General features: G+C 37.3%; 801 protein-coding genes, 22 tRNA genes, 6 rRNA genes, 2 other RNA genes, 4 pseudogenes, 1 riboswitch and 1 other annotated feature (1 of these 837 only partly in view). Of the genes and pseudogenes, 511 read left to right on the plus strand and 324 right to left on the minus strand.

Annotated elements, in window-relative coordinates:
* From dnaE to RHO12_08300, 4 genes are all read right to left on the minus strand, one after another.
* A protein-coding gene (dnaE, locus tag RHO12_08285) for a DNA polymerase III subunit alpha (GenBank protein ID WVD65380.1) crosses the window boundary here: on the minus strand, positions 1–955 show its beginning. 2,483 nt of this gene lie to the left of the window's left edge; 955 of the gene's 3,438 nt are visible here — the first part of the coding sequence; the start codon lies at positions 953–955; the stop codon falls past the left edge of the window.
* A 203-nt stretch (positions 956–1,158) separates the two neighbouring features.
* Positions 1,159–2,529, minus strand: a complete 1,371-nt coding sequence (locus tag RHO12_08290; protein ID WVD65381.1) for an L-serine ammonia-lyase — start codon at positions 2,527–2,529, stop codon at positions 1,159–1,161.
* A gap of 130 nt (positions 2,530–2,659) precedes the next feature.
* Positions 2,660–3,997, minus strand: coding sequence for a serine/threonine transporter (locus RHO12_08295; protein WVD65382.1), 1,338 nt, complete (start codon positions 3,995–3,997; stop codon positions 2,660–2,662).
* A 164-nt stretch (positions 3,998–4,161) separates the two neighbouring features.
* Positions 4,162–5,205 (minus strand): methylated-DNA--[protein]-cysteine S-methyltransferase, encoded by a 1,044-nt coding sequence (locus RHO12_08300; protein ID WVD65383.1) that lies wholly within the window; start codon positions 5,203–5,205, stop codon positions 4,162–4,164.
* A 205-nt stretch (positions 5,206–5,410) separates the two neighbouring features.
* Between RHO12_08300 and proS the strand changes: the two genes are divergently transcribed.
* Positions 5,411–7,126, plus strand: coding sequence for a proline--tRNA ligase (proS, locus tag RHO12_08305; protein ID WVD65384.1), 1,716 nt, complete (start codon positions 5,411–5,413; stop codon positions 7,124–7,126).
* A gap of 65 nt (positions 7,127–7,191) precedes the next feature.
* Here the strand turns inward: proS and RHO12_08310 are convergent, their stop codons facing one another.
* Positions 7,192–9,591, minus strand: a complete 2,400-nt coding sequence (locus RHO12_08310) for a heavy metal translocating P-type ATPase (protein WVD65385.1) — start codon at positions 9,589–9,591, stop codon at positions 7,192–7,194.
* Positions 9,592–9,862: 271 nt separating this feature from the next.
* Between RHO12_08310 and rpsB the strand changes: the two genes are divergently transcribed.
* The 4 genes from rpsB (at position 9,863) to frr (ending at position 13,012) form a co-directional block, all read left to right on the plus strand.
* Complete coding sequence (rpsB, locus tag RHO12_08315) at positions 9,863–10,600, plus strand: 30S ribosomal protein S2 (GenBank protein ID WVD65386.1); 738 nt, start codon at positions 9,863–9,865, stop codon at positions 10,598–10,600.
* A gap of 119 nt (positions 10,601–10,719) precedes the next feature.
* On the plus strand, positions 10,720–11,577 hold the full coding sequence (gene tsf, locus RHO12_08320; protein WVD65387.1) for a translation elongation factor Ts: 858 nt from the start codon (positions 10,720–10,722) through the stop codon (positions 11,575–11,577).
* Positions 11,578–11,689: 112 nt separating this feature from the next.
* Positions 11,690–12,430, plus strand: a complete 741-nt coding sequence (gene pyrH, locus RHO12_08325) for a UMP kinase (GenBank protein WVD65388.1) — start codon at positions 11,690–11,692, stop codon at positions 12,428–12,430.
* A gap of 21 nt (positions 12,431–12,451) precedes the next feature.
* Positions 12,452–13,012, plus strand: coding sequence for a ribosome recycling factor (gene frr / locus RHO12_08330; protein ID WVD67389.1), 561 nt, complete (start codon positions 12,452–12,454; stop codon positions 13,010–13,012).
* An 81-nt stretch (positions 13,013–13,093) separates the two neighbouring features.
* On the opposite strand, the gene rpoH is transcribed toward frr, so the two are convergent.
* The 7 genes from rpoH to RHO12_08365 all read right to left on the minus strand — a co-directional run bounded on the left by rpoH (position 13,094) and on the right by RHO12_08365 (position 20,159).
* Entirely contained in the window at positions 13,094–13,954 is an 861-nt protein-coding gene (gene rpoH, locus RHO12_08335) for an RNA polymerase sigma factor RpoH (GenBank protein WVD65389.1), read from the minus strand.
* A 188-nt stretch (positions 13,955–14,142) separates the two neighbouring features.
* Positions 14,143–15,105 (minus strand): permease-like cell division protein FtsX, encoded by a 963-nt coding sequence (gene ftsX / locus RHO12_08340; GenBank protein WVD65390.1) that lies wholly within the window; start codon positions 15,103–15,105, stop codon positions 14,143–14,145.
* A complete protein-coding gene (ftsE, locus tag RHO12_08345) occupies positions 15,092–15,763 on the minus strand; it encodes a cell division ATP-binding protein FtsE (GenBank protein WVD65391.1) in 672 nt (223 codons plus the stop codon). Before ftsE ends, ftsX begins: the two co-directional genes overlap by 14 nt.
* Positions 15,760–16,713, minus strand: coding sequence for a signal recognition particle-docking protein FtsY (gene ftsY / locus RHO12_08350; protein ID WVD65392.1), 954 nt, complete (start codon positions 16,711–16,713; stop codon positions 15,760–15,762). Before ftsY ends, ftsE begins: the two co-directional genes overlap by 4 nt.
* Positions 16,714–16,887: 174 nt before the next feature.
* Entirely contained in the window at positions 16,888–17,697 is an 810-nt protein-coding gene (locus tag RHO12_08355) for a shikimate 5-dehydrogenase (GenBank protein WVD65393.1), read from the minus strand.
* A 32-nt stretch (positions 17,698–17,729) separates the two neighbouring features.
* Entirely contained in the window at positions 17,730–18,296 is a 567-nt protein-coding gene (locus RHO12_08360; protein WVD65394.1) for a pseudouridine synthase, read from the minus strand.
* A 129-nt stretch (positions 18,297–18,425) separates the two neighbouring features.
* Positions 18,426–20,159: a PTS transporter subunit EIIC gene (locus tag RHO12_08365; protein ID WVD65395.1), complete on the minus strand. Its 1,734-nt coding sequence runs from the start codon at positions 20,157–20,159 to the stop codon at positions 18,426–18,428.
* Positions 20,160–20,412: 253 nt separating this feature from the next.
* Between RHO12_08365 and nagB the strand changes: the two genes are divergently transcribed.
* The 3 genes from nagB (at position 20,413) to RHO12_08380 (ending at position 23,787) form a co-directional block, all read left to right on the plus strand.
* Positions 20,413–21,219 (plus strand): glucosamine-6-phosphate deaminase, encoded by an 807-nt coding sequence (nagB, locus tag RHO12_08370; GenBank protein WVD65396.1) that lies wholly within the window; start codon positions 20,413–20,415, stop codon positions 21,217–21,219.
* Positions 21,220–21,266: 47 nt separating this feature from the next.
* Entirely contained in the window at positions 21,267–22,403 is a 1,137-nt protein-coding gene (gene nagA / locus RHO12_08375) for an N-acetylglucosamine-6-phosphate deacetylase (protein ID WVD65397.1), read from the plus strand.
* A gap of 157 nt (positions 22,404–22,560) precedes the next feature.
* Complete coding sequence (locus RHO12_08380) at positions 22,561–23,787, plus strand: ROK family protein (protein ID WVD65398.1); 1,227 nt, start codon at positions 22,561–22,563, stop codon at positions 23,785–23,787.
* Between the two features lie 36 nt (positions 23,788–23,823).
* Here the strand turns inward: RHO12_08380 and asd are convergent, their stop codons facing one another.
* The 4 genes from asd to RHO12_08400 all read right to left on the minus strand — a co-directional run bounded on the left by asd (position 23,824) and on the right by RHO12_08400 (position 29,104).
* Complete coding sequence (asd, locus tag RHO12_08385; GenBank protein WVD65399.1) at positions 23,824–24,927, minus strand: aspartate-semialdehyde dehydrogenase; 1,104 nt, start codon at positions 24,925–24,927, stop codon at positions 23,824–23,826.
* 248 nt (positions 24,928–25,175) lie between these two features.
* Positions 25,176–26,579 (minus strand): hypothetical protein, encoded by a 1,404-nt coding sequence (locus tag RHO12_08390; GenBank protein WVD65400.1) that lies wholly within the window; start codon positions 26,577–26,579, stop codon positions 25,176–25,178.
* Positions 26,580–26,582: 3 nt separating this feature from the next.
* Positions 26,583–27,950 (minus strand): DUF6384 family protein, encoded by a 1,368-nt coding sequence (locus tag RHO12_08395; protein ID WVD65401.1) that lies wholly within the window; start codon positions 27,948–27,950, stop codon positions 26,583–26,585.
* Entirely contained in the window at positions 27,950–29,104 is a 1,155-nt protein-coding gene (locus tag RHO12_08400) for a hypothetical protein (GenBank protein ID WVD65402.1), read from the minus strand. The genes RHO12_08395 and RHO12_08400 overlap by 1 nt, the downstream gene beginning before the upstream one ends.
* 338 nt (positions 29,105–29,442) lie before the next feature.
* Here RHO12_08400 and RHO12_08405 point away from each other — a divergent pair, with 338 nt between their 5' ends.
* The 3 genes from RHO12_08405 to metF all read left to right on the plus strand — a co-directional run bounded on the left by RHO12_08405 (position 29,443) and on the right by metF (position 34,008).
* Positions 29,443–30,666 (plus strand): N-acetylmuramoyl-L-alanine amidase, encoded by a 1,224-nt coding sequence (locus tag RHO12_08405; GenBank protein ID WVD65403.1) that lies wholly within the window; start codon positions 29,443–29,445, stop codon positions 30,664–30,666.
* 190 nt (positions 30,667–30,856) lie between these two features.
* Entirely contained in the window at positions 30,857–33,127 is a 2,271-nt protein-coding gene (gene metE, locus RHO12_08410; protein WVD65404.1) for a 5-methyltetrahydropteroyltriglutamate--homocysteine S-methyltransferase, read from the plus strand.
* Positions 33,128–33,129: 2 nt separating this feature from the next.
* A complete protein-coding gene (gene metF / locus RHO12_08415) occupies positions 33,130–34,008 on the plus strand; it encodes a methylenetetrahydrofolate reductase [NAD(P)H] (GenBank protein WVD65405.1) in 879 nt (292 codons plus the stop codon).
* A gap of 110 nt (positions 34,009–34,118) precedes the next feature.
* On the opposite strand, the gene RHO12_08420 is transcribed toward metF, so the two are convergent.
* Positions 34,119–34,195, minus strand: a tRNA-Met gene (locus tag RHO12_08420).
* 250 nt (positions 34,196–34,445) lie between these two features.
* Here RHO12_08420 and sltY point away from each other — a divergent pair.
* Both sltY and trpR read left to right on the plus strand, forming a co-directional pair.
* On the plus strand, positions 34,446–36,407 hold the full coding sequence (gene sltY, locus RHO12_08425; protein ID WVD65406.1) for a murein transglycosylase: 1,962 nt from the start codon (positions 34,446–34,448) through the stop codon (positions 36,405–36,407).
* A gap of 33 nt (positions 36,408–36,440) precedes the next feature.
* The gene (trpR, locus tag RHO12_08430; GenBank protein WVD65407.1) at positions 36,441–36,722 is read left to right on the plus strand and encodes a trp operon repressor; all 282 of its coding nucleotides are present in this window, start codon (positions 36,441–36,443) and stop codon (positions 36,720–36,722) included.
* A gap of 56 nt (positions 36,723–36,778) precedes the next feature.
* On the opposite strand, the gene robA is transcribed toward trpR, so the two are convergent.
* From robA to RHO12_08445, 3 genes are all read right to left on the minus strand, one after another.
* Complete coding sequence (gene robA / locus RHO12_08435; GenBank protein ID WVD67390.1) at positions 36,779–37,678, minus strand: MDR efflux pump AcrAB transcriptional activator RobA; 900 nt, start codon at positions 37,676–37,678, stop codon at positions 36,779–36,781.
* A 102-nt stretch (positions 37,679–37,780) separates the two neighbouring features.
* Positions 37,781–38,362 (minus strand): Fe-S biogenesis protein NfuA, encoded by a 582-nt coding sequence (gene nfuA, locus RHO12_08440; protein WVD65408.1) that lies wholly within the window; start codon positions 38,360–38,362, stop codon positions 37,781–37,783.
* A gap of 96 nt (positions 38,363–38,458) precedes the next feature.
* Positions 38,459–39,127, minus strand: a complete 669-nt coding sequence (locus RHO12_08445; protein ID WVD65409.1) for a double zinc ribbon domain-containing protein — start codon at positions 39,125–39,127, stop codon at positions 38,459–38,461.
* A 261-nt stretch (positions 39,128–39,388) separates the two neighbouring features.
* Here RHO12_08445 and RHO12_08450 point away from each other — a divergent pair, with 261 nt between their 5' ends.
* Entirely contained in the window at positions 39,389–39,868 is a 480-nt protein-coding gene (locus RHO12_08450) for a peptidylprolyl isomerase (GenBank protein ID WVD67391.1), read from the plus strand.
* An 88-nt stretch (positions 39,869–39,956) separates the two neighbouring features.
* Here RHO12_08450 and pepB read toward each other — a convergent pair whose 3' ends face one another.
* The gene (gene pepB / locus RHO12_08455; GenBank protein WVD65410.1) at positions 39,957–41,243 is read right to left on the minus strand and encodes an aminopeptidase PepB; all 1,287 of its coding nucleotides are present in this window, start codon (positions 41,241–41,243) and stop codon (positions 39,957–39,959) included.
* 179 nt (positions 41,244–41,422) lie between these two features.
* Here pepB and RHO12_08460 point away from each other — a divergent pair, with 179 nt between their 5' ends.
* Both RHO12_08460 and ftnA read left to right on the plus strand, forming a co-directional pair.
* Positions 41,423–42,208, plus strand: coding sequence for a tyrosine-protein phosphatase (locus tag RHO12_08460; protein ID WVD65411.1), 786 nt, complete (start codon positions 41,423–41,425; stop codon positions 42,206–42,208).
* Positions 42,209–42,325: 117 nt separating this feature from the next.
* The gene (ftnA, locus tag RHO12_08465) at positions 42,326–42,841 is read left to right on the plus strand and encodes a non-heme ferritin (GenBank protein ID WVD65412.1); all 516 of its coding nucleotides are present in this window, start codon (positions 42,326–42,328) and stop codon (positions 42,839–42,841) included.
* Positions 42,842–42,900: 59 nt separating this feature from the next.
* On the opposite strand, the gene RHO12_08470 is transcribed toward ftnA, so the two are convergent.
* Positions 42,901–43,797 (minus strand): LysR family transcriptional regulator ArgP, encoded by an 897-nt coding sequence (locus tag RHO12_08470; protein WVD65413.1) that lies wholly within the window; start codon positions 43,795–43,797, stop codon positions 42,901–42,903.
* 163 nt (positions 43,798–43,960) lie between these two features.
* Here RHO12_08470 and rpiA point away from each other — a divergent pair, with 163 nt between their 5' ends.
* From rpiA to RHO12_08510, 8 genes are all read left to right on the plus strand, one after another.
* Positions 43,961–44,617 (plus strand): ribose-5-phosphate isomerase RpiA, encoded by a 657-nt coding sequence (rpiA, locus tag RHO12_08475; protein ID WVD65414.1) that lies wholly within the window; start codon positions 43,961–43,963, stop codon positions 44,615–44,617.
* 44 nt (positions 44,618–44,661) lie between these two features.
* Positions 44,662–45,903 (plus strand): phosphoglycerate dehydrogenase, encoded by a 1,242-nt coding sequence (serA, locus tag RHO12_08480; protein ID WVD65415.1) that lies wholly within the window; start codon positions 44,662–44,664, stop codon positions 45,901–45,903.
* Positions 45,904–46,204: 301 nt separating this feature from the next.
* Positions 46,205–47,182: a D-isomer specific 2-hydroxyacid dehydrogenase family protein gene (locus RHO12_08485; protein WVD65416.1), complete on the plus strand. Its 978-nt coding sequence runs from the start codon at positions 46,205–46,207 to the stop codon at positions 47,180–47,182.
* Between the two features lie 63 nt (positions 47,183–47,245).
* Positions 47,246–48,079: a PTS sugar transporter subunit IIC gene (locus RHO12_08490; protein ID WVD65417.1), complete on the plus strand. Its 834-nt coding sequence runs from the start codon at positions 47,246–47,248 to the stop codon at positions 48,077–48,079.
* 42 nt (positions 48,080–48,121) lie between these two features.
* A complete protein-coding gene (locus RHO12_08495) occupies positions 48,122–49,009 on the plus strand; it encodes a PTS system mannose/fructose/sorbose family transporter subunit IID (protein WVD65418.1) in 888 nt (295 codons plus the stop codon).
* 29 nt (positions 49,010–49,038) lie between these two features.
* A complete protein-coding gene (locus tag RHO12_08500) occupies positions 49,039–49,536 on the plus strand; it encodes a PTS sugar transporter subunit IIB (protein WVD65419.1) in 498 nt (165 codons plus the stop codon).
* A gap of 15 nt (positions 49,537–49,551) precedes the next feature.
* Positions 49,552–49,995: a PTS sugar transporter subunit IIA gene (locus tag RHO12_08505; protein ID WVD65420.1), complete on the plus strand. Its 444-nt coding sequence runs from the start codon at positions 49,552–49,554 to the stop codon at positions 49,993–49,995.
* Between the two features lie 99 nt (positions 49,996–50,094).
* A complete protein-coding gene (locus RHO12_08510) occupies positions 50,095–51,039 on the plus strand; it encodes a hypothetical protein (GenBank protein ID WVD65421.1) in 945 nt (314 codons plus the stop codon).
* A 63-nt stretch (positions 51,040–51,102) separates the two neighbouring features.
* Here RHO12_08510 and typA read toward each other — a convergent pair whose 3' ends face one another.
* Entirely contained in the window at positions 51,103–52,992 is a 1,890-nt protein-coding gene (typA, locus tag RHO12_08515) for a translational GTPase TypA (protein ID WVD65422.1), read from the minus strand.
* Positions 52,993–53,218: 226 nt separating this feature from the next.
* Here typA and RHO12_08520 point away from each other — a divergent pair, with 226 nt between their 5' ends.
* From RHO12_08520 to cobB, 4 genes are all read left to right on the plus strand, one after another.
* Entirely contained in the window at positions 53,219–53,995 is a 777-nt protein-coding gene (locus RHO12_08520) for a MurR/RpiR family transcriptional regulator (protein ID WVD65423.1), read from the plus strand.
* Between the two features lie 142 nt (positions 53,996–54,137).
* Positions 54,138–55,733: a PTS transporter subunit EIIC gene (locus RHO12_08525; protein ID WVD65424.1), complete on the plus strand. Its 1,596-nt coding sequence runs from the start codon at positions 54,138–54,140 to the stop codon at positions 55,731–55,733.
* 25 nt (positions 55,734–55,758) lie between these two features.
* On the plus strand, positions 55,759–57,084 hold the full coding sequence (locus RHO12_08530) for a 6-phospho-alpha-glucosidase (protein ID WVD65425.1): 1,326 nt from the start codon (positions 55,759–55,761) through the stop codon (positions 57,082–57,084).
* 145 nt (positions 57,085–57,229) lie between these two features.
* On the plus strand, positions 57,230–57,916 hold the full coding sequence (cobB, locus tag RHO12_08535; protein WVD65426.1) for an NAD-dependent protein deacylase: 687 nt from the start codon (positions 57,230–57,232) through the stop codon (positions 57,914–57,916).
* Positions 57,917–57,974: 58 nt separating this feature from the next.
* Here cobB and mobB read toward each other — a convergent pair whose 3' ends face one another.
* Positions 57,975–58,460, minus strand: a complete 486-nt coding sequence (mobB, locus tag RHO12_08540) for a molybdopterin-guanine dinucleotide biosynthesis protein B (protein ID WVD65427.1) — start codon at positions 58,458–58,460, stop codon at positions 57,975–57,977.
* Positions 58,457–59,038, minus strand: a complete 582-nt coding sequence (gene mobA / locus RHO12_08545; protein WVD65428.1) for a molybdenum cofactor guanylyltransferase MobA — start codon at positions 59,036–59,038, stop codon at positions 58,457–58,459. The genes mobB and mobA overlap by 4 nt, the downstream gene beginning before the upstream one ends.
* A gap of 192 nt (positions 59,039–59,230) precedes the next feature.
* Between mobA and RHO12_08550 the strand changes: the two genes are divergently transcribed.
* From RHO12_08550 to RHO12_08590, 9 genes are all read left to right on the plus strand, one after another.
* A complete protein-coding gene (locus tag RHO12_08550; GenBank protein WVD65429.1) occupies positions 59,231–59,497 on the plus strand; it encodes a YihD family protein in 267 nt (88 codons plus the stop codon).
* Positions 59,498–59,531: 34 nt separating this feature from the next.
* Positions 59,532–60,182 carry a DsbA family protein gene (locus RHO12_08555; GenBank protein WVD65430.1) on the plus strand — a complete coding sequence of 217 codons (651 nt, stop codon included), beginning with the start codon at positions 59,532–59,534 and terminating at the stop codon, positions 60,180–60,182.
* 107 nt (positions 60,183–60,289) lie between these two features.
* On the plus strand, positions 60,290–63,061 hold the full coding sequence (gene polA, locus RHO12_08560; GenBank protein ID WVD65431.1) for a DNA polymerase I: 2,772 nt from the start codon (positions 60,290–60,292) through the stop codon (positions 63,059–63,061).
* Positions 63,062–63,580: 519 nt separating this feature from the next.
* Positions 63,581–65,473, plus strand: a complete 1,893-nt coding sequence (mnmG, locus tag RHO12_08565) for a tRNA uridine-5-carboxymethylaminomethyl(34) synthesis enzyme MnmG (GenBank protein ID WVD65432.1) — start codon at positions 63,581–63,583, stop codon at positions 65,471–65,473.
* Positions 65,474–65,479: 6 nt separating this feature from the next.
* Complete coding sequence (gene rsmG / locus RHO12_08570; protein WVD65433.1) at positions 65,480–66,103, plus strand: 16S rRNA (guanine(527)-N(7))-methyltransferase RsmG; 624 nt, start codon at positions 65,480–65,482, stop codon at positions 66,101–66,103.
* A gap of 101 nt (positions 66,104–66,204) precedes the next feature.
* Positions 66,205–66,831 carry a uracil phosphoribosyltransferase gene (gene upp, locus RHO12_08575; GenBank protein ID WVD65434.1) on the plus strand — a complete coding sequence of 209 codons (627 nt, stop codon included), beginning with the start codon at positions 66,205–66,207 and terminating at the stop codon, positions 66,829–66,831.
* 72 nt (positions 66,832–66,903) lie between these two features.
* The gene (locus tag RHO12_08580) at positions 66,904–68,142 is read left to right on the plus strand and encodes a uracil-xanthine permease family protein (protein WVD65435.1); all 1,239 of its coding nucleotides are present in this window, start codon (positions 66,904–66,906) and stop codon (positions 68,140–68,142) included.
* Between the two features lie 137 nt (positions 68,143–68,279).
* Complete coding sequence (gene hda, locus RHO12_08585) at positions 68,280–68,957, plus strand: DnaA inactivator Hda (GenBank protein WVD65436.1); 678 nt, start codon at positions 68,280–68,282, stop codon at positions 68,955–68,957.
* 16 nt (positions 68,958–68,973) lie between these two features.
* Entirely contained in the window at positions 68,974–69,753 is a 780-nt protein-coding gene (locus RHO12_08590; GenBank protein ID WVD65437.1) for a Cof-type HAD-IIB family hydrolase, read from the plus strand.
* 241 nt (positions 69,754–69,994) lie between these two features.
* Here the strand turns inward: RHO12_08590 and RHO12_08595 are convergent, their stop codons facing one another.
* The 3 genes from RHO12_08595 to dprA form a co-directional block, all read right to left on the minus strand.
* The gene (locus tag RHO12_08595; GenBank protein ID WVD65438.1) at positions 69,995–71,110 is read right to left on the minus strand and encodes an anhydro-N-acetylmuramic acid kinase; all 1,116 of its coding nucleotides are present in this window, start codon (positions 71,108–71,110) and stop codon (positions 69,995–69,997) included.
* Between the two features lie 11 nt (positions 71,111–71,121).
* Positions 71,122–71,682: an L-threonylcarbamoyladenylate synthase gene (locus RHO12_08600; GenBank protein ID WVD65439.1), complete on the minus strand. Its 561-nt coding sequence runs from the start codon at positions 71,680–71,682 to the stop codon at positions 71,122–71,124.
* Positions 71,683–71,748: 66 nt separating this feature from the next.
* Positions 71,749–72,816 (minus strand): DNA-processing protein DprA, encoded by a 1,068-nt coding sequence (gene dprA, locus RHO12_08605; GenBank protein ID WVD65440.1) that lies wholly within the window; start codon positions 72,814–72,816, stop codon positions 71,749–71,751.
* A 109-nt stretch (positions 72,817–72,925) separates the two neighbouring features.
* Between dprA and def the strand changes: the two genes are divergently transcribed.
* Positions 72,926–73,435, plus strand: a complete 510-nt coding sequence (gene def, locus RHO12_08610) for a peptide deformylase (GenBank protein ID WVD65441.1) — start codon at positions 72,926–72,928, stop codon at positions 73,433–73,435.
* Between the two features lie 149 nt (positions 73,436–73,584).
* The gene (locus RHO12_08615; GenBank protein ID WVD65442.1) at positions 73,585–74,679 is read left to right on the plus strand and encodes an NADH:flavin oxidoreductase/NADH oxidase; all 1,095 of its coding nucleotides are present in this window, start codon (positions 73,585–73,587) and stop codon (positions 74,677–74,679) included.
* Between the two features lie 72 nt (positions 74,680–74,751).
* On the opposite strand, the gene satP is transcribed toward RHO12_08615, so the two are convergent.
* Positions 74,752–75,330: an acetate uptake transporter gene (gene satP / locus RHO12_08620; protein WVD65443.1), complete on the minus strand. Its 579-nt coding sequence runs from the start codon at positions 75,328–75,330 to the stop codon at positions 74,752–74,754.
* A 236-nt stretch (positions 75,331–75,566) separates the two neighbouring features.
* Here satP and dnaK point away from each other — a divergent pair, with 236 nt between their 5' ends.
* Positions 75,567–77,474, plus strand: a complete 1,908-nt coding sequence (gene dnaK / locus RHO12_08625; GenBank protein WVD65444.1) for a molecular chaperone DnaK — start codon at positions 75,567–75,569, stop codon at positions 77,472–77,474.
* A 217-nt stretch (positions 77,475–77,691) separates the two neighbouring features.
* Entirely contained in the window at positions 77,692–78,828 is a 1,137-nt protein-coding gene (gene dnaJ, locus RHO12_08630) for a molecular chaperone DnaJ (protein WVD65445.1), read from the plus strand.
* 106 nt (positions 78,829–78,934) lie between these two features.
* On the opposite strand, the gene RHO12_08635 is transcribed toward dnaJ, so the two are convergent.
* The 3 genes from RHO12_08635 to RHO12_08645 all read right to left on the minus strand — a co-directional run bounded on the left by RHO12_08635 (position 78,935) and on the right by RHO12_08645 (position 82,623).
* A protein-coding gene (locus RHO12_08635; protein ID WVD65446.1) for an IS1182 family transposase occupies positions 78,935–80,346 on the minus strand; the annotation gives its coding sequence in 2 pieces (ribosomal slippage) (positions 78,935–79,773 and positions 79,773–80,346; 1,413 coding nt in all).
* A 160-nt stretch (positions 80,347–80,506) separates the two neighbouring features.
* Complete coding sequence (locus RHO12_08640; GenBank protein WVD65447.1) at positions 80,507–80,911, minus strand: RnfABCDGE type electron transport complex subunit B; 405 nt, start codon at positions 80,909–80,911, stop codon at positions 80,507–80,509.
* The gene (locus RHO12_08645) at positions 80,911–82,623 is read right to left on the minus strand and encodes a formate--tetrahydrofolate ligase (protein ID WVD65448.1); all 1,713 of its coding nucleotides are present in this window, start codon (positions 82,621–82,623) and stop codon (positions 80,911–80,913) included. Before RHO12_08645 ends, RHO12_08640 begins: the two co-directional genes overlap by 1 nt.
* A gap of 236 nt (positions 82,624–82,859) precedes the next feature.
* Here RHO12_08645 and sohB point away from each other — a divergent pair, with 236 nt between their 5' ends.
* The 5 genes from sohB (at position 82,860) to mpl (ending at position 88,851) form a co-directional block, all read left to right on the plus strand.
* Positions 82,860–83,930 carry a protease SohB gene (gene sohB / locus RHO12_08650; GenBank protein WVD65449.1) on the plus strand — a complete coding sequence of 357 codons (1,071 nt, stop codon included), beginning with the start codon at positions 82,860–82,862 and terminating at the stop codon, positions 83,928–83,930.
* Positions 83,931–83,956: 26 nt separating this feature from the next.
* A complete protein-coding gene (gene xerD, locus RHO12_08655) occupies positions 83,957–84,853 on the plus strand; it encodes a site-specific tyrosine recombinase XerD (protein WVD65450.1) in 897 nt (298 codons plus the stop codon).
* A gap of 36 nt (positions 84,854–84,889) precedes the next feature.
* Complete coding sequence (dsbC, locus tag RHO12_08660) at positions 84,890–85,600, plus strand: bifunctional protein-disulfide isomerase/oxidoreductase DsbC (GenBank protein WVD65451.1); 711 nt, start codon at positions 84,890–84,892, stop codon at positions 85,598–85,600.
* Positions 85,601–85,670: 70 nt separating this feature from the next.
* Positions 85,671–87,407: a single-stranded-DNA-specific exonuclease RecJ gene (recJ, locus tag RHO12_08665; GenBank protein ID WVD65452.1), complete on the plus strand. Its 1,737-nt coding sequence runs from the start codon at positions 85,671–85,673 to the stop codon at positions 87,405–87,407.
* 73 nt (positions 87,408–87,480) lie between these two features.
* Positions 87,481–88,851: a UDP-N-acetylmuramate:L-alanyl-gamma-D-glutamyl-meso-diaminopimelate ligase gene (gene mpl, locus RHO12_08670; GenBank protein ID WVD65453.1), complete on the plus strand. Its 1,371-nt coding sequence runs from the start codon at positions 87,481–87,483 to the stop codon at positions 88,849–88,851.
* 96 nt (positions 88,852–88,947) lie between these two features.
* On the opposite strand, the gene RHO12_08675 is transcribed toward mpl, so the two are convergent.
* Together RHO12_08675 and malX are read right to left on the minus strand one after the other, a co-directional pair.
* Entirely contained in the window at positions 88,948–90,138 is a 1,191-nt protein-coding gene (locus tag RHO12_08675; GenBank protein WVD65454.1) for a MalY/PatB family protein, read from the minus strand.
* Positions 90,139–90,162: 24 nt separating this feature from the next.
* Positions 90,163–91,746, minus strand: coding sequence for a maltose/glucose-specific PTS transporter subunit IIBC (gene malX, locus RHO12_08680; protein WVD65455.1), 1,584 nt, complete (start codon positions 91,744–91,746; stop codon positions 90,163–90,165).
* Between the two features lie 176 nt (positions 91,747–91,922).
* Between malX and malI the strand changes: the two genes are divergently transcribed.
* On the plus strand, positions 91,923–92,921 hold the full coding sequence (gene malI, locus RHO12_08685) for a Mal regulon transcriptional regulator MalI (protein WVD65456.1): 999 nt from the start codon (positions 91,923–91,925) through the stop codon (positions 92,919–92,921).
* A gap of 94 nt (positions 92,922–93,015) precedes the next feature.
* On the opposite strand, the gene ettA is transcribed toward malI, so the two are convergent.
* Complete coding sequence (ettA, locus tag RHO12_08690) at positions 93,016–94,683, minus strand: energy-dependent translational throttle protein EttA (protein WVD65457.1); 1,668 nt, start codon at positions 94,681–94,683, stop codon at positions 93,016–93,018.
* Between the two features lie 490 nt (positions 94,684–95,173).
* Positions 95,174–96,397 (minus strand): MFS transporter, encoded by a 1,224-nt coding sequence (locus RHO12_08695; GenBank protein ID WVD65458.1) that lies wholly within the window; start codon positions 96,395–96,397, stop codon positions 95,174–95,176.
* A gap of 166 nt (positions 96,398–96,563) precedes the next feature.
* Here RHO12_08695 and RHO12_08700 point away from each other — a divergent pair, with 166 nt between their 5' ends.
* The 3 genes from RHO12_08700 to yihA all read left to right on the plus strand — a co-directional run bounded on the left by RHO12_08700 (position 96,564) and on the right by yihA (position 99,061).
* Positions 96,564–97,805, plus strand: coding sequence for an aspartate aminotransferase family protein (locus tag RHO12_08700; GenBank protein ID WVD65459.1), 1,242 nt, complete (start codon positions 96,564–96,566; stop codon positions 97,803–97,805).
* A 197-nt stretch (positions 97,806–98,002) separates the two neighbouring features.
* Positions 98,003–98,428 carry a large-conductance mechanosensitive channel protein MscL gene (gene mscL, locus RHO12_08705; protein WVD65460.1) on the plus strand — a complete coding sequence of 142 codons (426 nt, stop codon included), beginning with the start codon at positions 98,003–98,005 and terminating at the stop codon, positions 98,426–98,428.
* A gap of 21 nt (positions 98,429–98,449) precedes the next feature.
* Complete coding sequence (yihA, locus tag RHO12_08710; protein ID WVD65461.1) at positions 98,450–99,061, plus strand: ribosome biogenesis GTP-binding protein YihA/YsxC; 612 nt, start codon at positions 98,450–98,452, stop codon at positions 99,059–99,061.
* A 1-nt stretch (position 99,062) separates the two neighbouring features.
* Here yihA and tusC read toward each other — a convergent pair whose 3' ends face one another.
* Genes tusC through fkpA form a run of 3 tightly spaced genes read right to left on the minus strand, consistent with a single transcriptional unit; the run spans position 99,063 to position 100,622 of the window.
* Positions 99,063–99,416 (minus strand): sulfurtransferase complex subunit TusC, encoded by a 354-nt coding sequence (tusC, locus tag RHO12_08715; protein WVD65462.1) that lies wholly within the window; start codon positions 99,414–99,416, stop codon positions 99,063–99,065.
* Positions 99,417–99,437: 21 nt separating this feature from the next.
* On the minus strand, positions 99,438–99,818 hold the full coding sequence (gene tusD / locus RHO12_08720; GenBank protein WVD65463.1) for a sulfurtransferase complex subunit TusD: 381 nt from the start codon (positions 99,816–99,818) through the stop codon (positions 99,438–99,440).
* Between the two features lie 6 nt (positions 99,819–99,824).
* The gene (gene fkpA, locus RHO12_08725; GenBank protein ID WVD65464.1) at positions 99,825–100,622 is read right to left on the minus strand and encodes an FKBP-type peptidyl-prolyl cis-trans isomerase; all 798 of its coding nucleotides are present in this window, start codon (positions 100,620–100,622) and stop codon (positions 99,825–99,827) included.
* A gap of 235 nt (positions 100,623–100,857) precedes the next feature.
* Between fkpA and fabZ the strand changes: the two genes are divergently transcribed.
* The 6 genes from fabZ to RHO12_08755 all read left to right on the plus strand — a co-directional run bounded on the left by fabZ (position 100,858) and on the right by RHO12_08755 (position 107,280).
* Positions 100,858–101,304 carry a 3-hydroxyacyl-ACP dehydratase FabZ gene (gene fabZ, locus RHO12_08730; GenBank protein ID WVD65465.1) on the plus strand — a complete coding sequence of 149 codons (447 nt, stop codon included), beginning with the start codon at positions 100,858–100,860 and terminating at the stop codon, positions 101,302–101,304.
* A 34-nt stretch (positions 101,305–101,338) separates the two neighbouring features.
* Positions 101,339–102,130, plus strand: coding sequence for an acyl-ACP--UDP-N-acetylglucosamine O-acyltransferase (gene lpxA, locus RHO12_08735; protein WVD65466.1), 792 nt, complete (start codon positions 101,339–101,341; stop codon positions 102,128–102,130).
* Positions 102,131–102,201: 71 nt separating this feature from the next.
* Entirely contained in the window at positions 102,202–103,359 is a 1,158-nt protein-coding gene (lpxB, locus tag RHO12_08740) for a lipid-A-disaccharide synthase (GenBank protein WVD65467.1), read from the plus strand.
* On the plus strand, positions 103,356–103,952 hold the full coding sequence (gene rnhB, locus RHO12_08745; protein ID WVD65468.1) for a ribonuclease HII: 597 nt from the start codon (positions 103,356–103,358) through the stop codon (positions 103,950–103,952). Before lpxB ends, rnhB begins: the two co-directional genes overlap by 4 nt.
* Positions 103,953–104,080: 128 nt before the next feature.
* Complete coding sequence (locus RHO12_08750) at positions 104,081–105,256, plus strand: efflux RND transporter periplasmic adaptor subunit (protein ID WVD65469.1); 1,176 nt, start codon at positions 104,081–104,083, stop codon at positions 105,254–105,256.
* A gap of 80 nt (positions 105,257–105,336) precedes the next feature.
* Positions 105,337–107,280, plus strand: a complete 1,944-nt coding sequence (locus RHO12_08755; GenBank protein ID WVD65470.1) for a MacB family efflux pump subunit — start codon at positions 105,337–105,339, stop codon at positions 107,278–107,280.
* Positions 107,281–107,372: 92 nt separating this feature from the next.
* Here the strand turns inward: RHO12_08755 and RHO12_08760 are convergent, their stop codons facing one another.
* The 6 genes from RHO12_08760 to RHO12_08785 form a co-directional block, all read right to left on the minus strand.
* Complete coding sequence (locus RHO12_08760) at positions 107,373–108,446, minus strand: HAMP domain-containing sensor histidine kinase (GenBank protein WVD65471.1); 1,074 nt, start codon at positions 108,444–108,446, stop codon at positions 107,373–107,375.
* On the minus strand, positions 108,443–108,733 hold the full coding sequence (locus RHO12_08765) for a hypothetical protein (protein WVD65472.1): 291 nt from the start codon (positions 108,731–108,733) through the stop codon (positions 108,443–108,445). The genes RHO12_08760 and RHO12_08765 overlap by 4 nt, the downstream gene beginning before the upstream one ends.
* Complete coding sequence (locus tag RHO12_08770; GenBank protein ID WVD65473.1) at positions 108,720–109,403, minus strand: response regulator transcription factor; 684 nt, start codon at positions 109,401–109,403, stop codon at positions 108,720–108,722. The genes RHO12_08765 and RHO12_08770 overlap by 14 nt, the downstream gene beginning before the upstream one ends.
* A gap of 401 nt (positions 109,404–109,804) precedes the next feature.
* Positions 109,805–109,881 (minus strand) — tRNA-Pro (locus tag RHO12_08775).
* A gap of 9 nt (positions 109,882–109,890) precedes the next feature.
* Positions 109,891–109,966, minus strand: a tRNA-His gene (locus RHO12_08780).
* Between the two features lie 113 nt (positions 109,967–110,079).
* Positions 110,080–111,378 carry an L-serine ammonia-lyase, iron-sulfur-dependent, subunit alpha gene (locus tag RHO12_08785; protein WVD65474.1) on the minus strand — a complete coding sequence of 433 codons (1,299 nt, stop codon included), beginning with the start codon at positions 111,376–111,378 and terminating at the stop codon, positions 110,080–110,082.
* A gap of 300 nt (positions 111,379–111,678) precedes the next feature.
* On the opposite strand from RHO12_08785, the gene ptsH reads away from it, so the two are divergent.
* The 3 genes from ptsH to crr are packed head-to-tail and all read left to right on the plus strand — an operon-like array spanning position 111,679 to position 114,238.
* Positions 111,679–111,936 (plus strand): phosphocarrier protein Hpr, encoded by a 258-nt coding sequence (gene ptsH / locus RHO12_08790; protein ID WVD65475.1) that lies wholly within the window; start codon positions 111,679–111,681, stop codon positions 111,934–111,936.
* A gap of 58 nt (positions 111,937–111,994) precedes the next feature.
* Positions 111,995–113,722: a phosphoenolpyruvate-protein phosphotransferase PtsI gene (ptsI, locus tag RHO12_08795; GenBank protein WVD65476.1), complete on the plus strand. Its 1,728-nt coding sequence runs from the start codon at positions 111,995–111,997 to the stop codon at positions 113,720–113,722.
* Positions 113,723–113,734: 12 nt separating this feature from the next.
* Positions 113,735–114,238 (plus strand): PTS glucose transporter subunit IIA, encoded by a 504-nt coding sequence (gene crr / locus RHO12_08800; GenBank protein ID WVD65477.1) that lies wholly within the window; start codon positions 113,735–113,737, stop codon positions 114,236–114,238.
* A gap of 61 nt (positions 114,239–114,299) precedes the next feature.
* On the opposite strand, the gene RHO12_08805 is transcribed toward crr, so the two are convergent.
* The 3 genes from RHO12_08805 to pgi form a co-directional block, all read right to left on the minus strand.
* Entirely contained in the window at positions 114,300–115,244 is a 945-nt protein-coding gene (locus tag RHO12_08805) for an IS3 family transposase (GenBank protein ID WVD67392.1), read from the minus strand.
* A complete protein-coding gene (locus RHO12_08810; GenBank protein ID WVD65478.1) occupies positions 115,142–115,648 on the minus strand; it encodes a helix-turn-helix domain-containing protein in 507 nt (168 codons plus the stop codon). Before RHO12_08810 ends, RHO12_08805 begins: the two co-directional genes overlap by 103 nt.
* 70 nt (positions 115,649–115,718) lie before the next feature.
* On the minus strand, positions 115,719–117,368 hold the full coding sequence (gene pgi / locus RHO12_08815; GenBank protein ID WVD65479.1) for a glucose-6-phosphate isomerase: 1,650 nt from the start codon (positions 117,366–117,368) through the stop codon (positions 115,719–115,721).
* Positions 117,369–117,777: 409 nt separating this feature from the next.
* On the opposite strand from pgi, the gene nirB reads away from it, so the two are divergent.
* The 3 genes from nirB to cysG all read left to right on the plus strand — a co-directional run bounded on the left by nirB (position 117,778) and on the right by cysG (position 122,131).
* A complete protein-coding gene (gene nirB / locus RHO12_08820; protein WVD65480.1) occupies positions 117,778–120,306 on the plus strand; it encodes a nitrite reductase large subunit NirB in 2,529 nt (842 codons plus the stop codon).
* Positions 120,303–120,635, plus strand: a complete 333-nt coding sequence (nirD, locus tag RHO12_08825; protein ID WVD65481.1) for a nitrite reductase small subunit NirD — start codon at positions 120,303–120,305, stop codon at positions 120,633–120,635. The genes nirB and nirD overlap by 4 nt, the downstream gene beginning before the upstream one ends.
* Positions 120,636–120,757: 122 nt before the next feature.
* Complete coding sequence (gene cysG, locus RHO12_08830; GenBank protein ID WVD65482.1) at positions 120,758–122,131, plus strand: siroheme synthase CysG; 1,374 nt, start codon at positions 120,758–120,760, stop codon at positions 122,129–122,131.
* A gap of 536 nt (positions 122,132–122,667) precedes the next feature.
* Here the strand turns inward: cysG and RHO12_08835 are convergent.
* On the minus strand, positions 122,668–124,476 hold the full coding sequence (locus RHO12_08835; GenBank protein ID WVD65483.1) for a hypothetical protein: 1,809 nt from the start codon (positions 124,474–124,476) through the stop codon (positions 122,668–122,670).
* 367 nt (positions 124,477–124,843) lie between these two features.
* Here RHO12_08835 and RHO12_08840 point away from each other — a divergent pair, with 367 nt between their 5' ends.
* The 5 genes from RHO12_08840 (at position 124,844) to RHO12_08860 (ending at position 131,163) form a co-directional block, all read left to right on the plus strand.
* Positions 124,844–125,602, plus strand: coding sequence for a DeoR/GlpR family DNA-binding transcription regulator (locus tag RHO12_08840; protein ID WVD65484.1), 759 nt, complete (start codon positions 124,844–124,846; stop codon positions 125,600–125,602).
* 115 nt (positions 125,603–125,717) lie between these two features.
* A complete protein-coding gene (locus RHO12_08845; GenBank protein WVD65485.1) occupies positions 125,718–127,022 on the plus strand; it encodes a four-carbon acid sugar kinase family protein in 1,305 nt (434 codons plus the stop codon).
* Between the two features lie 44 nt (positions 127,023–127,066).
* A complete protein-coding gene (gene pdxA, locus RHO12_08850) occupies positions 127,067–128,068 on the plus strand; it encodes a 4-hydroxythreonine-4-phosphate dehydrogenase PdxA (protein ID WVD65486.1) in 1,002 nt (333 codons plus the stop codon).
* 64 nt (positions 128,069–128,132) lie between these two features.
* Entirely contained in the window at positions 128,133–129,605 is a 1,473-nt protein-coding gene (locus tag RHO12_08855; protein WVD65487.1) for a gluconate:H+ symporter, read from the plus strand.
* A gap of 146 nt (positions 129,606–129,751) precedes the next feature.
* A protein-coding gene (locus RHO12_08860; GenBank protein WVD65488.1) for an IS1182 family transposase occupies positions 129,752–131,163 on the plus strand; the annotation gives its coding sequence in 2 pieces (ribosomal slippage) (positions 129,752–130,325 and positions 130,325–131,163; 1,413 coding nt in all).
* Positions 131,164–131,217: 54 nt separating this feature from the next.
* On the opposite strand, the gene RHO12_08865 is transcribed toward RHO12_08860, so the two are convergent.
* From RHO12_08865 to narX, 3 genes are all read right to left on the minus strand, one after another.
* Entirely contained in the window at positions 131,218–132,450 is a 1,233-nt protein-coding gene (locus RHO12_08865; protein WVD65489.1) for a nucleoside permease, read from the minus strand.
* 101 nt (positions 132,451–132,551) lie between these two features.
* Entirely contained in the window at positions 132,552–133,202 is a 651-nt protein-coding gene (narL, locus tag RHO12_08870; GenBank protein ID WVD65490.1) for a two-component system response regulator NarL, read from the minus strand.
* A 9-nt stretch (positions 133,203–133,211) separates the two neighbouring features.
* On the minus strand, positions 133,212–135,014 hold the full coding sequence (gene narX / locus RHO12_08875) for a nitrate/nitrite two-component system sensor histidine kinase NarX (GenBank protein WVD65491.1): 1,803 nt from the start codon (positions 135,012–135,014) through the stop codon (positions 133,212–133,214).
* 208 nt (positions 135,015–135,222) lie between these two features.
* Here narX and rplU point away from each other — a divergent pair, with 208 nt between their 5' ends.
* From rplU to cgtA, 4 genes are all read left to right on the plus strand, one after another.
* A complete protein-coding gene (gene rplU, locus RHO12_08880) occupies positions 135,223–135,531 on the plus strand; it encodes a 50S ribosomal protein L21 (protein ID WVD65492.1) in 309 nt (102 codons plus the stop codon).
* 15 nt (positions 135,532–135,546) lie between these two features.
* Complete coding sequence (rpmA, locus tag RHO12_08885) at positions 135,547–135,807, plus strand: 50S ribosomal protein L27 (protein WVD65493.1); 261 nt, start codon at positions 135,547–135,549, stop codon at positions 135,805–135,807.
* Between the two features lie 149 nt (positions 135,808–135,956).
* On the plus strand, positions 135,957–136,925 hold the full coding sequence (locus RHO12_08890) for a DMT family transporter (protein ID WVD65494.1): 969 nt from the start codon (positions 135,957–135,959) through the stop codon (positions 136,923–136,925).
* The gene (cgtA, locus tag RHO12_08895; protein ID WVD65495.1) at positions 136,922–138,085 is read left to right on the plus strand and encodes an Obg family GTPase CgtA; all 1,164 of its coding nucleotides are present in this window, start codon (positions 136,922–136,924) and stop codon (positions 138,083–138,085) included. The genes RHO12_08890 and cgtA overlap by 4 nt, the downstream gene beginning before the upstream one ends.
* Before the next feature lie 293 nt (positions 138,086–138,378).
* Here the strand turns inward: cgtA and smrB are convergent, their stop codons facing one another.
* Together smrB and nth are read right to left on the minus strand one after the other, a co-directional pair.
* The gene (gene smrB, locus RHO12_08900) at positions 138,379–138,912 is read right to left on the minus strand and encodes an endonuclease SmrB (GenBank protein WVD65496.1); all 534 of its coding nucleotides are present in this window, start codon (positions 138,910–138,912) and stop codon (positions 138,379–138,381) included.
* Between the two features lie 6 nt (positions 138,913–138,918).
* On the minus strand, positions 138,919–139,557 hold the full coding sequence (gene nth, locus RHO12_08905) for an endonuclease III (protein WVD65497.1): 639 nt from the start codon (positions 139,555–139,557) through the stop codon (positions 138,919–138,921).
* A 114-nt stretch (positions 139,558–139,671) separates the two neighbouring features.
* Here nth and putP point away from each other — a divergent pair, with 114 nt between their 5' ends.
* The 3 genes from putP (at position 139,672) to RHO12_08920 (ending at position 143,385) form a co-directional block, all read left to right on the plus strand.
* Entirely contained in the window at positions 139,672–141,168 is a 1,497-nt protein-coding gene (gene putP, locus RHO12_08910; protein WVD65498.1) for a sodium/proline symporter PutP, read from the plus strand.
* A gap of 157 nt (positions 141,169–141,325) precedes the next feature.
* Positions 141,326–142,597, plus strand: coding sequence for a tyrosine--tRNA ligase (tyrS, locus tag RHO12_08915; protein ID WVD65499.1), 1,272 nt, complete (start codon positions 141,326–141,328; stop codon positions 142,595–142,597).
* Between the two features lie 329 nt (positions 142,598–142,926).
* Complete coding sequence (locus RHO12_08920) at positions 142,927–143,385, plus strand: helix-turn-helix domain-containing protein (GenBank protein ID WVD65500.1); 459 nt, start codon at positions 142,927–142,929, stop codon at positions 143,383–143,385.
* A gap of 79 nt (positions 143,386–143,464) precedes the next feature.
* Here the strand turns inward: RHO12_08920 and RHO12_08925 are convergent, their stop codons facing one another.
* Positions 143,465–143,974 (minus strand): OmpA family protein, encoded by a 510-nt coding sequence (locus tag RHO12_08925; GenBank protein WVD65501.1) that lies wholly within the window; start codon positions 143,972–143,974, stop codon positions 143,465–143,467.
* A gap of 19 nt (positions 143,975–143,993) precedes the next feature.
* Entirely contained in the window at positions 143,994–147,536 is a 3,543-nt protein-coding gene (locus RHO12_08930) for an autotransporter outer membrane beta-barrel domain-containing protein (protein ID WVD65502.1), read from the minus strand.
* Between the two features lie 552 nt (positions 147,537–148,088).
* Between RHO12_08930 and ispG the strand changes: the two genes are divergently transcribed.
* The 7 genes from ispG to adk all read left to right on the plus strand — a co-directional run bounded on the left by ispG (position 148,089) and on the right by adk (position 154,877).
* Entirely contained in the window at positions 148,089–149,198 is a 1,110-nt protein-coding gene (ispG, locus tag RHO12_08935; GenBank protein WVD65503.1) for a flavodoxin-dependent (E)-4-hydroxy-3-methylbut-2-enyl-diphosphate synthase, read from the plus strand.
* A gap of 22 nt (positions 149,199–149,220) precedes the next feature.
* Positions 149,221–150,528, plus strand: a complete 1,308-nt coding sequence (gene hisS / locus RHO12_08940) for a histidine--tRNA ligase (protein ID WVD65504.1) — start codon at positions 149,221–149,223, stop codon at positions 150,526–150,528.
* A 1-nt stretch (position 150,529) separates the two neighbouring features.
* Positions 150,530–151,195, plus strand: coding sequence for a tetratricopeptide repeat protein (locus RHO12_08945; GenBank protein ID WVD65505.1), 666 nt, complete (start codon positions 150,530–150,532; stop codon positions 151,193–151,195).
* A gap of 78 nt (positions 151,196–151,273) precedes the next feature.
* A complete protein-coding gene (gene bamB / locus RHO12_08950; protein ID WVD65506.1) occupies positions 151,274–152,461 on the plus strand; it encodes an outer membrane protein assembly factor BamB in 1,188 nt (395 codons plus the stop codon).
* A 30-nt stretch (positions 152,462–152,491) separates the two neighbouring features.
* A complete protein-coding gene (gene der / locus RHO12_08955) occupies positions 152,492–153,964 on the plus strand; it encodes a ribosome biogenesis GTPase Der (protein WVD65507.1) in 1,473 nt (490 codons plus the stop codon).
* A 23-nt stretch (positions 153,965–153,987) separates the two neighbouring features.
* On the plus strand, positions 153,988–154,215 hold the full coding sequence (locus RHO12_08960; GenBank protein ID WVD65508.1) for a zinc-ribbon domain-containing protein: 228 nt from the start codon (positions 153,988–153,990) through the stop codon (positions 154,213–154,215).
* A gap of 17 nt (positions 154,216–154,232) precedes the next feature.
* Positions 154,233–154,877 carry an adenylate kinase gene (gene adk / locus RHO12_08965; protein ID WVD65509.1) on the plus strand — a complete coding sequence of 215 codons (645 nt, stop codon included), beginning with the start codon at positions 154,233–154,235 and terminating at the stop codon, positions 154,875–154,877.
* Positions 154,878–155,355: 478 nt separating this feature from the next.
* Here the strand turns inward: adk and grpE are convergent, their stop codons facing one another.
* Positions 155,356–155,958, minus strand: coding sequence for a nucleotide exchange factor GrpE (gene grpE / locus RHO12_08970; protein ID WVD65510.1), 603 nt, complete (start codon positions 155,956–155,958; stop codon positions 155,356–155,358).
* 143 nt (positions 155,959–156,101) lie between these two features.
* Here grpE and nadK point away from each other — a divergent pair, with 143 nt between their 5' ends.
* A complete protein-coding gene (nadK, locus tag RHO12_08975) occupies positions 156,102–156,983 on the plus strand; it encodes an NAD(+) kinase (GenBank protein WVD65511.1) in 882 nt (293 codons plus the stop codon).
* Positions 156,984–157,074: 91 nt separating this feature from the next.
* Here the strand turns inward: nadK and RHO12_08980 are convergent, their stop codons facing one another.
* The 11 genes from RHO12_08980 to metC form a co-directional block, all read right to left on the minus strand.
* Positions 157,075–158,427 (minus strand): uracil-xanthine permease family protein, encoded by a 1,353-nt coding sequence (locus tag RHO12_08980; GenBank protein ID WVD65512.1) that lies wholly within the window; start codon positions 158,425–158,427, stop codon positions 157,075–157,077.
* 193 nt (positions 158,428–158,620) lie between these two features.
* Positions 158,621–159,043 (minus strand): F0F1 ATP synthase subunit epsilon, encoded by a 423-nt coding sequence (locus RHO12_08985; protein WVD65513.1) that lies wholly within the window; start codon positions 159,041–159,043, stop codon positions 158,621–158,623.
* 28 nt (positions 159,044–159,071) lie between these two features.
* Positions 159,072–160,454: a F0F1 ATP synthase subunit beta gene (gene atpD, locus RHO12_08990; GenBank protein WVD65514.1), complete on the minus strand. Its 1,383-nt coding sequence runs from the start codon at positions 160,452–160,454 to the stop codon at positions 159,072–159,074.
* A 70-nt stretch (positions 160,455–160,524) separates the two neighbouring features.
* Positions 160,525–161,394, minus strand: a complete 870-nt coding sequence (gene atpG / locus RHO12_08995; protein ID WVD65515.1) for a F0F1 ATP synthase subunit gamma — start codon at positions 161,392–161,394, stop codon at positions 160,525–160,527.
* Between the two features lie 29 nt (positions 161,395–161,423).
* On the minus strand, positions 161,424–162,968 hold the full coding sequence (gene atpA / locus RHO12_09000) for a F0F1 ATP synthase subunit alpha (protein WVD67393.1): 1,545 nt from the start codon (positions 162,966–162,968) through the stop codon (positions 161,424–161,426).
* Positions 162,969–162,976: 8 nt separating this feature from the next.
* A complete protein-coding gene (gene atpH / locus RHO12_09005) occupies positions 162,977–163,510 on the minus strand; it encodes a F0F1 ATP synthase subunit delta (GenBank protein WVD65516.1) in 534 nt (177 codons plus the stop codon).
* A gap of 14 nt (positions 163,511–163,524) precedes the next feature.
* Complete coding sequence (gene atpF, locus RHO12_09010) at positions 163,525–163,995, minus strand: F0F1 ATP synthase subunit B (GenBank protein WVD65517.1); 471 nt, start codon at positions 163,993–163,995, stop codon at positions 163,525–163,527.
* A gap of 30 nt (positions 163,996–164,025) precedes the next feature.
* Positions 164,026–164,244 carry a F0F1 ATP synthase subunit C gene (gene atpE, locus RHO12_09015; GenBank protein WVD67394.1) on the minus strand — a complete coding sequence of 73 codons (219 nt, stop codon included), beginning with the start codon at positions 164,242–164,244 and terminating at the stop codon, positions 164,026–164,028.
* 57 nt (positions 164,245–164,301) lie between these two features.
* Entirely contained in the window at positions 164,302–165,084 is a 783-nt protein-coding gene (gene atpB, locus RHO12_09020) for a F0F1 ATP synthase subunit A (protein WVD65518.1), read from the minus strand.
* 260 nt (positions 165,085–165,344) lie between these two features.
* Positions 165,345–166,667 carry a tRNA lysidine(34) synthetase TilS gene (gene tilS, locus RHO12_09025; protein WVD65519.1) on the minus strand — a complete coding sequence of 441 codons (1,323 nt, stop codon included), beginning with the start codon at positions 166,665–166,667 and terminating at the stop codon, positions 165,345–165,347.
* A 5-nt stretch (positions 166,668–166,672) separates the two neighbouring features.
* Positions 166,673–167,902, minus strand: a complete 1,230-nt coding sequence (gene metC, locus RHO12_09030) for a cystathionine beta-lyase (protein ID WVD65520.1) — start codon at positions 167,900–167,902, stop codon at positions 166,673–166,675.
* Between the two features lie 186 nt (positions 167,903–168,088).
* Here metC and RHO12_09035 point away from each other — a divergent pair, with 186 nt between their 5' ends.
* Positions 168,089–168,727 (plus strand): 4'-phosphopantetheinyl transferase superfamily protein, encoded by a 639-nt coding sequence (locus RHO12_09035; protein ID WVD65521.1) that lies wholly within the window; start codon positions 168,089–168,091, stop codon positions 168,725–168,727.
* Positions 168,728–168,886: 159 nt separating this feature from the next.
* Here RHO12_09035 and RHO12_09040 read toward each other — a convergent pair whose 3' ends face one another.
* From RHO12_09040 to hemE, 3 genes are all read right to left on the minus strand, one after another.
* Positions 168,887–169,159, minus strand: coding sequence for an HU family DNA-binding protein (locus tag RHO12_09040; GenBank protein WVD65522.1), 273 nt, complete (start codon positions 169,157–169,159; stop codon positions 168,887–168,889).
* A 162-nt stretch (positions 169,160–169,321) separates the two neighbouring features.
* Positions 169,322–169,918, minus strand: a complete 597-nt coding sequence (locus tag RHO12_09045) for a DUF416 family protein (GenBank protein WVD65523.1) — start codon at positions 169,916–169,918, stop codon at positions 169,322–169,324.
* Positions 169,915–170,991, minus strand: a complete 1,077-nt coding sequence (gene hemE / locus RHO12_09050) for a uroporphyrinogen decarboxylase (GenBank protein ID WVD65524.1) — start codon at positions 170,989–170,991, stop codon at positions 169,915–169,917. The genes RHO12_09045 and hemE overlap by 4 nt, the downstream gene beginning before the upstream one ends.
* A gap of 157 nt (positions 170,992–171,148) precedes the next feature.
* On the opposite strand from hemE, the gene glmU reads away from it, so the two are divergent.
* Both glmU and glmS read left to right on the plus strand, forming a co-directional pair.
* Positions 171,149–172,516 (plus strand): bifunctional UDP-N-acetylglucosamine diphosphorylase/glucosamine-1-phosphate N-acetyltransferase GlmU, encoded by a 1,368-nt coding sequence (glmU, locus tag RHO12_09055; GenBank protein ID WVD65525.1) that lies wholly within the window; start codon positions 171,149–171,151, stop codon positions 172,514–172,516.
* A gap of 14 nt (positions 172,517–172,530) precedes the next feature.
* On the plus strand, positions 172,531–174,363 hold the full coding sequence (gene glmS / locus RHO12_09060; GenBank protein WVD65526.1) for a glutamine--fructose-6-phosphate transaminase (isomerizing): 1,833 nt from the start codon (positions 172,531–172,533) through the stop codon (positions 174,361–174,363).
* 93 nt (positions 174,364–174,456) lie between these two features.
* Here glmS and RHO12_09065 read toward each other — a convergent pair whose 3' ends face one another.
* Complete coding sequence (locus RHO12_09065; protein ID WVD65527.1) at positions 174,457–174,975, minus strand: VOC family protein; 519 nt, start codon at positions 174,973–174,975, stop codon at positions 174,457–174,459.
* 233 nt (positions 174,976–175,208) lie between these two features.
* Between RHO12_09065 and argA the strand changes: the two genes are divergently transcribed.
* The gene (gene argA, locus RHO12_09070) at positions 175,209–176,540 is read left to right on the plus strand and encodes an amino-acid N-acetyltransferase (GenBank protein ID WVD65528.1); all 1,332 of its coding nucleotides are present in this window, start codon (positions 175,209–175,211) and stop codon (positions 176,538–176,540) included.
* A gap of 2 nt (positions 176,541–176,542) precedes the next feature.
* On the opposite strand, the gene mutH is transcribed toward argA, so the two are convergent.
* Positions 176,543–177,223 (minus strand): DNA mismatch repair endonuclease MutH, encoded by a 681-nt coding sequence (gene mutH, locus RHO12_09075; protein WVD65529.1) that lies wholly within the window; start codon positions 177,221–177,223, stop codon positions 176,543–176,545.
* Positions 177,224–177,339: 116 nt separating this feature from the next.
* Here mutH and RHO12_09080 point away from each other — a divergent pair, with 116 nt between their 5' ends.
* Positions 177,340–178,122 (plus strand): TerC family protein, encoded by a 783-nt coding sequence (locus tag RHO12_09080; protein WVD65530.1) that lies wholly within the window; start codon positions 177,340–177,342, stop codon positions 178,120–178,122.
* A 39-nt stretch (positions 178,123–178,161) separates the two neighbouring features.
* On the opposite strand, the gene RHO12_09085 is transcribed toward RHO12_09080, so the two are convergent.
* From RHO12_09085 to glnA, 5 genes are all read right to left on the minus strand, one after another.
* Positions 178,162–178,710, minus strand: a complete 549-nt coding sequence (locus tag RHO12_09085) for an NAD(P)H-dependent oxidoreductase (protein WVD65531.1) — start codon at positions 178,708–178,710, stop codon at positions 178,162–178,164.
* Positions 178,711–178,786: 76 nt separating this feature from the next.
* Complete coding sequence (locus RHO12_09090) at positions 178,787–179,374, minus strand: DNA starvation/stationary phase protection protein (protein WVD65532.1); 588 nt, start codon at positions 179,372–179,374, stop codon at positions 178,787–178,789.
* Between the two features lie 130 nt (positions 179,375–179,504).
* The gene (gene glnG / locus RHO12_09095; protein ID WVD65533.1) at positions 179,505–181,007 is read right to left on the minus strand and encodes a nitrogen regulation protein NR(I); all 1,503 of its coding nucleotides are present in this window, start codon (positions 181,005–181,007) and stop codon (positions 179,505–179,507) included.
* 11 nt (positions 181,008–181,018) lie between these two features.
* Positions 181,019–182,071: a nitrogen regulation protein NR(II) gene (glnL, locus tag RHO12_09100; GenBank protein ID WVD65534.1), complete on the minus strand. Its 1,053-nt coding sequence runs from the start codon at positions 182,069–182,071 to the stop codon at positions 181,019–181,021.
* Positions 182,072–182,173: 102 nt separating this feature from the next.
* Complete coding sequence (gene glnA / locus RHO12_09105; protein WVD65535.1) at positions 182,174–183,583, minus strand: glutamate--ammonia ligase; 1,410 nt, start codon at positions 183,581–183,583, stop codon at positions 182,174–182,176.
* A gap of 404 nt (positions 183,584–183,987) precedes the next feature.
* Between glnA and RHO12_09110 the strand changes: the two genes are divergently transcribed.
* The 4 genes from RHO12_09110 to cysE are packed head-to-tail and all read left to right on the plus strand — an operon-like array spanning position 183,988 to position 186,808.
* Positions 183,988–184,428 carry a rhodanese-like domain-containing protein gene (locus tag RHO12_09110; GenBank protein WVD65536.1) on the plus strand — a complete coding sequence of 147 codons (441 nt, stop codon included), beginning with the start codon at positions 183,988–183,990 and terminating at the stop codon, positions 184,426–184,428.
* A 15-nt stretch (positions 184,429–184,443) separates the two neighbouring features.
* Positions 184,444–184,926 carry a protein-export chaperone SecB gene (gene secB, locus RHO12_09115; protein ID WVD65537.1) on the plus strand — a complete coding sequence of 161 codons (483 nt, stop codon included), beginning with the start codon at positions 184,444–184,446 and terminating at the stop codon, positions 184,924–184,926.
* Between the two features lie 17 nt (positions 184,927–184,943).
* Positions 184,944–185,975: an NAD(P)H-dependent glycerol-3-phosphate dehydrogenase gene (gene gpsA, locus RHO12_09120; protein ID WVD65538.1), complete on the plus strand. Its 1,032-nt coding sequence runs from the start codon at positions 184,944–184,946 to the stop codon at positions 185,973–185,975.
* A gap of 38 nt (positions 185,976–186,013) precedes the next feature.
* Positions 186,014–186,808: a serine O-acetyltransferase gene (cysE, locus tag RHO12_09125; protein ID WVD65539.1), complete on the plus strand. Its 795-nt coding sequence runs from the start codon at positions 186,014–186,016 to the stop codon at positions 186,806–186,808.
* Between the two features lie 49 nt (positions 186,809–186,857).
* Here the strand turns inward: cysE and RHO12_09130 are convergent, their stop codons facing one another.
* From RHO12_09130 to accB, 7 genes are all read right to left on the minus strand, one after another.
* Positions 186,858–187,679: a mechanosensitive ion channel gene (locus RHO12_09130; protein WVD65540.1), complete on the minus strand. Its 822-nt coding sequence runs from the start codon at positions 187,677–187,679 to the stop codon at positions 186,858–186,860.
* A 50-nt stretch (positions 187,680–187,729) separates the two neighbouring features.
* Positions 187,730–188,317, minus strand: a complete 588-nt coding sequence (gene slmA, locus RHO12_09135; GenBank protein ID WVD65541.1) for a nucleoid occlusion factor SlmA — start codon at positions 188,315–188,317, stop codon at positions 187,730–187,732.
* Between the two features lie 2 nt (positions 188,318–188,319).
* Complete coding sequence (dut, locus tag RHO12_09140; GenBank protein WVD65542.1) at positions 188,320–188,778, minus strand: dUTP diphosphatase; 459 nt, start codon at positions 188,776–188,778, stop codon at positions 188,320–188,322.
* Complete coding sequence (gene coaBC / locus RHO12_09145) at positions 188,762–189,988, minus strand: bifunctional phosphopantothenoylcysteine decarboxylase/phosphopantothenate--cysteine ligase CoaBC (protein ID WVD65543.1); 1,227 nt, start codon at positions 189,986–189,988, stop codon at positions 188,762–188,764. Before coaBC ends, dut begins: the two co-directional genes overlap by 17 nt.
* Before the next feature lie 125 nt (positions 189,989–190,113).
* A complete protein-coding gene (recN, locus tag RHO12_09150) occupies positions 190,114–191,781 on the minus strand; it encodes a DNA repair protein RecN (GenBank protein WVD65544.1) in 1,668 nt (555 codons plus the stop codon).
* 176 nt (positions 191,782–191,957) lie between these two features.
* Complete coding sequence (accC, locus tag RHO12_09155; protein ID WVD65545.1) at positions 191,958–193,304, minus strand: acetyl-CoA carboxylase biotin carboxylase subunit; 1,347 nt, start codon at positions 193,302–193,304, stop codon at positions 191,958–191,960.
* 63 nt (positions 193,305–193,367) lie between these two features.
* A complete protein-coding gene (gene accB, locus RHO12_09160; GenBank protein ID WVD65546.1) occupies positions 193,368–193,829 on the minus strand; it encodes an acetyl-CoA carboxylase biotin carboxyl carrier protein in 462 nt (153 codons plus the stop codon).
* A gap of 424 nt (positions 193,830–194,253) precedes the next feature.
* Between accB and RHO12_09165 the strand changes: the two genes are divergently transcribed.
* Genes RHO12_09165 through RHO12_09190 form a run of 6 tightly spaced genes read left to right on the plus strand, consistent with a single transcriptional unit; the run spans position 194,254 to position 200,410 of the window.
* Positions 194,254–195,297, plus strand: a complete 1,044-nt coding sequence (locus tag RHO12_09165; protein WVD65547.1) for a rod shape-determining protein — start codon at positions 194,254–194,256, stop codon at positions 195,295–195,297.
* Positions 195,298–195,351: 54 nt separating this feature from the next.
* Positions 195,352–196,221, plus strand: a complete 870-nt coding sequence (gene mreC / locus RHO12_09170; protein ID WVD65548.1) for a rod shape-determining protein MreC — start codon at positions 195,352–195,354, stop codon at positions 196,219–196,221.
* The gene (gene mreD / locus RHO12_09175) at positions 196,214–196,702 is read left to right on the plus strand and encodes a rod shape-determining protein MreD (GenBank protein WVD65549.1); all 489 of its coding nucleotides are present in this window, start codon (positions 196,214–196,216) and stop codon (positions 196,700–196,702) included. The genes mreC and mreD overlap by 8 nt, the downstream gene beginning before the upstream one ends.
* A gap of 11 nt (positions 196,703–196,713) precedes the next feature.
* On the plus strand, positions 196,714–198,189 hold the full coding sequence (rng, locus tag RHO12_09180; protein ID WVD67395.1) for a ribonuclease G: 1,476 nt from the start codon (positions 196,714–196,716) through the stop codon (positions 198,187–198,189).
* Positions 198,190–198,240: 51 nt separating this feature from the next.
* Positions 198,241–199,698 (plus strand): metalloprotease TldD, encoded by a 1,458-nt coding sequence (tldD, locus tag RHO12_09185; GenBank protein ID WVD65550.1) that lies wholly within the window; start codon positions 198,241–198,243, stop codon positions 199,696–199,698.
* A gap of 28 nt (positions 199,699–199,726) precedes the next feature.
* Positions 199,727–200,410, plus strand: coding sequence for a DedA family protein (locus RHO12_09190; GenBank protein WVD65551.1), 684 nt, complete (start codon positions 199,727–199,729; stop codon positions 200,408–200,410).
* Here RHO12_09190 and rnpB read toward each other — a convergent pair.
* Positions 200,405–200,787: RNase P RNA component class A (rnpB, locus tag RHO12_09195), an RNA gene on the minus strand. The genes RHO12_09190 and rnpB overlap by 6 nt on opposite strands.
* 231 nt (positions 200,788–201,018) lie before the next feature.
* On the opposite strand from rnpB, the gene RHO12_09200 reads away from it, so the two are divergent.
* The 3 genes from RHO12_09200 (at position 201,019) to RHO12_09210 (ending at position 204,700) form a co-directional block, all read left to right on the plus strand.
* The gene (locus RHO12_09200; GenBank protein WVD65552.1) at positions 201,019–202,893 is read left to right on the plus strand and encodes a PTS mannitol transporter subunit IICBA; all 1,875 of its coding nucleotides are present in this window, start codon (positions 201,019–201,021) and stop codon (positions 202,891–202,893) included.
* Positions 202,894–202,968: 75 nt separating this feature from the next.
* Entirely contained in the window at positions 202,969–204,129 is a 1,161-nt protein-coding gene (locus RHO12_09205) for a mannitol-1-phosphate 5-dehydrogenase (GenBank protein ID WVD65553.1), read from the plus strand.
* A gap of 16 nt (positions 204,130–204,145) precedes the next feature.
* Positions 204,146–204,700 carry an MltR family transcriptional regulator gene (locus tag RHO12_09210; protein WVD65554.1) on the plus strand — a complete coding sequence of 185 codons (555 nt, stop codon included), beginning with the start codon at positions 204,146–204,148 and terminating at the stop codon, positions 204,698–204,700.
* A gap of 1 nt (position 204,701) precedes the next feature.
* Here the strand turns inward: RHO12_09210 and dtd are convergent, their stop codons facing one another.
* The 4 genes from dtd to rpsT form a co-directional block, all read right to left on the minus strand.
* Positions 204,702–205,136, minus strand: a complete 435-nt coding sequence (gene dtd, locus RHO12_09215) for a D-aminoacyl-tRNA deacylase (protein ID WVD65555.1) — start codon at positions 205,134–205,136, stop codon at positions 204,702–204,704.
* On the minus strand, positions 205,133–205,999 hold the full coding sequence (locus RHO12_09220) for a virulence factor BrkB family protein (GenBank protein WVD65556.1): 867 nt from the start codon (positions 205,997–205,999) through the stop codon (positions 205,133–205,135). The genes dtd and RHO12_09220 overlap by 4 nt, the downstream gene beginning before the upstream one ends.
* A 22-nt stretch (positions 206,000–206,021) precedes the next feature.
* Positions 206,022–206,660, minus strand: coding sequence for an SPOR domain-containing protein (locus RHO12_09225; GenBank protein WVD65557.1), 639 nt, complete (start codon positions 206,658–206,660; stop codon positions 206,022–206,024).
* 125 nt (positions 206,661–206,785) lie between these two features.
* Positions 206,786–207,049 carry a 30S ribosomal protein S20 gene (gene rpsT / locus RHO12_09230; protein ID WVD65558.1) on the minus strand — a complete coding sequence of 88 codons (264 nt, stop codon included), beginning with the start codon at positions 207,047–207,049 and terminating at the stop codon, positions 206,786–206,788.
* A gap of 189 nt (positions 207,050–207,238) precedes the next feature.
* Between rpsT and pgk the strand changes: the two genes are divergently transcribed.
* Both pgk and fbaA read left to right on the plus strand, forming a co-directional pair.
* Positions 207,239–208,399 carry a phosphoglycerate kinase gene (gene pgk / locus RHO12_09235; protein WVD65559.1) on the plus strand — a complete coding sequence of 387 codons (1,161 nt, stop codon included), beginning with the start codon at positions 207,239–207,241 and terminating at the stop codon, positions 208,397–208,399.
* A gap of 72 nt (positions 208,400–208,471) precedes the next feature.
* Positions 208,472–209,551 carry a class II fructose-bisphosphate aldolase gene (gene fbaA / locus RHO12_09240; GenBank protein ID WVD65560.1) on the plus strand — a complete coding sequence of 360 codons (1,080 nt, stop codon included), beginning with the start codon at positions 208,472–208,474 and terminating at the stop codon, positions 209,549–209,551.
* A gap of 86 nt (positions 209,552–209,637) precedes the next feature.
* On the opposite strand, the gene priA is transcribed toward fbaA, so the two are convergent.
* From priA to RHO12_09285, 9 genes are all read right to left on the minus strand, one after another.
* Entirely contained in the window at positions 209,638–211,827 is a 2,190-nt protein-coding gene (gene priA, locus RHO12_09245) for a primosomal protein N' (GenBank protein ID WVD65561.1), read from the minus strand.
* Positions 211,828–211,889: 62 nt separating this feature from the next.
* Positions 211,890–212,345, minus strand: coding sequence for a DUF1097 domain-containing protein (locus RHO12_09250; GenBank protein WVD65562.1), 456 nt, complete (start codon positions 212,343–212,345; stop codon positions 211,890–211,892).
* A 245-nt stretch (positions 212,346–212,590) separates the two neighbouring features.
* Positions 212,591–213,415: a tryptophan synthase subunit alpha gene (gene trpA / locus RHO12_09255; GenBank protein WVD65563.1), complete on the minus strand. Its 825-nt coding sequence runs from the start codon at positions 213,413–213,415 to the stop codon at positions 212,591–212,593.
* Positions 213,412–214,605, minus strand: coding sequence for a tryptophan synthase subunit beta (gene trpB, locus RHO12_09260; GenBank protein ID WVD65564.1), 1,194 nt, complete (start codon positions 214,603–214,605; stop codon positions 213,412–213,414). Before trpB ends, trpA begins: the two co-directional genes overlap by 4 nt.
* A gap of 15 nt (positions 214,606–214,620) precedes the next feature.
* Positions 214,621–216,018, minus strand: coding sequence for a bifunctional indole-3-glycerol-phosphate synthase TrpC/phosphoribosylanthranilate isomerase TrpF (gene trpCF / locus RHO12_09265; GenBank protein WVD65565.1), 1,398 nt, complete (start codon positions 216,016–216,018; stop codon positions 214,621–214,623).
* Positions 216,019–216,020: 2 nt separating this feature from the next.
* On the minus strand, positions 216,021–217,670 hold the full coding sequence (gene trpD, locus RHO12_09270; GenBank protein ID WVD65566.1) for a bifunctional anthranilate synthase glutamate amidotransferase component TrpG/anthranilate phosphoribosyltransferase TrpD: 1,650 nt from the start codon (positions 217,668–217,670) through the stop codon (positions 216,021–216,023).
* Positions 217,670–219,223 (minus strand): anthranilate synthase component 1, encoded by a 1,554-nt coding sequence (locus RHO12_09275; GenBank protein ID WVD65567.1) that lies wholly within the window; start codon positions 219,221–219,223, stop codon positions 217,670–217,672. Before RHO12_09275 ends, trpD begins: the two co-directional genes overlap by 1 nt.
* A 40-nt stretch (positions 219,224–219,263) precedes the next feature.
* Positions 219,264–219,354 (minus strand) — a sequence feature (Trp leader region).
* A gap of 404 nt (positions 219,355–219,758) precedes the next feature.
* The gene (locus RHO12_09280) at positions 219,759–220,517 is read right to left on the minus strand and encodes a glycosyltransferase family 2 protein (protein ID WVD65568.1); all 759 of its coding nucleotides are present in this window, start codon (positions 220,515–220,517) and stop codon (positions 219,759–219,761) included.
* Positions 220,510–221,343, minus strand: a complete 834-nt coding sequence (locus tag RHO12_09285; protein ID WVD65569.1) for a glycosyltransferase family 2 protein — start codon at positions 221,341–221,343, stop codon at positions 220,510–220,512. The genes RHO12_09280 and RHO12_09285 overlap by 8 nt, the downstream gene beginning before the upstream one ends.
* A gap of 161 nt (positions 221,344–221,504) precedes the next feature.
* On the opposite strand from RHO12_09285, the gene coaD reads away from it, so the two are divergent.
* From coaD to relA, 3 genes are read left to right on the plus strand one after another with little or no spacing between them, the layout of a single operon-like run.
* Positions 221,505–221,981 (plus strand): pantetheine-phosphate adenylyltransferase, encoded by a 477-nt coding sequence (gene coaD, locus RHO12_09290; GenBank protein WVD67396.1) that lies wholly within the window; start codon positions 221,505–221,507, stop codon positions 221,979–221,981.
* Between the two features lie 12 nt (positions 221,982–221,993).
* Entirely contained in the window at positions 221,994–223,328 is a 1,335-nt protein-coding gene (gene rlmD, locus RHO12_09295; GenBank protein WVD65570.1) for a 23S rRNA (uracil(1939)-C(5))-methyltransferase RlmD, read from the plus strand.
* A 1-nt stretch (position 223,329) separates the two neighbouring features.
* Entirely contained in the window at positions 223,330–225,579 is a 2,250-nt protein-coding gene (relA, locus tag RHO12_09300; GenBank protein ID WVD65571.1) for a GTP diphosphokinase, read from the plus strand.
* A gap of 134 nt (positions 225,580–225,713) precedes the next feature.
* Here the strand turns inward: relA and folA are convergent, their stop codons facing one another.
* Positions 225,714–226,217, minus strand: coding sequence for a type 3 dihydrofolate reductase (gene folA / locus RHO12_09305; GenBank protein WVD67397.1), 504 nt, complete (start codon positions 226,215–226,217; stop codon positions 225,714–225,716).
* 30 nt (positions 226,218–226,247) lie between these two features.
* Positions 226,248–227,318 carry a glycosyltransferase family protein gene (locus tag RHO12_09310; GenBank protein WVD65572.1) on the minus strand — a complete coding sequence of 357 codons (1,071 nt, stop codon included), beginning with the start codon at positions 227,316–227,318 and terminating at the stop codon, positions 226,248–226,250.
* Between the two features lie 237 nt (positions 227,319–227,555).
* Between RHO12_09310 and RHO12_09315 the strand changes: the two genes are divergently transcribed.
* On the plus strand, positions 227,556–229,001 hold the full coding sequence (locus RHO12_09315) for an LTA synthase family protein (GenBank protein ID WVD65573.1): 1,446 nt from the start codon (positions 227,556–227,558) through the stop codon (positions 228,999–229,001).
* The gene (locus tag RHO12_09320; GenBank protein ID WVD65574.1) at positions 229,002–229,625 is read left to right on the plus strand and encodes a LysE family translocator; all 624 of its coding nucleotides are present in this window, start codon (positions 229,002–229,004) and stop codon (positions 229,623–229,625) included.
* Here the strand turns inward: RHO12_09320 and dacB are convergent.
* From dacB to RHO12_09355, 7 genes are all read right to left on the minus strand, one after another.
* A complete protein-coding gene (gene dacB, locus RHO12_09325) occupies positions 229,622–231,088 on the minus strand; it encodes a serine-type D-Ala-D-Ala carboxypeptidase (GenBank protein ID WVD65575.1) in 1,467 nt (488 codons plus the stop codon). The two genes, RHO12_09320 and dacB, sit on opposite strands and share 4 nt — an antisense overlap.
* 27 nt (positions 231,089–231,115) lie before the next feature.
* Complete coding sequence (locus RHO12_09330; GenBank protein WVD65576.1) at positions 231,116–232,084, minus strand: hypothetical protein; 969 nt, start codon at positions 232,082–232,084, stop codon at positions 231,116–231,118.
* Between the two features lie 13 nt (positions 232,085–232,097).
* Positions 232,098–232,730 (minus strand): penicillin-binding protein activator LpoB, encoded by a 633-nt coding sequence (gene lpoB, locus RHO12_09335; GenBank protein ID WVD65577.1) that lies wholly within the window; start codon positions 232,728–232,730, stop codon positions 232,098–232,100.
* An 11-nt stretch (positions 232,731–232,741) separates the two neighbouring features.
* Entirely contained in the window at positions 232,742–234,094 is a 1,353-nt protein-coding gene (locus RHO12_09340; GenBank protein ID WVD65578.1) for a hypothetical protein, read from the minus strand.
* 218 nt (positions 234,095–234,312) lie between these two features.
* On the minus strand, positions 234,313–235,605 hold the full coding sequence (gene rsmB / locus RHO12_09345; protein ID WVD65579.1) for a 16S rRNA (cytosine(967)-C(5))-methyltransferase RsmB: 1,293 nt from the start codon (positions 235,603–235,605) through the stop codon (positions 234,313–234,315).
* A 102-nt stretch (positions 235,606–235,707) separates the two neighbouring features.
* Positions 235,708–236,667, minus strand: coding sequence for a methionyl-tRNA formyltransferase (gene fmt / locus RHO12_09350; GenBank protein WVD65580.1), 960 nt, complete (start codon positions 236,665–236,667; stop codon positions 235,708–235,710).
* A 402-nt stretch (positions 236,668–237,069) separates the two neighbouring features.
* A complete protein-coding gene (locus tag RHO12_09355) occupies positions 237,070–238,338 on the minus strand; it encodes a sulfatase-like hydrolase/transferase (protein WVD65581.1) in 1,269 nt (422 codons plus the stop codon).
* 704 nt (positions 238,339–239,042) lie between these two features.
* Here RHO12_09355 and rpsJ point away from each other — a divergent pair.
* The 28 genes from rpsJ to rplQ all read left to right on the plus strand — a co-directional run bounded on the left by rpsJ (position 239,043) and on the right by rplQ (position 252,761).
* A complete protein-coding gene (rpsJ, locus tag RHO12_09360; protein ID WVD65582.1) occupies positions 239,043–239,354 on the plus strand; it encodes a 30S ribosomal protein S10 in 312 nt (103 codons plus the stop codon).
* A gap of 33 nt (positions 239,355–239,387) precedes the next feature.
* A complete protein-coding gene (gene rplC / locus RHO12_09365) occupies positions 239,388–240,014 on the plus strand; it encodes a 50S ribosomal protein L3 (protein ID WVD65583.1) in 627 nt (208 codons plus the stop codon).
* 16 nt (positions 240,015–240,030) lie between these two features.
* On the plus strand, positions 240,031–240,648 hold the full coding sequence (gene rplD / locus RHO12_09370; protein ID WVD65584.1) for a 50S ribosomal protein L4: 618 nt from the start codon (positions 240,031–240,033) through the stop codon (positions 240,646–240,648).
* Positions 240,645–240,947, plus strand: coding sequence for a 50S ribosomal protein L23 (rplW, locus tag RHO12_09375; GenBank protein WVD65585.1), 303 nt, complete (start codon positions 240,645–240,647; stop codon positions 240,945–240,947). Before rplD ends, rplW begins: the two co-directional genes overlap by 4 nt.
* Positions 240,948–240,962: 15 nt before the next feature.
* Positions 240,963–241,787, plus strand: a complete 825-nt coding sequence (gene rplB / locus RHO12_09380; protein ID WVD65586.1) for a 50S ribosomal protein L2 — start codon at positions 240,963–240,965, stop codon at positions 241,785–241,787.
* 18 nt (positions 241,788–241,805) lie between these two features.
* Positions 241,806–242,084, plus strand: coding sequence for a 30S ribosomal protein S19 (gene rpsS, locus RHO12_09385; GenBank protein WVD65587.1), 279 nt, complete (start codon positions 241,806–241,808; stop codon positions 242,082–242,084).
* Positions 242,085–242,097: 13 nt separating this feature from the next.
* Entirely contained in the window at positions 242,098–242,430 is a 333-nt protein-coding gene (gene rplV, locus RHO12_09390; protein ID WVD65588.1) for a 50S ribosomal protein L22, read from the plus strand.
* Positions 242,431–242,445: 15 nt separating this feature from the next.
* Positions 242,446–243,147 carry a 30S ribosomal protein S3 gene (gene rpsC, locus RHO12_09395; protein WVD65589.1) on the plus strand — a complete coding sequence of 234 codons (702 nt, stop codon included), beginning with the start codon at positions 242,446–242,448 and terminating at the stop codon, positions 243,145–243,147.
* A gap of 12 nt (positions 243,148–243,159) precedes the next feature.
* Positions 243,160–243,570, plus strand: a complete 411-nt coding sequence (gene rplP / locus RHO12_09400; protein ID WVD65590.1) for a 50S ribosomal protein L16 — start codon at positions 243,160–243,162, stop codon at positions 243,568–243,570.
* Complete coding sequence (gene rpmC, locus RHO12_09405) at positions 243,571–243,762, plus strand: 50S ribosomal protein L29 (GenBank protein ID WVD65591.1); 192 nt, start codon at positions 243,571–243,573, stop codon at positions 243,760–243,762.
* A complete protein-coding gene (gene rpsQ, locus RHO12_09410; GenBank protein WVD65592.1) occupies positions 243,762–244,016 on the plus strand; it encodes a 30S ribosomal protein S17 in 255 nt (84 codons plus the stop codon). The genes rpmC and rpsQ overlap by 1 nt, the downstream gene beginning before the upstream one ends.
* Before the next feature lie 196 nt (positions 244,017–244,212).
* Entirely contained in the window at positions 244,213–244,584 is a 372-nt protein-coding gene (rplN, locus tag RHO12_09415; protein ID WVD65593.1) for a 50S ribosomal protein L14, read from the plus strand.
* Positions 244,585–244,594: 10 nt separating this feature from the next.
* On the plus strand, positions 244,595–244,909 hold the full coding sequence (gene rplX / locus RHO12_09420; protein WVD65594.1) for a 50S ribosomal protein L24: 315 nt from the start codon (positions 244,595–244,597) through the stop codon (positions 244,907–244,909).
* Positions 244,910–244,922: 13 nt separating this feature from the next.
* A complete protein-coding gene (gene rplE / locus RHO12_09425; GenBank protein WVD65595.1) occupies positions 244,923–245,462 on the plus strand; it encodes a 50S ribosomal protein L5 in 540 nt (179 codons plus the stop codon).
* A 15-nt stretch (positions 245,463–245,477) separates the two neighbouring features.
* The gene (gene rpsN / locus RHO12_09430) at positions 245,478–245,783 is read left to right on the plus strand and encodes a 30S ribosomal protein S14 (protein ID WVD65596.1); all 306 of its coding nucleotides are present in this window, start codon (positions 245,478–245,480) and stop codon (positions 245,781–245,783) included.
* 17 nt (positions 245,784–245,800) lie between these two features.
* Positions 245,801–246,193: a 30S ribosomal protein S8 gene (gene rpsH / locus RHO12_09435; protein WVD65597.1), complete on the plus strand. Its 393-nt coding sequence runs from the start codon at positions 245,801–245,803 to the stop codon at positions 246,191–246,193.
* A gap of 11 nt (positions 246,194–246,204) precedes the next feature.
* Positions 246,205–246,738 (plus strand): 50S ribosomal protein L6, encoded by a 534-nt coding sequence (gene rplF / locus RHO12_09440; protein ID WVD65598.1) that lies wholly within the window; start codon positions 246,205–246,207, stop codon positions 246,736–246,738.
* A 9-nt stretch (positions 246,739–246,747) separates the two neighbouring features.
* Positions 246,748–247,101: a 50S ribosomal protein L18 gene (rplR, locus tag RHO12_09445; GenBank protein WVD65599.1), complete on the plus strand. Its 354-nt coding sequence runs from the start codon at positions 246,748–246,750 to the stop codon at positions 247,099–247,101.
* Positions 247,102–247,115: 14 nt separating this feature from the next.
* Complete coding sequence (gene rpsE, locus RHO12_09450; GenBank protein WVD65600.1) at positions 247,116–247,616, plus strand: 30S ribosomal protein S5; 501 nt, start codon at positions 247,116–247,118, stop codon at positions 247,614–247,616.
* 6 nt (positions 247,617–247,622) lie between these two features.
* Positions 247,623–247,802, plus strand: coding sequence for a 50S ribosomal protein L30 (rpmD, locus tag RHO12_09455; protein ID WVD65601.1), 180 nt, complete (start codon positions 247,623–247,625; stop codon positions 247,800–247,802).
* A gap of 6 nt (positions 247,803–247,808) precedes the next feature.
* Positions 247,809–248,243, plus strand: a complete 435-nt coding sequence (gene rplO, locus RHO12_09460; GenBank protein WVD65602.1) for a 50S ribosomal protein L15 — start codon at positions 247,809–247,811, stop codon at positions 248,241–248,243.
* 8 nt (positions 248,244–248,251) lie between these two features.
* Positions 248,252–249,595: a preprotein translocase subunit SecY gene (gene secY / locus RHO12_09465; protein WVD65603.1), complete on the plus strand. Its 1,344-nt coding sequence runs from the start codon at positions 248,252–248,254 to the stop codon at positions 249,593–249,595.
* Positions 249,596–249,621: 26 nt separating this feature from the next.
* Positions 249,622–249,735: a 50S ribosomal protein L36 gene (rpmJ, locus tag RHO12_09470; GenBank protein ID WVD65604.1), complete on the plus strand. Its 114-nt coding sequence runs from the start codon at positions 249,622–249,624 to the stop codon at positions 249,733–249,735.
* Positions 249,736–249,910: 175 nt separating this feature from the next.
* Complete coding sequence (rpsM, locus tag RHO12_09475) at positions 249,911–250,267, plus strand: 30S ribosomal protein S13 (GenBank protein WVD65605.1); 357 nt, start codon at positions 249,911–249,913, stop codon at positions 250,265–250,267.
* A gap of 15 nt (positions 250,268–250,282) precedes the next feature.
* A complete protein-coding gene (gene rpsK / locus RHO12_09480; protein WVD65606.1) occupies positions 250,283–250,672 on the plus strand; it encodes a 30S ribosomal protein S11 in 390 nt (129 codons plus the stop codon).
* A 34-nt stretch (positions 250,673–250,706) separates the two neighbouring features.
* Entirely contained in the window at positions 250,707–251,327 is a 621-nt protein-coding gene (rpsD, locus tag RHO12_09485) for a 30S ribosomal protein S4 (GenBank protein WVD65607.1), read from the plus strand.
* Between the two features lie 25 nt (positions 251,328–251,352).
* The gene (gene rpoA / locus RHO12_09490; protein WVD65608.1) at positions 251,353–252,342 is read left to right on the plus strand and encodes a DNA-directed RNA polymerase subunit alpha; all 990 of its coding nucleotides are present in this window, start codon (positions 251,353–251,355) and stop codon (positions 252,340–252,342) included.
* A gap of 29 nt (positions 252,343–252,371) precedes the next feature.
* Positions 252,372–252,761, plus strand: coding sequence for a 50S ribosomal protein L17 (rplQ, locus tag RHO12_09495; GenBank protein ID WVD65609.1), 390 nt, complete (start codon positions 252,372–252,374; stop codon positions 252,759–252,761).
* A 186-nt stretch (positions 252,762–252,947) separates the two neighbouring features.
* Here the strand turns inward: rplQ and RHO12_09500 are convergent, their stop codons facing one another.
* The 3 genes from RHO12_09500 to slyD all read right to left on the minus strand — a co-directional run bounded on the left by RHO12_09500 (position 252,948) and on the right by slyD (position 254,661).
* Entirely contained in the window at positions 252,948–253,163 is a 216-nt protein-coding gene (locus tag RHO12_09500; GenBank protein ID WVD65610.1) for a SlyX family protein, read from the minus strand.
* 128 nt (positions 253,164–253,291) lie between these two features.
* Positions 253,292–253,939 carry a DNA repair protein RadC gene (gene radC, locus RHO12_09505; GenBank protein ID WVD65611.1) on the minus strand — a complete coding sequence of 216 codons (648 nt, stop codon included), beginning with the start codon at positions 253,937–253,939 and terminating at the stop codon, positions 253,292–253,294.
* Between the two features lie 161 nt (positions 253,940–254,100).
* Positions 254,101–254,661, minus strand: coding sequence for a peptidylprolyl isomerase (gene slyD, locus RHO12_09510; GenBank protein WVD65612.1), 561 nt, complete (start codon positions 254,659–254,661; stop codon positions 254,101–254,103).
* Between the two features lie 269 nt (positions 254,662–254,930).
* Between slyD and ubiA the strand changes: the two genes are divergently transcribed.
* Positions 254,931–255,776 (plus strand): 4-hydroxybenzoate octaprenyltransferase, encoded by an 846-nt coding sequence (gene ubiA / locus RHO12_09515; protein WVD65613.1) that lies wholly within the window; start codon positions 254,931–254,933, stop codon positions 255,774–255,776.
* Here ubiA and plsB read toward each other — a convergent pair.
* Entirely contained in the window at positions 255,773–258,202 is a 2,430-nt protein-coding gene (gene plsB / locus RHO12_09520) for a glycerol-3-phosphate 1-O-acyltransferase PlsB (protein ID WVD65614.1), read from the minus strand. The two genes, ubiA and plsB, sit on opposite strands and share 4 nt — an antisense overlap.
* 452 nt (positions 258,203–258,654) lie before the next feature.
* Here plsB and rpmB point away from each other — a divergent pair, with 452 nt between their 5' ends.
* From rpmB to RHO12_09545, 5 genes are all read left to right on the plus strand, one after another.
* Positions 258,655–258,891, plus strand: coding sequence for a 50S ribosomal protein L28 (gene rpmB, locus RHO12_09525; GenBank protein ID WVD65615.1), 237 nt, complete (start codon positions 258,655–258,657; stop codon positions 258,889–258,891).
* 26 nt (positions 258,892–258,917) lie between these two features.
* Positions 258,918–259,085 carry a 50S ribosomal protein L33 gene (rpmG, locus tag RHO12_09530; protein ID WVD65616.1) on the plus strand — a complete coding sequence of 56 codons (168 nt, stop codon included), beginning with the start codon at positions 258,918–258,920 and terminating at the stop codon, positions 259,083–259,085.
* Between the two features lie 539 nt (positions 259,086–259,624).
* A complete protein-coding gene (gene gpmM, locus RHO12_09535; GenBank protein WVD65617.1) occupies positions 259,625–261,175 on the plus strand; it encodes a 2,3-bisphosphoglycerate-independent phosphoglycerate mutase in 1,551 nt (516 codons plus the stop codon).
* Between the two features lie 187 nt (positions 261,176–261,362).
* The gene (gene envC / locus RHO12_09540; GenBank protein ID WVD65618.1) at positions 261,363–262,523 is read left to right on the plus strand and encodes a murein hydrolase activator EnvC; all 1,161 of its coding nucleotides are present in this window, start codon (positions 261,363–261,365) and stop codon (positions 262,521–262,523) included.
* Positions 262,520–263,338 carry a divergent polysaccharide deacetylase family protein gene (locus tag RHO12_09545; protein WVD65619.1) on the plus strand — a complete coding sequence of 273 codons (819 nt, stop codon included), beginning with the start codon at positions 262,520–262,522 and terminating at the stop codon, positions 263,336–263,338. The genes envC and RHO12_09545 overlap by 4 nt, the downstream gene beginning before the upstream one ends.
* A gap of 20 nt (positions 263,339–263,358) precedes the next feature.
* On the opposite strand, the gene rapZ is transcribed toward RHO12_09545, so the two are convergent.
* The 6 genes from rapZ to yccX form a co-directional block, all read right to left on the minus strand.
* Entirely contained in the window at positions 263,359–264,219 is an 861-nt protein-coding gene (gene rapZ, locus RHO12_09550) for an RNase adapter RapZ (GenBank protein ID WVD65620.1), read from the minus strand.
* Positions 264,220–264,236: 17 nt separating this feature from the next.
* Positions 264,237–265,670 (minus strand): RNA polymerase factor sigma-54, encoded by a 1,434-nt coding sequence (locus RHO12_09555; GenBank protein WVD65621.1) that lies wholly within the window; start codon positions 265,668–265,670, stop codon positions 264,237–264,239.
* Positions 265,667–266,392, minus strand: coding sequence for an LPS export ABC transporter ATP-binding protein (gene lptB / locus RHO12_09560; GenBank protein WVD65622.1), 726 nt, complete (start codon positions 266,390–266,392; stop codon positions 265,667–265,669). The genes RHO12_09555 and lptB overlap by 4 nt, the downstream gene beginning before the upstream one ends.
* A gap of 1 nt (position 266,393) precedes the next feature.
* Positions 266,394–266,942 carry a lipopolysaccharide transport periplasmic protein LptA gene (gene lptA, locus RHO12_09565; protein ID WVD65623.1) on the minus strand — a complete coding sequence of 183 codons (549 nt, stop codon included), beginning with the start codon at positions 266,940–266,942 and terminating at the stop codon, positions 266,394–266,396.
* Between the two features lie 13 nt (positions 266,943–266,955).
* The gene (gene lptC, locus RHO12_09570; protein WVD65624.1) at positions 266,956–267,540 is read right to left on the minus strand and encodes an LPS export ABC transporter periplasmic protein LptC; all 585 of its coding nucleotides are present in this window, start codon (positions 267,538–267,540) and stop codon (positions 266,956–266,958) included.
* 80 nt (positions 267,541–267,620) lie between these two features.
* On the minus strand, positions 267,621–267,923 hold the full coding sequence (yccX, locus tag RHO12_09575) for an acylphosphatase (GenBank protein WVD65625.1): 303 nt from the start codon (positions 267,921–267,923) through the stop codon (positions 267,621–267,623).
* 150 nt (positions 267,924–268,073) lie between these two features.
* Between yccX and RHO12_09580 the strand changes: the two genes are divergently transcribed.
* Together RHO12_09580 and RHO12_09585 are read left to right on the plus strand one after the other, a co-directional pair.
* Positions 268,074–269,255: an efflux RND transporter periplasmic adaptor subunit gene (locus RHO12_09580; GenBank protein ID WVD65626.1), complete on the plus strand. Its 1,182-nt coding sequence runs from the start codon at positions 268,074–268,076 to the stop codon at positions 269,253–269,255.
* Between the two features lie 4 nt (positions 269,256–269,259).
* Positions 269,260–271,224, plus strand: coding sequence for a MacB family efflux pump subunit (locus RHO12_09585; protein ID WVD67398.1), 1,965 nt, complete (start codon positions 269,260–269,262; stop codon positions 271,222–271,224).
* 55 nt (positions 271,225–271,279) lie between these two features.
* On the opposite strand, the gene RHO12_09590 is transcribed toward RHO12_09585, so the two are convergent.
* Positions 271,280–272,599, minus strand: a complete 1,320-nt coding sequence (locus RHO12_09590; protein ID WVD65627.1) for an MFS transporter — start codon at positions 272,597–272,599, stop codon at positions 271,280–271,282.
* Positions 272,600–272,803: 204 nt separating this feature from the next.
* Between RHO12_09590 and RHO12_09595 the strand changes: the two genes are divergently transcribed.
* Complete coding sequence (locus RHO12_09595; protein WVD65628.1) at positions 272,804–273,844, plus strand: tagatose 1,6-diphosphate aldolase; 1,041 nt, start codon at positions 272,804–272,806, stop codon at positions 273,842–273,844.
* Positions 273,845–273,986: 142 nt separating this feature from the next.
* On the opposite strand, the gene RHO12_09600 is transcribed toward RHO12_09595, so the two are convergent.
* Positions 273,987–274,907, minus strand: coding sequence for a LysR family transcriptional regulator (locus RHO12_09600; GenBank protein ID WVD65629.1), 921 nt, complete (start codon positions 274,905–274,907; stop codon positions 273,987–273,989).
* 160 nt (positions 274,908–275,067) lie between these two features.
* Here RHO12_09600 and aroG point away from each other — a divergent pair, with 160 nt between their 5' ends.
* The gene (gene aroG / locus RHO12_09605; GenBank protein ID WVD65630.1) at positions 275,068–276,126 is read left to right on the plus strand and encodes a 3-deoxy-7-phosphoheptulonate synthase AroG; all 1,059 of its coding nucleotides are present in this window, start codon (positions 275,068–275,070) and stop codon (positions 276,124–276,126) included.
* A 51-nt stretch (positions 276,127–276,177) separates the two neighbouring features.
* Here aroG and RHO12_09610 read toward each other — a convergent pair whose 3' ends face one another.
* Positions 276,178–276,861: a S24 family peptidase gene (locus tag RHO12_09610; protein WVD65631.1), complete on the minus strand. Its 684-nt coding sequence runs from the start codon at positions 276,859–276,861 to the stop codon at positions 276,178–276,180.
* A gap of 459 nt (positions 276,862–277,320) precedes the next feature.
* On the opposite strand from RHO12_09610, the gene RHO12_09615 reads away from it, so the two are divergent.
* Positions 277,321–278,502: an FAD-dependent monooxygenase gene (locus RHO12_09615; GenBank protein ID WVD65632.1), complete on the plus strand. Its 1,182-nt coding sequence runs from the start codon at positions 277,321–277,323 to the stop codon at positions 278,500–278,502.
* Positions 278,503–278,704: 202 nt separating this feature from the next.
* On the opposite strand, the gene gyrB is transcribed toward RHO12_09615, so the two are convergent.
* From gyrB to codB, 9 genes are all read right to left on the minus strand, one after another.
* On the minus strand, positions 278,705–281,116 hold the full coding sequence (gene gyrB, locus RHO12_09620; protein ID WVD65633.1) for a DNA topoisomerase (ATP-hydrolyzing) subunit B: 2,412 nt from the start codon (positions 281,114–281,116) through the stop codon (positions 278,705–278,707).
* Between the two features lie 42 nt (positions 281,117–281,158).
* The gene (recF, locus tag RHO12_09625; protein WVD65634.1) at positions 281,159–282,235 is read right to left on the minus strand and encodes a DNA replication/repair protein RecF; all 1,077 of its coding nucleotides are present in this window, start codon (positions 282,233–282,235) and stop codon (positions 281,159–281,161) included.
* Between the two features lie 54 nt (positions 282,236–282,289).
* Positions 282,290–283,393 carry a DNA polymerase III subunit beta gene (dnaN, locus tag RHO12_09630; GenBank protein ID WVD65635.1) on the minus strand — a complete coding sequence of 368 codons (1,104 nt, stop codon included), beginning with the start codon at positions 283,391–283,393 and terminating at the stop codon, positions 282,290–282,292.
* A gap of 26 nt (positions 283,394–283,419) precedes the next feature.
* A complete protein-coding gene (dnaA, locus tag RHO12_09635) occupies positions 283,420–284,787 on the minus strand; it encodes a chromosomal replication initiator protein DnaA (GenBank protein ID WVD67399.1) in 1,368 nt (455 codons plus the stop codon).
* Positions 284,788–285,026: 239 nt separating this feature from the next.
* Positions 285,027–286,064, minus strand: coding sequence for a porin OmpA (gene ompA, locus RHO12_09640; GenBank protein ID WVD65636.1), 1,038 nt, complete (start codon positions 286,062–286,064; stop codon positions 285,027–285,029).
* Between the two features lie 213 nt (positions 286,065–286,277).
* Positions 286,278–287,177 carry a recombination-associated protein RdgC gene (locus RHO12_09645; GenBank protein WVD65637.1) on the minus strand — a complete coding sequence of 300 codons (900 nt, stop codon included), beginning with the start codon at positions 287,175–287,177 and terminating at the stop codon, positions 286,278–286,280.
* 107 nt (positions 287,178–287,284) lie between these two features.
* A complete protein-coding gene (locus tag RHO12_09650) occupies positions 287,285–288,034 on the minus strand; it encodes a MipA/OmpV family protein (GenBank protein ID WVD65638.1) in 750 nt (249 codons plus the stop codon).
* A 105-nt stretch (positions 288,035–288,139) separates the two neighbouring features.
* Positions 288,140–289,417, minus strand: coding sequence for a cytosine deaminase (locus tag RHO12_09655; GenBank protein ID WVD65639.1), 1,278 nt, complete (start codon positions 289,415–289,417; stop codon positions 288,140–288,142).
* Positions 289,414–290,661 carry a cytosine permease gene (codB, locus tag RHO12_09660; GenBank protein ID WVD65640.1) on the minus strand — a complete coding sequence of 416 codons (1,248 nt, stop codon included), beginning with the start codon at positions 290,659–290,661 and terminating at the stop codon, positions 289,414–289,416. The genes RHO12_09655 and codB overlap by 4 nt, the downstream gene beginning before the upstream one ends.
* 286 nt (positions 290,662–290,947) lie before the next feature.
* Between codB and glnS the strand changes: the two genes are divergently transcribed.
* The 5 genes from glnS (at position 290,948) to RHO12_09685 (ending at position 298,109) form a co-directional block, all read left to right on the plus strand.
* On the plus strand, positions 290,948–292,612 hold the full coding sequence (glnS, locus tag RHO12_09665) for a glutamine--tRNA ligase (GenBank protein WVD65641.1): 1,665 nt from the start codon (positions 290,948–290,950) through the stop codon (positions 292,610–292,612).
* A gap of 198 nt (positions 292,613–292,810) precedes the next feature.
* Positions 292,811–293,611, plus strand: a complete 801-nt coding sequence (tcdA, locus tag RHO12_09670) for a tRNA cyclic N6-threonylcarbamoyladenosine(37) synthase TcdA (GenBank protein WVD65642.1) — start codon at positions 292,811–292,813, stop codon at positions 293,609–293,611.
* Positions 293,612–293,932: 321 nt separating this feature from the next.
* A complete protein-coding gene (adhE, locus tag RHO12_09675; GenBank protein WVD65643.1) occupies positions 293,933–296,635 on the plus strand; it encodes a bifunctional acetaldehyde-CoA/alcohol dehydrogenase in 2,703 nt (900 codons plus the stop codon).
* Positions 296,636–296,760: 125 nt separating this feature from the next.
* A complete protein-coding gene (locus tag RHO12_09680) occupies positions 296,761–297,267 on the plus strand; it encodes a helix-turn-helix domain-containing protein (protein ID WVD65644.1) in 507 nt (168 codons plus the stop codon).
* Positions 297,165–298,109, plus strand: a complete 945-nt coding sequence (locus RHO12_09685; GenBank protein WVD67400.1) for an IS3 family transposase — start codon at positions 297,165–297,167, stop codon at positions 298,107–298,109. The genes RHO12_09680 and RHO12_09685 overlap by 103 nt, the downstream gene beginning before the upstream one ends.
* A 91-nt stretch (positions 298,110–298,200) precedes the next feature.
* Here the strand turns inward: RHO12_09685 and RHO12_09690 are convergent.
* A protein-coding gene (locus tag RHO12_09690; protein WVD65645.1) for an IS1182 family transposase occupies positions 298,201–299,612 on the minus strand; the annotation gives its coding sequence in 2 pieces (ribosomal slippage) (positions 298,201–299,039 and positions 299,039–299,612; 1,413 coding nt in all).
* A gap of 432 nt (positions 299,613–300,044) precedes the next feature.
* On the opposite strand from RHO12_09690, the gene RHO12_09695 reads away from it, so the two are divergent.
* The 7 genes from RHO12_09695 (at position 300,045) to nusG (ending at position 303,081) form a co-directional block, all read left to right on the plus strand.
* A tRNA-Thr gene (locus RHO12_09695) sits at positions 300,045–300,120 on the plus strand.
* A gap of 31 nt (positions 300,121–300,151) precedes the next feature.
* Positions 300,152–300,236 (plus strand) — tRNA-Tyr (locus tag RHO12_09700).
* A gap of 129 nt (positions 300,237–300,365) precedes the next feature.
* Positions 300,366–300,440, plus strand: a tRNA-Gly gene (locus tag RHO12_09705).
* 2 nt (positions 300,441–300,442) lie between these two features.
* A tRNA-Thr gene (locus RHO12_09710) sits at positions 300,443–300,518 on the plus strand.
* 265 nt (positions 300,519–300,783) lie between these two features.
* Positions 300,784–301,968: an elongation factor Tu gene (gene tuf / locus RHO12_09715; GenBank protein WVD65646.1), complete on the plus strand. Its 1,185-nt coding sequence runs from the start codon at positions 300,784–300,786 to the stop codon at positions 301,966–301,968.
* Positions 301,969–302,132: 164 nt separating this feature from the next.
* Positions 302,133–302,534 carry a preprotein translocase subunit SecE gene (gene secE / locus RHO12_09720; GenBank protein ID WVD65647.1) on the plus strand — a complete coding sequence of 134 codons (402 nt, stop codon included), beginning with the start codon at positions 302,133–302,135 and terminating at the stop codon, positions 302,532–302,534.
* 1 nt (position 302,535) lies between these two features.
* Positions 302,536–303,081, plus strand: a complete 546-nt coding sequence (nusG, locus tag RHO12_09725; GenBank protein WVD65648.1) for a transcription termination/antitermination protein NusG — start codon at positions 302,536–302,538, stop codon at positions 303,079–303,081.
* A gap of 73 nt (positions 303,082–303,154) precedes the next feature.
* On the opposite strand, the gene RHO12_09730 is transcribed toward nusG, so the two are convergent.
* On the minus strand, positions 303,155–304,441 hold the full coding sequence (locus RHO12_09730) for an NAD(P)/FAD-dependent oxidoreductase (GenBank protein ID WVD65649.1): 1,287 nt from the start codon (positions 304,439–304,441) through the stop codon (positions 303,155–303,157).
* 249 nt (positions 304,442–304,690) lie between these two features.
* On the opposite strand from RHO12_09730, the gene RHO12_09735 reads away from it, so the two are divergent.
* The 4 genes from RHO12_09735 to rraA all read left to right on the plus strand — a co-directional run bounded on the left by RHO12_09735 (position 304,691) and on the right by rraA (position 308,608).
* A complete protein-coding gene (locus RHO12_09735) occupies positions 304,691–305,662 on the plus strand; it encodes an efflux RND transporter periplasmic adaptor subunit (protein ID WVD65650.1) in 972 nt (323 codons plus the stop codon).
* Positions 305,644–306,792, plus strand: coding sequence for an ABC transporter permease (locus tag RHO12_09740; protein WVD65651.1), 1,149 nt, complete (start codon positions 305,644–305,646; stop codon positions 306,790–306,792). The genes RHO12_09735 and RHO12_09740 overlap by 19 nt, the downstream gene beginning before the upstream one ends.
* Complete coding sequence (locus RHO12_09745) at positions 306,792–307,952, plus strand: ABC transporter permease (GenBank protein WVD65652.1); 1,161 nt, start codon at positions 306,792–306,794, stop codon at positions 307,950–307,952. The genes RHO12_09740 and RHO12_09745 overlap by 1 nt, the downstream gene beginning before the upstream one ends.
* A 167-nt stretch (positions 307,953–308,119) precedes the next feature.
* Entirely contained in the window at positions 308,120–308,608 is a 489-nt protein-coding gene (rraA, locus tag RHO12_09750; protein WVD65653.1) for a ribonuclease E activity regulator RraA, read from the plus strand.
* A gap of 54 nt (positions 308,609–308,662) precedes the next feature.
* Here the strand turns inward: rraA and RHO12_09755 are convergent, their stop codons facing one another.
* The 6 genes from RHO12_09755 to rpsL form a co-directional block, all read right to left on the minus strand.
* Entirely contained in the window at positions 308,663–309,268 is a 606-nt protein-coding gene (locus RHO12_09755) for an NAD(P)H-dependent oxidoreductase (protein WVD65654.1), read from the minus strand.
* 289 nt (positions 309,269–309,557) lie between these two features.
* A protein-coding gene (locus RHO12_09760) for an IS1182 family transposase (GenBank protein ID WVD65655.1) occupies positions 309,558–310,969 on the minus strand; the annotation gives its coding sequence in 2 pieces (ribosomal slippage) (positions 309,558–310,396 and positions 310,396–310,969; 1,413 coding nt in all).
* Positions 310,970–311,095: 126 nt separating this feature from the next.
* The gene (tuf, locus tag RHO12_09765) at positions 311,096–312,280 is read right to left on the minus strand and encodes an elongation factor Tu (protein WVD65656.1); all 1,185 of its coding nucleotides are present in this window, start codon (positions 312,278–312,280) and stop codon (positions 311,096–311,098) included.
* Between the two features lie 59 nt (positions 312,281–312,339).
* Entirely contained in the window at positions 312,340–314,442 is a 2,103-nt protein-coding gene (fusA, locus tag RHO12_09770; GenBank protein ID WVD65657.1) for an elongation factor G, read from the minus strand.
* A gap of 95 nt (positions 314,443–314,537) precedes the next feature.
* Positions 314,538–315,008: a 30S ribosomal protein S7 gene (gene rpsG, locus RHO12_09775; GenBank protein ID WVD65658.1), complete on the minus strand. Its 471-nt coding sequence runs from the start codon at positions 315,006–315,008 to the stop codon at positions 314,538–314,540.
* Between the two features lie 116 nt (positions 315,009–315,124).
* Positions 315,125–315,499, minus strand: a complete 375-nt coding sequence (gene rpsL, locus RHO12_09780; protein WVD65659.1) for a 30S ribosomal protein S12 — start codon at positions 315,497–315,499, stop codon at positions 315,125–315,127.
* A 305-nt stretch (positions 315,500–315,804) separates the two neighbouring features.
* Between rpsL and RHO12_09785 the strand changes: the two genes are divergently transcribed.
* Complete coding sequence (locus tag RHO12_09785) at positions 315,805–316,746, plus strand: glyoxylate/hydroxypyruvate reductase A (GenBank protein WVD65660.1); 942 nt, start codon at positions 315,805–315,807, stop codon at positions 316,744–316,746.
* Between the two features lies 1 nt (position 316,747).
* Positions 316,748–317,485, plus strand: coding sequence for a phosphatase (locus RHO12_09790; GenBank protein WVD65661.1), 738 nt, complete (start codon positions 316,748–316,750; stop codon positions 317,483–317,485).
* A gap of 133 nt (positions 317,486–317,618) precedes the next feature.
* Here RHO12_09790 and RHO12_09795 read toward each other — a convergent pair whose 3' ends face one another.
* From RHO12_09795 to RHO12_09805, 3 genes and pseudogenes are all read right to left on the minus strand, one after another.
* A complete protein-coding gene (locus RHO12_09795) occupies positions 317,619–318,944 on the minus strand; it encodes an NCS2 family permease (GenBank protein ID WVD65662.1) in 1,326 nt (441 codons plus the stop codon).
* 201 nt (positions 318,945–319,145) lie between these two features.
* A pseudogene (gene ybaL, locus RHO12_09800) lies at positions 319,146–320,789 on the minus strand (YbaL family putative K(+) efflux transporter).
* 188 nt (positions 320,790–320,977) lie between these two features.
* A complete protein-coding gene (locus RHO12_09805) occupies positions 320,978–322,540 on the minus strand; it encodes a TerC family protein (protein ID WVD65663.1) in 1,563 nt (520 codons plus the stop codon).
* A gap of 268 nt (positions 322,541–322,808) precedes the next feature.
* On the opposite strand from RHO12_09805, the gene ppnP reads away from it, so the two are divergent.
* Positions 322,809–323,093 (plus strand): pyrimidine/purine nucleoside phosphorylase, encoded by a 285-nt coding sequence (gene ppnP / locus RHO12_09810; GenBank protein WVD65664.1) that lies wholly within the window; start codon positions 322,809–322,811, stop codon positions 323,091–323,093.
* Between the two features lie 270 nt (positions 323,094–323,363).
* Here ppnP and RHO12_09815 read toward each other — a convergent pair whose 3' ends face one another.
* From RHO12_09815 to rne, 5 genes are all read right to left on the minus strand, one after another.
* On the minus strand, positions 323,364–324,176 hold the full coding sequence (locus RHO12_09815; GenBank protein WVD65665.1) for an ATP-binding cassette domain-containing protein: 813 nt from the start codon (positions 324,174–324,176) through the stop codon (positions 323,364–323,366).
* The gene (locus RHO12_09820) at positions 324,173–325,177 is read right to left on the minus strand and encodes an ATP-binding cassette domain-containing protein (protein WVD65666.1); all 1,005 of its coding nucleotides are present in this window, start codon (positions 325,175–325,177) and stop codon (positions 324,173–324,175) included. The genes RHO12_09815 and RHO12_09820 overlap by 4 nt, the downstream gene beginning before the upstream one ends.
* Before the next feature lie 2 nt (positions 325,178–325,179).
* Complete coding sequence (locus tag RHO12_09825; protein ID WVD65667.1) at positions 325,180–326,052, minus strand: ABC transporter permease subunit; 873 nt, start codon at positions 326,050–326,052, stop codon at positions 325,180–325,182.
* Entirely contained in the window at positions 326,045–326,980 is a 936-nt protein-coding gene (locus RHO12_09830; protein ID WVD65668.1) for an ABC transporter permease subunit, read from the minus strand. Before RHO12_09830 ends, RHO12_09825 begins: the two co-directional genes overlap by 8 nt.
* Before the next feature lie 132 nt (positions 326,981–327,112).
* Positions 327,113–329,878 (minus strand): ribonuclease E, encoded by a 2,766-nt coding sequence (rne, locus tag RHO12_09835; protein WVD65669.1) that lies wholly within the window; start codon positions 329,876–329,878, stop codon positions 327,113–327,115.
* A gap of 628 nt (positions 329,879–330,506) precedes the next feature.
* Positions 330,507–330,639, plus strand: a riboswitch (molybdenum cofactor riboswitch).
* On the opposite strand from rne, the gene moaA reads away from it, so the two are divergent.
* A complete protein-coding gene (gene moaA / locus RHO12_09840) occupies positions 330,631–331,626 on the plus strand; it encodes a GTP 3',8-cyclase MoaA (GenBank protein ID WVD65670.1) in 996 nt (331 codons plus the stop codon). It overlaps the preceding riboswitch by 9 nt.
* Positions 331,627–331,837: 211 nt before the next feature.
* On the opposite strand, the gene dksA is transcribed toward moaA, so the two are convergent.
* Positions 331,838–332,293, minus strand: a complete 456-nt coding sequence (dksA, locus tag RHO12_09845; protein ID WVD65671.1) for an RNA polymerase-binding protein DksA — start codon at positions 332,291–332,293, stop codon at positions 331,838–331,840.
* Between the two features lie 220 nt (positions 332,294–332,513).
* Entirely contained in the window at positions 332,514–332,996 is a 483-nt protein-coding gene (folK, locus tag RHO12_09850) for a 2-amino-4-hydroxy-6-hydroxymethyldihydropteridine diphosphokinase (GenBank protein WVD65672.1), read from the minus strand.
* Positions 332,997–333,234: 238 nt separating this feature from the next.
* Between folK and RHO12_09855 the strand changes: the two genes are divergently transcribed.
* The 7 genes from RHO12_09855 to ribD all read left to right on the plus strand — a co-directional run bounded on the left by RHO12_09855 (position 333,235) and on the right by ribD (position 341,289).
* Positions 333,235–333,990, plus strand: a complete 756-nt coding sequence (locus RHO12_09855; protein WVD65673.1) for an SDR family NAD(P)-dependent oxidoreductase — start codon at positions 333,235–333,237, stop codon at positions 333,988–333,990.
* Between the two features lie 209 nt (positions 333,991–334,199).
* Positions 334,200–334,529: a hypothetical protein gene (locus RHO12_09860; GenBank protein ID WVD65674.1), complete on the plus strand. Its 330-nt coding sequence runs from the start codon at positions 334,200–334,202 to the stop codon at positions 334,527–334,529.
* Positions 334,530–334,799: 270 nt separating this feature from the next.
* Positions 334,800–337,256 (plus strand): bifunctional aspartate kinase/homoserine dehydrogenase I, encoded by a 2,457-nt coding sequence (thrA, locus tag RHO12_09865; protein WVD65675.1) that lies wholly within the window; start codon positions 334,800–334,802, stop codon positions 337,254–337,256.
* Positions 337,257–338,192: a homoserine kinase gene (thrB, locus tag RHO12_09870; protein ID WVD65676.1), complete on the plus strand. Its 936-nt coding sequence runs from the start codon at positions 337,257–337,259 to the stop codon at positions 338,190–338,192. It abuts the gene before it with no gap.
* Positions 338,193–338,260: 68 nt separating this feature from the next.
* Positions 338,261–339,550: a threonine synthase gene (thrC, locus tag RHO12_09875; protein ID WVD65677.1), complete on the plus strand. Its 1,290-nt coding sequence runs from the start codon at positions 338,261–338,263 to the stop codon at positions 339,548–339,550.
* Positions 339,551–339,694: 144 nt separating this feature from the next.
* Entirely contained in the window at positions 339,695–340,141 is a 447-nt protein-coding gene (gene nrdR / locus RHO12_09880; GenBank protein WVD65678.1) for a transcriptional regulator NrdR, read from the plus strand.
* Positions 340,142–340,149: 8 nt separating this feature from the next.
* Positions 340,150–341,289 (plus strand): bifunctional diaminohydroxyphosphoribosylaminopyrimidine deaminase/5-amino-6-(5-phosphoribosylamino)uracil reductase RibD, encoded by a 1,140-nt coding sequence (gene ribD, locus RHO12_09885; GenBank protein WVD65679.1) that lies wholly within the window; start codon positions 340,150–340,152, stop codon positions 341,287–341,289.
* A 75-nt stretch (positions 341,290–341,364) separates the two neighbouring features.
* Here the strand turns inward: ribD and RHO12_09890 are convergent, their stop codons facing one another.
* On the minus strand, positions 341,365–342,291 hold the full coding sequence (locus RHO12_09890) for a TIGR01212 family radical SAM protein (GenBank protein WVD65680.1): 927 nt from the start codon (positions 342,289–342,291) through the stop codon (positions 341,365–341,367).
* A gap of 384 nt (positions 342,292–342,675) precedes the next feature.
* Here RHO12_09890 and gltB point away from each other — a divergent pair, with 384 nt between their 5' ends.
* The 21 genes from gltB (at position 342,676) to tssE (ending at position 374,444) form a co-directional block, all read left to right on the plus strand.
* Entirely contained in the window at positions 342,676–347,133 is a 4,458-nt protein-coding gene (gltB, locus tag RHO12_09895) for a glutamate synthase large subunit (protein ID WVD65681.1), read from the plus strand.
* A gap of 12 nt (positions 347,134–347,145) precedes the next feature.
* Positions 347,146–348,576: an FAD-dependent oxidoreductase gene (locus RHO12_09900; protein ID WVD65682.1), complete on the plus strand. Its 1,431-nt coding sequence runs from the start codon at positions 347,146–347,148 to the stop codon at positions 348,574–348,576.
* A 259-nt stretch (positions 348,577–348,835) separates the two neighbouring features.
* The gene (locus RHO12_09905; protein WVD65683.1) at positions 348,836–349,441 is read left to right on the plus strand and encodes a LuxR family transcriptional regulator; all 606 of its coding nucleotides are present in this window, start codon (positions 348,836–348,838) and stop codon (positions 349,439–349,441) included.
* A gap of 225 nt (positions 349,442–349,666) precedes the next feature.
* Positions 349,667–350,170, plus strand: coding sequence for a type VI secretion system contractile sheath small subunit (gene tssB, locus RHO12_09910; GenBank protein WVD65684.1), 504 nt, complete (start codon positions 349,667–349,669; stop codon positions 350,168–350,170).
* Between the two features lie 84 nt (positions 350,171–350,254).
* Complete coding sequence (tssC, locus tag RHO12_09915) at positions 350,255–351,784, plus strand: type VI secretion system contractile sheath large subunit (protein WVD65685.1); 1,530 nt, start codon at positions 350,255–350,257, stop codon at positions 351,782–351,784.
* Between the two features lie 106 nt (positions 351,785–351,890).
* Positions 351,891–353,243 carry a type VI secretion system baseplate subunit TssK gene (gene tssK / locus RHO12_09920; GenBank protein WVD65686.1) on the plus strand — a complete coding sequence of 451 codons (1,353 nt, stop codon included), beginning with the start codon at positions 351,891–351,893 and terminating at the stop codon, positions 353,241–353,243.
* 10 nt (positions 353,244–353,253) lie between these two features.
* Positions 353,254–353,919 (plus strand): type VI secretion system protein TssL, short form, encoded by a 666-nt coding sequence (gene tssL, locus RHO12_09925; GenBank protein WVD65687.1) that lies wholly within the window; start codon positions 353,254–353,256, stop codon positions 353,917–353,919.
* A 9-nt stretch (positions 353,920–353,928) separates the two neighbouring features.
* Positions 353,929–355,692 carry an OmpA family protein gene (locus tag RHO12_09930; GenBank protein WVD65688.1) on the plus strand — a complete coding sequence of 588 codons (1,764 nt, stop codon included), beginning with the start codon at positions 353,929–353,931 and terminating at the stop codon, positions 355,690–355,692.
* 36 nt (positions 355,693–355,728) lie between these two features.
* Positions 355,729–356,217, plus strand: coding sequence for an Hcp family type VI secretion system effector (locus RHO12_09935; GenBank protein WVD65689.1), 489 nt, complete (start codon positions 355,729–355,731; stop codon positions 356,215–356,217).
* A gap of 284 nt (positions 356,218–356,501) precedes the next feature.
* Positions 356,502–359,306 carry a type VI secretion system ATPase TssH gene (gene tssH, locus RHO12_09940; GenBank protein ID WVD65690.1) on the plus strand — a complete coding sequence of 935 codons (2,805 nt, stop codon included), beginning with the start codon at positions 356,502–356,504 and terminating at the stop codon, positions 359,304–359,306.
* Between the two features lie 82 nt (positions 359,307–359,388).
* Positions 359,389–361,908: a type VI secretion system tip protein VgrG gene (gene vgrG, locus RHO12_09945; protein WVD65691.1), complete on the plus strand. Its 2,520-nt coding sequence runs from the start codon at positions 359,389–359,391 to the stop codon at positions 361,906–361,908.
* Between the two features lie 41 nt (positions 361,909–361,949).
* The gene (locus RHO12_09950) at positions 361,950–362,912 is read left to right on the plus strand and encodes a hypothetical protein (protein WVD65692.1); all 963 of its coding nucleotides are present in this window, start codon (positions 361,950–361,952) and stop codon (positions 362,910–362,912) included.
* Entirely contained in the window at positions 362,912–364,024 is a 1,113-nt protein-coding gene (locus tag RHO12_09955) for a hypothetical protein (GenBank protein ID WVD65693.1), read from the plus strand. Before RHO12_09950 ends, RHO12_09955 begins: the two co-directional genes overlap by 1 nt.
* Positions 364,025–364,214: 190 nt before the next feature.
* Complete coding sequence (locus RHO12_09960) at positions 364,215–364,481, plus strand: PAAR domain-containing protein (GenBank protein ID WVD65694.1); 267 nt, start codon at positions 364,215–364,217, stop codon at positions 364,479–364,481.
* A gap of 5 nt (positions 364,482–364,486) precedes the next feature.
* Positions 364,487–365,611 (plus strand): hypothetical protein, encoded by a 1,125-nt coding sequence (locus tag RHO12_09965; protein ID WVD65695.1) that lies wholly within the window; start codon positions 364,487–364,489, stop codon positions 365,609–365,611.
* A 10-nt stretch (positions 365,612–365,621) separates the two neighbouring features.
* Positions 365,622–369,005 (plus strand): ImcF-related family protein, encoded by a 3,384-nt coding sequence (locus tag RHO12_09970; protein ID WVD65696.1) that lies wholly within the window; start codon positions 365,622–365,624, stop codon positions 369,003–369,005.
* 17 nt (positions 369,006–369,022) lie between these two features.
* Complete coding sequence (gene tssA / locus RHO12_09975; GenBank protein WVD65697.1) at positions 369,023–370,630, plus strand: type VI secretion system protein TssA; 1,608 nt, start codon at positions 369,023–369,025, stop codon at positions 370,628–370,630.
* 44 nt (positions 370,631–370,674) lie between these two features.
* The gene (tssF, locus tag RHO12_09980) at positions 370,675–372,438 is read left to right on the plus strand and encodes a type VI secretion system baseplate subunit TssF (protein WVD65698.1); all 1,764 of its coding nucleotides are present in this window, start codon (positions 370,675–370,677) and stop codon (positions 372,436–372,438) included.
* On the plus strand, positions 372,402–373,424 hold the full coding sequence (gene tssG, locus RHO12_09985; GenBank protein WVD65699.1) for a type VI secretion system baseplate subunit TssG: 1,023 nt from the start codon (positions 372,402–372,404) through the stop codon (positions 373,422–373,424). The genes tssF and tssG overlap by 37 nt, the downstream gene beginning before the upstream one ends.
* A gap of 75 nt (positions 373,425–373,499) precedes the next feature.
* Positions 373,500–374,018, plus strand: a complete 519-nt coding sequence (gene tssJ / locus RHO12_09990) for a type VI secretion system lipoprotein TssJ (protein WVD65700.1) — start codon at positions 373,500–373,502, stop codon at positions 374,016–374,018.
* A gap of 3 nt (positions 374,019–374,021) precedes the next feature.
* Entirely contained in the window at positions 374,022–374,444 is a 423-nt protein-coding gene (tssE, locus tag RHO12_09995) for a type VI secretion system baseplate subunit TssE (GenBank protein WVD65701.1), read from the plus strand.
* 72 nt (positions 374,445–374,516) lie between these two features.
* Here tssE and RHO12_10000 read toward each other — a convergent pair whose 3' ends face one another.
* Positions 374,517–375,083, minus strand: a complete 567-nt coding sequence (locus RHO12_10000; GenBank protein WVD65702.1) for a hypothetical protein — start codon at positions 375,081–375,083, stop codon at positions 374,517–374,519.
* A gap of 131 nt (positions 375,084–375,214) precedes the next feature.
* On the opposite strand from RHO12_10000, the gene ffh reads away from it, so the two are divergent.
* The 10 genes from ffh (at position 375,215) to mdcH (ending at position 385,988) form a co-directional block, all read left to right on the plus strand.
* Positions 375,215–376,582 carry a signal recognition particle protein gene (gene ffh / locus RHO12_10005; GenBank protein ID WVD65703.1) on the plus strand — a complete coding sequence of 456 codons (1,368 nt, stop codon included), beginning with the start codon at positions 375,215–375,217 and terminating at the stop codon, positions 376,580–376,582.
* Between the two features lie 387 nt (positions 376,583–376,969).
* A complete protein-coding gene (locus RHO12_10010; protein ID WVD65704.1) occupies positions 376,970–377,938 on the plus strand; it encodes an AEC family transporter in 969 nt (322 codons plus the stop codon).
* Positions 377,939–378,001: 63 nt separating this feature from the next.
* Positions 378,002–379,387, plus strand: a complete 1,386-nt coding sequence (locus tag RHO12_10015; protein WVD65705.1) for an MmgE/PrpD family protein — start codon at positions 378,002–378,004, stop codon at positions 379,385–379,387.
* 223 nt (positions 379,388–379,610) lie between these two features.
* Entirely contained in the window at positions 379,611–381,275 is a 1,665-nt protein-coding gene (mdcA, locus tag RHO12_10020; protein ID WVD65706.1) for a malonate decarboxylase subunit alpha, read from the plus strand.
* Between the two features lie 137 nt (positions 381,276–381,412).
* On the plus strand, positions 381,413–381,715 hold the full coding sequence (gene mdcC / locus RHO12_10025; GenBank protein WVD65707.1) for a malonate decarboxylase acyl carrier protein: 303 nt from the start codon (positions 381,413–381,415) through the stop codon (positions 381,713–381,715).
* Positions 381,705–382,541: a biotin-independent malonate decarboxylase subunit beta gene (locus RHO12_10030; GenBank protein ID WVD65708.1), complete on the plus strand. Its 837-nt coding sequence runs from the start codon at positions 381,705–381,707 to the stop codon at positions 382,539–382,541. Before mdcC ends, RHO12_10030 begins: the two co-directional genes overlap by 11 nt.
* Positions 382,538–383,344 carry a biotin-independent malonate decarboxylase subunit gamma gene (gene mdcE / locus RHO12_10035; GenBank protein ID WVD65709.1) on the plus strand — a complete coding sequence of 269 codons (807 nt, stop codon included), beginning with the start codon at positions 382,538–382,540 and terminating at the stop codon, positions 383,342–383,344. Before RHO12_10030 ends, mdcE begins: the two co-directional genes overlap by 4 nt.
* A gap of 106 nt (positions 383,345–383,450) precedes the next feature.
* Positions 383,451–384,410 carry an AEC family transporter gene (locus tag RHO12_10040; GenBank protein WVD65710.1) on the plus strand — a complete coding sequence of 320 codons (960 nt, stop codon included), beginning with the start codon at positions 383,451–383,453 and terminating at the stop codon, positions 384,408–384,410.
* Positions 384,411–384,426: 16 nt separating this feature from the next.
* A complete protein-coding gene (locus tag RHO12_10045; GenBank protein ID WVD65711.1) occupies positions 384,427–385,047 on the plus strand; it encodes a malonate decarboxylase holo-ACP synthase in 621 nt (206 codons plus the stop codon).
* Positions 385,047–385,988 carry a malonate decarboxylase subunit epsilon gene (gene mdcH, locus RHO12_10050; GenBank protein ID WVD65712.1) on the plus strand — a complete coding sequence of 314 codons (942 nt, stop codon included), beginning with the start codon at positions 385,047–385,049 and terminating at the stop codon, positions 385,986–385,988. Before RHO12_10045 ends, mdcH begins: the two co-directional genes overlap by 1 nt.
* Here mdcH and RHO12_10055 read toward each other — a convergent pair.
* Positions 385,985–386,914, minus strand: coding sequence for a LysR family transcriptional regulator (locus RHO12_10055; protein ID WVD65713.1), 930 nt, complete (start codon positions 386,912–386,914; stop codon positions 385,985–385,987). The genes mdcH and RHO12_10055 overlap by 4 nt on opposite strands.
* Before the next feature lie 190 nt (positions 386,915–387,104).
* On the opposite strand from RHO12_10055, the gene queA reads away from it, so the two are divergent.
* Complete coding sequence (queA, locus tag RHO12_10060; GenBank protein WVD65714.1) at positions 387,105–388,136, plus strand: tRNA preQ1(34) S-adenosylmethionine ribosyltransferase-isomerase QueA; 1,032 nt, start codon at positions 387,105–387,107, stop codon at positions 388,134–388,136.
* Between the two features lie 72 nt (positions 388,137–388,208).
* Here the strand turns inward: queA and RHO12_10065 are convergent, their stop codons facing one another.
* A complete protein-coding gene (locus RHO12_10065; protein ID WVD65715.1) occupies positions 388,209–388,955 on the minus strand; it encodes a M48 family metallopeptidase in 747 nt (248 codons plus the stop codon).
* Between the two features lie 78 nt (positions 388,956–389,033).
* On the minus strand, positions 389,034–389,627 hold the full coding sequence (locus RHO12_10070) for a M48 family metalloprotease (protein WVD65716.1): 594 nt from the start codon (positions 389,625–389,627) through the stop codon (positions 389,034–389,036).
* Between the two features lie 222 nt (positions 389,628–389,849).
* Between RHO12_10070 and tgt the strand changes: the two genes are divergently transcribed.
* From tgt to RHO12_10115, 9 genes are all read left to right on the plus strand, one after another.
* Positions 389,850–390,989, plus strand: a complete 1,140-nt coding sequence (tgt, locus tag RHO12_10075; protein WVD65717.1) for a tRNA guanosine(34) transglycosylase Tgt — start codon at positions 389,850–389,852, stop codon at positions 390,987–390,989.
* 54 nt (positions 390,990–391,043) lie between these two features.
* Positions 391,044–391,120, plus strand: a tRNA-Pro gene (locus tag RHO12_10080).
* Between the two features lie 680 nt (positions 391,121–391,800).
* Positions 391,801–392,463: a fructose-6-phosphate aldolase gene (fsa, locus tag RHO12_10085; protein ID WVD65718.1), complete on the plus strand. Its 663-nt coding sequence runs from the start codon at positions 391,801–391,803 to the stop codon at positions 392,461–392,463.
* Between the two features lie 333 nt (positions 392,464–392,796).
* A complete protein-coding gene (locus RHO12_10090) occupies positions 392,797–393,567 on the plus strand; it encodes a DNA-binding transcriptional repressor (protein ID WVD65719.1) in 771 nt (256 codons plus the stop codon).
* 350 nt (positions 393,568–393,917) lie between these two features.
* Complete coding sequence (gene srlA / locus RHO12_10095; protein ID WVD65720.1) at positions 393,918–394,466, plus strand: glucitol/sorbitol-specific PTS transporter subunit IIC; 549 nt, start codon at positions 393,918–393,920, stop codon at positions 394,464–394,466.
* A 14-nt stretch (positions 394,467–394,480) separates the two neighbouring features.
* Positions 394,481–395,482 carry a PTS glucitol/sorbitol transporter subunit IIB gene (locus RHO12_10100; protein ID WVD65721.1) on the plus strand — a complete coding sequence of 334 codons (1,002 nt, stop codon included), beginning with the start codon at positions 394,481–394,483 and terminating at the stop codon, positions 395,480–395,482.
* Between the two features lie 52 nt (positions 395,483–395,534).
* Complete coding sequence (locus tag RHO12_10105) at positions 395,535–395,903, plus strand: PTS glucitol/sorbitol transporter subunit IIA (protein WVD65722.1); 369 nt, start codon at positions 395,535–395,537, stop codon at positions 395,901–395,903.
* Positions 395,904–395,953: 50 nt separating this feature from the next.
* Positions 395,954–396,733 carry a sorbitol-6-phosphate dehydrogenase gene (gene srlD, locus RHO12_10110; protein WVD65723.1) on the plus strand — a complete coding sequence of 260 codons (780 nt, stop codon included), beginning with the start codon at positions 395,954–395,956 and terminating at the stop codon, positions 396,731–396,733.
* Positions 396,734–396,808: 75 nt separating this feature from the next.
* Positions 396,809–397,165 carry a transcriptional regulator GutM gene (locus tag RHO12_10115; GenBank protein ID WVD65724.1) on the plus strand — a complete coding sequence of 119 codons (357 nt, stop codon included), beginning with the start codon at positions 396,809–396,811 and terminating at the stop codon, positions 397,163–397,165.
* 39 nt (positions 397,166–397,204) lie between these two features.
* On the opposite strand, the gene adhP is transcribed toward RHO12_10115, so the two are convergent.
* The 5 genes from adhP to orn all read right to left on the minus strand — a co-directional run bounded on the left by adhP (position 397,205) and on the right by orn (position 401,625).
* The gene (adhP, locus tag RHO12_10120; protein ID WVD65725.1) at positions 397,205–398,239 is read right to left on the minus strand and encodes an alcohol dehydrogenase AdhP; all 1,035 of its coding nucleotides are present in this window, start codon (positions 398,237–398,239) and stop codon (positions 397,205–397,207) included.
* Positions 398,240–398,374: 135 nt separating this feature from the next.
* A complete protein-coding gene (locus tag RHO12_10125; GenBank protein WVD65726.1) occupies positions 398,375–398,698 on the minus strand; it encodes a hypothetical protein in 324 nt (107 codons plus the stop codon).
* Positions 398,699–398,801: 103 nt separating this feature from the next.
* Positions 398,802–399,773, minus strand: coding sequence for a ferrochelatase (gene hemH, locus RHO12_10130; GenBank protein WVD65727.1), 972 nt, complete (start codon positions 399,771–399,773; stop codon positions 398,802–398,804).
* A gap of 14 nt (positions 399,774–399,787) precedes the next feature.
* A complete protein-coding gene (gene waaA, locus RHO12_10135; protein WVD65728.1) occupies positions 399,788–401,062 on the minus strand; it encodes a lipid IV(A) 3-deoxy-D-manno-octulosonic acid transferase in 1,275 nt (424 codons plus the stop codon).
* A gap of 5 nt (positions 401,063–401,067) precedes the next feature.
* Positions 401,068–401,625, minus strand: a complete 558-nt coding sequence (gene orn, locus RHO12_10140; GenBank protein WVD65729.1) for an oligoribonuclease — start codon at positions 401,623–401,625, stop codon at positions 401,068–401,070.
* Positions 401,626–401,955: 330 nt separating this feature from the next.
* Between orn and RHO12_10145 the strand changes: the two genes are divergently transcribed.
* From RHO12_10145 to RHO12_10475, 67 genes and pseudogenes are all read left to right on the plus strand, one after another.
* On the plus strand, positions 401,956–402,291 hold the full coding sequence (locus RHO12_10145) for a hypothetical protein (protein ID WVD65730.1): 336 nt from the start codon (positions 401,956–401,958) through the stop codon (positions 402,289–402,291).
* A gap of 146 nt (positions 402,292–402,437) precedes the next feature.
* Positions 402,438–405,158, plus strand: a complete 2,721-nt coding sequence (gene secA / locus RHO12_10150; GenBank protein WVD65731.1) for a preprotein translocase subunit SecA — start codon at positions 402,438–402,440, stop codon at positions 405,156–405,158.
* A 105-nt stretch (positions 405,159–405,263) separates the two neighbouring features.
* Entirely contained in the window at positions 405,264–405,668 is a 405-nt protein-coding gene (gene mutT / locus RHO12_10155; GenBank protein ID WVD65732.1) for an 8-oxo-dGTP diphosphatase MutT, read from the plus strand.
* Between the two features lie 554 nt (positions 405,669–406,222).
* A complete protein-coding gene (parE, locus tag RHO12_10160) occupies positions 406,223–408,112 on the plus strand; it encodes a DNA topoisomerase IV subunit B (GenBank protein ID WVD65733.1) in 1,890 nt (629 codons plus the stop codon).
* Between the two features lie 52 nt (positions 408,113–408,164).
* Positions 408,165–410,408: a DNA topoisomerase IV subunit A gene (parC, locus tag RHO12_10165; protein ID WVD65734.1), complete on the plus strand. Its 2,244-nt coding sequence runs from the start codon at positions 408,165–408,167 to the stop codon at positions 410,406–410,408.
* 44 nt (positions 410,409–410,452) lie between these two features.
* Positions 410,453–411,277 carry a co-chaperone DjlA gene (gene djlA, locus RHO12_10170; GenBank protein WVD65735.1) on the plus strand — a complete coding sequence of 275 codons (825 nt, stop codon included), beginning with the start codon at positions 410,453–410,455 and terminating at the stop codon, positions 411,275–411,277.
* Between the two features lie 24 nt (positions 411,278–411,301).
* Positions 411,302–412,753 (plus strand): TrkH family potassium uptake protein, encoded by a 1,452-nt coding sequence (locus tag RHO12_10175; protein WVD67401.1) that lies wholly within the window; start codon positions 411,302–411,304, stop codon positions 412,751–412,753.
* A 25-nt stretch (positions 412,754–412,778) separates the two neighbouring features.
* Positions 412,779–413,312, plus strand: a complete 534-nt coding sequence (gene hemG, locus RHO12_10180) for a menaquinone-dependent protoporphyrinogen IX dehydrogenase (GenBank protein WVD65736.1) — start codon at positions 412,779–412,781, stop codon at positions 413,310–413,312.
* A gap of 403 nt (positions 413,313–413,715) precedes the next feature.
* Positions 413,716–415,254, plus strand: a 16S ribosomal RNA gene (locus RHO12_10185).
* Positions 415,255–415,312: 58 nt separating this feature from the next.
* A tRNA-Ile gene (locus RHO12_10190) sits at positions 415,313–415,389 on the plus strand.
* A 115-nt stretch (positions 415,390–415,504) separates the two neighbouring features.
* Positions 415,505–415,580: transfer RNA gene (locus tag RHO12_10195), tRNA-Ala, on the plus strand.
* A 196-nt stretch (positions 415,581–415,776) separates the two neighbouring features.
* Positions 415,777–418,681 (plus strand): 23S ribosomal RNA (locus RHO12_10200).
* 148 nt (positions 418,682–418,829) lie between these two features.
* Positions 418,830–418,945, plus strand: a 5S ribosomal RNA gene (gene rrf, locus RHO12_10205).
* The 16S, 23S and 5S rRNA genes sit together here with 2 tRNA genes alongside, the layout of an rRNA operon.
* A 521-nt stretch (positions 418,946–419,466) precedes the next feature.
* Positions 419,467–419,916: pseudogene (gene rppH, locus RHO12_10210) on the plus strand (RNA pyrophosphohydrolase).
* Between the two features lie 149 nt (positions 419,917–420,065).
* Complete coding sequence (gene lgt, locus RHO12_10215; protein WVD65737.1) at positions 420,066–420,953, plus strand: prolipoprotein diacylglyceryl transferase; 888 nt, start codon at positions 420,066–420,068, stop codon at positions 420,951–420,953.
* Between the two features lie 22 nt (positions 420,954–420,975).
* Entirely contained in the window at positions 420,976–421,770 is a 795-nt protein-coding gene (thyA, locus tag RHO12_10220) for a thymidylate synthase (protein ID WVD65738.1), read from the plus strand.
* Positions 421,771–421,843: 73 nt separating this feature from the next.
* Entirely contained in the window at positions 421,844–422,926 is a 1,083-nt protein-coding gene (gene rlmM, locus RHO12_10225) for a 23S rRNA (cytidine(2498)-2'-O)-methyltransferase RlmM (GenBank protein ID WVD65739.1), read from the plus strand.
* Between the two features lie 50 nt (positions 422,927–422,976).
* Positions 422,977–424,977 (plus strand): penicillin-binding protein activator, encoded by a 2,001-nt coding sequence (locus RHO12_10230; GenBank protein ID WVD65740.1) that lies wholly within the window; start codon positions 422,977–422,979, stop codon positions 424,975–424,977.
* Positions 424,977–425,330, plus strand: coding sequence for a YraN family protein (locus RHO12_10235; GenBank protein WVD67402.1), 354 nt, complete (start codon positions 424,977–424,979; stop codon positions 425,328–425,330). The genes RHO12_10230 and RHO12_10235 overlap by 1 nt, the downstream gene beginning before the upstream one ends.
* 40 nt (positions 425,331–425,370) lie before the next feature.
* The gene (locus tag RHO12_10240; GenBank protein ID WVD65741.1) at positions 425,371–425,967 is read left to right on the plus strand and encodes an SIS domain-containing protein; all 597 of its coding nucleotides are present in this window, start codon (positions 425,371–425,373) and stop codon (positions 425,965–425,967) included.
* A gap of 39 nt (positions 425,968–426,006) precedes the next feature.
* Positions 426,007–426,582, plus strand: a complete 576-nt coding sequence (gene dolP / locus RHO12_10245) for a division/outer membrane stress-associated lipid-binding lipoprotein (protein ID WVD65742.1) — start codon at positions 426,007–426,009, stop codon at positions 426,580–426,582.
* Positions 426,583–426,824: 242 nt separating this feature from the next.
* Positions 426,825–427,346: a 23S rRNA accumulation protein YceD gene (gene yceD, locus RHO12_10250; GenBank protein WVD65743.1), complete on the plus strand. Its 522-nt coding sequence runs from the start codon at positions 426,825–426,827 to the stop codon at positions 427,344–427,346.
* Positions 427,347–427,361: 15 nt separating this feature from the next.
* Positions 427,362–427,529: a 50S ribosomal protein L32 gene (gene rpmF / locus RHO12_10255; protein WVD65744.1), complete on the plus strand. Its 168-nt coding sequence runs from the start codon at positions 427,362–427,364 to the stop codon at positions 427,527–427,529.
* 22 nt (positions 427,530–427,551) lie between these two features.
* Entirely contained in the window at positions 427,552–428,583 is a 1,032-nt protein-coding gene (gene plsX, locus RHO12_10260) for a phosphate acyltransferase PlsX (protein WVD65745.1), read from the plus strand.
* Entirely contained in the window at positions 428,573–429,526 is a 954-nt protein-coding gene (locus RHO12_10265; protein ID WVD65746.1) for a beta-ketoacyl-ACP synthase III, read from the plus strand. Before plsX ends, RHO12_10265 begins: the two co-directional genes overlap by 11 nt.
* A 132-nt stretch (positions 429,527–429,658) precedes the next feature.
* Complete coding sequence (fabD, locus tag RHO12_10270) at positions 429,659–430,594, plus strand: ACP S-malonyltransferase (GenBank protein WVD65747.1); 936 nt, start codon at positions 429,659–429,661, stop codon at positions 430,592–430,594.
* Between the two features lie 11 nt (positions 430,595–430,605).
* A complete protein-coding gene (gene fabG / locus RHO12_10275; GenBank protein ID WVD65748.1) occupies positions 430,606–431,340 on the plus strand; it encodes a 3-oxoacyl-ACP reductase FabG in 735 nt (244 codons plus the stop codon).
* 149 nt (positions 431,341–431,489) lie between these two features.
* A complete protein-coding gene (gene acpP / locus RHO12_10280) occupies positions 431,490–431,723 on the plus strand; it encodes an acyl carrier protein (GenBank protein WVD65749.1) in 234 nt (77 codons plus the stop codon).
* A 129-nt stretch (positions 431,724–431,852) separates the two neighbouring features.
* The gene (fabF, locus tag RHO12_10285; protein ID WVD65750.1) at positions 431,853–433,097 is read left to right on the plus strand and encodes a beta-ketoacyl-ACP synthase II; all 1,245 of its coding nucleotides are present in this window, start codon (positions 431,853–431,855) and stop codon (positions 433,095–433,097) included.
* A gap of 445 nt (positions 433,098–433,542) precedes the next feature.
* Positions 433,543–434,618, plus strand: a protein-coding gene (locus RHO12_10290) for an IS3 family transposase (GenBank protein ID WVD65751.1) whose coding sequence is annotated in 2 segments (ribosomal slippage) — positions 433,543–433,795 and positions 433,795–434,618 — 1,077 coding nt in all. Because the reading frame shifts where the segments join, the coding sequence is not laid out codon by codon here.
* Positions 434,619–435,002: 384 nt separating this feature from the next.
* Positions 435,003–435,287, plus strand: coding sequence for a hypothetical protein (locus RHO12_10295; GenBank protein WVD65752.1), 285 nt, complete (start codon positions 435,003–435,005; stop codon positions 435,285–435,287).
* Positions 435,288–435,404: 117 nt separating this feature from the next.
* Positions 435,405–436,427, plus strand: coding sequence for a hypothetical protein (locus RHO12_10300; protein ID WVD65753.1), 1,023 nt, complete (start codon positions 435,405–435,407; stop codon positions 436,425–436,427).
* Positions 436,363–437,904 (plus strand): calcium-binding protein, encoded by a 1,542-nt coding sequence (locus tag RHO12_10305; protein ID WVD65754.1) that lies wholly within the window; start codon positions 436,363–436,365, stop codon positions 437,902–437,904. The genes RHO12_10300 and RHO12_10305 overlap by 65 nt, the downstream gene beginning before the upstream one ends.
* A gap of 79 nt (positions 437,905–437,983) precedes the next feature.
* The gene (locus RHO12_10310; GenBank protein WVD65755.1) at positions 437,984–440,116 is read left to right on the plus strand and encodes a type I secretion system permease/ATPase; all 2,133 of its coding nucleotides are present in this window, start codon (positions 437,984–437,986) and stop codon (positions 440,114–440,116) included.
* Entirely contained in the window at positions 440,097–441,425 is a 1,329-nt protein-coding gene (locus RHO12_10315; GenBank protein ID WVD65756.1) for an HlyD family type I secretion periplasmic adaptor subunit, read from the plus strand. The genes RHO12_10310 and RHO12_10315 overlap by 20 nt, the downstream gene beginning before the upstream one ends.
* A gap of 485 nt (positions 441,426–441,910) precedes the next feature.
* Entirely contained in the window at positions 441,911–443,884 is a 1,974-nt protein-coding gene (locus RHO12_10320) for a TonB-dependent receptor (GenBank protein ID WVD65757.1), read from the plus strand.
* Between the two features lie 94 nt (positions 443,885–443,978).
* A complete protein-coding gene (recC, locus tag RHO12_10325) occupies positions 443,979–447,299 on the plus strand; it encodes an exodeoxyribonuclease V subunit gamma (protein ID WVD65758.1) in 3,321 nt (1,106 codons plus the stop codon).
* Positions 447,289–448,071 carry a TatD family hydrolase gene (locus RHO12_10330; GenBank protein WVD65759.1) on the plus strand — a complete coding sequence of 261 codons (783 nt, stop codon included), beginning with the start codon at positions 447,289–447,291 and terminating at the stop codon, positions 448,069–448,071. The genes recC and RHO12_10330 overlap by 11 nt, the downstream gene beginning before the upstream one ends.
* Before the next feature lie 127 nt (positions 448,072–448,198).
* Positions 448,199–449,164, plus strand: coding sequence for a bile acid:sodium symporter family protein (locus tag RHO12_10335; protein WVD65760.1), 966 nt, complete (start codon positions 448,199–448,201; stop codon positions 449,162–449,164).
* Between the two features lie 184 nt (positions 449,165–449,348).
* The gene (gene mdtD / locus RHO12_10340; GenBank protein WVD65761.1) at positions 449,349–450,770 is read left to right on the plus strand and encodes a multidrug transporter subunit MdtD; all 1,422 of its coding nucleotides are present in this window, start codon (positions 449,349–449,351) and stop codon (positions 450,768–450,770) included.
* 12 nt (positions 450,771–450,782) lie between these two features.
* Complete coding sequence (locus tag RHO12_10345; protein WVD65762.1) at positions 450,783–451,412, plus strand: MBL fold metallo-hydrolase; 630 nt, start codon at positions 450,783–450,785, stop codon at positions 451,410–451,412.
* Positions 451,413–451,459: 47 nt separating this feature from the next.
* Positions 451,460–451,535: transfer RNA gene (locus RHO12_10350), tRNA-Asn, on the plus strand.
* Positions 451,536–451,816: 281 nt separating this feature from the next.
* Positions 451,817–452,857, plus strand: coding sequence for a recombinase RecA (recA, locus tag RHO12_10355; protein ID WVD65763.1), 1,041 nt, complete (start codon positions 451,817–451,819; stop codon positions 452,855–452,857).
* A complete protein-coding gene (locus RHO12_10360) occupies positions 452,844–453,338 on the plus strand; it encodes a regulatory protein RecX (protein ID WVD65764.1) in 495 nt (164 codons plus the stop codon). The genes recA and RHO12_10360 overlap by 14 nt, the downstream gene beginning before the upstream one ends.
* A 263-nt stretch (positions 453,339–453,601) precedes the next feature.
* On the plus strand, positions 453,602–456,235 hold the full coding sequence (alaS, locus tag RHO12_10365) for an alanine--tRNA ligase (GenBank protein WVD65765.1): 2,634 nt from the start codon (positions 453,602–453,604) through the stop codon (positions 456,233–456,235).
* A gap of 28 nt (positions 456,236–456,263) precedes the next feature.
* Positions 456,264–456,476, plus strand: coding sequence for a carbon storage regulator CsrA (csrA, locus tag RHO12_10370; GenBank protein ID WVD65766.1), 213 nt, complete (start codon positions 456,264–456,266; stop codon positions 456,474–456,476).
* Between the two features lie 107 nt (positions 456,477–456,583).
* Positions 456,584–456,676: transfer RNA gene (locus RHO12_10375), tRNA-Ser, on the plus strand.
* A 13-nt stretch (positions 456,677–456,689) separates the two neighbouring features.
* A tRNA-Arg gene (locus RHO12_10380) sits at positions 456,690–456,766 on the plus strand.
* Between the two features lie 17 nt (positions 456,767–456,783).
* Positions 456,784–456,860 (plus strand) — tRNA-Arg (locus tag RHO12_10385).
* 17 nt (positions 456,861–456,877) lie between these two features.
* Positions 456,878–456,954, plus strand: a tRNA-Arg gene (locus RHO12_10390).
* A gap of 341 nt (positions 456,955–457,295) precedes the next feature.
* Positions 457,296–457,811 carry an antiterminator Q family protein gene (locus tag RHO12_10395; GenBank protein ID WVD65767.1) on the plus strand — a complete coding sequence of 172 codons (516 nt, stop codon included), beginning with the start codon at positions 457,296–457,298 and terminating at the stop codon, positions 457,809–457,811.
* A 558-nt stretch (positions 457,812–458,369) separates the two neighbouring features.
* Positions 458,370–458,864 carry a hypothetical protein gene (locus RHO12_10400; GenBank protein ID WVD65768.1) on the plus strand — a complete coding sequence of 165 codons (495 nt, stop codon included), beginning with the start codon at positions 458,370–458,372 and terminating at the stop codon, positions 458,862–458,864.
* The gene (locus RHO12_10405) at positions 458,864–460,384 is read left to right on the plus strand and encodes a DUF3383 family protein (GenBank protein ID WVD65769.1); all 1,521 of its coding nucleotides are present in this window, start codon (positions 458,864–458,866) and stop codon (positions 460,382–460,384) included. The genes RHO12_10400 and RHO12_10405 overlap by 1 nt, the downstream gene beginning before the upstream one ends.
* 8 nt (positions 460,385–460,392) lie before the next feature.
* Positions 460,393–460,824: a DUF3277 family protein gene (locus tag RHO12_10410; protein WVD65770.1), complete on the plus strand. Its 432-nt coding sequence runs from the start codon at positions 460,393–460,395 to the stop codon at positions 460,822–460,824.
* Positions 460,824–461,237 (plus strand): putative phage tail assembly chaperone, encoded by a 414-nt coding sequence (locus tag RHO12_10415; GenBank protein WVD65771.1) that lies wholly within the window; start codon positions 460,824–460,826, stop codon positions 461,235–461,237. Before RHO12_10410 ends, RHO12_10415 begins: the two co-directional genes overlap by 1 nt.
* A 139-nt stretch (positions 461,238–461,376) precedes the next feature.
* A complete protein-coding gene (locus tag RHO12_10420; protein WVD65772.1) occupies positions 461,377–463,167 on the plus strand; it encodes a hypothetical protein in 1,791 nt (596 codons plus the stop codon).
* 2 nt (positions 463,168–463,169) lie between these two features.
* Entirely contained in the window at positions 463,170–463,898 is a 729-nt protein-coding gene (locus RHO12_10425; protein WVD65773.1) for a hypothetical protein, read from the plus strand.
* Positions 463,899–463,961: 63 nt separating this feature from the next.
* Positions 463,962–464,303, plus strand: coding sequence for a hypothetical protein (locus tag RHO12_10430; GenBank protein WVD65774.1), 342 nt, complete (start codon positions 463,962–463,964; stop codon positions 464,301–464,303).
* Positions 464,272–465,105, plus strand: a complete 834-nt coding sequence (locus RHO12_10435) for a hypothetical protein (GenBank protein WVD65775.1) — start codon at positions 464,272–464,274, stop codon at positions 465,103–465,105. Before RHO12_10430 ends, RHO12_10435 begins: the two co-directional genes overlap by 32 nt.
* Before the next feature lie 76 nt (positions 465,106–465,181).
* Positions 465,182–465,856 carry a Gp138 family membrane-puncturing spike protein gene (locus RHO12_10440; GenBank protein WVD65776.1) on the plus strand — a complete coding sequence of 225 codons (675 nt, stop codon included), beginning with the start codon at positions 465,182–465,184 and terminating at the stop codon, positions 465,854–465,856.
* Positions 465,856–466,221: a hypothetical protein gene (locus RHO12_10445; protein ID WVD65777.1), complete on the plus strand. Its 366-nt coding sequence runs from the start codon at positions 465,856–465,858 to the stop codon at positions 466,219–466,221. The genes RHO12_10440 and RHO12_10445 overlap by 1 nt, the downstream gene beginning before the upstream one ends.
* Positions 466,202–467,323, plus strand: a complete 1,122-nt coding sequence (locus tag RHO12_10450) for a baseplate J/gp47 family protein (GenBank protein WVD65778.1) — start codon at positions 466,202–466,204, stop codon at positions 467,321–467,323. Before RHO12_10445 ends, RHO12_10450 begins: the two co-directional genes overlap by 20 nt.
* The gene (locus RHO12_10455; GenBank protein ID WVD65779.1) at positions 467,316–467,981 is read left to right on the plus strand and encodes a DUF2612 domain-containing protein; all 666 of its coding nucleotides are present in this window, start codon (positions 467,316–467,318) and stop codon (positions 467,979–467,981) included. Before RHO12_10450 ends, RHO12_10455 begins: the two co-directional genes overlap by 8 nt.
* Positions 467,965–469,329, plus strand: coding sequence for a phage tail protein (locus tag RHO12_10460; GenBank protein WVD65780.1), 1,365 nt, complete (start codon positions 467,965–467,967; stop codon positions 469,327–469,329). Before RHO12_10455 ends, RHO12_10460 begins: the two co-directional genes overlap by 17 nt.
* Complete coding sequence (locus RHO12_10465; GenBank protein ID WVD65781.1) at positions 469,329–469,802, plus strand: hypothetical protein; 474 nt, start codon at positions 469,329–469,331, stop codon at positions 469,800–469,802. The genes RHO12_10460 and RHO12_10465 overlap by 1 nt, the downstream gene beginning before the upstream one ends.
* 180 nt (positions 469,803–469,982) lie before the next feature.
* Positions 469,983–470,912 carry a phage tail protein gene (locus RHO12_10470; protein ID WVD65782.1) on the plus strand — a complete coding sequence of 310 codons (930 nt, stop codon included), beginning with the start codon at positions 469,983–469,985 and terminating at the stop codon, positions 470,910–470,912.
* A gap of 12 nt (positions 470,913–470,924) precedes the next feature.
* On the plus strand, positions 470,925–471,317 hold the full coding sequence (locus tag RHO12_10475; GenBank protein ID WVD65783.1) for a hypothetical protein: 393 nt from the start codon (positions 470,925–470,927) through the stop codon (positions 471,315–471,317).
* Between the two features lie 44 nt (positions 471,318–471,361).
* Here the strand turns inward: RHO12_10475 and gorA are convergent, their stop codons facing one another.
* From gorA to metK, 4 genes are all read right to left on the minus strand, one after another.
* Positions 471,362–472,717: a glutathione-disulfide reductase gene (gorA, locus tag RHO12_10480; protein WVD65784.1), complete on the minus strand. Its 1,356-nt coding sequence runs from the start codon at positions 472,715–472,717 to the stop codon at positions 471,362–471,364.
* Positions 472,718–472,847: 130 nt separating this feature from the next.
* A complete protein-coding gene (locus RHO12_10485; GenBank protein ID WVD65785.1) occupies positions 472,848–473,690 on the minus strand; it encodes a 23S rRNA (adenine(2030)-N(6))-methyltransferase RlmJ in 843 nt (280 codons plus the stop codon).
* A gap of 112 nt (positions 473,691–473,802) precedes the next feature.
* Complete coding sequence (locus RHO12_10490) at positions 473,803–474,309, minus strand: SprT family zinc-dependent metalloprotease (GenBank protein ID WVD65786.1); 507 nt, start codon at positions 474,307–474,309, stop codon at positions 473,803–473,805.
* Between the two features lie 53 nt (positions 474,310–474,362).
* Positions 474,363–475,517, minus strand: a complete 1,155-nt coding sequence (gene metK, locus RHO12_10495; GenBank protein ID WVD65787.1) for a methionine adenosyltransferase — start codon at positions 475,515–475,517, stop codon at positions 474,363–474,365.
* A 236-nt stretch (positions 475,518–475,753) separates the two neighbouring features.
* Between metK and murI the strand changes: the two genes are divergently transcribed.
* The 8 genes from murI (at position 475,754) to RHO12_10535 (ending at position 482,698) form a co-directional block, all read left to right on the plus strand.
* A complete protein-coding gene (murI, locus tag RHO12_10500) occupies positions 475,754–476,563 on the plus strand; it encodes a glutamate racemase (protein ID WVD65788.1) in 810 nt (269 codons plus the stop codon).
* A gap of 390 nt (positions 476,564–476,953) precedes the next feature.
* Positions 476,954–478,492: ribosomal RNA gene (locus RHO12_10505) — 16S ribosomal RNA — on the plus strand.
* Positions 478,493–478,549: 57 nt separating this feature from the next.
* Positions 478,550–478,625: transfer RNA gene (locus RHO12_10510), tRNA-Glu, on the plus strand.
* A gap of 205 nt (positions 478,626–478,830) precedes the next feature.
* Positions 478,831–481,735 (plus strand): 23S ribosomal RNA (locus RHO12_10515).
* A gap of 148 nt (positions 481,736–481,883) precedes the next feature.
* A 5S ribosomal RNA gene (rrf, locus tag RHO12_10520) occupies positions 481,884–481,999 on the plus strand.
* A 62-nt stretch (positions 482,000–482,061) separates the two neighbouring features.
* Positions 482,062–482,138, plus strand: a tRNA-Asp gene (locus tag RHO12_10525).
* Between the two features lie 10 nt (positions 482,139–482,148).
* Positions 482,149–482,224 (plus strand) — tRNA-Trp (locus RHO12_10530).
* Between the two features lie 135 nt (positions 482,225–482,359).
* Complete coding sequence (locus RHO12_10535) at positions 482,360–482,698, plus strand: DUF413 domain-containing protein (protein ID WVD65789.1); 339 nt, start codon at positions 482,360–482,362, stop codon at positions 482,696–482,698.
* 3 nt (positions 482,699–482,701) lie between these two features.
* On the opposite strand, the gene RHO12_10540 is transcribed toward RHO12_10535, so the two are convergent.
* The 3 genes from RHO12_10540 to znuC all read right to left on the minus strand — a co-directional run bounded on the left by RHO12_10540 (position 482,702) and on the right by znuC (position 485,950).
* Positions 482,702–484,225 (minus strand): YifB family Mg chelatase-like AAA ATPase, encoded by a 1,524-nt coding sequence (locus RHO12_10540; protein ID WVD65790.1) that lies wholly within the window; start codon positions 484,223–484,225, stop codon positions 482,702–482,704.
* Positions 484,226–484,383: 158 nt separating this feature from the next.
* Complete coding sequence (znuB, locus tag RHO12_10545) at positions 484,384–485,184, minus strand: zinc ABC transporter permease subunit ZnuB (GenBank protein ID WVD65791.1); 801 nt, start codon at positions 485,182–485,184, stop codon at positions 484,384–484,386.
* Positions 485,177–485,950 (minus strand): zinc ABC transporter ATP-binding protein ZnuC, encoded by a 774-nt coding sequence (znuC, locus tag RHO12_10550; GenBank protein ID WVD65792.1) that lies wholly within the window; start codon positions 485,948–485,950, stop codon positions 485,177–485,179. Before znuC ends, znuB begins: the two co-directional genes overlap by 8 nt.
* 74 nt (positions 485,951–486,024) lie before the next feature.
* Here znuC and znuA point away from each other — a divergent pair, with 74 nt between their 5' ends.
* On the plus strand, positions 486,025–486,948 hold the full coding sequence (gene znuA, locus RHO12_10555) for a zinc ABC transporter substrate-binding protein ZnuA (protein ID WVD65793.1): 924 nt from the start codon (positions 486,025–486,027) through the stop codon (positions 486,946–486,948).
* Between the two features lie 35 nt (positions 486,949–486,983).
* Positions 486,984–488,369: a murein DD-endopeptidase MepM gene (gene mepM / locus RHO12_10560; protein ID WVD65794.1), complete on the plus strand. Its 1,386-nt coding sequence runs from the start codon at positions 486,984–486,986 to the stop codon at positions 488,367–488,369.
* A 6-nt stretch (positions 488,370–488,375) separates the two neighbouring features.
* Here the strand turns inward: mepM and sfsA are convergent, their stop codons facing one another.
* Positions 488,376–489,089, minus strand: coding sequence for a DNA/RNA nuclease SfsA (gene sfsA / locus RHO12_10565; protein WVD65795.1), 714 nt, complete (start codon positions 489,087–489,089; stop codon positions 488,376–488,378).
* Between the two features lie 122 nt (positions 489,090–489,211).
* On the opposite strand from sfsA, the gene mrcB reads away from it, so the two are divergent.
* The gene (mrcB, locus tag RHO12_10570) at positions 489,212–491,494 is read left to right on the plus strand and encodes a bifunctional glycosyl transferase/transpeptidase (GenBank protein WVD65796.1); all 2,283 of its coding nucleotides are present in this window, start codon (positions 489,212–489,214) and stop codon (positions 491,492–491,494) included.
* Positions 491,495–491,528: 34 nt separating this feature from the next.
* Here mrcB and RHO12_10575 read toward each other — a convergent pair whose 3' ends face one another.
* Genes RHO12_10575 through RHO12_10590 form a run of 4 tightly spaced genes read right to left on the minus strand, consistent with a single transcriptional unit; the run spans position 491,529 to position 495,063 of the window.
* The gene (locus tag RHO12_10575) at positions 491,529–491,936 is read right to left on the minus strand and encodes a SufE family protein (protein ID WVD65797.1); all 408 of its coding nucleotides are present in this window, start codon (positions 491,934–491,936) and stop codon (positions 491,529–491,531) included.
* A gap of 16 nt (positions 491,937–491,952) precedes the next feature.
* Positions 491,953–493,152 carry a cysteine desulfurase CsdA gene (gene csdA / locus RHO12_10580; protein ID WVD65798.1) on the minus strand — a complete coding sequence of 400 codons (1,200 nt, stop codon included), beginning with the start codon at positions 493,150–493,152 and terminating at the stop codon, positions 491,953–491,955.
* Positions 493,152–494,027, minus strand: coding sequence for a U32 family peptidase (locus tag RHO12_10585; GenBank protein ID WVD65799.1), 876 nt, complete (start codon positions 494,025–494,027; stop codon positions 493,152–493,154). The genes csdA and RHO12_10585 overlap by 1 nt, the downstream gene beginning before the upstream one ends.
* A gap of 40 nt (positions 494,028–494,067) precedes the next feature.
* Complete coding sequence (locus RHO12_10590; GenBank protein WVD65800.1) at positions 494,068–495,063, minus strand: peptidase U32 family protein; 996 nt, start codon at positions 495,061–495,063, stop codon at positions 494,068–494,070.
* Positions 495,064–495,269: 206 nt separating this feature from the next.
* Here RHO12_10590 and RHO12_10595 point away from each other — a divergent pair, with 206 nt between their 5' ends.
* Positions 495,270–496,358 carry a LacI family DNA-binding transcriptional regulator gene (locus RHO12_10595; GenBank protein WVD65801.1) on the plus strand — a complete coding sequence of 363 codons (1,089 nt, stop codon included), beginning with the start codon at positions 495,270–495,272 and terminating at the stop codon, positions 496,356–496,358.
* A gap of 18 nt (positions 496,359–496,376) precedes the next feature.
* On the opposite strand, the gene RHO12_10600 is transcribed toward RHO12_10595, so the two are convergent.
* Genes RHO12_10600 through xthA form a run of 3 tightly spaced genes read right to left on the minus strand, consistent with a single transcriptional unit; the run spans position 496,377 to position 499,568 of the window.
* Positions 496,377–497,360 (minus strand): NADPH:quinone reductase, encoded by a 984-nt coding sequence (locus RHO12_10600; GenBank protein WVD65802.1) that lies wholly within the window; start codon positions 497,358–497,360, stop codon positions 496,377–496,379.
* A gap of 3 nt (positions 497,361–497,363) precedes the next feature.
* The gene (xseA, locus tag RHO12_10605) at positions 497,364–498,704 is read right to left on the minus strand and encodes an exodeoxyribonuclease VII large subunit (GenBank protein ID WVD65803.1); all 1,341 of its coding nucleotides are present in this window, start codon (positions 498,702–498,704) and stop codon (positions 497,364–497,366) included.
* Between the two features lie 27 nt (positions 498,705–498,731).
* Entirely contained in the window at positions 498,732–499,568 is an 837-nt protein-coding gene (gene xthA, locus RHO12_10610) for an exodeoxyribonuclease III (protein ID WVD65804.1), read from the minus strand.
* 64 nt (positions 499,569–499,632) lie between these two features.
* On the opposite strand from xthA, the gene RHO12_10615 reads away from it, so the two are divergent.
* From RHO12_10615 to fdx, 19 genes are all read left to right on the plus strand, one after another.
* A complete protein-coding gene (locus tag RHO12_10615; protein ID WVD65805.1) occupies positions 499,633–500,262 on the plus strand; it encodes a YchE family NAAT transporter in 630 nt (209 codons plus the stop codon).
* A 97-nt stretch (positions 500,263–500,359) separates the two neighbouring features.
* The gene (tyrA, locus tag RHO12_10620) at positions 500,360–501,481 is read left to right on the plus strand and encodes a bifunctional chorismate mutase/prephenate dehydrogenase (protein WVD65806.1); all 1,122 of its coding nucleotides are present in this window, start codon (positions 500,360–500,362) and stop codon (positions 501,479–501,481) included.
* Between the two features lie 396 nt (positions 501,482–501,877).
* Positions 501,878–502,321 carry a PTS sugar transporter subunit IIA gene (locus RHO12_10625; protein ID WVD65807.1) on the plus strand — a complete coding sequence of 148 codons (444 nt, stop codon included), beginning with the start codon at positions 501,878–501,880 and terminating at the stop codon, positions 502,319–502,321.
* A 74-nt stretch (positions 502,322–502,395) separates the two neighbouring features.
* On the plus strand, positions 502,396–502,668 hold the full coding sequence (locus RHO12_10630; protein WVD65808.1) for a PTS sugar transporter subunit IIB: 273 nt from the start codon (positions 502,396–502,398) through the stop codon (positions 502,666–502,668).
* Between the two features lie 24 nt (positions 502,669–502,692).
* Positions 502,693–504,066: a PTS ascorbate transporter subunit IIC gene (locus tag RHO12_10635; protein WVD65809.1), complete on the plus strand. Its 1,374-nt coding sequence runs from the start codon at positions 502,693–502,695 to the stop codon at positions 504,064–504,066.
* Positions 504,063–504,893, plus strand: a complete 831-nt coding sequence (locus RHO12_10640) for a transketolase (GenBank protein ID WVD65810.1) — start codon at positions 504,063–504,065, stop codon at positions 504,891–504,893. The genes RHO12_10635 and RHO12_10640 overlap by 4 nt, the downstream gene beginning before the upstream one ends.
* Positions 504,893–505,834, plus strand: a complete 942-nt coding sequence (locus RHO12_10645; GenBank protein WVD65811.1) for a transketolase family protein — start codon at positions 504,893–504,895, stop codon at positions 505,832–505,834. Before RHO12_10640 ends, RHO12_10645 begins: the two co-directional genes overlap by 1 nt.
* A 199-nt stretch (positions 505,835–506,033) precedes the next feature.
* A complete protein-coding gene (locus RHO12_10650; GenBank protein WVD65812.1) occupies positions 506,034–507,386 on the plus strand; it encodes a NarK family nitrate/nitrite MFS transporter in 1,353 nt (450 codons plus the stop codon).
* A gap of 28 nt (positions 507,387–507,414) precedes the next feature.
* The gene (locus RHO12_10655) at positions 507,415–511,131 is read left to right on the plus strand and encodes a nitrate reductase subunit alpha (protein WVD65813.1); all 3,717 of its coding nucleotides are present in this window, start codon (positions 507,415–507,417) and stop codon (positions 511,129–511,131) included.
* A complete protein-coding gene (gene narH, locus RHO12_10660) occupies positions 511,128–512,672 on the plus strand; it encodes a nitrate reductase subunit beta (GenBank protein WVD65814.1) in 1,545 nt (514 codons plus the stop codon). The genes RHO12_10655 and narH overlap by 4 nt, the downstream gene beginning before the upstream one ends.
* Positions 512,672–513,355: a nitrate reductase molybdenum cofactor assembly chaperone gene (narJ, locus tag RHO12_10665; protein ID WVD65815.1), complete on the plus strand. Its 684-nt coding sequence runs from the start codon at positions 512,672–512,674 to the stop codon at positions 513,353–513,355. Before narH ends, narJ begins: the two co-directional genes overlap by 1 nt.
* Before the next feature lie 2 nt (positions 513,356–513,357).
* The gene (gene narI, locus RHO12_10670; protein WVD65816.1) at positions 513,358–514,035 is read left to right on the plus strand and encodes a respiratory nitrate reductase subunit gamma; all 678 of its coding nucleotides are present in this window, start codon (positions 513,358–513,360) and stop codon (positions 514,033–514,035) included.
* 138 nt (positions 514,036–514,173) lie between these two features.
* Positions 514,174–514,632, plus strand: coding sequence for a Fe-S cluster assembly transcriptional regulator IscR (iscR, locus tag RHO12_10675; protein WVD65817.1), 459 nt, complete (start codon positions 514,174–514,176; stop codon positions 514,630–514,632).
* Positions 514,633–514,662: 30 nt separating this feature from the next.
* Positions 514,663–515,877 carry an IscS subfamily cysteine desulfurase gene (locus tag RHO12_10680; GenBank protein ID WVD65818.1) on the plus strand — a complete coding sequence of 405 codons (1,215 nt, stop codon included), beginning with the start codon at positions 514,663–514,665 and terminating at the stop codon, positions 515,875–515,877.
* Between the two features lie 23 nt (positions 515,878–515,900).
* Entirely contained in the window at positions 515,901–516,284 is a 384-nt protein-coding gene (iscU, locus tag RHO12_10685; protein ID WVD65819.1) for a Fe-S cluster assembly scaffold IscU, read from the plus strand.
* 37 nt (positions 516,285–516,321) lie between these two features.
* Complete coding sequence (gene iscA, locus RHO12_10690; protein ID WVD65820.1) at positions 516,322–516,645, plus strand: iron-sulfur cluster assembly protein IscA; 324 nt, start codon at positions 516,322–516,324, stop codon at positions 516,643–516,645.
* A 40-nt stretch (positions 516,646–516,685) separates the two neighbouring features.
* Positions 516,686–517,213 carry a Fe-S protein assembly co-chaperone HscB gene (hscB, locus tag RHO12_10695; GenBank protein WVD65821.1) on the plus strand — a complete coding sequence of 176 codons (528 nt, stop codon included), beginning with the start codon at positions 516,686–516,688 and terminating at the stop codon, positions 517,211–517,213.
* 39 nt (positions 517,214–517,252) lie between these two features.
* Entirely contained in the window at positions 517,253–519,112 is a 1,860-nt protein-coding gene (gene hscA, locus RHO12_10700) for a Fe-S protein assembly chaperone HscA (GenBank protein ID WVD65822.1), read from the plus strand.
* Positions 519,113–519,132: 20 nt separating this feature from the next.
* Positions 519,133–519,471: an ISC system 2Fe-2S type ferredoxin gene (gene fdx / locus RHO12_10705; GenBank protein WVD65823.1), complete on the plus strand. Its 339-nt coding sequence runs from the start codon at positions 519,133–519,135 to the stop codon at positions 519,469–519,471.
* A gap of 52 nt (positions 519,472–519,523) precedes the next feature.
* Here fdx and tehB read toward each other — a convergent pair whose 3' ends face one another.
* The 3 genes from tehB to carA form a co-directional block, all read right to left on the minus strand.
* Positions 519,524–520,393 carry an SAM-dependent methyltransferase TehB gene (gene tehB / locus RHO12_10710; GenBank protein WVD65824.1) on the minus strand — a complete coding sequence of 290 codons (870 nt, stop codon included), beginning with the start codon at positions 520,391–520,393 and terminating at the stop codon, positions 519,524–519,526.
* A 226-nt stretch (positions 520,394–520,619) separates the two neighbouring features.
* Positions 520,620–523,832: a carbamoyl-phosphate synthase large subunit gene (gene carB, locus RHO12_10715; GenBank protein ID WVD65825.1), complete on the minus strand. Its 3,213-nt coding sequence runs from the start codon at positions 523,830–523,832 to the stop codon at positions 520,620–520,622.
* Between the two features lie 3 nt (positions 523,833–523,835).
* Positions 523,836–524,996 carry a glutamine-hydrolyzing carbamoyl-phosphate synthase small subunit gene (gene carA / locus RHO12_10720; protein WVD65826.1) on the minus strand — a complete coding sequence of 387 codons (1,161 nt, stop codon included), beginning with the start codon at positions 524,994–524,996 and terminating at the stop codon, positions 523,836–523,838.
* A 273-nt stretch (positions 524,997–525,269) separates the two neighbouring features.
* Here carA and argF point away from each other — a divergent pair, with 273 nt between their 5' ends.
* The 5 genes from argF to RHO12_10745 all read left to right on the plus strand — a co-directional run bounded on the left by argF (position 525,270) and on the right by RHO12_10745 (position 532,436).
* Positions 525,270–526,277, plus strand: a complete 1,008-nt coding sequence (gene argF / locus RHO12_10725; protein WVD65827.1) for an ornithine carbamoyltransferase — start codon at positions 525,270–525,272, stop codon at positions 526,275–526,277.
* Complete coding sequence (locus RHO12_10730; protein WVD65828.1) at positions 526,277–526,777, plus strand: phosphatidylglycerophosphatase A; 501 nt, start codon at positions 526,277–526,279, stop codon at positions 526,775–526,777. The genes argF and RHO12_10730 overlap by 1 nt, the downstream gene beginning before the upstream one ends.
* A gap of 276 nt (positions 526,778–527,053) precedes the next feature.
* Positions 527,054–529,429: an Orn/Lys/Arg decarboxylase N-terminal domain-containing protein gene (locus RHO12_10735; GenBank protein WVD65829.1), complete on the plus strand. Its 2,376-nt coding sequence runs from the start codon at positions 527,054–527,056 to the stop codon at positions 529,427–529,429.
* A gap of 50 nt (positions 529,430–529,479) precedes the next feature.
* Complete coding sequence (locus tag RHO12_10740; GenBank protein ID WVD65830.1) at positions 529,480–530,967, plus strand: basic amino acid/polyamine antiporter; 1,488 nt, start codon at positions 529,480–529,482, stop codon at positions 530,965–530,967.
* 14 nt (positions 530,968–530,981) lie between these two features.
* On the plus strand, positions 530,982–532,436 hold the full coding sequence (locus tag RHO12_10745; protein ID WVD65831.1) for a basic amino acid/polyamine antiporter: 1,455 nt from the start codon (positions 530,982–530,984) through the stop codon (positions 532,434–532,436).
* 240 nt (positions 532,437–532,676) lie between these two features.
* Here RHO12_10745 and RHO12_10750 read toward each other — a convergent pair whose 3' ends face one another.
* Entirely contained in the window at positions 532,677–533,765 is a 1,089-nt protein-coding gene (locus tag RHO12_10750) for a linear amide C-N hydrolase (protein ID WVD65832.1), read from the minus strand.
* A gap of 765 nt (positions 533,766–534,530) precedes the next feature.
* Here RHO12_10750 and mdtN point away from each other — a divergent pair.
* Genes mdtN through RHO12_10765 form a run of 3 tightly spaced genes read left to right on the plus strand, consistent with a single transcriptional unit; the run spans position 534,531 to position 538,906 of the window.
* Entirely contained in the window at positions 534,531–535,586 is a 1,056-nt protein-coding gene (mdtN, locus tag RHO12_10755; GenBank protein ID WVD65833.1) for a multidrug transporter subunit MdtN, read from the plus strand.
* On the plus strand, positions 535,564–537,423 hold the full coding sequence (locus RHO12_10760; protein ID WVD65834.1) for an FUSC family protein: 1,860 nt from the start codon (positions 535,564–535,566) through the stop codon (positions 537,421–537,423). The genes mdtN and RHO12_10760 overlap by 23 nt, the downstream gene beginning before the upstream one ends.
* 1 nt (position 537,424) lies before the next feature.
* Positions 537,425–538,906, plus strand: a complete 1,482-nt coding sequence (locus tag RHO12_10765; GenBank protein ID WVD65835.1) for a TolC family protein — start codon at positions 537,425–537,427, stop codon at positions 538,904–538,906.
* Between the two features lie 49 nt (positions 538,907–538,955).
* On the opposite strand, the gene hslO is transcribed toward RHO12_10765, so the two are convergent.
* The 3 genes from hslO to RHO12_10780 are packed head-to-tail and all read right to left on the minus strand — an operon-like array spanning position 538,956 to position 541,956.
* Positions 538,956–539,843, minus strand: a complete 888-nt coding sequence (gene hslO, locus RHO12_10770; protein WVD65836.1) for an Hsp33 family molecular chaperone HslO — start codon at positions 539,841–539,843, stop codon at positions 538,956–538,958.
* Between the two features lie 18 nt (positions 539,844–539,861).
* Entirely contained in the window at positions 539,862–540,278 is a 417-nt protein-coding gene (hslR, locus tag RHO12_10775; GenBank protein ID WVD65837.1) for a ribosome-associated heat shock protein Hsp15, read from the minus strand.
* A 31-nt stretch (positions 540,279–540,309) separates the two neighbouring features.
* Positions 540,310–541,956, minus strand: coding sequence for a hypothetical protein (locus tag RHO12_10780; protein ID WVD65838.1), 1,647 nt, complete (start codon positions 541,954–541,956; stop codon positions 540,310–540,312).
* Positions 541,957–542,308: 352 nt separating this feature from the next.
* Here RHO12_10780 and greA point away from each other — a divergent pair, with 352 nt between their 5' ends.
* Complete coding sequence (gene greA, locus RHO12_10785; protein ID WVD65839.1) at positions 542,309–542,785, plus strand: transcription elongation factor GreA; 477 nt, start codon at positions 542,309–542,311, stop codon at positions 542,783–542,785.
* A gap of 36 nt (positions 542,786–542,821) precedes the next feature.
* Here the strand turns inward: greA and yhbY are convergent, their stop codons facing one another.
* Positions 542,822–543,118, minus strand: coding sequence for a ribosome assembly RNA-binding protein YhbY (gene yhbY / locus RHO12_10790; protein WVD65840.1), 297 nt, complete (start codon positions 543,116–543,118; stop codon positions 542,822–542,824).
* Between the two features lie 102 nt (positions 543,119–543,220).
* Between yhbY and rlmE the strand changes: the two genes are divergently transcribed.
* From rlmE to ispC, 5 genes are all read left to right on the plus strand, one after another.
* On the plus strand, positions 543,221–543,847 hold the full coding sequence (gene rlmE, locus RHO12_10795; protein ID WVD65841.1) for a 23S rRNA (uridine(2552)-2'-O)-methyltransferase RlmE: 627 nt from the start codon (positions 543,221–543,223) through the stop codon (positions 543,845–543,847).
* 87 nt (positions 543,848–543,934) lie between these two features.
* A complete protein-coding gene (ftsH, locus tag RHO12_10800; protein WVD67403.1) occupies positions 543,935–545,806 on the plus strand; it encodes an ATP-dependent zinc metalloprotease FtsH in 1,872 nt (623 codons plus the stop codon).
* Positions 545,807–545,869: 63 nt separating this feature from the next.
* The gene (gene folP / locus RHO12_10805) at positions 545,870–546,703 is read left to right on the plus strand and encodes a dihydropteroate synthase (GenBank protein ID WVD65842.1); all 834 of its coding nucleotides are present in this window, start codon (positions 545,870–545,872) and stop codon (positions 546,701–546,703) included.
* 238 nt (positions 546,704–546,941) lie between these two features.
* A complete protein-coding gene (glmM, locus tag RHO12_10810) occupies positions 546,942–548,276 on the plus strand; it encodes a phosphoglucosamine mutase (GenBank protein ID WVD65843.1) in 1,335 nt (444 codons plus the stop codon).
* Positions 548,277–548,396: 120 nt separating this feature from the next.
* Positions 548,397–549,587, plus strand: a complete 1,191-nt coding sequence (gene ispC, locus RHO12_10815) for a 1-deoxy-D-xylulose-5-phosphate reductoisomerase (GenBank protein WVD65844.1) — start codon at positions 548,397–548,399, stop codon at positions 549,585–549,587.
* Positions 549,588–549,616: 29 nt separating this feature from the next.
* Here ispC and pflA read toward each other — a convergent pair whose 3' ends face one another.
* The 3 genes from pflA to focA form a co-directional block, all read right to left on the minus strand.
* Positions 549,617–550,393 carry a pyruvate formate lyase 1-activating protein gene (gene pflA, locus RHO12_10820; GenBank protein WVD65845.1) on the minus strand — a complete coding sequence of 259 codons (777 nt, stop codon included), beginning with the start codon at positions 550,391–550,393 and terminating at the stop codon, positions 549,617–549,619.
* A gap of 111 nt (positions 550,394–550,504) precedes the next feature.
* Positions 550,505–552,787, minus strand: coding sequence for a formate C-acetyltransferase (gene pflB, locus RHO12_10825; GenBank protein WVD65846.1), 2,283 nt, complete (start codon positions 552,785–552,787; stop codon positions 550,505–550,507).
* Between the two features lie 63 nt (positions 552,788–552,850).
* Positions 552,851–553,714, minus strand: coding sequence for a formate transporter FocA (gene focA / locus RHO12_10830; GenBank protein ID WVD65847.1), 864 nt, complete (start codon positions 553,712–553,714; stop codon positions 552,851–552,853).
* A gap of 289 nt (positions 553,715–554,003) precedes the next feature.
* On the opposite strand from focA, the gene serS reads away from it, so the two are divergent.
* Positions 554,004–555,296, plus strand: a complete 1,293-nt coding sequence (serS, locus tag RHO12_10835) for a serine--tRNA ligase (GenBank protein ID WVD65848.1) — start codon at positions 554,004–554,006, stop codon at positions 555,294–555,296.
* An 80-nt stretch (positions 555,297–555,376) separates the two neighbouring features.
* Complete coding sequence (gene rarD, locus RHO12_10840; protein WVD65849.1) at positions 555,377–556,273, plus strand: EamA family transporter RarD; 897 nt, start codon at positions 555,377–555,379, stop codon at positions 556,271–556,273.
* 48 nt (positions 556,274–556,321) lie between these two features.
* On the opposite strand, the gene RHO12_10845 is transcribed toward rarD, so the two are convergent.
* The 3 genes from RHO12_10845 to sugE all read right to left on the minus strand — a co-directional run bounded on the left by RHO12_10845 (position 556,322) and on the right by sugE (position 558,464).
* Entirely contained in the window at positions 556,322–557,392 is a 1,071-nt protein-coding gene (locus tag RHO12_10845) for a 3-deoxy-7-phosphoheptulonate synthase (protein ID WVD65850.1), read from the minus strand.
* Positions 557,393–557,618: 226 nt separating this feature from the next.
* Entirely contained in the window at positions 557,619–557,972 is a 354-nt protein-coding gene (locus RHO12_10850) for a DMT family protein (protein ID WVD65851.1), read from the minus strand.
* 177 nt (positions 557,973–558,149) lie between these two features.
* The gene (gene sugE, locus RHO12_10855; GenBank protein WVD65852.1) at positions 558,150–558,464 is read right to left on the minus strand and encodes a quaternary ammonium compound efflux SMR transporter SugE; all 315 of its coding nucleotides are present in this window, start codon (positions 558,462–558,464) and stop codon (positions 558,150–558,152) included.
* A gap of 242 nt (positions 558,465–558,706) precedes the next feature.
* Between sugE and dcd the strand changes: the two genes are divergently transcribed.
* From dcd to RHO12_10875, 4 genes are all read left to right on the plus strand, one after another.
* Positions 558,707–559,288, plus strand: a complete 582-nt coding sequence (dcd, locus tag RHO12_10860; protein WVD65853.1) for a dCTP deaminase — start codon at positions 558,707–558,709, stop codon at positions 559,286–559,288.
* 17 nt (positions 559,289–559,305) lie between these two features.
* A complete protein-coding gene (gene asmA, locus RHO12_10865; protein WVD65854.1) occupies positions 559,306–561,219 on the plus strand; it encodes an outer membrane assembly protein AsmA in 1,914 nt (637 codons plus the stop codon).
* Positions 561,220–561,549: 330 nt separating this feature from the next.
* Positions 561,550–564,246: a DNA topoisomerase (ATP-hydrolyzing) subunit A gene (gyrA, locus tag RHO12_10870; GenBank protein ID WVD65855.1), complete on the plus strand. Its 2,697-nt coding sequence runs from the start codon at positions 561,550–561,552 to the stop codon at positions 564,244–564,246.
* A gap of 100 nt (positions 564,247–564,346) precedes the next feature.
* Positions 564,347–565,672: a cation:dicarboxylase symporter family transporter gene (locus RHO12_10875; protein ID WVD67404.1), complete on the plus strand. Its 1,326-nt coding sequence runs from the start codon at positions 564,347–564,349 to the stop codon at positions 565,670–565,672.
* A 172-nt stretch (positions 565,673–565,844) separates the two neighbouring features.
* Here the strand turns inward: RHO12_10875 and RHO12_10880 are convergent, their stop codons facing one another.
* From RHO12_10880 to lpxL (RHO12_10925), 10 genes are all read right to left on the minus strand, one after another.
* Positions 565,845–566,639: an ABC transporter ATP-binding protein gene (locus tag RHO12_10880; GenBank protein ID WVD65856.1), complete on the minus strand. Its 795-nt coding sequence runs from the start codon at positions 566,637–566,639 to the stop codon at positions 565,845–565,847.
* Positions 566,636–567,586, minus strand: a complete 951-nt coding sequence (locus RHO12_10885) for an ABC transporter permease (protein ID WVD65857.1) — start codon at positions 567,584–567,586, stop codon at positions 566,636–566,638. Before RHO12_10885 ends, RHO12_10880 begins: the two co-directional genes overlap by 4 nt.
* Before the next feature lie 57 nt (positions 567,587–567,643).
* Positions 567,644–568,630: an ABC transporter substrate-binding protein gene (locus tag RHO12_10890; protein WVD65858.1), complete on the minus strand. Its 987-nt coding sequence runs from the start codon at positions 568,628–568,630 to the stop codon at positions 567,644–567,646.
* Positions 568,631–568,770: 140 nt separating this feature from the next.
* On the minus strand, positions 568,771–569,745 hold the full coding sequence (locus RHO12_10895) for an ABC transporter substrate-binding protein (GenBank protein WVD65859.1): 975 nt from the start codon (positions 569,743–569,745) through the stop codon (positions 568,771–568,773).
* A gap of 277 nt (positions 569,746–570,022) precedes the next feature.
* Positions 570,023–570,952 carry a formate dehydrogenase accessory protein FdhE gene (gene fdhE / locus RHO12_10900; GenBank protein ID WVD65860.1) on the minus strand — a complete coding sequence of 310 codons (930 nt, stop codon included), beginning with the start codon at positions 570,950–570,952 and terminating at the stop codon, positions 570,023–570,025.
* A gap of 174 nt (positions 570,953–571,126) precedes the next feature.
* Entirely contained in the window at positions 571,127–571,807 is a 681-nt protein-coding gene (locus RHO12_10905; protein ID WVD65861.1) for a formate dehydrogenase subunit gamma, read from the minus strand.
* A complete protein-coding gene (gene fdxH, locus RHO12_10910) occupies positions 571,800–572,759 on the minus strand; it encodes a formate dehydrogenase subunit beta (GenBank protein WVD65862.1) in 960 nt (319 codons plus the stop codon). The genes RHO12_10905 and fdxH overlap by 8 nt, the downstream gene beginning before the upstream one ends.
* Positions 572,760–572,777: 18 nt before the next feature.
* On the minus strand, positions 572,778–575,855 hold the full coding sequence (gene fdnG, locus RHO12_10915; GenBank protein WVD65863.1) for a formate dehydrogenase-N subunit alpha: 3,078 nt from the start codon (positions 575,853–575,855) through the stop codon (positions 572,778–572,780).
* 232 nt (positions 575,856–576,087) lie between these two features.
* Entirely contained in the window at positions 576,088–577,038 is a 951-nt protein-coding gene (gene lpxL, locus RHO12_10920) for an LpxL/LpxP family Kdo(2)-lipid IV(A) lauroyl/palmitoleoyl acyltransferase (GenBank protein WVD65864.1), read from the minus strand.
* 252 nt (positions 577,039–577,290) lie between these two features.
* Positions 577,291–578,241, minus strand: a complete 951-nt coding sequence (gene lpxL, locus RHO12_10925) for an LpxL/LpxP family Kdo(2)-lipid IV(A) lauroyl/palmitoleoyl acyltransferase (protein WVD65865.1) — start codon at positions 578,239–578,241, stop codon at positions 577,291–577,293.
* Between the two features lie 236 nt (positions 578,242–578,477).
* Here lpxL (RHO12_10925) and bamE point away from each other — a divergent pair, with 236 nt between their 5' ends.
* Positions 578,478–578,852, plus strand: coding sequence for an outer membrane protein assembly factor BamE (bamE, locus tag RHO12_10930; protein ID WVD65866.1), 375 nt, complete (start codon positions 578,478–578,480; stop codon positions 578,850–578,852).
* A gap of 104 nt (positions 578,853–578,956) precedes the next feature.
* Here bamE and RHO12_10935 read toward each other — a convergent pair whose 3' ends face one another.
* Entirely contained in the window at positions 578,957–579,358 is a 402-nt protein-coding gene (locus RHO12_10935; protein ID WVD65867.1) for a GFA family protein, read from the minus strand.
* A gap of 91 nt (positions 579,359–579,449) precedes the next feature.
* On the opposite strand from RHO12_10935, the gene dusA reads away from it, so the two are divergent.
* From dusA to ptrA, 5 genes are all read left to right on the plus strand, one after another.
* Positions 579,450–580,430: a tRNA dihydrouridine(20/20a) synthase DusA gene (gene dusA, locus RHO12_10940; protein WVD65868.1), complete on the plus strand. Its 981-nt coding sequence runs from the start codon at positions 579,450–579,452 to the stop codon at positions 580,428–580,430.
* Positions 580,431–580,584: 154 nt separating this feature from the next.
* Entirely contained in the window at positions 580,585–582,177 is a 1,593-nt protein-coding gene (prfC, locus tag RHO12_10945; protein WVD65869.1) for a peptide chain release factor 3, read from the plus strand.
* A 117-nt stretch (positions 582,178–582,294) separates the two neighbouring features.
* Positions 582,295–582,915, plus strand: a complete 621-nt coding sequence (locus RHO12_10950) for a lysophospholipid acyltransferase family protein (protein WVD65870.1) — start codon at positions 582,295–582,297, stop codon at positions 582,913–582,915.
* Complete coding sequence (locus RHO12_10955; protein ID WVD65871.1) at positions 582,912–583,856, plus strand: phosphatidate cytidylyltransferase; 945 nt, start codon at positions 582,912–582,914, stop codon at positions 583,854–583,856. The genes RHO12_10950 and RHO12_10955 overlap by 4 nt, the downstream gene beginning before the upstream one ends.
* A gap of 5 nt (positions 583,857–583,861) precedes the next feature.
* Complete coding sequence (gene ptrA, locus RHO12_10960) at positions 583,862–586,741, plus strand: pitrilysin (protein WVD65872.1); 2,880 nt, start codon at positions 583,862–583,864, stop codon at positions 586,739–586,741.
* A 92-nt stretch (positions 586,742–586,833) separates the two neighbouring features.
* Here ptrA and RHO12_10965 read toward each other — a convergent pair whose 3' ends face one another.
* On the minus strand, positions 586,834–588,171 hold the full coding sequence (locus tag RHO12_10965) for a hypothetical protein (GenBank protein ID WVD65873.1): 1,338 nt from the start codon (positions 588,169–588,171) through the stop codon (positions 586,834–586,836).
* 571 nt (positions 588,172–588,742) lie between these two features.
* Here RHO12_10965 and RHO12_10970 point away from each other — a divergent pair.
* The 3 genes from RHO12_10970 to RHO12_10980 all read left to right on the plus strand — a co-directional run bounded on the left by RHO12_10970 (position 588,743) and on the right by RHO12_10980 (position 593,226).
* A complete protein-coding gene (locus RHO12_10970) occupies positions 588,743–589,579 on the plus strand; it encodes a PRD domain-containing protein (protein WVD65874.1) in 837 nt (278 codons plus the stop codon).
* Between the two features lie 173 nt (positions 589,580–589,752).
* Positions 589,753–591,717 carry a beta-glucoside-specific PTS transporter subunit IIABC gene (locus RHO12_10975; protein WVD65875.1) on the plus strand — a complete coding sequence of 655 codons (1,965 nt, stop codon included), beginning with the start codon at positions 589,753–589,755 and terminating at the stop codon, positions 591,715–591,717.
* A 27-nt stretch (positions 591,718–591,744) separates the two neighbouring features.
* Positions 591,745–593,226, plus strand: coding sequence for a glycoside hydrolase family 1 protein (locus RHO12_10980; GenBank protein ID WVD65876.1), 1,482 nt, complete (start codon positions 591,745–591,747; stop codon positions 593,224–593,226).
* A gap of 131 nt (positions 593,227–593,357) precedes the next feature.
* On the opposite strand, the gene uspA (RHO12_10985) is transcribed toward RHO12_10980, so the two are convergent.
* The 8 genes from uspA (RHO12_10985) to rpsU all read right to left on the minus strand — a co-directional run bounded on the left by uspA (RHO12_10985) (position 593,358) and on the right by rpsU (position 602,323).
* Positions 593,358–593,816, minus strand: coding sequence for a universal stress protein UspA (uspA, locus tag RHO12_10985; GenBank protein WVD65877.1), 459 nt, complete (start codon positions 593,814–593,816; stop codon positions 593,358–593,360).
* A 169-nt stretch (positions 593,817–593,985) separates the two neighbouring features.
* On the minus strand, positions 593,986–594,207 hold the full coding sequence (locus tag RHO12_10990) for a hypothetical protein (protein ID WVD65878.1): 222 nt from the start codon (positions 594,205–594,207) through the stop codon (positions 593,986–593,988).
* 561 nt (positions 594,208–594,768) lie between these two features.
* The gene (uspA, locus tag RHO12_10995) at positions 594,769–595,230 is read right to left on the minus strand and encodes a universal stress protein UspA (GenBank protein ID WVD65879.1); all 462 of its coding nucleotides are present in this window, start codon (positions 595,228–595,230) and stop codon (positions 594,769–594,771) included.
* Between the two features lie 61 nt (positions 595,231–595,291).
* Positions 595,292–596,794, minus strand: coding sequence for an inorganic phosphate transporter PitA (gene pitA / locus RHO12_11000; protein WVD65880.1), 1,503 nt, complete (start codon positions 596,792–596,794; stop codon positions 595,292–595,294).
* A 199-nt stretch (positions 596,795–596,993) separates the two neighbouring features.
* Positions 596,994–597,968 (minus strand): bile acid:sodium symporter family protein, encoded by a 975-nt coding sequence (locus RHO12_11005; protein ID WVD65881.1) that lies wholly within the window; start codon positions 597,966–597,968, stop codon positions 596,994–596,996.
* Between the two features lie 70 nt (positions 597,969–598,038).
* Positions 598,039–599,877, minus strand: a complete 1,839-nt coding sequence (rpoD, locus tag RHO12_11010) for an RNA polymerase sigma factor RpoD (GenBank protein WVD65882.1) — start codon at positions 599,875–599,877, stop codon at positions 598,039–598,041.
* A gap of 317 nt (positions 599,878–600,194) precedes the next feature.
* Complete coding sequence (gene dnaG / locus RHO12_11015) at positions 600,195–601,985, minus strand: DNA primase (protein ID WVD65883.1); 1,791 nt, start codon at positions 601,983–601,985, stop codon at positions 600,195–600,197.
* A gap of 122 nt (positions 601,986–602,107) precedes the next feature.
* Positions 602,108–602,323, minus strand: a complete 216-nt coding sequence (gene rpsU, locus RHO12_11020; GenBank protein WVD65884.1) for a 30S ribosomal protein S21 — start codon at positions 602,321–602,323, stop codon at positions 602,108–602,110.
* Between the two features lie 307 nt (positions 602,324–602,630).
* On the opposite strand from rpsU, the gene RHO12_11025 reads away from it, so the two are divergent.
* From RHO12_11025 to nrdG, 4 genes are all read left to right on the plus strand, one after another.
* Positions 602,631–604,205: a phosphoethanolamine transferase gene (locus RHO12_11025; GenBank protein ID WVD65885.1), complete on the plus strand. Its 1,575-nt coding sequence runs from the start codon at positions 602,631–602,633 to the stop codon at positions 604,203–604,205.
* 33 nt (positions 604,206–604,238) lie between these two features.
* The gene (gene hemB, locus RHO12_11030; GenBank protein WVD65886.1) at positions 604,239–605,249 is read left to right on the plus strand and encodes a porphobilinogen synthase; all 1,011 of its coding nucleotides are present in this window, start codon (positions 604,239–604,241) and stop codon (positions 605,247–605,249) included.
* Positions 605,250–605,576: 327 nt separating this feature from the next.
* Positions 605,577–607,712 (plus strand): anaerobic ribonucleoside-triphosphate reductase, encoded by a 2,136-nt coding sequence (gene nrdD, locus RHO12_11035; protein WVD65887.1) that lies wholly within the window; start codon positions 605,577–605,579, stop codon positions 607,710–607,712.
* Between the two features lie 96 nt (positions 607,713–607,808).
* Entirely contained in the window at positions 607,809–608,279 is a 471-nt protein-coding gene (gene nrdG, locus RHO12_11040; GenBank protein ID WVD65888.1) for an anaerobic ribonucleoside-triphosphate reductase-activating protein, read from the plus strand.
* A 4-nt stretch (positions 608,280–608,283) separates the two neighbouring features.
* On the opposite strand, the gene can is transcribed toward nrdG, so the two are convergent.
* From can to ppdD, 10 genes are all read right to left on the minus strand, one after another.
* Positions 608,284–608,949, minus strand: a complete 666-nt coding sequence (gene can, locus RHO12_11045; GenBank protein WVD65889.1) for a carbonate dehydratase — start codon at positions 608,947–608,949, stop codon at positions 608,284–608,286.
* Between the two features lie 169 nt (positions 608,950–609,118).
* Positions 609,119–610,882 (minus strand): 30S ribosomal protein S12 methylthiotransferase accessory factor YcaO, encoded by a 1,764-nt coding sequence (gene ycaO / locus RHO12_11050; GenBank protein ID WVD65890.1) that lies wholly within the window; start codon positions 610,880–610,882, stop codon positions 609,119–609,121.
* Positions 610,883–610,928: 46 nt separating this feature from the next.
* Entirely contained in the window at positions 610,929–611,948 is a 1,020-nt protein-coding gene (gene tsaD, locus RHO12_11055; protein WVD65891.1) for a tRNA (adenosine(37)-N6)-threonylcarbamoyltransferase complex transferase subunit TsaD, read from the minus strand.
* Entirely contained in the window at positions 611,945–612,169 is a 225-nt protein-coding gene (gene yacG / locus RHO12_11060) for a DNA gyrase inhibitor YacG (GenBank protein WVD65892.1), read from the minus strand. Before yacG ends, tsaD begins: the two co-directional genes overlap by 4 nt.
* Before the next feature lie 41 nt (positions 612,170–612,210).
* Positions 612,211–612,960: a cell division protein ZapD gene (locus tag RHO12_11065; protein WVD65893.1), complete on the minus strand. Its 750-nt coding sequence runs from the start codon at positions 612,958–612,960 to the stop codon at positions 612,211–612,213.
* 1 nt (position 612,961) lies between these two features.
* A complete protein-coding gene (gene coaE, locus RHO12_11070; protein ID WVD65894.1) occupies positions 612,962–613,579 on the minus strand; it encodes a dephospho-CoA kinase in 618 nt (205 codons plus the stop codon).
* Positions 613,580–613,684: 105 nt separating this feature from the next.
* Positions 613,685–614,443, minus strand: coding sequence for an A24 family peptidase (locus RHO12_11075; GenBank protein ID WVD65895.1), 759 nt, complete (start codon positions 614,441–614,443; stop codon positions 613,685–613,687).
* The gene (hofC, locus tag RHO12_11080; GenBank protein WVD65896.1) at positions 614,443–615,636 is read right to left on the minus strand and encodes a protein transport protein HofC; all 1,194 of its coding nucleotides are present in this window, start codon (positions 615,634–615,636) and stop codon (positions 614,443–614,445) included. The genes RHO12_11075 and hofC overlap by 1 nt, the downstream gene beginning before the upstream one ends.
* Complete coding sequence (locus RHO12_11085; protein WVD65897.1) at positions 615,629–616,789, minus strand: ATPase, T2SS/T4P/T4SS family; 1,161 nt, start codon at positions 616,787–616,789, stop codon at positions 615,629–615,631. The genes hofC and RHO12_11085 overlap by 8 nt, the downstream gene beginning before the upstream one ends.
* Before the next feature lie 5 nt (positions 616,790–616,794).
* Positions 616,795–617,247, minus strand: coding sequence for a prepilin peptidase-dependent pilin (gene ppdD / locus RHO12_11090; GenBank protein WVD65898.1), 453 nt, complete (start codon positions 617,245–617,247; stop codon positions 616,795–616,797).
* Positions 617,248–617,421: 174 nt separating this feature from the next.
* Between ppdD and ampD the strand changes: the two genes are divergently transcribed.
* Together ampD and RHO12_11100 are read left to right on the plus strand one after the other, a co-directional pair.
* Positions 617,422–617,961 (plus strand): 1,6-anhydro-N-acetylmuramyl-L-alanine amidase AmpD, encoded by a 540-nt coding sequence (gene ampD / locus RHO12_11095; GenBank protein WVD65899.1) that lies wholly within the window; start codon positions 617,422–617,424, stop codon positions 617,959–617,961.
* Between the two features lie 145 nt (positions 617,962–618,106).
* A complete protein-coding gene (locus RHO12_11100; protein ID WVD65900.1) occupies positions 618,107–618,373 on the plus strand; it encodes a YqcC family protein in 267 nt (88 codons plus the stop codon).
* Here the strand turns inward: RHO12_11100 and RHO12_11105 are convergent.
* A complete protein-coding gene (locus RHO12_11105; protein WVD65901.1) occupies positions 618,363–619,772 on the minus strand; it encodes a sodium:proton antiporter in 1,410 nt (469 codons plus the stop codon). The two genes, RHO12_11100 and RHO12_11105, sit on opposite strands and share 11 nt — an antisense overlap.
* A gap of 212 nt (positions 619,773–619,984) precedes the next feature.
* Between RHO12_11105 and ndk the strand changes: the two genes are divergently transcribed.
* Entirely contained in the window at positions 619,985–620,413 is a 429-nt protein-coding gene (gene ndk, locus RHO12_11110; GenBank protein ID WVD65902.1) for a nucleoside-diphosphate kinase, read from the plus strand.
* Positions 620,414–620,467: 54 nt separating this feature from the next.
* Here ndk and raiA read toward each other — a convergent pair whose 3' ends face one another.
* Positions 620,468–620,794 (minus strand): ribosome-associated translation inhibitor RaiA, encoded by a 327-nt coding sequence (gene raiA, locus RHO12_11115; protein WVD65903.1) that lies wholly within the window; start codon positions 620,792–620,794, stop codon positions 620,468–620,470.
* Between the two features lie 310 nt (positions 620,795–621,104).
* Here raiA and RHO12_11120 point away from each other — a divergent pair, with 310 nt between their 5' ends.
* The 4 genes from RHO12_11120 (at position 621,105) to birA (ending at position 626,609) form a co-directional block, all read left to right on the plus strand.
* On the plus strand, positions 621,105–623,402 hold the full coding sequence (locus RHO12_11120; GenBank protein WVD65904.1) for a Tex family protein: 2,298 nt from the start codon (positions 621,105–621,107) through the stop codon (positions 623,400–623,402).
* A gap of 3 nt (positions 623,403–623,405) precedes the next feature.
* Entirely contained in the window at positions 623,406–624,422 is a 1,017-nt protein-coding gene (gene murB / locus RHO12_11125; GenBank protein WVD65905.1) for a UDP-N-acetylmuramate dehydrogenase, read from the plus strand.
* Between the two features lie 89 nt (positions 624,423–624,511).
* A complete protein-coding gene (locus RHO12_11130) occupies positions 624,512–625,663 on the plus strand; it encodes an MFS transporter (GenBank protein ID WVD65906.1) in 1,152 nt (383 codons plus the stop codon).
* A complete protein-coding gene (gene birA, locus RHO12_11135) occupies positions 625,647–626,609 on the plus strand; it encodes a bifunctional biotin--[acetyl-CoA-carboxylase] ligase/biotin operon repressor BirA (GenBank protein WVD65907.1) in 963 nt (320 codons plus the stop codon). Before RHO12_11130 ends, birA begins: the two co-directional genes overlap by 17 nt.
* A gap of 21 nt (positions 626,610–626,630) precedes the next feature.
* Here birA and RHO12_11140 read toward each other — a convergent pair whose 3' ends face one another.
* On the minus strand, positions 626,631–628,289 hold the full coding sequence (locus tag RHO12_11140) for an LTA synthase family protein (GenBank protein WVD65908.1): 1,659 nt from the start codon (positions 628,287–628,289) through the stop codon (positions 626,631–626,633).
* 214 nt (positions 628,290–628,503) lie between these two features.
* On the opposite strand from RHO12_11140, the gene modF reads away from it, so the two are divergent.
* The 4 genes from modF (at position 628,504) to RHO12_11160 (ending at position 633,232) form a co-directional block, all read left to right on the plus strand.
* On the plus strand, positions 628,504–629,973 hold the full coding sequence (gene modF, locus RHO12_11145) for a molybdate ABC transporter ATP-binding protein ModF (GenBank protein WVD65909.1): 1,470 nt from the start codon (positions 628,504–628,506) through the stop codon (positions 629,971–629,973).
* A 409-nt stretch (positions 629,974–630,382) separates the two neighbouring features.
* On the plus strand, positions 630,383–632,386 hold the full coding sequence (gene uvrB, locus RHO12_11150; protein ID WVD65910.1) for an excinuclease ABC subunit UvrB: 2,004 nt from the start codon (positions 630,383–630,385) through the stop codon (positions 632,384–632,386).
* Between the two features lie 84 nt (positions 632,387–632,470).
* The gene (locus tag RHO12_11155) at positions 632,471–632,851 is read left to right on the plus strand and encodes a DUF5362 family protein (GenBank protein ID WVD65911.1); all 381 of its coding nucleotides are present in this window, start codon (positions 632,471–632,473) and stop codon (positions 632,849–632,851) included.
* A 30-nt stretch (positions 632,852–632,881) separates the two neighbouring features.
* A complete protein-coding gene (locus RHO12_11160) occupies positions 632,882–633,232 on the plus strand; it encodes a RidA family protein (GenBank protein WVD65912.1) in 351 nt (116 codons plus the stop codon).
* Between the two features lie 48 nt (positions 633,233–633,280).
* Here RHO12_11160 and fabA read toward each other — a convergent pair whose 3' ends face one another.
* On the minus strand, positions 633,281–633,802 hold the full coding sequence (gene fabA / locus RHO12_11165; GenBank protein ID WVD65913.1) for a bifunctional 3-hydroxydecanoyl-ACP dehydratase/trans-2-decenoyl-ACP isomerase: 522 nt from the start codon (positions 633,800–633,802) through the stop codon (positions 633,281–633,283).
* Positions 633,803–633,876: 74 nt separating this feature from the next.
* Positions 633,877–635,610, minus strand: coding sequence for a Lon protease family protein (locus tag RHO12_11170; protein WVD65914.1), 1,734 nt, complete (start codon positions 635,608–635,610; stop codon positions 633,877–633,879).
* A 273-nt stretch (positions 635,611–635,883) separates the two neighbouring features.
* On the opposite strand from RHO12_11170, the gene RHO12_11175 reads away from it, so the two are divergent.
* From RHO12_11175 to RHO12_11205, 7 genes are all read left to right on the plus strand, one after another.
* Entirely contained in the window at positions 635,884–637,626 is a 1,743-nt protein-coding gene (locus RHO12_11175; protein WVD65915.1) for a DUF3413 domain-containing protein, read from the plus strand.
* A gap of 88 nt (positions 637,627–637,714) precedes the next feature.
* Positions 637,715–638,185 carry a YhcH/YjgK/YiaL family protein gene (locus RHO12_11180; GenBank protein WVD65916.1) on the plus strand — a complete coding sequence of 157 codons (471 nt, stop codon included), beginning with the start codon at positions 637,715–637,717 and terminating at the stop codon, positions 638,183–638,185.
* 39 nt (positions 638,186–638,224) lie between these two features.
* On the plus strand, positions 638,225–639,160 hold the full coding sequence (locus RHO12_11185; protein WVD65917.1) for a sugar kinase: 936 nt from the start codon (positions 638,225–638,227) through the stop codon (positions 639,158–639,160).
* 143 nt (positions 639,161–639,303) lie between these two features.
* On the plus strand, positions 639,304–640,503 hold the full coding sequence (locus RHO12_11190; protein WVD65918.1) for an MFS transporter: 1,200 nt from the start codon (positions 639,304–639,306) through the stop codon (positions 640,501–640,503).
* 20 nt (positions 640,504–640,523) lie between these two features.
* Positions 640,524–640,781 (plus strand): YcgL domain-containing protein, encoded by a 258-nt coding sequence (locus RHO12_11195; GenBank protein ID WVD65919.1) that lies wholly within the window; start codon positions 640,524–640,526, stop codon positions 640,779–640,781.
* 88 nt (positions 640,782–640,869) lie between these two features.
* A complete protein-coding gene (locus tag RHO12_11200) occupies positions 640,870–641,931 on the plus strand; it encodes a lytic murein transglycosylase (GenBank protein WVD65920.1) in 1,062 nt (353 codons plus the stop codon).
* A gap of 5 nt (positions 641,932–641,936) precedes the next feature.
* Positions 641,937–642,356: a YcgN family cysteine cluster protein gene (locus RHO12_11205; protein WVD65921.1), complete on the plus strand. Its 420-nt coding sequence runs from the start codon at positions 641,937–641,939 to the stop codon at positions 642,354–642,356.
* A 70-nt stretch (positions 642,357–642,426) separates the two neighbouring features.
* On the opposite strand, the gene nadD is transcribed toward RHO12_11205, so the two are convergent.
* The 4 genes from nadD to leuS are packed head-to-tail and all read right to left on the minus strand — an operon-like array spanning position 642,427 to position 647,252.
* The gene (nadD, locus tag RHO12_11210; GenBank protein ID WVD65922.1) at positions 642,427–643,083 is read right to left on the minus strand and encodes a nicotinate-nucleotide adenylyltransferase; all 657 of its coding nucleotides are present in this window, start codon (positions 643,081–643,083) and stop codon (positions 642,427–642,429) included.
* On the minus strand, positions 643,076–644,092 hold the full coding sequence (holA, locus tag RHO12_11215; GenBank protein WVD65923.1) for a DNA polymerase III subunit delta: 1,017 nt from the start codon (positions 644,090–644,092) through the stop codon (positions 643,076–643,078). The genes nadD and holA overlap by 8 nt, the downstream gene beginning before the upstream one ends.
* Positions 644,093–644,098: 6 nt before the next feature.
* Positions 644,099–644,602, minus strand: a complete 504-nt coding sequence (gene lptE, locus RHO12_11220) for an LPS assembly lipoprotein LptE (protein ID WVD65924.1) — start codon at positions 644,600–644,602, stop codon at positions 644,099–644,101.
* 55 nt (positions 644,603–644,657) lie between these two features.
* Positions 644,658–647,252, minus strand: coding sequence for a leucine--tRNA ligase (gene leuS, locus RHO12_11225; protein WVD65925.1), 2,595 nt, complete (start codon positions 647,250–647,252; stop codon positions 644,658–644,660).
* Between the two features lie 493 nt (positions 647,253–647,745).
* Here leuS and ilvG point away from each other — a divergent pair, with 493 nt between their 5' ends.
* The 8 genes from ilvG (at position 647,746) to rpsI (ending at position 656,285) form a co-directional block, all read left to right on the plus strand.
* Positions 647,746–649,455, plus strand: coding sequence for an acetolactate synthase 2 catalytic subunit (ilvG, locus tag RHO12_11230; GenBank protein ID WVD65926.1), 1,710 nt, complete (start codon positions 647,746–647,748; stop codon positions 649,453–649,455).
* A 14-nt stretch (positions 649,456–649,469) separates the two neighbouring features.
* Positions 649,470–649,700 carry an acetolactate synthase 2 small subunit gene (locus RHO12_11235; protein ID WVD65927.1) on the plus strand — a complete coding sequence of 77 codons (231 nt, stop codon included), beginning with the start codon at positions 649,470–649,472 and terminating at the stop codon, positions 649,698–649,700.
* A gap of 49 nt (positions 649,701–649,749) precedes the next feature.
* Positions 649,750–650,679 (plus strand): branched-chain amino acid transaminase, encoded by a 930-nt coding sequence (locus RHO12_11240; protein WVD65928.1) that lies wholly within the window; start codon positions 649,750–649,752, stop codon positions 650,677–650,679.
* Positions 650,680–650,812: 133 nt separating this feature from the next.
* Entirely contained in the window at positions 650,813–652,663 is a 1,851-nt protein-coding gene (gene ilvD, locus RHO12_11245) for a dihydroxy-acid dehydratase (GenBank protein WVD65929.1), read from the plus strand.
* Between the two features lies 1 nt (position 652,664).
* Positions 652,665–654,203 carry a threonine ammonia-lyase, biosynthetic gene (ilvA, locus tag RHO12_11250; protein ID WVD65930.1) on the plus strand — a complete coding sequence of 513 codons (1,539 nt, stop codon included), beginning with the start codon at positions 652,665–652,667 and terminating at the stop codon, positions 654,201–654,203.
* Between the two features lie 43 nt (positions 654,204–654,246).
* Positions 654,247–655,224, plus strand: a complete 978-nt coding sequence (locus RHO12_11255) for a Gfo/Idh/MocA family oxidoreductase (GenBank protein ID WVD65931.1) — start codon at positions 654,247–654,249, stop codon at positions 655,222–655,224.
* A 228-nt stretch (positions 655,225–655,452) separates the two neighbouring features.
* Positions 655,453–655,881, plus strand: a complete 429-nt coding sequence (gene rplM, locus RHO12_11260) for a 50S ribosomal protein L13 (protein ID WVD65932.1) — start codon at positions 655,453–655,455, stop codon at positions 655,879–655,881.
* Positions 655,882–655,892: 11 nt separating this feature from the next.
* A complete protein-coding gene (gene rpsI / locus RHO12_11265) occupies positions 655,893–656,285 on the plus strand; it encodes a 30S ribosomal protein S9 (protein WVD65933.1) in 393 nt (130 codons plus the stop codon).
* Between the two features lie 162 nt (positions 656,286–656,447).
* On the opposite strand, the gene hemN is transcribed toward rpsI, so the two are convergent.
* Positions 656,448–657,857, minus strand: coding sequence for an oxygen-independent coproporphyrinogen III oxidase (hemN, locus tag RHO12_11270; GenBank protein WVD65934.1), 1,410 nt, complete (start codon positions 657,855–657,857; stop codon positions 656,448–656,450).
* A 125-nt stretch (positions 657,858–657,982) separates the two neighbouring features.
* Positions 657,983–658,462 (minus strand): Der GTPase-activating protein YihI, encoded by a 480-nt coding sequence (yihI, locus tag RHO12_11275; protein ID WVD65935.1) that lies wholly within the window; start codon positions 658,460–658,462, stop codon positions 657,983–657,985.
* Between the two features lie 240 nt (positions 658,463–658,702).
* On the opposite strand from yihI, the gene coaA reads away from it, so the two are divergent.
* Both coaA and RHO12_11285 read left to right on the plus strand, forming a co-directional pair.
* Complete coding sequence (gene coaA, locus RHO12_11280) at positions 658,703–659,638, plus strand: type I pantothenate kinase (GenBank protein WVD65936.1); 936 nt, start codon at positions 658,703–658,705, stop codon at positions 659,636–659,638.
* 32 nt (positions 659,639–659,670) lie between these two features.
* Positions 659,671–660,093, plus strand: a complete 423-nt coding sequence (locus tag RHO12_11285; protein WVD65937.1) for a DUF1090 domain-containing protein — start codon at positions 659,671–659,673, stop codon at positions 660,091–660,093.
* A gap of 92 nt (positions 660,094–660,185) precedes the next feature.
* Here the strand turns inward: RHO12_11285 and RHO12_11290 are convergent, their stop codons facing one another.
* The 10 genes from RHO12_11290 to RHO12_11335 form a co-directional block, all read right to left on the minus strand.
* Complete coding sequence (locus RHO12_11290; GenBank protein ID WVD65938.1) at positions 660,186–661,445, minus strand: zinc-binding dehydrogenase; 1,260 nt, start codon at positions 661,443–661,445, stop codon at positions 660,186–660,188.
* Positions 661,446–661,511: 66 nt separating this feature from the next.
* Positions 661,512–662,342, minus strand: coding sequence for a PTS system mannose/fructose/sorbose family transporter subunit IID (locus tag RHO12_11295; protein ID WVD65939.1), 831 nt, complete (start codon positions 662,340–662,342; stop codon positions 661,512–661,514).
* 10 nt (positions 662,343–662,352) lie between these two features.
* The gene (locus RHO12_11300; GenBank protein ID WVD65940.1) at positions 662,353–663,156 is read right to left on the minus strand and encodes a PTS mannose/fructose/sorbose transporter subunit IIC; all 804 of its coding nucleotides are present in this window, start codon (positions 663,154–663,156) and stop codon (positions 662,353–662,355) included.
* 26 nt (positions 663,157–663,182) lie between these two features.
* Positions 663,183–663,674: a mannose/fructose/sorbose PTS transporter subunit IIB gene (locus RHO12_11305; protein ID WVD65941.1), complete on the minus strand. Its 492-nt coding sequence runs from the start codon at positions 663,672–663,674 to the stop codon at positions 663,183–663,185.
* On the minus strand, positions 663,671–664,087 hold the full coding sequence (locus tag RHO12_11310; protein WVD65942.1) for a mannose/fructose/sorbose PTS transporter subunit IIA: 417 nt from the start codon (positions 664,085–664,087) through the stop codon (positions 663,671–663,673). The genes RHO12_11305 and RHO12_11310 overlap by 4 nt, the downstream gene beginning before the upstream one ends.
* A gap of 135 nt (positions 664,088–664,222) precedes the next feature.
* The gene (locus RHO12_11315) at positions 664,223–665,188 is read right to left on the minus strand and encodes a sugar-binding transcriptional regulator (GenBank protein WVD65943.1); all 966 of its coding nucleotides are present in this window, start codon (positions 665,186–665,188) and stop codon (positions 664,223–664,225) included.
* Positions 665,189–665,847: 659 nt separating this feature from the next.
* Positions 665,848–667,259, minus strand: a protein-coding gene (locus RHO12_11320; protein WVD65944.1) for an IS1182 family transposase whose coding sequence is annotated in 2 segments (ribosomal slippage) — positions 665,848–666,686 and positions 666,686–667,259 — 1,413 coding nt in all. Because the reading frame shifts where the segments join, the coding sequence is not laid out codon by codon here.
* 463 nt (positions 667,260–667,722) lie between these two features.
* Positions 667,723–667,798: transfer RNA gene (locus RHO12_11325), tRNA-Lys, on the minus strand.
* A gap of 14 nt (positions 667,799–667,812) precedes the next feature.
* Positions 667,813–667,888 (minus strand) — tRNA-Val (locus tag RHO12_11330).
* Between the two features lie 49 nt (positions 667,889–667,937).
* Positions 667,938–668,013: transfer RNA gene (locus tag RHO12_11335), tRNA-Val, on the minus strand.
* Positions 668,014–668,212: 199 nt separating this feature from the next.
* On the opposite strand from RHO12_11335, the gene RHO12_11340 reads away from it, so the two are divergent.
* From RHO12_11340 to RHO12_11385, 10 genes are all read left to right on the plus strand, one after another.
* Positions 668,213–669,307, plus strand: a complete 1,095-nt coding sequence (locus tag RHO12_11340) for a PilN domain-containing protein (GenBank protein WVD65945.1) — start codon at positions 668,213–668,215, stop codon at positions 669,305–669,307.
* Complete coding sequence (locus RHO12_11345) at positions 669,297–669,827, plus strand: hypothetical protein (protein ID WVD65946.1); 531 nt, start codon at positions 669,297–669,299, stop codon at positions 669,825–669,827. The genes RHO12_11340 and RHO12_11345 overlap by 11 nt, the downstream gene beginning before the upstream one ends.
* Complete coding sequence (locus RHO12_11350; protein WVD65947.1) at positions 669,824–670,207, plus strand: hypothetical protein; 384 nt, start codon at positions 669,824–669,826, stop codon at positions 670,205–670,207. Before RHO12_11345 ends, RHO12_11350 begins: the two co-directional genes overlap by 4 nt.
* Before the next feature lie 2 nt (positions 670,208–670,209).
* Entirely contained in the window at positions 670,210–671,472 is a 1,263-nt protein-coding gene (locus RHO12_11355; protein ID WVD65948.1) for a hypothetical protein, read from the plus strand.
* A 67-nt stretch (positions 671,473–671,539) separates the two neighbouring features.
* Positions 671,540–672,358: a Cof-type HAD-IIB family hydrolase gene (locus tag RHO12_11360; GenBank protein WVD65949.1), complete on the plus strand. Its 819-nt coding sequence runs from the start codon at positions 671,540–671,542 to the stop codon at positions 672,356–672,358.
* Position 672,359: 1 nt separating this feature from the next.
* The gene (gene tusA / locus RHO12_11365) at positions 672,360–672,587 is read left to right on the plus strand and encodes a sulfurtransferase TusA (protein WVD65950.1); all 228 of its coding nucleotides are present in this window, start codon (positions 672,360–672,362) and stop codon (positions 672,585–672,587) included.
* Between the two features lie 301 nt (positions 672,588–672,888).
* Positions 672,889–673,803: a metal ABC transporter substrate-binding protein gene (locus tag RHO12_11370; GenBank protein WVD65951.1), complete on the plus strand. Its 915-nt coding sequence runs from the start codon at positions 672,889–672,891 to the stop codon at positions 673,801–673,803.
* A complete protein-coding gene (locus RHO12_11375) occupies positions 673,800–674,696 on the plus strand; it encodes an ATP-binding cassette domain-containing protein (protein WVD65952.1) in 897 nt (298 codons plus the stop codon). Before RHO12_11370 ends, RHO12_11375 begins: the two co-directional genes overlap by 4 nt.
* A gap of 1 nt (position 674,697) precedes the next feature.
* Positions 674,698–675,564, plus strand: a complete 867-nt coding sequence (locus tag RHO12_11380; protein WVD65953.1) for a metal ABC transporter permease — start codon at positions 674,698–674,700, stop codon at positions 675,562–675,564.
* Positions 675,564–676,421 (plus strand): metal ABC transporter permease, encoded by an 858-nt coding sequence (locus RHO12_11385; protein WVD65954.1) that lies wholly within the window; start codon positions 675,564–675,566, stop codon positions 676,419–676,421. The genes RHO12_11380 and RHO12_11385 overlap by 1 nt, the downstream gene beginning before the upstream one ends.
* Before the next feature lie 67 nt (positions 676,422–676,488).
* Here the strand turns inward: RHO12_11385 and bamD are convergent, their stop codons facing one another.
* The gene (gene bamD, locus RHO12_11390; protein WVD65955.1) at positions 676,489–677,268 is read right to left on the minus strand and encodes an outer membrane protein assembly factor BamD; all 780 of its coding nucleotides are present in this window, start codon (positions 677,266–677,268) and stop codon (positions 676,489–676,491) included.
* A 148-nt stretch (positions 677,269–677,416) separates the two neighbouring features.
* Here bamD and rluD point away from each other — a divergent pair, with 148 nt between their 5' ends.
* Both rluD and pgeF read left to right on the plus strand, forming a co-directional pair.
* Entirely contained in the window at positions 677,417–678,406 is a 990-nt protein-coding gene (rluD, locus tag RHO12_11395) for a 23S rRNA pseudouridine(1911/1915/1917) synthase RluD (protein ID WVD65956.1), read from the plus strand.
* 6 nt (positions 678,407–678,412) lie between these two features.
* Positions 678,413–679,147 carry a peptidoglycan editing factor PgeF gene (gene pgeF / locus RHO12_11400; GenBank protein WVD65957.1) on the plus strand — a complete coding sequence of 245 codons (735 nt, stop codon included), beginning with the start codon at positions 678,413–678,415 and terminating at the stop codon, positions 679,145–679,147.
* Positions 679,148–679,188: 41 nt separating this feature from the next.
* Here the strand turns inward: pgeF and hemW are convergent, their stop codons facing one another.
* The 4 genes from hemW to yeiP are packed head-to-tail and all read right to left on the minus strand — an operon-like array spanning position 679,189 to position 682,539.
* Complete coding sequence (gene hemW, locus RHO12_11405) at positions 679,189–680,316, minus strand: radical SAM family heme chaperone HemW (protein ID WVD65958.1); 1,128 nt, start codon at positions 680,314–680,316, stop codon at positions 679,189–679,191.
* 3 nt (positions 680,317–680,319) lie between these two features.
* The gene (gene ttcA, locus RHO12_11410; protein WVD65959.1) at positions 680,320–681,213 is read right to left on the minus strand and encodes a tRNA 2-thiocytidine(32) synthetase TtcA; all 894 of its coding nucleotides are present in this window, start codon (positions 681,211–681,213) and stop codon (positions 680,320–680,322) included.
* Positions 681,214–681,226: 13 nt separating this feature from the next.
* The gene (locus RHO12_11415; protein WVD65960.1) at positions 681,227–681,943 is read right to left on the minus strand and encodes a phosphatase PAP2 family protein; all 717 of its coding nucleotides are present in this window, start codon (positions 681,941–681,943) and stop codon (positions 681,227–681,229) included.
* Between the two features lie 23 nt (positions 681,944–681,966).
* Complete coding sequence (yeiP, locus tag RHO12_11420; protein WVD65961.1) at positions 681,967–682,539, minus strand: elongation factor P-like protein YeiP; 573 nt, start codon at positions 682,537–682,539, stop codon at positions 681,967–681,969.
* 101 nt (positions 682,540–682,640) lie between these two features.
* On the opposite strand from yeiP, the gene RHO12_11425 reads away from it, so the two are divergent.
* Both RHO12_11425 and RHO12_11430 read left to right on the plus strand, forming a co-directional pair.
* Positions 682,641–682,907, plus strand: coding sequence for a YkgJ family cysteine cluster protein (locus RHO12_11425; GenBank protein WVD65962.1), 267 nt, complete (start codon positions 682,641–682,643; stop codon positions 682,905–682,907).
* A 97-nt stretch (positions 682,908–683,004) separates the two neighbouring features.
* Positions 683,005–684,504, plus strand: coding sequence for an amino acid permease (locus tag RHO12_11430; protein ID WVD65963.1), 1,500 nt, complete (start codon positions 683,005–683,007; stop codon positions 684,502–684,504).
* A gap of 71 nt (positions 684,505–684,575) precedes the next feature.
* On the opposite strand, the gene infA is transcribed toward RHO12_11430, so the two are convergent.
* The 4 genes from infA to RHO12_11450 form a co-directional block, all read right to left on the minus strand.
* Positions 684,576–684,794, minus strand: coding sequence for a translation initiation factor IF-1 (gene infA / locus RHO12_11435; protein ID WVD65964.1), 219 nt, complete (start codon positions 684,792–684,794; stop codon positions 684,576–684,578).
* A gap of 236 nt (positions 684,795–685,030) precedes the next feature.
* The gene (gene prmA, locus RHO12_11440) at positions 685,031–685,912 is read right to left on the minus strand and encodes a 50S ribosomal protein L11 methyltransferase (protein ID WVD65965.1); all 882 of its coding nucleotides are present in this window, start codon (positions 685,910–685,912) and stop codon (positions 685,031–685,033) included.
* Between the two features lies 1 nt (position 685,913).
* On the minus strand, positions 685,914–687,347 hold the full coding sequence (panF, locus tag RHO12_11445; GenBank protein WVD65966.1) for a sodium/pantothenate symporter: 1,434 nt from the start codon (positions 687,345–687,347) through the stop codon (positions 685,914–685,916).
* A 14-nt stretch (positions 687,348–687,361) separates the two neighbouring features.
* Positions 687,362–687,619: a YhdT family protein gene (locus RHO12_11450; protein ID WVD65967.1), complete on the minus strand. Its 258-nt coding sequence runs from the start codon at positions 687,617–687,619 to the stop codon at positions 687,362–687,364.
* A gap of 142 nt (positions 687,620–687,761) precedes the next feature.
* Here RHO12_11450 and RHO12_11455 point away from each other — a divergent pair, with 142 nt between their 5' ends.
* The 3 genes from RHO12_11455 to plsY all read left to right on the plus strand — a co-directional run bounded on the left by RHO12_11455 (position 687,762) and on the right by plsY (position 691,663).
* Complete coding sequence (locus RHO12_11455) at positions 687,762–687,962, plus strand: ribosome alternative rescue factor ArfA (protein WVD65968.1); 201 nt, start codon at positions 687,762–687,764, stop codon at positions 687,960–687,962.
* Positions 687,963–688,189: 227 nt separating this feature from the next.
* A complete protein-coding gene (gene uvrA / locus RHO12_11460; GenBank protein ID WVD65969.1) occupies positions 688,190–691,027 on the plus strand; it encodes an excinuclease ABC subunit UvrA in 2,838 nt (945 codons plus the stop codon).
* A 39-nt stretch (positions 691,028–691,066) separates the two neighbouring features.
* Positions 691,067–691,663, plus strand: coding sequence for a glycerol-3-phosphate 1-O-acyltransferase PlsY (plsY, locus tag RHO12_11465; GenBank protein WVD65970.1), 597 nt, complete (start codon positions 691,067–691,069; stop codon positions 691,661–691,663).
* Positions 691,664–691,732: 69 nt separating this feature from the next.
* On the opposite strand, the gene RHO12_11470 is transcribed toward plsY, so the two are convergent.
* The 3 genes from RHO12_11470 to mtnN form a co-directional block, all read right to left on the minus strand.
* Positions 691,733–692,917: an MFS transporter gene (locus RHO12_11470; GenBank protein WVD65971.1), complete on the minus strand. Its 1,185-nt coding sequence runs from the start codon at positions 692,915–692,917 to the stop codon at positions 691,733–691,735.
* Between the two features lie 304 nt (positions 692,918–693,221).
* Positions 693,222–693,869, minus strand: a complete 648-nt coding sequence (locus RHO12_11475) for a TRIC cation channel family protein (GenBank protein WVD65972.1) — start codon at positions 693,867–693,869, stop codon at positions 693,222–693,224.
* A 13-nt stretch (positions 693,870–693,882) separates the two neighbouring features.
* Positions 693,883–694,575 carry a 5'-methylthioadenosine/S-adenosylhomocysteine nucleosidase gene (gene mtnN, locus RHO12_11480; protein WVD65973.1) on the minus strand — a complete coding sequence of 231 codons (693 nt, stop codon included), beginning with the start codon at positions 694,573–694,575 and terminating at the stop codon, positions 693,883–693,885.
* Between the two features lie 464 nt (positions 694,576–695,039).
* Between mtnN and RHO12_11485 the strand changes: the two genes are divergently transcribed.
* Genes RHO12_11485 through RHO12_11495 form a run of 3 tightly spaced genes read left to right on the plus strand, consistent with a single transcriptional unit; the run spans position 695,040 to position 697,448 of the window.
* Complete coding sequence (locus RHO12_11485; GenBank protein ID WVD65974.1) at positions 695,040–696,752, plus strand: thiamine pyrophosphate-dependent enzyme; 1,713 nt, start codon at positions 695,040–695,042, stop codon at positions 696,750–696,752.
* Positions 696,753–696,770: 18 nt separating this feature from the next.
* A complete protein-coding gene (locus RHO12_11490) occupies positions 696,771–697,217 on the plus strand; it encodes an MEKHLA domain-containing protein (GenBank protein ID WVD65975.1) in 447 nt (148 codons plus the stop codon).
* A gap of 12 nt (positions 697,218–697,229) precedes the next feature.
* Positions 697,230–697,448 carry a hypothetical protein gene (locus RHO12_11495; protein ID WVD65976.1) on the plus strand — a complete coding sequence of 73 codons (219 nt, stop codon included), beginning with the start codon at positions 697,230–697,232 and terminating at the stop codon, positions 697,446–697,448.
* Here RHO12_11495 and RHO12_11500 read toward each other — a convergent pair.
* A protein-coding gene (locus RHO12_11500) for an IS3 family transposase (GenBank protein WVD65977.1) occupies positions 697,445–698,520 on the minus strand; the annotation gives its coding sequence in 2 pieces (ribosomal slippage) (positions 697,445–698,268 and positions 698,268–698,520; 1,077 coding nt in all). The two genes, RHO12_11495 and RHO12_11500, sit on opposite strands and share 4 nt — an antisense overlap.
* Positions 698,521–698,724: 204 nt before the next feature.
* Positions 698,725–699,297 carry a hypothetical protein gene (locus tag RHO12_11505; protein ID WVD65978.1) on the minus strand — a complete coding sequence of 191 codons (573 nt, stop codon included), beginning with the start codon at positions 699,295–699,297 and terminating at the stop codon, positions 698,725–698,727.
* A gap of 383 nt (positions 699,298–699,680) precedes the next feature.
* On the opposite strand from RHO12_11505, the gene RHO12_11510 reads away from it, so the two are divergent.
* A protein-coding gene (locus RHO12_11510) for an IS3 family transposase (GenBank protein WVD65979.1) occupies positions 699,681–700,795 on the plus strand; the annotation gives its coding sequence in 2 pieces (ribosomal slippage) (positions 699,681–699,933 and positions 699,933–700,795; 1,116 coding nt in all).
* Positions 700,796–700,928: 133 nt separating this feature from the next.
* Here the strand turns inward: RHO12_11510 and RHO12_11515 are convergent.
* The 12 genes from RHO12_11515 to vgrG (RHO12_11570) form a co-directional block, all read right to left on the minus strand.
* Positions 700,929–702,194, minus strand: a complete 1,266-nt coding sequence (locus RHO12_11515) for a hypothetical protein (GenBank protein WVD65980.1) — start codon at positions 702,192–702,194, stop codon at positions 700,929–700,931.
* Between the two features lie 182 nt (positions 702,195–702,376).
* Positions 702,377–702,910 (minus strand): hypothetical protein, encoded by a 534-nt coding sequence (locus tag RHO12_11520; protein ID WVD65981.1) that lies wholly within the window; start codon positions 702,908–702,910, stop codon positions 702,377–702,379.
* 61 nt (positions 702,911–702,971) lie between these two features.
* Positions 702,972–703,973, minus strand: coding sequence for a hypothetical protein (locus RHO12_11525; GenBank protein WVD65982.1), 1,002 nt, complete (start codon positions 703,971–703,973; stop codon positions 702,972–702,974).
* Between the two features lie 23 nt (positions 703,974–703,996).
* Positions 703,997–704,422 (minus strand): hypothetical protein, encoded by a 426-nt coding sequence (locus RHO12_11530; GenBank protein WVD65983.1) that lies wholly within the window; start codon positions 704,420–704,422, stop codon positions 703,997–703,999.
* A 73-nt stretch (positions 704,423–704,495) separates the two neighbouring features.
* Positions 704,496–704,909 carry a hypothetical protein gene (locus tag RHO12_11535; protein WVD65984.1) on the minus strand — a complete coding sequence of 138 codons (414 nt, stop codon included), beginning with the start codon at positions 704,907–704,909 and terminating at the stop codon, positions 704,496–704,498.
* A gap of 84 nt (positions 704,910–704,993) precedes the next feature.
* Positions 704,994–705,359 carry a hypothetical protein gene (locus RHO12_11540; protein WVD65985.1) on the minus strand — a complete coding sequence of 122 codons (366 nt, stop codon included), beginning with the start codon at positions 705,357–705,359 and terminating at the stop codon, positions 704,994–704,996.
* Between the two features lie 7 nt (positions 705,360–705,366).
* Positions 705,367–706,323, minus strand: a complete 957-nt coding sequence (locus RHO12_11545) for a hypothetical protein (protein WVD65986.1) — start codon at positions 706,321–706,323, stop codon at positions 705,367–705,369.
* A 35-nt stretch (positions 706,324–706,358) separates the two neighbouring features.
* On the minus strand, positions 706,359–707,006 hold the full coding sequence (locus RHO12_11550) for a hypothetical protein (GenBank protein WVD65987.1): 648 nt from the start codon (positions 707,004–707,006) through the stop codon (positions 706,359–706,361).
* 87 nt (positions 707,007–707,093) lie between these two features.
* A complete protein-coding gene (locus RHO12_11555) occupies positions 707,094–707,816 on the minus strand; it encodes a hypothetical protein (GenBank protein WVD65988.1) in 723 nt (240 codons plus the stop codon).
* 157 nt (positions 707,817–707,973) lie between these two features.
* Positions 707,974–708,612, minus strand: coding sequence for a hypothetical protein (locus RHO12_11560; protein WVD65989.1), 639 nt, complete (start codon positions 708,610–708,612; stop codon positions 707,974–707,976).
* On the minus strand, positions 708,584–712,024 hold the full coding sequence (locus RHO12_11565; GenBank protein ID WVD65990.1) for a hypothetical protein: 3,441 nt from the start codon (positions 712,022–712,024) through the stop codon (positions 708,584–708,586). Before RHO12_11565 ends, RHO12_11560 begins: the two co-directional genes overlap by 29 nt.
* Positions 712,025–712,043: 19 nt before the next feature.
* Entirely contained in the window at positions 712,044–714,437 is a 2,394-nt protein-coding gene (gene vgrG / locus RHO12_11570; protein WVD65991.1) for a type VI secretion system tip protein VgrG, read from the minus strand.
* 403 nt (positions 714,438–714,840) lie between these two features.
* On the opposite strand from vgrG (RHO12_11570), the gene RHO12_11575 reads away from it, so the two are divergent.
* Positions 714,841–715,611 (plus strand): SDR family oxidoreductase, encoded by a 771-nt coding sequence (locus RHO12_11575; protein ID WVD65992.1) that lies wholly within the window; start codon positions 714,841–714,843, stop codon positions 715,609–715,611.
* 66 nt (positions 715,612–715,677) lie between these two features.
* On the plus strand, positions 715,678–716,547 hold the full coding sequence (locus RHO12_11580; GenBank protein WVD65993.1) for a co-chaperone YbbN: 870 nt from the start codon (positions 715,678–715,680) through the stop codon (positions 716,545–716,547).
* Between the two features lie 85 nt (positions 716,548–716,632).
* Here the strand turns inward: RHO12_11580 and map are convergent, their stop codons facing one another.
* Both map and RHO12_11590 read right to left on the minus strand, forming a co-directional pair.
* Complete coding sequence (map, locus tag RHO12_11585; protein ID WVD65994.1) at positions 716,633–717,424, minus strand: type I methionyl aminopeptidase; 792 nt, start codon at positions 717,422–717,424, stop codon at positions 716,633–716,635.
* Positions 717,425–717,506: 82 nt separating this feature from the next.
* Positions 717,507–718,457, minus strand: coding sequence for an AEC family transporter (locus RHO12_11590; GenBank protein ID WVD65995.1), 951 nt, complete (start codon positions 718,455–718,457; stop codon positions 717,507–717,509).
* Between the two features lie 436 nt (positions 718,458–718,893).
* On the opposite strand from RHO12_11590, the gene RHO12_11595 reads away from it, so the two are divergent.
* Complete coding sequence (locus tag RHO12_11595) at positions 718,894–721,254, plus strand: autotransporter outer membrane beta-barrel domain-containing protein (protein ID WVD65996.1); 2,361 nt, start codon at positions 718,894–718,896, stop codon at positions 721,252–721,254.
* Positions 721,255–722,166: 912 nt separating this feature from the next.
* Here RHO12_11595 and RHO12_11600 read toward each other — a convergent pair.
* Positions 722,167–722,271 (minus strand): hypothetical protein, encoded by a 105-nt coding sequence (locus RHO12_11600; protein WVD65997.1) that lies wholly within the window; start codon positions 722,269–722,271, stop codon positions 722,167–722,169.
* A gap of 486 nt (positions 722,272–722,757) precedes the next feature.
* Here RHO12_11600 and RHO12_11605 point away from each other — a divergent pair, with 486 nt between their 5' ends.
* The 30 genes from RHO12_11605 to RHO12_11750 all read left to right on the plus strand — a co-directional run bounded on the left by RHO12_11605 (position 722,758) and on the right by RHO12_11750 (position 765,539).
* Positions 722,758–723,660, plus strand: a complete 903-nt coding sequence (locus RHO12_11605) for a LysR family transcriptional regulator (protein WVD65998.1) — start codon at positions 722,758–722,760, stop codon at positions 723,658–723,660.
* Positions 723,661–724,039: 379 nt separating this feature from the next.
* On the plus strand, positions 724,040–724,651 hold the full coding sequence (locus RHO12_11610) for a hypothetical protein (GenBank protein ID WVD65999.1): 612 nt from the start codon (positions 724,040–724,042) through the stop codon (positions 724,649–724,651).
* A 58-nt stretch (positions 724,652–724,709) separates the two neighbouring features.
* The gene (locus tag RHO12_11615; protein WVD66000.1) at positions 724,710–725,483 is read left to right on the plus strand and encodes an AfsA-related hotdog domain-containing protein; all 774 of its coding nucleotides are present in this window, start codon (positions 724,710–724,712) and stop codon (positions 725,481–725,483) included.
* Complete coding sequence (locus RHO12_11620) at positions 725,476–726,315, plus strand: hypothetical protein (GenBank protein WVD66001.1); 840 nt, start codon at positions 725,476–725,478, stop codon at positions 726,313–726,315. The genes RHO12_11615 and RHO12_11620 overlap by 8 nt, the downstream gene beginning before the upstream one ends.
* Positions 726,316–726,564, plus strand: a complete 249-nt coding sequence (locus RHO12_11625) for a hypothetical protein (protein WVD66002.1) — start codon at positions 726,316–726,318, stop codon at positions 726,562–726,564.
* A 70-nt stretch (positions 726,565–726,634) separates the two neighbouring features.
* On the plus strand, positions 726,635–727,234 hold the full coding sequence (locus tag RHO12_11630; GenBank protein ID WVD66003.1) for an HAD-IB family hydrolase: 600 nt from the start codon (positions 726,635–726,637) through the stop codon (positions 727,232–727,234).
* A gap of 65 nt (positions 727,235–727,299) precedes the next feature.
* On the plus strand, positions 727,300–728,496 hold the full coding sequence (locus tag RHO12_11635; protein ID WVD66004.1) for an acetyl-CoA C-acetyltransferase: 1,197 nt from the start codon (positions 727,300–727,302) through the stop codon (positions 728,494–728,496).
* 17 nt (positions 728,497–728,513) lie between these two features.
* Positions 728,514–729,716, plus strand: a complete 1,203-nt coding sequence (locus RHO12_11640; GenBank protein WVD66005.1) for an MFS transporter — start codon at positions 728,514–728,516, stop codon at positions 729,714–729,716.
* A gap of 10 nt (positions 729,717–729,726) precedes the next feature.
* Positions 729,727–730,500 carry an SDR family oxidoreductase gene (locus RHO12_11645; GenBank protein WVD66006.1) on the plus strand — a complete coding sequence of 258 codons (774 nt, stop codon included), beginning with the start codon at positions 729,727–729,729 and terminating at the stop codon, positions 730,498–730,500.
* A gap of 20 nt (positions 730,501–730,520) precedes the next feature.
* The gene (locus RHO12_11650; GenBank protein WVD66007.1) at positions 730,521–731,321 is read left to right on the plus strand and encodes a serine/threonine protein kinase; all 801 of its coding nucleotides are present in this window, start codon (positions 730,521–730,523) and stop codon (positions 731,319–731,321) included.
* A 3-nt stretch (positions 731,322–731,324) separates the two neighbouring features.
* The gene (locus RHO12_11655; GenBank protein ID WVD66008.1) at positions 731,325–732,332 is read left to right on the plus strand and encodes an aldo/keto reductase; all 1,008 of its coding nucleotides are present in this window, start codon (positions 731,325–731,327) and stop codon (positions 732,330–732,332) included.
* 505 nt (positions 732,333–732,837) lie between these two features.
* Positions 732,838–735,429, plus strand: coding sequence for a type I restriction-modification system subunit M (locus tag RHO12_11660; protein ID WVD66009.1), 2,592 nt, complete (start codon positions 732,838–732,840; stop codon positions 735,427–735,429).
* Between the two features lies 1 nt (position 735,430).
* A complete protein-coding gene (locus RHO12_11665) occupies positions 735,431–736,546 on the plus strand; it encodes a restriction endonuclease subunit S (GenBank protein ID WVD66010.1) in 1,116 nt (371 codons plus the stop codon).
* Positions 736,547–736,558: 12 nt separating this feature from the next.
* A complete protein-coding gene (locus RHO12_11670) occupies positions 736,559–739,756 on the plus strand; it encodes an HsdR family type I site-specific deoxyribonuclease (protein ID WVD66011.1) in 3,198 nt (1,065 codons plus the stop codon).
* Positions 739,757–739,849: 93 nt separating this feature from the next.
* On the plus strand, positions 739,850–740,122 hold the full coding sequence (locus RHO12_11675) for a hypothetical protein (protein ID WVD66012.1): 273 nt from the start codon (positions 739,850–739,852) through the stop codon (positions 740,120–740,122).
* A 577-nt stretch (positions 740,123–740,699) separates the two neighbouring features.
* A complete protein-coding gene (locus tag RHO12_11680; GenBank protein ID WVD66013.1) occupies positions 740,700–743,000 on the plus strand; it encodes a filamentous hemagglutinin N-terminal domain-containing protein in 2,301 nt (766 codons plus the stop codon).
* A gap of 413 nt (positions 743,001–743,413) precedes the next feature.
* Positions 743,414–745,780 carry a type VI secretion system tip protein VgrG gene (gene vgrG / locus RHO12_11685; GenBank protein ID WVD66014.1) on the plus strand — a complete coding sequence of 789 codons (2,367 nt, stop codon included), beginning with the start codon at positions 743,414–743,416 and terminating at the stop codon, positions 745,778–745,780.
* 1 nt (position 745,781) lies between these two features.
* Positions 745,782–746,702: a hypothetical protein gene (locus RHO12_11690; protein ID WVD66015.1), complete on the plus strand. Its 921-nt coding sequence runs from the start codon at positions 745,782–745,784 to the stop codon at positions 746,700–746,702.
* Positions 746,703–746,721: 19 nt separating this feature from the next.
* On the plus strand, positions 746,722–750,945 hold the full coding sequence (locus tag RHO12_11695; protein WVD66016.1) for a hypothetical protein: 4,224 nt from the start codon (positions 746,722–746,724) through the stop codon (positions 750,943–750,945).
* 26 nt (positions 750,946–750,971) lie between these two features.
* Positions 750,972–751,814, plus strand: a complete 843-nt coding sequence (locus RHO12_11700) for a hypothetical protein (GenBank protein ID WVD66017.1) — start codon at positions 750,972–750,974, stop codon at positions 751,812–751,814.
* Positions 751,815–751,836: 22 nt separating this feature from the next.
* Complete coding sequence (locus RHO12_11705) at positions 751,837–752,688, plus strand: hypothetical protein (GenBank protein WVD66018.1); 852 nt, start codon at positions 751,837–751,839, stop codon at positions 752,686–752,688.
* Positions 752,689–752,710: 22 nt separating this feature from the next.
* Entirely contained in the window at positions 752,711–753,574 is an 864-nt protein-coding gene (locus tag RHO12_11710) for a hypothetical protein (protein WVD66019.1), read from the plus strand.
* 22 nt (positions 753,575–753,596) lie between these two features.
* Entirely contained in the window at positions 753,597–754,454 is an 858-nt protein-coding gene (locus RHO12_11715) for a hypothetical protein (protein ID WVD66020.1), read from the plus strand.
* A gap of 22 nt (positions 754,455–754,476) precedes the next feature.
* Positions 754,477–755,334, plus strand: a complete 858-nt coding sequence (locus RHO12_11720) for a hypothetical protein (GenBank protein ID WVD66021.1) — start codon at positions 754,477–754,479, stop codon at positions 755,332–755,334.
* A gap of 22 nt (positions 755,335–755,356) precedes the next feature.
* Positions 755,357–755,797, plus strand: a complete 441-nt coding sequence (locus tag RHO12_11725; protein WVD66022.1) for a hypothetical protein — start codon at positions 755,357–755,359, stop codon at positions 755,795–755,797.
* Between the two features lie 851 nt (positions 755,798–756,648).
* Positions 756,649–758,121, plus strand: a complete 1,473-nt coding sequence (locus RHO12_11730) for an ATP-binding protein (GenBank protein ID WVD66023.1) — start codon at positions 756,649–756,651, stop codon at positions 758,119–758,121.
* Positions 758,108–760,885: a Z1 domain-containing protein gene (locus tag RHO12_11735; protein WVD66024.1), complete on the plus strand. Its 2,778-nt coding sequence runs from the start codon at positions 758,108–758,110 to the stop codon at positions 760,883–760,885. The genes RHO12_11730 and RHO12_11735 overlap by 14 nt, the downstream gene beginning before the upstream one ends.
* On the plus strand, positions 760,882–761,823 hold the full coding sequence (locus RHO12_11740) for a PD-(D/E)XK motif protein (protein WVD66025.1): 942 nt from the start codon (positions 760,882–760,884) through the stop codon (positions 761,821–761,823). The genes RHO12_11735 and RHO12_11740 overlap by 4 nt, the downstream gene beginning before the upstream one ends.
* Positions 761,824–761,828: 5 nt before the next feature.
* On the plus strand, positions 761,829–763,694 hold the full coding sequence (locus RHO12_11745; GenBank protein WVD66026.1) for an AIPR family protein: 1,866 nt from the start codon (positions 761,829–761,831) through the stop codon (positions 763,692–763,694).
* A 219-nt stretch (positions 763,695–763,913) separates the two neighbouring features.
* Entirely contained in the window at positions 763,914–765,539 is a 1,626-nt protein-coding gene (locus RHO12_11750) for a DNA cytosine methyltransferase (GenBank protein WVD66027.1), read from the plus strand.
* Positions 765,540–766,124: 585 nt separating this feature from the next.
* Here RHO12_11750 and RHO12_11755 read toward each other — a convergent pair.
* Positions 766,125–766,643 (minus strand): annotated as a pseudogene (locus RHO12_11755) (IS3 family transposase).
* An 82-nt stretch (positions 766,644–766,725) separates the two neighbouring features.
* On the opposite strand from RHO12_11755, the gene RHO12_11760 reads away from it, so the two are divergent.
* Positions 766,726–767,879, plus strand: a protein-coding gene (locus RHO12_11760) for an IS3 family transposase (protein WVD66028.1) whose coding sequence is annotated in 2 segments (ribosomal slippage) — positions 766,726–766,972 and positions 766,972–767,879 — 1,155 coding nt in all. Because the reading frame shifts where the segments join, the coding sequence is not laid out codon by codon here.
* On the opposite strand, the gene RHO12_11765 is transcribed toward RHO12_11760, so the two are convergent.
* Positions 767,857–768,027, minus strand: coding sequence for a hypothetical protein (locus RHO12_11765; protein ID WVD66029.1), 171 nt, complete (start codon positions 768,025–768,027; stop codon positions 767,857–767,859). The genes RHO12_11760 and RHO12_11765 overlap by 23 nt on opposite strands.
* Positions 768,028–768,240: 213 nt before the next feature.
* On the minus strand, positions 768,241–768,522 hold the full coding sequence (locus RHO12_11770) for a transposase (protein ID WVD66030.1): 282 nt from the start codon (positions 768,520–768,522) through the stop codon (positions 768,241–768,243).
* 204 nt (positions 768,523–768,726) lie between these two features.
* Between RHO12_11770 and RHO12_11775 the strand changes: the two genes are divergently transcribed.
* The 6 genes and pseudogenes from RHO12_11775 (at position 768,727) to RHO12_11800 (ending at position 774,182) form a co-directional block, all read left to right on the plus strand.
* Positions 768,727–770,409, plus strand: coding sequence for an AIPR family protein (locus RHO12_11775; GenBank protein WVD66031.1), 1,683 nt, complete (start codon positions 768,727–768,729; stop codon positions 770,407–770,409).
* 57 nt (positions 770,410–770,466) lie between these two features.
* Positions 770,467–770,589, plus strand: coding sequence for a hypothetical protein (locus tag RHO12_11780; protein WVD66032.1), 123 nt, complete (start codon positions 770,467–770,469; stop codon positions 770,587–770,589).
* A 78-nt stretch (positions 770,590–770,667) separates the two neighbouring features.
* A pseudogene (locus tag RHO12_11785) lies at positions 770,668–770,811 on the plus strand (transposase).
* A 72-nt stretch (positions 770,812–770,883) separates the two neighbouring features.
* Positions 770,884–771,998, plus strand: a protein-coding gene (locus RHO12_11790; GenBank protein WVD66033.1) for an IS3 family transposase whose coding sequence is annotated in 2 segments (ribosomal slippage) — positions 770,884–771,136 and positions 771,136–771,998 — 1,116 coding nt in all. Because the reading frame shifts where the segments join, the coding sequence is not laid out codon by codon here.
* Positions 771,999–772,165: 167 nt separating this feature from the next.
* Positions 772,166–773,026: an IS3 family transposase gene (locus RHO12_11795; protein WVD66034.1), complete on the plus strand. Its 861-nt coding sequence runs from the start codon at positions 772,166–772,168 to the stop codon at positions 773,024–773,026.
* A 430-nt stretch (positions 773,027–773,456) separates the two neighbouring features.
* Positions 773,457–774,182: a site-specific integrase gene (locus tag RHO12_11800; GenBank protein WVD66035.1), complete on the plus strand. Its 726-nt coding sequence runs from the start codon at positions 773,457–773,459 to the stop codon at positions 774,180–774,182.
* A gap of 372 nt (positions 774,183–774,554) precedes the next feature.
* On the opposite strand, the gene RHO12_11805 is transcribed toward RHO12_11800, so the two are convergent.
* A tRNA-Ser gene (locus tag RHO12_11805) sits at positions 774,555–774,642 on the minus strand.
* A 194-nt stretch (positions 774,643–774,836) separates the two neighbouring features.
* Here RHO12_11805 and RHO12_11810 point away from each other — a divergent pair.
* Genes RHO12_11810 through recD form a run of 9 tightly spaced genes read left to right on the plus strand, consistent with a single transcriptional unit; the run spans position 774,837 to position 782,940 of the window.
* Entirely contained in the window at positions 774,837–775,166 is a 330-nt protein-coding gene (locus RHO12_11810; GenBank protein ID WVD66036.1) for a TusE/DsrC/DsvC family sulfur relay protein, read from the plus strand.
* Between the two features lie 17 nt (positions 775,167–775,183).
* Entirely contained in the window at positions 775,184–775,474 is a 291-nt protein-coding gene (gene ftsB, locus RHO12_11815; GenBank protein WVD67405.1) for a cell division protein FtsB, read from the plus strand.
* A gap of 20 nt (positions 775,475–775,494) precedes the next feature.
* Complete coding sequence (gene ispD, locus RHO12_11820) at positions 775,495–776,208, plus strand: 2-C-methyl-D-erythritol 4-phosphate cytidylyltransferase (protein ID WVD66037.1); 714 nt, start codon at positions 775,495–775,497, stop codon at positions 776,206–776,208.
* A gap of 42 nt (positions 776,209–776,250) precedes the next feature.
* Entirely contained in the window at positions 776,251–776,736 is a 486-nt protein-coding gene (gene ispF, locus RHO12_11825; protein ID WVD66038.1) for a 2-C-methyl-D-erythritol 2,4-cyclodiphosphate synthase, read from the plus strand.
* Positions 776,737–776,747: 11 nt separating this feature from the next.
* Positions 776,748–777,764 carry a tRNA pseudouridine(13) synthase TruD gene (truD, locus tag RHO12_11830; GenBank protein WVD66039.1) on the plus strand — a complete coding sequence of 339 codons (1,017 nt, stop codon included), beginning with the start codon at positions 776,748–776,750 and terminating at the stop codon, positions 777,762–777,764.
* Positions 777,765–777,786: 22 nt separating this feature from the next.
* Positions 777,787–778,413, plus strand: a complete 627-nt coding sequence (locus RHO12_11835) for a protein-L-isoaspartate(D-aspartate) O-methyltransferase (GenBank protein WVD66040.1) — start codon at positions 777,787–777,789, stop codon at positions 778,411–778,413.
* A 52-nt stretch (positions 778,414–778,465) separates the two neighbouring features.
* A complete protein-coding gene (gene nagK / locus RHO12_11840; protein ID WVD66041.1) occupies positions 778,466–779,404 on the plus strand; it encodes an N-acetylglucosamine kinase in 939 nt (312 codons plus the stop codon).
* A 2-nt stretch (positions 779,405–779,406) separates the two neighbouring features.
* Positions 779,407–781,029 (plus strand): DUF4139 domain-containing protein, encoded by a 1,623-nt coding sequence (locus RHO12_11845; protein WVD66042.1) that lies wholly within the window; start codon positions 779,407–779,409, stop codon positions 781,027–781,029.
* Between the two features lie 21 nt (positions 781,030–781,050).
* Positions 781,051–782,940, plus strand: coding sequence for an exodeoxyribonuclease V subunit alpha (gene recD / locus RHO12_11850; protein ID WVD66043.1), 1,890 nt, complete (start codon positions 781,051–781,053; stop codon positions 782,938–782,940).
* 54 nt (positions 782,941–782,994) lie between these two features.
* Here recD and RHO12_11855 read toward each other — a convergent pair whose 3' ends face one another.
* From RHO12_11855 to rsfS, 9 genes are all read right to left on the minus strand, one after another.
* Complete coding sequence (locus tag RHO12_11855; protein ID WVD66044.1) at positions 782,995–783,720, minus strand: amino acid ABC transporter ATP-binding protein; 726 nt, start codon at positions 783,718–783,720, stop codon at positions 782,995–782,997.
* A 2-nt stretch (positions 783,721–783,722) separates the two neighbouring features.
* Positions 783,723–784,415, minus strand: a complete 693-nt coding sequence (locus tag RHO12_11860) for an ABC transporter permease subunit (protein WVD66045.1) — start codon at positions 784,413–784,415, stop codon at positions 783,723–783,725.
* A gap of 2 nt (positions 784,416–784,417) precedes the next feature.
* Positions 784,418–785,146, minus strand: coding sequence for an amino acid ABC transporter permease (locus tag RHO12_11865; protein WVD66046.1), 729 nt, complete (start codon positions 785,144–785,146; stop codon positions 784,418–784,420).
* 64 nt (positions 785,147–785,210) lie between these two features.
* Entirely contained in the window at positions 785,211–786,131 is a 921-nt protein-coding gene (locus RHO12_11870; protein ID WVD66047.1) for a glutamate/aspartate ABC transporter substrate-binding protein, read from the minus strand.
* Positions 786,132–786,316: 185 nt separating this feature from the next.
* A complete protein-coding gene (gene lnt, locus RHO12_11875) occupies positions 786,317–787,882 on the minus strand; it encodes an apolipoprotein N-acyltransferase (GenBank protein WVD66048.1) in 1,566 nt (521 codons plus the stop codon).
* Positions 787,882–788,748 carry a CNNM family magnesium/cobalt transport protein CorC gene (corC, locus tag RHO12_11880; GenBank protein WVD66049.1) on the minus strand — a complete coding sequence of 289 codons (867 nt, stop codon included), beginning with the start codon at positions 788,746–788,748 and terminating at the stop codon, positions 787,882–787,884. Before corC ends, lnt begins: the two co-directional genes overlap by 1 nt.
* 161 nt (positions 788,749–788,909) lie before the next feature.
* Positions 788,910–789,362, minus strand: coding sequence for an rRNA maturation RNase YbeY (ybeY, locus tag RHO12_11885; GenBank protein WVD66050.1), 453 nt, complete (start codon positions 789,360–789,362; stop codon positions 788,910–788,912).
* Between the two features lie 6 nt (positions 789,363–789,368).
* On the minus strand, positions 789,369–789,839 hold the full coding sequence (gene rlmH / locus RHO12_11890; GenBank protein WVD66051.1) for a 23S rRNA (pseudouridine(1915)-N(3))-methyltransferase RlmH: 471 nt from the start codon (positions 789,837–789,839) through the stop codon (positions 789,369–789,371).
* A gap of 6 nt (positions 789,840–789,845) precedes the next feature.
* Positions 789,846–790,163, minus strand: a complete 318-nt coding sequence (gene rsfS, locus RHO12_11895; GenBank protein ID WVD67406.1) for a ribosome silencing factor — start codon at positions 790,161–790,163, stop codon at positions 789,846–789,848.
* A 330-nt stretch (positions 790,164–790,493) separates the two neighbouring features.
* Here rsfS and fabB point away from each other — a divergent pair, with 330 nt between their 5' ends.
* Entirely contained in the window at positions 790,494–791,702 is a 1,209-nt protein-coding gene (fabB, locus tag RHO12_11900; GenBank protein ID WVD66052.1) for a beta-ketoacyl-ACP synthase I, read from the plus strand.
* A 43-nt stretch (positions 791,703–791,745) separates the two neighbouring features.
* On the opposite strand, the gene ydiK is transcribed toward fabB, so the two are convergent.
* On the minus strand, positions 791,746–792,795 hold the full coding sequence (ydiK, locus tag RHO12_11905) for an AI-2E family transporter YdiK (GenBank protein ID WVD66053.1): 1,050 nt from the start codon (positions 792,793–792,795) through the stop codon (positions 791,746–791,748).
* A 167-nt stretch (positions 792,796–792,962) separates the two neighbouring features.
* A complete protein-coding gene (gene tolC, locus RHO12_11910) occupies positions 792,963–794,312 on the minus strand; it encodes an outer membrane channel protein TolC (GenBank protein ID WVD66054.1) in 1,350 nt (449 codons plus the stop codon).
* A gap of 140 nt (positions 794,313–794,452) precedes the next feature.
* Between tolC and nudF the strand changes: the two genes are divergently transcribed.
* Positions 794,453–795,088, plus strand: coding sequence for an ADP-ribose diphosphatase (nudF, locus tag RHO12_11915; protein WVD66055.1), 636 nt, complete (start codon positions 794,453–794,455; stop codon positions 795,086–795,088).
* Positions 795,089–795,254: 166 nt separating this feature from the next.
* Positions 795,255–796,082 (plus strand): 3',5'-cyclic-AMP phosphodiesterase, encoded by an 828-nt coding sequence (cpdA, locus tag RHO12_11920; protein ID WVD66056.1) that lies wholly within the window; start codon positions 795,255–795,257, stop codon positions 796,080–796,082.
* Between the two features lie 31 nt (positions 796,083–796,113).
* Here cpdA and cls read toward each other — a convergent pair whose 3' ends face one another.
* The 5 genes from cls to fldA all read right to left on the minus strand — a co-directional run bounded on the left by cls (position 796,114) and on the right by fldA (position 799,824).
* The gene (gene cls / locus RHO12_11925) at positions 796,114–797,583 is read right to left on the minus strand and encodes a cardiolipin synthase (protein WVD66057.1); all 1,470 of its coding nucleotides are present in this window, start codon (positions 797,581–797,583) and stop codon (positions 796,114–796,116) included.
* Positions 797,583–798,044 (minus strand): acyl-CoA thioester hydrolase YciA, encoded by a 462-nt coding sequence (gene yciA / locus RHO12_11930; GenBank protein ID WVD66058.1) that lies wholly within the window; start codon positions 798,042–798,044, stop codon positions 797,583–797,585. Before yciA ends, cls begins: the two co-directional genes overlap by 1 nt.
* Positions 798,045–798,062: 18 nt before the next feature.
* On the minus strand, positions 798,063–798,602 hold the full coding sequence (locus RHO12_11935) for a septation protein A (GenBank protein ID WVD66059.1): 540 nt from the start codon (positions 798,600–798,602) through the stop codon (positions 798,063–798,065).
* Positions 798,603–798,696: 94 nt separating this feature from the next.
* Positions 798,697–799,149, minus strand: coding sequence for a ferric iron uptake transcriptional regulator (gene fur, locus RHO12_11940; GenBank protein ID WVD66060.1), 453 nt, complete (start codon positions 799,147–799,149; stop codon positions 798,697–798,699).
* A gap of 162 nt (positions 799,150–799,311) precedes the next feature.
* Positions 799,312–799,824: a flavodoxin FldA gene (fldA, locus tag RHO12_11945; GenBank protein WVD66061.1), complete on the minus strand. Its 513-nt coding sequence runs from the start codon at positions 799,822–799,824 to the stop codon at positions 799,312–799,314.
* Between the two features lie 210 nt (positions 799,825–800,034).
* Here fldA and sucC point away from each other — a divergent pair, with 210 nt between their 5' ends.
* The 8 genes from sucC (at position 800,035) to RHO12_11985 (ending at position 810,596) form a co-directional block, all read left to right on the plus strand.
* Positions 800,035–801,207 (plus strand): ADP-forming succinate--CoA ligase subunit beta, encoded by a 1,173-nt coding sequence (gene sucC / locus RHO12_11950; GenBank protein ID WVD66062.1) that lies wholly within the window; start codon positions 800,035–800,037, stop codon positions 801,205–801,207.
* 14 nt (positions 801,208–801,221) lie between these two features.
* On the plus strand, positions 801,222–802,091 hold the full coding sequence (gene sucD, locus RHO12_11955; GenBank protein WVD66063.1) for a succinate--CoA ligase subunit alpha: 870 nt from the start codon (positions 801,222–801,224) through the stop codon (positions 802,089–802,091).
* A 109-nt stretch (positions 802,092–802,200) separates the two neighbouring features.
* Positions 802,201–803,781: a cytochrome ubiquinol oxidase subunit I gene (locus RHO12_11960; protein WVD66064.1), complete on the plus strand. Its 1,581-nt coding sequence runs from the start codon at positions 802,201–802,203 to the stop codon at positions 803,779–803,781.
* A gap of 19 nt (positions 803,782–803,800) precedes the next feature.
* On the plus strand, positions 803,801–804,937 hold the full coding sequence (gene cydB / locus RHO12_11965; GenBank protein ID WVD66065.1) for a cytochrome d ubiquinol oxidase subunit II: 1,137 nt from the start codon (positions 803,801–803,803) through the stop codon (positions 804,935–804,937).
* 394 nt (positions 804,938–805,331) lie between these two features.
* Complete coding sequence (locus tag RHO12_11970) at positions 805,332–806,807, plus strand: DUF945 family protein (GenBank protein WVD66066.1); 1,476 nt, start codon at positions 805,332–805,334, stop codon at positions 806,805–806,807.
* Positions 806,808–807,157: 350 nt separating this feature from the next.
* A complete protein-coding gene (locus tag RHO12_11975; GenBank protein ID WVD66067.1) occupies positions 807,158–808,570 on the plus strand; it encodes an aminotransferase class III-fold pyridoxal phosphate-dependent enzyme in 1,413 nt (470 codons plus the stop codon).
* A 57-nt stretch (positions 808,571–808,627) separates the two neighbouring features.
* Positions 808,628–809,698, plus strand: a complete 1,071-nt coding sequence (locus RHO12_11980) for a GNAT family N-acetyltransferase (GenBank protein WVD66068.1) — start codon at positions 808,628–808,630, stop codon at positions 809,696–809,698.
* A 7-nt stretch (positions 809,699–809,705) separates the two neighbouring features.
* A complete protein-coding gene (locus RHO12_11985; GenBank protein ID WVD66069.1) occupies positions 809,706–810,596 on the plus strand; it encodes an arginase family protein in 891 nt (296 codons plus the stop codon).
* 91 nt (positions 810,597–810,687) lie between these two features.
* Here the strand turns inward: RHO12_11985 and RHO12_11990 are convergent, their stop codons facing one another.
* From RHO12_11990 to RHO12_12025, 8 genes are all read right to left on the minus strand, one after another.
* Positions 810,688–811,089, minus strand: coding sequence for an EamA family transporter (locus RHO12_11990; GenBank protein ID WVD66070.1), 402 nt, complete (start codon positions 811,087–811,089; stop codon positions 810,688–810,690).
* The gene (locus RHO12_11995) at positions 811,089–811,445 is read right to left on the minus strand and encodes an EamA family transporter (protein ID WVD66071.1); all 357 of its coding nucleotides are present in this window, start codon (positions 811,443–811,445) and stop codon (positions 811,089–811,091) included. The genes RHO12_11990 and RHO12_11995 overlap by 1 nt, the downstream gene beginning before the upstream one ends.
* Before the next feature lie 14 nt (positions 811,446–811,459).
* The gene (locus tag RHO12_12000; protein ID WVD66072.1) at positions 811,460–812,308 is read right to left on the minus strand and encodes an alpha/beta fold hydrolase; all 849 of its coding nucleotides are present in this window, start codon (positions 812,306–812,308) and stop codon (positions 811,460–811,462) included.
* A gap of 9 nt (positions 812,309–812,317) precedes the next feature.
* Positions 812,318–813,052, minus strand: a complete 735-nt coding sequence (locus RHO12_12005; protein WVD66073.1) for an MtnX-like HAD-IB family phosphatase — start codon at positions 813,050–813,052, stop codon at positions 812,318–812,320.
* 199 nt (positions 813,053–813,251) lie between these two features.
* Positions 813,252–814,646 (minus strand): cysteine--tRNA ligase, encoded by a 1,395-nt coding sequence (cysS, locus tag RHO12_12010; protein ID WVD66074.1) that lies wholly within the window; start codon positions 814,644–814,646, stop codon positions 813,252–813,254.
* A 136-nt stretch (positions 814,647–814,782) separates the two neighbouring features.
* Positions 814,783–815,028, minus strand: a complete 246-nt coding sequence (locus RHO12_12015; protein WVD66075.1) for a GlsB/YeaQ/YmgE family stress response membrane protein — start codon at positions 815,026–815,028, stop codon at positions 814,783–814,785.
* A gap of 130 nt (positions 815,029–815,158) precedes the next feature.
* Positions 815,159–816,529 (minus strand): lysine-sensitive aspartokinase 3, encoded by a 1,371-nt coding sequence (gene lysC, locus RHO12_12020; GenBank protein WVD66076.1) that lies wholly within the window; start codon positions 816,527–816,529, stop codon positions 815,159–815,161.
* 188 nt (positions 816,530–816,717) lie between these two features.
* Positions 816,718–817,488, minus strand: coding sequence for a DeoR/GlpR family DNA-binding transcription regulator (locus tag RHO12_12025; GenBank protein WVD66077.1), 771 nt, complete (start codon positions 817,486–817,488; stop codon positions 816,718–816,720).
* Between the two features lie 187 nt (positions 817,489–817,675).
* On the opposite strand from RHO12_12025, the gene RHO12_12030 reads away from it, so the two are divergent.
* The 9 genes from RHO12_12030 to rplS all read left to right on the plus strand — a co-directional run bounded on the left by RHO12_12030 (position 817,676) and on the right by rplS (position 824,452).
* The gene (locus RHO12_12030) at positions 817,676–818,368 is read left to right on the plus strand and encodes a ribulose-phosphate 3-epimerase (GenBank protein WVD66078.1); all 693 of its coding nucleotides are present in this window, start codon (positions 817,676–817,678) and stop codon (positions 818,366–818,368) included.
* Positions 818,369–818,388: 20 nt separating this feature from the next.
* On the plus strand, positions 818,389–819,597 hold the full coding sequence (locus tag RHO12_12035) for a mannitol-1-phosphate 5-dehydrogenase (GenBank protein WVD66079.1): 1,209 nt from the start codon (positions 818,389–818,391) through the stop codon (positions 819,595–819,597).
* Between the two features lie 13 nt (positions 819,598–819,610).
* Positions 819,611–820,057 carry a PTS sugar transporter subunit IIA gene (locus RHO12_12040; GenBank protein ID WVD66080.1) on the plus strand — a complete coding sequence of 149 codons (447 nt, stop codon included), beginning with the start codon at positions 819,611–819,613 and terminating at the stop codon, positions 820,055–820,057.
* 14 nt (positions 820,058–820,071) lie between these two features.
* Positions 820,072–821,502, plus strand: a complete 1,431-nt coding sequence (locus tag RHO12_12045; GenBank protein WVD66081.1) for a PTS mannitol transporter subunit IICB — start codon at positions 820,072–820,074, stop codon at positions 821,500–821,502.
* A gap of 86 nt (positions 821,503–821,588) precedes the next feature.
* Entirely contained in the window at positions 821,589–822,149 is a 561-nt protein-coding gene (gene hxlB, locus RHO12_12050) for a 6-phospho-3-hexuloisomerase (protein WVD66082.1), read from the plus strand.
* A 303-nt stretch (positions 822,150–822,452) separates the two neighbouring features.
* Positions 822,453–822,701: a 30S ribosomal protein S16 gene (gene rpsP, locus RHO12_12055; protein WVD66083.1), complete on the plus strand. Its 249-nt coding sequence runs from the start codon at positions 822,453–822,455 to the stop codon at positions 822,699–822,701.
* A 33-nt stretch (positions 822,702–822,734) separates the two neighbouring features.
* Positions 822,735–823,262, plus strand: a complete 528-nt coding sequence (gene rimM / locus RHO12_12060; protein WVD66084.1) for a ribosome maturation factor RimM — start codon at positions 822,735–822,737, stop codon at positions 823,260–823,262.
* 56 nt (positions 823,263–823,318) lie between these two features.
* Positions 823,319–824,071, plus strand: coding sequence for a tRNA (guanosine(37)-N1)-methyltransferase TrmD (trmD, locus tag RHO12_12065; GenBank protein WVD66085.1), 753 nt, complete (start codon positions 823,319–823,321; stop codon positions 824,069–824,071).
* Positions 824,072–824,101: 30 nt separating this feature from the next.
* Complete coding sequence (gene rplS, locus RHO12_12070; protein WVD66086.1) at positions 824,102–824,452, plus strand: 50S ribosomal protein L19; 351 nt, start codon at positions 824,102–824,104, stop codon at positions 824,450–824,452.
* Between the two features lie 61 nt (positions 824,453–824,513).
* On the opposite strand, the gene RHO12_12075 is transcribed toward rplS, so the two are convergent.
* The 5 genes from RHO12_12075 to RHO12_12095 form a co-directional block, all read right to left on the minus strand.
* Positions 824,514–825,698: an NAD(P)/FAD-dependent oxidoreductase gene (locus RHO12_12075; protein WVD66087.1), complete on the minus strand. Its 1,185-nt coding sequence runs from the start codon at positions 825,696–825,698 to the stop codon at positions 824,514–824,516.
* 172 nt (positions 825,699–825,870) lie between these two features.
* Complete coding sequence (locus RHO12_12080) at positions 825,871–827,151, minus strand: MFS transporter (GenBank protein WVD66088.1); 1,281 nt, start codon at positions 827,149–827,151, stop codon at positions 825,871–825,873.
* A gap of 299 nt (positions 827,152–827,450) precedes the next feature.
* A complete protein-coding gene (locus RHO12_12085) occupies positions 827,451–829,601 on the minus strand; it encodes a carbon starvation CstA family protein (GenBank protein ID WVD66089.1) in 2,151 nt (716 codons plus the stop codon).
* A 236-nt stretch (positions 829,602–829,837) separates the two neighbouring features.
* Positions 829,838–830,557 carry a two-component system response regulator BtsR gene (gene btsR / locus RHO12_12090; GenBank protein WVD66090.1) on the minus strand — a complete coding sequence of 240 codons (720 nt, stop codon included), beginning with the start codon at positions 830,555–830,557 and terminating at the stop codon, positions 829,838–829,840.
* Positions 830,557–832,248: a sensor histidine kinase gene (locus RHO12_12095; GenBank protein ID WVD66091.1), complete on the minus strand. Its 1,692-nt coding sequence runs from the start codon at positions 832,246–832,248 to the stop codon at positions 830,557–830,559. Before RHO12_12095 ends, btsR begins: the two co-directional genes overlap by 1 nt.
* Positions 832,249–832,339: 91 nt before the next feature.
* Between RHO12_12095 and trmB the strand changes: the two genes are divergently transcribed.
* From trmB to yejF, 16 genes are all read left to right on the plus strand, one after another.
* A complete protein-coding gene (gene trmB / locus RHO12_12100) occupies positions 832,340–833,068 on the plus strand; it encodes a tRNA (guanosine(46)-N7)-methyltransferase TrmB (GenBank protein ID WVD66092.1) in 729 nt (242 codons plus the stop codon).
* 145 nt (positions 833,069–833,213) lie between these two features.
* Complete coding sequence (nfsA, locus tag RHO12_12105; protein WVD66093.1) at positions 833,214–833,936, plus strand: oxygen-insensitive NADPH nitroreductase; 723 nt, start codon at positions 833,214–833,216, stop codon at positions 833,934–833,936.
* Positions 833,936–835,108 (plus strand): histidine-type phosphatase, encoded by a 1,173-nt coding sequence (locus tag RHO12_12110; GenBank protein ID WVD66094.1) that lies wholly within the window; start codon positions 833,936–833,938, stop codon positions 835,106–835,108. Before nfsA ends, RHO12_12110 begins: the two co-directional genes overlap by 1 nt.
* A gap of 219 nt (positions 835,109–835,327) precedes the next feature.
* Complete coding sequence (gene vgrG / locus RHO12_12115) at positions 835,328–837,715, plus strand: type VI secretion system tip protein VgrG (GenBank protein ID WVD66095.1); 2,388 nt, start codon at positions 835,328–835,330, stop codon at positions 837,713–837,715.
* 7 nt (positions 837,716–837,722) lie between these two features.
* On the plus strand, positions 837,723–838,676 hold the full coding sequence (locus RHO12_12120; protein ID WVD66096.1) for a hypothetical protein: 954 nt from the start codon (positions 837,723–837,725) through the stop codon (positions 838,674–838,676).
* Positions 838,673–842,089 (plus strand): T6SS effector BTH_I2691 family protein, encoded by a 3,417-nt coding sequence (locus RHO12_12125; protein WVD66097.1) that lies wholly within the window; start codon positions 838,673–838,675, stop codon positions 842,087–842,089. The genes RHO12_12120 and RHO12_12125 overlap by 4 nt, the downstream gene beginning before the upstream one ends.
* Before the next feature lie 20 nt (positions 842,090–842,109).
* Entirely contained in the window at positions 842,110–843,069 is a 960-nt protein-coding gene (locus tag RHO12_12130; protein ID WVD66098.1) for a putative type VI secretion system effector, read from the plus strand.
* A 9-nt stretch (positions 843,070–843,078) separates the two neighbouring features.
* On the plus strand, positions 843,079–844,050 hold the full coding sequence (locus tag RHO12_12135) for a putative type VI secretion system effector (GenBank protein WVD66099.1): 972 nt from the start codon (positions 843,079–843,081) through the stop codon (positions 844,048–844,050).
* Positions 844,051–844,059: 9 nt separating this feature from the next.
* Positions 844,060–845,025: a putative type VI secretion system effector gene (locus RHO12_12140; GenBank protein WVD66100.1), complete on the plus strand. Its 966-nt coding sequence runs from the start codon at positions 844,060–844,062 to the stop codon at positions 845,023–845,025.
* 9 nt (positions 845,026–845,034) lie between these two features.
* Positions 845,035–846,000, plus strand: coding sequence for a putative type VI secretion system effector (locus tag RHO12_12145; protein ID WVD66101.1), 966 nt, complete (start codon positions 845,035–845,037; stop codon positions 845,998–846,000).
* A 9-nt stretch (positions 846,001–846,009) separates the two neighbouring features.
* Positions 846,010–846,981, plus strand: a complete 972-nt coding sequence (locus tag RHO12_12150; protein WVD66102.1) for a putative type VI secretion system effector — start codon at positions 846,010–846,012, stop codon at positions 846,979–846,981.
* Between the two features lie 272 nt (positions 846,982–847,253).
* On the plus strand, positions 847,254–847,946 hold the full coding sequence (aat, locus tag RHO12_12155; GenBank protein ID WVD66103.1) for a leucyl/phenylalanyl-tRNA--protein transferase: 693 nt from the start codon (positions 847,254–847,256) through the stop codon (positions 847,944–847,946).
* Positions 847,947–847,960: 14 nt separating this feature from the next.
* Positions 847,961–849,934: an extracellular solute-binding protein gene (locus RHO12_12160; GenBank protein WVD66104.1), complete on the plus strand. Its 1,974-nt coding sequence runs from the start codon at positions 847,961–847,963 to the stop codon at positions 849,932–849,934.
* A gap of 15 nt (positions 849,935–849,949) precedes the next feature.
* A complete protein-coding gene (gene yejB / locus RHO12_12165) occupies positions 849,950–851,023 on the plus strand; it encodes a microcin C ABC transporter permease YejB (GenBank protein WVD66105.1) in 1,074 nt (357 codons plus the stop codon).
* Between the two features lies 1 nt (position 851,024).
* Positions 851,025–852,083, plus strand: coding sequence for a microcin C ABC transporter permease (locus tag RHO12_12170; GenBank protein ID WVD66106.1), 1,059 nt, complete (start codon positions 851,025–851,027; stop codon positions 852,081–852,083).
* On the plus strand, positions 852,080–853,786 hold the full coding sequence (gene yejF, locus RHO12_12175) for a microcin C ABC transporter ATP-binding protein YejF (GenBank protein WVD66107.1): 1,707 nt from the start codon (positions 852,080–852,082) through the stop codon (positions 853,784–853,786). The genes RHO12_12170 and yejF overlap by 4 nt, the downstream gene beginning before the upstream one ends.
* A 110-nt stretch (positions 853,787–853,896) precedes the next feature.
* Here the strand turns inward: yejF and nfsB are convergent, their stop codons facing one another.
* Positions 853,897–854,541 (minus strand): oxygen-insensitive NAD(P)H nitroreductase, encoded by a 645-nt coding sequence (gene nfsB / locus RHO12_12180; protein ID WVD66108.1) that lies wholly within the window; start codon positions 854,539–854,541, stop codon positions 853,897–853,899.
* Between the two features lie 373 nt (positions 854,542–854,914).
* Here nfsB and pyrC point away from each other — a divergent pair, with 373 nt between their 5' ends.
* From pyrC to RHO12_12235, 11 genes are all read left to right on the plus strand, one after another.
* Positions 854,915–855,961 carry a dihydroorotase gene (pyrC, locus tag RHO12_12185; GenBank protein WVD66109.1) on the plus strand — a complete coding sequence of 349 codons (1,047 nt, stop codon included), beginning with the start codon at positions 854,915–854,917 and terminating at the stop codon, positions 855,959–855,961.
* Between the two features lie 149 nt (positions 855,962–856,110).
* On the plus strand, positions 856,111–857,016 hold the full coding sequence (prmB, locus tag RHO12_12190; protein WVD66110.1) for a 50S ribosomal protein L3 N(5)-glutamine methyltransferase: 906 nt from the start codon (positions 856,111–856,113) through the stop codon (positions 857,014–857,016).
* A 42-nt stretch (positions 857,017–857,058) separates the two neighbouring features.
* On the plus strand, positions 857,059–858,141 hold the full coding sequence (gene aroC / locus RHO12_12195; GenBank protein WVD66111.1) for a chorismate synthase: 1,083 nt from the start codon (positions 857,059–857,061) through the stop codon (positions 858,139–858,141).
* A 223-nt stretch (positions 858,142–858,364) separates the two neighbouring features.
* A complete protein-coding gene (locus tag RHO12_12200; protein ID WVD66112.1) occupies positions 858,365–859,129 on the plus strand; it encodes a TSUP family transporter in 765 nt (254 codons plus the stop codon).
* Between the two features lie 179 nt (positions 859,130–859,308).
* Positions 859,309–860,562: a serine hydroxymethyltransferase gene (gene glyA / locus RHO12_12205; protein WVD66113.1), complete on the plus strand. Its 1,254-nt coding sequence runs from the start codon at positions 859,309–859,311 to the stop codon at positions 860,560–860,562.
* 148 nt (positions 860,563–860,710) lie between these two features.
* On the plus strand, positions 860,711–861,658 hold the full coding sequence (locus RHO12_12210) for a CYTH domain-containing protein (GenBank protein ID WVD66114.1): 948 nt from the start codon (positions 860,711–860,713) through the stop codon (positions 861,656–861,658).
* 17 nt (positions 861,659–861,675) lie between these two features.
* Positions 861,676–864,495, plus strand: coding sequence for a bifunctional [glutamate--ammonia ligase]-adenylyl-L-tyrosine phosphorylase/[glutamate--ammonia-ligase] adenylyltransferase (gene glnE, locus RHO12_12215; protein ID WVD66115.1), 2,820 nt, complete (start codon positions 861,676–861,678; stop codon positions 864,493–864,495).
* A 35-nt stretch (positions 864,496–864,530) separates the two neighbouring features.
* Positions 864,531–865,919, plus strand: a complete 1,389-nt coding sequence (locus RHO12_12220) for a hypothetical protein (GenBank protein WVD66116.1) — start codon at positions 864,531–864,533, stop codon at positions 865,917–865,919.
* A 181-nt stretch (positions 865,920–866,100) separates the two neighbouring features.
* Positions 866,101–866,349, plus strand: a complete 249-nt coding sequence (locus tag RHO12_12225; protein ID WVD66117.1) for a FeoA family protein — start codon at positions 866,101–866,103, stop codon at positions 866,347–866,349.
* Positions 866,346–868,676: a Fe(2+) transporter permease subunit FeoB gene (gene feoB, locus RHO12_12230; protein ID WVD66118.1), complete on the plus strand. Its 2,331-nt coding sequence runs from the start codon at positions 866,346–866,348 to the stop codon at positions 868,674–868,676. Before RHO12_12225 ends, feoB begins: the two co-directional genes overlap by 4 nt.
* 23 nt (positions 868,677–868,699) lie before the next feature.
* Positions 868,700–868,945: a FeoC-like transcriptional regulator gene (locus RHO12_12235; GenBank protein ID WVD66119.1), complete on the plus strand. Its 246-nt coding sequence runs from the start codon at positions 868,700–868,702 to the stop codon at positions 868,943–868,945.
* 72 nt (positions 868,946–869,017) lie between these two features.
* Here the strand turns inward: RHO12_12235 and tkt are convergent, their stop codons facing one another.
* From tkt to xseB, 12 genes are all read right to left on the minus strand, one after another.
* Entirely contained in the window at positions 869,018–871,024 is a 2,007-nt protein-coding gene (gene tkt / locus RHO12_12240; GenBank protein WVD66120.1) for a transketolase, read from the minus strand.
* An 84-nt stretch (positions 871,025–871,108) separates the two neighbouring features.
* Entirely contained in the window at positions 871,109–872,059 is a 951-nt protein-coding gene (gene tal / locus RHO12_12245) for a transaldolase (protein WVD66121.1), read from the minus strand.
* A 424-nt stretch (positions 872,060–872,483) separates the two neighbouring features.
* Positions 872,484–873,452 carry a sugar-binding transcriptional regulator gene (locus RHO12_12250; GenBank protein ID WVD66122.1) on the minus strand — a complete coding sequence of 323 codons (969 nt, stop codon included), beginning with the start codon at positions 873,450–873,452 and terminating at the stop codon, positions 872,484–872,486.
* A 143-nt stretch (positions 873,453–873,595) separates the two neighbouring features.
* Positions 873,596–874,291: a 6-phosphogluconolactonase gene (gene pgl, locus RHO12_12255; protein ID WVD66123.1), complete on the minus strand. Its 696-nt coding sequence runs from the start codon at positions 874,289–874,291 to the stop codon at positions 873,596–873,598.
* A 12-nt stretch (positions 874,292–874,303) separates the two neighbouring features.
* Positions 874,304–875,773, minus strand: a complete 1,470-nt coding sequence (gene zwf / locus RHO12_12260) for a glucose-6-phosphate dehydrogenase (GenBank protein WVD66124.1) — start codon at positions 875,771–875,773, stop codon at positions 874,304–874,306.
* 232 nt (positions 875,774–876,005) lie between these two features.
* Positions 876,006–876,290 (minus strand): 50S ribosomal protein L25, encoded by a 285-nt coding sequence (gene rplY / locus RHO12_12265; protein ID WVD66125.1) that lies wholly within the window; start codon positions 876,288–876,290, stop codon positions 876,006–876,008.
* Positions 876,291–876,412: 122 nt separating this feature from the next.
* Positions 876,413–876,982 carry a 5-formyltetrahydrofolate cyclo-ligase gene (locus RHO12_12270; protein WVD66126.1) on the minus strand — a complete coding sequence of 190 codons (570 nt, stop codon included), beginning with the start codon at positions 876,980–876,982 and terminating at the stop codon, positions 876,413–876,415.
* 24 nt (positions 876,983–877,006) lie between these two features.
* A non-coding RNA gene (gene ssrS, locus RHO12_12275) (6S RNA) lies at positions 877,007–877,188 on the minus strand.
* A 59-nt stretch (positions 877,189–877,247) separates the two neighbouring features.
* Positions 877,248–877,547 carry a cell division protein ZapA gene (gene zapA / locus RHO12_12280; protein ID WVD66127.1) on the minus strand — a complete coding sequence of 100 codons (300 nt, stop codon included), beginning with the start codon at positions 877,545–877,547 and terminating at the stop codon, positions 877,248–877,250.
* Between the two features lie 7 nt (positions 877,548–877,554).
* Positions 877,555–879,411, minus strand: coding sequence for a 1-deoxy-D-xylulose-5-phosphate synthase (gene dxs / locus RHO12_12285; GenBank protein ID WVD66128.1), 1,857 nt, complete (start codon positions 879,409–879,411; stop codon positions 877,555–877,557).
* 36 nt (positions 879,412–879,447) lie between these two features.
* Positions 879,448–880,332, minus strand: coding sequence for a (2E,6E)-farnesyl diphosphate synthase (gene ispA / locus RHO12_12290; protein ID WVD66129.1), 885 nt, complete (start codon positions 880,330–880,332; stop codon positions 879,448–879,450).
* 15 nt (positions 880,333–880,347) lie between these two features.
* Positions 880,348–880,590, minus strand: coding sequence for an exodeoxyribonuclease VII small subunit (gene xseB / locus RHO12_12295; GenBank protein ID WVD66130.1), 243 nt, complete (start codon positions 880,588–880,590; stop codon positions 880,348–880,350).
* A gap of 304 nt (positions 880,591–880,894) precedes the next feature.
* Between xseB and hpt the strand changes: the two genes are divergently transcribed.
* From hpt to RHO12_12330, 7 genes are all read left to right on the plus strand, one after another.
* A complete protein-coding gene (hpt, locus tag RHO12_12300) occupies positions 880,895–881,431 on the plus strand; it encodes a hypoxanthine phosphoribosyltransferase (GenBank protein ID WVD66131.1) in 537 nt (178 codons plus the stop codon).
* 111 nt (positions 881,432–881,542) lie between these two features.
* On the plus strand, positions 881,543–883,258 hold the full coding sequence (locus tag RHO12_12305) for an autotransporter assembly complex family protein (protein ID WVD66132.1): 1,716 nt from the start codon (positions 881,543–881,545) through the stop codon (positions 883,256–883,258).
* 3 nt (positions 883,259–883,261) lie between these two features.
* Positions 883,262–887,083, plus strand: coding sequence for a translocation/assembly module TamB domain-containing protein (locus RHO12_12310; protein WVD66133.1), 3,822 nt, complete (start codon positions 883,262–883,264; stop codon positions 887,081–887,083).
* A 174-nt stretch (positions 887,084–887,257) separates the two neighbouring features.
* The gene (locus RHO12_12315; GenBank protein WVD66134.1) at positions 887,258–887,554 is read left to right on the plus strand and encodes a YfcZ/YiiS family protein; all 297 of its coding nucleotides are present in this window, start codon (positions 887,258–887,260) and stop codon (positions 887,552–887,554) included.
* 89 nt (positions 887,555–887,643) lie between these two features.
* Positions 887,644–888,105 (plus strand): phosphohistidine phosphatase SixA, encoded by a 462-nt coding sequence (gene sixA, locus RHO12_12320; protein WVD66135.1) that lies wholly within the window; start codon positions 887,644–887,646, stop codon positions 888,103–888,105.
* Positions 888,084–891,653, plus strand: coding sequence for an exodeoxyribonuclease V subunit beta (recB, locus tag RHO12_12325; GenBank protein ID WVD66136.1), 3,570 nt, complete (start codon positions 888,084–888,086; stop codon positions 891,651–891,653). The genes sixA and recB overlap by 22 nt, the downstream gene beginning before the upstream one ends.
* A gap of 413 nt (positions 891,654–892,066) precedes the next feature.
* Positions 892,067–894,496, plus strand: coding sequence for a glycoside hydrolase family 3 N-terminal domain-containing protein (locus RHO12_12330; protein WVD66137.1), 2,430 nt, complete (start codon positions 892,067–892,069; stop codon positions 894,494–894,496).
* A gap of 99 nt (positions 894,497–894,595) precedes the next feature.
* On the opposite strand, the gene RHO12_12335 is transcribed toward RHO12_12330, so the two are convergent.
* The 6 genes from RHO12_12335 to RHO12_12360 all read right to left on the minus strand — a co-directional run bounded on the left by RHO12_12335 (position 894,596) and on the right by RHO12_12360 (position 900,878).
* Positions 894,596–894,943, minus strand: coding sequence for an immunity 8 family protein (locus tag RHO12_12335; GenBank protein ID WVD66138.1), 348 nt, complete (start codon positions 894,941–894,943; stop codon positions 894,596–894,598).
* 3 nt (positions 894,944–894,946) lie between these two features.
* Complete coding sequence (locus RHO12_12340; protein ID WVD66139.1) at positions 894,947–896,539, minus strand: hypothetical protein; 1,593 nt, start codon at positions 896,537–896,539, stop codon at positions 894,947–894,949.
* A gap of 333 nt (positions 896,540–896,872) precedes the next feature.
* Positions 896,873–897,904, minus strand: coding sequence for a hypothetical protein (locus RHO12_12345; GenBank protein WVD66140.1), 1,032 nt, complete (start codon positions 897,902–897,904; stop codon positions 896,873–896,875).
* Between the two features lie 10 nt (positions 897,905–897,914).
* Positions 897,915–898,877, minus strand: coding sequence for a DMT family transporter (locus tag RHO12_12350; protein ID WVD66141.1), 963 nt, complete (start codon positions 898,875–898,877; stop codon positions 897,915–897,917).
* Between the two features lie 21 nt (positions 898,878–898,898).
* Entirely contained in the window at positions 898,899–899,645 is a 747-nt protein-coding gene (locus RHO12_12355; protein WVD66142.1) for a glutamine amidotransferase, read from the minus strand.
* Between the two features lie 15 nt (positions 899,646–899,660).
* The gene (locus RHO12_12360; protein ID WVD66143.1) at positions 899,661–900,878 is read right to left on the minus strand and encodes a PfkB family carbohydrate kinase; all 1,218 of its coding nucleotides are present in this window, start codon (positions 900,876–900,878) and stop codon (positions 899,661–899,663) included.
* Positions 900,879–901,194: 316 nt separating this feature from the next.
* Between RHO12_12360 and sstT the strand changes: the two genes are divergently transcribed.
* From sstT to RHO12_12375, 3 genes are all read left to right on the plus strand, one after another.
* A complete protein-coding gene (gene sstT / locus RHO12_12365) occupies positions 901,195–902,433 on the plus strand; it encodes a serine/threonine transporter SstT (protein ID WVD66144.1) in 1,239 nt (412 codons plus the stop codon).
* A 124-nt stretch (positions 902,434–902,557) separates the two neighbouring features.
* On the plus strand, positions 902,558–903,172 hold the full coding sequence (gene lexA, locus RHO12_12370; GenBank protein WVD66145.1) for a transcriptional repressor LexA: 615 nt from the start codon (positions 902,558–902,560) through the stop codon (positions 903,170–903,172).
* Positions 903,173–903,227: 55 nt separating this feature from the next.
* Positions 903,228–903,593, plus strand: coding sequence for a hypothetical protein (locus RHO12_12375; GenBank protein WVD66146.1), 366 nt, complete (start codon positions 903,228–903,230; stop codon positions 903,591–903,593).
* Positions 903,594–903,634: 41 nt separating this feature from the next.
* On the opposite strand, the gene pagP is transcribed toward RHO12_12375, so the two are convergent.
* A complete protein-coding gene (pagP, locus tag RHO12_12380; protein WVD66147.1) occupies positions 903,635–904,183 on the minus strand; it encodes a lipid IV(A) palmitoyltransferase PagP in 549 nt (182 codons plus the stop codon).
* 121 nt (positions 904,184–904,304) lie between these two features.
* Complete coding sequence (locus RHO12_12385; protein ID WVD66148.1) at positions 904,305–905,546, minus strand: mechanosensitive ion channel family protein; 1,242 nt, start codon at positions 905,544–905,546, stop codon at positions 904,305–904,307.
* A gap of 384 nt (positions 905,547–905,930) precedes the next feature.
* Here RHO12_12385 and clpB point away from each other — a divergent pair, with 384 nt between their 5' ends.
* The 9 genes from clpB (at position 905,931) to RHO12_12430 (ending at position 918,445) form a co-directional block, all read left to right on the plus strand.
* Positions 905,931–908,501, plus strand: coding sequence for an ATP-dependent chaperone ClpB (gene clpB / locus RHO12_12390; GenBank protein WVD66149.1), 2,571 nt, complete (start codon positions 905,931–905,933; stop codon positions 908,499–908,501).
* A gap of 233 nt (positions 908,502–908,734) precedes the next feature.
* Positions 908,735–909,661: a tyrosine recombinase XerC gene (gene xerC / locus RHO12_12395; protein WVD66150.1), complete on the plus strand. Its 927-nt coding sequence runs from the start codon at positions 908,735–908,737 to the stop codon at positions 909,659–909,661.
* 2 nt (positions 909,662–909,663) lie between these two features.
* Positions 909,664–910,380 carry a 5-amino-6-(5-phospho-D-ribitylamino)uracil phosphatase YigB gene (yigB, locus tag RHO12_12400; protein WVD66151.1) on the plus strand — a complete coding sequence of 239 codons (717 nt, stop codon included), beginning with the start codon at positions 909,664–909,666 and terminating at the stop codon, positions 910,378–910,380.
* A gap of 61 nt (positions 910,381–910,441) precedes the next feature.
* Positions 910,442–912,697 (plus strand): DNA helicase II, encoded by a 2,256-nt coding sequence (gene uvrD, locus RHO12_12405; GenBank protein WVD66152.1) that lies wholly within the window; start codon positions 910,442–910,444, stop codon positions 912,695–912,697.
* A 275-nt stretch (positions 912,698–912,972) separates the two neighbouring features.
* Entirely contained in the window at positions 912,973–913,443 is a 471-nt protein-coding gene (locus tag RHO12_12410) for a RimK/LysX family protein (GenBank protein WVD66153.1), read from the plus strand.
* 22 nt (positions 913,444–913,465) lie between these two features.
* Positions 913,466–915,034 carry an inactive transglutaminase family protein gene (locus tag RHO12_12415; GenBank protein ID WVD66154.1) on the plus strand — a complete coding sequence of 523 codons (1,569 nt, stop codon included), beginning with the start codon at positions 913,466–913,468 and terminating at the stop codon, positions 915,032–915,034.
* A gap of 12 nt (positions 915,035–915,046) precedes the next feature.
* Positions 915,047–916,024: an alpha-L-glutamate ligase-like protein gene (locus RHO12_12420; protein ID WVD66155.1), complete on the plus strand. Its 978-nt coding sequence runs from the start codon at positions 915,047–915,049 to the stop codon at positions 916,022–916,024.
* A gap of 139 nt (positions 916,025–916,163) precedes the next feature.
* Complete coding sequence (recQ, locus tag RHO12_12425; GenBank protein ID WVD66156.1) at positions 916,164–917,990, plus strand: DNA helicase RecQ; 1,827 nt, start codon at positions 916,164–916,166, stop codon at positions 917,988–917,990.
* 191 nt (positions 917,991–918,181) lie between these two features.
* Entirely contained in the window at positions 918,182–918,445 is a 264-nt protein-coding gene (locus RHO12_12430; protein WVD66157.1) for an HPr family phosphocarrier protein, read from the plus strand.
* 49 nt (positions 918,446–918,494) lie between these two features.
* Here the strand turns inward: RHO12_12430 and RHO12_12435 are convergent, their stop codons facing one another.
* Positions 918,495–918,932, minus strand: coding sequence for a hypothetical protein (locus tag RHO12_12435; GenBank protein WVD66158.1), 438 nt, complete (start codon positions 918,930–918,932; stop codon positions 918,495–918,497).
* A 267-nt stretch (positions 918,933–919,199) separates the two neighbouring features.
* On the opposite strand from RHO12_12435, the gene RHO12_12440 reads away from it, so the two are divergent.
* A complete protein-coding gene (locus tag RHO12_12440; protein WVD66159.1) occupies positions 919,200–920,294 on the plus strand; it encodes an iron-containing alcohol dehydrogenase family protein in 1,095 nt (364 codons plus the stop codon).
* Between the two features lie 90 nt (positions 920,295–920,384).
* On the opposite strand, the gene RHO12_12445 is transcribed toward RHO12_12440, so the two are convergent.
* Together RHO12_12445 and RHO12_12450 are read right to left on the minus strand one after the other, a co-directional pair.
* On the minus strand, positions 920,385–920,783 hold the full coding sequence (locus tag RHO12_12445) for a DoxX family protein (GenBank protein WVD66160.1): 399 nt from the start codon (positions 920,781–920,783) through the stop codon (positions 920,385–920,387).
* Between the two features lie 24 nt (positions 920,784–920,807).
* Positions 920,808–921,602 carry a class III extradiol ring-cleavage dioxygenase gene (locus RHO12_12450; GenBank protein WVD66161.1) on the minus strand — a complete coding sequence of 265 codons (795 nt, stop codon included), beginning with the start codon at positions 921,600–921,602 and terminating at the stop codon, positions 920,808–920,810.
* Between the two features lie 131 nt (positions 921,603–921,733).
* Here RHO12_12450 and RHO12_12455 point away from each other — a divergent pair, with 131 nt between their 5' ends.
* The gene (locus tag RHO12_12455) at positions 921,734–922,627 is read left to right on the plus strand and encodes a LysR family transcriptional regulator (GenBank protein WVD66162.1); all 894 of its coding nucleotides are present in this window, start codon (positions 921,734–921,736) and stop codon (positions 922,625–922,627) included.
* The last annotated feature ends 119 nt before the right edge of the window (positions 922,628–922,746 follow it).

Raw genomic sequence — 922,746 nt, forward strand, 5'->3', positions numbered from 1 at the left:
AACCCATTTGATTGATTACATTTAATTCAATATCTAAACGTTCATCATATTCTGGTCGACGTTTTGCTCTTATTTCAGGGTCTGGAAATAATAAAACAAGTCGTTCTTCAAGCCCTATTTTTGCTTTATGAATTAAAAAATCTTCTGTTGACATATCTCCAGTAGGAAATTGTGGTAAAAAATACTCACCTAAACGGATTGAGACATTACAACGTTTAGCAATTTCAACACTATTTGCTAAGGCTTCAGGGATATCAGAAAACAGCTCACACATTTCATCTTCACTACGAAAATATTGTTGCGCTGAGTATTTTTTGGGCCTTTTAGGATCATCAAGTGTATCGCCATCATGAATGGCGACTCGGATTTCATGAGCCTCAAAATCGCTACTTGATAAGAATTTAACATCATTAGTTGCAACAACGGGTAAATTATATTGCTCCGCTAACTTAATCGCTTGATTCACAAATAGCTCTTCATTATCTCGCCCTGTGCGAATTAGCTCTAAATAAAAATGGTCAGCAAAATAATTTTGATAAAATTCGATAGACTGATTGATAATAAGTGAGTTATCACGAATAACACCAATACCCACATCGCTTTTATAGCTAGCAAGAAGAATTAAACCAGACTTGTGCTCCGTAAGCCAATTTTGGTCAACTATGGGACCATCGCCAATATAGCCTCTCTGATAAGCTTTTGAAATTAATAGCGTTAAGTTTTGGTATCCGTCATTATTTGCCGCTAATATAGTGATATCATAAAACGCATCAAGCTCTTCACTATAAATTTTAACATCAGCGCCAATAATGGGTTTTAACCCTTTTGATAAAGCGCTGCTATAAAATTTTACTAATCCACACAAGTTAGTAAAATCAGTTATGGCCAGCGCAGCCATATTCATCGATGCCGCTTTGTTAACTAAAACGCCAGTTTTAGCAACCCCGTCAATCATCGAGAAATCGCTATGAACATGCAAATGGATAAACTTTGGTTCGGACATAAAATTAGGTATTGATAATAAATTTTGCTAAATTATAGCACTAATTTAGTGCTGAAGTTTAAATAATCTTAATGAGGATTTTAATATCAATAAGCGCCAAATAAAGAAGAGGAGGAACATTGCTAGCAATGCTCCTGATTAGCTCAGTCATAAAACTAGTCACAACGAATGGTTATCGCAAGCCCTCCACGAGAGGTTTCGCGATATTTTGAATTCATATCCTTACCGGTTTCATACATAGTTTCAATTACTTTATCAAGCGAAACCTTAGCTAAAGTCGTACGTCTCAATGCCATACGAGTGGCATTAATCGCTTTAACGGCTGCAATAGCATTACGCTCAATACAAGGAACCTGAACTTGCCCACCAACGGGATCGCAAGTCAGACCTAAGTTATGCTCCATACCAATTTCAGCCGCCATACAGACTTGTTGTGGATTACCACCAAGTAGCTCAGCAAGCCCCGCAGCAGCCATCGAACACGCAACCCCTACTTCGCCCTGACATCCTACTTCTGCACCTGAAATAGAGGCATTCATTTGATAAAGTTGACCAATTGCCCCACAAGTCAAAAAGAAACGAATATAAATATCCGGCGTTATTGGCGCAACAAACTTGTTATAATAAGCAAGAACGGCAGGAATAATTCCGCATGCACCATTGGTCGGCGCGGTTACAACTCGCCCACCCGCAGCATTTTCTTCACTTGCGGCTAACGCAAACATATTAATCCAATCAATAATAATCATCGGGTCACTAATGATTTTTTCTGAACTTGTTGCCAATTGGCGATGTAATAAGAAAGCACGACGCGGTACTTTTAGCGGTCCAGGTAATAATCCTTCCGTGTTCATCCCTCGCTGAATACAATCTTCCATCGTTTTACCCACTCGAGTAAAATAAGCTTCGATCTCATCATAACTATGAATTGTTAATTCATTTTTCATCACAATACTTGAAATTGATAATGAATTTTCATCGCAATATTCCAATAACTTTTCAGCACTAGAAAAAGGATATGGCACATCACTGCTTGAATTACTTTCTTTACCAAAGTCTTGTTCAAGTACTATTTTCCCTCCGCCCACAGAATAATACGTTTGCTGTAAAAGAAGTTTATCACCTTGGTAAGCAGATAAGGTCATACCATTTTCATGTAACGGTAAAAACTTTGAATGAAAATTCATACTGCTTGCAAGCGGGAAATCGACTTCGTATTTTCCTGCATAGATAGGGAGTCGACCACTTTTACTTACCTGATTAATAAAACCAGGAATGGCATCAATTTCGACGCTATCAGGTAAATTGCCCGCAAGACCCATGATAATAGCAATGTCAGTTTGGTGACCTTTACCTGTTAAGGATAATGATCCATAAACATCCGCTACAATCTTGGTAACGGACATGATTAAGTTATCTTTAATTAAATCATCAACAAAGAGCTTTCCTGCTCGCATTGGCCCAACAGTATGGGAGCTGGACGGACCAATCCCAATTTTAAAAATATCAAATACAGAGCTCATCATTGCCTCCTTACGATTATTTAGATGACATAATACTGGTCTAAATAAAATCAAAATGACTTTATGCTTAATTTTATAATGTAAGTCCCATTACATAAAGTGGTACTTACTAATTGCTGCAATCACGTTTAAGCTACAATCCTAAGCGCTCTTGCAAACTATAAATTGCAGCATATATAGAGCCAGAAACAAGATAAACTGCAGCGGAAATTGCGATCAAACCCATAACGACAATAAAAGTATTACTTAGCCTACCTCGGTATTTTGCTAGTACAGGTAATTTATGGATTGCATACATTGGCATTAAAAATAATATGATAGCAAGTACAGGGCCGCCTAATGATTCAATAAGTCCAAGAATACTTGGATTTAATGTTGCAACGCCCCATGCGGTAACAAACATAAAAATAGCGGCGATATTATCTAATTTTTTTAGACCAATTGTTTTACCCTTACTACGCAATGCTTTATTCACAATACCATTAAAGCCTTCTTTACCGCCTAAATAGTGCCCAAGGAAGGATTTCGCCATCGCGACAAAAGCAATAATTGGCCCCATATACTCAATAACAGGCGAATTAAAACGCTTAGAAAGGTAAGATAAAATCGAAATATTCTGTGCTTTGGCATCTAATAGCTCAGCAGGCGTTAAACATAATGCACAGCTAAAAACAAAAAACATTACCGTAACAACCATCATAACATTACTAGCAGCAATGATTCTCGAGCATTTAGCTTCCACATTTTGCTCGCCATACTCTTTCCGCTTAGCCACCGCTAAAGAAGAAATAATTGGTGAATGGTTAAATGCAAATACCATTACAGGGATCACTAGCCATAATGTCATCCAAATTCCTTGACTACCTGCAAGTGTACTGCCTGACCAAGAAAAATCAGTGAATAATGCACCATTCCACTCAGGGATGAGAAATAGCCCTAATATCATTAAAACGACAATAAACGGAAAAACCAAAACTGACATGACTTTTATAATTAAATTTTCACCTAAATGAACAATTAACATTAATGCGCCAACTAAAATAAAAGACAATAGTACTCTAGGTGGTGCAGTCATTGACAATTGATATTGCATAAAATCGATAACCGTATTAGTGATACCAACGCTATAAACTAAAAGAATAGGATAAATAGCAAAGAAATAAAGCACCGTGATCCAGTTGCCAGCGGTTCGACCAAACGCCTCTTCAACCACTACGGTAATATCACCATCCGAGTTTTTCCCTGACAATACAAAGCGGCATAATGCACGATGAGCAAAAAATGTCATAGGGAAAGCTAACACAAGCATTACTAATAATGGTAATAAACCGCCTGCACCAGCATTAATAGGTAAAAATAATACACCAGCACCAATCGCAGTACCGTATAAACTTAGCATCCAAGCCGTATCAGTCGCTCGCCATTTTGGTATTTGACCAGCACTCACATCTAGATTTTTTTTATCGCTCACAGACTTAATCCTTTTTAAATAAAATGCACTATTTTTAATGAATGGTCTCATCATAACAAAAAAATATGATAAAAGTAGTGACTCTTATCACAAAATAATTTTTTTATGTTATTTTTCAATTGGTTAATTATTGATGCCAAAGCAATAAAATAGAGTTTCGTTATTTATCTATTCTCTTTCTCTAAATTGAGTAACCAATTTTTACGCCATAATCCTCCACCATAACCAGTTAACTTACCATCTGCACCAATTACTCGATGGCAAGGAATAATAATACTCATTTGATTCATACCATTAGCATTTGCAACAGCCCTAACCGCCTTAGGATTGCCAATATATACCGCTTGTTCCTGATAAGAACGCGTTGTACCATAAGGAATATCCATCAATGCTTGCCATACTTGTTTTTGAAAATCAGTCCCTTTAGTATCGAGCGTTATTGTAAAATTTTGACGTTTGCCAGAAAAATATTCGTTAAGTTGTTGCTTCGTTTGCTTAATATGTACATTATCTCCGCGTACTAAAGTTGCATTATAACGTTTAACAAGATGCTTAAATTCGGTCTCTAGCATACGGCGATCGGTGAATTCAAGTAGACATAAACCATTATCAGTCGCTCCAGCAAACATTGTACCGATTGGCGTTTCAATACGATTTAAATAAATAATACTCTTATCTTTTGCTTTGGAAGGCGATACGCCGAATATCGCTTTGAATGAATCACTAAAGCCACTTAAAGATTCAAAACCACTGTCGAAAGCAGCGTTAATAACAGACTCACCTTCCTGTAACTTTTTTAATGCCATGTTGATTCGGTTCATACGCTGAAATGCATGAAACGTCATCTGATGATGCTTTAAAAACCAACGCCTTATTGTATAAGGCTCAAAACCCCGTTGACGTAAATCATAGTCTGATAATTTTTGTTCTGGGTTCTCTTCTAATAATGCTAATAGAGTTGCAACTTCTGTAGGCGTTTGGTCGGGTAAATATTGTGGTTTACAAATTTTACAAGGCCTGTAGCCGCTTAAAATCGCATCATGAGCGGAAGAAAAAAATTCTACATTTTCTTGCTTTGGTTTACGTGCAGTACAAATACAGCGGCAAAAAATCCCTGTAGTTTTAATTGCTGCATAAAAAATCCCATCATAACTTGGATCTTTGTTTAGTAATGCATAATACATTTCACTCGCTGTTAGATTCATCATCTTTTACCTTTAATAATTAGATTTATTGTCTATTTTAAGCATTGCTATGGATAGCAACCAACCGCAAAATTAACAACTATTTTATCACTAATTAGTTCAAAATTTTACTTACTCGGTGATTTTGAAGATATAGCTCTTCCGAGTTATAAAATAGCCTGCTAAACTAATATTATATTTGTGCATTAATCTAGAATTGGAATAAATCATGCGAGCTAGTCAATATCTGCTATCTACCCTAAAAGAAACCCCTGCTGATGCTGAAGTCATCAGCCACCAATTGATGCTTCGTGCTGGAATGATCAGAAAAGTAGCCTCAGGCCTTTATACATGGTTACCTACTGGCTATAGAGTCCTTAAAAAAGTTGAAAAAATTGTTCGTGAAGAAATGAACAAAGCCGGAGCAATAGAATTATTAATGCCGGTCGTCCAACCTGCGGACATTTGGCAAGAAAGTGGCCGTTGGGAACAATATGGACCTGAACTTTTACGCATCAAAGATCGCGGCGATCGTGATTTTGTCCTCGGTCCAACTCATGAGGAAGTGATTACCGACTTAGTGCGTAATGAAGTCAGTTCTTATAAACAATTACCATTAAATTTTTTTCAGATTCAAACTAAATTTCGTGATGAAGTTCGTCCTCGCTTTGGCGTGATGCGTTCTCGTGAATTCATTATGAAAGACGCATATTCATTTCATACCACGCAAGAATCGCTACAAAAAACTTATGAAACCATGTATGCCGCTTATAGTGCTATCTTTACTCGAGCAGGGCTTGATTTTAGAGCAGTACAAGCTGATACCGGATCAATTGGTGGAAATTGGTCACATGAATTCCAAGTACTCGCAGATAGCGGTGAAGATGATGTTGTTTTTTCAACCGAGTCTGATTATGCGGCAAATATTGAGAAAGCAGAAGCATTAGCGCCGACGATCACAAGGGCTGAACCAACAAAAGTGATGGAATTAATTGAAACGCCAAATGCAAAAACTATTGAAGAGCTGGTTAAGCAATTTAACTTAGCGGTTGAAAAAACCGTTAAAACACTTATTGTTAAAGCCGATCCAGAGAGTAAACATCAATTCATTGCTTTACTCGTACGTGGTGACCATACTCTCAACGAGTTAAAAGCAGAGAAACTTGAGCTCGTTGCTTCACCATTAGAATTTGCATCTGAACAAGAAATCTATACGGCAATCGGTGCTGGTCCAGGCTCGCTAGGCCCTGTTAATATTAAATTACCGGTAATTATTGATCGTGACGTTGCAGTAATGAGTGATTTTAGTGCGGGCGCAAATATTGATGGTAAACATTTTTTCAATATTAATTGGCAAAGAGATGTAAATTTACCTACAGTTGCCGACATTCGCAATGTGGTTGAAGGAGACCTAAGCCCAGATGGAAAAGGCACATTATTAATTAAACGCGGCATTGAAGTCGGCCATATTTTCCAACTTGGTACTAAATATTCTAAAGCCATGAATGCCACCGTACAGGGTGAAGATGGTCAAAATCATGTAATGATCATGGGTTGTTATGGTATCGGTGTAACGCGTATCGTCGCGGCGGCAATCGAGCAGCGCCACGATGAGCGAGGTATTATCTGGCCAGAAGCTATCGCTCCATTTAATGTCGCGATTATTCCAATGAACATGCATAAATCTGAAAAAGTACAGCAAACTGCAGAAAAATTATATGCAAAATTACAAGCTGCAGGCATTGACGTATTCTTTGACGATCGCAAAGAGCGCCCTGGCGTAATGTTTGCTGATGCAGAGCTTATCGGCATTCCACATACGATTGTGATTGGCGAGCGAAATCTTGATAATGGTGAAGTCGAGTATAAATATCGTGCAAATAGCGATAAACAGATGATCAGGGCTGATAGTATAATTGATTTTATAACGAGCAAGTGCCAGTAGATAATTAGCAAGGTTATAACGAAATAAAAAATCCCTTATTGATTTTAGATATAAGGGATTTTTATTTACCCTTTAGGTTTCCAACGCCTTAACAGCAAGGAATTAGTCACAACACTAACACTACTTAACGCCATCGCTGCCCCCGCAATTATGGGGTTAAGTAAGCCAAACGCGGCTAGTGGAACACCGATTAAATTATAAAAGAAAGCCCAAAATAAGTTTTGTTTGATCTTACTGTAAGTTTTTCTAGAGATATCAATTGCATCTGCAATTAATAGTGGGTTACCTCGCATTAAGGTCACTTCTGCCGTATGCATCGCAACGTCAGTACCGGTACCCATTGCAATACCAATATCGGCAGCAGCTAATGCTGGCGCGTCATTAACACCATCTCCAACCATCGCAACTTTACCGTAGCTTTTTTGCATTTGATAAATTTTATCTGCTTTATCTTGCGGCAATACCTGTGCCACAACTTCATCAATCGCAAGCGACTGGGCAACCGTATTCGCCGCGCTTTCACTGTCCCCGGTTAGCATAACCGTTTTAACACCTAAGCTGTGCAACGCTTCAATTGCAGGCTTAGCTTGCTCTTTTACTGTGTCAGAAAAACCTAACAATGCTAAAATCTTAATACTATTATCCGTTTTCTCTGCAAGCCATGATAAGGTATAGCCTTTATCTTGTAACTTACTAATGCTCTTTTGCCACTTACTAAAGTCAGCGTTTAACGAAATCAACCAGCGAGCACTACCTAAAATATAGCAATGGTTATTAACCGCCGCGGTAATTCCAGAGCCAGCAACATTAACTAGGTTTTGTGCATAACTATATTGCAGATTGAGAGTGTTGGCTTTATTCAATACCGCACTAGCGAGCGGATGTTCGCTGCCCAATTGCATTGATGCCGCTATTGCTAATAACTTGTGCTCATCTATTTCTGCCTGTGTTTCAAACACCACTAACTCTGGTTTACCAATAGTCAGTGTACCTGTTTTATCAAATGCGACGGCTTTAATACTATGCATGGTTTCTAGTGCTTGTGCGTCTTTAATCAAAATACCGTGACGAGCAGCAGCACCCGTTCCAACCATAATCGAGGTCGGCGTTGCCAGCCCAAGCGCACATGGGCAGGCAATCACTAATACCGCTACGGCATTAAGTAGCGCCTGCTGCCAATCATGACTAAAAATCCCCCAAGCGAGTAATGTCATAAAAGCAATCAGTAAAATTATCGGTACAAAGATAGCACTAATACGGTCAACTACCCTTTGAATAGGGGCTTTTTTAGCTTGTGCGGATTCAACCATGTGAATAATTTTAGCCAACATCGATTCGGCTTGAACTGCGGTAACCTTTACACGCAATAGTCCTTCACCATTAATTGCCCCCCCAGTGACAATGTCGCCAATGTCCTTACTGACAGGTAAACTTTCACCAGTTATCATTGATTCATCACTACTTGAAATACCCTCAACGATTACACCATCAACAGGAATTCGTTCGCTAGGTTTAATGATCACGATATCGTCAATATTTACTTGTTCAACCGGCAACGTTAATTCTTTCCCTTCGCGCCAGACCCTTGCGGTATTAGGGCGTAATGCACTAAGAGCCTCGATTGCCTGAGTTGTTTGATGCTTTGCTCTTGCCTCTAACCATTTACCAAATAAAATTAAGGTAATGATCACGGCAGAAGATTCAAAATAAAGATGTGGCATATGAGCGCTATGCCAATGTAAAACCAACTGATAAAGTGATAATCCATAAGCCGCCGTTGTCCCGATTGCCACTAATAGATCCATGTTACCAGCAAATGCTTTTACTGCTTTCCAGGCACTACGATAGAATCGTGCTCCCAAAATAAACTGGACCGGTGTAGCTAAAATTAACTGCGTCCAAGCAGGTAGCATCCAATGTAGACCAAATGGCTCTAATAACATGGGTAACATCAACGGTAACGAGAGCAATACAGCAATAATTACGGGCCATAATGATGGCTGCCTCGGTTTGATAATTTGCATTTTTTTATCATCAAAGAACGCTGCTTTATAGCCCGCATCCTCGACGGCTCGAATTAAGGCGGCAATATTAAGATGAGCACCTATAACCGTTGCTTTTTCTGTTGCTAAATTAACTTGCGCTGTTTTAACCCCGCTCACTCTGCTTAATGCTTTTTCCACTCGGTTAACACAAGATGCACAACTCATATCGCCGATAGATAAAATAATTTGCTGTTCATCTTTATCTATAGAAGGAATGGCAATAGCGTGATATCCACTATCATCAATTGCTTTAAGCAAAATATCGATATTAATATCATGTGAACTTTGAACTAGTGCTTTTTCAGTTGCCAAATTAACTGTCGCATCAACAACACCATCAATTTTATTTAGTGCTTTTTCAACCCTACTTACACACGAAGCGCATGACATTCCTTCGATAATAAACTGATATTCTGCCATTTAATCCACTCCCAATTTAAAGCATATAATGTGATATTATCACTGGAAATTTTATTCGTACAGAGACTAACTATAGATAATTGTGGTGTTTTGGCAGAAAATATGGTATAAAACCCGCGCATCTTTCTGTAACTGGAAGAGCGAAATAATTTAATTAACGTTATAACACACACATATTAGTACACTTTGCCGGGGTGCTTTGGTCAAAAATGGCTAGAGTCGGTTAAAGCGAATATGTGGAGGCATAACCCCAATCTATAATGAGGAAATCATGACTACAGTATCTATGCGCGATATGCTGCAAGCTGGTGTACACTTCGGACACCAAACCCGCTACTGGAACCCAAAAATGAAACCATTTATTTTTGGTGCTCGTAATAAAGTTCATATTATCAATCTTGAAAAAACAGTTCCTATGTTCAACGAAGCATTAGATATGCTAAATAAAGTGGCCGCTCGTCGTGGTAAAATTTTATTTGTTGGTACAAAACGTGCTGCAAGCGAAGCGGTTAAGCAAGCGGCTGAAAGCTGTGGACAATTTTATGTCAATCACCGTTGGTTAGGTGGTATGTTGACTAACTGGAAAACAGTTCGTCAATCAATTAAACGTTTAAAAGATTTAGAAACGCAATCACAAGACGGAACTTTTGATAAATTGACCAAAAAAGAAGCGTTAATGCGTGCTCGAGAAATGGCTAAATTAGAAAATAGCCTTGGTGGTATTAAAAATATGGGTGGCTTACCAGATGCGATTTTTGTTATCGGGGCAGACCATGAACATATTGCAATAAAAGAAGCTAACAACTTAGGGATTCCTGTTGTTGCTATCGTTGATACCAACTCAAATCCAGATGGCATTGACTATGTTGTTCCTGGCAATGATGATGCAATTCGTGCTATTCAACTATATGCAAATGCAGTAGCAAGTACGGTAAGTGCTGGGCGCGAACAAAATCAAGCTCCTGTTGTAGAAGCAGCATTTATTGAAGAGCCAGCAACAGCAGAATAATTTATTTATAAATTATTTATCTATGAACAGGAGGAGTTCGCTCCTCCTATCTTGTGTATCAAATACAGTTTGCCGAAGATTACCTTGGGTGAACGACAGATTTAACAGAGGGTAAAAACATGGCTGAAATAACTGCCTCTATGGTTAAAGAACTGCGTGAAAGAACGGCCGCAGGTATGATGGAATGTAAAAAAGCACTAGTTGAAGCAAATGGTGATATTGAACTCGCTATCGACAATATGCGTAAATCAGGTCAAGCAAAAGCAGCTAAAAAAGCAGGGCGTGTTGCTGCTGAAGGGACAATTATTTCTAAAATTTCAGCAGATAAACAATTCGGTGTCATTCTAGAAATTAACTGTGAAACAGACTTCGTGGCAAAAGATGCCGGTTTCCTAGCGTTTAGTGAAAAAGTCGCAGCAGCAGCATTGGCTGATCGCATTAGTGATATCGGGACATTGCAAGCTAAATTCGAAGAAGAAAGAACAGCATTAGTTGCTAAAATTGGTGAAAATATTGGCATTCGCCGCATTGCAGAAGTCAGTGGCAATGTCGTTGGTAGCTATCAACACGGAGCCCGCATTGGCGTATTAGTTGCGGCAAATGGTGCTGATGATGAATTAGTTAAGCATATTGCAATGCATATTGCGGCAAGCAAACCTGAGTACGTCGACCCATCAGATGTTCCTTCAGATGTTGTTGAACATGAACGTCAAATTCAAATTGATATTGCAATGCAATCTGGTAAGCCTCGTGAAATCGCAGAAAAAATGGTTGAAGGCCGTATGCGCAAATTCACTGGTGAAGTATCTTTAAATGGTCAACCATTTGTTATGGATCCTGCTAAAACAGTTGGTGAGTTGCTAAAAGAGAAAAACGCGACTGTTGCAACATTTATTCGTTTTGAAGTAGGTGAAGGTATTGAGAAAGTTGAAGTAGATTTCGCTGCAGAAGTAGCAGCAATGTCAAAACAATCTTAATTGCCGATTAAAATAGCAAAACCGCCTTCTAGGCGGTTTTGTTTATGATCAAAATACTTTAGAATTATATCCACAAGTTAATTATTAATTTAATTCATAGGATTTTTCTGCTATGACAAAACAAACTCCCTACTATAAACGTGTTCTTTTAAAGCTAAGTGGTGAAGCACTACAAGGTGATGAAGGTTTCGGTATTGATGCATCTGTTCTTGATAGAATGGCCTTAGAGATTAAAGAACTAGTCGAAATGGGTGTTGAAGTTGCAGTTGTTATTGGCGGTGGTAATTTATTTAGAGGAGCTGGTCTAGCTAAAGCGGGCATGAACCGTGTTGTTGGCGATCATATGGGAATGCTTGCAACCGTGATGAATGGTCTAGCGATGCGTGATGCACTACATCGAATTGAAATTAACGCGCGTTTAATGTCGGCAATTCCATTGAATGGTGTATGTGATGACTACCGTTGGACAGAAGCGATTAGCTTGCTTAAGCATGGTAAAGTGGTTATTCTTTCAGCTGGAACCGGAAACCCTTTTTTTACTACCGATTCTGCCGCCTGCTTACGAGGAATTGAAATTGAAGCTGATGTAGTATTAAAAGCGACGAAAGTCAATGGTGTTTACTCCGCCGATCCTATCAAAGATCATAATGCAACATTATTTAAAACTCTAAATTACGGGAAAGTGCTAGATGATGAGCTCAAAGTCATGGATCTTGCCGCTTTTACCCTTGCTCGTGATCATAATCTACCTATCTGTGTTTTTAATATGAACAAACCAGGTGCTTTAAAGAGAGTGATTCTTGGGGAACCAGAAGGAACACTTATTAACAATGATGTCACAATAAGTTGCTAATTATAGAAAAGAAGGTTTTATATTATGCTAAATGAGATACAAAAAGACGCTCAGGATAGAATGGAAAAAAGCTTAGATGCTTTCCAAAATCACATTGGCAAAATCCGTACAGGACGAGCCTCACCAAGCTTACTTGATAATATCATGGTTGAATATTATGGTAGCGCTACACCACTACGCCAACTAGCAAACGTTGTCGCTGAAGACTCAAGAACCCTTGCTATTACTGTATTTGATAAATCACTTACCCCCGCTGTTGAAAAATCAATTCTCGCATCAGATTTAGGGTTAAATCCCGCATCAACAGGTACAGTTATTCGTGTTCCACTACCACCATTAACGGAAGAACGACGCCGTGATTTAACAAAAATCGTCCGAAGTGAAGCAGAGCAAGGCCGAGTTTCAATCCGTAACGTAAGACGTGATGCCAATGAGCAAATTAAAGTATTATTGAAAGATAAATCTATCTCTGAAGATGATGAACGCAAAGCTCAAGATATCATTCAAAAGTTAACGGATAGTATGATTAAAAAACTTGATGCCGTTCTCGCGGATAAAGAAAAAGAACTAATGGAATTTTAGTTTTGTAATATTATTAATAATGTTATTAAAAAAAGCCGAGTAGTGACTAACTCGGCTTTTCTATTTGTTAAAAACACACGATTAAGCTTCAATAGCCACGCGTAGTTTTTGTAGTGCATTTTTCTCTAACTGGCGTACTCGTTCAGCTGAAACATTGTATTTAGTCGCTAGTTCTTGCAATGTTGATTTACTATCATCAACGTCAAGCCAACGAGCTTTAATAATATCCTGACTACGCTGATCTAACTGCGATAGCGCATCGTGCAGTTTATCCGTTGCGTCATTCTCCCAATTATCATTTTCAATTGACTTTGAAAAATCTGAACTGGAATCTTCTAAATACAGTGCTGGGGCTACAATAGAATTGTCATCATCATCATTATCAATATCAAACGACATATCTTGCGCTGACATTCTTGATTCCATTTCTAACACATCTTTTCGTGTCACACCAAGCTCATCAGCAACAATGCCAACTTCATCATGGCTAAACCATCCTAAACGTTGCTTGGATTTGCGTAGATTAAAGAATAATTTACGCTGTGCTTTAGTTGTGGCAACTTTGACTATTCGCCAATTTTTTAGTACATACTCATGAATTTCAGCTTTGATCCAATGAACCGCAAATGAAACTAAACGCACCCCCATCTCAGGGTTAAAACGACGAACGGCCTTCATGAGGCCAATATTACCTTCTTGGATCAGATCTGCTTGCGGTAAACCATACCCAGAATAACCGCGAGCGACATGTGCAACAAAACGAAGATGAGACAAAATAAGCTGCCTTGCAGCATCAACATCATCATGATAATAGAGCTTTTCACCTAATGCTTTTTCTTCCTCTGCGCTTAACATTGGATAAGTGTTAATCATGCGCAGATAAGATTCAATATTACCTTGTGGGATCAAAGCAACCGATGGTATTTTTATGTTGTTACTCATATAAAAACTCCCCCTACGTATTTTTTATTTGCTGTTATTTCAATAGAAACAACAAACTAATATTCTGATTATCAAATAATAGTTAATATTACTGATAGTTCTTAATTAGACCATGAAAATGTGATTCAGTTCACATTTTTATCAATAAATAAATATTTAGTCAACCGTTCTAATAATAAAACCACCCGTTAACCAATATGAGCCATGTTTAAATACTTTTTCGTTGCAACCAGTGCAGACAGCCAGCCGATTATTGTTGAAATAAGCGCAATAAATAATGCTTCATCCCAGTTCAAACCTTCTATTTTAAATATTGTTCCAAAAATAGACGAAACATTCAAGATGATCGCATCAATTTGAAAGATAAATATTTCCGATAGAATTAATGCGATGACACCACTGACAAAACCATTAAATATTCCACTATATAAAAATGGACGTAAAATAAACCCCTCTGTAGCGCCAATAAGCTGCATAACCACAATAGTTTGGCGCCTAGCAAAAATAGCCAATCGAATGCTATTACCAATCACTAAAGAAACAGCAATCATCATCAGTATCGAAATAGTCCAAACAATGGTTTTGACCATGTCAGTTAGGGCGGTTAAGCGGGTAAACCAACTATCATCTAGCCGAACATCCTCAACGCCGTTTAGTTCAATAATTTGTGCCTGAACAGCATGCAATACGCTAGTTTGTTTAGCATCCTCTTTCGGGATGACTATTGCAACAGCGGGCAACGGATTTTCATCAAGTAAATCAATAGCATCATTAAATCCCGACCAAAGTTTAAACTCATCTAATGCTTCATCACGAGAAAGATAACTAATATTTTCGACCTCAGAATATAACTTTATTTTAGCCAATAGCTCATTCGTTTGCTCCGCTGTTAACGATTTATCTATATATACGGTTAAATTTGGCGTTGGGTACCATTGATGCGCTGCTTGGTTAGCATTTTTCCATAGTAAATAACTAATCGTTGGTAAAGTGATTGAAATAGCGATAACAATAATAGTCAATAATGAGGCTAGAATATGCTGACGAAAATCATTAAAAACATTTTGCCATGCATATTGAATTTGCCTTTTCCAGCGAGAAAAAAAAATATTATCGTCTGTTTGCTGATTTTTATTCCTACGCGCTAACATGACTATCTCCAATCAAGCGTCCTTGACTTAAGTTCAAAACTCGATGATGTTTGCGCCTAATTAATCCCATGTTATGCGTGGCCATTAACACGGTTACACCACTTTGATTAAATTCCTCAAATAATTTTAAGACATCTTTTGATAGTTTATCATCTAAATTACCTGTCGGTTCATCGGCAAGTAATATTCTTGGCTTATTAACAATCGCTCTGGCTATACCCACCCGCTGCTGCTCTCCACCAGATAATTGAATAGGATAAAATTTCATTTTATCAATTAGCCCAACTTTATCTAACGCCGCCGAAACTCGACGACGGATCTCTTCTATCGGTTTACCTAAAATAATAAGAGGAATAGCAACATTATCATATACTGAATGATCCATCAGCAATTGATGATCTTGAAAAATCATACCGATTTTACGGCGTAAAAATGGAATATCTTGTTTTCTTAACTGATTGACATCATGGCCGTTTAGCAGCACCCGTCCATCATTAGCACGATCCAGTCCGCAGATTAAACGTAGTAAAGTGCTTTTCCCCGCGCCAGAATGACCCGTTAGGAAAGCCATTTCGCCATCAGCAAGAGAAAAATTAATATTCTGTAAAGCAGGCTTGCCGCCAGAATATACTTTACTCACTCGGTCAAATCGAATCATGGATTTTCACTGTCACCTTTATCATCATCAAAAAGAGCATCAATAAAATCACTGGCAATAAAAGGCCTTAAATCGTCGATTTTTTCCCCAACACCAATATAACGAATAGGAATACCCAATTGATCTGCTATACTAAAAATAACACCACCTTTTGCTGTACCGTCTAACTTCGTTAGTGTTATCCCTGTTAATCCAACCACGTCATTAAATATCTTCGCTTGACTAATTGCATTTTGACCTGTGCTTGCATCAATCGTTAACATAATTTCATGAGGGGCATTATCATCTTGTTTTTTCAGAACACGAACTATTTTCTTTAGCTCATCCATTAAATGAGATTTATTTTGTAATCGCCCTGCGGTATCGGCAATTAATACATCTATTTTTCTTGACTTCGCCGCTTGTAAGGCATCAAATATTACGGAAGCAGAATCCGCATTAGTATGTTGGGCGATGACAGGAATATTATTACGCTCACCCCAGACTTGCAACTGCTCAACTGCTGCGGCTCTAAACGTATCTCCCGCAGCAAGCATGACCGACTTGCCTTCCTGTTGAAACTGCTTGGCTAATTTACCTATCGTCGTCGTCTTACCTACGCCGTTGACACCAACCATTAAAATAACAAAAGGCGTGTGCTTATTAAGATCTAATGGTTCGTCGACTTTAGTCAAAATATTTTCCATTTCTGCCTTAAGCAAACCATGTAAAGCGTCGGCATCTTTAAGCTGTTTCCGCGAAGCATGCTCAGTGAGCGAATGAATCATTTTCTGTGTCGTATCAACACCAACATCAGCAATTAACAGTTGCTCTTCTAGCTCTTCAAAAAGATCGCTATCAATTTTTCTACCTTTAAACAAAGATACAAAACCAGAACCAATATTTTGCTTGGTTTTAAATAATCCATTTTTTAAGCGAGCAAAAAAGCCCACTTTTTGTTGTTCTGTCATTTGAACAATAACTCCGATAATATCTTATTACTTATTAAAATTTGCTGTCTATTATTGACTAAAAATCAGCTTATAACAAACTACATTATATACACTTAGTCCTTTAATAGACAGTTTAGCCCAATCAAAACTGACTCAGCGCCTTATCATTTACGTTAAGACATTTACCATCGCTTATGATTCATTAGCAATTCTTGATGCTAATTGAATTTGCTCATCAGTTGGGACTTTTCCAGTATAAAGAATAAATTGCTCAACTGCCTGTAAAATCATCACTTCACGCCCTGAAATAGTTATCTGCTTGTGTTTCAATGCCTCGTTAATCAATGGTGTATTAACTGGCATGGCAACTACGTCAAAGACAACAGTAGCATGTTTAACTAGATCCGCAGAAAATGATAACTTATCTGAGTCAGAGCTACCTGCCATACCGATAGGTGTTGCATTAACTAAAATATCATAATGACTTTTTGGTGTCGTTAACGCTAAAAAGCCATACTTATCTGCTAGCTTTTGCGCTGAAACGCCATTACGCGCAAGAATAGTCACATTCCTAAAACCAGCATCATAAAATGCAGCAATAACGGCCTTGGCCATGCCACCAGTACCGTGAATAATAACTGATTGCTCTTGTTTTAGCGCATATTGAGTAATTAATTTGCGAATCGCAATATAATCAGTATTATAAGCAGTTAAATAGTTATTATCATTGACAATCGTATTGACCGAATCAATGGCTAAAACCGAATCAGTCAATTTATCTAAAAAGGGAATGCACGCTTCTTTAAATGGCATCGAAATCGCGCAACCTCGAATACTTAATGCCCGAATACCCTTTATTGCATCTTCAATATTTTGAGTAGAAAAAGCCTTATAAATATAATTAAGTCCTAGCTGTTGATACAAGCTATTGTGAAATTTTGTACCAAAATTACCTGGTCTTGCAGACAAAGACATACAAAGTTTGGTATCTTTATTAATCATCTATCTTCTCCTCAGTATTGATGCTAGTTTATTTAGTTAAATAGCTCTGTTTGTGTTAGCGCTTGCCATTTTCCTAAAGTAAGTGAATGTTCAAATAAATTAAATTCGCCAATCTGCACTCGTACAAGCCTCAAGCAGGGAAACCCAACAGCGGCACACATACGCCTAACTTGGCGATTTTTTCCTTCTGTTATCGTGATACTTAACCATGATGTAGGGATTGCTTTACGTTCGCGAATTGGTGGCTCTCGTTGCCAAAGAGAAGTTGGCGTTTCAATTATGTTAACTTTTGCTGGTTGAGATATAAATTCTTTCAATCGAACGCCTTTTTGCAATTGGTTAATCGCATTAGGCGTAACTAATCCGTCTACTTGAGCCCAATACGTTTTGGGTAGTTTAAATTTCGGTGACGCAATTTTTGTTTGTAATTTACCATCATTAGTTAACAACAATAATCCTTCACTATCCGTATCTAGTCGACCAGCAGGATAAAATTCAGGTAACTCAATATATTGTTTTAGACTTGGGTATGTATCGTGCTGAGAAAACTGACAAATAACCCCATACGGTTTATTAAATGCAATAAGTGACGTCGCCATGATATGAATATCTTATGTTATTTACTAAGTAAGATTATACACAAAATTTATCAATATTCGTGTGATAAAAAAGAATAGATAAAAAAAGCCGAGCATTTCGCTCGGCAAAAGCTGATACAAAAAATCAAACTACATTAATTTTCTCATTGTATCTGCAATTTTTTCTGCTTGCGGACCAATAATGATTTGAGCGCCTGTTTTGCCTAACTTCACGACACCTTTAGCGCCAAGAATTTTCGATTTTTCGGTATCGACTAATGAAGAGTCTTTTACCGTTAGGCGTAATCTAGTAATACAAGCCTCTACATTGGTAATATTATCTTTGCCACCAGAGGCTTCTAAATATTTAAGCGCTATTTGCTCTAAATCATCTTCTTTATCATTATTAACTTCTTCGGCGTTAGTCTGAGTGACATCTTGATTATAGTTAAAATCATCCTCTCGACCCGGCGTTTTAATATTAAAAATTTTGATACTAAAGTAGAAAATAATAAAGTAGAGAGCCCCAAAAACAAGACCGATAGGGATTAATAGACCTGGCTTGGTCGCAAGTCCCCAATTTAAGATATAATCAATTAAACCAGCTGAAAAACCAAAACCATGCAATATGCCTAAAGAGTTAACAACTATCATGGAAATACCGGCCAAAATAGCATGTATAACATATAGTAATGGCGCCAAAAAGAGGAAAGTAAATTCGATAGGCTCGGTGATACCAGTCAAAAATGCGGTAAACGCGACAGAGACTAGCAAACCCCCAATTCGGCTACGATTAGCTTTTGGTGCAGCAAAATACATTGCTAATGCCGCGCCAGGTAATCCAAACATAAAGATAGGGTATGCCCAAGCCATATAAACACCAGCGGTTGGATCGCCAGCAAAGAATCGGTTTAAATCACCTCGGATAATCGAAGGCGCAATTTCGGTGATAACACTTCCCACAATGGGGTTATTATGCACATCAACTACACTTCCGCCCAGAGCAAGATCTTTTACAACATCAGGACTTAAACAAATAAAGTGCTGAGTTGCTTCTAAACCACCGACGGCAATCACTTCATATGTCACTTTCGTGCATTCGCCCAAGAAACCAAACCAAAAAACTGAGTGCAAAATATAGTGTAAACCAAATGGAATTAACGCTCGATTCATAACGCCATAAGTAAACTCGCCGATAGCGCCGCTACTTGATACAAATAAGCTGAAACTATTAATTCCATTTTGTACATAAGGCCAAATTTCGCCGCAAATAAAGGCTAATATTAAACAAATCAGACCGGTCATTATGGGTACAAAGCGTTTTCCACCAAAAAATGCAAGATAATCGGGTAATTTAATATTATGGAAAAGATTATAAGAATGCCCGGCAACAATACCAGCTATAACACCACCAAAAAACGATAGGTTCAATTTGACATCACTCACCACAACGACTAGAGAGTTAGCAATTTCATTGCCATTTTTATCTAAAGCAGGCGAAACCCCTGGTATTAATTGGTGCAGTTTGGCAATAACACCGCCGTCTTTAACAATAAAACTGTATGCTTGTTCTAAATTATCCTTCAATACATAGGTGACATCAGTATAGTTACCTAATACCTCGGTTCCTTTCGTTAAGATAAAATACCCAACAGCCCCGGCTAAAGCTGCAGCGCCAGCACCATCTTTAGATAAACCAACAGCAATCCCTAAAGCAAATAATAAAGGTAAGTTGTCAAATATACTACCGCCCGCAACAGAAATAAACGGTATATTCAATACGTCAGGCTGACCTAAGCGCAATAAAATTGCTGCGATAGGTAATGTTGCAATAGGTAGCATCAAGGATTTACCGAGGCGCTGTAAATAAGCTAATATTCCCATAAGGGCTCCATAAATAATAACAAAACATGTAGTGTCCAGCCTATATTTGACACGATAATATTTTTCTCCGCAAATTAATTATGCTATTTTGTGATGTAAATCACTAATTATTGTAGTGAATATGATGATATTATAAACAATTCATGCTTATTTATTTTTTTTAGTAAAAAAACTTTTGTAAAAATAAAAAATATTAGTTACAGTAAATATAACTGTTGATTCAAATTAAATAAAATTAAAACGGAGCAATGATATGAGATTAATTCCATTACAAAATGCACAGCAAGGCGGAGCCTGGGCAGCTAATTATATTGTAGAGCAAATTAATAGATTTAACCCAACAGCGGATAAACCTTTCGTGTTAGGGTTACCAACGGGAAGCTCACCGCTATTGATGTATAAACAATTAATTAAACACTTTAAAGCTGGTAGGGTTAGCTTTAAAAATGTAGTAACGTTCAATATGGACGAATACGTAGGGATCCCCGAAGATCATCCTCAGAGCTATCACACGTTTATGTATGAAAATTTTTTCAATCATGTCGATATTAACCCTAACAATATTCATATCTTAAATGGTAATGCAAGCGATGTAGATAAAGAGTGCCAGCAGTATGAAGAAAAAATGAAATCATATGGAAAAGTAAACCTTTTTGTTGGTGGCGTGGGTCAAGATGGTCATATCGCATTTAATGAACCAAGCTCATCATTGTGTTCACGCACTCGAATCAAAACATTAACAGAAGATACCCGGATTGCTAATTCCCGCTTTTTTGATAATGATATAAATCAAGTGCCTAAATATGCTTTAACAATAGGTGTCGGTACACTGATGGATGCAGAAAAAGTATTATTATTGGTATTTGGCCACAATAAAGCGCTCGCATTGCAAGCCGCTATTGAGGGTTCAGTTAACCATATGTGGACAGTAAGTATTTTGCAAACTCACCAAAAAGCAATTATTGTTTGTGATGATCCAAGTACCAATGAATTAAAAGTAAAAACATTAAAATACTTTAAGCAACTTGAAATTGATAATTTAAAAGTAGATATACTTTAATATTATTTTGTATAAACACATTGATTTTTTAAATAAGAGTAAATTTTATGTATGCATTAACAAATTGCCGAATCTACACTGGGATGGAAGTACTTTATGATCATGCGGTCATCATCGATGATAATAGAATTTCAATGATTTGCCATAATGACAACATTCCGCATAATATTACGATTGAAAATTTACAAGGTGCAATATTAGCACCTGGATTTATTGATATTCAGCTCAATGGTTGTGGGGGGGTTCAATTTAATGAAGAAATCGACGCACTCAGTATCGAAACGCTAGACATTATGCAGCAAACTAATTTACTCTCAGGCTGCTCAAGTTATCTACCAACCTTGATCACCTCCAATGATGAGTTTATGCGTAAAGCGGTTGAAGTAATGCGCGAGTATTTAAAAAGCCATAGCAACCAAGCCTTAGGTCTTCACTTAGAAGGCCCATACATCAATCCAGAAAAAAAAGGCATTCACAATATTAATTACATTCGTAAACCCGATCAAGCCATGATTGATTTTTTGTGCGAAAACGCCGATGTAATTAAAATCATAACGTTAGCGCCAGAAAAAGTAGAGATAAGCTTTATTCAGCAATTAACGAGAGCTGGGATTCGAGTTTCTGCAGGGCATTCTAATGCAACTTATGAAGAGACCAGAGCAGGGTTTAATGCAGGAATTAGGATGGGAACACATCTTTTTAATGCTATGCCGGCAATGACCGGACGCATGCCTGGCGTGGTGGGTGCGATTTATGATGAGTCAGAAGTTTATTGCGGAATTATCGCAGATGGGCTACATGTTGACTGGGCAAATATTCGCAATTCTCAAAAAATTAAACGCGACAAATTAATCTTAATTACTGATGCCATACTACCTGTTGGTACGAATATTGAACAATGTACTTTTGGTGGTAAAACAGTTTATTACAAAGATGGTAAGTGTACTGATGCCAATGGAACGCTAGGTGGTTCAGGTCTAACAATGATAGAAGCCGTTAAAAATAGCGTTAACCATGCCGGCTTTGCTTTAGAAGAAGCACTGAGAATGGCGGCATTATATCCAGCGAAAGCAATTGGCGTTGATCATATGCTCGGGACAATTACAGCAGGTAAAGTTGCTAATTTAGTTGCCTTTGATCATAATTTCGTTATACAAAAAACGATTGTTAACGGTAAATTATAAATCACCAACATGAAGCATGTTATATCATTGTTAATTGTGTAGTATAGATAAAAGCAATGATATAACTCGTATTTAATTACAACAAAGTGTGCAACTTACTACCAATTGAGTATATAATTCTTCTCATAGAATAAATAAACTAAGGTAATGATGGTCGATGGCATTGAACTATTTAAATTTAGTCGGTAATGCAGAGTTAGTAAAACAACTCAATTATGCCATGATTTATCGATTAATTATTCAGCAAAGCCCTATTTCACGAATACAGTTAGCAGAAACAAGCCAATTAGCGCCAGCAAGTATTACAAAGATCACCCGCCAACTATTGCAAAAAAAACTTATTAAAGAAGTCGATATCCAACAATCTACTGGTGGTCGACCAGCTGTTTCGATTGAAGCTAAGTTCGAAAATTACCAATCTATTGCAATCCAACTGAGTCGAGCCCACGTTACCATTGAACTTTATGATCTTGGCGGTAATAGCCTTGTGTTTAAACGCTATCCGCTTACTGATTTCACTCAACGGCTCGCTCAACATTATTTAATCAATTTAATTGAACTATTCTGTAATGACCACAGCAAAAAAATTAAAAATTTAATTGCGCTTTCGGTTGTAATGCCAGGGGTTATTGACTCAGTTAATGGTATTGTTCGCTACACACCTCATATTACTGTCAATAACTGGCCACTTGCTGAAATTTTGCAGCAAAAATTTCATATTTCAGTTTTCGTTGGTAACGATGTGCAAAGCTTAGCGTTAGCTGAAAGCTATTTTGGCTCAACACAAAATATACAAGATTCAATTTTAATTCGCGTTCATCGCGGTGTTGGCTCTGGTGTAATTATTAACCAGCAATTATTGATGAACCATAATCAAAGCGCTTGCGAAGTAGGCCATATTCAAGTTAATCCATTAGGCCAGCGTTGCCATTGTGGCAATTTTGGCTGCCTTGAAAATCAAGTAGCTAATACTGCAATAGAAAATAGAGCTAAATTATTAATTGCACAAGGGTATCCGAGTAAATTGACAGAGAATAAATGCGATATCGTGAAAATTTGTCAATTAGCAAACCAAGGTGATGAATTAGCCGGCAAATTAATCCAAAATGCCGGCGAAAACTTAGGTAAAGCGGTTGCGATTATGGTTAATATTTTTAATCCACAACGCATTGTCTTAGCTGGCGAAATAACTAAATCACCGGAAATATTACTTAATGCAGTCAATAGTGTGCTTTATTCACAAAGCCTACAGCAGCTACGCGAAAATTTATCGATCAGTTGTTCTACGTTAAATGATTATTCTGCTATCGGGGCATTCGCCTTAGTTCAACAGGCTCTATTTAACGGTTCACTATTAATGACGATCCTTGAGAAGGACCAGTAAAGTTAACTCACGGCTATCAGCCGTAAGTTATAAGTGTTAACGTAAAATTCTTAACATTCTACGTAACGGTTCTGCTGCGCCCCATAGCAGTTGATCACCAACCGTAAATGCAGATAAAAAGTCTTTCCCCATATTGAGTTTACGTAAACGCCCGACTGGTGTAGATAAGGTTCCTGTTACGGCAACGGGTGTTAGTTCTTTCATCGATAATTCTCGCTCATTAGGAATTACTTTTACCCAATCATTATGTGCAGATAATAATTGTTCAATATCAGGTATGCCAATATCTTGCTTAAGTTTAATCGTAAATGACTGACTATGACAACGCAGCGCGCCGACACGAACACATAAACCATCAACAGGAATAATGCTTGAGCTAGCTAAAATTTTATTCGTTTCTGCCTGCCCTTTCCATTCTTCTCGGCTTTGGCCATTATCTAATTGTTTATCAATCCATGGAATCAAGCTACCTGCCAATGGCACGCCAAAATTATCCGTTGGCAGTGAACCATCACGCATTTTCGCTGTCACTTTCTGCTCAATATCTAAAATCGAAGAATGAGGGTCAGATAACTCTTTTGCGATATCGGCATGTAACATGCCCATTTGCGTTAAAAGCTCACGCATATGCCGTGCTCCGCCACCGGAGGCCGCTTGATAAGTGGATACCGAAACCCAATCAACTAAATCGGCAGCGAACAACCCACCGAGCGACATAAGCATTAAACTAACAGTGCAGTTACCGCCAACAAATGTTTTTATGCCTCGATTTAAAGCACTATCAATATTAGCGCAATTAACTGGATCAAGAATAATAATCGCCTCATCTTCCATGCGCAGAGTTGAGGCCGCATCAATCCAATAGCCTTGCCAACCTGAAGCACGTAATTTAGGATAAATATCAGAGGTATAGTCACCGCCTTGGCAAGTAACAACAACATCTAATGCTTTAAGTGCATCAATATCATAAGCATTATGTAAAACACTGGTTTTACCCGTAAAAGAAGGTGCATCTTGACCAGCTTGGGAAGTTGAAAATAAAATAGCATTAATACCATCAAAATCATGCTCCTCTATCATACGCTGCATCAAAACGGAACCAACCATGCCTCGCCAACCAATAAAACCAACATTTTTCATAATCAATTATCCATAAGTTAAACTGAATGTTATTTTAAATGGGCAAACTACCCCAAACAATTTATGTCTAGCTATTAAAGCAAAATATCAGTATAAAACAAGCAGGATAATAAATTATTTTAGAAGCAGGGCTTATTATAAAAGGGAATTATGTGTTTTTGATATAAGCATAATGGGAATTTAAAAGCCGGTACGACCTATAAGCTTGATCATACCGACAACTAATGAGCGCGCAATTTAATTGTGATTTAAAAGCTATCGGTGGTCTTAAATCCACCACCACCACTTGATGAGGTAGAAGAAAATCCACTACCTCTTGACGAGCTAGACGAACCTGATGAAAAGCCACTACTCGATGGACGACGATGAGAAGAACGTGGTGTCGTAGAACTACTTCCCCATCCAACCGACCATCCACTACTTGATGAGTGATTTCTATTTATGTGTATACGATTTGCAATAATGGCATGAACTATCGTCTCAGGAAAAACTGCTTCGTCGAGTAATTTATCTAATAGTCCGTTTAGATTAGATGATGAAATATCGTATTCATAAAAATCGCTAGGAATATTATTTTTTTTAAAGATAAAAAATACTTGATTAAAACGATTATAAGTTTGCTCAAGCGCTTCACTATTCTGTTTTAGTTTTGAAAGCTGCATTTCCAATTGATGTATTTGTTTTTGTAGCGTAGATAACGTTTGTAACAAAATATCATCTTCTATCGACTTAGTTTGTAACGTTAAGCGTTCAAGTGTGCTGATTGACTGCTGTTGCATAATATCGGCCAATTGATTGGCAATTTTATGGAATTGGTTTCCTTGACCTCGTTCAGTATTATTCAAATCTTGGTAGGCTTTTTCTTTCTTTTTCTGATAGCTTGCTAAAATTTGTTCTACTTGTATGCGTTCTATGCTCAGTTGTGGCAATTTTAACTTATTTTCTATTTCTTGCTCTTTCTGCTCTTTTTGTTGAAAAATTAATTGATACAATTCTTTCTTATTATCATAGCGATATTGTGATTCTTTAAGTAATGACTCGAGTATTTTTTGATTTTTATAATTTTCTGCAAAGTTGATATACCTCGCGACCCATGCATCTAAGTTACGAAAAATCCAAAAGCCACGATAAAACTTCTCACCAAACCCTCTTTTTATTAGGTAATGATAACAGCGATTTTGATGATACTGAGCGAGTTTTTGTGAAAATTCTCTTTGCGATTCATTAAATGCTAGTGCTTCTTTTTCCAGACTTTCTTCAGCCTCTTTAAATCGTTCAAATAGCGATAGATAGTCGGAGTCACTTTCTAAGAGCATGGCCTTTTCTACAGTTAATTTATCTATTTTTGAAAGTGTATTAGAAAGCTTACCTTGATATTCAAGTGTTAGCTGTTCAAACTCTCGGAAACTGTTTTTTAATTGAGCAAATAATTCATGCAGCTGCGTAATCAGCATTTGTATTTGCTGATTATCATTTTCTGGTGGCTCTAATAAAAATATCGCCGCTATTTTTTGATATATTGTTACTTGTTCTCGCTTTAAATTTAATATCTGTTGATGTGTATCTTCAAGCTGCTGATTCGCAGAGTTTAAAAAGTCCTTAAACTCATCAATTCTCTTACTAATTATACTCTCAACTATTCTCGCCTGCATGCACTACCACTCCAAAATTCTGCCAGCTTTAACTGAAATAGGGCAGTCAAATTCTAAACGACCAATAGGCTTATTACAAAGTTGTACGTTATCAATATGGCCATCTTGTACTTTATCGGCTTTGACTTGATCAAAAAGATCTCGACTAACTTGTTGGCCAAACATATCAACTCGTTTTGTCTTGCCTGTCTCGATACTTTTTACCCACAATGACTCTGAATGCCCAAATAAGCTCATCGGCCTTACGATTAAGAACCAAGACTTACCATTACTATTATAGGTGCGCTCTACCCCTGATTTGTAACCTACTTCATCGACAATCGTTAATACCAATGGTGTTTGCGCAAGCTTAATATAGTAAGCAATCATATTATTATAGTCATCGACATTATCAAAGCGAAGCGCTTTTAAGTCGGTTTTCAGTGCTGTTTGCAATGCTGTTAACTGCATTAGATCAGCGGGTGGCACATTAAGCGATTTTAGTTGTGCCATATCCGCTTGCATTTTACCTTCTAGCATTTTCACTTTATCAACTGAATCATAAAGCCTTTCAATATAATTGAAATCAGTGCCCACTACGCCACGATTTAATTCATCAATAGCAGAATCAACAGCAATTTGTAAAATAGGATAATGTTTACTCGCCTGTATAAATTTTGGATTATTAATTAATTGCACTAGCTTATGATCATTTTCAGTTAACGCACGCAATTGGGAAATCTGTGAGGCTATTGCTGATAATTTATCTTTGGCAAAAAAGTCTATTTTTTTTAATTCGTTAAAGATTTTTTCTACTTCACCTGCTGTTAAAGAATCTTCGATTATAGGTTTAATTATTGGTGGTACTATTTCTTGATTAAGAAGCTCACTAATTGATATTCTAAGTTTTTTTACCGAAGTTTGCGCATACATAATATCCTGCTCATTAAGTGATTTTAATTCATAATTCAGATCAACTAACGATTGCTTAGATGTGAGGATATTATTATAGGCTAAATTTATATTTTTTTCGAGTTGCGTCATATTTGTAAATGAAACAAAATCAACCATTAGCAACACAAACAACAAGAATCCGATAACGGGCAGCCAAGAATTCCTTATTACATAACAAAAAATGAGTATATTTTGAAGTTTAGAACGCTTGGGAGCATTAAACCGTAAGCGGTTATCAAACCAAAGGTTAATACCATCATCGATAATTTTATTATCGACGACGAATCCTTTAGTTTGATAATAATCTATTATTTTTTCCGCCAAATTATGACGCAACTTATCACGATCAAGGTGCTCAAGTAGTAATTGCTGTTTTTGGTATAGCTCATCAATAATCGCCATTGCCCCCAATTGATCGCTAAGTTTAATCTCTTGCACTAAGCACTAGCCTTCAAAATAATATTGTTAAAACGCCGTTTCCCATCTTCAACAACACGATCTATTTCTTGGGCATTGCTGATAGACTCATTTCTTAATTCGGCTATGAGTCGATGGCTAGACTCTTGATAATTAATAATCGCTTCCATTAAAGTACGTAAAGAGTCAGCTTTAATCGTTGAGCCATAACCAGCACGAAGCCCCGCTTCAAGCTGTTTATTTCCTGAGTTTGCAATACTCTCTAGACCTTTATTAATACCATCTTTCATTGCTTCTAATGTCTTTGTACTTTCATTTAAACCGGTCAAAGAGGTAATTGAAGCACTTAGTGCTGTAAATACGATTTCATTGGTTGAGAAAAAACTAACGCTTTGCTGGTAAACTCGCTCTTTGACAGATGTTGTTTGCTGTAGCCTTGCAAACACGGCTTCTGCTGAATTATAAGAAACAATTAGATTATTAGATAAATCTAACACTATCTGATAACGGCCATCTTCTTTTTGAACTTCTCTTAGTGCCACGTCTCGTAATAGTTCTAATCGAGCACGCTCAATTTGGTCTTCAGACTCAAAACCTTCAACAGCGGCCATTGCTGTAGCAAGTTCGGCTTTACGCTCATCTAAGCGTAACGCTGCAACTTTAACCACTTCTTCTGCGGCAATTTGTGCTTGTTTTAAACCGAAGCGAAAGTCTTGATAAGCATTTAAAATGATACGTTCACGCTCAACCTGATTACCCGTTTCTTTAGAAACATCTAAAAATGTCTTTTTAATAAGACTAAAACGATCGGGGATAGAACCACGAACTAAAGTCATCCAGCCCATTTTGAGCTTTTCAAAAAAATCTAATTTACCGTCATCTAGCCATTCAACCATGTGACTCATATCAGTACGAATACTATCAAAACTTGCTACAATTTTAGTATAGCGTTGGGACACTTCCATACTATTTATCTGTTCTCTTACAACTTCATTAAATGCACTCTGTTGTTGTAATGTTCGAGCAATAGCAACGATTCGCTCATTATCAATTTCCGCGACTTCATCTAGTAATTTTAAAATTGGAGCATCCGCTTGTGGCTTAATAGCAATACCAATTTTATTAAGTAATTGCACAGCTCTATCAATGTAAGAAATTGAAACAACAGTAGACATTCTTTTAATCCTTTTAATGTTTAGTAAACAATAGCATATAAAACTTGATTATAGAGACTTTACCTTTCAAATACAACTTACAAACCAAGTACCAAACGCTCGGTTATTCAAAATAAATAAAGGGAAAGTTAAAATACGATAATATAACGTAAACATAAAACGACTTATGATTAATCGTAATTTTAAAAAATACGTTATTTTTTTGCGGTATTTTTTAATTATAGTGTAAAATACAGCTTTTTATGACCATAACACTATAAGTGCGCTATAAATATACTATTATTTTATGCTATCATTCTTGACCTTAAGATAACATTTTAATTACTGCTTAATTTATTATGCCAGCACCATTTGATTCAAACAGACGATTACTGATAAAAGGAATAGCCGCCGCTTGCTTATTGTCTGTTGCACGAGTGGGGTTTGCTGCTACTGCCCAAATTGTAGCAGTCCGAGTTTGGCCTTCATCGACTTATACCCGCATTACACTCGAATCAAATGTTTCGTTATCTTATAAGCAGTTTTACCTTGCCAACCCAAGTCGGCTAGTAATCGATATTGATGACTTAAATCTTAATAGTACGTTTCGTAATATATCCTCGCTAATTCAGCCTGGAGATCCTTATATTAAACGATTAAGAGTAGGACAATTTGATAGCAAGAGAGTAAGGCTTGTCGTCGAACTAAAACAAGATGTAAACCCTAATCTTTTTACCTTAAAACCGATAGCAGAATTTCGTAACCGGTTAGTTATTGATCTCTATCCTGCACAAAAAAATACCGTCGATGACGATCCCTTACTGGCATTGTTGCAGGAATTTAATAAAAGTGGGCTCGATGATCCCCCTCCAATTAAGCAACCAACAAAAAAAATTAACGATAACGTTATTATAGTGCTTGATCCTGGTCACGGAGGAGAAGATCCCGGTGCAATTGGTTATTATAAAACACGGGAAAAGGATATCGTTTTACAAATAGCACGCCGTTTACGCGATTTGATCCGCAAAGAAAGCGGAATGGTCGTTCATCTCACGCGTAATGAAGATATTTTTTTACCATTACGTGTCCGAGTAGAAAAAGCACGATCTTTTCATGCTGATCTATTTATTTCAATCCATGCCGATGCATTTACTCAGCGCTCAGCTAAAGGGTCATCTGCGTTTGCCTTATCAACCAAGGGGGCGAGTAGCACCGCTGCAAATTATTTAGCACAAACTCAAAATGAGGCAGATGAAATTGGTGGAGTTAGCCGTAGTGGTGACCGTTACCTTGACCATACTCTTTTAGACTTAGTACAAACAACAACTACCAGCAATAGCTTAATTCTTGGTAACGCAATTTTAAATACAATGAAACGAGTTAATACATTGCACAAAGCCCAAGTCGAAACAGCAGGCTTTGCCGTGTTAAAAGCGCCCGATATTCCCTCTGTGTTGGTTGAAACTGCCTTTATTAGTAATCTGAGTGAAGAAAAAAAGCTAAAAACCGCTAGCTTTCAAAACCAGATCGCTAAAGCAATGCTTGATGGTATTAAAAATTATATCAAGCTGCGTAAAAACTAATATATAACAACATGCATCGCAAGTAATAACACACCAATTGATTAAATTTAATAATAAAATTAGTTTCAGTACTACTTAGGTATAGAAAAAAACTATATAAAATAATAAAAAAATAGAATTATTCAATAACAAAAATTTTTGTTATCTTCAAGAAAAGGTAAAATTTGACCAATTAATTGAGGAAATAAAAATGACTACATCTGTTATTGGCTATCCACGAGTTGGTAAGCTTCGTGAACTAAAATTTGTAATCGAATCTTATTTTAAAGGTGATAAAAACCAAACCGAATTATTAGGCTTAGCAAAAACACTACGGGCAGAGCATTGGCAACAACAAGCGGAGAATAAAATAGCTTATATTTCCTCTAATGATTTTTCCTTTTATGATGCCGTACTTGATACTGCAAACCTACTCAATATTATCCCTAAACGCTATCAGCAACTTGCTTTATCTGAACTTGATCAATATTTTGCGATGGCTCGTGGCTACCAAGGCCCTAAAGGTGATGTGCATGCACTGGCAATGAAAAAATGGTTTAACACTAATTATCACTATTTAGTACCTGAATTTGAAGCAACAACTGAAATAAAACTCGTTGGTACAAAACCATTTGATGAGTATCAAGAAGCTAAAGCTCTAGGCATAGAAACCAAACCCGTCATTATTGGACCATTGACATTTTTAAAATTAGCTAAATTACCAACGGGCCAGACCTATCAAAACTATCAAACGGCAATTGTTGCTGCTTATCAGGAGATTATTGCTAAGTTTGCACAGCTTGGTACGAAATGGATACAAATCGACGAGCCAATTTTAGCCACCGATTTAACCAAGCAAGATATTCAATTTTTTGAGCAAATCTATCAAGCAATATTGTCAACTAAAGGGTCAGTAAATATCTTATTGCAAACCTATTTTGGTGATATTCGCGATTGTTACCCAAATGTAACGGCTTTAGCATTTGACGGTATTGGTATCGATTTTGTTGAAGGAAAAAAATCACTTAGCCTGCTAGAACAATACGGTTTTCCTAATGATAAAATTTTATTTGCAGGGGTCATTAATGGTAAAAATATTTGGCGTAACAATTATGCTAAAACACTACCGCTACTCACACAAATTAAAAACCAAACCAATAAACTAGTTATTAATACATCCTGCTCACTCTTACATGTACCTTACACTCTACAAAGTGAAACAAAATTGACTATTGCACAAAAGGCCTATTTTACCTTTGCTCAAGAAAAGCTACAAGAACTCATAGAGCTCAGTCAGTTAACCAAAGAACAAGATCCTACGCTACATAGAGCTTATAAAACCAACCAAACGTTATTTACCCGCCAACGCGAAGGAACAAACCTGAAAATAAGGCAAAAAGTAGCTGCACTATCAGAACAAGATTTTTTCCGCTTACCGGAATTTAATCAACGAGAGAAAATACAAAAACAAACACTTAATTTACCAATACTGCCAACCACTACGATTGGATCTTTCCCTCAAACAAATGACGTGCGTTTAAATAGAGCTAAATTTAAAAAAGGCGAGATTAGCTTAGCGCAATACACCTCTTTTAATAAGCAGAAAATTGCTCAATGCATAAAACTACAAGAAGAAATTGGGCTTGATGTTTTAGTTCATGGTGAATTTGAGCGTAATGATATGGTAGAGTATTTTGGTGAAAGCTTAAATGGCTTTGTTTTTACCGAAAAAGCATGGGTGCAATCTTATGGCACTCGCTGCGTAAAACCACCAATTATATGGGGAGATGTTTCTCGCTCAAAGCCTATCACGGTCGAATATTCCCAATATGCTCAAAGCCTTTCTAGTAAACCAGTAAAAGGAATGCTAACAGGGCCAGTAACGATTTTAAATTGGTCATTCCCACGAGAAGATATCTCTTACAAAGAATCGGCCTTTCAAATTGGCCTCGCCATTGGCGATGAAGTACTCGACTTAGAAGCAGCAGGGATCCATATTATTCAAATAGACGAAGCGGCGTTAAAAGAAAAATTACCACTACGTAAAACAGACTGGCATAGTGAATATTTAGATTGGGCGATCCCTGCTTTTCGTCTAGTACATAGTAAGGTTAAGCCTGAAACTCAAATTCACACCCATATGTGTTATAGCGAGTTTACCGATATTATTAAAGAGATCGATAAAATGGATGCCGATGTTATTTCATTTGAAGCATCGCGTTCTAATTTAGAAATTATTGACGTTTTAAAACAAAATAACTTCCAAACAGAAGTCGGACCAGGTGTTTATGATATTCATTCACCGCGCGTCCCGTCCGTCGAGGAGATTAATCAAACGATTACAAAATTACTCAACAAAATTGATAAACAAAAACTTTGGGTAAATCCAGATTGTGGTCTTAAAACAAGGGGAGAGATAGAAGTTACCGCCAGTTTGATTAACTTAGTGAAAGCAACAAAAAACATCCGTTCGGAATTATAAATATGAAAACAAATCAATTATTTAAAGAAAAAACAGTCCTTTCATTTGAGGTTTTCCCACCCAGAAAAACCTCACCACTTGAAGCAATTTATGCAACGCTTCGAGAGCTTGGTAATTTAAAACCTGATTTTATTAGTGTGACTTACGGTGCTGGCGGGAGTTTAAATGGTGAAACAACTATCAGCATTGCCCACGCGGTAAAGCATACTTATGGTATTGAAAGCGTTGCCCATTTACCTTGTATCCATTTTAGTAAACATGAAATTAAGTCGATCCTTAAAGAACTTAAATTTGCAGGAATCGATAATATATTGGCTCTTAGGGGAGACATAACTCCGGAATGGCAGCCGAAACAAGATTTTCGCTATGCGAGTGAATTAGTTTCATTTATCAAGGAACAGGGTGATTTTAATATTATAGGTGCCTGTTACCCTGAAGGGCACTGCGAAGCGACAACTTTAAAGCAAGATTTAATTAATTTGAAAGAAAAAGTTGATGCTGGCACCGACCAACTCATTTCTCAGCTTTTCTTTGATAATGAATTTTTCCATGTTTTTCGGGATAAAGCAGCTGATATAGGAATCGATATCCCAATTGAAGCTGGAATTATGCCTGTTGTAAATAAAAAACAAATTGAAAAAATGGTCTCAATTTGTGGCGTCAATTTGCCCAAAAAATTTAAACAGATGATGGAAAAATATGAATACTATCCTGAAGCCTTTCGTGATGCGGGAATTGCTTATGCAATTGATCAATTAGTTGATTTAGTTTCACAAGGCGTTGATGGTGTTCACCTATATACGATGAATAGCTCGTTAATTGCCAGACGGATAAATGAGGCGGTTGCTACTTTATTTTCGGTCCCTAAAACCGCGCACTAAAAGCGACTTAATCACCTGATAAAAGATTAGAAACGACAGAGTAAACAAATTCAATTAGTTATAACTAATAACAGCGTTGCTAATATTGACGATAAGAGATAGGAAAAATTTGGTTGCGGGGGCTGGATTTGAACCAACGACCTTCGGGTTATGAGCCCGACGAGCTACCAAGCTGCTCCACCCCGCGTCAAAGAGGAGCCCATAATATAGTATTAGCCAAAGATTGCAACTATTATTATTCAAGAACGTGAAAAGAGAAGCTACTTGTGGAAATTTAATACAAAAATGTGGCGATAATTATGCTGTCATATAAAAAACTATTAATCATAACCAACAATTTTTTTTCATTAAATTGAAATTCGTATACATATCATTGATCATTTGAGATATGTTAGAATATTACAATATTTTGGTAATAGTTATTGAGAGCAGCACAGATGAAACTAAAAGCTATATTATTAGGAATTGTGAGTTACTTTTTAATTACAACTAACACTTATGCCGCTCCGTCTTCGCTTGAAGAATTACGTACGCGCTTTAATAACTGGCAGACATATTACCAATCACTAACTAATAGTGAACAAAAAAAATTGCTTGATTCACTAAAAGACTACCCTTTATATCCTTATGCTAAATACCAATATCTCCAAGCAAACCTTGACACGGCTACGGCACAACAAATTAATGAGTTTGTTACACAAAATAGCGATTTCCCCTTTGCAAGTACCTTAACACAAAATTACCTAGAACAACTTACTAAACAACAAAAATGGGATGATATAAAAACATTAAATATTGATAATTCTACCGCTTCTCGTTGTCGCTATCAGTATGCCCTATTTAAACAAGGAAAAAAATCCTCAGCATTGAAGCCAATAAAAAATATTTGGTTATCAGCAGATGACTTACCTAGCGCGTGTGACCCAATTTTTAATGAGTGGAGTAAAGCAGGGGAAAAAACCGCAAATATCATTCTGCTTAGAATTGAATTAGTGCTAGAAAGAAATAATATCAAACTCGCTCGTCATCTAACAGAACAGTTACCTGATAACTATAAAACGCTGAAGAAAAATTTATTAGCACTCTACAATAATCCTAAAACACTACCAGAATTTGCTAAAAATATTGCTCCAAGTTCATTTAGTCAAAAAGTAGTCAATCTATCTTTCCCTCGTTTTGCAAGTATTGATGCAGACAAAGCCAAAGCGTCAATAGCAACAATAGTTACACAACAAAAATTAACTAAAAAAGATGAAAATTCGATGTTTAGAGCCGTTGCCAGCAACTACTTTAAAGACTCAGCAACCGACAAACAAATTGAATGGCGTAAACAATTTATAGCCAAAGATGGTAATGCAATACAAATCGAACGGGAAATCCGTCAAGCTCTAAAAAGCAATGATATAAAAGATGTGGCTTATTGGTTAGCGCACTTACCAGAAGAAGATAAACAAAAAGATGAATGGCAATACTGGCAGTCCATCGTACTGTTGGATAAAAAGCAGGAAGAAGAAGCCAACCAAATATTGAATAATCTGGTAAAAAGTAGAGGTTTCTATTCAATGTTCAGTGCACAGAAATTAAAGCAGCTGTATCACTATGACCTAAAATACGCAGTGATAAAAGATGCTACCTCTACATCAGAGGAGTCTTTAATTCTAGAACAAAAATATAGCAATAATGCTGTAATGAAGCGGATTGGTGAATTACGTTTCTGGCATATGCTACCTGAAGCGACAAGAGAATGGCGTAATTATTTGTATTCAAATACAGCTAACAAAAAATATGCACAACTTGCTCGCTACGCTTATTATAAAGGCTGGGCAGAACATAGTATACAAGCAACAATAGCGGGAAAGCTCTGGGATAATTGGCTTGAGCGTTTTCCGGTGATTTATCAAGATATATTTAACGCATCGTTAAGCAACAAAGTCATCCCGCTTTCCTATTCACTGGCTATCGCGCGACAAGAAAGCGCTTTAGATGCAACTGTTCAATCTCCAGTTGGCGCGAGGGGTTTGATGCAATTAATGCCGGGAACCGCCAAAGATAGTGCAAAAAAAATAGCAGATTTGACTTATAACTCTACCGAACAACTGTATGATCCTGAAATTAATATTAAAATAGGCACTCACTATCTCGACTATGTTTATCAACTATTTGATGATAATAGAATTTTAGCCTCCGCAGCTTATAATGCAGGCCCTAATAGAGTTAGTCGCTGGCTAAAAGAAAGTAATGGTCAACTTGATGCAATTGCCTTTATTGAAAGCATTCCTTTTACAGAAACGCGAAATTATGTTAAAAGTGTACTAGTTTATGATTACATTTATGAGCTAATGTTAAATAACCAACCCAGTATGGTTTTACATGATAATGAAGTTGAATATAAATACTAATTTAATACAGTTAGTTTTTGAAACGAGGACACAATGGAAAAAGATGATTGGCAAAAGACGGTAGATTTTTTGCATAGAGCCTTTGATGATAATCATCAATTTGATATTTTTAAACTATTAATGACTATCGATGAACGTAACGCCCTCATTACACGGGTAAAAATAGTTAAAGCATTACTTGACGGAAAAATTAATCAACGCCAGCTTAGAGAACAGTTAGGTATTGGTATTGCAACGGTCACTAGAGGCTCTAATTCTCTAAAAGATATTTCACCTGAATTTAAGCTGTGGCTCAAAAAAGCCTTACTAAATTAAGGGCTAACTGAATAAGCACCGCTTGCAATTAACGAGTCAATTCGAATAGATGATTTTTAATCATCACCTTTCATTATAATCGGAACGCAGTAGTCACATTCAACTAACGGGATCTCGGTCAAATTAGACACTGGCGTTAAGTTACTATGATTATGATGAATTTCAATGGTATCACCGTGACGTAATTTAACTTCCAGCATAGGTATAGCGGCAAAGTAAATTTGTGAAATAAAGTCTAGCAGGCCTGATGGCGGGCCAATATATTTAAAACAAAGATATAAACCGCCTTGGCTGACATATTTTTCCGCATTTTCAATGATACTATTATCTTCAATCGCAATAGTATAAAGCACTTCTTGTTCATCAAAATGATCTTTGCCTTTACAGATTTGGCTAAAAGTATAAATTTGGTTTGGCAACGTTTCATTATTTTTAAAATATTTATCTAAATAGTCAACAAAGAATTGTTTTCTCAAAATAGCATTATGTTGTAGCAATTCATTTAAACTACAGTTATTTTTATATGTAACACCCCAGAAAACCTGCTGAGGAAAATCAATAAAAGTTGGCTCAGGTAACCGAAGGTGGGTTTTATTTAATTCAATTGGCGGAGTCAGCCCACTTGGATCCCAAAATTCATTACGGCGATAAGTGGCGGGGGTTTCATTAAATTGTTTTTTAAATGACCGAGTAAACGTTTGTTGCGAATCAAATCGATATTGCATAGCGATATCTAAAATCGGTTTACTTGTAAGCTTAAGCGCTAATGCAGCATGAGTTAAGCGACGATGCCGAATATAAGTGCCAAGAATTTGGTCCGTCACTTTTTTAAACATACGCTGGAGATGCCATTTTGAATAACCAGATTTATCTGCAACATGATCAATCGATAGAGGCTGCTCTAAATTTTTTTCAATCCAAATGATTAGATCGGAAATAACATTGGCTTGATTAATCATAATACATCATTATCCATAAGTTAGCTCACCAGTCTCGCGATTATGCCGTAAGTCCAAGCATAATCAAAGAAAAAAATGATAATTTTAAATTTTATGTTATTAATAATAAGAGTGAGAACCTGCTTGATGATCGGTTAAATCCCTCACCCCAGAAAGTTCGGGAAATGCCGCTAACAATTGCTTTTCTATTCCTTCTTTCAAGGTATAGTCGACCATTGAGCAACCATTACATCCCCCACCGAATTGTAAAATAACATGATTATCTTCAGTTAATTCAACTAAGCTAACATATCCACCATGCCCTGCTAATTGAGGATTAATTTCAGATTGAATCATATAATTAACGCGCTCAATTAACGGCGCATCATCCGCAACTTTCTTCATTTTAGAATTAGGGGCTTTTAATGTTAACTGCGAACCGAGTTCATCAGTAACGAAATCAATTATTGCTTCCTCTAAAAAAGGCGCACTGATTTCATCAATATAAATAGAAAAATCACCATTTTTTTCTTCAATATCAGATTCTTCAATTGAATCGACAGGACAATAAGATACTCCACATTCCGCAGTTGGAGTACCCGGATTAATAACAAAAACACGAATTTGTGTTCCATCAGATTGGTTACTTAATAATTTTTTAAAATGTGCTTTAGCTGAATCACTAATCGTAATAATTGACATATAATTCTCACCTGTCGATAACAAATATCCCATATACACAGTTACAGGATAATAGTTGACTTAATTTATCAATTATTATATAGCTTGTTTTAGCTTTTACAAGGTCGTGCGGCATAAACAAAGTACCTGAATGTTTAACGCACCTTGCAACATCAACTGCTTACTGACTTCATTAATGGTATATCCTGTTGTAACAATGTCATCAATAACTGCAATTGTTTTTTCCATTAAACTCGCCTTACAATAAAAGATATGTTCGACATTTTGTCGCCGTTGCAATTTTGATAAACTCTTTTGATCAGCTTGATTATTTTTACGCTGGAGTAAATAAGGTCTGAAATCAGCACCTAACCAATAAGCGATATGTTTTGCTAATAGTGCTGACTGATTATAGCCTCTTGACCAATAACGATTATGATGCAAAGGTACACACGTCACAATATCTGGCTTAATTAAACCAGTAGATAAACGCGCGTTATACCATGCTAAAAATATTAACCGAGCTAAAGGATAAGATAGCTCTGTTTTTTGATTAAATTTGAACTGATAAATAAGTTTAGTGAACGGTTTTTGATAATCAGCAACTGCAATTAACCTATGCCAATTCGGTTTCAATGACAAGCAATGATAGCAAGGCGTGTCTTTAATAAATAAAGGCAACCCACACCTATAACAAACAGAGACAAAATAGGGAAGATGACGAAAACATTGGCTACAAATTCCCCAATGTAAAGTTAGAGGTAAACGACATAATATGCAATTCATAAAATACTCCAATTTATTCCTGTTAGCACAACGGTAATCAAAACATCGAGTTATTACCAAATAAAGCGATATAATGAGAAGCTGCACCCAATATTATGTAAATTTTTACAGAAAATTATTTTATGATTGTGAGAATTGGCTATAATTGCACAACTAATAACAAATTATAGGAAATTTCATGTGAATAAAATTAAGGTCTTACTACTAACATTAGGATTATCATTAATATCTACTATTGCTTTAGCAAATACTCATGTTTTAATGAAAACAAGTGCAGGAAATATCAAAATTGAACTTGATAATGAGCATGCACCAATCACAACAAAAAACTTCATTGAGTACGTTAATAATGGTTACTATGATGGACTTATTTTCCACCGTGTCATCCCTAATTTCATGATCCAAGGTGGTGGAGCTGATGCACAATTAAACTTTAAAACACCTAATTCACCAATTAAAAATGAAGCTAATAACGGTTTGAAAAATGATCGAGGCACGATTGCAATGGCCAGAACAAGTGAGCCAGATAGTGCAACCAGCCAATTTTTTATCAATGTTGTGGACAATGATTTCCTTAACTATCAATCTCCAAGCAATTATGGTTATGCTGTTTTTGGTAAAGTAATAGAAGGGATGGATATAGTGGATAAAATTGTTAATGTTCAAACAGAACGCAAAGGCCCACATCAAAATGTCCCTACTGAACCAATTTATATCACTGAAGTAACGGTCGTTGAATAGTCTTACATTAGAAAAGCGCTTTTTGAAGTGACCCCCAATAGTTGGACAACCAATTACTGGGGGTCACTTCATAATTTAGCCGCTTTTTTTATTTAAGTTTCATTAATAAATTAGCTAATGACCTAACGCCAATACCAGTTGCTCCTGTCGCCCATAAAGCCGTTGCGCTTTTACGAAAAGTTGCTGAGCAATCGATATGTAACCAATTTTCCTTATAGTTTTTGATAAAATATGATAAAAAAGCTGCTGCTGTACTGGCTCCAGCTGTATTTGGTAGACCTGAGTTGCCAATTTTAGCAAAAGCTGATGGAAATTGCGCACGATGAAATTCAGCAAGAGGGAGTCGCCAAAAAGCTTCATATTCATCATTGGCACTTTGTAAAAGTTGGCTTGCAAATTTATCATCAAAAGACAGTAAAGATTGATAATCATTACCTACCGCTGCTTTAGCTGCCCCTGTAAGAGTTGCACAGTCGATAATATATTTCGCATTATCATTATCTGCGCACAGCAGCCCATCAGCGAGAACTAAGCGTCCTTCTGCATCAGTATTTTCTATTTCCACGCTGACTTTGTTTCGATAATAAATAATATCGCCTAATTTGAACGCATTACCGCTCACCAAATTATCGGCACAACATAAATAGAGTTTTACTCGGTAGTTAAGTCCTCTTGCAATAGCTAAAGCAAGCGCGCCAGTAACTAATGCTGCCCCGCCCATATCAGAGCGCATCGACTCCATAAAATTACTCGGTTTAAGACTATACCCACCTGAATCGAAAGTAATTCCTTTGCCAACTAAACAAACAGTGATTGGAGTATCGTTATTTTGTGCAGGGTTGTAATCAAGTTCTAATAATACAGGGGGACGGTTTGAACCTTTTCCTACAGTATAAATCCCCATATAGTTCTTATCTTTTAGTTCGTCAGCCTCAATAAATTGATACTTAACCTTAGATGAAAGCGATGTTAGCAAATCCACACAACACTGAGCTAGTTGTCGCGGGCTTTGTTCTTCGGCTGGCTGATTAACAACATTTCGAGTCCAATCAATGATTAATAATCGATTTTCTAACTCCTGAGCATCTTGTTTAGTAAGCTTTGCCCATTCAATTTTCGCTATTTGACAACTTTTAGGTTGTCGATAACCTAACCAGAAATGCCAACTAGCCTCGAGATCCCAACCATCTCCGGCTAACTTACAATGGAGGATTCCTTGACTCTCTATTTTTCTTCCAGCTCGTTGAATAGCATCGAGCCGAGATTCTTTTTTATAATGAATTGTTATCCCAGCATCAGCATAGCTTAATAAAGCTGATTTACCCCATTGTGAGCTTGCGGCTTTACTCGCTAAAAAAATCGATATTTTAGACATAAGATGTGCTCCATTTGATGATAAATAATGACTTAGTGACTATTTTAACAAAATAGCAGATTAATATAAACTCGCACTAAAATTCGATTGAACGACGCAACTTAACCGCTCGTTTAGCGCTTTTTAATATATGAGTTTAGGTTATAATTTAGTCCCAAACAAAAAATAACAAAGAGGTAATGATGTCACAGCTGTCATCTGAAATTTTAACGATAAAAAATGGTATTAATTTCCGTGATCTTGGCGGAATTAAAACGCAGGATGGGCGAAAAATTAAACCAAATCGACTATTTCGATCCGGTGATTTTAATCAAATTACCTTAGATGAGCAAAATTTTATTGCTAAAGAATTAGATCTAAATATTGTGCTAGATTACCGCGACCATATTGAAACACAAACAAGACCCGATAAATTATGGCACCAAGTACAATATTTTAACATTCCGGCCAATCCAATGAGTGATGATGTTACGGCTAATTTAACAAAAGAGTTAGCGAGCACTAACTCGCTAAAAAAAGAGTTTCCTAATGATTTTATGATTAAGCTTTATCAATTGCTGCCTTTCAATAATGCAGCTTACCAAACCCTAATCAAATTATTATTAAATAGCGATGGCAAATCGATAGTGCAACACTGCGCAATAGGTAAAGATAGAACGGGTGTTGGCGTAGCCTTAACACTATTTGCTTTAGGTGTTGACGAACAAACAATTATGGCTGATTATTTATTGTCAGATCAATTACTGACCAGCTTTAGGGAAAAACAGCTTTCGCACTATCAAACATACTTAACCGCTCAGGAAATAGAGAACCGCAAACAATTTTTTGCGGCTAAACCAACCTACCTACAATCAGCAATTGATGCGATTAAAAATGAATATAAAACAATTAACAACTGGCTTGAGCATGAGTATCAATTGAATGAGAGTAAACGTCAAACCATTCAAAATTATTATCTAACTTGATTCCTGTTAATACGGTTTAGATATATGCTAAACTAAATATGCAAAAACGTGTATTAATGATAGTGAGTACCAATAAATATTACAAAAAGTAATTGATAACAATATGGGAGTAATATCATGTTAACAAAAGAAATGGCTACAAAACTCAATAACCAACTTAACCTGGAATTTTATTCATCAAATCTTTATCTACAAATGAGTGCTTGGTGTGACGACCAAAACTTTTCAACCTTCGCCCGCTTCCTGCGAGATCATGCTAAAGAGGAATTAGCTCATATGCAGCGGTTATTTGATTACGTACAAGATTGCGGCTCACTTGCTATTGTTGGAAAAATTGATGCACCAGATACAAAATTCAAATCATTAAATGATGTATTTAAAAAAGCTTACTCCCACGAAATAAAAATTAGCCAAGCAATTAATGCACTTGTCGATTATGCATTAACCAAAAAAGATTATGCGACATTTCAATTTTTACAATGGTATATTGCCGAACAACACGAAGAAGAGAAACTATTTAAAACTATCGTAGATAAATTGGAATTGGTCGGAGAGAATAAACGCGATTTATTTTTTATGGATAAGGATTTCAATCAAGTATTATCTGAATCTGGTCTTACCAATAATATCTAGTATAAATATTTACATTTTAGTACTAAGGTGTTTTGAACAAATCACCTTAGTGTATAAATTTAACTATCTTGCCACAAAACATTTTTAGCATAATTAAGCATTGTTTCGGAAATATTTTGCATTACGTTACTTTCTGGAGCAAAACGGTGCCAATAAAGCATTCGCCGTTGAAATAATCCTTCAGTTAAATTAACTAACTCACCACTTTTAAGCTCTTTTTCAACTTGAAGAATTGGCAACATACAACAAGCTGAACCTTGTTTTGCCAGCTGAACAAAAGCTTCAGATGAGCTGGTTATATGACAGACAACACTGCCTGGTGCTAAATTAAAATTTTCATTTAAAAACATCTGATGCATATCATCTAAATGATCAAAAGCAACAGCAGGGGCTTTCATCAAGGTCGATCGAGTAACGCCGTTTGGGAAATAACGCTTAGCAAAATCAGGGGAAGCAACAAAAATATAGTCTAAAGCACCTAACTTATCAGACAAACACCCCGGTAATGGTAGTTCTTGAATACTAATCGCACCAACTACTGTACCTAAGCGCAATAGATCTAACGTGTGCTCTTCGTCCTTAACTTGGATATCAAAACGTAAGTTATTTTTATCCAATACGTTTTTCAATGCAGGTAGTAGCCAAGTCGCTAAAGAGTCGGCATTAACCGCAACCGAAAGAGATAATGGTGTAGTATTAGTATCATTGTAACCAAGCCATTGGTGCTCTAATAGTTCAACTTGATGAAGTAGCCCTAATAAGTGCTCACCTTGCTTAGTTGCTTTTGGAGGAATAGTCCGAACCAATAGTTGCTGGCCAAAAAAGCTCTCTAACTGCTTAATTCGCTGTGAGACTGCTGGTTGTGTAATACATAGCTTATCCGCTGCACGTTCAAATCCGCGCTCTTTTATCACAGCATCTAATGCTTGCAATGCTCTATAATCTGGACGTTTCATGGTTTTTATAATAATTTATTGTTAATGGTATCGTTAAAATATTAATTAGTTTTATCAAAATCATAATGATTTTTACATTCTAATTGGTTACTATGCCATATCTAGCAATAGATTGCTTTTAAAATTTTTATTTTTTGTGAAAAATCAATCAAAGGTAACGCTAATGACTCAAAATGAACTCAAAAAAGCAGTAGGTTTTGCCGCACTTAAATTCGTTAAACCTAATACAATTGTTGGGGTTGGAACTGGTTCTACCGCTGCCTATTTTATTGACGCATTAGCGACGATTAAAAATGATATTATTGGTGCAGTTTCAAGCTCTGAAGCCTCAACCGCTAAATTGAAGGCCTATGGGATCCCCGTTTTCGATTCCAATGAAGTTGATAGTTTAGATATTTATGTTGACGGTGCCGATGAGATTAATCATCAAATGCATATGATAAAAGGTGGCGGTGCGGCCCTCACTCGAGAAAAAATTATTTCTGCAATTAGTAAACAATTTATCTGCATTGTTGATGAATCAAAGCTAGTTCATACCTTGGGAAAATTCCCATTACCCATTGAAGTCATTCCTATGGCTCGTTCTTATGTAGCAAGAGAACTCTTTAAACTAGGTGGCAAACCTATCTACCGCCAGGGTGTAATAACTGATAACGGTAATGTTATTTTAGACATTCATGATTTTATGATTCCAAATCCAGTAGAAATGGAAAATAAAATAAATAACATTGCTGGCGTTGTTACCGTTGGGTTATTTGCCCGCCGCGCGGCTAATATAGCACTTGTTGGTACGGCAAATGGCGTAAAAGAGGTAAATTAAATTTCTAGTAAACTAATTATAAATTAATCTAAAGAGAGGATAACATGGTTGTTCAAGCACTAACTAAAAATGAAAATAAATTTTTATTACTTGAAGGTGTTCATCCAAGTGCGATCGAAATTTTAAAATCATCGGGTTATACTAACATTGAGTACCATAAAGGGGCGTTAAGTGAAAACGAACTAAAACAAGCAATAAAAGATGCGCGTTTTATTGGTATCCGCTCGAGAACTCAACTCTCTGAAGACATTATTAATTCGGCCCCAAAACTAGCTGCGATAGGATGCTTTTGTATAGGAACCAACCAAGTAAATTTAGCTGCAGCGGCGACAAAAGGAATTCCTGTTTTTAATGCCCCTTTTTCCAATACTCGCTCGGTTGCCGAACTGGTTTTAGCTGAGATTATTTTGTTATTTAGACGCATACCTGAAGTTAACGCTCAAGCGCATCTAGGTAAATGGAATAAAATTGCGCTCGGCTCGCATGAAACAAGGGGAAAACGTTTAGGAATTATTGGTTATGGACATATAGGCAGCCAGCTTAGTGTTCTAGCGGAATCACTCGGTATGAAAATTTATTTCTATGACACGGAGACCAAACTTTCATTAGGCAATGCCAAACAGATGCCGACATTACAATCTTTACTTGAAAAATGTGATGTTATTTCACTGCACGTACCAGAAAATGCAACCACACTAAATATGATAGGTAAAGCTGAGCTAGCAATGATGAAACCGCGCTCTATTTTAATCAATGCATCTCGAGGATCTACCGTTGATCTTGATGCTTTGGCAGAGGGAATAGAGAACAAACATATTGCTGGAGCGGCAATTGATGTCTTCCCCACTGAGCCAGCAAGTAATAGCGAGCCTTTTTACTCACCATTGTGTCAATATGATAATGTTATTATTACACCACACATTGGCGGATCTACAATTGAAGCACAAGAAAATATTGGTATTGAAGTCGCAACAAAACTTGCCAAATATTCAGATACTGGGTCAACATTAAGTTCAGTAAATTTCCCTGAAGTATCGCTGCCCGTTCCAGCAAAAGGTGTCAGTCGTTTTTTAAATATCCATGCAAATCAACCTGGAGTATTAACAGCAATTAATACATTAATTGCGAACCGAGGATTAAACATTGCCGCGCAGTACTTACAAACAAGCTCTCAAGTTGGTTATGTTGTTATTGATATTGATAATGTGGACTTTAATAAAGCCGAAGAAGTATTAGTTGAATTAAAAAACGTACCAGGCACGATTAGAGCGAGATTATTATTTTAATCTCACAGAGAAGGGCAAGATGCCCTTCTATTAAGTTTAAAACCAAACCCAATTATTTTTAACATAATAATAATATTCAAATTTATTTCAAATATGTGATCTAGGTTTAGATTTTTTTTTTTTTATATTCTATATTGCTTCTTGTGACCGGTCACATTAATAATTAAATCAATAACGTAAGTAATAACGGCTATCTTTTAGATCTAAACGAGATTAACGGGAGTAAATAGATGAGTTCTGCCGGTAATTGAAATTTTTTCTAACCTAGAAGATATATCAGTTTATGTAAATAGGAGTCTGTGTGAAAAATTACAAAATAGCAATCGTAAATTCAAGCAGCTTTGGGAAATATTTTCCTGAACATTTGCAACGATTAGAAGAAATAGGCGAAGTCAAAACATTCACGTTTGACAATAATATTGATGGCAAAGAATTAGCTCATGCCTTAAAAGGATTTAATATTATTATTGCAAGTGTCAGACCTTTTTTCTATAAAGACTTTTTTGATAATAAAGATGAGCTACTCCTTATTTCCCGTCATGGTATTGGATACAATAATGTTGATATCGCCGCAGCTAAAAACCATCAGACAATCGTTAGCATTGTTCCACCGCTAGTTGAACGAGATGCTGTAGCTGAAAACGCAGTCGCAAATTTACTTGCGTTAGTAAGACGAACCACGGAATCACAAGCCGCCGTGAAAGCCAATCAATGGAGTAAACGGGCAAACTTTTTAGGAATGAATATTACCGGTAAAACAATTGGCGTGATTGGTTGTGGTAATATTGGCAGCCGAGTAGCCGAAATATTCAAACATGGTTTTAATGCTAGATTATTAGTAACAGATCCTAAAATTGATAAAAACTGGGCACAAAAACATAATATAGAAATCGTAGAATTAGACTACCTACTAAAACACGCTGATGTTATTTCTTTAAATGCATCGTTAAACGATACAAGCTATAACATCTTAAATGAACGTGAATTCTCATTAATGAAAAAAGGTGTTTATATTACCAATACCGCTCGAGCCGAACTAATCAATGAAGCTGCTTTACTACGTGCGTTAGATAAAAATATCGTCGCAGGTCATGCAACAGACGTGATGTATATTGAGCCATCATATAATGATCACCCACTAGTTCAACATCCAAAAGTATTAGTTACGCCACACACTTCAGCATATGCAATTGAATGTTTACAGGGTATGGGAGAAAAATGTGTTAGCGATGTAGAAAATCTTGTAAAAAACGTTAAACTAGAAAGTGTCGTTTCTTAATAAGATTTTCATTTTTTTAAATTTTTATCAAAATAATTTTTTTATTATGCAAGGAGTTTACATATGCAAGATATGCATGTAACAGTTCTTCAAGCGAGTATTATTGCTATTTGGGTGGCGCTAGTTATGTCAAGAGGACTGGGAGGAGCGACATTAACACTACGCTTTTCTCCAATGATGACAGGACTAGTAGTTGGAGTAGTATTTAATGATATCCCGCACGCAATGGTAACAACTGCCGCAATACAACTTATTTATATGGGGGTGTTTTCTCCGGGAGGACAGATGCCATCAGAACCGGCAATTGCAACGGCGGTTGCGGTGCCTGTCGCAGTATTAGGTAAAATGGAGCCAACTGCGGCCGTTGCGGTTGCCGTTCCTGTTGGTTTATTAGGCTCATACTTATACCAATTCCGCTTTTTCCTCAATACGATAATTATGAAGCTAACCGAAAAATATGCAGTGGACGGCAATAGCCACGGATTAACGCTTTCAGTTATTATCTTGCCATTTCTTGCTGGTGTGATGTTATTTTTCCCATTTATGTTCGCCGCCTTATATTTTGGTGCGCCAGTTATTGCTGATATCATAAAATCCAATGCTGGTGGGCTTGCTTTCCATATTCTAAATGTTATCGGTGGTGGGCTTGCTGCAGTCGGTATTGCCTTAACGATCTATGTTATTGGTAAACGAAGTTATATTGTGTTCTTTTTACTCGCTTATTTTGCTGCCGTTGTTACTAAACCATTAAGCATCACTATGGTAACTTATGCAATTCTTGGTGCAATTATTGCATTTATCTTTGTTCTTGCTAAAAATGAGGCCGCCGGGGCTATTGCTAAAAATGGCAACACAAACTCAAATAACGCTAGCCAAGCTGATGATGACGATTATTAATCATATGCCATTTTGATTAATAAAAAATAGAGGTATACGACTATGACAGAAATAATGCAAGAAAGTATTGATTTGAAACCAGAAACTATTACTAAAAAAGATATTACTATCGCTTGGCTAAGGTGGTATTACGCAAATGAAATTCCACACTCCTTTGACCGCTACCTTGCTTCATCACTACTATGGGGCTTAATGCCAATTTTGAAAAAACTGTATAAGAATAAAAGTGACCTTGCTGCTGCTTACCAAAGGCATTTATTGTTTTTTAATACTCAGCTAACGTGGGGAGGCGGGACTATTTCCGGTATTATGGCTTCGCTTGAATCGATTCGAGCGGATGAAGTTCACCAAAAAAAACCAATTAGTATTGATGATGATCTTATTTATAATACCAAAGCTGGCTTAATGGGGGCTTTAGCGGGTATTGGCGATGCAATTGACTCGGGTACCGTCCAATATATATTTATTGCCATCGCGTTGCCGTGGGCACAACAAGGGTTAGCAATTGGGGCATTATTCCCATTTATTGCGTTTGTTTTTTACCAATTATTTGTTGGCTATTACTTTGCACAATTAGGTTTTAGACTTGGTCGAAACGCAGCAACTGAAGTTGTTGGTAATAAGATGCAGATGATCATTGAAGGGTTGTCTATTTTGGGTCTATTTATGATGGGTATTTTAGCGGCTAGCTATATAAAAGTCTCATCAATTTTAAAATTTACTTTATCTGGAAAAGATTTCGTTGTGCAAGAAGTTTTAGACAAAATTTTACCAGGCGCTTTACCACTTCTTGTTGTAATGGGATTATATTATTATTTCTCGAAAAAAGGCTTAAAAGTAACACGAGCCTTAATTGGGTTAACCGTAATTCTGGGAGTTTGGGCCACAATTGAATATTTATTAGTAGAATATTTAAAAGTTATTAGTTAGTTTATTTTAAATTATAGGAGTTGTTAATTATGGGAAAAATTGTTTTAGCACGCGTAGATAGTCGCTTAATCCACGGCCAAGTTGCAACTAATGTATCAAAATCTGCTGGCGCTAATGCACTTTTTGTAGCAGATGACCATTCTGCTAACGATGAATTTACTAAAAATATTATTTTAGGGGCTGGTTCAAGAACGGGTCAAAAAATTCGAGTACTAAAAGAAGATGGTGCTGTAAGATATTGGAACGACCGTCAATATGATGATTTCAATGTTATTTTAATTACTAAAAATATTGAAATAATGCACAAAATTATCAAAGCAGGCGTTCCGGTAAAACACCTTAACCTTGGTGGCTTACCGCTAGTTCCTGGCGCTGAAAAAATTATAAATGAAGTCTCTATTAATAAGGCACAATTAGATTTATTAATTGACTTACAAAATAGTTATCCTGACATGGAAATTTATTTTCAAGCAACACCTTCATTGAAAAAAGTAATGCTGGAAGAAGCAATCAAAATGTTTAAATAATAAAGGTTATCGACAATGATTGGTATTTTATTAGTTAGTCATGGAAAAATGGCGGCGGGAATCAAAGATAGCGCGACAATGATCGTTGGAGAGCAAGCGAATTTTGAAACCTTATCGCTAAACCCAGGACAAGATATTAGCCAGCTTAAAACTGATCTACTTGCTTGCTCTAAGATGTTAGATTCAGGGCACGGTGTTTTAGTTTTTGTTGATCTCTATGGTGCCTCGCCATACAATGCCTCAATGAGCTGTGTGCAAGACTGGGATCAGCTAGGTATGAATGTTCGAGTGATAACGGGAATGAGTTTACCAATGGTCATTAATGCTATCTGTAATCGTGATGGATCGATACTGCATGACTTAACGCTAGAGTGTATTGCTGCTGGTCGTGAAAACATCCAAGACGCAATCGAGAGCCTTGCAAACTCATCAACAGCAAGTAGCGACGATGATTATTAACGAACATCACGTATACTCATAATATTAAGTGGGTAGCATCTTATTGTAACTAGATAGGCTATCCGCTTAACCACATTAATTAACTTGACTTTATATATAATGGAAAATTTTAGAGATCTTGTTTTTCGCTACTGTATCATGTTTGGTCGCCGATTTTCTTATAAAGATAAAATTGCTTTTTTAAGAATTATCGCTAAAGAGCTCATGGGGCTCGGCTATAGCGTAGATGCTAAAATAGCCAAACTAAAATTAGCCAAAAAACGTTATGAAAACTACTATAATGCTTATATTGGTGATTTAAATAAGGCGGAATTAATTATCTGTACTCACTATGATACAGGTATAAATAATTTTAACTTACTAAAAACATATGCCTTTAAACCACAGTTTAGCAAGCTAAGTTACTTTATAGGGCTTAGCCCAATTATTATCTTATTTATGCTATCAGTAATAGTAAATTATTTTATTTTTATTCCTAATATTGCGCTACAAGGATTTCTTAGCTTTTCCGGTGTCGCCTCAATTCTGACAACGGTTGTGCTATTTTTCTTTATCCTAAAATTTAGAAATGGTATTGCCAATAAGAAGAACTTTGTTTGTAATTCATCAAGCATTATTACCATTATCAACCTCATTAAGAAATTAGATAAAAGGAGCAAGAAAAAGATCGCTTTCGTGTTATATGACGGCGGCAATTCTAACCAATATGGTCTAAAAATGTTAGAAAATTATTCAAATAACGTATCAAAAAAGAAAATAATATTCCTTGATAGCATTGGAAATAGTGAAGAATTACTATTTTTTAAACCAGCCTCGGCTAATTTTGAGGTTGAGAATGTTAATTTCCACCAAGGCAATATGCCGATTAATTTAAAAAATTATATGATGGCTACCGCTGGTGTATTAAATGAAAACAATGAAGTCGCCATTAACAATGCACACTCACGTAAAGATGATCATTTATCATCATTTATTATTGAACAACATACAGAAACGCTTCACCGTATTTGCCAACAGTTACTTAGCAAAAATAGTAATGAGTAGTAAAGTAATAATATAAAAAATCCCCAATAAAGGGGATTTAAATAAACAGACCAATAAAGGAAATTAATCTTTATTTCCACCTCTATGTGCACGCTTACGATCATTTTCGGTTAAATGGCGTTTACGTAAGCGGATAGAAATAGGTGTAACTTCAACTAGTTCATCGTCATCAATAAATTCTATAGATTGCTCTAATGACATTTTAATTGGTGGTGATAACGTTGTCGCTTCATCCGTACCAGACGCCCGCATATTAGTTAGTTTTTTACCCGTTAAGCAGTTAACGGTTAAATCATTTGAACGAGTATGAATACCAATGATTTGGCCTTCATAAACCTCAGCACCATGACCTAAGAATAATTTACCACGTTCTTGCAAGCTGTATAAAGCATAAGCAAGTGCTTTACCTGTGCCATTAGAAATAAGTACACCGTTGTTACGTTGACCAATTTCACCAGGACGTACATCATCATAATGATCAAATGTAGAATAAAGTAAACCGGTTCCAGATGTCATCGTCATAAAATCAGTTCTAAAACCGATTAAACCTCGACTTGGAATTATATAATCTAAACGTACGCGGCCTTTACCATCAGGTAACATATTAGTTAAATCGCCTTTACGTAAACCCAGTGCTTCCATAACCGAACCTTGATGTTGTTCTTCAATATCCAACGTTACTTGTTCAAATGGCTCTTGGCGTTTTCCATCAACTTCTTTAAAAATAACTTTAGGGCGAGAAACACCTAATTCATAGCCTTCTCGACGCATATTTTCAATTAAAACGGACAGATGTAGTTCGCCACGACCAGAAACACGGAACGCATCAGGATCAGGGGTTTCTTCAACGCGTAGCGCAACGTTATGAACAAGTTCTTTTCTTAGCCGTTCTAAAATTTGACGAGAAGTAACAAATTTACCTTCTTTGCCAGCAAATGGAGAGTTATTCACATTAAAGAACATTGTTACTGTCGGCTCATCAACACTTAATGCCGGAAGCGCTTCAACAGCATTAACATCACAAATTGTGTCAGAAATACCTAGTTCACCCAGCCCTGTTATCGCAATAATATCGCCAGCTTCAGCAACATCTGCTTCATAACGCTGTAAACCTAGATGACCTAATACTTGCCCAACTTTACCATTGCGTTTTTTACCTTCACTATCAATGATAGTAACTTGTTGGTTTGGTTTAATACGACCCCGCTTAATTCGGCCAATACCAATTACACCAACATAGTTATTGTAATCAAGTTGCGAGATTTGCATTTGGAACGGGCCGTCTACATCAACTTTTGGCGACTCAACGTGCTCTACTATTGCTTCAAATAAAGGGGTCATATCTGGCGCCATTACTTCATGGTCTTGACCTGCAATACCCATTAATGCTGAAGCATAAATGATTGGAAAATCTAACTGTTCATCTGTTGCACCGAGGTTAACAAAGAGGTCAAATACTTGGTCAACAACCCAATCAGGACGAGCGCCAGGGCGGTCAACTTTATTAATAACAACAATTGGTTTTAAACCATGTGCAAAGGCCTTTTGTGTCACAAAACGGGTTTGTGGCATTGGACCATCCATTGCGTCAACCAATAACAATACAGAGTCAACCATTGACATTACTCGCTCAACTTCGCCGCCAAAATCAGCATGGCCTGGAGTATCAACAATATTAATTCGGTAATTATTCCAATTAATTGCTGTGTTTTTAGCTAAAATGGTAATGCCGCGCTCTTTTTCAATCGCGTTAGAGTCCATTACTCGTTCGGCTTCCTCACCACGCGTTTCACCAAGAGTGCCAGATTGTTTCAATAATTTATCAACCAATGTCGTTTTACCATGGTCAACGTGCGCAATAATGGCAATATTTCTTAAGTTTTCAATCACAATATTTATTCCAGAATAATTAACAGGATAACTAGGCGCAAAATTATACACCTTTTTTAGCATAAGTGTTGATCTTGATCACAAATAATCACATTTATTTTTGAAATATGGATTGTTTTTCATACAATATTTTACTTACAGCTATTATTCTTTGGAGAATTTATCAAAGAAATAAATTGATACTCTTCTTGCTATGTTCACCGCTGTGTTTCAACAACATCGCATGTTTGATTAGTCAAAACACCAAGTTTTAAACAATACAAAATACTTTTATGCATAAGGGATATGTGTGAATAGCCACATTAATATTAAAAATATCATTAATAATAAAAAAATTAATGAGGTTGAGAGCCGAGTTCTAACTTATATAATTGAGCATATTGATGACGTAATGAATATGGGAGTTAGAGGTATAGCTAAAAATAACTATACTTCAACATCGGTAATTATGAGGCTCACAAAAAAACTAGGTTATACTGGTTTTGTTGATATGCGCTATAAACTTTATCCACAGATAAAAAGCAATATGCTACTAACCTCGTTAGATATTGATAGTGAAAAAAATGATCTATTTTCAACCGCCCACCTAAAACAATTTAATGATGAGCATTTGTTATCATCTTTTGCCAAAAAACTGACTCAGTTAGATGACAAATTCTTTTTTATTTATGCCACTGGCTTTTCAGCTATTATTGCCGAATATATTCATAAAAAATTACTGGTACTCGGGAAAAAAAGTATGCTTGCTAGTGGTTCTGATTCTGCAGCAGTATTTGAAAACAATTTAAACCATATTGGTATTTTTTTAGCTGTATCAAAATCAGGTCATACAGAACAAGTTTTAAATAAAGCTCGAATTGCCCGTGAGAATGGTATTTTTGTTGTTTCATTTACTAATGAGCTACTCAACCCATTAGCAGAACTATCCAACATCAATTTTAAAATTGAAGATAACAATAAAATTGATGACCTCAATATTTTGCCAAACCTTTTTTTTCCTAACCTATTAATACTTTTCGAAGCCATTACCTACAAGTACCATAAAATGTTAATAATTAAAAAATAACGGCCGCTTTCAAATTATTCTGCTCGTGTAACTCGTTTCTATTTGATGAAACCTGTATCTATTGCTGGTTTTCGTATATACAACACTTTCACTAACAAGATAGTATTTATTTATTCAAAACTATATTAATAGAGGAAGAATAGTGAAAGAAAAAATAATGAATAGCTTACAACGCTTTTCTAAAGCAATGTTTATTCCTGTTTTAATTTTACCTATTGTTGGTGTTTTAATCGCAGTCAGTAATATTTTTACTAACGTCAGATTATTAGAACTACTCCCCTTTTTAAATCACCCATTTATTCAAGACTTTTTTGCCGTACTTTCAAAAGCATTAGTCTCAATACTCTCGAATTTAGGATTAATATTTTGTGTCGGTTTAACGGTAGGGCTAGCACAAAAAAAACGATCTGAGGCTGGATTTACGGCGGTATTAAGTTTCTTAATTTTTATCTACTCCATGAATAAATTTATGGAAATAAAAGATATGCTATTGAAAAACATACCGTTATCAGGAACGGGGCAAACTCTCGTTTTGGGGGTGCAAATTCTTGATATGGGAATATTTTTAGGACTAATGCTTGGTATTGTCACTGCCTATATCCATAACCGATTCTGTGAAATCGAATTTAACAACGCCTTACAAATATATGGCGGATCTCGTTTCGTGTTTATCGTACTAATACCGGTCGTGGTCATCTTATCAGTATGCTTAACCTATCTTTGGCCATTTGTACAACATGGTATTTTAAGCCTTGGCCAATTTATCAACCACAGTGGTGGGGTCGGTATATTTTTATACGGCATGCTGGAACGTATACTCATTCCTACCGGTTTACACCACTTAGTTTACACGCCATTTTTATACAGCCCGTTAGGTGGCGTTGTAGAAATCAACGGCACAGTGCTCGAGGGTGCGCGCAATATTTATTATGCAGAAATGGCAGATCCGACTATTTTGCATCTTTCTCCTACCGTGATTTGGGACGCTAGGGGTATTTCAAAAATGTTTGGTCTACTTGGTGCTTGCTTGGCAATGTACCAAACAGCAAAGCCTAAAAATAGAGCTAAAGTTAAAGCCATTTTAGTTCCTGCCGCATTTGCCTCTTTAATTGCTGGTGTAACAGAGCCTATCGAATTTACGTTTCTATTTGTTGCGCCCATCTTATTTATTGTACATGCCATGTTGAGTGGGCTAAGTATGGTCGTACTCAATCTATTAGATATTAGGGCAATTGGGCCTAATGGAATTATTGACTTTCTACTATTTAATCTTCCGTTAGGTATAGAAAAAACAGACTGGCCATATTATATATTGGTGGGTTTAGTGTTTTTTGTACTCTACTATCTTATTTTCAAATTTCTTATTATCAAATTAAACCTAAAAACCTTAGGTAGAGAATCCTCAGGCCAAGACACTAAACTGTATTCAAAAAATGATTATAAGGAAAAACAACAAAAACGTACCGACCATCAACCCAATGATGATATTGATGCCAAGCTAATCGTCACTCTGCTCGGTGGACCTGATAACATTGAAAATGTTGATAACTGTTACACCCGATTAAGGTTAATTATTCGTGATGTTGCTGTGGTTGATGAAGATAACTTAAAGTTACAAACCGGCGCCAGTGCAGTAATAAAAAAAGGTAACAATGTGCAAGTTGTATATGGATTAAAAATAAATGCGGTCCGAAGGGCTGTTGATGCACATTTGATAAATATTCCCACAACAAATTAATGAGCAGATTAAAAAGAGGTTATCTATGAAAAAGTATTCAATTGTAATAGCGGGTGGCGGTAGCACTTATACGCCGGGCATTGTAATGATGATGTTAGAAAATTTAGATCGTTTTCCGATACGATCATTAACGCTTTATGATAATGATGCAGAGCGTCAAGCAATACTTGGACAAGCTTTAGCTATCGTATTGAAAGAACAAGCACCAGAGATTAAATTTACATTTACTTCCGACCCAAAAGAAGCGTTTACTGACGTTGATTTCTGTATGGCACACATTCGTACAGGCAAGTACAAAATGCGCGAGTTAGACGAGAAAATCCCACTAAAACATGGTGTTTTGGGTCAAGAAACCTGTGGGCCTGGGGGCATAGCATACGGTGTGCGTAGTATTCGTGACATAATTCAACTCATTGATATTATGGAAAAATACTCACCAAATTGCTGGATGCTTAACTATTCTAACCCAGCATCTATCGTCGCAGAAGCGTGCCGTGTTTTACGCCCAAAATCAAAAGTACTTAATATTTGTGATATGCCAATAGGCACAACCCGCCGTATGTCACAAATTGTCGGATTAACACCAAAAGAACTCACTGTTCGTTATTTTGGTTTAAATCACTTTGGTTGGTGGACCAGCGTTAAAGATCCGAGCGGCAAAGAACTATTGCCTCAAATCCGTGATTATGTTAGTAAAAATGGTTATTTAACCCAAATTGAAATAGATACCCAGCATACTGACCCAAGCTGGCAAGATACCCATCGCAAGGCAAAAGATATTATTGCTATCGATCCTAATTACCTACCAAATACCTACTTAAAATATTATCTTTATCCAGACTATGTTGTTGAGCATTCTAACCCTGAATTTACTCGCGCCAATGAAGTGATGAATGGTCGCGAAAAAAATGTTTTTTCTGCTGCAAAGGCTATCATTGCAGCAGGTACCAATGCGGGGCAGTCATTTCATATTGATAGCCATGCCTCTTTTATTGTTGATTTAGCAAGAGCGATTGCTTATAACACTGGCGAGCGTATGTTATTAATTATTGAAAATAATGGTGCAATCGCAAATTTTCGTGATGATGCAATGGTTGAAGTACCTTGTATTGTAGGTAGTGGTGGACCAGAACCATTATGCCAAGGTAAAATCCCTAACTTCCAAAAAGGATTAATGGAAGAACAAGTTGCCGTTGAAAAGCTGGTTGTTGAAGCTTATATAGAAAAAAGCTATCTCAAAATGTGGCAAGCTTTATCATTATCTAAAACAGTCCCAAGTGCGAGTGTTGCTAAAGCAATTTTAGACGATTTAATTATAGCCAATAAAGATTACTGGCCAGAGTTAAAATAATTTTTATAAATAGCCTTTTATCAACTCATCTTTTAAAAGGCTATATGATCTCATTTATTATAAATAACAATAAACTAGTTCAAAAATAGACCAATTAACGATATGGTTGTATAAATACGAGATGAAAAATTATTGGGGTAATATTATGAAACCTAAAATTGTTGTATTAACAGGAGCAGGGATATCTGCAGAATCAGGATTATCAACGTTTAGAGCACAAAATGGTTTATGGGAAAATCACGATGTTAATGATGTTGCTACATATGAGGGTTATACTCGTGATCCTATTGCGGTACATCAGTTTTATAATATGCTACGAAAAAAACTACAATCCCCAGAGGTTAAACCAAATAACGCTCATATTGCCTTAGCGTTGCTTGAAAATAAACTAGGTAGTGAAAATGTTACCATTGTGACACAAAATGTGGATAACTTACATGAACAAGCCGGATCCAAAAACATTATCCACATGCATGGTGAATTACTTAAAGTTCGTAGTGAGAAAACAGGCAAAGTGTTTGATTGTTTTAATGATGTTGATTGCGTATCGAATAAAGATATTCGACCACATATTGTTTGGTTTGGCGAAATACCATTATATATGGATGAGATTTATGCTAAATTAGCACAAGCAGACTATTTTATTTCAATTGGAACATCAGGTAATGTCTACCCTGCTGCGGGCTTTGTGCAAATAGCAAATCAATTTGGCGCTAAAAGCGTTGAACTCAATTTAGAACCATCACTAAAAGAGAGTCAATTCCAAGCTAAAATTTATGGTCCTGCAAGCAAAGTTGTACCGGCATTTTTAAAACAATCGTTCGATCTCTAGCCCTTACGCTTAGAGAATAAACGATTAGCAAAAAGTAGGCTGAAAACTACAGTCTCTTTCACTTAACAACTAAGTTGCCTTTTATAAAATTGGCAATATCTTGCGCGTTATTAATATCAAATTGCTTAATATTAGTCTCTAGCGCATAGTCAGCAGCAAAAGCAATGGTATGCTTATCATAAAAAAGCGGTTTATTATTTTCTTTTCGATGGCATATAATTTTAGTTATCGCTTCATCTTTAAAACCCTCAACTAACACTAAATCAACATGTTTAAACTGATTAGCCAAATCAGTTAATTTTGCATTATTATTTGGCGTTTCATTAATAAAGGCCCAGCGATTATCACAAGCGACAATAATTTTATCTACACCTGATTTCCTAAGTTCATAGCTATCTTTACCCGGAATATCTATATCCATATCATGATGGCTATGTTTAATTACTGCTAATGAAACATTATCGGTTTTAAGTACAGTAATTAATTTTTTTAATAATGTTGTTTTCCCACTACCACTATAGCCACAAATACCAATTAATTTCATAATGATTGATTCCAAAAAGTTAAATCTTCAGGTGTATTAATATTAATAAATAATTGTTTTTTATCACTAAAATCAACTTTTATAGCATCAACACCTTGTAAAAATAGCATTAATTTTCGATCACCTTGTGCTAAATATATTTTTATTTTTTCAGCTAATTCACGCCGAATAAGCAAAATTGTTGGATGCGGTTTTTCTCCATCAAAAACGTAAGCAGCTTGATGGTTAATCGCTTTCTGCATCAACCGTGTTACTAAATCAGAAGGTAAAAATGGTGTATCACAGCTAACAATTAAATTCCAATCAGTTTGACTATTAATTAGCCCAGAGTAAATACCAGCAAGCGGGCCTAAAAAGCCAGGTAATACGTCATTAATAACGCTATAATTTGTATGCTGATATGATATGATATTTCGGTTGGCATTAATAATGATAGTATCAACTTGTGGCTTGATTTTATCGATAACATGGCAATAAAGAGGTTTATCTTTTAATAATAAAAGACCTTTATCATTACCATTCATTCGCATACTTTTTCCGCCAGCAAGAATAATTGCTGTTATAGACGTTTTTAGCATAACTTATTACTTTTTTTACATTGATAAAATTAAAAATAGCATTACTATACTGTTGTTAGTAATACTGTAATATTTTAGCAGCTTATTATACTCGATATTAAAACATCATAGTTTAAATGCTTGAGTATATACTTAATTAGCTTAAAAATTGCATGATAAATATAAATTTTTAAAATAAATAGGTGAATAATAATGGCATGCCATAGAATAGAAGAATTAATCGAACTTTTAGAGCCAGAATGGCAAAAAGAGCCTGATTTAAATCTATTACAATTTTTAAGTAAATTAGCTAAAGAAGCTGGTTTTGATGGTGATTTGGGCGATTTAAGTGATGAAATTCTTATTTATCATCTAAAAATGCGTAATTCAGATAAAGGACAAGCCATTCCAGGAATCAAAAAAGATTACGAAGATGACTTTAAAACGGCGCTATTAAAAGCGCGTGGTATTATTAAATAAAAAATTAACTAGTTAATTTATTAGAGGTTTTATAATGATTAAAAAATTTTTTATCGCATTAAGTGCTATATTATTTTCATTTAGTATCTTTGCCGCAGAGACACAGACAAGTGAGTCAGTTAAAATTGAAGAAGGAAAACAATACATTGTTTTAGCTAAATTCCCAGCTCCTGAAAAAGAAGTTGTTGAATTTTTTTCATTTAACTGCCCTAGCTGTTTCCGTTTAGATGATGAATTAAAATTAGGTAAAACAATAAAAAATAGGTTACCAGAAGGCGTTACATTTAAAAAATATAGCCTTAGTGATTTTGGTCGACTTGCGCCAGAACTATCTGAAGCTTGGGCTATAGCAAATGTTTTAGGTATTGCTGAAGATGTTAGTATTGAGCTATATAACGGTATTCAACGTGATGGAACAATAAAAACAGCTAATGATATTAAAGGTGTTTTTGCTAACTTAGGCGTTGATAATGCTAAATATGACAGTATGAAAAATAATTTTTTAGTTAAAGCTTTTATTGCACAACAAGAAGCGGCAAGAAAAGAGCTAGAACCAACAAGCATTCCTAGTTTTTATGTTAACGGAAAATATTTAATAAATGCAAACGGAATGAATTCTACATCGAGTCAAGCTTTATTAGATGACTACTCTAACACCATCAATTATTTAACTACATTAAAATAATTTTTCTTTTTACGATGTATATAACGCGCTTTTAATGCGCGTTTTCTATTTTAATCACTTTTTAGTATACTTATCAGTTAATATTCCTACATAAAAGTGAATTTATTATGTCAAGCCAAAACCCTATCATTCTTGTAGATGGTTCATCTTATCTTTATAGAGCTTTTTTTGCGACACCACCTTTAAAAAACCCCAAGGGAGAGCCTAGCGGTGCCGTTTATGGCGTTATAAATATGATTAGAAGTTTAATTAATCAATATAGTCCAACGCATATTGCTGTTGTTTTTGACGCTAAAGGAGGCTCATTTAGAAAAGAGATCTACAGTGAATATAAAGCAACTCGCGAAGCAATGCCTGAAGATTTACGTGTTCAAATAGAGCCAATACATGCAATATTAAACGCAATGGGTTTACCATTACTTTGTGTTGAGGGAGTTGAGGCAGATGACGTAATTGGAACATTAGCCAAACGAGCTGAAGCAGAAGGGTTAGATGTATTAATAAGTACTGGCGATAAAGATATGGCACAGCTTGTTTCAGGTAAAATAACGCTGATTAATACAATGAACAATGTTGTATTAGATCCACAAGGTGTAGAACAAAAATTTGGTGTGCCTCCAAATAAAATTATCGATTTTTTAGCTTTAATGGGGGATAGCTCAGATAATATTCCAGGAGTAGCTGGCGTTGGCGAAAAAACCGCAACAAGCTTATTAACAGAGTTTTCAAGTATTGATGATATTTATCAACATATTGATAATATTGATAAATTAACTATTAGAGGTGCTAAATCTATTAAACAAAAATTAATTGATAATGAAAATAATGCCCGCCTTTCTTATCTGCTCGCTACAATTAAAACTGATGTAGCAATCGATTTAACTAACGAGCAATTAAAACCAAAACCTTATGATAATAATAAGCTTAGAGAGTTTTTTGAGTACCAAGGGTTTAATCGTTGGATAAATGATTTACAAAGTGGCTCGTTTATTAAGGCAAAAACAATCGTGCCAAGTAACGAATTAATAAACAATGATATCGAAAGCGATCAATTAATAAATGCACAAAGCGATGACAAAAATTATCAAACAATATTAACGAGTGAACAACTTGATAGCTGGGTTGTAAAATTAAAATCAGCTCAACTTTTTGCATTTGATACAGAAACCAATAGTATTGATCATTTTCATGCACAGTTAGTCGGTATATCATTAAGTATAAATCCTAATGAAGCTTGTTATATTCCTATTCACCACTATTATTTAGGTGTACCTAAGCAGCTATCTATTGATGAAATTATTCAAAAACTCAAACCTATATTTGAAGATGAAAATATAAAAAAAATCGGTCAGAACGCAAAATTTGATTACTGTATTCTAGCCAATTATGGCATTACCGTTAAAGGAATAGCTTTTGATACCATGCTAGAATCTTATGTATTAAATAGTAATGAACGCCATGACATGGACAGCATGGCAAGAAAATATTTAGACCATAAAACAGTTACCTATGATGAGCTAACTAAAGTAGATAGAAAAAAAGTAACTATTGATATGGTAGATATAGAACAAACCACGCTTTACGCCAGTGAAGATGCCGATATAACGTTACTTCTACATAATCATTTATGGCCAAATATTGAAAAAGAAAGTCAATTAAAGAAGCTATTTACCGATATTGAAATGCCGCTCGCTATCATTTTAGCAAACATGGAAAGAACAGGTGTTTTAATTGATGAAAAGCAGTTAAACCAGCATTCTAAAGAGCTAAAAATAAAATTAGATCAATTGGAAAAACAGATTCATGAACTTGCCGGAGAGCCGTTTAACATCGCGTCACCAAAACAGCTACAAGTTATTTTATTTGAAAAAAAACAGTTACCGATAATAAAGAAAACCCCAAAAGGCGATCCGTCAACTAACGAAGAAGTACTAAGTGAGTTAGCGAACGATTATGAACTACCAAGATTAATTTTAGAATATAGAGGTCTTGCTAAATTAAAAAATACCTATACAGATAAACTACCATTAATGATTAGTGAAAAAGATCACCGTATTCATACTAACTACAACCAAGTTGGTACAGTAACAGGTAGACTATCATCTAACGACCCTAATTTACAGAATATTCCTGTGCGTAATGAAGAAGGCCGTAAAATACGGCAAGCCTTTATTGCACCAAAAGGCTATAAGATAGTCTCAGCAGACTACTCTCAAATAGAACTACGTATAATGGCACATCTATCACAGGATAAAAATCTCCTTGATGCATTTGCTAATGATAAAGATATTCACCGTTTTACCGCCAGTGAAATATTAAGTAAAAATGAACAAGACGTTACATCAGAAGAGCGTAGACGCGCAAAGGCGGTTAACTTTGGCTTGATATATGGTATGAGTGCTTTTGGTTTATCAAAACAAATTAACATAGCAAGACATGAAGCAAAATTCTATATTGATAGTTATTTTGAGCGTTACCCTAATGTTGAACGTTATATGGAAAATACACGCTTACTTGCAGCAGAAAAAGGCTATGTTGAAACATTATCGGGAAGACGACTTTATTTACCTAAAATAAACTCATCAAATGGAATAGAAAAGCGAGCGGCTGAACGAGCGGCTATCAATGCCCCTATGCAAGGAACGGCTGCAGATATTATAAAAACAGCTATGATTGAAATGGATAAATTTATAGATACTCAAAACGATAAAATAAAAATGATTATGCAAGTCCATGATGAATTAGTTTTTGAAGTTAAAGAGAATGATATCGATTTTATCGCAAAGCAGATTAAGTCAATCATGGAAAATTGCTATAAACTCGCTATTCCATTAAAAGTTGATATAGGAATTGGTGATAATTGGGACCAAGCCCATTAAAATTGAATAAAAAATATTCTTTAATATTTTCACTAAAATAAGTATAAAAACAAAAAAATAACGGATCTAAATAGATAATATAAAGGATCTAAGGATCCGTTAAGCTTATTTAATAGCCAATAAACACACAAAAAACTAGCAATTAAATTTATTTTATGTGAATAAGTTTGTGGTAAAAAGCATAATTAACCTGTTAACACTCAACAAATAACTTATAACCATAAATCATCTGTGGATAAGTTAGATAGTTATCCTCAGTTTAAAGGCGACAATAAATCACTATATTAACATACTCAAAAAGACATTAACTTTTTAAAAAGTAATAAGAAAAATAAATAACCCACAGATTAAGAATGCAGTAGTAGTAAAAATAATAAGAAAAAGATATAAAAGATCTTTTAATTAATTAGCGATCTAAAATAGATCATTTGACCTTATCGAAAAGACGAGTAGAATTTGTCACTCTAATTAATCCCTATGTGTATTATCGATTTTTATTTGAAGTAAGTTGAGGATATTATGTTTTACCCAGATCTTTTTGATGTCATCATTGTAGGTGGTGGTCATGCAGGTACTGAAGCTGCAATGGCTTCTGCCAGAATGGGTAGAAAGACATTGCTACTAACACATAATATAAATACATTAGGGCAAATGTCGTGTAATCCTGCGATTGGTGGCATAGGTAAAGGACATCTAGTTAAAGAAATCGACGCTATGGGCGGCTTAATGGCTCATGCAATAGACAAAGCAGGTATTCAATTTAGAATTTTAAATGCAAGTAAAGGCCCTGCCGTCAGAGCGACAAGAGCTCAAGCAGATAGATCAATTTATCGTGATGCAATAAGAATAGCACTTGAAAATCAGGAAAATTTAATGCTTTTTCAACAATCTGTTGAAGATCTAATCATTGAAAATGACCAGATTTTAGGTGTAATCACCCAAATGGGAGTTAAATTTAAAGCTAAAGCAGTCGTTTTAACTACGGGTACTTTTTTAGATGGCAAAATTCATATAGGTCTTAATAACTACAGTGGCGGAAGAACGGGCGATCCAGCTTCTATTGAATTATCTAAATCATTACATCGACACCCATTCAGAATGGGACGATTAAAAACAGGTACACCACCAAGAATTGATGCTAGAACAATTGATTTTTCAAAATTAAATACACAATTTGGTGATGATCCTACACCTGTTTTTTCATTTTTAGGGCATGCTAATGAACATCCACGACAAATTCCATGTTATGTAACTGAAACTAACGAAAATACTCATAATATTATTCGTAATAGTTTAGATAGAAGTCCTATGTATACAGGTGTTATAGAGGGAATTGGCCCTCGTTATTGTCCATCTATTGAAGATAAAATTATGCGTTTTGCTGATCGCAACTCGCATCAAATTTATCTCGAACCCGAAGGATTAGATAGCAATGAAATTTATCCTAACGGTATATCAACTAGTTTACCATTTGATGTTCAGCTTGCTTTTGTAAGAAGTATGAAAGGACTTGAAAATGCTAATATTGTTAGACCTGGATACGCTATAGAATATGATTATTTTGATCCCAGAGATCTTAAACCAACTCTTGAGAGTAAAATTATTAAAGGACTATTTCTATCTGGTCAGATAAATGGAACAACAGGTTATGAAGAAGCTGCTGCTCAAGGATTATTAGCAGGCTTAAATGCGGCAAGGTTTGCTAATGATCAAGAACAATGGTACCCAACGCGAGATCAAGCTTATTTAGGTGTATTGGTTGATGATCTTTGTACATTAGGTACCAATGAACCTTATAGAATGTTTACTTCCCGTGCTGAATATCGCCTAATGTTAAGAGAAGATAATGCTGATATTCGTTTAACTGAAATAGGTCGTAAATTAGGGCTAGTTGATGATTATCGCTGGCAACATTTTAATCAAAAAATAGAAACTATTGAAAACGAGCGTGCTCGCTTACGAGATATTTGGGTGCATCCGCATATTGATACTATTAATGAAGTCAATGCCGTACTTAATGCTAATTTAACTAAAGAAGCAAATGGCGAAGAGTTACTTAAGCGCCCCGAAATGGATTATAAGACATTAAAATCGTTATCTTTATTTGCACCGGGTATTGACGATGAACAAGCAATGCAGCAGGTTGAAATTCAAGTTAAATATGATGGTTATATTAAACTGCAAGTAGAAGAAATTGAACGGCAAAAACGTAATGAAGACACATTAATTCCTGATATGATTGATTATACTGAAATATCAGGCTTATCTAATGAAGTTGTTGCTAAACTAAAGCAACATAAACCTATTTCAATAGGGCAAGCTTCGCGTATTTCGGGCGTCACTCCCGCGGCTATATCAATGTTATTAGTCTATTTAAAGAAAAAAAATTATATTAACAAAAATAAAATTTAATAAATTATGTTAAAAAATAACCTACAAAGCCTTATAGAAAAAACAGATCTAGTTATCAATGAAAAGCAATTAGATCTGCTTGTTTGCTACGTTGAAATGCTTAATAAATGGAACAAAGCTTATAATTTGACATCTATTAGAGATCCTAATGAAATGTTAACTAAGCATATTATGGATAGCTTAGTTATTTCACCTTATCTCAAAGGTGAGTCATTTATCGATGTAGGTACAGGCCCTGGCCTACCAGGAATACCGCTTGCTATAATTAATCCTGATAAGCAATTTGATTTAGTTGATAGCCTTGGTAAGCGAGTTAGGTTTTTAAAACAGGTTAAATTTGAATTAAAGATTGATAATATTCATCCTGTACAAAGTCGAATAGAAGAATATACGGTTAAACAATTTGATGGTGTAATTAGTCGTGCTTTTGCTTCATTAGCTGATATGCTTAATTGGTGTCACCATTTACCTAATCAAAATGGTATTTTTTATGCTTTAAAAAGTATGGCTTCTCAAGAAGAGTTAAAATATTTACCTAATACATTTACTATTTTGGATGTGATAAAGCTCAATGTCCCTAATCTTAATGCTGAGCGCAATTTAATCACGATAAAAAATAATAATAGTTAGCATTAAATTATTTAACTAATTTTCGCTTATTATAGTTAGTTATGTTACAATTTTACCTCAGCAGTTATTGCAATAATAATTAATAACAACTGAGGCCTTTCATGAAAATAGTTGAAGTAAAACACCCTCTGGTACGCCACAAAATTGGTTTAATGCGCGAACATGATATTTCAACCAAAGATTTTAGAGATTTAGCTAGCGAAGTTGGTAGTTTACTAACTTATGAAGCAACCGCAAATTTACCCACCGAAAAAGTGACTATTCAGGGCTGGTGTGGGCCTATTGAAGTAGAACGAATTAAAGGTAAAAAAATAACAGTAGTACCTATTTTACGTGCTGGTCTTGGTATGATGGACGGCGTGCTTGAACATATACCTAGTGCTAGAATCAGTGTTGTGGGTTTTTATCGTAATGAAGAAACACTAGAGCCCGTTCCTTACTTTCAAAAATTGACCTCTTCTATTGAAGATAGAATGGCTCTTGTTGTTGATCCTATGCTTGCAACGGGTGGATCAATGGTTGCAACCATTGATTTATTAAAGCAAGCAGGTTGTAAAAATATTAAAGTATTGGTTTTAGTTGCTGCGCCTGAAGGCATTCAAGCTTTAGATAAAGCTCATCCCGATGTAGAATTATATACGGCTTCAATCGATGAGAAGCTTAATGAAAAAGGTTATATCATTCCCGGATTAGGTGATGCTGGTGATAAGATCTTTGGTACTAAATAAAAAATTATTTTAAGACCGGTTAAGCCGGTTTTTTTATGCCTACTATTTAATAAAGAAAGAGAAGTATTATTTATGAGTTCAAATCAAATAGCAAAATCAATAGAAAATAATAAACATTCTTGGCTTGATATTTTAGCTGGTGCACAAATGTTATTTGTCGCATTCGGGGCATTAGTTTTAGTTCCATTATTAACAGGATTAAACCCTAATGTTGCACTATTTACAGCGGGCGTTGGTACTATTATTTTTCAAATAACAACCCGAGGTAAAGTTCCTGTCTTTTTAGCATCATCTTTTGCGTTTATTGCGCCTATTTCTTATGGTGTTTCACAATGGGGGATCCCAGCTACTCTTGGGGGATTGGTTATAGCTGGATTTGTTTTTATGTTTTTTTCATTTTTAGTAAAAATTAATGGTACTGAAATTATTAATAAAATATTACCACCTGTTGTAACGGGGCCCATTATTATGGTTATAGGTCTATCACTTGCTCCTATTGCTGTTAATATGGCGATGGGAACGGGAATCAACACACCTTTACCCAAGTATCAATTAATTATTATTTCTATGGCATCGCTTATTACTACGCTTATTGTTGCTATTTGGGCAAAAGGTTTTTTTAAACTGGTTCCAATTATTTCAGGAATCGTAGTTGGCTATACTCTTTCTTGTTTTCTTGGTTTGGTTGATTTTAATCCTATTATTAACGCACCTTGGTTTGCTTTACCAACTTTTACTTTTCCTGAATTTAAATGGCAAGCGGCGCTTTATATGATCCCAATTGTAATTGCACCTACAATTGAACATGTTGGTGATATTATGGCTATTAGTAGTGTAACGGGTAAAGATTATATTAAAAATCCAGGATTACAAAAAACATTATTAGGCGATGGCCTTGCAACATCAGTCGCTGGGTTTTTAGGTGGCCCACCTTGCATTACTTACGCAGAAGTTATTGGTGCAGTAACATTAACGCGTAATTTTAAAACTCGCGTTATGACGTGGGCCGCTATTTGGGCTATTATTATGTCATTTATTGGTAAGGTTGGTGCTTTTCTTGCCTCTATTCCTGCTGTTGTTATGGGGGGGATTATGGTTTTATTATTTGGTTCTATTGCATCAGTTGGCGTTAATATTTTAGTTAAACATAAAGTTGATTTATCAATATCACGCAACATGTGTATTACAGCACTTGTTTTAGTATTTGGTATCGGTGGGATGATTTTTGATTTTGGTTCCTATGTTTTACAGGGTATTAGTTTATGTGGAATTTTAGCCATCATTTTAAACCTTATTTTACCGCGCCCTTAATTTAAATAAAGTAAAGGTAGCTTTGCTACCTTAAATTGGCAATCATAAATAATATTGCTTTTTAATTACTAGAATTTATACTAGCTTAGTTATATAAATATTATGAGGTATTAGCAATTAATTCTCAGCAGTTAGTTTTGCCTGTTTCATTGCCGGATACAGAAACATTTACCAGTTTTTATACAGGTGATAATTTACTTTTGCTTAACTATTTAAAAGAAACTTTGAGTAAATCAGGGTTTTGTTTTCTTTATGTTTGGTCTGCTTTTTTATCAGGAAAAACACATCTATTACATGCATCTTGTCACTATTTATCACATTTAGATAAACGAATTAGCTATATTCCCCTTGAACAATATTTATTATTAGAGCCTGATATTTTATTGGGACTTGATGATTATGATCTCGTTTGCTTAGATAATATAGATAAAATAGCGGGTAATAGAGCATGGGAAGAGGCTATTTTTGATCTTTTTAATCGCTTACTTGAAAACAATAATAGTAAACTACTCATTACTGGTAATGCACCGCCTAAGCAGATTCCCTTTATCCTACCAGATTTAATTTCTAGGTTAGAGTGGGGGCAAGTTTATCAATTAAAAGAACTTAATGATGAAGATAAACTATATGCGTTACAACTTAGAGCCCTGTTAAGGGGATTTGAATTACCAACTGATGTTGGATTATTTTTATTAAAACGCGTTGATCGTGATATGAAAACATTATCAAACCTACTTGATAAACTTGATAAAATGACAATAACAGCACAGAGGAAACTTACAATTCCTTTTATTAAAACAATGTTTAATTTATGATGTTATGGGGTAATTAATGACCAATAAACCTGACGCAATTATTTTTTTTGATTTAGATGGAACATTGCTAACAAGCGATGTTACGGTCGCTAAAACGACTATTGAAGCAATAAATAATCTTCATAATAACAACATTATGCCAGTAATAGCAACAGGTAGAACCGTTTGTGAAGTACAACATATCATGAAGCAATCTAAAATCGATTCAATTGTTGCCATGAATGGTCAATCTGTTTTTTATCAAGGTAGCCATGTTTTTTCTAATAATATTGATATTAGTGTTATTGATAGAGTAATGGCTTATTCTAAAACCAGAACAAATATTCCTCTTTCGTTCTACAATGATAAAATTATGCGAATTTCGGAATTAAGCAAACCAGCGATAAAATTTTATAATTTTTTAAAGCAACCCGTCCCTCCTGTTGATTCGGATATTTATCGTAGTGAACCCATTCAGATGCTGCTTCTACTGTGCGAGGATGGTGAAGAAGAATATATTAAGCAATTTCCAGAGCTGTGCTTTATACGCAACACCCAATATTGTGTTGATGTTTTTAATCGTGGAGGATCAAAAGCATTTGGTATCAAAAAATTATTAGAAAATAAAAAACTTTTGGACGTACCAACTTATGCCTTTGGCGATGGTTTAAATGATCTAGAAATGTTCGAATTAGTTGATCATCCTATCGCTATGGGCAATGCTGTAACACCCTTAAAAAAATTAGCTGAATTTATTACAGACGATCATAATAACGATGGCATTGCTAAAGGATTAAAACACTTCAGTTTAATTTAATTGAGTTTAAATGATCTGTGCTACTTACCCATTTATTGCTGGCAGTAAAAAGTTAACACTAAAACGGTTGGTCGTTGTTATTTAGGATGCGGATAATTGCCGTAAAGATAACATGCTGAATTATAATAAACATACTAAATGTGCCATGCCTTTTCCTATCTGATTCATTAAATATTTTTTGTAACTATCAAACCACGAACCAAGTATAGATTTAATCATATTTTATTCTCTTTTATGAGAACTAACTCGGATATATTACACCTAAACTCACTGATTTAGTTGCACCCGTTACGCTTGGTATATTACTAACTAAATTATTCATTCGACAGTAAGCTAACCAAGCAAAAGCAATAGCTTCCATATAATCACCACTTATTCCATGCTGATCCGTTGTGTTAACTAGCCAATTAACTAATAATTTAGAAAATCGTTCAATTATTAAAGGGTTTTTTGCTCCGCCGCCACAAATGAGTAATTCACAAGGTAATGAAGGATCCAATAATTGCTTATTTAATAATTCATTTACTGTTGATCTAACCGTTAACTCAACAAGTGTTGCTTGGATATCTTGTGGGGAAAGATTAAATTTTGATACTTTTTGCTTTAACCAACTAAGATTAAATAGTTCTCGGCCAGTGCTTTTAGGGTACGGTTGTTCAAAATAGTATTCTTGTAAAAGCTGGTCTAGCAGTGGTTGGTTTATGTTTCCTGTTTTAGCCCAGATAGCATCATGGTCATAAGATTTATTCAAATTAGCCATTATCCAACTATCTAATAATACATTCCCTGGGCCTGTATCATAACCAATAATTGGTTTGTTAGGTGTTAAAACGGTAATATTACTAATGCCGCCAATATTGAGAATGACTCTATTTTTATTTGGATTATGAAATATTGCGTTATGAAAAGCTGGAACCAGAGGAGCACCTTGACCTCCTAACGCGACATCCCTTCGGCGAAAATCAGCAATCGTAGTAATCCCTGTTCTTGCTGCAATGATATTGGCATCGCCGATTTGCATTGTAAATGGATAATGACCCGTAGGAGAGTGATAAATAGTTTGTCCATGACAGCCAATAGCAACGATATTTTTTTTATTTATTTGATTATTTTTAATAAAATTATTTATTGCTGTTGCATACAATTCACCTAATTGATGATCTATTTCGCCTAATTTTTGCAATGAACTTTGCTTTTGTTCACATATAGTGAGTAAATCAGATTTAATATTATCGGGTATTTGATATGTATGGCCTAGCTTAAAGGAAATATCATTTTTTGTTATGCTAACTAAGGCTATATCTACCCCATCTAAACTAGTACCTGACATTACGCCAATATAAAGTGAATTTTTCATATGATTATTCCCTATCCCAGCCTAATTATTAGCCCTGTTTTAATATCTCTAATTTCTGATGGATTTTTTCTTTTACCTGTTTTGCCTAATAGGACAGGAAAATTGATACCAAACTGTTTCTTAACATCAGCTACTGTTCGGCAGGGCGCTTGACCTGAAAGATTCGCACTAGTCGATACGATAGGTTTACCAAATAATAAGCAAAGCTGTCGAACTAAAGGATGATCGGTAACGCGAATGGCAATTGAGTCAAATTGACCCGTTAAAAAATACGGAGTTTTATTATTTTTAGCTACAATCCAAGTCACAGGGCCAGGCCAAGAACTTAGCATTAATTTTTTTTGTTTTTCTGTTATTTTTGATAGATCGATATAGGGAGTGAGCTGTTCAAAATTGCTGGCAATTAATATTAATCCTTTTTCAATTGGTCGGTTTTTTAAAGTCAAAATAGCCAAAACAGCATTTTCATTGTCTGGATCGCAGCCTAAACCAAAAACAGCTTCTGTAGGATAGGCAATAACCTCACCTTGAGTTAATTTTTCGCATGATTGAGTTAATGAAAGTATGGTCATAGCTAATTTTAGTTGTTTTTTATTACGCGATATATTAACACTATTTAAGTTAATAAGTTTACCTAATCATAGGAATTTACTGCGAACATAGCCTCCACTAACAGATTCAATTAATCCTTCTAGCTCTAATTCAATTAATTTTATTGAAACCTCCGCAACGGATAACCCCATTTTATCGGCAATAATATCGATGGGTGTAGCTTGATTATTTATTGTCGCTAGTATTTCTGGATGGATAATTGTTAGATTATCGACTTGTTGTTCAACACTCTTTTTTACCCATGATAAGCTGCTTGAATAGTGTTCTAAAATATCGATTGGTTTTGTGACTAAATAAGCGCCTTGTTTGATTAACCAATGGGTACCATTACAATTTGAGTTATCTATGTCACCAGGTAGTGCAAAAACATCTCGATTTTGCTCTAATGCATAACGAGCCGTAATTAATGAACCACTTTTTTCAGAGGCTTCAATGACAAATGTACCTAAACAAAGCCCGCTAATAATACGATTTCGTCGAGGGAAGTGTTTTGGTTGTGCAGGTTTATCTGGTAAAAATTCAGAAATAATTGTGCCTTTGTTTGCGATAATATCTTTGGCTAAACTATAATTAGTCTTCGGTGTGATATTCAATAAACCACTACCTAAAACAGCAATTGTTTTTCCTGTAACATCAAGCGCACCACGATGACAAATAGCGTCAATGCCTAATGCTAAACCACTAGTAATTGTTAGTCCATTAATAGCAAGCTCACTTGCAAAGTAACGTCCCCAATGCGCACCATATTCACTAAAAATTCTGCTACCAACCATTGCTATTTGCGGCGTTGTTAATAAATTTGGATCGCCTATGCCAAATAGTAATAAAGGCGCACAGCTAATTTGTTTTAGACTTTCAGGATAAAATTGGTCGTAATAACTAATTAAAAAGTGATTATCTTTATTTACCCAGTCTAATGTTTCGGTTATATCATATCGATAAAATTGCTTAACCTGATCGGGGTTAAAATTAAGTTGATGTAATAAAAAGCTGTCGTCAATATCATCACTAGCTTGGTAAAGGTACGGTCTAATTTTAGCTGTTTTTTTATTATTAACTATTGAAAATCGAATTAAAAACTCATATTTATTCATAGACTCACTATTTTAATAATAGGAATTAAAGGCTACCCATTAATATAATTAGTGTTTAAAATATGTATAAATTGACTAAACGACTATTTAGAGGCAAATCGAGAAATTTATGGCTATTTTACCAGTATTACGTTTTCCTGATGAAAGGCTACGCAAAATTGCTAAACCAGTTGAAAAAATAACAACACAAACGCAGCAAATTATTGATGATATGATAGAAACGATGTATGCAGAAGAGGGAATTGGCCTTGCTGCAACACAAGTTAATATTCATCAACGGATTATTGTTATCGATGTATCAGAAAATCGTGATCAAGTTTATGTTATTATTAATCCAGAGGTTATACTCAAAAATGGTGAAACAGGCATTGAAGAAGGTTGCTTATCTGTTCCGGATAGTCGCGGATTTGTTTCCCGAGCTGAAACAATTAAAATTACAGCCTTAAACCGTGATGGTGAAGCTTATGAAATTGATGCTGATGGTTTATTGGCTATTTGTATTCAGCATGAAATGGATCATTTAGTGGGTAAATTATTTGTTGATTATCTTTCTCCTTTAAAACGTCAACGAATAGAACAAAAGATGAAAAAAATGAACCGCCTTGAAGCCAAACCATAGTTTGGCTTTTATTCAGCTCTCTATATCACTATTTTCAACGCCCAATTTGCAAATACCATACTAAAAAGTGCATTCTTTCTAAAAAAAAGAGATTATAATCAATTAATAATAAATTATTTAATATTCTCTTGATCAGCAAGGAGTTTAAAATGAGTAAGCTATTTAGCCCAATCAAAATTGGTGAACAGCATTTTGAAAATAGAATCGTTATTCCGCCAATGTGCCAATATTCAGCAAAAAATGGTTTAGCTACAGACTGGCATCTAATGCATTATGGTTCGCTTTCTCATTCTGGTGCTGGGTTAATGGTTTTAGAGGCAACATCTGTTTGCCCTGAAGGTCGATTATCTCCTTTTGATTTAGGTTTATGGGGCGATCAACAAGAGCATGCGATGGAATCATTAATTGCATCAATTCGTCAATATTCAAAAATGCCAATTGCTATTCAATTGGTTCATGCGGGTCGAAAAGCATCGATGCCTGAGCCTTGGAAAGAAGAAAAACATGTATCGGTTGAACAAGGTGGTTGGAAAACGGTTGCGCCTTCAGCGATTGCCTTTAATGCTAATTATGATACACCAAGACAATTAACGACTGATGAAATTAAAAATTTAGTGAAACAATTTGCTGATGCAGCGATTAGAGCTGATCGTGCTAATATTGACTTTATTGAAATTCATGGTGCTCATGGTTATTTAATTCATCAATTTTTATCACCATTAACAAATCATCGTACCGACGAATATGGTGGAAGCCTTGATAATCGTTTGCGCTTTGTTATTGAAGTATTTAAAGCTATTAGGGCTGTGTTTCCCAAACAAAAAGGCGTCGGTATTCGTATTTCTGCAACCGATTGGGTTGAGGGCGGATGGAATTTAGCTGAATCGATTATATTAGCTAAAAAGCTAAATGAGTTAGGTTGCAGCTATATTCATGTATCAACAGGTGGTCTTGATATGTGTCAGAAAATTCCAGTTGGACCGAATTATCAAGTACCATTTGCGCAAGCAATTAAAGAGCAAGTTACTATGCCTGTTATTGCGGTAGGATTAATTACCGAGGCAATCCAAGCTGAAGCAATTATTTCAACAGGTCAGGCAGATATGGTTGCTATCGGTCGAGAGATATTATTTGAGCCTCATTGGCCTTGGCAAGCCGCAAAAATACTTGGTGCTCAGGTAATCGTTCCGCCACAGTATGCGCGTAGTTCGCCGCATGGCAGTAAAAATTTATTTAAAAAGTAGAGATAAAAAGGCCCTTAAAAAAGGGCTTTTTTAATAATTAATATAATGCTAATTATTTAGCTATTAATTTTATTAGTGGCTTGAACCTTTAGGTGCGCCAATAGGCAATACGGTACGCCCATGTTGTTCATTGATTACTTCAGCCATTGCTAAATAGATTGCACTTGCACCGCAAATGATTCCTTCAAAACCAGCAATATTAATAATTGTGTGATTATCACAAATATTACCGATAGCAAGTAAAGCGAATAAAATCGTTAAGCTAGCAAACACAAATTGTAACGCTTTGTTTGCTTTTAAGGTACCAATAAACATAAATGCAGTAAAAATTCCCCACAATGCTAAGAAAATACCCAAAAAGACTTTATCTGTCGGCGCAGTGGCTGCTGCTGTTGGTAAATACCAGATACCAACGAGGACAATCCAGAAAAAGCCATAAGAAGTAAATGCCGTTGTTCCAAATGTATTACCTTTACGGAACTCTAAAATTCCAGCGATAACTTGTGCAAGCCCGCCGTAAAAAATCCCCATAGAAACAATTGCCGTAACTGCAGGGAAGAAACCTGCATTATGAATGTTTAATAAAACAGTTGTCATACCAAATCCCATCAAACCTAAAGGGCCGGGGTTGGCAAGCTTAGTATTTTCCATAAAATTCCTACTTATAAAATATATAATTAATGCTTTTAAGCGTTGCAATAATAAGGGGAGACTAGTTTTCAATCAATAGTTACCGAAAAAAAATTATTTTCCCCCCTTGATATTAGTCATTATGCTCCCATCTATGTGGAAACGAAATATTTCCTTGTAAATATTAGGGGCTTGAAAAAAAATATTTGAGACCTATATACAAGAAATAAAATACAGGTTTTTAGGAGAAGATTATTATGGGTAAAATTATTGGTATTGATTTAGGTACAACAAATTCATGTGTAGCAGTAATGGATAACGGTCAGGCAAAAGTATTAGAAAATGCCGAAGGCGATCGCACAACCCCGTCGATTATTGCATACACACAAGATGGTGAAATTTTAGTTGGACAACCAGCAAAGCGCCAAGCTGTAACAAATCCACAAAATACGCTATTTGCTATTAAACGTTTAATTGGTCGTCGCTATGAAGACGCAGAAGTTCAACGTGATGTAAGTATCATGCCTTACAAAATTACTAAAGCTGATAATGGTGATGCATGGATTGATATTAAAGGTCAAAAAATTGCACCACCACAAATTTCAGCAGAAGTATTAAAGAAAATGAAAAAAACGGCTGAAGATTATTTAGGTGAAGCCGTTACTGAAGCGGTTATTACTGTTCCAGCTTATTTTAATGATGCGCAGCGCCAAGCAACTAAGGATGCAGGTCGTATTGCAGGACTCGAAGTCAAACGTATTATTAACGAACCAACAGCTGCTGCACTTGCGTATGGTTTAGATAAAGATGTAGGTAATCGCACTATCGCTGTTTTTGACTTAGGTGGTGGTACATTTGATATCTCTATTATTGAAATTGATGATGTTGATGGTGAAAAAACATTTGAAGTATTAGCTACAAATGGTGATACCCATCTAGGTGGTGAAGATTTTGACTCTCGCTTGATTAATTATTTAGTTGAAGAATTTAAGCGCGAGCAAGGATTTGATCTAAAAAATGATCCACTAGCAATGCAGCGTTTAAAAGAAGCTGCCGAGAAAGCAAAAATTGAGCTTTCATCTGCACAGCAAACCGATATTAATTTGCCTTATATTACTGCTGATGCAACAGGTCCAAAACACTTAAATATTAAAGTAACTAGAGCGAAACTTGAGTCTTTGGTTGAAGAGTTAGTAAAACGCTCTATGGAGCCCGTTAAAACAGCATTAAAAGATGCTGGGCTTTCAGTGTCTGATATTCAAGATGTTATCTTGGTTGGTGGTCAAACACGTATGCCAATGGTACAAAAAGTTGTTGCTGATTTCTTTGGTAAAGAGCCTCGCAAAGATGTTAACCCAGATGAAGCGGTTGCTGTAGGGGCTGCAGTTCAAGGTGGTGTACTTGGTGGTGATGTTAAAGATGTATTATTGCTTGATGTTACACCTTTATCACTCGGTATTGAAACCATGGGTAGCGTGATGACGTCGTTGATAGAAAAAAATACGACTATTCCAACTAAACATAGTCAGGTATTCTCAACCGCCGAAGATAATCAATCTGCTGTAACTATTCATGTGTTACAAGGCGAGCGTAAACGTGCGAGCGATAATAAATCATTAGGTCAATTTAATCTTGATGGTATTCAAGCTGCCCCACGAGGAATGGCTCAAATTGAAGTCACATTTGATATTGATGCTGATGGTATTTTGCATGTATCGGCAAAAGATAAAAATACGGGACGTGAGCAAAATATTACTATTAAAGCTTCTTCTGGATTAAGTGAAGAAGAGATCCAAAAAATGGTAAGAGATGCAGAGATCAATGCAGACGCAGATCGTAAATTTGAAGAGCTAGCACAAATTCGTAACCAAGCCGATCACTTAGTTCATTCAACTCGTAAGCAAGTAGCTGAAGCGGGTGAGCAATTAGCAGAAGATGATAAGAAGGCGATTGAAGATGCTGTTTCAGCGTTAGAAGTATCTGCTCGTGGTGAAGATAAAGCTGAAATTGAAGCAAAAATTCAAGCGCTGATGGAAGCATCTAAAAAGTTACTTGAAATTGCTCAACAACAAGCGGGAGCGCAGCAAGCCGATGCAAGTAACAATGCAAAGCCAGAAGATGACGTGGTTGATGCAGACTTTAAAGAAGTTGATGATAACAAATAATCGTGAATTATTTGATTATTAAAGAGTTATTGCTTTTTAGTTTGAAGAGCTAAGGAAATAAAACGGGCAAGAGGTAACTCAAGCCCGTTTAGTTATTTTAATAAATATATAAAAATGGTTTGATTTAATTTATTTATATCATTACCGATAATGATAATTACTTTTTAATAACGCAATTATTAATATAAATTAAATTGAAATAAAGGATACATAATTAATGGCCAAGAAAGATTATTATGAGGTTTTAGGCATCAATAAAAGTGCCGATGAGCGAGAGATTAAAAAAGCTTATAAACGCCTTGCCATGAAATATCATCCAGATAAAAATCAGGATAATAAAACAGAAGCTGAAGCTAAATTTAAAGAAATTAAAGAAGCTTACGAAATTTTGACTGACCCGCAAAAAAAAGCGGCCTATGATCAGTATGGACATGCTGCATTTGAACAAGGTGGTAACGGAGGATTTGGTGGCGGTGGTTTTGGCGGTGGCGCAGATTTTGGCGATGCTTTTGGCGATATTTTTAGTGAATTCTTTGGTGGCGGTGGCAGAGGTCGTGGACAGACGGCATCGAGAGGTAATGATTTACAATATAATATTACTTTAAGTTTAGAAGAAGCTGCTGCTGGTGTAAGTAAAGAGATAAAAGTACCTACGGCTGTTATTTGTGATGTCTGTAATGGTAAAGGCGCCGAGAATGCGGCAGATATAAAAACATGTGAAACTTGTCATGGTAGCGGTGTTGTTCAAATGCGCCAGGGGTTTTTTGCCGTTCAACAAGAGTGCCCGACTTGTCATGGGCTTGGTAAAAGTATTAAAAATCCATGTAAAAAATGTCATGGTGAAGGCCGAGTTCAAAAGACAAAAACATTATCGGCAACTATTCCTGCTGGTGTTGATACAGGTAATCGAATCCGGCTTTCAGGCGAAGGTGAAGCGGGTAAAAATGGTGCTCCTGCTGGCGATTTATATATTCAAATACAAGTTAGGCAACATGCAATCTTTGAAAGAGATGGTATTAATTTGCATTGTGAAATTCCGATTAATATTGGTTTAGCTGCTTTAGGTGGTGATGTTCAGGTGCCAACACTTAACGGTAAAGTTAGTTTAACTATTCCTGCTGAAACGCAGACAGGGAAAGTGTTTCGACTTAAAGGTAAAGGGATAAAATCATTACGCGGTGCGACAATGGGTGATTTATACTGTCATGTTGTAGTTGAAACGCCAGTTAATTTGACTAATAAACAAAAAGATCTACTAAAAGAGCTCGCTGAAAGTTTATCGGGTGATAAAAATTCTAAGCATAGCCCAAAAGAGAAAAACTTTTTTGATAAAGTGAAAAAGTTTTTTGGTTAAATAAGCTATGAATACGCTTGATTCCGATGAAAAAGCCATTTACTTTTAGTAAATGGCTTCAGATTGTTGACAAACCTCGATATTATTCGGGGTTTATTTTTCTATTTTAGCCATAAATACGATTTTTAATTGAAATTTTATTAAATCTATTCAAAAGTGACCTAAAATATAGCAATAAAAATAGCTTTAACGCTATTTTCTTTATATTTTGTGCTGTTGCGGCTAACAAACACTGCATTTGAACCTTAGCAAGCCCTCTAAATCTCGCATAACGATGTCCATGATGTTGTTTGGCGTCAGCAAAACTTCGCTCGACGGTCTCTTTTCGTCTCGCATAAACTTTTTTACCCCATTTACTTAGACGAATATCATTCGCTTTTTCTTTATCGGCTTCCCAGATATGGCGAGTGATTATTTTCAAACTATTTTTACTTTGTGTACACTGTGATAATAACGGACACTGCTTGCAAACACATGCTTTAGAATGATAATGACGGTAACCTTCTCGACTTGTTGTTTTATAAATCAGTGATTGCCCATTGGGGCAGGTATAGGTATCGCGTTGACTATCATAAATAAACTGCCGTTTTCGTATGGCATTCGCGCCATGATTCGGCCTGCGATAACCGATTACGGGATATATCTGCTCAGCTAACAATAAATGGCAAATAGGGGCGGTAAAATACCCCGCATCAAGACCCACACCAACAGGCGCAAAGTTAAACCGAGTGACCTGCCGTTTGAGCCGAGCAAGATAAGGTTGAGAATCATGAACATTTCCCGCCGTAACATGCGTATCGGTAATTAGATTATGTTTACCATCAACCGTTCGGTGGTCAAGATAAAAGAACCCTTTAGGTTTGCCTTCCCGATGCATAAAACCGCTTTCTCGGTCGGTGGTGCTGATTTTAACGGCTTTATACCGTGTTTCCGTCCTTGGCGCTAAGGCTTTTTTCCATGTGTAGCCCGCTCTTCCTCAATCGCGTTATTTAACTCATTAATATATTGGCTCGGCTCTATAATACGCTTTTCATTACATGCTTTTCCCTTATTGGCACTGGCTTTAAGATGCGTGCTATCCGAATATAAGATACGGCCGCTAATTAAGCCTTTCGCGATAGCTTGCTCGACAATATTATCAAAAATCTGTTGATAAATGTCACTATCATTAAATCGACGTCGACGATTTTGGCTTAGGGTTGACGCGTCAATCACTTTTTCGGTTAATCCCATCCCCAAAAACCAACGATAAGCTAAGTTAACCTGTATTTCTTGCACCAATCGCCGCTCACTGGGAATGCCGAAAAGATAACCTAATAACATAATTTTGAATAATCTGACGGGATCTTCTGCCGGGCGTCCATTATCCTTACAATAAAGGGACGCCACTGCATCACGAATAAATTCGAAATCAATAATCTTAGCAATTTTACGGACAAGATGGTTTTGAGGAACAAGGGCTTCGAGCGATATTTGTTCTATTTTTTCAGGGGTTGCTGGTGTCGGTTTTCTAAGCATCGGGACATACCTTTGATAGTTACACACCACACTATTAGATCAAAAAACTCGCTAAAAAGCGAGTTCTTTGTCAACAATCTGAAGCCATTTACTTTTAGTAAATGGCTTTTTTATTAAGTTGTTTATAGTAACTCTGTTTTGTGTGTTGTTGTATATAATGCTAATTATTAATTAGCTTTTTTCGTGCTTGTACACGGGCAATTGCATCCGCTATCTGTTTTTTTCTCTCGTCTGGCGCCAGAGGTTCCGGAGTATGCATCATTACTGAACTATTTGTGCTGTTAACCACCGTAAGGGCTGATTTGGCGGCAGACAGGCGCTGTTGCTTTTTCTGCCTTAATTGTTGTTCTTGTTCCTCACTCATTGCTATATGTGGGGTTTTTAGACTAATACAATCAGTAGGGCAGACGTTGATACACTCCTCACAAGACGTACATAACTGTGGAATAATAGTATGCAAATAGTGCTTACTACCAACTATTGCGTCCGTTGGGCAAACGCGAATACATTTGCTGCAACCGATACAATTGCTTTCATCAATAAAGGCTATCAATACTTGTGTCATTAGCTTAAACCAACAGTATTACCGAACTCATCAATATCAATATGCCGATAAGCCGGATTTGTTCCAAGCCCTGGCATGGTCATTATATTGCCAGCATAAACTCGAATAAACCCCGCACCGGCCGATAGCGCAAGATGGCTGATATCAATATCAAAATTCGTTGGGACATTTTTAAGATTTGGATTGGCACTGATCGACATGGGTGTTTTGGCGATACAAAGTGGCAAATGATCCAATTTTAGTTTTTCGATCTCTTCAATATCTTTTAATGCTTGTTGCGATAAATTAGCTTGATTTGCTCCATACTTTTTCGCCATGCAGTTGATTTTATCGATTAATTTATCACTATCCTTATATGGTAACTCAACTTTGCTATTTTGTGCGCAGGCATTAACAATATGGTGTGATAATTTTTCAGCGCCTTTTCCTCCTTTGGTAAAGACTTCGCTAATTTCGCAGGCAAATGCGCCTTGTTTTAGAGCATATTGCTGTAAAAATGCTAGCTCTTCATCACTATCATGAGGGAAGCGGTTAATTGCAACAATCACCGGTATACCATAGCTTTTAGCATTATTAATATGCCAGCCAAGGTTGGCAGCGCCAATCTCAAGTAATTCAACATTGGATTCTGAAATTTCTTTTGGAATTGGCTGACCCGGCTTAATATTATACTTACCACTATTTGATTTTAAACTTCTAACTGTTGCAACTAGAACCACGCAAGCTGGCGCTATTCCTGATTGGCGATATTTAATATTAAAGAATTTTTCCATGCCCATATCCGAGCCAAAGCCTGCTTCCGTTACGACATAATCAGCTAGCGGCAGGGCAACGCGATCGGCAATAACCGATGAGTTACCATGAGCGATATTGGCAAAAGGGCCTGCATGAATCAGTGCTGGTGTGTTTTCGATAGTTTGCATTAAATTAGGATTAATGGCATTTTTTAATAGTACGGTTATTGCCCCTGCGACTTCTAGATCTTCTGCCGTAATGATGTCTCCATCTATATTATAAGCTAAAATAATATTAGCAATGCGTTGACGCATATCATGCAAACCATCAGCTAGTGCTAGGATTGCCATTAGTTCTGAGGCGGCAGTAATTTCAAATCCATCGGTACGCTCAACGCCGTTTAGCCCCCCTCCTACACCAACGGTAATATTTTTTAATGCACGATCATTATGGTCAATTACACGCTTCCAGATAATTCTATCTTTATCAATATTTAAGCGCTTAAGACCGGTTTGTTCGGTAAACTCATCACCAAGGCGCGTTTCATGATACAACCTTGCATCGAGAGCTGCGGAGGCCAAGTCGTGGGCAGCTGTGATCGCATGAATATCCCCTGTTAGATGCAAATTTAAGGTTTCCATTGGCAATACTTCTGCTTGTCCTCCGCCCGCAGCTCCCCCTTTTACGCCAAAAACGGGACCAAGGCTAGGCTGTCTGATGCAGGCAATTGCTTTTTTACCAATATAGTTCAATCCTTCGCTTAATCCGATAGTATTAACCGTTTTACCCTCACCCAACGGAGTTGGCGTGATTGCGGTTACTAGTACTAACTTGCCTTTTGGCTTATTTCTATTCGCTACAATTAACGATAAGTCAATCTTGGCAACATACTTACCATAGGGGATTAAATATTCATTATCGATCCCACATTTTTGAGCAATTTCATTAATAGGAAGTAACTGAGTAGAGCCAGCCATAACGGTATCCCTTAAATTAAGATGTATTGATGTATATAGTATAATGAAATTGCTATCTTGAATAAAGGTGAGATTCGAAAGATCCTGCTTTATCAATCACGGCTGTCAGTTTTGACGTTTTTAGTAAGTTAAATTAAAAATTAAATAGGTAAAAAAATTGCTAAAATCATTACATTAATAGTAAATCTGTTATGATATAGCGCTATCTGTTGCTAGGTTGTTAGGGAATAAGAATTATGGAATGGTTTTTTCAATATATTATATTTTTAGCTGAAACAGTCACCGTTGTTTTAGCTATCATTATTGTGCTACTTTTTATTATTATGCAGCGCAAAAAGTCTGCCCCCCAAGGCGCACTTGAAATTAAAGATATTACGGTCGAATATCAAGATATTAAAGAAACAATGCAATTAAGCATTATGGATGAAGCAGAAGCTAAACAGTTCCATAAGGCACAAAAAAAGCTTAAAAAGCAAGAGTTAAAAATAGCCAAGCAGGCAGCTAATGCTAGTAACAAAGAGAGTAATACTGATGGTAGTCTTGCTGATAATAAATCGCCGATTCGCAAGCCAATTTGTTATGTTCTGTCTTTTAATGGCAGCGTCGATGCTCACGAAGTTGAAGATTTAAGACAGGAAGTCACCGCAGTACTTGCCGTCATTAAACCTGAAGATAAAGTGTTATTAAAACTCGAAAGCCCTGGCGGTGTGGTGCATGGTTATGGCTTAGCCGCTTCACAGCTGATGCGCTTTAAGCAGAGAAATATTCATTTGACGGCAATGATTGATAAGGTTGCCGCAAGTGGTGGTTATATGATGGCGTGTACCGCAAATGAAATTATTGCTGCACCATTTGCGATTGTCGGCTCGATTGGTGTTGTCGCTCAAATTCCTAATTTTCATCGTTTATTAAAAAAGAATGAGATTGATGTAGAATTGCAAACAGCGGGACAATTTAAGCGTACCTTAACTATGTTCGGTGAAAATACTGAGGAAGGTCGACAAAAATTCCAACAAGAGTTAGAAGAGACACATTTACTCTTTAAAGATTTTGTTGCTGAAAATCGTCCTAGGCTGAATATTGATGAAGTTGCAACAGGAGAACACTGGTTTGCGCTTCAAGCAAAAGATAAAGGTTTAGTCGATGATATTGGCACCAGCGATGATTATATTTTATCACAATTAGATAACTATAAAATTATTGCCGTTAAATACCAACGACGTAGAAAAATTTCTGACCGTTTTATTAAAAACGTCGTTAGTGGTGTTGAAAAATTATTTTTTAGAAATAGTCGTACTATTTATTAACGAGTTACATAAATATAAGTTAAATAATGTCACAAGATACCGTATTGCTAGAGCAATTTTTAGATTCATTGTGGTTAGAACGAAATCTGGCAGATAATACCGTCCAGTCCTATCGACTGGATCTACGCGCATTGATGGAAGCATTTAGTGATCTTAATGTCACATTTTTAACGGCTCAGACGATGCATTTGCAAGATTTTTTATTGCAACGAGTAGAGAAAGGATATAAAGCAACAAGCTCTGCTCGTTTACTGAGTGCGATTAAGCGATTATTTCAATATTTATATCGTGAAAAATATCGAGAAGACGACCCTTCAGCTGCATTATCGTCGCCTAAATTGCCTAAAAATTTGCCAAAAGACTTAACTGAGTCGCAAGTCGAAGTGCTACTTAATTCACCAGATGCCGAAGATGTATTGGAGATCCGTGACAAAGCCATGTTAGAACTACTTTATGCTACAGGTTTGCGTGTTTCTGAGCTGGTTAGTTTAGATCTTAATGATATTAGTCTAACTCAAGGTGTCGTTCGCATTATTGGTAAAGGTAATAAAGAGCGTTTAGTCCCATTAGGGGAAGAAGCAGTATACTGGCTTGAATATTATTTAAAATATAGCCGTAATGATTTATTAAAAACAGGGGTCAGTGATGTCTTGTTTCTTAGTCGATTAGGAAAAAAAATGACTCGACAGACATTCTGGCATCGGATTAAATATTATGCGATACTAACAGGCATAGATACGGATATGTTGTCGCCCCATGTTTTGCGCCATGCTTTTGCGACTCATTTACTCAACCATGGAGCTGATTTACGTGTCGTGCAGATGTTATTGGGTCATAGCAGTTTATCAACAACACAAATATATACTCACGTAGCAACGGAACGTTTAAAACAGCTACACCGTAAACACCACCCAAGGGCGTGAATTTTTTAATTGCAATAGAATATAATAGGACGACTAATGAAAAAACTAACTTTTACCCTAAGCATAATACTTAGTGGTTTATTAATCGGTTCGGCTTCTGCATCTGATGCTGATATTATGGCAACATTACAAAAATTAGGTTATCCCAAAGATAGTATCCAAATTAACAATACCCCAATCAGTTCTATGAAAAGAGCGACAACACCTGACGGTGTTTTTTATGTCACTAATGATGGTAAGTTTTTAACCCAGGGACCAATCTACAATATGACGGGTAACACACCAGAAAATATTGCTAATAGTGAGAACCTTAAATTAATTAATTCGATTGCGAAAGATGCCATCGTGTACCAAGCTAAAAATCAAAAATATGTAATTTCGGTGTTTACTGATTATACCTGCGGTTACTGCAAAAAGTTACATGAAGAGATCAATAGCTATCTTGATTTAGGTATTTCTGTTCACTATTTTGCTTTCCCTCGCGAAGGATTAGATTCATCAGTGGCAAAAGATATGCAGTCAATCTGGAGTTCTAAAGATCGCAAAGCCGCATTTGATAATGCCTATAAAGGCGGTAAAATTTCACCAGCTACGAGTATGGTTCCTTACGTGAAAATGCAGTTTGATGCTGGCCGTAAAATAGGTCTTTCTGGCACGCCAGGCATTATTTTACCAAATGGACAGTTGTTGGGTGGCTATGTTCCGGCCAGTGAACTGATCAAAATACTTGATAAAACAGTAGAATAATTTTTTAACTTTGCTAATTTATAGTAATAATGCCATATCGGCATTATTACTATTAAAGATTAAGTGAGCCATGACTAATACGGTAATAAAACGACGCGTTGTGCCCTCTCAAAAGGTTAAGCTACCTGTAATCTCTCACCCTTTATTAGAAAGGCTCTACCTTGCTCGGGGGATCACGTCGAGTGAGCAATTAAATCACTCAACTCAAGCATTAATAAATTATGGACAGCTATCGGGGATTAACCGAGCAGTCGAAATACTCTATCAAGTGGCTGTTGCAGGAAAAAATATTTTAATTGTTGGTGATTTTGATACTGATGGTGCAACGAGCACAGCACTAATTCTGACCGCCTTAAAAGAGTTTGGCATCAAAAATATTGGTTACCTTATTCCAGATCGTTTTGAAGATGGCTATGGCTTGAGTGTTTCTGTTGTTAAAAAAGCGCAAGAGAAGCGAGCTGATTTAATTATTACCGTTGATAATGGTGTTTCTGCTTTCGACGCTGTCGCTTTTGCTAAACAGCATAATATTCAGGTTATTATTACCGATCATCATCTTGCGCCAGAGGTCTTACCTGATGCTGATGCCATCGTTAATCCTAACTTATCCGACTGTCCATTTCCATCTAAAAGCCTTGCTGGCGTGGGAGTAACATTTTATTTTATGTTGGCTTTTCGCGCTTTTTTACGTCAGCGCCAATGGTTTGAAGCTCATCATCTCAAAGAGTATAATTTAGCCAATTTACTTGATCTGGTTGCTCTCGGCACTGTTGCTGACGTGGTTAAGCTTGATCAAAATAACCGAGTACTAGTCCAACAAGGTCTTGCTCGTATCCGTTCGGGTTACTGCTGTGTTGGTATTAAAGCGTTAGCAAATATCACTAAAAGGAATATACCTCGATTAACTTCACAAGATTTGTCATATTATATTGCTCCGCGGATTAATGCGGCGGGTCGAATGGAAAATATGTCTTTAGGTGTTGAATTATTGTTGGCAGAGGATGAACAAACAGCTCTTGAGGCTGCTGAAATTTTAGAAGATCTTAATCTTGCTCGAAAGACCGTTGAAAAAAATATGCACCAAGACGCATTGGTGTTTATTGAGCAACTAGAAAAAAATACCAATGAAATTCCCAATAGTTTTGTTATTTATCATCCTGATTTTCATCAAGGAGTGATAGGTGTACTCTCTTCTAGAATCAAGGAGCGATTCTATCGTCCCGTTATCTCATTCGCTTTGGCTGATAATGGTTATTTAAAAGGATCGGGGCGGTCAATTAATGGTGTCCATTTGCGTGATATACTCGAGCGAGTTAGCCTGCGAGATCCAAGTTTGATGGTCTGTTTTGGCGGACATGCGATGGCAGCAGGCCTTACTATTAACGAAAAAAACCTAGCAAAATTTGATCAATATTTTACTGAAGAAGTTGCTAAAGTCGTCTGCAATATTTGTTTAGACAATGTTATAGAAACCGATGGTGAAATTGAAAACTGCTTTTTTAACCTAGAGACAGCCAAGTTATTAAAAGATAATGGTCCTTGGGGAGAATCTTTCCCTGAACCTCTATTTGATGGTGTTTTTTTAATTCATCAGCAGAAATTAGTCGTGGGTAAACATTTAAAATTAGTTGTGGAACCGCTTGATGGTGGACCATTAATTAACTGTATTGCATTTAATGTTGACTTGGCATTGTGGCCTGATCAGTCAGTCAAAAAAGTAAAGATCGTTTATCAATTAGAGGTTGACGAATTTAAAGGTAACCAAAGTATTTCATTGCTAGTAAGGCATCTTTGGGCAGTAGATTAATCAATTAATACTCAAAATATATTCACATGAATATAATGTAATCATAAATGAGTAAACAATAGAGGGTGAAAAAATGCGTATTCATATTCTAGGTATTTGTGGCACATTTATGGCTGGAATAGCTCTAATTGCACGTTCTTTAGGCCATACTGTATCTGGGTCTGATAAAAATGTGTACCCACCGATGAGTACTCTGCTTGAAAAAGAGAATATTCAAATTATCGAAGGTTATGATCCAAGCCAACTTACACCTGCTCCTGATATTGTTATCATTGGTAATGCCATGTCTCGTGGTAATCCTTGTGTAGAATACGTTCTTAATAACAATATTACTTATATTTCTGCGCCACAGTGGTTGCATGATAATGTGTTAAAAGATCGTTGGGTTATTGCCGTTGCAGGAACCCATGGTAAAACAACAACCTCTGGAATGGTTAATTGGATATTAGAAAAATCTAACTACCAACAAGGCTTTATGATTGGCGGAGTGCCGGGTAACTTTGCCGTATCTGCTAGGCTCGGTGATGGTAACTTTTTTGTTATTGAAGCTGATGAGTATGATTGCTCTTTTTTTGATAAGCGCTCTAAATTTATGCACTATTGTCCAAAAACACTTATTTTGAATAACTTAGAATATGACCATGCCGATATCTTTGATGACTTAAGTGCCATACAAAAACAATTTCATCATTTAGTGAGACTAGTACCTAGTCAAGGCTTAATTATTTCGGCTCAAGACGACGCTAACCTCAAGCAAGTTTTAGCGAAAGGATGTTGGAGTGAACTCGTTCAAACGGGAGATATCGCTGGTTGGCGGACGGAAAAAATTACCAATGATGCTAGCCAATTTAGTGTCCTTTTTAATAATGAAGTGGTTGGTAAAGTAAACTATCAATTAGTTGGTGAGCATAATATGCATAATGCTTTAATGGCAATTGCAGCAGCAAAAAATGTAGGTATTCTACCTAAAGATGCTTGTGAAGCACTCGGTACATTTATTAATGCTAAGCGGCGTTTAGAACTATATGGAAAAGTTAAAGATGTCGAAATTTACGATGACTTTGCCCATCATCCAACCGCTATTTTAGCCACGCTTGAAGCGATTATGAGTAAAGTGGGTTCAAATCGACGAATATTAGCTGTACTTGAGCCGAGGTCGAATACAATGAAGCTTGGTGTAAGTAAAGATGAAATAGCGCCAGCTTTAGGGCGTGCTGATGAAGTATTTATTTTTCAGCCAGAAAATTTACCATGGCTTGTGTCTGATATCGTAGATCAATGTATTCAACCTGCACACTGGTCAGGTGATCTGGATTTACTGGTTGAAATGATTGCCACCGCAGTTAAGCCAAATGATGTTATTTTGGTAATGAGTAATGGTGGCTTTGGTGGTATAGCTCAAAAAATCATTGATAAGTTAACAAAAAATAATCCGCTAAACTAATAGTGAATGAGGGTTAATTTTCTTATTCGCCGCGAGTTATTTTATAAACAACCATATTAAGAAGAATAAACGCATTAAAATAGGTTTATTCTTTTTTCATTTTATGGAATTAATCGCATTAATGATCGCGTTTACGCCAACCTCAACTTTACTCCTTGAACAGCCGACATTTAAACGTAAAAACCCTTTCCCCTCTAGACCATAAGTTGAACCGGGCATAATGGCTACTTTTTCATGATGAATTAATTGGTGTTGCAGTTTTTGCTCATCTAGGTTTAAGGCTCTTAAGTCAATCCAGGCTAAATAGGTTGATTGAGGGACGGTATACTTTAATTGCGGGAAAGCGGTATTCAGTTTTTCTGCGACATAATCAAGATTACTTCGTAAATAACCTTTTAATGCCTTAAGCCAAGGGCTACCTTGTTGATATGCTGCAATCGTTGCGACTAAAGATAAGACTGCTGGGGAAGATAAACCGTCTTTAGCTTTTAATTGCTGCGAATACTGCTCTTTAGTCTCTTGGCAATTAATAAAACCATATGCACCAGTTAGTGCGGGAATATTAAAACTCTTTGATGCTGAAGATAATAATGCCCATTCATTAAGACCAAACTGGCTCCATGGCAGGTGTTTTTCTTGCCATATCATATCCATATGGATCTCATCACTAATCACTTTGACATGATATTTTTCACAGAGCTGAGCCATATGCTTCAATTCTTGTTCGCTCCACACTTTACCTGTTGGATTATGTGGACTACATAACAATAAAATTTTAACTTCTTCTTTGCCCAATAATGTCTCTAGGTAATCCATATCACATAGCCAATTTGTGTCTTTTTTTATTAATGGGCATGCTTCAACTTTACGGTTATTACCGATAATTGCTTTATAAAAAGCATCATAAGCTGGAGTATGAACCACAATGCTTTCATTTTCGTGGCTCCATAAATTGATAAGTTTTGCCACCATATAAATTACCGACGGCCCATAAACGGTCATATTAGTATCAATAGGTATTGAAAATTGTGATAAATACCAATGACTAAGAGCCTCAAAATACTCTTGGTTATTCCAACGACTATAACCTAGCACGCCATGACTAATGCGTTGGTTTAAAGCTTGCTCTATGCAGGGGGCGATTTTAAAATCCATGTCTGAGATCGTAAATGGAATTAAATCGGCAATACCAAAGCGATCTTGTACGTAATCCCATTGAGTGCACCAGGTTCCTTTACGGTTGACTGGTGTATCAAAATCAAACAAATCAGAGTTGAATGTTGACATTATATTTGTTCCTTTATACTAGCTTCATGTCGATAGATATTGCTGAAGTTCATCTTTTACTAATTGAACTTGTGGACCAATGACGACTTGTAAATTATGTTGATTAAGGCGAACGACGCCAATGGCCTTATTAGCTTTTAGCGCACTATCATCAACCAGGCTAATATCCTCGACCGAGAGGCGCAAACGAGTAATACAATTATCTAATGAGATAATATTATCTGCACCACCGAGTGCTTTTAAAATAGCGGGTACATTATAACCTGATTTGCTTTGAGATATATTGCCACTTTCTTCATTACTGTCTTGCTTTTCTACTTCTCTGCCAGGCGTTTTAATATTGAAACGTAAAATAAAGAATCTAAATACTAAAAAATAGACCACAAACCATATAGCGGCCATGACGGGTACCCAGTACCATTTAGTGGCAGTACCATGCAAAACACCAAAGACAATGAAGTCAATTATGTTGCCATCAGTATTACCAATGGTCACATTTAAAATAGACATCACCATAAAACCAAGACCCGTTAAAATTGCATGGATAACATATAACACTGGTGCAACGAATAAGAACAAAAATTCTAATGGCTCAGTAATACCACCTATCACACATGCCACAACGCCTGAAATAAGTAATCCTTTAATTTTATGGCGATTTTCTACTCTGGCGCAATAGTACATTGCTAATGCGGCGCCTGGCAAACCGCCAAGAAATGCAGGCATTTTACCTTGTGATAAGAAGCGTGTTGCGCTCTCAGCAAAACTGGTCGTCGTTGGACATGAGAGCTGTGCTTGGAAAATAGTCAGTGCACCGCTAACGGTTTCATTACAGACTTCCATTGTGCCGCCCGCATCGGTAAAACGAATAAGCGCAACGAGTATATGATGTAAACCGAAAGGTAATAATAGGCGTTCACCTGAACCAAAAATAAGTGGTCCAAACACCCCTGTACTGTTGATTAAATAACCTAAGCCGCTAATACCTGCAGCAAAAAATGGCCAAACTAATGGTACAATTAGTCCCAATATCCCGACGGTAAAGGTCGTAATAATTGGCACAAAACGGTTACCACCAAAAAATGCCAAGGCATCTGGTAAACGAATTGACCTAAAGCGCTCATGCAAACAATACACAATAATACCAACAAAAATTGCACCTAGAATCCCGGTGTTAATTGATTCAATACCAAAAACCGATTGGATATCATTTACACGCATTACTTCAGGGTCTGTTGTTGGCAAGATTCCAGAAATAGTAAGGTAGAAATTAATACTTAAATTTAAAACGATATAACCAACAAAGCCAGAAAATGCAGCAACACCTTTATCTTCCCTTGCCAACCCTAATGGGATGGCTATGGCAAACATGGCTGGTAAAAAACTAAAAGCAAACGAGCCAATTTTACTCATCCAAGTAAAAATGGTAATACAGATATGATTATCTAGAAACGGTAATAATTCGCGAACGTCTTGACTCGCAAGTGAACTACCAATTCCTAGCATAATACCGCAAAATGAAAGGAGTGCGACGGGCAGCATAAATGTTTTGCCAAGGCTTTGAAAGAATTCCCAAAACGTTACCTTTGTTCTTATTTTATTTGACATGATATTACCTAAAAAAATTAATAAATTTCGTTCCTAATTTACCGCAAGGTAAAACGTTTTACCATTATAAAAATGGGGGGTTTATCACAAAATAAGAAAATAAATTTATAGATAGGCAATTCACTTTAAAATGGATACTATGATAATTATTTTAATATATGAACAATAAATTGAGTATGGCTCGAAAAACCACAATTCATGATGTTGCAAAATATGCTAACGTTTCAGTTACAACCGTTTCACTTGCTTTAAGCGGTAAAGGTCGAATATCAGATGTAACCACCCAAAAAATAAATGAAGCAATACACCAATTAGGTTATATCCGTAATAAAAATGCAGCTAATTTACGTAGTGGTCAATCAGCGATGATCGGGGTAATTGTTAAAGATATTAGAGATCCTTTCTATGCGAGTATTATTACTGGCATTAATGAAATTTTAACTCAGCAAGGTTATGTGATGTTTTTGACTCAATCGGGTAATGAGCAAACAGCTCTATTACAATGTGCTAACTCTTTGATTGAACAAGGCGTATCGGGGATCATTTTGTGTCTTGGTGAGCTAATCACCGATGAGCTGAAAATCGTCGCTGACAGACAAAGTATTCCGCTGATTATTGCCGCGCAATCTAGCAATATTGATAACATGACCATTGTACGCTCTGATAACCGCTTAGGTGCTAAATTAGCAACTGAATATTTAATTAATAAAGGTCATCGGCAAATAGGTTATCTTGGTGGGCGAATGGATTCATTAACAAGAGCTGAACGTTTAGCCGGGTTCGCTGATGGATTATTTAAACACGGATTAAAATTTAAAGCGGAATGGACAGTGAGTCATGAACAACCAGAAGAGCTTGCTGACTTTGAACAGTTACTTAAACTTCATCCGAATATCTCAGCATTTTTATGCCATGATTCTTCAACAACGTTATCTTTAATGCTTACCGTATCTAAATTAGGTCGAGCGCTAGGTAAAGGTCGCATGATCAGCTATTTTGAGCACCAAATAGAAGTGTTCAGTTTTGGTACGCAAGCTGAAATATATATTGCTAAAAATTTGATCAATTACATTGATAACCAGCCAATGGAAATTGGTCGGCAGGCAGCCGATATTCTTTTACAAAATACTCAAATTTCTACACCTATTGTTATCAAGCCAGAACTTATTATTTGATCGGCACAGCGATATAAAAACAATAAGACCGAGTAATCGGCCTTATTGTTTAGCAAAATGATGTGTTAGGTTAAAATTAACAAAATATTTCACTCTATTTGGTGATGCGTTTGTACTTAGTTCGTTTCGGCTCTAATGCTTCAGCGCCAAGCGTACGTTTTTTCCACTCTTCATATTCGGTAAAGTTACCTTCAAAAAATTCAACATGTCCTTCATCTTGATAATCAATGATATGCGTTGCGATACGATCTAAGAACCAGCGATCATGTGAAATAACTAACGCGCAACCAGGAAACTCTAGCAAGGCATTTTCGAGTGCGCGCAGCGTTTCGACATCTAAGTCATTGGTAGGTTCATCAAGTAATAGTACATTCCCCCCGACTTGCAATAATTTAGCTAAATGCACTCGACCGCGTTCACCACCAGATAACTCTCCTACGCGTTTTTGCTGATCGACACCTTTAAAGTTAAAACGTCCGACATAGGCACGACTTGGGATTTCAAAATTACCGATACGCATAATATCTTGACCATGAGAGATCTCATCCCAGACCGTTTTTTTGTCATCCATACTATCTCGGAATTGATCAACTGATGCTAGCTGGACCGTCTCGCCTAATGTTATTACACCTGAATCTGGTTGCTCTTGTCCTGATAACATTCTAAATAATGTTGATTTACCTGCACCATTTGGTCCGATAATACCGACAATTGCACCTTTAGGAATTCGCAATGAAAGATCATCAATTAAAACTCTATCACCATAAGATTTGGTAAGATGTTCAATCTCAATAACTTTATCACCAAGGCGTTGACCTGTTGGGATAAAGAGTTCATTGGTTTCATTACGTTTTTGATAGTCATTGCTATTAAGCTCATCAAAACGGGCAAGGCGGGCCTTACTTTTTGCTTGGCGACCTTTAGGATTTTGGCGTACCCATTCAAGTTCTTTTTCGATCGATTTACGGCGTGCAGATTCAGTTGATGCTTCTTGTGCTAAGCGCTGATCTTTTTGTTCAAGCCATGATGAGTAGTTACCTTCCCACGGGATACCTTCACCACGATCAAGCTCTAAAATCCAACCCGCAACATTATCTAAGAAGTAACGGTCATGAGTTACGGCAACGACAGTACCTTCATAATCATGTAAGAATCGCTCAAGCCAAGCAACGGATTCTGCATCTAAGTGGTTGGTCGGTTCGTCAAGCAGTAACATATCGGGTTTTTCAAGTAGTAAGCGACATAGTGCGACGCGGCGGCGTTCACCACCAGATAACACGCCAATTTTTGTATCCCAATCGGGCAAACGCAACGCATCAGCAGCGCGTTCTAGTTGAATATTAATATTGTGAGCGTCATGGGTTTGAATAATCGCTTCAAGTTCCGCTTGTTCTTTGGCTAGCTTATCAAAATCGGCATCAGGCTCGGCATAAGCAGCATACACTTGGTCAAGGCGGGCTAAGGCATTTTTGGCATCACCAACGGCTTCTTCAACTGCTTCTCGCACAGTTTGTTCAGGATTTAATTTTGGTTCTTGTGGTAAATAACCAATTCTTAACCCTGCTTGTGGTTGAGCCTCACCTTCTATTTCAGTATCAAGTCCGGCCATAATTTTTAATAGCGTTGATTTACCCGAACCATTTAGACCGAGTACGCCGATTTTCGCGCCATGGAAGAAACTTAGAGAAATATTTTTAAGAATATAGCGCTTAGGAGGGACAATTTTCCCTACTCTATTCATGGTAAAAACATATTGTGCCATTATTATTGTTTCCATTATTAAAATGACTATTGATAGCACATATTGTAATGAATAAATCGGTTCGGTCTATAGGTTAGCTAAATTTATTATGATCATTACTTAAATAAAATATTTATAGAGGTGATATCTATCTAAGATTTTGGCGAAGATCCATTGAATTCAAAAAAGTATTGGTTAAATTCTATACTGTATTTTTGTAAGCACATAAAAGCGATGATGAGCAATGCTATAACAATGATATTGATAATTGGTATAGGCCTCCCACGCTGATAATAACGCTGTCGGCTAATATGTACAAAATAACCAAATGTAATTATAAGAACAAAGGATGCGATCCTTCTTGGTTGCCCTGAACCGAAAACGAGGAAAAGAATGCTTTGTACTTTAGGTGAGTAATAGAAAGAAGATAAATCAGCACCATTAAACATAACATTTCCCCGTAGGTAGTAAGACAGAATGCACCCTGTTGCCACTTAATTTTATGGGTGGATTACCGTGATGATTTGTTTTTTAAATAATACACCCACACTAAGATCCCAAATGTTGCCAGTAAACAACCCGCACTAACGATAGCATACCAGCCATAGTGGGCGAATAAATACGTTGAGCTTAGTGAGCCCAACATGCCACCCGTAAAATAGCTTAACATATAACCAGCATTCATTCGGGTGCGATTTTCAACCCCACCGTGCTGATAGATAGCATTCATACATGAGACGTGGGTAACTTGCACCGCAAAATCAATAACAATGACGCCGATAACTAAAGCCATAACCGATAATTGAGCTAAAGATAACGGTAACCAAGAAAATAATAATAAAGCAAGGCCGACTGAGGTAACCAATATACCTTTACCTTTATCAGATAGTTTACCCACAATGGGCGAACCCATTGCTCCTGCCGCTCCAGCTAGCCCAAACAATCCAATGATAAAATCAGAATAATGATAAGGCTCGGAACTGAGTAAAAAAGCCAGTGGTGTCCATAGTAATGAAAATAACGCGAAAGCAATGCCACCAATTAAAGCTCTAATTCGAAGTACACGCTCTTGATAAAATAAACCAAAAATAGAACTAATTAATTGCCAATAATTAGTGGTATTTTTATGATAATAACGCGGTAAGGAGCAACATAATAAGAAGGTGGTAAAACACATAATCGCCGCAGCAATCCAATAAACCATCCGCCAATCAGCCATTGTGGATATTGCGCCCGCAAATGTTCTCGCAAGTAAAATGCCCAGCAACATACCACTCATTAAAATACCAACGACTTTGCCTCGCTGATTCGGTAATGCCAAGGTTGCTGAAAAAGGAATCAGAACTTGAGCTACTGCTGAAAATATTCCTGATATCGCAGTGCCAACAATTAGCATTGTTTTTGAGTACGCAACAGCGCTAATAACAAGCCCTATTGTGGTTAATAGCATCAAGATGATAATTAGTGTTTTACGCTCAATTTTATCGCCTAATGGCGCGATAAATAACAGCCCTAATGCATAACTAAATTGAGCTGTTGTGACAATACTACCTGAGTTTTCTACCGATATTTGTAAATCTTGGGTTATTGAATGCAAAAGCGGCTGTGCATAATAATTACTTGCCACCGAGATCCCAACAGCCATTGCCATTAAAATCGTTAGCCAAAAAGAGAGGAGTGTTGTCTGTTGTGGATTCATGTGGTTAATATAATTTAAGTGATTGAGCAGTGGCATTATAATACTCTATGGCATCGGTGCAATCGTTACATATTAAATTTTCGCAATATCCATCTGATTGAATGAATTTATATTCAAAAATATTGAATAAATATTTACATAAAAAGAATTTAGGCTAAAATATAACCCACCAGTTAAATCATCAGTATTAGGACTATTAATTATGAATCATAACAATAATCATCTAATTACTCGCGATATTTTTGATAAAGTTATTCTCCCCGTTTACGCGCCAGCCCAGTTTATCCCAGTAAAAGGTAAAGGCAGCCGGGTTTGGGATCAGAATGGTGATGAATATATCGATTTTGCTGGTGGTATAGCCGTTAATGCATTAGGTCATTGCCATCCGAATTTAGTGCAAGCATTACATGAGCAAAGTGAAAAATTGTGGCATGTTAGTAATGTGTTCACTAATGAACCAGCGCTATGTTTAGCACAAAAACTGATTGATAATACTTTTGCTGACCGAGTGTTTTTTGCTAATTCAGGGGCAGAGGCTAATGAAGCAGCATTGAAACTTGCTCGTCATTATGCAATTGAAAAATATAGCCCATATAAAACTAAAATTATCTCCTTTAATCACTCTTTTCATGGTAGAACTTTTTTCACTGTTTCTGTCGGTGGGCAAGCTAAATATTCGGATGGATTTGGCCCTAAACCAGCTGATATTGTTCATGTCCCATTTAACAATCTTGATGCGGTTAAATCGGTTATTGATGATCATACTTGCGCAGTCATTCTTGAACCAGTACAAGGTGAAGGAGGATTAAACTCGGCAACAGTAGAATTCTTGACTGGCGTACGTGAGCTTTGTGATCAATTTAATGCGCTATTAATTTTTGATGAAGTGCAGTGTGGAATGGGGCGGACAGGAACTCTATTCACCTATGAACAATATGGCATCGCGCCAGATATTTTGACTTCAGCTAAAGCATTAGGCGGTGGTTTTCCAATTAGTGCCATGCTAACAACTGAAGCAATTTCATCCATTATGTATCCTGGGGTTCATGGCACAACTTATGGGGGGAATCCATTAGCCTGCGCAGTAGGTTGCGCTGCATTTGATACGATTAATAAAGGAGATATTTTTGCTGGCGTCTCTGCTAAAAGAGCGTTATTTATTGCTGAGCTTGAAAAAATTAATCAAAAGTTTGATGTGTTTTCCCAATATAAAGGCAAAGGATTATTATTAGGCGCTGAATTAAATATTAAGTATCAAGGAAAAGCACGTGACTTTTTAAATCTTGCAACCGAATTTAAAGTGATGATTCTTAATGCTGGAACATCTGTTTTACGATTTACGCCATCGTTAGTTATTTCTGATGAAGAGATTAAAGACGGTATGGCGCGTTTTGCTAAAGCCGTTGAAAAAGTCATTTCTGTTTGTCAATCACAAGCAATATAAAAGGCTGTTACAGCAGCCTTTATCAACTATTTTATACCTAAATATAAATACCTTGGCTATGAATCAATTAATTTGAGTATATTTTTAGCGTAAAATTATATACATTAGCAGTATATGAAATTTGAATTAAGTTATTATTATTTAACCGTTTTGTTAGTTTCAATTTAACGAATGACGATCAATGAAGGAGAGGTAATATGAGTTTTTTAAAAGAATTTCGTGAGTTTGCGGTAAAAGGTAATGTTGTTGACATGGCAGTTGGTATTATTATTGGTGGTGCATTTGGTAAAATCGTGTCATCATTTGTCGGCGACATTGTGATGCCTCCGTTGGGACTACTCATCGGCGGCATTAATTTTACTGATTTTGCTATTGTATTAAGAGATGCACATGATGGTGTTCCCGCCACTGTATTAAATTATGGTTTATTTATTCAAAATGTTGTTGATTTCATAATTGTTGCAATGGCTATCTTTATTGCGATAAAATTTATGAATCAGTTACGCGCGAAAGACGAACTACAAAAAATTGAAACACCAGTGGCACCACTACCACCATCGAAAGAAGAAGTGCTGTTATCCGAAATTAGAGATCTATTAAAGGCTCAGAATGAATCTAAATAACCAAATTAAAGGTGGGGCTTAATGTCATTTACCCCATTGAATTATGCTAAAGCACATTTTGTTACCAGCGCACCAGATATCAGGCATTTACCGTCTGATACTGGTGTAGAAATTGCTTTTGCTGGCCGATCGAATGCAGGTAAATCAAGTGCATTAAATTTTTTAACTAATCAAAAAAACTTAGCAAGGACGAGCAAAACCCCTGGTCGAACTCAGCTAATTAACCTATTTGAAGTTGAGCCTAATTGTCGCTTAGTTGATTTGCCGGGCTATGGTTTTGCGCAGGTTCCTGAAGAAGTTAAGCATAAATGGCAGAAGTCATTAGCTGAGTATTTACAAAAACGCGAAAGCTTAAAAGGACTTGTGATTTTAATGGATATTCGTCATCCACTAAAAGATCTCGATCAACAGATGATTGATTGGGCCGTCCAATCAGATTTACCGGTGATGTTGTTATTAACCAAAGCAGATAAGCTAGCATCTGGAGCGCAAAAGCAGCAGCTAAATATGGTAAGAGAAGCTATTTTGCCTTTTCAGGGTGATATTACGGTCGCGATGCTCTCATCTTTAAAAAGAACCGGTCTAGAACAGTTAAAACTTAAGCTTGATGAATGGTTTAGTCTACAGGGTTAGCCTAGGGATGTAAAATAGTGTCATAAGTTACCAATAAATGAGCAATCGCTTGCTTGGTAACTGCTTTTGCATCGATGATGAGCTGTTGCGATGCCAAGTTGTATTGTGCAAGGGATGTGCTGCAAATATAAATATCATTAATATCATAAAGCTCTAGCATGCCGAAGGTGGTGATATAATCGCGCATCAGAATTTTATCTGGCTGTTGATTACTAAGTAGGTGGAGAACTCCTTCACCAATAAAAAAGACCGATATTTGGTTTATGTCTGACAAAGCTAAAACCAGATCTAATGTTTCGCGACCTTTAGCTGTGCCATGCGGGGCTTGGTTAAAAATAATCGCAATTTTTTTCAATTTTTTCTCTATATTATTTGCTTAAAATTGAATAACTCTATCGCTTCGTGATATGTTTTCACTTAATTCACCAAGTCCAGTTAATTCAAATCCTGTCGCGATATTGTGGTTTAGTTCACCTATTACTATGCCGCGTCTTTGCGCTGCAGATATGCATACCGATAGTTTAATTTGATATTGCTTTGCTAGGGTTTGCCATGCATTAATAATATCAAACTCATCATTAGCTGGATAGGTAAAAGCATTTGCATTACATGCTCCATCAGCATAGAAAAAAACAGATTGTAGCTGGTGACCAGAATTTAGGAGTGATAAACAAAATTGGTAAGCACAAAAAGAAGCTTGGGTCCCATAGGCGGGACCCATAATAATAACGGTATAATGTAATACGTTAGTATTCACTCAATTCTATTTAGCTGGCGTTGACTTAGGCGCTGCTTTGTTATCGCCATCAATTGCAAGTAATTCAACTTCAAATACGAGCGTTGATGCTGGCGGGATGCCTGGATTATCATCACCAAATGCTGGAATTTCTTGATCACCATATGCTAGTTCAGGTGGAATAACTAATTTAATTTTACCGCCGGTACCGATTAGCTCAATACCCTCACTCCAGCCTTTAATTACCGCATTTAGTGGAAACGTACTTGGCTCATTGCGATCATAAGAACTATCAAATTTTTTGCCGTCAATTAATGTACCAGAATAATGTACAACAACCTCATCGCTACTTGTTGGGTGTTTGCCTTTTCCTGCATCAATGATTTCGTACAGTAATCCTGATTCAGTTTTTTTCACGTTTGGTTGTTTAGCAAATTCTTCACGGAATTTATCACCAGCTTCAATGCTTACTGATTTTTTCTCATCAAATTTTGTTTGTGCTTCTTTTTGTAAGCGCTCAGTTAATTCGTTTAAAATGAACTGGATTTGCTCAGGAGAGTATTCAGATTTACCTTGGAATGCTTCACTAAAGCCTTTAACTATTTCTGAATCGTCTAAGTTGACTTGACCTTTTTCAAGGTTATTTTTTAAATCATTTGCTAATGAAGCTCCGATTGCATACGCTTCTTTCGTTGCATCCACTTCAATATTAACTGTTTGGGTTGCCGCATTTTGTTCGGTAGTTTGAGCCTTTTTATCATCACAACCAACTAATGCAAGAGCAATTACACTACTTATTAGTGTCATTTTTAATAATGCTTTCATTTTATTTAAATCTCCAATATATGAATACTCTGAGTATTTATTAAAAAACAAATTTTCAGTTGTCAAATTATATACAATTATACTCATAATTGCATTTTTTTTATAATATCGCGATATTTTATCTATTATTCTTATTGTTATATAATAAATAATAAGCTCAGATGATTCCCCCAGGCCTTAACATAAGCTATAATATATAGCAGATTTTTTTATATTTTTTAAAAGGATGATTATTTTGAGTACTGAATTAAACTCTCTTGATATCGATGAAATAATTCGCTTATTACCACACCGTTTTCCTTTTTTAATGGTTGATCGTGTTGTGAGTTACGAAAAAGGTAAAACATTAAGAGCGATTAAAAACGTTTCGGTTAATGAACCTTTTTTTCAGGGACATTTCCCTAATAAGCCAGTCTTTCCTGGTGTATTGATTTTAGAAGCGATGGCTCAAGCAACGGGTATTTTAGCGTTTAAAAGTATTGAAGAGTTAACACCAGGCCAACTCTACTATTTTGCCTCTGTAGACAAAGCGAGATTTAAACGCCCCGTTGTTCCAGGTGACCAAATGATTCTTGATGTTACCTACATCAAAGAGCGAAGAGGTATCGCATTATTCCATGGTATTGCCACAGTTGATGGTAAACTTGTTTGCGAAGCGGAAATGATGTGTGCGCGTAAGTAAGTTATTAACTGAATCACGATATTAAGGAATATTTATGGCAATTGATAAGTCAGCTATAATTCACCCAAGTTCAATTATTGAAGATGGTGCAGTGATTCATGCCAATGTTAAAATTGGCCCATTTTGTTATATTGGTAAAAATGTTGAAATTGGTGAAAGGACGGAGCTTAAGTCTCACGTTGTAATTAATGGTCATACTAAAATAGGTAAAGATAATCAAGTTTATCAGTTCGCCTCAATTGGTGAAGTTAATCAAGACTTGAAATATCAAGGTGAGCCGACCAGAACAGAAATTGGTGATCGCAATTGTATTCGTGAAAGTGTGACCATTCACCGCGGCACAATCCAAGGTAAAGACGTTACTCGTATTGGTAATGATAACTTGCTGATGATTAATGCGCATGTTGCCCATGACTGTCAAATTGGTGATCGCTGTATTCTCGCTAATAATGCAACCCTTGCTGGGCATGTTGAACTCGATGATTTTGTTATTATCGGCGGCTTGACTGCAGTGCATCAGTTTTGCGTAATAGGTGCCCATGTCATGGTTGGTGGCTGCTCTGGGGTCGCTCAAGACATCCCTCCCTATGTGATTGCTCAAGGCAATCATGCTACGCCTCACGGTGTTAACCTTGAAGGACTTAAACGTCGAGGGTTTAGTAAAGAAGCTTTACATGCGATTCGCAATAGCTATAAAGCGTTATACCGTAATAGTCTATCTTTAGATGAAGCAAAAGTGCAAATTGCACTCATTGCAGAAAAAAATCCAGAAGCCAAGCTGTTTCTTGATTTCTTATTACGTTCAACTCGAGGCATTATTCGTTAGTTATATGATGATGTGTCGCTTTGCGATACATCATTTGCCTATTATATTTAATTCAACTAAATTGAATCATTATGAACGATAACCATCAACGCTGTTTAACTATTGCTGTTGTCGCGGGCGAAACGTCTGGTGACATTTTAGGTGCGGGCCTGATTCGGGCTTTACGTGCGCATTATACTAATATTCAATTTGTGGGTATTGCTGGGCCAAAAATGCAAGCAGAAGGCTGTCAAGCTTGGTACCAAATGGACGAATTATCAGTGATGGGGATTGTTGAAGTATTAGGTAAATTACGCCGTATATTGTCAATCCGTAAAGATATTACTAAACGAATTAAAGCATTAAAACCTGATTTATTTATAGGCATTGATGCACCTGATTTTAATCTTTCTTTAGAAGGAAAGTTGAAACAGGCAGGTATAAAAACGATACATTATGTTAGTCCCTCGGTTTGGGCATGGAAACAAAAACGCGTGTTTAAGATTAAACGTAATACTGATTTGATTTTAACATTTTTACCTTTTGAAAAATCCTTCTATGATAAACATGATGTACCTTGTCATTTTATTGGTCATAAAATGGCAGATGATATTGATTTGCTTCCTGACCAAAACCACATGAAATCACTGCTAAATATTCCACAAAATATGAAAGTGCTTTCGTTATTACCAGGCAGTCGACATGCGGAAGTCACGTTATTATCCGCGCCGTTTTTGCAAGCTGCGCAATTGGTTAGTCAATCTGTGCCTAATTTGCATATTGTTGTGCCTTTAGCTAATCAAAAAAGAAGACTAGAATTTGAAGAGATCAAAGCTAAAATTGCACCGAAATTATCTATTCAATTATTGGATGGGCATGCCAGAGAAGCGATGATTGCAAGTGATGCGGCTATTCTTGCATCGGGAACCGTTGCATTAGAATGCATGCTAGCAAAATGCCCGATGGTGGTTGGTTATAAAATGAAACCATTTACCTTTTGGTTAGCCAAAAAATTAGTTAAAACGCCTTATGTGTCGCTGCCGAATATCTTAGCTGGAAAGGAAATCGTCCCAGAGCTGCTACAAGAGGATTGTACTCCTGAAAAAATTGCTCAACATATAATGATGCTACTTAGTAGTGATAATTCATTATTAAAAGCAACTTTTTTATCATTACACCAGCAAATTCGCTGCAATGCTGATGAACAGGCAGCTAGAGCAGTACTTGACGTAATTGGAGTTGAGCTATGATATTTATCTATCCTCACAATGTTGGATTAATCGCTGGCGTTGATGAAGTTGGTAGAGGGCCATTATGTGGTGACGTAGTTACTGCCGCAGTGATTTTAGATCCAAATAAACCGATAGAGGGGCTCGCTGATTCAAAGAAACTAACCGAAAAAAAACGTGAATATTTATTTGATATTATCAAAGAGCAGGCACTCGCATGGAGCATTGCAAGAGCAAGTGTTGATGAAATTGATCAGCTAAATATTTTGCATGCAACTATGCTGGCGATGCAAAGATCCGTTGCTGGGCTATCGATTAAACCTAATTTTGTGCTAGTTGATGGTAATCGTGCGCCTGATTTTGGTATCACAACCCAGACCGTAATAAAAGGCGATAGCCTTGTCCAAGAAATTGGGGCCGCATCTATTTTAGCTAAAGTGACTCGTGATAGGGAAATGCAAGAGCTGGATAATATTTACCCTCATTACGGCTTAGCTCAGCATAAGGGCTATCCGACTAAAGCTCATATAGATGCAATTTCACAATATGGCGTAAATCATATTTATCGTAAGAGTTTTGCTCCTGTAAGAAATATATTGAATAAGTCATTATAATAACCTGCAATTTGCTACATGAAATAGAATATGAAATTTCTTTCATTTAATTTTCATGTAGCTTTCATACCTACTCTTTATAGTACCCTTAATTTGAATAACAGAATTAATTTAAGTTAAGGTGATTTATGAAATATAATTTGAAAGTTATTATTTCCATTGGCGTACTGATTGTCGGTATAGCATTATATTTTTTATTCTTTAAAACATCTGAGCAGATCCATTATATTACGGTTCCGGTTAATAAAGGCAATATTAATCAAGAGGTCAGTGCAACAGGTGAGGTTGCGCCAATTCAGCTTGTTACAATTGGTTCACAAGTTTCGGGGCAAATTGAAACGCTTTATGTAAAATTGGGACAAACAATTAAAAAAGGTGATTTAATTGCTCAAATAGATTCAACTACTCAGCAAAATACTTACGATACAGAGCAAGCTAAACTTGATAGCTATCAAGCGCAATATGATGCTGCAGAGGTCCAACTTACTGTCGCTAAATCACAGTATGATCGTGAAGTTACACTTTATGCGCAAAAAGCAGCATCCAAAGCCAGCCTAGAAGAAGCGCAAAGTACTTATGCCACTGCAAAATCTAATGTGGTTGAACTTAAATCATTAATATCACAAACACAGATATCATTAAATACTGCTAAAGTTAATTTAGGTTATACCAAAATTCTTTCAACACTTGATGGAACAGTAGTTTCGGTGCCAGTTGAAGAAGGACAAACAGTGAATGCCGCCATGTCTACCCCAACAATTGTACAAATTGCCGATTTGACTGAAATGAAAATTCTGATGGAAATTTCAGAAGGTGATATTAATAAAATAGCACCAGGCATGACAGTGACATATTCAGTGCTTTCATCGCCAGATGACATCTTTACAACAAAATTAAAAGCGATCGATCCAGGTCTTACAACTTTAACTAATGGAAGCTATGTGCAGGGAGGAAGTTCCGATGCGGCTATTTACTACTATGGGCGACTTGAAGTCCCTAATTCTGAAGGAAAGTTACGTATTGGTATGACAACACAAGATACTATCAAAATTGCCTATCAAGAGAATGTATTAACTATTCCAATGGCGACCTTATCTGAGCATGATGGTAAGACTTACGTAAGAATTCTTGAAAATAATAACAAAGTGTCAGAAAAACAGATTACGACAGGGTTATCTGACGGTCTTAATATCGAAGTAACAAGTGGGCTAAATGAAGGCGAACTTGTCATACAATCGCAAATGAGTGATCAGGAAATTAATAGTTCAGTTGGAGCGATGCAACGTCCTGGTCGGATGATGTAACGGATTGTACTTAAGTTTAATAAGAACATTCATTGGCTATTGTTAGTTAAATAAAAATAATAGCCAATTAGGAGTAAGTTATGGATATTATTAAGATCAACCAAATTAATAAACTTTTTGGTAATAAGGATAATGAAGTATATGCGCTAAAAAGTATTGATTTGACTATTGAAAAGGGTGATTTTGTCGCGATAATCGGACAATCTGGTTCTGGTAAATCAACATTAATGAACATACTTGGCTGCCTTGATACTGCGTCATCAGGATCTTATCAGATCAATGGTATTGAAACAAGTCAGATGAGTAATAGTCAGCTGGCTGAGCTGCGATCTAAAACGTTTGGTTTTATTTTTCAACGCTATAATTTATTAGGCAATTTAAGCGCTCTGGAAAATGTTGCCTTACCTGCGATTTATAATGGCACTAATATTACAGAGCGCAGAGCGAGAGCTAAATCATTGCTAACTGATTTGGGTTTAGGTGAAAAATTAGATAATAAACCAAATGAGCTTTCAGGTGGTCAGCAGCAAAGAGTAAGTATTGCACGTGCCTTGATGAATGGTGGTGAGATAATTTTAGCAGATGAGCCAACAGGCGCTCTTGATTCTAAAAGTGGTGAAAATGTGATGGAAATTATCATCGATTTACATCGAAAAGGTCATACGATTATTTTAGTAACACACGATAAAAATATTGCGAATTATGCTAGTCGTGTCATTGAAATTAAAGATGGTTTGATTATCACTGATTACCGTCAAAATGAAGATATTTGCCAATCTTTAATACCTACGAAAAAAACAGCTCGTAATCTTTTTTCTCACTATAAATATATGCTGCTTGAATCATTCAAAATGTCGATTCAAGCCATTTTATCACATAAAATGCGTTCACTTCTAACGATGTTAGGTATTATTATTGGTATCGCTTCCGTAGTTACTGTTGTTGCGTTAGGGCAGGGTTCAACAAAAACGATTATGGAAAATATTAATGCCATGGGAACAAATACCATCGATATTTTACCTGGTAAAAATTTTGGTGATATGCGTTCTAATAAAATTAAAACATTAACTGTTGGTGATGCAAACTTTTTAACACAACAAAACTATATTGATAGTACCACGCCAAATAGCTCAACAAGCGGTACGATTACATTTGCGAATCAATCTGTCAGCGCACAACTTAACGGTGTTGGTGAGCAGTACTTTAATGTTAAAGGTATTAATATTGAGTCAGGTCGTACTTTTAGCGCGCAAGATGTTAAAGATAATGCTTCGGTTGTGGTTATTGATCAAAATGTCAAAAATAAGCTATTTTCCAATGGTGAAAATCCACTAGGAAAAATAATTATTTTTAATAAAAAGCCACTAAAAATAATTGGCGTTGCTAAAAAGCTTACCACAGTAGGAATGTCCTCTGATTCCTTAACATTATGGGCACCTTATACAGCGGTTATGAATAAAGTAACTGGCGGTAAATACATTAGCTCGATTACCGTAAAAGTTGCTGATAATGTTAGTTCACAAATGGCTGAAAATAGTATTATCCAAGCATTAACTCAACGCCACAGTAGTAAAGATTTTTTTACTATTAACTCTGATAGTATCAAAAAAACGATAGAAAGCACGACTAGTACGATGACAATATTAGTATCAGGTATTGCGCTAATTTCATTAATTGTTGGCGGGATCGGGGTGATGAATATTATGCTTGTTTCGGTGACTGAACGTACAAAAGAGATCGGCTTACGTATGGCAATAGGGGCTAAGCAAGCTGATATTATGCAGCAGTTTTTAATTGAAGCGGTGCTAATTTGTATGATTGGCGGAATATTAGGGTTGGTATTTTCTGGTTTAATTGGGTTAGTATTAGGGATTTTTTTAGCGGATGTCGTTACGCTATCTTTCTCTACCGATATTATGGTGTTCTCTATTATTTTCTCGATGCTCATCGGGGTTGTATTTGGTTTCATGCCCGCCAAAAATGCGGCTAAGCTCAATCCAATTGAAGCCTTAACAAGGGAGTAATGAAATCAAAACTATTCGTTATAATAAGCTAATCGATGTTAAGTTATTGTAACTTAACATCGATAGGGTAATTCATTTTAGCTTTTGATAGTTTAAATGTGATTTTTTACTAATGGAATTTCAATTTTAAAGCATGTACCTTTATCAAGATAACTATCAACGGCAATCGTTCCTTTATGTAATTTTACGATAAAATCAACAAACGATAGTCCCAATCCGGAGCCTGACTGAGAACGTGATTTATCGGCTCGGTAGAAACGATTAAAAATAAAAGGCAGATCGCTTTGCGCAATACCAATACCATTATCGACAATTAAAATAACGGCATTTTGTGCATGTCTGTCTTTATAAATATCAATATTAATGTAACCATCTTTAGTGCCATATTGGACGGCATTATCAATCAAGTTGGTTATCATTCTAGAGAACAACATAAGGTCGGCATTTACCACTACTTCTTTTTCTGATTCGACTCGAATGGTGATATTTTTTTCTCTTGCTTTAGGTGCTCGTTCTTCGGCAATATCGCTGATAATATTACTAATATTAAGATTTTCAAGTTCCATCGCTTGAGCTTGTTCATGTCCCCTAGCTAGAATCATCAGTTGTGAAAGCATCTGCTGCATATGCCTACTTTTTGTGATAATCAGTTCTAAGGTTTGAGTACAAATTTGTAAATCTTTACTTTCTATAGCGTATTCTGCGTTAGTAATAATAACGGATATCGGCGTTCTGATTTCATGTGACGCATCGGAACTAAACTGTTTTTCTCTTTCGATGGCATTTTGCACATTATCTGCCATATGATTAAACTCAGTGAGTAGCTCGCCTATTTCATCTTTTGCGGCAATGAGTTCAATGCGTTTAGATAGATCTCCATCACCAATCTCTTTGGCTGTTTTAGCGATATTTTTAATCGGTTTTAGCCCCCAACGAGTGATAAAAAATCCACCTAAAGCCGCTAATAATAAACAAGGGATAATAGAAATCATTCCTTTTTCTCGCATTGACTTTAGCGCTTGAAAAGTAGGCGTAGTCTCTATTGTTGTTCTAAACCAACTGATTTCATTGGCATTTTCATTAATCGGATTATCATAAACGAACCAGTATTGACCATCGTGTTCGATAGTGCGTATTTGCTCCAATTGTTTAGGGATTTCAGTCATCCAAGTTTCATATTGGCCGGCCTTGACTTGGTTCTGGTTGTTAAAAAAGACAAAGTAGATATCTTTTGGTAGCATTTTTTTTCAAGCACGGCTAATTGAGCGCTATTATCGGCACGAGTAATTAAACGAGCTAAATTATTCGCCCCTTTCTGCATACCGACTCGATGTTGCTCCAGTAATATGTCATACATTGCATTGTACGAGCCCGCAACTCCTATTGCTAAAAAAATCATTAGCATAAAGGTATACCATAAAGTTATTCGCGTTCTAATGCTAATTTTTTTCATTGTAATCTCTTAATACATAACCGACACCACGGACAGTATGAAGCAGTTTATTATCAAAACTATCATCAATTTTACGGCGTAAGTAACCAATATAAACATCAATTACATTTGAATCATTGTCATAGTCAAAGTTCCAGGCATGATCGATAATTTGATCGCGCGTTAACACTCGGTTGGGATTATGCAAAAAATAAGACAAAATTGTAAACCCCTTTGCTGAAAGCTCAATATGCTTACCATTGCGTGTAACAGCTCGAGTAGAAAGATCTAATGTTAAATCAGAAAATTGTAATACGGTTGATAATTGTTCACTATTACGACGAAGTAACGCCCTGATTCGAGCGGATAGCTCATCATGAATAAATGGTTTAACTAAATAATCATCGGCACCAGCATCAAGACCAAGTACTTTATCGCCGATACCATCTTTAGCCGTTAGAAGTAGTACCGGTGTTTTATTATGCTTTTTTCGCATCTGTTTTAAAACCGTTAAACCATCTTGTATTGGTAACATAACATCCATAACGATACAATCATAAATACCCATCTCTATATAACCTAGAGCTTCTTGACCATCTGATGCCATATCTACGCTATATCCCTCTTGAGATAGGCGTTTAGCTAAGACAGTCAAAATAGACTTTTCATCTTCGACAACAAGTACTCGCATAACTAGGTCTCTGTTTATTTTAGTTAGATTTATAATAACGGATTGTGTCGAAATATTTTAGTAATATTTAAAGCTTATAAATTATCAGATACATATCTACTATCGAGCGATTAGCAGATAGAAAATGAATAAATCTAATTATTAAATATTAGTTAAATACCGCATAAATGGATATTTTTGTATGCTTTTCCGCTGTTTTTATCTCGATAATCGTCGTTGATTTAAAGGGGGAGTTGGCATGTCATGTATAAAATTACTTATTACGTTTAGAATTATAAAACCGATATTTGAGCTTCGCCAAAAAGTGGACAAATTTTTCCGCTATGATATTTTTCTTTGGCGTTTTGCAACTCGTAAGTGGTAGGCACAAAAAAACCGATTTTCATCGGTTTCTTAAAAAATGGTCGGCGAGAGAGGATTCGAACCTCCGACCCACTGGTCCCAAACCAGTTGCGCTACCAAGCTGCGCTACTCGCCGTAAGCTTAATGGGGTGGCTAATGGGATTCGAACCCACGACAACTGGAATCACAATCCAGGGCTCTACCAACTGAGCTATAGCCACCATATAAGCAGGACGCAATATTACGCATTTCTAAATATTTTGTCTAGTAGATTTTTAAAAATCCTTGCCTATTTGTTTATATAAGCAACACTTTACCACTTATTCGCCATTTTTTACGGTTTACTCGCCATAATTTCAATAATCTGGGCGTCAGTTTGTCGCATACTATTGCTTGCAAGTGCGCATAAATTATTGATCGAGGATTCAACGCAATCACAGACAATGCCTTCATTACCTGTTACTCGCACATTATCTAATGCCATTAGTACCGATTTAAATGCCGAGGAAGCTGAGGTTGATACCTTTAGCGCGCAGCTATTTGATGCGCCATCACAAATAATACCTGTCAAATCTCCGACCATATTACAAATAGCCATATTCACTGCTTCAAAATTACCTTTATCTAATAAGTAAACCATACCTGCCGCGGCGCCCATTGAGGCTGTAGATGCAGCACATAGCGCTGACAACGGTGGAAACTTGCTATGGATATAAATGGCAATGGTATGTGATAAAATAAGCGCCCTTGCCAAAAAATCATCATCAGCATTAATATAATCGGCAATAACAACTACTGGCATTGTTGCTGCAATACCTTGATTACCTGAACCTGAATTACTCATCGCGGGTAATGCCGCTCCACCCATTCTTGCATCAGAAGCAGCAGTCGTTCGAATCATAATTTTAGTTAATAAATCATCAGATAATAACCCTTTACTCACTTGATTATTTAGAATATGAGCGATGCTCAATCCATAAGTTTGTGCTAACCCCTCTTTAGACAGTGCGTCATTTAATTCAGCTGCTTTGAGGATAAACTTAATGTCATCAAAACTGATGTGACTAACAAAATCGTAAATAGTTTGAATTGATACTTGCTCCATAATATTAACAGCATGATTGGTGTCACTTTGAATATCATTTTTTTGATACATAACTTGATCATTGTGTTCAATTAATATGATATTGGTATGGTATTCTTCTATGCGCACGCGAGCCCAATCGTCTTGAGTATAAAGAGTCACCTCACAATATAATGGCTTATCAGTTGGGGTGATCGTAACGCTAACTTGTTTTTGCTGTAAAAATTCTTTTGCTCGGTTGACATCTGCTGGCTTTATTTTTTGTAACACATCAAGCCCTGCTTCTGCGTTTCCCCCAAACATACCAACTGTAGCCGCAATGGGTAAACCAACCATGCCCGTGCCCGGCACGGTGACGCCCATACCATTTTTCATTAAGTTAGGTGAAACCTTTGCTTCAATACGGTCAATATTTTCTTTAACCAAATATTTTGCTGCAACTGCACTAGCAAAAGCTAAAGAAATGGGCTCTGTGCAACCTGTTGCAGGTAACACTTGACGTTTTAATACATCAATCAATGCCGCCCAAATTACCTGTACGTTTTCCACAATGAAATCTCCCTAGCACTCATTTAAAAATGATAAAGCAAATGATATTATTATAATTATAAGATAGAGTCTTATTTTATAACTGTTTTTTTTAAAACACATTAACAATAAGCGAAAAATTTATTTAATATTATACAACAAGTTAATGATTGGGCTTGTTTCGGTTTGATTTCCTCGCCATAATAGCAGTCAAATCGATAATAACTGATTTCTGAATTGGCATGAAAACGCACTAGTCTTTTTGTCCAATTTTATTTATATTGAATACATTAATAATAATAAATTTAGGGGTAAATTAATATGTATAAGCAAGATGTTACAATAACTGCACCAAACGGCTTACATACGCGTCCAGCAGCTCAATTTGTAAAGGAAGCAAAAGCATTTAATTCAGAGATCACCGTCATATCTAATGGCAAAAGTGCTAGTGCAAAAAGCCTATTTAAGCTACAGACTTTAGGTTTGACGCAAGGTACAGTTATTACTATTTCCGCAGATGGCGAAGATGAGCAAGAGTCGGTAACACATTTAATTAAGCTGATTCCTGAGTTAGAATAACCCCCACCGAATAAAAATATTAGATTTCTGTCATACCATCAGATAAGGATTAATAATTATGGTTTCAGGTATACTCGTTTCTCCAGGTATTGCATTTGCAAAGGCCTTATTACTAAAAGAAGATGAAATTGTTCTAAACACTAGACCAATTGCAGATAATAAAATTGATGCAGAAATTACTCGCTTTAAAGAGGCACGCCAAAAATCAAGTGAACAACTAAGTGCAATCATGGAGCGAGCAAAAGCCACTTTAGGTGAAGATAAAGCGGCAATTTTTGAAGGTCACATCATGCTATTAGAAGATGAAGACTTAGAAGGCGAAGTTATTAATCGTATTAAAACCAAGCATTCATCCGCTGACTCAGCTGTCCATTCAGTATTTGAAGCGCAAGCGAAAGAGCTAGAAGGTTTAGATGATGAATATTTGAAAGAGCGTGCTGCTGATATCCGCGATATTGGTAAACGCTTATTGAAAAATGTGCTTGGCATGGAAATTGTTGATTTAAGCGCTATCTATGAGCCTTGTGTTCTGGTTGCGACTGATTTAACCCCGTCAGAAACGGCACAACTTAACCTTGATATGGTACTTGGCTTTATTACTGATTTTGGTGGCCGCACATCCCACACTTCAATCATGGCTCGTTCACTAGAAGTTCCTGCTATTGTTGGTACCTCTAATGCGACTAAAAAAATCAAACAAGGTGACAATATCATTTTAGATGCGATTAATAATAAAATTTATCTAAATCCAGATGATAAAACCACCGAGAAACTTAAACAAGTTCAAAAACAGTATCTTTCAGACAAGGAAGAGCTGGCTAAATTAAAGGATTTACCTGCGATAACGTTAGATGGTCATCAAGTAGAAGTATGTGCCAATATAGGTACGGTGCGTGATATAGCTGGTGCAGATCGTAATGGTTATGAAGGTGTTGGACTTTACCGGACCGAATTCTTATTTATGGATCGTGATGCCTATCCAAATGAAGATGAGCAATTTAAAGCCTACAAAGAAGTTGCAGAAGCCGCAAATGGGCTATCCGTTATTGTTCGTACCATGGACATTGGCGGTGATAAAGATGTCCCTTATATGCACTTACCAAAAGAAGAAAATCCGTTTTTAGGCTGGCGAGCAATTCGTATTGCTATGGATAAAAAAGATATTTTACACACTCAGTTGCGTGCTATTTTGCGAGCATCCGTATTTGGTAAATTACGTATAATGTTCCCAATGATTATTTCTGTTGAAGAAGTTAGAGTACTGAAATCGGAGCTTAATATTCTTAAAGAGCAACTGCGAGCAGAAAATAAAAAATTTGATGAAAAAATTGAAGTGGGCGTTATGGTTGAAACGCCTGCAGCAGCAGTTATTGCTCATCATTTAGCAGAAGAAGTAGATTTCTTAAGCATAGGCACTAATGACTTAACACAGTACACATTAGCAGTTGACCGCGGTAATGAGCTAATTTCACATCTTTATAATCCGATGTCGCCATCGGTATTAGGATTAATTAAACGTGTTATTGACGCATCGCATGAAGCAGGTAAATGGACGGGAATGTGTGGCGAGTTAGGAGGGGATGAAAAAGCGACGGTACTATTACTTGGTATGGGATTAGATGAGTTTAGTATGAGTGCAATTTCAATTCCTAAAATTAAAAAAATTATTCGTAACACTAATTTCAGCGAAGCAAAAAAACTAGCGGATGAAGCTTTACAAAAAGCGACAGCAAAAGAAATTAGTGACTTACTCGAAAAATTTACAACTGAAAAGCAAGTTTGCTAGCAGGAGATAACTATGGGTTTATTCGATAAATTAAAACAACTTGTTTCTGATGATGATCAGAATTATATTGAAATTTTAGCACCAATCTCTGGTGAGATCGTTAAAATCGAAGATGTACCCGATGTCGTTTTTGCAGAGAAAATTGTGGGCGATGGTGTTGCAATCAAGCCAACGGGGAATAAAATTGTTGCACCATTATCAGGTAAAATTGGTAAAATTTTTGAAACGAATCATGCCTTCGCAATAGAATCTGATGATGGAATTGAATTATTTGTTCATTTTGGGATCGATACCGTTGAACTAAAAGGCGAAGGTTTTAAACGAATTGCTGAAGAAGGACAACAAGTCAAAGCTGGAGAGCCGATTATTGAGTTTGATTTAGCTTTTCTTGAAGGTAAGGCCAAATCGGTTCTCACTCCTGTTGTTATTTCTAATATGGACAGTATTCATGAGCTGATTAAGCTTTCAGGAGCCGCCGAAGAAGGCAAAACAGCAATTATGAAGGTAAAAAAATAGCCGGCTTGCTCGATAAAAAAACCGCCATTTTGAAGTGACCCCCAATAGTTGGACACTTTGGTTAAGTAGCTCGTAAGGTCTGGTTTCGGTATTCTACCGGAGTCAGGCCGTTTAATTTAACTTTAATCCGTTTCGTGTTGTAGTATTCTATATATTCTTCTATTTTTTCAATCAATTCATCGGCATCTTTAAAATGTTGCCCATGATACATTTCTGATTTTAATAGTCCAAAAAAGTTTTCAGCAACAGCATTATCTAAGCAATTTCCTTTTCTCGACATACTTTGCTTTATACCATTATCAGCGAGTTGCTTCTGATAAATGGGATTTCTATATTGCCAGCCTTGGTCACTATGTAGTAAGAGCCTTTGTTTGTTTTTTAATCGTGACAGTCCTTTTTTAAGCATATCGGTGACTAAAGTCAACCGTGCATTTTTAGCTATACTATAAGCAATCACTTCTTGGTTGTATAAATCAATAATGGGCGATAGATAAATTTTCTGTTCACTTACTTTAAATTCTGTGACATCGGTTACCCATTTTTTATTCGGTTTTGAAACGTTAAATTTTCTTTTAAGATGATTGGGGGCTGCTTTACCTATCTCACCACGATAAGAGCGATACTTTTTGACCCTTACTGTCGATTTAAGATTAAGCTCTCCCATTAATCGCTGTACTGTTTTATGATTGAGCTGACTCCCTTCATTCATTAAAGCTAAATGAACACGGCGATAACCATAACGTCCTTTATGTTCATGGTAAATCGCTTCAATACGCTTTAATTCCTTCTCATAAGGAGATGGCTCTTTCAACCTGTTAACATGATAATAAAATACACTTTTTGCCAGCTGTGTTACTGACAGCAAATACTTTAAAGGATGTTGAGATTTAAGTGCTAAAACAACTAACGTTTTTTCTTTGTTTGTTGACGTTTTGTTTGTCTTAGCTCCTCCAACTTTTTTAGAACAGCGTTTTCCGCTTGTAAATAAGTTATCTCTTCTTTTAATTCTTCAACTGTTTTTTCATCATTACAATGAGTCGATGCAATACGTGATGGCTTCATGGATAGTCTTCCTCTAGATTGATGTGCAAGCTCGACGAATCCTTTTTCACGGTATCTATTAAGCCAAGCTGACAAAATCCCTGGCGAGACTAAATTAAGCATGGCACTCGTGTACCTGAGAGACCAGTCATTTGCCCACATTAACTCCAGCGCTTGTAATCTTGCTTGCGCATCACGTAAATGCGATGTTGGTTGAAAAGAGTCATTACTATGAATCGCGACCACTTGCCCCCAATACCTTATTTGGCTAGAACATATAGAATATTTTTTCGAAAGTATTTCCGATGATACTCCTGATAAGAATTCATTAGCAATGCTAATTTTTAAATTTCGACTGTATTTTGACATAAAAAGACCCCCAGTAATTGGTTGTCCAACTATTGGGGGTCACTTCAATTTGGCGGTTTTTTTAATACATTTATCGCCATGATTTATAGCGATTAATTAGACCATTCGTTGAACTGTCGTGTGACACGATAGCTTTATCGTTTTGCAGCTCTGGCAATATACGCCCAGCTAATTGTTTACCTAGCTCAACACCCCATTGATCAAAGCTGAAAATATTCCAAATAACCCCTTGAGTAAAGATTTTGTGTTCGTAAATAGCAATTAACGCGCCAAGCGTATAAGGTGTTATCTCTTTAACTAAAAGTGAATTAGTTGGGCGATTACCTTCAAATACTTTAAATGGCACAATTGCACTCATATCTTCAAGCTTTTTACCCGCAGAAATAAATTCTTGCTCAACGACTTGTTTAGTTTTACCAAAAGCCAGTGCTTCGGTTTGAGCGAAAAAGTTAGACAGAAGTTTTTCGTGGTGATCATTTAATGGATTATGGCTAATTGCAGGTGCAATAAAATCACATGGAATCAGTTTAGTACCTTGGTGAATGAGTTGATAAAACGCATGTTGACCATTAGTACCTGGCTCACCCCAAATGACCGGTCCAGTTGAGTAGCTAACTTTATCGCCATTACGATCAACGTATTTACCGTTAGATTCCATATTTCCTTGCTGAAAGTAAGCAGCAAATCGATGCATATATTGATCATAAGGTAGAATTGTTTCGGTTTCTGCGCCAAAAAAATTGTTATACCATATATTTATTAACGCTAAAATAAGTGGAATATTTTGTTCTGCAGGCGCTTGGCTAAAGTGTTTATCAACATCATGTGCACCAGCTAATAGCTGTTTAAAGTTTTCAAAGCCGATAGATAATACGATTGATAAGCCAATTGCTGACCACAATGAGTATCGCCCACCAACCCAATCCCAAAATTCAAACATATTGGCGGTATCAATCCCAAATTTAGCAACTTCCTTCGTATTGGTCGATAGTGCAACAAAATGCTTAGCCACAGCGGTATCATCTTGTGCTGATTTAAGTAACCAATCTCTTGCACTTTGTGCATTGGTCATAGTTTCTTGTGTTGTGAATGTTTTTGAAGCAACTAAAAATAGTGTTGTTTCTGGGTTAACCTTTTTTAGTGTTTCAACCATCTGTGTGCCATCAATATTAGACACAAAATGCATCGTTAAATGGTTTTTGTAAGGCCGTAATGCTTCAGTCACCATGAATGGGCCTAAATCAGAACCGCCAATACCGATATTAACCACATCGGTGATTGCTTTACCCGTGTAGCCCTTCCATTCACCAGCAATTACTCTGTTACTAAAAGACTCCATTTTATTCAGTACCGCATTAACATCATCCATAACATTCCTACCGTCAACGTAAATTGGCGTGTTAGAAAGATTGCGCAGTGCAACATGCAAAACCGCACGGTCTTCAGTTTGGTTAATTTTTTCACCACTGAACATTGATTTAATCGCTTCAGCCAACCCACAATCTCTCGCTAACGATTGTAATTTTTCCAGTGTTTCTTGCGTAATGAGATTTTTTGAATAATCAACAAAAATTTGCTCATTAAACGTTAAGGAAAATTTTTCTGCGCGGTTGGGGTCGCTATTGAAAAGTGATTTAATGCTTGTATCTTTGATATCTTCAAAATGCGTCTGTAATGATTTCCATGCATCGGTATGGGTCGGATTAACTGTTTTTAGCATAATATAACTCCTCTATATTGATAGAATAATAATATAACGCTGAGAAAAAGAATCAACCTTGTTGAGCATTTATTCTTGATACAAATTGCAGCAATAGTAAAAGCAGCTATTTTTTATACCGTAATGATATTTTAAGGCAAAATCATAACGAAAAATAATTTTTAGTTAATATGAAAAGTGAAATCTCCGCTTGTAAAAAATTTCATAGCGATTCTTAAAGATTGTAATTGAGCAATTAAGCAGTAAATTAGTGCTAAAAAATACTGAAAGTAATTAGCTTGTCTAATATTTTTTAATATACCTCAAAAGTAGTAATCCCTAAGAGTACTTATATTATACACAAGGTTACATACAATATAGTTAGTTAATAATTGATACATAAAGCTAAAAATTAAAACTGGAGTATTTTATGAGCAAAACTAATCTCGTTATTATCGGTAATGGGATGGTTGGGCATCGTTTTGTTGAAGAGCTAATCGAAAAAACACCGCCCGATCTATTCAATATTACAATTTTTTGTGAAGAGCCTCGAGTTGCATACGATCGAGTTCATCTTTCGTCGTATTTTTCTGGTCATACTGCTGAAGCATTATCTCTTGTTAATGAGGGGCTATACGCTAAATATAATATTAATATTTTAGTTGGTGAGAGTGCTATTTTAATTAATCGTCAACGTAAAGAGATTCATTCGCAGACAGGCCGCATTGTTACTTATGATAAATTAATTATTGCGACGGGATCTTATCCTTGGGTTCCGCCGATTAAGGGTGCAAATGGTGTTGACTGCTTTGTCTATAGAACAATTGAGGATCTTGATGCGATCAAAGAGTGCGCAAATCGAAGTAAAAGTGGCGCAGTGGTTGGCGGTGGTTTGCTTGGGTTAGAAGCTGCTGGTGCGGTTAAAAATTTGGGTATGCAAACGCATGTTATTGAGTTTGCCCCAGTATTAATGGCTGAACAATTGGATAACATGGGGGGAGAGCAGTTACGGCGCAAAATTGAAGAAATTGGCGTTGGTGTACATACTGGTAAAAATACTCAAGAAATCATTGATACAGCAAAAGGTAAACTGATGCGGTTTGCTGATGGCTCTACGCTAGAAGTTGATTTTATCGTATTTTCAACTGGTATCCGCCCTCACGATGAGCTGGCAAAATCTTGTGAGCTAGAGATTGGCGCGCGAGGGGGAATTATAATTAATGATTCTTGCCAAACATCTGATCCCGACATTTATGCAATAGGCGAGTGCGCTTGCTGGCAAGGTAAAATCTTTGGTTTAGTCGCACCTGGCTATAAGATGGCTCAAGTAGCTTTATCGCATTTAATGGGTGATAACACAAAATTTGAAGGCGCAGATATGAGCGCTAAATTAAAACTTATGGGTGTTGATGTCGGTAGCATTGGCGATGCTAAAGCGCGAGCTGCTGGTTGTCGTAGTTATGTTTATCTTGATGAAAGTATCCCTGTTTATAAAAGATTGGTTGTCTCCTGTGACAATAAGAAATTGCTCGGTGCAGTATTAGTTGGTGACACATCAGACTATAATAATTTGTTACAATTAATGCTTAATAGTATCGATTTACCTGAGCACCCTGACACGCTTATTCTGCCTTCTCATGCAGGAGCAAAGCCAGCGATGGGTGCTGATGCGCTTCCAGATAGCGCACAAATTTGCTCTTGTTTTGATGTGAGCAAGGCAAAAATTATTAATGCAATCCAGGCTGGTTGTCATACCCTTGCAGCAATTAAAGCAGAAACTAAAGCTGGTACAGGTTGTGGTGGCTGTATTCCATTAGTTGTACAAATTCTTAATCTTGAGCTAGCTAAGCAAGGTATCGAAGTTAGCCAAGCACTCTGTGAGCACTTTAAGTATTCACGCCAAGAGCTTTATCACTTAATTCGAGTTGAGGAATTAAAATCATTTGCAGATGTGATTCAAAAGCATGGTCAAGGCTATGGTTGCGAAATATGCAAACCAACAATTGCTTCTTTACTTGCTTCTTGTTGGAACGAATATATTCTTAAGCCCGATCTTGTACCATTACAAGAAACTAATGATATTTTTCTGGGTAATATTCAAAAAAATGGCACATATTCCATCATTCCTCGTAGTGCTGGTGGAGAGATCACTCCAGCAGGTTTAATTGCGATTGGCGAGATAGCCAAAAAATATAATTTGTACTGTAAAATTACGGGTTCGCAGCGAATCGGTCTGTTCGGCGCGCAAAAAGATGATCTACCTGCAATCTGGCAAGAACTAATCTTGGCTGGATTTGAAACAGGTCATGCCTATGCTAAAGCCTTGCGTATGGCCAAAAGCTGTGTTGGCAGTACGTGGTGCCGTTATGGAGTTGGTGATAGCGTCGGTTTAGGTGTTGAGTTAGAAAACCGTTATAAAGGGATCCGCGCACCGCATAAGTTTAAGCTGGGGGTTTCAGGCTGTACGCGTGAATGCGCTGAAGCTCAGGGTAAAGATATTGGTGTTATTGCAACAGAAAAAGGTTGGAATCTTTATGTGTGTGGTAATGGAGGAATGAAGCCACGGCATGCCGATTTATTGGCCGCCGATCTTGATAAAGTAACGCTGATTAAATATATTGATCGCTTTATTATGTTTTATATTCGCACGGCAGATAAGTTACAGCGCACATCGTTATGGCTTGAAAATATGGACGGTGGTATTGACTACTTACGCAGTATAATTATTGATGATAAGTTGTCGATTAATACCGAGCTAGAAAATGAAATCGCTCGTATTAGGAAATTAACTGTCTGCGAGTGGCGAGAAACAGTCAATAATCCAGCAAGCCAACGTCGTTTTGCTCATTTTATTAATAGCGACTTACGCGATGACAATGTACAAATTATCCCTGAACGCGATCAGCATCGCCCTGCAACCGCAGAAGAAAGAGAAAAAAGAACAGGAGAATGGATATGAGCCAATGGATAACGATTTGTAAATTCGATGATATTTTACCTGCAACGGGGGTTTGTGCTCTCGTTAACCAAGAGCATATTGCAATCTTTCGGCCCTATAATAACAATGAGCTTTATGCATTAAGTAATATAGATCCGTTTGCTAAAGCTAGCGTTTTATCTCGAGGTATTATTGCTGAGCATGATAATGACCTATGGGTAGCAAGCCCGCTTAAAAAGCAACGCTTTCGTCTAAAAGATGGTTATTGCTTTGACGATGAACAATACTCTATTGCTCACTATGAAGTAAAAGTAAGTGAAAATGGTTTTGTGCAGATAAAATCACACTAAAATTACTTTAGTCAATTAGATGCTAGGTTCCTCTAGCTAAGTATCTAAACCTAAATTAATCTATTCAATATTGACTTATAGTTTGTTAAATTAGAGTTACTATTGTTTCATGTTGAGGCTTTATGGATTACTTACCTATCTTTTGTAAACTTGAAAATCGAGCCTGCCTATTAGTGGGCGGGGGCGAAGTTGCAGAGCGTAAAGCTAGGCTTTTACTTGAAGCTGGCGCGAAAATAACTGTAAATGCAAAAGCGTTTAACGAGCAGTTCAAATGTTGGTTTACTCAAAAGCAGCTTGAACTAGTCTCTGGTGAATTTAACCCAACTTTACTGCAAGGCAAGTGGCTGGTTATTGCGGCAACAGATAATGATGAAATTAATCAAAAAATTAGCGAAGAAGCAGAGCAACGGCATCTTTTTTGTAATGTCGTCGATTCACCAAAATCAGCTAGCTTTATCATGCCATCTATTATTGACCGCTCGCCCATTATTGTTGCGGTATCATCAGCAGGTAGAGCACCAGTCTTGGCTCGTTTATTAAGAGAAAAGTTAGAAGCTATTTTGCCCTATCACTTAGGTCAACTAGCCAACTACGCCGGTTATTTACGGAAAAAAGTAAAAGCAACCTATAAAACAATTACAGAAAGGCGCCGTTTTTGGGAAAAGCTATTTGCACATGATCGCTTAGCACAATCTTTAGCAAACAACGATTCCGAGCAGGTTGATAGGCTAACACAGTTACTATTTGACGAGCCTGTTGCCGATCGAGGGGAAGTTGTTTTGGTTGGTGCGGGTCCAGGTGATCCAGGGTTATTAACCTTAAAAGGATTACAACAAATTCAGCAGGCCGATATTATTGTTTATGATAGGTTAGTGTCTGACGGAGTTATGAATTTAACTCGGCGTGATGCTGAGCGGGTATTCGTCGGTAAACGAGCAGGTTTTCACTGTGTTCCACAAGAGCAGATTAATCAAATGCTACTTGAACAAGCCAAAAAAGGTAAACGTGTTGTTAGATTAAAAGGGGGAGATCCATTTATTTTTGGTCGAGGAGGCGAGGAACTCGAAACGCTTTATAATGCTCGTATTCCTTTTTCGGTTGTTCCAGGAATTACCGCTGCGTCTGGCTGCTCTGCTTATAGTGGTATTCCGTTAACCCATCGAGATTATGCGTATAGTGTACGATTGGTTACGAGTCACTTAAAAGATGGTAGTAACCTTGATTGGCAAAGCCTTGCTGCGGATAAGCAGACCTTAGTCTTTTACATGGGTTTATCACAAGCAGAAAATATCCAAAAACAGCTAATTTTACATGGCATGGAAGTGAACACACCTGCTGCGATTATTGAGGAAGGAACGACCACAAAACAAAACGTTATCAGCGGTTCACTACGAGAATTATCTGATATGGCACTACACGCTCGCAGTCCAAGTATTATTATTATTGGTCCTGTTGTCGCGCTGCGACAAAAGCTCAATTGGTTTAGCTACGACTAATGAAAAATATGCTCAATAGTATTAGAGCATATTTCAGCCTTTATGTTATTTAATCTTGCTTTTCTGATTTTATGTCTATTGCCAGTACAGATCATTAGTTATTAGTCAATTTTAGTAAATCCGTTATGCGGAGCACTACAACCACAGCGGTTTTATCATTGCTAACAGATAGCATAGAGAGTTTATTATATCGATTCAGTTATAACAACATGTTGGAAATAAGCTTATCAAGGTTTGTTAAGCATATTTAATCATATTCTGTTTTCAATACACCATCTATTCTTGTTAAGTTCTGTTTTAAGGCAATAGCAATACACCTATCTCTCTTTTGCTGCAAAATTATTTATATTCGCCAGCAATTTCTATAAGAAATATGTCAAAGTATGACTATAACATTTATCAATTATTGAATTATCGGATGTAAGGCGCGCTGTTATAGCAAGGTAGCATACTAGATAGCTAAATGTACTCGACTATTTAATTTAGATATAAAATATAAATAGCCGAGTTATTTAATTTAATGTCTTAAAGTAAAGTCAAAAAATAAAATCGATTACTAAAAGGTTATTTTTGTTTTTATATTGTACTTTTTTGAAGTTCGATATTTTTTTCTTCAATTTTATAATTAATTTTAAGTTACCTTGATCGGGTGTTATTTCAATCGATGAAATAGAGCCAGACACCTTTTTTATGCGATTATTTAGGCGGGCTACAACATCGGTGCTAACTAACATTTTATCAATAATTAACGTAAAAGAGTCATCACTATTTTGCGTAAGAGTATAGTTAACTGGTTTTAGGGACTCGATAACAAAGCGAGAGTTATTTTTATTATCCCCAATACGTAAATCAACAATGTCATTATTGAGACTATTAGCCGTACTAGCTTGATTGGTGTTGGTACCGTTTTTGACCTTGAGCTTGACCTTATTGTTGGTAGCGGTAGATGCGACTTGTGTTTTTGCTGATGCTGACGATGGTTTAGTCTCTACTGTTTTTTGCGTAGCAATTTGCGCTTTTAAGTTAGCTAGGTTGTCTTGCGCTTTTTTATATCCTTGCGCAGCAGCCTTTTCAAACCAATATAGTGCTTTGTCTTGATCTGCCTTTAAGTTGCCAAAACCCGTTTGGTAAGCTAAACCTAAATTATTTTGTGCCGGCGTATATCCTTTAACTGCTGCTTTTTCATAAAAAGAGATGGCTTTAAATGTATCTTGCTCGACGCCTTTACCGCTAGCGTAGAAAACACCTAAACTATTTTGCGCTGACGGATCATCTTGTTCTGCTGCTTTTTCATACCATTCAAGTGATTTTTTGTAATCTGGAGCTTCTAAACCTAAGCCTTGTTGATACATCAAGCCAAGTACGGTTTGTGCGGGGATATAACCTTCATTTGCTGCTTTTTCATACCATAAATAAGCTTCGGGGTAGTTTTGTTTTGCGCCTTGACCGTTAGCATACATATAGCCAACTGTTGCCATCGAGATAAGATCCCCCTGCTCAGCAGATTTTTTATACCAATACAGCGCTTGTTGGTAGTCTTGTGCAAGTTTATCGCCTTTATAGTACATATTGGCTAGCTGATTTTGAGCATAATCCTGTCCTTGATTTGCTGCTTTTTCGTACCATTCTTGCGCTAATTTATAATCAGGTGCAACGTGCTTACCATCGGTATAAATAAAACCAAGTGTATTTTGAGCATTACTATCGTTATTTTCAGCAGCTTGGTTCAATAATACTAGACCTTTGTCAAAGTCTTGTTCTAGCCCAACACCATTCACATACATTAAAGCTAGGTGGTATTGTGCGGGAGCATAGTTTTGCTGAGCTGATTTTTCTAATAATTCTTTGGCTTTATCATAATTACGTTCAACACCATCTCCCTCGAAGTACAACGCCCCTAAATAGTATTGTGCTAATATATGATTTTGGTTAGCCGCTTTTTCTAGCCATGATAAACCTTGTTGATAAATAGCTTTATTATCTTTATTATCTAATAGCATTAAACCGAAAGAATACTGACCATCAGCGTAATTATGTTCGGCTGAACGAGAAAAATATTCTAAAGTCGCGTTAAAATTACGCTCAACACCTTGGCCATTTGCGTACATTAATCCCGCTACATATTCTATTTCTCCTTCGCTATCTGGTATATTTATACAACGCTGAACAGCTTGATTGAAATTGCTACTTTTTAATCCTTCAAAATAAGCCGATAAACAAGTATCTACATTACTTTTTTCTTGGCTATTTACCGTTGTTGTATCTGACTGCTCAGTTATTTGAGAATTTTCTGCAAAAACATTACAACTAAAAATTAAAAAGAGACAAATAAAGTGTCGTTTCATCTAATACCCTTTCATACCCCTAGATATGATTGAAAACTATCATTCATAACGAAAAATAATTTAGCAAGTTACTCTAAATTCTATTTATTCTGAATATAAACATAATTCTAGTATTTTATTACTAGATAAGTTTAGTAACAACCCCTAATCCGTTCATTGTCGATACATTTTTCACCTAATTTAATCTTTATATTCATTTTTTTATCAATGTGCGCAAAATTTAACAAAATAGTGTTAACTGAATAAATAAAATCAGATTGACCTCACAATTGTTAAATCAAAATGTGAAAGTGTTAATTAATTAACGTAATTATTTGTAGATTGAAATTAGAATTTAACTCAATTAATAAAATATAAAAAGAGAGACATGATGATTCAAGAGTTACCAAGATATAAGCGTATTTTAGAATATTTAGATAAATATGATTTTGCTACCATCAATTCGTTATCGAATCTTTTTTCTGTTTCACACATGAGTGTTAGGCGTGATCTTAAGTATCTACAAGAAAAAGGTCTAGTTAACGTCTCTTATGGTGGGCAGATTAAGCGTAGTTTTTTAGCTTTAACCCCACTGTATGACGACAAACAAAGTCGCTTTTCAGAGAGTAAAAAGCGAATCGGGCAAATCGCAATGAGTTTACTGCAGCCAGGCATGGTGATATTTATCGATGGAGGAACGACAATGCGGGAGTTTTCTATCAACATTAATATTCCGCTCATTGTAATTACTCCTGATCTGCATGTCGCGATAGAACTTAGCCATAGAACAGAAGTTAAAACATTAATTTGCCCCGGTGAAATACAAGCTAGCAGTCTTGCAGCTTATAACACTCAAACCATGAAATATTTATCTGAACAAGTCATTGATTTGGCGTTTATAGGCGCAGATGGCTTTAGTTTAGATGACGGCGCATTGACGACTAATCAAATAAAAGCTGATTGTAAATGGATGGCGATTTCTCGCGCTGTTCAATCGGCATTATTAGTTGATAGCAGCAAGAACGGATTACGTTGTCGATACAAAATCGCAGGATTAGATTGCTTTAATTATATTGTTACTGAAAAAAAACTAACTGAAAAAATGGAGAAAACTCTTATAAGACAAGATACTAAATTAATTTATTAAATATTTTTAACTACTTTTAAATAAAAAAGAACAATAAAACTACTAGCTGAATGATAACACATTGCGCAGTCGTTAATAATTAAACCGTTGAAAAACATTGCTGTGGGAGCTAAATATGAAAGTAGCAGTTGTTGCAGATGATCTTACTGGTGCGAATGCAACCAGTGCATTATTAAGCAAAAAAGGATTTAAAGCCATTACTTGTTTAGAGAAGTTTCATGATGATTTGGTTGAGTTTGAAATTATCTCTTTTGCCACTGATTCCCGCTCTATTCCCTATAAAGAAGCTTACTCGCGGGTGGTTGACTGTATCGAACAATTTAAAAAATATAAACCGTTAATTAGTAAACGGATCGACTCAACTCTGCGTGGTAATTTAGGTGCAGAAGTTGATGCCGTTATAGATCATAACCCAGATTTAATGGCACTAGTGGTACCGGTATATCCATCGAGTGATCGGATCTGCGTTGGTGGTTCATTATTAGTAAATGGCATTCCGTTACAAAATACGGCGATGCGTAATGACCCAAAGAATCCTATGACAGAATCATCAATTTTAGAGTTGTTCCATTGCCAGTCCCGTTATCCAATAACACATGTTCCCTTAAAAGAGGTACTTGAAGGACAACAGCGCATTGAAAAAAAACTTAAGCAAATATATCAACAAGGAGGTCGCGTCGTTATTTTTGATGCAACAACAGATATTGACATTAATGTTATTGCACAAGCAGCTGAAAATACAAAATTGCCCGTATTTTGTGTCGATCCCGGACCATTTACCGCGCAATTTGCCCACCTCCGTTATTCATCTGAACGAACAATGGCAAATAAAGTGTTTATTGCTATTGGTAGCGTGTCTGATTTAACTCAGCGCCAAATAAAAAAATTAAAATATGATAGAAAAATTTGGTTAGAAACAATCGCAGTGCAGCAACTAATCGATATTGCTCGTGATAGTAAAAACGCTAAGCCTATTGTTGATAAATTGTTAGTGAAATTAGCTCAGTTTGACTTAATTGGCCTTGATACCGTCGAGACCCCAGCGGATGTATGCGATTTAGGCCGTATTGCTGAAAAAAACAATATGACCATTACTGAAGCGAGTTCATCCTTAAATAAAGGAATTGCAGAGATTACAGGGCAAGTTTTACTTAATCCTAATTCACCGATTAGAGCGTTATACACTAGCGGTGGCGATGTGACAGTAAGCGTGGTTAATCGTGTTGGTAGCAGTGGATTTTTATTAAAAGATGAAGTTGAACCTTTAGCGGTGTATGGGCATCTAGTTGGGGGAAAATGCAACGGTTATGCGATTGTAACTAAAGGCGGATTTGTTGGCAATGATAATACATTAGTCCATTGTATTGATTATCTCACTACAAAAGTTTCATCCTATGAATCGCCCTCTATAACCATTTGATTAGTAAATAAAAAATCACTTTAATAATAAAAAAGGAGTAGAAAATGAAGAATCGTTGTCTAATTGGCGTGCCTATGGGTGATCCTGCGGGTATTGGTCCTGAGATTGTAGTAAAAAGCCTTGCTGCACCAGAAACCTATCAATATGGCTGCATTGTTGTTGCGGGTGATAAGAAAATACTTGCTGACGCTAGTGAGTTTTCGGGTGTTAATCTTACGATAAATATTATTAATGATCTATCACAAATTCAAGATAAACAAGGTGTTATTAACTTAATTGAGTGTGGTGACTTAAATTATGACACGTTTAAAAATGGTCAGATTGAAGGTCAATGTGGTAAAGCCGCTTTTGAATATATTAAAAAAATCACGACATTAGCGATGACTCGTAAACTTGATGCAATAGCAACTACCCCGATTAATAAAGAATCATTAAAAGCAGGGCAAGTTAACTATATTGGACATACCGAGATTTTAGCCGATCTAACGCATACGAAAGATCCATTAACGATGTTTCAGGTAAGAGACTTACGTGTCTTTTTCTTAACCCGCCATTTATCGTTAGTGAACGCAATCCAATCGTTAACCCCACAGAGAGTGTGTGATTATGCCATACGTTGCCATGACGCATTAATTAAACTAGGTATCGATAATCCTAAAATGACCGTTGCGGGCATTAATCCTCATTGTGGTGAGCATGGGCTATTCGGCCATGAAGATGATGATGTGTTACTTCCGGGAATTGAAATGGCAAGGCAAAAAGGTATCAATATTAATGGGCCAAAACCCGCTGATAGTGTTTTTTATTTTGCGCTTGATGGTGGATACGATGCGGTATTATCCCCTTACCATGATCAGGGGCACATTGCGACCAAAATGGTCGATTTTCATCGAACGATTTCAATAACTAACGGTATGCCAATACTTAGGACTTCGGTTGATCATGGCACAGCTAATGATATTGCTGGAAAGGGGATTGCTAATCCAGTTAGTTTAATTGAAGCAATACGGCTAGCAGCGCTTTACGCACCAAGTTTCAAATACTAAGCACTATTTTATCTATTGTACTGATATTTGGGCGTTGTTTTACAACGCCCTAAGAGGATTTTATATGCAAAAAAAACAAAATAACGAAAAATCACTCTATCCATATGTTGTTATCAATAGCATCATTTTATTAATTGTAGGCTTGTCTGTTTTCTATTTGGGTAGCTTGGAAGCAACTGAAAAAAATAGTTGGCGAATGATCGTTGGGTTGCTAATAGCTATTGCTCTATTACTCTTTATGATTTTACGAACTAGAATACCTGCGTTTCCCGCATTAATCATTGCTGCCATTATAACGGGTTCACTAGGTGGTATGCCAAGTGAACTTATGATCACAACGATTAGTAAAGGGTTTGGGGGCACTTTAGGCCATATTGGTATCGTGATTGGTTTTGGCGTAATGATGGGCTCGATCTTGCAAATGAGTGGTGCGGCGCAAAAAATGGCTCAGGTATTTATTCGCTTACTTGGTCGTGGACGTGAAGAACTCGCACTGGTTATTATTGGGTTATTAGTGAGTTTAGCCGTATTTTGTGATTCCGCGTTTATTGTGCTTCTACCACTAGTTAAAGCGATTTCGCGTAGTACTGGTAAATCAGTGGTTGGTTTAGGCACAACTTTAGCAATGGGTTTAGTGATCAGTCATAGCATGATCCCCCCCGCTGTTGGCCCTTTTGGCGTTGTGTCGCAATTTGGCATTGGTCTAGGTGAATATATGTTATGGGCCATGGTAATTGCGATTCCTATTACTATGGCAGGTTTTATCTATACACGTTATTTGGGTAACGTGATTTATCAAGTGCCAACCGAAGAGGGTGAAAGTTTTACCCGTGAGCGGCTTATTGTAAAAAATGACCTATTAAATGAAAATGAAAATTTACCAGGGGCACTAGCATCATTTGCGCCAATATTTGTTCCTATTATTTTAATTCTGAGTGCAACCTTAATTGGTGAGATGAAATGGTCAGGTCCGGTAGCGGTTATGCTAAAAACAATCGGGCACCCAATTGTTGCGGTGGGTATTGGTTTATTAGTGGCAATTTTAGGGCTAAGTAATAACTTTCCACGTAAAGAGGTCGTTCACCATATGGAGGGGTCGATTCGCTCTGCTGGCATTATTCTTTTGGTTATCGGTGGTGGCGGTGCGTTAGGGATGGTATTGCGTGACTCAGGTACAGGGCAGGTTATTGCTGAATATATTGTTGCCATTGGGGTACCCGGTATTTTATTACCATTAACCATTTCAACACTGATCCGTTTGATCCAAGGTTCTGGTACGGTGGCAATGATTACTGCAGCAAGTATCACTGCTCCCATGATTGGGACTCTTGGAGTGCATCCGATTATGGCCGGACTTGGTTGCTCGATTGGTTCATTTATGTTTTCTTATTTTAATGATGCATATTTTTGGGTTGTTAATCGTTCATTAGGGATCACTGAAATTAAAGAGCAGATTAAAGTATGGAGTATCACATCAACTGTGCTGTGGGCTACCGGTGTCGTGACATTATTACTCGTGAACGGAATATTTTTTTGAGAAAAATAAATTTAGTAATAAATTTGGTCTATTCAAATATAAAAAAGAAGCCGCTAAGCGGCTTTCAGATTGTTGACAAAGAACTCGCTTTTTAGCGAGTTTTTTGATCTAATAGTGTGGTGTGTAACTATCAAAGGTATGTCCCGATGCTTAGAAAACCGACACCAGCAACCCCTGAAAAAATAGAACAAATATCGCTCGAAGCCCTTGTTCCTCAAAACCATCTTGTCCGTAAAATTGCTAAGATTATTGATTTCGAATTTATTCGCGATGCGGTGGCGTCCCTTTATTGTAAGGATAATGGACGCCCGGCAGAAGATCCCGTCAGATTATTCAAAATTATGTTATTAGGTTATCTTTTCGGCATTCCCAGTGAGCGGCGATTGGTGCAAGAAATACAGGTTAACTTAGCTTATCGTTGGTTTTTGGGGATGGGATTAACCGAAAAAGTGATTGACGCGTCAACCCTAAGCCAAAATCGTCGACGTCGATTTAATGATAGTGACATTTATCAACAGATTTTTGATAATATTGTCGAGCAAGCTATCGCGAAAGGCTTAATTAGCGGCCGTATCTTATATTCGGATAGCACGCATCTTAAAGCCAGTGCCAATAAGGGAAAAGCATGTAATGAAAAGCGTATTATAGAGCCGAGCCAATATATTAATGAGTTAAATAACGCGATTGAGGAAGAGCGGGCTACACATGGAAAAAAGCCTTAGCGCCAAGGACGGAAACACGGTATAAAGCCGTTAAAATCAGCACCACCGACCGAGAAAGCGGTTTTATGCATCGGGAAGGCAAACCTAAAGGGTTCTTTTATCTTGACCACCGAACGGTTGATGGTAAACATAATCTAATTACCGATACGCATGTTACGGCGGGAAATGTTCATGATTCTCAACCTTATCTTGCTCGGCTCAAACGGCAGGTCACTCGGTTTAACTTTGCGCCTGTTGGTGTGGGTCTTGATGCGGGGTATTTTACCGCCCCTATTTGCCATTTATTGTTAGCTGAGCAGATATATCCCGTAATCGGTTATCGCAGGCCGAATCATGGCGCGAATGCCATACGAAAACGGCAGTTTATTTATGATAGTCAACGCGATACCTATACCTGCCCCAATGGGCAATCACTGATTTATAAAACGACAAGTCGAGAAGGTTACCGTCATTATCACTCTAAAGCATGTGTTTGCAAGCAGTGTCCGTTATTATCACAGTGTACACAAAGTAAAAATAGTTTGAAAATAATCACTCGCCATATCTGGGAAGCCGATAAAGAAAAAGCGAATGATATTCGTCTAAGTAAATGGGGTAAAAAAGTTTATGCGAGACGAAAAGAGACCGTCGAGCGAAGTTTTGCTGACGCCAAACAACATCATGGACATCGTTATGCGAGATTTAGAGGGCTTGCTAAGGTTCAAATGCAGTGTTTGTTAGCCGCAACAGCACAAAATATAAAGAAAATAGCGTTAAAGCTATTTTTATTGCTCTATTTTAGGTCACTTTTGAATGGATTTAATAAAATTTCAATTAAAAATCGTATTTATGGCTAAAATAAAAAAATAAACCCCGAATAATATCGAGGTTTGTCAGCAATCTGGAAGCCGCTAAGCGGCTTTTTTTTTATGGTTAGGTTTAAAACTAAAGAGAAATAAAATAAAAAGAACAAAAGCGTACGACGAGAAAATAATCCAAATCGTTGACCAATCCCGGGTGTTATTTACGGTAAAGATATTGACAATTACGCCGCCTAAAACAGCACCTAAATAAGCGCCAAATCCTTTAACAATCATAAATAGGCCTTGAGCACTATTTCTGATGTCTGCCGTAACCGATTTTTCAATAAAAATAGAGCCCGATACATTAAAGAAATCAAAGGCACAGCCATAAGCTAACATTGATAATATAAATAATATTAATCCAAATGGTGATGGATCTGCGTAAGCTAAGAATCCGAAACGCAGCGTCCAAGCTAAAAGACTAATAAGCAAAACACCTTTCATGCCATAGCGTCTTAAAAATAAAGGAATGCAGATAATGAAAAAGATCTCAGCTACCTGAGATAAAGATAGCAAAACGCCAGGATAGGCGACGACAATCGTCGCTCGATACTGGGTAAGGTCACTAAAGTCATGTAAGAAAGGGCTGATAAAGGCATTATTTATTTGTAAAATAGCCCCTAAAAATAAGGTAAATAGGAAAAATACACACATATTGTATTGTTTAAATAAGCTTAATGCATTGAGCCCAAGTATTGATAGCATTGAGTTTTTTTCGGTTTTTTGCGCAATAGAAATACTAGGCAAAGTAGTAATAAATAGCATAAGCAATAATGATACGGCAGCGCCAATAAATAATTGAATATTGCTCAATTCAAGTTTTAATAAACTTATTGTGCACATAGCAGAGATTAATCCTATCGTGCCATACACTCGCATTTTAGGAAAGTAACTAACGGGATCTTTCTGGTTTTTCGCTAAAAAATAGAAAATAATTGAATACGATAGCGATATTGATGGCATAAAAGCGCAACAATGGATCAGCATTATCAGTATCATTAGCGTAGGACTGGTCACAAATCCAGCTAGCGCTAGCGATATTGCACCAATAAAATGACAGGTAAAATAGAGGTAATTGGCAGGAACCCATTTATCGGCAATAATTCCAACCAAGCTTGGCATAAATAGGCATGCAATACCAATATTGCCATACACGAATCCAACCTCAATGCTAGTAAAGCCGAGTGTTTTAATCATATAGGCACTAAAGCTTATAAGCCACGTTCCCCAAATAAAAAATTGTAAAAAAGAGATGATTTTTAAGCGAGTTTCAATGTTCAAAATAGACGTTCTTTTATGTTATGCCATTATAATTTAATAATTTTAAGTGTCTCAATAATTAAGCCTAAAGGTGAAATAAAGATTAATGATATGTGCTAAAATCACTCTTTATTTTGTAAATACCATACCGTCATCTCCATGCGCGATTTAAAGTTTAATTTTTTAAAAATACTTTTTACATGAACTTTAACCGTACTTTCAACAATATTTAGCTCTCTAGCAATCAATTTATTTGCTAGACCTTGAACGAGTAAATTAAATATTTCATGTTCTCTAGGCGTTAAGAGCTGCATATCGTGATTTTGCAAGGTGACTGGCTGCTCTTCTCGCATATAACGGAGAATAATATCAGCTATTGCTTCGCCCATCATTAACTTTCCATTCATTATTTCTTGTAGTGATTGTAAAAAGTCTTCTGGTTCCATATCTTTTAATAAGTAGCCATCGGCGCCCGCTTTTAATGCTGTTATGATATCTGCTTTATCATCAGATACGGTAAACATAATAATACGGCTAGATACATTTTTATTACGTAAATGGCGCAAAATATCAAGACCATTCATCTCATCCATATTGATGTCGAGTAAAATAATATCAGGATCAAGCGCTCGGGCTAATTTTATCCCTTCTATTCCATGACCGGTTTCACCAATAACTTGAAAATGAGGGACCGTATTGATGAGTTGCTTGACGCCATTACGCAACATTGGATGATCATCAATCAGCAATATTGTTGTGTTAAGTTGTTCCATCTTTTTGCCTTAGGTCACAGTTAATGAAATATCCGAATTTTTTTTAAACAGTATCATAACCTTAGTCCCTTTAAAAGGAATGCTTTCAACCATCAAGCTACCGTTTAATAGTTCAGCTCGATCTTGCATAATAATTAGTCCATAATGGTTTTCTTCGGGCTTCTGATTTTGAATTCCTACACCGTTATCTTCAATGCTTATTGATATCGTTTGATTATTTTCAATAGTAAAATTAAGCATAATGCGTGAGGCTTTGGCATGTTTATAAATATTATTTAATGCTTCACGAATAATTTGCAACAGGTGGATAGCATATTTAGTACTGATAATATTTAATGGTAGTTGGTAATTTAATACAAAAGTAAAGCCTAGCTTTTGCTCAAACTCCTTAATGAGCTCTTGTAGGCTAGCATAAAATCCCGTTTGATTTAAGCGCAGCCGAAAAGTTGTGATCAGTTCTCGCAATTGAGAATAAGCAATACTTGTTTCTTTACGCATGATATTGAGTAGTTTAATGCTGTCTTGTGAAGACGGATCTACTTGAATTTGCAAACAACTTATATGAATTTTTAAACACGATAACGATTGAGCAATCGAATCGTGTAGCTCTCTTGCCATTGCAGAACGCTCTTGCATTAGTAGATACTGCTTTTGTTGCTCAATTTGTCGATCAAGTGCAATAGCAAGCGTCATTTGCTCAATTAAGCCCAAAATTAAATTTTCTTGCTCATCAGTCAGCACATCATTATCAGGTAATATTGCAAACAATAAGCCATACTTTTCATTATTATCCTGTAAATACCAATATAGAGATTTACCATTTTTGGAAATGGGTTTAGAGGGAATCAAACACGCTGAACATGTTTGATCTTGGCAATGAGGTAGCTTCTGAGTATTACCATAGCAAATTTGCTGGTAGTGCTCAAGGTCATCGGCTTCATAAAAGCGCATTTGAAATTGACTTAGTGGCGTTAGTTTTTCTAGTCGGCTTAATATAACTAGAAAGCGTTCGCATAACGGTCTTGATGTATGTAGTTGTTTAGTTGCCCAGTACAAAAATGAAACAATATTATTTTTATGTTGTAATTCTGCTGTTTTTTCTGTAACTCGGTGTTCGAGCAATAAATATTGCGACTCAATTTGCGCTGACATTTTGTTAAATGCAAGCCCAAGCAGCTCTAATTCATTTTTTTCCCGTCCAGTTTTAAAGCGCTTGCTGAAATCATGCTCAGAGATAGCTTCAGCCATGCTAATAAGTTTTCGCCAAGGAATAAGGAGATGTTTTCGCAAATAATACATTTGAATAAGTAGGACTACAATAATAATCAGAATAAACAAAAGCTGTAGGTGAGATATTGTCGCTAATTGGCTTTCTGTTTTCTGATCGATACGGTTTACTAAATGATCAATTTGTAGCACATAATTACTAATTTCAAGCCGAATATCATCAATTGAGCTTGCTTGCCTCATTTTAGGTGCAATATCATTAGTCCACTGTTGTTGAAGCTGGTTAAATTCTCCGAGTAATTGGTAACGTTCTAGTAATTGGTAATCTCTGGAAGATAAATGAATATCAATAAATAAATCTAAACGAAAATATTGGTTTTTTTCTAAAGGTACCATCGATAGAAGTTGATAACTTTTCATGCGCAGCAGGCCTAACTGATTGGTCATATAGGCCCCGCCTTTAGTATCATTAGCCAGCCGCACTGAAATTGAAAATGCAATTAATGCAACTGCCGCAAGAAAAAGCATCAATAATGTCAACCGATTAACAATTGATAGATTGTATCGAACTTTTCTTTTTATCATTTTATCTCGAACTAAAGTAATCTATGAACTATTGTAACGCTAAAAAGAGAGTTCAACCGATCTTTTTTATGACTTTTTACGATCTTTTACTAAACAGCGCTTGCAACAAAAATATTTTTTGCGTAAAATTCTCGCCCTATATGATCAATCTATGCAGACTGTAAATAATTTTAGATGATGTGTCTGCGTTTTTATTGCGGAGTTAGATATGTACGCAGTTTTCCAAAGTGGTGGTAAACAACACCGAGTTAGCGAAGGCCAAGTTGTTCGCTTGGAAAAATTAGAAGTCGAAACAGGTTCTCAAATCGTATTCGACAAAGTTTTAATGGTAGCAAATGGTGAAAACATCCAAGTTGGTGCTCCGTTTGTTGAAGGTTCAACAGTTAAAGCAGAAATCGTTGAGCACGGTCGTGGTGACAAAATTAAGATTGTTAAATTCCGTCGCCGTAAACATTACCGTAAACAACAAGGTCACCGTCAGTGGTTCACTGATGTTAAGATCACTGCAATAGCTTAATAGGAGTAACTAACAATGGCTCATAAGAAGGCTGGTGGTTCGTCACGTAATGGACGCGATTCCCAAAGTAAACGTTTAGGTGTTAAGCGTTACGGTAGTCAAGAAGTTTTAGCTGGTAATATTTTAGTTCGTCAGCGTGGAACACAATTCCACCCAGGTACGAATGTTGGTTGTGGTCGCGATCACACATTATTTGCACTAATTGATGGTCAAGTAAAGTTTGAAGTAAAAGGACCAAAAAATCGTCGTTATATTAGCGTTGTTGCTAATAGCTAATTATAATAAGCTTGATTTTAAAAGCCTCACAGTTTGTGGGGCTTTTTCATTTATTTTAATCAATAGTAAGATCCGTAAATCAGATTGATTAATAATTAGCGCTGAGTTAGTTTAACCGGTATTAAGCCGTGATTTCGTGATCTGTTATTATGATTAAACAACAAAATGTAAAAATTGGTTTTTTATTAGCTGTATTAACCGCAATTATGTGGGGCGCGGTGCCTATTGCAATGAAATATGCCTTAGTTGGAATTGATCCCTATACGCTTGTTTGGTATCGTTTTTTTATCTCAGCATTAGGATTAACAGTTTGGCTTGGTTATAAAAAGCAGTTTCCAAATCTTACTATTTTCAAAAAGCGTAGGCGCTTTATTCTATTGATGATTGCTGGATTTGGTCTACTGGGTAATTTTATTTTGTTTGCCTCTGGCGTAAAGTACCTATCACCGACGACCTCACAAGTTGTTGCGCAATTAGGGATAGTTGTATTTATGATTTCAAGCGCAATCGTCTTTAAAGAACGTTTAAGACCGTCGCAAGTTATTGGTATTGTTATACTCGTCGTAGGGCTAGTTTTATTTTTTAATAAAAATATCGCCAGTCTTTTTGCCAATTTATCTGAATATGGTTTAGGTGTTTGGCTTGGTTTGTTTGCAGCTATTGCTTGGGCATTATATGCCTTGGCGCAAAAAGTATTATTAAGAAAGTTACGTGCGGAACAGTTACTTTGGCTAATTTATATCATATGTACGATCTTTTTGTTGCCGATTGCGTCACCAACTGAAATTAAAAATGCGAATGCAACACAGATTTTTGCAATAATATTTTGTGGATTAAATACAATTATTGCTTATGGTGCTTTAGTTACTGCGATGGAATATTGGCAAGCAGCCCAAGTTAGTGCTGTTACGACCCTAACCCCACTATTTGCATTAGTTTTTTCAGATATTTTCGCATTGCTTTGGCCTGAGAGTTTTGCCATGCAATATCTAAATGTGCTCGGTTATATTGGTGCAATCGCTGTAGTATGTGGTGCAATGTTTGCTACAATTGGTCATAAAATATGGCACCATAGAAAAGGGTTTTTAATTAACCGGAAAAAAGGAGAACAAGAATGAAGTTTGTTGATGAAGCTTCCATCCGAGTTGAAGCCGGTGATGGTGGTAATGGTTGTGTCGGCTTTCGTCGCGAAAAATATATCCCTAAAGGCGGACCAGATGGGGGCGATGGTGGTGATGGTGGTGATGTGTATTTTATTGCCGATGAAAATCTAAATACCCTAATCGATTTTCGTTTTGAGAAAGCGTATCGAGCAGGTAGAGGACAAAATGGTCAAGGCTCTGATTGTACGGGCAAGCGTGGTGATGATATAACGGTTAAAGTTCCAGTCGGGACTCGTATCATTGATAAATATACCAATGAAATTATCGGTGATTTAACTAAGCATCAACAAAAAATAATGGTTGCTAAAGGCGGTTTTCATGGCTTAGGTAATGCACGATTTAAGTCTTCAGTAAATCGAGCGCCAAGGCAAAAGACCGATGGTACGCCTGGTGAGAAAAGAGATATTCTACTTGAATTATTACTGCTTGCCGATGTGGGCATGCTTGGTTTACCTAATGCAGGTAAGTCAACCTTTATCAGAGCGGTATCGGCGGCTAAACCCAAAGTCGCGGATTATCCCTTTACAACACTAGTGCCAAGTTTAGGTGTTGTCAGGATGGATAATGAACAAAGTTTTGTTGTTGCCGATATTCCTGGACTAATCGAGGGGGCATCAGAAGGTGCCGGTCTTGGGATTAGATTCTTAAAACATTTAGAGCGTTGCCGAGTTCTCGTTCATTTAGTTGACATAGCTCCGATTGATGAATCAGAACCCGCACAAAATGCGCGCGTTATCATTCAAGAATTAGAGCAATATAGTGAACTTCTGGCTAAAAAACAACGCTGGTTAGTATTTAATAAAACAGATGTTTTGGGTAAAGAAGAATCAGTTAAAAGAGCAGCTGAAATTGCTCATCAATTAGGTTGGCAAGATAAATATTATTTGATCTCTGCAGTTAATCAAGAGGGAGTGAAGCCTCTTTGTTGGGACTTGATGACTTATATTAATGAGCATCCGAGAGAGCAAGAGCAAGCAGAACAACCAAAAGAAAAAGTTGAATTTATGTGGGATGATTATCATCAACAAACCATTGAAAGTGTGTTAGAAGATGATGATTTTGATGACTGGGATGAGAGTGATGAAGAAGGTGTCGAAACTTTCTATGAAAAATGATATTAATCAATGGATTATAAAATAAACTAGAAAATAAGTAGATTTTGCTTGATTATGTAAATGATAATTATTATCATTATTTGTGCTCCGATAGATTCTAATGAACCTAAAAGAGTATGACATTGCTCACATTGCTTCCAATGTTTCGCCAGCTTAATTTATTAGGCTGGCTTTTTTATGATCAGTACTGACTGCTTAATTTTATCATTGATATTTACTATCATATTGTTGTGTATAAATGGCTAATATTATTCTTCATGGACGATAACGTATAATTTTCACTCAAAAAATGTTTAAATAAATTGGTCTAAATCAAATAATACTAATAATGCGGCATCGCCACCAAACTCTTTGGGAGCTTGATGAAAGCAAATAATGTCAGGGTGTTGAGCAAGCCACATTGGTGTTTGCTTTTTAAGAATATTTTTACCGTGCCCGTACATAATGCAAGCACAGGGTGCGCGTTCTCTTATACAGGCAGCGATCAGCGCTGCAATTTCTTTTTTGGCTTCGTTTTGAGTTAGCCCATGCAGATCTAAAAAAAAGTCAGGCTCATAAAATCCCCGCTTAAGGCGTTTTATCTCAATTGGTTCAGTACCTTCTCTGAGATAACGAATGGGATCTTCTTGTAGCAAAGGTTGAAAATCATCAGAAAAATAAAACTCATTATTATTACTTTCCTGCATTTGTTTTTTTGCCAAAATTGCTACTTTGCTCTGTTTTCTGGGTATATGAACAACCGTATCTTGTTTGATCTTTTTTGTATTAACAACAGCACGATTAAATAGTGCAAGTTCCTCATCAGTAGGACGATAATTTTTTGACATCACTAATTACTCTGGGTAAACCTTATCTTTAAATTCACATAAATCTTCAATCACACAAGCACCACAGCGCGGTTTTCGAGCAATACAAGTATAGCGTCCATGCAATATAAACCAATGGTGGCAATTAATTTTATATTCATCTGGCACCACTTTTAATAGCTTGTCTTCAACCGCATCAACGTCTTTACCTAGCGCAAATCGAGTACGATTACAAACCCTAAATATATGGGTATCGACAGCGATTGTCGGATGACCAAATGCAGTATTTAGTACGACATTCGCTGTTTTTCTACCAACACCAGGTAAAGCAATTAATTGATCAAAATTTTCAGGGACTTCACTATCATGTAGTTCAATTAACATTTGACAAGTTTTTATAATATTTTCAGCCTTACTATTATAAAGTCCAATAGTACGAATATAACTTTTTAACTTATCCAATCCGAGCGCGAGGATTTTTTCTGGTGTATTAGCAACCGCAAATAGTGGTTTTGTTGCTTTATTCACGCTGATATCAGTAGCCTGTGCTGAAAGTAGTACCGCAATTAATAATTCAAAGGATGAATGGTAAACTAATTCTGTCACAGGATTTTTAATATGTGCTTGTAGCCGTTGTAGTATCTCTACTCGTGTTTTTTGCTTCACGCTATTTCTTAATGTTCGTTTATTATTTCAAAACATTATAACAATTATTAATACCTTTAGTCATAATTTTTGGCTTTAAATAATTGTATGTTAAGCTAGCGGGCTGAATGTTTAATGGCTCGATATATTATGTCTTTACCTATGATTATTACATTTGCTATTTATATCATTGGCATGATAGCGATTGGCTTTTTTGCTTTTCGCGCAACTAAAAATTTTGGCGATTATATTCTTGGCGGCCGAAAGATAGGTAGTTTCGTGACTGCTTTATCTGCAGGCGCTTCGGATATGAGTGGCTGGTTATTAATGGGATTGCCTGGCGCGGTATTTTTATATGGTATATCTCAAAGTTGGATTGCGATTGGCTTAACTATTGGTGCTTATTTGAATTGGTTATTGATTGCCGGTCGTCTGCGCGTATTCACTGAAGTTAACCATAATTCATTAACGTTACCTGACTATTTTTCTGGTCGATTTAATGATAACAGTTCGCTACTAAGGTTAATTTCAGCAATTATTATTTTAGTTTTTTTTACTATTTATTGCGCTTCAGGCGTTGTTGCTGGCGCTAAATTATTTCAAAGTACATTTGGTTTGAGCTATGGTTGGGCTATGCTCGCTGGCGCGGGTGCGACATTTGCCTATACTTTTATTGGTGGCTTTTTAGCCGTCAGTTGGACTGACACCGTGCAAGCAAGTTTAATGATGTTTGCTTTAATTCTCACGCCAATCATGGTTATGATTTCTTGTGGTAGTTTTGATGACTCAATAGATGCAATTAGACAACTTAATCCAAGCTACCTCAATTTATTTTCAGGCATGGACACAATTGCGATTATCTCGCTACTCGGTTGGGGACTTGGATATTTTGGTCAGCCCCATATTTTAGCTAGGTTTATGGCGGCAGACTCACACCAAGTAATGAAAAATGCTCGAAGAATTAGTATGACTTGGATGGTTTTATGCCTAACTGGCGCTATTACGGTAGGTTTTTTTGGTATTGCTTACTTTTCTAATCAACCGGAAGCAGCTTACTTAATCGATAATGGTAAGCAGGAACGTATTTTTATTGAACTATCTAAGCTACTTTTTAATCCATGGATAGCAGGCATTTTATTGGCAGCTATTTTGGCTGCAGTAATGAGTACATTAAGTTGCCAATTACTGGTTTGCTCTAGCGCCATTACCGAAGATTTATATCGTGCGTTTTTTCGACCAAAAGCGAAACAAAAAGAGCTTGTTTGGATTGGGCGAATGATGGTTCTACTTGTTGCCGTGATCTCTATGCTGTTAGCAATAAATCCGAATAATAGTGTACTTGATCTAGTAAGTCATGCTTGGGCTGGCTTTGGTGCAGCATTTGGGCCAATTATTGTATTTTCAGTCTTTTGGCGCCGAATGACTCGCAATGGTGCGCTAATTGGCATGTTAGTAGGAGCATTAACTGTTTTAGTATGGATAAAATTCGAATGGTGGCAATTATATTCGCTGATCCCAGGGTTTGTATTTTCGTCAGCAGCAATTATTATTGTGAGTTTGCTTGATAAAAAACCTGATGACAGTGTGTTAACTCATTTTGATAAAGCGAATAAGTTATACCACAATAAATAACGCAGAATGCTAGTCTATAGCAGACATTAAAATAATAATACGCTATACTTTTTGACTCTAAAATAGAACTAAATGCTTTTTATTATAAAAGAGATCAATCTAAAGCTAATTATTTGACAACAAACAGAAATAAATTAAATAGAGATAAGGTAATATTATGTCAACAAATGTGATTAAACAGCTTGAGGAAAGGGGGCTTATTGCCCAAGTCACAGATGAAAATGCGCTAACAGAACTGTTATCACAAAAGCAAATTGCATTGTATTGTGGTTTTGATCCGACTGCTGATAGTTTACATTTAGGTCATCTTGTGCCACTACTATGTTTAAAACGTTTTCAATTGGCGGGTCATAAGCCTATCGCTTTGGTTGGCGGAGCCACTGGCCTAATCGGCGATCCTAGTTTTAAAGCTATTGAGCGTAAATTAAATACACAAGATATCGTTCAAGATTGGGTTGATAAGATTAAAAAGCAAGTTTCACCATTCTTAGACTTTAATTGCGAAAATAATTCAGCGCTCGTAGTGAATAATCATGATTGGTTTGGTGACATGGACGTACTCACCTTTTTGCGTGATATTGGTAAGTATTTCTCGGTCAATGCAATGATTAGTAAAGAAGCAGTAAAGCAGCGTATTGAACGCGATGATGTGGGTATTTCATTTACTGAATTTGCTTATAATCTATTACAATCTTATGATTTTGCTAGCTTAAATAAAGCCCATAATGTAATGCTACAAATTGGTGGCTCAGATCAATGGGGCAACATTACTTCTGGAATTGATTTAACTAGGCGCTTACACCAAAAACAAGTATTTGGTTTAACCGTTCCTCTAATAACCAAATCAGATGGCACAAAATTTGGTAAAACAGAAGGAGGAGCAATTTGGCTCGATCCTAAAAAAACAAGCCCATATAAATTTTATCAATTTTGGATTAACACTGCTGATGCTGATGTTTATCGATTCCTTAAATTTTTTACATTTATGTCGCTTGAAGAGATTAATGCTGTTGAAGAGGAAGATAAAAATAGTGGTGCCGCGCCTCGTGCACAATATATTTTAGCTGAGCAGGTAACAAAGCTCGTTCACGGTGATGAAGGATTAGTCGCGGCTAAGCGTATTACGGAAAGCCTGTTTTCTGGCTCATTAAAATCATTATCCAAAAATGATTTTGAGCAACTAGAGCAAGATGGCGTACCAATCGTTCAGCTAGATTCTGATGCAGATTTACAACAAGCGTTAGTTCAGGCCGGTCTGGCGCCGTCAAGAGGTCAAGCGAGAACGATGATTGAGTCGAATGCAATTTCAATTAATGGTGAACGGCAATCAGCTGCAGATTATAAGTTTAAAGAGAGTGACCGCCTATTCCAGCGCTATACATTGTTACGCCGTGGTAAAAAGTATTATTGTTTATTGATTTTAAATTAAAGTTTGTTATAGCCTTAATGTTATATCCTAAATGGACAACAGATGAAGAATATATTATCGATTCAATTTCATGTTGTTTTTGGCCATGCAGGTAATAGTGCTAAGGCGCTTCCTATGAAGCATTTGAACACGCGACTGTTAGTGATGCTTGAACCTTAAAGCCTTAAAACAAGGTAAGTATGAATTGCAACTTGTTTCAGCTCAAGATGAAATTGCAAAACCAAGTCAATGGTTTATAGCAAAAAGGATTGATTAATTAAAAAAATGTGTAAGAATAAAGGAGTTACCATTATTAACCCTAAAAATGAAGATTATTGAGAGGCTTGCGGATGAAAGAAGAAACAATTGAAAATGAAGACGATATTGTTTCATTAGGGAAAAAATTAGCCGAATTACGTTTAGCTCAAGGTTTGACCGAGTCGGATGTAGCGACTCAGATACGCGTACGAACGAGTATAATATATGATATTGAAAACGATAATACAGCAAATTTACCAGCCGTTTTTTATAAAGGCTATATTAAAAACTATGCAGCTATTGTTGGTTTACCTGAGATTGAATACCAATCATATATTGAGGCGCGATTAAGTCGACCATCGATTCAAGTAATAAGAAATTACTCCAATAAAGAACAAGCAAAACGACACACTAAGCGAGTGTTGTTTATCAGTTTATTAATTATCGTAATGATTGTTGGTGTTACAGCATTTCTTGTCTGGAGAGATAGCAAGACATCACTTGTTGAAGTGACTCACTATGTATCACCATCAACGTCGATGAGCGGTTAGCCAACTAAACTAAACATATAATATAAAGATGAGCGTTACTTATTCAAGTATAGGTAACGCTCTAGCTAAATACACTAACTTAGTTTTCTCTTTCTATATATAATTGAACCCTTCTATCTGGTTGTAGGCACGCTTTTAATTCATCGCCACTTAGTGTAAAACAACCATCAGAGATAGGATCTTCTTTCCCTTTACTTTCAATAATATATTCAGTTTGAATATTATGATCTTCTAAGTATTGCTTTATTGTCTCTGCACGAGCTAAGCCTAACTTATCGTTATATTGTGTCGAGCCAATTCTATCGGTATAACCGACGATTTTGATCGACTTAATATTGTTTAAGTTATTCTCATTCAAATGAGAAACCAATTTCGCTAATTGCGCTTTTCCATCTAATGAAGTCCCATCTAAAGAGGAGTCGTTATATAAAAATAATATATCTGCCGACAGCGTTAATTGTTCCACTGTGGGTGTTATTTGCTCACTACACCAACTATTTCTTACATTAAATCGATCATTGCTATTTGAGCAACCGACTAATCCCAAGGTTACATAAAATAGTGAGATGATAATTAGTAGTTTTTTCATTTTTTACCCTTCTATATTGTTACCAATGATACTTATATCCAATCGTTCCAGTATATTTTTTTGAGGTTTCCTTCGAACCGCCTAAAGTGTGATAATAGCGAGTATCAAAATAAACATAAGATGTATCACCTAATGGCCATTGTGCGCCAAGGCCTAGTTCGCCAGCGGTTACATTATCAGGGTACTCAAGTGAGCTGGAACCAAATTTGACACCCTTACCACCTTTAAAGTCATGAATAATATTTGCTATGCTATAAATAGTCTGGGTTTTTAACTTTCCCGTCCCAGTATTATAAGCTAATCTAAGTCCTACTCGGCCCCGTAATGCTTGTTGATTTTGCTGCTCAACTATTATGTCCTTACCTATATTAATGGTCATATCATTATATTTAAGATATTGATAAATGAGTTGTGCTTGTGGTTCTAACAACCAATCGCCATTATACAAGCCATTATTTGTTAAAGCATACGGTCGACCGACTTCAATAGATAACCCAATGCCGTAACCATGATTATGGTTATTAGATGAGTCAATTGGTGAGTACTTATTACGAATATATATTAAATTACCAACCAAATCTAAATAACTGCTATTTTTATCATAGTAAGTATAATAACTCCCAAGATTAAAAATATCAGCTTGCCCTTGCCCTGTTTTATTGCGGTGTTCATAATATGTCCCTAAATTAGTATTGAAACCAATATAATGAGCATCATAAAATTTTAAATTATCCTTCGCATACGAGAGCATGACTCCGCTATGACTTCTTGAGTTATTATCTTGATTATTATTCACTCTAATATCATAACCAAATTGCACCCCCCATAGTTTTGACTTATATTCAAGCCGTTTTTCAATTCCCTTGATTTCTCCATAATTACCTATTAGGCGGCCCCAAATTTGACCTTTATTATGATTAATTTGGCATGTAGAACAATCATCCCAAGCCATCGTCTGTTGCTCACTAACTCGCTGATGTAAACTACCAATTATATTATACTCAGCATTTAAGTTAGCGAGAGGCATTAGGTTTGTACCTGGCACGTTGGGATCTATTGGAATAATTGGTTGCGAACCACCTGGTAATCGCCATGCGTAGGTATTCGGATCTTTCTTTACCAAAATAAGCATTCCTGCACCAGTTGTATTGGCAAAGCCATAAAATTTATTACTACCTGCAGCGGGATTATCAACAACGACGACATCATTAGAATACTTATCTTTCCATGTAACTTTATCTGCTGTTACATCACCAATAATACCATTTACGGTTTTTATTTCAGTATAACCAGTTGCGGTTCCGGTAATATGTACTAAATCACTATAGCTAGTAGAAGTATCATTGTTCCAAACAGTATTGACAATTATTGATGCCTCTCCGATACTGCGTTTGACCGGATCGCCAGCATAATTACCCGTAATCATTAATGTCGATGATTTGCTCATATCATTTTGGTTTTTAGTTTTTACTAAATTAATTATACCGTTATTAACTACGCTACCATTAATTGTGCTAACCCCAGGGTTGGTCGAATATAGTATAGAGCTTGTATTAATATTTAAGTCACCTTCCCTCGCTGTGGAAAATAAATCGCCATCTAAAGTGATCGTTGCACTTTCTAAAAAAGTATTATCCCAATTAACAAGATTAACACCTTTCTGATTATTTGCGGTATCGGTAAATACTGTTAATGTTTGGCCGTTTAAGGTCAATTTACTGCTATCACCGGCCTGAGTTGCACCACCTTCTAGCTTAATATTAGAATTTAATTTTGAGGGACCTGAAATATGACCAATATTTGTCCCGTCGCCCATATTAAGATTGCTATTTAGTATCCCGCCAGTCATAATGTACTGTGCATTTCCGGTTCCCAGTGTTATTTCTCCTACATTATTTGGTGTGCCAACAAGACTTGCAGAATCATTCACGCCACTAATAATACCATTAAACTGATTGATAATATGGTTACCGCCTTGAGTTAAATTAATATTGCCGTAAAGCCATCCAGAGTTTTTTAATCTTACATCAGAGCTTGTTGACGATGATGCTTGAACAACCTTTTCAGCATTAATCATGCCAGTGTTAGTAATTGTTGAACCATTTAAAACGCCTGTTTCGGCATTAATTGTAATCCCGCTTCCGCTATGATTATTTGCATTATTGGTAATTAGGTAACCGCTATTTCTAATTAGTATCGAATCTGGTTGTGCAGTAAAAGGAGAAGAGCTAAGCCAGGTTTTTCCTGTTGATACGTTAATGGCGGTTGATGTATTATCTCCCGTCACATTAACTCTGCTGCTATTGTCGATATTAATTTCACCATTATAACCATCTACATCAATACCTATGGCCATAGTCTCGGCGGTAATATTCATTATACCAGTATTGGTTATTTTTTGATCTGAACCATATCGATACTTAAAGCCTCCGCTTCCTCTATCATCAGTTTTATCATAGAAAGTCGCCGATGAATAGATACCGCTCGCTTTAGCGCCGACAGAGCTTATTGTTAATGTTCCTCTATTTTCAATATCATTACTAAATGAGTGGGATTGTATGCCGTAAGCATCACCACCAGCGGTGTTATTGGATTCCACTGTCATATCAGAGTTCAAATGAATTATTGTTGTGGCATTACTACCTAAGCTATTTGTTTTAGCTAAAATGCCATTGGCTTCCTGAGTGTTATCGTTGGAATTAGTTATTACCGTAATTGATGAATTTCTGTCGCTGCTAATTTGGGCGTTCCCACCATTTTGAACATGGCTGGAATAAATACCTGTCGCGCTAGCAGCAACTGAATTTGCTTGTATTGTCGTTTGGTCTATAGTTATGTTAACAAATTGAGCTCCAATTTTAGAAATTTCATCTGCTGTCGCGGTTGAACTACCATGAATAAGGGTGTCAACAATGCCAGAGCCAGCCGAAATTCCAGTAACAGACTGAGTATCTGCCGTTACATATAATTCACTACCATTTAGCGTTACGGAGTGGGCTTGACCTGAGCCATAGGCTTCACTATTAATGCCTATTGAGTTTTGCGATACAGTTTGTCCTGTTGTTGCTAGGGAAATAATTGAATCCTTTACCAAGGTAGTCAAACTACCGCTTGTACTTGTATTAAAATTCACATAATCATTTACACTGGTAACAGATGTTTGCCCTATGTTGCTATCGTTTAGAAAAGTTTGTATGCCACGATCTGCGCCATTGCTGCCAATGACGCGTAGTATTAAGTTGTCTACTTTCAAATAATTGCTCACACTACCAACAACAACAGGGGATGTGCTCGGCCAACCAACACCAATAAAACTAGCGTGATTATTGGCGCTAGCAGTGTTAAAATCCTTTAGTCCTCCGCCATCGATAGTAGTATATTGACCATCAATAGAGAGAGAACCATTCCCTTGTTGCACAATAGATTGATTGGTGTTGTCTGCATATGGGCATGATGGATCGCCATTACAAGTAATAGCGGCTGAGCTTGATGTGGAATAGAGTGTAAAAATAGATAGAGCAATCACCGTATAAAATGATTTATGTTTCTGTTTTATTTCCATTTTCATTTCCTTACTAATTATTAATTATGTTTTGAGCTTAAATCGACATACTTAAATTACAACTTAAAGAAGAATTAGATCTGTACACTTAAATCACAACTTAAAGAAGAAAATGACTACATAGCTCAAGCTATTATTAGTAAGGTTTTTTTATGGTTTCGCTAAGCCATTCGGAGGTGAAATTATTAAATATAACAATATAACTTGTATGGATATATTAATATTTTTAAAAAAATAAGAAAGCATTTTTTTACCTAAACAGATAACTTATTTAGCTAATATTTATCACTTTTTTAAATAAGTTTATAAAAAATAAGTATAATTATTTTTCAATATAGAATCGTAGTTGCTTTTTTTTTGTTCAAAAAATTACACTATTGATTACTGCATTCAAATCGTTAAATTGAGCAATATTGGTAAAATAATCGATGATGACAATTACATGTGAATGATAAGAATATAAACCTAATTTTTCCGATTCTTTGCAGACATTTTTAACAAATCTTGTTAATATTATTAGCAAGTTATTTTTTTATTTTATTTAGGTCATATATGAGCCATGCGCAGTCGCCAATAAAACGACGTGAGTCCACTCGAATTTACGTCGGCAATGTTCCCATTGGTGATGGTGCGCCAATCGCAGTTCAATCAATGACGAATACGCGTACAACCGATGTTGAAAATACTGTTGCTCAAATTAAATCCCTTGAGCGTGTTGGCGTTGATATTGTTAGGGTATCAATTCCGACGATGGACGCAGCAGAAGCATTTAAACTAATAAAACAGCGATCTAATGTTCCCTTAATTGCTGATATTCATTTTGATTACCGAATTGCTTTAAAAGTCGCGGAATACGGTGTGGATTGTCTACGCATTAATCCCGGAAATATAGGCAATGAAAGTCGCATTCGGAGTGTGGTCGATTGTGCTAAAGATAACAATATTCCCATCCGTATAGGGGTAAATTCTGGTTCACTTGAAAAAGATATTCAGGAAAAATATGGCGAACCAACACCACAAGCTATTGTTGAATCAGCAATGCGCCATGTCGAAATACTTGATAGATTAAACTTTGATCAATTTAAAGTTAGCGTTAAGGCTTCTGATGTTTTTACTGCTATTGAGGCATATCGTTTGTTGGCAAAACAAATTAAACAACCTCTTCACCTTGGTATTACTGAAGCCGGCGGCGCGAGAAGTGGCTCAATAAAATCAGCTATTGGTTTAGGAATGTTACTTGCCGAGGGAATTGGTGATACACTACGTGTTTCGCTAGCAGCAGATCCAACAGAGGAAGTTAAAGTCGGGTTTGATATTTTAAAATCACTTCGTATACGCTCACGTGGCATAAATTTTATTGCTTGCCCTACCTGTTCTCGACAAGAGTTTGATGTTATAAACACGGTTAATGAACTAGAACGGCGATTAGAAAATATTATAACTCCGATGGATGTGTCAATTATTGGCTGCGTGGTAAATGGTCCTGGTGAGGCTCTGGCATCAACAATGGGCGTCGCTGGTGGAAATAGTAAAAGTGGCTTTTATGAAGATGGTGTGAGAATTGGTAGAATTAGTAATGATACTATAATCGATGAGTTAGAAGCAAAAATCCGAGCCAAAGCACTATTATTAGCAAACCGAATTGAAATTAAAACAAAGTAATTAACCAATTAGTGAAATAAAAATGGCAGAAAAAAAAATACAAGCAATTCGAGGTATGAATGATTTACTTCCGACAGAGAGCGCGCTGTGGCAGCAAGTCGAAAAAACGATAAAAACGGTTTTAAATAGCTATGGCTATAATGAAATTCGTACCCCAATTGTTGAAGCTACCGGTCTATTTCAAAGAGCGGTCGGTGAAGTAACTGATATTGTTGAAAAAGAGATGTATACATTCAATGCCCGTAATGATAAAGATAAGGAGAGCTTAACATTACGCCCAGAATTAACCGCTGGCTGTGTTCGGGCTGGGATTGAGCATGGATTATTATATAACCAAGAACAGCGCTTATGGTATTTTGGTCCCGCATTTAGATATGAGAAACCGCAAAAAGGTCGTTACCGACAATTTCACCAATTTGGTGTAGAAGTCTTTGGTATTGAAGGCCCAGATATTGATGCTGAATTGATATTACTTACGGCTCGTTTATGGCATGCGTTAGGTATTGCTGAGCATACATCATTAGAGCTAAATAGTATCGGTTCTTTGGAAGCGAGAGCTGATTATAAGAAAGCATTAGTCGCCTATTTAGAGGCCCATAAAGAAACGCTCGATGAAGATTGTAAGCGTCGGATGTACAGTAATCCCTTACGAGTTTTAGATTCGAAAAATCCAGATATACAAGCAATATTAAATAATGCACCAAAGCTATTTGATTATTTAGATGCAGATTCGAAAGTACATTTTGCAGGATTATGCCAATTACTTGATAGTGCAAATATAAAATATACCATTAATCAACGCCTAGTTAGAGGCCTTGATTATTATAATAGAACTGTTTTTGAATGGGTAACTACCAGCTTAGGCGCACAAGGTACTGTTTGTGGTGGTGGTCGCTATGATGGCTTAGTTAATCAATTAGGCGGACAAGCAACTCCTGGTGTTGGTTTTGCTATAGGAGCAGAGCGTTTATTATTGCTTATTCAAGCCGTCAATGGTGAGCTGAAAAATGATAATAAAATTGATGTTTATATGATATCATCGGGTGAATTTGTTGATGGTCAAAATACAACAGCAATTGTACAAAAGTTAGCTGAAAAAATCCGTGATGTTATACCGAATAAACGGATTATGACCCATTATGGTAGTGGTAGTTTCAAAAAACAATTTAGCAAAGCAGACAAATATGGTGCAAAATTAGCTGTTATTGTCGGCGGCAACGAAGCATTAGAGAATACAGCTATGATTAAAGAGCTACAAACAGGTAACCAATATGCTATCGCGCAAGACTTGGTTGCCCAAAGATGTTTAGAAATACTCGAAGGAGAATAACGTGAGTCATTCTGATAGTGAAGAAAAACTACAAGAAATCCAAGAGATTCTTGGTAAAACATGGAAAATTATTGTGGCGGTTATCATAATTGGTTTGCTTGCTTTCTGGGGCTGGCGTTATTGGAAATCACATAATATTGAAAAAGCTACACTTGCATCAGAACAGTATGAGCAGTTAATTTCAAAGCTTAATAATGATGATCCAACGTCAATTGATGGATTAGTTAAATTTGCTGATCAAAACGATACGGTTTATAGTTTGTTTGCTGACTTAAAAGCGGCACAATTTTATGTTGAAAATAAAAAAGATTATCTTGGTGCTGAACAATTACTCATTTCTGCTAGTAAAAAAACTGATTCAGAGCCTCTGCTTGCTATTATTAATATCCGTATAGCAAGGCTAGAATATCAACTCGGCAAATATACTGATAGCTTAAAATCGTTAGATAAAGTAACAAATAGTAATTGGGCATCGATTGTTAATAATATTCGTGGTGATGTGCTGGTTAAAATGGAAAATTATCCGTTGGCCTGTAATGCCTACGAGGTTGCATTAGCATCTCAACCAACACCAGAGCTAGAAAAAGATATTAAAATTAAATTAAATCAAGCTCAATATTTAGCAGCAAAACAGTTACAGGCACAACGAATACTCGTTAATGATTAAGCAAAATAACGAGTATTATAAAAAACCAAGTAACATAATATATTAAAGGCTTAATTGAGCTATTTGTAGGAAAAGAATATGAATTTGTGTAAATATTTTTTAGCAAGCGCACTAATGATGTCATTGGTATCTATGACAACAGGTTGTTCTATTTTTGGAGGAGAAAAAGATACGATAGAAATCTCGCCATCTCCTGTGACGCAGAGCGCATTTCCGTTGAGTCAATTGTGGAGCAATAGTTTATCAGGAAATACAAAAATATACTCTCAGCTATCTCCGGCAGTAAATAATAATGTCGTTTATGCGGCAGGTAGAAAAGGGCAAGTTAAAGCGATAGATCTTTTCACAGGTAAAACCTTATGGAACATTGATTTATCCACCAGCTCTTTTTTCCGTAGCCAATCAGCATTACTTTCAGGAGGAGTAAGTGTTGATGATAAGCATGTCTATTTAGGGAGTGAAAGTGCGAATCTTTATACACTAGATAAAAATAATGGTAGTGTCATTTGGCAAGAAATGGCTAAAGGTGAAATTTTAGCCAAACCACTTGCATCTGAGAATAAGGTTATTATTCGCACAACTAATGGTTACTTACAAGCATTTGAGCAAGATAGTGGTAACTTGGTATGGGAGCTGCAGATGGATGATGAGCCAACTTTATCATTAAGAGGGCAGTCAACACCTGCTGCGGCTTATGGCGCAATTATTCTAGGTGATGATAGTGGCCACGTAAACGCCTATTTCATCAAAGATGGGCAATTAATCTGGCAGCAGCGAATATCTCAGCCAAGCGGTTCGACTGAAATTGCAAAACTTAATGATGTAGATAGTACACCCGTGATTGAGAAAGGTTTAGTTTACGCAATTGGTTACAATGGTAATATCGCTGCTTTAGATTTAAGTAATGGTCAAGTTGTGTGGAAAAAAGCGCTAAGTTCAACGCACAGTTTTGTACTAGATAAAGATCATATTTTTGCTGTTGATCAAGATGATAACCTTTATGCTTTATCTAAAAATGGCGGTTCAATACTTTGGAAACAATCTGATTTATTACATAGGCAATTAACTAACCCTATTATTTATCAAGATTATGTTGTTGTGGGCGACTTTGAAGGCTATCTATACCTAGTTGATATTAATTCAGGGGATATTATCTCAAAAACGCAAGTAAGTAGTAGTGGTTTAGCAAGTGATCCCGTAGTTGCTGATAATAAAATCATTATTCAAGCTAAAAATGGTAATGTTTATACATTTGGCCAAAAGTAATTTTTAACTTGTTTTAAAAAAGAGAGCTACATGATACCAGTCATTGCACTAGTTGGTCGTCCCAATGTGGGAAAATCGACATTATTTAACCGGTTAACCAAAACTCGTGATGCATTAGTTGCAGATTTTCCAGGATTGACGCGCGATCGCAAGTATGGTCGCGCCGAAATAAAAGGCCATGAATATATAGTTATCGATACTGGTGGTATCGACGGAAGTGAAGAAGGTATTGAAAGCTTTATGGCTGAGCAGTCTTTGCTCGCAATAGAAGAAGCTGATATTGTTTTATTTATGGTAGATGCAAGAGCAGGCGTTATGCCGGCAGACCATGCTATTGCAAAGCACCTTCGTAGCAGAGAGAAACCTACATTTCTCGTCGTTAATAAAACGGATGGACTTGACGCCGATGTTGTAATGAATGAGTTTTATGAGCTTGGACTTGGTGGTGTTCATCCCATCGCAGCAAGCCATGGTCGCGGAGTTAGTTCGTTAATTGAAAAGGTACTCGAACCCATTTTTAATTTTGAAGATCCTGCGACTTTTAATGATGAAGACGATGAGCGGCATGATTTGCCTGAGTCGTATGATGACTCAGTCTTAGATGATTTTGATGTTGACAGCTTAATTAATTTACCAATTAAAGTTGCCATAGTCGGACGACCAAATGTTGGTAAGTCAACACTAACTAACCGTATTCTAGGTGAAGACCGTGTTGTCGTATATGATATGCCTGGCACTACCCGAGACAGTATCTACATTCCTATGACTCGCGATGAGCGCGAATATATTTTAATCGATACCGCAGGGGTAAGGAAACGCGGCAAAATTACGGAAACGGTTGAAAAATTTTCAGTAATAAAAACCTTACAAGCGATTGAAGATGCCAATGTTGTTATTCTTGTGATTGATGCGAGGGAGGGGGTATCAGATCAAGACCTTTCTCTGCTCGGTTTTATTATCAATAGTGGTCGCTCACTAGTGATAGCTGTTAACAAATGGGATGGCTTATCGCAAGAGGTTAAAGAGCAAATAAAATCGACTCTCGATGAACGACTCGATTTTATTGATTTTGCACGTTTGCATTTTATCTCGGCATTACATGGTAGTGGTGTTGGGAATTTATTTGATTCCATTCAAGAAGCTTATGATTGTGCTACCCGCCGAGTAAGTACCGCTTTATTGACGAAGATTATGCAAATGGCACAAGATGACCATCAACCACCATTGGTTCAAGGCCGCCGCGTAAAATTGAAATATGCTCATGCTGGTGGTTATAACCCACCAATCGTCGTCATACATGGCAATCAAGTGACGGATTTACCTGACTCTTATAAGCGTTATTTGATGAATTACTTTAGACGCTCACTAAAAATTATGGGATCGCCAATTCGTATTCAATTTAAAGAGGGGAACAACCCTTTTGAAGGTAAAAAAAATAGCTTAACCGCATCGCAGCAACGTAAACGACGCCGTTTATTAAAACATGTCAGAGGCCGACGTTAAAAATGGCTAAAAAAGAGCATAATATGAGTACAGAAGGCCAGTGTCCAACATGCCACCGTATTATGAACTTAAAAAGTCCAAGACATTATTGTTGTCAACATTGCCAACAAAATTATTATGAAAACTATCTTTGCCCTATTTGTGGACATGAACTTTCTCAAATTAAAGGATGTGGGGCAATCAATTATTTATGTAAAACTGACGGCTTAATATCGAGTAGTAAAATACTATTTCAGTATTTAGCACAGTAAAAAAGAGGTTATCTTTAATGAGAATTATTCTATTAGGTGCTCCTGGAGCTGGGAAAGGTACGCAAGCTCAATTTATTATGCAGCAATATGGCATTCCACAAATATCAACTGGAGATATGTTACGTGCCGCAGTTAAAGCGAGCACGCCACTTGGATTGCAAGCCAAAGAATTAATGGACGCAGGCAAATTAGTAACTGACGAATTAGTAATTGCATTAGTAAAAGAGCGCATCACTCAAGAAGATTGTAAAAATGGCTTTTTATTAGATGGCTTTCCTCGTACCGTACCACAAGCTGATGCGATGAAAGCGGCAGGTATTAATGTTGATTATGTGCTTGAGTTTGATGTTCCTGATGAAGTGATTATTGATCGTATGAGCGGTAGGCGAGTTCATACCGGTTCGGGGCGAGTTTATCATATAAAATATAATCCACCTAAAGTAGAAAATATTGATGATATCACGGGTGAAGCATTGACTATTCGTAAAGATGATGCACAAGAAATTGTTAGCAAGCGGTTAGTTGAGTATCATCAATTAACAAAACCATTAATTAGCTACTATCAAAATGAAGCCAAATTAGGTAATACTAAGTACTTTAGAATTGAAGGTACAAAACCTGTTGCGGTAGTAACTAAAGAGCTATTAGCTATTTTAGGCTAATTTATACTAGCTCAAACTTAATCTGACAGCCACTCGTTTCTCATAAGGTCTCTGTCAGATTAAATCTGGTTAAAATTTTTCTTTTCCTAGTTCTGTTTTCTATCAAGTAACGTTTCTATCGTTGTTTCGACTGTAGTAATCTTGCATTCACTGTTCTCTTTTTATGGTACTAAAATAGTAATCAATATTCATTAATATGATGATGAGAAAATTATGCTTGAAGTATAAGATCAAGGTTTAGCAATAGATGAAAATAAAATAGTGCAGCTAACTCAAGCTTTTTTTCGAATGGACAGCCGGCATAGCGGGATTGGTTTAGGGCTAAGTATCGTACAGCGAATTGTTAAATTACACCAAGGGCAACTAGTTATAAAAAACCGTAACGATGGGCAGCAAGGAACTACCATTCAGTGTACTTTTAACTGCAAAAATATAATCCCACACAAAAATATGTGAGATTATAAATTAATTGAGCTGGCTACTTAGCAACAATAACCATGGCCGGTCGCATCAAACGGCCATTTAAAGTATAACCTTTTTGTATAGTATTAACGATTTGACCAGCAGTATGCTCTGGGGATTCAATCATAGTAATCGCTTGATGAACTTCAGGATTTAACTGACCTCCTTCAGTGGCAACAACCTCGATACCAAATTTTTTTACCGTATCTAAAAATGATTTTAGTGTAAGCTCAAGTCCTTCAACCATTGCTTTATACTCTAAATTATCTTTATCAATTGCTTCTAGCGCTCTCTCTAAATTATCAATAACAGGTAGAAGTTCGTTCGAAAATTTTTCTAAAGCAAATTTATGTGCTTTCTCTACATCTTGCTCAACACGTTTACGCACATTATCGATTTCGGCGCGAGCTCGAATCATTGCTTCACTTTCATTTTTCTTTGCTATCTGTAATTCTTTTTCTAGGTCAGAAATGCGTTGTTCTTGCTGTTTGATAGTGGCTTCTAACGCAGTCTTTCCTGTACTCTCTTGCTCGTTAGTATCGGCAAGATTATCTTCTGATGCACATTGTGTGTTAATATCGTCGTTTTGTTCTGACATATTATTTGTTTGTTCTGCCATAAGGTACTCCAAATTATTATCAAAAATACTTTTTATTTAAGGTATTATGGGGATAAAATTTCAGATTACAAGACTATACCAACAGACGAAAGTAATTAATCGATTTTATTATTTAAAATCAAAAAATTAATAAGGATCATTTTATGAACACACTATTTAATTGTATCGGATTAATTGGTGTACCAAGGCAACCAGAAGCTTTCGCAACTCATGAGTTACTTTATAATTGGCTAATAAAAAATAACTACCATATTTTAGTCGAAGATAACTTGAAATCATTACTGCCCTTTGATGTTGAGCATTATGCTTCTTTGGATGAGATTGGGCAACAAGCTCAGTTAGCTATTGTTGTTGGTGGCGATGGTAATATGCTGAGAGCGGCTCGCTACTTATCCCACTATAATATAAAAATTATAGGTATCAACCGAGGGAATCTTGGCTTTTTAACTGACATTTCACCTGATAACGCGATATCAAGTCTATCTGATGTGCTTGCAGGAGAGTACATTGATGATACCCGTTTTTTACTTGAGGTAACGCTATATAATAGAGAAGGTGAAAGCATCGTTTCGAGCTTTGCTGTTAACGAGATAGTTGTTCACCCGAGTCAAGTTGCCCACATGATTGAGTATGAAGCCTATATTAATAATAAAAAAGCATTCTCGCAGCGTGCAGACGGCGTAATTATATCAACGCCTACTGGATCTACTGCTTATTCATTATCGGCAGGTGGACCAATTATTACACCAGATTTAGATGGCTTTATTATTACGCCGATGTTTCCTCATTCATTGTCAGCTAGACCGCTAGTCATAAAAAGCGATAGTATTATAAAAATAAAGTTTCCTAATGCCGTTGAAAGCTTAAAGATTGCGTGTGATAGTCAGATTATATTAACGGCCGGGCCTACTGATGAAATATTGATTAAACGGGCACCTTATGAGTTTAATTTGATCCACGCGGCTAATTATGATTATTTTAGATCATTATCAACTAAGCTTGGCTGGTCAAAAAAACTTTACTAGAAGATGTGGTAACTATATCTCGGCTAGATATTAAACTTTACTATTTACTTAAAGTTTAATATCCGACATAAAGCTTACTTAATTATAAAAATTAGTCTTTCTGCTCTTCTGGAAAAAGAAAATTAAGCACAATAGCCGTAAGCCCGCCAGCAGCGATTCCTGAAGAAAATAATGATTTTACCCAATCAGGCATAAAGAAGAAAATCTGAGGTTGTTGAGAGACGCCAAGACCAATGCCGAGGGATAATGCAATAATCATCATTGCTCGGCGATTTAAAGCGACTCTGGACACGATTCTTACTCCTGATGCCGCGATAGTTCCAAACATTACAAGTGTTGCGCCCCCTAAAACAGGTTCAGGAATATGTTGGACAAATCCACTCACAATAGGAAATAATCCGAGTAAAATCAACATCGCAGCAACAAAGTAGCCAACATAGCGACTAGCAACTCCTGTTAATTGAATCACGCCATTATTTTGGCCAAAGCATGAATTTGGAAAAGTATTAAATACAGCAGAGACAAAAGAGTTAAGTCCATTTGCTAGTACCCCACCTTTTAATCGCCTCATATAAAGTGGTCCTGATACCGGTTGCTCTGAAACATCTGATGTTGCCGTAATATCACCAATTGTTTCAAGCGAAGTAATTAAAAATACTAATACAAAAGGTAATAATAATCCCCAATCAATATTTAAACCATAATACAGCGGAGTTGGGATCATAATTGCATTAGATGCTGGCTCGGTTATGATTGGTAGTAAGTTAAGCCACCAAGCTAACCCATAGCCGATTGCCATTGCTATAACTAAAGAAGAAAGACGCAAGTAAGGATTTTTTTGAATATTGAGTATGATAATAACAAATAAGACCATAGCTGCTAAGAATAAATTAATGGGCGCACCAAAAGTATTACTCTCCATCGCGGCAAAACCACCGCCAACTGAAATTAAACCAACTTGAATAAGCGATAACCCAATAATCATCACGACAATGCCAGATACTAGCGGCGTAATAATTCGCTGTGCTAAGTGTAAAATACGCGATAAAATCATTTCAGTAACCGATCCTAACATTAGCGTACCAAACAGTGTCGCCATCATAACGTCAATACTCGCGCCACCATTTTTAAGTGTTAATCCACCAGCAATTACTGGAGCAACAAAATTAAAACTGGTGCCTTGAATCGATAGCAGTCCCGAACCAATTGGACCCCAAGCTCGAATTTGTATTAGTGAGGCAACTCCTGAGGCAAATAATGACATACTAATTATATGTTGAGTATCTTCTGCTGGCAGTTTTAAACTTTGGCAAATGATTAATGCTGGTGTGATGACTGCAACAAACATTGCTAATAAATGTTGAAAGGCGGCAAAAAGGGTCTGCAATAAAGGGGGTCTATCATCTAAACGATAGATTAATTCAGTTTTAGTCGGTGTTGGCATAAAGTAAAAAGAACACTAATTTGACAGGCAATGGATTATAATTATTTTCTTATTGATTGGCTACTTTTTTATCAATTTAGTTAACCTAATTAATAAATAAAGAACATTCTGGTAAAAATATTGCGCTAATGAATAATAAAGACTTATCTATACATAAAACGAGTTATGTATAGATAAGTGGTGTGGATAAGTTTTAACGTCCCCCACGAGTTAAATTAATAACACGTAGTTTCGCTAATGCTTTAGACAGTTCAGCTGATGCCTGTGCATAAGTCATGTCACCACTTGGGTGGCTAATGTTTTCTTGCGCTTGTCTTACTGCTTCTTGTGCTTTCGCTTCATCGAGATCTTCACCCCTAATCGCAGTATCAGCTAAAATAGTTACCATTGTCGGTTGGACTTCTAAAATGCCACCCGATAGATAGATAAACTCTTCTTCGCCATCCGCTTTAACAATGCCAACCATTCCGGGTTTTATCGTTGTTAGCAGAGGAGCATGTCCTGGATAGATACCCAGTTCTCCTTCACTACCCGTTACCCTGATTCGCTGAACATCACCTGAAAAAAGATGAGATTCAGCACTAACAACTTCTAATTGATAGGACGTTAGTGTCATAATATGCTATCTCCGCTTAATTCATCTATTATAGAGATTTTGCTTTCTCAATGACTTCATCAATTGAACCTACCATATAAAACGCTTGTTCTGGTAAATGGTCATAGTCACCATTCATGATCCCCGTAAACGCACTAATGGTATCTTTCAATGAAACATACTTACCTGGTGAACCAGTGAAGACTTCAGCAACGAAGAAAGGTTGTGATAAGAAGCGCTGGATTTTACGAGCACGAGCAACGATTAGTTTATCATCCTCAGATAATTCATCCATACCTAGAATCGCAATAATGTCTTTCAGTTCTTGATAACGTTGCAAAATAGACTGAACGCCACGAGCACAGTCATAATGCTCTTGTCCCACAACTAATGGATCTAATTGGCGACTCGTTGAGTCTAATGGATCAACCGCAGGATAAATACCTAGTGACGCAATTTGACGGCTTAATACAATAGTTGCATCCAAATGGGCAAATGTTGTTGCTGGTGATGGATCTGTTAAATCATCGGCAGGAACATATACTGCTTGGATAGAGGTAATTGAACCGGCTTGGGTTGATGTAATACGTTCTTGTAGTTGCCCCATTTCTTCAGCAAGTGTCGGTTGATAACCTACCGCAGATGGCATACGACCTAATAGTGCAGAAACCTCTGTACCCGCTAAGGTATAGCGATAGATATTATCAATAAATAATAAGACGTCTTTTCCTTCATCTCGGAATTTTTCTGCAATGGTTAAACCCGTTAAAGCAACACGTAAGCGATTTCCTGGGGGTTCATTCATTTGGCCATAAACAAGTGACACTTTATCAAGAACGTTTGATTCGCGCATTTCATGATAAAAGTCATTACCTTCTCGAGTTCGTTCGCCCACACCAGTAAACACGGAGTAGCCTGAGTGTTCAATTGCGATATTGCGAATTAGCTCCATCATGTTAACAGTTTTACCAACACCAGCTCCACCAAATAAACCAACTTTACCGCCTTTAGCAAAAGGGCAGATCAAGTCAATAACTTTAATCCCTGTCTCTAAAAGTTCAGTTGAGTTAGCAAGTTCATCATAACTTGGTGCGCTACGGTGAATCGCCCAACGTTCTTTTTCATTGATTGGACCTTCTTTATCAATAGGATCACCAAGCACATTCATTATACGGCCTAATGTTTCCGTACCAACGGGTACTTCAATACCATGCTTTGTATTTGTAACATTTAATCCGCGTTTTAATCCGTCAGTAGATCCCATTGCTATACAGCAAACGACACCGCCACCTAGTTGCTGTTGAACTTCCAGAACCAGCTTATCAGTGCCAGTTTCTACATTTAGTGCATCATAAATATTTGGTACCGCATCTTCTGGGAATTCGACATCAACAACTGCACCGATAATCTGGACAATCTTTCCAGTAGCCATTTTTAATCCTCTATGTCTTTATCTCTATATAATCAGTTAAGTATTGTATAATCCTTAACATGACTGAATGTTAACCTGAAACAGCTGCCGCACCGGAGACAATATCAATCAACTCATTGGTTATTGCACCTTGTCGTGCTTTATTATAAACAATTTGCAAATCTTTAATTAAATCTGCCCCATTATCGGTTGCTGCTTTCATCGCGACCATTCTTGCTGCTTGCTCACTTGCTAAATTTTCAACAACAGCTTGATAAACTTGGGACTCAATATAACGGCGCAACATTACATTTAGTAATGATTTTGCATCGGGCTCATAAAGATAGTCCCACGTTTTCATCTTCAGCTCAGCATCATCTGCTGGCGGTAATGGTAGCAATTGCTCAATGGTCGGCTTTTGTGACATGGTATTAATAAATTTATTAGTCACAATATATAGACGGTCAATTTGACCTTTATCATAAGCTTTTAACATCGTTTTTACTGGACCGATCAGATTTGATACAGTCGGCTCATCACCCATCCCTGTTACTTGAGTTAAAATATTTGCTTTAATTGAGGTAAAAAATGAGACGCCTCGAGAACCAATCAATCCCACATCAGATTCTACACCTTTAGCCTGCCAACTACTCATATCAGCAAGAACTGATTTAAATAGATTAATATTCAAACCACCGCATAAGCCACGATCGGTTGAAATGATCAAATAGCCAACATGTTTTACATCCCTATTTTCTAAATAGGGATGCTTTATTCCAGTATTAGCTAACGCTAAGTGCCCAATTACGTTACGAATCAACTCAGCATAAGGGCGACTTGCTGCCATTCTATCTTGCGTTTTACGCATTTTAGAGTTAGCAACCATCTCCATCGCTTTCGTAATCTTTTGCGTACTTTGGATACTGGCGATTTTCGTTCTTATCTCTTTTGCATTAGCCATTTATTTATACCCTCATAACTTACTGGTAGCTACCAAGTCTGTGTTGATTTAAAGCTTTCAAGTATCTCTTTTAGCTTATTTTCAACACTGTCACTGTAATCACCTATTTTCGCAAGCTCTGCCATAAACTCGTTGTATTGGCTATGTGCATAAGAAAGTAGTGCTGCCTCAAAGGGTAATATTTTTGCAAGCTCAATATCTTCTAAATAGCCCCGTTCAGCAGCAAATAAAACCACGGCTTGTTCTGAGACCGTCATTGGGGCATACTGTTTCTGTTTTAGAAGTTCCGTTACTTTTTCACCATGACTCAGTTGGTTTCTTGTCGCTTCATCAAGATCTGATGCGAATTGCGAGAAAGCGGCTAGCTCACGATATTGTGCAAGCGCAGTACGAATACCTCCAGATAATTTCTTCATTACTTTAGTTTGCGCAGCACCACCAACACGAGATACCGAAATACCTGGGTTAACAGCAGGTCTAATACCTGAGTTAAATAAGTTAGTTTCTAAGAAAATTTGTCCATCAGTAATTGAAATTACGTTGGTTGGTACAAACGCTGACACGTCACCCGCTTGAGTTTCGATAATCGGCAGTGCGGTTAACGATCCCGTCTTACCTTTTACTTCACCTTTAGTAAATTCTTCAACATACGCCGCATTGACTCGGGCAGCCCGTTCAAGTAAACGCGAATGTAAATAAAATACATCACCGGGATAGGCTTCACGTCCAGGTGGACGACGTAATAATAATGATATTTGACGATAAGCAACCGCTTGTTTTGAAAGATCATCATAAACAACCAATGCATCTTGCCCACGATCACGGAAATACTCACCCATTGCGCAGCCCGCATATGGAGCTAAATACTGTAATGCTGCAGACTCAGAAGCTGATGCCACCACAACAATCGTATTCTTCAATGCGCCGTGTTCTTCGAGTTTACGTACTACGTTTGCAATAGTTGATTGTTTTTGACCAATGGCGACATAGATACATTTAACACCTGAATCGCGTTGATTAATGATAGCGTCAATGGCAAGCGCTGTTTTACCCGTTTGACGGTCGCCGATAATTAATTCACGCTGACCACGGCCAATTGGAATCATTGAATCGACGGCTTTATAGCCGGTTTGTAAAGCTTGATCAACTGATTGACGTTCAATAACACCTGGTGCAACCATTTCAACTGGTGAGAAACCATCGTTTTGAATGGTGCCTTTACCATCAATTGGTGCGCCTAACGTATTAATTACACGGCCGAGTAAGCCATCACCGACTGGAACCTGTAAAATGCGGCCAGTACATTGGACTTTCATGCCTTCTGCAAGATCTTCATATGGCCCCATAACAACAGCACCCACAGAGTCACGCTCTAAGTTAAGTGCCATTGCAAATCGGTTACCAGGCAGAGCTATCATCTCACCTTGCATAACATCAGTTAACCCATGAATACGAAGAATACCATCACTAACTGAGATAATGGTTCCCTCATTGTGAGCTTCGCTCACTACGTTGAACTGAGCAATTCGCTCTTTAATTAGTTCACTTATTTCCGTTGAATTTAGATGCATTATCAGTCCCCTTAAGACTGTAGCGCGTCACTTAAACGATTAAGGCGCCCTCTAATACTACTATCAATAACCATGTCACCCGTACGAATAATAAAACCAGAAATTATCGACTCATTAATATGACATTCTAATTTTACTTTTCGAGATAAACGTTGTTCGATTGCTACTTTAATTTTATTAAGTTGTACCTCTGTTAACGGTGTTGCTGAAATAACATCAACATCTGCAACAGACTCTCTTTCTAAAGTGTATTTAATAAAGAGATTTAGAACTTCTGGGAGTAAGGCTAATCGCTTATTTTCGGCCATTAATCTAATAAAATTAGTACGGTATTCATCAAGTTCATCTTTGCAGATATTGATAAATACATTTGCAATTGAATCTGGCTTCATATCAGAAGTCAGAACACTTTTGATTTGTTCCGCTTGACTGACATGTGATGCTAACACCAACATATTCTGCCATTTTTCAATGCAATTACGTTCTATAGCGAAATCGAAAGCTGCTTTAGCATAAGGGCGAGCAATTGTAACTAAGTCTGCCATTGCTCAATCTCCTCTCATAATTCAGCTACGAGTCTGTCAATAATGTCGCTATTTGCGGCCTCATCAACAGAACGTTCAATAATTTTTTCAGCACCCGCAATTGCAAGCGTCGCAACTTGTTTTTTCAATTCTGTTTGAGCGCGCTTACGTTCGGCTTCTACTTCAGCAAGGCCTTGCGCAACAATACGATCTTTTTCCTTAATCGCATCTTGTTTTGCTTCTTCTAAAATAGTTGCTTTACGTTTATTTGCCTGCTCGATAATTGCATTTGCTTCGACCTTAGCCTGTTGCATAATTTCAGATGTATTTGCTTTGGCTAATTCCAAATCTTTTTTTGCTGCTTCTGCTGAGTTTAAACCATCGGCGATATTTTTTTGGCGTTTTTCGATCGCACTAATTACCGGAGGCCATACAAACTTCATACAGAACCAAACAAACAATACAAATGTAATTGCTTGGCCGAGGAGTGTTGCATTCATATCCATGAGACAATTCCTCTTTAATTTCTTATAAAACTAGCCTGCAAATGCTGCAGCGCCAGGAGTAACAGCAAAAATGATATATAAAGCAATACCGACACAGATCATCGGGATCGCATCAACCAGTCCCATTACGATAAAAAACTGGGTACGAAGCATTGGCATAAGTTCAGGTTGACGCGCCGCGCCTTCTAAAAACTTACCGCCTAAAATAGCAATACCCAAAGCTGCGCTAAGTGCGGCTAGCCCCATCATTAAACTTGCAGCAATAAATAAAATTTCCACTAAATAGCTCCTTAAATTAAAATATAACTAATGATCGTTTGTTGCTGATGCCATAGATAAATAAACAACCGTCAACACCATAAAAATAAAAGCTTGTAACACAATAATTAAGATATGGAAAATAGCCCAAGGCAGGGATAATAACCATTGCGACCACCATGGTAATAATGCCGCGATTAAAATGAATATTAATTCACCTGCATACATATTTCCAAAAAGCCGTAGGCCTAAGGAGATTGGCTTTGCTAATAAGCTAACCATTTCAAGCACAAAATTAATTGGAGAAAATGCCCAGTGATTAAAAGGATGTAAAGTATAGTCTTTAATAAAACCTTTAATACCTTTATATTTAAGGGTATAAATTATAATAAGTAAAAATATGCCCAGAGACATCGACATGGTAATATTTACATCAGCCGTAGGTACAACTCGTAAATAAGGAATACCCATTTCCTGAGCAACATAAGGTAAAAAATCAACAGGGATTAGATCCATGGCGTTCATTAATAGAATCCAAACGAATACTGTTAATGCTAACGGTCCGATTAATTTATTTTGCCCGCTAAACATATCTTTGACAGTTTTATCAATAAATTCGAATACTATTTCGACTGCACATTGTAATTTACTAGGAACCCCACTTGTTGCTTTGCGAGCGACACAATAAAAAATGAGTAGAAATACTGCCCCTAGTACGATCGAGAAAAATAATGAATCAATATTAAATGTCCAAAATCCTTCACCTGCTTGTAAGCTATGGAGGTGATGCTCAATGTACTGTTGTGGCGTTTTTGGGGATGAAATTGCCATATTACCACTTATCCTTACTTAAAATAAAAAATCATTTATACCTCTAATTATTTAATAAATAATGAAAGGTATAAACAATCGTTACAATAATTAGTATCTGCTATTTTAAACCTATTTACCTATGTTAAGTCAACAACAGCTTTACACGATAGCTAGATTAGCACACATTTTATCAAATTGCAGGGAGCTTTGTTTAAATATTGTTCACACTCTACGTTAAAAAATAAATTCTAATATTAAGCAATCGTTGATTCACAAAACTAATAAGCTTGATGTTGATAACAAACATCATCACCTTGTCCTTGTTTGGTAACAAAAATACTTACCGCGGTAATTAATGTCTCATCATAAAAAACGAGTGGAATTCGATTTCGCATCCAAGGTGGGATCCCAAATTCTTGCCATAATTTTTTTATCTGCCGTGAGCCATTTCTGCCAACAACGTGATGCATTCCGCTAACATAAAATCCGATCCAAATATTTTCGCCTTGATTTGGTAAACGGCAACAATTAGGTAAAGTGTTGGTAATAGACAATTTACCGAGGTTATCGGGTAATATAAGTGGGGTATCTAGATTTTGCCAATTGAGTCTAACTGATTGTAAATTTTGATAGTTTGGTAATAAATAAAGCTTTCCTTGATATCGACGGATTTGTTTATCATGCAAAATAAATTGAGGATTACTATCTTCTTTTGCCAGTGCGACATTTTGCCAAATCATAGTTAATTGCTTACGCGAAGGCATTGCCACCTTATTCTGTTTAAACCACATGCGTAATAGCGTATTACGTTTGGCGGAGGAAAAAGAAAGTAATGGTGTAATAGATAAATTTAATTGTTTATCTATAAGCTGCTCAAAAGTAACTGATAATAATTCATCCAATAATTGTTGTTGTTCATGGCACAGCTCAGCACTTCTCGCAACCATTTGATTAAAATGAGGCCAACGCTGGTTTAGCATCGGCAATACGTTTAGACGCAAAAAATTACGGTCGTAATAAGGATCTTGATTACTTTCATCTTCAACCCAAGCAAGATTATACTCTTTAGCATATTGTTCAATTTGTTGGCGGCTTATTGTTAATAAGGGTCGAAGCAATAAATTTTCAGCTATTTTTGAGGATTCAGGCATAGCAGATAAGCCTGTTGGCCCGCTTCCCCGTTTTAATGCTAATAAGAAGGTTTCCGATTGATCATCAAGGTGCTGTGCGGTGCATAATGCTACATTTTGTGTTAGGTACTTTTGGATTACTTTATAACGAGCATCTCTAGCTTGCTCTTCTATATTTCCGTCATCTACCGCTAGAGAAACTTTCTCAATAATAAGGGGAATTTGCCAAACATTACATTGCGTACGGCAATGGTCAGCCCAAATATCCGCATTATCACTAATCCCATGGTGAATATAAATTGCTTTTATATCTAAATTAGGCAAATGATGATGTTTTAACATAACAAGTGAATGAAGTAATACTGAAGAATCGACACCGCCGCTATAAGCAACAAGCAAATGATGATGCCCAATAATTTTTTCTTGTACCGTCTTTTGAATAACTAGTGTTGATTTTAAAAAATTATTCATTATGCCTAGACCAAGGATTGTAATATTTCAGGTGCATTTTTATTTAGTCCAATACGATCGAGTCCTGCAGCTAAATCAGCAATTAAATCATCGACATCTTCAAGACCAATATGTACTCGAATCAATGTACCGGTAAAATTAACGCCACTTATTGGTCTAATCTGAGCAATCTCTTCGGGTTGATGCGCTAAAATTAATGATTCGAATCCTCCCCAAGAATAGGCCATGGAGAATAATTTAAATTGATCTAAAAAATTAGCCAGCTCAGAATTAGAAAGGCGTACAGTTAAGATAAATGAAAACAAACCACTATGGCCTAGAAAATCTCGTCTAAAAAACTGATAGCCTTTGCAGCTTGATAATGCAGGATGATTGACGGTGTCAATCTTAGGGTGTTTCGCTAACCATTTGGCAATTTTTAAGCTGCTTTTTTGATGTTGCATTAAGCGAACTGCGAGAGTGCGAAGTCCTCGAGCTGTAATATATGCAGTATCCGCATCACACATTTGTCCCATAAGATAAGAACGTTCTCGAAGCTGCTCCCAACAGCGTTGATTAGCAACTGCAGTTCCAATCATCGCATCAGAGTGACCTACTAGGTATTTGGTTCCAGCTTGAATAGATATGTCAATATCGTATTCAAGTGCTTTAAATAAAACGCCAGCGCTCCAAGTATTATCAATCATAATTACAATTTGTGGATTAATTTTACGTGCAGCCTTAACTATAGAAGGAATGTCGTGAACCTCCATTGTGATAGAACTGGGCGCTTCTAAAAAGAGTACCTTTGTATTAGGTTTAATATATTTAGTAATATTACGACCGATTAAAACTGGGAAATAGCTAGTTTTGATATCTAAATCTTTAAGCATGCAATCACAAAAAGCATGCGTTGGTTCGTATGCTCCTTCAGATAACAAAACATGATCGCCCGATTTAACAAAGGCTAAAATAGCATTGGTTACTGCCGCAGCACCACAAGGATAAAGATAGCAACCAACACCACCTTCAAGCTCGCACATTGCATCTTGTAGTGAAAAATGAGTTAAAGTTCCTCTGCGTCCGTAATACAGCGCACCTTCAGTTCGATTTTTAGCTGCTTCTTTTTTAGCTTTAACAGAATCAAAAACAAGAGATGATGCTCGTTGAATAACGCTATTGACGGAACCTTGCGTATAACGTTTTTTACGACCGGCACTAATTAATTTCGTTTGTACTATTTTAGGAAATGTCATATTGGCTTCTCGAAAAAAATTGATAATAATTTACGGCTAAATGGGTCATATACAAAATAATATTATAGGTATTTGTAATCCAATCTGAACATACGATAGTAATTAATAGCGATTAGCATAGCATGTTTTAAAACAACTCACCAAAATCCTGCTAGAATAGTTAAAAATTTTTAATTTATCTAATTTATGCAACAAAATTTTATTTTTATTCAATCAGCAAACCTAAATGAGCTCTCACTTGACTCGATGCTACGGTCATCCTTACTTTCGCCACAAGTAGTTAAGCAAGCTGAAACCTTTTCATTAAATAAGCAAAAGCAGTTTATTGCATGCCGATATTTATTAGCTGAATTGCTTAATGAGCATTTTAGTATTACTGCACTACCTAATATTAAAACTATTGAGAATGGTCGGCCTCAATTTGAAAAATCTAATTTACCCGATTTTAATATTAGCCATAGTGGTGATTTTGTAGCGGTTGCAATAACTACAATCGGCAAAATAGGGCTAGATATTGAATTTGACAGACCAAGAAAAAATATCGCAGCAATTGCCAAACAGTTTTTTTCAGAGCAAGAAAATAATTGGCTAAGCCAGCAAAAAGATACACTGGCCGCATTTTGGAAACTTTGGACATTGCGAGAATCAGCGTTAAAACTTTACGGCAAAGGCGTATGGCAAATGAGAGAAATGGCAATAATGATGCCCGAGCAGCAAGTTAATGCTAAATTTGCAACAGGTTTCTACCTTCATCATCAGAAAGTAGAGCAAATTTATTTATCAATATGCTGCGATCTGCCAATTTACTCTATTTTAGTAAATTAGTTTATCACTTGAATTCAACAATGTTTAATAGATATAAACAAAAAAGGCCAGCCTATTGATTAGGTTGACCCTTTAGATACTGGAAAACTTTTGACTAAGCTCTTTCTCAGAAATTAATTTTCTAGTTTTATAAATAAAGTAAATTATTTATATTTACAACTATTTTACCGCGTCTTTTAGACCTTTACCTGAAACGAAAGCTGGGACTTTAGTTGCTGCAATTTTGATTTCTTTACCCGTTTTTGGGTTACGGCCAGTACGTGCTTTACGACTATTTACTTTGAAAGTACCGAAACCAACTAACTGAACCGCTTCACCTTTTTGAAGTGAATCTGAAATAGCTGACAAGGTTGCTTCAAGCGCAGTTTTTGCTGCAACTTTAGTAATGTTAGCATTAGCTGCAATAGCATCTACAAGTTCTGTTTTATTCATGGACATATCCTTACATAATAATTTATCGTTGACAGAGTTATGGCTAAATTCTTAATTTAACCAAGGTAAAATACATTACCAATGATCCTAAATGTAGACTATATTTAAATAAGATTAAAGTAAAATTTATTAAAACGTTATAAATAATTAGTATTTTTTCGTTTAATTGCTCAAAAAAACACCAATATTGCTAATTTGCTCTTCTCGTAAGTCACTTTTCAATCCTTTTATTAACTCTAAATCCTGATTTTTTTCATTTTTTAATAAACGATATATTTCCCATTGAAGATCGAGTTCATCAAGAATTGGCTGATATTCTTTTAGTTCATTTTCACTCAAATCATCTCCTGTTTTAGCTGATTCCAATTCGATGATCGTTTTTAAGGAGATTCGGCTAATTGCGATTGCGTGTTCAACTAATTGCTCGCCGCTTAAATAAGAATGAACAAGCTCACTTAATGCTTCGCATGCATCGATTGCGGGATAAACGCTATATGGGCTATTTTCATCGACCGAAGGAATAATAGCCTCCAGTTTTTCAAGTTGGCCATCAAAATTAATTTTTACATTCTTGATCAGCAATGATTCCCAATTCAGATCAATAATTGCTTTATAGATTTTATCATCAGTACTTTTCATCTGCTGACAATAAAGCGCAAAGTTAGGATACATTCTTTCGCATAAGCAGACCATAAACAGTTTTAATTGCCAGCTAGCTAGTTTTTCTAGGCGTAAGTGTATGGGATTTTTAATCATCATGATTCTCCATTATGGTCTCTTTTGGATAGTTTATGGACTGTATCCACTAAGATTTCAACACTTTCTATAGGCGTATCTTGGTTGATTCCGTGCCCTAAATTGAATATGTGGCCATTGTGTGGGCCGAATTCTTTTAGTATTAAATCGGTATTATGTTGAATGGTTGCTCTATCTCCATATAACACTGTTGGATCTAAATTTCCTTGTATCGCCACTTTGTCTTTTGGCAAGAGGGAAAGATCAACAGTCCAATCGACCCCAATAGCATCACAGCCTGTTTGTATAATGTTATCTAGCCAAAGTCCGCCACCTTTAGTAAATAGCGTCACTGGAATATAATTTTTGCTATACTCTTGCCCGCGAGTTCCCCGTTTTAATAGTGAGACTATTTTATGCATATATTGCAATGAAAACTCAAGGTAACTACGGTGGCTTAAGGCCCCTCCCCAACTATCAAAAATCATAATAGATTGTGCTCCAGCTTCTATCTGTGCATTTAAGTAAAGTGCAACACTTTCCGCTAGCTTATCTAATAATAAATGCAATGAAGAAGGCTCACTATAGAGCATTTTCTTAATTTTAGTAAATGTTTTGCTACTTCCACCTTCAATCATATAAGTAGCAAGTGTCCATGGGCTACCAGCGAAACCAATCAATGGCACTCTTCCTTGTAATTCTTTCCGCGTGAGCCGGATTGCATCCATCACATAAGCTAAAGCTGTTTGAGGATCAGGAATTGATAGCTGGTTAATATCACTTAGGCTCTTTATTGGTTTTTTAAATTTAGGTCCTTCGCCTTGCTCAAAATAGAGTCCTAATCCCATTGCATCGGGGATTGTTAGAATATCGGAGAAGATAATAGCTGCATCTAAATCAAACCGGCGTAGTGGCTGTAATGTCGCCTCACAAGCTAAATCCGGATTTTTGCACATAGTCATAAAATCCCCGGCTTCGGTACGTAGTTGACGGTATTCAGGTAAGTAGCGACCCGCCTGACGCATCATCCAGATAGGTGTACAATCGACAGGTTGGCATTGTAAAGCGCGAAGATAACGGTCATTTTGTCGTTGCATAGTCATTCCTAAATGTGGCTGGTTATGATTAATGTGAGCCAGAATATGGCTGAATACTTATTTTGACCTAAAAATTAATTAAATCAAGGTTATTTGCATTGTTATCAACGCACTCTTTTATTATAGTAATAAGACTATTTTTTATATGATTATAATTATGTTTAACTTAAGCACTATCATTCTCGCTGCGGGTAAAGGAACGAGGATGTATTCTAATCTACCTAAAGTATTACATAAAATTGGACATAAATCGATGCTGCAACATGCTATCGATACCGTAAAGTTATTGAATGCGGATAATATTTATGTGATCTATGGTCATGGTAAAGAGCAACTCGAAGAAGCGTTAGGTAATCAACCAGTGAAACTAGTATTGCAAGAACAACAACTTGGTACTGGTCATGCTGTTTTACAAGCGCTTCCTTATATTAAAGATGATGAAAACATTCTAATTTTGTATGCAGATACACCACTAATTTCTATTCAAACTTTAAATCAGCTGATTGTTAATAAGCCAAAAGAGGGTATCTCATTACTAACAGTTATACTGGACGATCCTAAAGGGTACGGGCGAATAGTTAGGCAAAATGGCGAAATTGTTGCGATAGTTGAACAAAAAGATGCAACAAAACAGCAGTTATCTATCAATGAAGTTAATACTGGTATTATGCTAGTTTCTGGCAAGCAATTAAAAGAGTGGTTAGCCAAGGTTAACAATGATAATGCTCAACATGAGTTTTACCTAACCGATATTATTGACTTGGCACATCAAGATGGCGGCGAAATTAAGGCAACACATCCCGCTAATGAATATGAGGTAGCAGGTGTTAATAACTGTTTACAGCTAGCCTCATTAGAAAGGATCTATCAACAAAAATTGGCCGAAAAACTCTTACTCGCCGGGGTAACTTTGCTTGATCCTAATCGATTTGATTTACGTGGAGATCTTAAGCACGGTACGGATGTAGTGATTGATACCAATGTCATTATTGAAGGTACTGTAGTGCTTGGTGATAATGTCTATATTGGTGCAGGATGTATATTAAAAAACTGCATCATTGGTAATGGCTGCGAAATAAGTCCATATACAGTGATTGATAACGCTACTTTAGCTAAGTCTTGCACAGTAGGTCCTTTTGCAAGGTTAAGACCGGGTTCAGAGTTAGATGATAAAGCCCATGTTGGTAACTTTGTTGAGATCAAAAATGCTAAGTTAGGTAAAGGAAGCAAAGCAGGGCACCTGAGTTATTTAGGTGATAGTAAAATCGGCTCACAGGTCAATATTGGCGCTGGCACAATTACCTGTAATTATGATGGCGCAAATAAATTCGAAACTATTATTGAAGATGATGTATTTGTTGGTTCAGATAGCCAGCTTATTGCCCCAGTCAAAATTGCTAAAGGAGCAACGATTGCGGCGGGAACAACCGTCACCAACGATGTTGCCGAGAATGAATTAGTCGTTAGTCGAGTAAAGCAGAAACAAATTGCCAATTGGAAACGACCTATTAAAAAAGTAAAGTAATGTAAGGAAAAAAGATGTGTGGAATTGTAGCTGCAATAGCTAAGCAAGATGTAGTAGGGATCCTTTTAGAAGGTTTAAAACGGCTCGAATACCGAGGATATGATTCGGCCGGGCTGGCGATAATTTCGGCTAAAGGTGAATTACAACGCCTACGCCGCGTTGGCAAGGTTAAAATGCTTGCTGATGCTGTTGTTGAAAATCCATTATCTGGGCAGATAGGCATTGCTCATACTCGCTGGGCTACTCACGGTGAGCCCACAGAACTTAATGCTCATCCTCATACATCTGATTTTATCGCTGTTGTACATAATGGTATTATCGAAAATTTTGAACCGTTGCGTGAAAGCCTTATAGCTAAAGGATATCAATTTCGTTCTGAAACAGATACCGAAGTTATTGCACATTTGATGCATTATACGATTACGCAAGAACAGTGTTCATTATTTGATGCACTAAAAAAAGTTATTCCTCAACTAAGAGGGGCTTATGGTACCGTTATTATGGATAGCCGCAACCCAGAAAAATTAGTTGCAGCTCGTTCTGGCAGCCCTTTAGTGATAGGTTTAGGCGAGGGAGAGAATTTTATTGCATCAGATCAGTTAGCACTATTACCCGTTACACGCCGATTTATTTTTTTAGATGAAGGCGATATAGCAGAAGTAACACATCAAAAAGTCACAATTTTCGATAATAATCACCAAGCGGTTAAACGTAGAGAAATCAAATCAGATGCTCAATATGATGCGGGTGATAAAGCTGGCTATCGCCACTATATGCACAAAGAGATCTACGAACAACCAATCGCAATTAAAAATACGCTAGAAGGACGTATCAAACATGGCCTAATTGACTTATCTGAACTAGGCAGTAAAGGTGAAAGCTTGTTCTCACAAGTTGAGCATATTCAAATTGTTGCGTGCGGCACAGCTTATAATGCTGGATTAATTTCACGTTATTGGTTCGAAGCATTAGCAGGGATCCCATGCGATGTTGAGATTGCATCAGAGTTTCGTTATCGTAAGCCAGCAAAACGTAAAAATAGTCTCTTTATCACTCTCTCTCAGTCAGGCGAAACCGCTGATACATTAGCGGCTTTGCGTTTATCTAAAGAGATTGGCTATCTTAGCTCTCTTGCTATTTGTAATGTTGCCGCATCGACCTTAGTTCGTGAGGCTGATTTAGTTTTATTGACTAAGGCAGGTACTGAGGTTGGCGTTGCTTCAACTAAAGCATTTACTACCCAGCTAACAGTATTATTAATGTTAGTCGCTAAGCTTGGGGGCGCTAAAGGTATGTCGGAGCAAACCGAGAAAGCAATTGCACATGCGCTACAAGCATTGCCTAGCCGCATAGAGCAAGCTCTGATGTTTGATGAGCAGATCGAAAAACTTGCAATACAGTTTGCGAATAAGCATCATGCTTTATTTTTAGGCCGTGGTGATCAGTACCCGATTGCAATGGAGGCCGCATTAAAGCTTAAAGAAATTTCTTATATCCATGCAGAGGCATACGCTGCTGGGGAGCTTAAACATGGTCCGTTAGCACTAATTGACAGCGATATGCCCGTTATTGTTATGGCGCCAAGTAATGATTTACTGGAAAAACTTAAATCAAATATAGAAGAAGTGCGGGCCCGAGGAGGGCAGCTTTATGTATTTGCTGAACAAGATGCGGGATTTGTTAGTGATGATGGAATGACAATTATTGCTCTACCTCATGTTGAACAACTCACGGCAGCAATTTATTATACCGTACCTACTCAGCTACTGGCCTATCATGTGGCTTTAATCAAAGGGACGGATGTCGATCAGCCTAGAAATTTGGCTAAATCGGTAACCGTTGAGTAAGCAATTAGTTTAATCAAGTTTGGGTAATTTTAATAAATTTTACTCAAACTTGCACTCATATTGTCTATTGTAGTGACATGTCCTCAGTAATTATTATACTGGCCATTTCCTTCGTTTAGACTCTTTTAAATAGGGTTGAGGTGTTGGATATGATATTAATTCAATTGTTGATCCCCAAGGTGTTAAGCAGTAACAAAACTTATTTCCTATTCCACTTTCAATTCCGCCTAAATCTATAGGGTCTGAATTTCTTTTACCTCCAGCATTTTCGACTTGAGTAACCGCTTCTTCGATATCATCAACGTAAAACGCTACATGCTGCCAACCAAAATCAGCTGGCGTAATTGGTTGTTTCTGACAGGGGCCACTGAATTCAAATAATTCTATTTGTGCGCCATTTGGTAGTCCAATCATTCTGATTGCTCTCTCCGCCATGTCATGACGAATCCCTAATCTTTTTCGGATGAAATCGCTATCTCTAATTGGTTCTGATTTCTTATAAGTATCATAGAGCACAGTTGCATTTAGTGCTTTAATTAAAAAATTCGTTGCTTCTTCTAGATTGGGTACGGTTAAACCAACATGATCAATACCATGTACATTGTTATTCATATTTTGATTCCCCCAATAATTTAAATTATCTTCTATTCATTTATAGTTAATAATACGATATCAAATAAATATGTTTAGCTTAATCAATTTTACTATCAATTAATCAAAGTTCAATTTAATAAATTTTATGCAATAGTTTATCTTTAGCTGCAAATAATAAACTGCTTGCCATTTACTTAAAAATAAATAAAAATACACATTAATTGCATAATTATTCATTTTCGGACAGCTATATGAAAGAACGAACAACAGAGTTAGTTAAGGGGCTAAGACATTCGGTTCCTTATATTAATGCCCATCAAGGCAAAACATTTGTTATTTTATTAACCGGTGCGACATTAAATAGTCATAATTATGCCAACATCATTAATGATCTCGGTTTACTGCACAGTTTAGGGATTAAATTAGTGATTATTAATGGCGCGCGCAACCAAATTGATGATGAGTTACAAGCGCTTCAAATTACGCCTAATTATTATAAATCTACTCGTATTACCGACTCAAAGACTCTCGATGTTGTTAAAAAAGTTACAGGATTATTACAACTTAATATTACGGCGAGTTTATCTATGAGCTTAAATAATACACCACTACAGGGATCACATATCAATGTCGTTAGTGGTAATTTTGTAATTGCTCAGCCTTTAGGTATTGATGATGGTATCGATTATTGCCATACAGGCAAAATTCGACGTATTAATTACGAAGCTATTAACGCACAGCTTAATCTCGGTTCAATTGTATTACTCGGGCCCGTTGGTGTTTCGGTAACAGGTGAAAGTTTTAATTTATCTTCTGAAGATGTTGCGGCAGAGGTTGCTATCAAAGTTAAAGCCGATAAGCTAATTAGTTTTTGTGCTGAGCAGGGCGTCTTAAATAGCGAGGGTGATGTTATTACCGATTTATTCCCCGTTGATGCTGATAAATATATTAAAGAGAAAGAACAACAAGGTCAGCACTTATCCAGCGACGTTCGGTTTTTACGCGCAGCATATCGAGCGAGCCGTAACGGTGTTCGTCGTAGCCATTTGGTAAGTTATTTAATCGATGGGGCGATCTTGCAAGAAATTTTTTCGCGTGATGGTATTGGGACTCAAGTTGCGATGGAGCATTCCGAGCAGATTCGTAAAGCAACAATCGATGATATTGGTGGTATTTTAGAGTTAATCCGTCCACTTGAGGAACAGGGCGTTTTAGTGAGACGTTCTCGAGAACAACTAGAGATAGAAATTGATAAATTTACTATTATTGAGCGCGATAACATTACGATTGGTTGTGCCGCTCTTTATCCTTATATGGATGAGGGAATGGCTGAGATGGCGTGCGTCGCAATTCATCCCGATTATCGTAACTCTGCGAGGGGTGATTTTTTGCTCGATAAATTAATAGAGCAATCAAAAAAAATGAGGCTCGATAAACTATTTGTCTTAACCACTCGTAGTATTCACTGGTTTAGAGAAAAGGGCTTTATTCCTGCTGAAGTCGATAGCTTACCGGTCAAGAAAAAACAGCTGTATAATTTTCAACGAAATTCAAAAATTCTTATTTTAGATATTGCCCAATAGTATTATTTAGTATTGCTAATATAGTTAGCGAGTATTTGTGCTGTAAATTGTTTTTTTAAGTAAAAACCTCTCGGCCGTGTCATAATTAACTCAGCATTTTCATTAAATGCCTCGGTTAATACTTTACCATTGGCAGCTTTCGGTCTAATCTGTAAATACTCACCATGTCTGGCCGTGATTTTTTCTATTTGCCCAAGTACGATCATGTCCATTAACTCTTGCCAATCTTGTTTTAATTGCAATTCTTCTTGTTTTGATGGCTGCCATAAAATGGGTAAACCAATACGCCTTATTGCTAACGGAGTTGCTCTATCGCCCTCAACTGGGATCCATAGAACTTTATTCAATTTATACTTTACGTGGCTACTTTCCCATGTGATCCCATGATTATCAGTCAGTGGTGCGACACTGACAAATGTAGTTTCTAATGGGATTCCTGACTGATTGACGGGGATTGTTTTTAGTTCGATGCCTAGATGCGAGAAATCGCGTTCAGCTTTACTGCCCGCATTGGCACCGAGATAAAGCTCAATCAATTTACCAACCCAGCCTTTCTGTTTTTTTAAGTTAGGGGGAATAGTTAATCCAATACTCTTGGCTATTTCCCCAAGCGAATACCCTGCAATTGAGGTTGCCCTCTGCATGAGTTCTGATTGTTTGTGGGGTATTGACTGGATTTTCATATACCAACTCGGTGCATTATTGGACGTAATTTAACGTTTAAAAAGATATAGCTCTAGTATTAATTTCTTATTCTATCGTATAATAACCGAATGATAAAATCATATAAGCTTTCGCTATGTTTGAATGGGTAGCTGATCCTAATGCTTGGCTAGCATTAACAACTCTTACTTTCTTAGAAATTATTCTTGGTATTGATAATATTATCTTCCTTTCTCTTGTTGTTGCAAGGTTACCTAAGCATCAACAAAATTTAGGTCGTAAGCTAGGTCTTGGTGGGGCAATGCTCATGCGTATTGCGTTATTGGCTTCACTTGCTTGGGTCGTAAAATTATCCCATCCCTTATTTTATTTCTATCAATGGCAATTACTAGATTCAAGTGCAGACATTAATGGCTTTAGCGGTGTTTTTGCTATTTCGGCACGGGATATTGTTTTATTTTTCGGTGGGTGCTTTTTAGTTTGGAAAGGAACTCGTGAAGTCGTTGAGATGTTTAATATTGGCCACTATGATGATAAAAAAACTAAGCAATTACCATTTTTTAAAGCAATTGTCGAAATTATGATGTTAGATATTGTTTTTAGTTTAGATTCAGTAATTACCGCGGTTGGCTTATCTGAGCACATTTTTATTATGATTTCGGCTGTTATTATTGCGGTACTGATTATGATGTTTGCTGCCAAGACGATTGGTGATTTCGTTGAAGCTAATCCAACAATTAAAATGCTAGCAATCGTTTTTTTAATCATGGTTGGATTAGTATTGGTGGTCGAAAGTTTACATATTCATGTACCGAAAGCCTATATTTATTTCGCGATGTTCTTCTCATTAGCAGTGGAAACCTTAAATCTACTAAGAGCTAATAAAATTAAAAAAAATTTTAATAAAACAAGTGCCTAATGGCGCTTGTTTTATTATTCTAATTTAGATAATATTCAACTATCTAGTTTTCTCAAACCATGATGAATAAGCATCGATAAATTGTTGCAAGAACTCTTGGCTTTTTTCCGCAATATTTCCTTGAGCGTCAAAAGCATTTGCGACGCCGCCAAAATAGGCTTCTGGTTGTTGTAACGTCGGCATATCTAAAAAGACCAGTGATTGACGTAAATGATGATTAGCCGCAAAGCCGCCAATTGCTCCAGGGGAAACCGAGATTACTCCAGCTGGTTTTTTAGCCCATACGCTTTTACCATATGGCCTAGAGCCAACATCGATTGCGTTTTTAATCACCGCGGGTGTACTACGATTGTATTCTGGAGTAACAAATAATACGCCTTGACAAGCAGCTATTTCATTTCTAAAGCGCGTATATGCTGCAGGAGGGGTGCCAGCATCAATATCTTCATTGTATAGTGGCAAATCGCCAATTTGAATGATTTTAAGCTCGAGTGAACTTGGAGCAAGCTTAGCTAATACTTTAGCTACTTTAAGGTTATAAGACTCTTTACGAAGGCTACCGACTAATACTGCGATTGGTTTACTCATTATCAATCCTTATCTTAGTTATATAGACAGATGCTCACCACATAAAAGTGGTGAGTAGAATTAAATAATATAGAAATTAATGACCTGAAGAGTCTGATCTGCGACTAGATTCAAATAAGAACCAAGAACGACGTTCTGATTCATCGATCCAATTTTCGATTAAGCTTGCCGTAGCTGTATCATTATATTTGCCACAAACATCATGTGCCGCGCGCATCCGAGCGGTTAATCTGATATTATCTTGGCAAAGTTCTGTCAACATGTCAGATGGTTCGACAAAATCAGCATTATTGTCAGGAATGCTTTGTAGTTTAGAAATATGACTAATTGAGCGTATTGTTGTACCACCTAATTTACGCACGCGCTCAGCAATAGGGTCTGTCATTGCGAATAGTTGATCACCTTGCTCATCAAACATTAAGTGGTAATCTCTGAAATGAGGACCGCTTAAATGCCAGTGGAAGTTTTTTGTTTTTAAATATAAGGCAAATACATCAGCTAAAACAGAATTCATTGCTGCTGATATATCTTTTGATGCTTTTTCGCCTAAATCTGTTGGAAATAATAAAGGTGCTTTTTGCAATTTTTTAGCTTGCTCAATTTTTGTTGCAGGTACTTTTTTCGCAGGTGCTACTTTTTTAACAGTAGATGTGCTTTTAGCCATAACAAATCTCCTTATTTAACCATCTTAAATTACGGTTCAAATTCATTAATAACTTGGTAGTTATTATTTATAAACTTACAACCTTAATATGGTAATGTCCAGTAAAATAAGATAATTTTTTATTATGGAACTATTTATCTTGAATATGTAATTCTTTTAATTTCCGAGTCAGTGTATTGCGACCCCAACCAAGCACCTTGGCGGCTTCTTGTTTATGACCGCGAGTAAATTCTAGTGCCGTTTCTAATAAGATCCGCTCTACATAGTAATTTACTTCTGGTAAAATATTTTCTTTACCAGCACTCAGTGCTTGTTTAAACCAGTTTTCTAGGTGTTTTTGCCACTCCTCACTTGCAGCACTATCATTTGGTGAAGTTACTTTATCGGTATTTTTACTGTGGCCATTTGATTCATAACTGGCGACCTCATGTATAATGAGATCTTGAGGTAGATCTTGAGGTAAAATTTCTTTACTAGATGACATCACCGTTAACCAGCGACACGTATTTTCAAGTTGTCGCACATTACCTGGCCATTTGAGTTGTGATAGCTTTGTTAGCGTTTCGGTCGTTAATAATTTGGGTTCAACTCCCAGCTCTTTTGCTGTTGTTTGTAAAAAGTAGTCCGCGAGCATTGGAATGTCGCTAGCGCGCTCTCGAAGAGGCGGAAGCATAATTCTAATCACATTTAATCGATGAAATAAATCTTCGCGAAAATTGCCTTCTTTTACTCTATATTCTAGATTTTGATGAGTTGCAGCAATAATCCTGACATCGACTTTGACTGGTGAGTATCCTCCGATGCGGTAAAATTGCCCATCAGCAAGAACACGTAATAAGCGGGTTTGAACATCGAGTGGCATATCACCAATTTCATCAAGGAAAAGAGTTCCTTTATTTGCTTGCTCAAAACGTCCCTGCCTGACTTGATTTGCACCAGTAAAAGCGCCTTTTTCATGACCAAAAAGTTCAGCTTCAATTAAATCTTTAGGGATTGCAGCCATATTTAAAGCAATAAAGGGTGCGTTAGCTCTTGGGCTGTGAGTATGTAAGGCTTGTGCAACAAGCTCTTTACCAGTGCCAGATTCTCCGTTAATCAGAACATTTATAGAGGATTTTGATAATCGACCTATAATACGAAAAACTTCCTGCATGGAGGGGGCTTCACCAATAATTCCGGTACTCGTCGATTTTTTTTCAGTTTGTGTTGATAAATTAGCTTGATTTTGAATAAGAGCGCGTTCAACTAATTGAATCATTTCATCGACGTCAAAGGGTTTTGGAATATAATCAAATGCCCCTTTTTGATAAGCGCTGACAGCCGCATCAAGATCAGAATGTGCGGTCATAATGATAACAGGCAATGCTGGGTAGTTTTCTTTTATTGTATTTAGTAGTGTTAAGCCATCTATTTCAGGCATTTTAATATCTAAAATAAGGGCAGCAGGCTTTTGTGAATTATTCTCCAGAACATTCAGTGCAATTTTTCCATTATCGAAGCAAGTGCATGTAAAACCCGCTTGAGTCAGTGCTTTTTCTAATACCCAGCGAATTGAGCTATCATCATCAATAACCCAAATATGCTTATTCATATGATGAATTGACGAATAGCCTCTATTAAGATGAGAGTTCATAATATTATTCCTTATTGGCGAATTGGCAGGTAGATTGAAAATAAAGTATGCCCAGGCCAACTATAAAATTCTATTTTTCCATTATGTTGATCGATGATATTGCGCGCGATAGATAAGCCTAATCCTGAACCATTTCCGTTGCCACTTACCATGGGATAAAAAATAGTATCTTGTAACGGCATTGGAATACCGGGACCATTATCTTCGATATCAATTTTTGCACATAGGCGATAGCGAGATCCATGTATGGTGACTTGAGAAGCGGTGCGTGTCTTAATGATAATTTTCCCGTCACTTTGGTCATCAAGTGCTTGCAATGCGTTACGGATAATGTTGAGAATAACTTGTTCAATCTGTTCTGGATCATGAAATAGCTCTGGTAAACTGGGATCATAATCGCGAATTATTTTAATATGCTCTAATTTTTCAAATTTTAATAGCTCATAAATGCGTTCAATCGCCTGATGAACATTAGCGACTTTTTGCAATAATATTTGTTGTGGACCAAGTAATCTGTCGACTAGATTGCGTAATCTATCTGCTTGCTCAATAATTAGCTTGGTATAATCTTGTAACTCGTTCTGTGGCAATTCTTTTGATAAAAGTTGAGCTGCACCACGTAATCCCCCTAGTGGATTTTTAATTTCATGAGCAAGGCCTCGAACCAGCTCTCTTGCTGCTGTTTGCTGTGCTTGTTGGATCTGTTCTTGAGATAAGCGTTTATGATTATTAAGCGGCGTCATCTCAATCAGGATTGAGTCATTATTAAATTGTTGAGCGGTTAATGACAATACGTAGAGTTGCTCATTAATAACTATGTTAATTTCATTATCCGTAAATCCTTGCCCTTGCGAGAGAGCCGTATTCATTAATGAAATATCTATTGAAAAATAATTTAGGAAATCAGGAAAGTAGCTGCCATAAAGCTTTTTAGTACTTTGCGCTAATAGTTGTTGAGCTGCCAAATTAGCATAAATAACATTTAGTCTATTATCAAGTAGCAGAATATTCGTTAAGACTGAATTAAGGATAGCATCAGGTTCGAGAAGTCGTTTTGCAACCAAAATTTGCCTCTTCTTAATCAAGTCGTTTTTATAATTATACCGAAAATATTTGCTACCTATTGATATTATATAGTAAATATTTCCGGCACTAATAATAGGTAATTACAGGCTATAATATAGCTCAAACTCAACAGGATGCGGAGTCATACGTACTCGGTCAACTTCTTCTGTTTTTAACGTAATATAAGCATCGATAGCATCATCGGTAAATACATTACCTCTAGTTAAAAATTCACGATCAGCGTCAAGTGCTTTTAGCGCCTCTTCAAGCGAACCTGCAACCTGCGGAATTAGTTTTGATTCTTCGGGTGGTAGGTCATATAAATTTTTATCCATTGCATCGCCAGGGTGAATTTTATTGATAATACCATCAAGTCCAGCCATTAATTGTGCGGCAAATGATAAATATGGGTTACTTGCTGGATCTGGGAAGCGGACTTCAATGCGGCGCGCTTTTGGGTTACTGACCACCGGAATACGAATTGACGCGGAGCGGTTACGAGCGGAATAAGCTAGCATGACTGGCGCTTCATAACCTGGCACTAAACGCTTATATGAATTAGTGGTTGCATTTGAAAATGCATTAATTGCCTTAGCATGTTTAATGATTCCACCAATATAGAATATTGCCATTTCAGATAGACCCGCATATTTATCACCCGCGAACAAGTTCACTCCGTTTTTTGCCAGAGATTGGTGGCAGTGCATACCTGAACCATTATCGCCAAACATAGGTTTAGGCATAAATGTTGCGGTTTTACCATAAGAATGAGCAACATTTTGTACAACATATTTATAGGTTTGTACTTCGTCGGCTTTTTTCGTCAAGGTATTAAAGCGGCAAGCAATTTCATTTTGCCCAGCAGTTGCAACTTCATGATGGTGAGCTTCGACAACAAGACCCAGTTGCTCCATAATTAAACACATTGCTGAGCGAATATCTTGAGATGAATCGACCGGAGGTACTGGGAAATAGCCACCTTTGACGCTAGGGCGATGCCCTTTATTCCCTTCATCATATTTAGTACCGCTATTCCATGCCGCTTCAATATCGTTTATATGCACGAAGCTTCCAGACATTGGCGTGCCAAAGCGCACGTCGTCAAATAGAAAAAACTCAGGCTCAGGCCCAACTATCACTGTATCAGCGATACCTGAAGATTTTAAGAATTCTTCTGCTTTTTTTGCAATTGAACGAGGATCACGGTCATAGCCTTGTAGTGTTGCTGGCTCTAAAATATCACAACGAATATTTATCGTAGTATCTTCATAAAAAGGGTCAATCACTACGCTTGATAAGTCAGGCATTAAAACCATGTCTGATTCATTAATACCTTTCCAGCCCTCAATTGAAGAACCATCGAACATTTTGCCATCTTCAAAAAAGTCAGCATCAATTTGGCTAATAGGGATTGTTATATGGTGTTCTTTGCCTTTAGTATCAGTAAAACGTAAATCGGTAAATTTTACGTCATTTTCTTTTATCATTATTAACACTTTTTCTATAGACATCTTGGTTCTCCCTAATTGAGACAAAATATAAACGGTAATGGAAGTTATTCCTGTAATATAGTAGCAAGCAAAAATAATGCCATATTTTCAATCACATTAAAAATTAAAATAAATTCATATATTTCATATTATTATAAGATGACTTTCACCACAAAAAGGAACTTCAAACTTTATAAAAGAGATATGTTTATATTTTTGCACTAAAATATTAAAAATGCACCAAATTAATGCAATCAATGTTCTAATAAAGTGATAATTGAGGTCTTAGGCGATTGCTATTAATAATGTCCCAAATTCGGTAAAATTATCGACTTTTAGATTCAACACTATATTTCGGCTAACAATACCGCTATAATTGAAGTATAAATTTTAAGAAATTAATCAAAATAGGTAATTGTATAAATATGGACTTTATCATTAACGACATCGCTCCGTTTGTAAAAAATCATCCACTTTTAAGCTTAGGCTGGATTGCGCTTTTAATTGTTATTATTTATTTAACAGTTAAAAGTAAATTAAGCAAAGTTAAAACAGTCTCTAACGCACAGGCCATCAATATGATGAATAAACAAAATGCGGTGATTGTTGATCTTCGCTCTGCCGATAACTTTAAAAAAGGGCATATCACAGAAGCGCTGAATATTTTGCCTATTGATATTAAAAACGGTAGTATAAAATCACTTGAAAAGTACAAAGAGCTACCCGTTATTTTAGTCGATGACAATGGTATGTTAGTTAATGCATCGGGTGATATTCTTGTTAAACAAGGTTTTGGACACGTCTTTGCATTAAAAGACGGCATTGTTGGCTGGAATGGTGAAAACTTACCATTGGTAAAAAAGTAAAATAAGGAATTGATTATGACAGAACAAAATAATACTCAGGCACAAGAGACTAATTTCGCAATTCAACGTATTTATATTAAGGATGTGTCATTTGAAACGCCAAATGTACCGCAGATCTTTCCTAAAGAGTGGAAACCTGAAGTCAATATTGAGCTAAATACATCATCTCAAGTTGTGGCTGAAAATATCTATGAAGTTTCACTTAGAGTGACAGTTACGACTAAATCTAACGATGAAATTGCCTATATTTGCGAAGTAACTCAAGCTGGAATTTTTTCAGTAGTCGGCTTTGCAAATAATCAATTACAGCATTGTTTAGGTGCTTTTTGCCCAAATATTTTATTCCCATATGCACGAGAGACCATCTCTAGCCTCGTAAATAAAGGTACATTCCAACCAGTAAACTTGGAACACGTTAATTTTGATGCGCTATTTATGAATTATTTACAACAGCAGCAACAAAATGCCGCTGAAAATAGTGACGAAAACTTACAGTAATTTTTGTACGGGTTAATATGAACACTCAAACATATTCTTCTTCTATTACCGTAATTGGCGCGGGCTCTTATGGCACTGCACTAGCGATTTTACTTGCACGTAATAGCTATAACACTATTTTATGGGGTCATGATAGTAATGAGATTGATGAGCTTGAGCGAGATCGACAGAATAGACGGTTTTTACCAGATATCATATTTCCCGATAATTTATTAGTTGAAAGAAATTTACAAACAGCGGTAATGGCATCACCCATTTTACTAATTGTTGTGCCTAGTCATGCGTTTGGCGAAGTTCTTCTTAAAATTAAACCTTTTTTAAGAACTGATTCAAAAATTGTGTGGGCAACTAAAGGTCTTGAAACTAATACAGGTCGTTTACTACAAGATGTAGCCAGAGCAACATTAGGTGATGAAATTCCATTAGCTGTAATTTCTGGACCGACATTTGCTAAAGAAGTTGCACAAGGATTACCGACAGCAGTGACCGTTGCATCTACAAATCCACTCTTTTTAGCAGAATTGCAACATATTTTTCATTGTAGTAAAAGTTTTAGAGTCTACAGCAGCAATGACTTTATTGGTGTACAACTTGGTGGTGCAGTTAAAAATGTTATTGCAATTGGCGCTGGTTTATCTGATGGACTCGGTTTTGGCGCCAATGCTCGTACCGCTTTGATCACTCGTGGTTTGGCAGAGATGATGAGGTTAGGGGCCGCACTAGGTGCAGATCCCGTGACTTTTATGGGTATGGCCGGTCTTGGTGATTTGGTTTTAACATGTACTGATAATCAATCACGTAATCGTCGATTTGGTATACTGCTCGGACAGAATAAAGGGATTGATGAGGCGAAAGCAATTATTGGGCAAGTTGTTGAAGGATGCCAAAATACAAAAGAAGTTTGGCTACTTGCGCAGCAATATCATGTAGATATGCCGATTACTGAGCAAATTTATCAAATTTTATATTGCAATAAAGATCCAAAAGAAGCTGCAAATACTTTGCTTGGAAGAGCTCAAAAAGAAGAGCTTAAAAGTTCTAATGTCTAACGCTTTTTATTATTATAACTAAGCTGGAGATTGCTATTGTGGATGCTGTAAAAAAAATTGTAGCACCTAGTGAGCTTTGGCTAACTATTCGTCAAGAGGCTCACTTGCTAATAGAGAGCGAGCCGATGTTAGCGAGCTATTTTCACGCTACTTTACTTAACCATGACAATATTGGTAGTGCCATTAGTTATATATTGGCAAATAAATTATCAACAGAAGTCATGCCTGCCATTGATATACGCGAAGTTATTCGTCAAGCTTATCTCGCTGATCCTGTCATTATTCAATTTAGTATTACTGATATTCTCGCGGTTTATTTGCGCGATCCCGCAACTAGCTACTACTCAACACCATTACTTTATTATAAAGGTTTTTTAGCTTTGCAAGCCTATCGTATTGCCCATTGGTTGTGGGGGAAAAATCGACGAGCTTTGGCCATATTTTTACAAAGCCAAATTGCGATTGTTTTTGGTGTGGATATTCACCCTGCAGCTAGAATTGGTCGTGGTGTTATGTTTGACCATGCAACAGGCATTGTTGTCGGTGAAACGGTAGTGATTGAGAATGATGTCTCAATCTTACAATCGGTGACATTAGGTGGTACAGGTAAAGAGAATGGTGATCGACACCCTAAAATTCGAGAAGGTGTTATGATCGGTGCCAATGCAACAATTTTAGGTAATATTGAGATTGGTAAAGGCGCTAAAATTGGCGCTGGTTCGGTTGTACTCGATCCGGTCCCTGCCCACACAACTGTGGCTGGTGTGCCGGCCAAAATTGTTGGCTGCCCTGGTTGCGATAAACCCGCTTTAAATATGGATCAAGAGCTCTAGTTGGACACTGGTAAAATAGAGCTTTTGGCAAGTTTTAATTTATACATTATTACTTTTTGATATTAAGTGCCATTGTTGGAAATGGAATATTAATGCTATTGCTATCGAGATCAATTTTAATATTTTCTAATAACTTTGTTCTTACTGCACTATAATTTTCATTCGTAACCCAAACACATACGACAAAATTAATTGATGATGCGCCTAGTTCATTAAAACGTAATGTTGTGCCAAGGTTGGTCAAAATATTAGCTGTTTTGTCGACTGAGCTCTGCAGTATTTTATAGACATTTTTAATATCAGCACTGTAATCAACACCAATAGTTAAATCAATTCTTCGGTTGGGCTGCCGAGTATAGTTTACTATATTGGTCGATAGGACTTGGCTATTAGGAATAGTCACTGTTTCGCCTGTAGGCGTGATGATCGTTGTCGAAAAAATTTGGATTGAATCAACATTCCCTTGAATTCCACTAATAACAACTAATTCCCCGATTTTGAACGGGCGAAATAAAATTAATAGCACACCTGCGGCAAAATTAGATAATGAACCTTGCAATGCTAAGCCAATAGCAAGACCTGCGGCCCCGATTATTGCGACGATTGATGTTGTTTGAACGCCTAGTTGACCAAGCACTGCGACAAGTGTAAATCCTATGATACAATAGCGAGCAGAAGACGAAGTAAATTTAACTATTGTCGGTTCAACATTTCTATTATCTAGCATTTTACGCAATTGCTTGCTAATAAAAGAAGCGATAAAACGACCGAAAATAAAAATGATAATGGCAAATGCAATATGGAGTAGGTAATTAACAACGGTACTATCATATTTTTCAATAAATTGAATAACGTTTTGCCAAAATGTCACTTTAAACCACCTTAATTTCTTTTATTATTTTAGAATAACTAATTTAATTCCTAGATTAGTTGTTTAACCATTAGTGACCAGCGTACTTCAAAATCAGCAGTGGGCAAATATTGAAAATCAGAGCGAACATAGCGAGCCATTATGCCTTCACAAAAAGCCAATATTTGGCTCGATAATACACGCTCGTCGGTAGAATAAGCCACTCCTTCACGTAGTTTTTTTTCACGCAAAACTTGCTTAATTTGTGTCTCAATTCGATCAAAAAGCTGGCTTACTCTTTCTTGTAACTCTTCTTGCTCAAACATTAATGCATGGCTTGTCATAATTCGAGTTAAGCCAGGATTCTTTTCAGCAAAACCAAGGACTAGAGCAACAATTAAACGGAGTCTGGTTTCAGTCTCTTTTTCATCTTGCAAAATATGGTTAATGCGAGAAAGTAAAATATCCTCAATAAAGAGGATCAGGCTCTCAAACATTTTTGTCTTACTTGCAAAATGACGATATAACGCAGCCTCTGAGACACCTACGGTTGCCGCTAATTTTGCTGTAGTAATACGCTGAGAACCTTGATTTGACTCAAGCATTGTTGCTAATGCTTGCAAAATATCTTCTTTGCGATTTTTACGTTTAGTTATCACAGTTATTTTTTACCTGAATGACCAAAACCACCTTCGCCGCGAGATGATTCATTAAATTCTTCAACAATATTAAATTCAGCTTGTACAACCGGAACTATAATTAATTGCGCAATACGATCGCCAGGTTCTACAGTAAAAGCCGTTTGGCTACGATTCCATAAAGGTACAAAAAGTTGGCCTTGATAGTCAGAATCAATTAAACCAACTAAATTACCTAAAACAATTCCATTTTTTGAGCCTAATCCAGAGCGAGGGAGAACTAATGCGGCTAAGTTAGGATCTTCAATATGCATTGAAAGGCCTGTTGGAGTTAAAATGGTCTCACCAGGCCTGATTTCGGTAGTCTTATCAAACATAGCTCGTAGGTCAATTCCTGCCGATCCTATCGTTGCATAAGTTGGCAGAGGGAACTCTTGACCAAGGCGTTTATCTAAAATTTTTATATCAATTTTTCTTTTCATTACGGTACTCATTATAGTGTTTAATTATTTCAATGATTAATTGTTGTGCTAACTCATTTTTATTAGCTAGCGGTAATGGTAATTTTCCCGATTGCCAATAAAGCGTAAGTGCATTATGGTCAACATTAAAACCTTGTTCTGGCGATGATACATCATTTGCACAGATCATATCTAGGTTTTTACTTGCTAACTTTTTTAGTGCGTATTCTTCTACTTGATTGGTTTCTGCGGCAAAACCCACGACAAAAGGTCGATTTTTTTTCATTGCTGCAATTTCGGCAACTATATCAGGGTTTTTAACTAATGTAATTGTGAGCTCATCGCTATTATCCAGCTTTTTCATTTTTTGGTCGGCAACTATTTTAGTGCGATAATCAGCAACCGCCGCACAAGCAATAAAAATATCTACATGCGGAGCATATTCTAGCGCCTTTTGATGCATATCGATTGCCGATCGAACATCTTCTCGATTAACGTTAGGCGGTGTTGGCAAATTGACCGGCCCACTAATTAACGTTACTTTGGCCCCAAGAGTTGCTGCGGCTGTAGCGATAGCAAACCCCATTTTTCCTGAGCTATAGTTAGTAATATAACGTACTGGATCGAGTTTTTCTTGAGTTGGGCCAGCGGTAATAACAATATTTAGCTTAGACAAATTTATTGAACTAGCGAACATGTTTGCTACATTGCTTGCCAGTTCGGTAGGTTCAAGCATTCTACCTGGACCAATATCACCACAGGCTTGGATCCCTTTATCTGGCCCCCAAATATGTACGCCTCGCTCAATTAGCGTAATAATATTTTGCTGGGTAATATCAGCTTGGTACATTTGCTGGTTCATGGCTGGTGCGATTGCAATAGGTGCTTTACTTGCAAGGCAGAGAGTTGTCAAGAGATCATCTGCAAGGCCATGAGTTAATTTAGCTATGATATTCGCGGTAGCTGGAGCGATTAAAATCAAATCAGCCCATTTTGCCAGCTCAATGTGACCCATTGATAGCTCTGCTGAAGGGTCAAAAAGATCAGTCGATACTTTATTAGCGGATACTGCTTGAAGTGATAGATCTGAAACAAAATGTTTTGCTGAATCAGTCATAACCACATGTACTTGAGCACCTAATTTTTTGAGTTGGCGAACGAGCTCTGGGCATTTGTAAGCTGCAATTCCACCAGAAATTCCCAGTAAAATATGTTTATTAGCTAAATTCATTTTGCCTGCTTGTTTATCAAAAATAAGTAACATTTTATCATGAATTATCATAATATTAATTAAATTAACTAATTAATAGCAAACAAAATACCCTATTAATGATGGATTACTAACAATTAGTCCTATTACTCATTATTTATTAGTAAGTCTTTTGCATTGGCTAAGGTATTTTCAGTAATTTTATCTCCACCCAATAATCTAGCTAGTTCCTTTAACCGATGGGCTTGATCTAGTGCATTCATTTGAGTTTGAGTATGTTTGCCATCAGTTTGTTTTGATACAAAATAGTGATGATGCGCATTACCTGCTACTTGTGGGAGATGGGTTACCGTAATTACCTGAGTTGATTGTCCTAACTCCCTTAGTAAATTACCAACTTTAGCTGCTGTTGCACCACTGATACCAACATCAATCTCATCAAAAATTAATGCTGGGGTTTCAATTTTTTGTGCAGTTAGTACTTGAATCGCCAATGCAATACGCGATAACTCTCCTCCTGAAGCGACTTTGCTCATTGGTTGTAGCGGTTGCCCTGGATTGGTAGTTACTAAATACGTAACGTGATCTGCACCTGTTTCGCTCATTTTAGTCTCATCATATTGAATATTAATATTAAACTGCCCATGTGGCATAGCGAGCTCTTGCATACTTTTGGTTATTTTTTTAGATAGAACACTTGCCGATTTTACTCGTTGGGTATGCAATGCTTTAGCACAAGATAACGTTTGATTATACAGTTGAGTAATTTCTTGTAATAGCTGTTCATTCAGCTCATCTTGCTTTGAAATTTGTTCAAACTCATCTAATAACTGTTGGTATAGTATTGGTAAATTTTGTGGAGCAACATGATGTTTACGAGCTAATGAAATCTGTTTGGATATACGCTGCTCTAGCTGTATTACTTTTGCAGGGTCAACCTCAAGGTTATCGATATAACGACGTAGTTCATATCCAGCTTCTTTTATTTGAATTGCGGCATCTTCTAGCATTGTTGATACATCAACTAACTGAGAATCTAAGTTTGCTAATTCTTCAGACGTATTTTTAGCACTACTTAGTTGGTTTAGTAGGTTAAATTCAGTATTTTCTTCTAGTATATCAATAAGCTTACTGCTCAAGTTAATTAACTGTCCGCTGTTTGATAATCGTTTATATTCGTCATCAATTTGTTGATATTCCCCATCAATAGGGGAAAACTCATTGAGTTCTTTGAGTTGGTATTGTAGCAACTGAATATGTGCATCACGGTCTTGTTTCGATTTTTCATGTTCAGCATATTGCTCACTAGCTAGTTTCCACTTTTTATAAGCTATTTTCATCGCTGATAGCAACGAATTCTCTGCCATATACTGATCAAGTAGTCGTTGCTGGTAATCACTGCGCATTAATTGCTGATGTTCATGTTGCCCATGAATTTGTATCAGCATTTGGCCGAGTTCTTTTAACTGAGAGGCAGGTACTGATATGCCATTAATAAAGGCTTTTGAGCGACCATCTTGGTTGATCACTCGGCGAAGGATACATTCATTATCGTCATCGAGTTGATTATTTATTAACCACTCTAATGCACTAGGGGTGTCGTCAAGTAAAAAATGGGCTGAAATATCAGTTCGTTCGCTACCATGGCGAATAAATGCAATATCAGAACGGGCACCTAAACATAGACCAAGTGCATCAACCGATATTGATTTTCCAGCGCCTGTCTCACCTGTTATCGCCGTCATGCCAGTATAGAAGTCAATAATTAAATTATCAACGATAGCAAAGTTATTAACCGTTAATTGTGTCAGCATAATATTTTTAATACTTGATTTATTTAATGCTAATTATAACAATAAAAATACTGTAAATAAACACAGTTTTAGCATTTGTTTTTATACCATCTTGCGGTTTTATAAAAAATTAACGAAAAATCCGCATAAAAAAACCACCGTAATGAGGTGGTCTTGTATGCATAAAGTAGATTATTTTATTCGTAAATGCCTAATTTTTTCTCTAAATAGTGAATATTTGTACCACCCTTTTGGAAATTTTCGTCATTCATAATCTCAATATGTAGCTCAATATTAGTTTTAATACCATCAATTACTAATTCAGCCAGTGCATTTTTCATTCTTACAATTGCAATGTCACGTGTTTCTCCATAAGCGATAAGCTTACCTATCATTGAATCGTAGTGTGGTGGAACACTATAGCCAGCGTAAATATGTGACTCCCAACGAATACCAAAGCCACCAGGCGCATGGAAGCGAGTAATCTTACCTGGTGATGGCATAAATGTTTTTGCATCCTCGGCATTGATTCTGCACTCTATTGCATGACCTTTAATATGAACATCTTTTTGTTTGATTGATAAAGGCAAGCCTGATGCGATACGGATTTGCTCTCTAATGAGATCGACGCTTGTAATCATTTCAGTAACAGGGTGCTCGACTTGAATACGAGTATTCATCTCAATGAAGTAAAATTCACCGTTTTCAAATAAAAATTCAAACGTTCCAGCACCACGATACCCAATCTCAATACACGCATTTGCACAGCGTTCACCTATAAATTGGCGCATTTTAGGTGTAATACCAATTGCAGGTGCTTCTTCAACGACTTTTTGGTGGCGTCTTTGCATTGAACAGTCTCGCTCACCAAGATAGATAGCTTGACCTTGACCATCGGCAAGTACTTGAATTTCAATATGACGAGGGTTTTCAAGGAATTTTTCCATGTAAACCATATCATTATTGAAAGCTGTTTTTGCTTCCATTTTAGTCATTTTTATTGATTGCTCGAGATCTTTTTCATGACGAACAATACGCATTCCACGACCGCCACCGCCGCCCGATGCTTTAATTATAACGGGATAGCCAATCTTTTTAGCTATTTTTTTGTTAGTTTCAATATCATTGCTTAATGAACCATCAGAGCCAGGAACACATGGAACGCCAGCTTTTTTCATTGCGTCGATTGCAGAAACTTTGTCACCCATTAAACGAATCGTATCTGCTTTGGGACCAACAAAGATGAATCCTGAGCGTTCAACTTGCTCAGCAAAATCAGCATTTTCAGACAAAAAACCATACCCAGGGTGAATAGCAGATGCACCAGTAACTTCAGCAGCTGCAATTAAAGCTGGGACATTAAGATAGCTTTTTGCTGATGGTGCAGGGCCAATACAGACGGTTTCATCAGCAAGTAAGACATGTTTTAGATCTTTATCAGCCGTTGAGTGTACTGCAACGGTATGAATTCCAAGCTCTTTGCATGCCCTTAAGATACGCAAGGCGATTTCGCCTCGGTTCGCAATTAAAATTTTATCAAGCATATTAACCTCTAAGCGAATTTTTATACACGGACTTTGTTCGAAAATACATTAAATCAGTCAATATTATTCGATTACAAATAATGGTTGATCAAATTCAACTGGTTGTCCGTTTTCAACTAAAATCGCTTTAATAGTACCTGCTTTTTCTGATTCTATTTGATTCATCATTTTCATTGCTTCAACGATACATAACACATCGCCGACGCTAACAGTTTGACCAACTTCTACAAAAGATTTAGAATCAGGGCTTGGGGTACGGTAAAACGTACCAACCATTGGCGATTTGATTGTTTGACCTGTCATCGCGCACTGGTCATTACTTGGCACGACTGTTGGTGTAGTTTCTGTTATAGTATTAACGAAATTGGGTGCTGGTTGGGCAACATGAATGTTTTGGACTGGGTAAGCGGCAGGAGGTAGAGCTCGACTAATTCTTACTGATTCTTCACCTTCTGAAATTTCTAACTCAGAAATACCAGACTCTTCAACTAATTCAATTAATTTCTTTATTTTGCGTATATCCATGAATAACACCGTATTATTTGTTCATAAAATAAAATGATAACTAATGAGTTCATTATCATTCGTTTTGTTCTATTTCATATGCCAATTAAACCATTATAGTCTAATTTTGCAGAAGTTAGCCGAAAATATTATCGATTTTGCGCTAAATTGTATTAACGGGGAAGAATACACTGTTAAAAAGTATTTGTCATTATATATATCAAATTTAGACGTTTTTTTAAGCGAAAAATTACAACTAACATACTTAAATATTTAAATTTATGGTTATTTCTAACTATGCGTTGAGGTATAATTGCGGTACAATGATACAATTTCGTGTACAATTTTTAACTTGCTGTGGGCTGCGTAAGGTTGCACTATATCATAAGGTAGGTGTGCTAATTGAAATAGCCTCTATATTATCAATTCAGGAAGAGCTTTTATTATGTTTAAAAAAATTCGTGGTATTTTTTCTAATGACCTCTCTATCGATTTAGGTACTGCAAATACGCTTATTTATGTTAAAGGTCAAGGTATAGTCCTTAATGAGCCATCAGTTGTTGCTATTCGCCAAGATCGTAGTGGTGCACCAAAAAGCGTTGCTGCAGTCGGGCATGCCGCTAAACAGATGTTAGGAAGAACACCTGGAAATATTGCAGCGATTCGACCAATGAAAGATGGTGTGATTGCTGATTTTTCTGTGACAGAAAAAATGTTACAGTATTTTATCAGGCAAGTTCATAGCCATAGTTTTTTAAGGCCAAGTCCCAGAGTACTTGTGTGTGTACCAGTTGGTGCTACTCAGGTTGAACGCCGAGCTATTCGTGAATCAGCATTAGGCGCTGGAGCGAGAGAAGTTTATTTGATTGAAGAGCCAATGGCAGCAGCGATTGGCGCTGATCTACCAGTATCAGAACCAACGGGGTCTATGGTGGTTGATATTGGTGGCGGGACAACAGAAGTAGCGGTGATATCACTAAATGGAGTTGTTTACTCAGCTTCAGCACGTATTGGCGGAGATCGTTTTGATGAAGCAATCATAAATTATGTCAGACGTAATTATGGCGCATTAATCGGTGAAGTAACGGCTGAACGAATTAAACATACTATTGGTAGTGCTTACCCGGGTAATGAGGTCCTTGAAATTGAAGTTAGGGGCCGTAATTTAGCAGAGGGCGTACCACGTAGCTTTACGTTAAACTCAAACGAAATTTTAGAAGCATTGCAAGAACCGTTAACGGGTATTGTCAGCGCAGTTAAAGTTGCATTGGAACAGTGTCCACCAGAGCTTGCATCAGATATTTCTGAGCATGGCATGGTGCTTACTGGCGGCGGTGCATTATTGCGTAATATTGATAAATTACTTTCTGCAGAGACTGGAATTCATGTTGTTGTTGCCGAAGATCCATTAACTTGTGTAGCAAGAGGCGGTGGTAAAGCGCTTGAAATGGTAGACATGCACGGTGGCGATCTATTTAGTGAAGATTAGTTTTTATGTGGAATTGAAAGAGTATTTTTTTATTCATGAACGGTGGCTTTCTTTATGAAACGAATATTTACTAAGGGAACACCGCTCGGTTTTCAATTGTTTGTCGTTTTGACGTTAGCTATTTTTTTAATTGTATATGATGTTAAATCCCGAGCTTTTTCTATTGTCCGTTATTATTTAGATACAATTATTTCTCCTTTATATTATATTTCTAATTCGCCACGTGTAACTTTTGATTCATTAGCGGAAATGTCTAAAACAAGACTAGAAATTTCCGCTGAAAATATGGATTTGAAGTATGAATTGAAAAGCCAGCAAAGTGAATTGTTACAATTGGCTTATTTAAAGAAAGAAAATAATAGGCTTCGAGATTTGTTAGGTTCACCTTTGCAGCACGATGAGTTTAAAAAAGTTGCTCAAGTTCTGCTTGCCGATACCGATCCTTATTTATATCAAATAGTATTAAATAAAGGTACAAAAGATGAAGTTTTTGTTGGGCAACCAGTACTTGATGAGAAAGGTATTGTTGGACAAATTTATAAAACCGCTTATAGCACGAGCCGTGCTATTTTAGTCTGCGATTATCAACACGCGGTGCCGGTTCAAATACTAAGAAATGATATGAGAATGGTTGCAGTTGGCAATGGTTGTAATAATGACCTTTTGCTCGATTTTTTGCCTAATAATGTTGATATTCAAGTCGGTGACGTACTAGTTACTTCAGGCCTTGATGGTCGGTTTCCTGAAGGTTATCCTGTTGCGACTGTGAGTTCAGTTAAACTTGATATTCATGGCTCAACACCAATCATATCCGCCACGCCAACTGCAGATTTGAAACGATTGCGTTATCTATTATTATTATGGAATGATAAAAACAAATCAGCGAATGCGAAAGAGACCCAAGAGGTACTAAATAATGAATAATTCAGCTCGCTGTTATTGGGTAATTTGCTTGACCTTATTTGTTGGCTTATTATTGCAAATCATGCCATGGACATCGTCAATTTATGTTTTAAAACCGCACTGGTTAATGTTAGTTTTGGTTTATTGGATATTAGTTTTACCGCATCGAATAGGAATTGGAACCGCATTCTTGGTCGGTATTATATTAGATTTATTTTTAGGTACAGTGCTTGGCGTACACGCCTTTATTTTCTCCTTGATAGCTTATCTCGTACTTTTTAGAGTTCAACTAGTTAGAAACTTAGCATTGTGGCAACAGTCGTTTATTATCTTTGCGTTATCTTTTATTTATGATTTATTGCTATTCATATTCGAAATTGCCATATACCAAATGATAACTTTTTCCCCGCTTATTTTCTTATCGATGTTTGTCGATGGAATTTTGTGGATATGGATATTTTTGCTGTTACAACAAATTAGGCATAACTTTGCAATAGAATAAATGAGGGCATGATGTCTGTTGAATTATTGATGAATGTTACACCATCTGAAACTCGGGTGGCTTATGTTGAAGAGGGGATTTTACAAGAAATTCATGTTGATAGAGAATCCAAAAGAGGGATCGTCGGTAATATTTATAAAGGCAAAGTTATCCGAATTTTACCTGGTATGCAAGCTGCATTTGTTGATATTGGTCTTGAAAAAGCTGCATTTTTGCATGCTTCCGATATTATGCCACATACCGAATGTGTTTCTGATAGTGAACAAGAGCAATTTCAAGTCAAAGATATTTCAGAGCTTGTTCGTCAGGGGCAAGATCTTATGGTGCAAGTAGTAAAAGATCCTATTGGGACCAAAGGAGCAAGACTTACCACTGATATTACTTTACCCTCTCGTTATTTAGTCTTTATGCCAGGCCCAAACTCTGCCCATGTCGCAACGTCGCAGCGTATTGAAAGCGAACAAGAGCGTGAGCGATTAAAACTGATCATAGAAAAATATATTACAGATGATGGTGGCTTTATTGTTAGGACCGCAGCAGAAGGCGCGAGTCAAAATGAATTAGAACAAGATATTGCATTTTTGCATCGTCTATGGAAGAAGATTCAAGAAAGGATGTCGAGACCCGTCAGTAAAAATTTACTTTATGGCGAGTTAGACTTATCTCAGCGAATTTTAAGAGACTTTGTCGGAGATCCAATTGAAAGAATTTTAGTTGACTCAAAGTTAATATTTGATTTGTTGACCGAATTTACTCAAGAATTTATGCCTGAAATAACTAATAAATTAGTGCATTATAAGGGAAACATCCCTATTTTCGATTTGTATGATATTGAGAATGAAATTCAAAGAGCATTAGACCGGAAAGTAAAGTTAAAATCTGGCGGTTATTTGATTATCGATCAAACAGAGGCAATGACTACAATTGATATTAATACAGGTGCTTTTGTTGGTCACCGCAATCTTGAAGAAACAATTTTTAATACGAATATCGAAGCAACTATTGCAATTGCAAGGCAACTACGTTTACGTAACTTAGGCGGTATTGTCATTATTGATTTTATTGATATGCAAGAAGAGATTCATCGAGAGCGAGTGTTACAGTCTTTACACGATTTTTTAACTAAAGATCGCGCCAAAACCACAGTTAACAGTTTTTCGGCCTTAGGCTTAGTCGAAATGACGCGTAAGCGTACCAGAGAGAGTATTGAGCATATCTTATGTGAAGAGTGCTCATCGTGCCATGGCCGGGGTATGGTAAAATCCGTTGAAACGGTCTGCAATGAAATTTTGCGAGAAATCGTACGAGTATACAAGGCGCACCATAGTGAATATTTTTTAGTGTATGCATCAACTGTAGTAGCGAATGCACTAACTGCCGATGAATCTCATACTTTAGCTGAAGTTGAGCTATTTGTTGGTAAGCGGGTTGAAGTAAAAATTGAACCATTATATATCCAAGAACAATATGACGTTGTATTGATGTAATGGATACTGTTGCTATTAAAGAATTATATTTGATATCTTTATAAGGAATTTATGCTATTAACCGAGGTCAGTGAGCGAGTACTTACTGCAAATAATTTAAGATATGGTGATCTTACCCATCTGCTTGATATATTGTCCGCTAGGCAAATTGATTATGGAGATGTGTATTTTTTATCTGGTTATTATGAGAGTTGGACTTTGGATGATAAAATTATCAAAAATGCCTCTTTTCATCGGGACCAGGGTGTAGGCATTCGCGCGATAACGGGTGATAAAACAGGTTTTGCTTATACTGATCAAATTTCATTTGTTAAGCTTGAGCAAAGTGCAGTTGCAGCACAAAGTATTGTTCATAGTCGATCCCCATTGCTTGTTACACCATTAAAATCAAGTCAACAACTTGCTATTTACTCAAGTATTAATCCGATTAGTAGTATACAGCAGGAAGTGAAAATTTTATTGTTACAGCATGTAGATAGATTGGCTCGTTCGTTAGATAAAAGAGTTATTGATGTCACCGCAAGCCTCTCTGGTAGTTATGAAGATATCTTAATTGCGGCAACCGATGGTACATTTGCCGCAGATACTCGACCATTAGTTAGATTATCTGTCTCAGTTTTAGTTGAAGAAAGTGGTGTAAGAGAAAGAGGAAGTAGTGGTGGTGGAGGTCGTTTTAGCTATGATTATTTCTTTACTACCAATCCACTAACAGGTGAAAGTCAAGCTGATAGTTATACAAGAGAAGCGGTGCGGTTAGCATTAGTTGCATTATCGGCATCTGCAGCGCCAGCTGGCTCTATGCCGGTAGTATTAGGTGCTGGCTGGCCAGCAGTGCTTTTACATGAAGCGGTAGGACATGGACTTGAAGGTGACTTCAATCGTAAAAATTCGTCAGTTTTTTCAGGTAAAATTGGTGAATTAGTTACTTCTGAATTATGTACGATTGTTGATGATGCAACGCTTAAAGAGCGACGAGGTTCGTTGACCATCGATGATGAGGGCGTTGTAGGGCAGCGCACAGTTCTTATTGAAAATGGCGTTTTAAAAGGCTATATGTTTGATAAATTAAATGCTAAATTGATGTCAACTGAATCGACAGGCAATGGAAGAAGGGAGAGTTACTCTTATTTACCAATGCCTAGAATGACTAACACGTACATGCTTGGTGGTAACTCAACATTTGATAATATTATTAGCAGTGTTGAATATGGCTTATATGCACCAGGTTTTGCTGGAGGTCAAGTTGATATTACTTCAGGACAGTTTGTTTTTTCGACGTCTGAAGCTTATTTAATCGAAAAAGGGAAAATAACTAAACCAGTAAAAGGTGCAACTCTCATTGGTTCTGGTATTGAAGCGATGCAAAAAATTTCTATGGTTGCCGATGATATGGCGCTTGATATTGGTGTCGGTGTATGCGGTAAAGCAGGACAAAGTGTGCCAGTCGGTGTTGGGCAACCAACATTAAAGGTTGATAGTTTAACCGTTGGTGGCACAGTGAGTCGCTGATAATTTATATTGACAGGATAAAATATACATGGAAACGATAGTTACACTCTACGATGCTTTTTTGGCAATGAATCTTGAAGTTTTAAGAGATCCTAAAGTATTAGGGACTCTTTATCTGATGTTATTTGTTATTTTATTCTTAGAAAATGGTGTTCTACCTGCGGCATTCTTACCAGGAGATAGTCTACTTTTTTTAACGGGTGTATTAATTAGTTTGGATATTTTTCACTTTGGGTTAATTAATTTAGTATTAATTGCTGGTGCAGCATTAGGGACATGGCTTGGTTATATCCAAGGTCGTTGGTTAGGTAATACTAAGATAGTTAAAAGCTGGATGGCACATTTACCTGAAAAATATCATGCTCGTACACTAACTTTATTCCATAAATATGGTTTACAGGCTCTATTTATCGGGCGTTTTATCGCGTTTGTTCGTACTGCATTACCTATTATGGCAGGCCTATCTGGGCTACATAGCAAACGGTTTCACGTTTATAACTGGATTAGTGCAACATTATGGATTTTTTTAATTACAGCTTTAGGATATTTGTTTGGTCTTTCACCATTATTTAAAATGTATGAAAAGCAATTTATGACATTTCTTATGCTCATACCAGTATTCTTACTGGTACTTGGATTGGTTGCTTCTATTTGGCTGCTCATAAAGCGCAAGCTTGCTACAAAGAATAAACCTACAAAAAAGAAAAAGTGAAATCAACCGATAAGCCGGGTTCTGTCGAGGACAATCATTCATCTAGGCTAGTGTTCGCACATTAGCTCAAGCAGTCTACCCGGATTCAGCGCGGGCCACGCCGATGAATCCCTATTTGACCTTGCTCCGAGTGGAGTTTACCTTGCCACACCTGTTACCAGTTGCGCGGTGCGCTCTTACCGCACCCTTTCACCCTTACCTGATCTCATAAATGAGCCATCGGCGGTATACTCTCTGTTGCACTTGTCGTGAACTTTCACTCTCGTAAAAGCTCCCCAGGTGTTACCTGGCACTCTGCCCTATGGAGCCCGGACTTTCCTCCCCTTTGTCTGTTTCCCTAAGGACGACAACAAAGCAGCGATTGTCTGGTTGATTTCGCTTAGGAGAATACGCTAATAATAAATAGTTGTAAATACTTTTACTGATTCAACGGTACGCTTTGTTTACTATCATCGGTTACGTAAAATTTGTGATTTAAATCACATTTTTGTTTTTTTGTTTTTTTTATAAATGTGATTTAGATCACATTTATGGCTAAATATTAATGAACTACACGTAAGTTAATGCGTACAATATGCGCATATTGATCCTCACAAATGAGATAAACTATGTCTAAATCAAATATTAAATTGAAAGTCCAAAATTTCGGGCGTTTCCTAAGTAATATGGTGATGCCAAATATTGGCGCCTTTATTGCTTGGGGTTTTATTACTGCTATTTTTATTCCAACAGGTTGGTGGCCCAATGAGATGGTAGCTAGGTTAGTTGGACCAATGATTACATATTTGTTACCATTATTAATTGGTTATACGGGTGGTAAGTTAGTCTATGGCGAACGTGGTGGAGTGGTTGGTGCTATCACAACCATGGGTGTAATTGTCGGTTCAGAAATTCCAATGTTCTTAGGCGCGATGATTGTTGGACCACTTGGTGGTTGGGTCATTAAGAAATTTGATCAGATTGTTGAAGGTAAAGTTAAAAGCGGTTTTGAGATGCTAGTTAATAACTTCTCTTCTGGCATTCTTGGTATGATCCTTGCGTTACTTGCCTTTTTTGCGATTGGTCCTGCAGTTGTTCATGCATCAAACGTATTGTCTTATGGTGTCGATTTTATGGTACAGGCAAACTTATTACCATTAACATCGATCATCGTTGAACCTGCGAAAATTTTATTCTTAAATAATGCCATTAATCACGGTATTTTTTCGCCTTTAGGAATTCAGCAAGTTGCTGAACATTCTAAATCGATTTTCTTTTTAATTGAAGCCAATCCTGGTCCAGGACTCGGACTTTTACTGGCTTATATGGTATTTGGTAAAGGTGCAGCAAAAAGTTCAGCAGGTGGCGCAGCTATCATTCAATTCTTCGGCGGGATCCATGAGATCTACTTCCCATACGTATTAATGAATCCACGTTTAATCATAGCGATGATTTTAGGTGGAATGACTGGCATTTTTACCCTAACACTATTTAATGCTGGCTTAAGTTCACCCGCTTCGCCTGGATCAATTATTGCTGTTCTTGCCGTCGCACCAAAAAGTTCACTAGTTGGTGTTATTGCGTCTGTTATTGCTGCTGCAGTCGTGACTTTTGTTGCATCAGCGATACTTTTAAAAACAACTAAAAATATTGATAAAAGCCTTGATGATGCACAAGCAAACATTAAGAAAATGAAAAGTCAGGCAAAAGGCTTAGATGATGCTAATACTTTTGACCTAGCATTAGTGAAAAAAATTATCGTTGCTTGCGATGCGGGTATGGGTTCAAGTGCAATGGGCGCAGGCGTTCTTAATAAAAAAGTAAAAGATGCAGGTTTAAATATTTCAGTGACTAATTTGGCGATTAATAACTTACCGACTGATGTTGATATAGTGATTACTCACCGTGATTTGACCGAGCGCGCGAAGCAGCATGCGCCAAATGCACACCATATTTCATTAATTAATTTCCTTGATAGTGATTTGTACAGTCAACTTGTTGAGTCATTAAAAGAAAAACAAAATACCGCTATCAGAGTTGAGGCCCAATCTCAAATAAAGCAAGATGATGCGCCAATATTTCGATTAACGCAAAATGACATATTTTTAGGGCTTAATGCCACGACAAAAGAAGAGGCTATTCGTTTTGCTGGAGAGCAATTAGTCAAATTAGGTTATGTTGAAGAAGATTATATTGATGCGATGTTTGCGCGAGAGGCGCTAACAAGCACTTACCTAGGTGAATCAATCGCAGTGCCACACGGGACTATTGATGCGAAAGATAAAGTACTTAAGACGGGAATTGTATTTTGTCAATATCCTCAAGGCGTCGTGTTTGGTGACACCGAGGATGATAAAGCACGTTTAGTTATAGCGATTGCAGCACGAAATAATGAGCACCTAGATGTTATTGCTAAACTCACTAGTGCGCTTGATGATTCCTCAATTATAGACAAATTAGTCAATACAGATGATATAAATGAAGTACTCGCTGTATTAGCTTAATGGCAAATATTATCTTCATTTTGCCATTAAATTACTATTAATAGATAACGAGATAAAATAATTAAGGTTGAAACTATGCAAGTTTTACATTTTGGTGCAGGTAATATTGGTAGAGGTTTTATTGGTAAACTATTAGCTGATGCAGGGATTAAAGTCACTTTTGCCGATGTAAATCAAGCGATTGTAGATGAATTGAACGTAAGACATCAGTACCCAGTCAATGTCGTTGGTGAATGTGCAACGACAGAAGTGGTAATTGGCGTTGATGCGGTTAATAGCCAATCTGCTGGAGTTATTAATAAAATTGCTAACGTTGATCTAGTTACAACAGCTGTTGGTCCGCAAATATTACCACGTATTGCTGATGCGGTGGCAAAAGGGCTGATAGCTCGTTTTGAGTGTAACAACACTCAGCCATTAAATATTATCGCCTGTGAAAATATGGTACGAGGTACAAGCCAATTTAAAGAACATATTTTTGCTGTGTTACCGGCTCAATATCATAATTGGGTTAATCAAAATATTGGTTTTGTTGATTCTGCCGTTGATCGTATTGTTCCACCAGCCACATCAAAAACAGGTGATATTCTTGAAGTTACTGTTGAGACCTTTTCGGAATGGATTGTTGATGAAACTCAATTTAAAGGGCCTATTCCGATAATTTCTGGTATGGAGCCTACCGATAATCTAATGGCTTTTGTTGAGCGAAAACTATTTACTCTCAATACTGGGCATGCAATTACTGCTTATTTAGGTCATTATTACGGTTTAACGACTATTCGTGATGCTATTCTTGATGAACGAATCCGATTAATTGCACGTGGTGCGATGGAAGAGAGTGGGTTAGTGCTTATTAATCGTTATCGGTTTGATGATGTTAAGCATATTGCCTATATTGAGAAAATTTTAGCCCGTTTTGAAAACCCTTATTTACATGATGATACGGCAAGAGTAGGTCGTCAGCCATTAAGAAAATTAAGCCCAACAGATCGATTAGTCAAACCGCTATTAGGTACGTTTGAATATCAATTATGCAACGATAATTTACTTATTGGTATTGCTGCCGCACTTAATTACCGTAACAATGATGATGAGCAGGCAATTGAACTCGCCGATATCATTGCGCAACAAGGGATTGATAAAGCATTTAGCCAAATATCAACTATTGAGATTAATAACCCAGTAATTAAGAAAGTTGAGAGTATTTATGAGCTTATGCAAACTAAGGGCTTTTAGCTTTTAAAATATAATCATGCTAGAAAGTTTACAAGAAGACGATATTCTCGAACGGCTAAATCAACAGCTCGATATTCATGGGCTGTTGGTTACTGCAATGGATATTATTGGTCAGAATGTAGATCAGCTAATAATGAAAGCTTTTCGTAAGGATAAGCATGCGATTAAATTTGTTATTCCCTCTTTGGTGGGTAATCGTGGGCCGCTTAATGAGCTATCAGTAAGGCTAAAGTTACTTTATGCTTTGGGCGTTATTAGTCGAGAGGAATATGAAGATATCGAGCTAATTATGGCCATTGTTGATGAATTAGAACTTGATGATGAGACTGTTTATACTTTTGTTGATGACGAAATTCTCGGCCCAATAAGCTTGCTGCATGATATGACATTACCTCCTCAGATTATTAGCCAAAAAATAATACCAAATGAAGCAGGAATTGTTGATAGTATAAAGTCTTCAATCTATAAACAGCGTTATCAGCAGATGATTCGTTCGGCGCTGATCATAGCTATCACTACTCTCGTAGTGCGTCTTAGTGAAAAACAGTGCCTGCTTTTTATGCACCAATAGGTTAAACCTGTAACCAAAAAGTCACTGGACCATCGTTAACGAGTGAAACTTGCATATCGGCAGCAAAAATGCCGGCTTGAGTATCTATTTGTTGTTGGCATTGGTTGGTAAAATATTCATATAGTGCTTTCGCTTCATCAGGTAAAGCACCTTTAGTAAAACTTGGACGCATACCTTTTTGAGTATCAGCGACAAGTGTAAATTGGGAGACAACTAAAATACTGCCGCCAGCTTGCTTAATATTAAGGTTCATTCTATCTTCATTGTCGCTAAAGATACGATAACCTAATACTTTTTCACAAAGTCGAGCTGCTTTTTGCTCGGTGTCTTCTTTTTCAACACCTAATAAGACTAATAAACCGCGGTCTATTTTACCAACAGTCTGGTCATTAACTAAAACGCTAGCATGCTTAACACGTTGTATTAATGCTATCATTTTTTATTATCACCAGCAGCGACATGCGTCATCTTCTGTTTATTATAATCAGCTAACGCAGCAGCAAATTCAGCACCAAATAAAATAATACACCACGAGAAATAAATCCAAATCAGCAATAAAGGTATTGAGGATAATACCCCATATATCAATTGATAAGTCGGAAAAGATGTCACATATAAAGTAAATAATTTTTTTCCTAGCTCAAATAATATCGCGGCAATTATTGCTCCTGCTATTGATTCTTTGGTCGGCACAGGTTCCGTTGGGACTATGCAATAAAGCAGCCAAAAACCAATAATAGAAATCACAAAAGGTAAAAAGCCGATAGATACATGGCTAATGGTTGTATCAGATAACCACTTGGTTGAAAATATATATGAACTTATCGCGATGCTCGCCCCAATTAATATTGGGCCTAGTGTTAGTATCGTCCAGTACATCGTTAGCTTATAGGTAAAGGAACGTCTACGTTTTGTTCGCCAAATAAAATTTAAGGCGCTATCAATTGAACTAATTAATAACAAAGACGTTACAACTAAACCAATGATACCAAACGCGGTCATTCTATTGGTATTCGCAATAAATTGGTCTAGGTATTGTTGAATGGTATCACTGGCAGCTGGCGCTAAATTATCATAAACTAATTGCCGCAGCGATAGGCTTGCTTCATTAAAAATAGGAAAAGCAGATAAAAGAGAAAAAATGACCGTAATTAACGGTACTAATGCTAAAATTGAGGTATATGCAAGGCTCGCCGCGGATGTTGTCAAACGATCATGGTTGATATGTTGCCATAAAATAATGATAAAACGTTTAACACTATGAGTATTTGCTCTAAAATTAAATTTTTTTAGTTTCATTAGTCTACCTATCAACAATTCACTATTTTAAGGTCGCAATACAGCTATTTATACCATTAGCTTTTAATATTGCTATTGCTTTTTCTGTATCGGATTTCAATTGATAGGGTCCAACAAGTACACGATGAAATTTTTCACTCTGTACAAAACTTGTCATGCCAAGTATTGTTAATTTAGCCTGCAGGGATTCAGCATTCCCTCTGTCTTTGAATGCACCACACTGTAATAGCCAATGTCCTGTTTCAACTGTTGTTTTTTGCTGTATTTGGGTTGGTGGAGCTGTATTTGTTGTCGCTTGGTTACTACTTGCGGATGATGACTGTTTATCATTGATAAAACTACTTAAAATTTGCTGACGTTCTTTGTCTTGTATTGATTTTGTTAGCGGAGGAATAACCGCCTTATTATTACCATTGGGATTTTCTAATTCTTTTAAATAAGTCCAACGTTCTTCTGGTTTATCCGGTAGCGTTACTTGTGGTTTTTCGGTAATATTTTGTGGTGTAGAAACGGGTCGATGGGGATTATTTTTTGATACAAAATATAAAATTGCGGCAAACAAAATAACTAATAAAATAGCAATTGCCATCATTAGATTAGGAATAACACGTGAACTATTTTTTGCTTTTGATTTCTTTTTGACATAATCACGTTGTGCCACAATATACTCTCTCCAATTCTGTTTTAATTGTGATTAGTATACAAATAAAAAAAGCGGCTTTCACCACTTTTTATAAAATAATAACACATACCTAAACTAGGTATTATTATTCTCTAATTAAGCTATTATGCAATAGCATTGATTTGCTTAATTAAACTTGCTTTATGGCGTGCTGCTTTATTTTTGTGGATTAAACCACGAGCCGCTTGACGATCAACGATTTCCTGCATATCTTTATATGCTACTTGCGCTGATTCTTTATCACCAGCTGCGATAGCTGCATATACTTTTTTGATATAAGTACGCATCATCGAACGACGACTTGCATTGTGTTTACGGCGTTTTTCAGATTGAACTGCACGCTTCTTAGCTGATTTGATATTAGCCAAGGTCAACTCCCAAATTAGATGAACTAATAAATATAATTATCATTAAGGCGACGAAATATGCCTTATTTGAGCCGTTTTGTCAATAAGAAATTTTAGATAAATCATTTTTTAAATTGATCAGCCTTAAAAATTTTGTGTTAAAATAGGCTAAATTTTTTGAATTAAATATTATTAGAAAGAGGAAATTTCATGGCTATTGTTAAGATGACAGATCTTGAACTTAAAGGTAAACGTCTTTTTATCCGTTCAGATCTTAATGTTCCCGTTAAAGATGGTAAAGTGACATCAGATGCTCGTATTCGTGCATCGCTACCAACTATTGAACTTGCTATTAAACAAGGCGCAAAAGTAATGGTTACCTCGCATATCGGTCGTCCAACTGAAGGTGAATATAACCCTGAATATTCTCTGCAACCTGTAGTCGACTATTTAAATGCACATGTTAATTTCCCTGTGCGCTTAGTCAAAGATTATCTTGATGGAGTGGATGTCAAAGAAGGTGAATTAGTTGTACTTGAAAATGTTCGCTTTAATAAAGGCGAAGGAAAAGACGACGAAATATTATCGAAAAAATATGCTGCATTATGTGATATTTATGTCATGGACGCTTTTGGTACTGCTCACCGTGCACAAGCATCAACACATGGTGCAGGTAAATTTGCTCCAGTAGCTTGTGCAGGACCTCTACTAGCACAAGAACTTGATGCCTTAGGTAAAGCGTTAGATAACCCTGCTCGTCCGATGATTGCAATTGTAGCCGGTTCTAAAGTCTCAACTAAACTGACGGTACTTGATTCCTTATCGAAAATTGCTGATCAAATTATTGTGGGCGGTGGTATTGCAAATACGTTTATTGCAGCAGAAGGCTATAATGTTGGTAAATCTCTTTATGAAGCTGATTTAATTCCAGAAGCTAAAAAACTAATGGCTAATTGTGAAATACCAGTACCAACTGATGTCCGTGTTGCAACAGAATTTAGCGAAAACGCTACAGCGGCATTAAAATCGGTTAAAGATGTTAAAGAAAATGAACAAATTCTTGATATTGGTGATGCTTCAGCTGAGGAGTTAGCGAAAATTATTAAAAATGCTAAGACTATTTTATGGAATGGTCCGGTTGGTGTTTTTGAGTTCCCTAACTTTCGTCGTGGTACCGAGATTGTTGCTAAAGCAATTGCAGATAGTGCCGGTTTTTCTATCGCGGGAGGCGGTGATACATTAGCTGCTATCGATTTATTTGGCATTGAAGATAAAATTTCTTATATTTCAACGGGCGGAGGGGCATTCCTTGAGTTTGTTGAAGGTAAAACGCTTCCCGCTGTCGCTATGCTAGAAGCTAGAGGCAAGTAATTTCCAATTAAGGATGGAGTGCCACTTCATCCTTTTTTCTGCATTTTATAATAAAATCTATAGGTAAAAATAATGGCTACTAAGATTTCAGATGTAATAAAACCTGGTGTTGTAACTGGCGATGATGTTCAAAAAATATTTCAAATTGCGCGTGACAATAAATTTGCACTACCGGCTGTAAACTGTGTGAATACTGATACTATCAACGCGGTAATTGAAACTGCTGCTAAAGTTCGTGCGCCAGTTGTTGTGCAATTCTCAAATGGTGGGGCACAATTTATTGCAGGTAAAGGTCTAAAATTAGAAGGCCAAGGTGCTGCTGTTCTTGGCGCGGTATCTGGAGCTAAACACGTGCATTTAGTCGCTGAAAAATACGGTGTTCCAGTTATTGTTCATACTGACCATTGCGCGAAAAAGTTACTACCATGGGTTGATGGCCTATTAGATGCTGGTGAAGCTCATTTTGCACGTACAGGCAAACCGTTATTCTCATCTCATATGATTGACTTATCTGAAGAAAGCCTAAAAGATAATATCGATTTATGCTGCCAATATCTAGCTCGCATGAAGTCTTTAGGTATGACTTTAGAGCTTGAACTTGGTTGTACAGGTGGGGAAGAAGATGGTGTTGATAATAGCCATATGGATAGTTCAGCACTTTACACACAACCAGAAGACATTGCTTATGCTTATGAAAGGCTAAATGCTATCAGTCCTCGTTTTACTATCGCGGCGTCATTTGGTAATGTTCATGGCGTTTATAAACCAGGTAATGTAAAACTAACGCCAAAAATTTTAGATAATTCACAGAAATATGTATCTGAAAAATTTGGTTTGCCTGAGAAATCATTAAACTTTGTCTTCCATGGCGGTTCAGGCTCAACCGCTGAAGAAATTGCTGAAGCAGTCAGCTATGGTGTGGTTAAAATGAATATCGATACCGATACTCAATGGGCGAACTGGGAAGGCATCTTAAATTACTATAAAGCTAACGAAGCTTATCTACAAGGTCAATTAGGCAATCCGGAAGGTGTTGATTCACCAAATAAAAAATACTACGATCCTCGTGTTTGGTTACGTAAAGGTGAAGAATCGATGATCGCTCGTTTAGAGTTAGCGTTTAAAGAGCTTAATGCGATTGACGTATTATAATTTTTTAAATTAGCTTTTCAATTGAACCGTAGCATGTACAATGTTACGGTTTTTTTATCACCGATTTTAGGTAGTGATAAAAAGTGTTACCATCCCTCAATCGGATCCACATCAATACTCCAGCGTAGGTTTTTAATCTCGGGCCATTGCTCAATTTCTCTAACTAGCTGGCTTAATACTAGCTGTAATTTGTGACGCTCGGTATGTTGTAATAGCAGCTGCCAACGATTATAGCCCGCTCTTTTTGGTTGATTTGCTGGAGAAGGACCAAGCAACCAGAGCATATCATCATTAAACTGCTTGCTAAGCCAATCGGCGACTTTTTGCAAAAATTGTGGTGCATATTGGTTATTACGATCTGCGGCATGAAATAGTGCTTGATAGCTAAATGGCGGCAAGCGAGTGATTTGCCGATCTAACAGCATCTGGTTTGCAAAAGCTTGATAACCTTGTTGCAATAATAGATTAAGCAGGGGGTGCTCGGGATGATAAGTTTGTAAAATAACTTCACCCGCTTTATTTTCACGGCCTGCACGACCTGAAACTTGAGTATAAAGCTGCGCAAAGCGCTCTGTAGCCCTAAAATCACTCGAAAATAGCGCGCCATCAACATCGATAATGCCGACTAATGTTACGTCAGGAAAGTGATGACCTTTAGCTAAAATTTGTGTGCCAACAAGTATATGCTTACCGCCCAAATTTACTTGTTTTAGATATTCATCTAAGGCGCCTTTTTTAGCGGTAGAGTCACGATCAATCCTGCTCACCGAAACATCAGGGAAAAGTTGATTTAATTGTAGTTCCAATTGCTCAGTCCCAAAACCAATCGGTACTAAGTGAGTCGATCCACATTTAGGGCATTGGTTAGGAATAGCGCGGTGGCTGTCACAATGATGGCAAATCAATTTGTGCTGTTTTTGATGATAAGTATAAGGCTTATCACAGCGAGGGCACTCCGCAATCCAACCACAATCATGGCAAATTAATAGTGGTGAGAATCCGCGACGGTTTAAAAATAAAATCACCTGATTGTCATTCGCCAAATGTTTTTTAATTTTATCAATTAGCGGCTGTGATAATCCCGCTGATAGCACTAATCCTTTTATATCTAACACAACTTGCTGAGCAAGCTCGGCATTACCTGCACGTTCAGTTAAATGTAAATGTTGGTAGCGATGCGCCTTTGCATTATTGAGTGTTTCAAGCGAGGGGGTTGCGGAGCCTAAAATAATTGGAATATTTTCTATTTTTGCTCGAACAATCGCTAAATCACGAGCGTGATAGCGCCAACCTTCTTGCTGTTTATATGACGAATCATGCTCTTCATCGATAATAATCATACCTAGTTGTTTAAATGGTGTAAATAGCGCCGATCTAGTACCAATTACAATGGCAATATCACCTTGCTTGCACTGCAACCAAGTCGATAGTCTTTCCTTTTCGCTCATCGCAGAATGCAGCATGACAATCGGCACATTAAAGCGCTGCTGGAATCGCTTAATCGTTTGCGGCGTTAAACCAATCTCAGGTACTAATATCAGGGCTTGCTTACCTTGCAAAATAACCGCTTCAATCGCTTGTAGGTATACTTCCGTTTTACCCGAGCCGGTTACGCCCTCAAGTAAAAATACGCCAAACCGATCGCACTGCTGATTGATGCTATCAATGGCACTTATTTGTTGAGCATTAAGTACAAAAGGGCTTGGATTAGATGAAATATTTTTTTGCCAACAGTAGGCATCAGGTATTAGCGCGATTTTTTCGATCAGCGCTTTATCGCTTAATGCTTTGTATACAGCAGGTGAAAAGCGGTTTGATTCAATTTCGCTACCCGCTTGCATCAAACTCAACAATGCTTGCTGTTTGACCGAACGAGCTAGCGTGCAGCTATCAATAATTTTACCTTGCTCAGTCAGTTGCCAGATTAGCGTTTCCGATTTGGTTGCGGCTTTACCTTGTCTTAATAAAATCGGGATAGCGTGAAATAGTACTTCGCCAAGTGGATAGTGATAGTAATCAGCTGCCCACAATAAAAACTGCCACAGTTTATCTGAGAATAATGGTTGTGGATCGATAAACTCACTAATAGTTTTTAGCTTGTGGATATCGTATTCACTCTGGCTACTGAGTGCCGAGATAATTCCGATAGCATGGCGGTTACCAAATGGAATTTTAACTCGTATGCCTAGCGTAGCTAAATTGGCTAGTTTATCTGGCACAATATAATCAAACGTTTGATGTAGCCGAATAGGCAGCACAATTTTGGCAATGAGCATAATTAATGATAATTGTATGAATAAAGATGATTGCTATAGTAGCACATCAGCACCACATTTGCTTAATTAAGGCTTTTGCCACTAATCAGCAAACTTATTGATCTGGCAACAAAACCAAATAAAATACCAACGACGGCGGCTTGGCAAATCATGATCCAATTACCATTTTGTAAAACTAACAATGACAACGTAATTAGTGAGCAAGCAAAGTATTTCAAGTGTTGTAGTTGGGTGATTGCAAACAGTAAAAAGACCACAATCCCGACGATAACTTCGGTTTTATATGGCATATTAGTGATGTATGGGCTGACTTGCAGATAAATTACTCCAAATAAAATACCCAGTAATGCGGTAAAGAGGGTAATCACCAGCCCCATTAAATTTGATTGCGGTGCGGCAAAAAAGAGTGCGCTACTCAGCAGGCAATACCAAAATGGCAGGTTAAGGTAACTACTTAACCAAACTAAAGTAGCAGCGAGTAAAGCGGTGATTAATGCGGTAAAGAGTGTTTTGATCATGATATTTCCTTTTATATTTCCTAATATTATCGATGAACTACGCCGAAATTGGATAATTAACCTGATTTTATCCAGTTTATTTTACTCATATTTGCCTATTTAGGTAATATAAAAAATAATCATATTATTAAACCATTAGTTTATGCTAGCAATAATAAAGATTTAGCTATTAACTAAATCTTTATTCCATATTGAGTTTTTGCAACAAAAAATAACGAATATAATATTGAATTCAATAACTAGGGTTATTTACTTGTCGCTGCTTTCATCACTTTAACAAAGCGTGTTAGTTTATCTAACATTACGGTGGGGTTATTTTGATTATCAGCAATAATTTTAACCGTTGCTGAACCTGATATCGCGCCAGCCGCTCCGCCTTTAATCGCTTCACTAACTTGTTCTGGGGTTGAAATACCAAAACCTTGAATAGCTGGTGGCGCATTAAACTCATTAAGTTTTTTAATTAAATGAGTTAGCGGTTTATTCGCTTTATTCTCAGTGCCTGTAACGCCTGCTCGCGAAACTAAATAAGTATAACCTTGTCCATTATCCGCAATACCCTTTAGCACATCATCATTGGCATTCGGTGGGCAGATAAATATTGGCGCAATGCCATGTTTTAATGCCGCTGCTTTAAATGGTGCCGATTCTGATAATGGCACATCTGCTACTAATACGGAATCAACACCTGCTTGAGCGCAGCGGGCATAAAAGTCATCAATACCGCCTTTAAACACTAAATTAGCGTAAATCAGTAAGCCGATTGGGGTTGTTGGGTGTTTTTGGCGTACTTGAGCTAATACTTCAAAACATTTGGCTACATTTATGCCGCCGGCAAAGGCGCGCAAATTTGCCTCTTGAATGGTTGGTCCATCGGCTAACGGATCAGAAAATGGGATCCCCAGTTCTAATGCATCAGCGCCAGCAGTGACTAAGGTATCAATAATTTGTAGTGATAACGCCGGCGTTGGGTCACCGACGGCGACAAAGGGGACAAAGGCACCACGGTTTTGTTTAGCAAGCTGCGAAAATAGCACCTCATATCGATTAGGCTTTATTAACTGACTCATGCGACTTCTCCTCTTGCTTTTAAAATATCGTAAACGGTAAAAATATCTTTATCGCCGCGACCTGATAAATTGACAATTAATAGTTGCTCTTTATCTGGATCTTGTTTAATTAATTTTAGTGCATAAGCGAGCGCGTGAGACGATTCTAACGCGGGAATAATCCCTTCGTGTAGTGATAATGCTTTAAATGCCTCTAGCGCCTCATTATCGGTGATAGAAACATACTGCGCCCTACCAATGCTATCAAGATAAGCATGCTGCGGCCCAACAGAGGGGAAATCAAGCCCGGCGGAAATTGAGTAAGACTCCTCGATTTGGCCTTCTTCGGTTTGCATCATTGGCGATTTCATGCCGAAATAAATACCCAATTTACCATGTTTTAATGACGCGCCATGTTGGCCTGTCTCAATGCCATGGCCGCCAGGTTCAACACCAATTAACTGCACGTCTTTGTCATCGATAAAGTTAGCAAACATACCAATCGCATTTGAACCTCCACCAACGCAAGCAATTACCGCATCAGGTAAACGACCTTCGCGAGCAAGGATTTGTTGCTTAGCTTCGGCACTAATCATTTGTTGAAACTCTCTCACTATCGTTGGAAATGGATGTGGTCCTGCCGCTGTGCCTAGCATATAGTGCGCTTTTTCATAACTACCCGACCAGTCCCGTAGAGCCTCATTACACGCATCTTTTAAGGTTGCACTACCGGTCGTAACTGGAATTACCGTCGCGCCCATTAGACGCATTCTAAATACGTTTGGTGCCTGACGCTCAACATCTTTGGCGCCCATATAAATTCGGCATTTTAATCCTAATAATGCACAAGCAAGCGCCGAGGCGACGCCATGTTGACCTGCGCCAGTTTCGGCAATAATTTCAGTTTTACCCATACGCTTAGCCAGCAGTGCTTGACCTAGAACTTGGTTGGTTTTGTGGGCGCCGCCGTGCACTAAATCTTCACGTTTTAGGTAAAGTTTAGTTTTGCTACCAGCGGTTAAATTACGGCAAAGGGTTAATGCAGTTGGCCTACCAGCATAATTTTTTAATAGGTCATGAAACTCTTGTTGAAACGCGGGATCAGCTTTCGCATCAAGAAAAGCCTGCTCAAGTTCATCAAGTACGGGGATGAGAATCTGCGGCACATATTGACCACCAAATTCACCGAAGTAAGGATCTAATTTTGACATGATACATTCCCTTTTTTAATACGGATAATTGCTTAATATTGAGAATAACTGTTTAATTTTATCGTGATCTTTTATTCCCGATGAGGTTTCTACACCAGAATTAATATCAAGGCCGATAACGCCGGTTTGTATTGCTTGCTTGGCATTTTGAGGATTAACGCCGCCTGCCAGCATCACATTATCTAATGGTTGGTTAACGAGCAGCTGCCAATCAAATGGTTTACCTGTGCCACCGTTACCCTGATCAAATAGGTAACGGTTAACCAATGGGTTATTGTGCGTTGGAATTACCGCTTTAATGCTGATTGCTTGCCAAATTTGGCACGGTTTTGGTAGCTTATCTCGCAAGTCTGCAATATAACTGGCGTCTTCATCACCATGTAACTGCACGGCAAATAAATTAAGTGAGGTTGCGATATTTACCACATTAGCTAATGGTTCATTTTTAAATACACCGACCCAATTTAGTTTGGCCCCTGACATTACGGTTCGCGCTTTAATCGGCTCAATATAACGAGGTGATGACTGCACAAAAATCAGCCCACCGTAGACACTGCCAGCCTGATAAGCGGCAAACGCATCCTCTTTTCGGGTTAAGCCGCACACTTTATTTTCACCTAACATTACTTTGCGTATAGCAAGCTCTAAATCATCTTCCGACATCAGCGCACTACCAATTAAAAAACCATCTGCATAGTGACTTAATTCGAGCACTTGCGCATGGGTGTAAATTCCTGATTCACTGATCACAATGCGATCCTCCGGAATTTGCGGCGCTAGCTGTTTAACGCGATCAAGATCGACTGTCAAATCACGTAGGTTACGGTTATTAATACCAATCACTTTGGCGTTAAGTTGTATTGCTCGCTCAACTTCGTGCTGAGTACTGGCTTCGGTTAATACGCCCATATTTAGGCTGTGGGCGAGTTCGCTAAGCACTAAATATTCATCATCATTTAGCACTGAGAGCATAAGTAAAATAGCATCGGCTTGATAATAACGCGCTAAATAGACTTGGTACTCATCAATGATAAAATCTTTACATAATATCGGCTGGTGAGTGTGCTGTTTAACGATCGGTAAAAAATCAAAGCTACCTTGAAAGTATTTTTCATCGGTTAATACCGAGATTGCATTAGCATGATGGCCATATATTTTAGCGATCTCCTCTGGATTAAAATCATGACAAATTAATCCCTTTGATGGCGATGCCTTTTTACACTCTAAAATAAACACACTTTTACTATCAGTTAATGCATGATAAAAATTGCGATCGCTTGGTGCTAGGTTATCTTTAAAAGTGGATAGTGGTTGCCGTACTTTGCGATCCGCTAACCAAATAGCTTTGTCGGTAACAATTTTCTTCAATACCGTTGCCATCTCAACATTTTCAATTAATGATTCAATTGCCATAATTAACCTCGTTGCGCTAGTGCGGATAATAATTGATAAGGCTTGCCACTATGTATCATATTTAACGCTTGCTGTGTATTCGCGTGTAAATCATTATGGCCAAATAACTTCATTAGCATCGCCACATTCACTGCGATGGCCGCACTATGTGCGTCCTGACCATTACCTTGTAAGATAGCAATTAAACTATCGCGGTTTTGCTCCGGTGTACCACCTTCAATATCTTTTAATGTGTAACAATTAACCCCAAAGTCTTGTGGGTTAACACTAAAATAATTAATATTGCTATTAATCACCTCGGCGACATCGGTTGTGCCATGAATAGCTACTTCATCCATGCCATCACCATGCACCACAATAGCATGTTCATAGCCTAACATAGCAAGGGTTTGGGCAATAGGCTTCAATAAATCACGATGATAAACACCAAGTAAAATACGTTTAGGTTTAGCCGGATTAATTAACGGCCCCAAAATATTAAAAATAGTGCGAGTTTTTAGCTGTTGGCGAATGGGCGCAGCATGACGAAAACCTGAGTGATACTGCTGAGCAAATAAAAAGCAAATTCCTAATTCATCAAGCGCTTGCCTTGCAATATCGGCTGACATGTTGAGTTTAATCCCTAATGCCGCAAGCACATCAGATGAGCCTGACTTACTCGATACACCGCGATTGCCATGTTTGGCAATTTTAAAGCCCATACTCGCAGCAACAAAGGCGCTCGCGGTTGAGATATTAATACTATTCGTGCCATCGCCACCCGTACCAACAATATCAGTAAAATCATAATCAGGCGTTGCAAAGCTATCGGCATTATTAAGCAGTGCGGTTGCGGCGCCAGCGATCTCTTGCGGCTGCTCGCCACGCACTTTCATACTAATTATTGCTGTTGCAAGAGTGGTCGGTTGTAGCTTACCGTTAATAATTTGGCTAAATAAGATTTGGCTTTCGTCTTGCGCAAGGACTTTTCCTTGGTAAAGTTTATCTAAAATTGGTTGAATGATTTTTTCGCTAGTTTGCGCGGCGGTTTTTTCTGCTTCGGCTAATGATGGCTCTGTTTTTGATGCATGGGGCGCAGCTAATGCACACTCAATTGTTTGGTTTAATAGTTGAACACCATTGATGGTTAAGATCGATTCTGGGTGAAATTGGAAGCCATAGACACGGTCATGATCATTCCTAACCGCCATTACGACATTATCGAACATCGCATTAATGGTCAGCGAAGCAGGGATATTTTCGCCTTTAAGTGAATGGTAACGCGCAACGGGTAATGGGTTTGGTAAACCGTTAAACATCAGTTTGCCATCATGTTTAATCAGTGATGCTTTGCCGTGTAAAATGTCGCCCGCAGGTACAATGCTGCCGCCATAAGATTCGACAATCGCTTGGTGACCAAGGCAGATACCAATAATTGGTAACTGACCTTTTAAGCGCTGTAATAACTCAGGCATACAGCCCGCTTGGCTTGGTGCGCCAGGACCTGGTGATAAAAATAGGATCGGATTTTGTAGCTGGGATAATTTTTCAATAATCAAATCTGCAGGCAGAGTATTGCGATAGATCGTCACATGATGCCCACTATATCGAAGCTGATCGACTAAGTTATAGGTAAACGAGTCAATATTATCTAAAAATAGAATATTCGCCATTAGAATGTTCCTTCTACATTGTGTGCTTTAATAATCGCGCGGATAACGGCGCGCGCTTTATTTCGCGTTTCATCAGCTTCGGATTGCGGATCAGAATCAAGCACCACGCCGCCACCCGCTTGTACGGTTGCAATGCCATCTTCGACATAAACGCTACGGATAACGATACAGGTATCTAAATCACCATTCGCGGTAAGGTAGCCAATTGCACCGCCATAACTGCCTCGGCGTGTTTTTTCAGATTCAGCAATCAGTTGCATCGCCCGTACTTTTGGCGCGCCGGTTAAGGTGCCCATATTCATCGTTGCTTGATAAGCGTGTAGGGCATCTAAATCTGGGCGCAGTTGACCAATAACACGCGAGACTAAATGCATGACAAACGAATAACGATCCACTTTTAGTAACTCTTTGGTATAGCGGCTGCCGGGTACACAGATGCGCGCCAAGTCATTGCGCGCTAAATCAACTAACATTAAATGCTCTGCCAGCTCTTTTTTATCGGTGCGCATTTCTAGTTCAAGTCGGCTATCAAGATCATAATCGACCTCACCATGGGCATTTAATCCGCGTGGGCGAGTTCCGGCAATCGGATAAATTTCAACTTGATTAGTTTGTTTGGTGTATTTGAGCGCGCTTTCCGGTGATGCACCAAATAGGGTGAAATCCTCATCTTGCATATAGAACATATAAGGGCTTGGATTACTCTGTTTTAAAGTATGATAAGCCGATAATGGCTCAGGGCAGGGTAGCTTAAAGCGCCTTGATGGCACGGCTTGAAATATTTCACCTTGTTGTATCGCATCTTGCATTTTTTTTACGATGGTATTGAAGTCATCATCATTTAAGTTACAAGTGACAATGGCATCAGCTAAAGATTGGCGTTTGATCGCTTTAATCGGCTGGTTAAGTTGTTGCTCAAGCGATGCTAGTCGATGACGTAAGCGCTGTGCTTCTTGATTATTCTGGACAAATAGACTCGATTTTAACGTGGCAGTTTGTGTTTTATGGTTCATTTCAAGCAGTGTTTCAGCCAAGTAAAAGCAGTAATCAGGGCAGCGTTGCTGAGTAGGTAACTTAGGTAAATTTTCAAATCCGGTGACTAAATCATAACCAAATAAGCCGCCTAAGAATATTGCATCATTTTCGGCATCATCAGGAAGGGTGACTAAGGTTAAAATATTGCGTAGCGTATCAAAAATCGATAATGCTTTAAGCCTTGAATCTTCATCTTGCAAATTATCAATAACAGGAAAATTAATCGTTAATGTGTTGTGCGTAAGCTGTTTAGTGGCTTGCGGTGGAAAAGATTCCGCCAGTAAAGGTAACAAAGCTAAGCCATTTTCAGTTAAAGCGCTAACCGTCACTTGGGTGTTTAAAGCGTTAATACGTAGCGCACTATCAATGATCATGACGCTTTTGATGCCTTGCTTGTTATCGATTTCCGCCGATTCTAATAGTAGTGTTGCAGGGCGGTTGGCACAGAGTTGATTGAATATTTTGGTCGGGTCATTATGGTAGCAAATTAACTGTTTAAATTGTTGTAATTTAGGCATTTGATTATTCCCTAATGTATATTAAATCTTATTTAATCGTATTAAAAAGCCCGCGATTGCGGGCTAGTGAATTTTCTTTATATAGCAAAAAAAGCACATTACCCAAGATAAGTAATACGCCACCAAGAAAATATAACAGAGATTAAGTTTTTCATTTTTTAATATTCATCCAAATTATGTTGTATCATTAAACTAGTTCATTGATTTTTTGTCAAGTAGTTTAAATAATAAATTTGCATAATCACCTCTGAATGAAATACCTTCCTTTGCTTAAAAATAGGTATTTGCCAGATATAAACTGACGGAATTTTATCAGTATTTTAATGCATTAATCTCTCAATCAAGATGTTATGTATTTTATGGAATCAGTTATGAGCGGGAATGCTGCCGTAAATTTATAGCAGACTTAATCATCTTTTTATGAGCCACAATATGTTCTTATTATGGTGTTATCATACGAGGGAGCAATATTGATTAACGAGTTTGTTATGTTACTGTGCAGTGTAGCGCTGCACAGTAAGCAAATGAGATAATACTAAAGTTTACCATTTGATTTATATAAATAGTAAAGTTTGACGTATTTATTCATGGTATAAAAATAGTGATTAACCGATAAAATCCAGCCCATTTTGCCATCTAAAAACCCACCTTGAATCAAATACATTTTAATAAATGCCCAAAATGGTCTTAAGACAATATCTTTAAAGAAACCACATTTTTTGTTATTTTTTCTATATTTTTCAGCAGATAGGGTGGTGTATTTATTAAATTTATTAAAATATTGCTCCCAATTGTCATAAGTGTAGTGATACAAATAAGCCGATAGTTTTTTTGATGGATAAGGTGTGATAATTTGTGGGTGGACAAAGCCTTCAACATAGGACCCTTTTTTAGGCATTAAACGACAAACAAAATCAGGCCTTAATACGCCATGAGTGGCTTTATTGTGATGAAATTTATTTTGTCTATGCACCCAGTAAGCAATTTGTTCATTAGCCGTTACCATATCTTTGATTTGCTGTTCAAGCTCTGGCGACACTCGCTCATCGGCATCAATTAAGAAAATCCAATCATAACTTGCTTGTTTAATCGCAAAGGTTTGTTGTCCCCCCCAATCGCCAGCAAGTGCCCGTTGAGTTACCTTGGCTCCTAATTCGGTGGCTATTTTCACGGTATCATCGGTGCTATAATCATCAATTACAATAATCTCTTTAGCAAATTGGCAACTTTTAATACAGTCAACAATGTTGTGTTGTTCATTTTTTGCAATGATGACGACGGACAATTCAATCATTTATCACCTCTGATTGTTTATTTTTTATTAAATATTGATTCAGGCCATGCTCACAGTTATGGACACTATTTTTAACAGCTAACTTAAGTAATTGATCATTATCATCAAGATTATGTCTTGAGTTTTCATGATGATAGAGGTGATAAGCGACACCTCCAAAACGTAGATCTTGGCGTATAATATGGTTATTCAGCAGCCTCACCACAAACTCGCTATCTTCTCTACCCCAGCCGACAAAGTCTTCATTATAACCGTTAATAGAAATAACGTCATTCCGCCAATAAGCCATATTACATCCTCTAACTGACGAGTAATCATTTTTAGACAAAAATTTTGTTGCTATTGGTGCAAGCAGCCGGCAGCTAATAGCATTTAGCTTATTTTGTACGCCAGTATTAAATAATGAAATTTTTGTTTTATTATTTTCAAAAAGCATCTGAGTAAATAATTCAGATAATATTACTCGCCGCCCTTGTACAAAGTAGTTTGGTTTAGCTATTAGTTTATGGTCGCGAATAAAATGGCGGTGCAATATCATATCGCCATCAATCATAATAATATAATCGCTTTCACTTTTAGCTATAGCTAAATTACGTGAACGAGCTAACCTAAAGCCTAAATCCTCTTGCCAGCTGTGAATAAGTGGAATAGGAAATGACTTTTGATAGCGCGCAATTAATTCCCGGGTCTCTTGTTTTGAACCATCATCGGCAATAATCACCTCATTAGGTAATACTGATTGGGTTTTAATTGATAGTAATACCAGCTCAAGCGCTTTTGGCCAGTTATAGGTTGTGACGATTAAAGATACAGATTTAGGTCGCATAGTGTAATCCAAAAATTTACTTCGTTTTGAAAAAAAGCATTGTCAATATTATTGAAGCTTCGGATAAATAAGCTACATATTTGCTAACAATTTAAGCTAAATTTCGGTATGATATTATTCACAATATTTCTATATCATACACAGGTTTTCAGATGAAAAAAATGCTTACTGCTATTTTTCCTGGCACATTTGATCCCATTACTAATGGTCATGTTGATCTGATTTTGAGAGCATCACTACTCTTTCCTCGCTTAATTGTGGCTGTTGCCGATAACCCAAATAAAAAAACCTTATTCTCATTAGATGAACGTGTTGACCTTGTTTCAACGGCATTGGAGCATTTATTAAATGTTGAAGTGATTGGCTATAGTAATTTAATGGCTGATTTTGCTAAAGAGCATTTGGCTACGGTTTTGATTCGCGGTGTGCGTACGACCTATGATTTTGAGTATGAAAGGCAATTAGCCGAAATGAATCGTAGTTTAAAAAATGATTTAGATACTATTTTTTTAATGCCATCGATTGCAACAAGTTTTATTTCATCAACAATAGTTAAAGATGTTGCACTACATGACGGCGATATTTCAATATTAGTACCTAAGCATGTTGAAGTCGCATTATTACAACGCATTGGCTAGTATCTATTAATCATGGTTTTATTTTATTCTCCGCCTAAAAAAGCGCCATCAACGCCAAAAGCGATTAAATTGACCGTACATGCGCTTGATGGTTTTGGTCAAGGAATCGCTCATTATCTCGGGAAAACGGTATTTATTAAAAATGCGTTACCCGGTGAACAAGTTGAAGTTCGATTAACTGAAGATAAGAGGCAGTACGCAAAAGCAAAAGTATTAAAATATTTAGTTAAAAGCGAACAACGTATCGCTCCGAATTGTCGCCATTATCGTATTTGTGGCGGCTGCGAAATGCAGCATATGGCAATAGCGATGCAGCATCACGTCAAAGCAGGCGCTTTGCTCGGGTTAATTGAAAAAGAGACGGGCTATAAGATAGATGCTACTGATGTTAAGATGATTACTTCCACTCCTTATCATTACCGGCGGCGCGCTCGTCTGGCCATAATGTATGAAAATAACCAGTTAGTCATCGGTTTCAGACAATTAGAATCAAAGCAAATTGTCGATATTACCGTTTGCCCTGTTTTAGTCGAGCAACTAGAGCTACAGCTCGTACCATTAAAAGGCTGTTTGAATGGGTTAAAAGATAGAAAAGCCTTGGGGCATCTTGACCTTATTCATACCGATAGCGGTACAATTGTAGTATTAAGACATGTTCGCGCTTTTAGTGAGCAAGATACTAAGCAGCTCGTTGATTTTGCATTACAGCAAAAAATAAGCTTTTATTTACATGGCGATGAGCTTGTCCATTTAGTTGGCAATAAAGAGCATTATTATTGCATTGGCCCATTAAAATTAATGTTTAGTCCGCTTGATTTTATTCAGGTGAATGAAGGCGTTAATTTGCTTATGATCGAGCAAGCAATTGACTGGCTCGAATTAATTCCGCAAGATCATGTGTTAGATCTATTTTGTGGTATGGGTAATTTTACCTTACCAATTGCAATGAAATGCGCTAATGTTTTCGGCGTTGAAGGGGTTGATGCTTTAGTTGATAAGGCAAAATTTAATGCGATATTTAATCGACAATATTTACTCGGAGACAGTGAGTTTTTTGTTAGCAACTTAGATCACATTGATGAAAACTCCGTTTGGTTTACCGCTAGCATTAATAAAGTCTTGCTTGATCCGGCAAGGCCTGGTGCTAATAAGGTCATTGCTAAAATAATACAATATAGTCCGACACATGTGGTCTATATTTCATGTAATCCAGCAACATTAGTACGCGATAGTAAAATATTATTACAAGCTGGCTATCAGATCGCAAATATATCAATTTTAGATATGTTTCCGCAGACTAAACATATTGAATCAATGTTATTGTTTATTAAATTAGGAACAAAATAAGATGGTATCAATAAGAGAAGCACATCAGCACAGTAATGAACATTACTCATTAGAACAGTTTGATGTTGAACAGTGGGCAAAACATATATTATCTTTAAATAATTCAAAATCTTATAATAAGTTTAAAACAGTCTGGGATTTTTGTTTTGAAAATAGCGCAGGAGCGGCTGAGCAACATCATTGTTTTGCTAATGCTATTGAGATGGTTGAAATTCTATCGATGTTAAATATGGATATCGATAGTTTATGTGCTGCATTATTGTGTCCTTTTCTTGATGCTAAAATTATTCGCCGAGAAGATATTAGCGACGTATTTGACCGTGAAATATTGCACTTGGTGACCAGTATTATTCGTATGAAAGAGATCCGTCAGTTACGCGCTATCCGTAACGGGACTGCGACCTCAGAACAAATTGACAGTATTCGGCGAATGTTACTTGCAATGGTGAATGATTTTCGTAGTGTTGTGATTAAGCTAGCTGAGCGAATCACCTACTTGCGAGACTTAATTGATGCACCAAGGGAAAAACAAGTTCTTGCCGCAAAAGAGTGTTTTAATATTTATGCGCCGCTTGCTAATCGTTTAGGTATTGGTCAATTAAAGTGGGAAATAGAAGATTTTTGTTTCCGTTATCTGCAACCTGATGAATATCGTTTGATTGCTAATCAGTTACATGAAAAACGGATGGATCGAGAACGATATATTAATGATTTTGTGGCTAATTTACAAAATATAATCAATCAAGATAAGATTAAAGCTGAAGTATATGGTCGACCAAAACATATTTATAGTATTTGGCGAAAAATGGAACGGAAAAACTTAACGTTTGATGCTCTTTATGATATTCGCGCAGTGCGAATTATTTGTGAACGCGTTGAAGATTGTTATGCCGCTTTAAGTATTGTTCATAGCCAGTATAAACATATAGCCAAAGAGTTTGATGATTATGTGGCAAACCCTAAACCGAATGGTTACCAATCGATTCATACGGTGGTTTATGGCCCGCAAGATAATACGATTGAAATTCAAATCCGTACCGAGCAGATGCATAATGACGCTGAGTTAGGGATTGCCGCTCACTGGAAATATAAAGAAGGTAGCACCGATAAGATGACCGCTTATGACCAGCGTATTAGCTGGCTTCGGAAGTTACTTGCGTGGCAGCAAGAGATGTCGGAAAGTGGTGAAATTCAAGAGCAAGTGCGCAGTCAGGTATTTGATGATAGAGTCTACGTTTTTACGCCCAAAGGCGACGTAGTTGATTTACCTGCAGGCTCAACACCACTTGATTTTGCGTATCATATCCATAGTGATGTTGGGCATCGCTGTATTGGCGCAAAAATTGCTGGGCGCATCGTACCTTTTACCCATCAGTTAAAGATGGGAGACGTGGTTGAAATTATTACTCAAAAACAGCTAAACCCAAGCCGTGATTGGTTGAACCCAAATGCTGGCTTTGTTAATAGCAGCAGGGCGAGAGCAAAAATTCAAGCATGGTTTAAGAAACAAGATCGCGAAAAAAATATTGCGGCAGGTAAAGAGCTCCTTGAGAGTGAACTGGTGCAATTAGAATTAGTGATAAAAGATGTTGAAAAACTATTAATCAATCGTTATAACGCACATAGCTTTGATGAAGTATTGGCCGGAATTGGTAGCGGCGATATTCGTATTAATCAACTAGTTAATTATCTCAATGCGCAGTTTAATAAGCCAACCGCGGAGGAAGAAGACGAGGCTGCTTTAAAACTGCTGACACAAAAATCAAATACTCAAACCAAAAACAGTAAGAAAAATAGTAGTGAAATTATTATTGAGGGTGTCGGAAACTTGATGATGACCATGGCAAAGTGCTGCCGACCGATTCCTGGCGATGATATTATAGGCTTTGTTACGCTAGGGCGAGGAGTATCGATTCACCGTGCTGATTGTGAACAATTATTAGAATTGAAAGAGCATGCACCAGAACGAATAGTTGAGGCCTTGTGGAATAATCAGCGTTTTGGCAGTTACACGATGGTGATGCGGGTTATTGCAAGTGACCGTAGCGGTTTATTGCGTGATATCACTACTATTTTGGCCAATGAAAAAGTGAATGTACTGGGAGTTTCAAGTCGCAGCGATATTAAGCAGCAAATAGCAACAATTGATATGGATATGGAGGTGTCTGATCAAGAGTCGCTTAATCGCGTACTCAATAAACTTGTACAGCTACCTGATGTAATTGAGGCTAGGCGGTTATCTAATAATTAGCTATTTTTTTCAGATTTGCCCCGGTATTAGCATGGTTTGTCTGGTAGCGGTGAAGTATGCTAGCTGTGATTATCGATTTCATCATGCTGCCGCTAAAATAACCTTTTTGGTTATAAGGCGGAACGTCGATAAAATTATAATGAATTTTTTATTTGTGCTTTTTCTAAAATTTCAAACGTATAATCATACGGATTTTTATCATCAGCATGGTGTGTTTCTTGGAAAATTTGCTGCCATTGACTCGAGCTGTAGTCTGGAAAGCAGGTGTCACCTTTTAACTCAGCATTAATGTGAGTTAAGTAGAGACGGTCGGCATAAGCTAGAGCTTGCTGATAAATATTTCCACCACCAATAATAAATACTTCTTCATTCTTTTTAGCAATATTGATTGCTTCTTCTAAACTCGTAACCCAACTAATTTGTGGATTAGTACTTAATTGCGGTGTTCGACTAATAATAATATTATGCCGATTTGGCAGTGGTCTACCTATTGATTCAAACGTTTTTCGTCCCATAATAATCGGCTTATTCAGTGTATTTTTTTTAAACCATGCTAAATCTGCGGGTAAATGCCACGGCATTTGATTATCTAGTCCAATAACACGCTGATTTGCCATTGCTACAATAATACTTAAAATCATAATTTAGCCTTATTTTAAATTTATTCATTATATTGCATAGCCCAGCGCCCTAATTTTTTGCTGAACATGAGGGGGGAATTCAGTTTTTTGCCATAATCGATTACTTAATTCGGCCAGTGATTCTTGTTGTCCGCTGACGATCCAATTAGCTAAATGGGTTGCTACATCGGGGTAGACAATCGGTGAGGGCGATGGCTTGGTTAGCCATTTTTCTAGCACTTTTTGATCAAGAAAATTCATAACAGTTGCCAGATCAAGTTTTGCTAAACACTCGGCATTATAAATTTGTTCAAATTGACCTGAAACAGGTTTAGTCAACACTTTTTTACCTAAAACGAGTGCTTCTGAAATGAGAGCAAACCCAGTGTTAGCAATAATTCCCGAACAGGCGGATACAGCATTAGTAAATGTGTCACGGCTTAAGGGTTTAAGATTAATTGCGTTATTTATTGCTTCTTGTTTTATATTTGGGTGGTAGCATTCAAACTCATAGCGCTGACTAAATGGTAGTAAAAAACTAATAATATCTTCAATTGATTCGAAGGGTAGATAAACAATAATTTTGCCATTTTCGTGCTGACAAATTAATGGATCGATTATAGGGGGTACTAAGGCATGACCAAAGTGAAACCAGTGTAGGCCAATAGGTTTAGTTACAGGGGCATAAAACTTCATGATAGTATTCGCAATGAGCCCATACTCTTTAGGCTTAAAGTATTGACAAACAGCCTGATTGCTAATCCCTAAGCTTTCTCGTCCCCGGTGATGAGCAGCCCAAGCGCTAACGGGCTCGAAGTCACTAATAATCATATCATATTGTGATAAATCGAGATCGCGGACATCTTTGATCAGGCGAAAACCTCGTATGCGTTTAATTGTTTTATGTAGGTTTATTTTGCCATTTTGGGTTGCAAAACTCATTCCTTCATAGATTTTATAGTCACCAAATGCATCCATATCAAAGTAATCTTTGGCATCTCTACCACTAAAAATATAATCGACCTCAGCTTTTGCAATACTTAGCGCTTTAGCTAAGGTCCGACAGCGGCTGATATGTCCATTTCCCGTACCTTGAATTCCAAATAGGATTTTCATCATATTTCCTTGCTATTTATCGATGATATCTCTATCAATGTTGTTATCATATCAGAATTGATTATTTTGTTGATATAAATGTGACAAGCAAAGCTGAAATAAGTTCGTTTAACCGCGTGATTAACTCATCTATAACAATGTAAAGTATTATATATCAAACTATCTTATAATCTAAACAAATGCATCTTATTGGATTTGTAGTATACTGTGTAACATTTAGAATTATGATTATTAGATAACATGCTAGCCTTATTGCCGATTAATGCTTGGATCTCGCTTCCTTTATTACTTATCTCTATTTCGTTGGCTTCCTTTGTTCACGGCAAAAGAGCAAAATTACTGATTATTATTTTAATGACTTTGCTATTGGTTACCGAATTGATCTCAATTTATTTTAGTGGCGGATTTGTTGACTATCAGTTCTATGTCAATCTTAATGCCAATGATATTATTGAAGGGTTAGCTATTTTTAAGCTACAGGCAGCTTTTGCCATTGTTGCTTTTTTTGTTTTTCTTTTTGTTCAGTTCAAATTGGCTGTAGTGTTACAAAAATGTAAAATATTTCTTCGTTTAGCGATCTTAGTCGTTGCAATATTATCCCTTAACTATGAGCATGGACCTGTCGAAAAATTATTTGAAATATATCAGGTTACTAGCTCACCTAAATTAACATTCACTCAATCATTAGAAAAGCTAAATATCACTGATTACCCTACTAAAGAACAAATTGAAGCCTTGTCTGGTAAAAATATTATTGTTATTTCATTAGAATCGTTTGAGCAGGGTTTTTTAGATTTTAACGATATCACGCCGAATTTGAATAAATTGACGCAGAAATATTCATTTTATCCTAATATCCCAATGGGAATGGGGAGCTCATGGACCACTGCCTCTATGTATACTTATATGACGGGCATGCCGTTGCTCGTTGGTGGATCTAATACTACACCGTTAAGTGATATAACAAAAACAAACTTAGTCAGTTTGGGGGATGTATTAAATAAAGGTGGTTATCAAGCCCGTTATATTATAGGTAGTCCTACCTTTGCAGGGATTGGCCATATTATCTCTCTATTTGGAATTGATGTTATTTGTGAAAAAAACTACCCAGATCAATATCCTGATGCGCCATTTGGTCTCTATGATAGAGATACCTTTGATATAGCAAAGCGACAAATTAACGAGTTAGCGGCAAGCGATAAACCATTTGCACTTTTTATTTCGACGATTTCAACGCATGCACCCGATGGTTTCCATGATGCGCGAATGGAGCCGTTGATAAGTAAGAAAGACAATAGTATGTCATTTGCAGCGGCTTCACTCGATTATAATTTAAATCGGTTTATTGAATATTTGGATAAGCAAGGCATGCTAAAAAACACTGTATTTTATATTTTTCCTGATCACTTAATGATGGGAGCGGGGACACAAACTATTGCTAATTTATCGCAACGAGAGCGTTTTTTGTATTTATTGACAAATGCTAATTCAACAGATCTTGCGATGGATGTAAAAAGTACCATTTATCAAATCGATCTACCTCGTATTATTTTAGATGGCGCAGGAATCAAAACGAATGCGCGCTTCTTAACTGATTATTTAGATCACACAATCGATAAAAAGCAGTTTATTATTGATCATAAATCCGCTATAGCAACGATTAATCGTTCGGCAGGTACCCAGTAGATGACATGGGATATATTTTTAGTGGTGGCAACGATTAGTTTTTTTGGTATGGTGTCACCTGGACCAGACTTTTTTTTGGTGGTAAAAAATAGCTTAAGTTATCCTCGTAAATATGCCCTTATAACGGCTTTTGGTATACTAATGGGGCTACTTACACATATGAGCTATTGTGTTGCCGGCATCGCTGTTATTATTAAAACAACGCCTTGGTTGTTTACCTTTTTACGCTATGTCGGCGCCGCTTATTTAATTTGGATTGGGATAAAAGCCCTGTTTGCAAAGGGGTCTGCCACACTCTATGTTGGAAAGGGGGCGATACAACCTTACATTAGCTATAAGAAAGTTTTTATACAGGGATACCTTTGCAATTTACTTAACCCAAAAGCGACGCTATTTTTTCTGGCGATCTTTACTCAGGTAATTGACATTAGCTCATCATTGTTTGATAAGTTTCTGGTTGCTGCGATCATCTTTATTGAAGCCGTCATTTGGTGGCCGATGGTTGTTATTATATTTCAGTCTCAATTAGTACAACGACGTTATGCAAAAATTCAATTTATCATAGATAAACTATTAGGCGTTATTCTTATTGTTTTAGGCGTAAAAGTTGCTCTTGGTATTTAATCTGTTTTATTTTCTTTCAACAAATTTCGATAAAATTCTTTTTCAAATTTAACAATTGCGCTATTTTTAGGCTCATTTTCATTATTAAGATGATTATAACCAGAAATAAACTGGATAAAGGCAATATACTGATTCTGATTAGTTTTCAGGAAACCAGCGAGGTTATAGTTACCCTCTAAGTATCCTGTTTTAGCATAAATTATTGATTTTAATTCATTATTTGAAAAACTTCTTCTATATTGTAATGTGCCATCAATACCGGCGATAGGCAACATTTCAACGATTTTCAAGGTATCGTTATTTGCTGCAATATATTGCAGGACTTGCATCAGCTTATCTGCATCAATAAGGTTTAATCTAGAGAGGCCTGAACCATCGACAATAACAGCATTAGCTAAATCAATATTAGCTTTTTGCAGTAATATTGCTTTTATCGCATCACTTGAGTTTTGCCATGTACCTGGAACATCAAAATAGTGAGCACCGATGGTGCGATAAACAGTATCTGCAATTAAGTTATGAGACTTTTTTAGCATTGTTGTCAGTAATTCTGATAATGGAGCTGATTGATTGATTGCTAAGGGCACCAGTGATTTCGTTATTGGTTCTTTTGTTTCAAAAATTCGACCTGTAAAGTTAATTTTTTTTTGGGCAAGCTCTGTTTTTAATATTGATGATAAATAATCAAATCCGTCTATTACGGCAAACTTTAGGTAGCTTTTTTGCTTACTGTATTTAACGCAGCCAGTTAAGTGATATTTATTTTTCTCGCTTGCTACCACGTTTAGTTCGCAGTATTTATCGACTAATGATTCCGATTTATTTCTGATGGTTATAATATTACTAGTAAGATTGACCGGATAAATAGGCGAAACGGATGTTGTCGCTTTTTCACCGATTTTTTGTGCGGGTAAAATTCCCGCATAAAAACAATTCCCATCGATAATAATTGCAGAAGGCGCGGTATTATAGCAGGATGTTAGGTTATTCCATGACCATCCTGATGCCTTGTCATGACCCATAAATACTGAGCTATCAATAATAATATTACCGGTTATTTTATCAATACCTTTGAGCTTTAATACCGTCAACATTTCATTAAGATTTCTACGAGTAAAGGTCGGATCGCCACTCATTTGGATAATGAGATCGCCTTTAAGTTGCTTATTGTTTATTTTTCCGTTTGTTTGTAAGCGAGTAACAAAACGAAAATCTGCGCCAAGCTCAAGCTCTGCTGCAAGTGCCGTAATTAATTTTTGTACGCTTGCCGGCTGCTTAAATTGGTCACTTTGATAGGAAATAAGAGTGGTAGGTTTTTTTTCAACCGTTTCAACTAAAATTGATAAATCAGTGCCTTTAGGTAAATATGATAAATATGAGGCGAGCTCTACTTGGTCATTTGCATAGCTGTAACTGATATTTGTAAAAATCAACGCTATGAATATCAAACCTATTTTTTTCATATTTAACACTTTTTTCATTAAAATCAGTTAATCAAAAGGTAAAATCACGCCACCTTGCGGTGTTTGTTTTACCAATTCTGGTGCAGAGATAATACTTGTTTGTATGGGTTTACAGATATCCCCTTTACTGGCTTCGCCATCTATTACTTCAGCATAGGATAGTACGCTCGTTACTCTGGTAATGAGTAATTTACCAACAATGCTTTGTTCATAACCAAGTAAACTGTCGGTATAGCTATCCTTAATTTTTTTACCTAATCTCATCACTTGGCACTGTGAATCAGTAGGAAGCGGATAATCTAAAGTAACATCATTACGTTGTACTGTTAAAATTCTAATTGGGTAGATTTCATTAATGATTTCATTTTTTATTAAGTTCGCCATTGATTTTAATGTATTATTAATTGTTGTACCAAAAGTTTCATTATTTGTAGTGCTTTTTAATTGATAGTTTAATGAATGACTAAAAACAACTTTATGGGTTTTAGCATCAACAATTTGGTAAAGTATCGTTGCAATAACTGTTTTTTCTTCAACCCCTTGGCCTGTTGCTTTTAAAATACGTACGGTTTCTTGGGTATCAAGCTGATTTAGCGTACTTTGCAGATAAAAATTAGCGTCTTCAAATTGTGGCGCATCGCTATTATCTTCTTCATCTGAGGGATTATCATTAGCTAAAATATCAAATCGGTGTGTTTCATACAGAGCAGTTATGATCTCATGTGATAGCGTATTCGATAAGCTGCTTGGCGAAACGGGAAAGGTATTTTGGGTAGCTAAATCAACCAAGGTCGGTAATACGACTATTTTATAACGTTCGATTTGTGTCTGACCTAAACCATTTTCATAACGAGTTTCATCATTTATATCTGTAGTTGAAGCCGTTTCAATTGAAGACGTTGCTTCTACTATTGGTTTATTGTCTATTTTTGAACTACAAGCAGATAATAATAAAATAGAGGCTAAGGTAATGTTTAATCTTGTTAATATCTTCATAGTGGATTCCTCATTACCAAGCAGTTGATTTATTACTGCCTAATTTACGTACTATGCTTTCATTTTCCCAATAAGCGAGACCGCTTTTAATATCGGTCAGTGTTAACTGTAAATAATATTCTACTAGCTGCTTGTTTTTTCCCGTACGAGAAATTCGTTGTAAGATTTTACCCGTTAATGAAAAATCTGGCGCGTAAAGTGTTCCTTTACCAGCAATGGTATCTTGCTTAAATTCATCATTACCACGTAATTCACGAACATCATAAATTAAGTCATCAACGTTGTTGCTGTTACCAGCAATCGCACTAGTAATAACGGCTTTACCTGATTGAAGCATACCAATTCGAATTTTTTTAACTAGCATATCGGTATCAATTCGTAATGTTGTGTCGTTAATGACTTTACCAATTGCAACCACATAACGCCCACCACCAGGTTTATTTAAAGCATTACTTGCTAATAGTGAATTTAATGCTTCTTGAGCTGCGCTCTCAAAGTCTTGGCTATCTAATCCTAAACTAATTGCGTCATCGGCATTATCAGCAGTAACGTATTCGACGTTAGATGAACATCCTGTTAATACTAAGACCAGTCCAAGTATAAGGGCTGTAGTATAGGTGTGAAAGATTTTGCATAAATTAATCATATAGAGCCTCATTAATTGTTATGTATAGTGCTTTTTTGTATTAAATCGATAGTATAGTGATCCACTATATCAGATTTAATGTAAATAATCGCATCACGGTCAGTTTGTAGTGAATCTATTTTAGCCAATACTGTACCATTGGGTTGATATATTGTTAAGTTTTGGTCTTTAATTACCGTTCGTGCGATCTGGAAATTTTTTGGCATCGCTCGCCATTGTCTGACATCAGCCGTATCAGTTGCTAATTGATATAAAAGCCCCCACCATTTACCACCATATTGTTCCAAATTTTTTTCTAGCGAGTATTGCAGAACTGATTTAGCAATCATATTTAACATTGCCTCAGTAATAATTGCTGGTAGTTTTTTATTAAACTCAATTTGGATAATATTATCCATGCTTGCTATCTCAGTTGTTTTTTGTTGATTAAGCAGTAAATAAGGGTATGAGGATGAACGTTTATAGATTGTCGGTAAATTAACATCACTGGTCACAATTTTATCGGTAAATAAGTAAGAAGGAAAATGATAAGTAAACGAGCGTTTAATCATACTTTGACCATTTTCATAAATTAGCCAAGCATAATGTTGTTGACGTAGTGATCTTTGCTCTGTTAATGCTAAATCTGCTTTAATCTGTTGTTGCTTGGGTAACATGCGGGCCGTTTGTTTGAACAAATCACGGGCTTTACTATAATCACCATCAAGATAGAAAAACAATCCGCTAATATAGGTAGCAAAGGGGTTAATAAAATTCGGATAAATGATATCAGGTGTAATATCGCCGCGATAAGCTTGAATTTTTTCGTTTGGGTTGATTGGCTCGCGAATTTCTTGCATATATGGTGAACGATTATATTTGGTATAAGCTTCATTAATCTCTTTTGCGAAGAATTCACTTGCTCTACGTTGCCTATCCAATGCGCGATTAAATTCAACCCTAGCATTACTAAAATCATCAAGCGACATAAAGTTTAAACCTTTATAGACATTCATCATGATTTTTTCGTAGTTCTCACCTTGATAGTCGTTGATATTATTATTGATAAGAACAGATCCAATAGAATTGCCTACAGAGCTCACTGCGAGTGCTAGTTCTTGTTGTTTAAAGATTGTTTCTGCTAGATCTAAATATTCAATACTTTTCTTATAGTCATGGCATTGACGCGCTAATGATCCGCCGTTCAATGTCCAAAGCAGCGGATCACTATTTATTTGCTCTTCAATAATTGTATAGTCACAATTGTTATTAATTAGCTGCTGTTCATATTGATCAAGATTGGCTGAATAGCCGAAAAAAATAGAACACCCAGTTAGCATTGATAATACTGAGCTGATTAATATTATGTATATAAATTGAATCATAGCGGTTAGGTCTACTTTACCTACTGGTTTTAGCTATATATCGGGTAACTGTAGTCCACAAGTAATGTAGGTAAAATACATCCAAGCTATTTTTACTGTGATGGATTGTCAGACTCATATTTACTATGCCTAAGCTGCTTTAATAACAAATATTACCATTCATTTGATTAATATACATTAATATAAAAATATTACATTATATTGAAACCAATAATTGTTTAAATTTTTTGTAATTTTGCATAGAAAAAGCCATCGCCACCATTTTCTATCGGTAGATATTGCTGTACGGGTTGTAATTGTTTGGCATTATTATGTTGCATCAAAAAACGGGATATTTGTTGGCTATTTTCATCAGGTAAAATAGAACAAGTCGCATAAATTAAAATGCCATTGACTTTTAAATAAGGCCAAATCTTTGTTAATATTTGATATTGTAACTCAGCGAGTTCTATTATGTCACTGTCACGCCTTAACCATTTTATATCTGGGTGACGACGAATAATGCCAGTAGCTGAGCAAGGCGCATCAAGCAAAATACGGTCAAATTGTTGGTCATCACTCCATTTTTCAGGGGTTAAACCATCACCAACTTTAACTTGTGCTTTTAATTTTAAACGCGCTAAATTTTGTTCAATGCGCTTAACTCGTTCACTATCAATATCAACAGCAATGACGTTTGCTTGCGGTGCAAGTTCTAAAATATGGGTCGTTTTGCCGCCTGGCGCCGCGCAGAGATCTAATATTGTCTCCCCATTTTCAGGTGCAAGTAGGTAAGCTGCATGCTGCGCAGATAAATCTTGTATGGTTACCGCACCTTGCTCGAATAGTGGCAATTTATTAACAGGAGAAGGTGATAGTAATCGTAATGCACTTTTTACATGGTTATCTTTGATTGAGCCAATGTCATAATCATTTAACAACTGTTGATATTGTATCGCGCTAAATTGCAAGCTATTTATACGTAGCCACATCGGGGGACGTTGATTATTTGCGGTAATAATATCAGACCAATTTTCCGGATAGGCTAGTTTAATCCGTTTTAGCAACCAAGCAGGATGAAGTGACGAGTTGCCATTTAGCATAAATTGCTTTTTTAATTCATTTTGTTGGCGTAAAAAAGTACGTAGTACACCATTTACCACCCCTTTTAATGATGGTTTTTTTAAGCTTATTACTCCATTTACCGTTTCACTTGCTGCAGCATGCGGTGGAATACGCGTGTAAATAAGCTGATAAAGCCCGACTAATAATAGGTAATGGATGATGCGATTTTTACCTGTAAAAATTTTATCCATCAATGCTTGCACGTAAAATTCTAGTTCTGGCAACACTCGCATTATACCGAAGCTAATTTCTTGCATTAAGGCGCGATCTTTATCATTAACTTTATTGTTATAATTGATTAATAGTGAGCTAAGTGAATTGCCTTTTTCAAGTACATCAAAAATAATTTGTGCACAAAAAGCCCGTAAATTATAGTTTTCAGCTTGTGCTTTCGTTGGTAATGCCATTTTAATAAGGATCTTAATAATAGTTATTGGTAAGCATAGCGTAATTAGTCTGCCTGTAAAGTAATTTTGTTATAATAAAAAAATAATGACTAAGTGCTGCAGCTAAAGTTGTTTACCTATACTAAACCATGCTTGGCGTGAGTTTAATATATCCGCAGCTGACATCGATTTTTTACCTGCTGGTTGTAGTTGAGTCAGATTAATAATTCCTTCAGCGGTCGCAATTTGTATGCCATTTTTGTCCGCCTGTAAAATTGTCCCCGCAATTTGTTTGCTATTTTGCTCAATTACATTGGCTTGCCAAACTTTAATAAGTTCGTCATTTATTTCGAAATAGCTGACAGGCCAAGGGTTAAAGGCTCTTATACAGCGTTCTAATTGTCTAGCAGGTAATTGCCAGTTTAGTTTGGCCTCTTGTTTGGATAGTTTTTCAGCATAGGTTACTTGTGATTCATCTTGTTTTTCAGCTATGGCTTCACCAGATAAAATAAGTGCTAATGTTTTAAGTAAGCTATTAGGTCCCAATAGCGCTAATTTATCGTAAAGTGAGGCGCTAGTGTCATCAGGGGTAATTGAGCATTTAGCTTTAAATAGCATGTCGCCAGTATCAAGTCCAGCATCCATCTGCATAATTGTTACTCCAGTTTCAAGATCGCCAGCCCAACAAGCGCGTTGAATCGGTGCAGCTCCTCGCCAGCGAGGTAGCAACGAACCATGAACATTTAAGCAGCCGAGTCTTGGCATATCAAGCACGGCTTGAGGTAAAATTAGACCATAAGCGACAACAATCATAATATCAGCATTAAGTGCACTAATAATTTGTTGGTTTTCTACTTTTTTTAAGGTTACAGGTTGATAAACCGCAATATTGTTTTCGACTGCAAGCTGTTTTACCGGACTTGCAGTGATTTTATTGCCTCGACCCGCAGGCCTATCTGGCTGGGTAAATACTGCGATCACCTCATGCTCAGATTCAATTAAAGACTGTAAATGTTTTGCTGCGAAATCAGGCGTTCCTGCGAAGATAATCTTTAGGGAAGTAGTGGAGTTTTTTTCTATCATATTGTTACCTTTAATCACAAGCTATAGAAGATAGTATTATTACTGATAATTCACTTTGTGTAGTATATATTATTTTGTTGCCCTTTGACTCTTGATAATGATGTACTTTTTATAATTAAATTTATTCAGTTAAGTCGCTTTAATAGAGGTTTTGAAAAGGAGAGAATACTTTGACTCGTAATAAATCAGTTATTAAGGCATGCATCATTCGTTTTTACATAGATTGCTGAACCAACCAGTCGCGATACAAATCACTATAGAAATAAAAACAGCCACAACCTCAGTACGAATCATTAGGTTTCTAGTAATAAAAACCTGAAAAATTAGTCTACCTGACAATCCAAATATTATTGTAGCTTGCTATTTTTAGTACATGAAAATTGAATAATTATTCATCATTAATTATTTTATTTTTTTGATTTCATGTGTTTCCTGATTAATTTCAAGGTAGCCACTATCGCCAGTAAGCAAGTTACCATTAACGTAGCCGATTTTGCAATTCGAAATAGGTAAATCATATCCCATTAGCGATATCAGTAACGTTGAAATTTGTTGATGAAAAAGGGTATTACATGGATCAAATTGTTCTTTTATATCAGATTGGATTTGATTGTTTGGTGAATATACTAAAGCAGGAACCGTATAACTTGAAGTGGTAAATTGCCCATGATTAAATGTTTCATTGCTAACATTTTGGCCATGATCAGAGGTAAATACTAAGATCCAGTCATCTTTTCCGCTACTATTTAGGTAGTCATATATAGATTGTAATAACTGATCTGTTTTATGAATAGTGTTGTCATATTTATCAATAATAGTTTCTGTACCGAAAACATGATCTTCGTCATTCAGTAATGAGCCATAAGGTACGTGTGAGCCTCGTTGATGCAAAATGACAAAATTAGGTTGAGCACTATTAAGGTCTACTTTTTTTAAATAATCGAGTAAGTAACTATCCGGCATATTTTCTGATTTTTTATAGCCGAGTTCTGTTGGGAATACCATTCGATCAATCCAACGTAGGCCAATAATATTCATAATCATCATTTGATTTTCAGCTTGTGCTGAATAAAATTGAGTGTTATAGCCTTGTTTTTTTGCAAGATAGAATAAGTTAGTTGTTCCTTTTGAAATTTGCAGCGAACCATTCGGCTTTTCTATTGCATTAAATAGAGTAGGAAGAGCAACTGCTGTCATTAAAGCTCCTGAAATCGTTGGTTTGATGATAGCTTGGTTATTGTTTTTAGCTAGATAAGAAAGAAATGGTGTTGTATCTCTATCATATCCAAAAACCCCCATGTTATTAGTATTTTGGCTCTCTCCAACCACAAAAATAATATTTTTAGCTAATGGTGCTGATGTGATCTTAGGCTCTTTTGCTGAATAAGGAGGTGTATCACTTAGACCTCCATAATAATAAGGTATAACACGACCAATAAAATGACCAAGTGTAAAATAATTAGCTTTTAAACGGCTATAATCGGGGTTGGGGGAAATTCCATGTTGCTGTGTTGTATGGAATGAACGAACACAAATGAAAACTAGTAATAATATGAAAAAAGTATCGACTAATTTGTAACTTTTCTTCGGTTTAAGAATAAATGGTAAAGAGGCAAAGAATATTGATTCAGCTATTCCCCATACAGATGGGACTAATAGTTTTCCAATCATATTACTACCGGCACTGCTAACTTCATCCAACTCAATAAACATTAGAAGATAATTTGTTGAGTTTATCCAGCTTTTATAAATTTCATAGTGAATATTGTTTGCAATAATGCTTATAGTAAAAATGAGCCAAATGATTATTTTTGTAAATCGATATTTAGCAAAAACCATGCACAGGACAAAAGATAAATTTATTGCATACGCTTCAAACAAATTACGAATTGTTGGAATGCTAAAATAATTTCTATAAATATACTCACTTATTAGCAAGATAAGAGCAGAGCCAAAAATGATAGTGGTTTTTTTTAAAATATCCTGATACTTCATTATTTATCCCATTAATTTTTTTATAAATCGATATCCAAAATGACAGCGAAGGATAATATACTAATCGAAATGAAAATCCAATATTGGATATGCTAGGTTTATACAGATTTCAATTTTTTTACATATTAAGCTACCTTTACCGTTTTACTTTTAGCTTCTTTATTAAGAATTGTGCTTGCGCCAATAAATATTTTGCGTATAATAACTCCACTTTGCCCTTATTAGGCAATGTTATCGGCGTAGATAGCACTTATTAACGCCAATACAATACTCCCGATTTGGGGGTTACGATAAAGAACGGATTACGCTCTCCTGTCAATCGAAACAGGACTTGAGAAGTAGTCTTTTGTTATAACTTTTTATAATGGAGCTCTGGTCTCATGCAGAACCAAAGAATCCGAATCCGTCTAAAAGCATTTGATCATCGTTTGATCGATCAATCTACTGCGGAAATCGTTGAAACTGCGAAGCGCACAGGTGCGCAAGTTCGTGGTCCTATTCCATTACCGACGCGCAAAGAGCGTTTCACTGTATTGATTTCACCGCATGTTAATAAAGATGCGCGAGATCAATATGAGATTCGCACTCATAAACGTCTAGTTGATATCGTTGAACCAACTGAAAAAACAGTTGATGCATTGATGCGTCTAGATCTTGCTGCCGGTGTTGACGTGCAGATCAGTTTAGGTTAGTCCTAGGCTGGTAAGGATTGAGAGGTTGAAACAATGATTGGTTTAGTCGGTCGAAAAGTAGGAATGACACGAATCTTCACAGAAGAAGGTGTTTCGATTCCTGTCACCGTAATTGAAGTTGAAGCAAACCGCGTTACACAAGTTAAGACAATTGAGAACGATGGTTATAAAGCTGTACAGATTACTACTGGTAGCAAAAAAGCTAGCCGCGTAAGTAAGCCTGATGCAGGACATTTTGCTAAAGCTGGCGTTGAAGCTGGCCGTGGTCTGTGGGAGTTCCGTTTTGAAGATGGCGATTTCGTAGCAGGTCAAAGCATTAATGTTGATATTTTTACAGACGTTAAAAAAGTTGACGTTACTGGTACATCTAAAGGTAAAGGTTTTGCTGGCGTTACAAAACGTTGGAACTTCCGTACTCAAGATGCTACGCATGGTAACTCTTTGGCACACCGTGGCCATGGCTCTATTGGTCAAAACCAAACGCCAGGTAAAGTGTTCAAAGGTCGTAAGATGGCAGGTCACTTAGGTAATGAACGCGTAACTGTTCAAAACTTAGATATTGTTCGTGTCGATGCAGAGCGTAACCTTTTATTAATTAAAGGTGCTGTGCCTGGCTCAATCAATAGTGACGTAATTGTTAAACCAGCGATTAAAGCTTAACGTCAAGGAGATAGAAATGGAATTAGTAGTTAAAGACGCGCAAGCGCTTTCTGTTTCAGAAACTACCTTCGGACGTGATTTTAATGAAGCATTAGTTCACCAAGTTGTTGTTGCATATGCATCAGGAGCTCGCCAAGGAACTCGTGGTCAAAAAACTCGTGCAGAAGTAGCTGGTTCAGGCAAGAAACCATGGCGTCAAAAAGGTACTGGTCGTGCTCGTTCAGGTTCTATCAAGAGCCCAATCTGGCGTAGCGGTGGTGTAACATTTGCTGCTAAGAATCAGGATCATAGTCAAAAAGTTAACCGCAAAATGTATCGTGGTGCATTAAAAAGTATTTTTTCTGAATTAGTGCGTCAAGATCGTTTAATCGTGGTTGAGAAGTTCACTGTAGAAGCACCTAAGACAAAATTATTAACTGAAAAATTAAAATCAATGGATCTTAATGACGTGTTGATTATTACTTCAGAAGTTGATGAAAATCTTTTCTTAGCTTCACGCAATATCTATAAAGTAGATGTTCGTGATGTGGCAGGTATTGACCCAGTTAGCTTAATAGCATTTGATAAAGTACTCATGACTGTTGATGCAGTGAAACAAGTTGAGGCAATGTTAGCAGAGGAGAAAGTAGCATGATTCGTGAAGAGCGTCTGCTAAAAGTCCTGCGTGCACCACATGTTTCTGAAAAAGCATCTCTTTCAATGGAGAAAGCGAACACGTTAGTGTTAAAAGTTGCTAAAGATGCTACTAAGAAAGAGATCAAGGCCGCAGTTGAACAACTATTTGAAGTTAAGGTTAACGATGTCAATACTTTAATCGTAAAAGGTAAAGTTAAACGTCGTGGTCAACAAATCGGTCGTCGAAGCGACTGGAAAAAAGCTTACGTCACTTTAGCGGAAGGTCAAAATTTAGACCTTGCGGGCGTCACTGAGTAATTCGGAGGAGTAACAATGGCAGTTGTTAAGTGTAAACCTACATCTCCGGGTCGTCGCCACGTTGTTAAAGTGGTTAACCCAGAGTTGCATAAAGGCAAACCTTATGCACCGTTGCTTGAATCAAAAAGCAAAACTGGTGGTCGCAATAATAATGGTCGTATTACCACTCGCCATATTGGTGGTGGGCATAAACAACATTATCGACTTGTAGACTTTAAACGAAATAAAGATAGTATTCCTGCAGTAGTTGAGCGTTTGGAGTATGATCCAAACCGTAGCGCGAATATTGCTTTAGTTTTATATAAAGACGGTGAACGTCGTTATATTTTAGCTCCAAAAGGCTTAAAAGCAGGAGATCAAATCCAATCAGGCGTTGATGCATCGATTAAAACAGGCAACTGTTTACCAATGCGCAATATTCCAGTTGGTTCCACTGTGCACAATGTAGAAATGAAACCAGGTAAAGGCGGTCAACTTGCTCGCTCTGCTGGTAGTTATATCCAAATTGTTGCACGTGACGGTTCGTACGTCACTCTTCGTCTTCGTTCTGGCGAAATGCGCAAAGTGTTAGCTGATTGCCGTGCCACTATTGGTGAAGTTGGTAACTCAGAACATATGCTTCGTGTATTAGGTAAAGCTGGTGCAAGCCGTTGGCGTGGTGTTCGTCCTACTGTTCGTGGTACGGCGATGAACCCAGTGGATCACCCACATGGTGGTGGTGAAGGTCGTAACTTTGGTAAACATCCTGTGTCTCCATGGGGTCAAAAAGCCAAAGGATTGAAAACGCGTAGCAACAAGCGTACTGATAAGTACATTGTTCGTCATCGCAATAAAAAATAATTAAATAGAGGATTAGCTATGCCACGTTCTCTCAAGAAGGGTCCTTTTATTGACCTACACTTGCTGAAGAAGGTAGAGAAAGCGGTGGAAAGCGGTGACAAGAAGCCTTTGCGCACTTGGTCCCGTCGTTCAACGGTCTTTCCTAACATGATCGGTTTGACCATCGCTGTCCATAATGGTCGTCAGCACGTACCTGTTTATGTAACCGATGAAATGGTTGGTCATAAACTTGGTGAATTCGCGCCGACTCGTACTTATCGCGGTCATGCAGCAGATAAGAAAGCTAAGAAGAAATAAGTAGGAGAAAGAGATGGAAACAATTGCAAAATATCGCCACGCTCGTTCTTCTGCGCAAAAAGTTCGCTTAGTTGTAGATCTTATTCGCGGTAAGAGAGTGTCACAGGCACTTGATATTTTAACGTACACCAATAAAAAAGCGGCTGTACTTGTTAAAAAAGTATTAGAGTCTGCTATTGCTAATGCAGAGCATAACGATGGTGCTGATATTGATGATCTGAAAGTTGCGAAAATTTTCGTAGATGAAGGCCCAAGTATGAAGCGTATTATGCCTCGTGCTAAAGGTCGTGCAGATCGAATTTTGAAGCGTACGAGTCACATTACTGTGATCGTGTCTGATCGATAGGTCTGGAGAATAGCAATGGGTCAAAAAGTAAATCCAAATGGTATCCGATTAGGTATTGTCAAACCTTGGACATCTACCTGGTATGCAGATACAAAAGAATTCGCTGATAACTTAGATGGCGATTTTAAAGTTCGCCAATTCTTAAATAAAGAGTTAGCGCAAGCGTCAATCTCGAAGATTGTGATCGAGCGTCCGGCTAAGAGTATTCGTGTGACTATTCACACTGCTCGTCCTGGTATCGTGATCGGTAAAAAAGGTGAAGACGTTGAAAAAATACGTAATGCCGTAGCTAACATAGCTGGCGTACCTGCACAGATTAATATTGCCGAAGTTCGTAAACCTGAAATCGACGCAAAATTAGTTGCTGATAGCATCACTGCACAATTAGAGCGTCGAGTTATGTTCCGTCGTGCAATGAAACGTGCTGTACAAAATGCAATGAAAGCAGGGGCCAAAGGTATTAAAGTTGAAGTAAGTGGTCGTTTAGGCGGTGCAGAAATTGCTCGTAGCGAGTGGTATCGTGAAGGTCGTGTACCTTTACATACATTACGTGCCGACATCGATTATGGGCTTTCCGAAGCACTCACAACTTATGGTATTATTGGTGTTAAAGTGTGGATCTTCAAAGGTGAGATCCTTGGTGGAATGGCTGCCGTTGAACAAGTAGAGAAACCTGCTGCTCAACCTAAAAAGCAGCGTAAAGGCCGGAAACAATAAGGAGCTTCGCTGATGTTACAACCAAAGCGTACAAAATTCCGTAAAATGCATAAAGGTCGTAATCGCGGTCTTGCTGCAGGCGCCGATATTAGTTTCGGTACTTTCGGTCTTAAGGCTGTAGGTCGTGGTCGTTTGACTGCGCGCCAGATCGAAGCGGCACGTCGTGCAATGACTCGTGCAGTTAAACGTCAAGGTAAAATCTGGATTCGCGTGTTTCCTGATAAACCAATTACTGAAAAACCACTTGAAGTGCGTATGGGTAAAGGTAAGGGTAACGTTGAATATTGGGTTGCACTAATTCAACCAGGTAAAGTCCTTTATGAAATGGATGGTGTACCGGAAGAAGTTGCTCGTGAAGCATTTGCGTTGGCAGCAGCAAAACTGCCGATTAAAACCACCTTTGTAATTAAAACGGTGATGTAAATGAAAGCAAAAGAGCTACGCGAAAAAAGCGTTGAAGAGTTAAATACTGAACTTCTAAACTTACTACGTGAACAATTTAATTTACGTATGCAGTTAGCGGGTGGTCAGTTACAACAAACTCATTTAGTTAAACAAGTGCGTCGTAATATTGCACGAGTTAAAACTTTATTAACTGAAAAGGCGGGTGCGTAATGACTGATAATATTCGTACTCAGCAAGGTCGTGTCATTAGCGATAAAATGGATAAGTCTATTACTGTTGCTATTGAGCGTAAAGTGAAACACCCATTATATGGTAAGTTCATTAAACGTACGACAAAATTGCATGTACATGATGAGAATAATGAGTGTGGTATTGGTGATACTGTTGAGATAAAAGAGTGTCGTCCATTATCGAAGACTAAGTCTTGGACTCTGGTTCGAGTTGTTGAAAAAGCAGTTATTTAATTAATTGATTAAAAACTGTACACAATAAAATAAACGGCTATTATAGCCGTTTATTTTGTACTACCCATTTTATTTTAGTGGTGTTATACTGTGCACCCTCATATAAATGGGATTTTTTGGTTGTCTATTCTTATCCATGGTAGTTGAGGTGGATGAAGGTAGATTAGGCAATAATTTAATAATACGGAGCATTATAATGATCCAAGAACAGACTAGGCTTGATGTAGCTGATAATTCAGGCGCACGTAGCGTAATGTGTATCAAGGTTCTGGGCGGATCGCACCGTCGATATGCTGCAGTAGGCGATATCATTAAAGTTACTATTAAAGAAGCAATTCCACGTGGTAAAGTTAAAAAAGGTGATGTCCTTAAAGCAGTTGTGGTGCGTACTAGAAAAGGTGTTCGTCGTCCTGATGGATCTGTTATTCGTTTTGATCGTAACGCTTGTGTTATTTTAAATAATAACAGTGAGCAACCGATTGGTACGCGTATTTTTGGACCGGTCACTCGTGAACTTCGTTCTGAGAAGTTTATGAAGATCATTTCACTAGCACCAGAAGTACTGTAAGGAGCGGGTAATGGCAGCGAAAATCCGTCGAGAAGATGAAGTTATCGTGTTAACTGGTAAAGATAAAGGTAAACGCGGTAAGGTAAAAAGTGTTTTGTCTACTGGCAAAGTGGTTGTTGAAGGTATTAATTTGGTGAAAAAACACCAAAAACCAGTACCGGCATTAAACCAAGATGGTGGGATTGTTGAAAAAGAAGCGGCAATTAACGTTTCTAACGTAGCAATTTACAATAATGCTACGGGCAAAGCAGATCGCGTAGGCTTTAGAATTGAAGACGGTAAAAAAGTCCGTTTTTATAAGTCTACTAATGAAACAATTAAGTAATTTGGAGTGTACGATGGCGAAACTGCATGATCACTACAATGCACAGGTAGTAAATAAACTGAAAGAACAGTTTGGCTACAAATCTGTCATGCAAGTCCCTCGGATAGAAAAGATCACCTTGAATATGGGTGTTGGTGAAGCAATAACTGATAAGAAATTATTAGATAATGCGGTTGCAGATTTAGCTGCAATCAGTGGTCAAAAACCACTAGTCACTAAGGCGCGTAAATCAGTTGCTGGTTTTAAAATCCGTCAAGGATATCCTATTGGTTGTAAAGTAACTCTACGCGGCGAGCGTATGTGGGAGTTCTTTGAGCGTTTTGTTTATATTGCATTACCTCGTACCCGAGATTTTCGTGGCTTAAGTACGAAATCTTTTGATGGTCGTGGTAACTACAGTATGGGTATTCGTGAGCAGATCGTTTTCCCTGAAATCGATTATGATAAAGTCGATCGTGTCCGTGGTTTAGATATTACTATCACAACTACTGCACAATCAGATGAAGAAGGCCGAGCATTACTATCAGCCTTTAACTTCCCATTTCGTAAGTAAAGGTAGGGTAAACTAATGGCTAAACAATCAATGATTGAGCGTGATAAAAAACGCGTAAAGCTAGCAAATAGATACTTTGCAAAGCGTCAAGAATTAAAAGCGATCATCTCTGATTTAAATTCAACAGATGAAGATCGTTGGAATGCAGTGCTTAAATTGCAAACGCTTCCTCGAGATTCTAGTCCATCACGTCAACGTAATCGTTGTCGTCAAACGGGCCGTCCTCATGGCGTCCTTCGTAAGTTTGGTCTAAGCCGTATTAAGGTCCGTGAAACTGCCATGCGTGGCGAGATTCCAGGTCTTAGAAAGGCAAGTTGGTAATCAGAGGAGTGTTATAGATGAGCATGCAAGATCCTATCGCAGACATGTTGACTCGAGTTCGTAACGGTCAAGCTGCGAACAAAGTTGCGGTCATTATGCCTTCCTCTAAGTTAAAATTGGCTATTGCCAACGTACTAAAAGAAGAAGGTTATATAGAGGACTACAAAATTATAGGTGACATCAAACCTGAATTGGAAATTACATTAAAATATTTCCAAGGTAAGGCTGTTGTAGAAAGTATTAAACGTGTTAGCCGTCCTGGTTTACGTATTTATAAACGTAAAGATGAATTACCAAAAGTAATGGCAGGATTAGGTATCGCAGTTATTTCTACTTCTAAGGGTGTTATGACTGATCGTGCAGCACGCCAAGCAGGTCTTGGTGGTGAAATTATCTGCTACGTAGCGTAAGGGAGAAAAAAATGTCTCGTGTTGCTAAAGCACCTGTCGTTATTCCTGCTGGCGTAGAGGTAAAACTCAACGGTCAGGTAATTACGATTAAAGGTAAGAATGGCGAGTTATCTCGCTCAATTAATAATGCTGTTGTTCTTAACCAAGAAGATGGAGCGGTTAAATTCTCTCCACGTGAAGGCGAACCAGATGCTTGGGCTCAAGCAGGAACCGCTAGAGCTTTGGTTTATTCAATGGTAGTTGGTGTTACTGACGGATTCACTAAAAAACTTCAGTTAGTTGGTGTTGGTTATCGTGCACAGCTTAAAGGTAATGCAATTGGCTTATCTCTTGGGTTTTCACATCCAATTGAGCACCAATTACCCGCAGGTGTAACTGCTGAGTGTCCTTCTCAAACTGAAATCATCCTGAAAAGTGCTGATAAGCAGTTGATTGGACAAGTTGCAGCAGATATCCGTGCTTATCGTCGTCCTGAGCCTTATAAAGGTAAAGGTGTTCGTTACGCAGACGAAGTCGTGCGTACTAAAGAAGCTAAGAAGAAGTAAGGTAACACTATGGATAAGAAATCAGCTCGAATCCGTCGTGCAACAAAAGCGCGAGCAAAGATGCGAGAACTACTGGCTACTCGCCTTGTGGTTCACCGTACTCCACGTCATATCTATGCGCAAATTATTGCACCAAACGGATCTGAAGTACTGGCAGCCGCTTCTACACTAGAAAAAGCTATCAGTGAAAATTTAAAATACACCGGAAACAAAGACGCTGCAGCAGCAGTCGGTAAAGCTATTGCTGAGCGTGCATTGGCGAAAGATATTAAAGAGATTTCTTTCGACCGTTCTGGTTTTCAATATCATGGTCGAGTTCAGGCGCTAGCAGATGCTGCTCGCGAAGCTGGCCTACAGTTCTAAGGTAGGAGTTAAAGATGTCAAACATCGAAAAACAAGCTGGTGAACTGCAGGAAAAATTAATCGCAGTAAACCGTGTTTCAAAAACCGTAAAAGGTGGCCGTATTTTTAGTTTTTCTGCACTGACAGTCGTTGGTGATGGAAATGGTCGTGTCGGTTTTGGTTATGGTAAAGCGCGTGAAGTTCCTGCTGCTATCCAAAAAGCAATGGAAAAAGCACGTCGTAACATGATTAACGTAGCATTAAACAATGACACGTTACAGCATCCAGTAAAAGGAGCTCATACAGGTTCGCGTGTTTATATGCAACCAGCATCAGAAGGTACAGGAATTATTGCCGGTGGTGCAATGCGTGCTGTACTTGAAGTGGCTGGTGTTCGTAACGTTCTTGCTAAAGCATATGGTTCTACAAACCCGATTAACGTGGTGCGTGCAACTATTGATGGATTGGAAAATATGAATTCACCAGAAATGATTGCAGCAAAACGTGGTAAAACCGTCGAAGACATTTTGGGGTAATTAGCCATGGCAAAAACGATAAAAATCACACAAACGCGTAGTTCAATAGGACGTTTGCCTAAGCATAAAGCAACGTTACGTGGATTAGGATTACGTGGAATTGGTCATACTGTAGAGCGAGAGGATACTCCTGCAATGCGCGGTATGGTTAACCAAGTTTATTACATGGTTAAAGTAGAGGAGTAATGGGTAATGCGTTTAAATACTTTATCTCCTGCTGAAGGCTCTAAGCCTGTAGGTAAGCGTCTAGGACGAGGAATTGGTTCTGGGCTAGGTAAAACAGGTGGTCGTGGTGTTAAAGGCCAAAACTCTCGTTCGGGCGGCGGTGTTCGTCGTGGTTTTGAGGGTGGTCAAATGCCATTGTATCGTCGTCTACCTAAGTTTGGTTTTACTTCGCGTAAATCCTTAGTTACAACAGAAATTCGTCTTTCAGATTTAATGAAAGTTGAAGGAGACGTTGTAGACCTAAATTCACTTAAAGCCGCAAATGTGATTAGCTCACAGATTGAATTTGCAAAAATTATGTTAGCAGGTGAGATTAGCAAACCAGTAACAATTCGTGGTATTCGTATTAGTAAAGGTGCGAGAGCTGCAGTTGAAGCTGCTGGTGGAAAAATCGAGGAATAGTTAGAAAGATGGCAAAGCAACCAGGATTAGATTTTCAAAGCACAAGAGGCGGTAGCGGAGAGTTAAAAAGGCGATTATTATTCGTTCTTGTAGCTCTTATTGTTTTCCGTATTGGTTCTTTTATTCCCGTTCCTGGTATCGATACTGAGGCGTTGACCAACTTGCTTTCACAAGCTGCAAGTAATAACGGCATTATTGGCATGTTCAATATGTTCTCAGGTGGTGCGTTAAGCCGAGCTTCAATTTTTGCATTAGGTATCATGCCATATATTTCTGCATCTATTATAGTGCAGTTATTGACGGCAATTAATCCTAAACTTGCAGAGTTGAAAAAAGAAGGTGAATCAGGTCGTAAAAAAATTAGTCAGTACACTCGTTATGGTACGTTAGTGCTTGCGATTGTTCAGGCTGTAGGAATTGCAACTGGTTTGCCTCAGATTCCAGGATTTGGTCAAGTCGTCATTAATCCTGGTTTCGCTTTTTACTTTATCGCCTCAGTAAGTTTAGTCACTGGCACTATGTTTCTAATGTGGCTAGGTGAACAAATTACCGAAAGAGGAGTCGGTAACGGTATCTCAATTATTATCTTTGCAGGTATTGTTGCTGGTCTTCCTCATGCTATCGGTGAGACTATTGCAAAAGCTCGTTTAGGCGAATTGCACTCTCTGTTGTTGTTAGTTGTGGCAGTGCTTGTTATCGGTATTACTTACTTTGTTGTATTTATTGAGCGTGGTCAACGACGTATTGTTGTTAACTATGCACAGCGTCAACAAGGTCGCCGAGTTTATGCTGCTCAAAGCACTCATTTGCCTTTGAAGATAAATATGGCTGGTGTTATTCCGGCTATTTTTGCTTCAACAATCATCATGTTACCAGCAATGATGGCATCATGGTTGCAAGGTGATGGAGAAGGTTGGCGTTATATTTTTGTTGTTCTAGGGCAGTATTTGTCTCATGACCAGCCGCTATATTTAATTCTGTATGCTGCTGCGATTATCTTTTTCTGTTTCTTTTATACAGCATTAGTATTTAATCCACGTGAAACTGCTGATCAACTAAAAAAATCAGGTGCATTTATTCCAGGAATTCGCCCAGGTGAACAAACAGCAAAATATATAGATAAAGTCATGACGCGCTTAACGCTTGTTGGAGCTCTCTATATTACGTTTGTTTGTCTAGTTCCTATGTTTATGACTTCGGCAATGAAGATCCCAGTTCAGTTTGGTGGGACATCTTTATTAATTGTTGTTGTGGTAATCATGGATTTTATGGCACAAGTACAGACTCTAATGATGCCAAATCGTTATGAGTCAGTTTTAAAGAAAGCGAACCTTAAAGGCTATGGCCGATAAGCAAGCAGAAGTTACGGAGAAATAAAATGAAAGTTCGTGCTTCAGTCAAGAAGTTATGCAGAAATTGTAAAATCATCAAGCGTGATGGCGTTATTCGTGTCATCTGTATTGAAGGTAAACATAAACAACGTCAAGGTTAATTTTTTGACCTTTGATTTTGGCGCTTTTGCATATTTTACTTGCCAAAGTATAGTAAAGCTGGCTAGAATAGCCAGCCTATAATTTTTTGAGGTCCCTTTATTTGAGTATCCTGAAAACGGGCTTTTCAGCATAAAGGTGACTAATTATATTTATATTAACAAATAGGAGTGCATAGTGGCCCGTATCGCAGGCATTAACATTCCTGATCAACAGCATACTGTAATTGCTTTACAAGCGATCTATGGTATCGGAAATACTCGTGCAAAGTTAATTTGTAAAGAAGCGGGTATTGATGAGCATGTTAAGATCAGAGAACTATCTGAAGATCAGATTGAAAAGTTACGTGAACAAGTCGCAAAATTCACAGTTGAAGGTGATTTGCGTCGTGAAGTGACTATGAGTATCAAGCGTTTATTAGACCTTGGTTGTTATCGTGGTATACGTCATCGCCGTGGACTTCCAGTTCGTGGTCAACGTACAAAGACTAACGCTCGTACCCGTAAGGGCCCGCGTAAGCCTATCAAGAAATAATCGGGGTAATTAACAATGGCAAAGACACCTGTTCGTGCACGTAAACGTGTAAAAAAACAAGTTTCTGATGGTATAGCTTATATTCATGCATCTTTTAACAATACAATCGTCACTATTACCGATCGTCAAGGTAATGCGTTAGGTTGGGCAACCGCTGGTGGTTCAGGATTCCGAGGCTCTCGTAAGTCAACTCCGTTTGCGGCACAAGTTGCAGCAGAACGCTGTGCTGAAGCTGTTAAAGAGTACGGAATTAAGAATCTGGAAGTTATGGTAAAAGGACCTGGTCCTGGTCGTGAGTCAACAATCCGAGCGTTAAATGCTGCGGGTTATCGCATCACTAATATTACTGATGTCACTCCGATTCCTCATAACGGTTGTCGTCCACCAAAGAAACGTCGTATTTAATTACTTGGCGTTTTAGGATTATTGGAGAAAGAAAATGGCAAGATATTTGGGACCAAAACTCAAATTAAGTCGTCGTGAAGGTACTGATTTATTTTTAAAATCAGGTGTTCGCGCGGTAGAGAGTAAATGTAAGCTAGAACAAGCCCCTGGTCAGCATGGTGCGCGTAAACCGCGTTTATCTGACTATGGTGTTCAGTTACGAGAAAAACAGAAAGTTCGTCGTATTTATGGAATTTTAGAAAAACAATTTCGTAATTATTATAAAGAAGCAGCTCGAATTAAAGGTAATACAGGTGAAAACCTATTAAATCTTTTAGAATCTCGACTAGATAACGTTGTTTATCGTATGGGATTTGGCGCAACTCGTGCTGAAGCTCGTCAGTTAGTAAGCCATAAAGCGGTATTAGTTAATGGTCATGTTGTAAATATCGCCTCTTACAAGGTTTTACCTGAAGATGTGGTTAGTGTTCGTGAGAAAGCTAAAAAGCAATCACGAGTTAAAGCAGCATTAGAATTAGCTGAACAACGTGAGAAGCCGACTTGGTTAGAAGTTGATGCCAGTAAAATGGAAGGGACATTTAAACGTATGCCTGAACGCTCAGATTTATCAGCGGACATCAATGAACATTTGATCGTTGAACTTTACTCTAAGTAAAGTTTAGTACTTAAGAGAGGACACAATGCAGGGTTCTGTAACAGAGTTTTTAAAACCTCACCTAGTTGATGTTGTTCAATATAATCATACACACGCTAAAGTGACTTTAGAGCCACTGGAGCGCGGGTTTGGTCATACACTAGGCAATGCACTGCGCCGTATTTTATTATCATCAATGCCGGGATGTGCTGTAACGGAAGTTGAGATCGATGGCGTGTTGCATGAATACAGTACTAAAGAAGGCGTTCAGGAAGATGTGCTTGATATTCTTCTCAATTTGAAAAAATTGGCGATTAAAGTGCACAATAAAGATGATGTAATGCTTACTGTGAATAAAACAGGTGCAGGTGTTGTTACTGCTGCTGATATTATTCATGATGGTGATGTTGAAATCGTCAATTCTGATCTTGTGATCTGTCATCTTACTGACGCTAATGCTTCAATTAGTATGCGTATTCGTGTGCAAAGAGGCCGTGGGTATGTTCCCGCTTCCGCTCGCGTTCGAGCTGAAGATGATGAACGCCCGATTGGTCGTTTATTGGTTGATGCTTGTTTTAGTCCTATTGACAGGATTGCATATTCTGTAGAAGCTGCCCGTGTTGAACAGCGTACGGATTTAGATAAATTAGTTATCGATATGGAAACTAATGGAACTATTGATCCTGAAGAGTCAATTAGACGTGCCTCTACAATTTTGGCTGAACAACTTGAAGCTTTTGTTGACTTAAGAGATATTCGTCAACCAGAGATAAAAGAAGATAAACCAGAATTTGATCCAATTCTGCTACGACCTGTAGATGATTTGGAATTAACTGTTCGTTCTGCAAACTGTTTAAAAGCAGAAGCAGTTCATTACATTGGTGATTTAGTACAACGTACTGAAGTTGAGTTATTAAAAACCCCTAACCTTGGTAAGAAATCGCTTACTGAAATTAAGGATGTGCTCGCTTCTCGTGGTTTATCTCTTGGCATGCGCTTAGAGAACTGGCCGCCAGCAAGTATTGTTGAAGACTAATCTAAAGTTTATATAAGAAGGATAAAGTTATGCGCCATCGTAAAAGTGGTCGTCAACTGAATCGTAATAGCAGCCATCGTCAGGCAATGTTTCGTAATATGACAAGTTCTCTTGTTGAACACGAAATTATCAAGACAACTTTACCTAAGGCTAAAGAGCTGCGTCGAGTAGTTGAACCTTTAATAACATTAGCCAAAAGTGATTGCGAGGCTAATCGTCGTTTGGCTTTCGCTCGTATCCGTAATACAGATACAGTGAAAAAATTATTTGCTGATTTAGGTCCGCGTTTTGCTGATCGTCCAGGGGGTTATATTCGCATTTTAAAATGTGGTTTCCGTGCTGGCGACAATGCACCAATGGCTTATATTGAGTTGGTTGATCGACCAGCGATAGATGCTGAACCAGCGGCAGCTGAGTAAATATATAGTGTTATCAAAAAGCCGATATTATGTCGGCTTTTTTTATTTAAAGTTAGCCATTGAAGTATGAAAACTTGTTTTTTTACTTTGATTTATATTAATTTATTAATTAATTAATTAATTATACTAACTAATCTTGTAGGTACAGTTTGTATTTTAGTCATGAATGGTTTTCAGCATATTAGATTAGTAATGTGGTGGAGGAACTTCCTCTGATATATTAGCTATATTTGATGGTTGTGACGCTTGTAGTTTTTTCGATAGCAAAGATAATTGTTCTTTTAATCTCGCTATTTCAGCTTGCAACTGAATCGTTATTTTATTTAGCTCCTCAATGGTTATTTCTTGAAAACTAATTTTAGTTTCTAGCTGTTCTAGTCTATATTCTTGTTGCTTATTCATAATCTTTTTCCCAATTAATTATATACTATTATAACGTAATTAAATGAGATCTAACACAGCAAGATTAAGCCTGATTGATTAGTAATTGGGATCAATTTGAGTTTTAAAATAGGTTATTATTCCATTATTTATAACCAACCTCTTTCGGCAAAAGATACATACTCCCCTTTACCAATGACAAAATGATCGATAATCCGAATATCGACTAAATTACAGACTTGTTCAATTTGCTTCGTCATTATTCGATCCGCTTCACTCGGTTCTGCCGCTCCTGATGGGTGATTATGGGCAAGAATCAGTGCTACTGCATTGCATTTTAGCGCTTTGCGAACAATTTCTCTAGGATGAACTTCTACTGCATTGTAAGTGCCAACAAACATTTCTTCAGTATAAATTACGTTATTTTGGTTATTAAGAAAAATAACTAAAAATATTTCACGTTCTTTGTCAGCTAGTCGACTCGCAAGATAATGGTGCGTCAAATTAGGGGAGGTAAGTGAGCTATCTTGAGTCATTTTTACCTGTAAATATCGGTAAGATAGTTCTATTACTGCTTTAAGTTGTGTATATTTTGTTATCCCTAAGCCTAATTTTTGGCAAAAATCACTCTGGGTTGCACTCATTAGGTGATATAGAGAACCGAATTCATCTAATAAGCTTTGTGATAATTTAAGTACATGCATGCCTCTGGTTCCAGTTCTTAGGAAGATAGCAAGCAACTCATGATCAGACAGTGAATCTGCTCCAAATTGTAAGAGTTTTTCTCTTGGCATCATATTCGGCTTGTCCTCAAATTAACGCGATAGTCTAAAATGCTATTTTGGCGAAAAGGTGATATTAACCAAATATAAAAGTATATGCTTGAGAGTTATTTCACAAAAAATATGCTTTCCATAAAAAAAGCACTCATCAAGAGTGCCTTTGTATGGATTACTATTTAGTGCTTACAGCCACAACCACCATGACCGCCACCACAACAGCCGTCATTGTCATCACTGCCATCATCGCCACAGCAACCATGATGATGTCCATGTTCTCCATGAACATGCCCATGAGTTAATTCCTCATCAGTTGCTTCACGAACATTAATAACTTCAACGTTAAATTTTAAATCTTGTCCGGCTAGCATATGATTACCATCAACGGTGATATTATTTCCATCAATTGCTGTAATTTCAACTGGAACAGGGCCATGTTCAGTATCAGCTAAAAATCGCATTCCGACTTCTAGCTCATCAACACCTACAAATACGTCTCGTGGTACTTGTTGCACAAGATTATCATTATAATCACCATAAGCATTGTTTGAGCTGACTTCTACATCGAACTTATCGCCCGCTTGATGGCCAACTAAGGCATCTTCTAATCCCTTAATTAAGTTGCCGGCACCATGTAAATACTCAAGCGGGGCAACGGCTGTTGCTTCATCTACGAGTACACCATCTTTTGTTTTTACTTGGTAAGCTAAGCTCACAACACTATTTTTTGCTATTTTCATTCTATCTCCAGTCATCAGCGAGAAAAGGCTCGATAATTCTATCTGAAAAACAGAGCAATGTATCTTTTTTTTTGGAAATAACAACAGTAAATATTGTTCTAATTTTTTAACTTTATAATGATCGCTTACCTTATTATTTTAGCAGTTCTTTCTTATACTACTTCCACCGATAACATAAGGTTCCTGCTATGGCTTACGATTAATTTCACAAGCAGTTAATATTCATCTATAATTTAAGCAAGTTTATCGGGTTAATGGTAGTTATTTATATGAACAGCACTGTTTTTGCTTATTTTCAACTTATGCGCTTAGATAAACCAATTGGCACTTTACTTCTGCTTTGGCCAACATTGTGGGGCTTATGGTTGGCAGGGGCTCCTACATTAGCTTTATTCTTCATATTTATACTAGGTGTATTTTTGATGCGTGCGGCTGGTTGTGTTATTAATGATTTTGCTGATAGACGATTTGATAGTTATGTCGAAAGGACAAAAGCACGACCTATAGCAAGTGGCAAAATTAATGCAAGGCAGGCATTAATTTTATTTATACTATTAATTTTTCTTTCTATTTTATTATTGTTGATTTTACCTCCACTGGTTTGGTTATTTGCTTGTTTTGCTTTTTTGACCACATTGATTTATCCCTTTATGAAGCGTTTTACTCACTTGCCTCAAGTTATTCTAGGGATTGCATTTAGCTGGGGCATTCCGATGGCATATATTGCATCTATAGATGCACTACCTTTAAGTTGTTGGCTTTTATGTCTAGCTAATATTTGTTGGACGATTGCTTATGATACCCAATATGCAATGGTAGATCGTGATGATGATTTAAAAATAGGTATAAAATCGACGGCTATTTTGTTTGGTAAAAATGATAAGTTAATTATAGGTATCTTACAGTTTACGATGTTATTTCTGCTCGTTATTATCGGCTTATATAATCAGTTAGCACTGATTTTTTATGCTAGTTTAGGCGTTGTTGCCGCTCTATTTGTTTACCAACAAACATTAATTACCGACAGACAGAGAAAGCTTTGTTTTAAAGCATTTCTCAATAATAATTATGTCGGTCTAGCTATCTTTATCGGATTATTTTTTAGTACTGTTTAGTCTATTTCCTCAATCGTCTGCATTACTCGGCTACTAATTAAGGGGCGAAGAGTATCACTCATTAATTTTATTTTATCTAAATTACCTTCGTCTTTATCATCTAGGTATCCTTGTTCTCTTAATGTAGATACTAAGGTAGAAAAAACACCTTTATCGAAAAATTCAGGGGCATTAATGCCGTGCAATACAGAGAGTCTTTCGGCAATGAGCCTACTCTCTTTTTCAAGAGTAGCACGGCTAATCGATGGGTTTTTCTGTAATAAAGAAAAAGCGACAGCATAGCGCTGTAAAGTGTCATTCGAAGCAGATGCAATCAGTTGAAGTGATGCTATTTTTAAGTAATTAAGTGTAATGCGTTCAGCTGTATAGCTAATTAGATTTGATTCCGCAAAATTTTTAATTAGTTTACTTACATAATCTAGTAGCTCTTTTTCATCATAATAGATAAATAATTCAGCTTTAATGAGTGGATATAGCCTTAGAATTTGCTCAATTAATTGTTGCTCAGAAATTCGATTTTGCTTTAGTATGATTCTGGCAATCATGGCTGGAATAATAATTAAATGTTGAATATTATTACGATAATAAGTCATCAAGATAGCTTGTTCTTGACTTAAGCTTACAATCTCGCCAGCGTCATCTGCTGTAATAATAAATTTCCCCATTGCCTTTGCATGTTCGAAAAGCTCTTCCGCTGTTTTGTTCGGAATTGTAATTAAGTCTGAATATGGTACATTTTTTAATAATGTCATTGTGGCATCAATATATTCAATTAGTCTTTTTTGACTAAGCGCACGCTGTTGAGATGCCAGCAGAATAGAACAACATAAATTCATCGCATTAACGGCTGCAGAGGCATTTATTTTTTCCATAACATTTTTAGCGAGTAAATTTGTTGTTGGTGTAAGCCAATTAGGTCGAGCACTACCCGTCGGATCTATGGCATCTCGCCACTCGGGTATATTTTGGTTTAGGAATTGATTTAATGGAATTGGCTGACCAAAATTGACATAGCCCAAGCCTAGCTTCTTAAGCTTGAAAAAGGCCTTAGTTGTTTGCCATAAACTTTCTTTCTTTTTTGCAGCTCCACGTAATTCATTTGCGTAGGTGGCTACCTCTAATACATGCTCATAACCGATGTATACAGGCACGATAGAGATGGGTCTTAAATCACCACGTAAAAGTGTTTGCAGTGTCATCATTAACATACCGGTTTTGGGGTCAAGTAGGCGACCAGTTCGAGAACGTCCCCCTTCAATAAAATATTCAACAGAGTAGCCACGTATAAATAATTCAGCTAGATACTCACGAAATACAGCCGTATATAGTTTATTTCCTTTAAAAGAGCGTCTAATAAAAAATGCACCTAAACGTCGAAATATTGGGCCTGCTGGCCAAAAGTTAAGATTAATACCCGCTGCAATATGAGGAGGAACAAGACCTTGTCGATAAAGAACATATGAGAGTAATAAATAATCCATGTGACTACGGTGACACGGGGCATAAACAATTTCATGCCCATTTTGAGCCAATTCACGAATAGGGTCGGCATTGGTAACTTTCAGACCTTGATATAATCTACTCCAAGCCCACGTCAAGACATAATCAGTTATTTTTAATGCTTGATACGTAAAATTGGCGGCAATTTCGTTAAGCATTGATAATGCATTTTTTCTGGCTTTTTCTTGTGAAATATTTTTACTTTTCGTTTCTTCAATTATCGCATCGGTAAGCGCTTGGCCATTAAGTAACTTGTTGAGCATCTGCTGTCTTATTGGTAGTGTAGGACCAACCGAAGCCGTGCGTTGCTTTGAAAAATGAATACGCGCGACTCTTGATAGTTTGCGTGCTAAATCTCTACTTTGATCTGTTTTCACTGATGCGGTAATATTTTTAAATGATACGGTGTTTGAATAGCGTGTATAACAATCTCGGCCAGAAAATATCATTTTAATAAATTTTCGTGTGCCACCCAATACTTGTAGCGAAAGTTTCTTCTTCCCTTCCTTGTCAGGGGCCCTGCTAAACATAACCGAAACGGGGAGCATTTGTACGTCAAGTTCGTGATCTTGTTGATGAGCAGTAATATAGTCAGTGATAATATCAATAGATTTTTTTTTCTGTTCTTTTGAGGTAAAAATACCTGGACCTTTGTCTATGTAAAGAAAAGCCGGCAATAGTTTAGATTTAGTTTGAACTCCATTTAATGGATCGGGTAGTTGATATTTTTCTGCTAGTGAACGAACAACCATCAAATCAATTTTTGAGTTGTAAGGTAATACATATAAAATAGGTTTATTCCTATCTATATTTATTTCTTCAATGGGATCGGTGGGAATCGATTTAGTTTTTACGAACAGTTTGACTGGAATACTTATTACCCAAAAACAAGCCTTAGTCCACAAAGACATTGTCCATTTTGACATAATTTAAACAACTCAGAATATTAATTTTTCATGTAACCCATGATAGCAAAAATCAGCAAAAAAACATAGCACCATCTCCGACAAAAATCATGATATAACCAGATCTAACAACTGCAATTACTAGTTAATGTAAAAATATATACTTTTTAGTAAAGGAATAATTTGTCGTAATATATATTGTGACTTATCCAATTTTGTTACCCAAATTTAATGCTATTAAAGTGAAAAGACGTTTTTTTGATAGTGAAGATTGTAATAGTACTTGAGAATTTTTGCATAACAGCGTATACTTCGCTACCTTAATTATTATGGATGTGGTATGGGTAGTCGGTTTATTAGCTGTTAAGACTTATCTCAACAACCTAATCGAAGACTAAAGCCTGACGAGGTTAATGTTCCATTAACATATTATGTCCAAGGCCTAAGCATTGAAATTTCGGAGAATTATTGACATGTCACGAGTATGCCAAGTAACAGGCAAAAAACCACTAGTAGGAAATAATCGTTCACATGCGATGAATGCTACTAAACGTCGTTTTCTGCCAAATCTTCAATCTCACCGTTTTTGGGTTGAGAGCGAAAAGCGTTTTGTAAAATTACGTGTATCAGCGAAAGGTATGCGTACTATCGATAAAAAGGGTATTGATGCAGTTCTTGCAGAACTTCGTGCCCGCGGTGAAAAATACTAAGAAACTATATATAAAGGAAAATTATCATGGCTAAAGGTGCACGTGAAAAAATCAGATTAGTTTCTTCTGCTGGGACAGGTCATTTTTATACCACTAGCAAAAATAAAAGAACTATGCCTGAAAAAATGGAGATCAAAAAATATGATCCCGTTGTTCGTCAGCATGTAATTTATAAAGAAGCTAAAATTAAATAGTATTTATTTAATTCGAAAAAAAACCAGCGATTGCTGGTTTTTTTTTGCCTAAATATAGGCTTAATTATTTATTAAATTGTTATTTAAATACTCTAGCAAGGCTGGGATTTACCTCTAATTTGTAAGTGAGCACTGACTTATAAACTAAACGATTTACTAATTTAAAATTTTGTGCTGAATCTAATTAGTTATAAAAGGAGTGATTAGCGGTGCTAAATCAGCAATACCTTTTTTAGTTAGTAACTCTGATTTATCAATTCAATAACTGTTTTAATTACTAGCTAAAAACTAATGTAAACCATGGTTGGTGATCTTGATTGTAGTTCTCGATTAATAACATTTATTTGATGATATTACTGATAGTATTGATTTATTGTATCGCTATCATGATAATTGCTTATTTTACTATACTAAGCGTCTATTAATTTAAGTTTTTAGGCTTAACCACTATAATTATTATTCTACCGCCTACTAGGCTTTTATAGTAAAATGACAATAGTTTTTGAATTAATAATATAGAGATAATTTTAGGAGTAAATGTGAGTAATATAAATAAAAAAACAATCGTCCTAGTGATTTTAGATGGTTATGGTTACCGAGAAGATCAAAAAGATAATGCCATTGCCGCTGCACATAAACCTGTGATGGACCATTTAATTAAAACTCAGCCAAACACATTAATTAATGCTTCAAGTATGGAAGTTGGTTTACCATTTGGTCAAATGGGCAATTCAGAAGTAGGACACACTAATATTGGCGCGGGGAGAGTTGTTTATCAGGACTTAACTCGAGTAACTAAAGCGATCATGGATGGTGAGTTTAACAAAAATACAGTGTTGATGACGGCTATTGATGATGCAGTACAAAATAACAAAGCTGTTCATATTATGGGATTAGTCTCTCCTGGTGGCGTGCATAGTCACGAAGAGCATATTATGGCCATGGTTGAATTAGCCGCTGCTCGAGGGGCTGATAAAATTTATCTCCATGCTTTTTTGGATGGACGAGATACACCACCAAGAAGTGCTCAATTGAGTTTACAAGCTTTTGCTAATAAATTTGAAGTATTAGGTAAAGGGCGAATAGCTTCTTTAGTTGGCCGTTATTATGCCATGGATCGAGATAACCGTTGGGATCGTGTTGAGCATGCTTATAATTTGTTGGTTGATGCAAAAGGTGACTATACTTCTTGTAATGCAGGAGAAGCATTACAAGACGCATATAGCAGAGATGAGAACGATGAGTTTGTTAAACCAACGGTAATTCAGGCAAAAGGAGAACCAAGTGCAGCAATGCAAGATGGTGATAGCTTAATTTTTATGAATTTTAGAGCGGATCGTGCTCGTGAAATTTCTCGCGCTTTTATTAGTAAAGATTTTGATGGCTTTAAACGTAATCGAGTTATTAATTTTGCTCATTATGTTTCGTTGACTGAGTATGCAACTGATATTCAGTCGGAAGTTGCTTATTCGTCTGAGGTATTAACTAATACACTTGGCGAATGGTTAGCAAAGAATGATAAGACTCAATTAAGAATATCTGAAACAGAGAAGTATGCACACGTTACGTTCTTTTTTAATGGTGGACTTGAGACTCCATTTGCTAATGAGGATCGCATTTTAATTAACTCACCAAAAGTTGCAACATATGATTTACAGCCTGAAATGAGCTCGACTGAATTAACCGATAAGCTAACCGCAGCAATTGAAAGCCAAAAATATGATGTAATTATTTGTAATTATCCAAATGGCGATATGGTGGGGCATACAGGAGTATTTGAAGCAGCAGTTAAAGCTGTTGAAGCTTTAGATCACTGTATTGGACGAATTGTTGAATCTGTGAATAAAATTTCAGGACAGTTATTAATCACCGCAGATCATGGCAATGCAGAAAAAATGCGAGATGATGAAACTGGTCAAGCACATACCGCTCATACTAATTTGCCCGTTCCACTTGTTTATGTAGGACCAAAATCAGTTAAAGCGATTGATGGCGGTAAATTATCTGATTTAGCGCCAACCATACTAACATTAATGGATATGCCTGTTCCGGCAGAAATGACAGGTAAGACATTATTTATTTATCAATAAGTTTTTTCTATTTACGATCGATAAAGTACTTTTTAATAAAATGCTTTATCGATATTCTATTTGTCAGCTATTAGGCAATAAGTTATAGTTGACTCACTATTAATATAATTTTCGTCTTTATTACTCGGTTAACATGCGGCATATTTATTTTTATTTACTATTGACATTATGTGGGAATCTTTTCACCTTGCCCTATAGTTATGCCGATGATAAGCGTGATTTGCAATCCGTTCGCCAATCGATTGCTGAACAAGAAAAGAAACTTGCAGAACAAAAAAAGCAACGAATAAAATTTATGGCTGATTTGCAACAGCAAGAAACCGCTATTGCTAGGTTATTAACATCATTAGATAAGTCAGATAAATTGTTAATAACGCTATCACGAGATATCGGCGAACTTAATCCTCAAATTGCTGGCTTAGAAAAACAGCAAATAACCCAGCGAAAAATCTTAGCTAAACAATTAGAAAGCGCATTTAAACTTGGTAAAACAAGTGGTATGGAGTTAGTGTTTACCGGTCAAGAAAGTCAGCGAAATGAGCGAATTATTACTTACTACCGTTATATTAATAAAGAGCGTCAAAATCGTATTAATAATCTCAAAAAGATTCAGGAAGAGTTAGATAGCAAAAAGAATTTGTTAGAGCAAAAACATCAATCGCAACTTACATTGCAAAATAAGCAGAAGGAACAACGAGACAACCTTCTAGTTAATCAAAAGCAACGAAAAAAAACAATTTCGGTGCTTGAACAATCAATGCAGTTAAACCAACAGAAGCTTGATGAACTCAAAGAAAACGAAGCCGCTTTGCAACGACAAATTATTCAAGCAGAACGTAAAGGTAAAAAAACAGCTGAAGATGAAGCGAAGCAAGCTGAAGAAATAAAATCTAGACAGCAAAATTATAACTACAATCCAACAAAAGATGAAATCGCCCTAATGGCAAGAACAAGCGGAATCGGCAAACCAAATCAGACATTAAAATGGCCTGTCTCGGGTAGCGTTTTATACCGATTTGGCGAGCCACAGGAAGGTGAGCTTCGTTGGAAAGGTCTAGTTATTAAGGCGAAGGAAGGGACTAAAGTTAAAGCAATTGCTGATGGTCGTGTCATTTTAGCTAATTGGTTGCAAGGCTATGGTTTTATTGTAGCGATAGAGCATGGTAAAGGTGATATGACATTATATGGCTATAATCAGCGTGTTTTAGTCGATGTTGGCGATAAAATTGAGGCGGGCCAGGATATTGCGCTAGTTGGTACAACCGGTGGTCAGGGTAACTCATCACTCTATTTTGAAGTTAGGCGAGATGGAAAAGCACTTGACCCAAGTGCGTGGTTAAAAAAATGAAACGAAAGATAATATTATGCAAGATGGTGTGCTTATTTTTGTATTTTATGGCTTCAGAAGTTTATGCAGCAAAGCTTGCACTAGTAATCGATGACTTTGGTTATCGAGAACGCAATGAGGAGCAAGTCATTTTATTATCCCCTCAAATCACTGTTGCAGTATTACCTAATGCGCCCAATAGGACTAATATTGCGACATTTGCTCACCAAAATGGTAATGATGTTATGATTCATTTACCTATGGCCCCTTTGAGTAAACAACCTTTAGAAATTAATACGCTAACGCCTTCAATGAGTGAAGATGAAATTCATTATATTGTGAGTCAAGCAGTCAAAAACGTTCCTTATGCAATTGGTATAAATAACCATATGGGGAGTTTAATGACATCTGATGCAGTTGGAATGGAAAACGTGATGAAAAGCTTATCCCATTATTCATTATTCTTTCTTGATAGTAAAACAATTGCAACGAGCAAGGCGATTATCGCGGCTAAAAAATATCGAGTTTCAACCGTTGTCAGAGATGTTTTTCTTGATGATTTACAAAATGAAGCCGCTATTGCCCATCAGTTTGACTTAGCTATTAAGCATGCTCAAAAATATGGTAGTGCAGTTGCTATTGGCCATCCTTATAATGCTACAGTGAGGGTATTGAAAGAAAAACTGGCACAACTTCCGGTCGATATTGAATTAGTAAAAGTAAGTACATTAGTACAAACACCAGAAAAAATTAATCTATCTCAATTAGTTGAGCAGTATAAAATTTCGCTAGAGCAGAGTTTATTTGAATATATTATTTTAAAGAAGGCTAATTGATTCAGAGCAACCATTCAACCTTATTTTTTATGTAACCCTTTTTCCAAACTACGATGACGAGTTTGCACTTGTTGGCCATGAATTCTAAATAATTCAGCTAGTTTTTCTGTAATATAAACTGAACGATGTTGCCCGCCAGTACAACCGATAGATATAGTTAAATAGCTACGATTGTTTTTTTGTAATAATGGCAGCCATTGCTGCATGTAATTAGCTGTTTGATAAATGAAGTTATTGACTTCCCAGTGTTTTGTCAAATACTCTTGTACTGGTTCATCGAGCCCAGTTAAAGGCCGTAAGCTTGGATCCCAATGCGGATTAGGTAGGAATCTAACATCAAAAACAAAGTCTGACTCACTAGGTAAACCATATTTGAAACCAAATGATTCAAAAATAATTGTTAGCTCACGCTCTTTTTTGCCAAGAATTCGCTGACGTAAAATATCAGATAGCTCATGAACAGATAAATTATCAGTATTAATTATTAAATCGGCACGAGTTCTTAGTGGCTCAAGGTATTGCTCTTCAAGATCAATCGCTTCTTCTAATGAGCGTCCTTGAATTGATAGCGGATGATTACGCCTTGTTTCACTATAGCGCCGTATCAGTGTATTCCTACTACTCTCAAGAAAAATGATCTGAGGAGTGATTGACTCTGGTAACTGAGCAATAATTTCCCCAAGTTGAATAAAGCTTGCTGGCATGTTTCTAATGTCAACACTGACGGCGACGGGCGTCTTACTATTTTCTAGCGTTTTAGCTAATTCGGGTAATAAAATAATTGGGATATTATCGACACAGTAGAAGCCTATATCCTCCAATGATCTTAACGCAATTGATTTACCTGAACCTGAGCGACCGCTAACTATCATTAAAAGCATATTTTTTATCCTTTTATCTATTTCAATATTTTTCGTTGGCTTGATGCAGGGATTGATAATGATTCTCTGTATTTTGCGATAGTGCGCCTAGCGACAATAATTCCTTGTGCTTCGAGTAAATTTGCTATTTTATTATCGCTTAATGGTTTTTGGTAATTCTCTTGTTCAATCCATTTTCTGATTAAAGCTCTAATTGCTGTTGAAGATGCCTCTCCACCTGATTTGGTATTTACATGGCTGGAGAAAAAATATTTTAACTCAAAAACACCTCTAGGGCATTGTAAATATTTTGAGGTAGTAATTCGAGAAACGGTAGACTCGTGCATACTAATTGCATTCGCTACATCCGATAGAATCATAGGCTTCATATATTCTTCACCATGATTAAAAAAGCTTTGCTGATGTTTCACAATAAATTGGCAAACTTTAGCAAGTGTGTCATTACGATTTTCAATACTTTTGATTAGCCAATTTGCCTCTTGTAATGCTTGATGGATATATTGACTGTCGGTTTTATTAGCTACCTTTTCCATTGCAGCATAATGTTGGTTGATTTTCAAACGTGGTATAGGATCGCTGTTAATAAATACTGACCATTTCTCTGCTATTTTTTTGACTGATACATCGGGAATAATATACTGTGGAATAACGGTATTAACCGAGTAGCCTGGATAAGGTTGTAACTGTTGGATTATATTAATGGCGAGTTTTAGTGATTGCAGGTCTACATTGAGTTTTTTCTGTAATGCTTTGAAGTCTTTTTGTCCAAGTAATTCTAAATGATCATTAATAATTGTTTTTGCATACTTGATTTCAACCGTGATGGGGAAAAGCTGATTAACTTGTAGCATTAAACACTCTTGCAGTGTCCTTGCTCCGATACCGATAGGATCAAAGTGTTGAATACGTTTTAGTACGGCTTCAATCTCATCTAGTTCAATTTCGTCGTTACCTTGTTCTTCTAAAATATCTTGTGTAGTACTCGTTAAATATCCTTTGTCATCAATTGATTGTATTAATGAAATAGCAATCGCTTTATCTTGCTCACTAAATGGCGTCAAATTTAACTGCCACATTAAATATTCATTTAATGTTTGATGCGTTTCTCCTTGATAAACAAGTAATTCTTCGTCGCAATAGTCTGAAAAAGTGCCAGATGGAGAGCCCGCACTATACATATCATCTAGAGAAACGTCAAGTGAGATATCACTTGAAATTTCTCGATTTTCCATCATTTTTGATGTGTCAATATTATCTGATTCTGGGAGACTATCGACGCTGATTTCATTGAAATCATCATCAATTTCAAGTAGTGGATTCTTTTCTAGCAAAACTTGAATTTCTTGGCATAATTCTTGCGTCGATAATTGTAAAAAATGAATTGCTTGTTGCAATTGGGGGGTAATAGCGAGCTGCTGTGCAATTTTTAACTGTAAGCTCTGCTTTGTCATAACCTAAATTCTTCACCTAAGTAGACTTGTTTTACCAGGTCATTATTAAGGATTGTATGCGGGCTACCTTCTGCAATCAAGTGTCCTTTGCTAACGATATAGGCTCGTTCACAAACATCAAGTGTTTCTCGGACATTATGGTCTGTAATTAATACACCAAGGCCACGGTCTCTTAGTGCACGAATAATATTTTTGATATCGATCACTGAAATTGGATCAACACCAGCAAATGGTTCATCGAGTAAAATAAATTTAGGATCTGCCGCGAGTGCTCTTGCTATTTCAACTCGTCGTCTTTCTCCCCCCGATAATGCCTGACCTAAACTATCTCTAATATGGGTGATATGGAACTCTTCAAGTAAACTTTCGGCTTTAGCAATTCGCTCGTCTTTCGTTAACTGCTTACGGGTTTCAAGAATCGCCATAATATTATCAAACACAGATAAACGGCGAAAAATAGAGGCTTCTTGTGGTAAATAGCCAATACCAATTTGCGATCTTTCGTGTAATGGCAATAAGCTAATATCTTTATCATCAAGATAAATATTACCAGCATTGAGTGAAACAATACCAACTACCATATAAAATGTTGTTGTTTTACCTGCGCCATTTGGACCTAATAAGCCGACAATTTCTCCCGAATTTACTTCCAAGCTGACATTTTCAACAACTCTGCGCTGCTGATATATTTTTGCTAAATTTGTTGCTTTTAATGTTGCCATATTATCGTTGGATCTCTTTTACTTGGTTTGGAATAATTATCGTTTTGACTCTATTACCATTACCTGGCTGTGCCTCAATTTTTTGTTGCTCAACATCATAAACAATTTTATCACTAGTTATGCGGTTGTCTTGTTGTAATAATTCAGCTTTGTCTAGCAAGGTAACAGAATTTTGCTTAACTTGATAAATTAATTGATTCGCGTGACCTGTGATAGTTTGTTTATCGTCATTTTGGTAAGTTTGCTCAAAATAAACAGGGGTACCATAAGCGGTAATTATTTGGTTATCTTTACTTTGCATGTCGGTAATGATTACCGTATTGGCTTTTATTTTTAAATCATCCTGAGTAATTACAACGTTTCCCGTAAATGTGATTGTATTTTTTTGTAAATTGATTTGCTGATTATCGGCATCAATAGCGATAGGCTTGTTGTTGATTGTTGGATTGGGCGATACTTGCGCAAGAGCTAATGGGCAAAGTAGAGTTACTAATATAATGACTAGCGCATAGTTTACTTTATGAAAAAGAGATGAGTCAAATTGAATCATATAATTATGCCTTTCAGTTATCAGTAAGGTTGTCTGTTATATTTGGGGTATTATAATAAGTTTTTACATTTTCTAATATATCAGCAGTTTTATCATGTAAATTACCGAGCAAACCGATCCCCGTTGATGTAAAGTTAGCACCTTCAATGGTAACTTTGTCTCGAGATGTTACGATTTGCGTTGTTAAGTCAATTTTTGCACTATCTGTTATTATTTTATGTAATTGTGAATCTGGCGACAAATTTGTCAAAACGACTTGTTTATTTAGATATAATAGCTTGTCTTTGGTTAAAGTCGCGTGTTTTGCTAAAATATGCCAAGTTTTGTTTGCATCGCTATTATATAACGTAAAATCAGGTGATTCAAATAAGGTTTCGCCTGTATTATCAAAACGTTTTACAGTGTCAGCAACGATCTTATAATTTAGTTTTCCTGTAGGATCGTAAACCATTGTTTCCATACGGTCACTTTGATAGATGGGTTGCGTAGATAAATCCGTTATACCAATGTTATTTGATGTTGACTCATCCCGCTGGTAATAATAAGCGCTAGTCACCAAAATAATTAGCAAAATATAAATTATGTTTTTTTTCTTCATTCTTAATACTTATAAACCCTTATAATTAATATTTCACACTTAATCATTTATTTTTCTATTTTACGCCAATTTTTATAAAATTAATATCTCACGCTAAAATCAGTGTATTGCTGATCAGTTTTAACCTTTTTAACTAAAAATTCTTTTATATGAGCAGAGTTTGGACCTCCGTCGTTTAGCCATTGAATTAACAAATCAAGCTGTACTTTTGGACCACCAGCAATGATCTCAACCTCTCCATTAATTAAGTTTTTGACGTAACCAGTTAATTTTAATTTGCGCGCTTTTTGGTAAGTAAAAAAGCGAAAGCCAACATTTTGAACCCTACCACTAACTCTAATTTGTATAAAATCATTCTCCGGTAAACGTAAAGTATTTGGCATATTTATTACCTTATATTTTATTTTCACTATCATTACAATTTATTGCTAGTTATTTGTAGCGGTAATAGGTTATTTTACATTAAAATGAGAATAATATTTATTTGTTTTTATATATTAGAAAGAATTTATTCATTAGAGGTGAAACAATTAATGTTGTTATTAAAAAAAGTAAAATTTAAATATATTATTTTGTTACTGCTTGTGTTTATTGCAGCTTATCTAGTTAAATCAATATTTTTTCCCACACAATCAGCACCTCGTTATATTACAGCTCAAGTTGAACAAGGAAATATAGAAAAAACGGTTTTAGCTGATGGTAAAATCAGCGCCTTTAAACTGGTTAATGTTGGTGCTCAAGTTTCAGGGCAAATTCAGAAATTATACGTACAGCTTGGTGATGAAATTAAAGTCGGCGATATGATCGCTGAAATCGATGATCTCACCCAAAAGAATGATTTGAAACAATCGGAAGCATCATTAGCGAGTCTAGAAGCGCAGCGAAAGGCAAAGGAAGCTAACTTAAAAAACTACCAACTTACTTTTGACCGTCAACTAAAACTGGTCAAAAGGGGAGCAGGTGCACAATCTGATCTCGATGCTGCAGAAGCTCAATTAGATGCTGTTAAGGCTGAAATAACATCATTAGATGCAGATATTGTGCGGGCTAAAATTGCAGTTGATACTGCTGAAGTCAACTTAGGCTACACCAAAATTATCTCACCGATTAACGGTGTTGTAGTCGCAACGCCTGTAGAAGAAGGTCAAACAGTTAACTCTGTACAAAGTGCGCCGACAATTGTTAAAGTTGCACAGTTAGATAAAATGACGATTGAAGCGCAAATTTCTGAGGCTGATGTTATTAATGTGAAAAAAGATATGCCAGTTTATTTTACTATCTTGGGTAGGCCGAATGAGCGATTTAGTGGTATGACTTTACGCGCAATAGAGCCCGCACCGACATCAATCAATGATGAAACATCTACAACGTCTACAACTAGTACGGCGATTTATTATAATGGTTTATTTGATGTAGATAATCCTGAGCATATTTTACGCATTTCGATGACAGCACAAGTCTATATCGTATTAGATGAAGCTGACGACGTTCTCTATATCCCTTCTGCGGCAATACAGCAGAATTTTGCGAATGGTAAAGCAACCGTGTTTATTTTGGATAAAGACCAAAATATTGATGAAAGAGAGATTGAAATAGGTGTTGATAATAATGTCAATGTTGAAGTGAAATCAGGTTTGAATTTAGGCGATACAATCGTTCTTAGTAGCTTCGATGGCTCATCAGTTAACAATAGAACACCAAGGGTTAGATTCTAAATTTATGAAACAGACTCCATTAATTCAATTAAATGATATTACGCGTGAATTTCCTGCTGGAGATTCGACAATTCGTGTTTTAAAAAGCGTCAATCTAACGATTAATGCTGGTGAGATGGTTGCCATCATTGGTGCTTCTGGATCAGGTAAATCGACGCTAATGAATATATTAGGCTGTTTAGATAAACCGACTAAAGGTTTATATAAAATTAGTGGTCGGGTAACCAGTGAGTTATCTCAAGACGAGTTGGCGGAGCTACGGAGGGAGCACTTTGGTTTTATTTTCCAGCGTTATCATTTACTTAACGCCCTAACCGCTGAAGGAAATATTGAGGTCCCAGCAATCTATTCAGGTCTAAAAAAAGAGCAAAGACATAAGAAAGCGGTATCAATTCTAACCAGACTAGGTTTGGCTGATAAAATAAATAATAAACCGACACAATTATCAGGTGGGCAACAGCAGCGAGTGAGTATTGGTCGTGCATTAATGAATGGTGGACAAATAATATTAGCGGATGAGCCGACAGGGGCTTTAGACCAAAAAAGTGGTCATGAGGTAATGTCTATTTTGCGCGAGTTACATGCTCAGGGACACACTATTATCATTGTTACTCATGATTCTAAAATTGCGCAGAGTGCGCAACGGATTATTGAAATTAGTGATGGTAACATTATTTCAGACAAACAAAATCCTTTATTTTCATTGGATAATGATAAACCTCATGAAGTTAAACATGTAGAAACAATCAAAACTCAAGATACATTATCAGCAAAGATTGATCGTTTTAAAGATGCATTTAAAATGGCGATTTTATCAATGCTATCACAACGGCTACGTACTTTTTTGACCATGTTAGGAATTATTATTGGGATAGCGTCAGTCGTTTCGGTTGTTGCATTAGGCGAGGGATCAAGACAGCAAATTTTAGCCGATATTAGCTCGATGGGAACCAGTACTTTGGATATTTTCCCCGGTAGTGGTTTTGGCGATCGTAATGCTGGTCGAATTACAACCTTACGTTCTAGTGATGCCGATGTGCTCTCTAAACAAAGTTATATTCATAGTGCCACGCCGAATGTTTCAACCAGCGTTTATTTCAGAAAAGATAACCAAGCTCTTTCTGGAACAGTTAATGGCGTTGGTGAGCAGTTTTTTGCCGTGAAGGGTTATAACATTACTCAAGGCAAAGCATTTGACGCTAATAGTATCGATACCTCTGCGCAGGATGCCGTTATTGATGAAAATACAGTTAAACGTTTATTTCCAGAAGGAAATCCAATTGGGCAAGTTTTTTATGTTGGAAAATTACCCGTAAAAGTTATTGGGGTTGCAAAACAAAAAAACCAGGGGTGGGGTAGTAATGAGAGCCTCAATGTTTGGCTGCCTTACTCCACAGTAATTAATCGGATGATTGGTCAGACCACATTAAGAAGTATTACGGTTCGCGTTAATGATAATGTCGACTTAGGCGTAGCGGAGCAAGCAGTTGAGCGTTTGATGTTTCAACGCCATGGCGTAAAAGATTTTTTTATTTTCAATTCTGATAGCATACGACAAACAATTGAATCAGCTACCGCTACGATGACGTTATTAGTATCAGCAATTGCCTTAATTTCATTAATTGTTGGCGGAATTGGTGTTATGAATATTATGCTGGTTTCGGTGACTGAGCGTACTCGCGAGATTGGTGTCAGGATGGCCGTAGGGGCAAGATCTAGTGATATACTGCAACAATTTTTAATTGAAGCCGTATTAGTGTGCTTAATTGGTGGGACGCTTGGTATTTTGCTGTCTTTATTAATTGGTGCAATATTTGCCTATTTTGTGACAACCTTCTCGATGATATTCTCATTATCAGCGATAGTTGCAGCGTTTGCTTGTTCTAGTTTTATTGGTATTATTTTTGGTTATTTTCCTGCGAAGAGAGCTGCTAAACTCGATCCTATTTATGCATTAGAGCGAGAGTGATATTTCCCTGCCACGAGAGTTAGTTTAACAACGTGGCAGTGTGTTGATAAAAATCCTATTGCATATCTTGAGTAAAATAGCTATCTGCACGAAATAAAAGTATTATGCCAATTATGGCGCCTAGCGAGAATAGTGAAATAACATAAAATGCAGGTGCAAATTTATTAAAAAAATCAGTAAAAATTGATAATAACAATGGCGTGGCGCCGCCAGCAATTGCATAAGCCATATTAAATGAAAATGAAACGCCGCTGTAGCGTATATCAGTCGGGAATACGTTAACCATAAAATAAGCAAAGATCCCTACAACACCAACCCCTAAACCTGCTAGAGGATAAGTAAGGAATAATAGATGGCGGTAATTTTCAAGTGAAAAATAGAAACACGCAGTTGTAGCTACTGCGATGATACAACCAACTATTAGCACTTTTCCAATCGAAAATTTATCTACTAGTGCACCATATATTGTGCAGCTAATGATAAGACCTATAATTGCTAATGTATTGGATTGTAAAGATTGTTTTGCTGAAAAATCAAACTGTTTCTGCAAGTAAATCGGTGCCATTAAAATAACAACCATGATTCCCGCAGATAGAATCCATGTTAATAACATCGATAGCAATGTTTGCGGAAAATAATTGGCTAAAACGTTCAAAACAGGAAGCTGCCTATTCATTTCTTTTGATTTTCGTCGTTGCATTTCAATAAAAATAGGCGTCTCTTTTAGCCAGCGGCGTAAGTACATAGCTAAAAAACCAAATACACCACCAATAAAGAATGGGATTCGCCACCCCCATGTCATCATTGCTTCGCCAACAAATAAGCTATTTATCAATGTTGAAATAAGAGAACCAAATAAAATGCCTAAGCTTAAGCCGCTAGTCAAAATACCACAAGCAATGCCTATACGGTTTTTGGGGACATGCTCGGCAACAAATGTCCACGCGCCAGGGACTTCTCCTCCGACGGCTAAACCTTGGCATAACCGCATTAACAACAACAACAGTGGCGCTACGTAGCCAACCGTCGCGTAAGTTGGTAATAAACCGATTAATAATGTAGGTAATGCCATCAGTAAAATACTTAGAGTAAACATTTTTTTGCGACCAAATAGATCGCCAAAATGTGCCATTACAATTCCACCGAAGGGGCGAATTAAGTAACCAGCCGCAAATATTCCAAATGTCTGTATTTGGCTTAACCATATAGGCATGTTTGGTGGAAAAAATAGATGGCCGATGACCAAAGAGAAAAATACGAAAATAATAAAATCATAAAACTCCAAGGCTCCACCGAGTGCGGCTAGCGCTAACGTTTTATAATCTTGTGTGTTTAAGCGACGTTGTTTTGAGAGTAAATTTTCTAAAGAAGCCATTTTATATAACCGGGTTTTTATTATTGGTTCATTATGGGGTAATCACTGTTTTTTTTCAATATTGAGCATGATAAGGGAATGGTTTTAAAATATTTTTTATCAATTCATATAGATGTTTTTTCTGAATTAGCACGATTTCATCATGAATGATTTGTTAAGCGGTTTAGAATAGCAATAATAATCATCGACTTGAGAGGTGTTAAAATGACTAAAAAAAGGATATCGCGTAGAAAATTTAATTGTATGGAGCAATTATCTAATGAAGATGGCGTTATTGCTGCTTTAGCTATTGATCAGAGAGGATCAATGGTTAAAATGTTAGAAAACGCCGTCGGAAAAGAACGTTATCATATTGAGATGGTGTATGAGTTTAAGGAGCTCGTGTCTCAAGTCTTAACCAACTATGTTAGTGCTATTTTATTAGATGAAGAGTACGGGTTTAAAGGCATGAAAGCCAAAAATGATAAAGCTGGGTTGATCTTATCTTATGAAAAAACTGGATATGATGTTAATACGCCAGGGCGTTTACCTGAAATATTAGGTGAAGAGTCAATTCAACGATTGATAAAAAAAGGCGCAGATGCGGCAAAAGTCTTGGTTTATTATAATCCCGATGATCCTCAAGATATTTTAGATAAAAAACATGCTTTTTTAGAGCGATTAGGTGATGAAGCAAGAGCCGCTGATTTCCCCGTTTTTGTTGAACCAATAGTCTATGACAATGTAATTCTAGATGATAAAAGCCCTGAATTTGCCAAAATAAAGCCAAGTAAAGTTATTAGGACGATAGAGGAATTTACTAAAAAATGTTATCACATTGATGTGTTAAAAGTCGAAGTGCCTGTTTTGTTTAAATATGTTGAAGGGTTTAATGATAATAACTCGGCTGTTTATTCTCAAAAAGATGCAGCAGCTTATTTTAAAATAGCAAGCGATGCGGCAACTAAGCCATTCATTTATTTAAGTGCCGGCGTGCCAACTAAAACTTTTCATCAGGAACTCATTTTTGCTGGGCAATCAGGTGCGAAATACTGTGGCATTTTAGGTGGAAGAGCGACATGGTTTGATGGTGTAGCCGCTTATGCTCAAGGTGGAAAAGATGGACTAAATAAGTGGTTGGACACGGTGGGACGAGATAATGTCGAGCACCTCAATCGTATATTAAAACAGCATGCAAGACCTTGGTACGATATTTATGGCGGTAAGGAAAATATTGAAGTTTTCGATATCAATTTAGCGGATTAATTTTCATTTTAGCCAATAAAAAATTGCCATTGTGGTATGGCAATTTTTATTGAGAAATAATAGATTATCTAAATTAATTTTTTAATAATAAGCACTTTTCATTATCTTTGTTATTTCTATTAATTTTATGTATTTCAATATATTACTTCAATTCAAATCCATATTGTTGGATCAATATTTTTAGTTCATCAATATATCGCAAGGCAGATTGGCTTAATTGTACTTTTTGGGATGTTATCCAGCCGACTAAAATTTTTTCATCTATCTTTAGCCTTATTGATGAGATGTCTGAGCCGTTTAAATCAACACTTAATACACCAGTGCTAATTGTATAGCCATTTAATCCATGTAGTAGATTAAACAGTGTTGCCCGGTCGCTAACATGAATACTTTTTTTATGGTAAACGGTGCTTAGGATCTCTTCTGAAAAATAAAAAGAGTTATATTCACCTTGTTCAAATGAAAGATAGGGGAAATCTTCAAGATCTTCTAATGAAATTACTTTATGTTTAGCTAAAGGGTGTTTTGCACTGATAAAAACATGGGGATTGGCTTCAAACAGAGGGCAAAAGGTCAAATTATTTTCTTTCAATAATCGTAAAATAACTTTTTTATTAAAATCATTTAAATATAAAATACCTACTTCGCTACGTAATGTCGCGACATCAGTAATAATATCATGGGTACGTGTTTCTCTTAATGTAAACTCATATTCATCTGTATGATTTTTTTTAATTAAATTAACAAATGCATTAACGGCAAAGGCATAGTGCTGAGTTGATATACTGCATAATTGTTTAGTCGGTATTTTTTTATTGTAATGCTGTACGAGTAATTCCGTTTGATCTAGAATTTGCTTGGCATAACCTAAAAATTCTATTCCCTCTGTTGTTAAAGAAACGCCTTTAGATGTTCGAATAAAAATCTCAATATCAAATTCATCTTCTAGTTCTTTTATTGCTGTTGAAAGGCTTGGTTGAGTAATATAAAGTTTTTTAGCCGCTTCATTAATTGAGCCACTGCGGGCGACCTCAATAATATAACGGAGTTGGTTTAATTTCATTTATGATCTCAAAAAATTTTACGAACACTCTAATACCATAAGTATATTTTGAATAGAATTAAAATCTAGTATTGTTTAGTCACTATAAAGTAAAGCATGCATATTTTATTGTGTTCGGTATATACTAGTAAAATCTTATTTTGATTTTTTAGGTATAACAATGAACGATAAAAATGATGATGTTCGTATTGCTGATATTCGCGAATTATTACCGCCGATAGCATTATTAGAGAAATTCCCGGCAACGGATGTTGTATCGGATTTAGTCTTTAATACCAGACAGAAAATACATCAAATTTTAGAACATAAAGATGACCGTTTATTAGTTGTGATTGGTCCTTGTTCTATCCACGATACGAAAGCTGCGCTAGAGTATGCTAACAAGCTTAAAGATGTTCGTACGCAATATCAAAGAGAACTTGAAATCGTAATGCGGGTTTATTTTGAAAAGCCAAGAACGACCGTTGGTTGGAAAGGCCTAATTAATGATCCTTTTATCAATAATACTTTTGATATTAATGAAGGCTTAAGAATTGCGAGAAAGCTGTTAGTCGATATTAATCAATTAGGTGTGCCTGCCGCAGGTGAGTTCTTAGATATGATATCTCCACAATACCTCGCTGATTTAATGAGTTGGGGAGCGATCGGGGCAAGAACAACTGAATCGCAAGTTCATCGTGAGCTTTCGTCGGGATTATCCTGCCCTGTTGGATTTAAAAATGGTACAGATGGAACGATGAAAGTCGCTATTGACGCGATTAATGCGGCAAATGCATCTCATAGCTTTCTATCTGTGACTAAGTTTGGTCACTCAGCCATAGTGACGACCACGGGGAATCCAGATTGTCATATTATTTTGCGTGGTGGTAAAGAGCCAAATTATAGCGAAGCTCATATTAATATAGTCAAACTCGATTTAGATAAATCACATTTACCGCGTAATATTATGGTTGATTTTAGCCATGCTAACAGCTGCAAACAGTTTAAAGAGCAGATTAATGTAGGAAAAAATGTTGCTAATCAAATAGCTAATGGCGATAGCGCTATTATTGGGGTCATGATTGAGAGCCACTTACAAGAAGGAGCTCAAAATCCAGAGAATAATAAACCTTTAGTGTATGGACAAAGTATTACTGATGGATGCATAGGATGGGATGATTCAATTAATCTTCTCGACATATTAGCTCAAGCAGTAAAACAAAGAAGGCACAATCGATAAGTCCGATATTAAATACAAGGTGCTTTTAGCACCTTGTATTTAATTAGGCAGTTAGTATAAATCTTTTATAATTTGCACTACATTACCAATGATCTTGTATTGTTTAAAGTCCTTACGTAAAACGGAAATTGTGTCACACTGGTCATTGTTACATAATAATTGCCAACCTTCTAGAGTTAGACGAATACGTCTGAGTAAAGTCATTTCTTCGTATTCGAGCAAATAGATTGCACCGTCAACCACTTCTTTTATATCAGTATTGATAATTATTCCATTATTTTGTTTAATCTCAGGTTCCATTAAATCGCCTTTTGCCCAGTATATAATCAATTTTTTAGAATCCAATCCTCGATGTCCTAGCCATCCATCTAGTACAGGGTAATTCATTACAGGCGGTGTACCTCTTACATACTTCTGTGTTTTTGCTTCTTCAGCGGTCGGTAATTGCTTGATGTAGACAGGGATGCGGTGGACATATTCACTATATATATTATCGTTTTCAGTGTCGTGAATTTCTTCTAATTTATGCCCTGTTGCTAACCAGTTATATGAGACATTACATCTTTCTGAGATAGCAGCTAGGCGATTTAATGAAGGATACGTTTTCCCTGATAAATAGTCTCTTATTACGGTTTCGGACATATCACATTTTTTTGCGAATGTGGAAACTGAGTCCCCTTGCATAATGAGGGTTAGACGATTCTTAAAATTTTGTACGCTTTTATTTATTATCACAAGTATTTCCTTTTTTATAGTGCATAAAAATTTGTCACATATTATAAATCATTTTTTTTTCTAATTACAAATCAATAAATGCAGATCTGATAAAAATTTATAGTTGATTTAAAGATAACTGATTATTTTTTTATTTTATAAGCAGTTAGTACTATCACTATTTATAATATATTTTAATAACTATGCTTGATGAATAATGAAAGATGTCTTTTTATATTCAAATTTTTTTTTTTATGCAAAAAAATTGACAAAATATTTTTTTTGCGTTAAAGTTCAATAGATTTATGTGATTTTATTTGTTTTTACTTCTTTACTTGTTTTCATTTGTGCCCACTTTATGTGGGCTTTTTTATATTTTACTTTCAATACATATTTTCATCGATCTATTTAAAACCTACAGAGAACACATTAAAGTATGGTATGCTTCATACATATTTTAACGAATAAGTAGAGGCTAGTGTGATTGATTTTGACGTTGTTATTGTCGGGGCTGGAATGGTTGGTCTTGCAACAGCATGTGCTTTATCTAGCACTTCAATAAATATTGCGATCATTGAAAATAAAACTTATTTTGATCGACTACTCCTTGATAATAAAATTGCAGTTAGAGCTTCAGCGATAAATTCAGCAAGCCAACAATATTTCGCACAAATGAGCGTATGGGAGATACTTGAAAAAACAGGCCGAGTTCTGGCATTTAATTCTATTGAAGTCAGAGAAAGGCAAAGCAAAGCACACTTAACAGCAGAAAATTCAAATTATCAATATGATAACTTTGGTTATATTATTGAAAATCAAGTTATTCAAGATGTTTTATATAAGCATGCTGCGACGAAACCAAATATTCATTTTTTACACGATAAAGTGAATAATATTTTTTTTAGCACCGATCGTGGATTTGTTATACTCGAAAACAATAAACAGATTTCCGCGAAGCTTATTATTGCTGCTGACGGTGCCAGCTCTTTGGTAAGACAAAAACAAAATATGACTTTATTGCAACGCCCTTATCTTCATCATGCCGTCATTACGACTGTAAAAACTGAGCATGCTCATCAATCTTGTGCGAGGCAAATTTTTTATAAGGATGGCATTATTGCTTTTTTACCATTATGGCAGCATAACATGAGCTGTTTAGTTTGGTCGGCAAAGCCTTTAGAAGCTTCTAATTTATTAACAATGAATGATGCCTCATTTAATCGTAGATTAACTGATATGACAGATAATATACTCGGAGCATGTGAAGTTGTTAATGAGCGTTTAGAATACCCTTTGATCGCTCGCTTCTGCCCAGAAACGGTACATAATAGGTTAATATTAATTGGGGATGCAGCTCATACTATCCACCCATTAGCCGGGCAAGGCTTTAATTTGGGGCTTGAAGACTCTAAATTATTAACTGATATTTTAAGTGAAAACTATTTAGCTGGCAAAGATTTTGGTCTCAAATCTTTATATTGTCATTATCAATTAGCACGTAACAAGGATACGCTTGCTATGCTTAGTGCAATGCGAATAATTCAAGACATGTTTGATGGTTCATCATTTTTTAAAAAGCAAGTAAGAGCGCTTGGAATGAACATTATTAACGCCACTCCGTTAGTTAAAAAGCAATTAATTAAGTACGCATTAGGATTATAATTCATATGCTCATTTTATAGATGGGGCATAAAAAGTTTTAACGAAAAGATAAGATTCTATTTAAAAAAAACCAGACATTTTGTCTGGTTTGATATTTCAGTAATTACCGGATTTTATTTCACTCTGACCGGAATTTTTTCATTAATTACCGGATCCGACAATTTCACTAATTTCCGGAGCCGACATCCGACAAATAAATTAATTAAAAATCTAAATTTGATGCTTTCAGTGCATTCTCTTCGATGAATGCACGTCTTGGTTCAACTTCATCGCCCATCAATGTTGTGAATAATTGATCGGCTGCAATCGCATCTCTAATTGTAACTTGTAACATTCTTCGACTAGTTGGATCCATGGTTGTTTCCCAAAGCTGTTCAGGGTTCATTTCACCAAGACCTTTATAGCGCTGGATAGTTAGACCTCTACGTGACTCTTTTACTAGCCAGTCAACAGCACCTTCAAAGCTCGCAATTGCCTCTTTCCTTTCACCTCGCTGTATAAATGCATCTTCTTCAATTAGACCTTGTAATTGAGTACCTAAATGACAGATATTTTTATACTCATTACTATGAGCAAATGCGAGGTCCAAATAATAGCGGTTATCTACACCATGCGTTCTGATTTTAATTACAGGAATATAATATTTTTTTTCTTCATTATATTCAATTTCATAATGATAAAGGTTTCCATGTTGCTCTTTTGCGGTTAGTTTATCAATAAGATCTTTAGTCCACACTTCAGTTAAAGACTGATTTTGCATTAATTCTTGAGTTAAAATTTTATGGTAAATCAAATCACAAAGTAACGCTTTAGGATAGCGACGTTCCATTTTATTAATTAATTTCTCTGTTTTTTGATATTCAGCGATTAGTTTTTCTAATGGCTCTCCAGCGAGTGCCGGGGCGTGATTATTAACGTGTAGTGATGCTCCTTCAAGGGCTAAGGCGATTTGGTATTCAGTCATCGCATCGTCATCTTTTATGTATTGCTCTTGTTTGCCTTTTTTAACTTTATAAAGTGGTGGCTGTGCAATATAGACGTACCCTCGCTCAATGATTTCAGGCATTTGACGATAGAAGAAAGTTAATAATAGCGTACGGATATGTGAACCATCTACGTCTGCATCGGTCATAATAATGATGCTATGGTAACGCATTTTATCCGGATTATATTCATCACGACCAATACCGCAGCCTAGAGCGGTGATTAATGTGGCAACTTCTTGTGAAGAGAGCATTTTATCAAACCGGGCTTTTTCAACATTTAATATTTTACCTTTCAATGGCAAAATAGCTTGGTTTTTTCGATTACGCCCCTGTTTTGCAGAACCTCCAGCTGAGTCTCCTTCGACTAAGTATAGTTCAGATAGAGCAGGGTCTTTTTCTTGACAGTCAGCCAGTTTTCCAGGTAACCCTCCTAAATCTAAAGCCCCTTTACGACGAGTCATTTCTCGCGCTTTACGAGCAGCTTCTCTTGCTCTTGCCGCATCAATAATTTTACCAACGACAATTTTAGCATCAGATGGATTTTCTAGTAAATATTCGGATAGCTTTTCAGCCATAATCGATTCTACCGCTGATTTTACTTCTGATGACACCAGTTTATCTTTAGTTTGTGACGAAAATTTAGGATCAGGCACTTTCACGGATACAACCGCAATCAAGCCTTCGCGAGCATCGTCGCCTGTTGCGCTGACTTTAGCTTTTTTGCTGTATCCCTCATGATCCATGTAAGTGTTTAGAGTACGAGTCATTGCACCTCTAAATCCAGCAAGATGAGTTCCCCCATCGCGCTGAGGAATATTATTGGTAAAGCAGTAAATATTTTCCTGATAACCATCATTCCACTGAAGAGCAACTTCTACGCCAATATCATCTTTTTCAGCACTAAAATAGAAAATTTTAGGATGAATTGGGTTTTTGTTTTTATTGAGGTACTCAACGAATGCTTGTATGCCACCTTCGTAATGATAATGCTCATTCTTACCACTGCGTTCGTCTGATAGTTTAATCGAAACACCTGAATTTAAAAACGAGAGTTCTCTTAAACGTTTAGCTAGGATCTCATAAATAAACTCAATATTAGTAAATGTTTGCGCGCTAGGCCAGAAGCGAACATAAGTTCCAGTTTCTGTAGTCTCACCAATAACGGATAATGGCATTTGAGGTACGCCAAGGCTATAAATCTGTTGGTGTATTTTACTATCGCGGTAGATAGTTAACTCCAGTTTATCTGATAAGGCATTTACCACTGAGACGCCAACACCATGCAAACCGCCCGACACTTTATAAGAGTTATCATCAAATTTACCGCCAGCATGCAGTACCGTCATAATGACTTCGGCAGCAGATACCCCTTCTTCCTCATGAATTCCTGTTGGAATACCTCGACCATCATCACGTACCGATACTGAATTATCAGTATGGATGGTGACTTGAATATCATGGCAATAGCCAGCAAGGGCTTCATCGATAGCATTATCGACAACTTCAAAAACCATGTGGTGTAAACCAGTACCGTCATCAGTGTCACCGATATACATACCTGGACGTTTACGGACAGCATCAAGCCCTTTTAGCACTTTTATACTTGAGGAATCATAAGAATTAGACATGTATTTCTCGCTAGAACATCATTTAACTAAATAGCCATAAAATTATTCTGAGATTATACCAGATCTTATGTAAAAAATCTTATCATTTTCGTCAATCATTGGTTGAATTTGTTCTTGATCGACGGCACTGATAAAAACTTGCGAGTCGGTCAATTTTAAACGCTTAGCAAGCAGGGCTCGTTTTGATAGATCTAATTCTGATGCAAAGTCATCAATTAAGTATAAACAAGCTTGATTATTATGCTTGGCATAAAACTCACCTTGTGCAAGTCTTAGGGCACACATTAATAGTTTCAATTGTCCTCGCGAGAATAACACTTCAACAGGAGTACTATTTATGCGCAATTTAAGATCGGCTTTATGTGGTCCGACTGTTGTATAGCTAAATAGTTTATCTCGTTCAAAATTCTCAGCCAATAGTTGTGCATAATCAAGCGATGACTCCCAGCCTTGATAGAATTGGCAATCTAATTCATATTCAGGTAAAAAGTCATGACTTGTTTTTATTATTTCATCATGAATTTGTTTAATATAAGCATTGCGAATGAGGCTTATCTGATTTGCAACTGGTACTAATTCTTTGTCCCATGGTTTTAATTGTTCATAATTGTTGGCACGTTTGAGTAAGGCATTACGCTGTTTGAGTAATCGACGAAGATTATTCCAGAAAGTAATAAATTCACCATAATGGTGAAAGCAGCCCCAATCAATAAAAGCCCTGCGATATTTCGGTCCACCAATAAGTAGGTCAAACCCTTCTGGTGTGATTAACTGCATCGGCAATAGTTTTGCTAGTTCAGCTAGTTTAAATCCCTCATCATTATCAATTTTTATTTTATTATCACCATTGCGGGCTTTAGATAAACCAATAGTATGAGTCTTATTTACTGACGATATAATTTCACTAAATAATACTAATTGTGGTTTGTCATGCTGAATGATTCGATTTGATAATTGGTGACGAAAGGCTCGACCATGTCCTAACATATAAATCGCCTCAAGAAAACTAGTCTTTCCGCTACCGTTATCACCAATAATAAAATTAAATTTTGGCGATGGTGAAATGTTAGCAGTGTGAATATTACGAAAGTCGTGAATATTTAGTTTAGCGATAGTCATATGATTATTTGCTAGACCTATTGCATCATCATGTTCCAATAGGTCAATTTTAATTTATAGACGCATTGGCATTACGACATACGTCGCCGCTTGTTTATTGATATCTTCAATTTGCACGCTTGATGTTGAGTCTGATAGTAGTATCTGTATCGTGTCACATTTTAATGTATTTAAAATATCAAGTAGGTATGTGACATTGAAGCCAATTTCTAACGGTTCTGCACAGTACGCTACGTCTACCATTTCTTCCGCTTCTTCTTGCTCTGGATTGGTTGCAGTAATTTTGATTTGGTTATTGTCAATATAAAGGCGAATTCCTTTAAATTTTTCATTGGACAAAATAGCTGCACGAGATAGTGCATTTTTAAGTTCTTCACATGAAGCATCCAACGTTTTATCTGGATTACGTGGGAGTACTTTTTTATAATCAGGAAATCGACCATCAATCAATTTCGAGGTAAAAGTCAAATCAGCTAAGTTAACGCGTAAGTTATTGTTGCCTATTTGAATATTGATTAGCTCATCGCTATCGCCAACAAGCTTAGCTAATTCTAGGACACCTTTTCTTGGCATAATAACAGAAGTCGTTGTTGGAATATTTTGCCCAATAGGTAATGCACACACAGCTAATCGGTGTCCATCTGTTGCGACAGTTTTTAGTGAGTCATTTTCAATCTCAAATAACATTCCATTAAGATAGTATCGTACATCTTGATTTGCCATTGAGAACTGGACGGAATCGATCAATTGTTTTAGCGTCTTTTGCGGAATTGAGAAATCAGCGTCATATTGCCAATTTTCTAAATTAGGGAAATCGCTAGCGGGCAATATTGATAGGGAGAATTTGCTTCTACCTGATTGAATAGTTAAACGACTATCATCTAGAGCAATTGAGAGTTGCGCATCGTTGGGTAGGCTTCGACAAATATCCAAAAACTTGCGGGCAGGCACTGTTGTGGTACCCGATTCATTTGCTTCAGTAAGTGCTATCCTGGCAATCATTTCGATTTCAAGATCGGTTCCTGTCATCGATAAAGTGTTATCACTAACTTGTAGCAACAAGTTACCTAAAATCGGTAGTGTAGGGCGACTACTCAGAGGAGCACTGACAAGTTGCAGCGGTTTTATCAATTTTTCACGGTCAATAATAAATTTCATGATATTTTGCTTCAGTTAAAGAATAATTATGTTGAAAGGGTGCGAATTAAATTAGAGTAATCTTCTTTAATATCATTACTTTCTTCTCTCAATTCAGCGATTTTTCGGCACGCATGTAAAACCGTGGTATGATCTCTTCCACCAAAGCCATCACCAATTTCGGGCAAGCTTTTGTTAGTAAGTTCCTTCGCTAAAGCCATCGCTACCTGTCTTGGACGTGCGACTGAACGGGAGCGCCTTTTAGACAACAGATCCGAAACTTTTATTTTATAATATTCTGCCACAGTTTTTTGAATATTTTCAATAGTAATGAGTTTTTCTTGCAAAGCAAGTAAGTCTTTTAATGCGTCTTTAACAAAATCGATACTAATCGATTTGCCAGTAAAGTTAGCATTAGCTATTACCCGATTTAAAGCGCCTTCAAGTTCTCTAACATTTGAACGTAGTCGCTTAGCAATGAAAAACGCAACCTCTTCGGTGAGACGAATATTATTTTCATCGGCTTTTTTCATTAATATTGCCACTCGCGTTTCTAGTTCTGGAGGTTCTACTGCGACAGTAAGACCCCAGCCAAAACGAGATTTTAAGCGGTCTTCTACGCCATCTATTTCCTTTGGATATCTATCCGAGGTTAAAATAATTTGCTGATTGCCTTCTAAAAGCGTGTTAAAAGTATGGAAAAATTCTTCCTGTGTGCGTTCTTTATTAGCAAAAAATTGAATATCATCAATTAACAATGCATCAACAGAACGATAGTAACTTTTGAAGTCCTCAATTGCATTGTTTTGTAAAGCTTTTACCATATCTTGTACAAAGCGTTCTGAATGCATATAAATAACTTTCGCATTACTTTTACTTTGTAAAATTTGATTACCAACAGAGTGAAGTAAATGTGTTTTCCCTAGTCCTGTTGAGCCATAAATAAAGAGTGGGTTATATGCTTTCCCCGGATTTTCAGCTACTTGTTTTGCCGCTGCGTTTGCAAGTTGGTTTGATTTTCCTTCAACGAAACTATCAAAAGTGTATCTAGGATTAATGCCAGAAAGATAGACGATGCTTTCATCGTGTTTTTTCGTTTTCCATTTAGGCTCACTGGCTGCGAGTGGTTTTTCTTTCTCTGCTACTAATTCTATTTTTCGAATCACTTCATTTTGGCGCTTTGGCGCTCCGACTTGAATCAAAATTTTTGGCGATTCAACATCAAGCAGTTGGCTTAATAGTAGTGATATTTTAGCGAGATATTTATTTTTGACCCAATCTTGGACAAAACGATTAGGCGCATAAAGATAAAACTTATCATCTTCTTTTTCAACTTGAAGAGGCCTAATCCATAAATTAAACTCTGTTGCTGTTAGCTCTTCTTGTAATTGAGATAAACATTTTTGCCAGACCATTATAGACACCGGATCTCCAAATATTTCTGAATATATCTAATTACCCACAGGATAAAATGAATAATAAGTACTTACTGTGAATAAAAAAAGTAATTTATCTGATTTTACCTATTTTATAGACAAAACTTTATAAGATATGAGTATTATACTGGTTATTGTAATTCATATGTATTAATAATCAATAAAAACCCGGCGCATTCACCGGGTTATTTAAAAAATAAAAGTTAATACTAAGATTATTATTTAGTATTAGTCTTTTGTTCAGAAACTAAAACTTCCTGAATTGTTGTTGCTTGAACTTGGATCTCAACGCGACGATCTGGAGCGAAACACTCTCTAAGTTCTGCGCCTTTAAGTGCATTACATTTATCACCAGTCACAGAATTTGATTTACCATCACCACGTGCAGAGATTAAGCCAGCAGGAACGCCTCTAGACTCTAAGTAGTTCATTACCGCTTTAGCGCGCTGTTCAGACAGTTTTAAATTATAGCTATTTGAACCAATCGGATCAGTATAACCAATAACGATGATTGCGCTTTCAGATGGATTTAATTTAACTAAAGTTTTAACTAATTCATCTAATGAAGCTTGACCTTCAGGTTTGATATCTGCTTTTGAATAAGAGAAGAGAATATCTTCGTTTAATACATAACGGTTTTCACGTACTTCTAACTCTGAAGCTTTTGGTACACTAGGAGAACCTAAACTATAAGTTACACCAAGTGTAAGCATACCATTATCTGGATTGATATTGCTATCAGTACGGATATGGTTAACCCATTGATATTCTAAACGAGTAGAAAAATCTTGATTTAGACGATAATCAAAACCTAATGCATATACAGGAGATACGTCTGTATTGCTGTGTTTTTCGCCATCAGCTTTCCAACGAGCAGTACTAACAAAAGCACCAGCACGAGCATACATATCTAAATCATCAGTAATGAAAGAGATCGGGTAACTTAATTTACCTGTAAAAGATGCTCCGTGAGCAGTTAGTTTTTCACCGCTAGTCTTGTATTTAACATTTCCTAACCAATCATAACCTAATTCAAAAGCAAGGTATGGATTAGCTTGGAAACCAACGAATGCACCGCCACCAACATTGTTCGATGATGCTTTAGTTGCGCCATCTACACGATCAGCGTGGGTGTCGTAGAATTTTGACCAGCCTAATTTAGCACCAGTATAGAAAGTATCATCTGGTAATGCAGCATTAGCTACTGATGTAAGGCTAGCGATTGCCACTGCTAGCGCTAAAGTTGTTTTTTTCATTTTGTCCCTCAACTTAATTTTGTGTTGATAATTACTTCTAACAGTTCAACATTAAACTGCTAAAAATAATGCTTTCTTTCTGTCTTTTATTATAACTATACATAGAAATACTTACTTAGTATACCATGTCCCATTTGCATTGCTATAGATAATTCATCATCTTACTTTGAAGAATCATATTTTAATTAGTATACTAAATTTTTTTATGTTACGCTAATTAGTGATTTTAATCAATGCATTAAATGTATCAGATAGTATTTTTGTCATAATAACAAAGTCAGCTTCAAGCTTTTTGTCTTTTTCTTCTGGCATGAAATCGTCATTTTTATCAGCAACAGTGCTATCAAATTTAATTCTTTTTAACGTGTAATCTTTATTTAAGATAAATGAAACACCTCTCTCATCAATGAGATTTAACTTATTAACTTGCTTGCCAGCATCAATATGTACTAATACTTCATTACTATCTATTTCTAGATTTTTACAGCGGACAATCTGATTATCTTCTAATACATCTTTTAGCTCTATCTCATTACCTAGCTGAATAGGTGGGTATTGTTTTGTGTCTCGAACCCATTCAGTCATGGTTTTATCTAATGGTATCTCACTTGACAATGGTGAAATAGATAGGCTGCCCATTTCTTTTCTTAATAAGGCAAGAATATCTTCTGCTTGTTTAAAACTGGCACTATCAACAATTACTCTTTTTGCTTGGGTATCGATCCATAGCCAAAAAAATTGATATTTACTGAAGGCTCTAGGTAGTAAATCGATAAAAACTTCATCTTTTAATGACTGCTTTTCGGTTTTTTTTAATTGACGGCCTAGCGCATTTTCTTGTACCGTTATTTTATCTGCTAAGGTTTGCTTAATCACAGATGAAGGTAATATTTTAGTTTCTTTCTTTAAGCGTAACAATAATTGGTTATTAATATCGATCATTAGTGAATTATCGCCATGTTCACCATAAGGCGAAACCCAACCTGATTTTGTGCTATCAGTATTACCGCAAGGAGTGAACGGACAAGCATTAATAGCTTGTTCGACGATTTTCTTATCGAGAAGATTATCTTTATTGAGTTGATAAACAATCGCATTTTTAAACCAAAGCATGTTGATAGGTCTTCCTTAGTAAATATTATTTTTTAACATGCTCGTAGCTTTTAACTAAAACGAGCATCGTAAATTATGAGTTCACTTTGCTGCAAAGTAAAATAACACTAAAAACTATATGTGATACCAGCAAAAATACTTGGAACAGTACTGTTAGCTATCATTGGACTATTTTTTACATCACCAGTTAACTTATCCACTCGAGCACCTAAATATGCTCCAAAATTTTGGGTCAACGCATAACTTCCAACTAATGACACATAAGGTGTAAAGGAGCTCTTGGCGTCGTGATAAGCAAGACCAGAGCGAACTGATTCACTGTGGGAGACACCATAATAATAGTCGTTATTTTTATCATTTGCCCAGTTAATTCCAACACGTGGTTCTATTGCCCATTTATCACCTGAGAATACATAGGCATAACTCGCATTAATTAAAACGCTATTACTTTCGTTTAGAATATCTGCACCAATGCTCGTAGCAAAATTACCAAATCCAGTTGAAAGTGTATACCGTGCTTCAGCCAAAAGAGTGGAGCGACGTTTATTGAGTTGTTTCATTTGAGCGTTGTCAGTATCTTTAGTTTTGAACTCTAATGGAAGATAACTTACCCCCAGGGACACTTTCTGATTGTCATCAGAGTAGACATAAGCACCCGCAGTGAAGTTATTAATAAAAAATACCTCATTGGAAAATGCAATATGAGGTAGAGGATAATATACCGCGCCATACCCTTTGTATGGTGAATCAGTCCAACTAGCACCCATTCCCACCGAAATTGGCGTAGCTTGTGCCGGAATCGATGCAATAATTAAAGCGGTACTAATTGTTAACGAAAAAATGATACGTTTGTTCACTAATTACTCCTAAGATATTACTAATTGTTACCACAGAAAGCTCCTTTATGTGGCTGTTTTGGTTATTTAAAATAAAAAACTTATACGTATATAATATATTTACGCTCAGTTGTATGTTACCACTTTTTCTTGCTCCGCAATAATATAATGTTTCGCAGGCTCAGTTCTAGAGATAATTTTGCCGTGGCGAATAGAATACAGAATCGGCGTTTGCCTGCGAACTGCATCAAACCCGCTATTAGCCGCTAGAATAATTAAGTTAGCATCATGACCAGTATGAACACCATATTTTTTATCGGAAATATTCAATGTTTTTGCGCTATTTGTGGTAATCAGATCTAAGCTTTGATTTAATTGCTCATAGCCCATTAATTGACAAATATGCAGCCCCATATGTAGTACTTGTAACATATTTGCGGTACCAAGTGGGTACCAAGGGTCAAAGACATCATCATGGCCAAAACAGACATTGATTCCTGCTTCTAAAAGCTCTTTAACGCGTGTAATACCTCTACGTTTAGGGTAAGTATCAAAACGTCCTTGCAGGTGAATATTCACAAGGGGATTGGCAACAAAATTAATGCCGGAGAGTTTTAATATTCTAAATAAACGAGAAGCGTAGGCTCCATTATAAGAGTGCATTGCTGTTGTATGACTTGCGGTAACTTGATTGCCCATTTCATATTTATGCGCTAATGCCGCAACAGTTTCGACAAATCGAGATTGCTCGTCATCTATCTCATCGCAGTGTACATCTATCAATCGGTTATACTTTTTGGCCAGTTCAAAAATAAAATGTAATGACTCAATGCCGTATTCACGTGTAAATTCAAAATGGGGGATAGCACCGATAACATCAGCACCTAATTCAATCGCTTTTTCCAATAGTGCTTTACCATTGGGATAAGACAAAATGCCTTCTTGTGGGAACGCAACTATTTGCAAATCAATCCAAGGGGAAATTTCTTGTTTAACCTCTAGCATTGCTTTTAAGGCTACCAATGACGGGTCGGATACATCAACATGAGTTCTCACATACTGGATACCATTAGCGATTTGCCATTGCAATGTCTTTAACGCTCTATTTTTTACATCATCATGGCTGAGCATTTTTTTACGTTCAGTCCAACGCTCGATCCCTTCGAATAATGTTCCTGATTGATTCCAAGCAGGTTGTCCTGCTGTTTGTGTTGTGTCTAAATGAATATGTGGTTCAATAAATGGTGGTATAACAAGTCCTCCATTCGCATCAAGATCATACGCCATTTTTTGTATCTGTTCTGATATTGCACCAAATTTTCCATTAATTATTTCTATTTGCCATAAACCATCTCGGTTTGGTAGGCGAGCATTACCAATAATAAATGCTATTTTTGAATTCATTTTCGACCTCTGGAAATTCCAATTCTTCGCGCAAGTGGATTGATAATTATATAACTTATTGCGCTACCAAGCACTGAATTAATAGGAACAATGCCTGGCAATAATTTAGCGCATAAAATGCCAACTGCAACAGCTACGATGGCAACCCAATTAATTTTTCTTCTACTCCCATTAACTAACGATTGATAGCGTTTTTTGTTTATAACATAATCTGCGATAATAACCCCCCCAATCGGCGGGATTGCGGTTGATAAAAAGGTTAGCCAACCGACAAAATTATTATATAGCCATACCGCACAAAGTGTACCAATAATACCATTTATCATTGACATGGTTTTACTCGATAGACCCGTGATATTGGCCATTCCAAGCCCTGATGCATACAGTGCATTATCATTGGTCGTCCAAATATTGAGTCCCAGTACAATAATTGCCGGAATTAATAAGCCTTGGGCGATCATCACGTCAGATATATCAGCTTGACCAACGGATGCCGCTCCTGCAGCACCGAAAATAAACATTAATGAATTACCGAGTAAAAAAGAGATGATAATAATAATAAAAACATGTCTAGCTTTTTTACCAAACCGAACAAAATCGGCGGTTAGTGTTCCGGCGCTAATAAAAGAACCAACTACAATGGTGAGCGCAGTAGAAAACGATAATGGATTACTTGGCGCCATATCGATTAACGCACTTATTCCTCCAGAATCAATTATTGCAATCCTAACAGAATAACAGCCTAAAACACCAATAGCAGGAACCGCAATAATCGATAAATAAAGTAAAGCTTTAATCCCTTCAAACGCGACGGTGATGGTCATTAAGATACCAAACAAACCAATAAGCAGATACTCATTGAGCCCTGTTGCTTTGCTTACAGGGAATGCGAACATAGCTAATCCAACACCAAACCAACCAATTTGTGTCGCACTTAATAGAAAAGAGGGTAGCCAAGAACCTTTTCTGCCAAAGGAAAATCGAGCTAATAGATGGGTCGAAAATCCTGTTTTTGCGCCAATGTAACCGAGTATTGCGCTATAGAGCCCTAGCAGCAAATTGCCAATAAAAAGGGCTAAAAAGAAGTCACTAAATGTTAAACCTGTTCCTAACGTTCCTCCAGCCCACATGCTAGCAGAAAAAAACGTTAGACTTAACATAATAAATGTTAATGAAATAACGTTTTTTTTAGCTGATAGTGGTACGGCTTCTTGACTGAAATTATGATCTTTTCTTTTTGACATGCTGAGCTCAGATTATTCTTAATTGATAAAACGCTGCTCATTATAATGATTTTTAACAGACAAACTATAACTTAACTTATTGATAATATTTAATTGTTTGAAATATCAATAGTATTATTTTTGAGACAATAAATAGTGTGATTTATAACCATATAATTTTTATCTTTATTTAGCTTAGATAATTGTGATTAATAGCATTCACGAATAGTAAAAAATTTGTTATATTCACTCGCTATAGTTTTAAACATACGAACAAGCAATTTAAATTGAGATTTAGGGGAATTTTATGAGCGATATCGAAGTTGCAGCTCGTCCAACAAACTTTATTCGTCAAATTATTGATAACGATCTGGCTGAAGGTAAATATCAAACGATTCAAACGCGCTTTCCTCCAGAACCAAACGGGTATTTGCACATAGGTCACGCTAAGGCAATTTGCTTGAATTTTGGTATTGCTCAAGATTATCGTGGTAAATGCAACTTGCGTTTTGATGATACTAATCCTGTTAAAGAAGATGTGGAATATGTAGAATCGATTAAAAACGATGTTCAATGGTTAGGGTTTCAGTGGGATGGCGAGGTTCGTTACTCATCAGACTATTTTGAACAACTATTTCTATATGCTATCGAACTCATACAAAAAGGCCTTGCATATGTTGATGAGTTATCCGCTGACGAGATCCGAGAGTATCGTGGAACACTAACGCAAGTAGGTAAGAATAGCCCGTATCGCGATCGTAGTATCGATGAAAATTTATCGCTATTTAATAAAATGAAAAATGGTGAATTAGCTGAAGGTACAGCTTGCTTGCGAGCTAAAATTGATATGGCTTCACCATTTATTGTTATGCGAGATCCTGTCTTATATCGAATAAAATTTGCCAATCATCATCAGACCGCAGATACATGGTGTATTTATCCAATGTACGATTTTACCCATTGTATTTCTGACGCGATTGAAAATATCACTCACTCGTTGTGTACATTAGAGTTCCAAGATAATCGTCGTCTATATGATTGGGTCCTTGATAATATTACGATTTCCTCTCGTCCTCATCAATACGAATTTTCGCGTCTCAATTTAGAATACACAATAACCTCAAAGCGTAAACTTAACTTATTAGTAACAGAAAATATCGTTGATGGTTGGGATGACCCTCGGATGCCAACAGTATCAGGCATGCGCCGTCGAGGCTATTCAGCTGCGTCAATTCGTGAGTTTTGCCAACGAATAGGCATTACGAAACAAGAAAATACAGTAGAAATGAGCGCGTTAGAGTTTTGTGTGCGAGAAGACCTTAACGAAAACGCACCGAGAGCCATGGCAGTAATCGATCCGGTTAAAATTATTATTGAAAATTTCTCTGATTCATTAGATGAAATTCTTATGATGCCAAATCACCCTAATCGTCCAGAATTAGGCTCGCGTAATGTTCCATTTACTCGAGAACTATATATCGATCGTGCCGATTTTCGCGAAGAGGCGAATAAAAATTACAAACGTTTAGTATTAGGTAAAGAAGTCCGTTTACGCAATGCTTATGTTATTCGAGCTGATCGTGTTGAAAAAGATAACGCAGGCAATATTAACACGATTTACTGTTCATATGACCCTAGCACACTAAATAAAAACCCTGAGGATGGGCGTAAAATTAAAGGTGTTATTCATTGGGTTTCAGCTAAATTTGCACTACCTGCTGAAATTCGCCTTTATGATCGTTTATTCAGCATGCCAAACCCGAGTGCTGCCGAGAACTTTCTAGCGACGATTAACCCTGAATCATTAGCGATTAAAAGAGGATTTGTTGAGCCAAGTTTACGTGATAGCAAAGCCGAGTTTGCTTATCAGTTTGAAAGAGAGGGCTATTTCTGTTTAGATAGTAAATATGCGAAAGAAGGGAATCTTGTTTTTAATCGCACAGTAGGGCTTCGTGATAACTGGAGTGAATAGCTAGGTTATTTTTATTTGATATAAACCGCCGTGTGCGGTTTTTTTCTATTCAAATTTCATACAAATCGAATACTTTAACTAAAAGATAGCATTAGTTTTTATGGTTGCTTACAATTAGGGGTGAGGTTGCATCGAATGGGTATCGCTGATAGTATGATCTACCTTTTCTAGCGTTTAATTCTAATATTTTTACTCAAGATGAATACTGTATTTTCTGATAGTTATCGACAACGTTTTAGTGGAATTGCCCGCCTGTATGGCGAGAATGCACTGACCCATTTTCAACAAGCAAAAATCTGTGTCATTGGTATCGGAGGTGTTGGGTCTTGGGCTGCTGAATCTTTGGCTCGTAGTGGGATCGGATATATTACCTTAATTGATCTCGACGACATTTGCATCACGAATACCAATCGACAAATTCACGCACTAAAACAGAATATTGGTCGAGCTAAAACAGACCTTATGGCAGAACGAATCAACCAGATTAATCCTGAATGTCGAGTTAGTTGTATTGATGATTTCATTAACCAAAGTAATGTGAGTGAATATTTAGGGACTAAAGCTATGCCTAAATATGATTTTATCATCGATGCTATTGATAGTGTACGTGCTAAAGCTGCTGTTTTGGCGCACTGCAGACGTAGCAAATTAAAAATTATTACAATTGGTGGTGCTGGTGGTCAAAAAGATCCGACCAAAATTAATATTGCGGATTTAGCTAAAACCATTCAAGACCCTTTATTAGCTAAGTTGCGCGAAAGATTAAAAGGTGAGTACAAACTAACAAAAGATAGCAAAGGAAAATATAGTATTCCTTGCGTTTATTCAACCGAGCAACTTACTTACCCTGCCGCTAATGGCGAAGTTTGTTTGATCAAAAATCAAGCTGAAGGATCGAAAAAAATGGATTGTGCTTCTGGTTTTGGCGCTATAACAAATGTCACTGCGACATTTGGTTTTGTTGCTGTAAGCTATGTGCTAGATAAATTATTAAAATAATTAATTGTTATATAAATGATAGTGTATCTATATAATTTAATTTTATAAATTACTCTTGCCAAATTATATTAATTTTCTCCCCCTTGAAATTTAGTTATTTCCCTACATAATTATTGTATAAATAAACTATCAAATTTATTGAATCCACCTTACAAATTGTGCCTTGTTTGGTTATGAGTATTGAATCCAAATATAAACTGATCTAGGATACTAGCCACAGTCTAAACGTAAAAAAAGAATAATGATAAACATGCGAAAAACGCTAGAAAAGACGACCAAATTTAAACTTAAACTTTAAAATTAAAACTAGGAGATAGTCATATGGCAGTTACTAACTTAGCTGAGTTAGATAAGCTAATCACAAGAGTAAAAAAAGCACAAGAAGTCTACGCAACATTTACTCAGGAGCAGGTAGATAAAATTTTTGTCGCAGCAGCAACCGCCGCTGCCGCTGCTCGGATTCCTTTAGCGCAGCAAGCTGTAGCAGAATCTGGAATGGGGATTGTTGAAGATAAAGTAATCAAAAATTTATTTGCTGCAGAATATATTTTAAATAAATTCCGCAATGATAAAACGTGTGGCGTTATTGCCGAAAATGAGACGTTTGGAACAATCACTATCGCAGAGCCACTAGGGATTATTTGTGGGATCGTACCAACAACCAACCCAACATCAACCGCAATTTTTAAATCATTAATTAGCTTGAAAACTCGTAATGCGATTGTTTTTTCACCTCATCCACGCGCTAAAAGCTCAACAATTGAGGCTGCTCGTATTGTGCTTGATGCCGCGGTTAAAGCTGGCGCGCCAAAAGATATTATCGGTTGGATTGACCAACCTTCTATTGAACTATCAAATGGACTGATGCATCATCCTGATATCGCTGCAATTTTAGCAACGGGAGGACCAGGAATGGTTAAAGCTGCTTATAGTTCAGGTAAGCCAGCATTAGGCGTTGGGGCGGGTAATACACCTGTCATCATTGATGAAACTGCTGACTTAAAACGCGCAGTGGCTTCTGTATTAATGTCTAAAACGTTCGATAACGGAATGATTTGTGCGTCGGAGCAAGCGATTGTTGTTGTTGATTCTGTATACGATGAAGTCCGTCGCTTGCTTGGTGAGTATGGTGCTTATATTCTTGATGCAAAAGAAACTAAAGCTGTTCAAGGGATCATTTTAAACGATAAAGGTGCTTTAAATGCTAATATTGTTGGTCAACCGGCAGCAAAAATTGCTGAATTGGCTGGCTTTAAGGTTCCTTCCGCTGCTAAAGTTCTTGTCGGGGAGGTTACCAAAGTTGATTTGTCGGAACCTTTTGCTCATGAAAAGCTTTCACCAACACTTGCCATGTTTAAAGCAAAAGATTTTGCGGAAGCAGTTGATAAAGCAGAAAAACTAGTCGAAATGGGTGGGCTTGGTCATACATCAGTACTCTATACCGATCAAGATACTAACCGTGATCGTATTGCCTACTTTGGTAGCAAAATGAAAACCTGTCGCATACTAATTAATCAACCTGCTGCACACGGTGGTATTGGCGATTTATATAATTTTGATTTAGCGCCGTCTTTAACATTAGGGTGTGGATCATGGGGTGGAAACTCTGTATCTGAAAATGTGGGACCAAAACACTTAATCAATAAAAAAGTTATCGCTAAGAGAGCAGAAAATATGTTATGGCATAAATTACCAAGTTCTATTTATTTTAAACGAGGTTCATTACCTATTGCATTAAATGAGGTTATTGAGCAGGGTGCTAAACGTGTATTTGTTGTTACTGATAAATTCTTATTCAATAATGGTTATTCAAAACAAATTACTGATCAAATGGAAGCACAAGGTATCATTTGCGAAACATTTTTTGATGTTGAAGCTGATCCAACCCTAAGCGTTGTGCGTAAAGGCACCGATGCCATGATCTCGTTTAAACCCGATACTATTATCGCATTAGGTGGCGGTTCACCAATGGATGCGGCAAAAATTATGTGGGTTCTTTATGAACACCCTGAAACTAAGTTTGACGAATTAGCGTTACGTTTTATGGATATTCGTAAACGTACGTGCCATTTCCCAAATATGGGGCAAAAAGCAAAACTAATTTGTGTCACTACAACATCGGGTACAGGTTCGGAAGTTACCCCATTTGCGGTTGTAACAGATGATGCTACAGGTCAAAAATACCCGCTAGCTGATTATGCTATTACCCCAAATATGGCAATTGTTGATGCTAATTTAGTGATGAATATGCCTAAATCACTTTGTGCAGCAGGTGGTTACGATGCGGTAACTCATGCCTTAGAAGCCTATGTTTCAGTTATGGCAAGTGAGTTTTCTGACGGTCAAGCATTACAAGCATTAAGTTTACTTAAAGCTTACTTACCTGCTAGTTATAAAGAAGGGGCAAAAAATCCTGTTGCGCGTGAAAAAGTGCATAGTGCGGCAACATTAGCAGGCGTTGCTTTTGCTCAAGCATTCTTGGGTGTTTGCCACTCAATGGCTCATAAAATCGGTGCTGCATTCCATGTTCCTCATGGTGTTGCGAATGCAATGCTTATCTCTAATGTAGTACGCTTTAATGCGACCAATAAGCCAACTAAACAAGGTACTTTCAGTCAATATGGTCATCCACAAGCGGTTAATCGTTATGCTGAAATAGCGGATCACTTAGGTTTAACATCATCCACTGATAAACCAGAGAAGAAAGTTGAGAAACTGATTGGTTGGTTGGATAAACTAAGAGTTGATCTCGACATACCTTTCTCAATTAAAGATTTTGGCGTCAGTGAAAAAGCATTCCTTGCGCAAGTCGATCAATTAGCTGTAGATGCATTTGATGACCAATGTACAGGGGCAAACCCCCGTTATCCTTTAATTGCGGAACTAAAGCAGATCCTTCTTGATACTTATTATGGAAGACCTTATCAAGATAAAGGTGATATTAGCGAAGATGTTGCAATTAAAACAGCGGCCAAGGGTGCGGCGAAAGTGAAAGCTGAACGGAAAGTAGCTAAGAAAAAATAATATAATAAACTATATTATTATGCCACAACCCCCCCAATAATAAAGGGGGTTAAGATACCATATAAAAACTCGCATTTATGAAGTGACCCCCAATAGTTGGACAACCAATTACTGGGGGTCTTTTTATGTCAAAATACAGTCGAAATTTAAAAATTAGCATTGCTAATGAATTCTTATCAGGAGTATCATCGGAAATACTTTCGAAAAAATATTCTATATGTTCTAGCCAAATAAGGTATTGGGGGCAAGTGGTCGCGATTCATAGTAATGACTCTTTTCAACCAACATCGCATTTACGTGATGCGCAAGCAAGATTACAAGCGCTGGAGTTAATGTGGGCAAATGACTGGTCTCTCAGGTACACGAGTGCCATGCTTAATTTAGTCTCGCCAGGGATTTTGTCAGCTTGGCTTAATAGATACCGTGAAAAAGGATTCGTCGAGCTTGCACATCAATCTAGAGGAAGACTATCCATGAAGCCATCACGTATTGCATCGACTCATTGTAATGATGAAAAAACAGTTGAAGAATTAAAAGAAGAGATAACTTATTTACAAGCGGAAAACGCTGTTCTAAAAAAGTTGGAGGAGCTAAGACAAACAAAACGTCAACAAACAAAGAAAAAACGTTAGTTGTTTTAGCACTTAAATCTCAACATCCTTTAAAGTATTTGCTGTCAGTAACACAGCTGGCAAAAAGTGTATTTTATTATCATGTTAACAGGTTGAAAGAGCCATCTCCTTATGAGAAGGAATTAAAGCGTATTGAAGCGATTTACCATGAACATAAAGGACGTTATGGTTATCGCCGTGTTCATTTAGCTTTAATGAATGAAGGGAGTCAGCTCAATCATAAAACAGTACAGCGATTAATGGGAGAGCTTAATCTTAAATCGACAGTAAGGGTCAAAAAGTATCGCTCTTATCGTGGTGAGATAGGTAAAGCAGCCCCCAATCATCTTAAAAGAAAATTTAACGTTTCAAAACCGAATAAAAAATGGGTAACCGATGTCACAGAATTTAAAGTAAGTGAACAGAAAATTTATCTATCGCCCATTATTGATTTATACAACCAAGAAGTGATTGCTTATAGTATAGCTAAAAATGCACGGTTGACTTTAGTCACCGATATGCTTAAAAAAGGACTGTCACGATTAAAAAACAAACAAAGGCTCTTACTACATAGTGACCAAGGCTGGCAATATAGAAATCCCATTTATCAGAAGCAACTCGCTGATAATGGTATAAAGCAAAGTATGTCGAGAAAAGGAAATTGCTTAGATAATGCTGTTGCTGAAAACTTTTTTGGACTATTAAAATCAGAAATGTATCATGGGCAACATTTTAAAGATGCCGATGAATTGATTGAAAAAATAGAAGAATATATAGAATACTACAACACGAAACGGATTAAAGTTAAATTAAACGGCCTGACTCCGGTAGAATACCGAAACCAGACCTTACGAGCTACTTAACCAAAGTGTCCAACTATTGGGGGTCACTTCATTTAAGCGAGTTTCAGATTGTTGACAAACCTCGATATTATTCGGGGTTTATTTTTTTATTTTAGCCATAAATACGATTTTTAATTGAAATTTTATTAAATCCATTCAAAAGTGACCTAAAATAGAGCAATAAAAATAGCTTTAGCGCTATTTTCTTTATATTTTGTGCTGTTGCGGCTAACAAACACTGCATTTGAACCTTAGCAAGCCCTCTAAATCTCGCATAACGATGTCCATGATGTTGTTTGGCGTCAGCAAAACTTCGCTCGACGGTCTCTTTTCGTCTCGCATAAACTTTTTTACCCCATTTACTTAGACGAATATCATTCGCTTTTTCTTTATCGGCTTCCCAGATATGGCGAGTAATGATTTTCAGACTATTTTTACTTTGTGTACACTGTGATAATAACGGACACTGCTTGCAAACACCTGCTTTAGAATGATAATGACGGTAACCTTCTCGACTTGTCGTTTTATAAATCAGTGATTGCCCATTGGGGCAGGTATAGGTATCGCGTTGACTATCATAAATAAACTGCCGTTTTCGTATGGCATTCGCACCGTGATTCGGCCTGCGATAACCGATTACTGGATATATCTGCTCAGCTAACAATAAATGGCAAATAGGGGCGGTAAAATACCCCGCATCAAGACCCACACCAACAGGCGCAAAGTTAAACCGAGTGACCTGCCGTTTGAGCCGAGCAAGATAAGGTTGAGAATCATGAACATTTCCCGCCGTAACATGCGTATCGGTAATTAGATTATGTTTACCATCAACCGTTCGGTGGTCAAGATAAAAGAACCCTTTAGGTTTGCCTTCCCGATGCATAAAACCGCTTTCTCGGTCGGTGGTGCTGATTTTAATTGCTTTATACCGTGTTTCCGTCCTTGGCGCTAAGGCTTTTTTCCATGTGTAGCCCGCTCTTCCTCAATTGCTTTATTTAACTCATTAATATATTGGCTCGGCTCAATAATACGCTTTTCATTACATGCTTTTCCCTTATTGGCACTGGCTTTAAGATGCGTGCTATCCGAATATAAGATACGGCCGCTAATTAAGCCTTTCGCGATAGCTTGCTCGACAATATTATCAAAAATCTGTTGATAAATGTCACTATCATTAAATCGACGTCGACGATTTTGGCTTAGGGTTGACGCGTCAATCACTTTTTCGGTTAATCCCATCCCCAAAAACCAACGATAAGCTAAGTTAACCTGTATTTCTTGCACCAATCGCCGCTCACTGGGAATGCCGAAAAGATAACCTAATAACATAATTTTGAATAATCTGACGGGATCTTCTGCCGGGCGTCCATTATCCTTACAATAAAGGGACGCCACTGCATCACGAATAAATTCGAAATCAATAATCTTAGCAATTTTACGGACAAGGTGGTTTTGAGGAACAAGGGCTTCGAGCGATATTTGTTCTATTTTTTCAGGGGTTGCTGGTGTCGGTTTTCTAAGCATCGGGACATACCTTTGATAGTTACACACCACACTATTAGATCAAAAAACTCGCTAAAAAGCGAGTTCTTTGTCAACAATCTGAAACTCGCGTTTAAGCGAGTTTTTTATTATTAATTTTAGCTAAATAATAGAGATAAAACATGGTGTGTAGACAATGTGGCAATAAAATTATTTTTTTCACTATATTTTTCTCGATTATTTAAGAAAATTTCGAATAGAAGTCATAATTTTTGTTAAAAAAATAAACTTATTATTAAATATGAAGTTAAAAAAAATGGGAGGCTCTAAGTTGAAGTTTTTTTTGTACGATTTAAATTCATAATCTACAAAGGGAGGATTTTTTGTTTTTTTTTTAAGCAAATAAAATGAAAATGTTTTTTTTTGCTTGCCAAGGGGGGGCAATATAGCCTACAATGCGCAGCACTTAGGCAGGCCGGCTTAGCTCAGTAGGTAGAGCAACTGACTTGTAATCAGTAGGTCGCCAGTTCGATTCCGGCAGCCGGCACCATTAGTCCTAAGTAAATTAATTGAAGTTTCGGGGTGGGGTTCCCGAGCGGCCAAAGGGAGCAGACTGTAAATCTGCCGTGTCACACTTCGAAGGTTCGAATCCTTCCCCCACCACCATTTAATTTAAACGTTTAAATAAAATAGAATTCAAAATAGCCAGTTCTATTTTATCGCAGCTAACTAAGTGTTGAATCTAAATTTCAGGTGTTATTTTCAAGCATTTTGTCAGCCAAATATTTTGAACATGCGGGCATCGTATAATGGCTATTACCTCAGCCTTCCAAGCTGATGATGCGGGTTCGATTCCCGCTGCCCGCTCCAATGCTGATATGGCTCAGTTGGTAGAGCGCACCCTTGGTAAGGGTGAGGTCGGCAGTTCGAATCTGCCTATCAGCACCACTCATTGGTATTAAAAATTCATCTCCAGCCTTTATTTTTGAGTAGATAATAGTTAAATTTTTTCAGTGTTACTGAAACAAATTATTTAGTGAGTTCCTGACTATAAAACTTGTAAAAAGGTGCACTTATCTGCTATCATTCAGAGCTGATTTTTAAAGTCAGTATTATTTGCATTGAATGAGTTTTTAATCATCTCAAAAAGCATATAATACAAAGTTAATGTGGTGTTTTGGCACCGATTTGTATTAAATTAGAGGGACAATAAATGTCTAAAGAAAAATTTGAACGTAAAAAACCCCACGTTAACGTAGGTACAATCGGCCACGTTGACCATGGTAAAACAACTTTAACTGCGGCTATCACGACAGTATTAGCAAAGACATACGGTGGTAACGCACGCGCATTCGATCAAATCGATAATGCACCAGAAGAAAAAGCACGTGGTATTACAATCAATACATCACACGTTGAATATGATACACCGACTCGTCACTACGCACACGTAGACTGCCCAGGCCATGCTGACTATGTTAAAAACATGATCACTGGTGCGGCGCAAATGGATGGTGCTATTTTAGTTGTAGCAGCAACAGATGGTCCAATGCCACAAACTCGTGAGCATATCTTATTAGGTCGTCAAGTAGGTGTTCCTTACATCATCGTATTTTTAAACAAATGTGATATGGTTGATGATGACGAGTTATTAGAATTAGTTGAAATGGAAGTACGTGAGCTTCTATCTCAATACGATTTTCCAGGTGATGATACACCAGTAGTACGTGGTTCAGCGTTACAAGCGTTAAACGGCGTAGCAGAGTGGGAAGAAAAGATCATTGAATTAGCAGGTTACTTAGATTCTTACATCCCAGAGCCAGAGCGTGATATCGATAAACCTTTCCTACTACCAATTGAAGATGTATTCTCAATTTCAGGTCGTGGAACAGTAGTAACTGGTCGTGTAGAGCGCGGAATTGTAAAAGTTGGTGAAGAAGTTGAAATCGTTGGGATCAAAGACACAGTAAAAACGACATGTACAGGTGTTGAAATGTTCCGTAAATTACTTGACGAAGGCCGAGCAGGTGAAAACGTTGGTGTTTTATTACGCGGAACTAAGCGTGAAGATATCGAGCGTGGTCAAGTGCTTGCGAAACCAGGTTCAATCACACCACATACTGATTTCGAATCAGAAGTGTATATCCTAAGCAAAGAAGAAGGCGGACGTCATACTCCATTCTTCAAAGGTTACCGTCCACAGTTCTACTTCAGAACGACAGACGTAACAGGAACAATCACTTTACCAGAAGGCGTAGAGATGGTAATGCCAGGCGATAATATCAAGATGGTTGTATCATTAATTCACCCAATCGCGATGGCAGATGGTTTACGTTTTGCTATTCGTGAAGGCGGACGTACTGTTGGTGCGGGTGTGGTTGCTAAGGTTATTAAATAGGTTAGATTTATAATGATAAGGGATGAAAAGGGTGCCTTACGATGCCTTTTCTTCTCTTGTTGAATTTTTTTAATACTAATAGTCTATTTGGTAAAATGTTTTAGATTTTTACTGGAGCATTTTATAAAATAGATTATGAGACAAAAATAAATAATGGGTTTTATATGAGTACTGTTAGTGATAATCATGGAACAAGTAAAACGCTTGATAAAATTAAGTGGTTTTTCGTTTTTATTCTGGTGGTTTTTGTTATATGGGGTAATTTTTATTTTGCGGGGCCAAATTCTATCTACCAACCGAATATGGTTATAAGAATTCTAGGTGTAATTGTTGTTGCAGTTTTAGCATTGTTATTAGCAATAACTACACAAAAAGGCAAAAGTCTTATCGGCTTTGCTAAAGAGTCTCGTATGGAACTTCGTAAAGTTGTATGGCCAACAAGAAAAGAAACAATACAAACTACATTATTAGTCGCTGTGATAACAATAGTTGTAGGCCTATGTTTATGGGGATTAGACACTTTCTTCTTTTGGATAATATCAAAATTAACAGTGTTAGGACATTAGTATGAGCGAAACACAGAAAAAACGTTGGTATGTGATTCAAGCTTACTCTGGCTATGAGTCGCGCGTTGCACAGTCATTACGCGAATATATTAAGCTACATAATATGGAAGATTCTTTCGGTGATGTATTAGTGCCGACTGAAGAAGTTGTTGAGATGAAAGGCGGGCAGCGCCGTAAGAGTGAAAGGAAATTTTTTCCAGGTTATGTTTTAGTTGAAATGTTGATGAATGATGCTACTTGGCATTTAGTCCGAAGCGTTCCTCGAACTATGGGATTTATTGGCGGAACATCTGATAGACCTGCTCCTATTTCACAACGAGAAGTCGATGCCATAATGAATCGTTTGCAACAAGTTGGTGATAAGCCTCGTCCTAAAACATTGTTCGAGCCAGGTGAATTGGTTCGAGTTAATGAAGGACCATTTGCTGATTTTAATGGTATTGTAGAAGAAGTCGACTATGAAAAAAGCCGCTTAAAAGTATCGGTATCAATTTTTGGTCGTGCAACTCCAGTGGAACTTGATTTTAATCAGGTAGAAAAAAGCTAAATATTTATCAGTCTCTGCCTTATGAAAAACCGGAATATTTTCCGGTTTTTTTATGTTAGTAATTAATTACTCTTTAATTCATATTGATAGTTGTTCTAACCGAACGATATACTTTATTTGCTCTTGCTAACCTGAATGTTTTGAATGGACCAAATAATGCGATTTGATGCAAGCGGTATAGCATTCTATAAATACAAGAAGCTATCCAGCCCTTGACACCCATCTGATTTTTACCAATAGTTTTGATTACGCCTTGGGCAGTATTGGCCAGTGAAATAATTGTTCCTTTATTATTGTATTGGAAATGTTTTAAGGTCTCATTATTTATGATAGATACAATATTTACCGCGCAAATACTCGCCATCTGATGAGCTGCTTGTGCTGTAGCTGGCGTAAATCCACCTTCAGCTTTTGCACAACAGGTGCAATCACCAATAGCAAAAATGCTGTCATCACGCGTTGTTTGTAATGTTGGTTTAACAATAAGTTGATTTACACGATTAGTTTCCAAACCGGCTAGGTCTTTTAGAAAATCGGCAGCTTTTACTCCTGCTGTCCACATCATAATATCAGCAGGTATTGGTGCCTCATCCTCTGGGTAAAAATGGTTATTATCTGCTTTAACGATCTTCGTTTTTGTTAAGACTATCGCACCAAGCTCTTCTAGCTTTGTTTGAATATTCTTGCTCACATTTTCAGGCAGAGCAGGTAAAATTCGATCAGTAGCTTCTATAAGTGTAATATTTAATAGTGATGGCTCTAATTTTTCAAATCCATACTGACCTAATGTTTTAATCATCCTAAATAATTCAGTCGTTAACTCAACGCCAGTTGCTCCTGCTCCAACGATGGCAATATTAAGTTTTTCATTTTTTTCAATTCCAGATGAGAAACGAAAAAAAGTTGACAGTATTGATTTTCTAAAACGCTTGGCTGACTCTTGGTCATCGAGAAATGTACAGTATTCTTTCACTCCTGGTGTACCAAAGTCATTTGAAGTACTACCAATTGCAATTACCAATAGATCATAACTAAGGCTGGTTTTAGGGAAGATAACTTGATTTTCATGATCGATTACATCATTAAGTTCAATAACTTTATTATCGCGGTCAATATTAATTAATTGTCCTTGCTTAAAGATAAAAGAGTTATTTTGCGCTTGGGAAAAGTAACTGACATGATCTAGTTCATCATTTAATGTTCCTGTTGCGATCTCGTGTAATAATGGTTTCCAGAGATGGTTTGTATTTTTATCGATTAATGTTATTTCAGCCTTACCTAATTTACCTAGTTTTTTTCCTAACAGGGTTGCAAGTTCTAAGCCTCCAGCCCCTCCGCCAACAATAATAATTTTTTTCATATTTTACACCCCAAGATGATAATTATAAGTATCATACTAAATAAGTGATTTTTTATCTAATTGATTTATATTTGTCGGTTTAATTTAAAACTACTGTTAACGGTGAAATAACGCACAATTAGTATAGTAATTTAATTATTATTTATATAAGATGCAGCACAATTTTAGTGGTATAATCGATAGCATCATTCATCCGTTTGATCGAAGTATTATCCTTGCCTAGTTTGATTCAAGTCTCGTTAATTTATTATGAATAAAAAAATATTTTTTGTTATCTTGCTTATTGTTATTACTATTTCAATGACAATTTTAATTCGTTCCCATAACAGCCCGCTAGTATTACAAGGTGAGGTTGATGCTCCTAGTGTTCGAGTTTCATCTAAAGCAAAGGGGACGGTGACGGTTATTGATGTTAACCGTGGTGATAGTATTAAGGCAGGGGATCTACTAATTACTTTAGATAGCCCTGAGTTGTTAGCTCAGGTTAAAGCTGCAGAGGCATCAAGAGATCAAGCTAAAGCTCAACTTGAACAATCTGAACATGGAACCAGAGAAGAAAGCATCCGTTATTATGAAGCATTACTTGCTCAGGCAAAAGTAACCTATGAGAATGCATTAAAGGAATATGATAGGAATAAGACGATTTCAGCTAAGGGTTACATCTCTCAATCTGTTTTAGATAGCGCTTTAAAATCTAGAGATGCAGCCTATCAACAAGTGCAGTCTGCTCAGGCGACTTTAGATCAAGCCCTACATGGTGACCGTGTTGAGCAACGAAAAATTTATGAAGCGCAACTACAGCAAGCAACCGAGAGCCTAAAACAACTAACCATTCAATATGATGATTTGCTTGTTAAATCACCTGTTGATGGTGAGGTTGGCTCTATCCCCGCCGAAGTCGGTGAAATATTTAATGCAACCAGTCCATTAGTTACCGTTATTCGACAATCTCAAGCCTATTTCGTTTTTAATGTTCGTGAGAATATTTTGGTGAATATTCATAAAAACGACCATTTTTTACTAGAGGTTCCAGCATTAGGGGATAAGAAAATTGAAGCAGAAGTTCGCTATATCGCCCCGATGGGAGACTATTCGACAAAAAGGGCAACAAGGGCGACAGGGGATTTTGATTTAAGAACATTCGAAATTAGACTTTATCCTATAGAGCCAGTTAAGGATCTTCGTGCTGGTATGAGTGTTTTATGGAAGTTAGAACAATAATTATTTATTTTTTTCAACGCTTTAAGGCGGCATTTAATAATGAAATGCCCTATATTTTTAAGCGCTTTACTTTCCATTGGTTGTTATGGGTGATGCCATTAATGGTTTTCATCTTGATCAGTAATATTTTCTCTAGCGGTGTATTATATGACTTACCTGTTGGCTATATCGACCAAGATAAAAGTATTTTATCACGCGAAATAATCAGAGATCTTGATGCAGGAGCTCATGCTCAGTTAATTGATTATGGTGACTCATTAAATGATGCTGAAAGAAGCTTAGCTCAAGCTAAGATTTATGCATTATTATACATTCCAGCAGGTTTTGAAGCCGATGTATTATCTGGTAAGCAGCCAACCCCGATTCTATATTATAATGCTTTATATTACAGTGCTGGGTTATATTCAGTTATGGACTACTCGGGCCTTATAGCTGAGCTTAATAGTCAGTATAGAGGTGTTTTGATAGCTAAAATGGGGTTATCAGCACCTAAATTAGTTAATGCAACGTTCAGTTATGATGGGTTGTTTAATGCTAGTGGTAACTCTCTCTATTTTCAGCAATTTTCTGCTACAGTTCATTTGTTACAGCTATTTGTTGTTACTATGACTATTCATATTTTAGGCAAGTTGCCCAGACGAACTCGACCGAATTATCCATTTATACTGGGAAAATTGGCTCCATATACTTTGTGGTACACAATGCTGCTAATTTTTGAAATTGGATTGCTTGTCTCTTTCTCACAAGCCCATGTTTCTGGTAGCCCTTTTGCGATGCTAGCTGTTTGTTTTTTTTACGTCATTGCAGCACAAAGCTTCGGTATACTGCTATTTAGCTATACTCGCTCAACTATTGATGCTTATTCCTATATTGGCTTATTAGTTGGTCTTGCATTAACTTATTCTGGTGTTGTTGTGCCTGAGTTATCAATGCCCGAAATAGCAAGAGCTATTTCATCTATCGAGCCGCTGACCTATGCGTTAAATACTCTTTTTGATCTATTTATAAGACAGGCAACCATTTTATCTGTTGTTAAAGCTTGCTTAATTTTAATGATTTATCCAATCATTATTACCTTACTTGTTAGGAAGCGCTTAGTTAAGCGTTTACATAGAGAGGAAGCGAAATAATGTTTAAAATGTACTGGTCTGCATTTATTAGTATTACATTACGTTTTTTAGCTATACCTAAATGGTTATTATTGCTCGTATCAGTAGGTTTGATGAGCTTAGTTTACATTAATGGCAGTGTAACTGACTTACCTATCGCCATTGTTGATCTTGACCATACTACATCAAGTCGAGAATTAGTTCGAGAATTTGCTACAAGTTCAAAAGTAAGTATTATTACTTATGAAAATTCTTTAGATGCTTATGATGATATAAATGCTCGTAAATTGTTTGCTGTTATTACAATCCCACGTAATTATGAAAAAAACTTATTTAATGGTGAGAGTGCTATTATTTCAGCTTATGGAGATGCTTCAAGCCGATTAGCTAATGGGCAAATTCAGCAGGATCTAAAAGCGATTTATCAGCAAACCCTAACAAATTATAACAGTGCTATTATGCGCAATAGCGGCTTTACCCCTGTACAAATTGACGTAGTGCTTGCACCCATAAAAAGCCAAATGGACCCTCTATTTAACCCTGGTATTAGTTTTGCTGCAATAACTTTTCCGGGTTTATTAGTGATGTTATTACAGCATTCATTACTAATTTCTTCAACTCGAACGCATATAGCATTAAATTCTCTACCACAAGGTAAACCGCCTAGAATTATATTTATTGGAAGCCTTTCCGCATTATTACCGATTTGGCTATTTCTATCGATTGTATTATTTGGATTGTGGCCATGGGTTCTTGGCTATAGACAGCTCGCATCCTTGTCGCAAATTTTATTAATGACATTGCCCTTTTTGTTCGCGGTACTGGGATTTGCTAAATTATTAACAGAGTGTTTAAGGAGTGTTGAAATGATTTATTTAACGCTTGCTTTTCTTACTACGCCCGTTTTCTATTTATCCGGCACTGTTTGGCCGCTATATGCTATGCCTTATTGGGTTCAATGTATTTCAAAATTATTACCTTCTACTTGGGCGACTAACATGATTGCAGGCGTAAACCAAATGGGGTTAAATATATCGGATAATATTTTTAATTTATTTATGTTAGTTATCTTAGGTATATTCTATTTTACAATAGGTGTATTTATTTCCGCATTAAGAGAAGGGCGCATACGTCAGCTACTTCGGTATAAGCATCAATTAAAACGAAAATTAACCCGATGAAAATTGCTATTGGTATTTTAGAATATTCATCGTAAGCTCTATTATTTTTTATCATAAAATAATTTGAACTAGCTCATATTTAGTCAACAATTATCGAGTTAACTTTGCTATATTGGTAGGTTTGACGTTATACTAATTAGGTTGATACTAAATTTGTGGGGCATTATATGAACTTTGATACATCCTTGCTTTGTGATTTTTATCCTGAAGATGTAAATGTTGTTGAGCCTATTTTCACTAATTTTGGTGGAGTGTCGATTTTTTCTGGTCAGGTTATAACTGTCAAGTGTTTTGAAGATAATGGTCTTTTATATGAAGTGCTACAAAACGATGGCACGGGTAAGGTGCTTGTAGTTGACGGTGGAGGTTCCACGCGAAGGGCATTACTTGATAGCGAGTTGGTTGATATTGCTATTCAAAATGGTTGGCAAGGTATCATTATCTACGGGGCAGTAAGACAAGTAGACTACCTTGCAGATGCTGAAATAGGCATTCAGGCTATTGCCGCAATACCCGCTGGAGCGGAAGATCAAGGTATCGGTGAGACTGATATTAAGGTTAATTTTGCAGGCGTTACGTTCTTTTCTGGTGATTTTATTTATGCTGATAATACTGGCATTATCTTATCTGAGATCGCATTAGAGTATAATATGTAGCAATACGTATGAAATAAAATCAGTCTAGGATTTTATTTCATACCTTTCGATTATTTATAATAACGAAATTTCATACTTAGCTTGCGCAATAGCCTTGTCTTTTAGTTCTTCGCTAATATTCGTTCCTTCTGCCCGGATGTACTTTATATTGGTAATTCCAATTAGACCAAATATAGCTTTAAGGTAAGGTTCTTGGTGATCGAGAACATCAAGAGGGGGAGTGCTATAAATCCCTCCGCGACTAGAGACGATGATGACTGGTTTATCATCAACTAGGCCTTTCGGTCCCTGTTCTGTATAGCTAAATGTCAAACCCGCTTGACAGATTTGATCGATCCATGTTTTTAAGCCACTACTAATACTTAAATTATGCATAGGTGAGCCTATAATCACAAGATCAGCTGATTTTAGCTGTTCAATTGAAGTCAAAATTTCATCATAGTTATTTTTCTGTTTATCTGTTAGCTTAGAGATATCGTGAGTTCTTATTGCCGTTAAGACATCGAGTGTCAAGTGAGCGGGCGGATTAATACCAAGCTCTCTTTCTATAACAGAAACATCCTTATTATTAGCTTTAAGATGATCAATTAATTCATTGATCAATAAATTTGAGGTAGAAAAATCATTTAGAATACTTGATTTGAGACAAAGAATTTTCATTACACTATCCTTTTTGGCTATTAAAATGATACAGGTATTAGCATATTATACATAATAGTTGACTAATTTTGTAGGTTATTAGTCGAATTATTTTAACTCATCTATTGGAGCAGGCTGCTTTGGTATATATATGAGAGATTGATTAGATAGTAAATAAATTCTGATACAAGAAGGGCTAAGCTTTTTACTGATAGCTAAATTAGCTAATATTATGATAATAAAAAAGGCCGCATGCGGCCTTTCAGATTGTTGACAAACCTCGATATTATTCGGGGTTTATTTTTTTATTTTAGCCATAAATACGATTTTTAATTGAAATTTTATTAAATCCATTCAAAAGTGACCTAAAATAGAGCAATAAAAATAGCTTTAGCGCTATTTTCTTTATATTTTGTGCTGTTGCGGCTAACAAACACTGCATTTGAACCTTAGCAAGCCCTCTAAATCTCGCATAACGATGTCCATGATGTTGTTTGGCGTCAGCAAAACTTCGCTCGACGGTCTCTTTTCGTCTCGCATAAACTTTTTTACCCCATTTACTTAGACGAATATCATTCGCTTTTTCTTTATCGGCTTCCCAGATATGGCGAGTAATGATTTTCAGACTATTTTTACTTTGTGTACACTGTGATAATAACGGACACTGCTTGCAAACACCTGCTTTAGAATGATAATGACGGTAACCTTCTCGACTTGTCGTTTTATAAATCAGTGATTGCCCATTGGGGCAGGTATAGGTATCGCGTTGACTATCATAAATAAACTGCCGTTTTCGTATGGCATTCGCACCGTGATTCGGCCTGCGATAACCGATTACGGGATATATCTGCTCAGCTAACAATAAATGGCAAATAGGGGCGGTAAAATACCCCGCATCAAGACCCACACCAACAGGCGCAAAGTTAAACCGAGTGACCTGCCGTTTGAGCCGAGCAAGATAAGGTTGAGAATCATGAACATTTCCCGCCGTAACATGCGTATCGGTAATTAGATTATGTTTACCATCAACCGTTCGGTGGTCAAGATAAAAGAACCCTTTAGGTTTGCCTTCCCGATGCATAAAACCGCTTTCTCGGTCGGTGGTGCTGATTTTAATTGCTTTATACCGTGTTTCCGTCCTTGGCGCTAAGGCTTTTTTCCATGTGTAGCCCGCTCTTCCTCAATTGCTTTATTTAACTCATTAATATATTGGCTCGGCTCAATAATACGCTTTTCATTACATGCTTTTCCCTTATTGGCACTGGCTTTAAGATGCGTGCTATCCGAATATAAGATACGGCCGCTAATTAAGCCTTTCGCGATAGCTTGCTCGACAATATTATCAAAAATCTGTTGATAAATGTCACTATCATTAAATCGACGTCGACGATTTTGGCTTAGGGTTGACGCGTCAATCACTTTTTCGGTTAATCCCATCCCCAAAAACCAACGATAAGCTAAGTTAACCTGTATTTCTTGCACCAATCGCCGCTCACTGGGAATGCCGAAAAGATAACCTAATAACATAATTTTGAATAATCTGACGGGATCTTCTGCCGGGCGTCCATTATCCTTACAATAAAGGGACGCCACTGCATCACGAATAAATTCGAAATCAATAATCTTAGCAATTTTACGGACAAGGTGGTTTTGAGGAACAAGGGCTTCGAGCGATATTTGTTCTATTTTTTCAGGGGTTGCTGGTGTCGGTTTTCTAAGCATCGGGACATACCTTTGATAGTTACACACCACACTATTAGATCAAAAAACTCGCTAAAAAGCGAGTTCTTTGTCAACAATCTGAAAGGCCGCATGCGGCCTTTTTATAGTGATACAAATATGGTTAGATTACTTAATAACCTTAGCAACCACACCCGCACCAACAGTACGTCCGCCTTCACGAATAGCAAAACGTAAACCATCTGCCATCGCGATTGGGTGAATTAATGATACAACCATCTTGATATTATCGCCTGGCATTACCATCTCTACGCCTTCTGGTAAAGTGATTGTTCCTGTTACGTCTGTCGTTCTGAAGTAGAACTGTGGACGGTAACCTTTGAAGAATGGAGTATGACGTCCGCCTTCTTCTTTGCTTAGGATATACACTTCTGATTCGAAATCAGTATGTGGTGTGATTGAACCTGGTTTCGCAAGCACTTGACCACGCTCGATATCTTCACGCTTAGTTCCGCGTAATAAAACACCAACGTTTTCACCTGCTCGGCCTTCGTCAAGTAATTTACGGAACATTTCAACACCTGTACATGTCGTTTTTACTGTGTCTTTGATCCCAACGATTTCAACTTCTTCACCAACTTTTACAATTCCGCGCTCTACACGACCAGTTACTACTGTTCCACGACCTGAAATTGAGAATACATCTTCAATTGGTAGTAGGAAAGGTTTATCGATATCACGCTCTGGCTCTGGGATGTAAGAATCTAAGTAACCTGCTAATTCAATGATCTTTTCTTCCCACTCTGCTACGCCGTTTAACGCTTGTAACGCTGAACCACGTACTACTGGTGTATCATCACCTGGAAAATCGTATTGAGATAGAAGCTCACGTACTTCCATTTCAACTAATTCTAATAACTCGTCATCATCAACCATATCACATTTGTTTAAAAATACGATGATGTAAGGAACACCTACTTGACGACCTAATAAGATATGCTCACGAGTTTGTGGCATTGGACCATCTGTTGCTGCTACAACTAAAATAGCACCATCCATTTGCGCCGCACCAGTGATCATGTTTTTAACATAGTCAGCATGGCCTGGGCAGTCTACGTGTGCGTAGTGACGAGTCGGTGTATCATATTCAACGTGTGATGTATTGATTGTAATACCACGTGCTTTTTCTTCTGGTGCATTATCGATTTGATCGAATGCGCGTGCGTTACCACCGTATGTCTTTGCTAATACTGTCGTGATAGCCGCAGTTAAAGTTGTTTTACCATGGTCAACGTGGCCGATTGTACCTACGTTAACGTGGGGTTTTTTACGTTCAAATTTTTCTTTAGACATTTTTATGTTCCTTTATCAAAATACCTTTCCTCATTTTAATGAGGAAAGAATAAAATAAATTATTTAGCTTTACGTGCTTCAATAATTGCTGTTGCAATATTATTTGGTGCTTCATTGTACTTCAAGAACTCCATTGAGTATGAAGCACGACCTTGTGTTTGTGAACGAAGGTCTGTTGCATAACCAAACATTTCAGAAAGTGGAACTTGAGCTTTAACTGTTTTACCAGTAGCCGTATCTTCCATTCCTTCGATCATACCGCGACGACGGTTTAAATCACCAATAACATCGCCCATATAATCTTCAGGAGTTTCAATTTCTACTTTCATAATCGGTTCTAAAAGAGCTGGTTTAGCTTTCATGAAGCCTTCTTTAAAGGCCATTGAACCAGCGATTTTAAATGCCATTTCTGATGAGTCAACATCATGGAAAGAACCATCAAAGATAGTAACTTCAACATCAACAATCGGGTAGCCAGCAAGAACACCATTTTTCATCTGCTCTTGGCAACCTTTGTCAACTGCAGGGATATATTCCTTAGGAACAACACCACCAACAATTTCATTATTGAATTTGTAGCCTTCGCCACCAGCAGCTAATGGTTTGATTTTTAACCATACATGACCATATTGACCACGACCACCTGACTGACGAACAAATTTACCTTCTTGTTCAACCTCATTACGAATTGTTTCACGGTACGCAACTTGAGGTTTACCTACGTTTGCTTCCACTTTAAACTCACGTCTCATACGGTCAACGATGATTTCTAAGTGTAGCTCACCCATTCCCGAAATAATGGTTTGACCTGATTCTTCATCCGTATGAACGCGGAATGAAGGATCTTCTTGAGCTAGACGACCTAGCGCAATACCCATTTTTTCTTGGTCAGCTTTAGTTTTAGGTTCAACCGCAACAGAAATTACTGGCTCAGGGAACTCCATTCTTTCAAGGATGATTGGTGCGTTTTCAGCACAAAGCGTATCACCTGTAGTTACGTCTTTGAGGCCGATTGCCGCAGCAATATCACCAGCACGAACTTCTTTAATTTCTTCACGCTTATTAGCATGCATCTGAACGATACGACCAAAACGCTCTTTCTTATCTTTAACTGAGTTAAGTACTGTATCACCAGAATTAACAACCCCAGAATAGACACGGAAGAATGTTAAGTTACCAACAAATGGGTCGGTTGCAATTTTAAATGCAAGAGCAGAAAATGGTTCATCATCACTTGAATGACGTTCTGCTGGTTGACCGTTTTGTAATTCACCGTTAATAGCAGGAACATCGGTTGGTGCAGGTAAATACTCAACAACAGCATCAAGCATAAACTGAACGCCCTTGTTTTTAAATGCACTACCACAAGTTACTAAAATGATCTCGCTAGCAAGTACTCGCTGACGTAGAGCTGATTTAATCTCATCTTCAGTTAGTTCTTCACCACCAAGGTATTTTTCCATTAAATCTTCATTAGCTTCAGCAGCAGCTTCAACTAAATGTGCACGGTATTCTTCAACTTGATCGACCATATCAGCCGGTACATCTTCATAAGTAAATGTAACGCCCTGATCTGCATCATTCCAGTTAATTGCTTTACGTTTTAATAAGTCAATTACACCAGTGAATTTTTCTTCTGCACCGATAGGTAACACCAGCGGAACTGGAACAGCCGCTAAACGTGTTTTGATCTGCTCAACAACACGTAAGAAATTAGCACCCATTCGATCCATTTTATTTACGAATGCAATACGTGGTACTTTATATTTATTTGCTTGGCGCCATACTGTTTCTGACTGCGGTTGAACACCACCTACAGCGCAGTAAACCATTACCGCACCATCAAGTACACGCATAGAACGTTCTACTTCGATAGTAAAGTCAACGTGTCCCGGGGTGTCGATGATATTCACGCGATGGGGTTCAAACTGTTTAGCCATACCAGACCAGAACGCAGTGGTCGCCGCAGAGGTAATTGTAATACCTCGCTCTTGTTCTTGTTCCATCCAGTCCATGGTTGCTGCGCCATCATGAACCTCACCAATTTTATGACTTACACCAGTGTAAAACAAAATACGTTCAGTCGTCGTTGTTTTACCAGCGTCAATATGTGCACTAATACCAATGTTACGGTAGCGTGCGATAGGAGTTGTACGAGCCATATTAATCCTCTACTTTGGGGTCGTTAATTATGTAATTATCGTTTATTACTTATAAGGAATTAACGCTATAAGCATTAAAATTCAAACAATTTGAATTACCAACGATAATGAGCAAACGCCCTATTAGCTTCAGCCATGCGATGAACATCTTCACGTTTCTTAACAGCAGTACCTTTATTTTCAAAAGCATCTGCAAGTTCATTCGCTAAGCGTGAAGCCATTGATTTATCGCCACGTTTACGAGCAGCATCTACAATCCAACGCATCGCAAGAGCATTACGACGAACAGGACGTACCTCAACAGGTACTTGGTATGTAGAACCACCAACACGACGAGATTTAACTTCTACAGTTGGTCTTACGTTATCTAATGCAACTTCAAAAGCTGCTAAATGGTCTTTCCCGCTACGCTGTGCTAGCGTATCAAGAGCTGAATATACAATCGATTCTGCGACAGATTTTTTACCATCTATCATTAAAATATTTACAAATTTAGCCAGTAATTCAGAACTGAACTTTGGATCAGGTAGAATCTTTCTTTGACCGGCAATGTGACGACGTGGCATTGGAATACTCCGTTTTCTTTCTATTAAGTATAATACTTAAATTTATTTCAGGTTTACCCAAAACTCAAATGAGTTAAATGGAATTATAAAGTTTGGCCTTACTTAACGGATAACCATTAAGCCTTAGGTCTTTTCACACCATATTTAGAACGTGATTGTTTACGGTCTTTAACTCCCGCACAGTCAAGCGCTCCACGAACAGTATGGTAACGAACACCAGGCAAATCTTTAACACGACCACCACGAATTAAAATTACGCTATGTTCTTGTAGATTATGGCCTTCACCACCAATATAAGAGGTAACTTCAAAACCATTAGTCAGACGTACACGACATACTTTACGTAGCGCTGAGTTTGGTTTTTTAGGTGTTGTAGTATAAACACGAGTACAAACACCTCGTTTTTGCGGGCATGCTTCTAGAGCAGGAACATTACTTTTAACGTCCTTTAGTGCTCGAGGTTTGCGTACCAGCTGATTAATTGTTGCCATTAATAAGCTCCTGATTTTTTTCTATAATTTAAAAAAATAAAATTAAAATTGCTTTTTAGATACGTAAGAATAACTGTACTCAAAAATCCTATAAATATAGGTTTTGGGTCGCAAGATTCTAGTCCTCAAGGCGCATAATGTCAAGTTTTTGCTTATGAAATTGATAATATTCTATTTATATAGATAATTACAATAAAAATCACCTATCGAAAAAACATTGCTACCGCGGTATTTTTTCTCATGTAGTATCGACAATTTAATTATATAATAACCAAATTATTTAAATAGTATAAGTGAATACGAACATGAATATTTTGTTTTATCATCCCTTTTTTAATAGTAATGATTGGATTCCATTAATACAGCAACAGCTACCAGAGGCAATTGTTTACCCCTATTGTGCTGGTCAAAATCCACCAGCGGATTATGCGTTAATCTGGAAGCCAAATCATGAAATGTTAGCTCATCGGCATGATCTTAAAGCAATCTTTGCCTTAGGTGCTGGTGTTGATGCTATTTTAGATCAACTACAACAGACGCCAGATTTATTACCTAAGAATGTCCCGCTTTATCGCCTTGAAGATGCAGGCATGGCATTACAGATGCAAGAATATACAATTGCGATTGTTATGCGCTATTTTCGTCGGTTAGATGAATATTACCAGCAACAAATTATGCAGCAATGGCGTTTTCTACCTCCACATCAATATGATCAGTTTATTATCGGTGTCATGGGATTAGGTGTGCTGGGCGCTCAAGTTGCTAAGCGCTTAGCAAGTTTAGGTTTTAAAGTAAAAGGTTGGAGTTATTCGTTAAAATCTATTGCTGGAATTGATTGTTATCACCATGATCAACTTGATATATTTTTATCTGGTACTAAATTGCTTATTAATTTATTGCCGAGTACGCAAGAGACACAAGGTATCTTAAATAAACAGTTATTTTGTAAACTCGCAGATGATTCTTATCTTATTAATATTGCGCGAGGAAAACACCTTGTCAAAGCTGATCTACTGTCGGCTATAAGCAGTAATAAAATAAAAGCGGCAACACTGGATGTGTTTGCTCAAGAACCTTTACCAAAAGACGACTCTTTTTGGGATAATAAGGCAATAACAATAACCCCCCACATTTCAGCGCTAACTAAAGCGGAAATTGCGGTCCCTCAAATTATTGAAAAAATTCACCGTATAGAACGAGGTGAGAAAGTTGTTGAAGGATTGATTGATTTTAATAAAGGATACTAATATGCAGTACTTAACCGATCTTCATATGCACACCGTGGCAAGCAGCCATGCTTATAGCACTATGGATGAGTATATTGCGCAAGCAAAGATTAAAGGCCTAAAATTAATTGCAATCACTAACCATGGTATGGCATTAGGTGATAGTCCGCACCGTTGGCATTTTGTTAATATGCGGATTATTCCACGAATTGTTGATGGGATTGGTATTTTGCGAGGGATTGAGGCGAATATTTTGAATCTACAAGGTGATATTGATTGCGATGATGGCATGTATCGGGAGCTTGATCTGGTTATCGCTGGCTTTCATGACCCCGCACTCGGTCCAGATAATATCGATAAAAATACCGAAGCTTTAATTGCTACGATTAAAAATCCCAAGGTAAATATTATTAGTCATCCCGGTAATCCAAAGTATCCGATTCATATACATGAAGTGGCCAAGGCGGCAAAAGAGTATCACGTTGCACTTGAAATTAATAATTCATCGTTTATCTCACGCAAAGGAAGCGATGATAATTGTCGCAAGATCGCCCAAGCAGTAAAAAATGTTGGTGGTATGATTTCATTCGGTTCTGATTCGCACATTGCTTATAATGTAGGGAATTTTGCTCACTGCTTAGAACTGATTAAAGATATTACCTTCCCGCCAGAACAAATCATTAATCGTAGCCCACAGGCGGTAATTGAATTTTTAGCAATAAAAACAGATCGTTATATCGAAGAATTGGCTTCACTGTAGTATGCATCCAATAGTTATTGGACGCTAAACTTTTTGTGTACAATACAGATAACGATTTTCTCGTCATCAATATGATAAAGATGAGCAGTGGTAGTGAAAGTGAGTAATCTGCTCACCTTCACTCGTGCCAGTATTAATGATCGATAAAGATAAATTTTAATACAAATAGTATGGCAACCGTGACAACACAAATATTGAGATCTTTGAATTTGCCGGTAAATGCTTTTAATACTACGTAGGATATAAAGCCAAGCGCGACGCCCTCTGTGATAGCAAAAGCAAATGGCATCATCAATGCGGTGATAAATGCAGGAGTGGCTTCAGTTAAATCGTGCCAATCAACTTTGACAAGGCTTGACATCATTAAAATGCCGACAAAAATTAATGCCCCCGATGTTGCATAACTTGGTACAATATGCGCTAGCGGTGAAAAGAAAATAACTAATAAGAATAAAATTCCGACGACAACAGACGTCAAACCTGTACGGCCGCCAACTGAAACACCAGCAGAACTCTCAATATAAGTTAGCACTGAGGAGGTACCAAATAAACCACCGATAGTAGAGCTAAAGCTGTCAACTAATAGCGCTTGACGCATTTTGGGGAAACGCCCTTTACTGTCAGCAATTCCCGCCTTATCTGTTACAGCCAAAATAGTGCCCGACGAGTCAAAAAGACTGACAATCATGATTGAGAAAATAATGCCAGTCATGGCAATGTTTAAAGAGCCGACCAAATCGACGTGTCCAACCACAGTTGTTACATCAGGTGGAAGCGAAACAATGCCTTCGTAATGGATATTAGGATCAAGCCATAATCCTAACAATGAAATTAATAAAATCGAAATAAGTACTGCCGCATGGAAATTACGTGCCGCCAAAATAATGATCACAAAAAAACCGAGGGAGCCTAATAAGACAGGAAGGGATAAAATATCACCCATCGTTAATAACGTGGCAGGAGATGGTGCAATTAGCCCCATATTCTTAAAGCCCATAAATGCAATAAATAAGCCAATACCCGCACTAATTCCTGCACGCAAACATGGGGGAATATTTGAAATTAGCCAATGGCGGACTTTAAATAAAGATAAAAGGAAAAATAATAAAGAGCCCCAAAAAATTGCCCCCATCCCGACTTCCCAAGAGTATTTAGAACAAATGCTAAAGGCAAAAAAAGCATTAAGCCCCATTGCTGGTGCCAGCGCGATAGGTAAGTTTGCCGCAAGCCCCATCAAAATCGAGGCAAAAGCAGTAACTAAACAGGTTAATACAAATACAGCTTTTTGATCCATACCCGTTACGCTAAGGATTTCTGGGTTGACAAAAATAATATAAACCATGGTTAGGAATGTTGTACCACCAGCAATAATTTCTGTTCCAATAGTTGTTTTTTTTTCTTTTAGTTGAAAAATTCTCTCAATTAAAGGACGACTCTGGTTAGATTGTAGATCACTCATAAATAAACCTAAATTAAAATGAAATAAATGACCTCGCCATTATTAACAGATTTTCAACGAGGTCAAGCAATATAATTAGATAGGACTGCCATCTCCTTCAGGAAGATTGGCATTAATAGGAATATCTATTTTTTGTTCTTTTCCTGGTTCAGGCTCTGTTATGTTACCGTCTTCCCCTTGTATTTCGGTTGGTTCAAGATGCATTAATCCCAAAATATGTTTAGCAACTTCCTCTTCACCAGTGATAACCCCAGTTGCTCCGTGCTCTGCAATATATTCGGCCTCATCATCGTAGAAAGCTCGAACATAGATAGCAAGGTCGGGCCTTGATTCACGGGCTTGCGAGCAAATCTCACCCGCTTCATAGCCATTTGGAGTGGAAATAATAAGCCAGCGAGCAGTTTTAAGTTGAGCAAGCTCTAATGTTTCTGGTTTTGACGCATTACCAAATACTGCGATTACACCTTCATTACGTAATTGTTCTATCAATGTTAGTGAATTATCTACCACGATAAGGGGAATATTTCTGCGTTTTAACTGTCTTGCAATCGTACTCCCTAATCGACCGTGGCCAACCAAAATAGCATGCTCCTGAAGACCTTGTGGAACCAGTTGGTTAATTACGGCAAGAGGGTCAATAATTTTATCGACAATACTTTCGGTTCTAGATAAATAGTGCTCAACTAAATTAAAAATAAAGGGGTTAAATACGATAGATATAATGGCTCCAGCTAAAATTAAGCTATAAGCTTCATCAGGAAATACGCCCAGCAATTTACCTAAAGCGGCTAAGATGAAAGCAAATTCACCAATTTGGGCAAGACTTGCTGAAATCGTTAGCGCGGTACGCTTAGTATGACCAAATACTCGAACAATAAAATAGGCAGCAATCGATTTACCAAAAATAATAATAATGACTGTAGAGATTGTTGCTAATGGATATTCAATTAAAATATGTGGGTCAAATAACATACCAACAGAAACAAAAAAGAGCACAGCAAATGCGTCTTTTAATGGCAAAATGTTGTGGGCTGCGCGATGGCTCAGTTCGGATTCGGTTAAGGCCATGCCAGCAAAAAATGCTCCTAATGCAAATGACGCACCAAATAGTTGCACTGCTGCAAGGGCGATACCAAGTGCGATACCTAAAACCGATAAGGTAAATAGTTCTTCCGAGCCCGTACTTGCGCTTTTAGCGAGTAGCCAAGGGATCACTCTTCGGCCGACGATTATCATAAGCACAATAAATATAATTACTAAGCCTACTGTTTTGGTAATCTGGATGACAATATTCCAAAAATTAACATGAGCGTTGTCGTCCATCATTGTAACAATTGGGGGAAGTAGCACCAAGGTTAATACCATTGCAAGATCTTCAACAATTAACCAGCCAATAGCAATCCGGCCTCGTTTGCTTTCTATCAAATCTCGCTCTTCAAGAGCTCGCAATAAAACGACAGTACTTGCGGTCGATAAGCAAAGACCGAAGACCAACCCCGTCGTTATTGACCAACCAATAATCGAAGATAATCCTATCCCAAGTAACGTTGCGACAGTGATTTGTACTACCGCACCAGGAATGGCTATTGACTTTACTGCAAGTAAATCTTTGATTGAAAAATGTAAACCAACAGCAAACATCAACAAAATGACACCAATTTCGGCTAATTGACTAATTATTGTGGTGTCGGCAACATATCCTGGCGTTGCAGGACCAAATATAATCCCAGCAATAAGGTAGCCGACTAAAGGTGAAATACGTAATTTATTTGCTAACATGCCCAAGATTGCGGCTAAAACAATCCCGCCAATAATTGCTGCAAGTAACGGTCCCGTATCATGCATTTCCACCTCCTTAAAATTGCGCTAACTCTATATTGAACCACGCTAGTTTAGCGTATTTTTACTGTTTTTTGTTAAATATTTTGCTATTTTAGTGATAAGCAATAAATGCAGGTAGTGAGATTAGTTATTGATACCATTATTATTTTTATACTATGAATAGGAAGGCAAAGCCTTCCTATCGTGAGGGATCAGATTTGGTACTCAGCATAATCAGTATGGGTAATTTTTACTTTAATGATACGGTGGCTTTCTACTTCCAGAATTTCAAATAAATAATCGTCAAATTGAATTATTTCGGCCACTTCAGGGATGTGTTGTGATTGCTCCATTAAGAGTCCGGCAAGAGTATGGTACTCTCGCTTATCATCAAGTTTTAAAGGCACAAAACGAACCAGTTCTTCTAACGGCGTATAACCATTAGCAATCCAGCATCTTTCGCCACAGCATTGAATATCGTGTCTAACATCAATACCGCCATTTTCAGTTGGAAATTCACCCGCAATAGTCTCTGTTATATCAGTAACCGAGACGATACCTTGCATGGCCCCAAATTCATCAACAACAAAGGCAAAGTGAGTTTTTGCATTTTTGAATTGTTCAAGCGCGACAAGCAGTGATATCGTTTCTGGGAAAATCAACGGCTGCTTAATAAGTTTCGCTATCGAGATATCATGATGATTATGCAAAACCTCTTTTAATAAATCATTGACCTGTATGATGCCCAAAGGCTCATCTATCGATGCGTTATCCGTTACAATAAGTCGGGTATGTTGGTTTTCTGTTATTTCCTTTAAAATTTCTTCTCGATCATCATTGATATTAATCATCTTAATATTATGTCTTGATGTCATAATACTACTGACCGAACGTTGAGCTAAGCCTAATACCCGTTCAATCATACTCAATTCTTGTGCATTAAATGCCGCGTTGTTTCCAGCATCAGCAATTAAATCCTTGGTATTACTATCCAGTTCTTCGTGTTCAACATCGCCTTTTAATAAACTTAATACTGCCTCAGCAGTGCGTTCCCTTAATGGCTTTTTACTTAGAAAACGTCGACGATTAAAGCTTGCCATTTGATTAAAAAATTCAATAAGAATAGAAAACCCAATTGCTGCATACAGATATTCTTTTGGAATAGAGAAACCAAAACCTTCCGCAATCAAGCTAAATCCTATCATTAATAAAAAACTAAGGCATAGTATGACTATTGTTGGATGCACGTTAACAAAATTAGCAAGGGGTTTACTGGCGATCATCATGATAACCATTGCAATACAAACGGCGACTATCATTACAGGGACATGTTCAACCATACCAACAGCAGTTATTACCGAATCTAGCGAAAAGACGGCATCAAGTACCACTATTTGTGCTACGACAGTCCAAAAGTGAGAGGTTTTTTTCTGTTTTGATGAACCGTGAGATTTGCCTTCTAACCGCTCATTTAATTCCATTGTCGCTTTAAACAGCAAGAAAGCACCACCAATTAGCATAATTAACTGTCGGGCATTAAAGCTAACTCCTAAAGCTGAAAATAGTGGCGCTTTTAATGTCACTAACCAACCCGTAAACATTAATAAAATGATGCGCATAATGAGCGCTAAGGATAGACCTGTTATTCGGGCATGGTCACGTCGTTCAGGGGGCAGTTTTTCAGCTAGAATTGCAATAAATACAATATTATCAATACCAAGAACGATTTCGAGCACAATCAGTGTTGATAGTCCAATCCAAATCGTAGGATCCATGATCCATTCCATATGTCGGGTGGTTACCTTTTTATTATACAGCACATGCTGAACCGCCAATTTTGGACGTAATTATTTATTAAATCAATGATAATTTTATAAAAAATGTAATTATAATAAATATTTTTCCTCTACAAAAAAATAATTTATTTTATTTTTAATAAAATCAAATAATTAAAAAATAAAAAGTAAGTAAACAAAGATAGGTATCACTTATTTTTTTTAGTACAATTAGATAGTTCATTTTTACCTATAAAAGGAAACGCAAATGTTAACTGTGAATGACTATTTTACTGGCAAAGTAAAATCAATTGGTTTTACTAATGCAAACAGCGGTGAATCAAGTATTGGTGTAATGATGCCCGGTGAATATACCTTTAGTACGAATAACCCAGAAGAGATAACAATTATTTCTGGTTCATTAAATGTTTTATTACCTTCAGCAAAAGATTGGCAAATTTTGCAAGCAGGGCAGGTGTTTCATATTCAAGGTAAAAGTGAGTTCCATATACAAGTTGCTGAGCCGACAGCTTACCTTTGTCGTTATTTGTGATCCAACGCTATTTTCTTTGCTTTGCATTATATTAAGAATCATTCCTATAGAATGGCACTTCGTACAAAGAAGATGTCATTTTTTTGCTTCTCATTACGATTCAATCTCAATTTGCTTTGATTCACTAGTTTTATTTCGATTGCATTTTTATACTGCAATCAAAATAAATATAAAGTAATCGGCTCATCATTTATTACCATCGCTAATTGGTATTACATCTATTTTTATCAAATCGAAATGCAAAGAAAAGATATTCACTTAATATGAATGTCAAAATGCGCGGGTATCTGTACGCCAGGTATCTGCGGTAAGTGCTTCGCCAAAATAGCTTTGCACGAGGCGTTGCGTGATATCACTTAAAGGTGATGCAAGTACTTCAGCAGTATTGCCGCTCTCCACCAGTTCACCATTGTGCATCACTAAAATTTGATCACTAATATGCTTCATCATACCAATGTCTTGTGTTACGTAAACGTAAGATAGGTTTTGCTCTTCTTGTAGTGCGAGCATCAAATTAATAATTTGCGAACGCATTGAGATATCTAAAGCAGTTAATGCTTCATCAAAAATAATAACTTTTGGCTTTAAAATCAGTGCTCTAGCGAGTGCTACTCGTTGTTTTTGTCCAGCAGCCATTACTGAAGGATAGTAGTTTGCATGTTCGGCAGATAATCCAACTTGTTTTAATACCGCGTAGATCAGTTGCTCTCTTGCCGCGGCAGTTAAGGTCGTATTTTGTTTTAATGGGATTTCAAGTATCTTGCCTATTTTTAGCCGAGGGTCAAATGAACTGTCCACATTTTGAAAAATCATACGAATTAATTTGCATCGGGTTTGATAGTCGCCATATTCAAGTTTTTTATCCTCGATCCAAATATCGCCATCATCAGGATTAATCATCCCAACTAATAGTTTAGCTAAAGTTGACTTACCTGAGCCATTTTGACCAATAATAGCAAGGGTTTTACCCTCATTCAATGTGAAAGATAACGGTTTCACCGCATCAATATAAAGATGGCCAAATAACCCTCGAGGGATAGCAAAACGTTTTGATAAATTACGGACTTTTAGCACTTGATTCATGATTTATTATCCGGCAATTCAGTATTAAGAGGAAAATGGCAGGCAACCGCATGATCTTTAATTGCAATTAATTTGGGGGTTTCAATACATTTACGCTGCGCATAAGGGCAACGAGGACCTAATCGACAACCAATAGGCAAATGTTCCAGCGGGGGAATAAAGCCAGGTAGTGAACTAAGTGGGCTTTTGTGTGGTAGTGCTTTACCAAAATCTGGAATAGCAAATATTGATGCTTGCGTATAGGGATGATAAGGTTTTTTTATGATCTCTTCACTATCAGCGATTTCAACCGTTTGACCACAATAGAGTACATTTATTCGGTCGGTCCATCTAGTAACCATTTGCAAATCATGGCTAATTAATAAAATGGTCGTTCCTGAGTTTTGGTTTGAGCTAGCTAACAAGCGAAATATTTGCGCTTCAGTCGTTGATTCCATCGCGTTAGTTGGTTCATCGGCAATTAATAGCTTGGGCTGATTAGCTAAAGCAATAGCTATCATAACTTTTTGGCATTCGCCTTCTGTTAGTTCATTTGGGTAAGCGTTGATAATGTCTTTATGTTCTTTTATTCCCACTCGATGGAGTAGCTCGATGGCTCTATTTTTTCGCCAAAATAACCTTTGCCACCACCTACCTTTGAATGTTGATGAGGGAATTGATTGAATCAAAAAACGGCCAATTTTCATTGTTGGATCTAAGCAGGATTGCGGCTCTTGAAAGATCATGGATATATTCGAACTAATGATTTTTCGTCTTTGCCTTTGGGTCAATTTAAGCAAATCGATACCGTTAAAGAAAAAACGATCCGCGGTTACTTTCCAGTTACTATTCGTTACTCCTAGTATGGCTTTAGCAATTAAACTTTTGCCAGAACCTGATTCACCAACGAGCCCACGAATCTCACCCTCATTTAATTTTAGATTCACATGATCGACTGCACGCAGCAAGCCTTGTGGTGTGATAAATTCAACAGTTAGATTTCGAATATCAAGTAGTGGCATAATTAATTCTCGATCCGTTTTGTTAGCATCATATGCACACCAAAATTAAGCATTTGAATAAAAAATATCGTGAGGATTATTACCAATCCTGACGAAAAAAATGGCCAATAATTAATTTGAATCATACCCAATGTTTGATTCATTCTCATGCCTATATCTGGTGTTATTAAATTATTACCAAACCCTAAAAATGTTAGAATGATTAATGCTAGGATGATGCTGCTAAATAGACCTACCAGTTCAGTCAAATAAGCTGGGAATATATTTGGTAAAATATAATAGTTCAAAATTTTCTTTACAGACAAACCATCTAAACGATGGGCTGTGATATATGTTTTTTGCCACTCTTGCATAATTTGGTTATGTATATTGTGGACAAATCGAGGCAAATAACAGATCCCAACGATAATTAAAATTGAATTAATACTATTGCTCCAAATAACAGCAACAACAATTGTACTTAATAACGGTGGAATAGAGATGATTAATTTAAAAACAATGACAACAGCTACTCTTAATGGTGGTATAAAAAATAGTAAATAATTGATTATTGCCCCTATTATTACTACATAGAATGTTGCTCGTAAAGTTAATACTAACGTTGTTTTATAGCTAACAAGTAGATAATTAAAGATATCGTTTCCAACGTTATCAGTCCCAAGAATATGATTAAGATCACCATTATTTTGCCAAGCAGGAGGTAAGTTTGGTATAAAAATGGGTTCTAGCTGAATATGAAATACCCATTTGATGGCTAAGCAAAGCAAAATAATCGCGACGATTCCATAGCAGCCAATGATCATATAAATATTATTATTAATAATTTTTTTTGTATTAAGCGCATATTTACTGATAGATCGCATAATATTATTCATACAATGTCCTTGATTGTAAAGGATAAACCAAGGATACCCCTACCTCACTTAATAGCGTCAATAAACTAATTAATGCTCCACAGCTAAAAATAGCGAACGCAATGATCAGATAATCATGCTGATGGTAAGCAGAGAAAATCCAAGTGCCAAGCCCTGAGCGATTCAGTAGGATTTCGACTGCCATCGTGGAAAAAAGCAAGGTGGTAATATTATAAGTTAGTTGAGGGACTGTTTTTGGAAGCGCATTGGGTAACAAATGACGCATCAATATTTTTACTGATGAGTTCTCTCTGATCCTTGCTACCTTGATATAGTTTTGGCTATTAGTCACACTAACTTGCTGACTGATTTGTTGTATTGTAATAATGCAGGGCTGAATCGCCAAAATTATTGTCGGTAAAAGTAAGTGCTTTATTTCAGCATATAACGTACTTAATCTATCTGTGTTATGAGTAACTAAAACATCTAATATTGACCGACTTTCTATCGTCGGTTGGTAATTACTTACTTTTATAAATATCCAATCATCGGAAAGTGAAAACATAACCAAAATCGCAATCCAAATAATAGGGCTAGCATAAAGAATAAGGCAAATAAATTTAATAAAATAGTTGATTGTAGAGTTATTGTTACTCAGTCCGACTAAAATTCCAACAGGAACACCGATAATTATTGCATAGAAAATAGCTAGAATGGCTAATTCAAAAGTGGGGAAGATAATTTGTGCCAACACGTCCCATAATGAGTAATCCAACCAAATAAATTGATTAAATAATAATCGCTGGTAAAAAATATAATAAGCTTGCCAAAAAGAAGTATTCTCAAAAATAGAATTGGGAGAATGATAGATAACAGTGACGGCGATGAGGGATAATAGTAAAAGAATTAGCAAAAAAGAGCATATCTTTTTTATTAGGTAAATAAGCATCACTCATCCCATCAATATTGATATCTAAATTTAGGCTGTATTTTGCAATAATTTAACGGCATGTCAACAGTAACTCTTTTAAATATATAAAGTTCTATACTATATCAATATAGAACTTTATAAAATCAATCACTAGTTATCGGATGAGTCAATATCCGATGAAACAGGTTTACTTGCATTAGAATACGCATGATTGTTTGCACTCAGCGCACCCGCATTACCTTTTCCCGCGTACTGATAACTTGATTCATCGCGAGAAATAATCACCGATGATGTGTTGATATCTAAATTTGGTGCTGGCGCTTTCATCATTACTGATGACGACGAGCCGATAAAATTAGATAGTGCAACAACTTTATCATTAGCTAGAGAAGCATCTTGTGCAACAGGCTTTGCTTTATTCGGTTTAGTTGGCGTAGCGGTTGCCTCTATAGCCGTAGTCACAACAATAACTGGTAAAAGCAATGACGGAATAGTCACTTTTACTAAATCAAGTTTATTTTCTGGTTCTGAAAAAGTATCATTAAATTGTTCTCTTTTTGCTACCCCATTTTCGTTCACGAGAGAGTAATCAATCGAGACTCTACCCAGAGCAAGCTCAGTAGAGTAAACCGCTAATGCTAATGGCATTGGCGAGACATTATGAGTGATATTTTTTACTTTTTTCCTACGCTGGTTGTTTAAACGCAAATGACGAGATGTTCTTCTTGGTCTGCGATTCGCTTGGTTTTCACTGCTACCCGTCTCATTATCATTTCTTACTATTACCGCTGATAAAACCGACGGAATAACGATGTTTTTAATCTCATTTTTACTCTCTTTCACAGCTTGGTTAGCTATAACAGGCAATGGAGAAGGAAGCTGCTGAGCCGTGTTGCCATTTGTTACTCGAACTTTCTTATCTAAATTTCGCTGTGCTCGTCTTGGTTTTGTTGGTGCTTTAGCCTGCGGTGTTGTTGCTTCAATACTTTCGTTAGCAACTGAAGTTATGACTTCTTCTGCTTTATTTTGTCTGGTATTTTTACGGCTATTCCTGTTGGTTTGTTCTCTCTCTTTTACATCACCATTTACAGTTTGATTTCGGCCAGAGTATTTGTCACGGCGATTGGTTCCAGAGCGTCGATTATTTTTTTCTTTTATTTCTTTACTACCATTCTCAGCTAGCTTAACTTGTGTTTTCTCCGCTGGCTGAATTGTTTTTTCTGAAAAAGTAAATAAACCACGTAGTTTTTTGGTTAATGAACGTAAAATGCCTGTCGATGGTGGTGCTTTCTCTTCAGTTTTGATTTTTGTTGATGAGGTGCTTAGTTCGACCTTAACACCAGATAGAATAGCTTCTTCTACCGCGTATTCAGTAATTTGTCCTTCTTCCTCTTCTTCTCTTTCTCGAATTAGCTTCGGCAAATTATAGCTTAATACATCTATTTCTTCGCCATTACGCTTACGGATAACCTTATAAAGAGGCGTTTCCATTTCGCTATCAGCAGCAATGACAATTTTAACATCAGGATAACTGCTTTCAATGCTTGTAATAGCTCGACGCTTTTCATTGAGTAAATAGCTAGCAATCGGAACTGGGACAATAACATCAATTTGAGCCGTGTTATCTTTCATGGCCTCTTCTTGAATTAACCGTAAAATTGATAAAGATAAAGAATTATTATCACGAACGGTTCCAGTGCCTTGACAGCGAGGACAAATATGATGAGTTGCTTCGCGTAGAGACGAACTTAATCTTTGACGAGACATTTCCAACAAGCCAAAACGTGAAATCCTTGCTGTTTGGATTCTAGCACGATCGCTTTTCATGGCTTCTTTCAGGCGATTCTCAACTTCACGTTGATTACGGATCGGAGTCATATCGATAAAATCGATCACAATTAAGCCACCAAGATCGCGCAAACGAAGCTGTCTTGCTATTTCTTCAGCCGCTTCTAGATTGGTATTAAACGCGGTCTCTTCAATATCGCTACCTTTAATTGATTTAGCTGAGTTAATATCAATCGCAGTTAGGGCTTCAGTTGTATCGATTACAATTGAGCCTCCAGATGGTAGCCTTACTTCACGTTGAAATGCGGATTCAATTTGGCCTTCAATTTGATAATGACTAAATAGTGAAATTTCGCCATCGTAAGGTTTTAGTCTATCTTGATATTCTACACGACCAAGATCTTCTAAACGTTTCTTGGCAATTTCTAGTATTTTTTTATTATCAATCCAAATTTCGCCCACATCATCACGTAGGTAATCGCGAAAAGCCCGTGTAATGACGTCGCTCTCTTTATGAATTAGGCTTGGCGCCGGGTGATTTTTTGCTTCAGTCTGAATTGCTTTCCAGTAGGTAATAAGCGCATCAAGATCTTGTTGTAACTCTTCTTGGTTTTTACCTACACCAGCAGTACGGGCAATAACCCCCATCCCTTTAGGTTTTTCTAATGCATCAATATTACGTTTTAAATCGGCTCGTTCTTCGCCCTCGATGCGTCTAGATACGCCGCCTGCTCTAGGATCATTTGGCATTAATACTAGGTAGCTACCTGCTAGGCTAATATAGGTTGTAAGAGCAGCACCTTTTTTACCACGAATTTCTTTTTCGATTTGAATTAAAACTTCTTGGCCTTCTTGTAAGTTTTTAATATTACGGCGACCAGAAATATCGCTGGGAAAATAGCTATCAGCGATCTCTTTTAACGGAAGGAATCCATCTCGTTCACCACCATAAGAAACAAAAGCAGCTTCTAAGCTAGGATTAATTTTGGTAATAGTGCCTTTATAAATATTGGCTTTCTTCTGCTCATGACCAAGACTTTCAATATCGAGATCGTATAAGCGTTGCCCATCAACAAGGGCAATACGCAGCTCTTCTTGCTGCGTAGCATTAATTAACATTCTTTTCATTGTTCTATGCTCTTTTAAATTCTAAAGCAGTAGAATATGACAAACGAAATAAGGAAAATTATTTTAATCGCACTATTCAAATATTTAATTTAAAGATTTATATAGAGTATTCATTATTTTATTTATATTATTACTTTCATTATATTATGTGAATACATCGCTCATTACATCGCGATACTAGCCAAGTATAATTGCCGAACCCAAAGCTAGTGTAGTTAAAATTTTATATATATTTGTTAGTTTTTTTGCAAATATACTATTTTGCAAACTAATATGTACTTCTTTTTAAAATAACGCTTAATCCAATTGATTATTCTACTTACTTATCATTGTTAATAAAATTCTTTTAAATCAATTTATTAGTTGTTTATAGTGTCTGATGCCATTGCTGCACAATAAATAAAAAAATTCCTCTATATTATTAACATTTAATTACAGGATAGCAAGTAAATTAAATTGGATGATTTTTAATCGCTCTAAATAGCGTAATTTTAGTCGCGATTTTCTTATAAGCTAATCGATTTACTTATTTAATAGCGTTTATCATCGAGTCATCAACGAATGCCTTTTTACTAAGTAAGGTTATTAGATAATCACTGCATGTTATTAAAACCTATGCTATGATAGCGCAGAATGAAAACTCTGAAGCAAGTAAACCTAAGTCATGGTGATAAGGTCTATTTGCCGCGATGTACTCGCCGGGCATAAATAGAAATGTGCATGTCTCCCGTTTTTTGGAAAGGTGTTTTTAAATGCAACAGCACTCAGGTGATACACTATTAGTTGATGGTTATCAGCGACGATTTGAATATTTACGTCTATCTTTAACTGAGCAATGTAATTTTCGTTGCCAATACTGCTTGCCTGATGGTTATCATCCTGACCGAACGAATCAATTTTTGGCCATGCCTGAAATTAAGCGTGTAATTAATGCATTTAGCGAGCTAGGTGTGAAGAAAGTCCGCTTAACTGGAGGTGAGCCAACTCTGCGTCGCGATTTCACCGATATTATTAGCTCAATTGCAGATTATTCCTCTATTAAAGAGATCGCATTAACGACTAATGGTTCTCGTCTATATCACAATATTGCTCAATGGAAAGATGCGGGACTTACTTCGCTTAATGTCAGCATCGATAGCTTTTCACCGCAGCAATTTGCGCTGATCACTGGTGAAAACAAATTACATCAAGTTATGCGCGGGATCGATAAAGCATTTGAAGTAGGAATGGCTAAAATAAAAATAAACACGGTGCTAATGAGAGGGGTAAATGATGATTTAAGCTATTGTTTGCCTTGGCTTAAAGAGCATAATGTTGACTTACGTTTTATTGAGCTTATGGAAACAGGTGAGGGGCAATCTTATTTCAAACGCTATCATATGTCAGGTGAAAAGATAGAACAACAATTGCTTAAGCAAGGCTGGCAACTCATGGTTAAAGAAGGGTTATCAGGTCCTGCAAAAGTATATCAGCACACCGATTACCTAGGCAGAATTGGCCTAATTATGCCGTATGCAAAAAACTTTTGTCAGAGCTGTAATCGTCTGCGTATTTCGGCGATAGGTAAATTACATTATTGTTTATTTGGTGATTCTGCCATTGAATTACGTGACTTATTGAGTAATGATGGGCAAAAAATATTATTACAACAGCGTATTTTAAATTCATTAAAAATGAAACCAGAGACGCATTTTCTGCATCAACATGATGCGGGGATTACACAAAATCTATCTTTTATCGGCGGTTAATGCCTGGAATTAAAATAGCGCATCTTGCTTTAGGCTGTGGTTTTAAGCAAGTCACTTTACCTCTTGGTTATAAATATCACATTAAAGTTAGTGATAAATAAACCGGTAAGTGACGCTTTATAGGAAAGAAATCAAACAGCAAACTCTTTGTAAATAAATATCAGTATAGATATTATTATACCGCGAGAACTTGTATCTTGCGGTATAATAATTACATTCCCATCTGTTTTTCACGTAATTCAGCAAGCGTTTTACAATCGATGCAAAGATCGGCTGTTGGTCTTGCTTCTAAACGTTTTACACCAATTTCCACACCACAAGAATCACAATAGCCAAAATCACCACTATCAATTTTTAATAAGGTTTTTTCGATTTTCTTTATCAGTTTGCGTTCTCTGTCTCTCGCTCTAAGCTCTAAGCTAAACTCTTCTTCTTGGGTAGCTCTATCAGCAGGATCTGGGAAATTAGCCGCTTCATCTTGCATATAGCTAACTGTTTTACCCATTTCGTCGCGAAGCTGGTTTAACCATGCCTCTAAAATGAGACGAAAATGTTGTAGCTGCTTAGGGTTCATATACTCTTCGCCCACCGCCTCTTTATAAGGCTCTAAGTTAGCCATAGCAAGGAGGCTTAATGAAGAGCTATTTACTTTCTGTTCCTTTTTCAACGCGATCCCCTTTTAAACAAAATATTTAAAGCGGTAGACTATAGCAACAAATTGTTCTTTATCAAATCGTTTTTAACTATCTTTACGAAAAACTAACATATATATATTTTATATAGTTAGCGATCTAAACATAGCACAATTTTTGTTGAATATATTATCTATTGTTTGGTTCTATCTAGGTTTTTTAACACAGTTTCATGGCAAAAATAGCTAGTTTAAATTACGACCAGCGGGTCATCCCTTTTAATGGTAGATGACTAATTAGTTCGGACAACAAGCTATGATCGGGTAATACTAATTCTGGTTCGAGGTCGAAGAGTGGGTAGAGCACGAATTCACGGTTTTTCATATCATAGTGAGGAATAGTCAAATTTTCACTATTTATCTGTATATTATCGTACAGCAGTATATCTAAATCGAGAGTTCGTGGCCCCCATCGATTGGATTTCCTAACTCTACCAAGGTCTTTTTCAATTTTTTGCAAGGCATTTAATAGGGCGATAGGTGACAACTCGGTGGTAATTTTTATTACCGCATTTAAATAATCAGGTTGATCTTGTGGTCCTAAAGGCTTGCTACGATAAAAAGGGGAGACTTCAAGCACTTTGGTCGATCGTAATGAATTGACCGATTTAACTGCATCTTGTGCTTGTTTTAATGGCTCGCCTAAGTTCGCTCCTAATGCAATAAATGCTAACGACATATTTTATTCCTAACTATTCATATGCATAAAACAAAATTTACTTTGTTAAAATGCGCGTTAATACAATATCCTGTTTGTTTTTATAACCAATCATTATAGCAAAATAATAACCAATTTTTGTCTTTTATGTCATTTTCGTTTGTCTTTCTGTCAATTGCGTGCAATTTGTGTTCAATCTCGTATAATCAATCAATACTCGATTTTATATTATTGTTAATTGCGAACTAAGGAGACACAAATGAATGTTGCTTTTGTAACTGGCGCCTCAGCCGGATTTGGTGAAGCTATTTGTCGTAAATTGATTGCTGATGGATATAAAGTTATAGGTAGTGCAAGGCGTATAGATAAACTAACCACTTTAGCTACTGAGCTTGGGGATAATTTTTTACCGTTACAATTAGATGTAACACAAAAAGATGCGGTCGATAACCTACTATTAAGCCTACCGCAAGGCTTTAAAAATATTGATATCTTAATTAATAATGCAGGATTAGCGCTAGGAATGGAGCCTGCATATGAAGCAAATTATGATGATTGGGAGACGATGGTTCATACTAATATCATCGGCTTAATGCATTTAACACGGGTTATTCTCCCCAGTATGGTTGAACGTAATTTTGGCTATATTATTAATTTGGGCTCTACAGCAGGTAATTACGCTTATCGAGGTGGTAATGTCTATGGTGCAACTAAAGCTTTTGTTAAACAATTTAGTGCCAATTTACGTACTGATTTATTCGGTAAAAAAATACGTGTAACCAATATCGAGCCAGGATTATGTGGTGGTACCGAATTTTCCAATGTAAGATTTCATGGCGATAAAGCACAAGCTGAAGCTATTTATCAAAATGTTAATTTTATTACTGCGGAAGATATTGCTAACACCATTTCATGGCTAGTTGATACACCTGCACATTTTAATGTTAACTCATTAGAAATCATGCCAGTTGCTCAAGTAGCAGCTGGGCTTGCGGTATCTAAAGATATGACATAATTATGTACTATATCAATATGCCTAACTTATATTAAAATCTATTGTATTAAAGCGGATTACTGACAATTGCGTTACGGTTAGGTATGGTTATTTGATTGTAAGCCGCTAACTTAAAAATAAAAAAATTTGATTGTTAATAAAATACACTTGCACTTATGTTCAGTGATTGCTATTCTTTTGCCTTAATAGTGAATTGAGGTTTATCAACAATGGCATTTTCTGCGGTTATCAATATATTTGCAAATAGCCTTCCAGGCACAGATAGCTATGTGAAGCTGCGTCAAGCAATGCAAAAATTAATTCAAGAAGATCCTAGTAATGCTGCGGTTTACTTTTTGGTATTTGGTTTTGCTCGTACTTATGTCATGTTATATGAAGATCAAGAAGTGTCACCACAATTTGCCGAAGACAACCAAAAACTGATGCTGTCCTATCTAAACATACTTGATAGCGCACTCAAAAAAGGTGATGGTGCTAGTTTATATAGTGCACTAAATTGTGTTGTGAACGAATACGAAAATAGTAAAAAAGTTTTTTAATACTGCAGCCCGACTTAAAACGTCGGGCTGTTTTGTTTTTGGATTGATATCAATCAAGCGAGATGAAATTAGGCAAATGAAAACAGTAATGATTATTAACATGATTATTGGCACCTCTGGCACCATTAGGCTCGGAGCGGGTTGATTTTTCCTAAAATCGTCGAAAAACCCGCAAAATTTAGCGGGTTTTTTTATACCTCAATATGGCTCAATGCATATTGAAAACAACAATATACAATATAACTTTGATCAACAGGTGAAAGGTGCAATATGAAAGTATTAAAATTTGGAGGAACATCCGTTGCCAATGCTGAGCGTTTTCTTCGCGTTGCGGAGATTATTGAAAATAATGCCAAGCAAGAACAAACCGCCATCGTATTATCAGCGCCAGCTAAAATAACCAATCATTTAGTTGCGATGGTTGAAAAAACGGTGGCAGGACAAGATATTAAACTCAATATTCAAGACGCTGAAATGATCTTTGCTAGTCTTCTTGCTGGCTTAGCAGATGCCTTCCCCAATTTTGCTTATGAAGAAATGAAACGTTTCTCGCTCAATGAGTTAAATAACCTAAAACAACTTTTTCATGGTATTCAACTATTAGGGCAATGTCCTGATAGCATTAATGCCACTATTATTTGTCGTGGTGAAAAATTATCGATTGCGATAATGGCGGTACTGCTTAAAGCTAAAGGCCATAGCGTAACAGTAATTAATCCTGTTGCAATGTTGCTTGCCGACGGTGACTATTTAGAGTCAACCGTTGATATTAACGAATCAACTCGTCGAATCAAAGAGTTAAATATAGCCAAAAATGACATTATTTTAATGCCAGGATTTACGGCGGGTAATGAAAAAGGTGAGCTTGTTGTGCTTGGTCGTAATGGTTCTGATTACTCCGCAGCAGTATTAGCGGCTTGCTTGCGCGCAAGCTGCTGTGAAATTTGGACTGATGTTGATGGCGTATATACCTGTGATCCTCGCCTTGTTCCTGATGCCAGATTATTAAAAACGATGTCTTATCAAGAAGCGATGGAATTATCTTATTTTGGTGCTAAAGTCCTTCATCCTCGAACAATACTCCCTATTGCGCAATTCCAAATCCCATGCTTAATTAAAAACACTAATAATCCAGATGCACCAGGTACGCTAATCGGTGCTAATGTTGTTGATACTTCATCGCCGGTAAAAGGGATCACCAATTTAAATAACATGGCGATGATTAATGTTTCGGGGCCAGGTCTTAAAGGTATGGTAGGGATGTCGGCTCGTGTATTTTCAGCGATGTCATATGCGGGGATTTCGGTTGTATTAATCACCCAATCCTCGTCAGAGTACAGTATTAGCTTTTGTGTGCCACAGGCTGAGCTTTACCGAGCAGAGGACGCTTTAAGTGATGAGTTCTACTTAGAACTAAAAGATGGTTTACTCGAGCCAATAGAAGTGATCGATAAGCTAGCCATCATCTCAGTTATTGGTGATGGTATGCGAACATTGCGCGGATTATCAGCTAACTTTTTTACGGCGCTAGCAAAAGCCAATATCAATATTGTTGCCATCGCGCAAGGTTCATCGGAACGCTCTATTTCGGTCGTTGTGGATAATGATATTGCCGTAATGGGCGTTAGAGTTGCTCATCAAATGTTATTTGGTACTGATCAAACTTTAGATGTATTTATTATTGGTGTTGGCGGCGTAGGCGGGGCGCTCGTTGATCAGATTAGCCGTCAACAAACTTGGCTTAAAAACAAACAAATTGATTTAAAAGTCTGTGGTCTATTTAATTCAAAACATAGCATATTTAATCGCGATGGACTCAATTTAGCAAACTGGCGTGATGCAATAAAACAGAGCACACAGGCATATACTCTAAATCAAATTATCGAATTTAGTAAAGATAATCGCTTGCTTAACCCTATTTTAGTCGACTGTACATCAAGTGCAGAGGTTGCAGGTAAATACGTCGATCTTCTCGCGAATGGTTTTCATATTGTTACGCCAAATAAAAAGGCCAATACTTGCTCAATGGATTACTATTTACGCTTACGACAAACCGCGGCCAAAAGTAAACGTAAATTTCAATATGACACGAATGTCGGGGCCGGCTTACCAGTTATTGAAAATCTGCAAAACTTACTCAACGCGGGTGATGAACTCATTCGTTTCTCGGGGATCTTGTCAGGATCACTGTCATTTATTTTTGGTAAACTTGATGAGGGTATGTCATTATCAGCGGCGACACAATTAGCTAAAGAGAAAGGCTTTACCGAACCCGATCCTCGCGATGATTTATCCGGTACTGATGTGGCAAGAAAACTTTTAATTCTCGCGCGAGAATCAGGCTTACAGTTAGAACTAGCGCAAATCAAGGTAGAATCAGTTTTACCTGACTCATATTCACAGGGTAATGTGAGTGAGTTTATGGCTAAGCTCCCACAACTTGATGCAGAATTTAAAACTAAAGTTGATACCGCCGCCAAGCAAGGTAAAGTACTACGTTATGTGGGGAGTATTGATAATGGGCAATGTAGTGTTAAAATTGAGGCTGTCGATAGCGATGATCCGCTATATAAAATTAAAAATGGTGAGAATGCATTGGCATTTTATACTCGGTATTATCAACCCATTCCATTAGTTTTGCGTGGTTATGGTGCGGGCAATGATGTAACAGCCGCGGGTGTATTTGCCGACATCTTACGAACAACTTCGAGCAAAATCGGTGGTTAAATGAGCAAGTCAATAAAAGTATATGCCCCAGCCTCAATGGCCAATATTAGTGTCGGATTTGATATTTTAGGGGCGGCAATTCATCCTATCAGTGGTGTAATGCTTGGTGACACTATTATTGTCGAACAAGCAACGCAGTTTCAATTAACGAATAAAGGTCGATTTGTTAAAAACCTACCGAAAGACCCTAAACTTAATATTGTATATCAATGTTGGCAACGTTTTTGTCAGGCAATGGGTAAAACGCTGCCTGTTGCCATCACACTTGAAAAAAATATGCCAATTGGTTCTGGTCTTGGCTCAAGTGCTTGTTCGGTAGTGGGGGCATTCGTCGCCTTAAATGAATATTTTAATAAGCCATTTAATGAGCAACAAATGCTAAGCATGATGGGGGAGCTTGAAGGACGGATCTCCGGCAGCGTGCATTATGATAATGTGGCACCTTGTTATTTGGGTGGAATGCAACTTATTATTGATGAAATGGACATTATCAGTCAGTCCATTCCTCATTTTGATAATTGGTACTGGGTGATGGCCTACCCTGGCATAAAAGTCTCAACAGCAGAAGCGAGAGCGATTTTACCTGCACACTATCAAAAACAGGACTGTGTTGCCCATGGACGTTACGTAGGTGGCTTTATTCATGCTTGTTACACCAACCAGCCACAACTGGCGGTCTCGATGCTACACGATAATATTGCAGAGCCTTATCGTAAACAATTATTACCTAATTTCGAACAAACACAAACGGCAGTTAAACGCTTAGGTGCTCTTGCTTCAGGCATATCAGGTTCAGGACCAACGATTTTTGTTATCGCCGATCAGCTTGAGATCGCTCAGCAAATTGAATTATGGTTGCACGCTCATTATTTACAAAATGATCAAGGCTTCAGCCACATTTGTAAGATTGATAAACAAGGTACGCGAGTTGTTTAACCAACCTATACTGCTCGCAAAATAAACGACTAAACAAAATTTAAGCATAGATAGAGAGTCGAAATATTATGAAACTTTACAATTTAAAAGATCATTCTGAACAAGTTAGCTTTTCTACGGCAGTACAACAAGGGTTAGGTAAAGGGCAAGGACTCTTTTTTCCACAGGATTTACCTAAATTTACGCCGAGTGAAATTGATTCATTATTAACATTGGATTTTGTCAGCCGCAGCGCTAAAATCTTATCAGCATTTATTGGTAGCGAAATAAGCAGTGAAGATATGCAGCGCCTAGTTAAAAATGCCTTTCAATTTCCTGCCCCTGTTAAGCCTATTGAAGACGACATTGGCACATTAGAACTATTTCATGGTCCGACCCTTGCCTTTAAAGATTTTGGTGGTCGTTTTATGGCACAAGCGCTAGTACAAGTCGCGGCTGACAAAAAAATAACTATTTTAACGGCTACATCTGGCGATACCGGTGCAGCGGTTGCACATGCATTTTATAATTTACCTAATATTCGGGTGGTGATCCTTTACCCACAAGGGAAAATTAGCCCTTTACAAGAAAAACTATTTTGTACGCTGGGTGACAATATTCATACTATTGCGATCAAAAGCGATTTTGATGCGTGCCAAGCACTAGTAAAAAAATCATTTGATGATGAAGAGCTAAAAACAAAAATTGGTTTAAACTCCGCTAACTCTATTAACATCAGCCGATTACTTGCACAAATTTGTTACTACTTTGAAGCGTTTGCCCAGTTAACGCCAAAACAACGACAACAGTTAGTGATTTCAGTACCTAGCGGTAATTTTGGCGATCTGACTGCTGGCTTGTTGGCTAAAACGATGGGGCTACCGATCAAACGCTTTATTGCCGCAACTAATGCTAATGATACCGTGCCGCGTTATTTAGCAACGGGCAAATGGCAGCCTCATAAAACAGTCGCGACAATATCGAACGCGATGGACGTAAGTCAACCCAATAACTGGCCACGCATAGAAGAGATCTATAAACGAGAACAGTGGGCATTAAAATCACTTGCTTATGGTGCCGTCTCCGATCAAGTTGCAAAAGAGACAGTACGACAACTTGACCAGAAAGGCTATTTGTCCGAGCCGCATGGTGCCATTGCTTATCGTGTATTGCGCGATCAGCTACAAGAGGGTGAATACGGACTATTTTTAGGTACTGCTCATCCTGCTAAATTTAGGGAAGTTGTTGAAGCTATTTTAGCTAAACCCATTCCATTACCGATAGAACTCGCAGAGCGTGCTGATATGACCTTATTATCTCATGTTATGCCAGATGATTTTGCCAAATTACGCGAATTTCTAATTAGTCTAGCGTGGTAACTTTTTTAGTTATTATTCTATAATGAGCGCTGACAAGCCAAAATCAAAAAATAAGATTTAGCCGGCAAGGATGCAGGCTGTTGTTAAAATAATATAATTAAGCTATTTTATTCAAATGATCTCCATAAATAGCGAGGAAAATAAATGCACTGCCCATTTTGTAATGCAGACGACACTAAAGTGATCGATTCTCGTTTAGTTGGTGAAGGCTATCAAGTCCGTCGCCGTCGACAATGTAATGAATGCAATGAACGTTTTACGACCTTTGAAGTTGCCGAATTGATTATGCCCAACGTGATAAAAAGTAGCAAAATCCGTGAGCCATTTAATGAAGATAAACTACGCAGTGGCATGCAAAAAGCACTGGAAAAGCGTCCAGTAAGTTCAGATGCTATTGAAGATGCCGTCACTCGCATAAAATCAAAACTTAGAGCAACAGGCGAACGAGAAGTTCCAGGCAAGCTCATTGGTGACTATGTAATGGAAGAGCTTAAACATCTTGACAAGGTTGCTTATATTCGGTTTGCCTCTGTCTATTTTAGCTTTGATGATATCGAGCAATTTAGTAAAGAAATTGCCAAGTTACAGTAGCAATAGTCATGACGGATTCATCTTATTTTAGTGATTGTGACCAAACCTATATGGCTAAAGCGATTGAACTCGCGCAGCTTGGTCGTTTTACGACTACACCAAATCCCAATGTAGGTTGTGTTATCGTCAATGATAACCAGATTATTGGTGAAGGTTATCATATTAAAGCCGGCGGTCCTCATGCCGAAATCCATGCCCTAAGACAAGCCGGATCCCTAGCTACAGGGGCGACTGCCTATGTCACTCTAGAGCCCTGCAGTCACTTTGGTAAAACTCCCCCATGTGCTGATGCATTAATCAAGGCAGGGATTGCCAGAGTAGTAATTGCCATGCAAGATCCCAATCCACAGGTTGCTGGCCAAGGTGTTTATCGACTTCGGCAAGCTGGTATTGAGGTCGATATTGGATTACTTGCCAAACAAGCAGAGCACATTAACCGCGCTTTTTTAAAGCGTATGCGTACCGGTATGCCTTATGTTCAACTTAAACTCGCGACCTCACTAGATGGCAAAATAGCGATGGCATCAGGCGAAAGCAAATGGATCACCTCCAGCGCTGCGCGGCAAGATGTCCAATGTTTTCGCGCTCAAGCAAGCGCTATTTTAAGTACTCGGGCAACCGTACAAGCTGATAATGCCAGCTTAACGGTGCGTCACGCTGAATTACCACACAATATTAAAACCCTTTATCCTCAAGAGACAATTCGCCAGCCTATTCGGCTAATTATTGATAGCAAAAATAAACTGACAGGTGATGAAAATATTTTTAAACAACCAGGCGAAACATGGATTATTCGTAAAGAGCAAACGGTTTTGCCTAAAGCCAATTGCCAATTACTCGTTGAATCCTCTTTACAACCTACGATTAACTTGACCTATTTATTAAAACAGTTGGCAGAAAAACAGCTAAATTCGATCTGGGTTGAAGGGGGGAGCCACTTAGCCGGAGCGTTAATTGAACACGACCTTGTTGATGAGTTAATTATCTATTATGCCCCCAAATTACTTGGTCATAATGCACTTGATATGGCGATATTACCTAATTTAGATCAGCTTTCACTCGCACCAGAATTTGCGTTCCATTCAGTTGATATGATAGGTACTGATTTGCGCTGCATACTACATAAAAAGCCACCTTTATTACTATAAACCAAGTGGTAGGTCGAGATAAACGCATATTGCCTTAGCAAGCAGGCTTATCATGGCGATTAATTCCGCCACTAATCAACCGATAAATTGATAGCTATCACCTAATGCGCTAGCTTGAACGCCAAACTGGCGCAAGTAATGATCAACGGCATTCATTGATTGCCAATGATTTTCGCACCAATCAGGCGCTAATAACGTCGGCTTTCGCGCATTGGCAGAAATACGATGATATACGATCTCTTTTGGCGTATGGCGAATTAACTCACCAGCAATATCAACATACTCATCTAATGATAATACGGATTGACGGCCCGCCCGCCATGCTTTGGCCATAATGCTGCCTTCAACAATATGTAAAGGGTGCAATTTTAAGCCATCAACGCCCGTGTCTAGCACACGGTTTAACGTCGTAAAGCAGTCTTGTTTGGTCTCTTTAGGTAAGCCGACAATTAAATGTGTGCAAACTTTTATACCTAATTGGCGAGCTTTTTGCGTGGTCTTATGATAGTCGGCGTAAGTATGACCTCGATTGATCTCATGCAGTGTTTTATCATTCGATGTTTGTAGACCAAGCTCTAGCCAAACTTCATAGCCTTGATTTTGATACTCCGCCAATAACATTAATGCTTCATCAGGCACACAATCGGGACGTGTGCCAACGCAAAGCCCTACAATATCAGCGTTTTGTAAGGCTTCTTCATACATCTTTTTCAGTATGGCAACTTCCGCATAAGTGCTGGTGTAAGCTTGAAAATAAGCTAAATAGCGCTGTGATTTTTTCATTTGTGATGCTTGTAAAACTAGCTGTTCGCTGATGGACTTAACTTGAATTGATTCATCGATGATCGAAGCGACATTACAAAAAGTACAACCGCCACGGCCTAACTCACCGGTTCTATTTGGGCAGCTAAAGCCACCATGTAAGGTTAGTTTATAAATTTTTTCACCATAACGACGCGCGAGATCGGCGCCAAAGGTATTGAGGACTAAATGTAATTGCATTAACGGTAATTGCTATCATGATTAATTTATCGTTGAATTATTATAAGGGTGAAAATCTCAACTGAACACTCTTTATTCTCCAGTCGGTTAACAATTATAGTTATTGGTAATTAGCTAGTTCTATTTTGCGTTATTTGCACCATCAACAAACATTTTTTCCCTGCAACTGAGCAACCGACTTATGGCGATCCATTAATTCTATTAATATCGCACATCAGTTTATTAATATCTTGACTTATAAGTAGAATTAATTTGACCAAATAGGCTTTTATCGCTAATTTTTATGTCAATATCAAGGCAGGTATTTGGTCGTTAAGGTACAGTTAATAGTGCTTCTGGGCAATGGTCTAGGCGATGTACAGATAAAATTGAGAGGCAATGATTATGTTATATGACCAGCATCATGAAAAAGACAATTGTGGTTTTGGCTTAATTGCTCATATCGAAGGTAAACCAAGTCACAAAGTGGTGCGCACCGCAATCCATGGACTGGCACGGATGCAGCACCGTGGCGCCATCTTATCAGATGGTAAAACTGGCGATGGCTGCGGTTTATTACTACAAAAGCCTGATCGCTTTTTTCGTTTAGTCGCGCAAGATGCCGGCTGGCGGCTGGCGACCAACTACGCCGTTGGTATGTTGTTTTTTAATCAGGATGAAAGCATTGCACAAGTCGGTCGTGAGGTCATTGAAGAGGAACTGTCTAAAGAAACACTTTCTTTGGTTGGTTTTCGCAAAGTGCCTATTGATAAAAGTGTCCTTGGCGAAATAGCGTTATCATCTCTGCCGCAAATCGAACAGGTATTTATTAATGCACCCGCAGGCTGGAGTAAAATTGATTTAGAGCGGCGATTATATATGGTGCGTCGGCGTATTGAAAAACGCATACAAGATCCCGCTTTTTACGTCTGTAGTTTTTCCAATCAAGTTAATGTCTATAAAGGCTTGTGCATGCCGAAAGATTTACCGCGATTTTATCTTGACCTCGCTGATCTGCGCATGGAATCGGCTATTTGTTTATTTCATCAGCGTTTTTCTACTAATACTGTGCCCAAATGGCCATTAGCGCAGCCTTTTCGCCATTTAGCCCACAATGGTGAAATCAATACCATAGAAGGCAATCGGCAATGGGCAAAAGCGCGCTCTTATAAATTTAGAACACCGCTCATTCCTGACCTACAAGACGCCGCCCCCTTTGTCAATGAAACTGGCTCAGACTCTAGCTCATTAGACAACATGCTCGAACTGTTTTTAGTTGGTGGGATGGATATCATCAGGGCGATGCGTTTGCTTGTGCCGCCAGCTTGGCAAAATAATCCCGATATGAATGAAGATTTACGCGCCTTTTTTGATTTCAACTCTATGCATATGGAGCCATGGGATGGACCTGCGGGGCTCGTACTATCTGATGGCCGCTATGCTGCCTGCAGTTTAGATCGAAACGGGCTGCGCCCCGCCAGATATGTTATCACCACCGATGGTTTAATTACCTGTGCTTCTGAAGTGGGTATTTGGGACTATAAAGCCGATGAAGTCGTGAAAAAAGGTCGAGTAGGCCCTGGTGAACTTTTGGTTATTGACACCGAAAATGGCAAAATTTTACAACCGGCGCAAACCGATAACGATTTACAAAAACGCCATCCCTATAAAGAGTGGATGACCAAAAATGTTAAACAGTTAACCCCTTTTGAAGATCTCGCTGATGAGCACCTTGGTAAACGTGATATTGACGATAGCATGCTCGCAACCTACCAAAAGCAGTTTGGTTACTCGTTTGAAGAGCTTGATCAAGTCATCCGTCCACTTGGTGAAAACGGCTACGAAGCAACTGGCTCGATGGGTGATGATACTCCATTTGCTGTACTATCAACGCGACCGCGGGTTATCTATGACTACTTCCGACAAAAATTTGCCCAAGTTACCAATCCACCGATTGACCCGCTACGTGAAGCGCATGTCATGTCTTTATCGACCAGTATTGGTCGTGAAATGAATGTTTTTGCCGAAGCTGAAGGACAAGCTCATCGGGTGTCATTCAAATCGCCCGTTTTACTTTATTCTGATTTTAAGCAATTAACATCGCTAGAATCGAAATATTATAAAATGGATGTGCTTGATATTACTTATGATATTGATGATAGTCTCAGTGACGCTATCGAACAACTATGTGGCGATGCTGAAAACAAAGTCCGCTCAGGTACGGTTCTGTTAGTTTTATCAGATAAAAACATTGCTGCCGATCGTTTACCGATCCCCGCACCCATGGCAGTTGGCGCGGTTCAACAGCGTTTAGCTGAACAAAATTTACGCTGTGATGCCAATATTATCGTTGAAACCGCTAGCTGCCGTGACCCTCATCAATTTGCTGTCTTAATTGGTTTTGGTGCCACCGCGATCTATCCTTATCTAGCTTACGAAACACTGGCACAAATGATTGATCATGGCATATTAAACAAACGCTATCGTGAAGCGATGCTAAATTATCGTAATGGCATAAACCAAGGGCTTTATAAAATCATGTCTAAAATGGGCATATCAACTATTGCCTCTTACCGCTGTGCTAAGCTCTTCGAGGCGGTCGGTTTGCATGATGAGGTAGTTAAGGCATGCTTTTTGGGCGTAAGTAGTCGGATTAATGGTGCCGATTTTACTGATTTCCAACACGATTTATTTGAGTTATCAAAACGGGCTTGGTCAAAACGTAAACCGCTTGAAGCAGGGGGGTTATTAAAGTATATCCAAGGGGGTGAATACCACGCTTACAACCCTGATGTTGTGCTGTCATTACAAAAAGCAGTTAATTCTGGTGATTACAATCAATATCGGCAGTATGCCAATATTGTCAATAACCGCCCTGCGGCAACCCTGCGGGATTTATTAAAATTGAGTCCACCACCGGGAGCGGCAATTAACATCGATAGCGTTGAAACCAGTGACGCATTATTTAAACGCTTTGATTCGGCGGCAATGTCAATTGGCGCATTAAGTCCTGAAGCGCATGAATCTCTTGCACAAGCGATGAACACCTTAGGAGGATACTCCAATTCCGGTGAAGGGGGAGAAGATCCCGCTCGTTACACGACCAATAAAGTATCGCGCATTAAACAAGTTGCTTCTGGGCGTTTTGGCGTAACGCCGAGCTACTTAATGAGTGCCGATGTAATTCAAATTAAAGTGGCCCAAGGTGCCAAGCCCGGTGAAGGTGGGCAACTACCGGGTGATAAAGTTACCCCTTACATTGCCAAATTACGTTTCTCAGTACCCGGTGTCACCTTAATTTCACCGCCACCACATCATGATATTTACTCGATAGAAGATTTAGCGCAGCTAATTTTTGATCTCAAGCAGATCAATCCAAAAGCGATGATCTCGGTTAAATTGGTCTCCGAACCAGGGGTTGGGACCATTGCAACGGGGGTAGCTAAAGCTTATGCTGACATGATAACTATTGCTGGCTATGATGGTGGCACCGGCGCCAGTCCACTCACTTCGGTAAAATATGCGGGCTCGCCTTGGGAGCTTGGATTAGTTGAAACCCAACAAGCATTAGTCGCTAATGGACTTCGTCATAAAATTCGCCTGCAAGTTGATGGTGGGTTAAAAACGGGCTTAGATATTGTTAAAGCAGCAATTTTAGGTGCAGAAAGTTTTGGTTTTGGTACCGCTCCAATGGTGGCGTTAGGCTGTAAATATTTACGTATTTGTCACCTTAATAACTGTGCAACAGGTGTGGCCACTCAAGATGAGAAACTACGCCGTGAGCACTACCATGGTTTGCCAGAAAAAGCGATGAACTATTTTCGATTTATTGCGCAAGAAACACGCGAAATAATGGCAGAATTAGGCGTCACTCGTATCATTGATTTAATTGGCCGTACTGATTTATTAGTTACATTAGCGGGTTTAACGGCAAAACAAACTAAACTTAATTTATCGAGCTTATTGAAGACCGCTGCGCCGATTGATGGTCATGCCATTTATCATACAGAACTTAATCCTCCTTTTGATAAAGGCATATTAAATGTGGAGATTATGGCTCAGGCTAAAAGTGCGATTGATCTTAAACAGACAAAATCGTTCTATTTTGATATTCAAAACACCAACCGTTCGATTGGTGCAACCTTATCAGGCTATATCGCACAACAATATGGTGATCAAGGCGTAACTGGCGAGCCTATTAAACTAAATTTTAATGGCACAGCAGGGCAAAGTTTCGGTGTTTGGAATGCTGGCGGTGTAGATCTTACCTTGACCGGTGATGCTAATGATTATGTTGGCAAAGGCATGGCGGGCGGGCGCATTGTGATTAGCCCGCCGATAGGCTCTGCGTTTTTAAGCCATGAAGCCACCATTATTGGCAATACCTGTTTATATGGTGCGACGGGCGGCAAATTATTTGCGGCAGGTAAAGCGGGTGAGCGCTTTGCAGTACGAAACTCTGGCGCAATCAGCGTGGTTGAAGGTATTGGTGATAATGGCTGCGAATATATGACGGGTGGAATGGTTTGTGTACTGGGTAAAACGGGCGTCAACTTTGGTGCGGGCATGACCGGCGGATTTGCCTATATTTTAGATGAAGATGGTGAATTCAAAAAACGAATCAACCGCGAGTTAGTCGAAATACTTGATGTTGCTGATTATGCGATCCACGAAGAGCATTTACGCGGCTTAATCATGGAACATGCGCAATTAACACATTCATCAAGAGCAGACGATATTCTTAGCCACTGGCAAAAATATGCCAAACAGTTTGTCTTAGTCAAACCAAAATCAAGCGATGTGAAAGCACTGCTTGGGCACCGTAGCCGATCGGCGGCTGAATTGCGTGTTCAGGCGCAATAGGAGGAGGTACCAATGAGTCAGAATGTTTATCAATTTATCGATTTGCAGCGTGTTGATCCGCCTAAAAAATCGCTAAAAATTAGGAAGATCGAGTTTGTCGAAATCTATGAAGGCTTTTCATCTTCTCAAGCAACCGCTCAGGCCGATCGCTGCTTATCATGCGGTAACCCTTATTGCGAATGGAAATGTCCGGTACATAATTACATCCCTAACTGGCTTAAACTCATTAATGAAGGACACATAATGGCTGCGGCAGAACTCTGCCACCAAACCAATAGTCTACCCGAAGTGTGTGGTCGTGTTTGTCCGCAAGATCGACTATGCGAAGGTGCATGCACTTTAAACAGTGAATTTGGCGCCGTAACTATTGGTAATATTGAACGTTATATCACGGATGAAGCGTTTAAAATGGGTTGGCGACCCAATCTTGAACACGTTGAGATGACCGGTGAACGTGTGGCGATTATTGGCGCAGGGCCAGCAGGGCTAGCATGTGCAGATGTACTCGTTCGTAATGGTGTAAAGCCGGTAGTCTATGATCTTCACCCTGAAATTGGCGGGTTATTAACCTTTGGGATCCCCGCGTTTAAACTCGATAAAGAGGTGTTAATTAATCGTCGCCATATTTTTACTGCGATGGGCATTGAATTTCGGCTCAATACCGAAGTCGGTAAAGATGTTGCATTAAAAACATTACTCGATGAATTTGACGCCGTATTTATTGGCGTTGGTACTTACCAATCAATGCATGGAGGACTCGAAAATGAAGATGCAAAGGGAGTTTACGAAGCGTTGCCATTTTTAATTGCCAACACTAAACAGCTGATGAAACACCAACCAGATAAAGCAACGCCTTATGTTGATATGAAAAATAAACGTGTTGTGGTGCTTGGTGGTGGTGATACTGCGATGGATTGTGTCCGCACCTCGATCCGGCAAGGCGCGAGTAACGTAACGTGCGCCTATCGTCGTGATGAAGCCAATATGCCTGGCTCCAAGCGCGAAGTTAAAAATTCGCGCGAAGAAGGCGCGGCGTTTTTATTTAACGTACAGCCGGTAAGCATTGAGATCGACAACAATGGCCAAGTAACGGGCATTAAAATGGTTAAAACCCAGCTAGGTGAGCCTGATAATCATGGTCGACGCTTAGCGATTGCGATCGAGGGTTCTGATTTTGTCCTGCCCGCCGATGCGGTGATTATGGCGTTTGGCTTTAAACCCCATAGTCTACCTTGGCTGGAGCAACACAATATCGAGCTAGATAAGCAAGGTCGAATTATTGCACCAGAAAGTAACGCTTACCAGACCTCTAACCCGAAAGTCTTTGCCGGTGGCGATGCAGTAAGGGGATCAGATCTGGTTGTTACCGCAATAGCCGAAGGGCGCAAAGCCGCCGAAGGTATTCTTCAGCGCCTAGATACGTCGTTATTAAATAAAGCTTAAGGCAAGTTGTTTCGCGGGCACTTTTGCTCACTAAACTTTATAAAACTTCACAATATATCATCTTACTTACTGATTGAAGTTACTCTTTACAGTAAATTGATTAATTCTTTACAGATGAAAATATAAGCGTTACTATTAGGCGAAACTTATTGAGATAGTATAAGAATAATAAAATGAATGGGTTAATAACTTGAATAACAGCTTTGAAAAAGAATTATGTACGAGATTAAACAAATTTAATATTAAAAAGTATAAATTTTTGTTTTTTGATCGCAGCGCCTTTATTGCTCCTGCAATTTTTTCTACCTATCCTGATGAATGGACGACGTTCTATCAACAGCAAAAACTGTACTACAGCGACCCGATTATTAATTTAGCTAAAACAACCGTAAAGCCGTTTGCTTGGGGCTCTGTCGCTAACTATCTACCCTCACAAGACCAAACATTTTTCAAATTAAGCAAACAATATGGTATTCATGATGGTTACACCTTTAGCACCCATGATGCGTTAGGTCATTGTGCTTTTCTTAATCTACTCTGCGATGAAAATAACGCAATTGATTGTACGTTCTTTGAACGTCACCGCGCAGAGTTGCAAATGGTATTAGTTGATCTCTACGATCTCTATTTACAGCAACACAAACATATGGAGTATTATCGTAACCGAGCTTATCTAATGATTTCAGACAAAGAAAAACAAGTACTTAAGCTAGGTTGTGATGGTTTAAAGTATAAGGATATCGCGCTTAAATTAGGCATTTCGGAAAGAACAGTTAAGTTTCATATAAGTAAAATTGTTGAAAAATTAGATGTTGGTAATGCGAAACAAGCCTTTTTAAAATGTAAAGAGTTGAATGTTATTTAAGCAGTTCGAATTGTGCGCAAATAAGTTTTATGCTCTTGTTTGCACTTTTGTTTTTTGCTTAAATTTGATAAAAAACAATTAAATAAAATTGTTTTTTTCTGCGTTTTTTCGTTTTTTTATTACTCGGTCTACACTTTAGTACAGTTGTGAGGATTAACTGTTTAAAGGTAGAATTAACCAAAAGTTAAATATAACTAATTGATTTCATATTGAAAAGGAACAGATATGTCAAACAGCTATCAAAACGAAGTGCCCGCAGCTCGTGTTAATATTCAGTTAGACCTACATACGGGTGGAGCACAGAAAAAAGTTGAGCTACCGTTAAAAATTTTGACAATGGGTGATTACAGTCACGGTAAAGATGATAGACCGCTAGCTGAAAAAGAAAAAGTGTCTATTGATAAAAACAATTTCGATTCGGTATTAAAAGATTTAAATCCTCAAGCAAAAATTACCGTTGAAAACACATTAGCTGGCGATGGCTCTGAAGTTAATGTCGATCTTGATTTTCAGTCAATGAAAGACTTTACGCCAGAACAAGTTGCTAAAAAAATTCCACAGTTGCGCTCTTTACTTGCGATGCGTAACTTACTTCGCGACCTAAAATCTAACTTAATGGATAATGCGACATTTCGTCATGAATTAGAAAAAATTGTTAAAAACGAGCAATTATCTGATGAATTACGCGCAGAGTTAGAGGCAATCGTTGCAGAAAGTACTAAAGCGTAATATTGATCGCATTAACGATAACATTATTACTTAATCTTCTTTAGTAAAGTTACAGTGAATAAAATTAAGTACAAGGAAACAAACATGTCAGTACAAAAAGAACAGAGCGCAGCTCAGGCCGTTACTCAAGATGCCAGTAGCGTATACCAATCCTTATTTAATAAAATTAATTTAAACCCTATTGCTAAAGCGCAAGACATGGACAAATATGAAGACAACGATGTTTTATCAGAATCTTCAACCAATGAACGCGTGACGGTAGCGGTCAATATTCTACTAAAAATGATTCAAGATTCATCACAAAAAGTAGAAAAATTAGACAAGCACCTATTGGATTATCACATTAGCCAAATCGACCAAAAATTAAGCCAACAGCTTGATGCTATTATGCACCATCCAGTGTTCCAAGAGATCGAATCAACGTGGCGTGGACTAAAATTTTTAGTTGATCGTACCGATTTCCGTCGTAATGTTAAAATAGAGCTACTCGATGTATCAAAAGAGGCATTACGCCAAGATTTTGAAGATGCGCCTGAAATCAATCAAACTGGTTTTTACCGCCATACTTACATCCAAGAATATGACACACCAGGTGGTGAACCACTAGGCGTAACTATTTCTAACTACGAGTTTGACCGTGGTCCACAAGATATTGCATTGCTGCGTAACGTATCAAAAGTTGCTGCCGCAGCACATATGCCATTTGTTGCCTCTGTTGGTCCTAAATTCTTTGGTAAAGAGACCATGGAAGAAGTTGCCGCAATAAAAGACATTGCTAACTACTTTGATCGTGCTGAATATACTAAATGGAATAGCTTTAGAGATACCGACGATTCACGTTATATCGGCTTAACGCTGCCACGCGTACTAGCTCGTTTACCTTATGGTCCTGAGACGGTACCGGTACGTAGCTTCAACTATATTGAAGATGTAAAAGGTCCTGATCATGAGCGTTATTTATGGGCTAATGCGTCATTTGCGTTTGCAGCAAATATGGTACAAAGTTTTGTCCGTAATGGTTGGTGTGTACAGATCCGTGGTCCACAAGCAGGTGGTTTAGTTGAAGATCTGCCTATTCATTTATATGATTTGGGGACGGGTAACCAAGTTAAGATCCCAACCGAAGTATTAATTCCGGAAACGCGCGAGTTTGAATTCGCCAATCTTGGTTTTGTGCCATTATCATTCTATAAAAACCGTGATTATGCTTGCTTCTTCTCAGCTAATTCATCGCAAAAACCAGCGTTATATGATACTAAAGAAGCGACCGCGAATAGCCGTATTAACTCACGTTTACCTTATATCTTCCTACTGTCACGTATTGCGCATTACCTTAAAGTGATCCAACGTGAAAATATAGGCGCGACCAAAGATCGACGCGTACTTGAGTTAGAGCTTAATAAATGGATCAACAACCTTGTCACCGAAATGACCGATCCAAGTGATGAAGTTCAAGCTTCGCATCCATTACGTCAAGCACAAGTTATTGTTGAAGATATTGATGATAATCCAGGCTTCTTTAAAGTGAAAACCTTCTTAGTTCCTCACTTCCAAATTGAAGGAATGGATATCAACTTATCGATGGTATCGCAAATGCCAAAGGCAAAAGCTTAATTATTAGTGAATAAAAAATGGCGGATACCAATTGGATTCGCCAACTAATAAAAGTCTAATAAATTAGGTTTAGCGTCTTAAACCTAAAGTGGAGCCAATAAGAATAATGAAAATATATCGTCCTTTGTGGAATGAAGGTGTGTTTTTAACGCCTGAACAATTTCAACAGCAAAGCATGTGGGAAGTTTATAGCAATCAACAGCTTGCAAAACTTTATCTCGGTAATCCTTGGGGAGTTGAGCGGTTGCAAATTGATGCACAAGCTTTAACGCTTGACCGCTTAAGCCTACATACATTAAGCCTACGTTTTGCTGATGGTACCTTAGTCGATACCGATATTGCTGATAATTTGCCAACGACTCGCAACTTAGCTACCGATGTTCCGCCTGCAAACGATGAAATCACGGTTTATATTGGCTTACCGCTTTTACAAGCTAACGGTGAAAACTGTGCGTTTGATAATCAAACTATCGAACGGCCGATGCGCTACCGCCAAGAATGGGTTGAAGTAAAAGACCTATTAGGTAATGGTAATGAAACCATTGCGGTTGAACGCTGCGCACTCAGTTTTTTATTCGATTTTGAAGATCATAGCGAATACCTAACCTGTCCGATAGCGAAATTAAAACGGGATCTCAATGGACGGTTTGTATTAGACAACCAATACTTACCCCCACTATTAAATTTACAAACCCAAAGTGGCTCGCTAACTAAAGAACTCGATCTCCTTTGCGTACAAATCCAAGCTAAACGCCAACGTTTAATGGGCATGCGCCATGAGCGCAATCAACAAATGGCCGAGTTTGCGGTGGCTGATGTATCGCTATTTTGGCTACTCAATGCCTTAAACAGCTTTGAACCACAGTTAAAATTTTTACGTGATAATTCAACGATTCATCCAGAAAATCTTTATCAAAAACTGATCGGTTTAACGGGTGCGTTACTGACTTTTTCACTTGCACATGATGTCGATAAAATTCCGGCTTACCAGCATCACAACTTAAATGCCGTCTTCCCTCCGCTATTTGAATTAACGCGTAACTTATTGGAAGAGAGCTTACCATCAAGGGTAATAAAAATTGATCTGGTACATGATAAAGACACCTTATGGACCGGCCGATTAAATGATGGACGCCTAGTTGAAGAAGCGGATTTCTATTTATCCGTGCGCTCTAGCATGCCAGGACATCAGTTACAATCTCAATTCCCAGTATTATGTAAAGCTGGGGCGCCAGATGATGTGAGGCAAATTATTCACTCGGCCTTATCTGGTATTCCAATTAAGCCGTTAAGCCATGTGCCGGCCGCTATTCCAATGCGACTTGAAAACCAATATTTTGCCCTTGATTTATCACATAGTGCAGCAAAAAACATGCTATTAAACCGCTGCTGTGAATTTTATGTGCCAAGGGCGATGCCAGATATTTCATTAGAACTCTTTGCGGTACTGCGATCATAAGGTCAACAGAATGAGTGTAGAACAAGAAAATAAAACAATTGATCAATTATTAAGAGACACAATACTTACCGTAGTGGAGCTAAGAGAAGGTGCCGATATTGCGTCGGTAACTAAACTCTACAAACAGTGCAAACAGCAAGTGACCACCGTTCGCGAGTACTTAAAAAAAGCGCAATACAACCAAGATATTATTGATGATATTAGCTATGCGCAGTGTGCGCTATTAGACGAAGTGGTACTGCTTTGCAGTAAAGATAGCAGCACCCCGCGCGATTATGACGAATGGTTAGGTGCGCCTTTACAAGTTGTCTTTTTTAATAATCACAATGCTGGCTATGACTTATTTGAAAAAATTCGTACACGGTTACGCGCCGATAAAAAAGAGGCGCTGGTGCTAAGCTGTTTTGATCGCGTACTCGGTATGGGCTTCCAAGGTTGTTACTTAGATCAACCGCAGATGGAGCGCGAGCACCTGATCATCGCTTTAAGGGAATCATTGCTCGGCAATGAAATAGAAGAGTCGCACCCCATTATTGAGCAAACCAAAAGCTACCGTTATTTTGGTCGAAAATCCATGCTAATACTATGCACTTTAGCATCGGTCGCCTTGGCGGTAGGGCTTTACTTCTTACTCGACCACAAACTTAACGCTCTTTTAGCGCCGCTAATTCAATAAGGACTGATAATGAACAATTATCCTTGGCGAATACAGATCGTCTATGCGTTGCTGCTAAGCTTGATTATATTATGGATCTTTTTACCGATAACAATTGGTCTAAAACTGTTAGGTTCAACGCTTGCCGTTGTAATTGCGGGGACGCTTTTCTACCGCTTACTGCGCTACCGACGGCTACTCAATGCCGCCACTAAAAATATTGCGTTTTTAGCACAAAAATTAGATTTACTGCCCGCTAGGCAGCGATACCGTTTACCGCTATTTTTAGTGACAGGTAACAGCGCCAAGGCGTTTTTCCCCAGCGATTTAACCTTAGCTGAGCAAAACATCGTGGTATCCTCTGAAGCCGTTTGGATCTATGTTGAAGAGTATTCAGAGCTACCGATAGTGTTTGATTCATTAGTGGCACGTTGGCCTGATATGCTGGGTCGAATTGGCCTATTGTTAGCGGTAGCGCCAGAAGAAGAGAGCAAAGCGGGACTTTTTACTGCAAAGCTACAAGCGTTTCGCCAATCGTGGGTTGATACTTGCAAAATGGCAAAGTACCGCTTGCCGGTTTACGTTTCGGCTCATATTTCACTTAATAGTTTACATTACCATGATAATGCGACCTTACCTGTTTATTGGTACCAAATTATTGCGCAAAAACTCTATTTATTAGATGAATATTTATCACCGCTAGACAATTGGGTTCATGATAAAACTATCAACTCGCTCGAAAGGCAACAACGCTTGTCAGTTAGAGTGATGCTGAATGAATATCAAGCTTGGATAAAAACCAACATTCTTGATGTGCTTAGCGATCCAAAGCAACCCCTTACTAAATGTATACCGGTAGGGACGGTCATTTATCCACTCAATAGCCAGCAAGTCAACGATAACCTGATTGAGCGCATGTTTGCTAGTGTTACCACTTTATCGTTACCTCACAGCAAAACAAGTGAGAAGCAGATCATTGCGCCGCCCGATCGGCTAATCAAATTTATGCCGATTGCCTACCCTAATTCGCCAATTAGGAAAACCGTTTGCAATATGATTGTCATTACGGCGCTATTTCTTATGGCGGCGTTAGGTGCCTCATATTGGAATAATATCAAACTGGCACAGCAGGTACATAGTGATATCCATACTTATGATCTTATCGCGATGGACAGTTATAGCGAAAAACGCGAAGCGTTGGCGCTATTAAAGGCCGATAGACGTCTACTCAATGACTATTTTAAACAAGGCGAACCGATAAAATTAGGTTTAGGTCTGTATCATGGGCAGCGTTTACTTGAGCCATTAAGCCAAGCAATTAGCCGTTATGTGCCTGAGCCTCCGCCGCCGCCAGCACCACCTCCGCCGCCACCACCGCCAGCGCCGGATCCTACGCCGCCAATATTCTCATTTGATGCACTGTCGTTATTTGAAAGTGGCAAAATGCAGCTAAAACCAGAAGCGACGAAAACATTAATTGACGCGCTCATGGCCATTAAACTGTATATGCAACAAAACAGTAGCAAAGGTTGGTTGGTGCTTGTTTCGGGTCACACCGACACCACCGGCGATAGTAATAAAAATCAGCAGCTATCACTAGACAGGGCAGCTGCTGTCAGGAATTGGATGATCCAAGCCAGCAATATTCCTGAAAACTGTTTCGCTGTACAAGGGTACGGCGCAAATAAACCGTTGGTAAGTAATGACACGCCGCAAGGGCGAGCACAAAATCGACGAGTTGAAATCAGCTTAGTTCCTCAAATATCAACCTGCAAGTTGATAGATGAAAACTAAAATTTAGTACTAACAACGATAATAAGGAGTTAAACAATGGCAGTTCCAGCGTATATGTTTTTAAAAGATGATGGCGGCTCTGAAATCAAAGGTTCAGTAACTGTTGATGGACGCGAAGGAAGCGTAGAAGTTGTTGAATTTGATCATCAAGTCTATATCCCAACTGATGGTAACACAGGTAAATTAACCGGTACTCGCGTACACAAAGCACTACAATTTGTAAAAGAAGTTGATTCTTCATCTCCTTACCTTTACAAAGCCGTAACTACTGGTCAAAACCTAAAATCAGTTGAAATCAAATGGTATCAAATTGATAACGCAGGTCAAGAAGTTGAATATTTCAATACCTTAATGGAAGGCGTAAAAATCGTATCTGTTAAACCTGAAATGTACAACGTCAAAGATCCAGCAAAAGAACAATACAATCACTTAGAGCGTATTGAACTACGTTATGAAAAAATCACCTGGACTTACAAAGATGGCAACATCATCCACTCAGACAGCTGGGTTGAAGGTCGTAGCTAGTTTTAAGGTACATTACGTCACAATATTCTGCCGGATAACGGCAGAATATTGCCATTATATTTAACCGTATCTACTTGCTAAGTATCAACTGATTGATATTTTTAGCGACCAAGTATATAGCGTTAAGTTATATGGTTAACAATATTGCACGGCAACATAATATTAAAAATATGATTTAAAAATAGACGATTAGCAGCACAATAATCAGCATCGTTAATTCAATGGCCATCGTTGAATGGTGTTCAATATAGTGCTCAACATTGTTCAGGCTATTTAAGCGCAAAATGGCAGAGCTTAACAAAATAAACAACAATAAAATGGGAAAAGGAAGAATCATGATAACCGATCCATCGACACTACTAAGACGGTTAAATCCATACTGTGCAAAAGCATTAGAGGCCGCTGCAGGACTTTGCCAAACCAGAGCCCATCTGGAAATCACGCCTGAGCATTGGTTATTAAAGTTATTAGAACAAGGTAATGGTGATATCACCGTTATCGCTCGTCACTACCAGCTTAATATGGACGAAATTTGGCAAGGACTATTGAGCTATTTAGACTCTTTACCGCACACCGTTAACCAAAAACCCAATTTATCATCATCACTGATAAACCTATTACAGGCGGCATGGTTAAAAGCGTCATTAGACGACCAAGAAGAGCACATTCGCTCAGTACATATACTGCAAGCGCTACAAGAAGCGCCCCATAGCTTAAAAGCGCAAGACGCTTGGCCTCTACTTAGTTTATCGGTTATCTCATTAAAACGCTTACGCGTAAAACTCGACGACATGTCAGATGAAAATCCACAAACTCAAGCTTATGAAAGCAGTCAGGCTATTACTGATACGGCCGAGCAAGCGGTACAAGTGACACCCGTTAAAAGTGACACTCCAGCCCAAAGCACAACCGATAATGCGCAAACGCAAAAACACCACCAAGCGGCATTAAGTCGTTTTTGTGAAGATGTGACAGAAAAGGCGCGCGCGGGCAAAATTGACCCCGTTTTTGGTCGTGATAGTGAAATTAGACAAATGGTCGATATTCTATCAAGAAGACGCAAAAACAACCCTATTTTAGTCGGTGAACCCGGGGTAGGTAAAACGGCACTGGTCGAAGGGCTCGCTTTACGCATTGTCGAAGGTAATGTACCAACCAACTTAAAAGAGGTGGCGATTATGACGCTCGACCTCGGTTTACTACAAGCTGGAGCAGGCGTTAAAGGCGAGTTTGAACAACGACTTAAAAATGTCATCGATGCCGTCCAACAATCAGCCACGCCTATTTTATTATTTATTGATGAAGCGCATACCATTATTGGTGCGGGTAACTCTGCTGGTGGCGCCGACGCGGCTAATTTATTAAAACCGGCACTGGCGCGTGGCGAATTACGCACGATTGCGGCAACCACCTGGTCTGAATATAAACAATACTTTGAAAAAGATGCCGCCTTAGAGCGCCGTTTCCAGATGGTTAAAGTCGATGAGCCAAATGATGAAATGGCATGTTTAATGTTACGCGGCTTAAAATCGCGTTATGCTAAGCATCACGGTGTACATATTTTAGATCAAGCGGTAAAAACAGCCGTCATGCTCTCTCGTCGTTATATTAGTGGTCGTCAACTACCCGACAAAGCGGTTGATCTACTTGATACCGCATCGGCGCGTGTACGTATGGGGCTGGACACCACGCCAGAATCGATCACCAAGCTACAGGCAAACATCACCTCATTACAGCTAGAACAACAGGCATTGCTTGCCGACCAAAGTTTAGGGGAAGACGATTTACAACAGCGCGTTGATGAAATCATCGCCCAAACTACACAATTAGAGCAGGATTTACACACTGCTCAGCAACAGTTTGCGCAAGAAAAGGCATTGGTACAAAAACTCATTGAATTACGGGCTAACGATAACCAAGGCGACAAAAAACTCACTCAGCAGATTAAAGAGACGCAGCAAGAGCTGCAGACCTTACAAAATCATGCTCCGCTACTTTCACTCGATGTCGATAGTCGAACGGTATCGACCGTGATTGCCGACTGGACGGGCGTGCCACTTGAAAGCTTATTAAAAGATGAGCAAAGTCACTTACTCAATATTGAAGATGATCTACGTAACCGGGTGGTTGGGCAAGATATCGCATTATCCGAATTGGCCAGACGTATTCGCGCGGCGAAAACCGGCTTAACCTCTGAAGATGCACCAATGGGCGTCTTCTTATTAGTCGGGCCATCGGGCGTGGGTAAAACTGAGTGTGCACTGGCACTAGCTGACACTCTATTTGGCGGTGAACAATCATTGGTTACCATCAACATGTCAGAATACCAAGAAGCGCACACCGTCTCACAATTAAAAGGCTCACCGCCGGGTTATGTCGGTTATGGTCAAGGCGGCGTATTAACCGAAGCTGTACGCAAAAGGCCCTATAGCGTAGTGCTACTCGATGAAGTTGAAAAAGCCCATAAAGACGTGCTAAATCTATTTTATCAAGTATTCGACCGCGGCTTTATGCGTGATGGTGAAGGTCGTGAAATCGACTTCCGTAATACCTTAATCTTAATGACCTCTAACTTAGGTAGTGACCAATTAATGGCGCTATTTGAAGAGATGCCAGATGCGCCCGTTGCGACGCAGCAAGAGCTATTAAGACCGATTATTCGTGAGCACTTCCAACCTGCGCTATTAGCTAGGTTCCAAACGGTGATCTTCACCCCGCTTGCGCGTGACGCAATGCGCCAAATTGTCCAGATGAAATTTAACAAAGTGGCGCAGCGACTCAATCGCCATTATAAAATTAGTTTTAATGTTGGCGAAGCGCTGTATGAGCAGCTGGTTGATGCTTGTCTATTACCTGATACTGGTGCGCGCAATATCGATAGCATCTTAAACCAACAGATTTTACCGGCGGTATCAAACTTATTACTGCAAAAGCAATCGTCAGACCAAACCAAACAGACACTCAGCCTCGATTTTATTGAGGAGGAAGGGATTGTTTTAGCGTGGGGCAATGGCCAAGAAAAAGCAAAACCGAAACCGAAACAGAAGGTTACTAAAGCTAAAAAGCCTAAAAAAGTAACTGAAAAATAGGCGATTTATTCGAGCATGACGATAATCAAATAAATATGGTGTTAGTAAAACAATAACAACATAAAGTGAAAGGAGTAACACCTTGGCAAAAGAGGCGCAAAGCACATTACAAGCATTTGCTAACGGCGTAGCCGGTGTGCGGCATAATCGCTATACCTTAAGCATTACCGATATGGCGTCTTCCATAGCGGTGCTATCGGTTAAGGGTAGCGAGCAGCTTAATGAGCCGTGGTATTATGCGATCACTTTCACCAGTGCTGATAAAAATATTCGCGTTAGCTCGGCATTAGGTCAGCCGGCATCGTTGGCATTTTTAGCGCCAAACCTGCTAACGCAGGTCACCCACATTAGCTCACTCGATAAACCAGCAATGCCGCGCACCTTATATGGCGTGGTAACCGAGTTTGCTCAGCTATCGGTCAATAAAGATGAAGCGCATTATCGGCTGGTACTGCAGCCACGGCTGGCGCTATTTGCTAATGACCATTATAGCGCCATTTACCAAAACCAAAGTGTGGTCAGCGTGGTGGAAGAGGTGCTGCGCCGCCATGGTTTTACTGGCGTCGATTACCGCTTAGCGTTAAAAGACAGCTACCCCGCCCGGGAGTTTATCACGCAATGGCAAGAGAGCGACCTGGCGTTTATTCAGCGTTTATTGGCCGATGTCGGCATCTGGTTACGCTTTGAAAGCCACGCCGAACACAACTGTGATGTATTGGTATTAAGTGATTACGAACAGGGTTTTGAGGACGTCGGCAGTCTTGGTTACACGCAACCGAGTGGCATGGCGGATAACGCCCGTGATAGCGTGTGGGATTTACAATTTGCCAGCAAAAGCGTAGCGCGTCAGGTGAAGGTAAATGATTATAATTATCGAGAAGCACCAGCCGACCTTCACGCACAAATAAACTCACAACCTAAAGAGGTTACCACCGCCGGCACCGATTACCGCTATGGTGAGCACTTTAAACGTAAAGGCGATGACAACATTATTGAAAGCGGCAGTTGGTATGCCAAAATCCGCCATCAGCAGCAGATTAGCGAACAGATTATTATTCACGGTAACGCTAATGACTACCACTTAGCCCCAGGGCAACGGCTGATGATTAGCGGCAGCCCGATCAACGGCATCAGTGAAGGGATAGTGATTTTAGCGACCGAGTGCTATGGTGACCGCAGCGAGGCCTATCACGTTAAGTTTACCGCTATGCCGTATAACGTACTAAAACCGTATCGCCCAGCACCGTTACCGTGGCCACAGGTGACCGGCACACTGCCGGCGCGGGTGACCAGTCCAGATAATGACACCTATGGTTATATTGACACCATGGGGCGCTACCGCGTTAAATTTGATTTTGATTTAAAAACCTGGCGCAGTGGAGAAGAGAGCTTATGGGTGAGGCTAGCAAAACCGTATGCCGGCGACCGCTATGGTTTCCACTTCCCCTTAATCGATGGTACCGAGGTGGCTATCGCTTTTACCGGTGGCAATCCTGATAGACCGTATATTGCCCATGCCATGCATGACAGCACACATCCTGACCCTGTCACGACTATCAATAAACACCGCAATGTGCTGCGAACGCCAGCCAACAACAAGCTGCGCATGGATGATAAACGCGGGCAAGAGCATATCAAACTGGCTACCGAGTACGGCAAAAGCCAGCTTAATCTCGGCCACTTAGTTAATCAAAACAGAGAACAACGCGGTGAAGGCTTTGAGCTACGCACCGACGAATGGGGCGCCATTAGCGCGAATAAAGGTTTATACCTAACCGCACAAAGCGAGCCACAAGCCCAAGGTCAGCAGCTCGATATGCAAGGCGCGATTGCCCAGCTGGAAAACGCCTTATCGATTGCCAAAGCGCTACAAAATGCCGCCAATAGCGCGCAGGCGCACCCCGCTGATCTCGACAGCCAACAGCAGCTACAAAGCGCACTAAAGCAGCTAACCGAAGCAGGCATGATTGCTTACGCGCCAGCCGGTATAGGCCTCACCAGTGATGAGAATATTCAGCTCTCCAGCGGTAATAGCATCAGCTTAACCAGTGAACAGCAGACCGACATTAGCGCGCTTAATAATATCACCTTAACCTCATCTGAGGCGGTCGGCATCTTCGCCCATAAAGCGGGTATGAAGCTACTGGCTAACCAAGGCCAAGTCGAACTGCAAGCCCAAAACGACGCGTTAGATGTGGCAGCTAAACAAGAGATAAACATTGACAGTGTTGATGGCCATATCACTATCACCGCCAAGAAAGAGATCATCCTTATTAGCGGTGGCAGTTATATCAAAATCGATGCATCAGGTGTTGAATTAGGTTCATCAGGGAATGTCACCATAAAAGCCTCTGCGCTACAAAAAATGGGACCGGCAAGTATGAGTAATAATATTAAAGCACTATCTGAGCCTGTAACTAACAATGGTATGAAGTTTCGGTTTATTGATGAAAATGGTTTACCTCATGTTAATGAAAATTATATAGCTCAACTACCAAATGGGAAAAAAATTCAAGGTGTTAGTGATAGTCAGGGATATACACAAACTTTTTTTTCCACTAATTCACAAGAGCAAATAAAACTTGAATTGATAGAATCATAAAATTAGACGATAAAAGGAAAAAAGGAAAAAAGGAATTAATTATGCCTGATAATAGAATATTAAGAGGGGTAACAAAGCCGATTCAAAATGGAAATGTTTCGGTGAAAGACGTAGTTTTTTCTAAAAAAAAGCCTTTATTTATCCTTTTTAGTTTTTCAGGTGAACATGGTGCAAGTGATTTTTTAGCTTCGGCTAAATATAAACAAGAACGATTAAAAAGAAAATATCCGTTAGCTGAAATAAGAATTGTAGAAGGCTTCAAACTAATTGATGAGTTCAAAAAAGAATGGGTTAAATTATACAATGAACTCGACGCTGAATCCATATATCAGCTCTGGGAAGTTCACTATTTTGGACATGGCAATCAAGATTGTCTTTTACTCGATGATAAGGGGGTTAATTTACATTTTGTGAAGAATGATGAATTACCTATTTTACCTTGGCATCCTAATCGAGGTATTTTTGTATTGCATAGTTGCCGAGGCGCGGCATATGAAGATTATTTTTCTAAAGATAATATGGAGAGTAAAATTTGCCTAGCTCAGAGAATTTCAAATTTACAACAGACACGTTGTTTGGGGCAAGTTGTGTATGCTAATTTCTGTGCGCTTCCGTCAAAATATATTTTTGCTATGATGAATACTCCATCAATTAATCAAGTTATTTTAACTGAGGAAGAAAAAGAAGCTGAGATGAGATACCGATCTGAACCGATCACAAATAATGTTGCAATTTTTATGGGTGCTGATAAATCTCTATGGGGTTATGCTTTATTAACCGGGGCCACAGGTAAAAAAATTTTGAAAAATAAGCAACAATATGAAAATGCAATGGCTTCGTTGGAAAAAGTGATTTATCCAAAATATCAAATTTACTATGATGTAGAAATATTAAGTAGCCGAAATCAAATTATGCCCTGCCGAGTATTCAATAAAGGGGTACTAGAACAAGAGCATATTGTCGAGCTAGATAAATTTAATAATAACGATTTGGATTTTATCTAATGAAAAGAATTTATATGATCATCATGTTAATCACTTTAGCACTGTGCGTTAGCTTAGTGGTTAATTATATTTTGCTAGATAGAGATATTGAGCAAAAAGGAGAAAAAGCTATGGATTATACAATTTACCCATCATCAATGCCAGAAAATGCGTTGTGGCGCATAGAACAAGCAAAGCAAATGAATGAGCGAGCCTATACTACAGTTTTTGATGCTATCGATGATGAGAATACGATGATAGAGCTAGTTAAACATGCTTGGCAATGGGATAAAAACGCTATGATGCATTATTCTAGCATTAAAAGTAGAAAGGATATTCGCGGTGATAAACCAGATGATATGCTTTATTTCGATGAGTTTATGCAAAAATATCAAAGTAAGTTTTTAGACGACAATGGTAATCGTTTAATTGAGCCTAGTATATTCAACCAACCAAATGCATGGAGTTATATGCGAGATAGTTTTGCTGAATTAAAATACCCTTACGCATCTTATCGGATGGCATGGGTATGGGGTGGAGTGAGTGGATATGATAGTGATGGTATAGCTAGACCGTTAGAAGATAAAAATATTGAAAATTCAATTAAATACCTAAATTATGCAATGGAAGGTGGATATCGTAAACATGAAATGTTGGCGACCTGGACACTATTTGCTATTCAATCTAATTTTAAAAATGAAAAACGAACAGAGATTATCCCGTTAAGTGAATATCGCCCTTTATTGCCCAGTGAATGTTTAATTGTTGCAATTGATCACTACCAAATTGCAGCACAGCATAGCTCATTATTTGGAATTTTACGGGTAGCAGAGGCCTATTTGTATGGCATTGGTCGTGAACAAAGCTGGGTTAAAGCCTATGCTTGGAGCCAATTGCTTGATTATGCTTATCAAAAATTAGTACAAAGAAATAGCCCGCTTGATTGGAAAAAATATGAAGGTGATATCATTATTCAATATAACTTACCATTGAGTAAAAGATTGGCAAGGACCTTAACTGACGCACAACAACTTGAAAGTAAAAAAATTTTTGGAGAGCTTAAGAATACAATTATCAGTTGGGATCATGAAATTTGGTCAGAAGGTATTGATGATTTTTATCCAAAACCATAGCGAATATTGGTTATTAAAATATTAGGTAATTGCCATCATAAAATAAAGGTGCTCATAAGTAGAATTTCTCTTGCCTCAAACAGAGTCGGTCACAATGAAAAAGCACCATTTCAACTGTATTTACTAATAATTTTGAATGGCTATTTCAGATACTAAACAATGATAAAGATAATAGATAAAGGAATACATAATGGGTAGAAATGTAGTTAGACTTGGCGATCCTACCACTCATGGTGGTAAAGTGATCAGCGCTTCATCAAGTACGATTGTTGATGGCAAGGCGGTGGCATTGGTCGGCGATCTTGTCTCGTGCCCGCACGACGGTCATGGGGTTAATAAAATTATCGAGGGTTCGAGTACCTGTTATTCAGATGGTAAACCGGTGGTGCTCGATTATTCGTTGTGCGAATGTGGCTGTAAAGTGATGTCGACCATTACCTCTGCTGAAATGGAATAATCAGTATGTCGTGGCCTAAACCTGAAATAATTTCATTAAATCCGCCTGATAAGCCTAGACGTTGGTTTTGGATCGCGCTATTTGCGGCGTTTTTTATTATTACCACGCTATTTTTAATCGCAAGTTGGGGGGATAATGATTACTTCTCCTCACTCTCTTTTTGGCTAATTGCAATTGTGGTGCCGTTTGTTTTTGGCAGCGTGGCCTTAAGTATTCGCTTTTATCTGTATGGCTTGGCACAAGAACACTTTGACATTTGGCAACAAGAACAGCAGCAAATAGACGGCAACTGGCAAGAGTGGGCGATGTCGAGTGCCAGTATTATTGCCAGCTACTGGATAACCCCAAATGCACTGGACGAAACCGCGATTTTATGCAATCGAGTCGAGCTACCCATGCAATGTGATAAAGTGCTGGAGTTTGATGATAATAAACCTGATCATGAACACTATTTTGATGAGCTATTTTATCGGTTTGTTGAGCCGATAAATAAACTACCGGATAACACCCCGATCGCCATTACCGTATACTCCTCGTCGCAATCATATACTGCCCTTGATAATACGATTGAGGCCATCTATCGACGCCACAAAATAAATAAACCTTATTCGCTTACTCATCAAACGAGCGCTTATGCCCAACTAGAGCAAATTACCGACGTGATCGATACCCCGCAGCGGGCAGTGCAACTTATTATTGTTAATAACTTGCAATCAAAAGGCTCGGCATTTTTAGCCGCCTTATTATTAGCCGATAAGCAATTTGAGGCCGATGCGGATCAGCTGCTGGTTGAGTCCAACCTTTTACGCCCCATGGTGAGCGATAATATTGCGGCAGCAACCCAACAAATGGCCGAAATGCAGCCTGGGCTGGCGGGTGTTGCACAGTTGTGGTATGCCAATGTAGATAAAGCCAAGCAAATTGAAATAGCGAAAGGCTTGTCTGACCATGGCGTTTCACCCGATGGGATTAATGCTTTAGATAGCCTTGCTGGCCAACAAACCGATTTAGCCTATTGGTCATTATTGGCGTTAGGCAATAAACTAGTCAAACAATCGCAGCAAGACATATTACTCGTGACAAGCAGTCAAGGGCAATATCTATTTTCTGTTTTGACGCGCGCAGATTGAGGATAACGACATGAAGAATAAATGGAAAATTTTAGGGTTAGTTTTTATTACGTTATTTTGTGCTGTCATTTTTGCCACTGTTCTTGTGATGTGGGGTGAGACGTTAGGGTATAGTTCATTGGGGCAAAAAATAGCGATTTGGCTACAAGGGATGCTATTACTGCTTGCACTGCTGCTTACGCCAACGATTATTACCAATAGCCGTAAACTGTGGGCAAAAGATAAAGCCACTAGCGAATCATTAAATCCAGCAGCCAAAAAGCGCTTGGCGAAACCGCTGCTGTTTGCTGAATTTGTGGCGATTAAAAGCTTATTGCATCGGCACTATGGGTTTTTTTGGCGCCACCGCGTGACCAAATGTTTGGTACTAGGCACCCGTGACGATAGCGAACATTTAATACCCAATCTAACCACCGAGCGTTGGCAAACTAGCAATAACCTATTAATGGTATATGGCGGTGATTGTCACGAAGCGTTAAATGATGGTTGGTTGGTCGCCTTAAAAAAAACGTTTGGTCGTCTCCCATTATTACGCCACAAACCGCTCGATGCCATTATTTGGTTATTACCGCGCAATTACTTAACCTTAAATCGCAGTCAGCAAGCCTTACTTGAAAAAAGCATTATGCAAATTCAAGCGCGCAATAAATTAGTCGGCTGGCAACCGCCTATCTATTTAGTGAGCGCACAGGCAAGTAGCTGGTCGCAAGCGGGTCGAGTCGAGCAAGGCGTGGGGATATTATTTAATAGTTTAACTAGCGCGACCTTAAACAATGTTGATGCTCAAATCGAGCAATTAGCCAATCAGTGCTGCCAATTAGGTAGCCAGCAAGTCACTAAAGATAATCGTTATGCCTTTTTACTGCAATTAAGCCAAAATCTGCAACTACGCGATAAACCACTGATTAAACAGTGGCTGGCTAAATGGTTATCGCTACCAAAATCGCTGATGCCGCGCGGCTTGCTGTTTAGTCCTCCCGCGACCAATGACCTGAGTGCCGATGAGCAACGCTATCTACCAGAACATAATTTAGCCAATAGCCCGACGTGGCAAGCGATTGAGCTTGATACTAAACAACAACCCGGTAAGCGTGAAGGCGTAGACTGGGCGACGTTATGTTGGTCTATCATTATTGCAGTGATGCTTATTACCTGCGCTGGCGTATTGAGTTCATATTATAATAATCGGGCATTAATTAACCATAGCAGTGAATTAGTTGACCAGTTACAACAACAGCAAAATGGCACCTATTCTGCGCGCTTGCAAGCACAATACGCGCTGCAACTGCAATTGGAACAGTTGATCTACCGTCAACAGCAAGGTGTGCCGATCGGCTATCGCTTTGGTCTGAGCCATAATACACCGTTACTCGATACACTTTGGCATCATTATTTAACTGCCAATGATCGCAATATTGCCCAACCATTTTTTAATTGGCAAACTAACTACTTAAATCAGTTAACCGCTATGTCACCGGCCGATCCAAATCGCGTAAGCTTAGTGAATAATGGTCATCAGGTCTTAAAAGCCTATTTAATGCTGACCCGGCCAGATAAAACCGATCCCAAGTATTTGGGCGAGTTTGCCGGCAAGATGTGGGCGGCTCCCGCTGGCATTAGTGCTGGCGAGTGGCAAAAGTTAATGCCGGAGCTGATCACCTTTTGGAGCCAAAGCTTAATTGAACACCCGAGCTGGGCCAAAGCAAGCTCAGATCTATTGGTCAAAGATGTCCGGCAGATTTTAATCAACCAAATTGGGGTTAGAAACGCTGAAAATACAATTTACCAAGCCATTTTACAACGCGCAGGGCAAAACTATTCCGATATGACGTTAGTTAAGCTACTCGGTGATATTGATAGTCGTACGCTGTTTTCTTCGACGGATGAAGTGTCTGGTGTTTTTACCCGCAAAGCATTTGAGGATGTGGTTAAAAGCGAAATTGCCAATGCGGCTAAATTAAGGCAAGAGCAAATTGACTGGGTATTAAGCGATGGTTCATCTTCGGTAACCAGTTCGGTCTCACCCGATTCGCTGCGTCAACGCTTAACCGATCGCTATTTTAGTGACTATAGCGCAGCGTGGTTGCTATTTTTGAACAATATTCAGTGGCGACAAGCAGATAATGTTGCCGATGTGATTGAGCAGCTAACCTTGATGTCTGATGTGCGGCAATCGCCATTACTGGCACTTATGAATGCGGTTAAGTATCAAGCGGAAGTGGCCTACAGCGGCGGGGGGATTTCGGATAACTTAATCCGCTCGGCACAAGAGTTGGTCAAGGATAAAAATCCAGCCAGTTTAAATGCTAAAGTTGAGGCATCGGGACCGTTAACGCCAACCTTTGGCCCATTGTTGAACTTGATGAATGCCAGCAATAACAGTAATGATCTGGGGTTACAAACGTATTTGCTGCGTGTGACTCAAGTGCGCTTAAAGTTACAAAATATTACCAGCAGTGCTAACCCACAAGCGATGGCAAAACAGCTGGCTAAAAGCGTGTTCCAAGGGACATCGGTTGATTTAACCGAAACCCGTGATTACGGTAATTTGATTGCGGCCAATTTAGGCGAAGAGTGGTCAGGCCTTGGTTATAGCTTATTTAAGCAACCGTTAGAGCAAGCGTGGCAGGTGATTTTAACTCCTGCAGCAAGAAGTTTTAATGATACTTGGCACAACCAAATTGCTTATGAGTGGGAACGATCATTTGCTGGCCGCTACCCATTTAAAGAGTCAGAGAGCGATGCTTCATTTGCCGAGTTAGCGAGGTTTTTACGCCCTGGCTCGGGTATTATTGACCAGTTTATCAGCACCGAACTCGGTGGCGTGTTAGAAAAACAGGGTGGCAAATGGGTGATTAATCCGGTCAATTCACAGGGCTTAACTTTTTCACCGCAGTTTATTGCCACGCTAGATCTGTTTAATTCGCTTTCGGCGCAGCTTTTTAGTAGTGGCGATGCCCAACTGGCATTCGATTTAATGGCGCGCAGTGGCTACAATGTTGCCCGCAGTGAGTTAATTATCAATAAGCAGAAGCTCGACTATTTTAATCAGATGTCGGTTTGGCAGCGTTTTAACTGGCCGGGCGATGGCTACTTCCCTTATGCGCAATTAAGTTATAGCAGCGATCAATCTAGCTTGCAGCTCTATCAGTACTCCTTTGGTGATTGGGCGTGGTTGCGGCTATTGGAGTCGGCGGCGATTAAGCAAATTGATTCAAGCCGCTACGAATTGTTATGGCATACACCTGGCAGCCATGAGCTGAAATATATTTTACGCACTCAGTCAGGCGATGGACCATTGGCACTACTTAAATTGCGTCAGTTTGCCTTACCTAAAACTGTTTTCGATATCGCTAAATCGGCTAGCCAAAGTCGTTTAGCTCATAAATTATAAAAATGATAGGATAAGCAATGCTCAGTCAATTATTGAGTCTATTTTTTAGTAAACAAGATCCGCTGCAGACCATTCGTGCGCGTTTAACCAGCAATTGGGCAGATTGGCTTGCGCCGATTAATCCCGCTAAGCCGGTCGGTGACGATCTCACTTATCATGATATCTTTCAAGAAATTAAAGAAGAAGTCGCTAAGTTATCAGGGGTTGATTATCCGTTAATTATTAGTACCAGTGAAACGATCCTTAAGCAGCATAGCAAGGATGTTCGCGTGGTAACCTATTACTGTTTAGCGCGGTTGCAAATCGATGGCGTGGCTGGCTTTGCTGATGGTTTAGAGCTGCTGGCTGGTTTGTTAGATAAATTTGGTGCATCACTCTATCCCTCGCGTGGGCATGTGCGTAAAAATGCAATTGAGTGGTTAGCCAATGCTAAATTTACCGATGCGCTAAATAAGTTGCAACCGATCGACCAAGACAGCTTATCACGCATTGTGGCCGCATTAAATTTAATCGATTGTTGCAATAAAAGCGCATTTGCTAGCGAAGATCCGAGTCAAACTGGGAAAATCCCCGATCTTGATGGCTTAATTCGTTTTTTTGCCACAGGCTTAAAGCAGCCAATTAAGAGCCAGAGCAGTCAAAAAGCCGATGCGGCAACCCAAGCACCTTTTAACCGTGAAGAGCCGAACAGAGTCGAAGATGCTGCGATTCGTTCGCAGCGTGATCTCCTTGATCAAGCACGTAAAATAGCCGCATTTTTACGCGAAAAGCCTGATGGCTATTTAGCTGCTGGGCGTTTTTTACGCGCTATACGTTGGGACACCGTTAATCATTTACCGCCAGTGGATAGCCGCGGTCGAACGCGCTTACCGGCGCCGCGTGCCGAGTTAAAACAGAATATTAGTCGCTTGATTATTCAGCAGCAATGGCATGAGTTATTTGAGCGCGTCGAGGCGGCATTTATGGAAAATGCTAACCATTTTTGGTTTGATTTACAGCGCGCCGCCGTGCTGGCGTTACAAAAAATGGGTGAACCTTATCAAAGTTGGGCTGAAATTTATTTAACGGACATTGGATTAGTGCTCGAGCGGTTAAAAGGTATTGAGCGCTTAACGTTTGATAATGGGACGCCATTTGCCGATGACGATACGCTACACTGGATTGCAACTACTGCAACCATCCATCATTTAGATGACGATTCAACCCTGACGCCTATCGCGATTGCCAGCGAAAATGATTGGCATGAGATCGAACAGCAAGCAGTTGATTTAGCTAGCAGCGAAGGGATCGAAAAGGCCTTTTTTTGGTTGCAAAGTTTACCGACGATTCGCTTACCGAAGCAGCGCTATTTATTGCAGTATACTCAGGCTCGAATTGCCGAACAAAATGGTAAAACCGATTTAGCGTTAAAACTCCTGATCGGTTTAGATGACCAGCAGGCAAGTTTGAATCTGCAAGCGTGGGAGCCGAGCTTAATTTTTGATATTAAGCAGCAGTTACTGCGTTTGCTTAAACAAAAGGCCCAGTTAAAAGAGATAAATAAGGCGCAACTTGCCGATGATATCGATCGCTTGCAGCATCAACTTATTCAGCTTGATGCCGCTCGCGCTTTGACATTAATTTAATACCAGCGTGTTTGGTAATATATGAATAACAATAGAGAGTGATAATGGACGACTTAATCCAACGCTATTATGAATCAGAAATGCGCTATCTGCGTGAAGCCGGTAAAGAGTTTGCTAAGGTTCACCCTGATCGCGCAAGCCAACTTAATTTAGATCGTGTTGGCGATCGCGATCCCTATGTTGAGCGCTTATTTGAAGGGTTTGCTTTTTTAATGGGACGGCTACGGCAAAAAATTGATGATGATTTGCCTGAGTTAACCGAAAGTTTAGTTACGCTATTATGGCCCCATTATTTGCGCTTAATTCCGTCATTATCGACAATCCAATTAACCCCTGATTATATGACGTTATCGCGGCAAGAGGTGATACCGGCGGGGCTTACGATGCAAACTGAAGCGATTGGGGCGGCAAGTACGCACTGTAAATACCGCACAACTCAAGCGATAACCTTAAGGCCGATTGATATTAGCCAAGCTAAATTAACGGTTGGTAGCGATGGGCGTAGCATTATCACGTTACGGTTAAGTTTTAGCGAACTTGCCGATTTTGAGCAATTTGATTTGTCACAGCTACGGTTATACCTTAACGCCGATGGGCCAATTGCCAGTAGTTTACACTATGCGTTAACCAATCAAGTGGCCGCGATGTATTTACGTTACTCAACTGATGCCGAGAGCCGACAAGCATTTAATGGTAGCATTACGCCCGTGGGATTTGGGGCTGACGAGCGGTTATGGCTCAAGCCTGATAATGCCTTTGCCGGTTATCAACTGCTGCTTGAGTATTTCACATTCCGCGAAAAGTTTATGTTTGTCGATCTCAACGGTCTGGATATCAAGCACGTCCCTTTGCACTGTCGCTACATCGATATTGAGTTAGTATTAAAAGAGAGCTGGCCAAGTGATATGCCATTTGACCATAGCAATATTTGCTTACACTGCTCGCCCGTGATTAATCTATTTGATTTAGAAGCCGATCCCGTGATTGTTAACCAATTACAAAGTGAGTATTTACTTAGGCCTTTACTGCGCCAAGATGGCCATGTTGAAATTTATTCGATTGAAAATGTTGAAGCCATCACGCGTAATGGCCGCTATAGCTATGTTCCGTTTACCAGCTTTAAACATCGGGGTGGCATGTTAAGGCACGATGCGCCTGAGCGCTATTACCATACTCGGGTGCGCAAAGGCGCGTCTGGCTTGCACGATACTTGGCTAATTTTGGGTGGCAAAGTATGGGATAAAAGTGAACAGCTTGAGAGTGAGACATTATCGCTACGCGTAACGGGAACTAACGGTATGTTGCCGCGTAAAGCGCTGCGCAATGCCCGCATTGATCAGCTATGTGGTGCTCAGGCTAACATTGCCAGCGTAAAGAATTTATCCGCGTTAACTCAGCCATGTTATCCACCAACCGAAGATCGCTTTCATTGGCGGGTATTATCGCATTTAGCGCCTAATTACTTGTCTTTGATGAACGCCGAGGTATTACGTGGCACACTGGCGCTATATGATTGGACCGATGATGAACTCAATCGCCGACGTTTAGATGGCATTGTTGATGTTTCGCACCGGATGATCAAGCGGATTGAGCAGGGGATGTTACAGCGAGGGATTGAAATTGAGGTGACGCTGAATAGTTACCAATTCACCGGTGAAGGCGATGTGGCGCTATTTGGTGAATTATTACATCAATTTTTTGCTTTATATGCCGACGTTAATCTATTTACACAGTTAGTGTTAGTCATTTTACCAACAGGGAAAAAAATAACGTGGAATCGCAGCAAGACATCACGACCAGCCCTTTAATGCAGGAGCTTGAGGCTCAGCTGCCAAAAATGAACTTTTATCGTTTTTGTCAGCTGCTCGAGCAAATAACCGATTACGAATTAAAATTGGGCACCAGTGAGTCGCCAGTTAATGATCCGTTGCGTTTTGCGCCATCGGCGGAGATGAGTTTTCCTGCTGGCGAATTGCGGTGCATTGAGCGAGAGCCGTATTTAAATCGGCCGATTACCGTACGTACTCGCTTCTTGGGATTATACGGTGTCGATTCGGTTTTACCGTCGATTTTACTCGATGATATTGTCAAGCGCAAAGATGGCTATGAAGCGGTGGTCGATTTTCTTGATATTTTTAATCACCGTATCATTACCCAGTTTTATCGCATCTGGTTAAAACACCATTATCCAGCTAGTTTTATTCGCGGCGGTAGCGATCCGATTTCGCAATGCTTACTTGGCTTAACGGGTCTTGGTATTAAAGGCACCAGTGAGCAAATTGGCACGCCGGTTTCGCGCTTTTTAGCGCTGCTTGGCTTAGTTACCCAGCGTACTCGCACCGCCGGAGGTATTGTTGGGGTAATTAAAGTTTTAGTACCAAACTGCGATGTTGAGGTAGAGGAGTTTTATCCTGTGCGCATGAGTGTCCCAGAGCCTGCTAAATTAGGTCGAGCAGGGATTGCGCTGGGCAGTTCAACGGTGCTAGGTAAACAATTTTTGGAGTCTAACCAAACGGTGTTGGTCAAAATTAAACCACGAGATAATACGCGTATTGATCAGCTGCTGCCTGATGGTCAGTTACACCATGATATTATGACGTTACTGCGCGCTTATTTGGGCTATCAAGTCGATGCGCAGCTTGATTTATATTTGCCTGCCCGATTTTTGCCTAAAACCCAGCTTAAATCACGAGGGGTAAGATTAGGGCAGACCGCATCGCTAATCTGTAATACTGATGCATCAACCCCAGATGTGGTGGTGAATTTAGGTCGTTATCGTGGTATTGCGGCCTAAATAGCGGTGAGTTGGTTTATATGATAATTAGCTTTTACAATAAAATCATAACGAATGTACTGATAAGGAAATAAGATGAAAAAAATAATAATGATTGTTGTTACCATGTTAAGTGTATTGATATTAACTGCTTGTGGCGCGGCTCAGTCGGTGTCAGAAGGAACCGCAGGCGTGGCAAAGGCTATTTTTGTGTGGGATGTGCGCACTTTGCATCTTGATTATAGCGCGCGAGCAGAGCTTAATACTGATGATAAAAATCGCTCATCACCGGTGGTTATTCGCATGTATCAACTTAGCGATGCTAAGTCGTTTGAAGCGGCAACCTATCCCTTATTAGTTAATGATGATCGCGATTTATTAGGCAGCTCTTTGCTGGCAACCAAAGAGATTGTGTTAAAACCAAACTCGTCAATATCGGTCGATACGGCCTTTGATAAAGATGCTCAATATGTTGGTATTATGGCTTTATTTAAAGAGCCCGATTTAAAACAGAATAACTGGCGTATTTTATTGAAGAGACGCGATTTAAATATTAATAAACCGCGTGAAATTATTGCCAATAAATTTGCGCTTGAACTTATCGCTGAGGATTAAGCTATGGGGGCTTCGTTGTATGATACGCTGTTTGGTTTTTTTGATTCTGGTTCGATCGTCAGTGAAGTTGACGATAAAATGCAAACCATTATTAGCGTCAAAGATAATATTAGCCGAATTTTAAATAGCCGAGCAGGTGCTATTAAACACTTGCCTGACTATGGCTTGCCTGACGTGTCAAATATTTATCAAGCACTGCCGACTTCCGCCTATGAACTGATGCGTGCGATGCAAACTACCTTGTTAAAATATGAACCGCGCCTCGCTTCGGTTGATATCCAACTGCAAGAGAATAACGATACCATGGTTCTAAGCTATGAGCTAACTTGCCATTTTAAAGAAGGTGGGCTGGTGAAATACGGGACTTATTTTACGCCAGACGGTAAGGCGAAGATGGATTTTAGTCATAAAAGGCAGAGGGCGTGATCTGACTTATTTAGCTTAACCGTGGCCTTAAAACACCCTCTCTCAAGGGTGTTTTAACCGCTAAATAACGGGTTATAGTACGATATCGGTATCGCTAAGGTGCTGTTTAATTATCTGAGTATTATTTTCCAGTCCAACGATAAGATCTTTTTCAACCAAATCAATTTGAATGCGTAATTGTTTCAGTCCGTTTTCGATCGAGACATCACTTTTGGCAATGCCTTCGTGTAGTCTGGCTACTTCACGATAAAATCCTTGCGCTTGGCGTAAAAATTCTGGCGGTGTTGCTAATGTTGAGCTTGAGTATTTCATGTTATCCCAAATGAGGCTATAAAAATTAAGTGGCTCGTTGCGGGCGCCGTAATAATTCGATTTTTGTAATTTAGCCATATACTCTTTTAAGAGCAAAATATTATCTTGCAGTTCATACTGGAGTGATTTTTGTAGATAGTAGCTCTCTTTCTCGCTTTTCATATTTTCAAATTGTACTGCTTGTTTGTAACCTTGACTTGCGGCTAGAAAAACCCCCAATACTGTGGCAATAATGATAAAAATTTGGCTCACCCAGAAACTGGCTTTCTTAATTTCATTAATGCGTTCAACATCAACTTTAGGATTGGAAATCGGAGTCTCAGACATGATGGCAGTTCCTTATATTATTGTTTCTATTTAAATTGATTAAAATATGTGGCAGCGATTAAATCACGTGGCTAACAATTATAAATTTCTGCTATTATAATAGAAAGATTTTTATTAACTTTGAGAAAAATATGTTTGAAAATTTAACCGACCGATTATCCCAAACGCTACGCAATATTACTGGGCGCGGGCGCTTAACAGAAGATAATATTAAAGAAGCATTGCGCGATGTTCGCATGGCGCTATTAGAAGCTGATGTTGCGTTACCCGTCGTTCGTGATTTTATTCACCAAGTCAAAGAAAAAGCACTAGGACTTGATGTTAATAAGAGCCTAACACCAGGGCAAGAGTTTATTAAAATTGTGCAACAAGAGTTGACTGTCGCCATGGGCGAAGTTAATAGCTCATTAAATCTAGCCACTCAACCACCAGCCGTTATCTTGATGGCCGGTTTGCAAGGTGCGGGTAAAACCACCAGTGTTGCTAAATTGGCTAAATTCCTCAAAGAGAAGCAAAAAAAGAAAGTGTTGGTGGTATCGGCTGACGTTTATCGACCGGCGGCAATTAAGCAATTAGAAACACTGGCACAGGCCATTGAGGTTGAGTTTTTCCCTTCTGCGGCTAATCAAAAGCCGATCGATATCGTTAATCAAGCTATTTCACAGGCTAAATTACAATTTTTTGATGTATTAATTGTCGATACGGCGGGGCGTTTGCATGTTGATGGCGAAATGATGAATGAAATAAAAGCACTTCATCAAGCCGTTAAGCCAATCGAGACGTTATTTGTGGTTGATGCCATGACCGGTCAAGATGCGGCCAATACCGCTAAAGCCTTTAATGATGCGTTGCCATTAACTGGGGTTATTTTAACTAAAGTTGATGGTGATGCGCGTGGCGGAGCGGCACTTTCGATTCGAAGTATCACTGGCAAACCAATAAAATTCCTTGGTATGGGTGAGAAAACCGACGCTTTAGAACCATTTCATCCTGATCGTATTGCCTCACGTATTTTAGGCATGGGTGATGTCCTTTCGCTTATCGAGGAAATGGAAAGCAAGGTCGATCGCGAAAAAGTTGAACGGATGGCGAAAAAAATCAAAAAAGGCGATAAGTTCGACTTTAATGATTTTCAAGAACAACTTCAACAGATGCGCGATATGGGCGGAATGGGCGCCATGCTAGCAAAACTGCCTGGAGCAGGTCAATTACCCGATCATATTAAGGCGCAAATGGATGATAAAGTCACTATTAAAATGGAAGCCATGATTAATTCGATGACGTTTAAAGAGCGGCTTAATCCTGACATTATTAAAGGATCTCGTCGACGTCGGATCGCGCAGGGTTCGGGTACGCAAGTGCAAGATGTCAATAAATTGCTTAAACAGTTTGATGATATGCAACGCATGATGAAAAAAATGAAAGGCGGTGGCATGATGAAGATGATGCGTAATATGAAAGGTATGATGGGAGGAATGGGCGGTTTACCTCGTCGTTAACACTCTTTTTAATAACAATAAGGCACTAGCCTTATTGTTAATTGTCTAAAGCGTTTTTCTTTCCCTAAGCCATTTTATTCTACTATAAAATGACACTCCATAAAAAATAAATATAAACAATTAATTAATACTTTTGATAAGTATATTTGATTATGCCAATCGTTGTAATTGCCTGTTTTTATTAGGTTGAAATTTAGTTTAGGTTGAGAATTTTTTTTTATGTGATAGCATAAAAACAGTTATTTATTTTTTTTTAAAATCATTTTTATAAAAAAAATAGTTAAAATGGTTACTGTAGTTAGTTTTATCATATTTATTTCGTTGTTCTATATGATTGTTTTTAGGTAATTCAAAAGCAATGGTTATTTATCAACTAAGGATTTATTTATGAATCATATACTCCAAGCCGTCTCAGTTGTTATTCCGATTATCTTTGTACTTTGTTTCGGTTTTTTTGCCAGCCGCCAAAAGGCATTTGGCACCGAAGGCAATCCGATCAGTAATATTAATGAACTCGTATTAAACTTTGCCTTACCTCCCGCTTTGTTTGTCGGTACTATAACCGTTACTCGTTCTGCACTTAGCGCTGATTTTATTCTATTTATCGTCTTATTTACCTCTTTATTGGTGGGTTACTTAGTCGGTTTTGTGATCGCTAAGTTGTTATTTAAACGATCAATTATTGAAGCTTCCATTGCTGGCTTAGCGGTAAGTTTTTCTGCCGGTCCATTTTATGGACCCGCGCTATTAGGTAGCTTGTATGGAATACAAAGCGGCGTCGCGGTTAGCATTATTTCATTAGTCATTAATGTGTTTATCGTACCATTGGCAACGATAATGATTAAGTTACATATAGCCAAAGAGAGCAAGACGCATTCATCCGTCGGAGCCTTAGTTGGTCACTCTATTTTTGATGCAATTTTTAAGACGCCTTTTGTCTGGGCACCACTATTAGCTTTTATTTTGGTCTTTTTAGGTCTTCATACACCAGTAGTGGTTAATAATTCATTAGATCTTATTGGTAAGGCGACGGCTGGTGTTGCAGTCTTTGTGGCCGGAATGACGATTGCCGAAAATAAATTTAAGCTAAGTGGCGAGGTATTAATTATTGCCTTATTGAAAAATATTGGCTTACCTCTACTGTTTATTGCGGTTGTTATGTTATTTAAAATGCCGAGCGGAACCGTATTATTTAATGAAGGTATATTATTAGCGGCATTACCATCAGGTCCAATGATTGTATTACTTGCAACTCGATATAAAGCTTATCAACAACAAGCCTCATCTATTTTAGCTGTCTCGACTATTGGTATGTTAATTACGGTGACAGCGTTAATTATGATATTAGGGCTTTAATTACTCGTTTTAAAATATATTACTGATTATTTATATCGATTTTATTAAACGGAGGAACATGTTATGAGTCAAACTAAAATTGAGCGTTTAGCTGATTACGCAGTGAGAGCTAAATTTGAGGATTTATCAGCTAATTCGTTACAACAAATTCCAGTACATATTCTCGATTCGTTAGGGTGCCAAATTGCCGCATTAGGCTCAGGACCTATTAATATATGCCGTCAGCAAATTGAAGAGTTCGCCCCAACTGGTGCTGTGCCACTGATTGCCGGTGGCAAATCGAATCCAGTTTATGCGGCTTTTTGGCACACGGCTTTAGTCCGTTATGTTGATGCAATGGACAATATTTTAGCGCCAACAGAAACCGCTCATACTGCTGACAACTTTGGTGGTGTTTTAACGGCGGCGGCAATTGCGGGTTCAAGCGGTAAGGATCTTATGTTAGGCGTCGCGATCGGTTGGTCAGTGCAGACATTACTAGTCCAGCATGGTAACTTTATGAGCCGTGGCTTAGATCATACTGCGCAGCTTGCTTTTTCTGTCCCTGCGGCGGCAGGCCGTTTATTAGGTTGGGATAAGAAAACTATCGCTAATGCGATTGCGATTGCTGCATCAAGTGATGCCTCTTTTGCTGGAATACGGGCTAAACCGCTATCAGAGTGGAAAGGTATCGCTTCTGCTCAATCAACACTCGGTGCATTTAACGCCCTTTATTTGGCTAAACGTGGACTTGAAGGGCCAATTGCTATTGTTGAAGGGCCTAATGGTATTGAGAAGTTACTCGGTAAGCCAATTGATATTGATTGGGAGCATGAAAAATATGAAGGTGTCACCACTTCAACAATTAAAAAGTATGTGGCGATGATTCATACTCAATCAGCGATTGAATGTGTTTTGCAACTGATAAAAGATAAGCCCGTTGATCCAAGCAAAATTCAATCGATTGAAGCAGATGTGCCACAACTTGTCTATGATTTTTCTGGCGGTGGATTGTATGGCGGTGCTAGTGCTGCAATTACCTCTAAAGAGCAGGCAGATCATTCATTGCCTTATCTATTAGCCGTTGCAATATTAGATAAGCAAGTCATGCAGCCACAGTTTTTACCTGCACGAATTGCGGCAAACGATGTGCAAGATTTATTGAAAAAAGTGGTGGTAAAAGTTGATGATAATTTCACTAAACGCTATCCAGCCGAATTCTGTTCACGCATTACTATTCGGTTAACCGATGGTAGTTCGCAAACTCATGAGATTAATTCATATCCAGGTATGCCGTCGCATCCATTTACTTGGGATGATTCAGTTGATAAGTTTGATCGCATCACTAAAGGCTTTATTGAGCCAGCACTCGCGACAGACTTAAAAGCATTAGTTAAAGAGATTTATTTACATAATACCGCGGATCTATTTAAGATTCTTTCGGCGATTAAATATCCAAACGGTAAATAATGGCTGCCCTGCAATAATCTCTTCTTGTAACTAAAAATCGCGCCTAGCGCGCGATTTTTGTTATCAACCAATTAATAAGGTTTTAGACAATTTTATTAATTGTTACTAAAAAGCTAACGATTATGACGTTTGATTAATTGATGGTGCATTCGCTTGCGCATAGTATAAATTTACCTAATAAATATAGTTGCTTGGTCAAGCTAACTAATTCTTGGAGGTTTATATGATAATTAAACAAACATCCGATCGCAAATGGGATAATCGGTTGACAGAAAAGAGGCGGCGCCTTGACGCGATTAAGTCAATCTGCTCTGGCAAAGTCCTTCCAACACAAGATTTTCCGGCAATTCTAGAAAAATTACTTGTTTCAGGTGACCGTGTGGCTCTTGAAGGTAATAACCAAAAACAAGCCGATTTTTTAGCGCGAATGCTCACCAAAGTTGATCCTAGTAAGGTTAATAATTTACACATGTTAATGCCAAGCATTGGTTTGCCTGAGCATTTGGATATTTTTGAAAAAGGGATTGCTAAAAAACTCGATTTTTCTTTTTCTGGTACACAAAGTTTACGTATTTCTCAATTACTTGAAGACGGTGCGTTAGAAATCGGCGCTATTCATACTTATATTGAACTCTATGCGCGATTATTTGTTGATCTAACCCCACATGTTGCGCTAGTTGCGGCATATAAAGCTGATCGTGACGGAAATCTTTACACCGGGCCTAGCACGGAAGATAGTCCATCTATTATTGAATCCACGGCTTTTAAAAATGGTATCGTTATTGCGCAAGTCAATGAGATTGTCGATGATGTGTCTGATCTACCGCGCGTTGATATTCCTGGTTCATGGGTTGATTTTGTTGTTGTTGCTGATAAACCCTTTTTTATGGAACCGTTATTTACCCGTGATCCGCGCCTAATTAAACCCATCCACGTTTTGATGGCTATGATGGCAATTAAAGGCATCTACGCTAAGCATCAAGTTCAATCCCTTAATCATGGCATAGGCTTTAACACCGCCGCGATTGAGTTATTGCTGCCGACTTACGCTGAACGGCTAGGGCTAAAAGGTAAAATTTGTAAATATTGGGCACTTAATCCTCACCCGACATTAATTCCTGCCATCGAGAGTGGTTGGGTTGAAAGCGTGCATTGCTTTGGTAGCGAGCTCGGGATGGAAAACTATGTTGCTGCTCGGCCTGATATTTTCTTTACTGGCCACGACGGTAGCATGCGTTCAAATCGAACGTTATGCCAATTAGCGGGTCAATATGCGGTTGATATGTTTGTCGGCTCTACTTTGCAAGTCGATGGCTATGCCAACTCGTCAACGGTAACTCACGGTCGTTTATCTGGCTTTGGTGGTGCGCCAAATATGGGCCATGATCCACATGGTCGGCGCCATGTAACCGCGGCTTGGCTGGATATGATGCAAAAAGCCGAAGATCCGATTGGTCGAGGCCATAAACTGGTTGTACAAATGGTTGAAACTTATCAAGCTGGCGGCAAGCCTACTTTTGTTGAAACGCTTGATGCCGTTTCGGTGGGTAAAGAGTCAGGTATGTCAATTCCTCCAGTCATGGTTTATGGCGATGATATTACTCACGTATTAACCGAAGATGGTATTGCTTATTTATATCAAGCAAAATCATTAGAAGAACGACGCGCAATGGTCGCGGCTGTAGCGGGTATCACCGATATCGGTTTAGGTGTTGATGCCAAACGCGTAGAACAATTTCGCCGTGAAGGCAAGGTTGTGTATCCACAAGATCTTGATATCCGACCAAGTGACGCCGATCGTTCATTATTGGCGGCAACGAGTATTTCAGAGCTGGTTGAATGGTCTGGCGGTTTATATAACCCTCCGGCTAAATTTAGGAGTTGGTAGTGATAACGCCGTCTAATTAGCATAACTTTGCTCAGGTAATAAACCATCCCTTAGCGGCGAATTTATGCGCCACGATGTTATTACTTGATTGCACAACCGTGACTGATTAATCAACCTATGAGAAATAAGAGGATATTATGGAACGAATCGAATTAAGTTATCCTGCAACTGAAAAGCTAGCTAACAAAGCATTAGCGGGTGTTGTCGGTTCAGGCGATCTTGAGGCAATGTTTGTGCCCCATGATCAAAACACGCTAAGTATTGTTATTAAAACGTCAGTAGATGGCAGTAAATTACTTTGGACGCGCTTTTTTGAGCGTTTAGCATTACTGCAACGTTTACCAATGGGTACACTTGAAATTAATGATTTTTCTGCTACGCCAGGTGTTGCTAAGTTGCGTATTGAACAAGTTTTTGAGGAGGCTAAGCATGCAAAATAATGGTAGCTTTATTGAGCTCAGCGCTCGTAAACGGGCATTAAATCTTTTAGATGCCGGAACGTTTCGTGAATTATTAGGCCCATTTGAAAAAATCACCTCACCGTGGCTTGAAAAGCAGGGCATTGTCCCCGAATTTGACGATGGTATGGTTATCGCTAAGGGCGCCATTGATGGTAAGCCAAGCGTTGTGGTTGCCATTGAAGGTGTGTTCCAAGGTGGCAGTATGGGGGAAGTTTCTGGCGCCAAAATGGCAGCTGCGTTAGAACTTGCCGCCGAAGATTGTCGTCAAGGTAAGTTAACTCAAGCCGTTGTACTACTGGAAACCGGTGGTGTTCGTCTACAGGAAGCCAATTTAGGGCTAGCGGCGATTGCCGATATTCATGCCGCAATTGCCGATTTACGCCGTTATGTTCCCGTTGTTGGGATTAGCGCCGGAACAGTTGGGTGTTTTGGTGGGATGTCGATTGCTGCTGGATTATGTAGTTATCTAATTGCAACTCGTGAGGCGCGTTTAGGCTTAAATGGCCCACAGGTCATTGAACAAGAAGCGGGTATTGAAGAGTATAACTCACGTAACCGTCCTTTTATTTGGAGTATGACTGGGGGCGAAGTTCGTTATCAAACTGGATTTGTCGATGAACTGGTCAGTGATTCAATTGAGCAAGTAAAACAAGCCATGAAAAGCTGCCTAAATAAAGGCGTACCAGCAACATTTCGTTCAGAGCAGTATGACTATTATTTGCATAAATTGACGTCCGTTGATACGCAAAATCAAGTTGATGGCGAATCGGCTAAAAAGCTATTTGTTAGAGGAGATAATCAATGAGTAAAACAGCATTGAGTCGTGGAGATTATTGGTTTTCATTGCTAACTGAAAAAGCGACATTATGTCCAAATCTATGCGCCTCAGTTAAAGCCGCAGATGGCGAAATAGAGGGGAAATTAGCGCGTTTTATTGCGGTGGTACCTGATGCTAATAACGCTTATCCTCGGGCAAGACAAGGTGAAGTTGGACTACTGGAAGGCTGGACACTCGCTAAAGTTGTTCGCGAAGTCATCGAGCAAGATAAAACTAAACACGATAAACGAGTTATCGTGGCGATTATTGATGTTGCAAGTCAAGCCTATGGTCGTCGGGAAGAAGCGTTTGCTATTCATCAAGCGTTAGCTGGGGCAGCGAGTGCCTATGCCGATGCACGTTTAGCGGGTCATCCGGTTATTGGTTTGATCGTTGGTAAAGCGATGTCGGGTGCTTTTTTAGCTCACGGCTATCAAGCTAACCGTTTAATTGCCTTCGATGATGCCAAAGTAATGATCCATGCGATGGGGAAAGAGGCCGCGGCGCGCATTACTTTACGTAGTGTGGATGCATTAGAAAAACTTGCTGCAACTATTCCACCAATGGCATATGACATTGAAAATTATAATAAATTAGGTTTGTTATATAAATTATTAAAAATTGGCAATGTTGAACAACCCGATACTAATGAAGTTGAATTAGTCAAAGCAACAATTGGCAATGCAATTAAAGAAGTATTAAACGATGGTGTCTATCTACAAAATCGTTTACATGCCCAAGATCGTCATGCCTCTTTACTTGTTAGAGAACGCATGCGCGCTGAGTGGTAATTTTTTGCTGTGATCCGTTTAAGTTAACTACTCGTAATACCCGTTAACTTCAATACTATCATTATTATTTTAATAGACGATATCATCGTCAATATGAGGTTCCGATATGGCTTATGTCATTATTAAGGCGCTAGCGCCAATCTTTATTATTATGTTACTTGGCTTTTTTGCCGGTAAGCGTGGCATGGTTGATAATAAAAATGTCTCACTCTTAAATATTTTTGTAATGGATTTTGCTCTACCTGCTGCGCTATTTAGTGCAACAGTGCAAACGCCATGGGCAGGTATTGTAGGGCAGTGGTATTTAATTGTGGTGCTGGCGGTGGGGATGTGGATTACGTTTGCTGCAATCTACTTTACCTGTACTAAAGTATTTAATAAATCTGCTAAAGAATCTGCAGTATTGACCCTTACGGTTGCCTTACCTAACTATGCGGCCTTAGGTTTGCCTATTTTAGGGAGTGTGGTGGGTGAAAATACCGCTGTTTCATTATCCGTTGCTATTTCTATCGCCTGCGGCTCTGTACTACTAACGCCGATTTGTTTATTAATTTTAGAGCGAGAAAAAGCCCATGAAAATGGTACTGCAACGGGTTCATCACTATCAATGTTACCTATTCTACTTTGGCGCGCAGTGACTAAACCGATCGTTTGGGGACCATTACTTGGTGTTGTTTTATCGGCAATTGGCATTAAAATGCCTGAAATTGTATTAATCGCGATTAAACCATTAGGTTTAGCGGCAACAGCATCAGCACTATTTTTAACTGGTTTAATCCTATCTGCGCGTAAATTGAAACTTAATTTTGCGGTCTCTTTATCGTGCATTACCAAACTATTAATCCAACCATTTTTAGCCTGGGGGATCGTTTTAGTATTAGGTTTACATGGTAGTTTAGCGATTACCGCTATCCTAATGCTTGCACTTTCTGCTGGTTTTTTTGGTGTGGTATTTGGCAATCGCTTCGGGGTGCAGTCAGCTGATGCAGAAGCGACGTTATTGATTAGTTCTATTCTGTGTATTGTTACATTGCCATTATTTATTACATTAACATCTGGTCTATAAATAATAGGGGACTGGGGTGAATATCAATGCACATGATTTGCTTTGGATAAGCCGAGACGATGCCTTGGTTATTGATGGGGATTTGCCCGAATGGTTTATTCAGCAAGATATCACCTTAGATCCCGTTGTTGTCCGTCGTGAGGCGTTGCCAGTTGATTGGATCCCGATTGGGATCCGAGGCATTACTCGCTCGCAGCGCCTAGCGGCAAAAGTTCGTTATGCTGATATTACTAAGCGTATTACACCCGAAGAGGTCATCCGCGATTATCAGCATAATATTAAGCGTTCATCATTCGCTGCACTTGATGCTTTGCAATGTTTAATCGATATAAACATGGCATGGCAATGGGGCGTTACTGGCAGTACGGCATATCAATTAGTGACTGATAGGATAGTGATGAATGAACAGAGCGATTTAGATTTACTATTTCGTTGTCCTTGTGCAAAAAATCGAGATAGTTTTATCCAGTTATCCGAGCTATTGAGCTCGTTACCTTGCAAAATTGATGCACAAATAGAGACGCCGCAAGGTGCGTTTGCATTAAAGGAGTATGTTAGAGACAATAATGTCATGTTAAAGACGCCATATGGCCCTATTATGACGAAAAATCCTTGGGCGATATCGAGGAAAATATAATGAAAATATTATTTACATTCCCAGGACAAGGTACGCAAACAGTCGGTATGTTACACCATTTACCGCAAACCCAATTAACTACTCGGTTGTTAACTCAAGCCAATCAAGCACTAAATGAAGATGTGCTGTTATTAGATAGCAATCAGGCGTTACAAAAAACACGAGCGGTGCAGCTGTGTGATTTGATTGTTGGTGTCGTGTATGCCTCTTTACTGCAAGCTGAAGGCGTGGTGGCCGATATGGTTAGTGGACTGTCGATCGGTGCCTTTCCTGCTGCTGTTGTTGCTGGTGCGCTTAGCTTTACTGATGCGGTAAAATTAGTCTCATTACGAGGATCGTTGATGGAAGACGCTTACCCAACTGACTACGGTATGACGTCAATTCAAGGGTTATTTGCCCCCCAAGTTGAAAAGATTGTTAATAGCGTAAATAGTGATACACAACCCGTGTATTTAGCTAATTTTAATGATGAAAAGCAGTTTGTTATTTCGGGTAGTGAGCCTGCAATGCAAAAGGTTGCTCAGCTTGCATTAGCGCAAGGAGCGGCAAAAGTGACAAAGTTAGCGGTGAGCGTTCCTTCTCATTGTCAATTATTAACCGATCCGGCGAATCAGTTACACCACGCGATTAAGCGCGTTGAATTTAAAAGGCCAACACTGCGTTATTTGAGTGGTAGCACTGCACGGGTTATTAGCGAGCCGAATAAAATTGCTGATGATTTAGCCTTTAATATGTGCCGCCCTGTTCATTGGTATGATGCAATGGTTGCCGCAAACGAACGTGCAATTAAGCTGGCAATTGAAATGCCACCGGGCGCGGTTTTAACTGGGTTAACTAAAAAAGCATTAGATGGCGGGGAAGCGGTATCTGTTTGTAAAAATGGCATCTCTTCCGTTGTTGCTCTCGCTCGGGTGTTACAAAAAAGTGAAGATTATTGCTAGCTTTTTTTCATGCTGGCATGGTTAATTGTGTACATACGGCTTGAGGCCAGTAGCGATAAAAGATTGGGGTCATGCTCTCTATTTTTAGCAAAAACTAAACCAATGGTTTGAATGACAGGGTTTTTTTGCTCAATTCGGACCATTTTTAGTTTGTCTTGATAGAAGGTTTTCATTCTGCCAGGTAATAAACTATAACCCATACCGCCACAAACCAAGTTAATGAGTGAAAAAATATCATTGACGTATATGGTGATATTGGGGGTATAGTCAACGTTTGCAAAGGCTTGTTGGAAACTATGATAAGTGGCAAATCCTTTATTTAAGCCAACAAAGCTTTTCCCCTTTAAATCATTTAGGTTAACTGTTGATTGGTTTAATAATGGGCTATCAATTGGACCTGCGATAAAGAGCTCATCACTAAAAATGGGGAGATGTTCAAATTGGTTATGATCAATTTTATCTTGAGTGATCTCAATGAAAATAGCATCAAGTTCGTTGTTTTCTAGGCTGGCTAACAGTGCGTGGTTTGATCCCATGCTGAGATCAATTTCCGTATTGGGTTTGCGCAGTTTAAAGTCCATAATCAGCTCAGGCAAAATATCCGCGGTGAGTGAGTAAAGGGCACCGATTTTCAATTTTCGTTGATCAATGCCAGCGGCTAAACGAGTTTGGTTAATGGCTTCATCGGCTAGCTCTAAAATGCGCTCAGCGTACTCTTTAAATTTATAAGCAGAAATAATCGGCTCTAAATTTCGTCCTTTATGACTAAATAAAGGACAATTCATTTCTTCTTCTAGTGAGTGCAAGGCTCGATGAACACTAACGCTACTTAAATCTAGCTCTTCCGCGGCTAAACTAATATTGCCCTTCGACATAAATACAAGGAAGATTTGTAATTTTTTTAAAGTAATATTATTGTGTTTCATCGCGTTATTAAGCCAGCTCTATTTTACTATATCTTGGGTATACCTTTGTTTATGTTGCTAATAATAGCCTATGGCCTTTATTAACACAACTCCCGCTAGTAGACATAAAAGCACTTGCACATATTTAGCGAGCTTATTAGACTAGGCTATTTTTAGTGTATCTATTTCTATTAAGAGTATTTGATTGATTATGCAGCTATCCGATTTTGCCTTTGAATTACCCGATGAGTTAATTGCACGTTACCCTACCCAAGTTCGCAGTCAGTGTAAGCTGTTGGGATTAGATGGCAATACTGGCGAGATAACGTCAGGTATGTTTACTGACGTGCTACAAAAATTAAATCCGGGTGATTTGTTAGTATTTAATAATACCCGCGTGATCCCTGCACGATTGTATGGACAAAAAGCCTCTGGCGGTAAAGTCGAGATGCTTATTGAGCGCATTTTGGATAATAATCGCGTTCTTGCTCATGTAAAATCCTCCAAGGCGCCTAAAGAAGGGACAACGCTTTTATTAGGTGAGCAGAGCGATGTTGCTGTCGTGATGTTAGCTCGGCATGAGAGCTTGTTTGAGTTGCAGTTTCCAAGTGATGTATTAACTATTCTTGATAAGATTGGTCATATTCCTCTTCCTCCTTATATTGATAGACCTGATGAAGAACAAGACAGAGAAGTCTACCAGACGGTTTATAATAAAGTTCCTGGCGCAGTTGCCGCACCAACGGCAGGGCTACATTTCGATCAGCCACTGCTTGATGCTTTAAAGCAAAAAGGTATTGAGTTTGCTTTTGTTACTTTGCATGTCGGAGCGGGGACATTCCAACCTGTACGCGTTGATACCATTGAAAATCATGTTATGCATGCAGAGTATGCCCAAGTGTCGCAAGATGTCGTTGATGCCGTGCAAGCTTGTAAAGCGCGTGGTAATCGGGTCGTGGCGGTCGGCACGACATCGGTCAGAGCATTAGAAAGTGCAGCACAACAACGCGGGACAATTGAACCATTTTTTGCTGATACACGGATTTTTATTTACCCTGGCTATCAGTTTAAGGTAATCGATGTTTTAATTACTAATTTTCATTTACCTGAATCAACGTTGATTATGCTAGTGTCGGCATTTGCCGGTTATGAGCATGTGATGAACGCCTACCATTTTGCGGTGCAACATCAGCTACGCTTTTTTAGTTATGGCGATGCGATGTTTATTACTCGGCAATACTGAATTAGTCACTTTAAAATGAGGTATTACGTTCAAGTTAACCGCTATTTAAATCGGTTAACTTGAACGTATATTTTATTTAGTTTGATTTAGTTTAGCGATTTTATCGCGGATATTTTTAGCCCGATCGCTTGATGCTGGGTGAGTGCTTAATAGCGAGGCTTCCCCTCCGCCTAGTTTTTCAAAGGCAGTCGCAATTCCTAATGGGTTGATGCCTTTTTTAACTAAGAAATCAAAAGAGTAATTATCCGCTTGAGATTCTTGTTTTTGTGAAAATTGTGCATTTATAATGCCTTCCGTCAGATCGCCCAACTGAGATTGGGTTAGGTTGGCTATCGTGCTATTGGTCGATGCGGCTATTGCCCCTCTAGCTAATTGGGTGCCATAGCTTACTTGCATCGCTTTTTTGCTATGACCCAGCGCAACATGACCCAATTCATGACCAAGTACACCTTGGATTTCGTTATCGGTCATTTTATCCATTAATCCACTATAAACGCGTACGCAACCATTTGCCATTGCCCACGCATTGACATCATTAGTTAAATAGACTTTATAGTTAACTTTGGTTCCATTGATCTCATTACCGAGTGCTTTGGTAATTTTATTTAGCCGAGTGGTATAGGCATTATTGGTTGCGGCAATTTTTGCTTCAGCATCCATTTGTGCACAGGACTTATCGCTTAATGCTTTGACATCGCTATCACTTAATGAGGCAATTTGCGCGGATTGCATACCTAGATTAAGCATATTGTTAGTGTCCATCTGGCATCCAACCAAAGTACCCATCAGCATTGTCACGGTGACTAATTTTAGTTTCATTATGTTATTCCTTTGTTGCATTTGAGGATGATTTCGATTAAAAATTTTTATACGTGCGTATGTGGGGAGATATCTTACCTAATTAATTTTATTTATTAAATTACTTTTACGGATCATTATCGTTGGATGAGAATTACTTTGTGGTTTTTGGCTATCACTCAGTTTATCAAGCATGTTTATTAGAACATTAGGATTGATATTCAGTTGTTTAAGTAAATCGATAGCATAACTATCGGCGTCGATCTCTTGTTGCCTGGCAAGCGACTGTGGGACAAATAAGACGATCTCACCATTATTTTTAATTTCTGCGGATTGAGCATGATGAAATTGGCTAATTGAATGGTCTAAAACTATATGGCCAATTTCATGGGCGATAACTGCTTGAATTTCAGGCTCGTTAAGTATTTTGAGTAAGCCACTGTTTATGCGTATGCAACCATTTAGTGATGACCAAGCGTTAGGTTGGCTGTTGAAGTAGATCTGATAATTGAATACTTTACCATTTAAAGTGGATGGAAACGGTTGGATTAATTGAGCTAGATATTGTTGCAGAGGATGCGATTGCTTGACCTTTATCTCATAGCTATCTTGGTGCTGGCAGCGTTGCTGATTAAGTAAGATAATTTGTTCATTATTTAAGCCAATAAGCTGTTGATGATTAAGCTTTTTCACTCTATGCGCGTGCTGACATCCAGTAAATAACAATAAAGTACAAAGTATAATTAGCGTTTTTCTCATCTTGAACATTTAAGCGCGTAACATTTTTTTATTTCACTATCTAGCTATGTTATCATAGCCAGCAAAATTACGCGTTAGCCTTTTGGTTGAAAAGGTTTTGCATATTAACATAAAGCGTCAAACTGTTTATTTGGTTGCTAGAGGTATTATACATATATGAAATTTGAATTAGAGAGTACTGATGGACTTGCTCGTCGTGGGCGGATGAAGTTTGACCGGAGAGGTACTCCATATACCGTTGAAACGCCGGCGTTTATGCCGGTTGGTACTTATGGCACGGTGAAAGGGATGACACCGGAGGAAGTCGCTGCTACCGGGGCGCAAATCTTATTAGGCAATACCTTCCATTTATGGTTAAGACCCGGTCAAGAGGTTATGCGCCAACATGGTGATTTGCATGATTTTATGCAGTGGCATGGTCCAATTCTTACTGATTCAGGTGGCTTTCAGGTGTTTAGCCTTGGTGATATTCGTAAAATTAAAGAAGAAGGTGTCCATTTTCGTAATCCGATTAATGGTGATGCTATCTTTTTATCACCAGAAATCTCCATGGAAATTCAATATGATTTAGGCTCAGATATTGTGATGATTTTTGATGAGTGTGCGCCGTATCCTGCTGAGTGGGACTATGTTAAACGCTCAATGGAGATGTCATTACGATGGGCGCAGCGTAGCCGTGTGCGCTTTGATGAACTTAATAATCAAAATGCGTTATTTGGTATTGTACAAGGTGGCGTTCATCAAGAGCTGCGCGACATTTCGATCAAAGGATTAACGGCAATCGGTTTTGATGGTTACGCGATCGGTGGGCTTGCGGTTGGCGAACCTAAAGAGGATATGCACCGCATTTTAGAAGGAACCTGCCCGCAGCTGCCTCAAGATAAGCCTCGTTATTTAATGGGGGTAGGTAAACCTGAAGATTTAGTTGAAGGTGTGCGCCGTGGCATTGATATGTTTGATTGTGTAATGCCAACGCGTAATGCGCGTAATGGCCACTTATTCGTCACGGATGGCGTAATTAAAATCCGCAATGCCAAATACCGCGATGACACTTCGCCATTAGATCCGCAGTGTGATTGCTATACTTGTAAAAACTATACTAAGTCTTACTTACACCATTTAGATAAGTGTGGTGAAATCTTAGGCGCAAGGCTTAACACTATCCATAATCTACGTTATTACCAACGTTTAATGGCTGAAATCCGTCAAGCAATTGCTGATGGGCGCTATGAAGAGTTTGTGAGCGAGTTTTATCAGCGTATTGGCAAAAAACCTGCACCATTGCAAGTAAGATAATTTTGATTAGGCGCTTGACAGCAAAGCAATAGCGCAGTATTATTCGCATCCTAACGGCGAGTAGCGCAGCTTGGTAGCGCAACTGGTTTGGGACCAGTGGGTCGGAGGTTCGAATCCTCTCTCGCCGACCATATTTGAGAAACCGACGAAAGTCGGTTTTTTTACGCCTGAAGTTTATGAGGTTCGAACCTCCGAGGAGGTTGACAAATCGTAGGAACGATTTGCACAGCCAAATGGCTGCCGTAGGGCGAGTATCATGGATGATACGAGTCAATCCTCTCTCGCCGACCACTAATTTATCGGGAATAAATTTGAATGTTGCTTTAGCAACAGCCCGAAGGGTAAACAGCAGGACGCTGTTTATATATTTGAGAAACCGACGAAAGTCGGTTTTTTACACCTATTGTTGCTTGCCAAATATGTCTTGGCTGCCATCGATTGTGATTTCTAAACGGGAAAATTAACTTGATAAGCAAGTGTTGGTATCGGCATCGAGTTATGGTTTGAAAAATAGCAGTGATGATCGGTATTGGATCCATTAATAAAGGTGTTAATAATTTTGTCGATCGATAGATTCATTTAAGTTTAGTCAAATTCATGCTTATCCATTAAATACTGACAAGGTTAATCATCTCTCTATCCGATGTTGGCTCGCTCTAATCATCGAGCTGACATTACTATCGCAATAGATTCAAATCCACAAAACAGCATAATTATTTGTGATCTCGCTCATATTTCATAAAAACAAGCCAATAATATTTTCTTTTTAAACTATAATTATTTTCGAACGAAAGTTAAATTTGGAGAGATTATGGAAATTTATTTAGATACCGCCGATGTGAATGCGGTAGAACGTTTGCACTCAATCCTTCCTGTTAAAGGGGTTACAACTAACCCTAGCATCGTTGCAAAAGAGAAAAAACCGCTTTTTGATGTGTTAGCTGAGCTCCAAGCTGTTATTGGCCCCGATGGGCAATTATTTGCTCAGGTGATTGCTAACAATGCACAAGGCATGATTAAAGAAGCAGAAGAACTAACCAAGCGATTCCCATCATTAGTGGTTAAAGTACCCGTTACGGCGCAAGGCTTGATTGCGATCAAAGCGTTAACTGAGCAAGGCATTACCACACTTGGTACCGCTGTATATGGCGCAGCACAAGGGCTATTGTCCGTGTTAGCGGGGGCAAAGTATGTGGCACCTTACGTCAATCGTATTGATGCTCAAAGCGGTAGTGGTATTGAAGTAGTGAGCGAACTACAAAGGCTACTTGCATTGCATGCGCCATCGTCGATGATTTTGGCGGCGAGCTTTCGAACGCCAAGACAAGCACTGGATTGTTTATTGGCGGGTTGCGAAGCGATCACCTTACCTGTTGATGTTGCTGAATTATTTATTGCTGATCCTGCTGTTGATGCCGCAATCCGTAAATTTGAAGATGATTGGCAAACAGCATTTGGTAAATTAACTTTTTAGTTATAGGTTATAACTAACAGTCATTGGTAACTAACTAGGTCTAATAATGGCTGATACCCATTATTAGGTTGTTAGCTGTTATGCTCGCCCCGTTAGAATATTGCTAGCGTTAATGCTCGTCTAACTTAACCCATTTATATTTTTTTATTTAAAATTAGAACGTTCATTTTGAAAGAAGTTTTATTTTGTTATGAAATCAGCTATCTTATAAATTATAATTAATCCGCTTCTGATCCTTACAAATTATGCAATAGCGCTATTGTAGATAGGTTTTTTAGCTGTCTTTATTTGTAAGTATGTTTGAGTAAAACCAAATGAGATAAGTAAATTATTATGAAAGTAAAAGAGCGACAAGCCGCAATTCTTGATTTCCTCCAGGTCAATGGCCATGCAACAGTGGATGTGCTAAGTGATAAGTTTCAAACAACGGGTACCACAATTCGTAAAGATCTTGTTCAACTTGCTGAAAATAATATGGTTATTCGTACTTATGGCGGAGTTATGTTAAATAAGGAGATTGGTGATCAGCCCGTTGATCATAAAACATTTATTAATATTGCTAAAAAGAAAAATATTGCGCAAGAGGCTGCCAAACTTATTCATGAAGGTGATTCACTTATTTTTGATGCCGGTAGCACTGTTGCACAAATGATCCCAATGCTAACTAAATTTCAGAATCTGACAATTATGACCAATAGTCTACATATGGTTAATGAGCTAGTCAGTTTCGATAATAATCAAACAATTATTTTGATGGGTGGGCACTATCGCCGCAAATCAGCTTCATTTCACAGTAATAATAAATTAGCTGATGCGTCACTTAATTATTATTCTTTTGATAAGCTTTTTATGGGAGCAGATGGCGTTGATCTTGCTGGAGGCGTAACGACTTTTAATGAGAGTTATGATGGTAGCGTCGCTATGTGTAAAGCTGCTGCGAAATTAATTCTTTTAGTTGATTCATCAAAATTTGGCCGACGAAGTCCCAATGTGGTATGCCCTTTAAAAACAGTTGATACAATCATTACCGATAGCGAATTAGATGTTAAATACTACAATGCATTAATTAAACTCGGCATTAAGGTCATTTTGGTTGACGCTTAGTTGTGACGCTATCGTCTTGTGTGTGCTGTTTTTGTATCATCGATACCGCTATTTATAGACTAAAATAGCCCCTAGCGGGTTAAATTCAGTCACTTCCCCTCCATTCAATTAATTGAAATTATTCATCTTATTAATTTTAGCCCTATGCATAATAGATAGCTACCATCTTTATTAAAAATGATTTATTTTATTTTAAACTGATCTTTTTATTATTCTTTAAGAAAGAAATATCTTTCAAAATGAAAGATATTTCTTGAATTGTGATCTAGTTAAAAGAAATCATTTAAACCTATTGTTATTATCCTCTTCGTCTTATCGGTATAAATATTATTAAGCTAACAGGAGAGGACATGATTGATGCAATTTCATATGGTGCTGAATGGTTTATCGGCCTATTTCAAGAGGGGGGTAATGTTTTTGTCGGTATGGTTACGGGAATTTTACCTTTATTAATTTCACTATTAGTTGTGATGAATGCGATGATTAAGTTAATTGGTCAACATCGTATCGAGCGCTTGGCCCAAGCTTGTGCAAGTAATCCTATTCTACGTTATTTAGTCTTACCACTTATTGGAACGTTTGTTTTTTGTAATCCTATGACCTTGAGTTTAGGGCGTTTTTTACCGGAATTTTATAAGCCCAGTTATTATGCGTCTGCCTCTTATAGTTGCCATTCGATGAATGGACTATTTCCTCATGTAAACCCTGGTGAGCTATTTGTTTATTTGGGGATCGCATCGGGCTTAACTACATTAGGTTTACCATTAGGACCACTGGCGGTAAGTTATTTTTTAGTCGGATTAGTGACTAACTTTTTTCGTGGTTGGATAACCGATCTTACGACGGCTATTTTTGAGAAAAAAATGGCGATCATGTTAGATCGAAACGTTCATCTTTAGCTGGAGCGATAATCATGACTAAATATATCCGCATTGAAAAAGGGGATGCAGGTTGGGGAGGTCCTCTTGAATTACCGATAATTGAAGGTAAAAAAATAGTTTATATTGCTGCAGGAACAAGACCTGCAGTTGTTGACAAATTAGTTGCATTAACTGGATGGCAAGCAATTGATGGTTTTAAAGATGGCGAACCAGCTAAGGACGAAATTGGTATCGCGGTGATTGATTGTGGTGGGACGCTACGGTGTGGTATTTATCCTAAAAGCAAGATACCGACACTTAATATTCATGCAACCGGTAAATCAGGTCCATTAGCACAATATATTGTTGAGGATATTTACGTGTCTGGCGTCAAACCTGACAATATTGTATTGCTTGATGCTCGAGCTAATAATAGCGAGAGTTTAGCCGCCCAAGATCATGCAGTTAATGATGTTAAAACTATTCATCGTGATTATGATACAACTAAAAAAATTAGTGAACAAAGCGATGGATTATTAGCCAAAATTGGTATTGGCATGGGGGCGGGAGTCGCTATTTTCTTCCAAGCTGGACGCGATACGATTGATACCGTCTTAAAGACCATTTTACCTTTTATGGCTTTTGTGTCGGCTTTAATTGGCATTATTATTGCCTCAGGTTTAGGCGATTTAGTCGCTCATGGCTTAGTGCCGTTAGCAAATAATCCGATTGGATTAGTGATTTTAGCCTTAATCTGCTCATTCCCTCTGCTGTCGCCATTTTTAGGTCCTGGAGCTGTCATTGCTCAAGTAATTGGTACTTTAGTTGGCGTGCAAATTGGTTTAGGTAACGTTCCCCCTTATTTAGCATTACCGGCATTATTTGCGATTAACGCGCAAGCGTCTTGTGATTTTATTCCTGTCGGTTTGTCACTGGCCGAAGCTAAGCAAGATACTGTGCGTGTAGGTGTTCCTTCTGTTCTTGTCAGCCGTTTTTTAACTGGGGCGCCAACAGTATTGATTGCATGGGCTGTTTCGTTTTTTATTTATCAATAACGATTAACTGTGGCTGAGTTTAGATATCTAGCAAATAGCAGGATTTAACATTATGAACAATATTATTTACCGCTCTATTATCTTAGGTATTGGTGATTTTGTCGCAGATGTTTTAGCGGATGGAATACTTATTACGTTTAAACAAGGCGCACCTAGCGAGCTCGCTGATTATTGTTGTATCCATTCTCACGGCGAGCTAACCACGAATTTAGCAATAGGGCAAACTATCAAATTTGGTGATTTTAGCTACCTCATTACGGCTATTGGTGAGGTCGCAACAACTAATTTTCGTGAATTAGGCCATATTACGGTTCGCTTTGATGGCAAAAGACAAGCAGAGCTAGCAGGTAGCATCCATGTTATTGGTCAAGCGCCAACAGGTTTAAAAATTGGCGACTCAATTATTATTGTTGCGAATTGATGATCACGGTTTATTAAAATTAACTAATTACTTACTAGAAGGTGAAACATATGAAACAAGTTGCTGTGGTTGTAGGTGGGGGACAAACGTTAGGGGCTTTTTTGTGTCAAGGGCTCGCTGATGCGGATTATCAAGTTGCCGTTGCTGATCTCAATATTGAAAATGCAAATAAAATTGCTGATGAAATTAATAAAAAGCACGGTATAGGTAGTGCTAAAGGCTTTAAAGTCGATGCAACAAATGAAGAGAGTGTTATTAATTTGGCAATAGATATTGAACGACAATTTAAACAGCTAAATCTTATGGTTTATAGTGCAGGTATTGCGAAAGCTAGTCCAATTACTGATTTTAAGCTAGCTGATTTTAACTTATCAGTAAATGTTAACTTAACGGGTTATTTCTTATGTGCAAGGGAGATGGCGAAATTAATGATTAAACACAACAATGCTGGGCGCATTATTCAAATTAATTCAAAATCGGGTAAAGTAGGGAGTAAGCATAATTCAGGTTATAGTGCGGCAAAATTTGGTGGTGTGGGTTTGACGCAATCCCTTGCACTGGATTTAGCTGAGCACGGGATCACCGTTAATTCTTTGATGTTGGGTAATTTGTTAAAGTCACCGATGTTCCAGTCATTACTCCCCCAATATGCTAAAAAGCTAGGTATTGATGAATCGCAAGTTGAGCAAGTATATATTGATAAAGTGCCATTAAAGCGTGGTTGCGAGTATCAAGATGTCTTAAACATATTGCTTTTTTATGCCAGCGATAAGGCGTCGTACTGCACCGGGCAGTCAATTAATGTGACCGGTGGGCAGGTGATGTTTTGACTCTGTAATACCATAGATAAGATTATTAAATAGTATTATCTGCCTTGTTAAGCGTTTTTAAGCTAGGGAGTCATAATGACAACGGCGTTGATTGTTTCTGCTTTAATCGCTTGGATCTTACAAATAGGGTTAGGCTGGCTACAAGTAAAGCGTTTTAATCATGCTTTTATTTCAATGCGTAAAGGAAGCTATATTGGTATTGGGCGTAATAGCAATGGTCGTTTTAAACCAAGAGTATTAATCGCTTTATCTTTTGATGAGCATCAGAATGTGGTTGATTCATTATTAATGCGTGGATTAACCGTATTTTCGCTGCCTAAAAAAATTAATATATTACACGGTATGCATCTGAGTCAAATTAATCCTGAGGCAGTCTTTCCACAGCAATTATCTTGCCAAAATGCGTTAATGACTGCATTAATTGCTAGATAAAAAAGTAAGCATACCAACTTACCTTTTTATCTTTTTTGGCTATTTCTGTTTTTTCATTTTCATGTCAATAACCATGCGGCCTTGTATTTTTCCTGCACGCATTTCATCAATCATATCATTGATATCTTCAAATGGTCTTTTTTCAACGATTGGGGTCACTTTACCTTCCGCACTAAATTGAAATGCTTCTGCTAAGTCTTCACGAGTGCCAACTAAGGAGCCGAGTACTTGGATACCATCTAATACTGTTTTGGGAATACTGAGATCCATTGTTTCAGATGGTAAACCTAATGCCACTACCCGACCTAATGGACGCACTGAATTGATTGCTTGATTAAATCCGACTTTAGTCACCGAGGTTACAACTGCGCCATGTACGCCGCCATTCGTATGTTCTTTGATATAAGCGCCTACATCCGCAACTTTTTTAGGATTGACGACTAAATCGGCACCGAGTTTTTTACATAATTCTAGTTGGCTATCACTGTTGCTAATTGCCACCACTTTATTATTAAATACATTTTTACCATATTCGACCGCAAGGGTACCAAGCCCGCCAATACCAAATACCGCTAACCACTGGCCCGGTTTAGTATTAGCGACTTTGATGCCTTTATAGGTTGTGACGCCTGCGCACGTTACGCTCGTTGCTTGCGCCGGATCAAGCCCGTCTGGCACTTTTACGGCATAGTCTGCTTTAACGATGCATTGTTCGGCCATTCCTCCGTCGACAGTGTAGCCTGAGTTTATTGCGCTACGGCAAAATGTTTCATTACCCGAAATGCAATATTCACACACTCCACAACCAGAATAAAACCAAGCAATACTAACGCGATCACCAATTTTTAAACTTTTAACATCATCTGCGATTTTAACCACAATCCCTACCCCTTCATGGCCAATAACGCGCCCTGGTTTTTTGCCAAAATCGCCAGCCGCGACATGCAGGTCTGTGTGACATAATCCACAATATTCTACTTCAACTAATGCTTCTCCCGATTCTAACGGACGAACAGGAATATCTTTAAGCTCAACTTGACCGTTACTATCTTGTCTAATTACTGCAGCTTTCATGCTACCTCCTAGAAAATTGAAAGTTAAAATTTGAGATGTTGATTATATTATCTGAAATAGTATATTAAGGCTTTGAGCTAGCCCCCATTTTGGCGAAAAAATTTTTATTAAAAGTAACAAAGCCTATGCTGAAAATTAGCTAGAGTAAAAAAAATAGGCCATAATTTTAGCAATAGAACCAAATAAAATAGCATTAAAGGCAATAATCGGTAGTGGTTTTTTATCGTGATGAGCAACATGAATTAAGATAGGAAGTATCAAACATAATCCCAACAGGCCGCCTAATAACCACCAAGGTATAAAGGAAATATTAATATTAACAATCACAATCGTTGCGATGATAAAGTGAAAAAATGAGGCAATAATTGAGTATCGTGGGAGCTTTTTTATAATCATTGGCACGATATCTATCGTTGCCAAAATAATACCTAATGTTAGGGAAAATAAGAAAGTTTTCATTAGTCACTACCCGCTCTAGTTTTTAGATAATTTTGCTATTTTTTTAGTTATCTTGTTAAGAATTAGTTTAAGCACGGCACTTAGCTATGGCTGTGAGCCAATTTTAAGTAGTTGGCTTTCTTAGTACATCATCGAGTAATGTATATAATAATCCAACTTGTAACGTTGAGTCATTAAGCGCTGGAATATAATTGAATTGTTCACCACCATATTGCATAAAGAGTTCGCGGTTTTCAATATCAATTTCATGCAATGTTTCGATGCAATCGACAGCAAATCCAGGGCATATGACGGTAACCGATTTCTCTTTTTTCGCTAATTCGATAAGTATATCGCTGGTATTTGGCTCTGTCCATTTACCTTTACCAAAGCGCGATTGGTAAGTCATTATAATCTCAAGCTTAGGATAATAGAGGTGAAGAGCTTGCTGAATTAGCTGAGTGGTTAATTCACAACGTATGACATATTCATCTTGACGTTTTTTTATGTAGCTGATAGGAATGCCGTGATAAGACAGCATGAGTACATCTGGTTGATCAATACAAATGTGCTCATCTATTTGCTGTACTAAAGCCGCAATATAGACAGGGTGATCTGCATAGTCATGCAAATAGCTGATTTTAGGTGAATCTGACCATTGTTTCGTTAAGCTTTTAATTTTATTAATTACCGCTAATGTCGTGGTAGTTGAATACTGTGGATACATGCTGATGACGTTAATCGTGTCACAATGTTTTAAACGATTTAAGGCCGATTCGAGAGTTGGCTCTCCATAGTTCATCGCTAATTCGCATTGTAAATTAGGTCGCGATTCTTGTAGCTTGTGACAGAGTTGTTTGCTGTAGTATAGCAATGGTGATTGTTCATTTAGCCAAATTTTTTGATAATGTTTTGTAATATATTTTAAGCGTTTGGGGATCACAATCCCATATAAAATGGGCAACCAAACAAAAGGCGAAATATCAACAACATGGCGATCGCGTAAAAATTCACCAAGGTACTTTTTAATTGCATCAGGGGTGGCCTGACTTGGCGTGCCTAAGTTAACTATCAATATCCCTTGCTTGTTGGTCATTATCAGCTCCTATTTTATTTCAGTTTTGATAACTCAATGTCGATTACAGTTAATAATCGTGTTAACGCGCCTTGATTTTGCTTTAATACTTGCCAAGCATTCTTGCCTATAGTTTGTTTTAATGTTTTATTTGCCAGGAGTTGAGAAACTTTTTCTGATAAATCTCTACTGTTCGCTTGACTTAGCCATAGTCCATTTGCGGCAATTAATTGCTGACAAATAACAGTAAAGTTAAAGTAATATTCACCCATAATAATTGGTAAATGATGCAATGCGGGTTCTAATGGATTATGTCCTCCTCGCTCAACCAGACTTCCACCGACAAAAGCAATATCCGCTAAGCCATAAAGCAAGATCAATTCCCCCATCGTATTAGCCAAAATTACTTGGGTTTGTTCGGTTGGAATTTGGTTATCACTACGCAGTTGATAATTGAAACCATATTGAGTAATTAGCTTTTCAACTGCAATAAAACGTTCAGGGTGACGAGGGACTAAAATGAGAAGCAAGTTAGGACTCATTTTTAGTAGTGATTGGTGTGTAGCTAAGATAATTTCATCTTCACCTTGATGGGTACTCGCTGCAATCCAAACCGGTCTTTGTAGCCGCCAACTTGATTTTAATGCTACTATTTTCTTTTGTTGCTCATCGCTCAGTTCAATATCAAACTTAATGCTGCCAGTTACGGTTAACTGTTCTTTAGGTAAACCAAGCTTAATAAAGCGATCAGCATCAAATTGGTTTTGTGCCGCAATATGCGTTATTTTAGGCATTAAGTGATTGATGGCTTTACCGAGCTTAGCATAGCCCTTAGCAGATCGCTCCGAAAGTCTGGCATTGGCGATAATTAGGGGAATATTCCTTTTCTTGAGCGCACAAATCAGATTAGGCCAAAGTTCTGTTTCCATTATAATAACAATTTTAGGGCGCAAAGTATTAAGAAAACGATTTAATGCACAAGGTAAATCATAAGGAAGATAAACGTGGTTAACGCTATCTGCTAATGCTTTTTTGACTTGTTCAGACCCCGTCGGGGTCATTGTGGTAACCGTAATAGGTAAATGAGGATAGCGGTGCTGTAATTGCTTTATGAGTGGAATTGCGGCAATCGTTTCTCCTACTGATACACTGTGGATTAAAATGCCGTTAGGTTTTACTTTATTAAGACAAAATCCATAACGCTCAAGCCAGCGTTTACGGTAATCAGGTGCGTTACGACTGCGCCATAATAATTTTAACCAAACCAACGGTTGAATAAGATAAAGTAAACAAGTATACACCGCTTGCATCGTTATTATTCTTTGAAAAAATGTTTTCGATAATAAACTAATTCAGCGATAGAATCCTTGATATCATCAAGCGCTTGATGTGTGCCTTGTTTAGTTAAGCCCGATAATATTTCAGGCTTCCAACGACGGGCAAGTTCTTTAACTGTGCTAACATCTAAATAGCGGTAGTGAAAATATTGCTCTAGAAGAGGCATATAGTTAAATAGAAAACGTCTATCTTGTCCTATCGTGTTACCACAAATTGGTGAGCAGTTTTGGGGAACCCACTGAGAAATAAAGTTTATTGTTTGTTGCTCAGCGTCTTGTTCATTAATGGTACTTTTTTTCACTCGTTCAATTAACCCTGTACCAGTATGCGTTGCTACATTCCATTCATCCATCAGAGCTAACTGTGTTTCCGGTTGTGATATCGCAATAACCGGCCCTTCTGCTAAAACATTAAGATTTGAGTCAGTAATAATCGTGGCTATTTCGATGATACGATCGCGATTAGGATCGAGCCCCGTCATTTCGAGGTCTATCCAGATAAGATTATTTCTACTTTGCTGTGGCTGGGTTGTCATAAGCTTTACTTTATTAAACAGTAATTGCGTTAATTTTAACACATTTACTGAATAATGTTTAAAAATCAATTGATAAAATAGGTGAATTATAAATATATTCTCTTCGTGCTCGTTCTTTTACCTGTTTTATTTATTCTATAATTGAATATTTAATCGATTTTTTAACGAATTTTTAATATAAAAATATGATATGTAACCTATTATCGATATTGATAATTTCTTTACTTAAAAAGAAAATAGTCAAAAAATAAAAAATACGCTAATATGATAACAATTTCTCAATTAATAATGTTAAGATTAACATAATAAAATATTATCAATACCGTTAAGATGAATTGTTGGCAAAAATTAAGTAAACGCTTTGTAATCAAAATTGCACTACCGCACTTGTTGCTTAGTGTACTTGCGACTGCGTTTAGTTTGTCAGCTCAGGGGGGATTATTACCCGCTAATCAATCGCCGCAAGCAAACATTATTGCTATTGCGGCAGTGATAGTAAACCTACATGAACAACAGTCTGATAAACAAGTCCAACCAGTATGCTTATTTAAAGAGCAGCTACAACTTGTTGACGTACCTTTTGTTCCCACTCAATACAATGATTTTATTCCAGCCATCCGCTTGACACCTAATAATGGTATACGTGCGGGTCCTATTTTTATTTAGAGCCTAGATTTAGTTCTAATTAGTCTATATTTATGCTTCAAATATTTATTGCATTACTAATATTTATAGTAGCTTTGTTAAATATTTGCCGCAATCAGTTATAAATAATAAAACGATTGATATCGTGCCAACATAAAGAGAATTATATGTTATTGAAATTATTGACAAAAACATTTGGTAGCCGTAATGAGCGAGTATTAAAATCAATGCGCAAGCGTGTTGATAAGATTAATGCATTGGAACCAGCGATGGAAGCGTTGTCCGATGATGAGTTGAAAGCTAAAACCGTTGAATTTAAAGAACGTATTGCTGCAGGGAAGAGCTTAGATTCAATATTAGAAGAAGCTTTTGCGGTAGTGCGAGAGGCGAGTAAACGGGTTTTTGGTATGCGCCATTTTGATGTGCAGCTAATTGGTGGGATGGTTCTTAATGAACGGTGTATCGCCGAGATGCGTACTGGTGAAGGTAAAACATTGACCGCAAGTTTACCTGCTTACCTTAATGCTTTAACCGGTTTTGGCGTTCATGTTGTTACTGTGAATGACTATTTAGCACAACGTGATGCTGAGAATAACCGACCTTTATTTGAGTTCTTAGGTTTAACGGTGGGAATTAATTTACCTAACATGCCAGCGCCATTGAAACGTGAGGCATACAATGCAGATATTACTTATGGAACGAATAATGAGTACGGTTTTGATTACCTACGAGACAATATGGTCTTTGATAAAGAATCACGAGTACAGCGACCTCTTTATTATGCGTTAGTTGATGAGGTTGACTCAATTTTAATCGATGAAGCAAGAACGCCATTGATCATCTCGGGCCCCGCAGAAGATAGTTCTGACCGCTATATTAGTATTAATAAAATTATTCCTTATCTAACCAGTCAGGAAAAAGAAGATACTGCTGACTATCAAGGAGAGGGAGATTTTTCGGTAGATGAAAAATCACGTCAAGTGCATTTGACCGAACGTGGACTAATTAAAGTTGAAGAGTTGCTAATTCGTGAAGGTATTATGAAAGGCGAAGAGTCATTATATGCGCCGAATAATATTGTATTAATGCATCATGTTAGTGCCGCGTTACGCGCCCATCATCTGTTTTCTCGTGACGTTGATTATATTGTTAAAAATGGTGAGGTTATCATTGTTGACGAGCACACTGGTCGAACGATGGAAGGTCGCCGCTGGTCAGATGGCTTGCATCAAGCTGTTGAGGCAAAAGAAGGTGCTAAAATTCAAAATGAGAATCAAACATTAGCGTCGATTACTTTCCAAAATTACTTCCGCTTATACCAAAAACTAGCAGGAATGACAGGTACGGCAGATACTGAAGCATTCGAGTTTAACCAAATCTATGGGTTAGATACAATTGTTGTGCCAACCAATAAGCCAATGGTACGTAAAGATTTGTCAGATTTAGTTTACATGACAGAAAAAGAAAAAATTGATGCAATTGTTACCGATGTTCGTGGTTGCCTATCAAGAGGACAACCCGTTTTAGTTGGTACAGCGTCTATTGAAAAATCCGAACTTGTTTCACATTTTCTCAATAAAGCGGGCATTAAGCATAATGTTTTAAATGCTAAGTTCCATGCTCAAGAAGCCGAAATTATTGCCGATGCAGGTCGTAAAGGCGCGGTAACTATTGCAACGAATATGGCTGGTCGAGGTACTGATATTATGCTTGGTGGTAACTGGCAGATGGAAATATCAAAGCTTGAGTCTCCAACACCTGAGCAAATAGAACAGATAAAACAAGATTGGCGTATTCGTCACGAGGAAGTGCTTGAGCTTGGTGGGTTGTATATTTTAGGTACCGAGCGGCACGAATCTCGTCGTATCGATAATCAGCTGCGTGGGCGAGCAGGGCGCCAAGGGGATGCAGGGGTATCACGTTTTTATTTATCTTTAGAAGATCCTTTAATGCGTATTTTTGCTTCAGACCGAGTAGGTAGTATGATGCGAAAATTAGGTATGAAAGAAGGGGAAGCAATTGAGCATCCTTGGGTAACAAAAGCGATCGCAAATGCACAAAGGAAGGTTGAAAGCCGTAATTTTGACATTAGAAAACAATTGCTAGAGTTTGATGATGTGGCAAATGATCAGCGTCGTGCTATCTATGGTCAACGAAATGATCTCCTCGATAACCATGATATTAAAGAGACAATTGATTCTATTCGCGTCGATGTATTTAATACTGTTATTGATCAATATATTCCCCCACAATCAATTGAAGAAATGTGGGATGTTAGTGGGCTTGAAGCCGCTTTAAAAGCAGATTTTGACCTTGAACTACCAGTTGCTCAGTGGCTTAATGATGAACCAAATCTACATGAAGAAACGCTACGAGAACGTATTTTACAATCGGCTATTGAAACAGCTCAAGCTAAGGAAGATTCCGTTGGTAGTGAAGCATTTCGTGGTTTTGAAAAAAGTGTAATGTTACAAACTCTTGATACACTTTGGAAGGATCATTTGGCGGCAATGGATTACTTACGTCAAGGGATCCATCTACGTGGCTATGCTCAAAAGGATCCAAAGCAGGAGTATAAACGTGAGTCATTTGATATGTTTGCCAGTATGCTAGAATCACTCAAATATGATGTTATTGGCGTATTGAGCCGTGTTCGGATTCGTTCTCAAGAGGAGATAGAGGAAGCTGAACGCCAAAGGCAAGAAGAAATGGTCAGACTTGCTGAGCAGCAAAAATTAAGCCATGATGAGGTTGGTACTCTCAACAATGAGACAGCGCCTCGCGTAGCGCAACCAATTGTTCGTGCTCAAGCAAAAGTGGGTCGGAATGATCTGTGTCCTTGCGGTTCTGGGAAAAAGTATAAAAATTGTCATGGGGCTGTTCAATAAAGATAAACTTTAGTATTATTAATTTCTGAATGATTTTTATACATTATCGATGTCATAGCTGCCATAGTTATGGCATCGGTAGATAAGCTAAAATAAATAATTATTATGAAAAAACTTGAAATTGCGGTAGGTATTGTTCGTTCACATGATGGGCAAATTTTTATTACTCAGCGTGGCGAAAAATCTCATTTAGCTGGATTTTGGGAATTTCCTGGTGGTAAAATTGAGCCAAACGAGACGCCTTTTCAAACTCTTCAACGTGAAATTGCAGAAGAAATTGACATTCACATTCATGATGCAAAATATCTAAAAACCGTCGAATACCAATATCATGACCGCTTTATAACTATTCACGTCTATCTTATAGAAGAATGGGATGGTGAACCTTTTGCCGCAGAAGGTCAACACAGCCGATGGGTGGATGAAGAGGAGCTCAATGCCGATGAATTTCCTGATGCCAATCGTACAATTATTGAAATGTTAAAAAACTTAGATAAAAATATTTACTAGTATAGATAATATATTTTATTTAACATTTTGATTTAAATTTGATGTGTGTTTTTTCTCTTGCCAAGTAAATATTCTCTAATATATTACCCTTCATAATTCTTTTATATTAAAACGCTATAGCTAACTTAATAATTAATATTAAGTTAAGTTAATAAATATATAGTTAGTTATAAGGAATTGTAAAAAAATAGTTAATTTTACTTGAATTAATCTTAATTTCATGGATAATAGTTACATATCTGCTTTTGCTCATCTTTTTGTCATCAATTTGAGAAAAGCAAATTTTAAAATTAAGTGTAAATGTATTAGTTTAAAAGTGTTAAAAGTGTTTCCGTTGTGTGTAGGTTTATTCGAAAAATAGTATGTTGACAGGATAATAAGAAGATAGAAGAAGAATGAAAAAAAAGGAAGTAGAAGCAACTAATCTAGTCAATATGATTTTATTATATTGACTATTTTTTTATCTAGGTTAAATCTCCCATCCATCAGTTGATCGCATTTTTCCATAATTTCAGTATAATACATGCAATTTTTAGTACTAATGAAGCTACGTTATGACACAATCAAGTTACAATGCTATCGATATTGAGGTTTTAAAAGGGTTAGACCCTGTAAGGCATCGCCCAGGGATGTACACCGACACAACAAGACCTAACCATTTGGGTCAGGAAATTATTGACAATAGCGTGGATGAAGCTATTGCTGGGCACGCAAAACATATCCAAGTTATCCTATATGAAGACCAGTCTTTAGAAGTAATTGATGATGGGCGAGGCATGCCTGTTGATATCCATCCAGAAGAAGGTCTGCCAGCTATTGAATTATTACTTTGTCGATTACACGCTGGCGGTAAATTTTCTAATAAAAATTATCAATTTTCGGGTGGATTGCATGGTGTTGGCATTTCGGTTGTTAATGCCCTTTCAAAAAGACTTGACGTAACGGTTAATCGTGACGGGCAAGTTTATGCAATTGCATTTGAGCAAGGTAATAAAGTCGAAGATCTTCATGTAACAGGAACGTGTGGTCGACGAAATACTGGAACAAAAGTACGCTTTTGGCCCGAGGAAAAATATTTTGATTCGCCAAAATTTTCTGTCCCTCGTTTGGAGCATTTATTAAAAGCAAAAGCGGTATTATGTCCAGGTCTTGAAATTATCTTTAAGGATAAAGTCAATGATGTCGAGCATAGATGGTGTTATGAAGCTGGCTTAACTGATTATTTGATGGAATCGGTTAATGGCTATACTTTATTACCTGAGGAGCCATTCACTGGCGAGCATACAAGCGATAATGAAGCCGCTGAGTGGGCGTTACTTTGGTTGCCCGAAGGCGGTGAATCACTGACAGAAAGCTATGTCAACTTGATCCCAACCGTACAAGGGGGAACGCATGTTAATGGTTTAAGGCAAGGCCTTTTAGATGCGATGCGTGAGTTTTGTGAATTTCATAATTTGTTACCTCGAGGCTTGAAATTAACGGCAGATGATATATGGGAACGCTGTTCGTATGTGCTGTCAGTTAAAATGCAAGAACCGCAATTTGCCGGCCAAACCAAGGAACGCCTATCTTCTCGTCAGTCAGCAGCGTTTGTTTCAGCAGTGGTAAAAGATGCGTTTAGTTTATGGCTTAACCAAAATGTTCAAACAGCTGAGTTATTGGCTGAGATGGTTATTTCTAGCGCACAAAAACGCTTACGTGCTTCGAAAAAAGTTATTCGTAAAAAGTTAACAAGTGGCCCTGCGTTACCTGGAAAATTGGCTGATTGTGCATCGCAAGATTTGAGTCGTACAGAGCTATTTTTAGTCGAGGGTGATTCAGCTGGCGGTTCGGCAAAGCAAGCTAGAGATCGTGAAACTCAAGCCATAATGCCGCTAAAAGGTAAAATACTTAATACATGGGAAGTCTCATCTGATGAAGTATTAGGCTCTCAAGAGATTCACGATATTTCAGTTGCGATTGGTATGGATCCTGATAGTGATGATTTAAGCCAGCTACGGTATGGTAAAATTTGTATTTTAGCTGATGCCGATTCAGATGGTTTACATATCGCGACGTTGCTATGCGCACTATTTGTCCGCCATTTTAAGCCATTAGTCAAAAATGGCCACATTTATGTTGCAATGCCTCCTTTATATCGTATTGACCTTGGCAAAGAAGTTTATTATGCACTTGATGAAGAAGAAAAAATCGGAATATTGGATCAATTAAAGCGCAAAAAAGGTAAACCGAATGTACAGCGTTTTAAAGGCCTCGGTGAAATGAATCCATTACAATTGCGAGAAACAACAATGGATCCTAACACTCGCCGTCTAGTGAAACTAACACTTGATGATGACGAACAAGCAACCGCCTTAATGGATATGTTATTAGCAAAGAAACGTTCTGAAGATAGACGAGAATGGCTGCAAAATAAAGGCGATCAAGTTGAATTAGACGTTTAATATTTAACAGTTTGATTAATTTCTTTTTACGAAGAAAAATGAAGGAATGCAAATGAACGAGATCACGCATGATGGCGTCGAGCTACAATCTCTACAAACGTTTACCGAGAATGCGTATTTAAATTATTCGATGTACGTCATTATGGATCGAGCATTGCCATTTATTGGCGATGGCCTAAAACCGGTTCAAAGGCGTATCGTATATGCGATGTCTGAGCTAGGATTAAACGCTCAGGCAAAATATAAAAAATCAGCCAGAACAGTGGGTGATGTGTTGGGTAAATATCATCCGCATGGTGATAGTGCGTGTTATGAAGCCATGGTATTAATGGCCCAGCCATTCTCTTATCGCTATCCTCTGGTTGATGGGCAAGGAAACTGGGGAGCTCCAGATGATCCTAAATCATTTGCTGCTATGCGTTATACTGAATCCCGTCTATCAAAATATGCTGAGTTGTTGCTAGGTGAGCTAGGACAAGGTACGGTAGATTACTTGCCTAACTTTGATGGCACGTTGCAAGAGCCAAAAATGCTGCCAGCACGGTTGCCTAATATTTTGCTTAATGGGACAACCGGTATTGCGGTTGGTATGGCAACTGATATTCCACCGCATAATTTACGCGAAGTTGCGAATGCTGCAATTATGCTACTTGATAATCCCAAAGCATCGTTAGAAGACGTGATGGCTCATATTCAAGGACCAGATTACCCAACGCTGGCAGAAATTATTACTCCTGCAGCCGATATTGCTAAAATCTATGAGTCTGGTCGTGGCTCTATTCGCATGCGTGCCGTTTGGCGTAAAGAAGAGAATGATATCGTTATTACAGATCTTCCGCACCAAGTCTCTGGCGCTAAAATATTAGAACAAATTGCAGCACAAATGCGGGCGAAGAAGTTACCGTTAATTGAAGATTTACGTGATGAGTCGGCGCATGAAACGCCTACTCGGTTAGTTCTAGTGCCTCGTTCCAACCGAGTCGATTTAGAGCAAGTGATGAATCATTTATTTGCAACTACTGATTTAGAAAAAAGTTACCGAGTCAATCTTAATATGATTGGTCTTGATCATCGGCCTTCGGTAAAAGGTTTATTAACGATATTAACTGAGTGGTTGAAGTATCGACGTGATACCGTGACAAGACGTTTAAACTATCGGCTAGATAAAATTCTCAAGCGTTTACACATTTTAGACGGTTTATTAATTGCCTTTTTAAATATTGATGAAGTCATTCATATCATTCGTTATGAAGACGAGCCAAAAGATGTTTTAATGGCACGCTTTGCATTAAGTGATACTCAAGCAGAAGCAATTTTAGAATTAAAATTACGCCATTTAGCTAAGCTAGAAGAGGTAAAAATAAATGTGGAACAAAGCGAGTTAGCTAAAGAGCGCGATCAGTTACAGGCAATTTTAGGATCTGAGCGTAAGTTAAACTCATTAATTAAAAAAGAGCTGATTGCTGATAGTGAAAAGTATGGTGATGAAAGACGTTCACCTATTGTAGTAAGGGCAGAAGCTAAAGCGATAACGGAACAAGAGCTCACGCCATCAGAACCCATTACTGTGGTGTTATCTGAAATGGGCTGGGTTCGTAGTGCGAAAGGGCATGATATTGATCCTACTACACTAAGTTATAAAGCCGGTGATAATTATAAGACATCGGCTAAAGGAAAAAGTAACCAACCGGTCATTTTTATTGACTCAACAGGAAGAAGTTATGCTATTGAGCCGATTTCTTTACCATCAGCGCGAGGTCAGGGAGAACCACTAACAGGTAAATTAACATTGCCTGCCGGTGCGAATATTGAACACCTAATTATGTCATCGTCTGATGAACAGAAGATTTTAATGGCTTCTGATGCTGGATATGGTTTTATTTGTACTTTTAATGATTTAGTTGCTCGCAATCGTAATGGTAAAACGATTATCACTTTACCAAAAGGCGCGAAAGTGATGCCTTTGATGGAAATTAATGATGATGAATTATTACTACTTGCTATTACTAATGCTGGTAGAATGCTCGTTTTTCCAGTTAACGATTTGCCTGCTTTATCAAAAGGTAAGGGCAATAAGATTATTTCTATCCAAAGTGCTCAAGCTGAGAAACATGAAGATTATTTATCTTATATGGCCTTAATTTCGCCAGAATCATCAATTACATTATATGTAGGTAAACGCAAACTAACTCTTAAGCCGATTGATTTACAAAAATTTAGAGCTGAGAGAGGAAGAAAGGGCACCTTGTTACCAAGAGGATTACAGCATATTGATCGCATTGAGGTTGATGAATAGGCTTATATAATGAAATATCAAATGCTTAATCAGGAATTATAGCGATGTTATTTATTTGGTCGGTTGTTACCGCGATTCTTTTTGGCTATATTTTTAAAAGTGGTTGGTTTTTCCTTCTGGGGTTTTTTATTGGTCCAATGCTGTATAAAGCATTTGATCGGGTTGCGCCCGTTCGCCATAGTTCACCTGACCCTATGCTGTTTTTGACCGTATCTTTTGAAGTCCTCGGTCATTTAAGCAAGGCAAAGGGGCAAGTGACGCAATATGATATTAATATCGCTTCAAATTTTATGGATGAACTACAGCTTGATCATGCAAAGCGAAAACTAGCTCAAGAGTCATTTAACCGAGGGAAATCATTAAACTATCCTTTAAAAGAGCGTCTGAGTGAGCTTTATGAGCAATATCGTTTTAGAAAGAACGTGTTAAATATTTTTTGTGAGTTTTTGATTAGAGCAGCTATTAATAATGGTTCTTTGCATGAGAAAGAAGAGCAGATTTTGTATACAGTTGCTCAGGCATTTCATATTCCTCGTATCCAGATGGCAGTATACATTCAAATGATGATGGCAAGTTATCACTTCCAGCGGGGACAGCAGCACCAACAGCAGCAGGGCTATCATCAAGGTACTTACCAAAATAAGTCCTCGCCAAACGATATCAATAATGCTTATCGTATATTAGGCGTTGCACCATCAGTTGATAATGCGACAATTAAAAAAGCATACCGTAAGCTGATGAATGAACACCATCCAGATAAACTTGTATCTAAAGGACTTCCTAAAGAGATGCTGGAAGCGGCGAAAAAAAGAGCACAAGAGATTCAGGTGGCATATGATTTAATTAAGACCTATAAAGGGTTTAAATAAGCATTTCAAAGAGAAAGCATAATGATGCATTGGCGTTCAATTATTCGTATTGTGGGTTTACTCATTACTCTGTTGTCAGTGTTTATGATTATTCCGGCATTAGTCGCAGTGATCTATCGTGATGGCGGTGGAACTATTTTTATTCAATCGTTTATTGTCGCTTTGATCCTAGGTATTATTTTATGGTTACCTAATCGTAAACATAAAAATGAGCTTAGCACCCGAGAAGGTTTTCTAATTGTGGTGCTATTTTGGGTTGTGCTTGGGACTATAGGTGCGTTTCCTTTTATTTTCGATAACCATCTTAATCTCAATTTAACGACAGCCTTCTTTGAGTCGTTCTCTGGTTTAACCACAACTGGAGCTACGAGTATCACTCATCTTGACACCTTACCCAAAGCATTATTATTTTACCGTCAATTATTACAATGGCTCGGTGGGATGGGTATTATTGTTTTAGCTGTTGCGATTTTACCACTGCTCGGTGTCGGTGGAATGCAGCTATATCGAGCAGAGATCCCTGGTCCACAAAAAGATAATAAAATGCGACCTAGAATTGCCCAAACAGCAAAAGTACTCTGGTCCATTTATATCATTTTAACAATCGTTTGTGCTTTATGTTTGTGGCTTGCTGGCATGGATGTTTTTGATGCTATATCCCATAGTTTTTCAACTATTTCGATGGGCGGGGCTTCAACTCATGATAGTAGTTTAGCGTATTTTAATAATCCAATGATTAACTATATTATTACTTTTTTCTTGATCTTATCGGGGTGTAATTTTGGTTTACACTTTATTTGCTTTAGCCAATTTTCCCTTAAGCACTATTTACGAGATCAAGAGTTTCGTACTTTTTTAATGATCCTGAGTGTATTAATTATTATTAGTATTATTATCCTTTCTATCGGGATTGGATTGGCAAGTGTGGCCAGTTCCATCGATAAAATTGTATTACAAGTTGTTTCAACTGCTTCTACCACCGGTTTTTCAGTTGATAGTACAAGTAACTGGCCTCCAGTATTACCCATTTTATTACTTTGTGCTTCATTTATTGGTGGGTGTGCAGGCTCAACATGTGGAGGAATGAAAGTTGTTCGAGTTCTATTACTGTTTATGCAAGGTTCCCGAGAATTGAAACGACTTGTTCATCCTAACGCTATTTATAGCCTAAAACTTAATAATCGTGTGTTGCCTGAACGTATTATCGAGTCTGTATGGGGCTTTTTTTCCGCTTATGCCTTAGTTTTCCTCATTAGCCTGTTCGTTGTTATGGCAAATGGCTCTACTGCGATGGATGCATTTTATATTGTTTCATCCTCTTTAAATAATTTGGGGATTGGTATTGGTGATGCGAGCGATAATTTTAGCCATGTCAGCGACTTAGTAAAGTGGGTGATGATAACCGATATGTTGTTTGGTCGATTAGAAATATTTACTTTACTCATTATTTTTACTCCTGTATTTTGGAAGTCTTAGCATGTAACTAATATTGAGAGAAATCGTGAAATTATTATTACTTTATACTACTCATGAATATCAAACAGAAAAAATTATGAAACGTATACAGTTTCAATTAGGTTCCTTATTCGAATGTGATTTAGTTCAATTGCACAAAAACTCATCCATCAAACTATCGGACTATCAAGCGATAATTATTGGTACATCAATTCGTTATGGTTATTATGATAAATTAATTAAAAAATTTATTGATAATAATTATCATGATCTTAATAAAATAGTTACCGGTTTTTTTGGTGTTAATTTAGTCGCTAGAAAAGCACATAAAAATACACCCGAAACCAATCTTTACACTAAAAAGTTTTTATCCAAAATCCAATGGAAACCGACAGTAAAAGCTGTTTTTGCTGGTGCACTCTATTATTCTAAATATAATTGGTTTGACCGTAATATGATTCGTTTTATTATGTGGTTAGGCAAAGGTGATACTGATGTCACAAAACCTGAAATAGAGTATACCGATTGGAATAAAGTTGACGAATTTGCTACTCTATTTCAAAATTCAATAATTAAATAATTCTTAACTATTCTTTCTGCTTTTATTATAAATTAAGCACTAGTCGTGAACGAAAAAACAGCAAACGATAAAAAAAAACGAAAAATAGACTTGCTCAAAGCCAAAAGATGTCTATAATGCGCACCACCTCTTCGTTGAAGCGGAGAGAAAAGCGAAAAAGTTAAGATGAAAAACAAAAAATAGTCTTGACGAATAAGAAAGGTTAGCGTAGTATACGCAACCCTTGAGACAGCGAAAAGAAGTAAGCTGTCAGCTCTTTAAAAATTAAAAACAGACAATCTGTGTGGGCACTGTTAGGACAAAATATACAAGTCTTCGGACTCAAAAATTAAGTCTTGATAGTGACACTAAAGATTCATTTGAAATGAAATTATAGTCAGTTAACTATTGAGCATCAAACTTTAAATTGAAGAGTTTGATCATGGCTCAGATTGAACGCTGGCGGCAGGCTTAACACATGCAAGTCGAACGGTAACAGAAGAGCTTGCTCTTGCTGACGAGTGGCGGACGGGTGAGTAAAGTATGGGGATCTGCCAAATGGAAGGGGACAACAGTTGGAAACGACTGCTAATACCGTATAATGTCGCGAGACCAAAGTGTGGGACTTTCGGGCCACATGCCATTTGATGAACCCATATGGGATTAGCTAGTAGGTAGGGTAAAGGCCTACCTAGGCGACGATCTCTAGCTGGTCTGAGAGGATGACCAGCCACACTGGAACTGAGACACGGTCCAGACTCCTACGGGAGGCAGCAGTGGGGAATATTGCACAATGGGGGAAACCCTGATGCAGCCATGCCGCGTGTATGAAGAAGGCCTTAGGGTTGTAAAGTACTTTCGGTAATGAGGAAGGTCAGTATTCTAACAGGATACTGAATTGACGTTAATTACAGAAGAAGCACCGGCTAACTCCGTGCCAGCAGCCGCGGTAATACGGAGGGTGCGAGCGTTAATCGGAATGACTGGGCGTAAAGGGCATGTAGGCGGATAATTAAGTTAGGTGTGAAAGCCCCGGGCTCAACCTGGGAATTGCACTTAAAACTGGTTGTCTAGAGTATTGTAGAGGAAGGTAGAATTCCACGTGTAGCGGTGAAATGCGTAGAGATGTGGAGGAATACCGGTGGCGAAGGCGGCCTTCTGGACAGATACTGACGCTGAGATGCGAAAGCGTGGGGAGCAAACAGGATTAGATACCCTGGTAGTCCACGCTGTAAACGATGTCGATTTGGAGTTTGGGGGCATGACCCTTGGGCTCCGGAGCTAACGCGTTAAATCGACCGCCTGGGGAGTACGGCCGCAAGGTTAAAACTCAAATGAATTGACGGGGGCCCGCACAAGCGGTGGAGCATGTGGTTTAATTCGATGCAACGCGAAGAACCTTACCTGGTCTTGACATCCATAGAATTTTGTAGAGATACGAGAGTGCCTTCGGGAGCTATGAGACAGGTGCTGCATGGCTGTCGTCAGCTCGTGTTGTGAAATGTTGGGTTAAGTCCCGCAACGAGCGCAACCCTTATCCTTTGTTGCCAGCACGTAGAGGTGGGAACTCAAAGGAGACTGCCGTTGATAAAGCGGAGGAAGGTGGGGACGACGTCAAGTCATCATGGCCCTTACGACCAGGGCTACACACGTGCTACAATGGCGTATACAAAGGGATGCGAAGGTGCGAACTGGAGCGGACCTCACAAAGTACGTCTAAGTCCGGATTGGAGTCTGCAACTCGACTCCATGAAGTCGGAATCGCTAGTAATCGTGAATCAGAATGTCACGGTGAATACGTTCCCGGGCCTTGTACACACCGCCCGTCACACCATGGGAGTGGGTTGCACCAGAAGTAGATAGCTTAACCTTCGGGAGGGCGTTTACCACGGTGTGGTTCATGACTGGGGTGAAGTCGTAACAAGGTAACCGTAGGGGAACCTGCGGTTGGATCACCTCCTTACGAAGTGCCTAACAGTGTTCACATAGATTGTTTGTTTTTAAAGAGATATCACTTTATTGGGTCTGTAGCTCAGGTGGTTAGAGCGCACCCCTGATAAGGGTGAGGTCGGTGGTTCAAGTCCACTCAGACCCACCAATTCAATTTAATTTTGTTATATTATGCCCTGACATTATTTGGCTATGATTATGCTGGATTAATCGAATTGGATAATTTAGCGAATATAGGCTGAATACGGTAAAGTGAAGATAATGGGGCTATAGCTCAGCTGGGAGAGCGCCTGCCTTGCACGCAGGAGGTCAGCGGTTCGATCCCGCTTAGCTCCACCATTTCTAACTATTTCACTATATTGATAAGTGCATTTTAGAGTGCATTGATTAATATTGCTCTTTAACAATATGGAACAAGCTGAAAGAAACGAGTTCTCGTTTTATGGTGATGAAGTTTGGGTGAAAGTCCAGATGGAATGACGATAAGATAGAGAAAAAGCGAAATTGAGAAAACCAAGACAACTGTAGGTTGTAAGGTTAAGAAATTAAGCGTACACGGTGGATGCCTAGGCAATCAGAGGCGAAGAAGGACGTGTTAATCTGCGAAAAGCGACGGTAAGCTGGTAATAAGCGTTATAACCGTCGATGTCCGAATGGGGAAACCCAGTATAGGTAACTATACTATCCTTAACTGAATAAAATAGGTTAGGGAGGCAAACCGAGGGAACTGAAACATCTCAGTACCTCGAGGAAAAGAAATCAACCGAGATTCCCAAAGTAGCGGCGAGCGAAATGGGAGGAGCCCAAAGCGGGTAGCATAGTGTGTAAGTGGAAGTATCTGGAAAGGTACACGATAGAGGGTGATAGTCCCGTACACGAATACGCATTATGTGGAAGCTTGACGAGTAGGGCGGGACACGTGTTATCCTGTCTGAATATGGGGGGACCATCCTCCAAGGCTAAATACTCCTGATTGACCGATAGTGAACTAGTACCGTGAGGGAAAGGCGAAAAGAACCCCGGCGAGGGGAGTGAAATAGAACCTGAAACCGTGTACGTACAATCAGTGGGAGCATCATTAATGGTGTGACTGCGTACCTTTTGTATAATGGGTCAGCGACTTATATTCTGTAGCGAGGTTAACCGAATAGGGGAGCCGTAGGGAAACCGAGTCTTAACTGGGCGAATGAGTTGCAGGGTATAGACCCGAAACCCGGTGATCTAGCCATGGGCAGGTTGAAGGTTGGGTAACACTAACTGGAGGACCGAACCGACTAATGTTGAAAAATTAGCGGATGACCTGTGGCTGGGGGTGAAAGGCCAATCAAACCGGGAGATAGCTGGTTCTCCCCGAAAGCTATTTAGGTAGCGCCTCATGTATAACTGTTGGGGGTAGAGCACTGTTTCGGCTAGGGGGCCATCCCGGCTTACCAACCCGATGCAAACTCCGAATACCGACAAGTTGAGCATGGGAGACACACGGCGGGTGCTAACGTTCGTCGTGAAGAGGGAAACAACCCAGACCGCCAGCTAAGGTCCCAAAGTCATAGTTAAGTGGGAAACGAAGTGGGAAGGCTTAGACAGCTAGGATGTTGGCTTAGAAGCAGCCATCATTTAAAGAAAGCGTAATAGCTCACTAGTCGAGTCGGCCTGCGCGGAAGATGTAACGGGGCTAAAACTATGCACCGAAGCTGCGGCAGTGTGTGAATAACATATTGGGTAGGGGAGCGTTCTGTAAGCCGTAGAAGGTGAACTGTGAGGTTTGCTGGAGGTATCAGAAGTGCGAATGCTGACATAAGTAACGATAATGCGGGTGAAAAGCCCGCACGCCGGAAGACCAAGGGTTCCTGTCCAACGTTAATCGGGGCAGGGTGAGTCGACCCCTAAGGCGAGGCAGAGATGCGTAGCTAATGGGAAACGGGTTAATATTCCCGTACTGAATGTGACTGCGATGGGGTGACGGAGAAGGCTAGGTTTACCGGGATAGGTCCGCAAGGAGCCCGGGTTAAGCATGTAGGGGTGTGATTAGGCAAATCCGGTCACTGTAACTCTGAGATGTGATGACGAGGCACTAAGGTGCTGAAGTAATTGATGCCCTGCTTCCAGGAAAAGCCTCTAAGCTTCAGGTCATATTTAATCGTACCCGAAACCGACACAGGTGGTCAGGTAGAGAATACTCAGGCGCTTGAGAGAACTCGGGTGAAGGAACTAGGCAAAATGGTGCCGTAACTTCGGGAGAAGGCACGCTGATGGTAATTGAAGTCCGTAGCGGATGGAGGTGAAGTCAGTCGAAGATACCAGCTGGCTGCAACTGTTTAATAAAAACACAGCACTGTGCAAACACGAAAGTGGACGTATACGGTGTGACGCCTGCCCGGTGCTGGAAGGTTAATTGATGGGGTTATCCGTAAGGAGAAGCTCTTGATCGAAGCCCCAGTAAACGGCGGCCGTAACTATAACGGTCCTAAGGTAGCGAAATTCCTTGTCGGGTAAGTTCCGACCTGCACGAATGGCGTAATGATGGCCAGGCTGTCTCCACCCGAGACTCAGTGAAATTGAATTTGCCGTGAAGATGCGGTGTACCCGTGGCAAGACGGAAAGACCCCGTGAACCTTTACTATAGCTTGACAGTGAACATTGAGCCTTAATGTGTAGGATAGGTGGGAGACGAAGAAGTGTGGACGCTAGTTTGCATGGAGTCGACCTTGAAATACCACCCTTTAATGTTTGATGTTCTAACGTAGGGCCCTGAATCGGGTCTACGGACACTGTCTGGTGGGTAGTTTGACTGGGGCGGTCTCCTCCCAAAGAGTAACGGAGGAGCACGAAGGTTAGCTAATCCTGGTCGGACATCAGGAGGTTAGTGCAATGGCATAAGCTAGCTTGACTGCGAGAGTGACGGCTCGAGCAGGTACGAAAGTAGGTCATAGTGATCCGGTGGTTCTGAATGGAAGGGCCATCGCTCAACGGATAAAAGGTACTCCGGGGATAACAGGCTGATACCGCCCAAGAGTTCATATCGACGGCGGTGTTTGGCACCTCGATGTCGGCTCATCACATCCTGGGGCTGAAGTAGGTCCCAAGGGTACGGCTGTTCGCCGTTTAAAGTGGTACGCGAGCTGGGTTTAGAACGTCGTGAGACAGTTCGGTCCCTATCTGCCATGGGCGTAGGAGGATTGAGGGGGTTTGCTTCTAGTACGAGAGGACCGAAGTGAACGCACCGCTGGTGTTCGGGTTGTGATGCCAATTGCATTGCCCGGTAGCTACGTGCGGAATAGATAAGTGCTGAAAGCATCTAAGCACGAAACTAGCCCCGAGATGAGTCCTCCCAGAGTTTACTCTGTAAGGTCCGTTTGAGACTAAGACGTAGATAGGTCAGGTGTGTAAGTGTAGTGATACATTGAGCTAACTGATACTAATGAACCGAGAGTCTTAACCTTACAACTTAGAGTTGTTTTGAATCTCAATGAAAATTTTGGCTTGAGTCTATATTGATGGATGGTATGATTATTTGCTGAGGATTGGTAGCGGTTTAGGTTACTGATGGGAAGTAGATAGTTTATATAGTCTAAGAGAAAACGAGTTATGTCTGGCGGCAATGTTGCGGTGGTCCCACCTGATCCATGCCGAACTCAGAAGTGAAACGCCGTGAAGCCGATGGTAGTGTGGGGGTTACCCCATGTGAGAGTAGGTCACCGCCAGACTTTTAATGTTAAGAAGCCCCTTACCTATTGGTTTGGGGCTTTTTTATTATCTTACTTTCCATAGCGTTCACTGCAAATTTTAAGTAATGCTTTTTCTAATTACGTGACATTTTGGTGGAGTCAAAATAGTTTAACTTTGCCTTATTGTAAATCTCTGCCACTCTAAAAAAAATTCGTTTTACAAAGGCTAGTTATCGAATAAATAAAAACTTAATCTAAAGATAAAATAACACCACTAATATGAAAAACGACAGATGATTATCGAAATAAAGCTATTATTAAAAGCTTATTATCATGCTCCTAAATTGCGTGGTAAGTTGGTATAGCTACAATTTTTATTAAAATAAAGTAGGCTATTTCTTATAATGGATAAAAGTAAGGTAATTTAGTGGTTATCGAAAAACTATAAGGTATTTAGATATAAATTATAAATAATATTAGATTAATATCATTTTAGTGTTTATTTCTTGTTGTATGTATGAAACAATTCAGTCTATTGAAAATGATTTTTGAGGTAGTCAGTGATCGATAATGATGGCTACCGTCCAAATGTAGGAATTATTATTTGCAATCGACATGGTCAGGTATTGTGGGCACGTCGTTTTGGGCAAAATTCTTGGCAGTTTCCTCAGGGCGGAATTAATAATAATGAAACTCCTGAACAAGCAATGTTTAGAGAGTTAAATGAAGAAGTTGGATTATTAGCAAAAAATGTTAAAATTCTTTCCGTTACAAACGGATGGTTACGTTATAAGTTACCTAAGAGAATGGTTCGATGGGAAAATGAACCTGTTTGTATTGGTCAAAAACAAAAGTGGTTTTTGTTAGAGTTAATTTCGGATACTTCTGCAATTAATTTATCTTTAACATCATCACCAGAGTTTGATGATTGGAAGTGGGTGAGTTATTGGTATCCAATTAGGCAGGTTATTGCATTTAAACGTGATGTGTATCGCAAAGCTATGAAAGAGTTTTCTAGTATTGTTTTTTCTATGCAAAATGACAATGATTTAACGACCTTATTTCCTGATGAAGTAAACCAGACAAATAATAAGCATGGGCAAAAAAGACGGTTTACTTTTTTTGCTCAAAAACGTAAAAACAAGCAAAGAATAAAAAAATGAAACAATATCTAATTTTTCCTAATTTTGACCCAATTGCTTTTTCATTGGGCCCCATCTCTTTGCATTGGTACGGCGCAATGTATTTATTTGGTGTGCTGGGTGCTTTATTTTTAGCGAATTGGCGAATAAAAAAAACCAACAGTGGTTGGACAAAATCTCAAGTAGAGAATTTGCTTTTTTGGGGATTTTTGGGTCTGTTTATTGGCGGCCGTTTAGGGTATACACTCTTTTATAATTTGAACACGTTTTTTGCCGACCCGCTTACTTTGTTTCGGGTATGGGAAGGAGGCATGTCTTTTCATGGTGGTTTAATTGGCGCATTAGTTGTGATTGCTGTTTTTGCTCTTAAGACCCATAAACTTTTTTTTCAAGTTGCTGATTTTGTGGCACCCTTGATTCCAATTGGCCTTATGTTTGGCCGTTTAGGTAATTTTATTAATGGTGAATTATGGGGAAGAGTAACTAATTCGCCAATTGGTATGCTTTTTCCTACATCATCCTCTGCAGATTTAACTTATGTAAGAATGCATCCTGAGTGGGCAGATCTTTTTATTGCTTGCGGTAATTTATTACCTAGACATCCCTCTCAATTATATGAAATGTTATTTGAAGGTGTTGTGCTTTTCATTATCTTAAATTTATTTATTCGTAAACCAAGGCCAATCGGTAGTGTATCAGGACTATTTTTGCTTTTGTATGGTTGCTTCCGTTTTATTATTGAGTTTTTTAGGCAACCCGATGAACAATTAGGGTTATTTTTTAATATTATTAGTATGGGACAAATTTTATGCCTGCCAATGATTATTTTGGGTGTAATATTTATATTCTATGCTTATAAATCTCCAGATGGTTTGAGAGTTAAAATTGGTAATACCAATTTTTAAAATGTATTTATAGGATCAAAAAATGAAACAATACTTAGCGCTTATGCAGAAAATTTTAGATGAAGGTACGCCAAAGTCAGATCGAACCGGAACGGGTACTTTGTCTATTTTTGGTCACCAGATGCGTTTTAACCTACAAGAAGGTTTCCCTCTTGTTACAACAAAAAAATGCCATCTAAGATCTATCATTCATGAATTGCTTTGGTTTTTAAAGGGCGATACCAATATCCAATATCTAAAAGATAATAATGTTACTATCTGGGATGAGTGGGCTGATGAAAATGGAGATTTAGGTCCTGTATATGGAAAGCAATGGCGCTCGTGGGGGGCTACTGATGGCCGTCAAATTGATCAAATAACTCAACTGATAGAACAAATAAAAACGAATCCTGATTCTAGGCGCATGATCGTTTCGGCATGGAATGTAGGTGAATTGGATAAAATGGCATTAGCGCCTTGCCATGCATTCTTTCAGTTTTATGTTGCCGATGGTAAGTTATCTTGTCAGCTTTATCAGCGTTCTTGTGATGTATTTTTAGGCTTACCGTTTAATATTGCTAGTTATTCTCTACTAGTCCATATGGTTGCACAGCAATGCGATTTGGATGTCGGTGATTTTGTTTGGACAGGGGGAGATACGCATTTATACTCTAACCATATGGAGCAAACGCATCTACAGTTAACGCGCGAACCAAAGGCACTTCCAAAACTTGTTATAAAAAGAAAACCACCTACAATTTTTGACTATGTTTTTGATGATTTTGACATTGAAGGTTATGATCCTTATCCCGCAATAAAAGCCCCTGTTGCGATTTAGTTCTTCTTATTTAAGTATATCGGTCTATGACCGGTATACTTAATTTCGTTAAATTAATTATATAAGTAAATAAATGCAAAAATTTAATCGTATTATTTTATACTGTCGTTCAGGTTTTGAAAAAGAGTGTGCTGCTGAAATTACCGATAGGGCGACTGAGTTTTCTATTTTTGGCTTTGCGAAAGTAAAAGAACAAAGTAGTTATATTGAATTTGAATGCTATCAACCTGGTGATGCTGAGAAACTTTTTTCGCTCTTAAATTTTAAAACTTTAATTTTTGCAAGACAGATGTTCGTGGCAGGAGGGTTGCTTACTAATCTACCTACTGAAAATCGTATCGCTCCTATTCTTGACGCTATTGATGGTGGTTTACCAAAATCTGGCACGTTAAGAGTTGAGGTTCCCGATACGAATGAAGGTAAGGAGTTAGCTAATTTTTGTCGAAAATTTACCGTGCCTTTGAGGCAAGCTCTACGGGATAAAAGGATTTTATTAAAGGTTGAAAACCCACTAAAACCAGTTATTCATTTACTATTTATCAATAGTACTAGTTGCTTTATTGGCTATTCATATAGTAATAATAATTCGCCTTTTTACATGGGAATTCCACGCTTAAAATTTCCTTCTGATGCGCCGAGTAGATCGACATTAAAACTTGAAGAAGCCTTTCATGTTTTTATTCCTTATGAAGAGTGGGACGAGCGGTTAGAAGGCGGATTAAATGCGGTTGACTTAGGTGCTTGCCCAGGTGGCTGGACTTATCAATTAGTTAAACATAGTATGATGGTTTACGCTATTGATAATGGCAAAATGGATCAGCGCTTATTAGATAGTGGTCAGGTAAGACATTATCAGGAAGATGGTTTTAAATTTCAGCCTAAAAAACATAACATCTATTGGCTCGTATGTGATATGGTAGACAAGCCTATAAAAGTAACTACACTTATTGCTCAATGGTTAGTTAATGGTTGGTGTAGAGAAGCAATATTTAATTTAAAACTACCAATGAAAAAACGTTATGAAGAAGTAAAAGAAAATATTCAGTTTCTTAAAGATGAGTTAAAGAAACATCACGTTAACTTCCAGATTCAAGCCAAGCAGCTTTATCATGATCGAGAGGAAATTACGATTCATGTTCAGCGGATTTGGGGGTAAACTGATAGTTATTAAACACTTATTATTTATATCATAGATGAGATTTTATAATGCTTAAATCATACTCATTTAATATCCAGTCTTATGCTAAGCTGGTTTCTTTGAAGATTGTTTTTGTCATCATGCTGGTTAGCTTTTTAGCCGGTTGTCCTACAAATGTAACCAGACAACTGGATTTTGATGAAACCCAAACATCTCAATACTATTTATCACAGCTATCGTCATCATCCGGTGATGCAAAAATAAGTTGGCAGCTACTTGCAATTCGTTCTTTAATTCTTGAAGAAAAGTTATCTCAAGCAGATCTGCTAATTAATGAACTACCAAGCGACCTTAACTCAATGCAGCAAAATGAAGCTATTTTATTACGAGATGAGATAGCAATAAAAAGTGGGAAAAATTTTGATCTCGCTAATATTAGGTTTACTGATCTGAATGAGGAGCAAAAAATTCGGTTTTATAAAATAAAAATAGTCTTAGATGAAAAACAACATGATGTAAATGCTCAACTTCGGAATTATATTGAATTAGCACAATATGGTTCAATTGAACAACGGCACGAAACTATCAACGATACTTGGAATTTTCTTCGTGCATTGGACGAACTGGCGATTGAGAGTATCTTAGTATATGCTAATGAACCTGTATTACAAGGCTGGGTCGATCTGATTTATACTTATAATAATAATGCAAATCTTTACCAAATTGACGATTCGGATGATGCTGATACGATCGCTAAAAAGGAAGAAGAGCAATTTAAATTAATCAAAAATGCAGTGAGTGAGTGGCAATTACAGTATTCAACCCATCCAGCTGCATTATATTTACCAAGAAATATTTATGGTGATAAATATCGTTTACCTGATAATGTTAATCACAAAAGTGTTGCATTATTTCTGCCGTTAAGCGGCTCTTCTAAAGTATTTGGTGATGCCATTCGTCTTGGCTATTCCGAAGCCAGTCAGTTTTATACTCAACAACCCCAACAAAATATCTATGTTTATGACACCAATGGAAATGATCTGGATTTATTAGTTAAGCAAGCACAGCAACAAGGAGTGGAACTGATTGTCGGTCCATTATTGAAACAAGACGTTTTGGCTATCATGAAGCTATCACCATCAATTCCAGTCCTAGCATTAAATCAAATTGATAGCTCTGATTTTGCTGCTAATAAATCTAACCAAATCTGTTTTTTTTCTTTATCGCCTGAAGATGAAGCGAGAGACACTGCCAATTATATTTATAACCAGAATAAAAAGACTCCATTACTTATTGTACCTAGAAATGATCTAGGTGAGCGAGTTGCTAAGAGTTTTGCTGAGCAGTGGGATTTAACGGATCCTTCGGCAAATAGTCGGGTATATGTTCAATACTTTGATTCAGAGAAATCATTAAGTAATCAAATTAATTCAGGAAATGGTATCGAACTAGAAGGGACGCCTATTGCTCGCGGGCAGTTTAATCAGTTTGAATCCGAACAACTAGACCGTTTACCATTGAGTTCTGGCGAAGCCGTTGATTCATTATCAATCGCTAACATCGATAATCCTAAGTTTGATGCGATTTATATTTATGCCTCTCATAATGAATTAGCGCTAATAAAATCGATGTTAGATATGAAGTCGAATAAGATGGAACGCGACGAGAATGGAAATTTACGCTTGGATAATAAAGGAAATGCGATTACCGTTACCAAAGTGATCCCATCTATTTATGCCAGCTCAAGGAGCAATAGTGCAGATACCAATCAAGACTTTCGCTATGATATGGAACGAGTTCAGTTCAGCGATATTCCACTAATTATCAGCCAAAACCAACTTGTTGAGCAGTTGCCAAAATATATTAAAAATGATTATTCACTCGTTCGCCTGTATGCAATGGGTGTGGATGCATGGCAATTAGCCAACCATTTTAATCAGTTGCAGCCTTACCAAATAGATGTGTTTGATGGTATGACTGGTAAGTTGTCTGTTGGCTCGAACTGTGAAATTACGAGGACTCTTTTATGGTATCAGTACTTAAATGGTAAGGATATCATTGTCCAGTGATGCAAAACAAACGGCAGTTAGGGCTCTACTACGAAGAAAAAGCCCATTGTTTTTTATGCAAACAAGGCTTAACATTTCTGGCAAAAAATCACGGTTCACAATTAGGTGAGATTGATTTAATCATGCAAGATCATGCTTGTCTCGTTTTTATTGAAGTTCGTTATCGTAAAAATGAACTATATGGCGACGCTCAATCAACTGTCACTAAAAAAAAACAAAGTAAAGTGATTCAAGCTGCTTATAATTGGATGCAACAGCAGCAAATCGATATCGAAACAAAAGAATTTCGTTTTGACGTCTTTGCTATTACGGGTGACAACTACTGCTGGATAAAAAATGCATTCGATTGTTAAATAACTAGAGTGAAAATTCACCAATTGATTAGGTATAAAGATGCAAAGTGGTATAAAAAATTATTTTACGGAAAGTATTCAAACTCAAATAGTGATAACAGAGTCGCTAAGTGTTCCGATTGAAAAAGCAGTTAATTTGATTATCAATGCTTTATTAAATGGTAATAAGGTATTAACTTGTGGAAACGGTATCTCTGCCGCAAATGCGCAAAACTTTACTGCACAACTAGTGAGTGGGATTGATATTGAACGGCCGAATTTGCCCGCAATAGCTCTCGTTGCTGATAATATTTTGATTAGTTCAATTGCCAATCACTATAATCAATTTAATGATATTTATGCTAAGCAGATCCAGGCACTGGGGAATCAAGGTGATATTCTCATTGTATTATCACCGAGTGGTAATGAAAAATCTATTATACAAGCTGTTCAAGAAGCTGTTATAAAGGATTTAACCATTATTACATTAACTGGTGGTGATGGCGGTGCCGTTGTTGGTTTACTTGGACAAACTGATATAGAAATACGTATACCCTCTTATAAAGAGAGAACGATTTGTGAAATGCAATTAATTATTTTAAATTGCCTTTGTCAATTAATTGAAAATACACTTTTTATTCACAAACAAGCTTATTAAGATATAAAATAAAGACGACTAAATAGAGGAAATAAATAGATGAAAAAAGTTGTATTGATTGCTATGGTGATCACAGGCTCTTTAATATTACAAGGCTGCGTTGCTGCTTTTTTAGGTGCAGGAGCTGGGGTTGCTAAGGTTGCAACGGATCCTCGTACTACGGGTACTCAAGTTGATGATACAACACTTGATTCTAGAATTAGCGTAAGATTAAAAGATGAAAGTGACTATTTTAAAGGTTCACGAATTGTCGCATCAGCATACGATGGTAACGTCTTATTAATTGGGCAAGCAAAATCACAGGCAGTAATTGATCGCGCTTTTGAATTAGTCCAAAGCGTAGATGGAGTAAAAAAAATCTATAACAAAATTCAAGTAGGTAAGATAATTAGCGCAGGGGCAATGACCGATGATGCATGGATCACAACTAAAGTTAAGTCTTCTCTTATCGCAAACAAACAAACCAAAGCTCGCGATATAAAAGTGATCACCGAAGACGGTCAAGTATTTTTGATTGGTATGGTAACCGCTGAAGATGGTCGTTTGGCCGCTGATATTGCCAGCAAAGTATCAGGCGTTAAATTAGTCACAACTATTTTTACTTACATTAATTAGTTTATTCTAATAATAGAATTTAAATAACTACCTAAAATTGATTGTAATAGAATAGGTTATAATTTTTTTAGCATAAATATTATATTGATGACTGTTGTGATTTTTTCTATAGATAAATGTTTAATTGTGATTAAAAATAGATCGTTTTGATAGTGTGGAGCTTGGTTAACTTGCTCCTATCACTAATAAATAGTAACAACCCCATTGACGAAAACATGATTTAACGGTAAGATGCGCGCCTTATGGAAAATAGATTACCTTTAACAATTGACCCAATTAAAGCAGCCCAAAAAAGATTAGATTACATTGGCGAGTTTCTTGCTAAAAATGCTAGTCGTTTGGCTGAGTCAGTTGATAGTGTAAACAGTAATATTGAATGCGCTTTATCATTTGGTATTGATCAGCAACGACTTTGCGTTATCAAAATAGATGCTAAAGTGCTTTTGACATTAGTTTGTCAGCGTTGCCAAAAGCCATTTGAAGTGTGCATTCATGTTAAAAATAAGTTTAGTCCTGTCAAGAGCGATGCTCAGGCAGAGGATTTGCCGGAATGCTACGAGCCAGCTTTACTTAATGAGTTTGGTGAAATAGATATACTTGCACTGGTTGAAGATGAGATTATTCTTAGCTTACCAATTGCACCGGTGCATGATAGTCAGCACTGTGAAGTGTCGGAAGCAGATATGGTTTTTGGTGAGATTCCTACCGAGGATGATAGACCTAACCCGTTTGCAATTTTAGCTAGTTTGAAAAATAAGCCTTAAGAGAGGAGTTAGTCCATGGCCGTTCAACAGAACAGAAAAACTCGAGCAAAACGTGGTATGCGTCGTGCTCATGATGCATTAACTGTTGCAAATATTTCAGTTGATGAATCAGGAAAGACCCATTTACGTCATCACGTAACCGAAGATGGTTATTATCGTGGACGTAAGGTTATTAATAAGTAATTTCTGATTTTTAGGTGATATTTTGGACAATCTAACGATTGCGTTAGATGCTATGAGTGGGGACTTCGGTCCTCCGGTCATTGTTCCTGCTGCATTACAAGCATTAAATCATCATCCTCATTTACATATTATTTTAGTTGGTAATCCAACTGAAATAGCTCCTTTTTTGCCTAAAAATTATCAGCGCTTAACAATTGTTGAATCTTCATCTGTTATTACTAACGATATGAAACCTTCATTAGCAATCAGGCATAGTCAAGGTTCATCGATGAGAGTGGCCTTGGAGCTTGTTAAACATAATCAAGCTCAAGCTTGTGTCAGTGCTGGTAATACAGGGGCGTTGATGGGGCTGTCTAAATTGCTCCTTCATTCTATTGATGGGATTGAACGACCTGCTTTAGTGGCTATTTTACCTGCATTAAATAAGCGTAATACGGTTGTGCTTGATTTAGGTGCTAATGCTGAGTGTGATAGTGATATGTTGGTTCAATTCGCCTTGATGGGTGATATTTTAGCACGAACCCTTTTGAATATAAATAATCCTAGAGTGGCTTTACTTAATATTGGTGAAGAAGATATTAAGGGGCTTGACCGTATTAGAGCGGCTGCTAGTATTTTAAAATCAGACGAAAAGATTAATTTCATCGGTTATCTAGAAGGTAATGAGCTACTAACAGGAAAGACCGATGTGTTAGTCTGTGATGGCTTTGTTGGTAATGTTACATTAAAAACAGTTGAAGGCTTACTTAAAATATTCTTATCCTCAACGCAGTTAATGACAAAGCCTCATTCGGTATTGATGAAATTAGTTGGTTATTGGTTACAAAAAAAGGTGACAAAGAATTTTGGTCACTTAGATCCTAGCCATTACAATGGAGCATGTTTACTTGGCTTGCAAAGTGTTGTGATTAAAAGTCATGGTGCAGCAAATCAAAAATCGTTTTTAGCTGCTATTGAACAAGCAATATTAGCGATTAAACATAATATACCTGAAAGAATTGCAATGAGTCTTTCTTCTACGTTACCTAAGAGTGAAAATATTGATGTATACTAAAATTTTGGGCACAGGGAGTTACCTTCCAAAGCAGGTCAGAACTAATGCCGATCTTGAGAAGATGGTTGATACTAGCGACGAATGGATTTCAACTCGTACGGGTATTAAAGAACGACGTATTGCTGCTCCAGATGAAACGGTTACATCAATGGCTTATGAAGCTGCGATCAATGCTATTGATATGGCTAAAATTGATAAAAATGATATAGGTTTAATTATTGTTGCAACCGCGACGTCCGTGAATGCTTTTCCAAGCAGTGCGGTAGAATTGCAAGCGAAATTAAATTTACCTGATTTAATTGCTTTCGATATTTCAGCCGCCTGCTCTGGCTTTGTTTATGCATTGGATATTGCTGATAAATACGTTAAAGCTGGGACAGTAAAATACGCTTTGGTCATTGGTGCAGATATGTTGACTCGCGGCGTAGATCCACAAGATCGAGGAACCATTATTATTTTTGGTGACGGCGCGGGAGCCGTTGTGGTTGGTCGCTCTGAAGAGCCAGGGATAATCGCGACACACTTACATTCCGATGGACGTTACGGTGAATTACTCAAATACCCATATGTTGATCGGCGCGATCTGGAAAATCCAGTTTATATGACGATGCAAGGTAATGATGTTTTCAAAGTTGCTGTACGTGAGTTATCAAATTTAGTTGATGAAATACTAATCGAAAATAATATTGATAAGACTGAGTTGGATTGGTTAGTACCACATCAAGCTAATTTACGCATTATTTCAGCAACAGCAAAACGCTTAGACATGGATATGAGCAAAGTGATCGTGACCTTAGATAAACAAGGTAATACATCGGCAGCGTCGGTACCTTGTGCTTTAGATATTGGTGTTCGCGATGGGCGCATTAAACGTGACCAATTATTGCTTTTAGAGGCTTTTGGCGGTGGATTTGTTTGGGGTTCGGTATTAGTTCGATTTTAATATAACAGTTTAAAGATATTAGTGAATTTAAACCGTTGTATTTGTTAATATTTTACTTAAAATTACAGGCTAGTAACGAAGAATTTTTGCTGGTTTACTATCATTTAATAAATGACGATAAAGGTTAAATTAATGACTAAGTTTGCAATGGTATTCCCTGGGCAAGGGTCGCAATCAATAGGAATGCTTAAGGAATTAAGTGAAAAATATTCTATTATAGAAGAGACATTTTCTCAGGCATCATCAGTTTTAGGGTATGATCTTTGGCAATTAGTCCAAAATGGCTCTGCGGAAGAATTAAATAAAACGTGGATAACCCAACCAGCATTACTTGCTGCATCAGTTGCTATTTTTCGTATTTGGCAAGATGAGCAAGGGCCAATGCCTGAGTTAATGGCTGGTCATAGTTTAGGTGAGTACTCAGCTTTAGTTTGTGCTGGCGTTATTCGTTTTGAGGATGCAATTAAATTGGTTGAACTCCGGGGTAAACTGATGCAAGAAGCTGTCCCTGCAGGCACTGGTGCCATGTATGCTATTATTGGTTTAGATAATGATTTAATTGCTAAAGCGTGTGAAGAGGCCGCACAAGGTCAGGTTGTTTCTCCTGTTAACTTTAATTCGCCAGGGCAAGTGGTTATCGCTGGTAATAAAGAAGCTGTTGAAAGAGCAGGTGTTTTGTGTAAAGAAGCGGGCGCTAAACGTGCTTTACCTCTACCAGTTAGTGTTCCTTCTCATTGTGCATTAATGAAACCTGCAGCCGATAAATTAGCGCAAGCACTAAAAAATATTACATTTTATCAACCAAATTATCCTGTAATTAATAATGTTAATGTTAAAATAGAAACGGATTCTCAAGCTATTAAAGATGCACTAATTGCACAATTATATAGTCCTGTACGTTGGACAGAATGCGTTGAATATATGGCTAAGCAAGGGATAATTGTTGTTACTGAAGTGGGACCTGGTAAAGTTTTAACTGGTTTAACGAAACGTATTGTAGATTCACTTTCTAGCATTGCAATTAATGATTCAACGTCATTATTAGATGCATTAGAAAATACTAAATAAAAGGGGCTAAAATGAATTTATCTGGAAAAATTGCTCTAGTTACAGGGGCAAGCCGAGGGATTGGCCGCGCAATCGCTGAAAAGTTGATAGCAAATGGAGCAACGGTTATTGGTACAGCAACAACTGAAAATGGAGCACAAGCCATTAGCCAATATTTAGGTTCACACGGCAAAGGTTTTGCCTTAAATGTAACAGATGAGAAGTCAATTGATTCGGTTATTGAAGCAGTGAAAACGCAGTATGGCGATATTGATATTTTAGTTAATAATGCCGGAATTACGCGAGATAACCTATTAATGCGAATGAAAGATGATGAGTGGCATGATATTCTTGAAACTAATTTGACTTCAGTATTTCGTTTATCAAAAGCACTGATGCGTACTATGATGAAAAAACGTTATGGTAGAATAGTGACAATTGGCTCTGTTGTTGGAACGATGGGTAATGCCGGGCAAGCAAACTATGCGGCTGCTAAAGCTGGTTTAATTGGCTTTAGTAAATCTCTCGCGCGAGAAGTTGCATCTCGAGGGATCACGGTCAATGTTGTTGCGCCAGGATTTATTGAAACTGACATGACTAGAGCGCTTTCAGATGATCAGCGTAGCGGTATTTTATCGCAAGTGCCGGCAGGTCGTTTAGGCGATCCTAAAGACATTGCAAATGCTGTTGCTTTCTTAGTTTCAGATGATGCAGCTTACATCACTGGTGAAACTTTACATGTCAATGGTGGCATGTATATGGTTTAATCTGCTAGAATAGTGTAAAATAGAGCGAATTTTTAGTAGAGAGAACAAAAAACAATCAATTTTGTTGAAAATTTTGGTTGCAACTTTTTCAACATTTTATAAACTTACAATCACCGCCACTTTTGGCGATATTTATAGGAAAAAAGAGTATGAGCACTATTGAAGAGCGAGTTAAGAAAATTATTGTTGAGCAACTTGGTGTTAAAGAAGATGAAGTAAAAAATGAATCTTCTTTCGTTGAAGATCTTGGTGCTGACTCTCTTGATACAGTTGAATTAGTTATGGCTTTAGAAGAAGAATTTGATACAGAGATTCCAGATGAAGAAGCTGAGAAAATCACAACGGTTCAATCTGCAATCGATTATGTGACTGCGAATCAATAAGGTTAGCAGAGAATATTAAACTAGGCGGTCATATGATCGCCTAGTTTTTGCCTAGATACAAACATCACAGTTGCCTTATTATGAAAAATAGGTGCAGTTCTTATTTTAATCCTTTTCAGGAGGAACAACGTGTCTAAACGCAGAGTTGTTATTACTGGAATGGGGCTAATATCTCCAGTTGGTAATACAGTTGAGTCTACATGGCAGGCATTGCTAGCCGGTCAAAGCGGTGTAGAATTTATTGAACACTTTGATACAACCCCTTTCGCAACACGTTTCGCTGCTATGGTAAAAGGCTTTAATGGCGAAGATTACAATATTACTCGCAAAGATGCCCGTAAAATGGATTATTTTATCCAGTATGGTATTGCAGCAGGCATTCAGGCTATGCAAGATGCGGGAATCGAAATAACAGAACAAAATGCAAAACGTATTGGTTGTGCTATTGGCTCTGGTATTGGCGGCTTAGGTCTTATTGAAGAGAATCATAGCGCATTAGTTAATGGGGGGCCGCGAAAAATCAGTCCATTTTTTGTTCCATCAACGATCGTCAATATGATTGCCGGCCACTTATCAATTACTTATGGTTTAAAAGGGCCAAGTATCTCTATCGCGACAGCGTGTTCTTCAGGTGTTCATAATATTGGTCATGCTGCACGTATGATTGCTTATGGTGACGCAGATGCAATGCTGGCTGGTGGTGGTGAAAAAGCGAGCACCCCTTTAGGTATTGGTGGCTTTGGCGCTGCAAGGGCATTATCAACGAATAATGATAATCCTAAAGCGGCCAGCCGTCCTTGGGATAAAGGCCGTGATGGTTTTGTGCTTGGCGATGGTGCAGGTATTATGTTCTTAGAGGAATATGAGCATGCTAAAAAGCGTGGTGCAAAAATTTATGCTGAAATCGTCGGTTTTGGTATGAGCGGTGATGCATATCATATGACATCGCCACCTGAAGATGGTAGTGGTGCTGCGCTAGCAATGGAATGTGCTATCCGTGATGCAGGTATTACGCCTGAGCAAGTTGGCTATATTAATGCTCATGGAACATCAACACCTGCTGGTGACAAAGCTGAAACTCAAGCAGTAAAATCGATTTTTAAAGAAAATAGCAATAAAGTTATGGTTAGTTCAACTAAGTCAATGATTGGTCACTTGTTAGGGGCAGCGGGGGCAGTTGAATCGATCTTCACTATATTAGCATTACGCGATCAAGCCATTCCTCCAACAATTAATCTGGATAACCCAGATGATGGTTGTGATTTAGATTATGTACCTCACACGGCAAGACAAGTGAAAAATATAGAGTATGCACTTTGTAATTCATTTGGTTTTGGCGGTACTAACGGTTCCGTTTTATTTAAGAAAATTTAATTTTCTTACCAAATCTAACGCCGTGTAAGCGGCGTTAGATTTTATATCAAATTACTTAAGTGGTTCAATCACTTCATCCATTTTGCATTCTACGATTTTAGTATCACTCAATAAATACGCCGTTTTATTTCTTTCTAAAAATAAAAAACTGATTTACCTCAATATTTATTGCTACTTTTTATGTGTCCTATCTAGTTTTGGTGAGATTAACCTGTAGTGGTCAAGTAATTCCGTGCACTAACTTAGGTTTTCTGTTACAGCAGGAGAAAACCCTGCATTAAAAGTATGGGGATGTATTGGTTGTAATATTAAAATAAATATCGACTAACATCAGCTTTAGCTTCATTTAAATGAGCATAGCCTTGGGTAATCCCCCCTAAAAATAATAGGATTCAAAAGTAGAATTTTCGATTAATATTTAATTAATACAATAAGGAGATTCTCAATGAAAACATCTAAATTTACTGACAGTCAAATTATGTCCATCTTAAAACAAGCCGAATCGGGTACACCGGTTACCGTTCTGTGTCGCGAACATGGAATGAGTAATGCTACATTTTATAAATGGCGTTCAAAATATGGCGGTATGGATACAGCATTAATGTCTAGGTTAAGAGAGCTAGAAGTTGAAAATGCTAAGCTCAAAAAAATGTATGCCGAAGAAAGGCTCAAAGCTGAAATCATTCAGGAAGCCATGGCAAAAAAGTGGTAAAGCCCGCTTGTAGACGTTTAATGGCAAAGCAGGCAGTGACTCATCATTCAATCAGTATTCGATTAGTCTGTGCCCTGTTTAATATCAGCGAGACCTGTTACCGATATGAATCAAAGAACAATGATGAAAATGCATTAATAGCCAAACAACTAATTGAATTAACAGAGGAAAATAGAGATTGGGGATTTGGGTTATGTTTCGCCTATTTGCGCTATGTTGCCCACTATGGTTGGAATCATAAGCGGGTGTATCGCATTTACTGTGAATTGGCATTAAACTTACGCATTAAGCCGAGAAGACGATTAAAAAGGCATAAACCCGAGCCGTTAAAAGAGCCCATACGTACGAATCAAGTTTGGTCACTGGATTTTATGCATGACCAGCTTGCTGATGGGCGTAAGATTAGGTTGTTAAATATTATCGATGATTACAAACGAGAAGGCTTAGCGATTGAAGCTGATTTTTCATTACCAGCTATTCGAATTATCCGTGCACTTAATCGACTATTGGAATTTAGAGAAAAGCCAACGGTAATTCGGTGTGACAATGGTCCCGAATTTATCAGCCATGAGTTCAAAAACTGGGCGAGAGAAAAAGGTATTAGCATCGAGCATATAGAACCAGGAAAACCACAACAAAATGCTTATATTGAACGTTATAACCGCACGGTACGTTACAGTTGGCTTGGTTTAAACTTATTTGATACATTGGAAAGCGTGCAAAATTATGCTACAAAGTGGCTGTGGCACTATAACCATGAAAGGCCTCACCAAGCTAATCATGGAAGACCACCTTTGATGGTTATTTAACCTCTACTTTTAACTTCCATTAATTGTGGGAGGATTACCCTTGCTTTAGCAATCCACTCAACCTTTAAACTTCTAAATAATCGTTCTGTTGCGCATTATCCTAACAATTTCCTCTTCGGCTCATGCTTTTTTCAATCTGATATCGCCAACGCCTTAATTTAAATAAATACATATAACACATAACCTAAATCGTTTATTTTTTTTTATTATTATTTATTTTTATAACTCAAGTTTTATGGTTTACAAATACACTGGTTCGCATATATTTTATTCAACCTCTTTATGAGAATTATGAATCAATAGTTTATTTAAAATATGTTGCAATAGTTCATAATTAAAACGATAAATTTAGAACCATTTTAAATATAATTATAGAGGTATATATTGGATAATATTAATAAAAATAAAGTTATTAGTCGTTTACTTTTGATTATAGGCCTTATTGCTGTAGTTGGTACGTTGTTTTTTTTCGATAAAAATTCAATTTTTAGCCTCGCTCTAGGAGTAGTTTTAATTATTGTCGCAATTTTGTCTTTATGTTTGCATACAGTTAGAAAACAAGAAGTAAAAGCGAAAATGGATAAATTTAATTTATTAATGGAAACCTTACTTATCGTTTGTTACTTTGGATTTGAGGGTATTTTTAAGGTATTAGCATTCTTTGCTTAATCTCATCCTCTTTTAAACAATAAATTTTTTTATTTTAGTAATATATAACTATAGTGATATTTATTAATATCTTCTTAAGCAAAATTCAGGTTACTCAAAAAATTAGGATTAAATGTTATGTCAAATAAAAAAACAGATGGTGATGATCTTGTTAGTATATCAAATAAACTTCAATTTTTAGCTAATAATCTCTCAAAACCAGGTGTGGGCAAGCAGCTAGCGCATATTCTCGGTGGAAAATTTGGCGGTACAATATCTGTCGCTAATTTATTCGATAAAATAAATAAAGGTACCGCAACAACTAGCGATTATTTACATGCTGCATCTGATGTAGCATGGATAGTTGCAGGTTATACTAAAAATCCTTACGTAATAGCCGCAGCAGCGACATTAGGGTTAGCTGCTTATGTCACATCTGATGATTTAAAAGAGCATCTTAACATCCTTTTGAATTTGGTTAATGAATACGGACTTGCAGATCCAGATCTCGGTGGATATCTAATTTCACCCGGAACATTAACAAATTATTTAAATAATTTAAATACTGATACACCAAAAATTCCAGACGGAGCTCTTACAGCATGGTCACCTATTATTGTGGATCTCGATCGTGATGGTATTGAAACTCTCAGTAAAGATCAAGATATTCATTTTGATTTAAATACAAATACATTTGCGGAAAACACAGGTTGGGTTGGTGCTGATGATGGCTTATTGGTGTTAGATTTAAATAGTAATGGTTTGATTGATGATGGGCAAGAGCTATTTGGCGATAATACTGTACTTAAAAATGGAACTTTAGCAAAAAATGGTTATCAGGCATTAGCTGAGTATGATGAAAATGGCGATGGTGTTATAGATGCTAAAGATAGCATTTGGGAAAACTTAAAAGTTTGGCAAGATAAAAGTAGTAATGGTTACACAGATGAAAATGAGTTACTAAGCCTAAAAGAAGCAGGAATTTCTTCTATAAGTACAAAATATTTAACTTCAAATTATGTAGATGACAACGGAAATGAACATCGTCTAACAGGTAAAATAACCTATACCGATGGTACCGAAGGAAAATCAACAGATGTTTGGTTTTCAACCAATCAAGCAAGCAAACAGTATTTATACCGGAGTAGAGCAATATATTGAGGGGATTGAAGATTACCCCGCTATTCGTGGATTCGGTAATTTAGTCAATTTATCACTCGCTTTGAGTAAAAATTCGAATTTAAAAAATTTGCTAGATAAGTTTATTACTAATCCACTAACAACAGATATTGGACAAGTTATTGATGATATTATTTTTAGCTGGGCTAATGTTAACAATATCGATCCGAATAGCCGAGGTGGTTTTGATGCTAGAAAACTTAGTGTATTAGAAATCATTACTGGGGAAAAATATACTAATATTTATTATGGTAATAATACCCCCCCAGCTGGAAATACTGCTGCTGATTTATTACTGAATGAGTATAATAAATTTAAGCACTATGTTACATCGAACCTTTTAGCTCAAACTGAATTCCAACAAGAATTTCGTTTATTAAAACTAAAATTCAAAGATGGAAATTTTATAATTGATTTTACAGAATTAGAGGGTAGTTTAAATCTCAACCAGAAAACGGGTGATCCGCGCACTCTTTTACTGAAAGATGTGATAGATGGTTATTTAACATATAGCAGTACCAATGGATATTACAAGTCAGTTATGGATACTCTCGGTAACGGTGGCTTATCTAATAATAATTTCTACATATTTGGCTCATCAGGGCATGACTCAATTAATGATACTTCTGGGGCTGATAAACTCTTATTCATGAATAACATTAAACCAGAAGATGTTCGATTTGCACGAGATGAGGCTGATATTGTTGTTACGACCAAAGATAGCCCTATGGCAAGCTTCCGAATTAAAAATATTTTTGCTGATGCGACCTCAGTGACAGCAAGGATTAATACTGGGAATGTTATCGAAGAGTTTATGTTTGCTGATGGAACAGCATTAACCTGGGAAGATGTTCTAAATAATCATTTACAAATGCAAGGCACTGCTAGCGATGATATTTTATTAGGTAACAAAGGGAATGATATATTAGCTGGCGGAGTGGGTAATGATACGTTATCTGGTGGAGCGGGTAATGATACTTATCTTTTCAACTTAGGTGATGGTCACGATATTATTGATAACCAAGGTGAATTAGACTACGTTGGTTTTTGGACTAGAATTAAAGCTGATGTCGATACCATTCGCTTTGGTGAGGGGATATCTTCTGATATTGTAAATGTGAGTAAATTGGGCGCGGATCTTTCATTAAATGTGGGTGAGGATTCGATTGTAATTAAAAACTGGTTCTCGACTAATAATGACACCAAACTACAATCTAGGATCGATATATTTCAATTTGCTGATGGCTCATCTTGGTTACACGAAGATATTAATTCATATTTAAATGATGGTATCCCATTGCCTGTATTTTCAACTAGTTCGTCTGGTTATAATTTATCAATGATGACCCAAAGCATTAGTACATTTTTGGCATCAGATGATGATGATAGTGATTTGACGGTTGGCGATATTGCGTTAGTTACTCCATCTTATCAACCCAATCATAATGCTAATTTTTAAGGTGAATATTATAACGTAATGAGTAGGGGATAGATTGAATATTATCCCCTATTTTATTGGATTAGGAAAAACCTAAGTAATGCAAGAAAAACAAAATTATGATGATTTATGGCAAGGGATAGCGATTATTGCCCAATTTTATGGGATGGCAGTAAATGTTAAATCGCTACAAGAACAATTCTATTTAGATGATAAGCATGATATTACATTACAATTTGTGCGAGCCGTAAATAAGGTGGGGTTAAAATGTCGTTATGTAAATAAGTTAAATACCAATAATAAGATTGCAACGCCAATCATTATTCATCTTGAAGATAGAGGCTATGTCGTTTTGTTGGCAATTAAAGATGGGCAGTGGCTTATCCAATCTCCTCATCAAAAGTCTCCAGACGTTATTATAGTTCCAGCAGAGATAAAGGTGAGCGCTTTTTTATTCACTAAACGCATAACGTGGGAATCAATTAATCGAGAATTTAATATTCAATGGTTTTTTCAAGCTTTTATACGATATAAAAAACTAATTGGTGAGATTTTATTAGCCTCATTTTTTATTCAAATTTTAGCTTTGGTCACGCCACTATTTTTCCAAGTTGTTGTTGATAAAGTATTAGCTCATCAAAGTTTAACAACCTTGGATGTACTAGCAGTAGGTATGTTTACTATAGTTATTTTTGATGTGATACTGGGTGGTTTACGTAACTACCAAATGGCTCATACCTCGCAACGTATTGATGTCATGCTCAGTTCATTATTATATAAACACTTACTATCATTACCATTAAGTTATTTTAAGTCTCGCCAAGTCGGAATTACGGTTGCCCGCGTTTATGAGTTAAAAACAGTACGCGAATTTTTAACAGGTAGTACGATGACATTATGTCTGGATATTTTGTTTGCGGTGGTATTTTTTGTTATTATGGCTTTTTATAGTATCCCCTTAACATTAATTGTTCTAGTGTCATTAATTTCTTATATTTTATTGTCAATTATGATTACCCCCGTTCTTCGTCGACGCTTAGATGAGCAATTTCAACAAGGTGCTAAAAATCAAGCTTTTTTAGTCGAGAGTATCTCGGGTGTTGAGCAAGTGAAGGCGATGGCAGTTGAAAATTATATGACTAGGCGTTGGGATGAGCAGATAGCGCACTTTGTGGCAAGTTGCTTTAAAACTCAAAATTTAGGGAACGTTGCTGGGCAAATTTCTCAGTTAGTGAGTAAACTAACTGGGGTAGCTATTTTATGGTATGGCGCTAATTTGGTTATTGAAGGAAAATTAACAGTTGGAGGGTTGGTTGCATTCAATATGTTTGCAGGTCAAGCAACTGCGCCAGTTTTACGTTTAGTTCAGCTATGGCAAAGTTTCCAACAGGTTTCTATTTCAGTTAAACGACTCGGTGATATCTTAAATGTTCCAGTTGAGCAGCAGCAAGAAAACAATAGTGTTTTAAAAGAAATCAAGGGCTATGTTCGTTTTGCAAATATCTCATTTGCTTATAAACCTGATGCGGCTCCAGTAATACGAAATGTTAATTTATCGGTAAAAGTGGGAGAAATTATTGGAATTGTAGGTCGCTCAGGCTCAGGTAAAAGTACCTTGGCCCGTTTAGTGCAGAGACTTTACACTCCTCTTGAAGGTCAGGTGTTTATCGATGGAATTGATATTGCACAAACAGATCCACAGTGGTTGCGTAAGCAAATTGGTGTTGTTTTACAAGAAACGCAATTATTTAATGGCTCTATTCGTGACAATATAGCGTTAGCTATTCCCCATGCCTCACTTGAGGAAGTTGTTAATGCCGCCGTTATGGCTGGGGCTCATGATTTTATTAGTGAGTTTCCACTCGGGTACGATACGCCAGTTGGGGAAAATGGAGGACAATTATCAGGAGGTCAAAAGCAGCGTATTGGTATTGCTCGAGCTTTGATCACCAATCCTAAACTGTTGGTTTTTGATGAGGCAACAAGTGCGCTTGACTATGAATCTGAGAAAATCATTCAAGACAATATGGCAAAAATTTGTCACAATAAAACGGTTTTTATTATTGCTCATCGATTATCAACAGTCAGACAGGCTAATCGCATTATTGTGATGGAGAAGGGAGCGGTAGTTGAGCAAGGTTGTCACCAAGAACTCTTAAGTCAAAATGGTATTTATCGCAAGCTCTATCACTTACAAAGTGGAGGGCAGACTAATGAAGCAAAAATATCGTGAATTTTTGCCAGCAGTACTAGAATTACAAGAAACTCCACCCTCCCCTTTAGGTCGAATACTATTATGGGTGATTATTGCTTTATTTGTTATAGCGATTAGCTGGGCGTCATTAAGCCGTGTCGATATTATTGCAACAACTCGCGGAAAGCTTGTTGTTACAGAACTATCAAGACCAGTGAATGCTTCTGTGACCGCAGAAATCATTGCGGTCTTAGTTAAAGAGGGTGAGAGAGTTGAAAAAGGTCAGTTGCTGATGAAGTTAAATAGTACTTCACTTGGTGCGCAATTAGAAGAGAATATCGTACAGCAACAAATTAACCGTTTTCATATTGAACGGTTAAATTTATTATATGACCACTATTTAGATCGTCCAGCTCCAATAATATTATCAAATAAATTGCAAGCAGAATCGCCAGAACTTGCGAAACAGATTTCGATGCAGTTACAAGCTGAAATAGAAGATGATTATAATGAAAAGCAAGTTTACAAGCTTAATCAGCAAGTAATTGATGCTCAAATAGAAAACTACCAACTACAAAAAGAAATGGCATCATACTTATTGCCGATTTATGAAGAGCAGTATCAAGCGCTGGAGTCACTGTATAAGAAAGAGATGACAAGCAAAGATAGTTTACTCGAAGTTAAGAAAAAGTATTTAGAGGCCAAATTCACGGTAGATATGGGTGAAGTCAAAATTAAAGAGATGCAATCTAACTACGCTCAAATTGACGCGCAGATCAAATCACATGTTGCTGATAAAATAAGAGAGATTGAGCAAGAAAAAATACAAAAACTGAATCAAAATGCTATTTTATTCACACAGCAAAAACAGTTGATTGCGCTTATGGCACAATATGAATTAAAAGCCCCTGTTGCTGGAATTGTTGAGTCGTTAATTTATCGAGATGCGGGAGCTGCAGTTGAGGCGCCGCAGGAAGTATTGAAAATTGTTCCTGAAAATGAAAAATTAATTGCTGAGGTTTGGGTTAGTAATCAAGATATTGGTTTTTTACGCAAAGGACAAAAGGTCACGGTCAAGATAGACACATTTGATTTTACCCGTTATGGTTGGATTGAGGGCGTGTTACTTAATGTATCTTCCGACTCTGTTGAAGACAAGGATAAAGGATTAGTTTACAAAGCCGTTATTGAGTTGAACAAAAATAGTTTAACGGTTGATAATAGAAATGTTGATTTAGAACCAGGAATGTCGGTTTCAGCAGAGATAAGAACGGGAACACGGACACTATTGAGTTATTTATTAAGCCCTATGGTGGAGGCATTAGATGATGTAGGTAAGCAAAGGTGAGTTATTTTAATTTTCACATCTTTGAAAGCTCATTTAATTGACTTGCTTGTCTACCGCCGATAATGACTAAATCGAGTTGACTTGTTTTAGTTGTCTCAATATTCGGTTCTTTCATTTTACCAATATCTTGTATCTTAGATAGCCGCCTTTTTATATTGATTTAGATAGCTAGGAAGAGACGATAGTGATGTTACAAAACGCGCTAAATTTGACCTAGTGTAGTGCATCAAGCCTATCAAGCGTACCATAATTAAACTCTTAAGCTATTAAACTAGCAATTTTTTTAGTTAATTTTCTTAACATAATTATATTAAAAATTATTAGTGATTGTTTGATGGAGCATACCAAGGATAGTAATGCTTACTTTATTTGGTTTGAAAATAGATAATTTCAATAAAAGATATTGATAATTATTCTCATTTGTTGTAATTTTTTCATTCATTTAATGTAAATGATAATTATTATTAATTAATGAGATCGAACCGATGAAAAAAATGACAATAAAAATTATTTCTCAAGCAATAAAAGCGAGTTTACTGCTTTCATTATCACCATTAGCAGTAGCTGAAACCGACTCAAATATGGATACGATAGTAGTAACAGCTTCAGGTTTTGAGCAGCAAATAAAAAATGCACCTGCGACAATTTCCGTTATTACAGCAAAAGATATTGATAATAAACCTTATCGCGATGTTACTGACGCCTTGAGAGACATACCGGGGGTAAATATTTCAGGTGGTGGTGATGGCACCGATATTGGCATCCGAGGTATGGATGCTAAATATACATTAATCCTTATCGATGGTAAAAAAGTAAATACAAGGGAAACCAGACCAAATAGTGATGGTTCAGGTTTTGAGCAAGGGTGGTTACCGCCGTTATCTGCAATTGAGCGCATTGAGGTAGTTAGGGGACCCATGTCTTCGTTATATGGCTCTGATGCGATGGGAGGTGTTATTAATGTTATTACTAAAAAAGTGTTAGACGCTTGGCAAGGCAGTGTGCGATTAGAGTCGGTTTTCCAACAAGATTCCCAAGCTAATAATTATTATAATAGTAATTTTTCGTTGATGGGACCATTAATTGCCGATAGGTTAGGGCTACAACTCTATGGTCAATATTCTGATCGAGGTGAGGATGAATTTTTAAATGGCCACGCAGAGCAAAAATTACGCAGTTTAAATGGTAAGTTATTCTTACAAGCGACCGATAATCAGTCATTTCAATTAGACTTTGGCCGTTCGTTGCAAAATTCATTAGCAACAAGAGGTAAAACGAGAGCACTTACTCGCAAAGATGATTCTGAACGTGATAACCGTCGCAATTCATATGCTTTAACTCATCAAGGGCATTGGGATGGATTTACCTCAAAAACGTTTTTTTCTTACGAAGGTAATAATAACCCTAAAAGAGAGATGAAAGTGGAAAATAGTGATTTTGATAGCCAGTTTTTAATTCCATTAGAAAACCATATGTTAACTATCGGTGGCCATTATACTTATCAGAATCTTAATGATAAAGGGAATGAACTTAATACATTGATTAGTAAAATTGACCGTTGGAATTACGCATTATATGCCGAAGATGAGTGGCAGATTGTCGATAATTTTGCTCTAACTGGTGGCATTCGTTTTAATAAAGATGAAAATTATGGTACTAATTGGAACCCACGTATTTATGCAGTATGGGATATCAATGAAAACTACACCCTAAAAGGTGGCTATTCATCTGGTTATGCAACGCCGTTATTACGCTATGTAGTTGCTGATTGGGGGCAAGTTACAGGGGGAGGCAATAGAGATGGCGTTATTATAGGTAATGCTAATTTAAAACCTGAAAAATCTGATAATATTGAATTAGGCCTAGAGTATAGTGACGAAAGCGGAATGAATGCCAGTGCCACTGCTTTCTATACTAAGTTTAAAGATAAAATTCAATCCTATTACCTATGTGATGATACAACAAATAAGAAATTATGTTCCGCTAATGGGGTATCTGGTTTTGATTTTGTTCAATCCCGCGAAAATGTTGATAAAGCTGATATTAAAGGAGTTGAGCTATCGTTAAAAACGCCATTATTTGATACGTTTTTATTAAACTCGAGTTATACGTGGACCAAATCAGAGCAAAAAAGCGGTGTAAATAAGGGATTATCATTAAATCGTACACCAAGGCAAAAATTTACTACACAGCTTGATTGGTTTGTTACTCAGCAGTGGGATTTATGGGCAAAAGTTGCTTATTATGGTGAGGAAACCGAAGCTGGCAAAAATGGGGTACAAGGTAAAAAATACCCAGGTTATACCCTTTGGGATTTAGGTGCTTCTTATTCCGTCAATAAACAGACAAAATTATATACAGGAATTTATAATTTATTTGATAAAGACGTCGAAAATACTGATTTCGGTAAGACGCTAGAAGGCCGCCGTTATTGGGTAGGTACAGAAATTAGTTTTTAGGTATTTTATTTTTATTGCCTATTCAATTAGATAGAATAGGCATTTTCATTTTAATCCTCTATAATTTAGCTAATACTTTCTGACATGATGATTTATGCTCACAATTTACCATTCCAATCAATTAGATCTATTAAAATCATTGACAGCACAACTGATCAAACGTCAGCCTTTGAACTCTGTTTTTGATAAAGAAGTGATTTTGGTTCAGAGCCAAGGAATGGGGCAGTGGTTACAAATTCAATTAGCCGAGGAGCTTGGCATTTGCGCCAATATTGAATACCCTTTCCCTACACAATTTGTATGGAATATTTATCGAGTATTTCATCCTAATCTACCTAAAAACAACAGTTTTAGTGCTGATTTCATGCTCTGGGTACTATTAGCTATTTTGCCAGATCTAGTAAACAGACCCAATTTTAGTACGCTTAAACACTATTTTCAGCAAGATAATGAACAAAAATATTATCAGTTAGCGACTTCTATTGCCGACTTATTTGACCAATACTTGGTTTATCGGCCTGATTGGATCCAATCATGGCAAGAAGGTAGGCAAGTTGCGGAGCTGGGTAATGATCAAGAATGGCAAGCACTATTATGGTGTGAACTTGTTGCATATAGCGATCAGTTGGCAAACATATCTTTACATCGTGCGGATATTCATCAAGCGGTTATTCACCACTTGAATCAAAAAAAATTAACTAAAGCACAGAAAAACCAGTTACCAAAGCGTATTTTTATTTTTGGTATAGTCTCTATCCCACCATTATATTTAGAGCTACTTAATGGATTAAGTCAGCATATCGATGTTCATTTTATGTTTATGAATCCTTGTCGGCAATACTGGGGCGATATTGTTGACCATTCGTTTATCAATAAATATGTGGATAATGAACAAATGGCAAGTATGATGCTACAAGAGTCTCATCCTTTGCTCGCATCATGGGGGAAACTTGGTCGTGATCATTTAGTTTTATTACAACATTATAATAAACAAGACATTGATGCCTTTTTTGACTATGAAGAAGCGTCGTTACTGGGGCAGGTACAGCAATCTATTTTAGATATGCAAAATAATACCATTATAAAGCCCGATATTAACACTTTAGGTGCGAATAAAAATAAACAATTAATTTCAGCTTATGATGACTCTATTTCACTACATGCTTGCCACAGTGAACAGCGAGAAGTTGAGGTACTTTATGATTATTTGCTCTCGATCTTAGATGATAATCCGACTATCACATTAAATGACTGCGTTGTAATGGTTGCAGATATTGATCATTATGCGCCTTATATTCAAGCCGTATTTGACAATGCGCCTAAGAGCCGACAATTACCGTATACGATTTCAGATCAAAAATTTCGTTATCTTGATCCTATTATTCAGGGTTTTTTCTTGCTCTTAGAATTGCCACAAAGCCGGTTAGATATTGAATCTATTTTTGATTTACTCGAAATCCCAGCCATTGCAAAACGGTTTAATCTTAATGACAATAACTTAAAGTCTCTTCAACGCTGGATTGTAGATTCTGGTATTCGCTTTGGCTTGGAGTCGGTCGCGAATGAACCACATAGTTGGCTATCAGGGCTAAGCCGTATGTTGCTCGGTTACAGTATGGAAAGTAAGCTTGATAGTTGGCAAGATGTATTTCCGTATGATGGGGCAACGGGGATTGAAGCTGAACTAGTCGGGTATTTGTCTGATTTTATTATGGCGATTGCCAAATGGCGCGATATGTTGTGCCAGCCCCATCATATTGCCCAATGGCAAACCCTTTGTAGCGAGTTATTAGATGCATTTTTTATGCTTGATGCTGAAACTGAGCCACTATTACTGATGATACAAGAGCAGTGGCAACATATTATAGAACAAGCAACACTATCGAGTTATCGTGCTAAAATTGGCGTTAAAATTTTACATGAGCTATTACAAGCAAAATTTGCACAGCACTCTATTTCTCATCGCTTTTTAATCGGAAAAATTAATTTCTGTACAATGATGCCAATGCGTTCGGTACCGTTTAAGATTGTCTGTTTGCTAGGTATGAATGACGGCGTATACCCAAGAAGTATTTCACCAATAGGTTTTGATTTAATTGCTAAATATCGACGAATTGGTGATCGCAGCCGCAGAAATGACGACCGGTACCTATTTTTAGAAGCATTACTTTCGGCCCAGCAAAAACTGTATATCAGCTATATTGGTTGTGACATACAAACTAATGATATTCGCTATCCCTCTATTTTAGTCGATGAACTAGTAGAATATTTGAAACAAAACTATAAGTTAGAGGCAGATGTAGATTTAGCTGATGAATTAAGTGCTATCGAGTTAACTAAGCGCTTAACTACAACTCATAGCCGAACGCCATTTAATATTGAAAACTATATAAATAATAATACGAAAATGAATAGTTATGCAGATGAATGGCTACCTGCGGCTAAATACCAAGGTCAGCAGATTGCTTTTATTACACCATTAACCAAAAAAAATATTGCCAATATCCACTTAGATGAGCTTAAACAATTTTATTTCCATCCAATCAAAGCGCTTACTAAATATCGACTTGGTTACTTATTAAACTATATTGATGAACAATTACCTGACAGCGAAAATTTTAACCTTAATAACCTAGAGCGCTATGCGATTAATAACCAAATTATGGAAATTCTTTTACCGTCAGATCATATTGATGAACAATTAAGTGCTCGTCTTTATCGAAAAATGCTTAGAAGTAACCAGTTACCCTATGGTGCTTTTGGGCAGATATTATATAACGAACAACAATTATTAATACAACCCCTCATTGAAAAAATTAAACGCGAAAAAATGGGTGATTTTTTATCGCTAGATGTCAATTTGAGTATTCATAATACTTTGCTAATAGGGCGAATAAAAAATATTCAAGCTGATGGTATATTGCAATGGCGAAGTGCAAAACTGACCATTAAAGACGGTATATCGTTATGGCTTGATCATCTAATCATATCAGTTTTGCAACCAGATCAAGGCGGTCTTTATAATCGAATCTATGGTCGGGATGGTACTAAGTGGTGTTTTAACGCCCTACCCAAAGAACACGCCTTAGAACTTTTGTCTTTATGGGTTGAAGGTTTTTTAATGGGCATTAACCAGCCGTTATTTATGCCATTACAAAGTTCATGGCATTGGCTTGAAGCTGCCTATGATGAAGACTTACAACGTATAAGTCATGACAATATGGTACTCATGAAAGCGAAAAATAGTTTTATTGCTCATTGGCAAGGCAATATTGCGACATCAGCTGAATGTGATGACTATTATTTAAGGTTATATCCGCAATTAACCGATGAATTAGTTGATAGTGCAATCGAAGCAACAAAAATGTATTTATTACCGATTATGCAATATAGGAATAATGGCGATGTTAATTGATACTCACTGTCATTTTGATGCTCCGCCGTTTATTACCGAGTTAGCTGCGTCGGTTAAACGTTTTGAAAATGCAGGTGTGGCAAATATTATTGTACCTGCCGTATCGAGTCAAAATTTTAAAATAGTGCTACAATTAACTGAGCGCTTTCCCTCAATTTACTGCGCACTAGGTTTACATCCTATTTATACGCATAAACAACAAGATATTGAACTATTAGCAGCACAGCTTAATCAACATTATGATAAAGTGGTTGCTATAGGTGAAATTGGACTTGATGGCTATATTGAACATATCAATATTGAAGAGCAAAAATTATTTTTAACTGCGCAATTAGATTTAGCAAAGCAATATCATTTACCCGTAATTCTGCACGCGAGGCGTGCTAACTCTTTATTATATAAAGAGCTGAAGAATGCTAGGTTGCCAGAGGTCGGAGTGATCCATGGTTTTTCAGGTAGCTATGAAGAGGCGATACAATTTATTCGACTAGGATTTTATATTGGTGTTGGTGGCGTGATTAGCTACCCAAGGGCGAACAAAACGCGCCAAGCCATTAGCCGTATTCCCTTATCATCAATTTTGCTCGAAACCGACGCGCCAGACATGCCTTTAAATGGTCTACAAGGTCAAGCGAATCGACCCGAAAATATTGTAAAAGTATTTGCAGAGTTATCTAAACTAAGAATTGAACCCTCATCACAAATTCTTAATACAACCTTAATGAATACCTTGACGCTATTTTCTAGAATCAATACAATGAAAGTCGGTTAATATTTAAATATAATCAAGCTATTTCACATATCAATCGAAGCTTCACGTTAATCGCCTAATCGATATTTAATGATCGTCGTCGATAGCTTTGGTTGATTCTTGCCGATTCTTAAATGCGAGTATTATTATGCCAAAGCGATTTAGTCAGCTATTTGTTCAAACTGTTATCTCTTTAACTAAAATGTTCCCTCTATGGGCTATTTTATGTGCATGTTTGGCTTATTTCTTACCAGGAGTTTTTACTCCGATAAAATCATATACGCCGGAACTATTAATGTTTGTGATGTTTACCATGGGAGTAACATTAAGTATTGATGATTTTAAGCGCGTAATAGTTAAACCTAAAGCGGTAATTGTGTGTACATTGCTCCATTATATTGTTATGCCTCTTACGGCATTAATTCTAGCCAAAGTATTTATGATGCGAGTAGAACTTTTAATTGGTATGGTGTTAGTCGGTAGCGTGGCAAGTGGTACTGCATCGAATGTTATGATTTATTTAGCTAAAGGCGATGTGGCATTATCAATCACGATCTCCTCTATTTCAACACTCGTTGGCATTATAGTCACGCCATTATTAACCTTAGCGCTGTTAGGCGCAAGTGTCGAAGTACCGTTTATAGCAATGCTACTTTCAATTATTAAAATTGTGTTTGTCCCTATTGTGGCAGGATTAATTGTTCATCATTTATTGATTAAATTGGTTAGAAAATGTGAACGCTTTTTCCCCGTCTTATCGATGCTTTGTATCCTTGCTATACTCAGTATTGTTGTCGCTGAAAGTCGCGATCAAATTTCGCAAGTTGGGCTTACTGTGATTTGTGCGGTGATTCTTCATAATGGTATTGGTTTGCTCGGTGGTTATTGGGGAGGCCGATTACTTGGTTTTGATGAGGCAACGTGTCGTACTATGTCGCTTGAAGTCGGTATGCAAAATTCAGCGTTAGCAGCTACGCTTGGTACAACTTATTTTTCTGCTTTAACCGCATTACCTGCCGCGGTATTTTCTGTATGGCACAATATTTCCGGTTCATTATTGGCGGGTTACTGGCAAGGAAAAGCGATTAAGAATAAAAAATTAGTAAAAAAATAGGTTAATTATTTGCATCTCAAGTTTGATCGTTGTTTCTTTGTTATGATTATTAAACTATTGTATAACGAGTGCGCGAGTTCTTAATATAAAGCGTATTTCATGAGATTAACCTAAAGCGATAATTATATTTTGTTGATGACAAAACGTAATAGTCATAAAGCATTATTTTTATAGAACCACAAGAATGACTGAGAATATTTCAATTTCGCCTTTAATGTATAAAATGATGCCGTGGATAGCTGCAGTTGCATTCTTTATGCAAACGCTCGATACCTCTATTTTAAATACGGCGCTTCCCACCATTGCCAACGATCTTAATGAATCACCACTAAATATGCAGTCAGCGGTGATCTGTTATGCATTAGCGGTTGCACTATTTATTCCTGTGAGTGGTTTTTTCTCTGATCGCTTTGGTACTCGTAATGTATTTGTTGCGGCTGTATTTTTATTTTCTGCTGGTTCATTATTATGTGCACTATCCTCTTCTTTAATCATGCTAGATGCTGCTCGCGTTATTCAAGGGATTGGTGGGGCAATGATGGTTCCCGTATCGCGGTTGGCACTAATTAAATCATTTAAACGCAGTGATTTTTTAGCTGCACTAAATGCTTCAACGATTCCTGGTTTGATTGGACCAGTGGTTGGTCCTGTTTTAGGTGGATATTTAGTTGAATATTCAAGCTGGCATTGGATTTTTCTGATTAACATTCCAATTGGTATCGTTGGCATAATTAGTGGCTGGAAGTTTATGCCAAATATCAAAGGTAACTTGTCTCGTTTTGATCTTTCTGGTGTGTTATTTATTTCTATCGCGGTGATTAGTGCTACTCTAGGGTTAGAGTTTATTAATGAAGGTATTAATATCTATTTTTCTTTGAGTCTAATTTTGCTGAGCTTTATTTTATTTTGGGGATATGTTCTGCATGCTAAAAGGTCATCCGCACCGATTTTCCCTTTAGCCTTGTTTAATATTCACACCTTTAGAATTGGAATTATAGGTAATTTGATTAGTCGTTTAGGAATATCCGCTACGCCGTTTTTAATTCCATTACTATTGCAGGTTGCTTTTGGTTATTCGGCTATCTATGCAGGATGCATGCTAATACCTATGGCGATGGCATCGCTCAGTATGAAAACATTTGTCCCGCCTATTTTACGACGTTTTGGTTATAGGCGAGTTTTGATGACTAACACGATTATTGTTGGTCTGATTATTATGGCGATGTCTCTGCTCAATAAAGATTCCTCAATGATATTATTTGCATTATTATTATCAGCCTTAGGAGCAGTCAATTCATTGCAATTTACATCAATGAATAGTATCACTTTGGCTGATTTACCAAATGAATTAACAAGCAGTGGTAATAGCTTAATGGCAGTTAATCAGCAACTCGCGATTAGTTTTGGCATAGCATGTGGTGCTGTTTTAGTCCGTATATTTACTTACCAAGCAGAAGCGATCACTCAAGATATTGCTCGTGCATTTAAAATGAGCTTCATGATATTAGGTGCTATAACGTGTTGCTCCAGTATAATTTTTAGGTACCTTTATCCACAAGATGGTCAGAATTTGACGATTAAAAATAGCACAAATAGAAGCCAATAAAAGGAAGAAAATATGCAATATCAAATTATTCCCGTAACTGAATTCCAACAAAATTGCTCTATTATTTGGTGCAAATCAACCAAGGATGCGGCGATCATTGATCCTGGTGGTGAGGCGGAATTATTAAAAAAAGCAGTCGAAAAGTTAGCGCTTAAAGTGACTAAAATTCTTTTAACTCACGGCCACCTTGATCACGTAGGTGCTACCAAAGAGTTAGCTAATTTTTATCAAGTCAAGATTTATGGTCCACAGCAAGAAGATAAATTTTTATTGGATAACTTACCGCATCAATGTGTTCAATTTGGTTTTCCATTCAGCGAGGCGTTTGAACCTGATGTTTGGTTAAATGATGGTGAAACAGTGCAAGTCGGTGATGTTATTTTTGATGTTATCTACTCTCCAGGTCATACTCCTGGGCATATCGTTTTTGTAAACAAGATAGATAAAATCGCCTTTGTCGGGGATGTACTATTTAAAAATAGTATTGGTCGAACTGATTTCCCTAGAGGGAATCATCGTGACTTAATCACCTCAATTAAGACTAAACTATTCCCGTTAGGCGACGATATACGTTTTGTTCCAGGACATGGTCCTATGTCTACTTTTGGCTATGAACGAATGAATAATCCTTATTTAATTTAGTTATTGACATAACCGCAATAAATCTATATCATGCGCGCTACTTCTGTTCCTCCATAGTTCAGTCGGTAGAACGGCGGACTGTTAATCCGTATGTCACAGGTTCAAGTCCTGTTGGGGGAGCCACTTATTTTGAAAGCCTGCTTATTAGCAGGTTTTTTTATATCCAATTTTTGTGCTATTTTTTTGATTGATTCTTTTTATGCTAACACAATGAGTACAACAAGTTTTTAGTGAATATTATGTTAAACATAGTAATTGTTGTGATGTCGCTCGTATCAAAATAAAAATAGATAATATGATGACTTATTTTAAGTAGATTATATAAAAATAGCTTGATACTGTATAATAATACAGTATAATAAGTTGCATTATTGATGATTGATAAATTATTAGGATCCGATTATATGAATGAGAATAAACAACGCGCATTAACCGCTGCTTTAAGTCAGATTGAAAAACAATTTGGTAAAGGTTCTATCATGCGTTTAGGTGATACACAGACCCTAGATGTTGATGCTATTTCAACAGGCTCATTAGGGCTTGATATTGCGTTAGGTATTGGTGGGTTGCCAATGGGGCGTATTGTTGAAATCTTCGGACCTGAATCATCAGGTAAGACAACACTGACATTATCGGTGATAGCCCAAGCACAAAAAGAAGGTAAAACGTGTGCATTTATTGATGCAGAACATGCATTAGATCCCATTTATGCGGCTAAATTAGGTGTTCAAGTCGATGATTTGTTGGTATCTCAGCCCGATACTGGCGAGCAAGCGCTTGAAATTTGTGATGCTTTAGTTCGTTCAGCTGCTGTTGATGTAGTTATTGTCGACTCGGTCGCGGCCTTAACTCCACGAGCTGAGATAGAAGGTGAAATGGGTGATTCTCATATGGGATTGCAAGCTCGCCTCATGTCCCAAGCGTTACGAAAACTAACCGCTAATATTAAAAATGCCAACTGTTTAGTTGTATTTATTAACCAAATTCGCATGAAAATTGGCGTTATGTTTGGAAATCCAGAGACGACTACTGGTGGAAATGCACTTAAATTTTATGCTTCTGTACGTCTCGATATTCGCCGTATTGGGGCGGTAAAAGAAGGTGAAGATGTTATCGGCAGCGATACCCGTGTTAAAGTGGTTAAAAATAAAGTAGCAGCACCATTTAGACAAGCTGAATTTCAAATTTTATACGGTTGTGGAATTTCTAAAGAAGGCGAGTTAATTGATTTGGGCGTTAAGCATAAGTTAGTTGATAAAGCAGGTGCTTGGTATAGTTATAATGGTGAAAAAATTGGTCAAGGTAAAGCGAATTCGATTAAGTTTTTACAAGAGCACCTTGATATTGCAAGCGAATTAGAAGCTAAACTGAGAGAATTGTTACTTAGTAATCCTACCGCATTTAATGCTGAGGAAGATACGACAGCTATTGATGATGGACTCTAATACTTTTTACAAAAATTTATTAAATAAAGCTGTGCAATTACTTGCACAGCGAAATCATTCCTCAATTGAACTAAAACAAAAGTTGTCTCTTTTTTATCTAAAAAAATATGCTCATGATTTTGCTATTGATGATGACTTAGTTAAGCAACAAATTGATACTGCTATTCAGCATTGTATTGCCCATAATTGGATTAATGATATCCAATATATTCAACAATATATTGATATGCGTTCACGGAAGGGATACGGGCCAAATCGAATTATTGGTGAATTAAAACAGCATGGATTTGGCTTAGCTTTAGTTAAAGAGATATTTACGGCTAAAAATATTGATTGGTATGAGGTTGGTTTAATACGAGCACAAAAAAAGTTTCAAAATTTTGATAAAAAAGATTACCAACAAAAACTAAAATTATTTCAATTTTTAACTTATCGCGGCTTTCAACAAGATCACATCAATCAAATTTATTCTTTATTGTAATTATTATTTACTAATTAATTGTTTATAAAGTATTTTAAATCGGTATACTAAGTTCTTAGTACATCATTAGGTATCGGTTTTCTGCTTAGAAAGTAGAAATACGATGGTCACTACTCTCTTTTTCCGTTTTATAATGATTAAATTTTATTTGTGGATAGAATAATAAGTTGATCACAGTAAAATTTATAATATTATTTATGCTTGAATCTTGATGATGTTATACACTATATTAATTAAATTATGGATAATAATCGGAAGTATATATGAAAAGTACCGCAGAAATTCGCCAAATGTTTCTCGATTTTTTTCATGGCAAAGGTCATGAAGTTGTCGAAAGTAGTTCACTTGTTCCACATAATGATCCTACATTGCTTTTTACTAACGCAGGAATGAACCAGTTTAAAGATGTTTTTCTGGGAATGGATAAACGTTCATATTCAAGGGCAACAACTTCTCAGCGTTGTGTTAGAGCGGGAGGTAAGCATAATGATCTCGATAATGTGGGCTACACTGCTCGCCATCATACTTTTTTCGAGATGTTGGGGAACTTTAGTTTTGGTGATTATTTTAAACGTGATGCGATTCATTTTGCTTGGGAATTATTAACGGGTGAAGGCTGGCTGAATTTACCAAAAGATAAATTACTCGTGACGGTTTATGCTACAGACGATGAGGCATTTAATATCTGGGCGAATGAGATTGGTGTTCCTTCGGAACGAATAATTCGTATAGGTGACAACAAAGGCGCGCCTTATGCATCCGATAATTTTTGGCAAATGGGCGATACCGGCCCTTGCGGCCCTTGTAGTGAAATTTTTTATGACCATGGTGACCACATTTGGGGAGGGCCACCAGGAAGTGCCGAAGAAGATGGCGACCGGTTTATTGAAATTTGGAATATTGTCTTTATGCAATTTAACCGTTTACCTGATGGTTCAATGGAGACGTTACCAAAGCCTTCTGTTGATACTGGTATGGGATTAGAACGAATTTCCGCTGTGCTTCAACATGTCAATTCAAACTATGATATTGATCTATTTAAAAGACTAATTAAAGATACAGCGCAAATAATTGGTGTAGATGATCTTGAAAGTAAATCATTACGCGTAATTGCAGATCATATACGCTCATGTGCCTTTTTGATTGCCGATGGTGTTATGCCATCAAATGAAGGGCGTGGTTATGTCTTAAGGCGAATTATTCGCAGGGCAGTAAGACATGGTAATATGCTAGGTGCAAAAGAAATATTTTTCTATAAGCTAGTTACGTCATTGATCAACGTAATGGGCAGTGCGGCAAACCATCTAGCAAAAGTACAAAAGTTAGTTGAAGAGACGCTAAAAGTAGAAGAAGAGCAATTTTTAAAAACATTAGAAAGAGGTTTATTATTACTTGATCAGGAGTTAAAAAAAGTCTCTAACCACCAGTTATCTGGTGATGTCGCTTTCAAGCTGTATGATACTTTTGGTTTCCCGTTAGATCTAACTGCTGATGTTTGCCGAGAAAAAAATATTACGATTGATGAAGCTCGCTTTAATCAATGTATGGATGTTCAGCGTCAGCGCTCACGTGAGTCAGATAGTTTTACAGTTGATTATAGTAGTGCAATTAAGCTTGATGCGAAAACTGAATTTCTAGGCTATGAAATGGCAGAATCAACGGCAACAGTGGTCGCGATCTTTCAAAAAGGTACAAAAGTTGACACGATTAAACCCGGTGAAGAATCTGTTATTATTTTAGATAAAACGCCATTTTATGCTGAATCAGGTGGCCAGGTTGGTGATAAAGGACTGATAACTACCCCAATAAGTATTTTTAATGTTACTGATAGCCAAAAATATGGGCAGAGTATTGGGCATATCGGTTCTCTATTAAAAGGTCAGCTAAATGTTGGAGATAAAATAACAGCGGCAATCGATAGTGAATTACGTGCACGGATCCGGCGCAATCATTCTGCAACCCACTTATTGCAAGCTGCATTACAGCGTATTTTAGGTGAGCACATTGCGCAAAAAGGTTCTTTGGTTAATGATGGTTATCTGCGTTTTGATTTTTCACACATGCATGCAATTGATGCGGCAAAAATACAAGAAATTGAAAATTTAGTAAATCAACAAATTAGGCGCAATCTAGTTGTTTCAATTGAATTAATGCCGATAGAGCAAGCAAAAAATAGCGGAGCCATGGCACTTTTCGGTGAAAAATATGATGATATCGTACGAGTTTTAACAATGGGCGATTTTTCTATCGAATTATGTGGCGGGACGCATGTTGAAAGAACGGGTGATATTGGATTTTTTAAGATCATCTCTGAATCAAGTATCGCATCAGGGGTAAGGCGAATTGAAGCTACAACAGGTCAAATGGCTGTGGATTTGGTGCATGATGATGATAATCGGCTTAATGGTATTATGTCGATAATTAAAGCCGATAAGATTAATCTTATTCCTCGTTTGTCACAATTAGTTGAACAAACTAAACAGTTAGAGAAAGAGATTGAACAATTGAAATCAATACAAGCTGCGCAAGAAAGTGTACAGCTAATTAATCAAGTCGAAGTGATTAATGGTAAAAAATTATTGGTTGCAAAAATTTATGGTACTGAAGCAAAAATTTTACGTCAGATGATTGATGATTTAAAAAATCAGTTAAAATCAGCAGTTATCATTTTAGCTGCAATAAATGACGATAAAATTAGCTTAGCCGTAGGTGTGACCAATGATTTGACGGCATACGTTAAAGCTGGCATTTTAGCAGCTAAGTTAGCGGATAGAGTTGGAGGAAAAGGCGGTGGGCGCCCTGATTTTGCACAGGCAGGAGGGACTAACATTTCTGTATTGCCTAACGCTTTATCAAGTATCAAGGATGATCTAGTCAACGAATTGAAAGCAATATAAGCTTAATCATAGAAGAATAGGAGGTCTAATGTTAATTTTAACTAGGAGAGTAGGTGAAACCCTTATTATAGGCGATGATGTTGCCATTACCGTACTAGGTGTTAAAGGAAACCAGGTTCGGATTGGCATTAATGCCCCTAAAGATGTTTCTATTCATCGTGAGGAAATTTATAATAGGATCCACCAAAATCAGGATGAACAGCTTAATGCTTCAGAGAAGGAAAAACCGACAATTGAGTAGGAAATACACAACTAAACGGCTTGAATGCAAAAACTGATTGACATATTTTCTGTAAAACGTAATATGTGCGCCACACATTGTGTATTTATGCATGTGTTTTATAAAACGGTGAGATGGCCGAGCGGCTGAAGGCGCTCCCCTGCTAAGGGAGTATAGGGTCAAAAGCTCTATCGAGGGTTCGAATCCCTCTCTCACCGCCATTTTATATATTGTGCATCCGTAGCTCAGCTGGATAGAGTACCCGGCTACGAACCGGGCGGTCAGGGGTTCGAATCCCTTCGGGTGCACCATCTTAATTGTTTTATCTGCATCCGTAGCTCAGCTGGATAGAGTACCCGGCTACGAACCGGGCGGTCAGGGGTTCGAATCCCTTCGGGTGCACCATTTTCATATTTAAACCTGCATCCGTAGCTCAGCTGGATAGAGCACTCGGCTTCGAACCGAGCGGTCAGGGGTTCGAATCCCTTCGGGTGCACCACTATACTTGTTTTTGTTAATAGCTGTATTTTTTAAATTTAATATAATAGCTACAAAGTAAAATTCTTATCCATTCTTTTATAGTCTATTCCCTTTAGTTACATAATCTGGCGATTATCGTTAATTTTTCTTTTAGGTATACTGTTCGAGTTTTATCTGAAAATTTCATATCATTAGATTTTTAAACAAGTCAAAAGTGTATTTAAGTTGACTTTAAAGTAAATTAAAGTTAACATTAGTGCGAATTTGATAAAAATATGAATCAAGTTATACAATTTTTAAAATGATTACTTTATGCAGGCAAAAACAGGAAATTATTGTTCCTAATAATAAGGATTAACAATGATAGCGGAAGAACGATATCAAGAAGTATTTGAAGTAGATGAACAGTTCGAATTAACCCAACAAGAGATAAATTCATTCATAGCTAATCGCGATATTACACATGTTTTAAATTTATGGGGAGCTTATAATCGCTCGGAGCTTGATTACCTTGGTTTTTCAGGTGTTTCTACTGGATTTACTCCTTTATTAACGGGACGAAAATCGTCAGAAAAATGTAGTGAAGATGATGCGATCATTATTGATTCTATTATCTCTCGGTTACAAAACAACCAAGATAATGATAAAAAAACGATGGCGAAAATTATTAAATATTTCTACCTTGGAGCCGTAACAACAGAAATATTAAATCCGGTACCAATAAGAAATATAAAAATGATTGGTGATTTAGTCGGTTGTGGGGAAACAAAAGTAAAAAAATTAAAAGAATCGGCAGAAAACTATATTTGTGGCAGTTTAGATTCTTTAGATAAAGTCTTAGATTGTGAGTTGTATCGGACGATTCAATATTTTTAATAAAATACAAATTAGTTATTGACTCGGCGCCAAAAAAGTAGTATTATAAATTCAGAGTCAATAATTGAAAGCCAAGAAATAATTTCTTGGCTTTTTTTATACTCACAGTATTTGTGTATATACTTCGGTGACTGCATATTTTCATTTAACTCTTTTTTAGAGTAATAAAATGACTGACATTATATTGATGACTAATTTTTTTGAAGTCACGTGCAGTGCGTAGCCAACCAAGAGGCAATAAATCAATCAGAAGTATATTAATACACCAAGCTATTCTTGTTATTATTATATATTAAATCGAATCTTTGCGAGGGAGTTATGTTCACTATCTTGCGTAGGACTCTATTAAATAAAATTTACTCAACAGTTAATAACTAGATAAAGTCATATTCATCATTATTCTCTTTAAAAAGCCGGAAATACCGGCTTTTTTTTTGCTCATTTAAAAATTATCTAGAAACATAATAACAATCAGTAATTTCATCATCATTGATACGGATATTACACTCCCGACCAGTTAGATGGTGGAATATGTATTTATCATTATCGGAGACTACTATGGCAATAACGACGACCTGTCAATTTGATATCGACAAAATCAGACAGTTGATAGCCGATATTTTATCCTTACCTAAATATCTGGTTATTGATATCAGCCAATCCAATGATTTAACTGCTTATACACAATTCATCACGGTGCTAATTAAATCTCAATACGAGATAGGTAGTGAGATTGATTATGATGCAAGTAGCGAAATAGAAATTATTAGCAGCCTAAACGAGTTAACGCTATCAGTTAATGCTTATGGCGCTAATGGTTATGATGAAATTAATAAATTAGTTTCATCTATGAATTTAACGTCAGTTTGGGAACGCTTAAAAACCATGAAAATCGGTTATTTGCGCTCATCCCAAATTCAACATTTGTCGACCGATCTACCTGACGTTAAAGAGCCTTGTGCTCATGTCGACTTAATCTTTTCCATCAACAATGTGACTCGTGCTGACGTCAAACGTGGCGAAAGCGTTCAAATTATTACAGAGGTAAATTAATGAGTTTATCAATTAATCAAGTCGTTAATGTATCAGTCGAACAATCATCTAGTGGGGCAAACAAACGTGATATGAGCGTTATTGCGATTTTTACTGATGAAATGTGTGATGACTTTTACGATATGAATTCTCGCTATGTTACTGTTGCTAGTGCAGACGATGTAGCAAATTTATTTGGTACCAAATCAAGAGCATATAAAGCTGCTCAAGGACTATTTTCCGCTAGGCCAAAACTGAAATCGGCTTTAATTGCTAAATATGTCAAAACTGATCTAGACGTTGCTGCAACAGCTTATAAAGTAGCTGGTTCTGCTGTTTCAGCGAGCTACGTTAGCTATAAGCAAATTACCGATGGTTACTTTAGCTTTATGCTTGGTGAACAAATGGTAACTATCGATACATTATCATTCAAAACGGTATCATCTCTTGATGATGTAGCAAAGATTATCAATGCAGCATTGAAAACAAAAACCAATGACAAAATCACGGTTGCATTTGATGAAACTGGCAATCGCTTTATTTTACAAACCATCGCATCAGGATGTGATAATAGTGTAAAACTCGGTTATGTTAATGACCAAGTATTAGAGGGTACTTACATCGGTCAATTATTAAATCTTACTGATGGCAAAGCAACGATTTATAACGGCACAGATGCGACAATTTACAAAGCCGAAAGCGTTGCTGATGCAATGACCGCACTTGAGAATCAGTATCAAAATTGGTACGGTGCATACTTTGCTAATGTTATTACGGATAGTGAACTATTAGAGGCTCATGACTGGGTTGTTAGCGCGGATTTAAAAGTACTTGGCTATACTGAAACACGCAGTGCCAATATCGAATATCTTGATGCAAATATCCTTAAAAAGCTAGCGAAAAAAAATAGCGGTCGCTTAATGGTGCAATATAACAATACTGGCGATGAGTTTGCAGGCATTGAAATGATGGCAATTGCATTATCAACAGTTTGGGCAGGTAATAACACAGCAAAAACCGTTAAATTTAAACAACAAGCTAGTGTCACAAGTGATGAAAAAATCACACTAAATGAAGCGACTAAATGTAAACGCTTAGGGATTAATTATTACACCGATTATTCAGGTGTCAATATGCTAGCGGAAGGCACAATGGTTGGTGGTACATTTATCGATGTAACAACGGGGCTTGATGCGTTTACTAATGCGCTACAAGTTCAACTATTCAATAAATTACAAGGCGCATCCTCTAAAATTCCGCAAACCGATCGTGGTCAAGAAATCTTAATTGCCTCCGCCAAAGTGATTGGTGAACAATTTAGAAACAACGGTTTTATTGCCAGTGGCAAATGGACCGGAGATGAAATTGGCGAACTTGTTTATGGTGGTACGCTGGAGTCTGGTTACTATTTTTATTCAGACAGTTTTGATACACAAGATACCGCGGACCGAAACTCACGCAAAATGATGCCAATTATGACTGCATTAAAACTCGCTGGCGCAGGTCATAGTGTTGATGTTGTGGTTAAATATAATATTTAGGAGAAAATATGAGTAATGCTTTCGCTTTAAAAGACGCCGTCCTAACCATTAACGGTAATGAAATTACAGGTTTTGAAAATGCCCAAGATGCGATTTCTATCGCGCCAATTGGTGATGATGGTGATATTACTTACGGTATCAGTGGCAATGGTGTATTTGTTCACTCTTGTAACCAAGGTGCGACCGTATCAATTAAAATTTTACAACATGCGCAGGCCAATAAAATGTTTATGGATTTGCGCAATTCTCAGGTTAAAGATTCATTAAAAGCGACAGGTAATACTATCGCATTTAAAGATTTACGCAATGGTGATGAGTTTTTGTTGACCGATTGTTGGTTTACCACTCCACCAACTCATGCTCGTGGCACAAGTCATAATGGTTATACTTGGACGTTAAAAGCAGTGCTATCTAACTTTACTTTAACTGAGGGCAAATAATGCAGCCAGAAGATAAAATTATTGGTGAATGTACTTATCATTTACGTAAAGCAAATTTTATCGAAGCTAAAGCTGAAGCTTTCAAATTAACAACCCTTTTAAAGGGTTGTTTTACAAATGATGGTAAAGCAGGTTTTGATATTGGTCAATTTTTAGCAAATTTAAATTCACAAGAGATGGAAGGTGTTGAGCGATTTATTTGTAAATACGCAACGGTCACAAATGAAAATGGTACTAAGATCTTGTTACAAAATCAAAAAGAAGCCAATGACTTTTTTAATGAACACCGTGAACAATACTTTGAATTTATTTTTGAGGGGGTAAAATTTCATTTTTTGGGTTTTTTACCAAATGGGATCGCATCCAAAGTAAATACGCTGGGCTTGGAGACGCTGTCGGATTTAGTGACGTAGATTGGTTCACCTGGACGCCTATTGTTAGGCGTTTTGCTTCACTCCATGAATTAAGGACAGTTTATTCGCTTGATGATGTACTTGATATGCATGAAGTGATTGCTGAACAACTACTGGCCGAGAAGCCGAAGGAATAGCAATGTATATAGATAAACTTTTAATTTCAATTGGTGTGGATACCACTCAAGCTGAAAAATTCACTCAAATTACTGAGAAATTAAGTCAAAGTGCCGATAAATTAGGTACTATTGCAAGTGAAATAGGTAAACACCTTGACAATACGATAAGCGAAGTTGCCGATTCAACCGATAATGTTAGCCAACAATCGCAGGTTGCTGAAACTAGGATTAGTAAATTAAAAAGTGGTTTAATTACTATCCAATCTATAGCAATGGCAGTTGGTCAAGCTTTTGTTAGTGCTTTTAATGATGCAATTAAAAGTGTTGAAACTTTTTATAATGACAAAGATGCTTTATTTAAAATATCAAAGAAAGAGTTAGCACAAACAAAGGAATATCAAAGCGCGCTAAGTAAAGCCAATAATGCCATTGAGAATATAAAAACGAAAATTGCAGCAGGATTAACCCCTGCGCTGACCAAAATCATAAAAGTTTTCCTTGATTGGCTTAATGCAAATAAAGAGTTAATTACTAAAGGCATAGCGAAAACAGTAGAAGCACTCAGTTATGCTATTCAGACCATAAAAAATACAATTCGCTTTTTTGATAAAATTATCTCTGCAACCATTGGTTGGAAGAGTGCTTTACTTATCTTAGGTGCTGCTTGGGCGGCATTCAATGCCGGATTTATTATAAGCCCGATTGGCGCTGTTATTGCTGCTCTCATTGGGCTAATGCTTCTCATCGATGATTTAATGGTTTATATGGACGGTGGGGATAGTTTATTTGGTGAATATTGGCAACCCCTTATTGATGGTGCAAAACTCGTTTATGATACGATAAAATCATGTTGGAATTATATAAAAGCCATATGGTCTGGTAATTCAGAAGAGATAAAGTCAACGTCTAAAAAGCTTTTTGATTCTTGTGTACAAATATTTGCAAATTTATTTAATTGGATTAAATCGTTATTACCGACGATATTAAAGAGTATATTAACCTTTTTTGGTATATCGGAGTCTGAAGCTAGTAAGGTGGTTGATCGTATTGGTAAAATATTTGGATTTATTTTTGACTTAATTACTTTGCCATTTAGAACGGCTTATCAATTAATTTGCGGTATCATGGATCTATTTGGTATCGATGCTGGTGATGTTGTTAATGCTATTTATGTTGTTTTCGCGACATTGTTTGATGTCATTACCTATCCATTTAAGCTTGCTTATAACTTTGTAATGGGATTATTTGATATTTGGGAGAATGATACAACATCATTTATTGATAAGCTTGGTCAGACATTAATCGCAATTTTTGATTTCATCACCGCACCATTTCGACTCGCACTTTCGTGGATTTCAAGTGTTTTTGGTTCTGTTTTACAAGGGATCTGGGATGGTATAGTTAATGGTGTCAGTTCTGCTTTTAGCTCATTGTATGATTTTATCGTTCAACCATTCCAAGATGCGATGGCATGGATTAATGATAAAGTGCTAGGTGTTATCAATTGGGTTTCAGGCAAATTAAAAAGCCTTGCTTCCTTTTTTGGTTTTGGTTCTAGCGATGATGCAGATAATAAAGATGGTCTCAATGGCAAAGATTTTGATAATAAATTCAATCCAGAGAGTATTAAAAATGTGACGAAAACTGGTGCGAAAATAAATCAAAATAAAACTATAAACCAAGGTGATGTAACAAATAATATTACCGTTAACTCTTCTGATACGGCTTTATCCGCTAAACAAATTGGTGATACCTATAATAATCAACTAATCAATGCTCATAATAATGCGACTTCGGCGATGGGGGCTTAATCATGGAATTAATGAGTCTTTTAAGTTTGCAACAAAATAATTCAGTTAGTCTTATTTCGAACTCGTTTGGTTCTTTTTATTTTGATGCGGTGACTACCGAGCAACATTCATCTAAGTTGAAGATAGTTGAAAATCCGATCGAAAGTGGGGCAAATGTTGCCGATCACTCTCTTTTAGAACCAAAGGAGATTAGTTTAAGTGGTTTAATGGTAGGTTATACGCCTGCTTATAATCCACTATCTAACCGGCTAAATTATTGTCCTATGGTTGATTATGCTTTGCCGTTTGAGGTAAAAACCATGAGCGCTCAAGCTGAACAGTCCGTTAATCGAATTATGTCAGGTTATGAAGCTACGCGTAGTCAGGCTAATAACATTCTAGCGGATTTCTTACCCGATTATTCTGATGTAATGTTTGATAATTCATTGGGAGATCGTATTGCCAATGCATATGAACAATTGCTATCGTTGCAAAAAAGTGGTGAGGTATTAACCGTACAAACTAGCGCAAAGCAATATAGTAATATGCTACTAGCTTCCGTACAGATGAACCAAAGCACCAAAATGACCGGTGAGTTTTCATTAGCATTTAGGGAAGTTTTTATCGCCTATACTCAGATGACCAGTGGTTTAACAATAATAAAGCCCGAAGATAAAACTAATTTAGGCAAAACTCAGCCTGAAAAATGCGAAAAATCAACATTAAAGTGGAGTTGGAATTGGTTTTGGTGATAAATGTATTTGCTATAGTTCTTTGTGCCAGTGAAATAATGACTCTACAAAAATAGGTAATTTATGTACAAAATAAAAATAACATCCAATGATATCCAAGAGCAATCATTTACCTTATATGGGATGAATTTAAAGTTAACACTTTATTATAATAAAGTACTGACGGGTTATCAATTTGATCTATTTAACCTCGATACCAATAGTTATATAACCAAAATGAAAGGTCTGTCTGTCGCAAGTCCGTCGTTGATTGAGTTTAATTTACCTTTTGTGTTCGTGCTCAATGATAAATCGGGAGCTGGGATTGGTTCTATTAGCAAAACAGACTTCGCAAGTCGATTTGAACTTTTAATTATGACAAAGGATGAATATCGTGAGGCAATTTGGCAGGGTTATACAGCTTAATATTGGTAATACGCAGCAGAGCTTAGTATATAATAACTTAAAAATTACATTTGACGTGATTAAAACTATTTCATCAGAACCTAACGACGCTAATATTACCATTTATAATCTAAATCAAAATAGCCGAAATTTAATTACCAGTAAAGTTTATGATCTTGTCGAGTTATTTGTTAGTTACCGTGATGATGATTTAAGGATGATCTTTAAAGGTGAAATAAAGACTATTGAAAATGAGTACTCTGGTTTAGATATTATCACTAAACTTAAATGCTCCGATGGCGGTCAAGCTTATACGGAAAAAGTATTAATTAAGACTGTTGCTGCTGGGCAAAAAGATTCTGATGCATTAAATGATTCGGCCAAAAGTTTTGGTATTTTAAAAAGCGATGTTGATTTACCCAATGATAAAGCGCTGCCGCGTGGTCGCGTTTTTTTTAGTGATGTGCGTGATGTAATGGATAAGATTGGTCTTAACAATGATGCCGATTGGTCAATTCAAGATAACCAATTAGTGGTTGTACCAAAAAATAAAGCGATTCGAAATGATGAGGGCTATATTGTATCGAGCAATACGGGCATGATTGGCAGCCCACAAAAAACTGATAAAGGACTAGAAGTCATCACATTATGTAATCCACGCTTTAAAATAGGCTCACTTATTCGAATTGAATCAAAATTTAGCGAATATAATGGTGATTATAAGATCCAGTCCATTCAACACAATGGTGATTTAACCGGTAATGACTGGAAAAGTAAACTGATTTGTACTGGTGGTACATATGATGTGATCGGTGCAAAATAACCGCTTAAATCATAAAATAAATATCAGATCAAAGCTCCAAATGGGAGCTTTTTTATTGCCTAAATTAGGAGCTTAAATGAATGAATCATTAACCACGGTGATCAAAAAAAGTATAAAACAAGATCGCTCAAATGTTTATACCGCATTACCAGCTAAAGTGATTAATTTTAACGGTCATACCGTAACATGCGAAATTATGATCACCCGAATTATGACTAATGGGCAAGAGATTGAAATTCCTCCGCTAGTTGATGTGCCGGCTCAATTTCCTCATGCAGGTGGTTTTTGCTTTACCGTACCAATAAAAAAGGGTGATGAGGGGCTAGTTATCTTTTCGAGTCGTTGCATTGACGGTTGGTATATCAGTGGTGAGAAGTCAAAACCACTTGATAGCCGAATGCATGATTTAAGCGACGGTATTTTTATTGTGGGCGTAAATAGTGTCCCCAAAAAAATTACAGATTTTTATCATGATGGCGCCTCAATGCAAACGGATAATGGCTCAACTTATATTCGCCTTACTGATGGGAAGATATTGATCAAAGGTGATATCGAACATACTGGTGATAGTAATCAAACTGGCAATTTAACGTTAATGGGTAATTACCAACAAGTCGGTTCATGGGCTCAACAAGGCGGCGATGCCGCAGCCAAGGGCACATTATCGGCAAGTAAGATTGTGGGCGGTGGTATCGATTTAGAAAACCATGTCCATGTTGAGACAGGGTCAATAACAAGGAAACCAAGCTAATGATTGTTCGAGAGTTAGATAAAAATCATGATTGGACATTTGGTCGAGGCAAGGCAAATTATGTCACTCAGTCCGAGGCCATAAAACAATGCATTAAAACCAAACTATTAGCCTTAAAAGGTAACTGGCTATTAAATGCTAATGAGGGTATTGCGTGGTTTGATTATTTAACTAAAAACCCTAATGTAGCTCAATTAGAGCGCGATGTTAAAAATGCGATCGCCAGCGTTGATGGCGTAACCGAAATCATCAGTTTTGATATTGGGCTCGATAGTGTGACGCGAGTTTTTTTAATTCAAATCACCTATTCGGATAAATATAATAATACAAACGAGGTAGAGTTTAATGTTACAAGTGACAGATAAAGGCATAACCTTAGACAGCTTTAATACGATTTATGCTCGTTTAGTGGATAAGTTTAAGCAGATATATGGTAATGATGTCAATCTTGATAGTGATACACCCGATGGTCAATTATTGGCACTCTTTGCACAAGAAATAGAGACAATACATCAAAATGTGGCTTTCATTGTACAAATGCTTGATCCTTATCAGGCAACCGGACAATGGTTAGATCAAAGAGCGTTATATGCGGGCATTATTCGAAATACGGCCTCTTATTCGTATATTGATGAGGCGATTATTACTGGCGTGCCGAAAACTAATATTCCAATAAACTCTACTATTATTGATTCAAATAAAAATAAATGGATCATTACAGAGCAAGCAGTATTAAATGATCTTGGCAGTGCTCGGGTTAAATTACGTTCTGATGAGCTCGGTGATTTTACGGTCAATTCTGGCGAAGAGTTTTCACTGGCAACGATTATTATTGGTGTTGAAAAAGTTATTGCCAATAGCGATAGTTATGGGGGTGCCGATGAAGAATCAGATGCAAGGTTACTTCGGCGATTTATGCTTTCGCATTCAATTAATAACTATGACGATAAATCTGGTATTAAGGCTGCGTTATACAACATAACAGGCGTCACAAAGTGTGAAGTTTATGAAAACTATACCGGCGATATTGATGAAAAAGGCGTGCCTGCCCATAGCCTTAATGCCGTTATACTCGGTGGTGATGATAGTGCCATTGCCGATGTGATTGGTAAGAAAAAAATTGGTGGTTGCGGGTTATTTGGTAATATTAAAACTAGCACTAATTTAAGAGGTACCGAGCGCATTATCTATTTTGATCGCCCTGCTAAAATTGAAGTTGCCGTTTCAATGGTTTTGGGGCGTTATAAATCATTTGAAGATATTGATACTCAAGCGATTAAAGATAATTTAATGGCACTAGGATTTGAGATTGGTGAAAATATTTATGCAACGAGGCTAATCTCAAGTATTAATCTAACTAATGGTTTTTACATCAAATCATTAACCGTCAATCAATCAAATCTTACTGAAATCGGCTATCGTCAATATGGAGAAATCACCTCGGTTGAGGTGCTTATTGATGAGTAGAAATTATTTAAGTTGGCAATATCACGACAAACCTAAAGCGCTCTCAACTATCAAGGCGATTTATGCCATAACCGACGATTCATTTAAAACAGTGTTAAATATTGCTGATATTTTAGATATTGATACGGCAACTGGTTATGCACTCGATTTAGTTGGTCGCCATGTTGGAATAAATCGTGTTTTAAGCCAAGCGATTGCCAAAGAATTTTTTGGTTTTTTAGAAAGCGACTCTTCCCTTGCCTTTGATGTGGGGGTGTTTTATCAGTATGGTGATTCATTAAATGCAACAGTCAGGCTCAATGATGATGATTATCGATTTTTTATTAAAGCGAAAATTTTAAAAAATTATCAAAGCGGTACGACCGAGTTTATTGTTGATTCGATTCGATACTTGCTAGGGGGCTCGGGCAACGCCATTGATAATTTAGATATGACCATGCACGTTATTGTTAATCGAGAACAACTAAATTCAATCAAACTTTATGCCATCAAAAATCTCGATATTTTAGCTCGACCAGTTGGGGTTTTATATCGATTTTTAGTTATCACCAATAATACGCCATTTGGCTTTTATCGTGATCAGCGTTCTTATGGCTTTGGCATAGGTAAATTTGTTAGATTACAAGAAATAGGAAAATTTAATGAAAGTACAAGATAAACCGGATTATTTAGTTTTTGCCAGTGATGCAAAAACAGGTGAGCTACAAGCTTTTCCTAATATTACTCGCGGTTGGGGGCTAACCACCGACCAAACCCAATCAAAGCCGCCGCTGAGTTGGATGAATGGTGCCTTTAATCGCCTTGATGAAAACATGCTGTATTTATTACAACAGGGTGTACCAGAATGGGATAGTTCTGTTTTGTATCCGGTTGATGCAGTAATTAAATATAAAAGCCAGTTGTATATTGCTCTTGTCGAGAACGACAATTCTATTCCAGCAAGTAATACCGAAAAATGGCAAAAATTAATTAAAGATGCCAGTATTGAACAAAAGGGTATTGTGCAGCTAAGTTCTGCGATTGATAGTGATTCAGAACAGACCGCTGCGACGTCGAAAGCGGTCAATAATGTAGCTAAAATGGCAAAAAATGCAGGACTCCCAGTAGGGCATATTTATTGGAATACTAATTTAGATAGTAGCTCGTTACATCTAAATGGTTCTCTTCACGACCGCTCGGCATATGCTGAATTATGGCAATATGTTTCATCAACTCCGCATTTACTCGTAACTGAGCAAGAATGGCAAGATGAAAAATGGGCTAATGGTGGGATCTGTAATAAATTTTCAACTGGTGATGGTTTAACTACTTTTCGCCTGCCTATTTTTGATTATATTAAAGGTGGAGGGCTTGGTTATCAAAAGGCGGGGATACCAAATATAAAGGGTACTATTACAAATGGTTTACTAGATAATGCTAGAGTATCAGACGATAATTCTTCATTTACTGTTACTCAAGGGGGTATTGCTTGGGGGGGGGGGACAGGGGATAAGTTATTTAAAAGAAATTTTGAAATAAATGCATCAAGTTCAAATTCAATTTATGGAGCATCTAATTCTGTTGATATTCATGCAGTTTGTGGATTTTGGCAAATTAAAGCAATTGGGCAAATTATTAATGTAGGAAATACGAATATTGATAATATGCTCAACCAAATTAATTTATTTGGAGAGCAATTTGTTAAGCATGACGAATTTCCATCTATTTTTAATCGTAATGGATATCAAAAGTTACCTAGTGGCTTAATTATTCAATGGTTAAGCAATGGGACAAACTCAGATGGATACGCTGACTCAATATTACCAATAGAATTTCCTAATTCACTTCTTTCAGCTATAGTTACAGAAGCAGCTGGACATTTTTGGTCTGCAAATTCAGGAACTTTTCACAGCGTTGATTTAGCTTTATCCACAAAATCAACAATAAGGACTTATTCAAGAGCTGCATTAAACGGAAGTGTTGTGGCTAATGGTTCATCTTTTGTGCTTATAGCCATAGGTTATTGATGATGAATAAGATATTTTTTAGTAAATTAAACCAAGCATTCTTCGATATTGAAATCAATACAGAGATTCCTAACGATGCAGTATTTATTACATATGAACAACATATGGAGTTACTCAATGCATTAAATTCCCAATGCATTATTTTTGATGACTTAACATATTCACCACCAAAACCGTCACAATTCCATAATTGGATCGATGGTAAATGGATTTTAGATGAACAATTATATAAAAAGTCTTTAGTGCCAACACAAATAACTAAGCGGCAACTAATGCTTCAACTAAATAAATTGGGGTTTTATCAAAAGATAATGGGTTTGATAAATAAACCTGAATATTTAGATTTAAAAATTGAGTGCGATTGTTCAACTGAGTTTGGTTGTAAACATAGCTTGATTATTGCAATCGCTAAGCAATTTGACCTATCGGATGATGATATTGATAATTTATTTATAGAAGCTTCAACACTATAAAGATGAGAAATAAATATCAATAATATTTTAGCTTTATCTTCAGTCATTAGATTTTTTTAACTTTTTATTTTTTAATAATAATTTAGAAAATTCTTTCTCTTCTCATAAAAGTAATATTGTGTTGATAGCGACCGCAGTAGATTAGCTATCGTTATCAATTAAGAAAATAAGGACCTTTTAATGAAAGTACAAAATAAACCCGACTATTTAGTTTTTGCCAGCGATGCTCAAGCTGGAGAATTAGAACCCTTTCCTAATATTGCAAGAGGGTGGGGAATTACAATTGAGCAAACCGAATCTAAGCCACCAATGGAGTGGATGAACGATGCATTTAACCGTATTGACAAAAATACACTTTATTTATTACAGCAAGGTGTACCAGAGTGGGATAGCGCAGTTGTATATCCAGTTGACGCAGTGATTAAATATCAAAGTGAGTTATATATTGCTATCATCGAGAATGAGAATGCTATTCCATTAAGTCACTTTGAAAAATGGAAAAAAGTCATTCCAGAGGTTAAAGAGGCAAGTATAACGCAACAAGGAATTGTTCAGCTGAGTTCTGCAATTGATAGCGAGTCAGAACAAACAGCAGCGACTTCTAAAGCAGTTAAAATATTAAATGATAGGGTATCACCAATATATAGTAATGCTAGTATCTCTGTGGATAACAATAAGATCGGTGCTTTTAATCTATTTTCTCCCTCACATAGGTATATGTTAGCGGTTAAAAATGATGGATGGTCTGGTGTTTGGGACTGTGAATTATCAAAGTGGCAATATGCTTTTGATCCTAATGGATACCTAGCCGTAGGTACCATTCCTACATTAGGCGTTAATCAGAGCTGGCAAGATGTAACTTTACAAAGAAATAATAATGTTATTTATACAAATACGAGTGGAAAACCAATAATTGTTTCAATTGTCTCTCCATGGGGTGATGGGGTGAATGTCATTGACATTTATACACAAGGTGTAAATGTAGCAAGATTGAGTGAGGCGAATAGTTGGAATCACGTTAATACAGTTAATGCAATAATTCCAGTAGGAGCTACTTACACTGTAGTTTGGACAAAAAGAGCCCCAGCTATTTGGGCAGAACTTCGTTAAAAAGGGATAAAGATGAAATATTTTAAAGATATAAATAATCAAGTTTTTGCGTATGAAAGTGATGGTTCACAAGACAGTTATATTTCAAGTGATTTAATCGTAATATCAGAAGATGAAGCAAAAGAGCTGATTAAAAAAATACAAGATAAAATTGATCAAAAAATAGAATCAACAATACCTGCCTCCTTAACAAAGCGACAACTGATGCTTCAGCTAAATAAATTGGGACTTTATCAAAAGGTAATGGATTTGATAAATAAGCCCGAGTATTTAGATTTAAAAATTGAGTATGATTGTTCGACTGAGTTTGCACGTCAACATAATTTGATTGTCGCAATAGCTAAGCAATTTGACTTATCAAGTGACGATATCGATAATTTATTTATAGAGGCAGTAAAATTATAATTAATAGTAAAATCCCCTACAAATAGGGGATTTGCTTTTTAAAACTATCGCATTGTGACAAATTCTTCCGCGGCAGTTGGGTGGATGGCGATAGTATTATCAAAGTCTTGTTTGGTTGCACCCATTTTTAAGGCAACCGCAAAGCCTTGTAAAATTTCATCCATACCATAGCCGATACCGTGTATACCCACAATTTTTTCATCTTTACCAGCACAAACTAATTTCATTTTGCAGGGTTGTCTATGTTGAGTAACCGCAGTATACATCGCGGTAAATGACGATTGGTAGGTCTTGATATTATCTCGACCGTATGTCTCAATTGCTTCTGGCTCAGTTAAACCAACTGTGCCAATTGGCGGGTGGGTAAAAATTACCGTTGGTACATTACTGTAATCAAGATGTTCATTAGGTTTATTATTAAATAAACGTTCTGATAAGCGGCGACCTGCAGCAACGGCAACTGGTGTTAATGCTATGGCACCAGTATCATCACCAACGGAATAGATACCAGCAATATTGGTATTTTGGTATTTATCAACCTCAATAAAGCCTGAATTATTTAGTTTTAACCCCGTCACTTCAATATTCATTTTTTCAGTGGCAGGTTTGCGGCCAACCGCCCAAATAAGGCAATCAACTTCATATTTTTCACCATTTTCGAGTTGTAAACATAGCGAACCATCGCTATTTTTTTCAACTGATTTTGGGATTGCCCCACTATGAAGTTGCTGTCCTTCTTCTTTTATCACACCCATTAAGGTATAAATTAGCATGGGATCAAAACTGCGTAGTGGCGTATCTTTGCGTACAAATTGATGAACTTCACTGCCTAATGCATGAAGCACGCCGGCAATTTCACAAGCCACGTAGCCAGCGCCAACAACCGCAACACGCTTAGGTTGCTCTGCTAGATCAAAAAATCCATCGGATGTAATACCATATTCAGCACCTGGAATATTTGGGATAAACGGCACTCCACCAACAGCAATCAAAATATGGTCAGCAGTATATTGTTCCCCATTTACTTCAACTGTCTTTTGATCAATAAACTTGGCATAGCCTTTGATGACGTCCACTTTATTATTCATCAGCACGCGATCATAGGACTGATGTATTCTATCGATATACGCCGTTCGACTTTCAATTAGCTTTTGCCAGCTAAATTGGTTGATTGTGGTATCAAAACCATAGTCCGGGCCGTAATTTTTAATTGCTTCGGCAATTTGTGCGCCATACCACATTATTTTTTTAGGTACGCAACCTACATTAACACAAGTTCCGCCCAGCTCTTTAGCTTCGATGATCGCACATTTTTTGCCGTAAGATGCTGCTCGATTCGCTGAAGCAATACCTCCACTTCCGCCACCAATTGCAATATAATCATAGTGTTTTATAGTCATTTTTTATGCCTTGAAATTAAGATCACTAATTGTTAGCTTGCCATAAAATAGTATATAAAAAAAGTGATATTATGGTAATAGAACGATAGATTAAAACTATCAAAATTAATTAATTGATTATACTTATAAATTATTCCGCGACGAGCTCTTTTACGAATATATGACCCGTACCTTGAGGATCGAGTATGCTTTTTAACCAAGGTAAAATTTCTTGCATTTGCTGATGCAGTTTCCATGGTGGATTGACAACAATCATGCCTGAGGCGGTCATCCCTTTTTGGTTATTGTCAGGTCTTATTGCCAGCTCAATTTGTAAAATACGTTTAATGCCAGTATTAATAATGCCGTCAATCATCGCTTGAGTTTGCCTACGGTTAACTACTGGATACCAAATTAAATAGGTTCCGGTTGCAAAACGTTTATAACCCTCTTTTAGTTCATGCGGGATTTTTTGGTAGTCATCTTTTATTTCATAAGATGGATCGATTAAAATCAGCCCTCGGCGCGATTCTGGTGGTAGCTTTGATTTTAGTTGTAAAAAACCATCAGCTCGGCTAACTTGAGCTCGATGATCTTTATTAAACTCTTGCCTTAATAATGGGTAATCGGATGAGTGGATCTCGGTTAATAACAGTTTATCCTGCGGGCGTAATAGCTGCTTGGCAATTAAGGGGGAACCGGGATAATACTTTAATGTTTCACTACGATTGTAATATTTTAACACTGAAAGGTAAGGGGTGAGTGTTTCAGGGATCGGTTGTTGCTGCCACACTTTAGCTATTCCAGATAAGTACTCGCCAGTTTTAGTTGAGTGCTCGCCTTGTAATAAATAACGCCCAGCTCCTGAGTGCGTATCTAAATATAGAAAAGGTTTATCTTTTTGTTTTAGTGATTCAATACATAAGCTCAATACACAATGTTTTAATACATCGGCATGATTTCCTGCATGGTAACTGTGTCTATAACTTAACATTTTAGTCTCTATATAAATTAGATTTTTTTAGTATAGCTGAATTTATCAAAACCTAATGCGTTTAATTGCATTAAAATTTTGTGTAATATTTCGTATAAAGGTAATCATCAACTTAGTTCATTTTTAGTCGTAGAAGTGTACCACAATTTTTACAGTGATATTGCGTACGTTTACTTTGAATTTTTTGATGTCGAATATTGGTGAGTAAATGAGTTTGACAGTCGCAATGATAATGATGTCGGTTTTGTAATGAAGACTCGGGTAACGCGAAATTATGCGTTCTTTTCGCATCTAGCTGGAATACATTTTCCATAATGGCTTGCCACTCTTTGCCATGTGGTTTTACGCGACCAAACTTTTTATAGGTAATTAGGTGGGCAAGTTCATGGGGGATCACTTCAGCAATAAATTGTGTATCGTTTTCAAGTAGCATATTTATGTTGAGCTGAATTTGCCATGTTTGTAATAAGGCACAACCGGCAATGCTTCCCTTTTTTCGATAGATTAGTTCAGGCTCATCAAATACCATATTGAAGTATTGATTTGCGATCGATAAATAATGTCTTAAGCTCGTAATCGCATTATTATGAAGCTGGATAGGGACTCTTTTTTGATTCATAGGTAGTTATATTGTTATCGTTACGGCACGGATTGTACCGCAACGATTAAGTGCTATTTTAAATTAGCCGCATCGCGTAATAATTCAGCTCTATCAGTGTGTTCCCATGGGAAAATATCTCGCCCAAAATGACCATAAGTCGCTGTTTGCTGATAAATAGGCTTAATCAGATCTAGCATTTGTATTAACCCATAAGGTCTTAAATCAAAAAATTGCTTAACTAAGGTAATAATTTGGTGATGAGCAATTTTTTCTGTGCCAAATGTATTTAGGTAAATAGAGGTAGGTTCCGCAACGCCAATAGCATAAGATACTTGTAATTCACATTTATCAGCAAGGCCTGCTGCAACTATATTTTTAGCGACATATCTAGCCGCATAGGCAGCAGATCTATCTACTTTAGACGGATCTTTACCTGAAAATGCTCCCCCGCCGTGATGAGCAGCACCACCGTAAGTATCAACGATGATTTTTCGACCAGTTAAGCCACAATCGCCCATTGGTCCACCGATAACAAAACGGCCAGTTGGGTTAATAAAATATTTAGTACGAGCCGTTAACCACGCTGTTGGCAAGATAGGCTTAATTATCTCCTCCATTACGGCCTCTTTTAAGACTGATTGACTAATTTCTTCTGCGTGCTGAGTTGAAAGAACGACTGCATCGACGCCCTTAATTTGGTTGTCTTCATAAACTAATGTGATTTGGCTTTTAGCATCGGGCCGTAACCACGGTAATGTACCATTTTTCCTTACTTCAGCTTGTTTTTTCATTAATTCATGTGCGTAAGTAATTGCCGCTGGCATTAAGTTAGGCATTTCATTTGTCGCGTAGCCGAACATAATTCCTTGATCACCAGCACCTTGCTGCAATGGGTCTCCGCGGTCAACACCTTGATTAATGTCTGATGACTGTTTACCGATTGCATTAAGTACGGCGCAAGAATTGGCATCAAAGCCCATTTCTGAGCTGGTATAGCCTATATTTCTAATTGTTTGTCGTGTTAATTCTTCAATATCAACCCAAGCTGATGTCGTTATTTCCCCACCAACTAATGCCATGCCTGTTTTTACGTAGGTTTCGCAAGCAACGCGTGCTTTAGGATCTTGTTTTAAAATTGCATCAAGTACGGCGTCTGAAATTTGATCTGCAATTTTATCAGGATGACCTTCTGAAACTGATTCAGAAGTAAATAAAAACTCTGACATTGATATACCTTCTTTGTTCTAAGATTGCTATGTAAGCTGTATTGCTACTCTTTATTTAGCAGTTTGACCATCTAGATGGCTATTTTAATCAACAAATGGATAAAAAGCTAGTTGTTCACTAAGATAAATACTATTAGCTTAGCTTTAATTATTTAAATAGATTAAAGAATATTGCATTAAATAAAAATTATCTTAGCATATATATCATTTTATATTCCTTATAACATAGAGGCATAATGGATAACATTCCTAATATATTAGTATTTGACTCGGGTATAGGTGGGATATCCGTTTACAATGAAATCAGGCAAAAAATACCTAAGGCAAATTATATTTATATATTTGATAACCAAGCCTTTCCTTATGGTGATAAATCCAATGAGTTTTTAATAGAACGAGTAAAAGCCGTTATTAATAAAGCGATTTCAACATACGCAGTTGATATCGTTATTATTGCTTGCAATACAGCCAGTACAATTTGTTTACCAATACTTAGAACATCATTTTCTATGCCGATTGTTGGTGTTGTTCCTGCCATTAAGCCAGCAATAAAAATAACGAAGAATAAATGCATTGGTTTACTTGCTACAAAAGCCACTATCCAACGCGAATATATACATAACTTAATCCGCGATTTTGCGAGCGGTTATAAGATCGAATTATTAGGTTTATCAGAACTAGCATTAATGGCGGAACAAAAATTACAAGGCACGGCGGTTAACCTTGATGATTTAACTAAGTTAATGAAACCTTGGTTAGAATTAGCCGTTGTACCTGATACCATTGTTTTGGGTTGCACTCATTACCCTTTTATTCAACCAGAATTAGCTAAAGTATTTCCTGATGTAACGTTTATTGACTCTGGATATGCTATTGCTGCCCGGGTAGATAATTTATTAAAAGAAAGAAATCTTGTTAATAGTGGAGCTAAGTTCCAGATAACAAATAATTTACTTTGTAGTACACAATATAATGAGCAAACTCAAAAATTAATTGGAACGCTCCAAAAATTTAATCTTATTAATTATCAATTAATTAAAATTTGATATGTTTAAGTATTGTGCGGTCGTTCAAAGAAAATGGTTTTTTCTCTTGCTCAAAGCTAAAAGATCTCTATAATGCGCACCACTGATTCGTTGAAGCAAATACAAAACGAGTCGGGCAATATGATGAGAAAAACCAAATATAGTTAAGACAAATAAAAAACAAAAAATAGTCTTGACGAATAAGAAAGGTTAGCGTAGTATACGCAACCCTTGAGACAGCGAAAAGAAGCAAGCTGTCAGCTCTTTAAAAATTAAAAACAGACAATCTGTGTGGGCACTGTTAGGACAAAATATAAAAGTCTCCGGACTCAAAAATTAAGTCTTGATAGTGACACTAAAAGATTCATTTGAAATGAAATTATAGTCAGTAACTATTGAGCATCAAACTTTAAATTGAAGAGTTTGATCATGGCTCAGATTGAACGCTGGCGGCAGGCTTAACACATGCAAGTCGAACGGTAACAGAAGAGCTTGCTCTTGCTGACGAGTGGCGGACGGGTGAGTAAAGTATGGGGATCTGCCAAATGGAAGGGGACAACAGTTGGAAACGACTGCTAATACCGTATAATGTCGCGAGACCAAAGTGTGGGACTTTCGGGCCACATGCCATTTGATGAACCCATATGGGATTAGCTAGTAGGTAGGGTAAAGGCCTACCTAGGCGACGATCTCTAGCTGGTCTGAGAGGATGACCAGCCACACTGGAACTGAGACACGGTCCAGACTCCTACGGGAGGCAGCAGTGGGGAATATTGCACAATGGGGGAAACCCTGATGCAGCCATGCCGCGTGTATGAAGAAGGCCTTAGGGTTGTAAAGTACTTTCGGTAATGAGGAAGGTCAGTATTCTAACAGGATACTGAATTGACGTTAATTACAGAAGAAGCACCGGCTAACTCCGTGCCAGCAGCCGCGGTAATACGGAGGGTGCGAGCGTTAATCGGAATGACTGGGCGTAAAGGGCATGTAGGCGGATAATTAAGTTAGGTGTGAAAGCCCCGGGCTCAACCTGGGAATTGCACTTAAAACTGGTTGTCTAGAGTATTGTAGAGGAAGGTAGAATTCCACGTGTAGCGGTGAAATGCGTAGAGATGTGGAGGAATACCGGTGGCGAAGGCGGCCTTCTGGACAGATACTGACGCTGAGATGCGAAAGCGTGGGGAGCAAACAGGATTAGATACCCTGGTAGTCCACGCTGTAAACGATGTCGATTTGGAGTTTGGGGGCATGACCCTTGGGCTCCGGAGCTAACGCGTTAAATCGACCGCCTGGGGAGTACGGCCGCAAGGTTAAAACTCAAATGAATTGACGGGGGCCCGCACAAGCGGTGGAGCATGTGGTTTAATTCGATGCAACGCGAAGAACCTTACCTGGTCTTGACATCCATAGAATTTTGTAGAGATACGAGAGTGCCTTCGGGAGCTATGAGACAGGTGCTGCATGGCTGTCGTCAGCTCGTGTTGTGAAATGTTGGGTTAAGTCCCGCAACGAGCGCAACCCTTATCCTTTGTTGCCAGCACGTAGAGGTGGGAACTCAAAGGAGACTGCCGTTGATAAAGCGGAGGAAGGTGGGGACGACGTCAAGTCATCATGGCCCTTACGACCAGGGCTACACACGTGCTACAATGGCGTATACAAAGGGATGCGAAGGTGCGAACTGGAGCGGACCTCACAAAGTACGTCTAAGTCCGGATTGGAGTCTGCAACTCGACTCCATGAAGTCGGAATCGCTAGTAATCGTGAATCAGAATGTCACGGTGAATACGTTCCCGGGCCTTGTACACACCGCCCGTCACACCATGGGAGTGGGTTGCACCAGAAGTAGATAGCTTAACCTTCGGGAGGGCGTTTACCACGGTGTGGTTCATGACTGGGGTGAAGTCGTAACAAGGTAACCGTAGGGGAACCTGCGGTTGGATCACCTCCTTACGAAGTGCCTAACAGTGTTCACATAGATTGTTTGTTTGAAAGAAGTAAATCGCTTACGTCCCCTTCGTCTAGAGGCCTAGGACATCGCCCTTTCACGGCGGTAACAGGGGTTCGAATCCCCTAGGGGACGCCATTTTAAGACGGGCGGTTTATATCCTTTTATTTTTGTATTCATGATAATGTGAATAGAAGAATAATGCTCTTTAACAATATGGAACAAGCTGAAAGAAACGAGTTCTCGTTTTATGGTGATGAAGTTTGGGTGAAAGTCCAGATGGAATGACGATAAGATAGAGAAAAAGCGAAATTGAGAAAACCAAGACAACTGTAGGTTGTAAGGTTAAGAAATTAAGCGTACACGGTGGATGCCTAGGCAATCAGAGGCGAAGAAGGACGTGTTAATCTGCGAAAAGCGACGGTAAGCTGGTAATAAGCGTTATAACCGTCGATGTCCGAATGGGGAAACCCAGTATAGGTAACTATACTATCCTTAACTGAATAAAATAGGTTAGGGAGGCAAACCGAGGGAACTGAAACATCTCAGTACCTCGAGGAAAAGAAATCAACCGAGATTCCCAAAGTAGCGGCGAGCGAAATGGGAGGAGCCCAAAGCGGGTAGCATAGTGTGTAAGTGGAAGTATCTGGAAAGGTACACGATAGAGGGTGATAGTCCCGTACACGAATACGCATTATGTGGAAGCTTGACGAGTAGGGCGGGACACGTGTTATCCTGTCTGAATATGGGGGGACCATCCTCCAAGGCTAAATACTCCTGATTGACCGATAGTGAACTAGTACCGTGAGGGAAAGGCGAAAAGAACCCCGGCGAGGGGAGTGAAATAGAACCTGAAACCGTGTACGTACAATCAGTGGGAGCATCATTAATGGTGTGACTGCGTACCTTTTGTATAATGGGTCAGCGACTTATATTCTGTAGCGAGGTTAACCGAATAGGGGAGCCGTAGGGAAACCGAGTCTTAACTGGGCGAATGAGTTGCAGGGTATAGACCCGAAACCCGGTGATCTAGCCATGGGCAGGTTGAAGGTTGGGTAACACTAACTGGAGGACCGAACCGACTAATGTTGAAAAATTAGCGGATGACCTGTGGCTGGGGGTGAAAGGCCAATCAAACCGGGAGATAGCTGGTTCTCCCCGAAAGCTATTTAGGTAGCGCCTCATGTATAACTGTTGGGGGTAGAGCACTGTTTCGGCTAGGGGGCCATCCCGGCTTACCAACCCGATGCAAACTCCGAATACCGACAAGTTGAGCATGGGAGACACACGGCGGGTGCTAACGTTCGTCGTGAAGAGGGAAACAACCCAGACCGCCAGCTAAGGTCCCAAAGTCATAGTTAAGTGGGAAACGAAGTGGGAAGGCTTAGACAGCTAGGATGTTGGCTTAGAAGCAGCCATCATTTAAAGAAAGCGTAATAGCTCACTAGTCGAGTCGGCCTGCGCGGAAGATGTAACGGGGCTAAAACTATGCACCGAAGCTGCGGCAGTGTGTGAATAACATATTGGGTAGGGGAGCGTTCTGTAAGCCGTAGAAGGTGAACTGTGAGGTTTGCTGGAGGTATCAGAAGTGCGAATGCTGACATAAGTAACGATAATGCGGGTGAAAAGCCCGCACGCCGGAAGACCAAGGGTTCCTGTCCAACGTTAATCGGGGCAGGGTGAGTCGACCCCTAAGGCGAGGCAGAGATGCGTAGCTAATGGGAAACGGGTTAATATTCCCGTACTGAATGTGACTGCGATGGGGTGACGGAGAAGGCTAGGTTTACCGGGATAGGTCCGCAAGGAGCCCGGGTTAAGCATGTAGGGGTGTGATTAGGCAAATCCGGTCACTGTAACTCTGAGATGTGATGACGAGGCACTAAGGTGCTGAAGTAATTGATGCCCTGCTTCCAGGAAAAGCCTCTAAGCTTCAGGTCATATTTAATCGTACCCGAAACCGACACAGGTGGTCAGGTAGAGAATACTCAGGCGCTTGAGAGAACTCGGGTGAAGGAACTAGGCAAAATGGTGCCGTAACTTCGGGAGAAGGCACGCTGATGGTAATTGAAGTCCGTAGCGGATGGAGGTGAAGTCAGTCGAAGATACCAGCTGGCTGCAACTGTTTAATAAAAACACAGCACTGTGCAAACACGAAAGTGGACGTATACGGTGTGACGCCTGCCCGGTGCTGGAAGGTTAATTGATGGGGTTATCCGTAAGGAGAAGCTCTTGATCGAAGCCCCAGTAAACGGCGGCCGTAACTATAACGGTCCTAAGGTAGCGAAATTCCTTGTCGGGTAAGTTCCGACCTGCACGAATGGCGTAATGATGGCCAGGCTGTCTCCACCCGAGACTCAGTGAAATTGAATTTGCCGTGAAGATGCGGTGTACCCGTGGCAAGACGGAAAGACCCCGTGAACCTTTACTATAGCTTGACAGTGAACATTGAGCCTTAATGTGTAGGATAGGTGGGAGACGAAGAAGTGTGGACGCTAGTTTGCATGGAGTCGACCTTGAAATACCACCCTTTAATGTTTGATGTTCTAACGTAGGGCCCTGAATCGGGTCTACGGACACTGTCTGGTGGGTAGTTTGACTGGGGCGGTCTCCTCCCAAAGAGTAACGGAGGAGCACGAAGGTTAGCTAATCCTGGTCGGACATCAGGAGGTTAGTGCAATGGCATAAGCTAGCTTGACTGCGAGAGTGACGGCTCGAGCAGGTACGAAAGTAGGTCATAGTGATCCGGTGGTTCTGAATGGAAGGGCCATCGCTCAACGGATAAAAGGTACTCCGGGGATAACAGGCTGATACCGCCCAAGAGTTCATATCGACGGCGGTGTTTGGCACCTCGATGTCGGCTCATCACATCCTGGGGCTGAAGTAGGTCCCAAGGGTACGGCTGTTCGCCGTTTAAAGTGGTACGCGAGCTGGGTTTAGAACGTCGTGAGACAGTTCGGTCCCTATCTGCCATGGGCGTAGGAGGATTGAGGGGGTTTGCTTCTAGTACGAGAGGACCGAAGTGAACGCACCGCTGGTGTTCGGGTTGTGATGCCAATTGCATTGCCCGGTAGCTACGTGCGGAATAGATAAGTGCTGAAAGCATCTAAGCACGAAACTAGCCCCGAGATGAGTCCTCCCAGAGTTTACTCTGTAAGGTCCGTTTGAGACTAAGACGTAGATAGGTCAGGTGTGTAAGTGTAGTGATACATTGAGCTAACTGATACTAATGAACCGAGAGTCTTAACCTTACAACTTAGAGTTGTTTTGAATCTCAATGAAAAATTTGGCTTGAGTCTATATTGATGGATGGTATGTTTATTTGCTGAGGATTGGTAGCGGTTTAGGTTACTGATGGGAAGTAGATAGTTTATATAGTCTAAGAGAAAACGAGTTATGTCTGGCGGCAATGTTGCGGTGGTCCCACCTGATCCATGCCGAACTCAGAAGTGAAACGCCGTGAAGCCGATGGTAGTGTGGGGGTTACCCCATGTGAGAGTAGGTCACCGCCAGACTTTTAATGTTAAAAAAATAAATAGCAATATTTATTTAGGATATATTTCCTACCTTATTCGGTGGAGCGGTAGTTCAGTTGGTTAGAATACCTGCCTGTCACGCAGGGGGTCGCGGGTTCGAGCCCCGTCCGTTCCGCCAATCTTTATTTAGGGGCGTAGTTCAATTGGTAGAGCACCGGTCTCCAAAACCGGGTGTTGGGAGTTCGAGCCTCTCCGCCCCTGCCAATATCCCTTAATAGTATTATTTTTAACCAATCAAACTATAAAACAATCCTAAATCAAAAATTTCTGTTTACAGAAATCTGCACTTAACTATAATCCGCAAATCGTTATATTAAATTTAGTTATAAGGGATCAAAAATGGCTGAAAGCTTTTTTTCACAACAACGTTTCTTCGATAATAAAAATTATCCTAGAGGTTTTTCTCGCCACGGTGATTTTACGATTAAAGAGTCGCTACTTTTGGAAAAATACGGTACTGCATTTAAAGAATTAGATAATGAGATTCGTAAGCCATCAACTGCTGAAGAAAAATCATTTGTTTCTGTTTGCCGTGGCAAAAAAGAAGCATCTAATGAATATGAGAAAATTTGGTTAAAGTACCTTAATTGTGTTAATAAAGCTAAGAAATTTCACACATTGTCTGGCGGGAAACCGCAAGTAGATGTTACTGATGATTTTATTGATAACGATGATTAACGGTTAACCTATATTTTTATGCAGTTGTATTAGTAATTTATCCATGGAACGATAACTTAATGCTTCGGTCAAATGTTTTCGTTCTATGTCAGCCTTTCCCTCCAAATCAGCTATTGTTCTGGCTACTTTTAGTATTCTATGCCATGCCCTTATTGATAATCCTAATTTTATGAGAGCTTGTTCTAGAAATATGTGATCTTCCTTACTTAACTCACAATATTTACTTATTTCTTGTGGAGAAAGAGCACTATTAATTTTACCTCCTCGCTTAATTTGCTTATCTCTTGCTATCATTACTCGTTTTTTCACCTCAGTGCTTGTTTCACCTTGAGTCTCATTATGCATTAAGGTTCCTTTCGGCAGCAAAGGAACTTCAATAGAAAGGTCGAATCTATCTAAAAATGGTCCGGATAAACGGTTAAGGTATCGGATCGTTTGTTGTGGAGTGGTCCGATTATGTATACCTTGATAATGTCCAGTAGGACTTGGATTCATTGCCGCAATTAACTGAACTTTTGCTGGAAAACTAATTTTAGCATTAGCTCTAGAAATAATGATTTCTCCTGATTCAAGAGGTTCTCTAAGTGCATCTAGTACTTTACGATTAAATTCAGGCAACTCGTCTAAAAAAAGAATGCCATTATGTGCAAGTGATATTTCGCCAGGCCTAGGAATTGAACCACCTCCAACTAATGCCGCGCAAGATGCGCTATGGTGTGGGGCTCTAAACGGACGTTTTCGCCAATTAGTCATAAGACTATATTGATTAGATAGACTTGCTATTGCTGATGTTTCTAATGATTCTTGGTCATTCAAGTGTGGCAGTAAATCAACTAATCTACTTGCTAACATTGTTTTCCCAGTTCCAGGAGGACCTATTAATAATAGATTATGTCCACCACTTGCGGCTATTTCTAACGCTCGTTTTGCATGATGCTGACCGATAACATCTTGTAAATCATTTGTACATAATTCATTTTCTAAAGGAATAAGGTAGTCAACGCCTGGTAATGTTGACTCTTCCGAAAAATGTTGGTAGAGCTCGACTAAGTTATTGCAAACTAACGTATTACTATGATTTATTAAGGCAATTTCAGTGCTATTTTCTGTTGATAGTATTAAAATTCTTGAATTATTTTGCGCTGAAATTGCAGCTGGAATGGCTCCTTTTATTGCTCTTATTTCGCCGGAGAGTGATAATTCGCCCAAAAACTCATATTGATGAAGAGTATCTGTTTTGATTTGTTCTGTAGCAGCTAATATCGCAATTGCAATAGGTAAGTCAAAACGGCTACCTTCTTTAGGTAAATCAGCAGGAGAAAGGTTGATAGTGATCTTTTTAGATGGAAAACTAAAACCACTATTAATTAAAGCGCTTCTGACTCGATCTTTTGCCTCTTTTACCGAGGTCTCCGGTAATCCTACTAATGTAAAACTTGGCATACCGTTACTAATATGCACTTCTACATCAATTTTTGGTGCTTGTATTCCAATGCAAGCCCGAGTATAAATAGTAAAAAGAGACATATAGATTAAAATTAAATTTTCTTGGTTTTAGAATAGAAACAATTTATAGGAAAATTTACTTTATATTTCTTTAATTATGTTTTGTTAGATATAGCTCTCATTTAGGCATTTTATTTTTGTGCTAAATAAAAACAGTGCTGATTGCGATCACGTAATAGTTAGCCAATATATATTTTTCCTATCTTTGATAATAATGATGAGAACATAAATAGTGCAGCGTTGACAATAACAACCGATGGACCTGTTGGTGTATCATAATAAGCGGAAAATATAAGTCCCCCTACTACTGAAATAATTCCAAATAAAATGGCTAACAGTGCCATTTTTTCAGGTGTCTTAGCGTAAAATCGTGCTGTTGCTGCAGGTATAATAAGTAAAGATGTAATAATCAAAGCACCGACAAACTTCATCGATAAACCAATTGTTAGTGCTAATATTAATGTTAATATTAATTTAGTCTTAACAACGTTAATCCCATAACTAAATGCCAGTTCTTCATTTATTGTGACGAAAAGAAATTTGTTCCAATAACAGAGCAAAATGATAGCAACAACAGCAATACCGCTAATAATAAAATATACATCAGTAAATGTAATAGATAATAAGTCGCCAAATAGATACCCCATTAAATCAACTCGAATATTTTTCATTAAGCTAATTACGATAACACCAAGTGATAAAGAACTATGGGCTAAAATACCTAATAGGGTATCAATAGCTAGTTTTTGTTGGGACTCGAGATAGACAAGGGCAATAGCTAAGAAGATTGTTAAAAATATGACCGCATAAAAGGGATTGATATTTAATAAAAAACCAAAAGCAATACCTAATAAGGCGGCATGTGATAAAGTGTCACCAAAATAAGACATTTTACGCCAAACGACAAATGAGCCAAGTGGGCCGGTAATAAAAGATAATGCTATCCCAACAATTAAAGGCGGTAACAATAATTCAAGCATTATAGGTCTCTCCAAATTTTGGTAAATTAATTCGACCTTGGTAATGGTGTTGGTGAGAGTGTTGATAAATATGGTGATGTTTATATATTGCGAGTTGATTTGCCGCACTACGTCCGAATAAGGCAATAAATTCAGGATCATTCGATACAAGTGCAGGACTACCAACGCAGCAAATATGTCTATTTAGACAAATAACTTCATCTGTTTTAGCCATAACAAGATGTAAATCGTGTGATACCATCAGCACGGCACAATTAAATTCATTTTTGGCATTTGCTATTAAATTGTATAGCGAGATCTGACCATTCACATCAACCCCTTGAGTTGGTTCATCTAAAATTAATAACTCAGGTTTTTTGATTAATGCTTGGGCTAAAAGTACTCGTTGCATCTCCCCGCCAGATAATTGATGCATTGTTTTATTAATTAAATTTGAGCCATTAACTCGATGTAGTATATTTTCAATATCGTTATGATTAATCTTTTTATTTAATTGAATAAATCGCTTAACTGTGAGCGGAAGAGTTGAGTCTAATTTTAATTTTTGCGGGACATAGCCAATAGTGAGATTTGGTTTCCTCGTTATTGTTCCTTTAGTTGGTCGCAATAAACCTAATACTAGCTTAACTAATGTTGATTTGCCTGCACCATTTGGGCCTAATAACGTAATAATTTTTCCCATTTCAATGGAGAATGAAATGTTCTCAAGTACTTTTTGATGATTAAATTCAACTGCAATATTTTTAATAGAAACGAGCGATTGCATGATATTTTAAAGTTCTTGTGTTAATTATTGTTACATTATAACATAACCTTTATTTTTTACATAAGGTATTATATATGTTCAAATACAATTTCATAAAAAAAATTATTTTATTTTTATTTATCATTCCCTTGCCTATCAGTTTAGTGCAGGCTAAGGTTATTACTTCCGTTAAGCCATTAGGTTTTATTACAGCAGCCATTGCTAATGGTGTTACTGATACTGAAATTTTATTACCTGATGGTGCATCACCTCATACTTATTCATTAAAGCCATCAGATCTAGCCAAAATAAAATCAGCGGATCTTATTATTTGGATTGGTGATGACATGGAAGTTTTTCTGCCTAGTTTTTTAAAAAGTATTGAGAAGACAAAACAATTGGAATTAACTGATAATCCTAATATTGTAGCCCTACTTCGTGCAGGGCACTCTAATGAAGAAGATAGTGATGTTCATGCTCATTCTAGCCATGAACACCATCATGGGCAATTTGATATGCATATTTGGTTATCGCCTAAAATTGCAGAGATCGCCGCTCAGATTATTCATGATAAATTAGCTATCATTTATCCTGATAAATTAGATTTATTAGATCAAAATTTAAATAAATTTATCAATAAGTTGAAAGAAACAGAACAAATTATTGCAAAAAAACTAAATAACGTACAAAATAGGGGGTATTTTGTTTTTCATGATGGTTATGGATATTTTGAAACAGAGTTTAATCTAAATCATCTCGGAAGTTTTACCATCAATCCTGCTATTCAGCCAGGGGTAAAAAAAATCTATGAAATTCAACGTGAATTAAGCCATAAAAATGCAGTTTGTTTATTTAGAGAGCCTCAATTTAGTCCAGCAATTATTAATAAGCTAGTTGACGGTACCAATATAAATGTCGGTGAGATTGATCCACTTGGTATGGATATTGAGCTATCTGAAGATGCATACTGTAAATTTTTATTAAAAATAACACAACAATTTCTAAGTTGTTTAGAATAGGCTAAAATTTTTTAATGAGAAAAAGGTTATTTTGAGTGCAGCAGACTGATCCATCTACTATTGCGGGTAATGGAATTAAAATCCCTCACATTCCAGCAGTAGGTGCTTTAATTCTTACTATTTTATTTTTTGTATTGTGGCGCCCCCTCAATCCAGATCGTACAATATATATTCCGCTTACTGAACAAGTACAAACAACGGTGCTTGAAAATGAGCATTTACCTGCCGTTGTAGGTAATGCATCAATTGAGATTGTTGATGGCAGAAAATCTCTACAGTCTCAAGTAATTGAATCGTTGGATCAACCGAAACCAGAAGATGATGTCGTTAAAGATGAGATTGATAATGCAATTGCGCAGGATGGTAATCTGGTCCAATACACAGTGGGGCGCGGTGACTCTCTGTACGGTATTATGGCTCAATACGGCGTCAATCGGGCTGATATCTATTTGTTAACCAAAGAATATAAGCAGCTAGCTAATTTGCGTATTGGCCAACAGATCAGTTGGACAACGGATCGTGAGCATAATCTAAAAACCTTTAACTGGATTATCTCTAACAATAATATTCGAATCTATGAACGTAATGGGGATGATTTTACTGAGCGAACAGAAACTCGCGAAGGTATTTGGCAACCATTTAGCATTAGCGGTAATATTGATTCGAATTTTGTGATTGATGCAAAGAATTCTGGACTAACAAGTAGTGAAATTGCAACAATTACCAAGGCGCTACAATGGCAACTTGATTTCAGGCGTTTAAAAAAAGGCGATAAATTTTCGGTACTACTGTCTAGAGAGATGCTAGATAATATTCATGAAAATAGCCAATTATTAGCCGTTAGAATCCAAAATGGTAGTAAAGACTATTACGCCATTCTTGCCGAAGATGGTGCTTACTATGATATCAACGGTGATAGCCTATCTCAAAGTTTCTTACGTTATCCGTTAGACAAGCAAGCTCGTATCTCTTCGCCTTTTAACCCAAGACGACTACACCCAGTCACAAAAAAAATAGCACCTCATAATGGTGTCGATTTTGCCGTTTCACGAGGAACACCAGTCTTATCTGTCGGGGAAGGGGAGGTTGTTATTGCTAAATATAGTGGATCCGCAGGTAATTTTATAGCTATTCGTCATGGTCGACAATACACCACCAAATATATGCATTTAGATAAGATTTTGGTTAAACCAGGCCAGCAAGTTAAAAAAGGTGATAAAATTGGCTTATCAGGCAATACGGGTCGATCGACAGGCCCTCATTTACATTATGAACTACATATTAATGGTCAAGTGGTTAATCCATTAACCGCGAATTTACCTGTATCATCAGGATTGACGGGCAAATCTAAGACGACATTTTTAGAACAGCTCAAAGATATTAAACCTAAGCTAGCATTTTCAGTAACGCAAAAAAGCTAGATACGACTAGTCCAGCATAATTGGAACTGGTTGATGTAGCGTGATCTCAGTAGTTGAAATATTAGTGTTATAACACAATATTTCAACTCCACTTTTTACTGCATCTTTTAATAATTGACCATATAGAGGATCAATGTGTGTTGCGGGTGAAAAATATTTGATACCAGAATGAAGTACTAAAAAAAATATCACTGCTCTCTTACCTTCGCTGACCATTAGTTTTAATTCACGTAAATGTTTCTGCCCACGCGCGGTCACCGCATCAGGAAAATAGCCAAACTGATTGCTGCTATCAAATAATGTTGTCGACTTTACTTCGACATAACACATATTGCTTTGGTTGTTTTGTAATAGCAAATCTATGCGACTATTTTCAGTGCCATATTTGACTTCAGAAAGTAGTTGCTCATATGGTATGAATTCTTTAATTTGTTGTCGAAAAAATGCTTCTTTTACAATCAGATTGGCTTTGCTAGTGTTTACACAAATGTGGTCGTTATCTTTAGTGTATGTTAGTTCCCAACTATAAGGCAATTTTCGCTTAGGATTTGTTGATCTTGAATACCATACTGTATCACCCGCTGTTGCGCAACCAGTCATCGCGCCAGTATTGGCACAATGGATTGTGATAATTTTATTATTAGGTAATAAGACATCCGCCAAGAAGCGTTTATAACGTCTGATCAATGTTCCAGATTGGAGCGGTGATTGAAAAAACATACCAATACTCAAAATGCTAATAATTTGTGCTATTATACACCACTAGACAGAGTTGTGTATGGAATGAAATAGTATTGGCTAAGAACGCTAAACAAACAAAAAATAAAATAAAGAAAGTTAGTTTGAGAAAACGATTGTGTTTTTTATTACTAAAAATTTTTTTTGTAATCATTGCAATAACCGTCGTGTATTGTATTTACTTAGATCAACAAATTCGAGAGCGCATTGATGGTAATGTTTGGGAACTTCCGGCTGCCGTTTATGGGCAAATTATTGAATTGGAGCCTGGTGAGAATATAAGTAAAGATGAAATATCATCGATTCTTAACGGCGTGCAATATCGACAGGTTTTAGTCGCGACAAGACCTGGTGAGTTTGTTGTGAATAGTGATAATATTGAAATATATAGAAGACCATTTAATTTTCCAGATGCTCAAGAGCCTGCCTTTCGAGCCAAAATAACATTTAATCAACATCGTATTTATCAAATAACCAATATTGAAACGGGGCGAAATTTTGGATTGCTACGTATTGACCCCAAATTAATTACGATGATTCACTCACCAAACAATGAACAACGCCTATTTGTGCCATTAAAAGACTTTCCCGATTCATTGATACAAACGTTAATCGCAACAGAAGATAAACGCTTCTATCAACATGATGGCATTAGTGTTTATTCTATTCTCCGAGCTATTTATTCTAATTTAATTTCAGGCCGTACAGTACAAGGTGGCAGTACTTTGACCCAACAATTGGTTAAAAATTTATTTTTAACCAACGAGCGATCGTATTTACGTAAAATTCGTGAAGCCTACATGGCAATTATTTTAGACTCCCGCTATAGCAAGGAACGAATTCTCGAGCTCTATCTCAACGAGGTTTATTTAGGTCAAAATGCAGATCAGGAGATTCATGGTTTTCCATTAGCAAGTCTATATTATTTTGGTCGGCCAGTTAATGAGCTAACTCTTGATCAGCAAGCATTATTAGTTGGAATGGTCAAAGGTGCTTCAGTTTATAACCCGTGGACGAGACCTAATAACACGTTAGAGAGGCGCAATATTGTACTAAAGCTTATAAAAGAGCAGGGAATTATTGATGATGAACTATACGAGTTACTAATACAACGCCCATTATCGGTATTACCTAAAGGAGGGGTCATCTCTCCTCAGCCTGCTTTTATGCAACTCGTTAGACAAGCATTGAGAGAACAGCTCGGAGAGCAAGCGAATTATTTATCAGGTATGAAGATTTTTACGACTTTTGATCCCGTGACACAAAATGCAGCAGAAAACGCGGTCATAGAGGAAATAGAGCGTTTAAAAGGATTAACTAAAAAAACTGATTTGCAAGCTGCAGTGACGATTATCGATAGAAAAACGGGAGAAGTTAGAGCATTAATTGGTAGCGCAGAACCCCACTATGCTGGCTTTAATCGCGCTTTATATGGGCGGCGGCCAATTGGCTCGCTAGCTAAACCTCCTACCTATTTAACTGCCTTAAGCCAGCCAGAGCGCTACCAGCTTAATACATGGCTTGATGATAAACCACTAACAATTAAAATGGACAGTCGAACGGTTTGGCAACCTCAAAACTTTGATAAACAATACCGAAATAGAGTGATGCTAGTTGATGCATTAGCCAAATCTCTCAATATTCCATCGGTTAATTTAGGTATGGAGGTAGGGCTTAAGGCGACAGAAAAAACATTGCTATCTCTAAGTGTGCCTAAAGGGGAAATCAAATCATTACCTTCACGGTTTTTAGGCACACTCGAGTTGACACCACTAGAAACCGCACAGATGTATCAAATAATCGGTAATACAGGCAAAAAATCGACATTGAGTGCTTTGAGATATGTGCTATCAGATAAGAGCCAACTAATTTATCAAAGCTACCCTAATTCACAACAAATTGTCTCCGCTCAAGCAAGTTATTTAACAACATTTGCGATGCAACAGGTTGTCAATTATGGTACGGCAAGGGCATTAAATCATCGCTATGATAATGCTCATCTCGCGGCCAAAACTGGGACAACTAACGATTTAAAAGATAGCTGGTTTGTCGGAATCGATGGTAAAGATGTGACTGTCATTTGGGTTGGTCTTGATGATCATAAGCCGATGTCACTTACTGGCTCATCTGGTGCACTAAAGATTTACCAAATGTATTTGTCACAATATGCCCCCCAACCATTAGTTCAGACTAAACCATCAAATATTAGTATGGTTGAAATTGATGCCCAAGGGAATTGGCTATGTAATGGCATTGGCGTGAGAGCTTTGCCTGCATGGACAGTTGATAAAGCCTTACTTTGCGCAGGATTTAACCAAGTGCCTCGAGAGCAAACAAAAGAGAATGATGCCCCAAATTGGTTAAAAGAGATGTTTAGTTTGGATTAATATTTTTTATTGTAATATCTATTATGACGAAAAATTAATGATTACTAGCAAGCAATTTTATTCGTTGAATTATATTATATAGCCCTAACTGCCTTGATTGGCTTAATTCGTCAATAATTTTGAACGCTTTAAGCTCAAATAAAAAATCTGTTTGCGCTATTTGTTCAGCAGTTTTATTATTAGCCAAAATAATAATTATTGCTAATAAACCTTTGACAATACGACCTTCGCTATCACCCGTAAATGTTAGTATTTGCTTACTATTTTTTTTGTAAGTGAGCCAAACTTTATTTTCACACCCTTCAATTTGGTTGCTAATAATGCGCTGTTCTTCAGGGAAATTTGGTAGTACTTTCGCTAATTGAATGATGTGACGATAACGATCTTGCCAGTTAGAAAGCTGATCAAAAATTATCCTCAGCTCGGTTGAATTTAATTCCATATTATCACTCAAATGTTTATTTTAAAATCTGTACCGCAGCATGTAATGCATTAACTAATCTATCAGCATCATCATGGCTATTATAAGGCATAAATGAGGCTCTAAGTACCCCCTTACAGTTTAAGGCTTGGATTAGTGGTTTTGCACACAATTCGCCACTGCGAATGGCAATATTTTGTTCAGCGAGTAAAATCGCGAGGTCATCATGATAGATTGTATCTGACGAAAATGTTAATAATGAGCTATTTTCAACACTATGAATTGTTATTTCAGGTAGTGAATTTAACTTCGATTTGGCATAATCGACTAAATTGCATGTGTATATTTCAGCACTTACCCAATCAAATGAGCTCAGCCAAGTTAGTGTTGCATAAAAACCAATAACCGCTGCAATATTTGCTGTGCCAGCTTCAAATTTGTAAGGTAAGGGGGCCGCTTTAAAATCATTAAATGAGGTGGTTTGTAACATTTTTCCGCCTCCTTGCCAACAATCCATTTTAGTCAGCAAGTTTGATTTACCATACAAAATACCGAGACCCGTAGGTCCATATAATTTATGGGTAGAAAAAGCATAAAAATCAATATCAAGCTTTTGCACATCAAGACGATGATGCGCAATCCCTTGTGCGCCATCAACGACAATGATGGCATTATTCAGGTGAGCAAGTTTACTTATTGCTGCAATATCTGGTTGCTGTCCTGTTACATTGGACATTTGGGTTACTGTAATAAGGCGCGTTTTGTCAGTGATGAGTGATGACAAACGATCTACTGATAATTGCCCATCAGCTTCAATTGGCCATTTAATTACTTTCGCGCCAATTTGTTTGCTGACTTGTAACCAAGGAATTAAATTACTGTGGTGCTCAAGCTCACTGACAATAATTTCATCCTCCGCTTTTAAGAGAGCTTTGGCATAACTCTGAGCAACTAAATTGATCGATTCTGTTGCACCTTTCGTCCATATAATCTCGTGGCTATCTTTGGCATTGATTAATTGGCGGGTAAGGGTTCTCGCTTGCTCAAATTGTTCGGTTAATGCGATCGACTGTGAGTGCTTACTTCTTAAAATTGTTGCGGTGCTATTGGTGTAATAATTGCTTGTCGCATCAATCATCGGTTTTGGTTTTAGCGATGTTGATGCTGAATCAAGATAGGTGTTATCTGATTTTAGTGCAGGGAACTGGGCTTTAAATGTAGCAAAATTAAATTCCATTATGTTAGTTCAAGCCCTGCGATACCATTCCAATAGCCATTACAATCGCGACTATTGATGGTCGTTAATGGTGCCTTGCCTTGTTGATTGGCTTTAAATTGTTTAACTACATCAAGTGTTTCTAGGCCTAAAGGAGATATGCGAACAATATCGACTAACCCATTCATCTCATTGAGGTTATTACCTAAGTTGTAGCAGTAACCACTTTGAGTCTGGATACCATTAAGGACAAATACCTTTTGCTGCTCTTGTGAAAATACTTCACGGCCGACTGGGTATTTTATGCAACATGTTTCACACTTATCTTTAGGCTTATCTTCTGAGCGCGCAGTAAAGCAACGCGCTGAATATGCTAGAGGTAAATAGCCGTAACTAAATACTTCGACTTCAAATTTTCGTTCAATTTTGAGCTCATCAAATTGAGTTAATACATTAACTAGCCAATCTTTCGATAACTCAACTGGCATACACCAACGAATCATGCCCTGTTTTTGCAATAGTTTTAAAGTATAAGCATTGTAACAATTTATGGCAGGTCCAACCACAAAAGGTAGATGGTACTCTTGCGCTAAATTAATTGCGGCAAGGTCATTTGCTTCAACCAAAAAATCGCCATTATTAACTAATTGGCGCATTTCATTTATTTCAGAAGGTGCTTCAAGTAGCGCAAGAGTTGACAGTATGACTTGCTTTCCTGACTTTGCGACTTCTTTGGCTAAAGCTAGCCAGTCCGCAACTTTCATTTCGCGTCGTTTTGTACAGACGGTTTCTCCCATATAAATAATATCTGCATCACTTTGCGTGGCTGCCTGATAAAATTTTTCAGTTTCAGTTTTAGGCCAATAATACAACATGGGACCTAGGGCATATTTCATAGCATATTCCTAAACTTGCTCAGATTTTATGATGGATAAATTACTGCCATTTACGGTGGTAAGCACCAAGCGTGGTTTGACTTCCTTCCGATACAGATCCCAACGTATCCATCCACTGTTTTTGGGCTTGGTAAGCGTTAGGGTTTGCAAGGTAGCTATCAATAGCTTGTCGCCAAACCTTTGTTACTTGTGCTACGTAAGCAGGGCTACGCTGCCGTCCTTCAATTTTTACTGATGCTATATTGGCGGCAAATAACTCAGGTAATAATTCTAATGTATTTAAACTTGTTGGCTCTTCGATTGGATGATAGAGTGTGTTATCAACAAAATAGCGGCCTTTACATAACGTCGGGTAGCCCGCATTTTCGCCTTTTTTATGACAATCGATAAGTACATTATTTAGTCTTGACTCAAGCCCTTTTTCTGTTTCTTCCCAACGAACAAATTTTGCTGGAGAGCATGCTCCAACCGTATTCGGTGATTCACCTGTTAAATATGACGATAGATAACATCGCCCTTCAGCCATAATACATAAACTACCAAAGGCAAAGACTTCGAGCGGGATAGGTGAAACTTGAGAAAGTTGTTTGACCTGATGCATCGATAATACTCGAGGTAATACAATTCGATGAGGCTTAAAGTTGTTATGATAAAATTTAATAGACTCTATATTTGTTGATGATGCTTGCACCGATACATGGCGTTCGATGTGAGAATATTTTTCAGCAGCATAATCAAGCATAGCGAGATCGGCAATAATTAATGCATCAGCACCAATCTTAGCCGCCATGTCGACTGCATTTTGCCAGCGAACGAAGTTATCGGGATGAGCAAAAGTATTAATAGCAATATGCAGTTTTTTACCTTTGCTATGAACATAGTCAGCAGCTTCATATAAACGCTGTTCATTAAAGTTAAGTCCGGCAAAGTGGCGGGCATTAGTATCGTCTTTTAGGCCGATATAGACTGCATCAGCACCATTATCAATAGCTGTTTTTAAGGCTGGTAGCGAGCCAGCAGGGCATAATAATTCCATAATTTTTTACCTAAAAAATATTACGCAACTATTATGCAGTAAATTATAAACCATTGCGAATATTAAATGATCTAGCTATTGCAGAGATAAAAATAATCTATTGAAAAAAATTTGCGACACATCTCGTTAAATATACCAAAGCTTATGACAAATAGGTTGGACAACGATAAGTTAATAATAAACTTTATTTAATGGTTAATATTTCAATGGCTAAATCAAAAGTAACATTAACAAAAATAGCTCAGCACGCTGGGGTCTCAATAACATCTGTATCAAGGGTCGTTCACTCCCCTCATTTAACTTCTCGGCATACACAAGAACGCGTTAACCAATCAATCGAAGCATTAGGCTTTAATGCTTCGATATTAAAACCATATAGCCCGCTTAGCCTGAGTAAAAAAATACTTATTATTGATAATCAATTGATTACGGATAGTTTAATTAATAAGGGAATTGAGTCTAAAGCGAAGGTGCTTGGATATAAGCTGCTCTATTTGCGGTTTTTTTATTTTAGTGAGCAAGAGATTCAGCAAATTATTAGCTATACTATAGATTACCACGTTGATGGTATTTTAATTATTAATGATGCGCCTTACCTACGGATTTTACAACAGTACCAACATGCTTTACCGCCGATTGTGTTTGTTAATCATTTCTCGCTAGCCTTCTCTTGTGTCTATTTTGACCATTTATCAAACGCTTACCAAGCAACAAAGTATTTAATCGATCAGGGGCATAAGCGAATAGCGATATTGCTTGGTGATATTGAGAAAGAGGAAACACGTTATCTTAAAAAGGGATATGAACAAGCTTTGACGCGAGCTAATATTATGATATCGCAAGATTATATCTCTCATCATTGCTTTAATTATTCGACCAGTTATAAGACCGTGAAAAAACTAATGGCATTAGCTTTTCCACCTACTGCTATTATTTGTAGTGACCACATCAATCTCAGTTATGTCGATCGCGAAAAATTTTTATTTGATGATAAATTTGATCAAGGAATTTCAGCAGAAAGTGCCATTTGTGGAGTGATTGATCAATGCCTTGCAATGAACATTGATATTCCTGCGCATTTATCATTGTTACAGTTTATTCATCATAAAGGGCACAAGCAATATCGCCCATTAAACCATATTTGTTCGATGTATCGGCCCTTATTTGATATGGGGGAAAAGGCGATAATGCAACTGATATCTTTATTTACTTGTCCTTATCGTGAAAGGCGCAGCTCAATTATTGATGTTGAATTAGTGACCAGGCACTCTACCAGTAGCAATAATAAAATTTGAACCTACTAACGGTGATTATTATGGAATCAATAAACTAGGACCGATAGTTTTTCTACTTTGTATTATTTTATGTGCTGTAGCGGCATCTTTTAGGGCGAATTTTTGTTGCTCTCGAATAGTAATATCGATAGCCCCTTTTGCGACATAGCTAAAGAACTCATTAGCGGCGATGTTGAGCTCTGTTTTATTGGTAATATAACTTGCCAATGACGGCCTCGTCACATACAAACTGCCTTTTTGGTTTAAAATAGCCAAATTAACATCCGTTACCGGTCCTGATGAATTACCAAAACTAACCATCAATCCACGACGCTTTAAGCAATCGAGTGACTTAATCCACATATTTTTACCAATAGAATCATATACCACATTAACCTTCTGTTGTTTGGTTAATGCTAGAACCCGTTCTACCACATTTTCAACATTATAGTTGATCCCTTGCCACGCGCCATTTTTTTTAGCGATAGATATTTTTTCATCAGATCCGGCTGTCGCGATCATTTTTGCTCCAATAATCTTCGACCATTGACAAGCAATTGAGCCCACACCGCCAGCTGCGGCATGAAATAGAAATATTTCATTTTGCTTAAGTGGATAAGTTTGTGTTAATAAATAATAAACGGTAAGTCCTTTGAGCATAGAGGCGGCAGCCTGTTCAAATGTTACTTCGTCTGGCAACTTAACGAGTATATTCTCATTCACTAAATGGTATTGAGAATAAGCGCCTAATGATGCTTGAGCATAAGCAACGCGATCGCCAACTTTAAAATCTGTTACGTTATCGCCGATATGAGTTACAATTCCAGCCGCTTCACTGCCAAGCCCTGATGGTAAGGTTTTTACGGGATAGAGCCCACTTCGAATATAGGTATCAATATAATTAATACCGATGGCTTTATTTTCGACGACGACCTCATCGCTTTTCGGTTCATCGACGTCAAAATCTAAATATTCTAAAACATCACTATCACCATAGCGTGAAAAAGCTATTCGTTTCGGCATAAGCTAACCCTCTTTAATTGATGTGACTTTACTCGTTATGATACCTGCCATAATTTTTGTCGTAATAATATCGCCTGGTTTTATGTGGTTAATTGATTGAATGACTTGATTTTTACTATTATTTGTAACTGAATATCCACGCTCAAGCGTCGCAAGTGGACTTATGGTATTAAGCTGTGACGCCTGAATAGCGAGTTGATGCTTCGCCTGGGTAAAATGTTGTTTAGCTAATGTCGCGATTTGTTGCTGTTTTTGTATGATGACTTGGCGATAAAATTGAATTTTACCTTCCGGAGAGAGTCGATAGAGTTTATTTATTATTTGATTTAATTTACTACTTTGAGCAAATAAAAGTTGTTCTATTGCGGCGTTTAATGAGCGACTGTGTGCTAATAAGCTCGTTTGTTGTTTTGCCAGCTTGACCTGAGGATGCTGTGTTTGTAACTGATGGCGTAATTTTTGCAGTTTATCTCGTCTTTTTAACATAAAATTATCGACAGCCATAAACATTTGTTGCTCAATCATTTTAAGATCTTTGATTTGTTCTTGCATATCACGGCTAACAATTTCAGCCGCTGCGGATGGCGTTGCGGCGCGCAGGTCAGCAACAAAATCAGCGATAGTAAAGTCAATCTCATGACCAACCGCACTCACTATCGGCAACTTACTATTAAAGATTGCTCTAGCAACTATTTCTTCGTTAAATGGCCAGAGATCTTCAAGTGATCCACCGCCTCGTCCAACAATTAAAACATCACATTCATTACGTATATTTGCTAGTTCAATCATCTTTGTGATTTTTTCTGCAGCTAGCTCTCCTTGTACTAAGGTTGGGTAAATAATAATTTTTAGATTAGGTTCACGGCGTTTTAATACTTGGCAAATATCGTGTAGTGCAGCCCCTGTCGAAGAAGTAATAATTCCAATGCAGTTAATATTTTTCGGAATCACTTTTTTATAACAGCTATCAAATAATCCCTCTTCTTGTAATTTCTTTTTTAACTGATCAAATTTTTGTTGTAAAAGTCCTGCGCCAGCAAGCTGTAGTTTATCAATAACAAGTTGGTATTCTCCTCTTGCTTCATAAAGCGTAACCGATGCGCTAACAAGGACTTGCTGTCCATCTTTAGGAATAAAGCCAGTTTTAATATTACTGTTTCTAAACATTGCACAGCGTACTTGCGCTTTATCATCTTTAAGGGTGAAATACCAGTGACCGGATGTGGGTTTAGAAAAATTAGAAATTTCTCCTACCAACCAAATTTGCCCAATACCATCAGCCAGCAGATCTTTGACCATCTGGTTTAAATCTTTTACCGAAAGAATAGCGTTATTTTCTAGCATTGCTCCTCCAATTTAATGGCTATATTTTTATAGCTCAAATTCAGCCCAAATTGGTGCATGATCTGATGGCTTATCCATCGCTCTTATGTCCAAATCAATACCCGTGGCAGAACAATTCGGTGCTAATAGCTGGCTCGCTAAAATTAAATCAATTCTTAGTCCAGTGTTAGTGTCAAAACCTCGTGAGCGATAATCAAACCAAGAAAACATTGATTTAGCTGGGTGCTCTTGACGATAAGTATCGACAAAACCTAAAGAGATAACTTTATTCATCCACTCTCTTTCTTCTGGTAAAAATGAACATTTTCCCGTCCTTAACCAACGCTTAATACTGTCGGGAGCTAATCCTATGTCTAAATCAGTATGACTAATATTCATATCACCCATAATAATCGTTAGTTGCTGATTAAGCTTTTCCTCTTGAATATAATGAATTAAGTCTTGGTAGAATTTTTGTTTAGCTGGGAATTTTATCTGATTATCTCGGCTATCTCCCTGGGGAAAATAACCATTAATAATGGTAACAGGCCCTTTATCACTTGCTAGCTTAGCGGTAATTAGTCGACATTGTGCATCAGCTAGATCAGTTGGAAAACCACAGCTAACCGATAAAGGCTTCTGTTTCGTTAATAAGGCAACACCATAATGGCCTTTTTGTCCATGATAATTTAAATAATAACCTAAATGTTCTAGCTCTGTGATAGGAAACTGATCATTATGGACTTTTGTTTCTTGTAAGCCAATTACATCCGGCTGATGTTTATTTATAATCGCCTCAAGCTGATGGATCCTAGCCCTTAGACTATTAATGTTAAATGAGATAACCTTCATAAAATAAAATTCAATTTGTTTAAAGTTGTACATTATCGTACCAAAAATCCGCTATACTGTTAAGTGTATTCAAAACTAACCCTGAATTGAGGAATATATGGAGTTGCAAATTTACGTTAAGTTTCTGGTCGGTCTATTTGCAATAGTCAATCCAGTCGGTTTATTGCCCGTCTTCATTAGTTTAACGGATAATCTTGATAGCGAATCACGTAATCAAACCAACCGTACCGCAAATATCGCTGTTGCAATAATCTTAATTATTTCTTTGTTAGCTGGAAGCATTGTGCTAGATATTTTTAGTATCTCAATAAATTCTTTTAGGATAGCAGGGGGCTTATTAGTGGTTATGATCGGTATGACGATGATTAACGGTAAGCTGGGTGAAAATAAACAAAATAAAGAAGAGCTTAGTGAGTCAATTACTAAAAGTAGCGTTGCTTTAATACCATTAGCGCTACCATTAATGGGAGGGCCCGGAGCGATTACATCCATGATAGTGTGGAGTACAAATTATCCTTCATTTAGTAACTTAGTTGGTTTTATTATCTGTATTTTAGTTTTTTGTAGCTGCTGTTGGTTACTGTTCCGTTCCGCACCTTTTATTACTCGTGCGTTAGGAAGAACGGGGTTGAATGTTGTTACGCGTATTATGGGCTTATTGTTAATGGCGCTAGGGGTTGAGATTATGATTGGTGGCATTCGAAACATTTTCCCTGGCTTATTATAATCTAGCTAGGATTGGTATTTAGACTTATTTCTAATATCATTATCCAATATTAAAAAATAAATAATTATAGTGTGAATTAGGGATGTTGAGGAGCGGTATGACAATGGAATTAGACGTATTGCGTGATAAGATTGATGAAGTCGATAAATCTATTTTATCACTAATAACGACACGTTTAGCGTTAGTTACTCAAGTTGGTGAAGTTAAGAGCCAATACGGTATTCCGATTTATGATCCTAAGCGAGAGAGTGACATGCTAGCAAAACGAAGGCATGATGCTGAACTTGCTGGGGTTTCGCCTAATCTGATTGAAGATATCTTACGCCGTTTAATGCGTGAATCTTATAATAGTGAAAATGCTAAAGGCTTCAAAAAAATTTATACAGGGCAAGGTTCTATTGTTATCATTGGTGGAAATGGTCAGATGGGACGGTTGTTTAGTCGGCTATTTCTACTATCCGGTTATGATGTTAAAACGCTAGGTTCAAAAACAATGCATCAAGCAGCTGACGTTATTGCTAATGCTGCGGCAGTTATTGTGACCGTTCCCATCAATAAGACCGTCGATCTTATCCGACAGCTTCCCCCTTTACCTAAAGAGTGTATTCTCACTGATTTTACCTCAATTAAGCAGCAGCCTCTACAAGCGATGTTAAATCAGCATAATGGTCCTGTTGTTGGCTTACATCCTATGTTTGGTCCTGATGTGCCTAATTTAGCTAAGCAAATTATTGTATATTGTGATGGGCGTGAAAGTGAAAAATACCAATGGCTAATTGAGCAAATGAAAATATGGGGAGCTAATTTATTCCCTATCGCAGCGAGCGAGCATGATAAATGTATGTCATTTATTCAAGCTCTCCGCCACTTTACCTCATTTACTTATGGAGTAAATTTACAAAAAGAGCACGCTAATCTAGAACAGTTAGTTGCACTTTCATCGCCTATTTATCGTCTAGAGCTGATGATGGTTGGGCGCTTATTTGCTCAAGATGCTCAGCTTTATGCGGACATTATAATGTCATCAACTGATAATATTGAATTAATTAAACGTTACTATGAATGTTTTGGACAAATGATTCGTTTGTTAGAACAAGGCGATAAAGCAGGGTTTATTGATGAGTTTCAGCAAGTCACCTGGTGGTTTGGCGAATATGCTCAGCGGTTTATTAAAGAGAGCCAAACACTATTAAAATTAGCTAATGATAATCGAGTATAATGCCATAGCAATGAATATCTTTTAACTTTATTTTATATAGCTTGATTCAATAATCCTATTTTTTGCTATGCAATAGAGAATACTCGTTAGTCGCACGTTAAAGTATTCAGGTTTTCATTATAAAATAATCGCTGATTTTTTTATAATGGTGTCACGTAGCTCTACTAAGAAAAAATCATAAGTGCTCGTTTTGATAATTATCTCTTATTGCATTATAAATATTTATTTATATTCTTTAAATTAATGAGGATAATTATTTTTTTGTTAACTAAGTCACATTTTTAATAAAATTAAATCAATTTTTGATAATGCCATCATATAATTTATTTTCTTTTATTTAGATACTTGATAAATATGCTATTTTCCAGTTGATACTCAACAATAAATGGAGGGGTAATGTTATCATCGTGGTTGACTCATCAAACAATTAATATCGTTGATTCTGTCGATAATTGGAAACAGGCCGTCCGTCTTAGCGCAATCCCTTTACTTGAAAGCGATATTATCTCACCTAATTATATCCAAGCTATTTACCAAATGCATGAAAAAATAGGCCCTTATTATGTTTTAGCGCCAGGTATTGCAATGCCACATGCCAGACCAGAAGAAGGCGTGAATAAACTCGGTTTATCGATGCTATTAGTTAAAAATGGAGTGAGTTTTCATTCTGAAGATAATGATCCCGTTTATCTTATAACTGTACTTGCAGCTCCTGATAATAATAGTCATTTGCAAATGTTAACGGAGCTGGCTGAACTATTTTCTGCATCAGGCGATATGCAAGCAATTTTTCAAGCCGATAGTATTGAACAAATCTTATCTATCATTAATAAGTACTAATATTAACCTAACTATTTAATATGCTTTGGCATATATCAACTCATTAATTTGCAACAACTTTAAGGGTAAGTAATATGAAAATTATGGCGGTGTGTGGATCGGGTTTAGGTAGCAGCTTTATGGTTGAGCTTAATATCAAAAAGGTACTTAAAAAAATAAATAAAGAGGCTGATGTAAGTCACGCCGATTTAGCATCCGCAACCCCGGATGCGGCCGACCTATTTATTATGACCAAAGATCTCGCTGCGAGTTCAGGTATTCCAGAAGATAAATTAATTGTATTAAATAATATTATTGATATCAGCGATCTTGAAACCAAGCTCGTTGCCTATTTTGATAATCATTAACTTTGTCGGTTCTAGGAGATCGCTATGCTTCAAGAGATAATTAAATTTATTGTCGATATTTTGAAAGTACCCGCAGTGCTAGTCGGTCTTATTGCCATGGTGGGGCTAATTGCTCAAAGAAAACCATTAGCTGATACGATTAAAGGAACAATAAAAACGATTCTTGGATTTTTAGTTTTGGGCGGAGGTGCCGGCGTAGTGGTTAGTTCTATCACACCATTAGGTGATATGTTTGAAGAAGCTTTCCAACTGCAAGGTATTATCCCTAATAATGAAGCTATTGTTTCTATGGCATTGAACGAATATGGAACCGCAACGGCATTAATCATGGCATTTGGCATGGTGGCTAATATCGTATTTGCAAGGTTTACTCGTTTAAAATATATTTTTCTGACCGGTCATCATACCTTTTATATGGCGTGTATGATTGGTATTATTTTAACTGTTGCAGGATTTAGTGGTTGGCAGCTTATATTTACAGGCGCTTTAACGCTTGGTTTGGTTATGGCTCTTTTCCCTGCCATCGCCCAACCGCAAATGCGTAAAATTATAGGTTCAGACGATGTGGCATTTGGTCATTTTGGTACGTTAGGTTATGTTCTTTCTGGATGGATTGGTGGACTAGTAGGTAAAAATTCACCTTCGACGGAACAAATGAACTTGCCTAAAAATTTAAGTTTTCTGCGCGATAGCTCAATCTCAATCTCACTAACCATGATGATCATTTATTTAATTCTCGCTATCTTTGCCGGCCCTAATTATGTCGAAAACTATTTAAGTAGCGGCAATAATTATCTAGTTTATGCAATTATTCAAGCTATTACTTTTGCTGCGGGCGTATTTATTATTCTTCAAGGTGTGCGTTTAATTTTATCCGAAATTGTTCCTGCTTTTACCGGTTTTTCTGAAAAATTAGTGCCTAATGCAAAGCCGGCACTTGATTGTCCTGTTGTTTTTCCTTATGCCCCCAATGCCGTACTCGTTGGTTTTCTATTTAGCTTTGTCGGTGGTTTGGTTGGTTTATTTGTTTTAGGCAAATTAAATTCAGTGCTTATTCTCCCTGGCGTTGTTCCTCACTTTTTCTGCGGCGCGACGGCGGGTGTTTTTGGTAATGCGATGGGGGGGCGTCGAGGAGCGATGTTTGGTGCATTTGCCAATGGGTTATTAATTACTTTTCTACCTGTCTTATTACTGCCTGTGCTAGGTTCGCTAGGTTTTACCAATACGACTTTCTCTGATACCGATTTTTGTGGTGTCGGCATTATTCTCGGTAATATGGCGCGATTTTTTAATAAAGAGATCATTATGGCGATCATGGTTGGGATTTTCGCGTTATTAGTTATTTATAACTATGCAGTTAAGCCTAAAAATCTAGCTAATAAGGAGGATGATAAATGAGTGAGATAATAGCCAAAATAGATGAACTAGCTAGGCAAATCCGTATCGCGACTTTAAAGCAGCTTAATCACCTTGGATTTGGTCATTATGGTGGCTCTATGTCTGTCGTAGAGACATTAGCTGTCTTGTATGGTGGAGTTATGAAATATAATTCGCACGATCCTCAATGGGTAGAGCGAGATTATTTTGTGATGTCAAAAGGGCATGCTGGGCCTGCTCTTTATAGTACTCTCGCTCTGAAAGGTTTTTTCCCTAAAGAGGATTTAATGACGTTAAACCAAAATGGTACAAAGTTGCCAAGTCATCCAGATAGATTGAGAACTAAAGGTGTTGATGCTACAACAGGATCATTAGGACAAGGCATTTCAATCGCTTCTGGGATCGCGCTAGCGCATAAATTATCAAATAGAGATAATCGCGTCTTTTGTGTTGTTGGCGATGGTGAGTTAAATGAAGGGCAATGCTGGGAAGCATTTCAATTTATTGCTCACCATAATTTGAATAATTTAGTTGTTTTTGTCGATTATAATAAAAAACAATTAGATGGAACATTAGATGAAATCATTATGCCATTCAATCTGAATGACAAGTTTAAAGCATTTGGTTTCGATGCTATAACGGTTAAAGGTGATGATACCAAAGCAATTTATAATGCAGTTAAAACGGTTCGTAAACATGATGAAAGACCTTTAGTCGTAGTGCTTGATAGCATAAAAGGGCAGGGCGTTGCGTACTTAGAAAATATGCAAAGTAATCACCATCTTCGCTTGACGCCTGAGGCTAAAATTGAGTTGGAAAAAGCGATTACCCTGCTGGAGGGCAAATAATGTTTATTGTTGAAAATGACCCAATAGAAATGCGCAAAGTATACTCTACATTTATGAATGAGTTTATTGCAAAAGATGACAAAATCATAGGATTAGAAGCTGATTTAATGAGCTCAATGTCTATGGACAGTGTGCATGAAAATCACCCAAATCGGGTTATTAACTGTGGGATTATGGAAGCCAATATTATAGGTCTCGCAGCGGGTCTATCGATTGCGGGGAAAATTCCTTTTTTTCACACGTTTACCGCCTTTGCGAGTCGTCGATGTTTCGATCAACTATTTATGTCAATTGATTATCAAAAAAATAACGTAAAAGTTATTGCTTCAGACGCCGGAATCACGGCGGGACATAATGGTGGAACGCATATGTCATTTGAAGATATGGGTATTGTTCGAGGACTGGCACATGCAACAGTGTTGGAAGTGACTGATGCCACCATGTTTAGAGCTATTTTGGAGCAATTAGTTGAGTTAAAGGGATTTTATTGGGTTAGAACCATGCGCAAGAATGCGGTAAAAATATACCAAAGCGATGAACATTTTTCGATCGGTAAAGCGAAGATTTTACGAGAAGGTAAAGATATCACATTGATTGCTAACGGAATTATGGTTGCAGAGGCCATGGTCGCCGCCGATAGGCTAGCCGCGCAAGGTATTGATGCGTCAGTGATAGATATGTTTACACTCAAACCTATTGATCGGGGAACAATTGTTAAGTATGCAAAATTAACCGGCAAAATAGTGACGTGCGAAAACCATAATATTCATAACGGATTGGGATCTGCTGTGGCAGAAGTTTTGGTTGAAGAATACCCTGTACCTATGCGTTTTATCGGTGTCAAAGATCGTTATGGTCAAGTCGGCACGCTGGATTTCTTAAAGCAAGAGTATCAACTAACTGCCGATGATATTATTAACGCGGTAAAATCATTTTTTTAAATTGCTTAATCTATAATGCCATTACCTTTTTAAAGTAATGGCGTTTTCTTTAGTTTTAAACTTTTTCTTATCTACTACTTTGTAAGTAATCCTTTTAGGGAAGTTACTTTTTATAGCTGGCTCTTTATACTATCCATAATTTTTGTAAGGTTATTTGTACATTAATTTATACAACTATATCGTTCTTTTGGAGCCAGCTATGAGTAAAACATCTAAAGTCATTGAACAATGGCAGCCTGATGATAGTCAATTTTGGTTAAATACAGGTAAAAGAATAGCGACGCGAAATTTATGGATTTCAATACCATGCTTATTATTGGGATTTTGCGTTTGGATGCTGTTTAGCATCGTCGCCATTCATTTAAATTCTATTGGGTTTAATTTTTCAACTAACCAGCTTTTTTTACTGACTGCAATTCCTTCTGTTTCTGGTGCGTTATTTCGTGTCCCTTATTCATTTATTATTCCTATTTTTGGTGGGAGAAGATGGACCGCTTTTAGTACTATTATTCTCATCTTGCCTTGTTTATGGTTAGGCTATGTAATACAAGATACGACAACGCCATATGCCATCTTTGTTGTGATTGCTTTACTTTGCGGGCTAGGTGGTGCAAATTTTGCGTCAAGCATGGCGAATATTAGCTTTTTTTTCCCTAAATCACATCAGGGAGCGGCATTAGGTTTAAATGGCGGGTTAGGTAACCTAGGTGTTAGTGTTATTCAACTAATTGCTTCACTGATTATTTTCGTTCCTCTTTGTGTTGGTGGGCCTGCGATATTGCCAAATGGAGGGCAATTATGGTTGCAAAATGCTGCTCTAATTTGGGTACCATTCTTAATTATCTGTTCTGTAGCTGCATTATGGGGGATGAATGATCTCGCTACGGCAAGAGCATCATTTAAAGATCAATCGGTAGTACTAAAAGATAAAACAATGTGGATGTTAAGCCTCCTCTATTTAGCAACATTTGGTTCTTTTATCGGTTTTTCGGCTGGCTTTGCAATGTTAAGCAAAACTCAATTTCCAGAAGTAGATATTGCTATGTTTGCTTTTTTTGGCCCTCTAATTGGCGCAATCGGTCGACCATTAGGCGGGGCGATGTCGGATAAATTTAATGGAATTAGAATGACTTTTATTAATTATCTCTCGATGATTATTTTTGTAATTTTAATTTTTACGACATTACCGGGGATTTTTAGTGAACATGGCTCTTTTATCGGTTTTTACGCGACATTTTTACTGCTATTTTTTACTGCAGGATTTGGTAGTGGCTCGACATATCAAATGATTGCAATTGTATTTCGCCAACATATTTTCAATCGTGCGACCAATAATGGTGAAGATAAGGATCAAGCGACCAAAACGGCGGCAACTGAAACTGCTGCAGCATTGGGATTTATTTCGGCAATTGGGGCAATCGGTGGATTTGTAATCCCTCAAGTATTCAGCTTATCACTCGTACTATTTCATTCAGTAAGCTATGCCTTAATTATTTTTTTAGTGTTTTATGTCGCTTGTGCGGTTATTACAAAAATTAATTATAAGCCGTAGTAAAAGTCTATTTTGTAGGAGCAAAAATATGAGCAAGTTTATTGATCATTTAAATTATTTTAAACAACGCAAAGGCACTTTTGCAGATGGACATGGCGAGACTCTATCCACTAATCGAGATTGGGAAGACGCATATCGGCAACGTTGGCAGCATGATAAAGTTGTTCGTTCAACACATGGCGTGAATTGTACCGGTTCTTGCAGTTGGAAAATTTACGTAAAAAATGGCTTGGTTACCTGGGAAACTCAGCAAACTGACTATCCGAGAACGAGACCTGATTTACCCAACCATGAACCACGAGGTTGTCCTCGGGGAGCTAGCTATTCTTGGTATTTGTATAGCGCTAACCGGGTTAAATATCCGTTAATTCGCAAACAATTATTAAAGTTATGGCGAGAAGCGAAAGAAAAATATTCAGATCCCGTAGATGCATGGGGGGCGATAATTAATGATAAAGCGCAAGCTCAATCCTATAAGCAAAAACGGGGTCGAGGTGGTTTTGTACGAACCAACTGGCAGGAAGTTAATGAACTAATTGCGGCCTCAAATATTTATACCATTAAAAAATTTGGCCCTGACCGGATTGCAGGATTCTCTCCCATTCCTGCTATGTCAATGGTTTCATATGCTGCAGGTTCTCGCTATCTATCGCTTATTGGTGGCGCGTGTTTGTCATTTTATGATTGGTATTGTGATTTACCTCCAGCGTCACCGATGACATGGGGGGAGCAAACTGATGTTCCTGAATCCGCTGATTGGTACAACTCGTCTTACATCATTGCATGGGGATCAAATATTCCGCAAACTAGGACTCCCGATGCTCATTTTTTTAGTGAAGTACGATACAAAGGGACTAAAACGGTTGCGATTACACCAGATTATGCGGAAGTCTCAAAGTTTAGCGATGAGTGGTTGAGTCCCCAACAAGGAACGGATAGCGCTCTTGCATTAGCAATGGGGCATGTCATTTTAAAGGAATTTTATCATCTAAAAGAAACTGAATATTTTTCCAACTATGTTCGGCGTTATAGTGATCTGCCGATGCTTGTCGTATTGGATAAACGAGACGATGAGAAATATGTTGCAGGCCGTTTATTACGTGCTGATGATTTAGTTGATAAATTAGGGCAAAGTAATAATCCAGAATGGAAAACAATCGCTATTGATGAATTGACCAATAATTTAGTTGCCCCTCAAGGCTCGGCTGGGTTTCGATGGGGAGAAAAAGGTAAATGGAATTTAGAGGCTAAAGAAGGATTCGCGCAAAAAGAGGTCAAATTACAACTTAGCTTACTCGGCAGACAAGATGCAGTGGTTGAAGTGGGCTTTCCTTACTTTGCAAGCCAAGAACAAGAGCACTTTAAACATGTCGCTCTTGATGATGTGTTATATCATAAATTGCCGGTTAAAAAAATTATATTAGCAAATGGTGAGACAACTTTTGTTACCACCGTTTATGACTTAATGATGGCGAATTATGGTATTGAACGTGGACTAAATGATGAAAGTGCTGCATCTAACTATAATGAGATTAAAGCTTATACTCCTGCTTGGGCGGAAAAAATAACGGGTATTAAGCAAGCTCAAATCATTAGAATTGCGAGAGAATTTGCTGAAAATGCAAATAAAACACATGGGCGTTCAATGATCATTGTGGGTGCAGGATTAAATCACTGGTACCACATGGATATGAATTACCGTGGATTAATTAATATGCTGGTTATGTGTGGCTGCGTTGGTCAATCTGGTGGTGGTTGGGCTCACTACGTTGGTCAAGAAAAATTACGGCCACAGACGGGGTGGCTACCATTAGCCTTTGCTTTGGATTGGCAGAGACCTCCACGCCATATGAATAGTACCTCTTTTTTTTACAATCACTCAAGCCAATGGCGGCATGAGTCGATATCGGCACGTAGTTTATTATCACCATTAGCAGATAAAACTAAGTATAGTGACAGTCTAATTGATTTTAATATTAAGTCAGAACGTCTAGGCTGGCTCCCATCTGCGCCGCAATTAAATACTAACCCTCTAACTATCGCTAAGTTAGCTCAAGAGCAAGGTCTAGATCCTATCGCTTACACGACTGAATCGCTAAAAAATGGCTCGATTAAATTTGCGTCAGAAGCTCCTGATAATGAAAATAATTATCCTCGACAAATGTTTATTTGGCGTTCTAATTTATTAGGATCATCGGGTAAAGGACATGAATATTTATTACATTACCTACTTGGAACGGAAAACGGTATACAAAATGCTGACCTTGGAGCGCAAGGGCTTAATAAACCGCAAGAGTTAGAGTGGCAAGATGATGCGACAACAGGAAAGTTAGACTTAGTTGTAACACTTGATTTTCGTATGTCTAGTACTTGCTTATTTTCTGATATCGTATTGCCTACCGCTACCTGGTATGAAAAAGATGATATGAATACTTCTGATATGCACCCATTTATTCATCCATTGTCTGCCGCAGTGGATCCCGCTTGGGAAGCTAAAAGTGATTGGGATATTTATAAAGATTTGGCTAAAACGTTTTCACAGCTCTGTATCGGCCATTTAGGTAATGAAGTTGATATCGTTACGCTACCAATTCAGCATGATTCAGCAGCAGAACTTGCTCAGCCTTACTGCGTTAAAGATTGGAAAAAGGGTGAATGCGAATTAATACCAGGTAAAACGGCACCGCATATTATAAAAGTTGAGCGTAATTATCCACAAACATATGCACGCTTTGCTTCTATCGGGCCATTGCTTGAAAAATTAGGCAATGGTGGGAAAGGAATTAGCTGGAATACAGAAATAGAAGTGAATTTTCTTAAACAACTCAATGGTAAGCAACAAAACGGTCAAGCTAAGATTGATAGCGCTATTGATGCGGCTGAAATGATCTTGTCTCTTGCCCCTGAAACCAATGGTCAAGTCGCGGTTAAAGCGTGGGCGGCATTAAGCCAAATTACTGGCCTAGATCATCGTCATTTAGCATTAAACAAAGAAGATGAGAAAATTCGCTTCAGGGATATTCAAGCTCAACCACGCAAAATAATCTCCAGCCCAACCTGGTCAGGCCTTGAGGATGAGCATGTATCTTATAATGCGGGTTATACGAATGTGCATGAGTTTATCCCTTGGCGCACATTATCTGGGCGGCAGCAACTCTATCAAGATCATGAGTGGATGAGAGATTTTGGTGAAAGCTTATTAGTGTACCGTCCACCAGTGGAAACGAAATCAGTTAAACCACTATTAAACCAAAAGCCAAATGGTAACCCAGAAAAAGCGTTAAACTTCATTACACCTCACCAGAAGTGGGGGATTCACTCCACTTATAGCGATAACTTAAGAATGTTGACGTTATCGCGAGGAGGCCCTGTTGTTTGGTTGAGTGAAATTGATGCTCAGGCTTTAAATATTGAAGATAACGATTGGGTTGAAGCATTTAATACTAATGGTGCATTAATTGCAAAAACTATTGTTAGCCAAAGGATCCCTGCCGGGATGATTGCTATGTATCATGCTCAAGAACGATTAATTAATATTCCAGGCTCTGAAATTACTGGGCAAAGAGGAGGGATTCATAACTCAGTCACCCGTGTTTATCCTAAGCCAACACATATGATTGGTGGGTATGCACATCAGGCTTATGGGTTTAATTATTATGGAACGGTTGGTTCTAATCGAGATGAATTTGTGGTGGTGAGGAAGATGGCAAACATAGATTGGTTAGACGAAGAGGTAAAATCATGAAAATACGAGCACAAATAGGCATGGTATTAAATCTGGATAAATGTATTGGTTGCCATACTTGTTCTGTAACTTGCAAAAATGTCTGGACAAATAGGCCTGGCGTTGAATATGCATGGTTTAATAATGTAGAGAGTAAGCCTGGAATTGGTTTCCCTGTTGATTGGGAAAACCAACAACGCTGGGAAGGTGGCTGGGAATTAAATAAAAAAGGCCATTTAACACTCAAAGCTGGCAATAAAGTAGGGCTACTTTCGGGGATATTTGCTAATCCCAATCTGCCGCAAATAGATGATTACTATGAGCCTTTTGATTATAATTATGAATATTTACAAAAGGCGCCTGAATCTAAATCTCAACCGATAGCTAAAGCCTATTCGCAAATTACTGGTTTAAAGATTAATAAAATAATTACGGGACCAAACTGGGAAGATGATCTGGGTGGCGAGTTCTCCAAACGCAGTGAGGACTATAATTTTGCCAATCTTGAGAAGCAAATTTATGGTCAATTTGAGAACTCTTTCTTAGCTTATTTACCTCGTTTGTGTGAGCACTGTTTAAATCCTGCCTGTGTTGCATCTTGCCCTAGCGGTGCTATCTATAAACGTGAAGAAGATGGTATTGTCCTGATTGATCAAGATAAATGCCGTGGCTGGCGAATGTGTGTCTCAGGTTGTCCATACAAAAAAATCTATTTTAATTGGAAAAGCGGTAAATCAGAGAAATGTATTTTTTGTTATCCTCGCATTGAGTCAGGGCAGCCGACAATTTGTTCAGAAACCTGCGTCGGCCGTATTCGCTATCTTGGTGTTATTTTATATGATGCAGATAAAATTCGTGAAGTCGCATCAGTTGCAGATACTGAAGATTTGTACCAAAAGCAATTATCAATATTTCTTGATCCAAGTGATCCTGAGGTAATTAAACAAGCACTGGCTGATGGAGTAGAACAAAGCGTTATTGATTCAGCGCAACAATCACCTGTATATAAGCTAGCGATCGATTGGCAACTGGCATTACCATTGCACCCAGAATATAGAACTTTACCCATGGTTTGGTATGTCCCTCCATTATCTCCTATTCAGTCGGTGCTTGGTGATCAAGAGCATGATAAGCAAGGCATGTTATTAGATGTGGAGCAATTACGAATACCGGTGCAGTATCTCGCTAATTTACTTACTGCTGGTGATGAAAAACCAATTTTGCGCGCATTAAGACGAATGATAGCAATGCGTGTTTATAAGCGTGGTGAAGAAGTCGATAATATCAAACATGATGCGTTACTAAAAGAAGTCGATTTAACTGAGCATCAAATTCAAGAAATGTATCGTTATTTAGCGATTGCAAATTATGAGGATCGCTTTGTTATACCAACTCATCATTCAGAACTAAAATCAGAGTTATCCAGATCTGCATTTATTGAACAAGGTGTGTGTGGCTTTACTTTTGGCGAGGGCGGTAAAGGAAGTGACAATCCATTTAGTTTGTTTAATGCGCAGCGAATTGATGCGGTAGATATTTCGGGTAATAAAGGAGGATTATAATGAAGTGTTGTAAGTTACTCTCTTGTTTACTTGATTATCCTTCTGATGAATTATGGCAGGCAGGTGACGAGTTAATCGATATAGTCAATTCTTTAGACGAATTAACTGCATCGCAAAAAGCTCAACTAGTGGGATTTATGGCAGATTATTTTGCTATGCCATTACTTGACGCTCAAGCAAATTATTATCATACATTTGAAGTTGGTAATATGACTTCATTATTATTATTTGAGCACGTCCATGGCGAATCGCGAGATCGAGGTCAGGCAATGGTTGATTTGATTGATAAATATTCAGAGCAAGGCCTTGAACTCTCAGCTAATCAATTACCCGATTATTTGCCATTATTTCTTGAGTATCTTTCAGTACTTCCTAAATCAGCCTGCCAAAAGTGGTTAGAAAATATTGCATTAATTATTCGACTATTGGGGTTAAGACTAGAAAAGAGGGGAAGCAACTATCAAATATTGTTCGATATACTTTACCAATTATCTCAAGATAAAAATGATGATTGTGAATTAGTACAACGAGTGGCTAATGAAGAGTTTGATGATTCTGTTGGAGCTTTAGATAAATCATGGGAAGAGACCCAAGTATTATTTCAAGGCTCGATTAGCAATGGAACTAAACATGTAAATAATTCAACCTACTATATCACAGTAGGCGAAGCGCAACGAGGTTGAGTATGAGTTTTATTCATTCATTCTTTTTTGACTTTTACCCATATATTGTTATGGCTATTTTTATTTTGGGTAGCCTTTTACGCTACGACTACGGCCAATATACGTGGCAAGCAAAGTCGAGCCAAATATTAAGTAAAAAAAATATGCGATGGGCTTCAAATCTATTTCATATTGGAATTATTGGCATTTTTTTTGGTCACATAGTTGGACTGCTTACTCCGCATTGGGTATATGAAAGTGTTATTTCAGCCCATCATAAACAAATTTTAGCAATGGTGGCTGGGGGGATTTTTGGGGTGATGGTGTTGATTGGCGGTGGCACTCTTATGCTACGTCGTTTATGTAATCCTCGCATTAGAGCGACATCAACTTCCGGTGATATTGTTGTTATTGTTATTTTGGTTGTGCAAGTTATTTTAGGGCTTGGAACCATTATTGTCTCAAGTCACCATTTAGACGGTAGTGTTATGTTATCGTTATCGAAATGGTGTCAAGATATTGTAACTTTTCAGCTTGGTGCCAGCCATAATCTTGCCAGCGTTCCCGCTATTTATAAAATTCATATCATTCTTGGCATGACAATTTTTTTAATTTTTCCATTCACACGATTAGTCCATATCTGGAGCGTTCCTGCTGAGTATTTGTTAAGACGCTATCAAATAGTTAAATCTCGACGATAATTATTCGGCGCAATAATTGCGCCGAGCTTTTCTTATAGTTTTTACCTATCGCTATATCCTACTAAAATACTCAACTAAATACTTGACTAAAAATAAAGGATATATACAATATTCTCCATACACGAGAGGAATATAATTATGAAATTAACATCAAAAGGGCGATATGCAGTAACAGCGATGCTTGATGTTGCACTTCATTCAAGTCAGGGACCTGTGTCACTTGCTGAAATATCCGAACGACAAGAAATATCTCTTTCTTATTTGGAGCAGCTATTTGCCCGCTTGAGGAAAAATGGTCTAGTCACGAGCGTTAGAGGCCCTGGTGGCGGATATGTCCTTGGGCGTGGGCTGAATGAAATAGCCATTAGTGCAATAGTTAAGGCGGTTGATGAAACGGTCGCGGCAACAAAATGTCATGGTGACGAAGGCTGTCAAGGTGGAGTAAAATGTCTAACTCATACCTTATGGAATGATTTAAGTGAACGTATCGATAGCTTTTTGAACAATATTACGTTAAGTGAACTAGTCAAAAATAAAGATGTTCAAGCGGTTGCTGATAGGCAAAGTAATATTATACGTGTAAATCATCTTAACTAAAAAATAGAATATTTATTATTGGAGCAAAAGATGAAACTTCCAATTTATATGGATTATGCGGCAACTACACCAGTAGATCCACGAGTCGCAGAAAAAATGATGCAATTTTTAACTCCTGATGGGATTTTTGGTAATCCAGCATCACGATCTCATCGATTTGGTTGGCAAGCTGAAGAGGCGGTAGACATTGCACGTAACCAAATTGCGGACTTAATTGGTGCCGATGCAAGAGAAATTGTTTTTACATCAGGCGCAACTGAAGCTGATAATCTTGCCATCAAAGGCGCAGCGCATTTTTACCAAGCAAAAGGTAAGCATATTATCACCTGTAAAACCGAGCATAAAGCTGTGCTCGATACCTGTCGTCAGCTTGAGCGAGAAGGATTCGAAGTCACTTACTTAGCGCCAGAATCGGACGGTATTATTGACTTAGCGAAATTAGAACAAGCGATGCGCAGTGATACTATTTTAGTCTCTATTATGCATGTGAATAATGAGACAGGTGTAATCCAAGATATTGAAAAAATTGGCGAAATATGTCGGCACAGAGGTATTGTGTTTCACGTCGATGCAACACAAAGTGTCGGCAAGTTAGCAATTGATTTAGCAACGCTAAAAGTCGATCTGATGTCATTTTCTGGACATAAAATTTATGGACCAAAAGGGATTGGCGGTTTATATGTAAGGCGTAAACCTCGTATTCGAATTGAGGCGCAAATGCATGGCGGTGGTCATGAGCGAGGAATGCGTTCAGGTACATTGCCCGTGCATCAGATCGTCGGAATGGGTGAAGCATACCGTATTGCAAAAGCAGAACAAGTTACTGAAATGGCTCGTTTAAAAAAGCTAAAACAACGGCTTTGGGATGGTCTAAAAGATATTGAAGAAGTCTATATAAATGGTTCATTAGAGCATGGTGTACAAAACATCCTTAATGTCAGCTTTGCCTATGTTGAAGGTGAATCATTAATGATGGCATTAAAAGATTTGGCAGTTTCATCCGGCTCAGCTTGTACATCAGCAAGTCTTGAACCGTCTTATGTATTAAGAGCATTAGGATTAAATGATGAGCTTGCACATAGTTCTATTCGTTTTTCAATCGGCAGGTTTACGACAGAAGAAGAGATTGATTATGTTATTAAGCTTCTACATGATTCAATTGGGCGTTTGCGTGAGTTATCTCCGTTGTGGGAAATGTTTAAAGACGGGGTTGATCTCTCTCAAATTAAATGGTCAGCGCATTAATCACAACTAACGAGGAAAATATTATGGCTTATAGCAACAAAGTAGTCGATCATTACGAAAACCCTCGTAATGTGGGAGCATTTGATAAAAATGATCCAAATGTTGGCAGTGGCATGGTTGGTGCTCCGGCATGTGGTGACGTTATGCGTTTACAAATCAAAGTCAATGAAAGTGGTATTATTGAAGATGCAAAATTTAAAACCTACGGCTGCGGTAGCGCTATTGCATCAAGTTCTTTAGTTACTGAATGGATAAAGGGTAAATCACTTGATGAAGCTGGTGCGATTAAAAATACCGATATTGCTGAGGAACTTGCTCTGCCGCCAGTAAAAATCCATTGCTCAATTTTGGCAGAAGATGCGATTAAAGCGGCGATTGATGATTACAAAAGTAAGAAAAGTAAATAAGTATCGTCTTAATAATAGATAAAGATAAGGATTAAGCATGTCTATTACATTAACACAAAGCGCAGCAGACCGTGTTCAATCATTTTTAGCTAACCGGGGTAAAGGGGTTGGTTTAAGATTAGGTGTAAAAACCTCAGGTTGTTCAGGAATGGCTTATGTACTTGAGTTTGCTGATGGCATCAATGATGATGATAATGTATTTGAAGATAAAAATGTCAAAATTATTGTAGATAAAAAAAGTCTTGTTTATATTGATGGCACTGAGCTGGATTTTGTCAAAGAGGGCTTAAACGAAGGGTTTAAGTTTAAAAATCCAAATGTTCAAAATGAATGTGGATGTGGCGAAAGCTTTAACGTTTAACTAATTTTGTCGCTTCAGTTATAAATGAGGTATATTGATAATGTTTAACAATAGTAACTATTTTGTGTTATTCCAGCTACCATTAACGTTGCCAATTGATATGGTTAAATTAAATACACAATATCAACAGTTACAACGGCAGTTTCATCCAGACAATTTTGCCTTGGTCCCCGATCATGAAAAAGCCTTAATATTACAGAAATCAGCGACAATTAACTTTGCTTATAAGACCTTAAAAGATCCACTAAAAGCAGCTGAGTATAGAGTTAGCCTTGAAAATATTGATGTCGATGCTGAGCATGATACTATTAGAGATTCTGATTTTCTTGTTGAACAATTTGAACTACGTGAAATGCTTGATGAGATTGAGAATAGGCATGACTGGTCTGCGTTAGATAAATTTTATGATGAAATTATTCAACGCAATAAAGACACTTATGGCACTTTATTACGAGCAATGGAACAATCTGACTGGCAAACAAGCAAAACGATAATCTATCGATTACGTTACTTAGCTAGATTGATTGAACAAATAGAGTTACTGCAAGAAAAGCAATTTGATTTATAATAGTAAACTATAAATCAGCTACGCCTAAGAGACAATTTAATGATGTTATTACAAATTAGTGAGCCAGGACAAACCCCCGAGCCTCACCAGCATCGATTAGCTGTTGGGATCGATTTGGGGACAACTAACTCGCTAGTTGCTGCCGTTCGTAGTGGTAAGGCTGAAACCCTGCCTGACGTTGATGGTGAGCATCTACTTCCTTCCGTAGTGAATTACAAGTATGATGACAGTGGTAATGTTGTAGCAACCGTTGGAAAGTCAGCAAAAGACAATGCGTCATTAGATCCTAGAAATACAGTTAGCTCGATAAAACGTTTAATGGGAAGACGCTTACCTGATATTGACGCCTCCCAATTTCCTTATTTATTTTCAGCAACAGAAAATGGTGTCCCCATTTTAAATTTGCCGAATAGAAGCGTTAACCCAGTCCAAGTTTCTAGCGATATCTTAAATACGTTAGCAATACGCGCTAAAGATTCACTCGGTGGTGAATTAGACGGTGTGGTTATTACTGTACCCGCTTACTTCGATGATGCACAACGTCAAGCAACAAAAGATGCGGCAAGCTTGGCTGGTTTACACGTTTTGCGGTTACTTAACGAACCCACTGCCGCAGCAATTGCTTATGGTCTAGACTCTGGACAAGAAGGGATTATTGTCGTTTATGACTTGGGTGGCGGCACATTTGATGTATCTATCTTGCGTCTTAGCCGCGGTGTGTTTGAAGTCCTTGCTACTGGTGGTGATTCAGCATTAGGCGGTGATGATTTTGATAATTTACTCGCAAAATGGATAGCGAAGCAAGCTGATGTAAGCTTTACCGCTGATCCTTATTTGCATCGGCAACTTTTAGATCTAGCTATAAAAATAAAAATAGAACTATCTGACAAGAAACACGTAGCCGTGCAATTCAAAGACTGGCAAGGGGAGATAACTCGATGCCAATTTAATCAATTGATTGAACCGTTGGTTAAACGAACGCTTCTTGCATGTCGTCGAGCATTGAAAGATGCTCATGTTGAGCTAGATGAAGTGGTCGATATTGTCATGGTAGGCGGTTCCACTCGCGTGCCGAATGTTCGTGCGAGAGTAGAGCAATTTTTTGGACATCGACCATTAACCTCCATTGATCCTGATAAAGTGGTAGCGATTGGCGCTGCGATTCAGGCTGATATTTTAGTCGGTAATAAACCTGATTCAGACATGTTATTACTTGATGTGATTCCGTTATCACTTGGCATTGAAACGATGGGTGAATTAGTCGAGAAAATAATTCCTCGTAATAGCACTATCCCATGCGCGAGGGCTCAGGAATTTACGACATTCAAAGATGGTCAAACAGCAATGGCTATCCATGTGCTACAAGGTGAGCGAGAAACTGTAGCGGATTGTCGCTCATTGGCTCGTTTTACGCTACGAGGAATCCCACCAATGCCCGCTGGAGGAGCTCATATTAGAGTCACATTTCAAGTTGATGCTGACGGGTTACTTAGTGTTACTGCAATGGAAAAATCAACAAACATTCAAGCTTCAATACAAGTAAAACCGTCGTATGGATTAACCGATAATGAAATTGCTAATATGATTCAAGATTCATTAAACAATGCTGAATATGATAAATTGGCTCGACGATTGTTAGAACAAAAAGTTGAGGCAAATAGGATCATTGAAAATTTGCGTGTTGCGCTTGAAAAAGACGCAGATTTACTTTTATCTAATGAGCTTCATAATATTTTAAATGAAAAGCGTCAGCTTGAAATTGTTGCTCAAGGGCAAGATAGCTATAGTATTGAGAAGCAAATTAAACGTTTAGATAATGCTACTCAGAATTTTGCCGCGCTTCGAATGGATCGTTCAATACGCCAAGCATTGACTGGTCATAATATTGATGAAATTTAATTGATTTAGAAGAGAAAATTATGCCAAAAATTACATTTTTACCAAATGAAACACTTTGTCCAGAGGGCAAGACTGTTGAGGCAAAAGAAGGTGAATCAATCTTAGAAGTTGCTTTACGTAATGATATTGAAATAGAGCATGCTTGTGAAATGTCCTGTGCGTGTTCTACATGCCATTGCATCGTACGAAAAGGATTCAATTCACTAGAAGAGAGTGATGAACAAGAAGACGACATGTTGGATAAAGCATGGGGAGTTGAGCCACAAAGTCGTTTAAGCTGCCAAGCACGAGTTACCGATCAAGATCTAGAGGTTGAGATACCAAGATATAGTCTAAATCATGCGAAAGAAGATCATTAAAATGGAAAGGTAACTATTTAGTGCCTCTTTATTTAAGCACAAATTAATTTAATTATCTTTTTTTGGCTAATAAAGTTGCAAAGCGTAGCTTCATTTTATTACAGTTTATTCCCATTTTATGAATTTCTCCCATATTTTCGTTATATTTTATAATATCCCAATTATGGTAGTAGTTTTTTAATTCTTGTTCCCTAAAAGCAAATGAAAATGGTACCGGTACGGGGCATGGACAATCTTCCGTAGACATGGCGCAGACGATTAGGTTATACCCTTGGATTTTTGTTATGGATTGCATATTTTGGATAATAGCTGAAATTTTTTCAGGCTGTAGAAACATCATTACGGACGTTGAAACGATGAAATCATACTCACCTTGTAAGGTTGATTGATTAATATCATAGACATGAGCCTGAATTCTTGTTAGTTCATCTTGTTTGATTATATTATTAACTTTCGTAACATTAAGGTCCATTTTATCTACAGCAGTCACATCAAAACCACATAAATTGAGATATAGGGCATTACGGCCAGAGCCGCAACCTAAATCGAGTGCCTTTCCTTGGTAAATTATTTTACAAGTATCGACTAATTCAGTATTTGGAGGCATTAAATCATATTTTTTGTTGCCGTAGTCTTCTTTAGAACAGTAAAAACTAAGTTGGCATTTTATATCATCAGAAACACTGACTATTTTATGCCATTGTTGAGGTACTATCAAAGGAGGTTGATTATCAGTTGAAAAATAATGCATGCTAATCGTGTTGCCTCGTTCATCGAGCATCGCGAAATCCATATCACCTTTTAGAATTTCAAACCGGCTAAAAACCCCTGTTTGTGTATTACGCTTTTCTTTGAAGAGTTTTGGTAATGTTTGTTTATCCCAAATTGGAAGAGTTTCATAACTTAGTAGATTCTTTATCATGTTAGCATCATTTTAGGTGGCTAATACTTGATTATTATAGTTGGGTATTATGTAAAAAACTATCTGTTTTCGATAAAAAAAGAAAGTTTATTATTATGGGACTTCAGTAATAATTTAATAAAATATAAATAAACGTTATTAGATGTCCCTATGCTTTTTTAGGTCAGTTTTTATACGTTAGTCTCATAGCGTTAAGTTTGAATATCAATATTATAATACCAACTCGCTAATATAATTTTTGTAAAGCAATGACATTATCGGCTGGATTGTAATTTAATGCTGCAGTTGTTGCATAAGCTGCATTTATTGTCGTGTCATAATGGACTTTGTATTGAATAGCACTCCGTCGTAATGTTTTAGATGCTTCAATAGCGGCTCTTCCTGATGTCGTATTTAGAATATAGCTATACTCACCATTCTTAATATAGTCGTGGATATTTGGTCGTCCTTCTGTTTCTTTTTTTACTTCCCGACAATCAATACCTTGATTTTTGAGTAAAGAGGCAGTGCCATTGGTCGCATCAATTATAAAACCACATTCTATTAATCTTTTTGCTATTTCAATGACTCTTTTTTTATCTTGATCGCGCACTGAAAGTAATGCTTTACCACTTTTTTTCATATTTGATAGGCTACCTAATTGTGCCTTAGCAAAGGCCTCGGCAAACGTTTTGCCTATTCCCATGACTTCGCCTGTTGAGCGCATCTCTGGACCTAAAATTGGATCTACACCACTAAACTTATTAAATGGTAATACGACTTCTTTTACTGAATAGTAGGGGGGAATTATCTCTTCTGTTACATTTTGCTGCAACAAGGATTGACCAACCATGACTCGAGCTGCAATTTTAGCTAGCGATAAGCCGGTCGCTTTTGAAACAAAAGGGACGGTTCTTGCTGCCCTAGGATTAACTTCAATCAAATAAATTTCATTATTTTTTATTGCGAACTGTGCATTCATTAAACCTTTGACATTAAGCGCTAGTGCTAATTGTCTAGCTTGTCGGCGCAGTTCGGCTAATATTACAACGCTTAATGTGTATGTAGGTAGTGAACAAGCTGAATCACCAGAATGAACGCCTGCTTGTTCAATATGTTCCATAATCCCGCCGATGACAACATTATTACCATCGCTGATCACGTCAATGTCGACTTCAACAGCATCATCGAGGAAGTGGTCTAACAAGACCGGGGCATCATTTGACTCACTTACAGCGGTTTTAAAATAACGTTTTAGGTCACTTTCGTCATAAACTATTTCCATTGCTCTCCCGCCAAGAACATAAGATGGACGAACGACTAATGGGTAACCAATTTTTTCTGCTTGAATGATTGCTTGTTCTAAATCAGAGACAGTTCCATTTACCGGTTGTTTAAGTTTTAGTGCCTCAACGATTTCTTGAAAACGCCTACGATCTTCTGCTTTGTCAATCGAGTCTGGTGATGTCCCAATTATTGGCACTCCAGCGGCTTCTAACGCTCTGGCCAGTTTTAATGGTGTTTGCCCACCATATTGCACAATGACACCTGTTGGTTTTTCTATATGAACGATTTCAAGCACATCCTCCAATGTTATTGGTTCGAAGTAGAGACGATCAGATGTGTCATAATCAGTTGATACCGTTTCGGGATTGCAATTGATCATGATTGTTTCATAGCCATCTTCATGTAAAGCAAACGCAGCGTGTACACAGCAATAATCGAATTCAATACCTTGTCCAATACGGTTTGGCCCACCGCCAAGGATGATTATTTTTTTGCGCTCAAATTGTGGCTGAGCTTCACATTCGTCTTCATAAGTCGAATATAGGTAAGTTGTATTCGTCGCAAATTCAGCTGCACAGGTATCAACTCGCTTATAAACAGGATAAAGGTTGTATTGATGTCTTTTCTGGCGGATATCCTGTTCTTTAACATGTAATAATTTAGCTAATCTCGCATCGGAAAAACCTTTACGTTTAAGCAATCTTAACATGTCATAATCAAGCTGATTAAGAGATGTTTGGCTGATAGTTTGTTCTAGTTTAATAATTTGCTGTATTTGCACTAGGAACCAACGGTCAATATGCGTGAGTTCAAATACCTCATCTAATGCAAAACCAGCTCTAAAAGCATCACCAATATACCAAATTCTTTCGGCGCCCGCTTCTTGTAGTTCTCTGCGAATTTTAGTTATTTGGCTGTTATCAATATAATTATCGACTTTTGCATCAAAACCGGTAGCGCCAACTTCTAGTCCTCTCAATGCTTTTTGTAGTGATTCTTGAAATGTTCGACCGATAGCCATCACTTCCCCCACTGATTTCATCTGAGTGGTTAAGCGATCATTACAACCCGCAAATTTTTCAAAATTAAAGCGAGGAATTTTAGTAACGACATAGTCAATTGATGGTTCAAATGACGCAGGTGTTTTTCCTCCTGTAATGTCGTTCGCCAGCTCATCAAGAGTATAACCAACAGCTAATTTTGCGGCAATTTTAGCTATCGGGAAACCGGTTGCTTTCGATGCGAGTGCGGATGATCTTGATACGCGAGGATTCATTTCAATAACAATTAAACGCCCTGTTGCTGGATCAACTGAAAATTGAACGTTAGAACCCCCAGTTTCGACTCCTATTTCACGTAATACCGCTAATGATGCATTACGCATTATTTGATACTCTTTGTCAGTTAGCGTTTGAGCTGGGGCAACGGTAATTGAATCGCCCGTATGGATCCCCATTGGGTCAACATTCTCAATCGCGCACACAATAATACAATTATCATTTTTATCGCGAATAACTTCCATTTCGTACTCTTTCCAGCCAATTAATGACTCATCAATTAAGAGTTCATTTGTTGGCGACAGATCTAAACCTCGTAAGCAGATATCTTCAAACTCTTCGCGGTTGTAAGCGATTCCTCCACCGGTTCCGCCCATAGTGAATGATGGTCTTATAATGCAAGGAAATCCGACTTTATCGAGAACCTCATTTGCTTCTTTTAAATTGTGAGCTATACCACTACGAGCCGTTTCAAGCCCAATTTTTTTCATCGCCAGATCAAAGCGTCTACGGTCTTCGGCCTTATCAATAGCATCAGCTGTCGCACCGATCATTTCAACCTTGAACTCTTTTAGTACGCCATGCTTTTCTAACTCTAACGCACAGTTAAGAGCGGTTTGCCCTCCCATGGTAGGTAAAATTGCATCGGGTTTTTCTTTTTCAATAATTTTGCGTACAGTGGTCCAGTGTATTGGTTCAATATAGGTTGCATCTGCCATTTCTGGATCGGTCATAATTGTGGCCGGATTGGAATTAACCAAAATGACGCGATAGCCTTCTTCACGTAACGCTTTGCAAGCTTGAGCGCCAGAATAATCAAATTCGCAGGCTTGACCAATAATAATCGGTCCGGCACCAATGATTAGGATACTTTTAATATCAGTTCGCTTTGCCATCTATTATTGCTCCTGCTTATAAATTGAGATTAATTCGATAAAATGATCAAATAAAGGTGCCGCATCATGAGGGCCCGGGCTGGCCTCTGGATGGCCTTGAAAACTAAATGCAGGTTTTATATTATGGTGAACTCCTTGCAACGAGCCATCAAATAACGACTTATGAGTTACGCGTAGCGTTTTCGGTAATGATGCTTCATCAACGGCAAAACCGTGGTTTTGAGCGGTAATCATAACGGTATTCTTTTCAATATCTTTGACAGGGTGGTTGCCACCATGATGACCGAATTTCATTTTGTTTGTTTTCGCCCCACAAGCCAGCGCAAGTAATTGGTGACCTAGGCAAATACCAAAAATGGGGATATCAGTTTGTAAAAATTGTTGAATCGCTTCAATTGCATAGGAGCATGGTGTAGGATCCCCTGGCCCATTAGATAAAAAAATCCCATCAGGATTAAGCGCTAATACTTCACTCGCGGCTGTTTGTGCCGGAACAACAGTAATATCGCAGCCTCGATCGGCTAGCATACGTAAAATATTTCTTTTTATACCAAAATCATAAGCTACTACATGATAAGATCGTTCATTTGCTATTTTTCTTGCTGAGTTTTCATTACCTAATCTCCACGAGCCTTCGGTCCAATTATAATATTGCTTGGTCGTTACTTCTTTTGCCAAATCAAGTCCATTTATGCCTTTAAAATTTTGCGCTTTAAATAAAATATGGTCTGCTTTTTTTAATAGTTCATCTTTATTGTTACCAGATACGATGCAACCATGTAGGGCGCCTTTTTCTCTCAATATTCGTGTCAATTTTCGAGTATCTATATCAGAAATAGCAACAATATTATAGTTTTGTAGATAACTCGTTAAATTATCAGTACTACGAAAATTACTCGTAATGGTAGGGAGATCGCGGATAACTAAGCCTTTAGTATAAATTTTATTCGACTCTTCATCCGCGGCATTAGTGCCAACATTACCAATATGTGGATAAGTTAATGTTACAATTTGTTCGGCATAAGAGGGATCGGTTAATATTTCTTGATAACCTGTCATTGAAGTATTGAATACTATTTCTCCAACGGTTTCTCCATCGACCCCAATTGATTTACCTAAAAATAGAGAACCATCTTGTAGAATAAGAATCGCATGATTTTGCATAATAAATGGCAACCTTGTTAGAATAATAAATCATTATATTTGAATATAAATTCAATTTATTTTACATTGGTAAATTATAATAACAACTATTTTATTATAATAAACTGGATAAATAAAACGATATTATAGAATTTTTTTCAGTAAAAAAGTCTAAATTTTGAGACATTAATTAAGTTTTGTTGTTTTAAAATAAAATTAATTATCTTTAACTTGAAATTGAATAATTATTCAAATAGAATTTTTAAAAATTACCAGCAAGATTAGGAGCAAATTATGCATGGTTTTTATCAACGTCACTTTTTACGGTTACTCGATTTTACGCCTTTAGAGATCGAGCGATTGATTACATTATCAATAGAATTAAAAAATGCTAAAAAAAAGGGGCAAGAACTCAAATATTTAATAGGAAAAAATATTGCTTTAATTTTTGAAAAAGATTCAACACGTACACGTTGCGCATTTGAGGTTGGAGCTTTTGATCAGGGGGCTTGCGTAACTTATTTAGGAGCTAATGGTAGTCAGATTGGACATAAAGAATCGATAGCCGATACTGCGAGGGTTCTCGGTCGCATGTATGATGGTATTCAGTATCGCGGATATGGCCAAGAAATTGTCGAAGCATTAGCTAAACATGCTGGCGTACCTGTTTGGAATGGTTTAACGAATGAAGCTCATCCAACACAAATTCTAGCTGATTTTATGACAATGAAGGAACATATTGGTGAGCGCCCACTTAATAGTGTTAAATTTGCTTATTTAGGCGATGCTGGTAATAATATGGGGAATTCATTAATGGAAGGTGCGGCATTAATGGGAATGGAAATTCGTCTAGTTGCACCTAAACATTGCCAGCCTGATTCTGCCTTGGTTGAACAATGCCAAATTGTTGCTGCACAAACAGGTGCAACAATTATTTTAACTGAAGACATTGAGTTAGGTGTAAAAGAGGTTGATTTCTTATATACTGATGTCTGGGTGTCTATGGGAGAACCTAAAGATGTATGGGATGAGCGTGTTAAGTTACTCGCGCCTTACCAAATTAATCAACATGTGATTAATTTAACCCATAACCCGAATGTTAAGTTTATGCATTGTTTACCTGCATTTCATGATACGAATACGTTAGTTGGTAGGCAAATAGCGGCACAGTATAATTTAAATAATGGACTTGAAGTAACTGATGACGTGTTTGAATCAAAATACAGTATTGTATTTGATGAAGCGGAGAATCGTCTTCATACGATCAAAGCCATTATGGTTGCAACATTAAGTGAAGATTAATGACTAGAAAAAATAAAAGCTCTAATTTTAAACAACATGTCCGTTTAACAAATCCTGTTCATTTTTTAGCAGTAGGATTAGGTAGTGGAATGTCGCCAATTATGCCTGGCACAATGGGATCATTAATGGCTATTCCATTATGGTTACTTTTTTATCAACTAATACCTATTTTATATTGGGTATTGATTGTTGTTGCTTTCATATTTGGATGTTTTTTATGCCAAAAAACATCGGATGATACACATACTCATGACTCTGGTCACATTGTTTGGGATGAGTTTGTTGGGATGTGGATAACTCTTTTTTTTATTCCTCATATTTCTATGTTATGGATTGTCATTGCTTTTATCATTTTTCGTTTTTTTGATATGGTCAAACCTTGGCCTATCCGTTGGTTTGACCAAAAAGTATCTGGCGGCTTTGGTATTATGATCGATGATGTTATTGCTGCAATATTCTCCTCTATTGTTGTATATCTACTCGGGTTTTGGCTTAGGTAGCTTATTATCTAGCACAACTAAAAGATAGTTGTGTCCTTGCTAATTTAATCAATTTACTCTTATAATAATTAAAACATTTCTTTTTTTATTATTGCTAATATTGATTTATGTCATTTTTTTGTTTTTTTCTCTTTTTTTTAAAAGGGTAATAATTCAACAACGCAAATATAAAATGCTATTTTTCCTTGGTTTCCTTTTTTAAACTTGACTAACGCCTGTTTAGAGTCATATGATTTAGATAGTTCATTTTGAATCTTAAAACTGTTGGAGGTAGAAGTGAAATTTAACCACAATGTATTATTTGTCTCATCACAAAGTCTATCCATCGATAATCCCGCTATTTCAGTGCTTTACAATTTACGAGAAGCGTTAATTGAATTGGATTTTCATGTTAATATTGCTGCAAATATTGCTGAATCCATCAAGTACATCAAAGAAAGCCCTAAATATAGCGCGATTGGTCTATTTTGGGATGTCACTAATCAAAATATTCAACAAGAAAGTTATGAACTAATCAAAAAAATACGGGAACGTAGTGAAAAAACACCTATTTTCTTGATGTCTGAAGAAAATATAACGGATCATGTACCGTTACCCGTTTTGCAGGAAGTGGCCGAGTATATTTACCTCTACTCAGAAACGGCGCCATTTATCGCAAACCGAATTAATTCTGCGGTAGAACGCTACGCCGAAAGTTTGCTTCCTCCGTATTTCAATACCTTAAAAAATTTCACTGAAGACGGAGATTATTACTGGGATTGCCCAGGGCATATGGGTGGCATGGCTTATCTTAAACATCCAGTTGGCATTGAATTTTTTAATTTTTTTGGCGAAAATATGTTCCGTGCTGATATTGGTGTGGCTACTTCTGAAATGGGTGATTATCTTATTCATGAAGGACCGCCAAAAAAATCTGAACAGATTGCGGCCAAGCTTTTTGGCTCTGATTGGACTTTATATGGTGTCTCAGGTTCATCTGGTTCAAACCGAATTGTCGCTCAAGGTGCTATCGGCGCGAATGAAATGGTTGTCATTGATAGAAATTGCCATAAGTCTTTAAACCATGGTTTAACTTTAGCGCAAGCAAGGCCAGTATATTTAAAACCAAGCAGAAATGGTTATGGACTTATTGGCCCTATTCCTGTCAAGCGATTAAAAAAATCGAGTATCGATAACTTAATTGATAATAGCAAATTAAGCAAAGATGCTGTAAATAAAGAACCTACATATGCGGTAGTAACGAATTGTACATATGATGGCTTCTGTTATAACGCTAAGAAAGTTGCAGAGCTTTTAGGTGAGAGTGTTGCTAGGATCCATTTTGATGAAGCTTGGTATGCTTATGCAAAATTTCATCCACTTTACAAAGAACGTTTTGCGATGGATATACCTGATGATATGCCAAATCGACCTACGATTTTTGCCGTGCAATCAACTCATAAAATGTTGCCGTCTTTATCAATGGCTTCAATGATCCACGTTAAAAAAAGCGAAAGAGCACCGTTAGACTTTGATGATTTTAATGATGCATTTATGATGCACGGCACAACATCACCATACTATCCAATCATTGCATCTATCGACGTCGCCGTTAGTATGATGGCGGGAGAGTCAGGTAAGTCTTTAGTACAAGAATCCATTGAAGAAGCGATTGAATTTCGTAAAGCTGTTGTATCAGTGAAAAGAAAGATACAGGAACAAAACGGCGAATCATCATGGTTTTTTGATGTTCTTCAACCTAAAGATGTGGTAGATCCTAAAACTCAGCAAAAATATAGCTTTGAAAAAGCACCGATGGAGCTTTTAAGCAATGAACCATCGTGTTGGGTATTAGGTGAGAACCAAGAATGGCATGGTTTTGCAAATGATGATATTAAAGATGTTGATTGTATGCTTGATCCTGTTAAGGTAACAATCACATGTCCAGGAATTAAATCGGATGGTCAATATGAAAAAATGGGGATTCCAGGTTACATAATGACCAAGTTTTTAGATGATCGCCGAGTCGAAATTGCCCGCACAGGTGATTATACTTTATTGATTCTTTTTTCTGTTGGAACAACAAAAGGCAAGTGGGGCAGCTTAATCGAAAGCTTGCTTGAGTTTAAAAAACTGTACGATAATGGCACATTAGCTATCGATGCTATACCTTCTCTACGTGGAGTATCATCTCTATATGATACCATGACATTGAAAGAGTTATGCCAACGTATGCATGACACAATGAGTAGTCTGCAATTAATGTCTCACATAAATAGTGCGGTAAATGCAGATCCAATTCCAGTCATGACGCCTGCAGAAGCTTATCAAAAAGTCGTTCGTTATAAAACTGAGCACGTCAAATTAGAAAATTTTGCTGGGCGGATTGCCGCAAGTATGCTAGTTCCTTATCCTCCGGGGATCCCTGTATTAATGCCTGGTGAGCTGCTGCCATCTGATGACACTGGAATTATTGGTTATCTACATGCATTGCAAGAGTTCGATAAACAGTATCCTGGTTTTTCTCATGAACTTCAAGGCGTAAACGTTGATGATAATGGTGATTTTTGGGTGCGAGCCATCGTTGAAGATTGGAATACTAAAACCACACTACCCAAAAAAGTTAGATTAACTAAAACGGTTTCAACTGCGATAAAAAAAGGCCGCCAATAGCTATTGGCGGAAGTACCTTCGTTTAATATTAATTAAAGAGAGAAAATATTATGAGTGATAGTACTCAAAGCTCATCGTCATCGGGCGGTGCGAAATTAGGGTTATTTGCTTTAATTGCCATCGTTGTTGGTTCAATGCTAGGAGGGGGGGTTTTTAGCCTTCCTCAAAATACAGCGGCGACTTCTGCGATTGGACCAGTATTAATTGCTTGGCTCATTGCCGGTATTGGTATTTATTTTATTGCTAATTCATTTCGTACTCTTTCTGATTTACGACCTGATTTACAAGCTGGCGTTTATATGTATGCTCAAGAGGGATTTGGTTCTTTTATCGGTTTTAATGTAGCGTGGGGATACTGGTTGATGACAGCATTTGGAAATGTTGCTTTTGCTGTTATTTTAATGGATGCATTTAATGAATTTCTTCCTGGTGTTTTTACCGATGGTAATAATTTAAATTCTATTATTTGTGGGTCAATACTTATTTGGGGATATAATTTTTTAGTTCTTTCTGGAATACGTGTTGCTGGTTTTATTAATACCCTTGGTACGATTGCAAAGCTCGTACCTTTAGTTCTATTTGTTTTGATTTTAGGCTTTTTAATTAATTATTCTCAGCTTTTTGATAATCTTTGGGGGACATCGCCTCAGATAGTTACACAAGTTAGTGGTACAACGGAACCTGTTTCTCTGTATTCTCAGATATTAAGCCCGCTAACTGTTGCCTTATGGTCATTTATTGGGGTTGAAGGGGCCGTTGTATTATCTGGGCGAGCTAAGAATAAAAAAGATGTTGGTAAAGCAACGTTATTTGGTTTTATTATCGCACTTATTATTTATATTCTTCTTTCCGTTTTGCCTTTTGGTGCAATGTCTCAAGCTGAATTGTCACAAATAGCCAATCCCTCAACGTCTGGTGTATTACAATATGTTGTCGGTGATTGGGGTAAATGGTTAATGAGTGTTGGGCTGATTATATCTGTATTAGCCGGTTGGTTAGCGTGGACGATTTTATGTGCTGAAATTCCAATGGTTGCAGGGCAAAAAGGCGCTTTTCCTCAGGTGTTTGATAAAGTCAATAAGAATCATTCTGCTAGTGTGTCATTATGGGTAAGCAGTGCAATTATGCAAGCCGCTATGCTATTAGTCTATTTTTCCAATAATGCTTGGAGCACCATGTATAATATTTGTGCATTAATGGTAATTCCTGCTTACATTACAACAACGCTTTATATGGTTAAAATTTGTCTAAACGGTGAGTATAATAAGTATTCAAATAAAGGCAAAACACTATCGTTACTGAGCGGTATTTTGGGGGCATTATTCTGCGTATTAATTCTATATGCTAGCCAAATTCAGTATGTTGCACTAATCCCGATTTTATTAACGATTGGATTACCGCTGTTTATTTGGGCGAGAAAAGAGAAAAGAGGTAATTTGCCAATATTCCAAAATAAAGAGATTGTTTATTTATTAATTTTATTGTTGCTAGATATTATCGTTATAGCTTTATTAGCTATGGGAATGATTAAATTATAATAAGGATTAAAGGCATGGAGACACAAACCAAAAAAGCGACAAATAGTCAGAAGTTAGGGCTTATCTCGTTAATTGCTATTGTAATTAGCACCATGATTGGCAGCGGTATTGATGGACTACCACAAAATATGGCCGCCAATTCAGCTCTAGGGCCAATTGTTATTGCTTGGATTATTTGTGGTATCGGGATGTACTGTATAGCAAGAACTTTTATGATTCTTTCTGACGCGCGCCCCGATCTCAATGCCGGTATTTATATGTATGCACGAGAAGGATTTGGTCCTTTTATTGCGTTTAATGTAGCATGGGGATATTGGCTAATGAATATTTTTAGCAATGTTGCCTTCGCCATTATTACAATGGATACGTTGAATTATTTTTTTCCAGGGTACTTTACGGGTGGTAATAATATTACATCTATTATTGGTGCATCTATTCTGATTTGGAGCGTCAATTTTATGGTGTTATCTGGCACTAAAAGTACGGGTAGGATTAATACTATCGGTACATTTGCTAAGATGATACCGCTATTTACGTTTATCATTATTATTATCTATGCACTTAATTATACTAAATTTGCCTCAAATATTTGGGGACAAGTACAGACCCCAACTCAGCCAAATCTAGGCTCTATTAGCGCTCAAATTATGTCGCCATTGACCGTGGCGCTCTGGTGTTTTATTGGTATCGAAGGCGCTGTTGCTTTATCTGGGCGAGCTAGAAATAAAAAAGATGTAGGTAAAGCTACTTTTATTGGTTTCATTATCTCCCTCTCTCTTTGTATGCTAGTGTCAGTTTTACCTTTTGGTATTTTAAGCCAAGACCAATTAAAATCGATCCCAACACCGTCAACAGCAGGAGTGCTTAAAATTATTACTGGTGATTGGGGGGAGTGGTTAATTAACTTTGGTGTATTGATTTCCGTGATAACCAGCTGGCTTGCTTGGACGATGATTTGTGGTGAAATTCCAATGGTAGCCGCTCAAAATAGTACTTTTCCTAAAATTTTTGCTCGTAGAAACAAAAATGGCGCTGCAAGCGTAGCCCTTTGGGTGAGTGCTATATTAATGCAGTTTGTCATTTTATGTGTCTATTTTGCCTCTCATGCTTGGATCATGATGTTAAATATTGCCTCTATTACTGTGATTCCTGCTTATATTGCATCAAATGCTTATTTATTAAAATTATGTATAACAGGCGAATATACTCAATATGCTAAACGTGGTCGTTATGTTGCGCTGATAACAAGCATTATTGGTATATTTTTCTGCTTATTAATGTTTTATGCAACTAAACTAGAGTATGTAGTCTTCGTTCCAATCACTCTCATGATTGGTTTTCCTTTGTATGTTTTAGCTAAAAAACAGAATCAACCAGGTAAACCTATTTTAAACAAAAATGAAATAATCTACTTTATCTTTTTATTTTTGCTCACGGTTATCGCATTAGCGGTAATGTTTATTTGGTAACGACATATCTTTATTGTTAATAAACACAGCAGTATTCTTGATTTCTAGCTATGGTGTATGTTCTTTTGCCTTTTTGCTTCAATCTCTTGCCGCTATCAAAATGATATAGATTAAGCCGTAATCAATAACCAATAAAATTTATCAGGTCTTGCTTTAGTATTAAAATATCCCTACTAAAGCAAAACCCAAGCGTAACAAGTAATTTAGTGTTTTGCCAGACAATTAAATGTTATCGATTGCTTAATTTGAATTAGGCACATTTATTTTTTCGAAAACAGGTTTATCTGATTGTTTGAACTGCGCTAGTGAGAATGTTTGATAATTTATATCATTATACCCACGGATTTTTATAATCCCTTCTTTTAGGCTTGATAAACTGGTCCAAACCGTATATTCAGAAGACATTATACCGCGCTTACCGGATTCGTTAAGGCTATCCGTGGTAATATTTTTTAAACGGTCAAAACGATTCATTGCATGGGCTAAAATATTCATCGCATCACTAGGTGAATTAGCTTTTGGGGCATATGTAGTATAGTAAATCGCACGAATAAAACGACCGACTGAGGTATCTGATGACGGTAGATCTGATGATGCAATTCCGCTATCAGGTTGCACAACATCAATATTGCCCAATTTAGCAGATGATCTATCGAGATTATCGAGTTGAGTGTAGTTATTTAGATTTTCTAAATGCCACGGAAAACTCGGTCCATTAGTCATCACTTTAGTTGGGTTTTGATACACGTGAAGTTTACCATCGAGGGCTTCAACAACAATACTCCCGCCTTTATTGTCATAAAAGGCATAATGAAATGGTGATACAACGCCACCTAAATTTTCTAACACTGGTGACCAAAAGCTCCTATTATTGACTGCATTTGCAACTTCTTCTACGGAAGAAAAACTTGATAAAGCCCACTCACCAATTGAAGTGACCGGAATAGACTCTTTATACTCAGATGGTTTAAGGGCGGTTAAATGAGCACTTGAGATCATGTTGGCACTAAACGATAAGCCCGCACTATTGAGACCTTGAAAGACATTATGATCATCGCCGTCATAATAGACATTTGTGGTGATGGCAAGTATGTGGTATTTCGATTTATAATTTGCACTATTTTTGCCATCGGGTCCTTTTTTCTGGAAAAAAGTTCCCTCAGGATAGTATGTTAACCATGATGGTAAATTTTCTGATAACTCGAGTGTCCTTCCTTGATATACGTCACCATTATTATCTGTAATAGCAAGGCTTGTGCATGCTTGACCGGCTAATGATATTGATAATAAAGAGAGAGGGATCATACGCAGTAAAGTTTTTAATTTCATTTGAAAATCTCCAGTATATTTTACGTGATCTTTTGATACGTTTATTAAATTAACTTATTAATTCCAATGTCAATAACGGAAGTGCGATTCGTTATTGATATTGTCATCGAAATTTTAAAATACCAAGAATGGCTCTATAATAAATGCAAAATAAAAACAAAAGCTATGCCAATAACGCTAAAAAAAGAAATTAAATCTAATTTAATACATTAGTGTTGTTGGGGTTAATACATTAAATTCGCCCTGAGTTGATTAAAAGTACAGTTATTATAATTATAAAAGAACAAAAATAGTACTGAAATAGATTGAAATATAAAAAGAAAATTGATTTTAAAGTATTTTGATATAGAATAATTAGCTAGATTAGCAACGATTATTTTAACTCGATAGAATTATTTATCTCGGTTTATTATTCATCGGTAAAAATATACTATCTTTCATAGTCTATTGCTAATATCCTACTTATTTACAATAAAAGTTGATATGTTTTATATGAAAAAATATGTACTTATTGTATTAATAATCGTTTTCTTAGTATCTTGCGGACAAAATGGTGCTCCTGTTGTCGTTATGTTCGGCTCGTATTTCCCATCTTGGATTTTTTATTTTATTTTTAGTATTATTATTACGTTGTTATTGCGCGTTTTATTTATAAAAATTGGATTCGATAACCTAATTGGATATAAGCTTTTATTTTATATTTCATTAATGCTTATTCTCGCTTTTTTAAGCTCATTTTTATTTTTTTAACAAAGTTACTGATAAATGAAAAAATTTAAACATGTAATGAATAACAAGAGACTTCCCATCATAGTTACAGTTATTACACTGATAATTGCTATCGTATGCGCTCATTATTGGCTACGTTCATCGATAACCAATCCTCTGTCTGAAGATGCGATTGTTAATGCCGATTTAGTGAATATCTCATCATCAGTGCCTGGGCGAATTACCCATATTTATGTGACTGACAACAGTAAAGTAAAAAGAGGTGATCTTCTTTTTACCATTGAAAAAACACCTTATCAGATAAGGCTCGCCCAAACTAAAGTTGCTTTGGCTATAGCTGAGTCAGCACTAAATACAAAATTAAAAAATATTACAGCGGAACAATTAAATTCAGATATTACCGATCAGCAAATTCTTAGAGCCAAGACTAACTTAGATTTAGCAACTGAAACACTAAAGCGCTTAGAGCCTCTACAAACTCAGGGATATGTAACTAAACAACAAATCGATGATGCAAGAACCGCGAAGCACGATGCTGAAATCAGTTACCAGCAGGCGATCAGCCAAGCAAATGCAGCAAAAGCCTTAATTAATGATGCTGATGCTGAAATAGCATTTGTGGAGCTAAAACGTAACGATGTTGCTTTTGCACAATGGGAATTAGATAATACCGACATCACAGCACCTAATGATGGTTTTGTAACTGGGTTAAATACGTCGGCCGGAAAGTTTGTTATTTCAGGGCAATCTATTTTTACGTTAGTTAATTCAGAAAATTGGTTTGTTTCTGCTTATTTTAGAGAAACGACATTAAAAAATATAAAATTAAATAGCTGCGTCAAAGTCTATGTTATGGCGGATAAAAGTAAATTAATTAAAGGATATGTGAATAGTATCGGTTGGGGGGTTATCTCGACAGAGCTACTTTCGATTCCAAGCCAGCTACCTTATCTCCCTAAATCGTTAAATTGGGTACACGTTGAGCAACGTTTTCCAGTTCGGATTAGCTTAGTTAATCCACCCGAAGAATTGATGCGTGTAGGAGCCTCTGCAATTACAATAATTCAACATGATGATTGTTCATCTAATTAGAGTATTTTATCGATACTTACTACCATTTCCAGGCAGAGCCGCTTTAACTTGGCGGATTGCCTTGTTGTCCGCACTTATGGCGGTTGTTGCCATGATTTATGAAATTCCAGAATCCGCAATCAGTTGTTATTTAATCATTTATTTAATGAAAGATGATGCAAACGAAAATATTGTTATTGCGATTGCGGTGTCGATTTTACTTTCATTAGCGGTTGCACTTATTTTTTTATTGACTAATTTAACGATCAATAGTGTATTTTTTAGAATATTTATGATCTTTATTTGTTCCTATTTCTTTGTCTATATGGGGGCAAAATTTAATGTCTCAGAAATTGGTAATTTAGTTGCACTAGTTATTGCTTTTTTACTGACCCTACTTAGTGATGCTCCAACGGGCGAACTAGCAACTCGTGCTATTCTATATGCTCTGCTCATGGCTACAACACCAATGTTATTAATGATTATTTTTAATCTCATTTTAGGTAAAAAAAGTCAAAATATATTACTTGAAAAGTTCTCATTAAGACTCAAAACGGCACAAAATACGTTGATGCAACCCATCATAAATAATAAATTTGGACTTAAGAAATTATTGCGAGATAGCCAAGGAGGAGGTGATATCCACTTAAAGCTAATTAAAATTTTTCATCTACAAACTCAAAAGCAAATTGAATGGTTGGAAAATGTAAATAAACAGACACTCAAATTGCTGGCGCTCGTCAGTATTTTACCGAAAGATACAACTGAAGAATCACGGAAAATTTTAGCAAATAATTGCCAGTATGCATTAAATTCAATTAGTGATAAGAGTTTTGGTAGTGATATTATCATGCTAAATGACAACTTGATCAGTAAGGAAATATGCAACTCATTGAATATGCTAGTGCACAATCCCGTCAGTATAGCAGAAATGGCGCCAAAACTGCCGAAACAAAAAAAAAGGAATACAAACAATACAACCAACGGTACCTTAACTTACCACTATTTTGCGTTTAAAGTGACAATCTCAGCGCTTATTTGCTATGGTATTTATACATTGTTTGATTGGCAGGGGATCCATACCGCCATGATAACATGTTATGTCGTTGCGCTCGGTACGACTGCTGAGACAATACATAAACTGACTTTACGTATACTTGGTTGTTTAGTTGGAGCCTTGATTGGCGTTTTATCCACCATTTATGTCACGCCTCACTTAGATAGTATTAACGGCTTATTCTTATTAATTTTTATTGGTATGCTTTTGCCTGCTTGGATAACGGCAGGAAGCGAACTTTTTTCTTATGCTGGTGTGCAAATTGGCTTAGCATTTTTGTTGACGGTTTTAAATGGGTTTTCACCCAGTACTGATTTAGTTGCAGCACAAGACCGTATATTAGGCGTTTTACTTGGTATTGCGGTATGTTTTGTTGTTTTCACTGTATTATGGCCTGTTTCAATTTCGGATACTATTTATCAAAAACTATCTAAAATATTAAATTTAGCCTTAGACTCAGTACAAAGTGAAACACAAGGGCAGCTTGATATCGTTAATTTTGCACAATTAATTGATGAGGCTAATCAGATTGACTATAATCTTAAACTTGTCATTTTCGATACAAAATTGATGAAATTATCTAATTATGAGCTTAAAACTGTTCGTTATTTTATTCTACAAATTATCCGATTAAATACATTACTAATACTTCCGATTGATTCTGCAAAAAGACAAATTTATCAAAATGAGTTAACATTATTTTTAAGTAATAATGTGATTAATAGAGAAAATATAGCCAAGCTTGATAAGTTAAATGAACTATTGCGTAGAAATATTAACTCTATTTTAAAGGACATTTAAATTGAAAAATTCAACGACATCATTTAGTTTTCTGAAATATAAACTCTATTTTTCAATATTTTGTATTATCACTTTAGTCGGTTGCGTCACGAGTAATGATTGGCAAGATATGCCAGTGCAAAATATCAATTCAATTGTTGTCCATTCTAATCAAGCACAAGATAATAATGAATTAAGTAGCTTATTTTCTAACGTAGATATTATACCCAATCATAAATATAGCTTGGTTGAATTAATTGATTTGTCTCAAAATAACAACGTTCAATTACGTTCAGCTTGGCAGCAAGCTAAGCAGGCAGCACTCACTTCAAATATTATTAAAACAACGTTTTTACCTAATATTTCAGCAAATATTATTGGTGGGTATCAAAAAAATAGCTTTGATCTTACCGATTCCATCCATGTTGACACGAGAACTAAAGAGGTTATTCCTAATTTAACATTACAGTGGCTTGTTTTTGACTTTGGTCAGCGCTCTGATTTATTGGGGGCAAATGAGCATCTGGTATCAGCGTTAAAATATAACTTTAATCTAGCGAACCAAAAATTTGTTTATCAAGTGACATTGGCGTATTTAAATTATAGCCAAGCGGTTAGAGAACTCACTTTATCTGAGCAAGAGCTTAGTAATACATTAATCATCCAAGACTCAGTTAAGAAAAAAAGAATTCAAGGACTTGCAACTATTGTTGATGTTGCTCAAGCAGAACAATTAGTTGCACAATCTAAATTAGATAATGTCGTTGCTCGAAACAATCAAAAAAATACTTACCAGCTACTACTACAGGCAATGGGATTGAGTCCATTAGCAGGGATCGATGTTAAAATTGATGATAAACGACAATTACCAACAAGCATTACTCCGGTTGCTGATCAATGGATAAAAACTGCTTTAGTCAGCAGGCCAGATATTTTAGCAAGTTATGAGGTTGTGAAAACCAAGCAAGCTAATATTGATGCCGCTAAAAAAAATTATTATCCTAAAGTTTTTGTTGCCGCTAATTTGAGTAGCAGTCACTCTTATTGGGGAGCACAAAGCTTACCTGATTTGAGCCAAACCAGTAATGGTACAAATATTTTTTTCGGTGTACATATTCCGATTTATGATGCTGGCGCTAGAAATATCAAAGTGGAGCAAGCTAAATCGCAAGCATTAGAGTCGATAGAGCAGTTTAATAATCTTAAAAATAATGCGGCAAATGAAATTGTGATTGCTGCTAATACACTTAATTCTGCCCTTGAATCCTATCAGTCAGCACTAAGTTTAGTCAAAACTGCCAATATTACGTATAGCGCATCGTTATCATCTTATGAACAAGGGCTAGCGACATTAACGCTTGTCAACGAGTCAGCTCGAAATCTAACATACGCAAAAAAAATTGAAAGCCAGACTTATTTTGCATCGTTAATTGCCGCATCTAATTTATCATTTATTTTAGGGTTTACAATTAATAGTGATATTATTTTAGATGTTGCTAATTAATTCAAAGAAACTGGATAGGTCAGTTAAATAAACTCTATCCTTAGCTAAATCAATGAAGCATTTCTTGAGGTTTGTTTTTACGTAAATTTTCAATATCAATTTTATCAAAAATATAGTGATTGCCACAATAGTCGCAATGCATATCGATATGACCTTCTTCAGCTATAATGCTATCAATCTCATCAGCAGGTAGCGTGCTTAATGTATCTTCGCAGCGCAGTCTTGAACAGCTACATTTAAACTCGACGATTTGTCCATCGAATAGACGGACGTCTTCTTGATGGTACAGTCGATATAATATTTCTTCTGCAGGTAGACTAAATAGCTCTTCTGGTTTTATGGTTTCTGCTAGCGTGGTCAAGAGTTCAAAAGATTCAGTGCCCCTTTCATGCGCAGGTAATACTTGCAATAGCAAACCCGCAGCGATAGGTTTGTGTTGGTAAACTCCAACCTTGATTATTAATTGCGTCGCAAGTTGTTCTGATTGTTTAAAGTAATTCTCAATACAACCAGCAACAGAATCGGCTTCAAGTGCGACAATCCCTTGATAACGTTCACCACTTTTAGGGCTAATTGTGATCACGATATAACCATTGCCCATCATATCTTTTAGTGATGCGTTATTAGGAATATCGCCCTTTATTCTCGCAACACCACGCATTTGTTGGTGATTATTACCATTAATCACCGCTAAACTCAATGGTCCATCACCTTGCAATTGCACTGTAATATCTCCCTCAAACTTTAATGTCGCAGTAAGCAAACTGGTTGCAACTAGTAACTCGCCTAGTAAATTCTGTACAGCTAATGGGTAATTGTGATTTTCTAAAATTTTTTGGTAGGTGTCGCTTAAATTGACTATTTCACCGCGAACTTCATGATTATCGAATAAAAATCGAGACAATTTATCGTTATGGGTTTTGATTGTTTGGTTCATCTTTTCTCCTGGCGAACACTATTCACCATGTTTAAATTTAATCAGATCTCGACGTTCTTTCTTATCGGGCCGCCGATCCGGATGAGGCATTGTTAAGGAGCCCAACTTGCGAGCTTGTGATATGTTCTCTCGCTTTATGATGCTCGCTTCATTCTCAATATAGAGTGCTTGTGCTTCAGTTGCGGTTTTTCTACGTTCACTTAACATAAGAACCGTTATTGTTTTTTCATCGCTACCTTGCCTCAATTTAAGTTCGGCACCAATTTCTACAATTTTACTCGGTTTTGTACGTTGTCCATTATAGTGGACTTTACCGCCTTCAATCATTTCTCTAGCTAATGGGCGCGTTTTATAAAACCTTGCCGCCCACAACCATTTATCTAATCTAATTTGCGGTGTTGTATTATCCATCATCACATTACGTTTAATCACCATGCTTTTGATAATTGGGATCTATTTGAGAAAATCAATAGTCGGCTAGTTGATTGTTTTTAACTTCGTATTTTTTGTCTATTGTCTGTAACGTACCATTTAATGAGAGTGGCTCTAAAGAGCCATGTAATTTTAAATCAAAGTTATTTATTTTTATTGGATTGTCGATTAGATACCATAAGGCGAGCGTTTGGCTATCGATTGAATGTGAATTAAGCTCTAATGATTCGAGTTGTTTGGTTGAAACTAAACTTGCCGTTCCCTCTAGGATACCTTGATTAATAAGCGTACTAAAACTCATATTGGTATTGGTTGGTGTAAAATTCAAACTTAAGTCAGGCTTGTGTAATTCAATGGTATTGAGCGTGCCGCTATCAGCTTTAACTAAAATTGTCCCATCAACTTGCAGAGTGTCTTGCGCTGAATTTATCGCGATATTATTACCAAACGCTTCAAATCCGGTAAATTGGAAAGAAAAAGCAGGGTTAGTATCTATTATTAAACTAGGCATTAATGTTAGCTGCTTAATCAATATCTGGTTTGGCATACTATGTGGCAAATTTAGATCAGCCAATTTCTGCCACCAGTCTACGGGTAATTGATAATGAATACCTGATGCGATGATATTCTCAATAGTTAGTTCATCATTTTGCCAGTTAGCTGATAATTTGATGTTACCCTTATTCCATAATCCAAGTGCAGGCTCAATGATAATTTGATTGTCATCATTTTGCCATTGTAATAGTGGCTGATCAATTAATTGCTCGCCGAAGATCATGCTTTGTGCATTAAAAAATAAAGTACTTTGTTGTAATTGCCAAGCATGGTCATAAATAATATTTTTGATATCTAAGTTAGCTTTTTCAAGTGAAAAATTAGCTAGGTTAATACTGCTATCAATTACAGACAAGTGTCGCATATCTATCTTAGGAAGATTAATCAGCTTTTTATTCAGTTGAGACAAATCGTCTTTTGATTGGAAGAACAGTTTATCAATTTTTAGCTGATTAATTAATAGTGAATTATCAGCTAAAATGTTTGCATTAGCAGTAAAGAAGCCTGAATTTATATTACCGCCTAAATTAGTTAAATATAGTATATTATTTTTTTGACTGCCTTGGATAACGATAGATTTAATATCAATATTATTATAGTTTGCTTTTTGTATCGTGAAATTAAACTGGCTATCAATACGGTGTGTAATGACTTCTTCTGACCAAGGCTTTATACCGCCATATATGTTACTAAAACTAATTTCGCTATCATCGTTCGGGTTTTTATAGTGCAAAGAGATATTTTTTAATTGCAAAAAATCGGCACTAATACTTTGTTCTGTGGGGGAGATGGTTACGTAACCATCTTCGAGCAATAGATACTCAAATGATAGCGTATTGAATAAGTGAGCTAGCTTTAAACCAATTACTACTTTTTTTACTGAAAGGTTGGTTGTTAACTGTGTTTTGTCCTGGATAGTCACATTCTCTAACGTTACTTCATATGGATTTGTGATAGAGTGTGCAATATGACCAACATTAATAGAATATTTGTCACTGTAACTTGATAATAAATGGTTAATGTACTTTGTACCAAAATCGGTTTGTACCAAAAAATAAGGTAGAATAGTGACAAACCAAATAATGGCAATTAAAATTAATAGTACTAACCGTATTTTTTTTAACATATTTTACTAATTGTATCTTTTATGTAATTCATTATTATACTTAAAATTAATGAAGATTAAATTAGCATTTTACAGATACTTTATTTTTCAATCTACGTTTTTTTATAATATAATCAGTTTTTAAACAAAAAAATAACGAACGCTATAATTTATTATAGAAATGTGCTATTAAAGCCCCTAATTTTAACTCGGTTTTACCGCTTGCCTTATCTTAAATAATCGCTAATATATTCGTCATCAAAATGATGATTTAACTCTCTCTTTATTTAGAGCGAGTTTTTATTGCTTATTGAAAATTTAATAATCAAATTTGATTTATTTTATAAGGAATAACATAAAGGGAGGACTAATAATGCAGCAGATTCCAATGACAATAAGGGGCGCAGAGCTATTACGTGCTGAACTAGAAGAGTTAAAAACGGTTAAACGACCACAGATAATAACAGCTATTGCCGAAGCAAGAGCTCATGGCGACTTGAAAGAGAATGCAGAGTATCATGCCGCTCGTGAACAACAAGCTTTTTGCGAAGGACGCATTCAAGAAATTGAAGGCAAATTATCTCAAGCACAAATTATTGATATTACAAAAATAAAAAATAATGGGCGAATTATTTTTGGTGCGACAGTCACTGTGCTAAATTTAGATACGGATGAAAAAATCACCTATAGAATTGTGGGAGATGATGAGGCAAACTTCAAACAAAACTTAATCTCAGTTAATTCACCGATTGCGCGAGGTTTAATTGGCAAAGAAGAAGATGATTCGGTGTCAATTAAAACACCGGGTGGTGATGTGGATTTTGATATTCTCAAAGTTGAGTATTCTTAGTAAGAAAATGCCGCATTATGCGGCATCATTATGTTATTACTTTTTGGGTAGAGTAATTTTTTTGTCTTCGCTGGGCTTAAATAGCGTTAGAATAGAACCGATTAATTGAACTTGAGTTGCGGTGGTTTCCCGGACAATGGCATCACAAATTAATTTTTTAGTTTCACGATCTTCACTCGATATTTTAACTTTAATAAGCTCATGAAAATTTAGCGCATTTTCGATTTCGGCAAGCACACCTTCAGTGAAGCCATTTGCGCCGATCATGACAACAGGCTTTAAATGGTGGGCTTCACTCTTTAAATACTGTTTTTGTTTATTAGATAAATTCATTTAATTTAATATCTTTAAGGGTTGTAATTTTGTTATTCTACCCTTATATAAAGTAAAACTTCAATGAATTTTCACTTGTTAAGAATAAATCTAGGATAAAAAGTGAGTGGTAAAAAACGTTCAGCTAGTTCAACCCGTTGGTTGCACGAGCACTTCAAAGATCGCTTTGTGCAACAAGCGCAAAAAAAAGGCTTGCGTTCAAGGGCTTGGTTCAAGTTGGAAGAAATACAAAATACCGATAAATTATTTCGCCCTGGTATTACTGTTGTTGACCTCGGTGCCGCGCCGGGGGGATGGTCGCAGTATGTAGCCTCTCTAATTGGTGATAAAGGGCGGATTATTGCCTGCGATATTTTACCTATGGATCCTATTGTTGGCGTTGATTTTTTACAGGGTGACTTTCGCGATGAAGCGATTTTAAAGGCGCTTTTGGAGAGAGTCGGAGATGATAAAGTGCAAGTCGTGATGTCAGATATGGCACCAAATATGAGTGGACAGCCTGCCGTTGACATTCCAAGAGCGATGTACTTAGTTGAGCTAGCACTTGATATGTGCCGCGATGTGTTAGCTCCAAATGGTAGTTTTATTGTGAAGGTTTTCCAAGGTGAAGGCTTTGAGGAGTACCTCAAAGCGGTAAGAGACATATTCAAAGTCGTGAAAATTCGCAAGCCAGAAGCATCGAGAGCAAGATCACGTGAAGTGTATATTGTTGCGTCAGGACGGAAGTAGCAAGTTATTTTTTTTTGTAGTACTATTATGCTGAATTTTTTAATGAGCATAATCCATTAATTTTTGAGGGGTTTTCTTTTGAACGACATGGTAAAAAATTTGCTTATTTGGGGTATTATTGCTGTAGTCTTAATTGCTGTTTTTAATCAATTCAGTTCAATATCAAACAGCGGGCCACAAGTAGACTATACAACATTTAATTCTGATATTAAAAATGGTAAATTGAAGGATATTGCCATTAACGGTCGAGAAATTAATGTTAAGACAAATAACAATGATAGCTACACTACTTATATTCCTTACTATGATAATCGAATAGTCGACTATATAGTTGAACATAATATACCGCTAAAGGGAACTCCAGATGAAAAACCAAGTTTATTGGTTAACATCTTAATTTCATGGTTTCCAATACTTTTATTAATTGGTTTTTGGATTTTTATCATGCGACAAATGCAAGGCGGTGGTAAAGGCGGTCCAATGTCTGTTGGTAAAAGCAAAGCGAAGATGCTAACACCTGATCAAGTTAAAACACGATTTACAGATGTGGCAGGGAGTGAGGAAGCGAAACAAGAAGTTACAGAGGTTGTCGACTTTTTACGTGATCCAAGTAAATATCAAAAATTAGGTGGGCGAATTCCTAAAGGTATATTAATGGTTGGACCTCCCGGTACCGGTAAAACACTATTAGCTCGCGCTATTGCGGGTGAGGCTAATGTACCATTTTTTAGTATGTCAGGTTCCGATTTTGTTGAAATGTTTGTCGGTGTCGGTGCATCAAGGGTGCGCGATCTTTTTGAACAAGCACGTAAACATGCGCCGTGTATTATTTTCATCGATGAAATTGATGCCGTTGGTCGCAAGCGTGGCGGTGGTTCAATGGGAGGACATGATGAGCGCGAGCAGACCCTAAATCAGATGCTAGTTGAAATGGATGGCTTTGAAACCAATAGTGGTATTATTATTATTGCGGCAACCAATCGTGCAGATATTTTAGACCCTGCATTACTACGTCCAGGTCGATTTGATCGCCAAGTGCAAGTTGACTTACCTGATATGAAAGGTCGTGAACAAATTTTAGGTGTTCATATTCGTAAAGTGCCATTGGATACAAATGTTGATTTGGCGGTACTGGCTCGCGGTACTCCAGGCTATTCAGGCGCAGACTTAGCTAATTTAGTAAATGAAGCAGCTTTATTTGCCGCTCGTCGTAATAAACGTTTAGTTTCAATGGATGAATTTGAAGAAGCTAAAGATAAAATTAATATGGGTACTGAACGTCGTTCGTTAACGATGACAAAAGAAGTGCTCATCTCTACCGCATATCATGAAGCAGGTCATGCGATTGTCGGGTACTTAGTGCCTGAGCACGATCCTCTGCATAAAGTGACAATTATACCGCGAGGAAGGGCTTTAGGAGTGGCATTTTTCTTGCCAGAAGGTGATGAAGTTAGCCGTAATCGAACAAAATTGGAATCTATGATTTCAACCGCGTATGCGGGACGAGTGGCTGAAGGTCTCATCTATGGTGAAGAGAAAATTTCAACGGGGGCATCAAGTGATATCCGTTATGCATCAAATGTAGCTAGAGCGATGGTTACGGAATGGGGATTCTCTGAACGTTTAGGACCACTATTTTTTGAGTATGAAGAAAGTTCATACGGTCTAATGAAGAAAATATCTGATGAAACAGCCAGAATTATCGATGAAGATGTTCAAGCTATTATCAAACGTAATTATGCTCGCTCCCAGCAAATATTAACTGATAATATTGATATTTTGCATGCAATGAAAGATGCGTTGTTAAAATATGAAACAATAAGTGCTAAGCAGATTAAAGAACTTATGGAACGTAAACCGGTAACGCCACCAGATGGCTGGACAAAAAAGGAAGAAAGTGCGAGCCAAGAGATACCTATTGAACGTAGCCAGAAACCGATAGAACCGCAAGATGATTAATATTTATCTTAATAAAAACGCGCTTAGGCGCGTTTTTTTACATAAAAATTAGGTGGAATCATAATGGAAATTAAATTTAATCAACATTGCATAGATTTAACATTCCCTCAAGTAATGGGTATTTTAAATATGACACCTGATTCATTTTCTGATGGTGGACATTATAATAATTTAGACGCAGCAATGCGCCGTGTTGATAGTATGATTCAAGCAGGTGCAACATTTATTGATATAGGTGGAGAATCGACTAGACCGGGAGCCGATAATGTCTCCATAGATGAAGAGCTTGCTCGGGTTGTACCAGTAATTGAAAAAATCGCGCAATATTTTGATGTTTGGATCTCTGTAGATACATCAAAACCTGAAGTAATTACTGAATCGGCTAAAGCCGGAGCACATTTGATTAATGATGTCCGTTCGTTGTCGTTGCCAGGGGCATTAGACGCGGCTCAGAAAACAGGGCTACCAGTATGCATTATGCATATGCAAGGCGATCCTATGACGATGCAACGCGATCCGCAGTATGAACAGGATATTATTCAGAGTGTTGAGCAGTTTTTTATTCATAATATCAATCGCTGTATTACGGCAGGCATTGATAAACAAAAAATTATCTTAGATCCCGGGTTTGGGTTTGGTAAAACCTTACAACATAATTATCGCTTACTTGCTAAATTAGCTGATTTTAACCAATTAGGTTTGCCCTTATTGGTCGGAATGTCGCGTAAATCAATGATTGGTCAGCTATTAAATATCCCCCCATTAGAAAGAACAGTGGGAAGCGTTTCCTGTGCCGTTATTGCAGCGATGAAAGGTGCTAAAATTATACGCGTTCATGATGTTAAAGAAACCTTCGATGCGCTGCGAATTGTTCAAGCAACCTTAGCTGAAAATTGATAATACTACCGAGTCTAGAGCTTTGAATGCTAAGTAATTAAGTATTTATTCAAGTAAATTACGACCAACAGAATGGTTTTATTAATTAATTTGAATAAGCGTGATAAATAATATAGCTTAAGACAATGATATTTTTATCTTATTATAGTAATATTAATTTAGATTTTTTGCGCGAAACTAGTATGAAAATAGCGCTATTTAGTAGACATACTATTAAAAATAGTAGAAGGAAAGATTGATGTCTGAAAAAAAATATTTTGGTACCGATGGTATCCGTGGGCGAGTAGGCATTTATCCAATAACGCCTGATTTTGCTTTAAAGTTAGGCTGGGCGGTCGGGCGCGTGTTGGCTCAAAATGGTGTAGGTAAAGTTCTAATTGGTAAAGATACTCGTATTTCAGGCTATATGCTAGAGTCTGCTTTAGAAGCTGGATTTGCTTCTGCTGGAATTGCAACTGCTTTTACTGGACCAATGCCAACACCTGCAATAGCTTATTTAACCCGAACATTTAGGGCTGATGCTGGCGTTGTGATTTCGGCATCACATAATCCATTTTATGATAATGGGATTAAGTTTTTTTCAACGGAAGGGAAAAAGCTACCAGATGAAATCGAATTATTAATTGAGCAAGAACTAGAAAAGCCACTTAATTGTGTTGAGTCGGAGAAGCTAGGTCGCGCGAGTCGTATTACTGATGCTGCTGGGCGTTATATCGAATTTTGTAAAGGGACATTTGATCATGAACTTAGCCTATCGGGCTTAAAAGTTGTTGTTGATTGCGCAAACGGTGCTACTTACCATATAGCACCTAATGTGCTTAAGGAACTTGGCGCTAAGGTTATCAAAATAGGCTGTGAACCTGATGGTATGAATATCAATAAAAATTGTGGTGCAACCGATGTGAGTGCATTAATTCAAAAAGTTATTGATGAAAAAGCCGATGTCGGCTTTGCCCTCGATGGCGATGGTGATCGTATTATTATGGTTGATCACTTTGGTAATATATTAGATGGCGATCAGATTATTTTCATAATTGCTCGTGAAGCACTACGCAAAGGATTATTACAAGGTGGTGTTGTTGGTACTTTAATGAGCAACATGGGGCTAGAAATAGGCTTAAAAGAGTTAGGTATTCCTTTTGTTCGGGCAAAAGTTGGCGATAGATATGTACTTGAAAAATTACAAGAAAAAGAATGGAAGTTTGGCGCGGAAAACTCTGGTCACGTACTATTACTCGATAAAACAACTACCGGAGACGGTATTGTGGCAGGTTTACAAGTATTATCGGCAATGATCCGTAATAAGATGACGTTAGCAGATTTAAGTAGTGGCATTAAGCTACTGCCTCAAGTTTTAGTTAATGTGAATTTTGCCGGTAAAAATGATCCACTAAACCACCCAGAAGTAATTAATACAATTAAAGAAGTAGAGGCGTTATTAAACTATAAAGGCCGCGTACTTATTCGTAAATCAGGTACAGAACCCCTTATTCGTGTAATGGTAGAGGGGCAAGATGGCGAACTTGTCACTAAATATGCTCAGCGTATAGCTGATGTAGTGAAAAATAGTTAATGATATCAAAACTGCATAACACTGCGGTTTTTTTTATAGATAAGAATTAATATTTGAGCTATTTGCTTATTCTAAAGCTTTGCGCTATTGTAGCGGTATATTAATTTTCACTGACGTTTTATGATGTTAAAAAATATCGCTATTCTTGGTTCAACGGGTTCTATCGGCTGTAGCACTTTATCTGTTATTCGACGAAATCCCTCTTTGTTTAAGGCGTATGTACTGGTCGGAGGGAAAAACGTTGCAAAAATGGTAGAGCAATGCGTAGAATTTTTGCCTAAGTATGTTGCAATGGCTGATAATTATTCCGCATCAATGCTTCGGCAAGCCCTTAAAGATTTAAATCTGACAATTGAGGTATTATCTGGTGAGCAAGCTATTTGTGATTTAGTGCAATTAGCTGAAGTTGAGCAAGTAATGGCGGCGATTGTTGGTTCAGCAGGATTGCGATCCACTTTAGCTGCAATAAAAAAAGGTAAACGAATTTTACTCGCTAATAAAGAGTCACTTGTCACATGTGGTCATCTATTTATGCAGGCAGTAAAAGATTATCATGCCGAACTATTACCTGTTGATAGTGAACATAATGCTATTTTCCAAAGTTTACCCACTGGGATTCAACATAATTTAGGCTTCTCATCATTATCTGAGTATGGTGTTAATAAAATTATGCTAACTGGATCAGGCGGACCATTTCGTGATATAGACATGGCTGTATTGCAAAATGTCACACCAGAGCAAGCGATTGCCCACCCTAATTGGTCAATGGGTAAAAAAATTTCTGTTGATTCAGCAACGATGATGAATAAAGGGCTCGAGTATATTGAAGCTCGGTGGTTATTTAATGCCAGCCAAGAACAGATGGATATTATTATTCATCCTCAGTCAATTATTCACTCTATGGTGAGTTACCTTGATGGTAGTGTTATTGCCCAGTTAGGCAATCCCAATATGTGTACGCCAATTGCTTATTCGATGTCTTATCCTGATAGAATCTGTTCTGGTGTTGCCCCTCTCGATTTTATGCAATTATCCTCACTTACGTTTAAGCAACCTGATTTTTCTCGTTACCCTTGTCTGAAATTAGCAATAGAGGCTTTTACAACTGGCCAAGCGGCAACAACCGTATTAAATGCAGCCAATGAAATCGTGGTTGAAGCATTTTTAAATCGAAGGATTGGTTTTATGGATATAGCCCCAACAATTGAGAAGGTGTTAAATCAGTTAACCTTAGGCGAACCGAACTCAATCGATGAGGTGTTCAATATTGACAATTGGGCGAGGGACGCCGCTAAAAAAATAGTTAAATAGCTAGAATAAGCACCTAAATTTGAGCAATATTATTTACTAAACGTGACATCATGCCCATAACTTTGGATAATTTTTTGGATACGATCCATCGTTTCACGTGGTGGCGGTTCAATACCTTCTAACATATATTTATCGCCCAGAGTCGCCCATTTAAATGCGCCCATTTTGTGATAAGGTAACATTTCAACTTTTTCAATATTTGTCATGTCTTGAATAAATTGACCTAATTTATGGGCAGAGTCATCATCATCTGACCAGCCAGGAACAACAACGTAGCGGATCCAAGTCCGTTTATTGATTTTTTGTAAGTACTGGGCAAATTCCAAAACACGTTTATTTGATACGCCAACTAATTTTTGATGAACATCATCATTCATCTGTTTTATATCAAGCATAACTAAATCAGTTTCATCCATTAGTGCTTCAACGGTATGGTCAATATTTCTGACATAACCATTGGTATCTAAACATGTTGCAATTCCTTCTTTATGGCAAGCGGCAAACCATTCTTTGACAAATTCAGCTTGTAACATTGCTTCACCACCAGATGCAGTTACCCCCCCACCGTTGGGAATAATAAAATGTTTATAAGTAACAATTTCTTTCATTAACGCTTCAACAGTTACTTCTCTGCCTGCTTTAAGATCCCAAGTATCACGATTATGGCAATATAAGCAGCGCATTAAGCAGCCTTGGAAAAAGACAATAAAACGAATGCCAGGCCCATCAACGGTACCGAAAGATTCGAAAGAGTGAATTCGACCTTTAATTGGTTCTTGAGTTGTCATGATAATATTTTGATTCATTACACTTCTCTAATTATCGCAGCACATTACTTTTTATTATTGTAGCTATTTTGGTTATTAAAAATAAAGGCCCCTAATGGAGCCTTTACCTATTATTTTAATTACTTAACATCACATATTTGTAGTAAATGTACGAGTAATAACGTCTTTTTGTTGCTCTTTAGTTAACGAGTTAAAACGCACTGCATAACCTGAAACACGGATAGTTAGTTGCGGATATTTTTCCGGATTTTCCATCGCATCAAGTAATGTTTCACGATTTAATACGTTAACATTTAAGTGTTGGCCACCTTCAACAGTTGCTTCATGATGGAAGTAACCATCCATTAAGCCTGCTAAGTTACGTTTACGTACATCATCATCTTTACCTAATGCGTTCGGTACGATAGAGAAAGTATAAGAAATACCATCTTTGGCATATGCAAATGGTAGTTTTGCAACTGATGTTAATGATGCCACGGCGCCTTTTTGGTCGCGGCCATGCATAGGGTTAGCGCCTGGTCCAAACGGCGCTCCTGCACGACGACCATCAGGAGTATTACCTGTTTTCTTACCATATACAACGTTAGATGTAATGGTTAGTACTGATTGTGTAGGGATTGCATTGCGGTAAGTTTTTAGTTTCTGAATTTTTTTCATAAAACGTTCAACTAAATCGACAGCAATATCATCGACAAGTGGGTCATTGTTACCGAATTGTGGGTACTCGCCTTCAATCGCGAAGTCAACAGCGAGACCATCTTCATCACGAATGGTTTTTACTTTTGCATACTTAATTGCAGAAAGCGAATCCGCTGCAACGGAAAGACCGGCTATACCGCATGCCATGGTACGAACAACATCACGATCATGTAATGCCATCAATGAGGCTTCATAACTATATTTGTCATGGCTCCAGTGAATAGCATTTAAAGCGGTAACATATTGTTTTGCTAACCAGTCCATAAAATGATCTAAACGGTCAAATACTACATCAAAATCCAGATATTCATCAGTGATTGGTGCTGACTTAGGACCGACTTGAATTTTTAATTTTTCATCCACCCCACCATTGATTGCGTAAAGTAGTGTTTTAGCAAGGTTTGCTCGCGCACCAAAGAATTGCATTTGTTTACCGACAATCATAGGGCTAACACAACAGGCGATTGCATAGTCATCATTATTGAAGTCAGGTCGCATCAAGTCATCATTTTCATACTGTAATGATGAGGTATCGATAGATACTTTAGCTGAGTAGTTCTTAAATCCTTGTGGTAACTTTTCTGACCAAAGAATAGTCATGTTTGGCTCGGGTGAAGGTCCCATAGTATAAAGCGTATTTAAGAAACGGAAAGATGTTTTAGTTACTAACGTACGACCGTCAATCCCCATACCTGCAAGTGATTCTGTTGCCCAAATTGGGTCACCAGAGAACAATTCATCATATTCAGGAGTACGTAAGAATCGAACCATACGCAATTTCATGACGAAGTGATCAATAATTTCCTGAGCTTGTTGTTCGGTAATTAAACCTGCAGCAAGATCACGCGCAAAGTAGATATCAAAAAATGTAGAAGTACGACCTAATGACATCGCGGCACCATTTTGCGATTTAACCGCCGCAAGGTAACCAAAATATGTCCACTGTACCGCTTCTTGTGCAGTCTTAGCCGGACCAGAGATATCGTAGCCATATTTAGCTGCCATCTCTTTAATTTGGCCTAATGCACGATGCTGTTCAGCAATTTCTTCACGGCGTTGCATTGTCATTTGTAAATCAACACCGTTTTCAAAATCAGCTTGTAGTGAGTTGAATTGTGCAAATTTATCTTTCATCAAGAAGTCAATACCATAAAGTGCAACACGACGGTAGTCACCAATAATACGACCGCGACCATAAGCATCAGGAAGACCAGTGATTACGCCCGATTTACGGCACCGAAGAATATCTGGTGTATAGATATCAAAAACACCTTGGTTATGGGTTTTACGGTACTCAGTAAAGATTTTTTTGACTTCCGGATCAAGCTCGCGATTATATGCTTTGCATGATCCTTCGATCATTTTAATGCCTCCAAACGGAATCATTGCTCTTTTTAGCGGTTTTTCTGTTTGAAGGCCGACGATTTTTTCTAAATCTTTTTCAATATAGCCTGCATCATGAGCGGTAATTGTTGAAATAACGCTGGTATCAAAATCAACAGGGGCATGGGTCGCATTTTCAATTTTAATGCCATCCATGACTTTATCCCATAACTTCGTTGTTGCGTCTGTTGCACCAGCTAAGAACGTTTCGTCACCCTCATAAGGTGTATAGTTTTTTTGAATAAACTCTCGGACATCGACATTTTTTTGCCACTCGCCATCTTTAAAGCCTTTCCAAGCAGCAGCTTGTACTTCGTTTAAATTACTCATAGTATGTTACCTCAAATTAAAAAAACTTTACCTACCCTAAATGTAAGGGCAAATAATATAAAATCAATGTTGTCTACGTAAATAAAGTCCCCAATAGGAGAGAGCAACAGCAAGCCCACCTAGAATATTGCCTATTGTAACAGGAATTAAGTTATTAATTAAGAAGTGATTAATTGTTAAGTCGTCAAATGTATCTGGCGATACCGCTATCATAGTCCAAAAATCAGGTGTTGCAAAATGATGGATCACAATTCCCATCGGGATCATAAACATGTTTGCAATGCTATGTTCAAAACCGTTACCAACAAACATTGCAATAGGAAAAACCATTACTAACATTTTGTCTAAAAGTGATCGCCCTGCATAGCTTAGCCAAACCGCGAGGCAAACCATTAAATTAGCTAAAAATCCTAAGCAGACAGCTTCAACAAATGTATGGTGCACTTTATGCTCAGCTGTTTGTAAAATATTTAGTCCCCATTGTCCATTCATCGTCATGTGTTGAGCTGAAAACCAAATCACTGCAACAAAAAAGAGGGCGCCAATAAAATTACCAATGTAGACCAGTACCCAATTACGAGTCATTTGATAGCAAGTAATTTTATGCGTCATTTTCGGTAAAATAGTTAATATCGTTGAAGTAAAAAGGTCAGCACCACAAGCAACAACTAGCATTAATCCTAATGAGAATGCTGCTCCTCCAACATATTTTAATACGCCAGATGCAGCTTCACCAGACATACTGGTGGTGATAATTATGTATGAAACAAACCCTATAGAGATAAATACACCCGCAGTAATAGCGGAAAATAGAGTAGTGAGTGACTTTTTACTTATTTTGTAATGTGCAACGTTTTCTGCTATTGATGTCATTTCCGCAGGGGATAAGGAAGATACAATATTATTATTAGTATTATTGGCACTCAAAACTAATAGCCTCAAAAAAACAATGGTTTTATGAGGCGCATAGTATACGCCAAATTAGAACTATATCACTATTTTTTTCTGATAAAGAATCAACAAAATAATAACATATTATTTTATCTCTATTTTTACTCATTCTATAATTAGCAGTAACCATTAAGCTATCTCTATTTATCGCATTAGCTATTTTAGTTTCAAGCTATTTATTCAAAACTGTACTGCATGCTAAAATGGCGTATAATAGTCAGATATTTTTTTACATTTATTCATAATAAAAAATAGGTCATTAATTATGTTAGATCCTAATTTACTACGTAATGAGTTAGATCTAGTGGCACAAAAATTAGCACGTCGGGGATATAAGTTAGACGTAGATGCTATTCGTGAGCTAGAAGACAAACGTAAAATTTTGCAAGTTAAAACTGAAAATTTACAGGCAGAAAGAAACGCTCGCTCGAAATCGATCGGTGAGGCGAAAGCTCGTGGTGAAGATATTTCATCGGTTCGCGAGGAAGTTAATCAATTAGGTGATAATTTAGATGCAACTAAAAAAGAGTTAGATGAATTATTGACCAAAATTAGGGATATACATTCAACGATTCCCAATATTCCTGATGATAGTGTGCCTGACGGTAAAGATGAGACAGGAAATGTTGAAGTATCGCGTTTTGGTACTCCAAAACAGTTTGATTTTACTGTGCAAGATCATGTCGCTTTGGGTGAAAGGATCGGAGGGCTTGATTTTGCCGCTGCAGTAAAATTAACCGGTGCACGATTTGTTGTTATGAAAGGACAGATTGCCCGATTGCATCGAGCTTTAGCACAATTCATGCTTGATTTACACACTGAACAGCATGGCTACAGTGAAATGTATGTTCCTTACTTAGTTAATCAAGCAACTTTGTATGGCACAGGACAGTTACCTAAATTTGGCAAAGACCTCTTTCATACGAAGCCATTAGAAGAAGAGGCTGACACGAGCAATTACGGTTTAATTCCAACGGCCGAAGTACCGGTTACTAATCTTGTTCGTGATGAGATTCTTGATGAAGATGTTTTACCGCTAAAAATGACAGCACATACTCCATGCTTTCGCTCTGAAGCAGGCTCTTATGGCAGAGATACGCGTGGTTTAATTCGCATGCATCAATTTGATAAAGTAGAGTTAGTGCAAATTGTTAAACCTGAAGAATCAATGCAAGCATTAGAAGAATTAACATCTCATGCGGAAAAAGTTTTGCAATTATTAGATTTACCTTACCGTAAGATCGTTCTTTGTACTGGCGATATGGGTTTTGGTTCACGTAAAACCTATGATTTAGAAGTATGGGTTCCTGCGCAAAATACCTATCGAGAGATTTCATCTTGCTCAAATATGTGGGATTTCCAAGCCAGACGTATGCAGGCGCGTTACCGTAGTAAAACTGATAATAAAACACATTTAGTCCACACCTTAAATGGTTCAGGCCTTGCGGTTGGACGTACTTTAGTCGCAATTATGGAAAACTACCAGCAGGCTGATGGCAAAATCAAAATACCTACTGTTCTAATTCCTTATATGGGTGGCATAGAATATATCGGTTAGACATATTAACTATCAGCGATAGCGTTAATTAGCTAATTAACGCTATTTTTTTGTGTAAAGTTTACTATTTGGAATGAGAAATGTATAAAGGCATATTATTGTCATTAGCAGCATCTTGCCTTTTTGGAGTGGTTTATTATTATCCAGTTCTTCTAAAGCCTCTCTCGGTGGTTGATATTTTTTGTTGGCGTTTGTTAATGTCGTTCCCTGCAATTGTATTATTAGTTTTTGCTGAGCGAAGATGGCAAGCTGTTGTCGAGCTATTTCGTCGTGTTCAAGCTCAGCCCTTGTTCCTTCTAGCACTAATTTTTTCAGCCTCCTTGGTTGCTGTCCAAATGTTGATTTTTGTGTGGGCCCCCTTAAGTGGCAACGCTTTATCAACGTCATTGGGATATTTTATGTTACCGCTAACTATGGTGGTTGCAGGGCGGGTTTTTTATAAAGAGCATTTTAGTCTTTTTCAAAAAATAGCAGTGATTCTAGCTCTTTTCGGTGTTATCTCGGAAGTTTATATTACGGGGGCTTTTTCGTGGGAAACAGTAATCATTTGTGTCGGTTATCCAGTCTACTTTATGTTTCGTCGTGGCATGAATATTGATGGTATTGCAGGGACGTTTTCTGACTTTTTTTTCATCGCATTAGGTTGCTTGGTTTATTTTATTGTTCAGTATGATATGCAAAAAATCATAGAAGATGTTGTTCATTTTCATATTTATATTCCTTTGCTTGGCATTATTACGGCTATTGCATTTGCAGCTTATTTTTCAGCCAGCCATCTATTGCCTCTCGGATTATTTGGTTTACTTGGCTATGTTGAGCCTATTTTACTTGCGGTTGTTTCAATCGTATTCTTAAACGAAACGATTTCATCTGAGCATCTTATTTCATATGGGTTAATCTGGGGAGCCGTGTGCATACTAATACTCGAAGGAGTCATTTATACATTACGTAATTTTAAATATAAACGGATAAGCTAGAAATCCCAATTGCTATGCGGATTTCTAGCTTGAACGATGAGGTAAATGCTACTTTTGACGAGCTATAAGAGCTGCACCTAGTTCATTATCCATTTTGCGTAATAATTGTTCCGTTGTATCCCAGCTAATACAAGCATCAGTTACTGATACACCATATATTATATTTTCTTGTGATTGTTCTGACGATTGATTACCCTCACAAAGATTACTTTCGATCATTATACCTATAATTGAGTTATTACCATTTTTGATTTGATCTATAATTGAGTCGGCAACTATAGATTGGCGACGATAATCTTTATTTGAATTGCCATGACTGCAGTCAATCATTAAGTTAGCAATTAAACCCGATTGATTCATTTGAGCCTCGCATTTGTTTACGTTCTCGGCATCAAAATTTGGTGTTTTACCGCCACGTAAAATAACATGTCCATGCGGATTTCCATCAGTTTGTAGTACACTCACTTGACCTTGTTGGTTCATTCCTACAAAGCGGTGCGGCATTGACGCTGATTTCATGGCATTAATTGCAACGTCCAAATTACCATCAGTACCATTTTTAAAGCCAACAGGCATAGACAGCCCCGATGCCATTTCTCTATGTGTTTGTGATTCAGTTGTTCTAGCGCCAATTGCAGACCAACTGATCAAATCACCAATGTATTGTGGCGTATTTGGGTCAAGTGCTTCTGTCGCAATGGGTAATCCTATTTGAGTGATGTCTAAGAGTAATTTTCTGGCTTTTTTTAACCCGTGCTCTATGTCAAATGAGCTATCCATATGAGGATCATTGATCAATCCTTTCCAGCCAACGGTTGTTCTTGGTTTTTCAAAATAAACACGCATAACAATAAAGAGGTGTTCACTTAATTCATTAGATAGTTTTTTAAGCTTATGTGCATATTCGATCGCAGACTTAGGGTCATGGACTGAACATGGACCACAAACAACAAGTAAGCGCGGATCTTTACGTTCTAATATATCAACTATCTTTTGCCTAGATTCAGCAATCTGGTTTTCTAAACCACTTTCTAATGGATACAGCTTCTTTATTTCATCGGGTGTAATTAGCCTTTGCTCGCTTTTAATACGAATATTATTTAATTTATCTTTTAGCATGATATTAACCTTTAACTATTACCGCTGTTTCAATGTTTACATAGATAGTAAATAAATATTTACAATTTTAAGTTATCTATGTAAACATAAAATTCAATATTAGTAAATGAATTTTGTATTAATATTACTAATTAACATTTAAATGTAATAAATTATTTACACTATTTTCACCGATGTTATCTGCCTAAATATATAATAGCGGGGATGGATATTTAAATAATCAGAATTATCCAGTGATTTTATCGCGAAACATAAAAAATACGGCCCCAAGTAAGCATAAACCTGCCCATACATAATCAAACCTAAACGGCTCTTTGAGCACAAATAGCGAGAAGGGGATGAAGACACTTAGACTGAGCACTTCTTGAATAATTTTTAGTTGCCCTGCGGATGCAACTTCGTAACCAATCCGGTTAGCTGGTACTTGCAGTAAATATTCAAATAAAGCAATGCCCCAGCTGACTAATGCTGCAATAATCCACGCTTTATGGTGAAAGTATTTGAGATGTCCATACCAAGCAAATGTCATAAAAAGATTACTAAGCGTTAGCATACCGATAGTAATAAAAATAGGATTCATAATACGAGTGCCAAAATAGTGAAAAGTAGACTAATTGATCGCAAATATACATTAACATTAACGGCAGACAATAATTTGAAGATTTTTATTCAGGTAGCATTAAACCCAATAAAAAAGCCCCAGCAAGTTAGGGGCAGTTATTGAAATAAATAATATCTCAACTTTGGTTAATGTTATTTAATGTGTAAGTTTTAAACCGATGACGCCAACGAGTATCATGAATAAGCACAATAATCGTAAAAAACTCAAAGATTCATTAAAGATTAATATTCCAATAATGGTTGAGCCAACAATACCTACACTCGTCCAAATAGCATAAGACGTGCCCATTGGTAGTGTTTTCATTGCGTAAGAAAGTAAGAAAAAGCTACACATCATCGTTACCACTGTTATGATGCTTGGTGTTATACGAGTAAAACCATGACTATATTTTAGACCAATAACCCAGATGATTTCAAAAAAACCAGCAATAAGAAGATAAACCCAAGCCATATTTCATTCCTTTATTAAAAATTAGGGTCGTCCCTACCATTAATAAATCTTATTAGGTCGTCCTAATAAGCAATAGAATTCATACTGTTATAAAACTGAAGTTTATTGTGAGGAGGTTAATTATATAGCGACTATTTATTTAAATCTATATACTGATGCTAAAAATAGAATATATTTATCAAACAACGAATTACCTGTTAAAATGATGGGTAATAAATTAATTATTGCTTGGAGTTAAGCAAATGAGGTTATGTGATCGAGATATAGAGGCTTATTTAGCAGATGGAAAGCTAAAAATAATCCCCCAACCAGCCGTTAGTTGCATTAACGGTGCCACTGTTGATGTAAGGCTAGGTAATCAGTTTAGAACATTTCGCGAACATACTACTGCTTATATTGATTTAAGTGGTCCCAAAGACGAAGTATCAGCATCCTTGGAAAGGGTAATGAGCGATGAAATTGTTCTTGCAAAGGACGAGGCATTTTATCTTCATCCAGGAGAGTTAGCATTAGCGGTAACCTTAGAGTCGGTTACCATTCCTGACAACTTAGTCGGTTGGCTTGATGGGCGATCATCTCTTGCAAGGTTAGGTTTAATGGTTCATGTTACTGCGCACCGTATTGATCCTGGTTGGAACGGTCAAATAGTATTAGAGTTCTACAATTCAGGTAAACTTCCCTTAGCACTACGGCCAGGTATGACTATAGGTGCACTTAGTTTTGAAACATTAAGTGGGCCAGCGGCAAGACCTTATAATCGGCGTCAAGATGCCAAATATAAAGGTCAGCAAGGTGTAGTTGCAAGTCGAATAGACAAAGATTAATAGAAGGAATTAAGTTGATGATTAAGAAAATATTACTCACGCTATTTATTTTGATCGTTATTGTTGTTGCTGGAATCATTACTTTAGTTGTATTTGTTGATCCTAATAATTTTAAGGGATTTATCTCAAATACGGTTAAAGAGAAAACAGGTTATGAGTTAACGATTGAAGGTGATTTGCGTTGGCATATTTGGCCACAAATTAGTATTCTGACTGACTCGGTTAGACTCGTTGACTCTGGGGCTAGCAAGCCTATTTTAACAGCAGATAACATGCGCCTTGATGTGGAACTATTTCCTTTGTTTTCAAAAGAATTAGTGGTTAAAAATGTATTAGTTAAAGCCGCTATCATTAATATTACCGACGATAGTAAAGGTAATATAGCAAGCGGTAATAAACCAATAACAACTGTCAATACCACACCAGTTGTGACATCAGATAAAGAGACTGCTGCTTCAACATGGTCTTTCTCATTAAATAAGCTTGATATCGCCGATAGTACTGTTATTTATCAACAAGATAAAAATATTATTAATTTCAGAGACATTAATATCTCAGTTACACAAAAAGACAATAAAAATGTTGCGGTAAATTTAAGTGGTAGTGTTAACCGTGATCAGCAAGACTTTATTTATGCCTTAAATGCCGATGTTGATTTAGCTAATTTCCCTAAAACAGCCCAAGTTGATTTGAAAAAATTAACTTATGATTATAAAGGTGTTGGCGTGCCTTTGGGGGAATTGAAGGGAGAAGTTAAAGCTACATTCAATTATCAGCAGTCGCCATTAACTTTAAATAGTAAGGATTTCTCCTTAACGCTAAATGACAACAAAATAACAGGTCAATTGAAAGCTGATTTAAATAAAAAACCTTATTTTGAGGCACTATTTACCGCTGATAAATTTGATTTAACCCCATTTCTGGCCTCCAGCGCTGATCAAAAAAATAATGATATAAACCAATCATCACAAACGGTCCCTGTTGTTGTTAGCAAAAATACCAAAGGTAATGAACTCGAATTTTTACAAGCATTCGATGCTAAGTTTAATTTTACCGTTAATGAGCTAATTGCCAATAAATTGATTATTAATAACTTTATTGTTGATGCGGTAAATAAAGAGGGAATAGCGACACTCAGTAAAATTAGTTTAGACGCAGCTAATGGTCATATTCAGGCTGAGGGAATTGCTAATGGTAAACAACCGACCATGGCAATTAAGCTATCGACAAAAGTATCGGATATTGATTTAGGAGTATTGTTAGAACAACTAGCATTAACCAATAATTTTAAAGGTCAGTTTAATGCTGATGGCCAAATTGCAACAGATACCATTAATTCAGATAAAATTATAAATGCACTAACAGGCAATCTAGCTGTGAAAATTAATAATGCTCGATTTGATAATTTGAACATTCAACATATCATTCAAAATGCTATTGCGCAATATTCTAAAGAGTCTATTACTGAAAGTGAGTATCAAAAATATACCGAATTACAAGAAATTAGCGCTAATGCACAGCTTGGAGGTGGTAATGCTAATTTGTCATCGATTAAAGCACTCTCAGCAACATTAGATGTTACTGGCGATGGTTTAATTCGATTGAGCCAGCGCGACCTAGATATTAATTTGCAAGTTAAAATTTTAGGTGGTTGGAATGGTGATAGCAAAACAATTCAGAAATTGCAAAAGATCGCGATTCCATTGCAGTTTTATGGCTCATTTGATGAGTTACATTATAAAGTTTTAGCTGAAAAACTTATCAAAGATGTTTTAAATAATAAATTAAATAATGAGCTTGATAGACTGAAAGAGCGATTAAGTGGTAACAATAAAGATAACACAAAGAATCAGACTGAATCACCCGATGAATCAAATGACAACACAAAAGCTAAAGATATTATAGGTGGCTTACTTAATAAAATTAAATAAGCTAATTTTATAGTTAGTTATTCTATCCAACTAAAACGTCACCTTGGTGGCGTTTTTTTATTGCATTGTCTATTCTAAAATAGGCTCTTAACGAAATTAAAGCTCTATTTATCAACAAAATAGTTAGCTTACTAAAAAGATAAAAAGTAAAGTTTTAAAACGCCAGCGAGTGAGTGAACTATTGTATATATAAATTGAAGCAACAAATGATGTATTAACATATTGTGTATAACGTCAATTTATTTCAATTTTACACTGACTAAGCACGTAATTTTATGATATAATTCTGCATCTTTTTGTTTATATTTTATCTAGTGAGAAAGTGGTTTTATGACCGATTTATCTAAAGTTGAACTGGCTAAAGAAATTACGCCTGTCGATATCGAAGAAGAGCTAAAAACATCTTATCTTGATTATGCTATGTCGGTTATTGTTGGGCGAGCATTACCCGATGTACGAGATGGACTTAAGCCTGTTCATCGTCGCGTACTTTTTGCGATGAATGTCTTAAATAATGATTGGAATAAAGCTTATAAAAAATCAGCGCGTGTTGTCGGGGACGTAATTGGTAAATATCATCCGCATGGTGATACAGCTGTATATGATACGATCGTTCGTATGGCACAGCCTTTTTCTCTTCGATATATGTTGGTTGACGGTCAAGGTAACTTTGGTTCTGTCGATGGCGATTCTGCGGCGGCGATGCGTTATACCGAAATTCGTATGTCAAAAATCGCTCATGAATTGTTGGCCGACTTAGAGAAAGAGACGGTCGATTTTGTTCCTAACTACGATGGTACTGAGCAAATCCCTGATGTGTTACCAACCAAGATCCCCGCTTTGTTAGTTAATGGTTCATCGGGTATCGCTGTCGGTATGGCGACCAATATTCCGCCACATAATTTAGGTGAAGTCATCAATGGCTGCCTAGCATTTATTGAAGATGACACTATTACCGTTGATGGCTTAATGGCGCATATCCCCGGACCTGACTTCCCGACAGCAGCCATTATTAATGGTAGAAAAGGCATCGAAGATGCCTATAGAACAGGAAGAGGTAAAATTTATATCCGTTCTAAGGCTGAAGTTCAGGCTGATGAGAAAACAGGACGTGAAACGATTATCGTTCATGAATTACCTTATCAAGTTAACAAGGCTAGATTAATTGAAAAAATTGCAGAGCTAGTTAAAGATAAAAAGGTTGAAGGAATTTCCGCGTTACGTGATGAATCAGATAAAGATGGTATGCGTATCGTTATCGAAATTAAGCGCGATGCTGTTGGTGAGGTGGTTTTAAATAACCTTTACTCATTAACTCAATTACAAGTTACGTTCGGCATGAATATGGTTGCGTTGCACAAAGGGCAACCAAAATTACTAACTTTACGCGATATGATTGAGGCATTCGTTCTACACCGCCGTGAAGTTGTGACACGTAGAACGATTTTTGAATTACGCAAAGCCCGTGAGCGTGCGCATGTCTTAGAAGGTCTTGCTATTGCCTTAGCGAATATTGATCCCGTTATCGAGCTGATTCGTAGCGCGGCAACGCCTGCAGAAGCAAAAGAAAAGCTTCTCGCTCGAGCTTGGCAATTAGGTCACGTAGCGTCAATGCTTGAAAAAGCAGGTAATGATGCAGCAAGGCCAGAAGATTTAGCGCCTGAGTTTGGTATCCGCGACGGTCATTACTATTTGTCAGAAGCCCAAGCTCAAGCTATTTTAGAGCTTCGTTTGCATCGCTTAACGGGTCTTGAGCATGAAAAAATTCTAGATGAATATAAAGAGTTATTAGTTCAAATCGCTGAATTATTAAATATTTTATCAAACCCTGAGCGTTTGATGGCAGTTATTCGTGAAGAGCTAGAGAGCATTAAAGCGCAGTTTGAAGATGCAAGGCGTACTGAAATCACAGCAAGTACTGCGGATATTAATATTGAAGATTTAATTGCTCAAGAAGATGTTGTCGTAACGTTATCTCATCAGGGTTATGTCAAATACCAACCTTTATCTGATTATGAAGCGCAGCGTCGTGGTGGTAAAGGTAAATCAGCGACAAGAATTAAAGAAGAAGATTTTGTTGAGAAGTTATTAGTCGCTAATACCCATGATACTATTTTATGCTTCTCAAGTCGTGGTCGCTTATACTGGATGAAAGTCTATCAGTTACCAGAAGCAAGCCGTGGCGCCAGAGGTCGGCCAATTATTAATCTTCTTCCATTGGAAACAAACGAACGTATTACTGCAATCTTGCCAGTAAAAGAGTTTGATGATGAACATGGTGTCTTTATGGCAACTGCACAGGGTACAGTGAAGAAAACATCATTAATCGAATTTAGTCGTCCTCGTAGTGGGGGAATTATCGCAATCAATTTACGTGATGACGATGAACTTATTGGGGTTGACTTGACTAGCAATGATCCGTCTTTAGTACTTGATGATGAAGAACTAAATGATGATATAATTATTGAAGAGATAGAATCAGAAGATGATGAATCGACGGAAATATCTAGTACTGAGGATATCATGTTGTTCTCCGCTAATGGTAAAGTTGTTCGGTTCCCTGCTAATAAAGTACGAACAATGGGACGGACTGCAGCCGGTGTTCGAGGCATAAAATTGGATAAAGATGATAAGGTCGTCTCATTGATTGTTCCTCGTGGCGATGGTGCAATTTTAACTGCAACACAGAACGGCTATGGCAAACGAACAGAGCAGTCTTCTTACCCAACTAAGTCCCGTGCAACGAAAGGCGTTATTTCCATCAAAGTAAGCGAAAGAAATGGCTTAGTCGTAGGTGCGGTGCAAGTTGCCGATAGTGATCAAATCATGCTTATAACTGATGCCGGGACTTTAGTCCGAACTCGAGTTGCCGAAGTCAGTATTGTGGGTCGTAATACACAAGGTGTTACGCTAATTAGGACAGCAGAAAATGAAAAAGTTGTCGGTTTGCAGAGAGTTGCTGAGACTGACGATGAAAATATGGTGGATGATGAATTGGCCATCTCACCAGTACCTTTGCAAGAATAATATCGGTTTTATACATAAAGGATTAGTGTGCGACTAATCCTTTTTTTCTAAAAATATTTGCACAGCTTTAATAATTATAGGGATAAGCATGTCATCAATCATACGAAAATTTTGCCGGAGCTTAGCTTGGCAAATACTTTTTGCTTTGGTGTTAGGGATTGCCTTTGGCGCTATTTTGAATATCGTTTCACATGAGTCTCATTCGTTATACTCATACTATCAATTTACTATCATAAATATCTTGCAACCGGCGGGTAATATTTTTATTAGCATGATAAAAATGATTGTATTGCCTATCATTTTGAGTACGTTAACTTTGGGTATTGCGGGGCTAGGGGGTTCAAAGCGGCTAGGGACTTTAGGTTTCAAGACGATACTTTATTTTGAAGTTATCACCACAATTGCTATTTTATTGGGTCTGCTTTTCGGTAATCTATTTAGCCCTGGGCTTGGTGTTAATTCGGCGCAATTAGGCCACGCTGATGTATCAAAATATATCGCTCAGAGCTCAGCGCTAAGTGATAAACCTCATGGCTTGATTGTTATGATCCTTGATATGATCCCGTCTAATATTTTTAAAGCGATGAGTAATGGCGAAATACTTCCTGTTATCTTCTTTTGCGTGTTTTTCGGTCTGGGGCTAATGCAGCTACCAGATAAACAACGCGAACCATTTGTTGCATTTTTGAAAGTTATTTCTGACACCATGTTTAAAGTAACCAATATTATTATGCGTTACGCGCCAATTGGTGTCTTCGCCTTAATGTCAGTAACGATTGCCAAGTATGGTTTTGCTTCATTAATGCCACTATTAAAATTAGTTTTAGTGGTTTATCTCGCAATGGCAGTATTTACTATCGGCGTATTAGGGTTAGTTTGTAAACTGTGTAAATTTAATATTTTTATGCTATTACGAATTTTAAAAGAAGAGTTAATTATTGCTTTTTCTACCGCGAGTTCTGAAACTGCGTTACCTAAAATTATTGAGAAAATGGAAGCATATGGCGCACCTAAGTCGGTGACAAGTTTTGTGATCCCAACGGGTTACTCTTTTAATTTAGATGGCTCAACCCTTTACCAGAGTATCACTGTGATTTTTTTAGCGCAATTATTCCAGATAGATCTTTCTCTTATGCAACAAATCATTATTGTTATTACGCTAATGATTGCATCAAAAGGAATAGCTGGAGTACCAGGTGCATCTATTTTAGTTTTATCTGCAACCCTTGGTAGTGTAGGTATTCCCTTAGAAGGAATTGGTTACATTATGGGTGTTGAACGTATTTTAGATATGGGACGGACAGTTGTTAATGTCGTAGGCAATGCTCTTGCTGCTATAGTCATTGCCCGCTGGGAGCATATATTTGATGATAAAAAAGCGCGTAGTTATGAGCAAGACTATATTCATGGACGCATAAAAGAGTAGCTTTTTATCTTTAGAAAAATAAAAACGCCAATAATTGAATTGGCTTTTTTTATATGATTATATTTTTATTATTTATTAGATTGATAGAAGTGCATAAAGTAATAATTTAAGGTAAAGTTCGTTAACTGCTACTGCAAAATAGTGTAGAGAAACTATTGCAGTAGTGAGTCAATTAGCCTAACAATAAAGCATCATCGGTGAGCTCTTCACCACGCGTCTTTTCAAACATATTTAGCAAGTCATTTACGGTCATACGTTTTCGTTCTTCTCCCGCTACATCTAAAACAACTTTGCCTTGATGTAGCATGACAGTTCGTGTACCGTATTCCAGTGCTTGCTTCATCGAATGAGTAACCATCATTGTGGTAAGTTTATTCTCTGCAACAATTTGTGCCGTTAGTTCAAGCACAAATTTTGCTGTTTTAGGATCTAGGGCCGCAGTATGTTCATCCAGTAGTAATATCTTAGAAGGCTGTAATGTTGACATCAAAAGGCTAATGGCTTGCCGTTGCCCTCCTGATAATAATCCCATCATATCGGATAATCGATTTTCTAAACCTAAATTGAGAATAGTAAGCTTTTCTCTAAATAGATCTCGAATATGGTGGTTTAATGCTGGTTTTAAGCGTTGTTTACTTCCTCTATTGTAGGCAATCGCTAAATTTTCTTCAATGGTTAGGTTTTCGCAAGTACCAATCATCGGATCTTGAAATACTCTTGCTACCATTCCCGCTCTTCTCCAAGCAGGTAAGCGGGAAACATCTTTATCATTAATGATTACATAGCCTGAGTCGGCAATAAGATCACCACTAATTACATTCAATAATGAGCTTTTACCTGCACCATTACTACCAATAATCGTAACAAACTCGCCTTCTTTTATGCTTAAATTTAATCCTCGTAGCACATGATTTTCAATTGGTGTACCAGCATTAAAAGTTAACTGTAATTCTTCCACTTTTATCATGCTGATCTTCCTCGTTTATGTGCCCATTTTTTTAATTGTTTAGGTAATACTAATGCTAATACGACTAAAATAGCGGTAATTAGATTAAGATCTTCTGTACCGATCCCGACATTTTGTAATAACTCATTGCCGAGTGCAATCGCAATAAATAGTCGGTATAAAATTGAGCCAAAAATAACTGATAATAATACAACCCACATTCGTTTAGCCGGAAAGATGCTCTCGCCAATAATAATTGAAGCAAGCCCAATCACAATTGTCCCTACACCGATGGTTATATCTGCTCCCCCTTGTGTTTGTATAAATAATGAGCCACCTAGAGCAATTAAGCCATTTGAAATGGCCATCCCTAAAATAGTTATTCCCCCCGTAGGGATTCCTTGTGCTCTTGCCATCCTGGCATTCGTTCCGGTTGCTCTTAGTGCGAGTCCTTTCTGGGTATTTAAAAAACAGTTTAATAGCCACCATAAAATCAGCACAAATCCTAGAACCATTAAAGGTTGAACAATATATTGATTGGTGTAATCAGCATTAATAAAAGGAGAGAAGATTGTTTTTGCATCAAGTAATGATAAATTAGGTGATCCAGCCATTCTAGTTGTTTCCTCCATAATGTATGGAGCAAGTCCTAAAATACGTAGATTAATTGAATATAGACCAATCATAACAATGATACTAGATAAAAGCTGAAGAATATTAAGTTTTACATACAACCAGCCTGTGATCATGCCTGCAATGCAGCCACCAAGTGTGCCGAATAATGTTGCTATCCAAGGGTCAATTCCGGTATATAAACATAAACCACAAATTGCCCCTCCTAATGGAAAACTTCCATCAGCGGTTAAATCTGGGAAATCAAGTAAACGAAAAGAGATAAAAACACCCAGACTGACTAAAGCGTAAATAAGCCCAATTTCAAGCGAGCCTAAAAAAAATTCAAATGACATTAACGTATCCTAAACTGATTAAGTCGCTTTATGGCTAAGCAACTATTATCTTATATATTATTTTTCTATAATTTCTGCAGCCATATTCAAGATTTCATCTGATAGTATGACACCTTGTTTTTGAGCGGCTTTTGTATTAATAACGAGTTGTGTTACATTTCCAACTTGAGGGGGAATATCGCCAGGTTTTTCCCCCCTAAGAATACGAATTACGATTTTACCTGCTTGGCGGCCTAAATCATAGTAGCTCATACCTAATGCCGCAATTGCACCGCGTTGAGCCGAAGCAGGATCCGAGGCAATTAGTGGTAGTTTACTTTCATTAGCCACTTTTACTAATGATTCATAAGCAGAAACCACATTATTATCTGTAGTGGTATAAATTATATCAACTTTACCTTTAAGACTTTTTGCCGCCGTAGGAATGTCTGATGTACGTTGAGCAGGAGCTGCGATAATTTTAATTTCTTTCGAAGCTAGCATGTCTTGTAGTTGCTTCAGTACAATAGTCGAATTAATCTCGCCAGGGCTATAGACATAACCAATTGTTTTTATGTCTGGCTTTATTTTTAGCATGATTTCGATTTGTGTTTCTAATGATAATGCATCAGATACGCCAGTAACATTGGTTTTGGATGCTCCCCAACTAGGTGTTAGTTTAGCAATAACAGGATCAGTGACGGCAGTAAATATAATAGGAATCGTTTTACTGGTAGCGGCTAATGCTTGTGAACTTGGTGTACCTATTCCAACAATAACATCGGGTTTGCTTGCAACAAACTGCTTTGCTATTTGAGCGGCATTGGCACTACTACCTTGGGCACTTTGATAGTGCAATTTTAAATTTTCACCTGCAATATAACCATTATCTTTTAACTCATCTTCAACGCCTTTTCTAACATTATCTAATGCGGGATGTTCAACAATTGCGGTAATGGCAACATATTTTACTGCTGATTCACTCGCAAACAGTGTCAGAGGGAATATCAGCATGCAAATCATCGCGATTGCTGATGTTAATCGAGTATGTTCAATATTAAGCATTTTATGTCCTGTAAATATTTTTTTACATTATGAAAAATATTATAGCTACTATAAATCAAATTTTATTGTTTATCTAGTGTTATAACATTTTTATAAATGTTCATTTTTTTTTACAATAACAGTAATAGCTTAAATAATTGTCATTTTTTACCAATAACACGATGTGCAGATTGAATAACTTCATCTGGCAATATAACGCCTTGACGTTTAGCTGCGTCTAGGTTAATAACTAAATGGGTCTCTTGTCCTGTTTCAGGCTCTATCTGACCAGGCTTTTCACCATTTAGGATTCGAATAACTAATTTACCTGACTGGCGACCTACATCGTAATAACTCATACCAAATGCTGCAACAGCACCTCGGTCAATGGCATCTGGAAAAGAAGCTAACAATGGAATCTTATTTTCATTAGCGACTTTTACTAATGATTCATAAGCGGAAACAACATTATTGTCCGTTGTTGTATAGATAAGATCTACTTTGCTTTTAAGGTTTTTTGCTGCAGTAGGAATATCTGCGGTACGTTGTGCGGGGATAGCGATAATATTAATATTTTGCTTAGCTAATTGCTCTTGTAATTCTTTTAATACAATAGTTGAATTGATCTCTCCTGGACTATAAACATATCCTACCGACTTAAGGTTTGGCACGATTTTTTTCATAAATGCAATTTGTTGCGGGATCTCTAAGTAGTCGGATACTCCCGTAATATTAGTTCCTGTTGGCGAAAATGATTTTATTAATTTCGCCGCAACAGGATCGGTGATCCCTGCAAATACTAAGGGAATTATTCTTGTTGATGCCGCCACGGCTTGCGCGCTCGGTGTTGCAATTGCAACAATAACGTCAGGCTTATTCGCTACAAACTGTTTGGCAATTTGCGCTGCATTTGCACTGTTTCCTTGGGCGCTTTGATATTGCACAATAAGATTATCATTAAGCTTGTAGCCTTGCGCAATTAGTTCGTCTTTTACCCCATCACGAATTTCATTGAGAGAAGGATGCTCAACGATTGCTGTAATCGCGACTATTTTAACTTGAGTTGCATGGCAAACCATTGGAATAATGGTTGCTATAGTTAAATATAACAGTGAAATAAATAGGTTTCTTAGCATTTTATTTTAAGTATCTTTAAACTAGTACATTGATTGCCTATTGTAGCCAGAATGAGATTAAATGTTAAGTATTTTATTTAATTTATACTGTTTAAACAGAGCAAATTAGGTCAGTTTTGCTTGTGTATAATAGGCATTATTATTCGAGGAGTTATTTATGTAACACACAAAAACAGCAAATAAACCCTCTGCACCGAACGTTGGTACACAGTAAGTATATCGTGATAGATATCTTATTATTTCAAAGGGTTTAAATCTACTGCTGATAGGTTTGATGCTATTCTTCTGCTGAAAATAATAAAGGATTTATTCCACTTTTGGCAAAGCCTTCTTTTTCTGTTTCCATATCAAGAATTAACGAATTAATATCGTCCGCTACAATATCTAAATGGGCATCACGTTCCTGATTGAATACTTTTAGGTAGCTATGACAGTGTTCGCAGCATTCAGTTTTAACTGATGCTAGCTCATCGTCGAGTGAATAATAGTTGATATTTTCCGTGTTATCACAATTAGTGCATTTCGCTCTTGGTACATACCATTCGCTTTCACATAAGCTACAGTGTAGATAGCGTAACCCTAAATTACTGCCAATATGAATAACACTACCTACTGGACTATTTTGGCAAACAGGGCATAACCAGCGTTTTTCGCTGACTTCAGCTACTGCTTTACCAGGTAAGTGACTGGCAAGTAAACTATAGTAAACAGACAATGCCGACCAAATAAATAGTGATTCATTGCTTGATAGTAAATCAAATTTGCCTTTTAGCAAGTTTTCAGCTTTATTTAATAATTCACTTTCACTATTTTGCCTTAGTACATCAATAGTTTGATTAATGAAGTCATTAATATTCTGAGCGGCATCCATGATCGAGTAAAGATAGTTAATCCATTCTTTAGTTAATGGGTAATTATCAAGGGATAATGGTGGGCAGTTCTTTTGTGTAGCAGATTCTACTGTCTTAACTAGATCTACAACTATATTTTCATTCTCGGCAATGCCCGCTTGAGCAGAGACAATTTTTGTGCAAAATTGTAAATAGTCGACAAAAGCACTTTCTTTTGCTAAAAACTGCATTCGCTTTACCCGTTGAGCATAAAGTGTTTTCGGGTTTGGGTAGAAAAGTAAAGGAATTTTATTAATAATACTTATTTTATCGTTTTGCTTTTCAAGCTGTTCGTGAGGAATAATTTTAATACTCATTTTTAACCCAATTATTTAATTAGCATCATGAAATGGTCTAAAATACTATCAACATAATTGGTTGGTAGTTATTTTAATTATATATTCTTTATACTCTTCTTATCTTATTTGATAAGATAAACCGACTTAATTTAGGGTTAAGTCGGTTTTATTTAAATAAGTATTTGTTTAATACTATACTGCGTTATTTGTATCTGACTTTTCTTTTGGCTTATTTAGTTCGATTTGATGATTTTTTTTCATTTCATCATTATACCACTGCGAATGGTTCTTTTTAGCCCATGCTCTCGAGACATAACCCGTAATCATACCTTTAATCGAGCCTTTTACCCAAATTGCCATATAAGCATGACCGATGATTAATAAGATTAAGGCGATGGCAGCTAATGAATGAAAAAATATAGCAATGCGGATAACTTCAATTGAGAAATATTCCGCGAAATAACGTCGCCACATGATAAACCCAGTAATAAGCAGTACGCTAATTAGCCCCATAATGCACCAGAATAGAAATTTTTGGCCGGCATTATATTTACCTATAGGAATATCTTCGGGTTCTTTACCTGCAATCACTTTGTCGATATTTTTTATCCAACGAACATCATTTTTATTGAGAATATTATGATGTGCTAGTTTAAATAGCATAAACATGAGCAAAACAAAAATAACACAGCCTAAAAAGGGATGAAGTTCACGTACAAGCTGAGGAGTACCTAATACTAAAGCAAAGGCCTTTATTGATGGAAAGAATATCGATAATCCTGATAAAGCCGTAATGATAAAAAGTATAACAATACAAATATGAAAAAACCTAACAATTAAAGGGGTTCTTAAAATCATCTCTTCTTTATTCATGACGATTCTCCTCTGTCGTTTTTTCTCTTTTCTTGTCTGCAATAAATTGTTTTCGCGCTTCTTTATCAAACTCTTTTTCATGTTCGATATCGTCTTCATCGACTTCAACTGGTCCAACCGCCATATAATGGAAGACTAAGCCTGCAAATGTAGCAATAAAGGCCGCAGCTGAAAGAGGCTTCCAAGCGCCTTTCCAGAATTTAACCACTTCACTAATTTGTGGATTTTTGGCTAAGCCATGGTAAAGGTTTGGTTGCTCAGCATGATGTAAGACGTACATAACATGAGTCCCACCAACCCCCTCTGGATTGTATAGACCCGCATTTTCAAACCCGCGAGTTTGTAAATCCTTAATACGCCCATTAGCGCGATAGATCATTTCTTCTTTGGTACCAAAATGGATAGCTCCTGTTGGGCAGCTTTTAACACATGCAGGCTCTTGCCCAACAGCAACACGATCTGAACATAAAGTACATTTGTAAGCATGGTTGTCTTCTTTACTTATTCGAGGAATATTAAATGGGCAGCCAGCAACGCAATAACCACAACCAATACACTGTTCTGACTGAAAATCGACAATACCATTCGCATATTGAATAATCGCCCCTTCAGCTGGGCAAGCTTTTAAACAACCAGGATCGCTACAATGCATGCAACCATCTTTACGAATTAGCCATTCAAAAAGACCGTTTACTTCAACTTCGGAAAAACGCATCAGTGTCCATGTTTTTGGTCCTAAATCAGCAGGATTATCATAAACACCAACATTGATACCGATTTCAGCACGTAGATCATTCCATTCACTACAAGCAACTTGGCAAGCTTTACAACCAATACAGGTCGTAACATCGATAAGTTTTGCTACTTCTTGCTGAAAGTCTCTCGCTTGTGGGGCCGGCGTTAGCTTGTTAGTAGCAGAACGCCTGATAATATCTTGGGTTTGTAATGACATAATTTTATCTCCTATTCACTACGCATCTAAGGCATCGGAAGAAACTTTCTCGACATTAACTAAAAAAGATTTATATTCTGGCGTTTGTGAATTTGCATCACCAACAGTTGGCGTTAATCCATTTGCCAAAAAGCCTTTTTTTGTTACTCCTGTATATCCCCATACAATAGGGACGCCGATTGTTTCAATCTCTTTTCCATCTACCATTAGTGTTGGCATTCGTTTAGTCACTACAGCCTTCGCCTTGACATAACCTCGATATGAACTGACTTTTACGGTATCGCCTAGCTTAATTCCTTTTTTATTTGCTAAGTTTTCACTAATTTCAATAAATTGCTGCGGTTGCGTTATTGCATTAAGCCTTGCATGCTGAGTCCAAAAATGGAAATGTTCTGTAATGCAATATGTGGTACCAACATAAGGGAACTCTTGTGCATTACCTAGGCGTTCCAAATCCTCTTTAAAAATTCGAGCAGCTGGATTGGTTATTTGTTTTGGATGCAGAGGATTAGTACTAATAGGCGTTTCAAATGGCTCATAGTGCTCAGGGAATGGACCATCAACTAATCGATTTAAGCAGAACAATCCTCCTAAACCATCATTATTCATAATAAATGCACCAGCACCAGAGCTTGGTGGTAGCGTCGCAGTAAAGTCTGGAACATCATTGCCTACCCAGCTTGAACCATTCCACTCGATAAGTAATTTATTTGGATCATATGGCCTACCTTGACTATCTGCTGAAGCTCGGTTGTAAAGTATTCGGCGATTCATTGGCCATGCCCATGCCCAACCAGCATGAATCCCTTTTCCAGATGGATCAGCAGGATCTCTTCTCGCCATCTGGTTACCTTGCTCAGTCCAGCTGCCACAGAAAATCCAAATTCCACACGATGTAGAACCATCATCTTTTAATTGCGCAAAGCCACTTAATTGTTGCCCTTTTTTGACAACAATATTACCGTTAGCATCTTTTAGATCAGCAAGTGCGCGACCATTATAGTCTTTAGCTAACTCTTCACCAGACGGTTCATGAGGAATTTTATAATCCCACACCAAGTTGTTAATAGGTTCTTGACACGGTCCACCTTCTTCTCGATAGAGTTCTTTCATTCGTAGGAAAATACGAGAAAGAATTTCAGGATCAGGCATCGCATCTGCAGGTGGTTTCGCCGCCGCCCAATGCCATTGTAGCCAGCGTGATGAGTTAACAATTGTGCCATTTTCTTCCGCAAAGCAGTTCGATGGTAAACGGAATACCTCCGTTTGAATCATGCTCGGATTGACGTCATTCGATTCGCCATAATTTTTCCAAAATTCAGCAGTTTCGGTTGGCATTGGATCAATACTAATTAAAAATTTTAGTTTAGAAAGTCCATCGCGTACGGCATTTTTATCTGGGAAAGCTGCTAGAGGATTAAAACCTTGGCAAATGAAGCCATTGGCCGCTCCATCACGCATCATTTTACTAAATCGTAAAACATCGTATGTTTTATCCCATTTTGGTAGCCAATCAAAGCCCCAATTATTCTCTTTTGTAGCGTGTTCTCCAAACATCGATTTCATAAAGCTAACAAAAAATTTAGGATAATTAGCCCAGTAGTTTATTTCATTAGGTCCAAATGGTTTTGGTGTCTTTTCATTTAGATACTGTTCAAGTGTTATTTGATTCTCTTTTGGCAAGTCAAGATAAGCAGGTAAACGGGTTGATAATAAGCCGACATCGGTCAATCCTTGAATGTTAGAGTGACCACGGAGTGCATTAATACCTCCTCCCATTACACCAATATTACCTAAAAGAAGCTGTATCATTGCTGCACAACGGATTATTTGAGAGCCATAACTATGCTGTGTCCAGCCTAGTGCATATAAAAAAGTTGCTGCGCGATCGTTGGTTTTTGTGCTTGCCAGCGACTCACATACATGAATAAAACTATCGATAGGTGTGCCAGTAATGTTGTTAACAACTTCCGGTGTATATCTGCTAACATGATTTTTTAATAATTGCCACACGCAGCGTGGATTTTGTAATGTTTTATCCCGTAAAGCATAACCTTTTTCATCAGTTTGATATGTCCAACTTGATTGATCATATTTATGATGTCCCTCTTCGTAACCGGTAAATAAACCGTCATTGACATCAAAATTATAATCGTCACGCACAAGTAAACTTGCATTACTATTTGCTAGTAAATACTCATGATTAATTTCATCATTGATAATTAAGTGGTTTATGATACCAAGCAAAAAGGCAATATCCGAACCAGAACGAATAGGCACATAATGATCAGCAACGGATGCGGTACGGTTAAAGCGAGGATCAACTACAATTAATTCTGCACCATTATTTATCTTAGCTTCCATTGCCCATTTGAAGCCGACGGGATGGGCTTCAGCAGCATTCCCCCCCATAACTATCACAACATTTGAATTCTTAATATCATTCCAATTGTTGGTCATCGCCCCACGGCCAAAGGTTGCCGCAAGACTAGAAACTGATGGGCCATGGCAGACTCTAGCTTGAGTTTCGAGACTTAACATACCTAGTGCTCTTGCTATTTTAAATGCAAGCCAGCCCGTTTCATTACTGGCGGCTGATGTAACTAACCAACCGGTAGTCGTCCAACGGTTAACAGTAGTGCCGTCATCATTTTTTTCAAGTAAATTGCTATCACGATCTGCTTTCATCAACCTAGCAATGCGCTCAATAGCCTCATCCCAGCTAATTCGTTGCCATTCATTAGAACCAGGAGCTCGATATTCTGGATATTTTACACGGCTTTCACTCTTAATATAATCAAGGACACCTGAGCCCTTAGGACACAAAGAACCACGGCTTACAGGATGGTCAGGATCACCTTCAACATGAAAAATTGATTGCACTACATTTTTGGCGCCATCTCCTCTGCTATAAAGTAACATTCCACAACCAACAGAACAGTAAGTGCAATTATTTCGAGTTTCTTTTGATTTGAGTAATTTGTATTCGCGAGTTTGTGCCAATGCGACATTAGGGGCAAAACCGAGGGTTGCGGCAGTGGTTCCAGCCATACCACCCGCACAGATCTTGAAGAACTGTCTACGGTTAAATAGCATAAGGACTCCTTAAAAAGTATGACATTAAAAATATTGCTTCATTTTTATTAGTGGGATTAAACCCTTAGTTTGTAATCATAATAGTTATACTTAATAAAATAAAGCGAAAAAATAAATTAAAATAATGACTTTGATCTGTGTCAAATTTCACTGTGCAATTAGTATGAAATATAATCAAATACAGTATTTAATTTAATACTTATTTTTTCGTACAGTCATTTTATTGTTCGTATTAATTACTTTGTACTTCATTTGAATACAATGAAGCCTCACCTTTCGGCCGAGTTTTAAAGCGCCGATGCAGCCACATATACTGCTCTGGGGCTTTTAATATTTCATTTTCAATCGCTTTGTTCATAAATGTTGCCGCTGCAATATCATCACCGAGTGGATAATTTGGCAGTGGCGGACTGACAAATACGGTATATTTACCATTGCGTTCACGTTTTGGCGTAAAAGGGATGATAGCGGGTTGTCCTAGTTTGACTAAAATGCTCGTCCCAACAGTCGTTGCAGCTTTGTTTACTGCAAAAAAAGGTGCAAAAACGCTATTTTTCGGTCCATAATCATGATCTGGCGCATACCAAAGCAACTCGCCATTTTTTAACGCTCGAATCATGCCTTTAGTGTTATAACGACCAATCATATACTTATTTGATTTTAAACGACCTTTTAATTGAACGTAATCCAATACTTTATTATCATTTGGTCGATACACTCCGACACCTGGATGGCTCATGCCAAGAATTCTTCCACCAAGCTCTAAAGTTAAAAAGTGGACGCCGAGCAATAATACTCCTTGCTTTGCTTGTTGTGCTTGCTTTATATATTCATCACCAATAATTGTTGAATGCTTTTTTATCCGTTTATCAGGCCAAAACCATGCCATGCCAGTTTCAAAGACCGCAACGCCAGTCGAAATAAAATTATCTCGTAACATGTTATTTCGTTCTTGTTCTGATAAATCAGGAAAGCAAAGTTTTATATTTTGGCGGGCAGTCTCTCGACGCTTACGCATAATTTTAGGAATGAGTAGACCGATGCCTTGTCCTAGCTGATAAATAATCGGGTAAGGAAGTAAAAGTATTAAATACCAAATACCAATTACAATCCAGGTTAGCCAATATTTGGGATGAAGCAGACTTTTGGTAAAATGCGGGTAAATTTCTTGGGTAGTAATCACAGGATCTCAGTTAGCTAAAATAAAAAATAAAATCAGTTAGGTATTAGCTATAAATACTTAATGAAATATATAAAATGTTTTTTGTTATAGAAATAAATTTTTTTAATTCTAACACATAACAAGTTAAGCGAATTTGTAAGGTCGTAAATGTTCTGTAAGGCGAGAGTAAATTTTTTGAGTAATACACGCAGAGCTTAATTATTAACTAAAAAAGAAAAAGCATCAATGTAACGTATTTAATCGAATATAATATTAATCATGCTGTACATTATCTGAATATAACGGTTTTTCTCCTTTAGGACGAGTTTTAAAGCGACGGTGAAGCCACATATATTGTTCTGGTGCTTTCAATATTTCATTTTCAATCGCTTTGTTCATAAATATTGCAGCTGCAACATCATCATCCAGAGGATAATTTTTGAGTGCAGGCGCGACTGATAGGATATATTGGCCATTGTTTTCGCGTTTGGGCGTAAATGGTATAATTGCAGGCTGGCCAAGCTTGACTAAAATAGTAGTGCCAATTGTAGTTGCTGCTTTTTCAACTGCAAAGAATGGTGCAAATACGCTATTTTTAGCGCCGTAGTCATGATCAGGTGCATACCAAACTAATTCTCCTTTTTTTAGGGCGCGAATCATTCCTTTAGTGTTATAGCGATCTAACATATATTTGTTCGATTTTAAACGGCCTTTTAGCTGTATATAATCCATCACTAAATTGTCGTTAGGACGGTATACTCCGACTCCAGGATGACTCATTCCGAGTATACGAGCACCTAACTCAAGAGTTAAGAAATGAATACCAATTAATAATACTCCTTGACCAACTTGCTGTGCTTGTTTGATATGCTCATCACCAATAATTCTAACATGATTTCTTAGACGTTTGTCAGACCAAAACCATGCCATTCCTGTTTCAAAAATGGCCATTCCTGTTGAGATAAAATTCTGATGAAGCATTTTTTCTCGTTCAGATACTGAGTAATTAGGGAAGCAGAGTTTAAGATTTTGACGAGCAGTTTCTTTTCGCTTGCCTATCATTTTATAAGCAAATAATCCTAAGTATTTACCTAACTGATAAATAATAGGATAGGGGAGAAGAACTAAAACATATAACAAACCAATTCCCAACCATGTTAACCAATAACGAGGATGAAGTAACTGTTTAGTGAATTTCGCGTGGATTTCTTGGCTGTTGTTCATATTTTTAAAATTATTCAAACCAACGAGAAGGCTATTATATACATAATCTTAAGAAAATTAAATTTTTATAGTTATGCTCTGTATCTATTTTAATCAGGTCTCATTATTGAAATAAGGTAGTAAATAAATATCGATATAGCTATCCGACTAAAATAAGTGTAGAACAATTACCTATGGCGTTTAGCTAAAATATCAGCGATAATAGCGCAATTATTTGCAAGAATGGATTTTGTTACATGTTCTCATATCGTTCAATTACTATATTAGTTATTACCATGCTTTTATTAAGTGGGTGCTCATTTGTCAACCGCTGGGTTTATCGGCCTGATATTAATCAGGGAAACTATATCACTCAAAGCGAAATTGACAAGCTAAAAGTAGGTCAAACTAAAGAACAAGTAGTTTATATTATGGGCAATCCTATGTTGTCATCGGTATTTACTGATAATGTTTGGTATTATATTTTCCGAGAGCTACCTGAACATGGTTATGTTAGTCAAAAAACATACACAGTTATTTTCGACCAAAGAGGCAAAGTGACTGATGTTAAAATATCATCTTTCGGTAAAGAAACACTTCAACAAATGGATAACGAACCAGAGACCGATTAATGGCGCTGCATTCAATAATTATTTATGTAAACCTGCTAAATTAGCGGGTTTCTTTTTTTATACAGTTTTTTATTAGCTTGCATATAAGGTATTTTGAGACATATTTATTTGATATTTTCGCTAAACTTCGTGCCACCATCACAAATGGTATCCCAATTGGCTTTAGCGTCGGCATAAATATGAATTCTTTGTTTAGGATCAACTGGGGTGTCAATCGTTCCAGCTCTCAAACGGTAAAACTCTTTATTATTATCTCGTGAAGTAAATAGATTTGAACCACATTGACCACAAAAATGGCGGTTTACGCCATTAATAGAAAATTTTTTGATTGTATCTTGTCCGCTTAAAAACTGAAATTCACTCGCTTTTATCACTATTGCTGAATTAAATGCTGTGCCACTCCATTTACGACAGCGCTGGCAATGGCAAAATATAATAGCATCAACATTACTTTCCATCGTCACTTGATAACTAATTTCTCCACAGAGGCAGCTTCCGGTTAACATTTTTAATCCTTAGTAATCTATGCATTTATTGCTATCATAGTAAATCAAATTATTTTTATCACAAAGCTTAATATTAAACACTGGTATAGCAATGAAATCGATCCTTAATAAATTTTCCGTTGCCCCAATGCTTGATTGGACCGATCGGCATTGTCGCTATTTTCATCGAATTTTAACCAAGCAGACGTTACTTTATAGTGAAATGGTGACAACCGGTGCAATTCTTTTTGGTAAGGGTGATTATTTAGCTTTTAATCAAGAAGAGCATCCAATTAGTTTACAATTGGGAGGAAGCGATCCGAAAGCATTAGCCAAGTGTGCTAAACTTGCTCAAGAACGAGGTTATGATGAAATTAACCTTAATGTGGGCTGCCCATCTGATCGTGTGCAAAATGGTATGTTTGGTGCTTGTTTAATGGGTAATGCCAATTTAGTCGCCGATTGTATTAAGGCCATGCAAGACCAAGTTAGTATTCCCGTTACCGTGAAAACTCGAGTCGGTATTGATGAATACGATAGTTATCTATTTTTATGTCAGTTTATTGAGCATATTATGCCTTACAGCCAAAGCTTTATTATACATGCACGCAAAGCTTGGTTATCAGGTTTAAGCCCGAAAGAGAATAGAGAGGTTCCCCCGCTTGATTATGCGAGAGTGTACAAATTAAAACAAGATTATCCCCAGTTAATGATAGCTATTAATGGAGGGATTAAAACTATCGATGAAATTAAGATCCATTTAGAGCATGTTGATGGCGTGATGGTTGGGCGCGAAGCTTACCAAAACCCTCTTTTACTAAGCCAAATCGATCAGCAAATTTTTGCTGATAGCCGGGCTATAGTTAGTCCTATTGAAGCAATTAAGCAACTTTATCCCTATATTGATAAGGCGTTATCACAAGGTGCACAGCTTAATCATATTATGCGTCATACATTAGGTATTTTTAATGGTAAAAAGGGAGCGAAACAATGGCGGCGCTACTTGAGCGAAAATGCACATAAAAAGGGTGCGGGAATTGAGGTGGTTGATGCCGCGCTTAAGTTTGTTTTAGATAGTGATAATATTAGTTAAGCATTGATAATGTATGTTTCAAACTAGCTAATTATTTTAAACAAATGATTGCGTTGCTAAAGTATTCATCTACTGCTTGCTGAGCGTATCTATTTCACTCCAATTCTGTTAGAATTGCCTATCATTTTTTTGAACAGTTTATTATCTTGCAATCATGACAGAAAAGGCTTATTTAGACGAAGTGGCAACACGCCGTACTTTCGCGATTATTTCTCACCCCGATGCGGGTAAAACAACCATTACCGAAAAAGTTCTACTATTCGGGCACGCTATTCAAACTGCAGGCACAGTAAAAGGGCGAGGAGCGAATGCTCAGCATGCTAAATCCGATTGGATGGAAATGGAAAAACAACGTGGTATATCGATTACAACCTCAGTGATGCAATTCCCTTATGCTGATTGCTTAGTCAATCTACTCGATACTCCAGGGCATGAAGATTTCTCGGAAGATACCTACCGAACCTTAACTGCTGTAGATAGCTGTTTAATGGTTATTGATGCGGCAAAAGGGGTTGAAGATCGAACGCGTAAATTGATGGAAGTTACTCGTTTACGTAATACACCTATTTTGACCTTTATGAATAAACTTGATCGAGATATTCGTGATCCAATGGAGCTACTTGATGAAGTTGAAAGTGAGCTTAATATTATGTGTGCGCCAATTACTTGGCCGATCGGTTGCGGAAAATTATTTAAAGGCGTTTATCATTTAGCTAAAGATGTAACTTATCTTTACCAAACAGGTAAAGGACATACTATTCAAGAGGTTAGAATTATTGCGGGATTGAATAATTCCGAGCTAGATAACGCGGTAGGTGACGATTTAGCTAACCAGCTGCGTGAAGAGCTTGAATTAGTTCAAGGCGCATCAAATGAGTTTGATTTAGAGGCATTTTTATCAGGCGATCTAACCCCCGTGTTTTTTGGTACCGCGTTAGGTAACTTCGGTGTTGATCATATGCTTGATGGCTTAACACAGTGGGCGCCAACACCGCAGCCGCGTAAAACGGATAAGCGAGAAGTCGCAGCAAAAGAAGAAAAATTTAGCGGTTTTGTTTTTAAAATTCAAGCCAATATGGATCCCAAACATCGTGATCGCGTCGCTTTTTTACGTATTGTATCGGGTAAATATGAAAAAGGCATGAAGTTGCGGCATGTACGTACCGGTAAAGATGTGGCGATTGCCGATGCTTTAACTTTTATGGCAGGAGATCGTGAGCAGGTTGAAGAGGCTTACGCTGGTGATATCATCGGTTTGCATAATCACGGTACAATCCAAATCGGTGACACCTTTACTCAAGGTGAGGAGCTTAAATTTACCGGTATTCCAAACTTTGCTCCTGAGTTATTCCGTCGTATTCGTTTAAAAGATCCGCTTAAGCAAAAACAGCTACTAAAAGGCTTAGTTCAGTTATCAGAAGAAGGGGCGGTACAGGTATTTCGTCCACTTATTAACAATGATTTAATTGTTGGTGCAGTCGGTGTACTGCAGTTTGATGTTGTTGTGGCACGTTTAAAGTCCGAATATAACGTCGAAGCAATCTATGAATCAATCAATATTACAACTGCGCGCTGGGTTGAATGTGATGATGTTAAAAAGCTTGAAGAATTTAAACGTAAATGTGAAATGAATCTTGCCTTAGATGGCGGAGATAATTTAAGTTATATTGCACCAAGTATGGTCAATTTAAATTTAACGCAAGAACGCTATCCTGACGTTTTATTTAGAAAAACACGAGAACATTAATCCGTTTTAGTCTTGGTAACATAGTCATAGAAAAGATGAAGTTGCCACTATTTTTTATGTTCACTTATCATAATTGTTAGGTAAACACTGAATAGTATATAAAGTAAAAGGTATGTGGTGAAAAAATTATTTGCTTCAGCGATACGTATAGTTTTGTTGATCAGTTGTAAATTAGTGACAGGCGTGCAATCACGTTGGTTGAGCGAACCTTATACTTATCGGCCTAAAATCTATTACGCTAATCATACAAGCCATCTTGATGGCTTGGTGCTTTGGTCATGTTTTCCTCGCTGTTTGCGTTCAAATATACGACCTATAGCCGCCAAAGATTATTGGCAACAAACAAAGTTTAAGCAATTTATTGCTCAGGACATATTTAATTCTGTTTTAATTAATCGTAAACCTAACAATATAGGTAATCCATTATTGATATTAGGAGAAATCCTAAAAAAGCAGCAATCAATTATCCTTTTTCCTGAAGGGACAAGAGGCTGCGGTAGTAACATTGCTGATTTTAAAAGTGGTTTATTCTACCTATCTAAGCACTTCCCTGATATAGAACTTGTGCCAGTTTACTTAAATAATTTAAATCGAGTATTGCCGAAAGGGTCTAAATTATTGGTTCCTATTATTTGCTCGGCTATTTTTGGCTCTCCAATTAATTCGCCAACGGAAGATGAAACTAAAAAGAGTTTTTTAGCGCGGGCTAAGCTAGAGCTGGAGAAATTAGCACCATGATATTTACAGACTCCGACCTCCAGCTCTTATTAGCAGGCATATTTGGTTTGCTAATTTTTGCTAGCTTGATAGGTCAATTAATTGCTAAATTTAGGTGCAATGAGTGTAATAGGAAAACAATAGAAAATCTTAATCAACGTATTAATGCTTGGTGGATGATGAGTATTGTTTTACTCGTAGCCATCCTCATTGGCACTATTGGTACTTTGGTTTTATTTATTTGCATTTCCTTTTTTGCTTTACGTGAATGTATTACTTTAACACCAACAAAATTAGGTGATCATCAAGCATTATTCTGGTGCTTCTTCATATTCTTACCCATTCAATATTTATTGATAGGGCTTAATTGGTATAATTTTTTTGCTATTTTCATTCCTGTTTTTGTTTTTTTATTTATTGCTACGCGCATTGCCATTAATGGTAATACGGTTGATTTTTTGGGCCGAGTGGCAAAAATTCAATGGAGTATGATGATTGCGGTATATTGCATTAGCTACATTCCTGCATTGTTACTGCTAAATATTGATAGTTACGATGGGCAGAATTTTAAACTGATCATGTTTTTAGTCATTGTGGTCCAGTTGTCAGATGTGCTGCAGTATGTATTTGGTAAATTGTTTGGTCGCCATGCTATTGTCCCCAAACTTAGTCCGAATAAAACGGTTGAAGGTTTTATTGGTGGGATACTTAGTGCAAGTCTAATAGGTATGTCATTATGGTGGATAACGCCATTTACATTTTGGCAAGCAGGGCTCGTTTCTACTCTAATCACATTACTTGGTTTTTGTGGTGGGTTATGCATGTCAGCAATTAAGCGCGATCGGGGCATTAAGGATTTTGGTACTATTATAGAAGGACATGGCGGCATGATGGATCGCATTGATTCATTATGTTTTGCTGCACCGGTCTTTTTCCATATTATAAATTACTTCTTTGGATAGTTGGTATGAAAAAGTATTACCTAGTTATAATCACCGCTTTTATCTGTTTACTCTCAGCATTATCTTCGGTTAATGCAAACGAAAACACTCATCAAAACTATACAATTTTAACCGATAGTATCAATAAAAGTGAGCGAGATAAACGGCAATATCAAGTCATTAGGCTTGATAATAATATGAAAGTGCTATTGATCTCAGATCCAAAGGCAGCGAAATCATTAGCATCTCTTGCAATACCAATAGGGTCATTATACGATCCTAAATCTCAACAAGGACTCGCTCATTATGCAGAACACATGGTATTAATGGGGTCAAAAAAATACCCAGAACCTTCCGCATTTTCTGAATATTTAAGTTTACATTCAGGAAGTTATAATGCGAGTACGGCAAACCATCGAACCGCATTCTACTTTGAAGTAGAAAATAGCGCATTAGCCTCAGCATTGGATCGCTTAGCCGATGCGATTGCAGAGCCATTATTAGATGAAAAATATGCCGATAAAGAACGTAACGCGGTTGATGCTGAATTAACAATAGCACGTTCAAGTGATGGTTTTAGGATCGGCCAAGTCGATTCTGAAACAATAAATCAAAATCACCCCGCGTCTATGTTTTCTGGTGGTAATTTGGCAACGCTAAGTGATAAAGAGGGGAGTAAGTTGCATGATGAACTGGTCAAATTTCATCACACTTATTATTCTGCAGGTAATATGGTTGGTGTAATATACAGTAATCAACCGTTAAGTGTTTTGGCTAATCTAGCCGCCGAGACTTTTGGACGAATTGATGATAATCATCGCGAAACTAAATCAATCACGGAACCTGCAATCACTGCTGATAATGTCGGTAAAATGATTTATATGCAGCCAGCACAGCCCAAGAAAGTACTATATCTTCAATTCCCTATTGAAAATAACGTAGCCCAGTTCGCTGATAAAAGTGATGAATATATTAGTTACTTGATTAGTAACCGCAGTGCAAATACCTTATTTGATAAATTACAAAAACAAGGCTTAATTGAGTCCGTTAGCGCCAATAGTGATCCACTGCGCTATGGTACCAGCGGTGTCTTTAGTATTTATGTCAGTTTAACCGATCAAGGTCTTGCCGAAAAAGACAAAGTCATTGCAAGTATTTTTAGTTATTTACAGCTTTTAGAACAGAAAGGCATTGATTCAAAATATTATAATGAATTAAAAGCCGTTTTGGCATTGGAATTTAAGTATCCTGATATTACTCGTGATATGTCTTATGTTGAGTGGCTGGCAGATCAAATGTTGTTATACCCAACAGAACATGTTTTAGATGCCGATTATATTGCAGAAGATTTTAATCAACAGTCGATTAAAGATAGGCTAAAATCTTTAACCATCGATAATGCCAGAATATGGGTTATTGCTGATAATCAAGTAACCGATAAACGCGCGTATTTTGTTGATGCGCCTTATCGTATAGATAGTATTACCGCTAAACAAAGCCAAGATTTAATGGAACAGGCAGCTAAATTATCATTTGAGTTACCGCTATTAAACCCATATATTGCTAATGATTTTACAATTGAAGATACCAAAGCCAGCAATGGTCAATCGAATAACATTTTTAACCCTCATGGTAATTATTTTCATTTTAATAGTGAATATTTTGCTGATGAACCGAAAGCCGTTATCGCCTTATCATTAAGAAATAACTTCGCGCTTAATAATGCGAAAAATCAAGTCATGTTTAATCTACTTGATTATTTGGCAAATAGAGAGTTAGCAATACTTAATTTTCAAGCAAGTGTTGCTGGTATGTCAATTTCTACGCAAGCTGATTCCGGTTTGATGGTCATTGCGAGTGGCTTCAATCAGCATCTTCCTAATATCGTCAATCAAGTATTAAATACTTATAGCGGTTTTGATATTAGCGATGAAGGGTTAGTGCTTGCCAAATCTTGGTATTTAGAAAAACTCGATGCAGCAGAACGAGTAAAAAGTTTTACTTTGGCGATGCAACCAGTTAATGTCTTATCGGCAGTTCCCTATTTTGACCGCGAAGTAAAACGTGAAGTTGTCGCAGCAATTACTGTTGATGATTTAGCTCAATATCGTAAAAAACTGCGAGTAGATTCTGTGCCTTATATGTTGAGTATAGGTAATTTATCGTCTCCTCTATCTTATGGTTTATATAACGAAGTTAAAAAAACATTAAATAGCGATATAACCTATCAACCGACTACAGAGATTACCATAAGCAATAAAAGCAATGCCATTATTAGCCAAAATACAGCAAGTACCGATAACGCTTTACTTATGGGCTTTGTACCAAAGTCTTATGATAAAGTGACGAGTAGAGTCGCGAGTTATCTATTGTATCAAATCATTTCACCATGGTTTTATGATCAACTAAGAAGTAATGAGCAACTAGGTTATGCGATATTCTCATTACCTATCAGTATTGGTAATAGTAATGGGATCGGTTTTTTAATTCAAAGTAACCAATATGATCCAGCTTATATTAATCAGCGCTATCAAGCTTTTTATCCATTGGCTTTAAATAGGCTTAATGGATTAACGGATGAGGAATTTGAACAATATAAGCAATCAGCGCTAGATCAGCTATTAGCGCCGCCACAAACATTAGATGAAGAGTTTGCTAATTATCTTGTTGATTATCGGCAATCACTATTTAATTTTGCGTCAAAAAAACAGAAAATAGATCGTCTTAAAATTATGACTAAAGTTGAATTAGTCGATTTTTATCGTGTCGCAGTAATTGAACCAAACGGCTTAACCATCGCCTCACAAGTAATCGGTAGTCAACCCGATAAAACCATGAGTGGCGTACAAGGACTAACGGAGTATAAAGGAGCCGCTGATTTACAAAGAAAATTGTTAGCTAATTAATTTCTTGTCACTCTTCTATAAGAGCGGGTCATATGTCCCGCTCAATCTTTGTTTATTTCACCGTACCTTACTTTTGGTTGATTATCATTTAACTAGAATAAATTAAATCGATAATCGATAATAAATTCTCCTGATATTCCCGTTCCTCGTTGGTAATGCCCTTGATTATCGAATATGGGCTGTGCTTTATTGGCTTTATATGTCCAAGATTTACCTATTTTGGCGAAAATTGACAGATTTTTAAGCCTAGAGTCAGACGGCGTCCATTGACCCCAAACATTGATTTCACCCGTTTTAAATTTATTATCTTTATAATTGAATTGACCATAGTTTATTTGCATTGCCGTTGTAAAATTAGGGCTTGCTTGGTAATCGCCTAAAAATGTTATTGCTAATTCGCCATTACGTTGGTAATGGTAGGCGGCTTCTGTTAGTGAATTAAAACGCCAACGCGCATTCTTGGTTACGTGACGTTCAAAATAGCCTAACGAACCATTATCTTTATCAGCTTTGGTGTGTGCAATACCGAGTTTTAATCCAACTAAGTCTTGTTGCCATTTGATGTCTGCAGCGTAATACCATGAATTACCATCAGCTGCTCTTTTATCGGGCGATAACTGCTTATAATTTGTTAGAGGGTTATTAAAATAAATCTGTGAGCCAAGAGTCAGTTGCGGATGAGGGTTATAGTTTAATTCTAATAATTGTCGACGGATATAGTCATCAGCTTCACCATAGGCGTAAGTAACCGAGAGCTTTTTATCTTTGTAGTTAAGGCCCGTACCGATAATATAATCGATTTTTTTCTTGTTCGCGGTTTGTATTTGTTCTTTTTCTGGCGAATCTCGATTCATCGAGCTAGTAACGTAAAGCGTATCTAGTGAGTAGTTATCATAAGCTAATGTTCCACTGTAACCTAAATAACTATTTTTAGTTAATTGGTATGACGTTGTTAATACCGCGTAATTACGTAAAACTTGCCATCCCCATTTAGCTTTAAAGTTAAGCGAAGCTTGTTCGCCAAATTTAATTTTTATATAACGTTGGCTAACTTTATCAAAACCGTGAGCATTTTTTTTATCATACCCTGTTCCATCATTCCATAGTAGGTTTCGAGTCGCGAAGTAATTACTTGCAGCAAGTTTTACTACATTAACATAGGATGCATCAAAGCCAATAAAATCGGCAAAATATCCTGATTGATAAGCTAATCCAAATGCTTGACCCCAAGCCGAGTGGATTAGTGTATCTCCAGTTCCATCTTCATTGAGATATTTTCCGTAATTTCTGAGGGTTACACCAATTTTAGTATCATTAAAAAACGATTGCTCGGTGAGCTTATCTAGTGGTGTATTGTGTTGCGACGCCATAGCTTGTGTATTGATGATAGATAATGCAAAAAACAGATTAACTAAAGCTAATTTTTTCATTTTTTCTCCTGAAAAACCTAGATAGTATATAGACTGAAGCCAATTGATTGTGTTATTAAATTTGGGGCGACAGTGGTATAAATTATAGGTAACAGTTTATATTTTTTTGAATATGCCATAGTTTTACGATAGTTATGTTTTAGTCTCCTCGACATGCTGGTTAATTTTTTTTGATTATCATGTTAATTCCTTTATGTTCATTTTAACGTTATAAAAAAAACCTAAATCACTCGTATTATTCGAGTAATTTAGGTTTTGCCCATTTAATATTTAAATTCATCATTAGAACTTAAACATTTGCGGTTACAAGCCTATATGGTTTTATCTTTTTTAAACTAAGTAATTATTTGAGAAATAGGAAGGAGAAAAAGTCAAATTTGTGACACTTGTCGTAAGATTTAAATTATTTGTTGAATAAGAATTAATTTTGTGATTATTATTTATATAGCAAAACTAACTTGCAAATTTTTATAAGTGGGCGGATCACGTGCTAGTTAGGTTTGATACTATTTAGAAATAGCGTAGATCATTGTGAACTAAAAAATCTTAAAAGGGATTTATCGAGGCTACCTTGTATAAAATAATAAAAATAATTAATAACAACGTAGTGCTAGTTTTAGATAAAACCAACAGGGAAACGATTGTTATTGGTAAGGGTATTGGTTTTTCGGCTCCTAAAGGGGGGGTGTTACATTTTTCGCCCGGCAATCAAATTTTTATTCACAAAAAGGAATCTGAAATATTGGATTTTATTGATGCGATTCCTGTTGAGATCATTCAGTTAACCAGTGATATTATCCAAAAATCAGAACGTTTTTTAAATGAAAAATTAAGCGATTCTTTAATTATTACTTTGTCAGAACATATTTTATTTGCTATCAAACGGTTTGAAAATAGTCAATACGAGAGCATTAATATTCATGAAGTGCCATTTTTATATCTCAATGAGTATGAGGTTGGTTGCAAAGCGGTTGAATATATCAACAAAGTAAAGAACATTCAGTTACCGCAGTCAGAAGCTTCGCTCATTGCCTTGCATTTTGTAAATGCGAGATTGAATAATAGTAGCGTGGGCGAAACGTTAAAATTAACCAAGTTAGCTTATCAAATTGCCAATATTATTTGTTATCACTTTCATATTAAGGTTAGCACGGGGTCGTTAAATTTTTCACGTTTTATCATTCACTTAAAATTGTTGATTGCTCGCTGTAGGGCGTTAGCGGAAGAACCTAAAATAAGGGAGCTAAAGTCATCATTAGTTGATGCATTAGAGAAGGAATTTTTGAAAAACTATACCTGTGCCAAGAAAATAGTCAAACTCATTAGTGATGAATATGATTTGATGGTGCCAGATGATGAGGTTTTTTATTTAGCAATCCATATAGAGAGATTATTACACGCAGCTTAATACCTTGGCTTTTTTGCTTGAGGAATCAGGTGTGTTACTAGATTAAGTTACTAGGCATAAACCTGAATAACACAAATACAAATATTTGTGTTATTCAGGTTTTTTTTTACTACGAATTTCAACCCGAGCGCAACCATTACGCGATTTTGTAATGAAATATGAACAGGTGACGTATGGAAAATGAAAAATTAGCACAACAGATTTTAACTTGTGTTGGCGGTTCCTTAAATATTGTTCGACATTGGCATTGCATAACAAGACTACGTTTCAATTTAAATGATAATGCCCTCGTTGATGTAGAAAAGTTAAAGAATATAGATGGAGTGATGGGAGTCAATTTTCAAGGAGAGCAGCTACAAATCATCCTTGGTAACAAAGTTAACAAAGTCTTTGCTGAATTGGACAAGCTTATTGTGAGTAACAATAAAAATACATCGATTATGCAAAAGCATAAAAATAAGATCAGCATTAATACTTTTTTTGATTTTTTATCTGGAGTATTTACGCCAATTTTACCTGCGATTGTAGGTACAGGATTATTAAAAGGTATTTTGAGTCTATTACTTGTACTAGGTTGGTTATCTGAAACCAATGTTCAATATAAAGTATTATTTAATATTTCAGAAGCTGCTTTCTATTTTTTACCTATTTTAATTGCATCTTCGGCTGCGAAAAAATTTGGTACTAATGAATATTTAGCTATGGCGCTAGCTGGAATCTTACTTTTCCCATCATTATCCGCATCGATGTTGACGGACAAGTTTACGATTGACGGGCTCGATGGATTTGTATTTGCAGGAAGGGAATCATTGTCTTTCTTGGGAATGAGCATTCCGAATAATATCGATTACCACTCGAGTGTTATTCCTATTTTATTAAGTGTTTGGTTGCTGAGCTATATCAATCGTTGGGTTGAAAAAGTAATACCAGCAATATTAAAAATGATTATTTCACCGATTATTGTATTAGTTGTTACATCAATCATTATGCTGATATTTATCGCACCATTAGGCGCTTATATCGGTACTTACTTGAGTGAAGGATTTAAATGGTTATTTAGCTTTGCTGGTATTTTTGCCGGATTTTTGATGGGGGGAAGCTTAGCATTATTTGTTATCACCGGTATGCATTATGCTATTTTTCCATCCTGTTTCGAAAACTTTAGAAGATTGAATTATGACTTTATGTTATTACCCATGTCATTTGTTAGTAATTTAGCTCAAGCTGGGGCAACGTTTGCCGTTGCAATTAAAGTTAAAAATAAAGCGTTCAAATCTCTTGCTTATTCTGCTGCATTATCGGCAATGCTTGGTATTACTGAGCCCGCAATTTACGGTGTGACAATGAAACTACGACGACCATTTTATATCTCTTTATTTGGTTCTGCTATTGGGGGAGCTCTGGTTGGAGCCTTGTCGATAAAAACATACCAATTTAGTTTGCCTGGATTATCTTCGCTACCAACTTATATTGATGTTAAAGGTGATTTAAGTAATTTTTATTATGTTATTTTAGCTATTAGCTTAAGTTTCTTTATTGCTTTCATTTTAACGCTAATGACAAAACTTGATGAATCATTGGTTGTTGGTAGTGAGTCCTCACCAAAAGGTAATCATCTTACTGAATCAACAGATAAAATTGAAGAACACATCAAATCAGTTAAAGACCATAAAATAGATTCGCCAATTGAAATTATTACACCAATAACTGGTGAGTTAATACCGTTATCTCAAGTTCCTGATACGACTTTTGCTCAGAAAATAATGGGTGATGGTATCGCGATTATACCCGCAGAAGAGACCATGTTTGCTCCATTCGATGGTCATGTTTCTGTAATAGCAATGACCAAACATGCCATAGGATTGATTTCTAATGATGGTGCTGAAATTTTAATCCATGTTGGATTGGAGACTGTCTCGTTAGGCGGTAAAGGGTTTGATGTGCTAGTTGATAGTGGTCAGAAAGTCACTACAGGTCAACCTTTACTTAAATTCGATCTTGATTTTATGAAACAAAATAAGGTTTCTTTGATCACCCCGATCGTGGTAACCAATTATCAAGAGTTTGAATCTTTTTCTATCGTTGCAACTAACAAGTATGTAGAAGCAAGTAAAGATATTGTTATTCAATTAAACTAATAAATTATTAAATAGAGAGGTAATTATATGAAATACAGTGATATTCATCATACGCAAAATGGATTCCCAGACGGCTTTTTGTGGGGAGGAGCAACTGCAGCAAATCAAATTGAAGGTGCATTTGATCAAGGGGGGAAAGGATTATCCACTTCAGATATGGCAGCGTATAAAGATCCTTATGTAACGGGAAAAGTGAATAATTTTACGTTCAATGTAACCTCTAAAGAACTTGAAAAATATAAGACTAATCCTGAAAATACCCTATTCCCTAAACGCTGGGGGATTGATTTTTATAACCGCTATAAAGAGGATATCGCTTTATTTGCTGAGATGGGATTTAATGTTTTTCGCCTGTCTATCTCTTGGGCACGTATTTTTCCTACAGGGCTTGAAAGTGAGCCAAATGAAGAAGGCCTAGCATTTTATGATAAAGTCTTTGATGAGTGCGCCAAATACGGTATGGAGCCTCTAGTAACAATGTCTCACTATGAGATGCCAATTACGTTAACGGAAAAATATAATGGTTGGATTAGTCGAGAGCTAGTGGCGTTATTCGAAAAATATGCCCGTGTAATTTTGAATCGCTATAAACATAAAGTGAAATATTGGATAACCTTTAACGAAATGAATATGAACTTAAATAGTTTGTATACTGGTGCGGGTATTTTAGCGGATCTAGTTGATAACCCCCTACAAGCAGCTTACCAAGCTTCTCACCATCAATTTCTAGCCAGTGCTTTGGCGGTTAAAGCGGCGAAAGAGATTATTCCTAATGCTAAAGTTGGTTGCATGATTAACCACATTGAATCTTATGCTAAAACCACTAAACCAGAGGATCAGTTGCAATCACTTAAATCGAATCAGCTCAATCTATTCTATCCTGACGTACAAGCGCGCGGTGAATATCCAAGTTATATGACGCGATATTTTGCCGATAATAATATCAATTTAGATATTAAAGAAGGGGATGAGAAAATTTTGCAACAAGGTAAAGTTGATTTTGTTTCAATCAGCTATTATATGAGCCATGTAACTGAAGCTCGTGAAGATGCATCAAAGTTAGCAGGATCATTTGATAGCCCAATTAAAAATGAGTATCTGAAGTTAACTCAGTGGGATTGGCCGATCGATTCTATTGGTCTACGTATTGCGCTAATCAAGTTGTATGACCGTTACGAGTTACCATTATTTGTTGCTGAAAACGGTTTAGGTGCTAAAGACGTGCTCTCTTCAGATGGTAAAGTGCACGATAATTACCGTATTGATTATCTTAAACAGCATATTATGGAAATGCGTGAGGCGATTAAAGATGGTGTTAATGTGATGGGATACACTACATGGGGGTGCATTGACTTAGTTAGTTGTGGTACGTCACAAATAAGTAAGCGTTATGGTTTTATTTATGTTGATCTTGATGATGCCGGTAAAGGTTCGTTCAAACGAATTGCAAAAGATTCTTTTTATTGGTACAAAAAAGTAATTGCATCAAATGGCGCAGATTTAGAATAAACGATATCGCTATTTTGATAACAATCGCTTTGGTTCTTGCGAAGCGATTGTTTCGCTCAATTTAGCATTCTGACTTTGAGTAATTTGCATTAAATTAGAAGTCGACTTAAGTCAGCTTTTACTATAAATAATTACGCGTCAACGGTTTCTTTTACTGTGATAGTGTCATCTTTTAAGGGAATAATTAATGTATCAACATGAGTATTATTAATTAATTGACGAGAAGAGGACATTAATTTGCTCCAAAAATCTTGATGGTGGCCACATACCACAAGATCTATATTATGTTCATGAATCGCTTCGATTAATACTTGACCAAACTCCCCACATCCACAAAGGGTATGTGTAATAATATAGCCTACATTGCCAGCAAGTTTGTTGAGTGCAATGTGCGCATCTTCAGTAATACGATCTTTCATATCATTCATACTGATATCAACTAATCCGGTATAAAGGTCAGAATAATTGATACCGACATGGATTAAGGAAATTTTGGCATTATATGGTCTTGCCATTGAAACAGCTTTTTCAACAAGAATGTCGCTTTCTGGTGATAGATCAACTGCTACTAAAATATGTTTGTAGACCATAATTCTCTCCTTTTTCAGCTAACATCTTAAAATTAATGTTTTATATCGTTACTAATAAATCCACACTTAGGCAAGCCAAGCGTAACAGGATGATAAAATTTGTGTTGTCGATACTCATATAGTCGTGTAATTTGCAGCAAAATCTAATAGCTCGCATTAAATAAACACCTTACTCATTATTGATCCATTCATCCCAAGGGATATTATCTTGAAATTTTTCGACTAAAAAATCGATAAAACTTCTAATTTTAGGGTCATGGTATTTACTAGGGCAATAAAGTGCATAAAGGTTGTAATTTGACTTATCTTTAGCGTAGTCAGATTGAAATAAGGGAATAAGCTCTTTTGATTTTAAGATAAAAAAATTTTTTTGTAGTAGCACGAAGTTCATTTCCTATCTCAGAAGGCTTATTATCGCTTGATCTATTGTTATTATTCTATGAGCAAAACAGCTTAATAATAATATTATTATTTTCTAAATGTGATCGAAATCAATATTTGATTTAAACCCACAAGTGTTTTCAATGATTGAAATTGTACTCTTTGTTTTATTACTACTAACTTCTTTAAAAAATAAAGTTACTTTTATCACGTCAGTAAACAATTTTATTTATATCGCGGTTGCAGTCATCGTTATTAGCGAATAAAAATAAGGAATGAAGCTGAAGCTAAATTTTTAAATATACAAATTATGCCCAAAATGATCATTGCAGGAATTATTTCAGTATCAATAGTGTCAGCTATATTAGCGGGGGTCATTGCAAGTATTTTATTCTAGTAACTAAGTTTTGCTAATAATTAGTTATATTCACTTAAGCTTATTATCAGCAGTGCCAAAACCTATTAGTGTACATAGTTGTAACCAAAAAAAGAGTAGATGATATCGTTACAAATATTATCTACTCTTTCTGAATCAAAAAACTAGTCTACCTGCTCTGTTTTTTTGTCCTGCTTATTTAGCATCAGGAACTTCTTCGACGGTAACGTCGTCATCTTTAAGAGGAACAATTAATGTATCAACATGCGTATTATTAATTAATTGACGAGCAGAAGACATTAACTTGCTCCAAAAATCTTGATGGTGACCGCATACCACAAGATCTACACCATATTCATGAATCGCTTCAATCAATACTTGCCCAAATTCACCATTGCCAGAGAGCGTATGGGCAATAGGATAGCCTGCGTCGGCAGCAAGCTTATTGAGTGCAATGTGTGCATCTTCAGTAATGCGATCTTTCATATCATTCATATTAATATCAACTAATCCAGTATAAAGATCAGAATAATTGATGCCGACGTGAATTAAGGAAATTTGGGCATTATATGGTCTTGCCATTGAAACCGCTTTTTCAACGAGAATGTCGCTTTCTGGTGATAGATCAACTGCTACTAAAATATGTTTGTAGGCCATAATACTCTCCTTTTTCAGGTAACATCTTAAAATTAATTATTCATGTTTTATATATTTACTACTAAATCAGCATTTGGGCAAGCCAAAAAAGTGACGCGGATAATAAAATTGAAATAGGTAATGTTAAAACCCAAGTTAATGCGATACTTCTAACTGTTTTACTTTGTATTCCACCACCATCGACGAGCATTGTCCCAGCGACAGATGACGATAAGACTTGTGTTGTTGACACTGGCATACCAGTATAACTTGCAATACCAATTGATAAGGCAGTTGTAACTTGGGCAGAAACACCTTGAGCATAAGTCATTCCTTTTTTACCAATTTTTTCACCAATAGTAATTGCCACGCGTCGCCAGCCGATCATTGTCCCGATAGCAAGTGCTGATGCAACTGAAATAATAATCCAGATAGGTGCATATTCAACCGTTTCTAATAAGTTATCTTTTAATGAGTTTAAATACTTCTTATCTCTATTTGGTAGTTCTGGTTGCTTAGCAAAATGGGCGACGGTATCTGATAAACAAATAAGAATACGTCTAGCTTGTGAACGTTGGTTTACGCTTAGTGTGTCATAGCTAGTAAGGTTATGAAAAAGCGATTTTGCAATATTAATTGTGGTAAACGAGTTAGCATAATCGCAATGATATTGGTTTAATTCAGTGATTGGTATTTCTGTATTGAGCATCGGCTGTTTATCAATGACTACATTTAATGTTTGCTGGTGGGTAACAAAATACTCCTCAATATTGTTTATCGCATTTCTTGTATTCATTATATTGTAAGTAGAGGCGTTCATATTAACAATAAAGCCCGCTGGCGCTACGCCCATTAATACTAACATTAATAATCCAATGCCTTTTTGCCCATCATTTGCACCATGAGAGAAACTTACCCCTGCTGCTGAGACAATTAGCATGATCCTAATCCAAAATGGCGGTTTCTTTTTGCCATAAAGTTTTTCACGTTGTTCAGGAGTCATGAAAATTCGCTCACGTTTTTTACCACTTTTTTTGCGAGTCCAAATTTTTCTCAAAACCCAAATCATTAAACCAGCTAATACTAATCCGACAATCGGCGAAAGAATTAATGATAAAAAAATCTCAAGCATTTTAGGAATATTTAGTGCATCAATAATTGATGTATCGGTCAAGAATGCATTTGCCAGCGCGACCCCAATAATCGATCCGATCAATGTATGTGAACTCGATGCGGGTATACCTAAATACCATGTACCTAAATTCCAAATGATCGCGGCGAGTAAAATTGAAAATATCATAGCCAGCCCGCGACCAGAGCTAACATTAAGTAATAGATCGGTTGGCAATAAATGGACAATAGCATAAGCGACACTTAAGCCACCAAGTAACACGCCCAAAAAATTGAAAATGCTAGCCATCAAAACAGCAAGTTTTTCTTTTAGTGCTTTGGTATAAATGACAGTAGCAACAGCATTTGCGGTATCATGAAATCCGTTAATTGCCTCGTAGAATAATACGAATAGAAGGGCTAAACCTAAAAGAATGAGAGTTGAAACGTCTAAGTCAGAGAATAGATGAAACATATAGGCTCTTTAAGTAATTAGTCAAACAAGCATTATTATCCTAAAGAATAGCATATCAGTAAAATAATTTTAATGGCTTTAGTGATATTTCTCTGTTTTATTGATAATAAGCTGATTTTTATATTAGATTAATGTATTAGAATGAAAATATAACGAATAATCTGATACTTTTATAGTAAAGTTATCAGATTATTTATATTTACTCGCTATTCCGTCGCGCATAACGAGCAGCCAATACCGCGCAAACCATTAGTTGCACTTGATGAAAGATCATTAATGGCAAAACCATTATTCCCATAATCGAGACTGGGAAAATTACACTCGCCATCGGGATCCCACTTGCTAGGCTTTTTTTGGAACCACAAAAAACGATAGTAATTTCATCCTCTTTATTAAAGCCAAGCAATCTTGCACCATAGGTGGTAATAATGATTACCACCGCTAATAATAAAAACGAAAAAATAATAATTTCAGCAAAGGATAAAGCATCAATTTGATGCCAAATACCGTTGATTACTGCATCACTAAAGGCAACATAAACTACAAGTAAAATTGATAGCCGATCGGTTTTATTGACAATTTTTCGGTGAGAGTCAATCCAGTTGCCAATCCAACGCCGTGCCAAGTGCCCTACGATAAAAGGTAACATGAGTTTAAGCATGATGGAGACGATTGCATCAACAATATTCATGCTACCAGCCGATTGAGTGTGCATTAGTACGCCAATTAAAATGGGTGTAATAAATACGCCAAGTAAGGTCGAAGCGGATGCACTGCAGATTGCGGCTGCAACATTACCACGAGCTATTGAGGTGAACGCAATTGCTGATTGTACTGTAGCCGGTAAAGTGCAAAGATAAACGAATCCTAAATAGAGATGATCAGATAGGAAAGTCGGCACAAAAATTTGCAGTGTCAAACCAAGTCCAGGAAAAATAAGGAACGTCACAATAAAGATTGTTACATGTAATCGCCAGTGCTTCACCCCATCGATAATCGCTGGAAATGACAATTTAGCGCCATGCATAAAAAAAAGTAAGCCAATTGCAAATGTTGTCAGATATTCAAAAAAAATTTTGACGTCACCTTGGCAAGGAAAAAGTGTAGCGGTAACAACAGTGGTAATTAGAATTAATAAAAAAGGATCAATTTTTAATAACTTTATAATATTCATAAAAAGAATCTGTAGATTGGCAATTGGGCATATAAAAAATATCCGCTACATTAGTAGCGGATATAACATATTACTCATCAAGGAAACTACGTAATACATCTGACCGGCTAGGGTGGCGTAATTTACGTAACGCTTTAGCCTCAATTTGGCGGATACGCTCTCTTGTTACATCAAATTGTTTACCCACTTCTTCGAGTGTATGATCGGTGTTCATATCGATACCAAAACGCATGCGCAACACTTTTGCTTCTCTTGGCGTTAAACCCGATAGAATATCTCTTGTTGCTGCGCGTAAACTTTCTGATGTAGCGGCATCAAGTGGCTGCTCTATTGCTGTATCTTCAATAAAATCACCTAAATGAGAATCTTCATCATCACCAACAGGCGTTTCCATTGAGATTGGTTCTTTAGCAATTTTTAATACCTTCCGAATTTTATCTTCTGGCATTTGCATTTTTTCCGATAACTCTTCAGGAGTCGGTTCGCGGCCAATTTCTTGTAAGATTTGCCGTGAAATTCTATTTAGCTTATTAATTGTCTCAATCATATGAACAGGAATACGGATAGTTCGAGCTTGGTCAGCTATTGAGCGTGTAATAGCCTGACGAATCCACCAAGTCGCATAAGTTGAGAATTTATAACCGCGGCGATATTCAAATTTATCTACCGCTTTCATTAAGCCAATGTTACCTTCTTGAATAAGGTCTAAAAATTGCAGTCCACGGTTAGTGTATTTTTTGGCAATAGAGATCACTAAACGTAAGTTAGCTTCTACCATCTCTTTTTTTGCTCTTTTAGCCTTGGCTTCTCCAATCGACATACGTCGGTTGATATCTTTAATTTGCTCAATTGACAAATTTGTTTCAGTTTCAATGTGTTGCAGCTCGGTAGCTTGTTCTTTAATTTCTGCTTCAAATTCTTGTAATTTGCTGGCAAATGTATTCTTTGATTTGCTCGCTTTCTCAAACCAACTAATATTGTTTTCATTACCCGTAAAATGTGTCATAAATTGCTTTTTAGGCATTTTACATTGCTCAACGCAAATTTTCATAATAATGCGTTCGTGAGTTCTAACTCGCTCCATCATTTCACGCATACTATTGACTAGAATGTCGAATTGTTTGCCAACTAAGCGAAATTGTTTAAATACCTCGGATAAGTTTTCAATTTCTTGCTGCGCTTTCTTATGTGCACGACCATGCTTTTTAATCGCCTCGGACGTTTTTTCATGCTGCTCTTTTAATTCAGCAAATTTAGCCCTAGCTACCTCAGGATCGATAGATGTGTCATCATCACTTGAGTCTGATTCGCTATCATCATCGTCATCTTCATCAAGGTCGATATCATCCGATTCTTTATCTTCAAGCTCTTCGGGCAGTTCATCTAAGCCTTCTTCAGCATTTGGATCCACAAACCCTGTAATTAAATCTGAAAGACGAACGGTTCCTTGCTCGACTAAATTATATTGCTCTAAAAGGTAAGTTATCGCTTCTGGGTATTCAGATACTGAGGTTTGCACCTGATTGATACCGTCTTCAATACGTTTGGCTATATCTATTTCACCTTCCCGTGTTAATAACTCAACAGCACCCATTTCGCGCATATACATTCGAACAGGGTCGGTAGTACGGCCAATTTCTGACTCAACGTTAGATAATACTAAGGCAGTTGCCGCCTCAACAGCTTCTTCATCAGCAACGTTATCTGATAAAAGCATTTCATCTGTATCTGGGGCTTCTTCAAGAACTTGAATTCCCATATCATTTATCATCTGAATAATATCTTCGATTTGATCGGAATCGATGATTTCTTCTGGTAAATGATCGTTGACATCTGCATAAGTTAGATACCCGAGTTCTTTACCTCGGATAATCAGATGTTTTAGTTGTGATTGAGAGTTCTGCTCCATATCAAAATATCCACATTTGTTGTTTAGTAATGAGTAAAAACATCTTACCCGGACTAAATATTTTTTATGACGAGCAAATTAAATCGATAGATGTTATGGCTATTTGAAATAGCGAAAGTTGCCTGAGGCAAGTTGTTTGTTTATCTATCTATCCATATTTTTACATTGCGTTATAAAAAATATATATTATTTCATTCTTACTTTAACTGTTTTGGCTAATTATCAAGTAAGTTAACTTTATAGCCGACTCAATATTTTATTTTGTGTTGAGTTTTCACTTTCGCGTCTCAGCAATTAAGCTGCATTATTATCTATATTTAGTCTTTTTTTGATAAAACAAGTATTATCGTTGCTAATTCTTTTTTTTCTACGGTCGTCAATTTAGTCACTCGATCCTTCGCAATAAGCTCATCTTGCCTTTGGGCGAGTATATTATCATATAAGTCTTTTAAAGTATGAGAAAAAATCGTTGCTATTTCATCATCCTGATATTTGTGTTGCCAAATTGCCAGCATATTTAATTGTTTAGCTATCGGTTTATCGACATATTCGGCTAAAATTTGTGCGGTAACAATATTGGGCCTTTCATGACAAATTTTTAATAGCTCAATAAATATGTCAATACCAGCAAGCTTTACTTGCTCTAAACTGCCAATATCAGGAACCTGTTTTGATAATTCGGGGTACTGTATAAGCAAGCCGATCAAAATTCGCATAGTTGTTAATTTCATTTTGATTACAGGCATTTTATTTTCAGGCTCAACTGATGATGACGAATTACCATTGATATACGGCAGTAGGAGTTTATCTATCTGGCTTATGTCAAGAAAACCTAGATAGTCTCCTAATTGTTGTTTTAAATTAACTGCAAATGATTGTGCTTTTACTTGTACAATTAAAGGTAATGCGAGTGAGCTTAGTTTAGCTTTACCTTCAGAGGTCTTTAGATCAACTTGGGTTAATAGCTCATCAAACAAAAACTGTGAGAGAGTTAATCCATTGTTCAGTCGAGTTTCAAATTGTGCTTTGCCTTCTTTTCTGACTAGGCTATCAGGATCATCGCCTTCTGGTAAAAAAACAAATTTAATCTGTTTTCCATCAATGAGAGTGGGTAATAATACATTCAGAGCTCGCCAAGCGGCACGTCGGCCAGCTGAGTCACCATCAAAACAAAAAATAATATTATCGGTTGCCCTAAAGAGCAATTTAATATGATCTTCCGTCGTCGCTGTCCCTAACGCTGCAACAGCATAATCTATACCAAATTGGGCTAATGACACCACATCCATATAACCTTCAACAACAATTAATTGTTCAGGGTTGCGATGTATTTGCAGTGTTTCATATAATCCGTAAAGCTGATAACTTTTGTGGAAAACTGGCGTTTCAGGCGAGTTGATATATTTTGCTGAATCAGTCGCTTTGATTGTTCTTCCGCCAAAAGCAATAATATTGCCTTGTCGGTCGCGAATAGGGAACATAACTCGTCCACGAAAACGATCATATTGATTACCGTTATCATTGCTGACCAGCATTCCGGCTTGGTCATAAAGTTTTTTCTCTGCCGCAGTCTTTGCTATATGATTAAAGGTTGCTCGCCAATCATCAGGTGAATAACCAATCTTGTAGTGGTTAATTATCTTCTCATCCAATCCTCGATGAGTAAGGTACTCGTTGGCTTGCTTTGCCTCAGGAGTTGAAAGCTGCATTTGATAAAAATGTGCCAAATTTCCCATTAAAGTATAAAGGTCACGCCTAATATTTTGCCCTGATACTTGCGATTGATTACGAGCTGTATCCGTTGATGTTTCAACATGAGGTACGGTAATACCATGGAGGTTCGCGAGTTCTTCAATTGCTTCAGGATAGGAAAGGCGGTCATAATTCATTAAAAAATCGATAGCTGACCCACCGGCGCCGCATCCAAAACAGTAATACATCTGTTTTTTTTCGCTTACAGAAAAGGAAGGCGTCTTTTCATTATGGAATGGGCAATTACCCCAATAATCCTTTCCCCGCTTTTTTATTTTTATTCGATGCCCAACAATATCAACAATATTGATTCGAGCAATGAGATCAATAATAAAGTCTTGAGGAATTCGCTTCATAAGTGACTCTATCCGATTTTTTTATACTACAGACAACAAACCGTACATATAGTACGGTTTGTATGTATTTGGACTAATTTATAGTATAAAGGTCTTAATTTATAACTAACAATTACTAGCAATTAGTATAAACGAATGCGACGTGCATTTTCTCTTTCTAGTTTTTTAGAATGACGTTTTACGGCCGCAGCTTTAGCTCGTTTACGAATGGTTGTCGGTTTTTCATAAAACTCACGGTTACGAACTTCTGCTAAAATTCCCGCTTTTTCGCAAGAACGTTTAAAACGACGTAATGCAACATCGAAAGGTTCATTTTCACGTACTTTAATTACTGGCATGTGCCTCTCACCTCAAAATTATTGGACTTTTACCAGCCAGAGTCAAATTATTAAATTGGCCAGTGTTAAAAATTAGTGGTGAATTGTACAGCTAATAAGTGGTAGTTGTAAAGCACTTTGTGATCCTAATTGTACTGAAATCGACTTTGTTCATTATTCATAATTAAGTGCTTATTTTAGTAGTTTTGTAATTAATTAACTAGAAAAACGCTTATTATTTATGTAATATAGTGATTCTTTATTTATAAAATAGCTTGGTTTAGCTAAATAAATTCACTTTTATAACACGTTTTAAAGAATAATTACTATGGTAGGCAAAATTACAACATTTTTTTTAACATTACTCTTAGCATCAGTTTCCCTATTCGGCTTAGTCGATGCATCAAATTTTTTAAAAGGTAGAATGTATTTTTTTACGCTCTGTTATATTGCTTTAGCTGGGTTGTTATGGCGGATTAAATATACGCGAATTATTGCTTTTATTCTCGCTATACTTTGGGCGGTCAATTCATCACTGTCAATATTGATTTATCAACTCTATCAAGGGCAGCTTAATTATCAACTAGCAACGACTATTTTATCAACTAATGTTCAAGAATCTCAAGATTTTATTTTTGCACATTGGTCTATTTTACTCATTGCATTATCTCTTTTGCTGGGTTTTATGTTTATTACATTTCGTTTATCAAGCCTAGTCTCAAAGCGCAATTTGATAGTGCTTTCATCTATTATTTTACTAACGGTTATTTATAAATTTAGCGAATCAGCATTAAAGGGGCGATTATCTGACCCTTCATTTAATATGATAGAGAAAGTTTTACCGTACACTTCATTAAATAATTTTGCCGTATTAGGTAGAGCTTACCAAGAGTTAAATTTATTAAATACCGTATCTAATTATAAGCCAATTTATCAACTTGATACCGATGAAACAAATATCGACACTTATGTGATTGTGGTTGGTGAATCGGTAAGACGGGATCACCTTAGTTTATACGGGTATGCTCGAGATACAACGCCTTATATTGATAAACAAAAAAGTAACTTATTCATCTTTGGCCAAGCAATCGCTCCTGCGCCTATGACGTCAATGTCGTTAGCCTCAATTCTGACCATCAAGGCCTCGGATGATAGCTCTCCTTCTCTATTAAATGATAATATTTTGAATATTGCCAATAAAGTTGGATTTGAAACTTATTGGTTTAGCCGGCAAAATTCGATAGGGCAGTTTGAAACGGCAGTTACCAGCATTGCCAAAAGCGCTAACCATAAAGAATGGCTACTTAGTGGCTATGACGATGCTTTATTGGTAAAACTCGATGAGGCGCTCAAGGCTAATGGTAAAAAGAAATTAATTGTGCTACATACTAACGGTAGTCATTTATCTGCATGTCATCAGTACCCCGCGGAAGATAGTTATTTTGTTAACGGGGGATCTGAATACGAAAATTGCTATGATAATTCAATTTTATTTATGGATAAATTGCTTAATAACATCTTTAAACGATTGGAGAATACTTCAGCATCAGTTCTCTATTTTTCAGATCATGGTCAAATGAAAAGAATAAAAAGAGGCGAAGTTGATTATTTTCATGGTTCGATTAATCCAACTAAAGAATCACTTGATATTCCACAGTTTATTTGGTATAGCCCAATTATAAATAGTAAAGATAAAAAAATTGGTAGCTACAATATACCGTATTCTGCTGCTAATAATTATTACCTAATTGCTAATTGGCTCGGTATAAACAAGAATAATGGCATTGAGATTAGCTCTCCTCTTTCTGCTGATTATCAGGCAGATGACAAAATAATTATTATGGACACGCAATTAAATTTATTTGATTATCAGCAGCTACCGTCCGATAATAACCTCCACTGAGTTGAAGAGTAACCCAAAATAGGAGTTGTTATTATGCCGTCCATTATAGCCGGTGATTTTCCACAACGTCGCCTACGTCGTTTGAGGGCTAATGATTTTAGTCGCCGATTAGTGGCTGAGAATAGTTTAACCGTAAACGATCTTATCTATCCGGTTTTTATTGTTGAAGGTAATAGGGTGATTGAACCTGTTGCATCCATGCCCAATGTTAACCGGATGAGTATTGACATATTATTAAAAGAAGCTGAACAAATCACTAAGCTAGGTATTCCGGTCTTATCTCTTTTCCCTGCTATTGAAAGTAGTAAAAAATCGCTGCTAGCAGAAGAATCATATAATGAAAATGGATTAGTTCCTCGAGCGGTAATTGCACTTAAAAAAGAATTTCCAGAGTTAGGGATCTTAACTGATGTTGCGTTAGATCCTTACACCATACATGGTCAAGATGGTATTATTGATGCTAATGGTTATGTACAAAATGATATTACGGTTGAGACTTTGATTCGTCAAGCCATGGTACATGCGGAGGCCGGCGTTGATATCATAGCGCCTAGCGATATGATGGACGGTCGAATTGGTGGAATACGTGCCGAGCTAGAAGATAATGGTTTCGTTAATACTCAAATTATGGCTTATTCGGCGAAGTATGCGTCAACTTTTTATGGTCCATTTCGGGATGCAGTAGGATCTTCTGCTAACATTAAAGGCGGAAATAAAAAGACGTATCAACTTAACCCGGCAAACAGCCGCGAAGCATTACAAGAAGTCTATCAGGATCTGCAAGAAGGTGCTGATATGGTAATGGTAAAACCAGGCATGCCTTATCTTGACATATTGCGTCAAGTCAAAGACACTTTTGCGGTACCGACCTTTGCGTATCAAGTGTCTGGTGAATATGCGATGCTAATGGCGGCGGTGAATAATGGTTGGTTAGCTGAATCAGCAATTATGGAATCATTGTTATGCTTTAAACGAGCTGGTGCAGATGGCATATTAACCTATTTTGCCAAGCAAATCGCAGAACAGTTACAAACTTCGAAGTAAACTACTTGTGATGCATTTTGTTGATTAACAAAATGCATTGTTCAGATCTATATTATTTTTATCTACAGTAAATTTGTTTATTATAGGCTCTAAACATTGCTTTTTATTTTTAATGCTATTTCAAATAACGCTCTATGAAATAGAGTGATAGTTTACCCTCCTTAGCTATTTATCGTTCACGATGTACAACTTTTATTTTTTTAAACCAATAAAAAGCTTTTTCCTATTAATTTTCAATACAGGCCAATAGAGTAGAAAAACACAATATATGGTGTATACTTTTCAAAAATTATCTATATATAGTTTAACTACTCAAGGGAATATACAATGCCAGTAGTCGTGAAACGTGATGGGTGTCAAACCGCTTTTAATGAAAATCGAATTAGAGATGCTATTTTAAAAGCAGCCGTTGCTGCTAATGTAAATGATTCTGATTATTGCACCAGTGTTGCCAGAGTTGTAACCAACCAGATGATAGAACGAGAAAGCGTCGATATTCATGAAATTCAATATTCGGTTGAAAATCAGTTAATGGCTGGTCCATATAAAAAGCTAGCAAGAACCTATATAGAATATCGTCATGATAGAGATCGCATGCGCGAAGAGCGTAGCCGTTTAAATCAAGATATCAAAGGATTAATTGAACAAAGCAATGTTGCTATCTTAAATGAAAATGCCAATAAAGATAGTAAAGTTATTCCAACTCAGCGAGATCTATTAGCTGGAATTGTTGCCCGTCATTATGCAAAGCAGTACCTATTACCTAAAGACATCTCTAGGGCGCACGATAGCGGCGAATTGCATTATCACGATCTTGATTATTCGCCATTTTTCCCAATGTTTAACTGTATGCTAATTGATTTAGACGGCATGTTAACTAACGGATTTAAAATGGGCAATGCAGAGATTGAGCCGCCTAAATCTATAGCGACGGCAACGGCGGTAACTGCGCAGATTATCGCTCAAGTTGCGAGTCATATTTATGGCGGAACAACGATCAATCGTATTGATGAAATATTAGCTAAATTTGTCACCATCAGCTTTGAAAAACATAAAAAAATTGCTGAAGAGTGGGATATTCCTGATGCGAAAGCTTATGCCGAAAACCGTACAGTAAAAGAGTGTTATGACGCATTCCAATCACTAGAGTATGAAGTTAATACATTACATACCGCTAATGGGCAAACCCCATTTGTCACCTTTGGTTTTGGTTTAGGGACAAGTTGGCAGTCTAGATTGATCCAAGAGTCTATTTTAAAAGTAAGAATTCGAGGTTTGGGGCGAAATCATAAAACGGCAGTATTTCCTAAACTGGTCTTTGCGATTAAAGATGGGGTTAACCACAGGCCTGATGATACTAACTACGATATTAAACAACTTGCTTTAGAGTGTGCATCTAAGCGTATGTATCCAGATATCTTAAATTATGAAAAGGTTGTTGAAGTCACGGGATCATTTAAAACGCCAATGGGATGTCGTAGCTTTTTAGGGATCTATGAAGAAGATGGTAAACAAATTCATGATGGGCGTAACAATTTAGGGGTAATTAGCCTCAATCTTCCTCGTATTGCTATTGAAGCGAAAGGTGATGAGGCCAAATTTTGGCAATTATTAGATAGCCGCTTAATCTTATGTAAAAAAGCATTAATGACTCGTATTGCTAGGCTTGAAGATGTCAAAGCCAGAGTTGCGCCAATTCTCTATATGGAAGGGGCTTGCGGTATTCGGCTAAAAGAAGATGACTCAGTTGCTGAAATTTTTAGAAATGGCCGAGCTTCAATATCGTTGGGTTATATCGGTGTACATGAAACGCTAAATGCACTCTTTAATAATAAAGAGCACCCATTTGATAGCGAGATGTTACGTGAAAAAGGTGTACAGATTGTTGCTCGCTTGCGTCAAGCGGTAGAACAATGGAAAAAGGAGACTGGATATGGATTTAGTTTATATAGTACACCCAGCGAGAATTTATGCGACAGGTTTTGTCGTTTAGATACCGCAGAATTTGGTATTATTCCTGGTGTGACAGATAAAGGCTACTATACTAATAGCTTCCATCTAGATGTTGAGAAAAAAGTTGACCCGTACCAAAAAATTGAATTTGAAAAACCTTATCCTGAATTAGCTAGCGGTGGCTTTATCTGTTATGGCGAATACCCTAATATGATCAATAATGTTCAAGCGTTAGAAGATGTATGGGACTATAGTTATTCCCGAGTGCCATATTATGGTACCAATACCCCGATCGATGAGTGTTATGAGTGTGGTTTTACTGGTGAGTTTTCTTGTACGAGCAAAGGTTTTGTTTGCCCAAGCTGTGGTAATCATGACTCAGCCAAGGTATCTGTTATCAGGCGCGTTTGTGGCTATTTAGGTAGCCCGGATGCAAGACCTTTTAATTCAGGTAAACAAGAGGAAGTCAAACGGCGCGTCAAGCATTTAAATAATGGTCAAATTGGTTAGTTCAGTATGCTTTACCATTTTTATCACAAGATAAAAGGGGTAAATATTTTATTTTTATTACTTGGTTAAATTAATGTTACATAGTGTAGGATTATCATGAATTATCACCGCTATTATCCTATTGACGTTGTTAATGGACCGGGCACTCGGTGTTCGTTATTTGTTGCTGGCTGCGTACATCAATGTCGTGGCTGTTACAATAAAAGTACATGGTCGCTTGATTCTGGCTTTATCTTTAGCCAAGAACTTGAAGATCAAATTATTTGTGATTTACAAGATCGTGAAATTAAACGACAAGGCCTGTCGTTATCTGGTGGCGATCCTCTTCATCCTAAAAATATACCTGCGATACTTAAGCTAGTAGAAAGAGTAAAAATGCAGTGTGATAATAAGGATATTTGGCTTTGGACGGGTTACTTACTTGGTGAGTTAACCGCCAATCAGCGAGCCGTCTTGCCTTATATTGATGTTCTTATCGATGGTAAGTTTATACAAGAACTTGCTGACCCGAAATTAGTTTGGCGCGGAAGTAGTAACCAAATTGTGCATACGTTACATAAAAAATAGTGAGTTATGTTTTGTTTTGATCATGTTGGTTGAGTAAATTGGCAATCGCTTCACGATAGTGGATCTCGAGGCTTTCTTTACTTGATGAACTAATCTTTAAATCAGTAATACAACCGTTACTAATTCCATAGACCCAGCCATGAATATTCACTTTTTGTCCACGCTGCCAGGCTGATTGAATAATGGTTGAGTGGCCTAAATTATAAACTTGCTCAATGACATTAAGCTCGCATAGAATGTCCATTCTTTTTTCTGCCGGAAATTCGCCTAATAATGAACTATAGCGAAACCAAATATCTCGGATATGCAGTAACCAATTATTTATTAAGCCTAAATCTGGGTTTTCAACCGCAGCGCGAATACCACCACAGTCAAGATGCCCACAGATAATAATATCCTCTACGCCTAAAACATCAATTGCATATTGAACTACGGACAAACAATTTAAATCAGTATGAATAACTAAGTTGGCAACATTGCGATGAACAAATAGTTCTCCGGGCTCTAGTTCTGTTAGTTTTTCAGCAGGAACTCGGCTATCAGAACAGCCAATCCATAAAAATCTAGGACGTTGCGTTATCGCTAGCTGTTTAAAAAAATTGGGATCTTCGAGGGCCATTTTTTGAGACCAAGCATGGTTACGTACGATAAGGTCAGAAATTGTTTTCATTATAGCGCTCTTTATTTTGGGTAAGAGGGTAGTTTACTGGCTGCGCGATAAAATATCAATGTAGATATTAAGTTAATCAGTAAGATAGAACTTACTGATATTTCGTTAAAATATTAGTGCAATCTGCTATCTTGATAAAACTATCACTGTTTTATCGATAAAATGAGCACTATTTCATTGTTTGATGCAATTTAGCGTAAACCTCAAGTAACTGTTGGTGAGTAGAGAATTGAGTCAGATCTTCATCGACATTGAAGAGACCGAAAAAACGTTTTTTACCTATCGCATATTGCCACATCTCATTGACGCACTCTTCACCATACATTTTATTAAAAGCGATTTGGTAATCACTAAACTGTTTGGCATCGCGCATCAGTAAGAAGTCAACTAAAGTAAGTAAACAACGATAAGCATAATTACGCTCTGGCGTAAAAATTGAGCTATTCATTTCTACTGTCCAGTCTAACCATAATTTGGCTTGTTCTAGATCTTTTGCCGCTAAGGCTAGCATCGCTTTAAGTTCACCAACACGTAGAGTAAACCATGCATTGTCTTTGCCGCTTGCAAGGCCGAGCAATTCACGTACTCGAGCAAAATCATCTAAGCCATCATCGTCGAGTTGTTCTATTATTTCGAGATAGCTTTTAGCGCTTAGTTTACTCTCAGGCAAGGATAAAATTATATCACGCCAATTGATTGCCATGTTATTATTGGCAATAAGGAGATCTTCAGGCGGGTAAATTTCAGACATACCAACAGCTAAAATTCGACAAGCATAAACACCTAAGTGCTGATAATCCATAATTAGCAACTCAATACCTTGCTGGTGAATAATTGCCATTAGATTATTAAATTCCTGTTCGGTAGATGTTGAGCTACCATCGCCACTAAAAGACCAATCAACAAATGGATAGTCAGCTTCTTGCCTAAATAGATCCCAAGAGATTAAACCGCTAGAATCAATAAAGTGTGTTTCAAGATTACTCAAATCAGCTACATCATCATTATCAAACGATGGGGGTGAAAAAACATCCAAATCTTTTAAACTGCGTCCTTGCAATAGTTCTGTTACCGTACGCTCAAGCGCGACGCCAAAATTAGGGTGGGCGCCAAATGAGGCATAACAAGTCCCATTAGTCGGATTAAATAAAACGACACAGATGACCGGATATTGGCCGCCTAATGACGCATCAAAACAGCAAATAGGAAAGCCTTCTTGTGCTAAGGTTTTAATCGATTCAACGGTATTTGGGTAACGCTGCAATACTGACTCAGGTATTTCGGGTAAACTAATTGCTTCAGCAATGATACGATTTTTGGTATAACGCTCAAAGATTTCAGATAAGCTTTGTACTCTCGCTTCATTCTGGCTATTACCCGCAGACATACCATTTGATGCATAGAGGTTAGCAATAAGGTTAACTGGTACATAAACGGTTTTTTGATTAGATTGCTGTACAAATGGTAGCGCGCAAATACCGCGCGCTAAATTACTTGATTGTAAATCGATTAAGTCACTTGCGACGAGTTCATTATTAGGATCATAAAAGTCGAGCAATTTTTTAGTTAATATTCCCTCGGGTAAGGTGTTATTGGCGGGAATAGCAAACCATTTTTCACTCGGATAATGAACGAAATCTATATTATTAGCAATTTTTTTGCCAAGGTAAAAATCAGAAAAAAAGTAGTTAGTCGATAAACGTTCAAAGTATTCGCCAAGTGCTGATGCGAGTGATGCTTTTTTACTTGCGCCTTTGCCATTAGTAAAGCAAGCAGAGCAGTCGTTATTTTGTATATGCACTGACCATACATTTGGCACAGGATTAAGCCAAGACGCTTCTTTTACTTCTAAGCCATGATGTTTTAAAAGAGTATGAAAATGGTTAATCGAATCTTCAAGCGCTGCATCTTTGCCAGGAATATAGGTTTTCATGTTATATCTCATTATATTTGGGTATTGATTATAAAAGTATGATCGGTTAGTTCTCGGCAGTGAGCTCACTTAAAGGCCAGCGAGGTTTTACATTAATAGCAAGATCAGCAAATTGTTGTTTTTTTAAACGAACCATTCCCGCATAGGCGATCATTGCACCATTATCGGTACAAAACGCTAGTCTAGGATAATAAACGTGCCCTCGTCTTTTTTGCATCAGTTCAGCGAGTCTATTTCTTAAGGTTAAATTAGCACTAACACCGCCAGCAATCACTAACCGATTATACCCCGTTTGTTCAAGTGCTCGTTTTGATTTTATCACTAGCGTGTCAACGAGTGCATCTTCAAAAGCTCTGGCAATATCGATTTTAGTTTGCTCATCTAATGGCTGATTTTGATGGATAGTATTTGCTGCCGCAGTTTTTAAACCCGAGAAACTAAAATCGAGTCCGGGCCTATCTGTCATTGGTCTGGGAAAATGAAAACGTGCTTCGCTACCGAGTTGGGCTAATTTGGAAAGCTTTGCTCCTCCAGGATAGTCGATACCGAGTAATTTTGCTGTTTTATCAAATGCTTCACCAGCCGCATCATCGATTGATTCGCCCAAGAGCTGGTATTGGCCGATTGCTGTTACCTGTATTAATTGAGTATGACCTCCAGAGACCAGTAAAGCAACAAAAGGAAATTCTGGAGGATTATCTTCTAACATAGGAGCTAATAAGTGCCCTTCCATATGATGTACTTCAACGGCTGGCACACTCCAAGCATAAGCAAGGGCGCGTCCAATTGATGCACCTACCAGCAAAGCGCCAACCAGCCCAGGTCCCGATGTATAAGCAACCGCATCGATATCTACACTCGTTAAGTTAGCTTCTTTTAATGCCGCTTGAATTAGGGGAACAGTTTTACGAATATGATCTCGGGAAGCGAGCTCAGGTACTACACCACCGTAGTCAGCATGTAAACTGATTTGTGAATAAAGCTGGTTTGCAAGTAGCCCTTTTTGATCATCATAGATTGCAATACCCGTTTCGTCACAAGACGTTTCAATACCAATAATTTTCATAGCTGATTATCTTTATCATTAAATGGCGTGTTGGCATCCTCACTCCATAGATCTTGTTCATTGATTTCATCTGCGGGGATACGGTGAGTTTCATTCGCCCATTCACCGAGATCAATTAATTGGCAACGCTTGCAGCAAAAAGGCCGATAAGGATTTTTTTCATCCCACTCAATTAGTTTTTGGCACGTGGGGCAACTGACAGCTAATTTATCTTTTTTCATATATCATTGGTACATTTATTAGTTAAATTCAAATTAGTACCTTAGCAGTTCGCTAACTCAAATTCAACACATTGCATTTCTATTTTATTATCCAATTCTGATTCTAAGCGTACAAAACGAATAGCATAGCAGTTCGCATTTCCTGATACTTGAGGGTATAACCCTTTATTAATTGGAAGTCTAATTCTTAATAAACGGCTTACTTCATTTGGATTTTGATAAAAGTTATTTGAACAGGTCAATAATTTAAATCCACCAGATTGCCTAACTAGTTGTATATAGAAAGAAATCGCTAAATATAAGGTGGAAAAGCTCTCTAACCATTTTGCAATTTGCAGATCTCTATATTCTTGAGATTGTTGTAACCATAAATGAAACAAAGGCAGATCAAAACAACAACATCCGCCAGGAATTGTTAACCGTTTACGTAAGGAGGAGATAAAGCGGTCACTTTTGAGACTTTGGCCAAGCTTAGGCGTCGCATTTAGTTGGGCAAGGATGTCATTAAGTTTATCAAGCAACGTCGTGAGGATCTTTATATCTACGCCTTGCTTATTTAACCAAATCGACAATTTTTGTTTTTGTTCATCAATATCTTTACTTAGATCGCTTCGAATATCATTACGCTCAACAATTTCAAGTAATTCACAGAGTGAATGAAAAAATAATAATGCATTGTTACTATCGAATTTTTTATTGCATTCAATTTGTTTTATTAAGAATTCAATACGTAACCAAGTCCGCATTTTTTCATTTAATGGGTGTTCAAAAATTACTTTAGCGTTATCCATATTAGCTCAACTCTTCATTGTAATTTTGAGATAGTTTAAGGTACTTATTATGTAGCAGCATAACTTGCGAAGAAAGTTCAGATGTATCACCATTATTTACGATAACATCATCGGCATAACTGATTCGTTTTTCGTTATTGGTTTGTGATAATAACATGTTTTTTGCTAAATCTTCACTAATATTATCGCGATTTGTTAGCCTTTTAATCTGAGTGCTAACGTCGGTATCAATGATTAATATTCGATTCGCTTGTTTCTGCAAATTATTTTCGATTAATAGTGGTACAACCCAAAGAATATAAGGGGTATTAAGCCTACTAATTTGCAAGGTCGTTTCGCGTTGAATAATCGGATGTAAATATTGATTTAACCATGCTCTGTGTTGTTGATGGTTAAAAATAATTTCACGCAGTTTTGCTCTATTCAAATTGCCGTCAGAAAGAAGGATATCTTGGCCAAAGTAGTGTACGATTTGCTCAAGTGCTTGCGATCCTTTTGCCACAACTTTTTTTGCAATAATATCTGCGTCAACGATAGGAACGCCTAATTTGGCAAATAAATCTGCAACGGTTGATTTCCCACTCGCAATTCCACCACTTAGCGCAACAATATAAGGCATAAAATTAAGATAGATAAAATATATATTGGTTCAGCTTATCATACTGGCGAGTAACTGCAAGTCTTCATGCCTCAGCTATCGTATAGCTTAATGTTGATAGGATATTTACATTAGTAATATTACATAGGCGGCAATTAATAAGCTAGGGCCAAATGGAATGATGACTGTTTTTAACGATCTTTTTTGTAAGCAAGCTAATAAAATAATATAGAGTATACCCATGATCGATGCTAACACGACTAAAACAGGTAGTTGAGTATAGTGGATCCATGCGCCTAAAGCTGATAAGAGTTTAATGTCTCCTCCTCCAAGACCAATATGCTTTTTAGTATGATAATATAGCGTTGCAGGCAGCCATAATAAAACGTAACCTAAAATAATACCTAATATACCGTCACTCAACTGTATTGGGTTTTGTTCAAAATAGCTTAAAACTAATCCCGCTAGCATTATCGGATAAGTGAAATAATTAGGTAATAATAAATACTGAAAATCAATTATTGCTAATATTATAAAATAAAGTCCTAGCAGGATTAATATTATTGACCAAAGAGTATTACCATAAATTACTATCATCACACAGCAATAAGTCGCAACAAGTAATTCAGCTAATAGATAATTCATCGCAATTTTGTGATGGCAATATTTACAACGACCGCCTTGAAGTAACCATGAAATGACAGGAATTAACGATAGATAGCTTAATTTTTTACTACAATACATACATCTTGAACGGCGACAAGTAATATCATACCCGTATTTTAATGGCGTTTTATAGGGAGCAAACCGATAAATAGCGACACAAATAAAGCTACCCAAGCATAGCCCTAATAATGCAGTCAAAATTAGTGTAATAATATTCATTAATGAATGACACTCCCTAATTGGAAAACAGGTAAATACATACCAATAACTAAGCTACCAATAATTAGCGCCATAATTGACATCATTAAAGGCTCAATTTTTTGCGATAAATTATCGGTAAGCTCGAGGTTTTGCTGTTGGTAATAATCTCCCAGCCTTTGTAACATCAAATCTAACGTTCCTGATTCTTCACCAATACGAATCAACTGGCTACAAAGATTGGGGTAAATAGTATGACGTTCGATTGCTTGGCTAAATGAAAGCCCCTGTTCAATGGTTTTAATAATATCTACTAAGCTGAGGCGGAATAGTAAATTTTCAGTTGTTTTTTTCGCTGATTTTAGGCCGGAAAGCAGTGGAATTCCTGATTTTTGGGTAATAAATAGTGTTTGAAATATCATAGTAAGGCAAGATGTTTTTATTATCTGACCGATTATTGGTAACTTCAATAAGTATTTAATAATTAAAAAATTATGACGTTTTTTAACATAAAAACGGTAGCATAGATAGATGCTGGTGATAATGACTAAGATTGTTAAAAAATTATGTTGTAAGCACGCTGAGAACGTTATTATTAATTGAGTAAACCAAGGTAGTTGAGCATCAAAATTTTGATAAACTTCAGCAAATTTAGGTAGCACAACAAGTAGCATGATTAAGGTGACAAAAGCTGATACTGTAAATAAAAAAAGTGGATAACGCATGGCTTTTTTGACTCTTTTTTTTAGTTTTTGGGTATTTTCTAATTGTAGGGCGACGATTTCAAAGCTGTGTTCTAGTTGACCGGTCAATTCTCCAGTTGCAACAATTTGTACATAAACCACAGGGAATATCTTACTATAATTACTTATTGCTTGTGATATCGATTCCCCTGTCATGATTTGTTGCTTAATGCTATCTAATAACCATTTCCATTGTATTAATCCATTTTGATTAGCCAGTAAATCTAAGCTATTTATAATCGGTAAACCAGCGTTTAGCATGGTGGCTAATTGTTTGGTAATAATCACTAATTCTTGTACTTTAAAACTATGATACGTGAGGTATTTTTTTGCTGTTAACTTGAAAAAGAATTCTTGGTTTTGTAATAATGCTTGCTTCGCTTCAGCTAACGATCTGGCGACTAATACGTGTTTTGTTCCACGCAGATCTTGCCATTGATAGAATCTTTTTATTTGCCATCGTTTATTCATTGATTGAACCTAATACACGTTGTATTTCTGCTAACGAAGTCAAACCTTGTTTAACTAACCCGACACCAGATAAATAGAGTGTTTTAATTTTATGTTTTTTCATTATTTGCTGGATATTATGCAAAGAAAAATTATCGTTGGAGGCGAGTAAAGTTTGAATTTGAGGTGTTATTATGAATAATTCATAAAGCCCAATCCGGCCATAATAACCGCCAATACAGTGTTGGCATCCTTTAGCTAAATAATGAGCATAAAAGGTAGGGGCGTTATTTTCTTCAACTATAAATTTTTCGTCAGCAAGAATTTTACAATGATGACATAATTTTCTGGCTAATCGCTGGGCAATGATGAGTTTTAAACTCGCTGCAATTAAATAACGCTTAATTCCCATTTGATTGAGACGAATTAATGCTTCTGCACTAGAGTTAGTATGTAGCGTCGATAATACTAAATGCCCTGTTTGTGAGGCTTGTATAGCAATTTCTGCAGTCTCTTGATCGCGAATTTCACCAATCATAATAACATCAGGATCTTGCCTTAAAAATGCACGTAACGTTTTAGCAAAATCTAATCCAGCCTTTGGATTTACTTGTGTCTGATTTATACCTATAACAGGCATTTCAACAGGGTCTTCAACGCTACAAATATTGCGTGAATTATTATTGATCTCCTTAAGTCCACTATAAAGGGTAATTGTTTTTCCACTGCCTGTAGGGCCAGTAACTAAAATAAGCCCTTGAGGATTGTTTAAAGCCTGTCGATAATGATATTGTTCATATTCAGATAAACCAAGTTGTTCGAGTAAGAAGATATTTTGCTGCTGCTCCATTATTCGTAAGACAATTTTTTCACCGTATAGGGTAGGAATTGTCGATATACGCATAGCTTGTTTATCGTTCAGAAGTTGACCATCTTGTGGTAAACGTTGCTCTGCAATATTAAGCTTTGCCATAATTTTCAAGCGAACAGTCAAGGGTTTTACAAGTAAAATCGGTAGCACGCTCATAAGTTGCAATACCCCATCAATGCGCATGCGGATTCGGTACTCCTCTTGATAAGGTTCGAAGTGAATATCTGATGCTCGCTGGAGTAGTGCATCATTTAAGAGTTTGTTAACTAACTCTATAATTTCAAGATCGCTATAGTTTGTCATGACCATTAAAACCTAAATACATCATTACAAGCATCATTAATATTATTATTGACCGGTGTTGTAACGCATTTTTTTGACCAATCAAGCTGACCATGAGTTGAATTTATTGTTGGGGTCAATGTTGTGGTTAATCCACTTAAGGCGCTTTGACCAACTAAAGTGATAATACCCGCGACAACCGTTATTGAGGCAACATAATGAGTTGTTTTCGTCGTAGGAATGCCACTTTGCCCACTATTACAATTTTGTAAATCACCTTGCTCTAACGAGCAAATTTCAATTGCTGTTTTGTAAGGTGCCATAGTTTGTAGCATATCGGTCATGGCCGCTTTTTGTACATATCCCTGGTAAGTCGGGACGCCAATAGCGGTAAGAATAGCAATAACGGCAATAGCAATCATTAGTTCAAATAAAGTAAAGCCTGATTGTGATAAACCGCGGTAATAATCTGTTGTCATGATAAATATCCTGATTAAATTAACGAATAAGCCATTAAGATAATAAATAGAAAGTAGTGCTAATATAATTACTGGACTAGAGCTGATGGTGTATAGCAATTAGCTTTGCATATTGGCTGGTAATGGTATAATTTTGCGATTAGCTACTCAAAATCGTGACGGTAAAAGGTTAATATGGATTTTAAAATTCAACATGGTTGCTTAACCAACACTCAATTTATAGCATCGCCTTATTTTAATGAGCGTCCTATTGGTGAATTAATTAATTTACTTGTCATTCATAATATTAGCCTTCCGCCAAATCAATATGGTGGGCCTTATGTTAGTCAACTATTTACGGGTAAATTGAATCCTAATGAACATGAGTATTTTAAAACGATTTATCAGTTTGAAGTTTCATCTCACCTTTTTATTCGCCGAAATGGTGAAGTAATACAATATGTCTCTTTCGATAAACGGGCATGGCACGCTGGCAAATCATCTTTTCAAGGTAGAAATAATTGTAATGATTATTCGATTGGAATTGAGCTTGAGGGAAGCGATTTCGAGCCATTTTCATCAATTCAATATACAAAGCTTGCTGAAATCACATGTTGTTTAAAAAACTATTATCCGATTGAATCTATTGTTGGGCATAGCGATATTGCGCCTGAACGGAAAACCGATCCTGGACCATATTTTGATTGGTCATTTTATTTATCATCACTCAAATAATTAAGGTAATATTAACATTGGTTTCTACTAAACAGTCGCTATCATTGTTTTTATTGATACAATACATATTATTTTATAATACCTTTTTACAATGAACCAGTTTAATTCTACGATTTTAAAAATACTGAAAGATATCGAACACGAAATGCACTTAACTTTGCTATGGCAAAGTTTACCACCTAAAGCTGAGGCGTTTTTGAGTGAGCAGCCTTTTGCGCTTGATATGATGACATCCCATGAATGGTTACAGTGGATATTTATTCCTAGAATACGGGCGTTGATTGATGCCAAGGCGCCTCTTCCTCGCAATTTTATATTATACCCTTATTTTGAAGAAACCTTAAAAGAGCGAGAGGATACCGCCAAACTTCTCTCTTTAATCGAAGAGTTAGATAAATTAGTTAAAGTATGAAAAAGATTAAAGTATTGATCAGAAATACTGGTATTAATATACTTATCGACCATTTCATATAGCCAAAGAAGCTAGGCATATTAATATCATTTTGTATGGCAATGCTTCTAACCATAAAATTAGGTGCATTACCTATGTAGGTTAATGCTCCCATAAATACCGATCCCATTGAGATAGCTAACAACGTCGTATGTAATTCTCCCATCAAAATATTAGCGTCGCCAGATGCAAGATTGAAGAAGACTAAGTAGGTCGGTGCATTATCTAAAAAACCTGATAATACCCCACTTAGCCAAAAATACATGGTATTAATTGGTTCACCTTTGTCATTAGTTACTAGCGACACGATTGAGGATAAATGGCCGTCATTGCCTGCGCGTAAAATTGCGAGAACGGGGACAATAGTAATAAAAATTGCGATAAAAAGCTTTGCTACCTCTATAATCGGCTGCCAATTAAATTGATTAGCCAAGCGTACGTGTTTAGGGGTAATAGCCACTGAAATTATTGTTATGATAATAAATAATAGATCTCGGATTATATTTTGTAATGCTAGATTTGTATCTAAAAGCATCAGATTGATATCTGATTGCCAGATACCTGATAATAATACAGTCGAGATAATCGCCACTAATAGACTAATATTCTGCTTGCCATAAATTTTGATTGTATGCGCTAAGGTTACATGCTGATGAGTAATTTTTGCTTGCCGTTTGTAATAATAACTATCAATGTAGTAAAAGATAATTAACAATAAAAAAGTTGTTAATAAAACTGGTAAAAGCATATGTGATAGCGTCCAAAAAAAATTGACCCCTTTTAAAAAGCCGATAAATAATGGTGGATCACCAAGTGGCGTTAAGCCTCCCCCGACATTTGCAACCAAAAAAATAAAAAAAATAATGACATGTACTTTATTTGGTCGATTAGAATTTGCCCTAATTATAGGTCTAATCATTAGCATTGCGGCACCTGTTGTTCCCATTACGGATGCTAATAGTGTACCTGTAATGAGTAGCAAGACATTAAATTTCGGTGTGCCTTCGAAGTTTCCTTGGATAAAAATACCACCAGAAACGGTGAATAAAGCGAGTAAAAGTAAAATAAATGGAATATATTCTTCAAAAATTGCGTGTGCCACAAGAGTGGTTGTCGAGCTAATACCAAAGGCAGTAGCAAAAGGAATGATAAATAAAAGTGTCCAAACTGCTGTAATTTTACCATAGTGATTATGCCAAATTGTTGGTAATAGCAGTGGCAAAAGCGCAATTGATAATAAAATTCCAATAAACGGCGTTCCCCAACCCAAAGATAATGTTGTTGCATCAAAACTGGCAGCATAAGCATTATTAGGCAAAAAACACAGTAAGCATAATACGGCAATTATTTTCGAAGGCATGGTATTTTTTATTGATAATAGAATTTATACCGCATATTTTAACCATGTTTTTATTAAAATCACCCTCTTTTAGTTAATATTAGAGCATTAAGATTCAATAAGTTGTAATTAAATTAGTCTTAATCACAAATAGACGGCTCATTTATCATTGGACGAAACAGGACAAATTGATAGAATACTTTTATTAAGTATCATATATTGAGGGATAAATTATGAGTATTGAGCAAACATTATCAATAATTAAGCCTAATGCAGTGAAAAAAAATTTGATAGGCGTGATTCAATCTAGATTAGTACAAGCAAGATTTAATATTATTGCGATGAAAATGATCCATTTGACGCGAGAACAAGCGGAAGGTTTTTATGCAGAGCATAAAGGAAAGGTATTTTTTGAACGGTTGATTACTTTTATTACTTCTGGTCCTGTAGTTGTTCAAGTATTAGAAGGTGATGGAGCAATTAGCCGCTATCGAGAAATTATGGGTGCGACCGATCCATCGAAAGCATTAGCAGGTACACTGCGTTATGATTTTGCCGATAATGTGACTGAAAATGCAGTCCATGGTTCTGACTCTACTGAATCGGCTGAGCGTGAAATTGCTTATTTTTTTGCTGATAATGAGATTTTTGCTAAAAACTAAAATCGCATAGATGATAAAAGCACCATTGATTAGGTGCTTTTGCCTAGAAGAATATTATTCTGACGGTATATGATCTTTTATGCTTTCCGATGCGCGTCTAGCTTCTGGTTTATGGAGTAATTTATTTAATTGTTTTTCGAGTTTGCTTACTAAATCATTTACTGCGGTATACATATCATCATGTTTTGCTGATGCAACGAGAGGAGAACCTTTAGTGGCAATAGTGGCATCGATGATAAAACCATCAGGCTCTTTTGATAAAATAAAATGTGGGTTGATTAATTGAGCACGCCATTTGTCGAGTTTAGCAAATTTTTCTTCAATGTAGCTTCTAATTGCTGGTGTTATATCCATTTGTTTACTAGTAATACTTAAAGTCATAATTGATCTCCTCTATATTTGCTAACAAATAATAATTAACAGATTAAACTCTTACTTACTACATTGGCAAATTATTACCAAAAGGTCAATAACTGATTTGTAAGTAATTTATATTTAAACAAAAATTTACATTAATAGAATTATGTACTTAACAATAAAATGCTATCTTTGTCGCAAAAATAAATAATGCACTTATTGAAGATATTTTAATGCACGATCGAGTGTCAAATAATTGACTATTGTTATATAATTACGCCTTGCCATAATTGAAATTATTTATTTTGATTCCATTAATATAAGATAAGTGTTTATGATAAATCTTCAAATTAACCATATCATCGCAGCTGAGCTTAATGTTAAAACCGAACAAGTTTTAGCTGCTGTCACCTTACTTGATGAAGGTAGCACCGTCCCATTTATTGCTCGTTATCGTAAAGAAGCTACAGGTGGGCTTGATGATACCCAGTTACGTACATTGGATAGCCGATTAAATTATTTGCGCGAACTTGATGACCGTAAGCAAACTATTTTAAAATCAATTGCAGAACAAGGCAAATTAACGACTGAGCTAGAAAAAAGTATTATAACCACATTAAATAAGACCGAGTTAGAAGATCTCTACTTACCTTATAAACCTAAACGCCGTACTCGAGGTCAAATTGCTATCGAAGCTGGACTTGAGCCTTTAGCGGATGAACTGTGGCAAAACGCTCAGCTAGACCCTGAAATTGAAGCAAGTAAATATCTTAATCCAGATAAAGGTATTGAGGATAATAAATCGGCGCTAGATGGTGCTCGTTATATTTTAATGGAGCGCTTTGCCGAAGATGCCGCATTACTGGCTAAAGTTCGTCATTATTTATGGAATAATGCTCATCTTGTTGCTCGTGTTAATCCAGAGAAAGAGCAAGAAGGGGCTAAATTTCGTGACTATTTTGACCATCATGAGCTAATAGCTAAAGTACCGTCTCATCGTGCTTTAGCCATGTTCCGTGGTCGGAATGAAAGTATTTTACAGCTATCGCTTAATGCCGATCCGCTATCAGAAGAACCCCCAAAAGAGAGTTACTGCGAACATATTATAACCGAACACCTTGGTGTTTATTTTAATAATGAACCAGCAGATAAATGGCGTAAAGCGGTAATTAATTGGACGTGGCGCATTAAAATTTTAATGCACATGGAAACGGAATTAATGACCACTTTGCGAGAGCGCGCGGAAGAGGAAGCGATCAATGTCTTTGCGGCAAATTTACATGATATGCTAATGGCTGCCCCGGCTGGTATGAAAGTCACGGTGGGCATGGATCCTGGCTTGCGAACAGGAGTTAAGATTGCCGTTGTTGACGCTACAGGTAAACTTGTCGCTACCGAAACAATTTATCCCCATACGGGGCAGGCAGACAAAGCTGCCATGATTATCGCTGCATTATGTATTAAATATCAAGTTGAACTTGTTGCTATTGGTAATGGTACCGCATCGCGTGAAACAGAACGGTTCTTCATCGAATTACAAAAAAAATACCAAGATGTTAAAGGGCAAAAAGTTATTGTTAGTGAAGCTGGAGCCTCTGTTTATTCTGCCTCCGAGTTAGCAGCACAAGAATTTCCTGACTTGGATGTTTCTATTCGTGGTGCAGTGTCAATTGCTCGCCGTTTACAAGATCCATTAGCTGAATTAGTTAAAATTGATCCCAAATCAATTGGGGTTGGTCAATATCAACATGACGTAAGCCAAACATTGCTAGCCAAAAAACTTGATGCGGTTGTTGAAGATTGTGTGAACGCAGTCGGCGTAAACCTTAATACGGCGTCGGTTATGTTATTATCGCGAATCGCGGGTTTGAATAAAATTATTGCACAAAATATTGTAGACTATCGTAATGAAAATGGTCAATTTAGTGATCGGAAGCAGTTATTAAAAGTCTCCCGTTTGGGGCCAAAAGCCTTTGAACAGTGTGCAGGTTTTTTACGTATTATAAATGGCAAAAATCCGCTTGATGCTTCTGCCGTTCACCCAGAAGCTTACCCCGTAGTAGAGAGAATTCTCGCGACAGTCAATAAACCGTTAAAAGAAGTTATGGGTGACTCTAATTTACTTAAATCCTTAAAAGCGGTGGATTACACTAATGCTGAATTTGGTTTACCTACCGTAACTGATATTATTAAAGAACTGGATAAACCAGGGCGAGATCCTCGGCCCGAATTTAAAACCGCACAGTTTACAGAAAATGTGGAAACGATGGATGATCTTAAAATCGGTATGATTTTAGAAGGGACGGTAACAAATGTAACCAATTTTGGTGCCTTTGTTGACATTGGTGTCCATCAAGATGGTTTAGTTCATATTTCAGCACTCTCAGATAAGTTTATTGAAGATCCTAGAACTGTGGTTAAAACTGGAGATATTGTTAAGGTAAAGGTTATTGAAGTTGAGATTGCCCGTAAACGTATTGCCTTATCAATGCGACTAGACGATCCTGCTATTAGCTCGAAAGATAGCGAACAAGGACGAAAAGAGAACCGAAGCCTGAATGCGAAGTCCTCCCAGGCTGCGGCAAATAATGCGATGGGTAATGCCTTTGCAGCAGCGTTTAAGAAGAAGTAATAAATGAAAAAATTGATTCCAAACACATTTAATTTACCTGTATATGCCAATGATGTGATAACGGTCAATTCTATACAGCAACTGCTTGATTGCTATGAGCAAGCGACGAGTAAAAATTTACCTATTTTAGTTTTAGGCGAGGGCAGTAATACGCTTTTCACTGAAGATTTTGGCGGTATTATTATTATTAATCGAATTAAAGCGATAACGGTTACTGAGAACGAACATTATTGGTTGATTAAGGTTGGTGCAGGCGAAATCTGGCATCAACTAGTCCGGTACTTAATTGATAATAATATGCCTGGACTTGAAAATTTAGCGTTAATTCCGGGCTGTGTTGGCTCTGCTCCGATCCAAAATATAGGTGCTTACGGCGTAGAGTTTGAAAAATTTTCTGATTATATTGAATTGCTAGAATTAGCAACGGGTAAGCTTATTCGTGTTACGGATGGCAAATATAGCTATCGCGAAAGCATCTTTAAATCGCAATACCTTGAAGGATTTGTTATTGTTCATGTTGGTTTAAAAATAGCTAAACAGTGGCAACCCATTCTTGATTATGGCGAACTGAAAAATTTTGATCCGAGTACTGTTACTGCTAGGGCTATTTTCGATAAGGTTTCAGAAGTTCGCCGAGCTAAGCTTCCTGATCCTAAAGTACTTGGAAATGCGGGTAGTTTTTTTAAAAATCCGGTTATAGATCAAATTCAATATGATATTTTAATTAAATGTTACCCAAGTATGCCGTCGTATCCTCAAGCGAATGGATGTATTAAAGTTGCCGCAGGTTGGTTAATTGAACAATGTGGTTTAAAAGGTAAGAAAGTCGGAGGCGCAGCGGTGCATGACAAGCAGGCTTTAGTTTTGGTTAATAATGGCAATGCAATTGCACAAGATGTCATTGATTTAGCTCATTTGGTAATAAATACGGTACAACAAAAATTTAATATCAGCTTATCACCCGAAATTCGATTTATAGGCAAGCATGGAGAAATAAAGCCTAATGTATTGTTATCTTAATGCTTTATTTAATAATAACTAAAGGTAAATTACTATCAATTAAGTTATTATTGGTGAAACCAATGTTATTTATATTAAGAGATAGTTAGATGGGCGCGCGTTCTTACTCTTTCCCGATTTTGTTAACAAGTTTGTTATTTGTAACAATTTCTCTTTCAGCACTCAATACTCAAGTGCCACTTTGGCTTGTACATAACCAATTTCCTGTTTGGCAAATTGGCATGGTTGGTTCGAGTTATTTTATCGGTAATTTGGTTGGTACTATTGTGGCAAATTGGATTATTGGTAAATTTAATGCTAAGCGAACTTATAGTTATGTCTGTATTTTATTTGCGCTCGCAACATTAGGGCTAAGCTTTTCAATTGATTTTTATAGTTGGTCATTTTGGCGATTTATTATAGGAATTGCTTGTGCGGTAACATGGGTTATTGTCGAAAGTTGTATCCTTATAACTGGAACGGTGAGAACAAGAAGTAAAATGTTAGCGGTTTATATGACAACTTATTACTTAGGTACAGTATTCGGTCAGGCGCTGTTACGTTATTTTCCCAGTAATGTTTTATATTTTGGTTTAGTTATCTCAACATTGATGGCATTAGCGATTTTATTTATCCTATTAACGCATTATAAGCTGCCTAAAAAGAAAAAAAATTCGTTGAACCTTATGCCGATGTTAGTACATAAACAAGCAAGATTAGGTTTAGTCGGCTGTATCATTGCGGGCATGATAATAGGTTCAATTTATTCGCTATTGCCGGCTTACTACGCGCATCTAGGTTACAACGATAGTCAAGTCGCTGATTGGATGATTTTACTTATTGCCTCGGGGGTTATTGCTCAATTTCCTGCTGGATGGTTTGTTGATAAATATGGTAAACCAGTGTTACTTTTACTTGAAATGGTAATTATTATAATCGCTTGTCTTATGTTGATTGCTAATGTATTTCCGGCGTTTGCAATTATTATTCTTGGGGCAACAGTTTACACCGTTTATCCCATTTCAATGGCTTGGGCCTGTGAAACCGTTAGAAAGCAAGATATTGTATTAATGAATCAAACCATGCTATTAGTCAATACATTAGGCAGCCTTATTGCACCCGCAATAATTGCATTAGTAATGGATAAATTAGGTAACCACTATCTATTTGTCTGTTTTGTTATTGTGTCTCTTTATTTTGTTTGGCTATTATTAAAAAATTTAATAAAAAATAGGAAACCTCGTTATGCAGGATCTTTCTAATCCCCTCAAAATTATTGATTTATTATCTGATGGGCAAGTCTATTCAAGCAAAGAGCTGGCCGCTATTTTGGGCACTACCTGCGCTGGCATCAATGAGCATATCGAATTAATTCGACAATGGGGGATCGCGCTAACCACAGAACAAGGCTATCAACTTATTTATTCATTGGATCTACTAAAATATGACAAAATTGCTAAATACTATCAAAAATATTCAGCGCAGCCAATCGGACTGGATGTTATTCCCATTATTGGTTCAACCAATCAATATTTATTAAATAAAATAAATAAGTTATCATCAGGATCAGCATGTGTTGCTGAATATCAACAAGCAGGAAGAGGACGTAGAGGGCGGCAATGGTTTTCACCGTTTGGTAGTAACCTATATTTATCAATGTATTGGCGATTAGCACAAGGATTAGCTGCAGTGATGGGGTTAAGCTTAGTTATTGGCATGGTGGTTGCTAACGTTTTACGTAAACTCTCTGGTCAAGATATTAAGGTAAAATGGCCTAATGATCTTTATCTCAATGATAAAAAATTAGCAGGTATTTTAGTCGAGATTTCTGCTAAAACAGGTGATGTAGCTCATGTTGTTATCGGGGTTGGCATAAATCTAAATATGCATGCTCCTGATCAACATGTCGTTAATCAAGCTTGGTCTAATTTAGGCAAAATTGATAGAAATTTACTTGTAGCCCATTTATTATTCTCTCTACGAGAAGCATTAGGGTGTTTTGAAAAAAAAGGCTTCGCTGCATTTTTTGCTGAGTGGGCGCCAATTGATAATTTTATTAATCGCTCAGTAAAACTAATTATTGATGATACCAACATTATTAAAGGCATTTGTAGGGGAATTAATCCGCATGGTGCGCTATTGCTCGAACAAGACGGAAAAATAACTCCCTATATTGGTGGAGAAATATCATTAAGGGCCGATGAATAGGTAAAGCATTAACAATCAATGTTAATGCTTTGTTGCGCTTCCGGCATCTTTTAGGTCTTGGTAAATATAATGTTTGTAACTTTCTACTAATTTTTGATCTTCACAATCATTTAATTTACCTCCGCATAAATATCGCATCGCAATATTGGCTTTATAAAAATCAGAATATTGCACGCCAGATTTTTCTAAAATAAGACCACCAATCAACGATGCATCAGTAAGCTCATTGTGTTCAACCTTGGTCGGATAGTTGGTTGATAAGGTATACTGAGTAAGGAAATCGGCTTGTTTGAGTTTTGTTTTATAATCACCATGCCAGCTTAAATTCGGTTGGTGGTCGCCAAAATAAACGAATAGTGTTGGATTCTCTCTTTGTTTTATATAGTTATTGAAGTCTTGTGTGGCTGAATTGAGAGACTCTATTCTATTCAAATAATCATTTAGTCTGCCAACAAATTGAGAATCCGCGATATCTTGGCCTAACTGATAGTCATCGGCATGATTTGGATCATAAGGGCCATGCTCATTCATTGATAAGACAAAAATAAAGAGCGGCTTATCGGTATAAGTCTCTAGAATAGTTTTCACTTTATCGAGTAGATCTTTGGTTGGTATTTTCCATAAATTTTCATTTTTATCTGCCTGATAGCCTAAATCCTGTGGCATAAAAAATTGTTGCATACCAAATGATGTATACGACGGGCCTGCATTATAGTTACCGTACGCCATAGGAGAAAGGACAACGGTATAATAACCATTTTCATTTAATTCTTTAAATAAACTTGTTTGCACATGAGGAGCTACTGCATAATAAACAGAATTTTTACGAAAAGAGAAATCATTACTGTTTAGGCCAGTGAGTATAGCAAACTCAGTCAACCAAGTTCCTCCTCCAAATGTTTGTACTCTCATCAAGTTGCTATTTGGTTCAGAGAACATATCATAATGAGGTAAATTATTTGATTGAATATTAAATAATTGTGGGTTTACGGTTGATTCTTGTAAAAAAACAACAATGTCTGGTTTTTTATGAGGGTTTTGCTTTGCATTATCGATGTCATTCTCAATTGCCGATGATTTTTCTAAGAAATAGTCTGATGAGCGACTGTAGCAGGGAGGTTCATAAGTCATTTGATTAGATGAAATAAAAAGATTAGCAATGGTTCCTCGCCCTTTGGGTAAAAATTGTTGCCATAGCCGATTAGTATCATCTTGCTGACTAATATAAATAGCTGCAGAGAGTGAGGCTACCGAGAAGATAAGACAAACAAATTGCAGCTTATAGCTAATTCGTTTTTTTGACCAGAAAACCCAAAAATTAATCACTAAAAATGCTACTAGCGCTAATAAAAAAATTAATGCACTTGGATAATGTATCAGAGTAGAAAAGTTTTCAGGGTCGATTGCGACATAAAAATCAGCAAAGAATAACCTTTCTTTATAAAAATGCACTTTAATCTGATTAAGTAATTGCAAGCATATGATTAGTGAGCTGGATACAATTAGTGGTAAAATGCTCTGGCGTGTAAGAAATATAAAAAATAACGTTAATGAAATATAAAAGCTAAAAGAGATAACGGCAAAAATTGAAAAACCAACTGAACCAGAGCAAATAATTATAGCGGTAAGAATGATTAAAATTGCATAAATTTTTTTTAAAATAGGGAATATCTTTTTCATAACATGTTATTTTAATTGGACTATAATTATTGTATTTTAGCATAAATTACCTAATTTGTATAAACGGTATTGGCTGCTTATATAAATTAATTGAAGCTAGTTATCGGGTCTGTTTTAGGTCTCTTTTTGGTTACGTTAAGTTTTCAATTTAATCACTAAACTTGTATTTTGAACTGTTTAGTAAGTGGTAGATAATTAAAAAATGGATATTGATATGATAGAAATTGAAAATGCTAAATATAAAATTAGTGACTATATGACTTTTCTTATTCCCCATTTAATAGTAAAAAAAGGCGAGTGTTTGGCTTTTGTTGGGAGTAATGGTAGTGGGAAATCAACACTTTCTAAAGCGCTGGCTAACGAACAACGATTACTATCTGGTAATGCCAATAATCATTTTGCTCGTATTGCTCATATCTCGTTTGAATTATTACAGAAACTTGTTGATGAGGAGTGGAAAAAAAATAATACCGACCTACTTAGTGAAGGTGAAGATGATACAGGGCTAACAACGGCTGAGATCATTCAAGAACAGATAAATAATAATGACTTATGTCAAAAATTAGCAAAGCAGTTTGGGATTGAACATTTACTCAATCGGCGCTTTAAATATTTATCAACAGGTGAAACCAGAAAAGCATTACTATGTCGAACGTTAATGTTAACACCTGACTTATTAATTCTTGATGAGCCGTTCGATGGCTTAGATATTGACTCTCGCCAGCAGCTTACGTTGTTGTTAGAGGAGTTATCTAAACAAGGGATAACACTGGTTTTAGTGCTCAATCGATTTAATGACATTCCTGGCTTTGTTCAAGTCGTAGGGGTAATTGCAGAATGTCAACTCGTTAAGGTTGGTAACCGTACGGCAATATTGCGAGATGAGGTAATAAAAGATCTTGCCAATATCGAATCATTAAATTGCGTGAATTTACCTGAACCAGATGAACAACCTGTTCAACTACCAGATGACCTGCCTAGAGTTGTTTTAAATCATGGGTATGTGCAATATAATGAAAAACCAATTATAAATGACTTAAACTGGCGGGTAAATGCGAAAGAGAATTGGCAAATAATCGGTCCCAATGGTGCAGGAAAGTCGACGCTATTAAGTTTAATTACCGGTGATCATCCGCAAGGATATAGCAATGATTTAACATTATTTGGTCGTAAACGCGGTTCAGGGGAGACCATTTGGGATATTAAAAAACATATCGGTTATGTGAGCAGCAGCTTGCACCTTGAGTACCGAGTAAATATTAGCGTGAAAAATGTCTTATTATCAGGCTATTTTGATTCGATAGGCGTTTATTGTGCAACAAGCGATAACCAGCGTAAATTGGCAGATGAGTGGTTAGCCTTACTTAATCTTAGCGAACAGGCAAATCAGCCTTTCCAATCTTTATCTTGGGGACAACAACGTTTACTCTTAATCACCCGAGCTTTAATTAAACATCCTACTTTATTAATATTAGATGAACCCTTACAAGGGCTTGACCAACTGAATCGAGAGCTAGTAAAGCGCTGGATCGATTTATTGATTCAAAAGGGTTATAGTCAGCTATTGTTTGTATCTCACCATGTAGAGGATGCACCATCTTGCATAACCCATAGATTAATATTTGTTCATGCACAAGACAATAGTTATAAATATGACATAAAAGTATTATCAGAGGGTTGTTAGGGAATTGCTATCAAACTAGCAAATAAAAATAGGGAAAAAAATTATTTCATTGTTACTGATGGCTCGTTTTAAAACCCGCTTATCAGCCTAAGCTATTGGAAAAGTTGGGGGTAGCAAAATTAATAAAGTTATCCCCGATGCCTGTGGGTAACTTTGTGAATAGTTTCTTTAAAATAGGGCTAATAGTTGGAAATAGCTAGCTTTATTCTAGTTTGCTTAGATAGTAAGCATAAAATAATAAAGTATTATTAATCATTGTGTTAAAATAAATCAAGCCTGTTTTTTTGAGATGATTAATCTGTTTTTTTAATAGTTGGGTCAAAAATAAATAAATTCAAAAGGTCAAGTCTTTTTGGGGATAAATTTTATTAATTGGTAATAATTATATAACCGAGATGAGTATTAGAATATGCGAAATTTTAAATTATGTTCTGAGTTTAAACCAGCAGGGGATCAGCCAGAGGCGATCAGAAAAATTAATCAGAATTTGGAAGACGGGATTGCTCATCAAACTTTACTAGGGGTGACAGGATCGGGAAAAACATTTACGATGGCAAATGTTATTGCTACACACAATCGCCCAACAGTTATCCTTGCACCAAATAAGACTTTAGCCGCGCAATTGTATGGTGAAATGAAAGCATTTTTTCCTGATAATGCGGTGGAGTATTTTGTTTCATATTATGATTATTATCAACCTGAGTCATATGTGCCTTCGACAGATACCTTTATTGAAAAAGACGCCTCTATTAATGAACACATTGAACAAATGCGCCTATCAGCAACAAAATCTCTGTTAGAAAGACGAGATGTGGTTATTGTCGCATCAGTCTCAGCTATTTATGGCTTAGGTGCGCCAGAAACCTATATGGCAATGATTCTTCATTTAACCAAGGGCACTATTACAGATCAGCGTTCGATTCTAACCCGTTTAGCCGAAATGCAATATAAACGCAATGATATTGGTTTTAATCGAGGTACATTTCGCGTTCGTGGTGATGTCATTGATATTTTTCCCGCAGATTCAGACACTTTAGCGGTTAGAGTTGAATTATTTGATGATGAAGTTGAAAAAATAGTCTTATTTGATCCTTTGACTGGCAGTGCTGCAAATGAAGTTTCTCGTATTACGGTTTACCCAAAAACGCATTATGCGACTCCTCGTAATATTTTAGATAATGCAGTTGCTCAAATAAAACAAGAGTTAGCTGAAAGACAGAAAGTTTTGTTAAGTGAAAATAGGTTATTGGAAGAACAACGCTTAACCCAGCGCACACTATTTGATATTGAAATGATGTCAGAGCTGGGTTATTGCTCTGGTATCGAAAACTATTCACGTTACTTAGCTCAGCGTCAGGCAGGGGAGCCACCCGCAACATTATTCGATTATCTTCCCGCAGATGGATTATTATTTATCGACGAATCACATGTTGGTGTTCCACAAATAGGCGCTATGTATAATGGTGACCGCTCACGTAAGCTTAACTTAGTTGAATATGGTTTTCGCCTACCGTCAGCCTTAGATAATCGACCATTAAAGTTTACTGAATTTGAAAAAATTATGCCTCAGACCATTTATGTTTCAGCAACTCCTGCAAAATACGAAATTGAGAAATCAGGTAATGAAATCATTGAGCAAGTCGTTAGACCAACGGGCTTGCTTGACCCGACCATTGAAGTTAGGCCGGTAGCGACACAAGTTGATGATCTACTTTCAGAAATAAAACAGCGTATGCAATTAGGTGAGCGAGTACTCGTTACGACTCTAACTAAGCGAATGGCTGAAAATTTGACTGATTACTTTTCTGAACATGATATTAAAGTAAAATATCTACATTCGGATATTAATACCGTCGAACGAATGGAAATTATTCGTGATTTACGTTTAGGCGAGGTTGATGTGTTAGTGGGCATTAACTTATTAAGGGAAGGGCTTGATATACCAGAAGTCTCTTTGGTAGCGATTCTAGATGCGGATAGAGAAGGCTTTTTACGCTCAACGAGTTCACTTATTCAGACGGTAGGACGGGCAGCCCGTAATGTAAATGGCAAAGCAATTTTATATGCCGACAAAATAACCCCAGCAATGCAACATACTATAGATGAAACCGCTAGACGTAGAGCTAAACAACAAGATTTTAATCAACTACATCATATAACCCCGACGTCAGTGAAAAAACAGATTCAAGATATTCTAGAAGCGGGATTAAGTACCAAAAAATCAACCAGCAAAGTTAAAATGTTTGAGCCAGGTAAAAATTACGAATATGTGTCAATAAAAGACGTTCAGACTAGAATTAAAGAGCTAGAAGTAATGATGTATGACGCAGCTAAAAATCTAGAATTTGAAAGAGCGGGGGTGCTTAGAGATGAAATTCATAAATTAAAAAGTGACTTCGTTACTCTGTCCTAATCTTTAGGCTAATTCAGATTGTCTATTAGGCGCAACTTTGCTAGTATAGCAAAAATTTTAGCTAACTGAATAAAAGGAAATAAAGTGGAAACTATTGGCGAGATTAGTTCTAATATTATGCAAATTGACGTTGATCCTGTTTTAATTAAAAAAATGTCATTTATTGGTACTGTACACAAAATTTTTGGTGTTTTGTCGATCATAGGGGGAGCTATTACTTGCTTGGGTATTATTACCGCGATATTTGGTGTACCTTATATAATCGCTGGGATAAAATTATTTAAATCAGGTAGTTCATTTTCTTATGCCGCATACTCTAAAGATGGTAATTTATTAAAAGATGCAATAATGAATTTAGCCTCTTTTTGGTTATTTAATTTAATTGCAATAGCTGCAATATTTATTTTTTATGCGCTTTTTTTTATCATAATGATGATGGCTATTGGTAGTCGTGGCTATTATTAAGTTAGTTTTTAAGATAAGGCCATAATATTGATGAGTATCAAACGTATTGATCCAGATGACCGATGGTCAGAGGCCACTATTTATAATGGTGTTATTTACTACACGGGTGTGCCGACTAATTTGATTAATGATGCTTATGAGCAGACAAAAAGTACGTTGAATGAGATAGATAAAATTTTAGCTCGGGTAAATAGCGATAAGACTCAAATTTTAGATGTAACCATTTTTATCGTTGATATAGCAGATTTTCCGGCAATGAACCAAGCGTGGGATGAATGGGTTGTAAAAGGACAAGCACCTGTTCGCTGCACCGTTCAAAGTGGTTTAATGAATGCTCACTACAAAGTCGAAATTAAGATTATCGCAGCAGTAGATCAGTAATTGAAGTAACGCCGTGCTCTGCCGTGTAATGGCAGAGCATTAGCAATATTAGAATGCGGTTGTATCTTGGAATAGGCCAACTTTAAGGTCAGTTGCTTGATAAATCAATTTACCATCAACAAATACTTCCCCATCACCAATTCCCATAATTAATTTTCGATTAATTACTCGTTTAAAATGAATTTTATAGGTAACTTTTTTGGCGCTAGGTAACACTTGCCCAGCTAATTTTACTTCGCCAACACCTAGTGCTCGTCCTTTACCTTTACCACCAAGCCAACCTAAATAAAAGCCGACTAGCTGCCACATTGCGTCTAAGCCTAAACAGCCAGGCATCACGGGATCATTTTTGAAGTGACATTTAAAAAACCATAAATCGGCATTAATATCGAGTTCAGCTTCTACATAGCCTTTTTCATATTTACCGCCATGTTCGTTCATTTCAACCACACGATCCATCATTAGCATGGGATCTGCTGGTAATGGCGGACCATCAATACCGAATAGTTCATTATTACCTGATTTAATCAGATCTTCTTTTGTATAAGATGATTTGCGTTCAAAAGTCATAAGTAACCTTTATTAGTTTATAGCATTAAAAAATTAACGTACAAGTGTAAGCTTAATTAATTGTTTTTGCAATGTTATTTGAGCCATTTCTGGAGCCAGCTATTTGGTCGTCGCTCCTGATTCATCATTAATTGGATACGGGTTTGAATCAATTTATATAAATTGATGGTAGTTTCATCACGATAAGGAATGCCCGTCAGCAAATAGAGTGCCTCAGCAACATTATCAACGGTCCAAATAGAAAATTTTCCATTTCTAACCGCTTCTATGATGTCATCATTTAAACATAAATGCCGTTGATTACTTGCCGGAATGATTACGCCTTGTTGCCCTGTTAATCCTTGATGCTGACAAATAGCAAAAAAACCTGCTATTTTTTCATTTACACCACCTATCGCTTGAACATTACCAAATTGGTCGACAGAACCAGTAACGGCAAGCTGCTGATCAATTGGTTGGCTCGCCAAGGCACTAATGAGTACACAAAGACCAGCAAGTGATGCGCTGTCACCATCAACTTCATTATAAGATTGTTCAAAAACTAAAGACGCAGAAAACGGCAATTGATGAGTAATAGCAAATTCCGCAGTAATAAATGATTGCATTATCATCATTCCCTTTGAATGAATATTACCGGCTAATTCATTTTTACGCTCAATATCGATAAATTCACCATCACCAAAATGAATTAAGCAACTTAATCGTGTTGGCTCACCGATCGCTTTTGGATAACCAGGATACTCAATCACAGATAGACCATTTATTTGACCGATGATTTGGTCCTGAGTATTAATAATAATTTGATTAGTAAAAATGGCATCTCTAAACCGATCAATTAAATAGCTTTCTCGCCAATTTTTTTGCGCTATTGCATTTTTCACTGCAGCGGAATCGATCAAATTTTCGGTTGTTTGGGCTACATTTGTTAATAGCGTGTTTAACCAGTCGGGCGATAAGGGGAGGTAATTTTGGTCTTCAGTATATCGAACTCCTTCTTTTATTAGCTCATTAAAGGCTGAATTATCAACTGGAGGAAGCTGCTGATAATTAGCTAAAAATCGCAAATAGTTCGACCATTTTTTTGTATCTTCATCTGATTTAATTAATACGTCATCTTCTAGCTCTGCGTATAATGCACTATTATAAAATTCGGGCTCAAAATCTTGTAGATCAGCCATGCTTAGTCTGTCGCCGACTAAAATAATACGCAAATCGAGAGGCATTGGTGGAATTGCAATCGGGAGTGGGTTCGAATCATCGGTAGAAAACCATTGATATTCACCGTTTATTACCATATTTTTTAATCGTAGCCAAATACTGGGTTGAGCAAGCAATGTTCGTAATCCCAAGATTAGGACTCCACCATTAGCATTATGGACTAAGCCTGGTTGTAGTTTAAAGGTGTCATCTTCAGGTTGTCTTAAACAACCAAATAGGCTCTCGTTATCAAGCATAGATGCAAATAAACAGTTATCTGTTGCTGCAAAATTATCTTGTTTGCTTTTAGCGGGAGCTAAAGTAATCTTGCGTTCATAAATATGATATGCAAACCCATTGTTATTTGGCGGTAGTAGCGATTTAATTGAGTCCTGTAATAGTGAAAAGACCAGTTGACTATCAGGTGCTTTTAATAACATAAATTTAGGTTGATAGGGGCGCCTATTTGCTGGACACAATAACGATAAGGTCGATTTCACCCGTGGTTGTAGTGTCAAAAAATCTGTAGTCAGCGTAGCGTCTTGCGATAAAGATGCCGTGTGCTCTAAATTAGGTTGAGTTTCTTGCCAAGATAGTTGTTTAATTGTCAAAGTCTTATTCTTTATGTAAATTAAAACGATTAACTTAATCGGCAAATTATATCTGATTTTTAATCGTTTTAATATGTCTGCTAATATAATTTATCTTATAAGTAACCACATAAATAAAAAGAGATAAAATTGATTTCACTTATCGGTTTTACTTAATTTTAAATAAGGTGAGCATTATTGTTATTGTTTAATAATTGAAAATTTACGGCAAGATTGTATAAAATCAGTTAAACTACTCGCCATTAACTACTGTAGCTCAATTTATATTATTTTATGGTCAAACTTAAACATAATTCATGGAATGACGATCGCACCTCGCAAATAGTAAGCTGGGGGCACTGGTTTGCACTATTTAATATTTTTTTAGTAATTATTTTAGGTAGCCGCTATCTGTTTATTGCTGATTGGCCGCAAACTTTACTTGGTCGGTTTTATGCAATTATTAGTTGCATTGGTCATTTTAGTTTTTTAACTTTTGTTGCCTATTTAGTTTTACTCTTTCCATTAAGTTTTTTTATTCATTCCTCGAAGTGGCAACGGATTATCGCTGTCATTATTACCACAATAGCCATTACAATATTGCTTATTGATATTGAGATTTTTTCTATTTTTAGAATGCACTTAAACTTTGCTATTTGGCAGATCTTAACGTCAGCAGATGATAGTAACGTCTTAAGCGCTCAGTGGCAAAAATTATTTATTTTTGTACCATTTATTTTATTAGTGGAAACAATTTTTGCTATTTGGAGTTGGCGTAAGCTGCGAAGCTTAACAAAACGAAGAAAATACTGTAAACCATTTGTTGGTCTTTTTATACTTTGCTTTTTATCTTATCATTTGATCCATATTTGGGCTGATGCCAATTTTTATCGACCAATAACCATGCAACGCTCGAGCTTACCTATTTCTTACCCTCTAACGGCGAGGCATTTATTAGAGCGTTATGGTTTTATTGATCAAGGCAATTACGAATCGAGGGTTAAACAAGAGGGCAACCCTTTTGCGATCGCAATTGAGTATCCATTAAGTAAAATTAACTATCGCCATTCTGTATCGTCTTATAATATTTTAATGATTGTCATCGACGATTGGCAACAAAATAATCACCTTCAAAACATGCCAATATTAGATGAATTTGCTAAGCAAAACATGCAGTTTACTAATCATTTTAGTGCAAGCAATATTGCGTCACTCGGTGAGTTCTCTCTATTTTATGGTTTGGATCCGAACTATTACAATAGTATTTTGGCTAACCATCAATCTTCAGTCCTTATTGATACTTTGGCGAAGCAACGTTATAACTTAGGCTTATTTTCCTCAGATGGGTTTGCTGATCCCCTATATCGATATGCATTATTATCTAATTTTTCAATGCCAGATGAAACGAAAAAACAATCCTATTTAGCAACCAGCGATTTATGGTTATCTTGGTACAAAGAGCTACAAAATATTGAAAATGGATCAGCATGGTTTTCTATTATTCAATATAAAAATAATACAAAAATTAATGTTCACCAGCAGCAAAAGGCTCTTGATAATGCGATAGCCAAAGTTATTAATACGTTAAAAGCAAGCGATGAACTAAATAAAACGATTGTTATTATCACTGCGAGTAATAATAAATTATCAACAGCCAATCATGAATTTAATCGCCAACAATTCAATGTGCCTTTGATTGTTGCATGGCCAGATAAGGGGCAAAAAATTATTACAGCGCCAACATCGCACGTTGATATTATGCAAACACTGATGCAAGATGTCTTAAATGTTACTACTGCACCAAGGCAATATAGTCAGGGTGAAAATTTATTTTTACCCAATGGGCGAAAATGTCGTATCGGTGGTACTGAAATGGATATTATGGCTTTGTGTGAAGATAAAACGATCTTAATCGATAATTCGGGTCATTATAGCATTTATGATTTACACGATCGATTACAAAAAAATGAAAAGCTAGGTCTTTCTAGCTTTTTGCAACTAGTAACAGAAAATCGACGATTTATGGTAACTAATTAATCCATTATTTTTGATTGATAATAACAAATTTTTTACTTAAATTTATCGCTGATGTTACAGCTAAAATAGATAGCTTTTGGAGTATAAAATGATTATTGGCAACATAGAGCACTTGAGTTTAGTCCCATATTTACCCATAAAATTAAAAAATACTATTGAATATATTAGAGATAACGTAAATAACAATACCCCAACAGGTAAGTATGAGATTGAAGGTGAAAAGATCTTTTTTATGGTGTCCGAAAACACACCAAGACACAAGCAAGATGCAGAGCCCGAATACCATAAAAGATATATTGATATACAAATTGTACTCGATGGCGAAGAAGGAATGTCTATCTCGACATTAGCGCCTCATACAGCAATCACTGACGATAAAATAGTGAGCGATGATATTGCGTTTGTTAAAACGCCCAAAGAGGAAACCATGTTTGTCGCGCATCAAGGCGATTTTGTCATTTTTTATCCCGGAGAAGTTCATAAACCACTCTGTGCAATTGATGAAAAATTAGCTAAGGTTCGTAAGGTTGTAGTAAAAGTAGATATAAATTATTTATAACTCAAATAAATACTTTTTTATAATATAATAGGCTAAAAAATGATGATAAATATTGCAATAATTGGCGAGTGCATGATTGAACTGTCAATTAAACAAGATTCAACGTCTAGAAGTTTTGGCGGCGATACATTAAATACTTCGGTTTATCTCGCGCGATTATTAGCGCAAAAACAATTTGCTATCAATTACGTTACTGGGCTTGGAACCGATCCATTTAGCCAAGAAATGGTTGATGCATGGCAAAATGAAGGCATAAAAACTGAACTCGTCCAGCGTATGGCGAATAAGATGCCAGGGCTCTATTCTATTGTGACCGATAGTGCGGGTGAACGTTCATTTTATTATTGGCGCAATGATGCGGCAGCAAAGTTCTGGTTACAAACAGAGCAAACCGCCGATATCTGCGAAAAAATTGCTCAATATGATTATGTTTACCTTAGTGGAATTAGCATTGCGATTTTAGATTCAGCTAGTATTTTAAAATTACTCGATTTATTAAAAAAAGTTAAAGTGAATGGCGGTAAAGTTATTTTTGATAATAATTATCGTCCTTACTTATGGTCTAACATTGAACTTGCTCGCAGTGTCTATGCCGATATTTTAGCGTGTACTGATATCGCATTTCTAACCCTTGATGATGAAGATCTTTTATGGGATAAAGTACCTTATGAACAGGTAATTGAACGAACTAAGCAATATGGAGTGACTGAGATTATTATTAAACGTGGCAGCGAAAGCTGCATTGTTGATGCTGCTGAAGGGCGCTTTGAGATCTCAGCGAATAAAATTGCCAAACAGTTGATTATAGATACCACTGCAGCGGGTGACTCGTTTAGTGCAGGTTATTTAGCGGCAAGGTTAACGGGTTCTAATCCTGAAAAGTCAGCTGAGCAAGGGCATCTAGTTGCTGGAACTGTAATTCAGCATCGAGGCGCGATTATCCCGATTGATGTTACACCAAAATTATTATCGTAATTTTAATAAAAAGCAAAGATGGAATACTTTCATCTTTGCCATGAATTAATTTATTTTTTGCTACTATTTAGTAAAACGACAAGATTATGATACTCTTATCCGTTATTATTCTACTATTATACATTATTTAATTACGAACTATCATGAAATTAGCCAGACTATCTTTATTATCCCAAATTTGTATTACTCATTTAATTAGCCATATTCATATGCTAGTCTTACCGGTTTTAATGCCAGTGATGTTGCTTGCAAACAGTGATGTCGACTTTGTGCAAATTGGCTTTGCTATTAGCGTATTTAATATTGTCTCGGCCGTTGTCCAAGCACCTGTCGGATTTTTTGTTGATCGCATAGGGCCAAAGCGCGTATTAATTACAGGACTCATTATTGGTAGTTTAAGCTTCCTGTCCCTAGGATTTATTAGCCACTACTACTGGCTTGTTATTGCAATGGCAATTGCTGGCGTTGCTAATGCGGTTTACCATCCTGCGGACTATGCCTTATTATCGCAAAATGTAACGGAAAAACGTATGGGACGGGCATTTTCATTGCATACTTTCAGCGGTTATATTGGTTTTGCCGTGACACCAACCTTAATGTTAACGGTTAGTTCACTTTATAGTGTCAAAATGGCATTTATGGTAAGTGGTATTATTGGACTTATCGCTGCGATAATTCTTTATCCTAAAGCAGCTAATGAACCTGTTAAAAAAGTAATAATCGCACCGCACAATGATAAACCACAACCAACGAATACGGCAAGCAAACTACCGTTAATTACCCCCGCAATTTTTTTGATGTTAGTTCTCTTTTTATTACTCAGTTTAAGCGGTAGTTCTATTCAAAATTTTTCAGTTTCAGCTTTGGTAAAAGGGTACTCTATTTCATTAGCGGATGCTAATATTGCGTTAACGGCATTCTTATTATTGGGCTCGGTTGGTGTGCTAGTTGGAGGGCAACTTGCTGATTATTCTAAACGTCACGGATTAATTGCCTCTGGTGCATTAGTGATAACTGCTTTACTTGCCTTACTTATTGCTATATTCTCGATTTCATCAACGATTGCCATCACTCTGATTATCGGTTTAATGGGTTTTTTATCCGGTCTGATTGCTCCATCGCGTGATATGCTGGTTAGAAATGTTTCACCTAAAGGGGCTGAAGGTCGAGTCTTTGGTATTGTATCGACGGGGTTTAATTTTGGTGGAACGATTGGCCCTATTTTATTTGGCTGGATATTAGATCAAAATTATCCTAGAGGTATATTTTGGTGTACGGCGATTTTTATGGCGCTAACGGCAGCTATTGCTTTTTACCAAGAAATAAAAGGTGAAAAAAGGTAACAGTAAGGAGTAAGACGACGATGATGTTATGTTATATTTACCGAAGTCCAAAGAAAGAAAACAGCTACCTATATATAGCTAAAGAGAATGATTTTTCCAACGTTCCTGATATTTTAATGAATGTCTTTGGTAAACCAATCTTTGCAATGAAAGTGCTACTTGATGGTAAACGGCAGTTTACCGCTGGTACATCACAAGAGATTGAGAATAAGATTAAAAGTGATGGCTTTTTTTTACAGATGCTACAAGAAGACGAGTTTTATATTAATTCAAATTAATTTAATTTGATGTAACATATTATTTTATAACCGTATTATTTAAAATTATTTAAATAAATGGTGTGCAAATAATAAATGAAGGGGGGGGATGAACTTGATTAAAGCACTCGTGCTAATCAGTAGTATTTTTGTAATATGGGGATGCTCAAATCAATCAAACCAAGTATCTACTAGTGATAACAAATCTAGCTATATTGAGTTTGATAAGCCAAGGGAACAACAATATTTTACTGATTATGTTAGGCTACTAAAACAGTATGCAAAAGCGCAAGGCATTGACGGTCAAACGATTGAAACTGCTTTTAATGATGTCTATTATGTCGAGCATGTGATTAAAGCAGATAAAAACCAACCTGAAAAAAAAATTACATTAGATGAATACCTAGCTCGAGCGGTATCACCCGCCAGAATTGAACTTGCAAAACAAAAATATTTACAACATTACTCGCAAATTAGCCGAGCAACTGCGTTAACTCATATTCCTCAAAACTATATATTGGCCTTATGGGGAGTGGAAAGTGGTTATGGCAAATACCAAGGTAAAGAGGATATTATTTCGGCATTATCAACATTAGCTTTTGAAGGAAGAAGAGAGCAATTTTTTGTTAAAGAACTCATTGCTGCATTAACCATTTTACAAAATGGTCATATCCAAAAATCTCAGTTTAAGGGATCCTGGGCTGGTGCGATGGGACAAAATCAGTTTATGCCCTCGTCTTATTTAACTTATGGCTTAGATGGTGATGGTGATGGGATAATTGATATCTGGAATAATATGGATGATATCTTTGCTTCAACGGCGAACTATCTTGCAACCGTTGGTTGGGATAGTCATGCCAGTTGGGGTAATAAAATTAAACTACCGAGTAACTTTGATGTACAACTGGCAGGACTTGAAACTGACAAAGCACAAATAGTTTCTGATTGGTTAAAGACCGGAATTACCTTCATTGGTAATAAGGCGCAGCCTAAACTAGTTGACAAAGCTTGGGTCATTATTCCTGATGCTGACAGTGGCGAAGGCTATTTAGTCTCGAATAACTTTAGAACACTTATGCACTGGAATCGTTCATACTATTTTGCCGTAAGTGTTGGCATGTTAGCCGATAGCCTAACAGACGGTACAGTAAATACAACAAAGGGTAATTAATACTGATGTCATTTTGGCAAAATAAAACACTGGATCAGCTTTCTGACTTAGAATGGGAGCAGCTATGTGATGGTTGTGGGCAATGTTGCTTAAATAAGTTGATTGATGAAGATACAGATGAGATCCTCTATACCAATGTCGCCTGCAATCAACTCGATAATAAAACCTGTCAATGTAAACACTACCTAGAACGCTTCAAATATGAGCCAGATTGTATTAAATTGACGCGAGAAAACTTATCTACTATTGAATGGTTACCGAAAACTTGTACTTATATCTACTTTCAAGAACACCAAACATTACCTAACTGGCACCCTTTGATCTCAGGTAGTAAAGAGATGATGCATAAAAAACGCATTTCAGTAAGAAATCGTATTGTGTATGAGAAAGATGTCATTCATTGGCAAGATCATATCATTCGTTAAATTTTATGCTCTACTTATGTATTGTAACAATTTTTTAACAAAAATTTATTAGCAAAAATCTATTAACAAATTACGCGCCATATAGATGGTGAATTTGAATATATTGCCATACCTTTGCTGGTAATAACGTTTCACAGCTTTTCTTACTGCTAATTTGTTGCCTTATTTCTGTTGCTGAAATATCTTCGAGTGGCGTATTAGCAAAATATATAGATCCATTACTGTTTTGGTGTAATAGGGCAATATCATTAGTTTGATGCCGTTTAATCCACTTTTTTAAAAACGGATCATTAGTATTATCGGCATATCCTGGGCGACGGCAAATAAGTAAGTGGCAATAATCTAGTAATGTTTGCCAATTATGCCAAGTCGGTAGATTAAGTAATGAATCTTGGCCTAATATAAAAGCCAATCCTTGCGAATTACCATTTTCATTTCGCCATGCTTTTAAAGTATCAATGGTATAAGACGGCTTATCTAACTTAGCTTTAGTTATTTCACGCATATCAATTGAAAAAATAGGATAATTTTCGATTGCCAGCCTTAGCATTGCTAAGCGTTGACTGGTCGTTGCTTCAGGTTGTGGTTTGTGTGGTGGAATATGGTTAGGTAATAAACTGATATGGGCTAATTTTATTTCCTTAGCTAAGGCGATAGCGGGTAATAAATGACCATAATGAATTGGATCAAATGTCCCCCCAAATAATGCGGTCAACACTTTAGCCATGAGTTTGGCCTATAAATAACATATTAAGTGTATCAAATTGTTGCCAAACTGGTGATTGATAATCGTGTTTTAAAATAATTTCAATTTCAGCCATTTTTTGCAAGGTTTGGTATAGTTGAGCAAGATCCGTGCGATTTAAATAAGGCGTAATAATATTGCGTCGATTTTGCCAGACTTTATAAATATCATAAGCTGCTTTTAAATCATGGCTCTGCATATGTTTTTTTAGATTAATTAGCAGTATTAATTCTCGTTGGATAACCCTAAGTAAAATAAGTGGTTCAACATCATTGATTTTTAGTTGCTGTAGTATATGCATCGAACGTTTAGTTTTACCCATAATTAGTGCATCAAACCAATGATAAGGTGTAAATATAGCCGAATCATTAATGTTCTGCTCTAATTGGTCGTAGCTAATTTTACCATTAGGGTAAAGTAGTTTCAGCTGCTCAAGTATCTGCACCATGGCAAGTAGATTACCTTCATAATAGTAGCATAGTAAATCAATACCTTGTTTTTCAATGGTTAATGATAATCGCTGTAGCTGCTGGTTAACCCATAGCGGTAGTTGTTGGAGATCGGGAGCGTTGCAGTTAACTACTATGCTAAGTTCTGATAATGCTTTAAACCAACTAGTATTTTCTTGTGCCTTAGTTAGTTTTGTTAAAGAGATCAGTAAACGAATATCGGGGGATAAGTTATCAGTTAGTTCATCGAGCTTTTTACTAATGGTTGTAGTTAATGCGGTTTCTCCAAATTGTAATATTAATAGTATTTGATTAGAGAAAAGGCTAAGCGCTTGGCTACTTTGGTAAATTTGATCCCAGTCAGTTTGGTTATCAATAGTAAATATAATCTGCTCAGCAATACCTTGTGAGCTTAGTTTTTTTTTAATCTGATCTTGCGTGACATACTGCAAGTATGGATCATTACCAATAGTAAAAAAATAGCATAATACGCTATTTTTCTCTAATGTAGTCTGCAGTTGGTTATCATTAATTCTTATCATAATATATTAGTTTTTATGCTCGATTATATTAATTGATCTTAGCTTTCGAATTAATTGCCTTGCTGATTGACCATACATTTCTTGTTCAATTAGGTTTTGTTCGGTGCTTTTCGCTAGAGCCGTTTCTGGATTATCGAAGAATGTTCTAAAAATTTTTATTGTGATGGGGTAGATGTCATCACCCGCAATAACAACTTTGGCATTAAGCGTTAAGATTAACTGATACTCAGCTGATTTACCATCTTGATAAAGGGAAATAGTGCTTCGAGTGATACTGCTATTTTCAATGTGCAATGAAGGATAATTGTCTTTTTTATCACTATCAACAAATTTTACTTTATTTTTGATAAGAATTTTTTTAATTTCACGTGATAATGGTCCGTAAGGGTCACCACTATAAAATGCCATAGTTTGAAATTGCTTGGGAATTTCTTCATTATCTTGCAAATGGAAACCGCAGCCACTTAGCAAAATAGCAATAAAAGTGAACAACAAAAGCAATTTTTTCATATACCTTACCTAAATTAGAAGGGTAATACATTGATTACCCTTTGTTGTATAACGACTAGCTAACGACGATATTTAATAGTTTACCTGGCACGTAAATGACTTTACGCACAGAGCTATCTTCTAGATATTTTTGGACATTGACTTCTGATTTAGCCATGCTAGTGACAAATTGTTCTGTTGCATCAGCAGGAACGGTTAATTTAGCGCGAACTTTACCGTTAATTTGCACAATAATCAGTTTTTCATCTTCAACCATTGCCGATTTATCAGCAACAGGCCAACTAACATTATCAATATTTTCTTGTTGACCGAGGGCTTGCCACATAATAAAACAGGCATGTGGCATCATTGGGTATAATAAACGAACAATTGCATTCAATGCTTCATCCATAAGGGCACGATCTTGAGTCGATTCTTGTGGCGCTTTTTGTAGACGGTTCATAAACTCCATTACGGCCGCAATTGCTGTATTAAATGTTTGGCGACGACCAATATCATCACTGACTTTGGCAATAGTTTTATGGAGTTCGCGACGTAACGCCTTTTGCTCATTATCTAGTTCATCGACGTTTAATTTAGCGACAGCGCCTTTTTTTGTATGCTCATAGACTAAACGCCATACACGTTTAATGAAGCGATTTGCACCTTCAACGCCAGATTCTTGCCATTCAAGCGTCATATCCGCGGGTGATGCAAACATCATAAATAAACGAACAGTATCAGCACCATATTTTTCGACCATTTCCTGTGGGTCGATACCATTATTTTTAGATTTTGACATCTTGGTCATTCCAGCATGAACAAGTTCTTGGCCCGAATGATCATAAGCTTTGGCTATACGACCTTTATCATCACGCTCAACCGTTACTTCTGTTGGTGCTACCCAAATTCGCTCACCAGTTGGTGTCGTGTAGTAAAATGCATCAGCTAATACCATGCCCTGGCACAGCAGACGTTTTGCAGGTTCGTCCGAAGATACCATTCCAAAGTCGCGCATTAGTTTATGGAAGAAGCGGAAATAGAGCAAGTGCATGATAGCATGCTCAATACCGCCAACATATTGGTCAACAGGTAACCAGTAGTTTGCCGCTTTTTCGTCAAGCATGCCTTGCTCATAATGTGGGCAAGTATAACGGGCATAATACCAAGATGATTCCATAAAGGTATCAAAAGTATCTGTTTCTCGTAGTGCAGGTTCACCATTGATGGTTATTTTGGCCCAATTAGGATCGGCTTTTATTGGACTCGTGATTCCATTCATTTCGACATTTTCAGGTAAAATTACGGGAATTTGGTCTTCTGGTGTAGGGACCGTTGTGCCATCAGCAAGCGTAACCATTGGAATAGGTGCTCCCCAATAGCGCTGGCGAGAAACCCCCCAATCGCGTAAACGGAAATTAACCTTACGTTCACCGACTCCCTTAGTGATTAATTTATCAGCAATAGCGGTAAATGCTTCGGTGAAATCTAATCCATCAAATTCTCCAGAATTAAATAGTCGACCGTGTTCAGTATAAGCTTGCTCAGTTAAATCAGGTGCTTGGTTATTCTGATCTAAAATAACGGATTTTATGGTTAAACCATATTTTGTTGCAAATTCAAAATCGCGTTGGTCATGACCAGGAACCGCCATTACGGCACCGGTTCCATATTCCATTAAAACAAAATTCGCTATCCAGATGGGAATTTGTTCATTGGTTAGTGGATGAGTAGCGTAGAAACCAGTAGCAATACCTTTTTTTTCCATTGTAGCCATATCAGCTTCAGCTGTTTTGGTGTTTTTGCATTCCGCAATAAAGTTGGCAATATCTAGACTATTTTTTGCTGCTAACTGAGCAAGTGGATGATCTGCTGCAACAGAAACAAAGCTAACCCCCATTAACGTATCCGGCCGAGTCGTGTAAACACGTAGTTTTTGAGATTGGTCGCTTATAGCAAAGTCAATTTCGACACCTTCAGAGCGGCCGATCCAGTTTTTTTGCATCGTTTTAACTTGCTCAGGCCAACTTTCGAGTGTGTCTAAATCATCTAATAATTCTTGTGCATATTCCGTAATTTTAATAAACCACTGTGGGATCTCTTTACGCTCAACGGGCGTATTACAACGCCAACAGCAACCTTCAACGACTTGTTCGTTAGCGAGAACAGTTTGGTCAGTAGGGCACCAGTTAACGGCAGATGTTTTTTTATAGACTAAGCCTTTTTCGTATAGTTTTGTGAAAAACCACTGTTCCCACTTATAGTATTCTGGTTTGCATGTCGTTACCTCTCGATCCCAATCATAGCCAAAACCTAATAATTTTAGCTGCTTTTTCATGTAAGCTATATTTTCATAAGTCCATTTTGCTGGGGCAGTATTATTCTTAACGGCTGCTCCTTCTGCGGGAAGGCCAAACGCATCCCAACCAATTGGTTGCAGGACATTTTTACCTTGCATACGTTGGAAGCGAGAAATTGTATCGCCGATAGTATAGTTACGCACATGACCAAGGTGCAATCGACCTGAAGGATAAGGGAGCATTGATAAACAATAGTATTTTGGTTTACTTACATCTTCTTTTACATGGAAGGTTTTATTATCTTGCCAGTATTGTTGAACTTGCGCTTCGATCTCATCGGGGCGATAATTTTCTTGCATATGTATTGACATAGTTGATCTGGTCCTATTAACTATTTTATTTTATACTTTTATTTTCATAAAACTAATGAGAGGTTAGTTGATAATTGTATTGGTTATTGCTAGAAAATGAAATATCTGATTAAGAATTTATCCGCTTTTTATGTGATAGATTTTACGTTAGGTAGAAGGGAAAACTTTATTTTATACTATAATTTGAAGTTATAACAAAATTATAACGAAAATATATTATTTACAAAATAATAGTTGCACTTTTGTCAAAATCGAGTATTTTTAATGAATACTTTTTTTTAAGCAAAGTAAACAATTTAATTATAATCAAACAATCTATGAACTTATTTAATTTTAATGCTCTTGTCGTCCTCATTAACATTATTAGCGTAGTCATTATTATGCCGACGCGGGGGCGCTATTGAGTTAAAAAGTTTTTATTGACGATTTTAAACCCCCGCAAAATGCAGGGGTTTTTTTTTATTCATTATATAACAAATAAAAGAGGTAAGTAATGACAACAGGTGCACAGTGGATAGTTCAGTCATTAAAGCAATATGGTGTAACAACCGTCTTTGGGTATCCTGGCGGACAAATTATGCCTCTCTATGATGCACTCTATGATGGGGGATTAGAGCATATATTATGTCGTCATGAGCAAGGTGCTGCTATGGCTGCAATTGGTTATACGCGGTCAACTGGCAAAACAGGTGTTTGTATTGCCACTTCAGGTCCAGGGGCCACTAATTTATTAACAGGTCTTGCTGATGCATTTATCGATTCGGTGCCAATAATAGCAATTACGGGGCAAGTCCCAACAACGCTAATCGGCACAGACGCGTTTCAAGAAGTTGATACATTAGGTATGTCATTTGCTTGTACCAAACATAGCTTTTTGGTTACTGATCCCAAATCACTGCCAGATATCCTTGAACAAGCATTTATCATAGCGAATTCAGGGAGGCCAGGACCCGTGTTAATTGATGTGCCGAAAGATATCCAATTAGCGCGTGAAGACTATCAACAATGCTTATCTCGTTCGACTTATTGTTCAACATCTCAAAATCAAAAAAGTAACCAACTCACTCCGTCTTCCGCAATTCTTCAAACTATTCAAACTATTCAAATAGCCAAAACAATGATTCAGCAGGCGCATAAACCTATACTTTATATTGGTGGCGGTGTCATTATGGGGGATGCTGTTAGCGAATTACGTGATTTTGTTTGCCATACAGGTATACCATCTGTAGCAACATTAAAAGGATTAGGGGCTTTAAATATAGACGACCCTTTTTACTTAGGCATGGTTGGGATGCATGGTTTTAAATCAGCGAATTTAGCCGTGCAAGATTGTGATCTTTTAATTGCGATAGGGGTTCGCTTTGATGATAGAGTGACGGGTAATCTTAATGAGTTTGCTCGTCATGCAAAGGTTATTCACATCGACATCGATTCGGCTGAAATAGGTAAGCTAAAACAGGCACATCTTAACATTCAAGCCGATGCAAAAGCGGTACTGCCAATGTTAGAGCAGAATATAAATATTGATGAGTGGCGTCAGTTCGTGCTAGCGTTAAAGGCGCAATATCCGGTTCGCTATGATCACCCTGGAGAAGGTATTTACGCGCCACTATTATTGAAACAGCTATCAGATAAAATCTTAGCCAATAAAAAAGTTGCAACGGTTGTGACAACCGATGTTGGTCAACATCAAATGTGGGCAGCGCAACATATGCTATTTGATAAACCTAATATGTTTATTAGTTCAAGCGGGTTGGGGACGATGGGTTTTGGTCTACCCGCTGCGGTCGGTACGCAAGTTGCAAGGCCAAATGATTGTGTTATCTGTATTTCGGGTGATGGTTCTTTTATGATGAATATTCAAGAATTGACGACAATTAAACGTAAAAAATTACCGGTAAAAATAGTACTAATTGATAACGCTCGATTAGGAATGGTACGCCAATGGCAGCAGCTATTTTTTAACGAGCGCTACAGTGAGACAGACTTGTCTGATAATCCTGATTTTCTCGTGTTAGCCAGCGCATTTGATATTCCAGGCATAATGATTACACAAAAAAAACAAGTATTACCTGCGCTTGAACAATTGTTGTCAAGTGAAGGCCCATTTTTATTACATGTCAAAATCGATGCAATGGATAACGTTTGGCCGCTAGTTCCCCCTGGTGCAGCTAATCATAATATGCTTGAATCGGTAAAATAATAAAGGAGATTTAAATGGAACATTATCAATTAGCCATTACTGCCTATGATAGACCCGGTTCGTTAGAGCGAATTTTACGCGTTATTCGCCACCGTGGCGGCAAAATTCTAACGATGAACATGCAAACAATATCAGCAGAGCAGTTGACACTTAGCTTTAACCTTGCTGATCGTAATTTAAAATCACAAATGATTAATCAATTAACTAAACTCGCTGATATCGTCGCAATCAGTGATGAATCATAATGATTATAAACTTAGACAAAATAATTAAAATACTGAGAGGAATACTAACATGGTAACAACAGCAAAATCTGATTATATTTGGTTTAATGGTGAAATGGTTAAATGGGCTGATGCTAAAGTTCATGTGATGTCTCATGCCTTACATTATGGGTCTTCAGTATTTGAAGGCGTACGTTGTTATGATACGTATAGTGGTCCGGCAGTATTTCGCCATCGTGAACATATGCAGCGCTTACATGATTCCGCTAAGATTTACCGGCTGCCTGTCAGTTATAGTGTTGATGAACTAATGGAGGCAACGAGGCAAACATTAGTTAAGAATAATTTAAAAAGTGCCTACATTAGGCCATTAATTTTTATTGGCGATGTAGGTATGGGGGTTAATCCTCCCGCAGGTTATAATACTGACGTGATTATTGCCGCGTTTCCTTGGGGGGCCTATCTTGGTGAAGACGCTTTAGATCAAGGTATTGATGCTATGGTCTCTTCTTGGAATCGCTCGGCACCCAATACGATTCCTACCGCGGCTAAAGCAGGCGGAAACTATTTATCATCACTGCTCGTCGGTAGTGAGGCACGCCGTCATGGCTATCAAGAAGGTATTGCGTTGGATGTTCATGGTTATGTTTCAGAAGGGGCAGGTGAAAATATTTTTATTGTTAAAAATAACATACTATTCACCCCAACATTAACTTCTGCAGCTTTACCTGGGATTACACGCGATGCAATTTTGACATTAGCTAAAGATTTGGCAATTGAAATTCGTGAGCAAACATTATCACGAGAGTCACTTTATTTAGCCGATGAAGTTTTTATGACTGGAACTGCCGCTGAAATTACGCCTGTACGCAGTGTCGATGGCATTCAAGTCGGTATTGGCCGCTGTGGTCCTGTAACTAAAAAGATTCAACAAGCATTTTTCGGTTTATTTGATGGAAAAACAGTGGATAAATATGGTTGGTTGGATGCGGTCAAGTAGATATATTACTAATGGTAAATTGTCTTGATGGCTGTTAATCAATAGAGAATTAACGTTGTCTCAAAACGGCAACGCTAAAGAAATTACGTATATACTTATTTAAGAAATTAAAAAAAAGAATTGGGAGCATTTTATGCCAAAGTATCGTTCAGCAACATCAGTCGAAGGTCGTAATATGGCCGGTGCACGCGCATTATGGCGCGCTACCGGCGTAAAAAATGAAGATTTTGGTAAGCCAATTATTGCGGTGGTCAATTCATTTACCCAATTTGTACCAGGGCATGTGCATTTAAAAGATATTGGTCAATTAGTTGCAAAAGAAATTGAAGCGGCAGGGGGGATTGCAAAAGAGTTTAATACCATTGCAGTTGATGATGGGATCGCGATGGGGCATGGTGGCATGTTATATTCACTGCCTTCGCGAGAACTTATTGCTGACTCAGTTGAATATATGGTTAACGCGCACTGCGCCGATGCGATGATTTGTATTTCTAACTGCGATAAAATTACGCCAGGAATGCTAATGGCAGCATTACGAATTAATATTCCGGTTATTTTTGTTTCTGGTGGGCCAATGGAAGCCGGTAAAACCAAATTATCTGATCAAATTATTAAACTCGATTTAATTGATGCGATGATTCAAAGTGCTGATCCAACCGTTCCAGATAGTGTTAGCCAACAAATAGAAGAGTCGGCTTGCCCAACATGTGGCTCATGTTCAGGTATGTTTACGGCTAATTCGATGAACTGCTTAGCGGAGGCACTAGGACTAGCGTTGCCAGGAAATGGTTCATTAGTTGCAACGCATAAACAGCGTGAAAAACTGTTTCTTGATGCCGCAAAACATATTGTGACAATCACCAAGCGTTATTACGAACAAAACGATGAATCTATTTTACCAAGAGCTATTGCCAGTAAAGCCGCTTATGAAAATGCTATGTCGCTTGATATTGCAATGGGAGGCTCAACCAACACAGTTCTTCATTTACTCGCAACCGCACAAGAAGGCGAAATTGACTTTACCATGTCAGATATTGATCGTTTATCTCGTAAAGTGCCCCATTTATGTAAAGTAGCACCGAGTACGCAGCTTTATCACATGGAAGATGTTCATCGAGCGGGAGGGGTCATTGGTATCATGGCGGAGCTTGATCGTGCTGGATTATTAAACCGTAACGTAAAAAATGTCTTAGGCCTTGATCTTGAGCAGACTTTTGCAAAATATGACATTATGCAGTGCCAAGATGAAAATGTTAAAACCATGTATCGCAGTGGCCCAGCAGGAATTCGTACCACCAAGGCTTTTTCTCAAGATTGCTATTGGGACACACTCGATGATGATCGCCAAAATGGCTGTATCCGTGATAAAGCGCACGCTTATAGTCAAGATGGTGGACTTGCGACCTTGTACGGTAATATCGCGCTTGATGGTGCCATTGTTAAAACGGCAGGAGTGGCCGCTGAAAATTTAGTATTTAAGGGACCCGCCAAAGTTTTTGAAAGCCAAGAAGATGCGGTTGATGCGATTTTAGGCGGTAAAATTGTGGCGGGTGATGTGGTCGTAATTATCTACGAAGGGCCGAAAGGCGGACCGGGCATGCAAGAGATGCTTTATCCTACAAGCTATTTAAAATCAATGGGTTTAGGTAAAAAATGCGCCCTGATCACTGATGGCCGTTTCTCGGGGGGATCGTCAGGGTTATCGATTGGTCATATTTCGCCAGAGGCGGCGAATGGTGGTATTATCGGTTTAGTTAAAAATGGTGATATTATCGATATTGATATTCCAAATCGTAAATTAGCACTTGATGTTTCACAAGAGGAGCTTGAAATTCGCCGAGTGGCTCAAGTTGCGAGGGGCGATAAGGCATGGACACCAGCAAACCGTCAACGCCAAGTCTCATATGCCCTAAAAGCTTATGCAAGTTTAGCAACGAGCGCAGATAAAGGTGCTGTACGTGATAAAACTAAATTAGGTGGCTAAAGTGAATACGACCGCAGAAAAAAAACTAAGCGGAGCTGAATACTTAAAAGCATCATTGTGTTCTGCCGTTTATGACGTTGCAGAAGTTACTCCGCTTGAAGAGATGGAAAAAATATCACAAAGGCTTAATAATAAAGTTTTTGTGAAGCGAGAAGATCGACAAGTTGTGCATAGTTTTAAAATACGTGGTGCGCAAGCCATGATTGCAAGCCTGAGTGAGGAGCAAAAAAAATGTGGTGTAATTGCTGCGTCAGCGGGTAATCATGCCCAAGGCGTTGCGTTATCAGCAACTAAGCTTGGCGTTAAGTCATTAATTGTCATGCCGCTTACTACACCAGATATAAAAATTGAAGGTGTGAAAGGGTTTGGCGGGCAAGTCTTACTTTATGGCGCTAATTTTGATGAAGCAAAAAATAAAGCAATTGAATTAGCTGAAGAACAACAACTAACGTTTATTCCGCCATTTGATCACCCATTAGTTATTGCTGGCCAGGGTAGTATTGCGATGGAGCTATTACAGCAAAATGCTAAACTTGATCGTATTTTTGTACCGGTTGGTGGTGGCGGACTTGCGGCGGGTATTGCGGTACTAATAAAACAAATTATGCCATCAATAAAAATTATTGCCGTTGAAGCTGCTGATTCGGCGTGTTTAAAAGCCGCCTTAGATGCGGGTCATCCAGTTGATTTAAAAAGAGTCGGCCTATTTGCTGAAGGTGTTGCGGTTAAACGTATTGGTGATGAAACATTTCGTCTTTGCCAACAATATATTGATGATATTGTGATTGTTGATAGTGATGAAATTTGTGCTGCTGTTAAAGACTTATTTGATGATGTTAGGGCTGTAGCAGAACCGTCTGGCGCTTTGGCGCTGGCAGGATTAAAAAAATATGTTGAACAGCATAATATTCAAGGTGAGAATTTAGCTCATATACTATCTGGTGCCAATCTTAATTTTCACACATTACGTTATGTGTCAGAGCGCTGTGAAATTGGTGAAAAAAAAGAAGCACTGTTTGCTATTACTATTCCAGAGCAAAAAGGTAGTTTTTTAAAATTCTGTCAATTGCTTGGGGGCAGAACGGTAACAGAATTTAACTATCGTTATCATGATGATAAAAATGCGTGTATTTTTGTCGGTGTACGCACTACCAATGGTGAGATAGAAAAAGAAGAAATTATTCGAGAATTAACAGCAGGTGGTTATCAAATTTCTGATTTATCTGATGATGAAATGGCGAAACTGCATATTCGTTATATGATCGGTGGCAAACCGTGTAAAGCGATAAAAGAACAAGTGTATAGCTTTGAATTTCCTGAATCACAAGGTGCACTATTAAAGTTTTTACAAACGCTCGGCGCTAATTGGAATATCTCACTTTTTCATTACCGTAGTCATGGCACGGATTATGGGCGAGTATTAGCTGGATTTGAAATTTCGCCCGACAATCAAGCATTTGAATCTCATATGAGAGAGCTAAACTACGATTACCATAACGAAACAGAGAACCCATCATTAAAATTCTTTTTGACTGATTAAAATAAAAGGTCATAGTGACCTTTTGCTTTTTAAGGAGACAAACATGATTAAGCTGGCTGTAGTTGGGACTAATTGGATCACAGATAAGTTTATTGAGGCGGCATTACAAACAGAGCAATTTCAATTATCGGCAGTCTATTCACGCCATGAAGAAAGTGCGAAGTCTTTTGCTCAAAAATATGCTCTGACAACAGTATTTACTGATCTTGAGCAGTTAGCGAAAAGTAAGGATATTGACGCTATTTATATTGCTAGCCCAAATTCGTTACATTTTGAGCAAGCTAAGTTGATGCTAGAAAATGGTAAAGACGTGATTTGTGAAAAACCGTTAACCTCTAATATTAAGCTGACCAAGGAACTTATTAGTATTGCAAAACAGCATAGCCAAGTTATTTTGGAAGCGCTAAAAACTTATTATCTACCCAATTTTGAGCTTGTTAAGCAGTACTTACCAAAACTTGGCAAAATTCGTAAGGTTTTCCTTAATTATTGTCAGTATTCTTCTCGTTATCCTCGTTACCTTGCTGGTGAAAATCCTAATACATTTAACCCTGCTTTTTCTAATGGTTCGATTATGGATATTGGTACATATCCATTAAATTTTGCTGTTGCTCTATGGGGGGCTCCTAACAAAATAAGCGCCAATGCAGTACTACTGCCATCAGGAGTTGATGCGCATGGAACCGTCTTAATGTGCTATGATGATTTTGATGTGATCGTGTGGCATTCGAAAGTGAGTAACTCTTATTTACCAAGTGAAATTCAAGGAGAAGACGGCGCGTTAATTATAGATAATCTCTCGGTCGGCGGAAAAGTCTGCTATCAGCCGCGCGAAGGTGAATTAACAAATATCACCTTGGCACAAAATGATAACCAAATGTACTATGAAGCATTGAAGTTTGCTCAATTAATTAAGCAACGGCAGATTGACCATGATGGTTTAAATAATTCGCTAACTGCATCACAGTTATTAACTGAGATTAGGCAGCAAACGGGGGTCGTTTTTCCTGCCGATAAATAGTAAGCAATAAACTGAATAATATTTATTATAGTGGCTAGCGATTTTATTTTATTTCTGTATAATAACCGAACCCACGTTACAGCAGTGTTTTTCCCAACACTGCTTTAGTTGAAGCTCATTGAATAACTACTCGAAGGGGTTGGTTAGCATTGAATAAAAACGATAGTGTGAATAAATCAAATCGATTTATTAACGTGAGATTAATTTAAAATTTTGGGTAAATGATAAATGGGTACTTTTTCAGCCAAGCCAGAAACAGTAAAACGCGACTGGTATGTTGTAGATGCAGCAGGTAAAACACTTGGCCGTCTTGCAACTGAAATCGCTAGCCGCTTACGCGGTAAGCACAAAGCAGAATATACACCACATGTAGATACAGGTGATTACATCATTGTTATCAATGCAGAAAAAGTTGCTGTAACAGGTAAAAAACGCACTGATAAAATGTACTATCGTCATACTGGCTATATTGGTGGATTAAAAGAAGCGACTTTTAAAGAAATGATTGAACGTCATCCTGAACAAGTTATCGAAATTGCCGTAAAAGGCATGTTACCGAAAGGTCCTCTAGGGCGAGCAATGTACCGTAAAATGAAAGTTTATGCGGGTAGTGAGCACAATCATGCGGCGCAACAACCGCAAGTATTAGATATTTAAGGGGATAACAGATGGCTGATAATCAATATTACGGCACAGGTCGCCGAAAAAGTTCTTCTGCTCGCGTTTTTATTAAACCAGGCAGCGGAAACATTGTAATTAATCAACGTACTTTAGAGCAATACTTTGGTCGTGATACTGCTCGTATGGTTGTAATGCAACCATTAGAGTTACTTGAAATGGTTGGTAAGTTTGATCTTTATATCACTGTTAAAGGTGGTGGAATCTCAGGTCAAGCTGGTGCAATCCGTCACGGTATTACTCGTGCGTTAATGGAATATGATGAAACGTTACGTCCTTCACTACGTCAAGCGGGCTTTGTTACTCGTGATGCTCGTAAAGTTGAACGTAAGAAAGTGGGTCTACGCAAAGCACGTCGTCGTCCGCAATTCTCAAAACGTTAATTTGTATCGCAAGAACAATAAAAACCCAGCATATGCTGGGTTTTTTATTTTAATGTCGGTGATACGGTGTTCTCCCAATCGCCGTGCAGATTATTTGTTTTTATAGAGAGATGATTGCTCTATTAAAATTACATTTAGGCTATTAACAGAGTGACAAACGGGTCAAATTACACGAGAAAACTGTTGTTGTCTGGCTATTTTGCGCATGTGTATATCAAAGCACATACAGATGTTACGAATTAACAATCGACCTTTTGGTGAAACAGTAATAGAGTCGTGGCTATTATCAACTAAGCCATCTTGTTGTAACGCCGATAGTAACGCGAGATCTTCTTGAAAGTAACTATCAAATTGAATATTATAGCGCTGCTCTATCACTGATTTATCTAAATTAAAGTGGCAAATCAGTTGTTTAATTACATCTCGACGAATTTTATCGTCCTGCGTCATGGTGTAACCTTTCCATAAAGCATTACCCAATTTTTCAACTTGCTCCTGATAAAGATTTAGTTCTTTTTGGTTTTGCGCATAGCTATCTCCAATCATACTAATTGCAGATACTCCAAGGCCTAATAAATCCGCATCCCCTTGCGTTGTATAACCTTGAAAATTACGATGTAAGATGCCATTTTGTTGGGCAATAGCAAGCTCGTCAGTTGGTTTCGCAAAATGATCCATGCCAATATAGTTGTAGCCGTGATGAGTCAGATACTCAATGCAGCTTTGTAGAATTTTGATTTTTTCTTCAGCAGAAGGCAGATCATGATCTTTAATTTTACGCTGTGCAGCAAAACGGGCTGGTAAATGGGCGTAATTAAATACACTCAGGCGATCGGGCGAGAGTTTTATTACTTTAGCTAGTGTTTGCATAAAATTATCTACGGTCTGTTTTGGTAAGCCGTAAATTAAATCTAAGCTAATTGAAGAAAACTGACTAGCTTTTGCCTGTTCAATTAGTGCCTGAATCAGATTTTCATCTTGTTGGCGATTGATCAAGTTTTGAATTTCAGGATTAAAATCCTGAATCCCCATGCTAAGACGATTAAATCCTTCGGTAGAGAGATGGGTAATTGTTGCTGTTGTTATTTCTCTTGGGTCTATCTCTATCGATAGCTCAGCATCATCGGCAAAGTGAAAATACTGTTTCAAATTTGACATTAGCCATGATATTTCATCATCAGTTAAAAATGTCGGTGTGCCGCCGCCCCAATGCATTTGGGTAACAGTGCGATTCTTAAATAATAGTGAACGGTTAATTATTTCTTGTTTTAATGAATGCAAATAGACATCGACTTTATGGTGATGCCTAGTAACAATTTTATTGCACCCACAAAAATAACAAAGCTTATGGCAGAAAGGAATATGCACATAAAGCGATAATGGCTTATTTGGATAGCGCTGGGCTGCATCGAGGAAATCAAGTTCAGTAAACTGTTCATTAAATTCTAATGCAGTCGGATAAGACGTATACCTAGGTCCAGAGTAATTATATTTTTGAATTAGCTCCTGATCCCAAATTATACCTGATTTATTTTGTTCTTTTGACATCACTATTTTTTTTACGTCGCTCATTAATTGATATTTGCTTTTTTCTCGTTTGGAAAATGTTTCTTTTTCTACCTGATTTTTTTAAATAAAGGAGTGTACAGATGAACAAACCAATATATAAACTAAGCATAATTAACATCAGCATAGTATTAGCGTTTTTTTAGTAAACCAACAATATCTTCTTTGGTGGCAAAATCATCGTCTTCATCTTCAATATCATCATCAGCATAACCTAGCTGTTTCATTAATGCATCAATACGGTCTAAGATTCGATCAAGGTCTTGCTGCTGCTTGCTAGTAAGAACTTCCCCTTCGTCAATTAGATCAAGTAATTTTTCCAAATAAGGATCGTTTTCTAACTGCTGTAACTCTTCTTCAGGTTTTTGTTTTAATGCATTTGGTGCTTTTTTTACTATAGGCTTGCTATTTGGTTTAGTGGCGATTAGGGGGATCGCTTTTTTGCTACCAATACGGGCATCGTGCACTTCTTTTAATTGCTTGGAAGAACTCGTTTCGCCATTATTAAAACGAGAACCACTAGGCAAACCTTTGTGTTTTCGTTTGCGTTTGAGCTGTTTAGATTGCTCATTGATCTCTTCGCGACTTAGCTTAGGTTTCTTTTTTATCATAAAAATGGGTTACTTAATATTTTATTAATAATTGACGATTATCATAATGATTAATCACTTGGAATAAAATGAATTATACACTTAAGTTAGATTAAATAGCAGTATATCTTGGATTTTAATTGTAATAATAGTTATATTAATAACCAATATTAACTTTTATTTATTGCTTTATTAACTTTGATAAGTAAAAATTGACTCAAATATAAATGCGTTAAACCATCAAGATGCGATAATTTTATTATGAATAATCACTTAAGTCCTTATATGCAATTTAATCGCACACAGTGGGCAGCTTTAAGAAATGCCGTACCTATGACGTTAAGTGAAGAAGAACTTTTTTCATTACAAGGTATCAATGAGGATTTATCAATAGAAGAGGTGAGTACAATTTATCTACCTCTATCGCGGTTATTAAATTATTACATCAGTAATAATTTTACGCGGCAAACGATACTATCTAAATTTTTAGGAACTCATTATAAAGTTCCTTATATTATAGGAATAGCGGGTAGCGTTGCTGTAGGGAAAAGTACAACTGCACGGGTACTAAAAGCACTATTGACGCGCTGGCCAGAACATCGAAAAGTTGCTTTAGTTACTACGGATGGTTTTTTGCATCCAAATAAAGTGCTTGAAGAACGCAATATTATGAATAAAAAAGGTTTTCCTCAATCATATGATGTAAAAAAATTACTTAAATTTGTGTCTGATATCAAATCTGGTGTTGAAAATGTGTCAGCACCAGTATATTCACATCAAGTTTACGATATTGTTGAAGGCGAAACGGTTGATATAGCAAGTCCCGATATTTTAATTCTTGAAGGATTAAATGTATTACAAAGCTCTCTTAGCGCTAATACAGTAAATAATCGAGTATTTGTCTCTGATTATGTCGATTTTTCTATTTATGTCGACGCTGATACCACATTATTGCATGATTGGTATATTAATCGATTTTTGAAGTTTAGGGCTGGGGCGTTTAGTGATCCTAACTCCTATTTTCATCACTATTCGACAATTTCAGAAAGCGAAGCGCTTATGAAGGCAGAAAAAATTTGGAAAAATATTAACGAGTTAAATTTGGTCGAAAATATTTTACCGACACGAGAAAGGGCTAGCTTGATACTAACAAAAGGTTTTGATCATCGCGTCGATAGTATTCAACTTAGAAAATGAGTTTATTAGTAAAAATATAAAGGTTCCTATTTATGAACAAAGTTATTACAGTCAGTTTTATTACATTAGCCACAGTTTTATCTTTTAATGCGTTAGCCAACAGTCATGATTATGATGGCTCTAAATGTTCTGAGAAAAAAATTGTCATACAAACTCAAATTGATTATGCAAAAAAAGCGAATAACATCCATCGAGTGCAAGGATTAGAAAAGGCATTAAGTGATGTTAATACTTACTGCACAGATGAGGGGCTAGAAAAAAAATATCAACAAAATGTACAAGATAAATTGAAAGATGTTCAAGAAAAACAAGCCGACTTACAACAAGCTAAGCTAAAAGGTGATGTTGAAAAGATCTCAAAACAACAAGCAAAATTAGCCGAAAAACAGCAAGAGCTACAAGATGTAACGTCTAAACTAGACGAGTTTTATAAAGCGGTAAAATCTGAGCAATAAACAGTTTATATTCATTTGTTATAATAGAGCACGATTCAATGATTCCAATCGTGCTCTATTTATAGTTAAACTCGCAGCGTTTCCTCTTGATATTACTCGATATTTTTTGCGTGGGCTAAAATATAATCTTCCGCTTCTTTTGACCAAATCCCTTCAGTTTTTACTAAGATATTTTTTAGCTCGATATAAAATGGTTGGTTTTGTTCTTCGCTCATTAATTTATGTAACTCAATTAATGGTAATGATTTTTGGGAATAAACTACTTTTTTTCCGCCAGGAATCGAGGGTTGATTAGCCGTTACATAGGCGGCAGTATCTAAACCTAGAATATGCGTGACTATCTTATTGACGTTAATTTTTTTCTGTTCAATTAATTTAATGCCTTCCCGCATATCATCAGTATTGCCTCCCGATGTACCGACATAATGAGTAAATGCATAATGTATATCATAAAAATTAATTGCTGCTTCAAATTTACTATCTTGTGGACCGGCAAAAAAGTTTAAACAGCCATCAGTAGCTAAAATACCAGAGCCAACACTAATTAGATCTTTTTCTGGTACAAATATAAAAACATCGTCGTAACCTTCATTATCAACTAATTGCATCAAATAACGTTTTTGCTCATCAGGAGTGGTAAATTGTGCAACATTAACATAAATAACGTCACAAGTAGTATTCGATGGATAGTGTTTTTGGCAATAATCAATCTTATTTTGTGTCCTTCCTGTTACGATGATTCGCTTAGGATTAATCGGTCCATGTAATGCATAATCAATTGCGAGCATACCCATTGGCCCCATTCCGCCGATAATAATTAAATTACCATTAGGTTTTATGCCCATTTTATGGTTATAACTTCCTTCAATTAAATGATAATTAGCATTAAATGCGCCGATCACGCAAGATAATGGTTCAATTAATGCACCTTCAAAAAAAGTATTGCCATTATAAGCAAGCAAGCAGTTTTGATTCAATACTTCTTTCGGAATAATGACATAGGTAGCTTCGCCACCAATATAAGGAAATGAATAACCAGGGCAGGCAAGGGAAGGGAGTTGTAAATTGGCTTGTACGACATATTTTTTACCTACTTCAAATTTATGCTGCCATTTTTTACCTACGCTGACTATTTCACCACAAAATTCATGACCAACAATAATGGGATTAACCGCAATATCATTGGGTACTTTTTTATGATTTTCACCTTGATTTACCTCTTTCCAAGTTGAAAAACAGATGCTATCGCAAATAACTTTTGCCAGAATTTCATCTTCTTTTAATGCAGGTAAGAGGAATTTTTCTAAGCGTAAATCATTTTTACCGTATAAGCGTAATGCTGTTGTAAACATAATAACCTCAATCGATTTATTTTATAGATATGCCGCTAGACACAATCGTTTTAACTCACAATGCAACTAAACTAACAGTCCTAACCAATAGCCTAAAATTCCAACGGCAAACAGTATAAAAATCAACGTAATAGGGCTGATTTTTTTTCTTAACAATTTCATCATTAATAGCGTTAACCCCAATGCTAACAAACCAGGACAAAGATCATTAAGAATATTTTGTAAAGTGGTGACTGACTTGGAACCATCGGGCGATAACGTTGTAGAGATGATTAACGGCGTATTAATCGTAGTCCATTTAGTGACTAATACGCCCATGATAAATAGCCCTAAGATAGAGGCACCCTCTGTTAGTTTTTGTAAAATATTATTAGCCATATCTTTAACAATATTTAAACCTTTATTAAAACCATACTGTAGACCAAACCATTTTAATGCTAGACGAACGGCATTAAAGAGAACGAAAAACAATATCGGTCCCATAATGTTACCCGTGATGGCTAATGACGCACCAAGTGCGGCAGTAATAGGCCGCAGTGTTCCCCAAATTAATGGGTCACCGACGCCGGCTAAAGGTCCCATTAATCCGACTTTGATACTATTAATTGTGACCTCATCAATATCTGCACCATTAGCTTTGGCTTCTTCCATTGCCGCAGTTACACCGATGACGGGTCCAGATATTGCTGGCGTTGTATTAAAAAATACTAGATGACGTTTTAGCGCCGCAATTTGGTCGTCTTTATTTTGGTATAAACGTTTAATCGCGGGTACCATATCAAAACAAAAGCCAAGCGCATGGATCCTTTCATAATTAAAGGAAGCTTGCTGTAAATTAGATCGTAGAAATATATTAATCAAATCTGACTTAGTTAATTTATTTTTATATTCGCTCATAATAAGACTCCTAGTCATCTAATTCATCGAAGGCGGTATCATTTGTATTTGTGACTACAGCAGCGGTCGGTAATTTTTTATAATTAGGGTTAAGTTGAATATAGATAATTGCAATAATGGCCCCTAATGCGCCAAAAGCAAGCAAACTAAAATCAAGATAGCCGCCTACCAAAAAGCCGGCAAAAAAGAATGGTACAAGGTATTTCACCCACATCATATTAAGGACCATGGCATAACCAACTACCACAATAAAGCCTCCCGCTACTTGTAACCCTCGGGTTATCACCTCTGGAATATCATTGAGCAGTGAATTTAATGTTGCGGCATCAACATAAATTGCGATGATTAGCGATGGGATCGCAACACGTAATGCTTGAACGAAGAGCGCCGAAACGTGCAGCAAATCTAATGTATGAAATTTAGCTTGTAGTGCCGCTCTATCTGCAGCATGCTGGAAAAAAACAGTAATGGTACGAGAAAATACAGTTAGAATTTGCCCTGCTGCAGCGACAGGCAAAGCAATAGCGATACCTGTTGGAATGTCTTGCTTTCCAACAATAACTAAAATAGTTGAAATAATACTGGCTAATGCTGAGTCGGGCGATTGTGCCGCGCCAATATTCATCCAACCTAGCGCGATAAATTCAAGAAATCCACCTAAAATAACACCTTTTTCAACATCACCTAATATTAAACCGACCATCGTACAAGCAATTAAAGGCCGGTGAGTTTGAAATTCATCGAGCACACTACCAATACCTGCAATACAGGCGTAAATGAATAGCAAAATTATTTGTAATATACTTATCTCCATAATCATACCCTCAATATTTAATGTGACTAAGCAATATCGATTTCATTAATTTTTTTTATAAAATCAATTGATGGATCACTATAAACAACTCTTAAATCCAGCTTAATATTTAAATCGTTTAGCTGATTAAAAGCGTCTACATCATTTTTATCTAATGATACTGCTTTGGTTATTTGGGTTTTACCTTCTCGATATGCCATGCCACCAATGTTAATCGATTTTATCGGTACACCTTTTTCAATAATCGCTAATACATCTGCGGGGTTAGTAAATAGATAAAATACCGTGTCTTGTTGATATTTAGGGTTGTTATAAACTGAAACGGCTTTATCAATATTCACCACGTTAACTTTAATCCCCGGAGGAGCGGCTTGTTTTAGTAATGTCTTACGTAAATCATCTTGATAAATGGCGTCATTACAGATAATAATTCGCTCAGCTTTCGCTTCTTTTACCCAAACAGTTGTAACTTGGCCATGGATAAGGCGGTCATCAATTCGTGCAAAGTTAATAATCATATAAAGTCCTCCTCTTCTTCATTTTTGATGATATTTTTATTAAATTTTTGTACACAATGCTTTCCTATTTGAACCGAATAATCGGTAATTTCACTCAATGACATATCTGATATGTTATCAACTATTTCTAAACATAATGGTAATGACATACCGCTGATTAGCTCAATTTTTTCCGACTTAAAGGCAAGTTCGGCTGCTGCGTTATAGGGACTGCCTCCAAATAAATCGACGATAACTAAAGTATCAAGGTCAAAATTAATCATATCAGCGATTTTTTTTACTAATATTTCGCGGTTTTCATCTTTTTTAAAATCAATGGCAATAATATTGTCAACATCGCCATAAATCATTGCTATTGAGTCCTTCATCGCGATAGCTAATTGCCCATGTCCGCACATGATGATATTAATCATTAATAATTCCCCTTGATAACGATACTGATTTTATTTTGGCTGATGGTAAATTTTGCATAAAACGATCCTTCTCACGAGATTTAAAGGTGATAAAAATATATACAATAATAAGTTATAGGATTGATTTGCTGTCAGTTAGTCAGGAGGAATTAATTGCGTTAGAATCGATTCGGCTGTTCCTTTGGTTGTAATCAGAACATTAATATAGCCGCCTAAAATGGCGGCAATAATCGCATCGGCTTTTTCAGTAGACTCTGCTACGCCTATACGATACTTAGCTATTTTTAATTGCTCTAAGGTAATATTGATAATTTTATCTGAAATATTCGTTTGTACGATATTGCCTTTATGATCAAAGAAGCGTGAACAAATATCTCCTGCAATTGGTTTATTTTCAAGGGTTTCAATTTGATCATCATCACCATAGAAACCATGCCATATTGAACTATTGGCAATATTACACGAGCCGATCCCAAACATTGCGATCGTCAATTTATACCAGTAAGAGGCAATCTGATTATAATGTTGAGATTTTACAATTGCATCTCGTAATGATTTTTCTTCCAAAATGGCGGGGAAGTCCATTAATAGAGAACGGCAATGTAATTTGGTGGCGACATTATAAACAATAGTATTAACATGAAACTGGCTGGTTAATTTTCCTGCAGGACCGCCAACCATTGGTAGACAAAGGGCCTCTTTGTGTACGCTATTATCAAGCTGTTCGGCTACGGCAGCAAGAGAACTTCCCCATGAAAAACCGATAATATCGTGATCAGTAATAATTTTTTGCAGGTACTTAGCCCCAGCATATCCCATTTTTTGTAAATAAATATCCGACTGGTCATCAGTATTAGCGTCAACGACTATCACGTCATGCAATTTAAAATATTCTTTTAGCTGTTTTTCTAGTAATGAAGTTTGGCAAAGGTTGTAGTTAATTGTAAATTTAACAATTTGTTGTTGTTGCGCTTTTTTTAATAGGCGACTAATGGTTGTGCGATAAATTCCTAATTTTGCCGAAATTTGAGCTTGGGTCAAATTATGCTCATAATAAAGCTGCGCGATATTAATTAATAATTTTAACTCATCGTTTGGCATAATCATTCCTAGTATTTTTAATTTAAGCACAAATGTGCGAAAACTAAGCTTGTATCTATATGATGATTATATTAAAGATGGGCAAACAATATAGGTCAAACAATATTTAATCTAATGTGCGAAAACAAATTATTAATCACAAAAATGCGCTAATAAAATTGTCGATATCACAAATGTGCAATGATTTTAATTGAAATTAATTGATTTGATTGAGAATGCTAAATTACAGGTATAAAAAAAATCACCGTTAGGTGATCTCTGAAACTTGGTGGGTCGTGAAGGATTGACTCGTCACATCGTGTGACTCGGCTCTGCGAGCTAGTTGCTAAAGCAACATACTAATCTGTTCCTGACAGATTAGTCGAACCTTAGGTTCTCATCCAAGTGTTGTGTTACTAAATTGTAGGCATAAAATAAATCACCATAAGGTGATCTCTGATATTTGGTGGGTCGTGAAGGATTGACTCGTCACATCGTGTGACTCGGCTCTGCGAGCTAGTTGCTAAAGCAACATACTAATCTGTTCCTGACAGATTAGTCGAACCTTAGGTTCTCATCCAAGTGTTGTGTTACTAAATTGTAGGCATAAAATAAATCACCATAAGGTGATCTCAGATTGTTGACAAACCTCGATATTATTCGGGGTTTATTTTTTTATTTTAGCCATAAATACGATTTTTAATTGAAATTTTATTAAATCCATTCAAAAGTGACCTAAAATAGAGCAATAAAAATAGCTTTAGCGCTATTTTCTTTATATTTTGTGCTGTTGCGGCTAACAAACACTGCATTTGAACCTTAGCAAGCCCTCTAAATCTCGCATAACGATGTCCATGATGTTGTTTGGCGTCAGCAAAACTTCGCTCGACGGTCTCTTTTCGTCTCGCATAAACTTTTTTACCCCATTTACTTAGACGAATATCATTCGCTTTTTCTTTATCGGCTTCCCAGATATGGCGAGTAATGATTTTCAGACTATTTTTACTTTGTGTACACTGTGATAATAACGGACACTGCTTGCAAACACCTGCTTTAGAATGATAATGACGGTAACCTTCTCGACTTGTCGTTTTATAAATCAGTGATTGCCCATTGGGGCAGGTATAGGTATCGCGTTGACTATCATAAATAAACTGCCGTTTTCGTATGGCATTCGCACCATGATTCGGTCTGCGATAACCGATTACGGGATATATCTGCTCAGCTAACAATAAATGGCAAATAGGGGCGGTAAAATACCCCGCATCAAGACCCACACCAACAGGCGCAAAGTTAAACCGAGTGACCTGCCGTTTGAGCCGAGCAAGATAAGGTTGAGAATCATGAACATTTCCCGCCGTAACATGCGTATCGGTAATTAGATTATGTTTACCATCAACCGTTCGGTGGTCAAGATAAAAGAACCCTTTAGGTTTGCCTTCCCGATGCATAAAACCGCTTTCTCGGTCGGTGGTGCTGATTTTAATTGCTTTATACCGTGTTTCCGTCCTTGGCGCTAAGGCTTTTTTCCATGTGTAGCCCGCTCTTCCTCAATTGCTTTATTTAACTCATTAATATATTGGCTCGGCTCAATAATACGCTTTTCATTACATGCTTTTCCCTTATTGGCACTGGCTTTAAGATGCGTGCTATCCGAATATAAGATACGGCCGCTAATTAAGCCTTTCGCGATAGCTTGCTCGACAATATTATCAAAAATCTGTTGATAAATGTCACTATCATTAAATCGACGTCGACGATTTTGGCTTAGGGTTGACGCGTCAATCACTTTTTCGGTTAATCCCATCCCCAAAAACCAACGATAAGCTAAGTTAACCTGTATTTCTTGCACCAATCGCCGCTCACTGGGAATGCCGAAAAGATAACCTAATAACATAATTTTGAATAATCTGACGGGATCTTCTGCCGGGCGTCCATTATCCTTACAATAAAGGGACGCCACTGCATCACGAATAAATTCGAAATCAATAATCTTAGCAATTTTACGGACAAGGTGGTTTTGAGGAACAAGGGCTTCGAGCGATATTTGTTCTATTTTTTCAGGGGTTGCTGGTGTCGGTTTTCTAAGCATCGGGACATACCTTTGATAGTTACACACCACACTATTAGATCAAAAAACTCGCTAAAAAGCGAGTTCTTTGTCAACAATCTGAAATCACCATAAGGTGATCTCTGATATTTGGTGGGTCGTGAAGGATTGACTCGTCACATCGTGTGACTCGGCTCTGCGAGCTAGTTGCTAAAGCAACATACTAATCTGTTCCTGACAGATTAGTCGAACCTAAGGTTCTCATCCAAGTGTTATGTTACTAAATTGTAGGCATAAAAAAAATCACCATAAGATGATCGCTGAAATTTGGTGGGTCGTGAAGGATTGACTCGTCACATCGTGTGACTCGGCTCTGCGAGCTAGTTGCTAAAGCAACATACTAATCTGTTCCTGACAGATTAGTCGAACCTTAGGTTCTCATCCAAGTGTTATGTTATTAAATTGTAGGCATAAAAAAAATCACCATAAGGTGATCGCTGAAATTTGGTGGGTCGTGAAGGATTCGAACCTTCGACCAACGGATTAAAAGTCCGCTGCTCTACCGACTGAGCTAACGACCCAAATAGATAATATATGGTGGGTGATACCGGGTTCGAACCAGTGACCCCCTCCTTGTAAGGGAGGTGCTCTCCCAACTGAGCTAATCACCCTAAATCTAAGAACAATATTGCTTCAAAGATAAAATAACACAGTAAGAATTGGTGGGTGATACCGGGTTCGAACCAGTGACCCCCTCCTTGTAAGGGAGGTGCTCTCCCAACTGAGCTAATCACCCTTACCGTGTGGAAAAGCATTATAAAGATCCTTGTTTTTCAGTCAACTGTTTTTTTCATTTTTATGCAAATTATTGATAATTCGTTTTAAATTTAAACATTTTTTGCGATATTTTTAGCATGAGTAATATTTTTTAAGGCTAGGGTGATTATTTTATTTGAATATAGTCTTAAATTTAGCTTATTTAGGGTAATAGCCATTTGAACTATATTACTTTTTTTATACAACCGGCAGGTGTGACAGGCATTGCGGTTAACATTAAGTCAAGGAAAGCAAATATTATTATTAAGCAACACATGCCAATTATAGACGCTAATAATAGTGACATTGTTGCTTTAGAGCTAAAGACATTAACACAGCAATTTTTAGCTGTTATTGGGCATAAGCAAAAAAGTAAGGTCATTTATCGTATAATTGTGGCGGATGGTAAGCTTATGCAAAGTCATTTAGCGCTGCCTAATATTGGATTGAATAAGTATGAAATTGAGCGCTATATTGAAGGTTCATTATATAAAACGTTTAATACTAAACAATTACTCAGTTATGATTATCGACTTAAAACAGATAATACTAAAAGTCTGCAGCTAATCATTTATGCTTATCAACAGATTTTGATTAAACGCTATATTGAATTATACGAACACACAAAGCTGAGGTTTATTGGCGTTACCTCAAGCATGATTACTCATGATGCAATTAGCGAATTGGATATCACCGAGTTTGACAAAATAGCACTTTTACCTACGATAGCAGGTATTAATTTTTTACCTTGGCGTGATCGCAAGCGGAAATACAATAGAGTATATTTTTTAGTCGTAATCATGGTTTTTTTTGTTCTTTATGGCATCGCCATTTGGTTATGGCGTGAGCATGCTTACTCATCCTTAGATGAACAATTACGACAAAATCAACTGATTCATAACGAGTTGCAGCAAAAAACGCAGCAATTAGCATTATTAATTAATGCACATAATACCTTACTAAAACTTCAAGCAAATCTGGCGGAGCAAATAGCATCAAAAGAGCAATTTATTTTATTGAGAAGCTATTTGGGATTAGTCTCTTTAACTATTCCCGATGGGATATGGCTCAGTTCACTATCATATCAAAAAGAGACACTTGAACTTAAAGGGGAAAGTTTTTTATATGCTGATATTTTGATATTTTTAAATTTATTAGAACAGCATGATAAAACCCAGCACTACCGAATTGTATCGGTAAAAATGCAGCAACATTTACTGCAATTTATTATTGATGCTAAACCTGCGAATTTGGTGCAAGAGTATGATGATTGAAATCCTTGATAGGTTTCTTTATCGGTCAGCTTCATTTCGTTATGGCGCTATAGCGATAAGTTCTATTTTATTATCTCTGTTAACTTATTATTTACTGATTATTCCTTGTGAGCAGCACTATCAAGACGAAGTACGAAATTATCATACTCTACAAGATGAGATAACAGCATTAGATAATAAACTTAATGATTATCCTAATTACCAACAATTAATTACCAATATTGCAACGTTAGAGTCACAGCATAAAAACTATCGAGATTATTCGACTAGCCAATTAATTAAGATTATTTCGCAGCGCATACTAACTAGCCAATTAACGCTTATTGATTTTACTCAGCAGAGTGAAAAATTGCACTTTACGATCCAAGGTGATTACGCCAATTTTAGCCAATTCATTGATCAATTATCGGCGCTTAATCTAAATATTGCCATTATACACATGTCAGTTACTCGGCAGGCTGGTAACTTAGCTTGTTTATTATCGCTTGCTTATCAACATCAACAGGTAAAAGAGCGATGATAAAACACATTGTTATTCTATTGAGCATGATTTTATTAATACTAATATGCACAAAAATAGTACGTTCAACAGAAAAAAATCCATTTTTGTTTCCACCAGTACTGTCGTGCGATGAATTGAAAGATAAATTAATTGTACAACTAAATTTATGGCAATACCGAGGTTATGTTAAGCTGTGTCGAACTAAGCAGCAACAAACCACGACCGTTTGGCTATCTAGCCAACAGGATTGGTTAACAATTAACGATTTACTCACACCGACGTTATTAATGCCATGGTTAATTACTAGCATCTCATCAACACAGATCACATGGCAGGCTAGTTTACCATCGTACTGCCATAGCCAAGTTATTTTTAATATGAAGTTTGTAGGTAAATAGTGATGCAATCTCATACTCTAATTAAACGGATTATATCGGTAGCAGTGAGCTGCTTTGTGATGAATAGTTATGCTATAGATAACCTTAGTGATAATGAACTCGTATCTTTGAATTTTCGCCAAGCACCGACCAGTATTATTTTACAAACACTAGCCGATCACCGACAACTCAATCTTATTTCAGAGGTGGAAACAGATACACTGCAAACGATTAAGTTGACTGATATTGATTGGTATAGAGCTTTAAATATTATTACGCATAATGCGAAGTTACAGTATATTATTGATAATAATATCCTCGTTATTACTACCATTCCTGATCCTAAAGGATTATTGGAGCAGCGCCGTAAAGAACAAATAGAACAAGAATTTACATTACCTTTAGTCTATTTACCATTAAACATTAATTATGCTGATCTTAACTCGTTGCGAGCTATGATATTAGAACAAAATATCTTATCTGAAAGGGGAAAAGTTTTTATCGATGACCGATCGAATAGGCTCATTATTTACGACATTAAAAGCAACACTGATAAAGCGGCTGTGCTCGCTCAACAGCTCGACAAACCTGTAGCGCAAGTGCATATTTCAGCTCGGATAGTGACAATGAGTAATGAAAGCTTATCTGAACTAGGGATTAAATGGGGATATACCGGCTCATCATCACAATTACTCAGTCAATTTGATATAAACTTAGGCTTAACTAACTCGGCAGCAACATTGGGTTTTAATTTAGCGAAGCGCTCAAATAAGTTACTCGATTTAGAACTATCGGCGCTAGAAGCTGAAAATCAGTTGGAAATTATTGCCAGTCCAACACTACTTACTTCAAACAAGCATACCGCATCAATTAAACAAGGTACTGAAATTCCCTATGAAGTGTCAAGCGGCACTAGTGGGGGCACTTCGATTGAATTTAAACAAGCGGTATTAGGTTTGGAAGTAACCCCAAGAGTATTGGCGAATAATCAAATAGAATTAGCATTATACATTACGCAAAATACAGCAGGTAGAACGATTAAGCGTTCAGATGGCGGCGAAGCATTGGCTATTGATACACAAGAAATTAGAACGCAAGTGTTGGTTAGCAATAATGAAACGCTCGTACTTGGTGGTATTTTTCAACAAACCCATCATCAAGATATTCGAGCTGTACCGGGGATCAATAAACTGCCCATTATTGGCAATTTATTTAAGTACCAAAGTAAAAAACAGCAAAAACGTGAATTAATTATTTTTATCACGCCACAATTAATCCGTTTTTAATTTACTTTAATGGTTAGGCATGATGGAGTATAATCGTGGCAAGCATTTAATTTTATAAGGGCTTTTTATGTTTCACGTAGTTGCCTCAGATCTTGATGGTACATTATTAAATCCGCAACATTCTTTATCCGATTACACTAAGAAAATTTTGCAAGCTTTAAGACGAGAAAATATTAATTTTGTTTTTGCTACTGGTCGACACCATATTGACGTGGCTCAAATGCGTGAAAACATGGAAATAGACGCTTTTATGATCACATCTAATGGCGCCCGAGTTCATGATAGTAAAGGTAATTTAATTTATAGTAAAAGTCTCGAGCAAGATGTGGCTTATGAAGTTGCACAAGTTGCGATGGATGATCCACTCGTTTATACCCATATTTATCGTGGTGATGATTGGTTAATTAATAAAGAAGATAGGTATTCACTTAGCTTTTTTAATGAAACAAATTTTAAGTATCGATTATTTGATCCAATTGATTTTGCTACCTCAGATATTGCTAAAATTTATTTTACTATCAGTGATATTACTCATTATTCACATTTAGTGGAGCTAAAACATAGTTTAAAAGCTAAATATGGCTCACAAATTAATGTGGCTTTTTCGACCTTAAACTGTTTAGAAGTTATGGGAAGTGAAGTATCTAAAGGTTATGCATTAAAGGCTGTAGTGAATAAATTAGGTTTTACGCTACAAGATAGTATTGCCTTCGGTGATGGCATGAATGATTTTGAGATGTTATCGATGGTAGGTAAAGGCTGCATTATGCAAAATGCCAGTGATGAACTTAAAAATAGCTTACCTAGCTTAGAAATTATTGGTTCAAATGCAGATGAAGCTGTGCCTCATTATTTAAATAAACTCTTTTTTAATTCAGCGATTTAACATGAAAATAGATCGAGAACTTGATACATTAGGGCTACGTTGCCCTGAACCAATTATGCTGGTAAGAAAAACCATTCGAGATATGGAAATTGAGCAAATTTTGCATATTATTGCTGATGATCCGGCAACCGTGAGAGATATTCCTGGATTTTGCCGACACATGGAGCATAAATTGATTGATTGCCAAATAGAGCAAAAACCCTATCATTATTGGATTAAGAAGCAGTAATATTATTATCATTTCAACTATAATTGCCAAGGTATATCGTTAAATTGATATTATTGGCAAATAATATTCAAGGTATTAATCTTTCTCGTTAAGTTTTTATTATATTATTTGATTTTAATAAAAAAATAGATAAACTCGAACTTAAAACATAAGCGTTTAAGAGTGCTAACCTGATATTAATAAGCTATTTTCAGTAATAGTTATTTATCAAGAGTCGAGTTTTATATGATGAATAAAAGTTTGACTTTAAATTTATTGAATGATAATAATTATCATTAACATTTAATCGAAAGGTTATTATATGACACTATGCAATCGTAGTTTGATAAAATATAATATTTTTTCTGCTTTGTTCTTTTCGCTACTGATTGTGATTAGCTGTCATGTTAATGCTGAACAAAAAAAGCTTAAAGTAATTACAACATTTACTATTATTCAAGATATCGCACAAAATATTGCTGGAGAGGCTGCTATTGTTGAATCAATTACTGTACCAGGAGCAGAAATTCATGAATACGAACCAACCCCAAAAGATCTTGTCAAAGCCCAATCAGCTGACTTAATTCTATGGAATGGCTTAAACCTAGAGCGCTGGTTTGAGCGATTTTTTCAAGATATTAAAAATGTACCCTCAGTAATAGTGACAGAAGGCATTTCCCCAATGCCTATTCAAGAAGGCAGCTACAAAGGTAATCCGAATCCCCATGCTTGGATGTCTCCAAGTGAAGGACTTATTTACGTTGAAAATATCCGTAAAGCTTTGGTTAAATATGATCCTAATAACGCGGATATTTATAATCAAAACGCGACAAATTACATTGAAAAAATAAAAGCGATGGACTTACCATTACGGCATAAGTTAGCAGAAATTCCTAAAGATCAGCGTTGGTTGCTTACCAGTGAAGGAGCATTTAGCTATTTAGCGCGAGATTATGATTTTAACGAGGCCTATTTGTGGCCTATCAATGCTGAGCAACAAGGAACGCCGAAACAAGTTAAGACCGTCATTGATTTGGTCAGAAAATATAATATTCCCGTCATCTTTAGTGAAAGCACTATTTCAGATAAACCAGCGATACAGGTGAGCCGTGAAACGGGTATTAAGTATGGCGGTGTGCTTTATGTCGATTCATTATCCAAGCAAGATGGACCTGTTCCCACTTATATTGACTTATTGACCGTAACGGTTGCAACTATTGCTAAAGGTTATGAATGATGAACAACTCAAATGATCCGATGACATTAAATATTGATGATATCACTGTTACCTACAATAATGGCCATACCGCGATTCATAATACTAGCTTTAAACTCAATGGTGGGACTATTTGTGCGCTGGTTGGCATTAATGGTAGCGGAAAATCGACACTATTTAAAAGCATTATGGGAATGGTTAAACCTCGAAGCGGTAGTGTCACACTCAATAATCTATCGGTCACTAAAGCGCTAAAGCAAAATATTATTGCTTACGTGCCACAAACCGAAGAAGTTGACTGGGATTTTCCTGTTTTAGTCTCTGATGTCGTCATGATGGGGCGTTATGGGCGTATGTCATTTCTACGGATCCCCTCCAAAGAAGATAAAAAGCAAGTAGACATAGCGCTAGAGCGCGTCAATATGTCGGCGCTAAAAAATAGGCAAATTGGTGAACTTTCTGGCGGACAAAAAAAACGGGTATTTTTAGCTAGGGCACTGGCTCAACAAGGCAAAGTATTATTGCTAGATGAGCCTTTTACTGGAGTTGATGTTAAGACTGAAAATGCAATTATCGATTTATTAAAAGCATTAAAAATGGAAGGACATCTTATTTTAGTGTCTACCCATAACTTAGGTAGTGTCCCCGAATTTTGTGATCAGGTAGTACTATTTAATCGCACTGTACTGGCACAAGGGCCGACTAAAACCACGTTTACCCCGCAGAACTTGATGACTACATTTGGTGGAGCATTACGCTATTTAAGCCTTTCCGGCGATAAATTGCATGACGACGAGGATCCAAGGGTGGTTTCTGTATTGACCGATGATGAAAGAGCGGCAGTTTTTTATGGTGAAGGGCACGATGATTCACCCCACCACAACTTGCTGCATGAATCACTGAGGAAAAAATAATATGTGGGAACTATTATTAGAGCCTTTTCAGTATCAATACATGCTAAAAGCAATCTGGGCAAGTTGTTTAGTTGGCTCTGCGTGTGCTTTTTTATCTGCTTATCTGATGTTAAAAGGGTGGTCATTGATGGGCGATGCTTTATCGCACTCAGTGGTGCCGGGGGTAGCAGGGGCTTATGCTTTGGGATTACCTTATTCTATCGGCGCATTCTTTACCGGTTTTTTGGCAGCGATCTCAATTACGATCATTCGTTATTTTAGTCGACTAAAAGAGGATGCGATTATTGGTTTCATTTTTTCCACTTTTTTTGCTTTTGGTCTTTTAATTATTTCTCTAAACCCAACCTCAGTGAATATTAACGCCATTATTATGGGAAACATTTTAACCATTGCTGATGAAGATTTATGGCAGGTAGAAATTATTATAGCCGCATCATTATTGCTATTAATTTTATTGTGGAAAGACTTATTGGTTGCTTTTTTTGATGAAATTCATGCGCGTTCGATTGGTCTATCACCTTTAAAGCTAAAAATTATTTTTTTTACTATTTTAAGTGCTTGTACCGTTGCAGCCTTACAAACAGTGGGAGCAATTTTAGTTATTGCTATGGTGATCACACCAGGTGCAACAGCTTATTTATTAACTAATCGCTTTTCTCGGTTATTAATTATTGCCGTTTTAATTGGTTTTTTTTCTAGCGGTATTGGCGCATGGCTTAGTTACTATCTTGACGGGGCAACAGGTGGCGTGATTATTACCTTACAAACGATCATCTTTTTATTAGCATTTCTATTTGCTCCTCAGCATGGTTTAATCCCTAACCGTTTACGCATTCGCAAACAGCTAAATAATAAGGAGTATTCTTGATGGAATGGTTAAATTTTATTATTGAACCATTAAGCTACCCTTTTATGCAAAGAGCAATTATTGTTGCCATTACGACCGGATTCGTCTGCGCTATCTTATCTTGCTTTCTTGTCTTAAAAGGCTGGTCATTAATGGGGGATGCGATTTCTCATGCAGTTTTGCCGGGTATCGTTTTAGCTTATCTAGGAGGTATTCCCATTATTATTGGTGCATTTGCTTCTGGTTTTTTTTGTTCTTTGGCAACCGGTTACATTAAACAAAATTGCCGAGTAAAAGAAGATACCGTAATGGGGATTGTCTATTCTGGTATGTTTGCTTTTGGTTTAGTCTTGTTTTCCAAGGTCGATACTGAGCAACATCTTAATCATATTTTGTTTGGTAGCGTGTTAGGCACCACTCATAGTGAGCTTATTCAAATCGTTATTATTGCACTGATTGTATCGGTAGTGACACTTATAAAACGCAAAGATTTAATGCTATTTTGTTTTGATCCTGTCCAAGCAAAAGTTGTTGGTTTGCCGACAAGGCTGCTACATTATGGTTTATTAACATTTCTTGCTCTAACGATTGTGGCATCGTTGCAAGCAGTCGGTGTGATCTTGGTTATTGCCATGTTAATTGCGCCAGGTATTATTGCATTTTTATTATCTAAGCGGTTTGAGCGAATGCTAGTTATTGCGATTTTAGTGTCCATAATTTCTTGTATTTTAGGTACCTTAATTAGTTATCACTTTAGCGCCAGTACCAGTGCTTGCATCGTGTTGATTCAAGCGTTAATGTTTATTTTAGCTCAAAGCTATCGGCTCATGGTAGATTATCGATTTAGTCTTTTGCATAGAAAAAAGCTCATTGAATAGAAATGGAATTGCGCGATAAGCTTAATGACAGAAAGCGGCGATAGATTTGCACCGCTTATCACTCACATTAGAAAATCCATAAAAATGGTTTATTACTGTCGATAGAGGATGAGGTATTACCGATATTCGCTTCAATAAGCTTATCTGTTTTTTCCGCTTCCTCGCTTAAACCTAATTGATTATAAGCGTTACGCATCAGTACTAATCCATGCTTTGCTGAATCTGTATCAGGGAAGGTTATTAACATATCGTTAACACGATTAACAACCGCAACATAAGCCCCGCGTTCGGTATAATATTGTGCAACTCTAAGCTGGTATTTAGCTAAACGCTCTTTTAAGAATACAAGTCGTTTTTCAGCATCATAGCTATAAGGGCTATTTGGATAATTAGAGACTAAATGGCTAAAGTCTTTAAATGCAGCCTTAGCATATGACGTTTCACGATCAGCGCGATCAACATTAAACCAGCCCTGAATTTGGTTATCATCTTGCGCCATATTAGCAAGACCACGAATATAAATCACCCAATCAACATTTGGATGGGTTGGATTAAGTTTTAAAAAACGGTCAATTGAGGCAATTGCTACGGGTAAGTCACCTGATTTATAATATGCATAAATTAAATCTAGTTGGACTTGTTGCGAGTAAGGGCCAAATGGATAGGCCTTATCTAAAGCCTCTAAATTTGCGATACTCGTTTTAAGATTACCACTTTGCAATTCTTGTTCTGCAATGGCATATAAATCTTTCTCTGGCACATTCTCAACATCAGGCTTAGCTGATGAACACGCCATTAGTAAACCAGTCATTGCCGCGATAAAAGAATATTTAAGATGTAATTTCATTCAATCATTAATCCATTGTTATTTATTTTAAAACTTTTATTTTAAGAAATATTAAAATAAACATTAACCCATTTGAGCGTATATGATACTCTAATTTATTATAGCTTAAAACACTCTAGAGTAAAAACTCTACTTAATATAGATAATTATGTCAGATAGCACACTAAAAAAGTTACAATTAACCGCCGAAATTGGCGAGCATCAGTTAGGCATGAGGTTAGATCAAGCTCTAGCTGAATTATTTTCACAGTACTCGCGATCACGAATTAAAGATTGGATCGTAGACGGTCATGTAAAAGTTAATAATATGGTTGTTGATAAGCCTAAAGAACGTGTATTAGGCGGGGAACATATTATTCTTAACGCATTAATCGAAGAAGAAACCTATCACCAAGGTGAAAATATCCCCCTTAATATTGTTTACGAAGATGATGATATTTTAGTTATTAATAAACCTCGCGATTTAGTTGTTCATCCCGGTGCGGGTAATCCAAATGGTACAGTACTAAATGCACTGCTCCATCACTATCCTGAAATTGCAAGCGTACCAAGAGCTGGGATTGTTCATCGATTAGACAAAGATACCACTGGATTAATGGTGATCGCTAAAACCATTGAAGCACAGACTCGCTTAGTCGAGTCTTTACAGTTGCGTGAAATTACACGTGAGTATGAAGCCGTTGCTATGGGTATTATGACGGCTGGTGGGACGATTGATAAGCCGATTACGCGTCATCCGACTAAACGCACACATATGGCGGTATTCCCAACTGGCAAACCCGCGGTAACCCATTACCGTGTAATGGAGAAATATCGCGCACATACACGTTTACGCTTACGTCTTGAAACAGGACGCACACACCAAATTCGTGTTCATATGGCACATTATGCCCATCCACTCATTGGTGACCAGTTATATGGCGGAAGACCAAGGCCACCAAAAGGCGCGACGGAGGAGTTCATCCAAACTTTGCGTAATTTTGATCGTCAAGCCTTACATGCAACGATGTTAAGATTATTTCATCCCATCACGGGAGAACAGATGGAATGGCATGCTCCAATTCCAGAAGATATGCAGCAATTGATCAAGGTGTTGCAAGAAGATACTAAATTGCATCAAGATGAGATCGATTGGTAAATAACAATGCTTAAGGCGGTTTATCCTAATTGGCCCGCGCCAGATAACATCCGGGCATTGACCACCACTCGTCAAGGTGGACGAAGTACGGCGCCTTACCATTCGCTTAATTTAGCTAGCCATGTTGGCGACGATCTAAATCATATTATTGAAAATCGTATGCTCGTTAAACAATCAGAAGGGCTACCAAGCGAGCCAATTTGGTTAAATCAAATTCACAGTACTAAGGTGATTGATCTTGCTAATTATCACTCGGTCGATGCTGATGGGAGCTATAGTCAGCAAAAAAAGGTAATTAGTGCGGTATTAACAGCAGATTGCTTACCGGTGCTATTTTGTTCGCAGCAAGGCGACGAAATCGCTGCTGCTCATGCTGGTTGGCGCGGATTATGCCAAGGGATCTTAGAAAATAGCGTTCGTCATTTTAAATGTCAGCCATCGCAAATCATGGCGTGGTTAGGCCCAGCAATTGGGCCGTTAAAATTTGAGGTCGGCGCCGAAGTCAAAGCTCAATTTGAGTTTTATGATAGTGAGGCATCTAATGCTTTCCAATTAGTCGAGCAAACTCAACAAAAGTATCTTGCTGATCTCTATTTATTAGCTCGACAACGCTTAACCAAGCTTGGCCTGCAGCATATTTATGGTGGAGAACACTGCACTTATAGCGAAAGTGAGTTATTTTACTCTTACCGTCGCCAGTCTCAAACAGGTAGAATGGCATCCTTAATTTGGTTCGAATAGCACTCAATTTATTAGCAAATTAGATTAAAACCATACGGTTGTTATAAAAAGAGCTCGAGCAGTGAATTAAGAAACAATTTACCTCGTTTTGTGAGTTGCCAATTATCCTTATCTTCCGTAAGATAGCCTTGCTCTATTGCTAGTTTAATCGGTTGTTCTATATGCTTAAATGTTAAGCCTGTCCGTTCAATAAAGCGGATTTTAGGTGCATCTTCAAATAGCCTGAACTGATTCATAAAGAATTCAAAAGGTAGTTCATCATGTGGTACTTGATAAGATTTTTCTAAATAACGTCCAGTTAAATAGCCTTTAGGATGCCTTGTTTTTACTGTGCGAATGATTTTGCCATCGGCTTGAGTCAATTTACCGTGAGCACCACACCCAATACCGATATAATCACCAAAACGCCAATAATTGAGATTGTGTTGGCACATCAAGCCAGATTTTGCGTAGGCAGACGTTTCATATTGCACATAACCATTATCCGTTAATAGCTTATCACCTTGTTGATAAATATCCCATAATAGCTCTTCATCAGGCAATTTAGGCGGTTTTGAACCGAACAAGGTATTAGGTTCAATCGTTAATTGATACCATGACAGATGAGGAGGAGAGAGTGAAATAGCTTGTTTTAGATCAGATAATGCATCCGATTGTGACTGATCGGGTAAACCGTGCATTAGATCAAGGTTAAAACTGCGCAAATTAAGTTTTCGTGCTAGTTGCGCCGCTTTAATTGCCTCATCAGGGTCATGAATACGGCCCAGTTTAATTAATTTATCAGGTTGAAAACTTTGTACGCCAATTGAGATTCGGTTTATTCCTGCATCAATATATCCGCTGAAATGGTTAGCATCAGCTGAGTTTGGATTAGCTTCAATGGTTATTTCCGCCCCTGCTGCAAATGGAATATAAGTTTGAATGTTTGTTAACAATCGGTTGATTAATTCAGCTGAAAATAGACTTGGTGTTCCGCCACCAATAAATACAGAATGGATCGCTCGATTATTTGTTAAGGCAAGATCGTGGCGTAAATCAGCTAATAGGTGATTAATATATTCCTCATATGCAGGCGCTTGCTTAATATTATGCGAATTGAAATCACAATATGGGCATTTTTGTACGCACCAAGGCATATGAATATAAAGACTAAGTGGAATATTCGTCATTAATTAGTTAACTTCTTGCCATAAAATTAGATCTTGCTCGGCAATTTCGCTGGCGTCAAAACTATTGATCGGCATTTCTTCACGATCAAAAGCAAGATCTCCTCCGTTAACAATTTCGTCGCCTTTTTTGATACCTTTAAAATCAAACAAGTTAGTGTCACAAAGGTGAGAAAGGGTAATATTTTGAGTAGCGCGAAACATCGTTTCAATGCGTCCTGGGAATTTTTTATCCCATTCGTTTAGCATCTCTTTAATGACTTTTCTTTGTAAATTAGGTTGAGAGCCACACAGGTTACACGGAATAATTGGAAAATGCTTTAACTCCGCATATTGGCTGATATCTTTCTCTTTACAGTATGCAAGAGGCCTTATTACAATATGTTCGCCGGTATCATTCATCAATTTTGGCGGCATTGCTTTTAGTTTTCCGCCATAAAACATGTTTAGAAATAGTGTTTCTAAAATATCATCACGATGATGACCTAAGGCGATTTTAGTTGCGCCAATTTCAGTGGCAGTACGGTACAAAATGCCTCGTCTTAAACGTGAACACAGTGAACACGTTGTTTTGCCTTCGGGTATTTTCTCTTTGACAATACCATAAGTATTTTCTTCAACTATTTTATGTTCTACGCCTAACGACAGGAGGTATTCAGGTAAAATATGTTCAGGGAACCCAGGCTGTTTTTGATCAAGATTAACCGCGATTAACTCAAAATTAATCGGTGCACTCATTTTTAAATTGAGCAAAATATCAAGCATAGTATAGCTATCTTTACCGCCCGATAAGCAAACCATGATTCGATCACCATCTTCAATCATATTAAAATCGGCAATAGCTTCGCCGACTTGCCGTCTTAAACGTTTGTGTAATTTATTCTGATTATAAATTTTCATATAATTTAATTAGTCATGAGGTTTTAAAGAAGCGCTTAGGTATTAAGCGCAATAGACAATGTACTAAATAATCGCTGGCAGGTGTTAGTAAAAACCAACTGAGTACAATGCTGGTTATGGCTAACGAACCAACATAAACATCTGTAAACCAATGCGCGCCAGCAATAATACGTGGCGCCGAAAAAACGATGACAATGATTGCTGATTGGATAAATGCTTTTAAACCAAAATATCGCCACATAAAAGCAGCAAAAATCATTAACATCATACCATGATCGCCAGGAAAGCTATCTCCAGATGCATCTTTAGTACCAAAATGTGTCAATTTTGAAATTCGATTAATTGATTCAAATGGCTCGAAATAGAGTGTTGGACTTTCATGAGCGATAGGAATAAATCGTCCCCATTGTTTAATCAAAACAGCCATCATAAGCATCATCAAGCCAAGCGCAATCATTTTTTGTTTCTCATCCTTATTCTCTCGGCGAAAATAGAGGTAATAAAGCAGAGCCATGGCTACAAAAGAGATTACATCAAAGATGCGATGATTAGTAACCGCAATTAAGTACAGAAATGTTTTATGGCTACCGTCTAAAAAGTGATTAAAAAAGTGAAAAATAGTTGAATCGATATCAAACCAAAAACCATCACGATAGCTATAATATTGACTGCTTAGTAGCAAAATACCAAATAGATTCCAGCATAGAATCTGAGTTATTCTTTTTGTCATAACGTTAATATAACCATCCAAAACTAGTCAGCACGACTCATAAAACGGCGCTCAGCAACATGGATTTTTATTTTTTCTCCGTTATTAATATATTCAGGCACTTGAACGGTTAAACCGGTAGTTAATTTCGCAGGTTTAGTTCGAGCACTCGCTGAGGCTCCTTTAATTCCTGGATTGGTTTCAATAATTTCCAGCTCAACTGTTTGTGGTAATTCCAGGGCAATGATTTGATCATCCACCGTCAAAACGTGAAGACCAGCAATTCCCCCTTCGGGAATAAACAGTAATTCCTCTTCAATTTGTTCTTGTTTAAATGAGTAAGGGGTAAAGTCTTCATCATCCATAAATACGTATTCATCACCATCGATATAAGAAAAATTAACTGCGCGACGGTTAAGCTCAATGAGATCTAAAATATCATCACCTTTAAAGCGCTCTTCAACTTTTAGACCTGTTTTTACATCGGCAAAGCGCATTTTATAAAGGGTACTTGCCCCCCGAGCACTCGGGCTTTGCACTTCAATATCTTTCACGAGGAGCAGTTTACCGTTGTAAGATATTGCATCCCCACGCTTAACTTCATTAGCTTTTGGCATAATTTTGTTTTCCAGTTATCAATAATAGCATAAATAAGCTCGCTATTTTAACGCTATCTTGCTATTGTCACCAGCAAATTTATTGTGTAAATCTGCGTGTTATGAATAATGATTTTCAGTGTCGAGAAAATTGCGGTGCTTGCTGCATTGCACCGTCTATTTCAAGTAAAATTCCTGATATGCCAAATGGTAAACGCGCTGGTGTAGCCTGTATTCATTTAGACAACAATTACCGCTGTTTATTATTTGCTATGCCCTCTAGACCGCTAGTCTGCCAAAATTTACGGCCCTGTTATGAAATGTGTGGTAACAGCAGGCAAGAAGCGTTTGAGCATCTAGAAAATTTAGAAGAGTTAACTCGTCCTTAAATAATTTTTATAAAAAATCGGTTTTATTAGAATTATTTATCTCTTATTGCCGTTTTTTTGATACACTTCGTAAAATTTTTCTCAAAAATAATATGTTATGCAAAATAAACTTAAACGTGATCTTAAAGCCCGCCATCTTACGATGATAGCGATTGGCGGTTCAATTGGTACAGGGTTGTTTGTTGCATCCGGAGCAACGATTGCACAAGCGGGTCCTGCTGGTGCTTTACTTTCTTATGCCATTATTGGTTTGATGGTCTATTTTTTAATGACCAGTTTAGGTGAGCTTGCCGCCTATTTGCCAGTATCAGGGACATTCGCGACTTATGGTGCAAGGTATGTTGATGAATCCTTTGGTTTTGCCATCGGATGGAACTATTGGTATAACTGGGCAATCACAGTCGCAGTCGATTTAGTCGCGGCGCAATTAGTTATCTCTTATTGGTTTGATTCCGGTAGCTATAATTGGCTATGGAGCGTGCTTTTTTTAAGTATTATTTTCCTACTTAATTATATTTCAGTAAAAGGCTTTGGCGAGGCTGAATTTTGGTTCTCGTTAATAAAAGTCGTTACGGTGATTATCTTCATACTATTAGGTACAGGGATGATTATTAATATTTTTTTAGATTGGTATCATCATGCAAGTGTGGTTACGGTTGATGGCATTGCAACAATAGTATCGACATCCCAAAGCCCTTGGTATAATTGGACAATTGGTGATGCTCCTTTTGTTGGCGGATTTTCCTCAATGATTGGCGTTGCGATGATTGTTGGGTTTTCTTTTCAAGGGACGGAGCTAATTGGGATCGCGGCGGGTGAGTCTGAAAATCCAGAAAAGAATATTCCCAAATCAATTAAGCAAGTATTTTGGCGAATTTTACTTTTTTATGTATTAGCGATTTTTGTTGTGAGCTTAATTATTCCTTATACCGATCCGAGCTTATTACGTAACGATGAAACGGATATTAGTGTCAGCCCATTTACGCTGGTTTTTGAAAATGCAGGACTACTTTTTGCCGCAGCATTAATGAATGCGGTGATTTTAACTTCTGTTTTATCGGCTGGAAATTCCGGTTTATATGCCTCAACGCGTATGCTCTATGCGTTAGCTAAAGAGGGCAAAGCCCCTAAGTTATTCACTCGTTTATCGCATTCTGGAGTACCAAGATTGGCGTTACTCGCGACGACCTTTATTGCTATGCTCTGTTTTTTAACCTCAATGTTTGAAGATAGAGAAGTGTATTTATGGTTACTTAACCTATCAGGTATGACAGGCTTTATTGCTTGGCTTGGCATAGCGATTAGCCATTACCGTTTTAGGAAAGGGTATATTGCCCAAGGCCTTGATCTTGACAAATTGCCATACCGATCAAGTTTGTTCCCGTTTGGTCCAATATTTGCTTTTGCGCTGTGTTTAATTATTACCCTTGGGCAGAATTATGAAGCCTTTTTACAAGATCAAATTGATTGGAATGGTGTTATTGCAACTTATATTGGCATTCCACTATTTTTAGTGATTATGTTTAGTTACAAATTGTTAAAAAGAACAAAGTGGATTAAATACCAAGATATGGATTTTAGCCGTATTAAATACTAATTTTTAGCTAAACCAAGCCGGTATCGCGCAATTTGGCGCGATACAATATGGCATAAATAGAAAATGGATTATTAGCGACTACGAAAGATGATGCGAGCTTTAGATAAGTCATACGGAGTCATTTCAACAGTAACCTTATCACCTGTTAAAATACGGATATAGTTTTTACGCATTTTACCGGAAATATGCGCGGTAACAACATGGCCGTTCTCAAGTTCTACACGAAACATTGTATTGGGTAATGTGTCAAGTATTGTGCCTTGCATTTCAATGTTATCTTCTTTTGCCATTGGATCCTCTTGATGTTTATTTGTACTAAAAATTGCTAATTTTATCGAAGCGTTAGATTTTGCAGATAATCTTTAGTCGCCATTTAAAACGATAAATAGCGGCAAAATGATGCCGAAAAAATCGCTAGATGTAAAGAAGTTTCTCTTATTTTAGGCAAATTAAGTTTTCCGCATTCTTATTATTACTGCTATTTTTTTGCATAATTAAATTTTTATAATAAAAAATAACGGTAAATTTAATATTTTTGACCGGTTATACGGCACCATTCTTCTTTGGTTACCACCGGATCTAGCTTAAAATATTCTTGGTAAGTGTCACACACACTCACTGATTGATTATCTAAAATGCCCGATAAGCCTAACAAACCATACGGTTTTACCAGTACACTGATGTGGGGCTCTAGTTCTCTTAGCGGGCCGGCTAAAATATTAGCAACGACCACGTCAGCGAGTAAGTTCGCAGGCACATCCTTAGCGAGATACAGCGATAGTTTATTACTAACGCCATTGCGCTCGGCGTTATCACGACTTGCTTGTAGTGCTTGTGGATCGATATCAATACCAATTGCCGCTTTAGCGCCTAATTTTAACGCCGCAATGGCTAAAATACCTGAACCACAACCATAATCGATAATCACCTTATCTTGTAAATCAAGTCCATCTAACCATTGCAGGCATAGGGCGGTGGTTGGGTGTGTTCCGGTACCAAAAGCAAGACCCGGATCGAGCATCACATTAACGGCATCAGGATCGGGAATATCACGCCAACTTGGACAGATCCAAAGGCGTTTACCAAATTGCATGGGATGAAAATTATCCATCCATTCGCGTTCCCAATCTTTATCTTCGAGTTGCTCAATTTTATAGTGCAATTCATTGCTAAATAGTGGCGATGCTTGCAGTGAATCAATTAAGTGTTTGGTATCTATATCTGCTTCATATAAACCAATAACATCAGTATTGCCCCATAAACGGGTTTCACCTGGCAAAGGTTCAAATACTGGCGTATCATAAGTATCTTGAAAGGTTACCGATACTGCGCCGTTCTCTTCGAGCAAATCACTGAATTGTTCGGCTTTATCATTAGTCGTATTAATTTTAAGTTGGATCCAAGGCATATTAATCTCTATTTGCTAAATGTTTGCCAAAATAATTGGCGAGTAAAAAGGCCACTAATCCGACAATTAATGCCGGTACAATCGGGTGGAAACTAAAAATTTGTATATTACTGCTAGCTAATATCACATAGCAAGCTGCGCCCAACGTCATCGATGCCAATGCGCCATAAGCATTAGCATGTTGCCAATATAGACCTAAAACGAGTGGCCACAAAAATACCGCTTCTAATCCACCAAACGCCAGTAAATTTAACCAGATCACCATCTCAGGCGGACGCCAAGCGGTTACAATTAATAGCACACCAAAAATAAAGGTAATCACAACCGATAAACGCGTCAGGGTTTTATCATATTTTTTCATCTCGGGTTTTATTGATAGAAAGAGATCTTTAATAATAACCGAGGAGACCTGTAATAGCTGAGCGTTGATTGTTGACATAATAGCGGCAAGCGGCGCGGCTAAAAAAATACCTGCGGCAATAGGGGGAAGTACACTCACTATCAAATTAGGCACAACTTGATCGGGGATTGCTAGATTAGGTAAAATGGCCCGGCCGAGTGCGCCAGATAAATGCATGGTAAACATGATTAGCGTAACCATAATAGTGCCTAAAATAATCCCACTATGAACGGCTTTACTGTCTTTATACGCCATACATCTCACCGCAGTATGAGGCAAACCGACTACACCAAAGCAGACTAAAACCCAAAATGACACCATAAATGGAAAATCCATAAAATTATCCGGTCCTTGTGGCGTCAATAGTGCGGGGTCAGTTTGTTTTATGGTCGCAATAATTTGTGTTATACCACCACCGGCATAAATAACGGCAATCAGCAAAATAATAGCACCGATTAACATAACCATGCCTTGAAAAGCATCATTTAAAATGCCGGCCCGAAATCCACCAAAAGCGGTATAGATAACAGTACCAATGCCAAAAATCAGTAAACCATACCCATAAGGGATACCGACAGAGGACTCTAACAACCTAGCACCACCAACAAATTGTACGGTCATTGCACCAACAAACGCAACAATAATCGCGATACTCGCAAGCCAGACAATTAAGCGACTATTATAGCGCGCATATAGCATATCACTTAAGGTTAGCGCATGATATTGGCGCGCTAAAATAGCAAACTTTTTGCCTAAAATACCTAATGACAAAAGTACAGTAGGGACTTGAATCATGGCTAGCAAAACCCACCCTAAGCCAAATTTATATGCAGCGCCAGGGCCGCCAATAAAAGAGCTAGCGCTAATATAAGTAGCGGCAAGTGTCATAGCAAGAAGAAATCCGCCCATGGTTCGGTTACCGATAAAATAATCGGTAAATTGTTCGCTTTTTTTACGCTTAAGGTAAGCATAGGCTGAAATCGCAAAAACCAGCGTGAGGTAAAGCACTAAAGGAACAATAATATCAATCTGCATAAAATATAGCGTCTTTATTGGTTAAGTTTTTGCTCTGATCGCTCTTTTCCGAGAGGAATATCTTTAAATCGATATTTAACAACTAAGTAGCAAATTAGAATAAACCCGATAGGTGCCAGTATACAGGATATTTCAAACCAAGCAGGAAATCCCAGTACACCTTGCTCATCAGCGAGGAAGTAAGCTGATATCACCCAAGAGATAAGATATAAAGCGGTAATATATAGCGATATTCTTGCCTCTTTATGCGCTTGTAAATAACGTTTATCCATTGAACAACCTGTAGCTATAACCCCAAAAGGGCATTAGATTAAAATAAACCTCATAAATAAGCAAGCCAGATATTGCTAGGTAATATTTGCGCTTTAAGTTAGTGCGAGTATAATGCCCTCGATACCACATAAGGAGAGTTTTATGAGTAAATATCAACACAAAAAAGGCACCATCCGTGCTAATGCTTTAGCGGCATTAATGAGTGACCCATTATTTAAACAACGTATTGAAACTAATCTAAAAGGCAAAGGTAGTTTTAAGCGTAAAGCGAAACACTGTAAACGAGATTATCAAGGAGCAGATAAAAGTAGTCTAGTTAGTCTATTTTTATCTGCTTTTTGATCTCCCCACGAGTATTTGAGCATCTGTTGGACGCTAAAAATATTTATCGTTATTTAAAACACGCTAACATCATGTTATGCCGCACATTAACAGATAAAATGATGTTTTATCCTATAGTTGTTATTTGTATATTTAATATATTTACTTAATAAACGCTGGTATAATGTACAGTTCATTTTTGGTTTTTGCCCTAAATTATTATTTTAACGTCGATAAAGAAGAGATACATGTCAATTAAAAATATTGAAATTCGTGGTGCACGTACACACAACCTGAAAAATATTAATGTCACCATTCCGCGTGATAAGTTAGTTGTTATTACGGGTATTTCAGGTTCTGGTAAATCTTCCCTAGCATTTGATACCTTATATGCTGAAGGGCAAAGGCGTTATGTAGAATCATTATCAGCTTATGCGCGTCAGTTTTTATCATTGATGGAAAAGCCTGACGTTGATCATATCGAGGGACTCTCTCCCGCGATTTCGATTGAACAAAAATCAACTTCGCACAACCCTCGTTCGACAGTGGGCACCATTACCGAAATTTACGATTATCTACGTTTGCTCTATGCACGTATTGGTGAGCCTCGCTGCCCAACGCATCACCTCCAATTGGCGGCGCAAACCGTGTCCCAGATGGTTGATTCAATTATGGCATTGCCAGCAGAGCATCGCTATATGTTGCTCGCTCCAGTTGTTACCGAGCGTAAAGGTGAGTTTGTTAAATTATTTGAACAACTATCGGCAAGTGGTTACATTCGAGTGCGAGTTGATGGCGATATTTATGACTTATCTGATCCACCAGTATTAGAATTGCAAAAGAAACACACTATTGAAGTTGTGGTTGACCGTTTTCGTATTCGCGATGATTTGAAGTCTCGGCTTGCAGAATCGATTGAAACGGCGCTATCGATCACGAATGGCATCATTAAAGTTGCTAATTTAGATGAGCCAAATAGCCAAGAGATCCTTTTTTCAGCGAATTTTGCCTGCTCGATTTGTGGTTATAGCATATCTGAATTAGAACCCAGACTCTTTTCATTTAACAATCCAGCGGGTGCTTGCCCAGATTGTGATGGTTTAGGGGTTCAGCAATATTTTGATGAAAAACGTATTGTACAAATGCCAGATGTTTCGCTTGCTGCTGGTGCTATTAAAGGCTGGGATCGCCGTAACTTTTATTACTTCCAAATGTTAAAGTCGTTAGCGGAACATTATAAATTTGATATTGATTCGCCGTTTGAAAAACTCCCCAGCAAAATTAAAAATATTATTTTAAATGGTTCTGGTCGTGAAGATATTCAGTTTGTTTATACCAACGATCGTGGTGATTCAGTTAAACGCACGCATCCATTTGAAGGGATTTTAAATAATCTGAGCCGTCGTTATAAAGAGACCGATTCGCAAACGATTCGTGAAGAATTAGCTAAATACATTAGTAATCGATCATGTCCGAGTTGCCAAGGTTCAAGGTTAAGACTCGAGGCACGTAATGTCTTTATTGATGACACTAACCTACCTGCCATTAGCGAATTAAGCATCCATAATGCTAAGGCTTTTTTTGGTGCACTCAGCTTAACTGGGCAACGCGCTAAAATTGCGGAAAAAATATTAAAAGAGATTAATGAACGGCTACAATTCCTCGTTAATGTCGGGCTAAACTACTTAAATTTATCGCGCTCGGCGGAGACATTGTCAGGCGGTGAGGCACAACGAATAAGACTGGCAAGCCAGATCGGCGCAGGGCTAGTTGGCGTTATGTATGTGCTCGATGAGCCATCAATAGGTTTACATCAGCGCGATAACTCAAAATTGATTGATACATTGACTCATTTACGTGACTTAGGTAATAGCGTTATTGTGGTTGAACATGATGAAGATGCTATTTTAGCGGCTGATTATTTAATCGATATTGGCCCTGGCGCGGGTGTGCATGGTGGTGAAATTATTGCACAGGGCACGCCAGAACAAGTCATGAAAAATAAAGATTCACTGACGGGTAAATACTTATCGGGTAAAGAGAAAATTGAAATCCCGACCAAGCGAACCAAACTAGATAAAAAGAAACAGTTATCATTAATTGGTGCGACTGGTAATAATTTAAAAAATGTCACCTTGAATATTCCGGTAGGTTTATTCACCTGCATAACTGGCGTTTCAGGCTCGGGGAAATCGACCCTTATCAATGACACGCTTTATCCATTAGCGCAAAACGAGCTTAATCGAGCCGAGAAAAGCGATATTGCGCCGTATAAAGAAATTAAAGGTTTAGATCATTTTGATAAAGTGATCGCGATCGACCAAAGCCCAATCGGCCGAACACCGCGCTCAAATCCAGCAACGTACACGGGCTTTTTTACCTCCATTCGTGAGTTATACGCTGGAGTACCAGAAGCAAGAGCGAGAGGATATAATCCCGGTCGTTTCAGTTTTAATGTTAAAGGTGGTCGCTGTGAAGCCTGCCAAGGCGATGGTTTAATTAAAGTTGAAATGCACTTTTTACCTGATGTATATGTACCTTGTGATCAATGCCACGGTAAGCGCTATAATCGTGAAACGTTAGAAGTTAAATACAAAGGCAAGGCGATTAATGAAGTATTAGACATGACGGTTGAAGAGGGGAGAGCCTTTTTTGACGTGGTGCCAATGATTGCACGTCGGTTACAAACGTTAGTCGATGTTGGCTTATCCTATATTACAATAGGCCAATCGGCAACGACCTTGTCTGGCGGTGAAGCACAGCGTGTTAAACTCGCTAAAGAATTATCGAAACGAGATACGGGTAAAACACTCTATATTTTAGACGAGCCAACAACCGGATTACATTTTGCCGATGTTAAGCAGTTATTAAATCAACTGCATCTATTGCGCGATCGTGGCAATACCGTGGTGGTTATCGAACATAATTTAGATGTGATAAAAACCGCCGATTGGATCGTTGATTTAGGTCCTGAAGGGGGGAATGGCGGTGGTGAAATTATCGCTCAAGGTACGCCAGAAGATGTGGCTAAATGTAAACAGTCCTATACAGGAATTTATTTAAAACCTATACTAGCAAAGAAATAGCCTCAACATAAGGAACACTATTTGCTGCTGATCTCGATTATGATGATAGCCGCTTATATAAGCGGTTCATTATCTGGTGCGCTAATTGTTAGCAAACTGATGCATTTACGCAATCCTAGTGATTATGGTTCTCATAATCCTGGTGCGACCAACATGTTAAGAGTCAATGGTAAATTCCCTGCATTGTGCGTACTGATTTTTGATATGCTAAAAGGCTTATTACCTGTTTATTTATCTTATCGGCTAAATATTTCACCATTTTTTTTAGGGATTATCGCTATTGCTGCTTGCCTCGGCCATATTTTTCCTTGTTTTTTTCGTTTTCAAGGTGGAAAGGGCGTAGCAACAGCATTAGGTTCAATGGTGATGATTGGTTTTGACTTCTCGGGATTATTTATTGCAACGTGGTTGATAACGATTGTCATCACCGGTTATTCTTCCGTTGCGGCAATTATTAGTTTTTTATTGGCGCCTTTATTTGTTTGGTTTATTCGTCCTGAACTCACCATGCCCGTTGCCATGCTATCATGCTTAATTATCATTCGTCATGCCAGCAATATTGGGCGCCTAATTAAAGGCGAGGAGCCCAAAATTCTTAATAGAAATAAAAAGTCTAAAATAAATATTAACTATTAACTATTATGGCGATTAACGTTGGTCGTCGTAGATTTTTAATATAATTCAGTTGAGCCTATAATCCTTCGATTATTGAGTGCCATTATTTAGACGAAAAATATATAAAACTACTGGAATTGCAACAATATTTATCGCCGCAGCTATAACCCAGATCGCACCTGGCCAGTCATTTCTAATCGTAAAATAGAAAAATGAGAAAAATAGAGGTGCAATAATTGATGATAGGCTTAATGTTGATGAAATGACACCTTGAAGCTGCCCCTGTTGATCACTTAGGATTTGGGTGGTCGCAAAGCTTTGTAGCGCTGGATTACCGATACTGCCAAGTGTAAAAACAGGAATTATCATAAACACCATCCAGCTACTTGTTGCAAAAGCCATGGTACAAAAACCAATACATAAAGCGAGAATGCTTAATAAAATAGTTTTTTTTCTTCCCAAAATACGGACGGCTAATTCTGGTAAAAAAATTTGTGATAAACTCTGACAAAGGCCAAACATTGCTAGAGATAGTCCTATCTGATATCCGTTCCAACCAAAAGCATCATTGCCCCACATCGCCCAACAAATACTGCAAGCTTCTCCTGTAAAACTGAGAATTAAAAAAATAGAAATAATTGGTAAGATATTTTTTGTTGTTAGCAACCAGTCAACTGACTGCAAAGGGGTAAACGTTAATAATTTAAACTCTTTTTTTATCACAGTACAAGTTTCAGGTAACACTAATAGAGTGAAAAGAAAATTACCCGCGTTAAGTAATGAGACGATAAGAAAGGGTAATCGGACCCAGTATTCACCAAGAATGCCTCCAAATATTGGGCCGAGAATAAACCCCATGCCAAACATAGCATTAAACAGACCAAAATACCTAGTTCGTTTTTCTGGAGCTGAAATATCGGTAACACAAGCCATTGCAGCGGGAAGGCTGGCACTTGTAATACCAGCGATTGCACGACTTATTATTAATGACGTTATATTAGTTGAAAAAAAGATGAAAACATAGCTGATAGCTGCACCAGCGAGCGATAATAGCAATACGGTTCGTCTTCCCATCCTATCACTTAATGCGCCTAATAAAGGTGAAAAAATAAACTGCATCAAAGCATACAGCATGGTCAAAATACCCATATAAATAGCTATGTTTTCAGTCTGTGTTATATCGCGTAATAAAGCAGGTAGAATGGGAAAAATAATACCAATCCCAATAGCATCAAGGAGAATAGTAGTAAAAATAGCAATAAGAGGTTTGTTCATATAGCGTTCCTATTAAAACTAGCTCAATATTTTAGAGAGCTAATTTTGACTAATAACACCTGAGATTCATTCAGGTGGTTTTGGAATACGCTAGCTGACAATATGTAGAACACACTTTCAGGGTATGCGTTGATAACTTTAAGCTATCAATTTTTCGCGTGGTTAAGTTAATACTGTTTAATGCTACTTTTTTTAAAGCTGCATTGCAACAATATTTAATGCGCTACAATAAATATCTCAAATAAACATTGTGCGCTATCGTGAATAACATCTATCATAGTAGACTTTTAATATAATTAAGAAATTATGCTCTATTTGTTGTATTGTTGCTATTTTTAGCTGACACAACCGGTAGCTTGAGATGCCAATAAATTGCCAATAAGCGAATCATCAGTGTAGTGATTATTCCCAATGAGGTCGCGATATCAATTGCAAAACCTAAATACAGATAGGAGATTACATGCACGGTGCCGCCAATTAGGCAAGCGGTTGCGTAGATATCAGTGCGAAATACCATCGGAATATCTCTCGCCAGTACATCACGTAAAATGCCGCCGCCTACACCCGTTAACACTCCCATACAGATCATGACTAATGCATTAACCTCTGATGCAATAGCTTTATTAACGCCAATACCAACAAATACTGCAAGACCAATGGCATCAAGCACCGGCATTAACCATTTAGGATATTTAGTGGTCGCAGAGTAGCGAATAAATAACATAGATAAGAGCGAGGTAATAATCGCAACCCATAAGTCAGTTGAATCTGTGATCCAAAAGATCGGGCCGTGATTTAAGATGATGTCGCGGATTGTACCACCACCAATAGCGGTTATTACCCCTAAAACTAGCGCTCCAATAGGATCCATCTCTTTTTTGGATGCTAATAATACGCCAGAGATAGCAAACACAATAGTACCTAAAATATCACACCAAAATATATAGTTCATCGTTAGCTCAGTACTATTTAAGCTGCTTTAACATCGATTCAACGATAAGTGATGATTGTTTTGCTGCTAAAGGTAAAAACTCGTCAAAGCTTATCGCTGATGCATCATCGCCATTATCTGATATCGCCCTGACAACAATAAATGGCATTTTGCACAGCCAGCAAACATGGGCAATCGCGGTCGCTTCCATCTCAACGGCAATCGCCTCAGGAAACAGTCTTTTAATCCTGCTTAGTTCGCTCTCGCTATTAATAAATGAATCCCCACTCACAATCGTACCTTCCACTGCCGCAACACCTTGCGCCATTGTCGCGTCAATTGCGATAGATTTTAGTGGACTCTCATTGCTAAAAGCAACAGGACAACCCGCCATTTGGCCTGGTTTATAACCAAAAGCCGTTATATCCACATCGTGGTAAATTGCACTATTTGATATCACTACGTCGCCAATTTTAAGACGGCTATCTAAGCCACCTGCCGAGCCGGTATTAATCACACCATCGACCTCAAAGCGGCTCAATAATAATGTGGTTCCCGTTGCGGCCGCGACTTTTCCAATCCCTGATTTGAGCAACACAACATTGCAACCGTCAATCTGTCCAGTATAAAAGTCAAATCCCAAAATGGTTTCGATGTGGCAATCGGTGATTTTACTTCGAAGGAGCGATACTTCTTCTTCCATGGCGGCAATAATAGCAATTTTCATAATGATTTGGCTCAATTAGCAATAAACGGTTGTCAGTAAGCTAGGCAAACTGAGTTATGATGGCGAACATAATAAGTTTAATCATTAGCGATTACAATATGATATCGCAATTTTTATGGCGGAACGTGATCTGGTTGTAATCGGTAATGATAAAGAGTAAAAAATTGGCGCATAACTATTAATTGGTTTATGATCTACTGTGATTATCGAGTCAAAGATTCTTTATAAAAAAACAACTTACACAAAATTTGTTACAGGCTCGAGTATCCGATTATTAATAACGACTGGATTAAAATGGAAAGGGTTATCCGTTTGTTGTGAAATATTTTGAGAATGGATTTTAATCGCTAGCAGGTTAAATAATGTGTACATACATTACCTGTGGTGGAAAAAATATAAGCTAAATTTACATAGTGTTGGAGTAGTGATAGATCAGATCAAGTAAATTATTTAAAGGAGGTAATATGATGTCTTTGCAAAAAATAGATGGCTTTGAGATCCTTGTTAATTATTTATCAGACTTAGATATTAATTTATACACAGGGGTTACAGGTGGCGGTGTAGTCCATTTTCTTAAACATATCAACGGTTATCCAAGCAAAAAACACTCCCCCGTATTTTTTACGTTAGGTGAATATGCAGCCGGTTTTGTGCCGATAGGGAGTTATATTGCAACGGGTAATATTGCAGCGGCTGTCGCAACCACTGGCGCGGCAACCAAGCTACTCGCTTGCGGTTTAAGTGACGCAAAACTTCATGATATTCCTTCTATTTATATTTTCCCTATTTCAAGCAATAAACACAAAATAGACTGCGCGTTACAAGATTCTTCTATCTATGGCAATAATATTGTAAAACAGCTAGAGGCTGAATTACCCAATCAGGTTTTTATACTTTCAGATCCTTCGCTATTTTCTCAGCAGTTAGCCGCAGCATATCAACTGCTAGTATCAAGAAAACCGATTGTTTTTATTCTAGATAATGACGTACTTACAAAACAATATGATATAGCCCTATCGATTCCATCTATAACAGCACAGCCTAAAGAAGATGACATAAATAAATTTGTTGCCCATTTTAAGCAAAATATTACTCATAAACGCGTTATTTTAATCGTGGGTGAGCAGGCCATGCACAACCCTAATATAAAATCACTTATCACTAAACTATGCCAAAACCTTAAAGCTGCCGTTTTATGGAGTATGAATGGTGTTAATTGTATTGAAAGTGACAACCCTTATGGATATGGTTGTATCTCTTTTGGTGGAAATGATCATGCCTTAGCGTTATGGAATGCTATTAATCAAGATGATATTGTATTAGCTATTGGCTTATGTCCTGATGAATACACGACCAATTTACAAAAAATTAAAGCAAGCACAACCTATTTTATAACCGAATTAAGCGATTCTTATGGGCAAATACAAGGGACGTATAAACACCATGCTTTATATGAGAGTGAGCAAATCACAGCCCCTATTGACCAAACATTACAAGCACTAGTTAAAGTAACTGAAAATACCGAATTAACCAATATTCCGTTGCCTATTGCGCCTAAAAACCTTAATACTAGAAAAATAAAAGCGCCTGCTGTAGGTTATGCCGATATGGATCAGTTCTATCAACGATTACACCGTTGGTGGCAGCCTAATAGCATTGTTATTACTGATGTTTGCTTAACTTACAAAGATTACCAATATGTAAATCCTAAACCCAATAATAACATTACGTATTTCTCCTGCTATCGAGGATCTGCAATGGGCGGAGCATATGGTATTGCTGTCGGTGCAAAATTAGCAAGCCCTGAAAAAAATGTGTTTGTCTTTAGTGGCGATGGGTGTTTTAGGCTTTATGGTAGCTGTTTAACCGAAGCAAAAGATTTAGGCATAGTCCTATTTATTATCGATAACAACACTTATAGCATTGTAGGTCAAGGATTGCCAGCAATCATACCTGATGTAAAAAAAGACAAGTATCATGATCAACTACAAAAAGTCGACTATTGTGCTATAGCAAAGGCATCGGGTTGGTTAAGCTATTCTTTATCGAGCGATTTGTCTAATTTAGAGTCTATTTTAGACCAAATTGATAAAAATAAATCACATTCAATACTGATTAACGTACCTTGTGATCCTAACCAAGTGCTAGGTGAAAACCCTCGTTCACATAACCTATAAATGAGGCATAGCAACAACATGACGCATGAAGAGATAATAGAAATATTAAAAATGATTGATAATGCTTATTCATATTGGATGAATGGTGAACGTTTACCGGTGCCTAGCGCTGAAATCCACCGTCGATATGAATGGCTTAATAACGATGCACCCTTTGGTTTACTGGTACATAATTGTATGGATGATCCTATTTTTATTTATGCCAATAAAACTGCACAAAAAATATTCAACTATACACTCGATGAATTTTTAGTTTTACCCTCAAGGCTAAGTGCCGCAGATACCGGGCAATCAGACCGCAACCGATTGCTAAAAGAGGTTGAAGAGCAAGGAATATCAGAGGGCTATACTGGAACGAGGATTAATAAACAAGGCGAAAAATTCAACATATCCAAAGGCAGCATATGGAAAGTGATTGATGAATCGCATATAAAAATAGCCACTGCGGCGATGATCTGGGTTTAAGAGTAACTTTAGTTGTCTAATTTTAATGTGATTTGGCGGTTAGTGTGTAGCTTGTCAACCAAGTTAGCCACATTAGCCGTCTCTTTGATGGTTGAATATCCTGTCCATGCCCATGGGCTTACTAATTTTACACATTCTTGCTTTGTTTTTACCCAGCCTTTAATTTCAACACCTTTTGGTTGTTGGATGGTAATCCTCCCACAATTAATGGAAGTTAAAAGTAGAGGTTAAATAACCATCAAAGGTGGTCTTCCATGATTAGCTTGGTGAGGCCTTTCATGGTTATAGTGCCACAGCCACTTTGTAGCATAATTTTGCACGCTTTCCAATGTATCAAATAAGTTTAAACCAAGCCAACTGTAACGTACCGTGCGGTTATAACGTTCAATATAAGCATTTTGTTGTGGTTTTCCTGGTTCTATATGCTCGATGCTAATACCTTTTTCTCTCGCCCAGTTTTTGAACTCATGGCTGATAAATTCGGGACCATTGTCACACCGAATTACCGTTGGCTTTTCTCTAAATTCCAATAGTCGATTAAGTGCACGGATAATTCGAATAGCTGGTAATGAAAAATCAGCTTCAATCGCTAAGCCTTCTCGTTTGTAATCATCGATAATATTTAACAACCTAATCTTACGCCCATCAGCAAGCTGGTCATGCATAAAATCCAGTGACCAAACTTGATTCGTACGTATGGGCTCTTTTAACGGCTCGGGTTTATGCCTTTTTAATCGTCTTCTCGGCTTAATGCGTAAGTTTAATGCCAATTCACAGTAAATGCGATACACCCGCTTATGATTCCAACCATAGTGGGCAACATAGCGCAAATAGGCGAAACATAACCCAAATCCCCAATCTCTATTTTCCTCTGTTAATTCAATTAGTTGTTTGGCTATTAATGCATTTTCATCATTGTTCTTTGATTCATATCGGTAACAGGTCTCGCTGATATTAAACAGGGCACAGACTAATCGAATACTGATTGAATGATGAGTCACTGCCTGCTTTGCCATTAAACGTCTACAAGCGGGCTTTACCACTTTTTTGCCATGGCTTCCTGAATGATTTCAGCTTTGAGCCTTTCTTCGGCATACATTTTTTTGAGCTTAGCATTTTCAACTTCTAGCTCTCTTAACCTAGACATTAATGCTGTATCCATACCGCCATATTTTGAACGCCATTTATAAAATGTAGCATTACTCATTCCATGTTCGCGACACAGAACGGTAACCGGTGTACCCGATTCGGCTTGTTTTAAGATGGACATAATTTGACTGTCAGTAAATTTAGATGTTTTCATTGAGAATCTCCTTATTGTATTAATTAAATATTAATCGAAAATTCTACTTTTGAATCCTATTATTTTTAGGGGGGATTACCATTATCATCATTAGGTGTAAACGGTGAATTAATTGGTAGAATTTTTAAAGACAGATTCCCTTCTTTAGATAAGCTACATGAAGAAAAAGCACCTAATAAAACAAAAAATAATAAATTGATTAATTTAAATATTATCGAATTTGATTTTATCACTTTGTACCCAAGCAAGTATTTGACCTGATTTGCCGTTATTAAACATGATCTTACTCCAAAAAATACCTTTTGAATCTTTATACTCATCAAGTAATGTAACTTTATCTAAATATACTAAATATTTATTATCTATTTCTGTTTCAGATGGTGCTGTATATAAATAAATTTTGCCTATGTTAATAACTGCTTGCATCTCTTGGGGATTAATACCATTATGAACTAATTTTTTGAGTGTTTCATTAGAATAAAACTGTAACGATTCCCCATCGTTGCTAACCTTCTCAATATCAAATCCAATCAGTTGATTCGTTGTATTATATCTTAAATAAATGTGATGATTTATTTGAAAATTAATACCTGATTTACTACTGATCACAACAGAATAATTATCATCTTCATAGTCTTCAATTGAGGAATAAATTCGATATATTTTTAATTCATCTAATTCTCCAACTAATATTTTTATTGGTAATTCTTTAGATAATTCTTGAAAAGAAAATTGATTTTTTTCTATAAGTTTTTTATCGTAAAGAATACCTTCCAATAAATTTTCATCATTGGCGAGAGGTAAATTCAAGCCACATTTAGAACGTTTTTGATGAAATCCATTATAGTTATCAAAAGAATTTGTATATATACAATCTATTTTTAGATTTTTATTTTCAACAAATAATGTTAAATAACTATCTAATCCAGAAGATGAATTATTACTAAACCAAAAAGTAGGTCTACTATCAAAATTAATTAATTCCCTATTAGTTATAATGCCTGCTTTATTTAATATATCAGGGATAACTATGTCTCTTTTAGAGGAATGTACAACAATACTATTATTTAAAATAGTATATTCTTGGGATGGTAATCCCCCCTAAAAATAATAGGATTCAAAAGTAGAATTTTCTCTTACTATAATATTCGGAGAAAAATATGAAAAAAATGACTTTCACAGACAATCAAATACTCAATATATTAAAACAAGCCGAAAATGGTGTTCCCGTACCCGAATTATGCCGAGAGCATGGAATGGCTACTTCAACATTCTATAAATGGCGAGCGAAATACGGTGGCATGGATGCATCGTTAATGGCTAGAATGAAAGAGCTAGAAGATGAAAATCGTCGGCTCAAAAAAATGTATGCAGAAGAACGTCTTAAAGCAGAAGTGATACAGGAGGCAATGGCAAAAAAGTGGTAAAGGCTTCTGAGCGAAAAATGTTAGCTAAAGAGGTCGTCAAACAAAATAGAATGGCGGTTTCACAAGCCTGTCGAACATTTTGTGTTAGTGAAACCTGTTATCGTTATGAACCTATATTAATAACCGAAAACCAAATCATTGCTGAGCATTTAATTGAATTAACAGAGCGACAACGAAATTGGGGATTTGGTTTGTGTTTTTTATATTTACGCAATGTGAAAGGTCATACTTGGAATCATAAACGGGTTTATCGCATTTACTGTGAATTATCGCTTAACTTACGCATCAAACCTCGTAAGCGTTTAAAAAGAGAAAAGCCGGAGCCCTTATCGACACCTAAAAATATGAACGAATGTTGGTCAATGGATTTTATGCATGACCAGTTAGCTGATGGCAGGTGTTGTCGCCTGTTTAATGTCATTGATGATTTTAACCGAGAAGGCTTAACAATTGATGTTGATTTTTCGTTACCAGCAGCGCGTGTCATTAGGTCGTTAAATCAAATTATCGAATGGAGAGGAAAGCCGAAATCGATTCGCTGTGATAATGGGCCTGAATATATCAGTTATCAATTAGCGAGTTGGGCTAAAAAGAACAAAATAACATTATGCTTTATCCAGCCAGGTAATCCACAGCAAAATGCCTATATTGAACGTTTTAATCGGACTGTTCGCTATGATTGGCTAAGTCATTACATTTACCGTGATATTACTGAATTACAAGATAAAGCGACCCGCTGGTTGTGGACATATAATCATGAAAGACCTAATATGGGAATTGGTGGAATTACACCTATACAAAAACTTAAATTAATACAATTGCAAAATTCTACCCCTAGCTTCCATTAAAAATGGGAGGATTACCGGATGAGCCATTTTGATAAATATTCATTTTAATATTATTTGGAATAGCACCACTAGCAAAAAAATTAATAAATAGAATAATTACAAAAACATACCTATTCATAATATATTAAAACCCCTATAAAACATTCATTGATTCATTTAATATTTTTTCAAATATTCTCGCATTATTTGCTATTTCTTCTTTTCTATCTACACCATTTATAATTTTTCTAGCGTTTTCGTAATCGACTTTGGTGTTATTAATATAATCAGATAGTTTTTTATTAGTAAAAATACCTTTCTCCATTCCCCATATCATAATAGGAACTGAATACTCAAAATCAGCAGCTTTATCTGGGTAGCCAACAAAATCGATATCAAATTTTGTTGATGCTTTTGCATAATTATTTTTCCAAGTTAAATGAACTAATCCTCTTCCTCTATATTTATAACCATCCCCTTCAGCTGTATTACCATTTGCAATTGCTCTGTTTCGCAATGCTTTTGTATTAGCTAAAACAGGATCGTATTTATTAAAATATTTAAGAGAACCAATTTCTGGTTTTTTACTGAAAAACTCACTAGTAAGATAATGGTATGCCTCATGTCTTGCTGTGGCAAACATATATGCTAGTTTAAATTTATTTACTTCAAATTCATCTGTTGATAAATAGAACTTATTTATTTCGTATAATATGTGTCTCAAATTTTGTTCTGAAGCGAAATTAACAGAGTCACCACCTATAGAAAAATTTTTATGGTATTTCTTATATTCAAAAACAAAACATTCAATATTAATAATTGATAGATTTGTATATTCGCTTAGCATCCCCACCGGATGCAAATGCCACGCTTTACCGTCTGCTGCTAAGTTGGATAAGACGGGTTGGTTGGTCGTCGCTGTTGTATCTGTTGTACTTTTTGCTGCCTGCGCCTTAGCGACTTCATCCCACCATAGCGACGGTTTAATGCGGTGTTGTTTTTCTAGCTGCCATTCATTTATTCGGTAGGCAGCGTTTTTATCGAGTATCCTACACGCATGTTGACGTAACACTGGAGCAGTTATCTCTGCTTTAGTTAACTCATCAATAATCGCTTGGCGTTTTTGCTCGGTCTGTTTTTGATAAAGCTCATCAATCTCATTCCATTTGCTTAAGTTTTCGTCTGCATACCATTCACTCTCATAATTTATCGCTAAGCGGCCGATAAGCTCTGCCGTCCACGGTGTTTGTAATCCCATTTGTAGCTGTTTATGGGTGAAGGGCGGTAAAACGTAAGGCAGCGCCTTGCTAAGGGGCGTCTTAGTTAAAATATGGTGCATTGCCGACATTGATTCAGTGTAATCATTTAAATCTAACGTCATCTTACGATTAGTCTGTAGCTTTTCAACAAAGTTAGCCACATTGGCGGTCTCTTTGATGGTTGAATAACCTGTCCATGCCCATGGGCTGACCCGTTTAATATGCGGCTGGCGGTAATATAGGCCCAGTTATTCGCATTATCACCAATTGCGATATGATTTTCAGCCTTAATTTATTCTAGCAGTAGGCTACGCATCGGGTTAATTTTACCTGAGCAATATATTTATTTTTTATTATATGTCTCTTTAATATATTTTTTTACTTCTGCAGCTGTTTTATACTTAAAATCAGATTCTTCCCAATCTGATGTTCCATCTATTCCCGTTAAATTTTTATCGTCATAAAGAGTTATATTTTTGATCAACTTACTATTATCATTAGATTTTGTATAGGCATAAATTTGGTAAAGTTTTCCATATGTTCCAACTCCACGGCTATTTATTTCCCAAGAGACAATGACAAAAATATTTTCATTTTTTAAAACTGGAAAGAAAAAAACTGATTCTATTTCCGGGTTTCCTCCTTCTATTTCATAATTATCTATTTGATATATTTTTTCAAAATTAGAATCGTCTTTATATTTTAAAATAAAATCAATAGAATCATCATCTTTTCTTTCAAATAAAATTTTTCCACCACAAACTAAGCTAATACTAAATGGTCCTTGTTCTATTGCATTATTTTGCTGACTAACCGCAGTTGTGGAAAAAAATAATAGACCAAAAATAAAATATAAAAAAAATAGTCTTTTTAACATTTTTTATGTACTTTTAAATTTCATATAATATATTATTATTTGTAATAATTTTTCGCTAAATCTATCTCCAGATAGGGTCAAAAATAAGTGTCTCAATCGTATTATTGTTACATTTCAGAAAAGAAATAGTTTTCCCATCATTTTTTATTAATATTCCTGCTGCGAGAGGATTTGTATTCACTTGATATTGCCACTTATTTTTTTGGAAAATGAAAGTATCGGTCGATAGGTCATCATTCTGAATTTCTCTACTCAATTCTAGTTCTATCTTATCCTTATCACCATAACGGTAAATTAAATTACCACTATCAAAATAATTATAACAAATTGATAATTGCTTATTATTTATCTTGCAGCCAAAAGCATCCATTTCAATTATATTTTCATTATATGAACATAACGAGTTATTTTTAAAAAATATTTTTTGTCTATAAAAATTAATTAAGTCAGGATATTCGGATAATTTCGCTGATAACTTTTCAAATTCACGCATTGTCATATCTTTATAAAGGTTATCAGATAAAACAAACAGCAATCCCTCGTAAAAACTCAATCTAGGAGAACCCAAAATATACTCTTGATTTGATTGTAGTAGTTTTTTTACCCAAAAATTAGTTACATCGCTCCTACTTTCAATATACGGTTCACCAATAATATTTCCCATATTTTGTTCAAATGTAAGTTGACCTAATACAACTAATTTATTTTCAACGATAGTTAAATATAAAATCGAGATTGGTGAGTTTCCTGTTGTATTATCAACTAAACCAAATACCCCCAAAGTTGAAAAAAACATACTCCCGCCAAAATTACCAATTCCACTAACGTCATTTGAATAAGTATAAACTTGCCCATTCATTTTAATATCAAGTGATTGTTTACCTTCAAAAGTCATAGTATCATTTCGATCGTATTCACAGTATTTATACTGAAAACTGACATGAGTCCCTTGAAACAAGATTTCTTTTACTTCTTTATTTTCAACTTCGAAACATTGATTAGCATTAGGCATGCTATTAAATGCAATAAAAAATAATAAAAGGAAACTTAATAAATTTTTCATATTAATAGTGTGAGTTATTCTATTTATTGAGAGCTGAGTAATATCAATTTATCATTGATAAAGTGATAATATCTTTTTTTAAACCCTTCATTGTATTGTGTCTCATCAGGGTCGGCTAATATACCTGAAATAATGATTAAACGACTATCTAACTGATAACTTAATAAAAATCCATTTTCACCTGAATCATCTTCAATTAAGTAAGCATTAGGTAATCCTGCAGTGTTATTTGTTAATAAATTTTTTATATCACCACAAATAGCACCTCCTCCACATCCGTAAGTAGAAACTAAATAATGGCCAGCGAAGTTTGCCTGTGCCAGATTTGATTTATCTTTAATAGGATAATTACTGAAATTAAAAGTATTGACATGGTCATTAGCATGGGTACAACCTATAGAAAAAAATGACAATAACAAGTAGAAAATAGCAAATCTAAATACTTTCATATTGCCTCCAATTATTATTTTTTGATTCAATTAATACTGCTATCATTTTACTTGGTAATATATGAGCTGAATTTTATTCACGTGTAACTAGATCGCTAATCTTGACATTTTTTTCACTTAAACAATTTCGAAATTTTTTTTCTAATCTATGGTCAAAAGTCAACATGATTGGGTTTAATTCATCATATGAAATATCGTAGATTTGTCTTTGATTATAATTATATTTAACCCAGCCTGAGATAAATAAATTCCTTTCAGACGAGTAAGCTTCGTCGTAGAGTTTGAAAATAATTGAATTATTTTCTAATGAAATATCATATAAATCGATTTTTAATTGTCCTTTTGGCGAATGATACTTCTCAAAAGAGCTATCTTGAATCATTTTTTCAAAAATATTAATACAACTAATATCCTCATCAGTGTATGCTTTAGAGGATAAGAATAAAAAATATAGACATAATAATATAATAAAACTAATTTTTTTCACTTTTTCTTACTTTATCGAAATCATTTATTGCGTTCTGTTTATTGGTCCCGCAAACATTTTTAAATACCGTTTCATCTTAGTTGTTTATTTTAATAATTTATTAAAATTTAAATATTTAGAATCACATAGATCAAAATAAGTATAGTTATTCATTGAATTCCCTGAATTTTGTATAACTATAGTGTTTTTATAATATAGCGCTTCAATTGCGTTCATTTTTAAGTAAATATTAGTTCCATTATTTAAAATTTCTAACTTTCCCTTAATAATTAATTTTTTATTTTCTAAATTATTATTCATTGAATAAATAGAAAAAAAATTATTTTTTATATCTATAGATAACATCTTATTACAATCATCTTTGTTAGATAAAGAATAGGAACCATCAAAATTATTCGCATAAATAAAAAAACTAGATAAAAAAACAAATACAAATATAAATACTTTCATAACTATTTTACCCTGCTTTATTTGTTGCTGTTTGTCGATTTCGTTCTATTTTTTCTTTATATTTCTTTTTATCATTATTATTCTCCCAGCCTTTAATGCTATTCCAATTTAGGTAATTATGAGTTAGTAACAAATATTGAGAATAACATCCAATTGACTCACCAGTATTTAATTGTGCATATTTAAATACAGCATCAAATAAATTGAAACATCTACTATTATAAATTGAAAATAGTGTACTAATATGCTCACTATGGTTGCACTCTAATCGATCTAACATAGTGATAAGTTTTGTTTTTCGGTCCTGAAATCCATTAAAACCTCCATTTATACGATATGTTATGTAGATCAAGTCATTCTCATCAGCTACAATATTTAAATCAATATTTAAGTAACTTTTCCAATACCATCCAGCGGAATCGACGCAATAAGGTAATTTTGCTAAAAGTAAATTGTTAGTTCCTTGAGTGAAATTAATATGTTGATAGTTACCATAATTTGTATAATTTTTTCTTCCCGTAATCTGAATCAATCCTCGTCCTTTAAATTTGATTCCATCACCTTTTTCTATATTACCTAAATCTTTCCTTCCCTCGTATTGTGAACCTGATGCAAGCTCTTCAGTATAAATAAACTCCCCTGATTCATGTCTAACTTGAGACAGAAAATGTAATTTTCTAAGGCAAGTGTTAATTGAATAGTTATTTAATGTATGATTTAAACTATCAATAAATTCTATAGATTTCTGCTTTTTAATACCTAAATTCATTAAATCATCTACAGTAAAATCTCTTTCGCAAAAGCACTTTTTCGTTTTAAACTCCGTCATCCCCACCGGATGCAAATACCATGCTTTACCGTTTGCTGCTAAGTTGGATAAGACTTGCTGGTCAGTCGTCGTTGCTGTTGCACTGGCGTTGGTATTAGCTGTAGTGGCTATTTTTGCTGCCTGTGCCTTAGCCACTTCTTTTTCGATATTTAGGAAGTAACGTTAACAAACTAATACTTTTTGGATATTTCTATTGTTTCGTATACAGTTGTATCATCATGTTCATTGTGAGTTTTCAAATAGATTAAACCATTTTTCCAATACGATTCTATTATTTCATAATTATCCTTCCATGGAAAAACCTCAGAATCTATTAGCTCAAAATTTTGATCTTGAACATCGAATAATTTTACATCTAACGTTGGTGGAGAAATATCGTGTTGATCATAAATATTTATAAATAAAGATAGTGCTATTTTCTTATCCTCAGAAAGAATAGGTGCTTCTTCTAATATGTTTAATGCACCAGTGTCTTTATTAATAAGAAGATATGAAGTATTTTCATAACTATTGACTTTAATTACAAATACATTTAAATCGGGAATAGATCCAGCGTAATCATAAGTTTGTTTATAGTCTCCGTTGGGAATACCTATATTATCAGCGATGATCCAGCTAGATCGATTTTTGAAATTTAACTCAATTGCTCCATTTTTTTTTATTACATCTTTATTATTTACTAACACTGATGAATTTAATTTATTTTCTAAATAAATATTCTTTGCTATTTCCTTCGGTGCAGAAATGAAATTAATATCTTTAGCTGCAAGAGTAAAAGATAAAACCAGCAAAAAAGCTAAAATAGTACTCTTTATCATTCATATTTTCCGCCATAATTAGGTGAATACTTTGTAGATGCAAATGGTCATTATGATGTCTATTTTTATCGTTTAAACAATGGGTTACTAGCAAGCATCAATCGCAGAACACTGTAGCCATTTATGAATAAGCCCCTTTTTTTGACTATTATATTCGATTAAATAAAAATCATCCTGTCGTTGAAGCAACCTAACCTTATCACCAGTGACTAAATACATTTTTGTTTTGTCTAATTGAGAAGGCGCGTTTAATAGATATGCCTCCTTGTTAACTATCTTAAAATCATAATCTTCAGGAATAAATTGATGCAAAATAAATGAACTAATACAATTGCTTATAATTTCATGATCATTAAAGTTATGACAAAATTTATTAGCATAGTTTTCTGTTAAATAATTAAAATAAACATTTTGTTGTACTTGAGCGGATAATTCAGTTTTAAACTCTTCTAATTCTTTATTTTCAATAGAATTAATTTTTTTTTCTTTCATAAGCATCGCTAGTTGATTTATAAAAGAGTTTTGTTCAGTTATAATACATAATTGATAACTAAATTTATCTTCTTGTCCATACAGTTCTATATTAATATTCGCTTTAACCCAATTACATTTTTTATCTAAAACACGTGCCCACTCAGAATAAAAAATATTAATATTATTTTTAATAAAAGAATTGTTTAAATTTTTAATTAACATTGAATTGTTGTTTACTCGATTTTTCATTTCTAGTGATATGTCATCGGTACTTTTAATATCACAAAAGGCAGAGTTACTTATACATATTAAAATAATAAATAGAAAATTTTTCATTGATTTTCGCCAAAATATTAGGCAGTGCTTGCCTCTATAAATGTGTTATTTAGGTAATACTATTTTTTAGATTGCTCTGGTGATATCTAGTCTTTATACTAAATTTAACAGACTTATTTTTACTAACTAATTAGATATTAAGATTAAAATAATAACTCTACTCATTTTGTCTATTCATATCATCGAAAAATTTTTTAATAGAAGCAGCATCTTTGTATTTACAAACTTGCTTATTACCCAAATAGTCTGTTCCACCATCAATACAATTACTCAAAGGTTGTATATTTATTTCGTCGTCTTTGAATTGTTTGATATAAAGACCTCCATTTTCTTCTATAATAGAATTTGTAAATGTTGAATAAGTTATTTGGTTATCAACATTATTCTTAGTCAATACTAATATTGTTGCATCATCATTGTTGTACTGATAACCAAAAACGGATTGTATTTGCTCATTTATTCCATGCACAAATCCAACAACATTCATTTTGTTATTTCCTAAATTATAATTGAGAATTAATCCTTGCTGGTCTCTTCCACCCTTTGCAGGGGGGAAAAAAAATAGAACAGACTTTTTATTATTGTATTCAACCAAAATTGGCGGATGAAGCATTACATTTTTATCATAAAAATTAGTATACTTAATTTCTTCACCGTCCGAGTCGATATCAGAAGAAGAATAATCAACATCAATTGTGGATAATTTAAGTTGATTTACTTTAGTTACAGCATAGGCATTAGAAAATATGACTATCGCTAAAATTAAACTAAATACCTTCAAAAATTTTCTTATCATGATATATTTCCTTGAAATTTTTTTGTCTATCTTGATAGCTTTTAGTGTTTTTATTAATTATTTTTGTTATTAAATCAACATTATGTGGTGAACTACCTTTATCTGCTAAGTTATATAATTTATTCTTTATCCAAAAAAATACGCCTGAACGAACTATGTATTTATAGTCGGTATGTAATAAGTCGGGGTTATTAACAAAATCAACTACTTCATCGCTCCAAATAGATGGGTATTCATTATTAAAGCTAGTATAATTCAGTTTCCCTGTTAATTGTTTTAATCCTCGTCCTCGATATTTAAAACCATCACCACTATTTATATCACCGTTTAGTAGACGATTGGCATATATTTTATTAGCTATTTCAATTTGTTTTTCTGTCGAGACAAATTTATTGCTACTATTGTTATATCCTAAAGATTCGGCTTCTGTTGGGTGCTTTGCAAAATATCTAAAATTTTTTAATGCTTTTGTGCTATAAATAAAAACTTCTTCAACAGTAAGGTTAGTACCAACTTCTTGCCTGACTTGCGCAAAAAAGTGACTTAGTCTTAGCTGTGTATCGAGTTTATATTCATACATATGAGCATTAATGTCATCAACCATGAATTGCAATAAGTCTTGCCTGCTATGTGGCACGGAGGTGAAAATTTGCTTTAACATAGCAATTGTAATACCAGATGGAGCCATAAACCCTTCCATCCCCACTGGATGCAAATACCACGCTTTCCCATCTGCTGATAAGTTGGATAAGACGGGTTGGTTGGTCGTCGCAGCTGTATCTGTTGTGCTTTTTGCCACCTGCGCCTTAGCGACTTCATCCCACCATAGCGACGGTTTAATGCGGTGTTGTTTTTCTAACTGCCATTCATTTATTCGATATGTAGCGTTTTTATCGAGTATCCCACACGCATGTTGACGTAACGCTGGAGCAGTTATATTGGCTTTAGTTAACTCGTCAATAATCGCTTGGCGTTTTTGCTCGGTCTGCTTTTGATAAAGCTCATCAATCTCATTCCATTTGCTTAAGCTTTCATCGCTATACCATTCACTCTCATAGTTTATCGCTAAGCGGCTGATAAGCTCTGCCGTCCACGGTGTTTGTAATCCCATTTGCAGCTGTTTATGGGTGAAGGGCGGTAAAACGTAAGGTAGCGCCTTGCTAAGGGGCGTCTTAGTTAAAATATGATGCATTGCCGACATGGTATCGGTGTAATCGGCTAAGTCTAGCGTCATCTTATGATTAGAGCGCAGTTTTTCAACAAAGTTAGCCACATTGGCGGTCTCTTTTACAGTTGAATATCCTGTCCATGCCCACGGGCTGACTCGTTTAATATGCGGTTGGCGATAATCAGTAGCGCCTTTGCTAATATTCACCCACCCCCTAATCGGGCTGCCGAGTTGATTACCGGCGGTAATATAGGCCCAGTGATTAGCCTCCTTATCGATAGCGATATGGTTATCACTCTTAAGTGAGGCAAGCGGTAGCGTGCGCGGGTAATAAACGGTATTCGTGTTATCTGCTGGGGGTAAGTTCGTTAAGCTTAAAGGAAAGGTCTGCCAATAGGCGATAGGCTGATTTAACTGACCTTCACCGCCCTGTAAGTGCATAACATCACATGCGTTAACCCAATAAGCGCTGTCACCGCCCATTAAACTAAAGCGTAGCTGCACTTCATCACGCGCGCCATGGTGCATGTTACCGTCTGATAAGGTGCTCAGGCTTGAGTCAGAAAATGACGGCGCATAACCAATAAGCAGCGCTGTATCAGGAATATTAGCAACCGTTAACTCTGGATATTGAAATTGATAGTAGGTAATAAGTTGGGCTTTATCTGCCGCAGTTAAGCGGTAGGTGGTTGGCTGAGGGTCAGCAAGACTATCCCATGCGCCATCAGGTAAGGTATGGGCATCAATAACTTGCTCAGCATGGCAGTGCTGGCGATTGATATTAAGCACATAATAAACATGCGCCTGTATATAGCAACTCTCACGCGGTGAGCCAATCAGGCTAATGTGCCGACCCGTTAATATTTCGCCATCACTTGGGCTTTCACTAATAAGCTGCGCCCCTTCTTCAACTAAGATAAGGTTTTTTTCGCTCTCTGGCAATTTATCGGCAAGTAGACGAGTTTTAGTGATAAACGCCGGTAAATCGTCACAGGTAAATAATTCCACGTGCCCTTGTAAGGTGAGTTTGTGATTCGAAGGGCGTTTTTCAGTGGCTAAAACTTGCCTTTTAGCTTGTGAAAACTGACCATTACTGCTCACATTGTGTCCTAAATAGCCGATAAAATCTCCACCACCGATCGGGGCAGGCTTATCAAGCACAACTATCTTATCAAGCGCTTTAGGTTCATAATTAAGCTCGGTTAAGTTCGCGACCTTAACCCAACCGTGGTGGGGCGAATCAGTCGTTGCACCACCTTCAACTTTTAAGCTTGTAGGGATATAATTGGTTTGAATTTTTTTAATTTTTGCATAGCCATCTTCTTGCCCATCAAACTCAAACCGTGTCTCTTTGGGCAAGTAGGCTAAAACATCCTTACCCTCTTTATTGGCGTATACCGTAATCCCCGCTACGCTAACCTCCGGTGAACCAATTTTATCGTTATTGTCTTTATTTACCGTATAAACCGTATTTTTATGGGTTGTGGGATCGGACTCAATGGAGCCAATCTCTTTACCGAACACATATCCAGTTATTGACACCAAATCTGCGTAAAACGTTCCATTGCTGTTTACTAAGCCACCTTCAATAATCGATTCTAATTTATACCATCCGCTCTTACTAATTTGGTCGCCAAGTTTGATTTTGCTACCTTTCAGTAATAAGGCGACACCAGGGGTTTTGGCGCCATTATGACGGACAATGGTACCTCTGATTGGGTCTTTGCAGTGACTGCTCACGCGCCCTGATATTAAGTGCCAGTACTGCGGCTGCGCTAAGGACGCTTCTTTGGCTAACTCTTGATAACCATACCAATCGAGTTGGTGCATATATAAGCTATAAAGGGTAATACTTGGCGGGGGATCTGTTTCACCTGCCACCTTGGGCATAGCAAAATAGTGACGGACTAAGGTAAAACCGGTTGAAAAATAGGCCACGCGTTCTCGACCATTGACTAATGGTGACGTAGGGGGCAGCGTGTCTTCATAGATTACTTTTGGGTAAACCGAGTTGACCCGATACGCAATCACTTCACCCTGCGCCATACAGCGAAGCATATTGTCATTACGACTGACGTTTTTAAACACGCCATCATCAATATGAATGCCACCATGCCATAAGCCATTTTCGCTAAACGGATAAAAACCATTTTTCGCCTCGGACAGGGCGCGATAGTAGGCATCTTGGCTCAATGTTTTATCACCAACGGGGAAGATAAAATGGGTAACTTTTTTTATTGTCATGGTAACTCGTCCTTAGTCACTATACCGTAAAGTTAATTGCGTCAAACGGAACTAGCTTTTGTAATAGTATATCCTGTTCCTTATTATCGATATTCATTGCCGCTGAACTACTTTGTGTTGCTGGCCCCATTTTTTGCAGTGCCGCCGCTTTGACGCTTACATTGCTGGAGGAGCCCAGTTCAATGCCAGCAGCGCTAATTTTAACAAATGAACCACCACAAATCAGGGTGATATCTTTAGCTGCTGAAAAGTCCACTTTGCTCTCAACACTGTCAATCGTCACATCTTGTTTAGCGGCAATAGCCATGGCGTCGTTTTGGGCTTGCAGCTCGACTTGACCTTGGTTAGCCAGTAGCTTGATGCCCGCTTTATGGGCAAAGATGCCGACCGCCTCAGATGAGGCTAAGGTGATATTGTTAAGCGCGCTAATGTCGGTTTGCTGTTCACTGGTTAGGCTGATACTGTTGCCACTGGAGAGCTGGATATTCTCATCACTGGTTAAGCCAATACCGGCTGGTGCATAGGCAATCATGCCGGCGTCGGTTAGCTGGTTGAGTGCGCTTTGTAGCTGCTGTTGACTGTCGATATCAGCGGGGTGCGCCTGCGCGCTGCTGGCGGCCTGTTGTAGCGCTTTAGCAATCGATAAGGCGTTTTCCAGCTGGCTAATCGCACCTTGCATATCGAGCTGCTGACCTTGGGCTTGTGGCTCGCTTTGTGCGGTTAGGTATAAACCTTTGTTCGCGCTAATGGCGCCCCATTCGTCGGTACGTAGCTCAAAGCCGGCGCCGCGTTGTTCTTTGTTTTGATTAACTAAGTGACCGAGGTTAAGCTGGCTTTTGCCGTATTCGGTGGCCAGTTTAATATGCTCTTGCCCGCGTTTATCATCCATGCGCAGTTTATTGTTGGCTGGCGTACGAAGCACATTGCGGTGTTTATTGATAGTCGTGACAGGGTCAGGATGTGTGCTGTCATGCATGGCATGGGCGATATACGGTCTATCTGGGTTACTATCGGTAAAGGCGATAGCCACCTCGGTACCATCGATTAAGGGGAAGTGAAAACCATAAGTGTCACCAGCATACGGCTTTGCCAGCCTCACCCATAGGCTCTCTTCACCGCTGCGCCAGGTTTTTAAATCAAAATCAAATTTAACTCGGTAGCACCCCATGGTGTCAATATAACCATAGGTGTCATTATCCGGGCTGGTCACCCGCGCCGGCAGCGTGCCGGTCACTTGCGGCCATGGTAACGGTGCCGGACGATACGGTTTTAATACGTTATACGGCATAGCGGTAAACTTAACGTGATAGGCCTCGCTACGGTCACCATAGCACTCGGTCGATAAAATCACTATCCCTTCACTGATGCCGTTGATCGGGCTGCCGCTAATGATGAGGCGTTGACCTGGGGCTAAATGGTAGTCATTGGCGTTACCGTGAATAATAATCTGTTCACTAATCTGCTGCTGATGGCGAATTTTGGCATACCAATTGCCACTCTCAATAATGTTGTCATCGCCTTTACGTTTAAAGTGCTCACCATAGCGGTAATCGGTGCCGGCGGTGGTGGTAAGTTTCGGTTGGCTATTAACTAATGAGTATCTATCGGTTTGTGCCTCGCGGTAGTTGTCATCATGGACAATCACCTGACGCGCTACGCTTTTACTGGCAAACTGTAAATCCCACACGCTATCGCGTGCGTTATCCATCATCCCGCTCGGTAATTGATAACTAATGCTGCCGACGTCCTCAAAACCTTGTTCATAATCGCTTAATACTAATACATCACAGTTGTGTTCGCTATGGCTTTCAAAGCGTAACCAAATACCAACATCGGCCAGTAAGCGCTGTATAAACGCCAGGTCGCTCTCTTGCCATTGCGTGATAAACTCCCGGGCTGGGTAGCTGTCTTTTAACACTAAGCGGTAATCGACGCCAGTAAAACCATGGCGGCGCAGCACCTCTTCCACCACGCTGACCACACTTTGGTTTTGGTAAATGGCGCTATAATGGTCATTAGCAAATAGCGCCAGCCGTGGCTGCAGTACCAGCCGATAATGCGCCTCGTCTTTATTGACCGATAGCTGAGCAAACTCGGTTACCACCCCATATAAGGTGCGCGGCATTGCCGGTTTATCGAGTGAGCTAATGTGCGTCACCTGCTCAAGTAAGTTGGGAGCTAAGAAGCTAAACTGGGCAGGCTGGTTAAGCACGCTATCGATCGAGATATGCGGGTCAAGGCTCGTGACGATAATCTCGTAACGCCAAGGCTGATTGAGGGCTTCATTACCGTGTACCGATAGCACCGAGAGCGCGGATGATACCCCTGACAGTGTCACTGCGTAGCGATTATGTTGCTGAGCACTAAGTACGTTAGTGAGTGAATTTAATGCAGTATCAAGACCGCTGGCCATGGGGTAACTCCTTTTATCTTATTCTGTTTTTATTATTGCGGTATTATTGTTATTAGCCTTCATTGGCTATATTTTTCGCATCATTCTCGATTAAAAGCAGTCAAAGTTCAATGACTATTTTTGCATTTTTGCGCGTAATTTGCCCTCCGCCGTTGCGCTATCTAGCATCGACACCTTTAACCAACTGATTGATTTTCAATCAGTTAACGGTTTATCTAATTAAAATCAGTTACTGAGTTGATCGCCAACATAGTGGTTTAGCAAAGCGAATCTGAGGATGGGATCTTAACGCTTTATATTATGCCTCGCGATAGTTCGGTTATTAATTTTGGATTTGATCGCGTTTTACTTGCATATTAGTCAATTTTTAGTATAACTATAGCGAGATTTAAAGGGGAATAATGTGAAATCAATTTTTATTACAGGTTGCTCAAGTGGTATCGGCCTGTTAGCAGCAAAAGCACTAAAAGCACGCGGTTATCGCGTTATTGCTTCATGTCGTAAACAAAAAGATTATCAAAATTTAGTCGCACTGGGATTTGAAACGGTCTTGCTTGATTTAAATGATGCTAACTCAGTAATGGAAGCCGCTAGGCAAGTATTGAACTTAACTGATAATAAACTGTATGCACTGTTTAATAATGCTGGTTTTGGTGTCTATGGTAAGCTAACAAGTATTAGTCGAGCACAACTCGAAGCGCAGTTTTCAACGAATTTTTTTGCTGTTCACCAATTAACGCAGTTATTGCTACCAGCCATGCTTGCTCATGGTGAGGGGAGAATTATCCAAACTAGCTCAATTGTTGGCATTATTGCAACGCCAGGCAGAGGCGCTTATAGTGCTAGCAAATATGCGCTTGAGGCTTGGTCTGACACAATGAGGCTCGAGCTTGCGCATACTAATATTAAGGTTTGTATTATTGAGCCGGGCCCGTTAAAAACGCAATTTTCTAGTAATGTTGAGCAAGCAGAGCAAAACAATGTGGTAGAAAATCCACCGATTGCGAAACGATTTACCTTGTCGCCAGCTGCGATTTTGCCTAAGTTATTCCATGCGTTAGAAGCTAAATCACCAAAAGTTCGTTATCGAGTGACATTTGTTACCGTGCTTGCTTCAATCGGCAAACGTTTGCTACCCAACAAACTAATGGATAAAATTCTTGCTAATAAGTAAATCATTTAGTTGAACAGATAAAGTTAAACAAATAAAGTTAAACACGTAAAATAGGATCTCTTTGCTATGCAAAATGCATTTATTTTAGATATAGATGAACAAAATATTCAACAGGTACTGCAACAATCGTCTAGTTTGCCAGTATTATTCTATTTTTGGTCTGACAGAAGTCCACAATGTCAGGAGTTGACGATCACACTTGATAAAATTGCCAATGAGTATCAAGGTAAATTTATTCTAGCGAAGTTAAATTGTGATGAGCAGCCAATGCTCGCTGGACAATTTGGTTTAAGAGCGATACCGACGGTTTATCTATTTCAAAATGGTCAACCTGTTGATGGTTTTCAAGGACCCCAGCCCGAAGATGCAATTAAAACGTTATTAAATAAAGTGTTACCAAATGAAGATGAATTAGCGTTAACGGCGGCTCAGCAGCTCGTAGATGAACAAAAATACGCAGAGGCATTGCCATTATTAAAGCAGTCATGGCAAGCGTTAACAGACCATTTAGATAAGCCACGTAGCGATATTGCGTTTTTATTAGCTAAAGCACAAATTGAGTTGAAACAGCTTGATGAAGCAAAAGCAACGCTTGCAACGATTCCGTTACAAGATCAAGATAGCACTTATCAGGGGTTACATGCTGAAATTGAACTATTAGCACAAGCGGCTAATTCGCCAGAAATACAACAGTTACAAGCCGCCCTAGATAGCGATCCTAATAATATTGAGTTAATGGTTCAATTAGCTTCGCAATTTATGCAAGTGGGACGTCATGAGGAAGCATTAGCGTTACTATTTGCACCATTAAGCAAAGATTTAAATGCTGGCGATGGTCAGGCTAAAAAAGCGTTACTTGATATGTTAGCGGCATTAGGTACGACTAACCAAGTGGCGGCGACTTATCGGCGTAAGCTTTATACTTTACTCTATTAATTCAGCGCTTATAACGTCGCTTACTTATGTTAAGCCGATTAAAAAAATGATTCAGCGCAATACGCTGAATCATGATTAAGGTTCGTTATTTATGTTCAATAACTCTTGGTATTGCTTCGTTTGAGCGCAGAGTTAAAATTTCAACGCCATTATCAGTCACTAACACAGTATGCTCATATTGGGCCGATAAACCGCGATCTTTGGTTTTAACTGTCCAACCATCTTTCATGGTTCGAGTTCGCCAATCACCAGTATTGACCATCGGCTCTATGGTAAATGTCATCCCGGCTTGAAGAGTCACGCCATCGTCATCGGCCTCATAATGCAGAACTTGCGGTTCGTCATGATACACTTCACCAATACCGTGCCCACAATACTCGCGCACACTTGAAAAACCAAATGAATCAACATATTTTTGGATTGTTTTACCAATTTCACGCAACCGTAAACCAGGTTTAATAATTTTAATTGCTTCATAAAGGCTCTGTTGAGTGACTTCACAAAGGCGAAGGCCAGTGACAGTGGGTTTTCCTGCGATATACATTTGCGAGGTATCACCATGATAGCCATCTTTGATTACGGTTACATCAATATTGAGAATGTCACCATCTTTAAGTTTTTTATCAAAACTCGGAATACCATGGCACACCACATCGTTAATTGAGATACAACTGGTATGTTGATAGCCGTGATAACCGATATTAGCAGGGATCGCTTTTTGTTCATTGATAATATAATCGTGGCAAATTTTATCTAATTCACCGGTTGACACGCCAGGCTTAACATAAGGCGCAATCATTTCAAGTACATCTGCGGCTAGTTTGCCAGCAATACGCATTTTTTCAATTTCATCTTGCGTTTTGATTCTAATAGTCATTTAATCCAGTCCTAAATCAGTAAACGATTGTTATTCTAACACAAAGTTAATTAACGATAAATTTATTGCATCTATCGCTGCTTTATATATGGGTTAAAATTGCTAAAATTAACGGCGTGACGACCGATGATAAAATCGTTGATATTAATAAACTTGAGGCAATTGGTCCTTGTAGTAAATTAAATTGCCGTGACATGATATAACAGTTGATGGCAATCGACATTGAACCTAATAGCACCACAACGTAAGTTTCTAGTGTCGGCAAGTGAAGTAATACCGCTAGCCAGTAGATCACAAAAGGCAAGATGGCCAGTTTTAGTAAGCAAATCACGGAGCTTAATCGCCAGCCTTGGCTAATTTTATATTCCGCAATCCCCATGCCTAATACAATCAGTGATAAAGGCGCCGCCATATCGCCGACCATTTTGGTTGATTGGCTGATAAAATTAGGCACAGGAAAGCCAATATAGTTGACCATAAGGCCCGCAAAAATACCTAAAATGACCGGATTTTTAAATACATTTTTAACTGCTTTTTTTATTTGTGTTGTAGATAGTTTACCAACTTGCGCAAATTCGATTGAGATGGTTGCTAAGGTCCAAAGGATTAAAGCGCTAAAAACGACCACTAAAGCCACGCTTGGGACAGCGTTATCGCCCAATAAAGCTTTGATGATAGGTAAACCGACAAATACGTTATTACTATAAATTCCTCCCATCGAAAACATCGTTGCTGAGGCGCCATCAAGTTTAAACAATTTAGCGGCAATAATCCGACCAAAAATAAAAACGAGTAACGTTCCGCCAAAAAAAGCAAATAATACTCGGTAGTCTGCTTTAGGCTGCTCGGAAAAATGGCTCATAATATGAAATAGCATAATTGGGATGGCAATAGCAAAGGTAAACTTGGTTAATCCATCAGTGATTGATTTTGGCCATTTAAAGATTTTAACTAATAAAAATCCAAGCAAAATTAACAGGAATAAGGGTAGCGTTGCTAGAAACTGTAACCATAATGTATTTAAAAAATCCATTTTAGTATGGCTCTCCGATTATTAGATATAGGGTGTTAATTATTATGTTTAAATTTTATGCCGATTTGTAGTTAATGTATATAAACTATACCAAGTTTGATTGCTATTATTTTATATTCAAATTAGTGAGTTTGTTGTAAATCGGTATTCGGTATTTTGTCGACAACATAAAACCAACCTAAGCTGGACGTAATGAATAATATCGCTCTAGCCTTATGGCGCGAGCGATCGCAGTAGCTCGTTTATAACGTTAAAGTAAATAGCAGATTATTTGCTAACTATTCAATACAGGAATGTTATATAAGCTCAAATGGTGGGTTTTAATGTAACTAAAATATAAACAATACCTTATCAAAAATTGAACTTTTTTAGTTTATTTTAAATAACTTTTGAATAAAATATCGTCGTTACCAATAATAATTACTATAAGGAATATATGATGAAATTAAAGAAAACGATTATCCTGCTATTTGTCACTTCACTAACTCCTCTTTATGGGCAAGCTAATATAGTAGAAGGGAATATTGTTCTTAAAAATAATGAAACGGCTTATTCCGTGGTTGGTGCTGAAACTGATTGGCACGATGATTTTGGGAAAGCGACAGGGACGGTCTCCGTTAACGATTCAGCATCGGTTACTCAATTTATTTATGGTTCGGAAGCTAGCTCAAGATTAGAATCTACAGCAACTGGTAGTGTTTATTTAAATGATAATGCATCAGCCCTTACTGGCGTTAATGCTTATGAAATAGCGGGAGCTTATGCTGTCGTAAGATATAACAGTAGTTATTCTGCAGTTCTTACTGCCAGCGCAATCGGTAATGTATACCAAAATAACAATTCTAAGTCCTCAAGTAGCACTGGCGCTGTTATTTCAGTATTCTCAAGGCATCAAAATCAAATCATAAATGGTAGTGCAATTGGAAACGTCTATTTAAATAATACATTAGCTCCCGATGAGGCAGATGATAGTTTTTTTGCAGCTGTAATCGGCGCTAGAGCGGGTGCTACAGAACAAGATGGATTACCGGTTAATGATAAAGCTTATCTCAAAGCAAAAGGTAATGTCTATTTGAGTAAAAATGCTTCAGCTAGTCATATTAATGGCGCCGAAGTTATGGCGCGAGCATATAGCGGATCGACGCTTATAGCGGAAGGAAATGTGTATTTAAAAGATAATGCCAGAGTAACTTATGATATTCACGGCGTAATGATTGGTGATAATGTGCTCTATCCAGTAGATAACGTAAACGCAACAGTAACAGCCTTGGGGAATGTATATCTTGACGGTAATATAAAACTACAAAAAATATCATATGATGGCAATTTGGAGTATTTAACGGAAATATTTGGAAGCTATTTCATAAATGAACCTAAATATTACCAAATATTTAATGGCAATACCTTCACGATGGGCGCTAATCCCGTTACGGTATATGGGTTGGGTAACTTTGAGCATTATAACTTTTATCTCAATGATTATAATAAAGATGCCATTAAAAATAGCATAGCTTTAGTCACGGTAACAGGGAGGATTGAAAATGATAATACCGTGGCGAATAAAAATGGTGTTGCGGTAACCACCACAAATAAATCAAATATCAAAATTGCGGGGATATCAGGTGAAGGAATAACTAAAGTGGGTGATACCATCACACTTATTGATGCTAGTTACCGAGATAAATGGGATAATGGCGTCACCTTTACTGGTGGCGATAATACCGATAATATTGCTGGATTATTTAATGCTCCCAACAATAATACGGTCGATGTTGGGTTAGTCGGTAAAGCCGATATTAGCTACACAATTAACACTGATAATACCATTACAGCAAGTATTGATGACATTCGAATAGATAACCATAACTTAACCGCTAAGGTAAAACCACTGGCAGAGGGGCGCTTAGGTGGATTACAAAATACCACACGGGGCGCAGACTTACTGCTTAGTTCCTTTGATGATAAGAGCCCACCGACAGCAGGCAGCTTTACACCGATCGCCGTATTAGACGGAGGGATGAGCAAATACCATAGTGGTTCACATATTGATTCTCGAGACTACCGTATTATGATCGGCTCACGTTACCAAATGTACGATAATCTTGCTGCTGGATTAACGGTTGAATATGGTCGTAGCAATTATGATACGTATAACCAATTTGGTTCAACAACCGTAAATGGTGATGGTCATAGTGATAGCTATGGATTTTCGCTTTTTGGCAAGTATGTGTATACGTTGCCGGTAGGGCAGATTTATAGCGATGCGGCACTACGTTTTGGGCGAACAAGTACCGAATTTAATTCAGGCGATATCATCACCGGTGGAGGGAGTGCTGCTTATTATAAAAGCAAAGTCAATTATATTGGTGGGATTATTGGTGGTGGCTATGTCTATCCTGTTAATGAAATATCAAGTTTTGATTCTTCGATTCACTATTTTTATACCCGTTTAGGCTCTGATAGTGTGGTTGTAGATGGTGATAAGGTTAATTTTGATAAATCGATATCGTCACGTATTCAGTTAAAAGAGCAGTATAACCACCAAGCTAGTGACGTGATGACATTATCGTTAGCGGGGATCTATGAATATGAATTTGATAGTGATGCCAAGACTAATGTATCTGGAATAAGCATTGATGCTCCAAGTGTTAAAGGCTCAACGGGTATTATGGAGCTTGGTATAAAAAGCACGCCGCTTGCCGATAACCGCAATTTTAGTATTAACCTAAATGCTAGAGGTTATTTTGGTAAACGTGATGGCGCCAGTGTCTCGGCGCTAGTTGAATATAATTTTTAAATTTGATTTAACTTATAACAATCTAGATCTACTCGTAGCGTTAGTATTTTATATAACCGCTACTAGAGATCTAGATATCACAAGTCGAGAGATACTACCGATAATCAGCGTTGGGGCAGCAAAGTAGCTAAAACCTACCCGTTGTTTGATAACGTCAAAGTACTTTACTGGCGACATAAAGCGTGTTTAGGTGCACTAAGCTTAGTATACGATGCCCGAGCTAGGGGTGTGATGTTTCAGAAAAAACGGTAAGTCGAGTACCAAGGCAACTTGGTTTATGCAGTAAAACCGCACGTAAATTTAAATATTGAACGGGCACAGGGCGATATCATGATGTAGCGCTCAATAACATTTGATAGGCAGTTTAATATCGAGAAACCCAATACTGTTTGGATGACTAATATCACTTATATCAAAACGGGTGAAGGTCGGTTATACCTATGTATTATTATTGATTTATTTGGTCGAAAAGTCATTGGATGACAAACTTGTCAACATATTCATCGACATTTAGTTTGTAACACACTGCAAAATGCCTTATTCCGCCGCCCCTTTCCCAAAGGGGGCTCGATAGTGACTGCGGAAGCTAATGTTGCTGTGCTGATTTTAAGGGATCAATATTACAATATTGGATTAGCTAAAGTATGAGTAGAGCTGGCAATTGCTGGACGACTGCGATAGCTCAGCGTTTTTTCATACATTAAAAACGCATATTATGTATGATTGTTATTACAAATATTACAAAACTCGGGAGATGGCAGGCAAAGCACTATTTGAATATATTGACATCTATTATAATTGTGTTCGTCGGCATTCAACTAACAGTTGGATATCGCCAGAACAATATGAACAACAATTTTACCAAAATAACGAATTTATAAAGGTTAGCACGGTCTAATATTTTGGCAGGAATCATCCTGTGCGCTGTGTTTTTTCGGGTGTTGAACTAATGAGCAATAAATAAGGCTGATGAAATTTTAACGCATAGCCAACAATTTTAAGCCTATGTTTTAGCATTTCCCCCAAATAGGCATAATGAAGACTTTCAGCGGCAGGAAATTATTGTACCCGTTCCGCATAGCGTTCGATGGGTCTTAGATAGAGCGACTTAAATTAAACTTTTTGTAAATCTAATCTAGAAATTTTTTTTAAATTAAAGAAATCAATACATTACTGGTCGTTTTTCAATGTGAAGCCCAATATTTATATCGTCAAAGTAGAAAGTGCTATTTAATCTGTATCATGTATACTTATTGTTAGTCGAATTACATTAAAGCGCTTAAGCTTGGTAAGTTAACATAGTTCTCGATATAATTGAATATTTACCACTTAAACTAACAAAAATTTGAACAACAAATCAATAACAAAATAGGTTATAGATATTGAATAATGCTATAACGTTGAATTTGCTATATTGATGTTAGCGAGTATGATTATTAAAACCTTTTTAGAAATATATTGTGGCCTTCATTATTTAGCTAGGTATGAGAAAAGGAGTTTAAAATGCAAAAATATAGTCGAAAGTTGCCATCAGTAAAACAACTACAATATTTCTTAGCGGTTTGTGAAGAACTTAATTTTAGAAAAGCTGCTGCTAAATTAAATATTACCCAACCACCTTTATCATTACAAATCAAAGAATTAGAAAATAAATTAAATACTTGTCTCATAATTCGTAATACACAAAACGTTGTTTTGACAAAAGATGGAGAGTTATTAAGGGATAAGGCTTCAGCTTTATTGGAAGAAATATGTTCAATTACTAATGTATTTCGAACTGACGAAATACCAAAAATAGTGATAGGCATGACGAAGACTCTCAGTTATGGCTTTATTCCAATCTTAACTAAATTTATGTTACATTTTACTGAAAATAGCACTGTTTATAAAGATAGTTACACTTCAAAAGAGCTACTAATCGAATTAGAAAAAAATAATATGGATTTTGTTGTAACATCGTTTTATCCGCATGAAGATAATAAAATGTTTTATCGATTAATTCATCAAGAACCTATGATTCTAGTCCTTCCCGATGACCATCCTGCTAGTAATGATGATTTAGTGGACCTAAATAGTGTAATTGATTTGCCTTTGTATTGGTTTAATCGAAATTTGAATCCTAGTTATTATGACCAATGCGAGAAAGTTTTTAAAAACCTATCGTCACCTCTTATTCGTCGTACTGAGTTACCCGACACTCTTTCAATGTTATTAGAGATTTCTCAAGGAAAAGGCATGCTTTTTATGCCTAAATCTACTACTCAAGCTAAAATACCAGGAGTAACATACAAAAAATTTATACCTTATTTTGAAAAAAAATTTTTAATAAATATCTTCTTAGTGTGGAACACCAGTACGCTCGAAAATCAGCATGCCCGAAATATTATCGATTTTTTTAACAAATAGACCATTTACACAGTTTAATTATCATTCTGATTATGGTAAAAAATAATTGAAGTATGGTGCAATGAATACTAATACTCTTGGCATACCTAGATATATTGCAAATAGACAAGGGTAACGGGTCGTTCAGAAAAATTTAGAACGAACGCGATAGTTAGCAGTATTTAGTCTTTAAAATCCTTTTTCATGAAAATATACTTTTCACTTATAGCTTTTTTTCAATAGCATCAATATAGGATGATCCCAATTTTTGCCACGCAATTTCAACCTTAATAAAGGCTGATACCTTTTTTATATCATGAAATAAGTATTTCGAATTTTTCCCATATTTATTTAGTATCAACTCGCAATATCGCAAACAAAATAATAAATAGGAAAAATTATGCCTTCATCATACATGCTTATTAATCGTTATTTAGTTGCTGACGGATTCCAATCTCAAATTCAAAAATTAGCGATAGAAATTGCTAAGAATAATGAGAGTAGTTTTTATTTTTCTATTGAACAGGACGAATTAATTGAGTTTAAAGGGTTTTCTTCATTAAATGCACTTACAAATTATGAAAATATACTTGAAAAAGTATTTATCGAATTCAAAGACTGTATTAAGGCAGATATTAAAAGAGAATTACTAAAATATGTCGAAAGCCCTATCAAATCACAAACAGAAATTCCATTAACTGAGTATATTCAATTAAGACACGTTGAAGTCCCACCTTCCGTTTATGAAGCTTACTTGAAATGGCGGGATGAGACTATCTTTAATGTTGTGCGTGAAAACAAATCTACTATTACTTCATTTGATGCTTATCACTCATTAATTAGTGGGACCCCTGGTGTGATGTTTATTGCATCCTTTGCCGGTGAAGTGAACAAATATCTAAAACCATTTACGGATGATAACTACAAAAATATCGTTAAGCAAGCGGCTGATAGCTATATTACGGGTGATAATGAAGGCTTATATACCAAAATTTATAAAAAAATTGATTAATAGTTTTTTAGAAAATTTTAACTCTGAGTGTATGTGTAATAACAAGGGAGAAAAAGAGATGAAAAGTGGTACATTGATTGTGGTCGGGGATAAATTTGAAGAGTTTGCTCAAGCAGAACAAACGATTACATTGAGTCAATTAGAAAGTATTATCAAAATTCCATCTAAAGTATTTTCTAAGAAAAACAATTTCGTGGTGGGATTGGGGTGTAGACTAGATCTTTACGAACAAGTCATTAACAGTGTGGAGGCTGCAAACACTGACCATAATTTTAGCTTAGATGCGTTAAGAAAACATCATCAGAATTACTTTTTAGCAAATAAGAACACACATCAAAAATCAGAACACAATGTATTGATAGGTCAAGCAGAAAAATTGGATGATAATCTTTATTCGCTTCCGTTTATGATCGATGAACGTTGTACTTTAATGGCTGATCATCAAACAGGCCGCCATGTGCAAGGAGTCTTGATAACAGAAGCTTTTCGTCAATCATTTATTGCAATAGCTGAAGAATTTTATTCGCCCAATAAAGAGATTAATAAGTACTTTGTGATTAACGAAATGAATATCTCGTTCATCAATTTTGTATTCCCGTTACCTGCAACAATTTACTTTGAATTATTGAATATTGATTCAAATGAGTTTAGAACAAAATTAAAAGCAAGAATTTCACTGAAACAAAATAATGTCCTATGTGCGACGATGGAATCTCAGTTTATCGTGTATCCTTCCGAATATATCAGCAAAAAAGAAGCTAAGCTCGCTGAGGAGGTTTTGTCATTATATATAACTAACCTACAGGAAACTGAGGTTGTTAATCATGTATAGCCAAATATTTAACTTAACCGCAACTACCCAAGGACCTTTATATCCACCGTCTGAAATTATGGATCAAAATGGGCATTTTGTAGTAGTTGGAAATATTATTAAATTTGGTGAAGTTTCGTGGGGAATGGCAATTGTAGATCGTAACAGCGTATTGCCAGATTTTGGTTCATATTATCCTTACAAGATTTTAGAAAATCTAGAACATGCGAACGAAGAACAACTCGATAATATCGAGTTGTTTTCTCTACCTTTACCTTTGCCTTTAAATAATTACTCAATGGTATTTGCTCCGGAGCAAGCACCTAATGCAGCTAAAACGATTCGAGCAAGCCTTCCCTTAAACAAAGGGTATATTTATGATTACAGAGAGTCTGATGGTCGTCGTAATATATCGAAAATCAAATTAAAACATTGGCTTAAAGCTGAGGGCAAGTTAATCATCACTATTAATGAAAATAAAACAAAAGCTAGATTTGACTTTTTATTTAAAAAATTGATTCCTAACAGTCTCTATACAGTAATGAGCCTTCGCGAATTGGATTTATCACCAGAACATCCTACTCGACCAGGTCCTTTGGGGATACCCAATGTTTTTACCACAAATGACCAAGGTGACGGAAATTATTATGCGGAGCTCGATAACCCATTTCCCCAAAAAGAGAAAAATAGCAATAGAATTATTAATGTAATTGTTCTTTTTATGAGTTCTCAACAATCCTATGGTGGCGCCATTGGTTTGTACGGTTTGGGTGGCGATGTTCATGCTCAACTGAAATTAGATCAAACCCACTTATTTGATAATTTAATAACCAATTTTTGGGAGGATAAATAAATGTCACATATAACGATCGCTGGCGGGCTACTCAAAAATGATACTGTGGCAAATAATTTATTGGCTGAAGTTACAAGAGTTGTTCGTCCGATTGTAGGATGCCCCTTAGGCAAAATTTCAGTGCGTCTTCAAGCAATCTTACTCAATCGATGGAACTATATCGGTGTTACAGGATATGACCCTGATTTCGTCAATAAAAATTGCAGAAAAGTATATGAAAAATTACAGGACTTAAATAATGATATCTAATTTGACTAATCACCGTGATCCAGTGACTGCATTTTTTGATGTAGACGACACATTAATCTCGGTAAAAAGTATGTTTGATTTTTTTCAGTATTGGGTTATTCAACAAAATTTACCTAAAATTAAATTAAAATTTGACCATGAATTTAAAGTGGCAAGAGAAAAAAATAGTCCAAGAGAAGAATTAAATAGAATGTATTATCGATTTTTTAAAGGTCACTCGCTCAATAGCGTTGAGTTGCTTGGCGTGGAGTGGTTTAAAGAAAAAATATTATCCCCAAATTTTTTTATTAATAAAACACTCCAACGATTAAAGGAACATAAAAATAAAGGAGACAAAATAGTATTTGTGTCTGGCTCTATGTCACCTCTTCTACAACCAATTGCAAATCACGTAGGTGCCGATGATCTACTTTGTACAGATCTCATTGTAGATATTGATCGTAATTTAACGGGTGAAATCGGTCCAATTCAGACTATTGGAGCGGGGAAATCAGATGTCATGAATAAATTTGCTTTAGCTAATGATATCAAACTTAGTGATTGCTATGGCTACGGTGATGATTTTTCTGATATGTACATGCTTTTATTGGTGGGAAATCCTGTTTATGTCGGTAATCAACCGCAAATGCTGGATATTGCAAATATCAATAATTGGGAAATTTTAAATTAACATTGAATTGTATCTAACCGTTTGAATAACAGATGGTTAGATATTAATGTAGGGAAATAATATAAATGAAACGTAATGAAAAAATTGATGACATAGTTATCGTTGCGGCCAAGCGTACTCCTATTGGTTCTCTTTGTGGTCAATTGTCAAATATACCAGCAGTGGAACTTGGAGCCATTGTAATTAAAGATTTATTAACACAGACTAGAATACCTAAAAATGAAATTGATCAGGTTATTATGGGACAAGTTCTCAGTGCCGGTTGTGGTCAAAATCCAGCTCGTCAAGCTGCATTAAAGGCCGGTTTACCTGAAAGTGTAACGGGGTTAACAATTAATAAAGTTTGCGGTTCTGGACTAGTTGCCGTGAATTTGGCTGTACAAGCTATCCGTAATGGCGATGCGCAAGTCGTTATTGCGGGTGGACAGGAAAATATGTCCAAAGCAGGCCATGTTATTTCTGATATGCGAAAAGGGATACGTTTAGGTAACAGTCTCATTGTTGATACATTAGTTTTGGATGGATTAACTGATGCCTTTAATAATTATCATATGGGAATAACTGCTGAAAATGTAGCTGCAGAAAATAATATCAGTAGAGATGATCAAGATCGTTATGCACTTCAATCGCAAAATAAAGCACGGACAGCTTCACAAGCGAATGCATTTAAATATGAAATAACACCAGTCATAACTAATAATCCACATAAAGGCGAAATTATTATTGATCATGACGAAGGCCCACGTGAAACATCGTTAGAACAATTATTATCACTAAAGCCAGTATTTAAAAAAGAAGGTGTCGTTACCGCAGGTAATTCATCAACAATTAATGATGGAGCCGCCGCTGTCATTGTTTGTACCAGGCAAAAAGCATTAAGTTTAGGATTAACTCCATTAGTTACTATCGGTTCATTTGCGAATACTGGTATTAGCCCTACCGTCATGGGTTTAGGTCCAATTAGTGCGATTCGACAATGTTTAAATAAAGCAAATAAGTCCATAGATGAAATTGATTTATTCGAATGCAATGAAGCTTTTGCTGCACAAGCGCTTGCGGTTAAAAGAGCGCTTAATTTGCCAGATGACAAGCTTAATATCAATGGTGGTGCAATAGCACTCGGTCACCCTATAGGTGCCTCTGGTTGTCGAATTTTAGTTTCACTTATCCATCAATTAACACTAAACAATCTTAAATCAGGCGTTGCTTCATTATGTGTTGGTGGTGGGGAAGGTGTTGCTATGTACGTGTATCGTCATTAATTAATTGGGAGAATATCATGCAACCAGATACAGTTCAAAATTACTTACCGGAAAAAACCTCTCGAATTGGTCTGACCATTTCGGCAGTCTTGGTCATTTTACTTGTTGGCTCTGTTTATATCAGTCAGCTCATTTTTCAGGAAATAGCCAAAAGTTTTGCAATAGATGTATTAGATGCTCGTTTTGTATTCAGTTTATCTTGTTTTGCTTATGCTATTTCATTTTTCATATATGGACCTTTATCGGATGACAAAATTTCAACACAAAAACTTGTTTTATTCGGTTGCGTTGGCACTGTTTTATGTTTGGTCTTATCTGTCTATGTTCAGTCATATATAGGATATTTGCTTGTCATGTCGTTAATAGGTTTTTTTGCTGCAGCTGTTCCGGTTGCTCTATTTGCTTATACGGCTAAAAATACATCTGATGATAAATTAGCTCAATCGATGGGTATTATGATTTCAGCCTCTATCGTAGGAATTATTTTTAGCCGAAGTATGGTCGCTATTTTAACTGATTATTTATCTTGGGAAATGGCATTTATTATTTATGCCTTGATGATTATTGGTATTACTTTTTTGATACCGTTAGGGGTTAAAAAAAGCGATTACAGTCGCTCTTCCGTTAGTATTAAAGAAATCTATTTGAATGCCGCTAAACTTTTGCTAAATAAAGTTGTAGTAATATTTCTTACTATAGGTTTTTTATTATTTTTCGTTTACTTAGGCATTTCTTCTTTTTTGACATTTTATCTAAAAGATGCCCCCTTCTATTTGTCTTCTACCGCATTAGGTTGGTTAAATTTTGCAGGTATTAGTGCCATTGTCGGGGCTATGATAAGCGGACGTTTATTACAGTATATTAGTAAGAAAACATTACTTCTTATCCTATTAAGCGGTGTCAGTCTTTCAATTGTAATTATTGGTTACAGTCCCTATTTATTGGGCATTGCAATTGGCTTGTTTTCCTTGTTTATGTGTGTTTTTGGATTACAACCGATAGTTATTTCCATACTAAATCAAATCGTGCCAATAAATTTAAGAGGAGCTATCTCATCTTTATATTTATTATCATGTCTTGCTGGAGGAAGTATAGGAACCTATTTGTTAGGTGTATTTTGGGAATATCTTCATTGGAACGGCATCATCGTTATTTGTTTCGCAATTAGCTTGATTAACATTTTTTTAACCGTCTTAGCTCAAAAATTAATAAAAAAATAAGGAAATTAAAATGAAAACAATTCTAATAACGGGTGGTTCAGGATCAATCGGTAAAGGTATTGCCGAGGTTTTGTTAGAAAAAAACTATAAGGTAGTTTTGATTGGTCGAGACATTGAACGTTTAGTAAATATCAAAAATGAACTGATTAAAACCACTAAAAATCAGCATGTTGAAACTTTTTCAATGGACATTACTAACGAAAAACAAGTTGTTGAGGTTATAGCAAAAATTTGGGAAAACCACTCAATCGATGCTTTGATAAATGCTGCAGGTATAGGAGAACCTATCGATTATTTCAAAACTACTGACGCTGATTGGATGGAATGTATTCAGACTAAATTGTTAGGCACAATAAAAACTACAAGAGAAGTCTCAAAATTGATGGCACAACATGGTCGTAAAGGAAACATCATCATTATAAATGGCACATTTTGTTATGATCCTCACCCAGATTTTATTATTAACAGCACAGTGAATTCTGCTTTATCAGGCTTTACAAAAGCCGCGTCAAAATACTTAGGGAATAAGGAAATACGTTTAAATACCATCAACCCTTGGATTACTGAATCTGAATCATGGCAAAACACAGCAAAAAACTTGGCTAATTTATACAAAAGTAACGCTGAAACATTGAACAAAAATTTTAAAGAAATGAATCCATTAAAACAATTTACCCAAGTGAATGATATTGGCCAAACCGTTGCTTTCTTATTGAGTGACCATGCTCAATATATCAATGGTGCATCAATAAATTTAGATGGTGGAGCATCCGTAGGCTACTAGTTTTTAAAGAGGATATTATTATGAATAAATTAAATATTTTAAAAAAATTAGCAATTTTATTTTTTATTATTTATGGCGCAGAGACAATGGCTAAAACGAGTATAGTTGCTTCGAACTTTAGTGCGCCAACAGGTATAGCATTTAATCAAACTGGAGATATGTTTGTAACCAATTGGTCTGGCCAATCTATTATTAAAATTTCACCTAATGGTCAAAGAGAAACTTTTTACTCTAATATTGCATCACCGGCAGGGATAGTGATTGATCAAGATAATAATCTCTACGTTGCCTCATATAGCGGCAATTATATCTTACGAATAAATGAAAAAGGGGAGGGAACAATTATTTCAGACAATTTCCATACACCAACGGGTATTGCGTTATCAAAATCCGGTGATTTATTAATTAGTAATCGTTCATCAGGTGAGATTGTGTCATTAAATCTTAAAACAGGCTCAAAAAAAATCATGGCGAATCGATTAACAACCCCAGTCGGTGTTACAGAATTACCTAATGGAGATCTGGTCGTTTCCCAATATAGTGGTCGGCTCACTTTAATTAAAACGAATGGTTTACAAACAGAATTAGGTACTGATTTTATCCGCCCTGGCGTAGGTATTATCACAGCGTCGAATGATACGGTAGTTGTGATTGACAATGGTGCGGGTGCGGTTCGTTCTGTTAATGTTCAAACAGGAAAATCAGAATTACTCGCAGCTGAGTTACATGGAGCAGTAGCCCTCGCATTCTACAAGAACAATTATTATGTTGGTACTTGGAATAACGGTTCAATTCATATTTTAAATAAAACGGAGCAATAAATTATGCATACAAAATTACCACAACGAAAATTAGGACAATTTCTTAACGTATCCGCAATAGGTTTTGGGGCAATGGGACTGAGTGAATTTTATGGGCCAGCGGATGATAAATCATCGTTAGACCTACTTCATAAAGTCGTTGATCAAGGAGTGAGTCTAATCGATACTGCGGATATGTATGGGCGTGGTCACAATGAAACATTAATAGGTAAATTTCTTGACCAATTAAGTTCGCAACAAAAGCAACAACTGACTATCGCAACAAAGTGTGGAATTGATCGTAGTGAGTCGTCGGGTTATTCTCGGAATATAAATAATAGTCCTGAATATATAAGAAAATGCTGTGATGAATCGTTACTCAGATTAGGTGTTGAGCAAATTAATCTTTATTATATCCATAGAATTAGTCGCGATGCAGTAATAGAAGAAACAATGCATACATTAGCTTCTTTGGTAAAAGAAGGTAAAATAGCGAGAGTTGGTTTGTGTGAAGTCCCTGTTGATTTACTTAAAAGAGCACATAAAACATACCCAGTTGATGTCGTTCAAACTGAATATTCATTGTGGACTCGAGATATAGAAGATGAACTCCTACCTGTATTAAAAGAACTTAATATTGGATTAGTACCTTACTCACCACTTGGAAGAGGTTTTTTGACAGGAAAATATGAATCTAGTAGTGATTTTGCGGAAGGTGATTTCAGACGAACAAACCCAAGATTTTCAGATCAAAATATCGAGCAAAATAAAAGACTATTAAAAATAATAAAGCCTATGACTATCAAATATAATTGTACACACGGGCAAATTGCACTTGCTTGGTTATTAGCTCAGTGGAATAGTATCGTACCAATACCTGGTACAAAAAAAGAATCTTATTTATTAGAAAATAATAAGGCTACTTTTATTAAGCTTGAACCAGAAGACGTTGCAATCCTTGATGGTTTAAAAAACAAAATACAAGTAAGCGGTGAACGTTATACTCCAGAAGGAATGAAAGGTATTTTTTAAAAATTTTTAGTAGGACTGTAAACCTGATAAAAATTTACGTTTGAAATGAACGTTTTTATCAGGTTGAAATAAATAGGTTTTAAAGTAATGGAGACTATTGAAATACCTGAGAATTAAGACTTCTATACTCTTTTAACGCCGCACTAAATTTGACATCATCCTTATTATAGGTGTTACTGCCGTAATATAAGCCTAACTTTTCAAGGGTTGGGTAAAGATGCTTGCATTGGTCTTGATTGTTAATACAGTAATTAACTATTTCATCCATCTGGCTGCTATAGCGATAACGGACGGGCTTAAATTTTGTATACCGTTACAGGTAATAGGGTTCAAAAAGATTATTATTATGGTAATGAGTTATGTCAAATATGGAATGAATTAACTAACGGAATGGGCGGCTGTTTGGCAAAAGTGGTGCTTAATTGCTAGGTACTCCTCTAAAATAATTTATGATAGGATGGTCTTTAATGAAAACGCACGAATGACCACAGGTATAGATAGGAATATGAATAAACAACAACTGGCTGCTAAAATTTGGGAATCGGCTAACCAGATGCGCTCTAAAATTGAAGCGAATGAATACAAAGATTACATCCTCGGCTTTATCTTCTACAAATACCTAAGCGACCAGCTGGTACAGTTTGTGACCAAAGAAGGCATGACAACTAACGATATCAAAGCACTTAGCGAAAAAGATACCGAAACTGTTGAGTTTGTGCAAAGTAATCTAGGCTACTTTATTGCCTATGATAATCTATTTTCTACGTGGATTGCGTCATCCTCAGATTTTGATGAGTCAAATGTACGAGATGCGCTATCGGCATTTAACCGTTTGATTTCACCCACGTATAAGAAGCTGTTTGAAGGTATTTTCACCACCTTAGAAACCGGTTTAAGCAAACTAGGCGAAAGTGCAGGGAAGCGCACCAAAGCTATCAGTGACCTACTTCACCTAATTAAAAGTATCCCGATGAATGCAAATCAAGGGTATGATGTGCTTGGTTACATTTATGAATACTTGATTGAAAAATTTGCGGCCAATGCGGGTAAAAAAGCGGGTGAGTTTTATACGCCTCATGAAGTATCCGTGCTGATGTCAAATATCATTGCTCATGAGTTAAAAGATAAAGATACCATTGAAATTTATGACCCCACTTCGGGCTCAGGTTCACTCCTGATTAATATTGGTGAAGCAGTTGGACAGTATGCTAAAAATAAAGATAGCATTACCTATTATGCCCAAGAGTTAAAAGCCAATACGTATAACTTAACCCGTATGAACCTTATCATGCGTGGAATTAAAGCCAGTAACATTAAAACGCGCAATGGCGATACATTAGAGGACGACTGGCCATACTTTGATGAAAGTGATCCACAAGGCTTTTATCACACCTTATATGTTGATGCAGTGGTATCTAATCCACCTTACTCACAAAGCTGGGATCCGAGTTTTAAAGAAAATGACCCACGTTACTCCCATTTTGGTCTTGCACCTAAAACCAAAGCCGATTTTGCTTTCTTACTGCACGACCTCTACCACTTAAAGCCGGGTGGCATCATGACCATTGTATTGCCACATGGTGTGTTGTTCCGTGGTGGTGAAGAAGGTGAAATTAGAAAGCAACTGATTGAGCAAAATCATATTGATACCATTATTGGTTTACCTGCTAACATTTTTTTTGGCACCGGTATTCCAACCGTCATATTGGTGCTCAAGCGGAAACGTCAACATACCGATGTCTTGGTAATTGATGCCTCTAAGCACTTTATCAAAGAAGGTAAAAATAATAAGCTACAAGCGTGTGATATTAAACGTATTACGGATGCGGTAATTAACCGTCAAAGTATCGATAAATTCGCAAAATTAGTGACCAAGCAGACCCTATGCGATAATGGCTACAATCTCAATATCCCGCGCTATGTCGATTCCGCTGCGGCACCTGAGAGCTGGGACTTACATGCGACCATGCTGGGCGGTATCCCAAACAGTGAAATTGCTGAGTTACACAATTATTGGCAATCCTTTCCGCAGCTGCATGATACGCTATTTACACCAAAATCAGCGGCTTATAGCGCGCTTGCGATTGATAAACAACATGTCCATGCCTGCATTAGTGAGCACGCAGAAGTGTTGACATTTATTAGTGCTTACAATGGGACTTTTAATGGTTTTGATGACTACCTAAATACTCAGTTAATACAAAACTGGCAAAGCGTAACACGCAACCAACAAGAAGCGATATTAAGCACAGAGCTATTTACCCGCTTAGCTCCGATAGCCTTAATCGACAAATACCAAGCTTACCAGTATTTAAATAATCAATGGCAAATCATCAGCGCCGATTTAGAAATGATGCAAACTGAAGGCTTTGCGGCGACCAGACTTGTTGACCCTAATATGGTGATAAAGAAAAAAAATGGACAAGAGGCAGAAGTGCAAGAGGGCTGGAAAGGGCATATATTGCCTTTTGATTTAGTTCAGCAAACATACCTCAGCGATGATGTGCATACCTTAGCCGCTGATGAAACCCGCCTAGCAGAAATTGCAAGCTCGCTCGAAGAGATTTTTGAGTCTTTCACTGAAGAGGAAAAAGAATCCGATACCGTAAAAGAGAGTCAGGACGGCTTTGCCGCTGCTGAAGTAAACAAAACGGCTAAAACGTTCTTGAAAGAACAACAGGATAGTAAAACTAAGTTTGCAGAAGAGAGCTATGAGGCCAAAATTATCCTTGCCAACCAGCTTATTGATGAAGAAAAGGTATTGAAAAAGTCAGTGAAAGATGCAACTACGGCGTTACATTTAAAAACTAAAGCTACCATTGAATCCTTAACTGATGAACAAGTGAATCATCTGTTGCAACTCAAATGGATTATGCCGCTTGGCAAAGAGCTTGCAGATATGCCAAACACGGTCATCACCCAACTAACCAGCCAAGTACAAGCCCTTGCCGATAAATATGCCGTTACTTATTCACAAGTAGCAAGTGAGATAAAAAACACCGAACAAGAGCTAGCAGAGATGACGCTTGAGCTCACGGGTAATGAGTTTGATATGCAGGGCTTGGTTGAACTTACTAGCTTATTGAAAGGTGAATAAGATGAGAGTGGATAAGATGGTGCCAGAGATTCGGTTTAGAAAATCTAGTGGAAAGTGGATTCAAGAAAATATATCAAATGTTGCTCCTTTGCAAAGGGGGTTCGATTTACCAAAAAGTGAAATGAATGCTGGTGTGTATCCTGTTGTAATGTCGAATGGAGTAAACGGTTTTCATAATGCATTTCAAGCTAAAGCACCAGGCGTTGTCACTGGTCGTTCGGGAACGATTGGAAATATCCATTATATTGATGTCGATTATTGGCCACATAATACTTCACTTTGGGTGACAAACTTCTATAAAAACGTACCTCTTTTTATTTACTATCTTTATATTAAGTTGGACATAAAAAAATTTGGTACAGGAAGTGGTGTTCCGACTTTAAATAGGAACGATGTTCATGATCAATTAGTTGCTTTTCCTAAGGATGAAAAAGAACAAACCGCCATTGGTAACTACTTTCAAAAACTCGACAGCCTAATCAACCAGCATCAACAAAAGCATGACAAGCTGAGTAATATCAAAAAAGCCATGTTGGAAAAGATGTTCCCCAAACAAGGTGAAACTATTCCTGAGATCCGTTTTAAAGGGTTTAGTGATGAGTGGAAAGAAACTGTGCTATCAGAGATTGTTAATAAATATGATAATTTAAGAATAGCAGTTACAACAAAAGATCGCATAGCCGGAATTATTCCTTATTATGGTGCAAATGGTATTCAAGACTATGTTGAAGGCTATACCCATGATGGTGAATATATTCTTTTAGCTGAAGATGGGGCTAATGATCTTAAACATTATCCTATTCATTATGTGAATGGAAAAGTATGGGTCAATAACCATGCTCATGTATTAAAAGCAAAGGAAGATAATTCAAATATATTTTTAAAATATGCGTTAAATAACGTAGATTTTGAGCCTTTTTTAGTTGGTGGTGGTAGAGCGAAACTCAATGCTGGGGTAATGATGAATCTCGAGCTTATAATTTCTACAGATACTGAGGAACAACTAGCCATCGGCAACTACTTTCAAAAACTCGATGCTCTAATTAACCAACACCAACAACAAATCACAAAACTCAATAATATCAAGCAGGCCTGCTTGAGTAAAATGTTTGTCTAGGGAGAGTAACGGATGACCACTTTTAAAACTGAAGCACAATTTGAGCAGGCTTTTATTGAGGTACTTACCCATAAAGGGTGGGAGCCTGAAATTCTCAAAAATAAAACGGAAGCCGAATTACTGCAAAACTGGGCGACCATTTTGTTTGAAAATAATCGTCAGCGAGACCGCTTAAATGATGTGCCATTGACCGACAGTGAAATGCAGCAAATCATTGAGCAAATCAAAGCGCTAAAAACGCCGCTCAAGCTAAATGGGTTTATTAATGGTAAAACCGTGGCAATTAAGCGTGATAATCCGGCTGATACCTTGCATTTTGGCAAAGAGGTGGGTTTAAAAATATACGACCGCCAAGAAATTGCAGCAGGTCAAAGCCGTTACCAAATAGTGCAGCAGCCTAAATTTGAACGCGGTAGTCCTTTGCGTAACGACCGACGCGGTGATGTATTGTTACTGATTAACGGTATGCCCGTTATTCATATCGAGTTAAAACGCAGCGGTATTCCGGTTAGTCAAGCCGTTAACCAGATTGAAAAATACAGTAAAGAGGGTATATTCAGTGGCCTGTTTTCGCTGATCCAAGTGTTTGTGGCAATCGAGCCAAATGAAGCTAAATACTTTGCAAGTCCCGGATCAGAGGGTAAATTTAATCCCGACTATCAATTTAACTGGGCTGATTTTAATAATGAGCCGATGAACGACTGGAAAGTTATTGCCTCGACCTTGCTTTCCATTCCGATGGCGCATCAGTTAATTGGCTTTTATACCGTTGCTGATAACACTGATGGCGTGCTGAAAGTGATGCGCAGTTATCAGTATTATGCGGCTAATGCGATATCGGACAAAGTCGCCAAAACCAACTGGCAACAGTTGGGTAGCGCGGCAAACAACCCTGAACGGTTAGGCGGTTATGTGTGGCATACCACGGGCTCAGGGAAAACCATGACCAGCTTTAAATCAGCCCAATTAATTGCGCAGTCTAAAGATGCCGATAAAGTCATTTTTTTAATGGACAGGATTGAACTCGGTACCCAGTCACTTACGGAATACCGTGGTTTTGCAAGCGATGGTGAAGATGTTCAAGCGACCGAAGATACACATGCTCTTATTACGAAATTAAAAAGCAGCTCTCCTGCCGATACCTTAATTGTGAGCTCGATTCAGAAAATGAGTAATATTTTTGAAGCGGTAGAGGATAAAGGCGTTGCGACAAACTCAGCGGACATTGAAAAAATTCGCGCTAAGCGCCTGGTGTTTATTATCGATGAGGCTCATCGATCAACTATGAGTGGCGGCAAAGAAAATAAAGAAGGTATGTTGGTAATAATAAAAAAAGGACTTCCCAAAGCGCTCTTCTTTGGTTTTACTGGTACGCCGATTCATGACGAAAATCAAATTAATCGCAATACTACCGCTGATGTGTTTGGTAACGAGCTTCACCGTTATAGTATCGCCGATGGGATCCGTGATGGTAATGTACTCGGTTTTGACCCTTATCGAGTTACCACCTTTAGAGATAGTGATTTAAGGCAAGCTGTGGCGCTTGAGCAAGCCAAGGCTAGCTCAGTGATGGAGGCGATGGCAGACCCCGCTAAAAAAGAAAAATTTAATTACTTTATGAATGACCTGCCTATGGCGGGTTATCAAGATGCGACAGGGCAATACCATAAAGGCATTGAAGATTATGTACCTAAAAGCCAATATTTAACCGAAACACACCAAGAAAAGGTGGTAAATGACATCTTAGATAAGTGGGATGTACTCAGCCAAGGTAATAAATTTCACGCTATCTTGGCAACAAGTAGCATTACCGAAGCGATTGATTATTACCGCCTTTTAAAAATAGCTAAACCTGAACTTAAAGTCTCGGCGCTATTTGATCCGAACATCGATAACGATGGTGGCGATGAGCGAGGCCCGACTTTTAAAGGCGATGGACTCGATGAAATCATGGCTGATTATAATGCACGTTATGGTCATGATTTTGATTTTGCCCGCCATGGTGCCTTTAAAAAAGATTTATCCTTACGCCTTGCGCATAAAAAACCTTATGAGCGTATACATACCGAGCCGTCAGCACAATTAGATTTACTCATTGTCGTCAACCAAATGCTTACTGGATTTGATTCTAAATGGCTTAATACCTTGTATTTAGATAAAGTGATTAAATATCAAGATATTATTCAGGCATTCTCACGCACCAATCGCTTATTTGGCCCTGACAAACCGCACGGCATTATTCGATACTATCGCTATCCGCACACGATGGAGCGGAACATCAATGATGCGGTAAAACTCTATTCGGGCGATAAACCGATTGGTTTATTTGTTGATAGATTAGAAAGTAATCTGAAAGTGATGAATGAATTAGTGGCTAACATAACTGAACTATTTGTTGGTGCTGGTGTAGGGGATTATGAAAAGTTACCTGATGATATTGATGCCTGCGCTAAATTTGCTAAATTATATAATACGTTTAATCAGCACTTAGAAGCCGCTAAAGTGCAAGGTTTTAACTGGAAGCAGTTAGTCTATTCATTTACTGAAAATGATAAGGAATATGACGTCACGCTAAATATCGATGAGCAAGGTTATTTGAGCCTCGCTCTGCGTTATAAAGAGCTCGCTAGCAAAGGAGACGGCATTGGCTCAAGTGGCGGTGATATCCCTTTTGATATCAATGGCTATTTAACCGAAATCGATACCGGTAAAATTGATGCCGACTACATGAACAGCCGCTTTGATAAATATTTAAAAGAGCTAGGTGAACATCAAAACCCGGCAAATATTGAAACAACACTAAATGAACTGCACAAATCATTTGCCTCACTCACTCAAAGTGAACAAAAGTATGCCAAGCTTTTTTTACATGACTTGCAGCGTGGCGATGCTCGGTTAATTGACGAATATACGTTTAGAGATTACATCAACACCTACAAAAACAGTGCTGAAAATGCTCAATTGAACGAAGTGGTTGATGCACTGGGTTTAGATAAAAAGCGACTTATAGCATTAATGGCAGATAGTGTTAATGAAACAAATCTTAACAACTTTGGTCGCTTTGATGCATTAAAAGAGACCGTTGATAGAGATAAAGCTAAGGTCTATTTTGAAAAACAAGATGGCATTACGTTACCTTTATTCAAGGTAAATATTCGGGTGGAACAATTTTTAAAACAGTTTATTTTCGCAAAATCAGATGATATCTGAAATGATATTATTTATACAGTATTGTTAAATTAACTTTTAATAATTTATTTAATAGCTTACGCTGAATTTAAACATAAGATTGAAGGTATGCAAATGCACCGCTACATACAGAGTTATATCAACCATGCTAAGTGTAATGCCTATAAAATATTTTCGATTAGTTGTGTCGACGCACCTGAACGCATAGATGAGAGGGCAACACTGGGTGTCATTTCCAATCGCCGGAATAAACGTTGGATGCTTGAGCAAGTTCGTGGTGTGTGTAATGCACATGTTTCAGAGCAGATTTTGCATGTCAGTGAAGAAATTGTCTCAATGCTCAACAAAACGGCTCAAAAAGCGTTAAATGGCGCAAAGCAAGGGTAATTCGTTTTAATAGAAATTGCATCAAGGGGAAAGGGTTTTGAAGGTAATTTTTTAATGGTAAGGGGTCATAATGGGAATGGCCCTATCCTAAAAAGGCTACAAGCAAAACTACCAAAAAACCTAAAAGGCTTTTGAGGGAAAAAGCATTTTAATCGCTATAAACAAAATAGTTTCAAGTTGTTTTATGCGTAAAACAAGCCGACACCATTAACCCAAAGCCCAATGCAACGTATTGGGTTTTTTATTCTCCAACTCGCGCTTTCTTTTTCTGCAATAACCGTTCAATTCTTAGCATATTTTTGTCTACCAACCAATCAAATTAATAATTGTAAAATTGTTTCACTTTGAGTCATTTTTGTAATAATATTCGCACTTTTATGATGGCGTTAAGATTAATGAAAATGTCCATATAAAATCAATATATTAGATAGGCGGGTTATTCGCTTGCCGATTTATAAACCGAAAGGATTTAAAGCCCATGATGTCACCTTGGGGTTTAATATAAGCTTTAGTTATTAGGTGACAAACTTAGTGTAACTCGTTACACGAGTAAACACAGATACAAACGGAATCAATTATGAATAAACATTTTTATCGCATTATTTTTAACAAAGCGCGCGGCATCATGATGGTGGTAGCGGAAATCGTTAAGCGTCACCAAGGTGAAGGGCGTAGCAGCCAAAAAGCCACCAGCACAACTAGCCGTGATAAAGTGACTGCCGCATTAAAACCACTGAGCTTTTTAACTTTTGTGGCTCTCGGTATGGTTAGTGTCGTAACCCAAACTCAGGCCAGCACCATTATTGCCGATAACAACGCTGCGCAGTCACAGCGCCCGACTATTATCGAGCGTCCAAATGGTCCAACGGTAGTCAATATTCAAGAAGCGAACGGAGCAGGCGTTTCACACAATAAATACAACCAATTTGATGTATCAAAAGAAGGCGTAATTTTAAATAATAGCGCGCAGTCATCAAACACTCAGCTTGGTGGCAATATTGCCGGTAATAGTAACTTAGCTAACTCTGGCGGTGCTAAAGTCATTTTAAATGAAATTAACTCAGCTAATGCCAGCCAACTGAACGGTAAAATCGAAGTCGCTGGGCAAAAAGCCCAAGTGGTTATCGCTAATGCAGCGGGGATTACCTGTAATGGTTGTGGCTTTATTAATGCGGATAGAGCAACCCTGACTACCGGTAGCGCTATTATCGGTGAGGACGGTGATTTACAAGGTTATCATGTTGAACAAGGTAATATTACCATTAATGGTGAGTTTGATAGCCGTGAACAAGATTATACTGGTTTAATTGCTCGCACAGTAAATATTAATGGTCAACTATACGCCAATAACCTAGCAGTTGTGGCGGGTAAAAATAAAGTCGAACATGAGATATCTACTAATTATAAAGGAGACGCCTACGATAGCGTCACAGTAGAAAAAATTTATAGTGATGATGCTAAACCGCAGTTAGCGATAGATGTTGCCGCTTTAGGTGGAATGTACGCCAATAAAATTAAAATGACCAGCACTGAGTCAGGGGTGGGTGTGCGTAATGCGGGAACACTGGGTGCGTATGGTGATAAACAAACTATTTCTATTGCAACGACAGGTAAAATCACCAATACTGGTAAGATGTATCTAGCTGACCCTATGCAAGGCAATACACTGGAATCTAATGGCAATAAAATAACCATTAACAGTAATTCGAACAGTTTATCGATTTATTCATCGAAATATGTCGGTGATGTTCCTCTTTATGGTGAGAATGATATACAAGCTGAAGAGGGTTATTATCTTACTAGCCAGAGGTGGTACAATAATGGTATACGCGTTTATACCAATGATGAGGTGGTCAATGAAGGAGAGATTAGTATTGCAAGCAGTGATACTGAATTTACAGCAATTGAACTTGCTGCCAAAAAAGGCGTTATTAATAGCGGCACGATTATAGGTAAAAATGATAATGTCCGTGTTTATTTAGAAGGTGCAGAAAAATTTTATAATAGTGGGACTATTTTTGCCGGCAATCGATTAGAAGTGGCTTATAGTGATATCTATAACTCAGGTACCATGACCGCAAATAGACTGATAAATTTTAATGACGGTCATCACTATGGTGGAGAGCAAGGTGTCGCTCGAATGGTCAATACTGGCGATATTATTTTTCTAGCTCAAAACCAATTATATTCAGATTATTCGATGGGGATTGAGGTCAAAGATTTTTATAACGAAGGAAATATCATCAGTAATGTGGATATGGATCTTGTTGCTACTAATTTTAATAATAAAGGTAATATAAAGTCATATGGCGACATGTACATAACTACTGCTGACATGATTTATTTAGAAGATGATGACGCGAATACACTTTATTCAAATGAGGGTAAAATTGTTAATAGTGGCACGATAGAGGCGGATAAAGACCTACTTATTGCAGTCAATATGTTAGATAACTCTGCTAATGGCAAAATAAGTAGTGGTGGGGTACTTGGCATCGGGAAATATCTAGCATTTGGCATAATTAGTGACGCTTCTGGAAAATTGATTGACTATACTATAAGTGTTACGGGCAAATCCCAATCAATCAACAACCAATCAGGCACCATTGAAGCAAAAGGTGATTTAACGATTAATGCTGAGCAAATTGATAATAGCGGAAAAATCAAGTCAGCTAACAATATGAACCTTGCGCTAAATATGCTCAATAACACAGACGGTACAATATATAGTGGTGGAGCCATTAATATAGGCAAAGACCTTAATGAAGACGGAACAATCACAGGCAGAGCCACAATGGTCAATAACCTATCAGGCTCGATTGAAGCGGCAGACGATATAACGATTGATGCTTTATATTATCTGTATAGCACTGATTAAATCTAGCTAAGAGAGCATTACCCGTTTTGCTATAAGCTGTCAAATCAATAGCAAAACGACAAAAGGTAACGCTCATGCTTAACGCCAAAGCCCAATACAGTGTATTGGGCTTTTTTATGTGCAAATTTCAGTCGTTTAAACGCGGCGTGGTGTTTATTTAATCACCAAACGCTAACTTCGCATTTATTTTCATATATTGGTCATCTCATGGCTTGATGGGCGCTATGCGCAAAATAGTGTTGCGCTGTTCGCTTACTCAGTAGCGTTACTAAGTCATTGTCTAACTAAAATAAAGAGTTGCCAATTGGGGCAAAATATCGTAATTTTACTATTTTACGTTTTTGCTTTAAAAATGTAATCGTAATGGAATAAAGCAATAATAAAAATAGAATAAAGATAAAAGGAGTTACCCCATGGCCAGCCGTCTTGATACTGCATTAGATCCACTTACCAACGCACTTAGCGCCCAGCAACATAATAAGTACGCAGTGACGCTGTCAGGCTTATCATCCGCGCTCTCGGTCTTATCGGTACACGGTAATGAAGCCCTCAATCAGCCTTGGCGTTACGAGATTATTGTCACGAGTCTTGACCCGCATATCTCGATCGATAGCGTGCTTAACCAGCCAGCCCAGTTTAGCTTCTTAGCTCCCAACTTACTTGAGCAGGTGACGCACATTAGCTCACTCGATAAACCGGCCATGCCGCGCACCTTATATGGCGTGGTGACTGAGTTTAGTCAGCTATCGGTTAATAAAGATCAAGCGCATTATCGGCTGGTACTGCAGCCACGACTGGCGCTATTTGCTAATGACCACAACAGCGCGATTTACCAAAACCAAAGTGTGGTCAGCGTGGTGGAAGCGGTGCTGCGCCGTCATGGTTTTACTGGCGTCGATTACCGCTTAGCGTTAAAAGACAGCTACCCAGCCCGGGAGTTTATCACCCAATGGCAAGAGAGCGACCTGGCGTTTATTCAGCGTTTACTGGCCGATGTCGGTATATGGCTACGCTTTGAAAGTCACGCCGAACACAACTGTGATGTATTAGTATTAAGTGATTACGAACACGGTTTTGAGGACGTCGGCAGTCTTGGTTACACGTTACCGAGTGGCATGGCGGATAAGGCGCGTGATAGCGTGTGGGAGTTACAGTTTGCCAGCAAAAGCGTAGCGCGTCAGGTGATTGTCCATGATGACAACTACCGCGAGGCACAAACCGATAGATACTCATTAGTTAACAGCCAACCAAAACTTACCACCACCGCCGGCACTGATTACCGCTATGGTGAGCACTTTAAACGTAAAGGCGATGACAACATTATTGAAAGCGGCAGTTGGTATGCCAAAATTCGCCATCAGCAGCAGATTAGTGAACAGATTATTATTCACGGTAAGGCCAATGACTACCACTTAGCCCCGGGGCAACGGCTGATTATTAGCGGTAGCCCGATCAACGGCATCAGTGAAGGGATAGTGATTTTATCGACCAAGTGCTATGGTGACCGCAGCGAGGCCTATCACGTTAAGTTTACTGCTATGCCGTATAACGTATTAAAGCCGTATCGCCCGGCACCGTTACCGTGGCCGCAAGTGACCGGCACACTGCCAGCGCGGGTGACTAGCCCGGATAATGACACCTATGGCTATATTGACACCATGGGGCGTTACCGAGTTAAGTTTGATTTTGACTTAAAAACCTGGCGCAGCGGTGAAGAGAGCTTATGGGTGAGGCTGGCAAAACCGTATGCTGGTGACACTTATGGTTTTCACTTCCCCTTAATCGATGGTACCGAGGTGGCTATCGCCTTTACCGATAGTAACCCAGATAGACCGTATATCGCCCATGCCATGCATGACAGCACACATCCTGACCCTGTCACGACTATCAATAAACACCGCAATGTGCTGCGAACGCCAGCTAACAACAAACTGCGGATGGATGATAAACGTGGGCAAGAGCATATCAAACTGGCGACTGAGTACGGCAAAAGCCAGCTTAACCTTGGCCACTTAGTTAATCAAAACAGAGAGCAACGCGGCCATGGCTTTGAGCTGCGCAGTGATGAGTGGGGCGCCATTAGCGCGAACAAAGGTTTATACCTAAGCGCACAAAGCGAGCCACAAGCGCAAGGTCAGCAGCTCGATATGCAAGGTGCGATTGCTCAGCTGGAAAACGCCTTATCGATTGCCAAAGCGCTACAAAATGCCGCGAATACCGCGCAGGCACACCCCGCTGATATCGACAGTCAACAGCAGCTACAAAGCGCACTCAACCAGTTAACCGAAGCGGGCATGATTGCTTACGCACCAGCCGGTATTGGCTTAACCAGTGATGAAAATATCCAGCTCTCCAGTGGCAACAGCATCAGCCTAACCAGTGAGCAGCAAACTGATATTAGCGCGCTAAAAAACATCACCTTAGCCTCATCTGAGGCAGTCGGTATCTTCGCTCATAAAGCGGGCATCAAGCTACTGGCTAACCAAGGTCAAGTCGAGCTACAAGCCCAAAACGATGCCATGGCTATCGCCGCCAAGCAAGATGTGACGATTGACAGTGTAGACGGCAGTATTACCATTACAGCGAGTAAAGAGATAGTACTCATTAGTGATGGCGCCTATATTAAAGTGGATCCTTCTGGAATAGAGCTGGGCACATCGGCTAATGTCACCATAAAAGCGGCAGCGCTGCAAAAAATGGGGCCGGCGACATTGCAACCTGATGAGTTAGAGCTTAAAAGCAGTGAATTATCGATTAAGCCGTGTGCAGAGATAAGCTAAGATGTTAAATAAATTAAATGCTTATGAACACTATTTTAAGTACCGCTACTTATTGGTAGATAATTTGGTGGCGTTACAAGATGAAAGTCCGCTTTCACAGCGCTCATTACGTAACACGGTTGGTGAAAAAAATATCGCCAATGTGCTACGTAGCGACTTATCCCATGACCCAAAGGTCTGCCCAACCTTAATTACCCTTGCCGAGCCTGCCAAGTATCTTGAAAAGGCCATAATAACCGATATTACTGCGCAAGCTTCGCTAGAGTGTTTATGGCCAAAGCGCTATCTCTGTGCGGTTATTATAACTGAGCTAGCGCCCAAAGCGCTGGCTGAAAAGCTGGTTGCGATTGGCGATAAAATAGCGGATAGCGCACAACTGCCTTTTTACCCTTTTTTTGAACCCTTTCGGCTGGAACTGTTACAACAGGTTGCCACTCTTGAAACCCAAAACGGGCTATCAGCGCAATTATCTGCCATTGAAGGCTATTATTATCCTTCTATTCATCAAGGCCTATTAACGCCTTACCCCGTTGCGATTAACGATGAGGTAATTGATACTAACTGGAGCCGTGCGTTAGTTGACTCATTAACGCATTTAAAGCTGACACAAACGCTGGTTATTGCCTGGGCAAATAGCCGCACAAAACCAGCAAGCCAGCAAGGGTTGCCGCTTGCTAATGGTATTATTTTGCAATGTCATCATTTGGTTGAACAAGCGATTACGCTAGGTTTAACCAATAGTAATGATATTTTATTCTGGGGCTTAACTAGCCTTAGCGTTAACGTCGATTTTGCCAAATATGAAGAGGCGCTCACCCTGATAAAACAGGCTAAACACTCGCCCGGCACGTTATCGCAAGGATTTATTGATACCCCAAAATCGGTCTGGGATAACATTATTCTACGCGATAAATCGCAGTAGAGGGGGATAAGGACATAACATGAAACACAATCAAGCCACCGCCAATCAATGTGCCGCTGATGCGGAAGGAAAGTGCGCTGCATGTCAGCGCCATGGACTAAAAGTCTTTTTACTGCGCCAAGCGATTATCGCTAAAAATAAAACAGATGGCTCACCTAATGGTGAACCGATTTATCTTGAGCTAGCGCACTATATGGCGCAGCTTAATTTTACCGGTAGAATGCCTGATGAAACACTCAGCGACTACCAGTATATTCTTAGAACCATTCGTGATGGTTATGTGTATGTGATGCAGCAACATGGTACGGATAGTGCTAGCCGAGTCATAGAGGCTTATGAGTCAATTGACGGCGCGTTGCGCAGAAAAAATGCCTACAGTTTACCTGGTAGCAAGCCAAGACCGTTACCTAAAGCGTGCCGTAATTTGCATCATTCAGTGCCGGCTGCATTTATCCACCTTGATGAACAACAATATACCGAGGCCTGGATTGGCTATAGCCAGCGGCCGTGGTCAAAAGAGACGATTGATGGCTACCTTACCGAGCAAGATGTAACGGCTTTATCACGCTTTAGCCACGTTGATTTAACCACGTTCAAGCAAGACCAGTCGGCCGCAACGAATAATCGAGCGGTGCCTTTTGCCGATATTTTTGGCTATTTAGGTGACAATAACGTTAGCCCACCGAGCAAAGTGCTGGAATTTCGCTTTGCGAAAGATTCGTTACCGTATTTTGACTCGGTTGACGGATTTAACAGCCGCCAAGCCGAGCGAACACGCTATGCCAGTCATGTCCATGATTTATATAAAAAAGATAAGAGCGTTAGCTCATCAGCGATTGTGATAGAGGATCTGTTTGCTATTGCCGAAGAGTTAAATGGCCAGCGGATTAAATTTTGTGATTACTACTTTAATGCCCCAGAGCCAACTATTATTAATGAGCCCTATGAGCCACTTTCCGCAATGGGGCGATTTAATAAAAATTCACAAGATAAATATTTTGAAGCTCGGGCTAAAAACATCCTTAAAACAGTTAATCCAGAGCTAAAAAAGCTTGCATACTTTAGCGATAATATTTTTAAAAAGCGTTTAATTAAACTCTATACTGATAAATATATTAATGGCATGAGGCAATCCTATGATAGCCAAATCATTAAAGAGCAACGAGTAATCGATATTGAACGAGCCCGATTAATTGCTGACTATAATAACCAAGCTAATCATCAATCTGCGGCAAGAAGAGTGAGCCCATCTCAAGCTCATATGCAAGCATCTAACAAAAAAACGTATTTAGAAAAGCAAAAAAAAGAGAAAGTAGGTGCATTAACTGATCGTATTAATCAGCAACGCGTAGATGAATTTGAAAAAGAGCTACAGCCGTATTATGACAAGCTACTTGAGCATTACAAAAAACATGCCGTAGATTATTATACTTATACACGCTGGTTATTTGGTCAAGCAACTAACAAATTATTAGCAAATAAAAAAAATATATCAACCTTTGCAGCAACACAGCCAAGTTCTTTTGAGCTAACTCAGTTTTGGCGCCGTGAGTTTAATTTTAGCTTAATTGGTGATAAAAACTTTAATTTAACCCTTATTTATAAAATACTCTATTCAGGTACTCAGCTTACCTATTTAGATGAACATTATGCCCTTTGGGACGAGTTACAAAGCAATCCTGAAAGTATTTTGTATGTGGTGTTATATCAAGATAAATCAGGTTTTAATTTACTTAATAAAAGCTTTAAAAACATTGGTACTGATGAAGCAGTCAGTGTTAGCGACATTGTAACTAATTTGATTTCCAATATTGGTTCTTTAGTGATAGGCATTGATGCTGAAAAATTGAAACCCTATGAAAATGAAATAGCCATACGAGAACAGCAACTTGCAGAAATCAATGGTGCAAAAATTTCATTACAAGAGGACATGGTTTTACAACAAGAAGAGCTTAAAAAGCTCAAAGAAGAGTATCGGCAGTTAAACCGGCAAGCTCTTTCAGAATCAGAAATCAATAGATTGAGGCTTAAAATTAATGAATTACGCGAGAGCTCAGCATTAAATCGGGTTTATTTAGAGCGTATTAATGAGGGGCTAATTCAAGTTCAAGAAGCCATTAAATCGACGAAGATGGATATGGAAACAACAAAATCGAGCAATCAGTCATTAATAAATGAACGTACTCGATTAACACAATTTGAAGCGGTTCACACTAGGCTGACAACCTTAATGACTGAGGAAGCCGCTCAGATATTAAAAATCAATGATAAACAGATGATTAGCTCTAGATTGGTGCCGCTCCATGGTATGCAATACTTAGCTAATAAAGGCGTGTTTAGTATTGAGTTTCAAGCGAAAGCAAGAATCGGTACGATTGATGTATTATCATTAAAGTTAGCCGAAATGCAGATGATGCAATTTCGTGATGTCAGTCAATTATCTACTGCGGAACGTTTGGTATGGCAAAAATCTATGCCCATATCTTATCAAGAACTGAGCGCTGAAGGTAAAATGGCTAATTTTAAATTTACTCTTAGTTTCAATAACCCTGAAATTTATCAACTTTTTATTACGTTTTTAAATGAACAAGGTATCGCTAACGGTAATGTGTTAAATCCACATCAATTAAATAAATTTATTACTGAGAAATTACCGGCTAAATTACAACAACACTTTGCTAATCAATTGAATTCGGTTAATCAAGGCGTCAGCCAATCAGCCGAGAAAATTAATGAACTCAATGCTGAAACAGAGGCGCTGACCGCTGATTTAGCCAAATTAGAGCAAGAGCAGTTTAAAGTATCTGCGACGAGCGAACAGCTAAAACAAGATGCTAACATTAACGATAAAATCTATAAACAACAGACCGATCTTCATCAAGAACGACATATAAAGGAACTAGCCTATAGTGTAACTAAAGGTAAACTGTATCAAGATTTAGAAAAGTTACGACAACAAACGACAGCAAATGTGCAGCACCTACAACGATCACTCATGATTAATGGTGCAATTAATGGCTTTGTCGGCTATTTAACGATAAATAGCATTATCGACAATATTAAGCAACTTAGCACAATGCAACCCGCCGAAAAAGAGTATCTTAATGAGAAGGCACTACTGACTAATATAACTTCGCTAACGATGACTACCATTGATATGATCGCTCAGTCGGGGATCCTCTACTTAAATAGTCGGCTTTTAACGCAAATAGAGGCAAAATCCGTTAATTTATTAGCCAAAACCACCGCGAAAATCGCGATTATGGACGGCATTAGTTTTGGGGTAAACCGTATTTTTGCCGGGATAACCATTTATAATGCGTTGGCTGAAATTGGCAGTAGTTTTTTAATGGGGGATATTGAAAATAAGGAATATCACAAAAAAAGAATAGTAGGCGGTATTTTGGAAGTGTTTGGTGCGGTAGTGCTGCTTGGTTCTAGCCCTTTGGCTATTATTGCAGGATTGTTATTAGTTCTTTTCGGAAATTATTTGGTTGAAGAAAGCTATGCTTTAGATAGATGGACGCCGATAGAGCATTGGTTAAATCGGATTCAATTTGGTCAACAAGCCGAATTGGCCTATTTTAAGTATGATGCTTACGGTGAAGAAACCTCGCTAGCAAAATTTGGTTATGCTTTAAATGATTACTTTTTGGCCATTGAAGGGATTGATGGCCTAATATCATCGAAACCGACGCTGGCTAGGTTTGACCAACTCGGCGCAGCAATGAGTGCGGGTGACATTGATGTTGAGCTTTATCTAGCAATTCCTAATTTTGCTTTTCATAAACCACACGACTATATTATTTGTGAAGTGGTGTTTGCTAAAGATTCACATAGCTTAATTACACTCTATTATTTTATTAATCAATCAACTGTGCGCCAATTACCAACTGTAACGCTATACCCTAAAACATCTAATTTTGATATAGGTACCTCGTTTAGTTATAATCAGCAAGAGCCAACTGAATCAATACCAACTCAAATTTATACAATCAGGGAGCTTGAGCTGGAGGCTGATGTTGTTAGTTCAAATCAGCTACAATTGCAACTGAGACCAAATAAGCAAGAGGCCATAGAACAAAATCGCCAAGTGGGTGACGAGGGGACATTATTAGTGGTGAAAAAACCGATAGCTAAGGCGAATCAATTAAGTCAAGTAGAGTATGGATTAACGATACTCTATTATCAACCAGATAGCGATGAACTACCCCTAGTGATAAAGAAAACCGGCAAACTATAACGCAGCCAATAATAAGGAGAGATTAAATGCCATCAAAATACCAACCCCAGTTATTTGGCTGGTTTGCTGATTTGGATAAAGGGGCTTGTTACCGCTCTGAGCTTGATGAAGAACTGATTTATACAAATAACACATTTTGTATGATAAGGCGATTAGGATTTGAAGAAAGAATTTTATATGGTCTTCTAATTTCGATTGCTTCTATTCTTGGTCTTCTTGGTCTTCTTGGTCTTATTGATCTTATATTTTATGTTATTCAAAAATCATTTATGGATAACACTGAGATTTTTTTATATATAATAGCTTGCATTATTGTATTTCTATTAATCTATTGTTTATTACTCCCAGAACTATTTAGAACTTTTTTTTCCCCTAAAGATAGCCCGATTGTTTTTAATCGTAAAACAAATAAAGTCTATATTAACGAAAGTGAATTTTTTAGCTTTAAGCCTAGATTCCATCCTAAGTATTTACTACATCCGCGTAAAAAGACTATTAAAGAGTACGACTGGGCTGATTTACATGGTGTTGCGATTTCAAACTATTCCAAAGTGTCAAAAAATACCATTATGTTAATGGTCTGCAAGCCAGGGACTTATGAGGTTGAACGGCATATTATTTTAGACCATGGTCGCTCGGGGTTATTAAATTTATCTCGTTGGGGTTGGATTAATAATTATCTGGTGGATTATGACCTGTATGATGAACACGGTGAAGGGAAATTAGTTAACTTAGCTTATTACGAACAACAGACAGCCGATGCGGACTTAACCGTTTATGGCTGGCCGCAGTGGATGCTAGAGGCATTTAATGCCAATTCACTCGAGGAGCTTACGCAAATAAAACAACAGCATGGTATTAAGGAATAACAATGGATAGGGCAGCTTAGTTATGTCATCAAAATACCAACCCCAGTTATTTGGCTGGTTTGCTGATTTGGATAAAGGGGCTTGTTACCGCTCTGAACTAGATGAAGAACTGATTTATACTAATAACACATTTTGTATGATTAAGCGCTTATCAAATAGTGAGCGGTTATCGTATGGTACATTATTTTCAATGATTTTTATTCTAATTATGTTTGTTTTCTTTTTTTCATTATTTTGTTTTATTTTACCTAAAATTTCATCATCATTTTTCAATACAGATATGAAAATTTTTATGTTATTTATTTTTATTGATATCATTATTATTATTTCGAGTTATAGTTTATTCATCCCAGAACTATTTAGAGTTTTTTTTTCCCCGAAAGATAGTCCGATTGTTTTTAATCGTAAAACCAATAAAGTCTATATTAACGAAAGTGAATTTTTTAGCTTTAAGCCTAGATTCCATCCTAAGTATTTGCTACATCCGCGTAAAAAGACTATTAAAGAGTTCGACTGGGCTGATTTACATGGTGTTGCGATTTCAAACTATTCAAAAGTATCAAAAAATACCATTATGTTAATGGCCTGCAAGCCAGGGACTTATGAGGTTGAACGGCATATTATTTTAGACCATGGTCGCTCGGGGTTATTAAATTTATCTCGTTGGGGATGGATTAATAATTATCTGGTGGATTATGACCTGTATGATGAACACGGTGAAGGGAAATTAGTTAACTTAGCTTATTACGAACAACAGACAGCCGATGCGGACTTAACCGTTTATAGTTGGCCACAGTGGATGCTAGAGGCATTTAATGCCAATTCACTTGATGAACTTACGCAAATCAAACAAAAGCATGGTATTAAGGAATAACAATGGATAGGGTAGCTTAGTTATGTCATCAAAATACCAACCCCAGTTATTTGGCTGGTTTGCTGATTTGGATAAAGGGGCTTGTTACCGCTCTGAGCTTGATGAAGAACTGATTTATACTAATAATACTTTTTGTATGATTGGGCGATTTAGGCAAAATGAGAGATTACAACATAATATTTTATTTTCACTAGTTTTTGTTCTGTGTGTATTTTTAATTATTGGTTCTTTCCATTCTTTTATTTATAAATATTTTTTATATTTTAACTATAGTTCTTATTTAAGAATTGGGAATGATATTTTTCTAATAGCAATCCTTATGAATATAATTTCTATCTTTTTATGTTATTGCCTTATTCTCCCCGAACTATTTAGAGCTTTTTTTTCCCCGAAAGATAGCCCGATTGTTTTTAATCGTAAAACCAATAAAGTCTATATTAACGAAAGTGAATTTTTTAGCTTTAAGCCTAGATTTCATCCTAAGTATTTACTACATCCGCGTAAAAAGACTATTAAAGAGTACGACTGGGCTGATTTACATGGTGTTGCGATTTCAAACTATTCAAAAGTGTCAAAAAATACCATTATGTTAATGGCCTGCAAGCCAGGGACTTATGAGGTTGAACGGCATATTATTTTAGACCATGGTCGCTCGGGGCTATTAAATTTATCTCGTTGGGGTTGGATTAATAATTATCTGGTGAATTATGACCTGTATGATGAACACGGTGAAGGGAAACTACTTAACTTAGCTTATTACGAACAACAGACAGCCGATGCGGACTTAACCGTTTATGGTTGGCCACAGTGGATGCTAGAGGCATTTAATGCCCGTTCACTCGAGGAGCTTGCGCAAATCAAACAACAGCATGGTATTAAGGAATAACAATGGATAGGGCAGCTTAGTTATGTCATCAAAATACCAACCCCAGTTATTTGGCTGGTTTGCTGATTTGGATAAAGGGACTTGTTATCGCTCTGAGCTTGATAAAGAACTGATTTATACAAATAATACTTTTTGTATGATTGGGCGCTTATCTGTCGAGAATAGATTATTTTCTGGCATTTTATTTTCCTTAGCTTTTATATTAACCATTCCAATTATTTATATGTCTATAACTGATTTTATTTATCCTTTGATATTTTCTTATACAAAAATGCCGTCATTTTTTTTTAAAATATGTTTTGTATTTATTGGTGGGGGATTAATTTGCGTCATTGCTAATTACTGCTTTGTGATCCCTGAACTCTTTAAAACTTTTTTTTCCCCTAAAGATAGCCCGATTGTTTTTAATCGTAAAACCAATAAAGTCTATATTAATGAAAGTGAATTTTTTAGCTTTAAGCCTAGATTCCATCCTAAGTATTTACTACATCCGCGTAAAAAGACTATTAAAGAGTACGACTGGGCTGATTTACATGGTGTTGCGATTTCAAACTATTCCAAAGTATCAAAAAATACCATTATGTTAATGGCCTGCAAGCCAGGGACTTATGAGGTTGAACGGCATATTATTTTAGATCTTGGGAGGTCGGGATTATTAAATTTATCTCGTTGGGGTTGGATTAATAATTATCTGGTGGATTATGACCTGTATGATGAACACGGCGAAGGGACATTACTTAACTTAGCTTATTACGAACAACAGACAGCCGATGCTGACTTAACCGTTTATGACTGGCCGCTGTGGATGCTAGAGGCATTTAATGCCCGTTCACTCGAGGAGCTTGCGCAAATCAAACAAAAATATGGTATTAAGGAATAACAATGGATAGGGTAGCTTAGTTATGTCATCAAAATACCAACCCCAGTTATTTGGCTGGTTTGCTGATTTGGATAAAGGGGCTTGTTATCGCTCTGAGCTTGATAAAGAACTGATTTATACAAATAATACTTTTTGTATGATTGGGCGCTTATCTGTCGAGAATAGATTATTTTCTGGCATTTTATTTTCCTTAGCTTTTATATTAAGCATACCTCTTTTTTATATTATGTTATTCTCCTTTACATTACCTTTATTTTTTTCTTATTCAGATATCCCATCTGATTTTATAGAATTATCATTTTTATCCATAATAGTATTAATACTTTGTATTGTTGCCGATTACTGCTTTGTTATCCCCGAACTATTTAGAGCTTTTTTCTCACCCAAAGATAGCCCGATTGTTTTTAATCGTAAAACCAATAAAGTCTATATTAACGAAAGTGAATTTTTTAGCTTTAAGCCTAGATTTCATCCTAAGTATTTACTACATCCGCGTAAAAAGACTATTAAAGAGTACGACTGGGCTGATTTACATGGTGTTGCGATTTCAAACTATTCAAAAGTGTCAAAAAATACCATTATGTTAATGGCCTGCAAGCCAGGGACTTATGAGGTTGAACGGCATATTATTTTAGACCATGGTCGCTCGGGGCTATTAAATTTATCTCGTTGGGGTTGGATTAATAATTATCTGGTGAATTATGACCTGTATGATGAACACGGTGAAGGGAAACTACTTAACTTAGCTTATTACGAACAACAGACAGCCGATGCGGACTTAACCGTTTATGGTTGGCCACAGTGGATGCTAGAGGCATTTAATGCCCGTTCACTCGAGGAGCTTGCGCAAATCAAACAACAGCATGGTATTAAGGAATAACAATGGATAGGGCAGCTTAGTTATGTCATCAAAATACCAACCCCAGTTATTTGGCTGGTTTGCTGATTTGGATAAAGGGACTTGTTACCGCTCTGAGCTTGATAAAGAGCTGATTTATACTAATAACACATTTTGTATGATTGCTCGATTAAATAGTAATTCTAGATTAAAACATGGTATTTTATTTTCATTAGCCTTAATACTTTGTTTATTTTTTATTGTAGGGACATCTCATTCATTTATTTATAAATATTTTTTATACTTGGACTATAACTCTTATTTAAGAATTGGTAATGATACTTTTATACTGGCTATAATCATGAACATACTTTTTTTTATTGCTAATTATTGTTTTATTATCCCTGAGCTTTTTAGCTCCTACTTCTCACCCAAAGATAGCCCGATTGTTTTTAATCGTAAAACCAATAAAGCCTATATTAATGAAAGTGTACCGTTACATTAGCAGAATTAGCGTATTATCAAAGAACAATTCTGAAGTTTTGATTTTGATACCAACAATAAGCCTTATTGATGTTTAGATCTAAACTGGTAAGAAAATATAATGCACAAAAGAATAGTGTGTAATAAATATCAAATCAAACTAAATTTAAAAATTAATGGCACACCGAATGGTATACTGATTATTTTAATTTTTTTATTTCATTGATTCTTATATTGATTTTGTTGAAGATGGCGGAAGCGCAGAAAAATTAGGCTTCGCCGACCTTAACTCTATATTATTGATTATATGATATATTTTCATCTTAAACAATTCTTATAAAATATTGGTGGACGTTTTGGTGGACGTTCAAATATAGGACTCGCTTCTAGTAAAATAATATTATTTTTAATCAAAGTCAAACCTAAGTTTTGAGTGTTAAAAATTATTTATTGGCTAACTATTTTAGCTTCTCCCTCGATGGGTATTAGTTGTCTTGTCACGAGATAATATCCTTAGTTGGTGGTTTATCATACCACTAAGAATATCTCCAACAAAAGTATACCGTTACAAGTTTTTCAATTTGTTATTTTGTAATTCTCGACATAGGCTGTCAACCTTAGCATCACTTTCATGGTGCTTAATCACTTTAATGATTCATTATTCGTTGAATCGTTTTTTCATAATGAGATCTCCTCATTTGATTAATTTCACTGGAAATCTTATTTTAGTAATGGTATTTATTTTGGGGAATATGTCAGAAATTCTTATTCAGAATAATTATGTGTAGCGCATCTATTTCAGTTATAACATTTATAATGTATATTTAAATAATTATTCCATTATTAAATTAAATATGATGGGGACAAATTTACATGAAGAGTATTGTGTTGCCTCCGTATGCCCCAACACTGATCGAATCAATTCGCGCTATTGGTTATACATTAGAAGCAGCAATTGCAGATATCGTTGATAACAGTATTTCGGCACTTGCTTCGTGTGTTGACATTTTCTTCTTTCCGATTGATGATTCATATATTGCCATTTTGGATGATGGTTGTGGCATGACAGGAGAAGAGCTTAATACTGCTATGCGCTATGGTAGCCAAAGCCCGAATGAGAAACGGTCTGAGAATGACCTAGGACGTTTCGGGCTTGGCTTGAAGACAGCATCACTTTCTCAATGTAGAACATTAACTGTAGTCAGCAAACAGCACGAACGTATTGAAGCAAGGCGCTGGGATATTGACCATGTTATTAATGCTGGAAATTGGTCGTTGTTAATTCTTGAGTCGGAAGATGAAATCAATCAAATTCCTCGTATTGACAGTCTAAAAGCACTTGAATCTGGTACGCTTGTCGTATGGCAAAACCTTGATAAACTCAAAGTCGGAGAGCTCAACTTTGAACGTTCAATGGGCAAAAAGATGGATGAAATGCGAATTCATCTTTCCTTAGTTTTTCACCGCTATATTAGTGGTGAACCAGGTCTGAAAAAGACGCTGATGAGGATGAATAATATCCTCATTAAGCCATCTGATCCCTTCCTATTACAGAAAAATACACAAGTGATGTCAGATGAGTCTATATATATCGAAGAATCAAGAGTTGTTATCCGCCCATATATTCTTCCTCATATTTCGAGTTTATCCAATGATGAAGTGATTGCACTCGGTGGTAAGGAAGGCCTAAGAAAAAATCAAGGCTTTTATGTTTATCGAAATAAACGATTACTGGTTTGGGGTACTTGGTTTCGTATGATGCGACAAGGCGAACTTTCTAAACTGGTTCGTGTTCAAGTTGATATACCAAATGAACTGGACAATCTTTGGACACTTGATATTAAAAAATCTACGGCTGCTCCACCAGAGATAGTACGCAACAATCTAGCATCCATTATTGAGCGTTTGGCGAGCAAGAGTAAGCGCACATGGGAGTTTCGTGGTAAACGTGAAACTCATGACTCTATTGTACATATTTGGCAACGATTTAAAGGAAAGAATGGAGGTCATTACTACAATATAAATCGCGACCATCCATTAGTTGAAACATTTGCTGAAACATCACCACAGATTAAGCGTAGCATCGAGAATCTACTGAAATCAATTGAAGTGAGCATTCCACTCAATCAGTTGTATTTGGACTTAACCTCTGAAAAGAAAATTGAAAATGATACTGAAATAACAATGCAGGAAATTGATGACATATTACATGGTTTGCTTGAGCAAATATCAACACTTGCAGGTAAAAGAAAACTGTTAGATAGACTTGCAGTTTCCGACCCATTTGTAAATTATCCAAAACTTATAGAACGTTACCGTGGAGGAAGCTCGGATGACAGCAACTAAGATGGAACAGTTGGAAGGCATGATTTCTTCCGGCATTAATAAAGAATACCCAGATTATCCACCAACCGAAGCTCAGTTTGAAGAGATGGCAGTAAAAATCCGTCAGTTGCTTCAACCTCTATACCCTGTCAACGACGATGAGTTTGCAGAAATCAGACGAAAACTTCTGGCAAAGGTTGTAGTACAAATGGATCTAGGCATCGCTATCACGGACAATAAACGCCCACATCAGTCATGGCTTCCGGCAAGACGTGCCGATTTGGATTTTTTCTTCTGGAATCGATATAAGACATACCTTGAAGAAATTAAAGGGTGGAATTCACGTGTAACCGGTAGCCTTAACCGCGTATCTGATGAAATTGTTGACTTGCTTGGTGATCCTAAAAGCGATGAGTCTTTTCAGCGGAGAGGGCTGGTACTGGGTGATGTACAGTCAGGAAAAACTGCCAACTACACTGCCATATGTAACAAAGCAGCAGATACTGGCTACAATGTCATCATTATTCTTGCTGGTATGATGGAAAATTTGCGGCAGCAGACACAAGAGCGCCTTGATGCTGAGTTCTCAGGAAGGAAGAGTGAGTATCTATTAGACCCAAAACGTGACATCGAAAATATTCCTGTTGGTGTCGGTAAGTATGGGCAGGAAAAAAGAATAGAGTCTTTCACTTCTGTTGTAAAAGATTTTGATAAGAATATTTTGCGCCAACTAAGCCTGTCGTTACAAAGTGTGAATACGACAGTTGTTTTTGTGATCAAAAAAAATAAAAGCATCCTCAATAATCTTATCCGCTGGCTAAAAAGCAATAATGTTGATGCTAGGGGGGCAATCAATAAGTCGCTTCTTCTTATTGATGATGAAGCCGATAACGCTTCTGTAAACACAAATGACCCCGAAAAAGACCCAACGACAATCAATAAAGCGATTCGCGATTTATTAAAGCTCTTTAGGCAAGCCTCTTATCTTGGTATTACAGCAACACCCTATGCCAACATATTCATTGATCCAGACAGTGCAGATGAAATGGCTGGGGATGATTTATTTCCACGCGATTTTATTTATGCACTTTCTCCTCCGACCGATTATATCGGAGCAGAAAGCATTTTTGGGGGAGATGAGGAAGCTCCTGCCAAATATAGTAATGCTCTTGAACCAATTTACCCAATAGAAATGAACGCTTTTTTCCCATTCACTCATAGAAAGGGACATGTTGTAATAGAGTTGCCGCCCAGTATGAAGGAGGCAATAGCATATTTTCTGCTGGTCAATGGCATACGCGATATCAGAGGTGATGTTCATGAACATCGTTCCATGATGATTCATGTCAGCCGTTTCACTGATGTTCAAAATCAAATCCGCGATTTAGCTACAGAGTGGGTAATACAGATTCGTTCAGATTTACAAAACTATGCTGGTTTATCCGAACCTGAAAGTAATCTGATTTCCAATATTGCCTATCTCAAAGCAGTATGGGAAAAGCATGAGCTTGCCCAAAAAGCAGGTAGGTCAGATAGACCGATGCAGTGGCATCAGTTTTTATCACAATATTTATTCAAAGCAGTTGCTCCTATTGATGTAAGAGCGGTCAATCAACAAAGTGGAGCAACCAGCCTTAATTACTTTAATCACAAAGACGATGGGTTACGTGTGATTGCTGTCGGCGGAAACAGCTTATCTCGTGGATTAACATTAGAAGGTTTGTGTGTCAGTTACTTTTATCGCCGTTCTCTTATGTACGATACATTACTTCAAATGGGCAGATGGTTTGGTTACCGCCCAGACTATGACGATTTATTCAAAATCTGGATTAGTATAGAGGCGATTGACTGGTATGGATTCATAACAGCCGCGGCAGAAGAGTTGAAGCTAGAAATAGTAAGGATGAAAAACGCAAACCTTACACCAATGGATTTTGGCTTAAAGGTTCGTCAAGACCCTGCTTCCTTGATTGTTACTGCGAGAAATAAGATGCGGGCCGCCACATTTGTTAAGCGTCCTATTACTGTATCAGGCCGATTGCTAGAAACTCCCCGCCTAAAAACCGATGCGAACTCTTTAACTTTAAATGAGGAAGTTTTTAAGGATTTTGTGAATCGGTTACCTTATATTGGTTTGCGAGTTCAACGAAAAGATGCTCGTTTCTTTTGGAGTGGTGTTAGTAAAGATGAAGTAGAACAACTTCTTCGTGAGTTCAGGACACACCCATGGCAACTTAATTTTCAAGGCACTGCGCTTGCTGACTTTATCAGAGATGATGTAAATATGAGTGATTGGGATATTTTCATTGCAGAAGGTGAAAAAAAAGAACCCTATAAACTTAATTGCGGTGAAGAAGCTTTGCTAATAAATCCTGAATTACGTACTGTAAAGGCAATAAGCGGGCAGATTAGCATTAGCGGTACAAAAGTACGCGTAGGTGCCGGTGGTGCAGCAAAAATCGGCCTAACTGAAGAAGAAAAAAAGACTGCTGAGAACAATTTCAGGATGATAAAACCTGATGTGAAAAATATTCCAGATAAAGCATATCTTAGCATCCAGCGAAATCCAATATTAATATTACATGTTGTAGCTGTTGATAAAGTTAAAACAGATAGCAAAGGGAACCTTCGTAGCCAAATTGAAGAAGGGGTACAAATACCAAATTATCTTTTTGCCTTAGGAATCGGCATACCTGCAATTGGCGAAGAGAGAACAGCAAATTATATGGTGAATCTTGTTGAGTTTCGTAATTATTATGATTTCGATGAGGATGAGGACGAATGAAAATAACACCTGAAGTGCTTCAGCGGCAATGGGATAGTATCAGTTATAAGGATGGTGGGTTCTTGCAAATTGATATCCAGCATCCACTTGAATGGCACATTGGCTATCTGTCTATCTGTCAAAGAACACTACTAGTTGTCTGTAACATTGAGATTGATGCTTGTGAATCTTCTAAGTCAATAGCTGTAAGCCGTCGTCGCCGCGAAACAGATAACCGTTGGCTTCTTACATTTGAACTTTTGCGAGATGAGCAACAAGATGTCTTTACAATACTTTGTAACGATATTATTGAGCACTCTCGTATGGCTGCAGATGAAAAAGAAGCGCTGATTTTGGTGATAAACCGTTACAGACAATGGGGTCGGCTACTTGAACTACAAAAGAGTGGACTGATGGATGAACGTGTACAAAAAGGTCTTTTGGGTGAGTTACTATTTTTAGAGCAACATATGGATAATGTTGATTCTGTATTGAATGCTGTTCAAGGCTGGTCGGGAGCAGAAGCAGCAGATCAAGATTTTATGTACTCTGATGGATGGTATGAAGTAAAGAGTATAGGTGCTTCAGCGGCAAGTGTAACCATTTCTTCATTGGAACAGCTTGATTGTAAAGATTCTGGAGAACTCGTTATCATGCGCATTGACAAAGTAGCACCTGATAGAATTGGTGCAATCTCACTAAATGAAGTTGTCTATAGGATTAGCAACAAGCTTTTTTCTCATGTAGAGGCGTTAAATTTATTCCAAAATAAGCTTACTGCCTATGGATATATGGATTTACAGGAGTACTCTGAACAGAAATACCATTATTCGACCATGCAAAGATATAGGGTTGACGCATCATTTCCGCGTCTTACCTCACATTCAGTGCCTACTGAAATAATCTCCTTATGTTATGAGTTGAGTTTGCCCTCCTTGACAGGCTGGTTAAAAGGATAAAGTGAATGGATGTCCAAGAGTTTAGAAAAGATTTTTTGGAAGATATTAAAACCGATGCGGCTGTAACAGGTGAAGGCTCTTGTGCATCTTTTGTCTCTGCATTTGCGCGATATTTACAAGAGGCTGAATATCTCTTAGATTTCACCGCTTCTTATTATGAAGGAACTGGTAAACGCAACCGAAAACTTCGTGTTGATGGTTATGCGTATGATGAGTTTGATCAAACAATGAGTCTGATAATTGCAGACTATGATGGTTCAGAGAATGAATATGTTCTTACAAAAACACAGGCTAAACAATTACAAGATCGTCTTTCTCATTTTGTGGATGATGCGCAAAATACACCACTTCATTGTAGTTTGGAAATGAGTAGGCCTTGTTCGGATCTGGTAGATTTGTTACGGGAAAAGCGACTAGAAATACGTAAATATCGATTCCTGATTTTTTCAACTTCAAATATCAGTACAACAATTACTAAATTAGAATCTGATGAGGTTGATGGCATTCCTTCTGAATGCCAGATTTGGAATATCGAACGACTATTTAGAGTGTGCGGTTCGGATACAGGACGACACATTATAGAAATCGATTTCAAGGAGCATTCAGTGTATGGAATCCCATGCTTGGAAGCCAGTGGAACTGCAACAAAAGATTTCAAAAGTTATCTTTGTATTATTCCGGGAGCCGTTTTGGCTGATATTTATGATAGGTATGGTAGCTCGCTTTTAGAAGGGAATGTTCGTTCTTTTTTATCTACCAAAGTTGCTGTGAATAAAAAAATTCGTGCAACTATTTTGAATTGTTCTGAAAGATTTTTTGCTTATAATAATGGTATATCAGCCACTGCAATGAATGTTCAAATCGAACCCTCTCCACAAGGACAAATTCTTATTTCAGCGAAGGACTTCCAAATAATTAATGGAGGTCAAACTACAGCCTCTTTATCTAATGCACGGTATAAAGATAAATGCGACCTCAGTGCAATATTTGTACAGATGAAACTCACCGTTATTGAACAAATTCCTGAAGAGGAAGCGACAGAGCTTATTCAAAATATATCCCGTTCATCAAACAGCCAAAATAAGGTCAGTGATGCAGACTTCTTTTCAACCCACCCATTTCATGTACGAATGGAACAATGCTCACAACGATTATATGCAAGGGCCATCGAAGGTTCTCAATTTGACACTAAGTGGTTTTATGAGCGGGCACGGGGTCAATATCTTCAAAAACAAATGCGTTTAACAAACGCTGAGAAGAAAAAATTTCTATTGCAAAATCCAAAGAATCAATTAATCACAAAAACTGACCTTGCCAAGGTGAGAAACTCTTGGGAAGGTTTGCCTCATATTGTGAGTAGAGGGGCACAGACAAACTTTACAGAGTTTGCCGATAAAACGAGTAAAAAGTGGAATGAGCAAAGTGATGCAACTTTATTCGGTGATAGATATTTTCAAGAAACAGTTGCTCTAGTGCTGATATTTAAGTACACCGAATCGATGATACCTGCTCAGTCATGGTATCAACAGGGGTACCGTGCAAATATTGTGACATATACTATCGCTCTTCTACATAAATTGATAAAGGAACAATTTGAGAAACAAGATTTGGATTTAATGTTCATTTGGATACGACAGCTTGTACCTAATTCTGTTCAAAAAGTTTTAGCAGACTTAGCAGAACAAGTCTATGATAAATTAACTGATCCGTTACGTGATGTGGAAAATGTCACTCAATGGTGTAAGCGTGAAGGTTGTTGGCATAGTGTTCAGAATATATCCTATATGTTGCCACCCCACATGATAAATTGTTTGATTGGGCAGGATGGAAAGAAAACCATTATCAATGAAGCTAAAGCTAAAGCTGAATAGCGTATAATCTTAGATATAGAGTAGTGACAAGAGTCGTTGAAATTCCGATAGAACAATGGCAAAATATGTTACAATTTACTGCAAAAAAAGATAATTTTAACTGAATGAAATGGTTGTTCTATCGGTTATCGAGCAGATACTTAATACAATGCTGGCATCTGCTCAGCACGAAAAACTAATTATGGTGTTGGAAAATTTAGATGAAACGAGATTCAAACGATGAGCAGGCGAGCTAAGCCAAACTCGAAATATAGTTTAGTAGATTTGTTCGCCGGTGCTGGTGGGCTTAGCTATGGGTTTCTTCAAACAGGGCATTTTTCTGTTAAGGCTGCTTTTGAATTGAATCCAAGTGCCAAGCAAACCTATCAACGTAATCATGGTGATAAAGTCTTTATGTATGATGATGTGGAAGATGCTTTGTCAAATAAGATAAAAACAGAGATTGGACCGGTTGATGTTGTTATCGGAGGTCCTCCATGCCAGGGATTTTCAAGTGCCAATCGCCAAAAGAATCATGCAATTAGCCAGAATAACTCCCTAGTTAAAAAGTTTGTGCAAGCTGTACTTAACTTGAATCCTAAAGCTTTTTTAATGGAAAATGTTGGTATGCTGCAATCTAACGTTCATCGTTTCTATTTAGATGACAAGGATCAAGCTACAATCACACAATATGGTATTGCAACATCTCCAGCTGAAATCCAACTTCTCAATGAAGCATTTTTGTTTGAAGGAGCTGTTGGGATCGCTCGCGAAAAGACAAAAATTGCAGACTACTTATGGAATGAAAAAGACTATTTCGTTCTTAACGTTGTCTATAAAACACGTAAAAATAGTGATAAGTTAAAAGCCACACTAGAAAAACATCAAAAGAATCTGCTTACTCTTGCAACAAAGCTTACTTTACATTGTGAAACTAATGATCCTATTATTCACAACAACAATCTTGCTGGTAATGCCATAAAGAATTACTTTACTAATAGTCAAACAGATGCAATAGATTTATGTAATATAATTGAACCAGTTATTATGGTACAAAGAATGCTTTCTAAATCTATGGAGATTCATAATAATCACATTGTAGTTTCTGAATATAGTACAAAATGTGGGTTAGTGGCAAAAGTTACATCAATGTCTGTCGTTGATTATATTGAATCGATTCTTGGTGCAGAAAATACTGGCTACAGTATTACTAAAGGAATTTTGTCAGCGGCAGATTTTGGTGCTCCGCAAAAACGAGTACGCTTTGTCATTATGGGAGTAAAGAAAACAATATCTGAAAGTATAAACTTACCTGTTGGTTCTTTTACTGAAGCAAATTTTCGAACAGTTGAGGATGCCATCAAAGATATTGAAAATATTAATGTTGCGACTACAGTTAGTGAAGGTGATGCTGGCTTTAAACTTCCTAAAGTGAAAAAAAATATTAGCGAATTAGCAAAGCAACTTCGAGATTCAGATATACTATATAACCATGTGTCTACTAACACTACCCCTGAGGCACTGGAACGATTCAAGGTTATTCAGCAAGGTTGTAACTTTCATCATTTACCATCAGAACTTAAGACTACATATTCAGATGGTTCTAGGACGCAAAATACAATTTACTTAAGGTTAAAATATAATCAGCCTTCTGGAACTGTGGTGAATGTACGAAAGTCTATGTGGATTCACCCCACTCACGATCGTGCTTTGAGCATTCGGGAAGCTGCCCGTTTACAAACATTTCCAGATAGCTTTGTATTTTGTGGATTAAAAGATTCCCAATATCAACAGATTGGTAATGCAGTGCCGCCAATATTAGCAAAAGCATTAGCTAACCATTTATGCAATTATTTAGATGGATAAATCATCATATAACGGTCAACAAAAATGAAGACACCCTTAGGCAGTTTTTAATCAATTTTGTTCAAATTTAGCCGATGAAATAAATCCAAGTTTATAATGTCTTCTTTTTTGATTATAAATGGGTTCAATATAATCAATAATATTGATCATAGCTTGGTCTATGATTACATAATCCGGTATTGTCAAATTAACTTTTTATGGCGTCTATAAATTTGACATTTAACCTCTAATTTTGAATTTCAGACGTAACTTGGACAATAAGATCCCATTCTTTAAATCGACGTTCAGATAAAGTGCGGAATGTTTTGGCTGAACATAAGTACCTTCCTCAATTGAAATGATCATATATATTTCCAAAGCTAGATAAGAATAATTGTGCTTATTTTAATGACTTGAATTTACGCATTTTCCTCTCCCTAAGTCTTGTTGGTTGATGTGAGTTTTCAGCGCTATTATTAGCATATTGCTGTGTAATATGAGGAACATTAGGAAATAACGTCTTGATTAGTTTGGTAATCCTCCCATTTTTAATGGAAGCTAGGGGTAGAATTTTGCAATTGTATTAATTTGATCCTCGCCAAAATATTAGACAGTGCTCGCCTCTATAAATGTGTTATTTAAGTAGTACTGATTTTCATATTGTTCTGGCGATATCCAACCATTAGCTGAATGGCGACGAACCCGATTATAATAGATTTCAATATATTCAAATAGTGCTTTATTTGCCTGCTCCCGTGTTTTGTAATAACAATCATGAATAATATGTGCTTTTAAGGTATGAAAGAAACTTTCTGCAACCGCATTATCCCAGCAATTACCGGTTCGGCTCATGCTTTGTTTAAGTCCGTTTAGTAATATTAATCGTTTAAAATCCGCACTGCAATATTGACTTCCTCTGTCACTATGGAGCAAAACACCTTTTGGAAACTGGCGACGGAATAAGGCATTTTTGAGTGTATTACAGACTAAATGCCTATCAATACGGTGACTCGTTTGCCGACCAATCACTTTTCGCCCGAATAAATCAATAATCACACAGAGGTATAGCCAGCCTTCACCGGTTTTGATATACGTGATATCGGTCACCCAAACGTTATTAGGTTTATCGGGATTAAACTGATCCTCGCCAAAAAAATGGACAAATGTCACCTCTATGATATAACTAAAAATCATAGGAGAACCCATCATGGTCAAAAAATTCAGTACAGAGTTTAAACAACAATCAGTCGATTATGCTTTATCCAATGCTCATCTTTCTTTAGTTGAAATCGCGAACCATTTAGGTATTGGTAAATCAACACTAGATAAATGGATTAGGCAAATCAATCCAGACAAAACCAGTAAACGAGAGTTAACAGCTGAGCAGCAAAAAATTATCGCCCTAGAAAAAGAAAACAAAGAACTGAAAATGGCGAATGAAATTCTAAAAAAGGCGCATGTGTACTTCATCAACCATCCAAGTCGGTGAAGTACAAGTATATGAAGCAACATTTCGCATCCTATCCAATGCCGTTAGTTTGCCGTCAGTTAAATGTTAGTGTGTCAGGTTATTACGCTTGGCTCAGACGAGAACCAAAATCAAACGCGCTATTTGATAACATCAAAGCACTTTATTGGTGGCACAAAGCCCGCCTGGGCGCCCCAAGCTTAGTGCACGACATAAGGGATAAGGGCTATGATGTATCAGAAAGAACGGTCAGTCGAGTATTACAAAAATTAGGCTTACGAAGTAAAGCCGCACGCAAATGTCACTATCGGGCAGCGCCAAACCAATCTCATGATGTGGCGCCCAATACATTGGATAGGCAGTTTAATCCGGATAAACCCAATCTTGTTTGGGTGACCGATATCACGTATATCAAAACGGGTGAAGGCTGGCTATACCTCTGTGTGATTATTGATTTATTCGGGCGAAAAGTAATTGGTCGGCAAACGAGTCACCGTATTGATAGACATTTAGTGTGTAACACACTCAAAAATGCCTTATTCCGTCGCCAGTTTCCAAAAGGCGTGTTACTCCATAGTGACCGAGGAAGCCAATATTGTAGTGGTGATTTTAAGCGATTAGTGTTGCGGCATGGACTTAGCCAAAGTATGAGTAGAGCAGGAAATTGTTGGGATAATGCGGTTGCTGAAAGCTTTTTTCATACGTTAAAAACGCACATTATTCATGATTGTGATTACAAAACACGGGAGGATGCAAATAAAGCACTATTTGAATACATTGAAATCTATTATAATCGAGTTCGTCGCCATTCAACTAATGGTTGGATATCGCCAGAACAATATGAAAAGCAGTACTACCTAAATAACACATTTATAGAGGCAAGCACTGTCTAATATTTTGGCGAGGATCAAACTGCCTGTCTAAGGTATTTGGCGCCACATCATGAGATAGCTTTGGCGCAGCCCGATAGTTAAATTTACGTGTAGCCTTACTCCGCAAGCCTAATTTTTGTAATACTCGACTGACCGTTCTCTCTGACACATTATAGCCCTTAGCCTTGATATCGTGCACTAAGCTTGGTGCGCACAAACGGGCTTTATGCCACCAATAAAGTGTCTTGATGTTATCAATTAGTCCGTTTGATTTGGGCTCACGTCTGAGCCAAGCATAAGTAACCTGACACGCTAATATTTAACTGACGACAGATTAACGGCACTGAATAGGATGATAAGTGTTGCTTCATGTACTTGTACTTCACCGACTTGGATGGTTGATGAAGTACACATGCGCCTTTTTTAGGATTTCATTCGCGATTTTGAGCTCTTTTACCTCTTTTTCTAGGGCGATAATTTTTTGCTGCTCAATGGTGAGCTCTCGACGACTGGTTTTATTTGGCGCTAGCAGCCTTATCCACTTATCAAGGGTCGATTTACCTATACCTAAATGGTTGGCCAGCTCAGTTATTGAAAGGTGAGCGTTAGACAGCGCATAATCGACCGATTGCTGTTTGAACTCGGTACTGAATTTTTTGACCATTATATGTTCTCCTCTGATTTTTATTTATATCATAGAGGTGGCATTTGTCCACTTTTTTGGCGAGGATCATGTTATAGCTAAATTAGGTGTGTCGTATTGTTTAAAGTTTGGATGTTTTTGATTTATGGATATACTAAATCGGGTAAGGTGCTTTGTTCAATGTAAATTTTAATAAAAATATGTATTAATATTAGGAGTAAATTTATGAATATAATGCTTGACAGTTATTTTAGGAACTTTATAGGAAATAATCAATTTGAAGATTATAGTGATAATGAAAACTTTGAGAAGTTTTGTAATTACTACTTGATAAATCAATATTATCCGCAAGATTTTGATTTGGAACGATGTAGTATTGGTGGTGGTGATGATTTTGGAATAGATGGATTATGCATAATTGTAGATGATATATGTATTCATAATAAAGATGATCTAAAAAGTCTATACGGGTCTCCCAAAAAAATAGACGTTAAATTTATATTTAATCAGATAAAAAATTCAGAAAAATTTGACTTGGGTGATATTTTAAAGTTTTTATCTGGAGTGAAAATTTTTTACGAAAATGAAACCCAATATACAAACGAAGATCTTAAGAATTATTATGAAATTAAAAATAACATTTATAAAAATATAATTAAATTTCATAGACCAGAAATTATACTGAATTATGTAACAACTGGAAAATGGCAAGAACCAGAAGAAATAATAATGCGTATTAAATCCATTCAAAAGGATTTGGAAGAGCTAAACATAGGTAATATTTGCACAAATTTTATAGATTCAAAAAAGATAGAATCAATTCATAATGAAGTGGAAAATAAGATTGAAAAACAGATTGATTTTAGGGCTAGCTTGACGTTACCCAAAATAAATGATGTTAGGCAATCTCATATATTATCAGTGCCTATAAATGAGTTTATTAAGTTAATCACAAATGATACGGGAAATATATTAAAAAATTTATTTCTAGATAATGTCAGGGACTTCCAAGGTAGTAACTCTGTAAACGAGGGGATAAAAAAAACAATAACATCTGAATTGCAAGAGGCTTTGCCAATGTTTAATAATGGGATAACTATTATTGCAAAACATCTTGAAATCATAAATCAAAGGATAGTGTTGACCGACTTTCAAATTGTGAATGGATGCCAAACTAGCCATGTTATCTGGGAAAATAGAGAGAGTCTAAAAAATAATACAGATATTATAGTTAAAGTAATAGAAACAACGTCATCCGAACTATCTGAAAGTATAATTAAAGCAACAAACAAACAAACTGAAGTCAAAGATGAGGCATTTGAATCATTGTCAGACTTTCACAAGGGGTTGGAAAATTACTTTAATGCTTATGCTACCAAAAGATTATCTCCAATTTACTATGAAAGGAGATCTAAGCAATATCAAAGCGATCAGACAAAGAAACCTCATCAAATAATAAACCTATCGAAATTGACTCGTGCAAGTGTGGCGTGTATTTTATACCAGCCACAGAGTACGCATAGATATTATGGCGAGCTATTGAATAGTAACAGAGATAAAATATTCAAGAAGGAAGATTCCAACTATAGTAAATATTATTTAGCGGCTTCCATATCAAATAAAGTTGATTCGTATTTAAGGAAAAAAGAGTTTTCATCATATAAACTAATGAAGGATCAGTTATCTCTGATAATATATAAAAAAATGGAAGCTAATAAAAAAATTCAAGATCAATTATACCAGATAATTGATTCAACCAAGGACTTTAGACGGATATTAGCTGAAGCGATAGAGATTTTAGTTAAATTATCGGGAAATGACAAATCAAAATATAGAGTTTTATCTAGGTCAAAAGATTTCACTACGCTAATTACGGAGTCGTTAGTTGGTCTAACCCAAAAAAAATGAATTTTTAATAGCTAGACTAGTGATCTTAAATATAAAATGTACTAGCTCAGATCTGATGTGACACAGCCCCGTTTTGAAGAGGTATCTGTCAGTTTAGATTTGAGCCAAGTTTTTCTCTTCCCTTATCTGGGCATTGACGTCGATAATGCTTTGGAAATATCTGAGCCAATTGAAGTATAAGTGTGGCCGTGATCCTCGCCAAAAAAATGGACAAATGTCACCTCTATGATATAACTAAAAATCATAGGAGAACCCATCATGGTCAAAAAATTCAGTACAGAGTTTAAACAACAATCAGTCGATTATGCTTTATCCAATGCTCATCTTTCTTTAGCTGAAATCGCGAACCATTTAGGTATTGGTAAATCAACACTTGATAAATGGATTAGGCAAATCAATCCAGGGGTAATCCCCCCTAAAAATAATAGGATTCAAAAGTAGAATTTTCTCTTACTATAATATTCGGAGAAAAATATGAAAAAAATGACTTTCACAGACAATCAAATACTCAATATATTAAAACAAGCCGAAAATGGTGTTCCCGTACCCGAATTATGCCGAGAGCATGGAATGGCTACTTCAACATTCTATAAATTGCGAGCGAAATACGGTGGCATGGATGCATCGTTAATGGCTAGAATGAAAGAGCTAGAAGATGAAAATCGTCGGCTCAAAAAAATGTATGCAGAAGAACGTCTTAAAGCAGAAGTGATACAGGAGGCAATGGCAAAAAAGTGGTAAAGGCTTCTGAGCGAAAAATGTTAGCTAAAGAGGTCGTCAAACAAAATAGAATGGCGGTTTCACAAGCCTGTCGAACATTTTGTGTTAGTGAAACCTGTTATCGTTATGAACCTATATTAATAACCGAAAACCAAATCATTGCTGAGCATTTAATTGAATTAACAGAGCGACAACGAAATTGGGGATTTGGTTTGTGTTTTTTATATTTACGCAATGTGAAAGGTCATACTTGGAATCATAAACGGGTTTATCGCATTTACTGTGAATTATCGCTTAACTTACGCATCAAACCTCGTAAGCGTTTAAAAAGAGAAAAGCCGGAGCCCTTATCGACACCTAAAAATATGAACGAATGTTGGTCAATGGATTTTATGCATGACCAGTTAGCTGATGGCAGGTGTTGTCGCCTGTTTAATGTCATTGATGATTTTAACCGAGAAGGCTTAACAATTGATGTTGATTTTTCGTTACCAGCAGCGCGTGTCATTAGGTCGTTAAATCAAATTATCGAATGGAGAGGAAAGCCGAAATCGATTCGCTGTGATAATGGGCCTGAATATATCAGTTATCAATTAGCGAGTTGGGCTAAAAAGAACAAAATAACATTATGCTTTATCCAGCCAGGTAATCCACAGCAAAATGCCTATATTGAACGTTTTAATCGGACTGTTCGCTATGATTGGCTAAGTCATTACATTTACCGTGATATTACTGAATTACAAGATAAAGCGACCCGCTGGTTGTGGACATATAATCATGAAAGACCTAATATGGGAATTGGTGGAATTACACCTATACAAAAACTTAAATTAATACAATTGCAAAATTCTACCCCTAGCTTCCATTAAAAATGGGAGGATTACCCAGGCAAAACCAGTAAACGAGAGTTAACAGCTGAGCAGCAAAAAATTATCGCCCTAGAAAAAGAAAACAAAGAACTGAAAATGGCGAATGAAATTCTAAAAAAGGCGCATGTGTACTTCATCAACCATCCAAGTCGGTGAAGTACAAGTATATGAAGCAACATTTCGCATCCTATCCAATGCCGTTAGTTTGCCGTCAGTTAAATGTTAGTGTGTCAGGTTATTACGCTTGGCTCAGACGAGAACCAAAATCAAACGCGCTATTTGATAACATCAAAGCACTTTATTGGTGGCACAAAGCCCGCCTGGGCGCCCCAAGCTTAGTGCACGACATAAGGGATAAGGGCTATGATGTATCAGAAAGAACGGTCAGTCGAGTATTACAAAAATTAGGCTTACGAAGTAAAGCCGCACGCAAATGTCACTATCGGGCAGCGCCAAACCAATCTCATGATGTGGCGCCCAATACATTGGATAGGCAGTTTAATCCGGATAAACCCAATCTTGTTTGGGTGACCGATATCACGTATATCAAAACGGGTGAAGGCTGGCTATACCTCTGTGTGATTATTGATTTATTCGGGCGAAAAGTAATTGGTCGGCAAACGAGTCACCGTATTGATAGACATTTAGTGTGTAACACACTCAAAAATGCCTTATTCCGTCGCCAGTTTCCAAAAGGCGTGTTACTCCATAGTGACCGAGGAAGCCAATATTGTAGTGGTGATTTTAAGCGATTAGTGTTGCGGCATGGACTTAGCCAAAGTATGAGTAGAGCAGGAAATTGTTGGGATAATGCGGTTGCTGAAAGCTTTTTTCATACGTTAAAAACGCACATTATTCATGATTGTGATTACAAAACACGGGAGGATGCAAATAAAGCACTATTTGAATACATTGAAATCTATTATAATCGAGTTCGTCGCCATTCAACTAATGGTTGGATATCGCCAGAACAATATGAAAAGCAGTACTACCTAAATAACACATTTATAGAGGCAAGCACTGTCTAATATTTTGGCGAGGATCAGTTGCCTGTCCGCCGCTAATTTGCTCATGACTTCGCCCGTATTGTTTTTTAAATAAGTAATCGATTTCACTTGTCCACTTAAATTCATAATACGCCCTCAATAACATTTTAAATAGTATAATTATATACCTAATTAGGTATTTAAAAAGAATTAAAAAATTTATTTTAACTTCAAAAGGTATCGTTAAATTAACTTTCGATGAACGATGAATAATTTTAATTTGGTATTCAGCTTTTATTTGGTAGATAAGCGTTTTTGTCACTATCTAACCTATCCTTCTATTCTGCGTTTTAATGAAGAAAAGAAGAATAAAAAACATGCAAAACAGTGGCAATCTACACTCAGTCATTATGCTTTGCCCATTATTGGAAAATAACCTGTATTAAGCATTGATACAAAATTAGTTTCAGAAGTGTTAGAACCTATTTGGCATAGCAAAACGGAAACAGCAAGCCGTTTACGTGGTCGTATTGAAGCAATATTAGATTGGGCAACCGTACGTGGTTATCGACATGGAGAAAACCCTGCTCGTTGGAAAGGGCATTTGGATAAGATATTTCCAGCCAAAAATAAAGTTAAGAAAGTAAAACATTTTGCTGCGTTACCTTATAAAGACTTGGCTTCATTCATGGCTATGCTCAAGAAAAGAGAGGGTATTTCAGCTAGGGCTTTAGAATTTTCCATACTGACCGCAACCCGTTCTTGTGAAGTTCGGGGAGCAACATGGCAGGAACTTAATTTAGAAAGTAAAATTTGGACTATTCCCGCTGAAAGAATGAAAGCAGGAAAAGAACATCGCATTCCATTATCAGATGAAGCGATAACATTAATAAAAAATCTTTCCCAACTATCCAATAGTGAATATATTTTCCCAGCCCCACGTAATGGACAATTATCTGATATGTCATTAACAGCTACACTAAGACGTATGAATTTTGTTCATATTACTCAACATGGTTTCCGTTCAACCTTTCGTGATTGGGCAGGAGAAACGACTCATTACTCAAGAGAGGTAATAGAACATGCGTTAGCACATCAGTTAGCTGATAAAGCTGAGGCGGCTTACCAACGTGGTGATTTACTTGAAAAACGATCAAAACTGATGGCTGATTGGGCACAATTTTGCAAAAATAGTTGATATACCAATACGATTGGCTTTTTTGCCCAATAATCGAGTCCTGTTTATTGCACTTGAACCGAGGGATTTTTATCTAGTTTTATCTCAATTTGATTTACTCTAGGTAAGAATGAATTTGTTGATATTATCAATATAACATAATTTTATGGAATAAAAGTCTTTGAGAGTATAAGCCCATATGAAGAAATGATACGAGTCTAATGTCCAATTAAAAGAAAAAAATAAGATAAGTTCGATGTTGATCCAAAAAAATCTACTATATACAGATTAGAAAATTACTATAACTATTTGATAATCATTAACAATTTTATTATGGATAGAAACTTAATACTACTAGAAACGCTATATTTTTCAATCAGCTAGATCAAAAAATGGCGGAAGCGCAGAGATTCGAACTCTGGGAGGGTTTCCCCTCGCCGGTTTTCAAGACCGGTGCCTTCAACCGCTCGGCCACACTTCCGCAATGGCTGTGAATATTAAAGTAGACCGAGCTGTTTGTAAATAGCTAAATGACTATTTTTGTCTATTTGCTTTAAATTTCGCCAATAAGAGATGTTTACTTATTTCTAACTGATATATTTTATCCGCAAAGATGCTGTATTTGGTTTATTATTGTATAATAGCCACTAATTTTGGTTTGGTTGATTTATTATTATGTTAGTGTTTAATGACAAAACGATAGCAACAGATGAGAGCGGTTATTTAAAAAATTGGCAAGATTGGTCGCCAGAATTAATCGCCGAGCTCGCTAAGCAAGAGTCGATAGAATTAACCCATGACCACCTTGAAGTGATCTATTTTGTGCGCGATTTTTATTTGGAATATAAAACGTCCCCAGCGATTAGAGCATTAGTTAAATCAATCGAAAAAAAATTGGGGTCAGAAAAAGGTAATAGCCGCTATTTATATCGGCTTTTTCCTGCAGGTCCGGCGAAGCAGGCAACGAAACTTGCAGGCTTACCTAAACCGGTTAAATGTATATAGAGCGTGGTTATTACGTGATATCAAAATGGAAATTACCAATTTTACTATTTATAATCTTGGCATATTTACAGTATGCTTTTTGGTTTGGTAAAAATAATATTTTTGATTATCAACAAAATCGTAAGACCGTCGCGGTTATGCAAGTTGAGAATGCTAAATTAAAACTGCGTAATGAACAAATGTTTGCCGAAATATCTGATCTGTATGAGGGGTCTGATGCCATAGAAGAAAGGGCAAGAAGCCATTTAGGAATGATTAAACCTGATGAACATTTTTATCGTATTGTAACTGACTCCTCTTCCGACTAAGTGAGCTAATAAGTAATATCATGAATAATCGTAATATTGTTGCTATTGTCCCTGCTGCTGGAAGCGGGCAAAGAATGCAATCTACCCTACCGAAGCAATATATTAAAATCGGTCAATCGACAATTTTGGAATATACGTTACAAAAGCTATTATCATTACCGCTAATTAGCCAAATTATTGTCGTTATTAGCCGCGATGATCGTTATTTCTCTACTCTCAGTGTCGCTAATCATCCAAAGATAACATTAACATATGGCGGGGATACCCGCTCAGATTCTGTTTTTGCGGGACTTTTGTTGGCTGACGATGATAGCTGGGCATTAGTTCATGATGCAGCCAGGCCTTGCGTCAGCCATCATGATATCGAACAATTAATCAAAACCGTGTTTGCCCAGAATCAAGGCGGTATTTTAGCCACTAAAGTCACCGATACGATTAAAAAATCACTGGATCATAGTCAATTACCATTACCACAAATTGCTCAAACATGCGATCGTCAGCAACTATGGGCGGCGGCAACACCACAGATGTTTAAGGTCAAGCTATTAAAAGAGTGTATACATAAAGCTAAGCTACAAAAAATAGCCTTGACGGATGAGGCGTCAGCAGTTGAATTTTGCGGCGGTCACCCGTTATTGGTTGAATGTCAGCGGGACAATATTAAAGTGACACAGAAAGAAGATATTCCATTAGCGAAACTTTATTTGTATGAACAAGGTTATATTGAAATATAATAGCCAACTGAATTTAATCTCACATTAGCGAGTAAGGGTAATATGATAAGAATAGGACATGGTTTTGATGTGCATCGTTTTGGTGGTGACGGACCATTGACTTTGGCTGGAGTTAAAGTGCCTTATGAACAAGGTTTTATTGCGCATTCTGATGGTGATGTGGTTTTGCACGCGGTGACCGATGCGATGCTTGGCGCATTAGCGCTAGGTGATATTGGTCAACATTTTCCTGATACTGATAACCAATATAAAGGTGCTAATAGCCGTCTATTACTAAAAAAAATATTTAATTTAATTAAATCAAAAGGCTATGTTATTTCTAATCTGGATGTAACCATTATTGCGCAAGCGCCGAAAATGCAAGAGCATATTGCGCAAATGCGCGTTAATCTGGCTGAAGATCTAGAAAGCCATTTTGATGTAATCAGCGTAAAGGCGACCACCACTGAAAAATTAGGTTTTACGGGTCGCAAAGAAGGGATCGCCTGCGAAGCCGTGTTGTTGTTAAAAAAGATAACTGACCAATAGAAGGATAGAGAGTGCTCAACAAATTAGCGTATTTATACGGCGAACCGACCGTCAAAGGAGTATATAAACAGTCTGCTGCCGACTTTTGTGTAAAAGAAGATCTTGGTTATGAACTCGATGGCGAAGGTGAGCATGTTTTTATTCATATGCAAAAACAAGATTGCAATACGCTATTTGTTGCCGAGCAGCTCGCTAAGTTTGCTGGTATTTCGCCAAAACTGGTGGGCTATGCGGGTTTAAAAGATCGTAATGCGATCACCGAACAATGGTTTGGATTACATATTCCAGGTAAGTTAACCCCTGATTTTAGTCTATTTGACCTTACTGGTTGTAAAATTTTACAGGTGAAAAGGCATTCTAAAAAACTACGTATTGGCCATTTGAAAGGTAATTCCTTTTCGCTCATCATTAGAGATGTTGATAATAAAGTTGAAACAGAACAGCGTTTAAGTTTGATCCAAGCGGGCGGTGTGCCGAACTATTTTGGTGAGCAGCGCTTTGGTAAGGATAACAATAATATTACACAAGCCATGCAGTGGGCTAAAGGTGGAATAAAGGTTAAAGATCGTAAGAAACGCAGCTTTTATTTATCAGCCGCACGTAGTGCCATTTTTAATGGCATTGTTAGTCAGCGCATAATAGAGAAACTAAATACCACCGTACTTTGTGGCGATATTTTACAATTGATCGATCGGGGTAGCTGGTTTGTGGCCGAACAAGACGAAATTGAGTCGTTACAGCAACGGCTTGATAATAATGAACTTACTATTACTGTACCAATGTTAGGTGATAATGGTCCACAAACAAAAGATGATGCCTTGTTGTTTGAACAACAGTATATCAATAATAATTGGTCTGAATTTTTAACGTTGTTTAAACAAGAACGTATGGAGACCTCACGCCGAGCGAGTTTATTAAGACCCAAAAATATCAGTTGGATATGGCAAGATGATTCGACATTACAAGTTGAATTTTGGCTACCCGCAGGAAGTTACGCAACGGCAATATTACGTGAACTCATATCATAATTAGATTTTAAGGATAATGTTAATGTTAAATCTTAAAATAAAATCGCTTATTGCGCAGTTACAAGATTTGGGGATACAAGATCCTCAAGTTTTAAAGGCGATAGCAGCGATCCCAAGAGAACGCTTTATTGATGAGGCATTATCACACCAAGCTTATGATAATCGTTCTTTACCTATTGGCGCAGGGCAAACTATTTCACAACCTTATATGGTTGCCAAAATGACCGAATTATTAAAACTTGAACCAGATTCTAAAGTACTTGAAATCGGTACTGGGTCAGGATATCAAACCGCAATATTGGCGTATTTGGTTGAGCATGTTTGTTCTATCGAACGGATTAAAAGCTTACAATGGAATGCCAAGAGGCGGTTAAAACAGCTTGATATTCATAATGTTTCGACTCGCCATGGTGATGGCTGGCTAGGTTGGCCAGAAAGAGCGCCTTTTGACGGTATTATTGTAACGGCTGCGGCGACCGAAATCCCTAAAGATCTGGTATATCAACTCGCCGATAAAGGGCGATTAGTGGTTCCTGTCGGCGAGCATGAGCAATCACTGCAAATGATTGAGCGAAATGACGATAAATTTAGTCTAACGACGGTGGAACCGGTTAAATTTGTACCACTGGTGAAAGGCGAGTTACGTTAAGTTTTATGCTAATCGAATAATAGTCTTGGTGATGTAGAGGGAGTCAGTCAGTATGTTGTACGGTTTTGATATTGGTGGAACAAAAATTGAAATCGGTGTATTTGACCAAAATTTGAACTCTTTATGGACTAAACGAATCAAGACTCCGTTAGATGGTTATGATTCTTTTTTAAATAGCATTGTCGAATTAGTTGCTGAAGCTGATCATAAGTTTGCCACGGTTGGTCAAGTCGGCATTGGCATGCCTGGGTTTATTAATAATAAACGTAAGATCTACAGTACTAATATTACGGCGATTAATCAGCAACCGTTTGCTAATGACCTTGAGAAGGCGATAAAGCGGCCTATATTTATCAATAATGATGCTAATTGTTTTGCTATATCTGAAGCTTTTAATGATGATTTTAATGCTCACCAAACAATATTAGCGGTGATTTTGGGAACAGGGCTTGGCGGCGGGATTGTTGTCAATCGTCAGGTCCTCTCTGGTCTAAATGGCTGTGCGGGCGAAATTGGTCATATTCGTTTGCCGATTGATGCACTTAATGTTTTGGGTCAGAATATGCCGATCCTACCTTGTGGTTGTGGTTTATCTGGTTGCGCAGAGAGGTACTTATCAGGCAGTGGATTTGAGTGGTTATACCAATATTTTTATCAGCAACCACTTAATGCTAAACAGATTATTGAGCAGTATTATCAAGGTGATAGTGTAGCTAAGCAGCATGTTGATCGTTACTTTGAACTATTGGCTCTTTATTTAGGGCATTTAATAATGATTGTTGATGCTGAGGTTATTGTGATTGGTGGTGGGCTTTCTAATTTTGCTGCTATCTACCAAGAGGTTCCATCACGTATTGCTAAATATATTTTACCTAGAATGGCGCTACCACGTCTTGAAAAAGCACGATTTGGCGATTCAGGCGGAACACGTGGAGCAGCATTATTATGCTTAAAACCGTTAAGTATAGAACAATTATATAAAAGGAACTGACTATGAAACTTAATACAATAGTACCATTACTGCTATTATGTTCAATACCGCTTATATCACAGTACGTTCTCGCCAGTGAAGTTGTTGCTAGAGTGGATTTAACCAAAGTGACGTTGTTTTTAAAAGGTGCTGAATTGCATGGCTCGACGGTTGTTAATGTACCAAAAGGCGAAACAGAAATAGTGCTAACCCAATTAGCAAATACGATTGATCTTAATTCGATTAATGTAGGTTTAGATAATAAAGCAATGATCCTTAGTACGTCATTAATTGATGACTATATTGCTGAAAAAAGCGAATCCGATCGCCTCAAACAGTTACGTGATTCGCTTAAAAAGCTTGAAGATGAACGAGAAATATTAAATATTAAACTGACCGCAATTAATGGAGAAATTACCTTATTACAAGGTAACCGTATTGGTAACATCATTAAATCCAATGGTTCGTTAGGTGATGCTAAACAGGTGATTAATTTTGTTAAAGATAATCTGACTAATGCATTAACCGAACAGTTAACGGTAAAATCAGCACTAAAGACATTAGATGGCAAAATCACTCAATATCAACTACAAATTGGTCAAGCAGATGGTGGTGACCATAAAGCTGAAAAAGCGATTAAAGTTAAAATTTATACACCAGAAGCTACAAAACTGCCGATCTCACTTTCTTATGTTACCCCTCAAGCAGGTTGGGCGCCTATTTATGATGTAAGAGTGCCAAATATTACCGGACCTTTAGCATTAACCTACAAAGCAAATGTTTATCAATATACGGGTCTTAATTGGCATAATATTGATTTCACCCTTTCAACGGCTAATCCGACTGAAGGGATCACCGCGCCCTTACCTAAACCTTGGAATATCTATTTAAATGAAGGTAAAGCGCTTTACGGAGCAATGGCTAAATCCGCAGTTAGCCCCAGCTATGACAGCCTTAGCGAGCAAAAAGATCAAATTTTATTCAAGCAAAGTAACTCATTTGCGGATTATGTTACCACCAATAGTAATGGCTTAAATTTGCAGTTTACGATCCAGTTACCTTACACTATTAGTGGATACAGTAAAGACAATGTTTTAACGTTAAAAGAGCGTAATGTTTCGGCTGAGTATCGTTATATTGCTACGCCAAAACTTGATAGTAATGCTTTTTTACAAGCACAAATTAACGATTGGGATAAGCTTGAGCTATTACCGGGAAAGACAACGGTATTTTATGCTGGTAATTATATTGGTGAAGGTTTTATCACCACGCAGGGTATTGAAGATAAGCTAAATATTTCATTAGGTCGAGATAATGAGATTATTATCTCGCGTAATCAAGATATTAATGAAACATCAAAGCCATCGTTTTTTGGTAATGAAATATCACAAAAATTTGCCTATACCATTGATGTTAGAAATACTAAAAATGTGCCAATTGATATTACTATTTACGATCAACTGCCCGTTATTCAAAATAAAACCATTACCCTCGATGATGCAAAGTACTCGGGTGCGAGCTATCAAAAAGAGACAGGGCTATTAACATGGAATATTAATTTGCAAGCGAAAGAAGCCAAGCAATTACCGTTTAGTTTTAAAATTAGTTATCCAAAAGATAAGGCTGATAGTATTATTGGCTTATGATATTGGGTGGCAGCGTCTTGTATGGTTAGTTATATTGCATTATTAGATAGACTTAAAACAAGTGGTTTAATTGTTCCGCTTGATTTTCACCTTGCGCTGTTTTTTAGTCGTCGTACTAACTTAACCGATCCATTACAGCAGGCGCGATTTGCATTTTTGGTCGCTTGGCTTAGTGTAGAGGTAAGAGCGGGGCATGTATGCGTTAATTTAGCGGAAATAACTCGTATCAATTTAGAGTATCGTTTCGGTGTTGAACGGGTGGACACGCTTTATGCGGATCTTGGTGAGCCCAAACTTGATGATTGGCTAGCCGTATGTGATTTAGTCGGGCAAGATATGGTCAGCCATGGCGAAATATTATCCCCTTTTATTTTAAATAACAATCTGCTCTATTTTCAACGTATGTGGCAGCATGAAAAGCACGTTGCTGATTATTTTAATCATACAGTTTGTCACGATAAGCCAACAGATGTTGCGGCGAGGTGGTTACAAACGCTTTTCCCTATTAATCATGATAATAATGGTATTGATTGGCAAAAAGTTGCAACTGCATCGGCAATAACTCAACGAGTTGCCATTATTTCGGGTGGCCCTGGCACGGGTAAAACAACGACTATTAGTAAAATTTTAGCGACATTAGTCGGTCTGCACCAGCAGCAATTTCAATCTAATTTACGCGTTGTTGCCGCGGCGCCAACGGGTAAAGCTGCAGCAAGACTGACTGAATCGTTATCCGCTGCGGTTGCGACGTTACCTATAGCCGACGCAATAAAGCAGGCTATTCCGACCGAAGCAGTGACATTACATCGCTTGCTTGGTGCAAGGTTGGACAGTAATAAGTTTGCCTATCACCAAGGCAATCAACTCAGCGTTGATGTTTTATTGATTGATGAAGCTTCAATGGTCGATTTACCGATGATGTCTAGCGTAATTGCCGCTTTACCAAGACAAGCTAGATTAATTTTACTCGGCGATAAAGAACAGCTCTCTTCCGTTGAAGCAGGGGCAGTTTTTGGTGATTTATGCCAATTGCTTGAACATGGTTATAGTGAACAACATGTCGAGATCATTAAACAATTAACGGGATATCAATTAACGGCTAAAAATGATCAGCCATCTATTGCTGATAGTATTTGTTTGCTACAAAGAAGTTATCGCTTCGCAAGTCAATCAGGGATCGGTATTTTAGCAAATTTGATCAAGCTGGGTCATAGTCAGGAAGCGATTAGGCTTTTTAACGATGAACAGTATCAGGATATCGCTTTTTATGCAGTCAATAGCAGCGAACAATACCAGCAGGCGATTGAGAACTGCGTCAATCATTATCAGTTTTATTTGCATTCGATAGCATCTAATCGAAGTGACATTGAACGTATTTTATCCTCTTTTACTCGGTTTCGTTTACTTTGCGCCTTAAGAGAAGGGCCGTTTGGTGTGAGAGGACTAAACCAGATTATTGAAAATAAATTGCTCGAAAATGGCAGTATTTCGCTCAGAAAACATGATGAATGGTATATTGGAAGGCCAGTGATGATTTTAAAAAATAGTTTTTCCTTAGGGCTATTTAATGGTGATATTGGCATTGCTCTGCCTGCCGCGGATGACAATAATAAATTGAAAATCTATTTTCTACTACCTAATGGTGATATAAAAGGCGTCTCGCCATTTCGTTTGCCTGAGTATGAAACGGCTTATGCAATGACTATTCATAAATCTCAGGGCTCAGAATTTGAGCATGTCGCAGTAATTTTACCTAATGAATACTCGCCATTATTAACTCGTTCGTTGTTATACACTGCGGTGACTCGGGCAAAACAGACTATTGCTGTTTATTCATCTAAAACCATGCTCATAAAAACGATCAATAGTAAAATTAATCGCCAAAGTGGATTAGTTGATTTGTTGGTTTAACGACGATGGAATTTTGTGCGTTGAGTAAAAGGGTCTTGTGACCCTTTAGCTAAACTAATGGATGATTTTAGCAAGAAAATCTTTAGCCCGATCCGACTGCGGATTAGTAAAGAACTGCTCTTTAGATGTATCTTCAATGATTTCTCCTGCATCCATGAAAATCACTCGATTGGCAACTTTACGTGCAAATCCCATTTCATGGGTCACAACCATCATCGTCATGCCTTCATAAGCGAGCTCAACCATAACATCTAATACTTCATTAACCATCTCAGGGTCAAGTGCTGATGTCGGTTCATCAAATAACATGACCACAGGATCCATGCATAGTGCTCTAGCAATAGCAACACGTTGCTGTTGACCTCCGGAAAGCTGGCTTGGTAATTTGTTTGCATGTTCAGATAAACCAACTCGCTCTAACAAAGCGTGTGCTTTTTCTTTCGCTTCACTGTCTGTTCGGCCCAATACTTTTACTTGCGCTAATGTTAAGTTCTTTAGAATAGTTAGGTGAGGAAATAGCTCAAAGTGCTGAAAGACCATGCCTACTTTAGAACGAAGCTTAGCTAAATTAGCTGATTTATTGGTAATTTCTATATCACCAATAAAAATTTGGCCAGACTGCACCGCTTCTAAGCCATTAACCGTTTTAATTAGGGTTGATTTTCCCGATCCGGAAGGGCCGCAGACAACAACGACTTCACCTTTTTTGACTTCTGTTGAGCAATTTTTTAATACTTGGAATTTGCCATACCATTTCGAAATATTTTTTAAGGAAATCATTTCTAGTCCTTTTTCAAATAACTAACTAAACGCGATGCACTAAAGCTGATAATAAAGTAGCTAATAGCGGCGAAAATAATCATGGAGTATTCAGCGGTACCACCTTGCACTTTGCCTACGAGGGTTACACTGGCACCAAATAAATCAATAAGGCTCATCACATAAACTAATGAGGTATCTTGAAATAAGATAATACCCTGCGTTAATAAAAGTGGCACCATCGCTTTAAATGCTTGAGGCAATATAATTAAGCGCATTGTTTGGCTTTTAGGCATACCCAAGGCAAACGCAGCATGATACTGCCCTTTGCTTACCGCATTGATACCTGCACGGATAATTTCAGAATAATAGGCTGCCTCAAATAGTGCAAATGCAATCATTGCACAGGCCACTCTTACATCGGCGTAAGGTGGCAAGTTAAATAGATGCTTTATCAGCTGTGGAAAGACAAAATAGAACCACAACAATACTAGCAATAGCGGTACTGAACGAAATAATGTCACATAGGTTTTAGCAAAAATCTTTAAGATTTTATTATTTGATAGACGCATTAAAGCCAGTACTGTTCCCCAAATGATGCCAAACACAATTGCTGTTATGGTAATTTTTAAGGTTAAGCCTAAACCGTTTAATAAGACGGTTGAATTATTAATAACGAGAGAGGGGATATCGGCAATCCATGTTAATAGCTGCATTGTTAACCTCCACTCTTAGTTAGACGCGTTTTCTTCTCAACAACGCGCATAATTCGAATAATTGCATAGTTGACTAAGGCGAAAGCAATTGTAATACCACATAGGATCTCTACAATGCTATTGGTGGACTCGTTAATGCGATCAATTTGCCCCGTTAAATCAAGCAAACCAATGGTCGATGCTACTGATGAGTTTTTAATAATATTTGTCATTTCAGATGTAAGCGTGGGGATTATTCTACGATAAGCATTAGGCAGCAAAATATAGAAATAGGTTTGACTTTTAGTTAAGCCTAAGGCTAAACCGGCATATTTCTGTCCACGTGGCAAAGTTTGCAAGCCCGTTCTAACTTGCTCGGCAATACGGGCTGACGTAAATAAGCCTAGCGCGATGGTTGCGAGCATAAAAATCTGGACTTTAGGATCAAGCTCTTGCATAAACCATGTTTTAAATGAGCCGCTCAGCATCTGCGGGATAAGCGTATACCATAAGAATATTTGTACCAATAATGGGATATTACGAAAGATATTAATATAGTAAATAGCAAGTTTTCTCATTATTTTACTATCTAATGTGCGCATAATACCGATTATTGAACCAAATATAAAAGCAATAATCCAAGCAGATACCGCTAATGAGATGGTGATTACTAAACCATCTAAAAGCCAGTATAGATATATACCATCACCGTAAGGTGTGGATTCAAAAAATAGATTCCAATTAAAATTCATAATATCGATTTATTAGGTTTGCACTGAACATATTCAGTGCATTGATTAACAAGAATAACGAAGATTAATCTAATGCGTTATCATTTGGCGCTGCAAATAATTCCACCATCTTAGGTGAAATCTCTAAATCCATATTAGCTCCCCTTGGTGGCACAGGCTGAGTGAACCAACGGTTATAAGATTCTAACGCTTTCCCAGAGGTTTGTGCCTCTGCAATTGTGTTATCTATTAATTTTTTAAATTGCTCATCGTCTTTTCTAATCATACAACCATAAGCTTCGTAAGATAAAGGCTCTGCAACAATGACCCATTCCGCTGGATTAATTGCTCTTGAGCGCTCACCAGCAAGCAGCGCATCATCCATTAAAAATGCGGCAGCGCGACCTGTTTCTAATGCTTTAAATGCGTCACCGTGATCTTTTGGTGTGACAATGCGCATATCTAAATTATCTTTATTGTTGATTTGGTTTAAGCGAATTTCTGAGGTGGTACCGGCAGTAGTAACCACATTTTTATTTTTAAGATCATCAATACTATTGATACCGCTATCTTTTTTAACTAAAAATCGGGTACCAACAATAAAAATAGTATTAGAAAAATCAACCACTTTTTGTCTTTCGAGGTTATTGGTTGTTGAACCGCATTCAAAATCATATGTATAATTATTTAATAGCTGGATGCGTGTTTTTGAGGTTATAGGCAGATATTTCACCTGTAAATTTGGTATATTTAACTCTTTTTTAACCGCGTCAACAATCAAATTAGAATAATCTTGTGAATAACCAATGATATTTTGGTTGTTATCATAATAAGAAAAAGGTACTGAGGATTCTCGGTGGCCAACCACAATTACGCCAGAGTCTTTAATTTTAGCCAGTGTTCCTGTTAGTTCCTGCGCGTTAGCCGCAGAGTTAATTAGTCCAAGTAGTGCAAAAGACAAAATTAATCGCGTTAATTTACCTTTGGATTTTTTTTGATTAATCATACTCATCTCCTTTTTTCTAAAATTATGGTGCTAGCAAAAATTGCTTATTTCTATTAGCAGCTGTTTTATTATAAACGATTTTTGCTTACAAATATCCTATTTTTGCATATTTATGCTTATGCCTAGCATTGGCGCCTCTTGTGGGGAAGTGCTCTATAAGAGTATAAGCAAAAAATATGCCATCTTTATTTAAGATGTTTTTGACGTAAGAAAATTATAATAATGAAAATGGTTAATATTAAATAATAAGGGTAATTTCCCCATCGTGCATAAGGCGTTAAGCCTGTATTGGGATTAAGTGTAACTGAGAGCGCAGCGGTTTGAAATTGTGGTAGCTGTTTAGTAATAGAGCCTTTAGGCGAAATAACAGTCGTTATGCCATTATTAGTGCTGCGCAGTAGCGTACGGCCAAACTCTAGCGCTCGCGTTCTTGCCATCTGTAAATGCTGCCAAGGACCAATACTATTACCAAACCAAGCATCGTTTGAAACAGTGAGCAGAAAGTCTGTATCGGAGGTGAAATTTTGCCAGAGTAGATTTGATAAAATAACCTCATAACAGATTACTGTTACAAATTTGAACCCTTTCATGGTCAATGGTTCTTGAATAGCAGGACCTGCTGACATTGATGACATGGGAATATTAAGCGCTTTGGCGATGGGAGACAACAACTGCTGCAAAGGAATATATTCGCCGAAAGGAACTAAGTGGTGCTTGATATAACGGTTTTTTGTTGGATATTGATAGGGCGTTAAACCACCTAATACAATTAAGGCGTTATATATTTGGTAGTCATACTCGTTTTTTACTAAATCAACAATCCCTAGCGCGATAGCGGTATCATGTTGTCTTGCATACAGGTCAAGTGCTTTAAGATAGGGCTGTTGATTATATTCAAAATCAGTAATAGCGGCTTCTGGCCAAATGATAATATCACTATCTTTAATATGTTCTTGTGTTAATTCAGCGTAAGTTTGTAGGGTTTTATTTAGTTGCTTGCTACTCCAACGTAGTGATTGTGGAATATTGCCTTGGATAAGCGTTATATTCGTTTGCCGTGTATAGTCGAGTTGCGTCCAATTGATATGTTTGAACCAGAATGACGCGGCGAATATCACCAAAATAGTGCACGAAGCACCGTAAATATGCAATTTATATTTTGAGAGGTGTAAACGTCGTTGTATAAATTGCTGTACCAGATATGCTAGCAGACCACAGCAGATAGTGAATAGTAAATTTACACCATTAATCCCTAGAATTGGAAATAAACCTGCTAAAGGTGATTCCAATTGACTATAACCAAATTGTAACCATGCAAAACCATTTAATAATGTGCTGCGAATGTATTCAGTAATTTGCCAAATTAAAGGGGCTAAAATAATGAACTGTTTTAATGAATAGGCTGGACATACTTTGTTGAATAAACGTAGTAAGACCGCAAACAACATAGGATAGAGCGCTAAATAAGCAACTAATAAGCTTAAAATTATGATGGCAACAGGGATGGACAAATCACCATATTGGTTGATACTGACGTAGACCCAGTGAATACCCGCCAAAAAATAGCCAAATCCCCATATAAAAGCAATAAGTGCAGTTTGCTTAGCTGATTTTTGTTTAGTAAGTAGTAACAGACCAGTAAATGAAACATATGCAAGTGGCCAAATATCAAAAGGTGAATAGCTAAAAACTGCTATTGCACCTAACAGTAAACTTAATATTAATCGAGCAAGTAACGGCTTGGTCATCATTATGATGGCGTGTCTAAATCGAGCTCAGGTTTTCCTTCTGGGAGGATAACATGTAGCTGAATAATTCGGCGCTTATCCACTAAAACAACTTTAAATTGATAGCCCAAAATAGTCGTTGTTTCGCCTTTAACGGGTAGTCGACCAAATTGTTGCATCACAAGTCCGCCAACAGTATCAACATCTTCATCACTAAAATTAGTATTGAAAATTTCGTTAAACTCTTCAATATTCGTTAATGCTCGAACGGTATAGGTTGAAGATGACAGTTTACGAATGTCTCGATCTTCTATTTCGTCATATTCATCTTCTATGTCACCGACAATTAATTCGAGTATATCTTCTATCGTAACGAGCCCAGATACACCGCCAAACTCGTCAATGGCAATAGCCATGTGATAACGTTGCATCCGAAACTCTTTTAACATCTGATCGACGCGTTTCCCTTCTGGTACAACGACGGCTTGACGAAGAATTTTTTGCATATCAAAAGATTTTTCACCTTGTCCCATAAAAACCAATAAATCTTTTGCTAGTAAGATCCCTTCTATATGATCACGGTCCTCACTTATGACGGGATAACGTGAATGACCATGCGCAAAAATGATATCTAAACATTCACTAAGCGTATAATTAACTTTAATCGGTACGATTTGATTGCGCGGGATCATTATATCGCGGACACGCTGCTCGGCTATATCCATCACACCTTCAATCATATCTAGTGTGTCTGGGTCGATCAGTTTATTTCCTTGTGCCTCTCGAATCAGCTCGATTAGTTCATCTCGATTTTGTGGCTCGGAGTTGAATAATTGACTTAACCATAACGTAAATCCTTTTTTAGGTTTCCGGTGATTGTCGTCGTTCATTATACTTTTTTCCTTTTAATATAGGGTTAGTTAATCTATCAGTTTGCTTTGAAATCATATCAATATCACGTACTTACTGCAAGACAGTAATAGTTAATTTATGAGTGATGTGGTGTGATCAAACGTGTTAATTTATTATTGTAATAGTTGTATTTGGTAAGCTAATAAGGGTTATTAAAGCCCAATTGCGCCATGATTTCTATTTCTAAGTTTTCCATCTCTTCAGCTTCGGCTTCGTCAATATGGTCATAGCCTAATAAATGCAAACATCCATGCGTAATCATATGTGCCCAATGGGAAAGTAAGGGTTTATTTTGCTCGATAGCTTCTTGTTCAACAATTTTTTTACAAATGATTAAATCACCAAGCAAGGGGGTTTCTATTTCAATCGGTGATTCAAATGGAAAAGATAACACATTAGTAGGTTTATTTTTGTGCCGATAAGTATGATTTAATTGTTGGCTTTCTATTTCATCAACGATGCGGATCGTTAATTCAGCATTTGGCATAAATGGTAGCAGAATAACATTTAGCCAATTACTTATTTGATCTTTTGATGGCAGGTTTTGTTGATCTTCTGTCGCAATTTGTAAATCTAAAATGATAGTATCCATTTGTTACTATTCCCGATGATAAGGATGGTTGGTGGTAATGCTCCATGCACGATAGAGGCTTTCTACAACAATTACTCTTACTAGCGGGTGAGGAAGAGTCAGCGGTGAAAGTGACCAGCTTTGTTGTGCTGCTAATTTACATGCGGGAGCTAAACCTTCAGGGCCGCCAATTAATAAACTGATATCACGACCGTCAGTTTTCCACTTCTCTAATTGTTGAGCAAGCCCTGCTGTAGTAAATGGTTTACCTGGGATATCTAAGGTCACAATTAAGTTGTTTTTGCCGCAGCTAGCAAGCATCTGCTCACCTTCTTTATCCAAAATTCTAGCAATGTCAGCATTTTTAGTCCGCTTTCCTGCTGGAACTTCAGTTAGTTCAAAAGGCATATCTTTGGGGAAACGTGATGAGTAATCGTCAAATGCGGTCGTTACCCATTTGGGCATTTTCGTACCAACAGCAACAAGCTGGATTTTCATGACTCACTATGTCCAGAGCTTTTCGAGCTCATAAAGTTGCCGGCTCTCTTCTTGCATTACATGTACCATCACAGTACCCATGTCAACAACAACCCAGTCAGCATCATTTTGTCCTTCTGAACCAAATACAGTATAACCACTTTTTTTTGCTTCATCGATTAAATGGGAAGCCACAGAGCTGACGTGGCGAGAGGATGTACCTGTGCATATTATCATGTAATCAGTAATGCTAGATTTCCCTCTAACATCAACAGTGACAATGTCTTTACCTTTTAAATCATCAATTTTGTCAATGATAAAATCTTGAAGTGATTGTTGCAAAATAATTCTCTTTTTATATTTAATTCAGCTGCCTATGATAGCATAATTTTATTTTAGAGAGTAGGCGAGGAGAGTATAAATTGTATAGACCAAATATCCTTTATATTTGTTAAATTTTAATTTATTTACTAATCAGCTAACACATGTACATTTTTTTTATTATTTTTTTTTATTTTAAAACCCTTTTATTGATTGGTGTTTAGACGAACATTTCATTTAGACTCGTTTGAAATAAATAATAATTATTGTTGTTCAGCTTACAAGTGTACGCTATAATCTACACCATATTCCAAGCACATGGTGCATTACATTTATAAGCGGAGTTTTGGTTTAATGAAACGAGTTGTGATAACAGGTTTAGGTATTTTATCAAGTATTGGTAATAATAAACAAGAAGTGTTAGATTCACTAAAAGTAGGTAAAAGTGGGATCACATTTTCACAAGAAATGAAAGATAGTGGGATGCGTAGCCATATCTGGGGTAATGTAAAACTCGATACCACAGGGCTAATTGATCGTAAAATTGTCCGTTTCATGAATGATGCGTCAATATATGGTTATTTAGCGATGCAACAAGCAATTGAAGATGCAAAATTGACACCAGAACAAGTCTCAAACCCAAGAACAGGGCTAATTGCAGGCTATGGTGGTTCAACTAAGACGCAATATGCAGTTGTCGCAGGAATGAAAGAAAAGGGCCTACGTGGTGTTGGTCCATATGCCGTTACCAAATCAATGTCGTCAGCCATTTCTGCTTGCCTTGCAACGCCATTTCAAATTAAAGGTATCAGCTATTCAATGACATCGGCTTGTGCGACTTCTGTTCACTGTATTGGGCATGCTGCTGAGCTGATACAATTAGGTAAACAAGATATTGTTTTTGCTGGCGGCGGTGAAGAGCTATGTTGGGAAATGTCTTGCGAATTTGACGCAATGGGTGCGTTATCAACTAAGTATAATGATAATCCAGAGAAAGCATCTCGCGCATATGACGCAGGTCGTGATGGATTTGTTATTGCTGGCGGAGCCGGTATGGTTGTCGTTGAAGAGCTTGAACATGCGCTTGCTCGTGGTGCACATATTTATGGCGAAATTGTTGGTTATGCGGCAACATCTGATGGGTATGATATGGTTGCTCCATCAGGAGAAGGCGCACTGCGTTGTATGCAGCTAGCTACTGCGGATGTTGATACTCCAATTGATTATATTAATACCCACGGTACATCGACCCCAGTTGGTGATGTAAAAGAACTATGGGCGATTAAACAAGCGTTTGGTGATAATATTCCTGCGCTTTCATCAACTAAATCGATGACGGGCCATTCTCTAAGTGCAACTGGCGCACAAGAAGTGATCTATTCATTGTTGATGCTAGAAAATAGCTTTATTACGCCAAGTATCAATATTGATGAGCTTGATGAGGTAGCGAAAGGAATGAATATTATTACAGAGCCAACACAGCGAGAACTGACAACGGTTATGTCAAATAGTTTTGGTTTTGGCGGTACAAACGCAACGATAGTATTAAGAAAATTATCGTAGTGATGTGTTAGTATAAAAATGCGCCAATTAATGGCGCATTTTTTTAATCTTGCTCATCAACCCAAGCATTAATAAAATTATAAGATAAGGCTAAGATCACGGGGCCAATAAATAATCCCATAGCACCAAAACCGAGCAATCCTCCTATAACACCAAACAGAATTAATAAGAAGGGCAGATCAACACCTTTTTTAATTAGATAGGTTCGCATTAAGCTATCGAGTGTCGTTAAGATTAGCGTGACGATGGCTAAAATAATTCCTGCAACAATATTGCCATCCCAAAATTGCCAGAGAGTGCAGCAAGCCATTACCAGTACAGGGCCAATTTGTGCGACACAGCAGATGAACAATAATAATGTAATTAAACCTGGGAACGGTATATTAGTAAGGAATAAACTTAAACCGCCAATAATCGTTAATGTTACTGCAGTGACAACAACGCCTAATGCAACGGCCCTAATTGATTGTCCAGCCAAAGTAATAGTGTTTTCACCATGTTGTTTGGATAATTTGTGTGCTAAGTGGTAAACATGTTTTTTTACCTCTTCGCCTTTCAGAAAAAGTAAAGCACTAAATACAATCATAACCCCACAGTGAAAAACAAATACGCTAATATTAGTTAGTTGATCAACGGTCCATGACACAACTGTTCCTAAGTAAGGTTGAATTTCTTTTACCAGTTCACTGCCATCATTATTAATTAAATCTTCCCATTTTAAATAAAGTTCGCTACCTATTAAGGGAATATTTTCTAGCCAAGGTAAAGAGGGTATTTTTTGCTGGGAAAAATTTTTCGCTAGGTCAATGATAAAACCACTATTTTTTGCGATGCTCATTATCACTAGCATAAAAGGAATGATAAAAAATAAGGATAAGATTATAGTCATAACAAGTACGGCAGATATTCTCTTATCAAATAATTTATGTTGTAACCTTATCATCATCGGCCAAGTCGTGATCACAACCATGACCGCCCAAAAGAAGCCAAATAAAAATGGCTGCACAACGCGATAGGTAATAATGATAAAGAGGCCAATAATTAATAAATTAAGAATTAACTTTACGAGATCATTACTTTTTTCTGTAGGCATAAATGAGTAATTTCTTAAATGGAGAACGAGTATATGATAATCGATAAAATTATTTGCTGCTATTAATTTATTTGCTATCTGTGCTTGAAATAATTGAATAAGAATGGAAGTTAATAATAAAAGCTTGCTTGTTTTATTAAGCAAGCTTTGTTTTATGGAGAGATGAATTAGTCGTTAGTTGCTAACGTACTACTTTCTTTACCCAACATATTGTTAAGTTGAATTAAATCATCGCTATTTAAAGTACCAATTGCATTTTTTAGTGTTAACAAACTGATTAAGTAATCATATTTTGCATCAGATAACTGCTTTTTTGCATTGTATAGCTGGGTTGTTGCGTTAAGTACATCAACAATAGTTCTTGTTCCTACTTCATAACCAGACTCTGTTGCATCCAATGAACTCTGTGCCGATATCACTGATTGTTCATAAGCTTTAATCGAACTGATGGCTGCTGATACATTGTTATACGAAGAGCGAACTGAATTAATTACTTTTCGATTTGTTGTTTCTAATTGTTCACTAAAGCTAACATAATTATATTGTGCTTGTTCAACTTTGGACATCGTTGCACCACTTGAAAAAATAGGCATCTCAAAGCTAATACCAACAGTATTTTTTCCATCTATTGAATTTGAGTGGCCGTAGCTTGGTCCAGGATTTACTTTTTCACCGTAAGGCTCACTTTTACTGAGAGCAGTTGAAGCATTTAACGTTAGAGTAGGTAAATGTCCTGATTGTGCTAATCTAATTTGCTCTTTAGCAACATCACGACTTAAACGTGAAGTTAGTAAATCTAGGTTTGAGTGTTCGGATTGTTGCAATAATTGATTAATATTAATTGGTTTTTCAGTAATAAATTCTTTGGTATCAATAGTCGCTAAGTTATTATAGAACCTACCGCTAACCTCACGCAAACTTTCAAGAGCATTATTTAAATTATTAACAGAAGTCACTTCTTGAGCGATGGTTAAATCATAGTTGGCCTGTGCATTTTGTACGTCAGTTATGGCAACTAATCCTACCTTGTGTTGTTGGTTAACTTGTTCAAGCTGGCGATAGATTGATTTTTTTTGCGCCTGAGTATAGCTTAGGGCATCGAGTGCTTTTAAAACATTAAAATAGTAAGTTGAAGTATTTAGAATTAATGATTGCTCCTGTGCTTGATAAGCAATATCTAAAATACTCGCTTGTTGTTTGCTTATGTCTAAGTTTTTCCAGTAAGAGAAATTAAATAAAGATTGGGTAAGAGTTAAGCCTAAATTACCACTTTTACTATTTTGATCCTCTGATTCACGATAGCCATGGTTAAGACCGTATGAAGCAGATAAACCTAGTTGTGGTAAGAGGCTTGCGCGCTCACCCGTTATTGCAGCATAAGCTTTTTGTTTATTAGCAAGTGAGCTTTTTAATTCTGGATTGGTTTGCCTAGTTTGCTCATACACTTGTATTAAGTTTTCAGCAAATGCTGAAGGTGCTATCATTAGACTGATAAGTAGAGGTAATACTTTTTTCATTAGCGTTTCCTAAAAAATTCAATATATTATTATTTAACTGAAATATCGGCTAATTTTAACAGATAATTAATTTATACATAAGAGCTGATTTTTTAGCTTCGCACTTTTTATTAAAAAATTTCTTAATGAGGTCAGTTTAAATGAAAAATATTAACAAAAGCCCTATTCTTTTTAGCAAAAAAGATGTGATTAATTTAACTAAGCGTATTTTATATAAGGGTTTTTTCTCATTATGGGAATATCGCTTTCAATATCGAAAGTTTGATGGTTCAATCAGTGAAGTTGTAACCCGTGAAATTTTAGAAAGAGGGCATGCAGTCGTGTTACTTGCTTATGATGTAAATTGTGACAATGTTATTTTAATTGAACAAATCAGAATTGCAGCAATTGAAACGCAAGATACTCCTTGGTTACTCGAATTAATTGCTGGCATGATCGATCATAAAGGTGAATCAATTGAAGACGTGGCAAGACGCGAAGCGAAGGAAGAAGCAGGGATTGATATCGGGCGCTGCAAGCCTATCATTAGCTATTTAGCAAGTCCTGGCGGATTGACTGAGCAATTGCATATTTTAGTCGGTGAGGTTGATTCATCGACAGCAAACGGAATCCATGGTTTGGACGAAGAGAACGAAGATATTAAGGTCCATGTTGTTAGCCGTGAGCAAGCTTATCGATGGGTTGAAAACGGCCTAATTAATAATGCGGCTTCTATCATTGCACTACAATGGTTACAAATCAACCATCAAAAATTAAAGAATGAGTGGCAATCATAATTAAATAAATTTGTTAACTTACTGAAACCACTAATAAAAATGTGATTTGATTCACATTTATGACTAATAATATTAATTAGTCATAAAAAATGTGCTCTATCCGACAGAAATTGTATGAAATTTATCATAAAGTTAGATGAAATTATCGACAATTTTGAGGTTGGATTTGAAAAAATATTTATCCCTGCCAATAAAAAATAATAACAAAGCTAAAATATTACACATTACAGATACACACCTTTTTGCCAATGAGAGTGATTCGCTTTTAGGTATAAAAACGAATGCCAGTTTCAATGCAGTCATTGATGAAATTAAACAACAACCGTGCGATTTCGATTTAATTGTGGCTACGGGTGATTTTGTGCAAGATGGCAGTAAAAGCGCATATCTCCGTTTTGCTAATGCAATTAACCAATTTCCTATGCCCTGTGTTTGGCTTGCGGGTAATCATGATGTCTATACCAATATGAAGCTTGTTTTTGAACAGCAAAAATTACCAGAGAAAAAAACTGTGTTATTGGGCGATAATTGGTTGGTTATATTATTAAATAGCCAAGTTCAGGGTGAAGCATTTGGCATGCTATCCGACGCTGAACTCGCTTTTTTAAGCTTAACTATCGAACAATATCCAGATAAATTTATCATGATATTTCTTCACCATCATCCAGTAATGTCCAATTGCCAGTGGTTAGATCAACATTGTTTGAAGAACAGTCAACAGTTCGGATTGTTAGTTAAGCAATACCAACATATTAAATCAATCGCTTGGGGGCATATACACCAAAGATCCGAAAGAATTTGGCACCATTGTAAAGTTTTTTCCACGCCATCAACTTGTGTACAATTTAAACCAGCATCGGACGAGTTTAGCCTAGCATATGATGCACCAGGTTGGCGGGTTATTGAATTAAATACTAGTGGTGAAGTAGATAGCCGTGTATATAGCTTAAATGAAAACTTATTTATGCCCGATACATCACAAAATGGTTATTAGCTGGTTATGCGTTTATAATTTAAGCGTTAAATTATAATAAAGGCGCAAAAAAGTAGAATAAACGCTCAATAACATGTTGCCAAAAAGGTCTTTTTTTCCAAGTAGAGAAAGCAATTAAATCTGAATTTTTCAGGTAGCTTTGTAATAAATCATTAAGGTTATTAGCAAACTCAGTATCGTCAATGACGGCGGTTAGTTCGAAGTTCAACCACAAGCTGCGCATATCAAGGTTAACGGTTCCAACTAAACTTAATTGCTTATCGACTAATACGCTTTTAGTATGCAATAAATTATTTCTAAATTGGTAGAGCTCAACACCACTTTCAAGTAAATCACTGAAGAAAGCCCGGCTAGCCCATTTTACCATTACCGAATCATTTTTTTCTGGAATTATTATTTTTACCTTAACACCACGTTGTGCGGCAGTACAAATAGCATGAAGCAAGTCATCACTAGGCACTAAATAAGGTGTAGTAAAAATAATTTCATTTTGCGCAGAATAAATTGCTGTAAGTAGCGCTTGATGGATCATGTTTTCAGTATAACCAGGACCCGAGGGTATGATTTGCATGATATGCTGTTGCTCAACTGGCGGCTCAGCAAAATCAGTCACTTTAGGTAATGATAAATTTTTACCTGTCTCGAGTTCCCAATCACTGGCATAAATCGCGCCCATTAATGTGGTAATAGGGCCATGCATACGGATCATAATATCAACCCATTCTCCGACATTTTTATTTTGTTTAAAAAAACGGGGGTCGACAATATTCATACTGCCAGTATAAGCAATATGATTATCAATTATTGCAACTTTTCGGTGTTGTCTAAGATCAAGGCGACGAAACATAAAGCGTAATAGGTTAACCTGCAGGCACTCAACAATCTGAATACCCGCTTCTTTCATTTTATGGTTTTCATTCGATCTTAAAAATCGTCTACTACCCGCGGAATCAAGCATTAATCGACAAGTAACTCCACGCTGAGCGGCTCTAATTAAAGCATCTTCCAGTTCATTCGCTCGTCCACCTTTATACCAAATATAGAAAATCATTTCGATATTCGAGTTTGCCTGATTAACATCATTGATGAGATGGTCAAAAATTTCGTCAGGGGTATGAATCAAATCAATATGATTGCCACAAATTCCATCTAGTCCCGTTTGATGTTTGCATAGCTGAAATAGTGGCTTGGCAACATTACTAAATTGCTGAGTAAAAATAGATGGAAATTGATGCAACTGCTGAATAAACGCCTGAATAATCGGGCGCATTTCTTGTACTCGTTTTACTCTACGCTGTCCTAGGTGAGTTTCACCTAATAAAAAATAGAGGATGATCCCTAAAAAAGGGAGCAAGTAGATAATTAGCATCCAGGCAACAACAAATGTTGTCGGCCTTCTTTTAGTCACAATTCTTAATGTTGTTGCAACAACTAAAATCCAATATCCGAAAAGGATTAAAGAATTTAACCAAGTATAAAAAGACGCTAATGAGATAGCCATTAATTATTACTCAGCCCTAATTTACTGATATTGTCAGTTTCAGCATTGTAGTGTTGAAATTGTTCAGGTAAAGGACGCGGTTTATTATGCTTATCAACAGAGACATAAGTATAGACAGCATCAGTGATACAATAACGTTGCCCTGAAGGCACATTCTGGTCTGAAATTTTTTTAACCCAAATCTCGATATCTATTGTAATCGATGACGTTCCCGTTTTTAAGCAGCGGGCATAGCAACAGATAACATCTCCAACCATTGCAGGTTTATGAAAGGTGATACTGCTTGCATTGACTGTAACTATTCGTCCTCGAGCTATCTCTTGAGCCAAAATACCACCGCCAAGATCCATTTGTGACATTATCCAACCACCGAAAATATGCCCGTGAGGGTTTGTGTCACAAGGCATAGCAAGCGTCCGTAATACAAGTTGTCCTTGAGGGGATGTAGATTCTATTTTCATTATTCTTTATACCTTCAATTAGTTATTGGTATTCTTGTCCATATGCTTGTAAATATATATACCGGATATTAAGGTCAATATTAAAGAGGCACCAGGTAAAATAAATGCTTTAAAAATACCAAAAAATTCAGTAGAGGTATTATACGTGACATACACACTAACTATTCCACACAAAATAAAGAAAAGTACCCATAACAAATTAAGCCTATTCCATACTTGAGTCGATAATTGCAGCTCTTTACCTAATAATCTCTGTATTAGATTTTTTTTGAAGAAAATTTGGCTAACCAGTAGAATGAGAGCAAATAAAAAATTAATCAGTGTTACTTTCCATTTAATAAAATCTTCGTTATGTAAATATAGTGTTAATCCGCCAAAAACGATTACCATTAAATAGGAAAATAGCTCCATTTTTTCGATTTTTTTATAGACTATCCAAGTAATTAGAAGCGCAAGTGTAGCCGTTATCATTAGTGCTTTTACACCAGCAAAAATATCGTACACCGTTAGGAAAACAAAAAAGAAGATTAAAGGAATAAAATTAAGTAGTTGTTTCATATTGAAGGTAAGCCCATATTAAATTAATACTTTATCCAATTTATACTAGCTAGATAATTAATCTAGCTAGTATAAATTCTAGACGGCATTTTGACTATTTTTTGTGATGAAGAGATGAGTCTTGTTTGCAATTACCGTTAGCACAGTGACCGTACAGATATAAACTGTGATAAGTTAACTTAACACCATATTGCTCGGCAATTTCATTCTGCCGTTTATTAATAACTTCATCAGTAAATTCAAACACATCGCCACAATCTAAACAAATTAAATGGTCATGATGATCTTGGGTGGCAAGCTCAAAAACAGCTTTTCCGCCTTCAAAATTGTGCCTTGTCACGATACCAGCATCATCAAATTGATTCAATACGCGATAAACAGTTGCAAGTCCAATTTCTTCGCCTAAGTCTAATAATTTTTTATATAAATCTTCTGCAGTAATATGTTGATGCTGAGGATTTTGTAGTAATTGTAAAATCTTTAAACGAGGGAGCGTGATTTTTAATCCTGCATTTTTTAATGCAGCATTATTTTCTTGAACGGTCATATAAAATCCCAAATAATATACTGTTTTATTTTAAGCCATTATAGGAAATATTAACATAAAATAAAGCAATCATTTTAAAAGGATATTTCAATCTGCAGATATTAATTACTATATTATCAATATCTGTAGCGGTAAATTATCCTCGTGACAAGGCTTAATAAATTAGATTACCATCTCTTCTTTAACCTGCGCAACCCATTGAGTTATTCGCTCTTCAGTCAGGTCTGCTTGGCGATCTTCATCGATAGCAAGTCCAATGAAATGAGTGTCGTCAACTAGGCTTTTTGATGATTCAAAATAATACCCTTCAGTTGACCAATGACCAACAATCTTAGCGCCTTTCGGTTCAATAATATCTCTTATTGTCCCCATTGCATCACAAAAATATTCGGCATAATCTTCTTGATCTCCACAACCAAAGATCGCCACTGTTTTACCGGTAAAATCGATTAGTTCTAAGGTCGGGGAAAAATCATCCCAATCACACTGGGACTCACCATAGTACCAAGTTGGAATGCCGAAAAAGAGAAATTGGTACTTCTCAATCTGCTCTTTAGTACTTTTTGCAATATCATATAGATCGGCTTGATCACTACCTAACAATTGTTGAATTTGCTCGGCAACTTTTTCTGTATTGCCTGTATCACTGCCGAAAAAAATACCTACTTTGGCCATATCATTACCTTATAGTCATTATTTATTACATATAGTTGTCGATTATAACATTCTGTAATAAAAAAACAGCAATAATGCCGCATTTGTTATAGATTTTTTTTATTGGACGGCTAGAAAACTACACAACGACTAAATATTGGATTAAACTGGCAGAAATTTAACGCGTATTGATTGATATAAGTTTATTATCACTTTCTTTGGAAAATATCTATGAACCTGCATGAATACCAAGCAAAATTTTTGTTAAAAAAATATGGGCTACCCGTCCCTGTCGGCTATGTATGTCAATCTGTTGATGAAGTTGCAGAAACCTTAGCTGAACTTGCTACACAAAATTTACCAGATAAATGGGTGGCAAAATGTCAAGTCCATGCTGGTGGGAGAGGAAAGGCTGGTGGTGTTATTTGTACTAATGATTTTCAAAGTATCAAACAATTTAGCGAGCATTGGTTCGGTGGGCGTTTGGTCACATATCAAACAGATGAGAGTGGCCAACCAGTAAATAAAATTTTGATTGAACAAGCTTCTGATATTAATAATGAAATATACTTAGGTATTATTATCGATAGAAGCCAAAAACGTATCGTTATTATGGCATCAACGCAAGGTGGAATGGAAATAGAGTCCGTCGCCGCTAATACACCTGAGCTTATTTTTAAAGTAGAAATAGATCCATTGATTGGCCCTAATGCCTACCAAGGCCGAGAACTCGCATTTAAACTTGGCTTAAGTGGTAAATTAATTAATCAATTTACCAAAATTTTCATGAACCTAACTAAGTTATTTATTGAGAATGACGTATCCTTGGCTGAAATCAATCCATTAGTTGTAACAACAGCAGAAACGCTAATTTGTTTAGACGCTAAAGTGGTATTAGATGATAATGCGCTCTATCGTCATCCAGAGCTAAGCATCCTGCGAGACATAACGCAAGAAGATGAAAGAGAATCAATGGCAACCAAACAAGGTATTAGTTATGTCTCTTTAAATGGCAACATTGGCTGTATGGTTAATGGCGCAGGTCTAGCTATGGCGACGATGGATATTATTAAGCAATATGGTGGAGAGCCTGCAAATTTCCTTGATGTTGGTGGTGGGGCAACCAAAGAAAGAGTTGCGGAAGCATTTAAACTTATCTTATCTGATAAACACGTTAAAGCTATTTTAGTTAATATTTTTGGTGGTATTGTGCGCTGTGATCTTATTGCTGAAGGTATTATTGGTGCGATAAAACAAATCGAACTCAATATTCCAGTGGTTGTTAGACTTGAAGGCAATAATGCGGAGTTGGCAAGACAGATCCTTGCCGATAGTCAACTCAATATTATCAGTGCCGACAGTTTAATTGATGCTGCTCAAAAAATATCCTCTGTTGCTAAATAAGGAAAAGAATAGATATGTCGATTTTAATAAATAAGGACACTAAGGTTATTTGTCAAGGCTTTACTGGTAGTCAAGGTACTTTTCATTCGCAACAAGCGATTGCATATGGGACCAAACTCGTCGGTGGCGTCACACCAGGGAAAGGCGGTAGCGAGCACTTAGGGTTACCTGTTTTTAATACAGTAAAAGAAGCGGTTGCTAAAACTGGCGCTACAGCTAGTGTAATCTACGTTCCAGCCGCTTTTGGTAAAGACTCGATTTTAGAGGCAATAGATGCAGGTATAAAACTAATTGTTTGTATTACAGAAGGTATTCCAACGCTTGACATGTTATTTGTTAAAGAAAAATTGCAGCAAAGTGATGCCATCATGATTGGGCCAAACTGCCCTGGTATTATTGTGCCAGATCAATGCAAGATTGGTATCATGCCAGGGCATATTCATCTGGCGGGCAAAGTTGGTATTATTTCTCGCTCAGGTACTTTAACCTATGAAGCCGTGAAGCAAACCACTGATATCGGCGTCGGCCAATCAGTGTGTATTGGTATTGGGGGAGATCCGATCCCAGGTAGTGATTTTATCGCTATGCTAGCTTTACTAGAGAAAGATCCTGATACTGAAGTAATTGTTATGATCGGTGAAATTGGTGGTAATGCAGAAGAACTTGCTGCACAGTATATTAAACAACATGTTTCTAAACCCGTAATTAGTTATATTGCAGGTATTACCGCGCCAACAGGTAAAAGAATGGGGCACGCGGGGGCAATTATTTCTGGCGGTAAAGGTACCGCTGTAGAAAAAATAAAAGCATTAAAAGAGGCCGGTGTTATTGTTGTTTCAAGCTTAATCGATATCAGCAGCGCAGTACAGAAACAATTTAATTAGCTTTTTTGATATTAGTCAATTTTTATTGTTGAATTTTCGTGTACAATAGCGAAGATTTTTTTATATATATAATTATTGTGGGCTTTAGGTGTAATTTTAGGGAGCTAATATGTTATTAGATATCGTTGAACTATCAAGACTCCAATTTGCGCTAACTGCAATGTATCACTTCATTTTTGTTCCTTTAACATTAGGACTGGCATTTTTACTTGCTATTATGGAGACGGTATATGTTGTAAGTGGTAAGCAAATTTGGAAAGACATGACCAAATTCTGGGGTAAATTATTTGGAATTAATTTTGCCTTAGGTGTGGCGACAGGTTTAACCATGGAGTTCCAATTTGGTACTAACTGGTCTTACTACGCACATTATGTTGGTGATATTTTTGGTGCACCACTAGCTATTGAAGGTTTAATGGCATTCTTTTTAGAGTCAACTATGGTTGGTCTTTTCTTTTTTGGTTGGGACCGAATGAGTAAGGGTAAACATTTAATGGTGACTTGGTTTGTTGCTATTGGTTCTAATTTATCCGCTTTATGGATTTTAGTAGCGAATGGTTGGATGCAATTTCCAATTGGCTCAGAGTTTAATGCATTAAATTCACGTATGGAGATGAGTAGTTTCTTTGATCTTATCTCAAGTCCTGTTGCGCAATTTAAGTTTGCTCACACGGTTTCAGCCGGTTATGTTACGGGCGCCATTTTTGTTTTAGGCATCAGTTCTTACTACTTACTGAGAAAACGAGATGTTGGTTTTGCTAAACGCTCATTTGCTGTTGCGTCTGTGTTTGGTTTTGTGATGTGTATTAACTTAATTCTAATGGGCGATGATGCCGGTCATGAAATGACAACCATTCAACCCGTTAAACTTGCGGCAGTTGAGGCTGAATGGGAAACACATCCAGCACCTGCTGCATTTAACCTTATTGCATTCCCATCTCAAGAAAAAGAAGAAAACTATTTCGCTATTCAGATACCTTATGTCATGGGATTAATTACCACTCGTTCTCTTGATACACAGGTTAAAGGCTTAAAAGAGATCATGATTGATAATGAGGCAAGAATCCGTAATGGTATTCTGGCTTATGAAAATTTAGAAAAAATTAATCAGGGTAATAACGATCCACTAGTTCATAAAATCTTTGAACAAAATAAAGATGATCTTGGTTATGGTTATTTGGTCAAACGCTTTACCGATAGAGATAATATTTCAATTTCTCAAGCGACAGAAGCTAATATCCAAGCCGCTGTTAAAGATTCTATTCCGGCAGTCGCGCCTCTATTTTGGACATTTAGAATTATGGTCGGCATAGGATTTTTATTACTATTTGGTATTGGTGCTGCAGCGTGGATCACATTTAGGAATAAAATTGGTGAAAAACGTTGGTTGCATCGTTTCTTCTTGCTAATTATTCCACTCCCTTGGATTGCAAGTGAATGCGGTTGGTTTGTAAATGAATTTGGCCGTCAACCATGGGCGATTGAAGGAATTTTACCAACGGGAGTTGCTAACTCTTCATTAGCTCCGGGCGAAGTGCTGTTTACATTGATATTAATTTCTGGTTTGTACACATTATTCTTGATAGCTGAAATGTTCCTGATGTTCAAGTTTGCTCGTTTAGGGCCGAGTTCATTAGGTACAGGCAAATATCATTATGAAAATACACAATCAGAAGCGAAAACAGAATAGGGCATGAGGAGTATTTATAATGTTTGATTATGAAGTATTACGCGTTATTTGGTGGGTGATCATCGGGCTTGTGCTAATTGGGTTTGTTGTTACTGATGGCTTTGATATGGGAGTAGGTATTTTACTGCCAATCATTGGTAAAACTAATAATGAACGTAGAATTATGATTAACTCCATTGCTCCTCATTGGGACGGTAATCAGGTTTGGTTAATTACAGCTGGTGCAGGACTTTTTGCCGCTTGGCCGATGGTTTATGCTGCATCGTTTTCTGGTTTTTATATCGCGATGATTTTAGTACTGTGTGCACTATTTTTTAGGCCACTTGGCTTCGACTATCGTGGTAAATTAGAAAGCTCAAAATGGCGTAATTTGTGGGATGCAGCTATTTTTGTTGGTAGCTTTGTACCTGCTTTGGTATTTGGCGTTGCATTTGGTAATTTATTACAAGGTGTACCTTTTGATATCAATTTATTCCAACGAGCCTTTTACCATGGTAACTTTTTTGGTCTATTAAACCCATTTGCGCTATTAGCAGGAGTGGTAAGTTTAATGATGATTGTTACTCAAGGTGGGGCGTGGTTGCAGCTTAAAACAACTGGTGAACTTTATTTAAGAGCTCGTAAAGCGACTCAAGTTTCAACGTTAATAATGATGGTAGCATTTGTCTTAGCGGGTATATGGGTCGTATTTGGAATGCACGGTTATGAAATTACCAGCGTTATTGACCATAATGCCGATTCTAATCCGCTGCTAAAAACGGTATCAACTGATACAACATGGCTGACTAATTTTAATAGCCTACCTATTTTATGGCTTGTGCCTATTCTTGGGGCTGTCTTACCTATTTTGACCACTGTTTTTTCTGGTTTAAATAAAAATGCGCTTGTATTTTTAACATCATCATTAACGATTGCCTGCGTTTTATTTACGTTTGGTATTGCTACATTTCCATTTATTATGCCGTCAAGCATTGCGCCGAATGTTAGTTTAACTATTTGGGATGCGACATCAAGTCACTTAACATTGGCAGTTATGTTCTGGGTTGTGGCCATATTCTTACCAATTATTTTGCTATATACCACATGGTCATATATTAAGATGTTTGGGCGTTTGAATAAGAGCTATATTGAAAAGAATGATCATGGGCTTTACTAGTTAAAATTCATAATAGAATTAAGGAGATACTAATATGTATTATGTTATTTGGGCGACAGTTGTAGCCGTAGCTAGCTTACTGGCTGTGGTCACTGGTGTGTGGATCGATCACAAAATTGATGAAAACAATCAAGACTAATTAATAATCTTATCCTGCCCTAAAAAGTTATGATTAATTTTTTAGGGCATTTTTTATTTAATAATTAAATTATAAAACAAAAAATAATCAAACTCTTCTCATCTTATTATTTTCAGTTATCAGCTTAATTTTAGCGTTTCAAACCACTCTTTAAAATACCATGATAATGATTATCTAATCTATTTATTTTATGTTATAATTTTTAGGTGGCGTAAATTATAATTTATTAATAATCAGCAAGTTAAGGAAAATAACATGAAATTTATTGAGATTTTAAAACCCAAAAAAATTGCACTTTATACCGCTCTAATTGTTGGTTCTAGTTTTTTCATTGTTGCATGTGATAATGCTAAGACCCCTAATTCAATTGAAAAACCAGCTGAAATGTCTCAACAGCAGCTATCTGATTTTATTAAAACAAGTATTAGTAATTTTATTATTAAATATAACCAAGCACAAAGCTTTGCCACTATTTCTTTAGAAAGTTTTATGCCGAGTACTGATGATCAACAAATTACCATGGTATTAAGGGCGGCAATAGTTAATTTAAGTGATAATACTGAACAACCTATCATCATTGATTTGACTTATCTCATTACACCAGAGCAATCATTACAAAATGATGTTTATACAGTTGCGAAATTTACCTCGCAGAAGATGTCATTTAATAATAATTCATCGGATGCTGATGATTCATTTACTCTTTTTGCACAGAAATTGATTAGTGATGCCGGATTAACTGAAAATGGCTATATTATCGCCTCTGGTGACATTTTATCTGAAATCAAGTCAAAGAATGGCTTTGATTATGTTAATGAGGATGGCAGTGATGAGCTAACTGCATTTAATATTGCTCCTTCTAGCTATCATTTTCAGACTAAAGAAAATATGAGTTTGGTTGATGTTAATTATAATTTACCCTCACTTACTTTCGAATTTGACGATGCAAACGTATCAATTAAGAATATTTCTACTCAACAACTAGACCATTCTTTCGATGATAAATTCAGCTATACGGGGCAAAATTTATATAAAATAGATTCCGTAAACATTAATAATGAAAATGACAATATTGTCTTAAAAAATATTATAATTGAGACAAAATCCAATATCACTGACAACGGATTTGCTAATCAATATGTCTCGTCTTCTTTGTCTGGAACGTTTCCTAATGCGGCAGGTAAGCTAGTTGATTTTTCTAGTAGTGGTAACTTGAAAGTCGAAAATCTAAACTTAGAGGCGGCTCAAAAGTGGAATCAATATTTCAGTAATCCAGCTTTTGCTTACATGCATGATGATGCAGAAAAGCTTGAATTATTGAGTGATTTATTTAAAGATGGTTTTTCTTTCGCTATTTCAGATACTAATATCGAATTAGATGGAGATAGAGGGACTGTCGATTTTTCATTAGATATTGCGCCAATGAATATCTCAAAAACAGCTAAACCAAGCACTGTATTTATGCAAGTTTTTAATAACATCACTATTCAGGTTAATAGTGAGCTCCCCGTTCAATGGTTTAATGCATTAGGTGCTGGAATGAGCCAAGATGAATTAGATAAAATGATTAAGCAAAGCGTGCAGCAAATTGATATGATGGGATATGAAGGTGCACTAGCTTACGATGGTAAAAAGCTTACAGCCCATTTTGAGATTAAAAAAGGTAACGTATTTGTTAATGGCGAATTAAAAGGTTCTTTAATTAATACGCTTGCTCCTTTTATGCAATAGAACAAAACGAATATTCTTTATTGAGTATTTGGTGATTAATGTGATTGTTTTAAAACCGACAAAGACGATATAAGTATATTGTCTTTGTCGGTTTTTTTGATTGTTACATTTTAGTCATATCTAACTTACAATGTATGACTCTTGCTTGTCTAAAATGAAATATTACCAATTACGCTTTGCTATATTAACGAATTTTTAGGTGATTATTTTTAATTAATCTAATAATTTATTTAAAATTACTATCCAATACGGCTATAAAAGCGATAAACTAGAGACACGATTTAGAGGCATATCATATTTAATGATATGCTTATGTTATTATTTAAATATTGATTATGGAGTAAACAATAATGAGTAAACCTACCCTTGATGCATTAAAAGGACGACCAGATGACGCGATATTATTAGCGGATGAAGCTAAGTATTGTTCTTTTGGTGATACCGTCCATTATGTTGAACCACCAAAGATTTTTGATGGTTGTGAAGGTAGCTACATGTTTGATCGAGAAGGTAAAGCGTACCTTGATTTACAAATGTGGTATTCGGCGTGTAACTTTGGTTATGCTAATGAACGTTTAAACAACGTCCTTAAACAACAAATTGATACCTTACCACAGTGTGCGAGCCAATACCTTCATCCGACCAAAATTGAGCTAGCTAAAACGATTGCGCAAGGCATGAAATCGCGTTTCGGTACTGATGGACGTGTCCATTTTAATGTAGGGGGCTCACAGTGCATTGAAGACTCCTTAAAAGTGGTACGTAATGCAACCAATGGTAAATCGTTAATGTTTGCTTTCCAAGGTGGTTATCATGGCCGAACACTAGGTGCATCGTCAATTACATCTAGTTACCGCTATCGCCGCCGCTATGGTCATTTCGGTGATCGTGCGATGTTTGTTCCATTTCCGTATCCTTTCCGTCGACCTAAAGGGATGACTGCAGAAGAGTATGGCGAATATTTGGTGGCTGACTTTGCACGTTTATTTGAAACTGAATATCACGGTGTTTGGGATCCGAAAGTTGGGCAAGCAGAGTATGCTGCATTTTATGCTGAACCACTACAAGCGACTGGAGGTTATATTGTCCCTCCAAAAAATTACTTTAAAGGTTTAAAGAAAGTACTCGATCAATATGGTATTTTATTCGTCGTTGATGAAATTCAAATGGGCTTTTATCGTACAGGTAAATTATGGTCAATCGAGCACTTTGATGTAAAACCAGATGTCGTAGTATTTGCTAAAGCATTAACCAATGGTTTAAATCCACTAGGTGGTTTGTGGGCACGAGAAGAGTTAATTAATCCAACGGTTTTCCCTGTAGGATCAACTCACTCAACATTTGCCTCTAACCCACTCGGCACAGCGGTTGGTTTAGAAGTATTAAAAATGACATCTGAAAAAGATTATGAATCGATGGTTATGGATAGTGGCGCTTACTTCCTTGAAGGTTTAAAAACTTTAGAAAAACGCCACAAAGAGATCGGTGAAGTTGATGGTTTAGGTTTAGCTTTACGGGCTGAAATCTGTACTGATGACGGTTTTACAGCCAATAAGGCATTAGTCGATAAAATGGTCGATATCGGAATGTCAGGTGATCTTGATTGGAAAGGTCAAAAAATGGGATTAGTCCTTGATATTGGCGGTTATTATAAAAATGTAATCACATTTGCGCCATCTTTACACATCTCGAAAGCAGAAATTGACCAAGGAATTGAATTACTTGATCAGTTAATTACTCGTGCTAAAAAAGAGCTAGCATAAGTTATTTATTCCCCTACATGCTAGTTCTATTGCTAGCTTGTAGGGGCTAATCATATTATGAAATATTTTAACCAATTAGAACCGAACGAATTAATTGCTAACTTTTTAAGCTATCCGCCTATTGATTTTGCTGCTTGGCAAGATGATAGTGGCACGCCAATGTTTTCTGCTAAATTTGATCTGCTCACTACTGCGGATGATGACCTAAAAAAGAGAGTGGTTAAGTTGCCGTTTTATCAAAACTGGCGCAAATTATTACAACCTAATACCTGCTTTATTGGCACGACAGTTTCTGAATATGCATTATTTTCTCAGCACTTAGCTGCTGATTTATTGGCCCAGCATATTAAACAGCAGTATAGTAAAAAATTCTCATTAACCATTGTCAAAGATCTTCCTCAGCAATCGCCACTACTCGATGAAATAACCAATAATTACGCCAAAAATATTACCGAACAATTAGCCTCACTCGGATTTATTGAAGTTGAAGGGCAAGCACTTGCGTGGGTACCTATTGATTTTGACGATATTGACGACTATTTATCACGTTTATCCCACAGTCGACGTAAAAACTTTAGGCGGAAATTAAAGCTACAAAGTCAATTAGTGGTAGAGGTTCTGTCATTGGGAGACCGTTGTTTTTTAAATCAGCAGGTACTTGACCATTATTATCAGCTTTACTTGAACGTGTTTGAACAAAGCGAAATTCACTTTGACTTATTAAGCAAACCATTTTTTAGCCAACTACTACAAAATCAAAATACTAATGGAAAAATTTTCACGTATAGTCATCAAGGCAAACTCATCGGCTATAATATCTGTTTTGAATATCAAAACACATTAGTTGATAAATATATTGGTTTTGCGTACCCACAAGCACGAGAGTTTAACTTGTATTATATTAGTTGGTTTTATAATTTAGCGTATGCCAAACAAAGAGGTTTAAAAGCGTATATTGCGGGTTGGACTGACCCCGAAGTTAAAGCATCACTGGGGGCTAAATTTACCTTTACTAAACACATGGTCTATGTCCGTAATCCGGTATTAAGAGCTATTTTAAGTAAATTAAGTAATAAATTTGAAAGTGACCGCCAGTGGCAAGATTCAATTAATGGTAAGCAATCATAGGCAATCGATGAACCGACAGACGATTATATTAGATTTTGATCAAAGCGTAGGCACCATAGAAAATGCCATTAGCATTAATTTAACTGATTGGCAAGCCGCTGTTCGTTTTGGTTGTTCTAACAAAATTTTTCATCAGTTAGCAACTAGGTTACAGCACGATTTACCGTTAAGTTATGGTACGGCTATGCTCGGTAGCGGTGATTACCACCATATTTCTTTATTGCTGATTGAGCGTTTACAGTCCTGCTATAATGCAAAAAATCCTATAGAAGTGGTAATCTTTGATAACCATCCCGATAATATGCGTTATCTGTTTGGCATTCACTGTGGCTCTTGGGTCAGTTATGTAGCAAAATTAGCGTTTGTGAGCCACGTACATGTACTCGGTATTACCTCCCACGATATTGCTTTTTCTCATGCATGGGAAAATCGCTTAACCCCGCTAATTAAAAACAAGCTTACTTATTGGAGTATGGACGTTGATACTCGTTGGGCAAACAAGCTTGGTCTGGGACGAGCTTTTAAACATTTTGCCACCCCAGATGATTTAATCAGTGCGTTTTTAACTCACCAAATAAACCATTCTCAACCGGTTTATCTATCTATTGATAAAGATGTGCTTGATAAAACAACAATCCAGACTAATTGGGATCAAGGTAGATTAAAAACAGAGCATATTTTAACTACTATTGCGGGATTAAGTAATCGAATTATCGCAAGTGATATTACAGGTGATGTTTCTAATTGGCAGCATCCGAGCCGTTTTAAACGCTTATTAAGCTTTTTGGACAAACAACCAACTATTCCGCTTAATACGCTAAAACAGTGGCAAGCCCAACAGCATCAGGTAAATTTACAATTATTGTCGGCATTGCAAGCTCCTTGTCATTTTAGCTAGTAGAGCTGCATTACTCACTATTTACGCCGTATTTTATTAAGGATTTTAGCGTCAGCGGGGCTAGTAACAAATTATCCCCGCCATGCAAAACTTATTTACTCTCTATTTTAGTTTGCTGTTGATGAATATTTTTTTCAGCAATTGCTAAAAAAATAATACCAATGATAATTAGTGCTGCACCAATGAATCTAATGAGGGTAATATGTTCGTTAAACACCCAAATAGATACAAACATAACAGTGACTATTTCAAGATGAGATGCGGCAAATGCCGGTCCTACTGGTGCTTTTTTTAGTAAAATCATCCATGTGAAAAATGTACAAATATAGGCTGAAATAGCAACATAGACCAGTGGGCTGGTAAATACTCTGATAAGCCAATCGAGACTTGCTGCTAATGGTTCGGCATGTTTAGCCGTTAACTTAAAGCTCGTTTGGCCAATTGTGTCAAATAATAGTAATAAAGCAAAACCAATTAGGTAAAATTTACGCATTAAGATACTCCCACACAAATAACGCCCGCAGTTATAAATAACATACCAATTATACGATACTTCGTTAATAACTCTTTAAATAATAAACGCCCCATAATCATAATCGTAATAATATTAAATGAACCGATTAAGATGCCTTGAGAAAGAGGAACCAAGGTCAAGAAAGCGAGCCAAAGCAAAAATTCAGCGATGTATGAAACTATACCGATCCAAAGCCAGTAGTTACGAAATAGATCTGACCAATAATGCCAGCCATCACGATTGCGGGGATTAATCGCGGCATATTTAAAGGCGATTTGCCCGATGGTGTCAAAAAGGACATTTAAAATCCAAAGAATAATCACTAAGGAAGACATAATTTATTCTATTCCTATGGTATTTTAGTGGTGGATGATGAAGAACTAGATGATGCAATTTGTTCAAAAAATGAAATACATTCATTAATAACTTCTTTGCGTTGCCGATCAATAGTGATTAGATGATAGCTATCATCTAAGGTGATAAATGTGGTTGGTCCGCTAACATTTTTTTCTACTAACCGTGCATTGGTTTTTATATCTGCAATATCATCATGACCGGAGTGCATAATTAGGCATGGACAGATAACTTGTGGGAGTTGTTTTTTTACTTGCTTAGCTAGAAGTTGCATTTCGGCTAAAGCGGGCAATGGATTTCCCGCCAGTCCTGCTGAGGCACTATCACCGCTTAACATGCTTTCAGATACGGTTGCGCGAATACGTTCATCTTTCAGCCCATAAGGTGGTTTCTCGATAAATGATTTTTTTTGGAATAGGCCTAGTTTTTTAAACAGCACCAATAAGAAGTAAAGTTTTTTTACCCAATAAGGAATACTCCAACCATCATATTTAAATGTGGCAGCCAACACGCCTACGCCTTTGATTTGTGTTGGGCGATCTGCCGCTAGTTTTAGCGCTAGCAAGCTACCCATTGAAAGTCCGGCAACAAATAAATTATCTACTTTCTGAGCGAGAAAATCAGCACTATCTTGTACCGTTTGATACCAGTCTTGCCAAGTTGTTTGGCATAAGTCTTCTTCATTTCCACAGTGACCCGCTAATTGCATACTATAAACGGTAAATCCTACAGCATTTAAGCCTTTTGCTAGTATACGCATTTCATTGGGGGTGCCGGTTAAACCATGAATAAGCAAAACGCCATTGTGGTTACCTGGTAACAAATAAGATGAATCTTGGATCATAACTGGGCTCTATTGGTTGGTATATCTAATTGGTTGAATACTCTCTAACAAGGGTATTATATCGGCAAAATACGTAATTGGATAATGGCGAATAGCATTTTGTAGGCAATACTGGATCAGTTTATCTTTAGCAAAAACGAGATCGACTCGGTTTGATATGCAATAGTCAGAAGCGCCATCGCCAACATAATAGACAGTATTAAAGTGTTGACGCTGCAATTTTAAATGCTGACATTTACAGTTTCCACTCGCTTTAATACAGCCATCATTAGCATAAGGAAATTCAAGTTTCCAACTATGATTATGATCGTGTAGTAGTCGATTAGCAAAAATAGGTAAAAAATCTAGCTGATTATGTTTCAAGATAGTGTGAATAGCATAATCCAGTCCATCACTTACGACATGAATCGCAAAATTTTTGTCTTTTGCATATTTAACAAAATCTTTAAAACTAGCGTCTATCGTAACTTGAGCTAGAACTGCATCTAATTGTTCTTGCGTCGCGTTCATTAACGCAATTTGTTTACTCATACACTCTTGAGAGCCAATAATCCCCGCTTCCCATTGCGCTTCTAACTCATCACAAGCGGCATTACCAAAGTGGCTGAGCAGTAGATCTGTCACATCCTTTAAGCTAATGGTGCCATCAAAATCACATAAAATAATTGGGCGAGCAGATTCATCGCCATAACGAGTGTGATTTTGAGGGAGCATATTTTTAATAATAGGAACAAAATAATTCATGTATTTTTTATCAGCAAAGTAAAGTAAAAAGTCAGTGACTGTTTGATAATATTGGCTATTTTATAGTACTCGGCTTCTAAATTCCATGCTTAATTTTAATAAAAGGTAATATCTATATTAGATATTAATATTGTAGAGCTCATAAATAACAACAAAACGGTTAGGCTCGCTCAGATCTTATTAATTTGGTCGTTAACAATTAAACGTTCTTTTTACGCCAAATAGTACCATTTGAGCCGTCTTCTAGTACGATATTCATCGCGTTTAATTCATCTCGTGCTTTATCGGCTAGGCGCCAATTTTTACTCGCGCGAGCATCATTACGTTGTTTAATTAAAGCCTCAATTTTGGCTACATCAGTATCGTTTTGATGATCGCTTTGCAAAAACTCAATAGGATCTTGCTCAAGCAATCCAAGTACCGAGGCCAAATAGCGTAATTCTGCTGCTAGCGCATTAACTAACACGGTATCGCTATCTGCTTTGGCTTTATTTATTTCTCGAGCTAAGTCAAATAAGACAGAATACGCTTCTGGCGTGTTAAAATCATCGTTCATTGCTTCGCAAAAACGGCGGTAATAGTCACTATTTGGTGTGGTATGAGGCGTTAACCGATCCGTATCACGTAGGGCAGTGTATAAGCGTTCTAGTGCTAAGCGAGCCTGTTTTAGATTATCTTCACTATAATTGAGTTGACTACGATAGTGACCAGATAATAAAAAGTAACGCACTGTTTGCGCATCATAATATTTTAAAACATCACGAATAGTAAAAAAATTACCCAGTGATTTTGACATTTTTTCTTGGTCAACCATCACCATGCCCGAGTGCATCCAATAGTTAACATACTCACCATTATGCGCACAGGTTGATTGGGCAATTTCATTTTCATGATGAGGAAACATTAAATCCGAACCGCCACCATGGATATCAAAATGTTGGCCTAATTCATGACAATTCATCGCTGAACACTCTATATGCCAACCAGGTCGACCTTTTCCCCAAGGGGAATCCCAATTAGGTTCATTAGGTTTTGACATTTTCCATAAGACAAAATCGATAGGATTACGCTTAACATCAACCACATCAACTCTTGCACCGGCTTGTAGTTGTTCTAAGTTTTGCCTTGATAAAATACCATAAGATGGGTCGCTATCGACAGAAAACATGACATCACCATTATCGGCAATATAGGCATGATTTTTCTTGAGCAATTTATCAACTATTTCGATAATTTGTGGTATATGGTGTGTTGCCCGTGGCTCTTTATCTGGGCGTTTAATATTAAGCGCATCAAAATCAACATACATCTCATTTAGCATACGCTGTGTTAGATCATCGCAGCTTTCGCCGTTTTCTAGTGCGCGTTTAATAATTTTATCATCAACATCAGTAACATTACGGACGTAAGTAAGCTGATAGCCTAAAAAACGTAGGTAACGAGTAATGACATCAAACGCAACGAAGGTACGCCCGTGACCAATATGACATAAATCATAAATAGTAATGCCACAAACATACATACCAACTTTATTTGCATGAATGGGTTTAAACAGCTCTTTTTCTCGCGTTAATGTATTGAAAATTTTCAACATTACTATCTACTTAGTATATTAGGTTCGAATTAGCCATTAATATAACAAAAATTTACGTTAGATTAAATTACTTAAGCGTTTTAATTGGTGAAAAAATGATAAAAATAGATAGCCCGAACTTAGTCGGGCAAGCGGATTACTTTCTTAGTAAACGATAGAGGAAGATTAATAAAATAGCACCTAGCACCGCAATAATTAAACTTGGTAGATTAAAACCAGTAACGCTGCCCCAACCGAAAAAAGTACTAATATAGCCACCGATCAGTGCACCAGCAATACCTAAAATTATTGTTGTGATCACACCAACGCCGCCAACTGGCATAAAAAATCTCGCCAACCATCCTGCAATTAAACCAAGAACTACCCAACTTAAAATACCCATAATATTTTCCTTATCACTAAAATAAATTGTTATTATATTGATATAAAAGGAAAAAACAACCCATGTTGGTATTTATTGCAATAGAACAAATCAATTAATCAATGAGCATTTTCCCATTAATTTAATTTTATTATTCGAAAATAACTTGGTGCAGTGTTTTGACTATGCTTTCCGCATCACTACTTTTAACCAAGAAGCAAATATTATGGGTACTTGCGCCGAAACAGCTTAAGCGAATACTAAACGGTTCAAGCTGGTCAAAAACTTGCTTAGCCGTCCCTTTGGTGGTTGTTAAATTATTACCAATAAGCGCAACCAGTGCTAAATCATCTTCTGTTTCAACGCAGCACACCGTAGATAATTCATTGATAAGCGCTTTAGTTAATAAACTACTGCCATCGGTATTGGTCCCTGCGGTATCAATGGTAACCGCAACGCTGACTTCTGATGTTGTCACTAAATCAACCGAAATATTGTGTTTTGCCAGAATCGCAAAAACATTGGCTAAAAAACCTTGGGCATGTAGCATATTTAGGCTATTCAAGGTTAATAAAGTTTGTTTACGACGCAAGGTGACGGCTCTAAATAATGGCAGCTCAGATATAATACGATGCCCGTTATAAACAATTGTTCCACCATCATTAGGTGCTTTGCTTGAGCCGACAAAAACGGGAATATTACTTCTTACGGCTGGCACGAGCGTTGCAGGATGTAACACTTTTGCGCCAAATGTCGCCATCTCTGCCGCTTCAGCAAAGGTGATTTCATCAATACGTTTAGCGTTAGGTGCAATTCGTGGATCGGTAGTATAAATACCGGCAACATCAGTCCAAATATCAATTTGGCTAGCATTTAATGCCTCACCAAGTAGCGCTGCGGTGTAGTCACTACCACCACGACCAAGTGTTGTCGTTTTACCTGAGCTTTCGCTACCGATAAATCCTTGGGTAACAACAATCTGATTACTATTTAATGATTTTAAATGCGCACAGCATAGCTGTTTAATTTCGTCAACTTTAGGCGAGGCTTTACCAAACTTACTATCGGTGCGCATAACTTTGCGGATATCAAACCAAACCGTATTTTTTTGTTGTTCTTTTAACACCTCAACAAATAGACGTGATGACATTAATTCACCATGACAGACGAGTTCGTCTGTTAATGCTGCTGAGTTTGCTAAACTTGCTGCTTCGGCAAGCGCTGCAATATTACTAATAATTTGCTCGATTGATTCACGAAGAGGTGGATTTTCAGGTAACTGTTCAAGAATGTTATATTGAATAGCTTGAATTTTTGCGATATGTTGTTTACGGATTTCAAGTTCGCGGCCTTCTGCTAATGCAACTAATAAATTAGTAATTCCTGCTGACGCTGATAATACTACAATTTTGACATTAGGATTTGATAACACAATATTTGCACTATTACGCATTGCCTGATAATCAGCAACACTGGTACCACCAAATTTCGCGATCACACATGGTTGATTAAGATTACTCATTTTATCCTCATTGTTTGGTTAGCAACAACGCTTGTATAAAATCAATAATTAGTTAATTGTGCAAGCGTTAACTAACAAAAGGGGGCAGTTATTAGAAAATATTATGTTGTAATAATTTTAAAAAAATAACGTGATATCTTTTAGTAATTGAATGAAATTGATAGAGTGTTTATTCCCTTCTCTTTTAGTTAAACGGTAATGACATGAGTTACTTGATTGAGTTGTTTTAGCTCCTTTTTACTAACCCGAGTGTCAGTTATTAGTAAATCAATTTTATTCCATTCACAAAACGTAAATAAGCCTGAGTTGCTAAATTTACTACTGTCAGCTAATACAATGGCTTTTTCGGATTTTTCTACAATTTTTGATTTTATACCTGATTCATCAAAAGAGGCAGTGCAAGGACCTAATGAGTTTTTAAATGCGTCAGAACCGAGGAACGCGATATCTGGTTGAATATTTTCTAATAATTGTAGTGTCCAGTTACCGACAATACAGTGGCTTTGTTCTTTTAGTTTTCCACCAAGGATATAAATATTATTAGCGCTTTCTGCTAACATGTTGACTACTGGAATGGAGTTAGTAAAAATATTCATCCCTTTTTCATGGGCGAGTAGCTCCGCTAAAAAATAGTTGGTAGTGCCAGAATCAATAAAAAATGAAGCATTTGGCGGAATTAAGCTTAATGCATGCATCGCAATCCTTTTTTTATACTCTTTATTTTCTAATTCTTTAATTGATAATGGTTTTTCAACTGAGCTTTTTAAGTTTACTTCGTTAATAATAGCCCCACCGTGGCTTTTTTTTACAATCCCTTGCCTATCAAGAAAAATTAAATCTTTTCTAATCGTTTCGGTTGATACATTAAAAATTTTGGCAAGTTCTCCAACTTTAAAATTTTCCCTTGATGCGATTAGTTGGGCTATTTTATTTCGTCGATATTCACTGACTGATTCCATTTTTTGGCTCCAAACAAGTATTTTATTAATAATCAAACCAATATAGCATAGTATTTCATCTAAATGAATTGTGAAATTCGTCACATTATTCGAATTAAATGCCAATTAAATATTGCGATATATTTGGATTTGGTTGTAAATTGAGTTGCCATTAAATTGTTTAATTATTAAATAAGAGGTTAACACTATGAATCATCGCTTTATTACACTGGCTCCGTCGATTATGTGTGCAGATATTGCAGCATTAAGAAATAGTATCAAAGAGTTGGAAAATATTGGTATCAAAACTTTGCATGTTGATGTTATCGACGGTGCATTCAGCCCCAGCATGCCATTAGGCGTTGATACAGTAAAAAAAATCCGCGATTTAACCAATCTTGATCTAGATGTACATATTATGTCACTCAATAATGAATATTTTATCAATGAAATGTTACAAATTGGCGTACAAAGTATCAGTTTTCATATTGAAACCAGCCTACATATTGACAGGCATATTAATTTAATTAAAAAACACAAGGTGAAAGCTGGAGTTGCTTTAAATCCAGCCACATCGTTGTCGGTACTTGATTATGTTTTACCTAGCTGTGATCACGTTTTACTTATGTTAATTAATCCTGGGTTTGCAACAGATAAAAATGAACAACAAGTTGCTTATGCTGCACAAAAAGTTAGTGATCTTAAAAAACGTATTAACAATAAATGTCTTGATACCCAAATTCAAGTTGATGGACGAGTTTCATTAGAGAAAATTCCGGCTTTAATTCAATCAGGTGCTGATAGTTTAGTGCTTGGAAGTACCAGCTTATATATACCAGGTAAAACACTACTCGAAAATAAAATGGCATTAGACGACATTATCTCCAACGCTTTGGCTTAACAACTAATAAAGGAATTAACATGCAAGTTCTCCATTTTGGTGCAGGTAATATTGGTAAGGGGTTTATCGCAAATGTGCTATCACATAACGGTTTTAGTGTCTGTTTTGTTGATGTTGATAAAACCAATATTGAAGCAATAAGGCGTGATAATAAGTATCAGATTGAAATCTTAGAATTATCCCCTAAACGCCTCGAGATAGATAATGTTTTTATCCTTGATGGTCTTAATGAACAGCAGCAAATTATCGATAAAATTATTGCAGTTGATCTAATTACGACCTCTGTTGGTGTTAATAATTTAGTAACGATTGCGCCGATTATAATTAAGGGATTAGTTCATCGTTTCGAGCGGCAAAATCGGCCGATTAATATTATTGCTAATGAAAATGCGATTAATGCTACCAATATTCTAAAAAAAATCATTATTGAACACTTATCTAAGGAGCATTCGGAGATCTTACCCAACATTGGTTTTGTAAACTCTGCAATTGATAGACAAGCTATTACTCAAGGTGAGGCAGGTCATGCCATAACTGCTGTTGAACCTTTTTGGGAATGGGTAATTAATCAAAAAGAGCTGGTTGATAATCATCTACCTAAAATCGTAAATGTCACTTATGTTGATGACTTACAACCCTATATTGAGAAAAAACTCTATATTGTGAATTTAGGTCATGCAACATTAGCTTACTTGGGGTTTGTTGCGAATAAATCAACAATTTTAGAAACGTTATCGATTAAGGTATTTCGTGACTTTACCCAACGCGTTATGCAAGATTCTGCTAAATACTTAACTGAAGAATATGATTTTACACAAGATTACCTATTTGAATATATCGAAAATACGTTAGATCGGTTTGCTAATCCGCACTTACAAGATTCAGTGTTACGTGTTGCGAAATCTCCGATTAGGAAATTGAGTGCTAATGAACGGTTAATTGGGCCTTTATCACAGTTAAATAATCGCCATTTACCTATTAATAATCTTGCAAAAGTTATTGCAATGGCATTGTTATTTAAGGCGCCACAAGACTCTGAATCATTAGAGTTACAACATTTTATTGAACAATATGGTGTTGAAAAAACAATTTGTCATTACTGCCAAATAAATGATATCAAGGTAATTTCAATAATTAAGCATTATTACATGCTTTTTCTTCTTACAACTCAAAAAGCTACTGAGCATAATCTTGATACTCAAATTGAGCAGATTTTATTAAATGAATAATTAGGAGTACGTTATGATAACAGAGTTATTGATGGACAATTTTTATTTTTCTGATCGTCAATTATCGTGGCAAGAGGCAATTTGTCTTGCCGCTAATCCTTTACTTAATAAAGGTGCTATTACTCAAAATTATATTAATGATGTTATTAAAAACATTGAGATTAATGGCTCTTATATCGTTTTAGTGCCCGAAATTGCACTCCCTCATGCAAGAAGCAATGGTAATGTTTTACAAACTGCAATGTCTTTTCTCAAATTAACTCATCCGGTAACTTTTCCTGACGGAATGTCAGTCACGGTTATGTTTTTCCTGGCTAGTACTGATAGTGATGGTCACTTAGATGTGTTGGTTGAACTTGCTGAAATTCTGGCCGACAAAAATAATCAGAATTTATTTAGAACAGCAAAAAAACAAGAGCAAATTTTGGCGATTTTAAATCAACCAAAACAAATTGCTTAATACTAGGAGATATTATGAATAATATTAATGTACAAGGGAACCCTTCTGTTAGAGCGAAAGTTCAAGCGTTTGGTGGGTTTCTAACGAATATGGTATTGCCTAATATTGGCGCTTTTATTGCGTGGGGATTATTGACCGCATTATTTATTCCTACAGGCTGGTTGCCAAATGAATTTCTTGGTAAATTAGTTGGGCCAACTATCACCAATTTGTTACCGCTATTACTCGCTTATTCTGGTGGTTACATGGTTGCAGGGCATCGTGGTGCAGTGATGGGGACTATTGGTACCATGGGGTTAATCATTGGCTCTAGTATCCCGATGTTTTTAGGCGCGATGATAGTTGGTCCCTTGGGTGGGTATATTATCAAGAAGGTAGATAAATTCTTGCATAAGTATATTCCATCTGGTTTTGAGATGGTCATTAATAATTTTTCAATTGGAATTATTGGCTTTTTATTACTGTTACTTTCTTATGTTGTTATCGGCCCGATCATTGAATATGCAAATAATTTAATTACAATTGCCATTAAAGCCCTTGTTGCAACAGGAGGCTTACCGCTACTATCACTAATAAATGAACCCGCTAAAGTATTATTTTTAAACAATGTTATCGATCAAGGGATCTATTATCCTTTAGGTATGCAACAAACATTAGAGCATGGTAAATCGCTATTCTTTATGGTTGCTTCAAATCCGGGCCCAGGCTTAGGTTTGTTACTTGCTTATACTTTTTTTGGTAACTCTGTCGCCAGAAAAACGGCACCAGGCGCAATTATTATCCAATTTTTTGGTGGCATTCATGAGCTTTATTTTCCTTATGTATTAATGAAACCAATCACGATTATTGCTATGATTTTAGGTGCAATGGCTGGAATTGTGACTTTTCAGTTATTCGGTGTCGGGTTAGTGGCGGGACCAAGTCCGGGATCGATTTTTTCTTATCTTGCTTTAACGCCTAAGGGGAATTTTATTGGTGTCATAGCGGGCGTTTTTATTGCTGCTCTAGTTTCATTTTTAGTCACTGCTTTTATTTTGAAAATACAAAAAGAGAAAACTAGTGATAATTCGTTGAATAATAATTTAAATCACTTTATTGAAAAATCGCAACAGATGAAATCAGAAGGTAAAAAAATATTAGCTAAAGATCCTTTGCTTCAATATAAGAAAATTTCGTTTGCATGTGATGCTGGTTTTGGCAGTAGTGCTATGGGGGCATCTATTTTTAGAAAAAAACTCGATAAGGCAGGCATTATGGATATTGAAGTAAAGCATTATCGTATCGAAGATGTTCCGAAAGATAGTCAAGTAATTATTGTTCATAAAAATTTAGCGGATAGAGTTAAGTTGCATCATAACAATATGGAAATTATTGCCATTAGCAGCTATTTGGATGATCCTCAATTAGAACAGTTATTAGCAGATATAATTATGGTTAAAAATTAATTGTCATTGAGGTAACTATCTCAAAAGGGAATTTCAATTTAATAAAAAAATGAAAAATATTTATATCATTATAAAAGGAATAAATTATGCTACAAAATTCTTATAGTCAAAATGAAAAAACCATCATTAAAGAGTTAGATATGGTACTTAGTTCTATTGAAAATATGCAAATTGAGCAGCTAATAACAGCGTTATTAACAGCTGAGAAAGTGTTTATTATTGGTGTTGGAAGAGTGAAAATATCATTATCTGCTTTAGCTAAACGATTAAATCATTTAGGTATTAAAACCTGGTTGGTCGGTGATATCAATGAACCAGCTATTAACAATAATGATTTATTATTAATTGGTTCCGGTTCTGGTGAGTCAGTTATACCTAAACAAATTGCTATTTGTGCACAAAAATATCATGCAAAAATCGCACATTTAACTTCATCGCCAACGAGTACTATCGCAAAAATGGCCAATATTGTGGTCGATTTTCACTGTAACTCAAAATCAGGTGATGGTATTAAAACTATCCAGCCAATGACGACACTATTCGAGCAATCATTATTGATTTTTGGTGATCTTATCTGTTTGGAATTAGCAAAAAGAAAGCAGTTAACTGCTTCGCAAGTTGCCTCACAACATGCTAATTTAGAATAATAAAAAATTAAATATACATTATTTTGCCATTTATTTTTATTGTGATCTTTACTTACTTTATATCGGTAGTAAAGATCACCTAATGATAATTTAGGGGTGATTTTTTTAGCACTCCAGATAAAAATACCTCTTAAGTTAAGAGCGCTGCATTTAGCAGATTAAAGTAATGGCATTAATCATTGCACTTCCTTTTAAAAAGAGTATAATTCTGGGGCTTTTATTTCTATTTTACCTAAGTAATCTTTTGCTTATGTATAACGGTAATTAGTGAAGCAAAAACACAATTTAATTTAAGAGGAAGTTATGGTAACTATTCGTTTAGCTCGTGGCGGCTCTAAAAAACGTCCATTTTATCAAGTCGTTGTGACTGATAGCCGTAACCCACGTGATGGTCGTTTTATTGAGCGTATTGGCTTTTTCAACCCAATTGCACAAGGTAAAGCAGAAGAATTACGTTTAGATCTTGATCGCGTAAATCACTGGGTTGGTTTAGGTGCTACTGTATCTGATCGTGTTAATACACTGATCAAACAAGCACAAAAAGCTGCTTAGTTCTTTGACTAGCAGTTATAGAGTGACATGTAAATGAATACTGAAAACTTAATCATCGTCGGCAAACTTGGTTCGAGTTACGGCATTCGTGGTTGGCTAAGGGTTTTTTCATTTACAGAGCATCCAGAGAGTCTTTTTGGCTACAAGCCTTGGTATATTTTTAAAGCTGGTGAATGGCAAGAAGCTGAAGTTGAAAGCTTTAAACCACATAACCAAGATACCATTGTAAAAATTAAAGGCATTAACGATAGAGATGACGCCAATACATTAACTAATTTTGAAATTTATGTTGATGCGCAAGAATTACCTGCACTTGGTGAAGGGGATTTTTATTGGAAGGATCTTATCGGTTGCAAAGTTATTGCAGTGAATGGTTATGATTTAGGTCAGGTAACTGACTTAATGGAAACTGGTTCAAATGATGTACTGGTGGTTAAAGCTAATTTAAAAGACGCATTTGGTGCAAAAGAGCGTTTGATCCCGTTCGTTGACGATCAATTTATTAAACATGTTGATTTATCGGCGAGAACGATCACGGTAGATTGGGATCCTGCTTTTTAATTTTTTTGCTAGACAAAAAAATGAGCGAGCATCATGAAAGTATTGAGGAGCAAAAAATGAAAATCGGCATAATTAGCCTATTTCCTGAAATGTTCCAAGCAATCACGCATTATGGTGTGACCAGTAGGGCAGTTAAAAACAATCTATTAGATGTTAAGTATTGGAGTCCGCGCGACTTTGCTTATGATAAGCATAAAACGGTTGATGATAGACCGTACGGTGGGGGACCAGGCATGTTAATGATGGTACAACCCTTACGTGATGCAATTCATGCAGCAAAAAACGAGTTGGGTAACGATACTAAAGTAATTTATCTGTCTCCACAAGGGCGTAAACTTGAACAAAAAGGGGTTTACGAGTTATCTAAGCAAAATAAGGTTATTCTTGTTTGCGGTCGATACGAGGGAATAGATGAACGCATAATCCAAACCGAGATTGATGAAGAGTGGTCAATTGGGGACTATGTGTTAAGTGGTGGAGAATTACCCGCGATGGTAATTATTGATGCAATTGCTCGGTTTATACCAGGCGTATTACATCATGAAGCGTCAGCAGAGGAAGACTCTTTTGCTAATGGCTTGCTCGATTGCCCACACTATACTCGACCTGAAGTGTTAGATGGAATGGCGGTGCCTGATATATTAATGTCTGGTCACCATGAAGAAATTCGTCTCTGGCGATTAAAGCAATCACTTGGACGGACTTGGCTTAGAAGAGAAGATCTTCTAAATAATCTAGCTCTGACTGACGAAGAACAGCGTTTACTTACCGAGTTCAAATATGAACATTGTAATAAACGAAGTGACTAGGATTTCAGTGTACCTAGGAAGAGAATTAATATGAAAAATGCAATTATTCAGCAAATAGAACAAGAACAAATGACAAAAGAGATCCCTGCTTTTCGTCCGGGTGATACCGTTGAAGTAAAAGTATGGGTTGTTGAAGGTAATAAAAAACGTCTTCAGGCTTACGAAGGTGTTGTTATCGCTATTCGTAACCGTGGTTTACACTCAGCATTTACTGTTCGTAAAATATCTAATGGTGAAGGTGTTGAGCGTGTATTCCAAACTTATTCACCCGTTGTTGATTCAATCAGCGTGAAACGTCGTGGTGAAGTGCGTCAAGCTAAACTATACTACTTACGTGAACTTCGTGGTAAAGCTGCTCGTATTAAAGAGCGTCTTAACTAAGTTAAGTATTAAGTTCAAACACTTCTCAAATCAGCGACTAATAATGTCGCTGATTTACTGTTTAGTCTTTCATTTGTGTTGCACAGGCATAGGCACTACTCCAAGCCCATTGAAAATTATAGCCACCAAGCCAGCCAGTGACATCCATTACCTCACCAATAACATACAAATTAGGCACTGATTTTACCTCCATCGTCTTTGATGATAAGGCATCGGTTGTGATCCCACCTAATGTCACTTCAGCGGTACGATAACCTTCGGTTCCATTTGGCACAATCTGCCAGCCCGTTAACTGTTTAATTAATATGTGTTGTTGCTTTGAGTCGAGCTGTTTTAAACTCACATCAGGAATAATCTGGAGCTCAATCAAACTTTCAATAACCCGCTTAGGTAACAATTTAGCTAAAATTGTTTTAACGTGTTGATTACTTGCTTGTTGGCGCTGAGTAGCAAAAAATAGAGTCAGATCTTCATTAGGCAGTAAATTGATGATAATCGGTTCACCTAGTTGCCAATAGTTCGATAGTTGTAAAATAGCAGGGCCAGATAGGCCACGATGAGTAAATAAAATATTACCGCTAAAGCTACTATTTTTTGTCGCGACATTGGCAAAAACAGCTATGCCAGCCAGTGGCGATAAGATATCTAATAATGATTGCTGTAGGGTAAACGGCACCAGTCCTGCTCGCACAGGAACGACTGCTAAATTAAATTTTTCGGCAATCTTATAACCGATAGGTGTCGTGCCAAGTTTAGGCATTGATAGGCCGCCAGTTGCAATAACCACCTTATCTGCCACCATTTCACCTTGGTTGGTATCGAGTATAAAACCTGTTTCATTTTGCTTAATATCGTATAACTCGGTTTGTAGCTTAACTGTGACTCGACCCTTTTGACACTCGTTGATTAACAGATTAACAATATCTTGCGCACTATTATCACAAAAAAGCTGGCCTTGTTCTTTTTCATGATAGGCAATATTATATTGATTTACTAACTGAATAAAGTCCCATTGGCTAAAGCGTTTCAATGCAGATTTACAAAAATGACTATTTTGTGAAAGATAGTGATTCGCATCGACATTAAGATTAGTAAAGTTGCAGTGCCCCCCGCCAGACATTAAAATCTTACGACCTACTTTTTTGCCATTATCAATGACAGTAACCTCAAAGCCTTGCTTACCAAGTAGACTCGCGCAAAATAGACCCGCAGCACCCGCACCAACAATGAAAATTTTAGATTGCATAATTTTACTAACAGTAAAGAAAAAAGCCATTATAACCAAGTTAGCTAAAAATAACCGAGTAATATTTTTTATCGTTTAGCGCGCTATGGTGATATTTTTATTCTCAAACTAAAAATCAAACTGAAAAATAGCACGCCCGCCGAGCTAATAAAGTTCAACGACCAAAATATAATTACTCATCATAGTAATGATAGCGGCTTAATAAATAAATACAGATAATGGATATTAACGCTAAAACGCAATAAAACAGCGCTAATGGATACCAAAACGTACCATATTGATAAATAATATAACCACCAACGAGGGGGATGATACTACCAAACAGAGCCGCACAGCCTTGGTAGCTAATTGAGAGTGCAGTATAACGAATTCGCACGGGAAATACTCGGCTTAAATAACCTGCGATCACACCATAAAATCCACTATAACAAATGACGGTTAACGAGATGCCAATGATAAAGCTAGTCTTATTACCCATATTGACAATCGGAAACAGCAAAAATACCGACAACATGGCAAAGAGTGCCGAAAGGATTAAAAAATAGGAAGCTTGTATCTTTTCGGCAAGATAAGCCGTAAATGGTTGGCAGATAAAATGAACTATCGCCACCCAAAACAGAGCCTCTAAGATTATATTTTTATCTACTTGTAAGGCGAGGGTGGTATAACCAATCATCAAGGTATTTGAAAAGATACCACTAAATGATAAGGCATTAGCGCCGATAGCTAAAATAATTATCGGTAATGAATGCTTAAATACGCTCACTAGCGGTGCTGATTCTTGTTGCTTTATCTGTTGTTGTTTTTTACTGGCTTCGACAAAAACGGGGGATTCAGTCAGCGTTATACGAGCCACAAGACCAATGATTAATAAAATAAAACTGACTAAAAAGGGTAATCGCCAATAGTTAGAATCAAATAATAATGCTTCAGGTAAACTGAGAATATAAGAAAAAACCAATAACGCTAATACATTGCCAGCTGGGCTTCCCCATTGTGCAAAAGATGAAAAAAAATTTTTTAGCCCTTTTGGCGCGTGTTCACCCGCCATTAGCACCGCGCCACCCCATTCTCCACCGACCGCAATTCCTTGCATAATTCTAAGTAAGACTAATAATATTGGCGCGATAATACCCGCTGTTTCAAATGTCGGCAGTAAACCTACACAAGTTGTCGCCATTCCCATTAACATAAGTGTCATAATCAGCGATTTTTTACGACCTAGCCGATCACCAATATGGCCAAAAATAATTGCGCCAAGAGGGCGGGCAAGGAAACCGATAGCAAAGGTGCCAAATGTTCCTAAAATAGTAATAAATTGGTTATCGGAAGGGAAAAAAAGCGGACCAAAAATAAGCACAGAAGCTAAGGCATAGATATAAAAATCGTACCATTCAATCGTTGTTCCAATGAATGCCGCAAAAGCGACTTTTTTGACTGAGGGAGTTACCATTATTGGCCTCTGAGGCTCGCAAATTATGATAAATATTATCTGCAATTATTGATGTATTTAATTTCGTTTGTCTATTTTACCTAGTTAATTATTGAAATTCCAATCTTACCTTTCAATTATTGAAATGTTCTTTCTCGTGTATGGTTTATTTTTAAGATAAAAGAGACTATGGTGCTATAAAAATGCCTTGCTATTTTTTATAGCAAGGCATTTTGCTTAATTCATACTGACTCAGTACTACTCGAATAAAACAGCCCGCTAAATTTTATCAATTTATCAAGATAGCCGACTGATTTATTTTAGTGAGACATTGACGTTTTTACGCCACCTTCAGGTACCGGTACATAAGGTGTCTCTTTATCAGAACGTTGTTTATTATTACGGACTTTAAGCGCAGTTTTGATACCGTAAAAAATAATACTATACACAACGATTAGGAATAGAATACTTAATCCTGCATTGGTATAGTTATTAATCACGATATGAGTCATATTGCTAATTTGTTCAGTTGTTAAACTTGGATCTTCAGCAATTTTACGGTTATAGTCTTTCGCTAAATATAAGAAACCTTCTAACTGAGGGTTGTTACTAAATAGTTTTAGACCAATCGCCCATGTGGTACAAATTAGTAGCCAAACAGCTGGGATTATGGTTACCCAGATATATTGCGCACGCTTCATTTTAATTAATACTATTGTTGAAAGCACTAATGCTACCGCGGCTAACATTTGGTTGGATATGCCAAACAACGGCCATAGGCTCTTAACGCCGCCAAGTGGGTCGACTACGCCTTGATACAGTAAATATCCCCACAGACCAACACAACCCGCGGTACCAATAACACCCGCAACCATTGAATCGGTTTTCTTTAAAAACGGCACAAAGTTACCTAGTAAATCTTGTAACATAAAGCGCCCAGAACGGGTACCCGCATCAAGCGCCGTTAAGATAAATAACGCCTCAAATAATATGCCAAAATGATACCAAAAGCCCATGTCTGCGCCAGGTAAAATTTTATGGAAGACATGAGCAATCCCAACAGCAAGCGTTGGGGCGCCACCCGCACGATTTAACACCGATGGTTCACCGATATTCTTAGCGGTTTGTAAAATTTCTTCCGGTGAAATAACAAAGCCCCAAGAACTCACTGTTGCTGCCGCATGAGCGGTAACCTCTTGCAACTGTGCCATAATTAACGGCGCAGCAGCAGGATCGCTCAAGTTGTGCAAGTTAGGCATAGTAATGCCTAAGCCAGCCGGTGGTGTATTCATGGCAAAATATAAACCAGGCTCAATAATTGATGCCGCCACTAACGCCATAATTGCAACGAATGATTCCATTAACATTGCACCATAACCGATGAAACGAGCGTCTTTTTCGTTAGCCAGCAGTTTTGGTGTTGTGCCCGAGGCGATTAAGGCATGGAAGCCAGAGACGGCACCACACGCAATAGTAATAAACAGGAATGGAAATAGCGCACCTTTCCAGACCGGGCCAGTACCATCAATATACTGTGTGATTGCCGGCATTTTTAATTCAGGATTTATGATAACGATGCCAACAGCTAAACCTACGATAACGCCAATTTTTAAGAAGGTTGCTAAATAATCACGAGGAGCAAGAATCAACCAAACAGGCAGCAACGCTGAAATAAAGGCATAACCAACTAATACATAGGTGATGGTGGTATCTTTGAAGGTTAACGCTGGTCCCCAATATGGATCGTGAGAAATAACACCACCAAACCAAATGGATAAAACTAATAACACAATACCAATCACCGATATTTCTAATACCCTACCAGGCCGAATAAAGCGCATATACACACCCATAAATAAGGCAATCGGTACGGTAGAACAAACGGTAAACACGCCCCAAGGGCTTTCTGCCAATGCTTTTACCACAATCAAGGCCAGCACGGCTAAGATGATTAACATAATTAAGAAACAGCCAAATAACGCGATAGTACCAGGTACCCGCCCCATCTCTTGTTTAATCATTTCACCTAATGATGCACCATTACGACGTGATGACAGGAAAAGCACCATAAAATCTTGTACTGCGCCGGCAACAACTACCCCCGCTAATAGCCAAAGGGTACCGGGTAAATAACCGACTTGCGCAGCAAGCACAGGCCCAACTAATGGTCCCGCTCCGGCAATCGCCGCAAAATGGTGACCAAATAAAACATATTTATTGGTTGGTACATAATTTAAACCATCATTATGAATGACAGCGGGTGTTGCCCGCGTTGGGTCAAGTTTCATCACCTTATTGGCAATATATAGGCTGTAGTAGCGATAAGCCACTAAATAAACCGAGATTGCAGCGACGATAATCCATAACGCGCTGATATGTTCGCCTCGCCTTAATGCTACAACGGCTAAGCAACATGCCCCAATAAGTGCAACAAGCACCCATTGAATATGCTTAAGATACTTATTATTCATTATGTTTTCCTTTGTGATAAGCACAGTTAACGTTTTAAAATTAACCGACGATATAGTAAAGAAACTCGCTTTTAAAATACATCGCGATTTAGTTAACTGGTTAAATTAGCAAGGTGAGTGGTTGAAAACCGTGAGCTAATGGTTGGTAACAATATGCAACATCAAATAAAGCCGACAGCTAGCATATGATGCTTACTCAAAAATAGACTAATTTTAATCAAAATTTAGCCCGGCCATTAGCCAAGACCTAATTGCTCTTTTAGCGCTTTTAAATACCTGCGGCTAACAGGAATAGCGACATCATTAGTTAAAATAATTTCAGTATGGCCGCTTGGATCAAAGCGTATTTCTTTAAGCTGTTTGATATTAATAAGGTATTGCCGATGACAGTAGATCAGCTCGGTTTTTTCTGCCAACGTTTTAAGGGTTAATTCGGTAAAATACTCAACATGGTCTTGATTGAACACATAAACCCCACTCGCTCTTGAACTCGCGTAATAGACATCATCGGGATTAAGCAAATAGATTTTGCTATGGCCAATACAAGGGATATATTTTAGTTGATGGCTCGCCTCAAGTTGTTTTATGTTTTGCGCCAGGTTATTGTTTGATAAACGTTGTAATGTCTTATGCAAACGGTTAGCGTCAATCGGTTTAAGTAAGTAGTCGAAAGCCTCTGCTTCGAAAGCTTTTATCGCATATTCATCATAAGCAGTTAAAAAGACGATATAAGGCATTTTCTGAGGGTCGAGCATACTGAGCATTTCAAGCCCGTTAATTTTCGGCATTTGAATGTCGAGAAACACCACATCAGGGCTAAGGCCGTGAATCGCTTTTATGGCCTCAAACGCATTACTACATTCAGCAACAATATTAATGTGCTCATGCTGCCTTAGCAAACAGCGTAGATTCTCGCGTGCTAATGGTTCATCATCTACAATGATTACGGTTAACATTAATTACCATCCTTTGCCATGGGTAACGATATTATCACTCGAGTATATTGATCGGCTTTGCACGCAATTTTCACGCCGTATTGCTTGCCATACCGAACTTGAATGCGCTTGTGGACCAAATTAAGTCCAAGTCCTTGATTGTCTTTTAATTCTTCTCGATAATTGCCGGCATTATCTTCGACTTCAAGCAGTAAAATATCCTGTTGTTGATAGGCTCTGATAGTGACAGAACCTTGACCAATCATCTGCGAGATACCATGCTTAATGGCATTTTCCACAATAGGTTGTAATGAAAAGGCGGGTAGCTGCGCATTTTCAAGTGTAGCCGGTACGCTAATGGTAATATCGAGTTTATCCATAAACCGCATCTTTTCAATTTCAAGGTAAGCGGTAATATGGTCAAGCTCATCTTTTAATGACACGATTTCCTCTGGTCGTTTTAAGTTTTTCCGAAAGAAGGTCGACAGATTCTGCACTAACTCCGAAGCTTGCCTCTGATCTCTACGAATGACGGCTAATAAAGTATTTAATGCGTTAAATAAAAAATGGGGATTAACTTGAGCATGCAGTAATTTGATCTCAGTTCTCGACAGCAGTTGTTTATAGCGCTCATTTTGGCCAGTTAAAATTTGCGCGGATAAAAGACTGGCAATTCCTTCGCCTAAAGTGCGATTAATTGAACTAAATAAGGTATTTTTGGCTTCGTAAAGTTTAATGGCGCCAACGACTTTATTATTTTCTCCTCGTAGCGGGATCACAAGCGTAGAGCCCAGGCGACAATTCTTACTGATAGAGCACTGATAAGGCTCATGTATACCATCAAGGTATTTCACTTCGTCATTTTCGATTGATTGCAAGGTCGATTTTGAGGCAATGGTGGTACCTGGCAAATGATGATCGCTACCGATGCCAATAAACGCCAAAATTTTCTCTCGATCGGTAATTGAAACGGCACCAACGCCTAATGCTTGGTAAATAATATGCGCGACTTTGGTACTATTTTCTTGATTAAAGCCATCACGAAGTAAGCCCTCAGTGCTGGCTGCAATGGTTAATGCTTTAGATGAAAATGCAGAGGTGTATTTTTCAAACATTGCTCTTCGATCAAGTAAGATACGCATAAACATTGCGGCACCAAAGCTATTGGCAACAATCATCGGCGCCGCAATATTTTGTACGGCATGTAAAACAGTGCTAAATGGTTTTGAAAAAAGAAGAATCATCACCATTTCCAGTGACTCCATTAGCATAGCCAAAATAGCAACCACTAATGGGTTATAAATCAGATCGACGCGGCCTTTTTTCATTAAAACATGATGCACGAGACCGCTGATAAAACCGGTTAAAATAGTCGAAAACATACATGTTTCGGCGGTAATTCCACCTAACGTATAACGGTGGATCCCACCCGTGATACCGACCAACAATCCAACATAAGGCCCTCCAAGTAAGCCGCCCAAAATAGCGCCAATCGCCCTCGTATTAGCTAAGGTATCTTCAATTTCAAAACTAAAATAGGTGCCCATTATGCAAAAAAAAGAGAAGATCACATAACACAGTAACTTATGGGGTAGATGAACGGTGACTTGCATCACAGGGATAAACAACTTAGTCTTGCTTAGCATGTAAGCAATCACTAAGTAAACGCACATTTGTTGTAGAAGTTGCAAAATTAAATTAAATTCAAACATATTTGTCTTGTATTATTCGGCTAAACGCTAGCGACAGATTCTAACTTACGTTAAACTATTAAGCTAATTTATTGTATAGCAAGATAGTAGTATGAATCAAAAAACCAATACGATGACAACTAAATTGATGGAAGATGGGCGACCGCTGCGCCAAATCCGTAGTTTTGTATTAAGACAAGGGCGCTTAACCAAAGGGCAACAGCAAGCCCTTTCGGCACTATGGCCGACATTAGGTATTGATTACCAAGTAGACACCAAGCTCAATTTCAACCAAATTTTTAATAATAGCAATAACGTAACATTAGAGATCGGTTTTGGAATGGGGGCATCATTTACTGAAATGGCCCAAAATGCCCAAGATGAAAATTTTTTAGGTATTGAAGTTCATCTCCCCGGGGTTGGCGCCTGCTTAATGGCGGCGGAGCAAGCACACCTAAATAATATTCGCGTTATGTGTCACGATGCGGTTGAAGTATTAGAAACCATGATTGCCGATAACTCGCTAACTAAAATTCAAATCTTTTTCCCCGATCCTTGGCATAAAGCAAAACATAATAAACGACGAATTATACAACCGCATTTTGTACAACTACTCAAACAAAAGCTAGCTATCGGTGGGATCTTACATTTAGCGACCGATTGGCAACCTTATGCCCAGCACATGCTAGCGGTATTAAGTAGCGCGTCAGGGTTTACCAATTTGTCCACTGATAATACTTATATACCAAGGCCTGACGATCGCCCCCTAACTAAATTTGAAAAACGTGGCGTTAATTTAGGCCATGGAGTTTGGGATTTACAATTTAAACGTGTGCAATAGTTGCCACGATTCATTATCAGCGATTAATATATGAGCATTATCACCTTAATCCTATCCTGAAATTGCATTGATGGCATAATTTCAGGGTAGCTATCGGGTGTTTGATCGCCACCATAAAGTTTATTTCAAACCGAGGGATATAACGATGAACTCAACGATTGATTTACTTTGTAGGCACCGCTCTATTCGTGCTTATTTACCTACCGCAATCACACCAGAGCAAATTGATGCTATTTTTACCGCTGCGCGCGCAGCATCAAGCTCTAGTTTTCTACAATGCTCTAGCATTATTCGTATCACTGATAGCGATAGCCGTAAAAAAATAGCCCACTACGCGGGTGACCAAAATTACGTGATTCAAGCGCCTGAGTTCTGGATCTTTTGTGCCGATTTTAATCGCCACTATCAGATCGAGCCGACGATTAATTTGGCTAAAGCTGAGCAGCTGCTATTGGGGTGCATTGACACCGCTATTATGGCACAAAATGCGGTGATCGCCGCCGAATCGCTAGGCTTAGGATGCGTTTATATCGGAGGTATTCGTAACAACATCCAACACGTCACTGATCTATTAAAGTTACCTAAATTTGTCTTGCCACTTTTTGGTTTATGCATTGGCCATGCGAATCAAAATCCAGAGCTAAAGCCACGTTTACCTAAAAGTTTACTCTTTTTTACCGATCAATATCAGCCATTAGATCAAGCGCAGCTTAAGCAGTACGATGCGCAATTGGCGCAATATTATTCGGCTCGTTCTGAACATCAAAAATTGGGTGGCTGGAGTGATAAAATTGCACAAACCCTTAATAAGGAAGAACGTGATTTTATGCTCAACTATTTACACAAGCAAGGGTGGATTTTGAAATAATGGACACATTAACATTAGAACAAGTTATTGTCTTGAGCCGGCATGGCATTAGGACGCCGTTACCTCATACGCTGGAATTTTTAAGCGAGTTGACATCGAAAAACTGGCCTAAATGGGACTGTGCGCCAGGTTATTTAACCACCCGAGGAGGAACGCTGGAAAGTTATTTTGGTAATTATTTGATAAACTACCTAGCGGGTTTAGAGTTTACCTTATCTCCTGACGACATTTTTATTTATGCCAACAGCATACAGCGCACGGTTGCGACCGCGCAGTATTTTAGTGTGGGCGCGTTTGCCGGATTAGATGTACCTGTAAGGCACCGCTATCCGATTGACCGAATGGACCCAATTTTTGATTCTATTATTCGTGATGGTTCACCAGCATTTCAAACCCGTGTAATTAATGATTTTAAGCGCCATACTCACTCAGCGGAGCTAATCGAAAAACTGGATCAACGCTTAGCACCTGCCTATGACTTACTCTCCGATATTTTGGACTATAAACAGTCGACGTTTTACCAACAATATCAATGTGAATTTTCGCAGCTACCTACACAAGTTGATATTATCGCAGGCAAAGAGCCACTGCTACGTGGGCCCTTGGCGTTAGGTACGGCGATCGCCGATGCATTTACATTGCAGCACTACTCCGGTTTTGCAAAACATGATGTGGCTTGGGGAGGCATCACCACTGCGCAGCAATGGCAAACAATTATTAATGTTAAAAATCAATCTCTTAATCTGTTATGTCAATCACCGGTATTAGCCACCCATTTTGCGTTACCATTGGTTGAATTTATAACGGCACTATTTGCCGAAGAAAAACATAAATTTAACCTACTCGTTGGCCACGATAGTAATATTTTTGCCTTATTAGCGGCGCTTGGCTTTGAGCATAGCTCGCTACCAGAACAATATGAGCAAGCACCGATCGGTGGTAAAGTGGTCTTTTACCTCTGGCATGATAAACAACGGCAGCAACACTATTTTAAAGCAGAATTTATTTATCAAACGTTTGAACAACTCCACTTAGCTGAGCCGATAAGCCTAACTAACCCACCTAAACATATCACGTTAAACTTTAGCGATATTACCCCTAAACAGCCTGGGTTATATTTATGGCAAGATGTCAGTAAGAAACTGCATAATTTCTTAGTTAACGCAGATTAATAACACAATTAACTAACTGGTTGAAAATCAAGCAGTTGGTTAAAGGTGTCGATGCTAGATAGCCCAACGGCGGAGGGCAAATTACGCGCAAAAATGTAAAAATAGTCATTGAACTTTGACTGCTTTTAATCGAGAATGATGCGAAAAATATAGCCAATGAAGGCTAATAACAATAATACCGCAATAATAAAAACAGAATAAGATAAAAGGAGTTACCCCATGGCCAGCGGGCTTGATACTGCATTAGATCCACTTACCAACGCACTTAGCGCCCAGCAACATAATAAGTATGCAGTGACGCTTTCAGGCTTATCATCCGCGCTCTCGGTCTTATCGGTTCAAGGTAATGAAGCCCTCAACCAGCCATGGCGTTACGAGATTATCGTCACTAGCCTTGACCCGCATATCTCGATCGATAGCGTGCTTAACCAGCCTGCCCAGTTTAGCTTTATCGCGCCGCATCTTATGCAACAGGTCACCCACATTAGCTCACTCGATAAACCAGCAATGCCGCGCACCTTATATGGGGTAGTGACTGAGTTTGCTCAGCTATCGGTCAATAAAGATGAAGCCCATTATCGGCTGGTACTCCAGCCACGACTGGCGCTATTTGCGAATGACCATTATAGCGCCATTTACCAAAACCAAAGTGTGGTCAGCGTAGTGGAAGAGGTGCTACGCCGCCATGGTTTTACCGGCGTCGATTACCGCTTAGTGTTAAAAGACAGCTACCCAGCCCGAGAGTTTATCACCCAATGGCAAGAGAGCGACCTGGCGTTTATTCAGCGTTTACTGGCCGATGTCGGTATTTGGTTACGCTTTGAAAGCCACGCCGAACACAACTGTGATGTATTAGTATTAAGCGATTATGAACAGGGTTTTGAGGACGTCGGCAGCATTAGTTATCAATTACCGAGCGGGATGATGGATAACGCACGCGATAGCGTGTGGGAGTTACAGTTTGCCAGCAAAAGCGTAGCGCGTCAGGTGAAGGTAAATGATTATAATTATCGAGAAGCACCAGCCGACCTTCACGCACAAATAAACTCACAACCTAAAGAGGTTACCACCGCCGGCACCGATTACCGCTATGGTGAGCACTTTAAACGTAAAGGTGATGACAACATTATTGAAAGCGGCAGTTGGTATGCCAAAATCCGCCATCAGCAGCAGATTAGTGAACAGATTATTATTCACGGTAACGCCAATGACTACCACTTAGCCCCAGGGCAACGGCTGATTATTAGCGGTAGCCCAATCAACGGCATCAGTGAAGGGATAGTGATTTTAGCGACCGAGTGCTATGGTGACCGCAGCGAGGCGTATCACGTCAAGTTTACCGCTATGCCGTATAACGTATTAAAACCGTATCGCCCGGCACCGTTACCGTGGCCGCAAGTGACCGGCACGCTGCCGGCGCGGGTGACCAGTCCTGATAATGACACCTATGGCTATATTGACACCATGGGGCGTTACCGAGTTAAATTTGATTTTGATTTAAAAACCTGGCGCAGCGGTGAAGAGAGCTTATGGGTTAGGCTAGCAAAGCCGTATGCCGGCGACCGCTATGGTTTTCACTTCCCCTTAATCGATGGTACCGAGGTGGCTATCGCCTTTACCGATAGTAACCCAGATAGACCGTATATCGCCCATGCCATGCATGACAGCACACATCCTGACCCTGTCACGACTATCAATAAACACCGCAATGTGCTGCGAACGCCAGCCAACAACAAACTGCGGATGGATGATAAACGCGGGCAAGAGCATATTAAACTGGCCACCGAATACGGCAAAAGCCAGCTTAACCTCGGTCACTTAGTTAACCAAAACAGAGAGCAACGCGGTGCCGGCTTTGAGCTACGTACCGACGAATGGGGCGCCATTAGCGCGAACAAAGGTTTATACCTAACCGCGCAAAGCGAGCCACAAGCGCAAGGTCAGCAGCTCGATATGCAAGGCGCGATTGCCCAGCTGGAAAACGCCTTATCGATTGCCAAAGCGCTACAAAATGCCGCGAATACCGCGCAGGCGCACCCCGCTGATATCGACAGTCAACAGCAGCTACAAAGCGCACTCAACCAATTAACCGACGCCGGCGTGATTGCTTACGCACCAGCCGGTATTGCTTTAACCAGTGATGAAAATATCCAGCTCTCCAGCGGTAACAGCATCAGCTTAACCAGTGAACAGCAAACTGATATTAGCGCGCTTAACAATATCACCTTAGCCTCATCTGAGGCAGTCGGCATCTTCGCCCATAAGGCTGGTATTAAGCTACTGGCTAACCAAGGTCAAGTCGAACTGCACGCCCAAAATGACGCCATGGCTATCGCCGCTAAGCAAGATATTAAAATAGATAGCGTAGATGGCAAAGTGACTATCTCGGCACTTGATGGCCTTAATTTGCTCGCTGGCGGTTCGTATATTACCATCAACGGCAAGGGCATCGAGCTCGGCTCATCTGGCAATGTGACCATTAAAGCGGCAGCGCTGCAAAAAATGGGGCCAGCTAATAGGGATGCTAAGGCTTCCTTACCATCGACTTGTGATATTTCACTACAAGAGGCCGATAAACTACAACAAGGAAGTGTAAAGCTAAGCTAATATGAATATGATGGATGATATTAACGGCAGCGATAATGAACAACAGGTTGCCGTAATTTTTCAACAAATATGTGCATTATCGGTACCGTGCAATAATAACGTTTACCTAATTTATCAACCTAACGATACGGCTTCAATATTAGCGGAACTCACTGCGCAAAAGCCATTAAGCTTATTTGACTACCCGGGCTATCAAATAAAATATAGCCCAGGATTGATGGTACTCGATCTTGCCGATAAAGATGATCAAGCGATATTAAAACAAAGTATTATTGAATTTTATAAGGCGATTGAGCCCCAAGCGATATTACTTGCTAAACCTCGCACAGTATATGGTTGGGTATTTTCTTCATTCAGTGCTGACATATTAGCAAAACAACTCGGTAAAATCGCGATTCAACCATCATCTGATGGTGATCAGTTGCTCCGCTACTTTGATCCTAGCGTATTATCGCCATTATTGCTGACTATTCTTAGCCCGTTTCAAAAAGATAAACTCCTTAATTCGGTATATTATTGGTTATACCTTGATGGCGATGGCGAGTTAATAATAGAAAAAAATCACAGGGCACTGCGTAAACAACTGACCAACCATTTGGCGATCAATCAGCAACAATGGCAAGATATCGCTAGGATAGAAAGCCGCAACCAAGCCTTAGCCCGTTATCGGTTTTTTCACCCTGATCCGTCATCCTTAGCAGAAAAAGCAGCAGATAAAATAATTTTTGCCGCTTTTATACAGGCTAACGCTAAAGGTTATAGTGAAAAACGAGATTTGGCTGAATACGCCTATCGCTGTTTAGCCATTCACCCCAATTTTATTGACCACCCAATCATCAAAACTATGGTCAAACAGAATAAAACGCCATCATTAATCAAGCAATTGCATAGTATTAGCCCGTTACAATGGGATGTGATAGCTGATGAGTGCCGCGTTAACATGACAGGAGTTGAACAATGAGTTTGTGTAATAAATGCCAGTCTAAAGGGTTACCTATTTACCCAGTGCGGTATGCTGTTGCGCCTGATTATACGCAGGCTAAGTTACCTGCATGGGCAGAGAAAAAACAACTGCCTAATTTAAGCGCACAAAGTAAATATGTACTTAGAACCATGCGAAAAGGGTATCTTTATGTCTTTAGTCAATATGATACGGCGCCATTATATTTAGATCTATCCGTTTACGCCGTTGACGAACAAGGTGGATTTTGGCAGCAAGATATCAGTAAAGAGCTAGATCTACTGCAATTCAACTGCGATATTGTACAAAAACAGCAACCGATCCCGTTGTCTGATTCGCCAACCAGTTGTAACAATAGTGCCCACTCATCGAGTAATATCGCTTTTATTACCATTGATAAACCCGAACAGTGTGACACCGTCTGGCTAGTATTTAGTGAACATAAATGGAGCTATGCAACCTTAGAACAATATTTTTACGATAACGACAAACGCAACGCACGTGCGCAAGTGGTTAAACCAAAGCAGTGGTTGTCGGTGCAAAAGAGCCAAGATGGGATCACCATCGCTGATGAACACAGCATTACAACCACAATGGATATCACATTGTTAAATAGCTTTAGCAACGATTTAAATAGCCTAGCGTATAATAAACCACTACTAAATTCGCATAATTTCAATTTTAGCTACCCCTATTTATATGCTGCTGAGCCTTTAAAAGAAGATCCGATTTCAAATAGTACGCTTAACAGCGAACCTTTTAAGTACAATAAATTACGCTTTACTAAGCGTAACACCTTAACGCCATGGCCTCATATGCCAGCAGAAATGCGTAACCAAACGTTAATACGTAGCAATTATTCGACGCATTTAGCCAATAAAATGAACGCGCTAAACCGCAATAGCACTGGCTGCCCACCAATGATGGTGGCATTAATCGACAGCATTGGCATTGCCGCCGAGTTAAGTAGTTGGGGCAATAATGCGATTAATTCAGTTAAAAAAGTGATCACTGAACGGCAGCGTGAAAATGCCACATTTAGTGGCATTCAGCTACTGGAAGAGACGATAAAAAATAGTGATTATGCTGATAATGAAGATAAATTTTTTGAAGATCTTAACAGGAAAAATAAAGCGTATTTGTCTGATGCACGGCTCCATCATAGTGATGGTATCCTTGATAATCATTTACTTAGAACGGCTGAGGATAACGGCATAAAACCTTGGGATACCGAGCAAAAAGCAAAAGGTAAACGCGTTATTGATATAATCGAACAATCTAATTCGCCATCTCAATCGAAAGTTATCCATCCCTTCGAGATCAATGGTTCATATGCCTATTCAGTTCCTCCTCTTGAGGATATATATCCAGATAAATTCAACGCCTATTATTTAAAGGATGATGCAATATCGACGCTTAAGTCGATTAATGAAAATTATCTTATCGAAACAATTGGGGAACCAAAATATAGCAATATTTTTGATGAAACTTTTAAGCTTGAAGATGATTCTGATATGCTAAAAATTAAGCGACTGAAAAATGAGTTAAGCGCTTTAAATGCAGACTTTTCGATTAAGGCTGCTATTTATAAGCGGCAGTGGCATCAACAACATCAAACACAGCTTTCGGGTGAGCAGCGTTGGCGTAAATATCAAGCATGTTTAAATAACGATTATGAAATTTATAAAAAAGAGTATGCCATTTTTATCGAAGATACCGATAACTATATCAGCGGGTTACTCGATGATCTAATCGTCTGGGTTAATGGTTTTAGTCAAAACTCGCAGCAGGCGTTTGCATTAGCGGCAGATGATTTAGAACGCGATAGCGACAACTATCTTGCTTTTGCCAATGATATTTTAATGACGCTCGGCATGCAGGCTGAAAGCGATAAAGTTAGTCAGCTTTTTACCCAGTTAATTGAAGACAGTGCATTAGATGGCCATAATATCGTTTGGTCAAGTGTACTTGCAGGGCGTAAATTGGATAAAACTGCCCAGCGCAAATGCGTTAACTTTTTATTATCCCTTAATAAAAATAGTGTCGCGTCGAATATGTCTTACGGTCAGCTACTTGATAAATTGTCAACCGTGATTAATTTTTATTCTGGTAGCTCAATTGAAAATGATACCGTTATTGATTTAGCAGGGAGTATTAATGCGATTAGTGGTGCCGTATTTACTGCGCCACCAAAGCCGCATAATGAAATTGTTATCGCTAAAGAGATGGCATCATTACTCAATAGCAAACGCGGTGCGATTGGTGAGGAAAATTCACCACAAGCCCAAATAAGCGCTGCGTATATCAAACCGATTAAAGAGGCAAGTGCGGCAGCATTAATGCCACTGCTAAAATATTTACAGCATGTGAGTGGTAACATATCGTCAGAATTTGCCCAAGCTTGGTTTGTGGCAGCCATGCCAGGTCGGTTATCAAAAGGAGCACTAAGTCAATTAATGGCGACTTATGAAGCCTTTGCCAGTAGGCTTAAACAGGAGATGGTAAAAGATGTTGCAACAATGGGCAATAAATTAGCGGCAGGTTACCAGCAAGTCGCTGAGCTGACTAAAAATGCCTTATCCAGTCGCTTGGTTGGTGGTGCGCTAGTCAGCGGATTATTGGGTTATCAGCTATTTACAATGTATCATATCTTATCAGACCGCACACTTAAAACCCATACACAGCAAACTGAAGCCAATCTACAGTTGTCAGTAGCCGCGACAGCGTCAGTATCATTAAGTTTTCGTTTAGTGGCGATCTATGGTGAACATAATCGTTTAAGTGAGTCGCTATTAGGTAATGTTAAGTTTTTAGGTAATTTTTTTGGTTTTATCTCGGGTCTAGCTAAAGCAACCTCTATTTTTGGGGAAGATAATAAAGGTAAATCAGCTACCGAAAAAGGGTTGTCTGTTCTTTCTTATATCACAGAAATTATTGGTACGGTTGATTTATTTTTTCAGTTAGGTAAAACGAGTTTAATTGAATTTGTGAATACTAAATTGATCTTAATTTTATCTTCTTTGAAAAGTGCTTATCTGAGAGTTTTTGTTACCTTGTTTACAGAGCGGTTCTTGATGGGATTTTTACTGATTGCGATAAATCCATGGGTTAGCTTAGGAATCTTTTTGATTCAGTTATTGATTGAGCTTAATAAAGACGACGATATGCAGATCTGGTTAAGGCGCTGTCGTTTTGGTAAGGCGCAACTAAGGTTGGATCGTGATTATGATGATCGTTATCTCTCATCTGAGCAGGAGGTGAAGGAACTCAAGGCAATTTTTGAAAAATTCCAACAGCAAACTGCCGAATATCAAACGGAACAAGATGCAATAGAGGCGAAAGCGAGACAAAAAGAAATAAATTCGCTGGTGAGTCCAAGTGACTGGCAAAATTTACATAATATGCACTGGTAGTCTATATTAAGGGGTTGATTATGGCTTACGCCACATTTACTGAAAAAGATCTTGTCTATCGCGATAAAGAAGAGTTACTAAAAAAAACCGGTATCAGTATTCCCGATCCGATTTTGCCACCAAAAAAATTGGTGCGTTTAACCGGTACACTATCCGAGTTTAAAGCTATTTTTTGCCAAGCTCCTCTCGGTGATGGGGCCTATATGACGGAAGAGCAAAAGCAACAGCAAAAAGCTAAGCTAAGGACCGGAGCGGCTGCTGCCATGCTTAACGGCAACAGCACTGCGGCATTAGCAGCGCTAGGGCGCGCCGATGGACAAGATCGTAGCAACTACCTTCCTGCACAATATATTACGGCAAAATTAGATAATAAAATTCAGTTAAAAGGCTGGCTGGGTTTTTTTAAATTTAATGATGGCGATCAGGTTGAGGTCGTGGCGGAGCAGCATGCAAACCATTATGAAGTCTATGCCATGCTTAAACCTACCGAGCAAATTATCTGTATTATTCCCCCCTGTATGGGAGGGCGTAAGCAAGCATTTAAAGATTCTATAGTGATATTTTTTATAATTTATGTTTTATTTTCACTCTTTATGAATTATGTTTTTTTTAGTTTTACTTTAGAAGATATATTAATCGTTTTTGGTACCTTAGGGTTTTTTTTTGGTCTTGCGAGTATATTTACCTATGGTAAATTCAGAACCTCTTTTGTTGAACTCGCTGAACAGATTTTTACCACCTTAGGTTGGCAAAATGCACAATACATTAATTTAAGAAAGATGACTAAACAATATATTGATGAGCTAATTGTTCAAAATAAATATCCAGTAGAATGGTCGGTAGCAAAGGATACTTATACAATACCGCATAAATCTCAAGTCGCACTATGCCTTTTTTATTATCAGCCCGAAGTGGTATTTAAAAAAGCTAATAATAATTCTAAGCCTAAGCCTAAGCCTAAGCCTAAGCTGCCTAGGTAATGCATTATTATGGTAGATAAAAATACGATTCCCTATGCCACATTTACTGAAAAAGATATTGTCTATCGCGATAAAGAAGAGTTACTAAAAAAAACGGGTATCAGTATTTCCGATCCAATTTTGCCACCGAAAAAATTGGTGCGCTTAACCGGCACGCTATCCGAATTTAAAAGTATTTTATGTAGAGCACCTCTCGGTGATGGGGCCTATATGACAGAAGAGCAAAAACAGCAGCATAAAGCCAAACTTCGCACTGGCGCTGCGGCAGCCATGCTTAATGGCAATAGTACTGTGGCATTGGCCGCATTAGGGCGCGCCGATGGGCAAGATCGTAGCAACTATCTTGCAGCACAGTATATTAATGCAAAACTAGATAATAGCATTCAGTTAAAAGGCTGGTTAGGTTTTTTTAAATTTAATGATGGTGATCAGGTTGAGGTCGTGGCGGAGCAGCATACTGACCATTATGAAGTGTATGCCATGCTTAAACCTAGTGAGCAGATTATTTGCATTATTCCGCCTTGTAGCGGGGGGCGGAAAAAGGCATTGAAAGATTTCTTAATAATATTTTTTAGTTTTTATATTTTATTTACAGCAGGGATGCTTGCGCTATTTGGTAGTTTTACCTTAGACGATATTGTTCCCGCTTATGCTGGAATAGGCGTTTTATTTGGTCTTGCTGGTATATTTACTTATGGTAAATTCAGAACCTCTTTTGTTGAACTCGCTGAGCAAATTTTTACCACTTTAGGTTGGAAAAATGTTCAGTATATTAATTTAAGGGCAATGACTAATCAACATATTGAGGAGTTAATTACACAAGGCAAATATTCTCTTGATTGGACAGAGTTTAAAGATACTTGGGTAAGACCAGCCAGAAATTCGTCTAAAAGTGCCATGGGGCTCTATTACTATCAGCCAGAAGTGGTATTTAAAAAAGCTAATAATAATTCTAAGCCTAAGCCTAAGCTGCCTAGGTAATGCATTATTATGCTAGATAAAAATACGATGCCCTATGCCACATTTAGCGATAAAGATACTATCTATCGCGATAAGGAGGAGTTACTAAAAAAAACCGGTATTAGCATCCCTGATCCAATTTTACCACCAAAAAAGCTTGTCCGTTTAACGGGTACTTTATCTGAACTTAAGTCTATTTTTTGTCGGGCACCCTTAATGGATGGCGCTTATATGAGTGACGAGCAAAAACAGCGGCAAAAAGCTAAGTTAAGGACCGGAGCCGCGGCAGCGATGCTTAACGGTAACAGCACTGCGGCATTAGCCGCATTAGGGCGTGCCGATGGGCAAGATCGCAGTAATTATATGGCAGCGCAATATATTACGGCAAAATTAGATAACACTATTCAGTTAAAAGGCTGGCTGGGTTTTTTTAAATTTAATGATGGCGATCAGGTTGAAGTAGTCGCTGAGCAGCATGCTGACCATTATGAAGTCTATGCCATGTTAAAACCTGCCGAGCAAATTATCTGTATTATCCCCCCTTGCATGGAGGGACGAAAAAATGCACCTAAAGATTTTTTAAGATTATTTTTTCTATTTTATATTTTATTTACGGCAGGGATGCTTGCGCTATTTGGTAGTTTTACCTTAGACGATATTATTCCCGCTTATGCTGGAATAGGCGTTTTATTTGGTCTTGCTGCTATCGTTGCATGTTACAAATTTAGGACTACTTATGTAACTTTAGCCGAGCAAATTTTTACTACCTTAGGTTGGCAAAATGTTGAGTATATTAATTTATGGGCGATGACTAAACAACATATTGATACATTGATTAAACAAGGCAAATATTCGCTTGAATGGGACCCATTGAAAGACATGTGGATAAGACCAGCAAAAAATAAATCTAAAAGCGCTATGGGACTTTTTTATTATCAGCCAGAAGTGGTATTTAAAAAAGCTAATAATAATTCTAAGCCTAAGCGGCCTAGGTAATGCATTATTATGCTAGATAAAAATACGATTCCCTATGCCACATTTAGCGATAAAGACATTGTCTATCGCGATAAAGAGGAGTTACTCAAAAAAACGGGTATCAGTATCCCCGATCCGATTTTACCACCGAAAAAGCTGGTGCGGTTAACTGGTACATTATCCGAGTTTAAAGCTATTTTTTGCCGAGCCCCCTTAATGGATGGTGCTTATATGACGGAAGAGCAAAAACAGCAGCAAAAAGCTAAGTTAAGGACCGGAGCCGCGGCAGCGATGCTTAACGGCAACAGCACTGCGGCATTAGCGGCATTAGGTCGTGCTGATGGGAAAGATGATAGTAATTATCTTCCTGCGTTATACATTAGTGGTAAGCTGAATGGTACCATATCGCTAAAAGGTTGGTTAGGATGCTTTCAGTTTAATGATGGTGATCAGGTTGAAGTTGTGGCGGAGCAGCATGCCGACCATTATGAAGTATATGCCATGCTAAAACCTGCTGAGCAGATTATTTGCATTATTCCGCCTTGTAGCGGGGGACGGAAAAAGGCATTGAAAGATTTCTTAATAATATTTTTTAGTTTTTATGTTTTATTTACAGCAGGGATGCTTGCGCTATTTGGTAGTTTTACCTTAGATGATATTGTGCCCGCTTATGCTGGAATAGGCGTTTTATTTGGTCTTATAGGTATAGTTGCATATGGTAAATTTAAAGCTACATATGTAGAGTTAGCAGAGCAAATTTTTACCACTTTAGGTTGGCAACATGTTGAATATATTAACTTAAGGAAGATGACTAAACAGCATATTGATGAGCTAATTATGCAAGGAAAATATTCCTTAGAATGGAATTCAGGGATTGATATGTTTATCAGGCCGAATAAATGTGACTCAAAGAGTGCTATAGGTGTCTATTATTATCGGCCAGAAGTGGTATTTAAAAAAGCTAATAATAATTCTAAGCCTAAGCGGCCTAGGTAATGCATTATTATGCTAGATAAAAATACGATTCCCTATGCTACATTTAATAACAAAGATACTGCGTATACAAGTAAGGAGGATTTACTTAAAAAAACAGGTATCAGCATTCCTGATCCAATTTTACCACCAAAAAAATTGGTGCGCTTAACTGGTACATTATCCGAGTTTAAAGCTATTTTTTGCCGAGCACCATTGATGGGAAATGCTTATATGACGGATGAACAAAAGCAGCAGCAAAAAGCTAAGTTAAGGACCGGAGCCGCGGCAGCCATGCTTAATGGCAACAGTACTGCCGCATTAGCGGCACTAGGGCGGGCTGATGGGAAAGATGATAGTAATTACCTTCCTGCGTTATACATTAGTGGTAAGCTGAATGGTACCATATCGCTAAAAGGTTGGTTAGGATGCTTTCAATTTAACGATGGTGATCAAGTTGAAGTGGTGGCGGAGCAGCATGCTGACCATTATGAAGTGTATGCGATGCTTAAACCTGCTGAGCAGATTATTTGCATTATTCCTCCTTGTAGTGGTGGACGTAATAAATTACTTAAAAATTTTATTACTTCATTTTTTATATTTTATGTTTTATTTTCACTTTTTATGATTTATGTTTTTTTTAGCTTTAATCTAGAAGATATATTGATTGTTTTTTTTACATTAGGGGGATTTTTAGGAATTTTAAGTATACTGACATACGGTAGTTTTAGAACCACTTATGTAGAGCTTGCCGAGCAGATTTTTGCCACCTTAGGTTGGAAAAATGTCCAGTATATTAATTTAAAAGCCATGACTAAAGATCATATTGATGAGCTAATTGTGCAAGGTAAATATTCTCTGGATTGGGATAATGCTAAAGATATCGGACGTAGGCCCGCTAAAAGTGCATCAAGGCGTGCAATAGGGCTTTTTTATTATCAGCCCGAAGTGGTATTTAAAAAAACTAGCAATCAAGCTAAGTTAAAGCAAAAAACGCGCAGATAATTTATCCGTAGTTTGCAGATAATCAGCAATGCTCTAAATAGTAATAGCTGATAGCAAAGGCATTACTCGGTTCGATTGCTTTTTGGCTAGATGCACTGTTCAATAGGCGCGATTTTATCAATTTTATTGTTATCTTTATTTTTTGCTAGCAATAAAGTGTATTGTGGTTGGCAGAAATTAAAGCCATGGTTACGGTTATTGATTTAGTTTTACGTCAATTTTTATGTATAATAGCCGAAAACATTAATAACTAATTTAATTCGGGCTATAGTGTGCCACTCCATGTTTTAAATGATTCATTAATATTCCCTGATCCCAATGATGGATTAATTGAACCTAATGGGCTATTGGCTGTTGGGGGCGATCTCTCTTCATCACGCTTGCTTGCGGCTTATCAACAAGGAATATTCCCTTGGTTTAGCGAGGGTGAACCGATTTTATGGTGGTCGCCTGATCCAAGAGCGGTGATCGATCCTCAGCAGCTGCATAATAGCCGTTCATTTAAAAAATTTTTACAACGTAGCGATTATCGCGTCAGTATTAATACTGATTTTAGCGCGGTGATAGCAGGTTGTGCCCGTTACCATAAGCAAACATGGATCACCGATGATATGCTAGCGGCATATCTCAAATTACATCAATTAGGTTTTGCCCATTCGATTGAAGTTTGGCAAAATAATCGTTTAATTGGTGGTTTATATGGCATTGCGCAAGGGGCCTTGTTTTGCGGCGAGTCAATGTTTAGCAGCCAAACCAATGCATCTAAAGTCGGTTTGTATGCCTTTTGTCAGCACTTTATTTTGCATGGCGGCGCGCTGATCGATTGCCAAGTTCTTAACGATCATACCGCGTCGCTCGGTGCGTTTGAATTGCCGCGTGAGGTTTACTTAACCTATCTTAAACAGTTGCAAGTCAGTGCAGTCACTCAGCACTGTTATCAGCAACAATTTATTGAGTACCATTGATGATGAGGAAAAAAATGTTTAATCGTTTAACGACAATATTACAATCATTAGTGCTATTAGGTTTATTCAATGGTTTATATAGTTCGTTTGCGCTAGCTAACGACACGCAGCAAGTTGATGTCACCCCGTTGTCAGCGATCAGCATAGATGCTGTCGCTAACGATCCTAGCGTAGACGGTTTAAGCACTGAACATGAAGTTACTGCTTCTCAAACGCCAATCGCTTTGCACCCCGCTGAAAAAATTATTACCAGTACCGCATTTGCGTTAATCGGTAAGCCCAAATATCCACATGATTTTGCCCATTTTGATTATGTCAATCCTAATGCCCCTAAAGGGGGGACGCTAAAACTAGCCGAAATTGGTAGCTATGACAATTTTAATCGTTTTGCTAGCCGCGGCGCGGCAGAGCACTCATCAGCAGCCATCTATGAATCGCTATTTACCGGGTCAGATGATGAATTAAGCAGTTATTATCCGTTACTCGCCACCTCTATTACTTATTCCGATCAGTACCAATGGGCGGAGGTCACCTTAAATCCAGCCGCCTATTTTAGTGATGGGGTACCATTAACCGCTGATGATGTTGAATTTACCTTCGACAAAATGATGACCGAAGGGGCATCACAATACCGCGTTTATTATAAAGGCGTTAAAGTAAAAGCGCTGGATAAATACCGTGTCAGATTTGAATTACCCGTAGCCAACCGCGAACAGTTGCTGTCGTTTGTCGGTAATTTTAGCGTGTTCCCTCGGCATTTTTGGCAAAATAAAAACCTAGCTGAGCCATTAGCAACGCCGCCCATCGGTAGTGCACCTTATATAATAGGTGAGTATAAACTCGGCCAGTATGCGGTTTATCAAAGAGATAACAATTATTGGGGCAACCATTTAGCCGTCAATCAGGGGCGTAACAATTTTGACGCGCAAAGAATTGATTATTTTTTAGATGATAGTATCGCATTAGAAGCGTTTAAAGCGGGTGAATATGATTTCCGAGCTGAGGAGCAGCCCAAAAATTGGTTTACGCAATACCAAGGCAAGCCATTTGATAATCATTTTATTATTAAAAAGCAAGATGATATGACTACGGCGGTCAATACCCGCTGGTTAGCCTTTAATATTGAGCGACCGATTTTTAATGATATTCGCGTTAGAAAAGCGCTAACCTTAGCATTTGATTTTGCTTGGCTTAACCATGCATTTTATTATGATAGCTATAAGCAACCGATGAGCTTTTTTGAAAATACCCCTTATGCCGCACAAGGCGAACCAAGCGAGCAGGAACTGAAGTGGTTACGACCATTTGCGGCGATTATTCCCAAAGCGGTGTTTGGCGAAGCTTATCATCTTCCAGCAAGTGACGGTAATGGCTTTAATCGGCCAAATTTATTAGCGGCAAAAGAATTATTAGCCCAGGCGGGCTGGGTGGTTGATGGTAATCAATTAATCAATGAGCAAACCGGTGAGCCTTTTGAGTTTGAATTACTGGCCTATATGGGCTCGGATCTTAAATATGCCATCCCTTATCAGCAGAGTCTGGCTAAATTAGGCATCAATATGACCATTACCACCGTCGATTATGCACAAGCTACCCGCCGGTTACGTCAGCGTGATTATGATATGGTGCCAAGGCTTTATGATGCTCACTTTTACCCTTCATCGGCATTAATCATCGAGTGGGGCTCTGCCTATCTTGATTCGTCATGGAACTCGTCGGGTTTGCACAACTCTGCGATTGATTTTTTAATTGCGCAAATTCCTAATTATCTCGATGACCAAGCAAATTTACAGGCGCTGGGCAGGGCATTAGATCGCGTTTTAACGCAAGAATACCCGATGATCCCGATGTGGTACCCGCGTTATACTTACTATGCTTACTGGGATAAGTTTAGACAACCAGCCGTTAAGCCGCTTTATGCTATCGGATTAAATAATTGGTGGTATGATGCCGACAGTGCCGCTAAACTGCCTAACCACCATGAGTAGCAAGGAGACGATATTATGCTAAGTTATTTTATTCGCCGATTATTACTCATTATTCCAACGCTATTAATTATTTTAACTATCAATTTTTTTATTGTGCAGATAGCGCCAGGCGGTCCAGTTGATCAGGCAATTGCAACACTTGAAAATGCAAACCAAGCGGGACAAAGTTTGCTACCGGGTAGTGCAGTGCAATCCTCTTTGAATCATCATCAGTTGTATCGCGGTGCACGAGGGCTGGATCCACAAATCGTGGCCGAGATAGAGAAACAATATGGTTTTGATCAGCCAATATGGCAGCGCTATATCGGTACGATTAAAAATTTTATCGCGTTTGATTTTGGTAATAGTTTTTTTAAAAGTGAATCGGTGATTGGCTTAATTATTAAAAGTTTGCCGGTTTCGATTTCATTAGGGCTATGGAGCACACTGCTGGTTTATGCTATCTCGATCCCGCTAGGGATCCGTAAAGCGGTTAAAGATGGCTCTAAGTTCGACTTTTGGTCAAGCGTGGTGATTATTGTCGGTTACGCGATCCCAGCATTTTTATTGGCGGTTTTGTTAATTGTGTTATTTGCCGGTGGCAGTTATTTTACTCTTTTCCCTCTGCGTGGGTTGATATCGGCTAATTTTGAGCAACTCAGTATTTGGGGCAAAATATGCGACTATTTTTGGCATATCTGTTTACCGACCATTGCCATTGTAGTGAGTGGTTTTGCTTCGCTGACGATGCTAACCAAAAACTCATTTTTAGACGAAATTCGCAAACAGTATGTGGTAACCGCTAGAGCCAAGGGGCTCGACGAGCGGCAAATTTTATACCGACACATCTTTCGTAATGCCACGTTACTGATTGTATCTGGTTTTCCGGCGGCTTTTGTCGGGATTTTATTTACTGGCGCGCTGCTTATTGAGATTATTTTTTCACTCAATGGGCTCGGTTTACTCGGCTATGAAGCCATTATCCAACGCGATTATCCGGTGATTTTTGGCTCACTGTATATTTTTACCTTAATTGGTTTAATCACAAAGTTAATGAGTGATTTAACCTATATGCTAATCGATCCGCGTATTGATTTTGAGGCGCGCTAATATGACGACAACAATAACAACTAATCAGCCATCTAAGCCACTATCCATCAATCAGCTACGTATCAAGCGTTTTAAACAAAATAAGCGCGGCTATATCTCATTATGGATTTTTATTAGCTGCTTTATCTTTAGTTTATTTGCGAATGTTATTATTAATAACAAACCGATTATGCTGCAATATCACGGTGAGCTTTATTTCCCGATTATAAAAGAGTATCCAGAAACTGATTTTGGTGGTGATTTTAATACTACCACCAATTATTTAGATCCAGCCATTGAACAAACAATCAGCCAAGACGGCTTTATTATTTGGCCGCCGTTTCGTTATAGCTATAACACGCTAATTTATAATACCGCGAGCACCTTTCCCACTCCGCCGTCATCCGATCATTGGCTTGGGACCACCGATGCCGGTTTTGATGTGTTTGCCAATATTGTCTATGGTTTTCGGATTTCGATGTTTTTTGCCATTTTATTGACGCTAATCACCTCAATGATTGGTATCTTTATCGGTGCGCTACAAGGTTATTATGGTGGTAAAGTGGATTTGTTGGGGCAGCGGTTTATTGAGATCTGGAGTGGATTGCCAGTTTTATTTGTCATCATTTTATTATCGAGTATTATGCCGCTTAATTTTTGGTGGTTACTTGTTATTACCGTGATATTCGGGTGGATGGGCTTAGTAAGTGTGGTTCGCGCCGAATTCTTACGTACCCGTAATTTTGATTATATTCGCGCCGCTAGAGCATTAGGGGTGAGTGACCGTAAAATTATGTTTAAACACATCTTGCCTAATGCGATGGTGGCAACCTTGACCTTTTTACCATTTATCCTTTGTGGTTCGATTACGACATTAACATCGCTGGACTTTTTAGGCTTTGGTTTACCGCTCGATTCGCCGTCATTAGGGCGGCTGCTATTACAAGGTAAAAATAATCTCCAAGCTCCTTGGCTTGGTATTACCGCATTTATCGTTATTGCCACACTGCTCTCGTTGTTGATATTTATTGGTGAGGCAGTTCGAGATGCATTCGATCCAAATAAAGGGGGTGTAAGATGAGTACACCTTTATTATCGATTAATGATTTAAGTATTCAATTTAAACAGTCGCAAGGTGTGATATCCGTCGTTGATCACATTAACTTTGCGATTAACGAGACGGAAACGCTGGCATTAGTGGGTGAATCAGGCAGTGGTAAATCGGTAACGGCCTTGTCCATTTTAGGTTTACTTTCGCCACAGCAAACCGTATATCCAAATGGTGAGATCCGGTTTGCTGACCGTGATTTGCTCAAAGCCGATGAAGCTACATTAAGGCAGATTCGCGGTAATCAAATTAGCATGATATTTCAAGAGCCGATGGTTTCACTTAATCCTCTGCATACCGTTGAAAAACAACTTTATGAAGTGCTCTCTTTGCATCGCGGGATGGCGAGAAATCAGGCAAGATCTGAGATTATTGACTATTTAACTCGGGTTGGTATTAAAAATGCTAAGCAGCGATTAAATAGTTATCCCCATCAGTTGTCGGGTGGTGAACGGCAACGGGTAATGATTGCGATGGCTATCTTGACTCAGCCTAAATTATTAATTGCTGATGAGCCCACAACGGCGCTCGATGTTTCAGTTCAGGCGCAAATTATTCAGCTGCTGAAAGAGCTGAAAAATGAATTGAAGATGAGTATGTTATTTATTACCCATAATTTGAGTATCGTAAAAAAAGTGGCGGATAACGTTGCGGTGATGAATCAAGGGCAGATTGTTGAGCTAAATAGCAAGCAGCGTATTTTTTTACGCCCAGAGCATCAATATACTCAATTGTTACTCAATTCGGAGCCACAGGGCGATCCGATCCCATTGCCTGTGCAACCCGGTATTTTACTTAATGTTAACCACCTGAGCGTTAATGTAGTGATTAAGAAAAGGCTGTTCAAACATCAAAAACGGGCAATTGTGCATAATGTCGCTTTTGCTGTTCATCAAGGCGAAGCCGTAGGTTTAGTTGGTGAGTCGGGTTCAGGTAAAAGCACTACGGCGCTGGCTATTTTGCGGTTAATTAACGCCCAAGGTGAGATTGTTTTTAATGGTCAACCATTGCTTAAGCTTAGCCAGAAGAAACTACTGCCGCTGCGTAGTAAGATTCAAGTGGTATTTCAAGATCCATTTTCATCACTTAACCCGCGTTTTAATGTTGAACAAATTATTAGCGAAGGATTACTGACTCATAAAAAGCTCTCCCGCTTAGACGTTGTTCAGCAGGTGATTGATATTATGCAGGAGGTTGGGCTTGATCCTGAAAGCCGCCATCGTTATCCGTTAGAGTTTTCTGGCGGGCAACGGCAGCGCATTGCGATTGCTCGAGCATTAATTTTGCAACCGGAATTATTAATTTTAGATGAACCGACATCGTCACTTGATCGCACGGTGCAGTTGCAAATTATTACGCTATTAAAAACACTGCAACAGAAACACCAATTAAGCTATTTATTTATCAGCCATGATTTGTCGGTGATTTACTCGTTATGTCATCACGTTGTGGTAATGAAAGATGGCGAGGTTATTGAGCAAGGTAAACGCGAGGAGATATTTAATAAGCCACAGCAGGATTATACTAAAATGCTACTCTCATTTTTAGATAAGCCAGTCAAGGCTAAACCAAGGCTTAATCCTAATTTTAATCCCGCTATGACGGTGCCTAAGCGTAAGAAAACGAACGATAATGGTAGCAGCTGGAGTGATGCATTATTAATTCGGCGTGACTAGGTTTTTGTCAGTCATACTAGATGGTAGCAGCGTTAAGTGATCGTGTGATGTTAAAACTAGTTTTACCCATTTTGGCTAAAAAAGGCTAGGAGAATCCTAGCCGATAATGATTACAAGGTTGTGAAAATTTGCTCATTTGGTAAACGTGATTTAGGTCGATGTGCGTTACCGTCATTGACATCATGATAACCAAAGGTGGCAACAACAACGCTTTTTAGCCCTTTTTCTTTGAGACCTAAAATTTCATCCATCTTGACATTGTCATAGCCTTCAATTGCCGTTGAATCAATGCCAATTGCTGCCGCGGCAAATAGTATTTGACCTAAAGCAAGGTAAAGTTGCTTGCTTTCCCAGCAAAGTAGGTTTTCTGCTGTCTTACTATTTTGTTCAACAAAAAAACGACGTCCTTGATCTTGACCTTCTTTAAGTTCAGCGCTAGGAAAACGGCCATCTTTTTCTTCTTGTCGTAATAAATTTTGTAAATGTGCTTCATCTAATGGCGTTTTAATGCAAAACACGATCGTATGAGACGAATCAGCCACGCGAGGGTGATTAAAATCAAGGATTGATGGTAAAATTTTTGCTTTAGCCGCATCATTATCAGCGATGAAAAAGTGCCATGGTTGGCTATTTACAGAAGAAGGGCTATTTTTTAATACTGTTAAAAGTTGTTTAAACTGTTCAGCAGGAATTTTTTTGCTTTTATCATAATGTTTGGTGGTATAACGTTTATTTGAAATATCAACGATATTCATACTATTACTCCTATTAAATAGATCTGGTCATTATAGAATATTTATCAATAGTTTAAATAACTAATTGACTGTTACTTTATGATTTAAGTTTAACTATCTGTTTTTTATGATTAAATTTTAAATTCATCTTGGTTATTTATAAAATAGGTAATACTTATAAAAATATATTTTAGCTTTTTTTTACGTAAAATGGGTCGCCACTCTGGATTATAAAAAATGAGGCTATAATTAATTTAATTAATCACAAAATATTATTTTTAGGCTTATAATATCTCAAAATTGAGACTATCCAATTAATGTGATTACCGCCTACTTGCCGGTTATATGATTGAGCGTTTTGATGACCGAGTTTTATTGCAAGAGGTAGATATTGATGTCGGAATTACAAAAAATAACGATTAAACGGCCAGATGATTGGCATTTGCATCTACGTGATGAGCAGATGCTTAAGGGAGTGGTGGCTTATTCTAGTCGAGATTATGCGCGAGCGATGATTATGCCGAATTTAATGCCACCATTAAAAACATTAGCAGAGGTCAGTGAGTATAAGAAGCGGGTGTTGGCAGCGATCCCTCATCGCGATAATTTTACGCCATTGATGACTATTTATCTGTCTGACGATACTAAGATTAATGATGTGGTTAGTGGCTATCAACGCAATATTTTACAAGCGGTAAAATTATACCCAGCACATGCCACAACTAACTCAGCAGACGGTATTCGCTCAATTAATCATGTATTGCCAGTATTAGAGGCGATGCAAAAGCATGGCATCCCGTTATTAATACATGGTGAAGTCACCGATCCGGCGATTGATGTATTTGACCGTGAAGCACAATTTATTGATAACATGCTGTTACCGTTAATGAAAACGCTTCCTGAACTAAAAATTGTACTCGAACACGCAACGACCCAAGAAGCAGCTGAGTTAGTGATGCAAGGACCCGCTACTTTAGCGGCGACGGTAACGCCTCAGCATATTTTATTAAATCGCAATGCGTTATTTCAAGGTGGCTTAAAACCGCATAATTACTGTTTACCGATTTTAAAAAGAGAAGTACATCGCCAAAAATTGATGCAAGCCGTAACGTCTGGTTGTGATCGCTTTTTTTTAGGAACGGATTCCGCGCCACACCAAAAAAATAGCAAAGAGTCGGCATGTGGATGCGCAGGTGTATTTAATGCACCGGTGGCGCTATCTGTCTATGCGCACATTTTTGAACAGGCTAATGCATTAGATAAGCTAGAGGCATTTGTTGCAATCAATGGGGCAACGTTTTATCAATTACCGATCAATCAAGATACGCTAACGCTGGTTAAGAAAAAGCATAAGGTTGCCGAGACTATTTTTATATCAGGTGTCGGCGAGATTATTCCCTTTTTGGCGGGTGAAGAACTTAATTGGTCGGTTGAAAACTGAGCTTGATCAGGGATAAGTCAAATTCGCTATTTTTTGCTAAGTTATTTAAATTAATTAGGGCATAAATTTAATCAAACATTAGCGATAACTATTGATTGTCTTATTGCGCTATTGCCCCTAAAATAGTGCTAAAACACTAGGGATACATCATGGAACAGATTGTTAATCAATTACATACTATTCAAGATTTTATTCGTTGGGCGGCATCACTGTTTAACCGTTCAGATATTTATTATGGTCACGGCAGCAATAATGCGATTGATGAAGCAAAGTTATTAGTTTTACCTAGCCTTAATTTGCCGTTAACGATTCCTGCTGAGTTTTATGCGGCTAACTTAACTTTAGATGAAAAACAGACAATTATTGATAATGTTACCGCGAGAATAGAACAACATATTCCTACCCCATATTTGACCAACATGGCGTGGTTTTGTGGTCATCAGTTTTACGTTGACGAGCGGGTTTTAATTCCGCGTTCACCGATTGGTGAGTTAATTCAAAACCATTTAGTCGGTATTATTGATTTTGAACCGCGTAATATTCTTGACCTATGTACCGGCAGTGGCTGCATCGGTATCGCATGTGCTTATGAGTATCAAGATGCGCAAGTCGATGTGGCGGATATCTCTATCGAGGCACTTGAGGTGGCACAAATAAATATTGAGTCACATCAGCTTTCACACCGAGTTTTGCCAATATTGTCTGATCTCTTTAATGATTTACCCGATGTTCAATATGACGTAATTATTTCGAATCCACCTTATGTTGATCAAGACGATATGGATGATTTGCCATCAGAGTTTAAGATTGAACCTGATTTGGCACTTGCCGCGGGTCATGATGGACTCGATATCGTTAAGCGTATATTAAAGCAATCAGCTGAACACCTGTCTAAGTTTGGGGTGTTGATTTGTGAGGTTGGTAATAGTAGCGTTGCTTTACAAGAACAGTATCCGCAGATCCCATTCAAATGGCTTACTTTTAAGCACGGTGGCGATGGTGTATTTATGCTAACCAAAAAGCAACTAATTGAATTTAATGACATTATAGAGTGATATTACTATCGCTAATTCTAAATAAAGAAGAAAAGGTTAATTATGGCTGGGAACTCAATAGGGACGCTTTTTAAAGTCACGACGTTTGGTGAATCGCATGGGCTGGCATTGGGCTGCATTGTTGATGGTGTACCTCCTGGACTGACATTATGTGAAGAGGATCTACAAATAGAGCTCGATCGCCGCAAGCCAGGATCATCTCGTTATACCACCCAGCGTCGTGAGGCTGATGAGGTTAAAATTTTGTCTGGAGTGTTTGAAGGTAAAACGACGGGCACCAGCATTGGTCTATTAATTGAAAATACCGATCAGCGCTCACAAGATTATAGCCGCATAAAAGATATTTTTCGCCCAAGCCATGCCGATTATACCTATCAGCAAAAATATGGCATTCGTGATTATCGCGGCGGTGGAAGAGCATCTGCTCGCGAAACAGCGATGCGAGTTGCGGCAGGAAGTATTGCCAAAAAATACCTACAAGAAAAACTAGGCATAACTATTCGCGGTTATTTGGCACAAATTGGTGATATTAAGTGTGAATTAACCGATTGGCAGCAAGTGGCACAAAATCCATTTTTCTGTGCTGATGAGACTAAATTAAACGATCTTGATGAGCTCTTACGTAATTTGAAAAAACGCGGTGATTCTATCGGTGCTAAGGTGACCATTGTTGCCGAGAATGTGCCAGTTGGTCTTGGTGAGCCAGTATTTGACCGTTTAGATGCCGATCTGGCTCACGCCTTAATGAGCATCAATGCAGTCAAAGGTGTGGAAATTGGTGACGGGTTTGCAACGATTAATAAACGTGGCAGCGAGAATCGAGATCAAATTACTGCTGAGGGCTTTCAATCTAATCATGCTGGCGGAGTGTTAGGGGGGATTAGCTCTGGGCAAACGATTCAAGCAAATATTGCACTAAAAGCAACCCCAAGTATTGAAATCGCAGGACAATCGATTGATATTCATGGTAATACTGTTGAGGTTTCAACCCACGGTAGGCACGATCCTTGCGTCGGCATTCGAGCGGTACCGATAGCGGAAGCGATGATGGCGATAGTGTTAATGGATCATTACCTGCGCCATCGTGCTCAGTGTGGTGATGTTCAACCTATTAGATACTTTTAATCGCCTACTATGTTAGATGATAAAATTAGCGGCTTACTTTTGGCGATCCCATTAGTTATTATTGGCTATCTATTGTTACAGCTTGATAAATACTATTTTAATCATTATATCGCTAACTTATTTAAGCGGCCTAAATTCAGGCTAGTGTTTATGCTATTAATTTTTATTACCGTCATGCTGTCGAGTATTTATTGGCGAACATCTATTGGATCTTAGATTACTGATGGATATTACAATTAGCTATCAACTATTATTACTGCTATTTGCGGTGGCATTTATCGCTGGATTTATTGATTCAATTGCTGGCGGTGGTGGATTATTAACGGTGCCGGCATTGCTCGCGGTAGGTATTTCACCACAAGCGGCTTTAGCAACTAATAAATTACAAAGCTGTGGTGGTTCATTTTCTGCTAGTTTCTACTTCATTCGTAAACGAATGGTTAATCTAGCTGAAATGAAACTATCAATATTGTTAGCTTTTATGGGGGCAGCATTGGGTACGTTGCTCGTTTTACACATAAAAGCTGATTTTTTGCGTATTTTATTACCCGTTTTGACTATTAGCGTAGGGCTTTACTTTTTACTTTGCCCCAAAATCGGTGAACATGATCGGAAAAGGCGGTTGTCTGAAACTCAGTTTGCTATAATCGCGGCGATGACGGTCGGTTTTTATGATGGCTTTTTTGGTCCTGGAGCTGGATCATTTTATGCGGTAGCGTATGTTACCTTAGCGGGATTTAATCTTACTAAAGCAACGGCTCATACTAAAGTTCTCAATTTCACTTCTAATTTTGCTGGGCTGCTATTTTTTATTTTTAGTGGGCAGGTCATTTGGGCAATTGGACTGACGATGCTTATTGGGCAAATCATTGGCGCCAGATTAGGTGCGAGCATGGTTATTGCAAAAGGTAAAACGTTAATTCGGCCAATGCTAATTACCGTTTCTACGGTAGTAAGTCTTAAATTAATTTGGGAAAATTTTTTTTAATGGCAATCAATAGCCTATATGCCCGACTTATGAAAATAAGAGGCAACTATATTTTTATAGTTTGATTTGGTTTGTTGACTTAAAATCTCATTATTGTAAATATTAAGTGGTTTTTTAAGTGTGTATCGAATATCGTTGATTATAGCGATTTTTATTAACTAAAGTTGTGAGGAGCCAAGATGTTTACTAAACAAATGACAATAGCTGAGTATGACAAAGATTTATGGGATGCTATTTTAGGTGAAAATAAACGTCAAGAAGAGCATATCGAATTAATTGCCTCAGAAAATTATACCAGCCCAAGGGTTATGCAAGCACAAGGTTCGCAGCTTACTAATAAATATGCTGAAGGTTACCCTGGAAAGCGTTACTATGGTGGTTGCGAATACGTTGATATCGTCGAGCAGCTTGCTATTGATCGCGCAAAAGCTTTATTTGGTGCTGATTATGCTAATGTTCAACCACATTCGGGTTCACAAGCTAATTTTGCCGTTTATACCACGTTATTACAGCCTGGTGATACGGTGTTGGGGATGAATTTAGCCGAAGGCGGTCATTTAACTCATGGTTCACCGGTTAACTTCTCAGGCAAGTTGTATAATATTGTTGCTTATGGCGTAGATGAAAATGGGCGTATTGATTATCAACAAGTTGCCAAAATAGCAAAAGAGACTAGGCCGAAAATGATTATTGGTGGTTTTTCTGCCTATTCAGGTATTGTGGATTGGCCGAAAATGCGTGAAATTGCCGATAGTGTTGACGCCTATTTATTTGTTGATATGGCGCATGTTGCTGGCTTAATTGCCGCGGGCGTTTACCCTAATCCATTACCTTATGCTCATGTTGTTACAACTACCACGCATAAAACACTGGGTGGACCGCGAGGAGGGATCATTTTAGCTAAAGGCGGCAGTGAAGAGTTATATAAAAAGCTTAACTCGGCTGTTTTTCCTGGTGCTCAAGGCGGTCCTTTGATGCACATTATTGCTGCTAAAGCGGTTGCGTTAAAAGAAGCAATGGAACCCGCTTATAAGGCATATCAACAGCAGGTGGTTAAAAATGCGCAGGCCATGGTTGAAGAGGTTATCAAACGTGGGTATAAAGTGGTTTCAGGCGAAACCCAAAATCACCTATTTTTAATCGATTTAGTCGATAAAAATCTAACGGGTAAAGCAGCCGATGCGGCATTAGGGCTGGCAAATATAACGGTTAATAAAAATAGTGTGCCTCGTGATCCACAAAGCCCATTTGTTACATCGGGTATTCGATTGGGGACGCCAGCAATAACTCGCCGAGGTTTTAAAGAACAAGAAGCAAGGCAATTAGCTAATTGGATTTGCGATGTGCTTGACAACATCGATGATGAAAGGGTAATCAAGAATGTACAGCAAAAAGTACTGGATATTTGTAAAGGTTTTCCTGTCTATTCGTAATAAGCATTACTGGTATTTTATAATAAAAATGCTCTAAGGATAGGGCATTTTTATTATATACGTTGTGTATAAAAATACATTACTATATACCTTCTGTTTTGGCGAGGATCAGATCGTTATTATAACAATAAAAGGGAGGGAGGTATAAATGAGCGAAGAAATTGAACTAAAATTTGAGATTGACTCGTCATCGATTAAACCATTGTCTACTTTTTTACAAAACCAACGTATTATCGAACAACGTAGCTTACACTTAGCAAATAGTTACTACGATAGTCTTGATAATATTTTGCGACGCCATCATACCAGTATCCGTATCCGCAGTATTGAGGAAAATACAAAAAAGCATGAATATGAAATTACGCTAAAGTCTTCAATGAATGAAAAATCAATCACAGGTTTACACTCAAGGCTGGAATTTAATGCATCACTCCCTAATAATAAATTAAATCTATCGGCACTGCCGAAGGCCGCATTTCCTATCGGATTGGATCGCGATAGTTTAGAAAAGCAACTGAGTGCGTTGTTTACCACCGACTTTCAACGAGAAACATGGGTGGTTCATTTTAACCAAAGCCAAATAGAAGTGGCGCTCGATCAAGGTATAATTTCAACCGGTGCGTTAAATTTGCCGATTTTAGAAGTCGAATTAGAATTAAAATTAGGTGCGAAGGTCGATTTATTATTATTTGCGCATAAATTAAGCCAATTTCATATCCATCTTTTTTCACAAAGTAAGGCTGCTAGAGGGTATCGTTTAGTGCAAGGCTGTGATGTCGCTAAAATTCCTCAATTAGACATATCAAACTTAACTACCTCGTCAATACTACCCGCTATCTTAGAATTTTGGCAAACAAATGAAGAGTATGCTTTAGCGCATAACGATTTGAGTTTTTATCTGCAAACATTGCAGCAGGTTATTGATAATTTAGTACCTATATTACCCTCACCCGAAAATGAATATTCGACTGAATTAAATCAGGTTTATCGTAATTGGTTAAGTCACACAAAATCAATTACAAATATTAAACATTTTGCATTTAGTCCGATTAATGGGCAATTTAAACTCTACTTAATGCTATTAGTATTATGGTGAGTAATTGGTGGTGATGTATGACGTTACTCGTAACCCAGCAGCAAAAAGTAATTAGCCAGTTAGATACTTGCCAACAAGCATTCGTTAATCAGCACATTAACATATTGGTTAGAAGTGATTTTTTGGTTGATTCCTTTTATCGTTTTCCTGATTGGTTAATTGAGATTAGTCATCAGACACCTAATAATAATGAATATGTTCATTATCAACAGTGGTTAGATGATGTAATTGCTGGTATTGATAATGAAGAGCAGTTGATGGTTGCGTTAAGGCAGTTCAGACGGAAAATATTAGTCAGAATTAATTGGTCGCAAATCACCAATACCAGTACGACAGTTCAGACACTAACACAATTAAGCGTATTAGCGGAAACCTTAATTATATCGGCTAGAGATTGGCTTTATCGTTTAAGCTGTAAGGAATGGGGCACGCCGACTGATTGTAAGGGAATTGCTCAGCCTTTAATTATCTTAGCGATGGGCAAATTAGGCGGGATGGAACTCAATTTTTCGTCAGATATTGATCTTGTTTTTACTTATCCAGAGCATGGTGTTACCCAAGGTGGGCGACGAGAGCTGGATAACGCAATTTTTTTTACACGTCTAGGTCAACGGTTGATTAAATCGTTAGATCACATCACGCAAGATGGCTTTGTTTACCGCGTTGATATGCGCCTTCGGCCACTTGGCGATGGCGGACCGTTAGTATTAAGTTTTGCTGCGATGGAAGATTATTATCAAGAACAAGGACGGGATTGGGAACGTTATGCCATGGTTAAAGCCAAGGTATTGGGTGAGCAAACCGAGCCATATGCTAAAGCGTTATACCAGATGTTAAAGCCATTTGTTTATCGGCGTTATATCGATTTTAGTGTCTTGCAATCCTTGCGCAATATGAAAGGGATGATCGAGCGCGAGGTACGCCGTCGAAAACTTGACAATAATATTAAACTCGGCGCAGGAGGAATTCGAGAGGTTGAATTTATCGTACAGGTTTTTCAGCTTATTCGTGGCGGTCGAGTACCCGCTTTGCAAACACGCTCTTTACTTGAAGCGCTTAGTATTATTGAACATGATAAATTGCTAACCGCAACAGAGGTAAATACTCTTCGGCATAGTTATCTTTTTTTAAGGCGATGTGAAAATATCTTACAAGGGATTAATGACGAGCAGACCCAGACTTTACCGGATAATGAACTTGATCAGCTAAGGTTGGCGTTAGCGATGGGCTTTGACTGCTGGCTTGATTTTCAACAGCAATTAACCACTTATATGTTGGCAAATCGTACGATTTTTAATGATCTTATTGGTATTGATGATGAACAAAGTGTACCGGCCAATTATAATCAACACTACGATGAGTTATGGTCTAATGATTTAGAGCCCGATGATATTGTACAACTCTTTCCTTCATTAGATGCGCAAGATTCACAGCAGCTTCAGCAACTCATTTTGCAATTTCGAGAAAATATTAGCAAACGAACTATTGGCGTTAGGGGGCGCGATATTCTTGATCAGCTTATGCCTAGAATTTTTGCTTTCGTAGGTGAAGCAGAAATGTGTTTAACGGTTTTGTCTAGACTGCTGCCATTGCTTGTTAATATTGTCAGTCGAACCACTTATTTAGAATTATTAGTTGAATATCCTAATGCCTTAAAACAATTAATTCGTTTATGTGCTGCCTCGCCTATGATCAGCGATCAGTTGATGCGTTATCCTTTGTTATTAGATGAGCTAATTGATTTTAATTCATTATATAAAACGATACCTATTGATGCTTATAAAAGTGAATTATATCAGTATTTATTACGTGTAGAGTCAAATGATGAAGAACAGCAAATTGAAGCATTAAGGCAATTTAAGCAAATGCAATTATTACATATTGCCGCAAGCGATATTGCCCATATTTTACCGACCATGAAAGTCAGTGACCATTTAACTTATTTAGCCGAAGCGATGTTAGATTTTGTAGTACAAATAGCCTGGAACCAAATGGTTGAGCGTTATGGCAAACCTGACTATTTAATTGATGACACCCAAAAGGGAATGATTGTTGTTGGCTACGGGAAATTAGGCGGATTAGAACTTGGATATAGTTCTGACTTAGATTTAGTTTTTTTACATGATTGTCCAGCTGAGAGTATGACAACGGGTAATAAAATTATTGATAGCCGTCAATTCTATTTACGCTTAGTTCAGCGCATTATCCACCTCTTTAGTATTAAAACTAATTGTGGAATTTTATATGATGTGGATGTGCGACTTCGTCCGCAAGGCGAGGCGGGCTTACTGGCATGCACAGTCAATTCGTTTGAAGATTATCAAATGAACGAAGCGTGGACTTGGGAGCATCAAGCTCTGGTGAGGGCTAGAGTAGTTTATGGCGAGCCACAATTACAATTACGATTTAATCAAATTCGCCATCAAGTTTTAAGTAAATTACGCGATGAACAACTGCTACGGCAAGATGTACGAGAGATGCGTGAAAAGATACGTAACCATTTAGGTCGCCGCGATAATCAGCACTTTGATATCAAAGTTGATGCCGGCGGGATCGGGGATATTGAGTTTATCTCTCAGTATTTAGTGCTTAATTTTGCTCACGAACAGCCCAAAATGACCAGCTGGAGTGATAATGTGCGCATTTTACAGTTAGCGGCTCAATATCATATTATGGCAGAGCATGAGGCCGAGACATTAATCAAAATTTATATTAATATGCGCAATGAAATTCATCGACGCTCTTTACAGTTATTATCGAGTCAGGTTGATGAACAACTATTTGCATTAGATCGAGAGTTGGTTAACCAAAGTTGGAAAAAGTGGTTAATAACATAGATCTAGATAACCCATAAATAATATAAAGGATAATTATGCGGGCGCTACTGATTGTATTGTTGATTGCTATGTTGGCGGGATGTTCGTTTAAACGCACAGCGGAAGAGGCTTATCAAGAAGGAAAATATTTAGAAAGTATTGATCTTATTGCGTTAGATATCGAAGAAAAAGGTCAAGCTAAATTAAATGCAGATGATTTAACTCGTTTTAGCCAGCTAGTTAGTAATGTGATGGCTTTTTACGAAAATCAGTTATTGAGTGCGGATAGAACCGATTACTCCTCTCGTATAGCAAGTTATGAAGCCTTGCTAACAATGAAGACGCGCTTAAGCGATCGTTTTTACAGCCAGCAAGTCTATTTCTTCAATAATAAATATCAAATTAAGACATTAAGGCAATTAATTGCCGAAGAGTACTATTTATACGGTAATTCAATCAATGCAACAGATGGGCAAAGTTATCTGCTTAAAGCCACTTTATATCGCAAAGGAATGGAGCAGTATAAGTATAAAGATATTGAAGCGTTATACAGCAAAACCAATACTAAATATCGCCAAGTTGCGGCTCAAGAAAACTACCAACAAGGTAAAGCTTTCGCTGAAGCAAAACTATATAAAGAAGCCAGTAAATCTTTTGTGGATGCAGCCGATATTTATGCACCGTTAGGCAACTATAAAGATAGTCGAGAATTAGCGGCGATTTATGACAAAAAATATCGTCTAGCTGAAGCTCAAGACTTTTATCAAAAAGCAATCGATATGCAAAAGTATGCAAATACTTATTCTGAATATCGACAAATAGCTAAAAATTATGCTGATGCTGCTGAAATTTATCGCCCTTATGGTGAGTATAAGCAAGCGAGTAAATTAGCTAAGCAATATCAAGAAAAAGGGACGATCAAAATTTATTGTCCAGCAAATAGTTTTTCTCAACTAATTGAAAAATCGATTAATGAAGAGTATGTCCGATTTGTAACTAATCCCAACATTGCTAACGTTATGATTAATGTTACAGAGAAGCGCCGCTATAAAAATCTTGATGAACAACCAACCATGAGGGCGATGAGTGAAAATATTGTGATTAGAACAATCCAACAAACTAACGCTGAAGGCCTGGTTGAGTCAAAAGATATTTATAAGACTTATTATTTCAATGTGCAAACTAAAGTACAAGCAAACAAACTTGAGCTGAGCACACAGTTTACTGTTAGTGGTGGTTATATCTACAATCAAATCAATAATATTACCAAAAGTTCCAGTATGACTAAATATGTCTATAGTGGTGATGTGCCAAATAAATACCGTAATTATACCTCCGGCAGCTACTCATCTCAGCAAACACTGTTAAACTCCGCTAGAGAAGAACAAAATAGGTTCATTAACGACGAGTTATTAGATTTAATCCCTATTTTGGCAAGATTATAATTAATTGTAATGTGTTTATGACGATAGCGTTGATTATTTAACTATTTTTGCCAAGATACAATTAAAAGCGTAGATTTTTTATTGTTGATCATTCACATTATGTCTTATTTGTACTAAGATTGAGAATAATTCGTATTATTGATATTATTCTCGACTTACCGTTTAGACAGGACATAATAAAATGAATATTTCCGCATTAACGTTAGATCGTCTCCCCTTTGGTCAAGAGGCCGTTATCGCAAAACTATTACCTGAGTCATTGCCATTTCGCCGCAAATTATTAGCCATGGGGATCACGCCAGGATGTCAAGTGACCGTTACTCGAGTAGCGCCTCTTGGCGATCCATTAGAGATTAAAATGCGCGGTTTTACACTTTGTCTAAGGCGTAAAGAGGCGGCAGCGATTGCTATCGTTGAGGTTGCAAAATGAGTGTTGCATTAATTGGTAACCCAAATAGCGGTAAAACGACACTGTTCAATCTTCTCACAGGTTCTCATCAACGAGTAGGCAACTGGCCTGGCGTTACGGTTGAACGCAAAACGGGTATTTTTAATCATAATAAAAAACAATATGAGATTGTCGATTTACCCGGAACTTATGCAATAGAAAGTAATAGCAACACGACGTCTCAAGATGAAATGATTGCCCGTGATTATATTCTGTCAGCAACGGACGATATCATCATTAATATTATCGATGCAACCAATTTGCAACGCAGCTTATATTTAACATTTCAGCTAATTGATTTAAATATGCCGATGATTGTGGTTTTAAATATGATTGATGCGGTTAATGAGATGGGTGAGCGCATCGATGTTGAAAAACTAGCGACGTTATTAGGCTGTCCTGTGGTTGCAATTTCATCCACTAAGAGGAAAGGTTTGGACGCGCTTTATGAGCAAATCGAGCGATTAAGCGTTAGTATGTCAACGGCCAAACCAACCATCGCAACCTTGGCGACGAGTCAAAATCAAATTATCGAAAAATATTTAACCACATTACCTCAAGATAGTTATATCAATAAGCTTAATCGTTGGCAGCTTCTTGAAGCGTTGATCAACCATAGTAACTTTGCCTTTAACGAACAAGAGTTAGCGGTGATTGCTAACTGCAAGCAAGAACTTGCCGCATGGTGCGATAACGAAGTAGACATTGCTATTGCAAGCAGCCGTTATCAAGCGATTGATGAAATTTATAAAGTGGTAATTGAGAAACCAAGGGAAGCGAGTGACTCTCTTTCTGACAAGCTTGATAAAGTGACGCTAGGACGCATTACCGGTATTCCATTTTTCTTAATAGCAATGTATTTAATGTTTATTATTGCTGTTAAATTTGGTTCGGTATTTATTGATTTTTTTGATGTACTATTTGCTACCATTTTTGTCGATGGTTTAACTTATGTGCTTAATATTATTCACTCGCCAGATTGGCTGACTGTTATTTTAGCCGATGGTATTGGTACGGGTATTCAAACCGTTGCAACATTTATTCCAGTCATTGCAGCAATGTTCTTTTGTTTGTCCTTTCTTGAAGACTCAGGCTATTTAGCTCGCGCTGCGATGGTGGTAGACCGAGCAATGCGCGCGATAGGGCTACCAGGAAAAGCGTTTGTTCCTATGCTCGTTGGTTTTGGATGTGGAGTACCGGCTATAATGGGAACGCGAACACTTGATAGTACTCGTGACCGCATTATGTCAATTTGTATGATCCCGTTTATGTCTTGTGGTGCTCGGTTACCTGTCTATGCGCTGTTAGCGGTGATATTTTTTCCTCATAGCGCCTCAACGGTGGTCTTTATTCTTTACTTGCTAGGTATTGGCGTTGCGATTGTAACGGGCTTTGTACTTAAATTTACTTTATTAAAAGGTGAATTGACGCCATTTATTATGGAAATGCCCGTTTATCGTATTCCAACGATACGTAGTATGCTGAGTTTAACTTGGCAACGTTTAAAAAGCTTTATATTTAGAGCAGGTAAAGCGATTGTTATTATGGTGACGATATTAAGCCTGCTTAATTCGTTAGGGACTGATGGTTCATTTGGTCATCAAGATTCTGATAATTCTGTTTTGTCGGTGGTAAGTCAAAAAATTACGCCTGTATTTGAACCAATGGGGATCACTGAAGAAAATTGGCCTGCGACAGTCGGCATCTTTACGGGTATTTTTGCAAAAGAGGCTGTTATCGCAACCCTTAACTCGCTTTATTCCATGGCTGATGAGAGTGAAGAGGAAGCGGGTGAATACAGCTTGCTAGGGGGGATTGAAGATGCGTTTGCTACAATACCCGAAAATATATCCGGACTTGCTGATTCGTTTCTTGATCCATTAGGATTGTCGACGATAGATGAAGATATTGATTCGTTACAAAATGATCTTGAAGTCAATGCCAGTGCCGTCAGTAAAATTGAATCGTCATTTGGCACTAGTGCCGCGGCAATGGCTTATCTGATATTTATTTTATTATATACCCCGTGCGCGGCAGCATTAGGTGCTGTCTATCGAGAAGCAGGTGCTAAGTGGACTACGTTTGTTGCTATTTGGACCTTTGTGATTGGTTGGATATGCGCGACAGCTTACTATCAAACTACGTTATTGAGCGCTTCGTCATCTGCGGCGATATGGTTAGTTAGTTTAGGCGTTATATTTGTATTAATTGTCGCAGTATTACGTATTATTGGTAAATGTTCGTCATTCTCTTATACCGCTGTGATGAATAGACCGAAAAAACAGGGTAAATCAAATTGTTGTTGTTAGATTAAATAGATGAGGTAGCCATTATGTTAATGACAGATATCTCCTTGTATCTTGAATTAAATGGTAGAGCTTCTCTGCTAGATTTAGCAAGGCACTTTCGTGTTGCCGAAAGCGCAATGCAGCAGATGTTATCTTTTTGGGTTAAAAAAGGCAAAATTACACTGGTTGATGCATCTCAAACTAATTGTGCGACAGGGCATAAGTGTAGTGATTGTTTTGAATGTAGCGATAGTGCTCATCAGGTTTATGTTTGGAATAATACTGCTTAATAATTGTTTAGCCAATTCATAAGCAAAAAATTAAGGGCGAATTTTCGCCCTTAGATAAATTTAAGTTAACGTTTAACTTAGTAATGCTTTGGCTTGTGCTATTACGTTATCAACCGTGAAACCAAACTCTTTAAATAGTAACTCTGCTGGCGCTGATTCACCAAATGATGTCATGCCAATAACTTTGCCATTTAGGCCAGTATATTTATACCAATAATCAGCAATACCTGCTTCAATAGCAATTCGCTTGTTCACTGCTGATGGTAAAACTGACTCTTTATAAGCTGCATCTTGTTTGTCGAACACATCAGTTGATGGCATTGATACCACGCGAACTTTTTTACCATCTTTAGTCAACTGTTCATAAGCTTCAACGGCGAGCTCTACTTCAGAGCCGGTAGCAATAAAGATCAGCTCTGGTGTTCCCGCGCAATCTTTAAGAACGTAACCGCCACGATAAACATGAGTAAGCTGCTGTGCTGTACGATCTTGCTGCTTAAGATTTTGTCTTGAGAAGATCAACGCCGTTGGTCCATCCTTGCGTTCAATCGCATATTGCCATGCAATTGCTGATTCAACTTGGTCACATGGCCGCCATGTGCTCATATTTGGTGTTAAACGTAAGCTGGCAATTTGTTCTACCGGTTGGTGTGTTGGCCCGTCTTCACCTAGACCAATTGAATCATGAGTATAGACAAAAATATTACGAATTTTCATTAACGCCGCCATACGGACAGCATTACGTGCATACTCCATAAACATTAAAAATGTTGCACCGTAAGGGATAAATCCGCTATGCAGCGTGATACCATTCATAATTGCTGACATACCAAACTCACGCACACCATAGTGAATGTAGTTACCATTTGGGTTAGCTAAAATTTCTTTAGAGCCTGACCAAATTGTTAAGTTACTCGGCGCAAGATCCGCGCTGCCACCTAGAAATTCCGGTAAGATTTTCCCAAATTCTTCAATGGCATTTTGTGATGCTTTACGCGTCGCAATTGTGGCTGGGTTTGCTTGTAGCTTTTCAACAAAAGCTTGCGCATCTTGATGCCAATTTTTAGGTAATTCGTTACTGGTACGGCGCTTAAATTCCGTTGCTAGCTCAGGGTAAGCTTTTTCATAAGCGGCAAATCGGTTATTCCAATCAGCCTCAGCGTGCCGGCCTTTTACTTTTGCATCCCAAGCTTCATAGTATTGTGTTGGAATTTCAAACGGAGCATAATGCCAACCAAGTTGTTTACGAGTTGCTTCGATTTCAGCGTCACCCAATGGTGCACCATGGCAATCGTGACTACCTGCTTTATTTGGCGAGCCAAAGCCAATAATCGTTTTACACATTAATAGTGAAGGTTTATCTGTAACGGCTTGAGCCTGCTCAATCGCTATTTTCACTGCATTTGTATCGTGACCATCAATACCGCTAATAACATGCCAACCATAAGCTTCAAAACGTTTAGCTGTGTTATCAGTAAACCACCCTTCAACATGGCCATCAATCGAAATACCATTATCATCATAAAGCGCAATTAGCTTTCCGAGTTTTAGTGTCCCTGCTAGTGAGCAGGCTTCATGAGAAATACCTTCCATTAAGCAACCATCGCCTAAGAAAGTATAGGTATAATGGTCGACAATATCATGACCCGGTTTATTGAACTGCGCCGCTAATGTTTTTTCAGCAATAGCCATACCAACTGCATTAGCGATACCTTGCCCAAGCGGTCCAGTTGTTGTTTCAATGCCTGGTGCATAACCATATTCAGGGTGACCGGGTGTTTTTGAATGTAGTTGACGGAAGTTTTTTAAATCTTCAATCGATAGCGCATAGCCTGTTAAGTGTAATAGGCTATAGATCAACATTGAACCGTGTCCATTAGATAGTACAAAGCGATCGCGATCGACCCAGTGTGGATTGACAGGATTGTGCTTTAAAAATCCTCGCCATAATGTTTCTGCTATATCAGCCATTCCCATGGGTGCCCCTGGGTGGCCTGATTTTGCTTTTTGTACTCCATCCATACTCAAGGCGCGAATAGCATTTGCTAACTCACGATGAGATAATGTGGTTGCATTCATGTTGTCTTATCCCCAATAAAATTAAATTTATAAATTAGTCAATGCTACTCGCAAAGAGGAGTAGCTTAATTAAATTTCAGATAGTTATAATAGTTTTACTAACATATCTTCAAGTTTGCCTTGATCAACCGCAAATGCTCTAATTCCTTCTGCCAGTTTTTCAATTGCCATCGCATCTGCATTGTGTTGCCATCTAAATTCAGCTTCAGTCATCAAGGTTGGGCGACTAACTTTAGGTTGATTTGGCTCGAGTTTACGGGCTACTGCCGCAGTTGAATTTTGCATTTCAGCCAATAAGTTAGGTGAAATAGTTAAGCGATCACAGCCCGCCAAAGCAAGAATTTGCTCAACTTTACGGAAGCTGGCACCCATAACGATAGTTTTGTAATCATGTTGTTTGTAATAATTATAGATATTACGTACCGAAACAACGCCTGGATCTTCATCCGCAATATAGTTTTGCATTGGTTGCTTAGCCTGATACCAGTCGTAAATTCTACCAACAAAAGGTGAAATCAGAAATACATTAACTTCAGCACAGGCGCGTGCTTGAGCAAAAGAAAATAGTAATGTTAAGTTACAGTTGATACCTTCTTTTTCTAGCACTTCTGCTGCTTTAATCCCTTCCCACGTTGAGGCGATTTTTATTAAAATTCGTGACTTATCAATACCTTTTTCTTTATATAGCGCAATAATTTTACGCGCCTTATCGATGCAGCCTTGTTTATCAAACGATAGACGAGCATCGACTTCAGTTGAAATACGACCTGGCACATATTTTAAAATTTCAGCGCCAATATTAACCGCCACTTGATCGCTCGCATTTGTCAACTGTTCTTCTTTTGAACCGCCCAGTTTTTTGGCGGTTTCAATTGCCGAATCAATTAAATGTTTATATTGTGGCAGCTGTGCGGCTTTTAATACTAACGATGGATTAGTTGTTGCATCTTCTGGCGAGAATTGTTTGATCGAATCGATATCACCTGTATCGGCAACAACAACGGTATACTTCTTAAACTCATCTAATTGACTCATGGATATAACCTCAAAAAGAAAATATGTTTGCTAAATAATAAACGCAATTATTATTGTCGTAGAACTATTGTGCTAATAACATAATGACTCCACTCGATCACGTTTTAGCCGTGATAGCTGATAATAATTGGTTCTCTCTACTTCCGTTACTAGGTATTAAATTCAATGCTCAGACTATTAAATATTTTCGTAAACAGTCTTATGATCCAAAATAGAACATGTTCTGATTTGTTCAAAAGTTCACTGCTATAACTTTTGTTAGTATATAATATAAAGATAAAATGGTACGTGATCAAGATCGTAATTTAATATTTTACGAGTAAATTTTTATTAAATCTTAGCTACTCATTGAAATAATAATAAGTTAAGTATAACAAAATAAGTTATTGGCTATCATCACTTGTTTGTGCTTATTAGCTCAAAGTTATTTATGCTGTTGCAAATTTAAAACTGTACGGGCATTTGAGGCACTGGTTGCAATAATATCAATCACGCCAGACCTTAAGGCTCCTAAAATTGCCATGGCTTTCGTGTTTTCAGAAGCAATAGCGATGACACAAGGAATATTTTTTAGCTCTTCAATACTCAACCCTATAACCCGATCATTCATGACCGTATCAACTGGTCTACCTTGAATATCAAAAAAACCGTAACCGGCAATTTCGCCTATTGCGCCTTGTTTGATACTTGCATTGATTATTTCTTGCGGTGTAAACCAGCCTAATTGCACCATATAGCTATTATCGTTCATATCACCCAGACCAACTAATGCGATATCTGCTTTTCTGGCTCTTTCTAAGGTTTCTTTGATTACTCTATTTTGCAAGAATGCTTTTTTTAGTTCTTTATTTTCGACGTAAGCAGGGGCATAAAGTGTTTCACTGGTGGCATTAAATTTTCGAGCAAGGTTACGGCTAATATGATCTGCATCGATAAATTCGCCATCTCTTAGCGTTCCACCAATGCCGCAGATGAATTTACACTGTTTTTCTGGGAAAACCCCAATATGGCTGGCAATCGCCGCGACATTCCTACCTTGACCCACCGCGATTGCCATACCGTTTTTAAGCACGCTTGATAGATAATTAGTCACCAGTGAGGCCACTTGCCTACGTTGCTCTTCTTCGTCTTGATGATCAATGGCAATCAGCGCTCTTTTGATGCCAAAAGCACTCACAAATTGTTGTTCTATTTTCGAGCTAAAAATCGGATGATATTTAACATTAATTTCAACAATGCCTTCAGTGCGAGCTTTTTTTAATAAACGGCCAACTTTTATCCGCGAGATCCCAAAGCGTTTGGCAATCTCTTCTTGAGTTTGTTCATGTTCATAATAAGCAACAGCAATCTCGGTTAACAGTTCATTCTCTTGGTCTCGATCAAATATGTCCATAATTTGGGCCTTAATAATCAATTATCTTGATTTGCATGAAAAGTCTATTACAGTATTTTTATCTGTTCGCTGTCAGCCATTAATGACTTATTCAAGAAATATCGGTTTTTATTACCGATATTTCTTACTTTAACAAGTCAAAATTAGTTACACCAAAAGCCAATTACGTTTACTTTATCTTGCTGCAAAATAGTGCGAACAGGCATGGCAACAATATCATTGCCATCAAGAGCTGTCGCTAAAACAGTTTTCTTACTACTGCCAACTAAATGTAAATAAATATTTTGACTATTTAAAATAGCGGGTAAGGTTAAGGTGATTCGATCAAGAGGGGCGGTAAGCGGCGTCATTCCAATAACCACTTTATTTGAGTGCATATCTAAACCTGATGATAAATTTTCAGCGTAAGGAAATAGTGATGCAGTGTGGCCATCTTCTCCCATACCAAGAATAACCACGTCAAATGGCATCGGTATTTCGGTTAGTTTTTCTTGCGTTGCGAGCTCACCGGCAAAAGGAGTGACGGCATTATTTTTTAACCCGATAAAATTAGCCAGTTTTGCTTCATTTTGTAATAGGTATGTTAAGACCAATTTCTCATTGCTAGCATCATCAGTATTATCAACCCAACGATCATCGACTAACGTAATATATACTTTAGCCCATGGTAACGATTGCTTGCTTAATAGCTTAAATAATGGGATTGGTGTTTTTCCTCCTGACACGGCAATGGAAGCCACTCCACGTTTAGCGATTCCTTTATTTAATTCGATCACGATATGATCGACCATGTCTTGTGTTAACTGCTCTGAAGAGCTATATTCATTTAGTGTAAACATAATATTACCTTATTAAAATTCATTCCACGAACGGCCATCTTTAGTAATTAGCGCAACAGAGGCAACAGGGCCCCACGTTCCCGCTTGATAGGGTTTTGGTGTTTCTTTGTCATCAGACCACGCTTTTAAGATTGAATCTACCCATTTCCATGCAGCTTCAACTTCATCGCGGTGGACAAATAATGCTTGGCGACCACGCATAACTTCAAGCAATAAACGCTCATAAGCATCTGCGATATGCTGGTGGAACGTTTCATTAAAACTTAAGTCTAACTTAGTTGTTTGTAATGTCGTGTTACTTTCAAGTCCAGGTACTTTATTTAAGATCTCGATGTCAACGCCTTCATCTGGTTGTAATCGGATCGTTAATTTATTTTGCGGTAACTGTGGATAAGAGTCGCTAAATAGATTGAGTGGTTGGTTTTTAAAATAAATAACGACTTCTGAACATTTGCTGGGCAGACGTTTACCTGTTCTTAAATAGAACGGTACACCAGCCCAGCGCCAGTTATCAATATCGACTCGTATTGCGATGAATGTTTCAGTATTACTGGTTTGGTTGGCGCCATCCTCTTCTAAATAACCCGGTACATTAATGCCATTTACAAATCCTGCGGTGTATTGGCCTCTAACGGCTTTTTCACGAATATTACTCTTATTGATTGGTCTGAGTGCTTTTAGTACCGTTATCTTTTCTTGTCGGATGCTATCATCTTCCAAATTAGCGGGCGGTGACATGGCGATCATAGTTAAAATCTGTAATAAATGATTTTGTACCATATCACGCATTTGGCCTGCTTTATCAAAGTAACTCCAGCGACCCTCAATCCCAACTTGTTCGGCGACGGTAATTTGTACGTGATCAATCGAGTTGCGATCCCATAGCGATGAAAAAATTGAGTTGGCAAAGCGCAAGGCTAATAAGTTCAGGACCGTTTCTTTACCTAAATAGTGGTCAATTCGATATACTTGTGATTCGTCGAAATATTTAGCAACCGCATCGTTTATATCACGAGACGACTGTAAGTCTGTGCCTAGCGGTTTTTCCATTACAATACGATTTTGACTCTGATTTAATCCTGATTGGGCAAGACCCTGACAAATTGTACCAAAGGTACCAGGATGCATAGCAAAGTAGAAAATAGCAGGTTTATTTGGGTGCAATTGATTTTTGAGGGTTTCAAAAGCAGGGATATCGTTTACATCAAGTTTATGAAAATCTAATCTAGCACAAAAACGTTGCCAGATTTCATCTTCGATAGGATCTGGCATAAAAGTAGCTAATGCATCTTTAGCTATTTCGGCATAAGCTTCTTTGTTCCAATCCGCGCGACCGACGCCTAATATTTTTGTCTCTTTAGGTAAGTGGCCATATTTTTCCAATTGATATAAAGAAGGAAGGAGTTTTCGCCTAGTCAAATCGCCTTTAGCGCCAAAAATTACCAGATCACATGCTGGTATATCCAAGTTCTCAAAAGACATAACGTCTCTCCTAAATTTACTCATAATAAGATTAATTGCTTTATATTATCATATCTATTCACGATTTATATATGTTGACGATTAGTTTAGCGGTCTTTAATCATAATTAGATTGATAGGTTGTTATTCTTTGCGGTTTTCACACTTAATAAAACAGATAGCTACATCGACTAGCGAATTTAGAGTATTAAAAAGGCCGCTAATGCGACCTCATACCAATCATTATATGGTTACTATGCTCTAACAAAGTCCATATGTAATAATTTTGGTTTGAAAGGATGGCGTTGTACCGCTTGAATCTTAACTTTAACCACTTTACCATCTACTGAAATTTTTAAAACTTCAGAATAAAATTCAGGTTTAGCTTGCATGTTAAATACTTGGTTATGATCAAGTATGATTGATACAGGCGCTTTTTCACCACCATAAATAATTGCTGGGAATTTTCCCACGTGACGCAGGCGGCGGCTCGCACTCTTTCCCTGCTCTTTTTTTGTTTCAGCATCTAATGTAAACATAATGTCTCTCTTATTTAGTCATAAACCAATTACAGGCGACCCAGCAATTGGCAAAATTTGATTGCTTTATAAAGCGCGTGGATTATAGCTTTTTATTGTGGTTATCGCAACTTAAATTAGTATTAAGCACTAATAATCTCTGGTAATTGCACATCCCAGGGTTGATTAGGTATAGCGCTAATTTTTTGGCATGCAAAGGCAAGCCCAATCGGATAGATATGGGTTTGCTTATGATTAGTGAGTAGTCGATCATAATAACCGCGCCCCATGCCGATACGATAATTTCGGTCATCAAATGCGACGAGGGGGGTAAAAATAATATCTAATTTCTGGTAAGGAATAATATCTCGAACATCAAGTTTAGGCTGTAATATGCCAAATTGATTAGGGACTAGCTCGGTTTGTTCACTATAGCGAAGGAAGAGCAGGTAGTTAGCATTGAAAGGGTGAATAACAGGGATAAAAACCGATTTTTGCTGTTGCCAGCAATATTCAATAATTGGTTTAGTATTCAACTCACCATCAAAAGAAAGAAAAATAGCAATATTATTAGCAATAGATACTTTTTGATGCAGTTTTATTTGTTGATAAACCGAATATTCCGCCTGAAGACGTTGTTGATATGGTAGTTCACGTCGAAGATCACGAACTTTTGAACGGATCTCTTTGATATCAGATAAAGATGCTTGCATAATTTTTATCAAATTAAATTATTTAAAGTCTCCGAGATGCCGTTGCAGGCTGTAACCCTTGAACCCGAAGTTCAAGGTGAGCACTATGTTTGATTTTTAGGTTTCCTTAACAAGAAGGCATACACACCAATCAATACTCATAGTAGCTCTGTTGTAAAGATTATCGGCTCAGGAGACTGACCTGCTGTCGAACATCCCAGAGATAACTATAATAATACAAAATTTAGCAGATGGGCAAAAATTTTTAACTATTTCTATAATAAAATTATTGGTTGCTAAAATTTAACGCATTTTCTAATAATTGTTGCAATATTTTTAAGCGTTCATTGAATTCCGTATTGAACTGTTCATTTTTAAGTTTTTCTTTAGTCAGTTCATACGAAATATTAAGTGCAGCGGTAATAATCAGCTGATCACTATTCATTAATTGTGTTTTACGCCGTAATTTATTAAGCCTATCATCAAGGTCCTGTGCCGCTAAATTTAAGGCATCAATTTCATTAATAGGGCAAGATAATTTTAGTGTCCGGCCAAAAACATGAATATTAACAACTTGAGTATCCATAATCAACCTATTGATTTATAAATAATTTTATTTTTTCTATTAGCTTGTCGGCCGTTAAGCCGAGGCTATCGCGTATTTCTGTTTGTGAGCCTTGCGGTATAAATTCATCAGGTAACCCCAAATTTAACACATTGCATTTAAGTTTTTTCGCTAGAATAAATTCATTCACAGCACTACCTGCGCCGCCTTGTATTGCATTTTCTTCTAAAGTAATTAGGGTTGAATGTGTTTGTGCGACTTGTAAAATTGCCGACTCATCTAGTGGTTTTATAAATCGCATATCAAGTACAGTCGCCCCAAGTAGCTCAGCTGATTTTATTGCTTCGGGCAGCAATGAACCAAAATTAAGAATAGCTATATCGTTGCCTTGGCAAACTTGCTTACTTTTCCCTATCTCTATTTTTTGCTTTGGTTGTTGTTCACTATTAATGGCATCCCCTCTTGGGTAGCGAATAACCGCAGGGCCTGAATAACGGTATCCTATATCTAACATACTACGACATTCGCTTGCATCACTAGGTGCCATAATAATAAGGTTGGGAATACAACGTAGAAAGCTAATATCAAATGCACCTTGGTGAGTTGGTCCATCTGCTCCAACAATTCCTGCACGATCAACTGCAAATAATACTGATAAATTTTGAATCGCGATATCGTGAATCACTTGATCATAAGCACGTTGTAAAAAAGTAGAATAAATAGCGACAACAGGTTTTTTGCCGCTAATTGCAAGTCCAGCGGCAAAAGTTACTGCATGCTGCTCTGCAATCGCAACATCAAAAAATTGGCGAGGATAACGTTCAGCAAATTTTTTCATACCAGAGCCTTCTCCCATGGCCGCGGTAATGGCAACTAAGTCTTTATCTTGCTCGGCTGTTTCGCACAACCAGTCACCAAATATTTGCGAGTAAGTAGGGAACGGGTTTGTTTTTTCATCAATCGTCCCTTCAGATGGGTTAAATTTAGGTACGCCATGCCAAAGAATCGGGTTCTTTTCAGCAGGTGCATATCCTTTACCTTTTTGGGTAATAACATGCAATAACTGTGGGCCTTTTAATTGCCTAACTTTACTTAATGTAGTAACTAAACTCTCTAAGTCATGACCATCGATCGGCCCTATATAGTTAAAACCGAGCTCTTCAAATAATATTGCGGGTGCGACTAAACCTTTTAGATGTTCCTCTGTTTTTTTTAAAAAATCTTTAACGGGAGGAATATTTGAAAAAACCTTTTTACTGCTTTCGCGCAATGATGCATAAGTTCGGCTTGATAAGATTTTTGCTAAATGTTGGTTAAGCCCACCGATATTTTTTGAAATTGACATATCATTATCATTGACAATAACTAACATGTCCGGTTTTAAATGGCCAGCATGATTCATTGCTTCAAATGCCATACCTGCCGTTAATGCTCCATCGCCAATAACGCAAGCAACTTTGCGACCAGTTGTTTTTTGTTGCTCAGCAACCGCAATTCCTAATGCTGCACTGATTGACGTCGAAGAGTGACCAGTGCTTAGCACATCATATTCACTTTCTTCGCGCCATGGAAAAGGGTGTAGGCCTTCTTTTTGCCGGATAGTCAACATTCTATCACGCCTACCTGTCAATATTTTGTGCGGATAAGCCTGATGCCCGACATCCCAAATTAACTGATCAAATGGGGTATTATATACATAGTGTAATGCAACCGTTAGTTCAATAACTCCCAAGCCTGAAGCTAGATGGCCGCTTGAACGGCTAACACTGTTCAATAAAAAACGTCGCAATTCATCAGTAATTTGCAACAATTGGTTAGCGCTATAGTGCCTTAAGTCTTTAGGTGAATTAACTTGTTTTAGTAATGGGTAGTTATCAAGGTTCATTATACTATTTTAATATCTCTATTTAATGGTAAAAAATCAACTATTCCGAGTAATAATAAAGTCAGCTAATTGAGTCAATGCATGACTATTATAGGGTATTTTATCTAATGCCTCGATAGCTTGTTTGTAAAGGCGTTGGCAAGCTTGGATCGAATTTTCAAGACCAATTAATGAGGTATATGTGCTTTTGGCAAGTTGCTTATCAACACCCTGATTTTTACCCATTACATTTTTATTACCAATAACATCTAAAATATCGTCTTGAATTTGAAAAGCAAGACCAATACAGTAAGCATAATTATCAAGCTCTCGCTGATATTGCATAGCTTTATCGCCCGCAGCAAACATACCTAAACGGATGGCCGTTTTAATTAATGCGCCTGTTTTATGAACATGAATTAGCTCAAGCTCATCAAGGGTAATTACCTTCTCTTCAGCTTGCAGATCAAGTGATTGGCCTAAACACATTCCTGACACGCCGCTAGCAAAAGAGAGCTCTTTCAGCATTAATATTTTAGTGTTGTCAGAAAGGTTAGGGATATTGGCAATTAAGGAATATCCGTAAGACTGCAAGGCATCTCCAGCTAGAATGGCGGTTGCTTCACCATATTTGATATGACATGTAGGCCTACCGCGCCTTAGCTCGTCATTATCCATTGCAGGCAGATCATCATGAATGAGAGAATAACTGTGAATAGCTTCAATTGCAGCGGCAGGAGCATCTAATTTTTCAAGTACGCAATCAAACATTTGTCCAGTTGCATAAACTAAAAACGGCCGAATACGTTTTCCTTCAGCAAGCAAGCTATACTCCATAGCTTCTTTTAATAAGGATGAATCAATATTGGCTAGATATTCAGTCAGTAATCTATTTATTCTTTGACTATATTGTTCATGTAATACAATAAATGAATTATCCATAATTACCATTTAGCCCTAATTCTCAGAATTAGCAAAGTCAGTTAACTCAGCCTCGCTACTTTCGGTCAGTAATATTTGAATACGCTGTTCAGCATTTTGTAACTGTACTTGACCTTGTTTAGATAATTTTACCCCTTTTTCAAATTCATTTAAGGCTTCATCTAAAGGCAAATTACCCAGTTCTAACTTACTTACGACATTTTCTAGTTCTTTGAGTATCTCTTCAAAAGCGAGTGCTTTTTCTTGCGCTTTAGCCATATTTATCTCCAACTTTTACTGGCATTTAGTATATACTTAATTCGCTCGAATTTGTAGATTATTGTATAATAATTATTATCTATTTTAAGTCAGAAGTGGTGCAATATTGCGTCAATCTAAAATTTATTATCTATATTATCTTTTTGAATAATATTGAATTGTTTTAATCGCTAAATAATTACCGTGATTAAATTCTTAACAACCTAAATAAGCGAAAATTATTTGTTAGTTGTTATAACTTTACTATGATTTACAGGCAAATATTGATAGAATCTGCGCGTTTATATGCTAGATTGGTTTAAAAATGAAAAAACATACTGTAGAAGTGATGATATCTGAAGCAGATATTAAAAAAAGAGTCCAATTATTAGGACAGAAAATTAGTGAAGACTATAAAAATAGTAATAATGAATTAGTCTTGATTGGGCTATTGCGCGGTTCGTTTATTTTTATGGCTGATTTAAGCCGAGCAATAACTGTAGGCCATGAAGTCGATTTTATGACAGCTTCAAGCTATGGTAGCGCGATGAATAGTAATCGTGATGTCAAAATTTTAAAAGATCTTGACGAAGATATTCGCAGCAAAGATGTGTTAATCGTTGAGGATATTATCGATACGGGTAATACGCTAAGCAAAGTAAAAGAACTTCTTGAGCTACGAGGTCCAAGAAGTTTAAATATTTGTACTTTATTAGATAAGCCGTCTCGCCGTGAAGTTGCAGTGCCTGTTAAGTATATTGGATTCTCAATTCCAGATGAATTTGTGGTCGGTTATGGAATTGATTATGCACAGCATTATCGCCATCTTCCTTACATTGGGCATGTAGTAATCGAAGAATAGTTTAATAAGAAATGAACTTTTTAGCTAAAATATAGGTCAAATAAATCATAAAATTGGTTATCAATTGTAGTTAATGCTAAATAATTTTAGCATAGGCATTATGGGGTTAATGTGCGGAGAATTATTCTTTCAATTGTGTTATCGCTTATTGTGATAGCGACAGCGGTATCTGCTAAGCTTAAGCTTGATGTTGAAGGCTTATCCGGAGCATTGAAAGATAATGTTGAGGCACGTTTATCTATGATTGATGAGGCACGGATCAACGATACTCCTTATTTTAAGCGTTATTTAGAAAGTGAAATAGAAAAAAGCCTGCGAGCTTTAGGTTATTACAATCCAACATTTAGCTATAGTGAACCTGATGATAACCGCTTAGTCGTTACTGTTGACCCTGGACAGCCTATTTTAATCGAAGGCGTTGATGTTGATATTACTGGCGAAGGGAAAAACGATAAAGACTATATCTATTTATTAGATCATGATTTACCCAAAAAAGGCAGCATATTAAACCACGGCGAATATGATAGTTTTAAAAAACGATTGCAGAGTTTAGCGCTGCGTAAAGGTTATTTTGATGCTGATATGACAAAGCATCAATTAGCTGTCAGCGATGTTTTACATCAAGCTTTTTGGCAAATAGATTTTAATACTGGGCAACGATATAAATTTGGCCCAGTTACTTTTAGTAAATCGGTTATTCGCGAATCTTACTTAAAGAATATTGTTCCTTTTAAGCTAGATGAACCTTATACCGCCGATCAACTTTCATTACTAAGTCGCCGCTTATCTTCAACTAATTGGTTTAGCTCAGTTGTGGTATTACCCTTATTCAAAGATGTTGGTAAAGATAAAGTTTTACCGATACACGTAATTACTGTACCAAGGAAGAAAAATATAGTTGATGTCGGTCTCGGTTACTCTTCTGATAATGGTGCAAGAGGAAAACTTAGCTGGAATAAACCTTGGCTTAATGATCGAGGCCACAGTTTTCAAAGTGATCTAGTCTTGTCATCTCCTGAACAATCGATCACTGGTGTTTATAAAATTCCCCTCTATAAATCACCACTAGAAGATTACTATACCATCCAAGGCGGGTATAAAAAGATTAATAATAATGATACTGACTCTAATTCTTATACTGTTGGCGTTATTCGCAATTGGGATAGTTTTGAAGGCTGGCAAAAGGCGATAGGCTTGAATGCAATGTATGACAACTTTACCCAGGCCAGCGATAGTTATGATACTTTCTTACTATACCCTTCATTTAGTTTTTCTAGGGCGAGAAGTGATGGTAAATTATTCCCTATGTGGGGCGATTCACAACGTTACTCTTTAGAAGTTGCGGCAGAAGATCTGGCCTCTGATATTAATTTTGTGCGTTTCCAGTTACAACAAGTTTGGCTTCGTTCTTTTGATGATTATAACCGCTTTATTGTTAGAGGTAATTTTGGTTTTATTCAAGCGAGTAATTTTGATAGAGTTCCCCCTTCGTTTCGATTCTTTGCTGGGGGAGACAGAAGCATTCGCGGATACAGCTATCAATCAATATCTCCAGAGGATAAAGCTGGTAAGTTAAAAGGTGCGTCTAAATTAATAACAGGCTCTATCGAGTATCAATATAATTTTACTGGTGCATGGTGGGGAGCGACGTTTGTTGATAGTGGTGAAGCAATTGATAAATTTGACCAAACCGATTTTCACACGGGAGTTGGCGTCGGTTTGCGTTGGGCATCGCCAATTGGCCCGATTAAATTTGATGTCGCAACACCGCTTAATGATTCGAAAAAATCAATCCATTTTTATATTGGTTTAGGGTCGGAGCTATAGACTATGGCTAATCATAAAAGATTAAAAAAAATTAAGCGGATTAAACGTATTCGTAAGTGGAAAAAAAGCAGTTTAATTGTGCTATGTTCTTTTAGCGTTCTTATTTGCTTGTTATTGATTCTGATCTATACCAGTTTAGGTATTAAAATTATTACCGCTGTGCTTGAAAAAGTTATGCCAGAAATTCGAATAGAATATGCCACTGGCGCACTGAACGATTTGAGCGTGGAAGGTTTTTCTATGCAACTTGATGGTGTAGAGGTCAACGTTGGTAAAGCTGCCTTATCACTATCTGGTTTGTGCTTAATTGAAGGCAAAATTTGTATTAAAAATCTGGATGCAAAAGATATTACTGTAAACATTAATACTGATGCTTTTCCTATTGATGAAAGTCAAGAACTATCAGCTATACCATCTAGTCGATCAGTTATTAGCATGCCGTTGCCTCTAGAATTACGACAAGCTCATCTAGCAAACGTGGCGGTCAACGTTGATGATATGCATTTTAGTTTATCCTCATTTGCAGGCAATGCGACATGGATAAATGAAAAAATTTATGTTTTCCCCGCTATTGCGATGGATGTTAAAGCTATTTTCTCTGATACGCCTGCGCCAGTTAAGCCAGTAAAATCTAATGAAAATAATTTATCAATTAGTGAAACGATTAATCAAATTTTTAATAAACCTTTGATCAGTTCATTACCGACAGTAAATATTCCATTAGATATTTATGTTAATAGCCTTAAGGGCGATAATTGGTTATTACATATGGGCGGCGAAGATTACCAATTTAATAATGTCGATATCCAAGCGAGCACTGAAAATAATTTCATCAATGCTAAATTAGTTCAATCTCAGGTGAAAACGCCTTATGCCAATGGTGATATAAAGGTTTCAGGTAAAATAACGTTAGGTGAAAATTGGCCAGTATCAGCTAACATTGATATTAAGACTGAGCAGCAAGCTGAACCAGCTGCAACTGAAGTAAAGGCTAAAATAGAAGGACAATTACTAGGTAAATTGTCAGCTCAATCTCAGATAAAAGGTCTAAATCAAGCCAATATTGATGTGCAAATTAATTTTGTGGAAACCTATATGCCCTTAGTAGCAAAAATCAGTGGGCAGGCGATCCAATGGCCAATATTTGGCAAAGCAGAATATCAGTTAAAAAATTTCGCTCTTGACTTGTCGGGCTCTGTTAAAAATTACCGTTTTAATAGCCATGGTGATTTTTATGGTAATGAACTACCGTCAGTAGTATTTGATATGCAAAGTGATGGCACCCATGAATCGCTCAATATTAAATCTATTTCTGCACTATTACCTCAAGGTGAATTTAACTTATCAACGCAACTCGATTGGCGAAAAGCACTAACTTGGGATGCGATTATTGATTTCAAAAAAATAGATTTAAGTCGTGAAATACCTGATTATCCAATTAAATTAGATGGTGAATTAAAAACTAATGGCATTATTGATAGTCAATCTTGGATTGTCAATTTAAATGAAATGCAACTTAATGGTAATATTAATCAAGCGCCTCTACTTGCCAGTGGTAATATCGCGATTAATTCAAGTCAATTTATTTCTGCTGACAAATTTTATCTAAAATTAGGTAAAAATAGCCTTGATTTAAATGGCTCAACAAAGCAAAGTGATTTAATTGCTAACTTGAAACTAGTTGAACTCAGTATTATTGATCCGGATCTACAAGGTAGTATCACTGGGCAATTAAAGATCAATGGCTCAATCGATAAACCTGCCATCAAAAGCAATTTGGTTATCGATAATTTTTCTTGGCAAGATATTAAGTTACAGCAAGGGTTACTCCGTGGCGATATAACCTATAACGATATATTAGCGGGTAATATTAATATACAAGCTAAAGAACTCGATATGCCAAATGTAATAGTTGATAGTGCCGATATATCGCTTTCTGGTAATGAGCAAAATCATCATTTACTCATTAATGTAAAAGGGAAACCTGTTTCGAGCAATATTAACTTGAGTGGCCAGTTAAATAGACAAAGAACTCAATGGCAAGGATCTATTTCTCAAGCTAATCTAGCGTTTTCGTCTAAAAATAGCTGGCAGATAAATCAACCGATTGACCTTAAATATAATTTAGCTTCTAAGCAAGCCAATATTAGTGCTCATTGCTGGATAAATAATGAATCTCATATTTGTTTAGACAAAAACGTGGTGATTGCTGATAGCGGCGATGCAACGATTATTTTAACAAATATAGATTTGACTTTATTTGAATCAATTAATCAAGGCGAAACTAAACTAGCAGGAACAATCTCAGGTAAAGCAAGTATCAAATGGGATCCCGAACATAAAATTCCAACGGTTGTTGCCAGCATTAATAGCAATGATGTTTATATTAGCCAGCAAATAGCCTCGCAAACATTACCGATTCCATTCGATTTATTTGCTATCAATGCCAATATTAGCGATAAACAGGCAAAACTTGATTGGCGGTTTAGCATTAAACAGTTTGGTCAGTTTAACGGCAATATTCAAGTTGATGATCCTACCGATAACAAACGATTAAGTGGGCAAATTATTATTGATAAGTTATCGTTATCAATTATTAATCCATTGCTTAATGATAATGAGCATGCCAATGGCGCAATCAATGCCAATTTAAAATTTTCAGGCACTTTATTCGACCCCTATATTATGGGGAAACTGGTGCTTTCACACAGCGATATCAAAGTAGCTCAATTACCGGCAGATATTCAATCTATTGCAATTGATATTGATTTTAAAGGCAAATCATCAGAGTTAAGAGGGGTGATGCAGACTAAATCTGGTGACGTACACATTGATGGTCAAGCAGATTGGCAAAATGTAGAAAATTGGAAAGCCTTTTTAACGGTTAAGGGCGCTGCGACTGAAATAACAATACCTCCTATGATAACAATGTCAGTTGTACCCGATATTCGTATTGAGGCTAATCAAGATGAGCTTAATTTGAAAGGTAAAGTGACGATTCCTAAAGCCTATATTAAAGTTGAGTCTTTACCGCCCTCAACGGTTGATGTCTCATCTGATGAAGTAATGCTTGATGGTAATTTGCAAGAGATTGCACCACAAGATTTAGGCATAAAAATAAATAGCCAGGTACTGGTTTCTTTAGGTGATAAAGTCAATGTTGATGCCTTTGGTTTAGTTGCTAGATTGGCGGGTGGTGTGTATGTGACGCAGACGAACAAAGGCTTAACAGTAAGTGGGCAAATATCGATTCCTGATGGTCGTTTTCATGCTTATGGGCAAGATCTTATTGTGCGTAAAGGTGAAATTATTTTTGCTGGACTTGCTGATCAACCTAGACTTAACATTGAAGCTATTCGAAATCCAGAGTCTATTGAAAACAATGTAATTGCGGGTATTCGTGTCACTGGGCTTGCTGATGATCCTAAAGTCGAAATATTTTCAGAGCCAGCAATGTCGCAACAAGAAGCCTTATCGTACTTGCTTAGAGGCCAAGGCCTTGATAGTGGCGAGCAAAGTGAAAATGATATGATGACCGCTCTATTAATTGGACTCGGCACGGCACAAGGTGGTCAAATTATTGGCGATATCGGTAGTGCATTTGGGATCAAAAATTTAAGTTTAGATACCCAAGGTGTAGGTGATAGCCAAAAAGTCGTTGTGAGTGGTTATATTTTACCTCATTTACAACTAAAATATGGCATCGGTATTTTTGACTCTTTAGCAACCTTTACACTGCGATATCGATTATTACCTCGCTTATATTTGGAGGCAGTATCAGGTCTTGATCAGACGGTTGATTTGATCTATCAATTTGAATTTTAACCCAAGTGAAATGATCCAGCATTGACTACAAATAGCGATTCAGCGACTAGATTAATAGTTAAGCTGATGGTTTTAAAAACAATGATGTAAAATAGCAATCAAACGATGATTGAGTTATACTAATTTCATCATCGTTTGATAAATATATTTAACCACGAATGCTATGGGGGAGATATGACTAATTCTTTAAATAAATGTAAAAGTAATGAGACCGCCGCATGCTGTTGTGTCGATGTGGGGACAATCATTGATAATGATGATTGTACGGCCGAATACACAAATACTTTTGCAACTGAAATACTCGCTCAAGAAAAATTACAATCACTAACTTTGGCGGCGAGAGATGTTGAATCTGAGCCTTGCCAAATTGTAAGCCAGATTGATAAAGTTGAACATGGCTACAAGCTTAGTGCCAAATTTCATTTTTGCTGCGGGGCGGAGTGTCTGATCTTTCAATTGAAGCTACGTTAATCTATTAGTAGCAAATAAATCTAAAATGTAATGCCTTAAATGATAAGGTTTGGTTTATGCGTTACATCTTTTATATGTGAGTATAGCTAATGATAAAGATTTATGTTATGCGTCATGGCGAAGCTGGTTATTCCGCTATCTCCGATTCTAGCCGTTCTTTAACGCCTTTGGGTCATAAGCAGTGTACCTCAGTCGCCAATTGGTTAAATGCGCAAAACATTACGTTTGATCTTGCGTTAGTGAGTCCGTATGTACGCGCTCAACAAACATTCTCGATAATAGCTAATGCAGTAGGGGTCAAACAAAACGAGACTAATGATCTATTAAAACCAAATGGTCATGCCGCTCACATCGTTGATAATTTGAATTTGTTACCGCTAATGGGAGTGGAATCGGTACTGATAGTCTCTCACTTACCATTAGTTGGTTACTTGGTTAATGAACTCTGTCCACAGGTTACACCGCCTATGTTTTCAACCGCGGATCTTGCGTGTGTTTCATTGTCTAAAACAGGTGAAGGTATATTGGAATGGTTTCACCATCCAACCTAAAGCACTTTGATGAGCTAGATCTCTTTTCATTACCACTAACTGGCCGCTCATTAATTGAGGCGTCTGCTGGTACTGGTAAAACATACTCTTTAGCGTTTATTTATTTACGCTTATTGCTAGGGATTGGTAAAAATAATTATCCACGACCATTATCGGTTGAGAATATTTTAGTGGTTACGTTTACCAAAGCTGCGACAGAAGAGCTACGCTATCGTATTCGGCAAAATATCCATCAATTGCGCCTCGCTTGTATTACTGGCGCGCACGCAGATCCTGATTATCAAGCCTTAATTGCACTGATTGATGATAAACCACTGGCCTTAAAACGCTTGCTTTATGCCGAACAAAATATGGATGAAGCTGCGATTTTTACCATTCATAGTTTTTGCCAGCGCATACTAACGACTTATGCGTTTGAATCAGGCATTTTATTTAATCAAACATTAGTCAAAGATCAAACAGAGATTTACTTACAAGTTGCAAATGATATTTGGCGTGACAACTTTACGCCAATGCCTGAGGATATTGCTTATATTATTTGGCAAAATTGGGCTGATCCCAAAGCATTGCTAACTGATATCTTCCCTTACCTTAACCAAACGTTGCCAAGTAATGTGACTTTGTCGACGCAGCCATTGACACAAGTAATTAAACAGTTTCATGCAGAAAGTATCGCTAGAATACAAGCAATTAAAATACGCTGGCTCGAATCAGTATTCGAGGCTAACGCTGACATTTTACAATCAGGCGTGAGCAAACGTTCATACAGCAAAAGTAACTTACCTAGGTGGATTGAAATCCTCTCTTTGTGGGCTGATTCTCCAACCTATAATTATGCTATACCTAATGAATTGGCTAAATTTACCCAGACAGAACTTAATAGCAAAACTGAGAGTGATAACATTGCACCGAGCCATCCTCTATTTACTGAAATAGAAGAATTTTTATCTCATTCGTTTAACCTGCGTAATTTTATTTTATTTGATATTGTTAATCTTGTTTGGCAACAAGTAAAAGCTGAAAAAGCAAAACTGGCACAGATCGGATTTGATGATTTACTTTATAATTTACAGCAAGCATTACAAGGTCAAAATCGTGATATTTTGACGACCCAAATTTTACAACAATATCCGGTCGCGATGATTGATGAGTTTCAAGATACGGATCCAGTGCAATACCAAATTTTTGACACAATTTATCATGATCGGCAGCAATCAGGCTTATTGTTTATTGGCGATCCTAAGCAGGCAATTTATAGCTTTCGGGGCGCAGATATTTTTACCTACATTGAAGCGAAAAAATCAGTCGATTACCAATTTACCATGGCAACGAATTGGCGTTCGAGTGCGCATATGGTTAATGGTGTAAACGGTCTATTTAGGCATAAACACCACCCCTTTATTTTTGATGAAATTCCTTTTATAGCCATGAATAGTGCAGCTAAAAATGGCCATAAAGGTTTTTATGTCGATGGACACGAAGTTAACGCGATACAAAGTTATTTATTGCCAGAATCGGTTACCTCAAATAGTGATTATCTGGAATTTTCTGCTGAGTATTGCGCCCAACAAATCACAACATGGCTCGCTAGTGATGCGTATTTTTCCAACGCTGATGCTAAAAAAGATAAAATTAAATCGGCTGATATTGCTATATTAGTCAGAACGGGCAGAGAAGCTGAAATTATTCAGCAAAAGCTAAGTAAACGTAATATTAAAAGTGTTTATCTATCTAACCACAAAAGTGTTTTTGCTTCATTAGAAGCGCGTGAAATGTTGCGAATATTACAAGCAGTCTTAACCCCCACTAATGAAAATTACTTGCGCAGTGCATTAGCGACGCAGTTAATTGGTATGTCAATGAGTGATATCGATTTACTTTCTGCCGAGACAAATAAGTTAGAACTTATTATTGATGAATTTCGCGAATATCAAGCGCTTTGGCTGCGTTATGGCGTATTGGTAACGCTACGTCGTTTAATGAATCATCGCCAGTTAATTGAAAATTTACTCAGTTTACCTGATGGTGAGCGCATCATTACAAACTTCATGCATTTAGGCGAACTATTGCAGGAAATGACTCAAGAGCTTGATACGCCGCATGCATTAATTCGCTGGTTAACCAAGCAGATTAATGAACCAGATCGTAATCTTGAAAACCATGAACAGCGGCTGGAAAGTGATGACAATTTAATTAGTATCATTACGATCCATAAAGCAAAAGGGTTGGAATATCCGATTGTATTTTTGCCTTTTATCGCTTTACATCGTGAATCAGATAGTATGATCTTTCATGACCGTAAAAACTATACGAGTAATTATGCTTATAACGTATCATCAGATATCAAGAGCTTAATTGAGCAAGAGCGATTAGCGGAGGATCTTCGTTTACTTTATGTCGCGCTTACCCGTTCAATTTACCATTGTAGTTTTTCGATTGCCGGATTAAAAAAAGGTAAAGGTAATCAGTTAGCGGTACAGCACTCAGCACTCGGCTATTTATTATTAACGCCAGAGCAAAATGATTACACCGCTCTAGCACATAGTCTCCATCAGTTAGTAAATACAACGGTTGTTAATGTTGAGTTACCGATCCCCGTCTCAACATTAATACCTAGCCAACAAGCGTCGATGGAGCATCTTGCCGCAAATGTCTTTAAGCGTAAACTCGACTATAATTGGCGAGTTACAAGCTACTCTGGATTATTGCAGTCAACGCATTACACTAATAATAAATCGGCGGCCTTATTAAGGGATATTTTGCCATCGTTTGATATTGAAGTACTAGCCGATAATAACCGAGCCACAAATGATGCGATGATTAATAGCCAAGATAATGTTGTTATTTACGATATCCATCACTTTCCGAAAGGGGCTATCGTCGGTACATTAATGCATGAATGCTTTGAAAATAGCGACTTTACTCATCCTGATAGCCAAAATATTGCCGATCATCTAGTCACTAAATTAAACTTGCAACAAACGTGGCTTATGCCGTTAAGTGAATGGTTTTTAGGTGTATTGAAGGCACCGCTATCAGATAACTTATCGCTATCTGACTTATCTGCTAATCAGCGCTTAAATGAGCTGCAATTTTATTTACCGATACGGCAAGATATTACCTCAGCAAGGCTTGATCGCGTGTGTAAGCATTATGACCCCTTATCTCAACAATGTGCTGAACTCGAGTTTTCTACAGTACAAGGCATGTTAAAAGGGTTTATTGATATGGTCTTTGAGTGGCAGGGAAAATATTATATTGCTGATTACAAATCAAATTATTTAGGTCACAGTATCGAGGACTATAACCATCAAGCGATTACATTAGCAATGTGCGAGCACCGTTATGATTTACAGTATCAACTTTACTCATTAGCACTGCATCGTTATTTAACAAGCCGTCTTCCTCATTATCAATATCAGGTACATTTTGGTGGTGTATATTACCTCTTTGTTCGAGGAATGGTTCCTGATGATTCACAACATGGTATTTTTTATACCAAGCCATCACTAAACTTTATTAAAGAATTAGATCAGTTATTTGGTTAGTACCAATGATTATATCTGCTGTATTCTATTTTCCCTATCTGACGAAATTGTTACTAAAATTTTATTATAAAACTAAATATAAATTTTTAAATTTGACCCTTATCACGGTATTAATAACCGATTTTCACTAATATAGACATCTAGCAGACTGATAAAAATTTAATTAATTTTATTTATGCTTATCATTTGCCCAGATCGGCTTAAGAGCAGTTGATAACATCGCAAGAGTAGCCTGTTGATTGGCTAAAATCTTTTTAAATAGTACATAAACTGGGTGTAAGTCTTTATCTAATCAAGATTATTTTACATTAGCAATACGGCAATTTTAATTGCTATAAGTATTATTCCTTTTTCTTTATGATCCAATTTATCTTAGTTATTTCATTCAAATTAAATATATAAAATGGGGAAGTATGATGAAAAAAAAGATGCTACCGTTATCTGTATTAATAAGCTTAATGCTTGTTTCTAATCTAGCTATCACACAAACACTAACGCAAAATAAATACACAATAGAAGAGAAAAAAGTAGGTGACATTACGTTGGTTATTGTTAATAACCCCAATAATGGTGCTGTGTTAGGTATGACCAAAGAGAGTGGAATCAAGCTTATTGAGGTTGAGGATCAAGATGGCACGATTTATGCTTTTAAAGATATGAACGGCAATGGTCAACTTGAACCATGGAAAGATTGGCGATTAAGCGCCGACGAACGTGCTGCTGATTTAGCCAACTCATTAACCAAAGATGAAATTGCGGGATTAATGTTATTTAGTGATCATGAAAGAAATCCACAAGATGGCTTAACGGTTGAACAAAAAAAATATTTGCAAGGTGACAATTTACGTAATGTGTTAAATGCGGGAAGTAATGATGTAAAAGCAACCGTACTTTGGAATAATGATATGCAAGCTTATGTCGAAAGTTTAGTTAAGGACGGCAAAAAAGTAATTCCAGTCAATTTTAGCTCAGATCCACGCCATATTGCCGGATCTGATGCACAATATAATGCTAAAGGTGACGATATTTCAAGGTGGCCATCGACACTAGGTATCGCCGCAACATTTGATCCACAAGTTATGGCGCAATTTGCTAATGTGATGTCTCAGGAGTTTCGTGCCTTAGGTATCACCACCTCTCTAGCTCCCCAAATTGACTTGGCGACCGACCCTCGTTGGCTACGAACCGATGGTACAATGGGCGAAAGTGCTCAGTTAACGGTCGATATGACTAGGGCATATATTGATGCGGCACAATCGACTTTTGTTGATGGTAATGATATTGGTTGGGGAAAAGAATCGATTGTCACCATGGCAAAACATTTTCCTGGTGAAGGAATGGGAGAAAGTGGCAGGGAATCACATATGGAAAGCGGTAAATATGCCGTATATCCTGGCAATAATTTTAACGAACACTTGCACTCTTTTGTCGATGGTGCTTTTCATTTAAAAGGCAAGACACAAAAAGCCGCGTCGGTAATGACATCTTATTCTGTTGCAATTGGTGCGGATGGTAAGCCACTTTTTGGTCAGGCTGTAGGAACATCTTATGATAAAGGTAAATTGGATTTATTGCGTGATCAATTAGGCTATGACGGAGTTATTAGTACTGACTGGTCGGTGACAAAAGTGAGTACCGATCCAGACAACAAATTAAAATTGGGTATGGCGTGGGGTGAGGAGGGTAAAACGGTCGATGAACGGCATTATGCTATTTTAAAAAATGGCACTGACATGTTTGGTGGTAATAATGATAAAGGCCCTGTTTTAGCTGCTTATGATTTATGGCAAGCAGATTATGACCTAGGAAAAAATTTGATTTCTGCCGATGAACGATTTAGACAAAGTGGCCAGAGAATTTCTAAGTTAATGTTTGAAACAGGGCTATTTGAAAATCCTTACTTAGTCCTATCTGAATCAGAAAAAATTGTAGCAAGCCCAGATAAAGTTAAAGCAGGTTATGATGCACAGTTAAACTCTATCGTCATGCTTAAAAACCGTAACAATACCATTAAAGCGGCAGATGATAAGGCCAATTATCAAGATAAAACGGTTTATATACCAAGCTCTATTCGTCACCAATTTAAGACTGTATTCGATGAAGCTTACACCACCAGTGACCCTACTATGGATATCGATACGGCGAAAACTTTCTTTAAAAATGTGCTAACTGATACACCAATCACAAATGACAAAGGAGAGGTAATTGGATTTGCAACACCAGATTTATCTAACGTTGATTTAATTATTATCGGTATGAATAGCCCTGATAGTGGTGGGAACTTTAATCATGCAGGACAAAAAGAAGATGGTTCATTTTACCCATTATCATTACAATATCGCCCTTATACGGCAAACAGTGATGAAGTTCGAAAAAAATCGATTAGCGGTAACATAAATAGTGATGGGACAAAAGAAAACCGCTCTTATTTCGGCCAAACTTCTAATATAGGCAATGAATATGATTTAACGGCTTTTGAACAGGCTTACCAAAAAGCCAGTGATATTAAAAAAGCCACAGGTAAAGCCATTCCAGTCATTGTTGCTTTAAAAGCTAAAAATCCAGTCATTGTTGCTGAATTTGAAGGTAATGCTGATGCAATTTTGACGGGGTTCTCGGTCAGTGATAAAGCGTATTATGACCTTATTGTTGGTAATCATGAACCAAGCGGATTATTGCCATTGCAATACCCACTCAACATGGAAACGGTTGAGGCGCAGTTAGAAGATGTTGGACGAGATCTTAAACCTTATGTCGATGAAGCTGGTAATAAATATGATTTTGCTTATGGTTTAAATTACCAAGGTGTGATTGAGGACATGCGTACGCAAAAATATAAATAATTATTAGCGAGCTTGAGTGATCTTCCCTAAATTAAGGCGACATTAGTCGCCATATTTATAATTCAATAAATGGCTGATATTTAAAGTCGATATTAATTTTTAATCAGAATAATCCTCAAATTCCCATGCAAAATATCGCGATAGCTTTTGAGCTGTTTCTTGCCATGTTTTACAGGTACATTTTTCAATATATTTATTAATCGTTTCGGTTATTTCATCTAAATCGTATTTTCTCACAATCAAAGTATGCCGTAGTATTTCTGGCACCCATTGATGCTTAGAAAGCCATTCTGGAGAGCATACAAATAAGTCAAAATAATCAGCACCATCAGTTTTTGATGAACCTATAGATAGGCTTAGTGTTATGCTAATTAAATTCCCATCCTCAGGAATGTATGAAATATGATCATGATGCATACAATCAATAGCTTTTAAACATATTTTCACTTTTTAATCCTTAATGTTTAGATGACCATTTCCAATTAAAATTGGCTTGCCATTTGGGTTTATTATATAAGTTTCGAAATTAGCTTGTACTCCAGTTACAGCTAGGTTTCCTTTTTTATTTGATGGTGGTCTATAACCTTTTGTTCCATCAGCACTAATCAAACCAGCTTTGCTAGTTGTTTTATAACCATCTCCTACCCATATTTTACCTAATCGATTAGCTTCTTCACGTGTCGTGATACCAATACCATAGTTAACTTCCCCATTATCTCCTTTAACTACTTTTGCTAATATGGGGTCATTCCAAGACATATTGCTTAAGTTTTGATTTTCAAGTTGCTTAAGTAATTTTTCATAATTTGCAGAATTATGTGCCTCATAATAAGTAGCATCCAATTTATAATGAACTTTAGTTTTAACATCGGTTACCATTCGCTTAATTCTAGCATATTTTAATGCGCGCAATGAATGGGCGAAAGGCTCAATTAATGCGCCTAGGAGTAATCCCTCTAATGCGTTTTTTAACCGTCCCTCTGCTGCGCTATCATCAGGGCTAGCTTGTAAATAATCGGTGATATCATTTCTCAAGTAAGAAAATTCTTGAATTAAATTTGATAACCTTTCCTCATGGGGGGCAAAGACCGCGAAATCAGCAACACCGCCAGCAATCATACCTTTGACGAGTGTACCCATCTTTTTTAACGGCTTGATAAATTTTAGGGCTTTAGAGGTAGGAAGAAAACCAACTAAAAACTGACTAACACCGTGAGCAAGCGCTCCTGATATCGTTTCCGATTCAGGCACTTTTGCCAATTTAAGGGGGTTTGTTATTTCAGCGCCAGACACACGCTCCATCGACGCCTTAACAAGTGAAACATCCCAAAGTAAATCCGATACAGATTGCGCCGCATCACGCACACCACCAAGCATTTGCAATGGTACATCATAATACCATGGGCGATACTCTTGCTTTTTATCAAAGACAATATCGACATATTGCGCGTTAGCCGGTAAATCAACATACGCATAGCCATTATTATCTAGATTACCTTGCTTAACGATTGCTCGGCTGCCATTATTAAATAGTGTAAAGGGCTGATTGGGTAATTCTTTTACTGTTATTTCAATCCAGTTTTTGTCATTGCCATAACTAGCAAGCTCACGGGCTTTAACTTCTTCAGGCGTTAAGCGACGGGGTATTTTATTACTAGGGAGTTTTAAAAAGTTCGTTTGCGGCGGCAACATACCGGAACAAGGTTCAACCGGTAATTCAATTAACAGCGCACGCTCAGAGGTTAACGCCTCTTTTAACGCCGCACTAAATTTGACATCATCTTTATTATAGGTGTTACTGCCGTAATATAAGCCTAACTTTTCAAGGGTTGGGTAAAGGTGTTGGCATTGGTCTTGATTATTAACACAGTATTTAACTATTTCATCCATCTGGCTGCTATAGCGATAACGGACGGGCTTAAATTTTGTATAATCAACAATAGTTCTTGGTGGCAATAAGCTACGACGAGAAAACAGGTTATCATTAATTGGTTGTTGTAACTCTTGCCACTCTCGTTTGGTAATTAGCTGGTAATAGTTCATCGGGTTTTATTATTGTTATTATTATTTAGGCGAATAACAATAATCGATTTGATGGATCATGACAAGGTTTGATTTTATCAACATATGGTTCGCTAAATCTTGAAGAGCTTATCCGATAAAAATCTTATTATTATCGAACTAAAAAATAGTAATAGCTTCACATTTTGAGTAAATGAAAATTTATGAGTAATGTAAGTGATTTGGGTTTTAATTGATGATGCTTAGTGAAGTGCCATTAAAAATGGTGGTAGCTTAATTAAGCTACCAAAGTATTAAGCATAAATGCTATGTTAGTAAAGCTCTATTTTAATAAAGCTCTATGTTAATAAAGTACTATGTTAATAAATTTGCCGGATTGATTGTGCATAATGCTTTTGTTATTGAAGATGAAATCCCTTTTCTTTCTAACAGAGATAAAAATACATTAGGGACAAATGCCCAGCCATTACCGCCATTTTGCGCCCACATCTGTTTTAAAAAGAGATCATGACTTAATAATAATTGGTTTTGGTAACCCGATATTATAAGATTATGTACAGCTTCAACAGTTTCATTAACGGTAGGAGACACCCCTTCTTTTGGGAAGGTAATATCTAATCCAATCATATCAAATTCTAACCAGACACCTCGATCAAGAAGTGATTTTTGGTAATCATAATCAATACCCGATGGATCACAGTGAGCGAGTGAGATTTTTTGTGGCTCAACGCCAACATCTTCAATGAGAATATCGAGCACGTCATGGGCAACTCTTAACCAACCTGGTAAATGAACATTAATTGCAATATGTTTATTATTAAGTTGAGCAAGCCCAGCTGCTTGCAAACTATTTTTTTCGTTCACGGTAAAGCTTGGCGAAATACCAATTTCGCCGATTAGCCCTGCTTTGATATTACTGCCGTCTATACCGATTCTTAAATCGCTATCAATTTCTTTCGCGATTATATCAATAGGCCGCTTTATTCTCTCTTGCTCGAATTTTTCAAGATATAATCCCGTTGCGGCAATGATATTGAGGCCGGTTTTTTCAGCGACAACCTTCATGCTCTCAATATCGCGTCCAATTGACGCTGAACCGGTGGCATCAACAATGGTTTTCCCGCCAAATTTTTTAAAATTATTGACTTCATTAACCACATTAATAATCTCTTTTTTAGCCATATTATCAGCACAACAATATGGATCTTGCTTTAACGCCCATTGAATATTGGGCGAAACGTTTTGGTTACAAATTCTAGCGGAAAAGTGATAAAAAGGTTGATCAACCACTGATGATAAATCATTAAATAGATGCTCATGAGGTAAGATTATGCCTAACTCAGATTTTTCGACCGGCCCTAACACGGTTTGTACGTATTGAGTCATGGTGTTTTCCTTATTTAGCGTTAGCAAGTATCTGCGGATTTTTATCTGGAATAGATGTGATAATCGCACCTAACAGTGCAATAAAAGTACCAATAATGGTGACGGTATAAATAGCATTGCCAAGTGCTGGAATTAATAGGTCAATCAACACCGAACCGACTAATTGTCCCGCTGTTGAGGCGACGCCAAGTAATAATAAGCCCAGTCCTCTTACCAAAATGGCCATTAAAGCGATTGACATTAATCCCAGTGGCCCACCTAAGTACATCCACCAAACATCGGGTAATAAAAAGCTTGTTTTTCCTAAAGCAATTCTAATGCATAACATGATAGTAAGTGCAGTAAATCCAACCATAAAGTTCCACGTAATTGATACCATCATTGAGCCGGTTGTTTCGGCAATAGTGGCGTTACCTGCTGGTTGCCAACCGGCAAGTAAACCAGCTAGAAAAGGTAAAATAGCAAGTAGTAACAAGTGAGGTTCATTCCATTGAGGAGAAACCACCAGTAACGTGGCAATAAGAGCGAAAATAGCACCAGAAACTCGTAGCAAGGTAAATGGTTTTTTATCCGGCACGCCAATACCAAATCGGTCACAAAGCAAACCAGATAGCAGCATGGCGCAAATTAATGATGTTTGAAATGTAGCAATACCTAAATAACTCGCCGAAGCGCCTTCGGAAAAAACAACCATTGCGCCACATAACCCAGCAAACCAATTCCACAGTGGAACTTTTCTAGCTTTGATTAAAGCGGGAATCGATGAGATTTGTCTACGATAAGTGTGATTACTCATAATAATGGCGAACATCACAACTAACCCGCTCGCAAAGGAAATTACCGCACACAAATTACCATCTTGAACATATTCACCCAGTTTGCCATTGACGGCTGACTGCATTGGCGACAACATGCCAGCTCCTATTGTTGCAAGCATTAAAAGAGGTATTGCTAACGCATTTTTATTTTTCATTTTCCCTCCTAATTGGTCTATTTATTCGGTTTTGCTAATGGCTTGTAAAATATTTAGCCACAGTTGTGAATAACTTTCCCACTGCAAAAATTGTGGGCTTCCCCAGTGAGGTGCGCAATCACTGGTAAAACAAGCGACACGACCTTTTTGATATTTACCGACAACAATTAAAGGATCGCCATTAATTTCAACAACGGTTTCTGCCTTTTGTTTTGCCATAACTTTGTTATAGCCAAGAAAAATAGGCCAGTTATCACTAATATTTTTTAATAAGGTATGGTTATTTAATACGGTTTTCGGTCTGATTCCTTCTGGGCATTCAACGCGGTCATCATGAGGAAACATTTCAATAGGCAGAGCATCGGCAAGTTGCGAGTTACGCCAGTTACCTTTTCCTTCTATGCCCATAAAAGTCAGGTAACCACCGATCATTAATAATCCGCCACCATTTTGGGTATATTCTTTGATTAAGTTCAAGGCATTAGGTGTTTTTTCTAAGCCATAAAATGTGTTGTTTGGCAGTAAAAAAGTATTGCTGCCTATATCGCTAATCACAATAGCGTCATATTGGTTTAGCTCCTGCAAAGAGGTTGGGAAGTTGATCAATACTTCGTGAGCCGGCATGTAAGTGATATCAATAGCAGCTTTTTTTAAACAGTCTAATAAAAAGGTAGCACCTTCTTCGTATCGACTCGAGGTAAAACTGTCATATCCTTTAGTATGAATCATGTGAATATGCCATGATTCGCCAATAAATAAAATTTTCATACATTACTCCTTACTTTAAATAAAGGTTTTAGGGATAACTTTGTTGATGTTTTGATTGATTCTATCTAAGACCATTTGATGGTGTGGCATACCTGATGCCGAATCGGTTTCAACAGCTAGTGAGGCAAAGGCTGAGGCATATTGCAATGAATACAGTAGTGCTTTACCTTGCGCTAAAGAGGCGGCAAAAGCACCATTAAACGCATCGCCTGCGCCAGATGTGTTTTTTACAACAGCAGGATAAGCGGGGGAAAAAATAAATTGTTCACCGTCAAAACATAGTGCACCTTTGGCGCCTAAGGTAATAATGACGATTTTCACTCCCATTTGGTAGATTTTTTGTGCCGCTTTTTGGGCACTTTCTATGTCGCTAATATGAACTTTTGATATCAGTGTTGCCTCAGTTTCATTTGGGGTAATAATATCAATATCAGAAAGCAAATTAAGTAAAGAGTCGTTGTAAGGTGCCGGGTTTAAAATAACTTTTACATTATTCTTCCTGGCAATGTCGATTGCCCGTTTTATGGCGTTAATATTTGTTTCAAGCTGTAACAACATGACCGTAGAATTTTTTATTTCATCTTCAAGATAGTCTACTTCGCTGTTAGTTATCTCCATATTTGCACCTGGAGAGATCGAGATACAGTTCTCGCCTGATTCATTAGATACGAGTATGACGGCGCAGCCAGTTTTGCTTTTTACTGATTCAAATAATTTATAGTTACTAATCTTTGAGTTTTCAAAGTATCGCTTGGCATAATGATTAAATTCATCTTGCCCTATTTTCGTAACAAAATAGACATCAGACAGCGAGCAACTTGCTGCTAATGCTTGATTGGCACCTTTTCCACCAGGAGAGAAAGAAGAATACAATGCTAGAACAGATTCTCCTGGTGCCGGTAGGTGAGGGACGATATTGGTGATATCCACATTAAATGATCCCAAAATAAATACGTGATTATGCATATTTTTTAGCCTTTGAGTATTGATAGATTGCTCGTTTAATTGAGGGTAATTAATTAAATCTTGTAATGATATTGAATCAAAAATTTGAGAGTTAAGTATTGCTCCGCCGTGGTGTCTTTTGATATAACCTTCAATCTCTAATTCGGATAAATCATTACGAACCGTCTCTGTTGTCACCTTTAATTGCTCGGCCAATTTTTTAACTTGAACAATTTTTTGCTTTTTAAGAAAATTCATTATGTTGGCTTTTCTTTCTATTTTTAGCATACCTTGACCCTTATGGTTTAATTCAATCATAGATTGATTTATTAATGCTCGTTGTGATGAAAATCATTGTTTAGTTCCTAAAACAAAAACAAAACAAAAAATAACCAAAAATAACCAAATTATTAAGTAAATAGCTATTAGTGTTGGCATGTTATATAGCGCGAATCTTAGGTGAGCTAGGTCAAACAATTCTTATAACCATAAATAATGCTCGTTTGTCGTCATATAAAAAAAGGTTATGTTTATTATTATTTTCTATAAAAATGGTGCCTATAGTGATAAAGTTTCGCCTTATTTGTTCAATTAGGAAAGTATTATGCCGCGCCGTCAGCACCCCATAATTCGCTTTTATTTTAAAATTGGGTTAATTCCTCAGATTTTATTCGGTTTAATATTAGGAATAACGCTCGCGATAGTCTCTAAAGATGCCGCAATGACGGCTGGCGTATTAGGTCGCCTTTTTATTAATGCATTAAAATCGGTGGCGCCGATACTCGTGCTAGTGCTTGTTATTTCCTCTATTGCTAATCATCAACATGGCAAAAAATCAAATATTAATATATTGATGATTCTTTATTTTGTCGGCATGATGTCAGCGGCGCTTTTAGCTACTTTTGCTAGCTTTTTATTCCCGTCAAAAATAACACTTGCAGAAAATATTCAAGAAATAGGATTAAGCCCTCCGAGTGGCGTACAAGAAATTTTAACCACATTACTCGGACGCATGATTGACAATCCTGTTAATGCGCTTGTTCAAGCAAACTATATCGGATTAATTATTTGGGGAGTCGGGATCGGTTTAGCATTACGCCATGCTAATCAAACAACCAAAATTATGATGTCTGATCTATCCTATGCCATTTCATTTATTGTCAGGATTATTATTCGTTTTGCTCCTTTAGGTATCTTAGGTTTGGTTGCGTCAACGCTAGCTGAAACAGGTTTCGGCGAATTGATAAATTATGCTCATTTATTACTAGTATTAGTCAGTTGTATGCTAATTGTTGCTTTGGTGATTAATCCATTGTTAGCGTTTTTGGTTATGCGTAAAAATCCATATCCTTTAATCTTAGTTTCATTAAAAGATAGTGCGATTCCTGCTTTTTTTACCCGTAGCTCAGCGGCTAATATTCCGGTTAATATGGAAATTTGTAAGAAATTAAAAATGCATGAGGATACTTACTCTGTGGCAGTGCCACTAGGGGCTGCAATTAATATGTCAGGTGCCGCAGTCACCATAACAGTATTAACACTTGCAACGGTTTATTCCATGGGAATTGTTGTCGATATTTATTCTGCTGTTTTACTCTGTATCGTTGCCTCGGTATGCGCTTGCGGTGCATCAGGTATCGCGGGTGGCTCTTTGTTGCTTATACCCGTCGCATGCAGTATGTTTGGTATTCCTAACGAAATTTCGATGAAAGTGATTGCTATTGGTCTTACCCTTGGCGTAATTCAAGACTCGGTTGAAACTGCACTGAACTCTTCCAGTGATATTGTCTTTATTGGGGCAATATCTTCTGCAATTAATAATAAAGATAATACGAACGCCTAATATTTTAAATCCTTATCTTATTCATAGGGTATCTTTTAACATCGCGATATTATAAAAATATTGGCTTTCCTATTTTAGCTGTATATAATTACATGGTCTGTATAAAAAAACAGGGAAATAAAATATGAAACCACTTACAGAGCGGCAACAACAAATTTATGATTTAATTCGAACCCATATTCAGGCAACGGGAATGCCTCCAACTCGTGCAGAAATTGCGACCCAGCTAGGTTTTCGTTCAGCTAATGCGGCAGAAGAGCACCTTAAAGCCTTAGCTCGCAAAGGAGCAATTGAAATGATCGCGGGATCGTCGCGCGGTATTCGTTTGCTACTTGAAGATGAAGTTGAAGATGGATTACCACTTATTGGTAGAGTTGCTGCGGGATCGCCTATTTTAGCGCAAGAGCATGTTGAAGGGCATTATCAAGTCGATCCAACACTGTTTAAGCCAAGTGCCGATTTTCTATTACGTATTAATGGCATGTCAATGAAAGATATTGGCATTTTAGATGGTGATTTACTGGCGGTGCATAAAACACAAAATGCACTCAATGGTCAGGTTATTGTTGCCCGAATCGGCGAAGAAGTTACAGTAAAACGATTAGAAAAAAAAGGGACAAAAATTCGCTTAATCGCTGAAAATACCGAGTTCTTGCCGATCGAAGTTGACTTACAAAAACACGATTTTTCTATTGAAGGATTAGCTGTGGGTGTGATTCGTAATGGGTCATGGATGTAATTATTAATAACTTGAGCTAAAATAGCTTAAATTTATTAGAGCGGGGAGCTTTGAAATGTGGTTATTTTGGCTATATGAAGTGTTGGGTTTTCTTGCGGTTGTAATCGCCATTGTAATATATTGCCATTGGCGTAAAATCGGTTTTTGGTCATTTATTTGGCGACAATTAAAATGGGTGGCGCTAGCGATTGTTGCGGTGTGGCTAATTATTACCATCCTATGCTGGACTCATTTATACCATGCAACACAATGTTATTTTAGAGGTGTGAGCATGAAAGCGAATACAAAATATTCTATTTATTTAGGTGAATGCCAGATTGAAACGCCAAGAGGTTCATATATTCCAATTGATAGAACCCGTTCATTGCCTGATGGTAGCAAATCTGGTGACGATGAGAGTGATTTATACTTCGGTGAATAAAAAGTTGAGTAAAAAAAGCGACATTAATGCCGCTTTCTTTATTAGAGCTGCCAGCGCAACCAAGTAAATAATATGTTACCTGTATTTTTTTTAACACCAGGGACATAAGCACTTTGTACCGATAAACGGTCATATTCAACCGAAAATAGTGGTAGCGGGGCGGGGAATGGGATCCAGTTATAATCTTTACGCGCAGTAACACTTAATGTATAACCAATGCCAATTCGCCATTTTTCGCTATTACCTGGTCGCCAATACGTTTGGTAAGCATAGCCACCAATTGGTTCGATAACATTATGTGAATCTTGGAATTCCATAACATAAAGCGCATGCCAATCGCCTTCCTGATCAAAGCGATAAACTCCTGCGCCAATACCCCAAGGCCTTTCATTATAGCTATCTATTTTGTCTTTATCGTAAGTTGCTCGGTTATGCCATGTATTAGCTGGAATATACAATTCATACTTATCTGAGTTCCACGTCTCAGATAAGCTATTTTTTACTGCTTGCCACCAACTGATATCAGCCTCTTCAGCTGATGCGAATAAAGGGAACAAAAACAAAAAAACTAATAGGTATTTTTTGGGCATATCAACTCTTTTTAGTGTAATAGGCATGTCTAATACTGCATATTTTAATGCTATTATCCATTTTGTGAAGTAAAATTATAATAGTTAGGCGCATTTTTTTATTTATGCCCAATTATTTAAGTCACTGTAGTGTAGAGCTTAATCTGGCTACATCATAACCTGTTGGGGTTTGATGAATACGTAGCCCAAACTCGGGAATAATAGCAAAAATATGGTCGAAAATATCGGCTTGAATATTTTCATATACAAGCCATTGAGTCGTATTAGTAAATGCGTAGATTTCAAGCGGTAATCCATTTTCGGTTGGTGATAACTGACGAACCATTAATGTCATGTTTTGATTAATTTGCGAATTATCACGTAAATATGCCTCTAAATATGCTCGAAATGTACCTAAATTAGTTAAACGTCTAGCATTGATTTCATCATTTACACTAATATGATTGGTATTATTGTAATGTGTTATTTCAGCAAGTTTATCTTCAATATAAGGTGCAATAAGTTGTAATTTTTTTAATTTTTCACACTCATTGGTAGCCAAAAAGTGGACACTTGTGGTATCAATATAGATACTCCTTTTTATTCGACGGCTACCCGATTCAGTCATGCCTTGCCAATTTTTGAATGAATCAGAAATAAGGGCATAAGTAGGGATGGTTGTAATTGTTTTGTCCCAATTCTGTACTTTAACTGTGGTTAAATTAATATCAATTACATCACCATCTGCGCCATACTTTGGCATTTCAAGCCAATCCCCTACATTAAGCATTTTATTCGCAGATAACTGGATACCGGCGACCAGCCCTAATAAAGGATCTTTGAATATTAGCATTAATACTGCAGTCATTGCGCCGAGGCCGCTTAGCAGTAACAATGGCGATCGATTAATCAGTAATGAAATGGCCAAAATAGTAATGAAAATTGACATTATGATTTTAATACTTTGAATAATGCCACGAATAGGTAATCTTTTTACTAAACCATTACGCTGTGAGAGACTAAGACAAGTATCTAAAATGGCAAAGAGCGACAAAGTGATTGAAATTAATATCCAAATTTGAGAGGCAATAATAAGTATTTCTTGTAGAAGTTCACCATTATTTAGCCAAAGTCTTGCTTGCATATAAACTAATAAACCTTGTAAAGCATAGGCTAGGCGATTAAATACTTTATGTTCGATTAAATAGGTACACCAGCTATTGCCCGCATAACGATAACTAAAGCTTTTAAGTAATATTTTATGGACAATGACGTAAACAAGAAAGGCGATAAAAATAATCAGGCACAATATTAGACCAAGTGCAATATAGTGGGAAAATTGAACATTATATTGCTTGAGTAAATCGATAAGATAATTTTGCATTACGCCATCTACTCCTTATTGCTGGTGGTGAATTACCGACGCTATTACTATTTAAAGTGCTAGCTAGATAAATAAATAAATAAATAAATAAAGGATACATTGAGATGCTATTTTTTCTTTTAAACTAACTTATAGCGCGCTTATCTACATCGTAAATTAAATCGCAAATTAATTTACCAATAAAATACCATCAATTTTTGGATAAATATCTTAATACCTTACCTATTTTTATTAGTTATGTAAATAAAACAATGGATTAATTATATTGATAAAAATTTATTGACAAACACTTGAAATTTAATTAAGCGGACATATCTATTTAGCAATGCAAAGGTTTAAGTATTTGAAATATTTGAACCAAATTATTGCTAACGGAGATTAAATATGCGGTTAGATAAATTAACAAACAAGTTTCAACAGGCATTAGCTGATGCACAATCCATGGCTTTAGGTAAAGATAATCAATATATTGAGCCTGTGCATGTATTAGCGGCAATGCTAAACCAAGATGGAAGCAGTGTTAAACCATTGCTAGCTTCTGCTGGAGCCAATTTAAATGTACTACAACGAGAATTGACACAAGCAGTTGATAAACTACCCCAAGTGCAAGGTGTGGGCGGAGAGATCATTCCATCGCAAGATTTTATTAGGCTCTTAAATCTGTGTGATAAGTTAGCACAAAAAGGGGGTGATAGTTATATTTCATCTGAATTATTTATTTTAGCAGCCTTCGAAGATAAAGGTATATTAGCTGATATTTTAAAGCGTTCAGGTATAACTAAAGATAAATTTACTCAAGCGGTCAATCAAGTAAGAGGAACTGATAACGTGAATGATGCCAATGCCGAAGACCAGCGTGATGCGCTAAAAAAATATACTATTGATTTAACGGAAAGAGCAGAACAAGGTAAACTTGATCCGGTCATTGGTCGTGATGAAGAGATCCGCCGGACCATTCAAGTACTACAACGTAGGACTAAAAATAATCCAGTATTAATTGGTGAACCGGGTGTAGGTAAAACAGCAATAGTTGAAGGGTTAGCGCAGCGAATTGTTAACCATGAGGTACCAGAAGGATTACGTAGTAAGCGTGTTTTGTCGCTCGATATGGGCGCCTTAATTGCAGGTGCAAAATATCGTGGCGAGTTTGAAGAGCGTTTAAAAGCCGTGTTGAAAGATATTGGCAAAGAACAAGGTAATGTGATCCTTTTTATCGATGAAATTCATACTATGGTTGGGGCAGGTAAAAGCGATGGTGCGATGGATGCAGGTAACATGTTAAAACCCGCTCTAGCAAGAGGTGAGCTACACTGCGTCGGTGCGACAACACTTGATGAATACCGTCAATATATTGAGAAAGATCCTGCATTAGAGCGTCGATTCCAAAAAGTGTATGTCGCAGAGCCAACGGTTGAAGATACCATTGCTATTTTACGCGGATTAAAAGAGCGTTATGAACTACATCATCGCGTGCAAATAACCGATCCAGCTATTGTTGCCGCTGCGACGTTATCGCACCGTTATATTTCCGACCGTATGCTACCGGATAAAGCCATTGATTTAATCGATGAAGCGGCGTCGAGTATTCGTATGCAGATGGATTCAAAACCGGAGTCATTAGACCGGTTAGAACGAAGAATTATTCAACTTAAACTAGAGCAACAAGCGCTCAAGAAGGAGGTCGATGATGCGAGCAAAAAGCGTCTTGAGATGCTCAATGAGGAGCTCTCTGAGAAGGAAAAGGAGTATGCTTCACTTGAGGAAGAGTGGAAGTCAGAGAAGGCTGCAGTTTCGGGCACTCAAGCTATCAAAGCAGAATTGGAAAAAGCGCGAACTGAGTTAGAACAAGCACGCAGAGCCGGTGATTTAAATAAAATGTCAGAGCTGCAATATGGCAAAATTCCTGAACTTGATAAACAACTGGCTTCGGCGACACAGCTTGAAGGTAAAACTATGAAGCTGCTACGAAACGAAGTGACCGATCATGAAATTGCTGAAGTATTGGCAAAAGCGACTGGTATTCCTGTGTCAAGAATGTTAGAGAGTGAAAAAAGCAAATTACTGCATATGGAAGAGGCATTGCACCAACGTGTTATAGGGCAAAATGAAGCTGTTATTGCCGTAGCAAATGCAATTCGCCGTAGCCGAGCCGGGCTTTCTGACCCAAATAAGCCGATTGGTTCCTTTTTATTTTTAGGGCCAACAGGGGTGGGTAAAACGGAGCTTTGTAAATCATTAGCAAACTTTATGTTTGACAGTGAAGATGCGATGGTGCGTATTGATATGTCTGAATTTATGGAAAAACACTCTGTCGCCCGTTTAATTGGTGCGCCTCCAGGGTATGTTGGCTATGAAGAAGGTGGTTATTTAACTGAAGCAGTAAGACGTAGACCGTACTCGGTGATCTTACTTGATGAAGTTGAAAAAGCACATCCAGATGTATTTAATATTTTATTGCAAGTACTTGATGATGGACGGTTAACCGATGGTCAAGGTCGAACAGTTGATTTTCGTAATACTGTAATTATTATGACATCTAATTTAGGATCTGATTTGGTACAAGGTCAAATTGAACTAACTTATGACGAAATGAAAGCACTCGTTATGACCGTTGTGACTAAACATTTTAGGCCTGAGTTTATCAATCGAATTGATGAAACAGTAGTATTCCACCCACTTGCGCAAGAAAATATTAAGGCAATTGCGAAGATTCAATTAGCGCGAGTAGATAAGCGTCTTGAAGAGCGGGGCTATGAAGTCGAGGTTTCGGATACGGCGTTAGAGTATATCGCTAAAGTTGGCTTTGATCCTATTTATGGTGCTAGACCGTTAAAACGTGCGATACAACAGGAAATTGAGAATCCTCTTGCACAGCAGATATTATCAGGACAACTTATTCCAGGTAAAAAAATCCATCTTGATTTAGTTAATGATAATATTGTGGCAAAGCAATAAATTCGTTATTAATGATAAAACCGGCCTAGTCGCCGGTTTTTTTATATAATAGAGGGGGATTAGCACTTCTATTGTAAGAATATTTAACTCATAATCGTTAAACTCATTTTCGTTTTCACTATTTTTTAATACTCTTCGCATAATAAAAAAATTAATAAAATAGGTTATTAAGGTATATAATTATGTACTAGATAAATAATTTGATTTAATTGCAACGGTCGTTAAGGTCTATTTTGAATTCATCTCAAAAACAGCAAAACTATAGCGAACTACTCACTCAGCCCGTTGAGCAGTTTTTGCTATACCTTAAATCCGAAAAACAATTAAGCCTCAATACTCAAATCAATTATCGCCGCCAGCTTTATGCACTAATTAAACTAGCAAATGAAGTTGAAATTACCTGTTGGCAGAATGTTGATTCGTCAGCAGTTAGGTTAATGATTGGGCGGAGTAAACGCGAGGGATTAAACGCGAGTAGCTTAGCGCTACGGCTATCGGCATTGCGTAGCTTTTTTAATTGGATGGTAAAGCAAAAACAGCTTAATGCTAATCCTGCTAAGGGGGTATTAAACCCAAAACAGGGGCGACATTTACCTAAAAATATTAATATTGATGATATTAATCAACTATTAGATATTAAATATAATGATCCCTTGTCGGTAAGGGATCGAACTATGCTAGAGCTAATGTATGGCTCTGGTTTGCGTTTATCTGAGTTAGTTAATTTAAACTGTAAAACCTTAAATTTACTTGATGCTGAGGTTAGAGTTATTGGTAAAGGTAACAAAGAGCGAAAATTACCATTAGGGCGAGAAGCAATTAAGTGGCTACGCCACTGGTTATCTATACGTGATTTATTATCTCCACAAGATGATGCACTGTTTATCTCCAAGTTAGGTAAACGTATATCTCCCCGTAATGTTGAAAAACGTTTTGCGCAATGGGGGATCAAGCAAGGGTTAAGTGCCCACATTCATCCGCATAAATTACGTCACTCCTTTGCTACCCATATGTTAGAGTCTAGCGGTGATTTACGGGCGGTGCAAGAGTTACTCGGACATGCAGACTTATCAACGACACAGGTTTATACCCATTTAGATTTTAGCCATTTAGCCAATGTTTATGACTCCGCTCATCCACGCGCCAAAAGAGGAAAATAGCTATGCATTTTTATCGCTCATTAAGCCCGATCAAAGCGATTACTTTCGATCTTGATGATACATTATATGACAATGCGCCTTTTCTTAAACAAGCAGTTGAAAAAATGATGGCAGCCGTCAGGCAAGTTGATGGTTTACAAGATGCCGAGCTAGCGGAATATGATCAAGTGAAGCAAGCTATACTGCTTGATAAACCAGATATTTATCATGATGTTTTTGCCTGGCGAGCAGAATCAATTCGTCGCTTTTTAAAGGTAAAAGGTATTAAAGATCAGCGACAAATTAATCAAATTACCGATCAGGCAATGGACAATTTTGTTTTTTGGCGCAATAAAGTTATTGTGCCAGAAGCGTCACTAGCAATATTAGCTGCGTTAGCTGAAACCTATCCTTTAGCTGTTATCACTAATGGCAATGCTGATATTAATCAAATTGGCTTGCAATCGTATTTTAAATTTGCCCTACGAGGGGGCGCAGACGGTTTATCCAAACCATTTGCAGACATGTTTAAGTTAGCCGCTAAAAAATTACAGCTACCAATAGGGAGCATTTTACATGTTGGCGACCATTTATATGCCGATGTACAAGGTGCGATTAATAGTGGTATGCAAGCATGTTGGATAAATGAATCGGGTATTGATATTTACCAGCACGACGATGCCACTGTATTGCCCCATCTAGAGATCAAGCAATTGTCAGAATTAAATAGTTTGCTATAATGCATGTATAAAAAAACAGTAATGAATAATTGACTTGCAAACGGACATTAATGTAGGGACTATGAAAGCATCTTTACTCGCTCAGCTAAATCAAGAACAACAAAATACAGTTACAACCGATAGCCAGTATACTTTAGTATTAGCTGGAGCAGGGAGTGGCAAAACCCGGGTGCTGGTTCATCGAATCGCCTGGTTATGCTTAGAGAAACATTATCAAGCTGGCTCAATTTTTGCTGTAACATTTACCAATAAAGCTGCGGCAGAAATGCAGGAACGTATTAAATCTTTAATCGGTGAAGCGCATTTCAATGGTATGTGGGTCGGAACATTCCATGGGCTTGCACATCGTTTACTACGCATTTTTGCTAAGCAAGCAGGTTTACCTACTAATTTTCAGCTAATTGATAACGATGATCAAAATCGCTTAATTAAACGAATTTTTAAAGAACGTAAAATTGATGAAAAACAGTGGTCATCGAAAGAGTGCAGTGCGTTTATTTCTACACAAAAAGAGCATGGGCTAAGAGCTAAGGATATTGCTATTGATGATCCTAAAAGCGCCATGTGGCAGAAAATTTATATTGATTATCAAGCCATATGTGATCGAGTTGGTTATGTCGATTTTTCTGAAATAATTTTAAGAACTTATGAATTACTAAAAACCAACCAAGAAGCGTTAACCTATTGCAATCAACGCTTTACTAATATTTTGGTCGATGAGTTTCAAGATACCAACTATATTCAATATCAATTAGTTAAAATTTTAGTTGGGCAAACCGCGAATGTGATGATTGTTGGTGATGATGATCAGTCTATTTATAGCTGGCGCGGGGCTAATGCTGATAATTTACAGCTATTTATTAATGACTATCCTGAGACCGAAATTATTCGTTTAGAACAAAATTACCGTTCAACTGGCAGTATTTTACAGCTGGCTAATGCACTTATTACTAATAATAGTAATCGATTAGGTAAAAATTTGTGGACTGAAAGTGAGCAAGGCCAAGCAGTTGCTGTTTATGTTGGATTTAATGATATTGATGAAGCGCGTTTTGTGGTTGGTCAAATTAAAAAATTGCATGAAGATAATACTCATTATCGAGATTGTGCCATTTTATATCGTAATAACGCTCAGTCGCGTTTATTAGAAGATACTTTATTGCAAACAGGCATTCCTTATCAAATTTATGGCTCTATTCGCTTTTATGAACGGCAAGAAGTTAAATTAGCACTGGCTTACTTGCGTTTACTGCATGACCATAATAATGATAATGCGTTTGAATTAGTTGTTAATACCCCCACTCGAGGTATTGGTGAGGTTACCCTAAATAAAATCCGCCAGCTAGCGCGCTCGCACAATCAATCAATGTGGCAGACAACGATTCAAGCAATTGCGATGAAAGCAATTACACCAAGGCAAAGTTCAGGTTTAGCCCGATTTATTGAATTGATACAGTCTATTTATCAAGATGTGGAGTCGTTGCCATTTTACCAGCAGCTAGAACAGATCACTAAAGTTTCGGGTATTTATGAAATGTACGAGCAAGAGGCGGGCATAAAAGGCCAATCAAGGCTAGAAAATTTAGATGAATTAGTCAGTGCTGCTGAGCAGTTTTATCAGCAGTATGATAAAGATAGTAGTCAGCAAATTAACCAAGATGAATTGATTGATGTGCAAAGTAATACGTTAAATGTATTAGAACTATTTCTTGCTTATACGTCATTAGAAGGCAAAGAGAATAAAAATAATACTGATAGTGTACAGTTAATGACGCTACATTCGGCTAAAGGTTTAGAATTTGATCACGTGTTTATTGTCGGTTTAGAAGAGGGCATTTTTCCTGCTCAACGTTCAATTACTGACCCTCAAAAAATGGAAGAAGAACGTCGGCTTGCATATGTAGGTATTACCAGGGCACGTAAACATTTAACCTTAACATTATCCGAGCTACGACGTCTGTATGGTAAAGAAGAACGTAATTTGCCTTCGCGCTTTTTAGCTGAGTTACCACCGGAGTTGCTACAAGACTTAAGCTATCGACGAGCGATTACTTTTGCCAAATCATCATCTGACGATGTACTTAATGGCGAAGAACAACAAAAACAATTTTTGGATGAGCGAAAAGCATCATTTATTAAAAGCCAATCAAATAATCAAGGTTATACTTTGGGGCGGAAAGTGGTACATAAGCGTTTTGGCGAAGGTACGATTGTTAATCTTGATGGTGAAGGGGAGCACAAGCGCGCACAAATTGCTTTTGTAAATGAAGGTGTTAAGTGGTTAGTCATAAAATTAGCAAACTTAACTTTGTTATAATTGAATATAGCGATTGATAAAATAAATATAAAAACGTTAAAATAGTGACAGTATGTTGTTAATTCTTTCTATTTTATGTGATGTATCTTAGCGTATTTATATTTAGCGATTAGTTTTTCTGTTTATTTAGCGGTTAATGTTATCGCTAAATTGGTTTTGGAACGATTAATTATCTAAGTTATCACGGTTTATCTAAACCATAGTTCAAACTGGAATTATTTATTATGCGTTTTAGTGCTTTTTTTTGTGCTGGATTGTTTTTATTGGTGATTAACATGTTAAATGTACAGGCAAAAAATGTGTTTGGTCTTTACGAAAAAGTCAGATTAGTTGAAATAGATGGACTCATTATTAAAGCTAAGCTTGATACCGGGGCATTAACATCATCATTTGGGGCAACTGATATTCATTTTTTTGATCGAGATGGTAAAGAGTGGGTTCGGTTTAAGCCACAAATAGAAGGACGAGATTCAGCTTTTATCGAAAAGCCTCTTATTCGTCATAGCAAGATAAAAACACGTAGTGATGATCTGCGAGATGATGAAGATAAGCTTCATTCTAAGCGTCCGGTGGTTATGTTAAATATTTGTTTTGATGGCGTTGTCTATCCAACTGAAGTTAACTTAACCGATCGTTCTCGTTTCATTTATCCTCTTTTGCTTGGTAGCTCTGCATTAGTTCAATTTAAAGCGATGGTCGACCCTAGTCTAAAATATCAATCAACAATGACTAAATGTGAATTTTAATTATAAATAGGTAAATACTTATATGCGTTCTTTAACTCTGCACCTAAAAATCGCTATTACTATTTTGCTTGCACTTGGTGTTGCAATCATTGGTTATCAAATCTTTGTCTTAAAAACACCATTAACCGAAAGCGAAGTCGATAATCTATGGACGATTGATGCCAAGATTAATTTTGAAGTAAATGGCTCGAAGCCTGTTAATGTTGAACTCTATATTCCGCCTAAAAGTGGTGATTATAGTGTGTCTAATGAGCTATTTTTAGCGAGTGGCTATGGGCAAAATATTACTAATCAGCAGTTTAATCGTTTAGTTACATGGTCAGCCAGGTCGGTATCCGGTCAACAAACGCTATTTTATCGATTAAATTTGACTAAGCGTTTTTCTGATGAAATTGAAAATAGCGTAAGAGGTGATATATGGCGTGCGCCAATTGCTGTAGCTGGGCCAGAAAAAGTTGCGGTAGAGAAGTTAGTCAAAGAAATCCGTAGCAAATCAGCTAATGTTGCAACGTTTATAACCACTACAATTAACATGATCAATGATACAAGTAATAGTGATGTACAACTGCTTTTAAATAATAATAATTCGATTGAAAATAAAGTGAAAGTAATTGAATTAGTCTTATCTCAAGCCTATATCCCGATCCAACAAGCACACACGTTACTACTAAGTAAATCGACTAATCAGACGCCAATATTGTGGATACGTAGTTATATTCAAACCAATAAATCGATTGATAATCGCGATAGTAGCAACAATGGTGATGGCGGTAGTTGGTATTACTTTAATCCAATTAATGGCGATGTTGGCCTACCTGATGATCAAGTTGTTTGGTGGGTTGGTAGTAATAACATTGTTAATGTTGAAAATGGCAGTAAAGTCAGAGTTAATTTTAGTTTAGATAAAAGCGAACTGACCGCGATTAATTTGGCTAAATTAACGGCTGAAGGCAACAGTTTAACTGAATATTCTTTCTACACCTTACCAATTTCAACTCAATTAGCTTACCAAATCATGCTGATGATCCCCTTTGGTGTGTTAATTATATTGTTATTGCGTAATGTAGTCGGCGTTAATACACTTGGCACTTTTACTCCCGTTTTAGTTGCCTTAGCATTTAGAGAGACAGGGCTTGTTTTTGGCGTAGTATTTTTCTCTATTATCGTATTTTTTGGTCTATTATTGCGCTCTTATTTAGAACATTTAAAATTGCAAATGTTACCCAGATTATCAATTGTGCTAACCTTTGTTGTACTATTAATTATTTTTGTCGGCTTATTTAGCCATAAACTAGGTCTTGAGCGAGGATTATCAATATCGCTTTTCCCAATGGTTATTTTGACGATGACTATTGAGCGTTTATCAATTACTTGGGAGGAACGTGGCGCTAGTTTTGCGTTAAAGGTGGCAATCGGAACATTGATAACGGCATCAATTGCTTATGCCGTCATGGGTTATCAACCTTTGGCTTATTTAGTCTTTACCTTCCCAGCTATTTTACTATTGCTAATTGCTTTCATGTTAGCAATGGGCCGTTATCGAGGGTATCGATTACTTGAGTTATTCCGTTTTAAAGCGATGTTAAAATAGTGAGCAATAAATATGATCTCGTTGATTAAAACTTGGAAAAAGCTAAACGAAAAAGGCATTATGGGGATTAATCAGCGTAATGCTGATTATATTTTAAAATATAATAATCGACATAATTATCCATTAGTTGATGATAAAATTATAACGAAACAGCGCGCAATAGCCGCTGGAATAAGTGTACCTGAGCTATATGGTGTTATCCGGACTGAGCACGATATTTCAAAATTTGAGCAGATTGTAAAAAATCATAATGATTTTGTGATTAAGCCAGCGCAAGGTTCTGGTGGGGATGGCATTATTGTTATTGCTGATAGATATGACAAAGATCGCTATAAAACAATATCAGGCCGTTTGCTGCGCAAGAGTGAAATTGAATATCAATTATCAAATATTATTACCGGGCTTTATTCTCTAGGTGGTATGCGGGATACAGCTATTATTGAGTATCGAGTTAAGCCTGACCCAATATTTAAAAGTATCAGCTACGAAGGTGTACCAGACATTCGCATTATCGTATTAATGGGTTATCCTATTATGGCGATGTTACGTCTGCCAACACGACAGTCAAATGGTAAGGCTAACTTACACCAAGGCGCAATAGGGGTCGGCGTGGATTTAGCTACTGGCATAACACTAAATGGTTCTTGGTTTAATGAGCAAATTAAACGTCACCCTGATACCGATAATATTGTAAGTAATATTCAGCTACCGTTATGGCAAAAATTTATTTACTTGGCGACAAGCTGCTATGAGCTGGTTGATCTTGGTTATATTGGTGTCGATTTAGTTTTAGATGAAACGAAAGGACCACTAATCTTAGAACTGAATGCCCGACCAGGATTAAATATTCAAATCGCTAATGATGTAGGCTTATATAAAAGAGCGAGTGTAGTTGAAGCCCACATTGCTAAGTTGAAACAAGCCAATAAGACAGAAACAGTTGAAGAACGAATTGCATTTTCAACTAAGCATTTTTCAATATTAAGTTAATTATCGCTATTACTGCTTAATGATTATGGGGGTAAACGGCCTCCATAATCATGTTGATGAGAGGAGGGGCAATAATTAACCTAATCTGAAATGCTGATGATTATGCTTAACCTTTTGAAAAATAAAAATTAGAGCCAATATGTCAATAGCTGCACAAGCCAATGAGATCCTTCATTCTGTTTTTGGATATAAATCATTTCGAAATCAGCAGTTACCAATAATTGAATCAGTTATGCGCGGTGAAGATAACGTCGTTATCATTCCAACAGGGGGAGGGAAATCTCTTTGTTATCAAATTCCAGCATTGTTATTATCTGGTACAGCCGTTGTTATCTCACCATTAATTGCGTTAATGAAAGATCAAGTTGATCAGTTATTAGCTTATGGTATAAAGGCCGCTTATTTAAATGGTTCACAATCACCACAAGAGCAGCAACTGGTTGCTAGCCAGTATATTCAAGGCGAAATAAAATTACTTTATATTGCACCCGAACGTTTAACAACATCTACTTTTAATGCAATGATTAAGTCGATTGCGCCATCCCTAATTGCGATTGATGAAGCTCACTGTATTTCACAATGGGGACATGATTTTAGACCTGAATATTTACAAATAGGCCAGCTTAAGGCTAAGTTTTTAACTGTGCCGATTATTGCGTTAACGGCTACTGCTGACGAAGTTACTCGCAAGGATATTATTGAGCGCCTTAATCTTAATCATCCGCACGTACGTTTAACGAGCTTTGATCGCCCTAATATTCGTTATACCGTTGTTGAAAGATTAAATCCTTTAGAACAAATCTCCTCTTTTTTAGCAAACCAAAAAGGCAACAGTGGGATCATTTATTGCTCAAGTCGGGCAAAAGTTGATGATATGGCGTCGCGTTTAGCCAACCGAGGTTATAGTGTTGCGGCTTATCATGCCGGGTTGACAACAGAAGATCGAGCCAATGCGCAAGAACGTTTTTTAAAAGATGATATTGCCATTATGGTTGCCACTGTGGCTTTTGGGATGGGAATTAATAAACCTAATGTTCGTTTTGTTATTCATGCTAATGCACCGAGAACAATAGAGGCTTATTATCAAGAAACCGGACGGGCAGGGCGCGATGGTTTACCTGCTGAAGCATTATTGTTAAATAATGATCGTGATTTTAACTGGTATCAAACCATCATCGCTGACAAAGAAGAGGGATTTCATAAATCGGTTGAACTACATAAACTCAATGAAATGATCGCCTTTACCCAAGCTCAAACCTGCCGCCGTATTGTGCTACTGAACTATTTTGGCGAGCACCGTGTAGAAAAGTGCAATAATTGTGATATCTGCTTATACCCATTAGAGCACTATAATGGATTAGTTGATGCACAAAAAATTTTATCATGTGTGTATCGGGTAGGACAAAATTACGGGGCGCAGTATATTGTTGATGTTTTGCGAGGCTCTAATCGTAATTCGGTCAAAGAGAATGGACATGATAAATTATCGGTATATGGTATTGGTAAGGAACATTCTGCCGATTATTGGGTTAGCATCATACGCCAGCTGATTCATTTGGGCTATTTGAAACAAGATTTATCTTCATTTTCTGCTTTATATTTGAGCGAAGAAGCGAGAAACGTATTGCGCGGTGATATTTCACTCTCGTTAGTTAAACCTCGGCTTGAGCTTGTTAAGAAAACACGGCAGAATCGCTATGCAAGGTCAATTAATCAAACGACTATTTTGTCCTATGAAGAACGGACTTTATTCAATAATCTAAAAAGGTTAAGGAAAGAGATTGCCGATATGGATGATGTTGCACCTTATATTATCTTTAGCGACGAATCGCTATTAGAAATGGTTAAAATGCAGCCCGAAAGCAAAAAAGCATTATTAGGGATAACTGGCGTTGGTAAAATAAAATTAGAAAGGTACGGTGAACTTTTTCTCGATGAAATTGAAAAGTTTATTACTGCTAACTAATCCTATTTATGTTGCCTTAAATAAAAGCGTAAATATTGTAATATAGACATAAAATTTATATTGAATGAAAATAAAGCTAAGATGAGTAATTCGTGTTTTTATTCTGGACGAATCTTAATAAATAAGCCAAAATATGATAATTTTTTAAATTAATAATTGAATTTTATTGCAGCAATCTAAGGACTTTAATTATGTTAAAAGAGCAAATGGTAGTAAAAAATAGCACAGGCCTTCATGCCCGTCCAGTAACGACATTGGTTAAATTAGCAGGTCGTTACAAAAGTACTATTGAACTTGTCTATAATGATAAAACGATCAAAATGAAAAGCATGATGGCACTATTAGGTGCAGGAGTTAAAGGCGGTTCAACAGTCGAAGTTATTTGTGATGGCGAAGATGAGCAAGCGGCAATCGATGAGATTCGTGAGCTTTTTGCAACAGGATTTGGCGAATAATAAGCCTTTTTCTTAAATTTAAAGCTAAATAATAATTAATTGTTTGGCTTTAAATTACCTCGATAGTTTCTATTCCCAAGTGATGTATTATTTCGCGTAAAATTAATAATATTGCGATAATATCAGGTAATAAAAGAGACGCTACCTCTTGTCTCGGTAAACCCGATATCACATCTGCTACTTGATTAAATAATTGTTCGATCTCGATTGTGCTTATCTGATTATTTTTACCAAAATGAGAGACGATGAAATGTACATACTCATTATTCGTAAAAATTTTATCGACTTGTTGCCACTTTGCATAAATACTTTCAATCGCATTTTCAATCGTTATAATGGCTAATTCAGTTTGATAAGGTGTCGGTAAATTATGTTTAAAATGAATGTTGGATAATGTTTCATAACCCACGTTAAAATTAATTTTATCGCTTGATGCAAAACTAAATGTTGTTGTGCTATTACCAAAATCGACGAATACACTAGCCATTTTATGTGTCCTACAAAAAAGATTAATATCAATCTCAGTTTATTTTATTAATTAATATTATGCTACGATAAAATAGATCAAAAATATAATGATTAAACGGTCAAATTAGATTAAATTAATTGTTGTCCGTGCTTTAGCTAATAAATAAATTATTTGCATATGAGCCAGATGATTTTACATTATTTTAAATATTATATTTTTTCTAACGTTTAGATTTATCTACAGTTATCTGATAATTATATGTAAATTAAAAATAGGATATAAAAAATGTTAAAGATTCAAACTCCCAAAAATTACCTACAAGAACCCGGTATTTTAACTAAAATTAATTCATATGTTGCTGAGTTTGGTGATCGTGTATACATCGTTACAGGCGAAAAAGCTTGGAAACAAACTCAAAATATCATTGAAAAAAGCCTTACAGATGCAAATATTAAATATCAAATTGATTTTTATTACGGGCGATGTAATGCGGAAAAACTACAAGTATTAGCTAAAAAAGCAATTGAGTTTGGTGCTGACGCGGTTATTGGTGTAGGTGGCGGTTCGATTATGGATGCTTCTAAAGCTATTGCCGAATATGCGAATCAATTGCCGGTAATACAGGTGCCTACTATTGCTGCAACTTGCGCGGCATGGTCTCCCTTTAGTGTTTTTTATAACTTACAAGGCGGTCATGAACAAAGCTTCCCACTCACACGTTTTCCAGAATGGATATTAGTTGATAGCAATGTGTTAGTTAAAGCACCGGTTCGTTTTCTTAAATCAGGGATTGCTGATGCTATCGCTAAGTGGTATGAGTTTTCGCCTTATTTAAAAACGAGCAATGATGTTAATTTATTATTACAACTACAAGTTGCAAAACTGACGCTTGATATTTTAGTTGAAAAAAGCGATCAAGCAATCAAAGATAATATTGATGGGAAAGTGAGTGAGGCATTTAGTCACACCGTTGATGCGGCTATTGCACTTGCGGGGCTTGCTAATAGTGTCCGTGATAGCTCACAGCGAAGTGGTATGGCACATTCAATCCATGACAGCTTAACGCATGTTCCTCAACTTGCATCATGGGTGCATGGTGAAAAAGTAGGTTATGGCTTAGCGGTACAGACCATTTTGGAATATCCTAATCCAAGCGATCGTTTACCATTATTAAAATGGTTAGCGAGACTCGATATTCCGCTTACACCGCAGCAGCTTTCACCTGAAATTAGCGATGAAATGTTAGTCGAAATTGGTGATAGAGTAAAAGTAAAGCCGAATGCATATAAACTTTTGCCATTTGATGTCAGTCCCGAGAGTATAAAAAAAGCATTATTCGAGAGCAAATCGTTAGCGGAATTAGTGAAAAATAATCCATAATAATATTTTAATAAATACACTAAATAAATTAGATGCTTAATCGTTATTTATTTAGTGTATTGTCGATCTTGGCTACTAATTTTTCGCTTTTTAGCTTCTAAATAGTTTCATTATGCTAAATCGTCCACCGCCTAATAATAGTAACGCAAGTGCAGTTAGCGCCATAAATGCCGGATACTCCCAGCCACCGCCAGCATTTCCAAACGACCAACCATTTGGTGAGTGGATGTAACTAATAACAACCATCTGAATAACGGCTAATAACGCAATTAGTTGACTAAACACACCTAATAATAAAAGTAGTCCACCACCGATTTCAAATATAATTGTTAAATAACCGATTATGCCGGGAAAACCTAACGATTCAAAGTAACCCGCGGTTCCAGCTGGTGTAAATACTAGTAATTTAGTTAAGCCATGGGCTAAATACATTGCACCTAACGCGATGCGTAGTACTAAAGCGGCTAAATCGATACGATATTGTGTCATTTATTTCTCCTCAATAAAAAATTATTAATAATGTCCAAAAACATAGTTGTTCATCGCTAATGCTTGATAGGTAATTCCACCATCTAGCTCCGTAATTAATTCACCTTCATCGCTACTTGCTAGCGCAATGATAAGTGGTAAAAAATGTTCATCTGTAGGGTGGGCCTCTTTAGCATAAGGGGCGAGTTTTCGATAATGCGCCATGCTGTTGAGATCATAATTTTTTACTGCGTTTTTAACCCAGTCAACAAATGGTTTTATATAACTTAATGGTTGGTTTTCGTCATAACCAACGTCATATAAGTTATGTGTCATACTACCAGATGTGGTAATTAAAATACCTTGATTGCGTAGTTTTTTCAAGCACTTACCAAAATTTATTGCTTGCTCTGCATCCATCGGCCAAGGAATCGATAGCTGAATAACAGGTACATCAGCCTTAGGAAATAAATATTGCAAAGGGATCCATGCACCATGATCAAGTCCTCGTATTAGATCGAGCTCAACATGAATATGTTCATCACTTAATTCGCTTTGTATTTTTTTCGCAATATCAGGCGCCCCCTTTGCATTATATTGCAACTGGTAAAGCGCTTTAGGAAAACCACCAAAATCATGAATAGTTGTTAAATTTTTAGCTGCAGTAAGCATTGCGTTATCACGCGTTATCCAATGTGCGGATATCACCAAAACAGCTTTAATTGGCAGCTTTTTTAACCTTTCCCCAAGTTTGGTTAATAACGGACCAGTCTTACCAGCTTCAATAGCCAGCATGGGAGATCCATGGGTAATGAATAATACGGGTAATTTTACTGACATAATCAACTCCTATGGGGATTAAATAATTAAAAATCACGGTAATGATGTATTATGTAATTATTATAAATGTTAAAATTATCGAGATAAATAGATTAAAATATGACTTATTGTCTCAAAAAATGGAACTATAAATGGATAAATCAAATAAACTATTAGAAATGACCGTTTTTATTACGATTATTGATGAAGGGAGCTTTATTGGTGCAGCGGCTAAGCTAAATTTATCTAAACAAGCAGTTTCACGTTACCTAAATGCACTTGAAAATCGCTTACAAGTAAGGTTATTACAACGCACCACTCGAACGATTTCACTAACTTATGAAGGACAAAATTTTTATTTACAAGCAAAAAATATTATTGATTCGGTTGATGAGGCTGAAGCCATTATGCATGCCAAAAAAATTGATCCGATAGGTAGATTACGCATTAATGTTCCTGTAAGTTTTGGTATTTTAAACCTAGCACCATTGTGGCAAAAATTTGTTGATCAATACCCTAAAATCGAATTAGATATCACGCTATCTGATCGTGTCGTCAATTTGCTTGAAGAAGGGTATGATTTAGCGGTACGCGTAGGAATGCTTGAAAATTCATCGTTGATTGCACGCAAGCTAACCTCAACGCGAATTATTGCTGCGGCATCTCCTCAATATTTAGAGCAACACGGTACACCCACTCATCCCAATGAGTTAAAGCAGCACAATATTATTCTTTATAGTCATTGGGCTAAAGAAGAACGTTGGGAATTTTGGCAAGATAAATCAATGCATCAAGTACAGTTAAAAGCTAAAGTATATTGCAACAACGGTGATACATGTCGCGCGATGATGTTAGCGCATGGCGGCATCTCATTACAACCAGATTTTATTATTGGCGATGATCTTAAGCAAGGTAAATTAGTAGAGGTATTACCTCAGTATAGCGTTGCTGATTATAATATTTATGCTGTTTATCCAAGCCGAAAATTACTACCGCTACGCACAGAGTGTATTATCAATTTCTTACTCGAACAATTAAATGCTTAATAATAGCGATTTTAATTAAAATAAAGTCTAACAAAAATTGCATGATGTATGACTAAGATCCCAACCATCATCATGAGTTACAATTTACAATGTATAAAAGTAGATTTTAACTATTGAAC

The sequence above is a fragment of the Orbaceae bacterium lpD02 genome, assembly GCA_036251875.1.
Taxonomy (GTDB): Bacteria; Pseudomonadota; Gammaproteobacteria; order Enterobacterales; family Orbaceae; genus Orbus; species Orbus sturtevantii.

What these genes read in the sequence shown, in the direction of transcription:
- RHO12_08290 (WVD65381.1), bottom strand. Translation starts at nt 2,529, where the DNA reads ATGATGAGCTCTGTATTTGATATTTTTAAAATTGGGATTGGTCCGTCC.
- RHO12_08300 (WVD65383.1), bottom strand. Translation starts at nt 5,205, where the DNA reads ATGATGAATCTAACAGCGAGTGAAATGTATTATGCATTACTAAACAAA.
- proS (WVD65384.1), top strand. Translation starts at nt 5,411, where the DNA reads ATGCGAGCTAGTCAATATCTGCTATCTACCCTAAAAGAAACCCCTGCT.
- RHO12_08310 (WVD65385.1), bottom strand. Translation starts at nt 9,591, where the DNA reads ATGGCAGAATATCAGTTTATTATCGAAGGAATGTCATGCGCTTCGTGT.
- rpsB (WVD65386.1), top strand. Translation starts at nt 9,863, where the DNA reads ATGACTACAGTATCTATGCGCGATATGCTGCAAGCTGGTGTACACTTC.
- tsf (WVD65387.1), top strand. Translation starts at nt 10,720, where the DNA reads ATGGCTGAAATAACTGCCTCTATGGTTAAAGAACTGCGTGAAAGAACG.
- pyrH (WVD65388.1), top strand. Translation starts at nt 11,690, where the DNA reads ATGACAAAACAAACTCCCTACTATAAACGTGTTCTTTTAAAGCTAAGT.
- rpoH (WVD65389.1), bottom strand. Translation starts at nt 13,954, where the DNA reads ATGAGTAACAACATAAAAATACCATCGGTTGCTTTGATCCCACAAGGT.
- ftsX (WVD65390.1), bottom strand. Translation starts at nt 15,105, where the DNA reads ATGTTAGCGCGTAGGAATAAAAATCAGCAAACAGACGATAATATTTTT.
- ftsE (WVD65391.1), bottom strand. Translation starts at nt 15,763, where the DNA reads ATGATTCGATTTGACCGAGTGAGTAAAGTATATTCTGGCGGCAAGCCT.
- ftsY (WVD65392.1), bottom strand. Translation starts at nt 16,713, where the DNA reads ATGACAGAACAACAAAAAGTGGGCTTTTTTGCTCGCTTAAAAAATGGA.
- RHO12_08355 (WVD65393.1), bottom strand. Translation starts at nt 17,697, where the DNA reads ATGATTAATAAAGATACCAAACTTTGTATGTCTTTGTCTGCAAGACCA.
- RHO12_08360 (WVD65394.1), bottom strand. Translation starts at nt 18,296, where the DNA reads ATGGCGACGTCACTTATTGCATTTAATAAACCGTATGGGGTTATTTGT.
- RHO12_08365 (WVD65395.1), bottom strand. Translation starts at nt 20,159, where the DNA reads ATGGGAATATTAGCTTATTTACAGCGCCTCGGTAAATCCTTGATGCTA.
- nagB (WVD65396.1), top strand. Translation starts at nt 20,413, where the DNA reads ATGAGATTAATTCCATTACAAAATGCACAGCAAGGCGGAGCCTGGGCA.
- nagA (WVD65397.1), top strand. Translation starts at nt 21,267, where the DNA reads ATGTATGCATTAACAAATTGCCGAATCTACACTGGGATGGAAGTACTT.
- RHO12_08380 (WVD65398.1), top strand. Translation starts at nt 22,561, where the DNA reads ATGGCATTGAACTATTTAAATTTAGTCGGTAATGCAGAGTTAGTAAAA.
- asd (WVD65399.1), bottom strand. Translation starts at nt 24,927, where the DNA reads ATGAAAAATGTTGGTTTTATTGGTTGGCGAGGCATGGTTGGTTCCGTT.
- RHO12_08390 (WVD65400.1), bottom strand. Translation starts at nt 26,579, where the DNA reads ATGCAGGCGAGAATAGTTGAGAGTATAATTAGTAAGAGAATTGATGAG.
- RHO12_08400 (WVD65402.1), bottom strand. Translation starts at nt 29,104, where the DNA reads ATGTCTACTGTTGTTTCAATTTCTTACATTGATAGAGCTGTGCAATTA.
- RHO12_08405 (WVD65403.1), top strand. Translation starts at nt 29,443, where the DNA reads ATGCCAGCACCATTTGATTCAAACAGACGATTACTGATAAAAGGAATA.
- metE (WVD65404.1), top strand. Translation starts at nt 30,857, where the DNA reads ATGACTACATCTGTTATTGGCTATCCACGAGTTGGTAAGCTTCGTGAA.
- metF (WVD65405.1), top strand. Translation starts at nt 33,130, where the DNA reads ATGAAAACAAATCAATTATTTAAAGAAAAAACAGTCCTTTCATTTGAG.
- sltY (WVD65406.1), top strand. Translation starts at nt 34,446, where the DNA reads ATGAAACTAAAAGCTATATTATTAGGAATTGTGAGTTACTTTTTAATT.
- trpR (WVD65407.1), top strand. Translation starts at nt 36,441, where the DNA reads ATGGAAAAAGATGATTGGCAAAAGACGGTAGATTTTTTGCATAGAGCC.
- nfuA (WVD65408.1), bottom strand. Translation starts at nt 38,362, where the DNA reads ATGTCAATTATTACGATTAGTGATTCAGCTAAAGCACATTTTAAAAAA.
- RHO12_08445 (WVD65409.1), bottom strand. Translation starts at nt 39,127, where the DNA reads ATGAATTGCATATTATGTCGTTTACCTCTAACTTTACATTGGGGAATT.
- RHO12_08450 (WVD67391.1), top strand. Translation starts at nt 39,389, where the DNA reads ATGAAAACAAGTGCAGGAAATATCAAAATTGAACTTGATAATGAGCAT.
- pepB (WVD65410.1), bottom strand. Translation starts at nt 41,243, where the DNA reads ATGTCTAAAATATCGATTTTTTTAGCGAGTAAAGCCGCAAGCTCACAA.
- RHO12_08460 (WVD65411.1), top strand. Translation starts at nt 41,423, where the DNA reads ATGATGTCACAGCTGTCATCTGAAATTTTAACGATAAAAAATGGTATT.
- ftnA (WVD65412.1), top strand. Translation starts at nt 42,326, where the DNA reads ATGTTAACAAAAGAAATGGCTACAAAACTCAATAACCAACTTAACCTG.
- RHO12_08470 (WVD65413.1), bottom strand. Translation starts at nt 43,797, where the DNA reads ATGAAACGTCCAGATTATAGAGCATTGCAAGCATTAGATGCTGTGATA.
- rpiA (WVD65414.1), top strand. Translation starts at nt 43,961, where the DNA reads ATGACTCAAAATGAACTCAAAAAAGCAGTAGGTTTTGCCGCACTTAAA.
- serA (WVD65415.1), top strand. Translation starts at nt 44,662, where the DNA reads ATGGTTGTTCAAGCACTAACTAAAAATGAAAATAAATTTTTATTACTT.
- RHO12_08490 (WVD65417.1), top strand. Translation starts at nt 47,246, where the DNA reads ATGCAAGATATGCATGTAACAGTTCTTCAAGCGAGTATTATTGCTATT.
- RHO12_08495 (WVD65418.1), top strand. Translation starts at nt 48,122, where the DNA reads ATGACAGAAATAATGCAAGAAAGTATTGATTTGAAACCAGAAACTATT.
- RHO12_08500 (WVD65419.1), top strand. Translation starts at nt 49,039, where the DNA reads ATGGGAAAAATTGTTTTAGCACGCGTAGATAGTCGCTTAATCCACGGC.
- RHO12_08505 (WVD65420.1), top strand. Translation starts at nt 49,552, where the DNA reads ATGATTGGTATTTTATTAGTTAGTCATGGAAAAATGGCGGCGGGAATC.
- RHO12_08510 (WVD65421.1), top strand. Translation starts at nt 50,095, where the DNA reads ATGGAAAATTTTAGAGATCTTGTTTTTCGCTACTGTATCATGTTTGGT.
- typA (WVD65422.1), bottom strand. Translation starts at nt 52,992, where the DNA reads ATGCTAAAAAAGGTGTATAATTTTGCGCCTAGTTATCCTGTTAATTAT.
- RHO12_08530 (WVD65425.1), top strand. Translation starts at nt 55,759, where the DNA reads ATGAAAAAGTATTCAATTGTAATAGCGGGTGGCGGTAGCACTTATACG.
- cobB (WVD65426.1), top strand. Translation starts at nt 57,230, where the DNA reads ATGAAACCTAAAATTGTTGTATTAACAGGAGCAGGGATATCTGCAGAA.
- mobB (WVD65427.1), bottom strand. Translation starts at nt 58,460, where the DNA reads ATGAAATTAATTGGTATTTGTGGCTATAGTGGTAGTGGGAAAACAACA.
- mobA (WVD65428.1), bottom strand. Translation starts at nt 59,038, where the DNA reads ATGCTAAAAACGTCTATAACAGCAATTATTCTTGCTGGCGGAAAAAGT.
- RHO12_08550 (WVD65429.1), top strand. Translation starts at nt 59,231, where the DNA reads ATGGCATGCCATAGAATAGAAGAATTAATCGAACTTTTAGAGCCAGAA.
- RHO12_08555 (WVD65430.1), top strand. Translation starts at nt 59,532, where the DNA reads ATGATTAAAAAATTTTTTATCGCATTAAGTGCTATATTATTTTCATTT.
- polA (WVD65431.1), top strand. Translation starts at nt 60,290, where the DNA reads ATGTCAAGCCAAAACCCTATCATTCTTGTAGATGGTTCATCTTATCTT.
- mnmG (WVD65432.1), top strand. Translation starts at nt 63,581, where the DNA reads ATGTTTTACCCAGATCTTTTTGATGTCATCATTGTAGGTGGTGGTCAT.
- rsmG (WVD65433.1), top strand. Translation starts at nt 65,480, where the DNA reads ATGTTAAAAAATAACCTACAAAGCCTTATAGAAAAAACAGATCTAGTT.
- upp (WVD65434.1), top strand. Translation starts at nt 66,205, where the DNA reads ATGAAAATAGTTGAAGTAAAACACCCTCTGGTACGCCACAAAATTGGT.
- RHO12_08580 (WVD65435.1), top strand. Translation starts at nt 66,904, where the DNA reads ATGAGTTCAAATCAAATAGCAAAATCAATAGAAAATAATAAACATTCT.
- RHO12_08590 (WVD65437.1), top strand. Translation starts at nt 68,974, where the DNA reads ATGACCAATAAACCTGACGCAATTATTTTTTTTGATTTAGATGGAACA.
- RHO12_08595 (WVD65438.1), bottom strand. Translation starts at nt 71,110, where the DNA reads ATGAAAAATTCACTTTATATTGGCGTAATGTCAGGTACTAGTTTAGAT.
- RHO12_08600 (WVD65439.1), bottom strand. Translation starts at nt 71,682, where the DNA reads ATGACCATACTTTCATTAACTCAATCATGCGAAAAATTAACTCAAGGT.
- dprA (WVD65440.1), bottom strand. Translation starts at nt 72,816, where the DNA reads ATGAATAAATATGAGTTTTTAATTCGATTTTCAATAGTTAATAATAAA.
- def (WVD65441.1), top strand. Translation starts at nt 72,926, where the DNA reads ATGGCTATTTTACCAGTATTACGTTTTCCTGATGAAAGGCTACGCAAA.
- RHO12_08615 (WVD65442.1), top strand. Translation starts at nt 73,585, where the DNA reads ATGAGTAAGCTATTTAGCCCAATCAAAATTGGTGAACAGCATTTTGAA.
- satP (WVD65443.1), bottom strand. Translation starts at nt 75,330, where the DNA reads ATGGAAAATACTAAGCTTGCCAACCCCGGCCCTTTAGGTTTGATGGGA.
- dnaK (WVD65444.1), top strand. Translation starts at nt 75,567, where the DNA reads ATGGGTAAAATTATTGGTATTGATTTAGGTACAACAAATTCATGTGTA.
- dnaJ (WVD65445.1), top strand. Translation starts at nt 77,692, where the DNA reads ATGGCCAAGAAAGATTATTATGAGGTTTTAGGCATCAATAAAAGTGCC.
- RHO12_08640 (WVD65447.1), bottom strand. Translation starts at nt 80,911, where the DNA reads ATGACACAAGTATTGATAGCCTTTATTGATGAAAGCAATTGTATCGGT.
- RHO12_08645 (WVD65448.1), bottom strand. Translation starts at nt 82,623, where the DNA reads ATGGCTGGCTCTACTCAGTTACTTCCTATTAATGAAATTGCTCAAAAA.
- sohB (WVD65449.1), top strand. Translation starts at nt 82,860, where the DNA reads ATGGAATGGTTTTTTCAATATATTATATTTTTAGCTGAAACAGTCACC.
- xerD (WVD65450.1), top strand. Translation starts at nt 83,957, where the DNA reads ATGTCACAAGATACCGTATTGCTAGAGCAATTTTTAGATTCATTGTGG.
- dsbC (WVD65451.1), top strand. Translation starts at nt 84,890, where the DNA reads ATGAAAAAACTAACTTTTACCCTAAGCATAATACTTAGTGGTTTATTA.
- recJ (WVD65452.1), top strand. Translation starts at nt 85,671, where the DNA reads ATGACTAATACGGTAATAAAACGACGCGTTGTGCCCTCTCAAAAGGTT.
- mpl (WVD65453.1), top strand. Translation starts at nt 87,481, where the DNA reads ATGCGTATTCATATTCTAGGTATTTGTGGCACATTTATGGCTGGAATA.
- RHO12_08675 (WVD65454.1), bottom strand. Translation starts at nt 90,138, where the DNA reads ATGTCAACATTCAACTCTGATTTGTTTGATTTTGATACACCAGTCAAC.
- malX (WVD65455.1), bottom strand. Translation starts at nt 91,746, where the DNA reads ATGTCAAATAAAATAAGAACAAAGGTAACGTTTTGGGAATTCTTTCAA.
- malI (WVD65456.1), top strand. Translation starts at nt 91,923, where the DNA reads ATGGCTCGAAAAACCACAATTCATGATGTTGCAAAATATGCTAACGTT.
- ettA (WVD65457.1), bottom strand. Translation starts at nt 94,683, where the DNA reads ATGGCACAATATGTTTTTACCATGAATAGAGTAGGGAAAATTGTCCCT.
- RHO12_08695 (WVD65458.1), bottom strand. Translation starts at nt 96,397, where the DNA reads ATGCCACTGCTCAATCACTTAAATTATATTAACCACATGAATCCACAA.
- RHO12_08700 (WVD65459.1), top strand. Translation starts at nt 96,564, where the DNA reads ATGAATCATAACAATAATCATCTAATTACTCGCGATATTTTTGATAAA.
- mscL (WVD65460.1), top strand. Translation starts at nt 98,003, where the DNA reads ATGAGTTTTTTAAAAGAATTTCGTGAGTTTGCGGTAAAAGGTAATGTT.
- yihA (WVD65461.1), top strand. Translation starts at nt 98,450, where the DNA reads ATGTCATTTACCCCATTGAATTATGCTAAAGCACATTTTGTTACCAGC.
- fkpA (WVD65464.1), bottom strand. Translation starts at nt 100,622, where the DNA reads ATGAAAGCATTATTAAAAATGACACTAATAAGTAGTGTAATTGCTCTT.
- lpxA (WVD65466.1), top strand. Translation starts at nt 101,339, where the DNA reads ATGGCAATTGATAAGTCAGCTATAATTCACCCAAGTTCAATTATTGAA.
- lpxB (WVD65467.1), top strand. Translation starts at nt 102,202, where the DNA reads ATGAACGATAACCATCAACGCTGTTTAACTATTGCTGTTGTCGCGGGC.
- rnhB (WVD65468.1), top strand. Translation starts at nt 103,356, where the DNA reads ATGATATTTATCTATCCTCACAATGTTGGATTAATCGCTGGCGTTGAT.
- RHO12_08750 (WVD65469.1), top strand. Translation starts at nt 104,081, where the DNA reads ATGAAATATAATTTGAAAGTTATTATTTCCATTGGCGTACTGATTGTC.
- RHO12_08755 (WVD65470.1), top strand. Translation starts at nt 105,337, where the DNA reads ATGGATATTATTAAGATCAACCAAATTAATAAACTTTTTGGTAATAAG.
- RHO12_08760 (WVD65471.1), bottom strand. Translation starts at nt 108,446, where the DNA reads ATGACTGAAATCCCTAAACAATTGGAGCAAATACGCACTATCGAACAC.
- RHO12_08765 (WVD65472.1), bottom strand. Translation starts at nt 108,733, where the DNA reads ATGAAAAAAATTAGCATTAGAACGCGAATAACTTTATGGTATACCTTT.
- RHO12_08770 (WVD65473.1), bottom strand. Translation starts at nt 109,403, where the DNA reads ATGCGAGTACTTGTTGTCGAAGATGAAAAGTCTATTTTGACTGTCTTA.
- ptsH (WVD65475.1), top strand. Translation starts at nt 111,679, where the DNA reads ATGTATAAGCAAGATGTTACAATAACTGCACCAAACGGCTTACATACG.
- ptsI (WVD65476.1), top strand. Translation starts at nt 111,995, where the DNA reads ATGGTTTCAGGTATACTCGTTTCTCCAGGTATTGCATTTGCAAAGGCC.
- crr (WVD65477.1), top strand. Translation starts at nt 113,735, where the DNA reads ATGGGTTTATTCGATAAATTAAAACAACTTGTTTCTGATGATGATCAG.
- RHO12_08810 (WVD65478.1), bottom strand. Translation starts at nt 115,648, where the DNA reads ATGTCAAAATACAGTCGAAATTTAAAAATTAGCATTGCTAATGAATTC.
- pgi (WVD65479.1), bottom strand. Translation starts at nt 117,368, where the DNA reads ATGCTAAAAACAGTTAATCCGACCCATACCGATGCATGGAAATCATTA.
- nirB (WVD65480.1), top strand. Translation starts at nt 117,778, where the DNA reads ATGAGCAAAACTAATCTCGTTATTATCGGTAATGGGATGGTTGGGCAT.
- nirD (WVD65481.1), top strand. Translation starts at nt 120,303, where the DNA reads ATGAGCCAATGGATAACGATTTGTAAATTCGATGATATTTTACCTGCA.
- cysG (WVD65482.1), top strand. Translation starts at nt 120,758, where the DNA reads ATGGATTACTTACCTATCTTTTGTAAACTTGAAAATCGAGCCTGCCTA.
- RHO12_08835 (WVD65483.1), bottom strand. Translation starts at nt 124,476, where the DNA reads ATGAAACGACACTTTATTTGTCTCTTTTTAATTTTTAGTTGTAATGTT.
- RHO12_08840 (WVD65484.1), top strand. Translation starts at nt 124,844, where the DNA reads ATGATGATTCAAGAGTTACCAAGATATAAGCGTATTTTAGAATATTTA.
- RHO12_08845 (WVD65485.1), top strand. Translation starts at nt 125,718, where the DNA reads ATGAAAGTAGCAGTTGTTGCAGATGATCTTACTGGTGCGAATGCAACC.
- pdxA (WVD65486.1), top strand. Translation starts at nt 127,067, where the DNA reads ATGAAGAATCGTTGTCTAATTGGCGTGCCTATGGGTGATCCTGCGGGT.
- RHO12_08855 (WVD65487.1), top strand. Translation starts at nt 128,133, where the DNA reads ATGCAAAAAAAACAAAATAACGAAAAATCACTCTATCCATATGTTGTT.
- narL (WVD65490.1), bottom strand. Translation starts at nt 133,202, where the DNA reads ATGGAACAACTTAACACAACAATATTGCTGATTGATGATCATCCAATG.
- narX (WVD65491.1), bottom strand. Translation starts at nt 135,014, where the DNA reads ATGATAAAAAGAAAAGTTCGATACAATCTATCAATTGTTAATCGGTTG.
- rplU (WVD65492.1), top strand. Translation starts at nt 135,223, where the DNA reads ATGTACGCAGTTTTCCAAAGTGGTGGTAAACAACACCGAGTTAGCGAA.
- rpmA (WVD65493.1), top strand. Translation starts at nt 135,547, where the DNA reads ATGGCTCATAAGAAGGCTGGTGGTTCGTCACGTAATGGACGCGATTCC.
- RHO12_08890 (WVD65494.1), top strand. Translation starts at nt 135,957, where the DNA reads ATGATTAAACAACAAAATGTAAAAATTGGTTTTTTATTAGCTGTATTA.
- cgtA (WVD65495.1), top strand. Translation starts at nt 136,922, where the DNA reads ATGAAGTTTGTTGATGAAGCTTCCATCCGAGTTGAAGCCGGTGATGGT.
- smrB (WVD65496.1), bottom strand. Translation starts at nt 138,912, where the DNA reads ATGTCAAAAAATTATCGTCCTACTGATGAGGAACTTGCACTATTTAAT.
- putP (WVD65498.1), top strand. Translation starts at nt 139,672, where the DNA reads ATGGCTCGATATATTATGTCTTTACCTATGATTATTACATTTGCTATT.
- tyrS (WVD65499.1), top strand. Translation starts at nt 141,326, where the DNA reads ATGTCAACAAATGTGATTAAACAGCTTGAGGAAAGGGGGCTTATTGCC.
- RHO12_08920 (WVD65500.1), top strand. Translation starts at nt 142,927, where the DNA reads ATGAAAGAAGAAACAATTGAAAATGAAGACGATATTGTTTCATTAGGG.
- RHO12_08925 (WVD65501.1), bottom strand. Translation starts at nt 143,974, where the DNA reads ATGAAAAAACTACTAATTATCATCTCACTATTTTATGTAACCTTGGGA.
- RHO12_08930 (WVD65502.1), bottom strand. Translation starts at nt 147,536, where the DNA reads ATGGAAATAAAACAGAAACATAAATCATTTTATACGGTGATTGCTCTA.
- ispG (WVD65503.1), top strand. Translation starts at nt 148,089, where the DNA reads ATGAGCCATGCGCAGTCGCCAATAAAACGACGTGAGTCCACTCGAATT.
- hisS (WVD65504.1), top strand. Translation starts at nt 149,221, where the DNA reads ATGGCAGAAAAAAAAATACAAGCAATTCGAGGTATGAATGATTTACTT.
- bamB (WVD65506.1), top strand. Translation starts at nt 151,274, where the DNA reads ATGAATTTGTGTAAATATTTTTTAGCAAGCGCACTAATGATGTCATTG.
- der (WVD65507.1), top strand. Translation starts at nt 152,492, where the DNA reads ATGATACCAGTCATTGCACTAGTTGGTCGTCCCAATGTGGGAAAATCG.
- RHO12_08960 (WVD65508.1), top strand. Translation starts at nt 153,988, where the DNA reads ATGAGTACAGAAGGCCAGTGTCCAACATGCCACCGTATTATGAACTTA.
- adk (WVD65509.1), top strand. Translation starts at nt 154,233, where the DNA reads ATGAGAATTATTCTATTAGGTGCTCCTGGAGCTGGGAAAGGTACGCAA.
- grpE (WVD65510.1), bottom strand. Translation starts at nt 155,958, where the DNA reads ATGGCAGAACAAACAAATAATATGTCAGAACAAAACGACGATATTAAC.
- nadK (WVD65511.1), top strand. Translation starts at nt 156,102, where the DNA reads ATGAACACACTATTTAATTGTATCGGATTAATTGGTGTACCAAGGCAA.
- RHO12_08980 (WVD65512.1), bottom strand. Translation starts at nt 158,427, where the DNA reads ATGCCAACACCGACTAAAACTGAATTAATCTATCGTTTAGATGATAGA.
- RHO12_08985 (WVD65513.1), bottom strand. Translation starts at nt 159,043, where the DNA reads ATGACACTAACGTCCTATCAATTAGAAGTTGTTAGTGCTGAATCTCAT.
- atpD (WVD65514.1), bottom strand. Translation starts at nt 160,454, where the DNA reads ATGGCTACTGGAAAGATTGTCCAGATTATCGGTGCAGTTGTTGATGTC.
- atpG (WVD65515.1), bottom strand. Translation starts at nt 161,394, where the DNA reads ATGGCTAATGCAAAAGAGATAAGAACGAAAATCGCCAGTATCCAAAGT.
- atpH (WVD65516.1), bottom strand. Translation starts at nt 163,510, where the DNA reads ATGGCAGACTTAGTTACAATTGCTCGCCCTTATGCTAAAGCAGCTTTC.
- atpF (WVD65517.1), bottom strand. Translation starts at nt 163,995, where the DNA reads ATGGATATGAATGCAACACTCCTCGGCCAAGCAATTACATTTGTATTG.
- atpE (WVD67394.1), bottom strand. Translation starts at nt 164,244, where the DNA reads ATGATGGGGCTAGCCGCACTTAGCGCAGCTTTGGGTATTGCTATTTTA.
- atpB (WVD65518.1), bottom strand. Translation starts at nt 165,084, where the DNA reads ATGGCAATTTCATCCCCAAAAACGCCACAACAGTACATTGAGCATCAC.
- tilS (WVD65519.1), bottom strand. Translation starts at nt 166,667, where the DNA reads ATGAATAATTTTTTAAAATCAACACTAGTTATTCAAAAGACGGTACAA.
- metC (WVD65520.1), bottom strand. Translation starts at nt 167,902, where the DNA reads ATGACATTTCCTAAAATAGTACAAACGAAATTAATTAGTGCCGGTCGT.
- RHO12_09035 (WVD65521.1), top strand. Translation starts at nt 168,089, where the DNA reads ATGCAACAAAATTTTATTTTTATTCAATCAGCAAACCTAAATGAGCTC.
- RHO12_09040 (WVD65522.1), bottom strand. Translation starts at nt 169,159, where the DNA reads ATGAATAAAACAGAACTTGTAGATGCTATTGCAGCTAATGCTAACATT.
- RHO12_09045 (WVD65523.1), bottom strand. Translation starts at nt 169,918, where the DNA reads ATGATGATTAAAAATCCCATACACTTACGCCTAGAAAAACTAGCTAGC.
- hemE (WVD65524.1), bottom strand. Translation starts at nt 170,991, where the DNA reads ATGCAACGACAAAATGACCGTTATCTTCGCGCTTTACAATGCCAACCT.
- glmU (WVD65525.1), top strand. Translation starts at nt 171,149, where the DNA reads ATGTTTAACTTAAGCACTATCATTCTCGCTGCGGGTAAAGGAACGAGG.
- glmS (WVD65526.1), top strand. Translation starts at nt 172,531, where the DNA reads ATGTGTGGAATTGTAGCTGCAATAGCTAAGCAAGATGTAGTAGGGATC.
- RHO12_09065 (WVD65527.1), bottom strand. Translation starts at nt 174,975, where the DNA reads ATGAATAACAATGTACATGGTATTGATCATGTTGGTTTAACCGTACCC.
- argA (WVD65528.1), top strand. Translation starts at nt 175,209, where the DNA reads ATGAAAGAACGAACAACAGAGTTAGTTAAGGGGCTAAGACATTCGGTT.
- mutH (WVD65529.1), bottom strand. Translation starts at nt 177,223, where the DNA reads ATGAAAATCCAGTCAATACCCCACAAACAATCAGAACTCATGCAGAGG.
- RHO12_09080 (WVD65530.1), top strand. Translation starts at nt 177,340, where the DNA reads ATGTTTGAATGGGTAGCTGATCCTAATGCTTGGCTAGCATTAACAACT.
- RHO12_09085 (WVD65531.1), bottom strand. Translation starts at nt 178,710, where the DNA reads ATGAGTAAACCAATCGCAGTATTAGTCGGTAGCCTTCGTAAAGAGTCT.
- RHO12_09090 (WVD65532.1), bottom strand. Translation starts at nt 179,374, where the DNA reads ATGGCTAAAAGCACATCTACTGTTAAAAAAGTAGCACCTGCGAAAAAA.
- glnG (WVD65533.1), bottom strand. Translation starts at nt 181,007, where the DNA reads ATGAACTCTCATCTTAATAGAGGCTATTCGTCAATTCATCATATGAAT.
- glnA (WVD65535.1), bottom strand. Translation starts at nt 183,583, where the DNA reads ATGTCTATAGAAAAAGTGTTAATAATGATAAAAGAAAATGACGTAAAA.
- RHO12_09110 (WVD65536.1), top strand. Translation starts at nt 183,988, where the DNA reads ATGGACTTTATCATTAACGACATCGCTCCGTTTGTAAAAAATCATCCA.
- secB (WVD65537.1), top strand. Translation starts at nt 184,444, where the DNA reads ATGACAGAACAAAATAATACTCAGGCACAAGAGACTAATTTCGCAATT.
- gpsA (WVD65538.1), top strand. Translation starts at nt 184,944, where the DNA reads ATGAACACTCAAACATATTCTTCTTCTATTACCGTAATTGGCGCGGGC.
- dut (WVD65542.1), bottom strand. Translation starts at nt 188,778, where the DNA reads ATGAAAAGAAAAATTGATATAAAAATTTTAGATAAACGCCTTGGTCAA.
- coaBC (WVD65543.1), bottom strand. Translation starts at nt 189,988, where the DNA reads ATGAATTTAGCTAATAAACATATTTTACTGGGAATTTCTGGTGGAATT.
- recN (WVD65544.1), bottom strand. Translation starts at nt 191,781, where the DNA reads ATGCTGACACAATTAACGGTTAATAACTTTGCTATCGTTGATAATTTA.
- accC (WVD65545.1), bottom strand. Translation starts at nt 193,304, where the DNA reads ATGCTTGATAAAATTTTAATTGCGAACCGAGGCGAAATCGCCTTGCGT.
- accB (WVD65546.1), bottom strand. Translation starts at nt 193,829, where the DNA reads ATGGATATACGCAAAATAAAGAAATTAATTGAATTAGTTGAAGAGTCT.
- RHO12_09165 (WVD65547.1), top strand. Translation starts at nt 194,254, where the DNA reads ATGTTTAAAAAAATTCGTGGTATTTTTTCTAATGACCTCTCTATCGAT.
- mreC (WVD65548.1), top strand. Translation starts at nt 195,352, where the DNA reads ATGAAACGAATATTTACTAAGGGAACACCGCTCGGTTTTCAATTGTTT.
- mreD (WVD65549.1), top strand. Translation starts at nt 196,214, where the DNA reads ATGAATAATTCAGCTCGCTGTTATTGGGTAATTTGCTTGACCTTATTT.
- rng (WVD67395.1), top strand. Translation starts at nt 196,714, where the DNA reads ATGTCTGTTGAATTATTGATGAATGTTACACCATCTGAAACTCGGGTG.
- tldD (WVD65550.1), top strand. Translation starts at nt 198,241, where the DNA reads ATGCTATTAACCGAGGTCAGTGAGCGAGTACTTACTGCAAATAATTTA.
- RHO12_09190 (WVD65551.1), top strand. Translation starts at nt 199,727, where the DNA reads ATGGAAACGATAGTTACACTCTACGATGCTTTTTTGGCAATGAATCTT.
- RHO12_09200 (WVD65552.1), top strand. Translation starts at nt 201,019, where the DNA reads ATGTCTAAATCAAATATTAAATTGAAAGTCCAAAATTTCGGGCGTTTC.
- RHO12_09205 (WVD65553.1), top strand. Translation starts at nt 202,969, where the DNA reads ATGCAAGTTTTACATTTTGGTGCAGGTAATATTGGTAGAGGTTTTATT.
- RHO12_09210 (WVD65554.1), top strand. Translation starts at nt 204,146, where the DNA reads ATGCTAGAAAGTTTACAAGAAGACGATATTCTCGAACGGCTAAATCAA.
- dtd (WVD65555.1), bottom strand. Translation starts at nt 205,136, where the DNA reads ATGATAGCATTAATACAACGTGTTAAGCATGCTAGCGTTTTAGTTAAT.
- RHO12_09220 (WVD65556.1), bottom strand. Translation starts at nt 205,999, where the DNA reads ATGAAACTAAAAAAATTTAATTTTAGAGCAAATACTCATAGTGTTAAA.
- pgk (WVD65559.1), top strand. Translation starts at nt 207,239, where the DNA reads ATGGCTATTGTTAAGATGACAGATCTTGAACTTAAAGGTAAACGTCTT.
- fbaA (WVD65560.1), top strand. Translation starts at nt 208,472, where the DNA reads ATGGCTACTAAGATTTCAGATGTAATAAAACCTGGTGTTGTAACTGGC.
- priA (WVD65561.1), bottom strand. Translation starts at nt 211,827, where the DNA reads ATGCTCATTGCCAAAATTGTGCTGCCTATTCGGCTACATCAAACGTTT.
- RHO12_09250 (WVD65562.1), bottom strand. Translation starts at nt 212,345, where the DNA reads ATGATCAAAACACTCTTTACCGCATTAATCACCGCTTTACTCGCTGCT.
- trpA (WVD65563.1), bottom strand. Translation starts at nt 213,415, where the DNA reads ATGAGTCAGTTAATAAAGCCTAATCGATATGAGGTGCTATTTTCGCAG.
- trpB (WVD65564.1), bottom strand. Translation starts at nt 214,605, where the DNA reads ATGTCAAAATTAGATCCTTACTTCGGTGAATTTGGTGGTCAATATGTG.
- trpCF (WVD65565.1), bottom strand. Translation starts at nt 216,018, where the DNA reads ATGGCAATTGAATCATTAATTGAAAATGTTGAGATGGCAACGGTATTG.
- trpD (WVD65566.1), bottom strand. Translation starts at nt 217,670, where the DNA reads ATGGCGAATATTCTATTTTTAGATAATATTGACTCGTTTACCTATAAC.
- RHO12_09275 (WVD65567.1), bottom strand. Translation starts at nt 219,223, where the DNA reads ATGCCTAAATTACAACAATTTAAACAGTTAATTTGCTACCATAATGAC.
- RHO12_09280 (WVD65568.1), bottom strand. Translation starts at nt 220,517, where the DNA reads ATGATTGAATTGTCCGTCGTCATCATTGCAAAAAATGAACAACACAAC.
- RHO12_09285 (WVD65569.1), bottom strand. Translation starts at nt 221,343, where the DNA reads ATGCGACCTAAATCTGTATCTTTAATCGTCACAACCTATAACTGGCCA.
- coaD (WVD67396.1), top strand. Translation starts at nt 221,505, where the DNA reads ATGCTTACTGCTATTTTTCCTGGCACATTTGATCCCATTACTAATGGT.
- rlmD (WVD65570.1), top strand. Translation starts at nt 221,994, where the DNA reads ATGGTTTTATTTTATTCTCCGCCTAAAAAAGCGCCATCAACGCCAAAA.
- relA (WVD65571.1), top strand. Translation starts at nt 223,330, where the DNA reads ATGGTATCAATAAGAGAAGCACATCAGCACAGTAATGAACATTACTCA.
- RHO12_09310 (WVD65572.1), bottom strand. Translation starts at nt 227,318, where the DNA reads ATGATGAAAATCCTATTTGGAATTCAAGGTACGGGAAATGGACATATC.
- RHO12_09315 (WVD65573.1), top strand. Translation starts at nt 227,556, where the DNA reads ATGCTAGCCTTATTGCCGATTAATGCTTGGATCTCGCTTCCTTTATTA.
- RHO12_09320 (WVD65574.1), top strand. Translation starts at nt 229,002, where the DNA reads ATGACATGGGATATATTTTTAGTGGTGGCAACGATTAGTTTTTTTGGT.
- dacB (WVD65575.1), bottom strand. Translation starts at nt 231,088, where the DNA reads ATGAAAAAAATAGGTTTGATATTCATAGCGTTGATTTTTACAAATATC.
- RHO12_09330 (WVD65576.1), bottom strand. Translation starts at nt 232,084, where the DNA reads ATGAAGATATTAACAAGATTAAACATTACCTTAGCCTCTATTTTATTA.
- lpoB (WVD65577.1), bottom strand. Translation starts at nt 232,730, where the DNA reads ATGATTAATTTATGCAAAATCTTTCACACCTATACTACAGCCCTTATA.
- RHO12_09340 (WVD65578.1), bottom strand. Translation starts at nt 234,094, where the DNA reads ATGATTCAATTTATATACATAATATTAATCAGCTCAGTATTATCAATG.
- rsmB (WVD65579.1), bottom strand. Translation starts at nt 235,605, where the DNA reads ATGGCATTACCAACGAAAGCACAAGCTGAAAACTATAATTTACGGGCT.
- fmt (WVD65580.1), bottom strand. Translation starts at nt 236,667, where the DNA reads ATGATAGAAAAAAACTCCACTACTTCCCTAAAGATTATCTTCGCAGGA.
- RHO12_09355 (WVD65581.1), bottom strand. Translation starts at nt 238,338, where the DNA reads ATGATTGGAAAACTATTAGTCCCATCTGTATGGGGAATAGCTGAATCA.
- rpsJ (WVD65582.1), top strand. Translation starts at nt 239,043, where the DNA reads ATGCAGAACCAAAGAATCCGAATCCGTCTAAAAGCATTTGATCATCGT.
- rplC (WVD65583.1), top strand. Translation starts at nt 239,388, where the DNA reads ATGATTGGTTTAGTCGGTCGAAAAGTAGGAATGACACGAATCTTCACA.
- rplD (WVD65584.1), top strand. Translation starts at nt 240,031, where the DNA reads ATGGAATTAGTAGTTAAAGACGCGCAAGCGCTTTCTGTTTCAGAAACT.
- rplW (WVD65585.1), top strand. Translation starts at nt 240,645, where the DNA reads ATGATTCGTGAAGAGCGTCTGCTAAAAGTCCTGCGTGCACCACATGTT.
- rplB (WVD65586.1), top strand. Translation starts at nt 240,963, where the DNA reads ATGGCAGTTGTTAAGTGTAAACCTACATCTCCGGGTCGTCGCCACGTT.
- rpsS (WVD65587.1), top strand. Translation starts at nt 241,806, where the DNA reads ATGCCACGTTCTCTCAAGAAGGGTCCTTTTATTGACCTACACTTGCTG.
- rplV (WVD65588.1), top strand. Translation starts at nt 242,098, where the DNA reads ATGGAAACAATTGCAAAATATCGCCACGCTCGTTCTTCTGCGCAAAAA.
- rpsC (WVD65589.1), top strand. Translation starts at nt 242,446, where the DNA reads ATGGGTCAAAAAGTAAATCCAAATGGTATCCGATTAGGTATTGTCAAA.
- rplP (WVD65590.1), top strand. Translation starts at nt 243,160, where the DNA reads ATGTTACAACCAAAGCGTACAAAATTCCGTAAAATGCATAAAGGTCGT.
- rpmC (WVD65591.1), top strand. Translation starts at nt 243,571, where the DNA reads ATGAAAGCAAAAGAGCTACGCGAAAAAAGCGTTGAAGAGTTAAATACT.
- rpsQ (WVD65592.1), top strand. Translation starts at nt 243,762, where the DNA reads ATGACTGATAATATTCGTACTCAGCAAGGTCGTGTCATTAGCGATAAA.
- rplN (WVD65593.1), top strand. Translation starts at nt 244,213, where the DNA reads ATGATCCAAGAACAGACTAGGCTTGATGTAGCTGATAATTCAGGCGCA.
- rplX (WVD65594.1), top strand. Translation starts at nt 244,595, where the DNA reads ATGGCAGCGAAAATCCGTCGAGAAGATGAAGTTATCGTGTTAACTGGT.
- rplE (WVD65595.1), top strand. Translation starts at nt 244,923, where the DNA reads ATGGCGAAACTGCATGATCACTACAATGCACAGGTAGTAAATAAACTG.
- rpsN (WVD65596.1), top strand. Translation starts at nt 245,478, where the DNA reads ATGGCTAAACAATCAATGATTGAGCGTGATAAAAAACGCGTAAAGCTA.
- rpsH (WVD65597.1), top strand. Translation starts at nt 245,801, where the DNA reads ATGAGCATGCAAGATCCTATCGCAGACATGTTGACTCGAGTTCGTAAC.
- rplF (WVD65598.1), top strand. Translation starts at nt 246,205, where the DNA reads ATGTCTCGTGTTGCTAAAGCACCTGTCGTTATTCCTGCTGGCGTAGAG.
- rplR (WVD65599.1), top strand. Translation starts at nt 246,748, where the DNA reads ATGGATAAGAAATCAGCTCGAATCCGTCGTGCAACAAAAGCGCGAGCA.
- rpsE (WVD65600.1), top strand. Translation starts at nt 247,116, where the DNA reads ATGTCAAACATCGAAAAACAAGCTGGTGAACTGCAGGAAAAATTAATC.
- rpmD (WVD65601.1), top strand. Translation starts at nt 247,623, where the DNA reads ATGGCAAAAACGATAAAAATCACACAAACGCGTAGTTCAATAGGACGT.
- rplO (WVD65602.1), top strand. Translation starts at nt 247,809, where the DNA reads ATGCGTTTAAATACTTTATCTCCTGCTGAAGGCTCTAAGCCTGTAGGT.
- secY (WVD65603.1), top strand. Translation starts at nt 248,252, where the DNA reads ATGGCAAAGCAACCAGGATTAGATTTTCAAAGCACAAGAGGCGGTAGC.
- rpmJ (WVD65604.1), top strand. Translation starts at nt 249,622, where the DNA reads ATGAAAGTTCGTGCTTCAGTCAAGAAGTTATGCAGAAATTGTAAAATC.
- rpsK (WVD65606.1), top strand. Translation starts at nt 250,283, where the DNA reads ATGGCAAAGACACCTGTTCGTGCACGTAAACGTGTAAAAAAACAAGTT.
- rpsD (WVD65607.1), top strand. Translation starts at nt 250,707, where the DNA reads ATGGCAAGATATTTGGGACCAAAACTCAAATTAAGTCGTCGTGAAGGT.
- rpoA (WVD65608.1), top strand. Translation starts at nt 251,353, where the DNA reads ATGCAGGGTTCTGTAACAGAGTTTTTAAAACCTCACCTAGTTGATGTT.
- rplQ (WVD65609.1), top strand. Translation starts at nt 252,372, where the DNA reads ATGCGCCATCGTAAAAGTGGTCGTCAACTGAATCGTAATAGCAGCCAT.
- RHO12_09500 (WVD65610.1), bottom strand. Translation starts at nt 253,163, where the DNA reads ATGAATAAGCAACAAGAATATAGACTAGAACAGCTAGAAACTAAAATT.
- radC (WVD65611.1), bottom strand. Translation starts at nt 253,939, where the DNA reads ATGATGCCAAGAGAAAAACTCTTACAATTTGGAGCAGATTCACTGTCT.
- slyD (WVD65612.1), bottom strand. Translation starts at nt 254,661, where the DNA reads ATGAAAATAGCAAAAAATAGTGTTGTGAGCTTAGCTTACCAAGTAAAA.
- ubiA (WVD65613.1), top strand. Translation starts at nt 254,931, where the DNA reads ATGAACAGCACTGTTTTTGCTTATTTTCAACTTATGCGCTTAGATAAA.
- plsB (WVD65614.1), bottom strand. Translation starts at nt 258,202, where the DNA reads ATGTCAAAATGGACAATGTCTTTGTGGACTAAGGCTTGTTTTTGGGTA.
- rpmB (WVD65615.1), top strand. Translation starts at nt 258,655, where the DNA reads ATGTCACGAGTATGCCAAGTAACAGGCAAAAAACCACTAGTAGGAAAT.
- rpmG (WVD65616.1), top strand. Translation starts at nt 258,918, where the DNA reads ATGGCTAAAGGTGCACGTGAAAAAATCAGATTAGTTTCTTCTGCTGGG.
- RHO12_09545 (WVD65619.1), top strand. Translation starts at nt 262,520, where the DNA reads ATGAAACGAAAGATAATATTATGCAAGATGGTGTGCTTATTTTTGTAT.
- rapZ (WVD65620.1), bottom strand. Translation starts at nt 264,219, where the DNA reads ATGCTTTTAATGATAGTTAGCGGTCGCTCAGGTTCAGGTAAATCAATT.
- RHO12_09555 (WVD65621.1), bottom strand. Translation starts at nt 265,670, where the DNA reads ATGACAAAGCAGAGCTTACAGTTAAAAATTGCACAGCAGCTCGCTATT.
- lptB (WVD65622.1), bottom strand. Translation starts at nt 266,392, where the DNA reads ATGGCAACATTAAAAGCAACAAATTTAGCAAAAATATATCAGCAGCGC.
- lptA (WVD65623.1), bottom strand. Translation starts at nt 266,942, where the DNA reads ATGATTCAATTTGACTCATCTCTTTTTCATAAAGTAAACTATGCGCTA.
- lptC (WVD65624.1), bottom strand. Translation starts at nt 267,540, where the DNA reads ATGAAGAAAAAAAACATAATTTATATTTTGCTAATTATTTTGGTGACT.
- yccX (WVD65625.1), bottom strand. Translation starts at nt 267,923, where the DNA reads ATGCCAAATACTTTACGTTTACCGGAGAATGATTTTATACAAATTAGA.
- RHO12_09580 (WVD65626.1), top strand. Translation starts at nt 268,074, where the DNA reads ATGTTGTTATTAAAAAAAGTAAAATTTAAATATATTATTTTGTTACTG.
- RHO12_09585 (WVD67398.1), top strand. Translation starts at nt 269,260, where the DNA reads ATGAAACAGACTCCATTAATTCAATTAAATGATATTACGCGTGAATTT.
- RHO12_09590 (WVD65627.1), bottom strand. Translation starts at nt 272,599, where the DNA reads ATGGCTTCTTTAGAAAATTTACTCTCAAAACAACGTCGCTTAAACACA.
- RHO12_09595 (WVD65628.1), top strand. Translation starts at nt 272,804, where the DNA reads ATGACTAAAAAAAGGATATCGCGTAGAAAATTTAATTGTATGGAGCAA.
- RHO12_09600 (WVD65629.1), bottom strand. Translation starts at nt 274,907, where the DNA reads ATGAAATTAAACCAACTCCGTTATATTATTGAGGTCGCCCGCAGTGGC.
- aroG (WVD65630.1), top strand. Translation starts at nt 275,068, where the DNA reads ATGAACGATAAAAATGATGATGTTCGTATTGCTGATATTCGCGAATTA.
- gyrB (WVD65633.1), bottom strand. Translation starts at nt 281,116, where the DNA reads ATGTCTAATTCTTATGATTCCTCAAGTATAAAAGTGCTAAAAGGGCTT.
- recF (WVD65634.1), bottom strand. Translation starts at nt 282,235, where the DNA reads ATGACTATCGCTAAACTAAATATTCACGACTTTCGTAATATTCACACT.
- dnaN (WVD65635.1), bottom strand. Translation starts at nt 283,393, where the DNA reads ATGAAATTTATTATTGACCGTGAAAAATTGATAAAACCGCTGCAACTT.
- dnaA (WVD67399.1), bottom strand. Translation starts at nt 284,787, where the DNA reads ATGGTCTGGCAAAAATGTTTATCTCAATTACAAGAAGAGCTAACAGCA.
- ompA (WVD65636.1), bottom strand. Translation starts at nt 286,064, where the DNA reads ATGAAAAAAACAACTTTAGCGCTAGCAGTGGCAATCGCTAGCCTTACA.
- RHO12_09645 (WVD65637.1), bottom strand. Translation starts at nt 287,177, where the DNA reads ATGCTTTGGTTTAAAAATGCGATTGTTTATCAACTCAATAAAGATAAT.
- RHO12_09655 (WVD65639.1), bottom strand. Translation starts at nt 289,417, where the DNA reads ATGAATTCAAAAATAGCATTTATTATTGGTAATGCTCGCCTACCAAAC.
- codB (WVD65640.1), bottom strand. Translation starts at nt 290,661, where the DNA reads ATGTCAAAAAGAAAAGATCATAATTTCAGTCAAGAAGCCGTACCACTA.
- glnS (WVD65641.1), top strand. Translation starts at nt 290,948, where the DNA reads ATGAGCGATATCGAAGTTGCAGCTCGTCCAACAAACTTTATTCGTCAA.
- tcdA (WVD65642.1), top strand. Translation starts at nt 292,811, where the DNA reads ATGAATACTGTATTTTCTGATAGTTATCGACAACGTTTTAGTGGAATT.
- adhE (WVD65643.1), top strand. Translation starts at nt 293,933, where the DNA reads ATGGCAGTTACTAACTTAGCTGAGTTAGATAAGCTAATCACAAGAGTA.
- RHO12_09680 (WVD65644.1), top strand. Translation starts at nt 296,761, where the DNA reads ATGTCAAAATACAGTCGAAATTTAAAAATTAGCATTGCTAATGAATTC.
- tuf (WVD65646.1), top strand. Translation starts at nt 300,784, where the DNA reads ATGTCTAAAGAAAAATTTGAACGTAAAAAACCCCACGTTAACGTAGGT.
- secE (WVD65647.1), top strand. Translation starts at nt 302,133, where the DNA reads ATGAGTACTGTTAGTGATAATCATGGAACAAGTAAAACGCTTGATAAA.
- nusG (WVD65648.1), top strand. Translation starts at nt 302,536, where the DNA reads ATGAGCGAAACACAGAAAAAACGTTGGTATGTGATTCAAGCTTACTCT.
- RHO12_09730 (WVD65649.1), bottom strand. Translation starts at nt 304,441, where the DNA reads ATGAAAAAAATTATTATTGTTGGCGGAGGGGCTGGAGGCTTAGAACTT.
- RHO12_09735 (WVD65650.1), top strand. Translation starts at nt 304,691, where the DNA reads ATGAATAAAAAAATATTTTTTGTTATCTTGCTTATTGTTATTACTATT.
- RHO12_09740 (WVD65651.1), top strand. Translation starts at nt 305,644, where the DNA reads ATGGAAGTTAGAACAATAATTATTTATTTTTTTCAACGCTTTAAGGCG.
- RHO12_09745 (WVD65652.1), top strand. Translation starts at nt 306,792, where the DNA reads ATGTTTAAAATGTACTGGTCTGCATTTATTAGTATTACATTACGTTTT.
- rraA (WVD65653.1), top strand. Translation starts at nt 308,120, where the DNA reads ATGAACTTTGATACATCCTTGCTTTGTGATTTTTATCCTGAAGATGTA.
- RHO12_09755 (WVD65654.1), bottom strand. Translation starts at nt 309,268, where the DNA reads ATGAAAATTCTTTGTCTCAAATCAAGTATTCTAAATGATTTTTCTACC.
- tuf (WVD65656.1), bottom strand. Translation starts at nt 312,280, where the DNA reads ATGTCTAAAGAAAAATTTGAACGTAAAAAACCCCACGTTAACGTAGGT.
- fusA (WVD65657.1), bottom strand. Translation starts at nt 314,442, where the DNA reads ATGGCTCGTACAACTCCTATCGCACGCTACCGTAACATTGGTATTAGT.
- rpsG (WVD65658.1), bottom strand. Translation starts at nt 315,008, where the DNA reads ATGCCACGTCGTCACATTGCCGGTCAAAGAAAGATTCTACCTGATCCA.
- rpsL (WVD65659.1), bottom strand. Translation starts at nt 315,499, where the DNA reads ATGGCAACAATTAATCAGCTGGTACGCAAACCTCGAGCACTAAAGGAC.
- RHO12_09785 (WVD65660.1), top strand. Translation starts at nt 315,805, where the DNA reads ATGAATATTTTGTTTTATCATCCCTTTTTTAATAGTAATGATTGGATT.
- RHO12_09790 (WVD65661.1), top strand. Translation starts at nt 316,748, where the DNA reads ATGCAGTACTTAACCGATCTTCATATGCACACCGTGGCAAGCAGCCAT.
- RHO12_09795 (WVD65662.1), bottom strand. Translation starts at nt 318,944, where the DNA reads ATGAGTGATCTACAATCTAACCAGAGTCGTCCTTTAATTGAGAGAATT.
- RHO12_09805 (WVD65663.1), bottom strand. Translation starts at nt 322,540, where the DNA reads ATGGATCCTACGATTTGGATTGGACTATCAACACTGATTGTGCTCGAA.
- ppnP (WVD65664.1), top strand. Translation starts at nt 322,809, where the DNA reads ATGTTAACTGTGAATGACTATTTTACTGGCAAAGTAAAATCAATTGGT.
- RHO12_09815 (WVD65665.1), bottom strand. Translation starts at nt 324,176, where the DNA reads ATGAATCAAGTGCTAAAAGTCCGTAATTTATCAAAACGTTTTGCTATC.
- RHO12_09820 (WVD65666.1), bottom strand. Translation starts at nt 325,177, where the DNA reads ATGCCACTACTTGATATTCGAAATCTAACTGTTGAATTTATCACACCA.
- RHO12_09825 (WVD65667.1), bottom strand. Translation starts at nt 326,052, where the DNA reads ATGAATAATATTATGCGATCTATCAGTAAATATGCGCTTAATACAAAA.
- RHO12_09830 (WVD65668.1), bottom strand. Translation starts at nt 326,980, where the DNA reads ATGCTTATTTACCTAATAAAAAAGATATGCTCTTTTTTGCTAATTCTT.
- rne (WVD65669.1), bottom strand. Translation starts at nt 329,878, where the DNA reads ATGAAAAGAATGTTAATTAATGCTACGCAGCAAGAAGAGCTGCGTATT.
- moaA (WVD65670.1), top strand. Translation starts at nt 330,631, where the DNA reads ATGCAACAGCACTCAGGTGATACACTATTAGTTGATGGTTATCAGCGA.
- folK (WVD65672.1), bottom strand. Translation starts at nt 332,996, where the DNA reads ATGTCGTTAGCATTTATTGCATTAGGAGCGAACTTAGGCGAGCCATTA.
- RHO12_09855 (WVD65673.1), top strand. Translation starts at nt 333,235, where the DNA reads ATGAATGTTGCTTTTGTAACTGGCGCCTCAGCCGGATTTGGTGAAGCT.
- RHO12_09860 (WVD65674.1), top strand. Translation starts at nt 334,200, where the DNA reads ATGGCATTTTCTGCGGTTATCAATATATTTGCAAATAGCCTTCCAGGC.
- thrA (WVD65675.1), top strand. Translation starts at nt 334,800, where the DNA reads ATGAAAGTATTAAAATTTGGAGGAACATCCGTTGCCAATGCTGAGCGT.
- thrB (WVD65676.1), top strand. Translation starts at nt 337,257, where the DNA reads ATGAGCAAGTCAATAAAAGTATATGCCCCAGCCTCAATGGCCAATATT.
- thrC (WVD65677.1), top strand. Translation starts at nt 338,261, where the DNA reads ATGAAACTTTACAATTTAAAAGATCATTCTGAACAAGTTAGCTTTTCT.
- nrdR (WVD65678.1), top strand. Translation starts at nt 339,695, where the DNA reads ATGCACTGCCCATTTTGTAATGCAGACGACACTAAAGTGATCGATTCT.
- ribD (WVD65679.1), top strand. Translation starts at nt 340,150, where the DNA reads ATGACGGATTCATCTTATTTTAGTGATTGTGACCAAACCTATATGGCT.
- RHO12_09890 (WVD65680.1), bottom strand. Translation starts at nt 342,291, where the DNA reads ATGCAATTACATTTAGTCCTCAATACCTTTGGCGCCGATCTCGCGCGT.
- gltB (WVD65681.1), top strand. Translation starts at nt 342,676, where the DNA reads ATGTTATATGACCAGCATCATGAAAAAGACAATTGTGGTTTTGGCTTA.
- RHO12_09900 (WVD65682.1), top strand. Translation starts at nt 347,146, where the DNA reads ATGAGTCAGAATGTTTATCAATTTATCGATTTGCAGCGTGTTGATCCG.
- tssB (WVD65684.1), top strand. Translation starts at nt 349,667, where the DNA reads ATGTCAAACAGCTATCAAAACGAAGTGCCCGCAGCTCGTGTTAATATT.
- tssC (WVD65685.1), top strand. Translation starts at nt 350,255, where the DNA reads ATGTCAGTACAAAAAGAACAGAGCGCAGCTCAGGCCGTTACTCAAGAT.
- tssK (WVD65686.1), top strand. Translation starts at nt 351,891, where the DNA reads ATGAAAATATATCGTCCTTTGTGGAATGAAGGTGTGTTTTTAACGCCT.
- tssL (WVD65687.1), top strand. Translation starts at nt 353,254, where the DNA reads ATGAGTGTAGAACAAGAAAATAAAACAATTGATCAATTATTAAGAGAC.
- RHO12_09930 (WVD65688.1), top strand. Translation starts at nt 353,929, where the DNA reads ATGAACAATTATCCTTGGCGAATACAGATCGTCTATGCGTTGCTGCTA.
- RHO12_09935 (WVD65689.1), top strand. Translation starts at nt 355,729, where the DNA reads ATGGCAGTTCCAGCGTATATGTTTTTAAAAGATGATGGCGGCTCTGAA.
- tssH (WVD65690.1), top strand. Translation starts at nt 356,502, where the DNA reads ATGGCAGAGCTTAACAAAATAAACAACAATAAAATGGGAAAAGGAAGA.
- RHO12_09950 (WVD65692.1), top strand. Translation starts at nt 361,950, where the DNA reads ATGCCTGATAATAGAATATTAAGAGGGGTAACAAAGCCGATTCAAAAT.
- RHO12_09955 (WVD65693.1), top strand. Translation starts at nt 362,912, where the DNA reads ATGAAAAGAATTTATATGATCATCATGTTAATCACTTTAGCACTGTGC.
- RHO12_09960 (WVD65694.1), top strand. Translation starts at nt 364,215, where the DNA reads ATGGGTAGAAATGTAGTTAGACTTGGCGATCCTACCACTCATGGTGGT.
- RHO12_09965 (WVD65695.1), top strand. Translation starts at nt 364,487, where the DNA reads ATGTCGTGGCCTAAACCTGAAATAATTTCATTAAATCCGCCTGATAAG.
- RHO12_09970 (WVD65696.1), top strand. Translation starts at nt 365,622, where the DNA reads ATGAAGAATAAATGGAAAATTTTAGGGTTAGTTTTTATTACGTTATTT.
- tssA (WVD65697.1), top strand. Translation starts at nt 369,023, where the DNA reads ATGCTCAGTCAATTATTGAGTCTATTTTTTAGTAAACAAGATCCGCTG.
- tssF (WVD65698.1), top strand. Translation starts at nt 370,675, where the DNA reads ATGGACGACTTAATCCAACGCTATTATGAATCAGAAATGCGCTATCTG.
- tssJ (WVD65700.1), top strand. Translation starts at nt 373,500, where the DNA reads ATGAAAAAAATAATAATGATTGTTGTTACCATGTTAAGTGTATTGATA.
- tssE (WVD65701.1), top strand. Translation starts at nt 374,022, where the DNA reads ATGGGGGCTTCGTTGTATGATACGCTGTTTGGTTTTTTTGATTCTGGT.
- RHO12_10000 (WVD65702.1), bottom strand. Translation starts at nt 375,083, where the DNA reads ATGTCTGAGACTCCGATTTCCAATCCTAAAGTTGATGTTGAACGCATT.
- ffh (WVD65703.1), top strand. Translation starts at nt 375,215, where the DNA reads ATGTTTGAAAATTTAACCGACCGATTATCCCAAACGCTACGCAATATT.
- RHO12_10010 (WVD65704.1), top strand. Translation starts at nt 376,970, where the DNA reads ATGAATCATATACTCCAAGCCGTCTCAGTTGTTATTCCGATTATCTTT.
- RHO12_10015 (WVD65705.1), top strand. Translation starts at nt 378,002, where the DNA reads ATGAGTCAAACTAAAATTGAGCGTTTAGCTGATTACGCAGTGAGAGCT.
- mdcA (WVD65706.1), top strand. Translation starts at nt 379,611, where the DNA reads ATGATAATTAAACAAACATCCGATCGCAAATGGGATAATCGGTTGACA.
- mdcC (WVD65707.1), top strand. Translation starts at nt 381,413, where the DNA reads ATGGAACGAATCGAATTAAGTTATCCTGCAACTGAAAAGCTAGCTAAC.
- RHO12_10030 (WVD65708.1), top strand. Translation starts at nt 381,705, where the DNA reads ATGCAAAATAATGGTAGCTTTATTGAGCTCAGCGCTCGTAAACGGGCA.
- mdcE (WVD65709.1), top strand. Translation starts at nt 382,538, where the DNA reads ATGAGTAAAACAGCATTGAGTCGTGGAGATTATTGGTTTTCATTGCTA.
- RHO12_10040 (WVD65710.1), top strand. Translation starts at nt 383,451, where the DNA reads ATGGCTTATGTCATTATTAAGGCGCTAGCGCCAATCTTTATTATTATG.
- mdcH (WVD65712.1), top strand. Translation starts at nt 385,047, where the DNA reads ATGAAAATATTATTTACATTCCCAGGACAAGGTACGCAAACAGTCGGT.
- RHO12_10055 (WVD65713.1), bottom strand. Translation starts at nt 386,914, where the DNA reads ATGAAACACAATAATATTACTTTAAAAAAATTACAAATCTTCCTTGTA.
- queA (WVD65714.1), top strand. Translation starts at nt 387,105, where the DNA reads ATGCAGCTATCCGATTTTGCCTTTGAATTACCCGATGAGTTAATTGCA.
- RHO12_10065 (WVD65715.1), bottom strand. Translation starts at nt 388,955, where the DNA reads ATGAAACTAAAATTAGTCACCGTGACAATGCTGATGGGTACTTTGGTT.
- tgt (WVD65717.1), top strand. Translation starts at nt 389,850, where the DNA reads ATGAAATTTGAATTAGAGAGTACTGATGGACTTGCTCGTCGTGGGCGG.
- fsa (WVD65718.1), top strand. Translation starts at nt 391,801, where the DNA reads ATGGAAATTTATTTAGATACCGCCGATGTGAATGCGGTAGAACGTTTG.
- RHO12_10090 (WVD65719.1), top strand. Translation starts at nt 392,797, where the DNA reads ATGAAAGTAAAAGAGCGACAAGCCGCAATTCTTGATTTCCTCCAGGTC.
- srlA (WVD65720.1), top strand. Translation starts at nt 393,918, where the DNA reads ATGATTGATGCAATTTCATATGGTGCTGAATGGTTTATCGGCCTATTT.
- RHO12_10100 (WVD65721.1), top strand. Translation starts at nt 394,481, where the DNA reads ATGACTAAATATATCCGCATTGAAAAAGGGGATGCAGGTTGGGGAGGT.
- RHO12_10105 (WVD65722.1), top strand. Translation starts at nt 395,535, where the DNA reads ATGAACAATATTATTTACCGCTCTATTATCTTAGGTATTGGTGATTTT.
- srlD (WVD65723.1), top strand. Translation starts at nt 395,954, where the DNA reads ATGAAACAAGTTGCTGTGGTTGTAGGTGGGGGACAAACGTTAGGGGCT.
- RHO12_10115 (WVD65724.1), top strand. Translation starts at nt 396,809, where the DNA reads ATGACAACGGCGTTGATTGTTTCTGCTTTAATCGCTTGGATCTTACAA.
- adhP (WVD65725.1), bottom strand. Translation starts at nt 398,239, where the DNA reads ATGAAAGCTGCAGTAATTAGACAAGATAGTAACGGTCAAGTTGAGCTT.
- RHO12_10125 (WVD65726.1), bottom strand. Translation starts at nt 398,698, where the DNA reads ATGAAAACTTTCTTATTTTCCCTAACATTAGGTATTATTTTGGCAACG.
- hemH (WVD65727.1), bottom strand. Translation starts at nt 399,773, where the DNA reads ATGACCAACAAGCAAGGGATATTGATAGTTAACTTAGGCACGCCAAGT.
- waaA (WVD65728.1), bottom strand. Translation starts at nt 401,062, where the DNA reads ATGCAAGCGGTGTATACTTGTTTACTTTATCTTATTCAACCGTTGGTT.
- orn (WVD65729.1), bottom strand. Translation starts at nt 401,625, where the DNA reads ATGACAACCCAGCCACAGCAAAGTAGAAATAATCTTATCTGGATAGAC.
- RHO12_10145 (WVD65730.1), top strand. Translation starts at nt 401,956, where the DNA reads ATGAATTGTTGGCAAAAATTAAGTAAACGCTTTGTAATCAAAATTGCA.
- secA (WVD65731.1), top strand. Translation starts at nt 402,438, where the DNA reads ATGTTATTGAAATTATTGACAAAAACATTTGGTAGCCGTAATGAGCGA.
- mutT (WVD65732.1), top strand. Translation starts at nt 405,264, where the DNA reads ATGAAAAAACTTGAAATTGCGGTAGGTATTGTTCGTTCACATGATGGG.
- parE (WVD65733.1), top strand. Translation starts at nt 406,223, where the DNA reads ATGACACAATCAAGTTACAATGCTATCGATATTGAGGTTTTAAAAGGG.
- parC (WVD65734.1), top strand. Translation starts at nt 408,165, where the DNA reads ATGAACGAGATCACGCATGATGGCGTCGAGCTACAATCTCTACAAACG.
- djlA (WVD65735.1), top strand. Translation starts at nt 410,453, where the DNA reads ATGTTATTTATTTGGTCGGTTGTTACCGCGATTCTTTTTGGCTATATT.
- RHO12_10175 (WVD67401.1), top strand. Translation starts at nt 411,302, where the DNA reads ATGCATTGGCGTTCAATTATTCGTATTGTGGGTTTACTCATTACTCTG.
- lgt (WVD65737.1), top strand. Translation starts at nt 420,066, where the DNA reads ATGAAACAATATCTAATTTTTCCTAATTTTGACCCAATTGCTTTTTCA.
- thyA (WVD65738.1), top strand. Translation starts at nt 420,976, where the DNA reads ATGAAACAATACTTAGCGCTTATGCAGAAAATTTTAGATGAAGGTACG.
- rlmM (WVD65739.1), top strand. Translation starts at nt 421,844, where the DNA reads ATGCAAAAATTTAATCGTATTATTTTATACTGTCGTTCAGGTTTTGAA.
- RHO12_10230 (WVD65740.1), top strand. Translation starts at nt 422,977, where the DNA reads ATGCTTAAATCATACTCATTTAATATCCAGTCTTATGCTAAGCTGGTT.
- RHO12_10235 (WVD67402.1), top strand. Translation starts at nt 424,977, where the DNA reads ATGCAAAACAAACGGCAGTTAGGGCTCTACTACGAAGAAAAAGCCCAT.
- RHO12_10240 (WVD65741.1), top strand. Translation starts at nt 425,371, where the DNA reads ATGCAAAGTGGTATAAAAAATTATTTTACGGAAAGTATTCAAACTCAA.
- dolP (WVD65742.1), top strand. Translation starts at nt 426,007, where the DNA reads ATGAAAAAAGTTGTATTGATTGCTATGGTGATCACAGGCTCTTTAATA.
- yceD (WVD65743.1), top strand. Translation starts at nt 426,825, where the DNA reads ATGGAAAATAGATTACCTTTAACAATTGACCCAATTAAAGCAGCCCAA.
- rpmF (WVD65744.1), top strand. Translation starts at nt 427,362, where the DNA reads ATGGCCGTTCAACAGAACAGAAAAACTCGAGCAAAACGTGGTATGCGT.
- RHO12_10265 (WVD65746.1), top strand. Translation starts at nt 428,573, where the DNA reads ATGTATACTAAAATTTTGGGCACAGGGAGTTACCTTCCAAAGCAGGTC.
- fabD (WVD65747.1), top strand. Translation starts at nt 429,659, where the DNA reads ATGACTAAGTTTGCAATGGTATTCCCTGGGCAAGGGTCGCAATCAATA.
- fabG (WVD65748.1), top strand. Translation starts at nt 430,606, where the DNA reads ATGAATTTATCTGGAAAAATTGCTCTAGTTACAGGGGCAAGCCGAGGG.
- acpP (WVD65749.1), top strand. Translation starts at nt 431,490, where the DNA reads ATGAGCACTATTGAAGAGCGAGTTAAGAAAATTATTGTTGAGCAACTT.
- RHO12_10300 (WVD65753.1), top strand. Translation starts at nt 435,405, where the DNA reads ATGTCAAATAAAAAAACAGATGGTGATGATCTTGTTAGTATATCAAAT.
- RHO12_10305 (WVD65754.1), top strand. Translation starts at nt 436,363, where the DNA reads ATGTTTGGTTTTCAACCAATCAAGCAAGCAAACAGTATTTATACCGGA.
- RHO12_10310 (WVD65755.1), top strand. Translation starts at nt 437,984, where the DNA reads ATGCAAGAAAAACAAAATTATGATGATTTATGGCAAGGGATAGCGATT.
- RHO12_10315 (WVD65756.1), top strand. Translation starts at nt 440,097, where the DNA reads ATGAAGCAAAAATATCGTGAATTTTTGCCAGCAGTACTAGAATTACAA.
- RHO12_10320 (WVD65757.1), top strand. Translation starts at nt 441,911, where the DNA reads ATGAAAAAAATGACAATAAAAATTATTTCTCAAGCAATAAAAGCGAGT.
- recC (WVD65758.1), top strand. Translation starts at nt 443,979, where the DNA reads ATGCTCACAATTTACCATTCCAATCAATTAGATCTATTAAAATCATTG.
- RHO12_10330 (WVD65759.1), top strand. Translation starts at nt 447,289, where the DNA reads ATGTTAATTGATACTCACTGTCATTTTGATGCTCCGCCGTTTATTACC.
- RHO12_10335 (WVD65760.1), top strand. Translation starts at nt 448,199, where the DNA reads ATGCCAAAGCGATTTAGTCAGCTATTTGTTCAAACTGTTATCTCTTTA.
- mdtD (WVD65761.1), top strand. Translation starts at nt 449,349, where the DNA reads ATGACTGAGAATATTTCAATTTCGCCTTTAATGTATAAAATGATGCCG.
- RHO12_10345 (WVD65762.1), top strand. Translation starts at nt 450,783, where the DNA reads ATGCAATATCAAATTATTCCCGTAACTGAATTCCAACAAAATTGCTCT.
- recA (WVD65763.1), top strand. Translation starts at nt 451,817, where the DNA reads ATGAATGAGAATAAACAACGCGCATTAACCGCTGCTTTAAGTCAGATT.
- RHO12_10360 (WVD65764.1), top strand. Translation starts at nt 452,844, where the DNA reads ATGATGGACTCTAATACTTTTTACAAAAATTTATTAAATAAAGCTGTG.
- alaS (WVD65765.1), top strand. Translation starts at nt 453,602, where the DNA reads ATGAAAAGTACCGCAGAAATTCGCCAAATGTTTCTCGATTTTTTTCAT.
- csrA (WVD65766.1), top strand. Translation starts at nt 456,264, where the DNA reads ATGTTAATTTTAACTAGGAGAGTAGGTGAAACCCTTATTATAGGCGAT.
- RHO12_10395 (WVD65767.1), top strand. Translation starts at nt 457,296, where the DNA reads ATGATAGCGGAAGAACGATATCAAGAAGTATTTGAAGTAGATGAACAG.
- RHO12_10400 (WVD65768.1), top strand. Translation starts at nt 458,370, where the DNA reads ATGGCAATAACGACGACCTGTCAATTTGATATCGACAAAATCAGACAG.
- RHO12_10405 (WVD65769.1), top strand. Translation starts at nt 458,864, where the DNA reads ATGAGTTTATCAATTAATCAAGTCGTTAATGTATCAGTCGAACAATCA.
- RHO12_10410 (WVD65770.1), top strand. Translation starts at nt 460,393, where the DNA reads ATGAGTAATGCTTTCGCTTTAAAAGACGCCGTCCTAACCATTAACGGT.
- RHO12_10415 (WVD65771.1), top strand. Translation starts at nt 460,824, where the DNA reads ATGCAGCCAGAAGATAAAATTATTGGTGAATGTACTTATCATTTACGT.
- RHO12_10420 (WVD65772.1), top strand. Translation starts at nt 461,377, where the DNA reads ATGTATATAGATAAACTTTTAATTTCAATTGGTGTGGATACCACTCAA.
- RHO12_10425 (WVD65773.1), top strand. Translation starts at nt 463,170, where the DNA reads ATGGAATTAATGAGTCTTTTAAGTTTGCAACAAAATAATTCAGTTAGT.
- RHO12_10430 (WVD65774.1), top strand. Translation starts at nt 463,962, where the DNA reads ATGTACAAAATAAAAATAACATCCAATGATATCCAAGAGCAATCATTT.
- RHO12_10440 (WVD65776.1), top strand. Translation starts at nt 465,182, where the DNA reads ATGAATGAATCATTAACCACGGTGATCAAAAAAAGTATAAAACAAGAT.
- RHO12_10445 (WVD65777.1), top strand. Translation starts at nt 465,856, where the DNA reads ATGATTGTTCGAGAGTTAGATAAAAATCATGATTGGACATTTGGTCGA.
- RHO12_10450 (WVD65778.1), top strand. Translation starts at nt 466,202, where the DNA reads ATGTTACAAGTGACAGATAAAGGCATAACCTTAGACAGCTTTAATACG.
- RHO12_10455 (WVD65779.1), top strand. Translation starts at nt 467,316, where the DNA reads ATGAGTAGAAATTATTTAAGTTGGCAATATCACGACAAACCTAAAGCG.
- RHO12_10460 (WVD65780.1), top strand. Translation starts at nt 467,965, where the DNA reads ATGAAAGTACAAGATAAACCGGATTATTTAGTTTTTGCCAGTGATGCA.
- RHO12_10465 (WVD65781.1), top strand. Translation starts at nt 469,329, where the DNA reads ATGATGAATAAGATATTTTTTAGTAAATTAAACCAAGCATTCTTCGAT.
- RHO12_10470 (WVD65782.1), top strand. Translation starts at nt 469,983, where the DNA reads ATGAAAGTACAAAATAAACCCGACTATTTAGTTTTTGCCAGCGATGCT.
- RHO12_10475 (WVD65783.1), top strand. Translation starts at nt 470,925, where the DNA reads ATGAAATATTTTAAAGATATAAATAATCAAGTTTTTGCGTATGAAAGT.
- gorA (WVD65784.1), bottom strand. Translation starts at nt 472,717, where the DNA reads ATGACTATAAAACACTATGATTATATTGCAATTGGTGGCGGAAGTGGA.
- RHO12_10485 (WVD65785.1), bottom strand. Translation starts at nt 473,690, where the DNA reads ATGTTAAGTTATAGACACAGTTACCATGCAGGAAATCATGCCGATGTA.
- RHO12_10490 (WVD65786.1), bottom strand. Translation starts at nt 474,309, where the DNA reads ATGAATCAAAAAAGAGTCCCTATCCAGCTTCATAATAATGCGATTACG.
- metK (WVD65787.1), bottom strand. Translation starts at nt 475,517, where the DNA reads ATGTCAGAGTTTTTATTTACTTCTGAATCAGTTTCAGAAGGTCATCCT.
- murI (WVD65788.1), top strand. Translation starts at nt 475,754, where the DNA reads ATGGATAACATTCCTAATATATTAGTATTTGACTCGGGTATAGGTGGG.
- RHO12_10535 (WVD65789.1), top strand. Translation starts at nt 482,360, where the DNA reads ATGGCTGAAAGCTTTTTTTCACAACAACGTTTCTTCGATAATAAAAAT.
- RHO12_10540 (WVD65790.1), bottom strand. Translation starts at nt 484,225, where the DNA reads ATGTCTCTTTTTACTATTTATACTCGGGCTTGCATTGGAATACAAGCA.
- znuB (WVD65791.1), bottom strand. Translation starts at nt 485,184, where the DNA reads ATGCTTGAATTATTGTTACCGCCTTTAATTGTTGGGATAGCATTATCT.
- znuC (WVD65792.1), bottom strand. Translation starts at nt 485,950, where the DNA reads ATGCAATCGCTCGTTTCTATTAAAAATATTGCAGTTGAATTTAATCAT.
- znuA (WVD65793.1), top strand. Translation starts at nt 486,025, where the DNA reads ATGTTCAAATACAATTTCATAAAAAAAATTATTTTATTTTTATTTATC.
- sfsA (WVD65795.1), bottom strand. Translation starts at nt 489,089, where the DNA reads ATGTTTTTTCAATCACCGCTCCAATCTGGAACATTGATCAGACGTTAT.
- RHO12_10575 (WVD65797.1), bottom strand. Translation starts at nt 491,936, where the DNA reads ATGGAATTAAATTCAACCGAGCTGAGGATAATTTTTGATCAGCTTTCT.
- csdA (WVD65798.1), bottom strand. Translation starts at nt 493,152, where the DNA reads ATGGAATTTAATTTTGCTACATTTAAAGCCCAGTTCCCTGCACTAAAA.
- RHO12_10585 (WVD65799.1), bottom strand. Translation starts at nt 494,027, where the DNA reads ATGAAATATGCCCTAGGTCCCATGTTGTATTATTGGCCTAAAACTGAA.
- RHO12_10590 (WVD65800.1), bottom strand. Translation starts at nt 495,063, where the DNA reads ATGGAATTATTATGCCCTGCTGGCTCGCTACCAGCCTTAAAAACAGCT.
- RHO12_10595 (WVD65801.1), top strand. Translation starts at nt 495,270, where the DNA reads ATGGCTAAATCAAAAGTAACATTAACAAAAATAGCTCAGCACGCTGGG.
- RHO12_10600 (WVD65802.1), bottom strand. Translation starts at nt 497,360, where the DNA reads ATGCCGAAACGAATAGCTTTTTCACGCTATGGTGATAGTGATGTTTTA.
- xseA (WVD65803.1), bottom strand. Translation starts at nt 498,704, where the DNA reads ATGCTAGAAAATAACGCTATTCTTTCGGTAAAAGATTTAAACCAGATG.
- xthA (WVD65804.1), bottom strand. Translation starts at nt 499,568, where the DNA reads ATGTACAACTTTAAACAAATTGAATTTTATTTTATGAAGGTTATCTCA.
- RHO12_10615 (WVD65805.1), top strand. Translation starts at nt 499,633, where the DNA reads ATGGAGTTGCAAATTTACGTTAAGTTTCTGGTCGGTCTATTTGCAATA.
- tyrA (WVD65806.1), top strand. Translation starts at nt 500,360, where the DNA reads ATGACAATGGAATTAGACGTATTGCGTGATAAGATTGATGAAGTCGAT.
- RHO12_10625 (WVD65807.1), top strand. Translation starts at nt 501,878, where the DNA reads ATGTTATCATCGTGGTTGACTCATCAAACAATTAATATCGTTGATTCT.
- RHO12_10630 (WVD65808.1), top strand. Translation starts at nt 502,396, where the DNA reads ATGAAAATTATGGCGGTGTGTGGATCGGGTTTAGGTAGCAGCTTTATG.
- RHO12_10635 (WVD65809.1), top strand. Translation starts at nt 502,693, where the DNA reads ATGCTTCAAGAGATAATTAAATTTATTGTCGATATTTTGAAAGTACCC.
- RHO12_10640 (WVD65810.1), top strand. Translation starts at nt 504,063, where the DNA reads ATGAGTGAGATAATAGCCAAAATAGATGAACTAGCTAGGCAAATCCGT.
- RHO12_10645 (WVD65811.1), top strand. Translation starts at nt 504,893, where the DNA reads ATGTTTATTGTTGAAAATGACCCAATAGAAATGCGCAAAGTATACTCT.
- RHO12_10650 (WVD65812.1), top strand. Translation starts at nt 506,034, where the DNA reads ATGAGTAAAACATCTAAAGTCATTGAACAATGGCAGCCTGATGATAGT.
- RHO12_10655 (WVD65813.1), top strand. Translation starts at nt 507,415, where the DNA reads ATGAGCAAGTTTATTGATCATTTAAATTATTTTAAACAACGCAAAGGC.
- narH (WVD65814.1), top strand. Translation starts at nt 511,128, where the DNA reads ATGAAAATACGAGCACAAATAGGCATGGTATTAAATCTGGATAAATGT.
- narJ (WVD65815.1), top strand. Translation starts at nt 512,672, where the DNA reads ATGAAGTGTTGTAAGTTACTCTCTTGTTTACTTGATTATCCTTCTGAT.
- narI (WVD65816.1), top strand. Translation starts at nt 513,358, where the DNA reads ATGAGTTTTATTCATTCATTCTTTTTTGACTTTTACCCATATATTGTT.
- iscR (WVD65817.1), top strand. Translation starts at nt 514,174, where the DNA reads ATGAAATTAACATCAAAAGGGCGATATGCAGTAACAGCGATGCTTGAT.
- RHO12_10680 (WVD65818.1), top strand. Translation starts at nt 514,663, where the DNA reads ATGAAACTTCCAATTTATATGGATTATGCGGCAACTACACCAGTAGAT.
- iscU (WVD65819.1), top strand. Translation starts at nt 515,901, where the DNA reads ATGGCTTATAGCAACAAAGTAGTCGATCATTACGAAAACCCTCGTAAT.
- iscA (WVD65820.1), top strand. Translation starts at nt 516,322, where the DNA reads ATGTCTATTACATTAACACAAAGCGCAGCAGACCGTGTTCAATCATTT.
- hscB (WVD65821.1), top strand. Translation starts at nt 516,686, where the DNA reads ATGTTTAACAATAGTAACTATTTTGTGTTATTCCAGCTACCATTAACG.
- hscA (WVD65822.1), top strand. Translation starts at nt 517,253, where the DNA reads ATGATGTTATTACAAATTAGTGAGCCAGGACAAACCCCCGAGCCTCAC.
- fdx (WVD65823.1), top strand. Translation starts at nt 519,133, where the DNA reads ATGCCAAAAATTACATTTTTACCAAATGAAACACTTTGTCCAGAGGGC.
- tehB (WVD65824.1), bottom strand. Translation starts at nt 520,393, where the DNA reads ATGATAAAGAATCTACTAAGTTATGAAACTCTTCCAATTTGGGATAAA.
- carB (WVD65825.1), bottom strand. Translation starts at nt 523,832, where the DNA reads ATGGCAAAGCGAACTGATATTAAAAGTATCCTAATCATTGGTGCCGGA.
- carA (WVD65826.1), bottom strand. Translation starts at nt 524,996, where the DNA reads ATGCAAAATCATGCGATTCTTATTCTACAAGATGGTTCTCTATTTTTA.
- argF (WVD65827.1), top strand. Translation starts at nt 525,270, where the DNA reads ATGCATGGTTTTTATCAACGTCACTTTTTACGGTTACTCGATTTTACG.
- RHO12_10730 (WVD65828.1), top strand. Translation starts at nt 526,277, where the DNA reads ATGACTAGAAAAAATAAAAGCTCTAATTTTAAACAACATGTCCGTTTA.
- RHO12_10740 (WVD65830.1), top strand. Translation starts at nt 529,480, where the DNA reads ATGAGTGATAGTACTCAAAGCTCATCGTCATCGGGCGGTGCGAAATTA.
- RHO12_10745 (WVD65831.1), top strand. Translation starts at nt 530,982, where the DNA reads ATGGAGACACAAACCAAAAAAGCGACAAATAGTCAGAAGTTAGGGCTT.
- RHO12_10750 (WVD65832.1), bottom strand. Translation starts at nt 533,765, where the DNA reads ATGAAATTAAAAACTTTACTGCGTATGATCCCTCTCTCTTTATTATCA.
- mdtN (WVD65833.1), top strand. Translation starts at nt 534,531, where the DNA reads ATGAAAAAATTTAAACATGTAATGAATAACAAGAGACTTCCCATCATA.
- RHO12_10760 (WVD65834.1), top strand. Translation starts at nt 535,564, where the DNA reads ATGATGATTGTTCATCTAATTAGAGTATTTTATCGATACTTACTACCA.
- hslO (WVD65836.1), bottom strand. Translation starts at nt 539,843, where the DNA reads ATGAACCAAACAATCAAAACCCATAACGATAAATTGTCTCGATTTTTA.
- hslR (WVD65837.1), bottom strand. Translation starts at nt 540,278, where the DNA reads ATGGTGATTAAACGTAATGTGATGATGGATAATACAACACCGCAAATT.
- RHO12_10780 (WVD65838.1), bottom strand. Translation starts at nt 541,956, where the DNA reads ATGTTAAAAAAAATACGGTTAGTACTATTAATTTTAATTGCCATTATT.
- greA (WVD65839.1), top strand. Translation starts at nt 542,309, where the DNA reads ATGCAGCAGATTCCAATGACAATAAGGGGCGCAGAGCTATTACGTGCT.
- yhbY (WVD65840.1), bottom strand. Translation starts at nt 543,118, where the DNA reads ATGAATTTATCTAATAAACAAAAACAGTATTTAAAGAGTGAAGCCCAC.
- ftsH (WVD67403.1), top strand. Translation starts at nt 543,935, where the DNA reads ATGGTAAAAAATTTGCTTATTTGGGGTATTATTGCTGTAGTCTTAATT.
- folP (WVD65842.1), top strand. Translation starts at nt 545,870, where the DNA reads ATGGAAATTAAATTTAATCAACATTGCATAGATTTAACATTCCCTCAA.
- glmM (WVD65843.1), top strand. Translation starts at nt 546,942, where the DNA reads ATGTCTGAAAAAAAATATTTTGGTACCGATGGTATCCGTGGGCGAGTA.
- ispC (WVD65844.1), top strand. Translation starts at nt 548,397, where the DNA reads ATGATGTTAAAAAATATCGCTATTCTTGGTTCAACGGGTTCTATCGGC.
- pflA (WVD65845.1), bottom strand. Translation starts at nt 550,393, where the DNA reads ATGAATCAAAATATTATCATGACAACTCAAGAACCAATTAAAGGTCGA.
- pflB (WVD65846.1), bottom strand. Translation starts at nt 552,787, where the DNA reads ATGAGTAATTTAAACGAAGTACAAGCTGCTGCTTGGAAAGGCTTTAAA.
- serS (WVD65848.1), top strand. Translation starts at nt 554,004, where the DNA reads ATGTTAGATCCTAATTTACTACGTAATGAGTTAGATCTAGTGGCACAA.
- rarD (WVD65849.1), top strand. Translation starts at nt 555,377, where the DNA reads ATGTATAAAGGCATATTATTGTCATTAGCAGCATCTTGCCTTTTTGGA.
- RHO12_10845 (WVD65850.1), bottom strand. Translation starts at nt 557,392, where the DNA reads ATGCTAAAAGATAAATTAAATAATATTCGTATTAAAAGCGAGCAAAGG.
- RHO12_10850 (WVD65851.1), bottom strand. Translation starts at nt 557,972, where the DNA reads ATGAATCCTATTTTTATTACTATCGGTATGCTAACGCTTAGTAATCTT.
- sugE (WVD65852.1), bottom strand. Translation starts at nt 558,464, where the DNA reads ATGGCTTGGGTTTATCTTCTTATTGCTGGTTTTTTTGAAATCATCTGG.
- dcd (WVD65853.1), top strand. Translation starts at nt 558,707, where the DNA reads ATGAGGTTATGTGATCGAGATATAGAGGCTTATTTAGCAGATGGAAAG.
- asmA (WVD65854.1), top strand. Translation starts at nt 559,306, where the DNA reads ATGATTAAGAAAATATTACTCACGCTATTTATTTTGATCGTTATTGTT.
- gyrA (WVD65855.1), top strand. Translation starts at nt 561,550, where the DNA reads ATGACCGATTTATCTAAAGTTGAACTGGCTAAAGAAATTACGCCTGTC.
- RHO12_10880 (WVD65856.1), bottom strand. Translation starts at nt 566,639, where the DNA reads ATGATAAAAGTGGAAGAATTACAGTTAACTTTTAATGCTGGTACACCA.
- RHO12_10885 (WVD65857.1), bottom strand. Translation starts at nt 567,586, where the DNA reads ATGTCATTTGAATTTTTTTTAGGCTCGCTTGAAATTGGGCTTATTTAC.
- RHO12_10890 (WVD65858.1), bottom strand. Translation starts at nt 568,630, where the DNA reads ATGCTTAATATTGAACATACTCGATTAACATCAGCAATCGCGATGATT.
- RHO12_10895 (WVD65859.1), bottom strand. Translation starts at nt 569,745, where the DNA reads ATGCTAAGAAACCTATTTATTTCACTGTTATATTTAACTATAGCAACC.
- fdhE (WVD65860.1), bottom strand. Translation starts at nt 570,952, where the DNA reads ATGAGTATTAAAATTATTCCTCACGAACAGCTTGAAAAGCAAAACGAT.
- RHO12_10905 (WVD65861.1), bottom strand. Translation starts at nt 571,807, where the DNA reads ATGAATAAAGAAGAGATGATTTTAAGAACCCCTTTAATTGTTAGGTTT.
- fdxH (WVD65862.1), bottom strand. Translation starts at nt 572,759, where the DNA reads ATGTCATTACAAACCCAAGATATTATCAGGCGTTCTGCTACTAACAAG.
- fdnG (WVD65863.1), bottom strand. Translation starts at nt 575,855, where the DNA reads ATGCTATTTAACCGTAGACAGTTCTTCAAGATCTGTGCGGGTGGTATG.
- lpxL (WVD65865.1), bottom strand. Translation starts at nt 578,241, where the DNA reads ATGAACAACAGCCAAGAAATCCACGCGAAATTCACTAAACAGTTACTT.
- bamE (WVD65866.1), top strand. Translation starts at nt 578,478, where the DNA reads ATGTTCTCATATCGTTCAATTACTATATTAGTTATTACCATGCTTTTA.
- RHO12_10935 (WVD65867.1), bottom strand. Translation starts at nt 579,358, where the DNA reads ATGTTAACCGGAAGCTGCCTCTGTGGAGAAATTAGTTATCAAGTGACG.
- dusA (WVD65868.1), top strand. Translation starts at nt 579,450, where the DNA reads ATGAAATCGATCCTTAATAAATTTTCCGTTGCCCCAATGCTTGATTGG.
- prfC (WVD65869.1), top strand. Translation starts at nt 580,585, where the DNA reads ATGACAGAAAAGGCTTATTTAGACGAAGTGGCAACACGCCGTACTTTC.
- RHO12_10955 (WVD65871.1), top strand. Translation starts at nt 582,912, where the DNA reads ATGATATTTACAGACTCCGACCTCCAGCTCTTATTAGCAGGCATATTT.
- ptrA (WVD65872.1), top strand. Translation starts at nt 583,862, where the DNA reads ATGAAAAAGTATTACCTAGTTATAATCACCGCTTTTATCTGTTTACTC.
- RHO12_10965 (WVD65873.1), bottom strand. Translation starts at nt 588,171, where the DNA reads ATGAAAAAATTAGCTTTAGTTAATCTGTTTTTTGCATTATCTATCATC.
- RHO12_10975 (WVD65875.1), top strand. Translation starts at nt 589,753, where the DNA reads ATGGAAAATGAAAAATTAGCACAACAGATTTTAACTTGTGTTGGCGGT.
- RHO12_10980 (WVD65876.1), top strand. Translation starts at nt 591,745, where the DNA reads ATGAAATACAGTGATATTCATCATACGCAAAATGGATTCCCAGACGGC.
- uspA (WVD65877.1), bottom strand. Translation starts at nt 593,816, where the DNA reads ATGGTCTACAAACATATTTTAGTAGCAGTTGATCTATCACCAGAAAGC.
- RHO12_10990 (WVD65878.1), bottom strand. Translation starts at nt 594,207, where the DNA reads ATGAACTTCGTGCTACTACAAAAAAATTTTTTTATCTTAAAATCAAAA.
- uspA (WVD65879.1), bottom strand. Translation starts at nt 595,230, where the DNA reads ATGGCCTACAAACATATTTTAGTAGCAGTTGATCTATCACCAGAAAGC.
- pitA (WVD65880.1), bottom strand. Translation starts at nt 596,794, where the DNA reads ATGTTTCATCTATTCTCTGACTTAGACGTTTCAACTCTCATTCTTTTA.
- RHO12_11005 (WVD65881.1), bottom strand. Translation starts at nt 597,968, where the DNA reads ATGAATATTATAAAGTTATTAAAAATTGATCCTTTTTTATTAATTCTA.
- rpoD (WVD65882.1), bottom strand. Translation starts at nt 599,877, where the DNA reads ATGGAGCAGAACTCTCAATCACAACTAAAACATCTGATTATCCGAGGT.
- dnaG (WVD65883.1), bottom strand. Translation starts at nt 601,985, where the DNA reads ATGAAGCGAATTCCTCAAGACTTTATTATTGATCTCATTGCTCGAATC.
- rpsU (WVD65884.1), bottom strand. Translation starts at nt 602,323, where the DNA reads ATGCCAGTAATTAAAGTACGTGAAAATGAACCTTTCGATGTTGCATTA.
- RHO12_11025 (WVD65885.1), top strand. Translation starts at nt 602,631, where the DNA reads ATGGTAGGCAAAATTACAACATTTTTTTTAACATTACTCTTAGCATCA.
- hemB (WVD65886.1), top strand. Translation starts at nt 604,239, where the DNA reads ATGCCGTCCATTATAGCCGGTGATTTTCCACAACGTCGCCTACGTCGT.
- nrdD (WVD65887.1), top strand. Translation starts at nt 605,577, where the DNA reads ATGCCAGTAGTCGTGAAACGTGATGGGTGTCAAACCGCTTTTAATGAA.
- nrdG (WVD65888.1), top strand. Translation starts at nt 607,809, where the DNA reads ATGAATTATCACCGCTATTATCCTATTGACGTTGTTAATGGACCGGGC.
- can (WVD65889.1), bottom strand. Translation starts at nt 608,949, where the DNA reads ATGAAAACAATTTCTGACCTTATCGTACGTAACCATGCTTGGTCTCAA.
- ycaO (WVD65890.1), bottom strand. Translation starts at nt 610,882, where the DNA reads ATGAAAACCTATATTCCTGGCAAAGATGCAGCGCTTGAAGATTCGATT.
- tsaD (WVD65891.1), bottom strand. Translation starts at nt 611,948, where the DNA reads ATGAAAATTATTGGTATTGAAACGTCTTGTGACGAAACGGGTATTGCA.
- yacG (WVD65892.1), bottom strand. Translation starts at nt 612,169, where the DNA reads ATGAAAAAAGATAAATTAGCTGTCAGTTGCCCCACGTGCCAAAAACTA.
- RHO12_11065 (WVD65893.1), bottom strand. Translation starts at nt 612,960, where the DNA reads ATGGATAACGCTAAAGTAATTTTTGAACACCCATTAAATGAAAAAATG.
- coaE (WVD65894.1), bottom strand. Translation starts at nt 613,579, where the DNA reads ATGCCTTATATTGTTGCGCTAAGTGGTGGAATTGCGAGTGGGAAATCA.
- RHO12_11075 (WVD65895.1), bottom strand. Translation starts at nt 614,443, where the DNA reads ATGAATATTATTACACTAATTTTGACTGCATTATTAGGGCTATGCTTG.
- hofC (WVD65896.1), bottom strand. Translation starts at nt 615,636, where the DNA reads ATGAATAAACGATGGCAAATAAAAAGATTCTATCAATGGCAAGATCTG.
- RHO12_11085 (WVD65897.1), bottom strand. Translation starts at nt 616,789, where the DNA reads ATGACAAACTATAGCGATCTTGAAATTATAGAGTTAGTTAACAAACTC.
- ppdD (WVD65898.1), bottom strand. Translation starts at nt 617,247, where the DNA reads ATGACAACAGATTATTACCGCGGTTTATCACAATCAGGCTTTACTTTA.
- ampD (WVD65899.1), top strand. Translation starts at nt 617,422, where the DNA reads ATGGATTTTAAAATTCAACATGGTTGCTTAACCAACACTCAATTTATA.
- RHO12_11100 (WVD65900.1), top strand. Translation starts at nt 618,107, where the DNA reads ATGCACTTAACTTTGCTATGGCAAAGTTTACCACCTAAAGCTGAGGCG.
- RHO12_11105 (WVD65901.1), bottom strand. Translation starts at nt 619,772, where the DNA reads ATGCCTTCGAAAATAATTGCCGTATTATGCTTACTGTGTTTTTTGCCT.
- ndk (WVD65902.1), top strand. Translation starts at nt 619,985, where the DNA reads ATGAGTATTGAGCAAACATTATCAATAATTAAGCCTAATGCAGTGAAA.
- raiA (WVD65903.1), bottom strand. Translation starts at nt 620,794, where the DNA reads ATGACTTTAAGTATTACTAGTAAACAAATGGATATAACACCAGCAATT.
- RHO12_11120 (WVD65904.1), top strand. Translation starts at nt 621,105, where the DNA reads ATGATAAATCTTCAAATTAACCATATCATCGCAGCTGAGCTTAATGTT.
- murB (WVD65905.1), top strand. Translation starts at nt 623,406, where the DNA reads ATGAAAAAATTGATTCCAAACACATTTAATTTACCTGTATATGCCAAT.
- RHO12_11130 (WVD65906.1), top strand. Translation starts at nt 624,512, where the DNA reads ATGGGCGCGCGTTCTTACTCTTTCCCGATTTTGTTAACAAGTTTGTTA.
- birA (WVD65907.1), top strand. Translation starts at nt 625,647, where the DNA reads ATGCAGGATCTTTCTAATCCCCTCAAAATTATTGATTTATTATCTGAT.
- RHO12_11140 (WVD65908.1), bottom strand. Translation starts at nt 628,289, where the DNA reads ATGAAAAAGATATTCCCTATTTTAAAAAAAATTTATGCAATTTTAATC.
- modF (WVD65909.1), top strand. Translation starts at nt 628,504, where the DNA reads ATGATAGAAATTGAAAATGCTAAATATAAAATTAGTGACTATATGACT.
- uvrB (WVD65910.1), top strand. Translation starts at nt 630,383, where the DNA reads ATGCGAAATTTTAAATTATGTTCTGAGTTTAAACCAGCAGGGGATCAG.
- RHO12_11160 (WVD65912.1), top strand. Translation starts at nt 632,882, where the DNA reads ATGAGTATCAAACGTATTGATCCAGATGACCGATGGTCAGAGGCCACT.
- fabA (WVD65913.1), bottom strand. Translation starts at nt 633,802, where the DNA reads ATGACTTTTGAACGCAAATCATCTTATACAAAAGAAGATCTGATTAAA.
- RHO12_11175 (WVD65915.1), top strand. Translation starts at nt 635,884, where the DNA reads ATGGTCAAACTTAAACATAATTCATGGAATGACGATCGCACCTCGCAA.
- RHO12_11180 (WVD65916.1), top strand. Translation starts at nt 637,715, where the DNA reads ATGATTATTGGCAACATAGAGCACTTGAGTTTAGTCCCATATTTACCC.
- RHO12_11185 (WVD65917.1), top strand. Translation starts at nt 638,225, where the DNA reads ATGATGATAAATATTGCAATAATTGGCGAGTGCATGATTGAACTGTCA.
- RHO12_11190 (WVD65918.1), top strand. Translation starts at nt 639,304, where the DNA reads ATGAAATTAGCCAGACTATCTTTATTATCCCAAATTTGTATTACTCAT.
- RHO12_11195 (WVD65919.1), top strand. Translation starts at nt 640,524, where the DNA reads ATGATGTTATGTTATATTTACCGAAGTCCAAAGAAAGAAAACAGCTAC.
- RHO12_11200 (WVD65920.1), top strand. Translation starts at nt 640,870, where the DNA reads ATGAACTTGATTAAAGCACTCGTGCTAATCAGTAGTATTTTTGTAATA.
- RHO12_11205 (WVD65921.1), top strand. Translation starts at nt 641,937, where the DNA reads ATGTCATTTTGGCAAAATAAAACACTGGATCAGCTTTCTGACTTAGAA.
- nadD (WVD65922.1), bottom strand. Translation starts at nt 643,083, where the DNA reads ATGGCTAAAGTGTTGACCGCATTATTTGGGGGGACATTTGATCCAATT.
- holA (WVD65923.1), bottom strand. Translation starts at nt 644,092, where the DNA reads ATGATAAGAATTAATGATAACCAACTGCAGACTACATTAGAGAAAAAT.
- lptE (WVD65924.1), bottom strand. Translation starts at nt 644,602, where the DNA reads ATGAAAAAATTGCTTTTGTTGTTCACTTTTATTGCTATTTTGCTAAGT.
- leuS (WVD65925.1), bottom strand. Translation starts at nt 647,252, where the DNA reads ATGTCAATACATATGCAAGAAAATTATCGCCCCGATGAGATCGAAGCG.
- ilvG (WVD65926.1), top strand. Translation starts at nt 647,746, where the DNA reads ATGACAACAGGTGCACAGTGGATAGTTCAGTCATTAAAGCAATATGGT.
- RHO12_11235 (WVD65927.1), top strand. Translation starts at nt 649,470, where the DNA reads ATGGAACATTATCAATTAGCCATTACTGCCTATGATAGACCCGGTTCG.
- RHO12_11240 (WVD65928.1), top strand. Translation starts at nt 649,750, where the DNA reads ATGGTAACAACAGCAAAATCTGATTATATTTGGTTTAATGGTGAAATG.
- ilvD (WVD65929.1), top strand. Translation starts at nt 650,813, where the DNA reads ATGCCAAAGTATCGTTCAGCAACATCAGTCGAAGGTCGTAATATGGCC.
- RHO12_11255 (WVD65931.1), top strand. Translation starts at nt 654,247, where the DNA reads ATGATTAAGCTGGCTGTAGTTGGGACTAATTGGATCACAGATAAGTTT.
- rplM (WVD65932.1), top strand. Translation starts at nt 655,453, where the DNA reads ATGGGTACTTTTTCAGCCAAGCCAGAAACAGTAAAACGCGACTGGTAT.
- rpsI (WVD65933.1), top strand. Translation starts at nt 655,893, where the DNA reads ATGGCTGATAATCAATATTACGGCACAGGTCGCCGAAAAAGTTCTTCT.
- hemN (WVD65934.1), bottom strand. Translation starts at nt 657,857, where the DNA reads ATGAGCGACGTAAAAAAAATAGTGATGTCAAAAGAACAAAATAAATCA.
- yihI (WVD65935.1), bottom strand. Translation starts at nt 658,462, where the DNA reads ATGATAAAAAAGAAACCTAAGCTAAGTCGCGAAGAGATCAATGAGCAA.
- coaA (WVD65936.1), top strand. Translation starts at nt 658,703, where the DNA reads ATGAATAATCACTTAAGTCCTTATATGCAATTTAATCGCACACAGTGG.
- RHO12_11285 (WVD65937.1), top strand. Translation starts at nt 659,671, where the DNA reads ATGAACAAAGTTATTACAGTCAGTTTTATTACATTAGCCACAGTTTTA.
- RHO12_11290 (WVD65938.1), bottom strand. Translation starts at nt 661,445, where the DNA reads ATGTTTACAACAGCATTACGCTTATACGGTAAAAATGATTTACGCTTA.
- RHO12_11295 (WVD65939.1), bottom strand. Translation starts at nt 662,342, where the DNA reads ATGAGCGAATATAAAAATAAATTAACTAAGTCAGATTTGATTAATATA.
- RHO12_11300 (WVD65940.1), bottom strand. Translation starts at nt 663,156, where the DNA reads ATGGAGATAAGTATATTACAAATAATTTTGCTATTCATTTACGCCTGT.
- RHO12_11305 (WVD65941.1), bottom strand. Translation starts at nt 663,674, where the DNA reads ATGATTATTAACTTTGCACGAATTGATGACCGCCTTATCCATGGCCAA.
- RHO12_11310 (WVD65942.1), bottom strand. Translation starts at nt 664,087, where the DNA reads ATGATTAATATCATCATGTGCGGACATGGGCAATTAGCTATCGCGATG.
- RHO12_11315 (WVD65943.1), bottom strand. Translation starts at nt 665,188, where the DNA reads ATGCCAAACGATGAGTTAAAATTATTAATTAATATCGCGCAGCTTTAT.
- RHO12_11345 (WVD65946.1), top strand. Translation starts at nt 669,297, where the DNA reads ATGATGATTGAAATCCTTGATAGGTTTCTTTATCGGTCAGCTTCATTT.
- RHO12_11350 (WVD65947.1), top strand. Translation starts at nt 669,824, where the DNA reads ATGATAAAACACATTGTTATTCTATTGAGCATGATTTTATTAATACTA.
- RHO12_11355 (WVD65948.1), top strand. Translation starts at nt 670,210, where the DNA reads ATGCAATCTCATACTCTAATTAAACGGATTATATCGGTAGCAGTGAGC.
- RHO12_11360 (WVD65949.1), top strand. Translation starts at nt 671,540, where the DNA reads ATGTTTCACGTAGTTGCCTCAGATCTTGATGGTACATTATTAAATCCG.
- tusA (WVD65950.1), top strand. Translation starts at nt 672,360, where the DNA reads ATGAAAATAGATCGAGAACTTGATACATTAGGGCTACGTTGCCCTGAA.
- RHO12_11370 (WVD65951.1), top strand. Translation starts at nt 672,889, where the DNA reads ATGACACTATGCAATCGTAGTTTGATAAAATATAATATTTTTTCTGCT.
- RHO12_11375 (WVD65952.1), top strand. Translation starts at nt 673,800, where the DNA reads ATGATGAACAACTCAAATGATCCGATGACATTAAATATTGATGATATC.
- RHO12_11380 (WVD65953.1), top strand. Translation starts at nt 674,698, where the DNA reads ATGTGGGAACTATTATTAGAGCCTTTTCAGTATCAATACATGCTAAAA.
- RHO12_11385 (WVD65954.1), top strand. Translation starts at nt 675,564, where the DNA reads ATGGAATGGTTAAATTTTATTATTGAACCATTAAGCTACCCTTTTATG.
- bamD (WVD65955.1), bottom strand. Translation starts at nt 677,268, where the DNA reads ATGAAATTACATCTTAAATATTCTTTTATCGCGGCAATGACTGGTTTA.
- rluD (WVD65956.1), top strand. Translation starts at nt 677,417, where the DNA reads ATGTCAGATAGCACACTAAAAAAGTTACAATTAACCGCCGAAATTGGC.
- pgeF (WVD65957.1), top strand. Translation starts at nt 678,413, where the DNA reads ATGCTTAAGGCGGTTTATCCTAATTGGCCCGCGCCAGATAACATCCGG.
- hemW (WVD65958.1), bottom strand. Translation starts at nt 680,316, where the DNA reads ATGACGAATATTCCACTTAGTCTTTATATTCATATGCCTTGGTGCGTA.
- ttcA (WVD65959.1), bottom strand. Translation starts at nt 681,213, where the DNA reads ATGAAAATTTATAATCAGAATAAATTACACAAACGTTTAAGACGGCAA.
- RHO12_11415 (WVD65960.1), bottom strand. Translation starts at nt 681,943, where the DNA reads ATGACAAAAAGAATAACTCAGATTCTATGCTGGAATCTATTTGGTATT.
- yeiP (WVD65961.1), bottom strand. Translation starts at nt 682,539, where the DNA reads ATGCCAAAAGCTAATGAAGTTAAGCGTGGGGATGCAATATCTTACAAC.
- RHO12_11425 (WVD65962.1), top strand. Translation starts at nt 682,641, where the DNA reads ATGAATAATGATTTTCAGTGTCGAGAAAATTGCGGTGCTTGCTGCATT.
- RHO12_11430 (WVD65963.1), top strand. Translation starts at nt 683,005, where the DNA reads ATGCAAAATAAACTTAAACGTGATCTTAAAGCCCGCCATCTTACGATG.
- infA (WVD65964.1), bottom strand. Translation starts at nt 684,794, where the DNA reads ATGGCAAAAGAAGATAACATTGAAATGCAAGGCACAATACTTGACACA.
- prmA (WVD65965.1), bottom strand. Translation starts at nt 685,912, where the DNA reads ATGCCTTGGATCCAACTTAAAATTAATACGACTAATGATAAAGCCGAA.
- panF (WVD65966.1), bottom strand. Translation starts at nt 687,347, where the DNA reads ATGCAGATTGATATTATTGTTCCTTTAGTGCTTTACCTCACGCTGGTT.
- RHO12_11450 (WVD65967.1), bottom strand. Translation starts at nt 687,619, where the DNA reads ATGGATAAACGTTATTTACAAGCGCATAAAGAGGCAAGAATATCGCTA.
- RHO12_11455 (WVD65968.1), top strand. Translation starts at nt 687,762, where the DNA reads ATGAGTAAATATCAACACAAAAAAGGCACCATCCGTGCTAATGCTTTA.
- uvrA (WVD65969.1), top strand. Translation starts at nt 688,190, where the DNA reads ATGTCAATTAAAAATATTGAAATTCGTGGTGCACGTACACACAACCTG.
- plsY (WVD65970.1), top strand. Translation starts at nt 691,067, where the DNA reads ATGATGATAGCCGCTTATATAAGCGGTTCATTATCTGGTGCGCTAATT.
- RHO12_11470 (WVD65971.1), bottom strand. Translation starts at nt 692,917, where the DNA reads ATGAACAAACCTCTTATTGCTATTTTTACTACTATTCTCCTTGATGCT.
- RHO12_11475 (WVD65972.1), bottom strand. Translation starts at nt 693,869, where the DNA reads ATGAACTATATATTTTGGTGTGATATTTTAGGTACTATTGTGTTTGCT.
- mtnN (WVD65973.1), bottom strand. Translation starts at nt 694,575, where the DNA reads ATGAAAATTGCTATTATTGCCGCCATGGAAGAAGAAGTATCGCTCCTT.
- RHO12_11485 (WVD65974.1), top strand. Translation starts at nt 695,040, where the DNA reads ATGATGTCTTTGCAAAAAATAGATGGCTTTGAGATCCTTGTTAATTAT.
- RHO12_11490 (WVD65975.1), top strand. Translation starts at nt 696,771, where the DNA reads ATGACGCATGAAGAGATAATAGAAATATTAAAAATGATTGATAATGCT.
- RHO12_11520 (WVD65981.1), bottom strand. Translation starts at nt 702,910, where the DNA reads ATGTTAAAAAGACTATTTTTTTTATATTTTATTTTTGGTCTATTATTT.
- RHO12_11525 (WVD65982.1), bottom strand. Translation starts at nt 703,973, where the DNA reads ATGAAAAATTTATTAAGTTTCCTTTTATTATTTTTTATTGCATTTAAT.
- RHO12_11530 (WVD65983.1), bottom strand. Translation starts at nt 704,422, where the DNA reads ATGAAAGTATTTAGATTTGCTATTTTCTACTTGTTATTGTCATTTTTT.
- RHO12_11540 (WVD65985.1), bottom strand. Translation starts at nt 705,359, where the DNA reads ATGAAAGTATTTATATTTGTATTTGTTTTTTTATCTAGTTTTTTTATT.
- RHO12_11550 (WVD65987.1), bottom strand. Translation starts at nt 707,006, where the DNA reads ATGATAAAGAGTACTATTTTAGCTTTTTTGCTGGTTTTATCTTTTACT.
- RHO12_11555 (WVD65988.1), bottom strand. Translation starts at nt 707,816, where the DNA reads ATGAAAAATTTTCTATTTATTATTTTAATATGTATAAGTAACTCTGCC.
- RHO12_11560 (WVD65989.1), bottom strand. Translation starts at nt 708,612, where the DNA reads ATGATAAGAAAATTTTTGAAGGTATTTAGTTTAATTTTAGCGATAGTC.
- RHO12_11565 (WVD65990.1), bottom strand. Translation starts at nt 712,024, where the DNA reads ATGACAATAAAAAAAGTTACCCATTTTATCTTCCCCGTTGGTGATAAA.
- vgrG (WVD65991.1), bottom strand. Translation starts at nt 714,437, where the DNA reads ATGGCCAGCGGTCTTGATACTGCATTAAATTCACTCACTAACGTACTT.
- RHO12_11580 (WVD65993.1), top strand. Translation starts at nt 715,678, where the DNA reads ATGCAAAATGCATTTATTTTAGATATAGATGAACAAAATATTCAACAG.
- map (WVD65994.1), bottom strand. Translation starts at nt 717,424, where the DNA reads ATGACTATTAGAATCAAAACGCAAGATGAAATTGAAAAAATGCGTATT.
- RHO12_11590 (WVD65995.1), bottom strand. Translation starts at nt 718,457, where the DNA reads ATGGATTTTTTAAATACATTATGGTTACAGTTTCTAGCAACGCTACCC.
- RHO12_11595 (WVD65996.1), top strand. Translation starts at nt 718,894, where the DNA reads ATGATGAAATTAAAGAAAACGATTATCCTGCTATTTGTCACTTCACTA.
- RHO12_11600 (WVD65997.1), bottom strand. Translation starts at nt 722,271, where the DNA reads ATGCTAAAACATAGGCTTAAAATTGTTGGCTATGCGTTAAAATTTCAT.
- RHO12_11605 (WVD65998.1), top strand. Translation starts at nt 722,758, where the DNA reads ATGCAAAAATATAGTCGAAAGTTGCCATCAGTAAAACAACTACAATAT.
- RHO12_11610 (WVD65999.1), top strand. Translation starts at nt 724,040, where the DNA reads ATGCCTTCATCATACATGCTTATTAATCGTTATTTAGTTGCTGACGGA.
- RHO12_11615 (WVD66000.1), top strand. Translation starts at nt 724,710, where the DNA reads ATGAAAAGTGGTACATTGATTGTGGTCGGGGATAAATTTGAAGAGTTT.
- RHO12_11620 (WVD66001.1), top strand. Translation starts at nt 725,476, where the DNA reads ATGTATAGCCAAATATTTAACTTAACCGCAACTACCCAAGGACCTTTA.
- RHO12_11625 (WVD66002.1), top strand. Translation starts at nt 726,316, where the DNA reads ATGTCACATATAACGATCGCTGGCGGGCTACTCAAAAATGATACTGTG.
- RHO12_11630 (WVD66003.1), top strand. Translation starts at nt 726,635, where the DNA reads ATGTTTGATTTTTTTCAGTATTGGGTTATTCAACAAAATTTACCTAAA.
- RHO12_11635 (WVD66004.1), top strand. Translation starts at nt 727,300, where the DNA reads ATGAAACGTAATGAAAAAATTGATGACATAGTTATCGTTGCGGCCAAG.
- RHO12_11640 (WVD66005.1), top strand. Translation starts at nt 728,514, where the DNA reads ATGCAACCAGATACAGTTCAAAATTACTTACCGGAAAAAACCTCTCGA.
- RHO12_11645 (WVD66006.1), top strand. Translation starts at nt 729,727, where the DNA reads ATGAAAACAATTCTAATAACGGGTGGTTCAGGATCAATCGGTAAAGGT.
- RHO12_11650 (WVD66007.1), top strand. Translation starts at nt 730,521, where the DNA reads ATGAATAAATTAAATATTTTAAAAAAATTAGCAATTTTATTTTTTATT.
- RHO12_11655 (WVD66008.1), top strand. Translation starts at nt 731,325, where the DNA reads ATGCATACAAAATTACCACAACGAAAATTAGGACAATTTCTTAACGTA.
- RHO12_11660 (WVD66009.1), top strand. Translation starts at nt 732,838, where the DNA reads ATGAATAAACAACAACTGGCTGCTAAAATTTGGGAATCGGCTAACCAG.
- RHO12_11665 (WVD66010.1), top strand. Translation starts at nt 735,431, where the DNA reads ATGAGAGTGGATAAGATGGTGCCAGAGATTCGGTTTAGAAAATCTAGT.
- RHO12_11670 (WVD66011.1), top strand. Translation starts at nt 736,559, where the DNA reads ATGACCACTTTTAAAACTGAAGCACAATTTGAGCAGGCTTTTATTGAG.
- RHO12_11675 (WVD66012.1), top strand. Translation starts at nt 739,850, where the DNA reads ATGCACCGCTACATACAGAGTTATATCAACCATGCTAAGTGTAATGCC.
- RHO12_11680 (WVD66013.1), top strand. Translation starts at nt 740,700, where the DNA reads ATGAATAAACATTTTTATCGCATTATTTTTAACAAAGCGCGCGGCATC.
- vgrG (WVD66014.1), top strand. Translation starts at nt 743,414, where the DNA reads ATGGCCAGCCGTCTTGATACTGCATTAGATCCACTTACCAACGCACTT.
- RHO12_11690 (WVD66015.1), top strand. Translation starts at nt 745,782, where the DNA reads ATGTTAAATAAATTAAATGCTTATGAACACTATTTTAAGTACCGCTAC.
- RHO12_11695 (WVD66016.1), top strand. Translation starts at nt 746,722, where the DNA reads ATGAAACACAATCAAGCCACCGCCAATCAATGTGCCGCTGATGCGGAA.
- RHO12_11700 (WVD66017.1), top strand. Translation starts at nt 750,972, where the DNA reads ATGCCATCAAAATACCAACCCCAGTTATTTGGCTGGTTTGCTGATTTG.
- RHO12_11705 (WVD66018.1), top strand. Translation starts at nt 751,837, where the DNA reads ATGTCATCAAAATACCAACCCCAGTTATTTGGCTGGTTTGCTGATTTG.
- RHO12_11710 (WVD66019.1), top strand. Translation starts at nt 752,711, where the DNA reads ATGTCATCAAAATACCAACCCCAGTTATTTGGCTGGTTTGCTGATTTG.
- RHO12_11715 (WVD66020.1), top strand. Translation starts at nt 753,597, where the DNA reads ATGTCATCAAAATACCAACCCCAGTTATTTGGCTGGTTTGCTGATTTG.
- RHO12_11720 (WVD66021.1), top strand. Translation starts at nt 754,477, where the DNA reads ATGTCATCAAAATACCAACCCCAGTTATTTGGCTGGTTTGCTGATTTG.
- RHO12_11725 (WVD66022.1), top strand. Translation starts at nt 755,357, where the DNA reads ATGTCATCAAAATACCAACCCCAGTTATTTGGCTGGTTTGCTGATTTG.
- RHO12_11730 (WVD66023.1), top strand. Translation starts at nt 756,649, where the DNA reads ATGAAGAGTATTGTGTTGCCTCCGTATGCCCCAACACTGATCGAATCA.
- RHO12_11735 (WVD66024.1), top strand. Translation starts at nt 758,108, where the DNA reads ATGACAGCAACTAAGATGGAACAGTTGGAAGGCATGATTTCTTCCGGC.
- RHO12_11740 (WVD66025.1), top strand. Translation starts at nt 760,882, where the DNA reads ATGAAAATAACACCTGAAGTGCTTCAGCGGCAATGGGATAGTATCAGT.
- RHO12_11745 (WVD66026.1), top strand. Translation starts at nt 761,829, where the DNA reads ATGGATGTCCAAGAGTTTAGAAAAGATTTTTTGGAAGATATTAAAACC.
- RHO12_11750 (WVD66027.1), top strand. Translation starts at nt 763,914, where the DNA reads ATGAGCAGGCGAGCTAAGCCAAACTCGAAATATAGTTTAGTAGATTTG.
- RHO12_11770 (WVD66030.1), bottom strand. Translation starts at nt 768,522, where the DNA reads ATGGTCAAAAAATTCAGTACCGAGTTCAAACAGCAATCGGTCGATTAT.
- RHO12_11775 (WVD66031.1), top strand. Translation starts at nt 768,727, where the DNA reads ATGAATATAATGCTTGACAGTTATTTTAGGAACTTTATAGGAAATAAT.
- RHO12_11795 (WVD66034.1), top strand. Translation starts at nt 772,166, where the DNA reads ATGAAGCAACATTTCGCATCCTATCCAATGCCGTTAGTTTGCCGTCAG.
- RHO12_11810 (WVD66036.1), top strand. Translation starts at nt 774,837, where the DNA reads ATGTTAGTGTTTAATGACAAAACGATAGCAACAGATGAGAGCGGTTAT.
- ispD (WVD66037.1), top strand. Translation starts at nt 775,495, where the DNA reads ATGAATAATCGTAATATTGTTGCTATTGTCCCTGCTGCTGGAAGCGGG.
- ispF (WVD66038.1), top strand. Translation starts at nt 776,251, where the DNA reads ATGATAAGAATAGGACATGGTTTTGATGTGCATCGTTTTGGTGGTGAC.
- RHO12_11835 (WVD66040.1), top strand. Translation starts at nt 777,787, where the DNA reads ATGTTAAATCTTAAAATAAAATCGCTTATTGCGCAGTTACAAGATTTG.
- nagK (WVD66041.1), top strand. Translation starts at nt 778,466, where the DNA reads ATGTTGTACGGTTTTGATATTGGTGGAACAAAAATTGAAATCGGTGTA.
- RHO12_11845 (WVD66042.1), top strand. Translation starts at nt 779,407, where the DNA reads ATGAAACTTAATACAATAGTACCATTACTGCTATTATGTTCAATACCG.
- recD (WVD66043.1), top strand. Translation starts at nt 781,051, where the DNA reads ATGGTTAGTTATATTGCATTATTAGATAGACTTAAAACAAGTGGTTTA.
- RHO12_11855 (WVD66044.1), bottom strand. Translation starts at nt 783,720, where the DNA reads ATGATTTCCTTAAAAAATATTTCGAAATGGTATGGCAAATTCCAAGTA.
- RHO12_11860 (WVD66045.1), bottom strand. Translation starts at nt 784,415, where the DNA reads ATGCAGCTATTAACATGGATTGCCGATATCCCCTCTCTCGTTATTAAT.
- RHO12_11865 (WVD66046.1), bottom strand. Translation starts at nt 785,146, where the DNA reads ATGAATTTTAATTGGAATCTATTTTTTGAATCCACACCTTACGGTGAT.
- RHO12_11870 (WVD66047.1), bottom strand. Translation starts at nt 786,131, where the DNA reads ATGATTAATCAAAAAAAATCCAAAGGTAAATTAACGCGATTAATTTTG.
- lnt (WVD66048.1), bottom strand. Translation starts at nt 787,882, where the DNA reads ATGATGACCAAGCCGTTACTTGCTCGATTAATATTAAGTTTACTGTTA.
- corC (WVD66049.1), bottom strand. Translation starts at nt 788,748, where the DNA reads ATGAACGACGACAATCACCGGAAACCTAAAAAAGGATTTACGTTATGG.
- ybeY (WVD66050.1), bottom strand. Translation starts at nt 789,362, where the DNA reads ATGGATACTATCATTTTAGATTTACAAATTGCGACAGAAGATCAACAA.
- rlmH (WVD66051.1), bottom strand. Translation starts at nt 789,839, where the DNA reads ATGAAAATCCAGCTTGTTGCTGTTGGTACGAAAATGCCCAAATGGGTA.
- fabB (WVD66052.1), top strand. Translation starts at nt 790,494, where the DNA reads ATGAAACGAGTTGTGATAACAGGTTTAGGTATTTTATCAAGTATTGGT.
- ydiK (WVD66053.1), bottom strand. Translation starts at nt 792,795, where the DNA reads ATGCCTACAGAAAAAAGTAATGATCTCGTAAAGTTAATTCTTAATTTA.
- tolC (WVD66054.1), bottom strand. Translation starts at nt 794,312, where the DNA reads ATGAAAAAAGTATTACCTCTACTTATCAGTCTAATGATAGCACCTTCA.
- nudF (WVD66055.1), top strand. Translation starts at nt 794,453, where the DNA reads ATGAAAAATATTAACAAAAGCCCTATTCTTTTTAGCAAAAAAGATGTG.
- cls (WVD66057.1), bottom strand. Translation starts at nt 797,583, where the DNA reads ATGGCTATCTCATTAGCGTCTTTTTATACTTGGTTAAATTCTTTAATC.
- yciA (WVD66058.1), bottom strand. Translation starts at nt 798,044, where the DNA reads ATGAAAATAGAATCTACATCCCCTCAAGGACAACTTGTATTACGGACG.
- RHO12_11935 (WVD66059.1), bottom strand. Translation starts at nt 798,602, where the DNA reads ATGAAACAACTACTTAATTTTATTCCTTTAATCTTCTTTTTTGTTTTC.
- fur (WVD66060.1), bottom strand. Translation starts at nt 799,149, where the DNA reads ATGACCGTTCAAGAAAATAATGCTGCATTAAAAAATGCAGGATTAAAA.
- fldA (WVD66061.1), bottom strand. Translation starts at nt 799,824, where the DNA reads ATGGCCAAAGTAGGTATTTTTTTCGGCAGTGATACAGGCAATACAGAA.
- sucC (WVD66062.1), top strand. Translation starts at nt 800,035, where the DNA reads ATGAACCTGCATGAATACCAAGCAAAATTTTTGTTAAAAAAATATGGG.
- sucD (WVD66063.1), top strand. Translation starts at nt 801,222, where the DNA reads ATGTCGATTTTAATAAATAAGGACACTAAGGTTATTTGTCAAGGCTTT.
- RHO12_11960 (WVD66064.1), top strand. Translation starts at nt 802,201, where the DNA reads ATGTTATTAGATATCGTTGAACTATCAAGACTCCAATTTGCGCTAACT.
- cydB (WVD66065.1), top strand. Translation starts at nt 803,801, where the DNA reads ATGTTTGATTATGAAGTATTACGCGTTATTTGGTGGGTGATCATCGGG.
- RHO12_11970 (WVD66066.1), top strand. Translation starts at nt 805,332, where the DNA reads ATGAAATTTATTGAGATTTTAAAACCCAAAAAAATTGCACTTTATACC.
- RHO12_11975 (WVD66067.1), top strand. Translation starts at nt 807,158, where the DNA reads ATGAGTAAACCTACCCTTGATGCATTAAAAGGACGACCAGATGACGCG.
- RHO12_11980 (WVD66068.1), top strand. Translation starts at nt 808,628, where the DNA reads ATGAAATATTTTAACCAATTAGAACCGAACGAATTAATTGCTAACTTT.
- RHO12_11985 (WVD66069.1), top strand. Translation starts at nt 809,706, where the DNA reads ATGAACCGACAGACGATTATATTAGATTTTGATCAAAGCGTAGGCACC.
- RHO12_11990 (WVD66070.1), bottom strand. Translation starts at nt 811,089, where the DNA reads ATGCGTAAATTTTACCTAATTGGTTTTGCTTTATTACTATTATTTGAC.
- RHO12_11995 (WVD66071.1), bottom strand. Translation starts at nt 811,445, where the DNA reads ATGTCTTCCTTAGTGATTATTCTTTGGATTTTAAATGTCCTTTTTGAC.
- RHO12_12000 (WVD66072.1), bottom strand. Translation starts at nt 812,308, where the DNA reads ATGATCCAAGATTCATCTTATTTGTTACCAGGTAACCACAATGGCGTT.
- RHO12_12005 (WVD66073.1), bottom strand. Translation starts at nt 813,052, where the DNA reads ATGAATTATTTTGTTCCTATTATTAAAAATATGCTCCCTCAAAATCAC.
- cysS (WVD66074.1), bottom strand. Translation starts at nt 814,646, where the DNA reads ATGTTGAAAATTTTCAATACATTAACGCGAGAAAAAGAGCTGTTTAAA.
- RHO12_12015 (WVD66075.1), bottom strand. Translation starts at nt 815,028, where the DNA reads ATGGGTATTTTAAGTTGGGTAGTTCTTGGTTTAATTGCAGGATGGTTG.
- lysC (WVD66076.1), bottom strand. Translation starts at nt 816,529, where the DNA reads ATGAGTAATCTTAATCAACCATGTGTGATCGCGAAATTTGGTGGTACC.
- RHO12_12025 (WVD66077.1), bottom strand. Translation starts at nt 817,488, where the DNA reads ATGGAATCAGTCAGTGAATATCGACGAAATAAAATAGCCCAACTAATC.
- RHO12_12030 (WVD66078.1), top strand. Translation starts at nt 817,676, where the DNA reads ATGAATCATCGCTTTATTACACTGGCTCCGTCGATTATGTGTGCAGAT.
- RHO12_12035 (WVD66079.1), top strand. Translation starts at nt 818,389, where the DNA reads ATGCAAGTTCTCCATTTTGGTGCAGGTAATATTGGTAAGGGGTTTATC.
- RHO12_12040 (WVD66080.1), top strand. Translation starts at nt 819,611, where the DNA reads ATGATAACAGAGTTATTGATGGACAATTTTTATTTTTCTGATCGTCAA.
- RHO12_12045 (WVD66081.1), top strand. Translation starts at nt 820,072, where the DNA reads ATGAATAATATTAATGTACAAGGGAACCCTTCTGTTAGAGCGAAAGTT.
- hxlB (WVD66082.1), top strand. Translation starts at nt 821,589, where the DNA reads ATGCTACAAAATTCTTATAGTCAAAATGAAAAAACCATCATTAAAGAG.
- rpsP (WVD66083.1), top strand. Translation starts at nt 822,453, where the DNA reads ATGGTAACTATTCGTTTAGCTCGTGGCGGCTCTAAAAAACGTCCATTT.
- rimM (WVD66084.1), top strand. Translation starts at nt 822,735, where the DNA reads ATGAATACTGAAAACTTAATCATCGTCGGCAAACTTGGTTCGAGTTAC.
- trmD (WVD66085.1), top strand. Translation starts at nt 823,319, where the DNA reads ATGAAAATCGGCATAATTAGCCTATTTCCTGAAATGTTCCAAGCAATC.
- rplS (WVD66086.1), top strand. Translation starts at nt 824,102, where the DNA reads ATGAAAAATGCAATTATTCAGCAAATAGAACAAGAACAAATGACAAAA.
- RHO12_12075 (WVD66087.1), bottom strand. Translation starts at nt 825,698, where the DNA reads ATGCAATCTAAAATTTTCATTGTTGGTGCGGGTGCTGCGGGTCTATTT.
- RHO12_12080 (WVD66088.1), bottom strand. Translation starts at nt 827,151, where the DNA reads ATGGTAACTCCCTCAGTCAAAAAAGTCGCTTTTGCGGCATTCATTGGA.
- RHO12_12085 (WVD66089.1), bottom strand. Translation starts at nt 829,601, where the DNA reads ATGAATAATAAGTATCTTAAGCATATTCAATGGGTGCTTGTTGCACTT.
- btsR (WVD66090.1), bottom strand. Translation starts at nt 830,557, where the DNA reads ATGTTAACCGTAATCATTGTAGATGATGAACCATTAGCACGCGAGAAT.
- RHO12_12095 (WVD66091.1), bottom strand. Translation starts at nt 832,248, where the DNA reads ATGTTTGAATTTAATTTAATTTTGCAACTTCTACAACAAATGTGCGTT.
- trmB (WVD66092.1), top strand. Translation starts at nt 832,340, where the DNA reads ATGAATCAAAAAACCAATACGATGACAACTAAATTGATGGAAGATGGG.
- nfsA (WVD66093.1), top strand. Translation starts at nt 833,214, where the DNA reads ATGAACTCAACGATTGATTTACTTTGTAGGCACCGCTCTATTCGTGCT.
- RHO12_12110 (WVD66094.1), top strand. Translation starts at nt 833,936, where the DNA reads ATGGACACATTAACATTAGAACAAGTTATTGTCTTGAGCCGGCATGGC.
- vgrG (WVD66095.1), top strand. Translation starts at nt 835,328, where the DNA reads ATGGCCAGCGGGCTTGATACTGCATTAGATCCACTTACCAACGCACTT.
- RHO12_12120 (WVD66096.1), top strand. Translation starts at nt 837,723, where the DNA reads ATGATGGATGATATTAACGGCAGCGATAATGAACAACAGGTTGCCGTA.
- RHO12_12125 (WVD66097.1), top strand. Translation starts at nt 838,673, where the DNA reads ATGAGTTTGTGTAATAAATGCCAGTCTAAAGGGTTACCTATTTACCCA.
- RHO12_12130 (WVD66098.1), top strand. Translation starts at nt 842,110, where the DNA reads ATGGCTTACGCCACATTTACTGAAAAAGATCTTGTCTATCGCGATAAA.
- RHO12_12135 (WVD66099.1), top strand. Translation starts at nt 843,079, where the DNA reads ATGGTAGATAAAAATACGATTCCCTATGCCACATTTACTGAAAAAGAT.
- RHO12_12140 (WVD66100.1), top strand. Translation starts at nt 844,060, where the DNA reads ATGCTAGATAAAAATACGATGCCCTATGCCACATTTAGCGATAAAGAT.
- RHO12_12145 (WVD66101.1), top strand. Translation starts at nt 845,035, where the DNA reads ATGCTAGATAAAAATACGATTCCCTATGCCACATTTAGCGATAAAGAC.
- RHO12_12150 (WVD66102.1), top strand. Translation starts at nt 846,010, where the DNA reads ATGCTAGATAAAAATACGATTCCCTATGCTACATTTAATAACAAAGAT.
- RHO12_12160 (WVD66104.1), top strand. Translation starts at nt 847,961, where the DNA reads ATGTTTAATCGTTTAACGACAATATTACAATCATTAGTGCTATTAGGT.
- yejB (WVD66105.1), top strand. Translation starts at nt 849,950, where the DNA reads ATGCTAAGTTATTTTATTCGCCGATTATTACTCATTATTCCAACGCTA.
- RHO12_12170 (WVD66106.1), top strand. Translation starts at nt 851,025, where the DNA reads ATGACGACAACAATAACAACTAATCAGCCATCTAAGCCACTATCCATC.
- yejF (WVD66107.1), top strand. Translation starts at nt 852,080, where the DNA reads ATGAGTACACCTTTATTATCGATTAATGATTTAAGTATTCAATTTAAA.
- nfsB (WVD66108.1), bottom strand. Translation starts at nt 854,541, where the DNA reads ATGAATATCGTTGATATTTCAAATAAACGTTATACCACCAAACATTAT.
- pyrC (WVD66109.1), top strand. Translation starts at nt 854,915, where the DNA reads ATGTCGGAATTACAAAAAATAACGATTAAACGGCCAGATGATTGGCAT.
- prmB (WVD66110.1), top strand. Translation starts at nt 856,111, where the DNA reads ATGGAACAGATTGTTAATCAATTACATACTATTCAAGATTTTATTCGT.
- aroC (WVD66111.1), top strand. Translation starts at nt 857,059, where the DNA reads ATGGCTGGGAACTCAATAGGGACGCTTTTTAAAGTCACGACGTTTGGT.
- RHO12_12200 (WVD66112.1), top strand. Translation starts at nt 858,365, where the DNA reads ATGGATATTACAATTAGCTATCAACTATTATTACTGCTATTTGCGGTG.
- glyA (WVD66113.1), top strand. Translation starts at nt 859,309, where the DNA reads ATGTTTACTAAACAAATGACAATAGCTGAGTATGACAAAGATTTATGG.
- RHO12_12210 (WVD66114.1), top strand. Translation starts at nt 860,711, where the DNA reads ATGAGCGAAGAAATTGAACTAAAATTTGAGATTGACTCGTCATCGATT.
- glnE (WVD66115.1), top strand. Translation starts at nt 861,676, where the DNA reads ATGACGTTACTCGTAACCCAGCAGCAAAAAGTAATTAGCCAGTTAGAT.
- RHO12_12220 (WVD66116.1), top strand. Translation starts at nt 864,531, where the DNA reads ATGCGGGCGCTACTGATTGTATTGTTGATTGCTATGTTGGCGGGATGT.
- RHO12_12225 (WVD66117.1), top strand. Translation starts at nt 866,101, where the DNA reads ATGAATATTTCCGCATTAACGTTAGATCGTCTCCCCTTTGGTCAAGAG.
- feoB (WVD66118.1), top strand. Translation starts at nt 866,346, where the DNA reads ATGAGTGTTGCATTAATTGGTAACCCAAATAGCGGTAAAACGACACTG.
- RHO12_12235 (WVD66119.1), top strand. Translation starts at nt 868,700, where the DNA reads ATGTTAATGACAGATATCTCCTTGTATCTTGAATTAAATGGTAGAGCT.
- tkt (WVD66120.1), bottom strand. Translation starts at nt 871,024, where the DNA reads ATGAATGCAACCACATTATCTCATCGTGAGTTAGCAAATGCTATTCGC.
- tal (WVD66121.1), bottom strand. Translation starts at nt 872,059, where the DNA reads ATGAGTCAATTAGATGAGTTTAAGAAGTATACCGTTGTTGTTGCCGAT.
- RHO12_12250 (WVD66122.1), bottom strand. Translation starts at nt 873,452, where the DNA reads ATGGACATATTTGATCGAGACCAAGAGAATGAACTGTTAACCGAGATT.
- pgl (WVD66123.1), bottom strand. Translation starts at nt 874,291, where the DNA reads ATGTTTACACTAAATGAATATAGCTCTTCAGAGCAGTTAACACAAGAC.
- zwf (WVD66124.1), bottom strand. Translation starts at nt 875,773, where the DNA reads ATGTCTTTTGAGAACTTGGATATACCAGCATGTGATCTGGTAATTTTT.
- rplY (WVD66125.1), bottom strand. Translation starts at nt 876,290, where the DNA reads ATGTTTACATTAGATGCTGAAACAAAAAAAGAGCAGGGAAAGAGTGCG.
- RHO12_12270 (WVD66126.1), bottom strand. Translation starts at nt 876,982, where the DNA reads ATGCAAGCATCTTTATCTGATATCAAAGAGATCCGTTCAAAAGTTCGT.
- zapA (WVD66127.1), bottom strand. Translation starts at nt 877,547, where the DNA reads ATGGATACTCAAGTTGTTAATATTCATGTTTTTGGCCGGACACTAAAA.
- dxs (WVD66128.1), bottom strand. Translation starts at nt 879,411, where the DNA reads ATGAACCTTGATAACTACCCATTACTAAAACAAGTTAATTCACCTAAA.
- ispA (WVD66129.1), bottom strand. Translation starts at nt 880,332, where the DNA reads ATGGATAATTCATTTATTGTATTACATGAACAATATAGTCAAAGAATA.
- xseB (WVD66130.1), bottom strand. Translation starts at nt 880,590, where the DNA reads ATGGCTAAAGCGCAAGAAAAAGCACTCGCTTTTGAAGAGATACTCAAA.
- hpt (WVD66131.1), top strand. Translation starts at nt 880,895, where the DNA reads ATGAAAAAACATACTGTAGAAGTGATGATATCTGAAGCAGATATTAAA.
- RHO12_12310 (WVD66133.1), top strand. Translation starts at nt 883,262, where the DNA reads ATGGCTAATCATAAAAGATTAAAAAAAATTAAGCGGATTAAACGTATT.
- RHO12_12315 (WVD66134.1), top strand. Translation starts at nt 887,258, where the DNA reads ATGACTAATTCTTTAAATAAATGTAAAAGTAATGAGACCGCCGCATGC.
- sixA (WVD66135.1), top strand. Translation starts at nt 887,644, where the DNA reads ATGATAAAGATTTATGTTATGCGTCATGGCGAAGCTGGTTATTCCGCT.
- recB (WVD66136.1), top strand. Translation starts at nt 888,084, where the DNA reads ATGGTTTCACCATCCAACCTAAAGCACTTTGATGAGCTAGATCTCTTT.
- RHO12_12330 (WVD66137.1), top strand. Translation starts at nt 892,067, where the DNA reads ATGATGAAAAAAAAGATGCTACCGTTATCTGTATTAATAAGCTTAATG.
- RHO12_12340 (WVD66139.1), bottom strand. Translation starts at nt 896,539, where the DNA reads ATGAACTATTACCAGCTAATTACCAAACGAGAGTGGCAAGAGTTACAA.
- RHO12_12345 (WVD66140.1), bottom strand. Translation starts at nt 897,904, where the DNA reads ATGACTCAATACGTACAAACCGTGTTAGGGCCGGTCGAAAAATCTGAG.
- RHO12_12350 (WVD66141.1), bottom strand. Translation starts at nt 898,877, where the DNA reads ATGAAAAATAAAAATGCGTTAGCAATACCTCTTTTAATGCTTGCAACA.
- RHO12_12355 (WVD66142.1), bottom strand. Translation starts at nt 899,645, where the DNA reads ATGAAAATTTTATTTATTGGCGAATCATGGCATATTCACATGATTCAT.
- RHO12_12360 (WVD66143.1), bottom strand. Translation starts at nt 900,878, where the DNA reads ATGCTAAAAATAGAAAGAAAAGCCAACATAATGAATTTTCTTAAAAAG.
- sstT (WVD66144.1), top strand. Translation starts at nt 901,195, where the DNA reads ATGCCGCGCCGTCAGCACCCCATAATTCGCTTTTATTTTAAAATTGGG.
- lexA (WVD66145.1), top strand. Translation starts at nt 902,558, where the DNA reads ATGAAACCACTTACAGAGCGGCAACAACAAATTTATGATTTAATTCGA.
- RHO12_12375 (WVD66146.1), top strand. Translation starts at nt 903,228, where the DNA reads ATGTGGTTATTTTGGCTATATGAAGTGTTGGGTTTTCTTGCGGTTGTA.
- pagP (WVD66147.1), bottom strand. Translation starts at nt 904,183, where the DNA reads ATGCCCAAAAAATACCTATTAGTTTTTTTGTTTTTGTTCCCTTTATTC.
- RHO12_12385 (WVD66148.1), bottom strand. Translation starts at nt 905,546, where the DNA reads ATGCAAAATTATCTTATCGATTTACTCAAGCAATATAATGTTCAATTT.
- clpB (WVD66149.1), top strand. Translation starts at nt 905,931, where the DNA reads ATGCGGTTAGATAAATTAACAAACAAGTTTCAACAGGCATTAGCTGAT.
- yigB (WVD66151.1), top strand. Translation starts at nt 909,664, where the DNA reads ATGCATTTTTATCGCTCATTAAGCCCGATCAAAGCGATTACTTTCGAT.
- uvrD (WVD66152.1), top strand. Translation starts at nt 910,442, where the DNA reads ATGAAAGCATCTTTACTCGCTCAGCTAAATCAAGAACAACAAAATACA.
- RHO12_12410 (WVD66153.1), top strand. Translation starts at nt 912,973, where the DNA reads ATGTTAAATGTACAGGCAAAAAATGTGTTTGGTCTTTACGAAAAAGTC.
- RHO12_12415 (WVD66154.1), top strand. Translation starts at nt 913,466, where the DNA reads ATGCGTTCTTTAACTCTGCACCTAAAAATCGCTATTACTATTTTGCTT.
- RHO12_12420 (WVD66155.1), top strand. Translation starts at nt 915,047, where the DNA reads ATGATCTCGTTGATTAAAACTTGGAAAAAGCTAAACGAAAAAGGCATT.
- recQ (WVD66156.1), top strand. Translation starts at nt 916,164, where the DNA reads ATGTCAATAGCTGCACAAGCCAATGAGATCCTTCATTCTGTTTTTGGA.
- RHO12_12430 (WVD66157.1), top strand. Translation starts at nt 918,182, where the DNA reads ATGTTAAAAGAGCAAATGGTAGTAAAAAATAGCACAGGCCTTCATGCC.
- RHO12_12435 (WVD66158.1), bottom strand. Translation starts at nt 918,932, where the DNA reads ATGGCTAGTGTATTCGTCGATTTTGGTAATAGCACAACAACATTTAGT.
- RHO12_12440 (WVD66159.1), top strand. Translation starts at nt 919,200, where the DNA reads ATGTTAAAGATTCAAACTCCCAAAAATTACCTACAAGAACCCGGTATT.
- RHO12_12445 (WVD66160.1), bottom strand. Translation starts at nt 920,783, where the DNA reads ATGACACAATATCGTATCGATTTAGCCGCTTTAGTACTACGCATCGCG.
- RHO12_12450 (WVD66161.1), bottom strand. Translation starts at nt 921,602, where the DNA reads ATGTCAGTAAAATTACCCGTATTATTCATTACCCATGGATCTCCCATG.
- RHO12_12455 (WVD66162.1), top strand. Translation starts at nt 921,734, where the DNA reads ATGGATAAATCAAATAAACTATTAGAAATGACCGTTTTTATTACGATT.